Source organism: Streptomyces halobius, from assembly GCF_023277745.1.
GTDB lineage: Bacteria > Actinomycetota > Actinomycetes > Streptomycetales > Streptomycetaceae > Streptomyces > Streptomyces halobius.
The window spans coordinates 3334957-4257702 of record NZ_CP086322.1; the positions used below are offsets into that span (position 1 = coordinate 3334957).

Here is a 922746-nt window from a genome sequence, read left to right on the forward strand (position 1 = left end):
CACGGGCAGCGGGAAGACCACCCTCACGGCGCTGGTGCCCCGGCTGTACGACCCCACCGCGGGCCGGATCATCATGGACGGCCGGGATCTGGCGACGCTCAGCCGGGACGAGGCGCGGGCCCTGGTCGCGGTGGCCTTCGAGGAACCCACGCTGTTCTCGGCGACCGCGGCGGAGAACGTCCTGATGGGTGCGGCGGACGCCCAAGAGGCCGATCTGCTGCGGGCGTTACGGGTCGCGCAGGCCGACGAGTTCGTCCATGCCCTCCCCGAAGGCACCGCCTCCCAGGTCGGTGAACAGGGCCTGAACCTCTCCGGCGGACAACGGCAACGACTCGCCCTGGCCCGCGCGGTGGTCGGCCGGCCACGCTTCCTGATCCTCGACGATCCGCTCTCCGCGCTCGACGTCCACACCGAGGCCCTGGTGGAGGCGGCCCTGCGCCAGGTCCTGGCGACCACCACCGCCCTGGTCGTCGCCCACCGGCCGTCCACGGTCCTGCTGGCCGACCGGGTGGCGCTGCTGTCCGGCGGCCGGATCACCGCCGTCGGCACCCACCACGAACTGCTCCGGGACAACCCCGAGTACGCCACCTTGATGTCCGGCGAACCGGACCACGGCGACGCCGGTGGCCCCGATGGCCCGGATGGCCGCGATGACTGCGACGACCGCGAAGCCGCACCGGAGCACGACGACCACGGCGACCACGGCGACCACCACCGAGGCCACGGCCACGGCGCCCCGGGCCGGCGCGGCGACGCCGGTGGCCCCGATGACCGCATGAGCGCACCCGAACACCGCGACCACCAGCAAGGCCACGGCGCCCCGGGCCGGCGGGAAGGGGAGAGCGTCCGATGACGTCCACCACTACGACGGGCCGGTCGGCCGATGACCCCGAGAGCGGCAAGGCGAACGGCGACCGCGAGAGCGACGACGCCGCCCGGAAGCCGACCGATTCCGACGCGTTCGAGCGGGACGTCCTGCCCACGCCCAAGGGCGCCTCGCGCGCTCTGCTGCGGTCGTTGCTGAAGCCGCATCACGGCCGTGTCCGCCTGGCCGCCGTCCTCCTCCTGGCCGAGCAGATCGCGGTGCAGGCCGGCCCGCTGCTGGTGGCCTACGCGATCGACCACGCCGTACCGGCGCTGCGGTCCGGCGACCACGGTCCGCTGATCATCATGGCGGTGGTGGCTGCGCTGTGCGCCCTGGCGTCCGGCGGGCTGCAGTACGTGTTCGTCAGGCTCTCGGCCCGGGTGAGCCAGGACGTCCTGCTCGACCTCCGGGGCCGGATCTTCCGGCACGGGCAGACGCTCAGTCTGGACTTCCACGAGCGCTATACGTCCGGCCGGCTGATCTCCCGGGCCACGACCGATGTGGAGTCGCTGCGCGAACTCCTTGAGGAGGGCCTGCAGGAGCTGATCGAGGTCGTTCTCTCGACCGTCTACATCACCACGATCCTGCTCTTCCTGGACTGGGGCCTCGGCGCCGCGGCCCTCGCCTTCGCCGGGCCGCTCTACCTCCTCGTACGCTCCTTCCAGCGCCGCTCGCAGCGGGCCTACAGCGTGAAGTCCACGGCGATGGCGTCCGTCATCGTGAAGTTCACCGAGACCGTCAACGGCATCCGCCCGGTGCAGGCGTTCCGCCGCGAGCGGCCGAACGACACCGCGTTCGGCCGTCTGAACCACCGCCACGAGCGGGTCAACGGCTCGGCCACCCTGGAGATGGCCCGGTATGTCATCTCGTCCCGTCTGGTGGCCAACGTCGCGATCGCCGGGATCGTCCTGTGGGGCGCGTACCGCGTGGCCTCCGGCGGGCTCGCGCTCGGTGTGCTGGCCGCCGCGGCGCTCTATCTGCGCCGGCTGTACGACCCCATCGACCGGCTGGGGATGTTCCTCAACTCGTACCAGTCCGCGGCGGCTTCGCTGGAGAAGATCGCCGGTCTGCTCGCCCAGCGGCCCGGTGTCCCGGAGCCGGTGGCGCCGGTCGCGCTGCCGCCCGTGGCGTCCGGCCGGCCCGGCCGCGAGGTCGGCTTCCGCGGTGTCCGCTTCGCCTACCGCACCGGCGGCGAGGTGCTCCCCCGCCTCGATCTGACCCTCGCGGCCGGCTCGACCGTCGCCGTGGTGGGCGCCACCGGGGCCGGCAAGTCCACCGTCGCCAAGCTGCTGGCCCGGTTCTACGACCCCACCGAGGGGCGCGTCCTGCTCGACGGCGTCGATCTGCGCGATCTGTCCACCGCGGAGCTGCGCCGCAATGTCGTGATGGTCACCCAGGAGGCGTTCCTGTTCTCCGGCACCGTCGCCGAGAACATCGCCATCGGCCGCCCGGACGCCACCCGTGCGGAGATCGAGCTGGCCGCGAAGGCCATCGGCGCACATGACTTCATCACCGGCCTGCCGGATGGCTACGACACCGACGTCCGCAAGCGCGGCGGCCGTATCTCCGCAGGCCAGCGGCAGTTGGTCGGCTTCGCCAGGGCGCTGCTCGCCGACCCCGCGGTGCTGATTCTGGACGAGGCCACCAGCTCCCTGGACATCCCGGGCGAGCGGGCGGTGCAGGGCGCCATGAGCACTGTGCTGCAGGGCCGTACGGCCGTCGTCATCGCGCACCGGCTGTCGACGGTCGAGATCGCCGACCGGGTCCTCGTCATGGCCGACGGCCGCACGGTCGAGGACGGTCCCCCGTCCGAACTGATCGCGGACCACGGCCGTTTCGCGGCACTGCAGGAGGCGTGGCGGCAGAGCGTGGGGTGAGGGCCCCAGGGGGACGAAGGCTCGGAAGAAGGGGCCCCACGCCCCTCTCTCCCCCGCTCACCGCGCCAACTGTCCGCCATGCGAACGCGGATTTCGCGCAACGGACGGTTTCCGGCCAATTAGTTGAACGGAGCCTGACAACCGCCTGTGCGCGGTGGGACTCTTCCCGGCAACCACCCGTGCGACCCCCCACAGCACCACTCCCACGGCAGGCCGTTCCCGCTCCACCCGTATGGCTCCCCCCACGCTCCATGAGTTCTGCTCGCTCCGCCCGGACGGCCGTTCGCCGCCCGGTCCCCCTCGGCCGCACTGTCCGGTCGCGGCCACCGCAGAAGGAGTCAGTGTGAGACGCACCCCCCATGGATCAATCCGCCGCAGACGCACCCCCCACAGACGCGCCGTGACCACCGGCACGCTGGTCGCCGTCACGGCCATGCTGGCCGTCGGTGTGCAGGCCGGCACCGGCACGGCCGCCGCCCCGCGGCCGGGCACCCCCCACGCCACCGCCGCCCCCGGCGCGCTGCCGGCCAAGCTGTCCCCGTCCCAGCGTGCGGAGCTGATACGGGCGGCCGGCGCCTCCACCGCCGAGACCGCGAAGCTGCTGAAGCTCGGCGCCAAGGAGAAACTCGTCGTCAAGGACGTCATCAAGGACGCCGACGGCACCACCCACACCCGCTACGACCGCACCTACGCCGGACTCCCGGTCCTCGGCGGCGACTTGATCGTGCACACCGCCAAGGACGGCGCCGTCAAGAGCACCACCAAGGCGACCGACAAGCCCGTCAAGCCGGCCTCCACCACCCCGCAGGTCACGCCGGCCGCGGCCGAGGCGCAGGCCGTCAAGTCGGCCCAGGCGCAAGGGGCGAAGCGGACCGGGGCGGCGAAGGCGCCGCGCAAGGTGGTCTGGGCCGCCGACGGCACACCGGTGCTCGCGTACGAGACCGTGGTCGGCGGGCTGCAGGACGACGGCACGCCCAACGAGCTGCATGTCATCACGGACGCCACCACCGGCGCCAAGCTCTTCGAGTACCAGGCGATCAAGAACGGCACCGGCCACAGCCAGTACAGCGGCAAGGTCACGCTCGGCACCGCACCCTCGTACACGCTGACCGACACCGGCCGCGGCAACCACAAGACGTACAACCTCAACCACGGTTCGTCCGGCACCGGGAGACTGTTCTCCGACCCGGATGACGTGTGGGGCGACGGGACTCCGCAGAACGTCCAGACGGCCGGTGTGGACGCCCACTTCGGCGCCGCGCTGACCTGGGACTACTACAAGAACGTGCACGGCCGCAGCGGAATCCGGGGGGACGGTGTCGGCGCGTACTCCCGCGTCCACTACGGCAACAACTACGTCAACGCCTTCTGGAGCGACAGCTGCTTCTGCATGACGTACGGCGACGGCAGCGGCAACGCCAAGCCCCTGACGTCCATCGACGTCGCGGCACACGAAATGACGCACGGTGTCACCTCCGCCACCGCCAACCTCACCTACAGCGGCGAATCCGGCGGCCTGAACGAGGCCACCAGCGATATCTTCGCGGCCGCCACGGAGTTCGACGCCAACAACCCGCAGGACCCGGGCGACTACCTCATCGGCGAGAAGATCGACATCAACGGCAACGGCACCCCGCTGCGCTACATGGACAAGCCCAGCAAGGACGGCCGGTCCAAGGACTACTGGTACTCCGGCATCGGCAATGTCGACGTCCACTACTCCTCGGGTGTCGCCAACCACTTCTTCTATCTGCTGTCCGAGGGCAGCGGCCCGAAGGACATCGGCGACGTCCACTACGACAGCCCCACCTACGACAACCAGCCGGTCCCGGGCATCGGCCGGGCCAACGCCGAGAAGATCTGGTTCAAGGCGCTCACCCAGTACATGACCGCCAACACCAACTACGCGGCGGCGCGCACCGCCACGCTGTCCGCCGCCGCCGACCTCTTCGGCCAGGGCAGCGCGACCTACAACACGGTCGCCAACACCTGGGCGGCGGTCAATGTCGGCTCCCGCGTCCCGGACGACGGCGAGGGCACCGTCTACGAGAACACCGATGACGTCGCGATCCCGGACGCGGGCGCGGCGGTCACCTCACCGGTCAAGGTCAGCCGCAGCGGCAACGCGCCCAGCGGACTGAAGGTGACGGTGGACATCGTGCACACCTACCGCGGCGACCTGGTCATCGATCTGCTCGCCCCGGACGGCACGGCCTACCGCCTGAAGAACTCCCACGCCAACGACCCGGCGAACAACGTCAAGGCGACCTACACCGTCAACGCCTCCTCGAAGGCGGCGAGCGGCACCTGGAAGCTGCGGGTCCGGGACGTCTACGCCCAGGACACCGGCTACATCAACGGCTGGAAGCTCACGTTCTGACGTGGCGACAACACCTCAGCGTCACCGTTGTGTGACAAAGGGGTTTCGCCACTTCACAGATCGCCTCAAGTAGCCCGATAAGGCTGCAAATTGGGCGCCGTTCCCGGGGCTCCGGGGCGGCGCCCCCTCCGTTATGCGGACAACACGCTCCTACCTACGGACGATTTTTGGCCAACCTCTCAACTGCCTCCTGACATGCACGCGTTCGAATGGCAGTGTTCCCGGGGCATGTCACACCCGCATCGCTTTGCACCCCCACCACTGGCAAAGTTGAAGGAGCACGCGTGACCCCGCGTATATCCCGCAAGACCCGTATCACCGGTACCGCCCTCGCCGCAGCCGGTCTCCTGGCCGCCGGCATCACCGTAGGCACCGCGGGCGCCTCGACCACGCAGACCGGCGAGAAGAGCGCACTGCCGATCAAGCTCAGCGCCTCGCACCGTGCCGAACTGCTGCGTGACGCCGGCGCCACCAAGGCGCAGACCGCCAAGGAACTCGGCCTCGGCGCGCAGGAGAAGCTGGTCGTCAAGGACGTCATCAAGGACGCCGACGGCACCACGCACACCCGCTACGACCGCACCTACGCCGGACTCCCGGTCCTCGGCGGCGACTTGATCGTGCACACCGCCAAGGGCGGCGCCGTCAAGAGCACCACCAAGGCGACCGACAAGTCCGTCAAGCCGCCCTCCACCACCGCGAAGATCGCCCCCACGGCCGCCGCGAAGTCCGCGCAGGGCACCGCGACCAAGACCATCAGCGCGAAGGGCGCCGACGCGCAGACCCCCACGAAGGTCGTCTGGGCCGCCTCCGGCAACCCCGTCCTCGCGTACGACACCGTCGTCAAGGGCGTCAAGAAAGACGGCACGCCCAGCAGGCTGCACGTCATCACCGACGCCAACTCCGGCAAGAAGCTCTTCCAGTACGACGAGATCCGCACCGGCAAGGGCGAGAGCCAGTACAGCGGCAGCGTCGAGCTGGGCACCGAGAAGGACGGCAACAAGTTCACGCTGACCGACGGCGAGCGGGGCGGTCACCGGACCACCAACCTGGAGAACAGCGAGAACGGCGAGGGCAAGTCGTTCATGGACGACGATGACGCGTGGGGCACCGGCAAGCCCGACGACCCGCAGACCGCGGCCGTCGACGCCGCCTACGGCGCGGGCGTGACCTGGGACTACTACAAGAACGTGCACGGCCGCAGCGGCATCAAGGGCGACGGCAAGGGCGCCTCGTCCCGCGTCCACTACGGCGACAGCTATGTCAACGCCTTCTGGGACGACAGCTGCTTCTGCATGACGTACGGCGACGGCGAGGGCAACAAGAAACCGCTCACCTCGCTCGACGTCGCGGCGCACGAGATGTCGCACGGCGTCACCTCCGCCACCGCCAACCTGGAGTACAGCGGCGAGTCCGGTGGCCTCAACGAGGCCACCTCGGACATCTTCGGCACCTCGGCCGAGTTCTACGCCAAGAACGACAAGGACCCGGGCGACTACCTCATCGGCGAGAAGATCGACATCAACGGTGACGGCAGCCCGCTGCGCTACATGGACAAGCCCAGCAAGGACGGCAACTCGCTGGACTTCTGGAAGGAGGGCGCCGGCGACGTCGACGTCCACTACTCCTCGGGCATCGGCAACCACTTCTTCTACCTGCTGTCCGAGGGCAGCGGCCCGAAGGAGATCGGTGGCGTCAAGTACGACAGCCCGACGGCGGACGGCTCCAAGGTGGAGGGGATCGGACGGGACAAGGCCGAGAAGATCTGGTTCAAGGCGCTCACCGCGTACATGACCTCGACCACGGACTACAAGGGGGCCCGTGAAGCGACTGTTAAAGCCGCCACGGACCTTTATGGCGCGGACAGCGCCGAGCTCAAGGGTGTCGGCGCCGCCTGGACTGGCGTCGCCGTGAAGTAGACCCTACGTGGTTGCTCGCCGTTTTCGGCCGGCCCGCCGTGAGGGTTTGTCGCCCTTGTGGCGGGCCGCCGTTTTTGGCTGTCCCGCCATGGCTCCCCCACTGCCTCAAGGACGTGGGAGGTACCCCCACGCTGCGGGCTGTCGCCGCCGCGGGCGCAACGGCGGGACAGCCGAAACGTCGGCTCAGGCAAAGCGCAGCGGACACCTCAACGAAGTAGCACGCCCGGCGGCGCGCCACTCCCCTCGGCGGGAGGCACCGCCACCACCCCCACCTCCACCCCCGAGGCCAGCAGCCGGTGAGCCGGCAGAACCCGGACCGTGTAGCCGAAGGACCCGGTGCGGTCCAGAGCGAGCGCCCCTTCGTAGAGGTGGCCGCCCGCGAGGTCGGGGCCGGCGGTCGGTTTGAGAGGGGCGGCGGTGGCGTCGGTGATGCGGTCCGAGCCGTCCACGCGGCCGGAGACGACCTGTACCTCGACGTCGTCCGGGGTGAGGGCGCCGAGCGTCACCCGGACCCGCAGGGCGAGGGTGGCGCCCAGCTCCCCGCTGCCGTCCGGCTGCCCGCTGCCGGACGGGTCCCCGCTTCCGGACGGCGGGGCGGTGCCGGTCTCCACATGGTCGACCGAGACCCCCGGCCAGGCGGCCCGTAACCGCGCCTTGTAGTCGGCCAGTCCGCGGGCCGCGTCCGGGGCGACGGCCAGGGCGCGATGGGCGTACGCAGCCGGGGTGTAGAGCCGGTCGACGTACTCGCGCACCATGCGTCCGGCGAGCACCTTGGGCCCGAGCGTGGTGAGCGTGCGACGGACCATCTCGACCCAGCGGCGCGGGATCCCGGTGTCGTCGCGGTCGTAGAAGCGCGGCGCCACCTGCTGTTCCAGCAGCGTGTAGAGGGCGCCGGCCTCCAGGTCGTCGCGGCGGTCGTCATCGGTGGCGGCGCCGTCGGCGGTCGGGATGGACCAGCCGAAGTCCGGCTCGTACCACTCGTCCCACCAGCCGTCCCGCACCGACAGGTTCAGCGCGCCGTTGAGCGCCGCCTTCATCCCGGAGGTGCCGCACGCCTCCAGCGGCCGCAGCGGGTTGTTGAGCCAGACGTCGCAGCCGGGGTAGAGCTTCTGGGCCATCGCCATGCCGTAGTCGGGCAGGAAGACCAGGCGGTGCCGGACCCGGGGGTCGTCGGAGAACCGCACCAGTTCCTGGATGAGCCGTTTGCCGTTCTCGTCGGCGGGGTGCGCCTTGCCCGCGACGACGATCTGGACGGGACGTTCGGGGTGCAGCAGCAGTTCCGTCAGCCGTGCGCGGTCTCGCAGCATGAGAGTGAGGCGCTTGTAGGACGGCACCCGGCGGGCGAACCCGATGGTGAGGACGCCGGGGTCGAGGACCCGCTCGATCCAGCCGAGTTCGGCGGTGCCGGCGCCGCGCTCCCGCCAGGAGGCGCACAGCCGTTCGCGGACCTCGGCCACCAGCTGTTCGCGCAGGGTGCGGCGCAGCTCCCAGATGGCGGCATCGGGGATGCCGGCGACCGCTGCCCGGCGCTGCGAGCCGCCCACGGTCAGTGCGTGCTCCGTCCGGCCGGCGCCGACCTGCGGTGTGCCGAGCCGCAGCACCTCGGGCGCCACCCAGGTGGGCGCGTGCACCCCGTTGGTGATGGAGGTGATCGGTACCTCGTCGGCGTCGAATCCCGGCCACAGGCCGGCGAACATCTCCCGGCTGACCTGGCCGTGCAGGGTGGAGACGCCGTTGGCGCGCTGGGCCAGCCGCAGCCCCATGACGGCCATGTTGAAGAGGCCGGGTTCGCCGCCCGGGTAGGACTCGCGGCCCAGTTCGAGGATGCGTTCGGGGTCGATGCCGGGCAGCTCGCCGTCGTCGGCGAAGTGGCGGGCGACCAGGGCACGGTCGAAGCGGTCGATGCCGGCCGGGACGGGGGTGTGCGTGGTGAAGACCGTGCCGGCCCGGACGGCCTCCAGGGCGGCGTCGAACTGCAGGCCGCCATCGGTGAGTTCACGGATGCGTTCCAGGCCGAGGAAGCCGGCGTGGCCCTCGTTGGTGTGGAAGACCTCGGGTGCGGGGTGACCGGCCAGCCGGCAGTACGTACGCACCGCCCGTACACCGCCGATGCCCAGCAGCATCTCCTGGAGCAGCCGGTGTTCGCTGCCGCCCCCGTAGAGCCGGTCGGTGACATCGCGCTCACCGGGGCCGTTCTCCTCCACATCGGAGTCGAGCAGCAGCAGCGGGACCCGGCCGACCTGGGCCTGCCAGACGGCCGCGCGCAGCCGGCGGCCGCCGGGGAGGGCCAGCGCGACCTGTGCGGGTGTGCCGTCGGCCTCCCGCAGCGTGATCAGCGGCAGCTCGTTCGGGTCCAGGACCGGGTAGTGCTCCTGCTGCCAGCCGTCGCGGGACAGCGACTGCCGGAAGTAGCCGTGCCGGTAGAGGAGCCCGACGCCGATCAGCGATACGCCGAGGTCGCTGGCGGCCTTGAGGTGGTCGCCGGCGAGGATGCCGAGGCCGCCGGAGTACTGGGGCAGCGCGGCGGTGATGCCGAACTCGGGCGAGAAGTAGGCGATGGCGGCGGGCCGGGCCGGGGTTCCGCCGCCGTCCGCGGCCTCGGTTCCGTCACTCCCGGGGAAAGCCTCCTGGTACCAGCGGCGGCGGCCGAGATAGTCGTGCAGCTCGTCGACGGCGGCGTTCAGCCGGCGCAGAAAGCGGCGGTCCGCGGCCAGCTCGGCCAGCCGCCCGGCGGAGACGGCGGCGAGCATCCGTACCGGGTCGGCGCCCGCCCGCCGCCAGCCCTCCGGGTCGACGGCCTGGAACAGCTCGCGGGTTTCCGGGTGCCATGACCAGCGCAGATTGCGCGCCAGGTCGCAGAGAGGTCGAAGGGGTTCGGGAAGGACGGGACGCACGGTGAATCGACGAATGGCCTTCACTCCTCGACGGTAACGGCGCCGCGCCCCCGGCAACCAGCACGCGCCCCGGCCTGGGCGCGGCGCCGTCCTGGTGCCTCTCCCCGATATGGCCGAATCCGGTCCCTGACGCGCTCTTGTCCGGACCCCTTCCTGGCGAGAGGCTGCGGTGAGGCGCCGACGGGCCCCGGCGCGCCACCGGTTTTCCCCGCACACCGCAACTCCGCTGTTTTCACACCGAGTTGAGGAGGCGACGCCGATCGTGTCTGCGCTGCGCAGGGCCCGTCCGCGAGGGCTCCCGGGGGTGCCCGGCGGAGCACGGCGAGCCCGTGGTTACGTACCGGTAGTTCACATACAGCCGGATTGCCCGGCCGTCACCGGAGGGAAGACTCAGTCAGTACGCCGTTCCCTCCGTCCCGCCGGGGACCCCGCCGGCCGCCCGCCGGGGGCATACCGGCCCGGCCACCCTCCCCCACTCCCGAATGCGCTTGAGCAGGGGGAGCCACATCCCGCCGCCAACCGAGTGAAAGCGGACAGAAGCGCCCACGCCCGCACCCTGTCCGTCTGCTATGGAGCGGATACAAAGGACAAAATCTCCGCAAAGCGTCACAAGCCCCTGGTGAGCCCATGATCGGTCGCATCCCTGTTCTGGACATCCGCCCGCAGATCGATGGCGGCCGCCGCCCGGCGAAGGCGGTGGTGGGAGAGACTTTCGACGTCTCGGCCACCGTCTTCCGCGAAGGGCCTGACGCGGTGGGCGCCAATGTGGTGCTGCGCAATCCGGCCGGCCGCTGCGGCCCGTGGACACCGATGGCCGAGCGGATGCCCGGCACCGACCGCTGGAGCGCGGAGGTCACCCCGGACATCGAGGGCCGCTGGACGTACACCGTCGAGGCGTGGTCGGACCCGATCGCCACCTGGCGGCACCATGCCACGATCAAGATCCCGGCCGGCATCGACACCGAGCTGGTGCTCACCGAGGGCGCCGCACTCCATGAACGGGCGGCCTCGGACGTCCCCAAGAGCGACGGCCGGGAGTCGGTGCTCGCCGCCGTGGACGCGCTGCGCAACGGGGTGCTGCCCGCCGCCACCCGGCTCGCCGCGGCGCTGTCCCCCGAGGTCACCGCGGTGCTGGCACGTTATCCGCTGCGTGAACTGCTCACCGTCTCACGGCCGATGCCGCTGGTCGTCGAGCGCCGGCGGGCCCTGTACGGCTCGTGGTACGAGCTCTTCCCACGCTCCGAGGGCGCCACCACCGGGCCGGACGGCGCCCTCGTCAGCGGCACCCTGCGCACCGCCGCCGAACGGCTGCCCGCCGTCGCCGCGATGGGCTTCGACGTGGTCTACCTCCCCCCGGTCCACCCCATCGGCACCGCCTTCCGCAAGGGCCCCAACAACGCGCTGTCGGCGGGCCCGGACGACGTCGGCTCCCCCTGGGCCATCGGCTCCGCCATCGGCGGTCATGACGCCCTCCACCCGGACCTGGGCACCTTCGAGGACTTCGACCACTTCGTGCGCACCGCCCGCGATCTGCGGATGGAAGTGGCCCTGGACTTCGCGCTGCAGTGCTCCCCCGACCACCCCTGGGTCGTGCAGCATCCCCAGTGGTTCCACCACCGCGCGGACGGCTCCATCGCCTACGCCGAGAACCCGCCGAAGAAGTACCAGGACATCTACCCCCTGGCCTTCGACAGGGACTTCCGCGGGCTGGTCCGCGAGACGCTGCGGCTGCTGCGCTTCTGGATGGCGAAGGGCGTACGGATCTTCCGCGTCGACAATCCGCACACCAAGCCCGTGGTGTTCTGGGAGAAGGTGCTCGCCGACATCGGCCGCACCGACCCGGATGTGCTCTTCCTCGCCGAGGCGTTCACCCGGCCCGCGATGCTGCACACCCTCGCCCAGGTCGGCTTCCACCAGTCGTACACCTACTTCACCTGGCGCAACACCAAACAGGAGCTCACCGACTATCTCACCGAGCTCTCCGGCGACAGCGCCGCCTTCCTGCGGCCGAACTTCTTTGTGAACACCCCGGACATCCTGCACGCCTACCTCCAGGAAGGCGGCCGCCCCGCCTTCGAGGTACGCGCCGTCCTGGCCGCGACGCTCTCCCCGACCTGGGGCGTCTACGCCGGATACGAACTGTGCGAGTCGACTCCCCTGCGCCGCGGCAGCGAGGAGTACCTCGACTCGGAGAAGTACCAACTCAGGCCCCGCGACTGGGAAGCGGCGGCCCGGGAAGGGCGCACCATCGCACCGCTCATCACCGCGCTGAACCGCATCCGCCGCCGGCACCCCGCCCTTCAGCAACTGCGCTCGCTGCGCTTCCACCACGTCGACAACGACGCGGTGATCGCGTACTCCAAGCGCGCCGGTCAGGGCGCCTCGGCGGACACGGTCCTCACCGTGGTCAACCTCGACCCGCACCACACCCAGGAGGCGACGGTGTCGTTGGACATGCCGGAACTCGGCCTCGGCCGGCACGATTCCTTCCCGGTGCGCGACGAGCTCACCGGCGACACCTACCACTGGGGCAGGGACAACTATGTGCGCCTGGCGCCGGGCCGTACTCCGGCGCCCGCTCATGTGCTGTCCCTGCGACCGTCCTCACCGATCGGAGGGTCACCCAATTGATCGTCAATGAGCCCGTCCCCGACAAGTTCGAGGACACACCGGCGAAGGACCGCGATCCCGACTGGTTCAAACGGGCCGTCTTCTACGAAGTCCTGGTGCGCTCTTTCCAGGACAGCAACGGTGACGGCATCGGTGACCTCAAAGGCATCACGGCGAAGCTCGACTATCTGCAGTGGCTGGGGGTGGACTGTCTCTGGCTGCCGCCGTTCTTCAAATCCCCGCTGCGGGACGGCGGATACGATGTCTCCGACTACTCCTCCGTGCTCCCGGAATTCGGCGACCTGGCCGATTTCGTGGAATTCGTCGACGCCGCCCACCAGCGCGGAATGCGGGTCATCATCGACATGGTGATGAACCACACCAGCGACCAGCACCCGTGGTTCCAGGAGTCGCGCACGGATCCCGACGGGCCGTACGGCGACTACTACGTCTGGGCGGACGACGACAAGCAGTACGCCGACGCGCGGATCATCTTCGTCGACACCGAAGCCTCCAACTGGACCTTCGACCCGGTGCGCAAGCAGTACTACTGGCACCGCTTCTTCTCCCACCAGCCGGATCTCAACTACGAGAACCCGACGGTCCAGGAGGAGATGATCTCCGCGCTGCGGTTCTGGCTCGACCTGGGGATCGACGGCTTCCGGCTGGACGCGGTGCCGTACCTCTACGCCGAGGAAGGCACCAACTGCGAGAACCTGCCCGCCTCGCACGCCTTTCTCAAGCGGGTCCGGGCCGAGGTCGACGCGCACTATCCGGACACGGTACTGCTGGCCGAGGCCAATCAATGGCCCGAGGACGTCGTCGACTACTTCGGTGACTACACGGTGGGCGGCGACGAATGCCATATGGCGTTCCACTTCCCGGTCATGCCGCGGATCTTCATGGCGGTACGCCGCGAATCGCGTTACCCGGTATCGGAAATCCTCGCCAAGACCCCGGCGATCCCGTCCGGCTGCCAGTGGGGAATCTTCCTGCGCAACCATGACGAGCTGACCCTCGAAATGGTCACGGACGAAGAACGCGACTACATGTACGCGGAATATGCCAAGGACCCCCGGATGCGCGCCAATATCGGCATCCGACGGCGCCTCGCCCCGCTGCTCGACAACGACCGCAACCAGATCGAACTCTTCACCGCGCTGCTGCTCTCCCTGCCCGGCTCACCGATTCTCTATTACGGCGACGAGATCGGCATGGGCGACAACATCTGGCTCGGTGACCGGGACGCGGTACGCACCCCGATGCAGTGGACGCCGGACCGCAACGCCGGCTTCTCCTCCTGCGACCCGGGCCGGCTCTTCCTCCCCACGATCATGGATCCGGTCTACGGCTACCAGGTCACCAACGTCGAGGCGGCGATGAGCTCGCCCTCGTCGCTGCTGCACTGGACCCGCCGGATGATCGAGATCCGTAAGCAGAACCCGGCGTTCGGACTGGGCAGCTACACCGAACTGCCCTCCACCAACCCGGCGGTGCTGGCCTTCCTGCGGGAAGCGGAGGGCACCGGCGGGGCGGATGACGACCTGGTGCTGTGCGTGCACAACTTCTCCCGCTTCGCCCAGCCGACCGAGCTGGACCTGCGGTCCTTCAACGGCCGCCACCCGGTGGAACTCATCGGTGGCGTCCGCTTCCCGGCCATCGGTGAACTCCCGTACCTGCTCACCCTCGCGGGCCACGGGTTCTACTGGTTCCGGCTGCGGAAGAACCCCGCGTAGCCGGCCGGGCAGGGCATATCAGCCGCACCACACCGGTCCAGCAGGCAGACCCGTCCGGGCGAGGCCCAAGAATCCGCCCGTACGCGGCCGCACGGCGCGTACGGGCGTTTTTTGACCTCTCGACCTCTCGTCCGGGGGGCCGGACCACAACCGGACACGTACCGGCGCCGGCGCGCTGCCGCAGCCGGACACCTACCAGTGCCGGTGCGCCACGGGGCGATCCCCCGCCGCCGGTCCCCGGACTCCGTCTGGGGGTACCCCCACCGCGCCGCCGCACAGTCAAGGCCGCATTCCGGGACACTTGCCGTATCCGTCGTGTGCCCGGGGAAAGGACGCGACGCCATGTCGGACACCGCCTCGACCCGTGCCACCCGCCACACCTCTGACCGCCCGCTCCTCGCCGCCCCCGATCTGCTGTCCTCACTGGTACCGCTGCTCGCCGCATGGGTGCCCCGCCAGCGCTGGTTCGCCGGCAAGGGACGACTGATCACCGGATTCACGCTGGTCTCCGCGACCGAACTGCTGCCGTGCACCACCGACGGCAGCACACCGGGCCTGCTCCAGCTGCTCGTCCGCGCCCAGCAGAATGCCCCGGCCGGCCGTACGCCCGCCGCCGACTGCTATCAACTCCTGCTCGGCGTACACCCCGCGCCACCACCACGGCTGGCGCCCGCGGCGATCGGCCGCCCCTCCGGCGGCCCGCTGCGCGGCCGCACCGTCTACGACGCGCTGCTCGACAGCCGACTGTGCGGGCTGCTCCTGGAGCGGCTGCGGACGCCCGGCCGGATCGGCGCGCTGCGCTTCTACCGCGAACCGGACCGCGACATCGCGTCCGGACTGCCGGCCCGGCCGATCGCCGTCGAGCAGTCCAACTCCTCGATCGTGTACGGCGATACGTACATCCTGAAGGTCTTCCGGCGGATCGCGCCCGGCATCAACCCGGATCTGGAACTGCCGCGCGCCCTGGCCGACGTCAACTGCGCACGGGTGCCCGCGCCCGCCGCGTGGTACGAGGCGGACGCCGCCGACGACGGCGGGGAGGCCACCACCCTCGGTGTGCTCCAGCCGTTCCTGCCGGGCTCGGCGGACGGCTGGCAGTTGGCCCTCAACGCACTGGCCGTACGCGCCGACTTCACCGGCTCCGCGCGGGCACTCGGCCATGCCACCGCCGAGGTGCACACCGCGCTCGCCGAGACACTGCCGACCACCGCACTGCACAGCCCGCAGCTGGAGACGATCGCCGCCCGGATGGCCGAGCGGCTGGACGCCACCGCCCGTGCGGTGCCCGCGCTCCAGCCCTACCGCGCCCGGCTGCGAGCCGCCTTCGACGCGCTCGCCGCGGTCGGCCAGGACGGACGCAGCTGGGCCGCCCAGCGCATCCACGGCGATCTGCACCTGGGCCAGACGCTGCGCTCCGCCGAGGAGGGCCGCTGGTCGCTGATCGACTTCGAGGGTGAACCGGCCCGCCCGCTGGGCGAGCGGCGACGGCCGCAGCCGGCGCTGCGCGATGTCGCGGCGATGCTGCGCTCCTTCGACTACGCGGCGCGCAGCGGACCGTCCGGGGGCGATCCCTGGTCCCTGGAGTGGGCGCGGCGCACCCGCGACGCCTACTGCCGGGGATACGCCGAGGCCGGCGGGCTCGATCCGCGCTCGGCCCCCGAGCTGATGCGCGCCTACGAGACCGACAAGGCCGTCTACGAGGTGCTCTACGAGGCCCGCCACCGCCCCGACTGGCTGTCCGTCCCGATGGCCGCGATCCACCGGCTGGCTGCGGGCGAGGAGCGGTTGGAGGACGGGGACGGGCCGGTGGGGGTGGAGGGGATGGAGAGGGCTGATGGGGCGAGCCGGAGTGGGCGGGGTGGTGGTGAGGCGGTACGGGCTCCGCGGGGTGGTGGGGGTACGGGGAGTGCGTGGACCGCCGGGGGCGGCGGGGCCGGGCGGGGTGGTGGGCCCGCGGGGGCTGGGCAGTCGGCCGGGGCCTCACGGTTGGCTCCGTCGCCCCGGTTGTCCGACTCGCCCCGGTACTCCGGTTCCCCCGACTCGACCGGCTCGACCGGCGCCTCCGGCGCCACCAGGTCGGCCAGGGCCGACGGACGCGGGTGACCGGAGCGCGGCCGGGCACCCGTTCGCGCCACTGAAGGTGTCGCCGTCCCCGGCATCATCGTTGGCACTGGCGCTCCCCTCCCGATCCCGCCACGCGCACGACCACACTGCCCGCCCGTCGTCCGACCACGTCCGACCGCTCGGCGGCGACGGGCCCGCCCCTCCGCGGGCCCGGCCCGGCCGCCCTCCGCACACCAGCCCCGGCCCCTCCCCGGCCCCCGGGCCCACACCGTCCCCCACACTCCCCCTCCGATCCGACCTGATGCTCGTCCCCTAGGAGGCCCCTCGTGACCGCCCGTCCACCGTCCCGGCGTACCACTCCCGATACCGCGCCCGCCAAGGCGGCGGCCGACGCCCCCGCGACGGTGCGACCCGGCCGCACCACGGCATCCCGGCCACCGGCCGACAAGCCCACCGCCAGAACCGAGCGGACCGCCGCCCCACAGAGCCCCGCAACCGGGGACACCGGGACGACCGGGCCAACCGGACCAACCGGGGCAGTCGGACCAGCCGGGCCGGCCGGCAGCGCCAAGACCGCCACGGCGACCGAGACCCCCGAGACGGGGCCCACCCAGACCCCGGCCACGGCAGCAGGACCCACCAAGACCGCAGTCCCGGCAACCGAGCCCGCCAAAGCCACCCCCTCCGCAACCGGGCCCACCAGGACCGCGACCTCGCCAACCGGCCCCGAAAGCAGCCCAACGGCCGTCACCGCCGAGCGTTCCGCCGTCGGTTCCGCCGCCCCTCGTCCGCCCGCGCCCCGGGCCTCGGACACCGCGCCCACGCCCGCGCCTGCCGGCTCCCGTACTTCCTCCCGCACCTCCTCCCGTGCCGGCGACAAGCCGGCGGCCCGGTCCCGTGCCGCCAAGCCGAAGGCCGGCAGTCGTGGCGTACGCGTCGCCACCCCGCTGTCCGACGAGGACCGCGGGCGGCTGCTGGCCGGCACGCATCACGATCCGCACAGCCTGCTCGGCGTGCGTCCCGTCCGTGGCGGGCTGCTCTTCCGGGCCCTGCGCCCGTACGCGAAGAGCGTCACCGTCCTGGCCAAGGGCCTGCGCACCACCCTGCACCCCGAGGGCGACGGGCTGTTCGCCGGAGTGCTGCCGCTGCGCAAGATCCCCGACTACCGGCTCCTGGTCGAGTACGAGGACACCACCCTGACGGTGCGGGACCCCTACCGCTTCCTGCCCGCGGTCGGCGAGCTGGATCTGCACCTGCTCGGCGAGGGCCGCCATGAGCGGCTATGGCACGCGCTGGGTGCCCGGATCATGGAACACCAGGGCGTGACCGGCACCCGCTTCACGGTCTGGGCGCCCAATGCCCTCGGCGTCCGTGTCGTCGGCAACGTCAACTACTGGGACGGCACCGCCTTTCCGATGCGTTCACTGGGCTCGTCCGGTGTCTGGGAACTGTTCCTCCCGGGCATCGGCGAGGGCGAGCTCTACAAGTTCGAGATCACCCGGCCGGACGGCTCCCGGACCCTGCGCGCCGACCCGATGGCGCGGCGCACCGAGTGCCCGCCCGCCAACGCCTCGGTCGTCGAGCAGTCGCACCACCGCTGGCGGGACGCCGCCTGGATGGCGCGGCGCGGTGAGCGTCCCGTGCACGAGGCACCGCTGTCCGTCTACGAAGTGCACCTCCCCTCCTGGCGCCCGGGCCTCACCTATCGGCAGCTTGCGGAGCAACTCCCCTCTTATGTCAAGGACTTGGGCTTCACCCATGTCGAACTGATGCCGGTCTCGGAGCACCCCTTCGGCGGGTCGTGGGGCTATCAGGTGACCGGGTTCTACGCACCCACCGCGCGGATGGGCACCCCGGACGACTTCCGGTTCCTGATCGACGCACTGCACCGGGCCGGTATCGGCGTACTGATGGACTGGGTCCCGGCGCACTTCCCGCGCGACGACTGGGCGCTGGCGGAGTTCGACGGGCGGCCGCTGTACGAGCCCGGAGACCCGGCACGGGCCGCGCACCCGGACTGGGGCACCCTGGAGTTCGACTACGGGCGCGCCGAGGTCCGTAATTTCCTGGTCGCCAACGCCGTGTACTGGTGCGAGGAGTTCCATATCGACGGCCTTCGGGTGGACGCCGTCGCCTCGATGCTCTACCTCGACTACTCGCGTGCGGAGGGCGACTGGACGCCCAACGTCAACGGCGGGCGGGAGAATCTCGACGCCGTCGCCTTCCTCCAGGAGATGAACGCGACGGTCTACCGCCGCTGCCCCGGCGTCGTCACCATCGCCGAGGAGTCCACGGCCTGGGACGGCGTCACCCGCGCCACCCATCATGTCGGCCCGACGGGATTCGGCGGTCTGGGGTTCGGTCTGAAATGGAACATGGGCTGGATGCACGACTCCCTCGTCTATATGTCCAAGGAGCCGGTGCACCGTAAGTACCACCACGGTGAGATGACCTTCTCCATGATCTATGCCTACTCCGAGAACTATGTGCTGCCGATCTCCCACGACGAGGTGGTGCACGGCAAGCGCTCACTGGTGTCGAAGATGCCCGGTGACTGGTGGCAGCAGCGCGCCAACCACCGGGCGTACCTCGCCTATATGTGGGCCCATCCCGGCAAGCAACTCCTCTTCATGGGACAGGAGTTCGCCCAGGGCGCGGAGTGGGCGGAGAGCCACGGTCCGGACTGGTGGCTGCTGGACCCGTCGTACGAGGCGGAGCCGGACCACCGGGGCGTACGCGATCTCGTCCGTGATCTGAACCGTCACTACACCGCTACGCCCGCGCTCTGGGAACGGGACACCGACCCGGCGGGGTTCTCCTGGATCGACGGGGACGCCGGCGAGGACAATGTCTTCTCCTTTCTGCGGTTCGCCGCAGGGGGGCACCACTCAGGACGTTCAGGCTCTGCCGGAGGCGCCCCCCTGATCTCGGTCACCAACTTCTCCCCCGTCGTACGCCACGCCTACCGGCTCGGCGTGCCCGATCACATCCCCGCCTGGCGCGAGTTCCTCAACACCGACGACCCCCGCTACGGCGGCAGCGGCGTCGCCAACACCGAGGCCCTCAAGGCCGAACCGATCCCCTGGAACGGCCGCGCCACCTCGATCGCGGCGGTGCTCCCCCCGCTGGCCACGATCTGGCTGCGGCCGGCCTGAGCACGCCAGGGACGAATGCCGTCGACGTCAGGGACGGGTGCCGTCATCGTCAGGGGCCCTTGCTGTCACGGACATTGCTCATCCTGGTCAGTGATGACCGCATCCGTCCTCGATCGCGGTACGGCCTGCTGTTGCGCCCGCCCGGACCGGCCCCGCCCCGCCCGGCCTCAGACCGACTCCGAGGCCGGGCGGAGGGCGGTACGCAGTGCGTCCACCGACGCACGCCACTGCGGGCCGCTCGGGGAGTCGTCCCACAGCTCGGCGAGTTCCGGATCCGGTGCCGGCACCCGCTCCAGGGCCCCGTCCGCCAGGTCGTCCAGATCCCCCCGCGAAATCCGCCGCGGCGTCGCCGCCGAACCGATCCGTACTCCATGTGCCCATGGTCTCCCCCTCCTTCACCACGCCTCGCGCAAGGCCCTCTCGCACAGCCCCGCCCGAGGCCACAACCGGCTGTCGATCTGCCATCAACTGCATGGTGCCGGGCACCACTGACAATCGACCTCGGACAGCCGTGCCCGGGCAGAAAGCATCGGGTCAGAGGGGAGATGAACGACGGGACGCGGCAGCCCTGCGCCACCGTCCGCCGACGACGAAGGGGCGGGCGTCCCGCGGCACCCGCCCCTCCCCTCCTGCTCGCCGGCTCCCCGCCCCGGCGTCAGACCTTCGCCGACGCCCTCTCCCCGTCGTCCCGCGGCCCGACGGCCCGAGCGGCAGACGTCTCGCCGGCCCCTTCGCCGGACGCCGCGCCGTGCCCGCGCCCGTGCCCGTCGCCATGCCCGTGCCCGTCCCCGTGTCCGTCGGCAGACAGCGTCTTCTCGTCGAACGGCACCCGGCCGGACAGCACTTCCGCCGCCCGGCTCCTGTCGATCTCCTTGGTCCAGGTGCCGATCAGGACCGTGGCCACCGCGTTGCCGGCGAAGTTGGTCATCGCGCGGGCCTCGCTCATGAAGCGGTCGATACCGACGATCAGGCCGACGCCGTCGACCAGTTCGGGGCGGTGCGACTGCAGGCCGCCCGCCAGCGTCGCCAGGCCCGCGCCGGTGACGCCCGCCGCGCCCTTCGACGCGACGACCATGAAGACCAGCAGCGAGATCTGCTGGCCCAGGGAGAGCGGCTCGCCCATCGCCTCGGCCACGAACAGCGAGGCCATCGTCAGATAGATGGCGGTGCCGTCGAGGTTGAAGCTGTAGCCGGTGGGCACGGTGATGCCGGCCACCGGCTTGCTGACGCCCAGGTGTTCCATCTTCGCGATCAGCCTGGGGAGCGCCGATTCCGAGGAGGACGTGGAGAGGATCAGCAGGAACTCGCGCCCCAGGTACTTCAGCAGCAGGAAGATGTTGATGCCGGCGACCAGCCGCAGCAGCGCGCCGAGCACCAGGAAGACGAACAGCAGACAGGTGGTGTAGAAGCCGATCATGATGATGGCCAGCGTCTTCAGCGCGTCCAGCCCGGTCTCGCCGACCACCGCCGCGATGGCACCGAAGGCACCCACCGGCGCCACCCACATGATCATGGACAGCACCCGGAACACCAGCCGCTGGATGTGCCCGATGCCGCGCAGCACCGGCTCACCGGCCGGCCCCAGCGCCTGCAGCCCGAAGCCGGCCAGCAGCGCCACCAGCAGCGTCTGGAGTACCTTTCCCTCGGTGAAGGCGGAGACCAGCGTGGTGGGGATCATGCCGAGCAGGAACTCGGACAGGGACTCGCCGCCGCCCTCCGTCTGGGCCCGGCCCGCGTGCCGTACGGATTCGGTCAGTTGGAGCCCGGAGCCGGGTTCCAACAGGTTGCCGACGAGCAGACCGATGGCCAGCGCGACGGTGGACATCACCAGGAAGTAGCCGAGAGCGAGTCCGCCCACCGCGCCGACCTTGGCCGCCTTACGGACCGAGCCGACGCCCAACACGATGGTGCAGAAGATGATGGGCGAGATCATCATCTTGATGAGGTCCACGAAACCGGTGCCGAGCGGCTTGAGCTGGACGGCGGCACCGGGGGCGGCGAAGCCCACGACGATGCCCAGCAACACGGCGCCGATCACGGCGACATAGAGGTAATGGGTGCGGTCCCGCTTCTTGGGCGCGGTCTCCTCGGTGGTGTCCCCGGACGGTGGGGTCTGTGCAGCCACGGCTGCCTCCTCGGTATACGGCTGTGCGCTGATCTGCGGCTCCGTCGCACAACAAGTCCCGGCGACTAAGCACTTCGCCGTGGCGTGCGTCATCCTTGCGTTCATTTCGTTCACGCAAAAGCGGCCGTGCAGACTGTTGCACATGCGACTCCCCCGTCCCCGGCCTCCCCGGAGGCTGCGCGGCCTCCGCAGCCTCGCCGGCCAACTCTTCGCGATGCAGGTCGTGCTGGTGACGGTGGCTGTCGTGGGCTGTGCCGTCTTCGCCTGTCTCAGCGCGGGTCGGCAGGCGGAGGAGACACCGCCCGGCGGCGGGCGACCGCGGCGGCCACCGCCGTCGCCGATTCGCCCGCGGTGGTGGCGGCCCGCTCGCCGCATCCGACGGCCGCGCTCCAGCCGTACGCCGAGCGGCCCGGTCGGCCGTCCGGAATTGCGCTACCGGTGGTCGGGCCATTGACCCCTTTGTGAGCGGTGACCTACTTTCAGCGGGCAGCCTGCCGTGGTGGATTGCCCGTGGTCAGTTGGAGGTCGTGCCGTGCGCCCCACCGCTCCACTGCTTCTGCTCACCGCCGCCGTGCTGGCCGCGGGCACGCTCACCGCCTGCGGCGGCGGGCCCGGGAGCGACCGGAACACCGTCAAGGTCGCCTTCATCAAGGACACCAACAGCAAGGTCACGGTCCGGGACGACTACATCGAGCTGGTGGCGCGGCGGTTCGAGAAGGCCAACCCCGGCAAGAAGGTCAAGCTCGTCCCGATCCAGGCTTCGGAGAACGACTACTACACCAAGATCCAGCAGATGATGCGCTCCCCGAAGACCGCCCCGGACGTGGTCTACGAGGACACCTTCCTCATCAGCTCCGACATCGAGGCGGGGCTGCTGCGCCCCCTGGACCCGTATATCGAGAAGTGGGACGACTGGGGACAGTTCGAGGCGACCGCGAAGGGCGCGGCCAAGGGGCAGGACGGCAAGACGTACGGCGTTCCGGACGGCACGGACACCCGGGGTCTGTGGTTCAACAAGAAGATCTTCAAGCGGGCCGGGCTGGCCACCGACTGGCGGCCCCGGACCTGGGACGAGGTGCTCGACACGGCCCGGACGATCAAGCGGAAGGTCCCCGGCGTCATCCCGCTGAACGTCTTCACCGGCAAGGGCGCGGGCGAGGCCGCCGTCATGCAGGGCTTCGAGATGCTGCTGTACGGCACCGGCAAGAACCAGCTCTACGACCCGGACACGAAGAAATGGGTCACCGGCAGCAAGGGCTTCAAGGACAGCCTGAGGTTCATCGACACCGTCTACAAGGAGAAGCTCGGGCCGGACCTGTCCGACGCCCTCAGCCCCAACATCCAGCCCCTGGTCGCGACCGAGCTGCTGCCCGAGGAGAAGCTCGCCATCGACCTCGACGGTTCGTGGCTGGGCCAGCAGTGGCAGAAGACCGGCGGCGGGCGTCCCTGGCCCGAGTGGTCGACGACGCTCGGCCAGGCGCCGTTCCCGACCCAGCACGGCGCTCCGCCGGGCAAGGTCAGCCTGGCCGGCGGCTGGACGTGGTCGGTGCCGCGGAAGGCCCAACACCCCGAACTGGCATGGAAGTTGATCGAGACCCTCCAGACGAAACAGAACGCCCTCGAATGGTGCGTACGAGGCGCACACATCGCCGTCCGCAAGGACGTCGCCGACGATCCGCGCTATCTGACGTCGGTGCCGGGCATCGGCTTCTTCACAAGCCTTGTCAAGATCAGCCGGTACCGGCCCGCGCTGCCCGCCTATCCCAAGGTGGCCTCGGCCATCGGTGAGGCCATGGAGGCGGTCACCGCCGACGACTCGTCACCGGAGCAGGCCGCCAAGGACTACGACGCGCGGCTGACGTCCCTCGTGGCCGGTCAGGTCGTCGCCAAGCCATGACCAGGAGCCTGCTGCGCTGGTCCCCGCTCGCGCCGGCCACGGTCGTTCTGCTGCTCTTCCTCGCCGGGCCCATCGGCTACTGCGTCGTCATCGCCTTCACCGACACCCAGCTGACCGGCCAGGAATCGGCGTCCTTCGTGGGCCTGGCCAACTTCCGGCACGCCTTCGGGGACGCCGGTTTCCGCAACGCGGTCGTACTGACCCTGGTGTTCACCGTGCTCTCCTCGCTCGTCGGCCAGAACACCCTGGGGCTCGCGCTGGCAGGCCTGATGCGGCGCGCCTCACGGCCCGTGCGCGCGGTCACCGGCGCGGTGGTGATCACCGCCTGGGTGATCCCGGAGATCGTCGCGGGCTTCCTCCTCTATTCCTTCTTCGAACGCCGCGGCACCCTCAACGCCGTCCTGGAATGGCTTCACCTTCCCACCCAGAACTGGCTGTTCACCCTCCCCATCGTTGCCGTGTCGTTCGCCAACGTCTGGCGTGGCACCGCCTTCTCGATGCTCGTCTACTCCGCGGCGCTCTCCGAGGTCCCCCAGGAGGTCACGGAGTCGGCGGAGGTCGACGGCGCGGGCGGGCTCCGGCGGCTGTGGTACATCACGCTGCCGATGATCCGCCGCTCCATCGGCACCAATCTGATGCTCAACACCCTCCAGACGCTCTCCGTCTTCGGGCTGATCTGGGCGATGACGCGCGGCGGCCCCGGGAGCCGCAGCCAGACGCTGCCGGTTTTCATGTACGACCAGGCGTTCATGAAGTCCCTGATCGGCTACGGCACGGCGGTGGCGCTGCTGCTGCTCGTCGTGGGCGCGCTGTTCTCGGCGGTCTGTCTGCGTCTGATGCGCGAGGAGGTGTGATGGCGCGCCCGGCCAGGTCGGCCCGGTCCCTCCTGACCCGGCCCGGCCTCCCCCGAGCTCTCCGACAAGCTCCGAGAAGGGGGTACCGCCATCGGATCGCCGCCGACGCGGGGCTGCTGCTCACCGCGGTGGCGTTCGCGGTCCCGCTGGCCTGGCTGGTGCTGTCGTCGCTGGACACGGAGGCGACACTGCGGGTGCGGCTGCCCGCGTCCCCCGGCCTGGACAACTTCTCGGCGGTGCTGACCGACGAGATCACCTTCACGCCGATGCTCAACAGTCTGCTGCTGTGCGGCGGCGCCACGCTGATCACGGTGGTCTGCGCGGCGCCGGCCGCCTATCCGCTCTCCCGTTTCCGCGCCCGCTTCAGCCGCCCGTACCTGCTGACCATTCTGTTCGCGACCTGCCTGCCGATCACCGCGGTGATGGTCCCGGTCTACGGACTGTTCGTGCAGGTCAACCTGATCGACACCAGGTACGGCACCGCGCTGTTCCTGGCCGCCGCCCAACTCCCGTTCGCCATCTGGCTGATGAAGAACTTCATGGACGGCGTGCCGAAGGCTCTGGAGGAGGCGGCGTGGACGGACGGCGCCTCCTGGCTGCAGACCCTGTGGCGGGTCATCCTGCCGCTGATGGGGCCCGGGCTCACCGTCGTGACGATCTACACCTTCATCATGATGTGGGGGAACTTCTTCGTCCCCTTCATGCTGCTGCTCTCCCCGGAGCAACTGCCCGCGTCCGTCACCATCTTCACGTTCTTCGGCAATTACGGAGCCATCGCCTTCGGCGAACTCGCGGCATTTTCCCTGCTCTACTCGACACCGGTGATCCTTCTCTACATCCTTGTCTCCAGGCGCCTCGGCGGCGGGTTCGCGCTCGGGGGCGCGGTGAAGGGCTGAGGGGCCGGTTCAGGACAGGCCGGTGGCGGGAAATCGACGCGCGGAGACCGGGAAAACCGGACGGTATGGAGCTTCCTACGACATTCAGCCTTGGGCATATGCACGATAGGTGCGCTGCCACCTCGTCACTTACCGTGTGCCGGTGAACACGCATGCCGGGGAGCCCCGCAGGCCCCCTTTCGACGCCGAGGCCGCCCGCCGGCTCCGCGAGGCCCTCGGCATGACCCCTGCCCATGTCGCCTACGGGATCGGGGCCGCCTACGGCATCCGGGTGGCGCCCGCGACGGTGGCGTCCTGGGAGCTGGGCGAGACCTCCCCGACCGAAGCCGAGCTGACCGCGCTGGCCGGGGCCCTGTGGTGCGCGCCCGGCGAGCTCATCACCGCTCCCGGCACACTGCGCGAATACCGCCTGGCGGCCGGCCTGGCGGCGGACGAACTGGCGCTGCGGATCGGCATGGACCAGGCCGCGTACGACGCGCTGGAGGCCGGCGGAGTATGGCGCGGCAACGACCGGCAGGCCGCGGCCCTCTCCGAGGTGCTCGATCTGCCGCTGCCCGCGCTGGTCCGGTTCACCGGTCAGGAAGCGAAGCTGACCGAGATGCTGACCAGCGCCGCCAGCACCCGCTGGCAGGGGTACGTGCGGCCGGTCGGCAAGGTCGTACCGCTGCCCAAGGAGCAGATCCAGGACGTGCTGGAGGAGCTGCACCGCGAGTACCACGACACGATGGCGGCGTCGCTCAACTGGGGCGAGGGCGGCAGCGCCGAGGAGTCCCGCAGGGCGGGGCGCGCGTTCCTCGACGGCATCGTGGAGAGGTTCTGGGAGCGGACCGGGCTGTCGGGATGAGGACGGCGGCCGCGGTGAGCGAGGGTGCGGACGGCGGCGGGCGCGGGGTCCGGCCGGGTTCCCGTCGGTCGTAGGTCTGACGGGCGTCCCCCCACGGTATGACGGCAGGGGGTGCTGTCGGACCGCTGGCTGACCCGACATTCCAACCCTCGGACTGACGGCTGGGCTGACCTGCGCATTCGAGAATTGGGACATCGAATTCCAGCAGATCGTCCGTCCCCACTTCAGGAGTCCTCCGTGTCCCACGCGGCCGCCTTTCCCGGTTTCCCCGGTTCTCCCCATCCCTCCGCCCCCGCCCGTGCCACCGCGGCCGTCGCCGCCCGCGCGACGGATCTGAGCAAGGTCTACGGCCAGGGCGAGACCCGCGTGGTCGCGCTGGACTCCGTCTCCGTGGAGTTCGGCAAGGGCCGGTTCACGGCCATCATGGGCCCGTCCGGGTCCGGCAAGTCCACGCTCATGCACTGCATGGCCGGTCTGGACGCGATCTCCAGCGGCTCGGCGCGGATCGGCGACGTCGAGCTGGCGTCACTGGGCGACAAGCAGCTGACGCGACTGCGCCGCGACAAGATCGGCTTTATCTTCCAGGCGTTCAATCTGCTGCCGACGCTCACCGCGCTGGAGAACATCACCCTGCCGATGGCCATCGCCGGCCGCCGGCCCGACCGGCAGTGGCTCGACTCCGTCATCGAAACCGTCGGCCTGACCGGGCGGCTCGCGCACCGGCCCGCACAGCTCTCCGGCGGCCAGCAGCAGCGGGTCGCCGTCGCCCGTGCGCTGGCCGCCCAGCCGGAGATCATCTTCGCGGACGAGCCGACCGGCAACCTCGACTCCCGTTCCGGCGCCGAAGTGCTGGGCTTTCTGCGGGAGTCGGTGCGGGCCATGAACCAGACGGTGGTGATGGTCACTCACGACCCGGTCGCGGCCGGCTATGCGGACCGGGTGGTGTTCCTCGCGGACGGCCGGATAGTAGAGGAGCTCCACGAGCCGACCGCCGACGCCGTGCTGGACCGGATGCGGCTGTTCGACGCCAAGGGCCGTACGAGCTGACACCGGCGCGGCCCGGCGCACCCGGCGCGGTACGCCCGGCCCCCCACGGCGCCGCACCCGGCCGCCCGACGCGGTACGCCCGGCCCCCCACGGCGCCGCACCCGGCCGCCCGACGCGGTACGCCCAGCCACCCACGGCGCCGCACCCGGCCGCCCGCCGACCTCCCGTATCCAGAGCAACCGCACCCCAGGACTGACACCACCACCATGCTGCGTACCGCCCTGCGCAATGTCCTTGCGCACAAAGCCCGGCTGATGATGACCGCACTCGCGGTCCTGCTCGGCGTCGCCTTCGTCGCCGGCACCCTGATCTTCAGCGACACCGTCGGCGAGGCCGTGAAGAACGCCTCCGCCAAGAGCCTCAAGGATGTGGCCGTCTCCGTCCAGGCCATCTCCGACCCCGATGCCCCTGGCACGGAGGAGAAGGACGGCAAGCGGGCCACCGCGCTCGACCAGTCGCTGGCGGACCGCATCCGCGAGCTGCCGGGCGTCCGGTCCGTCCGGTCCGACGTCACCGGCTCGGCGACGCTCGCCGGGAAGGACGACCAGCCGATCGGCAACGGCTGGCAGAACCGCGCCGTCAACTACCAGCCGGGCAAGGACGGCCAGGACAGCCGCTACCCGCTGGCCCAGGGACGCGGCCCGGCGGCCGAGAACGAGATGGCACTCGCCGAGAGCACCGCGAAGGCCGCCGGCTACAAGATCGGCGACACCGTGCGGTTCGCCACCGACGGTCCGGTGCTGAAGAAGAAGCTGGTCGGCATCGTCGCCACAGACGACCCGCAGGTGACCGCGGGCGGCAGCCTGGCGCTGTTCGACACCGCCACCGCGCAGAAGCTGTATCTGCACCCCGGCCAGTTCGACGAGCTGGTCGTGACCGCCACGCCCGGCGCCGACCAGCAGGCGCTGACCATGAAGGTCCGCGAACTGCTGCCCAAGGGCCGCGCCGAGGCGACCAGCGGCAGTGAACTCGCCGCCGAACAGACCCGGATGATCGCCCAGCAGAACAGCGCGCTGAGCAAGACCCTGCTGACCTTCGCCGCAATCGCCCTGTTCGTCGGCGTCTTCATCATCGCCAACACCTTCACCATGCTGATATCCCAGCGCAGCCGCGAGATCGCGCTGCTGCGCGCGGTCGGTGCCTCGCGCCGGCAGGTGGTGCGCTCGGTGCTGGCCGAGGCGGGGCTGCTGGGGCTGATCTCGTCCGTCGCAGGCTTCGCGCTGGGCACCGGTATCGCGGTGGGCCTGCGTGCGGTGCTCAACGCCAATGGCGCGGGCTTCCCGGACGGGCCGGTCATCATCAGCCCGACCACGGTGCTCTCCGCACTGGGCGTCGGCGTCGTGGTGACCGTACTGGCCGCATGGCTGCCGTCCCGCAAGGCGGCGAAGATCGCGCCGGTGGAGGCGCTCAGCACCGTCGAGGCGCCGCCCGCGATGCGCAGCCTGGTGCTCCGCAACACCATCGGCGCGGTGATCACCGGCCTCGGTGTGGCCGTGATGCTGTGGGTCTCCACGCTGGCGTCCGGTGACGATCTGCCGATCGCGATGCTGGGCTCGGCGCTGACGCTGACCGGCGTGATCATCCTCGCCCCGCTGCTGTCCCGTCCGCTGGTCGCGCTGGCCGGTGCGGTCACCACCCGGCTGTTCGGCGTCGGCGGCAAGCTGGCCAAGGAGAACGCGCTGCGCAATCCGCGCCGCACCGCCGCGACCGCGTCCGCGCTGATGATCGGCCTCACCCTGATCACCGGCATGACCGTCGTCGGGAACTCCGCGCAGGTCGGCATGGACAAGATGGCGGCCACCGGCCTGACGGCCGACTACAAGATCGAGACCTCGACGTACGTCGGGCTGGACCCCGACCTGTCCGAGAAGGTGGCGAAGGTCCCGGGCGTCGAGGCGACGGTCCCGTTCCGCGGTGCGGGCTTCACCGTCGACGGCGGCTCCGGCACCGGCCAGGGCGGCGACGGCGGCTACGGCTACGTCCGGGGCACCGACCTCTCCCAGATCGGCGAGGTCGCTCAACTCACCTTCAGGAAGGGCTCGTTGGAAGCCGTCCGGGCGCCCGGCGGGATGGCCGTATCGGAGTCCGGGGCGAAGGAGCACGGCTGGCAGGTCGGCGACACCGTGAACGCCGAGTTCTTCGACAAGCAGAAGGAGAAGCTGAAGATAGCCGCCGTCTACGCCGACAACACGACGATCGGTGACGCCTTCGCCGATATGGCACTGGTCACCCCGCATCTGGAGCAGGTCAAAAACGACGAGCTGCTGGTCAAGGCCACCGACGGCGGCTCCGAGGCCCTGGTCAAGGAGATCCGGCACGCCCTCGGCGACAGCCCGCTGCTGAAGATCCAGAACCACGACGACCTGCGCAAGGAGAACGCCGGACAGATCGACACCGTGGTGAACATGGTTTACGGGCTGCTGGGCATGGCCGTCATCATCGCGGTGGTCGGCGTGGTCAACACCCTGGCGATGTCGGTGTTCGAGCGGACCCGGGAGATAGGGATGCTGCGGGCGATAGGACTGGCCCGCAGCGGCATCAAGCAGATGGTCCGGCTGGAGTCGGTGGTCATCTCGCTGTTCGGCGCGGTCCTCGGCATCGGCGTGGGCATCTTCCTGGCCTGGGCCGGCGGCAGCATGGTGGGCTCGTCGTTCCCCACGTACGAGATGGTGCTGCCCTGGGGCCGGCTCGGGCTGTTCCTGCTGATCGCGCTGGTCGTGGGGGTGCTGGCGGCGCTGTGGCCGGCCCGCCGCGCCGCCCGGCTGAACATGCTGGAGGCCGTAGGCGCGCAGTGACGCGTACGCGGTGCCCCGTATCCGGCGGGACCCATCACCCGGCCCCGTAGCGGGCACCGCCCCGTACGGCGAACGGCGGTGCGCCGGCCCTCAACCGAGAGCCGGCGCACCGCCGTTGACACCAGTCCGTATCGAAGCCCCGGGTTCTATACCGAAAAACCCGGTTCGGCGCCGAGGGTCCCGGTCCAGTACCGAAGACCCGGGTTCAGCACCGAAGACCCCGGCTCCGAAGGAAGGCCCCGGTTCAGAAGACCGACTCCGCCTCGTCCATCCGGGTCGCGGGCACCGTCTTGAGCTCGGTGACGGCCTCGGCCAGCGGCACCATCGTGATGTCCGTGCCGCGCAGGGCGGTCATCCTGCCGAAGTCGCCGCGGTGCGCTGCCTCGACGGCGTGCCAGCCGAAGCGGGTGGCGAGCACCCGGTCGTAGGCGGTGGGGGTGCCGCCGCGCTGGACGTGCCCGAGGATGACCGGCCGGGCCTCCTTGCCCAGGCGCTTCTCCAGTTCGCGGGCGAGCGCGTTGCCGATGCCGGAGAACCGCTCATGGCCGTACGGGTCGATGGCGCCCTTCTTGTAGTCCATGGTGCCGGGGGCCGGGTGGGCACCCTCCGCGACACAGACCACGGCGAACTTCTTGCCCCGGGCGAACCGCTCCTCGACCATCTTGACCAGGTCGTTCACATCGAAATCGCGCTCCGGCAGGCAGATGCCGTGCGCGCCGCCGGCCATCCCGGACTCCAGCGCGATCCAGCCCGCATGCCGTCCCATGACCTCGACGACCATGACGCGCTGATGCGACTCCGCGGTGGTCTTGAGCCGGTCGATGGCATCCGTCGCGACGCCGACGGCGGTGTCGAAGCCGAAGGTGCGGTCGGTGGAGGAGATGTCGTTGTCGATGGTCTTCGGGACGCCGACGACGGGCATCCCGGCGTCCGACAGCATCCGGGCGGCGGTGAGCGTGCCCTCGCCGCCGATCGGGATCAGCACATCGATCCCGTAGTCCTTGGAGAGGCCCTTGGCGTTCTCGCAGGCCTCGCGGAGCCGGGCGCGCTCCAGCCGGGACGAGCCGAGGATGGTGCCGCCGCGAGCGAGGATGCCGCTGACCCCTTCGAGGTCGAGCTTGCGGAAGCGTCCGTCGAGCAGGCCCTTGAAGCCGTCCTCGAAGCCGATCACCTCATCGTCGTGGCCGGTGAGGGCGCGGTGGACGACGGACCGGATCACAGCATTCAGTCCGGGGCAGTCGCCGCCTGCGGTGAGGACTCCGATACGCATCGTGCTGTGTCTCCTGTGCTCGCGGTCGGTTCGTGAGAGCCGGTCCGATTGTTTCACGGTCCGGAGGGCGCCGCCTTCACCCGGCGGGCACCCCACTGTCCCCGTCACCGGCCGCTCAGGGGAAACTGGGAGAGCGGCTTAGCCACCCACGCAGGTATTGTCAAGGGGGGCAAGCCGACGATAACGGGTAATTTGCCCTGGTGAGAGCGGAACGAAGAGCGACGAGACGGATCGGAGAGCACGCGTGACGCGCAGCGTGTACGTGACCGGGATCGACCGCGGCGACGGCCGCCAGGTCATCGAGCTGGGAGTCATGGAGCTCCTGACCCGCCATGTCGACCGGGTGGGGGTCTTCCGCCCGCTGATGCACGACGACGGACCGGACCGGCTCTTCGACCTGCTGCGCTCCCGCTACCGGCTCACCCAGTCCGCCGACACCGTATACGGCCTCGGCTACAGCCAGGCCGCCGCCCTCCAGGCCGAGCGCGGCACCGACGAGCTGGTCTCCCGGCTCGTCGAGCGCTTCCACGCCGTGGCCAAGGACTACGAGTACGTCCTGGTCCTCGGCTCGGACTACGCCGACACCAGCCTCCCGGACGAGCTGAGCCTCAACGCCCGGCTCGCCAATGAATTCGGCGCCTCCCTGATCGCCGTCATCGGCGGTCAGGGGCAGGAGGCCGAGTCCGTACGCGCCGAGGCCCGCAACGCCTACCGCGCCTTCCAGTCACTGGGCTGCGACGTCGTCGCCATGGTCGTCAACCGGGTCGCACCCGAGCTGCGCGAGGCCGTCGCCGAGCGGCTCGCCGCCCGTTTCCCGGTGCCCTGCTACGCGCTCCCCGAGGACGGCTCGCTCTCCGCGCCGACCGTCGGGCAGATCGTGCACACCCTCGGCGCGGAGGTGCTGCTGGGCGACAACTCCGGCCTGGCCCGGGACGCGCGGGACTTCGTCTTCGGCGGCGCCATGCTGCCGACCTTCCTCCAGGCTCTGACCCCCGGCTGCCTCGTGGTGACCCCCGGGGACCGCGCCGACCTGGTCATCGGCTCGCTCGCCGCGCACAGCGCCGGCGCCCCGCCGATCGCCGGTGTGCTGCTCACCCTCGACGAGCGGCCGGGCCCCGACATCATGGCGCTGGCCGCCCGCCTCGCCCCCGGCACCCCGGTCGTCTCCGTACCCGGCGGCTCGTTCCCCACCGCCGCCGAGCTGTTCGCCATCGAGGGCAAGCTCAACGCCGCCTCGCCGCGCAAGGCGGAGACCGCGCTGGGCCTCTTCGAGCGGCATGTGGACACCGCGGAGCTGACGGACCGGATCTCGGTCGCCCGCTCGCCGCGCGTCACCCCGATGATGTTCGAGCACGAGCTGATCGAGCGCTCCCGCTCCGGCCGCCGCCGCGTCGTCCTCCCGGAGGGCTCCGAGGAACGCGTCCTGCGCGCCGCCGATGTGCTGCTGCGCCGCGACGTCTGCGATCTGACCCTGCTCGGCGAGGAGGAGTCGATCCGCAAGCGCGCCGCCGACCTGGCCATCGACCTGGCGGACGCCCAGATCATCGACCCGCAGACCTCCGAACTGCGCGAGCGCTTCGCCGAGCTGTACGCGAAGCTGCGCGCCTACAAGGGCGTCTCGTACGAACTGGCCTACGACGTGGTCGCGGAGGTCTCGTACTTCGGGACCCTGATGGTGCAGGAGGGCCTCGCCGACGGCATGGTCTCGGGCGCGGTGCACTCCACGGCCGCCACCATCCGGCCGGCCTTCGAGATCATCAAGACCAAGCCGAACGCCCAGATCGTGTCGTCGGTCTTCTTCATGTGCCTGGCCGACCGCGTCCTGGTCTACGGCGACTGCGCCGTCAACCCGGACCCGAACGCCGAGCAGCTCGCCGACATCGCCATCCAGTCGGCCGCCACCGCCGCCCAGTTCGGCGTCGAGCCGCGGATCGCGATGCTGTCGTACTCCACCGGCACCTCCGGCTCCGGCGCGGAGGTCGACAAGGTCCGCAAGGCCACCGGGATCGTGCGTGAGCTGCGCCCGGATCTGCTGGTCGAGGGCCCGATCCAGTACGACGCGGCAGTGGACGCGGCGGTCGCGCGGACCAAGCTCCCCGACTCCGATGTGGCCGGCAAGGCCACCGTGCTGATCTTCCCGGACCTCAACACCGGCAACAACACCTACAAGGCCGTGCAGCGCTCGGCCGGCGCGGTCGCGGTCGGCCCGGTCCTGCAGGGCCTGCGCAAGCCGGTCAACGACCTCTCGCGCGGCGCCCTGGTCCAGGACATCGTCAACACCGTGGCCATCACCGCCATCCAGGCGCAGGGCGCCCAGCCCGGCGCCGGACACACCGCCTGAGCCCCGCCCCGAAACACCCCTCCCCATCGGAAAGCCCCTCATGACTGCCACTGCCACCCGCGTCCTCGTCCTCAACTCCGGCTCCTCGTCGGTGAAGTACCAGCTGCTCGACATGAGCACGGAGTCGATCAGCGGCTCCGCCGCGGGCCGTCGCCTGGCCGTCGGCCTGGTCGAGCGGATCGGTGAGGAGACCTCGCGCCTGGCCCACACCCCGCTGGCCACCGGCGGCGCCAAGCGCGAGACCGAGGGCACGATCGCCGACCACACCGCCGCGCTGAAGGCCGTCGCCGCGGAGCTGGCCGCGGACGGCCTCGGCCTCGACTCCCCGGAACTGGCCGCGATAGGCCACCGCGTGGTGCACGGCGGACTGAAGTTCTCCGCGCCGACCGTGATCGACGAGGCGGTGCTCAAGGAGATCGAGCGGCTGGTGCCGGTGGCCCCGCTGCACAACCCGGCGAACATCACCGGCATCAAGACCGCCCGGGCGCTCCGCCCCGACCTGCCGCAGGTCGCGGTCTTCGACACCGCGTTCCACACCACGATGCCGGAGTACGCGGCCCGCTACGCGATCGATGTGGCGACCGCCGACGCGCACCGCATCCGCCGCTACGGCTTCCACGGCACCTCGCACGCCTATGTCTCGCGCAAGACCGCCGAACTGCTGGGCAAGGCCCCCGAGGACGTCAATGTCATCGTGCTGCACCTGGGCAACGGCGCCTCCGCGTCCGCCGTCCAGGGCGGCCGGTGCGTCGACACGTCCATGGGCCTGACGCCGCTGGAGGGCCTGGTCATGGGCACCCGCTCCGGCGACATCGACCCCGCGGTGACCTTCCACCTCAGGCGGGTGGCGGGGATGGACGAGGACGAGGTCGATGTGCTGCTCAACAAGAAGAGCGGTCTCGTCGGGCTGTGCGGCGACAACGACATGCGCGAGATCCGCCGCCGGATCGACGCAGGCGGAGAGGACGCAGCGCAGGCGCAGCTCGCCTTCGACATCTACATCCACCGGCTGAAGAAGTACATCGGCGCCTACTACGCGGTGCTCGGCCGGGTCGACGCGCTGGCGTTCACCGCCGGTGTCGGCGAGAACGCCGCCCCGGTGCGGGCGGCCGCGATCGCCGGCCTGGAGGAGCTGGGCATGGCCGTGGACGCCTCGCTGAACGCCGTACGGGGCGACGAGCCGCGGCTGATCTCGCCCGAATACGCCCGGGTGGCGGTCGCCGTCGTGCCCACCGACGAGGAACTTGAGATCGCTCAGCAGACATACGCCCTGGTCAACGCCTAGTCGCTGGGGCTTCCACCAGGTGGAATATTCCGCTCCTAAACAAACCGATAGGATTCAGCCCATGCGCCGTTCCAAAATCGTCTGCACCCTGGGCCCCGCCGTCGACTCCTTCGACCAGCTGAAGACGCTGATCGAAGCCGGTATGAACGTGGCCCGTTTCAACATGAGCCACGGGACCCACTCGGAGCACGAGGAGCGGTACCACCGCCTGCGCAAGGCCGCCGAGGAGACCGGCCGCGCCATCGGTGTACTGGCCGACCTCCAGGGCCCCAAGATCCGTCTGGAGACCTTCGCCGACGGACCCGTCGAGCTGGTCCGCGGTGACGAGTTCGTCATCACCACCGAGGACGTCCCGGGCGACAAGACCATCTGCGGTACGACCTACAAGGGCCTGCCGGGCGATGTCTCCAAGGGCGACCCGGTCCTGATCAACGACGGCAATGTCGCGCTCCAGGTCGTCGAGGTCGACGGCCCGCGGGTGCGCACCATCGTCATCGAGGGCGGGGTCATCTCCGACCACAAGGGCATCAACCTGCCCGGCGCCGCGGTGAACGTCCCCGCGCTGTCCGAGAAGGACATCGAGGACCTCAAGTTCGCCCTGCGCCTGGGCTGCGACATGGTCGCGCTGTCCTTCGTCCGGGACGCCAAGGACGTCCAGGACGTGCACCGCGTCATGGACGAGGTGGGCCGCCGGGTCCCGGTCATCGCCAAGGTCGAGAAGCCGCAGGCGGTGGCCAACATGCAGGAGGTCGTGATGGCCTTCGACGCGGTCATGGTGGCCCGCGGCGACCTGGCGGTGGAGTACCCGCTGGAGAAGGTCCCGATGGTGCAGAAGCGCCTGGTGGAGATGTGCCGCCGGAACGCCAAGCCGGTGATCGTCGCGACCCAGATGATGGAGTCGATGATCACCAACTCCCGGCCGACCCGCGCCGAGGCGTCCGACGTCGCCAACGCCATCCTCGACGGCGCCGACGCGGTCATGCTCTCCGCGGAGTCCTCGGTCGGCGCCTACCCGATCGAGACCGTCAAGACGATGTCGAAGATCGTCGAGGCGGCCGAGGAGGAGCTGCTGTCCAAGGGCCTGCAGCCGCTGGTGCCCGGCAAGAAGCCGCGTACGCAGGGCGGTTCGGTGGCCCGCGCGGCCTGCGAGATGGCCGACTTCCTGGACGGCAAGGCACTGATCGCCTTCACCAAGTCCGGTGACACCGCCCGCCGGCTGTCGCGCTACCGCGCCTGCCAGCCGATCCTGGCCTTCACCACCGACGCCGCCACCCGCAACCAGCTCACGCTGAGCTGGGGCGTGGAGTCCTTCGTCGTCCCGCACGTGGACAACACCGACGCGATGGTGGACCTGGTGGATTCCGAGCTGCTGAAGCTGCACCGCTACAACGCGGGCGACACCATGCTGATCACCGCCGGTTCGCCCCCCGGCGTCCCCGGCACCACCAACATGGTGCGCGTGCACCACCTGGGCGGCGAGAGCGCCTGACCTGGCGGCATGCGAAACGGCGGTGGGCCGCCCCCTTCACCTGGGGGCGGCCCACCGCCGTTTCCGCGGCTCCCGGAAAGACTCTGCCGGGTGGTGCTCCGGTCAGTTCTCGATGCTCAGCCGCATGCCCGGGACATGGAGATTGCCGCCGAACTGGCCCGCCTGGTCGATCTTCACCTTGGTGAAATAGGCGTACGAGATATTGATCGGCGGCGGGTGCTCCGGATCGAAGACCACCGGGATCAGCCCGAAGAGATTGCCCTGCAGCCGCTCGGTGTACATCGTCACCTGGCCGCCGCGCATGGTGGAGGTGGACCCCGGGGCCGAGCGGACGTGGTAGTGCTTGCCCGAAGCCCGGTCGTCGACGGTCTGGTGCAGATCGGCGATGTCCACGGTGTCGGCGGTGAACTTCAGGGCCTGCTTGGTGCGTCCGCTCTGGGTCGTGAGGTTGACCACGCCCTTGTAGTCCAGACCGCGCAGGGTGAGCCCGCTGGACTCCAGGTGCCAGGGGTCGTCGGGCAGGGTGACGGGCGTCTGCTCGTTCTCGCCCTTCTGCTTGTTCTCCACGACACAGGGGAACGCCTTCTTGCCATCGGCGTCCTTGCCGTCCAGACCACCGCCGGGCAGGGCGTTGTCCGCCGTGCCGACGGCGCCGTGGACGGTGTCGTCGGCCGCGCGCGACGGGTCCTTGAGGGCCCTGGTGGCGCCGTCCTTGAGACCGTCGACCGTTTCCGAGACCTTGTCGGTCCCGGAGTCGGAGTCCTTGGACGAGTCCTTGGACGCGGCGTCGCCGGACGGGGAGGGCGAGGGGCTCGGCGAAGCGTCCGGCTCCTTGGAGTCGTCGGATCCGACGCCGAAGAGACCGCCGAGCGCGTCACCGATGCCGCCCAGCAGCCCCCCACCGTCGTCCTTCTCCTCCTCGGAGCCCGACGGCGACGGAGTCGGCGAGCCGGACGGCTCCGCGGTCTTCCCGGAGTCGGACGGCTCGGGCGCCTTGGTGGGTTCCTTGCTCGCCGACGGCGAGGGCTTGGGCGAGGGCGTGGCGGACGGCTCGGCGCCGCCCTCCCGGTCCTTCGCGCCGTCCTCGGCCTTGGCGCCTTCGCTGTCCTGGCCCGCCTTGTCCGGAGCGGTCACACACGGACCGTCCTTGAAGGGGCTCTTGGGCGGCTGCGGCTTGGCCATCGCCATCTGGGGCGTCAGCCCCATGCCCATGAGCACGGCGGACGGCATCGCGGCGATGGCGATCGCCTTGCCGGCGGGTACGTGGAGCCGTGTCAGCAACGGCTTCTTCGGCGCCGCGTGCCGCGGCCCGGATCTCGGCCCGGCGGCTGCGTTCTGGTGCAGCTCGTCACCCGGCACGGTGCCTCCCGTTCGTCCCGTTGGTCGGGCTCGTTCCTGACAGGTCGTCCAGTCCGGAGCCCGGCCCCGAACCGGCACCCGCGGCCGGTGCGGGCTCGGTGGCCACCCACGGCCCGGCGCCCGCGTCGCGGGCCGGCTCACCGGCCTCCTCGGCCTTCGGCCCGCCCGGCGCCCAGGCGACCGCCAGCGCACCGCCGATCAGCCCCATCAGGTAGCCGACCAGGAAGCCGCCGAAGTTCGAGACGACCAGGGAGACCAGGGAGAGCAGAATCGCCGCCACACCCGCGAACACGCGCGAGACCGGCTGGAACCACATGGTGAGACCGAGCACGACCAGCAGCACGCCGATGATCAGCGAGCCGGCACCGGCCGTGGTCGCCATGCTGAGGGTCATACCCCCGAGCGTGAGATGCGCGTAGGGGAAGTACATGATCGGGATCCCGCCGAGCACGGTCAGCAGACCGCCCCAGAACGGGCGACGGCCACGCCACTCCCGGAACGAAAGTCGCTTGTGGCCGATGGACTCGATCAGCCGTGGTCGCGTTTCGGCGCTCATGTCGTACAGCTCCTCGGGACTGGCTAAATCGGTGGTTCTGAGCTGGAGTGTCGTACGACACACCCTTGGCGTACGGGCACGGGGCGCGGCTCAGGACGCCGTAGAGCTCACCCCGCGCCCGCACGCTCAGTGCGTCAGTAGCACTCGTTCTTGCCCTTGGTGACCTTCATGCTGAGGCCGCTGAGCTTGAACGTGCCGGCCGTGGTCGCCCAGGCCGTCTGCTTGACGCCGGTCAGCGTGGCGCTGTCGGCCTCCTGGGCGAACGAACCGGGGTCCGTCTTGTCGCCCTTCTTGATGCCGGGGCCCTTGGACGTCGACCCCGCCGCAACACCGATGTTGATGTTCTTGAAGGTCGCGTCCGCGTTCAGCTGGTCGAGGTCGATATAGAGGTTCTTGGCCTCGACCGGCTTGCCGCCGCCCGCCCTGAGCACCATCGACACGTCACCGAAGACCGGGACGGGTACGACGACGGACTGGCACAGGTTTTTGATCTTGGCGCTGGAGAACGCCGAGACCGCCACCGGGATCTGCTTGCCGTCCTTCTGTGCGTCAACGGCTCCGTACTGAACGAAGCCGGTGCCGTCCAGACGGTCGGTGGCCACCTTGAACTGCTGGCCGGACACGCTGAACGAGGCCGCGAGCGCACCCTGCGACAGGGCCACGCCTATGGCAGCCGTCGCCGCGACACTCGGCACCATGACGACGGCGAACCGCTTCCATCTGGTCCCGCCACGAGCCAGGGACTCCATGACTTTCCTCCTTCTCGGACGTACATCTCCGGTACCGGCCGACTCAACTGAGCGGCCCCACACGGGATGGGAGAAGTGCTACGTCCTCGGGAAGGAGAGCGCCCGTTCTCGGAGGCGCAGTGCGTTCCGAATACCGGCGATCACCCCCGAGCGACAACCACTGGCCACGCTCTCGCGCAACCGCACTGGACAGGCTCCGCCGGAGCGGCAGAGACCCCCCTGTCCACGGCCGGCGCCACTGCCGCCGGCCACTCGGTGGGGACCCAAGTGCCCCGCGGCACCGGCCGGCTGCCGGGCTGCGGGAATGGACCGAGCGAGGCCGATCGTCGTGCATTCAAAGCCGCCGCACAAGGGGCTCATTACTTGCGGGTAACGGGCGGATAACCGCACTGCGACCCGCTGATATCGACCGCGCACGGACGGTCGTCGTTAACAACGAAGAGACATCAAGCAACCTCGGACATATCGCCACGAAGTCACCCAAGGGGCTTACTCCGAGTAACAGCGGCCGCGTTTACCAAGTTTTGGTAAAACGCGGCCGCTGTTTGTTTGACAGGGGTGTTTTTTTGTCACAGACGGACGAAAGCGCCGACGGCTCAGAACAGCACGCGGGCGAGAGCGGTACGCGCCGCGGTCACCCGCGGGTCCTCCGCGCCGATCACCTCGAACAGCTCCAGCAGTCGTACCCGCGCGGCGTCCCGGTCGTCACCGGACGTCCGCTTGACCGTGTCGACCATCCGCCCGAAGGCGTCCTCGACATGCCCGCCGACCAGATCGAGATCCGCGGCGCGGATCTGCGCCTGCACATCGGCCGGGCTTTCCGCGGCCTCCTTGCGCACCGCCTGCGCGTCCAGACCCTGCACCCGCTTGAGCAGCTCGGCCTGGGCAAGACCCAGCTTGGCCTCCGGGTTGGCCGGGTCGTCGGAGAGCACGTTCTTGTACGCCTGGATGGCGCCGCCCAGATCACCGGAGTCCAGCGCCGAGTTCGCGGCCTCCAGCGCCGCGTCGTACGGGCCGGCCGGCACCGGCGCCTCGGCCGGCTGCTCACCCTCGGCCGACGCGTCGACGGTCGCGCCGACGATGCCGAACTGCTGCTCGGCGGCCTGTACCAGCTGGTCCAGCACCTGCCGGATCTGCGCCTCCGGGGCCGCGCCCTGGAACAGCGGGATCGGCTGGCCCGCGACGACCGCGAACACCGCCGGGATGCCCTGCACCCCGAACTGCTGGAACAGTGTCTGGTTGGCGTCGACGTCGACCTTGGCCAGCACGAACTTGCCGGCGTACTCCGCCGCCAGGCGCTCCAGCAGCGGACCCAGCTGCTTGCACGGCTCGCACCACTCGGCCCAGAAGTCGAGGACGACCGGAACCTCGGTGGAGCGCTGCAGGACGTCCTGCTGGAACCCCGCCTCGTCGACGTCGAACACCAGGCGGGCACCGCCTGCCGGCGCCGCGCCGTTACGGGCGGCATCGGCGCGCGCCTGCTCCGCCTTCTGCTTCGCTTCCCCGGCCGCCTTCACGGCGGCCAGGTCGACGACTCCGCTCATGGACATGTTGCGTGGCTGCATGCGTACATCTTCCCCCCTGGGCGCTCCGTTCCGAAAAGCGCTGCGGAAATTCCGGCCCGACGGTGGCCAAATCCGCCGAACCCGCTGGACACCGCCCCGCCCGCACGCCCCGCCGGATGCGGCGTACGAGGACTCCGGTGCCCGTTCGGTCCCGAGGAGGACCATGCCCGGCCCCGAGGAGGACCGGTCTGCTGGGCCGTGGGTCCCCACCCCGGCCCGGTGGCTGTCGCTCTTATCGCTACGGGTCGTAGCGTAACTGGCGGTGCCCCCCTCCCTGCAACCACTTCCGGCCCCGCTTCCCGTGATCTGTCTCACCCGCCCCGGCTCCCGCCCCCTTACCGGCCGGTATGGTCACCCGCATGCACTGCTCCGCCAGCCCCCGGAAAGGCCGCCCCGGCCGCCCGCGCAGCGCCGAGACCGACCGCGCGATCCTCGACGCGACGCGCGCCGCGCTCGTCGACCTGGGCTGGGGAAGACTCACCATGGGCGAGGTCGCGGCCCGTGCCGGTGTCGCCAAGACGACGCTCTACCGCCGCTGGGGCAACAAGAACGAGCTCGTCGTGGACGCGGTGGCGGTCCTCTTCGACGAGCTCGAACTCCCCGACCGGGGCTGTCTGCAGTCCGATATCGAGGGCGTGGTCCTGCAGTTCGGGGCCCTGCTGGCGCGGCCCGAGACCAAGACCGCGCTGATGGCAGTGGTCGCCGAGTCCACCGCCGACGACGCGCTGCGCGACCGGATCCGCTCGGCGATCGTCGACCGCCAGAAGCGGCTGGTCGTCCTGGGCCGGGAACGCGCCCAGCGGCGCGGCGAACTGCCGGCGGACACCCCGGGCCCGGACGGTGCGGCGGCCGCCGAGCAGACCGTCGGCCTGATCTTCGACCTCATCGCCGGGGCGATCGTGCACCGCACCCTGGTCACCGCGGAACCGGTGGACACCGCATGGGCCCACCAGCTCTCGACGGTGCTGCTCCTGGGGCTCGGCGGCTTGCGTCAGGGGGTGTCCGGTGGGTCGGGCGGCCCCGAGGCTCCCGTTGGGTGAGCGGCGGCCCCGAAGCCCCGTTGGGTCAGGGACGGCCCCGAGGCCCCGTGGGGTGAGGGACAGGCGCCAAGCCCCCGCCGGGTCGGGGACGGTCCCCGAGACCCCGTCCGGTCCTGCCTCAGACCCGCCCCTCAGACCTGATACCGCTCCGCGCGGAACAGCTCCAGATTCCCGGCCACCCACTCCGACGTCCGCGCCAGCCCCTCCTTCAGGGAAACCCGCGGCTGCCACGACGCCCATTCCCGCGCCCGCGAGTTGTCCGACAGCAGCCGCTCGACCTCGCTGCCCGAGGGCCGCAGCCGCTCGGCGTCCACCACCACCTCCGCGTCCCGGCCGGAGGCCGCTATCAGCGCCTCGGCGAGCGCGCCGACGGAGATCTCCCGGCCGCTGCCGAGATTGACGACCTGCCCCAGCGCCCGGTCGCAGTCGGCCATCGCCAGGAACCCGGCCGCGGTGTCGGTGACATAGGTGAAATCACGGGTCGGGGTGAGCGAACCCAGCTTGATCTGCCGGGCGCCGGAGTGGAGCTGGGCCAGGATCGTGGGGATCACGGCGCGCGCGGACTGCCGTGGCCCGTAGGTGTTGAAGGGCCGGACGACCGTCACCGGCAGCTCGAAGGCGTGCCAGTGCGACAGCGCCATCATGTCCGCGCCGATCTTCGAGGCGGAATACGGGGACTGCGGCTGCAGCGGGTGGTCCTCGCCGATCGGCGCGGTCAGCGCGGTGCCGTAGACCTCGCTGGTGGAGGTGTGCACCAGACGGCGGACACCATGCCGGCGGCCGGCCTCCGCGACGTTCTCCGTACCGACGACATTCGTCTGGACGTACGCGCCGGGCGAGTCGTAGCTGTACGGGATGCCGATCAGCGCGGCGAGATGGAAGACGGTGTCGCAGCCCGCGACGACGTCCATCACCCGGCCGGCGTCCCGTATGTCCCCCGCGATCATCTCGACGGGGCCGCCCGGCGCCAGACGGTGCGCCAGATTGCCCTTCTCGGCATACGGCTTGTAGTGCACGAAGGCGCGGACCTCGGCACCGGCCTCGACCAGCAGGTCGACCAGGGTCGAGCCGATGAACCCCTCGGCCCCGGTGACCAGGACCCTGCGGCCTATCCACTGCTGGGTGCTGCTGCTCATGCCGAAACCTCGCTTCGCTCGGCCTCGCATTCGCGAGGCACGCACCTCTCCATTACGCGCTCGCTTCGCTCGCTCATGCTGACTCCTTCAAGGTGAGGTGGTGCGGGTTCGGGTGGCCGGCCAGTGCGAGGGCCTTGGCGGCCAGGAGGTCGGCGGCTTGTGCGTGGGTGCCCGGGTCGGCGGCCGCACCCATCGCGGCGAGCCGGGCGGGATCGTCCAGCAGCGGTGTGACCAGCGCGTCCAGCCGCTCCGCGGTGGTCTCCGCGTCGGCCAGCAGCAGCGCCGCCCCGGCATCGGAGAGCACCCGCGCGTTGTGCGTCTGGTGGTCGCCCGGCGCATGCGGATACGGCACGAGGACGGCCGGCATCCCGGTGGTGGCCAGCTCCGCGACGGTCGCCGAACCGGCCCGGCAGACGACCAGATCGGCGGCGGCGTAGGCCAGATCCATCCGGTCCAGATACGGCACCGCCTCCGCGACCACCGCCCCGCCGTTCGCCGCCAGCGCCGCCCGGGTCTCGTCCAGGGCCGCCGGACCGGTCTTGATCAGCAGCCGCAGATCCGCCCGGGACCGGTAGCGGGCGGCCAGCCCCACCGCCGCCTCGGTGAGCCGGGCCGCGCCCAGGCTCCCGCCGTTGACCAGCAGCAGCCGCGCCCCGTCCGGCACTCCCAGCTCCTGCCGCGCGCCCGCCCGCAGGGCCGTACGGTCCAGCCGGGCCAGCGGCCCGACCAGCGGCATCCCGACGGTCTCGGCCTGCCCGCCGCCCGCCAGATACGGGCGGCTGCGGTCGAAGGCGAGTGCCAGATGCGGGGTGAGCCGGGCCGCGAACCGGTTGGCCCGGCCCGGCACCGCGTTGGACTCGTGGATCAGGCTCGGCAGCCCGGCCAGCCGCGCCCCGACGATCACCGGTGCGCTCGGATAGCCGCCCATCCCGACCGCCACCTGGGCCCGCTGCTCCCTGAGGATGGCCCGGCACTGGGCGCCCGACCTCAGCAGCGCGGCGGGCAGCAGATACCGCCGGGCGCCGAGCGAACGGTCGAAGGGGATCATGTCGACGGTGTGCAGCCGGTATCCGACCTGCGGGATCAGCCGGGTCTCCAGTCCGCGCTCGGTCCCCACGAAGGAGATCACCGCGTCGGGGTCGGCCCGGCGGAGCGCGTCCGCGAGGGCAAGACCGGGATAGATATGGCCGCCGGTGCCGCCCGCACCGATCACGACGGAGAGTGGTGTGCGCATGGCCACCACGCTCGCGAAGTGCCCTAAGAAGCTTCTAAGAGAGGTGTTTGGCAGCCTGTGTCCATGCCCCTGCCCCAGCCGTCCCCCTCGTCCGCCCCGTCCACGCCACCCACGCCCGGAAGCGCACCGGCCTCCAAGATCCTCGTCGTCGACGACGAACCGGAGGTACGCGCCGCGGTCGAGGACGGCCTCGCCGTCGAGGGCTACGCGGTACACGGCGCCGCCGACGGCCTCGCGGCCCTCTCGGAGGTCGCCGCGTGGCAGCCGGACGCCATCGTCCTGGACGTGCTGATGCCGGTCCTGGACGGGCTGGCCGTCTGCCGTCGCCTCCGCGCCCTGGACGACCGCACCCCGATCCTCGTCCTGACCGCGCTGGACTCGGTCAGCGAACGGGTCGACGGCCTTGACGCGGGCGCCGACGACTACCTGGTCAAACCGTTCGCGCTGGACGAGCTGGTGGCACGGGTCCGGGCCCTGCTGCGCCGCGCCGCGGCACCCGCCGCCGCGGACGCCTCCCTCTCCTTCGAAGACCTGGTCGTCGACCCGCTGACGCGCACCGGCCACCGGGCGGGCCGGCCGCTGGAGTTCAGCCGCACCGAATGGGCGCTGCTGGAGCTGTTGCTGCTGCACCCGGGGCAGGTGATGCCGCGCGAGGTGATCCTGGAACGCGTATGGGGCCGCGACTTCGGCCCGGACTCCAACTCCCTGGCCGTATACGTCGGTTACCTCCGCCGCAAGCTGGAGGCGGGCGGCGAGCCCCGGCTGGTGCACACGGTGCACGGCGTGGGGTACCGGCTGGGGCGGGCGGAGCCGGCGTGACGGGGCGTCGGGGGCTGGGTAGTCGCTGGGTGCGCCGTCGGCCGCTGCGGACCCGGCTGGCGGTGGCCGCCTCCGCGGCCGTCGCCCTGGTGGCCATCGGTGTCTGCGCCGCCGCCTTCGTCATCATCCGCTACCAGATGACCCGCCAGCTCGACCTGCACCTCGCCCAGACGGCCACCCAGGTCACCCGTCAGACCCGCGGCTGGGGCCCGACCGCCGGCGACACCTCCTGCCGGTTCCAGGCCGTGGCCTGCGTCCAGATCGTGCCGTCCGCCCCGGACAGGGACCCGCGCGAGCGGTACCAGCTGCCGGTCACGGACGCCACCCGGCAGGTCGCCACCGGGCGGCACACGGCGTACTACAGCAAGCTGACGGTCGCCGGACACCCGGTCCGGATGTTCACCACCCGTCTGCCCGGCAAGGACGAGGCGCTCCAGGTCGCGCTGCGTGCCGACACCGTCGAACGGGGCGTACGGCAAGCCGCCTTGGCGCTCTCGGCCGTCGGCGGTGCGGGTGTGCTGCTGGCCGCCGGGCTGGGCTACTGGGTCTCCCGTACGGGCCTGGCGCCGGTGGCCCGGCTCACCGCCACCGCCGAGCGGATCGCGGCCACCCGCGACGCCCGCCACCGCATCGAGCTGCCCCGGGGGTCAGCGGCCCACGAGGACGAGATCACCCGCCTCGCCGCCACCTTCAACACCATGCTCGGCGAGCTGGAACAGTCGGTCACCGCACAGCGCCGGCTGGTCGCGGACGCCTCGCACGAACTGCGCACCCCGCTGACGGCGCTCCGCACCAACGCCGAACTCCTCGCCCGCGCCGACCGGTTGACCGACGCCCAGCGCGACCGCGCCGCCGGGGCGCTCGCCCGTCAGCTCCGCGAGGTCACCACGCTCGTCAACGATCTGATCGAACTGGCACGGGACGAGGAGCCGCAGGCCCTGGTGGAACAAGTTCGCCCGGCCGCCCTGCTGGAGCACGCGGTCGGCGCGGCCCGCGAGCACTGGCCGGAGATCACCTTCACCGCCCGCATCGACCAGGCGGCGGCCGGCACCACCGTCCCCGGCGTACCGGCCCGCCTCGTCCGTCTCCTCTCCAACCTCCTGGACAACGCGGCGAAGTTCTCCCCGCCGGGCGGGCCGGTGGAGACCGAACTCGCCCTCGTCGCAGGGCGGTTGGAGCTGACCGTCCGCGACCACGGCCCCGGCGTCGCGGACGCCGACCTCCCCCATGTCTTCGACCGCTTCTACCGCGCGCAGGCGGCCCGCGCGCTGCCCGGCTCCGGCCTCGGCCTGGCCATGGCCCGCCAGATCGCCCGCGCCCACCACGCCGACCTCACCGCCGAACAGGCCGCGGGCGGCGGGGCGCTGTTCCGGCTGCGGGTGCCGGTACGACAGGGGGCTGCCGGCGACGGCGGCCGGTAGCGCCGGTCAGCGGGTGCCGCGCGGAGCCTCGTCCGGGACCTGGGCGGCGGACGCACGGCGTGCCTGCCGCTCCTGGGGTGTCATCGACCGCCACTGGTCGCGGATGCCGGAGAGGCCCTCGGTGAGCGCGCGGTGCCCGGCCGGGTCGTCCAGTACGTCCTTGAGTTCCAGACGTCCGCCGAGCATCCTGCGTGCGAGGTCCTGAAGAGCGGGCGGCGCGGCGGGATTGTTCCGTACGGCGCGGAGCGACTTCCCCCTCGATGTCCGTGGCCAAGGATCGAATAAGTCTGATGACGTACGGTGTCCCACGTCTTCGGCGGTCGGGGTGGGGCGGCGTGGAGGTCCGCCCCCTCCGGAGCGTCGTCCATTGCCAGGTGAGCCACTGGGGAGCAGCTTCCGCGGACACCTCAATGGCCGTGAAGGGAATAGTCGTCATGCCCCAGCCTCAACCCGTATCCGCTGTAAAGCGATTTCGGGGCGATGCGCCGCTGCGTTCGGCCCGGTCTTCATCCTGGTGTGGATCTGCCTGTTCGTCATCAAGGGACTGACCGCCGCAGGTGTGATCGGCACGCACGGAATCCTCACGGTCGATCACTGCATCGCGGAACGCTCCCGGAAGAACGACAATCCGAGCGCCCCACCACTCGACTTCACCTGTGACGGAACCTTCCGCTCGGACGACGGGAAGATCGTGGACGATGCGGCGTCCGTGAGTGGCCCGGAAACTGATCAGCACGCGGGTGCCGATCTCCCGGTCAATGGAAACAACGACAACGTCGTTCTCAGCGCCCTGTCCTTTTCTTCGTACGCCCTCGCCAGTCGCTGGGAGATCACGAAAAACTTCATGATCCCTTTCGCGATCCTCCTCATCGTCCCCTAGAACCCGGCCGGCTCCGTGTAAGCCCCCCACTCGTCCCGCAGCGCCCCACAGATCTCCCCGAGCGTCGCCTCCGCCCGGACGGCCTCCAGCATCGGCTCGATCATGTTGCCGCCATTGCGGGCGGCGGCCAGCAAGCCGTCCAGCGCGGCGCGCACCCGGGCGTCGTCACGGGCCGCCCTACGGTCCGCGAGCACCCGTACCTGCTCCCGCTCGACCTCGTGGCTGACCCGGAGGATCTCCAGGTCACCGGTGACCGAACCGTGGTGGCAGTTGACCCCGACGACCTTCTTCTCGCCCTTCTCCAGCGCCTGCTGGTACCGGAAGGCGGACTCGGCGATCTCGCCGGTGAACCAGCCGTCCTCGATACCGCGCAGAATCCCGGAGGTCATCGGCCCGATCGGGTGCCGGCCGTCCGGCACCGCGCGTGCCCCGCGCTCCCTTATCCGGTCGAAGATCTTCTCGGCGTCCGCCTCGATCCGGTCGGTCAGCGCCTCGATGAACCACGAACCGCCCAGCGGGTCCGCGACGTTGGCGACGCCGGTCTCCTCCATCAGCACCTGCTGCGTACGGAGCGCGATCTCGGCGGCCTGCTCGCTGGGCAGTGCCAGGGTCTCGTCCAGGGCGTTGGTGTGCAGCGAGTTGGTGCCGCCGAGCACCGCGGCCAGCGCCTCCACGGCGGTCCGTACGACGTTGTTGTACGGCTGCTGAGCGGTCAGTGAGACACCGGCGGTCTGCGTGTGGAACCGCAGCCACTGCGCCTTCTCGCTCGTCGCGCCGTAGACGTCCCGCAGCCAGCGGGCCCAGATCCTGCGCGCGGCACGGAACTTGGCGATCTCCTCGAAGAAGTCGAGATGCGCGTCGAAGAAGAAGGACAGACCCGGGGCGAAGGTGTTGACGTCCAGCCCACGGGACAGGCCCAGTTCGACGTATCCGAAGCCGTCGGCGAGCGTGTACGCCAGCTCCTGCGCGGCCGTCGCCCCCGCCTCGCGGATGTGGTATCCGGACACCGAGAGCGGCTTGTACGCGGGGATGCCCTTGGCGCAGTGCTCCATGAGGTCGCCGATCAGCCGCAGATGCGGCTCCGGCTGGAACAGCCACTCCTTCTGGGCGATGTACTCCTTGAAGATGTCCGTCTGGAGTGTGCCGTTGAGGACACGGGGGTCGATGCCCTGCCGCTCGGCGGCGACGAGATACATGCAGAAGACGGGTACGGCGGGCCCGCTGATCGTCATCGAGGTCGTGACATCACCCAGCGGGATGTCCTTGAACAGGACCTCCATGTCGGCGGCGGAGTCGATGGCGACGCCGCAGTGGCCGACCTCGCCGAGCGAGCGCGGGTCGTCGGAGTCCCGCCCCATCAGCGTCGGCATGTCGAACGCGACGGACAGCCCGCCGCCGCCCGCCTTCAGGATCATCTTGTAGCGCTCGTTGGTCTGCTCGGCGTTGCCGAACCCGGCGAACTGGCGGATGGTCCAGGTGCGGCCGCGGTAGCCGGTGGGGTAGAGGCCGCGCGTGAAGGGGTATTCGCCCGGCCACCCGATCCGCTCGAACCCCTCGACGGAGTCGCCGGGGCGGGGCCCGTACACCGGGTCGACGGGATCACCCGACAGGGTCGTGAAGTCCGCGTCCCGCTTGCGGGCGGAGTCGTACCGGGCCTGCCAGCGACGGCGGCCCTCATCGATCGCGTCAGCGTCCATACCTCGAATTTACTAGGACGTCCAAGTAAATGTCGATGGGAAGCCGCCACGGACTGACCGTGGCGGTGCGATTACGCCTTGGCGGAGCGGCTACGCCTTGGCGGGCGCGGGCGTCGGTGCCTTGGCGAGCAGGGGCTCGACCTCGCGGACCACCTTGCGCTCGACCACGAAAGCCGCCGTCGGAATCGTCCCGGCGATCAGCACCCACAGCAGCTTGCCGAACGGCCACTTGGCCTTGGACCCCAGGTCGAAGGCGACGACGAGGTAGACGATGTAGAGCACGCCGTGGACCTGGGAGACGACGAGGGTCAGGTCCTTGCCCGTGTCGAAGCCGTACTTGGCCACCATGCACGCGCAGAGGATGAGGAGCATGACGGCCGTGACATAGGCCATCACCCGGTAGCGGGTCAGCACGCCTTGTTTCATGGATACGAGCGTAACCGCCCGGAAGATTCCCGCGGACGCGGGGCACACGCGACCACCCGGCAGCGGGTGAGCACTCTGGATGGGCCATCCCCGCACACGCGGGGCACAAGCGCGCTGACCCGCAGGAATCGTAAGCCCGGCCCTCAGCCCCGGTCCTCGAAATCGCCCGCCGCCACCCGCAGCGGCCGCAGCATCGCGAAGATCTCCCCGCACTCCTCGGCGTCGTACGCCCCGAGCCCGAAGTCCATCGCCATCAGGTCGCGGGTGGCCGCGTCACACACCTCACGCCCCTTGTCGGTGATGGAGGCCAGCGTCCCGCGCCCGTCGTTGGGGTTCGGCCGCTTGGCCACCAGACCGGACCTGACCAGCCGGTCCACCGTGTTGGTCACCGAGGTCGGATGCACCATCAACCGCTCGCCGATCTTCGACATCGGCAGCTCACCGGCCTTGGAGAAGGTCAGCAGCACCAGCGCCTCGTAGCGCGCGAAGGTCAGCCCGTACGGCTTGACCACCGCGTCCACCTCGGCCAGCAGGATCTGGTGGGCCCGCATGATCGAGGTGATCGCGGCCATGGAGGGCACGGCGCCCCATCTCTGCCGCCACAGTTCGTCGGCGCGGGAGATGGGATCGAAAGCAAGGCTGAGCGGCTTCGGCACGCCTCCGACACTACCCGTCGGTCATATCGTGGTCAGCCGCGTCTCAGGTTCCGGGCGCGAAAGCGGGGCCGGGGGCTGCCCGGGGTGCCGCCTGCGCCTCCGGCGCCGCTGCCGCACAGCCCCGCGGCAGCGGAACACAGCCCGCAGCGTGGCAGGTACCCCCACGCCCTTCAGGCAGTGGGGGAGCAACGGCGGGACAGCCGAGGATGCCGGCTCAGGCCGAGCGCAGCGGACTGCCGGCAACGGCGAGCGCCCATCACGCGTGAATGGTCCCCTCTCGGCGTGCACGGGCCGCGATCACCCCGGCCTCCTCCTCGCGCTTGAGGACGCGGTCCCCGTACAACCCCCCGAAGGGCAGGATCGCGAGCACGAAGAAGAAGGCGACGCGCTTGAAGGACCACTTGGTGCGGTTCCACACGTCCAGCAGCAGCACCACGTACGTGATGAACAGCAGGCCGTGGATCATGCCGAGCGGCATCACCAGGGAGTCGTAGTCGAAGGCGATCCGGAAACCTGTGCCGAAGATCAGCAGCGCCGGAAAGGAGAGCGCCTCCGGAATGGATGCCAGGCGCAGTCGGTGCAGGGCGGCAGCGGTCTTGATGTCCACGGGAACCTCGTTCGGACGGCTTTGGGAGGCGGCAAGGTGCTTGTGCGCGCCTTTGTGCAAGAGTTCACAAGCTGTGCCCCATTGTTACAGCCGCCCCGACGATCACCGCGCCGGGGGCGGGTCAGGGGGCGGCGTCGGCGGTGCCTCAGGGAAAAGCCCGGGTCGGGTCAGGGGCAAGGAACCTGCACCGCGCGGCTCCGGCCGACTACCGTCTACCGCGTGGCTCAGTTTCGGCTCCAGGGGAGCAAGGTGCTCGCCGTCGATATGACGGGCGATGCCGTCAAAGCGAAAAACGGTGCGATGGTCGCGTACGACGGCCAGATGTCGTTCAAGAAGATGACCGGGGGCGGCGAGGGCCTGCGCGGCATGGTCACCCGTCGTCTCACGGGCGAGCAGATGGCCGTGATGGAGGTGAAGGGGCAGGGCACCTGCTATTTCGCCGACCGCGCGAGCGAGATCAACCTGCTGCGGCTGCAGGGCGAGAAGCTGTACGTCGAGGCCAGCAATCTGCTGTGCACGGACGCGGCGCTGCGCACCGGGACGACGTTCACCGGGCTGCGCGGCACCTCCCAGGGCAACGGCCTGTTCACCACCACGGTCGAGGGCCAGGGGCAGGCCGCGATCACCTCCGACGGCCCCGCGGTGGTCCTGCGGGTCACCAAGGAGTCCCCGCTCCAGGTCGACCCGGGTGCCTATGTCGCGCACACCGGCGACCTCAAGCAGCACTTCCAGTCCGGGGTCAATTTCCGCACGTTCATGGGCGAGGGCTCCGGGGAGGCGTTCCAGATCCGGTTCGAGGGCGAGGGCCTGGTGTACGTCCAGCCCAGCGAGCGCAACACCGTGGGCGGTGAGGTCTGATGCCGTTCACGGTCCTCAACTCCCGCATGGTGGAGGCCCGGATCGAGCCGGGCCGGCGGATGTTCAGCCAGCGCGGCGCGATGCTCGCCTACCGCGGCGAGGTCTCCTTCACCCCCAACATCCAGGGCGGCCAGGGCGGCATCGGCTCGATGATCGGGCGGCGGATCGCCGGGGAGGCCACGCCGCTGATGACCATCGAGGTCCCCCAGGGTCGTGATGACCAGTCAGGCGCCCGCACCGCAACGGTGATGTTCGGGCACGGCGGGCATCATGTCGAGGTCATCGATCTGACGGGTGAGACGCTGTATGTCGAGGCCGACCGGCTGCTGGCCTTCGACGGGTCGCTGGAGCAGGGCACGATGTTCATGGGCTCGCAGGGCGGGGTGATGGGCATGGTGCGCGGTCAGGTCACCGGGCAGGGCCTGTTCACCACCACTCTCAAGGGCCATGGTTCGGCGGCGGTGATGGCCCACGGCGGCGTCATCCAGCTGCCGATCACGCCCCAGCGCCCGGTCCATGTCGACCCGCAGGCGTATGTCGCGCACCGCGGCGAGGTCCGCAACAGACTGTCCACCGCGCTCGGCTGGCGCGACATGGTCGGCCGTGGCTCGGGCGAAGCCTTCCAGCTGGAGCTGTCGGGACAGGGCACCGTCTACGTACAGGCGTCGGAGGAAAAACTGTGACCGGTCCCGTCGTCCACGACGTCCACACGCTCCCGGCCGATGACAACGTCAATCCCTACGCGTTCGGCGTGGAGCTCAACGGCCAGTGGTTCCTGCAGAAGGGGAAGATGATCGCCTACTACGGGCGGATCGACTTCCACGGCATCGGGCACGGCCACCTCGACCGGCTGATCGCCGGTGCATTCCATTCGCCGTTGCACGCGGCGGACTGGGTGGTGGCCGAGGGCCAGGGCAAGATGCTGCTCGCCGACCGTGCCTTCGATGTGAATTCCTACGATCTGGAGGAGGGCAACCTCACTATTCGCGCGGGCAACTTGCTCGCCTTTCAGCCATCTCTGTCACTGAAGCAGTCGATCATCCCGGGCTTTCTCACCCTGATCGGCACGGGGAAGTTCGTGGCCGCCTCCAACGGCGAAGTGGTGTTCGCCGAACCGCCCATCCGGGTCGATCCGCAGGCGCTGGTGGGCTGGGCCGACTGCCCCTCCCCCTGTCACCACTATGACCACCAGTACCTGCGCGGATTCCTGGGCGGGCTGCGGGCGCACACCGGTATCGGCGGGACCTCGGGCGAGGAGCACCAATTCGAGTTCGTCGGCGCCGGCACGGTCCTGCTGCAGTCGACGGAGCGGCTGATGCCCGAGCCGGCGACCGGCGCGGTGCCGGACGAGGCGGGGGTGCCGGGCGGGGGCGGTCACGCCCCGCAAAGTGGCTCACAACTGCCGCAGTTGCCCGGCGGCCTCGGGGGGCTCCAACGTCGCTTCGGGCTGTGAGCGATACTCTGCGCACGGTGACCTCGAACGTCTGACCAACACCCGGAACCGATGCCCGGCCGAGGTCCGCCGCCGCCCTCGCGATTAATTCATATTTCAACTTTACGGGTAGACTTCATCCATGACGACCGACAGCGACACCCCCTGGCTGACCGACCAGGAGCAGCGTGCCTGGCGCACTCATCTGGACGTCAGCAGGCTGCTGATGCACCGGCTGGAGCGCGATCTCCAGCCGTTCGGGCTCACCAACAACGACTACGAGATCCTGGTCAACCTCTCCGAGGCCGAGGACCGCCGGATGCGGATGAGCGACCTGGCGACCAGCACCCTGCAGTCCAAGAGCCGTCTCTCGCACCAGATCACCCGCATGGAGAACGCCGGTCTCGTCCGCCGCGAAAGCTGCGAGTCGGACCGCCGCGGTCTGTACGCCGTCCTGACCGACGAGGGCTGGGACACCATGCGCCGGGTCGCCCCGCACCATGTCGAGTCGGTACGCAAGCACTTCATCGACCTCTTCACCGCGGAGGACCTGGAGGCGCTCCGTACCGCGCTGATCCCTGTGGCCGAACACCTCAGGGCAACGCGCGACAGCCTCTGACGGCCCGCCGCGGCCCCGGGCGCGGGGGCCGCGGCATCCGACGCTCCCCGAGACTCCGTCCGGGCCCCCTCGCCGCCGCTCAGCCGCCCGCCAGCGGCAGCCGCAGCTCGAACACCGACCCCTCCCGTACGGCCAGCGAGCCACCGTGCCGCATCGCGACATCCCGCGCGATGGCCAGCCCGAGCCCGGCCCCGCCGTCGTCCCGCGCCCGCGCGTCGTCGAGCCGGACGAACCGCTCGAAGATCCGCTCCCGGTCCGCCTCCGGCACACCCGGCCCGTCGTCGTCGACCCGCAGCACCGCCCAGGCCCCGTCGCGCACCACCTCGACCCGCACCGACGCCTCGGCATGCCGCTGCGCGTTGTCCAGCAGATTCCCCAGGACCCGCGCCAACTGGCTCCGGGATCCCGCCACTTCCCCGCTCGTCAGCGGCCCCACCCGCACCGGAATCCGGTCGGTGACCCGCTGCGACGTCTCCTCGCGGACCAGCGCCGCCAGATCGATCCGGGTGTCCGAGGGCCGCTCCCCCGCGTCCAGCCGGGCCAGCAGCAGCAGATCCGCGGCCAGCCGCTGCAGCCGTACGGTGTCCTCCACGGCGCCCGGCACATCCAGCAACTCCGGGTGTGCCGCGGCCACTTCCAGCTGGGTGCGCAGGCTCGCGATCGGGCTGCGCAGCTCGTGCGAGGCATCCGCGACGAACCGCCGCTGCCGCTCCACGGACGTCTCCAGGGCCGCCAGCGTCTCGTTCGTCGTCCGCGCCAGCCGGCCGATCTCGTCCTGCGAGCTCGGCACCGGCACCCGCCGGCTCAGGTCCGTACTGGCGGTGATCGCGGCCATCTCGGACCGGATCCCCTCCACCGGGCGCAGCGCCCGCCGGGTCACCAGCCACGTCACCCCGGCCACCACCAGGAGCAGCAGCGGCAGCCCGATCAGCATGGCGTCGCGCACCGTGGCGACGGCGTCCTGTTGCGGTGCCAGCGCGGCGCCCGCCTGTACGGTGGCCTTCGCCCCGCGGGTGTCCTTGGCCTCGACGGACGCGAACCGGTAGTCGGCCTCCTTGCCGTCGACGGTGGCGGTCCCGTCCCGGTGGTGCACCTCGTCATCGACCTCACCGGGCCTCAGCCTGGTCTCGTCGTCATCGTCGTCGTCATCGTCCGACGGTCCCGGTGGGGTGCCCGCCGGCTTGCCCACCGCGCCGACGGGCTTGCCGTCGATGGCACGTACGTCGTCGCCGGCCGCGAGCACCCGCCCGTTCCCGCCGACGACGACCACCGGATGGTCTTCGCCGTCGGGCAGGTCCAGCTTGTCGTACGCCGTGCCCGTCGCGATCTGCGAGGCGACGTCGCGCGCCTTGACCTCGGCCTCCAGCTCCGCCTGCTTGTGAAGGTTCGAGCGCAGCACCAGCAGCAGCGCCGTGGCGGCCGCGACCAGGGCCAGCGCCACCACCAGCGTCGCCCCGGCCGACGCTCTGGCGCGTACCGAGCCCAGCACCCTATTCACCGGCCACCAGCCGATACCCCGCGCCGCGCACCGTCACGATGGCCCCGGCGCCGAGCTTGCGGCGCAGCGCGCTCACATACACCTCGATGATGTTGAGATCGCCCTCGTAGGCGAAGTCCCAGACGTGCTCCAGGATCTCCGCCTTGGAGACGACATCGCCCGCCCGCAGCGCGAGCTGCTCCAGCACGGCGAACTCCTTGGCGGTCAGCGTCACTTCCGCGCCGTCCCGCTCGACCTTCCGGGTGCCCTGGTCGATGGTGAGCGACCCGACCCGCAGCACCGGCTGCGCGGCCTTGCCGCGCCGCCGCAGCAGCGCCTTGACCCGCGCCACCAGCACGACGTACGAGAACGGCTTGGTCAGATAGTCGTCGGCGCCGGTGTCCAGCCCCTCGGCCTCGTCGTACTCGCCGTCCTTGGCGGTCAGCATCAGGATCGGCACGTCGTTGCCCGCCGCCCGCAGCGCCCCGCACACCCGATACCCGTTCATCCCGGGCAGCATGATGTCCAGCACGATCAGGTCGTACGCGCCCTCGCTCGCCTGGTGCAGCCCCTCCAGGCCGTCGTGCACCACATCGACCGCGTACCCCTCGGCCGTCAGGCCCTGGGCCAACGACCGGGCCAGCCGCTTCTCATCCTCCACGATCAACAGGCGCATGCGACCAGCCTCCCACCCCGCACCTGAAGAACTCTTCAGGTGCCTTCAGCTCCGCTTCAGCTTCGTTCGGCGAGTGTGGTCCTACAACCGATCACCGGGGAGAAGCAATGAAGCGCAACATCATCATCGCCACCACCGCCGTGGCCGCCCTCATAGCCGGCGGCACGGCCACCGCCGTCGCGGTCAACGGTGACGACGAGCCGGGCGGCGCGCAGACGTCGGCACAGCTCGCGGCGCAGGACCAGTCCAGCATCCGTGTGCAGGACGACGACCGGGACGACAACGACCGGGACGGCGGCCTGGAGGACCTCCGCGAGGCCAGGGCCGCCAAGGTGAGCGCACCGGACGCCGCGGCCGCCGCGCTGAAGGCCGTACCGGGCACGGTGACCGAGCTGGACCTGGACGAGGACCGTCCGGGCCTGGTCTGGGACGTGGATGTGCTGGGCCAGGACAACAAGTGGCACGACATCACGCTGGATGCCGGTAACGCGCGGGTGCTGAACCACCACATCGACCACGAGGACGATGACGAGCACGGTCAGGGCTATGTCCGCGACCAGCTGAAGGGCGCCAAGACCGACGCCGCGGGCGCGGCCCGCACCGCCGCCGCGGCGCACGGCACGGTGACCGCCGTGGACCTGGACGACGACTACGGGCCCAAGGCCGTCTGGGAGGTCGAGACGGTCACCGAGGACGGCACGGAGCACACAGTCCTCGTCGACCCGCAGTCCGGCAAGCTGACGGCCGCCCCGGCGCAGGACGACGGCGACGACGGCGACGACTGACCGGCAGCGGTCGGCGGGAGCCGTACCAGGGAGCCGGCCCGAGGGCCGGCAGGGGGCTGAGCCGCGCGCTCAGCCCCCGTTCGTCAATCCGTCGACCAAGTCGTCCGCCGCCCGGTACGGGTCCGTCTCACCGGACACGATCCGCTCGGCGAGCGCGTCCAGGCGCTGATCACCGCGCAGATCGCCGATCCGTTCGCGCAGCGCCGTGACCGCTATCGTCTCGACCTCGCGGGCCGCCCGGGAGCGCCGGCGCCGCTCCAGCACCCCGCGCTCCTCCATCCAGGCCCGGTGCTTCTCCAGCGCCTCGACGACCTCGTCGACGCCTTCCTCACGGGACGCGACCGTCTTGACGATCGGCGGCCGCCAGTCCCCCGGCGCCCGCGACTCGCCCAGGCCCAGCATGTGGTTCAGCTCCCGGGCGGTGGCGTCCGCGCCGTCCCGGTCCGCCTTGTTGACGACGTAGACATCGCCGATCTCCAGGATCCCGGCCTTCGCCGCCTGGATGCCGTCGCCCATCCCGGGGGCCAGCAGCACCACGCTGGTATCGGCCTGCGCGGCGATCTCCACCTCGGACTGGCCGACCCCGACCGTCTCGACCAGGACGACGTCACAGCCCGCCGCATCCAGCACCCGGATGGCCTGCGGCGCGGCCCAGGCCAGGCCGCCCAGATGGCCACGGGTCGCCATGGAGCGGATGTAGACGCCCGGGTCCGAGGCGTGCTCGCTCATCCGGACCCGGTCGCCGAGCAGCGCGCCCCCGGAGAACGGCGAGGACGGGTCGACGGCGAGCACCCCGACCCGTTTGCCGGCCTTGCGGTAGGCGGTGACCAGCGCGGACGTGGTGGTGGACTTTCCGACGCCGGGCGAGCCGGTCAGCCCGACCACATAGGCGCCGCCGGTGAGCGGGGCCAGCGCGGCCATCACCTCGCGGAGCTGCGGTGACGCTCCCTCCACCAGGGAGATCAGCCGGGCCACCGCCCTCGGCCGGCCCTGCCGTGCCTGCTCCACCAGCTGCGGGACGTCCACCATCGCTGCCCGTCTCCTTCGGCTTTGCTGTTACGCGTTGGCTGCCGGGCCCGGCCGTGCGGATCTCCGCGCCACCGGGCCCGTCGCTTACTTACCCGGGACGCGGATGATCAGCGCGTCACCCTGACCGCCGCCGCCGCACAGCGCGGCCGCGCCCGTCCCGCCGCCCCGGCGCCGCAGCTCCAGCGCGAGATGCAGCACGATCCGGGCGCCGGACATACCGATCGGGTGGCCGAGCGCGATGGCACCGCCGTTGACATTCACCTTTTCCGGGGAAACCCCGAGATCCTTCATTGACTGCACGGCGACAGCCGCGAAGGCCTCGTTGATCTCGATCAGGTCAAGATCCCCGACGGTCAGCCCCGCCTTGCCCAGGGCGTGATTGATGGCGTTGGACGGCTGCGACTGGAGCGAGTTGTCCGGGCCCGCGACATTGCCGTGCGCGCCGATCTCCGCGATCCACTCCAGGCCCAGTTCCTCGGCCTTGGCCTTGCTCATCACGACGACGGCGGCCGCGCCGTCCGAGATCTGCGAGGACGTACCGGCGGTGATCGTGCCGTCCTTGGCGAACGCCGGGCGCAGCTTGCCCAGCGACTCCGCCGTGGTCTCCGCGCGGATGCCCTCGTCCTTGCTGAAGACGACCGGCTCGCCCTTGCGCTGCGGGATCTCGACGGGCGTGATCTCGGCCTCGAAGAGCCCGTTCTTCTGGGCGGCGGCGGCCCGCTGGTGGGAGCGCGCGGCGATCTCGTCCTGCTCGGCGCGGCCGATGCCCAGGCGGGTGTTGTGCTTCTCGGTCGACTCGCCCATCGCGACGTTCTCGTAGGCGTCGGTGAGGCCGTCGTGGGCCATCGAGTCGAGCATCTGCACGGCGCCGTACTTGAAGCCCTCACGGGACTTGGGCAGCAGATGCGGCGCGTTGGACATGGACTCCTGGCCGCCCGCGACGACCACCTCGAACTCTCCGGCCCGGATCAGCTGGTCGGCCAGCGCGATGGCGTCGAGGCCCGAGAGGCAGACCTTGTTGACGGTGAGCGCGGGGACGCTCATGGGGATACCGGCCTTGACGGCGGCCTGCCGGGCCGGGATCTGGCCCGCGCCGGCCTGCAGGACCTGCCCCATGATCACGTACTGCACCTGGTCGCCGCCGATGCCCGCCCGGTCCAGCGCCGCCTTGATGGCCGCACCGCCCAGGTCGGCTCCGGAGAAGGTCCGCAGGGACCCCAGCAGGCGGCCCATGGGGGTACGCGCCCCCGCCACGATCACTGAGGTGGTGTTGTTCGTGCCGTTCGTTCCAGACATACGGTGCGGCCTTCCTTTGCAGGGAAGTTAACGAGGGTTCCCGTCAATGTACTGAGCAGTACGCCCCGGGTCACCGGAAAGCCGGTGTGACGGCGCGCACGTTGCGTAACCGGCCGTGCGAGCGGTGCACTGGAGCCATGCTGACGCGAATCGACCACATCGGGATCGCCTGTTTCGACCTCGACAAGACTGTCGAGTTCTACCGTGCCACGTACGGCTTCGAGGTGTTCCACACCGAGGTCAACGAGGAGCAGGGCGTCCGGGAAGCCATGCTCAAGATCAACGACACGTCGGACGGCGGCGCCTCCTACCTTCAGCTCCTGGAGCCCACCCGCGAGGACTCCGCCGTCGGCAAGTGGCTCGCCAAGAACGGTGAGGGCGTCCACCACATCGCGTTCGGTACCGCGGACGTGGACGGGGACTCCGAAGCCATCCGCGACAAGGGCGTACGCGTCCTCTACGACGAGCCCAGGACCGGTTCGATGGGGTCCCGGATCACCTTTCTGCACCCCAAGGACTGTCACGGAGTGCTCACCGAACTCGTCACCGCGGCGCCCCCCGCCCCGACGGACCACTGACCTTCGCGTTCCCCGGCCGGTAGAGTGCAGCCTCGGCCGGGGTAAGGGAGTGGGGCTCGGTCCATACTCTGCCGATGATCTGACACCATTTCTTCGGAAGGGTCAGCTCCAGATGCGCGGATCCGGTACAGCATGACGTGTACGGGACGAGCGCGAGCAGGACGGAGAAGGCCGCCACCATGACCAGGGGACGGATGGGACCGCGCAGTGCGGGGCAACGACCGCTACGAGGCTGACGACCACCTCTCGCAGTTCGAAGCCGAGATGGAGCGGCTGAAGACCGAGCGGGACAAGGCCGTCCAGCACGCCGACGACCTCGGCTACCAGGTCGAGGTGCTGCGTGCCAAGCTGCACGAGGCACGTCGCAACCTCGCGACCCGCCCTGCCTACGACAACCTCAGTCACCAGGCCGAACAACTGCTGCGCAACGCGCAGATCCAGGCCGACCAGCTGCGCTCGGACGCCGAGCGGGAGCTGCGCGACGCGCGGGCGCAGACCCAGCGGCTGCTGCAGGAGCAGGCCGAGCGGCAGTCCCGGCTGGAGGCCGAACTGCACGCCGAGGCGGTCGCCCGCCGGCAGCGGCTGGACGAGGAGCTCAACGAGCGCCGGCAGACCGTCGAATCGCATGTCAACGAGAACGTCGCCTGGGCCGAACAGCTGCGGGCCCGTACGGAGTCCCAGGCCCGCCGGCTCATGGAGGAGTCCCGGGCGGAGGCCGAGCAGGCGCTGACCGCCGCGCGCGCCGAGGCCCAGCGGCTGATCGAGCGGGCCCGTGAGCGGCTGGGCAACGAGGCGACGGAGGCCCGTGCCGAAGCGGAAAGCGTCCTGCGGCGGGCGCGGACGGACGCCGAGCGGCTGCTGAGCGCCGCCTCCGACCAGGCCCAGGAGGCCACCGAGCAGGCCGAGCAGCTGCGGACCGCGGCCGGCGCCGAGTCGGAGGAGGCGCGCCGGCAGGCCGCGGAGCTGACGCGGACCGCCGAGACCCGGATCCAGGAGGCTGATACCGCGCTGCGCGAGGCGCGTGCGGAGGCCGAGAAGCTGGTCGAGGAGGCGCAACAGTCCGCCGCCAAGCGGCTGTCGGCCAGCGAGTCGGAGAACGAGCAGCGCACCCGTACGGCCAAGGCGGAGATCGCGCGCCTGGTCGGCGAGGCCACCAAGGAGTCCGAGGCCCTCAAGGCGGAGGCCGAGCAACTGCGCGCGGACGCCCGTGCGGAGGCCGACCGGCTGGTCGCCGAGGCGCAGGAGTCCGCGCGCGCCAAGGCGGCGGAGGACTCCGCGGCGCAGCTGGCGAAGGCGGCGCGGACCGCGGAGGAGATGCTGACCAAGGCGTCGGAGGACGCCAAGGCCACCACCAAGGCCGCCGCGGAGGAGGCCGAACGGCTGCGCAAGGACGCCGAGTCCGAGGCGGACCGGCTGCGTGAGCAGGCGCATGACACCGCCGCCCAATTGAAAGGCGCGGCGAAGAACGACACCAAGGAGTACCGCGCCAAGACCGTCGAACTCCAGGAGGAGGCACGGCGGCTGCGCAGCGAGGCGGAGCAGCTGCGGGCGGACGCGGTCGCCGAGGGCGAGCAGATCCGCAGCGAGGCCCGCCGGGAGGCCGTCCAGCAGATCGAGGAGGCGGCCGGCACCGCCGAGGAGCTGCTGGGCAAGGCCAAGGCCGATGCGGAGGAGACCCGTTCGAGTGCCGTCGCGGAGAGCGAGCGGGTCCGGACGGAGGCCATCGAGCGCGCCACGGCGCTGCGCCGGCAGGCCGAGGAGGCGCTGGAGCGGGCCCGCGCGGAGGCCGAGGAGCTGCTCACCGAGGGCGCCCAGGCCGCGGAGCTGGTGACGTCGGAGGCCGAGGAGGCCGCCGGCCGGCTGCGCGCCGAGGCCGAGGAGGCCGTCGAGGAGCGGCGGACGGAGGCGCAGGCCGAGCTGACCCGGCTGCAGTCCGAGGCGGAGGACAAGGTCGCCGCCGCCGAGGAGTCACTGCGCGAGGCCCGCGCGGAGGCGGAACAGCTGCGCCGGGAGACCCAGGAGGAGGCCGCCCGGCTCAAGGCGGAGGCCGCGGAGCGGCTGCGGACGCTCCAGCAGCAGGCCGAGGAGGAAGCCGAACGGCTGCGCGCGGAGGCCGCTTCGGACGCCTCGGCGACGCGCGCCGAGGGCGAGTCGGTCGGCGCACGGCTGCGCAGCGAGGCCGCGGCCGAGGCGGAGCGGCTGAAGGAGGAGGCGCAGGAGACCGCCGACCGGGTGCGCGCGGAGGCGGCGGCCGCCGCGGAGCGCACCGGTACGGAGGCCGCGCAGTCGCTGGCCGAGGCCCAGGAGGAGGCCGCGCGGCGGCGCCGGGAGGCCGAGCAGCTGCTGGGCGAGGCTCGCGAGGAGGCCCACCAGGAGCGCACCGCGGCGCGCGAGCAGAGCGAGGAGCTGCTGGCGTCGGCCCGTACGCGGGTGAGCGAGGCGCAGGAGGAGGCCGAGCGGCTGGTCGAGGACGCCGACCGGCGCGCGGGCGAGCTGGTGGCGGCGGCCGAGCAGACGGCGCAGCAGGTGCGGGACGCGGTCTCGGGTCTGCACGAGCAGGCCGAGGAGGAGATCGCCGGGCTGCGGTCGGCGGCCGAACACGCCGCGGAGCGCACCCGCTCGGAGGCGCAGGCCGAGGCGGACCGGGTCCGCGCGGACGCCTACGACGAGCGCGAGCGGGCCTCGGCGGACGCGACGCGGGTGCGGCGGGAGTCGCAGGAGGCGTCAAACGCCGCGAAGGCCCTGGCGGAGCGGACCGTCACGGAGGCCATCGCGGAGGCCGAGCGGCTGCGCACGGAGGCGGCCGGCGTCCTCGACGAGGCACGCAAGGACGCCAACACGGCGCGGTCGGAGGCCGCCGAACAGGCCGACCAGCTGGTGGCGGAGGCGACCGCGGAGGCCGAGAAGCTGGTCGCGGACGCCACCGCGAAGGCGCGGCAACTGCGTACCGACGCGTCGGACGCGCTGGCGTCCGGGGAGCAGGACGCGGCGCGGGCCCGTGCGGAGGCGCGCGACGACGCGAACCGGATGCGGGCGGACGCCGCCGAGCAGGCCGAGCGGCTGATCGCCGAGGCCCGTGCGGAGGCCGAACGGATCGTCACCGAGGCCACCGAGCTGACGTCTTCGGCGCAGGACGACGCGGACCGCACCGTCCGTGAGGCCCAGCAGGCCGCGGACCGGCTGCGGGCGGACGGCGAGCAGCGGGCGCAGGCCCTGGTCACGGAGGCGACGGAGTCGGCGGACCGGCTGCGGGCCGAGGCCGCCGAGGTGCTGGAGAACGCGCGGACGGACGCGGAGCGCACCGGGGACGAGGCGCGCAAAGCGGCCAACAAGACGCGTTCGGACGCCGCGGAGCAGGCCGACGAGCTGCTGTCGGAGGCCGCCGGCGAGGCGGAGCGGCTGCGGGCCGAGGCGGCGGAGACCACCGCGGAGGCCGAGCGGGACGCGGACCGTACCCGTGCCGAGGCCCGGGGGCACGGGGACCGGCTGATCGCGTCGGCCACCGCGGACGCGGACCGGATGCGGGCGGAGGCGGCCGAGACGGTCACCTCCGCGCAGGAGCACGCCACCCGTACCCGCGCCGATTCCGCGAAGGTCAAGGAGGACGCCGAGGCCGAGGCGGAGCGGCTGCGGACGGAGGCGCAGCAGGAGGCGGACGGGCTGCTGGACGAGGCCCGCAAGGACGCCGCCAAGCGCCGCGCGGACGCCGCGGAGCAGGCCGACCAGCTCATCGCCAGGGCCCAGGAGGAGGCGCTGAAGGCGGCCACCACCGCCGAGGAGCAGGCCGACACGATGGTCGCGGCGGCTCGCAAGGAGGCCGACCGGATCGTCACCGAGGCGACAGCCGACGGCAACACTCGCGTCGAGAAGGCCCGTACGGACGCGAATAACCTGCTGGGTGAGGCGCGTGGCGACGCCACGGCCATCAGGGAGCGCGCGGAGGAGCTGCGGGTGCGGGTCGAAGCCGAGGTCGAGGAGCTGCACGAACGGGCCCGCCGGGAGTCCGCGGAGGCGATGAAGAGCGCCGGCGAACGGGTCGACAAGCTCGTCGCGCAGGCCACCGCCCAGCAGGTGGCGGCCGAGGAGAAGGCCGAGAAGGTGGTGGCCGACGCCAACAGCGAGGCGAGCAAGGTCCGGGTCGCCGCGGTGAAGAAGGCCGAGGGCCTGATCAAGGAGGCAGAGAACAAGAAGGCCGAGGCCGTGCGGGACGCGGAGCGGATGCGTACCGAGGCCGAGGCGGAGGCCGCCCGGATCGTGGCGGAGGGCAAGCGCGAACTGGAGGTCCTGGTGCGTCGGCGCGAGGACATCAACACCGAAATCTCCCGTGTCCAGGACGTTCTGGAAGCGCTGGAGTCGTTCGAGGCGCCAACGGGGGGCGCGGAAGGTAAGAACGGGGGCGTCAAAGCCGCCGCGAGCGCGGGTGCAACTCGTTCGAGTGGCAAGCAGTCTGAGGGGTAGCCACTCGAATGAGGGGTCATTCTCCAGATCAATCGGGCATTGACTCGAAGACACGCCGTAGTGACCCCTAGGATTCCCCTTATCACCTCACCGGTCTCTTTCGACAGGAACCCCATGAGCGACACTTCCTCCCCCTTCGGTTTCGAGCTCGTGCGGCGTGGGTACGACCGCGGTCAGGTCGACGACCGCATTACAAAGCTCGTCGCCGACCGCGACAGCGCACTGGCCCGTATCACCTCGCTGGAAAAGCGCATCGAGGAACTCCACCTCGAAACGCAGAATGCCCAGGCCCAGGTCAATGACGCCGAGCCGTCCTACGCGGGCCTCGGTGCGCGCGTGGAGAAGATCCTCCGTCTCGCCGAGGAGGAGGCCAAGGACCTGCGCGAGGAGGCCCGCCGGGCCGCCGAGCAGCACCGTGAGCTGGCCGAGTCGGCCGCCCAGCAGGTCCGTAACGACGCCGAGCAGTTCGCCGCCGAGCGCAAGGCGAAGGCGGAGGACGAGGGCGCCCGGATCGTCGAGAAGGCCAAGGGCGAGGCGTCCTCGCTGCGCGCCGAGGCACAGAAGGACGCGCAGTCCAAGCGCGAGGAGGCCGACTCCCTCTTCGAGGAGACCCGCGCCAAGGCCGCACAGGCCGCCGCCGACTTCGAGACCAACCTCGCCAAGCGCCGGGAGCAGTCCGAGCGCGATCTGGCCTCGCGTCAGGCCAAGGCGGAGAAGCGTTTGGCCGAGATCGAGCACCGCGCCGAGCAGCTCCGTCTGGAGGCCGAGAAGCTCCGTACGGACGCCGAGCGCCGGGCCCGCCAGACGGTGGAGACCGCGCAGCGCCAGGCCGAGGACATCGTGGCCGACGCCAACGCCAAGGCCGACCGGATCCGCAGCGAATCGGAGCGCGAGCTGGCGGCGCTGACCAACCGCCGCGACTCCATCAACGCCCAGCTGACCAACGTCCGCGAGATGCTGGCGACGCTGACCGGCGCGGCCGTGGCCGCCGCGGGCGCCCCGGGCGCGGACGACGAGGCGATGCCCCGCGGCGTCCCCGCCCAGCAGACCCGCTGACTCCCCCAGCTGACGCTGGGGGGCGACCCCCAGGAGGTGCCCCCAGGCGGGCTTCTCAGAGCAGCGCAGCGCGCCCCCGTACCGCCTCTCCCCAGGCGAGTGCGGGGGCGCGGTCGTATGGTGCAGGGGCGCGGTCGTGGGGTGTGGGCCGGGCGACTGTGCCCCGGTGGCGGGGGCTTCCGGCCGCCCGTAGCGTGCTGTGCATGATCGAGCTTGAGGGGCTGACCAAGTACTACGGCGACACCCTCGCCGTGGACCACCTCACGTTCACCGTCCTGACCGGGATCGTCACCGGCTTCCTCGGCCCCAATGGCGCCGGCAAGTCCACGACGATGCGGATGATGCTCGATCTGGACAATCCGACCGAGGGCACGGTCCGGATCGACGGCAAGCACTACCGGCAGCTGGACGATCCGCTGACGTACGTCGGCGCGCTGCTGGACGCGAAAGCGGTGCACGGCGGCCGCAGCGCCTTCAACCATCTGCTGTGCCTGGCGCAGAGCAACGGCATTCCACGCGCCCGGGTCGGCGAGGTGCTGGACACCGTCGGGCTGAGTTCGGTCGCCGGAAAGCGCTCGAAGGGCTTCTCACTCGGGATGAGCCAGCGGCTCGGCATCGCCGCGGCGCTGCTCGGCGACCCGAAGATCCTGCTGTTCGACGAGCCGGTCAACGGGCTCGACCCCGAGGGCATCCACTGGATCCGCAATCTGATGAAGAACCTCGCCGCCCAGGGGCGCACCGTCTTCGTCTCCTCGCACCTGATGAGCGAAATGGCACTCACCGCCGAGCACTTGATCGTGATCGGGCAGGGCCGGCTGATCGCGGACACCTCGATGGCGGACTTCATCCACCGGAACTCGCGGTCGTACGTCCGGATGCGGTCGCCGGAGCAGGAGCGGCTGCTGGACGTGCTCCACGGCGAGGGCATCGAGGCGGTGGCGGTCGGCAACGGCTCGCTGGAGATCGACGGGGTGCCCGCCGAACGGCTGGGCGGGCTGGCCGCCCGGCACCAGCTCGTCCTGCATGAGCTGAGTCCTCAGCAGGCGTCGCTGGAGGAGGCGTTCATGCGGCTGACCGCCGGGTCGGTGGAGTACCACGCACACGACGGCGAACCGGTGACGGCCCGGACCGGGCCACCGGAGCCGGCCCAGGGCGGCTGGGGCGCGGACTGGCGGAAGAAGGGCGGCTGACGATGGCGGAGGTGTCGCGGGTCCTGCGGTCGGAGTGGACGAAGATCAAATCGGTGCAGTCGACGGTGTGGACGCTGGGCGCCGCCGTACTGGTCACCATCGCGCTGGGCATGCTGATCTGCATTCTGGTCAGAAAGGACTTCGGGGCGCGGTCGGCCAGGGAACAGCTCGCCTTCGACCCGACCAACGTCAGCTTCGCCGGGATGTCGCTGGGCCAGCTCGCGATGATCGTCTTCGGTGTGCTGGTGGTCTCCAACGAGTACAGCACCGGCATGATCCGCACCTCGCTCGCCGCCGTACCGCAGCGCGCCACATTCCTCTTCTGCAAGCTCCTGGTCGCCACCGCGCTGATCCTCGTCGTCGGCCTGGTGACCAGCTTCGCGGCGTTCTTCGCGGGACAGGCGGTGCTCGGTGACCAGCGCGCCTACCTCAGCGATCCGGGGGTACTGCGCGCGGTCATCGGCGGCGGGCTCTATATGACGCTGATCGCGCTGTTCTCCATGGGGGTGGCCGCGATGCTGCGCGGCCCGTTGCTGTCGCTCGGCGTCCTGATGCCGTTCTTCTTCCTGATCTCCAGCATCCTCGGCAATGTCTCCGCGACCCGGAAGGTCGGCCGTTACCTCCCGGACCAGGCGGGCCAGAAGATCATGCAGGTGGTAACGCCGACGGCCGACCCGGTGCCGTACGGGCCGTGGGGCGGGCTGGCGATCATGGTGGGGTGGACGGTCGCGGCGTTGCTCGGCGGATTCGCACTCCTGCAGAAACGTGACGCATAACGCCGACCCCCACGAAAGCGCAGCGGACCCGCTGTGACGGGAACCGTCAAGCGCCCGATAGCCTCCTAACCCTCACGGGGGCACGAGGCCGCCTCTGCCCCGACCAACTCGCGAGGGGCGGAGAATGATCGAGGCAGTCGGCCTGACGAAGCGCTACGGCGCCAAGACGGCCGTGCACAACCTGTCGTTCCAAGTACGGCCGGGCACGGTCACCGGCTTCCTGGGGCCCAACGGCTCCGGCAAGTCGACGACGATGCGCATGATCCTGGGCCTGGACGCCCCGACTTCGGGGCGCGCCACCATCGGCGGCCGCCCCTTCCGGCAACTCCCCAACGCCCCCCGCCAGGTCGGCGCGCTGCTCGACGCCAAGGCCGTGCACGGCGGCCGCAGCGCGCGCCAGCACCTGCTCTGCCTGGCCCAGCTGTCCGGCATACCGGCCCGCCGGGTCGACGAGGTACTCGGCGTGGTCGGCCTCCAGGACGTGGCCAAGCGGCGCTCCAAGGGCTTCTCGCTCGGCATGGGCCAGCGGCTCGGCATCGCGGCGGCGCTGCTCGGTGACCCGCAGGTGCTGCTCTTCGACGAACCGGTCAACGGCCTCGACCCCGAGGGCATCCTGTGGGTGCGGAATCTGATGAAGCAGCTGGCGGCCGAGGGCCGTACGGTCTTCGTCTCCTCGCATCTGATGAGCGAAATGGCGCTCACCGCCGAGCACTTGATTGTGATCGGCCGTGGCCAGCTGATGGCGGACATGTCGGTCAAGGACTTCATCTCGGCCAACTCCGCCGACTTCGCCCGGGTGCGTACCCCCGACAGCGAGCCCGAGCAGCGCGAGAAGCTGACCTCGACACTGGCCGAGGCGGGCGGGCAGGTCGTGGCCGAGAAGGACGGCGCGCTGCGGGTGAGCGGGCTGCCGCTCCCCCGGATCAGCGATCTCGCGCATGAGGCCGATATCCGGCTGTGGGAGCTGTCGCCGCACCAGGCGTCGCTGGAAGAGGCGTATATGCAGCTGACGCAGGGCGCCGTGGACTACCGCTCGACGGTGGACCAGCGCGCCGGGCTGCAGGAGGCGCCGGCCGGTTACGGGCCGCAGGGAGGCGTTCCGCAGGGATATGCCGTCCCGGGGTACACCCCCGGTCAGCCGAACCCGTACACCCAGCAGGCGGCCGGTGCCGCTCCGGGGCAGGGGTATCCGCCGCCTGCCCAGGGTCACCCGTACGGGGCCGAGCCGTACGGCGCACCCCACCCGTACGGGCAGCAGCCGCAGGCCCCCGCGCCGATGCCGCCCTCCGCTCCTGCGCCCGCCCCCGCTGATCCCGCCACGCCGCACCCCGAGGACGCCCGATGACCAGCCCTCAGCAGCCGCAGCCGCAGCCTGAGCCGAACGCCCCCGCCGCCGCACAGGCTCAGCCGATGCCGCCGGCCCCGCCCATACCGCCGGCCGCTCCGCCTCAGCAGCAGCCGCAGGCCCAGGGCCGGCCGCAGGCGGGACGGCCCGACGAGCCCGCGCCCGCCAAGGAAGCGGGCACGATGATGCTCCAGGCCCAGCCGCTCCCGGAGGCCCAGCCCCAGGCCCCGCAGCCGCTCGCGGCCCACGGCCCGGGCAACGGCCCGGGCAACGGAGGCGGCACGATGATGCTCCAGGCCGCCCAGCCCCCGGCCCCGGCACCCCAGCCTCAGCCCGCGTACGCCGGAGCCGGCGCACCGCAGGGCCGGCCCCCGCAGCAGCCGGCCCCCAACTGGCAGTCCGGCGGCGCCGGTTATGTCTCGCCGATCCCGGTACGCCGTACCCACCTCGGCCACGCGCTGGCCTCCGAGTGGACGAAGATCCGCTCGGTGCGCTCGACGATCTGGACACTGAGCGTGATGGTCGTGCTGATCCTCGGCATCGGCCTGCTGGCCGCCGTCGCGCTCAGCAGCCCGGACCGCGAGGTGCAGCCCAAGCTGGGGTTCTCGTTCCTCGGCGTCCTGCTGGGCACCCTGTGCGTCATCCCGCTGGGCGTGCTGGTGATCTCCTCCGAATACGGGACGGGGATGATCCGCACCACCATGACCGCCTGTCCCGGCCGGGCCCGGGTGCTCGCCGCCAAGGCGATCGTCTTCTTCGGGCTCGCCTTCGTCATCACGACGATCACCACGACCCTGGTCGCGCTGATCTTCGACGGCATGCTCTACGGCCCGGATCCCACGTCCGATCAGTGGTTCCGCGCCACCGTGGGCGTCGGTCTGTATGTGTCGCTGCTCGGCCTGCTCGCCCTGGCGGTGGGCTCGCTGCTGCGGCACTCCGCGGGCGCCATCAGCGCGATGCTCGGTGTGGTACTGCTGCCGATGCTGCTCGCGGTCTTCATGCTCGGCTCGGAGAGCCTCAAGGAGGTCAGCAAGGCGCTGATCACGTACTCGGTGCCCAACTCGCTGGCGACGCTCTACGACAACCCGTTCCTGGGTACGGAGACGGGCCCGCAGGGCTGGGGCCCGCTGTGGATCCTCGCGGGCCTGACCGCCGTCGTCCTGGGCGGCGCCTTCGCGGCCCAGGCCAAGCGCGACGTGTAGCCGCCCGACGGGAAATCAGTACCTCGGCGCATTACGGGACCGCTGGAGCCGTGCGCTCCGGCGGTCCCGTGCTTTCCAGCACGCTGTGTGCCAGTGCCTGCGGTCGTCGACATCGCCGTCCTGCGGCCAGGCGACGACATGCGGTACGCCGGGCGGGATCTCCTGGTCACAGCCGGGGCACCGGTAGTGCTTGGCGGCCCCGCCGCTCCCGACCGGCCGGACCACCCAGTTCTCACCGCGCCACTCTTCCGTACTCCCCCAATGAGCGCTGGGCGGCAGCCCCGTGCGGCCGTTGGGCTTCGCACCGCCCCGCTGGCGGTTTCGACGCGGAGACACTGTGCACCTCGGGAAATCTCTGGGGTCACGGGCTGTCACCAGCGTACGCGGCCCGGTATCCGGAAGGTGTCGCCCGGGGCATTTCTGTGATCATCGGGAAAATCGGCCCCAGGCCGTGCCCTTGGCACGTGTCACACGTTGTTGCCTGTAAGGGGGAAGTCGCGTCGGCTGCGAGGAGGCAGAGAGCGATGCGCGTTGGGGCTTTCACCCTGGCCGCTCAATTCCCCGGTCAGGGACAGGGGGAAGCACTGCACCGCGCGGTGCGCTCCGCGGAGGTCGCGGAACAGTCCGGTCTCGATGCCGTCTGGCTGGCGGAACACCACTTCGTGCCGTACGGCGTCTGCCCGAACGCGGTGACGCTGGCCGCGCTGCTGCTGGGCCGCACCCGCCGGATCGGTGTCGGGACCGCCGTCAGCGTACTGCCCACCCAGCATCCGGTGGCGCTCGGCGAGCAGGCGGCGCTGCTGCATCTCACCTCCGAAGGCCGCTTCACACTCGGCGTCGGACGGGGCGGCCCGTGGGTGGATCTGGAGGTCTTCGGCACCGGTCTCGCGGCCTACGACCGTGACTTCCCGGAGTCGCTCGATCTGCTGCTGCGCTGGCTGCGTGAGCCCCGGGTCGGCGCGGCGGGCGAGCGCTATGCGTTCCGTGAGGTGGCGGTGGTGCCGCGGCCGGATCAGGCGCTGGACGGTCCGGCCGCCGGGGCGGCGGGGCCGCCGGTGGTGCTGGCCTGCACCTCTCCCGCGTCGGTCCGGCGGGCCGCCGAGCGCGGGCTGCCGATGCTGCTGGGCATGCACTGCGGCGACGAGGAGAAGGCGGAGATGGTCGCGCTGTGGCGGGCGGCCGCGCTCGAAGCCGGCCGGGACGGCGACGAGGTGGCCGCGGCCGAGCATGTCTCGGCGGGGGTGGTGCAGATCGCCGACGCCCGCAGGGACGCGAAGGAGACGCTGACGAAGGCGCTGCCCGGGTGGCTGCGGCAGGGTCTGGGCGCGCATGTGACGGTCGACGGCCGCTATCGCGCGATGCGTGATCCGGTGGCTTATACGGAGCTGTTGTGCGGGCTGCATCCCGTCGGCCCGCCGGGGCTGTGCGCGGACCGGCTGGCGGCGACCGCGGAGCGTACCGGCATCCGGCGGTTCGCCCTGCTCGTCGAGGGCTCCGGCGATCTCGCCGCCACCGAGGAGAACGTCCGCCGGCTCGGCTCCGAGGTGCTGCCCCAGCTGGGGTGACCTCAAGGGGTCGGCACCGGCGGTGCGGTTGCTGCCGCTGACGCACGGGCTCGTACCCACGCGTTGGACGCAGCGGCAGCAACTCCGTTCAGCAGTCGCGGAGTTCGGGCGACTGGTTCAGCAGCTGACCCCGAATGGAGGTGAATCGGGCCAGGCGGTCGTCCGCCGCCGTGCCGAGCGGGAAGACCGCGACCCGGTGGCAGTTCTGGAAAGCGAGACGCACACCGAAGTGGCGCTCCAGCGAACCGCGTATGGCGTCACTCGCCAGCGCGCGCAGCAGCTGGCCGCGCGCCTGCTCGTCCGGCGGGGGCGTCTGATTGTCGGCGAACTCGCCGCCGTCCACCTTCAGCTGAGCCACCAGAGAGCTGATCATCCCCCATGCGTAGGGCAGGGAGTTCCGGACGCAGTCGACAAATGCGGCTTCGTCGACCTCGCCTCGCTCGGCCTGTTCGAGGAGGGCCGGTGAGACGTCGAGCGACATGAGGTTCTCCTCTCGCGGCCCCGCCGGGACGGGACCTCAGGGATGGGACAAGGGGAAATCGCGACAGAGCGTGTTCGCCTCACGACCCCCTGCTTCAACGGTATGCCGCGCAACAGGCCCGCACCAGGAGATTGCACATACAACCGGCCATTACCGAGCGCCGGGGGTGCGGCGGTTTCCCCCGTAAAAGCACCATGATCCAAGGGCGAATCGCGCCGGTGCCCCCCGGTCGAGTAGCGTGGCGCACCATGCGTCTCGTCATCGCCCGCTGCTCCGTCGACTACGCGGGCCGGCTCACTGCCCATCTCCCGTCGGCCCCCCGCCTCATCCTGGTGAAAGCGGACGGCTCCGTCTCCATTCACGCGGACGACAGGGCCTACAAACCGCTGAATTGGATGTCCCCGCCCTGTTCCCTCAAGGAGGGGGACGACGGTGTGTGGACGGTGGAGAACAAGGGCGGCGAGAAGCTCATCATCACGCTGGAGGAGGTCCTGCACGACTCCTCGCACGAGCTCGGCGTCGACCCCGGCCTCATCAAGGACGGGGTGGAAGCGCACCTCCAGGAGTTGCTCGCGGACCGGATCGAAACCCTGGGCGAGGGTTATTCACTGATTCGGCGTGAATACCCCACCGCCATCGGACCGGTGGATATCTTGTGCCGGGACGCCGATGGCCAGACCGTCGCCGTCGAGATCAAACGGCGTGGCGAGATCGACGGTGTGGAACAGCTCACCCGCTATCTTGATCTCCTCAACCGCGACCCGCACTTGGCTCCGGTGCAGGGGGTTTTCGCGGCTCAGGAGATCAAGCCGCAGGCGCGGGTGCTGGCCACCGACCGCGGGATGAGCTGTGTGGTGCTGGATTACGACGCGCTGCGCGGCATCGAGGACGACAAGCTGCGGCTGTTCTGACCCGGGCGGCCCCGTAGGGGTGTCGTCAGACTCCCTGCCCCAGCCAACGCTGGGAGGTGCCCCCAGGCTGGCGACGCCCTACGGGCGAACGGCGGGAGTCTGACGACACCCTCTAAGGCCCGCAGCACATTCACGAACGCGAAGGCCCGGTACGGCCGGCCCGCCCGAGTGGCGGCCGGTGCGTAACGGGCCTTTGTGCGGTGCGTAACGACTACGGTGCGTAACGGCTGCCCCGGGTGCGTCAGACCGTCGGGGTGTCCTGGCCGGCGGCGGACGGGCTGCCCCCGGCGGACGACTCGGCGGACGACGAGGACATGCCGTCGGTCGGCGCGCTGGTGTCCGGGGTGCCGGACGCGCTGGTGGTGGTGTCCGGCGGGCTCGTCGGCGGATCCGTGGGGTCGCCGGTCGGCGTGGGACCTGTGGGGTCGCCGGTCGGCTCGCCCGTGGGCGTCGGCTCGGTCGGCTTGCCGGTCGGCGTCGAGGACGGCGGGGTCGGCCTGCTGGTGGGTGTGGTGGGCTTGCCGGTCGGCTCGGTGGGCCCGGACGTCGGCCCCGTCGGCGCGGTGCTGGGGGCGGTCGGCGAGCCGCTGGTGGCGTGATCGCTGGGGGACGCGGAGCGGCCGGCCCGGTGGCTCGGCGTGCCGGGCTCGGACGTACGGGGGCCCGACGGCGCCAGGCTCGACCCGGGCTGCTCGGGGAAGCCCGGGGTGTCGTCGCCCGTGGTCTGCTCGGTGGTGACGTGGTCGCCCTTGGCGCCGTCGCCGCCGGAGGTCGCGCCGATGGTGACGACGGTGCCGAGCACGGCCACCAGCAGCGCCCCGGCGCCGGCGGCGAGCAGATTGCGCCGCCCGGCGCGGGACGCCTTCGGCTTGGCCGGGATGCCCGCACTCCCGCCGGCGGAGTCTGCGGCGGCGCTCGCGAGGGCCGCGGTGGCGCCGATGCTCCGGCCCGGGACCGTCGGTGCGGTCTCGTCGGGGCGCTGGGCCCGCAGCACCGTGGTCGGCACTCCGTCCGGGGGCGTACCGGCCCCCTCCGGCCGCGTGTCCGGCACCGGCGCGCCGGCGGTCACCTTGGGGAACCCGGTCTTCGGGGTGGTCCCCGAGGCGGCCCGCATACGGTCCGTGACCAGGGCGAGGGCCCGTCGTCCGGCGACCGCGCCCGTGCGGTCGGAGAGCACACCGCGCAGCCCGATGGACGCCTCCAGCTCGGCGCGCGCCCGGTCGAGGCTGCCGGTGCACAGCGCCAGCACACCCAGCTCGTGGTGGAAGTACGCCTCTTCGGCCACCTCGCCGGCCAGCCGCGCGGCCTCCTGGCCGTGCCGCAGGCTGCGCTCCCAGGCGCTCCAGTGCTGCGCCGCGGCGAACGCCGGGGCGGCCGTATGGGCCAGCAGCACGGCCGCGCTGGCGTGGCCGGACTCCCGGCTGCCGGTCAGCACGCCCATCGCGGCCAGCACCGCGTCCGCCTCGGCGGCGGCCCGCTCCGGGGTGACCGAGGGGTGCCCGGCCCACCAGGCGTAGTGCTGGGCGGCGGTGTGGGCCCGCGCGGCGGCGCCCGCTCCGTAGCCGGCGGCCGTCAGCTGTTCCAGGACGGTCGTGGCGAGCCGGTAGTGGGTGCCGACCGGGCTGATCAGCCCGCAGCCGAGCAGCTCGCCGAGGGCGGTGTCGGCGTGGGTGTCCTCGGTGAGCGCGGGCAGATGCGCCTGGTGCGGCAGCTCGCCGCCGAGAGCGACCGCGAAGCGCAGCGTCTCCTGAGCGGCGGAACCGAGCCGGGTGGCGAGCAGCGGGGCGGGCGAGATGGCGTCGCCGAGGGAGGGCAGCGGGGCGTCGGGCCGGTCGGCGGGGGCGCCGTCAGCCGGGGCGGAGACGGCGTCCTCGGTGTCCTCGGTGTCCTCGGGGAACAGTCCGTAGCCGTCGTCCAGCGCACCGGGCCCGGCCCGCAACCCGTCGCGCTGCCGCAATAGGGCCGCGGCCTGCACGAACCGCAGCGGCAGCCCCTCGGACTCGAACCACAGGTCGCCGGCCCAGGACTCTTCGTCGTCGGTCAGCGACCGGTCCACGGCACGCTCCAGCAGTCGTGCGCAGGCGTCGCGACCGAGCCCGCCGACGTAGACCTCTTCGAGGTGCGAGTCCGGGCTGGGCGCCGCGACGTCCGGGGTGGCGGTGAGGAGGAACGCGCACTCGGGGGTCGCGGCGAGCAGCTCGTCGAGGGCGGCGCCGCCGAACTCCAGGTCGTCCAGGACGACGATCGCCCCGATGTCGGCCACCAGCCGCAGCAGCTCCGGGCGGTCGGGGCGGTACTGCGGGGCGCGGTAGACGGCGCCGAACAGCGCGTGGATCAGATCGGTGGAGTTGCGGTGGTGGCCGGAGAGCCGGACCACCCCGTCGGGGGCGACCTCGGCGCAGGCAGTGGCGACGGCGTCCAGCAGCCGGGTGCGGCCGGAGCCGGAGGGGCCGGTGACGCGTACGGACCGGCCGCGGGACAGCAGCCGCACCAAGCGCTCGATCTCCTCGGAGCGCTCTTCGAGCGGGATCTCGTGCCCGGCGAATCCGGGCTGCCCCGGGGGCAGCGGGGGTGCCGCGGCACGGTCTGCCTCGGCGCGTTCCTGCGGGGTGAGCTTCGTGGGCGCGGCGGGGCGCTGTCCGGGCGGGCAGGGCTCTATCTCACTGCCGTCGACGGGGTTGACGGTGACGAGGTAGCCGTCGGCGACGAGCCGTACCACGCGGGCCTGCCCGCCGGAGCCGCCCTGCGGGGCACCGAACGCGGGTGCCGGCGGTTCGGCGGGGCGGCCCTGCGCGCCGTTCTCCTCAGGCCCCCGGTGGGTGTTCGGGTCCATGCTGAAAGCTCCCAGTGACGTGCCGACTGCTCATCCGGCCGTCCGCCCTCCCCCGGCTCCGGCCGGGTCGTTCTCAGCCGTCGCGTCTGGTCCGGTCCCGCCGTGGCCGATGGCATACGCCGGGGAACCTGACGATAGCCCTGGAGAGCGGACCGACGCATCGCCGGGGTCGGGTGCCGACCGGAATCTCCCGGTACCGCGGAGATCGCTCGCTTTTGCGGCGTTTCGGCCGGTCGCCCCGGACCGGCGGCAGCCCCTTCCCTCCGCCGCGGCAACGCCTCAGACCCGCGGCAGCGATTCCGCCTCGATGCCGCCCTCGACGGCGAGGATGCGGTGCAGCCGAGTGGCCACCAGGAGGCGCTGCATCTGGGGCGGTACGCCACGCAGCACGAGCCGGCGGTTCATCCGGCCCGCGCGGCGGTGTGCCCCCATGATCACACCGAGGCCGGTGGCGTCCCACGAATCCAGCTCGGTCAGGTCCAGCACGAGGTCACCACGACCCGAGTCGACGGCGGTGTGCAGGGCCGTACGGGCGTCCGCCGCGCTGCGGACGTCGAGGCGGCCCCCGACGACCAGCTCGACGTGGTCGCCCCTGATGTGCATATGCGCTCCCCGGAGTTGGGTACTCGTGCGGTGACGTCTACAGAACTGACTGCCTCTCATGCGGACAAGTTGCCGCCTGTAAGCGAACCGATACCGAATTCACCCTGAGGGGTGACCCCGCCGGGCAGATAGTCCTGACGGGGCACCCGACGGGACAACCGACGCGATATCAGTGCTCGTAGAAACCCTGCCCACTCTTGCGGCCGATGTCACCGGCGTCGACCATGCGCCGCATGATCTCCGGCGGTGCGAACTTCTCGTCCTGCGACTCGGTGTAGATGTTGCCGGTGGCGTGCAGCAGGATGTCGACCCCCGTCAGATCGGCGGTGGCCAGCGGCCCCATCGCATGACCGAAGCCCAGCCTGCAGGCCGTGTCGATGTCCTCGGCGGTCGCCACGCCCGACTCGTACAGCTTGGTGGCCTCGACGACCAGCGCCGAGATCAGCCGGGTGGTGACGAAACCGGCGACATCGCGGTTGACGACGATGCAGGTCTTGCCGACGGACTCGGCGAACTCCCGCGCGGTGGCGAGGGTTTCGTCGCTGGTCTTGTAGCCGCGCACCAGCTCGCACAGCTGCATCATCGGCACTGGCGAGAAGAAGTGCGTGCCGACGACCCGCTCGGGGCGGGCGGTGGCCGCGGCGATCTTGGTGATCGGGATGGCGGAGGTGTTGGAGGCCAGCACCGCGTCATCCTTGGCGATCTTGTCCAGCGCCTGGAAGATCTCCCGCTTGACCTCGACCTTCTCGAAGACGGCCTCCACGACGACATCGGCGTCGGCGACGGCGTCGAGGTCGGTCGTGGTGGTGATGCGGGCCAGCGCCTGCTCGGCGGCGGACGCCTCCAGCTTGCCCTTGCCGACGAACTTCTCGTACGAGGCCGCGATACCGCCCTTACCGCGGGCCAGCGCCTCATCCGTCACATCGCGGAGGACCACATCCCAGCCCGCCTGGGCGGAGACCTGCGCGATACCGGATCCCATGAGTCCGGCGCCGATGACGGCGAGCTTCTTTGCCACTGCTGTCCCCTCACACCCTGTGCACGTAACGGCTCTCAGGGCGACGTTAGCGCTCGTGAGCCTTCCCGTGGTGGGTTAGAGATGCGCGTCACTTCCGCCCGTCACCCGCACCGCCCCTCAACGGGGGCCTTCGGGCCGCGGCGCCCGTTCCGCATGACGGACCTCACACCGTCGAAGCCCCACCGTCGAGGCGCCCCGTCGAAACTCCGTCGACACACCGTTGAAGAGCGAACCCCGACGGGAAACGGTTCAGCCGTCTGCCCGTACCGCGTAGTTGAGGACCTTTTCACTCAGAAGGTCCGCCATCTCGTCGAGCAGCACCAGGGCCTCGCGGGAGACGACCTCGGGCTCGCGGCCGGCGATCATCTCGTGGGCGATGGCGGTCATCAAGCTCTGATGGACCCAGTTCATCTGGCCGGCCATCAGGCCCGGCAGCGGATCGTCGTCCGCGGCGCCGGTCTCCTGCCGGAGCGTGGCCTCCAGGTCGTCGTACTGCCGGCGCTGGAGGTGCCACAGGCGGGCCTGCAGGGCCGCCGAACCGTGGACGACCTTCATAAAGCGCTCATACCCCTCGATGAGTCCGACCTTGGGCGAGACGCTCTCCACCTCTTCGCGCAGTTCACGCAGGACGGCGGCGGCGGCCGACTCCCCCACGGCACGGGCCCGGACGAACCGCGACAGCCGGTCGATCAGCCCCTTGCTCCGGTCGAAGAAGAGGTCCTCCTTGGCCGGGAAGTAGTTGTAGACGGTGTTGACGGAGACATCCGCCGCCTCGGCGATCTCCGCGATGGTCACCGCGTCGAAGCCGCGCTCCAGGAAGAGGCCGGTCGCCGTGTCCGAGATGTGCTGGCGGGTCTGCCGCTTCTTCCGTTCCCTGAGTCCCTCAGCCATGCCCTCACCCTATCCCTCATTGGCCTTCATGAGATTTTGGGCATGTTGCAATTTTTAAGACCCTCTGTTTTTCTGAGGGCATGCCAGTCCTCAGCGCGTCCGGACTCGCCCGGACCTTCACCACCAAGACCGGCCCCGTCGAGGCCGTACGAGGCATCGATCTCACCGCCGAGCGCGGCGAGATCCTCGGCTTCCTCGGCCCCAACGGCGCCGGCAAGACCACCACCCTCCGGATGCTCACGACGCTCCTCGCACCCACCGGCGGCACCGCGACCGTCGCCGGATGCGACCTCGTCCGCGACCCCGCGGGGGTCCGCCGCGCCGCCGGCTACGTCGCCCAGTCCGGCGGCGTCGACCCCGATGTCTCGGTACGCGAGGAACTGGTCACCCAGGCCCGCCTCTACCGCCTCGGCAAGGCCGAAGCCCTGGCCCGTGCCGAGGAGTTGGCCGCCGACCTGGGCCTGACCGGACTGCTCGACCGCAAGACCGCCGCACTCTCCGGCGGCCGGCGGCGCCGGCTGGACATCGCGATGGGCCTCGCCCACCGCCCCGAAGTGCTCTTCCTCGACGAGCCCACCACCGGGCTCGACCCCGGCAGCCGCGCCGATCTGTGGAAGCTGGTCCGCCGGATCCGCGCCGACCACGGCACCACCGTCGTCCTGACCACCCACTACCTCGACGAGGCCGACGCGCTCGCCGACCGGCTGGTGATCGTCGACAAGGGCGTGGTCGTCGCCGAGGGCACCCCGGACGCCCTCAAACGCGCGCACGCCGGCTCCCCCGACGCATCCCTCCAGGACGCCTTCCTCACCATCACGGGTCGCGGCGCCACACCCAAGACCCCCGTAGCCGTCTAGGAGCCCCCGTGTCCCTGTCCCCCTTCCTTTCCGACACCGCACTGGTCTTCGGCCGCTACGCCCGCCAGACCCTGCGCTCCCGGCTCCAGATGCTCTTCGGCGTCCTGATGCCGCTGCTGTATCTGCTCTTCTTCGGCCCGCTGCTGACCGATCTTCCGCTGTCCTCGGCCGGCGGTTCCTGGCAGCTGCTGGTGCCCGGTCTGCTGCTCCAACTCGGCCTGTTCGGAGCCGCGTTCTGCGGTTTCGGCATCATCGTCGAGAAGCAGTACGGGGTCGTGGAGCGGATGCGGGTGACCCCGGTGAGCCGGCTCGCGATGCTGCTCGGGCGGGTGCTGCGCGACGCGCTGCTCTTCGTCTTCCAGTCCGTGCTGCTGGTGCTTGCGGCACTGGTGATGGGCCTGCGGGCACCGCTGCCCGGTATCCTCGTCGGCTTCGCGTTCGTCGCCGTACTGACCGTCGCGCTCGCCTCGCTGTCCTACGCGCTGGCGCTGAAGGTCAACGCACCGCAGGAGTTCGGCCCCGTGATCAACGCGGTCACCATGCCGTCCATGTTGCTGTCCGGCCTGATGCTGCCGATGACACTGGGACCCGCGTGGCTGGACGTCCTCTCCCACTTCATGCCGTTCCGGTATCTCGTGGACGCGGTGCGGGCGGCGTACGCCGGTTCCTATGCCTCCTCGGCCATGCTCTACGGGGTGCTGGTCGCCCTCGCGCTCGCCGCGGTGTCGGTGACCGTCTGCACTCGCGCCTTCCGCAGGGCCGCGGCGTAGGTTCGCGGCGTAGGCTCGGCCCCATGGTGAATCTGACGCGCATCTACACCCGTACCGGCGACAAGGGCACCACCGCCCTCGGCGACATGAGCCGCACCGCCAAGACCGATTCGCGTATCGCGGCGTACGCGGACGCCAACGAGGCCAATGCGGCCATCGGCGTCGCCCTTGCGCTGGGTGCGCTGCCGGACGACGTCAAGGCGGTACTGCTGCGCGTCCAGAACGACCTCTTCGACGTCGGAGCCGATCTGTCGACGCCGGTGGTGGAGAACCCCGAGTTCCCGCCGCTGCGCGTCGAACAGACCTATATCGACAAGCTGGAGGCCGACTGCGACCGCTTCCTGGAGGGGCTGGAGAAGCTGCGCAGCTTCATCCTCCCGGGCGGGACGGCGGGCGCCGCGCTGCTGCACCAGGCGTGCACGGTCGTACGGCGCGCCGAGCGCTCGACCTGGGCGGCCTTCGAGGAACACGGCGACACCATGAACCCGCTCACCGCCACCTACCTCAACCGCCTCTCCGACCTGCTGTTCATCTTGGCGCGCACGGCCAACAAGGAGGTCGGAGACGTGCTGTGGGTGCCGGGCGGGGAGCGCTGAACCACCACCAACCCGCGCCCTACCGCAGGCTCTTCTCCTGCGGCCGGGCCGGTGTCCCGTTCTCCGTACTCCCCTCCGGGGCCTTCTTCTGCCAGAGGAAATACGTCAGGGCGATGACGCCGTGGATGGCGACGATGCGCAGGGTCGTGAACTGCACACTGCGCAGCGCTTCGGCGTTGCCGCTGTCGCCGACGTACCAGATCGCGATCTGCAGCAGGGCCGCCGCGACGGCCGTCATCAGCACCGTACGCAGCCACAGCTTCGCCTCGTGCTTGGCGCGCCCCAGGCCGTAGCGCGGGGGCTTGAGCGGGGGCGGGCCGCCCGCGAAGCGGTGGAAGAAGTGACCGTCGATCCACTTGATCGTGTAGTGGCCGTAGGCGACGGTGTATCCGAGGTAGACGGCGGCCAGGCCGTGTTTCCAGTCCGCCGGCGCGCCGTTCTTCAGGTCGATCGCGGTGACGATCAGCAGGAGCAGCTCCAGCAGCGGCTCCATGAGGAGCACCGTCGCTCCCGTGCGCGGCATCCGGGCCAGGTAACGAAGTGCCAGGCCGACGGCCAGCAGGACCCAGAAGCCGACCTCGCAGATGATGATCAGCGTAACGACCACGGCAGAACCTCTCCCCCTCGCCGGATCTCCCCCGAGCGAACACCTCCAGCGTTTCAGCGCTCCGCGCCCGTTTCGTCGTCGCACGCGACGATCCCGGACTGCATCTTTCGATGTAGCGCGGGGCGGGCGTGGATGCCCCGAACGGTGACGCGGCGGCCCCCGGCGCCCTGTTTCATGGAGGGGTGACCGCCAGACCCCTCGCCGCCCCCGGCCTGCCGCATCCCCACGACGCGCTCATCGCGGGCTGTGGGCTGCTCGGCGGGCTGCTGCTGTGGCTGGTGCATCTGCACGGCGGTCCGCCGCTCTTCGGGCAACCGGTCTGGCTCACCCTGGTCGCGCTGACCGCGATGTCCGGCGCCGAGCTGATCCGTCGTACGGCGCCGATGACGGCGCTGACCGTCGCGATCCTGGCGCTCGCGCTGGACATCTGCACCGGCACACTCATCGCCACCGTCCTGATGTTCACGGACGTGGTCTACGCCGCGGTCCTCTACGGCAGCCCGACGGCGGCCCGCCGTGTCCCCTTGTACTGCGTGCTGGTGACGGTGCTCTCGACCGTCGTTCTCCTCGCGGTCTGGCGCGACCCGCAGGTCCTGATGTTCAGCATCGCGATCGCCCTGGGCACCATCGTCCCGGCCTGGACCGGCGTCATCATCCGCAACCACCGGGACGCCGCCCAGACCGCCCGGCTACGGGCCGAGCAGACCGCGCTGCTGGCCGAGATGGACCGGACCCAGGCGGTGGCCGGCGAGCGCGCCCGGATGGCGCGCGAGCTGCACGATCTGGTGGCCAACCATCTGTCCGCCATCGCGATCCACTCGACCGCCGCACAGACCATCGACGACCCGGCGGCGACCCGCGAGGCGCTCGGGGTGATCCGTGAGAACAGCGTGCAGGGCCTGGCCGAAATGCGCCGGCTCATCGGACTGCTGCGGGACCCTCAGGGCAGCGGCGAGCAACCGGCCGCGACACCCGCCCTCAGCGGAGTCGACGCGCTGATCGCCCAGGCCCGTACGAACGGCGCCGGCAGCGGCCTGGCCTTCACCCTCGACGACGCCCGGCGGACCGACGGCGCGGGATCCGGGGCCGGCCTCGCGGCGCCGGTCGAGCTGGCCGCGTACCGCATCGTCCAGGAGTCGCTGACCAACGCGCTGAAGCACGCCGCGCCCGGCGAGGTCCGGGTACGGCTCGCCCAGGAGCGGGGCGGCATGCTCACCGTCTCCGTCAGCAGCCCGTTCGCCGACCGGCCCGGTCCCCGCGCGCCCGGCTCCGGCACCGGTCTGGTCGGGATGCGGGAGCGGATCGCCCTGCTGGGCGGGACGTTCCAGGCCGGCCCGGAGAGCGGGCCGGCCGGCCGGGTCTGGCTGGTGCGGGCGGCGCTGCCCGCCACCGAGGAGGAAGAACAACGATGACAGGCACCGTCGCGCCGCAACCGAGGACAGGCACCGGCGCACCGCCGATCCGGGTCCTCGTCGCCGAGGACCAGTCCGCCGTACGGGCCGGACTGGTGCTCATCCTGCGCACCGCGCCCGACATCGACGTCGTCGGAGAGGCGGTCGACGGCGAGGAGGCGGTACGGCGCGCCCGCGAACTGCGCCCCGACCTCGTCCTGATGGACATCCAGATGCCGCGGCTGGACGGGGTCTCCGCCACCGGGCAGATCGTCGCCGAGGAGCTGGCGGATGTGCTGGTGCTGACCACCTTCGATCTGGACGAGTATGTCTTCGGGGCGCTGCGGGCGGGCGCGGCGGGCTTTCTGCTCAAGGACAGCGATGCGGGCGCGCTGCTGACGGCGGTGCGCACGGTGGCGTCCGGTGAGGGGCTGATCGCCCCTGCGGTGACCCGCCGGCTGATCGCGGAGTTCGCCCGGCCGAGCGCCGCGGCACGGCCGGTGCGGGACGGTTCCGCCCCCGATCCAGCGGTCCTCGACGCGCTGACGCGGCGTGAGCGGGAGGTGCTCGGGTGTCTGGGGCGGGGGCTGTCGAACGCCGATATCGCGGTACGGCTGGCGATGGCGGAGGCCACCGCGAAAACCCATGTCAGCCGACTGCTGGCCAAGCTGGACCTGCGCAGCCGGGTCCAAGCGGCCGTACTGGCACAGGAGTTGGGGGTGGACGGGCCTTAGGGGGACGTACCCTTAAGGGTTGGTCGAACAGAACCCTTAAGGGTTGCGCGCGCCCCTTGCAGGCCACAACGCAGCCGGCTCAGCGGCTATTCCCGGCTATCACCACGAAACCGGGACGCCAGAGCAAGAAACCCAGAGCAAGAAACCCCAAGTAACCCCAAGTAACACCGGGAAGCCCCGAGCCAGAAAACCCGGGCAAGAAACCCCCACTCAAGCCCCCGCCCAAAGCCTCCGCTCGAACCCCCTCAGGCCACATTGGCCCTCCCCCAGACTTCGTCCGGGAGGTACCCCCACCCCAACGGGACCCCCTTTTTTAGGCCACATTGACCCGTTGCCCCGGCGGGGCCGCCTCCAGCCAGGCCAGGAAGCCGGTGAGCGCGTCTTCGCTCATTGCCAGTTCCAGGCGGGTGCCGCGGTGGCGACAGGCGAGCACGATGGAGTCGGAGAGCAGGGCCAGCTCCTCCTCGCCCTGGGGGGTGCGGCGCTCCAGGACCTCGATGGCGGAGCGCTCCAGGATGCGCCGGGGCCGGGGTGCGTACGAGAACACCCGGAACCATTCGACGCGGTCGCCGTTGTAGCGCGCCACACCGTAGATCCAGCCCTTGCCGCTGGGCTCGGTCTCCTGCTCGGGCACGTTCCAGCGCAGGCTGCAGTCGAAGGTGCCGCCGGACCGCTGGATGAGCCGCCGTCTCAGTCCGAAGACGAACAGTCCCAGCAGCACCAGCACCACGACCGCGCCGCTCACAAGCAGAGCGAGGACCATCTCGACCGACCTCCTCGCCTTGTCATTCGGAAACGCACCTGCATTGCCTCAGCCGCGGGCCGCTCCGGAGGTCTCCGGGCAGCCCGCGGCTGAGGATCGATCTCGTCGGTGGCGGGGTCAGTGAACGCCCGTCACCGCACGCAGCCGGACATCGGCGCGACGCTCGGCGGCCGCGTCGGCCTCCGACTTCGCTCGCTCCAGGGCCCGCTCCGCGCGCTGGACATCGATCTCGTCCGACAGTTCGGCGATCTCCGCGAGCAGAGACAGCTTGTCGTCGGCGAACGAGATGAAGCCGCCGTGCACAGCGGCGACGACGGTGCCGTCCCCGCTCTCACCGGTCGTACGAATCGTCACCGGGCCCGACTGCAGCACGCCGAGCAGCGGCTGGTGTCCGGGCATGACGCCGATGTCGCCCGACGAGGTGCGCGCGACGACCAGGCTGGCCTCGCCGGACCAGACCTTACGGTCCGCGGCGACCAACTCGACGTGCAGCTCAGCCACGATGGCTCCTCGGGTCTCCACCTGCCTGGCGTGGCAGATGCTGGGTCAAATACTAGTGGTCGTACGGACCGGGGGCGGCCATGGCCGCCCCCGGGACCGGGAGCACGGGCTCAGGAGACGCCCAGCTCCTTGGCGTTGTTCTTGAGGTCCTCAAGACCACCGCACATGAAGAACGCCTGCTCGGGGAAGTGGTCGAAGTCGCCGTCGGCGATCGCGTTGAAGGCCGCGATCGACTCGTCCAGCGGCACGTCCGATCCGTCGAGACCGGTGAACTGCTTCGCCGCGTGGGTGTTCTGCGACAGGAAGCGCTCGATACGACGGGCACGGTGGACGACCAGCTTGTCCTCTTCGCCCAGCTCGTCGATACCGAGAATGGCGATGATGTCCTGCAGGTCCTTGTACTTCTGCAGGATGCCCTTGACGCGGGAGGCCGCGTCGTAGTGGTCCTGCGAGATGTAGCGCGGGTCCAGGATGCGGGACGTCGAGTCCAGCGGATCCACCGCCGGGTAGATGCCCTTCTCCGAGATCGGACGCGAGAGAACGGTGGTCGCGTCCAGGTGGGCGAAGGTGGTGGCCGGCGCCGGGTCGGTCAGGTCGTCCGCGGGGACGTAGATCGCCTGCATCGAGGTGATCGAGTGACCACGGGTCGAGGTGATCCGCTCCTGGAGCTGGCCCATCTCGTCCGCCAGGTTCGGCTGGTAGCCCACCGCGGAGGGCATACGGCCGAGCAGGGTGGACACCTCGGAACCGGCCTGGGTGAAGCGGAAGATGTTGTCGATGAAGAACAGCACGTCCTGCTTCTGCACATCGCGGAAGTACTCCGCCATGGTCAGACCGGCCAGCGCGACCCGGAGACGGGTGCCCGGCGGCTCGTCCATCTGACCGAAGACCAGCGCGGTCTTGTCCAGAACGCCGGAGTCCGCCATCTCGTGGATGAGGTCATTGCCCTCACGGGTGCGCTCACCGACACCGGCGAACACGGAAACACCCTCGTGCAGCTTGGCCACACGCATGATCATTTCCTGGATGAGGACGGTCTTGCCGACGCCCGCACCACCGAACAGACCGATCTTGCCGCCCTTGACGTACGGGGTCAGCAGGTCGACGACCTTCAGGCCGGTCTCGAACATCTCGGTCTTGGACTCGAGCTGGTCGAAGGCCGGGGCCTTGCGGTGGATCGGCCAGCGCTCGGTGACCTCGGCCTCCGCCTCCGGCTCGTTCAGGATCGCACCGAGGGTGTTGAACACCTTGCCCTTGGTGATGTCACCGACCGGGACGCTGATCCCGGCGCCGGTGTCGGTCACCGGGGCCTGGCGGACCAGGCCATCGGTGGGCTGCATCGAGATGGCGCGGACCAGGCCCTCGCCGAGGTGCTGCGCGACCTCAAGGGTCAGCGTCTTGCGCGTGCCGGCCTCGGCCGGGTCGTCGATGTCGACGTGCAGCGCGTTGTAGATCTCCGGCATCGCGTCGACGGGGAACTCCACGTCGACGACCGGGCCGATGACCCGCGCGACGCGGCCCGCAGCCGTGGCCGTTTCAACAGTGGTGGTCATAGTGGTCAGTCACTCCCCGCGGTCGCGTCGGCCAGTGCGCTGGCGCCACCGACGATCTCGCTGATTTCCTGGGTGATTTCGGCCTGTCGGGCCGCGTTGGCAAGCCGCGAGAGCGACTTGATGAGCTCTTCCGCGTTGTCGGTCGCCGACTTCATCGCACGACGCGTGGCGGCGTGCTTGGAGGCGGCGGCCTGCAGAAGCGCGTTGTAGATCCGCGACTCGACGTACCGCGGCAGCAGCGCGTCGAGGACGTCCTCGGCCGACGGCTCGAAGTCGAACAGCGGGAGGAGCTCACCCTTGGCGGTCTCCTCCGCCTCCGGCTTGCCGAGGCTGAGCGGCAGCAGACGATCGTCGATCGCGTTCTGCGTCATCATCGACACGAACTCGGTGAAGACGATGTGGAGTTCGTCCACGCCGCCCTCGGCCGTGTCCTTCTGTACGGCGTCGATCAGCGGCCCGGCGACCGCCTTGGCGTCCGCGTACGACGGGCTGTCGGTGAAGCCGGTCCACGAATCCGCGACCCTGCGCTCACGGAAGGCGTAGTACGAGACACCCTTGCGGCCGACGATGTACGTGTCGACCTCCTTGCCATCGGCCTTGAGCCGCTCGGTGAGCTGCTCGCCGGTCTTGATGGCGTTCGAGGAGTAGCCGCCGGCCAGACCGCGGTCACTCGTGATGAGCAGCACCGCGGCGCGGGTCGGGTTGTCCACCTCGGTGGTCAGGGCGTGCTGGGTGTTCGAGCCGGTGGCAACCGCTGTCACCGCGCGGGTCAGTTCACTCGCGTACGGCGTCGATGCCGCCACCTTGCGCTGCGCCTTGACGATGCGCGAGGCGGCGATCATCTCCATCGCCTTGGTGATCTTCTTGGTCGCGGTGACGGAGCGGATGCGACGCTTGTAGACCCGGAGCTTGGCTCCCATGGATCAGGTCCCTTCCGTCGTCACTTGGTGGTGCTGACCGGAGCGTCCTCACCGAGCAGCTTGCCGTCCGAGGTCTCGAACTGCTGCTTGAAGGCGGCGACGGAATCGGTGAGCGCCTGGATGGTGTCGTCGGACATCTTGCCGCCCTCGCGAATGCTGGTCAGCAGGTCCTTCTTCTCCCGGCCCAGGTAGTCGAGGAGCTCCCGCTCGAAGCGGCGGATGTCGTTGACGGGGACGTCGTCCATCTTGCCGGTGGTGCCGGCCCAGATGGAGACAACCTCGTCCTCGGTCGAGAAGGGCGCGTACTGGCTCTGCTTGAGCAGCTCGACCATGCGCTTACCGCGCTCCAGCGACGCCTTGGAGGCCGCGTCCAGGTCGGAACCGAAGGCGGCGAAGGCCTCCAGCTCGCGGTACTGGGCGAGGTCCACGCGAAGCCGGCCGGAGACCTGCTTCATGGCCTTGTGCTGGGCCGAGCCACCGACACGGGAGACCGAGATACCGACGTTCAGCGCCGGGCGCTGGCCCGCGTTGAACAGGTCGGACTCCAGGAAGCACTGGCCGTCGGTGATGGAGATGACGTTGGTCGGAATGAACGCCGACACGTCGTTCGCCTTGGTCTCGACGATCGGCAGACCGGTCATCGAGCCGGCGCCCATGTCGTCGGAGAGCTTGGCGCACCGCTCCAGCAGACGCGAGTGCAGGTAGAAGACGTCACCGGGGTAGGCCTCACGGCCCGGCGGACGGCGCAGCAGCAGGGACACGGCGCGGTAGGCGTCGGCCTGCTTCGACAGGTCGTCGAAGATGATCAGGACGTGCTTGCCCTGGTACATCCAGTGCTGACCGATGGCCGAACCGGTGTAGGGCGCCAGGTACTTGAAGCCCGCCGGGTCGGACGCCGGGGCGGCGACGATGGTGGTGTATTCCAGGGCACCGGCCTCCTCCAGCGCGCCGCGCACGGACGCGATGGTGGAGCCCTTCTGGCCGACGGCGACGTAGATGCAGCGGACCTGCTTCTTCGGGTCGCCCGAGCGCCAGTTGTCGCGCTGGTTGATGATCGTGTCGACGGCCAGGGCGGTCTTGCCGGTCTGGCGGTCACCGATGATCAGCTGACGCTGGCCGCGGCCGATCGGGGTCATCGCGTCGACGGCCTTGTAGCCGGTCTCCATCGGCTCGTGGACCGACTTACGGACCATGACGCCCGGAGCCTGCAGCTCCAGGGCGCGGCGGTCCTCGGACGCGATCTCGCCGAGGCCGTCGATCGGGTTGCCCAGCGGGTCGACCACGCGGCCGAGGTAGCCCTCGCCCACGGCGACCGAGAGCACCTCACCGGTGCGCTGCACCGGCTGGCCCTCCTCGATACCGCCGAATTCGCCGAGGACGATCGCACCGATCTCGCGCTCTTCCAGGTTCAGCGCGAGGCCGAGGGTGCCGTCCTCGAACTTCAGCAGCTCGTTCGCCATTGCCGAGGGAAGGCCCTCGACCTTCGCGATGCCGTCTCCGGCCTCGCTGACCGTGCCGACCTCTTCGCGCGAGGCCGCGTCCGGCTTGTACGCCTGGACGAAGTTCTCCAGCGCGTCCCGGATCTCCTCCGGCCGGATCGTGAGCTCCGCCATCTGGGTTCCCTGCTCTCCTTGTTGGGCCCGAAGTTACTTGCGGGTTTCTGGGGGTTGTCCCCAGGGGGCTTCCGCTTACGGCCCAACTCGGGCCGCCGTCCTGCTTGTGCTGTGTCGCCGGGGCTGCTTGCGGACCGCAGCCGGACCTCTCGGTCCGGCCGGCCGGTCCGGCGCGGGCCGCCGGTTGTGCAGCTCTTGAGTTGGTGGTGGCTTGGGTCAGCCGGCCATCCGCCGGGACGCCTCGTCGAGGCGCTCCGCGATGGTCCCGTCGATGACCTCGTCGCCGATCCGGATCTGCACACCGCCGAGGACCTCGGGGTCCACGTCGAGGTTCAGGTGGATCCGCCGTCCGTACAGTTCGGTCAGCGCGGCGTCGAGACGCTGCCGCTGCTCATCGCTGAGCGGCACCGCGGAGGTGACCACCGCGACCGTACGGCCCCGGCGGTGCGCCGCCAGCTTGGAGAGGGCGTCGAGCCCCGCCTCCAGGCTACGGCCCCGCGGCTGTACGACAAGGCGCGTCACGATCCGCTCGGTGACCGGGTTGGCCCGGCCGCCCAGCAGCGAGCGCAGCAGCTCCGCCTTGGCGGGGACCGTCGCGGCCCGGTCGGTCAGCGCCCTGCGCAGGTCACCGGACGAGGCGACGATCCGGCCGAACCGGAACAGCTCGTCCTCGACGTCGTCGAGCTGGCCGGCCCGCTGCGCCGCGACGAGGTCGGCGCTGTAGGACAGCTCCTCGATCGCGTCCGCCAGCTCACGCGAGCGCGACCAGCGGGCGCGGACCATGCCGGTGACCAGGTCGACGGCCGGGCCGCCGACCTGGTTGCCGAGCAGCCGCCCGGCCAGCTCGGCGCGCGCCTGGCCGGGCTGCGCCGGGTCGGTCAGGACCCGACGCAGCGACACCTCGCGGTCGAGCAGAGCGGTGACGGCAGCCAGCTCCTCGGCGAGCTTCGCCGCGTCGACGGAGGTGTCGTCCGTCAACGCGTCGAAGCGCTCGCGTGCGGAGGCGAGTGCCTCGCGGCTCGCTCCGTTCATCGGCCGGCCTCAGCCTTCGTCGCGTCCGACGCCGCCTCGGCGGCGTTGCTTTCGAGCTCATCGAGGAAGCGGTCGATGGTCCGGCTCTGCCGGGCGTGGTCCTCCAGGGACTCACCGACGAGCTTGCCGGCCAGGTCGGTGGCGAGCTTGCCCACGTCCTGACGCAGCGACTGCGAGGCAGCCTTGCGGTCGGCCTCGATCTGGGCGTGACCGGCGGCGATGATCTCCTCACGCTGCCGCTGGCCCTCGGCGCGCATCTCGGCGATGAGCGTCGCGCCCTGCTCCTGCGCCTCCTGGCGCAGTCGCGCGGCCTCATGGCGGGCGTCGGCGAGCTGCGTCCGGTACTCCTCGAGGACCTGCTGCGCCTCGGCCATGGCCTCGTCGGCCTTCTTCATCCCGCCCTCGATCGCCTCGCGGCGCTCGTCCAGAACCCTGTTGATGTTCGGGAGAAGCTTCTTGGCGAGGAAGCCGAAGACGATGAAGAAGGCGATCAGGCCGATGACCAGCTCTGGAATCGGCGGGACCAGGGGGTTCTGAGGAACCTCCGCCGCCATGGGGACCAGGGCGTTCACATCATTGCCTTCCGTCTGAATGGGTGGTCGATGCGGTTCGTTTACTGGTAAACGAAGCCCATGACGATGCCGATCAGGGCGAGCGCCTCACAGAAGGCGAAACCCATGATCTGGTTGGTGCGGATCAGGCCGGCCGCCTCGGGCTGACGGGCCAGGGCCTGGGTGCCGTTACCGAAGATGATGCCGACGCCGACGCCGGGGCCGATCGCGGCGAGGCCGTAGCCGATGGCGCTGACGTTGCCGGAGACGGTGTCCTTGGCGGCGAGGTTGACCATTTCGAGAGCAGCGGACATGCCGTTACTTCCTTCTCTTTCACGGACCGGTGGGGGTTGGCCACCGGACAGCTGTTGGGGCGGGGAGGCGGGGCGCTCAGTGGTGCTCGGCGAGCGCGCCCTGGACGTAGTTGCAGGCCAGGAGGACGAAAACGTACGCCTGAACGGCCTGGATGAAGAGCTCGAAGGCGGTCATCAGGATCGTCATGACGAAGGACGCGCCCGCGTAGACGACGCCGACACCGTTCAGCAGGTACCAGCTGGCGATGGTGAACATCACGATCAGCATGTGGCCCGCGAACATGTTCGCGAAGAGTCGTACCGCGTGGGTGAACGGCCGGATGAGCAGGTTCGAGAAGAGCTCGATGACCATCAGCAGCGGCAGGACCCAGCCCACCGACTTGTCGTAGCCGCTGAAGTTCTTCCAGGCGCCGACGAAGCCGTGCTTCTTGAAGGTCAGGGACACCCACAGGATGTAGACGACCAGTGCGAGACCCGCGGGGAAGGCGATGATCGAGGTCACCGGGAACTGGGCGAGCGGGATGATCGACCAGATATTCATGATCCACACGAAGAAGAACAGCGAGACCATGAAGGGGACGTACTTGTCGCCCTCTTTCTTGCCCAGGGCGTCGTAAACGAGCCCGCGGCGCACGAAGTCGTAACCCGCCTCGCCGACCATCTGGAGCTTGCCCGGCACGACCTTGGCCCGGCCGAAGGCGGCCCAGAAGAACCACACGACGACGACCGTGCTGAGCAGAGCCAGCAGCATCGGCTTGTTGAACTCGAAGCCACCGACTGTGAAGAGGGGTTCGAATACGAACGAATGAAGACCCGGGGCCTCGAAGCCACACCCCGGAATAAAGAGGTGGCACTCCGTGTTGAAGGCGAGCATCGTTTCAGCACTCACCGCGGGCTCCTTCAGCGTGGCGCATGGGTACGGCAACCTCGTTGTGTCGGCGCGGCGTTGAGCCACGGTGCGGCACTGGACTGGTCTTGCGGATTTGGGGGCGGCGGGCCGGCGCTGGGCCGGGCCGGATCACAGGCATCGGCCGCAAGAACCGCCGGTTCCCTCTCGGGGATTCCGGGTGCTCGGCCGCCTGCGCCGACTGCGCCGCAGTTGGCACCGGACGATAGCAGGCCCGCAAGAGGGCGTTTATTCCGGCCCTACGTGTCACGTCGGCGACCCCGCCGTCTCCGCCTTCTTGGCTTCCGCGGAGTCGGGGTCCACGTACAGGATCTTCGCCTTCATGTGGCCGCGGGTCTGTGCCGCGATCCATACGAGGGTGGCGCCGAGCAAAGTGAACGCGAACGCCTTCGTGTCGAAGAGCGTGGTGTTCTTGAACGCCAGCAGAAAGACGCCGACGAGCAGGATCTGCACCGTGTAGAGCAGCAGCCCCATCATCTGGAACAGCTGCGGGTGGTTCCGCGCGGTGTGCTGCAGAACGGCGAGTCCGGCACCCATCACGAACACCACCAGCGCGGTGCCGACGACAGCTCCGATCGCCCCCGTCCCGCCCGCGACCACGGCGCTCACGGCAACGGCGAGGACGCCGGTGGCGAGGGTGGGCACAACGGCATGGAGGAGTAGTCGGGCGTCGTTCGACTGCATGGAGGCGCTCCGGCAAAGGGTGGGGGTGGTGTCGTCGAGGACGAGCGTAGACCCGGCTTGAGGCGAGAGCCTGAGGCCAAAGCGCCCTCGCACCATGGCTCTTCGGACCCGCCACCGGGTCTCGTGAACGGTATCACAAACTATTTGATGAGGTCTTTACCTGGTTCGTGTGGACCTTGTCACACGTGAGCGTGAACCCGATCGTTGGTGCACTGACGGCTCGACTTTTGTCTGGTATGGGGTGGGGCGCCCCGATTCGGGATGCGGGACACGCCGCCCGACGCACCGGTTCAGCGATGACTGTCCGCCTTACGGCGGCCCACGAAACGTGACCTGTCACCGATCGCGGTGGCGCCGTGGAGGCCCGCGGGGACCGGTTCGCGCTCCTCGCCCGGACCGTCGGCGCCCGCACCGTCCGCCGCCGCGGCCGTCACCGCCGACTCCCGTACGACCCTCCGGTAGCGCGGCGGAACCATCCACTCCGCCCAGCGCGGGGCCCGCGGCGTGAAGCGCGGCAGCAGGAGCAGCACCAGACCAACCGCGCTCAGCAGCACGATGCCGAGGACGATCCACATGCTGGCGTTGTTCACGGAGTAGGCGACCGCGCCGAAGGCGATCAGCGCCGACCAGAAGTACATGATCAGCACGGCCCGGCTGTGCGAGTGCCCGATCTCCAGCAGCCGGTGGTGGAGATGTCCCCGGTCCGCGGCGAACGGAGACTGGCCGTTCCACGTACGCCGCACGATCGCCAGAATGAGGTCGGCCACCGGCACCGCGATCACCGTCAGCGGAAGCAGCAGCGGAATGTAGACCGGCACCATCGCGTGCGTGGCCTCGCGCAGCCCGCCCGCCTTCTGGCCCAGCAGGTCCGGGTCGACCTGGCCGGTCACCGAGACCGCGCCGGCGGCCATCACCAGACCGATCAGCATCGAGCCGGAGTCACCCATGAAGATCCGCGCCGGGTGCATGTTGTGCGGCAGAAAGCCCAGGCACATCCCCATCAGAACGACCGAGAACAGCGTTGCGGGCGCGGCCGCCTCGATGCCATAGCCGAACCACATCCGGTACGCGTACATGAAGAAGGCCGCCGCGGCGATGCACACCATGCCGGAGGCCAGCCCGTCCAGACCGTCGACGAAGTTCACCGCGTTGATGGTGATCACGACCAGCGCGACGGTCAGCAGTGTGCCCTGCATCGGGGTCAGCGAGACGGTGCCGACACCGGGGACCGGGATCCACAGGATCGTCAGCCCCTGGAGGACCATCACACCCGCGGCGATCATCTGCCCGCCCAGCTTGACCAGCGCGTCCACGCCCCACTTGTCGTCCAACACCCCGAGCACCCAGATCAGGGCGGCGCCGGAGAGCAGCGCCCGCGGCTCGTTGGACTTCGCGAAGACGTCGCTCATATTCGTCAGATGCGAGGCCACCAGCAGACCCGCGCACAGCCCGCCGAACATCGCGATGCCGCCGAGCCGCGGTGTCGGCTCGCGGTGCACATCACGCGCGCGGATCTCCGGCATCGCACCGGCCGCGATCGCGAACTTCCGCACCGGCCCGGTCAGCAGATAGGTCACCGCGGCCGTGACGCACAGCGTCAGCAGGTATTCACGCACGGGCTGCCCCATTGGTATAGCTGGCCATCACAGCCACACACCATATGCGTGTCGGCCCTGTGGCCGTGAATACAGGGGAATGAATCCAGGGGGATGAGTACCGGGAAAGACGCGTGCCGTCACCGAACGGTTCCGGCCGTCAGGCGCGATCGGGATAGGGCGGGAACCGGTGCGCCAACGCGACGGTCTCCTGACGCGCCGAGGCGTCCTCGCGCAGCGCCGCGCCGATCAGCTCGGCGATCCGGAGCATCTCCGGCTCGCCCATCCCCTGCGTCGTCACCGCGGCGGTACCCAGCCGGATACCGGTCCTGCGCGCGGCGAGGACGGTGCTCCCCGGGCCGGCCTTCGGGTAGGTCCCGCAGGGCAGCGCGCAGGTGTCCAGCACGATCCCGGCCGCCGCCAGCCGGCCGCGGGCGGTCTGTGCGTCCAGGCCGAGCGGTGTGGTGTCGGCGGTGATCAGATGGGTGTCGGTCCCGCCGGTGGTGACCGTCAGCCCCTGTCCGGCCAGCGCCTGGGCGAGCCCGCGGGCGTTGACGATCACCTGATGGGCGTACCCGCCGAAGGCGGGCGTGGCGGCCTCCCCGAAGGCGACGGCCTTCGCGGCGACCGCGTTCATCTGGGCTCCCCCCTGGCTGAACGGGAACACCGCCCGGTCGATCCGCTCGGCCAGCTGCGCGCCGCACAGGATCATCCCGCCGCGCGGCCCGCGCAGCACCTTGTGGGTGGTGGCGCACACGACATCGGCGTACGGGACCGGGCTGGGCGCCGCTCCCCCGGCGATCAGCCCCATGGGGTGCGCCACGTCCGCGATGAGATAGGCGCCGGTCTCGTCCGCGATATCGCGGAACGCGGCATAGTCCATGTGCCGCGGATAGGAGATGGAGCCGCAGACGATGGCCTTGGGCCGGCGCTCCAGGGCGAGCGCGCGGATCGCGTCGTATTCGAGGAGCCCGGAGTCCTCGTCGACGCCGTAGCCGACGAAGTCGAACCAGCGGCCGGAGAAGTTGGCGGACGATCCGTGGGTGAGGTGCCCCCCGTGTGGCAGGGACATCGCCAGGACGGTGTCGCCGGGGCGCAGCAGGGCGGCGTAGGCGGCCAGTACGGCCGAAGACCCGGAATGGGCCTGGACGTTGGCGTGTTCGGCGCCGAAAAGGGCCTTGGCGCGTTCGATGGCGATCCGCTCGGCGAGGTCGACGATCTCGCAGCCGCCGTGGTGCCGGGCACCCGGGTATCCCTCGGCGTATTTGTTGCCGAGCGGGGAGCCGAGGGCGGCGAGGACCGCGGGCGAGGTGAAGTTCTCCGCGGCGATCAGCTGGAGCCCGTCGCTCTGACGCGTGCTCTCACCGAGCAGCACCCCGGCGATCTCGGGATCCTGATGGAGCAGGGCGGCGAAGTCGGGGGCACCGGCCGGTGCCGTGCCGTCACGGGCGGCGGCCCGTGCCCGCTCCTCGGGCGTCTCGGCCCTGGGGGCCACGGTGTCCTGGGTGCCGCTGCGGGATGACGCGGTGCTGCGGGATGACGCGGTGGTGGCGGGCATCGCTTGCTCCGGGCCTCGTACGGGGGACGTAGCTCCCAATGTAGGCGCGGCGGGGCGATAGGGCGCGGTGGCTCGTGGCTTCCGGCGAAAGTGACCACTACGGCTGTGCCGCACGGGCCCCGCCCCCGGACACGTCCCCCGGACGGACCCAGGACCTTGTCGGAAGGCCCGACCCAGGCCCTAGGCGCGGGCCGGCACTCCCGTGAGGGCCGTGACCACCGGATCGAGCGCCTGGTTGATCTCATCGCCGATGGAGCGGAAGAAGGTGATGGGCGCGCCGTACGGGTCGTGCACCTCGTCGGACTCCGGGCTGGGCGCGAGCAGCCAGCCGCGCAGCGCGGCGGCCGCGCCGACCAGCGCACGGGCGCGTTCGACCAGGCCGCCGTCCGGCAGCTCCGGATCGGGCTCGGGCAGCGTGGCGGGGTCTATGGCCCGCACCAGCCGGTTGAACTCCTTGAGCGTGAACGTCCGCAGGCCCGCGGAGTGGCCCATCGAGATGACCTGGGCACGGTGGTCGCGGGTCGCGGTCAGCACCAGGTCGGCGCGGATGACGTGCTCGTCCAGCAGCTCACGGCCGATGAACCCGGCCGGGTCCGCGCCGTAGTCGGCGCACACCGTCGCGGCGTGCGCCTCCATCGGGGCGCCTTCGTGGCCCCAGGTGCCGGCGCTCTCCACCACCAGGCCGCTGCTGTGCGTCTCGCCGAGCCGCAGTCGCAGGGCATGGCGGTGCAGCCGCTCGGTGATCGGCGAGCGGCAGACATTGCCGGTGCTGACGTGGAGGATCCGGAACAAGGGTGCAGGGGGGAGGAAGGGGGCATCGCCTGGTCCCGCTATGCCACGCCCCAGGGGCGCCATCAATTGGCCACCTCAAGCTCGGGAACCACCTTGCGCAGCTCGTCCGCGCTGATCGCGCCCTCCCGCAGCAGCACCGGGACCGTGCCGGTGACATCGACGATGGAGGACGGCACGGCGGCGGGTGTCGGGCCGCCGTCGAGGTAGACGGAGACCGCGTCGCCGAGCATCTCCTGCGCGGCGTCGCAGTCCTGCGGGGACGGGTGGCCGGAGAGGTTGGCGCTGGAGACCGCCATCGGGCCGAAGTCGGTCAGCAGCTCGATCGCGACGGGGTGCAGCGGCATCCGCACCGCGACCGTGCCACGGGTCTCGCCCAGATCCCAGGTCAGCGACGGCTGGTGGTTGGCGACCAGGGTCAGCGCGCCCGGCCAGAAGGCGTCGACCAGCTCCCACGCCTGCTCGGAGAAGTCGGTGACCAGCCCGTGCAGGGTGTTCGGGGAGCCGACGAGGACCGGGGTGGGCATACCGCGGCCGCGCCCCTTGGCCGCCAGCAGATCGGCGACGGCCTCGGGGCTGAAGGCGTCCGCGCCGACGCCGTAGACGGTGTCGGTCGGCAGCACGACCAGCTCGCCGCGGCGGACGGCCGAGGCGGCCTCACGCAGACCGGTCGCGCGGTCGGTCGCGTCGCTGCAGTCGTATCGCCGTGCCATCAGCGGTCCTCCTGTCCGGAACGGTTGTGGGGGTTCATCGGGGCGCCGGCCGTCATGGCGTCGCCCGGCGCGCGGTGGCGAAGCGGGGCCTGTTGTTCAGGTCGGGGTGGTCGGCCGCGTCCGCCCACCCCTTCTCCTCGGTGAAGATCCACGGCACCTGCCCGCCCTGGGTGTCGGCGTGCTCGACGACGACGACGCCGCCGGGCCGCAGCAGACGGTGCGCGGTGCGTTCGATGCCCCGGATGGTGTCCAGGCCGTCCTGACCCGAGAACAGCGCGAGTTCGGGGTCGTGGTCGCGTGCCTCGGGCGCGACGTACTCCCACTCGGTCAGCGGGATGTACGGCGGGTTGGAGACGACCAGGTCGACCTGACCGTCCAGTTCGGGAAGCGCGGTCAGCGCGTCGCCGTGATGGAGAACGACGCGGGACCCCTCGACGTTCTTGCTGGCGTAGCGCAGGGCCTCTTCGGACAGCTCCACGGCGTGCACCCGCGAGCGCGGCACCTCCTGTGCCAGGGCGAGCGCGATGGCGCCCGAGCCGGTGCACAGGTCGACGATCAGCGGCTCGACGACGTCCATGGCGCGCACCGCGTCTATCGCCCAGCCGACCACCGACTCGGTCTCCGGGCGGGGCACGAACACCCCCGGCCCGACGGCGAGTTCGAGGTAACGGAAGAAGGCGCGGCCGGTGATGTGCTGCAGCGGTTCGCGCGCCTCACGGCGGGCGACGGCCTCCCAGTAGCGGGCGTCGAAGTCCGCGTCGGGGACCGCGTGCAGCTCGCCCCGCTTGACCCCGTGCACATGCGCGGCGAGCTCCTCCGCGTCGAAACGCGGTGAGGGCACGCCGGCGTCGGCCAGCCGCTGGGTGGCCTGGGCCACCTCGGCGAGCAGCAGGTTCACGGGGCTTCCTCCTGGTGCGCTGGGTGCTGCGGTCTTACTGGGCGGCGGCGAGCTTGGCGGCCGAGTCGGCGTCGACACACGCCTGGATGACCGGGTCGAGCTCGCCGTCGAGCACCTGGTCCAAGTTGTACGCCTTGAAGCCGACCCTGTGGTCCGAAATGCGGTTTTCAGGGAAGTTGTACGTGCGGATGCGCTCCGAGCGGTCGACCGTCCGCACCTGGCTGCGCCGGGCGTCCGACGCCTCCCGCTCGGCCTCTTCCTGGGCGGCGGCCAGCAGCCGGGAGCGCAGGATGCGCAGCGCCTGCTCCTTGTTCTGGAGCTGGCTCTTCTCGTTCTGGCAGGAGACGACGATGCCGGTGGGCAGGTGCGTGATACGGACCGCGGAGTCGGTGGTGTTGACGGACTGGCCGCCGGGGCCCGAGGAGCGGTAGACGTCGACCCGCAGGTCGTTGGCGTTGATCTCGACGTCGACCTCCTCGGCCTCGGGCGTGACCAGCACACCGGCCGCGGAGGTGTGGATCCGGCCCTGCGACTCGGTGGCGGGCACCCGCTGGACGCGGTGCACCCCGCCCTCGTACTTCAGCCGCGCCCAGACGCCCTGTCCGGGCTCGATGGCGCCGGCCCCGCCCTTGGTCTTCACGGCGACCTGGACGTCCTTGTAGCCGCCGAGGTCGGACTCGTTGGCGTCGAGGACCTCGGTCTTCCAGCCGACCCGCTCGGCGTAGCGCAGATACATCCGCAGCAGGTCGCCGGCGAACAGCGCGGACTCCTCGCCGCCCTCGCCGGCCTTGACCTCCAGGATGACGTCCTTGTCGTCGCTGGGGTCGCGGGGCACGAGCAGCAGCCGCAGCTTCTCGGTGAGGTCCTCGCGCCGGACCTCCAGCTCCTTGACCTCGTCGGCGAAGTCCGGGTCGTCCGCGGCGAATTCACGCGCGGTCTCGATGTCGTCGCCGGTCCGCTTCCAGGCGCGGTACGCCGCGATGATCGGGGTCAGCTCGGAGTAGCGCTTGTTGAGCCGCATGGCCTCGCGCTGGTCGGCGTGGACCGCGGGGTCGGCCAGCCGCCTCTCAAGATCGGCGTGCTCGCCGATCAGTTCTTCGACCGCCTCGAACATCTTGGGTTCCTCTGCTGGCTGACGGTGCCTGTCCGGGGGACGCCCCGGGCCCCGGCGGGAGGGCCGGGCGCGTGGACGATGCTGCAAACAAAGGCGCCGGTCCGGTCACCCCTGAACAGGGGCGACCGGAGACCGGCGCCTTGCGGGTCGCTACTTCTTGGCAGCGGCGGCCTTGCCGAAGCGGGCCTCGAAGCGGGCCACGCGGCCGCCCGTGTCCAGGATCTTCTGCTTGCCCGTGTAGAACGGGTGGCACTCGGAGCAGATGTCGGCGCGGATGCTGCCGCCGGCGACGGTGCTACGGGTGGTGAACGACGCGCCACAGGTGCAGCTGACCTGGGTCTCGACGTACTCCGGGTGGATGTCGCGCTTCAAGGGATTCTCCTAGGTTCGGGAGTGCTCCGGGTCGTGGTGCGGGTTGCCTCACGTGAACCGGAGCCGACGGTCCAGTCTGCCAGGACTCGCCGTATCTCCCAAAACCGGGGGACGTCCGCACCTATTCCCCCCACCGGTCCCCGGGCCCCGGACAGGCCACGGCCCTACTGCACGTAGCTGTCCGTGCCGCCCTTGTCACCCGCGGAGTCCTTGATCGCTGACGGGGGAATGGCCTGGTCCTGCCGCAGCGCGTCCCAGACCTGCCGGCTCTGCATCTCCAGCGGCAGCACCCGGTCCGGGTCGACCTTGTCGTATGTCACCGGCAGCGTCACCATGTCGACGTTCTCCGCGCCGATGCCGCCCAGGCTCTTGGCCAGCCCGGTCAGTTCGCCGACCGAGTCGAGGTCGGTGTCGGTGGTGATGGCCTTGGTGGCGGTGTCGGCGACGTCGTAGAGCTTGGCGGGGCTGGTCAGCAGGCCGATGCTCTTGACCTGCTTCATCAGCGCCTTGATGAACGTCTGCTGCAGCTGGATCCGGCCCAGGTCGCTGCCGTCGCCTCCGGGGACGCCGTGCCGGGTCCGTACGAGACCGAGTGCGTTCTCGCCGTCGAGGGTGTGCTTGCCGGGCGGCAGATGCAGATGGCTGCTGTTGTCGTCGATCGCCTTGGTGGTGGTGATGTCCACACCGCCCAGCGCGTCTATCAGCTTCTTGAAGCCGGTGAAGTCGACCTCGATGAAGTGGTCCATACGGATCCCGCTGATCGACTCGACGGTCTTGACGGCGCAGGCCGGGCCGCCGACCTCGTAGGCGGTGTTGAACATCGCCCGCTGCGATCCGGGGACGTTCTTGCCGTCCTTGGTGCAGTCGGGCCGCGGGATCAGGGTGTCACGGGGGATGCTGACGACGCTGGCCTTCTTGTGGCCCTTGTAGACATGCACGATCATCGCGGTGTCGGAGCGCGCGCCGCCCTCGTCTGGGCCGTACTCCGCGTTCTTGCCGGCCCGGGAGTCGGACCCGATCACCAGGATGTCCATCGAGCCGTTGTCGATGTTTTTCGGCCGGTCGCGGCCGAGCGCGGCGTTGATGTCGATGCCCTTGAGGTTGCCGTTGAGCTTGAAGTAGACGTAGCCGAGTCCGGCTCCGCCGAGCAGTACGGCGCTGATCAGCGCGCACAGGCCGATGGTCAGGGCCCGGCGGCGTCGGGTCGGACTCTTGCGCCGGCGGCCCGTGGGCCGTATGCCGCGGGCACGGCTTCCGGCCGCCTTCGTCCCGTTGCTGTCCGCCATCTGCTCCCCAGTCCTTGCGGTCTCTGCTACCCCTCGCCGCCACCGTGTTCCGTGCTGTCACGGCTGTTGCGCCTTGTCAGACGGGAGGTCGACCGGAAGGGTTGCACAGCGCTGTATGAGTGCTTTCTTAGAAAAACGGGCCGCGGTCACCTGACGGCACGCGGCTCCCTTCTGCCTCACCTGGGCTTTCGAGCCGGTTTCAGCCATGGCCGAAACCGATCCGCAACAGGCGACTTTGTGCGGAACGTCTCAGCCGCGACCGGCCCGCGGACGGCGTTCCTCACACCGGGCCGCCGCCGTACGCGGGCAGCACGAAGCCCTCCTCACCACAGGGGCGAGGAGGGCTTCGTGGCGGCGCTACGGGCGTCAGTCGTTGCCGTTGGTCATGCCCGGCGTCGTCTTCTGGATCTGCAGCAGGAACTCCGCGTTGGACTTGGTCTGCTTCATCTTGTCCAGCAGCAGCTCGATGGCCTGCTGCTGGTCCAGCGCGTGCAGCACCCGGCGCAGCTTCCAGACGACGTTCAGCTCGTCGCTGCCCAGCAGGATCTCTTCCTTACGGGTGCCGGACCCGTCGACGTCCACCGCCGGGAAGATGCGCTTGTCGGCGAGCTTGCGGTCGAGCTTGAGCTCCAGGTTGCCGGTGCCCTTGAACTCCTCGAAGATCACCTCGTCCATCCGCGAGCCGGTCTCGACCAGCGCGGTGGCCATGATGGTCAGGGAACCGCCGTCCTCGATGTTGCGCGCGGCACCGAAGAAGCGCTTCGGCGGGTAGAGCGCGGTCGAGTCGACACCACCGGACAGGATGCGGCCGGAGGCGGGCGCGGCAAGGTTGTACGCACGGCCCAGACGGGTGATGGAGTCCAGCAGCACGACCACGTCATGCCCCAGCTCGACGAGCCGCTTGGCGCGCTCGATGGCCAGCTCGGCGACGGTGGTGTGGTCCTCGGCCGGGCGGTCGAAGGTCGAGGAGATGACCTCGCCCTTGACCGACCGCTGCATGTCGGTGACCTCTTCGGGCCGCTCGTCCACCAGGACGACCATCAGATGGCACTCGGGGTTGTTGCGGGTGATCGCATTGGCGACCGCCTGCATGATCATGGTCTTGCCGGTCTTCGGCGGTGCCACGATCAGACCACGCTGGCCCTTGCCGATCGGCGCGACCAGATCGATGATCCGGGTCGTCAGACCGCCCGACTCGCCCTCCAGACGCAGCCGCTCCTGCGGATAGAGCGGGGTCAGCTTCCCGAACTCGGAGCGCTGGCGGCTCTGTTCGGGCGCCACGCTGTTGACGGTGTCCAGCCGGACCAGCGCGTTGAACTTCTCGCGCCGCTCGCCGTCCTTGGGCTGGCGGACCGCACCGGTGACGTGGTCACCCTTGCGCAGACCGTTCTTGCGGACCTGGGCGAGCGAGACGTACACGTCGTTCGGGCCGGGCAGGTAGCCGGAGGTCCGGATGAACGCGTAGTTGTCGAGGATGTCGAGGATGCCCGCGACCGGGATCAGGACATCGTCCTCGGACAGCTGCGGTTCGTTGCCGAAGTCGTCGCGGCCACGGCGGCCACGGCGGTCGCGGTAGCGGCCGCGACGGCCCCGGCGGCCGCCCTCGAATTCGTCGTCATCGCCACGGCGGTCACGCTGGCGGTTGCCGCCCTGGCCGCCGCCGTCCTCACCCGCGTCGCCCTTGCGGCGGTCACGGCCGCGCTGGCCACGGTCCCCGCGGTCGCCCTTCTGGCCGCGGTCCTGGCGCTCACCACGGTCCTGGCGCTCACCGGTCCTGGCCTGGCGGCCCTCGCCGGTGTCCTGCGTGGCGACCGCGGCCTCGGCCTTGGCGTCCGCCTTGGTCGTCGTCGTGTCGGCCCGCCCCTCGACCTTGGTCTCGGTCTTGAGGTCGCCGGAAGCGGCCTCGGGGCTGCCCGCGGCGGCGGTGGCCCGGCGCCGGCGGCGCTCGCCGGCCGGCTGCTCGTCACTGACCGGCTGGCCGGGGATCTCGATCTGCTGCTGGCCCGCGGACTTTTCTGCCTTGTCCGCCTTCTCGGCCTTCTCCGGCTTCTCGGCCTTGGCAGCCTTGGCGGGGCGCTCCGCGCCGTCCTCGCCGGTGCGGGCCTTGGAGGTGGTACGGCGCTTGGGCCTGGTCTCGGTGTCGGCGGGCGCGTCGGCCTTGGCCGCGGCGCCCGAGCCCCCGGCCTGCTTCTCCTTGATGACCTCGATCAGCTGGCTCTTGCGCATCCGCGCGGTGCCCTTGATGCCGAGGCCGGAGGCAACCTGTTGCAGCTCTGCCAGGACCATGCCGTCAAGGCCGGTACCGGAACGGCGTCGCCGCGAGGCAGGGGCTGGGGCAGCACCGGTGGCAGGCGCGGCGGGAGCGTCCGTGGCGGGCGCGGTGGCACTGCCATCGGTGCGCACGCCCATCAGATCGGTGGTGTCGCTCACGAAGGGTCCTTCCCTGGAGCGGACGTCGGCCTGTCTGGCTCGGCGACCGGTTGTGCTGTCCGGCTGTGGTCCTTCGGTCTTGCGGACCGGAGCCGGGGCGGTGGTCCCGCCGGATACGGCGGAGAGATCAATTCATGGTTCCGGCGAGCGAATGAGAGTGACTTCGTCACGCCGAATTCCGGAGCGTGCTCACTACTGCTCAGGCCATTGCTCCAAGCAGTTTGGGAGGCTCCCGGAAGAGAGTGGTCCCGATGGGGGACACGAAGCACCGCGCCACACTGGCGTCGAGTACTGACTTGAGGTTAACACTACCGGATCCAACAAACATTCCCCCTCTCCAAGACCGGCAATCGTCGATCACTCTATGTGATCACCCGGCGAGCGGCAGTACACAGGTGCCCGCCTCGTCGAGGGTCAGCCGGTTCGCCGCCCACCCCTCTCCCGCCAGCGCCGCGACCTTGTCGGCCGCGGCCTCTTCGACCAGTGCGAGCACCGTCGGGCCCGCACCGGAGACGACTGCGGGGACGCCGTCCGCGCGCAGTCGGTTCACCAAGGCCATGCTCTCCGGCATCGCGGGGGCGCGGTATTCCTGGTGAAGTCGGTCCTCGGTCGCGGCAAGCAGCAGCTCGGGGCGCCTGGTCAGGGCCTCGACGAGCAGTGCGGCGCGGCCGGCGTTGGCCGCGGCGTCCCCGTGCGGGACGGTACGCGGCAGCAGTCCCCGGGCGGTCTCGGTGAGCACCGGTTTCCCGGGCACGAAGACCACCGGAACGATGGAATCGGCGGGATCCATCCGGATCGCCCGCGCCGATCCGGTGTCCATCCAGGCCAGCGTGAACCCGCCCAGCAGACAGGCGGCGACGTTGTCGGGGTGGCCCTCGATCTCGGTGGCCAGCTCCAGCAGCGCGGTGTCGTCGAGTTTCTGGTCGGCGCCTATGGTCACGGCGCGGGCGGCGACGATACCCGCGCAGATGGCGGCCGAGGAGGACCCGAGGCCGCGGCCGTGCGGAATGCGGTTGGCGCAGACGATTTCCAGGCCGCGCGGCTGTCCGCCGAGCACTTCGAACGCCGTGCGCAGGGACCGTACGAGCAGGTGGCTCTCGTCGCGCGGGAGGGTGTCGGCCCCCTCACCTGCGATGTCGACGTGCAGACCGGAGTCGGCGACCCGCACCACGACATCGTCGTACAGCCCCAGGGACAGACCCAGGGCGTCGAAGCCGGGACCGAGATTGGCGCTGGTGGCGGGGGTGCGCACCCGGACGGCGGCGGCGCGGAACGCGGGACCGGCCATCGCTCGATGACTCTCCTTGATTGATGCTGCGGTACTGCCCCAGAACACCGCGGCGCCGAGGCGCCCGGCCGGTTCATGGGGTCTGTTCTGACTTGCCCTGCACACCACTGCGTTATGCCGTGGGGAGGGGAGTTGATTGCCAGCCTATCGAAGGAAGGTTCTGTGGCGACATAGGGCGCACAGGAGGCGCACGATGCGTGTCGCATGCCTCCTGTGCCCCGACGCTTCCCCCGGCCGGACTTTGCAGGCTTTGCACCATTTGCTGGACGGGCTGACGGGACCTCTGCCGCCCGGGACCGTCAGGCATTCGCGGGACCGGCCCGTGGACCGTACGCGCTACACCAGGCCAAGGTACTCGGCCGCGACATCCGCGTCGATCGGCACCGTGACCGGCTGCGGCGCGCCGGCCACCGCCCAGTCCGGGTCCTTGAGGCCGTTGCCGGTGACCGTACAGACGATCCTCTGGCCCGGGTCGACCCCGCCCTCCTCGGCGGCCTTGAGCAGACCGGCGACGGACGCGGCCGAGGCGGGCTCCACGAACACGCCCTCCTGGGCGGCCAGCAGCCGGTAGGCGGCGAGGATTTGACGGTCCGTCACCTCACTGATGAGGCCGCCGGACTCGTCCCGGGCCTGCTCGGCGAAGGCCCACGAGGCGGGGTTGCCGATACGGATCGCGGTGGCGATGGTGTGCGGGTCCTTGACGGCCTCACCACGCACGATCGGCGCGCTGCCGGACGCCTGGAAACCCCACATCCGTGGGGCGCGGGAGGAGACCCCGTCAGCGGCATACTCCTTGTAGCCCCGCCAGTACGCCGTGATGTTGCCGGCGTTGCCGACGGGCAGCACATGGATATCCGGGGCGTCGTCGAGCATGTCGACGATTTCGAAGGCGGCGGTCTTCTGGCCCTCGATGCGCACCGGGTTAACGGAGTTCACAAGTGCGACGGGGTAGTTGTCGGACAGCCCGCGGGCCAGTGTCAGACAGTCGTCGAAATTTCCGTCGATCTGAAGGATCTTCGCGCCGTGCACCAGCGCCTGGCCCATCTTGCCGAGCGCGATCTTCCCCTGCGGGACGAGCACGGCGCAGACCATGCCGGCCCGCACCGCATAGGCGGCGGCCGACGCGGAGGTGTTGCCGGTGGAGGCGCAGATGACCGCCTTGGCGCCCTCCTCCTTCGCCCGCGTGATGGCCATCGTCATCCCGCGGTCCTTGAACGACCCGGTGGGGTTGGCACCCTCGACCTTGAGGTGCACCTCGCAGCCGGTGCGCTCGGAGAGCACCTGGGCGGGCACCAGGGGGGTGCCGCCCTCCCGGAGGGTGATGACCTCGGTCGTGTCGCTGACCGGAAGCCGGTCACGGTATTCCTCGATGATTCCGCGCCACTGACGGCTGGTGGTGGTCACGGTGGAATTGGCAGACATGGGTTCCTTTACTCCCCTTCGACCCGCATGATGCTGGCGACACCGCGGACGGTGTCCAGCTCGCGCAGTGCCCCGACGGTCGACGACAGGGCCGCGTCGGCCGCTCGGTGGGTGACGACGACGAGGGACGCCTCGCCGTCCTTGCCCTGTTGACGGACCGTATCGATCGATACGCCGTGCTCGGCGAAGACCATCGCGACCTGCGCGAGAACGCCGGGCTTGTCGGCCACGTCGAGACTGATGTGGTACCGCGTGACCACCTCGCCCATGGGGCTCACGGGCAGCGCGGTGTACGCGGATTCACCCGGCCCGGTGGTGCCGGCGACCTTGTTGCGGCAGACCGCGACCAGGTCACCGAGGACCGCGGAGGCGGTCGGTGAACCGCCCGCGCCCGGCCCGTAGAACATCAGCCGGCCGGCCGCGTCGGCCTCGATGAAGACCGCGTTGTACGCCCCGCGCACCGAGGCGAGCGGATGGCTGAGCGGGATCATCGCGGGGTGCACCCGGGCGGTGACGGAGCCGCCGTGGGCGGCCCGCTCGCAGATGGCGAGCAGCTTGACCGTACAGCCCATCCGCTTGGCCGAGGCGATATCGGCGGCGGTGACCTCGGTCAGCCCCTCGCGGTGCACATCGTCGATGGTGACCCGGGTGTGGAAGGCGATGCCGGCCAGGATCGCGGCCTTGGCGGCGGCGTCGAAGCCCTCGACGTCGGCGGTCGGGTCGGCCTCGGCGTAACCGAGCGCGGTCGCCTCGTCCAACGCCTCGGAATACCCCGCTCCGCTCGTGTCCATCTTGTCGAGAATGAAGTTCGTGGTGCCGTTGACGATGCCGAGGACGCGGTTGACCTTGTCGCCGGCGAGCGATTCGCGCAGCGGCCGGACCAGCGGGATCGCGCCCGCGACGGCGGCCTCGTAGTACAGATCCGCGTCACTGGCCTCGGCCGCGGCATGCAGCGCGGCACCGTCCGCGGCGACCAGCGCCTTGTTCGCGGACACCACGCTCGCACCGTGCTCCAGGGCGGTGGTGATCAGCCCCCGCGCGGGCTCGATACCGCCGATCATCTCGACCACGACATCAAGGTCGCCGCGTTTGACGAGCGCCATCGCGTCGGTGGTGACGAGCTCCGCCGGGATGCCCTCGCGCACCTTGTCCGGGCGGCGGACGGCGATCCCGGCGAGCTCGACGGGCGCACCGATACGGGCCGCGAGGTCGTCGGCGTGCGTCGTCATGATGCGAGCCACCTCTGAGCCGACCACACCACAGCCCAGGAGCGCCACCTTCAGCGGACGCGTACGCATCATTCGACCTCTGCTTTTCATCGATCCCGTTTTCCTGCTCGGTAATGCACCAGTCTCACGCACCGGACGGCACTTTCCGCCCCCTCGTCCGGATGCCGAGACATCTATTGTCATCCGGGTAAACCGTCCCGTGGACCGGCCCCTACCCGACATCCAGCCGCAGGAGATCTTCTTCCGTCTCCCGCCGGACGATCAGCCTGGCCCGGCCGTCCCGGACCGCCACGACCGGCGGCCGCAGCGCGTGGTTGTAGTTGCTCGCCATGGAACGGCAGTACGCGCCGGTGGCCGGCACCGCGAGCAGGTCCCCCGGCGCCACATCGGCGGGCAGGAAGGCATCGCGTACGACGATGTCCCCGCTCTCACAGTGCTTGCCGACCACGCGCGACAGCATCGGCTCGGCGTCCGAGGTCCGCGAGACCAGCGCCACGCTGTACTCCGCGTCGTACAGCGCCGTCCGGATGTTGTCCGACATTCCGCCGTCCACGGACACATACGTCCGCAGCCCTGCCAGCTCCTTGACCGTCCCGACCTCGTACAGCGTGAACGCGGTCGGCCCGACGATCGCCCGGCCCGGCTCGACGGACAGCCGGGGGACGGTGAGTCCGGCGGACCGGCACTCCTTGGTCACGATCCCGGACAGTGCCGTGGCGATCTCCTGCGGCTCCCGCGGATCGTCGTTGGAGGTGTAGGCGATACCGAGCCCGCCACCGAGATCGATCTCCGGCAGCTCGACGCCGTGCTCGTCACGCACCTCGGCCAGCAACTGCACCACGCGCCGGGCCGACACCTCGAACCCCGCCATATCGAAAATCTGCGACCCGATGTGCGAATGGATCCCGACGAGTTCCAGACCGTCCAGCTTCAGCGCCCGCCGTACCGCTTCCGCGGCCTCCCCACCGGCCAGCGCGATCCCGAACTTCTGGTCCTCGTGCGCGGTCGCGATGAATTCATGGGTATGCGCCTCGACGCCGACCGTGACCCGGATCTGCACCCGCTGCCGCTTGCCCAGCCGCTCCGCGATATGCGCGACCCGCACCATCTCCTGGAACGAGTCCAGCACGATCCGCCCGACCCCGGCCGCCACGGCCCGAGTGATCTCTTCGTTGCTCTTGTTGTTGCCATGCAGCGCGATCCGCTCCGCCGGCATGCCGGCACCGAGCGCGGTGGCCAGCTCGCCTCCGGAACAGACGTCGAGATTCAGCCCCTCTTCGTTCAGCCATCGCACTATGGCCCGCGACAGAAACGCCTTGCCCGCGTAGAAGACATCGGCGTCCGGCCCGAAGGCGTCCTTCCAGGCCCGGCAGCGCGCCCGGAAGTCGTCCTCGTCCAGGAAGTACGCGGGCGTGCCGAACTCCTCGGCCAGGGCGCGGACATCGAGCCCGCCGACCGTCACCACGCCGTCGGCGTCGCGCCGGACGGTACGGGACCAGACGTGCGGGTCGAGGGCGTTGAGGTCGGCGGGCGGCCCGGCGTAGTGCCCCTCGGGCAGTACGTCGGCGTGCCGGGGCCCGGCAGGGTGCGCGGAACGACTCATGGCGTGGAGATCCCCTCAAGAGCATTCATCAGAGGTGTGCGGGTGCGGAGATGCCGAGCAGACACAGGCCGTTGGCGAGCACCGTCCCGGTGGCCTCGGCGAGGGCCAGCCGGGCACGGTGAACGGCCAAGGGTTTCCGCTCCCCGACAGGCAGTGGCGGACACCCGTCCTGCCACCGGAGGAAAGCGTCCGCCGTCGCCTCCAGATGCCGCACCATCCGGTCCGGCGCCCGGTACCGGGCCGCGGCTTCGACGGTACGGGGAAACGTGGCGAGAAGCGTGTGAAGGGACCGCTCCGGCTCATCCTCGGTGGGCGACGTGTCCCCCGGCTCACTCCCGAACCCCAGATCCCGGGCGTTACGCGTCAGCGCGCGGGTCCTGGCGTACGTGTACTGCACCCGGAACCGCGGATTGCTCTCCCGCTGCACCGGCCGCTCGGGCAACCGCACCGGATCATGCGCCGCCGGCCGCAACAAGGCCCAGCGCGCCTCATCACCCCCCAGCCGGGCGACCAGCTCACCCAGCTCACCCTCGCCGGCCGGGGCGGCCGGGGCGTGCGTACGCGCCCGCTGCCCCATCCCCGCAGCCACCAGCAACCGCCCCAGCGCATCGGCCACGACAACGGCCCGAGCACCGGAGAGCCCCGGCGGCAGCAGCTCCCCGTCAGGCAGGCGGCCGCCATCAAGAGGGGCCCGCTCGTCCTTCTCGTCCCCCTCGTCCCCCTGGCTCCCGTGCGCGGACCCGCTCCCATGCTCAGACCTGCTCCCGTATCCGGGCCTGCCCCCGTACGCGGAGCCCTGCGCGAGCACCTCCCGTACGAGTGCGGCCCGCGCACCGTCCCCCAGCGTGAAGTTCAAGAACCCCGGTCCGGCGATCTCGACCCGGGCGATCCCGGCGCTCCCCGCCAGCCGCTTCCGCAGAATCTCGGCGACTTCCCGGGCGGGCCGGCCCGCGGGCCCGGCGAGCTGCAGCGCGACATTGGAGGCGTAGTCCCCGCACCCGGCCCGCGGCGGCGGCTGCACCACGATCCGCGCCGGCACGGGCACGGAGAGCTCTCGCTCCGCCACGGCACCGCGCACGGAGCGCAGGACGGTACGGGAGAGCTCGGCGGGGGTCACGGGACAAGCGTATGGGAGAAGGGGGGCGAACACGCGACCCGGTTTCGCCCTGTGGACAGGTGGAGGGGGATGCGGCGGAGGCCGGGACGGGTGCGGGCGCGGGGCGAAGGCGCGGGACAGGGCGGACTGAACGGGACCAGGGCGCGGAGTGGTGGGTCCAGGGGGCGGGCCCGCTGCTCGGCCGGACTACGGGATCAGGCTCCCGGCCGGGCCGCGGGCTCCGCGTCCCCGCCCGCCTCCACCAGCCCGATCCCACCGCCCGCGGCGGCGCGCTCCGCCCCGTCCCCGCCCCCGTCGTCCGCCCCGTACTCGGGCCCGCGCTCCCGCTGCCGCCCCTCGCGCACCAGCATGCCCACGGTCCGCACCAGCTCCGTCGGCTCGAAGGGCTTCGCCAGAAACGCGTCCACGCCCACCGACTCACCGTTGTCCACATCGCCCTGGGTGCACGCACTGACGATGGCGATGGGGATGTCCGAAGTCCGTGGATCGGAACGCAGACGCGCCGCGGTGTGCAGACCGTTGAGCCGCGGCATCACGACGTCAAGGGTCACCACATCAGGTCTCACGTGGTGCACGACATCCAGACATTCGGCACCATCAGCCGCGGTCACGACCTCGAAGCCCTCCAGCTCAAGGTTGACCCTGATCAACTGCCGGATCACCTTGTTGTCATCGACGACAAGGATCCGACCGGACAAGCCAGGCACACCATGAGGCTAGGGGCCCACCTGCGGCTGCGTCCCAGTTTTGCCCACTTCCGCCCCCATGCGGGGGACCTTTCCCCGACCACCGCCGACACGGCCCCGTGATGCGCTAGGGCTCCTCCCCCGCCCCCGAAAAACCCTGTTCATGGACACCCCATCAGAGCTGGTAGGGTTCTACCCGTCGCCGCGCAAACGGCGGCAACGCCCCCGTAGCTCAGGGGATAGAGCAACGGCCTCCGGAGCCGTGTGCGCAGGTTCGAATCCTGCCGGGGGCACTCGCCAGTCAGCCAGCAAAAATCATGCTCTGACTAGGGCGGATGCCGACATGGGAGAGCGGGAGACAGCCTCACTGACTCCCGCTCTTTCTCACTCTCTCTCAGTGTTCGCGACACACCTCCGACACACGCATCAGGCCGTGTCGCCCTCTTCTTCTAGTGCCTTTGCGATCTTCGCGTTGGCGGCTTCCTCGTGGCCGTCGATGCAGCCGTGGTAGCGGCGGTGGATCACCTCTGGCGAGTTGCCGACCCGCCGGGCTACCTCAGCGATGGGCACCCCAGCGTTCAGCCACCGCGTGATGCACACGTGCCGCAGGTCGTACGGGCGCCCGGCCAACGGCGAGTCGATGCGCTCAGGTGGGAGCGCGTACTCCCGCGCCTCCTCCCACACCCGCCAGTAGGTAGACGAGCCGACCAATCCTCCGCGCTCGTTGCCGAACACGCGTCCCTCCTTCGCCGTCCCGAACTCTTTCAGGTGGGCCCGGAGGATGGCGACCAGGACGGGCGGGATGGGCACCGGGCGGTCGCTGGTTGCCTCCCGCGCCTTCAGGCCCCGGCGGTCGTGCCGCTCCCCGGAGTCGGTCCACTGCTTCCCGGAGACGGGGCGCGTCTCCCGAAGCGTCAGTGTGCCCCAGCCCTTCTCCGGCAGGTGGCAGTCCGACAGCCGTAGTCCGACAGCCTCAGCGGGCCGTAGCCCGGCGTAGTACAGGACCGCGTAGAAGGCCACCAGCCGCCGCCCACGGCAGCGATCCCACGACCCGACGTAGGAGACAGCCGTAAGCAACTGCCGGGCCTGTACGGCGTTCACGAGGACGCGCCGGTCGACCACGTCGGTGGAACCGACGTGCTTCCGGCGGGCGCGCTGAAGCGGATTCCCTGGGAGCTCCCCCACGACCACCGCGTGTTCGAGGGCGGTGTTCAGGGCGCGGCGGCGCCGCTTGTACGTGTCACCCGCCGCCGGGGTGCCGTCCAGCTTGTAGCTGATGCGGTACAGCACGTCCTCGAACACCTCGGGGGCGGCCAGGTCGACCAACGGCCGGTCGGCCGTCGTGACCCAGTCGTACGCGGCCTTGAATTCGGCCGGCGGTTCCTCCCCCGCGTTCGCGGGCACGACCCCCCACCGGAAGGCCAGCCGAAGGGCCTCGTCGTCGGGAACGCCGTCTCCGCGCTTCACCATGGCAAGCGTCACGGCCGCAAGGCCGTCGGCCATGCCCTCACGGGTCTTGCCCGCGCCTGTACGCCACCGCCCGGCCACATACTTCCGGCAGAACTCGAACCACCGTACCGGCGGCTCAGCATCCGCGGCCTCGGCCGCTTCCGCCGCCGCGCGTACCTCGGACTCAGGCAGGCCCGATTCGATCTCGAAGGCCTCACCGCGCCGGTTCATGGCATGCCACAGCTCGTTCCGTCGGCTCTCGGCGAGCGCGTACGTGGTGAACGTGTCACCTTGCACCTCTCCGGCGACCACCCACCGAAGACGCCACGGGCGCGACTTGCGCCCAGTCTTCGAGATCTTCCACAGCTTGACGTCGAAGGAGTAGCCCGGCCGGGCCGACCCGCGAGGGCGCCCGGCAGGGGTGTCGTTCTCAGTGCTCACGCAGCGTCCTCCCGCTCCGCAAGCCAACGCTCGTACTCCGACCGCCGGATCCGCACGTCGCCGTTCGGAAGCTTGATCGAGCGGGGCCCCTTCCCGAGTTGGCGCCACCGATAGAAGGTCGACGGGGCGACCTTCAGATCAGCGATGACCTCCTTGACGGTCATCTTGTCGTCCGCTGTACGGGCGCTCATGTCGCCATCCCTTCGGCTTCGTCCGCACCGGACAGGCCGGACAGCTCCAATTCCGACTGTCCGGGGTGTTCATGCTGGTCAGATGGGGGGACCGGACAGCCGGACAGCTCGGACACCTCTTGGCCGCTCTGCGTCCGGGTCTCGGTATCCGGGTAGTACCGGCCGCTGGCGTCCTTGCTAAGCTGTCCGGCGTCGGCCATGCGGTTGCACGTGCGCCGGATCGTGTCGATGTCGACCTGCGGCAGCTCTCCCGCCATGTCCTTGGGCTTGGCGCCGGGGTTGGCGCGGACGTACCGCAGGATCGTGGCGCGGGTGTCGCTGACGGTGTGGTCGGAGACCGGTCCGTCCAACAGGTGCCAGGTGCCGGAGGCGGGTTGGAAGCTGAGGGCGTACTCGGCTTCGTCCACGTCGCGGCCGGTGACGTGCAGGATGCCGTCCGCCTGTCCGCGGGCCCGCTTCAGTACGAGCGTGGCGTCCGCGGCACCTGCGATGCCGTTGGTGCCGGAGACCTCCGTCAGGAAGTCCTCGGAGCCTGCCTTGCGGACATGGTGCACGAGGACGACAGCCACGCCGTAGTGGTCGGCGAGCCGCTTGGCGTAGCCGACGGCGACATAATCCGCGTCGTACGCCGACACCCCTTGTGGCGCCTGCCCGCGCATCTTGGCGAACACGTCGATGACGACCATGCGCGCGTTGGGGTTGCGCTCCAGCCACTGGGCGACGGCCTCGGTGCCGCCCTGGGGGAAAGGCGGGCACTCGGTCACGAGGGTGAGCCCGGCGGGCGCCTTCTGTCCGCCCAGGAGCTTGCCCATGCGGGTCTGGAGACGGCGCGGGGTGTCCTCCAGAGCGAGGTAGAGCACCGGGCCGCCCTGAACGGGCACGGAGTCGAACGCCTTGCCCCCGGCCGCGACTGATAGGCCCAGTCCCAGGGACAGCCATGACTTGCCGACCTTGGGCGGTCCGGCCAGCACGCTGACGCCCTCGGCGAGGATGCCGGGCACAGCCCATTTCGGCTCGGGGAAGTGGGCGGCCATGAGCTGATCGGCCGTCCACGCGGTCCGCGGGCGCTCCCGCTTCGGCGCCGCCAGCGGGGCCGTTTCGGGGTCGCTGGGCACGGAGTACAGGTGCAGCGGCGGGATGGCGTTCGTGCTCATGCTGCGACCGTCCGGGGGCGCCGTTCTCCGGCCCTGAGCCCGGAAGCGATGGTGCGCCGTGCCTCGCGCTCGCCCTGTCCGACTTGAAGCGCGGCGGTCAACAGCCAGCTGGTCACGTCGGCCTCGCTCAGCTCTCCCCCGGCAACAAGCTGTCCCAGGGCGACCGAGGCGATGTACAGCGCGTCGTTGTGCTGGTGCGGTCCGGAGCTGGTGACTCGCTCCACTTCTCCGTTGGCCGCGGACCGCAGGAAGGCGGTGCGCCGTCCGCGACCGGCGACGGCGACCGTGATGGGCTTCTGTGGGGGCAGCGGGGCCGGGCGCAGCAGTTGGGCAAGCCAGCCCGGCAAGGGCGCCACGGGCACGTTGTGGGCGACCGTGTAGGGGCGTTGGCCGAAGGTGCTGCCCGCGCCGACCACGAGTCCGCCGACGGCGCGGGTGTCGACCTTCCAGCCCAGCCCGCGGGCGCTGTCCCCGGCGGTGTTGCGCAACACCTCGCCCTTGGGGGCGGCGAAGTACAGGTGGGTGCCACCGCTCCAGGTGCGCACAGTGTACGTGTCGGCGGGGAAGGGCTGGCCGTGGCGGTCGCAGAGGAGGGCGAGCACGTCGGCGCCGTCCGTGACACCGTGCTGGGCCCAATCCGCCGGCGGGGTGTCGGCGGGGTTCTTGGGCCGGTCCAGGTCGATGACGACCAGGCCGGAAGGGCCGGTGGCGATGCCGACGTTGTACGCGGCGCGTGCCCAGCCACGGGTGATGCGCTCGCGATCGGTGGTGGCGTGCTGCTCCCAATCGGCGATCGCGGGCCGCTTGTCGGCGGGAACCAGGGGGAAGACGTGCCAACCGTGCGACGCTGCGGCAAGCGCTGCGGCAAGCTGGGCGGAACCGTCCAGGTGAGGCATGCTGGGGGTTCTCCTGTTCTGTCTACGGATGGGCAGGGAGAACCGCGGCGGCGGGCGACCTTGCTGGGGAGTCCCGCCGCCGCGGCGTTGCTACTGGTTCTTGGCCCAACGGGCGTACTGCTGGCGGACGTAGGCGCGGGCGTTGATGCCTCGGGGTACGCCGTCGGTGTCGAGCAGGTATACGGCGGTCGCGTCCGCCTCGTCGGTGGCGGTGGAGGTCTGTTCGCCGGGCTCTGCGGCCAGGGCGATGCGGTCGCGGAGCGCGGCATGGCGCAGGTGCCATTCGCGGTCCAGGTCCTCTTCCCAGCCAGCGACGGCGGCAGCTTGGTTGATCCACTGGCTCTCGCTGTCGATGCTGGGAGCGTTGGCGTACGCCTGCTCCGGCGTCGGCCACTTCGAGGCGCTGGGTGCGGTCTCGGTGGCCTGCTCCGCCTCCATGTCGGCCGCGTACGCCATGTCATCGAGCTGCAAGAGCAGTTCGCCGAGCTGCCGGCGGGTGATGTCGCGCGCGTAGGGCTCGGTCCAGCCTTCGCAGTCCAGCTCCACGGTCACGATCTCGGTGGGGTCGATGGTGTCCATCTCAGTTCTCCTTGGTGATCTCGATGGCGGGCAACTCAGGCAGTCCCGCGCGGGTGAGTTCGGCCGAGTTGAAGCCGGGAAGGGCGGCGCGGGCGGTGATGGCTTGGGCCAGGGCAGTGGCGTAGGCGGCGCCCTCGCGCGCCACCTCGATCTGTGCCCCGGCCCGCAGGGCTTCGACGCGCTCCACGTGGGCGTGCTCCTCGCGGCGCTCGCCGATGTGCCGCTCGTGGGCGACGGCTTCGCGGCGTTCGGTGCGCCAGTGCCGCGCGGCCAGCCCGTATGCCACGGCGGTGGCCAGCGCCCACAGGAGCAGTGGCAGCGAGATGCCATCGGCGTATCCGGCGACTCCGGCCAGGGCGAGCCCTCCGGAGGCGGCGAACGCGGTCCCTGCAAGCACGCCGTCCCCGGAGGGGCCGACGGAGGCGCACGCGCCGGCCGCTGCCGCTGCGGCGGCGAGCACAGCCATCAAGACCGCGTTGCCGATGGAGTGTTCGGCACCGTTGGCGTTCCAGATCCGGGCCAGGATCAGCACGGTGGAGGTCGCCAATGCGGGGGCCGCTTTGGGCAGGGCTGCGGCGAGCCAGCGCCGGGCGGTGGTCTGCTCGTTCATGCCGCGCCTCCGGCGAGGTAGGCGCGTCCGGCGTCGGTGATCGTGACCGGAACGGCCAAGGGGTCGTCCCCGCTGACTTTGAGCAGGCCACGGGCGGTGAGCGGGTAGAACGTGCGCGCCTGCACGGCGTAGCAGTACGGGTGCTCGGTCAGCCGCCACCGGCCGCGCGGGGCCGCGTGGAAGGTGACGCCGTCGCCGGAGTCGTAGGCGGCCACCATGCTCAAGAGCTTGAGCACGTGCTTGGGCATGCGGGTCATGGGATCTCCGTTCGGTTAGCTGCCGATGGCGTGGGCGAGGGAGGAGATGAGCTGGTTGATGGTGCGGCGGGCGCCGGTGTCGGCGAGGTAGAAGCCGAAGAGCACTGCGATGACGGCGGCGCCGATGCCGAGAGCCTTGAAGCGGATCAGCAGGGCGACGACGATGCCGAAGAGCAGGACGAGCGGGATCGTGAGGGCCACGGGGGCTCCTTCCGGTGGGTTAGTGGGTGCCGTCGCGGTAGATCCGCTGGGTGCGGTTGAACAGCCACCGGCCAAGGCGGATGCGCTTGCCGGTGGTCTTGCAGCGGCGGCAGTCCTTGCCGCGCTTGAGGCGGCCCTTGCGGTCGGTCTTGGTCTGGAAGCCAAGTCCGCGGCACTTGCGGCAGTTACCGAACGGGCTGGCCGTACACAGAGCTACGTAACAGAACGTGACGAGTATCAGGCAGGCGATAGCGGCGGTGGCGAGGGTCATGAGGGCCCTTCCTGGGCGGTTTTCGGGGTTTCCGCTGGTGGGGTGCTATGCGCTAGATCGCTGGTGGGGTGGAATTTCGGGTGCTAGCGGGGGTGCTACCGGTAGCAGGTGACCCCGCTACCAGTAGCAGCCCGTTGGGGTTATGCGACGCCCCGGTTTTCGTCACGCTCCGCAATCGTCTTCATGAGGTCGGCGCGGACGATGCCGCGGCGCGTGGTGCGATCTCCGTCGTCGGTGGTGCCGGCCACGCCGGTGGTCTTGATGCCGTGCGGCTTCAGCGCGCTGGTGACGTTCTCGCCCTTCCAGCCGCCGTAGACCTCGGGCCGCAGCTCGGCGAGCCGGGCGGCGATCCGCTCGTTCCACACCCGCTCCTCGCTGACCGGAACGACGGCGGCGACATCGGCAAGCAGGTCGTAGGTCGGCCCGGCCGGGGTCTCGGACTCCTCACCGAGGGCGAAGCCGGACAGGGTGCCCTCGGCCTTGCGCAGCGCGAGTGCGCGTTGGGCGATGGCATGGGTGGCGTTGTCGTCCAGGTAGGCGGTGCGCACCACCACGGGCAGGGGCCCGGCACCGCCGAGGTAGCCGTTACCGGCGTCGATCTCGGGCCGGAAGGCGGTGGCCCGCACGCCGTTCTTGTAGGCGCTGGTGCCAAGGATCATGTCGTTCTCGACCTGGCCGGCAACCCTCAGACAGAAGCGGATGGAGACGTTGCCGCTGATGCCGGTGGGCAGGGAGTCCTTGTCCGGGCGCTGGGTGGCCAGGACCAGGATCACGCCGAGCGCGCGACCGAGCTTGATGATGAACTCGGCATCCTCACCCGCTTTCTTGCCGTACTCGGGATGGGCGAACAGGTTCTGGCACTCGTCGAAGACAGCCAGCAGCGGCCACAGCTTCAGCGAGCGCTTGTTGGCGATCTCGCGGGTGATGCGCTTGTCGGGGCACAGGTCGCGCGGCAGTTTCTTGATGGCCGCGGCCCGGCGCATGACTTCCTCGCGCAGCAGCTTGAGGGAGTCGGCCGCGTACTTGATCGACTCGTCATCGATGCCGGAGACGAACCGGTGGGAGACGCAGGACAGGGAGTCCAGGTCACCGGTGCCCTTGTTCTCGTGCAGCCACAGTTCCACGGACGGATCCAGGGCCGCCCCGCACGCCAGCACGCGCACCGAGGCGGTCTTGCCCTGTCCGGGCTGTGAGCCGATCAGCACGTTGTGCTGGATCAGCGGGACCGACTGGGCCCGGCCGCGGGGGTCCAGGCCGAACGGGATGCGCTTGAAGATGTCGTGGCGACGGGCGCCGGCGAGCTGCCACTTGACGATGCCGGTCTTGGACAGGTCCCGGTCCCCCACCCACAGGATGAGTCGCCCCTCGTGCTCGTTGGGGTCGGCGTCCGGCCACACGCACCCCAGCGGACGGCGCAGGGCGGAGGCGAGTCGGGCACGCCGGTCGACGACATCAGCAACCGTGACGCCCAGGGGAAGGTCAATATCGGCGCGCCAGCCCGGCCCCTCACGGGTGACGGGCGAGGGGAACTTGACGCCGTCCTGGCCCTTGGCGACGGCGGAGGCGATCTGGGCGATGCCGATGGAGGCCATGGCCTTGACGACGATGTCGCTGGTGAGCTTCTGCACCTCGGTCTTGATGACCGCCCGCGTCGCCAGCGGTGCATCGGCCGGCGCCCCCAGCCACCCGAAGGTCAGCACCGCCACCACGGTGGCGATGAACTGCGTGACCGGGTCGGCTCCGTAGACCAGGTAGAGGATCCCGGCGAGCGTGATGAGAGCGCCCAGCAGGGTGACCAGGACGCGGAGGCGTACGCGGCGGTCACGCTGGCGGGACAGCTTCAGGTAGATCTCGGAGTTCTCCCGGCGGGCCTCGGCCTGCCGCAGCGGCTCACCCTCGGCGTCCACGGCCCAACGCCCGAGCTTGTTGAGGGTGTTCAGTGCTCCGCGGGGGGAACGCCAGACCAGTTTGGGGGCGTAGAGGAAGGGGACGCGCAGGCCGTGGAAGGCGGCGGTGTGGCCGACGTGCCCGGCGATCCACCCAGCTGCCTCCTTGAACTCCGCGCCCGACTTCATCCACGGCGGGATGACATCGAGACGCTTGGCGCCCTTGATCCGGTCGAGCAGTCCCGGGCCCGACTCGGTCGGTGTCGAGGAGTCGACCAGAGTCGGGCGGGAGTCGTCCAACTCCCCCTCGCTCCGGTCGGCCGACTCGGCCGCGCGGGAGTCGGGCGACTGGTCGGAGGTGGGGTCGGCCGACTCGGCACGGGCCGCCCGTGCCTTGTTCAGGTCGACCACGTCGCCCGAATCGGGGGCGGTCATTTCGGCTTCGAGTCGGTTGAACAGTTCGTTCTCGTCGTCGGGGTGCTTCACTGAAGCTTCCTTCCATTCCATCGGGAGGGGTGGCGGGGCCCGGCCGCTGTCTTGGTCGGTTGTGACCGGGCCCCGTCGACTACAGGTCGAACAGTCCGCACTGATCCGTGGTCGGGATGGAGGTCAGCTGCTTCACGATCCGCCGTGCGGCGGCGAGGCAGCTGGGGCACCAGGCCCGCAGCTCCCCGACGGGGAGAGCCACGGCCTGACGGTCGGTGATGGACGGATCGGCCGACGCGGCCATGAGCCGGATCGGACCGCCGTGCTTGCCCGCGTAGCCGTCGTGCTCGCGCGGGCAATGTCCGTCCGACTGGGCGTGCGGCTGGCCACACGCTCCGGTGCACTGGCAGCGCCAGCCGGCCGCAGCCATCACGGCGCGGAAGAGACCGGCGGCGGCGATCGGTTCTGTCCTCATGCCGCCCGCCCCCGTTCCTGGTGGCCGTCCTCGACGGCAGCGGTGAGCAGCTGGAGGGCGTAGGCCGCTTGCTGCGGCACCACGCCGTTTCCCAGGGCCTTGAGCTGGGCGGTGCGGGACAGCCCCGGCACGCTGGTGACGTGGCCTGCGGGCAGGCCCATCAGCCACTCCACCAGGGGTGGGTTCAGCCGTCCCAGATCGTCAGTTGGCCTGGGAGCGGGACGGCCGATGACCTGCGCCCACCGGTCGACGGCGACGCGGTAGGGGCCCCAATCCGGTGCGCCGCCGAGGGGAGCGTCAAGTCCCCCTTGCTGCCACGCTGGTTCGGCCCGCCCTTCGTCCCGTCCGTCGCCCTCGGTGTCGGCAGCAGTTTCGCCGCGTCCGTCAACGTCGGCCCGAAGCCGCTGCCGTACTCCGTCCCGTCCTCCCGGCGGTTCCTCGTACCCCGGCTGTCCGCCAGTGTCGGTGTCGGCAGCAGGGAGACGGCGTGCCGCAGGTTCATCCCGCCTTGTGTCGCATGCCCTGTGCCGGTCGCCTCCGAGGTCGACGGTGTCGGCAGCAGGGAGGCCACGGCCGGAAGACCGTCGGGGTAGCCGGGGCCCTTGGCGTCCCGTGCCCTGGGGGTCGGTAGGCCAGGCGAGGAGGAAGAGGCGGTTGCGCTGGTGGGCGGCGCCGATGTCGGACGCGCGAAGAGTGCACCACCGCGCATCGAACCCGCCGGCGGCAAGGTCGGACAGGACGGTGCCGAATCCCAGGGAAAGGTGCCCTGCGACGTTCTCAAAGACCGCGTAGCGGGGTCGTAGAACGCGAAGGGCGCGGGCGATGTGGGGCCAGATGTGCCGGGCATCTTCGGTTCCCTTCCGCTTGCCGGCAGTGCTGAACGGCTGGCAGGGGTAGCCGCCGCACACGACATCGACCGGCTCCAGGCCCTGCCAGTCGACGGCGGTGATGTCGCCGAGGTTCGGCACGTGGGGGTGATGGTGGGAGAGGATGCGGGACGCTCCGGGGTCGTTGTCCGCGACCCACGCGAGGGACCCCCCGAACACCTGCTGTACGGCCATGTCCAGACCGCCGTAACCGGTACACAGCGAACCGATCCGGCCGGTCATGCCGCCACCCCCAGCGTTTCCGAGAGCTGGCCGTAGGCGTGGACCTCAACCCAGGTGCCGCACCACTCTGTCTCGGCGGTGAGCGCATGCGAGGTGGGCAGCATCCGGTACGTCACTGACTCGGCGCGAATGCCGAGAACTTCGCGCCACAGCTCGAAGTCGTCCAAGCCGCGGTGCAGGCTGATCACCACGGCCGGCCGGTCACAACGACGCTGCGGGTCGTACACGGTCTGGACACTCATGTCGGTGGCCGGCAAGTGCCCGAACGCCTCGGACAGACGGCCAAGGGTGTCGATCGCGGGCACCAGGCTGTTAAGGCTCTCGGCACTCATGCTGCTGCTCCCTCGCTGTGCTCCGTCTCGGCGGGCTGGTCGGTCTCGATGGCCTCGGGTTCCGGGCGGAAGCGGGCGACTTCGGCGCGCTCGGCCTTGAGGGTGTCGCGCAGCATCCGGGCGTTGTCCTGAGAGATACGGACCGCCTTGCGGATCGCCTCGGCGTTGACCGCGTCATCCGCCCACTCGGCCGTGACCTCACGCGCCTCGGCCAGCAACTCCTCCGCAGTCCGCTGGGCCTTGGCACCCTTGGCCATGGGCTTGGCCTTGGTGGTGCGCTTGCGCGGCGCCTTAAGGGCCTCCGGGCCCGGCGGCTCCGGTGCCTCGGGGGTGCCGGGTGGCAGTTGCTCGCTCGCGGGGGTCAGCTCTCCCAGCTTCAGCAGCACGCGTTCCGGGCGCGGGGTCTTCGACCGCCACCGCCGTCCGTGCCGCTCCCGCAGCCGGGCGCGGGCCATCTGCCGTTCCCTCTCCCGCTTCAGCGCCTCGGAGTACGAAGTGATCTCCCACAGCGTCATCCGCCGCCACAGCGCGAACGTCGACAGCGGGGCCAGCATCCAGCGGGAGAACCGCACCTTCTCCATCCGCCGGCCGGTGGCGGCGCCGATGCGCACGGCGTAGACGTGGGCGCCGATCTCGGAGAACACCACCCACAGCAGCGGCATCGTGCCGTGCGCCACCTTCGCCCACACGTCTTGTCCGGCCGCGACGTTCAGTCCGCACGTGACCAACGTCAGCGCCCACGGCACGAACCGCACCCACGCCAACGCCATGTCCATCCGGATCAACAGCAGGTTGGCCACGGTGAACACTGGAATGGCCACGTCGATCCCGACCGGCAGCATCCACGGCTCACTGAATCCCCACCGTGCGGCAGCAGAGGAGACCGCGTCGAACGAGGCGATCAAACCCAGAGCCCCGACCCCGGCCGCGGCCAGCGCGCCCAATCCGGCAAGGCCCATCTCCGGGCGCGTCAGCGGCGGCACCGCCGGGCGCGCCGTCTCAGTTGCGGTCGTCATCGCGCACCGCCGTTCCGGCGCCCGTTCAGCACCCATCCGGCGAACTGCATGGCGAAGCCGACGGAGGCAATGCCCATCAGGGCCCGGTTCCCGGTCGCCAGAGCGGCGACGGAACCGGCGAGCGCGACGGCCACGCCCGTAAGGACCAGGGCCAGGGCGAGACCCTTCGGGGTGGGGGTCTGTGAGGTCATGCCGCCACTCCCCTCCGGGAGGACCGGCGGCGCCAGGCCGGGCGCGCCAGCGGGACGACGTTGAACAGCTCCGGGGCATGCGCCTCGATCACCTCGGCGGCGATGCGGGCCACGTCGTCCGGCAGGTTGCTGTACTCGGGGTCGGCGAGGATGTCGCGCGCCGCGTCCAGGCGGGCCGCGCGCTCATCATCGGTCTCGCCGTCCACCCCGAGCCACAGCTCAACCGGGGTGCCGAGGGCGAGTTCCACGAAGTCCTCAGTGGAGACGGCCCGTTGATGGCCAACATACGTGCGCATGGTGCTCTCCTGAGTTGAAGGAACAGGGAGAACCGCGGCGGCGGGCGACCTTGCTGGGGAGTCCCGACGCCACGGCAACGCCACACCAAGCATGGTGTGTATTACCTACCACTCACGTTGGCAGATCGATTCCTGGCCGTCAAGCGCTCTGCCTTCGAACCCGCAACCGCCGGCCTGCCTCGCGGTGGTGACTCAACCTTCGCCAAGGTGACGGGACTTCGGGAGCGTGCACTTGGGGGTGCACTCGTGCACTCCTGTGTGCGAACCCTCTGCACACCGGGCCTGACCTGCGTAGAGTGACGGTGAGCCAAGCTGAGGCTTCGGCCGTTCCTGGGGGATCCATGGCATACCCGAACGCCAGACTGGCCGCTCTCATGGATGAGGGCGACTTCTCGCACAAGTCGCTCGCCCGAAGGGTGGTCGTCGCCGCGGCCCGCTCCGGTGTGGACATCACCTGTGATCACACGTACGTCAGCCGGTGGCTCAAGGGTTCCATCCCACGGGGTGACATGCCACGCTTCATCGCTGATGCCATCGGCAGCAAATTGGGGCGCCAACTCACAATCGATGACATCGGTATGGGCGACGCGGCGGTCTCCGCCGTACAGCCTGACCTCGGCCTTGACTTCGCGGACCGTCCCGAGATTGTCACCACCACCGTGGCCGACCTCTGGCGCGCCGATCTCGCCGAAGCCGAACCGCTGGTTCGAGCGTTGCCAGACTCCGCCGCATGGAACGAAGCGTCCGTGCGCTGGCTCGTGTCTCCGCCGGACGGCGAACTCACACGCCCGGGCAACCGGGCCGTCGGAGCCGTAGATGTCGAAATGGTGCGCTCAACTGCCGATGCATTCAGCATGCTTGACGGCAAGTTTGGCGGTGGCCATGCACGGCGCGCGCTGATTCAGTACCTGCACACGGACGTGCGCCCTATGCTCGACGGAACGTACTCCGATGCCGTCGGTAAGCAACTCCATTCGGCGGTAGCCGAAGCCCTGATGCTCGCCGGATGGATGTCGTACGACAGCGGCCTGCACGGCATCGCCCAGCGCTATTTCATCCAGGCGTTGCGCATGACCCAGGCTGCCGGGGACCGGCTATTGGGCGGGAGCGTCCTCTCTGCCATGAGCCATCAGGCCACATTTGTCGGGCGCTACCGTGAGGCCGCTACTCTGGCACGTGCCGCGCTCACGGGTCCGGCCGGAAGTCTCACCCCGACAATGGCCGCGCAGTTCCGGGCGATGGAGGCGCGGGCCCTGGCCAGATTGGGCGACGCGCGAGGATGCGACCTCGCCTTGTCCGAAGCAGAAAGCCAACTCGGTCTGCGCACCCCGGACAGCGATCCGGCGTACATCGCGTACTTCGACGAAGTGGAATTGGCAGCGGAATTCGGGCACTGCTTCCGTGATCTGGGGCGCTCCGTCCAGGCCACCGAGCGGGGCGCAGGATCCATCTTCGGCGACGGCCTGAACAACCGCAGTGATTTCTTCGCGACCATGGTGCAAGCGGAGGCGTACATCAATCAGGGTGAGGCCGGTAAGGGCTTCGAGATTGCTCTGAGCGCGCTGCTCCTCGGCGAGGGGCTGAAGTCGGCACGCTGCGTGCAGTACGTGCGGGAGTTCCAGGGGCGCATCACGGACGGGATGAAGCGGGCCGCGGAGTTCCGTAACTTCACGGAACAGGCCCGCGGCTTCCGCCTCTGGCAACAGGTCGGGACTCAGCCCTAGAACGGTGCCCAGTCGCGGCGCGAACCGCCTGAACGCAGGGTTTCTACGCGCTTCTCGACTTCCTCGGCCGCTCGCGGATTCGTGCCGGCGTTCTGCGAGAGCCACGTGACCATGAGCAGTTCGCGGACGCCGCGGAGCACGGCATATCCCGACCACTGCCGGACATCGAAGCCGTACCCCTCGACGAAGTCGGCGTATTCAGCCTCTGTGTGCCAACCGAAGCTGTCGTAGTACATGGCCGTCTGCATGAGGTCCCACTCTCGCGGGCCCGTGACGAAGCCGTCCAGGTCGATGGCCTTCGGGTGTCCAGCTGCGTCAAGGAGGACGTTGCCGACGTTGAAGTCTCCGTGCACGGGCCCCGCCGGGAGAGCGAACTGTAGACGGTCGTACTCATCCGCCAACTCGTCAGCCAGAGACCCGAGATACGCGCGCGTTCCGGCAGGAATCACGGCGCGCTCCAAGCGATCTCCGACCCTGTCGAAGGGGCGAAGGGGAGGCAGGGAAAAGGGCGGCGGTTCCAGTTGGTGGAGCCGCCGCAGCAGTTCGCCCATCTCGCGCGTACTGGCGTACGTGTCGCCGTCGGCCAGTCCCTCCCAGAAGGTCACGGGGTGGCCTTCGATGACGACGGGCTGTTCCGACTTCGTGACAAGTCGTGCCGCCGGGTATCCCTCGGCAGCGAGCCATGCGGCTACGGCCACCTCCCTACGCACGGCCGGCAACCGGTCGGGACTCCGGCCTACCCGGGAAATGATCCGGCCGCCATCGATGCGGAAGACTGCGTGGTCCCCGAACCTCAGCATCTCGATGCCGTCCGGGTCCACGTCGGCGAGGGCGCATGCCCTCCGGAGGATGCCCTCAGCCGCGGCCGCGTCGAACACGGTGTGTTCGCTCGTCCTCATGCCGTCCGGTCCCCCTGTCCGACGGGCAGAGCACGGACTTCCCGACCCCGTGTCGCCCCCTTGCCGATGAGCCCTTGGCCTTCCATTTGTGCGATGGCAGAGCGGACAGCGGTCCGTGACGCGCCGAACTTCTCGCACAGTTCCTTCTCGGTAGGGAAGCGGTCTCCGACCTTGACCCCCTTGGCCCGCAAGAGATCGGTCACCTTCTCGGCCAACGGGCGCCGGTCCCCGGTCCCCGCCACGTACCAACCGGCCCCCTGCACCGATTCGATCAGCCCCTCGCTCTTGAGTACGGCCAGGGCCCGTTCGATGGTGCTGCGGCTGACGCCGTGGGCGCTCATGAGCTTCGCCTGAGACGGCAGAGCCTCCGTGATCTTGCCCTCCTTGATTTTCTGGCGCAGAGAATCAGAGACCTCCAAGTACGTACCTCGCGGACTGGCCTGCGGCACGTGGCCTCCCCTTCCAGTTACGTGGCGGCTTCCCCTACCAGCGTCCCACTCGCCCGGTTGATCGACACCTAGTGTCCCATCTGTCCGGCTGTCCGGTTACGCCTCTCACCTGCATAAACAGTCCGGACAGCTCAAAGCGCTGGTGTCCGGGCTGTCCGGTCACAGACGGCTGTAACACCCTGGGGACCCACGGGTGTTACAGCCCGTCGGCGAAGCCGACCTCTCAATGGGCGTAGGAGCCGGAGGCGACTTCCGATCTGCTCGCCCCTGCGCCCTCGCGACACACCTCCGACACACTCTGTGTCGCCGCGCACCCCCTGTCCGGCTCCGTCGCAGGTCAGACGGGGTACAGGGGTACAACCAGACAATCACTCCGGAGCCGTGTGCGCAGGTTCGAATCCTGCCGGGGGCACCGGAAATCAAGGCCCTGACCAGCGGAGACGCCGGTCAGGGTCTTTCTTGTGCATACCAAAACAGCAACGGCCCACAGGGCCATGAGCGCTCACTGCCCCATCGGCTCCGACTTGGGCCTTTGCGGCACCGGACGGAAAAAATCCCAAATGTCCGACCCCGTGAGATCACCTCGCACGGGGCATGCGCGGGACGGAGGAGCCACAAGGCAGGGTTCTCCCGACAGGAAGCATGCCTTGACCTGCGTGTTTATCAACCAACCCGGGCTGAACTCATACGGACGGACAGGCCGTGTGACTTTCTGGAGACGCTTCAGCCGACCAGGACTTGACGGGGTCAGCATCGCCCTCGGGGAGACCGTGTTCAGGCAGCTGCGGGCGCAGCGTCTGCTGCGCGACGGGCTGGCCGATGTGCGCAGCTCCGGGACGGCCAGGCGGTACGCCTTCCGCAGCGTGCCTCTTCCACTCGCTTAGAGGGGTTGGACATGCTCTCTACTCGTACTGGTGGAGGAGCTCTTCGATGCGCTGATTGCCGATGGCCTGGCGTCCGTAGAGGCACTTGGCACAGCGAGCGAGCAGCACTTCCACGCTGTTGCCAGCGCGTTCGGCGACCTCGGTAGGGTCAACTCCGGCATTCAGCCAGGTGGACAGGGCAGAGTGCCGCAGGTCGTAGGGCCGGGCCACGAGCGGGGTGGCTGACAGGTGGGAGGGAAGGCCGAGAGTGCGGGCTTCATGCCAGACCCGGTCGTAGGTACTGGAGGAGAGAATGCCTCCGTGCTCGTTGAAAAAACAGCCGCCCATCATCTGTGGTGCCGAAGGTGTCGATGATTTCGCGCCACAGCTCGACCAGTTGGGGCGGCAGGCGGCACTACCCGGGTATCGCCGGCAGGGCGGCACTTGAGCCCGCGCTCGTCATGCACGTGCCCGGTGTCGGTCCACCTCTTGCCCGCATGTGGCAAGGTGCGGTGCAGGGTGACGTGGCCGCATCCCTCGGCGGGCAGTTCGCAGTCCGGCAGGGCAACCGCGACCGTTTCGGCAGGACGCAGCCCGGCGTAGTACATGCCGGCGAAGAGCCCGACGAGCCGTCGGCCGCGGGCACGCCGGAAACCGCCGACGTAGGAGACCGCACACAACAAGGAGCGGGCCTGCGTGGGGTTTGCGACCACCCGCCGGATCGACCTGCTGGACAGTCTCGGCCGCACGCCAGTTGATGCGGGCGAGCGGGTCGGCATTCAGCCTGCCTTGCTCAAGGGCGTACCGCACCGCATTAACAAGGATCTTCCGCTTATGCCGCTGGGTTTCGGCAGCAGCCGGCAGGCCGTCCTGCCTCAGACGCAGGGCCTCCGACACGGACCGCGCCACAGCCGGATCCAGCAGGTCGGTCAGCGGGCGGGGGGCGCCCGCCACCCAGCGCAGGGCCAGACGGACGTCGGCCGGCATCTCCAGGTACTCAAGCGCAAAGGCGTACCAGCTGGTGACGGCCACACGCCCGGAAGCCGAGCCGTGGCCAGCGTCGATGCGGGTCTGTTGCGGGGCACCGCTATCCCGGACGGCCCGGACCAGCGCGGCAGCAATTTCGTTGGCCAGCTCGCTGACCGTCACCACCCCTGCCGCGGCGGGACCACTCCCCCTTCCTGCGGCCAGACCCCTTCCAGCGCATCTCCTTCCGGGGTCGCCGCGCACTCGACATGCCGTACCTCTCATGCCGCCCACCACCTCTCTGATCAGGTGAACGCACCAGGCGCACGCGTCAATGGCACCCACAATCTCCGTGGGCCCATCTCAGGCGACGCCGGAACGCAATGGGCGCCCCGCGCGACGATCACGAAATCCCCCAAGAGGAGCATCAGGGGTAGGATAGATAGCATGAGTGAGCCTACCGGCAAGTACTCGATCACCATGCCGCGCGACATCGCGGAAGCCGCCCGCGCCCGCAGCGGCCCCTCCGGCCTGTCCGCCTATGTCGCCGCGGCCGTCGCCCGCCAGATCGAACGCGACAACCTCAACGAGCTCATCACCGTCGCCGAGGCCGAGCACGGCTCCGTCACCGACGATGAGATCCAGGCTCTGCGTGACCAGCTCCACCAGGCCCGTCGCGAGCAGACGAGCAGCGGGGCGGACGCAGCGTGACGCGAGCCTCCGCCGTGCCCGGCGGCACGCTGGTCCTCGACAGCGAGGGACTGGCAAAGGCCGTGCTTCGCGACCGCACGGTCACCGGCTGGCTCGCCCTGGCCCGCGCCGACGACATGCGCGTCATCACATCCGCCGCCACCCTCGTCGAAGTGGTCCACCCCCGGATCAACCGCCCGGCCCTGGAGTGGACCCTGTCTCGTCTCGTCGTCGAACCGATCGCCGAGCCCATTGCCCGCCACGCCGCCGCCCTCCTCGCCGATGCCGGCGTGCACGGCCACAAGCACGCCATCGACGCCATGCTCAGCGCCACCGCCCTCTCCGCCCCCGGCCCTGTCAGCGTGCTGACCTCCGACCCGGAGGACCTCACCGCGCTGTGCGGCGGACGCGTCACCGTGATCAAGGTCTGAAACAGCGCCCGCCACGACGTGGTGAGGATCCCGGACTTGCGCACCTGCGGATGGGACTGGCCGCCTCGGTGCCGGTTCCCCGACCCGAACCGCACCGCGGCCTCCCACACCCGGGACCCCTTCCGTGCCGGGCACGCCCGGTTGGAGCACCGCCAGTACCAGGAGCCGTTGCCCCGGCGGCGTAGGTCCACGTCGTCCCCCTTGCACGCACTGCACCGCGGCGACCGTGCGCAGTCCTCCGCATGCTCGTGGGCGAGGATCTTGCGGGCGAAGTGGCCGCCCCTGATGGTCAGCATCACCTCACGCGAGCGGCTCTGCGAGAGGGAGTTGAGGCTGCCCAGCAGAACCGTGTGCTCATCGATGACAACGATCTTCTGGTGCATGACGTTGACGGAGACGACGGTCGGGACCACAGCCCGCAGCTGCTTGACCAGATGGGTCTGTTTCTTCTGGCCCGTGTCGTAGGGGTCGCGGACAAAGACCGTTACGCGGACTCCACGGCGTACGGCGTCTTCCAGCACCGGAAGCAGGCTGAGGAGGCGTTTCGCGGTCCAGGGGGACCAGATCCACAGGGAGGTGCGGGCTTCAGACAAGCGGTCAGCGAAGGTCTCGTAGAACGAGATCTCGTCGTCGACGTCGGAGACCTCGACGTGGCGAGAGAGGACATCGGCGAGGCGGGCGCCGAACGGGCCGAGAGGATGTCGGGCCGTCCGCCGGGCGCGATGAGCTGGGTGGCGGGGACCGAGCGGGCGCGCCGGTCGTGGATGAGTGCGGCGAGCTTTCCCAGGCCCGTCTGTTCACCCGCGGCGAGGATGCGGCTGCGGCTTCCGACGACGTACAGCCTGGTCTGTACGCGCGTCACGGCGACGTTGAAGAGGCGTACGCCGTTGCGGGCCCATGGTGTCGCCTCGGGAGCACGGGATGCATGGGACATCCAGAGGCCGTCGCCGTAGTCGTCCTCCACTGTGTCGAAGACGACCACGGGGAACTCGCGGCCCTGGAAGCGATGCGCCGTCCCGACTTCGGCGAGCCGGCCGTCACTCGCCTCGTGGTCCCGGAGTGCTTCCAGGGTGGCTTCCGCCTGTACCGGGTACGGCGTGACGGCGCCGACCGCCTCGCCGTCCTCGCGGTGCAGTTCGGTCAGTGCCCGCGCGAGCAGGGAGCCGGCCGGCCACCATCCCTTGCGACGGCCGGTGCGGTGGGCCTCAGCGAGGCTCTGGAGTCCGTCGGTGTCGATGATCACGACCTCAGGGTCGTCCGGTTCGTGCCGCGCGGCACGTTGCTCGATACCCGGGCCGGGTTTCCGTACGCCGTCGTACGCGAGGCTCATGACGTCGTGTCCGAAGCGGTGCTGGACGTCCAGGACGACACAGCCCGGGTGGTTCACAGCGGCCGAGGGGGACTCGACGCCGAAGTGTTCGTAGACCTCGCGCAGGATCCAGCGGGCTATATCGGGCCGTTTCCGGGCATCGAGTTTCGGCAGGACGGGACCGAGCTGCATGGACCGGCGTGCAAGGCCTGCGGCCACGGCATCAGCGAAAGCCGCCGCGGCCTTTCTTGAGGGACGGCATCGGCTACCTCGGCTAGGGCGGGGCGAGGTCAGTTGCCCTGTTTCGCCCTGCGTCGACGCCGCCCGGCGATCACCAGCTCGGCTGCTGTGCCGACCGCGAAGACCAGAGCGGTCGCCGCATAGCAGACCCGGAGCCACGAAGGGCGATCAGAGTCCGAGAAGGCGAGGAATGAGAACCAGGCCACCCCCAGAAGAAACCCCGCGAGCCGCCGGGCAGTTACCTGCGACCGTGGCGCATTGGTACGGACCTCCGACATGTTTCCTCCGGCCTCTCGACGATCTCGAACCGGCCGCATTGCCGGGTCATGCTCACGCCCGTTTGACAGAACTCACTGATCTTCATACACGGGATCGAAAGGTGTCCGAGACCAGGGCCGGCAGGTCTCGCTCCTCCAGCCCCATACTCTGAGCAAGGCCGACGAGCTGACGGCATGTCTCCACCACGAGAGCTCGATCGCCGGGTGACCGGCCGCTGACGACTGCTCCACGGCCGCGTCGCAGTTCGATGAGGTTGTCCTGCTGGAGCAATTGGTAACCCCGCAGGTGGCGATCTGCTCCGCCAAGGGGACTGACGAGCCGTGATCGATGGTCACCAGCATGTCATCGGCTTTCTGATGTCTGCGACAGGCAGGAGTTGATCAGCGCAGCGGCAGATTCGGCGTCGTCGATGGTGATGACGAATTGCGTGCCATTGCTCAGCGAGAGCCACAAGGCATCCCCGCTGCGGAGGGAGATCGCGCTGAGGCCCGGGTTCCACCGGTAGCCCCAGCCGCCCACCTCAGTCACCCGCGTCCACCGGCCTGTTGCTTGCTTGATCCGGGGCAGGGGAAACGTCGCCGCAGGAAGGGCAGTAGAGCTGATGCCACCGTCACGCCCTGCTGGTCGACAGTGACTCTGATCGCTCCCGTCACCAGGAATGCGGCGGCTGCGGTCAGCGACCAGAGGCAGAGCGTGCGGTATTCCGGATTGATGGCGGCGATAGTCAGGAGGCCGATGGCCAGCACGGTGCCGGTGGCCGGCATCCATCCGCAGAACAGGAGCCGACGCCATACGGCTACTCGGCCGGTGTCGTCGCGATCAACCGATTGCCCCTTCACGCACGCCTCCGGCCAAGAAGCCAGCCTATGGCAGCGGCAGCCACTCCGACTCCGACCGCGATAGCGAGCTGGTACAGGGGGAGCGTTATTGCCTGACTCCCGGAAGTCTGCGTGCTCGCCTGCATGGCCGCGATGAGGTCGTACGCGGTGGCAGCGGCCAGGGCCCAACTGAGGACGATGAGAGATCGTTGCCCGCCCGTCCGTTGCTTGATGGAGAAGGCCGCTACGAGCAGACCGACGAACTCGATCACGAAGATGAGGCAGTACTGAGCAATCGCCGAGCCGGGTGAGCTGAAGCTGTTCGCGGTGCCGTCGGCAGTGAAGTGCGTGGCTATCCTGCTGGGCAGCGCATCATGAAGCGCTGCGAACGTCATGGCGACTGCGACTGCTCCCGCCACAAAGGGGGCGGCCACTAAGAGGATTCGCCTGGCGGCTCCCACCTCGGCATTGGACTGTGCAGGCATGGATTTCAACTCCGTTCCTCAACGCATTGTTCGCTTCGCTCTAGAACAAAGGGTCAGAGTTCCTCAAGGGTGCCGCCCATGGGGCAGCTACCTGCCACGGATCGGATTACGCGTTGCTCATGATCACCACGTCAGCCGACATACGGCCCGGGTGCCATGCACGGGCGCTAGCACTTCGACGCTAGCGCCCGTTCTTCGTTGCCCACGTACTTTGGTGCGGCCCTCGGCCCGGCGGGCGGGACGGGGCCTTCTCGGCCACGTGGCCGTACGGGGGTTTTCCGGTGTTCCAGCCCAACTTCGCCTCGGCCTCTTCGGGCGAAAGTCGGCCACTGCCCCGCATCGCGAGCGGGCTGAGGATCGATAAGGTGTGCTATCGGTCGAATGGGGAGGTGCGGCATGGGGTGGCTGTGGATGGTGCTCCCCGCCGTAATGCTCGGCGGGGGCTGGATCGTCGAGAACGTCCGGAGTGCGTTGAAGACCCGGCACAAGCGAAAACTGGAGCTGCTCGACGCCGCCCAGCGGCGTCAGCTCGCGCTGGACGCGGCGAACCGGCCGCCCGAGCCGGTCTGCGGCTGTACTCACCACCTCGCCACGCATGACAAGGCCGGCAGGTGCCATGAGGTGGTCGAAGCACCGACCGCCTGGGACGCCGAACGCAAGCCGCTGCGTTACGAGTCACGACCGTGCAACTGCCAGCAGTACATCGGCCCCGAACCACTGGGGACGGTCTTCGCGGCGGAGATCGTAGACCCACGCTGATCGCGGCAGCGGCCGAGGGCGTGCTCGATGCTCATCCGCACCCCCGCGCATGCCCTCAGCAAGCCCATACCCGTGCCGTGCGGGCCCGAGGGCCGCCCATCGCTCAGCGGTCAACCGCCCCTTCGCGGATGAGGCGAGCCCTCAGCGACGTCAGCGCCGTCAAGGAATTCTGATCAACACCCATGTGTCCGCCGTACGGTGAGGCCATGGCGCATACTGAACACCACACAGGGGCGGTTGAGGCCGAGGAGACGATCGTTTGCCGGCCAGCACGCCGCGAGGACGAGAAGTCCGTCGCCGCTGTCGACGGATCGTTCACCACGGACACCGTCTTCGAAGTGACACCCACCGAGGGTGGATTCACCATACGGCCCGTTCAGTTGGATACTCCAATTCACAAGGTTTTCCCGGACGATGAGCCGAAGGACGACGATGAGCCGAAGGACGACGATGAGCCGAAGGATGCGGCAGACGAGGAGGACTCGGACGACGAATGCACGATCGTGGCCGTCGAAGGGGACACCGTCTGCGGATTCGTCGCCACCGAGTACAACCCTTGGAATCACCGGCTGACCATCGCTGACATCGAGGTGGCCCCCACGCACCGGGGACGGGGTGTGGGACGGACCTTGATGAATCACGCCCTTGAGCACGCCCGTGAACGCGGTGCCGGACATGTGTGGCTGGAAGTCACCAATATCAACGCGCCCGCGATCCGCGCCTATCGGCGCATGGGGTTCGCCTTCTGCGGGTTGGACGCCTCGCTCTATAAGGGGACGGAATCGGCGGGAGAGACGGCGTTGTACATGAGCCGGCCCTGCTCCTGAGCCGAACCTGCCCCCCGTCGGCCCTGCTCATGAGCCTTCCCTGTCTCCTGAGCCGAACCTGATCCTGAGACGGATCTGCTCCTGAGCCGAACCCGATCCTGAGACGGACCTTTCCCTGGACGCCGCCAGCGCGGAGGACCAGCGCTATCCGTAGAGCACCGGCCCCTGGCGCGCGGCACGTACCGCCCCGGCCGGCGAGGATGCGGGTGACCTGCAGGCCGTCCATCCTCGGCACGCCGGCGGTGCAGACAGACAGCGGATCATGACACACACATACCAAGGCAGCGGCATACAAAGGCCACGACCGCAGCACACGGAGACCATGACCGCAGCACACAGAAAACACGACCGCAGTACGCAAAGCCCGGACCGCGGCACGCAAATACCAGGCCCGGAAGACAAGGACCGGGCACCTGCCCATTCAGCCAGGTGCCCGGTCAGGAAAAGTGCCGGGTTCGCGGTAAGCGCCGCGGACGGCGCCCGCTGCCGGTCATCCGTCGAGGCGGACCGGCAGGGACTCTATGCCGTAGACGATCGACAGTTTCCGGAATGCCAGCTCTTCCGGTTCGGCGGCCAGGCACATATTGGGGAACCGGCGTACCAGCGCGGGATAGGCGGCGCGGAGTTCCATCCGGGCCAGTTCCGCGCCGACGCAGCGGTGGATTCCGTAACCGAAGGCGAGGTGGGAAGGGACATTGCGGGTGGGATCGAACTGCTCCATTTCCGGGCCCAGTTTGCCGTCCCGGTCGGCGCCGCTCAGGGAGCACAGCACCACGTCCCCGGAAGTGATCTGCACACCGCCGATTTCGAGGTCCTCGCGCGCGAAACGCGGAAACGCCACCTGTACGACGGTGAGGTAGCGCAGCAGCTCCTCGACATAACGGTCGACGACCTCATCGCCGTCGTGCAGGGCCGCGAAGTGCTTCGGGTCCTGGAGCAGGACGAGGGCGCCGAGCGCCAGCATACTGGCGGTGGTCTCGAAGCCGCCGGTCAGTACGCCGTCGGCGAGCCCGGCCAGTTCCTCGTCGCCGACCGAGTCGCCGTGCTCCTTCACGATCATGCCGAGCAGACCGTCACCCGGATCCTGGCGCTGCTTCTTGACGACGTCCCGGAAATAGGAAAGGGATTCCGATATGGCGCCGAAGGAGGCGTTCGCACCGCTGAAAAGGTCGAAACGGGCGGCGCTGAGGCGTTCGAAGTCGGCACGGTCCTCGTAAGGCACGCCGAGCAGTTCGCAGATAACCAGGGAAGGAATGGGGAGGGCGAAGGAGTGGACGATGTCCACCGGATCGCCGTTCTTCCCCGCGGCCTCCATGGCGTCCAGCCGCTCCTCGACGATCTCGTGGATACGCGGCGTGAGCCGGCCGAGGCGGCGCATGGTGAATTCGGGGGTGAGGAGTCGGCGGAGGCGGGTGTGCACGGGCGGGTCGGCGAATCCGAGGCCGCCGGGATTCTGGTCGACTCCGGCGCCCGCCTTGCCGACCAGGTTGGTGAAGTCGGAGCTGAAGGCATGCGCCTTGCCGAGCACCGCCTTGACCTCGTCATAGCCGGTGACCAGCCAGACGTTGGCGGCTATCGGCACCGGAAGCCGGGAGATGGGCTCCTTCTCCCGGACGATTGCCAGATCGTCCACGGGATCAAGTCCCTCGCGCCGCAATGGCATCAGGACGGACTCGGGCAAGAAAGACATTCGAGACAGGTCGAATCCCTTCTTCCTCGTTCTCGCCAGATACATACGACCGGCCCAGGCGATGATCCGGGAACGGAGAGTCGTCATGACGCTAATACTGCCTTTCGTCGAGGGGGACGGTCCCCCGCGCTCGGCTGCCCGAAGGAGCCGAGTCAGCACAGGACCTCCACTCGGCGTGCGCGGATGTGTCGTACGCCATAGCCCCTCGCTCGCGGCGGTCATGGCCCAGGTCCATGCCATCGACCGGTTGTCCGGTCGTCCGCGGCAGCGTGACGAGCTCGGCCTGCTTTCGTTCTGGACGAGTTTACAAACTGCCATTGGCCGGGTTCACGGAACAAGGGGCCTATGGCTCCCTGACCGCCTCGAAGCCGCCCCCGCAAGGGCCGCCGCCACCCCTCTCTCACCTCCATGTGCACCACCTTGCCGTCCCGGAACGGGTAGACGTGGTGGACGGTCCCCTCGGCCCGGTGGTCCCCGTCGGCGCCCCGTGCCCCCAGCCGCACCCGGACGGCGATCCGGCCGTCGGGCTCCGCCGTCATCCCCTCCATCCGCACGAGCGGATGCAACTCGGCGAACTGCCCCCGCCAATACGCCAGCACCGCCTCGATGCCGTGCAGCCGCGTACCTTCGGCCACATTCGGCCAGTCCACATCCGGATGAAAGAAGGCGCGGGTGAACTTTTCGACTTTCTGTGTGGTGAAGATTTCGCACATACGGTGCAGGAGGTCCGCCTGCGCAGCGGGAATCTCGGTCGTCATGCCGGGCATGCAACCGCACGCGCCCGGGAGCCCGGCTAGCCATTCCTTCCAGAGCCGACGGCGGGTGTAGACGGGTGTAATGGCGCGAGTATTCGCCGCCGCGGAAGCCACTGCGGAATTGGATGGCCGCGCCCGGCGCGGAGACTCTCGGTCTAACTGCCTTCGGTGTGGTTGGGCTCAACCGTGGTCTCCATGTCGCCCGATGGTGTGCGCGGCTGGGTATCCGGGTCACCGCACTGTGCGATACCGACCCGGCGCGGCTGACCGAGGCTGTCCGGGAATTCCCGGCCGCCCGCAGGACCGCGCGATGGCAGGATCCCGCTCGCGCCCGAAGCCGGTCTGGACGGCGTCCTGCCGGCCCATGAGTTCGACCGGCACGCCGAGCCGGCCATCGCCTTTCTCGACCGCGTCATCCATGTGCTCAGCGAGACCGCGGCGTGTACGGCCGAGCGGGAGGGCCGCGCGCTGGTCGCGGCCGCCGAGCGCGCCACCGCCTCAACTCCTTCGCCGAGAACTACGTGACGCGCGCTCATGTACGCGCCATCCGCGGCCTCGTGCGGGACGGCGCAATCGGCACACCCCAGCTGATCGAGTCCGACTACCTGCACGGGGTGTCTCCCGAGGAGATCGCGGCGCTGGTCGGCGACCCGGCGCACTGGCGCGGCCGGATCTCCGCCACCGCCCACCGCACCCACGCCCTGTCGCCCGCCCTGGACGTCACCGGCGCCTGGCCGGTCGAGGGTCAGCGCCTTCCCGGTGACGGAGGCGGAGCGGCCGACGGCCATGGTGCTGATGGTGCGACTGTCGGACGACAACCCCCTGGCCCTCACCCGGCAGTCGTTCCTCCAAGGGGAGCCGGACAGCCATGGGCACTGGTTCTCGGTGCGCGGCTCGCGGGGTCCGGCCGAGTCGGCGCGGGCAGCCGGCGAGCGCCCCTGGCACGTACGCCGCGCCGGGATGCGTGGGCCATGGCGGAGGGGCTTGGGGCCCACGAGGAAGAGCTGACACCGCCTGCGCCGCGGGCCGGCTGCGGGTGGCGGTGCCCCGGATGGCCCGCGCTCCTTTGGTGTGCCCCGGCACGACGAGGGCACCGCACTCATCGCGGAGGCGTTCCGCGCCTGCATGGAGGAGGACGCCGCGCCCCGTGTCGCGGTGCGGCAGGCCGTCGCGGCCTCGCTCGTGGGGACTTCGGCGGCGGTGTCGCTCGCGGAGGGCGGTCGCGCGGTCGCCGTCCCGGATGTGCGGTCGTGGAAATTTCCGGGCTGAGGTTTTCCCGACCTGAGGTCTTTACTGAGGGTGATGAGTTGCGCACCCTCCGAGGTCTCTCTAGCGTGAGGCAAGCGAGGCGGGCGCACCGCAATGAAGCGGCACAAAACCGCGCTCGCAGCCGGGGAAGTCGGGTAGCTCTCGCGCTCCTGCGACGCAGCTCCCACTCCGTCCGTCACCCGATTCCCGGCACCCCCACTCGACTCACCCCCAGGGAATCTCCCCTTTGCAGGAGGACGCCAGATGTTTCCGAAGTCGAAGCCCGGCAAACTCGCGCTCTATGCCCTTTCGGGCGCGCTGACCACTGCCGTCGCGGCCGGACCGGCCGTGGCAGTGAGCAGCGGCGACGACCACCACAAGAAGCACAAGGTGTACAAGGGCAAGGTCATCGCCAAGACGGGCCTGCTGAAGCGCAGGGGGCCGAGTACCAAGTACAAGGTGGTCGGCAGCAACCCGTACAACAAGGTCATCAAGATCAAGTGCAAGGTCAACGGCGAGAACATCAAGGGCAACCCGCGCTGGTACAAGCTCAAGGACGGCTCGTATTCGTTCTCGTCCGCGCGCTACATCATGAACATCGGCAAGGCTCCCCGCTGGTGCTGATCTGAGCGCCCGCGGTTGACTCCGCACTCGTACGCCTCGTCGGCCGCATGCCGTCCGGGGCGTACGGCGCGGCATACGGTACCTCGGAGCACCCCCGGGGCACGCCGCCCGGAGACCCGGCTCGGCCCGGGCACCCCCCGAACGCCGTTTCCGGCATAACGGAAATACGGCCTGCAGCTTGCTACGTTGCCAGGCATGACGGCAACGGCAACGGCGACCCCCGCGCGACCGGCAGACACTCCCCCACCGCTGCCGTTATGTACCCAGCGACGCGGTATTGAACTGGCCCTCCTCGTAGCCGCCGTCCTCATCAGCGTCTGCGGCTATCTCGCCGTCGGCCTGGCCAAGACGCATGCCGTGCCGAGTGGCGCGGCCGCCTACGGCGCCGGGCTCGGCGGCCTGGCGCTGCTGGCGCATCTCGCCATCCGCTTCCGCGCCCCGTACGCCGATCCACTGCTGCTGCCGATCGCCGTCCTGCTCAACGGGCTCGGCCTGGTGGTGATCTTCCGGCTCGATCTGGAGACCCCCGGCGACGCGGCCGCGCCCACCCAGCTGATCTGGTCCACGGTCGGCGTCGCGCTCTTCACCGCGGTGGTACTGCTGCTGCGCGACCACCGGGTCCTCCAGCGCTACGCCTATGTCTGTGCGGCCCTCGCGCTGCTGTTGATGGTCACCCCGATTCTCTTCCCGGCCGTCAACGGCGCCAAGATCTGGATCCGGATCGCGGGGTTCTCCATCCAGCCCGGCGAGTTCGCCAAAGTCCTGATCACCGTCTTCTTCGCGGCCTATCTCGCCGGCAACCGGGGGGCGCTGGCCCACACCGGCCGCACCTTGGGATTTCTGCGGCTGCCCACCGGCCGGCTGCTCGGCCCGATCGTCACGATCTGGCTGCTCAGCGTCGCCGTCCTCGTCCTGGAACGGGATCTGGGCACCTCGCTGCTGTTCTTCGGGGTCTTTGTCGCCCTCCTGTACGTGGCGACCGGGCGGACCGGCTGGGTGGCGGTCGGCCTGCTGCTGGCGGGCGGCGGAGCGGCCGCGGTCGGCGCGCTGGAACCGCATGTGCACAGCCGGGTCGAGGACTGGCTGCACCCGTTCGCCGGTATCGCGGCGGGCGAAGGCCCGGGCCAGCTCGCCCAGTCGCTGTTCGCCTTCGCCAACGGCGGGATGTTCGGCACCGGCCTCGGCCAGGGCCACGCGTATCTGATCGGGTTCGCCATGAAGTCCGACTTCATCCTGGCGACCTTCGGTGAGGAACTGGGGCTCGCCGGACTGACCGCCCTCTTCCTCCTCTACGCGCTGCTGGTGGCCCGCGGCTACCGGGCCGCCCTCGGCCTGCACGACCCCTTCGGCAGTCTGCTCGCCCTCGGCCTCGCCACCCTGCCCGCCATCCAGGTCTTCGTCATCGCGGGCGGGGTGATGGGGCTGATCCCGCTCACGGGAATGGCGATGCCGTTTCTCGCACAGGGGGGATCGTCCGTCGTCACCAACTGGATCATCATCGCGCTGCTGCTGCGCCTCAGCGACCGGGCACGCGCCCCACGGCCGGAGGTGAGCGAGCTGCCCGTCCCCGCCGTCCGGGCGGAATCCGTCCCCCCGGAGGCCGGCCGGTGATCCGCTGTATCCGGCACATCGCCGGCTTCACCCTCCTGCTGCTGGTCGCGCTGCTGGTCAACGCCGCGCGGGTGCAGCTCTTCGAGGCGGAGACATACACCGGGAATCCGGCCAACCGCCGTACCTTCGTGGAGCGCTACGGGCAGCCCCGCGGCGCCGTCCTCGTCGCGGGCAGGCCCGTCACCGGCTCCCGGGACAGCGGCGGCCGGCTGCGCTTCGAGCGGACCTACACCGACGGGCCGCTGTACGCACCGGTCACCGGCTACTCCTCACAGGTCTACGGCACCTCCCTGATCGAGCGCGCCGAGGACGGCATCCTCTCCGGCACCGACGAGCGGCTGACCGCATTTCCCTGGTGGGACGATCTGACGCGCGCCCACCGGGCGGGCGGCAGCGTCGCCACCACCATCCGGCCCGAAATGCAGCGCGCCGCGTTCCACGGTCTGGGGCGCAGGAAGGGCGCGGTGGTCGCCATCGAGCCCCGCACCGGCCGGATCCTGGCGCTGGCCAGCACCCCCTCGTACGACCCCAACGAGCTGTCCGGCAACGGCACTTCGGTCGGCGCGGCCTGGCGGCGGCTGAACGACGACACGGACCGGCCGATGCTCAACCGGGCCCTCCGGGAGACCTATCCCCCCGGCTCCGCCTTCAAGGTCGTCACCGCCGCGGCGGCACTGGACAACGGAACGGTCACCGATATCGACGCCTCGACGGACGCCCCCGATCCCTACCGCCTGCCCGGCACCGGCATCCGGCTCCGCAACACGGCGTCCGGCTGCGCGCACGCCACCCTCAAGGACGCCTTCCGTGTCTCCTGCAACACCGTCTTCGCGCGACTGGGCACCGCGGTCGGGCTGCGCGGCATGGTCGACACCGCGCAGAAGTTCGGCTTCAACGACCGCCGACTGCGCATCCCGTCCGCCGTCGCCCCCAGCAACTTCGACACCCGGATGACCCCGGCCCAGGTCGCGCTGTCCGCCATCGGGCAGTACAACACCACCGCCACCCCGCTCCAGATGGCGATGGTCGCGGCGGCGGTCGCCAACAACGGTGCGCTGACCCCGCCGCGGCTCGTCGACAGGGTGACCGACGCGGACGGAAACCCCCTCTTCGCCGTCCGGCACCGCCGCGCGCGCCAGGCGATGGGCCCGGCCACCGCCCGGCGGCTCCAGGAGATGATGGTCGACGTGGTGGAGCACGGCAGCGGACGGCAGGCCGCCATCAAGGGCGTCACCGTCGGCGGGAAGACCGGCACCGCCCAGCACGGGGTGCACAACCAGGGCACCCCGTATGCCTGGTTCATCTCCTGGGCCCGGGCCAAGAACCGGGCCCAGCCGGCGGTGGCGGTGGCCGTGGTCGTCGAGGACGCCGCCGCCGATCGCGCGGACATCAGCGGCGGCGGCAGCGCGGCACCGATCGCACGAGCGGTCATGCGGGCGGGGCTGCGCTGACGGGGCCGTACGGCGCCTTGCGGGCGCCGTACGGGGTCCCCGTCCACCGGCCGCCCCTGGCGACCACGGCAGTGATCCAGCGGACAGTCCCTGGCAACCCGCGCACAATTGTCCGTATGACCGACGCAAACCCGTCCCGGACCTCCTCCCCGTCCCCGCCGCTGTCCCTGGCCGAAGTGGAGGCGCTGGCCCGGCGCGCGCACTCGGGGCAGACCGACAAGGCGGGCCGCCCGTACACCGAGCATCTGGCCGCGGTCGCGGCAGGCGTACGCGCACGCGGCGGCAGCGACGAGCAGATCGCCGCGGCCTGGCTGCACGACGCCGTGGAGGACGGCGCGCTCAGCCGCGCCTGGCTGGACGGTGCGGCGCTCACCGACGCGACCAAGGACATGATCCTGGCCGTCACCAAGCGCGCGGGCGAACCGGTCGAGGAGTACGCAGCGCGCATTCTGGCCACCCCCGGCGCGCTGCTCGTCAAGGAGTCCGATCTCGCGCACAACGCCGATCCGGCCAGGCTGGCCGTCCTGGACGCGGCGACACGGGAGCGCCTGACGGCGAAGTACGCACGGGTGCGGGGCCTGCTGCGCTCGACCTAGCCGACATGATTGCTCGCCTGCGGCGGGCCCGCGCCCCACGCTGTCGGCTGTCCCGCCGTGAGGGGGTCGCCTGCGGCGGGACAGCCGACAACGTGGGGCTCAGGCACAGCACAGCGGATGGCCGAAAACGGCGGTCAGCCAAGCCGGGAACCCCGCGCGACGGCATCCGCCACTTCCGCCGTCCGCGCCGCTTCCTCCCCCGCGAAGCGTTCCTCATCCAGCTTCTCGGCCAGTTCCTCGTCCTGGCTCATCAGCAGGTCCAGGTTGGCGTCGCCCATCTCGAAGACGCCCATGTCGACGTACGCGCGCTGCAGCCGCTCGCCCCACAGGCCGATGTCCTTCACGCAGGGCACAATCCGGCTGAAGAGCAATTTGCGGAAGAGGCGGAGGAACGGGGACTGCTCGGTGAATTCGGCGGCCTCCGCCTTCGGTATGCCGAAGTTCTCCAGGACCTCCAGGCCGCGCAGCCGGTCGCGCATCAAGTAGCAGCCCTCGATGACGAAGTCCTCGCGCTCACGCAGTTCGGCGTCGGTGAGCTGCTTGTAGTAGTCGCGCAGCGCCATCCGCCCGAAGGCGACATGGCGGGCCTCGTCCTGCATGACGTAGGCGAGGATCTGCTTCGGGAGCGGCTTGGTGGTGGTGTCGCGGATCATGCCGAACCCGGCCAGCGCCAGGCCCTCGATCAGCACCTGCATGCCCAGGTACGGCATGTCCCAGCGGGAGTCCTTGAGGGTGTCGCCGAGCAGCGTCTGCAGATGGTCGTTGACCGGGTAGAGCATCCCGATCTTGTCCTTGAGGAAGCGGCTGTAGATCTCGGCGTGCCGGGCCTCGTCCATGGTCTGGGTCGCGGAGTAGAACTTCGCGTCGAGATCCGGCACGGACTCCACGATCCGCGCGGCGCACACCATCGCCCCCTGCTCCCCGTGCAGGAACTGGCTGAACTGCCAGGCGGTGTAGTGCTGGCGCAGATCACCGCGGTCCTTTTGCGTCATTTTGTCCCAGTATTTGGTGCCATACAGGGACATCGACTCATCCGGGGTGCCGAGCGGGTCCTTCGGGTCGACCTCCAGATCCCAGTCGATGCGCAGTTCGGCGTCCCACTGCTTATCCTTGCCCTTCTGGTAGAGCGCGAGCAGCCGGTCCCGTCCGTCGTCGTATTCCCAGCTGAAGCGGGCCGCACCGGAGGCGGGCACCTTCCACAGCGGGTCGCCCGGGTCCTGCACGTAGAGATCTCGGCTCGACACGGACGCCTCCTTGGATCACAAACGTCTTGTCGGGGAGGTTCGTTGGCAGGCTCACACGCTCCTTACCCGCGGGTCAATAAGTCGCGCACAGGGGATTGACGTCCTTGCTGACAAGGAGTCTCATAAGGTGTGACCGCCGGTAACCCACGAGCGAGGTAGCCACAGCCATGACGAGCGCGCCCACCGCAATGACCGTGACGGATACCAAAGTCCTGCGGGACGCCCTCGGGCTGCTCAAGGACCGGGAACAGGTCGCCGAGCGACTGCTCGACTCCTCCGCCAAGCACTCCTTCGACCCCGACACCGAACTCGACTGGGACGCGCCCCTCGAAGAGGGCAAGTGGTTCTGGCCACCGGAGCTGGTCTCGCTCTACGACACGCCCCTGTGGCACCGGATGTCCCCGGAGCAGCAGCGGGACCTCTCCCGCCACGAGGCCGCCTCCCTCGCCTCCCTGGGCATCTGGTTCGAGATCATCCTGATGCAGCTCCTGGTGCGCCATATCTACGACAAGCCGGTGACCAGCGCACATGTCCGTTACGCACTCACCGAGATAGCCGACGAGTGCCGGCACTCCAAGATGTTCGCGCGCATGATCCACAAGGCCGGCTCACCGGCGTACCCGGTCTCCCGCCTCAATCACAACCTCGCCCGGATCCTCAAGACGGTCTCGACCACCCCGGGTTCGTTCGCCTGCACCCTGCTCGGCGAGGAGATCCTGGACTGGATGCAGCGGCTGACCTTCCCGGACGAGCGGGTGCAGCCCCTGGTGCGTGGGGTGACCCGTATCCACGTCGTCGAGGAGGCACGGCATGTCCGGTACGCGCGCGAGGAGCTGCGCCGCCAGATGCTCACCGCACCGCGCTGGGAGCGGGAGTTGACCCGTATCAGCTCGGGCGAGGCGGCCCGGGTCTTCTCCCTCGCCTTCGTCAACCCGGAGGTCTACAGCAACGTCGGCCTGGACAAGCGGGAGGCCGTCGCCCAGGTGCGGGCCAGCGGTCACCGCCGTGAGGTGATGCAGAACGGCGCCCGCCGGCTGACCGACTTCCTCGACGAGATCGGCGTACTGCGCGGTGTGGGCCGCAGGTTGTGGCGGAGCTCCGGCCTGCTGGCCTGAACGGGCCGACCCGACCGTGGACCCGGCCGCGAACCGGCAGGCACCCGCCAGGCCGTACGAGCACATGTACGACTCGGAAACCGGGACAGTTACGCTGCTGTTCATGAACGGCAGCGGCACCGCCCCAGCAGTACCCCGTCCCGCCTATCGCAGGATGGGCGTCGAGCAGCGCCGCACCCAACTGCTCGCCGCCGCCCTGGACCTGTTCGCACAGCGCGCGCCCGAGGACGTCTCGCTGGACGACGTCGCGACCGCGGCCGAGGTGTCGCGACCGCTCGTCTACCGCTACTTCCCGGGCGGCAAGCAGCAGTTGTACGAGGCCGCGCTGCGCAGCGCCGCCGACCGTCTCGAAGGCTGCTTCGCGGAGCCCGAGACCGGCCCGCTCACCCAGCGGCTGTCCCACGCCCTGGACCGCTATCTGGCGTTCGTCGACGAGCATGACGCGGGGTTCAGCGCGCTGCTCCAGGGCGGCAGCGTCGTCGAGACCTCCCGTACGTCCGCGATCGTGGACGAGGTGCGGCGCGCCGCCGCGGACCAGATCCTGCGGCACCTGGGGGTGCCGGAGCCGGGCGTACGGCTGCGGATGGCGGTCCGCATGTGGATCACCGCGGTCGAGGGCGCCTCGCTGATCTGGCTCGACGAGGACAAGCAGCCCGCCCTGGACGAGCTGCGCGACTGGCTGGTGGATCATTTCGTCGCGCTGCTGACCGCCACCGCGGCCCGGGACCCGCAGACCGCGCGGGTGACCCGTGCCGCGCTGGGCATGGAGCCCGCCGACGGCCCCGTAGGCGATCTGGCACGCCGGGTGCTGCCCGTCGTGAAGGACGCCGCTCACCTGCTGTGACCTGCGGCTCCACGCCACGCACGGGATATCACCGGGCGACGGCCCACCGCCCCGCCGGACGCCGTCCGGTGTGACACTTGGGGAGTGAGAAGCGAGAACGCCCTCTTCGTCGGCGGGCCCCTGGACGGCCGGGTGCTGCCCGTACTGGTCGGCGCGACCGGCCAGCCGCCGAAGACGTACGAGATCCCGGTGCCGAACGACGACGGGCGGCCGCCGACACTGCATGTCTACCGGCGGGTCCCGGCGCGGGTGGGACGTCTGGGGCTGCCGAGCGGCTGGAAGTACGAGTACGTCCCGGAGGGGAAAGCCCGGTCCGGCCCCAAGTGGCCCTGGAGGAAGACCACTTGAGCGCGGGGCGCACCGGCCTGCCCACAGGCGTACAGTTTGGTCCGGACCATTGACAGTAGTGGTCCAGCCCTGTTGGCTGCCTGGCCGGGGGAACCGCCCTCGCGCCTCCCTGGCAGATCCCACTCCGCAAGGGCGGTTCCCTCTCCCCCCTCGACCCGCGCCCGCCGTCACCCGTGGTGGCGACTCCGTGACGCGTTGTCACGCTTGCGGATGTACCCGACGCCTGCGCAGGCAGAGCAGATGCTCCTGCCCTGTGCGCACGCCCGGTACGTCTGGAACCTGGCCGTCGAGCAGCACTCGCACTGGAAACCCGGCCGGGAAGTCCGCACCCGGGTTCGCGGAGCAGTGCCGCCGGCTCACCGAAGCCCAGCGCGATAACGCATGGCTCGCCGCCGGGAACGCCACGTGCAACAGCAGGCACTGAAGGACTTCGCCAAGGCCAAGAACGCCCGCTTTGCCTCCGGGTTCGGTGAGCCGACCTGGCGCAAGAAGTACCGGCATGAGGGCTTCCGCGTTATCGGCACCGACCGCGTACCCGAGTACGAGCCGGACGGTTCGCCGAAACTGAACCCGAAGACCGGCAAGCAGGTCATGGGCCGGTCGGTCGTGGTACACAAGCTCAACCGGCGGTGGGCACAGGCCAAGGTCCCCGGCCGCGGGTGGGTTCGCCTACGTCTCACCCGCTCCGGGCTGCCCAGCTCGAAGACGTTCCGCATCACCTTCAACCGGGGCATCCTCGCCCAGGGCCGGGGCCAGCTACGCCAGCGGACCGAACACAAGGCCCCCGGCCGGGTCGAGGGCGTCTCCGCCCCCGGCGAACAGCCGGTGCCGGAGGGGTGACAACGGCCACCGTTCGAGCGCCCGTGAACCTCAACCCACTCGGGTTGGAATCCCCCTCTGGCAAGAGGGGGGATGTCAAACCGCGATGACGGACATACCGTCGGCGGGCTTGCCGGTGGCCCGTGGCCGCTTCGGCGACCGATCGAGTGATCCGAATATCGTAAAACACACCCATTAGCCGGAAATGTACGACTGCCGTGGCACCATCCGAAACGTGTGGTCGGTGTCATGGGAGTCGGAGGTGGGTTCGTGTCCGGACGATTGCTGAGGTCGGTCTGCGCGCTGACGCTCGTGGGCGCGGTCACCACGACGCTCCCCGCGTCATCGGTCCTGGCCAAGGACGGGCCGAAACCGCCGCCTACGGGGTCGTCGCCGTACGGCGGGACCTCGGGCAGCACCGGCGGCCAGGTTGACGGGACGACAGGGGAGGCCGGGACGCCGGAGCCGGGTTCCTCCGACACGGGTGAGGGCGGGCCGTCGCACGTCACCGAGGGCATCGACGGCGGACCGCGCACCGGCGCACCCACGGACACCAGCCCTCCCGCCCCTCTCGCCCCCTCGGAGCGCACCCCGAGCGCCCTCCTCAGACAACTGCAGGCCCTCTACCGCCAGACCGAGGAGTCGACGGAGGCGTACAACGCGACCCAGGAGGACCTCAAGAAGGCGCAGCAGAAGTCGACGGCCCTCAACAGCCAGTTGGTGACCGCCCGCAAGCAGCTCGCCGAAGCACGGGCCGACGCGGGGCGGCTGGCCCGGCACCAGTACCAGGGCAAGCTCTCCGCCGGGCTCTCGGCGTACCTGCGCGTGCTGATGGCGAAGGATCCCCAACAGGCCATGGATCAGGGCCACTTCCTCCAGGAGGCCGCCACCGAGCAGGCGGCCACCGTCGCCCGGCTCACCGCCGCCGAGAAGCGGGCCGCCACGCTCGCCAGGCAGGCCCGCGCCGCGCTCGACGAACAGCGCCGGCTGACCGAGCGGCGCAAGCAGCAGCGGGACACGGTGCAGGCAAAGCTCAAGGACGTCGAGAAGCTGCTCGTCTCCCTCACCGAGGAACAGCTCACGAAGCTGAGCGAGTTGGAGGCACAGGGCGTCGAGCGCGCGCAGCGCGCCGCACTGTCGAGCGGCAAGGTCGGCGGGAAGCACAAGGCGGGGGAGGAAAGCGCGCCGTCCTCTGTCGGCGAACGGGCGCTCGCCTACGTCCTCAAACAGATCGGCAAGCCGTACGCCTGGGGCGCGTCGGGCCCGGATTCCTTCGACTGCTCGGGGCTGACCTCATCGGCCTGGGCGCACGCGGGGCGGCCGATCCCGCGCACCAGCCAGCAGCAGTGGAAGAAGCTGCCGCATGTGCCGCTGGACGAGCTGCGCCCCAGCGATCTGGTGATCTACTACCCGGGCGCGACGCATGTGGCGATGTACATCGGGGGCGGCAAGGTCGTCCATGCGCCCCGGCCGGGCAAGCGCGTGGAGATCTCACCGGTCGCGGCGAATCCGCTGCTGGGCGCCGTACGCCCGGATCCTGGCGTACCGGAGCCGCAGCCGGGCCCGGAGCCCAAGCCGACCCAAAAGCCCAAGCCGGCCCCAGAGCCCGAGCCGGCCCAAGAGCCCGAGCCGGCCCAGGAACCCGAGCCGGTCCAGGAACCCGAGTCGCCCCAGGAACTGGAGCCCGAGTGGTATCAGGATCCGGGTCGGGAGCCGGAATTGCCGAGCGTGGAAGCCCTGATGCGTGAAGCCCTGATTGTCGTGAAGCCGTGGTGGCGTGAAGCTGTGAAGCCGTGAATCTGTGAAGCTGTGACGGCGAGGGACGCCCCCGGCCCGGACGTGTGCGCGGCGGCACGACCGCCGGGGCCGGGAGCGAAGGTGGCCTCAGCCGGTGACCGAGGCGAGGTAGGCGTTCGCCTTGTCCGGGTCGTAGAAGAAGTTCTCGAAGTCGGACGGGTCGTCGAAGGCGTTGGCGAAGCGGTCGGCGATGCTCTGGACCTGGCCGCCCGCGCCGATGATGTTCAGGACGTGCTCGGGCGGCGGTGCCAGCATCGCGTTGGTCCACTTGGTGACGTGCTGGGCGGTGGTCCAGTAGCGGTCGAAGGTGGCCTGCATCCAGTCCCCGTCGAAGGGCCGGTCGCCGTGCTCGACGATGGACGCGAGGTAGGCGGCGGCGCACTTGGACGCGGAGTTGGAGCCCTGGCCGGTGATCGGGTCATTGGCGACCACGACGTCCGCGACACCGAGGACCAGGCCGCCGGAGGGCAGTCGGCCGACGGGCTTGCGCACGGTCGGGGCGTAACGGCCGGCCAGCGTGCCATGGGCGTCGGTCAGCTCGACCTTCGTGGCGCGGGCGTACTCCCAGGGCAGGAACGTCTCCATCAGCTCCAGCGTGGTGGCCAGGTGCTCGTTGGGGTCCCTGATGTCCTGGAAGGCGTCCAGCGGTCCGCCGGGCACACCTTCCCAGAAGAGGATGTCGGCGCGGCCGGAGGTGGTGAGGGCCGGCATGACGAACAGCTCGCCGATACCGGGGACGAGGTTGCAGCGCACCGCGTCGAAGTCGGGATGCTCGGGGCGCGGGCCCAGACCGTGGACATAGGCGACGGCGAGCGAGCGCTGCGGTGCGTCGTACGGGGAACGCGCGGCGTCCCGGCCGAACATGGACACCAGCTCGCCCTTGCCCGCCGCGACCAGCGTCAGGTCGTAGCGACCGGCGAAGAAGTCCAGGTCGGAGACGGCGGCGCCGTGGATGACGAGCTGGCCGCCGCGCTGTGCGAAGGTCTCCATCCAGCCCGCCATCTTCACCCGCTGGTCGACGGACTGTGCGTAGCCGTCCAGCCTGCCGACCCAGTCGATGGCGCGCGCCGTCCCCCCGGGCTCGGCGTGACTGCCGGGCGCGGCGACCGAGACGCCCAGGCCCTCGATACGCGGGGCCTGGCTCTCCCAGAAGTTGATCTGGAGGTCGCGTTCGTGCTGGAGGGCGGTGTCGAACATGCACTGTGTCGACATGACCCGGCCGGAGCGGATCTCGTCGGCGGTGCGGTTGGACATGAGGGTGACCTCGTACCCCTGGGACTGGAGACCGAGGGCGAGCTGAAGTCCGGACTGGCCGGCTCCGACGATGAGTATCTTCCGCATGGCGGCGCTCTTCTCTGCGTTACTGCCGTTGTTCGGGGGGTGGGGCTGTGGTGCGGCGGGCGCGCTACTCGGGCGCCGCTTGCAGGGCGTGCGCGACCAGCGCCAGCAGCGATTCGGTCACCGTGATCCGCTTGCGCGCGTCCATGATCACTACGGGCACCTGCGGCGGCACGGTCAGCGCGTCACGGACGTCCTCCACGGCGTAGGACTCGGTCCCCTCGAAGTGGTTGACGGCGACGACGTACGGGAGTCCGCAGCTCTCGAAGTAGTCCAGCGCCGGGAAGCAGTCCTCCAGCCGCCGGGTGTCGGCCATCACGATCGCGCCGATCGCGCCGCGCACCAGGTCGTCCCACATGAACCAGAAGCGTTGCTGGCCGGGCGTGCCGAACAGATAGAGCACCAGGTCCTGGTCGAGGGTGATCCGCCCGAAGTCCAGCGCGACGGTGGTCGTGGTCTTCTCCGGGGTGGCGGACAGATCGTCGGTGTCCTCGCTGGCCTGCGTCATCACCGCCTCGGTCTGCAGCGGGGTGATCTCCGAGACCGCCCCGACGAAGGTGGTCTTGCCGACGCCGAAGCCGCCCGCCACCACGATCTTGGTGGCGATGGGTGCCCGCGTACGGTCCATCTGCCAGCTCTGCAGGCCCGCTTCGGCGTCCGGTGCCGGCGCGTCGGCCCGTCCCACGGAGTCGGCGGTCATCATCGGCCCGGCCGCTGTCGTGTCAGAGCCTGTGAAGTCCACTCAGCACCCTTTCCAGCAGTGCGCGGTCGGGCCGACCGATGCCGTGCCCGGTGCCGTACACACGAATCCTTCCCTGGTCGGCGAGGTCGCTGAGCAGGACCCGGACCACACCCAGCGGCATTTTGAGCAGTGCGGAGATCTCCGCGACCGAGCGCATCCGGCGGCACAGCTCGACGATCGCGCGCATCTCCGGCATCACCCGGTCGACCCAGCGGCCTTCCGTCGAGGCCGGCTCACGCCGCTCCTCAGGGCCGTCCAGCGCGGCCACGAACGACTCGACGAGCAGCACATGACCGAACCGTGTGCGGCCACCGGTGAGCGAGTACGGCCGGACGCGCGCCGGCTTCCTCGCCGACGCGCCCGAGGCCGCACCCCGGGTTTTCGCGGCCCACTCACCGCCGCCGCGTTTGGGGAGCCTTGGGGTGCTCACGCCGAAACCTCGCTCCGCTCGGCCCCGCATTCACGAGGCTCGCACCTCTCATGGGCTCGCTCACTGCGTTCACTCACTGAACGTTCTCCATCGACTTACGGAGTTCCGTGCGCAGTTCGGGGGTCAGGACATGTCCGGCCCGGCCGACGAACAGCGCCATGTGGTAGGCGACGACGCTCATATCGCAGTCCGGGGCGGCATGCACACCGAGCAGCAAACCGTCGCTGATCGACATGACGAACACGCTGCCCTCCTCCATCGCGACCATCGTCTGTTTGACGGCCCCGCCCTCCATCAGCTTCGCGGCGCCGTGGGTGAGGCTGCCGAGCCCGGAGACGACGGTGGCGAGGTCGGCGCTGGACCCTCTGGGCCCGTCACTTTCGCCGGGTCCGGCCGTCTCCTCCGCCAGGGCGGGGTCGGAGGAGAGCAGCAGCAGACCGTCGGAGGAGACCACCGCGACGGAGCGGATGCCGGGCACCTCGTCGACCAGATTGGTCAGCAACCAGTGCAGATTCCGTGCCTGACTGCTCAGTCCGCGTCCGTGAGCAGTCGGCGCTTGCGCCTTCAATCGCGTGCCTCCTCGACAACGTGGCGATCTCCCGGGGCCCCCGCTCCGTCGGTGTCGGTCTGTGGGATGTGCTGCTCAGCGGTACGTTCCGCGATCTCGGCCGCGACCTCGCGCCGGCCGTCCCGCGCGCCCTGCTGGAATCCGCCGAGCCGACGGCGCAGCGCTTCGGCGTTGACCGCGCCGCCGGTGCGCGGGGCGGGCGCCTGCTGCGCCACGATCCTGGGCGTGCGCTTGGGCAGGCCGGTGCCGGTCCTCCGCCGCTCCCCGGCGGGCGGGGCGTCGGCGCCTCGCGGACCGGCACCCTGCGGACCGGCACCCTGCGGATCTGCGGCCGGGGCGTCGGCGGCCTGCGAGTCGGCTGTTTGCGGGGCGGTGCTCTGCTGGGCGGTTCCCTGCAGTTCGGTGCTCTGCGGCTCCGTGTCCTGCGGGTCGTCCGTCGCGGTGCCGGGTTCCGGGCGGGTGTGCTGGTCCGGGCCGATGGCGTACGGGTCGCCGGCGGCCGGCCCGCTGGTGCTCCGGTCGCCGGTGCTCGGGCCGGCCGGGGCGTCCGCGGCAAAGACGTCGCGGGCGATCGGCGCGTCGTCCTCGGGGCGGGCGTGCTCGCCGCTGCCGATGGCGTACGGGCCGGGTGCCTCCGGGCCGTACGGGCTCCGGCCGGGCGCGGAGCCGAGCCCCGCCGCGTCGACGGCGCGCTCCGCGGCGGCGACGAACGGGTCGGTGGGAGGGGTGGCCGGGGCATCCAGGGGATCCGGGGTGACGGCAGCCTCGGCGGCGGACGTGGCCGCGGCGTCATCGAGCGGGGCGGGCCCGGGGATCTCGTCGACGGCCGGGGCGTCGTGGGCGATCGCCGCGTCACCGACGGACGGCGGGGCATCGGCACGCAGCTCATCGGCAGGGCCCGACACCTCATCGGCGGGCGGCGCATCCGCAACACCCGGCCCCTCATCGGTAAGCGGCGCCTCACCGGCAAGGGCCGTGTCGTCGGCCGCATCAACCACATCAACCGCTTCAGCCACATCAGCTGCTTCAGCCACATCAGCCGCCGAACCACTCCCGGCCCCGCCGTCCCCCACCGGACGACTGCCGCCCGCCACTCCGGCCGCCGCCGCCCGGTCGGTCCAAGGCCGCCGCGTCGGCAGGGCGTTGGAGTTCGCCTCGGCGACCGACCCGGGCAGGGTCCGGCCGGGGACCAGGTCCGCGGGGGACGCCGCCGGGTGGGCGGCCGGTGCCGGACGGGTGGGCAGTATGGAGCGCGGCAGCACCACGACGGCGCTGACGCCGCCCTGCTTCTGGTCCCGCAGCTGGACCCGGATGCCGTGCCGGGCGGCCAGCCGCACCACGACGTACAGGCCGAGGCCCAGCGCCTCGTCAACGGTCTCCGAGGACGCGGCGGCCGCCGCGTCCGACAGCCGCTCGTTGAGCTCCGCCAGCCGTTCCGGGGTCATCCCGATGCCCTCGTCCTGGACCGAGAGCATGACCTCGCCGCTCTCCAACAGCCAGCCGGAGACCTCGACATGGGCGTCCGGCGGGGAGAACGCGGTGGCGTTCTCCAGGAGTTCGGCGACGAGATGGCTGAGGTCGTCCGCGGCGAACCCGGCCACCTGGGAGTGCGGCGGCAGCGACTGGACGCGGACCCGCTCGTAGCGCTCTATCTCGCTGATCGATGCGCGCAGCACATCCAGCAGCGGTACGGGGCCCATGTGCGAGGTGACGTGTTCCGCGCCCGCCAGGACGAGGAGGTTCTCGCTGTTGCGGCGCATCCGGGCGGCGAAGTGGTCGAGCTTGAAGAGGGTTTCCAGCCGCTCCGGGTCGTGCTCCTGCTCCTCCAGCGACTCGATGACGCCGAGCTGGCGCTCCACCAGGCCGAGCGTGCGCAGCGACAGATTGACGAACCGTCCGTGTACGCCGGTGCGCAGCGCCGCCAGCCGCTCGGTGAGGTCCGCGATCTGCTCCTTGAGGTCCTCGGCCTGCTCCTGGAGCACCTCGCGCTCGGCGACCAGCCGCTGCCGGCCGCCGACCAGCCGCTTGCGCTCGCCCTCCAGTTCCGCGGTCCGCCGCGCCATCTCGCCGACCTGGGCGTGCAGCGCGTTGACGGACCGTACGGCGGCGGCGAACTCGTCGTTGCGGCCCTTGTAGGTGAGGGGTTCCTCGTGCGCGGGGTCCTCGGCCACCCGCTTGGCACCGATCCGCAGCGCCGCCAGCGGCTGGGTCATGGAGCGGGCGGCCCAGATGCCGGCGCCGACGGCCAGCAGCAGGCAGAGCCCTTCCAGGCCGATGCGGATCTCCAGCTCCGTCACATCGTCGTCGCGCAGCGCGCCGAGCCGCTCGATGTCGGCGGTGGCCATGGCCGACTCGACGCCGCGTATCAGGCCGATGCGGGCGGTGAGCGTGGCCTGCACCCGCTGGCGGTCGAGTCTCCGGTCGGCGGCGTCCAGACGGGGCTGGTCGGTGAGATGGGTCAGATAGCGCTCGGCGGTGGTGACGTCCGTGCCGTTGACCGTGCGGTCGTAACGGTCCCGCGCGCTCTGGCTCGCCGACTGGGTGAAGTCGGCCAGTGCGCCCTGCTCGCGGAGGTGCGCGAGTTGTGCGGCGCCGGTCAGCTTGGGCTGCGGGCCGCCCGCGTTCAGTGCGGCCAGCAGCAGCCCCCGGGCGCCGGCCGCCTGGTCGGAGACGCGGCCGAGGGCGGGCAGTGCGCGGGTGTCGGCGTCGGCGGCGTCCGCGCGGGCGGGCAGGCCGCGCGCGATGTCGTCGCTGATGGCGCCCAGCGCCTGGACGACCTGGGTGTACGCGTCGAAGGTGTCCTCGGCCGAGCCGGGCCCGGACAGCGCCTGGTGACGGCTCTGCGGCAGCCCGGCGAGGAGCTTGTCGGCAGCGGCGTAGACCGCGCTCTCCCCGGAGGAGTCACCGGCCTCGGCACGCAGTTCGGTGATCTGCCGGTCCACGCGGGCGCGCTGGGAGTGCGCGGTGTCGGCACCGCCGCGCGCGCTGCGCCCGGCGGCGACATAGGCGGTCATGGCGTCGCGTTCATCGGCGAGGGAGTGTGCGAGCGCGATGGCGCGCGCGTTCAATTCGGCCAGGTCGACCAGCTGCTGGCTGTTGTGCGCGTTGTCGGCCGCGGTGGCGATGGCGGGGGCGCCGGCACCCAGGACGGCGACGGCCACGACGGCCACGGCGCCGACCAGACGGTTGCGCACCCGCGCGGGACGCCGTCCCGTACGGTCGTCGCCGCCGTCCGTCGTGCCCGGTCCCGAGACCGAACCGGCCGGTGTTCCCGGCTTCCCTGCGCCGCCCCGAAGCCGCTTCATCCGCACCGCTGCTCGCATTCCTGTCTCGCCTGCCCACGCCCTGTGGCGTCGCGGACCCGGCTCGCTTCCGCTCGCGGGAGCGGACCTGCGCGCAGGCCCGCCCGTCGCCCGACCTCCACCCCGGAAGACGGCGCTACGCGCCGACCGCCCGCAGTACATCCGCGAAGGGAACAGCCCGGTTCTGCGCGTCGCGACGAACGTCCTGGCCCGCCCCAATGATCCGGGAAAAATGACCATTCCACCGGCGCCGCGCGGTGGCTCGGCAACAGATGGCCGGCCACCCGAACGAGTGAACATCAATCGGAGTTTGACCATCAACTCCCCCGCACGGCCGCCCACGGCCGCAACCCCGCGCAATCCCGGGACGCGTTTGGAGAACCGCCCCGGCCCTGGAAAGATGCGCGCCCGCAGCCCGCGGGCGGCCTCCGGCCCGCCCTTCCCGCGCGCCGCCGGCCGGGCCGTACGCCCTAGCCACCGGAACGGCCCCGTCACCGGGCCGGAGCGGCCCCCTCCGTCAGACTTGCCCGTATGCGCATCGAACTCGCCACCGAGCCCGGCGATCCCCAACGCCCAAACGAGGACTACGCTTCCGTCGCCCTCCCGGCCTCCGGCCGGGGCGGTGTCCTGGTCCTCCTGGACGGTGTGACGCCCCCGGAGGGCGATGTCGGCTGCGTCCATTCCGTGCCGTGGTTCACCGCGCGTCTCGGGGGCGCAATGCTCGAACTGTCGGGTTCACACCGCGACATGACGCTGTCCGAGTCACTCGCGGCAGCCGTCTCCCGCACCGCCGACAGCCACCGATCCAGCTGTGACCTTTCTCACATGCGCACTCCGCAGGCGACGGTGGTCGCCGCACGGTGGTCCGAGCACACCGTCGAGTATCTGGTGCTGTCGGATTCCGTCCTCCTCCTGGAGCGGACGGACGGTTCGGTGCACCCGGTGCTGGACACCCGGCTGGACGAACTGCCGCCCGCGGTCCGCGCACAGCGGGACGCCGTACGGGCACTGCCCCGCGGCTCCGCCGAACGCGCCGCCGCGGGCCGGGAGTACGCCCGCGCGGTCGAGGCCCTGCGCAACGCCGAGGGAGGCTTCTTCACCGCGGCCGCCGATCCGGGCGTGGCCGCCCGCGCGGTCACCGGCAGCGCCCCGCGCGCCGGGATCCGTTCACTGACCGCACTGACCGACGGGGCGGGCCGCTGGGCAGAGGTCTTCCGCCTGGGCTCCTGGGCGGACTGCGCGGCACTGATCACCAAGCAGGGCCCCCAGGCACTCATCGACCAGGTACGGGCGGCGGAGGCCGCGGACCCGGACTGCACGGCACATCCACGCGGCAAGTCACGGGACGACGCCGCGGTGATTTTTGTGGCGCCGTGACAAAACGGCGGACGCCCGTCGGCCGACTGAGTGGTTCGTGTGGATCGCCGAGCCACTGGCCACCGGGACCGCTCGGGGCCGCTGGGCGCGCCGAAGCTACTGGGGACGCCGGGGCTACTGCCCCTCCTCCCCCTCCTGCCCCTCCTGCCCCGCGTTCAACTGGTGCAGCAGGCGGGCCAGTTCGGCGACCTCGGTGCGGTCCCAGGAGGCGAGGCGGCGGGCGTACTGGGCTCGGCGGGCGGTACGGACCCGGGTGAAGCGGTCCAGGCCCTCGTCGGTGATGCGTACCAGGACGGCCCGGCCGTCGGCCGGGTCCCGCTCGCGGGCGACCAGCCCCAGGCGCTCCAGCGCGTGCAGCTGACGGCTCATCGTGGCCTTGCCGACGCCGAAGAAGGCCGCCAGGTCGGTCGCGCGCTGCGCGCCGGCGTCGGCGAGCCGGACCATCAGTCCGTACGCGGCCGGCTCCAGGTCGGGGTGGACCTCGCGGGCCATTTCGCCGGACGAGGCGCGGGCGCGGCGGAGAAATACCGCCAACTCCCGTTCCAGGGACAGGAATACGTGGTCCACACCACTCGGCTCGCCGTTCGCCGTCGTACCGTCGGCTCCGGTGTTGTGCACGTCAGCGCCCTTTCCCTCTTTCCCCCGCCCTGGAATTTCCTTCAGCGGCGGCCGAAGCCGCAGCTCGGCCAGTATTTCGCAGGGTTAGAGCAACAGCAGCCCGGTAACACTCTTTTGGGAGGGTGGTCTACGCGCGTATTGGCATTCCTGGCATGGTCACACCAAGCATGGCCCGTCGGGAATCGGCCCGCGCGCCATCCCCCCTCACCCCCTTTCTCATCCCCCCTCAGGTCACTCACCGAGATCCACGAGATCTACGGAGGCACGTATGACCGTGCGCCGATCCGGCTCCCCCCGTCCCCCGGCGCGATCTCTCGCGACCGTGGGCGGCATCCTTCTCGCGATCATCTCCCTTCTCCTCGGACTGCCCGGCACCGCCGCCGCGGTCACGGACTACGCTCCCGAACCCACCCACCCCGGCCAGGACTGGGCCGGTTCGGAGATCGCCAAACACGAGGGCATCGCGCCCGGCGGCGGGGCTCCCTCGCTCCTGGCGTCCGTGCACGGCGTGGACGTCAGCAGCCACAACCGCAACGTCGCCTGGTCGACGCTCTGGAAGAGCGGCGTCCGGTTCGCCTACGTGAAGGCGACCGAGTCCAAGAGCTACACCAACCCCTACTTCACCCAGCAGTACAACGGCTCGTACAGGGTCGGCATGATCCGGGGCGCGTACCACTTCGCGACCCCCAACACCTCCAGCGGCGCGGCCCAGGCGAATTACTTCGTCGACCACGGCGGCGGCTGGTCCAAGGACGGCAAGACCCTGCCCGGCGCGCTCGACATGGAGTACAACCCCTATGGCTCGGTCTGTTACGGGCTGAGCAAGGCCGGGCTGGTCAACTGGATGAAGGACTGGTTCCGCACCTACAAGAAGCGCACCGGCCGGGACGCCGTCCTCTACACCTCCACCCGCTGGTGGAAGCAGTGCACCGGCAATTCCACGGCGTTCGGCCGTATCAACCCGCTGTGGATCCCGCGTTATGGCTCCTCGGTCGGCGAACTCCCCGCCGGCTGGAGCTTCCACACCTTCTGGCAGTACACCTCGTCCGGCCCGACGGTCGGTGACCACAACCGCTTCAACGGGGCGTACAGCCGGCTGAAGGCGCTGGCCAACGGCTGAGCTGCCTGTGCGCCTGAACCGGCGCCGCTCTCGCGGAGGTGGCTTAGCCCCGCGAGGGTTGCTCAATTGATGGTTGCGGTAGGGGTGGTCAGCCCGGCTCCCGTACGGGATACGGCGTCAGGCCGGCCACCCCTTCCTCATGCCGCGACAGGTACCTGCGGCGCCGGACCGTTCGACGCCGGTGTCAGCGCCAGCGCCAGCACCTGGCGGACATCCGCGACCGGGTGGACGTCCAGCTTGTCCAGGATCTCGGACGGGACGTCGTCCAGGTCGGCCTCGTTCCGCTTCGGGATCACGACGGTGGTGATCCCCGCACGGTGTGCGGCCAGCAGCTTCTGCTTGACGCCGCCGATGGGCAGGACCCGTCCGGTCAGGGAGACTTCGCCGGTCATGGCCACATCGGGACGGACCCGGCGGCCGGAGAGCAGGGACGCCAGCGCGGTCGTCATCGTGACGCCCGCGCTCGGACCGTCCTTGGGGACGGCGCCCGCCGGTACGTGCAGATGCACGCCCCGCTCCTTCAGGCCGGCGACCGGAAGCTCCAGTTCCGCGCCGTGCGAGCGCAGGAAGGAGAGCGCGATGTGCGCGGACTCCTTCATGACGTCGCCGAGCTGACCGGTCAGCTGGAGCCCGGACGCGCCGGTCTCCGGATCGGCCAGCGACGCCTCGACGTACAGCACATCGCCGCCGGCGCCGGTGACCGCGAGGCCGGTGACGACACCGGGGACCGCGGTCCGCCGCTCGGCCGGGTCCTGTGCCGACTCGGGGGTGTGGTGCGGCCGCCCGATCAGCGGGCGCAGCTGCTCGCTCCCGACCGTGAACGGCAGCTCCCGCTCGCCGAGTTCGTGCTGTGCGGCGACCTTGCGCAGCAGCCTGGCGACCGTCCGCTCCAGATTCCGTACGCCCGCCTCGCGGGTGTACTCGCCCGCCAGCCTGCGCAGCGCGGCGTCCTCCAGGGTCACCTCGCCGGGCTCCAGACCGGCCCGCTCCAGCTGGCGCGGCAGCAGGTGGTCGCGGGCGATGGTGACCTTCTCGTCCTCGGTGTAGCCGTCGAGGCGGACCAGTTCCATGCGGTCCAGCAGCGGCTCGGGGATGGCTTCGAGGACGTTGGCGGTGGCCAGGAAGACCACATCGCTGAGGTCCAGTTCGACCTCCAGGTAGTGGTCCCGGAAGGTGTGGTTCTGCGCCGGGTCCAGGACCTCCAGGAGGGCCGCGGCCGGGTCGCCCCGGAAGTCGGAGCCCACCTTGTCGATCTCGTCGAGGAGGACGACCGGGTTCATGGAGCCGGCCTCCTTGACGGCCCGGACGATCCGGCCGGGCAGCGCGCCGACGTACGTACGCCGGTGGCCGCGGATCTCCGCCTCGTCGCGGACGCCGCCGAGCGCGACCCGGACGAACCTGCGTCCCATGGCGCGGGCCACGGACTCGCCCAGGGAGGTCTTGCCGACGCCGGGCGGCCCGACGAGGGCGAGGACGGCCCCTCCCCGGCGGCCGCCGACGAGCCCCAGACCGCGTTCGGCCCGCCGCTTCCGGACGGCCAGGTACTCGGTGATCCGCTCCTTGACGTCCTCCAGGCCCGCGTGGTCCGCGTCCAGCACCCGCTTGGCGCCGGCGATGTCGTACGCGTCCTCGGTCCGCTCGTTCCAGGGGAGTTCCAGCACCGTGTCCAGCCAGGTGCGGATCCACGACCCCTCGGGGCTCTGGTCGCTGGCCCGCTCCAGCTTGTCGACCTCCTTGAGGGCGGCCTTGCGGACGTCCTCGGGCAGCTCGGCGGCCTCGACCCGGACGCGGTAGTCGTCGCTCTCGTCCTCGGGATCGCCGTTGAGCTCGGCCAGTTCCTTGCGGACCGCCTCCATCTGGCGGCGCAGCAGGAATTCCCGCTGCTGCTTGTCGACGCCCTCCTGGACGTCCTTGGCGATGGACTCGGCGACGTCCTGTTCGGCGAGGTGCTCACGCAGCGCCTCGGCGGCGAACTTCAGGCGGGCGACCGGGTCGGTGGTCTCCAGCAGCTGGACCTTCTGTTCCGTGGTCAGGAACGGGGAGTAGCCGGAGTTGTCGGCGAGCGTCGGCACATCGTCGATCTGCTGCACCCGGTCCACGACCTGCCAGGCGCCGCGCTTCCGCAGCCAGCTGGTGGCCAGCGCCTTGTACTCGGTGACGAGTTCGGCGACCGCCCCGGGGAGAGGCTCGGGAACCCGTTCCTCCACGGTCGTGCCTTCCACCCAGAGCGCGGCACCGGGCCCGGTCGTGCCGGAACCGATCCGTACCCGGCCCAGGCCCCGGATCAGCGCGCCGGGATCGCCGTCGGACAGCCGTCCGACCTGCTCGATCCGCCCGAGCGTGCCGATGCCCGCGTACGTCCCGTCAATCCGGGGCACGAGCAGCACCTTCGGCTTGGTGCCCGGGGACCCCGAGGACGCAGCGGCCTGTGCGGCTTCCACCGCCGCCCGTACCTCCGTGTCGGACAGGTCCAAGGGCACCACCATGCCGGGCAGTACGACCTCGTCATCGAGGGGCAGCACGGGCAGGGTGAGCGATGCGGACGTCGAAGCCATGATCTCCCCTTCGGCAGGCAAGTTGAGCTTTACTCACTCAATGCGGCGGGGAGGGGAAATGTTCCCCGTAGCGCGTTCGCTGTGAGCGAGCGGAGCGAGTGAGCCATGAAAGGTGCGCGTCTCGCGCATGCGAGGCCGAGCGCAGCGAGGCTTCGGCATGAGCGAGACGGAGCGAGCCTTTGAAGAGGCCGGCGGGGGTGGGGCCGCTACCAGTGGGTGGGGCGGTTGAGGGCCGGCGGCAGCTTGGTGGCGGTGTCGCCCTTGGCCGCGTTGAGCTGGGACTGGGTGAGGAAGATGCTGCCGGTGAGGTCGGCACCGCTGAGGTCGGCGTCCCGCAGGTCCGCACCGATCAGATCGGCGGCGCGCAGGTCGGCGCCCTTGAGGTCGGCGGCGATGAGGTAGGCCCCGCGGAGGTTGGCGCCCTGGAGGTCGGCGCCCTTGAGGCGGGCCCCGATCAGGTCGGCGCCCCGGCGGTCCTTCTTGCGGCCCGGGACCTTGGCGCGTACGAGTTCGCTGGTGCGCAGCAGCAGGGTGTTGACCTCGCCCCGGTGTGCCGGGACGTCCAGCTCCATCAGTTCCTGGGCGGTGCCGCAGGTGAGGCGTTCGGTCTGCTCCAGCGCGCGGCGCAGTTCGGCGTGGACGGGGCGGGCCGGCGGCAGGGTCAGCGCTTCGGCCAGGTACCAGAGCAGTTCGTGGAGCTGCCGCATGACGGGGAACACGTCGAACATCTGGCGGGCGGCACTCGGGGCCTGCCGCCAGTCCTGTCCGCCGAAGGTGACCTGGGAGACCTTCTGGCCGGCGCCGAAGCAGTCGAAGACGGTGCAGCCGGAGAAGCCGCGCTGCCGGAGGTCGGCGTGGATGCCGCAGCGGAACTCGGCGTCCAGATTCGGACAGGGCCGCCCGGCGTCCTTGTCGATCGCGAAGTCCGCCGAGGCCGCGAACGGCAATGCGACGCAGCACAGCCCGAAGCAGCTGCCGCAGTCGGCCTGCAGGCCGAGATCGGCGGACCGCAGGCCGAGGCCGGCGCTGCCGGGATGCGGGGGTTGGCGGTCCTGGGACACCGTGCGTGAACTCCTGGGATGGGGACTATGGACGACCCATTCTCCCAGGCCGCGGTAGCCGCCGCGGATGGCCGGTGCCCGCCGCCGCGCCGTCCGGGCCGGGCCGGGTGCGCACCCGTTCCCCACGCAGCGCCGGATGCCCCAGGTCACCGAGGAGCGGCGGGTCCCCGGTGCGGTGGGCGCGCCAGCGGCGGAGCAGGGGCCGGCTCGCGATGCCGAGGGTGAGCGAGAGCAGATGGCCCCAGTTGCTCACGGGATCGGCGTAGGCGAGCAGGTCGGTGACGGCGAGCGAGCCGACGCCGGCCAGCAGTGGCCAGCGGCACCAGCCGGGCAGCCCGCCCGCGAGCGCTCCGGTGCAGGTCATCACGCCGAAGCTGATGCCGTAGTCGAGACGGTGCAGGGAGCTGTCGGGCAGCTGTCCGGCGGCGACGGACAGGCCCACCGGCACTTCGGTCGCGAGGGTGGCCAGCGCATGTCCGCCGAAGAAGACGGCGGCGGTGCGCAGCCCGCCGATCCGCCGCTCCAGCGCCGTCAGGACGAAGAGGAAGCCGATGGCGTACGCGGAGGTCAGGCCGCCGGCTACCCACAGGGCACTGGCGACGAGGACCAGCAGCGGGGCGCGGGCGAGATGGACGACGTCGGTGCTGGAGCCGCGCAGCAGCTCGGAGACGAGCGAGGGGTCGGCGTGGTCGGCGAAGAGCGAGGTCGCCACGAGGAGGGCGGCGTACCAGAAGGTGAAGGGGGTGCCGACGGGGGTGGGCAGCAGTCGCCAGGGCCGCCATCGGAAGGGCAGTCGTCCGGTGCGCGGGCACCGGGCGGCCGCACCGCGCACCCCGGCCCCCGCGTCCCCGCGCTGCCGGGGAATCCCGCTCAGGCTGCCCTCCGGCGGCCGCCCCCCGTCCCATGTGCCGTCGGTGGGACGCTCGCTTCGTCCGCCCACCGCCGGAGTGCCGCCCGATGTGCCATCGGCGGTGCCAAGCCCGCTCACGTTCCGAAGCCCCTTCCGTCCTGGCGCACACGGTGAGCCACGCCCGTGTCCCTTCGGCCGTGTTTCCGCTGTTGTCGTGTTTCCGCTGTGGTGAACCACGTTGTTCCGCTGTGGTGAACGACGGACGACGTGGCTCCTCCGTACTGGACAACGTTCGCAGCCACCCTGTCCGCTCACCCCATGATCCGCTGTGCGAGTGAGATGCGTCACACGAGGCAACCTTTATGACATTCGCCACGTCCGGGGTCGGAGGGCGATGATTCCGGACACCTTCCGGACGACTCTCAGGTGCCTTCCGAATGCCGGACGCGGCCCCCCGAGCGGTTGGACCGCCGCGCCCGGCGTTGGCCAGGATGACCGTATGGCTTCCGTTCCCTCCTCAGCTCCGGCGGCCGGTCCCCAGGAGGCCCCGTGCACCCTCGACCGGCGCCAAGGCCCTTACGGCGAAGTGGTGTTGCGGCAACGGGGCGGCACCCCCGAAGGCTCGGGAACCCCCGCGGCACCCGCGGTCTACGAGATCATCGCCAACGGCTGCTTCCTGATGGACACCTCCGACGGCCGCTCCGAACGGCTGCTGATCGACGCCGCGCTCGCCGCGCTGCCGGCCGACCGGGAGGCACCCGCCGTCCTGATCGGCGGCCTCGGCGTCGGCTTCTCGCTGGCACGGGCGGCGGGCGAACCGCGCTGGGGCCGGATCGCCGTCGTCGAGCGCGAGCAGGCGGTGATCGACTGGCACCGCGCGGGCCCGCTGTCGGCCGTCTCGGCGGACGCGCTGGCCGACCCGCGCACCGAGACCCTGCACACCGAACTGGTCGCCCACCTCTGCGCCGGGGCGGGCCAAGACACCTTCGACGCCTTGTGTTTGGACATCGACAACGGCCCCGACTGGACCGTCACGGAGGACAACAACAGCCTCTACTCCCCCACCGGTCTCGCCGCCTGCCGGGACCGGCTGACGCCGGGCGGGGTGCTCGCCGTGTGGTCCGCGCAGCCCTCGCCGGACTTCGAGCAGGCCCTGCGAAATGCCGGATTCAGCGGGGTACGGACGGAAGAGATGCCCGTTGTCCGAGGCGTCCCGGACGTCGTCCACCTCGCCCGCAAGGGCGCGTAGCCGACAGTCCGACCATGGCTTTACGCTGCTGCCCAGCAAAACGCGACCACGCAGGGGACATGCAGGGGCGGGCGATGGACCAGACTCAGACAACCCAGGGCGGCACCGCCGCGGCCACGCCGGGCGCCCAGCGCCGGGTGCTGGTCGTGGAGGACGACCCGACGATCGTCGACGCCATCGCGGCCCGGCTCCGCGCCGAGGGCTTCCAGGTGCAGACGGCGACGGACGGCCCGGCCGCCGTGGACATCGCCGAGGCGTGGCAGCCCGATCTGCTCGTCCTCGATGTGATGCTGCCGGGCTTCGACGGCCTGGAGGTCTGCCGCCGGGTGCAGGCCCAACGCCCCGTACCGGTGATGATGCTCACCGCCCGGGACGACGAGACGGACATGCTGGTCGGCCTCGGCGTCGGCGCCGACGACTACATGACCAAGCCGTTCTCGATGCGGGAGCTGGCCGCCCGGGTGCATGTCCTGCTGCGCCGGGTCGAGCGCGCCGCGCTGGCCGCACACACCCCGCGCAGCGGCATCCTCCGCCTCGGTGAGCTGGAGATCGACCATGCGCAGCGCCGGGTCCGGGTGCGCGGCGCCGATGTCCATCTCACGCCCACCGAATTCGATCTGCTGGTGTGCCTGGCGAACACCCCGCGCGCGGTGCTCTCCCGGGAGCAGCTGCTGGCCGAGGTGTGGGACTGGGCGGACGCCTCCGGGACGCGCACCGTCGACAGCCACATCAAGGCGCTGCGCCGCAAGATCGGCGCCGAGCGTATCCGTACGGTCCACGGCGTCGGCTACGCTCTGGAGACCCCGGCCGCATGACGCGGGCCTCCGGAGGCGACCGCTGGCGCGGGCCGGCGACCGGGTTGTGGAAGTGGGTCTGGGAGGGGCTGCGGCCCCTGGACCCGTACCGTTCCGTCAAGGCCGCGCTGGGCGCGCTGGTCATCGTCTCGGTGATCATCACCACCCTGCTGGTGTTCGTCGCGATCCACTCGGCGACCGAGCTGCGGGTGATCACGATCTTCTCGATCATCGCCTCACTGCTGATCACCCAGTTCGTGGCGAACAGCCTGACCGCCCCGCTCGACGAGATGACCGATGTCACGCGGTCGATGGCGCACGGCGACTACACCCGGCGGGTGCGGTCGGAGCGGCGTGACGAGTTCGGGGACCTGGCCGACGCCTTCAACCGGATGGCGGCCGATCTGGAGGCGGTGGACACCCACCGCAAGGAGCTGGTCGCCAATGTCTCGCACGAGCTGCGCACCCCGATCGCGGCGCTGCGGGCGGTGCTGGAGAACGTCGTGGACGGTGTCTCCGAGCCCGATCCGGAGACGATGCGCACCGCGCTGAAGCAGACCGAGCGGCTCGGCCGGCTGGTGGAGCATCTGCTGGACCTGTCCCGGCTGGACAACGGGGTGGTGCCGCTGCACGCCCGGCGCTTCGAGGTGTGGCCGTATCTGTCGGGGGTGCTCAAGGAGGCCCATATGAGCCGGGGCGTCTCGACGCTGTCCGCGCTGTCCGGGGTTCCCGGTTCCGGCACCCACACCCGTACCGACGTCCATCTGCACCTCGATGTCTCGCCTCCGGAGCTGACCGCGCACGCCGACGCCGAGCGGCTGCACCAGGTCGTGGCGAATCTGATCGACAACGCGATCAAGCACAGCCCGCAGCACGGCCGGGTCACCGTCCACGCGCGGCGCGGCGACGGGCCGGAGAGCCTGGAGCTGGAGGTGCAGGACGAGGGCCCCGGCATCCCCGAGTCGGAGCGCTACCGGGTCTTCGAGCGGTTCAACCGCGGCGGCCCCGGCCCGTCCGGTCCCGGGACGGACGGCGGTACGGGGCTGGGCCTGGCCATCGCGCGCTGGGCGGTGGACCTGCACGGCGGGCGGATCCGGGTGGCCGAGTCCCCGCGCGGCTGCTGCATCCGGGTCAGCCTTCCCGGGCTGGAGTCGGACCGCGGCTGACGGCGGTGACGTAGGGTCGGTGGCGGGAGCACGCATTTCCCGGATGCGACGGTGATCACTTCTTACCCGCGCACGGGCAAACTTCGGGTGTTTCCCGTCTTGTCCTGCCCTGAAACCCTTCGGTGAATGTGACGTGCACGACGAGTGCCCCTCTCGGACTGCACCAGAGGTCACAACAGGCGTAGCCTTTATTCCCGCTGTCCACCACCTTAGGAAGCGGAAGAGGGCGGTTGCCGCCGTGTCGCTACAGTCCCCCAACAGTGCGAGTATCTCGTCGGACCAAGAGGGGCAGGGAAAGAGTCCTGCTGCCGCGTTTGGTCCCAATGAGTGGCTCGTCGACGAGATCTACCAGCAGTACCTCCAGGACCCGAACTCGGTAGACCGAGCCTGGTGGGACTTCTTCGCCGACTACAAGCCGGGCGCCGCCGCGCCGAGCAAGCCGGCCGAGAGCCCCGCTCCGGCCCCGTCCCCGGCCGCGCCGAAGCCCGCCGCCCCGGCTCCCGCGCCCGCCGCGAGCGCTCCGGCCCCGGCGAAGCCCGCCCCGGCGCCCGCCAAGGCCGCGCCCGCCGCCAAGGCCAAGGCCGCACCGGCCGCCGAGGCCCCGGTCGGCCCCGAGTTCGTCACCCTGCGTGGCCCCTCGGCCGCCGTCGCGAAGAACATGAACGCCTCCCTGGAGCTGCCGACGGCCACGTCCGTCCGCGCCGTCCCGGTGAAGCTGCTGTTCGACAACCGCATCGTCATCAACAACCATCTCAAGCGCGCCCGTGGCGGGAAGGTCTCCTTCACGCACCTCATCGGGTACGCGATGGTGCAGGCCCTCAAGGCCATGCCGTCGATGAACTGCTCCTTCGCGGAGAAGGACGGCAAGCCGACGCTGGTCAAGCCCGAGCATGTCAACCTCGGTCTGGCCATCGACCTGGTGAAGCCCAGCGGCGAGCGCCAGCTCGTCGTCGCCGCCATCAAGAAGGCCGAGACGCTGACCTTCTTCGAGTTCTGGCAGGCGTACGAGGACATCGTCCGCCGCGCCCGGGACAACAAGCTGACGATGGACGACTTCACCGGAGTCACCGCGTCGCTGACCAACCCGGGTGGCATCGGCACCGTCCACTCCGTGCCGCGTCTGATGCCGGGCCAGTCCATGATCATGGGCGTCGGCTCGATGGACTACCCCGCCGAGTTCCAGGGCACCTCGCAGGACGCCCTGAACAAGATGGGCATCTCCAAGGTCATGACGCTGACCAGCACCTATGACCACCGAGTGATCCAGGGCGCCGCCTCCGGCGAGTTCCTGCGGATCATGAGCCAGCTGCTGCTCGGCGAGAACGAGTTCTACGACGAGATCTTCAAGTCGCTGCGGATCCCCTACGAGCCGGTCCGCTGGCTGCGCGACATCGACGCCTCGCACGACGACGACGTCACCAAGGCCGCCCGGGTCTTCGAGCTGATCCACTCCTACCGGGTGCGCGGCCATGTCATGGCCGACACCGACCCGCTGGAGTACCACCAGCGCAAGCACCCCGACCTGGACATCACCGAGCACGGCCTCACCCTGTGGGACCTGGAGCGGGAGTTCGCGGTCGGCGGCTTCGCCGGCAAGTCCATGATGAAGCTGCGCGACATCCTGGGCGTGCTGCGCGACTCGTACTGCCGCACCACCGGCATCGAGTTCATGCACATCCAGGACCCCAAGCAGCGCAAGTGGATCCAGGACCGCGTGGAGCGTTCCCACAAGTCGCCCGAGCGTGAGGAGCAGCTGCGCATCCTGCGCCGACTGAACTCCGCCGAGGCGTTCGAGACGTTCCTGCAGACCAAGTACGTCGGCCAGAAGCGCTTCTCCCTGGAGGGCGGCGAGTCCGTCATCCCGCTGCTGGACGCGGTCATCGACTCCGCGGCCGAGTCGCGCCTCGACGAGGTCGTCATCGGCATGGCCCACCGCGGCCGCCTCAACGTCCTGGCGAACGTCGTCGGCAAGTCGTACGCGCAGATCTTCCGCGAGTTCGAGGGCAACCTCGACCCGAAGTCGATGCACGGCTCCGGCGATGTGAAGTACCACCTGGGCGCCGAGGGCACCTTCACCGGCCTGGACGGCGAGCAGATCAAGGTCTCGCTCACCGCCAACCCCTCCCACCTGGAGGCCGTGGACCCGGTCGTCGAGGGTGTCGCGCGCGCCAAGCAGGACATCATCGGCAAGGGCGGCACGGACTTCACCGTGCTGCCGGTCCAGCTGCACGGTGACGCGGCGTTCGCCGGCCAGGGCGTGGTGGCGGAGACGCTGAACATGTCCCAGCTGCGCGGCTACCGCACCGGCGGCACGGTCCACATCGTCATCAACAACCAGGTCGGCTTCACCGCCGCGCCGGAGTCGGCCCGCTCCTCCATGTACGCCACGGACGTGGCCCGCATGATCGAGGCACCGATCTTCCATGTGAACGGTGACGACCCGGAGGCGGTCGTCCGCGTCGCCCGTCTGGCCTTCGAGTTCCGCCAGGCGTTCAACAAGGACGTCGTCATCGACCTGATCTGCTACCGCCGTCGCGGCCACAACGAGTCGGACAACCCGGCCTTCACCCAGCCGCTGATGTACGACCTGATCGACAAGAAGCGCTCGGTGCGCAAGCTCTACACCGAGTCGCTCATCGGCCGCGGCGACATCACGCTGGAAGAGGCCGAGCAGGCGCTGCAGGACTTCCAGGGCCAGCTGGAGAAGGTCTTCACCGAGGTCCGCGACGCCACGACGGCGCCGGCGGTGCCCGAGGTGCCGCAGCCCAAGGCCGAGTTCCCGGTCTACGTGGACACCGCGATCTCCCAGGAGGTCGTCAAGCGGATCGCCGAGTCCCAGGTCAACGTCCCCGAGCGGGTCACCGTCCACCCGCGTCTGCTGCCGCAGCTGCAGCGCCGCGCGGCCCAGGTGGAGGACAACGCGATCGACTGGGGCATGGGCGAGACCCTGGCCATCGGTTCGCTGCTGATGGAGGGCACCCCGGTCCGGCTCGCCGGCCAGGACTCCCGCCGCGGCACCTTCGGCCAGCGGCACGCGGTGCTCATCGACCGGGTCACCGGCGACGACTACACCCCGCTGCTCTACCTCGCCGAGGACCAGGCCCGCTTCAACGTCTACGACTCGCTGCTCAGCGAGTACGCGGCGATGGGCTTCGAGTACGGCTACTCGCTGGCCCGCCCGGAGGCGCTGGTCATGTGGGAGGCGCAGTTCGGTGACTTCGTCAACGGCGCGCAGACCGTCGTGGACGAGTTCATCTCCTCCGCCGAGCAGAAGTGGGGCCAGACCTCCGGCGTCACCCTGCTGCTGCCGCACGGCTACGAGGGCCAGGGCCCGGACCACTCCTCGGCCCGTATCGAGCGCTTCCTGCAGCTCTGCGCCCAGAACAACATGACGGTCGCCGCGCCGACCCTGCCGTCGAACTACTTCCACCTGCTGCGCTGGCAGGTCCACAACCCGCACCACAAGCCGCTGGTCGTCTTCACCCCGAAGTCGATGCTGCGTCTGAAGGCGGCGTCGTCGAAGACGGAGGAGTTCACGACGGGCGGTTTCCTCCCCGTCATCGGCGACAGCGCGGTGGACGCCCAGGCCGTCCGCAAGGTCGTCTTCTGCTCCGGCAAGGTCTACTACGACCTGGAGGCCGAGCGGGCCAAGCGCGGCGCGAACGACACGGCGATCGTCCGTATCGAGCGGCTCTACCCGCTTCCCGGCAAGGAGCTCCAGGCGGAGATCGCCAAGTTCCCGAACGCCGAGAAGTACCTGTGGGCCCAGGAGGAGCCGGCGAACCAGGGTGCCTGGCCGTTCCTCGGTCTCAACCTGATCGACCACCTGGACCTGGCCGTCGGCGCCGACATCCCGCACGGCGAGCGCCTGCGCCGCATCTCGCGGCCGCACGGCTCGTCGCCGGCCGTCGGCTCCGCCAAGCGGCATCAGGCGGAGCAGGCGCAGCTGATCGCGGAGGTCTTCGACGCGTAGCGTTTGGCCGAAGTGGGCTTGCCCGCTGACCTCATGGGGCCCGGCACCGCGCATGATGCGTGGTACCGGGCCCCGGTGTCGTTTTGTGCGGCCCGGTGTGGGTGCGGGATTCTGCTGCGGGTTCGTGTTCCGGTTTGTGCCCACCCTCCGCCATTGCCATGAGGGTCCCCCGCGCCGTTCAGGAGTGGGGCAGGCATGAGGGCGGCCGACTCCAGGTGCGGGACGAGTTCGGCGTAGCGCTCCCAGTAGCGGGCGTCGGAGGGGTTCTGCGGGTCGGCGGTGATCAGCACCCGGCAGGCCGTGGCGAACATGTGGCCTCCGTACCGTCGGGCAGCGTGATCTGCTGAGCACGATCTTGCAGCACGGCCTTCCGCTCCCCCCTGAGCGGCAATTCCCCATTGCCGCAGGGCGGTTGACAGGCGATCAGGTCAGCTCCCGGGTACCTGTGGCGCGAGCGGTCCGTGAGCCTGCCTATCCTGGCCCGGAATGTCCCATGACCCCTGGTGGAGAGTACGTGTATTTCACTGACCGAGGCATCGAGGAACTGGAGAACCGGCGTGGCGAGGAGGAGGTCACCCTCGGCTGGGTGGCCGATCAGCTGCGTACGTTCGTCGACCTGAACCCTGACTTCGAGGTGCCGGTGGAGCGGCTGGCCACGTGGCTGGCACGTCTCGACGACGAGGACGACGAGTAGGACGAGTAGGACGAGTAGGACGAGGACGGCAGCAGGACGAGTAGGAGGCGGGCACGGGGCGAGCGGGCGGCGATCAGGGCGCGAGCGGGGAGCCCGCGCGAAGCATCCACCCGCGGGAAGCATGTAAGGGACAACTGCAGAACGCCCCAGGGGACGGGTCAGGGTGAGCTCGGGGTCCGGGCCGCTTGACTTCCGCAATCCGCGATATAGCGTGTTTACCGAAGACGCGATATGTTGCGTTGCATTGCCTACCCAGGGGAGGCCGGAATGTCAGCCGGGAGCGAGTGGCCGCAGCAACCGATGAAGGTGGACGGACCACGGAAGCTGGAGATCGAAGCCCCCGTCGACGCGCTGAACGTGCGCCTCTACGGCGGCACGGTCAACGTCGTCGGCACCTCGGACGGCAGCCCGGCCCGCCTGGAGATCAGCGAGGTGGACGGCCCGCCGCTGACCGTCTCGTGCCGGAACGGCACCCTTTCGATCGGGTACGAGGACCTGCCCTGGCGGGGTTTCCTCAAGTTCCTCGACCGCAGGGGCTGGAACCGCGGCGCGGTGGTGTCGGTGACCGTCCCGGCCGCCACCCGTGTCGAGGTGGGAGTGGTCGGCGCGGCCGCGGTGGTCTCCGGGATCTCGGGGCGTACGGAGCTGCGCGGCGTGTCCGGGGACAGCACCCTCGTCGGCCTGACCGGCCCGGTGCAGGCGGACACCGTCACGGGCAGGGTCGAGGCGCAGGCCGTCACCGGTGATCTGCGGTTCCACTCCGTCTCGGGGGATCTGACGGTCATCGACGGCGCGGGCGGTTCGGTGCGCGCGGACTCCGTCAGCGGCGACATGGTTCTCGATCTGGACCCGGCGGCCAAGGGCACCGACATCAATCTGACGACGGTCTCCGGGGAGGTCGCCATCCGTCTGCCCGACCCGGCCGAGGCCGGAGTGGACGCGAAGGTGGACGCCAACACCACGAGCGGCACGGTCAGCAACGCCTTCGACGAGCTACGCGTCAGCGGCCAGTGGGGCGCCAAGAGGATCAGCGGCGCTCTCGGCGCGGGCACCGGCACGCTCAAGGCCACCACGGTCTCCGGCGGCCTGGCCCTACTGCGCCGCCCCGCCTTCGAACAGCCGCAGGACACGCCCGGCAGTGGGCCGGGCGACGGACCGGGTGACGGATCGGGGCACGGCCCAGGTCGCGCCCCCGGCCCCGGACCCGACCCGGATGACGGACCCGGCCCCGATCCGTCCGACGGCCCCGGCCGCGCCCCCGGCGACAGTCCGTACGACCCCGCGGGCGACGGCCCGTCCAACGTCGCCCCCGCCTCCGGTCCGCGCGACGCCGATTCCACCGCCCCGCCCGCAGCCCCAGAGAAGAAGGTGCTCTGAGCATGCCTCCCGTCTTCGCCCACGGCCGCCTCCGTCTCTACCTCCTCAAGCTGCTCGACGAGGCCCCCCGGCACGGCTACGAGATCATCCGCCTCCTGGAGGAGCGCTTCCACGGCCTGTACGCCCCGTCCGCCGGCACGGTCTACCCCCGACTGGCCAAGCTGGAGGCCGAGGGCCTGGTGACCCACGCCACCGAGGGCGGCCGCAAGGTCTACTCGATCACCGACGCCGGCCGGGCCGAACGCGCCGACCGCGGCGGCGAACTGGCCGATCTGGAGCTGGAGATCCGCGAGTCGGTGGCCGCGCTGGCCTCCGACATCCGCGAGGACGTGAGCGGTTCGGCGCGGGATCTGCGCCGCGAGATCCGGGAAGCCGCACAGCAGGCCCGCGCGGGCTCGGGCGCGGGTGGGGCCGGCCCCACTCAGGAGACCGGGCAGACGGGCAGGGGCGGCGAGAAGAACGGCTCCGCCGGACGGCCGTTCCCGGATGCCGGGGACCACTTCGACGGCTCGTTCGGCGACAAGGAGTCCTGGCGGCAGGCGAAGGAGGAGTTCCGCCGCGCCAAGGAGGAGTGGAAGGAACAGGCCAGGCGCGCCAAGGAGGAGAGCCGGCGGGCCAGGCAGGACGCGCAGCGGGCGCGCAAGCAGGCGAGGGAGGCCCAGATCTTCGCCCGCGAGGAGGTCCAGCGGGTCATCAAGCGGGTCCAGGAGCAGACCCAGGGACATATGCGTTCCGGCGACTGGGCGGGGGCGGTGCGCGAGGCGCTGTCCGAGGTGTCGCGCGAGGTGGGCCGCTTCACGAGCGGCCAGTCCGGCACCGGGCGGGACGGCGCCGAGAACGAGTCCCGGGTGACGGTCGAGCGCGTCGATCTGGCGAAGGGGCACCACGGAGGGGCCGGGGGTGCCGGGGCCCCCGAAGGGGCCGAGGCAGCCGCAGGTCCTCAGCGGGGCCGCGCGGCCGAGGCGCCCCCCGCCCCCGCCTGGGCGACCGAGCCCACCAGCGACGACCCGGCCCGCGACTTCGACCGCCTGCTGGACCGCTTCCGCGACGACCTCCGGGACGCGGCCCGCGACCACGGCGTCACGGCGGAGCAGCTGAAGGAATCCCGCCGCCGCCTCTCGACGGCCGCCGCCCACATCGGCGCACTGCTCCGCGACCCGGAGCGGTACTCGTCCCTCATGGACCCGAACGACTAGACCGATCCGTACAACCAGACAAGGTCAGCGGCATGGCCGGTGACGGTCAAGCGCCCGGGGACCGCGGCGCGGTTACCCCGCCCCCGCGGCACACTCCCGTACCGCCTCGATGAGCCGGTTGATGCGGACGTCCCCGCGACCGCCCATCCGGTTGGCGGTGTAGCCGAAGCCGACACCGAACTCGTCGTCGCCGAAGGCGAATTGGCAGCCGCCCGCCCCGTCGTTGCCGAAGCTGCGCGGACCGAGCGTACGGCGGAACGGCGAGTCGATGAGGAAGCCCGATCCCCAGCGCACCCCCAGGTCGGGAAAGCCCGACCAGGACGCGCCGCCGGACCGCTCCGCGACGGCGTCGGTGACGGTGTCCGGGGCGAGCAGACGCGGCGAGCCGTCGACTCCGGTGGCGGCCGCCGCGTAGAGGGTCGCCATCCCCCGCGCCGTCGAGACCGCGCCCGCCCCGGGGAACTCCGCGCTCAGCAAGGCAGGCGAGTTCCAGCCATGCGGATCGTCGACACCGGGGAAAACCAGCGCGCCATTCATCGTCACCGCCCGTATGGGCAGCAGATCGGCATCCGGCAGCGGCCCCCGTCCCTCGCCCTCGACCAGCCGGGCGAGCCTCGGCAGCGCTTCCCGGGGTACGCCGATCCAGGTGCTGTTCAGGCCCAGTTCGTCGCCGATCGCCTTACGGAAGTAGGCACCAGGGGTGAGGCCCGTGATGCGCCGGATCACCTCGCCGACGATGAAGCCGAAGGAGTGCGCGTGGTACTCGTACGCGGTGCCCGGTGCGTACAGCGGCGCCTGCTCCTCCAGGGCGTGGATCACCGGATCCCATGCGGTGAGTTCCTGGAAGGTCAGCTTCCGGTCGAAGAGGGGGATGCCGGCGGTGTTCGCCAGCACCATCCGGGTGGTGATCCCCTCCTTGCCGTGCCGGGCGAACTCCGGCCAGTAGGCGGCCACCGGCGCGTCAAGATCCAGCCGCCCGTGCTGTGCGAGCAGATGGGCCAGGATGCTCACGATGCCCTTGCCGCAGGACATCACGGGAACGGGCGTGTCCTCCTCCCACGGCCGCCCGGTCCGGTCATCGACGGTGCCGCCCCACAGGTCCACGACCTTGCGTCCGTCCACGAACACGGCGACGGCCGCGCCGAGTTCACCGCGCTCGGTGAAGTTCCGGGCGAATTCGTCCGCTACAAGACCGAACCCCTGATCGGCCCCTCCGTTGGTCTCCACCCCGCGTGCTCTCTTCCTCGTGCCCACATACGGGAGCACACGGATTGCCCGTGGCCCCGTTGACTGCTGGTTGTCTGCTGGTCGTCGGCCGGCTGTCGGCTGCTGACCACCGGCTGCCGACCGGCCCACTGATCGCCGTCCGGCGCCGGCCGCGTCACGATACGTACGACCACCGGCCGGGTTCGAGCGATTTTCCGGGTGGCCGAAATCCGCTCCCACCCTCCCGCCCAACTGACCTACGATTACGCAGAGTTGTTCCCAGTGGGCTGGATTCACCGCACGTAATCGGGGAACTCGACTGTCATACGGCTTTTCGTCCGGCACCGGGCCTCGGGGGCGCCCCAGCCGCCGACTCCGCGGACCCACGGCCGTCCACAGGACCTCGGTCACCCGCCAACCCATCCTGTCTGCACGCATCGTGAAGGCCCTGAGGTGAAGCGATGTCGGATTACCTTGCGGTCGCCCGCCGGATGTGGCACCAGCTCGAACCGCTGCACGCCACGCTCTACTCCGCGCCCGAGGCCCGTCAGGTCCTCTCGGACCTCGGCTACGACACCGCGTCCCGATGGCCCGGCTATTTCGCCTGGCGGACGGCCCCGTTGGGTGCGGCCGGCCCCGAGCTGGTGGCCGCCACGTACTACAGCTTCAGCCCACGGCTGGTCGCCCGATACGTGCCGCGGATCTGGACCACCGCCGATCCGGCCAAGGTGCTGGACGCGCGGCTGCTCGCCATGGACCGGGTGCTGACCACCCTGATCGGCGGTCGGCTGAGCGGCGCACAGCTCACCGAGGCGGCCGGGCTGGCGCGCCAGGCCGCGGAGAACGCCGGCCCGGCGGCCCGTCCGCTGGCCGCCGCCAACCTCGATCTGCCCTGGCCGGACGCACCGCACCTGGTGCTCTGGCAGGCCGCGACGGTACTGCGCGAACACCGGGGCGACGGCCATCTGGCGGCGCTGCTGACCCACGGGCTCGACCCCTGCGAGGCCCTGGTGTCCTTCGCCGCGATCGGCGCCGCGCCGGCCGCCGACTTCGTGGGGCGCGGCTGGAGCGCGGAGGAATGGCGCGACGCCCGGCACCGTCTCGCCGCCCGCGGCTGGATCGCCCCGGACGGCAGCGCGACCGAGCGCGCCCACAACGAGCGCTACGCGATCGAGCGGATGACGGACCGGCTGGCCGCCGGCCCCTGGCGGGCCCTGGGCCGCGCCCGCGCCGAGCGCCTCGCCCACCTGCTCGGTCCGCTGCTCGACGCGGTCTTCACCGCGGGCTATCTGCCACGGCACAACACACTGGGGATCGGGCGGGTCAAGGTCGGATACCCGTGCAAGGCCCGGCTGTTCACGGAGCGGCCGGACACACGCGGCGCGGCGGAGCAGCCGGATACGTACGGTACGACGGAGCGGCCGGACACCTGCGGTACGGCGGGGCGCCCGTAGGGCGGCGAGCCAGGACGGCGAGGAAGTGCTCAACTACGCCGAGTGGGAGGACATGTCGGCATGGCGGGAATGCGTCACGCGCGGAGCTTCCGCCGAGCTGGGTTCGCGTCCGCGACCTGCGCCAGGCCGACCGGCTCGATGCCGGGGAAGAAGTCGCCGTAATCGGCCAGCGCCTCGGTGAAGACCGTCGGGCTGACGGCGTTCACCCGCTGCGGCGCGATATCGAGCGCGGCAGCCCGTACGAAGCCGTCGACCGCGCCATTGGCCATCGCCGCGGCGCTCGCCGTCGGAACCGGATCACGCGAGAGCACCCCGGTGATCAGCGTGAACGAACCACGCTCGGCGATCCGTCCGGTCCCCTGCCGCACCAGCTCGATCTGGCTGAACACCTTCCCGAGGAAGCCGGCCCGGTAGTCGTCGGCGGTCATCGCACCGACCGGCTTGTACGGCACATAGCCGGCCGCGCTCGCCACCGCGTCCAGGTGCCCGGCCCGCTCGATGGCCCGGTCGTACGCCTCCGCGACCTGGGCGGGGTCGGTCATGTCCAGGCGGAGGTCCCCGGAGGTGCGGCCGACGGTGATGAGGTCATGGCCACGCGCGGACAGCGTCTTGTGGACGGCGGTACCGAGCCGTCCGGAGGCTCCGATCAGCAGAATCTTCATGCCCTCGACGCTAGGCGGCAGGCCGCGGACCAGGGAAATGCCGTTCGCGGCGGCATCTATGCTGGGAAGGTATGAATGACCGAGCGCTACAGCGGACTCCGGATCCGAGCGGGCCCGGATCATGAACATCGAGCTGCGGCATCTGCGCGCCCTGGCCGCCATCGGCGACGCGGGCACCATCACCGGCGCCGCCGCCGAGCTGCGGATCAGCCAGCCCGCCCTCTCCCGCACCCTCGACCAGCTGGAGCGTCGGGTCGGCGGCACCCTCGTCGAGCGCACCACCCGCAGCCTGCGGCTGACCGAGACGGGGCGGCGGCTGTGCGAGCAGGCCCACCGCATCCTGGCCGAGCTCGACGAGGCACTCGCCGAGGCCCGCTCCGGGGCCCGCCCGCTGCGGGTCGGCTTCGCCTGGGCGGCGCTCGGCGCGTACACCGTCCCACTGCTGCGCGACTGGCGCCGAGCACACCCCGACACCCCGGCCGAGGTGCACCGGCTCGACGACCCGGAGACGGCGCTACGCCGCGGCGAGGTCGATGTGGCCTTCCTCCGGACGGAACCGGCCGACGACGGGGCACTGATCACCGTGCCGTTGTACGAGGAGCCCCGGCTCGCCGCCGTGTGCGAGGGCGATCCGCTGGCCGGGCGGGCCGCTGTCGAGCTGGCCGATCTCGCCGGACGCACCATCGCCCTGTGCGCGACGGCGAGCACCACCACCGCCGAACTGTGGCCCACGGAGCGACGGCCACGGACCACGGTGGAGGTGACCAATGTGGACGAATGGCTCACCGTGATCGCCACGGGGGAGGCGGTCGGGGTCACCGCGGAGGCCACCGGGCACACCCACCCGCACCCTGGTGTCCGCTACGTACCGATCACCGACGCCCCGCACATCACCGTCCGAGCGGCGCGGCGGCGCGACCCCCACCCGGAGGGGGGCGCGTTCATCGAACGCGCACTGCACGTCATCGCCTGAATGTCCGCTGCGCTTTGCCTGCGCCCCACGTTTTTGACTGTCCCGCCGTTGCACCTGCGGTGGGCTGTTGCCGCTGCGCGTGGTTTTTCGGCAGCGGTGCCCGATCCCCGGACTCCGTCCTGCGGACCGGCACCTCCCGAAGGGGTGGGGAATAGACGGTGGGGGTACACGTAGCCGGTCGTCTGCCCCCTGTGGAAACGATCGCAGACACCCGACAGACCACATGTGCCCCACCGGCCCTCTTTCCACCCACCGTCGGGAGGGGCCGCTCCGCAGGACGGAGTCCGGAGGAGCGGCACCGCACCCGAAGAACCCCCGCCCGCCGCAGGCGAGCCCCTCACGGCGGGCCGGCCGACAACGGCGAGCAACCAAGCCGGGCTCAAACCGTCAGGACCACCTTGCCGAACAGCTCCCCCTCCTCCATCCGCACAAACCCCTCCCGCGCCCGCCCCAACGGCAGCACCGTGTCGATGACCGGCCGCACCCCCTTCGCCGCGCAGAAGCTCAGCAGCGACCCCAGCTCCTCCTTGGAGCCCATCGTGGAACCCACCACCTTCAGCTCCAGGAAGAAGATCCGGTTCAGTTCGGTGCGTTCGGGGTGGAAGCCACTCGTGGCGCCCGAAATGACCAGGGTGCCGCCGGGCTTGAGCGACTTGACGGAGTGCGACCAGGTGGCGGCGCCCACCGTCTCGATCACCGCGTCCACCCGCTGCGGCAGCCGCTCGCCGCTGGCGAACGCCGCCTCCGCGCCCAGCTCTTCGGCGCGCTTGCGCTTGGCCTCGTCCCGGCTGGTGGCGAAGACCCGCAGCCCGGCGGCGGCGCCGAGCACGATCGCGGCGGTCGCGACGCCGCCGCCGGCGCCCTGCACCAGGACGCTGTCCCCGGGCCGTACGCCCGCGTTGGTGAACAGCATCCGGTACGCGGTCAGCCAGGCGGTGGGCAGGCAGGCGGCCTCCTCGAAGGACAGCTCCTTCGGCTTGGGCAGCACATTCCAGGTGGGGACCGCGACCTGCTCGGCGAAGGTGCCCTGGTAGCGCTCGGTGAGGATGGAGCGCGGTTCGCCGGGGGCGACGCCGTGGCCGGTCTGGCCGATGACGGAGTGCAGGACGACCTCGTTGCCGTCCGCGTCGACGCCGGCGGCGTCACAGCCGAGGATCATCGGCAGGGACGCTTCGGTGATGCCGACGCCGCGGAGTGTCCACAGGTCGTGGTGGTTGAGGGAGGCGGCCTTGACGTTGACGGTCGTCCAGCCGGGGCGTGCCTCGGGGGCCGGACGCTCCCCCAGTTCAAGGCCGTTGAGCGGCTGGTCACGGTCGATGCGGGCGGCGTAGGCAGCAAACATGATCCCAACGTAGGCCCGTGGGGCCCGCCGCGGTACCGGACACAGGTGTGACACGCGCCGCGCCGGAAAGCGGGCCCGGCCCGCACCGTTGAGAGGTGCGGGCCCGGCCCCTGACCCAGGGGACGCCGTACGCCGCCCTGCAGGACGCCACACATCGCGCCCCACCAGGCTCCGTACGCCGCCCTAGAGGCCGCCGTACGTCCCGCTCACCGCCGGGCGACCCCCTCCGCCCGCGCCGCCGCCGCGACCGCGGCGGTCACCGCCGGTGCGACGCGCTCGTCGAACGGCGACGGGATGACACGGTCGGCGCCGAGCTCGTCGGCGACGACGGCCGCCAGCGCCTCGGCCGCGGCGAGCTTCATGCCCTCCGAGATCCGCGAGGCGCGCACCTGGAGAGCGCCGGCGAAGATGCCGGGGAAGGCCAGCACGTTGTTGATCTGGTTCGGGTAGTCGCTGCGCCCGGTGGCGACGACGGCCGCGTACTTGTGGGCGACGTCGGGGTGGATCTCCGGGGTCGGGTTGGCCATGGCGAAGATCAGCGCGTCCTTCGCCATCTTCGCCACCGCCTCCTCCGGCACCGTGCCGCCGGAGACCCCGATGAACACGTCCGCGCCGTCCAGCGCGGATTCCAGCGAGCCGGACAGCCCCGCCTTGTTGGTGAAGCCGGCCACCTCGCGCTTGACGTCGGTGAGGTCACCGCGGTCCGTCGAGACGACGCCCTTGCGGTCGCAGACCGCGACATCGCCGATGCCGGCCTCGATGAGGATCTTGGCGATGGCGACGCCCGCCGCACCGGCGCCCGAGATGACCGCCCGCAGCTGGCCGAGCGTCCGGCCGGTGAGCTGGGCGGCGTTGCGCAGCGCCGCCAGGGTGACGATGGCGGTGCCGTGCTGGTCGTCGTGGAAGACCGGGATGTCCAGCCGCTCCTGGAGCCGGCGCTCGATCTCGAAGCACCGGGGGGCCGAGATGTCCTCCAGGTTGACCCCGCCGAAGGACGGCGCCATCCGGACGACGGTCTCCACGATCTCGTCGGTGTCGGTGGTGCCGAGCGCGATCGGCACCGCGTCCACACCGCCGAACTGCTTGAAGAGGATGGCCTTGCCCTCCATCACCGGAAGGGATGCCTCCGGGCCGATGTCGCCCAGACCCAGCACCGCGGTGCCGTCCGTGACCACGGCGACGACCTGGGACTTCCAGGTGTAGTCGTGGACCAGCTCGGGCCGCTCGGCGATGGCGCTGCACACCTTGGCGACGCCCGGCGTGTACGCGAGGGACAGATCGTCCTTGTCGCGGACCGGGACGGTCGCCTGGATGGCCATCTTGCCGCCGCGATGCAGTGCGAAGGCCGGATCGAAGGGGGCTTCATCCGAGCCCGTGTCCGACTCCGCGTCCGATGTGCTGTCGCTGCGAGGATTGACGATCTCCGCTGCCACTTCTTGTCCAACCCCTTAATCGAAAACAGTTGAGGGTGACCACTCCCTGGTTGAGGGGTGGGCGGGCACCGCGTCCGGATCCCTGCCCGACGGATGGCCGCCGCGCGGGGGGAGGTACGGACGCCGGGCGCGCCGCACACGCGCCCTGAGCCCCGGATGAGGGGTGTAACGAACATTTCTACCGGACGGGCGCGGGCACCGACGAGTCAGATTCATTACTCTCGGGTTCAAGGTTCCGGCATTGACGGCGAAACACACAAAAAACGCGAAGACTCAAGCACAGGTTGTCCGAAATCCGAGACAACCCCGAGGCTTCCGCAGCTCTGGCGCAAACTGCCGTCCCCGGTCTCCCTGGGACAACCTGGGCCATATCCGGGGCGCGGCCGTCCGTTATCCGATTTTGACCTGCGCACCAGTCCGAATATCGGAGTCCGGATGGCAGGATTCCGTAACCAACCGAGGTCGCGACGCCCGAAGGTGTGTGCCCGGCCCTTCTCATTGGCGTGTCGCTCAGGACTCGTCGGCTTCTCCATCCGCAGGAGGATCAGCATGACCGCAAGCACCACCCGTCGCTCGGCCGCCGGCAGGCGTCGCCCGGCCGTTGCCGCCACGGCGGCGGTCGCCGCCTCGCTGCTGCTGCTCAGCGCGTGTGGCGACCAGACGGACGCGGCCATCGCCAAGCGGGAGGCGCAGAAGAACCGCGATGTCAATGCGCCGCTCTTCAAGAAGCTTCCCCAGAGCGTGCAGGAGAAGGGCCTGCTCCAGGTCGGCGCGGACATCACGTACAAGCCGGTGGAGTTCCGCAGCAACGGCAAGGTCGTGGGCATCGACCCGGACCTGGCGGCGGCGATGGAAAAGGAGCTGGGCGTCAAGCTCAACTTCAACAACGCCACCTTCGACACCCTTATGGGTGGCCTGAAGTCCGAGCGCTATGACATCGCGATGTCGGCGATGACGGACACCAAGGAACGCCAGCAGGGCATCGACGGCAGCACCGGCAAGAAGATCGGCGAAGGCGTCGACTTCATCGACTATTTGAATGTCGGCGTCTCGCTCTACACCCAAAAAGGCAAGACCAAGGGCATCGACGGCTGGGAAACGCTGTGCGGAAAGACGATCGCGGTGCAGCGCGGCACGGTCTCGCACGACCTGGCCAAAGACAAGTCGAAGAAGTGCGAGTCGAACGGTGGGAAGGCCATCGCGATCGAGGCCTTCGACAACGACTCCGAGGCCCAGACCCGGCTGCGCACCGGCGGTGTGGACGCCGTCTCCAGCGACTACCCGGTCGCGGCGTACGCGGTGAAGGTCTCCGGCGGGGGCAAGGACTTCCAGATGGTCGGCGGCGCCCCGCTCAAGGCGGCGCCGTACGGCATCGCGGTCCCCAAGGGCCACGCGCAGCTGCGCGACGCGCTCAAGGCCGCCCTGGAGAACACGATCAAGAACGGCGCGTACGCCGAGGTCCTCAAGAAGTGGGACGTCAAGGACGCCGCGGTCAAGGAAGTGAAGGTCAATGGCGGCTCCTGAGCCGCCGCCCGCCGCTTCCCCTGCCCTCCGCGCCACTCCCGTCCGAACGCTGAAAGGCAACATCCGTGTCAGTTGACGTCGACAAGTCGGCCCAGCCACCGGCGGACGCCCCGCCGCCGCCAGAGGCCATCAAGGCCATTCCCGTCCGCCACTACGGGCGCTGGGTCGCGGCGGTCGTCGTACTCGCGCTCCTCGCGCTGCTCGTCCGGGCCTTCGCCAGCGGGAACGTGAACTGGGACGCCATCCCGCAGTACCTGTTCAACTGGGACATCCTCAAGGGCCTGCGCAACACGCTCCTGATCACCGTGCTGTCGATGATCATCGGCGTGGTGCTCGGGGTGATCCTGGCCGTGATGCGCCAGTCCAAGAACCCGGTGACGTCGAGCGTCGCGTGGGGGTACATCTGGTTCTTCCGCGGCACACCCGTCTACGTCCAGCTGTTCCTCTGGTTCAACCTCGGCCTGGTCTTCCAGTACATCGACATCATGCCGATCTACAAGGACGAGTGGACGGACTTCATGACGCCGTTCATGGCCGCCCTGCTGGGCCTGGGCCTGAACGAGGCGGCGTACATGGCGGAGATCTGCCGGGCCGGCCTCAACTCCGTCGACGAGGGGCAGACCGAGGCGGCGCACGCGCTGGGCATGAGCCACGGCAGGACGCTGCGCCGGATCATCGTGCCGCAGGCGATGCGGGTGATCGTGCCGCCGACCGGCAACGAGGTCATCAACATGCTCAAGACCTCCTCACTGGTCATCGCCGTCCAGTACTACGATTTGCTGCAGGCCGCACAGAACGTCGGACGTGACTCCGGCGTCGTCGTCGAGATGCTGATCCTCGCCGCCATCTGGTACCTGATCGCCACGACGGTGCTGAGCATCGGCCAGTACTACCTGGAGCGCTACTACGCCCGCGGCTCCAGCCGCCAGCTCCCGCTCACCCCGCTGCAGCGCGCCAAGGCGAAGCTGTCCGGGCTCAACCGCCCCAACGGAGGTGCCGCATGACCGCCAGCACGACCAACACCGGCACGAGCGGCGGCCCGATGGTGAAGGCCGAGGGCGTCCACAAGTCCTTCGGCGCGGCTCACATCCTCAAGGGCATCGACCTGGAAGTGGCGCCCCGTGAGGTCTTCTGCCTGATCGGGCCGTCCGGCTCCGGCAAGTCGACGTTCCTGCGCTGTATCAACCACCTGGAGAAGATCAACGCCGGGCGGCTGTCCGTCGACGGCGAACTGGTCGGCTACCGGGAGCACAAGGGCAAGCTCTACGAGCTGCGCGACAAGGAGGTCGCCGCCCGCCGCCGGGACATCGGCATGGTCTTCCAGCGCTTCAACCTCTTCCCGCACATGACCGCGCTGGAGAACATCATCGAGGCGCCGGTCCAGGTCAAGGGCGAGTCCAAGTCGGTCGCCCGCGAGCGCGCGACCAAGCTGCTGGACCGCGTCGGCCTGGCCGACAAGGCCGGCAACTACCCCTCGCAGCTCTCCGGCGGTCAGCAGCAGCGGGTCGCCATCGCCCGCGCGCTGGCGATGCAGCCGAAGCTGATGCTCTTCGACGAGCCGACCTCGGCCCTCGACCCGGAGCTGGTCGGCGACGTCCTGGACGTCATGAAGGACCTGGCCGCGGACGGGATGACGATGATCGTCGTCACCCATGAGATGGGCTTCGCCCGCGAGGTCGGCGACTCGCTGGTCTTCATGGACGACGGTGTGGTGGTGGAATCCGGCCACCCGCGCGAGGTGCTCGGCAACCCGCAGCACGAGCGGACGAAGTCGTTCCTGTCGAAGGTGCTGTAAGGCGGGATATCGGAGGCTCGGTATCGCGTCGTGCCGAATGTTCGGCTGCGCGTCATACCGATGGTCCGGTGATGCGTCGTGCCGAAGATTCGGTAACCCGTCGTCGGCGGTGCTCGCCGGCGCTGCGGATGGTCTCCGTGGCGCCGGCGGGCACCGCCGTTTCCGGCTCCGGCCCGGCTGTCGTCCGACCCGGCTGCTCGGCTGCTTCAGGCCCAGCACCATCGCATCCGTGGGCGAGGCCCACACCGGCCGCGGCCTCGGCGAAGCCGGACTCGCGCAGCACCTGGGCCTGAAGGGCATGGGAGATACCCCCATGGCGGCGTTGATCCGCGGTGTCGACTCCTCGGGCATGTGATCGGCGTTCATGAAGACCCCGCCGTCAGCAGCGCGGGATCGAGGTCCACCCCGCACTCGCGGCCCTCGGGAACCGCTTCGGCAGCCGGTCGGAGATACTGCCGGTACCGCACGCGAGATCCAGGACCCGGGGCGCGGGGCCCACCAATGCCTCGACCTTCCCCGTAGCCATGGGGTGCCCCTGCGCCGTTCAGGCGCGGGGGGAGGCATGGGGGGGGGCAGCCCACCCAGCATCGCCCGGAACCGCTCCTCACGGGCGGGCATGTACCACTCCTGCTGCCGGCCCCACTGTCCTGCCACGCCCGCCGATCGGCGCCGGCCACGGCCTCGGTCGTCATAAGCCCTCCCACCCGTACTACGCTGGTAATACCCACACGCGAAAAATGCCTATTACTGCATGTCCGCACTCCGTACCTCAGACCGCCCCGGTAAGGAAAAGAAGTGGAACTCGCCTACTACTCGGACTACGCCGTGCGGCTCGTCAACACCGAGCAGCCCGAGCGCGGCGGCGACACCCTCACCTCGGTCGAGGCCGTCCGCGACCTCTTCGGCATCGCCCAGCAGGGCGCCCGGCGCGCGACCGACAGCGATGTGACCCGGCTGCGCACGGTCCGCTCCCGGCTGCGCGCCGTCTTCGAGGCCGCGGACGCGGGCGACGAGGTGCTGGCCGTCGACCTCCTCAACGCCCTGATGATGGAGTTCCCGGTCAGCCCGCAGATCTCCGGCCATGAACTCCGGGACGACGACGGCCGCCCCGACTGGCATCTGCACATCGCCGAGAACGCCGCCAACGCCACCGCCGGCTTCACCGCCACCGCCTGCATGGGCCTGGCCTTCCATCTCACCGAACTGGGCGTCGACCGGCTGGGCATCTGCGAGGCACGCCCCTGCCGCAACGCCTACCTCGACACCTCGACCAACCGCTCCCGGCGCTACTGCTCCGACCGCTGCGCCACCCGTGCCAACGTCGCCGCCTACCGCGCCCGCAAACGCCTGGAGAGCGAACGATCCGCCCGTACCGTCCGGACCGAGGAGAGCGCCCAGGAGGCCAGCGCACGCGGCGACCGCTGAACCCCGCGCGGCGGCCGCACCCGCAACCAGGCGCGGGCGATGACCAGTTCGTCTGGAATTGCCCCGAATTCCCGGCTGTCGTGCTCGACGTACGGATTGTCGCCCCGCACCCACCAGCCGCCGTCCCGCCGCTCCACGACCCGCTTGACGATCAGCAGCTCCTGACGGAACGGATGGCGCAGCACCACCACATCACCGGGCCGCACCGTCGCGCCGTACTGCACCACCAACTGGTCGCCCGGCCGCAGCGTCGGCACCATCGACGGGTTGTAGACCTCGGCAACACCGAACGCGCGCAGCAGCCCGCCACGCTCGTGCACCTGCTCCGGCATCCCGTACCTCCCGGCCTTGCCCCGCTCCGCCCCGCTCACCGGTCCATCCTCCATCAGTCCCGGCCCGACACTGGACTTTTGCCCTAAGACCCCCGGGCCACCCGAGAAAAGCCTTCCCGTACCGAGTAATCTCGCACCTGAGAAGACGATCACGAGGAAGGATTGAACATGCTTTCCCGCCTGTTCGCCCCCAAGGTCAAGGTCAGCGCCCACTGCGACCTGCCCTGCGGCGTGTACGACCCCGCCCAGGCCCGTATCGAGGCCGAGTCGGTCAAGGCCGTCCAGGAGAAGTACCAGGCCAACGAGGACCCGGACTTCCGCACCCGCGCGATCCTCATCAAGGAGCAGCGCGCCGAGCTGGCCAAGCACCATGTCTCGGTGCTGTGGAGCGACTACTTCAAGCCCCCGCACTTCGAGAAGTACCCGGAGCTGCACCAGCTGGTCAACGAGACCCTCAAGGCCCTCAGCGCCGCCAAGGGTTCCAACGACCCGGCGACCGGCCAGAAGGCGCTGGACTACATCGCCCAGATCGACAAGATCTTCTGGGAGACCAAGAAGGCCTGACCAGGGCTCAGGCGCTCCGGCCCGCCCGTCCGCGGGCCTTCTCGCCGCTTCGTCCGCACCCGGTTCGCCAGCTGCCACCCCTTCGGGGTGGGGTGGCGGGCGGGTGCGGTCTTTTGCGCTGACCGCGACCGACGGGCCGTTCGCCCCGTGCCCGCTGGGACCAGCTGCTGATCCGTCGCGGTCTCACCGCCCTCGCGCGCGCCGAGGAGCTGGGCGGCACGGTCGGCCCGAACGCCCTGCAGGCCGCGGTCGCCGCCTGTCACGCGCGGGCGCGCACCGCCGAGGAGACGGACCGGCCGCGGATCACGGTGCTGTACGAGGCTCCCCATAGCCTGAACGCCATGGGGACCCCCATCGCAGGTCGCGCCGTCCCCGGTGGTGGAGCTGAATCGCGCGGTCGCGGTGGCGATGGCGCTCGGGCCCGAGCAGGGCCGGCCGTGGCCCTAGGTCGCCACCGGCAGCGGCCCGTCATGCCGGACCAGCCACTCGCGATACGCCACGCTCGCCCAGGCGACCTCCATATACGCCGAGGTCAGGTCGGCGAAGAGGGCTTCGGCCGGGGCGGCCGGGGGGCCGTCCTGGCGGCAGGCCATGAAGAGCCGGACGGCCAGCGGATCGCCGTGCAACGGGCGGACGGCCATACCGGGCCGGACCCGGGCGGACGGCTGGCAGGGGGTGACCACCTCTCCGGCGGTGACAAGATCGACGGCGGTGAGGTAATCGCCGTGCACCACCCGGGGGTTGATACCGGCCGCGCTCCAGATACGGCGCAGCCCGGCCCACTCGCCGTCCACCGTCGGGTCCACCATCCACTGGTCGTCGGCGAGATCCGCCACCCGGACGACCGACTGCTGGGCGGCCGGATGGTTGGCCGCCAGCGCGATGAACTGGGGCTCCCTGGCCAGGAGCTCATGCTCGACCAGGCCGCCGGGGACCCGCAGCGGGGCGCCCTCGACCTCGTGCACGAAGGCGACGTCGAGCTGCCCCGAAGCGACCATCTGAAGCAGGGCATTTGCGGACACATCAACCTTTATCGTGGTGTCCGTCTCCGGCAGGCGGACCCGCAACCGACGCAGCCAGCCGGCGACGGCGCGGCTGCTGGTGCTGCCGATACGCAGCCGGGCACCCTGTTCGCGTACGGATGCCGTCGCGATCTCCTCAACGAGGGCGCGCATTTCGGCCACTATGGGGCGGGCCCTGGAGAGCACCGAATGCCCCAGGGCGGTGGGCCGGCTGCCGCTCGGTTCGCGGAAGAAGAGCTGGCCTCCGAGGGCCTTCTCGATGCGGCGGAGCTGGGTCGTCAAGGAAGGCTGCGTCATCCCCAACTGCCGGGCGGCCTTGCGTACGCTGCCGGAGTCGGCGATGGCGCACAACGCGCGAAGGTGCCTCACCTCTAGCTCCACCCAGGGAGCATAACGACGGAGGCATACGTCACACCAGACTCTCAAACCTGTGTGAATCTGCTCTTTTTCATGACCTGTTCACAGGTATTGCCTGACGCTATCGCCACCTGGCATCTCCGCCGCACGGGTGAACTCCGTCCAGACTCATCGGCACCAAGAAATCCGCAGGGCCCCGGCCGCCGCCCCACACGGCGGCCGTACGGCCCTCGGAAATTAAGGAGCCCCCACATGAGATCTCCCAAGAAGGCGCTGTCGGCGGCGCTCGGACTGGGCCTCGCTGCCGCGCTCGCATCCGCGGCACCGGTTTCGGCAGCTTCCCCCTCCTCGCACACCGATTCCCCCCGGAGCAGCCCCGCCTCCATCGCCGCCTACCAGGGTTCGGCCGCTGACAAGGCCGACACGAAGGCGTTCTTCGAGGCCGTCATGAAGGCGGCCAAGGCGAAGCTGAAGGCGCACCCGAACGCGGCCTCGGTCACCGTCACCTACGACGCCAGCGCGGCCCCGACGTTCGCCGGCCAGATAGCGCAAAGCACGTCCATCTGGAACAGCGCCGTGCGGAACGTCAAGCTGCAGGAAGGCAGCGGCGGCGACTTCCAGTACCGCGAGGGCAACGACCCGCGCGGCTCGTACGCGAGCACCGACGGTCACGGCAAGGGCTTCATATTCCTGGACTACCGGCAGAACCAGGAATACAACTCGACCCGGGTGACGGCGCACGAGACCGGCCATGTGCTGGGTCTGCCGGACCACTACCAGGGTCCGTGCAGCGAGCTGATGTCCGGCGGCGGCCCCGGCCCGTCCTGCCAGAACGCCCAGCCGGACGCGAACGAGCGCGCCCGGGTGGAGCAGCTCTGGGCCAACGGCCTGGCAGACCTTCGCTCCGGCAAGGTCTCCTGAGATACGGCGAAGGCTTGCGGCGCCCTGACCAGGCTCGCTGAGGGTGGTCAGGGTCTGCCCACGGCCTGCGGCTGACGGGGGCCGGTACCTGGCGGCCGGCTCCCGTATCCCCACCAGCCGCACTCCCTGGCCTTCGCTCACGCGGTGGGGCTCTTCGGAGCCCCACCGCTTGCTGTTGCAGGAGCCCCGGTGCCACAGGGGGGCATCGGGGCCCCTACAACCACCCGTTCCGCTTGAAGCCGCGGTGGATCACCCAGCAGGCCACGACGGTGAACACCATTACCAGCGGATATCCGAACGTCCAGCGCTTCTCCGGCATATGGTCGAAATTCATGCCGTAAATGCCGCAGACCATGGTCGGTACGGCCAGGATCGCGACCCAGGCGCTGATCCGGCGCATGTCCTCGTTCTGGGCGACGGTGACCTGGGCCAGATGCGCCTGCAGTATCGAGTTGAGCAGTTCGTCGAAGGCGGTGATCTGCTCGGTGACCCCGTCGAGATGGTCGGAGACGTCCCGGAAGTATGTCTTGATCCGTGGGTCGACCTGTGCCATGGACTGGGTGGCCAGCAACTGCAACGGCCGGTCCAGCGGGGCCACCGCGTGCTTGAGTTGCAGAAGTTCGCGCTTGAGCTGGTAGATCCGCCCGGCCCCGCCGCCGCCCCGTACGGAGAAGACCTCGCTCTCGACGTCGTCGATATCGTCCTGGACGGCGGCCGTGGCCTCCAGATAGTCGTCCACCACGAGGTCGGCGATGGCGTACAGCACGACCGACGGACCCAACGCCAGCTGCTCGGGCACGGATTCCAGCTGCTCCCGGAGCGGGCCCAGCGAGCCATGTCCGCCGTGCCGCACCGTGATCACGAAGTCGGCGCCGGTGAAGACCATGATCTCGCCGGTCTCCACCACCTCACTGGTGTCGGTGAGCAGATCGTGATCGACATAGCGCACCGTCTTGAAGACGGTGAACAGCGAGTCGTCGTAACGCTCCAGCTTGGGCCGCTGATGTGCGTGGACGGCGTCCTCGACGGCGAGCGGGTGCAGCCCGAACAGCTCGACGATGCCGGCGAACTCCTTCTCGGAGGGCTCGTGCAGACCGATCCACACAAAGCCGTTGACGGACTCGCGGACCCGGCGTATCGCCATTTCGGCCGGGTGATCGCCCTGCTGCCGTACGCCGTCCACATACACCGCGCAGTTCACCACGGCGGTGCCGAGCGGAGAGCGCGCGGGGTGGCTGAGGTCGACCCCGTGGGTGCGCGGCCGCGGCAGCCGGACGGCCTTGCGGAGGTTGCTGATCACTGACACCGGGCCAGTATGGCGGTCCGCTGCGCCTGGCGTCAGGCCTGCGATGCCGGGTGCGGCACCGTTCGGCCGGCTGTGTTTTCCACACAGCCGGCCCGCCACGCGGTTGGCTCGCCACTCAGACGGGGCCCGCCGACTCAGGAAACCAGGACCGGCTGCTCCTTCCCGGTCTCGTCGACGGCCGCTCCGGCTTCAGCGGCCGACGTCGCCTCCGCCACCTCCGCCGCCGCGCTCTGCGTCCGTACCCTCCGGGGCAGCAGGAACAGCAGCCCGAAGACGAGGACCAGGCCGCCCGAGACCCACCACAGGGCGTTGGCGGTGGCGTCGATGAACCCGGCGCCCAGCGCGGCCCCGGCGGCCGCGCCGCCCGTCTCCCCCGGGCCGCCGACGACTTCGAAGAAGGCCACCGACGACAGCCCCAGGCCCATGGCCATACCCAGCTGGCCGGTGGTGTTGAAGATGCCGGACGCCGATCCGGAGTGCTGCGCCGGCACCTCGGAGAGCACCGAATTCGTGATCGGCGCGACGATCAGGCCCATACCGCCGCCCAGGAGGACCATCGCCGGCGCCATCTGCCAGGACTGCAGGGCGGTTCCGTAGTGCCCGGCCTCCCAGATGTAGAGCAGCGCGCCGGAGAACATGATCAGCGCGCCGGCCTGCAAAACCTTACGGCCGAAGCGCGGGACCAGCTTCTGCACGGACATCCCGGCCGCGGCCGAGCAGGCGACCGAGAACGGCACCCCGGTCAGCCCGGCGTGCAGCGGCCCCCAGCCCAGCCCCAGCTGCATGTGCAGCGTCCAGACGAGGAAGAAGAGGCCGGAGGCGGCGCCGAAGGTCAGCTGGACGCCGACGCCCGCCGCGAAGGTCTTGACCCTGAAGAGGGAGAGTTCGACGAGCGGTGAGCCGTCCTTACGGGTCTTGGCACGCTCGTAGCGGACGAACACCGCGAGCACCAGCGGGCCCGCGGCCATCGACACAAAGCCCCACACCGGCCAGCCCGACTCCCGTCCCTGGGTGAGCGGGTAGAGGATCAACAGCAGGCCGACGGTGGCCAGCGCCGTGCCGACGAGGTCGAGACGGAGCGCGGCGGGTGCCTTGGACTCGCCGATGAAACGGCGGCCGAGCAGGATGCCGGCGATCCCGACGGGCAGGTTGATCAGGAAGATCGGGCGCCAGGCGAGACCGAACAGATCGCCCTCGGTGAGCAGCGCGCCGATCAGCGGGCCGCAGACCGCGCCGAGGCCGATCACCGCGCCGAACATCCCGAAGACCTTGCCGCGTTCCCGGGCCGGGAAGCTGACATGGATGATCGCCAGCACCTGCGGCACCATCAGTGCGGCCATCGCCCCCTGCAGCACCCGCGCGCCGACCAGCATGCCGGGGCTGACGGCGAGTCCGCACAGCGCGGAGGCGACGGTGAACCCGCCCATCCCCAGCAGGAACAGCTTCTTGCGGCCGTAGATGTCGCCCAGCCGGCCGCCGGTGATCAGGCCGATGGCGAAGGCGAGGGCGTAGCCCGCGGTGACCCACTGCACGGCGCTGAAGGTCGCGCCGGTGTCGCGCTGGATGCTCGGGATGGCGATGTTGACGATGGTCGCGTCAACCAGGTCCATGAAGGTCGCCGTCAGGACGACGGCGAGCGCTGTCCAGCGTCTGCGGTCGGCCGCCTCGGCGGCTGCGGGCACGGTCGTGGTCATGCGTTCTCCTGGGAACGGGAGGTGAGGGGCGTTCGATCGGTAAGGCGCCGCAGGGGGTCTCGGCCGGGTCGTCCGCGGCGTGCGTCCTCGACGCTAAATGCCGTGTAGGACAGAAATGGTCCTACTTCTGCGGTCATCATCGACGCATGAGTGAGACATCGGCACGCCTGCTGAATCTGCTGTCCCTGCTGCAGACCCCCCGCGACTGGCCCGGCAGCGAGCTGGCCGAGCGGCTGGGCGTCACTCCCCGGACGATCCGCCGCGATATCGAGCGCCTGCGCGACCTGGGCTATCCCGTTCACGCCACGATGGGCGCGGACGGCGGCTACCGGCTGGCCGCGGGGACGGCCATGCCGCCGCTGCTGCTGGACGACGAGGAGGCGGTGGCCATCGCCGTAGGTCTGCGCTCGACCGCCGGGCACACCATCGACGGCATCGAGGAGGCGTCCGTACGGGCCCTCGCCAAGCTCGAACAGGTGCTGCCGGCCCGGCTGCGGCGGCGGGTGGGCACGCTCGGCACGGCCACCGTCCCGATGCCGGCCGGCGACGGCCCGACCGTCGACCCGGAGCATCTGACGGTGCTGGCCGCGGCGATCACCAACCACGAACGGGTGCGGTTCCGGTACGAGGCACGCGCCGGAGCGCGCACCAAGCGCCTGGTGGAGCCGCACCGACTGGTCGCGGCGGCCCGCCGCTGGTATCTCGTCGCGTACGACCTCGACCGCGAGGACTGGCGGATCTTCCGGGTGGACCGGCTGAGCGAGCCGTTCGCCACCGGTGTCCGGACCTCGCCCCGCGAGCTGCCCGCCGCCGACGCGGGCGCGTACATCCGGGACCGGATGCAGGGCATGGCCTCGGTCCATCGGGCGGTGGCGACGGTGTACGCGCCGGCCGAGCAGGTGGCCGACCGGCTGGGCGGCCCGGCGGCGGGCCGGGTGGAACCGGTCGACGAGGGGTCCTGCCGGGTGCACAGCAGACCCGATTCGCTGGAGTGGCTGGCGTTCCGGCTGGCCATGCTGGGCTGGGAGTTCACCGTGCACGAGCCGCCGGAGCTGGCCGCGTATCTGCGGGCGATGGGCGAGCGGGCGACCCGGGCGGCGGGGGCGGAGGACGGCCCGCCCAAGGGATGAGTGGCGCGGGCGTGAGAAACGACGGGGTGCGGGAATACCCCAAGGGGGTATACCGTTCCGGCCAGTGGACGACGGTGGCCGCCGTCGTCCCACAGCCCGCGAGGAGGAGTACGCCATGACGGCCCTGACCACCCCGGTCAAGCTCGGCGGCTATGTTCTGATCCTGCTCGTCGTTCTCGCCGCCGGCTTCGGGCTCGGCCGCGCGTTCGGCGCCGGCACCACCGGCCGGGACGGCCCCGTGCGCCACGCCCCGGCCCAGCAGCGGACCGCCCCGCCCATACCGCACTCCCAGCACCCAGAGGAGCAGCCGTCATGACCACCGCGATCGGAGAACAGCGCGTCGAGCTGGAGATCGGCGGTATGACCTGCGCCTCGTGCGCGGTCCGGATCGAGAAGAAGCTCAACCGAATGGCGGGCGTGACCGCCACCGTCAACTACGCCACCGAGAAGGCGCAGGTCGCGGTCGCCGAGGGCAGCGAGGTCAACGCCGCGGATCTGATCGCCACCGTCGAGAGGACCGGTTACACCGCCGCGCTCCCCGAGCCGCCCGCCCCCGAACCGGCCACCACGGAGGCCGACGCGGAGGGTGCGGGCCCGCCCGCCGACGCCCTCGCCGTCCTCCGCCAGCGGCTGTTCCTCTCCCTCGCCCTCTCGCTCCCCGTCGTCCTGATGGCGATGGTGCCGGCGCTGCAGTTCACCAACTGGCAGTGGCTGTCGCTGACCCTTGCCGCCCCGGTGGTGGCGTACGGCGCCTGGCCGTTCCACAAGGCCGCCTGGACGAATCTGCGGCACGGCACCGCCACGATGGACACGCTGATCTCGATGGGCACGCTCGCCGCGCTCGGCTGGTCGCTGTGGGCCCTCTTCTTCGGCACCGCGGGCATGCCCGGCATGACGCACCCCTTCGAGCTGACCATCGCGCGCACGGACGGCGGCGGCAGCATCTACCTGGAGGCGGCGGCCGGTGTCACCACCTTCATCCTGGCCGGGCGCTACTTCGAGGCACGCTCGAAGCGCAAGGCGGGCGCGGCGCTGCGGGCGCTGCTGGAGCTTGGCGCCAAGGACGTGGCTGTCCTACGGGACGGACGCGAAGTCCGTGTCCCCGTCGCGGAGTTGACGGTCGGCGACCAGTTCGTCGTCCGCCCCGGAGAAAAGATCGCCACCGACGGGCAGGTCGTCGAGGGCTCCTCGGCCATCGACGCCGCCATGCTCACCGGCGAGGCCGTCCCGGTCGAGGTCTCCCCCGGTGACGGCGTGACCGGCGCGACCGTCAACGCGGGCGGGCGGCTGGTCGTCGAGGTGACCCGGATCGGCGCGGACACCCAGCTCGCCCGGATGGCACGGCTGGTGGCGGACGCCCAGAACGGCAAGGCCGCGGCCCAGCGGCTCGCCGACCGGATCTCCGCGGTGTTCGTCCCGGTCGTGATCGCGCTCGCCGTCGGCACCCTCGGCTACTGGCTGGGCACCGGCGAGGGGGCGGTGGCCGCCTTCACCGCGGCCGTCGCGGTCCTGATCATCGCCTGCCCGTGCGCGCTGGGCCTGGCCACGCCGACCGCGCTGATGGCCGGTACGGGCCGGGGAGCCCAGCTGGGCATCCTCCTCAAGGGGCCGGAGGTCCTGGAGTCCACCCGTAAAGCCGACACCATCGTGCTGGACAAGACCGGCACCGTCACCACCGGCGTGATGACCCTGACCGCCGTCCACCTCGCCGACGGAGCCTCCCGTGAGGAGGCGCTGCGGCTGGCCGGCGCCCTGGAGCACTCCTCGGAACACCCGATCGCCCGTGCCATCGCCACCGCCGCCGAGGAGGCCGAGCCGTCCGGTGCCCTGCCCGTCCCGGAGGACTTCGCGAACGTCCCCGGACTCGGCGTCCAGGGCATCGTCGAGGGGCACGCCGTCCTGGTCGGCCGTGAGCGGCTGCTCGACGAGTGGAGCCAGCAGCTGCCGCCCGAGCTGGTCACCGCCAAGGAGGAGGCCGAGGCCGAGGGCCGCACCGCGGTCGCCGTCGGCTGGGACGGCGCGGCACGTGCCGTGCTCGTCGTCTCGGACGCGGTGAAGCCCACCAGCGCCGAGGCGGTTCGCAGGCTCCGCGCGCTGGGCCTGACCCCGGTGCTGCTCACCGGCGACAACAAGGCCGTCGCCGCGGCGGTCGCCGCCGAGGTCGGCATCGACGAGGTGATCGCCGAGGTGCTCCCCGAGGACAAGGTGGCCGTCGTCCAGCGCCTCCGGTCCGAGGGCCGGTCGGTCGCCATGGTCGGCGACGGTGTGAACGACGCCGCCGCCCTGGCCACCGCCGACCTGGGGTTGGCCATGGGCACCGGCACCGACGCCGCCATCGAGGCCGGCGACCTCACCCTCGTACGGGGCGATCTGCGCGTCGCGGCCGACGCCATCCGGCTCGCCCGCGCCACCCTGGGCACCATCCGGGGCAACCTGTTCTGGGCGTTCGGCTACAACGTCGCGGCGCTCCCGCTGGCCGCCGCCGGACTGCTCAACCCGATGATCGCGGGTGCCGCGATGGCCTTCTCCTCGGTCTTCGTCGTCAGCAACAGCCTGCGGCTGCGGCGCTTCCGGGCATCGGTCCGGTAGCGGGAAGCCTCCGCGGCACGCCTCCCCGCCGTGTGCGTCCTCCTTACACGGCGGGGAGGCCCGTGGGCAGGGCGTGGCATCGGATCTCTCCAGTTCTGGCGCCCGAAGATTGGCGGATCGCGCAACCGCCCGGCGGTGGCCACGGGTGAGACTTGTCGCGTCCCACCCGCCCAGCACAGGGGAACTCATGACGGGGTCACGCGTCCTGGCTCTCGGCCATTACCAGCCGTCCAAGGTGCTCACCAACGACGATCTCGCCAGGATCGTGGACACCGACGACGCCTGGATCCGCAGTCGGGTCGGCATCCACACCCGCCATATCGCGGCCGAGGACGAGACGGTGGACTCCATGGCGTCCGCGGCCGCGGCCAAGGCGCTCGCGGCCGGCGGCGTCGCCCCGCACGACATCGACCTGGTGCTGGTCGCGACCTGCACGGCCACCGACCGCAGCCCCAACACCGCGGCCCGGGTCGCCGCCCGGCTCGGCCTGGACGCGCCGGCCGCGATGGACCTCAACGTCGTCTGCTCCGGCTTCACCCACGCGCTGGCCACCGCCGACCACGCCATCCGGGCCGGTTCCGCGACCAACGCGCTGGTCATCGGAGCGGAGAAATTCACCGACGTGGTCGACTGGACGGACCGTACGACCTGTGTCCTGGTCGGCGACGGCGCGGGGGCCGCGGTCGTCACCGCGTCCCCGGAACCGGAGATCGGTCCGGTGCTGTGGGGTTCGGTCCCGCAGATGGGCGGCGCGATCCGTATCGAGGGCGAGCCCGCCCGCTTCGCCCAGGAGGGCCAGACCGTCTACCGGTGGGCGACGACCCGGCTGCCGGGCATCGCCCGCCAGGTCTGCGCACGCTCCGGCATCCGCCCCGAGGACCTGGCGGGCGTGGTCCTGCACCAGGCCAATCTGCGCATCATCGAGCCGGTCGCCGAGCGCATCGGCGCGGTCAACGCGGTGGTCGCCCGCGATGTCACCGACTCCGGCAACACCTCCGCCGCCTCCGTCCCGCTCGCCCTCTCCAAGCTGGTGGAACGCGGCGAGATCGCCTCCGGCGCCCCCGTCCTGCTGTTCGCCTTCGGCGGCAACCTCTCGTACGCGGGCCAGGTCATCGGCTGCCCGTGAGTGTCCGCTGCGCTGTGCCCGCGCCCACGTTGTCGGCTGTCCCGCCGTGGGGGGCGCCTGCGGCGGGCGTGCGCCGACTTTTTGGCTGTCCCGCCGTTGCTCCCCCACTGCCTGAAGGGCGTGGGAGGTACCCCCACGCGGCGGGCAGTGGTCCGCTGCGCGGGGCTGTTCGGCAGCGGTGCCGGCCCTCCGGACTCCGTCCTGCGGACCGGCACCTCCCGAAGGGGTGCGGAAGAAGACCGGTGGGGGTACACGTAGCCGGTCATCTGCACCCTGTGGGCGCGACCACAGCCACCCGACAGGCCACATGGCCCCCACCGGCCTCTTCCCACCCACCGTCGGGAGGGGACGGGCCGCAGGACGGAGTCCGGAGGCCCGTCACCGCACCCGAAAACCCACGCCCGCCGCAGGCAAACCCCTCACGGCGGGACAGCCGAAAACGGCGCACGCCCGCCGCAGGCGCAACCCCCACGGCGGGAAAGCCGACAACGTGGGGCGCAGGCCCGCCGCAGGCGACCCCCTCACGGCGGAACAGCCGACAACGTGGGGAGCAAGCCGAGCGCAGCGGTCACCCGGTGTCCTGGGGATGCTCGCGCAGATAGATCGCACCGCAGGTTTTGCAGAACGGCTGTCCCTGAGGCGTGCCCCATGCGTCGGCCGACTGGGTGGCGGCGGCCGGATCCAGCGGCTTTCCGCACATCGCTACGGTCCCGTCCATCCGGACCATGTGCCAGATCCTGACCGGCGCGTCCACGTGGGGCGGCACGCCTTCCTCGTACTCGGCCCGCATCTCGTGCTCCATGGCGGTGCACCTCCCTACGCCAACGATGCGCCGACGGAACACAGGCCACAACGCCAGCAGGCCCCTGGGAGGCACGGGCGGCCCCTCAGAACACCGACCACCCGGTCAACGTCGTGAAGTGATCCAGCGCCGCCGCCCCCGCGACCGAGTTGCCGCGGGCGTCCAGCCCCGGGCTCCAGACGCACAGCGTGCACCGCCCGGGAACCACCGCGATGATGCCGCCGCCGACACCGCTCTTGGCGGGCAGCCCCACCCGGTACGCGAACTCCCCCGCCGCGTCATACGTGCCACAGGTCAGCATCACCGCGTTGATCCGCTTGGCCTCGCGCGCCTCCAGCAGCCGGCTGCCGTCGGCACGCAGCCCGTGGCGCGCCAGGAAGCCGCCGGCGGTGGCGAGATCCCGGCAGCTCATCTCGATCGAGCACTGCCAGAAGTAGTGCTCGATGACGCTGGGAACGGGATTCTCCAGGTTCCCGAAGGACGCCATGAAATGCGCCAGGGCGGCATTGCGGTCGCCGTGGTCCGCCTCGGAGCCGGCCACCGCCTGGTCGAAGGCGAGGTCCTCGTTGCCGCTCTCCTCCCGCAGGAAGTGCAGCATCGTCGTGCTGGCGTCCCCGGTGAGGGACTGCAGCCGGTCGGTGACCACCAGCGCGCCCGCGTTGATGAACGGATTGCGCGGGATGCCGTTCTCCCACTCCAATTGGACCAGCGAGTTGAACGGCGTGCCCGAGGGCTCGCGGCCGACCCGCTTCCAGATGTCGTCGTCACCATGCGCATGGGCCATCACCAGCGCCAGGGAGAACGCCTTGGAGATGGACTGCACGGAGAACGGGACCTGCCAGTCGCCGACGCCGTACACCGCGCCGTTGATATCGGCCAACGCGATCCCGAAGCGGTCCGCGGACACCCGCTCCAGCGCCGGAATGTAGTCGGCGACACGGCCTTGTCCCACATACGGCCTCGCGCAGGCCGCTACCTCCTCAAGAACGGCCTGGTAGTCCATGGCGGAAACGTTAACCCGGCCCGAGGAGGCCCCCCATCGGGGCCCCCGCCAGCGACTTCACCTCGCGCGCGAGATGCGCCTGATCCGCGCATCCGGCGCGCGCCGCGACCTCGGCGTACGGCATCCCGTCGCGCGCCGGCTCCAGGGCGCGGACGAGCCGGAGCACCCAGGCGAGCGTCTTGGGGCCGTATTCGAACACGTCCAAGCTGTGGCGGTGCAGCCGGCGTTCGACGAGCGACACAGAACGGGCGACCTCGGCGAGGGGCCTGCCACGGGCGAGCGCGGCGGCGAGCGCCACGGTCCGGGCGCAGCGACCGGAGAGCCCTGACAAGTCTGACGCGTCTCTCCCCTGGCGCCCGCCGCCCGCAGCCGCCCCTGGCTCCAGATCAGATCCGTGCAGCCGTCGGGCAGCACCGACCGCGCCGGGGCGAGGCGGAGTTCGTCTTCGTCCGCAGCACCGCCCCGGACAGCCGGGACGCCCGCTCGCGATACCCCGCACGCGTCACGCCGGATGCGCCGTGCGGCCCACTCGTATCGCGCTCCTCGTCCATGTGCACCAGCGTGGCACGGGAACGCGGCGGCCGTCCGGGCCGTTGAACCTTACGACACCGACCTTCATGGAGGCAGTTATGGCAGGGTTCCTCGACCGCGCCAAGGAGCAGGCCCGTCACGGGCTGGACCAGGGCAAGCAGAAGGTCGAAGAAGTGCAGGCGATGCGTGCCGGGAACGACCTGCTGAAGAAGCTGGGCGCCGCGTACTACGCCGAGAAGCGGGGCAGTGGTTCGGAAGAAGCGACGCAGCAGGCGCTGAACGCACTGGAGGCACACATCAGCACCCACGGGGACGGCTTCCTGCGCGGGTAGCGCACCGAGAGCCGCTCCCCCGGCGCCCCAGTCCCGCTCGTCCCGCACAGCTCCGATCGAGTCCGATTCACGGCGTTCCACTCCATCGACGCGGGCCATCCCGTAAAAGCGAGACATGAGGCGGTACGCGGCCGGCGACCGCCGCGCACCGATGGAGTGGGTCCATGTCCGTACCGCTGTCCGCCACCGGATTCCTCGGCGCCCTGAAGGCCGAGGGGCTACGGGTCGTCGAGGTCGACGGGTGGCAGACGCACCACCGCAACGCCAAGGGGCCGTGGGGGCCGGTGCACGGCGTCCTGGTGCACCACACCGCGACGTCCGGCGCCGAGGCCACCGTCCGGCTCTGTTACGACGGGCACGCGGACCTGCCGGGGCCGCTGTGCCACGGCGTGATCACCAAGGACGGCACGGTGCATCTGGTCGGCTGCGGCCGCGCCAATCACGCGGGCCGTGGCGACGGCGACGTCCTGCGTGCGGTGATCGCGGAGAAGCGGCTGCCGCCGGACAACGAGTCCGACGCCGACGGCAACCGCGCCTTCTACGGCTTCGAGTGCGAGAACCTCGGCGACGGGACAGATCCCTGGCCCGAGCCCCAGGTGGAGGCCCTGGAGAAGGCCGCGGCGGCGATCTGCCGGGCGCACGGCTGGACGGAGCGCTCGGTGCTCGGGCATCTGGAGTGGCAGCCGGGCAAGGTCGATCCGCGCGGCTTGTCGATGCACGGGCTGCGGGAGCGGATCGCCGCACGGCTGAAGTGAGCGGGCGGACGGGTGCCCCACGGGCCGGGCCGCCGGCCGACCCGGCTTTGGGCGACGGGTGACAATGGGGCCTGTGACCAGCCCCGTTCCGCCCGATCCCGCCACGCTGCAGCCGTGCCTGCCGTCCCCCCTGCAGGAAATCGAGGACCCGCCCTTCGCGCGCCGCGGCGTACGGCTGCTGCTCAAACGGGACGACCTGATACACCCCGATCTGCCGGGCAACAAGTGGCGCAAACTGGAGCCCAATCTGCGGGCCGCCGCCGCGGCCGGTGCACGTGCCCTGCTGACCTTCGGCGGCGCCTACTCCAACCATCTGCGTGCCACCGCCGCGGCCGGCCGTCTCCTCGGCTTCACCACCATCGGTGTCGTCCGCGGCGACGAACTGGCCGACGCACCGCTCAACCCGTCCCTGGCCCGCTGCGCCGCCGACGGCATGCGGCTGCACTTCGTCGACCGCGGCACCTACCGCCGCAAGACCGCCCCGGATGTCATCGCCGCCCTGCACGACCGCTTCGGCGCCTTCCAGGTCATACCGGAGGGCGGCAGCAACGCCCTTGCCGCACAAAGCTGTTCGCAGCTCGGCCGGGAGCTGTGCCGGGCCGCGGACACGGTCGCGGTGGCCTGCGGCACCGGCGGCACCCTGGCCGGTCTCGCCGCCGGGCTCGGATTGGGCCAGAGCGCCCTCGGCTTCCCCGTCCTCAAGGGCGGCAGCCCGCACTTCCTCCAGGAGACGGTCGAGGAGCTCCAGCGCGCGGCCTTCGGGGGGCGATGCGGCGACTGGCGGCTCGACGACCGGTTCCACTGCGGTGGCTACGCCCGCCGCACCCCCGAACTGGACGCGTTCGCGGACGCCTTCGAGGACCGGCACCGCCTGCCGCTGGAACGCGTCTACGTCGCCAAGCTGCTGCTCGGCCTGACGACGCTGGCCGACGAGGGCGCCTTCCCTCCGGGCAGCACCGTCGCGGCCGTGATCACGGGTTCGCCCTGAAGCCCCTGATCAGCCTCCTAGCCGGCCCCCCTCCCGGTACGCGGCCGCCTCCTCCAGGTCCAGCCTGCGCAGCAGCGTCCGGAGCATCTCGTCGTCGATCCGCCGGGCGTCGCGCAGCTCGACGAACACCCGCCGCTCGGCGTCGATCATCTCCCGCGCGAGCCGCCGGTAGGTCTCGTCGGCGGTCTCCCCGGTCTCCTCGTTGACCGTGCCCAGGCGCTCCCATACGGCGTTGCGGCGCGATTCCAGGACGGTGCGCAGCCGGTCCGAGAGGGGTCCCGGCAGGGCGTTGCGGCGGTCCTCCAGCAGTTCGTCCAGGCGTGCCTCGGCCGCCCGGGACGCCTCGTTCTGCGCCTGCGCCTCGGCGAGCGTCTCGGCCTGGAGGTCCCGGGCGGGCAGTTTCAGGGCACGGATCAGCGGCGGCAGTGTCAGGCCCTGGATGACGAGGGTGCCGATGACGGTGCTGAAGGTCAGGAAGAGCACCAGGTTGCGGGCCGGGAACGCGCCGCCCCCGTGGACGGTGGCCGGGATGGAGAAGGCGATGGCCAGCGACACCACACCGCGCATCCCGGCCCAGCCGACGACGACCGGCGCCGTCCAGTTCGTCCCGGGCTCCCGGGCGCGGATCCGGGCCGACAGGACACGCGGCAGGAAGGTCGCGGGAAGGACCCATACGAAGCGCGCCACGACGACCACCGCGAACACCACGGCCGCGTACCACACCGCCTGCGCCCCGCTGACGTCCCCGAGGTCGCGCAGCACGACCGGCAGTTGCAGCCCGATCAGCGCGAAGACCACGGACTCCAGGATGAAGGAGACCATCTTCCAGACGGCCTCCTCCTGGAGCCGGGTCTCGAAGTCGACCTGCCAGTTGCGGTGGCCGAGGTAGAGGGCGACCACGACGACGGCGAGCACCCCGGAGGCGCCGACCTCCTCGGCGGCCGCGTACGCGACGAACGGGATGAGCAGCGAGAGGAGCGCCGAGTCCCGCAGCCGCAGACGCAGCCAGTGCAGCGGCACCATCAGGACCACGCCGGTCCCCACCCCGCCCAGGGCCGCGACGGCGAACTCCCCGATGCCGCCGCCCCAGGTGGCGCCGATCCCGACGGCCGCGGCCAGTGCGACCTTGTAGGCGGTGATCGCGGTGGCGTCGTTGACCAGCGACTCCCCCTGGAGGATCGTCGTGATCCGGTGCGGCAGCCCCAGTCTGCGGGCGATGGCGGTGGCCGCGACGGCGTCCGGCGGTGCGACGACGGCGCCCAGGACGAGCGCCGCGGTCAGTGGCAGGTCCGGGATGACCAGGTGGGCCGCGTGGCCGACCACCACGGTCGCGAAGAGGACATAGCCGACCGACAGCAGCGCCACCGGCCGCACATTGGCCCGCAGGTCCAGATACGAGCTGTCCAGGGCCGCGGTGTGCAGCAGGGGCGGCAGCAGCAGCGGCAGCACGATGTGCGGATCGAGGGTGTAGTCCGGGACGCCGGGGATGAAGGAGGCCGCCAGTCCGGCGGCGACCAGCAGCAGCGGCGCCGGCACCGGCGTACGCCGCGCCACCCCGGCGACCGCCGCACTCCCCGCGACCAGCAGCAACAGCGGCACCACAGTCATCGGCCCGCCCCGTCCGCTCGTTCTTCACCATCCGTCCCTGCGATCTAACCTGGCGATCATGAGCGAGTGCACGCACGTTCTCGACCTCCCGCGCGCCGAGCCGGCCCCGCTGAGCACCACCTGCCCGGAATGCCTGGCCGTCGGCAGCCATCCGGTGCAGCTGCGGCTGTGCCTGGTCTGCGGCCATGTCGGCTGCTGCGACTCCTCCCCGTACCGGCACGCGACCGCGCACTACCAGGAGACCGGCCACCCGGTGATGCGGTCGTTCGAACCGGGCGCCTCCTGGCGCTGGTGCTTCGTCGACGAGCTCCTGGTGTGAGACGAGCTCCTGGTGTGAGGCGCTTCCGGACACCCCTTTAGCCTTGCGGCATGATTCGCGCAGCGACCCCCGGCGACGTCCCCGTCATCCTCGCCATGATCGGCGAACTGGCCGCCTACGAACGCGCCCCCGAGGCCGCCCGGGCCACCGAGCCCCAGCTGAAGGAGGCCCTCTTCGGCGACCAGCCGGCGGCCTTCGCGCTCATCGCGGAGGCGGACGGAGAGGCGGATGCCGCGCCGGTGGGCTTCGCCCTGTGGTTCCGGAACTTCTCGACCTGGACGGGCACGCACGGTGTCTATCTGGAGGACCTGTACGTACGGCCCGAGGCGCGCGGCGACGGCCACGGCAAGGCGCTGCTGGCGGCCCTCGCGGAGATCTGTGCGACCCGCGGCTACGATCGTTTCGAGTGGTCAGTCCTGGATTGGAATGAACCGTCCATCGGTTTTTACCGGTCGATCGGCGCTCAGCCCATGGACGGATGGACGGTCTTCCGGCTCACTGGAGATGCGCTCCACACACTCGCCGGCTCCGCGCGCGTCAACGGAGCGTAATCGATACGGATTTGATAGTGCACACCCCTACCCACAGTGTGTGCCCGCGGTTTTACCATCAGTGACATCGACGAGCGGTGACGATGTCCGTCGACCGTGGGCAGGATGGTGGTCCGGAGGGGGCCCTGCTCCTTCCGGGCGACACCGGCCCGCAGATCGCGATAGCGTCACAGCGAACCATGAGCTGCGCCGGATCGTTCTCCCTTCATCCGGAGAGGAAACCGGAGCAGAAGACGACCGGCGCGGCTGTCGCGCACCACTCGAACTGTTCACGCATACCAGCTCAACCAGCTTGTGCCACCTTGGAGGTGAGGGTGTCCCAGATCGCAGGCGAGCCCGGGTCGCAGGACTTCGTGGAAGTCCGACTGCCCGCTGCGGGTGCCTACCTGTCCGTGCTGCGTACGGCCACGGCCGGACTCGCAGCCCGCTTGGACTTCACCCTTGACGAGATCGAGGATCTGCGTATCGCGGTCGACGAAGCCTGCGCGATCCTGCTGCAACAGGCCGTCCCCGGCAGCGTGCTCAGCTGCGTCTTCCGCCTCATCGACGACGCACTGCAGGTGACCGTCTCGGCACCGACGACCGACGGCCGCGCCCCCGAGCGCGACACCTTCGCCTGGACGGTGCTCTCCGCACTGGCCGGCAAGGTCGACTCCACCGTCGCCGAGGACCGTACGGTCACCATCAGCCTTTACAAGGAGCGCGGCGCCGGTCCCGGACCGTCATGACCGAACAGGGGGCCCCGTGAAAGATCTCGAACGCGGCGCGCGGATGGCGCCCGGTGTGACCATCCCCGACCAGCAGGCCCGCCCGCATCCGGTGGGCCCAGACGACCACGGCGGCCGGTTGGACGCGGCGGAGCAGGCAGAGCGGGCAGACCACATGGACCAGAGCGAGCAGCAGGGGCAGCAGGCGCAGCGGCACGATCCGCCGGCCCCCGAACAGAAGCCGAACGAGGCTCAGCATGTCCCGGATCCGCATGACCGCAGCGGCGCCCGGTCGCTCTTCCACGAGCTGCGCACGCTTCCCGAGGGTTCTCCGGAGCGCGCGGAGCTGCGGAACACGCTCGTCCGGATGCATCTCCCGCTGGTCGAGCATCTGGCCCGCCGCTTCCGCAACCGCGGCGAGCCCCTCGACGACCTGACCCAGGTCGCCACCATCGGGCTGATCAAGTCGGTGGACCGCTTCGACCCGGAGCGCGGGGTGGAGTTCTCCACCTACGCCACCCCGACCGTCGTCGGCGAGATCAAGCGGCACTTCCGCGACAAGGGCTGGGCGGTCCGCGTCCCGCGTCGCCTCCAGGAGCTGCGGCTGTCGCTGACGACCGCGACCGCCGAGCTCTCCCAGCGGCACGGCCGTGCCCCCACGGTCCATGAGCTGGCCGAGCACATCGGGATCTCCGAGGAGGAGGTCCTGGAGGGCCTGGAGTCGGCCAACGCGTACAGCACACTCTCGCTGGACGTCCCGGACACCGACGACGAGTCCCCCGCCGTCGCCGACACCCTCGGCGCGGAGGACGAGGCGCTGGAGGGTGTGGAGTACCGCGAGTCCCTCAAGCCGCTGCTGGAGGACCTCCCGCCGCGCGAGAAGAAGATCCTGCTGCTGCGCTTCTTCGGCAACATGACGCAGTCGCAGATCGCCCAGGAGGTCGGCATCTCCCAGATGCATGTCTCGCGGCTGCTGGCGCGCACCCTCGCCCAACTGCGCGACAAACTGCTCGTCGAGGAATAGAGGAACAACGGCGGGACGACCGGGGAGCGAACCCGGCGTCGCCGGGTTCGCGGCCGGGCGGGGTCCTTACGGGCCCCGCCTACTCCGTTTCCCGGGGCCCGATGCCCAGCGCCTCGGTGGCCGTCGGGTTGACCAGCAGCACGAGCACGACCAGCGCGGCCACCGCCAGTCCGGCCCCGGCCGCGATCAGCACGCCGCCGCCCTTGACGAGTGTCCAGGCCACCGGCAGCGCCACGATCTGGGTGATCAACGAGGGACCCCGGCTCCAGCGCCGGCGCAGCCACAGCCCGCGTGCGGCGACCAGCGGCAGCGCGGCCAGGGCCAGGATCGTCAGCCCGCCCATCTCCGCCTGCCGGGGACTGTCCGGCGAACCGGCCAGTCCCATGATCAGCATGTAGGCGCCCATGGCGGCCAGCGCCAGCCCTTCGACGGCGGTGAGCGCCGCGGCGGCGCTCAGCCGGGCAGGTCGCGGGTCGGCCGGCGCGGTGGTCGGGGCCACGGCGGGGGTGCCGGTGGCGCGGGACGCGGACTGCTTCTGCTTGCTGCTCACCCGGGAAAGGGTAGCGGCGACGCTGTCGATCACCGGGCCACCCCGGAGACGGACCGTGGATCGAATGGGGTACCTGCGGGTAGGTAGGCTGCTGCACATGCGCGCACTTCTCGTGGTCAATCCCGCAGCAACCACCACCAGTGCCCGCACCCGTGACGTACTCACGCACGCGCTCGCCAGTGACCTCACACTGGAGGTCGCCGAGACGAGATACCGCGGGCACGCCCGTGACCTGGCCCAACAGGCGGCCGAGGACGGCAGGACCGAACTGGTCGTGGCACTCGGCGGCGACGGCACGGTCAACGAAGTCGTCAACGGTCTGCTGACGAACGGCCCCGATCCGGACTCGCACCCCCGGCTGGCGGTTGTCCCCGGCGGCTCCACCAATGTCTTCGCCCGCGCCCTCGGGCTGCCCAACGACGTCGTCGAGGCGACCGGCGCCCTCCTGGACGCGCTGCGCGACGGCACCGAGCGCACCGTGGGCCTGGGACTGGCCTCGGGCACCCCGGGCACCGACGACGAGGGCGTCCCGGCCCGCTGGTTCACGTTCTGCGCGGGCTTCGGTTTCGACGCGGGCGTCGTCGGCCGCGTCGAGCAGCAGCGCGAACGCGGCAAGCGTTCGACCCACGCCCTGTACGTGCGACAGGTCGTGCGGCAGTTCATGGGCGAGGCGAACCGTCGGCACGGCACCATCACCCTCGAACGGCCGGGCGCCACCGAGGGCTCCACCGAGGTCGTCGAGGGCCTCGCGATGGCCATAATCTGCAACACCGCCCCCTGGACCTACCTGGGCAATCGCCCGGTCTACCCGTCCCCCGGCGCGTCCTTCGACGACGCCCTGGACCTCTTCGCCCTGAGCAAGCTCTCGTACCCGGCGGCGGCCCGATACGCGGCACAACTGCTGACGTCAACCGCCGACCGCGGCCCCCATGGCAAGCACGCGGTGTCCCTGCGCGATCTGACGGACTTCACCTTGCAATCACAGGTGCTACTGCCCTTTCAGATGGACGGCGATCACCTGGGACTGCGGACGAGTGTGACGTTCACAGGCGTTCGCCGTGCACTGCGTGTGATTGTGTGAGCAGTAGGGCCTAAAGTCCTTTCACTCGAACGTTTAGGCTGACTTCCACCCCCTGGAATGACGGCTGTGAGCTAGGCGACACCAAGGAATCAAAAAAAACTTTCCGCAAGGGGTTGTATCCGCCGCCGAGGTTTGCGAGTCTCTTCATGGCGATCGGGACGGCCGCTTCACCGGCCCCCTTGAGAGCCCGAATCCTCCTCATTCCACAGGACCGCCCCAGTTCGTTCACAACTGGGTTACGGGCCTTCACTTGTGGAGGGATTCGTGAAAGCGTTCACATTCACAAGCACGTTCCCGTTACACGAGGAGATGGAGCAGCCATGGACTGGCGTCACCGCGCCGTTTGCCGCGAAGAAGACCCCGAGCTCTTCTTCCCTATCGGCAACACCGGTCCTGCGCTGCTGCAGATCGAGGAAGCCAAGGCTGTCTGCCGCCGCTGCCCCGTCATGGAGCAGTGCCTGCAGTGGGCGCTTGAGTCCGGTCAGGACTCCGGCGTCTGGGGCGGTCTGAGCGAGGACGAGCGCCGCGCCATGAAGCGCCGTGCGGCTCGTAACCGGGCGCGCAACGCCAGCGCCTGAGCCAGACACCCCGTGGCCCCCGAGCCGCAGCGCGCAGTACCCCCGATGCTTCCCCAGAGCGGCATTGCCTGGGCGGTCATGGCATCGCGATATGAGCTTTGAGCCCCGGACCAGATGGGTCCGGGGCTTGTTGCTGTTCAGGGCGGGTGCGGGGGGGGGCGTCCCGGTGCAGCGTTCCACTGGCGCGCTTCCGGTGCCACCGCTCCGCACTCCTCCCGCGCCGCTTCTCAATGCCGCTTCTCAGTGCTGCTGCTTCTCGGGGCGGACGGGGACGTCGAGGATCACCTGGGTGCCACGCTCGGGCGCCCGCACCATGTCGAACTTCCCGCCCAACTCCCCCTCCACCAGGGTCCGTACGATCTGCAGCCCCAGGTTCCCGGCACGCTGCGGATCGAATTCCTCGGGCAGGCCGTGGCCGTCGTCCTGGACGGTCACCAGCAGCCGCGGCTCCGTACGGCTGCCGCCGCGCACCGCGCCGACCTCGACCGTGCCGTGCTCCCCCGGGGCGAAGGCATGCTCCAGGGCGTTCTGCAGGATTTCGGTGAGCACCATCGACAGCGGGGTGGCGACCTCGGCGTCCAGGATGCCGAAGCGGCCGGTGCGGCGGGTGGTCACCTTGCCCGGGGCGATCTCCGCGACCATGGCCAGCACCCGGTCGGCGATCTCGTCGAACTCGACCCGCTCATCGAGGTTCTGGGAGAGCGTCTCGTGCACGATCGCGATCGAACCGACCCTGCGTACGGCCTCGTTGAGGGCTTCGCGGCCCTGTTCGGAGTCCATCCGGCGGGCCTGGAGCCGGAGCAGCGCCGCAACGGTCTGCAGGTTGTTCTTCACCCGGTGGTGGATCTCCCGGATGGTGGCGTCCTTGGTGATCAGCTCGCGCTCCCGGCGGCGGAGCTCGGTCACATCGCGCAGCAGCACGAGCGAACCGATGTGCGTCCCCTTGGGCTTGAGGGGAATGGCGCGCAACTGGATGACGCCGTCGTTGCCCTCGACCTCGAACTCCCGTGGCGCCCAGCCGCTGGCGAGCTTGACCAGGGCCTCGTCCACCGGGCCGCGGGCCGGCGCGAGTTCGGCGGTGGCCTGACCGAGGTGGTGGCCCACCAGGTCGGCGGCGAGACCGAGCCGGTGGTAGGCGGAGAGCGCGTTGGGGCTGGCGTACTGGACGACGCCGTCGGCGTCGAGCCGGATCAGCCCGTCGCCGGCGCGCGGCGAGGCGTCCATGTCGACCTGCTGGCCGGGGAAGGGAAACGATCCTGCGGCGATCATCTGGGCGAGGTCGGAGGCGCTCTGCAGGTAGGTGAGCTCCAGCCGGCTGGGGGTCCGTACGGTCAGCAGGTTGGTGTTGCGGGCGATCACGCCGAGCACCCGGCCCTCGCGGCGCACCGGGATGGACTCCACGCGTACCGGCACCTCCTCGCGCCACTCCGGGTCGCCCTCGCGGACGATCCGGCCCTCGTCGAGGGCGGAGTCCAGCATCGGGCGACGTCCTCGCGGCACGAGGTGGCCGACCATGTCGTCCTGGTAGGAGGTGGGTCCGGTGTTGGGACGCATCTGGGCGACCGACACATATCGGGTGCCGTCGAGCGTGGGGACCCACAGGACGAGATCGGCGAAGGACAGGTCGGAGAGCAGCTGCCACTCCGAGACCAGCAGATGCAGCCACTCCAGGTCGGAGTCGCTGAGAGCGGTGTGCTGGCGTACGAGGTCGTTCATGGAGGGCACGTATGGGAGCCTACCGGCGTACGGTGTACTTGTTGTGCCTGCGCGAGCATGGACAGATCAGAATGGTCTAGTCCAGAATTGCCTGGTGTGGCAACTTCTGGGAATCGCCCCAGACTCCGATCCTCCGCTCTCCCCGCACAGGGGAGCGGAACGAGGCCGAAAGCGCTCTCTGCCCTGACTGCGCCGAGGCCTCCGATCGACCGGCCCCAGGACGGGACCGTGCCCCTACCGCACATGGGGACACATCCCGCCCGGAAACGGGCCGGCCGATGTCAGCTCCGGGCTGCGGTGCCGGACAGGTTGAGGGTCCTGTCCCGGCGCCGCGGCCCGCGGGTGCTTCCGGGGCTCGCCAGGCTCACCACGGTCTCTCGATCCGATTCCCGCGCCGCGATTCCGCGCGTGGCTCCCGCGCCGTGGTTTCCGCGCCGTGATCCCCTCGCCTCGGCTCCCGCGCCGTAGTTTCCGCGCCTCGACTCTGACGCCTCGACTTTCGCACCACGGCTCCGCACTGTGATTCCCGCGACTCGACTCCCGACGCCCGCGCCGCGATTCCCTCGCCTCTTCGCGCCACGGTTTCCGCGCCTCGGGGGCCGCGCCTCGGGGGCCGTCACGGCTTAGGGCCCCGCGATGGGAATACCGCCCCGGCCCGCCGCGTTGGGGCCTGCAAGGGGCGCATGCGACCCTTAAGGGTTCCGCCCGACTACCCCCTAGGGGTCGCGCTACAGGGCGGGCTCCTTCTCCGTCGTCGGCCAGGCTTCCATCGCCAGTGCGGCGATCGTCTCCAGCGTGGCCCGGTCGGCGCCGTCCCGGGACTGTTGCGACATGCCCTGGATGACGGCGCCGACGTAATGGGCCAGCGCACTCGCGTCCGTTTCCGCGGGGAGTTCGCCCGAGGCGATGTCCGCCCGGATGCTGCGCTCGATCTCGCGGATGTTCGACAGCCTCATCTCCCGCAAGGACGCGGCGACTTCGGCGGACGCGGGGCTCGTGTTGAGCGCGGCGCTGATGATGAGGCAGCCGTGAGGTCGGCCTGGGTGGGTGTATTCGGCCGCGGCCTCGCGCAGTGCGCGTTCGACACCACGGCGGGCGGTGGGCTCCTCCGCCACGGCGCGGGAGAGGAAGCCGCCGTACGACCGTCCGTACTCCGCCACGACCTCGTCGAACAGCGCCCGCTTGTCACCGAAGGCGGCATACAGGCTGGGGGCACTGATGCCCATGGTGCGCGTGAGGTCGGAGATGGACGTGGCCTCGTAGCCCTGCTCCCAGAAGGACCGAACCGCCTGCTCCAGGGCCGTCTCCCGGTCGAAGGACCGGGGTCGCCCGCGCTGTCTCGCTTCCTTGGCCGCCATGTCATGAATTCTATAGCGGTCGGTAGGGAAGGCGTGTTACGGTTTTTGTGTAGCGGGCGATACAGAAAGGCGCTCGTTGCGAAACGGGCGTGCGCGCGGCTGGCGCACACACGCATACGGAAATGGGGGGCCTGCCATGAGCGGCGCACTCAGCGGCAAGACGGCACTGGTGACGGGCGGCGGCAGGGGAATCGGCCGGGCGATCTCGGAGCGGCTGGGGAGGGACGGCGCACGGGTGGCCGTGCACTACGGGCGCGATGAGAGGGCGGCCAAGGAGACGGTCGCGGCGATCGAGGCCGCGGGCGGCCACGCCTTCGCGGTCCGGGCCGAGTTGGGGGTGCCGGGAGACGCCGAGACGCTGTGGGCCGCTTTCGATGAACAGGCCGAGGGGGTCGACATCCTGGTCAACAACGCCGGGACCAACAAGGCGGTCGACGGGACACTCCAGCGGATCGGCGAGGTGACGACGGAGGACTTCGACCACCTCTTCGCGGTCAACACCAAGGCGCCGTTCTTCATCGTCCAGCAGGGGCTCGGCCGTCTGCGCGACGGCGGACGGATCATCAATGTGTCGACGGGGCTGACCCGTGGCGCAGCCAAGCCCGAACTGATCGCCTACGCCATGACCAAGGGCGCGGTCGATGTCTTCACCTCGACGCTCGCCAAGGACCTGGGCCCGCGGGGGATCACGGTCAACGCGGTGGCGCCGGGAGCGGTGGACACGGAGATGAACGCCGGCTGGCTGCGGGGCGAGGCCAATACCGAGGCGCGGCAGCGGGTCGGCGCGATATCCCCGCTGGGTCGGGTCGCGGACCCGACGGACGTGGGGGATGTCGTGGCCTTCCTGGCCTCGGACGACAGCCGCTGGGTGACGGGCCAGTGGATCGATGCGACGGGAGGCGCCCTGCTCTGACGGTCTGTGGTGACGGCATTGTTCCGACGGCTCTGCTCTGACGGTCTGCGGTGGCAGCCTGCGGTGACGGCATTGTTCTGGGGCGAGGGGCCGGTCCCGGCCCCTCGCCCGGCCCCGTGACCGCCAGCCCCTTGTGACCGCCGGCCCTCTGGCCCCGGGCCCCATGGCCGCGCGACCGCGCGGACCGGTGACCGTACGCCTCGGTGACCCTACGGCCATACGTCACCGAGACTGGTCCGCCCCCTCCCTGGCCGCGCGCTTATGTGGCCGACCGCATGGTTACGTGGCCCGCCGCGCAGTCAGGTTGCCGGACGGCCACCTCCCCGACGGGAAGACGTGTCCGTCCGTTGGGGAACGCCGCCCGGTCCGGCGGGGCACCCTCTGATAGATTGGTCTATACCACATGAGTCCATTCTCCAGAACGGCAGGCCAAGCGTGGAAGTTGTCATCGTCCCGGACGCCACGGCAGGCGGCGAACTCATCGCGAAGGCACTCGCCTCCCTGATGCGCCGCAAGCCCGACGCGCTGCTCGGCGTGGCCACCGGCTCGACCCCGTTGCCCATCTACCAGGCGCTCGCGGCCAAGGTCCAGGCGGGCGAGGTGGACGCCTCGCGTGCCCGTATCTGCCAACTCGACGAATATGTCGGTCTGCCCGCGGGACACCCCGAGTCCTACCGCTCGGTGGTGCTGCGTGAGGTCGTCGAGCCGCTCGGTCTCGGCGAGGAGTCGTTCATGGGGCCCGATGGCACGGCCGCGGACGTCCAAGCCGCCTGCGAGGCGTATGACCGTGCGCTGCGCGAGGCCGGCGGGGTGGACCTCCAGCTGCTCGGCATCGGCACCGACGGGCACATCGGCTTCAACGAACCGTGCTCCTCGCTCGCTTCCCGTACCCGCATCAAGACGCTGACCCGGCAGACCCGGGAGGACAACGCCCGGTTCTTCGACAGCCTCGACGAGGTCCCGCACCACGTCATCACCCAGGGCATCGGCACCATCCTGGAGGCCCGGCATCTGGTGCTGCTCGCCACCGGCGAGGGCAAGGCCGACGCCGTGGCGCAGGCCGTCGAAGGCCCGGTCGCCGCGCTGGTCCCCGCCTCGGCCCTGCAGCTCCACCCGCATGCGACGGTCGTCGTCGACGAGGCCGCGGCCTCGAAGCTGAAACTCGCCGACTACTTCCGCGCCACCTACGCCGCCAAGCCGGAATGGCAGGGGCTCTAGGGATCCAGGGGCGCAGTTATCCATGGCGGTGGCTGGGCCTGCCGGTGCGGCCGGGGTGTCCTTGCAGGGGTGCCCCGGCCGCGGGCGTGTCAGGCGCCGGTGGCCGGCCGACGGCCCGTGAGCGTCTCGGCGGCGGCCTGGCCGCAGACCCGGGCGGCGCCGTGGGTGGCGATGTGGACGGCGCCTTCGGGTGAGGACTGGGGGACGCCCATCTCGACGACCGCGGTGTCGGGGCGGGCGGCGAGGAGGGTGCGCAGCGCGTCGGCCATCCAAGGGTGGCGGTGCACGTCGCGGACCACGGCCACGATCCGGCGGCCGTCGGCGGCCTTGAGGAGCGCGGCGATCAGGTCCGGGATGCCGGCCGCGGCGGCGACTTCCGCGGGGTAGGCGGCGGTGTCGGTGCCGGGGAGGAGCCGGGTGAGTTCGGCGGCGACGCCCCAGGGGGTCTCGTCGCCGACGGCGATGTTCGCGAGGGGGGTGAAGGCGGCGACGTAAGCGGGAGCGGTCAGCGGCTCGAAGGGGCCGCTGGGGGTGGTGCGCAGGGCGCGCCTGGCTGCGGCGAGGCCGATGCCGGGTGCGGGCGCGGCCCCCACCTCCGCGCCCGCACTCCGCCAGCGCGCCAGCGTGCGCACCCGTGCCGCGGCGTCGGCGAGCCGCTTCTCCGACAGCTCCCCGTCGCGTACCGCCCCCACCAGGGCGTCGCGCAGCCGCAGCACGGTGTCCTCGCCGGCCAGTCCGCCGCCCACGCAGATGGCGTCCGCGCCGGCCGCGATGGCCAGGACGCTGCCGCGTTCGATGCCGTAGGTGGCGGAGACGGCCTGCATCTCCATCCCGTCGGTGACGATCAGCCCGTCGAAGCCGAGGCCGCCCTCGGCGACGGGGGCGCGCAGCAGGCCGTGCAGCGCGGCCGGGCTGAGCGTGGCGGGGTGGCTGCCGTCCAGGGCGGGCAGCAGGATGTGCGCGCTCATCACGGCCTTGGTGCCGGCGGCGATGGCGGCGCGGAACGGCACCAGTTCGCGTTCCTGGAGGGTCGGCAGGTCGGCGGCGATCCGCGGCAGGTCGTGGTGCGAGTCCACGGCGGTGTCGCCGTGACCGGGGAAGTGCTTGGTGCAGGCGGCGACGCCGGCGGACTGCAGGCCGTCGACGTATGCGGCGGTGTGCCGGGCGACGAGCTGGGGGTCGGCACCGAAGGAGCGGACGCCGATGACGGGATTGGCGGGGTTGGAGTTGACGTCGGCGGACGGCGCCCAGTTGAGGTTGATACCGCAGTCGGCCAGGCGGCGGCCGAGTTCCCGGGCGACGTCGCGGGTCAGGGCGGTGTCGTCGACGGCGCCGAGGGCGAGGTTGCCGGGGAAGGAGGAGCCGCCGCGTCCTTCGAGACGGGTGACATCGCCGCCCTCCTCGTCGACGGCGACCAGCACATCCGCGCGTTCGGCGCGCAACCGGGCGGTGAGGGCGGCGAGTTGCCCGGGGTCGGCGATATTGCGGCCGAAGAGGCCCACCGACACCAGTCCCTCGCCGAGCCGGCGCAGCAGCCAATCGGGGGCGGTGGTGCCGGCGAAGCCGGGCTGGAGAACGGCGAGCGCGTCGCGGGTGAGGGTGTCGGCGGAGCGTACCGAGCCTACGAGGGTCATGGCAGCGTTATCCCTTCACTGCGCCGGAGGTGAGACCACCGACCGCCTTGCGTTGCAGGAACAGGAAGAGGACCAGGATCGGGAGGGCGAAGAGGGAGGCGGCGGCCATGGTGGCGCCCCAGTCGTCCCCGAACTGGCTCTGGAACTGTGAGAGCCACAGCGGCAGGGTGCCGCTCTCGGGCTCCTTGTTGAGGACCAGCACGAGCGGGAATTCGTTCCAGGCGGTGATGAAGCCGAAGAGGGAGGTGGCCATCAGACCGGGTGCGAGGAGCGGGAAGACGACCTTGGTGAAGGCCAGACGGCGGGTGCAGCCGTCGACCATCGCGGACTCCTCCAGCTCCTTGGGGACCGCGGCGACATAGCCGCGCAGCGTCAGGAGGGTGAAGGGCAGCACCATCAGCATGTAGAAGAAGGTGAGCGGCAGCAGGCTGTTGAGCATGTCGGCGTCCCGGACGATCATGTAGATCGAGATCACCATGACCTCCCAGGGCGCCATCTGGGCGACCATGAAGGTCAGCAGGATGCCCCTGCGGCCCTTGAAGCGCATCCGCGCGATGGCGAACGCTCCGCAGAGCGCGATCAGCAGGGACAGCCCCACGGCCAGCACGGTCACCGCGATCGAATTCCCGGCCAGGGTCCAGAAGTTCGGGGCGTTCACGGCCGTCGCGAAGTGCTCGAACGTGCCGTGGAAGGGGAACCAGACGGGGTCTTCGGTGATGATGTCCCGGGGCGGCTTGAAGGCCGTGTTGAACATCCAGTACACGGGGAAGACGAAGCCGATGGCGAGCACGATCGCCGTCGCGTTGGGCCAGATGCGGCGGGCCGCCGAGGACGCCGGGTGCTTCACGGTGCGTTCTCCTCTTGCTGGTCCTGCTTGAGGGTCAGGCGCAGGTAATAGGCGGTCATGGCCAGCAGCACCACGATCGTGAGCAGTGAGATCGCGGCGCCCATACCGAAGTGGAGGTTGCCGACGCCCTCGGTGAAGGCGTAGATCGGCAGGGTCTCGGTGAGCCGGTCCGGACCGCCCTGGTTGATCGCGAAGATCTGCGGAAAGGCCTTGAAGACCCAGATGACTTCGAGGAACGTCGTGGCGAGGAAGAACGGTCTGAGGAACGGGAACGTCACCGAGGTGAAGACCTTCCAGGTGCCCGCGCCGTCCATCCGGGCCGCTTCGTAGAGCTCCCTGGGGATGGTCGTGGTGGCGGCGTAGAGGTTGAGGGCCACGAACGGCAGGGACTGCCAGACGATGAGGACGGTGATGACGAAGAAGGTCGACAGCTGGGTGCCGACCCAGTCGTAGTCGGCCATGGAGTGCCAGCCGAGCCGGTCCAGCACCCAGTTGACGACGCCGTAGCGGGAGTCGAAAAGCCACTGGAAGACGGTGGTGGCGGCGATCACCGGCATCGCCCAGGCCAGCACCAGCGCGATCGACAGCGTCAGGCGCATCTTCTTGCCGAGCCGGGCCAGCAGCAGTCCGATCAGCACACCGAGCACCATGATCAGGGCGACATTGACGCCGGTGAAGACGATGGTGCGGAGGGTGACCCGCCAGAACTGCTCGCTGCCCAGGATCTCCTGGTAGTTGCCGGTCCCCACCCAGTCCGTGAGGTGCTGGATGAGCTCCTTCATATTGAGGTTCTGGAAGGAGAGCAGGGCGTTGCGGACCATCGGCCAGCCGAGGAAGACCGCGGTAGCGAGCAGGGCGGGGAGCAGCAGGAGGTAGGGGGCGCGGCGGGCGGGAAGGTGGGGAGCGCGGGGGGCGGGCCCCGGATTGCCGGGGCCGCGGCGAGCGGACGGTGTGCCGTCTTCGGGCGGAGTGCCGTCTTCGGGCGGAGTGCCGTCTTCGGGCGGAGTGCCGTCTTCGGGCGGTGCGCCCCCTTTGCCGGTCCGCGGCGCGGCCTGCTCCGCCGTGTCGTCGAGCTGCACTGCCATGCCCCTTGCTCCCCTTCTCCCCATCGGACCGTGGTGCGCGTGCGGTGGCCGGGTACGGTCCGGAAACGGCCGGTCCGTACCCGGCGGGGGCGGCTACTGCCCGGCGAGCCGCGCGTTGATCTCGGATTCGACGTCCTTGGCCGCGTCGGCCGGCGCCTTGCCGCCCAGGACCGCCGTCATATAGTTCTTGATCGGGTTCGGCACGTTCTCCACAGCCGCCCACTGGGCAATGGGCGGCGTGGTACCGCCGGATTTCTGCGCGGCGGGTGCGGCGGCGGCCGCGGCCGGATTCTCCTTCGCCGCGTCGGCCAGGTCCGGGGACTTGGGCGTCCAGCCGGCTTCCTTGACCATCTGTGCGTCATTTTCCTTGGACAGGGCGACCTTCAGGAATTCCTTGGCGAGTTCCTGTTTCTTGCCCATGCCGGCGACGGCGAAATTGGAGCCGCCGAGGAATACGCCTTCGGGTTTGGCGGCGGTCTCACCGGGGATGGTGAAGAACCCGATGTCGTCCTTCAGCTTCGGGTTGGCCTTGACGGCGGTGCCGGCCTCGTACCCCATGGCGATGACGGCGCCGGTCTTCCCCTTGGCGAAAACCTCGGCCTGCTGCGGGGTGGCCTCGTCCTTGTTCTTCGGCGCGGTGCTGAAGGACTGGTACTGCCGGTAGATGTCCATGGCCTTGGAGACCTTGGGGTCACCGAGGTTGGAGACCCATTTGCCGCCTTCCTTCTTCACCAGCTCGGCGCCGGTGCCGATGGTCAGGCCGTCGAAGAAGTACCAGTTCTGGCCGGGAAGATACAGCGGTTCGGCGTCGGTCTTCCTCTTGATGGTGTCGAACGCCTTGAAGAGCTCGTTGCGGGTCTTGGGGGTGCCCTTGAGGCCCGCCTCGGCCCAGATCTTCTTGTTGTACATGACCACGCGGTTACCCGCGTACCAAGGGAGCGCGTACTGCTTTCCGTCCGCGATCGCCGACTTGTTGAAGGCGTCGTTCCAGTCTGCGCCGATTTCCTTCTTCAGATCACCGAGGTCGGCCAGGGCGCCCGCCTTGGCATACGCGACGGTCTGGGTGTTGCCGATTTCGACGACATCCGGCGGGGTTTCCTCGGAAAGGGCGGTGCTCAGCTTCTGCTGAATGCCGTTCCACTGCTGGACCTTGAACTCGACGGTGGCGCCGGTCTTCTTCTTGAATTGCTCGGAAACCTGCTTGGTCCATTGCGCCGGATTGGACCCGTCCATCACCCAGACGGTCAGCTTCTGGCCCTTGAAGCCATCCGCGCCCGCCTTGCCGCCGCCGCTGGACCCACAGGCAGCGACACTCACCAGCATTCCCGCGACCGTCGTCGTCGCTATGAGCCCACGCTTCATTGCGCTCTCCCCTAAAGGCCGGGTGTGGTCTTTAATGGTTTAGACCAGTGATCGCAGCTTGGCCTAGACCTTTTGGGGTGTCAAGGGTGTATAAGAGTCGCTGTCAGGTCCGTTACCGGACCGACATCTGGCGGGCCGGGACCTGCGAGGGAGCACGCGGATCCCACCCGTGCCACGATGTGAGCCGCTACGTACGGAGGAGCCGGTGACGGCAGCACGACAGGAGTCGGAGAAGCGGGGCATGGAGAACGACGGGGGCAGCGCCGAGAACGGCGGGGGCGCCACACGCACCACCCGCGTGCCCAAGTACTACCGGCTCAAGCGGCACTTGCTGGAGATCACCGAGACCCTGCCACCCGGCACACCGGTGCCGCCCGAACGCACCCTGGCCGCGGAGTTCGACACCTCCCGTACGACGGTGCGCCAGGCCCTCCAGGAACTGGTCGTCGAAGGCCGTCTGGAGCGCATCCAGGGCAAGGGCACCTTCGTCGCCAAGCCCAAGGTCTCCCAGGCCCTGCAACTGACCTCCTACACCGAGGACATGCGCGCTCAGGGCCTGGAGCCGGCCTCCCAGCTGCTGGACATCGGCTATGTCACCGCCGGCGACCGGCTGGCCGGCCTGCTGGACATCGCCACCGGCGGCCGGGTGCTGCGCATCGAGCGGCTGCGGCTGGCCAGCGGCGAACCGATGGCCATCGAGACCACCCATCTGTCGGCCAAGCGGTTTCCGGCGCTGCGCCGGAACCTCGTCAGGTACACCTCCCTCTACACCGCGCTGGCCGAGGTCTACGACGTCCGGCTCGCCGAGGCCGAGGAGACCATCGAGACCTCGCTCGCCACTCCGCGCGAGGCGGGGTTGCTGGGCACCGACGTCGGCCTGCCGATGCTGATGCTCTCCCGGCACTCCCTCGACGCCCAGGGGCAGCCGGTGGAATGGGTGCGCTCTGTCTACCGCGGCGACCGCTACAAGTTCGTCGCCAGGCTGCAGCGCCCCGGCGACTGAGCTCAACCGCCCCCGCGGGTGACCGAGTTGTCCACAGCGGCACGGTTGTCCACACGGCGTGGCGAGGGGCATCGTCCTGCTCTACGGTCCTTTCGTCATCGCAATGACGGGAGGCCCACCGGTGCGCGTCGCCAGCACACAAACCATCACCACCTGGACGGCCGTCGCCCTGCTCGGGGCGACCGGGCGCGAGGTGCCGAAGGGTCTCGGTCCACTACCACGCACACACGGCAGCAACGAGGAAGGTGCGCAAGGAAGCAGAGGGAACGCTGTGACGGCTTCCCGTCGGGAACGCCGGATCTGCTGGTGCGTAGGGGAGTTGACAGGCGAACCGACGCCGCCCCACCCGCCTTATCGGCCTCAGCCGTCCCCGCCGCGGTGCCATACCGATATGCGGACAGCTAGTGACGCGCTCCGAGGCTCTGCCATAGATTTCCAGCCCATTACACAGGAGATCGTCAGGACGGAGCCAACGCCATGCCAGAGTCGGCCGAATCGCCAGGTACCAGACAGATCGTCACGCCCACCCGGGTCGTGGCCGGGCTGTGTCTGCTCGCTCCGTTCATCGCGATGCTGTGGGTGAGTTCCTATGCGAAGGTCGAACCGATCCTGATCGGGATCCCGTTCTTCTACTGGTACCAAATGCTGTGGGTGCTGATCTCGACCGGACTGACGACAATCGCCTACAAGCTCGTCCGGCGTGAGAAGCGCGCGGCCAAGGGCGGTGCGGCACAGTGACTCCAGACCCCTCCGCCACCCCGCTCGCGGCCGCCTCGACCGACGGTGTGAACGGCGTCGCACTGACCGTCTTCGTGTTCTTCTTCGTGGCCGTGACGGTCATGGGTTTCCTGGCCGCCCGCTGGCGCAAGGCCGAGCAGTCCGCCAACCTCGACGAATGGGGCCTGGGCGGCCGTAGCTTCGGCACCTGGGTGACATGGTTCCTGCTCGGCGGCGACCTCTACACCGCGTACACCTTCGTGGCCGTCCCGGCGGCGATCTACGCGGCGGGCGCGGCCGGCTTCTTCGCCGTCCCGTACACCATCCTGGTCTATCCCCTGATCTTCACCTTCCTCCCCCGCCTGTGGTCGGTCTCCCACAAGCACGGATACGTCACCACCTCCGACTTCGTGCGCGGCCGCTTCGGCTCCAAGGGCCTGTCGCTGGCCGTGGCGCTCACCGGTCTGCTCGCCACGATGCCGTACATCGCGCTCCAACTGGTCGGCATCCAGGCCGTCCTGGACGTGATGGGCGTCGGCGGCGGTGCGCACGCCAACTGGTTCATCAAGGACTTGCCGCTGCTGATCGCGTTCGCCGTGCTGGCGGCGTACACCTACTCCTCGGGACTGCGGGCCCCCGCACTCATCGCGTTCGTCAAGGACGGGCTGATCTACCTCGTCATCGCCGTCGCCATCATCTACATCCCGATCAAACTGGGCGGTTTCGACGCGATTTTCGACTCGGCCGGGAAGGCGTTCGCCGAACCGGGGCCGAACGGCAGGCCACGCGGTGCGCTCACCACCGGCCCCAACGCGCAATGGGCGTACGCGACTCTGGCGCTCGGCTCCGCGCTGGCGCTCTTCATGTATCCGCACTCGATCACCGCGACGCTGTCTTCCCGGAGCCGCAATGTGATCCGCCGCAACACCACGATCCTGCCGCTGTACTCCCTGATGCTGGGCTTCCTGGCGCTGCTCGGCTTCATGGCGATCAAGGCCGGTACGGACGTCAAGGGCAACCCGCAGCTGGCGATTCCGCAGCTGTTCGAGGATGTCTTCCCGAGCTGGTTCTCGGGTGTCGCGTTCGCCGCGATCGGCATCGGCGCGCTGGTGCCGGCCGCGATCATGTCGATCGCCGCGGCCAACCTCTTCACCCGCAACGTCTACAAGGATTTCCTCAAACCGGGCGCCACCCCGGAGCAGGAGCACAAGGTCGCCAAGCTGGTGTCGCTGCTGGTGAAGGTCGGCGCGCTCGCCTTCGTCCTGACCATGGACAAGACGGTCGCGATCAACTTCCAGCTGCTGGGCGGTATTTGGATCCTGCAGACCATGCCGGCCCTGGTCGGCGGTCTGTTCACCCGCTGGTTCCACCGCTGGGCGCTGCTGGCCGGCTGGGCGGCCGGCATGCTCTACGGCACGCTCGCGGCGTACGGCGTGGCCAGCCCCACCCAGAAGCACTTCGGCGGCTCGTCCGCCGCGATCCCCGGCATCGGTGAGATCGGCTACATCGGCCTGACCGCGTTCGTGCTGAACGTCCTGGTCACGGTCGTGCTGACGGTCGCCCTGAAAGCCGCGAAGGCCCCGGAGGGCGTCGACGAGACCAGCCCGGGCGACTACACGGCGGACGTCGGGGACAAGGGCGTCACGGCCGATCTTCCGCCCGCTACGGCGGAGGCTCCGGCCGGCCGCTGAGCCTTCCGCTCCGGCGAACGCACGGGCTGCCGCGTCCCTTTGGGGATGCGGCAGGCCCGCTGTCCTGTCAGGACGCGTCTCACCGTCCGGACGGGGTCGGTTCACCCAGTCCTTGAGCGCTTCGGTTTCGAGAGTGATTCCCACGGGGTCCGGGAGGTGGAGCTGCTTGCCGTACCGCACGGTGCGCACGATCTCGTAGCGGGCACCGTCAGGCTCACTGTGGACCGCCACCTGGCAGTCCTGACGGCCGATCAACAGGTAGAGCGGAATGACTGTCTCCGCGTACGCACGGGCTTCTCCACCCGATAGCGCTGGTCGGCGTCCGAGTCGTGCGAGGTGACTCGACGACCATCAACACCGGTCCGGGATCTACCCATTCGCCCTGGCCGGCGAAGGCGCCGCTGGGCGCGAGCGCACCATCCGTGCGAGCCCTGCCTCCTCGGGACGCCTGCACCGTGAGTCCCTGACCGGGAGAGAGCCACAGTTCTGGGCGCGACTGGAAGAAGACGCGACTGGAAAGAAGATACGCGTCAGCCGCTGGCTGATCCGTCCGTGGTTGCCTCCGGCATGGCCTTGCTCCTGACCTTCCCGTCAATGAGCTCCAACCGCGCGCCTTCCTCCAAGCGGTCAAGTGTCCGGGCGGCCTCTTCGAAGTGCTCGACGAACGTGATGTGCGGGCGGTCGGCAAGCGCGGTCATGAGGCCTTCTCCTTCTGCCGTCGGACAGATCAGGGAACGTGGAAGCGACGATAGCCGAGGCCACTGACAGACACCGCCCGATCACACACGACACACTAGATATGGGGGTGCGCGCGAGGAGCCACCCCCACATGTATGCTCATGCTCGCTGTCGCCGCAGGGGAATCCGGTGCGAATCCGGAACTGTCCCGCAACGGTGTATCGAGCGTACGCAACCGCGTACCCGTCAGTCCGAGGACCTGCCGGCAGTACGTCCGCACCGCCATGGGTGCGGCACGTCATACGTCCGGGCCTCGCGGGTTGGGCCGGTGGACGCCGCGCGGTGTGCCCGCGCACCCTGGACCGTACCGGGGTGCCGCATGCCCGCGAGCGACCGCCGCGCCCCTCCCTCCTGGCCCCCGCCGAGTGAGGGAGAGCACCACGTGACCATCGCGCCAACGGAGCCCGCGTCAGACGCCGAGGTCGGACAGCCCGCGGTGGCCACCCAGCACCCCCGGGCCGGGCGGGCCGATGACAGGCACGACGGGCCGGGCACCGCCCTGCTGCGGACCCTGACCGAGCTGACCGAGGACCTGACCGCCACCGACCCCGGCAAGGTGGCCGCCGCCGCCCTGCGCGGCCGGCACCCGGGCGCAGACGAGGCCGAGTTGCGGTCGCTGGCCATCGACGCCGCGGCCGGTCTGATCGGTGACGAGCCGCAGTACTCCCAGCTCGCCGCGCGGCTGCTCACCCGCGCCATCGCGGAGGAAGCCGCAGGCCAGGGCGCCACCTCGTTCTCCGCCTCGGTCGCCACCGGCCATCGCGAGGGCCTGATCGCCGACCGGACCGCGGAGTTCGTACGGACCCACGCCGCCCGGCTGGACGGGCTCGTGCGGCAAGCCCTGGAGGAAGGCGCCGACGACCGGTTCGGGTACTTCGGGCTGCGCACCCTGCACTCCCGCTATCTGCTCCGGCACCCCACCACCCGTCAGGTCGTCGAGACCCCCCAGCACTTCCTGCTGCGGGTCGCCTGCGGCCTGGCCGAGGACCACTCCGAGCGGGCGCTGGCGGACGTCGCCGAGCTCTACCGGCTGACCAGCACCCTCTCCTACCTCCCCTCCTCCCCCACGCTCTTCAACTCCGGCACCCGCCACCCCCAGATGTCGTCCTGCTATCTGCTGGACTCCCCGCTGGACGAGCTCGACTCGATCTATGACCGATACCACCAGGTCGCCCGGCTCTCCAAGCACGCCGGCGGCATCGGTCTCTCCTACTCCCGGATCCGCGCACGGGGATCGCTGATCCGGGGCACCAACGGTCACTCCAACGGCATCGTGCCGTTCCTGCGCACCCTGGACGCCTCCGTCGCGGCGGTGAACCAGGGCGGCCGCCGCAAGGGCGCGGCCTGTGTCTACCTGGAGACCTGGCACGCCGACATCGAGGAGTTCCTGGAGCTGCGCGACAACACCGGTGAGGAGGCCCGCCGTACGCACAACCTCAACATCGCGCACTGGATCCCGGACGAGTTCATGCGCCGGGTGGAGGCGGACGCCGACTGGTCGCTGTTCTCGCCGTCCGACGCGCCGGAGCTGGTGGACCTGTGGGGCGAGGAGTTCGACGCCGCCTACCGCAATGCCGAGGCGGAGGGCCGGGCGCTCAAGCAGATCCCGGCCCGGCTGCTGTACTCCCGCATGATGCGCACCCTGGCGCAGACCGGAAACGGCTGGATGACGTTCAAGGACGCCGCCAACCGCACCGCCAACCAGACCGCCGAGCCCGGCAGGGTCGTGCACTCGTCCAACCTGTGCACGGAGATCCTGGAGGTGACGGACGACGGGGAGACCGCGGTCTGCAACCTGGGGTCGGTCAACCTCGCCGCTCACCTCGGCGAAGACGGTGAGATGGACTGGCAGAAGCTGGACGCCACCGTCCGCACCGCCGTCACCTTCCTCGACCGCGTCGTGGACATCAACTTCTACCCGACCGAGCAGGCCGCGGCCTCCAACTCCCGCTGGCGCCCGGTCGGTCTGGGCCTGATGGGCCTGCAGGACGTCTTCTTCCGGCTGCGGCTGCCGTTCGACTCGCCCGAGGCGCGGGAGCTGTCGACCCGGATCTCCGAGCGGATCATGCTCGCCGCCTACGAGGCGTCGGCCGACCTCGCGGAACGGCATGGCCCGCATCCGGCCTGGTCCGCGACCCGTACCGCGCGCGGGGTGCTGCACCCCGACCACTACCCGGACGCCGAGCCGCGCTGGGCGGACCGCTGGGCGGCGCTGCGCAGCCGTATCGCGGCGACCGGGATGCGTAACTCGCTCCTCCTGGCCATCGCGCCGACCGCCACCATCGCCTCCATCGCGGGCGTGTACGAGTGCATCGAGCCACAGGTCTCCAACCTGTTCAAGCGTGAGACGCTGTCCGGCGAGTTCCTGCAGGTCAACGCGTATCTGATCGAGGAGCTCAAGGAGCTGGGGATGTGGGACGCGCGGACCCGTGACGCGCTGCGCGAGGCCAACGGCTCGGTCCAGGAGCTCGGCTGGATCCCCGAGGACGTTCGCGCCCGCTACCGCACCGCCTGGGAGATCCCGCAGCGCGCGCTGATCGACATGGCCGCGGCCCGTACGCCCTACCTCGACCAGAGCCAGTCGCTGAACCTCTTCCTGGCGTCGCCGACCATCGGCAAGCTCAGCTCGATGTACGCGTACGCCTGGAAGCACGGCATCAAGACGACGTACTACCTGCGGTCGCGTCCGGCGACGCGGATCGCCCAGTCGGCGCGCGCCGCCACCACCACCGCCCCCGTACCGCAGCAGGCCACCGACCCCGAAGCGGTCGCCTGCTCCCTGGAAAACCCCGAGTCCTGCGAGGCCTGCCAGTAATGACCACCGCACCTGAGAAGAACGCTTCCGCCACACACACCGCCACCACGGGCAACAGGAATCTGCTCGACCCCGGTTTCGAGCTGACCCTGCGCCCGATGCGGTACCCGGCGTTCTACGACCGCTACCGCGACGCGATCAAGAACACCTGGACCGTCGAGGAGGTCGATCTCCACTCCGACGTCGCCGACCTGGCCAAACTCTCCCCGGGTGAGCAGCACCTCATCGGCCGCCTGGTCGCCTTCTTCGCGACCGGCGACTCGATCGTCGCCAACAACCTGGTCCTGACCCTCTACAAGCACATCAACTCCCCCGAAGCGCGGCTGTATCTGTCGCGGCAGCTCTTCGAGGAGGCCGTGCACGTCCAGTTCTATCTGACGCTGCTGGACACCTATCTGCCCGACCCGGACGACCGCGCGGCCGCCTTCGCCGCCGTGGAGAACATCCCGTCCATCCGGGAGAAGGCCCGGTTCTGCTTCACATGGATGGACTCGGTCGAGTCGATCGACCGGCTGGAGACCAAGGCCGACCGCCGCCGGTTCCTGCTCAATCTCATCTGCTTCGCGGCCTGCATCGAGGGGCTGTTCTTCTACGGGGCGTTCGCCTACGTCTACTGGTTCCGCTCGCGCGGGCTGCTGCACGGCCTGGCGACCGGCACCAACTGGGTGTTCCGCGACGAGACGATGCATATGAACTTCGCGTTCGAGGTCGTGGACACCGTCCGCTCCGAGGAGCCGGACCTCTTCGACGACGAGCTCCAGCAGCAGGTCACCGACATGCTCGAGGAGGCCGTCGAGGCGGAGCTGCAGTTCGGCCGCGATCTGTGCGGTGACGGGCTGCCGGGCATGAACACCGAGTCGATGCGCGAGTACCTCCAGTGCGTCGCCGACCAGCGGCTCCGGCGGCTGGGCTTCGCGCCCGTCTACGGCTCGGAGAACCCCTTCTCCTTCATGGAGCTGCAGAACGTCCAGGAGCTGACCAACTTCTTCGAGCGACGGGCCTCGGCCTACCAGGTCGCCGTCGAGGGCTCGGTCTCGTTCGACGACGACTTCTAGACACACACCCCGGACGGGGCTCCCGTGGATTATGAGCGTTGTGTTAACACGTCAACCGGGAGCCTCGTCCGCCACATCTACCTGAGCATGAAGGGCACGAAGGGGCGTCGCCGGTTCATCGACTATCCGCGCCGGGGACGGGAGGGCTGGCGGCGCTGGCTGCCGTCGTGGAGGCTGCTGCTGGCCACGGTCGGACTCGGCATCGCCGGCCTCGCGGGGCTGTTCGTCCTCGTCTACATCAATGTCGACATCCCGACCGAGAACGCCCTCGCCGAAAAGGAAGCCACCGTCTATTACTGGGCGGACGGCAGCCAGATGGTGAGCGTCGGCGACGTCAACCGGCAGAACATCTCCCTGGACAAGGTGCCGGACTCCGTCGAGAACGCCGTGATCTCGGCGGAGAACGCCAGTTTCTACAGCGATTCCGGCGTCTCCTTCCAGGGCATTGCCCGCGCCGTGGTGAACATGGTCTCCGGCGAGGACGCCCAGGGCGGCTCCACCATCACCCAGCAGTATGTGAAGAACACCTATCTCTCGCAGGACCAGACGGTCACCCGCAAGGTCAAGGAGTTCGTCATCGCGCTGAAGGTGAACCACCAGCAGTCCAAGCGGGACATTCTGCGCGGCTATCTCAACACCAGCTGGTTCGGTCGCGGTTCGTACGGAATCCAGGCGGCCGCCCACGCGTATTACGGCATCGACGCGGAGCAGCTGAACCCCAGCCAGGGGGCGCTGCTGGCCGCCACGCTGAAGGGCTCGGAACAGTACGATCCGGGGTTGAGCAAGGCCAATCACGAGCGGGCCGTGGCCCGCTGGAAATGGATACTCGACCGGCAGGTCGCCACCGGCCACATGAGCCCGCGGGAACGGGAAAAGTACCGGAAGTTCCCCGAGCCCCGGCCGCTTGAGAAGCCCACCAGCCAGGCCGGCCAGATCGGCTATCTCGTCGATATCGCCAACAAGTTCATCAGGAGCGCCACCGGTCTGACCGACAAGGATCTGGCACGCGGCGGCTATCGCATTCACACCACCTTCGACAAACAGCGCACGCGCCGGCTGGAAAAGGCGGTCAACGAAATCAGCAAGAAGAACATCGACCCGAAGAAGAACCCTGCCGACACCTATGTGCAGTTCGGCGCGGCCTCCGTACGCCCCAAGGACGGCGCGGTCCTGGCGATTTACGGCGGCACGGACGCGACCAAGCACTTCAGAAACAACGCGGACACCACCGCCGTGCCGGCCGGATCGGCGTTCAAGCCGTTCGTTCTCGCCGCCGCTCTCCAGCAGCAGTACGAAGCCCCCGAGGCGCTGCCGCAGCAGGAGGCGTTCTGGGAGCGCGATTTCAGGGAACTGAGCGCGGCCCTGATGAACGCCAACAGCCCGCCGTTCGTACGGGCCGGGCAGCGCATCGGGCTGGAGACCATCCGGGATCTGGTGGTGGACGCGGGGCTGCACGAGGAGAGCCTGGCGCAGCTGGAGCAGACCTTCCCGCTCGGCACCTCGGCGCCCAGCGCGATCCGGTTGGCGAGCGCGTACACCACCTTCGCCAATGACGGGCTGCACGCCGCCCCGTACGCGGTGTCCCGTATGTCCTACAACAAGAAGCCGGTTTCCGGCTTCGACCGCGCGGAGCCCGAGGAGGTGCTCACTCCCGAAGTCGCGCAGCGGGTCACCGGAACCCTGGAGGGCCTGGGCTGGCGCACGCTGGGGGCCCCGGACCAGCAGCCCCCGTTGCGGCCCGTCGCGGCCGGTGTCACGGAGCCCAGCGACCGGAAGAAGTCGGCGTGGTTCATCGGCACCACCGTGTCCGGGCCCGGCACCGCACCCGGCATCCGCCCGGACCGTGCGCCGGGTGCCGGTGACGGCAGCGAACCGACCACCGCCATCACCATGTTCCGCAACAAGGCGGGAGAGCCCGAACTCCTGCCCATGAACGGCGTCGGCGGCCCCGATTCCGGGCTCGGTACCGCCATCCCGCCGAAGATCTGGACCGCCTACCAGAACGGGACATAACGCCGTGCGGGCACCCGGGGACCGCGCCCCGGGTGCCCACACGGTCGGAGCGACGGGCGCTCAGTCGTTGGCGACGACGGGATAGCGCGGCTCCTGCTCGGCCATCTGCTTCAGCGCGTTCTTGCGGTCGCGCTTCGAGAGCCGGTCGATGTAGAGGTAGCCGTAGAGGTGATCGGTCTCGTGCTGCAGGCAGCGCGCGAAGTAACCGGTGCCCTCGACCGCGATCGGCGCGCCCTTGGCGTCCTGGCCGCGCACCACGGCATAGTCCGGACGGGCCAGCTCCGCATACGCTCCGGGCACCGAGAGGCAGCCCTCGTTGGAGTCGTCCAGCACCCGGCGCTCGGCCGGCAGCTCGTCCAGGACGGGGTTGCAGACGGCACCGACGTGCCGTACGCCGGAGTCGTCCAGGCAGTCGTAGACGAAGACCTTCAGATCCACCCCGATCTGGTTCGCGGCCAGGCCCACGCCCTCGGCGGTGCGCTGGCTGGCGAACATGTCGTCGATCAGCTGGGCGAGCTCGTCGCCGAACTCCGTGACGTCCTTGCACTCCTTGTGGAGCACCGGATTGCCGACCACGGTGATCGGCCGCGAGGTGCCGCGCTCGCGGTGGGCGGCCTCCCGCTGCGCCGCATCCGTCGTGTCGTCGATGAACTCGTCGTCCACGCGCTGCTCACCGTCTTGATCAAACACAGGCTGCTGGGCCATTGTCCGCCGTTCGCCTTCCTAAAAGCCTGAAACCCTGATTAGTCGCCCTACAGACTACGGGGGCGCGGAAGGGAACGTCCTGGAGCCCTTCAGGCCCGCCCCTGCGGACGAACCGGGGGCAGCGGACCTGCCCGTCTCAGCGGACGCATCCCAGCGGACCTGCCCGTCTCAGCCGACCTGTCTCAGCAGACCTCTTCAAGATCCCGCCATTCCCGGGTGTCCGGGCTGTCCGCGACCCAGCCGTCCAGCAGCCCGCGCACCAGGGCGGCGGGCGCCGCGATCCCGCATTCCCGCTCCGGCACCCACAGGGAGCCCGAACCGGCGGTGCGGTGCCCGAGCGGCCCGGGATGACCGGGCTCACTGTGATCGTGCGGGTCCAGATGCTCACCGTCGCCCTCGTCGCTGGGCATCCTGCTCTCCGAGCAGGTGCGGCACAGCAGCCGCACGGACGACGACCAGTCCTCGGCGGCGAAGCCCGCATCGGCCGCCAGCCGCTCCAGGGCGTCCCTGTCGGCCTCTGCGGCGGCCTCCAGGAGCACCACCCAGGTGGGGACCGGGGAAGGCGCCCACATCTCGATCTCGTCGAACACGGGGTACGCCCGGACGGTGCCGTCGCCGGCGGTGATGGTCCGCTCGCCGTGCGGGACGCCGTCGTGCAGCACCACCTCGCCCCAGCGCCGCCCGGAGGACGGCAGCGGGATGGACAGCACCTCGATACGGGCCGGGTCCAGCCTGCGGCCCCAGACCACCTCGGCCTCGCCCTCGGGCGACAGCCGGACGGCGGCGCTGCCCAGGGCCATCCCGGACGGCTCACCGGACGGCGAGCCCTCTCCGGGGACCTTGAGACCGTACGCCTGCCAGGCGCGGCGGGCCAGCGGCCAGTCCTGCAGGGCGGTGGCGGCGATCCCGACGTTCCACCAGTCGGGCGCCCCGGTCTCGCGGTCCAGCAGGGCCACCGCGCGCAGCCCGGCGGCCCGCGCCTGCTCCCAGTCGTGCCGGAACTTGTGCAGCAGCGCGAGATTGAACCAGGACTCCGAGAGCCACGGCTCCATGTCGGCGGCGCGGGTCAGCAGCGCGCCCGCGTCCTCGTAACGGCCGTCGCCGATCAGCGTGAAAGCGCGGTCGGTCGCCTGCCGCCACGAGGCGGAGGGCCGGTGCCGTACCTTGCCGAAGATCCTCACGATTCCCGCCTGCTGGTTGCTCTTGATGCCGCTCCGGATAGGTCCCGGGCGGCGCCCGGGGCCGTCTGGGGGCCCACTCGACAACCTGCCACAGATTGCCGTGGGACTCAGCCCGATAGCTGCGCCCCCTTGCCGGCTCCCTGCCCTTCGCCGACCCCCTGAATCCCCCTGAGAGGGGCTTCTCTTCGCATCCAACCATGCCCATCTCGGAGGGCGCTCATTACCCATGGGTTCCACGACGTTGGGCGGGCCCCGGCCGCTCTACGAAGGGGATCGGGGCCTTTGTCGCACCACCCCACCACGACCGCCCGGCCCCCTCCTGGGGCCGCTCCCGGACCTACCCGCCCGTAGACGCTGCGGCGCACGACAGAAACCGACAGAAAACAGCAGGCATCGCTCCGGTTCCGCGTCCCGCGAACACACGCGATACCGGGCTTCCCCGGGGCCGACCGTACGGAACACACCCATACGGGATCACGCTCTTACCGGACGCGTTTTTACGGGTCCCGCTGTTACGGATACGGGTGTTACGGGTGATGCGTTGTGGGTGATGCGTTATGGGTGACGCTGCTGCGCACCCCGCTTTGCGGATCGCGATTCTTCGCAGATCACGGTGCTTTGCGGAGCACGGTGCTTTGCGGAGCACGGTGCTTTGCGGAGCACAGTTCGCCACGCGTCACGATCTTCTCCGCATCACATTCCTCTCCACATCACGTGCCTCTACGGATCGGATACCGAGCTTCCACGGATCACGGATACGGAGTCATCCCGTCCGGCCGTTGCGCGCCAGCACCCGGGCGAGCGCCTCCACGACCCCTGGCTCGTGGTCCTGCGCGGTGGACAGCCGCAGCCGCTCCAGGGCACGCAGCGGCCCCCCGGTTCCGGCGGACTCCCCCGCCAAGTCGTCGTAGGCGTTGACGGTACGGACGATACGTGCCGTGACCGGCTGGTCCCGGAACGGATCCGCCTGCCGCTCGACGATCACCGCGACCTCCGCCGGAACCCCGGTCTGCCGCACAACGGCCCCGCCCAGCAGGGCGATCCGGCGCTGTTCCGCGGGCGGCAGCGGTGCGGTCGCACCGGCCGGCACCGGGTCGAGGAGCGAGAGCTGTCCGATGTCGTGCATAAGCGCGGCGTATTCGAGAACGTCCAGGTCCAGTTCGTTCAGACCCAGTTCGCGTCCTACCGCCCGGCTGAGCGCGGCCACGCGGCGTGCATGACCGTGCGGTGTGTAGCCGGCGATCTCGGTGGCGCGGGCGAGAGAGGCGATCGTCTGGTGGTAGGTGGTCCGTACGTCGGCGAACCGGCGGAAGGCGAACTGGGTCAGCAGCAGCGGCAGACAGAAGACCGGCAGCGCCCAGAGCCCGACGACCGCGGTGGCGAGCGAGATGACCACTCCGGTGGCGCAGACCGCCGAGCCGATGCCGAGCAGCGCCCGCAACTCGTCGCGCAGCAACGGCCCGTAGGGCCAGCCGGTGCGGGCGCGGGCGAGCGCGGCGGCCAGGACCGCGTCGCACAGCGCGGTGAGCGCCAACAGCCCGACCAGGAAGAGCGGATGGGCCGGGCCGTCCGCCGGCCGGGCCACCAACGTCCCGGTGCTGTGCAGGGGTTGGAAGCAGACGGCGGCGAAGCCGACGGTCAGCAGGCGGCGGGCGAGATGATCGAGGGCCGGGCCCCGGCCGAGCGCGATCCGCGGGACCAGCCCCACCAGGCCGGCGGCCAGGACGACCGCCAGGACCTGCGGCACTCCGTGCGTCGTCGGCCGCCCGCCGACCTCGCCGAGCAATGCGTACGCGAGCGCGCCGGCCGCGCCGAGCGGTGCGCTCTCCCGCTCCCTGGCCGCCCGGCCGGGCCCGCCCGTGCGCGCGGGCGCCCAGCGCGTCAGCTCGCCCACCGCGATCAGCACGCCGAAGCCCAGCGCGGTCCCGCGCTCGGCCACGCCGTCCCACAGCGTCCGGCCGAGCCCCCACCAGGCCAGGGCGGCGGCCGCGGCATAGACGCCGACAACGACGGCGCTCGCGCGCCGGGACGGGGGCAGGACCGCCGGGGAGGCGCCAACGGCCGAGGGCACGGGCCGGGAGGCGCCGGGCCGGGAGGCGACGGGCCGGGAGGCGACGGGCCGGGAGGCGACGGCCCCAAGGCCGGTGCCCCGGACCCCCGCGCGCCCGCCGTCCAGCAACCACCCGCCATCCGTCGGCCGCCCGCCGTCCAGCAACCGTCCCTCATCCGACAGCCGCCCACTCCCCCGCGGCCGCCCGCCGCGCGGCGCCTCCGGGCCGCCGCTCACCCTTCACCGTCCCGGCCGCCCCACCGGGGCCGCCCGGCCGGTCCGTACGCGCCGGGCGGCCCGGTCGCGCCGGTCACTCCGGTCGGCTGGAGGGCCTGCTCCCCACCCGTCACCCGACCACCACCCCCCATCGACGCTCCCCCGGACTCCGTCCGGGGGGACCTCCATCGCGCGGCTGCTTGCCCCGTCGCCCGGCCACCACCCCTGATGGACGGGCCGGCGACCGGTACCTCTGCCGCGCCGGCCGCCCGCCGCGCACCCGCCGGCACCCCCGCCGCCCCGTCCGGCCCGGGAGGCGGGACGTTTCCGCGCCCGTCCGCCACGTCCGGGGCCACCGTGTCCAGGTCTGCCGCCGTCACCGGATCCGGCTGCCAGCCGTACCGCGCAAGCGCCGCCACCAGCGCCCGCACCATCCGCGGGTCGAACTGCGCACCGGCGCAGTTCCGCAGCTCCGCGACGGCCGCGGACACCGGCCGAGCCCGCCGGTAGGAGCGTGTGGAGGTCATCGCGTCAAAGGCGTCCGCGACCGCCACCACCCGTGCGCATTCCGGGATGTGGCGCCCCACCAGGCCGTACGGGTAGCCGCGCCCGTCGATCCGCTCGTGGTGGTGCAGGATCGCGGCGCGCGCCTCGCCGAGGAACCCGATGCCCCGCACGATCTCGTGCCCGTACTCGGGATGCAGCTCGATGACGCGGCGCTCCTCCGGGGTCAGCGGGCCGTCCTTGCGCAACAGCCGGGTGGGGACGCCGAGTTTGCCGACGTCGTGCAGGATGCCCGCGAACCGCAGCACCTCCACCCGGTCCTCCGGCATGCCCAGTTCGCGGGCGATCATCACCGAGGCGCGGCCGACCCGCTCGCTGTGCCCGCGGGTGTAGCGGTCCTTGATGTCCACGGCCTGGACGAGCGCGCGGATGGTGGCCTGATGGGCGGCGCGTTCGCGGTGGTACTGGGCGAAGACCCAGCAGGAGAGATACATGGGCAGCAGGACGAGCAGCGCCGCGAAGGGCCCGTACGAACTGCGCCACAGCACCGCCATCATCAGCCCGGCGAGCCCGTGCACCAGATACGGCGCCAGCGAGCGGGTCAGCAGTCCCCGCCAGGCGGTGCGCGCCGGGTGTCGCTCGGCGGCCACGCGCACCCCGCCGTCCAATGCCGCGAGCACGACGCAGGAGGTTCCGGCGGCGACGGTGGCCCCCAGCAGCAGGACGGGAAATCGTGGTGCGGCCAGGGAGTGGCTGACCAGCGCCCGGAAGACGTGGGAGGCCGCGCAGCAGGCCAGCGCCAGCTCGGCCGCGTGCCAGATCTTGCGGGCGCCGGCCGAGCGCGGCTCGGCCCGTGCGAGCAGCGCGCCGGGGACGGCGGTCAGCGCGGCCAGCGGCGGCGGCAGAAGAAAGGATCCGGCAAGGAGAACGGGGCTTGCCCACCCGGAGGGAAGCCCCCCGGGTCTCGCGAAGGACGCCATGCCGAACGGGACCCGGCCGCCCAACAGCGTGCAGCGGCGGAGGCGTTCGCACAGTCCGTAGAGAGTGGCGAGGGCCAGGGCGCTGGTCCAGGGGGCGCCGGCACCGAGCCGCACCGCGGGGGCCACACACAGCGCGGCCGCCAGGACAGCGCATCCGATACACCCTCGCGCGGCCGCCGGAAGTCCCCGCATCACGCCCTCCTCACCAAGCCCACTGCTCTCCCCGCGCTCTTAGGGAGCGGGGACCCCCATCGCGCCGCGTCGAGACGCGGTGGGTTCGGTGAGAATAGAGGGGCCGGGACGCCGGAGAGGGCGCATCAGCGCATCGGGCGGGGCCTATCGCCCCGCCCTCACCCCTTAGGGTGATGAATTTCCTTATTCGGCCCGCGTGCTCTCGGACCGTGCATCGGCGGAGCCGGCCTCGGGCGAACACGGCCCGGTGTCCTCCGACTCGGCGCCCGCGGCCTTCGCCGCCTGCTGCCGCTGTGCCTGCTCGTGCCGGGCCTGTTCGAGCACGCTGACCTCGGGCACCTCTTCCCCGGCCCGGATCAGGTCGATCCGGCCCATGACCTTGGAGCGCAGATCACTGGGGACGTCGTCATGGCCGCAACAGCGCTTGACGAGCTTCTTGACGGCCTGCTCCAGGCCGTACTTCTCCAGGCACGGCGAGCACTCTTCGAGATGCACCTGGAATTCCGCGCACTCCCCGGCGGGCATTTCCCGGTCGAGATACTCGTAGAGGTGGTCAAGGACCTCTGAGCAGTCCTTCTCGTGCGGCTCTCCGCAGCTCATGATCCCGAACCTTTCCGGTCGTGCGACCCCGGCGTCTGCGTGGGCTGCGCATCGGCGGCCGACGCTCCCGCCGGGACCAGCCCGCGCTCACGGGCGTAATCCTCCAGCATGCCGCGCAGTTGGCGCCGACCGCGGTGCAGACGGGACATCACCGTGCCGATGGGTGTCCCCATGATGTCCGCGATCTCCTTGTAGGCAAAGCCCTCGACATCCGCGAGATAGACGGCGATTCGGAACTCCTCCGGGATCGCCTGGAGCGCGGCCTTCACATCCGAGTCGGGCAGGTGGTCGAGCGCCTGCGACTCGGCGGAGCGCAGCCCGGTCGACATATGCGACTCGGCACGCGCGAGCTGCCAGTCCTCGATCTCGTCGGCCGCACTGCGCTGCGGTTCACGCTGCTTCTTGCGGTAGGAGTTGATGAAGGTGTTGGTCAGGATGCGGTACAGCCACGCCTTGAGGTTGGTTCCCTCACGGAACTGGTGAAAGGACGCGTACGCCTTCGCGTACGTCTCCTGCACGAGGTCCTCCGCGTCGGCCGGATTGCGCGTCATGCGCAGCGCGGCGGAGTACACCTGGTCCAGGAAGGTGAGCGCGTCACGCTCGAAGCGCGCGTTGCGTTCGACGGCGCTCTCCTTCCGGCCCGCGGTCTGATCCCCAGCCGTGCCGTCGGTCCCTGCGTCGGTCCCAGTGACCGGACCCACCTCCTCCAACACCGTGACGGATCCGGATGCGGACCCCCTCGATTCGGAGAATAGACGACGATCCGGTGCCGCCGCCGCTCCAGCCATGGCGGGCTGCGTCCCCTGCATCTGCGACCACTGCAGGTCAGCGGCCGGGCGGGCGGGGCAGGCGATTCCCATGCTGGGGTCTCCCATTCCTCGTGCTGCGCTGGTTCTCTGGCTTCCTACGCTCACACAACAGCCGCATCCCGCAGGTCATTCCCGGTCCGGCGGAACTTTCCTCGGGCGCCTCGCCGATTTGACAAAACGCATTGCCGCTTCGGCAATGTAGGGATGGACGACGACGCGTACGGACGGGTCCTCGCGGATGTGGGGCCGCGGCTGCGGCGGCTGCGGCAGGAGCGCGGGGTGACGCTGGCCGCGCTCTCGAAGGCGACCGGCATCTCGGTGAGCACCCTGTCACGGCTGGAGTCCGGCGGCCGCAAGGCCACCCTGGAACTGCTGCTGCCGCTGGCCCAGGCCCATCAGGTGCCGCTGGACGAGCTGGTGGGCGCACCGGAGGTCGGCGATCCGCGGGTGCGGGCGGTGCCGCAGAAACGCCCCCATATGACGGTGGTGCCGCTGACCCGCCAGCCAGGCGCTCTCCAGGCGTACAAGCTCGTCATGGAACCGGTGAAAGGCCCGCGCGAGCAGCGTACGCACGAGGGCTACGAGTGGATGTACGTCCTGTCCGGGCGGCTGCGGCTGCTGCTGGCCGACCGGGATGTGGAGCTGCGGGCCGGGGAGGCGGCGGAGTTCGACACCCGGCTGCCGCACTGGTTCGGTCCCGCGGGCGACGAACCGGTCGAGTTGCTGAGCCTCTTCGGGAGGCAGGGCGAGCGGATACACATCCGCGCCCGGCCGCGCGGACGGTCGGCCGGCGCGTAGCGCCGTCTTCGAGGGCGGAGGTCGGACTGGGGGGTACCTCCCAGCGGTGGCTGGGGGAGGGCGGGCGGACTGACCGCGGCGGCCGGTGACCGTCGGGCTCCTCAGTCGAACATCCCGTCCAGCCAGGCCAGCACCGCGTCCGTGACCGTCGCCATCGACTCCGCCTCGCCGACGCCCGCCGACTTCGGCACCGCGAAACCGTGGTCCCCATGAGCCACCTCGGCCAGCTCCGTCCCCGGAGGGAACTCCTCGGGCCGGCCGAACGGATCCCGCGCGCCCTGGACGACCAGCGTCGGCACCCCTGCGCCGGTCAGCTCGTCCACCCGGGACCGCTCCGGCTTGCCCGGCGGGTGCAGCGGAAAGCTGAGCGCCAGCACGGCGTACGCGCCCAGCTCGCGCGCCGTACGGCAGGCCACCCGGGCGCCCGCGCTCCGGCCGCCCGCGACCACCGGGAGGCCCGGCTTCGCCAGCGCGGGCCACAGCGCCGTCCACGCGGTGTCCAGTGTCTTCGGCGCGGGCGCCACCTTCCTGCCGGCCACCCGCCACGGCTGCTCGACCAGCGCCACGGTGTACCCGCGGGACGGCAGCGCGGCCGCCAGCGCCTGCAGGTCACGCGCCCCGATCCCGCCGCCGGCCCCGTGGCCGAGGCCCACCACCGCCCGGACCGGCTCCGGATCGCGGTACCAGATGATCCGCGCGTCGCCGGCCGGCGTCCCGACCATCTCGCTCTCGTTCGCCTTCGCGCTCATGCCGACCCCTCGCTTCGCTCGGCCTCGCAGGCGCGAGGCGCGCACCCCTCGATCATTCTCCCCCAGTCTCCGACCGGGGGACCCCCACGCCGCGCTCGCTCACGCGTCATCCTGCCCGCACCCAGGCCACCGGGGCACGGCAGCACGCCAGGGCGGCCGCCCGCCCGTCGCCCCTGTTGGAGGGGCTGCGCCTCGCCCCTCAGAACAGGGTGCCGACCTCCGGCTCCGCCAGTTCCTCCAGCAGTTCGGGCCCGTTGTTGCGGACGTTGCTGACGGCCGTCGGGACGGGATAGGCCCGCATCAGCCCGGCCGGCGGCGGGGCCAGCAGCTCGCGCAGGGCGTCCGGGGCGGTGTGGGACGGGTCGAGCCAGGCGTCCCAGCGGTCCGGCGGCAGCACCAGCGGCATCCGGGGGTGGATGTCGGAGAGGGACTGCGGCCCCTCGCCCCCGGTGGCGCCGGCCAGCGGTGCGGTCTCCGCCTCCGTCGTCACCACGGTGCAGGTCACCCACCACGCCAGCGGGTGGTCACCGGGCAGCGTCCGGTCCCGCCAGAACTCGTACAGCCCGGCCATCGCCATCACGGACCCGTCGGCGGGCGTCACGAAATACGGCTGCTTACGGGGCCGCTTCTTACGGCCCTGCTCCTCCAGCTGCCGCTCCCCGGCCCCGGTGACCCACTCGAAATAGCCGTCCCCAGGGAGCAGACACCGGCGGGCCGTGAACGCCTGCCGGAAGGACGGCTTCTCGTGCACCGTCTCGGCCCGGGCGTTGATCATCTTCGCGGCGGCGTCGGGTGATTTCGACCACGACGGGACCAGGCCCCACTTCAGCGTCCGCAGCTGGCGCACCGGGCCGGGCGGGAAATCGGCGGCCGCCGCGCCCTTGAGGGGACGTTCGAGCACCGCGTGCACGTTGTCCGTGGGAGCCACGTTCCAGCTGGGTGCCAGGGTCTCCTTCGGCTCCCACTGCTGGACGTCGAAGATCCCCACCAGGTCCTCGGGCCGACGACTCGCTGCATACCTACCGCACATGCATGCCACACTGCCATGCCACACGAAGGGGAGACGCGGAGACTATGGACACCGACCACATCGCCGACGTATGGAGCCGGGTCTTCGGGACCCAGCCCGATCCGTCGTTCTGGCTGGTGATCGCCACCGGGGTGCTCGCACTGGGCACCGTCGTCCCGCGCACCGCGTGGCGGCTGTCGCGGAACGCCGTCACCATCGCGCACGAGGGCGGCCACGGGCTGGTCGCGCTGGTCACCGGCCGCCGCCTGGAGGGCATACGGCTGCACTCGGACACGTCGGGGCTGACCGTCTCCCGGGGCAAACCGACCGGGCCCGGCATGGTGCTGACCGCCGCGGCCGGCTACACGGCGCCGTCCCTGCTGGGCCTCGCGGGCGCCGCGCTGCTGGCCTCGGGGCACATCACAGCCCTGCTCTGGGGCGCCACCGCGCTGCTCCTCGCGATGCTGGTCATGATCCGCAATGCCTACGGGGTGCTCACCGTCGTCCTGTCCGGTGCCGTCTTCTTCCTCGTCTCCTGGCTGACGACACCGGAGGTGCAGGCCGCGTTCGCGTATGCGGTGGTGTGGTTCCTGCTGCTGGGCGGCGTCCGGCCGCCGTTCGAGCTGGTGGGGAAGCGGCGAAGGGCTCGCGCCGCATCAGCGGCTCCTTCAGGGGTGGTGGCCTGGCGACGGGCGGGGACGGCCGGGGACTCCGACCCGGACCAGCTGGCCCGCCTCACCAACGTCCCGGCGGCCATCTGGCTCGGCCTGTTCCACGTGGTGACGCTGTGCTCGCTGATCGGCGGCGGGCAGTGGCTGCTCGGCCTCTGACACCCGGTCCCGTCGTACCCGGCTGCCGCGGCGTAGCGCTTCCCTCGACACGCGGGCGCACTACCAGTGTCATGTTTCGTCCACGTTGCTTGACCTTGCGCCGCTTTTGATCAAGATCGGCACCCTTGCCCAGCCATTAAAGTAAGGGCATGACCGAGAGCCCCGCACTTCCCGCCCTGTGGCCCGCCCCCCTCGCCCCCGGGGCGGTCGATGCGACCGTCACCGTGCCCGGCTCGAAATCGGTCACCAACCGTGGACTGGTCCTGGCCGCCCTCTCCTCCGAGCCCGGCTGGCTGCGCCGCCCGCTGCGCTCCCGCGACACGCTCCTGATGGCCGAGGCGCTGCGCACCATGGGCGTCGGCATCGAGGAGACCGCCTCCTCCAGCTCCGCGGGTGCCGTGGGGCAGGCCGGCGGCGGTGAAGCCTGGCGGGTGATCCCCGCCGGACTGCACGGCCCGGCCACCGTCGACGTCGGCAACGCCGGCACGGTCATGCGCTTCCTCCCCCCGGTCGCGGCCCTCGCCGCCGGCCCGATCCGCTTCGACGGCGACCCGCGCTCCTACGAGCGCCCGCTCGACGGCGTCATCGAGGCGCTGCGCGCGCTCGGCGCCCGGATCGACGACGACGGCCGCGGCTCCCTGCCGATGACGGTGCACGGCGGCGGCGCCCTGGACGGCGGCCCGGTCGAGATCGACGCCTCCTCGTCCTCCCAGTTCGTCAGCGCCCTGCTGCTGTCCGCGCCCCGCTTCAACCAGGGCGTGGAGGTACGGCACGTCGGCGCGGCGCTGCCGTCGATGCCCCACATCCGGATGACCGTCGACATGCTGCGCAGCGTCGGCGCCCAGGTGGACACGCCCGAGGCCGGCGGCGAGCCGAACGTCTGGCGGGTCACCCCGGGCGCCCTGCTGGGCCGCGATCTGATCGTCGAGCCCGATCTGTCCAACGCCCAGCCGTTCCTGGCCGCGGCGCTGGTCACCGGCGGCCGGGTCACCATCCCGGACTGGCCCGAGCACACCACCCAGCCCGGTGACGCGCTGCGCGAGATCTTCACCACCATGGGCGGTTCCTGCGAGCTCACCGACCAGGGCCTGACGTTCACCGGCAGCGGCCGTATCCACGGCATCGACGTCGACCTGGGCGAGGTCGGCGAGCTGACCCCGGGCATCGCCGCCGCCGCCGCCCTCGCCGACTCCCCGTCCACGCTCCGCGGCGTCGCCCACCTGCGGCTGCACGAGACCGACCGGCTGGCCGCGCTCACCAAGGAGCTCAACGAACTCGGCGGCGACGTCACCGAGACCGCGGACGGTCTGCACATCCGGCCGCGCGCGCTGCACGGCGGTGTCTTCCACACCTACGACGACCACCGGCTGGCCACCGCCGCGGCGGTCATCGGCCTCGCCGTGCCGGGCGTGGAGGTGGAGAACGTCGCCACCACGGGCAAGACGCTGCCCGACTTCCCCGCGATGTGGACGCGGATGCTCGACCCGGCGGCCGCACCCGCCCGGAGAGCGTGAGGGGTACGCCTCCATGCGCCGCTACGGCAAGAACCCCGACGAGGACGACATCCGTGTCCGCCCCAACCCCAAGGGCAACCGCCCCCGCACCCACATCCGCCCCAAGCACGAGGGGGCCGGCGCGGGCCTGGTCCTGACCGTCGACCGCGGCCGCCTGACCTGCCTGGTCGAGGGCCGCACGATCACCGCGATGAAGGCCCGCGAACTGGGCCGCAAGAGCGCGGTGGTGGGCGACCGGGTCGCCGTCGTCGGCGATCTGTCCGGCGCCAAGGACACCCTCGCCCGGATAGTCCGGGTCGAGCCGCGCACCTCGACGCTGCGCCGCACGGCCGACGACGACGACCCGTACGAGCGGGTCGTGGTCGCCAACGCCGACCAGCTCGCGATCGTCACCGCCCTCGCCGACCCCGAGCCGCGCCCACGGCTGATCGACCGCTGTCTGGTCGCCGCGTACGACGCCGGCCTGGACCCGCTGCTCGTCCTGACGAAGTCCGACCTGGCACCCGCGGACGCTTTGTTGGAGTCCTACGGCACGCTGGGCGTCCCGTATGTCGTCACCAACCGCGACGAGCTGGTCGACGGCAGTGCCGCGGAACATGTCAGGGAACACCTGACGGGCCGCATGACGGCCTTCGTCGGGCACTCCGGCGTGGGCAAGACGACCCTGGTCAACGCCCTGGTCCCGGATCGCCGCCGGGCCACCGGGCACGTCAACGCGGTCACCGGCCGCGGCCGCCACACCACGACCTCGGCCCTGGCCCTCCCCCTCCCCCAGGACTCGGGCTGGGTCATCGACACCCCGGGCGTCCGGTCCTTCGGGCTGCACCACGTCGACCCGTCGCGCGTGATCCACGCCTTCCCCGATCTGGAACCGGGCACCGCCGGCTGCCCGCGCGCCTGCAGCCACGACGAACCGGACTGCGGCCTGGACGCCTGGGTGGCCGACGGGCACGCCGACCCGGCCCGTCTCTATTCACTGCGCCGCCTGCTGGCCACCCGGGAGCGACGCGAGGGCGACTGATCGCGGCAAATTCGCTGCCGTCCGTCCGGGGGAACTGCATAATCACATCAAGGCCGGCGCCGTGGTCACCCTGACCGGTTTCGCCGGAACGGGGACACGGGCGGAGGCAGAACGAAATGGCGATGGCATGGCTGCTGGTCGTCGTGGCCGGGCTCCTGGAGACCGGCTTCGCGGTCAGCCTCAAGCTCTCGCACGGCTTCACCCGGCTCTTCCCCACCATCGCCTTCGCCGCCTTCGCCCTGGGCAGTTTCGGCCTGCTGACGCTGGCACTGCGCCGGCTCGACGTCGGCCCGGCGTACGCGGTCTGGACCGGCCTCGGCGCGGCCGGCACGGCGATCTACGGCATGGTCTTCCTGGGCGACGTGGTCTCCACCCTGAAGCTGGTCTCCATCACCCTGGTCATCGTCGGCGTCATCGGTCTACAGCTGTCGGGCTCGGGGCACTGAGAGAGGTTCTCGGGCCGCCCCTGACAGGGGCTGGAGGGCGGCTCCTGAAGAGCGCTTCCTCCGGAGGGCGGCAGCTCTCTCCGTCTCGTCCCCGTCTTTCTCCGACTTGTCGCCGGCTCTCCTCTGCCCTTCTCCGTCTTGCCTCCGCCCCTCGCCGTGTTCCTCTCCCCCGCCACGGGAATACCCCCCGCCCCGCCGCGTTGTGGCCTGCAAGGGGCGCGCGCAACCCTTAAGGGGCACCCCTAAGGGCCCGTCAACCACCCGCCCCCGCCCGCCTCGTGACGCCGTAACGGCCCCTCCACCCCCACCCCCGCCCGCTCCCCAGCCGCGCGAACGCACCCCGTACGAGCCGGGACACCACCTCCGTCTCGGCCTCGCACCTCGGCTCGGCGGACGCCGGTATGTGCCCCGGTGCGGGCGCCGTCTCCGGAGCGGCCGGGGCGACCACACACGACAGGGTCAGCCGCGCCGCGGTCTCGCAGGCGGCGCCGAGGGCGGGCAGCTCCTCCTCGGGCCAGTCCGGCTCCAGCGCCGCCACCGCCCGGTCGCAGAACTGGCCGACCAGCTCGGCGGGCCCCGGCAGCGGCCCCTCGCCGGGCGACGCGGCACGCTGCCCGGGGACGCCCGGACGCGCGGCCCGTATGGGGACCGATTCCGCCGACACCTCGGGCAGCGCCGGCAGCCGGTCGTTCCAGCAGCCGGTCAGCGCGGCCCGGACCAGCGGGTTGGTGCGCGCCGTACGCAGTGTCCAGGCGGCCGCGGCCACCACCCGGCCCGCCGCGTCGTCGTGCGGCCCGGCGGCCACGGTGCCCTCCTGGGTCAGGACCCGGTCGACACCCGCCAGGTAGTTGTCGGTCTCCCGGCGTACGAGGGCGCGGGCCAGCCCCTCCTTGCTGCCGAACTCGTTGTAGAGGGTCTGCCGGGAGACCCCGGCCGCCGACGCGACATCGACCATTCTGACGGCCGGCCACGCCCGGGTCGTCAGCGCCGACATAGCGGCATCCAGCAGGGACTCACGCGCTGCTGACATCCGTCGCCTCCCGGGCCGGCCGGCGCCCATATGGCCGGAGTGCGCACAGAATTGATGTGGCGCCAGACACTGTCAAGAGGCACTGCGCTGCGGGCCGCGAAGCGGCCACTCGCCGGCCGGCGGGTGTCACACGTCCGGCCGGGCATGCCCAGGTGGCTCCCGCGTATACCAGTAGATACTGTTCGCACATGCCCGACTATCACGATGATCTCCGCCTCGGCCATGTCCTCGCGGACGCCGCGGACGCCGCGACCATGGACCGGTTCAAGGCGCTCGACCTCAAGGTCGAGACCAAACCGGACATGACACCGGTCAGCGAGGCGGACAAGGCCGCGGAGGAACTGATCCGTGGCCATCTGCAGCGCGCCCGGCCACGGGACGCGGTGCTCGGCGAGGAGTTCGGCAGCGAGGGGGCCGGGCCACGCCGCTGGATCATCGACCCGATCGACGGCACGAAGAACTATGTCCGCGGAGTGCCGGTCTGGGCGACGCTGATCGCCCTGATGGAGCGCGGCGAGGGCGGCGACCGCCCGGTGGTCGGCATCGTCTCCGCACCCGCGCTCAACCGCCGCTGGTGGGCCGCCGAGGGCCTGGGGGCCTTCACCGGACGCAGCCTGACCTCCGCGACCCGTCTGCATGTCTCGAAGATCGGCCGCGTCCAGGACGCGTCGTTCGCATACTCCTCGCTGACCGGCTGGGAGGAGCGCGGCAAGCTGCCCGGTTTCCTCGATCTGACCCGGGACTGCTGGCGTACCCGGGCCTATGGCGACTTCTGGCCGTACATGATGGTCGCCGAGGGGTCGGTGGACATCTGCGCGGAGCCGGAGCTCTCGCTGTGGGACATGGCGGCCTGCGCGGTCGTCGTCCAGGAGGCCGGCGGACAGTTCTCCGGGCTGGACGGTAAGCCGGGCCCGCACAGCGGCAACGCCGCGGCGTCCAACGGTCTGCTGCACGAGGATCTGCTGAGTTACGTGGGCGACGACCGGCGCTGACCTGCGAGGGACGGCCGCGGACCGGCTGAGGGACGGCCGTCTCCCCCAACGCTCCGGCGCCTGCCCCTTGTTTGCACCGGCGGAGGCATGTGAACATGAGAATCCGCCAGTTTGTGAACTTGTGAATTCCTTCGCAAGTTCACATTCCTCAAGGAGGTGGCTCCACTCCATGCCCATGTACGTCCGAGACGCCATGAGCACGGTGGTCCTCACCATCGGGCCCGCTCACACCCTCCGCCAAGCGGCCCGGCTGATGTCGGCACGCCGGGTCGGCGCGGCCGTTGTCCTCGACGGGGACACCAGCGGCATCGGCATCCTCACCGAACGCGACATCCTCAACTCCCTCGGCGCGGGCGAGAACCCCGACCGGGAGATCGCACAGGCCCACACCACCTCGGACGTGGTCTTCGCCGCTCCGGACTGGACCCTGGACGAGGCCGCGGAAACCATGGTGCACGGCGGTTTCCGCCATCTGATAGTGCTGGACGACCGCGAACCGCTGGGCATCGTCTCGGTCCGCGACATACTCCACTGCTGGTCGCGGGCCACCGCACGGACCGACGCCGTACCGGCCTGAGACGGACACCGACCACCTGCCCGAAGAGGCCGGAGCCCACTGGCATCCGGCCTCTTCGGTATGTACGGCAAGCGACAATTGAGCAACCCCTACGGCGAGCAACCACGACCGCGAGAGCGATGGGGGCCGCCCCGCGCCTTGAGCGTGGGGCGGTTCAGCCGCACAGGGCTCCTCTCTCAGCCGCGCAGGGCCTGGACCGCGGCTTCGAGCCGCTTGCCGTAGTCCGCGTCCGCCTTGCGGAAGTTCTCTATCGCGCGCTGCGCTATGTCGTCGCGGGAGACCTGGGCGATAAAGCCCGCCAGGTTGTTGATCAGGCGTTCCTTCTCGTCGTCGGACATCAGGCGGTAGAGGTTGCCGGCCTGCACGAAGTCGTCGTCCTCGGCGTGCGAGGGGGCGGTGTGCCCTCCGGTCGGGCCGGTGACCGGGACGGGCTGCCACAGCGGGCGGGCGGTCTCGACGGGGCCGCCGAAGCTGTTCGGCTCGTAGTTCTTCGCGCCCTTGTGACGGCCGTCGTACATGACGCCGTCACGGCCGTGGGTGCGCGCCTCGGTGGCGTGCGGGCGGTTGACCGGCAGGTGGTCGGCGTTGATGCCGACGCGGTAGCGGTGCGCGTCGCCGTACGCGAAGAGACGGCCCTGGAGCATCTTGTCGGGGGACGGGCCGATGCCCGGCACGAAGTGGTGCGGGGAGAAGACCGACTGCTCGACCTCGGCGAAGATGTTCTCCGGGTTGCGGTTGAGCTCCAGCCTGCCGATCTCGATCGGCGGGTAGTCCTCATGCGGCCAGACCTTGGTCAGGTCGAACGGGTTGAAGCGGTAGTCGGCCGCCTCGTCCACCGGCATGATCTGCACCTGGACCGTCCAGCTCGGGAAGTCCCCGCGCTCGATCGATTCGCGCAGGTCGCGCTGGTGGGAGTCGGGGTCCTCACCGGCGAGCCGGTCGGCCTCGGCCTGGGTGAGGCTCTTGATGCCCTGGTCGGTCTTGAAGTGGTACTTGACCCAGAAGACCTCGCCCGCGGCGTTGTTCCACTGGAAGGTGTGCGAGCCGTAGCCGTTCATGTGGCGGTACGAGGCGGGGATGCCGCGGTCGCCGAACAGCCAGGTCACCTGGTGGGTGGACTCGGGCGAGAGGCCCCAGAAGTCCCAGACGTTGTCGGCCTCTTGGGAGCCGGTGTACGGGTCGCGCTTCTGGGTGTGGATGAAGTCGGGGAACTTGATCGCGTCCTTGATGAAGAAGACGGGGGTGTTGTTCCCGACGAGGTCGTAATTCCCCTCCTCCGTATAGAACTTCAGCGCGAAGCCGCGCGGGTCACGCACCGCGTCGGCCGAGCCGAGGTTGCCCGCGACGGTCGAGAAGCGGAGGAACGTCTCGGTCTGCTTGCCGATCTCCGAGAGGAACTTCGCGCGGGTGTACTTGGTCACATCCGCGGTGACCGTGAACGTGCCGTACGCGCCGGCGCCGCGGGCGTGCACGATGCGCTCCGGGATGCGCTCGCGGTTGAAGTGCGCGAGCTTCTCGATGAGCAGCTGGTCCTGGATCAGCCCGGGACCGCCGATGCCGGCCGACTCGCTGTTCTGGTTGTCCGCGACCGGTGCTCCGGCCTCCGTGGTCAGCGGTCCGGTGGTGCTCTCTACCGACACGTGCGCCTCCTGAAGTCTTTTCCCTGCCCTGGCTCAACGCCGAACACGATCCTACATTAGACATTGTCTAAGTCAAGAAGGGTCCGAAACTCATACCCGATCCGGCAGTGGACCGGTCACTGCTACCCTGGTGGCATCTGACTGATAGGTGAATGGCATGAGTGACCTGCTTGAACGGCTCCGGGGACGCGGCTGGCGGCTGACCGCACAGCGACGCGTCGTCGCCGAGGTCCTCGACGGGGACCACGTCCACTACACCGCCGACGAAGTGCACGCGCGGGCCGCCGAGCGGCTCCCCGAGATCTCCCGCGCCACCGTCTACAACACCCTCGGCGAGCTGGTCTCGCTCGGTGAGGTCATCGAGGTGAGCACGGACGGCCGGGCGAAGCGCTACGACCCGAACGCCCACCACGACCACCAGCACCTGGTCTGCTCGCGGTGCGGCACGATCCGCGATGTCCACCTGCAGGGTGACCCGCTCTCCGCGCTGCCCGAGCCGGAACGTTACGGCTTCCAGGTCTCCGAGGTCACCGTCACCTACCGGGGCATCTGCCCCACGTGCAGCGCCGACTCCTGACGCACCCGGGAGCGGGCCCTTCTCCGGGCGCCGCCCCCACCGACGCACGCCGAGCCCGCGCCCTCGTGGCCGCGGGCTCTTTCGCGCTCCCGGACGACCCCGGTTCCGCACGCGGATACGACCAAGGCCCGGATCCATCGGATCCGGGCCTTGGTCTGTGAGTAGCGGGGACAGGATTTGAACCTGCGACCTCTGGGTTATGAGCCCAGCGAGCTACCGAGCTGCTCCACCCCGCGTCGTTGTGGCTCAACTTTAACCCCAGGCCGACGACCAGCGCAAATTCCTTCCTGCAGCCAGGGTCCGGCCTCTGGGACCGGTCCCTGGGTCGCAGGCGCGCACTACGCGCTCAGCTCCTCCTGGAGTGCCGTACGCAGCCGTGCCGCCCGCTCGGCGACCTCCGGCGGCCCGAGCTCCACGGCCCGCGCGCACCAGCCCTGCGCCTCGGTGAGCGCGCCGTGCCGGGCGGTGAGCAGCGCCAGCCGCAGGGCCGCTCGGCCGTGCCCGCCCTCGGCCGCCCGCTGCCACCACAGCGCGGCCTCCGGAAGGCTGCCCTCGCGGGCCAGCAGCAGCCCGAGGTTGAAGGCACCGTTACGGCTGCCGGCCTCGGCCGCCGCGCGGTACCACCGCGCGGCCTCGACGACATCACCCCGAGCCGCCGCGAACATGCCAACCCGGACCTGGGCACGACGGTGCCCCTGCCGGGCGGCCCGCTCGTACCACTCCGTGCTCTCGTCGTCCGGTGCCCGCGCGCCGCCCGGCAGCCCGGCGTCGCCGGCCTCCGCGGACCTGCGGTCCAGGAGGTCGGCGAGCCGGAAGGCCGCCTCCGGGCTGCCGCCGTCGGCCGCACAGCGCAGATTGCGCTCCGCGGCCCGCTCCTTGCCCTCCCGCAGCTGCACGATGGCTACCTGCAGTGCCGCGTCCGTGTGCCCGGCCGCGGCCGCCCGCTCGTACCAGGCGTGCGCCATCCGCGCCTCGCCGCGTCCCGCGAACAGGATGCCGAGGTTGAACGCGGCGTCCACACTGCCCGCCTCGGCGGCCTTGGAGAACCACGGCTCGGCGCCCGAGGCGTCGCCGCGCTGCAGCAACAGGATGGCGAGCGCGTTGGCCGCCTCACGGTGCCCGGCGTAGGCGGCGCGGCGGTACCACTGCTCGCCGCGCCCGGCCCGGCCCTGCTCGGCGCAGAGCAGTCCGATGTTGTAGGCGCCGTTGACGTCCCCGGCGTCCAGCGCGACGCGGTACCAGCGCTCCGCGGTCTGCAGTTCGCCGCGGTCGGCGTGGAGTGCGCCCAGCGCGTTGGCGGCGTTGCCGTCGCCGTCCTGGGCGGCACGGCGCCACCACTCCGCCGCGCTCTCCTCGTCCCCGGCATCGCGCAGCAGGAAGCCCAGCGCGCAAGCGGCGCGCGCCTCACCGTCCTTGGCGGCGGAGAGGTACCAGCGGCCCGCCTCCTGGGCATCGCCCCGCTCCTCCAGGAGCGTGCCCAACTGCAGTGCGGCGCGCCGGTGTCCGCGCGCGGCGGCCTGGCGGTACCACTGCTCGGCCTCCGCCTCCTGGGTCAGCTCCCCGTAGGCCGGAACCGCCCGTCGGTCCGCCTCGCGGCCGTCCTCGATGAGCCGGGCCAGGCGGTACGCGGCCTCCCGGTGGCCGCGCTCGGCGGCGGCCCGGAACCAGCGTGCGGCACCGGTATCGCCGCGGTGTTCCAGCAGATCGGCGAGGGCATAGGCGCCCAGGCAGTGGCCGGATTCGGCGGACTGGCGCAGCCAGTACTCGGCGGCGGGCTCGTCGCCGCGCTCGCGGTAGTGACGGCCCAGGGCATGTGCGGCGGCGGCGGAACCGGCGACGGCCGCGATACGCCACCACCCGGCCGCCTCGTCCGGGTAACCCCGCTGATGCAGCAGGACGCCGAGGTTGTTGGCGGCGGCGCGGTCACCGGCGGCGGTGGCGGAACGCAGATACGGCTCGGCACCGTCGAGGTCGCCGCGGCGCAGCAGCAGCGCGCCGAGTGCGCTCATGGCGGCGGTGTCGCCCGCCTCGGCGGCCCGGCGGTGGCCGGTCTCGGTCACCGCGTCGGACGCCTCGGCGGCCTCCATCGCGTCCATCGGCAGCTCGGATTCGCGCCCGTCGTCGGGCGCATGCACAAACCGGTCCGTCTCCAACAACCTTGCCTTGTCCCCCATAAGACCCATCGTCGCATCACCTGTAACCCGCGTACACCTGGTATACCGCAGCCAGTGAGGTCACTTCAGCGGTTTGTCGACTTCCCGACACGGCGACTTGTCAAACTCAAGCACACAGGTTCCCCACATGGACCGTTCGACCCGGTCGTGCACGGCATCGGCCCCGGCAGCCGACACGGCGCACGGCGAAGGCCCGGATCCCATGAGATCCGGGCCTTCGTCTTCCAGTAGCGGGGACAGGATTTGAACCTGCGACCTCTGGGTTATGAGCCCAGCGAGCTACCGAGCTGCTCCACCCCGCGTCGTTGTGCCCTCAAGGTACCACGACGCGGGGTGGGCCTGCTCAGCTGGCCGGCTTGGCGGTCTTCTCGGACGCCTTGGCGGCCCGGTCCAGGGCCTCCTTCATCCGCTTCTGGGCCTCGCCGAAGGCGGCCCAGTCACCCGAGACACGGGCCTTCTCGGCGTCCTCGTAAGCCTTTTGGGCATCGGTGATGGCCTGCTCGGCCGTCTGGTTCGGCGGCGGCGGGCTTGTCTCATCGCCCGGCGGCTTCTCCTTGCCGGCACTCGGCGCCTTCTTGCCGAAGACGACATCCAGCGCGTCCTTGAGGGAGTCCTCCAGAACGGGCTTGTTGTCCCCGTAGCTGACCAACACCTTCTTCAACAGCGGGAAGTTGGTGCCGGCGCCGCGCAGATAGACCGGTTCGACGTACAGCAGCCCGCCGTCCAGCGGCACGGTCAGCAGATTGCCGTACTCGATCTCCGAATCGCCCAGCTTCTTGAGGATGTTGATCTCATTGGCGATGTCCGGATCGGAGTTGAACTTCGACTGCACCAGCTGTGGACCGGGCACCGGCGTCTTCGAGGGCAGTTTCAGAATTCTGATCTTGCCGTAGTCGCCGCTGGTCGCATTGGCGTCGACGGCCATGAAGGCGCCGAGGTTGTCGCGTTTGTTGGGCGTGAAGGTCGTCGTCAGCGAGAAGGTCTGTGCCTCGTCGTCCGGCATCTTCATGCTCAGGTAGTACGGCGGCACGGCGTTGCCCGACTTGTTCGTCGGGTCCTTCGGGATCTGCCAGCGCTCGGAGCCGGTGTAGAAGGTCCCCGGATCCGTGACGTGGTACGTGGTCAGCAGCTCCCGCTGCACCTTGAAGAGGTCCTGCGGGTACCGCAGATGGTCCTTCAGCTTCGGGCTGATGGCGCTCTTCTTCTCAACCGTGCCGGGGAAGGACTTCATCCAGGTCTTGAGGACCGGGTCCTTGGTGTCCCACTGGTAGAGCTTGACCGATCCGTCATACGCGTCGACCGTCGCCTTGACGGAGTTGCGGATGTAGTTGACCTGGTTCTGCTGGGCCACCACCGCCCGCTGGCCGTCGGTGAGCGAGTCGGCCGTGGTGTCCCCGAGTGTGGTGCGCGAGGCGTACGGATAGCCGTTGCTGGTGGTGTAGGCGTCCACGATCCACTGGATCCGGCCTTCCACGACCGCCGGATAGGCGTCGCCGTCGATCGTCAGCCAGGGGGCGACGGCCTCGACGCGCTCCTTGGGCGTGCGGTTGTAGAGGATCCGCGAACCGTCACCGATCGCGCCGGAGTAGAGGATCTGCGGCTCCCCGAAGGACACCGCGTACGCGGCGCGGTTGACCGGGTTGGCCAGATTCACCCCGCTCTTGCCCTTGTAGCTGTAGCTCTTCTCGCCACTGTCGTCGGAATAGTCCAGTTCCTTCTGCGGACCGCCGACGATGGAGTACTGCGTGGTCTTCTCGCCGTAGTACACCCGCTGCTCGTACGGGCCGAACTGTCCCTTGGAGGGCAGGTCCGACTCGGTGTACTTCGGGCCGCCGCCGGAGGCGGTCTCGGTCCCCTTGGCGGCGATCGCGCCGTAGCCGTGGGTGTACTTGAAGTGGTCGTTGATCCAGTTGCGCTCGGGGATACCGGCGATGTTCAGCTCGCGCAGACCGATGACGGTGTCCTGCTCGGCGCCGTCCTTGGTCTTGTACCGGTCGACGTCCAGCGTGGCGGGGAACTGGTAGTACCCGCGGACCTGCTGCTGTTGCTGGAAGGCCGGGGAGACCACATTCGGGTCCAGCAGCCGCATGCTCGCGGTGCTGTCGGCGTTGTCACGCAGCCGCTGCCTGTCCTCCTTGCCGGTGGGCTTGTAGTTGCCCTTGTACGGCGTGACACCGGAGTCCTGGATGTCGTACGCGTCCCGCGTCGCCTTGATGTTCTGCTTGATGTACGGCGTTTCCTTGGCCTGCTCGTTCGGCTGGACCTGGAACTTCTGCACGATCGCGGGGTACAGACCGCCGATGAGGATCGCGGAGAGCACCATCAGCCCGAAGCCGATCACCGGCAGCTGCCAGGTGCGGCGCCAGAGGGTGGCGAAGAACAGCACCGCGCAGATCGCCGCGATGAAGAACAGGATCGTCTTCGCCGGGAGATAGGCGTTGGCGTCGACATAACGCAGACCGGTCCAGTTGTCGGCCGATTTCAGCCCGCTGGACTTCACCGCGAGACCGTACCGGTCGAGCCAGTACGCGATCGCCTTCAGCGAGACGAAGATCCCCAGCAGCACCGACAGATGGCCGGTCGCGGCGGCGGTCGCCCGGGAGCCGGGACTCGTCACCCGGAGCCCGCCGTAGAGGTAGTGCGTCAGCGCCGCGGCCACCAGGGACAGCACCGCGCAGGCGAAGCCGAAGCTCAACAGGAACCGGTACCAGGGCAGATCGAAGGCGTAGAACGCGATGTCCTTGCCGAACTGCGGGTCCGTCTTGCCGAACGGCACACCGTTGACCCACTGCAGCCACGTACGCCACTCGCCCGAGGCGGAGGCGCCCGCGATCAGCCCGATCACCGCGGTGATCGCGATCAGCGCCCACTTCTTGAACGGGGCGATACCCATCCGGTAGCGGTCCAGGCTCTGCTGCTCCATGGACATCGCGCTGAGCGGTGGCCGCAGCCGGTGCGCCAGCCAGATGTTGACGCCGACGGCCACCGCCATCACGACGCCGAAGAAGAAGAACAGACCGATCTTGGTCCACAGAGTGGTGGTGAAGACCGAGGAATAGTGGACCGACCGGTACCAGAGCCAGTCGGTCCAGAACCCCGCGAACATCACGAAGAGCATGGCCAGCACGGCCAGCACACCCAATGTCATGAGCAGGGTCCGAGTCCGCCGGGACGGTCGGCCGACTCTGATTCGTGGCCCCGTGGGGCCTCCGCCGCGGTCCGGCATCTGGAAAGCCAAGGTGCGCACCTCGAAAGTTCGCTGTCGTGTGGAGCAGGCCCGGCGATAGTAGGACCCACTGATGCAACTTACTAAGGCTTTACCCAGTTCCCGTTTTCGGGGGTTCGCAAGGCACGATGTTGAACATGACCAACCTCCCCGTTGACGGCACCCCCCTCGCCGCCGACCCACTGACCCGCGCGGTGCTCGAAATCGACGAGTACGCCGCCGGGCTCGGCTGGGACCAGCCCGCCCGACTGTTCGCCCTCGTCGACACCGCCAAGCTGCGTGATCAGGAGCCCTCGCTCGCCGCCCAGCTCGGCATCGACGACTCCACCACCGCCTCCCTGACCCCCGTCGAGCAGGACGAGATCCCGGCCGGTGTGCCGCTGGACGAGTTTCTCGGCACCATCGCCTGGCCGGACGCCGTCTCCGGCTGCGCGCTGACCGTGGAGCGGCTGATGCTGCCGCCGTCCGCCGAGGAGTCCGCGCCCGAGGGCATGGACGAGGACCGGCTCTCCCAGTGGGTCGCCGATCATCCGGACCGGCAGGAGGTCCGGATGACGGTGGCCGTGCTGCGGGACCAATCCCGCGAATCGGCACTGCGGCTGCGCGAGAAGGACTCCACGGCCGAGGTCCTCACCGGGGCGGCGCTGGTGCCGGGCCTGGCGGACGCTCTGGTGGCGACGTTCGAAGGATGACGTTCCGGATCTCCGGGACGTTCCGGACCTTCGGGATGCATCACGGATTCCGGGAATGCCGGACAAACCTGATGTGCCGGATGTAGCCGCGTTCCGCACGTATCCGACGTACCGTCCTACCGGCCTGCCGGGCTGCAGCCCGGCAGGCCGGCGGTGTCGCCCTTGCGGATCTTCTCCAGCGCCTTCACCGCGTCACCTATCGTGTCGACCTTGACCAGCCGGAGGCCCTTCGGGGTGTCCTTCGCGGCGGTGGCGCAGTTGCCCTTCGGTGTCAGGAAGAACTCGGCGCCCTTGCTCCGCGCGCCGACCGTCTTCATCGAGATGCCGCCGATCGGGCCGACCTTGCCCTTGTCGTCGATCGTGCCCGTACCGGCCACGAACCTGCCGCCGGTCAGATCCTCGGGCGTCAGCTTGTCCACGATGCCCAGCGCGAACATCAGCCCGGCACTGGGGCCGCCGACATCGGCCAGCTTCACATCGATGCTGAACGGGAAGGTGTGATCGATCTCGGCCTGGATGCCCACGATGGCGCGGCCGTCCGCCGCCTTCACCGTGTCGAGCGAGATCTCCTTCGTGCCGGTCGTCGGCCGCCTGCCCTTCTTCTCCTCGGCGGCCGCGTGCTTGGCCGGGATGATCGTGAAGACGACCTTCTCGCCCGGCTTGTGCCGGGTGACGAGCTTGGCGACATCGGCGTTCGTCGTGACCGGCGTACCGTCCACCGCCTTGATCACATCGCCGGCGTGCAACCGCCCGTCGGCCGGCTTGCCCTTGACGACGGAACCGACGACGGTCTGGCGGGCAACCGGGATGTTCAGCTGCTTGAGCGCGGCGGCCTTGGCGCTCTCCTGGGACTGGCTGAATTCCTCGGCGTTCTCCTGGTCGGCCTCCTCGGCCGTCTGTCCCTCGGGATAGAGCGTCTTGTGCGGCACCACGGCGCTGTCGTGGTCCAGCCAGCCGTAGACCGCCTCCAGGAGGTTCATGGTGTAGTCGGGGCCGGTGACCCGGACCGTGGTCATGTTGAGGTGACCATCCGTCGGATAGGTCTTCCGCCCGGAGATCTGCAGCACCGGCTCACCGTCATGATCGCCAAGGGTGTTCACCGTCGGGCCCGGTGACATCGCGGAGTACGGGACGGGGAACAGCAACCCGGCACAGATCAACGCGATCAGCATCAGGGTCGAGGCGAGCAGCGTCGCGGTGCGGCGTGGCATGGAACGACAGTACGGGACGGGTATGACAGTCGGCCCGCAGGGGCCGTCCGTACGGCAACAGCGCGCGCACCCGCATGGCCGACGGTCCATCACCCGCGTGGGGCGCGGCGATTGCTTATGCGTACGAGCGGCGAACGTCAGGCCGCGTCGGAGGCTGGATCGGAAGCGGAATGCTCCTTTTCCATCGCGGCGCGGAACCGGGCGTAGCCGGCGAGCTCCGCGATGTCCCCGGACTTGCGGTTACTCATGGCCCACGTACTCCAGAACACAGCGACAAGCGCAGCGACAACCGGAATCAACAACCAGAGGAGCGCACCCATAGCCACCTCCCAACCCCTTGCGCGACCGCAATCGACGAATAAGCAGATTAACCATCTGCCAGGTCAACGCTCACGCCAGGGGACGGGTTACGCAACCCGAACGCAACCCAATGGTCGCGGTCGGCGTTCGAGGAGTGGGGCCAGAGGGCTGGAAGACGCCGCTACGCGCCGACCCATTCGTCGGTCCCATCCGAAAACGTCTGATGCTTCCAGATGGGGACCTGGTGCTTGAGGTCATCGATCAGCTTGCGGCACGCCTCGAAAGCCTCGCCGCGGTGCGGGCAGGAGACCGCGACGACGACGGCCAGGTCGCCGATGGACAGATCGCCCACCCGGTGGACGGCGGCCAGCGCGCGGACGGGGAAGTCGGCGACGACCTTCTCGGCGATACCGCGCATCTCGGCCTCGGCGGTCGGATGCGCGGAGTAGCTCAGGGCGTCGACGTCGGTGCCGCCGTCGTGCGAGCGGACCGTGCCGACGAACAGGGCGGTACCGCCGGCCGCGGGGTCGCCGACGGCCGCGAAGACCTCGTCCACGGACAGGGCCGTGTCGCGGATCGCGAGCAGCCGGATCGGGTCCGGGGCGGCCCGCTCACCGGGGTGGTCACGGCCGGGGGACGGAGCGGAGTGCGTGCCAGACATGCCTCCATCGTGCCGTACCGGGGGGGGCGCCGGGGAATGGCCGTTTCCACCGGGCGTACCCGCCCGCACATGGAGGCTCGTACAGCACATGGAGGCTCGTACAGCTGGAGGCTCGTACAGCCTGGCCGACGGCCCGTGGCGCGGCCGCGCCCGGTCCGGTCAGAGGTGGCGGCGGGCCTTGCGGGCGCGCCGTACCAGCGCGGCGGTGCCGAGCAGCGCGACGGTGGCGCCGGCGGCACCGGCCGCGGTGGCGTCCTTGCGGCCCAGCCGGCGGCCGGCGACGGTGTGGCGGCCCGCGACCTCCTCCAGGAGCTCGGCGAGCACCTCCTCGTTCGTCCACCGCGGCCGCCAGCCCGCCTCGTGCAGCCGGCTGCCGCTGACCACCCAGGGATGCATCGTGTAGGCGAGGTCCCCGGCGGGCGACGGCGTCAGCCCGATGCGGTGCAGCCGGGCGGCGGCGCCGAGGGCCACCGAGGACGGCAGCTCCATGCGCCGGATCCCGGACAGCTCCTCGACCTCCTCCTGCTCCAGCCAGCCGTCGCAGCCGACCGCGAGCTCACCGTCGACCCGCTCCAGGGCGGCGTACTCCAGGGCGCTGACCAGGTCCTCGACATGGCAGAACTGCCAGGCGGGGCGGGATCCGGCGACGACCAGGAGGCGGGGCGACTCGAAATAGCGGGTCAGGGCGGTGTCGGTGCCGCCCACCAGGACGGTGGGGCGCAGGACCGTGACGTTCAGGCCCGGGTGTGCGCGGGGCGCGCGGCGCGCCAGGTGCTCGATCTCCAGGAGGTCGCCGACGCCGGTGGCGTCCGCGGTGGCGCGCAGCTCGGCGTCCTCGGCCAAGGGCACGTCGTTGTCGGGCAGCGCCCCGTAGACCATGGCGGAGGTGCACAGCACGACCCGGTGGACGCCGGCCGCCGCGGCGGCGGTGAGGACGGTCTGGGTGCCGCGCACGTTGTAGGCGGTGCGGGCCGCGGCGTCGGTCTCCAGGTCGAGGTCGAGCGCCAGGTGGACGACGACGTCCGCTCCGCGCAGTTTGTCGGCGATGGCGGGGTCGCGTACGTCCAGCACATGCCAGTGCGCCTCGGCGACGTCGCCGCGCCGCTCGTCGATGGCCACCACCTGCTTGACCTCGTCGGACGCGACGAGGGCGCGGGTGAGCAGCGCGCCGACCCCGGACGCGGCGCCGGTGACGGCGACGACGGGCCGGCGCATCGGCCGGTCCGTGGCGCCGCCTGGGGCATTGCCTGCCTTCTCGGTCTTGGCCGCAGCGTTTCGCGCTGCGCGAACGGTCGGATCTGGGGAACTCACCGGGCGTCTCCAGCGGTTGAATTCAGTGCGTACGCGTGCTGACGCGTACGTACCAGGTGGCGTCCATCCTGCCGCAGCCACCGGGCCAGCGAAGCACCGAGCCCCGAAGCGGTCCGGGTGTCCGGGGTCTGGCCGGTGGGTCAGAGCCGCAAAGGCCGCGGCGTCTGGTGCGGTATCGCAAGGCGCCGGAGCGTGCTGACAGCAGAGCTGTCAGGGCGTTTCGGCAACGCCGCGAGGTGCCGTGCCAGACGCCGCGGGCCCGGCCCTGATCCACCGGCCAGGCCCTACGCTGGAGGTGATGTCGGGCAGCCGCCGTCGGCCATCCGGTCGGCGGCCCTACGAGCCGAGGAAACCCGTGAGTGACACCCCATTTGGATTCGGCCTTCCGCCGGAGGAGCCGGAGGACGGCGACAACGGCAAGAAGAAGGGCGGCCAGGGAGGTAGCCAGGGCCCCGCGGACCCGTTCGGGTTCGGCGGCGGGAGCGGCGGCGCGGACAATCCGTTCGCGGCGCTCTTCGGCGGCATGGGCGGCCCCGGTGGCGAGATGAACCCTGGCGACCTGGGCGCCGCGTTCCAGAAGCTCGGCCAGATGCTGTCGTACGAGGGCGGCCCGGTGAACTGGGACATGGCCAAGGACATCGCGCGGCAGACCGTCGCGCAGGGCGCCGAGGACGGCAGCAAGGACACGAGCGTGTCCCCGGGTGAGCGGTCCGCGGTCGAGGAGGCCGTGCGGCTGGCGGACCTGTGGCTGGACGGCGTGACGTCCCTGCCGTCGGGCTCCGGCTCGGTGGTGGCGTGGAGCCGCGCCGAGTGGGTCGAGGAGACCCTGCCGGTGTGGCAGGACCTGGTCAACCCGCTGGCCGAGCGGGTCGGGGCGGCCATGGGCGAGGTGCTGCCCGGGGAGATGCAGGCCATGGCGGGCCCGCTGCTCGGGATGATGCGTTCCATGGGTGGCGCGATGTTCGGCACCCAGATCGGACAGGCGCTGGGCGTCCTGGCGGGCGAGGTCGTCGGCTCGACGGACATCGGGCTGCCGCTGGGGCCGGCCGGCAAGGCCGCGCTGCTGCCGGGGAACGTCGCCGCGTTCGGTGCGGGCCTGGGCGTGCCGGAAGAGGAAGTGCGGCTGTATCTGGCCCTGCGCGAGGCCGCCCATCAGCGGCTCTTCGCCCATGTGCCGTGGCTGCGCTCGCACCTGTTCGGTGCCGTCGAGGGTTATGCGGGCGGCATCAAGGTCGACACGACCAAGCTGGAGGACGTGGTCGGCCAGCTCGACCCGCAGCATCCCGAGGAGCTGCAGAACGCCCTGCAGCAGGGCATGTTCCAGCCCGAGGACACCCCGGAGCAGAAGGCCGCGCTGGCCCGTCTGGAGACCGCGCTGGCGCTGGTCGAGGGCTGGGTGGACGCGGTGGTGCACGCCGCGGCCAAGCCGCATCTGCCGTCGGCGGACAAGCTCCGTGAGACGCTGCGGCGGCGCCGGGCGAGCGGTGGCCCGGCCGAGCAGACGTTCTCGACGCTGATCGGCCTGCAGCTGCGTCCGCGGCGGCTGCGGGACGCCTCGCGACTGTGGGCGTCGCTGACCGACGCGCGCGGCCTGGACGGCCGCGACGGCCTGTGGGCGCACCCGGACATGCTGCCGACGGCGGCGGACCTGGACGACCCGGACGGCTTTGTGCACCACGAGCAGCCGGACTTCTCCGAGCTCGACAAGATGCTGGGCGAGGCGGCGAGCGGCGGCACACCGGACAGGAGCAAGCCGGCGGACGAGCAGGACGGTCCGGAGCAGGCCCCCGGCGAGAGCAAGGGTGACGACGGCCCGTGAGTCTGCGCGAGGACGCGGCGCGGGTGCTCAAGGAGTGGCCCGCGCCGTCGCCCGGTCAGGAGCGGCTGCGGCTGTCGTATCTGGATCATCTCGCCGCCCATCAGGACGGCATGTGGAAGCCCTGCCGGGACGGGCATCTCACGGCGAGTGCGCTGGTGATCGATCCGGCCGGCGGCCGGGTGCTGCTCACGCTGCACCGCAAGCTGGAGATGTGGCTCCAGATGGGCGGTCACTGCGAGCCGGAGGACGCCTCCTTGGCGGACGCCGCGCTGCGGGAGGCGCGTGAGGAGTCCGGAATCGCGCAGGGGCTGACGCTGCTGCCCGGCGGGCCGGTGCGGCTGGACCGTCATCACACGCCGTGCGCCTGGCATTTGGACGTCCAGTACGCGGCGCTGGCGCCCGGGGACGCAGTGGCGGAGATCAGCGACGAGTCGCTGGACCTGCGGTGGTTCGCGTACGACGAGGTGCCCGGTGTCGCCGACGCGTCGGTGGTGCGACTGGTGGAGCGCGCCCGCGCGCTCCTGTAGGCAGCACGCACCCGGGCGCTCCTTCAGCGGATGCGCATACGGCGCCCGTCCCTCCCCGGGACGGGCGCCGTATGCACGTCAGGCGGGCGTCAGTTGGTGAAGATGTTGCCCTGGTTCTGCCCCCGGGCGCCCTGCTGCCCCACGCCGAACTGGGCGGCCATGCCGGAGCCGATGACGGCGTTCTGCGGCGGCAGCAGCTCGCTGGGCTGCACGAGCGCATAGCCCTGCCCGAGGAAGCTGAGCTCCCAGCCCTCACCGGTGTTGCCGCGCCGCCGCCACACCCCGGAGGAGTGTGTCTGCGCCTGCATCTGCACCCGCAGCGACTTGGACCAGGCGACCACCGCGTCCGCGTCGGCGTTGACGTACTTCTCGGGCGTGACCTGCAGCATCAGCGGCTGGCCGGAGGTCATCAGCACAACCTGGCCCTGCCCGGAGATGTTGAGCTGGTACTTGCCGGTGCCGGAGATGCCGTACTGGCTGTCGACGGAGACGACGTCCCAGTGGAGGGCGGAGTCCAGCGCCAGGACATAGCTGCTGTCGACGGTCAGTCCGTGGTGGTCGACGTCGACGACGTGGATGTACTGGGCGAGGTTGGCCAGATAGACCGTGCCCTGCCCGGAGATGCGCATCAGGTCGAGGCCCTCGCCGGAGTGGGCGCGGGCCCGCCGCTGGCCCTGCGTCTGGTAGTCGCCCTCGAATTCGAGCAGCCCCTGGTAGGCGACCATCGCCCCCTTGCGCGCGAGGAGGTCCTCGTGGCCCTGGAGGGCGACCCGCAGCAGCTGTTCGTTCTGCAGGGCGTAGCGGTCCTGGGACTGCGTCTCGGTGAAGGCGAAAAGCGGACTCTGCATGGCGTGTTCGGTCCTCCCCCTCAGCCCCGGGCCCGGAGCCGGTCGGTGCTGTCCTCGCTGGGCTGGACGACGACGAACCCCTGGCCGGAGAAGCCGAGTTGGTACGCCTCGCCGCTGCCGCGTCCGATCATCGAGGACGCCTTGAAGCTGCGCTTGCCCTTCATCTTCAGGTTCGTCGACCAGGCGACGAGGGCGTCCGGATCCACATAGGTCTCGTCCTCGCCGCGGCCGCAGTCGACCACGACGGGCGTGCCCCGGGAGGTCAGCGCGACCCAGCCGGTGCCGGAGATGCCGACGTTGAAGAGCCCCTGGCCGGCGAACTTGGCCATGCCCTTGACGCGCTGCACGCCCCACTGGAGGTGGGCGTCAAAGGCCAGGATGTTGGTGCCGTTGACGGAGAGGGCGTCGTCGTTGAGGTTGATGCAGACCACATCGGCGCCGTAGTCGGCGAGGAAGAGCAGGCCGTCGCCGGAGCACTTCATCAGCGGGGCACCCTCGCCGGTGAGCCACTGGGAGGCCATCTGACGCACGGCGGGCGGGTTGGGCTCGTACTGGACGAAGCCTTCGTAGGCGACCATCGAGCCGGTGCGGGCGAAGACGTCCTGGCCGCTCTGCATGGCGATCTTGACCATGGCGTTGCCGTGGTTCTCCATACGGGCGGCGGGCGGGGTCGGGGCGTAGCCCGACAGCTGCTGGATCATGGTTACGGGCTCCCTCAGACCTCGTAGGGCTGGACGACGATGAAGTTGCCGGGCGCGCCGCGGAACTGGAGGTTCACGGTCTCGCCGGAGTGTCCCGGATAGGCGTGCCGGCGTACGCTCACCTGGCTGGAGATGATCACCTGCGAGGCCGCGGACCAGGCCACGATGGCGTTGGCGTCGGCGAAGGTGGTCGGGGTGACCGGCAGCACGACCGGCGTGCCACGGGTCTTGACGATGATCGTGCCGGTGCCGTGGAACTGCATGGTGAACAGGGCGCCACCGGGGATGCCGTGGCCCTCGATCCGGCGGACCTCGTGCTGCAGCGACTCGTCGAAGGCGAGGACGCTGTCGGCCGACACGCAGATGGCGTCGCCCTGCAGCTCGATGGGGTGCAGATAGGCGCTGTTCTCCGCGAAGAAGACCTGGCCCTGGCCGGAGCAGCGCATCAGCTGCATCTCCTGGCCGGTGGCACCGCCCGTGATCCGGCCGCGGAAGCCGGCGCCCTTGTAACCGAAGTCGACCTTGCCCTGGTAGAGCACCATGCTGCCCTGGCGGGCGAGCACCGGCCGGCCGTCGACACCGAGATCGGCCCGGACCAGCTGGGGGTTCTGCGAGGTCCAGCGCTGGCCCGTGGGGCCTTCCTTGTACTTCTGCAGTACGACGCCGAGGCCGGGGCCGCCGCCCTGGGATGGGAGTCCCCCCTGGACCGGACCTTGCCGAAGGCCCTCGGGCCAGGCCGCGGCCTGGCCCGCATACGGGGCGCCGGGGGGCTGCTGGCCGTACGGGGCGGGCTGGCCGGGCTGTCCTTGGGGAGCGCCGCCGTAGCCGCCGGGGGCGGGGGCGGGCTGGCCGTACGGTGCCTGCGGGGCCGGCTGGCCCGGGACGCCGCCGGGCGCCGGCTGGCCGTACGGGGCCTGCGGCTGCTGGCCGGGCACACCGGGAGGCGGCACCTGGCCTCCGGGCGGGGCCATCGGCGCGGCGATGGTCGGCGCGTTGTGGACCTGCGGGGCGGCCGGCTGCTGCGGCGGAGCCTGCGGGGCGGGGGCCGGCTGGGGAGCCTGCGGGGCGGGCGGGGGCTGCGGTGCGGCGGGGGGCGCTCCCGGGGGCGGGCCGAAGTCGGGCGCGGGCTGCTGCGGCGGTACGGGGGCGGGGGCGCCGAAGGACGGCGCGGGGGCTCCCCCGGCCGGCGGCGCGAAGCCGGGCGCGTCCTGTGCCGGGGCGGGCGGTGCGGCCGCTTCCGCCTCTTCGGCGACCTCGCCGCCGAAGTTCTTCAGCAGCGCCTCCAGGCCGCCGTCGAATCCCTGGCCGACCGCGGCGAACCGCCAGACGTCCTTGAGGTAGAAGTCGCCGAGCATGACGGCGCGCTCGGTGCTGAACTCGCTGCCGTCGAAGGAGTAGCGGGCGACCTCTTCACCGCCGGCCACGATACGGAGGTAGCCGGGACCGATCTGCGACACCTGGCCCGCGCCGTCGAGCGCGGCGGTGAACGAGAGCTTCTGGATGTGCTGCGGGATGCGGTCGAGGGTGACCCGGAAGGACTGGGTGTCACCGGCCTGCGGGCCGAGCTGCTGGATCGCCTCCTCGGGCGACTTGGGCTGGTTGAAGAAGATGAAGTAACGGTCGTCGGACAGTCGCTCGTCGGCGTCCAGACCGAAGCAGCTGATGTCGAAGGTCAGCCCGGGACCGGCGATCTGCACTCCGACGTACAGATCCGTCCCCGCCGTCAGATCACTGATCTTGGCCTTGTGGCCGCGCTGGAATTCCCTGGCCATACGTAACGACCGTCCCCCGCTCCCGCTGTGAGTTGGTGTGTGCGCGCCAGGCTAGCCGTTCCCACTGACACGGTGCGATGGTGGGGCGGCTCAGAAGACGGCCGGAGAGTGGGTCATTCGCTGCGAGCGGCGGGCAAATGCGGCAATCGGTCGGCGGCGACCACACCTTCGAGGTAACCGCGGGCCCGCTCCGTACGCGGATAGCTCTCCAACAGCCGCCAGAACCGCGGGCCGTGGCCGGGGACGAGGAGATGCGCGAGCTCGTGCAGCAGGACGTAGTCGATGACGTACTCCGGCATGCCCTGCAGGCGGTGCGACAAGCGGATACTGCCCTCGGCCGGGGTGCACGACCCCCAGCGGGTGTTCTGGTTGGTGACCCAGCGCACCGACGCGGGCCGGGCCCGGCCCTCCAGGAACTGGCCGGACAGCCGCTCCGCCCGCTCGGCCAGATCGCTGTCGCCCAGCATCCGCTTGCTCTCCTGGGCGGCGAGCTTGTCCAGCATGACGGTGACCCAGCGCTGCTCCTCGGCCTCGGACATACGGGCCGGAATCAGGACGACCGTGCGGTCGCCCTCGCGGTACGCGGAGACCGTTCTGCGCCGCCGTGAACTACGGCGCACCTCGACCGCGCTCGTCCCTGATCCGCGGCTCTTCGGGCTCGGGGCAGCCCGGCGCGATGCGTCTGCGGCGCGGCGCAAGGGCGTCTCCCCGGAGCCGCGGGGGGAAGGGTCGGCGGGCACGCGACCGACGTTACCCGCTGGCACTGCGGGAAGTCCCGCCTCGCGGACGGTTCGCCACCGAAACACCCCATGGCGTGCACGGCTTGTATGACTATTACCTCCTGCCTGTGGATAACGTCCGACGGACACTCCGCGTCGGGCGCATGCTGGAAGCCGGACGACGAAGGACGGGGGCGGATGCCATGCATCCGATGCTCAAGCCCGCGCTGCGGCGCGGCTGGCGGGACAGGGAAACAGTGCGGTTCGGTGTGGCGCCGGCCCACGCGGTGGTGGTCGGCCCGGTCGATACGGCAACCGGCAGCTTCCTCGGGATGATCGACGGGACGCGCAGCATGCGGCAGTTGGAGGAGGCCGCCCACGCACTCGACCTCCCGCCCGCGCACGCCCGGGGGGTGGTGGACCGGCTCGGCGCGGCCGGGCTGCTGGAGGCACCGGCGGCGGGCGGCCCGCCGGCCGACGCGGTACGCGCCGACGGGCCCGCATGCGAACGGCTCCGGCCCGACCTGGCCTCGCTGTCGGTGCGGCATCCGGAGGCGGCGGGCGCGGTGGGCCGGATGGCGGCGCGCCGGTCGGTCCGGGCCCGGGTCAAGGGGCTGGGGCGGTCGCGGCGCTGCTCTCGGCCTCGGGCATCGGTCAGGTGGAGGTACGGGACGGCGGAAAGGTCGAGCCGTGGGACGTGGTGCCCGGCGGGCTGCCGGCCGAGCGGATCGGCGAACCGCGCGCCGCCTCAGCGGAGCGGCTGGTCCACCAGTCCTCTCCCTGGCAGCGCCGGCCGCGCCCGCGCGTCCCGGTGAGCGAGTCCGGTGAGCCGGGCCTCTCCCTGGTGGTCCTCACCCCACGCGACGGTCTCGGCGCCTACGCCCCCGACCCCGTGCTGTCCGAACCGCTGCTGACGGCCGGGATCCCGCATCTGTACGCCGGCGTGATCGAGGGCACGGGTGTGGTGGGCCCGCTTGTGGTGCCCGGCGGTTCGGCGTGCGCCCGCTGTGACGAACTGCGGCGTACGGACGCGGAGCCGGCCTGGCCGCGGCTGCTCGCACAATGGCGGTCCGGGCGTGGTTCCCCGGCGGTGCCGGCCTGTGACGCCGCGTTGGCCACGACGGTGGCGGGGCTGGCCGCCGCCCAGGCGCTGACATTCCTCGACGGCGAACTCCCGCCGTGCACGGGCGCGCGGATGGAACTCGCGCAGCCGTGTGCGAGTGTGCGGACGGTGCGGATCGCGCCGCACCCGGAGTGCGGCTGTGGCGCCGCCGCTCAGGTTGATGGGACAGGCGCCTCGGATCCACGGCCGGGACACGCAACAATGACCGAGTAACCCCGGCAGAGGGACAGTGTGAGTTGGAGGGGCGCATGTCTGATCTTCCCCGCAAGGCGGTCACCCGCACCGCCAAGCTGGCCGCGCTGCCACTGGGGTTCGCCGGCCGTGCCACCTGGGGCCTGGGCAAACGGATCGGCGGGCGATCCGCCGAAATCGTCGGCCGTGAGCTCCAACAGCGCACCGCGGAGCAGCTCTTCAAGGTGCTCGGTGAGCTGAAGGGCGGCGCGATGAAGTTCGGTCAGGCGCTGTCCGTGTTCGAGTCGGCGCTGCCCGAGGAGATCGCCGGCCCGTACCGCGCCGCGCTGACGAAGCTTCAGGAAGCGGCTCCGCCGATGCCGACCAGCACGGTCCACTCCGTCCTGGCGGAACGGCTCGGCGAGGACTGGCGGGAGCTGTTCGAGGAGTTCGAGGACAAGCCGTCGGCGGCGGCGTCGATCGGGCAGGTGCACCGGGCGGTGTGGCACGACGGCCGCGAGGTGGCCGTCAAGGTGCAGTACCCGGGGGCGGGGCAGGCGCTGCTGTCGGATCTGGCGCAGCTGAGCCGGTTCGCACGGCTGTTGGGCCCCCTGATCCCGGGGATGGACGTCAAGCCGCTGATCGCGGAACTGCGCGACCGGGTCTCGGAGGAGCTGGACTACGCCCTGGAGGCGGACGCCCAGCGGGCGCATGCCGAGGTGTTCGCGGACGATCCGGATGTGGTGGTGCCGGCCGTGGTGCACCAGAGCGACCAGGTGCTGGTGACCGAATGGATAGACGGAATGCCGCTGTCCGAGGTGATCGCGGACGGCAGTCAGGAACAGCGGGACCGGGCCGGCCAGCTGCTGGCACGGTTCCTCTTCTCCGGGCCCGCCCGTACCGGCCTGCTGCACGCCGATCCGCACCCGGGCAACTTCCGGCTGCTGGCCGGGGACTCCCCGGACGGCCCCGCCGAGAAATGGCGGCTGGGGGTCCTGGACTTCGGGACCGTCGACCGGCTGCCCGACGGGCTGCCGCCGACGATCGGCACCTCGCTGCGGATGACGCTGGACGGCGAGGCCGAGGCGGTCTATCAGCTGCTGTGCGAGGAGGGTTTCGTCAAGGAGTCCATCGCGCTGGATCCGGACTCGGTACTGGACTATCTGCTGCCGATCATCGAGCCGGCACAGGTCGAGGCGTTCACCTTCACCCGCGACTGGATGCGGAATCAGGCGACCCGCGTCGGCGACCCGCGCTCCCCCGCATACCAGTTGGGCAAACGGCTCAATCTGCCGCCCGCCTACCTCCTGATACACCGTGTGACATTGAGCACCATCGGGGTGCTGTGCCAGTTGGGGGCGACGGTACGGCTGCGCGATGAGCTGGAGGAGTGGATGCCCGGCTTTGTGCCCGTCCAGGAGCCAGGAGGCGATGACCTCGACGGCATGCCCGAGGAGACCGTCGGGGAGAGCACGGCCTGAGCCCACCGGTCCGCGGCGGACCGCTGGTCGGCACCCCCGTCCGCCCGTGCGGCAGCCGGCGGTGCCGGCCTCACCACCAGCTGGAGTCGAGGCGGCCCTCGATGGCCCGGAGGTTCTCCCGCGCGCAGGCGTCGCAGAAGTAGCGGCGGGCGCCGTTCTCGACGGAGCAGGTCCAGGTCAGCGGGATTCCCTCGGCGACCGCACCGCAGCGGGCGCACACCGCGTTCCCACCGGTCAACTCCGCCTGTTCATGCGTCATCTGGTCCACCGTCCGACGATATCCCCGCCAACCACCCGAAGACGGATGCAACGCACCACGGGGCCCGCCCTGTCGGACGGACCCCGTAGCGGCGACACGGTGTTGTCGCGTTACTGCATCACGGCCATGGCCAGCGCGCGCCGCGCCCGGAGCGACGCGCGTTCGGCACGGCGCTGCATACGCCGCGCGGTCGCGAGCCGATAGGCCCTGCGTTCGGATTCCGCCTCCTGGAGGCGTTCACGCATTTGTGCACGCGCCAGGGCTTCTGGAATGAGTTGCATCGCGAGGTTCCTGTTCTGGCGCGCCTCAAGCGCACCGGAGTTCACGGGAGCGGGTGTGTCGGTGAAAGACGGGTTCATCGTGGGGTCCTGCTTCTTGGGATCCCGTGTGACGGGACGGTCGATCGTTCCTGTGCCGGTGGTGTTCATGCCGCGACCGGGTTCTTGCGCGGACGGCCACGCGGACGCTTCCGCGGCACCACAACGCCCTGGACGAAGAGCTCCCCGCCCCAGACGCCCCACGGCTCACGGCGGTCCTTCGCGCCGGCGAGGCAGGCCTCCCGGACGGGACAGCTCTGGCACAGCGACTTGGCGTACTCGACATCGGCCGGGGACTCCGCGAAGAACACCTCCGGGTCGTAGGTGCGGCACGGAACAGCGGCGCCGAGGCGGTCGATCTCGTCGTCGAGCTCGGTGAGGGGCAGCAAGGAGTTCTCCTGAGGGTCGGGCGGAGGAATCAGGTCGGTCGATACGGACGGGGTGTGCGTCTGGAGTTGCACGGTGGTGTGTTCCTCGTCTGTTCGGCCCGGCTGGTGGCGGGCGCATGGGCAAAACAAAAGGGCCGCGGATCCCGGTGTGGGTTCCGCGGCCCTGGAAGGTGCCGACCTGATCGTGCCGATCAGGCTGGATCTCTCCAGGGTTCGAGGCCGCGGTAGGCCCACATTTCATGCGTCGTCTGGTACTGCTTCCGGGATCCGGCACCGACGGCCGCGTTGCAGGCAACGGCATTCGCCGCTGCCGCCACTGCTGCTACCGCAGGTGCCTCGGTCGGTCGCGCGGTGCGCTCACTGGCCGTCAGGACAGCGAGGAACTCGGGGCGCGCGGCCTCGGAACCGGACAGGCGGCCGAAGCCGGACAGACCGGTGCCAAGGAACGAGGAGCCGAGGGCACAGGTGGCGACGACCGAAAGATCGGTCATTTTGTTGGTCTCGATAATGCTGATCACTGGTCTCGCCTCCTCTCGGCGTCTCGGTGGACCGGGAATCCCGCTCCAGATGTTCACGTACAGCACGGATCCAGCGGATCTCGGAAGGCCCGTTGTTTTCCGTCTCCCGAAGGCTATGGGGATGCGCTCCACGGGCGCAAACTATTTTTCCGACGAGTTTTCCGCGGCGCCTTCAGGGCCTTCCTCCAGCACCCCCGCGAGGTCCTCGCCGGCGCAGAGAGCCAGTACATCGGTGCCGTACCGGTCCAGCTTGCGCCGCCCTACTCCTGAGATGCACGCAAGCTCCGTTTCGGTTCCCGGAACCGCCTCGGCAATTGCCATCAGTGTCTTGTCCGTGAAGACGCAGTACGCCGGCTGGCGCGACCGGGCGGCCTGCGCGGCCCGCCAGTCCCGCAGCCGCTCGTACAACGCCTCGTCGAGATCCGAGGGGCAGTCCTCACAACGCATCAGCTTCATGTCGCCCGCAGCCGTCAGCGTCTTGTTGCAGACCCGGCAGCGGGCCGGCCCGCGGCTCCTGCGGCGACCCGCGCCCGCCGCCGCGCCGCCGCGGTCCACGCCGCCCAGGACGACGCCGGGCGCACGGTGCCCGGCCCCCGCCCCGGAACCGGGCCGCAGACCGTTCAGGAACCGGCTGGCGCGCCGGGAGGCCCGGCCGCCGGGAGAACGCGCCAGCGACCACGACAGGCCCAGGTGCAGACGAGCACGCGTCACGCCGACATACAGGAGCCGGCGCTCCTCCTCCACCTGCTCGTCGGTCTTGGCGTAGGTGATCGGCATCATGCCCTCGGTGAGACCGACCAGGAACACGGCGTCCCATTCCAGGCCCTTGGCGGCGTGCAGCGAAGCAAGCGTCACACCCTCGACCGTCGGGGCGTGCTGGGCGCTGGCGCGCTCGTCCAGCTCGGCGACCAGGTCCGCGAGGGTGGCTTCGGGGCGGGCCTTGGCGAAGTCCTCGGCGAGCCGCACCAGCGCCGCCAGGGATTCCCAGCGGTCACGCACGGCACCCGAGCCGGCCGGCGGCTCGGCGGTCCAGCCCATGTCGCTGAGCACCGCCCGCACCTCGGACGGCAGATCCACGGCGTCGTCGAGCAGTGCGTCATTGGCACCGAAGCGGGCGGCTCCGCGCAGCTTGACGCCGGCCTCGCGCACCTCCGGGCGCTCGAAGAACCGCTCGGCGCCCCGCAGCTGATAGGGCACACCGGCGTCGGCCAGCGCCTGTTCGTGAACCTCTGACTGGGCGTTGATACGGAAGAGCACCGCGATCTCGCTGGCGGGAACACCGGACGCGATGAGATCGCGGAGCCGGCGGGCGGTGCCCTCTGCCTCGGTGGGCTCATCGGCGTACTCGACGAACACCGGCTCCGGGCCGGCCTCGCGCTGCGAGACCAGCTCCAGGCGGTGCTCGGCGGCGCGGCCCCTGGCCTGGGAGAGCAGGCCGTTGGCGAGGTGCACGACCTGCGGGGTGGAACGGTAGTCGCGGACCAGCTTGACGACGGTCGCGTGCGGATGACGGGTGCGGAAATTCAGCAGGTGTTCGGGGGTGGCACCCGTGAAGCTGTAGATCGTCTGGCTGGCGTCGCCTACGACACAGAGGCTGTCACGGTCGCCCAGCCACAGGTCGAGCAGCCGCTGCTGGAGCGGGCTGACGTCCTGGTACTCGTCGACGACGAAGTGCTGGTATTGCGCGCGGACCTGCTCGGCGATGTCATGCCGGTCCTGGAGCACACCGACGGTGAGCAGCAGCACATCCTCGAAGTCGATGGTGCCGCGGTCGCGCTTGAGCTGTTCGTAGGTGGCGTAGATCTGCCCGATCTCGGCCGGGTCGCGCGGGGCCTCGCGCCCGGCCTTGGCGACCGCTGCCGGATAGTCGACGGGCACGGTCTGGGTGACCTTGGACCACTCGATCTCGCCCGTGACATCGCGCAGCTCGTTGCGGTCCAGCCGGATACGGCAGCGGGCGGCGGCCTCGGCGACCAGCTGGACCTTGCGCTCCAGCAGCCGCGGGAGCTCGCCGCCGACGGCCTTGGGCCAGAAGAACTGCAGCTGCCGCAGGGCCGCGGAGTGAAAGGTCCGCGCCTGCACCCCACCCGCGCCGAGCTGCCGCAGCCGCCCGCGCATCTCGCCCGCCGCCCGGGCGGTGAACGTGACAGCGAGCACACTGGCCGGCTGCAGGATCCCGGCCCGCACGCCGTACGCGATCCGGTGGGTGAGCGCTCGCGTCTTGCCCGTACCGGCGCCGGCCAGCACACACACCGGACCGTGCAGGGCCGTCGCGACCTCGCGCTGCTCGGGGTCGAGCCCGTCGAGCACCGCGTCGGCAGAGTCAGGGACCTGCGGGAAGAGAGAGGAGTCCGTTGCTGCTGTCACCCCGCCATGCTGCCAGGTCCACCGAGACGCCCGGGAAAGCTGTCCACAGGCACCGGATGCCGGTCGTACCGGCCCCGGCAGCTGTGGATGACCATCGGCCCCCGCCACCGCACTCTGCTTTGCTGTCTCTCAGCGGTCACCAGCCCGAACCGGGCCGGAGATCGTCACCGCCGAGGCTGCGGCAGACGCGTCCTGAACAGCAGGCCTCCGGCGGCGGAGGTCCGCGACCTGAGCGGCTGACTCTCGGTGAGGTGAGTGGGGGTGGAGTGGGGCGGGGGTGGGGGGGGTGGGGGGCGGCCGCCCCCGGGGGGGAATTGGAGACTGCTGCGGGAGAGAGGGTCCCGGGTAGGCGCCCGGGGAAGCCCCGGGGAGGGGGCTCCTGCGGTGGGGAGGGAGAGGGGCCCTGGAAGGCCCCAGCAAAGGTCGGGAATGCTCTCGGCCCCCCGAGCGTTCTTTCCCTTGGCGCCACGCCGGAGCGCCACGCCGGTTACGGCGTCCGACGGCATTGTTCCCCTGCCGGGCACGGCGTGGGACGGCATTGAACCAAGACTCACCAAGGAGCACGTGACGCATGGCGGGCACTGTGACGATGTACAGCACGACCTGGTGCGGCTACTGCCGTCGGCTGAAGGGCCAGATGGACCGCGAGGGCATCGCGTACACCGAGATCAACATCGAGAACGACCCCGAGTCCGCTGCGTTCGTGGAGAAGGCGAACGGCGGCAATCAGACGGTGCCGACCGTGCTCTTCGCCGATGGCTCGACGCTGACCAACCCGTCTCTGGCGCAGGTCAAGCAGAAGGTCGGCGCCTGACCGCTCCGAGTGGGCGGCTTCACAGGGGCCGTCGGCCGGATCCGTCGCACGGATCCGGCCGACGGCCCTGTCTGCTCGACAGTCCCCGTCCGCTCAGCACGCCCCGGTGTGTTCAGCGCCCCCTCTCGGCTGGCCACCCGGCCAGCCGCCCCCTCACGGCTTGGGCAGCGGCTTGCCGTACCACAGCTCGATCAGGCGGGCCGCGATCGAGATGCCGTACGGGGGCAGCACCTCGCCCGATTCGAAGGCGGCGCGCAGATCCTCGCGGGAGAACCACCGGGCTTCTTCGATCTCCTCGCCGTCCACCTGGATCGCGGACGAGGTGGCGCGCGCCATGAAGCCCAGCATCAGGCTGGAGGGGAAGGGCCAGGGCTGGCTGGCGATGTATTCGACGTCGCCGACGACGACGCCCGCCTCTTCGAAGACTTCCCGTGCCACCGACTGCTCGATGGACTCCCCCGGCTCGACGAAGCCCGCGAGGGTGGAGAAGCGGCCCTCGGGCCAGTGGACCTGGCGGCCCAGGAGCGCGCGGTCGTCCTCGTCGGTGACCAGCATGATCACGGCCGGATCGGTGCGCGGGTAGTGCTCCGCGCCGCAGGCGGGGCAGCGGCGGATATGGCCCGCGGCGGCGATGACGGTGCGCTCACCGCAGCGTGAGCAGAAGCGGTGCAGCCGCTGCCAGTTCTCCAGAGCCACCGCGTGGACGAGGAGCCCGGCGTCGCGCGGGGAGAGCAGCAGACCGGCCTCGCGGAGTCCGGCGGGCCGGGCGGACTGGTCCATACGGCCGGGCAGGGCGTCCTTCTGGAGCGCGAAGTAGCTGACGCCGTCCCCGTCGGTGCCGAGGTAGTAGCGGTGCGCCTCGGTCACCGGCGCCTCGAAGGACGGCGTCGTGATCAGCTCGGTGCGGCCGTCGGGGGTGTCGTCGATCAGCGCCTGGCCGCCGGACACCACGAAGACGCGCGTGGTCGGATGGCTCCAGGCCGCCGCGAGCCATGCCTCGTCGAGGCGGTGGTGGGCGGAGCGGTCGATTCCGCTCGGCGCGCTGAAGGTGAGCGGCCGGTCGGCGCTGTGGTCGGTCCAGGTGGTCACTGGTGTTTCCAACTCCCCCTATGACGTGGGTAATTGCTGCGTACGGACACGGAGCGGCACGGCGCCGCAAGCCCGGGTCAAGGGGTGCGCCAGGTGTCCGCCAGGTCGCCCCACAGGTGGGCGGCGGTTTCGACGCCCTTCATCAGCAGATCGAGCTCGACCTTTTCGTTCGGTGCGTGCCAGCCGTCGGAGGGGACGGAGATGCCGAGGAAGAGGACCGGGACGCCGAGGACGTCCTGGAGGTCGGCGGCGGGGCCGGAGCCCCCTTCGCGGGTGAAGCGGATCTTCTGGCCGAAGGCCCGTCCCATGGCGCGGACGACGGACTGGAGCGCGGGGTGGTCGAGCGGGGTCAGGCAGGGGCGGGTGGCGCCCCAGAAGGTGATGTCGTGGCGGATGCCGGCGGGGAGGCGGGCGGCCACCCAGTCGCGTACGGACTGCTGGACGGCGTCCGCGTCCTGGCCCGCGACGAGGCGGAAGGACAGTTTGAGCTGGGCGGTGGACGGCACGATGGTCTTCCCGCCGGGGCCCTGGTAGCCGCCGCTGATGCCGTTGACCTCGGCGGTGGGGCGGGCCCAGACGCGCTCCAGGGTGGTGCTGCCGGTCTCCCCGAGAGTGGCGTGGGAGTGGGCGGTGCGCAGCCACGCCGCTTCGTCGAAGGGCAGCTCGGCGAAGAGTTCACGTTCGCGGTCGGTGAGTTCGACGACGCCGTCGTAGAAGCCGGGGACGGCGACGCGGCGGTCCGCGTCGTGGAGTGCGGCGGCGAGCCGGGCGGCCTCGGTGGCGGGGTTGGGGACCGCGCCGCCGAAGGAGCCGGAGTGGATGTCCTGGTCGGGGCCGTAGAGGTCGACCTGACAGTCGGTCAGGCCGCGCATGCCGGTGCAGACCGTCGGGGTGTCCCTGGACCACATGCCGGTGTCGGAGACGATCACCGTGTCGCAGGCGAGGCGGGCCGCGTGCTTCTTGACGAGGGCCGGGAAGTTCGGGGAGCCGGACTCCTCCTCGCCTTCGATGAGCAGCTTGAGGTTGATGGCGGGGGTGGTGCGGCCGGTCGCGGCGAGGTGCGCGCGGACGCCGAGGGTGTGGAAGAACACCTGACCCTTGTCGTCGGCGGCGCCGCGGGCGTAGAGCTTGCCGTCGATGGTCTGGGGCGCGAAGGGGTCGGTGTGCCAGCCGTCCTCGCGGGCGGCGGGCTGCACGTCGTGGTGGCCGTAGACGAGCACGGTCGGTGCGGACGGGTCTCCGGAGGGCCATTCGGCGAAGACGGCGGGCAGGCCGTCCCCGTCGGTCTCCCAGATCTCGGTGGTCGGGAAGCCGGTGTCGGTGAGTTTGGCGGCGAGCCATTCGGCGCTGCGGCGGACCTCGCCGGCGTGCTCCGGGTCGGCCGAGACGGAGGGGATGCGCAGCCACTCGGCGAGGTCGTCGAGGAAGGTGTCGCGCCGGCTGGTGATGTACGCGCGGACGGCGCTGTCCGGGGTGGTGCTCATACGACCGAGCCTATCGGGCCTTCGGGGGGTGGCTGGTCGGAGGTCTCACCGAGCAGGATGCGCTCCAGTCCGGCCCGGCCCGGCAGACGCCGGGGCCGGACGATCTCGCCGGTGCGGACGTACAGGAAGGCGGCGTCGACGGCGGCGGGCGGCAGGCCGTGCCGCTCGGCCCAGGCGAGGCGGTAGACGGCCAGCTGGAGGGGGTCGGCGGTGCCGGCGGGGCCGGTTTTCCAGTCGACGATCTCGTAGCGGTCACCGTCGGGGCCGGGTTCTTTGTAGACGGCGTCGATGCGGCCGCGGATGACCCGTCCGGCGAGGGTCAGCTGGAAGGGGGCCTCGATGCGGTAGGGGGTGCGGTGGGCGTACGGGGAGCGGGCGAAGGCTTCCTTGAGGGCTTCCAGGTCGTGTTCGTCGGCGATCTCCGTGTCCTGGCCGGGTTCGGTGCCGGGCAGTTCGTCGGGGCCGAGCAGGGGCAGGGTGAGCTCCTCGAAGCGGGATTCGACCCAGGCGTGGAAGCGGGTGCCGCGGCGGGCGCCGGGTTGCGGGGGGCGCGGCATGGGGCGGGCCAGTTCACGGGCGAAACCGTCCGGGTCGGCGGCGAGGCGGAGGAGCTGGGTGGCGCTGAGGGAGGCGGGGAGCGGGACGTCGCGGACGGTGGCGCGGGAGCGGCGGAGTTCGTCGGCGAGGGCGTCCAGATCGCGGTCCCAGGACGCGACGGTGCGGCGCTCCTCGGGGAGGAGGGCGGACGGGGTGGCGGCGGCGGGCGTGGTGGGGTCGGCGAACGTGGTGGGGTCGGGCTCGGCGGAGCGCTGGGCGATGATGCGGGGGCGGGGCGTGGCGGTGGGGTCGGCGGGGGTGTACGGCGGGGCGTCGGCGAACGGGTCGCCCTCGGGAGCACCGTCAAACGGGTCGGGTTCGGGGACGTCGTCGTACGGCGTGACGTCGTCGCAGAGCGGGGCATCGTCGTAGAGCGGGGCATCGTCGTACGGATCGACCGCTGCCGCGCACTCCTTCTCCCCGGGGGGCGGCGGCCACTCCGGGTCGTATGCGGTGATCGCCGTCGGCTCGGCGGCGGGGGCCGGCGCCGTCGCGTCCGTCCGGCGGGCCAGATGGGCGCGGACCGTTGCCGCGGCGGTGCGGCGGCGGGCCGTGGCGGTGGGATCGAGGGGCAGTGGCCATGCCTGGTCCGTGGCGGTCTCGGCGAGGGCGGGGTTCTCGGCGCCGTCCTCCGGTGGCTCGGCCCAGAACTCGATTTCGCCGTGGCCTGCCTCGCAGTGTTCGCGGAGGGCCTCCAGGAAGGCGGACGGGCCGCGTGGCCGCTTCTGGTCGGGGCCCCACCAGTGGCCGGAGCCGAGGAGCAGGGAGCGCGGGCGGGTGAACGTCACATAGCCCAGGCGGAGTTCCTCGGTCTGCTGGTGGTGCTTCATCGCCTCCTTGAAGGTCTTGAGGCCGCGGCTTGCCCATTCCTCGACGTCGGGGAGGGTGGCGGCGTCGCCGCGGAGGGCGTGTGGCAGGACCTTGGGCTGGGTGATCCAGGACTCTCGGGCCTGCTCGCTGGGGAACTGCCTGCCGACGAGGCCGGGCACCGCGACGACGTCCCATTCGAGGCCCTTGGACTTGTGCGCGGTGAGCACCTTGACGGTGTTGTCGCCGCCGGGGAGGGAGCTGTCGAGTCCCTTTTCGTGCTGGACGGCCGTGCGCAGGAAGCCGAGGAAGGCGAGCAGGGTCGCTTCGCCGCCAAACAGGGCGGCGCCGCCCTGTTTGGCGGCGAAGCCGGCGGCGATGTCGAGGAAGGCGCCGAGGGTTTCCCGGCGGCGGGCGGCGAGGGCGTGCGGCGAGGCGGACAGTTCGACTTCCAGACCGGTGGTGGTCAGCACCCGGTGGAGTACGTCCATCAGCGGGTCGCCCAGCGAGCGCCGCAGGTCGCGGAGTTCGGTGGCGAGATAGGCGAAGCGGACTCGTGCCTCGGCGGAGAACGGCAGGCCGTCGTCGGGGCCGTCGGCTTCCAGGAAGGTGTCGAGGGCGTCGGCGAGGGAGATCGTCTCGGCGGGGTCGACGCCTTCCACCGCTTCGGCCAGCCGCCGTTCCGGGTCGTCGGGGGGGCCGCCGTGGTGGACGAGGGCGCGGGCGCGGCGGCCGAGGAGCGCCAGGTCGCGGGGGCCGATCCGCCAGCGGGGGCCGGTCAGGAGACGGACCAGGGAGGCGTTGGCCGTCGGGTCCTGGAGGACCTCGCAGACGGCGACGAGGTCGGCGATCTCGGGCAGATGCAGCAGCCCGGAGAGGCCGACGACCTCCACCGGGAGGTCGCGGGCGACGAGCTCGCCCTGGATGCGGGCGAAATCGCCGGCGGTGCGGCAGAGCACCGCGATCTCGCCGGGCGGGGTGCCCGTACGGACGAGGTGGGCGAGGGAGTCGGCGATCCAGGACAGTTCCTCGGCGTGGGTGGGCAGCAGGGCGCAGCGCACCATGCCGTCCCGCTCGGCGCCGGCGGCGGGGCGGAGCGCTTCGACGCCGGCGTGCATCTGCCGCAGTGGTTCGGCGAGGCCGTTGGCGAGGTCGAGGAGGCGGCCACCGCTGCGGCGGTTCTCGCTGAGCGCGAAGCGGCGGGCGGGGGTGCCGTCCTGGAAGGGGAAGTGGTCGGGGAAGTCGTCGAGGTTGGCGACGGAGGCGCCGCGCCAGCCGTAGATGGCCTGGCAGGGGTCGCCGACGGCGGTCACCGCATGCCCGGTGCCGGCGCCGAACAGGCCGGAGAGCAGTAGCCGTTGGGCGACGGAGGTGTCCTGGTATTCGTCGAGCAGGACGACCCGGAATTCCTCGCGCAGCATCCGGCCGACTTCGGGGCGGGTGGTGGCGAGGGTGGCGGAGAGGGCGATCTGGTCGCCGAAGTCGAGCAGGTCTCGGTGGCGTTTTTCGCTGCGGTAGGCGGCCACGAGGTCCAGGAGTTCCAGCCGGCCGCGGACGGTTTCGGGGACCTTGCGCAGGTCGGCGTTGGTGAGCCGGACGGCGTCGAGGGTGTCGAGCAGGGTGCTGTCGTGGGCCCGCAGCCGGGCCGGGTCCACCAGGTGCTCGGCCAGTTCGCCGTCCAGGGCGAGGAGGTCCTCCACGAGGGAGGGCAGGGATTTGGTGAGCGACGGGTAGGGGCCTGGGGCGGCGCGCAGGACCCGGGCGGCGAGCTGGAAGCGGGTGGCGTCGGCGAGCAGCCGGGCGGTCGGTTCGAGTCCGATGCGCAGGCCGTGGTCCTTGAGGAGCTGGCCGGCGAAGGCGTGGTAGGTGGAGATCCGGGGTTCTCCGGGGGGCTGCGCCGCTCCGGAGCCGTCTTGGGGGAGGGTTTCGGGGTCGGTGACGCCGGCGGCGAGGAGGGCGGCGCGGACCCGCTCGGCGAGCTCGCCGGCCGCCTTGTTCGTGAACGTCAGCCCCAGGACCTCTTCGGGGGCGACCTGGCCGGTGCCCACCAGCCACACCACGCGGGCCGCCATCACCGTGGTCTTGCCCGAGCCTGCTCCGGCCACGATGACCTGCGGGGCGGGCGGGGCGGTGATGCACGCCGTCTGCTCCGGGGTGAACGGGATGCCGAGCAGGTCTTTGAGCTGCTCGGGGTCGGTGATGCGGGCTGCTGACACAGCGAAAACCGTAGCGGCCGCCACTGACAATCACGGTCCGCCGCAGGTCATGGGGCTGTGGCGGCATTCCTGCGTGGCCGGGGCGGGGCTTCGCGGTGAGGGCTCGGCCGCCGCCGCCGTTGTCCCCGACTGTTTTCCGCTGCCGTTTTCCCGGTTCCGTTTTTCCCCGCCGCCCACCCCCTTCGGGGGGTGGGCGGGTGTAGTGGTGCGGTTTCGGGGCGGCCAGGGCGCGGCCGAGTGGGGTGCGGCCCCCGTGGCGACGCGGCCCGAGTGGCGGATGCGGCCCCCGGTGGCGACGCGGCCCGAGCGGCGGGTGCGGCCCCCCTCCCCCGCCACGCCCCGGCTCACTCCACAACATGCCGTCCCTGCGGCTGCGCGCTGCACGAGGCGCGGAAGGCGCAGTGGTTGCAGTGCGTCCCGGTGGTGGGGGTGAAGCGCTCGTCCAGCACCCGGCCGGCCGCGGTGGCGAGCAGATCGCCGACCCAGTCGTCCCCCGGCTTCGCCTCCGGGCCCGCTTCCAGAGCCCGCTGCGCCTGGACCGCGGGCAGCGCGTCGCCGCCCTCCTTCTGGGGGGCGCCCAGCCGCAGATGGACGAGTTCCGCGCCGGCCGGCTCCGGCGTGCTCCCGCCGAAGGCGTCGTCGACGGCGCCTTCGCGCACCGCGAGCTGATAGACGGCGAGCTGCGGGTGGCGGGCGACCTCGGCTCCGGTCGGCTTCCGTCTGCCGGTCTTGAAGTCGACGACATACGCGCGCCCCTGGGAGTCCCGGGCCACCCGGTCCATGCTGCCGCGGATCCGGACCTCGTACGCGCCGGCTGCGAGGGTGACGTCGAAGCCGTGCTCGGTGGCGACGGCGTCCCGGCCGAGCGTCTCCTGTTCCCGTACATGCCAGCGCAGAAAGCGCTCCAGGGCGGCGCGGGCGTTGTCCTTCTCCTGGCGTGACTTCCAGGGGGCGTCGAAGGCCAGCGCGTCCCATACGGAGTCCAGCCGCTCCATCAGGACGGTCAGATCGGCGGGCGTACGGCCCGAGGCGACCTCGTCGGCGAGCACATGCACCACGTTGCCGAAGCCCTGGGCCGCGGTGGACGGCGGGTCCGCCTTCACCTCGCGTCCCAGGAACCACTGGAGGGAGCAGGTGTTGGCGAGCTGGTCGAGCGCGCTCCCGGAGAGCACCACGGGCCGGTCGCGGTCCCGTAGGGGGACGGCGCTGTGGGTGGGTTCGTGCAGCCCCCACCAGTTGTCGGGGTGGGCGGCCGGCACCAGGGGGTGGCCCTCGTCGTCCGTCAGGGCGGCCAGCTTCGCCAGCCGCTGGGCGGCTGCGTCGCGCAGCGCCGGGCCGGCCTCCGGGTCGACGGTGGTGGCGCGCAGCTCGGCGACCAGCGCGGCGACGGACAGGGGGCGGCGCGGGCGGCCGGTGACGTCCTGGGGGGTGATGCCGAGCTCGGTCAGGAAACGGGAGGGCTGGTCACCGTCGTCGGCCGCGGACTTCACGGCGGTGACGATCAGCCGCTCGCGGGCGCGGGTCGCGGCCACGTAGAACAGCCGGCGCTCCTCGACGAGCAGCGCGCCCGGGGTGAGGGGCTCGGCGAGGCCGTCCCGGCCGATCCGGTCCGCCTCCAGGAGCGAGCCGCGCCGGCGCAGGTCGGGCCAGAGTCCTTCCTGGACGCCGGCGACGATCACCAGCCGCCATTCGAGGCCCTTGGAGCGGTGCGCGGTCATCAGCCGTACGGCGTCGGGGCGGACGGTGCGGCGGGTGAGGGTGTCCGCGGCGATGTCCTGGGCGTCCAGTTCTTCCAGGAAGTTGAGCGCGCCGCGTCCGCCGGTGCGCTCTTCCGCGCGGGCGGCGGTCTCGAAGAGGGCGACGATGGCGTCCAGGTCCCGGTCGGCGTTGCGGCCCGCCGCGCCGCCGCGCCGGGCGGCCCGTTCCAGCCGCTGCGGCCAGGGGGTGCCGTCCCACAGTTCCCACAGGGCCTGTTCGGCGGTGCCGCCGCCGGCCAGCAGTTCGCGGGCCTTGCGCAGCAGCAGGCCGAGCCGCTGGGCGCCACGGGCGTACGCCGGATCGTGCGCCACCAGGCGCTCCGGTTCGGCGAGTGCCTGGGCGATCAGCTCGTCGGAGGGACGCGGCAGCGCCTGCCCGGCGGCTCGCTCCTCCTCGCGCAGGGCGCGCCCCAGCCGCCGCAGATCCGCCGAGTCCATGCCGCCGAGCGGCGAGGTCAGCAGCTCTATGGCGGTCTCGGCGTCTGTCCAGGCGGGGGCGGTGGCGGAGGCGGCAGTGGCGGAGCCCGGCTCGCCGTCGGCCTCATCGAGGCCGCCGACAGCCTCATCGGGGATTCTGTCGACCTCATCGGGGATGACGACAGCCCCATGGGGGGTTCCGTCGGCCCCGTCGAGGCTTCCGGCCGCCTCGTCAGGGCTTCCGTCGGCTCCATCGACGCTTCCGGCGGCCTCATCGGAGCTTCGCGTGCCCGCCCGTGGCGCTGCCGCAGTCAGACGACCACCGGCGCTTGAGTGCGCCACCAGTGCCCCCCGCGCCGCCGCCCGCAGCGCCCCCAGGAGCGGGGCGACCGCCGGTTCGTGCCGCAGCGGCAGATCGTCGCCGTCGATGTCGAGCGGCACCCCGGCCGAGGTGAGCGCCCGGCGCACGGCGGGGATCGAGCGCCCTCCGGCGCGGACGAGGACGGCCATCTCGCGCCAGGGCACGCCGTCCTCCAGGTGGGCGCGGCGCAGCAGGTCCGCGATGTGGTCCAGTTCGGCGCCCGGTGTCGGGTACGTGTACGCCTCGACGCGGCCGCCGTCCCGTACGGGCACCGGCTCGCGGTGCGCGCGCACCTTCTCCGCCGGGAGGCGGGTCAGCGGCATCCGGCGGGTCAGCAGCCGGGTGGCCGCCAGCAGGGCGGCGCCGGAGCGGCGGGATGTGCCCAGGACCGCCACCGGGGCCGGGGTGCCGTCGGCGCGCCGGAAGGTCTCCGGGAAGTCGAGAATGCCGTTGACGTCGGCGCCCCGGAAGGCGTAGATCGACTGGTCGGGGTCGCCGAACGCGACGAGGGTGCGGCCCGGGGAGCCCGGTGCGGCCGCCGCTCCGTGGTTGCCCGCCAGCGCCCGCAGCAGCCGTACCTGAGCGGCGTCGGTGTCCTGGTACTCGTCGACATAGACCGCGTCGTACATGGCCGCCAGCCGGGCCGCGGCGTCGGTGCGCCCGGCGAGGAGCACCGCACGGTGCACCAGCTCGGCGTAGTCCAGTACGCCCTGGGCGTCCAGGACGTCGAGATATTCCGCGAGGAAGGCGGCGGCGGCGCTCCAGTCGGGCCGTCCGGTGCGCCTGGCGAAGGCGCCGAGGGCGTCCGGGCCCAGGCCCAGTTCACGGCTGCGGGCGAGTACCGCGCGGACCTCGTCGGCGAATCCACGGGTGGTGAGGCAGGCGCGCAGCTCGTCCGGCCAGCTGACCCGGGCGCGGCCGTCACCCGCCAACTCCGCCTGCCCTTCGAGGAGTTCACGGACGACGAGGTCCTGTTCGGGGCCGGACAGCAGCCGCAGCGGGTCGGCGAAGAGTTCGGCGTCCTGGTGAGCGCGGACCAGGGCGTAGCAGAAGGAGTGGAAGGTCGTCGCCTGGGGGACGCCCACCCGTGGCCCACCGCCGCCCTTCGCCGGAAGCCCTTCGGGCTGCCCCTCTGAACTGCCCAGGCGGGACGCGAGCCGGTCGCGGAGTTCGACGGCGGCCTTGCGGCTGAAGGTGAGGACGAGGATCCGCTCGGGGTCGCCGCCGGCGCGCACCCGCTGCGCCACCGACTCCACGAGCGTCGTGGTCTTTCCGGTGCCCGGCCCGGCCAGGACGAGCAGCGGCCCGTGGCGGTGGTCAACCACGGCGCGCTGGGCTGCGTCCAAGGCAGGAGGGTCCACCGGCCCCGGCGGGGTGCGCACCAGACGGTACGCGCCGGAGGCGTCCCGCCGCGCCGCCCGGTGCGGCCGCGTCGGCGGGAGGGCCGAGAAAGGGGAGCTCACGTGGATCGCCGGTCCTGGTGGAGGTGCTGGTCGTAGTGCGGTGGAAGAAGCTGTGGGTGGCGCGGTGGTGCCGCCGCGCCGCGCGCTCGGGGATGGAGCGGTGGTACGGGCCGGGTGCGGTACGGGCCGTGGCCTGCGGTGCGCCCGGGGTGGGTCGGCGGTGACGGCGGTGCCCGACGGTACGCCAGGCGGCGCACGTGCCGCAGCGCGTCCCATACCCGGACGCGACATCCCGGCGGGAGCGCCGTCAGCCGTCCATGCCCGCACCACCTTCGCCGCGCGGGCCGCCATCGCCCTGTGGACGGCCATCGCCGCGCCAACCACCATCGCCGCTCAGACCGCCATCGCCCTGCGGGCCGACATCGCCGTGCGAACCGCCCTCGCCCGGCCGGCCATCCCACCGCGCCCGACGCATGTCCAGCCGGGGTATGTGGCCCTCGGCCGCCGTCGACGCTCCTCGCAGCGGCGTCCCCTCCTCCCGGTAGTGCGCCAGTACCCGCAGTTCGCTGCCCGACAGCAGCACGCCGTCCGCGCGCACCACCCGCCACCAGGGCACCGCGCCCCCGTAGAGCGCCATGACTCTGCCCACCTGCCGCGGCCCGCCGCCGCCCTTCGCCGGACCCCCTTCGGGCTGCCCCTCGTCTCGGAGCCACTCCGCGACATCGCCGTACGTCATCACCCGCCCGGCCGGGATCAGCTCGGCGACGCCGAGGACGCGCTCGGCGTATTCCGGCAGGTCACCGGCGTCCGCGCCGGGTGCCCCGGCCCCGTCGTCGGCGGCACGGGAGGCCGCTTCATCTCCGGTCCCACTCATTCGGTCCATCCTGCCCCACGCCACCGACAACGGCCCTCGGCCCCCGCCCCGGAAGGCTCCCGAACCGACTTTCGGACCGATCCCGAACCGGCTCCGGGCCCCGCTCCGGGACCACGGCGGCGCACTATGGGAACACCGGCGGTGGCTGACGTTCCGTTTCCCGTACCACCGAAATGCCCCCCTGATGCCCCCCGCCGAAGCCCGGCCATGCCACCATCTTCCGGACGGTGACTGGTGATACGAGATCAAGAAGAGACGGCCGAGCAGCAGGGTGCGGCGCCTCCACGGGAGGCGGGCGCCCCTGACGCGCTGGACGTCGACACCGCCGCAGCCGCCCACGAACCGGCCGCACCGACCGAGCGGCCGGCCCAGCAGCGGGCGGCGCGACAGGGGAAGCACCAACGGGGGCCGGACACGGCTTCCGCTACCGAAAAGGCGAGCACGATCGAGAAGGCCGAAAGACCAGGGGCGTCAGAGAGGCCGGAAGGGCCCGGGAAGCCCACGCCACGCGAGCGGCAGAAGGAGAAGCGAGGAAAGCAGGGCGAGCACGAGGCGCGGGACCGGCGCGCGGAGCACCCGAAGGGCGCGGACCGGCCGTCCGGCGCGGGCCGCGGCACGCCCCGTACCGGCTCGCACCGCTCCGATCTGACCCCGGACGAGTACGGCGAGTTCCACGTCGACCGGGTGTCCGGGGACGAGCCGCTGCTGCCCGCGCGTGTGCACCGCCCCGCCGACCTGCTGCGGCTGCTGCTGGGCATCGTCGGGATCGCGCTGGTCCTCCTGCTGGCCACGTTCGCCCATGGCACGACCCAGGGCCTGGAGGACGACATCGGCACCGGCGCCAAGGCGGCGCCGCAGCTGCTGATCAACCTGGCGGGCCTGACCTCCAGCGTCCTGGTGCTGCTGGTGCCGGTGGCGTTCGCCGTGGAGCGGCTGATCAAGCGGGACGGGCTGCGGATCGCGGACGGCGTGCTCGCCGCCGTGCTCGCGCACGGCGTGTCGCTGGCGACCGACCTGTGGGTGGCCGAGGCCGCCGCGCCGTCCATCCGCGACGCGCTGACCCGGCCGTTGGAGAGCGGCGGCCTGACGCCGCCGGTGCACAGTTACCTCGCGCCCGTCATCGCCTATATGACGGCGGTGGGGATGTCACGGCGGCCGCGCTGGCGGGTCGCGATGTGGTTCGTGGTGCTGCTGGACGTCGTCGCGGTGCTGGTCGGCCGGTACACCACCCCGTTCGCGATCGCCACGACCCTGCTGATCGGCTGGACCGTCGCCTACGGGACCCTCTACGCCGTCGGCTCCCCCAACGTCCGCCCCACCGGGCAGAACCTCCTCGCGGGGCTGCGCCGGGTCGGCTTCCGGCCGGTCAGCGCGATGCGCGCGGAGGACGTGATCAACCCTGACCACCCCGAGCACGCCGACCGCGGCCGCCGCTACATCGTCACCCTGGAGGACGGCCCGCCCATCGACGTCACCGTCGTGGACCGCGAGCAGCAGGCCCAGGGCTTCTTCTACCGCGTCTGGCGGCGACTGTCGCTGCGCGGTATCCACCAGCGCCGCAGTCTGCAGTCGCTGCGCCAGGCGCTGGAGCAGGAGGCGCTGCTGGCGTACGCGGCGATCGCGGCGGGTGCCAGCGCCCCCAAGCTGATCGCCACCTCCGAGCTCGGCCCGGACGCGGTGATGCTGGTCTACGAGCACATCGGGGGCCGCACCCTGGACTCGCTGGCCGACGAGGAGGTCACCGACGCGCTGATGCACAGCGCCTGGCGGCAGGTCAAGGCATTGCAGTCGCGGCGGATCGCGCACCGGCGGCTGGTCGGTGACGCCCTATTGGTGGATCGTTCCGGCAATATCGTCCTGACCGATCTGCGCGGCGGTGAGATCGCGGCCGGTGACGTGGTGCTGCGGATGGACATCGCCCAGTTGCTGACCACCTTCGGGCTGCGGGTCGGCGCCGAACGCGCCGTCGCCGCGGCGGTGGAGGTGCTCGGCCCGGACGCGGTCGCCGACGGCCTCCCGCTGCTCCAGCCGATCGCGCTCAGCCGCACCACCCGGGCGACGCTGCGCCAGAGGGCCCGCGAGCGCGCGAAGCGGGAGCGGGAGGCGGTGCTGGCGGCCTCGGAGGCCACGAAGGAGGCCCGGGAGGCGCGGGCGACGGAGGGCTCCAAGGACCGCAAGACGCTGCGGGCCGAGCGGCACGCGGCGAAGGCCGCTCAGAAGCGGGCCCTGGAGGAGGCGTCGGAGGAGGCCCGGGAGGAGGATCTGCTGGCCCAGATCCGCCGGCAGGTGCTGCTGGTCCGCCCGACGGCGGTGATCGAGCCGGCGAAGCTGGAGCGGCTCAGCCCGCGCATCCTCCTCAGCTGGATCGCCGGTGCGATCGCGGTGTATCTGCTGCTGTCGCAGCTCACCAACTTCGACCTGGGCGATGTGATCAACAAGGCCCAGTGGGTGTGGGTGCTGGTCGCGATGTTCTTCTCGGCGCTGACGTACATCGCGGCGACGATGAGCCTGCTGGGGTTCGTCACCGAGAAGGTGTCGTTCGTACGGACGGTGATCGCGCAGATCGCGGGCAACTTCGTGAAGCTGGTGGCGCCCGCGGCGATCGGCGGTGTGGCGCTCAACGCCCGGTTCCTGCAGCGCGCGGGGGTCCGGCCGGGCCTGGCGGTGGCGAGCGTCGGCGCGTCCCAGCTGTTCGGCCTGGGCAGCCACATCCTGCTGCTGCTGGTCTTCGGCTATCTGACCGGCACGCAGCACACACCGACGATCTCGCCGTCCCGTACGGTCATCGCCGGTCTGCTGACGGCGGCGGTGCTGGTGCTGATCGTCACCGCGGTCCCATCGCTGCGGAAGTTCGTCGTGACGCGGGTGCGGTCGCTGTTCGCGGGGGTGGTCCCCCGGATGCTGGACATCCTCCAGCGGCCGCGGAAACTGATCATGGGCATCGGCGGCATGCTGCTGCTGACGGCGGCGAACGTGATGTGTCTGGACGCGTCGATCCGGGCGTTCGGCGGCGGCGGCCAGGTCAGCTACGCGAGCATCGCGGTGGCCTTCCTCGCGGGCAACGCGCTGGGGTCCGCGGCGCCGACGCCGGGCGGTCTGGGTGCGGTCGAGGCTGCGCTGGTGGGCGCGCTGACGTTCTCCGGGCTCGCCTCTGGCACGGCGCTCCCGGCGGTGCTGCTGTTCCGGCTGATGGTGTTCTGGCTGCCGGTGCTGCCGGGGTGGCTGGCCTTCACATATCTGACCCGCAAGGGCGAGATCTGACCCGCAAGGGCGAGATCTGAGGCGGCCGGCCGTACCACGCGCCGCGAACAACCGGCCCGCACCCCGCGACGCGAACAGGCCATGCCATGCAGCACGAAGGAGCCGGTCCGCGGCACATGCGGACCGGCTCCTCACCCACAGCAGGGGCTCATCTCACCCCGCCGGCCGGCTCAGTAGACGGGCTTCTCCGGCTCGATCGTGTTGACCCAGCCGATGACGCCGCCACCGACATGCACCGCGTCGGCGAAACCGGCGGACTTCAGGACCGCGAGCACCTCGGCGGAACGGACGCCCGTCTTGCAGTGCAGGACGATCTTCCTGTCCTGCGGCAGGTCCTGGAGAGCGCCGCCCATGAGGAACTCGTTCTTCGGGATCAGCCGGGCGCCGGGGATCGAGACGATCTCGTACTCGTTCGGCTCGCGGACGTCGATGATCTCGATCTTCTCGTCCGCGTCGATCCACTCCTTGAGCTGCTTGGGAGTGATCGTCGAGCCGGCCGCCGCCTCCTGCGCCTCCTCGGACACCACGCCGCAGAACGCCTCGTAGTCGATGAGCTCGGTGACGGTCGGGTTCTCACCGCAGACCGCGCAGTCGGGGTCCTTGCGGACCTTGACCTGACGGTAGGTCATCTCCAGCGCGTCATAGATCATCAGCCGGCCCACGAGCGGGTCGCCGGTACCGGTGAGGACCTTGATCGCCTCGGTGACCTGGATGGAGCCGATGGACGCGCAGAGCACGCCCAGGACGCCGCCCTCGGCGCAGGACGGGACCATGCCGGGCGGCGGGGGCTCCGGGTACAGGCAGCGGTAGCAGGGGCCGTGCTCGCTCCAGAACACCGACGCCTGGCCGTCGAAGCGGTAGATCGAACCCCAGACGTAGGGCTTGTTCAGCAGCACACACGCGTCGTTGACCAGATAGCGGGTGGCGAAGTTGTCCGTGCCGTCCACGATCAGGTCGTACTGCGCGAAGAGCTCCATGGCGTTCGTGGAGTCCAGCCGCTCTTCGTGCAGATTGACGGTGACGTACGGGTTGATGCCCAGCACCGAGTCCTTGGCGGACGCGGCCTTCGAACGGCCGATGTCCGACTGACTGTGGATGATCTGGCGCTGGAGGTTCGACTCGTCGACCTCGTCGAACTCCACGATGCCCAGGGTGCCGACGCCGGCCGCGGCCAGGTACATCAGCGCGGGCGAGCCCAGGCCGCCGGCGCCGACGCACAGCACCTTGGCGTTCTTCAGCCGCTTCTGCCCAGCCATCCCGACATCCGGGATGATCAGGTGGCGGGAGTACCTGCGGACCTCGTCGACGGTGAGCTCGGAAGCGGGCTCGACCAGGGGTGGCAGCGACACGGGGACTCCGTTGGTCGGTAATTAAGTACGGTCGTTCTGCCCGTAACAGTGCCACGCCCTTCTTCATTCCGAGACACCCGTTCCGATGCGCGAGACGAATTCGTCCCAGTAGCCGGGCAGCGACTCCCAGGCATCACCGCCCCGGTCACGGTGGTCGGTGAAGTACACCGTGCCCGCCCCCTGCCAGCGGGCGATCCGCAGTGCTTCGTCCAGATGCGTCCGGGGCACCCCGTGGACGAGGTGGCAGAAGCGTTCGGGCGGATGGTCGGCGGTCCACTCGGCCACCTGCGACCAGCGGTAGTCGGTCCACGGCCCGGCGAACGTCACCAGCTGGTCGGCGCACTCGGCGTAGCCGGGGCAGGGGTGGGTGCCGTGACCGAGGACGAGATGGGCGCCGTCGAGCAGGGCCCGGAGGGTGGCGGTGATCCGCCGGGTCGCGGACAGCTGTGTCCGGTCCGTGGGACAGCGGTCCAGCCAGAAGCCGTCGACCCGGTACCACTCCAGGTAGCGGTGCGCGTCGGAGACCAGCTCGCCGAAGGGACGCGCACCGTTCCCCATGTCGAGATGCCCGATGAGACGGGTGCCCGTCCCCTGCAGCCTGCTCGCCGCCGGCACGCAGTGCGGGTCGGGGCGCGCCCCCGGCCCGTTGGACACATTGAGCACGGTCCAGTGCACCGGCGACCCGGTCCCATGGCCGTCGCCGGAGCAGCGCAGCAGTTCCGCCCACTCGGTGGGCGCGAGCAGAGGGTGGGCGAAGCCCGGGACGCCGATGCCCAGCGGTCCGGCCCCGGTGGCCGCGCGGAAGAGATCCGTGGGGGTGGTCAGATACGACATGCGGCCTCCATCCAGATGTCGGCCAGCGACTCCTCCAGACCGATCCGCGGGCGCCAGCCGAGCCGGTCGCGCGCGGTGCGGACGTCCGCCTGCTGCCAGGTGCCGCAGCCGTCCGGATACGGGTAGGTGGTGGGCGGCGCGCTCACCCCGTGTTCGGTGGCCGGGGCCGGGATGACCAGCCGGGCGGGCGGCGAGTCCAGTTCGTGCAGCGAGCCGCCGAATCCGGCGACCCGGGCCAGCACGGACGCGGCCTCGCGCAGCCGTACGGCGCGGCCGGTCCCGATGTTGACGATGCCCTGCGCGGCGGAGAGCGAGGCTGCGTGCACCGCGCGCGCGATATCGCGGACATCGACGAAGTCGCGCTGGACGCCGAGCCCGCCGAGCTTGAGTTCGCTGTCGCCGGTCTGCATGGCGCGGCGCATCGCCTCGGCGAGCCGGCCGAGCGGCGAGCCGGCCGGGGTGCCGGGGCCGACCGGCGAGAAGACCCGCAGTACCACGGCGTCGAGCCCGGAGCCGAGGACCAGTTCGGTGGCGGCGAGCTTGCTGACGCCGTACGGCCCTCCGGGGCGCGGCACCGCGTCCTCGGCGGTGGAGGAGCCGGGCTGGGAGGGTCCGTACTCGGAGGCGCAGCCCAGCTGCACCAGCCGGGCGCCGCAGCCGCTGCGCCGCAGCGATTCGCAGACGGTGGCGACCGCGACGGTGTTGTGCCGGGTCAGCTCGCGGGCGCCGCCCCGGGTGGCACCCGCGCAGTTGACGACGACCCCGGGGTGGACGGCGTCGAGGAAGCGGGTGAGCGCGCCGGGGCTGCCGGTGGCCAGGTCGAAGCGGACGTCCGCGTCGTCGTCGCGCCCGAGGGCGGTGAGCTGGACGGCGGGGTCGGCGAGCAGGCGGTCGGCGACGAAGCGGCCGAGGTACCCGTTGGCACCGATGAGCAGGACCCTCATCGTGCGACCCCCCGGTGCCCGTGGCGAGTGGTGGGGTGGACGTTCATGTGTCGTGCTCCTAAGGCGGGTTGTGAGAAGTGGGGAAACTTCGACAGCGGGGACGGCGGGTTGGTCCGCCCCGGGGGCGGGACCGCGTGGGGGGTGGTGCCCGCGTCGAAGGCCCCGAAGCGGCCGTATCGGGGTGCCGCTTCGGGAGGGGTGCGTGGTGTGGGGGTCCCCGGAGGGAGTGCGGGGCGCGGGGCGCCCCGGTGGCGCCGCCGGCCCGCGCCGGGTGTGCCGGTGGTGGTCGGGCGGGTCACGGCCGGTCCGCCTCCGCCGGTACGGAGGGCGAGTGCGCACAGGCTCCGGTCAGCGCCCGCAGGCCGTGGACCAGCAGGCCGAGTGCGGCGGCCCCGCAGGCCAGGGCGGGTACGGCGGCCGGTCCGAGGGCGGCGGCCAGCGCCTCCACCGGCCGGCCGGCCGGGGCCAGGCCGGGGAGCCGGGCGATCAGCACCATGGCCAGGGCGAGGGCTTCCAGGGCGGCGGCCGCGGCCATGCCCGCCGCGGCCGCCCCGGGGAAGCCGTGCAGGGCGAGCAGCCGGGCGAGGAACAGCAGCATGCCCAGGGCGGCGGCCGCGACCGTGCCCGGCACGCTGCCGCCGCGGAAGACCAGGCCCGCGCCGAGCAGCAACGTCACCAGCGCGCCCAGGAAGAGCAGGGTGACGCCGAGCAGCAACGGCCGTGTCCGGGCGGCGAGTTCCGTCAGGCCCCGGCTGGCGGCGAGGCAGCGCCGGCCGCGCACCGCGAACCGGTGGGCGCACCAGGCCGCCGGCGCGATGCCGAAGGCCAGCGCCACGGCAGTGGCGAGGGCGGCCCTGGGGCGCACATACGGCAGATCGGGGCCGCCGGCCAGCAGCTGCGCCAGCAGCCAGTCGCCGTAGACCGCGTACCCCACCGTCCAGCAGATCCACAGGCCCGCGGCACCCGATCCGGCGTCCTGGTGGCGTAACCGCAGCGGCCCGGACCGCACGCCCAGCCGCACCGCGAGGACGATCAGCACGATGCCGGTGGCGGCGATCACCGGCCGTAGAAGGGGTGTGGGTTCATCTGCGGAGGTGACCGCGGCGGCCACCGCGACACAGACCGCGCCGGGCAGCAGATGCAGCGCCGCCCGCATGCTCCGGGAGCGGCCGCCGGGTTCGGGGCGTTGGGCCGGGGCACCGTCGGACTCGGCGCGCGGCACCCGGGCGTACAGTTCCTCGGCCAGCGAGAAGACATCACGGTGCCGGAAGCGGGCGGCCATGCGGTCGGTGACGCCGTGCGCCTCCAGCCCGGCGGCGATCTCCAGCGCGTCGACGGCGCGTTCGCAGAGCTTGCGGTGCCGGTGCATCAGGGCCCGGACGGGGTCGGCGGACCCTCGGCGCACGGGCCGCGGCACGGCTCCCTCGGGCCCCTTGGCGCCATTGGCACCCTCGCCGCCCTCGGTGTCCTTGGTGCGCTTACGGGCGGACGGGGGCGGCAGCGCGGTGGGCTCCCGGCGGGGGCCTTCGGGGGGCGTGCGGTCGGGCATCGACCGCTCCGTCTCGGATGCGGTCATGCCCCCTCTCCTCTCCCTGGGGCCTGTCCTGGGATACCGCCGTGTGCCCTCCGCTCCACGCCCCTCACCCTCGCCACGCTCATCACACCCGTCGCCACCGTCATGCCTGTCGCCACCATCTTGTCCAGCACGCTCACCACGCCCACCTCATCGCGTTCCGTGCCTCCAGGGCGCCACCGGAAGGCCCGCACGGCTGTCCGTCCCACGCGTCACATCCCTTCCTGACGTCACGTACGCGCACCTCCCCCACACCCCTCGACTCCCCCGAACCCCCCGGCGCCGGCCGACACCCCCGCTACCCAACAGGCTGTCTCCGCAAGTCCCTTGGCCCGCATCCCGGCGCCCCCCTCAACGGCCTCCCGGGCCTCCGGCGTCGCCCAGCTCGGCGTATGGCCGGCCGGACGGGCCGCCGAACGCGCGGCGGCAGGCGCGACCCAGCGGCCCGGGACATGGGATTCGGCGGGACGGGCGAACGGCTGTGGTACGCCCTGCGCGTCCACCGCGCGATACGCCGCCGGGCGGCCCGGAGCGCGCGAGATCAGCTCCAGATAGATGCCACGAAATGCCGTGATGTTCTGCTCGGCGGTGAACAGTTCGAGCGCCCGCGCGCGAGCCGCCGCGCCCAGCCGCGCCCTGCGCTCCGGGTCGCCGAGCAGCGCGCCGACGGCATCGGCGAGAGCGCGGGGATTGCGCGGCGGGACCACCAGCCCCGTGCCGCCGATGACTTCGCACACCGCGCCGACATCGGTCGACACCGTGGCGCGTCCGCAGAACATCGCTTCCACCAGGGAGCGCGGAAAACCCTCGACGACACTGGAGAGGACCACGACCGAGGCGGAGGCGTACGCGTCCTCCACGGTCGGCGCCTCCGGGCCGCCGATCTCCTCGAAACTGACCGGGTTCTCGCCGATGGTGCGGGCATCGGCCGCCTCGTCGGGGAAGAGCTGGGCGGCCAGCGCCCGGCAGTGCGCGAAGTACCCGGGCGCCTCCGGGTCACGGCCGACCCCGCCGATGATCCGCAGCGTGGCCGCCGGCTCGGCCTTGCGGATCTCCGCGAAGGCGTGCAGCAGCGCGAAGAGGTCCTTGGCGGGCTCGACCGCCCCGATCCAGACCAGCGTCTTACCGTCGTCCGCCTCGGCCTCGGCGACCGAGGCGAAGCGGTCGGCGTCCATGCCCGGGTAGACCGTGCGCAGCCGGTCCCGGTCCGCGCCGCAGCGCTGCTGCCAGCGCCGGGCGTGGGTGTTGCCGGGGGTGATCAGCGCCGCCTGTGCGTACGTCTCGGCGGCCAGCGCTCCCTGGAAGGCGGCGAGCAGCGCGCGCACGGACGCGCTGAGCGGCGCCGCGGCGCGCGCGAGATAGTGCTCGCGCAGCCGTACGCCGTACTCGGTGACCAGCAGCGGGATCCCGAAGAAGCGTTTGGCCAACAGACCGGGCAGGGCCGCCGCACCGCCGGATGTGGCATGGCAGAGGTCCACACCGCCGAGCCCCGGGTCGTAGGCGTCGCCGTACCAGTCCAACGACAGCGGGCGCAGCGCGAGTTCGAGGTGTTCGGTGACCGCTAAGAGGTCCTGGACCTGTGCGCCGTGCGCGGCGGGCAGCGCACGGCGGCCCCGGCAGGCGCGCTCCAGGATGCGCACGGCGTCCTCGGAGCGGAGCAGCGTGGGCAGCCCGCCGTGTTCGCGGGCCAGCTCGGCGAGCCCGTAAAGTCCGGCGGCGAAACGGTCCGCCTTCCCGGCGGCGGAGCCGTCGGGGCCCCCGGCCGCCTCGGGCGGCACCTCGCCGGAAGGCGGCGGCACCCCGCCGGAAGGCTGGGTGCCGAACGCCGCCGCGAGTTCGCCGAAGTGCTCGGCGAAGCGGCGCCGGTCGCGGCGCCCGGCGGCACGGCCCTTGCGCTCCTCGACGTGCCGACGGTGCTCCTCGGGGAACTCGCCCCACAGCGGCGCCGTCCGCACCAGACGTACGTGCTCCGGCAGCCCGCACCAGCCCCGCGCCTCCTGCCGGGCGCCGGTGCTCAGGGCGTACACCTCGAAGTCATGGCCGGTGAGCCCGCGCACGAGCCGGTCGCACCACCCCTGCGACTCACCCGACGCATACGGATAACCACCCTCGGACAGCAGCCCCACGCGCACGAGTGCACCCCCGTCCTTCCTTGTCGGCGTCCCTGCGCGACGGTCTCCCCGTCACCTGCAGGAAGAAGTTACGCAAAGGGCCCGGTGGTGCGATGGACGGTTGTCCATCGCACCACCGGAAGGGGTGAACCCTCGTGACTTCGCGTCACGAGGGGCGTTTGGGTGGGCTATGTCTCGCCGCGGCTTGTTCCCGCCGCTTTCGACCGCCCCGCCGTAGAGGTCCGCTGCGCGTTGCCTGCGCCCCACGCTTTTGGCTGTCCCGCCGTGAGGGTTTGCCTGCGGCAGGCCTGAACCGACGTCTTTGGCTGTCCCGCCGTGACGCTTGCTGCGAGCTGTGTTCCGCTGCGCGGGGCTGTTCGGCAGCGGCACCGGCCCTCCGGACTCCGTCCTGCGGACCGGCACCTCCCGAAGGGGTGGGAAGAAGACCGGTGGGGGCCATGTAGCCGGTCATGTGCACCCTGTGGCCCCGGACACAGACACCCCACAGACCACATGGGGCCCCACCGGCCCCATTCCCCCACCGTCGGGAGGGGAACGGGCCGCAGGACGGAGTCCGGAGGCCCGTCACCGCACCCGAAAACCCACGCCCGCCGCAGGCGCAACGGCGAAACACCCCCACGGCGGGACAGCCAAAACGTCAGCTCAAGCCCGCCGCAGGCGACCCCCTACGGCAGGGAAGCCGAAAACGGCGAGCGACCAAGCCGGCCTATGGATAAGGCCACGCGTTCGGCCGACAACTGACCCCATCAGTCGTCAAGAACTTCGTCTGCTGCATCATCACCGGCGCCGGCGCCCCCGGCCGGGAACACACCTCGTGGTTGCGGCCGAGGCGGTGGCCGACCTCGTGGTTGATGAGCATCTGGCGGTAGGCGTGCACCTTGTCGTCGCCGTAGGTCTGCGCGCCCTGTGCCCACCGGTATGCGTTGATCATGACCCGGTCGGTCGCCGCCGAGTCGCAGGAGACATTGTCCTCGGTGGTGTCCAGACCGGACTTGGCGCACCAGGCGGCGGTCGTTCCAGGGCTCGCGAGCGTGATCACGAAATCGGCGTCGCCCGACCCGACCCGCTGGAAGGTCCGCTGTCCGCCGTGCGCCCAACTCCGTTCGTCGTTGAGGGTCTTGTGCACCGCGTCGGCGAACAGTTCGCCGTCCAGCGGCAGTCCCTCCTCGACGTCGACGCGATAGCGCAGCACCTTGCCCCGCCCCGGCGCCCTGGCGTCCCCGCCGGTCGCCTTGAAGCGGCCACTGGCGGTCAGCTTCGCGTCCAGCGGGAAGACCTGGGCCATCTTCTGGTCGTACGTGGCGGGTTTGGCGTCCTGCGGCGGGCGGGGCCGCGACCGGGATGCCCCGTCGTCGGTCCCGTCCGCGCGGTCCGGTCCGCTCCGCGCCTGCGCCGCGTCGCCGTTGTTGTGCCGGTCGGCGACCTGGCCGGCGATGACCACGGCGAGCACCGTGGTGACGGCGGCGGCCGCAGCGCCGGTGAACGTCCGACCCCCCTTGGGACCCTTCTTGCCGTCCGGCGGTGCGTCCTCGTCGTCGAACGGCCCGTCCGGAGCGGCCGGTTCCGGGTCCGCCGGGCCGCCGGACTCCGCGCCGAGCGCGGTCGTCCCCTCCCGGTCGAAGACCACCGACCGGCCGGTGAACCGGCCACCGGGTGGCAACCCGTCCGCCCCGGCGGCCCGTTCACCGGGTGTCCCGGCGTGCGGGCCCGTCTCCGGTGCGCCGGCGCGGAACACACCGTCGTCCTCGAAGGCGTCCAGATATTCGCGGCGCGGCCCGCTCGGGGGCGGACCCAGCGGTGCGCCAAGAGGTGCGCCGGGGGCACCAGGTGCACCGGATGCGCCGAAGGCCACCGGGCCGCTCGCGACGCCGCCCCCCGCTCCGCCGGCCGGCCCGAATCCGCTCCCCCCGGCCCCGTCCGCAGCGCGCGGACGGGGCACCCTCGGCGTGCCCTGGACGGGCGTCCTCCCGGGGTGCGTGCCCCAGCCGCCGCCCGGCTCCCGCTGTTCGGGGTGGCCGCCGCGCACCCCGGTGCCGGGGGGCCCGGCCGGTCCGCGCCGGCGCCGTCCCTGCCCCGGGGCGGGCAGCGCACCACCGGCCGGATCGGCCGGATCGCCCCCCGTACCCCAGGAGTCAGCCGGGGGAGTCCCCCCATCCTCCGGACCGCCGGCTGCGGTCTTCGGCCCGGGTCGGCGGCTATGGCGTCCCACTGGCCTGTCAGCTCCTGCCCGCGTCGACGGTTATCTCGGTCGGTTCGGTCGTCGCGCCGTCCAGCAGTTCGCGGAAGGCCCGCGCCACCGCCTCCGGATACTCCATCATCGCCACATGTCCCGCCTCCGGCAGGGTCAGCAGCCGGGAGCCGCGGAACGCCGCGGCCGCCCGTCGCGCCATCCGGTGGGAGACCAGGCGATCGCGTCCACCGTAGACGAGCAGGGTCGGCGCCAGGACGCGCTCTGCCTGACGCCACAAATTGTGCTGTCCGCCGAGGGTGTACGCGTTCACCAGCCCGCGCGCCGAACGCTCCATCACCTCCCAGAAATAAGGGAGTTCGAGCCGCCGCGCGAATTCGTCGACCGCGGAGTCGAACCCTTCGGGGGTGACCTGGGCGGGGTCGCCGTAGCAGAGCGCCAGCACTTCGCGGGTGCGGCGCTCGGGCGTCCAGTCGTGGGTGAGCCGGCTGAAGAGCCGGGCGACGCCGGGGACCGCGAGCAGGGCCGTGGGCACCGCCGCCAGCTGCGGCCGCAGCTCGGGCAGCGCCGGCGAGATCAGCGTCAGGGTGCGGACGAGGTCCGGGCGGACCGCCGCCACTCGGGTCGACGCGGCGCCGCCGAGCGAATTGCCGATGAGGTGGACGGGGCCGTGACCGGACGCGTCGAGATAGCGGATGACCGCGCGCGCCTGCGCGGAGACGGAGTGGTTGCCGTCCTCCGGCGGTGGTGAGGCGCCGAAGCCGGGCAGGTCCAGGGCCTCTCCGTCCACCCGGTCGGCGAGCAGCGGCATCAGGGCGGACCAGTTCCGCGACGAGCCGCCGAGGCCGTGGACGTAGAGCGCGCGCTCGCGGGGCCTGCGGGACCCGGCGTCGCCGTACTCCCCGTCGCCGTCCTGCCCCGAAGGGGTCCCGGCCGGTGCCCGGACCGTCAGCGTCAGCCGTGGCAGGGTCACGGTGCGTACCGTCTCCGCCGGGCCCGCCTGGGGGCCGGGGCCGGCTGGCGGCACCGGAAGGGCGGCGGCGGACCCGGTGTCCGGCGACTCGGTCGAAGACATGGAGTCGATGTTACGAGACGATCACGCCTCCCGATCGTGTGTTCGCGGTCACATACCGCATCGCGCCGCCACAGCCGCTCTCCTACGCTCGTATCTAGAGCAGCCGCCCCGGCCCCTGCTTCCTGGGCACCGGCCGTGAACGCGAGAGAGGGAGCCACCATGCCCGTCGACCCGACCGATCCGGACACCTTCGAGGACGAGGCAACCGCGACCGATATCGACGTGGAGGCGCCGGAAGCGGACGCCGCGGAACAGCACACCGAGCTCGCACCGCAGCGCGACGAAGCCCCCGCCGGCGCCGACCCGGACTCCGCGAACGAGGCGGATCGCGCCGAACAGGCCCGTGTCGTAGAACTCAACGAAGACGAATACCGATGACCTGGGCCGTTATGTCGCCTTACGGCGGCCCTCCCGGACAGAATTTCTCACCGCTGACCGCGCACAGCCGGGTTACCCAAAAGTACGATGGCGGGCGCGGTGCACCATCTCGTGCGGACCGCATACGGAACGACTTCTGGGAGGCAGCGTGAGCGCCATCGAGCAGACCGAGGCGGCACGCCCGCGGGGCACACGCCTGCCACGCCGCGCCCGGCGCAACCAGCTTCTGGGCGCGGCCCAGGAAGTGTTCGTCGCGCAGGGCTACCACTCGGCCGCGATGGACGACATCGCCGAGCGGGCGGGCGTCAGCAAGCCGGTGCTCTACCAGCACTTCCCGGGCAAGCTGGAGCTCTATCTGGCGCTGCTGGACCAGCACTGCGAGTCACTGCTGCAATCGGTACGGACCGCGCTGGAGTCGACGACCGACAACAAGCAGCGGGTCGCCGCGACGATGGACGCCTACTTCGCGTACGTCGAGGATCCGGGCGGCGCCTTCCGGCTGGTCTTCGAGTCGGACCTGACCAATGAGCCGGCCGTCCGGGAGCGAGTGGACAAGGTGTCGCTGGAGTGCGCCGAGGCGATCAGCGCGGTGATCGCCGAGGACACCGGTCTGTCGCGGAACGAGTCGATGCTGCTGGCCGTGGGCCTGGGCGGGGTCTCCCAGGTGGTGGCGCGCTACTGGCTCTCCTCGGACAGCCAGGTGCCGCGGGACACCGCGGTGCAGCTGCTGACCTCTCTCGCCTGGCGGGGCATCGCCGGTTTCCCGCTGCACGGCAGCGAGCCGCCCCAACCACACTGACCTTGTTCGCTGCGGGCGTTGCCCGTGACGTCCTGTCCGTCCCCGCACCCGGCTAATGTGTGCTGCGTACGGCACGGATCGTGGCCGCGTACCCGCCCTTGCCTTCGCAGGGGAACCCCAGACCGTCGGAGGGACATAAGCCGTGGAGGTCAAGATCGGTGTGCAGCACGCGCCCCGCGAGATCACTCTTGAGAGCGGGCAGTCTGCCGAGGATGTCGAGCGCGCGGTGGCCGAGGCGCTGGGCGGCAAGTCAACGGTGCTGACCCTCGTGGACGACCACGGCCGCAAGGTCCTGGTCCCCTCGGAGCGGCTGGCCTACGTGGAGATCGGCGAGCCGACCGCCCGCAAGGTCGGGTTCGGCACGCTCTGAGCGCCGCGGCGGACGACATCCGCTCAAGGACGAGGGCGGCGGCCCGGAGGACTCTCCTCCGGGCCGCCGCCCTTCGCGTTCCCGGTTCCGGCCCGGTGCCCGCCGTTCGCGTCGTCCCGCTGCGCTGATCAGGAAGCGCCGGGGGCGGGAGGGTTGCTGACGGAGGCCCTTGGGTACGACCGCCTACGACCGATTTGTTCGCCCATGAGAATCGGCCGTGCCCTGCGGGAGGGAACTGCATGATCTGGGAAGCGCTCGGCGCCGTGCTCGTCGGGTTCGCCATCGCCCTCGGCGCCACGCGCCGGCTGTCCGGCCACTTCACCTCGCGCCCCCTGACGCTGGCCACGGGCCCGGTCGCCGCGCTGTTCGGCGCGCTGCTGACCCGGTCGATCCTCGGTCCGGGGTATCCGGTCCAGGTCATGGTCGCCGCGCTGGCCATGAGCGTGGCTCTGCTCTCGGTCCTGATCCGCCCGCCGCACCACCGGCTGCGCCGCCCGGGGGCCCCGCTGAAGGGTCACCGGACGGCCTGAGGACTCCCGGGCGGGCCGCCGGACCACAGGTTCCCCGTACGGCAACGGACCGGCGCCCGCGAGGGGCAGCCGGTCCGCTCGTCACGTCCGTACGCGGGCTCCGCCGTTTACGCGGCCAGCCCCAGCGCCGCCATCCGCTTGGTGTGCGCCTCGGTGATCCGGGAGAACATCCGCCCCACCTCGGCCAGATCGAAGCCGTCGGCCACCCCGCCCACCAGCATCGTGGAGAGCGAGTCGCGCTCCGCGACCACCCGCTGCGCCTGCGAGAGCGCCTCCCCCATCAGCCGCCGCGCCCACAGCGCCAGCCGCCCGCCGACCCGCGGGTCGGCCTCGATCGCCGCCCGGACCTTCTCCACGGCGAACGACGCGTGCCCGGTGTCGTCCAGGACGGCCAGCACCAGATCGCGGGTGTCGGAGTCCAGCCGGGCCGCCACCTCGCGGTAGAAGTCACTGGCGATCGAGTCCCCGACATACGCCTTGACCAGGCCCTCCAGCCAGTCCGACGGCGCGGTCTGGCGGTGGAACTCGTCCAGGGCGGCGGCGAACGGCTCCATCGCCTCGTTCGGCTCCGCCTCGATCTGCGCGAGCCGCTCCCGCAACCGCTCGAAGTGGTGGAATTCGGCCGATGCCATCTTGGCCAGTTCCGCCTTGTCGTCCATCGTCGGCGCGAGCTTGGCGTCCTCGGCCAGGCGCTCGAAGGCGGACAGCTCGCCGTACGCGAGCGCGCCGAGGAGATCGATCACGGCCGCCCGGTAGTGCGGTTCGGCGGATGCCTGCGCCCAGTCCTGGGCAGCGATCCCGGTGTGTTCTTGCGCGTCAGCAGCGGCGTTGTCAGACGTTCCCATGACCGGCACAATAACCCGCTCCGCGGCCCGGGGAAGGGGCTGCCCGGCCACTCCCACCACCCCTGTGCCCGCGGCCGTCCGGCCCGCCGCGCGCGGTCCCGCAGCGGCGTGACGCATCCCTCACCCATACAAGTCTTCGGATGCCGCGCCGCATCCGGGGTACAGTGCTATAAGACCTGCCGAGCTTCGGCAGGCCGTTCCACGAATGCGGATGCCCGGTCGGTGGCCCGATCGGCTCCAAACCGACCGCCCTCCCCCGCGGCGCGTACGCGACGTACGCACAGCAGGAGGGACACCGCTCGCGGCACGAGTGCCTGAGCGTTGGCAGTGGTCCCGCGCCATCCGGCTCTTTCAGGTCGGCCCCGTACGAACCCGTACGACGGCACGGTACGACCCCCTTCGCCGCCTCACGCCGCGTCTCACAGAAGAGGCAAGATTCTGTCTACGTTCCGAGAGCTCGGGATTCTCCCCGAGACCGCCGAGGCCCTTGAGGCCGTCGGCATCGTTTCCCCCTTTCCCATCCAGGAGCTGACGCTCCCCGTCGCCCTCTCCGGCAGCGACGTCATCGGCCAGGCCAAGACCGGCACCGGCAAGACCCTGGGCTTCGGCCTGCCGCTCCTGGAGCGCGTCACGGTCCCCGTCGATGTCGAGGCCGGCCGCGCCGAGCCGGAGCAGCTGACCGAGGCCCCGCAGGCCCTCGTCGTCGTGCCCACCCGGGAGCTGTGCCAGCAGGTCACCAACGACCTGCTCACCGCCGGCAAGGTGCGCAACGTCCGGGTGCTGGCCATCTACGGCGGCCGCGCGTACGAGCCGCAGGTGGAGGCGCTGAAGAAGGGCGTCGACGTCGTCGTCGGCACCCCCGGCCGGCTGCTCGACCTCGCGGGCCAGAAGAAGCTCAACCTCTCCCGGATCAGGAGCCTGGTCCTGGACGAGGCCGATGAGATGCTCGACCTGGGCTTCCTGCCCGACGTCGAGAAGATCATCCAGCTGCTGCCGACCAAGCGCCAGACGATGCTGTTCTCCGCGACCATGCCGGGCCAGGTCATCTCGCTGGCCCGGCGCTATATGTCGCAGCCCACGCACATCCGCGCCACCGCGCCGGACGACGAGGGCCAGACCGTCGCCAACACCACTCAGCACGTCTTCCGCGCGCACTCCATGGACAAGCCGGAGTTGGTGGCCCGGATCCTCCAGGCCGAGGGCCGCGGCCTGGCGATGGTGTTCTGCCGTACGAAGCGGACCGCCGCCGACATCGCCGACCAGCTCTCCCGGCGCGGCTTCGCGTCCGGCGCGGTGCACGGCGACCTCGGCCAGGGCGCCCGCGAGCAGGCGCTGCGCGCCTTCCGCAACGGCAAGGTCGACGTCCTGGTCTGCACCGACGTCGCGGCCCGCGGCATCGATGTCGAGGGTGTGACGCATGTCATCAACTACCAGTCCCCCGAGGACGAGAAGACGTATCTGCACCGCATCGGCCGGACCGGCCGCGCGGGCGCCAAGGGCACCGCGGTCACCCTCGTCGACTGGGACGACATCCCGCGCTGGAAGCTGATCAACAAGGCGCTGGACCTGGCGTTCGACGAGCCGGAGGAGACCTACTCCACCTCCCCGCACCTCTACGAGCTGCTCAACATCCCCGAGGGCACCAAGGGCGTCCTGCCGCGGGCGGAGCGCACCCGGGCCGGGCTGGCCGCCGAAGAGGTCGAGGACCTCGGCGAGACCGGCGGCCGCGGGCGCGGTGCGCGCGGGCCGGCGGCCGAGGAGGAGCGTCCTCGGCGGACCCGTACGCCGCGGCAGCGGCGCCGGACCCGGGGCGGTGCGCAGGTGGACGCCGGAGCGCAGGGCGCCACCGACGCGACGGCGACGGCCACCGGTTCCCTGGACACCGCGGGCGGCACGGCGGAGGGCACGGCCGAGCGCCGCCAGCCCCGGCGCCGTCGCCGCACCCGTGGCGGGGTGGCCGCGGCGGCCGCGCCCGGGAGCGCGACCGCCGAGAGCACGGTCACGGAGAGCGTCACGCCGGTAGCGACCGAGGCGGCCGAGACCGCCGAGGCGCCCGCCAAGCCGCGCCGCCGTCGCACCCGGAGCGCCGCCAAGGCCGCCGTGGGGACCGACTCGGTGGCGGACACCGAGTCGGTGACGGACGCCGGGAGCTTGGCGGACGCCGAGACGCCCGCCAAGCCGCAGCGGACGCGGACCCGTACACGCAAGGCCGTCGCCGCCGAACCGGCCGCGGAGGCCGCCGTGGACACGGCACAGGGCGCGGAGGCCGCCGCCCCCGCCAAGCCGAAGCGCACCCGTACGCGGAAGGCCGCCGCGAAGCCGGCGGCCGTCGAGTCGGCCGAGTCGGCCGAAGCCCCCGCCGAGGAGGCGCCGGCCAGGCCGAAGCGGACGCGGACCCGTAAGACCGCCGCCAAGCCGGAGACGGAAGCGGCGGCCCCGGAGGCGGCCACCGAGGCCAAGCCCGCACGGCGCCGTACCCGCGCCAAGGCCCCGGCGGCCGAGGTGACGCCGGAGAGCTGATCCGAGCAGCCGGAAGACGGCCGCTCGGCGATCGGAAGGCGACCGGAAGGCCCGGCCCCGCAGCACGCGGGTGCCGGGCCTTCGGCGTGCCCGGGGCGGCCACCCGTGCGGGCGGGACATCGGCCAGTGCACCGGACGCCACCCCCGCCCCGATAGCCTCGTCCCATGAGCAGGCCGCCCACCCTCACGCTGCCCCCGTGCGCCCGCGCGTACCGACTCGACACCGAGCGCGGCGCGTTCGCCGTGCACGACGCCCGGCCCGACGGCCCCCCGGCCGCTACCGCCCTGCTGGTGCCCGGATTCACCGGCAGCAAAGAGGACTTCATCGCCCTGCTCGCGCCCCTCGCCGCCGCCGGGTTCCGGGCGGTCGCGGTGGACGGCCGGGGGCAGCACGAAACCCCCGGACCGCGCGGCGAACCCGCTTACACACAAGGCGAGTTGGCACTCGACGTGCTGGCTCAGGCGCTGGCCCTGCAGGATGCCGACGGCGAGCCGGTGCATCTCCTGGGCCATTCCCTGGGCGGCCTGGTCAGCCGCGCCGCCGTACTGCACGACCCGGCCCCGTTCCGGTCGCTCACCGTGCTCAGCTCCGGCCCCGCCGCGATCTCCGCGTCCCAGCAGACCCGGGTACGGCTGCTGATCGACGCACTCGGCACGCTGGACATGGAGACGGTCTGGCAGAAGATGCAGGAACTGGATCCCCCGGAGGCGGCGGACGCGGCGACCCCGCCGGAGATCGGCGCATTCCTGCACCGCCGATGGCTGAACACCGTCCCCGAGCAGCTCATCGCCACCGGCCGCCAGATGCTGTCAGAACCGGACCGGGTGGCGGACCTGGCGGCCGTACCCCTGCCCAAGCATGTGATCTCCGGCGCCGTCGATTACGCCTGGCCGGTACCACTGATGGACGCCATGGCGGAACGCCTGTCCGCCCACCGCACCACCATCGAGAGGGCCGGACACTCGCCTAACGCGGAGTGTCCGGAAGCGACCGGGGCGGCCTTGGCCGCCTTTTGGGGTGACGTCGACGCTTAAGGTGCAGCCGACACTGTTGCTCGCCACTGTCGGCCGTCCCGCCGTGAGCCGTTCGCCCGCGGCGGGCGTCCGCTGCGCTTCGCCTGCGACGCTCTTGGCATTCCCGCCGCGGCGGGAATGCCGAAAACGGCGGGAACCGACCCGCCTCAGCGCATCCGCTCCCAGAACCCGTCCCGCAGCGCCCTCCGCAACTCCCCATGCCCCCGCAGCGAATGCTGCAACATCCCCTCCGCCGCGGTGAGCAGCTCCTGATCGACGGTGCCCGGCAGGTACGGGTGCCCCGGCAGCAGCTCGGCCACCCACTCGCTCCCGCGTGCGGCCAGCCACTCGGCCGCCACGCGGGCCCCTACGAAGCGGACCTCCTCCCGCGTGGGCGCCGGCCCTTCGCCCGCCCCCGGGTCGGCGTAGTCGGCAGTGGCCCGCCGGGTGACGTACGGCTTGCAGAAGTCGAGGTCGAACGTGCGCTGACTGTCGACCTCCCACAGCAGCGGCTCCGCCTGGTTGCGGCCGTCGGCGGCCTCGATGCCCCACAGGTGCACCCGTGCGCCGTACCCCTGGGCCGCCTCCACCGCGGAGACCAGGTCCTCGTCGCCGCCGATGAGCACCGCGTCGCTGATCGCGCGGTGCCGGGCCAGTGACTCCAGGTCCGACCGGATGAGGGAGTCGACGCCCTTCTGCTGGTTGTTGGCGTTGAGGTTGCCGAGCCGCACCTTGACGTCCGGCAGCTCGGCGATGCGCTGCTGCTCCTGGGTGTGGATGCGGCGGCGGGCGCCGTCGTACCAGTAGACGCGCAGCAGCCGGCTGTCCGGGAAGATCATCCGCGCCTTGTCGATGAACGCCTCGATGATCCCCTCGGCGTCCAGGTCGAACGCCCTGCGGTCCTCCGTGCCAGTGACCAGCCGCCCCACCGCGGCGTACACATAGCCCGCGTCGACGAACGCCGCATGGGTGGACGGCGTGGTGGCGACCTCCGCGAGCACGCGTGTGAGCAGCTCGTTGGTGCGCTCGATACCGGCGGCGAGCGCGGCGAGGTCAGTGGGGCCGGTGGGCCGGGCTTCGTTCATACCGGCTCCATTGTCCGGGCGGTCATTCTCGGGGCACAACCGCTCTCCTACCAGCGAGTACTTAGCCCGTCGAAAAATTTCCTTAGCGTAGGGAATGAATGCAGCCTGCACGGCGTTGTTCCCTACGGAACGCCCGGCAACGAAGCCGGGCACGCCGCACCAAGAGTTCTCCGCAGGAGGATCTGACGAAGGGAGAAGCTTTGCGCTTCGAGATCATGCGCCTGGACGACGTCGACGGCACGGCCGTGGACAGCACCGTCGTGGACGCCGCCTCCGTCAACCGGATCGTGCAGCAGGCCGCCGCCACAGGCCAGCGCATCTACATCCGCCCGGCCCACACCGCCGCCCGTTAACCGCTGCCCCGCGGCCCGACGTCCCGGCCGCGGGACGACGCAGCGGCGCCCCCGTACGCACTGTCGTACGGGGGCGCTTCGGGTATCCGAGAGGGCGGCCGCCGGAGGTCAGCCGCCCCGGACCACCTGGGTGACACCGTTGATGATCTGCTGCACGGCCAGTGCGGAGAGCATCATGCCCGCCAGCCGTGTCACCAGCACCACACCGCCGTCCTTGATCACTCGGATGATCACCAGTGAGAACCGCATCACCAGGTAGAGCACCACATGGATGGCGACGATCGCCGTCCAGACGGACAGCTGCGCCCCCAACCCGTCCGCGTGCTGCACCGCGAGGATCACCGACACGATCGCGCCGGGCCCGGCCAGCAGCGGCATGCCCAACGGCACCAGCGCCACATTGACGTCCTTGGTCTGGGTCGGCTCCTCCGACTTGCCGGTCAGCAGATCCAGCGCGACCAGCAGGAGCAGCAGACCGCCCGCGATCATCAGCGCGGGCGTGGAGATGTGCAGCCGCCCCAGGATCTGCTCGCCGAAGAGACCGAAGACGGCGATGACGCAGAAGGCGACGGCGGCCGCCTGCCAGGCCATCCGGCGCTGCACCTTGGCCGGACGGCCGGAGGTCAGGGCCAGAAAGATCGGGGTGATCCCCGGCGGGTCCATGATCACAAAAAGCGTGACAAAGAGGGTGCTGAAAGCGGCGACGTCGAACACGGTGATGGCCTTGCGGGTGGTGGTAACGGGACGTGGTGGTACGGGACGAACAGGACACGGGCGCGCGGGACACGGGCGTGGCACGCGGAGGGCCGTCAGGGATGTGGGGGGACGGTCTCCGGGCGGACCCAGGCCCTCAGGGGTACGCCAGGGGCGCGCACCGCGGCCTCGAAGGTCCGCCGAAGCGGCTCAGCCGCCCGCGCCGGGGACGGGGAAGGCGCCGGTCGCGCGGCGCACGATCTCGCCGTAGATCTCGGGGTCGGTGGTGCAGTCACCGAGGCGGCAGGTCTTGCGGCTGCCGTGGTAGTCGCTGGAGCCGGTGGTCAGCAGCCCGAGGTCGGCGGCGAGGGAGCGCAGCCGGGCGCGGGTCGGCTCGTCGTGGTCCATGTGGTCGACCTCGATGCCGTCGAGGCCGGCCGCGGCCAGTTCGGCAATCGCGCTCTCCGGTACGCAGCTGCCGCGCTTGACGGCCAGCGGATGCGCGAAGACGGTGACCCCGCCCGCGCCCTTGACCAGCCGGATCGCGTCGAACGGGTCGAGCTCGTGCTTTTCCACGTACGCCCGGCCGTGGGTGGCCAGCCACTCGGGGGTGAAGGCGTCGGACACCGACGCGACGACACCCAGCTCGACGAGGGCGGTGGCGATATGCGGCCGCCCCACGGCGCCGTCCCCGGCGATGCGTGCCACCCGATCCCAGGTCAGCGGCACACCGAGGGCACGCAGCTTGGCGACCATGGCCTGGGCCCGCGGCACCCGGTCGTCCCGGACCAGCTCCCGCTCGCGGGCGAGCTCGGGCTCCTCGGGGTCGAAGAGATAGGCGAGCATATGCAGGCTCACCCCGTCGATCCGGCAGGACAGCTCGGCGCCGGTGACCAGCGTCAGCCCCTCGGGCAGTGCGGCGCGCGCCTCGGCATGGCCGCCGACGGTGTCGTGGTCGGTCAGCGCGACGACGTCCAGACCGGCGGCCGCGGCGTTCCGCACCAGCTGGGTCGGGGTGTCCGTGCCGTCGGACGCGGTGGAGTGGGTGTGCAGGTCGATACGCACGACGCGGACTCCAGACTGCTGCGGGACGGACAGGGGCACGGCCAGGGTCTGTCCGGTGGATCAGGTCCTTCCGTTGGATCAGGTCCCAGGCCGTAGGGGGTCCTCAGCAGGATACCGGCCGGGCGGACATGCCCCCGTCCGGCGGCGGACCACGGGGCGGCTTGCACGGCGGCTCAGCCCAGAAATGCGCCTCAGCTCAGAATGCGCGGCGAGAGCGCCCCGCACGGCAGGAGATCCACCTCGGCACCCGCCTCCCGCAGATCGGTCAGCACCATCTCGTCGTACAGCAGCATGCCCACCTGCTCGGGCCAGGCGATCGCCCACAGCCACAGCCCGCGGGCCTCCCCGGCGAAGACCGCGCGGTCCGGTGGCGCGCCCTCGACGTGCCACATCGGGGTGGGCCGCCCCGCGGCCAGCACCTTGGCGTGCGCCCGCTTCTTCACGCACAGATGGGGGCCGGGGTCGGGACCGTCGATGCCGGCATAGCGCGAGCCGAGTCCGACGCCCAGCTCCTCGGCGACCAGCAGCAGTTCACCGGGGCCGCCCAGCGGACCGGGCCCCGAGCAGGCCACCGCGGTCGCGCGGCCCCCGCTGCGGTCGTCGCCGGCGCATGCCACGCCGGTGAACAGCCAGCCGACGGGCAGCGGCCAGGGCATCCATACGGGCACCTGCGCACGGTGCACGACGACGCCGAGCGCCTCGACGCTCGGCGGGACGACTGGCTGGAGTGGGTGCACGGTCCCGTGCACGGCGCACTGCCATGAGTCCGAGAAGAGACCGGGCGCCCTTACCCGGCCACCACACTTCGGGCAACTGGGTTCGCCCCTCATAAGGACCAACGGTCCTCCAGGGCTGCCGCCGCGTCAAGGACGATCACCCGTCCGGTGTGCCCCACAACACGCCCCCGCGCGCGCCCTCGGCCGACTCTCACCCCTATTCCCCCATTCCTGGTCCGTCGCACCGCGCAGCAGGCAGCCCGACCGGCCCAACCTCTGCGCACGCACACGTACACGGAGTCGAGCATAAACATGCACATGCCAAAAGCGCCGCGCCCGCTCTCGGCTCCCCGCATACCGCTCAGTCGTCGAGCGGCACGCTTTTGCGCAGCGGGTCGCGCAGATCCGTGCCGTGCTGGAGCCAGCGCGCCTCCAGCGCCTCGGCGCCGTGCACCCGCTTCCACGCGGCCTCGTTGGGCGTCATCGGCAGCAGCGGCAGGAAGCGCACCGGCTCCATCGGCTCGTCCAGCTCCAGGTCCTCGACCAGCCCGCCGGACGAGGCGACCAGCACGGAGGTGAAGGGCGCGCCCGGCCACAGCGGCCCGCCCACGTCGAGCGAGGCGCCCGGTGCCACGACCACCCCCTCGACCTGCGGGGACGCGGCGAGTACGGCGAGCGGGCGAAGCACCTTGTCGGTGTCCGCGCGGCCCCCGCGTACGGTCAGCAGGAGTTCGGCGCGGGGGCCGCGGAGGGGGTCGGCCAGTACGGCCGTGGGATCGGCCATGGGCTGGGCGGACATCCCGAGCGTGACGTAGCGGATGCCCCCGTCGTCGATGAAGCGGAGGACCTCGATGCGGTCGGTCCCGAGGAAGGTGACGGCGGCGCGTGCGTCCGGCTCGCCCAGGGCGGTGCGCAACCGGGCTTCGACCAGCTCAAGAACGTCAGACATGCCGTGAGCATATGGCCGGCGCCTCGCCCCCCAGCGAGCGGCTTCGCGGCGCGCCAATACATTCGTATCGAACGCACAAAACGGCACCGTCGCGCTTCAGACGGCTGATAGCCTTGCCGTCTGGTCAGGGAATGACGTCGTCCCCCAACGGGGACCGGCCGGAGGAGGTGGGGCTGCGGTGGATCCGAGTCGACCGTGCAGTACCGATAGTTCTCCCGTCATCCCCCTCGCGCAGCGAATCTCCTGATCCGAGAGCTTCCGTACCCCGCCGCCGAGCGGCGAAACCCGTGAAGCGCCTTTGCGCCGGATGGAGATGACGGAAGAGCGCCTTCGACTCATTGTTCCGTGTTCTCTGCGAACTGCCGTCAGTGTCACCGCACGGAGCGCCGCCCGCTTTGCGGACGTACGGCCGACGACGCCTCGTACGTCCACGTTCCGGGCAGCGCTGCGCCCCGCGCACGAAGCTGACGGCCGGCCCGTGAAGGAGCCTGCCTTGTCGATGATCCGCGACCTGCGCGCCGCTGTCCGCCCGTCCCGCCGCCGGGGCGTCTCCCCGTACCACCGTGAGACCTCCGTTCCGGCCCGTCCGAACAGCGCCGTCGTGGACTGCGGTGTCTACCGCGAGGGCCGCCGGGTGTCCGAGCACGTCACCCCGGCCGAGGCGATGGCCGGCGTGCGGAGCGAGGGCGGCTTCGCCTGGATCGGGCTGCACGAGCCGACCGAGGCGGAATTCGCCGGTATCGCCCAGGAGTTCGGGCTGCACCCGCTGGCCGTCGAGGACGCCGTGCACGCCCACCAGCGGCCCAAGCTGGAGCGTTACGACGACACCCTGTTCACCGTCTTCAAGACGGTCCACTACGTGGAGCACGCCGAGCTGACCGCGACCAGCGAGGTCGTGGAAACCGGTGAGGTGATGTGTTTCACCGGACGGGATTTCATCGTGACGGTCCGGCACGGCGGCCAGGGCTCGCTGCGCGCGCTGCGGCACCGGCTGCAGGACGACCCGGAGCTGCTGGCCAAGGGTCCGTCCGCGGTCCTGCACGCCATCGCCGACCAGGTCGTCGACAGCTACATCGCGGTCGCCGGTGCCGTCCAGGACGACATCGACGAGGTGGAGATCGACGTCTTCAGCTCGGGCAGCAACGGCAAGGGTTCCACCAAGGGCGGCGACGCCGGGAGGATCTACCAACTCAAGCGTGAGGTACTGGAGTTCAAGCGCGCGGTGTCGCCGCTGCTGCGGCCGATGCAGCTGCTGAGCGAGCGTCCGATGCGGCTGGTCGACTCCGACATCCAGAAGTACTTCCGGGATGTCGCCGACCACCTGGCGCGGGTCAATGAGCAGGTGCTGTCCTTCGACGACCTGCTGAACTCCATCCTGCAGGCCAATCTCGCGCAGGCGACCGTCGCGCAGAACGAGGACATGCGCAAGATCACGGCCTGGGCGGCGATCTTCGCCGTACCGACGATGATCGCCGGGATCTACGGGATGAACTTCGACTTCATGCCGGAGACGCACTGGGAGTTCGGCTACCCGGCGGTGCTGCTGGTGACGGCGGGCATCTGCTTCGGTATCCACCGGGGGTTCAAGCGCAACGGCTGGCTGTGACGCCGGAGCGGATCCGGGGATTCGGGTACGGCTGCGGGGGATGGACGTGGGGCGGATTCGGGGACGGGTGCGGGGACGGCCCGCACCGCTCCGGGGCGCGCCGGGCTCGCCCATTAGGCTGAGCCGTATGACGGAGACCGTGTCGCAGACCCTGCAGGATCGGGCGCTCATCGAAGAGGCCACGAAGAAGTCCGGCCTCATCTGGGTCCGGGGCGCTTCGGGGCCGGCGCGTGCGCTGTGGCATCTGTGGCATGACGGCGCCGCCTGCCTCGTCGGGGACGGTGCCGGGGAGCAGCCGCTGGCCGATCTCGGGCTCAGCGACGGCGGCCGGGCCACGGTCACCGTACGCAGCAAGGACAAGGGCGGCCGGCTGATCGCCTGGCAGGCGCGGGTCAGTGAGCTGCCGCCGGACGGCGACGCCTGGCGGGCCGCGGTCGACGAGCTGAAGGGCAAGCGGCTCAACGCGCCGGACGCGGACACGCTCACGGAGCGCTGGGCGCGCGAGTGCCGGGTGCTGCGGCTGGAGCCGACCGGCGAGACCGAGCAGCGCCCCGGTGCCATGCCGGACGACTCGCACGCCGCCCCGCCGCTGTCGACGCCCGCCGTCACCCGGCGGCCCGCCCCGGCCGCGCTGCCGAAGCTGCTGCGCCGGGGGCGTAAGGGCTGACCAGGCGCGTACGAGAGGCCGGGCCCCGCGGGGTTGACCGCCCCGGGGTCGCATCCCGGCCCCGGCCGTCAGCCGGCGCCCTCGATCTTCTTCCCGTAGTCGACGACCTGGTCCTGGGCCGGCGCCTTGAGGTCCACGGACTTGCCCCAGTCGTCGAGCCGGACCACGCCCGCGCCGCCCGCCCGCTTCAGCCGCAGCGGGTACGGGGCGCCCTCCAGGGAGACGTCCAGGCTGCCGCCGGAGCCCGCGCCCGCGGAGAGCCGGATGGTGCGGACCCCGTCGATATCGCCGCGGCCGTCGGTCGTCAGCTTGCCGTGCAGCCCGAGCAGGCTGCTGAGCAGCACATCCTTGTCCGTGAAGCCGCTGAAGCGCTTGTAAACCGGGTCCGCGGAGGGCACCTTGACGTACTTGCCGCCGAGTTTGGCCGCGGCGACCGCGTCCGGCGAGCCGGGCTTGCCGCCCTTCTCGCCGGCCCAGAAGGCCGCGTCCGCCTTCAGATAGAGCGCTTCGCCGACCCGCAGCAGCTGGAACGCGGCCGCCTTCGTGCTCAGCTCGCCCCTGGCGCCGTCCTTCGCGAGGCGCATGTCGAGCTTGTAGGTGTTGCCCCGGCTGACCACGCTGCCGGAGAGCCGGACCGTTTCCGCACCCTTCGCCGCCGCCATCGCCTTGGCCTCGATCTTCGTGGCCGAGAGCTTGCCCAGCCCGTTGGTGCCGGCGTCCGGGTCCTCCTCGGCACCGCAGCCCGCAAGTGCCGCGGCCAGTCCCGCGCACACCGCCCCCACGAGCGCCGCCCGTGCCGTGCGACGGGGGCGGGCCAAGGGTCGGGGACTCGTCCCCAAGGGGATTGCAGTCACGTCGGCTCTGCCTCCTGATGCGGGTGACCTCGTCAGCAGTACGGCAGCGTACCCGGGCCGGACCCGGTTTCCGACGCGGCGCGGAGCGGACGCCATACGGCCGTTTTCCCCGGAGCGGCGGTGACTCCGGCGCGTTAGCCTGAACCCAAACCGAAGCCATATACGGGGCAGAACAGGACACGAGGTACGGGTACAAGGGAGGCGCTCTGCATGGCGGTGGTGACCCCCCGGGTGTTTGTCTCCCATCTCTCGGGCGTCGCCGTCTTCGACCCCAACGGCGACCAGGTCGGGCGCGTCCGGGACCTGGTCGCGATGCTCCGCGTCGGCGCCCGTCCGCCACGGCTGCTCGGTCTCGTTGTCGAGGTGCACACCAGACGCCGGGTCTTTCTGCCCATGACCCGGGTGACCGGCGTGGAGTCCGGCCAGGTCATCACCACCGGCGTGATCAATATGCGGCGCTTCGAACAGCGCGCGTCCGAGACCCTGGTGCTCGGCGAACTGCTGGACCGGCGGGTGCGGCTGGTCGAGACCGACGAGGAGGTCACCGTCCTCGACATCGGCATCACCCAGCTGCCGGCCCGCCGCGACTGGGAGATCGACAAGGTCTTCGTCCGCAAGGGCAAGGGCGGGGCGCTGCGCCGCAAGGGGGAGGCGCTGACCGTGGAGTGGTCGGCGGTGACCGGCTTCTCGCGGGAGGAGCACGGGCAGGGCGCGGCGAGCCTGCTGGCCACCTTCGAGCAGCTGCGGCCCGCCGACCTCGCGAGCGTCCTGCACCACCTCTCCCCCAAGCGGCGCGCCGAGGTCGCCGCGGCGCTGGACGACGACCGGCTCGCCGACGTCCTGGAGGAGCTGCCGGAGGACGACCAGGTCGAGATCCTCGGCAAGCTGAAGGAGGAGCGGGCCGCGGACGTCCTGGAGGCGATGGACCCGGACGACGCCGCCGATCTGCTCTCGGAGCTGCCGGAGGAGGAGAAGGAGCGGCTGCTGGCCCTGATGCGGCCGGAGGAGGCCGCGGACGTACGGCGGCTGATGGCGTACGAGGAGCGCACCGCGGGCGGGCTGATGACCACCGATCCGATCGTGCTGCGCCCGTCCGCGACCATCGCGGACGCGCTGGCCCGGGTCCGCGACCCGGACCTCTCCCCCGCACTCGCCGCCCAGGTCTACGTCTGCCGGCCGCCGGACGAGACCCCCACCGGCAAGTATCTGGGCCTGGTGCACTTCCAACGGCTGCTGCGCGACCCGCCGTTCACCCTCGTCAGCTCGATCGCCGACACCGATCTGCCGGCCCTGCAGCCGGACACCGCGCTGCCCGAGCTGACCGGCTATCTGGCGACATACAACATGGTCTCCGCGCCCGTCGTGGACGAGAGCGGATCACTGCTCGGCGTGGTCACCGTCGACGACGTACTGGACCATCTGCTGCCGGACGACTGGCGGGAGACGGAGATGCACGGCTCGCCGGCGCTCGGGGTGACCGGCGCCGAGCGCCTCGGGGAGGCCGCGGATGCCCCCTGAGGAGCGGGAGAGCGCCTGGGAACGATCCCGCGCCCATGGCTCCACGGCGCTGCGGCGGGGCACCGCCGAGCGGCCCCGGGTGCGCCTCGACCAGCCGCGCGTACCGCCCCGTACGTTCCGCCGTACGTTCTGGCCCGAGTACGACCCGGAGGCGTTCGGACGGCTGTCGGAGAAGATCGCCCGCTTCCTGGGGACCGGCCGGTTCATCGTCTGGATGACGTTCACGATCATCGTCTGGATCGGCTGGAACATCGTCGCGCCCAGGGGCCTGAAATTCGACGAGTACCCGTTCATCTTCCTGACCCTGGCGCTGTCGCTGCAGGCGTCGTACGCGGCGCCACTGATCCTGCTGGCGCAGAACCGGCAGGCCGACCGCGACCGGGTCACCCAGGAGCAGGAGCGCGCGCAGAACGAGCGCTCCATCGCGGACACCGAGTATCTGACCCGGGAGATCGCGGCACTGCGGATGGGCCTGGGCGAGGTCGCCACCCGGGACTGGATCCGCTCCGAGCTGGAGGGTCTGACGCGGGGCATGGAGACGCGGCAGCTGGCCGAAGCGGAGAGTGACGAACGCCACCGGTGACGGCCTTTCCGGAGGGCGCCTCACGCGCCGTACCGCCCGCCCGTCGCCCGGCCACCACCCCTTTGGGGCGCTCCCCGAACTCCGTTTGGGGGGACCCCCACGCGCGGCCGTACTATCTCTACATGGCAACTGACACGCCCCAGCCCAACGGCTCCGCGCCGAGCGAGGACGCGGTCCGCGCCGCGCTCGCGACGGTCAACGACCCCGAGATCCACCGCCCCATCACCGACCTGGGGATGGTCAAATCGGTGGACATCGCGGCGGACGGCGCGGTGGCGGTCGTGGTCTATCTCACCGTCTCCGGCTGCCCGATGCGCGAGACGATCATCAACAGCGTGCGCGACGCCGTCGCCCGGGTCGAGGGCGTGACCGGCGTCACGGTCGAGCTGGAAGTGATGAGCGACCAGCAGCGCAAGGAGCTGGCGGCATCGCTGCGCGGCGGCACCGCCGAGCGTGAGGTGCCGTTCGCCCAGCCCGGCTCGCTGACCCGGGTCTATGCCGTCGCGTCCGGCAAGGGCGGTGTCGGCAAGTCCTCGGTGACGGTGAACCTGGCGGCGGCGATGGCCGCGGACGGCCTGAAGGTGGGTGTGGTCGACGCCGACATCTACGGCCACTCCGTGCCCCGCATGCTGGGTGCATACGGCAAGCCCACCCAGGTCGAGAACATGATCATGCCGCCGTCCGCGAACGGCGTGAAGGTCATCTCGATCGGCATGTTCACCCCCGGCAACGCGCCCGTCGTCTGGCGCGGCCCGATGCTGCACCGCGCACTCCAGCAGTTCCTCGCCGACGTCTACTGGGGCGACCTGGACGTCCTCCTCCTGGACCTGCCCCCGGGCACCGGCGATATCGCGATCTCCGTGGCGCAGCTCGTCCCGAACGCCGAGATCCTCGTCGTCACCACCCCGCAGCAGGCCGCCGCCGAGGTCGCCGAGCGGGCCGGTGCGATCGCCGTGCAGACCCACCAGAAGATCGTCGGCGTGGTGGAGAACATGTCCGGGCTGCCCTGCCCGCACTGCGACGAGATGGTCGATGTGTTCGGCACCGGCGGCGGCGAGCGGGTCGCCGAGGGCCTCACGAAGACGACCGGCACCCAGGTCCCGGTGCTCGGCGCCATCCCGATCGACGTCCGCCTCCGCGAGGGCGGCGACGACGGCAAGCCGGTCGTGCTGACCGACCCCGACTCCCCCGCCGGCTCGGCCATCCGCACCATCGCGGGCAAGCTGGGCGGCCGTCAGCGCGGCCTGGCGGGCATGTCGCTGGGGATCACTCCGCGCAACAAGTTCTGAGGACCGGGGAGCGGGGCTCCCCGGGAGACGCTGAGGGGCGGGCCATCGTGGGCCCGCCCCTCAGCGATTTTCACACAAATGCCTGGGCGTACTTCATACATACGGCGGCGCCCGGCGCTCCCGGGCTTCGCGCCGCCCTGCCATCGCGAAGCCCGGCCTGTGAGGCGCGGCCAGGCCGTAGCGTGTGGCCGGCAAGCCGACCACTCGCACCGGCCGTCAGCGCCGCTCAGCCCTCGTACGCCGTGATGTCCGTGACGACCGAGAAGCCCAGCCCGTAGGCGCTCATCCCGCGCCCGTACGCGCCGATGTGCACGCCGTCAGGCCCTGAACCGGCCAGCACCCAGCCGTACTCGGACTCGCGGTAGCGGAACGGCATGGGTACGCCGTCCACCGGGAGCGTCAGTTCGCTCCAGCTGTCGCCGTCGAGATCGTCCGCCAGCTCCCAGGCCAGCATGGTCTGCTGGTCCAGCCAGTCCTGGCGCAGCGACCGGTCCATCTGGGACGGCCAGGTCTGCGAGAGCAGCCCGGCCCCGGCGAGCCAGGCGGCCGTCGAGACCGAGGTGGCCTCCAGTACTCCGGTGCCGTCGGCGCTGCGCCGTCCGGGGCGGCTGGCGACCGTCACCACGACCGCGAAGCGGTCGGTGCTCCGGGCCGACTCCACCTTTATCGTGGGCTCCTCGCCATGGCCCACGGCACCGTGCTCAACGGTGCCGTCGGCGGCGGTGCCGACCTGCATCAGCCAGCGGGGTCCGGTGAACGCCTCATCGAGGCCGTACCACGGGAACGCCGCCAGCAGATAACCGTCGACCTTCCGGCCGACGTCGGACACACCTCGTTCCACTGTCGGACTCGTCGTCTCCATCTGCGCGGAGCCTCCTCGTTGCCCTGCGTCGTGGGCGGCCCGCCCCCCTCGGGCGACCTCACCCCGGACACCGGGAGCATAGCTCTCGCCGGCAAGGCAGCCGGGCATAAGGGAATATCAGGTGGCGTCGGCATCGAATGGCGGACGCTCGGCGGGCGTCGTACCGCCGCTCTTCTTGGCCAGGTCGGGGCGCCCGGAGGCGGCGGGGGACTCCTTGGTGAGCGACGTCACCGGGCCGTTCGACGCACCGGCGGCCCCGGCAGCCCCAGCGGCCCCGGTGGACGCGGCGCCTTCGAGTCCGCGCACGGCGTCCGTGACCTCGGCCATCTCCTTCTTCAGGTCGAAGCCGTCACGGAGCTCCTGCAGCTCCTTGAGGCCGTACTCGTCCTTCTCCAGGACGTGCTTGCGCACGAAGTTCTTGGGCTTGAGGTCGTCGAACTCGAAGTCCTTGAACTCCGGACCCAGCTCGCTGCGGATGTCCTCCTTGGCGCTGTCAGAGAACGCCCGCACCTTGCGGATGAAGCCCATGACGTCCTGGATGACCTTGGGCAGCTTGTCCGGACCGAAGATGAGCACGGCAAGGATCACGAGGGCGACAAGCTCCAGCGGTCCTATGTCGAAGAACACCTTGCTGCTCCTTGGATATCCGCGGACGACAGGTCCTGGATGATTGAAGGGGCCAGGCCGACTATCACGGTACCTGGCCCGATACGACCGGCGGGAGTCACCCGCGCCAACACCGTGCAAACGATCAGCCCGAGCTGGACGAACCCAGTGTGAGCCGCAGGGTGTGCTCCTTCCCGTCCCGTCGGAGCGTGATCTGAAGGCTGTCACCCGGCCGGTGGCTACGGATCTTCACGATCAGCTCCTCGCCGCTGTGCACCGGGACGCCGTCCACCTTGGTGATCACATCACCGGGCTTGATCCCGGCCTTCGCGCCGGCGCCGCCGGGAGTGACCGACGGCGCGCCGTCCCTGCCCCGCTCGCTGACCCGTGCGCCGTCACCCGCGTACTCCATCTCCAGGCTCACGCCTATCACCGGGTGGGTCGCCCGGCCGGTGTTGATCAGCTCCTCGGCCACCCGCTTGGCCTGGTTGATCGGGATGGCGAAGCCCAGCCCTATGCTGCCGCCCTGGCCGCCGCCGTCGTCCGGTCCGCTGCCGCCGCCGGCCGCCCGGATGGCGCTGTTGATGCCGATCACCCGGGCCTTGGCGTCCACCAGGGGGCCGCCGGAATTGCCCGGGTTGATGGGCGCGTCGGTCTGCAGGGCGTCCACGTACGACACATCGCTGCCGTCGCCCTTCTGACCGCCGGCGGTGATCGGGCGCTGCTTGGCGCTGATGATGCCGGCGGTGACGGTGTTGGCGAGGTCGTACGGCGCTCCGATGGCCACGACCGGGTCGCCGACCCGGACCGAGTCGGAGTTGCCGAGGGTCAGCGGGTGCAGGCCCCTGACGCCCTCGACCTGGATGACCGCGAGGTCATAGCCGCCGTCGCGGCCGACGACCTTCGCCTTGGCGGTCTGGCCGCCGCTGAACGTCACGGAGATCTCGCCGCCGTCACCGGCCGGTTCGACGACATGGTTGTTGGTGAGGATATGGCCCTGCCGGTCGAGGACGAAGCCGGTGCCGGTGCCCTGTTCGGCGCTGCCGCGGACGTGGATGGTGACGACGCCGGGCAGCGCGGCCTGTGCGATCCCGGCGACGCTGTCCGGGCTGCGGTCCCCGCGCTCGCCGGCGGCCTGCGGCAGTGTGATGTCGCCGAGGCCGCCGGTGCGCTCGATGTACGCGCCGATCCCGCCGCCGACGCCGCCCGCGAGCAGCGCGAGGGCCACCGCGCCGACCACCAGCGGTCCACGGCGGCCGCCGCGTCGGGCGGACGGCACGGGCGCGACGGGGCCGCCGTGCTGGGGCGCGCGCCAGGGGTCGTACTGCTGCCATGCGCCGTGGAGGGCGGGGCCTGGGGTGGGGCCGGTTCCCGGGGCGCTGCTGGGGCCGGGCATGGCGGTGTGGGGCTGAGGCTGTGTCTGTGGCTGGGGTTGTGTCTGCGGCTGAGGTTGCGTCCGCTGCCGCGGCTGGGGGGCGAAGGACCCGGTGCGCGAGCCGGCGGGTCGGGGGCCGCCGTCGCCCGGGTGCGGGACGAACGCACCGTCCGCGCTGTCGTGCGCCGGGTCCGGCGGGCCGCCTCCGTGGCCGGCCGTGGTGTCCGGGATGGTGGCCGGTGCGTCGCCCGGCTTCCGCAGAACCGGCTGGTGGGAGCCGCTCTGCTCGGTCGGCCGGGAGTGCTGCGTGGCATCCGTCGCCGTCCCGGACGGGTGCTGATCGCCACCGGACGGGGCCGGGGAAGGGGTGTCGGGCGGCGACGCGAGGGCCGTGGGCGGCTGCGCCGGGGGTCCCCCCTGCTCATGGGGGTCCCCCCGCTCGAACGAAGTGGAGAGTGGGGCAGAAGTCGAGAACTCGGGGGAGGGGGTCGGCACCGGCCGCTGTACGGGAGGTGCGGGCGCCCAGGGGCCGGGACCGCCGTACGGAGGCGTGCCGTACGGGTCCTCGGCATGCAGCGGCTGCTGACGCCGAGCCCCGCCGTCCCCCAAGCTCTCGGCCCTTCCCCCACCCTCCACTTCGTTCGAGCGGGGGGACCCCCATGAGCAGGGGGGACCCTCATCCTCGACCTGGTGAGCCATGACCTCGTCCTCCGCTCCGGGGGTCACCTGACCGAGCGTCACCGTCGAAGCGGGGGCGTGATCGGCACCCGGCGCGGACGCAGAGGTAACGGAGTGGTCGGCCGGGGCAGTTGCTTCGGCTGGGGTGTTTGCCTGGGCCGGTGAGCCTGCCGGGGCGGACGTGTATGCCGTGGCCGACGTGCCTGCCGGGGCGGCTTCGGCCGCGTGTGCACCGTCCGTGGCGTGGGTGGCTTCGGTCGGTGTGGCCGCTCGGGTGGCGTCGGGCGAACCGGCCGCATCGGACGAACCGGTGGCATCGCCCGGCCCTGACGGTGCGGAGAGCGCCGATGACGCGGAAGGCTCCGACGGCGGCCCGGCCGCCGCGGACGCACCCGCCATCGTGGCCACCCCGGCCTCCGCTCCCCCGGCCGCGCCCGCGCTCGCCCCTCGCTCCGGCGGACGAACGGTCCAGTCGCCGCCCCCGTCCGACCCGTCCGCCGCATCCGGCCCGTTCGGCCAGTCCAGACCGGCCGCGCCCTTCGCCCCCTCCGTGGCGGAAGTGCCGGGCATCGGGCCGGCCGCCGCGGTTCCGGCGACGGACACCGGTGCCTGCGGGCCGGCCTCGGCGGACGGTTCGGTGCCCGGGGTGCGTCCCGGGCGGCTCCACCACTTCAGCTTCGGCCCGGCGGCCTTACCGTCGTCCATGCTCTCCCCATATTTTGCCCGCGGTCACAGCGGGCCACCGCCACCTCGCGGCCCGCGCCCCGCACAGGGGTGCGCCGCCCAGGCGATTCAATCAGTTCGGCGCGGGCCTGCGCAGGGGCGGTCAGTGCGCGGCCGAGGCGGTGCCCCGGCCGACGGGGCCGGGCGCCCCGGTCGCGCCCGCGGAGCCGAGCCACGGCCGCTTGGGCTCCGGCGGGGGGAGAGGGTGCCCGGTGAGGGGCCTGCCCGCCTCGGCGGCCACCGGGGTGAAGCGGTACCCCGGCGCCGGACCGGTCGCGGCTATCAAGGGCGGCAGGGCGAAGCGCCCTGCCGACGGGATGAGCGCCGCCGAGTGCGGCTGCGTGGCCGAGCCCGGTGCGTACGGACCCATCATGCCGGGCGCCGGAGTCACGGCCGGGTGGCCGGGCAAGGGGCCGCGCCGGGAGTCCGAGGACGTGAGGAAGTCGTTGACGTAGGCCGGCGAACCGCTGCCGCCCGCCGGGGTGGCGCCGAGCGGGGTGACGGCCGTGCCGTTGCCCTCACCGCGCCCGCCGGGCACATCGACGGCTTCCAGCGGCAGGGCGCCGCCGAGCGCGAAGGCCGCGAGGGAGACCGCGCCGGCCGCCGCGAAGGCCAGCCGGCGCCGCTGCGCCGCGGGCCGCTCGACCTCATGGACCCGGAAGCCCCGCGCACGCGGCTGCGCCGGGACGCCGGACACGGCATGGGCGCCATGGCCCCCGGAGGGAACATAGCCGAAGCGGCCATCGCCCCGGATGTAGTCGCCGCGCCCCAGGCCACCGCTGCCGAGTCGGCTGCCGGGACCGTCCGGATCGCCACCGGGCAGCCCCTGGAGGCGCGCCAGCAGCCCCTCGGAGGGACCGGGGGGCGCCGTTTCCGCGAAGACGCTTTTCAGCCGGCGCTGCGCGTCGGCCTCTGCCTTGCACTTTCCGCACGTCGCGAGATGCGCGAGCACCCGCTCGCGCGCGTCATGCCCCAACTCGCCGTCGACCAGAGCCGCGAGGCGGTCGCCGAGATGCTGCTCGGCAGGGGACGGAACGCCCAATCCGCTCACGCGATTCCTACCTCCCCGGTGGACACCACGAGCGACCGCTGCTGCTCGCGCTCCTCGGCGCGCGCCGCCGGGGAGCGGTGCTGGAGCGCCTTGCGCAGATGGGAGCGGCCACGGTGGATCCGGCTGCGGACCGTGCCGAGCTTGACGCCGAGGGTGGCGGCGATCTCCTCGTACGACAGGCCCTCGATGTCGCAGAGGACGACGGCGGCACGGAACTCGGGCGCGAGGGTGTCCAGCGCGTGCTGCACATCCGCGTCGAAGTGGGTGTCGTCGAAGTGTTCCTGCGGTTCGCGTTCGGCGCTGGGCAGCTTCTCGTCCGCGTCGTCACCGAGCGCGTCGAAGCGGATACGGCTGCGGCGGCGGACCATGTCCAGGAAGAGATTGGTGGTGATGCGGTGCAGCCAGCCTTCGAAGGTGCCGGGGCTGTACTTCGACAGCGAGCGGAAGACGCGGACGAAGACCTCCTGCGTGATGTCCTCCGCGTCGTGCTGATTGCCGCTGAGGCGGTAGGCGAGACGGTAGACCCGTGCGCTGTGCAAGCTGACGATCTCCTCCCAGGTGGGCGGAGTCCACGCCTGGGCGTCCGCGTCGGAGGCGAAGGTCGCGGTCGTCGCGGAGTCGTTGGTGCGGAGACTGTCAGCGGTGTTCGTCACGGATTTCGGCTCGGCGGACGACCTTCTCAAGCGCCTGCGCACTCTTCGGTCACCTGCCGCAGCCGCACCTCCCCTGGTGGCTCTGGTGGTGTCCAGTAGAGCCCCTACCATATCCATCTCGCCCGTTAGCTCCGGATAAGCAGTTTTCACCTGCATTTGGTTCGGCTTCTGATCTTGCCGCCTGTCTCGCGCGGTCTTCACCGGTGCATCCCCCGCTTTCCCCGTACCTCTTCTTTAACGCCCGGTCCCATCTGCGGGTTCCCGTAGACAGCGGATACAGTCACGGTTGCGTCAACTACGGGGACAGGAGAGGGCCATTACCGGCAACCGGCAGACGGGCTTGGCATTCGCCGAGGCGTACGGCGCCGGGTCCATCGACGGCACCACCGATGCCGCCCTGCGCTGGTCCCGTGACCGCGCCCGGGAGGCGGGGATCCGTGCCGTGTCGACCGGCACCGGCGCCGCCCTGCGCCTGCTCGCCGCCACCGCGGACGCCAAGGCGGTCGCCGAGATCGGCACCGGCACGGGCGTGTCGGGCATCTATCTCCTGCACGGAATGCGGCCGGACGGGGTGCTGACCACCGTCGACATCGAACCGGAGCGGCAGGCGTTCGCCCGGCAGGCGTTCCGCGAGGCGGGCTTCGCCGGAAACCGTGCGCGCTTCATCCCCGGCCGGGCGCTGGACGTCCTCCCCCGGCTCGCCGACGGCGGTTACGACCTCGTCCTCTGCGACGGCGACCTGATGGAGTGCCTGGAGTACCTCGCTGAATCGTTGCGTCTGCTACGTCCCGGCGGGCTGGTGTGCTTCGAGGGCGTCTTCGCGGACGGCCGTACGGTCGACTCCTCGGTGCAGCCGGCGGAGGTGCTGCGGCTGCGGGAGCTGCTGCGGGCCATACGGGAGAGCACCGCGCTGGTGCCGTCCCTGCTGCCGGTGGGCGACGGGCTGCTCTGCGCGGTCAAGCGCGGCTGACCGCCCGGCGACATCCGGCCGCGTCCGCCTGAACCAGATCCGACCTGCGCTTTCAGCCCATCCCGGAGGGGATCTCGGCCCAGCACCACAGGCGCTCTTAGACGAAACGAACGGCCCCGGCACACGGCGCGCATGCTGTGCGCGCCGCCTGCCGGGGCCGGGGTATCGGCTGGGGGGTACCGGGAACAGGCCCCGGGAAACCGCAGCGGTTGTTCCGCCCTCGTCAGACGGTGACCTTCTCCAGAGCCTCACCCAGGGCCTTGGCTTCGTCGGGTGTCAGCTCGACGACCAGTCGCCCGCCGCCTTCGAGCGGAACGCGCATGACGATGCCCCGCCCCTCCTTGGTCACCTCGAGCGGGCCGTCGCCCGTCCGCGGCTTCATGGCCGCCATGCTCGTTCCCCTTCCTGAAACCAGCTCATCGTCAGCCGACGGCCCTTTTCAGGCACCGTGTCACCGGCATCGAACACATTGCTTCTGAGCCATTATCCCGCATCGAACGACCCGATGACCAACATCGGACAGCATCCCTTCTGCAACGCGCTCGCCCAAAACCACTCAATTCGGGGAGCGGGCTGCGATACTTCGCCACTCGCACACTCCCGCCCTGCCCGCTTTCTTTGACGTACGTCACATGTCGGCGGTCGATGATCTCCGGCATCCTGAGCGCTGGCTGCCCTCACCGGGCAGTCCGAGCCGCGACGGAGGGGACCCTCACTATGGCCGACACCGTGCTCTACGACCTGACCGACGGACTGGCGACGGTCACCCTGAACCGCCCGGACGCGATGAACGCGCTGAACATCGAGGCGAAGGTGACGCTGCGGGACACCCTCCGGGAGGCCGCCGCCGATCCCGCCGTCCGCGCCGTGCTGCTGACCGCCACCGGGCGCGCCTTCTGCGTCGGGCAGGACCTCAAGGAGCACATCGGTCTGCTGGCCGAGGACCGGGCGAACGGCTCGGGCAGCACCATGACCACCGTGCGCGAGCACTACAACCCCATCGTCGAGGCGCTGACCGAGATGCCCAAGCCCGTCGTCGCGGGCGTCAACGGTGTCGCCGCCGGCGCCGGCGCGGGGTTCGCCCTGGCCGCCGACTACCGGGTCGTCGCCGACTCCGCGTCCTTCAACACCTCGTTCGCCGGGGTCGCGCTGACCGCCGACTCCGGGATCTCCTGGACGCTGCCCCGGCTGATCGGGCACGGCCGGGCCGCCGATCTGCTGCTGTTCCCGCGCAACATCGGCGCCCAGGAGGCGTACGACCTCGGGATCGCCAACAAGGTCGTCCCGGCGGCGGAGCTGGCCGGGACGGCGGCGGCCGTCGCCCGGACGCTGGCGCAGGGCCCGACCGCCGCCTACGCCGCGATCAAGGAGTCGCTGGCCTACGGAGCCGGGCACTCGCTCGCCGAGACCCTCGGCAAGGAGGACGAGCTGCAGGTGCGGGCCGGGGCGTCGGAGGACCACCGGATCGCGGTCGAGGCGTTCGTGAAGAAGGAGAAGCCGGTGTTCCTGGGGCGCTGAGGGGGCCGCTGCGCTTGGGCTCGCCACGGCTCGGTTGCTCGCCTCGTTCGGCTGTCCCGCCGTAGGGGGTTCTCGCTCGTCCGCTGCGCTTTGCCTGAGCCGACGTCTTGGGCTTTCTCGCCGCTGTGGCTGCGGTGGGCTCTTGCCGCTGCGCGGGGCTGCCGGGTGTGGTTCCGGACCTCCGGACTCCGTCCTGCGGTCCGGTCCCTCCCGTTGAGGGTGGGAGAAGACCCGTGGGGGTGCACGTAAGACCTCAGGCGCGCCCCGGCGCCTGCCCCGCCCGCGCCGCGGCCTCCACCGCATCACGCACATGGCAGTCCGCGAGATGGTCGTTGACCAGGCCGCACGCCTGCATCATGGCGTATGCCGTCGTCGGACCGACGAAGCGGAAGCCGCGCTTCTTGAGGTCCTTGGCGAGCGCCGTCGACTCCGGGGTGACCGGCTGCAGATCGCCGAGGGTGCGCGGCGCCGGGCGGGCGGCGCGGTCGGGGGCGTAGGACCAGACCAGGGCGTCGAGCTCGCCCGGGGCCAGCGCGGCGGCGACCCTGGCGTTGTTGATGGTCGCGGCGATCTTGGCGCGGTTGCGGATGATGCCGGGGTCGGCGAGCAGCCGTTCGGCGTCCGCGTCCGTGAACCGGGCCACCGCCGGGATGCGGAATCCGGCGAACGCGGCGCGGAAGCCGGGGCGGCGGCGCAGGATCGTGATCCAGGACAGGCCTGACTGGAACGCCTCCAGGCTCATCCGCTCGAAGAGGGCGTCGTCGCCATGGACCGGCAGACCCCATTCGGTGTCGTGGTACGCCCGGTAGTCGGCCATCTGCGCCGACTCCAGCCCCCAGGGGCAGCGCGGAACGCCGTCCGGAGCCGTGACCACACCCTTCATGCCCGCTCCTCTCCCTCCGGCCGGTCGGACGGCTCCTGGGCCTGCGGTGCCCCGGGCCGTGCGTCCTCCACCGGGCCCGGCCGGGCGTCCTGGATCAGCCCGGGGGCGCCCATGGCCGCCGCATGCGCCCCGGCCAGCGCCGCCTCCAGCTCCGCGATCCGGGAATCCCGCTCGGCCAGCTCGGCGCCCAGCCGGTCCAGGACGTCATCGACGTCGGACATGCGGTAGCCGCGGACGGCCACCGGGAGGCGGACGGCCTCCACATCGGCGTGCCCCAGCGGGCGGTCGTCGGGCAGCGGGTCGTAGAGCCGGTCCGGCGGGGAATCCCGCAGCCCGCCGCCCTCGGCGTCGCCACCGCCGACAACAATGAGCGTGACCGCGGAGACGACCACGACCATCGCGATCAGCAAGAACCAGAACACGACCAACTCCCCGAACTCAGCGTCTGCACCGATCGTGCCATGAGGGTGTGACAGTTAGGGTCGCTGGCGGAACACGGAGAGGGAGTCAAGGAATGCTGCGGCTGGGGAATCGCGAGTTCGGTGCGCACGAGCCGGTCATCATGGCGATCGTCAACAGGACCCCGGACTCCTTCTACGACCAGGGCGCCACGTTCCGCGACGAGCCCGCGCTCGCCCGCGTCGAGCAGGCGGTGGCCGAGGGCGCCGCGATCATCGACATCGGCGGGGTCAAGGCCGGTCCCGGCGAGGAGGTCAGCGCCGAGGAGGAGGCGCGCCGCACGGTCGGGTTCGTGACCGAGGTGCGCCGGCGCCACCCCGATGTGGTGATCAGCGTCGACACCTGGCGGCACGATGTCGGCGCGGCGGTCTGCGAGGCCGGCGCGGATCTGCTCAACGACGCCTGGGGCGGCGTCGATCCGCGGCTGGCCGAGGTGGCCGCCCGGTACGGTGCGGGCCTGGTGTGCACCCACGCGGGCGGCGCCGAGCCGCGTACCCGCCCGCACCGGGTGACGTACGAGGACGTGATGGCCGACATTCTGCGGGTGACGCTCGGACTGGCGGAGCGGGCCCTGGAGTTGGGCGTCCGGCGCGACGGGATCCTGATCGACCCGGGGCATGACTTCGCGAAGAACACCCGGCACAGCCTGGAGGCGACCCGGCGGCTCGGCGAGATGACGGCGACCGGGTGGCCGGTGCTGGTGTCGCTGTCCAACAAGGACTTCGTCGGCGAGACCCTCGGCAAGCCGGTCAAGGAGCGGGTGCTGGGCACCCTCGCGACCACCGCCGTATCGGCCTGGCTGGGCGCGCGGGTCTACCGGGTGCACGAGGTCGCCGAAACCCGGCAGGTGCTCGACATGGTGGCCTCGATCGCGGGCCACCGGCCCCCTGCGGTCGCCCGCCGGGGGCTGGCCTGAGGCCCGGGACCGCTCTACGGCTCTACAGCCCGGTCTCCTTGCTCACCAGCGCGATGGCCTCGTCCACGTCATCGCTGAGGTGGAAGAGTTCCAGGTCGTGCGCCGACGCCTTGCCCTCGGCGATGAGGGTGTGCCGCAGCCAGTCGACCAGTCCGCTCCAGTAGGACGTGCCGAACAGCACGATCGGGAAGCGGGTGACCTTACGGGTCTGGACGAGGGTGAGCGCCTCGAAGAGCTCGTCCAGGGTGCCGAGCCCGCCGGGCAGCACCACGAATCCCCGGGCGTACTTCACGAAGCAGGTCTTCCGGACGAAGAAGTAGCGGAAGTCGACGCCGAGGTTCACATACTCGTTGATGCCCTGCTCGAAGGGCAGCTCGATACCGAGCCCGACGGACACCCCGCCCGCCTCGCTGGCGCCCTTGTTGGCGGCCTCCATGGCGCCGGGACCACCGCCGGTGATCACCGCGAACCCGGCCTCGACCAGCGTCCGTCCGAGCCGCACCCCGACCTCGTACTCCGCGGAACCGCGCCGCGTACGGGCCGAGCCGAAGACGCTGACGGCCGGACCCAGCTCGGCGAGCGCCCCGAAGCCCTCGACGAACTCCGCCTGGATGCGCATCACGCGCCAGGGGTCGGTGTGCACCCACTCTGAGGGCCCTTCGGTGTCCAGCAGCCGCTGGTCCGTCGTGCCGGGCTGCACCTGGCCGTCACGGCGCAGTACGGGACCCAGCCGCTGCTCCTCCAGGGCCCGCTCACCCTCGGGACTGACCATGACGTGCTCCCTTCGCCGACGATCGTGTGCCCGTTCAGCGTAGGTCCACGGACGTGAAGCGCAGGAGAACTCGGCCCGTCGACGACCGGTCGGCGGACGGTTCCCGGGGCCGGGGCCGGGACCCATGCCCTTGCGGCCACAGGGCCCCTCAGGCCGTCAGCCAGGCGCGCAGCCGCTCCTCGCAGTGCAGGATCCGCTCGACCTCGACCCGCTCGTCCTTCCTGTGCGCGAGCAGGGAGTAGCCGGGACCGTAGTTGACGGCCGGGACGCCGAGGGCGCTGAAGCGGGAGACGTCGGTCCAGCCGAACTTGGGCATCGCGGTGCCGCCGACCGCCTCCATGAACGCCTTGGCCGCCGGGTGGGACAGACCGGGCAGCGCACCCGGGGTGTGGTCGTCGACGATGAACTCGTCAATGGGGCAGTCGGCGAAGACCTCGCGGACGTGGGCCACCGCCTCTTCGGGGCTGCGGTCGGGCGCGTAGCGGAAGTTGACGGTGACCGTGCAGGCGTCCGGGATCACGTTGGTGGCGACGCCGCCCTCGATGCCGACGGCGTTGAGCCCCTCGCGGTATTCGAGGCCGTCGATCACCGGGCGGCGCGGCTCGTACGCGGCGAGCCTGGCCAGGATCGGAGCGGCGGCGTGGATCGCGTTGGCGCCCATCCAGCTGCGCGCGGAGTGGGCGCGCTCACCATGGGTGCGCAGCAGGACCCGCAGAGTGCCCTGGCAGCCGCCCTCCACCTGGCCGTCGGAGGGCTCCAGGAGGACGGCGAAGTCGCCGGTGAGCCAGTCGGTGTGGGCGTCCGCGACCTTTCCGAGGCCGTTCAGATGTCCGGCGACCTCCTCCTGGTCGTAGAAGACGAAGGTCAGGTCGCGGTTGGGCGCGGGGACCGTGGCGGCCATGCGCAGCTGGACGGCCACCCCGGACTTCATGTCGCAGGTGCCGCAGCCCCACAGGACGCCGTCCTCGTCGAGCCGGGACGGGACATTGTCCGCGATCGGGACGGTGTCGAGGTGTCCGGCGAGCACCACCCGCTCGGCGCGGCCCAGGTTCGTACGGGCCACGACGTTGTTGCCGTGCCGGTCGACGGTCAGATGCGGCAGCGCGCGCAGGGCGTGCTCAACGGCGTCGGCCAGGTCCTTTTCCCCGCCGCTGACGGAGGGGATGTCGACGAGCCGCGCGGTGAGTTCGGCGGCGTCCAGCGACAGGTCCAGGACGGGGTGGTGTGTGGAGCGCTCCATGGTGCCGACCCTATCGGCAGCACTCCAGTACGGTGGGCCCGTGTCCGCGCAGCCCACCACCCCAGTCCGCCGCAAGCGCCTCTGGCGCATCAGCGCGGCATTCGCCGTGCTCCTCGGACTGGCCGTCTATCTGGTCGTGCAGTACGTCACCGGTGGCCCGGGGGCGCCGCACTGCACCGTGCGCGCCGAGGGCGACGGCGAGGCGTACGAGCTCACCCCGGAGCAGGCCGCGAACGCCGCGACGATCTCGGCCGTGGCGTCCTCGCGCGGCCTGCCGGAGCGGGCGGTGACGATCGCGCTCGCGACCGCGATGCAGGAATCCGGGCTGCGCAACATCGACTTCGGCGACCGGGATTCGGTCGGCCTCTTCCAGCAGCGGCCGTCCCAGGACTGGGGCACCGTGAAGCAGATCATGGACCCGGTGTATTCGGCCGGGGAGTTCTACCGGCATCTGGTGAAGGTGCCCGGCTATTCCCGGCTGCCGCTGACCGCCGCCGCGCAGAAGGTCCAGCGCAGTGGCTATCCGCAGGCGTACGCGAAGCACGAGGCGAACGCCGCGCGGCTGACCGGGGCACTCACCGGCCGCGACCCGGCCGCGCTGACCTGCACGCAGAGCCGCCCGGTGGACGACCGGTCGGGCGGCGGCGCGAAGGTACGGGAGCGGCTGGTCCGGGAGTTCGGGCCGGAGGTGCTGCCGCGGACGGACGGCGTCGGCGGGCGGCACGCGGGCGGCAGGCGGACCGTGACGGTGCCGGTCCGGCCGACCGGACCGGGGGCCGGCGGGAGCGCCACCCAGCGCGGGTGGGAGCTGGCGACCTGGGCGGTGGCGCACTCCGCCGAGCTGCGTATCGAACAGATCTCCTATGCCGGCCGGACGTGGGCGGCGGCCGATTCGGGGAAGGGCTGGCAGAAGCGGCCGGCCGACTCCGGCGCCGCTTCGGCGCGCTCCGCGGGCGACGTTCGTATCATCACCGCGCCATAACCGCCGGGCCTTTGATAGGGCAGCGGCAGTAATTCCCTCCACCAGCAGGGAACTTCGCGCTACGAACACGCATGAATTCCCAATTCCCTTATCGCTTAAGGGTCATGGCATTTCGTCGCACCGTCACACCATGCCCGCGTTGCCCGCCATTATCCATGGCCGATTATGCGACGGGTTACCAATTCTTTACCTTAGTTCACCGCAACTTTCGGGGAGCTGACGCGCTTAGTCAGAGCGTCCGCCCGGCGGACATGGCACATCTGTCAGAAGTTACGAGCCCTTCTCCGTAAAAGGAGCACCATGTCCCACCCCGTTACGCGTCGGATCGCCCGAGCTGCCCTCCTGATCGCAGCAGGCGCGGCTCCCGTGGTCGGTGCGGCCGGTTCCGCGAACGCTTTGAGCGTGCCGCCGAAGGCACCCGTCGGCGGCCTGGACGCCGATGGCACCAACCAGAAGGTCGACGACGTCGCCGAGACCGGTGTCGGCATGGCGAACACGCTCGGCCACCAGACCGCCAGTGAGCTCGCCCCGGCGACCGTCAACACCGTCGTCCCGACGGTCGTGGCGGCCCAGCCGCTCGTGTACGGACGCGACGGCACCACGGGGATCCTTGTCCGGGAAGACGTCAAGGGCGGCCACAAGAGCGGCAAGAGCGGCCACAAGGGCAGCACCAAGAGCACCGCCAAGGCTGCCACCAGGACCGCCATGAAGACCGCCCACGACGCGGCCCGCAAGGCCGGGAAGACGGCCAGGCACGCGCCCGCGATGGCCAAGAACGCCGCGCAGAGCCAAATGCCCGGTCACGGCCTGATCGGCGGTCTTCCGCTGACCCCTCCGGGCATGTTCGGCAACTGATCTTTCACTTGCCGTACCGCGCAGGGCCCGGGGATTCCTCTCTCCCCGGGCCCTGCGCGATCAGTGCAATGACCGGCAATCGACAGGCAATTGACCGGCAGCGGAATTGCCGCCGACGGAACTGCCGACGGGACTGGGGCCGGTGGAACCGGTGCCAGTGGAACGACGGCCGGCGGCATACCCTCAGCCGGTCATTCCGCCAGGCGGTGCACCGCGGCGTCCACCCGCTCGTCGGTGGCGGTGAAGGCGATCCGTACGAACCGCTCGCCCGCGGCGCCGTAGAACTCGCCCGGGGCGACCAGGATGCCCTGTTCGGCGAGATCACCGACGGTGTCCCAGCAGGGTTCGTCGCGGGTCGCCCAGAGGTAGAGCGACGCCTCACTGTGCTCGATACGGAAACCGGCGGCCTCGAAGGCGGTGCGCAGAGCGGTGCGGCGACGGGCGTAGCGCGCGCGCTGCTCGGCCACGTGGGCGGAGTCGCCCAGCGCGGCGACTGTGGCGGCCTGGACCGGTGCCGCGACCATCATTCCGCCGTGCTTGCGGAGCTGCAGCAGCTCGCCGAGGACGGCGGCGTCGCCGGCCAGGAACGCGGCGCGGTAGCCGGCCAGGTTGGAGCGCTTGGAGAGCGAGTGGACGGCGACGATGCCGTCCGGGGAGCCGCCGCAGACGTCCGGGTGCAGCACCGAGACCGGGTCGGCCTCCCAGCCCAGTTCGAGGTAGCACTCGTCGCTGAAGACCAGCACACCGTGCTCGCGGGCCCAGGCGACGGTGCGGCGCAGGGCGTCGGCGCTCAGCACCCGGCCGGTGGGGTTGGACGGCGAGTTCAGCCACAACAGCTTCAGCCCGGTGGGGTCGAGCTCGGTCGGCTCGTCGTAGACGACCGGCTCGGCGCCGGCCAGCCGGGCGCCGACCTCGTACGTCGGGTAGGCCAGCCGCGGGTAGGCCACCTTGTCGCCGGGACCGAGGCCCAGCTGGGTGGGCAGCCAGGCCACCAGCTCCTTGGAGCCGACGATCGGCAGCACATGGGTGTGCTCCAGGCCGCGGGCGCCCAGACGGTCGGCGGCCCAGCCGGTGAGCGCGTCGCGCAGCGCGGCGGTGCCCCACACCGTCGGATAGCCGGGGCTGTCGGCCGCGTCGGTCAGCGCCCGCTGGATCACGGCGGGCACCGGGTCGACCGGGGTGCCGACGGACAGGTCGACGATGCCGTCGGGATGTGCCGCGGCGGTGGTCTTGTACGGCTCCAGCCGGTCCCAGGGGAACACAGGAAGACGGGATGAGACCGGGCCCATGGTGCTCTCTTTCTCGGACGGGTGACGTCTCCCGTACAGGGCGATGCGGGGAGGCCGGCGCGGCGAGGTCGGCGCGGACACCCCGGCCCCGTACAGCGGGCGGCCGTACGGGGCCGGGTAGCGCCGCGCGACCGGCGATCACATGGACAAGAGGGAGCGACGGGCTCCCTCTCCGTCCAGGATCGTTACTGGTTCTGTGGCGGCAGCTCGGCGATGAAGGGGTGGTCGCGCTCGATCAGACCGAGCTTGCTGGCACCACCGGGCGAACCGAGCTCGTCGAAGAACTCGACATTCGCCTTGTAGTAGTCCTTCCACTCTTCGGGAGTGTCATCCTCGTAGAAGATCGCCTCGACGGGGCAGACCGGCTCACAAGCACCACAGTCGACACATTCGTCCGGGTGGATGTACAAGGACCGGGAGCCCTCGTAGATGCAATCGACGGGGCACTCCTCGATGCATGCCTTGTCCTTGACGTCGACACAAGGCTGCGCGATGACGTAGGTCACGCTGTCGTTCCTCCTCGGTAGGGCCGGCGGACCGATTGGCGGTACCGCCGCAGGGCGCGCGGGAGCGCGGCGTCGTCGATGCCCGCCACCTAGTATCTCCGTTCCCGGGCGCGAGACGAACATGAGGGGCGGATAGAGCGATGGAATTCATGACCGGAGGTCGCGCGGAAGTCCGTATCACCCCTGCTGACGTGGGCAAAAGGGTATCGGTCCGGCGTCGGACGGGCGGTGGCCCGGGGGAGGCCGCGTTCACCGACGCGGTCGGCGTTCTCACATCGTGGAAGGAGGGCGTGCTGAGCATCACACGTCGTAACGGAGAGTGCGTCCGGATCGATGAGGCGTCGCTGGTCGCGGCCAAGACGGTACCCGCGGAACCGGCCCGGCGGCGGGGGCCGGCGGCCGACGCACGAGAGCTCCAGGAGGTCGCGGCCCGCGGCTGGCCGGCTCTTGAGACGGAACGACTCGGAGACTGGACGCTGCGGGCCGCCGCCGGATTTACGCGGCGGGCGAACTCCGTCCTCCCCCTCGGCGACCCCGGGATCCCGCTGGACGCGGCACTGGAGCGGATCACCCGGTGGTACGGCGAGCGCGAGCTGCCGGCGCTCATCATGGTCGCCACCGGGCGCGCGGACACCGACGAGCGGCTGGCGGCCGAGCTGGACGAGCGCGGCTGGACGCCCGAGCGGCACACCTCGGTCCGCGTCGCGGCACTGGCGCCGCTCGCCGACACCGGGGCGGACACTCCTCCTGACTCCGCCGGTGGTGCCCCCACTCACGTCACCCTCACCCGGGAGCCGCACGCCGACTGGCTCGCCCTCTACAACCGGACCGCCGCGCCCACGTCGGACGCCCTGAAGGTGCTGACCGGCGGCCCCTCGGTGTGGTTCGCGACGGTACGGGACGCGGACGGCCGCACGGCGGCCATCGGGCGCATGGTCGTGGACGGCCGCTGGGCGGGCTTCTCGGCCGTCGAGGTGGACCCGGCACAGCGGCGCCAGGGGCTGGCCACGCTGGTGACGGCAGCGCTCGCCGAGCGGGCCCTCCAGGAGGGCGCCTCGGCCGCGTATCTGCAGGTCGAGGGCGACAACGACGAGGGCCGCGCGCTCTACGACCGGCTCGGCTTCACCGAACACCACGGCTATCACTACCGGCGCGCCCTTCCGGGCGACAGCGCGCGCTGAGCGGGTATCCCCTTCGTATGCCCCCGGAACCCGAGCCGAAGCCGGACGGCGCCCGCGCCGAGCGGCGGCGGCAGTTCGCCGAGGCCGCGCGCGAGGAGCGGCTGGATCTCGCCCTGCTGTGCCTGCTGATCGCCGCCGAGGCGGACCCCGAGTTGGACGAGGCCGGCATGGACGCCGCCCAGATCGAGCTGGACCGGCTGGCCGGGCTGCTGCCCTTCGCCCCGGCCGGGGGCCCCGGCGCCTGGGCGCGGAATCTCGCCGAGCTGCTCGGCTCACGCCAGGGATTCGGCGGCACGCCCGCCGACTACCGGCGGCTGGAATCGTCGCTGCTGCACGAGGTGCTGCGGCGCCGCCGGGGCCTGCCGATCCTGCTGTCGGTGGTGTGGATGGAGGTCGCGCGACGGGCCGGCGCACCGGTGTACGGGGTGGCGCTGCCCGGCCATTTCGTCGTCGGCTTCGGGGACCCGTACGGGGAACATGTACTGGCCGATCCGTTCGCCGGCGGCCGGCCGCTCGGCGATGAGGACGCGGCGTTGCTGGTCGCGGGGGCGACCGGACAGGAGGTGACCGCGCGGATGCTGGCGCCCGCCGACCCCCTGGACATCGTGCTGCGGATCCTCAACAACATCCGGGCCTGGGCGGCGGCACGTCCGGAGCAGAGCGCGGTGCAGCTGTGGGCGGTGGAGCTGTCGCTGCTGCTGCCCGGCCATCCGGCCCGGCTGCGGCGCGAACGGGCCCAACTACTGGTCCAGCGCGGCGAGTTCATGGCGGGGGCCGCCGAGCTGGAGGAGTACGCACGCGTGGTGGAGGCCGTCGAACCGGCAACAGCGAAGGCGGTCCGCCGACAGGCTGTGGCGGCTCGGGCGCTGTTGAACTGAGGGGCGGTGAGAACGAGGGGCGTCGGTGTCCAGCGTGCGGCGACTGCGGAGGCCTAGCGGGCGGTGGGGCGGCCGGCCCGCCGGCCTGCGGGTGAGTGCGGGCTCCTGGCCGTCGCAGGGCTCCGGGTACTCGGGGCGCTCCGGACCTCGGCGGGTTCGGCGGAATCGCTGGAATTGGTGGAATTGGCGGCTCCGGTGACTTCTGTGGCTTCGGTGACTTCGGTGGTCTCTGCGGTTTTGCTGGTTTTGGTGGTTTGGGTGAGGCCGGCGGATTCGGTGGGTTCGATGGATTCGGTGACGGGGGCGCGGCGGATGATCAGCGCGGTCGCGTCGTCCTTCAGGTCGCCGCCGGTGAACCGTTCCAGGTCGGCGCGGAGCGTACGGGCCAGTTCGGCCGGCTCCAGGTGCGTCCAGCCGGCCAGCCGGTCGCGCAGCGGGTAGAACTCCCCGTCCGCACCACGCGCCTCGGTCACCCCGTCCGTGCACAGCACTACCCAGTCGTCCGCGGTGGGGCGGACGCGGACGCTCCGGCGCGGCTCGGCGCTCAGTGCGCCCAGACCCAGCGGCAGCTCGCCCTCCCCGTCGGACCGCTCGTAGACCCGGCCGTCGCGCACCAGGTAGTACGGGATGTGGCCGCAGGACATCACCCGGCCGTCGCGCGGGCCGCGCACCTCCAACAGCAGCGCGGTGACGAACCGCTCGTCGGTGCCCTGCTCGACCGAGCGGGTGTTGTACCGGATCAGCGCCTGCTCCATCCGCTCGGCCACCGACTCCAGCGAGTCCTGGTAGTAGGCGGCCTCCCGGAACGAGGCCAGTACCTCCAGTCCCGCCTCGATCGCCGGCATGCCCTTGCCCTGGACGTCGCCGATCATCACGCGCAGCCCGTGCGGAGTCTCGACGGCCTCGTAGATGTCGCCGCCGACCCGGGCGCCCTCCTGGGCGGAGACATAGAAGCCGAACGCCTCGACCGGGCCGGCCCGGAGCGGTAGTTCACGCAGCATGGCCCGCTGCACCGTGTCGGCGACCAGGCTCGTCCGGGCGTGCAGCGCCTCGCGCTCCAGGCGGGTGCGGCACAGCACCAGGGAGAAGACCGCCACCAGGAACGCCCCGAAGATGCCGACGACCCGGCTGGCCGGTGCCCATTCCTGCACTGTCAGGAGGTCGATGCAGGTCAGCGAGACAACGTAGACGACGGCGACGGCGAGGGTGGGGCGGAAGGTACAGCGCAGCGCCGCGATCAGCGGGGCGACGCCCAGGAAGGAGGAAATGTGCAGTTCCGGGCTGGTGGTCGCGTCCAGCGATACGACGACCAGAACGGCGACGATCAGCAACGCGGCAACGAGTCGGCCGCTCTCCGGGGGCTGGTTCGCACGCATAACACTTCAAGCCTGCGGGACGTCACGCGACACCGCACAGGGGCAAAGGTCCCGGGGAGGGGGCAGGGTGGAGCCAGGAACGGGGCCGGGGATTCGCCCCCAGCGGGCTCGCGCCCGGGCTGGCCGTGCCGCCCGGGGGCGAGGGGCGCGCCCGGGGGGGGGCACGGCCACCCCGGGGTCTAAAGCCAGCCCTTGTCGCGGGCCGTTCGGGACGCTTCCGCGCGGTTGCGGGCGCCCGTCTTCTGGATGGCGGTGGAGAGGTAGTTGCGGATCGTGCCCTGGGACAGGTTCAGGGCCTGGGCGATCTCGGCGTTGGTGGCGCCGTCGGACGCGACCCGCAGGACCTCGCGCTCGCGTTCGGTGAGCGGGCTGGGCCCATCGGCGAGGGCGGCCGCCGCCAGCGCCGGGTCGATGACCTGGTCGCCACGCAGCACCCGTCGTACGGCGTCCGCGAGGCGGGCGGCCGGGGCGTCCTTGACCAGGAAGGCGTCGGCTCCCGATTCCATTGCGCGACGCAGATAGCCGGGGCGCCCGAAGGTGGTGAGGATGACGACCTTCACGGCTGGCAGCCGGTCGCGCAGCTCGGCCGCCGCGTCCAACCCGCTGATGCCGGGCATCTCGATGTCCAGCAGGGCGACATCCACATCGTGCGCCCGCGCTGCCGCGAGCACTTCGTCGCCGCGCGCCGCCTGGGCGACGACCTCCAGATCCGCTTCCAGCGACAACAGCGCGGCCAGCGCTTCCCGGACCATCGACTGGTCCTCGGCCAGCAGCACTTTGATCACGCGCGCCAGCTTACGGCGTGTGACTTCCCCACTTCGAGCGGGTGGCCCGTCACCGCCTTCGAGCGGATAACCCCTCTTGGGGCGAGTGGGCTTCGCGTCTTGGGGCGGGTGGCGTCGTGTCTTGGAGGTGTCTTGGAGGTGTCTTGGAGCGGGTGGCTTCCGCTGGAGCGGGGTGGCTTTGACCTTGCCTCGCGCCGGCCTCACGCGCGCCTTTTCATTTCGGCAACGATTACGGAGAGTTACAAGTTCCCGGATTGGTTACGTGCTGTGGTGCGGGGTCGGTATGCGCCCCTGCGGGGCGCGGCGCGCGTGCCCAGGGGGCGTAGGCACGGAGGGCGAACCCGCGGCCGCGGGGGGCGGGGCCGGTTTCCAGGCGGCCGTCGGCGAGGGCGAGGCGTTCGCGCAGGCCGCTGAGGCCGTTGCCGTCGTGCTGGGCGCGGGGTGGGCCGACGCCGTCGTCGAGGACGGACAGGCAGAGGTAGCGGCGTTCGTCGGACTCCCATTCCTCGGTGAGGAGGAGTTCGCAGTGGCGGGCGCCGCTGTGCCGTATGACGTTGGTGACGGCCTCGCGCAGGGCCCAGGCCAGGGCGCCCTCCTCGTCCGCCGTGAGCGTGTGGTGTTCGTCCTCCAGCGCCGGATCGACGGTGGCCTGCACCCCGGCGGTGCGCAGCGCGGTCCGGGCCCCGGCCAGTTCGACGGCGAGCCGGGGCCGTCGGTAGGCGCTGACCGCCTCCCGGACATCGATCAGCGCCTGCCGACTGACCTGCTCGATGTCGGCGACCTGCTGGGCGGCGGCCGCCGGCCGCTCGGGCAGCATCCGGCCGGCCAGCTCGCTCTTGAGAGTGATCAGGGACAGGGAGTGGCCGAGGAGGTCGTGCAGATCGCGGGCCAGGCGCAGCCGTTCCTCGTCGGCGGCGAGACGGGCGACCTCCTCGCGGGCGGCGCGAAGCTCCTTGGTCGTACGGATCAGATGCTGCACCCCGACCATCATGAAGCCGCTGCCCAGGGTCGGCAGGCCGTAGGCGAAGAGGTAGTAGTTGCGGATCTCGGCATAGTGCGCGCCGACCGCGAGCAGGATCACGGCGATCAGCGGGATGGTCCAGCGGGCCTGCTGCCAGGTCAGCACCACTCCGCAGGCCACGCTGGTGAAGATGAACAGCACCAGCCAGGAGAAGCCGAGCGCCCAGGAGAGCACGGTGGACAGCGCCAGCATCAGGGCCAGCGCGCCGTGCGCCTGTCGTCGGGTCAGTCCTCGCCACATGTGGCGGAAGATCAGCGCGAAGTAGGTGAGGACGAACAGCGCGAGCCCGAGGCCGGCCCAGATCCGCTTGGCGGTGGAGGTGCCCGGCTCCATCAGCCCGCCCATCGGGCCGGCCAGATACAGCAGCCAGACGCTGATCCACAGCATCTTGCCCAGTGCCTGGCGGCGGTTGCGGGGAGCCTGCCCGATCATCACCGGGTTGTGGTCCTCGGGCTTGCTCTTCGTCGTCACCGGCCTCATGCCTTACGGGTGTCCTTGCGGTAGAGCCAGGCCGCGCCGGCGGCGAACACCAGCAGATAGCCGGCCAGGATGGTGATGTCCTTGAGGTGGGGCGCGCTGCCCACCTCGACCGCCGTGCCGAGCGCCGCGTAGGCGTGGGTCGGCAGCCACTCCGCGATGTTCTGCACCCACTGCGGCAGGAGCGTCATCGGCATCCACAGGCCGCCGAGGAACGCCAGGCCGAAGTAGATGAGCATCGTTATCGGGCGGACCGCGTCGCCCGTGGCCAGGTAGCCGATGGCGACGCCGAGCGCGGCGAAGACGAAGCTGCCGAGCCAGGTGCAGGCGGCGATGGCGATCCACTGCCAGGCATCGAGCCGGACGCCCTTGACCACCGCTGCGACGATCATGACCAGCAGGATCGACGGCAGGCTGACCGTCCCGGCGGCGGCCATCTTGGCGGCGACATAGCCGCGGCCGGGCAGGGCCGTCAGTCTCAGCTGCCGCACCCAGCCCTTCTCGCGCTCCTTGGCGATGCGCTCGCTGTTGCCCAGCAGAACGGCCGTCATGGCGCCGAACGCCGCCATGCTGACCATGTAGTAGAGGCCCATGTCGAGCGTCATCCCGGGGATCGGCTTGCGGTCCGCGCCGCCGGCGATGAGCAGATACAGCAGCGGCGGATAGACCACCGAGAAGAACAAGAACTTCTTGTTGCGCAGCGCGCGAACGATCTCCAGCTTGATGAGAGTGGTCATCGGGCCGTCTCCTCGGTGGTGGGGGTCGCGTCGGTCGCCGTGGTGAGGGCGATGAACGCCTGTTCCAGGCCGAGGCCGGAGACCTCCAGGTTGTGCGGGTAGCAGCCGAGGCCGTAGAGGGCGTGCACCGTCGCGTCGGCGTCGTGGGACTGGATGCGGACCGTGCGCCCGGCACCCGCGGCGGAGCCGCGGTCGGACACGGACAGGGAGGTCAGGGCCGGCAGGCCGTGCAGCGCGGTGTGGTCGACCGGCTCGGCGAGGTCGAAGGTGATCCGGCGGGCGCCGGCCCTGGCCTTGATCTCGGCGGCGGTGCCGTCGGCCAGCACCCGGCCGCGGTGCAGCACGATCACGCGGTCGGCTATCTCGTCGGCCTCTTCGAGGTAGTGCGTCGCGAACAGGACCGTACGGCCCTGCTGGGCCTGCTGCCGCATCGCGCCCCAGAAGGTCCGCCGGGCGGAGACGTCCATGCCGGTGGTCGGCTCGTCCAGCACGATCAGGTCGTTGGCCCCGGCGGTGGCGAGGGCGAACCGGACCCGCTGCTCCTGGCCGCCGGAGAGCTTGTCGACCATGCGGTCGGCGAGGTCGGTGATGCCGGCGGTGGCCAGGATCTCGTCGAGGGGGCGGCCGCGCGGGTGCAGATCGCGGGCGAGCCGGACCAGCTCCTTGACCTTGACGCCCTCCATGAGGCCGCCGCTCTGCAGCATCGCGCCGACCTTGCCCTGCTCTATCGCCCGCTGCGGGGTCGTGCCGAAGAGGCTCACGGAGCCGGAGTCGGGGGTGCGCAGCCCGAGGAGGAGGTCGAGGGTGGAGGACTTGCCCGCGCCGTTCGGCCCGAGGAGGGCGACGGTCTCACCCGGATTCAGCTCCAGCCGCAGATCGGCCACCGCGCGCACCGCGCCGTAACTCTTGTTGACCTGCCGGAAGCTGACCACGGGGACCGGGGCCGCGCGGTGTGTGGCGGTGGCCGTGGTCGCGGCGCCCGTCGCGGCTGTCGTCGTCTCTGTCGTCGTCATGCCATTCAGCTTCACGGCTTCGCGATCCGCACGGCAGTGTCAGGTGTAGGCAACCTGCCATGACATCTGTCATGGGTGAGACCCCCTAGGGGATGCCCTGAGGAATCGCCCTGAGGGGGCCTCTACCTGTGCTTTCGCGGTGCTGCGACGGTCGTCGGGCCTGATGACCGATGGTCGCTGCAGCGGTCGGCCGGCCGTGCGGACCGTCAGGCGTCCGCCCCGATGGTCTGGATCCGCTCGGCGGGGGTGCGGCCGCGCAGCGCCTTGGCCACCGCGCTCGCCACCTCCTTGACGCTGACCGGCTTCTTGGAGCCGTCGCCCTTGGTGAGCAGCACGCCGCTGAAGGTGTCGCCGTAGAGGTCCTTCAGGGCCGGCAGGTTGTAGTACGGCACCAGTTCGCCGTTCTTGATGGTGAACGACAGGAACTTCGGGATGGACTTCTGCGGGCTGAAGGAGACCGTGTGCGCCGGGTCCGTACGGACCGTCACCAGGCCGGACATCGCGGGCTCCGCGTACTGCTTGAGCGCCTCGTCCACCGCGGCCTTGTCGATCTTCGGCTGCCGGGTGGCGACGGCCAGCACGACGGGGGTGTCGGTGCCCGTGGTGACCCGGTTCTGGTACGCCTCGGCGACCTTGGACTTGGACGCCGCGACGTCGATGGACTTGTACGGCTGTCCGTAGTGCGGCACCGCCTTGCCGTTCGCGAAGGTGATCCCGCCTTCCTTGGCGGCGGCCGAGGCACCCGCCACGTTCTCCAGCGCGACGCCCAGCTTCTCGTTGTCGACGATCATCTGCGGCTCGGCCGTACGGGTGCCGCCGAACAGCGAGCCGATGACGGAGACCGGGTTGTAGTCGCGGCCGGTCGCGTTGCGGACGGTGGCGTGGATGTCGACGTCCAGGCCGGCCTTCGCGGGCTGGAGGGTCACGGACTTGCCGTCGACGGAGAGCTTCAGCGGCTCGGTACGGCGGTCCTTGAGCGCCGTCTGCAGCTTCTCGACGGCCTCTTCGTTGCTGGTGCCGCCGATGTCCACGCCGAGCGCGGTGGTGCCGTTGGGCACATCGGCGTGGTCGAGCAGCAGGCCCGCGCCGTAGGCGAGACCGGCCACGACCACGAGGCCGACACCGGCGAGGGCGATCTTGTTGCGGCCCTTCTTGGGCGGGTTGATCGGCTCGGGGATCTTGGGGCGCGCGGGGGCGGCGCTGTCATCGCTGCCCGACGGGCCGGACGGGGACGGCGAGGGGGACGGCGGGCCGTCCGCCCCGGGGGTCGTCGGGATACCGCTGACCAGGGTGTCGCCGGAGAGCCTGTCACGGGGGCCGGACCCGCCGGGGGCGCCGCCGCTCACCCCGCCGGGCGCACCGACGCGTTCACCGGGAGCGCCGCTCCGGGGCCCCCCGACCGGACCGCCCGTCGGACCGCTGTGGGGACCGCTCGTCACACCGCCGGGCAGACCGCCAGAAATGCCGCCGGTGACGCCGAGGCCGCTGCCCGGCCCCGCCAGCGGAGGCGCCGGCGGCTGCGGGGTGAGCGGTGTGGTGTCGTCCCGCATCGTGGGGGTACTGCCGGTGCCCGGCCCGGAGTCGCCGAAGCCGGGCGGGAGGTTGAGCACGCTCTCGCCGCGCGCGGGCCCTGTCGTGGGACCGCTCGGGCCGGCGGCGCCGCTCCGGGGGGTGTCGAACGGGCTGGGTTCACGCGCGGGGCCGTCGAAGGGCGAGCCGCCCCCGGGAGTGTCGAACGGCGAGCCGCCCCCTGAGGACGTGTCGAACGGGGAGCTGCCCAGCGGGTCGGACAGCGGATCGCGCAGTGGGGCGCCGCTCTCGAACGGGGATCCTCCGCCGCTCTCGGTTCCTCCGCCGCTCTCGGCTTCTCCCCCACTCCCGGCTTCGCTCGACCGGGGGGACCCCCATGACCGGAGGGGCTCCCAGGAGCCGGAGGTGCCCCCAACCCGCGGCGCGTCGCCTTCGAACGGCGAGCTGCCGCCACCCCGCGGCGCACCGCTCTCGAACGGCGAGCCGCCGCCCTGCGACGCACCGCCGTCCGAGAAGTACGGCAGGTCGGGGCGCTGCGGAGGCGTGGCGCCGGACGCGCCGCGCGGCGCCGGGGACGGCCCGCCCGGGGCGGGCGGTGCCGCGTGGGAGCCGGTGGTCGAGGACTGACTGCCGGTCCCGGCCTGCGTCTTGCGCGGCGCGAACCAGTCGCTGCTCCTCTCGGCCGGGCCGCCCGCGGAGGTCGTGTCCGCCGCCGCGTCGGGCCGTGGGGTGTTCGCCGTACGCTCCGCGTTCCGCTCGGATCCCCCGGCGGGACGCGGCGTGCCCCGGGAACCGGCGGAACCACCGGACACAGCCGATCCGTTCATGCCGGACTCCTCACCGACGGGCTTGCGCACGACGACCGGCGGGATGGGGCGCGACCCCGGAATATTGATCTTGATCCGTGTCGTCAGCGTGGTCTCGGTCTTCTGTTCCTCCGGCTGCGTCCCGGAGGCCAGCGCCTCGTCGCCGTCTCCCCTGGGCGAGCCGTACGGCGGCGTCCCGGACGGGTACGCGGCTCCGCCACGGCCCTGGGGGCCGGAGGACGAATTGTCAGATTCACGACTCAAAGCAGGTTCTCCCGGTTGGCTCCGCCGCTCGTCAGAGATGATCCCCGGCCTCGGGCCGGGAGGTGCCCCCAGGGCGTCGCGGCGGCGCGCACCACCATACTGTCCGCCGCCGATGGGCACTTGAAGAGCGTACGAACACCGCTGGCACGAGCGAACCCCTGGATCAGCGGATTTCCCGCGGCATCCGTCCTGGTATGGACCACGTCATCCGCCAACTCGGCCGCGCGGAACACCCGTAGCGCGCATCTGGCCGATGGTGGCGCAGATCACACCCACCACGATGCCACCCAGCAGGAAGAGATACGAGCCGGGCCCCGCCGGGAAGAGGAAGTCCCCCTCCGGCCGGGCGTCGCCGAGCAGCAGAAACACGGTCACCAGCCAGGCCGCGCCGGGCACCAGGACACCGGCCGCGGTACGGGTCGCCGTGACGCCGCCGTAGAAGAGGCCGCCGGTTCCGGCCAGCGCGAGCAGCAAACCGCCCGGGGGCCACGCCCCTTGGACGAGCGTGCCGGCGAGCGCGACCAGCACTCCCGCGACCAACAGCAGGACATACAGGCCGATGCGGCCCGCGGTCAGCGGCACGCTCTGGACTGGGGCCGGGCCGGACGGCCGCCCCGCCGAGGCCGCCGGCCGCGCGCCGGACGCTCCGCCGCTGCCCGCCCGCGCCCGCCGGGCCGCGTTCCCACCGTTCCGGCCGTTCTCACCGCCGCTTTGTCCGCTTTCGGCGGCCCCGCCGCCCTTGGCCGCGTTCATTCCGCAACCTCCTCGATCCGGCCGCTCCGCGCCGCGCCCGCCGGCACGGCGATCCCCGCGAAGAGATCGTCCTCCAGCTCACCTTCGGCGGCACCCGAGAACCCGTGCACCAGTTGGTAGTGCTCGGTACGGAACAGCGGCTGGCCCAGGTCGTTGGAGAGCGCGAAGAACGGCCCGTCGACCGCGATCTGGGTGGCGTGGGCGCGCATCGCCTCGGTCTTGGCGGCGGCGTATGTCTCATTTCCGGCGATCGTCGCCGTGACGTCGGCATCCGGCACCACGCCCGGCACATCGTCGGCCGAGGCGATCCCCAAGAAGGCGTGACCGGCCGTGCGCAGCCGGGCCAGGCCCCTCTCGACCTCGGACCGGGGGTTGCAGTTCCAGTAGATCTTGCCGATCGCGTACGCCGGGCCCAGATCAGGCCGGAACTCCGCCTGCGCGGCGAGCTCGGCGGCCCGCATCGCGACGCGGTGGGCCTGGATGTGGTCGGGGTGGCCGTATCCGCCATTCGGGTCGTAGGTGACCAGCACCTGCGGCTGGATCTCTCTGACGACGGCCACGAGATGGGCGGCCGCCTCGTCGAGATCGGCCTGCCAGAAGGCGTTCGGCCGGTCGTTCTGGGGGGCGCCCATCATCCCGGAGTCGCGGTAGCGGCCCGCTCCGCCCAGGAAGCGGTGGTCGGTGACGCCCAGGGCCCGCATCGCGGCGGCCAGCTCGTCGGCACGGTGCGGGCCCAGGGTGTCGTCACGGTCGGGGGCGAGATGGGCGAGCCCGGCCGGGATGACCTCGCCCTCCTCGCCGAGGGTGCAGGTCACCAGGGTGACCAGCGCGCCCTCGGCCGCGTACCTGGCCATGGTGACGCCGTGGTTGATCGACTCGTCGTCCGGGTGCGCGTGCACCAGCAGCAGACGGCGGGCGGGGAGGTCACTGTGGCGCGGCGGGGATCCCCCCGCACACTGGGCGGACCTCCCAGCGGTGGCTGGGGGAGGGTGGGCGGTCATGCGAACAGCCTACGAGCCGCCCGCTCCTCCTTCAGCGCGCGATCCCGGTCGCCGCGCTACGCCCGATCGAAGGACGGGGCCGTAGCGGCCCTGACGGCACGGACGGGGCACGGGGGCGGGGCAGGAGGGACGGACGGGCCCGGACGGACCGGCTCCCGCGGTCAGAACTTGATGCCCCCGATCATGGAGGCGACATTCGTGGTCATCGTCTTGACCGTCGGAGCAATGGACGAGCTGGCCAGATAGAAGCCCAGCAGCATGCAGACGAACGCATGCCCGGCCTTCAGCCCGGACTTCTTGACGAGCAAGAAGACGATGATCGCCAGCAGCACCACCGCCGAAATTGAGAGTGCCACGGCGGCTCACCTCCAAGTACACACGGACCGGACAGAGTTGACGGTGCGCGGGCCTCTTGGACGGAACCGCGCACCGGCGTATGCCAAGGGCTCTTTACCCCGTACCCACCACGCGCAAGGGATCATAACTTTCCGTCCGTGCGCATAAGTCGGTGCACAGGAGCAGAGTGGGGGCGCACAGGCCGTTGGCGAGCGCGACCACACCCGTCTCCGCACCCGTAGTCTCGGCCACATGACCGGACAGCTTTCCTTTCCCCGGCAGCACGCCCGTACCCAGCGCTTCACACTGGGCGCCCCGCGTGACTATGCCGTTTCCCCGGACGGCGCGCGCGTCGTCTTCCTCCGCTCCCTCACGGGAACCGACCGGACCCAGCAGCTATGGGTCCTCGACCTGGCCGAGGGACGGGAGTTCGCGGCCGCCGATCCGCGGGCCCTGCTCGCCGGCGCGGACGAGCAGCTCCCGCCCGAGGAGCGGGCCCGCCGCGAGCGCACCCGTGAGGGCTCGGCCGGCATCGTCGGCTACGGAGTGGACACCGCCGTCGAGTTGGCGGCATTCCCCCTGTCCGGCCGGCTGTTCGTCTCCGAGCTGCGGGCCGGCACCACGCGTGAACTGCCCGCCCAAGGGCCGGTGGTGGACCCGCGGCCGTCTCCGGACGGCCGTTATATCGCCTTTGTAGCACAGGGCCGCCTGCGGCTGGTCCCGGTGGACGGCGTCAACACGGCCGACGGCGGCGCATACGGGACCGGCGGCGGCTCCGCCCGCGGGGGCGCCGACCGGGTGCTCGCGGAGCCCGACGGTCCCGATGTCACCTGGGGCCTGGCCGAGTTCATCGCGGCCGAGGAGATGGGCCGTTACCGGGGCTTCTGGTGGTCGCCGGACAGCGACCGGGTGCTCGCCGCGCGGGTCGACGAGTCTCCCGTGGGGCACTGGTGGATCTCCGACCCCGCCCATCCGGACCGCGAGCCCGTCCAGATCCGCTACCCGGCGGCCGGCACCCCCAACGCCAGGGTCACGCTGGCCCTGTTCGGCCTGGACGGCGCGCGGACGGACGTCACCTGGGACACCGAGCGCTACCCCTACCTCGCCCGCGTCCACTGGTCCGCGGCCGGTCCGCCGCTGCTCCTGGTCCAGTCCCGCGACCAGCGCGACCAGCGCTATCTCACGGTCGACACCGCGACGGGCGCGACCCGCACGGTGCACGAGGACGAGGACGAGGCATGGGTCGAGCCGTTCCCCGGGGTGCCCGCCTGGACACCGGACGGCCGGCTGGTGCGGATCGCGGACGAGGGCGGCGCGCGCAAGCTGTTCGTCGGCGACCGCCCGCTGACCGCCGCGCCGCTGCACGTCCGGGCGGTGCTGGACATCGGCGAGGACGATGTCCTCTTCTCCGCCAGCGGCACCGATCTGCATGACATCGGCGTCTACCGCGCCTGGTTCCGCGGCAGCGGCGACCAGGGCGGCTGGGAACGGGTGGGCGACCGGCCGTACCCGACCGTCTCCTCCGCGGTGCGCGGAGGAGCCGGGTCGGCCACCGTCCTGCTGTCCCAGGCGTCGCTGGAGCGGCCCGGCGCCCAGGTGGAGGTGGTGCGGCTGGGCGCGGACGGCGGGGAGAAGACCCTCGCCACGATCGGTTCGTACGCCGAGAAGCCGGTCATCACCGCCCGGCCCCGCCTCGTCCTCGCGGGCGAACGGGAGATCCCGTGCGCGGTACTGCTGCCGGACGGCTATACGGAGGGCGACGGTCCGCTGCCGGTGCTGATGGATCCGTACGGCGGCCCGCACGGCCAGCGGGTGGTAGCGGCGCACAACGCCCATCTGACGTCACAGTGGTTCGCCGACCAGGGGTTCGCGGTGATCGTCGCGGACGGGCGGGGCACCCCGGGCCGCTCCCCCGCGTGGGAGAAGGCGGTCTCCCGGAACCTCGCGGAGGTCGTCCTGGAGGACCAGGTGCACGCCCTCCAGGCACTGGCCGGTTCCTTTCCCCTGGACCTGGGGCGGGTGGCCATCCGCGGCTGGTCCTTCGGCGGTTACCTCGCGGGGCTCGCGGCGCTGCGGCGGCCGGATGTCTTCCACGCCGCCGTGGTGGGCGCTCCGGTCACGGACCTCCGCTTGTACGACACGCATTACCAGGAGCGGTACCTCGGCCACCCCGACGAGGAGCCGGCGGTCTACGCCGCCAACTCGTTGATCACGGACGAGGGGTTGTCCGGGGCGGCGGAGCAGCACCGTCCGATGCTGATCGTGCACGGTCTGGCCGACGACAACGTGGTGGTGGCGCATGCGCTGCGCCTGTCGTCGGCCCTTCTCGCTGCGGGCCGCCCGCACGAGGTGCTGCCGTTGTCGGGGGTGACTCATATGACGCCGCAGGAGCAGGTGGCGGAGAATTTGCTGCTGCTGCAGGTGGAGTTTCTTCGGCGGGCGTTGCACACCGCCGCCTGAGCCGTTCGCTGCGCTCTGCCTGGGCCCCACGTTGTCGGCCGGCCCGCCGTGGGGGTCGCCTGCGGCTGGCCTGCGCCGAGGTTCTCGGCTGTCCCGCCATTGCACCTGCGGTGGGCTGGTGCCGCTGCGCGGGGCCGTTCGGCAGCGGTGCCGGCCCTCCGGACTCCGTCCTGCGGACCGGCACCTCCCGAGGAGAGTGGGAAGGAAGACCGGTGGGGGTACACGTAACCGGTTGTGTGCACCTTGTGGACGGATCACAGACACCCGACAGACCACATGTGCCCCACCAGCCTCTTTCCACCCACCGTCGGGAGGGGACGGACCGTAGGACTAGGACGGAGTCCGTAGGGCCGGCGCCGCACCCGAAAGAACCCACGCCCGCCGCAGGCACAACGGCGACAAGCCCCCTGCGGCGGGAAGCCGAAAACACGGCGAGCACCATGTCGGACAAGCACGACCGGCCGGGAGCGAACCCCCGGCCGGTCTACGGCACCCGCACGGCCGTACGTTGTGAAGCATGGCGCGTCCGTATATCGGTGTTGCGACGCGGAAGTTGCCTTCACGTTAAAGAGGTTGGGCATGATTTGTCGCTCATGTCGCAAATCTCGGTTCCGTGTCAAGCACGCCCGTGCGTCAATCTGCGTAATCTTCGCTCAAGAAGCGGACGATCAGTACACCAGCACTCCCGATCCCCTTGACTCCGCCATAAATCACTTGCGAAAGTCCGCTTCATCCAGCGGTGCAGACCGGCGCCGCTTCATGTTCCAAGAGAACTCGGCGCGGGGGAACTTCGCGATGACTAGTCCATCCCAGACCGTGGCTACACAGTCCGACACCCCGGGACGTGGCCCCAAAGGTCTGAAGAAGGAGAAGGACAGCAAGGGCGGTGAGCTCGTCGGCCGTTCCCCGGGCCAGTTGATGTGGACGCGCTTCAAGCGCGACCGCACGGGTGTGTTCTGCGCGATCGTCGTGCTGGCGTTCTTCGCCATCGCGGCGCTGGCACCGGTCATCGCCAAGCTCTACGGCAAGAACCCTTACACGCTCTACGGCAACGAGAACTTCGGCCTGCTGGACGAGTTCGGCTTCCCGGTGGCGCCCAACGGCGGTATCTCCGGCGAGTTCTGGTTCGGCATCGAACCGCAGCTGGGCCGCGACCTGTTCACCCAGCTGCTGTACGGCATCCGCACCTCGCTGGGGATCTCCGTAGCGGTGACCATCCTGGTCGTCATCACCGGAACCATCCTGGGGATCACGGCGGGCTATGTGGGCGGCAGGACCGACTACTGGCTCGGCCGGGTCATCGACTTCCTGCTCGCCTTCCCCAGCCAGTTGACGTTCGTGGCGTTCATGCCGGTCGTCGTGGCGCTGTTCGTCCCGCCGGGTGACGAGACCCCCACCTATGTCCGTGTCGTGGCACTGATCCTCGTCCAGTGGGCCCTCGGCTGGATGGGTCTGGCGCGTCTGTTGCGCGGGCAGGTGCTCTCGCTGCGCGAACGGGAATTCGTGGAGGCCGCGAAGATCACCGGCGCCTCACCCTGGCGGATCATCCGCAAGGAGCTGCTGCCCAACGTGGTGACGCCGATCCTCGTACAGAGCACCTACATGCTCCCGCTGTTCGTCACGGCGGAGGCCGGTCTGTCCTTCCTGGGCGTCGGCATCATGGAGCCGACTCCGGACTGGGGACGACTGTTCCACACGGCCGGCAACGTATACGAGAACGACCCGACCTTCTTGCTCTTCCCCGGCGCCGCGATGGTGATCTTCGTGCTGTGCTTCAACCTGCTGGGGGACTCGGTACGAGACGCCTTCGATCCCAAGTCCGGGCGATAGCCGTCCATTTGAGGGGGGATTGCTGTCACCCCCGCTCCGGAATCGGACCGGATGCGTCAGACAGCACTTCTGGACACCACACGACAGGCAGGTGTTGATCTCATGAACGCACTCTCCACGCGCAGAACCCGCGCGGTGATCATGGCCCTTGCGGCCGGGTCGCTCGCGCTCACCGGCTGCAGCGGCGGCAGCAGCGCAGGCAAGGACAAGGCGAAGACCGACGTGGACGCCGCGGCCCAGGCCAAGGCGATCCCGCTCGGCACGGCCGCCGACTCCACCGGCCCGGCCGCAGACGTGAAGGGCGCCCAGTCCGGCGGCACCATCCGCGTCTACCAGCGTGACAGCTTCAACCACCTGGACCCGGCGCAGATGTACGTCAGCGACATGAAGGCGCTGTCACAGCTGATCTTCCGCGGGCTGACCGCCTTCAAGCAGGACGACAAGGGCAACACGAAGGTGGTCGGCGACCTGGCCACCGACGCCGGGCAGATGTCCGACGGCGGCAAGACCTGGAAGTACACGCTCAAGGACGGCATCAAGTTCGAGGACGGCAAGCCGATCACCTCGAAGGACATCCGCCACTCCATCGAGCGGATGTACGCGAAGTTCATCACCGATGGCCCCACGTACGTGCAGCAGTGGCTGTCGGGCAGCGGCACCAGCTACCGCAAGGCGCTGCCGGACGGCCCGTACAAGGGCGACCACCTGCCCAAGAGCGTCCTGGACACGCCGGACGAGAAGACCATCATCTTCCACTTCAAACAGCCGCAGTCGCAACTGCCCTACGCGCTGACGATGCCGGGCTACAGCGTGGTCCCCGACAGCGCCAAGGACACCAAGGCGAGCTACGACGTCAAGCCGGTCACCTCGGGCCCGTACAAGATCGCGTCGTTCAAGTCCGGCAAGTCCATGAAGCTGGTGCGCAACACCAACTGGGACCCGAAGACGGACCCGATGCGGCACCAGTACCCGGACGGCTTCAACATCACCTTCAACCACCAGCCGTCGGACTCCACCAAGCGGCTGATGGCCGACCAGGGCGAGGCCAAGAACGCGGTCAGCTTCACCAACCCGGTGGAGCCGACGCTGACCAAGCAGGTCCTGAACGACCCCAGCGCCAGCAAGCGTCTGGTTCAGGGCTACCAGCCCTACGTCTGGCAGCTGAACTTCAACATGGACCGCATCAAGGACAAGCGGATCCGTGACGCGATCACCTACGCCATGCCGAACGGCCAGATCGTCCGCGTCAACGGCGGCAGCTACGGCGGTGAGATCGCCGGCGGTCTGCTCGCCCCGACCGTCTCGGGCTACAAGAAGGGCTACGACCCCTACGGCAAGCTGAAGCACCCCAACGGCCAGCCGGAGAAGGCCAAGAAGCTTCTCAAGGAAGCCGGCAAGACGGGAATGAAGCTGGTCTACGCCTACTCCAATGTGGAGCATCGCCAGAAGGAAGCCGTCGTCATCGAGGACGCGCTGACCAAGGCCGGCTTCAATGTGCAGAAGAAGGAGATCGACTCGGCCTCCTGGTACCAGCAGATGGGCAAGGTCGACAACGGCTTCGACATCTACATGACGGGCTGGGGCCAGGACTGGCCGGACGCCTCCACGGTGATTCCGCCCTCCTACGACGGCACCACCATCCAGAACGGCGCCTCGAACTACTCGCACGTCAACGACAAGCACGTGAACGAGGAGATCGCCCGCATCAGCAAGATCGCGGACATCAAGAAGGCGACCGAGGAGTGGCAGAAGCTGCACCACTACATCGTGGAGAAGATCAACCCGGCTGCCCCGGTCTTCTACACCAAGATGCTCCAGCTGCACGGTTCGAACATCGGCGGCGCCCGCTACAACCTGGACGTCAGCTACCTCGACCCGAACAAGCTGTACCTGAAGAAGAAGTAAGCGCCTGAAGAGGGCACATCGCGGAGCGCGCGTACGGCGGAGCGCGCGCTCCGCGGGGCCCTCCCCGCCATCCCTCACACCCACAGCCGCCGCCGTCCTGAGAGCAGCGAACCGTCATGCTTCCCTTCCTCATTCGCCGGACGTTCGGCGCGGTCGTCATCCTCGTCCTGCTGAGCGCCTTCACCTTCTTCGTGTTCTTCGCCGCGGGCGACCCGGCGACGATGTCCTGCGGCAAGAACTGCACAGCGGACAACATCGCCCTGATCCATCAGAACCTCGGCCTCGACAAGCCTCTGCCGCAGCAGTACTGGGACTTCCTCTCCGGCATCTTCGTCGGCCGTGACTACTCCGTCGGCCACTGCAACGCCCCCTGCTTCGGGTACTCGTTCGCCACCAAGCAGGACGTCTGGGCGACGATGATGGACCGGGTGCCCACCACGGCGTCGCTGGCCATCGGCGGTGTCGTCGTCTTCCTGACCATCGGTCTGGGCGCGGGGCTGCTGGCCGCCTGGAAGCGCGGCACGATCCTGGACAAGGCCGTCACCGGCGCGTCCATGGTTCTCAGTTCGGTGCAGATCTACATCCTCGGCCCGATCGCGCTCGGTCTGTTCGTCTACAGCGGCCTGATGGCCTCCCCCAAGTACGTGCCGATCACCGAGAACCCCTTCGGCTGGTTCATGGGCCTGCTGCTGCCCTGGGTGGTCATGGCGACGATCTTCACCGCGCAGTACACCCGTATGTCGCGCTCGGCGATGATCGAGCAGCTCCAGGAGGAGCATGTGCGCACCGCCAAGGCCAAGGGCATGCCGGCGCGTTATGTCTTCCTGCGCTACGCCTGGCGCGGCTCGCTGATCCCGATCGTCACCATCCTCGGTATGGACCTCGGCTCGCTCTTCGGAGGAGCCATGATCACCGAGTTCACCTTCTCTCTGGCGGGCATCGGCCGGCTCGCGGTCAATTCCGTCGTCACACTCGATCTGCCCATGGTGCTGGGCGTGCTGATCTTCAGCGCGGCCCTGATCCTGGTGTTCAACATCATCGTGGACGCGGCCTACGCCTTCATCGACCCGCGCGTGCGCCTGTCCTAGGAGAGCCTGAAGTGACCACACTCACCAAGACCGAGGGCACTCCGGTGCCGACCGGATCGGACCCCTTCCTGTCCGTACGCGACCTGTACGTGCGGTTCTCCACCGAGGACGGCGTCGTCAAGGCGGTCGACGGTCTCTCCTTCGACCTGGAACGCGGCCAAACGCTCGGCATCGTCGGCGAGTCCGGCTCCGGCAAGTCCGTCACCAACCTGGCCGTGCTGGGACTGCACAACCCCAAGTCGACCGAGCTCGCGGGCGAGATCACGCTGGACGGCCAGAAGCTGACCGGGGCCAGGGAGAAGACCCTGGAGAACCTCCGCGGCAACAAGATGGCGATGATCTTCCAGGACGCGCTGACCGCGCTGTCGCCGTACTACACGGTCGGCCGGCAGATCGCCGAGCCGTACATGAAGCACACCGGCGCCAGTAAGCGCGAGGGACGCCAGCGGGCCATCGAGATGCTGACCAAGGTCGGCATCCCGCAGCCGACCCTGCGGGTGGACGACTACCCGCACCAGTTCTCCGGCGGTATGCGCCAGCGCGCGATGATCGCCATGGCGCTGGTCTGCAACCCCGAGCTGCTGATCGCCGACGAGCCGACCACCGCCCTGGACGTCACCGTCCAGGCGCAGATCCTGGACCTCCTCAAGGACCTCCAGCAGGAGTTCGGTTCGGCGATCATCCTGATCACGCACGATCTCGGCGTGGTCGCGAACACCGCCGACAACCTGCTGGTGATGTACGCGGGCCGAGCCGTGGAGCGCGGCTCCGTCAAGGAAATCCTCACCACGCCCCAACACCCGTACACCTGGGGCCTGCTCAGCTCGATGCCGCGGCTCTCCTCGGACGTCAGCGAGGCACTGCACCCGATCCCGGGCACTCCGCCAAGCCTGCTCAACCCGCCGTCCGGCTGCGCCTTCAACCCACGCTGCACCTTCACCGCCGAGGTCGACGGCAGCCGTTGCGGCGACGAGCGGCCGCTGCTCGCCGCCGGGCGGGCCGCGGCCTGTCATCTCAGCGCCGAGCAGAAGCACACCTTCTTCACCGAGCAGATCAAGCCCCGGCTGGGCTAGGGAGCCATCACCATGACAGACAACGTCACTCTCCCCACGCCTCGCGCTGCCGCGCCCGCACCGGGCGAACCGCTGCTCGTCGCCGAGGGGGTGACCAAGCACTTCCCGATCTACGGCGGCTTCCCGTTCAAGCGGAGAGTCGGCGCGGTCCAGGCGGTGGACGGTATCGACCTGACCGTGCACGCCGGTGAGAGCTTCGGTCTGGTCGGCGAGTCGGGCTGCGGCAAGTCGACGACCGGACGGCTGCTCACCCGCCTCATGGAGCCGACCTCCGGCAGGATCACCTACGCGGGCCAGGACATCACCCGCGCCAAGCGCAAGGAACTCGCGCCGATCCGGTCCGAGATCCAGATGATCTTCCAGGACCCGTATGCCTCGCTCAACCCGCGGCAGACAGTCGGCACGATCATCGGCGGCCCGATGGAGATCAACGGGATCAACCCGCCCGGGGGCCGCGAGACGCGGGTCCGTGAGCTCCTGGAGACCGTCGGCCTCAACCCGGAGCACTACAACCGCTTCCCGCACGAGTTCTCCGGCGGCCAGCGCCAGCGCATCGGAGTGGCCCGCGCGCTCGCCCTGGAACCGAAGCTGATCGTCGCGGACGAGCCGGTCTCGGCGCTGGACGTCTCCATCCAGGCGCAGGTCGTCAATCTGCTCCAGAAGCTGCAGCGCGAACTGGGCATCGCGTTCCTGTTCATCGCGCACGACCTGGCGGTGGTGCGGCACTTCAGCCAGCGTGTCGCGGTGATGTATCTCGGCAAGATCGTCGAGATGGGCGAGCGCGACGAGATCTACGGCCGGCCGCGCCACCCGTACACCCACGCCCTGCTGTCGGCCGTGCCGGAGGCCCGGCTGACGGACTCCGACGAGGAGGAGCGCGAACGGATCCGGCTCGCCGGTGACGTGCCCTCCCCCGTCAACCCGCCGTCCGGTTGCCGGTTCCGTACCCGCTGCTGGAAGGCACAGGACAAGTGCGCGTCGGAGGAGCCGCCGCTGGTCCAGCTCGCCGGGAACCGGGCGGGGCACCTGACCGCCTGCCACTTCCCCGAGGAGCCGACGATCGCGGCCCGTGGCGAGGACATCGTCCTCGACCCGGCGCTGACGGCGATCGAGGAGTCGGCCGACGGGGAGTCGGTGGCCGAGGAAGGCGGGAAGAAGGGCAAGTCCCTCTGATCCGGCGTACGTTGGGCGTCGCGGCCCGCTTCCTGCAGGGGAGGCGGGCTTCGACGTGCGACGGGAATATCATCTCGGCCCACCGCGTTGTGGCCTGCAAGGGGCCCGTCCGACCCTTAGGGGTCCCCCCTTCAGGGGCGGACGGGCCCGCTCCCCCACCCCCTACCCATCCGTCACCCCCGCCCGCTCCTCCGCGAAATGGCAGGCCGAGGCGTGTTCCGCCGGGCTGCCGGTGCCCCGGAACCACTCGGGCACATCGATCGGCGGCACCTTCCGGGCGCACACCTCCTGCGCCTTCCAGCAGCGCGTACGGAAGCGGCAGCCGGACGGCGGATCGGCGGGCGACGGCAGATCGCCCGCGAGCAGGATGCGGCCGCGCCGTTCCCGCGCCTCCGGATCGGGCACCGGCACCGCGGACAGCAGCGCCTGGGTGTAGGGGTGCGTGGCGTGCTCGTAGATCTGCTCGTCGGTGCCGATCTCGGCGAGCCGCCCGAGGTACATCACCGCGATCCGGTCGGAGATATGGCGGACGACAGAGAGGTCGTGCGCGATGAAGACGTATGACAGGTCGAATTCGTCCTGCAGCCGCTCCAGCAGATTGACGACCTGCGCCTGGACGGAGACATCGAGCGCCGACACCGGCTCGTCGGCGACGATGACCTCCGGACGCAGCGCGAGGCCGCGGGCGATACCGATGCGCTGGCGCTGGCCGCCGGAGAACTGGTGCGGGTAGCGGTTGATGTACTCGGGGTTGAGCCCTACGACATCCAGGAGGTCCTGCACCTTCTTCCGGCGGTCTCCCTTAGGGGCCACCTCGGGGTGGATCTGATACGGCTCGCCGATGATGTCGCCGACCGTCATCCGGGGATTCAGGGACGTGTACGGGTCCTGGAAGACCATCTGGATGTTGCGGCGTACCGCCTTCAGCGCACGGCCGGAGAGTCGGGTGATGTCCTCGCCCTGGTAACGGATCTGGCCGGACGTCGGGCGCTCCAGGCCGACCAGCATCTTCGCCACCGTCGACTTCCCGCAGCCCGATTCGCCGACGATGCCGAGCGTCTCGCCCTTGTGGAGGTCGAAGGAGACCCCGTCCACGGCCTTGACCGCGCCGATCTGCTTGCGGAACACGATGCCCCGGGTGAGCGGGTAGTGCTTGACGAGGTCGCGGATCTGCAGGACCGGCTCTCCGGTGACCGCCCGGGCCGGGCCGTCGTCACCGGCCGGTGCCACGGCCGCGTCACTGTCCCGCTGCATCGAGCGTCTCCTTCCAGAAGTGGCAGGCGCTGGCCCGGCCCGGTCCCGCCTCGTAGAGCGGGGGCAGGTCGGTACGGCAGATGTCCCGGGCCCGCGGGCAGCGCGGGTTGAAGGGGCAGCCCGGCGGGATGGCGGTCAGGTTGGGCGGCAGGCCCTTGATCGCGTACAGCTCCTGGCCCTTGAGGTCGACCCGGGGGATGGAGTCCAGCAGACCGCGGGTGTACGGGTGCGCGGGCGCCTTGTAGAGCTGGTGGACGGGGGCGGTCTCGACGATCCGGCCCGCGTACATCACGGCGATGGTGTCGGCGACATCGGCGACCACGCCCAGGTCGTGGGTGATCAGGATCAGTCCCATGGTGAACTCGCGCTGGAGCTCCGCGAGCAGGTCCATCACCTGGGCCTGGACGGTGACGTCGAGGGCCGTGGTCGGCTCGTCCGCGATGATCAGGTCCGGCTCCAGGGCCAGCGCCATCGCGATCATGATGCGCTGGCGCATCCCGCCGGAGAACTGGTGCGGGTAGTCGCCGACCCGCGCTTCGGCGGCCGGGATGCCGACCCGCTCCATCAGCTCGACGGCCTTGCCACGGGCCGCCTTGCGGGACATGCCCTCGTGGACGATATACATCTCGCCGAGCTGGGCGCCGACGCTGAGCACCGGGTTCAGCGCGGACAGCGCGTCCTGGAAGATCATCGCCATCTTGGCGCCGCGGACCTTACGGCGTTCCTCTTTGCCCAGCTTGAGCAGATCACGGCCGTGGAAGAAGATCTCGCCACCGGTGATGAAGCCCGGCGGCGAGTCGAGGATGCCCATGACGGCCTGGGCGGTGACGGACTTGCCGGAGCCGGACTCGCCGAGCACCGCGAGCGTCTGGCCGGCCGCCACGGTGAAGTTGACGCCGTTGACGGCCTTGGCGATGCCGTCCCGGGTGTGGAATTCCACGCGTAGGTCGCGTACGTCGAGGAGGGGTGACCTGTCCGTGGGGGGCGGTGGCTGCGGTCGCTGCGGTGGCTTACTCGCGGTGGGCGCGGGTGGCTCGCCGTCCGCCGTCCGCAGGTCGTCCTTGTCCGTCACACCCGGGTCGTTGTCCGTCATCTCCCCGTCATCGCCCGTCTTCTCCCCGGCGTTGCCCGTCATCTCCCGGTCGTTCTCCGTCATCTCCCCGCTCCTCAGCGCAACTTGGGGTCCAGGGCGTCGCGCACCGCGTCGCCGAGCATGATGAACGCCAGCACCGTGATGCTCAGCGCGCCCGCGGGCCACAGCAGCATGTGCGGGGCGTGGCGGATGTGCGTGGACGCCGCGGAGATGTCGATGCCCCAGGAGACGGTGGGCGGCTTGAGGCCCACCCCGAGGTACGACAGCGTCGCCTCCAGGGAGATGTACGTGCCCAGGGCGATGGTGGCGACGACGATGACCGGTGCGACGGCGTTCGGCGCGATGTGCCGCAGCAGCATCCGCCGGTTGCCGGCGCCCAGCGCCCGTGCGGCCTGCACGTAGTCGTTCTGCTTGGCGGTGACGACGGAGCCGCGCGCGATACGGGCGATCTGCGGCCAGCCCAGCAGCACGATGAAGCCGACCACGGGCCAGACGGTGGAGCTGGTGATGACGGAGAGGAACACCAGGCCGCCGAGGATCACCGGGATGCCGAAGAAGATATCGGCGACCCGGGAGAGCAGGTGGTCGCTCCAGCCGCCGAAGAAGCCGGCCAGCCCGCCGAGCAGGCTGCCCAGGAGGGCGGCGCCCGCGGTCGCGCAGATGCCGACGGTGATGGAGGCGCGGGCGCCGTGGACGACGCGGGTGTAGACGTCCCGGCCCTGGGTGTCGAAGCCGAAGGGGTGACCGGGCTCGGCGCCCGCCTGCGCCTTGGCCAGATCCGCGCGGTACGGGTTGCCGGTGGCGATCAGCTGCGGCCAGATCGCGATGATCACCAGGAAGAGGATGACCAGCGCGGAGACCACGAAGACCGGGTTGCGGCACAGATCGTGCCAGGCGTCGCTCCACAGGCTCCGTGGTTTGCCGGTGGGCACCCCGCCGGGTGGTCCCGCGCCCGGGGGTCTTTCCAGCGACTCCGCCTCGCCGATGGCCAGCGCGGCGGTGCCGCCGTCGCCGTGGGTGATGGCTTCGTCCGGCGTGATGGCTTCTTTCGGTGCGTACGGCTCAGGCATAGCGGATCCTCGGGTCGAGGACGGCGTACAGAAGGTCGACAAGGAGATTCGCGACGAGGAAGACCAGCACCAGGATCGTCACAAAGCCCACGACGGTCGGCGAATTCTGCCGGAGAATTCCCTGGTAGAGCTGGAATCCCACGCCGTGGATATTGAAGATCCGCTCGGTGACGATCGCGCCGCCCATCAGCGCGCCGATATCGGTACCGATGAAGGTGACGACCGGGATCAGCGAATTGCGCAGCAGATGGCGGGAGATGACCCGGTGCCTGGGCAGCCCTTTCGCGACGGCCGTACGGACATAGTCGGCGCGGGCGTTCTCGGCGAGAGAGGTCCGGGTCAGCCGGGTCACATAGGCGAGCGAGACCAGCGCCAGCACCACTCCCGGCAACAGGAGTTCATCCAGCGGTGCGTCCGTGGAGACGCTGGGTTTGACCCAGGCCCATTTCACCCCGAACAGGAATTGCAGTACATAGCCGCTGACGAAGGTCGGGATGGACACCACGACCAGGGTGAAGACCAGCACCGAGGTGTCCAGGCTCCGGCCGCGCCGCAGCCCGCTGAACACGCCGAGGACAATGCCGATGATCATTTCGATGACAATGGCGACGAGGGTGAGCCGCAGGGTGACGGGAAAGGCGGAGGCCATCAGTTCGATGACCGGCTGGCCGTTGAACGCGGTGCCGAAATCCCCCCGGAAGATCTGCCCCATGTAGTGCACATACTGCTGCCACAGGGGCTTGTCGAGATAGAGGTCGTGACGGATCCGGGCGACGGTGGCCGGGTCGGGTGCCTTTTCACCGAACAGCGCGGCGACCGGGTCACCCAGTGCGTACACCATGAAGAAGATCAGGAACGTGCTGCCGATGAACACCGGGATCATCTGGAGCAGCCGCCGGATCACATAGCGTCCCATGGGGGCTCCGGATTCTGGGGAACGGCGGTTCTGGGGGACGGCGGGTTCTTTGGGAACGACGGGTTCTTGCGAGGGCGACTGGTTCTTGGGAACGACGGGCTCTTGCGGGAACGGCAGTTTCTTGGGCGAACGGCAGGTTCTTGGGGGTGGCGGGCTCAGCTGACGGTGATCTCGTTGTAGACGGGCACGCTGAACGGATTGAGCATCACATCGCCGATCCGGTCGGAATAACCGCCGCTGCCGTTCTGGTACCACAGCGGAATGGCCGGCATCTGTGCGGCAAGCACCTTCTCCGCGTCCTGGAACATCGAGACGGCTTCGCCGACGTCGGTCTCGGCATTCGCCTCGTCGACGAGCTTGTCGAACGTGGCATTGCTGAACTTGCCGTCGTTGGAGGAGGCGTTGGTGTAGTACAGCGGCTGCAGGAAGTTCTGGATCAGCGGGTAGTCCATCTGCCAGCCGGCGCGGAACGGGCCGGTCATCTGCTTGGCCGTGATCTTGTTACGGAAGTCCGCGAACGTACCGAACGGGGCGCCCACGCAGGCGTTGTCGCTGTCCAGCGTCTTGTTGATGCTGTTGCAGATCGCGTCGATCCAGGTCTTGTGCGACCCGGTGTCGGCGTTGTAGGCGAGAGTCATCTTCCCCCCGGGGATTCCTCCGCCCTCCTCGATCAGCTGCTTGGCCTTGCCCGGGTTGAACTCACACGCCTCACCGCACAGCCCCTCCTTGTATCCGCCGTCCTCCTTCAGCACCGGCGAGGTCCAGTCCGTAGCGGGTGTCCGGGTGTTCTGGAAGATCTCCTTGGTGATCTCTTCACGGTTGATCGCCATGGAGACCCCCCGCCGCAGCTTCTCCTTTCCGGGCCCGCCCCAGGCCGGTTGGTACATGGGAAAGGTGAGGGTCTGGATGATCCCGGCCGGCTGGTTGATGTACCGGTCCCCCAGATCCGCCTTCACATTCATGAGCTGCGCCGCCGGCACATCATCGACGAGATCGAGGTTTCCTGCCTGAAGGTCGGTGTACGCCGTATTGTTGTCGGTATAGACCCGCAGATCGATACCGCCGTTCTTCGCCTTGTCGGGCCCCGGGTACTTCTCCCACTTCCGCAGCTTCATCGCGGATCCCTTGGTGTACGACTCCACGACATACGGCCCGTTCCCGATCGGTTTCTTCAGCCATGCGTCATGGTCGGTGAAGAACGCCTGCGGCAGGGGCATGAAGGCCGAGTAACCGAGCATTTCCGGCCAGGTGGAGAACTTCTGGTTCAGCTTGACGGTAAAGGTCTTGTCGTCCTTCACGACCAGCCCCGACATGGTCTTGGCGGTCGGCATCCCCTTTTCCGGATGAACCTTCTCGAACCCCTCGATGTACTGGAAGAACGAAGCGTTCTTCTGCTTGTTATCCAGCAGCGCCCCGTAATTCCACGCGTCCACGAACGACTTCGCGGTGACCTTCTCCCCGTTGCTGAAGGTCCAGCCGTCCTTCAGTGTCACCGTGTAATTCTGCGAATCCTCCGTCGTGATCTTTTCGGCTACGACATTCTCCGCGGCCGCGGTCTTCGGGTTGTACTTCTTGAGGCCCCGGAAAATCATCTCAAGGACCTTGCCGCCTTGAACCTCATTGGTGTTCGCCGGCTCCAGCGGATTCTGCGGATCCCCCCAGGAGGCGCTGATCACCCCGGCGCTGTCCCCACCGCCCCCGCCGCCGCAGGCCGTGGCCACGAGGGCGACGGTGACAGCGCATACCGCCCACTTCGCGTGCATGGCTCCACGGCGCATGGGGTGCCTCCTTGAGGGCTTCCGTCAGCAGGTCCTTGGTCGCACTTAGCCGACATCAGAGCGCATACACGGACGCATCGCACCCCGGCAGCGACCGCCACTGCTCCGAAAACCCGAGAAAACCCCCGTATGGACTCCCCTACACGTGGTGCACCGACTCCACCGAGAACAACCGCGGGTCAAAGCTCTCCGCGATCCCGGCGGCCCGCGTCATATGCTCACGCGCCACCGGATCGGCCGTCATCGCCCGGAATTGTTCCTCGCTCTCCCACTGCGCGTAATTGACGACCCGCTCGCCATCCGCATTCGCATGGATATGCGCCGAGATGAACCCCCGGCCGCCCCTTCATTGCCTTCGTGGTCTCTTGCCTCGCGTTCTCTGCCATACGGTCAGGATGGCAGGGGGCACTGACAACGGAGGCGGCGCGCGGGCCACCAGGGGGGGCAGGCATGGCCGCCCCTCTGACGGCGGTGCGGTCAAGCGGCGATGCTGATCCGATGCACGGTGCGATGGCGTCCGGGCTCGACGGCGGTAGCCGCGTGATAGGCGGACGCCGTCTTCCACACCAGCAGGTCGAGGGGCATCCAGCGATGGGTATGGACCCGCTCCGGATCCTGGATCAGCGCATCGAGCTGTGCGAAAAACGCCTCATTGCCATTGGCGTCGAACCCGTTCACGGAGTCGAGGACCTCAGGCGCGCCGTACACATACAACCGCCCGGTGAATGCGTCGCGCCGTACGAGCGGATGCTCGGGCAAGGGAAACTCCGCCTCGATCACGGCGCGCATTTCAGCCACCGACAGTCCCACATGCTCTTGCGCAATACGGGCACGTTTTACGTGGGTGTGCAGTGCCGTCCGCCCATCGATCGTGGATTTCCACTCATCCGGCAACCGGTCGTAGACGTCGCAGGCATTGGCGAACATCGTGTGGCCGCTGGTGTGCGGGACATCGACGCCGTGCAGCATGGAATAGGTCGCCGGCGACTTCACGAAGGACCCGTCCTGATGCCAGAAGTTGCCCACTCGCGCAACACCGAGCGGCTTGTTGCCCTTGACGACGTTGGAGGAGACGAGAATCTCGGGGAAGCGAGGGTGCGCGTACCTGGGGCTGTGGGGCGGCGCCGGCTTGCCGAACTTTCGGGCGAGCACGATCTGCTGCTCCGGGGTGATGTCCAGCCCCCGCACCACGATCAACTCGCGCTCGTTCAGGGCGTTGTGAACGGCGCCGAAGACCTCCGGCCGCTGCAAGTCCTCGCACGTCACCCCGGTGATCTCGGATCCGATGAATGCCGTGAGGTCACGGATTTCCATGGAGCCCCTCCGGTGGGCGTGCCCTGCCTCTGCCGACCGAAGCATGCCCGTGTCGCGTCCGTGAACGCGTCGATTTACGGCCGGGGGAGGCGGCGGTGTCACCGCCCGGAAGGGATCGCCCCGCCCTTGACGGTGCGGAGGAGCGCGCGCAGGGCGGCGGGGGTGGTCGCGAGCGCGGTGGCGGGGGCGTCGCTCTCACGGAGGTGGCGGGTGCCGGACGGGGCGGCGGCCACCTCGACGCAGTTGGTAGCCCCGCCTTCGCTGAAGCTCGACTTCTGCCACCTGGCTTCAAACATGCACACCTTCCCTAGAGCAGCGGATACAGGAGCCGTTGGATCAGCCCCAGCGAGTCCTTGGCTTTGCGCGCCTCAGGCGAGGCCGCGACGTCAACCGGAGGAAGCGCAACCACCTCCAACTTAGCGAACCGGTCCCGGTACTTAGCCATCGAGTTCTCGTCCTCCAGGTACAGATCCCGTTCGATGTGCGACACGACAGTCGTGCTGAGTTCGCGTACCTGCGGATGAAACTGCGTGAACCCCGTTCCGAAGCCCACGCGCCCGTCGAGCGGCAGGATCTGGATGGCCACTTCCGGTCGCCGAGAAACCTCGATCAGCTTCAGCAGTTGACCACGCATGACCTCCCGACTCCCCAGCGATGGCCTGAGCGCAGCCTCGTGGATGATCGCATGCAGGCGCGGCGGCCTCTCGCCGGCCAGCAACTCCTGTCGCTGCATTCTGAATTCGACTGCCTGGCGCTGCCATTCGGGTGAGAGGTCGACGTACCCGTCTCGGTGAATAACAGCCGCGTACTCTCGCGTCTGAAGCAGTCCCGGGATGAACATCGGCTCGTACGTGTGCAGCACGATGGAAGCCGACTCCAGCCCAGCCAGATCCAAGTGCGCCGCCGTGAGCGTTTGCCGGTAGTCGCTCCACCATCCCTTCCCCGACGCCTGCCCCATCTCGACCAATGCATCGAGATACGTTGGGTTTACCCCCTCCGCAGCATCAGCGAGAGCCCGCAGCCGCTCCGGCGACAAGCCCGTGCGACCGGACTCGACGGCACTGATGTGCCCCTGAAGCCCACCGATTGAGGCACGACGAAGAGCAACGCAACGAAAAACGCCCCGCCGGACCCGTGGTCCGGCGGGGCGCCATCGTTTCGGCTCAGGCCCAGCGCAGCGTCACCGCTTGGCGCGCGACGCCGCGCGACCGCGCTCCTTCTGGTCCAGGACGACCTTGCGGATGCGGATCGCCTCCGGCGTCACCTCGACGCACTCGTCGTCGCGGCAGAACTCCAGGGACTGCTCCAGCGACAGCTTGCGCGGGGGGACGATGGACTCGGTGACGTCAGCGGTCGAGGACCGCATGTTCGTCAGCTTCTTCTCCTTGGTGATGTTCACGTCCATGTCGTCGGAGCGCGAGTTCTCGCCGACGATCATGCCCTCGTACACCTCGGTGCCGGGCTCGGTGAACAGGACGCCGCGCTCCTGCAGGTTCGTCATCGCGAACGCGGTGACGGCGCCCGTGCGGTCGGCGACCAGCGAGCCGTTGTTGCGGGTCGACAGGGTGCCGAACCACGGCTCGTGACCTTCGTGGATGGAGTGCGCGATGCCCGTACCACGGGTGTTGGTGAGGAACTCGGTCCGGAAGCCGATCAGACCGCGGGACGGGACGACGAACTCCATACGGACCCAGCCGGAGCCGTGGTTGGACATGTTGTCCATGCGGCCCTTGCGGACGCCCATGAGCTGCGTGACCGCGCCCATGTGCTCCTCGGGCACGTCGATGGTCATGCGCTCGACCGGCTCGTACGTCTTGCCGTCGACGTCCTTGGTGACGACCTGCGGCTTGCCGATGGTCATCTCGAAGCCTTCGCGGCGCATGGTCTCGACGAGGATCGCCAGCGCCAGCTCGCCACGGCCCTGGACCTCCCAGGCGTCCGGGCGGTCGGTGTCCAGGACACGGAGGCTGACGTTACCGATCAGCTCGCGGTCCAGGCGGTCCTTCACCTGGCGGGCGGTGACCTTGCGGTCCTTGACGGCGTTCTTGGCGTCCGCGCCCTTGCCGGTGCCGCCGCGGCCGACCAGCGGCGAGGTGTTCGTACCGATGGTCATGGAGATGGCGGGCTCGTCGACCGTGATCAGCGGCAGCGGGACCGGGTTCTCCGGGTCGGCCAGCGTCTCGCCGATCATGATATCCGGGATACCCGCGACGGCGCAGATGTCGCCGGGGCCGGCCTTCTCGGCGGGCTTGCGGGTGAGCGCCTCGGTCATCATCAGCTCGCTGATGCGGACGCTGGCGATCGTGCCGTCACGCTTGATCCAGGCGACGGTCTGGCCCTTCTCCAGCTCGCCCTGCTCGACGCGGAGCAGCGCGATACGGCCGAGGAAGTTGTCCGCGTCCAGGTTGGTGACGTGTGCCTGGAGCGGGGCGTCAACGTCGTACTGCGGCGCCGGGACGTGCTCCAGCAGCGTCGTGAAGAACGGTTCCAGGCTGTCGCTGTCCTGCGGGACGGTGCCGTCCTCGGGCTTGGTCAGCGAGGCGATGCCGTCCCGGCCGCACGCGTAGACGATCGGGAACTCGATCTGGTCCTCGTCCGCGTCCAGGTCCAGGAACAGGTCGTAGGTCTCGTTGACGACCTCGTCGATCCGGGAGTCGGGGCGGTCGGTCTTGTTGATGCAGAGGATGACCGGCATCCGGGCCTGGAGGGCCTTGCGGAGCACGAAGCGGGTCTGCGGGAGCGGGCCCTCGGAGGCGTCCACCAGCAGTACGACCGCGTCGACCATCGACAGTCCGCGCTCGACCTCGCCGCCGAAGTCGGCGTGGCCGGGGGTGTCGATGATGTTGATGGTGATCGGCTCGCCGCCGTCCTTGGGGTGGTACTTGACGGCGGTGTTCTTCGCGAGAATGGTGATGCCCTTCTCGCGCTCCAGGTCGTTGGAGTCCATCACCCGGTCGTCCACCGTGTCGAGCTGGTGCGCGGCGAAGGCACCCGCCTGCTTGAGCATGGCGTCGACGATGGTCGTCTTCCCGTGGTCGACGTGGGCGACGATGGCGACGTTACGGATGTCGTGGCGCGTGGGCATACTGGCGGCGCTTCTCCCGGAATCGTGGTGGGCGGCGCGTACGGTCCGGTACGCGTGCCTGCCGGGCAGAGGACGCCACGGCCTCGCCCTATGGTACGGGTGTGCGGCGGAAACAGCCGCGCCAGCCCGTGCGCATAGCGCCTGACCTGCGGTTTCTTACCTGTTGTTCATGGGTGGGCGACCGTTGTTCACCGGAGGGCGACCGTTGTTCACCGCTCGGTGAACAACCGCCGCCCCCCCGCCCGTCACCCCTTCCGATACCCGATGTCCTCAAACCGGGGCACCGCGAACCCGAAGGCCCCCACATTGGCCAGCGACTTCTTCGTGGCCACCAGCTCGGGCCGCTGGTAGAGCGGGATGGAGCCCGCGACGGCCCAGATCCGGGCGTCCGCCTGCGCCATGAGCTCGCGTGCGGCGTCCTCGTCCAGCTCGGCCGCGGCCTGCTCGAAGAGCTGGTCGATACGGTCGGAGCCGACCCGTGTGTAGTTCTGCTCGACGGTCAGTGAGCCGTCGGCGGCGGGCTGCGGCTTGGCGTAGATCGGGCGGCCGTCGGTGGCCGGGTAGGGAGTGCCGGGCCAGGAGTACAACGCCAGGTCGTAGTCGCCGGAGGCGATGTGGTCCCGGAAGTAGCTCTCGTCGCTGACCTTCTCGATCGACGTCGTGATGCCGATCTTGCCGAGCATGGTGGCGATCTTGCCGCCGACGGCCCGCAGCTGCTCGGAGCCGGGGCCGTCGGGCAGGACGAAGCGCAGGACCAGGGCCTTGCCGTTCTTCCTGGCGACCGGGGCCCGGTCCGCCGCGCCGGCCCGGTCGGCGGCGGGCTGCTCGGCAGCGGGGACGGGAGCGGCCTGGGCCTCGGCGGGCCCGGCTTCGCGCTCGTGGGCGGCGCGGTCCGGCGGGGAGCCCGCGTTGCCGCCGGCACCGGGCAGATGCGGGGCCTGGCCGGTCTCGATCATCTCGGCCGCGCCGAGCGCCTGGGCCGCGCGCTGTGTGTACTGCCGGGAGTTGGTGTACGCCGCGGACGCGGTGTCGCCGCCCGCCCTCTCCTTCTGGGCCGCGGCGGCGTCCTTGTAGAACGAGGCGCTCTGGCGCAGCAGCGCGGCCTGCTGGACCTCGGAGCCCACCGCGCCCACGAAGGACAGCGGGGCCTCGGCTGCGGCGGGCCGGCCGTCGACCTCATACCCGTACGTCCCGCCGACCTCATGCCGGTACGTCTCCCTGAGTGCGCCGCGCTCCTCCGGGTTACGGCCGTCGTCGGCCTCCGCTCCGGACGAGGCTCCGGCGGACGTCGACGGCGCCGCCGAACCCGGTTGAGCGGACACGGACGCGGAGGCGGCGGGCGACGATGCGGCGGAAGCGCCGGGCTCGGAAGCGGAAGCGGAAGCGCCGGATACGCCGGGAGCCGAGGCGTCCTCCGCCTCCCCCGCGCCTCCCCTCCGCTTGACCTGCTCAGGCGGCACGACCGCCGGCGGATGGTCGGACGGCCGCCAGCCGGCGTCGGCGAGCAGCGCCTTGGCCGCCTCGGTGTCCTGGCCGCCGAGGGCGTCGCTGTGGTCCGCGTAGCCCTGCTGCCCGGCCATCAGCAGATGGTTGCCGAGCGGCCGCGCGGGCAGACCGGCCGGCTTGAGGACGGTGTCGGCCAGCGCCTGCCGGTCGAGGGCGCGGGCCACCGCGCGACGCACCCGCTCGTCGGTGAGCGGCCCGGTGCTGCCGTTGAGGGCGAGCTGGGTGTAGGCGGGCTCCAGGGCCCTACGCACGGTGTAGGCGGGCAGCGCGTCGCTCCCAGCCTCCCCGCCCTTCGCCGTACCCGTCACCTTCGTGGCCGTACCCTGGTCGATCTTGGCGACGTCGACGGACCCGGCGGCCAGTGCCGCGCGCCGCTTCTCCAGGGGCACGGCCTTCAGCACCAGCGTGTCGAGCTTGGCGGGCGCGCCCCACCACTTCGGATTGCGTACGAGGGTGACGCTGCCGCTCGCCGAGTCCTGCTTCTGGACCGCGAACGGGCCGGCCCCGACCGGGAGTTCCTTACGGGTGCGTTCGTTGAAGGCGTCCGCGTCGCCCATCACGCTCTTCGGGTAGAGCGGTGTGAAGAGGGACCGCCAGTCGGCGAACGGCTTGGCGAAGGTGACCTTGACCTCGCGTGCGTCGGCGCCCTTCGTGACCTTGGCGATCCGGTCGTAGCCGGCGTTGCGGGCGGTCCAGTACGCGTTGTCCTTGCCGCGCAGCGCCTTCCACTGCGCGATGAAGTCCGCGGCCCCGATGGCCCGTCCGTCGCTCCATCGCGCCTTGGGGTTGATCTTGTAGGTGACGACCTGCCGGGGCTCACGGGCGCTGATGTCGGCCGCGTCGAGGTAGTCGGCGTTCCGCTGCGGCCTGCCGCGCACATCGGCGCTGAAGAGGCGGGGCAGCACCGCCCCGGTGATCCGTCCGGTGGTCGCGTTGGCGTCCGCCTGGAACGCGTTGAAGGTGGCCGGCATCGCGTCCACGGCCCAACGCAGCGTGCCGCCGGTCCGGACACGGTCCCGGGCGGCCGGGGCGATGTCCTGGGACGCGGCGGACGCCCCCGACTCGTCGTCGCCACATCCGGTCAGTACGGGGAGCGGGAGCAGCACCCCCGCCGCGATGAGCGCGGCACCGCGGCGCCTACGGCATGCCGGGCGGGTCGGCACGCGGCCTGAGCGGCTGTGGGAGCTCGCGTGGTCGGTCATGACGGTTACCTCCGGGCTCGCCCGCGCCGCGCCGAGCCGCCGCCTGGGACCGTCCGGCGCACCACGTTCGGCCGACTTTCCGGCTCATCACATCTATGGCCCCCCTACTCAAATCGACTGATCTCGCGGCGGCCGCCCGACACGTCGGGCGACGGCGGCAAGGCCACCCGCTCGGCCCAATGCCTGGTCGTCCGACTGCGGCCTGAGGGGCCGTCATACCGCGTCGACCGCCGGCCCGCACCGGCGTTCGCCACCCGCCGCGGCGCATGTTTGCCGAAACGCACCGGTTCGAGTCGTAATCGCGCCAGACCCCTTCCCAACCTCTACTGTGACGCGCGACACTCTCGGGCGCATGAGATCGCCCACCACACCTTCGGAGGTGAGCGCACGTTATGACCCTGCAGCACGAATTGACGGCAATGGAACGCAGCCTCGACGATCTCGTCCGGTCGGTGGGGCAGCTGGAGAAGCTGGTCGGCTCCGGGCTGGAGATCCGCCGGGTGCGCAGCGACGCGGACCACCTGCGCGAAAGCCTCGGCCTGTTGAAGGACAGCGTCCCCGCCGCAGCCCGCGCCCGTGGAGGCTTCAAGGGAGAGGTGATGGTGCCGGTCCCGGACACCCCGTACGACGCCACGCTGTGGACCGATGCCGAGGACGAGGGCATCGGCGCCAAGGGCCGGCGGGCACCTTAGGAAGGCCCTGGGGGAGATTCCCTAAGGGGAGTCCCCTAAGGGAAGTTCCCTAGGGGGTGCCCTCGCCCCACTTCAGATCCCTACCCCGTTCCCGCCCTGACGGTGCATCCATCGAGCGCTCTTCGCGGGACGTCCTCACCAAGCGTCCTTCACGAAGTCACGGAGCGCCCCTCGCGAAGCTCCACGAAGCGCCCGCACGAAGCATCCGTCACGGACCGATCGTCACGGAGTTCCCGCACGGAACCCCCTTCACGGAGACCGACGTTGGCCACTGGCATCGAACCCTCACCGCAAGCGGGTGCGACCGGCGTGCAGGACGCCTCGCGCGCCGCCATCCCCGCCCGGCATCTGCGGACCGACCGCTGGTGGTTGGCTCCGGCCGTCACCGCCGCCGGTCTGCTCGCGTTCGTCGTCTACTCGACCTGGCGGGCATTCGCGAACGCCGACTACTACCACGCGCCCTATGTCTCGCCGTTCTACTCGCCGTGCCTCGCGGAGAACTGCGAGACCATGCGCGGCGGCCCCAACTGGGATCTCTTCGGCAGCTGGTGGGGCCTCTCCCCCGCCCTGCTCATCCTGATCTTCCCGCTGGGCTTCCGGCTGACCTGCTACTACTACCGCAAGGCCTATTACCGTGGCTTCTGGGCCTCGCCGCCGGCCTGCGCCGTCGCCGAACCGCACAAGAAGTACACCGGCGAGAACCGCTTCCCTCTGATCCTGCAGAACATTCACCGCTACTTCTTCTACTTCGCGGTGCTGGTCGCCGGCGTCCTGACCTACGACACCGCGCTCGCCTTCCGCGACGCGCAATACAACTGGGGCCACATGGGCCTCGGCGCTGTCGTCTTCCTGGTCAACATCGTGCTGATCTGGGCGTACACCCTCTCCTGCCACTCCTGCCGGCACATCGTCGGCGGCCGGCTGCGGCACTTCTCCAAGCATCCGGTGCGCTACCGGATGTGGAGCTGGGTCGGAAAGCTCAACGAGCGGCACATGCTGCTCGCCTGGACCTCGCTGGTCAGTGTGGCGCTCGCCGACTTCTATGTGTTCCTGCTGGCGACCGGGGCTTTTGAGGACCCCAGTTTCTTCTAGGAACCACAGCCCCACAGTCCCCGGAGAGACGGCGCTCCCAGACAGAGCAAGCTTCCAGAGACGGCAGCTCGCAGTTCCAGAGACAGCGGCCTCCAGGGGCGACAACAGCTCCAGCACAGTTATCCATCTACGGAAAGGCGTGCCTTCTGATGGCGCATGTGGACCGGCAGGCATGGGACGTGGTCGTGGTCGGGGCGGGCGGCGCCGGGCTGCGCGCCGCCATCGAAGCCCGCGAGGCGGGGATGCGGACGGCCGTGATCTGCAAGTCCCTGTTCGGCAAGGCCCATACGGTGATGGCCGAGGGCGGTATCGCGGCCAGCATGGGCAATGTCAACGAGCGCGACAACTGGCAGGTGCACTTCCGGGACACCATGCGCGGCGGGAAGTTCCTGAACCAGTGGCGGATGGCCGAGTTGCACGCCCGTGAAGCCCCCGACCGCGTCTGGGAGCTGGAGACCTGGGGCGCGCTCTTCGACCGCACCCCGGACGGCCGGATCTCGCAGCGGAACTTCGGCGGCCACGAATACCCGCGTCTCGCACACGTCGGCGACCGTACCGGCCTGGAGCTGATCCGCACTCTCCAGCAGAAGATCGTCTCCCTCCAGCAGGAGGACGAGAGGGAATTCGGCGCGTACGACGCCCGGTTGAAGGTGTTCCAGGAGTGCACGGTCACCCGCGTCCTCAAGACGGACGGCCGGGTCTCCGGCGCCTTCTGCTACGAGCGCGAATCCGGCCGCTTCTTCGTGCTGGAGACCCCGGCGGTGGTGCTGGCCACCGGAGGCATCGGCAAGTCCTTCAAGGTGACATCGAACTCCTGGGAGTACACGGGCGACGGTCACGCGCTGGCGCTGCTGGCCGGCGCGCAGCTGATCAACATGGAGTTCGTGCAGTTCCACCCCACCGGCATGGTCTGGCCGCCGTCGGTGAAGGGCATCCTCGTCACCGAGTCCGTACGGGGCGACGGCGGGGTGCTGCGCAACAGCGACGGCAGGCGCTTCATGTTCGACTACATCCCGGACGTCTTCAAGGACAAGTACGCGCAGTCCGAAGAGGAGGGCGACCGCTGGTACGACGACCCGGAACACAACCGCCGTCCGCCCGAGCTGCTCCCCCGTGACGAGGTCGCCCGCGCCATCAACGCCGAGGTGAAGGCGGGCCGCGGCTCCCCGCACGGCGGCGTCTTCCTGGATGTCTCGACCCGGCTCCCCGCCGAGGTCATCAAACGCAAACTGCCCTCCATGCACCACCAGTTCAAGGAGCTGGCGGACGTGGACATCACCGCCGAGCCCATGGAGGTCGGCCCGACCTGTCACTACGTGATGGGCGGGGTGGATGTGGACCCGGACACCGCGGCGGCGACCGGCGTCCCCGGGCTGTTCGCGGCCGGTGAGGTCGCCGGCGGCATGCACGGCTCCAACCGCCTGGGCGGCAACTCCCTCTCCGACCTGCTGGTCTTCGGCCGCCGGGCGGGACTGTACGCGGCCGAGTACGCGGCGTCGGTCACCGACCGGCCGACCGCCGACCCGCTGCAGATCGACGCCGCCGAGGCGGAGGCGCTGCGCCCCTTCAGCGCCGAAGGAGGGGACCAGGAGACGACCCACGACGCCGGTCCGGCGGAGAACCCGTACACCCTGCACCAGGAACTCCAGCAGTCGATGAACGACCTGGTCGGCATCATCCGCAGGGAGGGAGAGATGCGGGAGGCCCTGGAGCGGCTGGCCGGGCTGCGGGCGCGGGCGCGGCGAGCCGGCGTCGAGGGGCACCGGCAGTACAACCCGGGCTGGCATCTCTCCCTGGACCTGCGCAACATGCTGCTGGTCAGCGAGTGTGTGGCGCGCGCCGCGCTGGAGCGCGAGGAGAGCCGGGGCGGGCACACCCGCGATGATCAACCGGCGATGGACCGGCACTGGCGCAAGATCAATCTGATCTGCGAGCTCGCCGATCCCCAGGGCGAACGGACGGCCGCGGACCCGTCGCTGGGCCAGATCCGGCTCTCCCGGCGCGAGACCCCGCCGATCCGCCCCGATCTGCTGGGGCTTTTCGAGAAGGACGAGCTGGTGAAGTATCTGACGGACGAGGAGCTGAGCCGGTGAGCGGGCAGCAGACGGAGCAGACGAAGCAGGCACGGCCGGCCGGGCAGCCGGGGTCCTCCGGCGGGTACCCGGCGCACTTCAGGGTGTGGCGTGGTGACGCGGACGGCGGCGGTCTGGAGGACTTCACGGTCGAGGTGAACGAGGGCGAGGTGGTCCTCGACATCATCCACCGGCTGCAGGCGACCCAGGCGCCCGATCTCGCGGTCCGCTGGAACTGCAAGGCGGGCAAGTGCGGTTCGTGCAGTGCGGAGATCAACGGGCAGCCGCGGCTGCTGTGTATGACGCGGATGTCGGTGTTCGACCGTACGGAGACGATCACGGTCACGCCGATGCGGGCCTTCCCCGTCGTCCGCGATCTGGTCACCGACGTGTCGTTCAACTACACCAAGGCGCGTGAGGTCCCGTCGTTCGTCCCGCCCGCGGAGCTGGCGCCCGGCGAGTACCGCATGCAGCAGGAGGATGTGAACCGCTCGCAGGAGTTCCGTAAGTGCATCGAGTGCTTCCTGTGCCAGGACACGTGCCATGTGGTGCGTGACCACGAGGAGAACAAGGCCGCGTTCGCCGGGCCGCGCTTCCTGATCCGGATCGCCGAACTCGATATGCACCCGCTGGACGCGGCACCGCAGTCCGGTCTGGACCGCCAGACCACCGCGCAGGACGAGCACGGTCTGGGCTACTGCAACATCACCAAGTGCTGTACGGAGGTCTGCCCCGAGAACATCAAGATCACCGACAATGCGCTGATCCCGCTCAAGGAGCGGGTGGCGGACCGTAAGTACGACCCGCTGGTGTGGCTCGGGAACAAGATCCGGCGACGGACCGAATGAGGCCGGGTAGCACCCGGGTTCGCATGGAAACAGGTCCTGTCCAGCGATATATCACGTTCTCCACGACGTTCCCTCAGTTGGCCGGGAACAACCTCACGGCATCTCCCCGCGGGCGCGGTATACAAACGGAATGAACTTTCCGGGAATCAGCCGGCGCCGGGTGCTCGCGGGGTTCGGCAGCGTCCCCCTGGCGGCGGGTGCCCCCATCGCGCTCCAGGAGCCGTACGAGAGACCGGGCAGACCATCGGGCGAGCGGCGCACCACCGTGCTCCGGGGTGCGGAGCTCGTGCTCACCATGGACCCGAAGGTCGGCGCGGGGGAGCTGGGCACGCTGGAGGGCGGCGTCGATGTCCTGATGCGGGACGGCGCCATCGCCGCCGTGGGACGCGGGCTGACGGTGCCGCCCGGCGCCCGTGTGGTGGACGTCGCCGGCAAGCTCGTCCTCCCGGGGTTCGTCGATCTGCACAACCACCTGTGGCAGTGCAGCATCCGCGGCGGCTGCGCGACGCAGGACGTCTACGGCTGGCTGACCGGCTGCAACCGCCCCACCCTGCCCGAGATCGACCCCCAGGACATGTACCGCTTCGTCCATCTCGCCGCGCTCGACGTCCTCCAGACAGGCGTCACCACCGTCGTCGACTGGGTGCACCCGATCCCGTACGACACCACCGAGCGCTACGTCCGCGCGCTGGACGACGCGGGGCTGCGGTTCGTCTACGCGATGGCGCAGAACGCCGCCGACCGCGACCTCGTCCTCCGGGCCGAGAAGGAGCTCCTGGATCCGCTGCCGATGGCCTCGCTCCAGGTGGCGGTGCATGCCGAGATGTCCACCGTCGACGAACTGCGGCTGCTCCACGAGACCGCCCGCGAGCTCGGCGTGATGCTCAACTCACACGTCCTGGAAAGCCGCGACGACTGCGAGCAGGAGCAGATCCGCGCGCTGCGCACCGTCGGCGCGTTCGGTCCGGAGCTGCTGATGGACCATGCGGTGCACCTCACCGACGACGAGATCGCGCTGACCGGGGAGCACGGCGTACGGGTGGCGCACTGTCCGCTCAGCAATATGCGGCTGGCCTCCGGCATCGCACCGCTGCCCGCGCTGCACCGGCACGGGGTACGGACCGGGCTGGGCCATGACGGCGGCACGAACGACACGTCGGACATGTTCGCCCTGATGAAGGCGGCCGTCGGGCTGCAACGGGCACGGCACGAGGACGCCACGGTGTATCCGACCATCCCGGCCGTCCTGCGGATGGCGACGCTGACCGCTGCGGAGTGCCTCGGCATGGCGGACCGGATCGGCTCGCTGACACCGGGCAAGCGCGCCGATGTCATCGTGCTCGATCCCGGCACCCTCAACTTCGCGCCACGCTTCGACTGGACCAGTCAGATCGTGCTCAACGGCCAGCCGGCCAACGTGAGTTACGTCTTCGTCGACGGGCGGCTTCGGAAGGCGCGCGGGGAGCTGGTGCATGTGGACACCGCGCGGGTGGTGCGCGAGGCGGAGCGGGCGGCGGCGCATCTGCGCGCTGCCGCCTGACCGGGACCCTTGGGAGCGCGGACCGGACCCTCAGGGGATTCCCGGCCGAACCCTTAGGGGTTGGTCGAACAGATCCCCTAAGGGGCGCATGGGCCCCTTGCAGGCCACAAACGTGGCGGGGACGGGGTGTATTCCCGCGGTGGGGCCTGCGGTGGGCATTACGTCGCGGTGGGGCGTGGGCCAGGATCCCTCAGCAGGGCGTCGGCCCAGTTCCCGCAGCGGGGCGCGGGCATCCGCAGACGAGCGCCGCCTCAGAACATGCTCAGCAGTGCTTCCGTCGGGTCCGCCGGGTCCGACTCGTCGTCCGGCAAGGCGAGTTCAAACCAGACGGTCTTGCCGCGCGGGGTGCGGCGGCTGCCCCAGCCCGCGCTGAGCAGGCCGACCAGCTGCAGGCCCCGGCCGCCCTCGTCGGTGTCCCGGGCGCGGCGGCGGCGCGGCTGGGCGAGGTCGGCGTCCCAGACCTCGCAGACCAGGGTGCGGTCCAGTAGCAGCCGCAGCCGGATGTCGCCGTGGCCGTGCCGTAGCGCATTGGTGACCAGCTCGCTGACCAGCAGTTCCGTGGTGTCGACCAGCGCCTCCAGGCCCCAGTCCGTGAGCTGCTCGCGGGCCAGCTCGCGGGCCTGGGAGACCGAGCGGGGCTCGGACACCAGGTTCCAGTCGCCCACCGCGTCCTTGGGCAGCCCGTGCACCCGGGCCATCAGCAGTGCGATGTCGTCCTCGCCGTGCGAGGTGTCCAGGGCGCTGAGGACATGGTCGCAGGCGTCCTCCAGCGGGCGATCGGCGTCCGAGAGCGCCAGCCGGAACGCCTGCAGCCCCTCGTCCAGCGGATGGTCGCGGGACTCCACCAGGCCGTCGGTGTAGAGGGCGAGCAGCGCGCCGTCCGGCAGGTCGACCTCGATCTCCTCGAAGGGTTCGCCGCCGACGCCCAGCGGCATGCCCGGCGGTACGTCGAGCAGCAGGGCGTCCTCGCCCTCCTCGACCAGCACCGGCGGCAGATGCCCGGCGTTGGCGAACGTACAGCGCCGGGTGACCGGGTCGTAGACGGCGTAGACGCAGGTGGCGAGGTAGACCTCGGAGAGGTCGGCGGTGGCGGCCGGGCGGTCCGCGCCGGCGGTGGCGGCGGTGGCGGCGGTGGCGCCGGTGGCGCCGGTGGCGCCGGTGGCGCCGGGGCGGCTGCGCGGGCCGGGGGCCGGCCGGCCGCCGCCGGTGCCGCCGAGCCCGCGTGCGATCTCGTCCAGCGCCGAGAGCACCTCGGCGGGCTCCAGGTCCAGGAGGGCCAACGTCCTGACGGCGGTGCGGAGTTCGCCCATCGCGACGGCGGCTCGCAGGCCGCGGCCCATGACGTCGCCGACGACCAGTGCGGTGCGGTGGCCGGGGAGTTCGATGACGTCGAACCAGTCGCCGCCGACCTCGGTGGCGGTGGTGCCCGGCAGATAGCGGCAGGCGATGTCGAGTCCGGCCGCCTCCGGGTCGCCGGGCGGCAGCAGGCTGCGCTGCAGGATCAGGGCGCGTTCGTGTTCGCGGCGGTAGAGGCGGGCGTTGTCGATGCAGACCGCGGCGCGCGCGGCCAGCTCGACCGCCAGCGCCGTATCGCGTTCGCCGAAGGGCTCGCTGCCCTTCGTGCGCGAGAACTGCACCAGGCCGACGACGCTGTCGCGCGCGACCATCGGGACGGCGAGGGTGGAGTGGACCACGGCGCCGAGCTCCGGTCCGTCGTCGCTCTCCCGGCCCGGGATGATCTGCGCCTGGGCGGTGCGGAGGGCGCCCGCGCAGGGGGAGTTGAAGGGGTAGCGGTGGACGGCGCCGACGGCGACCGGGCCCGGCCCGTCGTCGGGGACGCAGCAGGCGGCGGTGGCGAGCGGGGCGTCGGAGACGGCGCTGGCGAAGGCGACCCGGCGCAGCTCGGCGCTGCCGTCGGTCATGCCGGTCGGGGCTTCGTCACCGGACAGCAGCCCCTGGTAGAGGTCCACCGAGGCCAGGTCGCAGAACTGCGGGACGGCGACGTCCAGAAGGGTGCGGGCGGTGGTCTCCAGGTCGAGCGAATTGCCTATCCGGGCGCCGGCTTCGTTGAGCAGCGCGAGGTTGCGGCGGGCGTTGGCGGCCTCGCGTTCCGCCCGGCGCCGGCCGGTGACGTCCGAGGCGAGCGCGGCGACGCCGATGGGGCGGCCGCTGGCGCCGTGCAGCCGGTAGAGCGACACCGACCAGCGGCGGCGGTCGTCCTCCGCGCCGGGCAGCACCCCGACCACCTGCATCTCGGTGACCGGCTCCCCGGTCTCCAGCACCCGGCGCAGCGCCGCGGTCATCCGCTCGGCCTCGGGGCGCGGCAGGAAGTCGTGCGGGGTGCCGCCACGGTACTTGGCGGCCGGGCCGCCGAAGACGGTGGCGAACCGTTCGTTGACCCGCAGCAGCTTCAGGTCCGTGCCGAACAGGGTGAATCCCATGGGGGATTGACCGAAAACGGCCTGCGAGGCCGCCAGATCGGTTTCGATGCCGCGCAGCGCCCGGACGTCGACGACGAGACAGACCGCGCCGCGTTCGCCGTCCTCCGTCTCGGACGGCATCACATAGATCTCGGCGAGCCCGTCGGCGGCGCCGCCCGCTTCCCTGCGGTAGGGCACCAGGCCGGTCCACTCCCGGCCGTCGAGGATCTCGGACACCTTGCGGCGTCCGGTCTCGCGGAGCTCACGGGGGACGAACGCCTCGATGGGGTCCTTGCCGATGGCGTAACGGGCGGGAATGCCGAGCATCTCCGTTGCCCGCTCGCTCCATTGGTCGATCCGGCCGTCGGGGCCGAGCGAGAAGGAGGCGACGCGGATGTAGTCGTAGATCGATCCGGGACGGCTGCTCTGCCAGACGGGGAGTCCGTGCGGCCCCTGCGCGGGCCCTCGGTCGCCGGGGCCGTCCGCACCGCCCTGCCCCTCGGACTGCGCGGGTCCCGCCCCGCCAGATGACAACTCGCTCACGAGCCCCGTCCCCTCCAGCTCATCGTGCCCGGACCGGACCTGCCTGAGTATCCAGCACCTCGGCTATCCGGAACACGGTCTTCACGATCACAGCACAGTCTCGATCGCAGTCCATCCACAGAACGTCGATGAAATGGCAACGATCAGGCCTCCACCTGTCTCCTAACCACCCGCCGACAGCTCGAACCACACAGTCTTGCCACACTTGCCCCGCTGGGTCCCCCAGCGCCGCGCACTGCACGCCACCAGCTGCAATCCGCGGCCCCCCTCGTCATCGGGGGCGGCGTCGCGCTCCCGCGGCGGATCGGGCAGCGGGTCGGACACCTCGATGAGCAGCCCGCCGGCGCCGAGCTGCACCATCCGGAGGCCGATGGGGCCGCTGGCGTACCGCAGGGAGTTGGTGACGAGTTCGCTGACGAGCAGCACCGCCATATCGGCGGTTCCGTCGAGTCCCCAGTCGGCCAGTGCCTCGCGCACCCGGGAGCGGGCGGTGCGTACCGCGCCGGGATCGGCCGGAAAGCTCCATTCGGCTATCGGTGAGCCGGTGATCCGGCCGCGCCGGCGGACCGACTCGGGGACCCCTGCCGCTGCGCTGTCGCTCACGCCGATCACATCCCAGCCCGAGGGGTCCCCCTCGCATCACCGCTTCGAAAGGGGCTAATCAGGACATACCCGATATCGGGCTCCGAGTATCGCCCTCAAGCGTGCACTGTGGCACAAATGGAGTATCGTCGCGCTCCGCGCGGTTCAGGGCGGCGCGGGTCAGGGCCGTGCGCCCTCCGCACCCGCCGACTCCGCCAGCCGGCGCATCACGAGGGCCACCGCCGGGCGGTCCTGGTCGAGCCAGTCGACCTCCTGCTCCTCCTCGGGCAGCAGCCAGCGCAGCTCGTCGTGATCCTGCAGCGGCCGCGGCGCGCCGGACAGCAGCCGCGCCGTCCACACACGCAGCACATAGCCGGGCCGCAGCTCCCACTCCCCAGGAACCGGCGTCAGGTCGCCCGCCTCGACGCCCAGCTCCTCGCGCAGCTCGCGCACCAGCGCCCGCTCGGGCGTCTCCCCGTCCTCCACCTTGCCGCCGGGCAGCTCCCAGCGGCCGGCCAGGGCCGGCGGCGCGCTGCGCCGCGCGGCCAGCAGCCGGCCCCGGTCGAGCACTGCTCCACCCACCACTACGCGCATGGTCGTCATGCGCGGCAGCCTACGTCCCCCGCTCGTCTCCCGCTTCCCGCTCCGGGCCGCTCGGTCCGCTGCCCGGCGGCGCTACCCGCCGCCCGGCAGCGTTCACCTCGCCGCCCGAGAGCGCTCAACCCGCCGCCCGACCGGCCTTCTCGACCACGTAAAGCTGCTGGTGACTATGGGAATCCAGCCGGTCGGCCACCCGTTCCGCCTCCGCCCGGGTGGCATAACGGCCGACGCGATAGCGGTTGCCGCCTTCGTCCTGGCGGATGACAAGCCAGGGCAGGACGGCTCCGTTGTCGGTCATCGCACCCCTCCTTCCGCCGCGCGGCGCGCGGGCACGCGCCCTTCCTGTGCTGATGCCGAAATCGCAATCCGCATATGCCCGAGCGTACGCCCGACCTTCACTCACCGGATATGGATTTACACAAAGAGGTACCGAACCGGCCACTCGCGAAGCCCGAAATACCGGGAGTGGTCCGCGAGTGGCCGGTTTTGAGCGGATTCCGATCCGCGGGGTCAGGTGCCGACGGTCGCCTTGTCACCGCCCGGGCGGCTCTCCGCCGCCGGCTCCTCCGCCCCGGCGGCCTCAGCGGCCTCGATCTCCGCCTCGACCCTGACCAGCGACGGGTTACGCCAGGAGCTGCGCACGCCCCAGTAGTAGAAGGTCAGGGCGATCACCGCGACCAGGAGGAGGTCCCAGCCCTCGGGCACATAGCCCTTGCCGCCGAACTCCGTGCCGCCCATGTACGAAACCGCGGCCATGACCAGCAGATACGCCACCATCCAGGCACCCGCCCGGAGATGCGGGGCCAGCTCGCGCCACGGCTTGTGGCCCCGGCTGAGCGGCTTGCCGATCTCGTACCAGGCCCAGACCGGCAGCCCGATGGCCATGATCAAGATGACCTTGCCGGTCAGCGGCCACCTGCCCCAGTACAGGACCAGCGAGCCGAAGATCATCGCGATCGGCGCGATGACCGGCATGGCGCGCAGCCGTACCGGCCGCTTCATGTGCGGCGACAGCCGCCGCAGGCCCATCACGGCGACCGGCCCGGTGACATACGAGATGACCGTCGCGACCGAGACGACCTCGGCCAGCGACCCCCAGCCGCGGAAGACCGCCAGGAACATGAAGGCGACGACGAGGTTGAGCACCAGGGCCGGGCGCGGAATGCCGGTCTTGGGGTCCACCTTGCCGAAGACGCCCGGCAGATGGCCGTTCTCCTGGACACCCTGGATCATGCGAGAGGTGGTGGCGGCGTAGATCATGCCCGTACCGGACGGCGAGACGAACGCGTCCGCGTACAGCAGCAGCGCCAGCCAGTTCAGCCCCCAGGCCAGGCCGAGCTCGGCGAGCGGCGAGTGGTAGGCGAGCCCGCCCCAGCCGTTGGCGCCCAGATCCGCCGCGGGGACCGCGAACAGGAAGGCGACCTGCAGCGCGAGGTAGATGACCAGCGCGATGACGATCGAGAGGGCCACGGCCTTGGGCAGCGAGCGGCCCGGGTTGCGGGCCTCGCCGGCGAGGTTGAGCGGCGACTGGAAGCCGTTGTACGCCCAGACGATGCCGGAGAGCGCCACACAGCTGAAGACCGCGCTCCAGCCGTTGGGCGCGAAGCCGCCGGCCCGTTCGATGTTGCCGGTGTCGAAGTGCGCGAGGATCAGGGCACCCGCCGTGAGGATCGGCACCACGACCTTGAACACGGTGATCGCGGTGTTGGTCTTCGCGAACAGCGACACCGCGAACCAGTTCATGAAGAAGTAGAAGACCAGCAGCACACTGGCCACCGCGACGCCGGAGCCGGTCAGCTCCTTGCCGTCGAAGAGCGCCTTGGCCCACCCGAAGTCCCAGGAACTCATGTACTGGACCGAGGCGGTGGCCTCACCGGGGATCACGGAGACGATGGCGATCCAGTTGGCCCACGCCGCCAGGTAGCCGGCGAGCGAGCCGTGCGAGTACTGGCCGTAGCGGACCATGCCGCCGGCCTTCGGGAACATCGAACCGAGCTCGGTGTAGGTGAGCGCGATGGTGAGCGCGACCAGCGCGCCGATGACCCAGGCGAGGATCGCGGCCGGCCCGGCGATGGCGGCGGCCCGCTCGGCCCCGAAGAGCCAGCCGGACCCGATGATCGACCCGAGACCCGTGGCGGTCAGGGCGATGGTCCCGAGGGACCGCCGGTAATTCGAATGCGAACCCTGCTCCGCACCCTGGGTTTTCGTCGTGCTCACGTGCTGGTCTCCTGGTCTTCCCCCGTGCCGTGCACAAACTTCGCCATCCTAAGAGCGAATTCGAAGATCGCTTTCCCACCGGTGGCCAAAACTCCCGCCCAGCTGAGGGTCTGTGAGGTTTCCAACACCAAGATCCACCGGTCATTTGCTAAGAAAAGGGAGCAAATAAGACAGGGGAATGGGGGACGCAACGGGAGATAAGGGAGCCGTACGGAGTGCGTACGGCCCCGTACGCGGCGGTGCGTCTGGCGTGATGGGGAGTTACCGGGGAGTTGAGGGCCTCCGGCCGATGGGCCCGGAGGCCGCCGCTACTTCACCGGCAGGTGGTACGACAGCCGGTGGCGGTCGGCGAGCGTGACGACATCGGCGGTCTCGACGGGCTGTCCGCCCGCGAAATACGTCCGGGAGATGACCAGGACCGCATGCCCCGGCACCCCGCCCAGCTTCATGGCCTCCTCGGCCAGGCCGGGGCGCGCCCCGACCTCCTCCACGACGTTGTCCACCACGACGTCGATGGCCGCCATCCGCTCGACCACTCCGCGCCCGGCCAGCGGCCCCTCCTCCGGCAGCATCACCGGCGTCCGGCCGGTCACCGCCAGCGGCTCCCAGGACGTGGAGAGCATCGACGGCTCCCCCTCGGCCCGGAAGAGATAGCAGGTCCGCATCACCCGGGCCCCCGGCGGGATCCGCAACCGGGCCGCGATCACCGAACTGGCCGTCTCCTGCCCGCTGCTGGACTCCCAGGTGCCCTTCACCCGCTCGTCCGCCTGCTCCTGCCGGAACGGGGTGGAGGCGACGACGGCCGAGCGGTAGCCGGCGCGGGCGATACGGCGCGGGGCCGGCTGCGCGCGTACGTAGGTGCCGGATCCCGAGCGGCCCTCGACCAGCCCCTCGGCCATCAGGACCTTGCGGGCCTCCAGCGCGACGGTGTCCGAGACGCCGTACTGCTCGCGGATGCGGGCCTGGGAGGGAAGGCGGGTGTGCGGCTGGAGCACCCCGTCGACGATCTTCTGGCGCAGGTCGCCGGCGACGCGGAGGTACGCGGGCTGCTCACCGAAAGGCACGTGCCCCTCCCAACAGCTTGACAGTCAGCAACAGCGTGACAACCGCGCGTTGCCGCCCGCAACCTTCGGCCAGCGATTCACCCGACGTTACGAATCCCAGCTCAACCGATATACAGATCACGGCGGAAGCGGGCGAAAACGGCCCCGCACACCCGGGGGACCGCGTTCCGGCCCGCCGCGTGTGCCCCCCTGCGCTCCTCGCACGCCCTTATGCGCCCCTCGTGATCCCCACTTTCCCGAACACCGGGTGCACGGCAGGGGGACATGCCAAGATCGCCATATGCCCGAAGCATCCAGTACACCGGCGGCCGAGACCCCGCTCTCCCCCATGCCCGAGGACTGGCAGCGCGCGCTCGCCGTTGTCGCCCACCCCGACGACCTCGAATACGGCGCCGCGGCGGCGATCGCCGAATGGACCGCCGCGGGGCGGGAGATCACCTATCTCCTGGTCACCCGCGGCGAGGCCGGCATCGACGGGCTCGCCCCCGCCGAGTGCGCCGCGATCCGCGAGGCCGAGCAGATGGCCGGCGCGGCTCTGGTCGGCGTGCACACCGTCGAGTTCCTCGATCACCGCGACGGTGTCATCGAGGCCGGTCCGGCGCTGCGCCGCGATCTCTCCGCGGCGATCCGCCGGCACCGGCCCGAGCTGCTGATCACCCTCAACCACCACGACACCTGGGACTGGAACGGCGTCCACTGGAACAGCCCCGACCACCGGGCGGTCGGCCGCGCAGTCCTGGACGCGGCGGGCGACGCGGGCAACCGCTGGATCTTCCCCGAGCTCACCGAGGAGCGGGGCCTGGAGCCCTGGGGCGGCGTCCGCTGGGTGGCCGTGGCCGGCTCGCCCCACCCCACGCACGCCAGGGAGGTCGGCCCGGGAATCGAACGCGCCGTCGCCTCACTCGCCGCGCACGAGGCGTACATCAAGGGCCTGGGCGCCGACGGACAGGACCCGCTCACCTACGCCCGCAACTTCATCGAGCCCATGCTGCACGCCGGCGGCGAACGCTATCGGGGGCGGCCGGCCGCGGTGTTCCAGCTGTTTCCGCGGTAGGGGTGCGGGGCCCGGCGACGATCCGCCGGGCGCGCCCGGGCAGTGTCCTGCCGCGCGCCTCGGGGCAAGCGCCCTGCCGCATGCCTCGGGAACCCCTACGGGATCCGTTCGATTCCGTAGGGGACGGCCCTCCCCCCTCCGTCGGGGACGGCCCTCGCCACGAACCCGCCCACCAGCCCCGCGATCTCCGCCGGCCGTTCCAGCACCATCGCATGGGTTCCGTCCACCCCGGCGACGGTCACATGCGGCTGTGTCCGGGCCAGTTCACCGAGATCCCGGCGGAGCCCCTCCGCGTACGCCGCCATCAGTTCGTCGAACCACCCCGGCATCCCGGGGACCGGCGGATTGGGGCGCAGCGCCCGCGCTATCAGCAGGGGGCGGGAGATACGGCGGTAGAGCGCGAAGAGGTCGAGGTCCGCCATGGCCTCCTGCACCTCCTGGGCGTGCTGCCGCTGGGGCCGGAGGAAGAGCTGTCCGTCCGCCGTCTCCCCCAGTGACCGTCGCACCCCGGCCTCCATCAGCTCCTTCGGGACGCCCAACTGCTGTGCCATGGCCACCTGGTAGGCCAGCACGCCGTCCAACGCCTCGGGGACGAAGGGGCGGCCGCCCGCCCGGCGCGCGCACTCCCGGGCTTCCGCGAGACGTCGCCCGACGTGGGTACGGTCCAGGCCCAGGTACTGTTCGGGCCGTCCCATCCCGTGGCCGTCCAGATTCACCGCCGCGGGCGTGCGTCCGTTGTGCTCCAGGCACAGCGCGGCGATCATCCCGCCGAGCGAGTGCCCGGCCACGACGGCGTCCGGAGCTCCCAGACGTTCCAGTACCGCGGTGACGTCTCCGAGTACGGTGTCGAAGGTCCATGGCCCGTCACCGGATCGTCCGTGCCCGCGCAGGTCCATCGCGAACACCCGGTGCCGCTCGGTCAGGAGGGGGGCGACCTGGTCCCAGTCCAGCAGGGTCCGCCCCGCGCCGTGCAGGAGCAGCACCGCGGGGCCGTCGCCGCCGTAGTCCCGTACGGCCAGCTCCACTCCGTCGCCCGCCGCGCACACCAGGTCCATGCCCACGTCCTCTGTCGTGCCGTCATGTGTCATGCCGCCACGCTAGGGCCGCGAAAGCGCCTCAAGATCATCCGCAGAGAGGATGAATCGGCTCCGTTTTCCGGGCCATAATGAATCGACCCCTCCAGCTTCTGCCGCGTCGGCGGCATGCGTTGGTGCGTCATGCCGGGCCCACCGCGCCCCCTTTATGCGAAGCCGACATTCCACTTAATGAAGCCTGGATTCCGCTTATTGGCGTGGCTCCTTCCGTGGTCGACGGTCGCGTCACGAAAGCCGACCGACGCCCCCCGAGAATCCGGAATGTTAAATTCTTAACGAGCTGGATTTTCTTTACGATCTTGTATCGGATATTCCTCGACAAGTGTTGCGGGTCTATGGCACCCTTCAAGAGAGCCGAGGTCTCGGGGGACACCTGAACGGCAACCGGGGGGACACAATCTCTTCTGCATGCCCGCGCGCCTGAGCAGCGCGGGTATCACACGTATGGGCAGCATAATTTCTGCGCATGTCACGCGTCAGGCTGCCCACAATCAACGGGGATCAGATTTCAGTGATAGCGGAAGAAGTCTATGATTTGGTATTGGATGACTTGTTCATCCGGGCCGATCATCTAGCGCCAGGAAGTTCCGTCTTCCTTAAACTTGAGGGCCTCAATCCGGCAGGCTCGGTCAAACTCAAGACCGCGATCGCGCTGGTGGACCAGGCCGAGGAATCGGGCCGCGAATTCCCACGCACCCGGCTGATCGAATCGACTTCGGGAAACCTCGGGGTGGCCCTCGCCATGGTCTGCGCGGCGAAGGGATATCACCTCACCTGCGTGACGGACCCCAATGCCAACGCCCAGTCGGTGCGCCTGATGAGAACGCTGGGGGCCGAGGTCGTGGTGATCGACCGGCGGGACGGCAACGGCGGCTTCCTGCAATCCCGTATCGACTACATCGGTGAGCGCCTGCGGCGCGAGCCCGACACCTACTGGCTGAACCAGTACGCGAACCCGGCCGGCCCCCGGGCGCACCGGGAACGCACCGGCCGCTCCATCTTCGAGGAGATCGGCCATGTCGACCATGTCTTCATCGGGGCCGGCACCACCGGGACGCTGATGGGCTGTGCGGAGTTCTTCCGGCAGCACAGCCCGGACACCCGGATCATCGCGGTGGATTCGGTCGGCTCGGTGACGTTCGGCGGCCCCGCGCGGCGGCGCCACATCCCCGGTCTGGGCACCAGCCGACGGCCGGAAATCCTGGACGAGAGACTCGTCGACGAGGTCGTTCTGGTCCCGGAACCGGACACCGTGAAGATGTGCAGAATGCTCGCCGAAGAGCGCGGTCTGCTGCTCGGCGGATCCTCCGGAACGGTTCTTGCCGCGGTGAGCGAAAAGGCCAAGGAAATTCCCGAGGGAAGCGTCATCGTGGCCCTCTCACCGGACTTCGGTGAACGCTATCTGGAAACCGTCTACAACGACGACTGGGTGGCCGAGCGCTGGCCCGAAATCACCGACGACGAAATATCGGCAATTTCTCGGGTCCGGGCCGGGGCCTGAGGAGAGGAAAGAGAACATGTTCGACTTCGATGTGGTGCCGGGCGAGACCGTTCGCGAGGTACTCAGCGGCAAACGTGCCGAGGTCCTCGGTATCGTCTCCGATGCCTATCACAGCCATGAGGCAGGGGAATCCGTCAATCCGGACAGCTACTTCCTGCGTTTCCCCGAGAAACCCGACTCCCGGATCATCGCACTGCCCGCCTATCTCGGCGCCGATGTGCAGCTCGCCGGCATCAAGTGGATCGCCAGTTTCCCCAAGAACACCCAGGCCGGAAAGCCCCGTGCCTCGGCGGTGCTGATCCTCAACGACTACGAGACCGGCTATCCGGTCGCCTGCCTGGAAGCAGCCAACATCAGCGCGGCCCGCACCGCCGCCTCCGCCGCCGTCGCGGCGACCGCGCTGCGTCCGGGCGGCTTCGCCGGGACCCGTATCGCGATCGTGGGCGGCGGCGTGATCGCCCGCAACATCTGCGACTACCTCCACGCGGCCGGCGTCGCACCGGACGCGTATCTCGTGCACGACCTCCACCAGGAGTCGGGCGAGGCGCTGGTGGAGCATCTGCGCACCATGCAGCGGCGTCCCGCTTCGTTCACCGACGACCTGGACACCGCGCGGGAGGCCGAGACCGTGGTCTTCGCCACGACCGCGCTGGAGCCGTACGTCACCGCGCCGTTCAAACCCGGCCAGGTCGTGCTGAACGTCTCGCTGCGGGATCTGGCCCCCGAGGTGGTGCTGGCGGCGCAGAACATCCTCGACGACGTCGACCACTGCCTGAAGGCCAGCACCTCGCCCCACCTGGCCGAACAGCTCACCGGCTCACGGGACTTCGTGACCGGCACGCTCGCCGGGGTCCTCAACGGCGAGGTGCCGGTGACCGCCGACCGGCCGGTGATCTTCTCGCCGTTCGGTCTCGGCGTCCTCGACCTGGCCGTCGGGGCCTATGTGCTGGCGCAGGCGCGCGAGGCGGGCTCGGCCATCGCGATCCCCCACTTCTTCGGGGAGACGCGACGGTGGTGACCACACAGTTCACGGCGGCGGCCCCGCCCACCGCACCGTACGACGGGCAGCACGCCGGCCGGCACACCACCCTCGCGATCGTGGGTGCCGGCTCGCGCGGTCTGGGCCTCATCGAGCGCCTGGTCAGCCACTGTCTGGCGGACCCGTTCCCGGTCACCGTCCATCTGGTGGACCCCAGGCCGCTGGGCCCCGGATTCCACCTCGACGGCCAGCCCGACTACCTGCTGCTGAACACCGTCTGCGCCCAGGTCACCGCCTTCGCGGACGAGGACATGGTCGACGGACCCACCCGTGTGGACGGACCGTCCCTCTACGAGTGGTGCCGGGCACGGGAGTTGCGGCTGTCGGCGGACGGCTACACCGTGCGCGAGGCGCGGGCGGACGGTGCGACGGACGGCCGGGAGATCCGGCCCGACGACTTCCTGCCGCGCCGACTGCTGAGCGAGTATCTGCTCTGGGCCGCGCAGCGCGTCGTCGCAGCGGCACCCCCCTGTTTCGCCCTCGTACCGCACGCCACGACCGCCCGTGAGGTACGGCCCTCCCCCAGCGGCGGGGAGACCGTCCTCCTCGACGACGGCGGCCGGATCGACGCCGACGCGGTCTTCGTCACCGTCGGGCACCACTCCCTGTATCTGCCGACCGAACCGCCGCCCGAACCACGGCTGGTCACCCGGCCGTATCCGCTGCCCGCGGCCCTGGACGGGATCGCGCCCGGTGACCGCGTCGCGGTCCTGGGCATGGGGCTGACCGCCATGGACGTCGTCGCGTCCCTGACCCTGGGCCGCGGCGGCCGCCACGAGACGACCGGCGAGGGCGCGGCACGCTATGTGCCCAGCGGCGACGAACCGCTGATCGTGCTGGCCAACCGCTCCGGCCTGCCGTCCCGCAGCCGCCCCTGCCTCCCCCCGGGACGGGTCCGCTTCGCGCCCCTCGCCCTGGCGCCCGACCGGATCCGGGAGCTGCGCGAGCGGCGGCCCGACGGACGGATCGCCTTCGCCGAGGACGTGCTGCCGCTCGTCGAGGCCGAGATGGAACTGGCCTACTACCGGGCCCTGTTGGGCAGCCCAAGCGGCGATGTGCGGGGCGTGGGCGCCGATTTCGCCCGCCGTGCGGCCGAGTCCGGCTGCGAACGGCTGCTGGCCGAGCTGCGCGCGGAGCACGGGCCGTTCCCCCTGCGGGGGATCCTCACCGAGCAGCTCACCGACCGGCAATGGCGCGAACAGGCCGACTACACCGAGTGGTTCACCGCCCAGGTCGCCGACGATCTCGCCGAGGCCAGGGCGGGGCTGGGCGTGAGCCCGGTCAAGGAAGCCCTGGAGGTGCTGCGCGACCACCGCGACGCCCTCCGGTCGGTGATCGACGCCCCGGGCGTCGACGATCCGTCCCTGGAGCACTTCTTCGGCACGTTCACCACCGCGGTCAACCGTCTGGTGATCGGCCCGCAGCTGGACCGGTCGGCGGAACTGCTGGCGCTGCTGGACGCCGGGGTGCTCCGGCTCGGCCCCGGTCCCCGGCCCAAGGTCATCGCGCCCTCCGGGCGGGGACCGTGGCGCCTGGAGTCCACCTGCCTGGCCCGGCCGGAGAGCGTCGAGGCCGATCATGTCGTCCTCGCCCATCTCGCCGAGCCCGCCGCCGACCAGCTGCCCGGCTCCCTGCTCGGCCGGCTCGTCGCCGCGGGCCGCGTCACCACGATGAGGAGCCACGGCACCCGGGCCCCCGGCCTGTACGTCACCCGGGAGGGCCGGGGCATCGGCGCCGACGGGGAGGTCCAGCCCCGGCTGTTCTTCCTCGGGCCGCACACCGAAGGCTCCAGCTACTACAACCACTACGTTCCGTCCCCCGGCGCGCCCTCCCGCGCACTCAAGGACGCCGAACTCGCCCTCCGTACCGCACTGCCCGCCCTGACCGCGAGGACATCATGAGCAACAACCGCGACACCTACACCCCGTGGACCCGGGACTACCGCCCCGAGACACGTGCCGCCCAAGGCGATGGCTGGCGCTGCCCCACCACCGGAGCCGTCCCGCCCCCGATCGGGCTGGGCGCCACCTTCGCCCGGGACGACCAGTACCGCACCCCCGCCGGCCACGCCTATCTGCGTGACCAGGGCACGCCCGGCTATGAGCAGGTCGAGGACGTGGTCGCGGGCCTGGAGGGCGGCTCCGAGGCGCTGGTGTTCTCGTCCGGCATGGCCGCCGCCACCGCCGTCTTCCAGGTCCTGCCCGCCGGTTCCCGGGTGGTGGTCCCGCAGACCATGTACTTCGGGCTGACGAAGTGGCTGCTGGAGTTCGGGACGCAGCGCGGCCTGGAAGTCGTCCGCGTCCCCATGGACGACCTGGACGCGGTGGCCACAGCGGTGGAGGCGGCACCGACCGCCCTGCTGTGGGCGGAGTCCCCGGCGAACCCCACCTGGCTGGTGACCGACCTGGCGGCGTGCGCCGGGATCGCACACCGCGCGGGCGCCCTGTTCGGTGTGGACAACACCGTCCCCACCCCGGTGCACACCCGGCCCTTCGAGCTGGGCGCCGACCTGATCATGCACTCCGGTACGAAGTACCTCAACGGCCATACGGATGTCGTGGCCGGCTTCCTGGTCGCCGCGCCCGAGCCCACCGAGGACCGCCAGGCCCTCTGGGAGCGGCTGCGGCTGCACCGCCGGCTGACCGGCCCGATCCTCGGCCCTTGGGAGACCTATCTGCTGATGCGCGGCATCCGTACGCTCTATCCGCGGATGCGGCAGATATCGGCCACGGCCATGGCGCTGGCCGAGCACTTCGACGGACACCCGCTGGTCAACCGGGTCGCCTACCCCGGCCTGCCCGGCGACCCGGGCCACGAGGTCGCCGCACGCCAGATGACCGGCGGCTTCAGCGGGATGCTGTCGCTGCACGTCGCCGGGGAGTGGCAGCGGTCCCTGCGCGCGGCCGAGCACTGTGAACTGTTCATCCGCGCAACGTCCTTGGGCGGGGTGGAAAGCCTGATCGAACACCGCTACACCTTTGAGGGACCGGGCAGCACCTCTCCGAAGGACATGCTGCGCCTGTCCATCGGCCTGGAGAGCCCGACCGATCTCGTGGCCGATCTGGAGCAGGCATTGGAACGCGCCGCTAAGGACGAACTTTGAGCTCTGACACCAGCAACGCCGGCAGCACCGGTGCGGCCGGCAACACGCACGACGCCGGCTCCACCGGCACCACCGCCACGGCGTCACCCCCGGCCGGCTCCGGGGGGCCGCCGGAGCGGTCCGGCCAACACGACGGCCGTCCCGGGCTGTTGCGCGATATGTCGTTGTCCGCGGTCCTCGCCGGATTCGTGGCCGTGGTCGTCTCGTACTCCGGGCCGCTGGTCATCGTCCTCGCCGCGGCCTCGGCCGGGCATCTGGACACGGCACAGACCGGCTCATGGGTCTGGGCCATCTCCATAGGCAGCGGCCTGACCTGCATCGGGCTCAGCCTGCGCACCAAGATGCCGGTCATCACCGCATGGTCGACACCGGGCGCGGCCCTCCTGGTCACCAGCCTGGGCGCCTACTCCTACGCGGAGGCCATCGGGGCGTTCCTCGTCACCGGTGTCGTGATCACCCTGGTCGGGCTGACCGGGGTGTTCGGCTGGCTGATGCGGCAGGTGCCGACGGCCGTGGTCGCGGCGATGCTCGCGGGCATCCTGTTCTCCTTCGGCACGGGCGTGTTCACCTCGCTGAAGACCGCGCCCTGGATCGCCGGTACGGTCCTGGCCGCCTATCTGCTCGGCAAGCGGTTCCTGCCCCGTTACGCGGTGCTGATCGCGCTGGCGGTGGGGGTGGTGTGCAGTGCGGCCACCTCGCGTCTGGACATCCGGCTGGACCATATCGAGCTGGCCCGCCCACTACTGACGTCGCCTCAGTTCTCGGTGGCCTCGCTCATCGGCATCGCGGTGCCGATGATCCTGGCGACCCTGGCCTCGCAGAACGCCCCCGGCATGGCCGTACTCACCGCGTCCGGCTACCAGCCCAAGGACCGGCTGCTGATCGGCTCGACGGGCCTGGTGTCCACCGCCCTCGCGCCCTTCGGGTCGCACGCCATCAACCTCGCGGCGATCACCGCGGCGATCTGCACCGGCCCCGAATCGCACCGCGACCCCAAGCGCCGCTATGTCGCCGGTGTCGCGTGCGGGGCGTTCTACCTCCTGATCGGCGCCTTCGGCACCACCCTCGTGGTCTTCTTCGCGGGCCTGCCGAAGGAACTGGTCGCCGCCATCGCCGGTGTCGCCCTGTTCGGCGCGCTGGCCGGCGGACTGACCGGAGCGGTCACGGAGGAGAAGGACCGGGAGGCCGCCCTGATCACGTTCCTGGCCACCGCGTCCGGCATGACCCTGTTCGGCATCGGATCGGCCTTCTGGGGCCTGGTGTTCGGTGTCGCCGCCCATCTCGTACTGACCCGCTGGCGGGCACGCTCCGCCACCGGCTGATCCCGCGCGCCGGGCACGTACGGCCGCCCCGCGCCTGCCGGGGCGGCCGTACTCACCCCTGCGCCCTGTCACGATCGGACGTCACCCTTGAGCAAGCCTCTTGTCCTCATCGCCGACCGCCTCTCCCACGCCACCGTCGACGCCCTCGGCCCGGAGTGCGAGATCCGCCACTGCGACGGCACGGACCGCGACCGGCTGCTGTCCGAAGTCGCCGACGCCGACGCCCTGTTGGTGCGCAGCGCGACCACGGCCGACGCCGAGGTCATCGCCGCCGCCCCGCGTCTGAAGGTCATCGGCCGGGCCGGCGTCGGCCTCGACAACATCGATGTCGCCGCCGCCACCGAAGCCGGCGTCCTGGTGGTCAACACCCCCACCGCCAATGTCGTCAGCGCCGCCGAGATGACCTGCGCCCTCCTGCTCAGCACGGCACGCAACGTCCCCCAGGCCAACGCCTCCCTGCGGGACGGCCGGTGGCAGCGCGCCGCGTTCACCGGCACGGAGCTGTCCGGCAAGGTCCTGGGCGTGGTGGGCCTGGGCCGTATCGGGCTGCTGGTGGCCCGGCGCATGGCCGCGTTCGGGATGGCGGTGCTCGCCCACGACCCCTATGCGGCCCCGGAGCGTGCCGCGGCGCACGGCATCGAGATGGTCTCCCTGGACGCTCTCCTCAGCCGCGCCGACTTCCTCACCGTGCATCTGCCCAAGACCCCGGAGACCCTCGGCCTGATCGGCCCCGACGAGCTGCGGAAGGTCAAACCGTCGGTCCATGTCGTCAATGTCGCCCGCGGCGGCATCGTGGACGAGACGGCGCTGTACGAGGCCCTTGTGGAGGGGCGGGTGGCCGGTGCCGCGCTCGACGTCTTCGCCGAGGAGCCCTGCACCGATTCACCGCTGTTCGCCCTCGACCACGTCGTCGCCACCCCGCACCTCGGCGCCGGCACCCACGAGGCCCAGGAGAAGGCGGGCCTGTTCGTGGCCCGCTCGCTCCTCCTCGCTCTGGCGGGCGAGCCGGTACCGGACGCGGTCAACACACCGAAGCGGGCGGTGCCGGTGAGCGCGTAGGGCGTAAGGCGTAGGGCGTAGGGAGTAGGGCGTAGGGCGTAGGGCGTAGGGCGTAGGGCGTACCAGAGTGCACGCCCGCCGTGGACGGGGGACGCCGCCCGCAAGCGCCTCGTCGTGCGTGCGCTGCCCCGGGCCGGCCGGGGCGGCGCGCCTCACGCCGCGAAGAGCTCCGCCCACCGTGTGATACCGCCCGCGTGGACCCGCGTGCCGCACTCGGCCGCCAGGGCGGTGACGATGCCGAGCCCGCGGCCGTGTTCGCCCGTGCAGGGCTCGACGACCGGCCGCCCGTCCGCCGCCGCAGGCCCCGCGTCGGTGACCTCGACGCGCAGGGCGTTGCGCCCGTCGACGACCCGTGACAGCCGCAGCACCGCCGGCGGCAGGGCGTGGACGACCGCGTTGGTGGTCAGCTCCGAGATCACGAGGAGCACGTCCTCGGCGAGGTCCGGGGCCAGGTTCCAGTCGGCCAGGACCGTACGCACCCGCCGGCGTACGGCCGAGACGGCCTCGGGAATGTGCGGCAGCGGACAGACATGTTCGGCCACCTCCCGAACCACGGTGTCGAGCTGTGCCGTCATGCCGCCTCCTCTGAGGCCCCCTGCCCGGCTGGCACCGGGCTTGGGGAGGACGGTATGGGGGATGGTGGGGGCGGTCAATGAACATCGGTCGGCATTACCGAACGCCTGCCCCGCGGAGGGGCCATCCGCTCGGCAGATGCCGACCACGGGACTACGATTTCCTCATGGCCGGCCCGGTCCAGTCGATCGAACGGGCGGCGGCAATCCTGCGACTGCTCGCCAGCGGGCCCCGTCGGCTCGGACTGGGTGAGGTGGCCGCGTCGCTCGGACTGGCGAAGGGCACCACCCACGGCATCCTGCGCACCCTGCAGCACGTCGACTTCGTCGAGCAGGACGCGGCGACCGGAAAATACCAGCTCGGGGCCGCGCTGCTGCACTTGGGCACCAGCTACCTCGACGTGAACGAGCTGCGATCCCGCTCCATCAACTGGGCCGACGCCCTGGCCGCCCGCAGCGGGGAGGCGGTCCGCCTGGGCGCGCCCCTGGAGGGCAAGGTGCTCATCGTCCACCACGTCTTCCGCCCCGACGACACCCTCCAGACCCTGGACGTGGGCGCGCTGCTGCCCCTGCACGCCTCCTCGCTCGGCAAGGTGCTGCTGGCCTTCGGCAGCGTGCCCCTGGAGCCGGCCGTGGAGGCGGGGCTGGAGGCGTACACCCGGCAGACCCTGGTCGCCCCGGAACGCCTCACCCAGGCGCTCACCGAGGTCCGGGAGCTCGGGTGGGCTGCCGAAGTACAAGAGATGATCACGGGCGAGGCCGGCATCGCCGCGCCGATCCGGGGCCACGGTGGCCTTGTGGTGGGCGCTATCGGCGTCTCCGGCACGGTCGAGCGGATCTGCGACTCCAAAGGTGTCCCGCAGCCGGCCCTGGTGACCCAGGTCCGCCACGCCGCCCGGGCGATCTCCAGAGATCTGGGGGCGGCCCGCTGGTGAGCCCCGCCGCCCTCGTGCACCGCGAACGGAAGGCTGATCATGGTTGAGCGGTATGTGATGTCCATCGACCAGGGCACCACCTCCACCCGATGCATCCTGTTCGACCACCAGGGGCGGCTGGTGTCGGTCGCCCAGCGGGAGCATCAGCAGTACTTCCCTCGGCCCGGCTGGGTTGAGCACGACGCCGTCGAGATCTGGCACACCCTGCAGCGTGTGGTTCCGCAGGCGCTCTCCGACGCCGATGCCGGCCCCGATGAGGTCGCCGCCGTCGGGATCGCCAACCAGCGCGAGACGACCGTGCTGTGGGACCGGCGTACGGGCACCCCGCTGGGTAGGGCGATCGTCTGGCAGGACACCCGTACGGCTCCGCTGGTCGAGGGCCTCAGACGCCGGCCCGGGGACGAGTTCTTCCTCCGGCGCTGTTGCCTGCCCCCTTCCACGTACTTCTCCGCCCCCCGGATCCGCTGGCTGTTCGACCACGTCGACGGGCTGCGGCAGCGCGCCGAGGACGGCGAGGTGCTGTTCGGCACGATGGAGAGCTGGCTGATCTGGAACCTCACCGGCGGGCGAGCCGGCGGCATGCACATCACCGACGTCACCAACGCCAGCCGCACCATGCTGATGAACATCGGCACCCTCGACTGGGACGAGGAGCTGCTGGAGTTCTTCGGGGTCCCCCGCCCGATGCTCCCGGAGATCCACTCCTCGGCCGAGACCTACGGAACCGCCCGTTCCGTCCTCCCGGGCGTCCGTATCACCGCGGCACTCGGTGACCAGCAGGCGGCGCTGTTCGGACAGACCTGCTTCGCCCCCGGCGAGGCGAAGTGCACCTACGGAACCGGCAGCTTCCTGCTGCTCAACACCGGCACCGACCTCGTACGGTCCCGGCACGGACTGCTCACCACCGTCGCCTACAAGATCGAGGACCAGCCCGCGGTCTACGCACTCGAAGGCCCGATCGCCGTCACCGGCGCGCTGGTCCAGTGGTTCCGCGACCGGCTGGGCCTGATCAGCACCGCCCCCGAGATCGAGACCCTCGCGCGCACCGTCGAGGACAACGGCGGCTGCTACATCGTCCCGGCGTTCTCCGGCCTGTACGCGCCGCACTGGCGCAGCGACGCCCGCGGTGTCATCGTCGGCCTCACCTCGTACATCACCAAGGGGCACCTGGCCCGAGCCGTGCTGGAGGCCACCGGCTGGCAGACCCGGGAGGTGGTCGACGCCATGAACGCCGACTCCTCGCTTGCTCTGAAGGTGCTCAAGGTGGACGGCGGCATGACGTCCGACAACCTGCTCATGCAGTTCCTGGCCGACGTGCTCGACGTGCCCGTGGTGCGCCCCATGGCCGTCGAGACGGTCTCCCTGGGCGCCGCCTACGCCGCTGGGCTCGCCGCCGGCTACTGGCCCGACCTGGAGGTCCTGCGCCGCAACTGGCACCGGGCCGCCCAGTGGCTGCCGGACATGGACCCCCAGCGGCGGCAGTCGGAGTACGAGAACTGGAAGCGGGCGGTCGAGCGCTCGCTCGGCTGGATCGCGTCGCCGAACCCGCCCTGACGGCTCGTCTCCCCGGCTCGGGGCGCGATCGCAGCGCCGAGCCGGCGACGGTGCGGATCACCACGGACGACGACAGATGACAAGGCGTCAGGAAACCCGGAACGGATCCGCGACGGGTGACGGATCCTGCAACGGGTATGACGACGGGGTCGGACCCGAAGCGGGCCGACCCCGTTTGACCTGCGTTTTTACAGATCGGCGGGTCGATGCGACGGCGGCCGCTACACGTTGAAGCGGAACTCGCAGACGTCCCCGTCCTGCATCACATAGTCCTTGCCCTCCATCCGCGCCCTGCCCGCCGCGCGGGCCTCGGCGACCGAGCCCGTTTCGACCAGGTCGGCGAAGGAGATGACCTCGGCCTTGATGAAGCCCTTCTGGAAGTCGGTGTGGATGACACCGGCGGCCTCGGGGGCGGTGGCGCCCTTCTTGATGGTCCAGGCGCGGGTTTCCTTGGGGCCGGCGGTCAGATACGTCTGCAGGCCGAGGGTGTTGAAGCCGACGTGGGCGAGGGTGGCCAGGCCGGGCTCGTCCTGGCCGACGGACTGCAGGAGCTCCAGGGCCTCGTCCTCGTCGAGCTCGGCGAGGTCCGCCTCCAGCTTGGCGTTGAGGAAGATCGCCTCGGCGGGGGCGATCAGGGCGCGCTGCTCGTCCTTGAAGTCCTCGTCGGTCAGCTCGTCCTCGTCGACGTTGAAGACGTAGAGGAAGGGCTTGACGGTGAGCAGGTGCAGGTCGTGGAGGAGGTCCTCCTGGGCCTCGTCCTGCCGGATGCCGGCCGCGAACAGGGTCTGGCCGGATTCCAGGATCTCCTTCGCCTCCTCGACCGCCTTCACCTTCGGTACGACGTCCTTCTTGATCCGCGACTCCTTCTGCAGCCGCGGCAGGACCTTCTCGATCGTCTGGAGGTCGGCGAGGATCAGCTCGGTGTTGATGGTCTCGATGTCGTCCTTGGGCGAGATCTTGCCGTCGACATGGACCACGTTGTCGTCCTTGAAGGCGCGGATGACCTGGCAGATCGCGTCGGACTCGCGGATGTTCGCGAGGAACTTGTTGCCCAGGCCCTCGCCCTCGGAGGCGCCGCGGACGATGCCCGCGATGTCCACGAAGTCGACGGTCGCCGGGAGGATCTTCTGCGAGTCGAAGATCCCGGCGAGGGTGGCCAGCCGCGGGTCCGGGACGCCGACCACGCCGACGTTCGGCTCGATGGTGGCGAACGGATAGTTGGCCGCCAGCACGTCGTTCTTGGTCAGGGCATTGAACAGGGTCGACTTGCCGACATTCGGCAGACCGACGATTCCGATCGTGAGCGACACGGTGGCGACTTCCCGGAGCGTGAGGGTGGACGGCGGAGGGTGGCTCCCTCCGGTTGGTCCTGTCTGCGGGTGAGCAGAGGGAGCAGGAGAACCCGAGGGCCGATCCACCAGTCTACGGGGAGCGGTGAAAGACCCGGCCCCGGGCGGCTGCCGGGGCCGGGGGCCGGTCGGAGGCGGGTTCGGAGGGACGGTCGGAGCCGGGTTCGGAGGGACGGTCGGAGCCGCGTCCGGAGGGCCGGTCGGAGCCGCGTCCGGAGGGACGGTCGGGGGCCGGGGGATCCGCCATCTGCCCGCCCCCATCCGTACACCAGCCCGCTCTGACGCACGTCCACGCGAAGCCACGCGCAACACGCCACGCTTTCCCCCGAACGGCGCCACAAGGTCACCCAAAGCGCGTGTCCCGTGACCTATTAATCCCACTTAGCGGCCTACCGTTGCCGAGTGGAGCAACACGAAGCGCGCACGCCCCAGTACCGCCCGCTATCGAACGGTCTTCCGGCAGCGGGCAGGAACGCCCGGCTCCCGCGCCCCGCCGACACCGACTCCGATGGCGTCGAGCGGGCGTCCTGGCAGGGGCCGTACGCAGGCCTCGCCGGGGTCGAGATCACGACCGTGTACCGCGCCCGGAGACGGGCGCGCGCGCTCCCCTCCACGCCTGCCTGGCTGTCCCGCCTGCGGGAGCGGATGCCGGCCGCCAAGCTCACCGGCCTCGGCTGCTGGCTGCTCGGCACCCTCTCGCTGCTCGCGTTCGCGTTCCTGGACCGGCTGCTGCTCGGCGGCGCACAGACTCCGTACTGCGTGTTCTTTCTGCTGGTCAGTGTGTGCGCGGCGGTGTGGGTACGGCCGTACGACCTGATCACCGCGCCGATCGCGCTGCCCATCGCGTTCACCCTCGGGGCGCTGCCGGTGCACCGGGGCACGGGCGGGTTCGCAGGGGTGGCGATGGGGCTGTTCACGGTTCTCGCGCTGAACGCGGGCTGGCTCTACGCCGGCACCCTGCTCTGCGTACTGCTGGCGGTCTTCCGGAAGCTGGTGCTCATTGTGCAGCGTCGGGCCATCCGACCGGTGAGTCCACCACAGAGGGGGCGCGCCGTGCCGCGGAATCGGCAACAGGCGGCACAGAGCCGTCCGCAGCCGGCGGTTCACCGGCCCGAGCGGCCTGGGCAGCCATCGCGGCACCCACAATCCCCGCATCGTTCTGAAGCTGCGCCGGCACGATCTCAGCCCTGATGCCCTCGATCAGCGGCAGGAACTTCGCCGCCTTGCGGCTCACCCCGCCGCCGATCACGAACAGCTCGGGCGAGAACAGCATCTCCACATGGGCGAGGAATTTCCGGACCCGGTGCGCCCACTGCTGCCAGCTCAGGTCCTCGTCGTCCCGGGCCTTGGTGGAGGCGCGTTTCTCGGCGTCGTGACCGTTCAGTTCCAGGTGGCCCAGTTCGGTGTTGGGGACCAGCCGGCCGCCGGTGAAGACGGCGCTGCCGATGCCGGTGCCGAAGGTGAGCACGATGACGGTGCCGGTGCGGCCGCGGCCCGCGCCGAAGCGCATTTCGGCCAGGCCGGCCGCGTCCGCGTCGTTGAGGAGCGTCACCGAGCGGCCGCCCGGCCCGCCGCCGAGCCGAGTGGTGAGCAGCGGGCCGGCGGCCATGTCGATCCAGTGTTTGTCGACGTTGGCGGCGGTTCGGGTGGTACCGCCGGTGACCACGCCGGGGAAGGTCACACCGACCGGCCCGGACCACGCGAAGTGGTCCACGACCTGTTTGACGCAGTCGGCGACCGCGTCCGGGGTGGCCGGCCGCGGGGTCAGCACCTTGTAGCGCTCGTCGGCGAGTTCGCCGCACTCCAGATCCACCGGGGCACCCTTGATGCCCGATCCGCCGATGTCCACACCGAAGACCCTCATGGGGAAAGGCTAGGCGGGGACCCGGCCGATCGCTTCCGGGATACCGGAATACCGCGATACGGGACCGGAATCCCGGGGTTCTCAGTCGTCGAGCGCGGACTTGGCCTCGGCGCGCAGATCGCGGCGGAGTTCCTTGGGCAGTGAGAAGGCGATGGACTCCTCGGCGGCCGTGATGGTCTCGACGTCGTCGTAGCCGCGCTGGGCGAGCCAGTCCAGGACGCCGTGGACGAGGACATCCGGGACGGACGCGCCGGAGGTGACACCGACCGTGCGGACGCCCTCCAGCCAGGACTCGTCGATCTCCTCGGCGTTGTCGACCAGGTGGGCGTCGCGGGCGCCGGCGCCGAGGGCGACCTCGACCAGGCGCACGGAGTTCGAGGAGTTCTTGGAGCCGACGACGATGACGAGATCGGACTCGGCGCCCATCTGCTTCACCGCCATCTGACGGTTCTGGGTCGCGTAGCAGATGTCGTCGCTCGGCGGTGAGAGGAGGTTGGGGTAGCGGCCCTTGAGGGCGTCGACGGTCTCCATGGTCTCGTCGACGGAGAGCGTGGTCTGGGAGAGCCAGACGACCTTCTCCGGGTCGCGGACCTCGACGTTCTGCACATCCTCGGGGCCGTCGACCAGGGTGATGTGATCGGGGGCCTCGCCGCTGGTGCCGATGACCTCTTCGTGGCCCTCGTGGCCGATCAGGAGGATGTCGTAGTCCTCCTTGGCGTACCGGACGGCTTCCTTGTGGACCTTGGTGACCAGCGGGCAGGTGGCGTCGATGGTGGCGAGCTTGCCGCGCTCGGCCTCTTCGTGGACGACGGGGGCGACGCCGTGCGCCGAGAAGATGACGATGTTGCCCTCGGGCACCTCCTCCGTCTCGTCGACGAAGATCGCGCCCTTCTTCTCCAGGGTTTTCACGACGTACTTGTTGTGCACGATCTCGTGCCGTACGTAGACGGGCGCGCCGTACTGCTCCAGCGCTTTCTCGACGGCGATCACGGCGCGGTCCACGCCCGCGCAGTAGCCACGGGGGGCGGCGAGCAGGACCTTGCGGGCGGGCGGCGGGCCGGGGATTGCAGTCATGCGAACCATCGTAAGGCCGAGCCCTGACACTCGAAGATCGCCCATTGGCCCAGAATCTTGGAGAACGTACGCAAGGGAGGCGGGATGCCGGGGACGAGCGGTGCGACGGAGGACGGCGCGGCGGGCACCGGGGGCGGGAGCGGCGCCGGCGGGGCCGGATCGCTGCGGCGGACGCTGTCCTTCCGGGATCTGATCGTCTACGGACTGCTGTTCATCGCCCCGATGGCGCCGGTCGGGATTTTCGGCACGCTGCAGGCCAAGTCGGACGGGGCGATCACCGCCGTCTATATCGTCGCCACGATCGCGATGGGCTTCACCGCCTACTCGTACGCGCAGATGGTGCGGGTCGCCCCGCGGGCCGGGTCGGTCTACACATACGCCCGGGTGGGCCTCGGCGAGGGCCCGGGGTTCCTCGCCGGATGGCTGGCGATGCTGGACTATCTGCTGATCCCGGCGGTGGCGTATCTGTTCTCGGGGACCGCGATGCACGCCCTGGTGCCGTCGGTGCACCAGTGGGTGTGGACGGCGCTCGCGGTGGTGGTGACGACGCTGCTGAACCTGTGGGGCGTACGGACCGCGGCGGTGGTGGGGTTCGCGGTACTGGCGATGGAGCTCGCGGTGCTGGCCGTTTTCGTGGTGGTGGCGGCGGCCGCGGTGATCGCGGGCGGTGCGCAGCGCGGTTGGGCGGATCCGCTGATGGGCGAGGGCGGCTTCTCGATGACCGCGGTGCTCTCGGCGGTGTCGGTGGCGGTGCTGTCGTATCTGGGGTTCGACGCGATCGCTGCGTTCGCGGAGGAAGCGAGGGGGGCGGCGGACTCCGGGAAGGGCCGGGGCCTGCGGGGTGCGGACCGGGTGGCGCGGGCGGTGCTGACCTGTCTGGCGGTGGCCGGTGTGCTGTTCGCGGTGCAGACGTATCTGGCGGCGCTGCTGGCGCCGATGAGCGCGGCGGAGCTGGCGGCCCGGCCCGGTGCGCAGGGCGACGCGTTCTACGCCACGGTCGATGCGTCGGTGGGTGGCTGGCTGCGCGATCTGGTGGCGGTGAGCAAGGCGATCGGCGCGGCGTTCGCGGCACTGGCGGGGCAGGCAGCGGCGGGCCGGCTGCTGTTCGCGATGGCCCGGGACCGTCGGCTGCCCGGGGCGATGTCGAAGGTGGACGCGGAGAGCGGGGTGCCGCGCCGGGCGCTGCTGGGCGCGTCGGTGGTGACGCTGGTGGCGGCGGTGTGGGCGGCCCGTAGGGACGACGGTCTCGACCAGCTGTCGTCGATCGTGAACGTCGGGGCGCTGAGCGCGTTCGCGCTGCTGCATGCGTCGGTGATCGGCTGGTTCTGGGTCCGCAAGGGGGCCGGGGCACGGAGTCTGCCGCGGCATGTGGTGGTGCCGCTGCTGGGGCTCACGGTGGTCATCGCGGTGATCGTGGAGGCGGCGCCGACGGCCCGGGTGGTGGGGGCTGTGTGGCTCGCGGTGGGGATGCTGGTGCTGGTGGTACAGCACTGGGGCGGACGGCGGGCGGGCGCGCCCGAGGCGTGAGGGCCCCCGGCGGCGGACGCGGGCGGGCGCGCGGGGCTGAGGTCCGGCGTTCGGCGGCCGCTGTCGGTGCCCGCCGCTACTCTCGCTCGTATGGCTGTCTCCACGTCCCCCGAAACACCGCTCCCGGTCGGCGAGGTGTCCCGCCTCATCGGCGGGTGGATCGACCGCCTCGGCGCCGTCTGGGTGGAGGGGCAGATCACCCAGCTCTCCCGGCGACCGGGCGCCGGTGTGGTCTTTCTGACGCTGCGTGACCCGTCGTACGACATCTCGGTGAGTGTGACGTGCTACCGCCAGGTCTTCGACAAGGTCGCCGATGTGGTGGGCGAGGGGGCCCGGGTGGTGGTGCACGCCAAGCCGGAGTGGTACGCCCCGCGCGGCCAGCTGTCGCTGCGGGCCGCCGAGATCAAGCCGGTCGGGGTCGGCGAACTCCTCGCCAGACTGGAGCAGTTGAAGAAGGCACTGGCGGCGGAGGGGCTGTTCGCGGCGGACCGCAAGCGGTCGCTGCCGTTCCTGCCGCAGCTGATCGGCCTGGTCTGCGGCCGCGCGAGCGCCGCGGAGCGGGACGTCCTGGAGAACGCCCGGCACCGCTGGCCGGCCGTCCGCTTCGAGGTGCGCAATGTGCCGGTGCAGGGGGTCCATGCGGTCCCGAAGGTGATCGAGGCGGTCCAGGAGCTGGACGCACTGCCCGAGGTGGACGTGATCATCGTGGCCCGCGGCGGCGGCAGCGTGGAGGATCTGCTGCCGTTCTCGGACGAGCAGCTCGTACGGGCCGTCGGCGCCGCGCGGACACCCGTCGTCTCCGCGATCGGCCATGAACCGGACTCCCCCCTGCTGGATCTCGTCGCCGACCTGCGCGCTTCGACGCCCACGGACGCGGCGAAGAAGGTCGTGCCGGACGTGCGCGAGGAACTGGCCCGTGTCCAGCAGCTGCGCGACCGGGCGCGGCGCGCGGTGACCGGCTTCGTGGAGCGGGAGGAGCGCGGGCTGGCGGCGGCGCTGCACCGCCCCTCGATACAGCGGCCGCAGCGCATGGTGGAGGAGCGCGAAGAGCAGATCACGGCGCTGCTGGAGCGCGGCCGGCGGACGCTGGGGCATCTGCTCGACCGGGCGGATTCGGAGCTGACGCACACCCTCGCGCGGGTGGTCGCGCTCTCCCCCAAGGCGACGCTGGAGCGCGGCTATGCGGTGCTGCAGAAGCCGGACGGGGCGGCGGTGCGCTCGCCGGAAGAGGTCGGCGCGGACGAGGAGTTGCGGGCCAGGGTGGCCGAGGGCGAGTTCCGGGTACGGGTGGCCGACCGGCCGAAGGGGCCGGGCGCTGTCGCACCCCGCGCATAGGGTGGGAGACATGGCGAAGGCGAAGACGGACGGCATGGCGAACGCGGAGCGCGGGGCGGCGGCCGGAGCGGAGAGCGACGCGGAATCCGGCGCGGAGACGGCCGCGGAGACCGACGGCGCGACCGGCGTGACGTCGGTGGATTCCACGCTCGGCTACGAGCAGGCGCGCGACGAGCTGATCGAGGTCGTCCGCAGCCTGGAGGCGGGCGGCACGACGCTGGAGGAGTCGCTCGCGCTGTGGGAGCGCGGCGAGCAGCTGGCCAAGGTCTGCCGCCACTGGCTGGAGGGCGCCCGGGCCCGGCTGGACGCGGCGCTGGCGGAGCAGCCGGAAGGGACGGAGGGGTAGCTGGACCAGGGACGGAGGGAGAGCGGGAGCAGGGGCGCGGTGCCACCGGGCCTCGACCTTTCACCCCCACCACCCATGGCACATCCCGCCCCATGTGAACCGAGCCACAGCCCCCCACCGTTTAGTTGAAAGTTCACCCACTTCGGCTACGGTAGATCCCGTAGTCACCGCAGCACGCCCGCTGCGCCCCGCCGACCACCGAGGTGCCCTTATGTCTCTCGCCCTTGACGCCACCGCTCAGGACCTCCTCTTCCGGGAGGCCCATACCGCCAGCACGTTCACGGACGAGCCGGTGACGGACGAGCAGGTCCAGGCCATCTACGACCTGGTGAAGAACGCCCCCACCGCCTTCAACCAGTCGCCGCTGCGGATCACCCTGGTCCGTTCCGAGGAGGCCCGCCGCCGCCTGGTCAAGCACGCCATGGGCGCCAACGGCCCGAAGACGCTGACCGCGCCGCTGACCGTGGTCCTCTCCGTGGACCTCGACTTCCACGAGAAGCTGCCGCGGCTCTTCCCGCACGCCCCGGACATCAAGGACGCGTTCTTCTCCGAGCTCGCCACCCGCGAGGCCGCCGGCACCCAGAACGCCACCCTGCAGGCCGGCTATTTCATCCTCGGCATCCGCGCCGCCGGCCTGGCCGCCGGCCCGATGACCGGCTTCGACTTCACCGGCATCGACAAGGAGTTCTTCGGCGACGGCAAGCAGAAGTCCTTCCTCGTCATCAACCTCGGCAAGCCGGGCACGGACGCCTTCTCCCCGCGCTCGCCGCGCCTGGAGTTCGACGAGGCCGCGACGACGGTCTGAGCCCCACCGGACGGCCGTCCGAAACCGCACCGTCTGAGCCATACGTCCGGGATCTGGGCCCTACGTCCGGGACGGGCCCTGCCGAGCCGCCGCCCGTACGACGACGAGGCCGCCGTACCCCTCCCGGGTGCGGCGGCCTCGTCGTACGCCGGACCCGCGGGCCTCAGCCCTTCTTCGTCTCCTGGCCCTTCTTCGCCTCCAGCGAGGCGGCCAGCTCCGCGAGCCGGCCGAACGGCGCGGTACCGGTGACGACGGTGGTCACACCCGGCTCCTCACGGACCAGGGCGTTGTACGTGTCGCCCTTGTAGCGGTCCCACTTCTTGCTGGCGACGACCTGCTGACCCCCGACCTTGACCGCGTCCAGCGTCACGTCCTTGATGAACTCGCGCGCGGGCGCATCGCTCTGCTCGACCGCCGCGTACTCCTGCTCCGGATCGAGCAGCCCCAGGTGCCAGGCGCCGCCCTTGCCGTCGTTGCTCGCCTTGTACGAGACGGAGGTGGCGCGCCAGGTCTTCGGCAGCCCCTCGGGCACGGCCACCGGATACGGCGCAGCGCGCCGGGCCATGGTGGCCTCGAGCCGGTAGTCGACCGTCTTGACCGCGTTCTTCTCGGCACTCGGGCTGTCGTCGTGCGGGATGAAGAAATAGATCGCCCCGACGAGAACGCCGATCACCGCCAGCGACAGGACCATGTCCCGCACCGTTTGCCTGCCTCGCATACCTGCCACGCCCCTATGGTCCCCCACCGCCCGCGGCGGCCCCGACGGACCCCCCGGTGACGGCGGTCACCAGCGTCCCCAGCCGGGCGTCACCGGCCCGTACGAACCTCTGGCGAATGTCCCGCGCACCCCGCCCCACCAGGCCATTCGCCCCCGTCGGCAGTGCTTCATGACGCCGCTCATGCGAAGGGCCCCCTGCTCATTTTCGCGGCGTACCGATACTGTGAACGTCTGGGGAGAGCACCCGCGACCCCCGGCAGCCACCCTTTCGTCCTTCTCGCCCTTCCCTCCTCAACCTTCTCGACCTTCCGGCCGTCGCCGTACAAGAAAGGTGCGCTCGATGACCGAGCACCATCTCCCGTCCCCCCTTGAGGTCAGCCCCGAAGCCCCCGACCGCAACCTCGCCCTGGAGCTGGTCCGGGTGACCGAGGCCGGTGCCATGGCGTCGGGCCGCTGGGTGGGACGGGGTGACAAGAACGGTGCGGACGGCGCGGCGGTCAAGGCCATGCGCGCCCTGATCCACACCGTGTCGATGAACGGCGTCGTGGTCATCGGGGAAGGCGAGAAGGACAACGCCCCGATGCTCTACAACGGCGAACGTGTCGGCGACGGCACCGGCGCCGAGTGCGATGTGGCCGTGGACCCCGTGGACGGCACCACCCTGACCGCCAAGGGCATGGCCAACGCGGTGTCCGTGATGGCCGTCGCCGAGCGCGGTTCGATGTTCGACCCGTCCGCCGTCTTCTACATGGACAAGCTCGCCACCGGCCCCGAGGCCGCCGACTTCGTCGACATCACCGCCCCGGTGGCCGTCAACATCCGCCGGATCGCCAAGGCGAAGCGCTCCGCCGTCGAGGATGTCACCGTCGTCATCCTGGACCGGCCCCGCCATGACGGCCTGGCCAAGGAGGTCCGCGAGGCCGGCGCCCGGATCAAGTTCATCTCGGACGGCGATGTCGCGGGCGCGATCATGGCGGCCCGCGAGGGCACCGGCGTCGACCTGCTGCTGGGCATCGGCGGCACCCCCGAGGGCATCATCGCCGCCTGCGCCCTCAAATGCATGGGCGGCACCATCCAGGCCAAGCTGTGGCCCAAGGACGACGTCGAGCGGCAGCGCGCCCTGGACGCCGGGCACGACCTGGACAAGGTCCTGCAGATCGACGACCTGGTCCGCGGCGACAACGTCTTCTTCGTCGCCACCGGCATCACCGACGGCGAACTGCTGCGCGGCGTGCGCTACCGGGCGGAGACCGCCTACACCCAGTCGCTCGTGATGCGCTCCAAGTCCGGCACCATCCGTCAGATCGACTCCGAGCACCGGCTCTCCAAGCTCCGCGCGTACAGCTCGGTGGACTTCGAGCGGCCGAGCTAGTCACCTCAAGCGGCCGAGCTGGTCGACGGCACAGGCCCTCAAACGCTTCGCCCCTGCCGGAGAGCCTCCGGCAGGGGCGAAGCGGCCCATGCGTCCCGTATGCGCGCTGAGTCCCGTATAACCTCTCGAACTCAGCCCGCCGCGGGCATATGGGCGGCGCGCCGGAGCTCGGCCTCCCGACGACGACGGCGGGCCAGCACGACCCGCCGCTCGGCCGCGGTCAGCCCGCCCCAGACGCCATACGGCTCCGGCTGGAGCAGGGCATGCTCCCGGCACTCGACCATCACCGGACAGCGGGCGCACACCCGCTTCGCGGCCTCTTCCCTGGCCAGCCGTGCGGCGGTCGGCTCCTTGGACGGGGCGAAGAACAGCCCGGCTTCGTCCCGGCGGCACACCGCCTCCGAATGCCAGGGGCCGGCCTCGTCGCGAGCGGACACTCGCTGGGACGGAACGACAGCGGCATCCTGCAGGGGCTGATGCGGTAGCAGCACGGTCTACTCCTGACGACGGCTTCGGCGAAGAAATCACCCTTGCCCGTCTCGCTGCGCACGGCTTTTCGCACCCCGCAGCCGTACGAGAGACGATGCACCAGCCCTACCCGCTGTACGCAGGCTTATGCACACCGTGTCGATCGAGGAAAACCACACCTACCCCCGAGCCCGCCGAAGGTCCTACGTCAGCCGATCCGGGCCTACGACGGCCGATAGGGGCCCTACGTGAACCAATCCGGGGCCTTACGTCAGCCGACCCGAGCCCTACGACGGCCGATCCGGGCCTTATGTGAACCGGTCCGGGCCTTCCAGGCCCTTGCGGCGCCCGTCCCGCAGCCGATGGCGCAGATCGTGGATCCAGGCGCCGCGCTTGGGCTTGGCCTCGACGCTGCCCAGCACGGCACAGCCGTTGACGAGGATCTGCGGGGCGTTGCCGTCCACCGCGTCGTGCGTCTCGACCTCGAAGGAGCCCAGGATGCCGGAGCCGCTGCTGCGCAGCGTGATGTTCTCCGGGACCCGGATCTCCACGCTGCCGAAGACGGCGGTGACATTGATCCGGATCTGCTGCTGCGGGAAGACGGCCTCGGTCAGATCGATCTCCACGCTGCCGAAGATCGCCACGGTGTTGATCCGCGCCGGGACCCGCCAACGGCCCTTGCGGGTCGAGGCGCTGAAGATCGCCACCAGGTTCTGGTCCGGCAGCGGCGCGCCGCTCGCGGACGCGTACGCACCGGGGCTGAACTGCGGGCGACCGCCGCCCGCGCCGGGCAGATCCCGCACCACCGGCTCCAGCTCGCCCATGGTCTTGGCGCGATAGACCAGATCGATCCGCTCGGCATGCTCCTCGGCGTCCAGCCGCCCTTCCGCCAGCGCCTCGCGGAGGATCTCGGCGACCCGGTCACGGTCCGCGTCGGACGCCCGGATGCCGGCGTCGGCGGGCGGGGCGAATGCGGGTACGTCCGGCGGCGATGCGGGTTTGGTGAGCGATGGAGCGGGTTCGGCGGGTCGCGAACCACTGTCATCTGCTGCTGCGCCCTGTATGTCCACCTCCCCAGCGTAGCGAAACGCGATAGATCGCGACCAGACCACGACCAGGCCACACGCTCGGACGACGACCGACTCCGAATACCGAACTCCCGAATGACCGGACTCCCGGCACGGCACAGCCCCCCACCCCACCTACTGAGCCTTACCTCACACCAGCACCCCCGCGGCAGGGTTCTACGCTGTTCAAGCGCTGCCATAGACGCCAGCCAACGCTCCCTCCGAGTAAGGAATGCCCGTCATGCCGGAATTCGCCTATACCGACCTGCTCCCCGTAGGCGAGGACAACACCCCGTACCGTCTGGTCACTTCGGAGGGTGTGAGCACCTTCGAGGCCGATGGCCGGACGTTCCTCAAGGTCGAGCCGGAGGCACTGCGCAAGCTGGCCGCCGAGGCGATGCACGATATTTCGCACTATCTGCGCCCGGCGCACCTCGCCCAGCTCCGCACGATCCTGGACGACCCGGAGGCCAGCCCCAACGACCGCTTCGTCGCGCTCGACCTCCTCAAGAACGCCAATATCGCCGCGGCCGGCGTCCTCCCCATGTGCCAGGACACCGGCACCGCGATCGTCATGGGCAAGCGCGGCCAGAACGTCCTGACCGAGGGCGGCGACGAGAAGGCGCTCTCCCGCGGCATCTACGACGCCTACACCCAGCTCAACCTGCGCTATTCGCAGATGGCCCCGCTGACCATGTGGGACGAGAAGAACACCGGCTCGAACCTCCCCGCGCAGATCGAGCTGTACGCGACGGACGGCGGCGCCTACAAGTTCCTCTTCATGGCCAAGGGCGGCGGCAGCGCCAACAAGTCGTTCCTCTTCCAGGAGACCAAGGCGGTCCTCAACGAGACCTCCATGATGAAGTTCCTGGAGCAGAAGATCCGTTCGCTGGGCACGGCCGCCTGTCCCCCGTACCACCTCGCCATCGTCGTCGGCGGTACGAGCGCCGAGTACGCCCTCAAGACCGCCAAGTACGCCTCCGCGCACTACCTGGACGAACTCCCCGCCGAGGGCTCCCCCACCGGCCACGGCTTCCGCGACAAGGACCTCGAAGAGAAGGTCTTCGAACTGACGCAGAAGATCGGCATCGGCGCGCAGTTCGGCGGCAAGTACTTCTGCCACGACGTGCGCGTGGTCCGTCTCCCCCGCCACGGCGCGTCCTGCCCGGTCGCCATCGCCGTCTCCTGCTCCGCGGACCGCCAGGCCGTCGCGAAGATCACCGCCGAGGGCGTCTTCCTGGAGCAGCTGGAGACCGACCCGGCGCGGTTCCTCCCGGAGACGACGGCCGAGGAGCTGACGGAGGGCGCGGGCCCGGACCTCGACGCGGTCGCCGTCGACCTCAACCGCCCCATGGACGACATCCTCGCCGAGCTGACCAAGCACCCGGTCAAGACCCGGCTGTCGCTGACCGGCACGCTCGTGGTCGCCCGCGATATCGCCCACGCCAAGATCAAGGAACGCCTGGACGCGGGCGAGGGCATGCCCGAGTACCTGAAGAACCACCCCGTCTACTACGCCGGCCCCGCCAAGACCCCCGACGGCTACGCGTCCGGCTCCTTCGGCCCGACGACCGCCGGCCGTATGGACGCCTACGTCGAACAGTTCCAGGCGGCCGGCGGCTCCAAGATCATGCTCGCCAAGGGCAACCGCTCCCAGCAGGTCACCGACGCGTGCGCCGCGCACGGCGGCTTCTACCTCGGCTCCATCGGCGGCCCGGCCGCGCGCCTGGCCCAGGACTGCATCAAGAAGGTGGAGGTCCTGGAGTACGCGGAGCTGGGCATGGAGGCGGTCTGGAAGATCGAGGTCGAGGACTTCCCGGCGTTCATCGTCGTGGACGACAAGGGGAACGACTTCTTCCAGGACCCGGCGCCGGCGCCTACGTTCACGAGTATTCCGGTGCGGTCGGGATCCTGAGGACTTGAGGGATGCGGAGTCCCTGGTTATTGGCCGGGGACTCCGTGGTTACTGCCGCCCCTGGTGGCGGGGGCAAGCGCATGGCGGCCACTCCTGCGCAAGTCCGTAGACGTTGACCGGATCGCTGGCCAGGACGTGGACCTCCCTCCGTTCCTCCCGTACGGCGCCGTCAGGGCTTGCGGTGTAGACGCGCAGGGTCATCAGCGACTGCCGGCGCCCGGGCGCATGCGGTTGCTCGTGGTCCGCGCTCACCAGACCACCTCGACGGGCTGCGGCTGCTGCTCGTACGCGACGTAGTAGGGGCGCACGATGGGTGTCTTGTCGCCATCGATAGGTGGCTCGACGGGGCGTGGCGGCCGGACGGCGCGCGGGTTGCGGGGGCACGCTGCGGCGGGGGTTCGCGGCGGATTCCAGCGCCATACGAGGACCGTACGAACGGTCACGGGGCAGGTGTGTGTGGAGGGGGCGGCGCGGTGGCGCCCCGTAGCGCGCGGAATGAGCAAATCCCGTACGCGATCAAGGCAACGGGCAATAAGCTGAGCCATGCTGACGCTCCTGTTGGGTTCAAGCGTTGGCCATGCCCCGGGGCCGTGCTAGCGGTCGCCGGGGTCTTCTCATGGCGTATTCGCGTCGTCCGCCCGTCTCCGGCGAACAATCACTTTCCGTGCTCACATCGTTGCCGCGCGGCATAGGCTTCGGAAGGGAGTAAGGGCTTATTCCTGCAGCCGTAAGGTTGGAAGTGAGGCTGTGGCCAAAGAAATTGACCCCACGACTTCCACGGCGGCGCTCTTCGGAACCCGCCTCCGGAGACTCCGCTTGAAGGCCGGGCTGACGCAGGCCGCACTGGGACGTCTGGCGAACACGCACAGCACGCGAATCAACCAGGTCGAACGGGCGACGGGCGCCAAGCCGACGCTGACTCTGGCACGGGCGTTGGATGAGGCGTTGGGGGCTGATGACCTGCTCGTGGAGCTATGGCCGTACGTCTATCGGGAGGCGTTCCCCAACTGGGCGCAGGCGTTCATGGAGCATTCGGAACGAGCCGTGATCATCAGAGAGTTCGCGACGTCCGTCGTTCCTGGTCTGCTCCAGACCGAGGACTATGCACGTGCTGTTCTGAGCGTCGGCCGCACGCTGAAGTCGCCCGAGCAGTTGGAGGAACGGCTTGCGTCGCGGATCAACCGCCAGGCGCGGCTGCTTCGACCCGACGGCCCCAGGCTCTGGGTCGTCCTCGACGAATCGGTACTGATGCGACCCGTCGGCGGTCCGGTTGTGATGCGGGCCCAGCTCGCCCGTCTCCTGGAGGCCGCCGATGCCCCACGCACTACGCTCCAGGTCCTGCCGTTCAGCTGCGGGGCTCATGGGGCCGTAGAGGCGTCTCTGACGCTTTTGACGCTTCCGGACGGCTCCGAATGTGCCTATACAGAAAACGCCGACACTGGCCAACTCATCGATGAGCCGGAGGAGGTGAAGTCATTCACGGTCACTTACGATCAAGTTCGGGCCCTGGCCCTACCGCCGAACATGTCGCTCGACATGATCCGATCCGTAATGGAAGGCACGTACCATGCTGAGCGCATCCCGACCCGATCTGACCGCCGCCGCCTGGCACAAGTCCAGCTACAGCAACAAGGAGGGCGGCAACTGCGTCGAGGTCGCCGACAACTACCCGGGCCTCGTCCCCGTACGTGACTCCAAAAACCCCCACGGCCCAGCCCTGCTCATACCCGACGGAGCCTGGACCACGTTCATCACGGGTCTGAAAGCCGGCGGCTTCCAGACCAGCGACTGAACACACGACAGCGCCCGCTTCGGCGGGCGCCATGGCATCGTGTGGCTACTCGCGCGCGCTGTCCAGCGCTGCGACGCATTTGCGAGTGATGCGGTGCTCGGGGCCGAGGATCCTCAGGGCGTCGCCGTATGACCGCTGCGCCAGCTGAGCTGCTTCGGCCTTGGCGCCGCTGAGGCCCAGCAGCCGCGCGAGGTCGGCAGCCGTCTCGATGGTGAATGGATGCTCTTCTCCCAGCTCCGCGCTACGGGATGCCAGCACCCTGCGCAGTTCGTCTGTCGCGCTGTCCTTGTCGCCGCGCTCCCCCATGACGAGGGCCAGGTTGCTCCGCGCTGCAGCAGTACGGATATGGGTGGAGCCGAAGTGCCTGATATACGCCTGAAGAGCTTCCTGGGCCCGCTCTTCCGCTTCGGCCCATGTGAGCATGGCTATCTCGTCGTCCTGGACTTGATCAGCCGCTCGAAAAGCGGTGAGGGCTTCTCTCATCACAGCTGCGCGCATAAGCAGAGATCTAGTGGCGATCTCTTCCCTGTGTGCGCCGTGCAGGCGCGGAAGAAGGTCTATGAGCTCTCGCGACAAGGCAAGCGCCTCACCGAAGCGCCCCATGGTGTACAGGTAGCCCACTTGCTCGCGGATGATGTCTGCCGTGTCGGCATGGGTCGCACCGAGGACTCGCTCCCGGATCTCTGCGGCCCTGAGCGCGAGCTCGTACGCCTCGGCGAACTCGCTGAGCATGGCCTTCGCAAGCGCAGTGTGTGCGTACGCGTCCGCCAGGAGCAGCGGTGCCTGTTCCGCTATCTGCCCGGCTCGGTCCAGGGCGTCACGCAGCACGGTTACGGCAGAGGAGAGTCCGTCACCCTGGTAAAGAATCTTTCCGAGAGCGATGGCGTCTGCGACCGCAGTGACGGGATCGGTCGTCCTGTGTCGCTCACTGTGCTGCGCGATACCCGCAGCCAGGTGCACCGCGTCCGACCACCGGCCCGCCCCATCGTGTGCCGTGCGTATCTGCCGTGCTGCGTCGAGCAGTTCTTCATCGGCGCTGTCGGATGCCAGCAGCCCCAGAAGATGGGGCTCAACCAGGGTGCTTTCGCCGCTCGCCTCGCGAACAGATCTGCTCACCAGCTTGGCCGCCGCCTCGGTGAGCTGCTCACGCTCGTCGGTCGGGAGGGCGGCAGCCACCGTCTCCAGCAGGAGGCCGTGCGCTTTCACGCAGCGCGTACGCGACCGTCCTTGGCCGGTGGACACCTCGATCAGGTCGACCAGTGACGCCGAGATCAACCCGTGCAGGCCGGCCTCGATCCGTTCCGCCGACAGGCCGGGCACCTGGACGGCGAGCAACGCGGTAGGGGCGAGCAGCAGCAGGGGCACGGGGGTGTCCGCGAAGCAGGAGAGCAGCCGCAAGGTGGCCATCGCCTCGGGCACGCCGCGCTCGGCGAGGGCGTCCAGTGACAGCTGCCAGGTCAGGCTCAGCCGCTGGCGTGCTCCGCCTTCCAAGCCGGCGCCACGATCCAGCAAGCTGACCGGATTCTCCTCCAACCGTTCCAGGTATTCCTCCACCGTCCAGCTCTCCAGAAGCTGCTGGGAAAGGAAGCCGCCCGCCAGGGTCAGGGCCAGCGGGTGGCAGCCGAGCCTCTCTGCGAGACGCAGAGCTGCTTCCGGCTGCTGTTCTCCCGGCGCCAGATCGTGGAGCAGCCGAGCCGCCTCCAGCGCGGGCAGCACATCCACCCGATGCAGGCGAGCCCGCACGGCCATCCACGCCGGGTCGACGGCCTGCCGTGAGGTCACCACGACGGTTCCCCGTGCTGACCGGCGCAACCACCCGTCTCTCAGCAGCTTGGGATCGTCCGCGTTGTCCAGGACGAGCAGCCAGGGTTCAGGGGAAGCGTCCAGGTGCTGCCACACCAAGTCCGCGGCAGCCCGCCGCCCCTCCTGGGCGGCCTGGACCTCTTGTGGCGTCGCGCCACGGTCGGCGGCGACGGCGAGCATGCCGCCTCGTAACTGTGACTCGGTGGTGGCTTCCACCCACATGGCCACGGTCGAGGGCGCTGCTTGCTCGAAGAGCCAACGAGCCAACGCGGTCTTGCCGCACCCTCCGAATCCGTGCAGGACGTGCACCTCGCCGTGCGTCCGCAGGGACGACAAGAGGTCCTCGCGCAGCTCCTCCCGGTCGTGCAGCCCTGCACGCAGAGGCGCTGCCAGCGGTACCCGCACCGAAGCCGGGCCGCTTCCAAATCCCGGTGAGCCGTGATGGTGGTGCTCGGTGACCTGGATGTCGCGCTCGGACTGAAAGATGCGGCCCTGGCCGTAGGCGGCAGCCCCGAGTCCAGCGCCCTCTATGCCGTCACGACTCATGCCTGCCCTCCGGAGAGGTGGATGTCCCGGCCCGCTTGGAACACCCGTCCGTGCCCCTCCGCACGGGCCCGCATCCGCACCGATGGCCCCGCCGTATCCGCCACGGCACCGCGCGCGTCGTCCAGGATGCGCTGCAGTTCCGCTGCGGCCTCGGGCTCGTCACGCAGCACGCGCCGCAACCGCGCCTGCCACTCGGTAGCCAATTCCCGGCGCACCTGATCCGCCTCACCGTCCTGTTCGGCCTGGACCAATTCCGCGCGGGCTTCCTCCAACTCCCCCTCCACACTGCCTGCCTGGCCGGGTCGGATCCGCCGCCACACCGCGACGACCCCCTCCCGGGCCTGTTCCCAGGCAGCCGTCACCATCAGCGTCACCAGCGCCGTACCCGCCTCGTCAAGCACCGCTCCGCCCACCCCGCGATCCAGGTCCGTCTGCTAACTACCCCGACTCTTGGTCGAGTTGTCTTGTAGGAACTCAGAGCAATGAGCTGCCCCGAGTCTTGTAGAGCCTAATCTCCGGTCGCCACGGGCACCGGTCGTGATCCTGACGAGGGCTCCGGCCAGGGTCGGCAGGATCATCGCCCACAAGCCGTCGCCCACGGTCCACGGCCGGTTGCTCGCGGGCCTGAAAGCCGGGGACTTCCCGGCTGCCTCCTGACTCACATGCCGCTGGTGTCCACGTCCACGCCGAACGGCTCGGGGATCCGGATGGTCGCCCCATACGGGTGGGGACCATCAGCCCGGGTGTAGCCGAGGTGGCCCGGCTCCGAGAACAGCGTCACAGACCTCTCCTGACGGTCCACCAGGAGATAAAGGGGCGCTCCGTATTCGGCGTACCGCTTCCGCTTCACCACACGGTTGGTGTCGGCGTTCGACTCCGAGGTGACCTCGACGACGAGCAGCGTGTCCGCGGGCAGGAGCGCTCCGGCGCCCTTCGCGGCCGCGGCCGGCACCACGGCGAGGTCGGGGATGTACCAGTTCGGCGATCCGGGGAGATCGAGGTTCCCGGAGCCGATGACGCAGCCGAGTTCGCGGGCGCGGGCGCGGATCTGCTCGCGGAGGGTGTCGCTGGCGGCTTCGTGGTCCCAACTGGGCGGGACGGTTTCGATGACTCCCTCGATGATCTCTGCCCGGTCGTCCTTGATGTGCTGGATGGCGTATTTCAAGGCGCGTTCAGGGTCGATGTCGTTGCTGTAGTCGGCAGGTGCTTCGCTCACCGGGACCGTCCTTGGAACTGGCGCGGTATGTCCGCTCAACATAGCGCCCCGCCCCTGGGGCCCGGCTCCGAGGAGCCGGGCCCTCGTCCGTACGTGTGCCGATCGGTGAGCCGATGCCCGTATCCGGGAACAGAATCGCGGCCTCGGGTACTGAAACAGGTATGAGCAACGACAACGACTTCGGCGCCCCCGGCGCCGGCGACACCCCCGCCTTCCGCATCGAGCACGACTCCATGGGCGAGGTCCGCGTCCCCGCGCACGCGAAGTGGCGGGCGCAGACGCAGCGGGCGGTGGAGAATTTCCCGGTTTCCGGGCAGCGGCTGGAGCGGGCGCATATTGAGGCGCTGGCGCGGATCAAGGCCGCGGCGGCGAAGGTCAATGCCGAGCTGGGGGTGGTCGACAAGGATGTGGCGGGGGCGATCCAGGAGGCGGCCGGTGAGGTGGCCGCGGGGCGGTGGGATGATCACTTCCCGGTCGATGTGTTTCAGACGGGGTCCGGGACGTCATCGAATATGAATACGAATGAGGTCATCGCGACGCTGGCCAGTGAGCGGCTGGGGCGGGACGTCCACCCTAATGACCATGTCAATGCCAGTCAGTCGTCCAACGATGTCTTTCCGTCGTCCATTCATATTGCGGCTACGGCGGCCGTCGTTCGAGATCTGATTCCGGCGCTTGAGCATCTCGCTGCCTCGCTGGAGCGTAAGGCGGCGGAATTCTCCGACGTGGTGAAGTCGGGGCGGACGCATTTGATGGATGCGACGCCGGTGACGCTGGGGCAGGAATTCGGGGGGTATGCGGCGCAGGTCCGGTACGGCGTGGAGCGGTTGTGGAGCTCGTTGCCGCGGCTGGCGGAGCTGCCGTTGGGCGGGACGGCGGTGGGGACGGGAATCAATACCCCGGCTGGATTCTCGGCGGCGGTTATCGCGGAAGTGGCGCGGGCTACGAGGCTGCCGCTGACCGAGGCGCGCGATCATTTCGAGGCGCAGGGTGCGCGGGACGGGCTGGTGGAGATCAGTGGGCAGTTGCGCACCATCGGCGTGGGACTGACGAAGATTTCCAATGATCTGCGGTGGATGGCTTCGGGACCGCGGACGGGGCTCGCGGAGATCGCGCTCCCCGATCTTCAGCCCGGTTCGTCGATCATGCCGGGGAAGGTGAATCCGGTGATTCCGGAGGCCGTGCTGATGGTCGCGGCGCAGGTCACCGGGAATGACGCGACGGTCGCGGCAGCGGGTGCGTCGGGGAATTTCGAGCTGAATGTGATGCTGCCGGTGATCGCCAGGAATGTGCTGGAGTCGATGCGGCTGCTGGCGAATGCGTCGCGGCTGCTGGCGGACCGGACGGTGGACGGGATCAGCGCAAATGCGGAGCGGGCGCGGGAGTACGCGGAGTCGTCGCCGTCCGTGGTGACTCCGCTGAACAAGTACCTCGGGTACGAGGAGGCGGCGAAGGTCGCCAAAAAGTCGCTGGCGGAGCGGAAGACCATTCGGCAAGTGGTGATCGAGGGGGGTTATGTCGAGCGTGGGCTGGTGACGGAGGAGCAGCTCGACCAGGCGCTGGATGTGTTGCGGATGACGCGTCCGTAACGCCGGTGCGGCTCAGGTCACGGCGGGCGTAACGCCGCGCACCTAAGATCTGCGCATGACAGCGGACATGGTGGATACGACGGCGGAAGGCGAGACGGCGAGCGGCACTCGTGCGGCGGGCAGCGGCACGGAGTGCGTGCGATGGGCGCCGGGGGATCAGATTCTCTGGCGTTATCGGGACAATGCCGAGGCCGGTCGTATCCATATCTGCCGTCCGATGACCGTTGTCCAGGACACCGACGAGCTGCTCGCGGTGTGGATGGCGCCGGGCACCCCGTGCGTACGGCCGGTGCTCGCCGACGGGACGCCGGTGCACCGTGAGCCGCTGGCCACCCGCTATACCAAGCCACGGCGTTCGGCCCGTGACCACTGGTTCGGCGCGGGGGTGCTGAAGCTGGCCCGGCCGGACGATCCGTGGTCGGTGTGGCTGTTCTGGGAGCGGGGCTGGCAGTTCAAGAACTGGTACGTCAATTTGGAGGAGCCGCGACGCCGTTGGGCGGGCGGAATCGACTCCCAGGACCATTTTCTCGACATCTGTGTCTATCCGGACCGGCACTGGGAGTGGCGGGACGAGGACGAGTTCGCGCAGGCCCAGCGGGACGGGCTGATGACGTCCGCGCAGGCCGCCGAGGTGCGGTCGGCGGGCCGGGCCGCGGTGGCGCACATCGGGGCGTGGGGCAGGCCGTTCGCGGACGGCTGGGAGAACTGGCGGCCGGATCCGGGATGGCCGGTGCCCCGGCTTCCGGAGGACTGGAACCGCGCACCGGGGCATTTGCGGTCGTGAGCGAGTGAAGTAAAGACAAGCGGAGGGAGTGAAGAGGGCGAATGTGGAAAGGTGCGCCTATGGGCAACGGCTGCGTAAGGCCGTTTCTCATGGTCTGACGGAGGACCTTCCGCAAGTCACCACCGATCCCCCTTGCTGTCCACCCCGGCTTCAAACGTAGGATCGTCCTCCGCAAGACTGCACAGGCGCAACTCCAGAACGGGAAACCGAACTTGACCGCGGTCGCAGGAGGGGCAAGGTCGTGAGCGCTGCCAGCTACGACAGTTATGAGGGCCTGAACCGGTTAGCTCTTGACCGGGCCGGCCAGGCCGAGGCGTTCGACGCGATCGGCGACCGCTACGACGAGGCTTTCCCGCACAAGGAAGGCCAGCTCGCGACGGGCTCCTGGCTTGCCGAATCGCTGCCGGCCGGTTCGCGTGTGCTGGACCTCGGCTGCGGTACCGGACTGCCGACCTCCCGTCAGCTCTCCGATGCCGGGCATCGTGTGGTGGGGGTGGATTTCTCCCCCACGATGATCAAACTGGCCCAGGACAACGCCCCGGCCGCCGAATTCCACCGGCTGGACATCGCCGATCTGCGGAACGGACGGCTCGGCGGCACCGGCTCGTTCGACGGAATTGCCGCTTTTTTCTCGCTGTTGATGCTGCCACGTGCGGAAATCCCTTACGCACTGGGCATGCTGCATGATCTGCTACGACCTGACGGGCTGCTCGCCCTGTCGATGGTCGAGGCGGATGTTGACGACTTCACCATTCCGTTCCTGGGAAACTCGATCCGGGTATCGGGTTACCTGCGGGACGACCTGCGCCGGATCGTGCACGACGCGGGATTCGACGTCACCGGGGAGGACTCGTACGCGTATGCCCCGGCGAGTACCGACGTACCACCCGAGATCCAGCTCTTTCTGCACCTGCGACGCGCCTGAGACGCAGCGTCAGGCGCGTCCGCACCAGCGGCGCGCCTGGAACGCGGTGCGGCGGGCGCACAGCCCCGGACGGATGGAATCCCACGCGTGACGGAGCATCCCACCTCCCACGAATCGCGGCAGTCGGCCCCGACCGCCGCGCCCTCGGCGTCCCCTGCGCGGGGTCCGGCCAGGGCGGCGCCGCTGGGCGCGCTCCCGGACCCGCGCGCTGCCCTGCACCGGCCCCCGGCGCCCGGTTTCGCGCCGGTGCCCGGGGCCGGTTTCACTGTGCGCGGGGGTGACGACCCCGGCGTCGGCGGTGATGCCGCATACCCGGGCGCCGGGCCGACCGGCGGCTTCCATGGCGAGGCGGATGCCGGCGCGGGCGCCGGCCGGTGCGGCGGCGCGGGCGCCGGTCCGTACGCCGGGGGTGCCGGGGCGCCGGGGTTCGCCTCCTCCGAGGACGCCGGCAATCCCCCGCTCTCGGCTCCTTCCCAGGTCTCGGCTTCTCCCCCACTCTCGGCTTCGCTCGACCGGGGGGACCCCCATGACCGGGGGGACCCCCATGACCGGAAAGACCCTGGCGAAGCACGGCCGGTGTTCGGCGCAGCCGGGAGGGACCCCCATCGTCCGGGGGAGATCCCCATCACCTCCGCGGGCCCGGTGGGCGGGCGGGGCGAGGACGAGCCGGTGGCCGATCACGGCGCGGCGGAGCCGGCCCCCGGGGCCACGAACCGCGACAGGGGCCGGGGCCGGGAGCACGGCGGTGCCGCGGCGGTTTCCGGGGCCGTTCAGGCGGCTGCCGACGGGCCGCAGGGCGGCGGCGCCGGACGCCCGGAGCCCGATCAGCACGGCGGGCGGTACGCGGCACGGGCCGCGCTCGGCAGCGCGGAAGCGCCCGAGCCGGGCGACGGGCCGTATTCCGGGGACAACGCCCGTCCCGGCGACACCGCCCGCCCCGGCGGCGCGGCACGTCCGGACGGGGCTGCCCGCCCCGGGGAGGGCGTCGGCCGGCCGCGCGAGGGCGGGCAGCCGGCGCCGTCGGGCGGCCGTGGCGGCGAGGCGGGCCGGTCCGACGGGGCACCGGTGCCCCCGCAGGCACCACCGCCGTCGGTGCCCTCGCCGCCCGCCCGTTCCGCGCATCCCGCGCAGCCCGGTGACGGCGCCGAGATGGCGGCGGCCCGGCAGGCGAGCGGCGACCGGCTGCGGTTCATCGGGGCGGCGACCCGGCGGATCGCCCGCGGCATAGACCTCGACGAGATCGTGCTCGGCCTGTGCCGGGCGACGGTGCCGACCTTCGCCGACGCCATCCTGGTCTATCTGCGCGATCCGCTGCCGGTGGGCGACGAGCGCCCGACCGGTCCCGTGGTGCTGCGGCTGCGCCGTACCGACCGGATCCCGGAGGAGCCGGACACCAACGGGACCCGGCTGCCGGTGCTGCCCGCGCAGCCGGACCTCGGGCCCGCGATGGGCGGCAGCGCGTCCGAGCTGGCCGAGGTGCGGCCCGGCGGTCCGCTGGCGGAGGTGCTGCGGGGCGTGCGGCCGCTGTTCGGCGAGGCGCAGGCGGCGCGGACCGCGCTGCCCGAGCTGCTGGGTCCGGACACCCGGCTGCCCGGCGGCCACCGGGTGATCCTGGCGCCGCTGCGCGGCCGGCGGCGGGTGATCGGGGCGGCGGTGTTCCTGCGCCGCCCGGACCGTCCCGCGTTCGAGCCGGAGGACCTGCTGGTCGCGGCGCAGCTGGCGACGCACACCGCGCTGGGTGTGGACAAGGCGGTGCTCTACGGCCGGGAGGCGTATATCGCCGACGCGCTGCAGCGCACGATGCTGCCGGACTCGCTGCCGCAGCCCACCGGGGTGCGGCTGGCCAGCCGCTATCTGCCGGCCGCGGAGACGGCCCGGGTCGGCGGCGACTGGTATGACGCGATCCCGCTGCCGGGCAGCCGGGTAGCGCTGGTCGTCGGCGATGTCATGGGCCACTCGATGACGTCCGCCGCGATCATGGGGCAGCTGCGGACGACCGCGCAGACGCTGGCGGGGCTGGACCTGCCGCCGCAGGAGGTGCTGCACCATCTCGACGAGCAGGCGCAGCGGCTGGGCACGGACCGGATGGCGACCTGTCTGTACGCGGTGTACGACCCGGTGGCGCACCGGATCACCATCGCCAACGCGGGGCATCCGCCGCCGGTGATGCTGCACCGAGGCGGGCGCGCGGAGGTGCTGCGGGTGCCGTCGGGCGCGCCGATCGGTGTCGGCGGGGTGGATTTCGAGGCGGTGGAGCTGGACGCCCCGGCGGGCGCGACGCTGGTGCTCTACACCGACGGCCTGGTGGAGTCGCGGATCCGGGACGTATGGACCGGTATCGAGCAGCTGCGGGAGCGGCTGACGGAGACGGCCCGGCTGACGGGTCCCAATCCGCCGCCGCTGGAGCCGCTGTGCGACGAGGTGCTGGACATGCTGGGGCCCGGGGACCGCGATGACGACATCGCGCTGCTGGCGGCCCGGTTCGACGGGATAGCGCCGAGCGATGTCGCGTACTGGTACCTGGATCCGAAGGCGCAGACGGCGGGGCAGGCGCGCCGGCTGGCCCGCCGGGCGCTGGCGCGCTGGGGTCTGGACGAGCTGACCGACCAGGTGGAGCTGCTGGTCAGCGAGGTGGTGACCAACGCGGTGCGGTATGCGGAGCGGCCGGTGACGCTGCGGCTGCTGCGGACGGACGTGCTGCGCTGCGAGGTCGGTGACGATGCGCCGCAGCTGCCGCGGCTGCGGCAGGCCCGGCCGTCGGACGAGGGCGGGCGGGGCCTGTACCTGGTCAACCGGATGGCGCGGCGCTGGGGTGCGACCCGGCTGAGCATGGGCAAGGTCGTCTGGTTCGAGCTGTCGATGCCGTCCGGGGCGCCCCACGGCTGACCGGCGATGCGCGCCGTCCCGGATTCCGCCCCTCTCCCGTCCCACATACTGGACCCCGTCTGAGACCGGACGGGGTCCAACTCTTGCCGACATGCCGTCGGAGGAGTTGACTGCAAGATGCGGATAAAACAGAAATACCTCACCATACGTGCCGCGCGTCTCCAGATATGCCCCGTACTCCAGTCTCCGAACGGGGGAGACCTCACATGACCAGCACCGCGCATGACCCGCACACCACGAACAACGCCGGTGTCCCGGTGGAGAGCGACGAGCACTCGCTCACCGTCGGTCGCGACGGACCGATCCTGCTGCACGACCACTACCTGATCGAGAAGATGGCCCAGTTCAACCGCGAGCGGGTCCCCGAGCGGGTGGTCCATGCGAAGGGAGCCGGCGCGTACGGCACCTTCGAAGTCACCAACGACGTCAGCCAGTTCACCAAGGCAGTCGTGTTCCAGCCGGGCAAGCAGACCCAGATGCTGGCGCGTTTCTCCACCGTGGCCGGTGAGCAGGGCAGCCCGGACACCTGGCGCGACCCGCGTGGCTTCGCCCTCAAGTTCTACACGGACGTCGGCAACTACGACCTGGTCGGCAACAACACACCGATCTTCTTCGTCCGTGACACGATCAAGTTCCAGGACTTCATCCGTTCCCAGAAGCGACGGCCGGACAACGGTCTGCGCGACAACGACATGCAGTGGGACTTCTGGACCCTCTCCCCGGAGTCCGCGCACATGGTCACCTGGCTGATGGGCGACCGCGGCATCCCCAAGACGTACCGCCACATGAACGGCTACGGGTCGCACACCTACATGTGGATCAACGGGGGCGGCGAACGGTTCTGGGTCAAGTTCCACTTCAAGACCGATCAGGGCATCGACTTCCTCACCCAGGAAGAGGCCGACCACCTCGCCGGGGCGGACCCCGATGTGCACCGGCGTGATCTGTACGACGCGATCGAGCGCGGCGACCACCCCTCGTGGACGCTGTACGTCCAGGTCATGCCGTTCGACGACGCGCCGGACTACCGCTTCAACCCGTTCGACCTGACCAAGGTGTGGCCGCACGGCGACTACCCGCTGATCGAGGTCGGACGGATGACGCTCAACCACAATCCGGACAACTACTTCATCCACATCGAGCAGGCCGCGTTCGAGCCCAGCAACCTGATCCCGGGCGTCAGCGTCTCGCCGGACAAGATGCTGCTCGGCCGGATCTTCTCCTACCCGGACACCCACCGGTACCGCATCGGCCCCAACTACGCGCAGCTGCCGCCGAACCGGCCGCATGTGCCGGTGCACTCCTACGCCAAGGACGGCCCGATGCGGTTCGACCCGTCCCTGACGGCCGCCCCGTACGCCCCGAACTCCAAGGGCGGACCGGCCACCGACCCCGAGCGGTTCGACCCGGCCGCCGGCTGGGAGAGCGCGGGCGAGATGGTCCGCAACGCGTACACGCTGCACCGCGAGGACGATGACTGGGGGCAGCCGGGCACGATGGTGCGCGATGTCCTCGACGACGCGGCCCGCGACCGCCTCGTCAGCAATGTCACCGGCCATCTGCGGAACGGTGTCACCCAGCCGGTGCTGGAACGGGCGCTGCAGTACTGGCGCAACATCGACAAGAACCTGGGCGACCGGATCGCGGCCGGGGTGGGTGGCGGCTGAACCGACCGCCATCATGAACCGCCGGCTGAACCCGCCACGATGAACCGCCGACGCGCCGCGGCCCCGCCTTGAGGCGGGGCCGCGGTGCGTTCACCGAGCAGGAGCCGGCTGAAGGGGCGTCACTCCAGGCCGGACACGGGTTCCCTGCCGCCCCTGTTGGGCTTGTTGTCGGGATCGCCGTCACTGCCGTCCGTCGTGCCGCCGTCCGGCGGGAAGGTGCCGGTCGGGGTAGAGGTGGGCGGGCCGGTGGGCGTCGGGGGCCCGGTCGGCGTCGGGGTCTGCGACGGCGTACCGCTGGGGGTCTGCGACGGGGTACCGCTCGGCGACTGGGAGGGGGACGGGGTGGGGCTCGGAGGGGTGGTCGGCGTCGGAGAGGGAGGCGGGGGCACCCCGGCGCCGAGGTCGGTTTCCAGATCGAAGTCGGCGCCGATGTCGGAACCGAGCGCGGCCGCCGTGTAGTCGGCCCACACCCTTGCCGGGTAACCGCCGCCGTTGACGCGGCCGCCGCCACCGGTGCCCTTCAGCGTGACCTGGGCACCCTGCGGGATCTTCCCGTCGGCCTTGGAGTTCTCACCGAACATGCCGACCGCGGTGACCAGCTTGGGCGTATAGCCCACGAACCAGGCCGACTTGTTGTCGTCGGAGGTGCCGGTCTTGCCCACCGCCTTGTAGGCGGTGTTCTTCACCGCGCCCGAGGCCGTGCCGTCGTTGACCACGCCCGCGAGGACGGAGGTGACGGTGTCGGCGGTCTGTCGGCTGAGCACCCGGTCGCCGATCGGGTCCGGCAGCGTCATCTCCCCTTCGATGCCGTGCTCGGCCTTGACGACCAGCGACGGGGTGACCTTCCTGCCGTGGTTGTCGAGCGTGGCGTACGCGCCGGCCATCTGGAGCGGGCTGGCGCCCATGGTGCCCAGGGTCATCGCGGGCTTGACGTCGATCTTGGAGCCGTTCATGCCCAGGCTGACCGCGGTCTTCTTGACGTTGTCCAGGCCGACGTCCTCCCCCATCTGCGCGAAGACGGAGTTGACGGAATTGTTCATCGCCGTCTGGACGCTGATCTTCCCGTACTCGCGCTCGTCCTCGTTGGGCGGGGCGAAGGGGATGGTGCCGCCGACGACCGGGCGTCGGTTACGGCCGTCGTAGATCGTGTTGGGGGTGATCCGGACGTTGTCCTGGGTCTTGGCCTCGTTCTCCATCGCCGAGGCGAGGATCAGCGGCTTGAAGGTGGAGGCCGGCTGGTAGTCGGAGCGCAGCGCGTTGTTGACCCAGTGCTTGGTATAGCCCGTGCCGCCGTACATGGCGACGACCCGGCCGGTCTTGGGGTCCACCGACGCGGCGCCGAGCTGGGCGTCCTGGTCGACCTTGCGCAGCTTGGGGTTGAGGCTGTCGGTGAGCCTGCGCTTGACGGCCTTCTCCAGGTCCCGCTGTTTGTTCTTCTCGATGCCGAGAGTGATGGTCCAGCCGCCGGCCTCGAACTTCTTCTCGTCGATGCCCTTGGCGAGGAGTTCGTCCTTCGCCGCCTCGACGAAGTAGCCGGTCTGGCCGGACAGGCCGGGCAGCGGCTTGGGGTCCTGCGGCACGCGGAAGCTCTGCTTGGCGCGGTCCTGCTTGGAGAGCCAGTCCATCTCGACCATGTTGTTGAGCGTGTAGGCCCAGCGCTCCTTGACCCGCTTCCTGCCGGCTTCGGTCGCGGTGGCCCAGTCGTACTGGCTCGGCGCCTGCAGCAGCGAGGCGAGATAGGCGCCCTGCGAGACGGTGAGCTTCTCGACGTCCACGCCGTAGTACGCCTGTGCGGCGGCCTGGATGCCCCATGCGCCGCGGCCGTAGTAGCTGGTGTTGAGGTAGCCGGCGAGGATTTCGTCCTTGGTGAGCTTGTCGTCGGCCTTGAGAGAGATCACGATCTCCTGGAGCTTGCGGCTGACCGTCTGCTCCTGGCTCAGGTAGTAGTTCTTCACATACTGCTGGGTGATCGTCGAGCCGCCCTGCTTGCCCTCGCCCATGAGGGTCTTCGCGATGCCGCGGAGGGTGCCCTTCAGATCCACGCCGGAGTCGGTGTAGAAGGTCTTGTTCTCGGCGGCCACGAAGGCGTGCTGCACTTCGCGGGGGACCCGGCTGAGCGGGACGTTCTCGCGGTTGACGCCGTCCCGGGCCATGACCGTGCCGTCGGCGTACTTGAAGATGTTGCCCTGCGCCCTGGCCTGTGCGTTGGCCTCGTCCGCAGACGGCACGTCCACGTACAGGTACAGCCCGATGAAGCCGGCCATGCCCACCAGGCACACGCCGAAGAAGGTCCCGAGGATCTTCTTCCAGGTGAAGAGCCGGCGTATCCGGCTCTTCTTCTGTTTCGGTTTGGCTCGGCGGGCACTCCCTCGCTGTGCCCGTCTCGCTTCCGCTCGGCCCATCGCTCCAGCCACTCCAGTCGTTCCGCCCCCAGAAAACTCAGCTGTCGAAGCTAACACCGCATCTGTCAACACATACTCATCGATCAAGGCTTTTCCCGGCGTGACAAACAGCACGTGGAGCCGGGGGAACCGGGGGATGGGTGTCGCCCATCGTGCGTCCATCGCGGGTCTGCCGTCCCGCATTCGCGCTGGACGGCAAGGATACGGACACGTTAAAGTGCTATCACTTTGCTAGACCAGCGACAACAGGTACACGAGAAACGGGGAACCTCCATGCCAGACCGGACATCCGCAGACCTCACCGCCCCCGCAGCCCCCGCAGCCCCCGCCGACGTCACCGACCTCACCGTCGACGCACCCGACATGCCCGAGCCCCAGGTCCGCGAGAAGCCGGCGCACAGCATCCCGGGCGGCGTCGCCCTGCTGCTCACCGTGCTCGGGGTCTTCCTCGGCATCGCCGTCGCCATCGCCGGCGGCATGATCGGGTCGGGCGGCAACAACGCGGCCGGGGTGCCGATGTTCATCGTCGGCGTCCTGCTGGTGATCGGCTCGATCTTCTTCATGACCGGCGTGAAGATGGTCGCCCCCGGTGAGGCCCGGGTGATCCAGCTCTTCGGCCGGTACGTCGGCACCATCCGCACCGACGGCCTGCGCTGGGTCAACCCGCTCACCAGCGCCCAGAAGATCTCCACCAGGGTGCGCAACCACGAGACCGCCGTACTGAAGGTGAACGACGCCTACGGCAACCCGATCGAGCTGGCCTCGATCGTCGTGTGGAAGGTCGACGACACCGCACAGGCGCTCTTCGAGGTCGACGACTTCGTGGAGTTCGTCGCCACCCAGACCGAGGCGGCCGTCCGGCACATCGCGATCGAGTACCCCTATGACGCGCACGACGAGGGCGCGCTGTCGCTGCGCGGAAACGCCGAGGAGATCACCGAGAAGCTCGCCGCCGAACTGACCGCCCGGGTCCAGGCCGCCGGCGTACGGATCATCGAGTCCCGCTTCAGCCACCTCGCCTACGCCCCCGAGATCGCCTCCGCGATGCTCCAGCGGCAGCAGGCCGGCGCGGTCGTCGCGGCCCGCCAGCAGATCGTCGAGGGCGCGGTCGGCATGGTCGAGTCCGCACTGGCGCGGATCAACGAGCAGGGCATCGTCGAGCTGGACGAGGAGCGCAAGGCGGCCATGGTCAGCAACCTGATGGTGGTGCTGTGCGGCGACCGGGCCGCCCAGCCCGTTCTGAACACCGGGTCCCTCTACCAGTGAGCCCGGAGACGCCTGAGGGGCCCGACGCCGAAGGCCGACCGCCCCCCGCGCGACGGCCGCAGCAGCGCAAGCAGGTGCTGCTGCGGCTGGACCCGCTGATCCATGACGCGCTCTCCCGCTGGGCCAACGACGAACTGCGCAGCGCCAACGCGCAGATCGAGTTCCTGCTCCGCAAGGCACTCGCGGACGCGGGCCGGCTGCCACGGGACGCGGGGGCCATCCCCCGGCGGGGCCGGCCCCCGAAGAGGGCCGGGGAGCGACCGGACGACGGCTGAGCGGGCCGACAGCACCGGAGCATCCGCAGGGTGGGGGCCCGGCCGCAGGGGCGGACATCGCACACCCCCACCGTCTTTCACAACCAACGTGATCAACTTCCTTGCATAGGCCTTACATGGACTTATTCGCTTCACAAGACAGCCCATTTTTCGAATACATCTTCTAAATGCGGCTTGTGTGTACGATCTCGGGGTCCATTCCTTGTGGCGCGATCAAGAAGGCATGGCAACCGGCCAGAGCCTTCATCAGGGGGAGGATTCGCACGATGATGAAGAACACGATCGCGGGACTCGTCGTCGCCGGGACCGCGCTCGTGGGGGGGGCATCACCGGCGTCCGCGGCCTTCGAGGGCGGTCTGAAGATCTGGCCTCCCGGTTTCTGAGGCTGAAATCGGCAGGGCGGGAAGGGCGGCTCGGTAGCCGCCCTTCCCGCCCCGTGCTGCGGTGCGAGCGGTGGGCGAAAGAGGGACCGGTGGGTCAGGGAATGGGCGAAATGGGCGTGGTCGGGCCTGTGTTGAAGGTCAGCCGACTGCGTCATGAAGTCGCTGATCGTGTGCTGCCGGACGGCGTGGAGCTACAGGTCCGTGCGGGAGAGTCGGCCGGCCATCCTCACCTGGCGGTGGGGCGCGCGGGCGGCAGTACGCCGGTCGAGCCAATGGCGCCCCTATGGCGAATGACATACCGCCGGCTCGGGCCGGCAGATGGCCACCAGCCCCACTTCACGGTGCGGCCGACTTCGGCCCGCACGGCCACCCCTTAACTAGGACCTGTACACCTTCATGACTTCCTCTATAGCCGTTCTCCGGCGCCGCCTGCCCGTCTGGCTGATCCCGATGCTGTGGACCCTCACGCTCGGCCTGTGGGGGCTGTCCCGCCAGCGCAGTGTGTGGCGGGACGAGGCCGCGACCTGGCAGGTGGCCCAGCGGACCGTCGCTGAGATCTGGCACGTGCTGGGGCAGGTCGATGTCGTGCACGGGCTCTACTACCTGCTGATGCATGGGCTCTTCGAATTTTTCGGGCCCAGTACCACGACCCTGCGGCTGCCCTCCGTGGTGGCCATGGCGCTGGCGGCGGCCTGTGTGACGGTCATCGGCCACCGGCTGGCCGGGGCCTGGGCGGGTTTGGGGGGAGGGCTGGCGCTCGGACTGCTTCCGGCCGTGCAGTTCTATCTCCAAGAGGGCCGCCCGTATGCGCTGGTCGCGGCCGGGGCCGCGATCTCGACGCTGCTGCTGGTGACCGTGCTTGAGGGGCGTGGTCGAGCAGTGCACTGGGCGGCGTACGGGGGCGCGGTCCTGGTGTGCGGGCTGTTGAACTGGTTGTCGCTGCTGATCCTGCCCGCGCACGCGGCGACCCTGATCTGGACGCGGGCACAGCGCGGGATGTGGACACGCTGGGCGGCGGCCTCGGCGGGCGCTGTGACGGCTGCGCTGCCGTTGATCGTGTTCAGTCGGCGCCAGTCCGACCAGGTGTCCTGGATCCCGCCTCTGACGTGGCACATGATGATCGGCCCGGCGGTCCTGCTGGCGATCGGCGGTCTCGGGGCCCTGCTGGATCGGCCGCGGGCAGGCCGGCTGTCGGTGGCGGCCGTCGGGCTGCCGCTGCTCGCGGTGCCGCAGATCAGCCTGATCGGCCTCTCCCTGGTCCAGCCGCTGTTCCTGGACCGCTACATTCTGTTCAGCATGCTGGGTCTGGCACTGCTGATCGGTACGGCGCTGGGCGCAGCGGTACGGGCGATCGGGCCGCGATTCCCCGGAGCCTCGCCGTGGCTTGTCCCGGTAACGGTCGCCGTGGCGGTGGTGGCGCTGTTGCCGCAGTCGCTGGCCAAGCGGTCTCCGGCGAGCCGGGTGGACGACGTCCTGGCGATAGCGGACGACGTGCGGCGGCTGAAGAACGCCGGGGATGCGGTGCTCTTCGTACCGGCGGCCCGGCGCGACACCGCGCTGGTCTCCCCCGATGACTTCGCCGGACTGCGGGACATTGCGCTGGCGGAGAGCCCTGTGGCGTCCGGGACGCTGAAGGGCGAGGAGGCCGATCCGGCGCGGATACGGACCGCGTTGTTGGCACAACAGCGGATACTGTTGGTCACTGATGCGCCCAGGGTGGCCCGGCCGGTGTCGGCGGAGCGGGACAAGGTGAAGACTGCCGTGTTGAAGAAGTACTTCACGGTGGTGACGGACGAGCAGGTCCGCGGGCGGCGGGTGACGCTGTACCAGCGGCTCGGACCAGCTCGGCGACCCCCCGGCGGCCCGGCGCGCACCCCGGACGCGTAATCGGCATACCGCATCGAAGCCGCCCACCTCACCCTTGCCTGGCTGCCCGGCAGGTACCGGTGTGGACAGCAGACGCCGATCGCCTGTGACTCCAGCGGCGACACCAAGAGTTCGTCGAATCCTCCTCTGGTCCGCCCGGTGGTTCAAGCGAATGGCCCAGCGGACTCCGGCTTGGTGCAGCTCCGGGGGCCGCCACCACCGCGCCTCCCGGAGCCCGCGCACCACCGTGCTCCGGGGGCGCACCCCGGCGCACTGTGCTGGACGGCTGGACACATTGCGTACCGTCCCCTATACAGCGTGCGTATACACCGGCGATACACCCACGACGTAAGGTGGTCGGCATGTCAATCGGTCATACGCTGCTGGGCCTCCTGGAGTCCGGCCCCCGCCATGGCTACGACCTCAAGCGGGCCTTCGACGAACACTTCGGCCACGACCGCCCGCTGCACTACGGGCAGGTCTACTCCACCATGTCCCGGCTGCTGAAGAACGGCCTGGTCGAGGTGGACGCCGTGGAGGCCGGCGCGGGCCCGGAACGCAAGCGGTACGCGATCACCGACGCCGGTATCACCGATGTCGCCCAGTGGCTCGCCCGCCCCGAGAAGCCCGAGCCCTACCTCCAGTCGACCCTCTACACCAAGGTCGTCCTGGCGCTGATGACCGACCGCGACGCCGCCGAGCTGCTGGACACCCAGCGCACCGAGCATCTGCGGCTGATGCGCGGACTGACCGAGCGCAAGCGCGGCGGCGACCTCGCCGATCAGCTGATCTGCGATCACGCGCTGTTCCACCTCGAAGCCGATCTGCGCTGGCTGGAGCTGACCGCCGCGCGACTGGACCGGCTGGCCGAAACGGTCCGGGCATGACGCCGGAAGGATCCCTGCTCTCGGCCGAGGGACTGCACAAGGCGTACGGGGCGACACCGGCACTGGACGGCGCGGACTTCTCCATCCACCCCGGCGAGGTCGTCGCCGTCATGGGCCCCTCCGGCTCCGGCAAGTCCACGCTGCTGCACTGCCTCGCCGGGATCATCCGGCCGGACTCCGGCAGCGTCCGCTACGGCCCGCACCTGCTGACCGAGCTGAGCGACGCCCGGCGCAGCGCCCTGCGCCGTACCGACTTCGGCTTCGTCTTCCAGTTCGGCCAGCTCGTCCCGGAGCTGACGGCTCTGGAGAACGTCGCGCTGCCGCTGCGGCTGAACGGCGCCAAGCGCAAGGAGGCCGAGCGGCAGGCCGGTGAGTGGCTGGCGCGGCTGGAGGTCGACACGGTCGCCGGGCAGCGGCCCGGTGAGCTCTCCGGCGGACAGGGCCAGCGGATCGCGGTCGCCCGCGCGCTCGCCACCCGGCCACGGGTGATCTTCGCGGACGAGCCCACCGGCGCCCTGGACTCCCTCAACGGCGAACGGGTGCTGACCCTGCTGACCGACGCGGCCCGGGACACCAGCGCCGCCGTCGTCCTGGTCACCCATGAATCCCGGGTCGCCGCCTACTCCGACCGCGAGATCGTCGTCCGCGACGGCAAGGTGAAGGACATGCTCGCGCTATGAGCCCGCTCCGCTCGCACGCCGGCAGCGGCGGGCGCGGCGGCGCGGCCGGCTCCGGGGACTCCGGGGGCGGGCCCGCCACGCCCGCGCCCCAGGACCCGCCCGCCGCGCTGCCCGCCGTCCCGCGCACCGGTCCCGTCACCTGGGCCCGCGACCTCGCCATGGGCATGCGGTTCGCCGCGGGCGGCGGACGCGAGGGCTGGATCCGTACGGCGCTGACGGCGGCGGGCGTGGCCCTGGGCGTGGCGGTCCTGCTGCTCGGGGCGTCCGTGCCGTCCCTGATGGACTCCTGGCACGGCCGGGAGAAGGCCCGCGAGAACCTCGGCCAGAAGCACGACCCGAAGCCCGCCGACGACACCCTGCTCTACACCTCGGTGGACACCACCTACCGCGGCGCGCAGATCCGCGGCCGCCTGGTGCGCCCGGACGGCGCGCATCCGCCCGTACCGCCCGGCGTCCGCCAACTCCCCGGCCCCGGCCGGATGCTGGTCTCCCCCGCCCTCAAGGAGCTGCTGGACTCCCCCGACGGCGCGCTGCTCCGCGACCGGCTGGACTACCGGGTGGCCGGTGTCATCGGCGACGACGGACTGCTCGGACCACGGGAACTCACCTACTTCGCGCAGAGCGCCACGCTGCGCGCCCCCGACGGCTACCGCATCGACCACTTCGGCAAGAGCTGGGACCCGAAGCCGATGCGGGCACCCGCCGTCCTCCTCGTGATCATGACGTGTGTGGCGCTGATGACGCCGGTGCTGGTCTTCATCGGCACCTCCGTACGCTTCGGCACCGAGCGCCGGGAGCGCCGGCTGGCCGCGCTGCGGCTGGTCGGCGCCGACATCCGTACGGCCCGGCGGATCGCCTCCGGCGAGGCGCTGTTCGGCTCGCTGCTGGGGCTGGCCGCGGGCGCCGCGCTGTTCCTGGGCGGGCGGCAGTTCGCGTCGGTGATCACGCTCTGGGACATCAACGTCTTCCCCTCGGACGTCGTCCCCGGCCCGCTCGCCGCGGCGCTGACCGCCGTCCTCGTCCCGACGGCGGCGGTGCTGGTGACGCTTTTCGCGCAGCGCGGCGTCACCGTCGAGCCGCTGGGCATCGTCCGCAACCGGCGGGCCGTCCGCCGCCGGCTGTGGTGGCGCGTGGCGCTGCCCGCCGTGGGCACCCTGCTGCTGCTTCCGCTGGCCTGGCAGCGGCCGTGGACCGACACCGCGCCGAACACCATCCGGCTGACGGCCGGTGCCATGCTGCTGCTGTTCGGCGTCACGGCGCTGCTGCCCTGGCTGGTCGACGCCGTGGTGCGGCGGCTGCACGGCGGCCCGGTCCCCTGGCAACTGGCCGTCCGCCGCCTCCGGTTGAACAGCGGCTCGGCCACCCGCTCGGTCAGCGGCATCACCGTCGCGGTGGCCGGCGCCATCGCGATCCACATGCTGCTGACCGGCATGCAGACCGGCTATGCGCAGGCGTACGCGGAGTCCGGCAAGCTACCGCGGATCGGCCTGTGGGGCAGCACCGACAGCTGGCCGCAGACCCAGCGCGCGCTCGACGCGCTGCGCGCCACCCCCGGCGTGACGGCGGCCCGCGGCACCATCGACGCGAACGTCGGCCGGCTGCCCGCCGCCGGCCGGGACCCGGCCGACGAGGCCCATGCCACGGTCGCCGTCGGCAGCTGCGCCGAGCTGCGCAGACTGGCCCGTGTGCCGTCCTGCCGGGACGGCGACCTCTTCGTCACGGACACCCGGGACGCCGACTCGCCCGTCAGCCCCGGCGCGACCATCGACCTCAACCCTGCGATCATCGTGGACGACAGCCGGGGTCCCGCCCGCCCCTGGAAGATCCCCGAGACGGCCCGCGACGCCCGGATGCTCTCCCCCGGAACCGGACCCGGCCGCTTCTCGTACGACCTCCTGGCCACCCCGTCGGCGCTGGACGTCAGCCGGCTCAAGGTCCCCGACATGGAGCTCCAGGTCGACTTCGACCGGGACGCCGAGGACGCGGTGGAGCACATCCGCAACACCGCGGCGCGCATCAACCCGACGATGAACGAGTTCTCCGTCGTCGACAATCCGCACGACGAGCAGCTCGGCAGCGTCCGCGACGGCCTGTTCGCGGGCGCCGTCATCACCCTGCTGCTGATCGGCGCGGGCCTGATCACCTCCACCGTCGAGCAGCTCCACGAGCGCCGGCGACTGCTGTCCACCCTCGACGCCTGCGGCACCCGCCGCACCACGCTCGGCTGGTCGGTCCTGTGGCAGACCGCCGTCCCGGTCGTCCTCGGCCTGGGCCTCGCGGTGGGGTGCGGGCTCGGACTGGGGGCACTGCTGCTCACCATGATCGACACGCCGGTTACCGTGGACTGGCCGGTGGTGGCGGGGATGACCGCCATCGGCGCCGGCGTGATCCTGTTCGTCACGGCGCTGAGCCTGCCTCCGCTGTGGCGCATGATGCGGCCCGACGGCTTGCGGACGGAGTGAGCGCACGCATGCAGGACCCCCGGGGGCGGCCAGCCGTCCGCTTCACCCACGACCTCCTCATGGGCGCGCGGTTCGCGGTCATCGGCGGCCGGCACGGCTGGCTGCGGACCGTCCTCACGGCGCTCGGCGTCGGCCTGGGCGTCGCCGTCCTGCTGCTCGCGGCCGCCATCCCGAGCGCGCTGACCGCCGCCAAGCACCGCGAAGCGGCACGCACGACCGTCTCCGTCGAGGAGGGCCACGGGCCCACCGACCGCACCCTGCTGATCGCCTCGGTGAACAGCGGCTACCGGGACATGGCGGTGAACGGCCTGGCGGTGCAGGCGGAGGGACCGCACGCCCCCGTCCCGCCGGGCCTGTCCCGGCTGCCCGGCCCCGGCGAGCTGGCCGTCTCGCCCGCCCTCGCCGAGCTGCTGGCCTCCCCCGATGGCGCGCTCCTCAAGGAACGCTTCCCGCAGCTGCGGATCACCGCCCACATCGGCGACGAGGGGCTGATCAACCCCGGCGAACTCCTCTACTACCAGGGCACCGACGCGCTACGAGCACCCGACGACGGCGTCGACCGGATCACCGAATTCGGCACCGTCGGCAACCCGGTCGAGCCGGAGCCCCTGGTGGTGCTGGCGATCATCGTGGGCTGTGCCGCGCTGCTGGTGCCGGTCACCGTCTTCGTCGCCACGGCGATCCGCCTCGGCGGGGAGCGCCGCGACCTGCGGCTCGCCGCGCTGCGGCTGGTGGGCGCCGACCGGGCCACCACCCGCCGGATCGCCGCCGGCGAGGCGCTGGCCGGCTCCCTGCTCGGCCTGCTCACCGGCACCGCGCTCTTCCTCGCCGTCCGGATCCCGCTCAGCTCCCTCACCCTCTTCGGCCTCGGCGCCTTCCCCTCCGACGTCGTACCGGACCCGGTGCTGACCTCCGTCATCGCACTGGGCCTGCCGGTCTGCGCGGTCGGCGTCGCGCTGTTCACCATGCGGCGGGTCACCGTCGAACCCCTGGGCGTGACCCGCAAGGCGCCGCCGCTGCGCCGCCGGCTGTGGTGGCGGCCGCTGCTGCCGGCCGCGGGGGTGGCGCTGCTGCTGCCGCAGGTGATCGGCGGCGTGCGGAGCGGCGACGCCGCCAGCGCCCAGGTGATCGTCGGGGTGTCGCTGCTCCTGTTGGGCGTCGCGGCGTTCCTGCCCTGGCTGCTGGACGCCGTGGTGGCCTGGCTGTGCCGCGGCGGCCTCGGCCGGCGCGGCGGCCAGTCCTGGCATCTGGCCGTCCGGCGGCTGCAGTTGACCAGCGGTACGGCCAGCCGCTCGATCAGCGGGATCACCGTGGCGGTGGCCGGTGCCATCGCCGCACAGGTGCTGCTGTCCGGCGCGTTGCCCGGACTCACCGACATGCCCCGGGGCTCCTCCCGGTGGGTCGTGGCCGGCGCCCGGGAAGACACCGCGCCCGCCGCCCGCGCCCACCGGCTGGACGCCCGCCTGGGCACGGCCGAGGGCGTCCGCGCGTCCCACGGCCTGATCACCGGCTACGCGGACTCCGCCGCGCACCAGCGGGCCATGGCGCACGGCTCCGGCCACGAGGACGACGACCCCGAGCCCTACCCGGTGACCGTCGCCGACTGTGCCACCCTGCGCGCGCTGACCCGGATCACCGCCTGCTCAGACGGCGATGTCTTCCTCGCCGAGGACCCCGATGACGCCTTCCGGCTGCCGCGCCCCGGCGAGCGGCTGGCGCTCAGCCCGCTCGGCAGCGAGGAGGCCGGCCACAAGCCGGCCACCTGGACGGTGCCGGCCACCGCCCGGCACACCGCCCCGGCCCGCGAGCTCCCGCCCCGCGTCGACGCGACCGGTCTGCTCGCCACCCCCAGAGCCCTGGACGCCACCCACCTCCACGACGCCACCGTGAACGTCATGCTGCGGCTCGACCCGGACCGCCCCGACGCCCTCGACCACGTCCGCAACATCGCCGCCCAGGTCGACATCCGCGCCGAGCTGTACACCTACGATGCCGCCGACACCGACGACGCCCTCGGCACCGTCCGCCGTGCCCTGGCCGCCGGCGCCGTCGCCGTCCTGGTGCTGATCGGCGCCGGCCTGCTGATCACCACCCTGGAACAACTCCACGAACGCGCGCGCCTGTTGTCCGCCCTGGACGCCCTCGGCACCCCGCGCACCGTCCTGGGCCTCTCGGTCCTCTGGTACACCACCATCCCGGTGGTCCTCGGCCTGACCCTCGCCGTCGCCTGCGGCCTGGGCCTGGGCACCCTCCTCCTGCACATGGTCGACCGCCCGCCGATGCCGGACTGGCCCACGATCCTGACCCTCACGGGGACGGCGGCCGTCGTGATCGTCGGCGTGACGGTGATGTCGCTGCCGCTGCTGTGGAGGCTGATGCGGCCGGAGGGGCTTCGTACGGAGTGACGGTCCACGAATGGGTGAACGTTGTCGTACGGGACGTGTGCGGGCGGCCCGGCATACGATGAGGGCCTCGATACCAGCCACTAGGAGGCGCCATGTCTGCCGCAGCGGTCGAGTACCCCTGTGAGGGCGAACCTGAGCTGACTCTGCTCGAAGAAGCCGAGAAGCTCGCTGACAAGCTCCCGGGCTATCGAGTCGAGATCCTCGGGGGATCAATCATCGTGACACCATCCGCTGACGGCCCTCACTCGATGTCGCTGACCGATCTCACCTTTGCGTTCGCCCCCGTTCACGGAGGAGAGACGCGGGTGGGACAGGCTCTGGGCGTGTGGCTGCCCGACGGCCCGTCGGACTACGCCGTTCCGGACCTTGCAGTCGTGGACGCCGACTTTCGCGACCACCACATCGAATTCAACTGCTACGACCCGGCGATCTTCCGCTTGGTGCTTGAGGTCACCTCTACCAACTACAACGCTGACCTCAAGTTGAAGGTTGCCGCATACGCCATCGCCAAGATCCCGGTCTACGTGATTGTCGACCGCAAGAACGACCGTATTCACGTCCTCACCGACCCGAGCGCCAACGAATACGACACGCACCACGTCTATGCCCCAGGACAGGAGGTCACGTTGCCGGACTCCATCGGGGCCGAGGTCGTTCTCGACGTAGAGGCAATCCTGGCAGCCGGCCGCCTCTGACCCTCACCCCTCCACAACCCGCACAGGAAGCAACCGCATAGCCCCCCGCAACGCCCCCGCGAACTCCTCGAACTCCCGCTGCCGCGCCGTCCCGCTGCGCATCGCCAGCGCGATCCGCCGCGACGGGGCCGGATCCGCGAAGTAGCCCGTCGTCAACAGGTCGTTGCGCGCCGTCTCCACCCGCAGCGCCGTACGCGGCAGCAGCGTTACGCCCAGGCCGCCGGCCACCAGCTGCACCAGCGTCGACAGCCCGGCCGCGCTGGTCGTCACCGCGGCGCCCTCCCGTCGCCCGCCACCGCCCCAACCCGAGGGGCTTCGCCCCGCCTCTTCTGATACGCGTCCCGCCTCCCGACAGATGTCCAGGGCCTGGTCACGCAGGCAGTGCCCCGGGTCCAGGAGCAGCAGATCCAGTTCCTTCAGCGCCTCGCGCGGGATGTCGGCGCGTCCGCCCAGCCAGTGGTCCTTGGGCGCCACCAGCACGAAGTCCTCGTCGAAGAGCGGGAGTTCGGTGACCTGGGGGACGCCGAGGGGGACCGCGAGGAGGAGCAGGTCGAGGCGGCCGTGGGCCAGTCCGTCGAGCAGCGAGGCGGTCTGTTCCTCATGGACCTGGAGGTCCAGATCCGGGTACGACGCGTGCACCAGCCGCAGCACGGTCGGCAGCAGGTAGGGCGCGACGGTCGGGATGACGCCGAGCCGCAGCATGCCGGTGAACGGCGCGCGAGCCGCCTCCGCCTCCTCCATCAGCTCCCCCACCGCGTCCAGGACCGCCAGCGCGCGGGCGGCCACCCGCTCCCCCGCCGGCGAGAGCAGCACCTTGCGCGTCGTACGCTCCAATAGCTGAACGCCGAGCGTTTCCTCCAGCGCGGAGACGGCACCGGACAGCGCGGGCTGGCTCATGCCGATCTCGGCTGCCGCCTCGCGGAAGTGCAGATGCTCGGCCACTGCAATGAAGGCCCTCAGCTGGGCCAGGCTGGGCTGGCGGGCCCGGCCGCCGGGGGTCCCTGGGGAAGCCACTGATAACCACCTCCGATCAACATCAACCAGTCTAGCTATTTCCCTGATCAATGCCTCCTGTGGCACTGTGTAACTCGTCCAAGCCCCATGGAAAGCCCCGAATCCCCCATACGGGACTTCGTGCTGGGATTTCCTCCCTCTGCAAGGAGAGCGCGTGCTCACTGTTGGTGACAAGTTCCCCGAGTTCGACCTGACTGCCTGCGTCTCGCTTGAGTCCGGCAAGGAATTCGAGCAGATCAACCACAAGACGTACGAGGGCAAGTGGAAGATCGTCTTCGCGTGGCCCAAGGACTTCACCTTCGTGTGCCCGACCGAGATCGCCGCCTTCGGCAAGCTGAACGACGAGTTCGCCGACCGTGACGCCCAGGTCCTCGGCTTCTCCGGTGACTCCGAGTTCGTGCACCACGCCTGGCGCAAGGACCACCCGGACCTGACCGGCCTGCCCTTCCCGATGCTCGCCGACTCGAAGCACGAGCTCATGCGCGACCTGGGCATCGAGGGCGAGGACGGCTTCGCGCAGCGCGCCGTCTTCATCGTCGACCCGAACAACGAGATCCAGTTCACCATGGTGACCGCCGGCTCCGTCGGCCGTAACCCCAAGGAGGTCCTGCGGGTTCTGGACGCCCTGCAGACCGACGAGCTGTGCCCCTGCAACTGGTCCAAGGGCGACGAGACCCTCGACCCGGTCAAGCTCCTCGCGGGCGAGTGAGCTGATCCGACATGGCGCTGAATGAACTCAAGTCCGCCGTTCCGGACTACGCCAAGGACCTGAAGCTGAACCTCGGGTCGGTCATCGGCAACAGCGAGCTGCCGCAGCAGCAGCTGTGGGGCACCGTCCTGGCCTGCGCGATCGCCTCGCGCTCGCCGAAGGTGCTGCGCGAGCTGGAGCCGGAGGCCAAGGCCAACCTCTCCGCGGAGGCGTACACCGCCGCCAAGTCGGCCGCCGCCATCATGGCGATGAACAACGTCTTCTACCGGACCCGGCACCTGCTGTCGGACCCGGAGTACGGGACGCTGCGCGCCGGTCTGCGGATGAACGTCATCGGCAACCCGGGCGTGGACAAGGTCGACTTCGAGCTGTGGTCGCTGGCCGTCTCGGCCATCAACGGCTGCGGCATGTGCCTGGACTCGCACGAGCAGGTGCTCCGCAAGGCCGGTGTGGACCGCGAGACGATCCAGGAAGCCGTCAAGATCGCGGCCGTCCTGCAGGCCGTCGGCGCCACGCTGGACGCCGAGGAGGCGCTCGCCGAGTAATCGGCACGAGCCGCGTCATCGGCACGCGAGCAGACGCACGGAACCCCGCAGACGATGCGTCTGCGGGGTTCCGTGCGTCGGGGAGCCGGGGGCCCGCTGGGGCCTGTCCGGTGGGCCATAGCCGGGCCCACGGCGCCGCCCCACCGGACAGGGCCTAGTCGTCGGCCGAGTCGCCGCGCCCCCGGGGCGGCGTCGGCGCCACCCCGATGGCCGTGGCCCCGCGCGGCTGCGGCGTCATCCGCAGTGCCTGTTCCCTGGAGTACGAGCGCAGATAGCCGACGACGGTGTTGGTGACGGCCACCAGCGGCACCGCGACGACCGCGCCGCCGATGCCCGCGATCAGGCCGCCGGCGGCGACCGAGAGGATCACCGCGAGCGGGTGGACCCGCACCGCGCGGCCCAGGATGAACGGCTGCAGGATGTGGCCCTCGATCTGCTGCACGGCCAGCACGATCGCCAGCACCATCAGGGACGTGAAGACGCCCTGCGTGACCAGCGACACCAGACATGCCAGCGCGCCCGACACCACCGCGCCCACCAGCGGGATGAAGGCGAACAGGAAGATGAAGACGGCCAGTGGGACGGCCAGCGGCACATCGAGGAACCAGAGCCCGATGCCGATGAAGATGGCGTCGATCAGGGCGACGATGACCGTGCCGCGCACATAGGCGGTCAGCGTCCGCCAGGCCCGCGGCCCGGCGCCCGCCACGCCCTCCCGGGCCGCGCCCGGAACCAGCTTGAGCACCCACGTCCAGATGCGGCGGCCGTCGTAGAGCAGGAACAGCGTGGTGAACATCGCCAGCAGGATGCCGGTGAGCATCTCCAGGACGACGGTGACGCCCTCCAGGCCGGCCGTGGTGATCGCCTCGGTGTTGGCGCCGACGGCCTCCTGCAGGTTCTTGGCGATCTGGTTGATCTGGCTGTCGGTCACATGGAACGGGCTGTTCAGCAGCCAGCCCTTGAGCTCGGTGATGCCGTCCTGGATCCGGCTGGACACCGACTCGATGTTGTCCTGGACCTGCCACACCACGAACCAGCCGACCAGACCCATGACCACGAACCCGCCGATGAAGGTCAGCGCGGTCGCCAGCCCGCGCGCCAGCCCGCGATTGCGCAGCCAGGCCACGGTGGGCTGCAGCAGCGCGGTGATCAGCATCGCCGCGGTGACGGAGAGCACCACCAGCTCGATGGTGGTGATGACCCGCGCCAGCACCCACAGCGCCCCGGCCAGCACCAGCAGCCGCCAGCCGACCTCGGCGGCGACCCGTACGCCCCACGGCACCGCGGCCACGGGATCCGGGCGGGCCGCGACGGCCGGCGCGTAGGCGGGCGGCGCGGGCACCGACTCCGGCGGGCGGGAAGCGGCCACCGGATCGTCCTCCGCGAGGGGGGTCTCCCCTGGACGGTGGGGGTCCCCCCGGTCGAGCGGAGCCGAGAGCGGGGGGTCGGAGTCCTTGGGGGAGCGCGGCGCGCCGTCCACGGCGTCCGGAACCTGCTTCCGGGTGACGAGGACGCGTCCGGCCGGGCCATCGGCGGACTTCGCTCCGGACGCCGTCCGGGACCCGTCCGCCGGCCCGGGGACCCCGGAGCCGTACGGCGCGCCCGCGGTCCCGGTACGCCTCAGCTCATCCGGATCGCCCTCCCCCGAGGACTCCGGCAAGCTCCGTCCATCGGGAACTCCCATCGCCGCGGTCTCCGCACGGCGGCGCTGGTCCTCCAGCCGCTGCGAGAGCCGCGTCAGACCGGCACCGATGCCGCCGACCCACTGAGGCAATCTGGACATGTCACTTCCTCTTCCCCTCCCGCACTCCGTCTCTGTCGGCACGACGTTACCTGTGCCCCATACGCGAAACCCCCGACCCTGGCGCGGTCGGGGGTTTCGGAGATTGCGCGGTACCGGCGGCGCCTAGTACCAGTTGTTGGCCTGCCAGAACGACCAGGCGCCGCACGGGCTGCCGTAGCGATCGTTCATGTAGTTCAGGCCCCACTTGATCTGCGTGGCCGGGTTGGTCTGCCAGTCGGAACCCGCCGAGGCCATCTTGGAGCCGGGCAGCGCCTGGACGAGACCGTATGCGCCGGAGGAGGCGTTGGTGGCCCGGTAGTTCCAGCTGGACTCGTGATCCACTATGTTGCTGAAGCACTGGAACTGCTCGCTCGCCACCATCTGGCGGGCCATGCTCTGCACCTCGGCGACGGTGTAGGAGCTCTTGACGAGGAAGTCACCGGCGTCGCGCGCGGCGGAGCGGGACGCGGCCAGCTCCTTCTTTTTGCGCTCCTCGGCTTCCTTCTGCGCCTTGGCGTCCGCGGCGTCCTTCTTGTCCTGCGCGGTCTGCGCGGCGGCCTTGCGTGCCGACTCCTGCGCGGCCTTGAGGGCCGCGGCACCGGCGGACGTCGATGCCTCGTCCGCCTGCTGCGTCAGGGACGCCGTCTGCACCTGGGCCTGTTGGCCCGCGGGGATGTCGGCGATCGTCGCGTCGGCCGCGGCGGCCTCGGTGTTGTCCACCGACGCCTGGCTGCCCGATGCGACGCCGACGACGGCGCCGACGGTGGTGACCGCGGTGGCGGAGGCCACGGCGAATCCCCGGACCGAGATCCGGCTCACACGTTTTCCTTCCAGCATCGCCCGCATAGGTGACCTCGCGGACGCAATCGTGCCCCTGGCGCTGGCCTCCCCTTGTTCCGGTCCCTGTTGAGCGGTCGGGTCCGACTGGTCACGGGAGGCACTGGCCCGGTACGTCCCCCTCGGGGGTCCGCGTGGTGCTCGGGCGGCATACGGCGACTCGCTATGAAGTTCGGGTGTTCCAACGCTCCCGGAGTCGTCCGGGAGCACCCCTGAGGGTGTTGGTGCCGTATGCGGGGCCTGACAGGAACCAGACTCTGCCCGAACGGCACGCCGGGAATCAATTCCGAGTCGGGTGTGAAAGCTCACACCTCGTTTACCCCCGGGGATTTTCGGATATTGCCGCGCACACGCGCGCCGCCCGGCTAAGCTCCTTCGCTTCGCCGGGCGGCAGATGCTCACAACGGGCAGATCACGCCAGCCAGTTCATAAAAGGTCAGATCCTTCCGTCCTCCAGCATTTCGGTCACCAGTGCCGCGATCGGCGAACGCTCCGAGCGGTTGAGCGTGACATGTGCGAACAGCGGATGCCCCTTGAGCTTCTCGACGACCGCGACCACTCCGTCGTGCCGCCCGACCCGGAGGTTGTCGCGCTGTGCGACGTCATGGGTCAGCACCACCCGGGAGTTGGCGCCGATACGGGACAGAACCGTCAAAAGGACATTCCGCTCCAGCGACTGGGCCTCATCGACGATGACGAACGCGTCGTGCAGCGACCGGCCGCGGATGTGCGTGAGCGGCAGCACCTCCAACATGCCGCGGCCCACCACCTCTTCGATGACGTCCTTGGTGGTCACCGCGGACAGGGTGTCGAAGACGGCCTGTGCCCAGGGGTTCATCTTCTCCGACTCGCTGCCCGGCAGATAGCCCAGCTCCTGCCCGCCCACCGCGTACAGCGGCCGGAAGACCATCACCTTGCGGTGCTGCTGGCGCTCCAGCACGGCCTCCAGGCCCGCGCACAGCGCCAGCGCCGACTTGCCCGTACCGGCCCGGCCGCCCATGGAAACGATCCCGACATCGGGGTCCAGCAGCAGATCCAGCGCGATCCGCTGCTCCGCGCTGCGACCGTGGATCCCGAACGCCTCCCGGTCGCCGCGCACCAGCCGGACCGCGCCCTCCGAGGTGACCCGGCCCAGCGCCTTGCCGCGCTCCGACTGGAGCACCAGTCCGGTATGCACCGGAAGTTCGGTGGCATCCGGAATGTGTGCGATGTCGGCGGCGAACAGATCGTCCACCGCTTCCGCGGAGACGGCCAGCTCGGCCATGCCCGTCCAGCCGGAGTCGGTGATCGCCAGCTCTGCACGGTACTCCTCGGCCAGCAGACCGACCGAGGACGCCTTGATGCGCATCGGCAGATCCTTGGAGACGACGGTGACGTCGAACCCCTCGGCCTGCAGATTGCGCGCCACCGCGAGGATCCGCGAGTCGTTGTCGCCCGTCCGGTGCCCGTTCAGGAAGGCGGCCGGCAGGATCCCCGGGTCGGAGTGGTTCAGCTCGACCCGGAGCGACCCGCCGAGACCCCCGATGGGGAGGGGGGCGTCCAGCCGCCCGTACTGCACGCGGTACTCGTCCAGCCGACGCAGCGCCTGCCGGGCGAAGTAACCGAGCTCCGGATGATGCCGCTTGGCCTCCAGCTCTGTGACCACGACGACCGGCAGCACGACTTCGTGCTCGTCGAAACGGGCCATGGCGCCTGGATCCGCCAGCAGGACGCTGGTGTCAAGGACATAGGTGCGCCGGCCGTTCTCACGGCGCTTGTTGCTGTTCACCACGGGTGGACGTACCCCCTCGGATGAGGTCGGGGTGCGACGGCGTCGCGGGGCGATTGGCTCCCGGGGACCGTGACATCCGCGGCTTGCGCCGCCGGCCCCGGAAGCCCGGCCATATAGAGACCGGACCGGGTTCTGGCCACGATGCGCGGGCCGAACACCGGCCCTCCGCGTCCTCCGTGCGGTACGCACGAACGTCCGTGATGTGCAAAGGGCCTCCCGGGCGGACGGCCGATGCCGCCCGCTGAGATACGACGCCCGATGTCTGATTCCGGACGCCGACCTGCCAGGGATATTCCCTCGAAGCCCCGCCCCCATGCCAGTGCATATGACACATACCTGGTGAACCTTGGGTTACGGGTGATCGCCGGGCTACGGTTCCCCGCAGCGAGCCGCCGTCACTTGAGGGGGCGTCAGAGCGGCGTCAAGGGTGGCGGTGTGAGCGACATCACTCCCTGCCGGCCCCGTCTCCGCAGCGGGAATACCGCCCCGACCCGTCGCGTTGTGGCGTCCGCACCCCTTAACGGTTCTGTTCGACCAACCCTGAAGGCTTCCGTCGGCCACCCCGGGGGCCCGCCCCGGCCCCGTCTCCCGCACCCCGCCCCGTCAGCCGCCGTAACGGCGATGCCGCGCTGAGTAGTCGCGCAGCGCGCGCAGGAAGTCGACCTTGCGGAAGGCCGGCCAGAAGACCTCGCAGAAGTAGTACTCGGAGTGGGCGCTCTGCCAGAGCATGAAACCCGAGAGCCGCTGCTCGCCGCTCGTACGGATCACCAGATCCGGGTCGGGCTGGCCACGTGTATAGAGGTGCTCGGAGATCTTCTCGATGTCGACGGTCTCGGCGATCTCCGCCACGGAGTGGCCGCGCTCGGCCTGCTCCAGCAGCAGCGAGCGCACCGCGTCCGCGATCTCCTGCCGGCCGCCGTAGCCGACGGCGACATTCACCAGGATGCCGGTGTTCTCGTCGGTGGTCTGCTCGGCCTCCTTCAGCACCTGCTGCGTCGGGGTGGGCAGCAGATCACGGTTGCCGACGTGGTGAACCCGCCACCGGCCGTCGGCCGCCAGACCGCGCACGGTGTTCTCGATGATCCCCAGAAGCGGGGTCAGCTCGGCCTCGGGCCGGTCGAGGTTGTCCGTCGACAGCAGCCAGAGCGTGACGACCTCGACATCGGTCTCCGCACACCAGCCCAGCAGCTCGGTGATCTTTTCCGCACCCGCCTGGTGGCCCTGCTCGGTCGTCCGCCCGTCGGCCCGCGCCCAGCGGCGGTTGCCGTCCAGAATGACACCGATGTGCTTGGGCACCTGGGTGTGATCCAGGCGGCCCTCCACCCGGCGCGCATACAGCCGGTAGGCCAGATTCCGCAGTGCGGTCGGATACGGGATGCGCACCCCGGAAGATCGCAGCATGTGTGGTCCAGCCCCTCCGTGCCTGAATGGCGGTCAGCCCCGCGTCGCCTCAAGTGAGCAACTTTACTTCTCGCGTGTATCAAGAGCCCAATCAGGTCTGTCACAACTACGTGATAGGGAGATGACCATGACTGGTACATCTGACTACCGCGCCGCGGAATCACGCTATGACTCCATGGAGTACCGGCGTACCGGCCGTAGCGGACTGAAACTCCCCGCTATCTCTCTGGGGCTGTGGCACAACTTCGGGGACGACCGCGCCCTCGCCTCCCAGCGGGCCATTCTCCGGCGCGCCTTCGACCTGGGCGTCACCCACTTCGATCTGGCGAACAACTACGGTCCGCCGCCCGGATCCGCCGAACTGAACTTTGGAAAGATCTTCGCGCAGGACTTCCGATCCTACCGCGACGAGATCATTCTCTCCACAAAGGCCGGATATCGGATGCGTCCCGGTCCCTATGGCGAATGGGGATCGCGGAAATATCTCCTCTCCTCGTTGGATGCGTCACTGAAGCGTATGGGCGTCGATTACGTCGATATTTTCTACTCGCACCGATTCGACCCGGACACCCCTTTGGAGGAAACGATGGGCGCGCTGGCGTCCGCCGTCCAGCAGGGCAAGGCGCTGTACGCCGGCGTCTCGTCCTACAACTCCGAGCAGACCCGTGAGGCGGCCCGGATCCTGCGCGCGATGGGCGTCCCGGCGCTGATCCACCAGCCCTCGTACTCGATGATCAACCGCTGGACCGAGGACGACGGGCTGCTGGACACCCTCGAAACGGAGGGCATGGGCTGTATCTCCTTCGCACCGCTCGCCCAGGGACTGCTGACCGACAAGTACCTGAACGGCGTCCCCGAGGGCTCGCGCGCCTCGCAGGGCAAGTCGCTGGACCCGGATCTGCTGTCGGACGAGGTGGTGCGCCGGCTCCGCGGGCTCCACGAGATCGCCGTCCGGCGCGGCCAGACGCTGGCGCAGCTGGCGCTGAACTGGGTCCTGCGCGACGAGCGGATGACCTCCGCCCTGATCGGCGCCAGCAGCGTCGCCCAGCTGGAGGCCAATATCGCGGCCCTCGACGCCCCCAAGATCACGGACACCGAACTGGCCGAGATCGACGAGTTCGCGAAGTCGACGGAGGGTGTGAACATCTGGGCACGGCGAAGCTGAGCGGTCGGCCCCGCCCGCCGCGATACGGAACGCGGACAGAAGCGGGCCGGTGCGGAACAAAAAGCGGGCCGGTCCGTGGGGGGGATACGGACCGGCCCGAGGGGGGGCTTCCACCATAACCCCACGGGAGGGGTGCTGCGCGCACGAGTCGGGAACACGGCGTGGCTCCGGTTCCGGGAGGGCTCGGACCGGAACCGGTTCCGGGGGCCTTGGAACGACTCCGGTTTCGACAGGCCGCGACCCGACCACGACCCGGCTCCGGTTCCGGGGCCTCGGGCCGACTTCGGGGACCTCACTCCGGGCGGCCTCGGGTGCGTCCGGGTGCCCTCGGTGACGACGTGGATCTGCGGGGCGGCTCGAAGGGACTCGCGGGACCCGAGGGGACTCGTCGGAACTGGTGGGAACTCGTGGGGACCCGTGGGGCTCAGGCCGCGGCGCCCAGGAGGAGTCCGCAGAAGGCGCCTGTGATCATGAATGGTCCGAGCGGCATGGTCGCCGTGCGCTGTTCCCGGTCCGCTCGCCGCAGCCGCCGGGCCAGCATCAGCCCGGCTCCGTACAGGGCGCCGAGCAGCACCCCCGCCGCACCGCCGACGACGACCGTGCGCCAGCCGTACCACCCAAGGGCGATCCCCAGGCCGACCGCCAGCTTGACGTCCCCCAGCCCGATCCCCGCCGGGTTGACGACGAACAGCAGCAGGTAGAACGCGCCGAGCAGCAGGCCACCCAGCAGCGCCCGCCGCCATGCGCCGGGCTCCCCCGTCAGCCATCCGACGAGGCCCAGCGGCCCCGCCGCCAGGGCCGCGAGCGGTAGCGTCAGCTCGTCCGGGAGGCGGTTGACCCGCCAGTCGACGACCGTCAGCAGCACCGTGACCGGTGTCATGATCAGCCAGGCGGCGAGCTCGGGCCGGGGCCCGGTCGCCGTTGCGAGGGCCGCGCAGGCCAGCGCGGTGACCGCCGCCGTCAGCAGCGTGCGCGGGCCATACGTGCCGCAGTCCGGGCAGCGCCCCCGCCCGAGCCAGCCCCGTGCCACCCCGGTGATCGCGTGCTCTCCGGGGCAGACCGCGCGCCACTCCTCCTCGGGCTCGACGGCCAGCCGGTGGGCGGGCCGCGGTATGAGCAGGCCGGCCGCGGCCCCGTAGGCGGCGGCGAGAGCGACGAGAAGGGGCAGTGTCAGGGGCACGGGTTGACCTTAGAGGGCGGACGTGGCCCGTGGGGTCGGGTGTGGCCCCTGGGGGCGAGCGTGGTCCCTGGGGGGCGGACGTAGTCCCTGGGGGGCGGGCATGGTGTGTGGGGGTCCTGGTGACGTATGTCGGGCCTGGAGCAGGAGCGTTGGCGGTGTTGGGGGGTGGGGAGTTGGCGGTGTCGGGGGTGGGGAGTTGGCGGTGTCGGGGGTGGGGAGTTGGCGGTGTCGGGGGTGGGGAGTTGGCGGTGTCGGGGGTGGGGAGTTGGCGGTGTCGGGGGTGGGGAGTTGGCGGTGTCGGGGGTGGGGAGTTGGCGGAGTTCGGGGAGCCTGATAGAACGCTTCGCATGGCGCGTTGGGAGAACGGCCCCGGGATCTTGCATGTCACGGACGCGGCGATTCCGCTGGAGATCGCGGCGTCTTATCGGGCGCGTACCCGTGGGCTGTCGGGGCGTGACGGTGTGGAAGGGGCGCTGCTGCTGACGCCGGCGAGTGGTGTGCATACGTTCCGGATGCGGTTTGCCATTGATGTGGCGTATTTGAGCCGGGACTTCACCGTGCTCGCCGTGCGCACCATGCCTCCCGGGCGGATGGGACTTCCCCGGCTCCGCGCCCGCCACGTCCTGGAGGCGGAGGCCGGAGCGATGGCGCGCTGGGGCCTGCTGCCCGGCCTGCGGGTCATGGTGGGGCCGGACCGGCGGCGGTTGGGCTGACCGCAGGCGTCCCTCAGGGAGCTACGAGCGCAACGCCACGAGCGTGACGCCGCGAGCGTGACGTCTCAGAACAGCGCGAGAGCGGTGTCTCAGAACGCCGCCAGCGCCGCGTCCGCGACCGCCTCCAGGGCCGCGCGGTCCACGCCGGCCCGCGCGGAGACCCGCAGGCCGCCGACGGAGGCGATGGCCAGGTGGGCGAGGGTACGGGCATCCTTGTCGGCCGCGATGTCGCCGTCCCGCTGACCGGACTCGATCACCGCGCGGAGTGCCTCCAGCCGGATGCCGTAGTCCCGTGCCAGCGCCACCGCGACCGGCTCGTCATGGGCCGACACCTCCACGCAGGTATTGACGACCAGACAGCCCCGGCCGTCGGCATGCCGTACGAACTCGTCGTCGATCACCCGCTGGAGCAGTGCGCGGATCTTCCGGCGCGCGGGCAGGTCGCCCTCCAGCAGCTCGGTCAGCTCGGCGTTCTTGCACTCCATATAGCGAGCCAGGGCCCGCTCGAAGAGATCGTGCTTGCTCTTGAAGGTGTTGTAGATACTGCTGCGCCCCAGGCCGGTGGCCTCGCACAAATCCTGGGTGGACGTCGCCTCATAGCCGGCGGCCCAGAACGCCTCCATCGCGGCGTCGACCGCCCGTTCCTCGTCGAACTTCCTGGGCCGAGCCATACCGGAACGTTACCACGTATTGGATCACGCAGTCCATTACGTAGGCGCCGGGGAGACCGGGGCTCGCACCCCTCGGCCCCGCGCCTGCCTGCTGCCTCGATCGAGCACTGCGATCCGCTCGGTGACGACGGCATCTCAGCCGTTGCACGCATGCTCCTGGCCAACGACACGGAAAATCTCCGCGGAACACACATCCATTCGCCCGTCTCACGCGTCTCATGGGCAAGCGGCACACCCATGTGGCCGCCATGCAGGGGCGTTTGGAGTATCTATTTTGAAAAACGGCATTACAGGCATGCGTCGTGCGTCCGCGGTCGTCGTCACCGCCGGAGCCGTGCTGGCAGCCGGGGCGTTCGCCGCTCCGGCGCAGGCCGCCACGCTCAAGGCGCCCGCGATCACCGCCAAGGGCGGCTTCGTGATGAACAACGGCACCGGGAAAACCCTCTTCACCAAGACCGCGGACACCCGTCGTTCCACCGGCTCGACCACCAAGATCATGACGGCCCGGGTGGTGCTCGGCCAGAAGAACCTCGACCTGGATTCCAAGGTCACCATCCAGAAGGCGTACAGCGACTACATCGTCGACAACAACTGGGCCTCGTCGGCCCGGCTGATCGTCGGCGACAAGGTCACCGTCCGCCAGCTCCTCTACGGGCTGATGCTCCCGTCCGGCTGTGACGCGGCGTACGCGCTGGCGGACAAGTTCGGCACCGGGTCGACGCGGGCCGCGCGCGTGAAGTCGTTCATCGGCAAGATGAACGCCACCGCCAAGAGCCTCGGCCTCAAGAACACCCACTTCGACTCGTTCGACGGCATCGGGCGCGGCGCGAACTACTCGACGCCGCGCGATCTGACGAAGCTCGCCGGCAACGCGATGAAGTACTCCACGTTCCGGTCGGTCGTGAAGACGAAGTCGACGAAGCAGAAGGTCACCACGAAGAGTGGCGGCTACCGCTACATGGAGTGGACCAACACCAATACACTGCTGGGCAGTTACCGGGGCGCCATCGGTGTGAAGACCGGTTCCGGCCCCGAGTCCAAGTACTGCCTGGTCTTCGCGGCGACGCGGGGCGGCAAGACGGTCATCGGCACGGTCCTCGCGTCCTCCTCGCTGGCCAACCGCACGGCGGACGCGAAGAAGTTGCTGGATTACGGGTTCAAGAAGTAGGCCACAGAATGTAGGCCGAAGCAGTAGGCGAGCAGGCCGGAGAGCCCGAGGCGGCCTTCCGGCCTGCTGTCGTCAGGACGACGCGCGCGGGAAGCTGATCTCCACACGGCGGTTCTTCTCCCGGCCGGCTTCGGTGGAGTTGTCGGCGATCGGGTACTGCTCCCCGTATCCGCGGATCTGGAAGCTGACGGACGAGTCGAGGCCCTCGGCCAGCTCCCGCTGGACGGCATCGGCCCGGTCCTTGGAGAGGGCGAGACCGTGCGCGGCCGAGCCGAGGTTGTCGGTGAAGCCGAAGACCCGCAGGCTGGTGGCGTTCTGCTTCCTGACCTCCGCGGCGATGGTGTCGATACGCGTCAGCGCGTCCGGCGTCAGCTCGGCGCTGTCCTTGCCGAAGAGCACCTCGGCCTGCAGCGCGAAGGTCACATTGTCGTTGGTGTCCTGGCGCCGCTCGGAACCGTCGTCGGTCTCCACGACGGACTTGATGTTGAGCACCTTGGACGGGGCGAGCTTGGCGCCCTGGACCATCCTGAGGTCGGGGTCGTGCGGGTCGATACGGACCGGCGGAGTGGAGTCCTCGGTCAGTCCGGGCGGGTCGGCCTGGGCGGCGGGGGCCGTCAGCACCGCGGTCAGCAGCAGCGAGGCGGCTACGGTCACGGCCGTACGGGACGCGCGGGTGGCGCGGGCCGCCCGGGGGGCACGGGTCTTCCGGGTCGCGGTCATCTGCCCGCTCAATCCGTGATCTGCACGCTGGCAGGCGGCATGGTCGGCAGCTGGAAGTCGACCTCGGTGACCTTGGCGGGCGGCGCGGGGAACTGTGCGAAGATCGGGCGGCTGGACCCGGGCATCAGCGCATTGAGAGCCGTGGTGCACAGGCATTCGCCGTTGGTGTCCCGCAGCACCAAGTACCGCTTCTTTCCGGCCTTGTCGACCAGTGTGGCTCCGGAGATGGAGGAGCGGGACTTCAGCTCGGTCTCGTTGGACCGCCAGTTGACGGCATTGAAGACGCGGGTACCGCGGTTGGTCACGGTGCCGTTGACCGTGACGAAGCCGCCGGTGTCACGGGCCACGGAGTGCAGGGTGATAACGATCCCGTCCGGCCCCTTCATCTCGCCGACCACCTGGTCGGAGTCGGCCGCCGGGGTACCGGGACCGCTCTCCTTCGGGGCGGCGCTGTGGCCGGCCGGCGGTTTCTTGCCGTCCGTCGCCTTCGCTCCGCCCTCGCCGCCTCCACAGCCGGCCACGACGAGAGCCAGGCCGACAGCGCTCGCCATGGCGACCGCTCCCCTGGCGGCCTTCGTGGTGCGCCGAATGTTCATGGATGCGATTCCTTTGATCGTCGAATGCTCGGGTGGCGGGAGCAGGACGGAGCCGGTCAATGGGCGAGGCGTACGGCGAACAGATCGGCTGCCTCGGGAAGATCGTGGAGGTTGTCGGGGTCGAGAATCCAGTTCTTGCCGTCACAGGTGATCTCGACGGGCACCGGCTTGTCGTCCTTGCCCTTGCCGCCCTTGCCGTCCTTACTCCCCTTGCCGTCGGCGGCCTTGTCGTCGTCCGGCGAGGCGGGATCGATGGTGCAGCGAGGCACCACCACGGCCTTGGCCCCGGCCGACGCGTGCTTGTGCTCGGTGCCCGGAATCACCGAATCACCCACGGTGTTACGGGTCTTGACCGTGACGCTGAACGAGGTGGGCCAGGAGTCCGGCGTACAGCTCGTGACGGACGCGTTATTGCGCCCGGCGAACCAGCCCGCGTTCTCGCACGCCCCTTCGGAGGGCACCCCGCGCCCGTTGAGCAGGTCCTCCCAGCCCGTACCGTCGCCGACCGCGTCCAGAAAGCCCTCGCTCAGCAACTTGCGGTACTTCTGGCCCGCGGCCAGGGCTGCCGCGTCGGCTGCCGTCTGCGCGCCGTTGCGGGTCGCCGCCGCCTGCCCGACGGCGAAGAACGCGAGCGCGAGAAAGAGCAGGCCCCCGACCGCCACGATGTAGAGCGGGAAAGCCTGCCCGGCGTCGCGCCGTCCACGACGCGTGAGAGGGGCCGTCACGGCCTCAGTGGCGATCAGATGCCGACTACCTCGGAAATCTTGTTGGCGATGGCGGTCGCGATCTGCCCGCCGAAGTCGGTGGTCGACAAAACCAGCACGATCGCCACGACCACCGCGATGATGCCGAGGTATTCGATCGAGGTCTGTCCCCGGTCGTTCCCCAAAATTCGCCGCTTCGCCATCATCTTCCCCTTCATGGGCGGCCGTCCCCCTCTGGTCCGGCTGGTCTGCCCCCGTGATGCCGGCGCGTTCGTCCGCGCGCGTGTCACGAGAAAAGTATGCCGGAAAAGGGTTCCCGGAACAGGGATCGCGGACCCCATCCTCTGTCGGGCAAGTGAATTCTCGGATCAACGGCGCGTTTCGGCCACTCAACCGCACCACGGTCACCCCCGTTCCCCCCTCCGGGACCATCCGACACTCCGACACTTCGCGGACCGCCGCCCCACCCGCGCCACGGTGCGAGCGGAGCCGTCGGCCATCCACTGTGGCACAACTCGTTGCTCTTGCGAAGGCGTTGGCCAGAAGCGGGCCGCAGAGCGTCCTCATCCGGCCGTGGTGATGTGCATCCGCAAGCACCGGGCCGATGGAGCGGCAGCCCTGGTCAACGGTCACTCGCCCATCAGGGAACCGAAGTCGGTGCCCGATCCCAGGAAGAACCCGGCGATCAGCAGGATCATCGTGGCCGGGACCATAAAGGTGGTGATCACCATCGTGGCCTTGGGGACCGCGCGGGCCGCGCGCCGGCGGGCGTTCTGGGCGTCCGTGCGGCGCATGTCGTTGGCGATCTGGATGAGGGTCTCGACGATCGGCGATCCCAGCTCCTCGCCCTGCTGCAGGGCCGTCACGAACTGGGCGACCTGTTCGGAGTCATTGCGTTTGCGCAGCTCCTCGAAGGCGGTGCGGCGGCTGACGCCCATGTCCATCTGGCGGAGGGTGATCCGGAGTTCGTCGGCCCAGGGACCCTCGTACTTGTCCGCGACCCGGTCCAGTGCCTGACGGAATCCGAGTCCCGCGCTGACGACGACGGCCAGCACGTCGAGGAAGTCGGGAAGGGTGCGTTCGATGGTGTCCTTGCGCTGGCGGATCGCGGCCCAGATGCCGACCTCGGTCCAGAAGAGGCCGAACAGCACCATGAGGACGCCGAGTACGGGCTGGTCGCGCAGGAACATCACCAGCGCGCCGAAGAAGCCGAGGGCCCCGTAGACGGCGCGGCGGGCGGCGTAGCGGTCGACGGTCAGGCCGCCGGGGTTGCCGGCCAGGTCGATCCGGCGGCGTACCCGGGCCACGCGTTTGTCGCCCATCAGCCGCAGGACGAGCGGTGCGTAGCGCATACCGGCGCGGTCCACCACCGAGCCGACGGCCGTCGTACGTGTCGAGCCGACCTCCAGGGACAGGGCGAGGTCGGGCGGGAGTCTGGCTTCGCGGCGGTAGAGCGCGATCCCGCAGCAGATGCCGACGACCGAGAGGGCGAAGGCGAGGGCCAGCAGGACACCGATTCCCATTCCCATGGCTCCCTGACACCTAGACGTCGATTTTGGCGAGGCGGCGAATGAAGAAGAAGCCGAGGCCGTAGAGGACGAAGGCTACGACGACGGCGAGCTGGCCGAGGAAGGAGGAGGTCATCCGGTCGATGGCGCCCGGGGCGATGCGGTTCATCAGGAGCAGGGTGCCGATGCCGAGCAGGGGGACGACATAGGCGGTGACGACGACCTGGGAGAGCTGGGTGCGGACCTCGCGGCGGGTCTCCTTGCGCTCCTCCAGGGTCTTGGTGAGGTTGCGCAGCGAGCCGACGACGGTGCCGCCGGCGCGGTGCGAGAGCACCAAGGTGGTGACGAGGACGACGAGTTCGCGGGAGGGGAGACGGTCGGCGAGTTCGCCGAGGGCGTCGTCGATGGAGTGGCCCACGGCGAGCTTGTCGGAGACCTTGGCCAGTTCCTCGCCCGCCGGGGCCTCCAGTTCCTCGGCGGCCATGCCGAGGGCGGTACGCAGGGCCAGGCCGGCCTGGGTGGCGTTGGCGAGGATCCGGGAGAGTTCGGGGAGCTGGTTGATGAACTTCTCGATGCGTTTCTGGCGCTGCCAGTTGAGGAAGGCGTGGGCGGCCCAGAGGGTGACCAGGGCGGTGATCGGGCCGAAGAAGGGGGCAAGGGTGGCCTGGGCGATCAGCCAGACGACGAGGGCCGTGCCGAGCACGGCGACGAAGAACTCTCCAGATGTGACGTCCAGGCCGGTGGCGGCCAGCCGGAGTTCGAGGCGGCGGCCGAAGCGGGTACGGCGCAGGACGCGGTCGACGGACCGGAAGCGGCGGCGCCGGCCGGTCGGCGACAGCCCCCGTTCGTCGGCGAGCCGGTCGACGACGGCCTGCCGCTGGGCGCGCCCGGCCGCGTAGACGCGTACGCCGGCGACCGCGAGGGCCCCGCACAGCAGGGTGGCCCCGAGGGCGAGGAGGGGGAGGGCGTTCCCGGTGGCCGTGATCGGGCCCCCGGAAGCTGTGGTCAGGGCCCAGCCGGTCATGTGGTGGCCTTCCGGGTGGCGAGCTGGTCGTCGGTGGCCGCGACGCCGAAGGCGGGCGGGGTGGGTTCGCCGGCCATGAAGAGGCGTTCGGCGACCCGGCGGGGCAGCGGGAAGTAGCGGAAGGCCCCGTGCACGACGCGGTCGGCGCCCATCGGGGCGACGTCGAAGCGGCAGACGGTGGCGATCCGGTAGTCCTCGTGGCCGCGGGAGTCGAGGATGGCGATCTCGCCGATCCGCCGGGAGCCGTCGGCGAGCCGGCCGAGCTGGACGATGCAGTCGACAGCGCTGTTGATCTGGTCCCGCAGCGCCTCGAACGGGATCTTGACGTCCGACATGGAGGCGAGGGTCTGCAGCCGCATCAGGGCGTCCTCGGCGCTGTTGGCGTGGACGGTGGCGAGCGAGCCGTCGTGGCCGGTGGACATCGCCTGGAGCATGTCGAGGGTCTCGCCGCCGCGTACCTCGCCGACGATGATGCGGTCGGGCCGCATGCGCAGGGAGTTGCGGACGAGGTCGCGGATGGTGATCCGGCCCTTGCCCTCCACGTTGGGCGGCCGTGATTCGAGCCGGATGACATGGGTCTGCTGGAGCTGGAGTTCGGCGGCGTCCTCGACGGTGATGATGCGTTCACCGTCGGGGATCAGCCCGGAGAGCGCGTTGAGGAGGGTGGTCTTCCCCGCACCGGTCGCCCCGGACACGACGACGTTGAACTTGGCGCGTACCAGGCCCGCCAGCAGCATCAGCATCTGTTCGTCGAGCGTGCCCATGCCGATGAGTTCGGCGAGGGTGTAGGCGCGCGGGAAGCGGCGGATGGTGAGGGTGGCGCCGTTCAGGGCGAGCGGCGGGATGATGACGTTGACCCGTTCGCCGGTGGGGAGGCGGGCGTCGACCATCGGATTCGACTCGTCCACCCGGCGGTTGACGGTCGAGACGATGCGTTCGATGGTCTGCATCAGCTGCTCGTGCGAGGCGAAGCGGACGGGGACCAGCTCGACCCGGCCGCAGCGCTCGACATACACCTGGTCCGGGCCGTTGACCATGATCTCGGTGACGGAGGCGTCTTCGAGGAGCGGTTCCAGGACGCCCAGGCCGAGCGCCTCGTCCACCACCCGGCGGGTGAGCTGGGAGCGCTCGGCGGTGGAGAGGACCGGGCCCTCGCGGCTGATGATGTGGCCGAGTACGCGTTCCAGACGGGAGCGGCGTTCGTCGGCGGACAGCGAGGACATCTCGGCGAGGTCGATCTCTTCGAGCAGCTTGGCGCGGTAGACGGCGACCAGGTGGCTGTCCTGGCGGGCCTCGCCGGCCGGCTCGGGGGCGACGATCCGGGCTTTGAGGCTCATCGCGGGGGTCCTTGCGCCGGCACTCCGGGTGCTCCTGGTGCTGTTCGTGTTCCTTGTGTTCCTTGCGCCGACACTCCGGGTGCTCCTTCGTACGTCCGCGGGCCGCCGTCCAGGGCGTTCGCGGGGCGGGGCATGGTGGCGCCGCGGCGGGCGGAGCCGAAGTCGACGCCGGGGATCAGGGACGGGATGCGGACGGTGGCGGTCGCGTGGACCGAACCGCCGCCGCCGGTCACGGAGATGGTCGCGTCGTCGGCGAGCCAGCCGCTCATCGCGGCCCGGCCGGCGGTCTGTGGATCGGCCGTGCGGTCGGCCTCGTCCATCGAGGCGGTACGGGCCGCGGCGCGGGCGCCCGTTCCGGCCTGCTGGACGGCGTACGCACCGAGGCCCAGCTGGACCACGGCGAGCGCGACGATGAGCAGGATCGGCAGGAAGCCGAGGAATTCGATGGACGCCTGGCCCCGGTCCCGGCCGCGGCCGCGCAGGCGGGCAGGGACACGGCGGCCGTGCGGCCGGGACAGCGGATGGAACAGCCTGGCCAGGCACCCCGAGGGGCTGCCGCCGCGTGCGGTCGTCGTCGGCACCGTCATCACCCGCTGTCCTCCTGCGCGGCACCGGCCGTGCCGGTGACCGTCCAAGGGAAGTCGCCCGCCCCGGGGAAGAGCACCGGGACCTTGAGGCGGACCGTGGCCTTCCACAGTCCTGCCTGGGGATGGCAGGCGGTCGAGGCGCCGCCGCGCCAGGAGTCGGGCAGATCGTCCTCGGCGGCGGAGCGGCAGGCGCCCGCGCCGCCGCCCTGGGTGGCGGTGGCGGCCCGCGCCCCCCGGTCCGCGGAGTTGGCGGCGAGCGAGTAGGTGTAGCCGACCAGCACGAACTGCCAGACGAGGATGAGCACCAGCGCGATCAGCGGGAGCAGCCCGAGGAACTCCACGGACACCTGCCCCCGGTCGCCGCCGCCCAGCGGCCGCCGCACCGCTCAGCCCTCCTCGTACGGACCGGCCGGATCGAACGGCCCCGGGCTCTTGGCCGCCGCCGCGCGCCGCGGGCCGAACCGATGACCGGGCCCGGGCGCGGTGCCGGACCCCGGCGCAGGCCCGGAGACCGGCCCCGATGCCGTCCCCGGGCCGGGCCCGGAAACCGCACCGGCGCCGGGAGCGGCCCCCGCAGTTATCGCCTTGCGCTTACGTCCCGTCAGCGACGGACGCGCCCGGTGGCTGCCCCGCCCTTGGCGCACGGCCGGCGACCCGACCAGGCCCAGCTCGCCGGCCAGCGCCCAAAGCGCCTGCTTGACCGTGGACCGGCTGTCCAGGTCCTGCATCCGGCCCGCGTCGACGCACGGCTGAAGCTCCTTGAAGGCGGCGGGGATGGTCGTTCTGGCCACCTGGGTGCCGGTGGCCTTGGCGACCAGCGGTGGCTGAATCTCGGTGTTACGGGTGAGGCGGTTGACGACCGTGGTGGTGTCCGCCGCCTTGCGGATCTGCAGTCGGTCCCACAGCCGTACCTGCCGTTTGGCGGCGCGTACGGACACCACGTCCGGGGTGGTCACCAGCAGTGCGGCCTCGGCGAGTTCGACGGCCGCGGCGTTGGCGGACTGCATCTGGGAGCCGCAGTCGACGATCACCACGTCATAGCGGGAGCGCAGCGCGGTGACGATCTGTCGGGCGGCCCGGTCGTCGACCTCCTCGGCGCGCTCACCCTCCTCCGGGCCCAGCAGCAGGCCGAGACCGGTGTGGTGGTCGTGCACCGCGTCCTGGAGGACCCGTACGGAGATGTCCTGGATTCCGGCCAGGTCGACGATGGAACGGCGGAACTGGACGTCCAGGTAGGAGGCGACATCGCCGGACTGGAGGTCCATGTCGACCAGCGCGACGCTACGGCCCGCCGCACGTGCGGCCAGTGCCAGCTGGACGGCGGCGACCGTGGTGCCGACACCGCCCTTGGCGCCGGTCACGGTCACCAGGGTGCCGCTCGGCCCGGGAGGAGCGTCCTGGCCGCCCCCCAGGTGCACCCGTACGCCCGCCGACCACTGGGCGGCGGCCTGCACCCGGGCGGCCAGTTCGTCGTATCCCAGCGGCAGGCCGACGATGCCGCGGGCGCCCGCGTCCATCGCCGCGGAGAACAGCGCGGGGCCCGCGTCGGTGGTGATCAGCACCACACCGACGGCCGGGAAACGCAGCGCCACCTCGCGGATCAGCTCCAGCGCCGGGACCGGTCCGATGCGTTCGTGGACGAGGAGGACTTCGGGGAGCCCTTCGACCGCCGCGGCCGGGGCTTCGGGCGGTGCGGTGGCCCCCTGCCCGCCGGCTTCGTGGGCGGTGGCCGCCGCCAGGGCGCCCAGCAGCGCGGTGGAATCGGCGACGGCGGGCGCGGGTTCGGCGTCCGGCAGCTGGCTGAGCAGCGCGGCCACGGCGCGGGCGGCGTCGGGGTCGCCGACCGCCGGGAGGATACGGATGGTCACCTGTGCCTCCGGGTCATTTGTCGCCGTCGAGGGTGTAGGTGCGCTCGCCGGGCGGGATGGCGGTCTCGCTGCCGGGGGCGAGCAGGGCGAGCCGTACGTGGGAGGCGAAGGACTCGGCGTAGGCGACCCGTTGGGCGTCCCGGGTGTCCAGCGCGAAAGTGATCGGCACCGCCGGGCCGCCCCGGCGTCCTGCGGTGGTGTCGCCGGGGTCCTTGGACTCCAGCGGTGTCAGCTTGCCGACGTCGATAACCTGGGCGCCGGCGACGATGACCTTGGAAACCGGCCGGTCCTCCGGGCGCTTGCCCTCGAACGTGGCGTAGATGTTCACCCGGGCACCGGGATTGATCTTGCCGGCCACGCCGGTGGCGGCGTCGATCATGATGGCGATCTCCTGCTGTCCGGGCTTCAGCGCCGGGCGTTCGACGATCATGTCGTCCTGGAGCAGCGAGCCCTTCTTCAGCGGGGTCACCGCTATCTTGCCGCTGACCCTGTCCAGGTCGGTCACGGCGGTGGGCGGCAGCCAGCGCTCCGGCATCCTCACCTTTTCGAACTGCCCGGGATCCAGTGCTCGGTAAGCCGCGACATCCGCCTTGAGCCGATACGCCGTCTTCTCCGGCCCGACCTTGGACTCTACGTTCTTGATCACCGACAGTACGCCGACGAACGCGCCGACCGCACAGAGAACCGACAGGAGCAGCAGGATCACTCCGCGGCGCTGGCGTGAGTTCATGGGGGTGGGACCTCGATCGGGACGGGGAGGGGAGACGGGACGGTCAGTTGTCGGGAGTGGCGGGCGGTTTGGGGTGCTACCTGCCCGGAGGTGCGGTCTCGTAGAGCTGCCCCGCCCCCGCCGCGTACGATCCGCCCGACATATCGGGACCTCGTACGTCCACCCGGCCCGGTCCACAGCGCGCGCCCTGATCGTCCGGGACGCCCTCCGGCGCCACAGGCGACAGACCGCGCTGCCGCAGCGCCTCGGGCGGCGCGTCGGGTACGGGGAACGGGGCCGGGGCGGGCGCCTGCGCCACGGGAGCGGGGGCATGGGCGGGAGGAGGGGGAGGCGAAGGAGGAGCAGGGGCCGTCGCCGCGGGAGCGCAGGCGGCCTGCGCCGTCCCGCGCCCCTCAATCGCCGTCTGCCCGGCGGCGGCCCCCAGGTGCCCCTGGCCGGCGGCCGCCCCGTCCCTCGCCGCCGGTTCCGCGCAGAACGCGCACCGGTCGCCGATGAGTTCCAGGCCGCACCAGCGGCAGCCCTCGCGCCGTACGGAAGCGACCAGTTGGTAGAGCACCGAAGGGTCCGGGATGGCCGCCGCGAATTCGATCAGCTTGTGGGTGCCCCACCACCGGGCGGACTCGGCGGGCAGCCGCTCCTCGCACACCCCCTGCGTACGCCAGGCCGGGGCCAGCACACCGCCCACCCACTCCCCCGCGAGCTGCCCCCGGGCGACGGCGAGTCGGGTGGCGAAGCCGGGTGCCGGCAGCCCGGCCTCGGAGCTGTGCCGGTCCACGTGCAGCAGCCGCGGTTCGGGGTTGGCGAGCACCGCGAAATGCGCGCCCGGCAGCCAGGACTTCATATGGGAGCGCAGATCCACCTCGACGCGGTCCAGGCCGCTGACACTACCCAGCAGCGCGCCCGCGTGGACGTAGTGGGCCAGCAGCCGCGTCGCGCAGGCCAGCACCCCCGGGCTGAAGTCGCACAGCGACAACTGCCGTAGCTGGCGGGCGAGCACGGCCACGGCCAATGGTGGCAGGTCCAGTGGCAGGATGGCGATGCGGTCGCTCTCCAGGAGCGCGCGCAGGGTGTGCAGCCGGCGGATGTGGTCCGGCGGGCAGGCGGCGGAGTACAGGGCGACGAGGTGGCCGTGGTGCTCCAGTACGGCGCCGGTCTCCGTCAGGGCGTCGTCCAGCGGCTGGAGATGCGGGGCCCGCAGGACGACGGCGGCCGGGGTCTGCCGGTCGATGGCGGGCAGCGCGAGGTCAGGGCTGGTGACTGCAATCGCGGTCGGCACGTCGCTCCCCCACTCCCTCCGGCCGCCGGAGGTCCCGGGACCGCGGATCGGCACAGCTCTGCGCCATCGGCGCCATACGTTCAGCACTTTATCCACGAGATACGCCCCAAGAGAACACGTTCTGGGCTACTCGTCATGACCATCGGCCCCCTGGGATCTGGCATATACCGGTCCGGGAAATGGCACATACCGCCCGGCCGAAGACCGTGCGAACGACCGCTTCCGACACGACCCTTGACACGGTCATTGGTCTGGACCAACTTGTACCGCAAGCACAGGGGCCCCTGAGCCGCGCACCCGCACCACTCCCCCAAACACCCCCCACCCGGAGGCAGTCGTGGCTCGCGCAGGATCAGGAACAGTGCACAGAAGGCTGAGGACAAGGCTGCTGGCAGGGCTGGCCGCCGCGGTGCTGACGTCGGCCGGCACCGTCGCGGCGGGCTCCGCCAGCGCCTCCGAGGAACGACCGGCGAAACCGGCGGCACACACCGCCACGGTGCCCGAGCACGCGGTCACCGGCTACTGGCAGAACTTCGACAACGGCGCCACCGTGCAGAAGCTGAAGGACGTCGACGACGCCTACGACATCATCGCGGTGTCCTTCGCCGACGCGACCGGCCGGCCGGGCGCCGTCACCTTCAACCTCGACCCGGCCGTCGGATACGGCTCCGTCGACGACTTCAAGGCCGATATCAAGGCCAAGCAGGACGCCGGGAAATCCGTGATCGTCTCCGTCGGCGGCGAGAAGGGCTCGGTGTCGGTCAACGACGACGCCTCCGCGAAGAACTTCGCCGACTCCATCAACAAGCTGATGGACGAATACGGCTTCAACGGCGTCGACATCGACCTGGAGAACGGCCTCAACTCGACCTACATGACACAGGCCCTCAAGGCCATTCACGCCGCGCACAAGGACGTCGTGGTGACCATGGCCCCACAGACCGTCGATATGCAGTCACCGCAGAACGAGTACTTCAAGACGGCCCTCGCCATCAAGGACTTCCTGACGGTCGTCAACATGCAGTACTACAACAGCGGTTCCATGAACGGCTGTGACGGCAAGGTCTACGCACAGGGCTCGGTCGACTTCCTGACCGCGCTCGCCTGCATCCAGCTGGAAGGCGGCCTCGACCCGTCCCAGGTGGGCATCGGCGTACCGGCCTCCTCCCGGGCCGCCGGCAGCGGCTATGTCGCCCCGTCCGTCGTCAACGCCGCCCTGGACTGCCTCACCCAGGGCAGCGACTGCGGCTCCTTCAAGCCGTCCAAGACCTACCCGGGCCTGCGCGGCGTGATGACCTGGTCCACCAACTGGGACGCCTCGAACGGCAATGAATTCGCCGGCCAGGTGGGCGCGCACGTCCACGGCCTCCCGTAACCCCCTGCCCCCGGGCGGCTCCAGGCGCCACCCCCCACAGCCAGGTCCCGTGCACGCATGCACGGGACCTGGCGTCTTGCGTATGAGCGCCTTGCGCAGGAGCGGTGACTACGTCCTAGCGACGGCCGGCCGACGCACCCGAGGGCTCGGGCAGTTCACAGCCCTCGGCGCTCAGATCCAGCTTGTTGCCGACGCCGAAGCACTTCGGTATCCCGTACGTCTGCTGGGCGTAGTTGATGCCCTTGCGCACGGTGACCTTGCCGTTCTCGTCCACCTCACACGGGTTGTTGACGGTGCACCTCTCACCGCTCTCATTGCCCGTGTTGTTGACCGCCGCGACCTTGCCGGAGGCGGTGTCGATCACCGGCGATCCGGACGTCCCGCCGATCGTCTTGCACTCCGGGGTGTAACGGACCGAGTCCTTCCAGGTCCAGTCGCCCTCCTTGAGGTTGTGCACAAATCCGTCGATGTTGCAGGAGTAGATCCTCTTCCAGTAGCCGGACACCACGCTGATCGCCGCCCCCTGGGCAGGGTGTTCGGTGGCCAGCTCCAGCGGCTTGATCTGGTACTTCTGCTCGATCTCGGCATACGTCGAGCCGGTCTCGTACAGCGACACATCGGTGTCGGTCATCGTGGCGTACGCGACCTTGGTGGCCTTGATCGTGCCCAGCTCACCGGCCGACGCGTCGAGCACGGTGAATCTGCGGCTGGACGGCCGGTCGACGACGACCTCGCCCGCACCGGGCATACCGCCTTCCAGACAGTGGCCGTTGGACATCACCAGGGCCGGGTCGTTCTCCTGCGACGTGGGCATCTTGACGATCGAGCCCGAGCAGTTGCTCAGCGCGACCGTACCCGCGAAGCCCACCGCTTTGGACTTGCCCTTGGCCGTGACCTGGGCCGTGGTCCGGTCCTTGGCCTTGGAGTCGACCACGAGCTGCGACGCCTGCGTCCGCTCCTGCTCCTGCGCTGACTTGCCCGGATGGGGGCTCGCACCGGCCGGTCCGGCGGTGCCCACCAGGGCTGCGGCGCCCAGAACGGCCGTGGCCAGGGCGCCGACGAGAGGTCTGATCATGTGGGGGGTCCTCTCCGCATCTGTCACCGAAGGTCGTTGGTGCCCCTTCGGCTTTGTCGTGCGCATTGTTGGCGCCGACAACCCTGCCTGGCAATGAATTTCCGGAAATCGATGACAGATCAATGACAGATTGCCGGGTTCAACGAGGTCCCGGGGCCAACCGGAGCCACTCCCACAACTTTGACTTTCCCTCACCTTGACCCGCCCATGCCAAGGCTCAACACTGGCGCCGTCGCTACCTCTCACCCCCCACAGGAGACCGCATGCGACCACGAATACGCGGCGGACGCATCACCGTCCTCGCCGCACTCTTCTCCCTCGCACTCGCCGCCCCCCTCACCGCGCAGGCGCAGAGCGCCCCGCCCGCCGGGCCCACCGCCTCCGGCACCTCCCTCGGCGCCGAACGCCCGCACCAGTACGAGGTGACCGGCCCCGCGACCCGCGCCCAGCGCACCGCGCTCGCCGCCACCGGGGTCTCCATCGACGAGGTGCACGGACGTACCGTCGTCATCACCGCGAAGCCCGCTCAGGCCACCGCCGTACGCCAACTCGGCCACACGGTGAGCCGGTTGCCCGACCCACCGGTCACCGGCAAGGGCTCCCCCTCCGGCAAGGTCAAGGACTTCCCCGAGGGCTACACGGGCTACCACACCTACGACGAGGCGACGAAGGAGATCGACGGCCTCGTCGCCAAGTACCCGGACATCCTCAGCAAGCAGGTCATCGGCACGTCCCACGAGGGCCGCGACATCCTCGCCCTCAAACTCAGCAAGAACGTGTCCGAGGACGAGCAGGAGCCCGAGGTCCTCTTCACCTCCCACCAGCACGCCCGTGAACACCTCACGGTCGAGATGGCCCTCTACCTCCTCAACGAGTTCACCTCGACGTACGGCAGCGACGACCGCGTCACCAAGATGCTGGACTCCCGTGAACTCTGGATCCTCCCGGACCTCAACCCGGACGGCGGTGAGTTCGACATCGCCTCCGGGAACTTCGTCAGCTGGCGCAAGAACCGCCAGCCCAACAGCGGATCCCGCCAGGTCGGCACCGACCTCAACCGCAACTGGGACTACAAGTGGGGCTGCTGCGGCGGCTCGTCCGGCAACCCCGGCTCCGAGACCTACCGCGGCCCGTCCCCCGAATCGGCCCCCGAGGTGAAGGTCGTCGCCGACTTCGTCCGCAGCCGGAACGTCGGCGGCCAGCAGCAGATCAAGACCGCCATCGACTTCCACACCTACAGCGAACTCGTCCTCTGGCCCTTCGGCTACACCTATGCCGACACCGGCGAGGGCATGACCCAGGACGACCACGACGCCTTCGCCGCCATCGGCAAGGACATGGCCGCCAGCAACGGCTACACGCCCGAGCAGTCCAGCGATCTGTACATCACCGACGGCTCGATCGACGACTGGCTGTGGGGCGACCAGAAGATATTCGGCTACACGTTCGAGATGTACCCGTCATCGGCTGCCGGCGGCGGCTTCTATCCGCGCGACACCGTGATCCCGAAGGAGACCTCACGCAACCGCGAGGCGGTGCTGCAGCTCGCGGAGATCGCCGACTGCCCCTATCGCGCGATCGGCAAGGAGGACCAGTACTGCAAGGGGAGTTGAGCGCGTGAAGTGAGCAAGTGAAGTGAACACGTGAGATGAGCGTGCGAGGCGCCCGGTCCGTCGATGCCGACCGGGCGCCTTCACCCGCGTTCCTGGCCTCATCCGTGGTCAGACGACCAGACTCACCAGCGCCGCGACCGCGAAGCCCGCGACCGAGAGCACCGACTCCAGCACGGTCCAGGACTTCAGGGTGTCCCGTTCCGGGATCCCGAAGTACTTCGCCACCATCCAGAAGCCGCCGTCGTTCACGTGCGAAGCGAAAATCGACCCCGCCGAAATCGCCATGATGACCAGCGCCAGATGCGCCTGTGACATCCCCTGCCCCTCGACCAGCGGCAGCACGATCCCCGCCGTCGTCACGATGGCGACCGTCGCCGAGCCCTGGGCCACCCGCAGGACGAGGGACAGCAGATAGGCGAGGAGGATGACCGGGAGGCCGACGGTGTGGAAGGTGTCGGAGAGGGCGTCGGCGACGCCGCTGCCCTTGAGGACGGCGCCGAAGACCCCGCCCGCGCCGACGACCAGGAGGATGTTGCCGATCGGCTTCAACGACGCCGTGGACACCGTCTCCAGGGACTTGCGGGACCAGCCCCGGCGGATGCCCAGCAGGTGGTAAGCGAGCAGTAGCGCGAGGGTCAGCGCCACGAAGGGGCTTCCGAAGAACTCGATGACCGAGCGGAGGGTGCTGGGGGCGAGGGCGACCGAGGAGAAGGTCGCGAGGAGGATGAGGACGAGAGGGGTGCCGATGATGGCGAGGACGGTGATGAGGGCGACCGGCTTTTCCCGTGGGGAGCCCCCTGCGGCGCTCTGCTCCGCGGCTACGGCGGCCTTGGCCTCCTCGGCGGCCTCGACCATGTCCTGCGGTACGGGGACGAAGAGCCGCTTGCCGATCCAGGCGCCGTAACCCCAGGCGGCCAGTACGGCGGGGATGCCGCAGACGGTGCCCATGAGGATGACCCAGCCGAGGTCGACCTTGAAGAGACCGGCGGCGGCGACGGGCCCGGGGTGCGGGGGCAGGAAGGCGTGGGTCATGGAGAGACCCGCGAGAAGTGGCATGCAGTAGAGGAGGATGGATTTGCCACTCCGCCTGGCCGCCGCGTAGACGATCGGCGCGAGGACGAAGATGCCGATGTCGAAGAAGACCGGGATGCCGAAGATCAGGCCGGTCAGGCCCATGGCCAGCGGGGTGCGTTTCTCGCCGAAGAGGCCCAGCAGGCGAGCGCTCAACACCTCGGCGCCGCCGGAGACTTCGAGGATCGCGCCGAGCATGGTGCCCAGGCCGATGATGATGGCGACATGTCCGAGGATGCCGCCCATGCCGGTCTCGATCACGGAGACGGCGGCGGATTTCTGGACCGTACCGAAGAGTTCGGTGACGGAGAGGCCGGCGGCCAGGCCGACGGCGATGGAGACGCCGAGCAGGGCGACGAAAGGCTGGAGGCGGACCTTGATGATCAGGACGAGGAGGAGGGCGATGCCGAGGGCGGCGACCGTCAACAGGCCCGCGGTGCCCGGTATCAGGGCGAGCAGTCCGCCGGTGTGGGGTGGTGACGATGGTGGTGGGGCGGCGCTCGTGGCGGCGAGGAACATCGGGGAACTCCGTTGGCGGGAGGAGGCCCGGGGGTCCGGGGGTGTCCCCTGGAGATCACGCCGGGCGGGACGGGTCACGGCACGGCGCCCCCTGGGGTGCGGGTGCCGTGCCGTGCGGCCGGTGGTGCGATGTTCTGGCGGATGCTCTCAAGGCACGGTGGGGGTGGCTCAGCTCTGAAGGGACAGGCGGTCCCGGCGTCCCCGACGCCACCGCGGCCGGGTTCACGGGTGGCGCAGCTCTGAAGGGACAGGCGGTCGCCCGGCTGTGGAGGAACAGGTGGTGGCTCAGCCCAGGACCGCGAGGGCGTCGATCTCGATGAGCAGTCCCTTGGGCAGGCCGACATAGACCGTGGTGCGGGCGGCGGGGGCTTCCTTGAGGCCCTCGGCCTCGAAGTAGGCGTTGTAGATCGCGTTCATCTCGGCGAAGTGGTCGATGTCGGTGAGATAGACCCGGATCATCATGACGTCGTCCCAGGTCGCGCCGCCCTCTTCGAGGATGGCCTGGACGTTGGCGAGGGTCTGCAGGGTCTGTTCGCGCAGCGTGGGGCCGGCGGGCGTCGGGGGCCGACCCTCGGCGGCGGGGAGGAAACCGACCTGGCCGGCGACCTGGAGGATGTTGCCCTTCTTGACGCCGTGCGAGAACTTCGCGGGCGGGGTGGTGTGGGTGGCCGGGGTGAGGGCGATCTTGTCCGTCATGCGGGGTCCTTTGCTGGGGTCGTGCCGGAGTACTCCCGGCTGATGGCTTCGGCGGTGCGGCGTACCAGGGGGAGCAGGGTGAGGAGTTCGTCGGCGGTGACGACGACGTTCGGCGCGGAGACCGACATGGCGGCGACGACGCGTTTGTCCGCGCCGCGGATGGGGGCGCCCACGCAGTTGATGAACTCCTCGTGGCCACCGAGATCGGTGGCCCAGCCCTGTTCGCGGACCTTGGCCAGTTCGGCCAGGAAGGCCGCGGCGTCGGGCGTCGAACGGGAGGTGTAGCGGGGGTAGTCGAGCTTTTCCGCGAGGGCGCGGCGCTCGGCCTCGGGCAGGTCGGCGAGCAGCAGTTTGGCGACCGCGGCGACGGTGATGGCGACGGGTTTGCCGATCCGGGAGTACATCCGGACGGGGTAGCGGCTCTCGACCTTGTCGATGTAGAGGACCTCGTTCTCCTCGTGGACGGCGAGATGGACGGTGTGTCCGCATTTCTCGTGGAGTGCGACGAGGTGGGGGTGGGCGATCTCCCGGATGTCGAGGTTTTCGACGGCCTGCTGGGCGAGGGTGAAGAGCCGGGCGCCGAGGCGGTAGCGCTGGTCCGCCTGGCGGTAGACGATGCCGTGTTCGTGGAGGGTGCGCAGCAGGCGCAGGGCGGTGGATTTGTGCACGCCGAGGCGGACGGCGACCTGTTCGAGGTTGGCCGGGCCCTCCGCGAGCAGCGGAAGGATGCTCAGCGCGCGATCGACTGTCTGGCTCATGCCGGTGCCTCGCTTCGCTCGTTCACCGCGTACGTACCTCCTCATCGGCCTGTTCGTCGGCCGCCATGGCGTTCGTCCAGCCGGGGCCGAGGTGCAGTGTCCCCCAGGCGGTGTCGTCGAGACCGGCCAGGCGGTCGGCGAGCGCCCGGCCCGGGGGTGCGGCGAGGTCGCCGGGGGCGGTGAGGGCCGCGGCGGCCCAGAGGTGGCCGTACCGGATGCGGGTACGGACGGGCAGCCCGCGGAGGGTGGCGGAGAGGAACCCGGCGGCGAAGGCGTCGCCGGCGCCCGCGGCGGCGATGACGTCGACGTTCAGGGACGGGACGCGGGTGCGGAGTTCGGTGATGCCGGTGCGGTGAAGGAGCGGGTCGTCGACGCCCTGGAAGACATCGTGGAAGGCCATCGCCCCGCCCCTGCCCTGCTTGACGACCAGGATGTCCGGCTCGGGGATCGCCTCGCGAAGGGCCCGGATGCCGTGCAGGCCCCATGCGTCCCGGGCCTCGTCGTCGCCGACGAACACGATGTCGGCGCGGCGCGCCAGGTCGAGGAGGATCCGGGGGTCCCGATCGCCCGTCCAGAGTCCGGCCCGGTGGTTGACGTCGAACGAGACCAGTGGGCGGCCGGGGCGCGGAGTCGTGAGGTCGCCCAGCAGGCCCAGGCAGTCCTCGGAGAGGGCGGCCGTGATCCCGGACAGATGCAGGATCCGGCCCGATCCGATCGCCGCCAGGTCCATGGTGGTGACGGACATGGCGGAGGCGGCGGAACCGGCCCGGTAGTAGGCCACTTCGTGGGCGTCGGTGACGCGGTCGCCGGCGGTGCGGAAGTAGATGCCGGTGGGGCGGGTGGGGTCGCGGCGTACGGCGCGCGTGTCGACGCCGTAGCCGGTGATGGCCTGGACGAGGTGGTCGCCGAAGCTGTCGGCGCCCACCCGGCTGAGCCACCGGGCGCGGTGGCCGGCGGCGGCGAGCATGCACGCCACATTGGATTCCGCACCGCCGATGGCGCGCTCGAAGGCGGGTACGTCGGCGAGCCGCCCCGGTGTGGTGGGCAGGAAGGTGACCATGGACTCGCCGAGGCAGACGACGTCGACGTCGTTGGAGAACGTGGTCACGATCGGTCGCGCTCCTTCGCTCGCCACGGCTTGCACAGCGGGCTTCCCCAGTGGCGTCCGCACCCGGCCTTCTCGCGGTTTCTCCCACCATTGACCCGGCGTTTCTTCCACCATTGACCCGTTGACAGCTCGGATGTTAGACAGCGTTAAGCGTTATACGCAATGACTGTTGCAAATATTGCAACGAGAGTGTGAGGAGGCCCCATGGCCGGCGAGCGGCTCGCGAAGGGACTCACGCAGGGAGTCGTCCAAGGACTCGGGGGACTCGCGGACGAACGGATCGATCACCGCTTCAAGGCGCTCCCCCCGGACGCCGACGGCCTGACCATCGGAGAGCTGGCCGCCCAGCGCCGCAACCTCTTCCGTGGCGGCTTCACCACCCCTGTCCTGGCCCTCTCCGCCGAGTCCGTCGAGCACAACCTGGCCGTGATGGAGACCTATGCCGAACGGCACGGCCTGGCCTTCGCCCCGCACGGCAAGACCTGTATGGCCCCGCAGCTCTTCGCCCGCCAACTGGAGCGCGGGGCGTGGGGCATCACCGCCGCCGTCCCCCACCAGGTCCGTGTCTACCGCGCCTACGGCATCCAGCGGATCTTCCTCGCCAATGAGGTGGTGGACGCGGCCGCGCTGCGCTGGCTCGCCCGCGAGCTGGACACCGACCCGGACTTCCGGCTGATCTGTTACGTCGACTCGCTGCGCGGTATCGAGCTGATGGACACGGCGCTGCGCGAGGCCGGGGCCACCCGCCCGGTGGACGTCGTCGTCGAACTGGGCGCCGGTGAGGGCGCGCGTACCGGCGTCCGTACCGAGACCGAGTGCCTGGAACTCGCCGACGCCATCGCGGGGGTGGACACCCTCCGGCTGGTCGGCATCGCCGGCTACGAGGGCGAGGTCCCGCAGCCCACACCCGAGAGGGTCGCCGCCTATCTGCGCCGGCTGGTGGCACTGACCGTGGAGTTCGACAAGGCCGGCCGGTTCGCCGATCTCGACCGGATCGTCATCAGCTCCGGCGGCAGCGCCTGGTTCGACACCGTCGCCGAGGTCTTCGCCGAGCTCCCCGAGCTGTCCGCCCCGGCCCTCAAGCTGCTGCGCTCGGGCGCGTATGTCTCGCACGACAGCGGCCACTACCGCCGTATCACTCCCTTCAACCGCGTACCGGAGGAGGGCGAACTGCAGCCCGCATTCCGGCTGTGGGCGCAGGTCGTCTCCCGTCCCACCCCCGAGCAGGCGTTCCTCAACGCGGGCAAGCGCGACGCCGCGCACGACCTCGATCTGCCGCAGGCCCAGGTCGTACGGTCCGGCCGGGACGGCACCGTGCGCCCGGCGGACGGCATCACCGTCACCGGCCTGTCCGACCAGCACGCCTGGCTCGCGACGGAGAGCGCGGGCGCCCTGGAGGTCGGCGACTGGGTCGGGCTGGGTCTGTCGCACCCCTGCACGTCCTTCGACAAATGGCAGCTGATCCCGCTGGTCGAGGCGGACGGCACGGTCGTCGACCTCATCCGCACCTTCTTCTGAGGCGCCCGCCATGGACCTGGTCATCCGTGACGCGAAGGTCGTCGACGGCACCGGCGGCGCCTCCTGCCGGGCCGATGTCGCCATCGACGGCGGCCGGATCGCCGCCCTCGTGCGCGAGGGTGCGGGCCGACGCCCCAGCGCCCGCCGGGTGCTGGACGCCGGCGGCCTCGCGCTCTCCCCCGGCTTCATCGACATGCACGCCCACAGCGACCTCGCCCTGCTGCGCGACCCCGGTCACGAAGCCAAGGCCGCCCAGGGCGTCACCCTCGAAGTCCTCGGCCAGGACGGCCTGTCGTACGCGCCGGTGGACGACGCCACCCTCGCCCAGGTCCGCGCCCAGATCACCGGCTGGAACGGCGGGGCGCCCGGGGACACCTCCCCGGACTTCACCTGGAGGTCGGTCGGCGAGTACCTCGACCGGCTCGACCACGGCTTCGACGGCCACGGCATCGCCGTCAACGCCGCCTGTCTCGTCCCCCAGGGCACGGTCCGGATGCTCGCGGTCGGCTACGAGGACCGCGCGGCCAGCGCCGACGAGCTCACCCGGATGAAGCAACTGGTCGCCGAAGGCATGGAACAGGGTGCCGTCGGCCTCTCCTCCGGCCTGACCTACACCCCCGGCATGTACGCCTCGGACGCCGAACTGACCGAACTGTGCCGGGTGGTGGCCCGCTACGACGGCTACTACTGCCCGCACCACCGCTCCTACGGGGCGGGCGCCCTGCAGGCGTACGAGGAGATGCTGGCCGTCACCCGCGAGGCCGGCTGCGCCCTCCATCTCGCCCACGCCACCATGAACTTCGGCGTCAACAAGGGCCGCGCCCCCGAGCTGCTCGCCCTCCTGGACAAGGCCCTCGCCTCGGGTGCCGACATCACCCTCGACACGTACCCCTACACCCCCGGCTGCACGACCCTGGCCGCGATGCTGCCCGGCTGGGCCGCGGTGGGCGGGCCCGAGGCGGTCCTGGCCCGCCTCCAGGACCCGGAGAGCGCCGCCCGGATACGGCACGACCTGGAGGTCACCGGCTCCGACGGCTGCCATGGCGTGCCCATCGAGTGGGACACCGTCGAGATCTCGGGCGTGCGCGACCCGGGACTCGCCGGCCACGTCGGGAAGACGCTCGCCCACAGCGCCGCCGAACGCGGCGAGGCCCCCTGGACCACCGCCCGCCGTCTCCTCATCGACGACCGCCTCGGCTCGACGATCCTCCATCACGTCGGCCACGAGGAGAACGTCCGGCAGATCATGCGGCACCGTGTGCACACCGGCGGCAGCGACGGCATCCTCCAGGGCGACAAACCCCACCCCCGCGCGTACGGGACCTTCCCCCGGTACCTCGGCACGTACGTGCGCGAACTGGGCGTGCTGTCGCTGGAGGAGTGCGTCGCACATCTGACCTCGCGCCCGGCCGCCCGGCTACGGCTGCCCGACCGCGGCCTGGTCCGCGAGGGCTACCGCGCCGACCTGGCTCTCTTCGACCCCGAAACGGTCGCCGCCGGCTCGACGTTCGAGGCGCCGCGCGTGCTGCCACTGGGTATTCCGTACGTCCTGATCGACGGCCGCTTCGTGATCGAGGACGGCCGACGGACGGACGTACTGGCGGGACGGGCGGTGCGGCGGACGGACGGACCGGCGGGCGAGGGGAGCGGCGGACGCGCTGGTCGGGCGGCGGCGGGCAGGGCCGGCACCGTCACCCCCCGTGACACACTCCACACCAACAGTTGATCCAGTGGGCAAAAACACCGGGCGGGCGCCGTTATGCGGCCGTAAGGTGGCTGACATGCAGGTGATCCAGTCAACCAAGCTCGCCAACGTCTGCTACGAAATCCGTGGCCCGGTCCTCGAGGAGGCCATGCGGCTTGAGGCGGCGGGTCATCGCATCCTCAAGCTCAACACGGGCAACCCGGCGGCGTTCGGCTTCGCATGCCCGCCCGAAATACTGGAGGACATCCTCCGGTCCGTCGGCACGGCCCATGGCTACGGCGATGCGAAGGGCCTGCTCTCCGCCCGCCGCGCGGTGATGCAGCACTACCAGACCAAGGGCATCGAGCTCTCCGTCGACGACATCTACCTGGGCAACGGCGTCTCCGAGCTGATCCAGATGTCGATGCAGGCGCTGCTGGACGACGGCGACGAGGTACTCGTCCCGGCCCCGGACTATCCGCTGTGGACGGCCTCGGTCTCGCTCTCCGGCGGTACGGCCGTGCACTACCGCTGCGACGAGCGGGCGGACTGGATGCCCGACCTGGCCGACATCGAGCGCAAGGTCACCGACCGCACCAAGGCCATCGTCGTCATCAACCCCAACAACCCCACGGGCGCCCTATACGACGACGAGCTGCTGCGCGGTATCGCGGAGCTCGCCCGCCGCCACAACCTGATCGTCTGCGCCGACGAGATCTACGACAAGATCCTCTACGACGGTGTCACCCACACCCCGTTCGCCTCACTCGCCCCGGATCTGCTCACGCTGACCTTCAACGGTCTGTCGAAGTCGTACCGGGTGGCCGGCTACCGCAGCGGCTGGCTCGCGGTCTGCGGCCCGAAGGCGCACGCCAGCTCGTACATCGAGGGCCTGACGATCCTGGCCAATATGCGGCTGTGCGCCAATATGCCGGCCCAGCACGCGGTCGCGACCGCGCTCGGCGGCCACCAGTCGATCAACGATCTGGTGCTCCCCGGCGGCCGGCTGCTGGAGCAGCGCGATACGGCGCATGAGCTGCTCACCCAGATCCCGGGCGTCAGCTGCGTCAAGCCGAAGGGCGCGCTGTATGCCTTCCCGCGGCTCGATCCCAAGGTCTACAAGGTCAAGGACGACCGGCGGATGGTGCTGGACCTGCTGCGCGCCGAGAAGATCATGATCGTCCACGGTACCGGCTTCAACTGGCCGGAGCCGGACCACTTCCGTCTGGTCACACTCCCCAACAAGGACGATCTGACGGACGCCATCACCCGGATCGGCTCCTTCCTGGACGGTTACGGACAGCACTGAACCGCACTACCGACAGCACAGAACCGCCCCTACGGCCAGTACCGACGTCCCGGCATCCCCACGCCGCGCACCTTTGGCTGTACACCTCACAACTTTAGACAGAGTCTAAGCTAGGATGGTCTCCTAGCCATTTTCAGGAGGCCATCCCATGTACGAACCGATCCGCACCAAGTCGGTCCACACCATGGCCGCCGCCCCGGAGATCCCGCACCGCTCCCGCGAGGAGGAGCTGGACATCCGGCTCGCCGGACAACTGACCGCGCTGCTCACCGTGACCGACGAGCTGCACGCCCTGGCGGTGCGGGCCGACGACGCCACGGACGGCGATGCCGCCTACGGGGCCGCACTGGACGCCGCCGCGCTGGCGAACGCCGCCGATCGCCTCGCCGAGCAGGTCGCGCGGCTGAACGGCGGCCGCTGTCCGCTGCGCGCCGAGCCGACCGGCGGCGACCCGTCCCGTATCCCGGCCCTGCAGCAGCGCGCCCACACTCTGGCGGGGAACGCGCTGGCGGTGGCCACTTCCCGTAACGACGCCGCGGCGATCACCCTGACGTCCGAGCGCCTGGAGGCGCACCACGCGCCGCTTCCGGACCTCGCTACGGCGTGACGGGGCACGTCGGAGGAGTGACGTGACGGGTCACGCCAGGGCAGTGACGGGCGGCCCCGTGGTGCCGCTGGGCGACGCCCGAAACGCGTCCGGGGCCCCGCACCGAATGTGGGACCCCGGACGGGAGTTGAGCGTCGTACTACGCGTCGCGCCTAGCCGAGACGCCGGACCAGCGCACGGTACTCGTCCCACAGCTCCTTCGGCGTGTGGTCACCGAAGGTGTTGAGGTGCTCGGGGATCAGCGCCGCCTCCTCGCGCCACACGTTCTCGTCGACGGTGAGCAGGAAGTCGAGGTCGGCGTCGTCGAGGTCGAGGCCCTCGGTGTCCAGCGCGCCCTTCGCGGGCAGCACGCCGATGGGGGTCTCGACACCCTCGGCCGTACCCTCCAGCCGCTCGACGATCCACTTGAGCACCCGGCTGTTCTCGCCGAACCCCGGCCACACGAAGCGGCCCTTGTCGTCCTTGCGGAACCAGTTGACGTAGTAGATCCTCGGCAGCTTGGACTGGTCCTTGTCGGCACCGACCTTGATCCAGTGCGCCATGTAGTCGCCCATGTTGTAGCCGCAGAACGGCAGCATGGCGAACGGGTCGCGGCGCAGCTCGCCGACCTTGCCCTCGGCCGCGGCGGTCTTCTCGCTGGCGACGTTGGCGCCGAGGAAGACGCCGTGCTGCCAGGACAGCGATTCGGTCACCAGCGGTACGGCGCTGGCGCGGCGGCCGCCGAAAAGGATCGCCGAGATCGGCACGCCCTTGGGGTCCTCCCACTCGGGCGCGATGATCGGGCACTGGCCGGCCGGGACGGTGAAGCGGGCGTTGGGGTGCGCCGCCGGGGTCTCGGACGCCGGGGTCCAGTCGTTGCCCTTCCAGTCGGTCAGATGAGCGGGCTCCTCCTCCGTCATGCCCTCCCACCACACATCGCCGTCGTCCGTCAGGGCGACGTTGGTGAAGACGGAGTTGCCCCACAGCGTCTTCATGGCATTGGCGTTGGTGTGCTCGCCGGTACCGGGCGCGACGCCGAAGAAGCCCGCCTCGGGGTTGATGGCGTAGAGGCGGCCGTCCTCACCGAAGCGCATCCAGGCGATGTCGTCGCCGATGGTCTCGACCGTCCAGCCGGAGATCGTGGGCTCCAGCATGGCCAGGTTGGTCTTGCCGCAGGCGCTGGGGAAGGCGGCGGCGACGTATTTGGCCTCGCCCTGCGGCGGAGTGAGCTTGAGGATCAGCATGTGCTCGGCGAGCCAGCCCTCGTCGCGCGCCATGACGGAGGCGATGCGCAGCGCGTAGCACTTCTTGCCGAGCAGGGCGTTGCCGCCGTAGCCGGAGCCGTAGGACCAGATCTCGCGGGTCTCGGGGAAGTGCGAGATGTACTTGGTGGAGTTGCAGGGCCAGGGGACGTCGGCCTCGCCTTCGGCCAGGGGGGCACCGAGAGTGTGCACCGCCCGGACGAAGAAGCCGTCGTCGCCGAGCTCGTCGAGCACCGGTTTGCCCATACGGGTCATGGTGCGCATCGAGACGGCGACGTAGGCGGAGTCGGTGATCTCCACGCCGATGGCGGAGAGGTCGGAGCCGAGCGGCCCCATACAGAACGGGACGACATACATCGTCCGGCCCTTCATCGAGCCGCGGAAGATGCCGCCTTCGCCGTTCACACCGGTGAAGATCTCGCGCATCTCCGCCGGGGCCTTCCAGCGGTTCGTCGGGCCGGCGTCCTCCTCCTTCTCGGAGCAGATGAAGGTGCGGTCCTCGACGCGCGCCACGTCCGTGGGGTCGGACGCGGCATAGTACGAGTTGGGGCGCTTGATCGGGTCGAGCTTCTGGAACGTGCCCTTGTCGACGAGCTCTTCGCACAGTCGCTGATACTCCGCCTCCGAGCCGTCACACCAGACGACCCGGTCGGGCTGGGTGATCGCCGCGATCTCATCGACCCAGGAGAGGAGCTCCTGGTGACGGGTGGGGGCGGGGGGAGGGAGCCGCGTTGTCGCGCGCCACGATCGCTCCTAGATGAGGGTGTGGACGGATCCATGCCCGTTTTGCCGGGAAAATCCGCAACTTTTTGGATGTCTGCCCCTTGGGGGCCGCGACCCGGATGCTTCGTGACCGCTCATCCGGTGCCGACCGCACTCATTTGATCATCCGACCCTGTTCAGCTTCTGTCCAGAGGGCACTGTGGTGACCGTCACCACTTCAGGGCGAATCCGTAACTTACGGTGGCGTAGATAGCATTGCGGCCATGACTTCCGCGCCAGACGCCGCCGAGAGCCGCCCCTCCACCGCGCCTGCCGCGGCCGGCAGAGGCTCCCCGACCGACTCCGACTCCGACTCCGTCCCCGACCCCGGCACCGGCTCGGGCACCGCGACCACCACGGCCACCCCGGTGACCAGCACCGATACGGGGCCGATCGCGGCGCTGGCCGCCGTGACCTCGCCGCTCAAGCCGAAACTGCGCGGCTGGCTGCACGCCGGGATGTTCCCCGCCGTCCTGCTCTCCGGAGTCATCCTCACCGCGCTGGCCGACAGCACCCGCGGACGGCTGGCCTGCGCCATCTACACGCTGACCGCCTGCCTGCTCTTCGGCGTCAGCGCGCTCTACCACCGCGGCAATTGGAGCCCGCGGGCGGACGGCGTTCTGCGCCGCCTCGACCACGCCAACATCTTCTTGATCATCGCCGGCACCTATACGCCGGTGACGGTGCTGCTGGTGCCCGGATCCCGCGGCCAGGTGATGCTCTGGGCGATCTGGGCGGCCGCACTGGCCGGTATCGCCTTCCGCGTCTTCTGGGTCGGCGCACCGCGCTGGCTCTACACCCCCTGCTATCTCGCCATGGGCTGGGCCGCCGTCTTCTTCCTCCCCGACTTCCTGCGGACCGGCGGCATCGCCGTGCTGGTGCTCGTCATCGTCGGGGGGGTGCTCTACAGCGCGGGCGGCGTCATCTACGGCATCAAGCGCCCCAACCCCTCACCGCGGTGGTTCGGCTTCCACGAGGTCTTCCACTCCTTCACACTGGCGGCCTTCGTGGTGCACTACGTCGGCATCTCGCTGGTGGCGTATTCGCACGCCTGAGACGGGCCGGCCCCGGACCGGACGATCGGCCCCCCTTCGTCTCAAGGGCATGGGGGGTGCTCCTCTCGCACCCCGCCGTGGCCGCGGCCGAGAGGCCGCGGCCACGCGCCATGTCAGGACCGCCAACCCCGCGGACACGATGGCGAGAACCAGCACATGGCCACCGATGAGGAAACCGGCGACACACAGCACGGCGGCCACCGCGCCATACAGCTCACTCGCAGGTCGCATCCACATCACCCACCGACCACCCTCCGACCACTCCTCCCGGCATCACCGAAAGTAATCATTCCCACGCCTCAGCGTGACACACACCACCGACAGTCGGGGTTCCATGACGGTCCGGAAGTACCGGGAGCACCGGCAGTACCGCGGCCGTGGCCGCCCGGCCCCCCGCTGCCCGACAATCAGGCCCCATGGTTTTCCGCACGTAGATCCGCCACCACGCCAACCGGGACGCCGTAGACCGGGCTGCGCGAGCGGAAGAAGATCCAGACCCGGCAGCCATCCGCCGGGCCGCCTGCCGGCTCTTCGCACAGCAGGGATACGACGCGTCCCCCGTCGATCAGATCGCCGAGGCCGCGGAGGTCTCGCCCAGCACGGTCTTGCGCTACTTCCCCACCAAGGAGGACATCATGCTGACGGACGAGTACGACACCCTGCTGGAGGCCGGGATCCGCGCCCGTCCCGCCGACGAGCCGATGGTGGAGGCGGTGCGGCAGGTCGCCATCGAGACACTGCTCCGGATCGACGCGGCGGACCGTACCGGACTCGTCCAGCGTGCCCGGCTGATCCGCGAAGTCCCCGCCGTCCGAGGCCGTACCGCGGAGCACACCGCCCGGGACGCCGCGATGATCAGCGCCCTCCTGGCGGAGCGCACCGGACGCCCGGCCGACGACCTGGAGGTGCGGGTCATCGGTGCGGCGATCCCGGCGGCCTCCAGGAGGCGCTGCTGAGCTGGGCGGAGGACGACCGGACGGCGGACCTGGAAGACCTGATCAACCAGGCGCTGGAGGTGCTGGCTCGGGGGCTCACCCCCTGAGGGCGGGCACTTACGCACTGAGGGCTGGGACTCACCCGCACAGGGAGAAGGCGGATGGCGCGCTCCCGCGCCCCCGTCGGCTTACAACTCCACCACCACGGCGCCGAGATGACGCCCCTCCGTCAGCTCCCGGAGCGCCCGCGGCGCCTGCTCGATGCCCTGGAGCCGGACGTGCGGGAAGGTGAGCGTGCCGTCGCGCAGGCCCTTGCCGAACGTCGTGTGCCACTCCGGGATCAGGTCCAGGTGGTCGTAGAGGGCAAGGCCGCGCAAGGTGATGCTGCGGGCGAGCAGCGACAGGGTGTCGATCTCCGTGGTGAACGGGCCGTCTTCGGAGAGCTGGCGGGACAGCGCCCCGATGAGGGCCAGGCGGGCGCCCCTGTTGGCGACGGCGATCGCGGCCCGGAGCTGCTCGCCGCCCACGTTGTCGAAGAGCGCGTCGATGCCCTCCGGGGCGGCCCGGCGCAGCTGCTCCTCTATGGGGCCCGCGCCGCGCATCACCACCGCGTCATAGCCGAATTCCGCGGTCAGCCGGTCCGCCTTGGCCTGCGATCCCGTACTGCCGATGACGCGGGTGGCGCCCCGCAGCCGGGCGATCTGGCCCGCCAGCGAGCCGACGCCGCCCGCCGCCCCGGTGACGAACACCGTGTCCCCGGGGCGCACTTCGGCGCCGCGCACCATGCCCATCCAGGCGGTGGGGCCCTGGGAGAGATAACCGGCCGGGTCGGGCAGCACGTCCGGGTCGATACGTTGCGCCTGCGGGGCGTCCAGCAGTGCGTACTCGCGCCAGCCGAGGCGGTGTTGCACCAGGTCACCGGGGTTGAGATCGGTCCCCGGGGCGGCCACCACCGCACCGATGGCCGCGCCGTTCAGCGGCTCGCCGAGCTGGAAGGAGGGCATCGGCACATCGGTGGTCTCGTCCATCAGGGTGCGCATCACGGCGGCGACGTTCATCAGGGTGTTGCGTACCAGGACCTGGCCCGGTGCCGGTTCCGGAACCGGCACCTCCACGATCTCGAAGAGGTCGTCGGTGACCGGCCCCTGGGGACGGGCGGCCAGGCGGACTTCACGGTGCGTACGGTTCGTCATGTCTTGAGGCTAGATCGTGCCGGGGATGTCACAACCGGTCGCTGGTCCTAGGACCTGAGGCGGCGCCCCGGCGTTACGGTCCAGGCGGGGCGTCATGGGCCAGGCGGGGCGTCACGGGCCAGGCGGGGCGCTACGGGGCCGATCCGAGGTACCGGCAGACCCCCGGGAGGGGCGTCCCAGGGGATCTCCCCGGGGCGCACCTTCCCGCCTCCGTACCCCGTCACGTTCGCAGCCGCTCCGCCAGTTCCTCCGGGTCCGTCGTCGGCCGCTCGCAGGTGAAGTTGCGGCAGACGTACGCCGCGGGCCGGCCGTCGACCAGGGGGCGTTCCATGAGGAGCGGCACCTCCTCGCTGTCGTCCGTCCCGGGTGCGCCGAGCGCGACGACCGTCCCCGGGGCGGTGCCGAGCAGCGCGGCACGGTGCAGAGCGCGGGTGGCCGGGTCGTCCTGGGGGCCGACGACGGCGACCTCGCGCGGCCCGGCCAGCGCGGCCTCGGCGACGGCGAGCCCCCACCCGATGAAGCGCGGGACCCGGCCGCCGAGCGCCGTGACGATCCCGAGAGCGCGCTCCGCGGCGTCCCGGTGGAGGCCGCTTCCGGTGAGTGCCCCGTACGAGAGCAGGGCGCCGGCGGCCGCGGTCCATCCGGAGGGCGTGGCGTTGTCGGTCGGGTCCTGGGGGCGGCGGATCAGCTCCTCGGCGTCGGCGGCGGTGTCGTAGAGGGCGCCGTCCGCGGCGGTGAACTGGACGAGCACGGTGTCCAGGAAGAAACCGGCGAACTCCACCCAGACGCCCTCCCCGGTGACCGAGGCCAGCGTCAGGAAGCCCTCGGCGACATTCGCATAGTCCTCCAGGACACCGGAGTTGACGCCGGGCGTGCCCTCACGGGAGGTGCGGTGCAGCCGGGCCTGCCAGTCCATGTGGACGCGGACCAGGAGGTCGGCGGCGTCGGTGGCGGCCTGGATCAGGTCCGGCCGGTCGAAGTAGGCGCCGGTCTCGGCGAGCGCGGCGATGGCCAGCCCGTTCCAGGAGGCGACGATCTTGTCGTCCCGCCCCGGGCGAGGCCGCTCCGCACGCGCCTCAAGCAGCCGCCGCTTGACGGACGCCACCCGTTCGGCGTCCGCCCACCCGTCGCCCACCACGGCCCTTCCTTGGGAGCGCTCCGTGCTGCCCCTCTCTCGCTCGGTGTCCGGGAGTTGAAGGACCGACGCCCCTTGCTCGAAGGTGCCCTCCTCCGTGACGCCGTAGTACTGGGCGGCGAATGCCGCGTCCCTCTCGCCGAGCGCGGCACGCAGTTGCTCCGGCGTCCATACGTAGTAGGCGCCCTCGGCATGCCTCCCGGTGCCGTCGTCGCTGTCCGCGTCCAGCGCGGAGGCGAAGCCGCCCTCGTCGGTGCGCAGCTCGCGGACCATGAAGTCGGCGGTCTCGACGGCGATCCGGCGGGCCAGGTCGGATCCGGTGGTCCGCCACAGGTGCGCGTAGGTCCGGCACAGCAGGGCATTGTCGTAGAGCATCTTCTCGAAGTGCGGCACGGTCCACTCGGTGTCCACCGCATAGCGCGCGAAACCGCCGCCGAGCTGGTCGTAGATACCGCCGCGGGCCATCGCCGCGCAGGTGGCCTGCACCATTTCCAGGGCCGCCGCGGATCCGGTCCGGGCGTGCAGGCGGAGCAGGAATTCCAGCGCCATGGACGGCGGGAATTTGGGCGCGGCGCCGAATCCGCCGTGTACCGCGTCGAATTCGCGGGCCAGCTCCATCAGCGCGGTGTGCAGCTCCTCGGTGCCCGGGGGGCGCTGGTCCTTCCCGGCCAGCGTCTCGGCCAGCGAGCGCCCCGAGAGGTCGGCGACGATCCGGCCGGCGACCTCGCCGACCTCCTCGCGCCGGTCGGCCCAGGCGCTGCGTACGCCCTCCAGGACCTGGCCGAAGGACGGCATGCCGTGCCGGGGCTCGGGCGGGAAGTAGGTGCCGAAATAGAAGGGCTCGGCTTCCGGGGTGAGGAAAACGGTCATCGGCCAACCACCCTGGCCGGTGGCGGCCTGTAGGGCCTCCATGTAGACGGCGTCGACGTCCGGGCGCTCCTCGCGGTCGACCTTCACGGACACGAAGTTCTCGTTGAGCAGCGCGGCGGTGGCCGGATCCTCGAAGCTCTCGTGCGCCATGACATGGCACCAGTGGCACGAGCTGTAGCCGACGCTGAGCAGCACGGGCACACCGCGCCGCCGGGCCTCTTCGAACGCGTCGGCAGACCACGGCCACCAGTCGACGGGGTTGTCGGCGTGCTGGAGCAGATACGGGGAAGTCTCATGAGCCAGGCGGTTCGGCATACGTCCATCCTCTCCCAATGCACCGTGGTGAGGCGGGAGCAGAGGGCGCTTTTCGGGCCGACGGCCGCAGTCGCGGGGTCTCTCTCCGGCCTGTGGACAACTCTGCGGGCGCGAGCGCGGGAGTTATCCACAGGACTGCCGGAATTCACGCGGAGGCGGAACACTGTGCGTACGGCGACGATCACGGCTGGAGATCGCGGGCACTGACCCGGGGCTCCTGAAACTGCTGAAGACTGCGGGAACTGCTGGAGGGGGATGAGCATGCCGGGCTCACTGGCTGTGTTGCGCGAGGGTCACCGGGCGGATGCGGAAGGGCTGCTGGCGCGGGCCGTCGAGGAGGAGGTACGGCGTTCGTCCGGGCGGCTCGACCGGGAGACGCTGCTGACCAGAGCGCGGGCCGCGCTGGAGGAGCTGACGGGCTCCGCGTCCGAGGAGTACGCCGCGTATGTCCGGGCGCTGGACGAGGCGGCGGCGGGCCACCGCCCGCTGACGGAGCGGCTGTCGCGCAAGGAGCTGGGCACCCCCGCGGTGGCGACGGCCGTGGCGGCGGTGGCGGCCTTCGGCACGGACCTCGCGTACGGCACGGGCGCGGGCGCGGCGCTGGGCGTGGGGGCCGCCGTCGTGGTGGCGGGCGCCGCGGCCACCGTCCTGAAGCTCACGGCGGGGCACTGGCCGGCGGCGCACCGGCAGGCGGGCATGCGAGGCCAGCCCGGTGGCCCGGAACAGCTGCGGCTCCAGTGGCTGACGGCGCTGGAGGTGCGCGGCATCCGGCCGTTCCTGGACCAGCAGCGGATGCTGACGGCGGCGGCCCGAGGCGGCGGCACGGCGACCGTAGGGGCCTCCCCTGCTCGAACGGAGTTGAGAGCTTGGGGAACGGCCGCGCCGAGCACTGCCCGGGGCCCGCAGCTGCGCGGCGCGGACCGTAGCGCGGCGGCCCGCCAGCGGTCCGTACTGGAGCACTCCTTCTCCCAACTCCCCCGTCCGGACGGCCCGTTCGCCGGTCGGCGGGCGGAGCTGACCCGGATCGCGCAGTGGGTGCACGCGGCCCGTGCGAGCACGGAGACCAAACCGACGGTGGTGGTACTGCACGGCGAGCCGGGCTCGGGGCGTACGGCGCTGGCGGTGCGGGCCACGCACCAGCTGCGCGATCAGTTCCGGGGCGCGTGCGTGGTGGATCTGCGCGGCGACACCCCCGGTGAGGTGCCGCTGCCGACCCGGGACGCACTGCTGCATCTGCTCAACCGGCTCGGCGCGCCGCGCGAGCAGCTGCTGTTCCGGGAGCGCCCGTCCCAGGAGCAGCACGTCACACGGCTGACCGAGCTGTATCACCAGCATCTGACCGGCCTCCCGGTGACGGTCCTGCTGGACGACGCCTCGGATCCGGAGCAGGTGCGGACGCTGGTGCCGGACCGCTCCGACAGCCTGGTGCTGGTCACCTCCCGTGAGCCGCTGGAGCTGCCCGGGGATCTCCAGGCGTGGGTGCATCACCTCCCGGTGGGGCCGCTGGACGCGGCGGGCACGGAGGAGCTGCTGCGCGCGTCGGCCGCGGCGGACGGGCCCGCGGACGCGACGGGCCCGTACGACGCGCGGGCGATCGACGAGATCTCCGAGCTGTGCGCCGGACTGCCCCTGGCGCTGCGGGTGGCGGGCTCCTCGCTCGGGTCGCGGTCCCCCGCCTCACTGGCCGCCGACCTCGCGGCCCACGGCCCGGTGACGCCGACGGAGCGCGCCCTGTGGCTGTGCTACTCCGGCCAGTCGGAGACGGCCCGCCAGTTGCTGCGCCGGCTGGCGCTGGTGGGCCGGGCGTCGCTGGGCGCGGCGGCCGCGGCGGCGCTGCTGGGCATCGCCGACGAAGAGGCGGAGCGGCAGCTGACGGCGCTGGCCGAGGCCGGGCTGATCGAGCATGTCCGCGGCCGGCGCTATCGGCTGCACTCCCTGGTGCACCGCTTCGCGCACGACCGCCTGGTGGCCGAGGAGGAGCCCGGCGAGCGCGGCGCGGCGCAGGAGCGGCTGATCCGCGGCTACGCGGAGCTGGCCGACTCGGTGATCCGCCTGGTCGACGGCCGTACGTCCACCCGCGCCGACCGCTTCGGTTCGCACGGCTTCACCTCCCTGGACGCGGCTCTGCAGTGGCTGGACGACGAGACCAGCTTCATCACCGCCGCGCTGCGGCACGCCGATCAGGACGTGGACCAGGCGGCGGTTTCGCACCTGCTGGGCGCGCTGGCCGACTACTGCCTGCTGCGCGGTGACCTCTACCGGCTGGGCGAGCTGACCGAGCTGACCCGGGCCGCGGGCCAGGGGCTGCTGGTCCGCTCGGTGCAGTGGCGTACGGGCATCGCCGCGCGGCAGCTCGGCGAGCTGGACAAGGCGCGCACCACGCTGTCCTCGGTGGTCGATCTGTACTTCGAGGCGCAGCATCCGGCGGGCGCCGCCCGTGCGCTGCGCGATCTGGGCATCACCCTCCAGCAGCAGGGCAATCTGACCGAGGCTGCGGCGAAGCTGCGCGAGGCACTGGATATGCAGGCCGGTCCCGACCTGCGCGGCGACCGGGCGTGGACCCTCCATGCCCTGGCGGCAGTGGAGCGGGACCGGGCACGGATAGCCGAGGCGCAGGAGCTGCTCCGCGAGGCCCTGGAGCTGCACGAGGAGAGCGAGAGCGTGCACGGCCAGGCGTGGGCGCACTTCCAGCTCGGCCAGGTGCATCTGCGGCTGGGCGAGGTGCCCCGGGCGGAGGAGGCGCTGCACTCCGCGATGGAGCTCTACGGCCGGACGCACGACGAGCGCGGCACGGCCTGGGCGATGACGCAGCTGGCGCGCGCCCGGCTGGTGGACGGCGAGCCGGCCCCCGCGGTGGACCGGCTGCGCCAGGCACTGCCGCTGCACAAGGAGCACGAGGACGCTCGGGGTGAGGCGTGGACGATGTACTACCTCGGCCAGGCGCTGGAAGAGCGCGGCGAGCGCGATGCCGCGCTACGGCAGCTGGAACGTTCGCGGACGATGTTCAGCCGCATGCAGGACGGCTACGGCCTGGCGTGCGCGCGCCACCACTCGGGGCGGGTGAGCCGCGATCTGCGGGCGGAGCAGACCGGCTCGCTGCGCAACAGCGGCTTCGCCCGCCAGCTGCTGCAGGACGCCCGCAAGGACTTCCAGCGGATCGGGGTGCCACACGGCGAGGCGTGGTCATGCCTGGAACTGGTGATCATCGACGCCGGGAACGGCCGGACGGCGCAGGCACTGGAGCTGGCCGACGAGGCGGCGCGCATATTCGCCGACTACGGCGACCGGCGCGGCGAGGACTGGGCCCGCTTCCTCCGCTGCACGCTGCTGCCGTTCGCGTCACCCGGCGGTTCGGTGGTCGGCACGGCCGTCGCCCAGGAGGAGCTGGCCCAGCTGACCCGGGAGAGGCATCCGTCCCGCGACTCGAAGCTGGAGGACTGCGCGGAGACGTTCGCACTACTGCTGGAGCGCGGCGTCGAACCGGAAACGGGGTGGCAAGCGTGGCGGCTGGGCATGGTGCCTAGCCGGGCTGCTCGCGAGGTGATGGGGGTTGGCTGCGCCTGAGCCCCACGTTGTCGACTGTTCCGCCGTGGGGGTCGCCTGCCTGCGGCGGGCCTGCGCCGACGTTTTGGCTGTCCCGCCGTTGCACCTGCGGTGGGCTGTGCCCGCTGCGCGAGGCTGTTCGGCAGCGGCGCCGGCCCTCCGGACTCCGTCCTGCGGTCCGGCACCTCCCGAGGAGGTGGGGAATAGACGGTGGGGGTACACGTCGGCGGTCAGGCGCGCCCTGTCGGGACGATCACAGGTGTCTGACAGACCATATGTGCCCCCACCGGGCCCCTTTCCCCCCACCGTCGGGAGGGGCCGCTCCGCAGGACGGAGTCCGGAGGAGCGGCACCGCACCCGAAAACCCACCCCCGCCGCAGGCGCAACGGCGAAACACCCACACGGCGGGACAGCCGACCACGTGGGGCGCACGCCCGCCGCAGGCGAACCCCTCACGGCGGAACAGTCGACAACGGCGAGCAACGACGCCGGGCAGGGCAAGGTGCAGCGTCAGTCCTCACGCTGCTCTTCGAAATCCACCTTCTTCATGTGGCGGTTCATGGACTTCATCAGCAGCCACACGGCACCGCCGATGACCGCGAAGACGATGAAGCCGAGGACGCCGGGGGTCACCTTGTCCTTGTCGAAGCTGTCGGCAAGGGTGACGAAGTGCGTCAGGGCGAGGGTGCTGGTCGCGCTCATCATGGGGTCAATTGTTGCGGATGCCCGCGAAGAGGTCGTCCTCGGGGAGGGAAGTGTCGACCCGCGACTTCGCGAGCTCGTACTCCTCCGTCGGCCAGACCTCGCGCTGGATGTCCATCGGGACCCGGAACCACCCGCCGTCGGGGTCGATCTGGGTGGCGTGCGCGATCAGTGCCTTGTCGCGGATCTCGAAGAACTCGTCGCACGGGATGTACGTGGTCAGCGTGCGCTCACGCTGCTCGAACTGCTTCCAGCGCTCCAGCCACTCGCCGTACGGAGAGTCCATGCCGCGCGTCAGCAGCGCCTCGTGCAGCGCGACGGTGCGCGGGCGGTTGAAGCCCTGGTTGTAGTAGAGCTTCTGCGGCTGCCAGGGCGCACCGGCCTGCGGGTACTTCTCCGGGTCGCCGGCCGCCTCGAAGGCCACCATCGTGATCTTGTGGGTCATGATGTGGTCCGGGTGCGGATAACCGCCGTTCTCGTCGTAGGTCGTGATGACCTGCGGCTTGAACTTCCGGATCAGCCTGACCAGCGGCTCGGCGGCATCGTCCACGTCCTGCAGCGCGAAGCAGCCCTCGGGCAGCGGCGGCAGCGGATCGCCCTCGGGCAGCCCGGAGTCGACAAAGCCCAGCCACTCCTGCTTGACGCCCAGGATTTCCCGGGCCTCGTCCATCTCCTTCTTCCGTACGTCGTGGATGTTCTCCTCGATGTACGGGTCGCCCTGGAGTTTGGGGTTGAGGATGGAGCCTCGCTCGCCTCCTGTGCAGGTGACGACCAGCACGTCCACCCCCTCGGACACGTACTTGGCCATGGTGGCCGCCCCCTTGCTCGACTCGTCGTCGGGGTGGGCGTGGACCGCCATCATTCGCAGCTGCTCAGTCAAGACTCGATCCTCAGTGAAAGGGTGGAGACGATGCCTCCTATAGTGACCGAAGCGAGGGGGCGCTGTATTCCCTGAGGAGGGGACCCTCCGGGGGTATTCACATGCTTGGTCCCCCGGTCCCCGCAGCAGGAGGAATGATCATGACGGCGGTGCGCGAAGGGCTCCCGGACGGGCGCTACGGCCGGTCCGCGGATCAGCGCACGGATCGCAAGCTCAAGATCATCGGTGGTGTGCTCGGGGTCGCGCTGGTCGGCGTGGTGGGCTGGGCCGGCGCCTCGTACATCTCCGGGCAGGATCTCAGCGGACGTGTGATCACGTGGGACGCGGTGTCCGACAGCGCCGTCACGGTGCGCCTGGAGGTCGTCAAGGGCAAGGACGACACGGGCGTGTGCACCCTCCGCTCGCAGTCCGAGAACGGCGCCGAGGTGGGCCGTAAGGACGTCATCATCGACCAGCGCACGGAGCAGGTGGACACCGAGATCACGGTGCGTACGACGAAGCGGGCCACCACCGCCGAGCTCGTTGGCTGTACGGTGGCCGACGGCAGCTGACCCGGCGGCGACCCGCCCCCCGGCGCCACCCCGGCGCCAGAGCAGCGGCGCGCGCCGCCCGGCGTCTCACACCCCGCCTCAGCGCCCCCCGCACCACATGTCGGACGTCCGGCATGCCGGGGGACAGGGCCGGGCGAGGGACCGACGCACCACCGCTGACCAGCGCTGATGCATTCCTACGCGATCCATGCGGATTTCCTCTTCCCCGTTTTGTGGCGGAATTGTTAGGCTCGTGGTTTCGCCCACCTGTGAAGGCGCAACCCTTCCTGGTAGGGCGTTTGATTTATCCCCAGTACCGACGAGGAGCACCTGTGACCCAGACCGCGGATAACGTCACCTGGCTGACCCAGGAGGCGTATGACCAGCTCAAGGCCGAGCTGGAGTACCTGTCTGGTCCCGCACGCGCCGAGATCACCGAGAAGATCCAGGCGGCTCGCGAGGAAGGTGACCTGAAGGAGAACGCCGGCTACCACGCGGCCAAGGAAGAGCAGGGCAAGCAGGAGCTTCGTGTCCGCCAGCTCACTCAGCTGCTGCAGACCGCGAAGGTCGGCGAGGCCCCTGCCGCCAACGGCGTCGTGGCCCCCGGCATGGTCGTCACCATCGCGTTCGACGGAGACCCGGACGACACCCTCTCGTTCCTGCTGGCCTCGCGCGAATACGCGAGCTCGGACATCGACACCTACTCCCCGCAGTCCCCGCTGGGCTCCGCCGTCAACGGTGAGAAGGTCGGCACCGAGGCGACCTACGAGCTTCCCAACGGCAAGACCGCGATGGTGAAGATCCTCGAAGCCAAGCCGTACGCGGGCTGAGCCACGCGCCGGTCGATACGGATCGGTCGATACAGATCGATCGACACGGACACAGCGACACGAGCGACGCGAAGCGACACAACGACAACGACACAGCGACACAGGGAAAGCGGCCCGGGCATCAGGCTCCGGGCCGCTTCCGCGCGTCACGCGCTCCGTGGGTCCCTCTGTCGCACGGTATCCCTTCGCCGCAGAGTGTCCCGTCGCCACACAGTTTCCCTTCGTCGCACGCGGCTCATGCCGTAGCCGACCGGTACTTGCGCACCGCCAGCGTCGGGAAGATCGCGATGATCACGACGGACCAGAGGAGCGACGCCAGCGCCGGATGCTCCATCGGCCAGGCACCGGTCACCGACTTGAGGCCCCCCGCGGGGGTGTTGCCGAACAGCTCCCGGGCCGCGGCCACCGTCGCGCTGAACGGGTTCCACTCCGCGACATGCTGCAGAAACGTCGGCATGCCGTGGACCGGCACAAAGGCGTTGGAGATGAACGTCAGCGGGAAGAGCCAGATCAGCCCGCCCGAGGTGGCCGCCTCCGGCGTGCGCACCGAGAGGCCGATCAGGGCTCCGATCCAGGAGAAGGCGTAGCCCAGCAGGAGCAGCAGGGTGAAGCCGGCCAGCACCTGGGCGATGTTCTCGTAGGCGCGCCAGCCGATCAGCAGCGCGACGACGGCCAGCACGACCAGAGTGAGCGCGGTCTGCACCAGGTCGGCGAGGGTACGGCCGGTGAGCACCACGCCCCGGGCCATCGGCAGCGACCGGAACCGGTCGATCAGGCCCTTGTGCATATCGTCCGCGATGCCCGCACCGGCACCCGCCGTGGCGAACGTGACGGTCTGCGCGAAGATGCCCGCGGTCACCTCTACCTGCACTACCCCGAACCGGTATTGCACAGTGGGCCGCGTGAACTGGCCCCTGATGCTGACGTTCTCAGGGCATTCGTGGAATCGATGGACGATGCCGTTGACGTCCGGCCGATCGACTGCGTGGAGACGGTGCTGCACCTCACGGGCGGGTTCGACTCCGGCACCGTGGGAACCCGCCTCGCCGAGCGGTACCCGAACCGCTTCCCAACTGCCGCGCTCCTGATCGCCGGCCCGGGACGCGCCCATCAGATCCACCGACGCTCGGAATTCATCAAGGCGCTGCCGTTCGCGGAGCCGGACCACCTGATCGACGCCATAGAGCACCCGCCGTTGTCGCCGGCGTGCGCCCGGGTCAAGGGCGAGAGGATCAGCCCGTACGAAGAGCCTCTTCACCGGCCGTTCACCAAGCTGACTGAGGACCTGGCCGACCATGGCGCTCGCGTGGTCGTAACGCGGCTCGGCGGCGACGCGGTGGACCGGGCAGCACAGGAAGGGCGCGCATGGGTCCGCCGTGGCTGCCACTTCCCCGAACTGGTGAGGTACAACGAGACCCAAGGCTTCAATCTGGTGCACGAAGTGCAGCGCACGCACACCAAGGTCTATCTGATGGGCCGCCGAGCCGAGCGCATCGCTGGCTTGGAAGAGAGGTTCCGAGCGCTGTAGAGGGTGACGCGTTGCGCGCGGCCAAGAGTCAGCCGGTTCTGTAGCTGGCCTGCTCTCCCGCATGCCCCGCTCATGCGTCTATGACGGATGGGGGGCTCTCCTGTCTCTGGATTTCGCCGGGTGGCCGACTTTACTGATCTTTCCTGGTGCTTGCTCCGCCTGCCCGAAGAGAGTGGAGCAAGGGACCAAGGCAGCGCCTACCAAGCCAGTCGGTGTTCGTGTGCGTACCGCCGATTCGGACATCAAAAGGCCCCCTCCGCTGGAAGGGGGCCTCAGTGCTTGCTCTGGTCAGAGGTGGTTTTCAGCGGATCAACCGGCTGACTTGCGGTACTTGCGGACTGCGAGCGTGCGGAAGAGCGCGATGATCAGCAACGACCACAGCACCGAAGCGAGTACCGGATGCTGCATGGGCCAGGCGTCCGGCACCGGATATTTCGGCGGTAGGTTCCCGAACAGGTCGCGGCAGGCCATGACCGTTGCGCTGAACGGGTTCCAGTCCGCGATGGTCTGAAGGAACGAGGGCATGTTCTCCGACGGCACGAACGCGTTGGAGATGAACGTCAGCGGGAAGAGCCAGATCAGCCCGCCGGACGTGGCCGCCTCGGGCGTACGCACCGTGAGGCCGATCAGCGCGCCGATCCACGAGAAGGCGTAGCCCAGCAGGAGCAGCAGCGCGAATCCGGCCAGCACCCCGGCGATGTTCTCGTGGGTGCGCCAGCCGACCAGGACGGCGACGACCGCCAGCACCACCAGCGTCAGCGTGATCTGCACGAGGTCAGCCAGAGTCCGCCCCGTGAGCACCGCGCCACGGGACATCGGCAGCGACCGGAACCGGTCGATCAGGCCCTTGTGCATATCGTCCGCGATGCCCGCGCCCGCTCCGGCCGTGGCGAACGTGACGGTCTGCGCGAAGATACCCGCCATCAGGAATTCTCGGTATCCGGAGGGGCTGAGGCCCGCACCTGGGACGTTGATGGAGCCGCCGAACACATAGCTGAACAGCACCACGAACATGATCGGCTGGACAAGCCCGAAAATCACCACCTCGGGAATCCGGGCCATGCGAATCACATTCCGCCGGGCGATGACCAGCGAGTCTCTGATCGACTGGCCAACGCCGCCGATGGGTCGGGGGGCCGCGTGCTGTCCGGTATGGGATACGGCGCTCACTTCTCCTGCTCCTTCCAGGCGGCGGACCGCCGGGCGCCCGAGTTGAAACCTAGCTGAGACGGGCGAGCACGATTCGGAATGCGCAGCATCCGGATCAGATTGCGCTTGGCGACGACCAGGGAGTCGCGTACGGACCGGCTGATGCCGCCGCGTGCCTGCGGGGTCCGGCGGGGGGCGTCTGCCGCCTCGGTCACCGTGGTCACTTCACAGCCTCCTTCTCCCGGCCGCCCGCGCCCCGACCGCCCGTAAGGCTCTCGCCGCCGGCCCCGTTCTCGTCCTCCGCCTCGGCGGCGTGCCCGGTCAGCGAGATGAAGACGTCGTCCAGGGTCGGGCGGCGCAGCCCGATGTCGTCTATCTCCACGCCGCGGCCGTCCAGTTCGCGGATGACCTCGGCGAGCAGCTTGGCGCCGCCGGCCACCGGGACCGTCAGCTTGCGGGTGTGCGGGTCGATCGTGCCCTCGCCCTTGCCGAAGCCGCGCAGGACCTGCTCGGCGACGGGGATGTCCTCGGCGACGTGCACCACGACCTCCACGCGTTCGCCGCCGGTGCGGGCCTTGAGCTGGTCGGAGGTGCCGCGGGCGATGACCTTCCCGTGGTCGACGACGCAGATGTCGTGCGCGAGGCGGTCGGCCTCCTCCAGGTACTGGGTGGTGAGCAGCAGGGTGGTGCCGCCCGCGACCAGTTCCTGGATGACGTCCCACAGCGCCTGGCGGTTGCGCGGGTCCAGGCCGGTGGTCGGCTCGTCCATGAACATCACGGGCGGGCTGACGACCAGCGCCGCCGCGAGGTCGAGGCGGCGGCGCATGCCTCCGGAGTACGTCTTGGCGGGGCGGTCGGCGGCGTCGGAGAGATGGAAGCGCTCCAGCAGCTCACCCGCCCGCCGCTTCGCGTCCCGTCCCCTCATCTGGTAGAGCTGGCCGACCATCATGAGGTTCTCGCGGCCGGTCAAGTACTCGTCCACGGCGGCGAACTGACCGGAGAGGCCGATCGAGCGGCGCACCCGGTCGGGGTGCGCGAGGACGTCGATACCGGCGACCACCGCCCTGCCGTGGTCCGGCTGGAGCAGGGTCGTCAGGACCCGTACGGCGGTGGTCTTGCCGGCACCGTTCGGGCCGAGCATTCCGAGGACGGTTCCTTCGGGAACGTCGAGATCGACACCGTCCAGTGCCCTCACATCGCCGAAGGTCTTCACCAGACCTTCGGCGTAAATGGCGCCTGGCATGTGGGTACTCCCGTGGCTTGGGTGATTTCCAGGTGTTGAATCTTACGTTTAGCGGTCAAGGACCGTGTTGCAGGTAAATGTCCAGATCCGAAATGGAACGCCACACGGCAGCAGGCCGCGAGCGCGAGGGTACTCCAGACGCGATACATCGCGACACTGATTTTCCGGGATTCCGGGAGGGGCAGTGGGGAGACCGCGGGAGGGAAGGCGGGGACTGTTCCGGGAGGGCTCGCCCGTACTCCTCCCCACGCCCCCTCCCACGGCTCACTCCGTGAACAAGTAGCCCGCGTCGCGCAGCGCCGCGCTCACCTCGACGCAGTGCTCAGGCCCCTTGGTCTCCAGGTGCAGCTCCACCTCGACCTCGGTCAGCCCGAGACGCGGATCGGTACGCACATGCCCGATGTCGAGGACGTTCGCGTCGACGACGGACAGAATGCCCAGCAGGTTCGCCAGCGCCCCCGGCCGGTCGGTCAGCCGCAGCCGCAGAGAGAGATAGCGGCCCGCGGCGGCCATGCCGTGCCGCAGGATGCGCTGCAGCAGCAGCGGATCGACGTTGCCGCCGGACAGTACCGCAACGACCGGCCCATGGAAGGATTTCGGGTCGGACAGCAACGCCGCCACCGGGCTCGCCCCGGCCGGCTCCACCACCATCTTCGCCCGCTCAAGACACAGCAGCAGCGCGCTGGACAGCTCGTCCTCGGAGACCGTACGGACGTCGTCCACCAGGTCCTCGATGATCCCGAACGGCACATCGCCGGGCCGCCCCACCTTGATGCCGTCCGCCATCGTCGACAGCCCGTCGACCGCCACCGGACGCCCGGCCGCAAGCGAGGGCGGATAGCAGGCCGCACCCGCCGCCTGCACCCCGATGACCTGTACATCCGGGCGCAGCGTCTTCACCGCCAGCGCGATGCCCGCCGCCAGGCCGCCGCCGCCGATCCCCACGACGATGGTGCGCACCTCCGGGCACTGTTCGAGGATCTCCAGGCCGACGGTGCCCTGGCCCGCGATGATGTCGTGGTGGTCGAAGGGGTGGATGAAGACCGCGCCCGTGTTCCGCGCGTACTCCTCGGCGGCGGCCAGCGTCTCGTCCACGACATGGCCGTGCAGCCGCACTTCGGCGCCGTAGTCGCGGGTCGCGGAGACCTTCGGCAGCGGCGCGCCGACCGGCATGAACACCGTCGAGTGCACATCCAGCAGGGACGCCGCCAGCGCCACGCCCTGCGCATGGTTGCCCGCACTCGCGGCGACCACGCCCTTCTCCCGCTCCTCCGGCGAGAGCCCGGCGATCCGTACGTAGGCACCGCGGATCTTGAAGGAGCCGGTGCGCTGGAGGTTCTCGCACTTGAGGTGCACCGGGCCGCCGACCAGCCCGGACAGATAACGGCTGCCCTCCAGGGGGGTGGCCCGGGAGACACCGGAGAGCATCTTGTGCGCCGCACGAACGTCATCGACCGTGATCGTGGGGAGCGCGGCAGCGGCGGTCTCCTGTGACGTGTGAGGCGTGTGATCGGCCATGCCGCCAGTCTCGCAGTTCGTCCGCGTTACGGCCTTTCCGTCCCGACGGGCGGACACCCGGGCCGCTACCGGGGCCGGGTCTCGGGCCGCTCACGGGGCGTTATCGGATTGCGCAGCGCCGGTACGGTCCGCGCCGGGGCCGCGTACTCTGTCCTCCAATCCGTACGCATCCCATGAAGCGAGCACCCGGCCATGCCCACCTCTTCGGACATGACGACCCACACCGACCCCGCTCTTCTCGACGCACTGCAGCACCAAGTGGCCGTCTTCGCCCGCCGCGCAGAACAGAGTCGGCTCGGCGGCGTCGGGCAGGCGCGCAACTCCATGGACCGCGCCGCCTATCTGCTGCTCAACCGCCTGGACCAGGAAGGGCCGATGGGCGTCAAGGCGCTCGCCGCCGGTATGGGCATCGACTCCTCGACGGTCACCCGGCAGGTCGCCCCGCTGGTCGACTCCGGGCTGGTCAGCCGCGCCACGCACCCCGAGGACGGCCGGGCCGTGGTCCTTCAGCTGTCCGAGCGCGGCCACTCCCGCCTGGAAGAGGTACGAGCCTCGCGCCGCGCGCTGATGGCCATGGTGACGGAGGACTGGTCCGAGGAGGAGCGGGACGCGTTCTGCACACTCCTGACGCGCTTCAACACCTCGCTCGCCACCGTCGCCACGTCACTGGGGGCGGTGGGCCCGGCGGGAGCGGTGTCCTGACGACGGGGGCCCGGCGGCGCGGCAGGAGCGCCGGGCGTCCTGGGGCCGACAGGCCCGGTCCGGCACGGTTGGGGGTCGTGGCCGCGCCGTGCATCTCCCCGATCGCCGACCCACACCACCCCTCCCTTGGAGGGGTGGTGAACGGGCCCCAGGACTGACTGGCCCCAAGACCTAAGAACCCCAGAAGGGCCCAAGGGCCTCAGAGGAGCGGACAACGGGCCTCAGATGACCTGACGGGTCAGCCCAGCGCCTGGTTGAGGTCGGCCACCAGGTCGTCCACGGACTCGATGCCGACCGACAGCCGTACGAGGTCGGCCGGGACCTCCAGCGCGGAACCGGCCGCCGAGGCATGCGTCATCCGCCCCGGGTGCTCGATCAGCGACTCGACGCCGCCCAGCGACTCGCCCAGGGTGAACAGCCGCGCCCGGTTGCAGACCTCCACAGCCGCCTGCTCACCGCCCGCGACCTGGAACGACACCATGCCGCCGAAGGACCGCATCTGCTTGGCGGCGACCTCGTGCCCCGGGTGCTCGGCCAGCCCCGGGTAGTAGACGCGGGTCACCTTGTTGTGCGAGACCAGCAGATCCGCGATCCGGGCCGCGTTGGCGCTGTGCCGGTCCATCCGTACGGACAGCGTCTTGATGCCGCGCATCACCAGCCAGGCGTCGAACGGTCCGGCGACCGCGCCCATCGCGTTCTGGTGGTAGGCGAGCTCCTCCCCGAGCGCGTCGTCACCGACGACCAGGGCGCCGCCGACCACGTCCGAGTGCCCGCCCATGTACTTGGTCGTGGAGTAGACCACCACATCCGCGCCGAGGGCCAGCGGCTGCTGGAGGTAGGGGCTGGCGAAGGTGTTGTCGACGACGAGCCGGACGCCGGCGTCCCGGGCGACACCGGCCAGCGCCGTGATGTCGCTGATGCCGAGCAGGGGGTTGCTGGGCGTCTCCACCCAGATCGCCTTCGTACGGGGCCGCAGCTCGGCGCGTACCGCCTGCGGGTCGGAGGTGTCGGCGACCGACCACTCCACGCCCCACCGCTGGACGACCTTGGCGAACAGCCGGAACGTGCCGCCGTAGGCGTCGTTCGGGATGATCACGTGATCGCCGGGGACGAGCAGGGTGCGCAGCAGGCAGTCCTCGGCCGCCAGGCCGGAGGCGAAGGCCAGACCGCGCCGGCCGCCGTCCAGGGCGGCGAGGTTTTCCTCCAGGGCGGTACGGGTCGGATTGGCGCTGCGGCTGTACTCATAGCCGCCGCGCAGCCCGCCGACACCGTCCTGCTTGTATGTGGAGACCTGATAGATGGGCGGAACCACCGCACCCGTGGCCGGGTCGGCTTCCTGACCTGCGTGGATCGCGAGGGTTTCGAAGTGCTGGTGGGCCTGATCGCATTCGTCGCTCATGCCTGACGAGGGTAGCCGCCCGCGGCGTCTCCGGAACTTTCTGGTTCGCTGGATAGTGGATACATACGAAGAAGGCTCCGACGACGCTCCGACAGCGCTCCGACGAAGTTCCGAGGACGCTCCGACGACGTTCCCGGGACCGCTCCAAGGGACAATGCGAGGGGCCCCTGAGGAGCGAGCGCCCCGAACACCTCCCGACACCCGCCATGACCACCCCGGCCGCTACCACCACTCCCACTACACCGCCCGGCCCTCCGACAGGGACACACCACATGGACGCTCTGCTGGTTCTCTTCGCCGCGATCACGCTCGGCGGCTTCGTCTTCCTGCCCTGGATGCGGCGCCGACGGGCCGCCCAGCAAGCCCGGGAGGGCCTGGTGGTGGCCTCCAACCCGATGGCGGGCTATGGCTTCGTACCGCTCGACGAGCTCGACGTCCGCCTGCCCGGCCCCGACGAGGAGCTCGAACACGCGCTGGCCGAGATGCGCCGTACGCACGACTGGCGTCCGGCGGCCGAGCTGCTGAAGTCCACCGGCGACAACTGGGAGCTGCGCTGGCAGCGGGTGCAGACGCTGGCCGGGGCCGCCGCGTTCGAGCTGGCCCAGGAGTCGGCGGAGCAGGGCGGCCCGGACGGCGGACGGACGACGCACGGCGCGGACGGCGGGCACCGGACCGGCGGCATCTGGCTGCGCACCTGGCGCAACGAGGCCCCCAAGGACCCGGGCGGCGCCCAGACCCACGCCCAGTTCCTCGTCGTCCAGGCCCTGCGCGCCCCGGACTCCCAGGACTTCCGCATGATCCTCGAAGAGGCCCGTACGGTCTGCCAGGAGGCGGCGCTGCTGGCCCCCGGCAGTCCCATCCCGTACATCACCGAGCTGGCCGTCGCCCGTGGCCTGGGTGACCGGAAGGCCGATTACGAGGCGCTCTGGTCGAAGGTCGTGCAGCGCGCTCCGCACCACATGGGCGCGCACCTCGCCGCGCTGCCGTACTGGTCGGAGAAGTGGCACGGCTCCCGCCAGGAGGCCGAAGCGTTCGCCGAGCGCGCGGCGGCCGCCGCACCCGCCAAGTCGCTTCTCCCCGCGCTCCCCCTCTTCGCGGTCTACGAGCACCTCCCCGAGGCCAACATGGTCCGCAGCCTCTACCAGAGCGCTGTCGTGGAACGCGCCATCGAAGCCGCCCACTTCGCGCTCCGCGAGGCCCCCGAAGACCACCCCGTGGCACCCCACGTCCGCCACCTCCTCGTCTGGTTCCTGGTTCGCGCGGAACGCTACGCCGAGGCCATGGAACAGCTCCGCCTCGTCGACGGCCACGTAGGCGCCGTCCCGTGGTCCTACGGCCGCAGCCCCGCCGCCGAATACGCCGCATACCGCGCCCAGGCCGTCGCCGGCTGGGAACAGCTGGGCGGCACGTCGGCGGGCTTCCCGCCGCCGGGCCAGTAGACGGACAGGGCCTCGAACGGCGCGTCGTACCGGTACGCCCTCGAACAGCGCGTCGTACGGGTACGCCCTCGAACGACGGGCACACGCTCGGACGGCACGTCGTACGGCCGTCGACTCGCGGCCCGCGGTTCACGGCCCGCCGGAATACCACCCCCGTCCCCGACGTTTCCTCCAGCGACAATCCCCGCGTCTCCCCTTCCCCTGTTCCCTCCCCCTTCCTCCCCTCCTCCCTCCCTGGAGCCCGATCCCATGCCGTTCTCCCGCTTCGAGACCCACCTCCCCTCCCCCGAAGAAGCGCTGAAGGGCCGCGCCGAGCGGGACTTCACCGTCCCCGAGCGGCACACCGTCCTCGGCAACCCGCTGCTCGGCCCGTACCCGGAGGGCTTGGAGATCGCCGACTTCGGTCTGGGCTGTTTCTGGGGCGCCGAGCGGAAGTTCTGGCAGACGGACGGCGTCTGGACCACACTCGTCGGCTACCAGGGCGGCCACACCCCCAACCCCACCTACGAAGAGGTCTGCAGCGGCCACACCGGCCACACCGAGGCCGTCCGCGTCGTCCACGACCCGTCCCGCGTCTCCTACGCCGCCCTCCTCAAGCTCTTCTGGGAGTCCCACGACCCCACCCAGGGCTTCCGCCAGGGCAACGACACCGGCACGCAGTACCGCTCCGCCATCTACACCCACTCCCCCGCCCAGCAGCAGGCCGCGGAAGCCTCCCGCACCGCCTACCAGTCCGTCCTGAATTCCTCCGGCTACGGCGAAATCACCACCGAAATCCTCCCGGCGGACGCGAACCGCCCCTTCTATCCGGCCGAGGGCTATCACCAGCAGTACCTCGACAAGAACCCGGCGGGGTATTGCGGGATCGGGGGGACGGGGGTGAGCTGCCCTGTGGGTGTCGCCCCTGCGGAGGGATGAGAAGCGCGGGACATCCGCACTGACGGAGGCTCGAAGCGGGCTCAACTGCCGGAGTGCACGTGGGCGGGCGAGACCGCAGTACACGAACGGCCCGCAACGTGAGGGCCCAGGACGTGGAACCGGGCGGTGCCGTGCGGCGGCCGGGGCCATCGGCCGGGCGGGCGCGGGCCGTTGAGGTTCAACGCACGGCGCTATGACCGCTGTCATGTATAGCTGCGCCGCTCGCAGTCCGAATGGTCCCGGCCTCGAAGTAGCCATCACGAGGTGGTCGAATTCGATCTCGCCGGACCATGAGCTGAGATTCCCGGAGCTCGATCACCTCGGTCGGCATGGTTGCCAAGTCCGTTTGTCCTGGGTGCCGTTGCCCCACAACCATCATCCCGAACACCGCCGAAGGCGTCACCCCCGAGCATTAGAATCGTCCGCGAGGTGAGTGGAGCCCGTGGACATATCCAAGCTGCCCAACCCCTACGACCACAGCAATCCCGTCAGCAACGCCGCGCTCTTCGCCGGGCGGAACGCCGAGATCGCCTGCATCGCGTACCAGCTCGACCAGGCCGGGCTGGACCGGCCGCCGGTCTATATCGCGGTCCACGGCCAGCGGGGCGCCGGCAAGACCAGTCTGCTGAACCGTACGGACGACCTGGCCCGGGAGCGCGGGCTGCTGCCGGTCCGGGTCACGCTCGTCCCCGGTGACGCCACCCCGTCGGCGTTCTACCGCAAGGTCTACGAGGAGCTGATCGCGGCCGTCACGGAGGAGGGCGGTGGGGAGGGCGGGAAGGAAGGCGGCGCGCTGAATGTGTCCGGCGGCGCGGTCACGCCGGCGAAGGTCCGGCGGGTGTTCTCCGGCGCCGCCCCGGAGGACGGCTTCCCCCTGGAGTTCCCCGAGGCGCTGGCGCTGTCGGAGCCCGGTGGTCCGGTGTCCGAGGCCGCGCTCCGGGCCGATCTCCGCTATGTCGTACGGGCCCTCGGCCGGCCGATCGCGCTGCTCATCGACGAGGCCCAGCTGGTCGCCGGGCATGAGGAGGTGCTGTCCGTCCTCCGCGCGCTCGGGACCCGGCTCAACGGTTTCGTCTTCGTACTGGCCGGCACGTCCAGCCTGCTCACCCGGATCACCGAGGTCTTCTCGCCGCTCCTCCGGCAGTTCAAAGAGATCAAGGTCGAGCGGTTCGTCGAGTCGGAGGACATCAGCAACTGCATGCTGCTGCCCCTGCGGGAGTTAGGGCTGAACGCCGACTCCTTCCCCGACTTCAACCGGTCGCAGTCGGAACTGCTCCACCTCACCGACGGGAATCCGTACGAGATCCAGCTCTACTGCCATGAGATGTTCGCCCAGTGGCAGCGGGACGAGACCATGGGTATGGCGCTCACCGCGGAGATGCTCGAAGACGTCCGGTCGCGGATGGACCGGATGGATCGGACGGACCGGGTGGGAGCCGGGCGGGAGGTCCACGACCGCCGGCTGATCCGGTCGGTGAAGAAGCTGTCACCGGAGCGGCTGCACGCCTTCAACATCCTCAGCTCCGCGCTCGACCACGCGACCGTGGACGAGCTCTGGTTCGCCTACAACGTGGTCGGGCAGCCGTCGATCACCAGAGAGCTCCTCGACCAGTGCCGTGCGGAACTGATCGCGGACGGCGCGATCGACGCGTCCGAGGTCGTCCGGCTGTCCCAGGAGACGGAGCTGTTCGACGACATCTACGTCCGGCTGTGGACCATCAACAAGCTGGGACGGCAGGCACACCCCCAGCTCATGGGCCGTGGCGATTTCCACGGTCTGCTCGCCAGGCGGCTCGGCTGCCTGCTCGACGACATCGTGTGCGAGCCCGCCCGGATTCTTCAGACCTGCTGTCCGAAGATGCGGGAAGCCACCCTCAACAGAGCGCTCTTCGCCCTGGAGAGCCTCGCGGACAAGGGCGCCGACTCCGTACCGCACGCCACGCAGTACGTGCACGAGGCCATTCTCCGCACGGGCATCCCGGCCGCACTCGACATCACCACGGTCACCTGCGCCTACGGCGGCACCACCGTCGTCCAGTGGCTCTACTCGGCGGACGCCGACGACTTCCGCTTCGAACACACACCGGGCTTCCTCACAACGGCCCGCCGGATCGCCGCGCTCGGCGGGGAGCTGACGGCCGACCGGACCCGGTTGCCCCTGAAGCCCTGGCCGAGGATCAGCGAGTGGCTGCGGCTGTCCACCGGAGCGGTGCGCGCCGCCCTCGCGCAGAACCATCTCGCCGCTTCCTACGGAGCGTACGGCGACGGTGACCGGAGCGGGGCACGCACGCATCTGGCCACGGCCTTCGAGCTGAACCCGGGATGGGAGCCCGCCAACAACATCCTGTACATCTCCCTGGCCGCCGGTGAGCCCGGCATCGCCCTTGAGTGGGCCGGCCGGGCGATGGAACTGGCGCGGCACCCCAAGGACAAGGCGCTCAGCCGGTACAACGCGGCGATGGCCTATCTGCTGCAGGGCGACCGGGAGACGGCGGGCCGCCAACTTGCCCTGGCGGCCGAGCACTTGGCGCCACTGGCGTACAGCGATTGCGAGATCCAGTATCTGCTGACGCCGCAGATGGTGAGCGGGGCGGGTGGCTGCAGGACGGCGTTCGGCGGGGCGGGGGACGGGGGGGTCGGCGGGGCGGCCGATGGCACGGTCACACTCAGGGAGGACTCCGATGTGGATCTCGCGGCCGCGATCGAGCGGGCGCGGGCGACGGCCGGGCCGACGGGCACGGGCGCGGGGGACGCACCTGCATCCGCCCCCGCGGCCGCATCCACCCCCGCATCCGCACTCGCGCCCGCATCCGCGCACGGGACACCCGAGGCTCGCAAGGCCCCCCACGCACACGAGTCCCCTGCCGCACACATGTCCCCTGCCGCGCGCGATCCACGCCCACCCACCGTTCTCGTCGTCGCCACCGAGTGGTGGTCCGCACACGGGGGCCTCAGCACCTTCAACCGGGACCTGTGCAAGGCGCTCGCCGCCGCCGGGGCGCAGGTGTACTGCGTGGTGCTCGCTGCCGGCGAACGCGAGATCGCCGCCGCCGAGCGCCACAACGTCACCCTGCTCTGCGCGCCCTCGACGCCCGGCGCACCGGAATACGTCCAACTGACCCGCCGTCCGCAACTGCCCGGGGGAACCGTCCCCGATCTCGTCATCGGGCACAGCCGGATCACCGGCCCGGCCGCCGCGGTCCAGGTTTCCGACTTCTTCCCGCAGGCCAGGGGCCGCTGCGCTCGGGCTGAGCCCCACGTCGTCGGCTGTCCCGCCGTGAGGGTTGCGCCTGCGGCGGGCGTCCGCTGCGCTGTGCCTGAGCCGACATCCTTCACTGTCCCGCCGTTGCACCTGCGGTGAGCTGTCGCCGCTGCGCGGGGCTGTTCGGCAGCGGCGCCGGACCTCCGGACTCCGTCCTGCGGACCGGCACCTCCCGAAGGGGTGGGAAGAAGACCGGTGGGGGCCATGTAGCCGGTCATGTGCACCCTGTGGCCCCGGACACAGACACCCGACAGACCACATGGGGCCCCACCGGCCCCCTCCACCCACCGTCGGGAGGGGAACGGGCCGCAGGACGGAGTCCGGAGGCCCGTCACCGCACCCGAAAAACCCACGCCCGCCGCAGGCGAACCCCTCACGGCGGGAAACCGAAAACGTCGGGCGCAGGCCCGCCGCAGGCGAACCCCAGTCGGCGAAGCTCAGCGCAGCGCGCTGCCCCCCACCCACTGCGACCAGTCCATGTTCCAGCCGTTCAGCCCGTTGTCCGGCTGGATGGTCTTGTCGTCGGAGTTGACCACCTCGACGACATCGCCGAGCTGCGAGTGGTTGAAGAACCAGGAGCCGTCCGTGGAGGCGTCACCGGCCCCCTTGACGTCGGCCAGGCCGATGCAGCCGTGGCTGGTGTTGGCCTTGCCGAAGATGCCCTTGCCCCAGTAGTTGCCGTGGATGAAGGTGCCGGAGGTCGACAGGCGCATGGCGTGCGGGACATCGGCGATGTCGTATTCGCCCTTGCCGTCCTTCTTCGTGAAGCCGACGGTGGAGCCGTCCATGCGGGTCTGCTTGAACTTCTCCGAGATCACCATCCGGCCGTTGTAGGTCGGGTTCTCCTCGCCGCCGGCCGAGATCGGGATCGTCTTGATGACCCGGCCGTCGCGGACCACGGTCATCTGGCGGGTCTTGGCGTCGACGGTGCTGACCTGTGAGTGGCCGATGTTGAAGGTGACGGTCTTGTCCTGGATGCCCTTGACGCCCGGCGACGCCTCGACGTCGTCGAGGTTCAGGTCCAGGGTGACCTTGGAGTTCGCCTTCCAGTAGGTCTTGGGGCGGAAGTCCAGCCGGCTGTTGTCGAACCAGTGGCCGATGACCTTCTGGTTGCTGCTCGACGCGACCTTGATCGCCGACTCGACGGCCCGCTTGTTCGTCACCGGCTTGTCGAAGTTGATCGACACCGGCATGCCGACGCCGACGGTCGAGCCGTCCTCCGGCGTGAAGTTGCCGATGAAGCTGCTCAGCGGGGAGACGGTGGTGAAGGTGGAGTTCTCCACCGCCTTACGGCCCTTGGAGTCCACCGCATGCGCGGTGATCTTGTACTTGGTCGCACGGGCCAGGGACTCATTGGGCGTCCAGGAGGTGCCGTCGGCCGACAGGGTGCCGTCGATGGTCTGCTTCGACGCGGCGGCGGCCGTGACCGAGGTCATGGTCACGTCGGTCAGCTTGCCACCACTGACCGTGACCTTGGCATCACGGTGGATGCCCGCATCGGGTGTGCCGTCCTCCGGAGCAATGGTGATCTCGGCTTCCGAGGAGTCCTTCGCGGCCGCTTCGTCCACCTGCCGCTGGGCCTGCTGGTCTCCTGCGCGAGCATCACTACGGGTGGCGGCATTGCCCCCACAAGCGCTGACGGTGAGTACACCCCCGAGCAGCGCGGCGCCGGCTATGAGGCCCTTGCGGCGCTTGCGGTCCGTCATCAAGACATCTCCATTGCTACCGATGGCGAAAGTCCCCGAGTTCTCTGTGCGGGCGCGACCCTTCCGGCCTGCGCCGACGTCTGACGCAGCCGTGCCGGCCGCCGACGTTGTGAACCCATGTTCCGATTCGTCCCTTCCGTTCCTCTACAAAATGTGGGGAAGGACACCTATTACCCACGTAACAGACCCCCGCACGGCAGGACGCCGTGCGGGGGGCGCGGACAACGGATTGTGGGCTGCGGACAGGGACTGTGGCGTGCGGACAGGGTCTGCGGGAGGAGCGGGGCGCGAGTGCGCGACGCCGCCTCGGCCGGTGCGGATGCGGGTCGGTCGGACCTCCTCTTCAGACCTCCTCTGCGGCGTCGTCGGCGAGATCCCACTCCGCCGCGTCCCAGTCGGCGTCCGGGTCGTAGTCGGGCATCTCCTCACTGCTCCATGACGCCTGCGCGAGTGCGGCGCCCGGGACGGTGGCGACGAGGTCGAACGGGTCGACGAGGTACGCGAGCGCCTCCGCCGGATCCTCCCTGACCGTGTCCACGGCCTGTCGCCGCTCTTCGTCGGGGAGGGACGGGTCGCCGCCGATGTGGTCGAGGGCGGCGCCGGTCAGCCGGTCGACGTCGGTGACCTCCATCACCAATTCGACATGAAGCCTTACAAAACGTGATGACTCGCCATTGCTCATAGCACGGAGCTAAGCACCTACAGGTCCCGACTTCCCCGCGACCCGCTGCGATCATTAACATCTGCGGTCAACGGCCAATTCGCCCAGCCCATAGGGGGATCGTTCGGTGACCGCACGACGACCGCTGCTGACCGCCACTGTCGCGGGAACGGTGTTGTTCGCCCTGTGGTTCGTACCGTCCGCGAATGCGTTTGTGGAAGCGGACCGGCCGGGCCGCCCGGACAGCGGAACAGAGGGCTCCGGCAGCCGGCCCGCCGCCACGGACGCGGCCGGGCCCGGCGACACCGGCACCGGCACCAGCACGGACGGCGGCACCCCGCGACGCCTCCTCGCCGACACCGGCAGCCCGAACACCACGCCGTACATGATCGGCGGCGCCGCCTGCCTGGCCCTCGGCGCGGGGCTCGTCGCCTTCTCCGTCCGCCGCACCCGCGACGAGACCGGCTGAGACGGCACCGGCTGAGACGAGGCCGTCGGGGACGGGACGCCTGAGACGGACCGCCGACGGAAGTGGCGCACGCCCGCAGCCGAACGCACACCGGGCACGGGCCGGGCATACCGCGCCCGCCCCACGCCCGGACCGTTCGGGCCGGCCCCCGACGAACACAACGCCCCCGGACGGGACCGACTCCCCACCGAAGCCGGCCCCCGACGCGCGGGCCCCACCACACAGGCAGCTCCCCCTCCGCGCGCTCCCTCTTACACCAGCTCCCCTACACCAGCTCCCCGGTCACCGACTCCACCGCCTCGACCAGCTTCCCGGCCCGTACGAACGCGTACGCGCCCTCCAGGTCCGGCGCCAAAAAGCGGTCCTCGCCCGGCCCCTCTATGCCCGAGGCGCGCACCGCGTCCAGCACCGCGCGGGTGGCCGGAGCCGGCGTCAGCCCGTCGCGCAGCTCGATCGCCCGGGTCGCCGCGTAGAGCTCGACGGCGAGGATCCGGGTGAGGTTGTCGACGGCGGTGCGGAGCTTGCGGGCCGCGGACCAGCCCATGGAGACATGGTCCTCCTGCATGGCGGAGGACGGGATGGAGTCCACGGAGGCCGGGGCCGCCAGCCGCTTCAGCTCACTGACCAGCGCGGCCTGCGTGTACTGGGCGATCATGAGGCCGGAGTCGACGCCCGGGTCCCCGGCCAGGAAGGCGGGCAGCCCGTGCGAGCGGTTCTTGTCCAGGAGGCGGTCGGTACGGCGCTCCGCGATGGAGCCGAGGTCGGCCGCGGCGATGGCGAGGAAGTCCAGGGCGTACGCGACCGGGGCCCCGTGGAAATTGCCGTTCGACTCCACCCGGCCGTCAGGAAGCACCACCGGGTTGTCGACCGCGGACGCCAGCTCGCGGTCGGCGACCAGCCGGGCGTGCGCGAGGGTGTCCCGGCCGGCCCCCGCGACCTGTGGGGCACAGCGGATCGAGTAGGCGTCCTGGACGCGCGGTGCGTCGTCCTGGTGATGGCCGGTGAGGCCCGAACCGGTCAGCACCTTCAGCATGTTGGCGGCCGAGGCGGCCTGGCCGGGGTGCGGGCGGATGGCGTGCAGCTCGGACGCGAGGACCCTGTCCGTGCCGAGCAGCGCCTCCAGGGAGAGCGCGGCCGTGATGTCCGCGGAGGTGAACAGCCGGGCGAGGTCGGCGCAGGCCATCACCAGCATGCCGAGCATGCCGTCGGTGCCGTTGAGGAGCGCCAGCCCCTCCTTCTCGCGCAGCTCGACGGGCGCGATGCCGTGCGCGGCCAGCAGCTCGCCGGCCGGCCGTACGACGCCGTCGGGGCCCTCGGCGTCCCCCTCGCCCATCAGGGTCAGCGCGCAGTGCGAGAGCGGCGCCAGATCGCCGGAGCAGCCGAGCGAGCCGTATTCGTGCACGACGGGGGTGATGCCGGCGTTGAGGATCGCGGTCATCGTCTCGACGACGAGCGGGCGGACACCGGTGTGCCCGGAGGCGAGGGTCTTCAGACGCAGGAACATCAGGGCGCGGACCACCTCGCTCTCGACCCGCGGGCCCATGCCGGCCGCGTGCGAGCGCACGATGTTGCGCTGGAGCTGGGCGCGCAGCTCGGGGCTGATGTGGCGTACGGCCAGGGCGCCGAAGCCGGTGGAGACGCCGTAGACGGGTTCCGGCTTGGCGGCGAGCTCGTCGATGAAGGCGCGGGCGCGGGCGACGGCGGCGAGGGCCTCTGCGGACAGCTCGATCCGAGCCGCGCCACGGGCCACCGCGATGACGTCCGCTGCGGTTGTGCCGGACGTCCCCAGCACCACAGTGTGCATATCCATATTCAGGCACCCTAGAGACTGAATCACCGGATGTCACCACCGGATTTGCGGGTCACCCCTTACCAGAGTGCGCGCAAGCATCCCGACCAGAGTGCGCACAGAGACCGCGATCTCACCTCCGGAAGCTCCGGCGCTCCGGACCCGTCCGCGGCTCGGGGGAGTCCGCGAGCCGTACGACCGGGTCCTCGTCCGGGCCGCCCGCCCGGCCGGCGACCACCGGCCCACCCGCCCGCGCCGCCTTGGCCCGGTACTGGGCCGCGTCCGCGAGCCGGAAGAGCCGACGGGCGGTGTGCACCGGGCCGATCGGGTCGCCGGTCGAGGCGACCCCGACCGAGACCCCCTCACCGAGGTCCAACTCCCCCGCGCGGTCGCACAGTTCACCGGCCACCTTGACGACCGCGTCGGACGGCGGGCCGACCGCCAGCAGACAGAACTCGTCCCCGCCGAGCCGGGCCGCGAGGGCGCCGGGCAGTATCGCGCCGCACAACGACAGCACCGAACCGAACCGCTCCAGCAGCCGGTCCCCGACGGCGTGGCCACGCGAGTCGTTCACCCGCTTCAGCCCGTTGAGATCGCACACCACGAGGCTGACCACCACGCCGTCCCTGCGGTGCAGCTCCAGCGCCTCGTCCAGCCGCATGTCGACGGCCCGCCGGTTGGCGAGGCCGGTCAGCGCATCGGTGAAGGCGAGTCGGCGTGCCTCCGCGAGCCGCTCGGTCTGCGCGATCCCGGCGGCCGTCACCGCGGCCAGCACGGTCGCGAAATCGGTGTCCGCCCGGTCGAAGACCGGCTCACCGATCCGCCGCGCCACATACAGCTCGCCCCACGCCCGGCCGTGCAGCACGATCGGCGCGACGACACAGCAGCCGCGGCCCCGGCGGCGCAGCGCGGCCACCCGCTGATGGTTGTAGCAGTGCTCCCCGGGCGGACCGTCGGCCGTCTCCACCCAGGCATTGGGGTCGCCGCCGCCGGCCCACCGCTCGTGCAGGAACCCGACGATCTCCGGGAACTCGTGCACCGGATACAGCTCGTCGTCCGGGAACTCCTGCTCGTCCGGGCTGAGTTCACCGACATTCACCAGCACCCGCAGCTTGCCCAGCTCGCGCTCCCACTTCGAAATCGCCGCGAACGCGCCCCCGAGCGCCTGCCGCACCCCCTGCGCCGCAGCCTGTGCCGATTCCCGCAGGGTGTGGGCGGCCGCCATCGCCTGCGCCAGCTCCACCACGGCCCGCAGCCTCGCATCGCCCTCGCCCGTCACCGGATCCTCCGCTGCGCTTCGCCTTCGCCGACTTGGTTCCCGCCGTGTCCGACTGCCCCGCCGTAGGGGCGGTGCCGCCGCCGCGGCGGACCTGCCCCGTTTTCGACTATGCCGCACATTGTGCCCGCGGTGCGTCCGCTGCGCTTGGCCTGTGCCCCACGTTGTCGCTGTCCCACTGTGAGGGTTGCGCCTGCGGCGGGCCTGCGCCGACGTCTTTGACTGTCCCGCCGTTGCTCCCCCACTGCCTGAGCGGCGTGGGAGGCACCCCCACGCAGTGGGCTGTGCCCACTGTGCGGGGCTGTTCGGCAGCGGTTCCGGCCCTCCGGGCTCCGTCCTGCGGGCCGGCACCTCCCGAGGGGGTGGGAAGAAGATCGGTGAGGGTGCACGTAGTCGGTTGTGTGCACCTTGTGGACGCGATCACAGACACATGACAGATCACATGTGCCCCCACCGGCCTTTCTCCCCCCACCGTCGAGGATGGGGGTACCTCCCATGCCGTTCAGGCTATGGGGGAGGGCCTCAGGACGTCCGGAGGCCCGTCACCGCAACCGAAAAACCCACGCCCGCCGCAGGCGCAACCGAGCCGGGCCGACGCTACGCGCCCGGCCACTCCGGATCCCGCCGCTCATTGAAAGCGGCCACCCCTTCCGCACGATCCCCCGAAAACGCCACGCTGCGCCAAGCGCCGTCCTCCAGGTCCAGTCCCGCTCGCAGGTCAAGACCATGCCCGAGCCGCAGGGCCCGCTTCGCCGCCCGGAGTCCGACCGGTGAGTTTCGTGCGATCCGGCCCGCCAGGGCCAGCCCCTCCGTGCGGTCCTGGCCGTCCGCCACCAGCTGGTCCACCAGGCCCAGCTCCGCGGCCTCGGCCGCCGGTACCCGGCGCGCGGTGAAGATCAGCTCGGCCGCCCTGGCCGCACCCACCCGGCGCGGCAGCAGCTGGGTGCCCCCGCCGCCGGGGATGACGCCCACCGAGACCTCCGGCAGGCCCACCACCGCGGTGCCGTCCGCGACGATCAGGTCGCAGGCCAGCGCCAGCTCGAAGCCGCCGCCCAGGGCGAAACCGTGCACCGCGGCGATGGTGGGCACCGGCAGCTCCAGTACGCCGGTGTACGCGGCGCGGGTGTGCGGGCGCTGGCGCATCAGGTCGGCGTCCGTGAAGGAGTTGCGCTCCTTGAGGTCGGCGCCGACACAGAACGCCCGCTCGTGGGTGGAGGTGAGGACCACCGCCCGTACGGAGCGGTCCGCGGCCAGTTCCGCGCACGCCTGCGCCAGACTGTCGGCCATCGCCGTCGACACCGCGTTCATGGCCTTGGGCCGGTCCATGACGAGCTCCGCCACATAGCCGTGCCGGTCCACGCCGACCCACTCACCGAACCGCTCCATACCGCTCTCCCGGTTAACGATCGTTGACCTGACGGAACGGGATCATTCCAGGTATCCGGCCGTCGCGACAGGAGGGCAGCGGGAACAGGAACAGAAGGGAAGGAGGGAACAGAAGGCAAGAGGGCGGGGGAACAGCAACGGGAGCCAGAGAAAACGGAGAACAGCAGGCGGCAGCCGATCCCCCCTCAGCTACGCCGGCTCAGCAACCACGGCTCGATCACACCGAGACCCCGCACCGGCCGCTGCCACATCGGCTGCAGCGCGAAGCGGTAGGCGGGCGGCGGGCCGCCGGTGCCCTCCTCGGCGGCCTTTTCCGCGGCCGCGGCGTCCGCCTCGGAGACCGGTGCGTCGCCCGTGCGGCCCAGCTCTTCGGCGAATGCCTCGTCCACCAGCACGGTGTCCTTCGGCGCTATCGAGGTGAGCCGGCTGGCGAGGTTGACGGTGGTGCCGAAGACGTCGCCCATGCGGGTCGTGACGGTGCCGAAGGCGATGCCGACCCGCAACTCCGGCATCGTCTCGTCGTGCGTCATCGTCTCGATCAGGCGCAGCCCGATCTCCGCCGCGATGCCGACGTCGTCGGCGGAGAAGAGCACCTCGTCGCCGAGGGTCTTGATCAGCCGGCCGCCGTGCGCGGCCACCAGGTCGGCGGCGGTGGTCTCGAACGCCTCGACCAGCTCGCCCAGTTCCTCCTCTTCGAGGCGGCGGGTGAGCCGGGTGAAGCCCACGAGGTCCGCGAAGCCGACGGCGAGGCGGCGGTTGATCATCTCGGCGTCGTCCTGGGCCTGGACGACCCGGCCGGTCGCCGCGGCGAGCTGCCGCCGCCAGACGTAGATCAGGAACTCCTCCAGCTCGGGCAGGAGCAGTTCGACGAGCGGGTAGGTGATCTCGGTGCGGGTCAGGCCGGAGTCCTGGGGTTCGGTCAGCCCCTCCAGGAAGGAGTCGATCTGCCAGTCGGCGAGGCGGGCGGTGGTCTGGCCGGTGGAGCGGGCGACCTGCACCGCCATCGCCTCGCTCAGCAGCCCGGCCTCGACCAGGCCCGCGAGGCGGCGCAGGGCCAGGACGTCGGCCTCGGTGAGCGCCTTGACCTGGCCGATGTCGGCGAAGCCCATGGCGCGCCAGAAGCGGGCCGCGAGGTCCATCGAGACGCCGGCGCTGCGGGCCGCCTGGAACGGCGTGTAGCGGCGGTCGGCGCCGAGGATGAGTTGTTCGAGGCGCAGGGCGATGCTGTGGTCGTCGCCGCCTTCCGCCGCCCCTGCTGGGTCGCCGGTCGTGGGGGCGTCGACGTCGACGTGGTCGTCCGTGCCCGTGTCGCGCGGAGCAGCGCCCGAGTCGTCCGCGGTCACCGGTCGCTCCCTGTCCGATCCCTGCGCACTGCCCTTCCGATCACTGCTCGCCCATAGCCCGCTCCCTGGCGGGACCGCCTCAACGATACGGCAGGTGTGCTCTGGCTCACTCTCACATGTCGGCTCTGACCACGGAAGAGGTCTTGACGTTCGTCCAGGCGCGGCGGGCGCATACGGCGGCGGGCCGGACAGCGGCCCCGCTCCGGCGCCGCCCCGCGCGGGGCCCGTCGAGTGGGCCAGGGCCGTGGGCCCGGCCGTGCCCTACCGGGCGGGCCCCCTACCCGGCCTCATCCCGCCTCCCCCGCGTCCGCCGCCCGCAGATGCACGATGTCGCCCGCCGCGATCGGCCGCTGGACGCCGCCGGCGGTCGCTACGACGAGCCGGCCGTCGCCGTCGATGGCCACCGCCTCGCCGACGATCTCCGTATCGCCGGGGAGTTCGGCGCGTACGGAGCGGCCCAGGGTGGCGCAGCCCGTCGCGTATGCCTCCAGGAGGCCGCTCGCCGCGGGTTCGCCGTCGACCGCCTGCCACTCGCGGTACCAGTGTTCAAGGGAGCGGAGGACGGCCCGGAGCAGGATGTCGCGGTCGGTGCTGCGGGCGCCGGCCAGGGTGAGCGACCCCGCGGTGGGCACCGGGAGTTCGTCCTCGCTGAGGGTGACGTTGAGGCCGATGCCGATGACCACGCCCTGGCCGGCCCGTTCGGCGAGGATGCCGCCGGCCTTGCGTTCCGCGCCGCCGACGATGACCAGCAGATCGTTGGGCCACTTGAGGGCGGTGTCGACGCCCGCTTCGCGGGAGAGCGCGGCGGCGGTGGCGACTCCGGTGAGCAGCGGCAGCCAGCCCCAGCGCGCCATCGGGACGCGGGGGGTGAGGTAGACGGAGAAGAAGAGGCCGGAGCGGGGCGGCGCCGACCAGTGGCGGTCGAGGCGGCCGCGGCCCGCCGACTGCTCCTCGGCCACGAGGACGGCGCCCTCGGCGGCGGTCCCCTCGGCGGCCCGTTCCGCCAGGTCGGTGTTGGTGGAGCCGGTCGCGGCGACGACGTCGAGCGCCGACCAGAGCGATCCGGGGCGCAGCATCCCCCGGCGCAGGGAGTGCTCGTTCAGCGGCGGGCGGGCGAGGTCGGTCCAGCGCCCGGCGCGGGCGGATCCGGAGCCGGGGCGGCCCGCGGACCGGCCCTCCGCGTCCGCGCTTTTGTCCCGGTTTTTTGGTGGTTGAGGCGTCATGGGACCAGCCTAGATGTGGTCAACGACGCAGTGCCGCTGAGCAGTCCCGCCGATACGCTACGAAGCGGTAGCCAACCCGTACCACCCCCAGTACGAGCACCAGTCCAGGACGAGCAGGAGCCGCATCCCGATGTCCGAGCCACATATCCACACCACCGCGGGCAAGCTTGCGGATCTGCAGCGACGGGTCGAGGAGGCCACCCACGCGGGCTCCTCCCGCGCGGTGGAAAAGCAGCACGCCAAGGGCAAGTTGACGGCGCGTGAGCGCATCGAGCTGCTGCTCGACGCGGGCTCCTTCGTCGAGCTGGACGAGTTCGCCCGGCACCGCTCGACCGACTTCGGCATGGAGCAGAACCGCCCGTACGGCGACGGTGTGGTCACCGGCTACGGCACCGTCGACGGCCGCCCGGTGGCGGTCTTCTCCCAGGACTTCACGGTCTTCGGCGGCGCGCTCGGCGGGGTCTTCGGCGAGAAGATCGTCAAGGTCATGGACTTCGCACTGAAGAACGGCTGTCCGGTCATCGGCATCAACGACTCCGGCGGCGCCCGCATCCAGGAGGGCGTGGTCTCGCTGGGCGCGTACGGCGAGATCTTCCGCCGCAACACCCATGCCTCCGGCGTGATCCCGCAGATCTCGCTGATCGTCGGCCCGTGCGCGGGCGGTGCGGTCTACTCCCCCGCCATCACCGACTTCACGGTCATGGTCGACCAGACCTCGCACATGTTCATCACCGGGCCCGACGTCATCAAGACCGTCACCGGTGAGGACGTGGGCTTCGAGGAGCTGGGCGGCGCCCGTACGCACAACACCACGTCCGGTGTGGCGCACCACATGGCGGGTGACGAGAAGGACGCCATCGACTACGTCAAGGCGCTGCTGTCCTATCTGCCGTCCAACAATCTCTCCGATCCGCCGGCCTTCCCCGAGGAGGCCGATCTGGAGACCTCGGACTACGACCGTGAGCTGGACGCCCTGATCCCGGACTCCGCGAACCAGCCCTATGACATGCACACCGCGATCGAGCATGTGCTGGACGACGGGGAGTTCCTGGAGACCCAGGCGCTGTTCGCGCCGAACATCCTCACCGGCTTCGGACGGGTCGAGGGCCACTCGGTGGGCATCATCGCCAACCAGCCGATGCAGTTCGCCGGGATCCTCGACATCAAGGCGTCCGAGAAGGCCGCGCGGTTCGTCCGCACCTGCGACGCGTACAACGTCCCCGTCGTGACGTTCGTGGACGTCCCGGGCTTCCTGCCGGGCACGGACCAGGAGTACGAGGGCATCATCCGGCGCGGCGCCAAGCTGATCTACGCCTATGCCGAGGCGACCGTCCCGCTGATCACCGTCATCACCCGCAAGGCGTTCGGCGGCGCGTACGACGTCATGGGCTCCAAGCACCTGGGCGCGGACCTCAACCTCGCCTGGCCGACCGCGCAGATCGCCGTCATGGGCGCGCAGGGCGCGGTCAACATCCTGCACCGCCGCACGCTCGCCGCGATCGAGGACCCGGCCGCGCAGGACGCCAGGCGGCAGGAGCTGATCCAGGAGTACGAGAACACCCTGCTCAACCCGTACGTCGCGGCCGAGCGCGGCTATGTCGACGCGGTGATCATGCCGTCCGAGACCCGCCGCCATATCGTCCGCGGTCTGCGCACCCTGCGGAACAAGCGCGAGACGCTGCCCCCGAAGAAGCACGGCAACATTCCGCTCTGACCCGCCGTGTCCCAGCGGAATCCCCGCTGCACCCCCGCTCAGGAGGTCGTTCGCTCATGATCAAGGTCGTACGGGGCAATCCGACCCCGGAGGAGCTGGCCGCCGCACTGGCGGTGGTACAGGCCCGCGCGGCCGCCGCCGCTGCGGTCGCGCCGGGCCAGGACGGGGACGGCACCGAGTGGTCGGACCCGGCCTCCACGATTGCGGCCCGCCGGGTGCCGCATCCGGGCCCGCGCGCCTGGCGCACCAGTTACTGGCCGCGCTGACCCCGTCAGCCGGCCGCAGACCGGACCGGGCCGGTCGGGCCGACCGGGTCGATGTACGGTGCATGGACTAGTCACCCACGCCGCGGCGCCTGAGTACGCGTACTCAGGCGCCGCCGCCGTGACGGGCGCAGGATCGAAGGATGCTGTGGTCCGATCCGCCCGATGAACCGCCCGAGGAGCTGCGCGAAGCGCAGGCCAAGCTCCGCCGGATGGGCATCGTGCTGGCGACGGCAGCGATCCTGATGTTCCTGCTCCTGGTGAGATAGCGCACCTGCCGCAACCGCGTCCGCCCGAATATCATCTTTCACTCTCGAAGAGCGCAATTCGGGCGCGGGCGCACGCCCGCGGGGAGTGGGAGTGCGATGAACCGACCGCTGAGGCATATAGCCGTCTTCTGCGGGGTGCTGATCCTCGCCCTGCTGATCCGTGCGACCTGGGTCCAGTTCGTCATGGGCGAGGAGCTCTCCAACGACCCGAACAACCGCCGCGTCAAGATCGAGGCGTTCTCCTACCCGCGCGGCAACATCATCGTCGGCGGCAAGCCGATCACCGGTTCCGTGGCCACCTCCGGCGACTTCAAGTACAAGCGGACGTACAAGGACGGGCCGATGTACGCGCCGGTGACCGGCTTCGCCTCACAGGGCATCGGCACCTCGTTCCTGGAGAGCACCTACAACAAACTGCTCTCCGGCAAGGACGACCGGCTCGCCCTCAACCGCGCCAAGGACATCCTGACCGGCGAGAAGCCGCGCGGCGGCGATGTGATCACCACCATCGACCCCCAAGCCCAGAAGGCCGCCTACAAGGGCCTGACCCGGCTCAACGCCAAGGGCGCGGTGGTCGCCCTCGACCCCCGCAACGGCAAGGTCCTCGCGCTGGCCTCCACCCCGTCGTACGACCCGTCCTCCTTCGCCGGCCAGCTCGACAGCGCCGAGTTCGGCAAGCTCGACAAGGACAAGAACAAGCCGCTGAGCAACCGGGCACTGCGCGAGACCTACCCGCCCGGATCCACCTTCAAGATCCTCACCGCGGCCGCGGCCCTGGAACACGGCGTGATCACCGACATCAACGCCAAGACGGACGCCCCCGCCCCGTACAAGCTGCCGCTGAGCTCCACCATTGTCGGCAACGACGTGGCCGGCGCCCCCTGCGACAAGGCCTCGCTCAAGACCGGTATGCAGTGGTCCTGCAACAACGTCTTCCTCGACACCGCGCTCAAGGTCGGCAAGGACAAGATGCGGGAGACCGCCGAGAAGTTCGGCTTCAACTCCGACGTCTACGACAAGGACTTCGGCGATCTGTTGGCGAGCAAGAGCCTCTACCCCGAGAAGCTCGACAAGCCGCAGACCGCGCTGACCGGCATGGGCCAGGGCAGCCTGACCAGCACCCCGATGCAGATGGCGATGGTGACCGCGGCGCTCGCCAACAACGGCAAGCTGATGATGCCGCACATCGTCGACGAGCTGCGCGGCCCCGACCTGTCGACGGTCCAGAAGTTCGAGCCGAAGGAGAAGGCCCAGGCCGTCTCCGAGGACACCGCGAAGAAGGTGCAGGAGATGATGGAGTACACCGTCTCCGAGGGCACCGCCTCGAAGGCCGGGATCGACGGCGTCACGGTCGGCGGCAAGACCGGCACCGCCCAGCACGGCGCCAACGTCAACGACGAGCGCCCCTACGCCTGGTTCGTCTCCTACGCCAAGCAGAGCGACGGCAGCTCCCCGGTCGCGGTCGCCGTCTTCGTCGACCCCAAGGACATGGACATCCCCCGCTCGGAGATCGCCGGCGGCAAGCTGGGCGGCCCGATCGCCAAGGCGGTCATGGAAGCGGTGCTGAACAAGTAGCCCGTACAAGTAACCCGTGCGCCACGGGCCGGGACAAGTGGCCCCTGCGCCACCTGCCGGGCACCTCCGTACGATGGCGGGCATGACCGTAGAGCCCCGCCCCCGCCGCGTCGTCCTCGCCTCCCAGTCCCCGGCCCGTCTGGCCCTGCTGCGGCAGGCCGGGCTGGCGCCGGAGGTCGTCGTCAGCGGCGTCGACGAGGACGGCGTCACCGCCGGGACGCCGGACGAGCTGGCCCGCGTCCTGGCCGAGCACAAGGCGGCCGCGGTCGCCGCCCTCCCGGAGGTCCAGGACGCGCTCGTCGTCGGCTGCGATTCCGTACTGGACCTGGACGGCCGGCCGCTCGGCAAGCCCGCCGACGCCGAGGACGCCACCGCCCGCTGGAAGGCCATGCGCGGCCGCTCCGGCATCCTGCGGACCGGCCACTGCGTCATCGACACCCGCGACGGCCGGCAGGTCTCCGCCACCGCCGCCACCACGGTCCGCTTCGGCGAGCCCACCGACGCCGAGATCGCCGCCTACGTCGAGAGCGGCGAGCCCCTCTTCGTCGCGGGCGCCTTCACCCTCGACGGCCGTTCCGCGCCCTTCATCGACGGCATCGACGGCGACCCCGGCAATGTCATCGGACTGTCCCTGCCGCTGCTCCGCCGGCTGCTCGCCGACCTGGATGTGGCGATCACCGATCTGTGGCGGTGAGCGTGGCAGGAGACCGCGCGCGACGACCTCGACGCCCAGCTCGACGCACTCCGCGCGCGGGGCGTGGAGATCACCCGCCCGGTCAGCGAGCAGCGCTGGGGCAAACTCACGGCGGTCCGGCTGCCCGGCGGCGCCGAACTGCCGCCGTACGAACCCCTCCGCCCGGTGGCCCACAGCCTGTGACGCGGCCTGCCGCGAGAGGCTGTGACGAAGAACTCAACTGCCCTTCGCGCATTGCGCATTGCGCGTGACGAGACACCGGGCGCCCCTAGGGTGACCACATGCCTACCGTCGCCGAATTGATCACCTATCCCGTCAAAGGGTGCGCCGGGGTCCCGTTGGCGGAGGCCGGACTCACTCCGGCCGGTCTCCCGCACGACCGCAGCTTCATGGTGGTCGACGGCCGCGGCGTCTACCGCACCCAGCGCAAGGATCCGCTGCTGGCGCTGATCCGGCCCGAGGTCGGCTCGGACGGCACCCGACTCACCCTGCGCGCGCCGGGAGCCGACCCCGTACACGTCGAGGTGGACACCACGTCCCCCAGGGTGGACGTCGACCTGTTCGGCAAACCGTTCCGCGGTATCGACCAGGGCGGGGCGGCGGCCGGCTGGCTGTCCGAGGTGCTCGGCACCGACTGCCGGCTGGTGCGGGTACCGCCCGAGCACGACCGGGTGGCCGACGGCCTCGTCCCCGGCACCTCCGGCTACGCCGACAGCAGCCCGCTGCACATCCTCTCCCTGGCCACCCTCGACGAGCTCAACGCCCGCTTCGCCGCCGGGGGAAAGCCACCGCTGCCGATGACCCGGTTCCGGCCGAACATCGTGCTGGACGGATGGGACGAGCCGCACCTGGAGGACCGGGTGCGCCGGGCCGAGGCGGGCGGCGCCGAGCTGGGGTTCGCCAAGCTCGCCGTCCGCTGCGCCGTCACCATGGTCGATCAGGAGAGCGGCACCAAGGCCGGCCCGGAGCCGCTGCGGATCTTCGCCACGTACCGGCGGGTGCCGGAAGGGGGCGTGGCGTTCGGCTCGAAGTTCTCGGTCGTACGGACCGGGAAGCTGGCGGTGGGTGAGGAGTTCAGGGTCACGGAGTGGGCGGAGGAAGCGGCGGACGCAGGGGCCTGAGGGCCGTCCCGGCGGAGTTCCGGTGGGTCTTCCCGTCGAGTTCCGGTGGATTTTCCGGGAGGGCTGGAATTCGCCCCGGCGCGTACCGGATCGGCGGCGTTCGGCGCGCATCGTTGGGAAACCGATGAACCCGACGAACAGCCGACCGCGCATCAGCCCACGGCTGACCACTGTCGGCTGACGAGAACACCGTTCACCGCGAGGAGCGCCCACCATGCCCAAGATCCTGATCATCGCCGGCGACGCCACCGAGGACCTGGAGTTCTTCTACTCCTACCAGCGGATGCTGGAAGAGGGCTACGAGACCCATGTCGCGGCCCCGTCCCGCAAGAAGCTGCGGTTCGTCACCCACGACTTCGTCGACGGCTATGACACCTACACCGAGCGCGAGGGCCACTCCTGGCCGGCCGATCTCGCACTGTCCGACGTCGAACCGGCCGAGTACGCCGCGCTGGTGCTCCCCGGCGGCCGGGCGCCCGAGTATCTGCGGAACGACATCGACTTCCGCCGTGTCGCGACACACTTCTTCGACGCCGACAAGCCCGTGGCGCACATCTGCCACGCGGCCCTCGCGCTCGCCCCGCTCGGCGTGCTCAAGGGCCGCCGCACCGCCGCCTACAACGCCTGTGAACCGGACGTGGAGATGGCCGGCGGCATCTTCGTCGACGGCTCGGCGGTCGTCGACGGCAAGGTCGTCTCGGCCCGCGCCTGGAACGACCAGCCGGACTGGATGCGCGCGTTCCTGCGCGTACTGCGCGCGGAGGCGCCGGTCCAGGGGCAGTGACTCGTATTCCCGGGGACCTCGGGATTCGCCGGGGTTCCGGGATCCACGAGGACCTCGGGATTCCCGGGGCCCCGGGCCGCGAGGGATGTGTGACGCTGGTAAGCCGGTGCCGCCGACGGCAGGTCGGGGGCACCGCTGCCCGCCCCCCGTCCGCACACCCAGGGAGCCGACATGCCGCAGTCCGTCGACCGGGCGCTCGATCTGCTCGACGCGGTCGCCGAGGCACCGGGCCCGGTGACCGCCAAAGCGCTCGCCCGGCGCCTGGACTGCGGCCTGTCCACCGTCTACGCCCTGCTCGGCGCGCTCACCGACCGCGGCCATCTGACCCGCACCCCCGACGGCTACACCCTCGGCTACCGCCTGCCGTCGCTGCACCGCGCCTTCCAGCGGCAGCTGCGGATCGACGGGCGGGTGCACGAGGCGCTGCTGCGGCTGCGCGGGGTGTCCGGCGCGGACGTCTTCTTCAGCACCTACCGGGACGGCGAGATCGCGGTCCTGGACGGCGCGACGGCGGCCGCCGGGTCGGTCTTCTCCGTCGGACGGGACAGCGCCGCACACGCCACCGCGCACGGCAAGGCACTGCTGGCATCGCTGCCGGGCGCGGCCCGCCGCCGGTATCTGGCCACGACGGGCATGGCCCCGCGCACCGCCCGCACCATCACCTCACCGGAGCGGCTGGAGCGGGAACTGCGCCGGGTGCGGCGGGACGGTGTCGCCGTGGAGGAGGGCGAGGCGGCGTCGGGGATGGCGTGCGTCGCGGTGCCGGTGCGGATGCCGGTGCGCGCGGGCGGCCCGGCCCCCGCCCTGACCGCCGTATCGGCTGCCCTCCCTCTGGCGGAATTCGCCCGGCTGCGCGGCCCGCTGACGGAGGCGCTGCGGCGGGAGGCGGCGGCGCTGAGGTGAGGGCGCAGCAGCCGGACGGAGATCAAGCGGAGCCGGCCGCCGCCGGAGGCGCGCCGTTCGGGGTGCCCCCCGGACCGTCACCCGCGGCGGCGCCCTCGCCCTCCGTGCCGCGTCCCGGCGCGTCGTACGCCATCAGCGTCAGCACGATCAGCCCGAGCACGACCATCATCGCGAGGAACGCGCCCCAGCCGACCAGACCGACGGAGAGCGCGCCGAGCACTCCCTGCACCACCGCACAGCTGATCAGGACGATACGGGCGAAGCCACCCGGGGCGCGGTCGCGCAGCGCGCCGCGCAGCACGATCAGGGCGCAGAAGAGCAGGTAGAGGCCGAAGAGGACGCCGGCGACCAGAGCTCCGGTGGACATCGCGCCGGGTTGCAGCCCGGCCATGGACATCTGCTGTTCGTCCACGGCGATGCTCAGGATCCAGTTGAGCAGGACGATCCCCACCGCCTCCAGGACCAGCACCACCGCCGCCACCAAGGCCACCGGTCTGCGCGCCGCGTTCACCCCGCCCACCCACTTCCGTCATTCCGTCATGCCGAGGACCGTGCGCCCCAGGGTGGACGCCGGCCACCACCGATGCCGCCGTCGGCATCGCCGTTACCACGAGTACGAAGACATCGCGCACGCTACTCATCAGTAATGGGCCGGGCAAGGGTCGTGCACCACCGAGTACGTCCGGGCACACGCGACCCCACACCGGGAGCCATACCGACCCCGCACCGCGAGCCGCGCCGAGGCCATCACCGCGCGCCACGCCGGGGCCCCATCCCGGGACACACCGGCACACACCCGGGACACCCGCACGCAAAGTTTCCTTCGCCCATTCGTAGGGACTCCACAAAGAATTGACGATCCGCTGGACGTCATTCGTCCGAGACCTAGACCACACCAGGGCTTCGAGCGGAGCACGGGAATCCGGGCCTACCCTGGGATATCAGGGGACTTTGGTCGCTCACCGGCACCTCCCGCACACTCCGTGTGGGCAAGGTCACGCCCAGGAATGGGTCGGCACGCGGTGTCGTCAGTCCCTAAACTCACGTCGTTGATCTGTTGCGGCGAAGCGCCAAGGAAGGACCCATCGTGCGCAAGGTGCTCATCGCCAACCGTGGCGAAATCGCTGTTCGCGTTGCCCGTGCATGCAAGGACGCCGGAATCGGGAGCGTAGCCGTCTACGCCGAGCCCGACCGGGACGCCGTGCACGTCCGCGCGGCGGACGAGGCATACGCCCTGGGCGGTGACACACCTGCCACCAGCTACCTGGACATCGCCAAGGTCCTTGCGGCCGCCGCCGATTCCGGCGCGGACGCGATCCACCCCGGTTACGGCTTCCTGTCCGAGAACGCCGACTTCGCGCAGGCCGTCCTCGACGCGGGCCTGAACTGGATCGGCCCGCCGCCGCAGGCCATCCGCGACCTGGGCGACAAGGTCGCCGCCCGGCACATCGCCCAGCGTGCCGGCGCCCCGCTGGTCGCCGGCACCCCCGACCCGGTCTCCGGGGCGGAAGAGGTCGTCGCCTTCGCCGAACAGCACGGTCTGCCGATCGCCATCAAGGCGGCGTTCGGTGGTGGCGGCCGTGGTCTGAAGGTGGCCCGCACCCTCGAAGAGGTCCCCGAGCTGTACGACTCGGCGGTGCGTGAGGCGGTGGCCGCCTTCGGCCGCGGGGAGTGCTTCGTCGAGCGCTACCTCGACCGCCCCCGGCACGTCGAGACGCAGTGCCTGGCCGACAAGCACGGCAACGTCGTCGTGGTCTCCACCCGTGACTGCTCGCTGCAGCGCCGCCACCAGAAGCTGGTCGAGGAGGCCCCGGCCCCGTTCCTGTCCGACGAGCAGAACGCCGAGCTCTACCACGCCTCCAAGGCCATTTTGAAGGAGGCCGGCTACGAGGGTGCCGGCACCTGCGAGTTCCTGGTCGGCCAGGACGGCACCATCTCCTTCCTGGAGGTCAACACCCGCCTGCAGGTCGAGCACCCGGTCACCGAAGAGGTCACCGGTATCGACCTGGTCCGCGAGATGTTCCGCATCGCCGACGGCGAGGAGCTCGGCTACGACGACCCGGTCATCCGTGGCCACGCGTTCGAGTTCCGTATCAACGGCGAGGACCCGGGCCGCAACTTCCTGCCCGCGCCGGGCACGGTCACCAAGTTCGAAACGCCCGCCGGCCCCGGTGTCCGTCTGGACGCGGGCGTGGAATCCGGCTCGGTCATCGGCCCGGCATGGGACTCCCTCCTCGCCAAGCTCATCGTCACCGGCGCCACCCGCGAGCAGGCCCTGCAGCGGGCCACGCGTGCGCTGGCCGAGTTCACCGTCGAGGGTATGGCCACCGCCATCCCGTTCCACCGCACCGTCGTCAAGGACCCGGCGTTCGCTCCCGAACTGGCCGGTTCCGACGACCCGTTCACGGTCCACACCCGCTGGATCGAGACGGAGTTCGTCAACGAGATCAAGCCGTTCGCGGCACCGGCTGGTGAGGAGGCCGAGGCGGACAGCCGCGAGACGGTCGTGGTCGAGGTCGGCGGCAAGCGCCTGGAGGTCTCGCTGCCGTCCTCGCTGGGGATGCCGCTGGCCCGCGCCGCGGTCGCCGGGGGTGCCAAGCCCAAGCGCAAGGCTGCCAGGAAGTCCGCCGGCGCTGCCTCCGGTGATGCGCTGGCGTCGCCGATGCAGGGCACCGTCGTCAAGGTCGCCGTCGAGGAGGGCCAGCAGGTCGCCGAGGGCGAGCTCGTCGTCGTCCTGGAGGCGATGAAGATGGAGCAGCCGCTCAACGCCCACCGCTCCGGCACCATCAAGGGCCTGACGGCCGAGATCGGCGCGGCCCTCACGTCCGGCGCCGTCATCTGCGAAATCAAGGACTGACGAGCGAGAGCGTCGCACTGTGAGGGGCGCCCGGCGGATCGCCGCGGGGCGCCCCTCGCGTGTGCTGCGAAGCCCGGCCGGGGTGCGTCGTGCCCGTGACGGAAACACCACCCGTGACCGGCACGGGAACACCGCCCGTCCCCTCACCGCGGTATTCGCTCCCCGGCCTCCGGCCGGCGGGAATACCGCCCCACCCCGACCGCTGTGGCCTCACAAGTTCCCCACCACATCCTCCGGAAAGGTCAGCGACCTGCTCATCCACTGCAGCGCCGCGGGCAGTTCGCGGCGCCAGGTGGCGAAGTTGTGGCTGCCGTGGTCGAGGACGATCGCCTCGGCCTTCATCGGGGGCCGGACCGCGGCCAGGAACTCCTTGGCCGCCGGGTAGTTCTTCTCGCCCGAGTGGCTGGTGCCCACCAGGACGTTCACCCGCGGTAGCGGCAGATGCCTCAGCCGCCACATCAGATCGTGCTCCTGGCGGCGGCGTATCCGGTCCTTGCCGTCCCCGAACAGATTGCCGGTCGTGGGGTCGTTGGTGACCCGGTAGTCGGGCGAGAGGGCCGCCGCCGAGGTGTATGTACGGTCGTGCCGCATGGCCAGCTGGAGGGCGCAGCTGCCGCCCGACGAGTAGCCCAGCACGCCCCAGGCGCCCGGGTCGTGGCCGACGCGGTAGTGCGACCTCAGCGCGTCCGGCACATCGCGCGCGAAGAACGTCTCGGCCTGCGGCCCGCCCGGGACGTCGACGCACTGGGTGTCGCGTGGCGGCGCGATGGTGGGCCGCGTCATCACGATGACGGTCGGCTGCATCCGGCCGTCGCGGATCAGCCGCGCCGCGGTCTGCGGCACCCGGAGATGCTGCCCCAGCAGGAACGTCCCGCCCGGGTAGCCGCTGAGCGCGACGATGACGGGGAACCGCCGGCGGGCGTACTGCGGCTGGAAGTACTGCGGCGGCAGATAGACATACGCCGGGTTCACAGCCTTCGTCCGCTTGCCCACGATCCGTACGGTCTCGACCTTCCCCGCCATCGCGGGCGGCCCCTTCGGCAGCCCGTGCACCGTGTCCAGGCCCTCCGGGCCCGATGCCTGGACGAGGCCCTTGGACGGGTCACCGGCGGGCCCGGCCGTGCCGCCGTCGCCCCATGTGCCGACGGCTCCCGGCGCGTCGTCGTACAGGCCCAGCAGCTCGTGCCAGGAGCCGTAGAACTGGAAGTTGGCGTTCACCGCGAGGCCGAGCGCGGCGACGACGGACAGCTGGGTGGCGACGACCGAGCCGAGCCGGCCCAGCATCGCCCCTGGGCCGCGCCCGGCGAACCGTGGCCACAGCCAGAGGGTGAGCCCCACACAGACCACGGCGACCGCGGCTACGGCGTACAACAGCGACCGGCTGGTCAGTCCCATGACGTTTCCCCAGATTCCCCACGGCGTGTCCGCACGGCGGTTTCCCACGACGTGTGTCCGCACGGCGGGTTTCCCACTGCGTTCCCGGCGGCCTCCGGATCCGGCCCGGAAGACCTCTTTGCGCCTGGTTTGACGGCTCTTGGGGGACGGGCGTTGCGACCGCACCGGGGTGTTCGGCCACACGACCACCGGGGTACGCCGGGACTTCAGCTGTTCTTTGCGCCCGCTTTGCGCCCAAGCCGGCGCCGTCCCCCAGCTGACGCCGGGAGGTGCCCCCACTCGCGGAGGTGGTCGGCGTGGGTGGGGTGCTCAATCTTCGGTCAAAGATCTGGAGCGGGACCCCGAAAGCCTTTGCGGAGGCCACCTCCGATTGCGCAATGGCATCCTGGACCCACGGACCGGGACCGGCCGGGTCGAGGGAGGACGGCGATGGCGACCGAGACGGCAGGGCAGCGGCACACGGAGCAGGGCTCGCCGGCGCAGGTGTCAGCGGGCGCGGGGGCGCACGCCGTACGGCCGATGCGGGCCGATGCCCGCCGCAACTACGAGCGGCTGCTGACGGAGGCCCGTACGGCCTTCACGAAGCACGGCACGGACTGCTCGCTGGAGGACATCGCCCGCCGCGCCGGCGTCGGCATCGGCACCCTCTACCGGCACTTCCCCAACCGCACCGCCCTGATGGGCGCGGTCTTCCAGGGGGAGGTGGACGCGCTGCTGACGCATGCCAGGGAGCTGGCCGACGCACCGCGGCCGTGCCATGCGCTGGTCGACTGGCTACGCGCGATCATCACCCACGCCACCACCTACCGCGGCCTGTCGCACGCGCTGATGGCGGCGACGGCGGACGAGAGTTCGGGGATGGCGCGATGCTGCGTACCGATGCGCGAGGCGGGTGCCGCGCTGCTCATCCGCGCCCAGGAGGCCGGGGCCGTACGCCGCAATGTGAGCATCGGCGATCTGATGCAGCTGACGAACGGCATCGCCCTGGCCGCCGAGGAGTCACCGGACGATCCGGAACTGGCCGACCGGCTGCTGACGCTGACCCTGAGCGGACTCAAGGCGGACCGTTAGCGGGAGCGGCGCGGGGCACCGGCGCAGGAGGGGCGAGGGGCGCCGCCAGGGCCACTGACGCACCGACAGCGGCCCCCCGACGCACCGGCGCCGGGCCCCGGACGCCCGCACCTCAGCGCCTGCGTGGCGCCAGATCCGCGACCCGGCCGCCCGGCGCCTCCGACAGCGTGGTGGCCGGGCGCAGCTGCGGCGCCGAACCTCCACCGCCCGGCGGGAGGTTGCGCCGCTGCCCCGGGAGCGGCACATCCCGCCGGGGCGCCCTGCGGTCCGCCGGGCTCTCCGCGCCCATCTGGCCCGAGCCCTGCCCACCCCCCGACCCGCTGGTGACGGCGATCTGCACACCCTGGTCGGCCAGGGCCTGCAGCTCCGTCGCGGCCCGGTCGTCGTGGCCCGGGGGCTCGTCCGTGACCAGCCGGGTGATCACGTCCGTCGGCACCGTCTGGAACATCGTGTCGGAGCCGAGCTTGCTGTGATCGGCCAGCACCACCACCTCCCCGGCCGCCTGCACCAGCGCCCGGTCGACGCTGGCGGAGAGCATGTTGGAGGTGGACAGCCCGCGCTCGGCGGTCAGACCGCTCCCCGAGAGGAAGGCGCGGGACACCCGCAGGCCCTGGAGGGACTGTTCGGCACCGCTGCCGACCAGCGCGTAGTTGGATCCGCGCAGGGTGCCGCCGGTCATCACGACCTCGACGCGGTTGGCATGGGCCAACGCCTGGGCGACGAGCAGGGAGTTGGTGACGACGGTCAGACCGGGCACCCGGGCGAGCCGGCGGGCCAGTTCCTGGGTGGTCGTCCCGGCGCCGACGACGATGGCCTCGCCCTCCTCGACGAAGCCGGCGGCGAGATCGGCGATGGCCGTCTTCTCGGCGGTCGCTAGATGGGATTTCTGCGGGAATCCGGACTCCCGGGTAAAGCCTCCCGGCAAGACCGCACCGCCGTGCCGGCGGTCGAGCAGCCCTTCCGCCTCCAGCGCCCGCACGTCCCGCCGTACGGTCACTTCGGAGGTCTGGACAACGCGGGCGAGCTCCCGGAGCGAAACCGCTCCGTTGGCGCGCACCATTTCGAGGATCAATTGGCGACGTTCTGCAGCGAACACGAAACTGACAGTAACGCCAACGACCGTCTGTTTTCAGCAGGTTGCACCAATTAACGGAAGTTGTTCACGCTCCGCTGCGTGACGTGGTATGCGTCGCGCATATGTCGAACTCACGGCCGACGCACTCCGCTCGACCCCTGGTCAGTACCTCCAGAGAGCCGTTCGAAACCACTCCGCCAGAACGAGACCGGACTTGTGCCCCAGGGTGAACGTTTCATCCCAATTGCTCAGTGGGGGCACAAACATTCGCGCCCGGCGCGTCCGTCATCTGGCCGCGCCACGGCGGCCCGTAGGACTGCTTGCCACTCGCTACGTGAGGTTGCCCGCCACTCGTTATGTGGGGCTGCCCCCACTCGTTACGTGGGCCTGCTCGCCACTCGCTACTCGTTCGCCGCCTTGCGCGTGTGCAGCTGCCGCGCGACCTCGGCGAGCGAGCCGGAGAGCGACGGGTAGACGGTGAAGGCGCTGGCGATCTGCTCGACGGTCAGATTGTTGTCGATCGCGAGCGAGATGGGGTGGATCAGCTCGCTGGCACGCGGGGAGACGACCACACCGCCGACGACGATGCCCGTACCGGGACGGCAGACGAGCTTCACGAAGCCGTCGCGGATGCCCTGCATCTTGGCGCGCGGGTTGCGCAGCAGCGGCAGCTTCACCACCCGGGCGTCGATCCGGCCGCTGTCGACATCGGCCTGCGAGTAGCCGACGGTGGCGATCTCCGGGTCGGTGAAGACGTTCGCGGAGACGGTCTTGAGGTTCAGCGGCGTGACCGCGTCGCCGAGGAAGTGGTACATCGCGATCCGGCCCTGCATCGCGGCGACGGACGCCAGCGCGAGGACGCCGGTGCAGTCGCCGGCCGCGTAGACGCCCGGGGCGGTGGTGCGGGACACCCTGTCGGTCCAGATGTGACCGGAGTCCTTCAGCTTGACGCCGGCCTCCTCCAGGCCGATGCCCGCGCTGTTCGGGATGGAGCCCACGGCCACCAGGCAGTGCGTACCGGAGATCGTCCGGCCGTCCGCGAGGGTCACCTCGACCCGGCCGCCGACACGCTTGACGGCGGCGGCGCGGGAGCGGGCCATGACGTTCATCCCGCGGCGCCGGAAGACGTCCTCCAGGACGGCGGCGGCGTCCGGGTCCTCCCCGGGCAGCACCCGGTCACGGGACGAGACGAGGGTGACGCGGGAGCCGAGCGCCTGGTAGGCGCCGGCGAACTCGGCGCCGGTGACACCCGAACCCACCACGATGAGCTCCTCCGGGAGCTCGTCCAGGTCGTAGAGCTGCGTCCAGTTCAGGATCCGCTCACCGTCCGGCAGCGCGTCCGGGATCTCGCGGGGGTGCGCGCCGGTGGCGATCAGCACCGCGTCCGCGACCAGCGACTCTTCGGAACCGTCGGCGGCGGTCACCGTCACCCGGCGCGAGCCGTCCGGCGACTGGCCCGGCTCCAGCCGGGCGCGGCCGCGCGTGACCCGGGCGCCGGCCCGCGTGACGGAGGCGGTGATGTCATGCGACTGGGCGAGCGCGAGCCGTTTGACACGCCGGTTGACCTTGCCGAGATCGACGCCGACGACACGCGCGGGGCGGTCGATGTGCGGAGTGTCGTCCGCGACGATGATGCCCAGCTCCTCGTACGAGGAGTCGAAGGTCGTCATCACCTCGGCCGTCGCGATGAGAGTCTTCGACGGTACGCAGTCGGTGAGCACCGACGCCCCGCCCAGACCGTCGCAGTCCACGACGGTCACCTCCGCGCCGAGAGAGGCGCCCACCAGGGCCGCCTCGTATCCGCCGGGTCCGCCACCGATGATCACGATCCGAGTCACGTACCCCATTGTCCCGCACGCCCGTACGTCCTTCGCTCCGGGGGCCGTTTGATGCCCCCGGGAGGGCCATCGACCGCGCGCAGTGGACCGCCTGTACCACAGCTCACCCGATAACCTCCCGTACCCTCGGAACCATGTCGCTCTACGCCGCGTACGCCGGCAACCTCGACGCGCGGCTGATGTCCCGCCGCGCACCGCACTCGCCGCTGCGCGGCACGGGCTGGCTGAACGGCTGGCGGCTCACCTTCGGCGGCGAACAGATGGGGTGGGAGGGCGCCCTGGTGACGATCGTCGAGGCGCCCCGCTCCCAGGTCTTCGTCGCGCTCTACGACATCGCGCCCATGGACGAGGAGTCCATGGACCGCTGGGAGGGCGTGGGCATGGACGTCTACCGCCGGATGCGGGTACGGGTGCACACGCTCGACGGCGACGAGGCGGCCTGGGTCTATGTCCTCAACGGCTACGAGGGCGGGCTGCCGTCCGCCCGCTACCTGGGCGAGATCGCGGACGCGGCGGAATCGGCGGGGGCGCCGCACGACTATGTGATGGAGCTGCGGAAGCGCCCTTGTTGACGGCGGTCCGGCCTCTAGACTCGGCCGGGATCGACGCGCGAACGGGAGTGTGGGATGCCCACGACGTACCAGGTGTACTTCACCGAGCAGGCCGCCGCGACCCGCGACCGTCTCGACGCCCCGCAGCGTGCGGCGTTCGACAAGGGCATCTCCCTGCTGGCCCGTGATCCGTTCCTGTCGGTGTCCCGCGCCATAAGCTCCACGGGGGACGACCGCACCGTCCGGCTCACCCAGAACGTCCTGGTGGAGTACACCATCAGCATGGGCCGTCTGCTGATCTTCATCGTCGAGGTCTTCAACGACAAGGACGTCCTCATCCCTGACGTCGAGGGCTGATTCCCGAGGTCGAGAACAGGTCCCGAGGTCGAGGGCTGATTCCCGAGGTCGAGGGCTGATTCCCGAGGTCGAGGGCCGGTCCCCGGTGTCGGGGGCTGAGAGCTCGCCCCACGGGGCTGGGCGGAGCGACCGCGCTTGGATGGGGGCGACCTCGCCCGGCGGACGGACTCCGGCCCCGTATGGCGGAATCGCCCCCCACTTGGCGGAACCGACAAAGCAACGATCCGATACCGTGAGGTCCGTCATCTACGCGCGTAGGAGAAGAGCGGCTACCCTCGTCCGCGTGAACGCATCTGTTACTCCGGACATCGCGCGCGACCCGCAGGGCGCCGCCGACGCCGCCGCCGCGCGCCTGCGCGAGCTCACCGGCGCCGAGACCCACGACGTCGCCCTGGTCATGGGCTCCGGCTGGGCTCCGGCCGCCGAGGCCCTGGGCGCCCCCGACCACGAATTCCCGGTCACCGAGCTGCCGGGCTTCCCGCCCCCGGCCGTCGCAGGGCACGGCGGCAAGATCCGCTCGTACCGGGTCGGCGAGAAGCGCGCACTGGTCTTCCTGGGCCGTACGCACTTCTACGAGGGCCGCGGCGTCGCCGCCGTCGCGCACGGCGTCCGTACCGCCGTCGCCGCCGGCTGCAAGACCATCGTCCTCACCAACGGGTGCGGCGGTCTGCGCGAAGGCATGCGCCCCGGCCAGCCGGTCCTGATCAGCGACCACCTCAACCTCACCGCCACCTCCCCGATCGTCGGCGCGAACTTCGTCGACCTGACGGACCTGTACTCGCCGCGGCTGCGCGCGCTGTGCAAGGAGATCGACCCGAGCCTGGAGGAGGGCGTCTACGCCCAGTTCCCCGGCCCGCATTACGAAACCCCCGCCGAAATCAAGATGATCCGGACCCTGGGCGCGGACCTTGTCGGTATGTCCACCGTCCTGGAGGCCATCGCCGCCCGCGAGGCCGGCGCCGAGGTGCTGGGCCTGTCGCTGGTGACGAACCTCGCCGCGGGCATGACGGGCGAGCCGCTCAACCACGAAGAAGTGCTGCAGGCCGGCCGCGACTCCGCGACCCGGATGGGGGAGCTGCTCGGCCAGGTCCTCAACAAGATCTAGCGGCGGGTGGCCGGGTGCCGGGTGGCCGGGTGGCCGGGTGCCGGACGGCCCCGGGTGGCGCGGCCGGGCGTCCGGGACCCGGCCGCCCGGCACCGCACGCAACAACCCCACAACACACCCACAACGCCCACAACACCCACCGTCACCACCGCACCCACCGTCAGGAGCATCACGTGGCTACCGATCCCGCGGAGCTGACCACCCGGGCCCAGGCATGGCTGGCCGAGGACCCCGACCCGGAGACCCGGGAGGAGCTGTCCCGGCTCGTCGAAGCCCAGGACGCCGGGAGCGCCGCCGAGCTGGCCGCCCGCTTCGCCGGCACCCTCCAGTTCGGCACCGCCGGGCTGCGCGGCGAGCTGGGCGCGGGCCCGATGCGGATGAACCGCTCGGTGGTCATCCGTGCGGCGGCCGGCCTCGCCGCGTACCTGAAGTCCAAGGGCGACGGCGCGGGACTCGTCGTCATCGGCTACGACGCGCGCTACAAGAGCGCCGAGTTCGCCCGGGACACCGCGGCCGTGATGGTCGGCGCGGGGCTGCGGGCCGCCGTGCTGCCCCGTCCGCTGCCGACCCCCGTGCTGGCCTTCGCGATCCGGCACCTGGGCGCGGTGGCCGGCGTCGAGGTCACCGCCAGCCACAACCCGCCGCGTGACAACGGCTACAAGGTCTACCTCGGCGACGGCTCGCAGATCGTGCCGCCCGCGGACGGCGAGATCGCCTCCGAGATCGCGGCGGTCGCCTCGCTGGACGACGTACCGCGGCCGGAGTCCGGCTGGGAAACCCTCGACGAGGACGTCCTGACGGCCTACCTGGCGCGTACGGACGCCGTGCTGACGCCGGGCTCCCCCCGTGACCTCCAGGTCGTCTACACGCCGATGCACGGCGTCGGACGGGACACCCTCGTCGCCGCCTTCACGCGGGCCGGCTTCCCCGCCCCGACGGTCGTCGCGGAGCAGGCCGAACCGGACCCGGACTTCCCGACGGTCGCCTTCCCCAACCCGGAGGAACCGGGCGCGATGGACCTCGCGTTCACCACCGCCCGCTCCGTCGGCCCGGACATCGTCATCGCCAACGACCCGGACGCGGACCGCTGCGCCGTGGCCGTCCCGGCCCCCGGGACGAAGGACGGCTGGCGGATGCTGCGCGGCGACGAGGTCGGCGCGCTGCTGGCCGCTCACCTCGTCAGCAAGCAGGCAACGGGGACGTTCGCGACCACGATCGTCTCCTCCCAGCTGATGTCCCGTATCGCCGCCGCCTCGTCCCTCCCCTACGAGGAGACGCTGACCGGCTTCAAGTGGCTGGCCCGGGTGGACGGTCTGCGCTACGCCTACGAGGAGGCGCTGGGCTACTGCGTCGACCCGGAGGGCGTACGCGACAAGGACGGCATCACGGCGGCCCTGCTGATCACGGAGCTGGCCGCCGAGCTCAGGCAGTCCGGCCGCACCCTCACCGACCTGCTCGACGACCTCGCGCTGGAATTCGGCCTGCACGCCACCGACCAGCTCTCGGTGCGCGTCGAGGACCTGTCGCTGATCGCCGACGCCATGCGCAGGCTGCGCGAACAGCCGCCGACGGCGCTCGCGGGCCTGACGGTGGGCGGCTCCGACGACCTGAACCAGGGCACGGAGTCCCTCCCTCCGACCGACGGGCTGCGCTACTACCTGTCCGGTTCGCCGGAGTCGGTCGTGCAGGCCGCCCGGGTCGTGGTCCGCCCCAGCGGCACCGAGCCCAAGCTCAAGTGCTACCTGGAGGTCGTGGTCCCGGTCGCCTCGGCCCAGTCCCTCCCGGAGGCCCGCAGGCAGGCGGACGCGACGCTGGCGGCGATCAAGACGGATCTGGAGGAGGCGGCGGGGATCTGACGCCCGCCCGCCCCAGAAACAGCGGCACTGCACGCGCCCATCCCCTGGAGGTGGCGCGTGCAGTGCTCGCACGTTCGGAGTGCTGCGGGTCAACTCATGCGGGCGAGGGCAGAGGCGAACATGGTGCCGTCCAGCCTGATAGCACGCCACGTCGGATGCGTTCCGTTGCGGAACCTGGGGGGGGCGTCGACCGGCGATCACAAGGCGATGGCAGCGACCGTATCGCCGACGAGGGCGGACAGTCCGACAGGCACTCCTGGGGTTCGTTCGACAACGCCCAGCGCCCCTCGCAGGAGAAGGCGATTCCTCCCCGAGCTGATGATGTCGAGGAGAGGCGAAATCGTGTGGATCTCTTCCTCCGCATCGCGCCACGCTTTCGCTGTCGCGTAAATGCGCAGGAGTTCAATGTGGTAAAACATGAGACCCCGAGGCGTAACACCCCGAGGCATGGCATATTCAAGCGCGCTGTGGATTTCGGAGAGTGCCGCCCCCGCATCCCCGAGGCGCATCAGCGCGTGCCCGGTATGCCCTGCGACCTGATCTTGATTGACCCACCATGCCCACTCGGGGTCCCGAGGGCTCAGGGACTCTTCGAGCCCCCTGCGTGCTGTGTCCAGGTCAGCCAGAGCACGTTTTCGGTCCCCTATCTTGGCGAATGCTCCGCCCCTCCTGACCCGGGCCATGAGTGCAACGCGCGGAGCCAACCGCCTCTGAGACAGGATTTCTTCAGCGATGCGCCGCGCTTCACCAGGACGCCCGCATTCGTTGTCGAGCATGCCGAGCATGTCGAGAGCGAACCACTGCTTAGACCGGTCTCCGGCATGGCGAGCCAGCATGTGTGATTCCAGGAATGCCCTGCGGGCGGACTCACGTTCACCGGCATCAAAAAGAAGCCAACCCGCCACTTCAGCAGCCTCGGAAACAGCCGACAGATAACCTCGCAGCTCCCTGTCCGGGATCTCCCCTGCGTCCAGTCTGCGCTGCGCGGACCGCCACACCTGAACTGCGGCGGGTGCTACGGCATCCGCGCCATACCGGTCTGCGTGTTTGAGGAGGTAAGTGGCACTGCCTTTCATGTGCGCGACATCCGAGGACCGGTCTGAGGGCTCAGCCGAGGGGAGGCACAGTGATTTCGGTGCGGCTATCTCCGATAATTCCCCGTCAGTTTGCAGGAATTCGTCCAGCGCTTCAGCCAGCTGCGCCGAGGGGCGCTGACGCCCGTTGACGACGCGAGACAGATAGGCCACATCGTAGTTGAGGGCACGGGCAGTAGCCCGCAAGCTCACTCCTCTGTCCGCGAGGAGCGCGCGGAGCCGGATTCCGAAGTCTGCACTCATGTGCTTCCCCTGGTGTTGACCGTGTTCTCCAGAGTAGCCGTCAACAGCTGTCAACTCCCGGCAGTGCCTTGCCTGTGGCAAGGATGGTGCGACAGACCCCCGCGACCGTGGCGACGGTCCGGGGGCGCGGCCATCAACTTCATGGAGTTGACGACAGTGACCAACGCTATCGCGAGACTGTTAGAGCCGCTGCTGCGGCTGTTGCTGCCCGCTCGGGGGCGTCACCGCTCGGCCGGCGCGCCACCGCCCGTATACCGCGAAGACGTGCCGGCGCTCGCGCCTCCCCGCGCGTCCGTCCGGCAGCCGGAACTGCTGCGCGGCGAGGACTCTGCCCTGATCCGCCCGTACGTGCTCACACCAGAGGAACTCCAGGAACGGCGTTCCCAACCCCTCCGTCGACGCCGCGTGTTGTGGCTGGCCACAAACGGCATCGATGTGGACCCACGCTGGAGTCACACCGTGAAGGTGGCGGCCTGAGATGCACGAGACGCAAGCCCCCTCGGCCACCCGCCTGGTGCGGCACGCGGGCGACGGGAACCGTGCCCCCGGTGACGCGCTCAACTGGCCCCCATGCCACTGCGGCAGCCCGAAGTGCCCCGACTACAAAGCCCCTACTGGCGCGCCCGGTTCGTCAACGTCCGCCACAGATGAACTGCGCGCCAGGATCCGTGAGATCAACGCCCGCCACCACAGGGGGAATTCATGAGCACCGGAGAGGAAGGGACCCCCGGCGAAACCATCGCCGCCCCATGCGCAGGAACCCCGTACGCGAATTCTCCGGAGGGGTGGTGGACGGCGTACGGAGGCGCATTGGACGTGGATTCCGGCGTGGTCTGCCTGCCCGGCCCGAACCACCCGCTGTGCCCAGGTCCGGAGTGCGGACGATGCCAAGGAAAGAAGGACAGGTCATGAAATCGCACCGCTGACCAGAAACACAGGCCAGCGGTGACGAGCAGGAGCAGGTGTCTACGCACCTTCATGAGAAGAGCGGACGCGCAGGCGCTGGTGTGGGGGACCAGGAACCAGATCCCGTCGGCTGTGTTCCCTGGACGGTCGGCAGCCGGACGGGTCAGCACAGCGTGGCGTCCTGTTCCCGTCGCCCAGGGCGATCAGGCAGTGCGCCCGAACTCCCCCGTTCATGGAGCCCTTGACTGCCCTCCCGCCGACGAGTAACCGACGGGAGTGGCAAGTCCGGCCACAGAATCAAGCTCGGCGGTGGCCGGCTGCACGTGCACGACGTGGCGGGGAGCCTCCCCGGCACGGCACAGCCACAGAAGGGAACACATGATGGACCCCGAGAAGCTGAGCACGCTGTACGCAGGTGACGAGGAGAACAGTCAAGGCGAGACCGGCGAAACTGGCCCGGGGCCGTTCGCTGGATCCAACGAGGGAGAACCATGGCAAGAATCATGTCGGGCACGGGTCGTGTGACGGCTTTCCCCCTGCTGCATCTGTGGCCGGATACCTTCGGGGTCGCCGCGTATACCGTGACCGGCCGGTTCGGCGTCGAGGCGGTAGTGGGATACATCCCGGTCCCCGAGGTGCCGGACGTCCACCTCATGGATGTTGGAGCGCGGCACTCCCCGCACGCAACGGACTGGGTGCTGTGCACGGGCTGGAGCAGCCGCTGTGTTCCCAAGCCGGGAACGGTAGAGCTCCACAGCGCAGAGTGGTCTCTGGAGTCCGATGGGAGCAGCGAGCCTGCAAAGATGATCTACGGTCATCAGAAGTTGCATGTGGGTCGGCTGGCCCTGAAGGATCCGGAGCACCCGGATGACCCGGACAAGTGCCAGGCATACACCGCGGGATTGGCCCGCGAAGTACTGGGGAGCCGTGGGCCTGCCTGACGGACATCAGACTTTCGTTCGTGTCCGCCCCGCCTATCTGCTCATCCTCGCGAGAGACCGGCGGGGTTCTTGCGTAGCCCGGGATGACAACGCCACGGCGGACCGTTCAAAGAACCCCGCGCTTGACTCTCCCACCATGGGAGATCCGAAGCTGGGCCGCATGCACGTCGACGAAACGCACGCCACGGACGCGACCGATGACACGGCCGCCACCGACGACAGGGAATCGTGGGGCATCGGAGAGGTCGCGCGGAAGACGGGGCTGCCGGTGAAGCTCATCCGGCACTGGTCGGATGTGGGGGTCGTGCCGCCGGCGCGGCGGACAGCCGCCGGGTACCGCCTCTATGACGCGGGATCCGTGGCCCGTCTGGAGCTGGCGCGGACGCTGCGGGACCTCGGGCTCGGCCTCCCCGCGATCCGTGACGTACTCGACCGCGAGCACACCTTGGCGGAGGTGGCCGCGGCCCACGTCGACGCGCTGGAGGCACAGATACGTACGCTGCGCTCGCAGCAGGCGGTCCTGCGCTCCGTCACCCGCCGCGCAACCACCGCAGAAGGACTCGCCTTCATGAACCGAACGGCCCGCCTGACCGCCGCCGAACGCCGCACGCTTCTCCAGGAGTTCGTGACGGAGACCCTTGGAGATCTGGACGTACCGGCCTACCGCCGCGGCCTGTTGGCCGCCACCCCGGAGCTTCCCGACCACCCCACGGACGAGCAGGTCGACGCCTGGATCGAACTGAGCGAGCTGGTGGCCGACCCCGCTCTGCGCTCCGGGATGCGCCGCATGGCGGAGTACGCCGCCGAGCACGCCCCCGGCGAACACGACCCCGCCGCCCTCCGGGCCGTACAGCAGCTCACCGACGACTGGACGGAGCGGGTGAACACCGCGATACGGGAGGGGATCGTCCCCGACTCACCGGCCGCCGACCCCGTCGTCGCAGCCGTCGTCGCGGCCTGGCTCCCCACCCAGACACAGACACGGACACAGACAGGCGCGAGGACAGGGATACAGACTCGTGACGAGTTGCACGCAGACGGCGCACCGGCCCGGCGCCTGCTGCTGAAACAGCTCGAAGTCGCTTCCGACGCGCGCGTCGAGCGGTACTGGCAGCTGCTGTGCATCATCAACGGCCGACCCGCGCGGCCGAGTCTGGCGGCGGCCGGTGACTGGCTGATGACCGCGCTGCGCACCAACCCCGAACCCGGGGCGCGCGCCGCGGAGCTCGGCGCACTGTACGACGCCGGGGCAGATGCCTGGGAGCCGGAGGGCCTGCTCGACGGCTGCGAGCGCGTGCTGCGCGCTGTGGGCGACCTCGTCTCCGCCGTGAACCCGAGCATGTTCGACCGGTCGACGCCCTGTGCCGACTGGGACGTTCGCACCCTGCTCAACCACCTGGTCTGGGAGAACCTGCTGTGGTCCGGCCTGGCCAACGGCGCCCCGCGCTCCGACTTCACCGCCGACCACCTCGGCGAGGACCACTCGAAGGCGTTCCGCGCCGCCGCCCACGGCGCGCTGACCGCCTTCCGCCGCCCCGGCATGCTCGAACAGCGGTACGGCCCGGCCCCGGGCCGGCGCCTCGTCGAGCAGCTGGTCATCGAGATGCTGGTGCACGGCTGGGACCTGGCCACCGCGATCGGACACCCGCGCGGCCTCGTGCCGGACGTCGCGGAGTCGGCGCTCCCGGTGGTGCGGGAGGTCTACGGCAGCCTGCCGCGCACTGCCGGTGGCTCCTTCGCCCCACCCCAGCCGGTTCCCCACCACGCCACCGCGCTCGACCGTCTGGCCGGTTACCTCGGCCGCGCCGTCGGCTGATCAGCCACGGGGCAGGGCGAGGGGCAAAGGGGCGGGGGCGTGCCCGATCCGCGACCGTCGAGCGGCTCCCCCACCCGACGGCCCGCCCCCACAGCCGCCCCCTACACCGCCAGCAGCACCGCCAGCCCCACCGCCCCCACCACGCACGGCGCGATGATCTCGTACGCCCAGCGCACCACCGGCTCACCCTGGGCGCTCTCGCTCCCGCCGCGCTGTTCCCTGATGTCGCGCAGCTCGTCCATGGTCTGATCCGCCGTCGCGCGCGGCGCCGGGCCCGCGTCGGAGCCCCCGAGGCCGAAGCCGCCCCGTGCGGACGCCTTCGCACCGCGCTCCGCCCTGCGGTTGGCCTTCTTGCGCTGCCGTAGCGAGACCGGCACCGCCCACATCTGGTACTTCCCGCCGCTGCTGAACACCTCGGCCGAGTACGACGCCCGCAGATTCTCCACGGCTCCCCAGGGCAGCGTGATCGTACGGAACGGATTGCGCACCACCAGCCGCTCCTCGCCGGCCCTGACGACCGGCCGCAGTGTGAAGGCCACCACCAGCGGTACGAGCAGCACCAGGGCGAAGAGCGCGGTGAGCTTGGTGTGTGCGCTGCCACGCAGCAGCGCGTCACCGCCGAGCCAGAGCGCGAGCGCCAGCAGCAGCACACCGCCGGCGAGGGCCGCGGGCGAGCGGTAGCTGCGCTCCGCGTTCTGCTTCTGCGGCGGGGTGGACCGTTCCGGGCTCGTCATGCCGCCGATTCTGCCCGACCGTCCGGATGTCGGACGTTGCGTTACGGCATCATTCGAGGGTGGGTCGGGGACGATTACCAGCCGCTCGGAGACGCGGCCCTTCCCACACCGATTCGGCCGCCCCAGGGGGATGACATTGCGCTACGCGCGTAGATATGCTCCCCTCGTGACCATGCCCATCACTGTTCCCGCATACGGCAAGGAAGCCGCGGGGCGTCTGGCGTCAATGGCGGACGTGACCGCCGACGACGGTGCGCTGCGCCGCTTCCTCCACGGCCTCCCGGGCGTCGACGCGGTCGGCCTGGAGGCCCGCGCCGCCGCCCTCGGCACCCGTTCGATCAAGACGACGGCGAAGGCGTACGCCATCGATCTCGCCATCTCGATGATCGACCTGACGACCCTCGAAGGCGCGGACACCCCGGGCAAGGTCCGGGCGTTGTGCGCCAAGGGCGTCAATCCGGACCCCACGGACCGTACGGCCCCCGAGGTCGCGGCGATCTGCGTCTACCCCGACATGGTCGCGACGGCCAAGGAAGCGCTCGCCGGCTCCGGCATTCATGTCGCCTCCGTCGCCACCGCCTTCCCCGCGGGCCGCGCCGCGCTGCCCGTCAAGCTCGCCGACACCCGTGACGCGGTCGCGGCCGGCGCCGACGAGATCGACATGGTGATCGACCGGGGGGCCTTCCTCGCCGGCCGTTACCTGTCCGTCTTCGAGGAGATCAGGCAGGTGAAGGAGGCGTGCGTCCGTCCGGACGGCAGCGCCGCGCACCTCAAGGTCATCTTCGAGACCGGTGAGCTGCAGACGTACGACAACGTCCGGCGGGTCTCCTGGCTGGCGATGCTGGCCGGTGCCGACTTCATCAAGACGTCGACCGGCAAGGTGTCCGTCAACGCCACCCCGCCCGTCACACTGCTGATGCTGGAGGCCGTACGGGACTTCCACGAGGCGGTCGGCGTCCAGGTCGGGGTGAAGCCGGCCGGCGGTATCCGTACCACCAAGGACGCCGTCAAGTACCTGGTGATGGTCAACGAGACGCTGGGCGACCGCTGGCTGACCCCCGACTGGTTCCGCTTCGGCGCCTCCAGCCTCCTGAACGACCTGCTGATGCAGCGCCAGAAGCTCAGCACCGGCCGCTACTCCGGCCCCGACTACGTCACGGTGGACTGACCATGGCCAATGTTTTCGAGTACGCACCGGCGCCCGAGTCGCGCGCGGTCGTCAATATCGCGCCGTCCTACGGGCTGTTCATCGACGGCGAGTTCGCCCCGGGCTCCGAGGGCAAGGTCTTCAAGTCCGTCTCCCCGTCGTCCGAGGAAGTCCTCTCCGAGGTGGCCCAGGCCACCGCCGACGACGTCGACCGCGCCGTCAAGGCCGCCCGTAAAGCCTTCGAGAAGTGGTCCGCGCTGCCCGGCGCCGAGCGCGCCAAGTACCTCTTCCGGATCGCCCGGATCATCCAGGAGCGCTCGCGCGAGCTGGCCGTCCTGGAGTCGCTGGACAACGGCAAGCCGATCCGGGAGTCCCGGGACGCGGATCTGCCGCTGGTCGCCGCGCACTTCTTCTACTACGCGGGCTGGGCCGACAAGCTCGATCACGCGGGCTACGGTCCGAACCCGCGCCCCCTGGGCGTCGCGGGCCAGGTGATCCCCTGGAACTTCCCGCTCCTGATGCTCGCGTGGAAGATCGCCCCGGCGCTGGCGACCGGCAACACGGTGGTGCTGAAGCCCGCCGAGACGACGCCGCTGTCGGCGCTCTTCTTCGCGGACATCTGCCGCCAGGCCGGGCTCCCCAAGGGCGTCGTCAACATCATTACGGGTGACGGCTCGACGGGCGCCGAGCTGGTGGCCCACCCGCACGTCAACAAGGTCGCCTTCACCGGCTCCACCGCGGTCGGCAAGGCCATCGCCCGTACGGTCGCCGGCACCGACAAGAAGGTGACCCTGGAGCTGGGCGGCAAGGCGGCGAACATCGTCTTCGACGACGCCCCGATCGACCAGGCCGTCGAGGGCATCGTCAACGGCATCTTCTTCAACCAGGGGCAGGTCTGCTGTGCGGGCTCGCGCCTGCTGGTGCAGGAGTCGGTCCAGGACGAGCTGCTGGACGCCCTCAAGCGCCGGATGGCGACGCTCCGGGTCGGCGATCCGCTCGACAAGAACACCGACATCGGCGCCATCAACTCCGCCGAGCAGCTGGCCCGTATCACCGCGCTGGTCGAGGCGGGCGAGGCCGAGGGCGCCGAGCGCTGGGCCCCGGCCTGTGAACTGCCCGCCTCGGGCTACTGGTTCGCGCCGACGCTGTTCACCGGCGTCACCCAGGCGCACCGCATCGCCCGCGAGGAGATCTTCGGCCCGGTGCTGTCCGTGCTGACCTTCCGTACGCCGGAGGAGGCCGTCGCGAAGGCGAACAACACGCCGTACGGGCTGTCGGCGGGCATCTGGACGGAGAAGGGCTCGCGGATCCTGTGGATGGCAAGCCGGCTCCGTGCGGGCGTCATCTGGTCCAACACGTTCAACAAGTTCGACCCGGCCTCGCCGTTCGGCGGCTACAAAGAGTCGGGCTTCGGCCGCGAGGGCGGCCGGCACGGTCTGGAGGCGTACCTCAATGTCTGATCGTTTGGGTGTTCTCAAGACCTACAAGCTGTACGTCGGGGGGAAGTTCCCCCGGTCCGAGAGCGGGCGGGTGTACGAGGTGACCGACACTAAGGGCAAGTGGCTGGCCAATGCCCCGCTGTCCTCCCGCAAGGACGCGCGGGACGCGGTGGTCGCGGCCCGTAAGGCGTTCGGCGGCTGGTCCGGCGCCACGGCCTACAACCGCGGCCAGATCCTCTACCGCGTCGCCGAGATGCTGGAGGGCCGCCGCGAGCAGTTCGCCGCGGAGGTGGCGGACGCCGAGGGGCTGTCGAAGTCCAAGGCCGCCGCCCTGGTGGACGCCGCCATCGACCGCTGGGTCTGGTACGCGGGCTGGTCCGACAAGGTCGCCCAGATCGCCGGCTCCGCCAACCCGGTGGCGGGCCCGTACTTCAACCTCTCCACGCCCGAACCGACCGGTGTGGTGGCCGTACTGGCGCCCCAGGAGTCGTCGTTCCTCGGTCTGGTGTCGGTGATCGCCCCGGCGATCGTCACCGGCAACACGGTGGTCGTGGTGACGTCGGAGAAGGCGCCGCTGCCCGCGCTGTCCCTGGCGGAGGTGCTCGCCACGTCCGATGTTCCGGGCGGGGTGGTCAATATCCTCTCGGGCCGTACGGCGGAGATCGCGGCCCCGCTCGCCGCCCACCAGGACGTCAACGCCATCGATCTGGCGGGGGCGACCGGCCTGTCGGATGAGGGCTCGTTGGCGAAGGAGCTGGAAACCGCGGCGGCCGAGAACCTGAAGCGGGTGCTCCGCCCGGGTTCGGTGGACTGGACGGCCGCCCCCGGGACGGACCGTCTGCTCGCCTTCCTGGAGACGAAGACGGTCTGGCATCCGATGGGCGTGTAACAGCGTTCCAGGCACCGGCTGTGCGGGGCCTCATCCTCTGGGGATGGGCCCCGCACTGCTGTCCGAGCCCTTCACTACGATGATCTTGACAGCGCGACGACGACAATTCGGGGAGATCCGTGGCGGAGCACTTCACCGCCGCCCAGGATGCGCTGCACAAGTTCGCCACGAGCTCCGACCAGCGAGCGGAGAAGCTGCCGGCGATCCGCAGCAAGCTCGCGTCGCATGAGCTCAACAAGCAGGCGTTCGGCAAGCTTCCGGAGTCCGACGAGCTCTACACGGTGTACGGCGAGCAGAGCGAGCACGTCCTGGAGCGTCGAACCGCTCGCTGGCGTCGCGGGCGCTGAGCCCCCGGCCGGGCCGGGGGCTCAGCGACGAGCCTGCTGCCGGGCCCCATCACCCCGGCAGCGCCCGCGCCGCCGGGCCCACCACTGGCAGGTCCTGGACGGTGCCGCCCTTCGCCAGGGTGCCGGTCACCTGCGTGGTGCTCATCGGCTTGAAGTCGCCGATCCTGGTGCCGACGCCGTTGTTCAGCGGGTCGGCGGGGGTGTTGGCCAGCGGGTCCAGCTGCATGTTCTTGAACGTGCCGGTGGAGGGGGCGGCCGTCGCGGACACCACATCGGTAAGGGCGCGCGCCGTCTCGCGGACATCGGAAGCCTTCGTCGGCACGAGGGCCGCGTTCGCCGTCGCGGCACTGCCCGCCGCCAGCGCTGCGCCGGCCGCGGTGACCGTCAGACCGGTACGCAGCAGAGTGCGCGGAACGCCGCTGAATTTGGGACGTACGTAAAGGACCATAAGCCACCTGCCTGTGGGTAATCGATTGACTGCGAAGAGTAGTTGAGAGGGAGGCGGCCGATCCAGTTGTGGCGCCGGGGGTAGCCCCCACGGCCCAATGCCCGACAATGGGTCCCCGTGACCTCCCAGCCTCCTGCCCGGCCGTCGTCCGCCCGCGTCGTCCTGCTGACCGGCCCTTCCGGCTCCGGCAAGACCTCCCTGGCCGCCCTGACCGGCCTGCCCGTCCTCAACCTCGACGACTTCTACAAAGAGGGCACGGACCCGACACTCCCGCAGCTGCCCGGCGGCGGCACCGACTGGGACTCCCCGCACTCCTGGGACGCGGGCGCCGCGCTCGCCGCGATCGAGGCGCTGTGCGGTACGGGGCGCACCACGGTCCCGGTATACGACATCTCCGTCAGCGCGTGCGTCGGCGAGGCAGGTCTGGACATCGGCGATGCCCCGCTGTTCATCGCGGAGGGTATTTTCGCGGCCGATGTCATAGCGGAGTGCCGTACCGCGGGAGTGCTGGCCGACGCGCTGTGTTTGCGCGGGCGACCCACCACGACCTTCCGCCGCCGACTGGTGAGGGATCTACGGGAGGCCCGTAAGTCGGCCCCGTATCTGGTACGTCGTGGACTGCGGCTGCTGCGCGCCGAGCGGTCGGTCGTCGCGCGGCACTGCGCGCTGGGCGCGCACCCCTGCGCCAAGCCGGAGGCGCTGGCGCGCATATCGGCGGTACAGGCGGTGGAAGCGCTGGACGAGGCCGTACGGCGCGCAAGCAGTACGCAGTAGCGGACCACCACGTAGAGCGACACGACGTAGAGGCGACACCACGCAGGGCGACACCGCACAGCGACACTGCGTAGAACGCGGCACTGCGCAGAAGCAGCACGAAGACGCAGAGGCAGCAACACGAAGAAGCGGGCTCGGACAGACCCCCCGGCCGTCCGAACCCGCTCCGTTCCCCCGTACTCCCGGCTTCTTGGAGCCCCCCAGCTCCCGCCGGTTCCCCCGTACCCCCTTCCCCTCGGGTATCTCCCCGCTTTCCCCCTGTCCTCAGGCCACCAGCTCGCCGAAGGACTCTTCCTCGTCACGGCCGAAGCTGAGGACCTCGTCCTCGCGCAGCCGGCGCAGGGCGCGCCAGATGCTCGACTTCACCGTGCCGACACTGATGTTGAGGATGTCGGCGATCTCCGGGTCCGTACGGCCCTCGTAGTAGCGCAGCACCAGCATCGTGCGCTGGTTCTCGGGCAGCCGGGCCAGCGCCTGCCACAGCACGGCACGCAGTTCGGTGCCGCGCATCGCGTCCACGTCGCCGGCCGTCTCCGGCAGTTCCTCGGTCGGGTATTCGTTGAGCTTGCGCCGACGCCAGGCACTGATGTGCAGATTGGTCATCGTGCGCCGCAGATAACCGCCCAGCGCCGCCTTGTCGCTGATCCGGTCCCATGCCCGGTAGGTCGAGAACAGCGCGCTCTGCAGCAGGTCCTCGGCCTCGTAGCGGTCACCGGTCAGGTGGTAGGCGGTGGCGTACAGGGAGGCCCGGCGCTCCTGGACGTAGGCGGTGAAGGCCGCTTCGGCCCCGGCCGCCTCCGACGCGGAGCGCCGTTCCCCCGTGCCCTCCCTGTACTCCGCTCCCCCGTGGCCCGCGTTTCCCCCGTGGGCCCCGTTCTTGCCCCCCACCGTCGCGTCGACGGCCACCATGAAAGGCGGACGCTGACGCCCGGTGCCGCGAGCGCACCCCCGCCCGCTCACGGCACCGGACTTCTCACAAGCCCTCCCGACGTCGTGGAGACGCGTGATAACTGCGCTGGTGGTGGTGCCGTGCAGTGTGTTCATCTCGCGCCCCCCGTCGGTTGAGCCAGCTTGTTCGGTGTCTCCCCGGGCGGTTGTTCCCTCCCGGTGCCCAAAAGACTGCCAACCCAGTTTCATCGCGTTGTCCGCCGACTGTCACAGCCCTGTCACAGCCCCGGCGGCGCGCGACAACGGGCGGCCCACGCGTGCGGGCCTTTGTCGAGGACACACCACTGGTCGATGTCCCGGCGTCCCATGCGCCAGAATGGCGACGTGCCATTCCTGTTGCTGATCGAGGACGACGACGCCATCCGCACGGCCCTCGAACTCTCGCTGTCACGCCAAGGTCACCGTGTGGTGACCGCGGCGACGGGCGAGGACGGCCTGAAGCTGCTGCGCGAGCAGCGCCCGGACCTGATCGTGCTGGACGTGATGCTCCCGGGCATCGACGGTTTCGAGGTGTGCCGGCGGATCAGGCGTACGGACCAACTGCCCATCATCCTGCTCACCGCCCGCAACGACGACATCGACGTCGTGGTGGGCCTGGAGTCCGGCGCGGACGACTATGTCGTCAAACCGGTCCAGGGCCGGGTGCTGGACGCCCGGATCAGGGCGGTGCTGCGCCGCGGGGAGCGCGAGTCCAGCGACTCGGCGACCTTCGGCTCGCTGGTGATCGACCGCTCGGCGATGACCGTCACCAAGAACGGCGAGGATCTGCAACTGACACCCACCGAGCTGCGGCTGCTGCTGGAGCTGAGCCGCCGGCCGGGCCAGGCGCTGTCCCGGCAGCAGCTGCTGCGGCTGGTGTGGGAGCACGACTATCTCGGTGACTCGCGCCTGGTGGACGCCTGTGTGCAGCGGCTGCGCGCGAAGGTGGAGGACGTGCCGTCCTCACCGACCTTGATCCGTACGGTCCGCGGCGTCGGCTACCGGTTGGACTCCCCGCAGTGACGGAACGTTCCTCGGACAGGGCGGCCGACAGCGGGGCGGCCGACGGCGCGGCCGAGCGCGGGAGCGGGGACGGCACCGCGGAGCGCGGCGGTGACGGTGGCAAGCCCCACCTGGTGGTGCGGCTGCTGCGCCGCGCCTCGGGACTGCTGCTCTGGACCAGCCTGCGGCTGCGGCTGGTCGTCGTCTTCGCGCTGGTCGCGCTGACGGCGGCGGTCTCCGCGTCCGGCATCGCGTACTGGCTCAACCGCAACACCGTCCTGGACCGCACCCAGAACGCAGTGCTCAAGGACTTCCGCAAAGCGCTGGAGGACAGCACCCGGTCGCTGCCCCTGCGGCCCCGGTGCGCCGAACTCCAGGACGCCGCACGGCAGATGGCGGGCGGGCCGCAGAACTACACGGTGCTGCTGATCGGTGTGGACCGCGACGGCAAGGACTGCGCGGCGACCACCAACAAGAACCTGCTCACGCTCAAGACGGTGCCCAAGTCGCTGCGTACCGCGGTCAACGAGGTGCGCAAGGTCGACGAGTCGAACCGCTATCCACACCATCTGTACTGGCAGCGCCGGGAGGTCGGGGAGGTCCCCTATCTCGTCGCCGGGGCGAAGGTGATCGGCGGCGGCCCGACCGGCTACATGATGAAGTCGCTGGCCGCCGAGCGGCAGGACCTCAACTCGCTGGCCTGGTCCCTGGGGATCGCGACCGCGCTCGCGCTGGTCGGCTCGGCGCTGCTGGCGCAGGCCGCCGCGACGACCGTGCTGCGGCCCGTCCAGCGGCTCGGGCACGCGGCGCGGCAGCTCGGCGAGGGCCGTCTCGACACCCGGCTGCGGGTGACCGGCACCGACGAACTCGCCGAACTCTCCCGGACGTTCAACCGTACGGCGGAGCGCCTGGAACAGCGCGTCGAGGAGCTGAGCGGGCGCGAGGCGGCGTCCCGGCGGTTCGTCGCCGATATGTCGCACGAGCTGCGGACGCCGCTGACGGCGATCACCGCGGTGACGGAGGTGCTGGAGGAGGAGTCCGAGTCCCTCGACCCGATGATCGCGCCCGCCGTGCAGCTGGTGGTCAGCGAGACCCGGCGGCTGAACGACCTCGTGGAGAACCTGATGGAGGTCACCCGCTTCGACGCGGGGACGGCGCGGCTGGTGCTGGACGATGTGGATGTCGCGGACCAGGTGACGGCCTGTATCGACGCACGGGCCTGGCTGGACGCGGTGGATCTGGACGCGGACCGGGGCATCGTGGCCCGGCTGGACCCGCGGCGGCTCGATGTGATCCTGGCGAATCTGATCGGCAACGCCCTCAAGCACGGGGGCTCGCCGGTGCGGGTGTCCGTACATACCGAGGGCGTGCCCGGAGAGGGCGGAGACGGCCCGGCCACGGGGGCGTCCGCCGGTGGACGGGGGCCGGAGCGGCCCGAACGGCCGGCGCGGCCGGACGCCGGGCAGGAGGAGCGGGGCGTCGGCCGGACCGGGGGCGGCGCTCTGGTGATCCGGGTGCGGGACCACGGCCCCGGTATCCCGGAGGAGGTCCTGCCGCATGTCTTCGACCGCTTCTACAAGGCGAGCGCGTCCCGGCCGCGGTCGGAGGGCAGCGGCCTGGGCCTGTCGATCGCGCAGGAGAACGCGCACATCCACGGCGGCGAGATCACCGCGGCCAATCTGCCCGAAGGCGGCGCGGTCTTCACCCTGCGGCTGCCGATGGACGCCTCCCGGCTGGCGGGCGACGGCGGAGAGCGGCGGGACGACGGGAGCCGGCCGGACGGCGGGGCCGGTTGGGAGAGCGAGAAGCAGCGGGACGGCGGCGGCGACCGGGAGCGCGGCGGTGCCGGTCGGGACCGCGGGAACACGGAGGACCGCGGGGACGCCCAGGGCTACGGGGGCGCGCACGATGACGCCCAGGGCCGCCGGGGCGCGCCCGAGCAAGGTCGAGAACTTGGGGGAGCATCCCGCGCGCCCGAAGAAGGCACGGAGGACGACCGATGACCCGCACCGGGTACACCTGGCGCGCCGGCCGCGCCCCGCGTACGGAACCCGACCGGCGGCCCGCCCGTACGGTGCGCTGCGGCGCCACCGTCGCCGCCGTCGCGGCGCTCGCGCTGGCCGCCGCGGGCTGCGGTGTCCGGGGCACCTCCGTCCCGGTCGACGCCGGCGGCGCGCCCTCGCGGGTGAGCTGCAAGATCGCCCCGGACGACCGGGCCCCGGCGGCCGGAGATGACGTGCGGGTCACCGTCTATCTGGTATGCAGCTCGACGCTCGCCAAGGTGGAGCGCACCGTGACACCGTCCAAGGGCGCACCGGCCGCCGCACGTCTGGAGGCCGCCCGTACGCTGCTGAACGAGCTGCAGAAGCCGCCCGCGCGGGCCGAGGAAGAGGCCGGATTCAGCACCGCGCTGCCCGAGGACCTCACGGTCGAGGGCCCCCGTAAGGGCGACCCCGCTGACGCGCTGCGGCTGAGCGTGCGGCCGGACGATCTGCCGTCCTTCGCGCTGGCGCAGCTGGTGTGCTCGTACGGCGCGAGCTCGGCGCTGGGGCACACACATGCCGCGGTACTGGGCGGCCCCGGCGACGATGAGCCACGGCGCTACGACTGCTCCGCGGATGTCCTGGACAACCCGGACATCGCACAGCACGCGGGCTGGGGCGACCCGCTGACCGAGACGAGCTGACCGGGCGGGTCTGACCGAGCGGGGCTGACGGCGAGGGGTCCTGACCGAGACAGGCTGTGGGCGGCGACCCTGAGACGACCCGGCTCGTCCCCTAAGGGTCGCACTCAGGGGTTTTCAGGGTCGCGCCCGCCCGGACGCCGTCCGCTCCCGAGAGGAGATGCCCGAGACAAGGTGCCACATGCGGGTGCGCAAGACGGGCGCAACAGGGCGGAACCGCGGCCCCCGCTACCGGCGTCCTGGCCTTTGTGCAGCGTCATGGCCCCGGCGGCACCGCCGCCCTCCGTTTGCGCGCCACCGGACTTCTGCTCCTCGTGGCGCATCTTTTGATCGTCGGCTGGCTGATGCTGCGTCCCCGTACCGTCCTCTGGGTGCCCGCGCCGAACCTGAAGCCGCTGGCGTCGATCAGCGCCGAGCTGGCGCGCGGCCCGTGGGAGGCCGTGCAGAGCCTGACCGGCCCGGTGCTGCTGCTGGCGCCTCTCGGGGTGCTGCTCCCCATGTCGGCCGGGCGGCTGTACGCCTCTCCGGTGACGTCGATGGCCCGCACGGTCTTCGCCGGTGCCATGATCGCGCTGGCCATCGAGCTGCTGCAGACCGGAGTGCCGGGCCAGGTCCCGGACGTCGACACGGTGCTGCTCAACACCCTCGGGGTGGCGGTGGCCCATCTGGCCGTCGTACCTGGGTGCCGGTCCCGGCTACGCCGCCGGTACGAGCATCTCAGGGGTGCAACCCCGAAGATCCCCAGGGTCGAAGTAGCCCCGCAGGCTGACGTGCTTTCCGGCTCGCGGACCTACCTTTGAGACATCGGGGCATCCGCCCCACGAAGTCGAGAAGGAGTTGTCATCATGGCCGCCGCACTGGTCCGCCCCCGCAACAACCGAATGATCGCCGGAGTGTGCGCGGGCCTGGCCCGTCGCTTCGGCACGACCCCGGCGACCATGCGCGTGATCTTCCTGCTCTCGTGCCTGCTGCCCGGCCCGCAGTTCCTCCTCTACCTGGCGCTGTGGATACTCCTCCCCTCGGAGGACAAGGCCACCAGCGCCACCGCCTGGTAAACGAAGCCCCGTCCGGCGCCGCCCCGAAGGTCCCTCGCATGCGGACACGACCGTTGCGGACACGACCGTTGCGGACATGACCGTGCCCCGGCGCATACGCGAGGCGGCGTACGGCCGGGGCACGGTCGGGCGTATGTCCCCTAGACCCGACTCAACCATCCAGGGGCGGACAGCACCGCGCGCTCGGTCAGCCGAGGGGCCCGGTGACGGGAGTCTGCAGGGCCCCGGGTGCCAGACCGCCGAGCAGGCTGGTGCCCTTCGAGTTGACAGGGGCCTTGACCTGGCCGGTGGGCAGCTTCTTGGTGGCCTTGGAAGCCTTCTTGCTGGCCTCGTCGACCGGCAGCTTCTTCACGGCCTTGCCGCTGCTGGCGTCGAGCGCCGGGGCCGCGGCGGCGGTGCCCGCGGCGGTGGCGGCGAAGGCGGCGCCGAGCGCGACGGCACCGAGAGTCTTGATGGTTCCCTGCTTCATCGAAATACGTCCTCGTGATGGGGGATTTACCGACTCGAAAACCTAGTGACGCGGCCCCGCCGCCGCAAACAGCCACGGCCGAACAAAAACGGTCGGTGGACAATCCACCGACCGTTTTGCTAAACGCCGGAAGGCCACTTACTCAGTGTCAGAGCCCCTGCTCACAGCGGTCGTTGTGGCCACATGCCGGAACAGCCATTCGGAACGCAACTCCGCATATCCGGGCTTGATCACGTCATTGATCATGGCTAGACGTTCATCGAAAGGAATGAACGCCGATTTCATTGCATTGACCGTAAACCACTGCATGTCATCGAGCGTGTACCGGAATGTCTTGACCAGGTGCTCGAATTCCCGGGACATGTTCGTGCCGCTCATCAGCCGATTGTCGGTGTTGACCGTGAGCCGGAACTGCAGTCGGCGCAGCAGACCGATGGGGTGCTCCGCGTAGGACGTGGCGGCGCCGGTCTGGAGGTTGGAGGTGGGGCACATCTCCAGCGGGATGCGCTTGTCCCGTACGTACGAGGCGAGCCGGCCGAGCGTGACCGAGCCGTCGTCGGCGACCTCGATGTCGTCGATGATCCGGACGCCGTGACCGAGACGGTCGGCGCCGCACCACTGGAGCGCCTGCCAGATGGAGGGCAGACCGAAGGCTTCACCGGCGTGGATGGTGAAGTGGTTGTTCTCCCGCTTGAGGTACTCGAACGCGTCGAGGTGACGGGTGGGCGGGAAGCCGGCCTCGGCGCCCGCGATGTCGAAGCCGACGACGCCGAAGTCACGGTAGCTGTTGGCGAGTTCGGCGATCTCCAGGGCGCGGGCGGCGTGCCGCATCGCGGTCAGAAGCGCGCCGACGCGAATCCGGTGACCGTTCTCGCGCGCCCGCCGCTCTCCCTCACGGAAGCCCTCGTTGACCGCCTCGACGACCTCTTCGAGGCTCAGGCCCTGCTCCAGGTGCTGCTCGGGCGCGTACCTGACCTCGGCGTAGACCACACCGTCCGCGGCGAGGTCCTCGGCGCACTCGGCGGCGACCCGCTTGAGGGCGTCCTTGGTCTGCATGACGGCGCAGGTGTGCGCGAAGGTCTCCAGGTAGCGCTCCAGCGAACCGGAGTCGGCGGCCTCGCGGAACCAGATCCCGAGCTTCTCGGGGTCGGTCTCGGGGAGTGCTTCATAGCCCGTGTCGCGCGCGAGGTCGACGATGGTGCCGGGGCGGAGGCCGCCGTCGAGGTGATCGTGGAGCAGCACCTTGGGGGCACGGCGGATCTGTTCACTGGTCGGAAGAGTGGTGGTCTCGCTCGTCATCTCGGCACTCTAGCCCCTACGCGCGTAGATCTCATCGAACGATACGTAACAGTGACCCGTCCGCGGGGTGGCCCGCACCACGCCTTCTGCCATCGTTCTCGTCATGGCTCAGCAAGCGCTGCCGGTGCGTGAGGCCCGGCTGGGAAGACCGCTGGGAACGACCGGCGAGGAGGGCATACGTGCGGCGCTCCGCTGGAAGGGCGGTGGCGGGCGAGGGGCCGGCCCGACGGTGAGCGGCGTCGCGCTCATACTCCCGGAGGGCGGGCCGACGGGTGTCCGGCGTCCGTCGCCGATCCCGGCACTGGCCACCCGACCGCTGGCGGTCCGGCTGGCGAAGGCGGGCCGCGCCGAGGGCCTGGCCGCCCATGTGCTGCACTACCGCTGCCGCGGCTGGAACGGCGCGGCCGCCCATCCGGCGCGCGACGCGACCTGGGCCCTCGACGAGGTGGTGCGCCGCTACGGCGACATACCGGTCTGCCTCGTCGGCACGGGCATGGGCGCCCGCGCCGCCCTGCACGCCGCCGGCCACCCGGCCGTGAACTCCGTTCTGGCGCTCGCCCCGTGGATCCCCGCCCCCGGCCCGGCCCCCCAGGAGCCCGAGCCGGTGAAGCAGCTCATCGGCCGCCAGGTCCTCCTCGTCCACGGCACCAACGACGAGCGCAACGACCCCGATCTCTCCTACCGCTACGCCGAGCGCGCCAAGAAGGTCAACCGCGACATCTGCCGCTTCGAGGTGCACTCCGACGGCCACTGGCTGCACCAGCACCGCACCGAAGTCTTCGCGCTGGCCGCCGACTTCATGCTCGGCTCGCTCTTCACCCGGGACTACGCCCGCCCGGTGAAGGACGCCATGGCGGCCCCGCCGCCCCTGGGCCTGAGGATGCCGCTGGCCTCGGGGTTCGGGGCTTCGTTACGGCATTGAGCAATCTGGGCTCAGCCAGTTCCTCGCGTACCGCGCTCCGTTCCCTTCTCGCCTCACCGCGGCAGGAGCAACCCCCGTCGGCTCAGCAGGAACTTCTTGAAGGCGGCCACCGGGGGCGTGTCCGAGTGGCCGTCCAGCCAGGCGACGCCGATCTCCCGGACCGCGCGGGGTGCCGTGACGGTGAGTTCGGCGACGCCGGGCCGTGGGACGGCCGGCGGCGGCAGCAGCGCCACGCCCAGCCCGGCCGCGACCAGACCGCGCAACGTCTCGGCCTCCTCGCCCTCGAACGCGACCCGTGGGGTGAACCCCGCCTCCGCGCACAGCGCGTCGGTGATCCGGCGCAGCCCGTAGCCCGGTTCTAGGGTGACGAACAGTTCGTCGGCGGCCTCCGCGAGCCGGATCCGCTTACGGCGGGCCAGTGGATGGTCGTCGGGGACGACGAGGCGGAGTTTCTGTTCGTCGAGGCGACGGGCGACCAGATCGGGGTAGTCCGGGACCGGCGAGGTCAGGCAGAGGTCGAGGTCGCCGGCGCGGAGCCGTTCGATCATCGCCTCGCCGTAGTTCTGTACGAGCTGGAAGCGGACGCGGGGGTGGTCGGCGCGGAAGGTGCGGATCAGGCCGGGGACGGTTTCGGAGCCGAGGGTGTGCAGAAAGCCGAAGGCGACCTTGCCGGCGCCGGGGTCGGCGTCGGCGCGTACCGAATCGGTGGCGCGCTCCAGGTCGGTCAACGCGCGCTCGGTGGAGGCGAGAAAGGCGCGGCCGGCCGGGGTGAGCGAGAGGGTGCGGCCGTGCCGGGCGAAGAGGGCCACGCCGAGGTCGTCCTCCAGCCGGACGATGGCGCGGCTGAGGGTCGGTTGCGGCATGCCGAGCTCCTGGGCGGCACGCGTGACGTGTTCGTGGCGCGCGACCGCCGTGAACTGGGCGAGGCGGGGCGCGAGCAGCGATGCCCAGGAGTCGCTGCCGAGTTCCACGGCCTCGCCCCGGTCGGCCGTGGCGGCCCCGTCGGCCAGGCCACCGCGGCGCGAGGCGACGGCTCGCGTCGGCCGGCCCTGTTCCCGCATGTGTTTTCTGTTGCGAGGTTGCGACAAAGGGGAACCTGCTGAGCCACCTGAACTGCGATCATGTTTCACAGCATTGATTATGGCCTTTCTATGCATTGGACGCATGAACCGGGGCGCCCTATTTTCGAAGCATGCCTCCCGCTGATACCGGGGCGTCCGTCACTGACCGTGCGGCCGCCTCTCCCCAGTCGTCCACAGACTCCACAGATTCCGCTACGGATTCCGCTGCCGCCGCCGTCGACCCGGAGTCCGGCAAGCTGCACCCGGGCGGCCCCGGCTACCGCCGGATGAGCTTCGCGCTCTTCGCCGCCGGAGTCGCCACTTTCGCGCTCCTCTACTCCACGCAGGCCCTGCTGCCCGCCATCTCCGGTGACCTCGGGGTGACGCCGGATCAGGCCAGCTGGACGGTGTCGGCGGCCACCTTCGGCCTGGCGCTCGGTGTGATCCCGTTGAGCGCGGCGTCCGAACGCTTCGGCCGGCGCACCCTGATGACCGCCTCCCTCTCCCTGGCCGCGCTGCTCGCGATGCTGGTGCCGTTCGCTCCGTCGCTCGGCTGGCTGATCGCGTTGCGCGCCGTCCAGGGCGTGGCGCTGGCCGGGCTGCCGGCCTCGGCGATGGCCTTCCTGGCCGAGGAGGTACGTACGAAGGCGCTGGTGGCGGCCATCGGCCTGTTCGTGGCGGGCAACAGCATCGGCGGGATGTCCGGGCGGATCGTGACCGGCTGGGTCGCCCAGGTCTGGGGCTGGCGGGCCGGGCTGGCCGCAGTGGGTGTGATGGCCGTGGTGTGCGCGGTGGCCTTCCGGCTGCTGGTCCCCAAGGCCCGTCATTTCACGCCCCGTTCGGTCGGCCCGCGGGTGCTGGCGCGCTCTCTCGGCGGCCACCTGGGCAACCCGCTGCTGCGCCGTCTGTACGGCATCGGCGCGCTCTTCATGACGGTGTTCGGCGCGGTCTACACGGTCATCGGCTACCGCCTGGTCGCGGCGCCGTTCGACCTCCCGCAGGGCATCGTCGGCTCGATCTTCATCATCTACCTGGTCGGTACGGTCTCGTCGGCCGCGGCGGGCAGGCTGGTGGGCCGGATGGGCCGGCGCGGCGCGCTTTACCTGGCGGTCGGCGCGACGTCCACGGGTCTGCTGCTCACCCTCGCCCAGTCCGTCGTCGCGGTCCTGGTGGGTCTGGTCCTGATCACCGCGGGCTTCTTCGCCGGCCACGCGGTGGCCTCGTCGTCGGTCAGCCGCACCGCCAAGACGGCTCGCGCCCAGGCGTCGGCCCTCTACCAGTGCGCGTACTACATCGGCAGCAGCCTGGGCGGCGCGCTCGGCGCGCTGGCCTTCCGCGCCGCCGGCTGGGAGGGCACGGTTCTGCTGGGCCTGGCCGCAATGGTCGGCGCTGCCGCGATCACCTTGTACGCCACCCGCAAGGCCGTTGTCGAACGGCGCCTCCTTCACTTGGAGAAGGCGGCGTAGGCCGCGTAGGCCCGCAGCGTCGCGGCCCCTGAGCCGAAGGGCCCGCCCCTCTACCTGTCCTGGTGGGGCGGGTCCTTCGCCGCGCTCGGCCTGAGCCGACGTGGGGGTCGCCTGCGGCGGGCGTCCGCTGCGCTGTGCCTGAGCCGACATCCTTCACTGTCCCGCCGTTGCACCTGCGGTGAGCTGTTGCCGCTGCGCGGGGCTGTTCGGCAGCGGCGCCGGACCTCCGGACTCCGTCCTGCGGACCGGCACCTCCCGAAGGGGTGGGAAGAAGACCGGTGGGGGCCATGTAGCCGGTCATGTGCACCCTGTGGCCCCGGACACAGACACCCGACAGACCACATGGGGCCCCACCGGCCCCTCTCCACCCACCGTCGGGAGGGGAACGGGCCGCAAGACGGAGTCCGGAGGCCCGTCACCGCACCCGAAAAACCCACGCCCGCCGCAGGCGCAACGGCGAAACACCCACACGGCGGGAAAGCCGAAAACGTGGGGCGCACGCCCGCCGCAGGCGAACCCCCAAGTCGGCTAAGGCCAAGCGCAGCGTCACGCCGAGCGCAGCGGAGGACCGCGTTATGCGATGCGGTCCAGGACAATCGGGCCGCGAGTGAACTCCGTGCCCGCAGGGGCGATTCCGTAGGCGGAATCGAGGCCCTTGAGGGCGTAGTCGAACGTGTCGGGGGTGTCGGTGTGGAGGGTGAGCAGCGGCTGGCCCGCCACGACGGCGTCTCCTGGCTTGGCGTGGAGTTCGATGCCGGCGCCGGCCTGGACCGGGTCTTCCTTGCGGGCACGGCCGGCGCCCAGGCGCCAGGCGGCGAGGCCGACGGCGTAGGCGTCGAGGGTGGTGAGGACGCCGGTCTGCGGGGCGGGCACCACGTGCGTTTCGCGGGCCGTGGGCAGGGGCGCGTCGGGGTCGCCGCCCTGGGCGCGGATCATGCGGCGCCAGTGGTCCATGGCGGTGCCGTCGGCGAGGGCCTTGGCGGGGTCGGCGTCGGGCAGGCCGGCCGCGTCGAGCATCTCGCGGGCCAGGGCCAGGGTCAGCTCCACCACGTCGGCGGGGCCGCCGCCGGCGAGCACCTCGACGGATTCGCGGACTTCGAGGGCGTTGCCGGCGGTCCGGCCGAGGGGGGTGGCCATGTCGGTGAGCAGGGCCGTGGTGCGTACGCCGTGATCGGTGCCCAACCCGACCATGGTGGAGGCGAGTTCACGGGCGTCGGTGATGTTCTTCATGAAGGCGCCGGAGCCCACCTTGACGTCCAGGACCAGGGAGCCGGTGCCCTCGGCGATCTTCTTGGACATGATGGAGGAGGCGATGAGGGGGATGGATTCGACGGTGCCGGTGACGTCGCGGAGGGCGTAGAGCTTCTTGTCGGCGGGGGCCAGGCCGTCGCCGGCGGCGCAGATGACGGAGCCGACGGAGTCGAGGACACCGAGCATTTCGGCGTTGGTCAGGTTCGCGCGCCAGCCGGGGATGGCTTCGAGCTTGTCGAGGGTGCCGCCGGTGTGGCCGAGGCCGCGGCCGGAGAGCTGGGGGACGGCGGCGCCGCAGGCGGCGACGAGGGGGGCCAGGGGGAGGGTGATCTTGTCGCCGACGCCGCCGGTGGAGTGTTTGTCGGCGGTGGGGCGGGTGAGGGAGGAGAAGTCCATGCGGTCGCCGGAGGCGATCATGGCGGCGGTCCAACGGGCGATCTCCTTGCGGGTCATGCCGTTGAGGAAGATGGCCATCGCCAGGGACGACATCTGCTCATGGGCGACCTCGCCGCGGGTGTAGGCGTCGATGACCCAGTCGATGTGTTCGGGGGTCAGTTCACCGCGGTCGCGCTTGGTACGGATGACGGAGATGACGTCCATGGCCATGGGGCTTCCTTTCGAACGGGTGGTGGGTCCGTTCTACACGCATAGAGAGAAGTTGTGCGTGGTGTGGTGCGTGCGGGGTGCGGAAGCGCGGGCCGGCGGTACGGTCCGGATGCCCGTCCGGCTACCCCGACCGGCGGTAGCCGGACGTTCCCCCGCCAGGCAGCCGGACGCTACCTCGCCAGATGCCCCGGCCCGAACGCGTCCGGCAGCAGTTCCGCCAGGGGGCGGATACCGGCGGCCGTGTCGACGAGCAGGCCGGGTCCGCCGTGCTCGTGGAGGAGCTGGCGGCAGCGGCCGCAGGGGACGAGAAGCCGGCCCTCGCCGTCGACGCAGGTGAAGGCGGTCAGCCGCCCCCCGCCGCCGGCGAACAGGGCGGAGATCAGGCCGCATTCGGCGCACAGGCCGAGGCCGTACGAGGCGTTCTCGACATTGCAGCCGGTGACGGTGCGGCCGTCGTCCACCAGGGCGGCGGCGCCGACGGGATAGCCGGAATACGGGGCGTAGGCCCGGGACATGGCGTCCCGGGCCTGCGCCCGCAGTGCGGTCCAGTCGACCGGCACGTGGTGCGTCATCCGCCTTCTCCTCGGCGGTAGGGCCTGCCGATCGCCTTCGGCGGCCGTAGCCGCTGGGAGAAGAGCGCCAGCACGAGCAGGGTGGCAATGTACGGGCTGGCCTCGACCAGTTCCAGGGGGACGGTGTCGACCAGGAAGTACCAGGCGACGAGCAGGCCCGCGACGGTCGCGGAGAGCGCGGCCTGGGTGCGCTTGGCGGCGCGGAGGCGGAGCAGGGCGAGGACGGCCAGCAGGGCCGCCAGGCCCAGCAGCAGGGCGTGCACCGTCGGGCCGCCGCTGCGCAGCTGCATCGCGTCCATGAAGCCGAACAGGCCCGCGCCCATCGCGACGCCGCCCGGCCGCCAGTTGCCGAAGATCATCGTGGCCAGGCCGATGTAGCCGCGGCCGCCGGTCTGGCCGTCCTGGTAGAAGTGCACGCCGATCGAGAGGAACGCGCCGCCGAGGCCGGCGAGGGCGCCGGAGATCAGGACCGCCGCGTACTTGTAGCGGTAGACGCTGACGCCCAGGGTCTCCGCGGAGACCGGGGCCTCGCCGCAGGACCGCAGCCGCAGACCGAACGGCGAGCGCCACAGCAGGTAGAAGCTGCCGACGAAGAGGGCCACGGTCAGGACGGTCAGCCAGGAGACGTGGGTGACCGCGGCGCCGAGTATCCCGGCGAGGTCGGAGACCAGGAACCAGTGGTGGCCTTCGACGGAGTTGAGCCAGTCGGCCAGGCCGGGCACGGTGAACGTCGGCATATCGGCCATCGGCGGGGACTGCTTGTCGTTGCCGCCGGCCGCCGCGGCCGCGCTGCCCTCCGCGCCGAACCACAGGGTGGCCAGGTACTGGGTGGCGCCCAGCGCCAGGATGTTGACGGCGACACCGGAGACGATGTGGTCGACGCCGAAGGTGACGGTGGCGACGGCGTGGATGAGTCCGCCGAGTGCGCCGCCGATGATTCCGGCGACTGCGGCGGCCCAGGGGCCGTGCTGCCAGCCGATCCAGCCGGCCGCGAACGAGCCGAGCATCATCATGCCTTCGAGGCCGATGTTGATCACGCCGGCGCGTTCGGACCACAGACCGCCCAGACCGGCCAGGCCGATCGGCACGGCGGCACTCAGCGCGGCGCCGAACTGGCCGGTGGAGGTGAGGTCGGCGGTGCCGGTGACCGCCCGCAGAGTGGCGACCACGACGATCGCGGCAGCGATGATCAGCAGGACCCAGGGGTAGGTCAGCCGGCGCCGGCCGCTCTTTCCGGGGACCACGAGCTTGGTCGCGGACTTGAGGTCGGTGCTCACGCCGACACCTCCGGCTTGTTGTTGTCCGTCGTACGCGCCAGGACGGCCAGTTCCTCGCCGACCTTGCGCTGCTGGAGGTGCAGCCCGTAGCGGCGCACGATCTCGTACGCGATGACCACGCACAGCACGATGACGCCCTGGATGACGCCGACGATTTCCTGGGCGTAGCCCACGAATTCGAGGCGGCCGCCGGTGCGGTCGAGGAAGGCCCACAGCAGCGCGCCGAAGGCCATGCCGACCGGGTGGTTGCGGCCGAGCAGCGCGATGGCGATTCCGGTGAAGCCGATGCCGACCGGGAAGTCCGTGCCGTAGTTGAACGATTGGTTGAGCAGGGTGGGCATGCCGACCAGGCCGGCCGCGGCGCCCGACAGCACCATGCTCATGACGATCATGCGCTTGACGCTGACGCCGCTGGCCTCGGCGGCCGGCTCGGAGGCGCCGACGGCGCGCAGGTCGAAGCCGAAGCGGGTGCGGTTGATGCCGAACCAGTACAGGACTCCGGCCAGTACCGCGATCACCACGAAGCCGTAGACCGGCTTGGGGTGGGTCGGGAAGGTGAAGAAGTGGCTGGACTCCGGGAGGAACGGGGTGTGCAGCAGGTTGCCGTCCTTGATGGCGAGCCGGCCGTCCTGCAGGAAGTAGCCGATCAGCGAAGCGGCGATGGCGTTCAGCATGATCGTGGTGATCACTTCGCTGACGCCGCGGGTGGTCTTGAGGAGACCGGCGATGCCGGACCAGAGGGCACCGACCAACATCGCGATGGCGATGAGGAGGATGATCTGGAGGGCGCCGGGAAGGGCGATGGCCCCGCCGACGGCCGCGGCGGCGAAGGCCGCGAGACGGTACTGGCCGTCGACGCCGATGTTGAAGAGGTTCATCCGGAAGCCGATGGCGACCGCCAGTGCCGACAGGTAGTACGGCACCGCCTTGTTGATGATCCAGACCTGGCTGTCGCTGTAGTGGCCGTAGTCGACCATGATCCAGTACGCCCGGAGCGGGTTCTCGCCCGAGGCCAGGAACACCAGCGAGCTGATCACGATCGCGGCGACGACGGCCAGGAGGGGCGCGGCGATCGCCAGGATCACCTTGTCCCGGGTGGCGCTTCTGGCGATGGCGTCCACGGTGGGGCTCTTCCGGGTCTTCTGGGGGGCGGTGCTCATTCCTGGTCACCTCCCCGCTCGCCGTGGTCCGCTGATGTGTCGTCGTGCGACGTGCCGAGGTGGCCGCCGGCGGCACCGGTCATGGCGGAGCCCAACTCCTCCGGGGTGATGACGGCGGGATCGGCGTCCGCGACCAGCCGGCCGCGGTACATCACCCGCAGGGTGTCGGACAGGCCGATCAGCTCGTCCAGGTCGGCGGAGATCAGCAGCACCGCCAGGCCCTCGTGGCGCGCCTCGCGGATCTGCTCCCAGATCTGTGCCTGTGCGCCGACGTCGACGCCGCGGGTGGGGTGCGCGGCGATCAGCAGTTTCGGCTGGTGGCTCATCTCGCGGCCGACGATCAGCTTCTGCTGGTTGCCGCCGGAGAGGGAGGACGCGGTGACCTCGATGCCGGGGGTGCGGACGTCGTATTCCTCGACGATGCGCTCGGTGTCCTTGCGGGCGCCGGCCAGGTCGAGGAGCTTGCCCTTGCTGTTGGGCCGCTCGGTGACGTGGCCGAGGATGCGGTTCTCCCACAGCGGGGCGTTCAGCAGCAGGCCGTGGCGGTGGCGGTCCTCGGGGATGTAGCCGATGCCGCCCTCGCGCCGCTTGCGGGTGGAGGCGTGGGAGAGGTCCGTGCCGTCCAGGGTGACGGTTCCGTGGTCCGGGTCGCGGGTGCCCATGATGGCCTCGACCAGTTCGGCCTGGCCGTTGCCCTCGACACCGGCGACGCCCAGTACCTCGCCCTTGTGGATGGTGAAGGAGATGCCGTCCAGGACGGTGCGGACCACGCCGTCGGAGTCGGTGGCCGACAGATGCAGATCGTCGACCCGCAGCATCGGTACGTCCGTGACCGTCGATTCGCGGGTCTCGGGGGACGGCAGTTCGGTGCCGACCATCAGCTCGGCCAGCTGCTTGGGCGTGGTGCCGGCCGGCTCGACCGAGGCCACGGTCGTACCGCGCCGGATGACGGTGATGTCGTCGGCGACCGACAGCACCTCGCCCAGCTTGTGGGAGATGAAGATGACGGTCAGGCCCTCGGACTTCAGCTCCCGCAGGTTGTCGAAGAGCGCGTCGACCTCCTGCGGGACGAGGACCGCGGTCGGCTCGTCGAGGATCAGGGTGTGGGCGCCGCGGTAGAGGACCTTGAGGATCTCCACCCGCTGCCGGTCCGCGACTCCGAGGTCCTCGACGAGCACGTCGGGCCGGATGTTCAGTCCGTACGCGTCGGAGATCTCCTTGATCTTCGCGCGGGCGCCGCCGGCGATGCCGTGCGGCTTCTCCGCGCCCAGGACGATGTTCTCCAGGACGGTGAGGTTGTCGGCGAGCATGAAGTGCTGGTGCACCATGCCGATACCGCGCGCGATGGCGTCGGCCGGGGTGTGCAGGGCGACCTGCTCGCCGTCCAGCGTGATGGTGCCCTCGTCCGGCCTCTGCATGCCGTAGAGGATCTTCATCAGGGTGGATTTGCCGGCGCCGTTCTCGCCGCACAGGGCGTGGACGGTGCCGCGGCGCACGGTCAGACGGATGTCGTGGTTGGCCACGACACCGGGGAACCGTTTGGTGATGCCGCTGAGTTCGACGGCAGGGTGGCCCGTGTCGGCAGGGCGGCTGCTCGTGGATGCTGCGTTGATGGCGCACTCCCCTCGGGGATGAAGGTGCGGAAGGACGGCGGGAGACCCGGGGACCGGACGGCCGGAAGGTCAGCAGGGGGCAGGGGACGCGGCCCGCGCCTCCGGGGGTGCGGTCCCCGGGGCGGTGACGTCCGGGGCTACGGCGTCTCCTTGACCTTCACCTTGCCCTCGACGATCTTCTTCCGGGCCGCGTCGATCTGCGGCTGGATGTCCTTGATGAAGCCGCCCGAGGTGGCGAGCGAGACACCCCGGTGCTTGAGGTCGTAGGCGTGGACGCCGGTCAGCGGCTTCCCGTCCTCGACGCTCTTGACCAGGTCGAAGACGGCCACATCGACGTTCTTCACCACGGAGGTCAGGATGTGGTCCTTGTAGCGGGCCAGGCCCGGCTGCCGGTACGCGTCGGAGTCGACGCCGATGGCCCAGACGCCCTTGTGCTTGCTGACCTGTTCGATGGATCCGGCGCCCGACTGTCCGGCCGCCGTGTAGATCACGTCGATACCGCGGTCGATCATGCCGGCGGCCTTGGCCTTGGCGGCCGCGGGGTCGTTGAAGCCCTTGTCGTTGTTCGGGTAGAGGTACTGCGAGGTGACCTTGGCCTTCGGGTCGGTGTCGCGGACACCCTGCTCGAATCCGGCCTGGAACTTCTGGATCAGCGCGTTGTTCACCCCGCCGATGAAGCCGACCTTGTGCGTCTTGCTCTTCAGCGCCGCGGCGACCCCGGCCAGGTACGAGCCCTCGTGCTCGGCGAAGACCATGGCGTCGACGTTCTTGCCCTCCGGCACCGCGTCGACCACGCCGAAGGTGGTGTCGGGGAAGTCCTTGGCGACCTTCTCGACGGACTGGCTGTAGGCGAAGCCGACACCGATGACCGGGTTGTATCCGGCCTCGGCGAAGGAGGTGAGCCGCTGTTCGCGGTCCGCCTCGGTCTCGCCGTTCTTGGCGGTGAGCATCTTGGCCTTGACGCCCAGTTTGTGCTGGGCGTTCTCGATGCCGCGGGCGGCCGCCTCGTTGAAGGAGTGGTCGTCGCGGCCGCCGATGTCGAAGGCGAGTCCGACGCCGGCGTGCTTGGCGCGGTTGGCCTCGGCGAAACTCTGCCCACAGGCCGTGGCGGTGAGCGCGAGGACCGCGCTGGCGCCGGCCGCGGCGGCAATCCTGATGACCCGACGCACGGGGCCTTCCCTTCGCTCGAAGCGCCCCCATCGGGGCTGGCAGCGCCCCCGGTGGGGCTTGGCACCGGGAGATTAACGCGCGTAGACCTGGCGCAAAACCCTCCACGGCGCGGACGTTATCGATTCGAGGCGTTGGGAGCGCCGAGGAAACCACGAGCGGCCGTCCAAAGGCGCCGCCGCACCCTCTCCGGATGGTCAAAAGCCCTGGTCAGGCGGCAGAAGGCGGGTCCTGTGAGAGCACTGCCTGGGGCCAGCGGCCGACCAGCAGCGCACACGCGGTGAACATCTCCACACCCACCGCGATGGCTTCCTCGTCGACGTCGAAGTCCCCGCGGTGCAGATCGTGCCGCGAGACGTCGCCGGGCGTGCGCACCCCGAGCCGGGCCATCGCGCCAGGGACCTGCTCCAGGTACCAGGAGAAGTCCTCGCCGCCCAGGGACTGCTCGGTGTCCTCGACGGTGTGGGCGCCGCGCCGGGCGGCCATCGCGTCCTGCAGCAGCTGGGCACTGACCGGTTCGTTGACCACCGGCGGCACCCCGCGCACATAGTTGATCTGCGACTTCGCGCCGTGCAGCGTGGCGACCTCGTCGATCGCGGCATGCACCAGGTCCGGGGCCGCGCGCCAGGCGTCGAGATCGAGACAGCGGACGGTGCCGGAGAGTTCGGCGTGCTGCGGGATCGCGTTGCAGGCGTGCCCGGACTCCAGCCGGCCCCAGGTGACGGCGAGGCCGGCCCGTGCGTCGACCCGGCGGGAGAGCAGCGCCGGCACATCGAGGGCGACCCGGGCCGCGGCGGTGACCATGTCGGTGGTCAGATGCGGCCGTGCGGTGTGCCCACCGGGGCCGTCCAGTGCCACCTCCAGCCGGTCGCAGGCCGAGGTGACCGCTCCGGCGCGCAGCCCGATCCGGCCGGCGTCGACCCGTGGATCGCAGTGCACGGCGAGGATCCGGCCGACGCCTTCCAGGGCGCCGCACTCGATGACGTCGGTGGCGCCGCCCGGCAGGACTTCTTCGGCGGGCTGGAAGATCAGCCGTACCGGGTGCGGCAGCAGCCCCGCGTGGGCCAGCTCGGCGAGCACCAGGCCGGCGCCGAGGACGACGGTGGTGTGCACGTCGTGCCCGCAGGCGTGTGCGCGACCGGGGACCGTGGAGCGGTAGGGGGTGGTCTTGGTGTCCGGGATGGGCAGCGCGTCGATGTCCGCGCGCAGGGCCAGCAGCGGGCCGACGGCCCCGGGCTCCGTACCGATGTCACAGATGAGGCCGGTGCCGATGTCCAGGACGCGGGGCGTGAGACCGGCCTGCTCCAGACGTGCCCTGATCGCCGCCGTGGTCCGGAACTCCTGGTTGCCGAGCTCGGGGTGCCGGTGCAAATCGCGGCGGAAGGCGATGAGTTCGGCGCGCAGCTCCTCGGTCAGGGTGCCGGGGAGCAGATTCCCGGCGGGGGTATCGCAGGTGTCGGCGGCGTCGGCATCGGGGGACATCAGTTGGTTCACCCGTTGAAGGTTACGGGGCCGGAGGGGGCAACTCACCCTCGATCAACAAAAGTTCAGCCCCTTAGGGGAAGAAAATCTACGCCGCCCGGCGCATGGACTCTGTACGCGACGGGTAGAGAAAGGGGTTCATCCGGTGGCCATTCGCTGCCCGAACTGCAGTCGCTGCACGTCGCGGGCGGTGCCGGTGACGCCGTCGAGGAACCCCTGTGCGCGCGGTGACGCGTTGGCCGTCAGCCAGGTGGGGTCGATGTCACACACCGCCACCTTCACCTCGGTGCCGACCAGTGCCAGCGGCAGGGTGTGCACCACCGTCGACGGGAAGCTGACGATCAGCCGTCCGACGGGGCCGCGCCGGGCGATCAGTTCGAGCGGCAGATCGGGGCGGACGACCTCCAGACCGGTTTCGGCGGCGAGCCGGCGCAACTTGTCGGTGCTCTCCCGGCGGTGTGCGAAGTAGCGGGTGGCGCCGTGCGTACGGGCCAGTGCGCGGACCGCCTCCCGATAGCGGTCCTCGTCGACGACGCCGGTCTCGACCAGCGAGGTGCCGACGATGTCGGCGGCGCGGGTCAGCCGGGGCGGGCCGAAACGCTCGCGGGTCCAGGCGAATTCGTTGGTGGTGACGTGGACGCCGGGCGGTGCGTCGACCGGCATCGAGCTGAAGAGGCCGACGGTGCGCCGGCCGCCTTCGGGGGCCGGGGTGAGCCGGCGGCGCGCGGTGGCCGCGAACGGCGCCAAGACCAGGTCCCGGGGGCCGCGTCCGCTGCCGTGCCGGTGCCAGCGCACCAGCCGTTCACCGCGGGCCAGTTGGGAGATGAACTCCATGGTGGCGGTGCCGTCGTCGACCACGACCAGATCGCGGGCCCGGGTGAGGGTGAGCAGCAGCTGGACGTAGCGGGAGAACGGGTCGCCGAGGACGATCCGGCGGGCGCGGCGCAGCAGCGGGGCCAGGCCGCCGATGGTGCGCAGCGGGGCGGTCGCGCCGCCGCGGGCCTCCTCCCAGCGCACCGTGTGACCCTCGTCGCGGGCGAGTTCGGCCATCCGGCGCAGCTGGCCACGGGTCATCGGGTCGTGCGGGGAGAGCACGACGACGGTGAGCTCCGCCGCCTGCACGGCGTGTGCCCATTCCAGGGTGTTCAGCAGCTGCACCGGGCTTTCGACGAAGGCCAGGGTGCCCCGCTTCGTGGTGGCCGCGCGGGCCTTCTCCTCGCCGGGCGTGCGGTGGTTCCGCTGCCGGGGCACCCCGAGGAGACGGCGGGCGGGAGTACCCGCCGTCTCCTCGGGCGGGACCTGCGCGCCGGCCGCGGTCGGCTCGGTGCGGGTCCCCTCTGGTGAGCTCACGGTGTGGGGGCTCCTGTCGGCCTCGGGTAACCGTCAGACCGCGGCGGGCTCGCGCTCGGCGGCCTCCGCCTCGGCGACCACGCCGGCCACGCGGCGCAGCTTCTTCATCGGGCCGAGCTCGCTCTCGTAGACCTTCTTGACGCCGTCACCGAGCGACTCCTCGATGGTGCGGATGTCGCGGACCAGGCGGGTCAGGCCCTGCGGCTCGACGGAGGCGGCCTGGTCGGAGCCCCACATGGCGCGGTCGAGGGTGATGTGCCGCTCGACGAAGGTGGCGCCGAGGGCGACCGCGGCGAGGGTGGTCTGCAGACCGGTCTCGTGGCCGCTGTAGCCGATCGGGACGTTGGGGTACTCGTCCTGCAGGGTGTTGATCATGCGCAGGTTGAGCTCCTCGGCCTTGGCCGGGTAGGTGCTGGTGGCGTGGCAGAGCAGGATGTTGTCGCTGCCCAGGACCTCGACGGCGTGCCGGATCTGCTTCGGGGTGGACATGCCGGTGGAGAGGATGACGGTGCGGCCGGTGGCGCGCATGGCGCGCAGCAGCTCGTCGTCGGTGAGCGAGGCGGAGGCGACCTTGTAGCAGGGCACGTCGAACTTCTCCAGGAAGGCGACCGATTCGACGTCCCAGGGGGAGGCGAACCAGGCGATGCCGCGCTTCTTGCTGTACTCGTCGATGGCGCGGTAGCCGTCCTCGTCGAACTCCACGCGGTGGCGGTAGTCGATGTAGGTCATGCGGCCCCACGGGGTGTCGCGCTCGATGTCCCACTGGTCGCGCGGGGTGCAGATCTCCGGGGTCCGCTTCTGGAACTTGACGGCGTCGCAGCCGGCGTCGGCGGCGGCGTCGATCAGGGCGAACGCGTTCTCCAGGTCGCCGTTGTGGTTGATGCCGATCTCGCCGGTGACGTAGACGGGGCGGCCGGGGCCGGCCTCGCGGTTGCCGAGGGTGCGGATGCGGGAGTTGCTGCTCATGGGGAGGTTCCTTTGGCTGTTGACAAAAGGGGTGGGTGGATCTGGAGGGCGGGTCGGCGCGTAGCGCCGTCTTCTGGGGGTGGAGGTCGGGCGACGGGAGGGCGGGTCGGCGCGTAGCGCCGTCTTCTGGGGGTGGAGGTCGGGCGACGGGAGGGCGGGCGGCCTGTAACGGGTTACAGACCTGGTGGGCGGGAGTTACAGGGACGGGCCGAGGAGCCAGGCCGCGATTTCGCGGATGGCGCCGCTTCCTCCGGGCGTGGCGGTGACCGCGCGGGCCGCGCCGCGCACCACGTCGTGCGCCCCGGCGACGGCCACCGGCCAGCCGACGAGGTCGAAGCACGGAAGGTCGTTGACGTCGTTGCCGACGTAGAGCACGCGCTCGGGCACCACGCCCTGTTCCTCGCACCACTGCTTGAGGGCGAGGTCCTTGCGGTCGATGCCGTGCAGGACGGGCACCCGCAGTTTGCGGGCCCGTGCGGCGACGACCGGGTTCTGCTCCGTGGACAGGATCAGCAGCTTGAGCCGGGCCTTGCGCAGCGCGGCGACGCCGAGGCCGTCACCGCGGTGCACGGCGACGAGCTCCCGTCCGTCGGCGTCGATCAGCACCCGGTCATCGGTCTGGGTGCCGTCGAAGTCCAGGACCACCGCGTCGATGTCGTCGATGGCCGGGAGGTGGGGGGAAGCCGGGAGGTGGGGGGAAGCGGAACCGGCGAGGGCGTCCGCGTCAGGAGCGTCCAGCAGCGGCGCGAGCGCGCGGGCGCGGGCGAGGTCGTGCGGATCGTCGACCTCCAGCACCCGGGCGGGGTCGGTGCGGACGAGTTCCGTACGGCCGAAGAAGCGGTGACCGTTGGCGCGGAAGCCGGCCGCGTCCATGGCGTAGGCGGCGCCGGTCTCCAGCAGGTCCTGCGGGCGGTCCTGGCGGCGCGGCCGGAAGGACTTGTCGTGGTTGACGCCGTAGCCGCCCTCGCTGGTGACGGTGGCGGTGGACGGCACGGGGGCGGCGGCACCGGCCGACCGCTCGCCGACCGTCGCGGCCACACCCGCGTCGCCGGCGTCATCGGCCGCGTCCCGCCAGACGAACCCGTGGAACGGCGCGACGGTCAGCGCGCTGTCCGCGCCGTCCTCGACGACCGCGGCGGCCACGCCGTCTATGTCCTCGCGGGTGAGGAAGGGGCTGGTGCACTGGACCAGCAGCACCGCGTCGACGGCGGTGCCGTGCTCGGCCTCGTAGCCGTCCATGGCGTGCAGGACCGCGGCCTCGCTGGTGGCGGTGTCGCCCGCGATGTCGCCGGGGCGGCGTACGACGACCGCTCCGGCGCCGCGGGCGGCGGCCGCGATCCCGGCGTCGTCGGTGGACACGACGACATCGGTGACCAGGCGGGACGCCCGGCATGCGCGGACCGCGCGGGCCACCAGGGGCACGCCCCCGACGGCGGCGAGGTTCTTGGCGGGGACGCCCTTGGATCCGCCGCGGGCGGGGATGACGGCCACGACAGTGGGTGCCATTGCGGGCTCCTTGCTAGAGCGGGGGTCGGGAATCACAGCTGCCCCCAGCGGCGGATGGCGGGGGCGACGCGCTGGACGCCGTGGCGGTAGGCGCCGCGGGCGGCCTCGCGGACCGTCTCGCGGGCGACCCGGCGCAGTCCGCGGGTCTCCTCGGGGGCGTCGGCGTAGCCGGGGAGCGGCTCTCCGTGCGGGTCCAGGCCGTGCCGGGCGAGGATGCCGGGGAGGTAGCCGGGGGCGGTGCGGGGTGTGTAGTACGGGGTGAGGGGCGGCAGGCTGTCGGCCTCGCGCAGTGCGGTGACCCGGGCGCGGGCGGCGTCGAAGGCCGTCGCGTAGTCGCCGTCGGCCGCCACGCCCTGCCGGGCCAGCCATTCCCGGTCGGGCTCCGGGCGGTGTCCGGCGTCCAGCTCGTCCCAGGAGGCGAGGCAGCCGGAGCCGAGGAAGTGGTGGTTGCCGAGCACCTCGCGGATGCCGAGGTCGGTGAGGACGGCGGTGGGGATGCCGCGGTGCAGGGACTCCAGGGCGGCGGTGGAGCTGACCGTCACCAGCAGGTCGGTGCGGTCCAGGGCCTCCCCCATGTTCCCGTACACCAGACGGCAGTTGGCGGGCAGTCCGCCCGGCACCTTGGCGGCGAGCTTCTGGTACGGCAGTTCCTCGATGTGCGTGGTGTGCTCGCCCGGCTTGCTGCGCAGCTTGATCAGCACCTCGCGGTCGGGGTGCCTGCCGGCGTGCTCAACCGCCCTGCGCAGCAGGTACGTACGGTCGGCGCGGCTCTCCGGGACGGAGGGCTGGGCGGCGAACACCACGGTGTACGGGGCGCGTTCGCCGGGGTAGGCGTCGCCCCCGAGGAAGGGGAGGGCGCATTCGACGATGCCGCTGTCATCGGCGCCGACGCCCCGGTAGACCGCGCGGAACCGGTCCGCGTCGTGCCGGGAGTTGGCGAGCACGACATCCGCGCCGTGCCGCAGCAGCAGCCCGTCGGCGAGCTTCTCGTAGACCACGCCGACATAGCCGGTGACGACGACGGGGCGGTGCTCCGCCGCACGCCAGGCGCGGGCCAGGCCGTGCAGCATCGCCTGCACCGCACCCCCCACGCAGGCCAGCACGACCACGTCATAGCGGGTACGGTCGACGTCGTCGCGGGTACGGTCGACGGACCGGACGCTGTCCTTCATGTGCTCCAGGAAGTCCACGCCGCGGATTTCGCGCAGCGAGTCCGCACGGGCGCCGACCTCGTCGAGTTGGCGGACCGTGGGAGTGGCGCGGCCGCGGAGCAGGTAGCCGTCGAGCCGGATGTCCGATTGGATCCGGTACGCTGTCAAAGCGCCCCATTTCCACCGAGTGTCCGAATCGGCGAGTACCGCGACCCGCGGCGCAGAACTGGTACGTGATGGCACGCCGCAGACGCTAGGAAGGCATCACGATTCGCGGGCCAACTGAGCCGCAACAAAGGGTTAACAGCGGGTCGACGAACAGCGAACCGGCTCGTTTACCAGCCTGGTTAACCATCCCGCCATTCTTCGTTCACCTTTAAGTCCGCGCTGCGTAAAGACGAATGCCGAGTCCGCACCTAACGTCACCCGAGTGGTTAAGCTCTCCGTCATCGTGCCGTTCTACAACGTGCAGACATACGCGCCCGACACCCTCAAAAGCCTGGCGGCCAACGCCCGCGAGGACTTTGAATTCCTGCTCGTCGACGACTGCTCGCGCGACGAGACCCCGCAGATCCTGCAGCGCGCCGAGCGCGAGCTGCCGGGCGCCAGACTCCTGCGGCACGAGAAGAACGGCGGCCTGGCCACCGCCCGCAACACCGGACTGGACGAGGCCCGCGGCGAGTTCCTCACCTTCCTGGACGGCGACGACTGGCTGGCCCCCGGCTACTTCGCGGAACTCCTCGGCGCCATCGAGGAGTTGGGCTGTGACTTCGTCCGCACCGACCATGTCCAGTGCACCGCCCGCGCCCGTACCGTGCACCGCGTCCCGCACGGCAGGCGCGGCGTCGTCCTGGACCCCCGTGAGCTGATCCTGCCGACCGACCGCTCCACCTCCGTGGATTACGCCTTCGCCTGGGCCGGGATCTACCACCGCAGACTGCTCGACGACGGAATCCTGCATTTCCGGCACGGACTGCGTACCGCCGAGGACCGCCCGTGGATCTGGCGGCTGCACCGCGAGGCGCAGTCGATGGCCGTGGTCGGACTGCTCGGCGTTTTCTACCGGCGCGGTGTGACGTCCTCGCTCACCCAGATCGGAGACGTGCGGCAATTGGACTTCATCCGCGCCTTCGACCAGGTGATCGAGGAAACCGCGCAGGACCGGGACGCGCATCTGCTGCTCCCGAAAGCGGTGCGCACCTACTGCGCGATCATTTCCCACCACCTCGGTTCGATCGAACGATTCGAGCCGCAGGTGGCCCGCACCTTGCGAACGATGAGTGCCGCGGCCATGAGACGCATGCCGCAGGACGTACTGAAGGAAGCACTGGATTCCATGGATGTGCAGCGCGCGTCCCGGCTGCGGCGGGTGCGCCGCCGCCCGGTCCCGGCGGAGGTCGCCGCCTGATGCCCACCCGGCCCCGTACCCAGATCTTCATGGCGTCCACGCTGTACGGCGCGGCGACCCTCGCCGCCGCCCTGGACGCCGACGGCTTCGCACCGGCCGACCGCCGGCTGCTGCTGCTCAGCAATAACGCCACCACCCCGGAGACCACCCCGTCGCTGGACACCATGCCCGGCTTCGACCGGCTGCGCGGCCGCTTCGACCGCGTCCTGTCCTGGAACGAGACGATCAGCCCGTTCCACCCCGGCGGCTGGTCCCCGCGGCCGGACGACGTCCCGCTGTGGGAGCGGTATCTGCGGCTGCTGTGGGGCCTGGGCGACTCCCAGGTCGAGCTGATCGTGGAATCCATCCAGGTCAACCCGGCGATGGCGGTGGCCCAGCTGTTCCCGGAGGCGCCCATCGATGTCTACGCCGACGGCCTGATGAGCTACGGCCCCACCCGCGACAAGCTCGCCCCCCTGATCGGCACCCGCGTCAACCGGCTGCTGCACCTGGACCTGGTGCCGGGCCTGACCCCCCTCCTCCTCACCGAGTTCGGCGTCGAGGCGCAGACCGTACCGACCGACGCCTTCACCAAGGTGCTGGCCGAACTCGCGGACGGCATCGACGGGTTGGACGTACCGCACGGCGCCGCCCTGCTCCTCGGCCAGTACCTCTCCGCGCTCGGCATCCTCACCCCGGAGGAAGAAGAGGAGCTGCACGTACGGATGGTGCGCGGGGCCGTCGAGCGGGGCCACCGCGAGATCGTCTTCAAGCCGCATCCGTCCGCGCCGGCCCGCTGGTCGCGGATGCTGGAGCGGGAGGCCCAGAAACTGCACGTCGAGCTGACCGTGCTGGACAGCCCGGTGCTGGCCGAGGTCCTCTACCAGCGGATGCGTCCCGCGCTGGTCGTCGGCTGCTTCTCCACGGCGCTGCTGACCGCGTCCACCTTCTACGACCTGCCGACCGCGCGCACCGGCACCGGACTGCTGCTGGAGCGGTTGACGCCGTACCAGAACAGCAACCGTGTCCCGGTCACGATCGTGGACGCGCTGGTGCCCGACCTCGCGGACCGCGGCGGCACACCGTACGCCGCCCCCGGGGAGATCGGCGGCCTGGTCACCGCCGTCGGCTACGCCATGCAGCACCAGATCTACCCCGAGCTGCGCCCGGCCGCCGAGCGCTATCTCAAGGCCCACCTCGACCGGCACACCTGGCGCTACTTCAAGCGCCGCCGGCTCACCTCGCTGGCGCTGCCCGGCGCGGTCCCGTCGCAGCTGTCGTTCATCCCGCGCAACTCCACCGTGCGCCGGGTCGCGCGCCGGGCGCGGGCCGTCCAGCGCCGCCTGAAGAAGCGGGCCGCATACGGATGACCGCCCCACAACTCACGGCCGGCACCGCGTCCGCCGCGCCGGCCCCCGTCACCCCTGCTCCGAAACCCGGCATACGGGGGCGCGGCCGCGACGGCGCCACGCGGCTGCGCGCCCTCGACGGACTGCGGCTGCTCGCCGCCCTGATGGTCGCCGCGTACCACTACGGGGGCCGTGACGGCGAGATATCCCAGGCCTGGGGCGGGTCGACCGCCCATCAGTTCCCCACCGCCTCCGGCCTGTTCGCGTACGGCGCCCTGGGTGTGCAGATCTTCTTCGTGATCAGCGGTTTCGTGATCTGCCTGAGCGGCTGGGGGCGGCCGCTGCGCTCGTTCATCGCCTCCCGCGTCTCCCGCCTCTATCCGGCGTACTGGGCCGCGATCCTCCTCGTCACCGCGGTCTTCGCGCTCCCCTGGGTCGCCTACAGGGCCCTGGCGCCCAGCGACGTGCTGACAAACCTGACCATGCTGCAACAGCCGCTCGGTGTGGACCGGGTGCTCGGCGTGTGCTGGACCCTCTGGGCCGAGATGCGCTTCTACGCCCTCTTCGCGCTCTGCGTCGTCCTCCCGGGCGCCACCCGCACCCGCGTCGTCCTCTTCTGCGCCGGCTGGACCCTGGCCGCGGCCCTCGCCCAGGCCGCGAACGAGCCGTTCCTCAACATCGTCCTGATGCCGGAGTACGCCCCGTACTTCATCGGCGGCGTGGGCCTCTTCCTGCTGTACCGCTACGGCTCCCGCGATCCGGTCGCCTGGGCGATCGTGCTGGTCAGCTGGCTGATCGGACAGCATTACGCGGTCGTCCGGCTCTGGCACGCACCCTCCGCCGACGGCTTCTCCTACCGCTCTTCGGCCGGCATCATCGCCGTCGTGACGCTCGGCTTCGCGCTGGTCGCGGCCGTCGCCCTCGGCAAGCTCCGCTGGGCGAACTGGCGTTGGCTGACCGTCGCCGGCGCGCTCACCTACCCCTTCTACCTGGTGCACGAACACCTGGGCTGGGCCGTCGTACGCGCGCTGCACCAGGACTTGCGTCTGCCCTCGTACGCGACGCTGATGCTGACCGTCGGCCTGATGCTGCTGCTGGCGTGGGTGCTGCACCGGTGGGTGGAGCGTCCGCTCACGCCTGTGCTGCGGCGGGCGATCGACCCGCGGCGGCGGTGAGCCGGGCGGCGGTCCATCGCCCCAAGGCGGCGGTGATCCAGCAGGCCGGGCCGGTTACCACAGGCCCCGCCGGTCACTTCCCGGCGTCCGGGCCGACCGTCGCCGCCACCCCGGCGACGATGATCCGCAGCCCCGCCTCGAACCCGGCCTCGATGTCGCCGAACATCTCGTGCCCCGCCGTGACCGCGAGCGGATGGCTCTCACCGAGCCGCCGCGCGCGGTTTTCGAGGTCGTAGGCGGGGTCGCGGCTGTCCGGCTCACCCGGGTCCGGATGGACCGACTGCTCCTCGATCACCAGGCCGATGGTGAAGTTGTACGCGGTCCACCAGGCCCGCGCCGCCTCGCCCGGCGTGAAGCCCGCCGCGGTGAGCCGGCTCAGGAGCGCTTCTTGCGATGCGGCGTGGCTCTCGTCGGTCATCCGCGTACCACTGAAGACCTTGCCGCCGTCGCGGTATTCCAGCAGTGCGCGGCGCAGCCCGCGGCAGGCGTTGAGCAGCACCTCCTGCCAGTCGTCCCGGGGACCGTCCGTCTCCGGACCGGTCCCCGCCAGCAGCGACGCGGTCATCCGCCGGAACATCTCGGTGGCCATCTCGTCCAGCAGCGCCTGCTTGTTCTTGAAGTGCCAGTACAGCGCGGGCGCCTGGACGTTCAGCTCCTTCGCGATCCGACGCAGGGTGAGCCCTTCGAGCCCCACCTCGTTCAGCAGGCGCAGGGCGGTCTCCACCACCAGGTTCCGGTCGAGTCGCACAGCCATGTTGACAATTTAACATCGTTAAGCGCACCCTCGGAACCATGGAACTTAACAACGTTAAGGACGTACAGCGTGCAGCGCTTACCCACGACGGCACCCATCACGGCACCCGCGACAGCACCCGTGACGCCCCCCACGACGGCCCCAGTCGCCGCTTCGATGTCCTGATCTCCGGCGCCGGCCCCACCGGCCTCGCCCTCGCCATCGACCTCGCCCGGCGCGGCGTACGCGCCCTGCTCGTCGAGCGCCAGGACCGCCTCTCCCCCGGCGCCCGCGGCACCGGACTCCAGCCCCGCACCCAGGAGGTCTACGACGACCTCGGCGTCCTCGAAGCCGTCCAGGCGGCCGGCGGCCCCTACCCGGACCTGGCCATGTGGCAGGACGGCCGCATCGTCAGCACTCAACGGATGGTCGAACGCGTCGACCCGACCCCCGCCACGCCCTACTCCAACGCCCTGATGATCCCGCAGTGGCGCAACCTGGAACTGCTCCACGAGCGTCTCCGGGAACTCGACGGCCAGATCCTCTTCGGCGCCGAACTCACCGATTTTTCCCAGGACTCGGACGGCGTACGGGCCCGCCTCACCCTCGCCGACGGCAGCACACAGACCGTCCACGCCGCCTATCTGGTCGCCGCCGACGGCGGCCGCAGCACCCTACGCAAGGCTCTCGGCATCGGCATGAGCGGACCGACTCTGGCCGGCATGGGCCCCGCACTGCTCGCGGACCTGCGGATCGACGGCCTCGACCGCGACCACTGGCACCGCTGGCTGCTGCCGGACGACGGCTTCGTCGCCCTTCTCCCGCTCGCCGGCACCGACCACTTCCAGTGCCTCGTCTGGGGCCCCGACCTCGAACCGAACCCCTCCCCCGAGGCCATCCGCGACCGGATCGCGGCCGGCACCCATCTCACCCGCGACCAGGTGCGCGAGGTCCTGTGGACGTCCGTCTACCGCCCCAAGGCCGCCATGGCCGACCGCTTCCGCGCGGGCCGGGTCTTCCTGGCGGGCGACGCGGCCCATATCCACTCCCCGGCCGGCGGCCAGGGCCTGAACACCAGCGTCCAGGACGCGTACAACCTCGGCTGGAAGCTCGGCCAGGTCCTGCGCCACGGCGCCCCGGACACCCTCCTGGACACCTACGACACCGAACGCCGCCCCATAGCCGCCCACATCCTGAACATCAGCACCCGCCTGCACGGCTCCCGCACGATGCGCCGCGGCAGGGACCTCCACCAACTCGACATCGGCTACCGCGACAGCCCCCTGACGCGGGAACTGCGCACCGACCTCCCCGAGGACGCCCTACGCGCGGGCGACCGCGCCCCCGACGCCCCCTGCACCACAGCCGACGGCACCCCCACCCGCCTCTTCGACATCTACCGCGGCCCGCACTTCACCCTGCTGGCCCTCGGCGAGACCGACCTCGACGCGGCCGCCCTGCCCGCGGCCCCGTCCCTCGTCCGCACCGTCCACGTCGGCGGCCCGTCCCCGGACCTGATCGACACGAACGGCCACATCCGTGACGCGTACGGGGACGGGCCGACGGTGTTCCTCATCCGGCCGGACGGCTACCTGGCCGTCGCCGCACCGGCCAACGACGCGACGGTGCGAGTCGCGGAGGCGCTGGCGGCGTACACGGGGGCGGGGCTGGTGCCGTCCGCGCGGTGACGCCTACGGTGCGGCGGTCAGCGGGTCCGCTCCCCGAGCGGACCCGCCTTCACACCGACGATCAGGCCGCGCAGCGCACCCCGACCGGCTTCGATGCCCCGAGCCGGGGCGTCGCTCTCCCGGACGGCTGCGCCGTCGCCGGTCACGGCCACCTCGACGCAGTTGTTGCCCCCACCGCCACAGAACGATGAGCGCTGCCAATCGAGTTCGGTCATGCCTCGGTCCTCTCACAGTTCGCGTGCGATGGACCAGATGAGTTCCTGTGACTCGTTGGGCGAAAGCGTAGAGCGTTCCATCAGGTCCAGTGGCGAACGATGGTTCGCCAAATCCACCGAGTCACCCAACTCGCTGCTCGGGCCGGGCGGCAAGACCATCTGGTTCGAACTGGGGCTGCGCATCGCCCCGCCCCCGCAGCCGCCGCCCGCTCTGGCCGCCTGGGCGCGCCGCCACCACCCGGGACCGTCGCGTACCGCCGGAACCGGTCCGGGGACGGCTATCCGTTGCCCGCCGCGTCCCTCCGCTCCTGACGGCGCGCGGAGGGGCGCCACTTCGCCTCGGTCTTCCGCATGCCGACGATGGTGCAGAGGACGGTCACCACGATGACGACCTGGGTCAGCGCCTGACCGCCCCCGCCGATCGGGAAGGCCGCCGCAGCCACCGCCGCCAGCGCCGCGAGGCCCAGCCACATCACCGCGCCGACGCGCGGCCGTGGCGGACGCAGCGTCCCCGCGCCCAACCGCCGTACCTCCGGGCACGTATCGGGGCTCACCGGACCCAGCCGCCGCCCCTGTGCGACCGGCCATTCGGGCTTCCGCGGCATCCAGCCACGCACATACCGCGCCCCGGCACCACTACCGATCACCAGCACGGCGGGCAGCAGCTCGCCTCTTCGACCGGGCCGGCCCAGCGGCGCATCCCGGTCGCCGGCACGCTCCCAGTACAGCCAGGCGGTACGGCCGCACAGCGCGTCCGCGAGATGCTCGACATCGACGAACCGGCTGACGAAGAGCTGCCGCTCGCCGTCCTCGGCCATATGGCGCAGGCCGACGCCGAGCGACCGCCTGCCCTCCGGCGCGGTGCCCGCCGACGTCACGGCAAGCGCCTGCGCATTCCCCGTACGCAGCGCCTCCGCCACCGCCGGCCCGCTGTCGTCGAACCGCTTGAGGCGACGGCGCAGCAGCAGCGCGAGGCCCCCCGCGGCCGCGGCGGCGGAAATGCCGAGCAGCGCCCCGGACGGGCGGATGCCGCCGTCCCGGAGCGCCTCCAACTCGTCGCGGCTCTCGGCCAATTGGACGCCTCTATCGTTCTCGCCCGGGACGTGAAGTGCCCAGAGCCGCTCGCCGTATCCCACCGAGCTGGACGTCATGATCATGCCCTGCAGGCTCGCCCCCTTCCCGGCCGAGCCGTCGCCATCGCCGCTGTCAACCGTGACGGAGAGCTTCGAGGTGTGCGACATGCCGCCGCCCCGGATCGGCCTGGAGCTGTGCGACAGCACTTTGGTGACCTTCACCTGGTCGATGCTCGCTGAACCGTCGCGGGCGTCGGCCAGTTGGGGCGTGACATGCGAGGCCGAACCGAAGAGGAGGAAGGCGACGGACAGCAGGAGGAGCAGGGCACCGAACTGCTGCCGCTGCGTACGGTCGGGCCGCCAGTCTGCGTGCAGCCGGAACCCGGTCGGCGAGGACGGCGTCGCCCCTTCCGCCACCTCTGACACGTCCTGATCCGCCGCCCGCTCCCGGCGTGCGCTCACCCAGGAGACCAGCAGCCCGAGCAGGCCCACGCCCATGCAGGCCAGCACGTCCCAGCGCGGGGCCGGTTCGACGTACCGGAGGAGCAGGCTCACCGCGACGCCGGCCAGCCCGCCCCACTTCAGCACGCGCCCGACGTCAGACGGCCTGATGGTCATAGCTTCCGCCCGGCCTCGGGAACTTCTGCACCGCATCGAGGTTTCCGTCGAGGGCCGCGCCCCCGATACCGAAGGCCACGTTGATCGCGGCGTACAGGGCCGACAGCGCATCGATGATCTTCGACCACTCGGCGATCATCTTCGCCGCCTGACGGGCGATCAGCGCGGCCGCACCACCCGTCACGACCAGGCCGACACCCGTGCTCGCGGCGCCGGTGGCGACCGCGATCTCGACGGCGATGGAGATCGCCATGTCGCTGATGAGGATCAGCCCCGCCTTCAGGCCGTCGGCGAACTGCTGGATCTGGCCGGCGACGTCCTCATAGGCCGCCTTGAGGTTGTCGTGGCAGTCGCCGCTATCGCTCAGTTTCTTCTTGAGCTCGTCGAAGTCGTAACGCGTGTCGGAGGCGTTACCCGTCCACGTCTCGCCGAGGAGGTTGTTCCCCTTGTGCACATTGCCACTGATGGCCTGGAAGAACGAGGCCAGCGAGCCCCAGGCGTTGGCGCAGTCGCCGTAGCTCTCCCAGTCCCCCGAGAGCATCTTCGCCGCCTCGCCGAACAGGTCGAAGTCGAAGACGAACTTGATGGCCTCGTTGACGAGCGTCGTCGGGCTCAGGAGGTCGAGCCCGATACCGAGCAGCCCGAGGGCCGGATTCGCCCCCTCGGCGGTGACGGAGTCCACGCGGGACCAGACCAGCCCGTCCATCCGCTCCTGCGCCCCCTGCTGCACCTGCGCCCAGAAGTCGGAAGGTGCGGGCCTCCGCCATGTCCTGGTGCGCCCGCTCGATCATCTTGCCGTAAGCGGCGACGTCGCCGGGTATGACGTGGAAGCTCATGAATGCAATTCCCCGGCCAGCTTCTCCAGTGACTCCCGCAGCACTCGCGCGTCCACCGGATCCCTGGTGATCTCCAGGAACTCACTCTCGTCGACACGCTTCGGGGTATCGGGCTCGCCTCGACCCACGACACAGTCCCCGTCTCTTCGTCGTCCGTGGGGCCCTCGCGGCCCGAACGGCCTACACCGTAGCCTCAGCGCCGCACGACCAGGCATCCGGCCCCATGCACGCGTTCGGCAACAGGAGGGACGGCGTCCGGCCGGTCCGAGCACCGGCCGGGCGCCGCCGCCCCGAGCAGATTCAGACCACCGACGACAGCAACTGCACCCTCAGTTCACCAACGATCAACGACAACGGCCGCACCCTCAGACCACCAACGACAACAACAGCACGCACACAATCCCCACGACCGAGATCAGCGTCTCCATCACCGACCACGTCTTCAGCGTCCGGCCGACGCTCATGCCGAAGTACTCCTTGACCATCCAGAACCCGGCGTCGTTGACATGGCTGAAGAACAACGAGCCGGAGCCGATGGCCAGGACCAGCAGGGCGCCGTGCGGGGTGCTCATATCGGCGGCGAGCGGGGCGACCAGGCCGGCGGCGGAGATGGTGGCCACCGTGGCGGAGCCGGTCGCGAGGCGGATGGCGACCGCGATCAGCCAGGCCAGCAGCAGGGTGGAGATGTTCCAGTGCTTGGAGATCTCCAGGATCATCTGGCCGACACCCGCGTCCACCAGCGTCTGCTTGAAACCGCCGCCCGCGCCGACGATCAGCAGCACACCGGCGATCGGGCCGAGCGACTTCTCGACGGTCGTGGCGATCCGGCCCTTGCTGAAACCGGCCGCCCGGCCCAGCGTGAACATCGCGACGATGACGGCGGTGAGGAGGGCGACGAGCGGGGAGCCGACGACGTCGAAGACTCTCTGGGTGGTGTTCTCCGGGTCCTCGATGACGATGTCCACCAGTGCCTTGGCCAGCATCATCACGACCGGCAGGAGAACGGTCGCGACAGTGACGGTGAAACCGGGGCGCTTTTCGAGGTCGTCGGAAGCGCGCTCGGGGACCAGCTTCTGCGGCGGCTGGATGTCCACCCAGCGGGCCGCGTAACGGGAGAAGACCGGGCCCGCGACGATCGCGGTCGGGATGGCGACGACCACGCCCAGCGCGAGGGTGATGCCGAGGTTCGCGCCGACCGCGTCGAGAGCGACAAGCGGACCGGGGTGCGGCGGAATGAGACCGTGCATGACGGACAGTCCGGTGAGCGCCGGGATGCCGATGCGCATCAGGGAGAAGTTGCCGCGTTTGGCGACCAGCAGCACGACGGGGATGAGGAGGACGATCCCCACTTCGAAGAAGAGCGGCAGGCCGACGATTCCGGCGATCAGCACCATCGCCCAGGGCATGGCACCCCGGCTCGCCTTCGCGAGGATCGTGTCGACGATCTGGTCCGCGCCGCCGGAGTCGGCGAGCAGCTTGCCGAGGACGGCGCCGAGCGCGATCAGTACGCCGGTGCCGGCGACGGTGGCGCCGAGTCCGGTCGAGAAGCCGGCTATCGCCTTGTCGAGGGGCGCGCCGGCGATCGCGCCGAGCGCCAGCGAGCCGATGATCAGCGACAGAAAGGCGTGGAGCTTGAACTTGGTGATGAGCAGGACGATGACGGCGATGCCGGCCAGAACGGCGATGCCCAGCTGCGCATGACCGGCCGAGGTGATGGGCTCGGCCGCATCCGCTGCGAGCATCTCGACGCTGAGATGTGTCACGGGGATTCCGTTGCTCGGAGGGGGAATGGTGCGGTGGTGGCAGTGGGGGGTGGGGCTTTGGGGTGGGGGCTTTCGGTGGGGCCCACATGGCCGCCATGCGTGCGGGCGGACCGCTGGGGCCTGTCCAGGGGGCGGGCCCTAGCCGGCCTGCTCCCGCCGGCGCAGCGCGGCCACCGCCCGTCCGGCGACCTCCTCCGGCGTCCCGGAGACATCCACCGCGACGCCGGCCTCGTCGGCGCCGAGCGGTTCGAGCGTGGCGAACTGGGAGTCCAGCAGGGCGGCCGGCATGAAGTGGCCCTTGCGCTCGGCCATGCGCCGCTCGATCAGCGCGCGGTCGCCGGTGAGATGCAGAAAGACGGCTTCGGGCGCGGCCGCGCGCAGCCGGTCGCGGTAGGCGCGCTTGAGGGCGGAGCTGCTGACCACTCCGCCGCGGCCGGCCCGGTCGTGCGCCCAGGCGCCGATCGCGTCCAGCCAGGGGCCGCGGTCGTGGTCGTCCAGCGGGGTGCCCGCCGACATCTTGGCGATGTTGGCCGGGGGGTGGAAGTCGTCGCCCTCGGCGTAGGGGACGCCGAGGGCCGCGGCCACCAGCGGGCCGATGGTCGTCTTCCCGGTGCCGGCCACTCCCATCACGACGATGACGTGGGGCGTGCTCATTCCGAATACCTCGCTGTCTCGCTCGCCGGCGCGCGGTCTGCGTCGACCGCGTGGGCACCCCACTGAACCCGATTAGGTATGACGTATTCAAGAGCTACGAATCAAACGCCATACTTAATTCCGAGTCGGCGGAACGTAGGCTTGGCCCATGGAGAACGAGGGGCCCTTGGAGAACGAGGGGAAGGGGCTGCACGCCCGCGTGCTGGAGTCCCTGGGGCCCGCGATCACCGCGGGCGACCACCCTCCGGGCACGGTCCTGCGGACGGACGAGCTGGAGCAGCGCTTCGATGTCTCCCGCACGGTCATCCGTGAGGCGATCCGGGTCCTGGAGTCCATGCGGCTGGTCGCCTCCCGGCGCCGGGTCGGGGTGACCGTCCGCCCGGCCGAGGAGTGGAACGTCTACGACCCGCGGGTGATCGGCTGGCGGCTGGCCGGCCCGGACCGCCCCCGCCAGCTGCGCTCGCTGACCGTTCTGCGCTCGGCCGTCGAACCGGTCGCCGCGGGCCTCGCCGCCCAGCACGCCACCCCCGCCCAGTGCGCCGAACTCACCGAACACGCCATGGGGATGGTGGCCACCTCACGCGGCCGGCAGCTCGACGCGTACCTCGTGCACGACGTGGCCTTCCACCGGGTGGTGCTCACCGCGTCCGGCAACGAGATGTTCGCCCGGCTCGGCGATGTGGTCGCGGCCGTACTGACCGGCCGCACCCAGCACCATGTGATGTTCACGGACCCCGACCCGGCCGCGGTCACCCTGCACGTCCAGGTCGCGGAGGCGGTACGCACGGGGGACGCGGAACGGGCGGAGTCGCTGACGCGGGAGATCACACTGGGGGCGATGGCGGAACTGGACGTGCTGGCGCCGTAACGGGGCCGACACTCGACACCGGACGCGCGCCCCCATCGTGGCGAGCAACCCGGCCGCCCCCAAGCACAGCGCAGCGACCACCTAGAACGCATTCGTCGGCACATACGTCCCCCACACCCCCCGCAACGCATCACACACCTCCCCCACCGTGGCTCGCGCCCGCAGTGCCTCCCTCATCGGGTACAGCACGTTGCCGCTGCCCTCGGCGGCCTTCTTCAGGGCGTCCAGCGCGGCGGTCACCGCCGGCTCGTTGCGGCGGTGCCGCAGCACGGCCAGCCGCTCGACCTGCTGGGCCTCGATCGCCGGGTCGACGCGCAGCGGTTCGTAGGGCTCCTCCTCGTCCAGCTGGAAACGGTTGACGCCGACCACGACCCGTTCGCCGGCGTCCGTCTCCTGTGCGATGCGATACGCGTTGCGCTCGATCTCGCCCTTCTGCAAGCCGCGTTCGATGGCGGCCACCGCCCCGCCCAGCTCCTCGACCCGCGCCATCAGCGCGACCGCCGCGGCCTCCACCTCGTCCGTCATCGACTCGACGGCGTAGGAACCGGCGAACGGGTCGACGGTGGCGGTGACATCGGTCTCGTACGCGAGCACCTGCTGGGTGCGCAGCGCGAGCCGGGCCGCCTTGTCCGTCGGCAGTGCGATGGCCTCGTCGAAGGAGTTGGTGTGCAGTGACTGGGTGCCGCCGAGGACCGCGGCCAGGCCCTGGACGGCCACCCGGACCAGATTCACCTCCGGCTGCTGGGCGGTGAGCTGGACGCCCGCGGTCTGCGTATGGAAGCGCAGCATGAGTGATTTCGGATTCCGGGCGCCGAATTCCTCCTTCATGACGCGTGCCCAAATGCGCCGCGCCGCACGGAATTTGGCGACTTCTTCGAGAAGCGTCGTACGGGAGACGAAGAAGAAGGAGAGACGGGGCGCGAAGTCGTCGACGTCCATACCGGCGGCGACCGCGGTGCGGACGTACTCCACCCCATTGGCGAGGGTGAACGCGATTTCCTGCGCGGGCGAGGCGCCGGCCTCCGCCATGTGGTAACCGGAGATGGAGATGGTGTTCCATTTGGGGATCTCGGCCCGGCAGTATTTGAAGATATCCGCGATGAGGCGGAGGGAGGGCTTGGGCGGGAAGATGTAGGTGCCCCGCGCGATGTATTCCTTCAGGACGTCGTTCTGGATGGTGCCGGTCAGCTGATCACCCGCCACCCCTTCTTCCTCGCCCACGAGTTGGTAGAGGAGCAGGAGAAGGGCGGCGGGGGCGTTGATGGTCATGGAGGTGGAGACCCGGTCCAACGGAATCCCGCCGAAGAGCACCCGCATGTCCTCGACGGAGTCGACGGCCACTCCGACCTTGCCGACCTCGCCCGCCGCGATGGGCTTGTCCGAGTCGTGGCCCATCTGCGTCGGCAGGTCGAAGGCGACCGACAGTCCGGTGGTGCCGTGGGCGATCAGCTGCCGGTAGCGGGCGTTGGATTCCCGCGCGGTGCCGAAGCCCGCGTACTGGCGCATCGTCCAGGGCCGACCGGTATACATCGACGGATAGACGCCGCGGGTGAAGGGATATGCGCCGGGGGCGCCGAGCCGGCGCTCCGGATCCCAGCCGGCCAGCGCCTCCGGCCCGTAGACGGGCTTGATGGGCAGACCGCTCTCGTTGTACCGCACACTGCCCGGCTCGCGCGCCATGGGTGTCCGCCTCCCACTGAGTGACGGGTTATTACGTCTTGCTCACAGGATGCCCGCAGGTTCATCACCGCGCAGCGCTGGGAAGCATCAACGGTGGCTGTGTCATCCGCATCAATGGTGGCGGAGTCACCTGCGACTCCCGGGGGTGGAGCATGCGACGGGGCAGCGGAAGACCGGCGGCGGGTACGGCGCTGCTGGTAGCCGTGGCATGGGCGGTCATGGTGATGGTGGCCGTCGTCGGCTGCCGCCCGGTGACCGTCACGGGCGCCGGCGCGCCGGACGGCACGACGAGCCGGCAGGCCCCGGCGGCAGACACCGCCCACACCCCACCGGCCACCACCAAGCCCGCGCCCCCCACGAAGCACGCCCGCCCCCACCGCCCGGCCCAGCCCGTCATGGCGTACGGCTCCCAGGGCGCCAAGGTCCGCGAACTCCAGGCCCGGCTGGCCCAGCTGGACCTCTTCGACCGCTCGCCGACGGGCTACTACGCCTCGGTCACCAGCGCCGCCGTCCGGGCGTTCCAGAAACAACAGGGCGAACCACGCACCGGTGCCGTACAGCCCAGCACCTGGAAAGCGCTGCTCGCCCGCACCCGCCAACCGTCGCGGAGCGAGCTCTACCCGCCCACCACCAAGCCGCTGGACACTCCCGATCCACGCTGTATGAGGGGCCGCGTGATCTGCATAAGCAAGAAGAGCAACACCCTCGCCTGGATGGTCGACGGAAAGATCGTCTCGGCAATGGATGTCCGCTTCGGCTCGCAGTATTCCCCGACCCGCGAGGGCACTTTCCCCATCACCTTCAAGAGCCGACACCACGTCTCGACGATTTACCACTCGGCGATGCCGTATGCGATGTTCTTCAGCGGCGGTCAGGCGATCCACTATTCGAAGGACTTCGCAGCCCGAGGTTATGCGGGCGCGTCACACGGCTGCGTGAACGTAAGGGATGAGAGAAAGATCGCCGCCGTCTTCGCCCAAGCGGGGAAGGGCACGAAGGTGGTCATCTACCACTAGCGGATTCCCGTTCCCCCGGCCCGCCCAGGTCTTTGACGGAGGCCAAAATTGAGCCCCCCACCCATTGAGCCCCCCACCCACAGCGACCACCTACGCGAGAGCGGCGGCGGTTTGGCCGCAAAGAACAGGCGCGGGCAGGGCCGGGGGAACGTGCCCCGCCCGCGCCGAGTGCGCGGAACCGAAGGTACGGGGGGGACCCCGGCTCCTGCGCAGCCGATGACCAGTCGGCTTCAATCTCTACTGCGTCACTGGCTCAAAAAACGTCACACCTGGCCGGTTGGGGACGGGCTCGCGGTGGGGCTGACGGTGTCGGACGGGGTCACGGAGGGGGCGGACGCCGTGGCGAATGCGCCGGTGGACGTGACCGTGGCGAATGCGCCGGTGGACGTGTTCGTCGAGAGCGCCCGGGCAGCGTTGTCGCCACCCTCGCGACCGCCCTTCCCGTTGCCCCCGCCGTTCCCGCTCCCGCCGCCGTTCCCCTTGCCGCCGCCATTGGCGTTGCCGTGGTCCGAACCGCCGGATCCGCCGGATCCGCCGCTGTGGCCGTCGTCGCCACCGTTGCCATTGTTGTCACCCGAGCGGCCGTCGTCCTGGTGGGATGCCAGATACGTACGGCAGAAGTCGCCCACCTTGTCGCGGCTGCCGGCCTCGCGCGCCAGGCGGCCGAGCTTGTCGCTGTCCATGCTGTCGCCCTTGCCGGACTGGTAGTCGCGGCACAGGGAGAGGAGGAGCTTCTTGCTGTCGACGTCGCCGGGACGGGTTTTCCCGTCGTCACCGGATCCGCCGGCGGTGTTGTCACGACCACCGCCGCCCCCGGGGCGCTGGCTGCCGCTGGGCCCGCCGCCCGGGGACGTGGTGCCGCTGGGGCCGGGGCTGTGTTCGCCGGGGGTCTGGTGGGGTGACGGGGACGCCGTGCCTCCGCTCGGCTGCTTGCTTTCGAGGATGCCGGGCGTTTCGGCGGCGGAGACGCTGGAGCCGGGCTCGGGCTCCGGGCCGTCGCCCTCGAAGGGGGGCAGCATGCCGGTGCCGGCCGCGACGGCGACGCCGCCGATGGCGCAGACCGTCAGCGCGACCGCGAATCCGCGTCGAAAGGGACGTCCCAGGCAGGTACGTTCGGCGAAGCCGCCGGAGCGGGTGCCGCTCACCGCGGAGACCCGGGGGCCGGTGCCGTGGTGGGCGCGGCGGAAGGCGGCCAGGGCGGCCTCTTCGCCGGGCAGCTCGGCGGTGCCGGGTGCGCCCGCGCCGACGGCCTTGGCGGCCGCCAGAAGCTGTTCGAGCTCCCGTGCGCCGACGCCGTCCCGGGAACCGACCGGGTCACCGCGCAGCATTCGCTCCGCAGCGTCCTTGTCGAGCCAGTTGTACGGGTCGTCGGCCATCACATGTCCTTCTGCGTTCGTGCGGCCGTTTCCGTCACACCCGGTGAGTACGATTCCGCCACGCCGTCGCGGCGTTTTCGGCCCTGTGCGGGCACCCCGTCTATCGTTCCACCATCCTTGCCGCCGCCCTCTTCGAGCTGTTCGGCGCGGGTGTCCACGCTCTGCCCCGTACCGCCGGCACGGTCTCGCGGGTGGCCTTCGCCGTCCTCCTGGTCGCCGCCGGCACCCGGGCCCGTCCCGATGCCGGGCTCGTCGCCGATCAGGTCGGCGAGCCGTCGCAGTCCCCGGTGCGCGGCGGTGCGGACCGCGCCGGGCCGTTTGCCGAGCACGTGCGCCGCGCTCTTGGCGTCCAGGCCGACGACCACCCGCAGCACCACGGCCTCGGCCTGGTCCTGCGGGAGCCTGGCTATGAGGCGGAAGGTGCGGCCGGTGCCGAGGGCCTCCATCGCCTCCCCCATGGTGTCGGCCGTGCTGGGGGTGTCGGCGAGTTCGCTCTCATCGCCGCCGATCACGGGGCGGCGGCCGCGCATCCGGATGTGGTCCAGGGCGCGGTTGCGGGCGATACGGGCGGCCCAGCCGCGGAACCGGTCGGCGTCGCCGCTGAAGCGGGCGAGGTCGCGGGTGATCTGCAGCCATGCCTCGGACGCGACATCCTCGGCGTCCGGTTCGCCCACCAAGGTCCGTACATATCCGAGAAGTCGGGGATGCACGGCCCGGTAGACGGTACGAAACGCCGTTTCGTCGCCGTTCTGTGCCGCCTGCACGGCAAGCGTCAGCCGACGGTCGTCCGGCTGAATGTCGTCCCCTCGCACGGGTCCATCCTGTCGCACGCGGAAAGTCCGCCGCCCGGTTCTTGCTGCTTCACTGCTTCGCTGCTGCTGTACTGCGTCGCTCGGCTGCTTCTTCTGGTCGTCGCCGTTCACCGGCTCGGTGTCACGGCGTGCCGGGACCCCCGGTAACCCGACGTGTTCCCGCTGACGGTAACCCGTGCGGGCACACTCTCCGAACCCCGGCCCTCGCACGGAGCGATCAAGGAACCGTCCGAAGCCCCGGAATCAGCCGCCCGGATACCGGCGCAACCCGGCGGTTCTGCCGCGCCGAACCGGTCCGGCCGACCCGCCTATCGGCGCGAAACCGCACGTTACGGGCCCTGCCCGGCCTGCGTCCAGAGCACGGGCCGTGCGCCGCCCCGCACCCCGTGTGACGCTTTCGGGGCGTGTGACGCTGTACCGAATAGAGGGCCTTCACGGGCCCTCCGCGAACGACGGCCGGGGCCTCTCCTGTGGGGGGTGGCGGCCCCGGCCGTCCTCGTTCGCCTCTCGTGCCGACGCGCCCGTGACGCGTCCTTCCCGTCCGGCTCTCGCGCCTACGACGCGCCCTTCTTCACCCCCGGCCGCCCCTCACCCGGTCGGCCAGCGCCTTGAAGTCCGCCCACGACATCTTCGGCGGCCGCGGGTCCCACGTCTTCTGCGCCAGCGCCGCGAGCGGCATCCGGATCCCGTCCGCGACCTGCTGCGGTGTCTGCGCATCGGCCAGATCGCACCAGATCGCGAACCGCGCCCCCGGAATCCGGTCCGGACCGGTCTGCCCCTCGGGCACCGCCACCGGCGAGGTGCCGCGCAGCACCCGCGGGGTCCAGGCGCGGTAGATCCGCTCACCGGTCGGATAGGTGAACTGGTTGGGCTCGCCGAGCACGTAGTAGAGGTACTCGTCGTTGAAGTTCATCACCGTGCGGCCCTCGCGCAGATACGCCGCGGGGTCGCGCGCCCCGATCTCCTTGCCGGTCCAGTAGTCGGCGATCCGGTCCTTGGGCGGCTTTACCCGCCCTCCGGCGAAGAACCCGTCGCTCCATGCCTCGATACGGTTCTTGCCGGCCGCCCGCACGGTCTTCTCCCGGTCGTTGAGCCAGCCGGTCGCCAGGTCCTCGATGGTGCCGTTCGACCCGTACTTCTCCCGTGCGGCCTGCGCCAGCTGCGGATACCTGCTCTCCGGGTTGCTGGACATCAGCGCCTGGTACTCGTCGCCGCCCAGGTGCCAGTACGCGTCGGTGCCCTTGGGGTTGCTGAACAGCTCCGCGTACTCCCGCAGCAGCGAATCGACCAGCTCGGCGGACTCCGGCTTGGAGATGTCGATCGCGCCGCGCACTCTGCTGCCCTGTGCGGTGCGCAACTGGAGATCGGGGTACTGCTTCAGGACGGCGCCCAGGTGGCCCGGCGAGTCGATCTCCGGGACGACGGCGATATGCCGGCTCCGGGCGAGCCGCACCAGATGACGGACCTGGTCCTTGGTGAGGTGGTCCCTGGAGACGATCTCCGGGTGGGTGTCGCTCTCGATGCGGAAGCCCTGGTCGTCGGAGAAGTGCAGATGGAGCTGGTTGAGCTTGAGGTCGCCGAGCTCCCGGATGCGGTCCTCGATCCACTTCGCGCTGAACGGCTTGCGGGCGTTGTCCAGCATCATGCCGCGCCGCGGGCGGTCCGGCCGGTCCTCGATGGTGCCCTCGGGGAGGCCGCCGGCGGCGCGTACGGCCTGCTTGACGGTGCGGGTGCCGTAGAAGACGCCGGCGTCGGTGGGTGCCGTGAGGGTGAGGCGGGTGTCGCGGGCGGTCAGGGTGTAGGACTCGTCGGCGGCGTTGCGGGCCGGTGCGTTGTCCGACCGCCCCTTCCCGGCCTTCCCGGTCAGCTTCAGCTCGATGTCCCCGGGCCGTACGGTCTGCTTGCCCCAGACGACCGGCAGGCCGCCCAGGTCCTTCGCCAGCAGCCGGGCCTCGTCGGCGACGGTGCTCTTGGCACCGTCCGGGACCACGACACGGGCCGACTTGGACGGGCGCCAGCCGCGCCCGTCGGCCGGGCGGAAGGCCCGTACGGCCGGGACGGTGCGGGGCGGCCCCTCGACCTTGGCCCAGGTGGGGGTGGGGACGGCCGGTGTGGGGTGGGGGGAGGCGCCGGGGCTGCCGGGCGGCCGGGTGTCCGCCGCGCCCGAACAGCTGGTGAGCGCGGGCACGATGGCCAGCACCGCGGCCAGCAGCGCGGCCCCGTTCGCCAGGCCCTTCGGATACGACATCGTGCAATCCTCACTTTTCTGGGCGAAGGCATTGCCAGGTGCGCGGAGCGAGCCGTCCACGAGGAGCGAGTCGTCCACCAAGCGCGCGAAAGCTCTCCCATCCGGGTGAAATTCGCGCATCCGTCGGACAGTGATCGGCGGCCGTCGTTAGCGTGGCGTCTCGATCCGCACCCCCGCCCGGGGCTCCCCGGACCGCCGGTGTTCACCGGGGTGACGCCTCGTCCGCGCCACCGCCGCCGCACCCGCCTCCGGTTCGCAGCCGTCCGACGCCCGTCCGGCCTCGTCAGCTTTCATCCGCTTCCATCCGTTTCCATCCACAGAAACCATGTGAATCCACTTCAGAACACTTCAGACCGCTTCAGACAGATTCGAGCAATTCGACGACACTTCAAACTGCTTCATCCGGTTTTCGTCCGGATTGCCGTCCACCGTCCGCCAGTGACCGTCCGACACCCGCCGGCCCGCCGCACCCACCGCGTCCCCTCCCCCTCCATCCCTCTCCCTCCCCATCCATCCGTATCCGCCCGAGGAGCCCACGCTGTCCGGTGACAACCCGGCCACCCGGCCGACGCTGCACCCCTCGCATTCCCCGCGGTGCGGCATACCTTCGCAGAGCCGGATCGTTCCGCCACAGGGGCCTCCCGGCTGCGTCGGGCTCGACCGCTTCAACGCCCTCGCGCCGGACGACACCGTGGCCGCGCTGCTGAGCTGCTGCGGCACCCTCCGCTGGGCCGAGCGGATCGCCGCGCACCGCCCGTACCCCGACCTCGCCGCACTGCTCGCCGCCTCCGACGAAGCCTGCTACGACCTCACTCCCGCCGAGCTGGACGAGGCCCTCGCCCGCGAATCCGTCTCCCCGCCCCCGTTCTCGGGCGCCCGCGGCCTCGGCACCCTCGCCGCGCACACCGCCCTGCGCGCCGCGCACGCCGAATACGAGCGGCGCTTCCGTCATGTCTTCGTGATCTGCCTGGACGACTGCCCCGATGACGAGCTGCTGGACCGGGTGCTGTCCGGCATCCGCACCCGGCTGGGCAACCCCCTGGACGAGGAGCGGTCGGTCACCGCGGAGGAACTGCGCCGGCTGGCCCGCGGCCGTCTGGCCCGCCTCGCGGCCTGCCGTCCTTAGACCCGCCCCGCCCGCTTCCCCCTCGTCGCCCCTCGCGGCTTGTCTCCCACAAGGCCCGTTACGTCCTCGTGTGATAGCCCGTTGGTGCCTGTTTGATCACACCTGAGGACCCGGGCGGGAGGAACCGACACCGCGTCGCTACGATGGCCAGGGCCGGTGGACCGTACCCGGCCGGGCCGTGACCGACAGAGAAGCCGGCAGGCCCCAATCCCCGTTTCCGGAGGGTTTTTCCGTGCCGGCTGGAACGCTGTACCGCGGCCGGGAAGGCATGTGGTCCTGGGTGGCTCACCGAGTCACCGGCGTCCTCATTTTCTTCTTCCTGTTCGTACACGTCCTCGACACCGCTCTCGTCCGTGTCTCGCCCGAGGCATACGACGACGTCGTCGCGACCTACAAGACGCCCCTTGTCAACGTGATGGAGTACGGCCTGGTGGCCGCCATCCTCTTCCACGCGCTCAACGGCCTCCGGGTCGTCGCGGTGGACTTCTGGGCCAAGGGCCCGAAGTACCAGAAGCAGCTGCTGTGGACCGTTGTCGGCGTCTGGGTCGTACTGATGGCCGGTGCCTTCTACCCCGTGCTGCAGCACACCCTGCGCACGCTGTTCGGGAGCTGATGACGCGAGATGTCTGCTGAAACGACTCCTGTGAACGACCCGGTGTCCCTGTACGACGTGGACAACCCGGCTCCCGTCATCGAGCCGCCGCGCAAGCGCACCAAGAAGACCCCGAAGGCCACCCGTACCAATTTCGAGCTGTACGGCTGGCTGTTCATGCGGCTGTCCGGCATCGTCCTGGTCGTCCTGGTCCTGGGCCATCTGCTGATCCAGCTCGTGCTGGACGGCGGTGTCTCCAAGATCGGCTTCGCGTTCGTGGCCGGCCGCTGGGCCTCGCCGTTCTGGCAGGGCTGGGACCTGATCATGCTCTGGCTGGCCATGCTGCACGGCGCCAACGGCCTGCGCACCGTCATCAACGACTACGCGCAGCGGGACAACACCCGCTTCTGGCTGAAGATGCTGCTCTACACCGCCACGGTGTTCACCGTCCTTCTGGGCACGCTGGTGATCTTCACCTTCGACCCGAACATCCGCTAGACGCCGGGCACCGAGGGACAGAGGTACCAACCCATGCAGATCCACAAGTACGACACCGTCATCGTCGGCGCCGGCGGCGCGGGCATGCGCGCCGCCATCGAGTCGACGAAGCGCAGCCGCACCGCGGTCCTGACGAAGCTCTACCCGACCCGCTCGCACACCGGCGCCGCCCAGGGCGGCATGGCCGCCGCCCTCGCGAACGTCGAGGAGGACAACTGGGAGTGGCACACCTTCGACACCATCAAGGGCGGTGACTACCTGGTCGACCAGGACGCCGCCGAGATCCTCGCGAAGGAGGCCATCGACTCGGTCCTCGACCTGGAGAAGATGGGCCTGCCGTTCAACCGCACCCCGGACGGCACCATCGACCAGCGCCGCTTCGGCGGCCACTCCCGCAACCACGGTGAGGCCCCGGTCCGCCGGTCCTGCTACGCCTCGGACCGCACCGGCCACATGATCCTCCAGACGCTGTATCAGAACTGCGTCAAGGAGGGCGTGGAGTTCTTCAACGAGTTCTACGTGCTGGACCTGCTGCTCCAGGACGTCGACGGCGTCAAGAAGTCCGCCGGTGTGGTCGCCTACGAACTCGCGACCGGCGAGATCCACATCTTCCAGGCGAAGGCGATCATCTTCGCGTCCGGCGGCACCGGCAAGTTCTTCAAGGTGACCTCCAACGCGCACACCCTGACCGGTGACGGCCAGGCCGCGGCCTACCGCCGCGGGCTGCCGCTGGAGGACATGGAGTTCTTCCAGTTCCACCCGACGGGGATCTGGCGCATGGGCATCCTGCTGACGGAGGGCGCCCGCGGTGAGGGCGGCATCCTCCGCAACAAGGACGGCGAGCGCTTCATGGAGAAGTACGCGCCGGTCATGAAGGACCTCGCGTCCCGTGACGTCGTCTCGCGCTCCATCTACACGGAGATCCGCGAGGGCCGCGGCTGCGGTCCCGAGGGCGACCACGTCTTCCTGGACCTGACGCACCTGCCGCCGGAGCAGCTGGACGCCAAGCTGCCGGACATCACCGAGTTCGCGCGGACGTACCTCGGCATCGAGCCCTACACGGACCCGATCCCGATCCAGCCGACCGCGCACTACGCCATGGGCGGCATCCCCACCAACGTCGAGGGCGAGGTGCTGGCCGACAACACCACCGTCGTCCCGGGCCTGTACGCCGCCGGCGAGGTCGCCTGCGTCTCCGTCCACGGCGCCAACCGTCTCGGTACCAACTCCCTGCTGGACATCAACGTCTTCGGGCGCCGCGCCGGTATCGCCGCCGCCGAGTACTCGGCCACCGCCGACTTCGTCGAGCTGCCCGAGAACCCGGCGCAGCTCGTCGCCGACCAGGTCGAGCGGCTGCGCACGTCCACCGGCAACGAGCGGGTCACCGAGATCCGCAAGGAGCTGCAGGAGACCATGGACGCCAATGTGATGGTGTTCCGCACCGAGCAGACGATCAAGACGGCCGTCGAGAAGATCGGCGAACTGCGCGAGCGCTACCGGAACGTGGCGATCCAGGACAAGGGCAGGCGGTTCAACACCGACCTCCTGGAGGCCATCGAGCTGGGCAACCTGCTCGACCTGGCCGAGGTCATGGCGGTCTCCGCGCTCGCCCGCAAGGAGTCCCGCGGCGGTCACTACCGCGAGGACTACCCCAACCGCGACGACGTCAACTTCATGCGGCACACCATGGCGTACCGCGAGGTGGGCGACGACGGCGCCGAGTCGATCCGTCTCGACTACAAGCCGGTCGTACAGACCCGCTACCAGCCGATGGAGCGTAAGTACTGATGAGCACCCCGACTCTGGACAAGGCGGCGACCGAGGCGGACGCCTCGCCGTACATCACCGTCACCTTCCGGATCCGCCGGTTCAACCCGGAGGTCTCGGAGGACGCCAGCTGGCAGGACTTCGAGCTGGAGATCGACCCCAAGGAGCGCGTCCTGGACGCCCTCCACAAGATCAAGTGGGACCAGGACGGTTCGCTGACCTTCCGCCGTTCCTGCGCCCACGGCATCTGCGGCTCCGACGCCATGCGCATCAACGGCCGCAACCGTCTGGCGTGCAAGACGCTGATCAAGGACATCAACCCGCAGAAGCCGATCACCATCGAGGCCATCAAGGGCCTGACGGTGATGAAGGACCTCGTCGTCGACATGGAGCCCTTCTTCCAGGCGTACCGCGATGTGATGCCGTTCCTGATCACGACCGGCAACGAGCCGACCCGTGAGCGCCGGCAGAGCGCCGAGGACCGCGAGCGCTTCGACGACACCACGAAGTGCATCCTCTGCGCAGCCTGCACCTCGTCCTGCCCGGTGTTCTGGAACGACGGCCAGTACTTCGGTCCGGCCGCCATCGTCAACGCACACCGCTTCATCTTCGACAGCCGTGACGAGGGCGGCGAGCAGCGCCTCGAAATCCTCAACGACAAGGACGGCGTGTGGCGTTGCCGTACGACCTTCAACTGCACGGACGCCTGCCCGCGCGGTATTGAGGTCACGAAGGCGATTCAGGAGGTCAAGCGGGCGCTGATCACTCGGCGCTTCTGACCCTGCGCCTGAACCGGCGCCGCCCCCTTGTGCGCCTCATCCGGCGCCGCTCTCGCGGAGGTGGTTGCTCGCCGTATGGGTGCCTCGGGTGATGGTTGCTGTGCGAGCGGGCGGGGGCCTCGCTTCCGGAGACGGAAGCGGGGCCCTTCGGCGTCTCCGGGTGCCCTGGCCGGATACACCAGCACCGGCGGCAGCTCCTCGTCCGCCGGCGCCACCGCCACCTCATGGCAGAAGACCGACACCTCATGGCAGCAGCAGGACGGGACGCACACCAGCCCTGGGCCCGCCGGACGCAGTTCCCGGTCGACCGGGTGAGAGCGCGGACATTGAGGGGCCGCGCGGTGCTCCGCGCGGCCCCTCGACTACGAGTATGCACATGGCCGATGCGAGGTGTCCGGCTCAGCCCCAGGACTGGTTGGCGTTCTTGCGGCGACGGACGACGGCCACGATGGCGATGATGACGCCGACGACGAGCAGAGCGCCGAGACCGAGGCCGCCGTAGAGCATGAACTTTTCCTTGGCACCCATGGGGGGGTCGGGGTCTTGGCCCTTGTCGGCGCCGGCCTCGGACGAGTTCCCCTTGGGCATGGGCAGCGGTCCGTCCTTCGGGCCCGCCGGGATGTCCTTCCGCAGCGCGGGGCCGGGCTGGATGAAGCCGTAACCGTAGTGGGGGTCGGGCAGCTTGAGGTTCTTGGCCTTTTCTTCCTTGGTGAGGCCGGCCGTCTTTACGAGACGGTTGGCGATCTGCCCCGGGGTGAGCTCCGGGAACTTCTCCTTCAGGAGGGCGGCCGCAGCGGAGACGTAGGCCGTGGCGGCAGAGCTGCCGTCCCTGGTCGCGTAGCCCGAATCGCTCTTGCCCATCGCGACCGGGATCTTCACGCCGGGTGCGAGGATGTCGAGGGTTTCGTTGAAGTTGTTGGAGTCGGCCGCCTCGCCGAACTGGTCGACCGCCCCGACACCGATGGCCCCGGGGCAGGCCGCCGGGTAATTCTTCTTGGAAAGACCGTCGTTGCCCACGCCGGCCACGACGACGACGCCCTTTTCGATGGCGTACCGGATGGACTCGCACATGTCGCCCATCAGACCGCCGCCATAGGACATGTTGATGACGTCGGCGCCGTGGTCCACGGCCCAGCGCGTGGCCTGCCCACTGTTCTTGTATTCCGGGACGGGAAGGATCTTGGCGTCGGGCGCCAGCCCCTTGACGCCTTCCGAGCCACCCGGCCCATGTCCGTGGCCCGCGATGATCGCGGCCATGCCGGTACCGTGGTCGCGGATGTCTTCGTCCGGATCGAGGTGCTCGGCTCCCTCTGCTTGTGTCGCCGGCCCGAAGTCCGGTCCGGGGAGGAACTGCCCCGTCAGGTCCTGATGGGTCGTACGGAAACCACCGTCGAGCACGGCCACCGTCACCCCTTTGCCGGTGGCCTCCTTCCACAGTTCCTGGGCCCCGAACGCCTCCAACGGCCACAGATCCTTGCGCGTTTGATCTGCGGACGCGGTGCCGCTCGCGGTGAGCAGCAGCGCTCCGGTCAGCGCAGCACCCACCGTCGCGCGCAGTGTTCGGGTGACCCTCATGCCTCGCTCCTTCTGGCTCTGCTCTCCGGGCGGCCGTATTCCGCCGAGAAAAAGCCCCGCACATCAGGTGCGGGGCCACTCCTCACCGGCCGCCGTGCGACGGTGTCGCCGGTCTACTCGATGACGCGTGGCGCCACATCACGTTGCGGGTTCCATGTCGCCTCGTCCTCCACCAAGTAGTCGGGGCGCTTCTTGCCGTTGCGCTCCTTCTCCTTGCCGCTGCCCTTGGCAGCGGCGGCACCCGGCGCACCGACCTGCCCGGCCTTCTTACCGCCACGGCTGCGGTGCAGTCCAGAGCCGCCCTGCTTGGCGCCACCGCCGGGGCCGCCCGGCTTGCCGACCACACCGCCAGGGGTACGCGCCTGCGCACCGGTACGTCCGCCCGCGCCCTTGGCACCCGCCTTGCCGCCGCCGCCAGCACCGGGGGCACCCGGCGCGCCACCACCGCGCCTCCCGCCGGCACCGGGCATACCGGCACGCATGCCGCCGGAACCGCCGGGGCGCATGCCGACGCCGATCATGCCGATGGGGCCCGCCGTCCCGGCGTCGGTTCCCGCAGCGGGCACGGCGTGTCCGACACCCGCTCCACCACCGATGGCACCGGCGGAGGGCGGCGGGGTCATCGTCCCGCCCGCCACACCGTCGAGTCCGGTCTGTACGGGGACGTCAGGTCGACTGATGTGGGGCCCGAAGCCCGGCGGAACGGCGTGGTCGCCCACGCCATTGGGCGTGTTCGGCTGGTATGCCGACGGATCCGGCCGCGAGGCACTCGTGTCGGGCATGTTCACCGGGGGCGGCTGCTTGTGGTCCGACGGCGGCGTCGGCCAGTTCGGGTCGGTGCCCGGGGGGTCGCCGATGTTCTTACGGTGAAACTCGGCGTGGGCGGTGTAATTGGCCGCCAGCTCGTCCATCACGATGACGGCCTCGACCTGACGCTCCTTGCTCAGGGACAGATTGTCCCGGTTGAGCTCCAGCGCCATACGGGCGTCCATCTTCGGATTCGCCATGTCCCGGTGGAACTGGCTGTCGTCCCCGCTCTCGTCGAGGGCGCTGTCCACCTTGCCCGGGTCATGGATCTTCGACATGGCCTTCTTGGCCTCGCGAAGACTGTGCGCAACGCTGCCTTCCGACCCGAACTCGCGTGAACCGATCAGCGACATCTCGACATTCCGGGAGTGCCCGTACGTCCGGTCGATCTTTTGGAGCACCTTGCCGGCTTCCCTGCGGAACGCCTCGGCCGCCGAGCCCTCCCAGTGCGCCGAGGCGTGTTCGACGGCGTCCATGAACGCCTTACGGATGCCACCGCGCCCGTCTTCGCCCGCGAGCCGGTCGGCAGAGGCGCGCCAGTGCTGGCCGGATGTCTCGATCGCCCCAGGGCTGGCGTGCTCGATCATCGCCCGGAGAGCGTCGATGCCGTGGTGATGGAAGTCGGAAGGTGAAGCAGGTGTGAGGGGCTGGTGCTTGAACGACTTCAGTCGCTCGTTCCGCTCCTGCTCCTTCCGCTGCTTCTCCATCGCCTTGGCGCTCTCGTACTCCTGCCTGGCGTCAACCACGCCAGCCCCCTTCATCTCATCCCTTTCGTCTGCACCACGGCGCTGGCCTGTCAGCCGTTCATGGAGACCTTGGCGCCGTGCTCCTGGTCCTCGTAAGCGCCCCGACTGGCTTCCGTCTTCTCGCCGAATTTGGTGATGAGTCCCTGGAGCGCCGTGATGACCTGCGACATGTATTCCTGCATGTCGTCGTGAGCACCGGCCAGATCTCCACACTCAATGAAATCGACCCCAAAAGCTGACTTCTGGATGGTTGTGCTGTACTTCATCTTCTGGCTCGGTTCATCCATATCGGCCTGAAGACGCTTGAGCTGGCGTACGACGCTGTCCAGCTCCTCAAGGTCGACCTTGAACTGCTTGCTCATAACGCTCTCCCCGTTCCCCCGCGTGCCGCCCGCTCATCCCCTCGCACCGCCCGTGTAAGCCGCCACGTCAAGGACAACGCAAAGACAATAAATACTACGGAGTTGGGGGCCTGATGAGCAAGATCGTAAGTCACCATCTGCCCGAATCGCGGCGGAATGCGAACGCACATCGTAGACGGCCCGTTACCAAGTACCCGCAGGCACTCACAGGCGCACGCCCTCCTCCTCCGCCTCCCCCGTCCGACACCCCTCCGAAGCGGCGAATCAGGCCCCGACAGAGGCCGGTTCGACGACCGGGACATCCGGTGGGGCGCCGACGCGTACAGGCGGCCCCCAGGCATCGGCGCCTCGGGTGACGTAGAGCCGCGCCGTAGCGCTTCAGTCCGGGCCCGCGTCCTCACTCCGGCCCGCCAGGTCGTTGATGCCCGCGAGTCGAAGCCGGGGAGTTCGGTGCGCGCGTTCTCCAGCGGATGATGCCCAACTCCCCTACGTGGTCGACCCATTGGGCGGCTCCGGAAAAATACTCGTGATTGCCTGTGACGAAATGGGCGCCGTGCCGCGTGTGCAGGTCGCGGAGACGGTGACAGTGGGATCGGCAGCTGGGTCGGTAGGGGGCCCGTCGGTGGCGGGCGGGCGCTGGACGGGCGGGGAGGCGGGATCGGCGCGCGGCGCCGGGCACGTACTCCGCCGAACGCCTGCTTCTGGTCCATCTGCTGCTCGCGGTGACGTCCTTTCCCCTGGGGACGGGGATCGGAGTGATCGGGATAATGGCAGGGCAAGGCTCCCCCGAAGCAGAGGACACCACCGCATGAAGCTCAGCCGACCCGTCTCCTGGTTCCTACTCGCCTTCGGTGCTTGGTCTTGGGTGGTGTGGGTGACCTTCGTCAAGAATTTGTTCAAGGACGCCAGCGGGCTAGCGTTTGATAACGGAAGCCCCACCGCATATTTCTGGGTCCATCTCGCGTTGGCCATCACGTCGTTCATTCTGGGGACCGCCATTGGCGTGATCGGGTTCCGGGGCCTCCGTGCACTGCGCCGGGAGAAGCTCGGCCGCACACCAGCTGAGTAGTGCACGGGGCCCGTGGCCACTCCCTCGCCGCCGAAGCGGCACCCACCTGCGCGCGCTTCCTGGGCCGTGGACGGCCCTTGCTTCAGCCGTACGACGGCCGGCGCTCCGTCACGGCTGGCCAGGGGCTGCGTAGGCGCGCACCCTGCCCCGAGTGGCCCCGCTTGCCACTGGGGCGAATCGGGCGGTCATAGAAGCCGTGCGCTTTTCCGTGGCCCTGCGCTCAGCGATACCAGGGGCAGGTATCTCCTCGCTGTCGAATGTGCGGGCAATGGCGTTGTCGGAGACGCGCCCTCTTGCGCGTGAGGCGGGACAGCTCGTCCACCACCACGTCGACCTCGCCGGCGCGCACGGCGTCCATGAGTGATTCACATCCCGGACGGACGGCATTGGGATCCCCACCGGAACGTTCCACGTCTTTGAACCTGTGGACTACCTGCCAACCCGACTGCCGGCCAGCGCCTCCCCGGCGGCCAACTGCGCTTCGGGCGACGCTTCGGAGGCGTCGGGGCGCGCTTTGGACTGTCGGGCGTACACGGCGACGCGAACCGTGTCCATGTGCTCGCTACCGGGCAACGACACGCACGGTGTCATGCGCTCTGACCTGCTCTCTCGCCTAGTCCTGCATGTCGTGACGGTTAGTTACTCGCGAAAGGTGATCCAGATGAACCAGCTCCAGACCGCGAAGGCGAGCAGGAACCAGGACACGGGGCGGGAGAGGGTTGCGGGGGTGCGGCCCGTGGCGGAGCCACTTTGGACCTCAGGGTCTTCTGATGAGCGCGGCATGAAGTCCGGTAGGGGCAGCGGCTCCATCCGGCGGTCGGCAAGGACACTCTTCCGGGGGGTGCTGTCTGATTATGCGCCGCGGACGGGTACCTTCACCGACGTGCCGATGACCTTCTCCGCTTCCCCGGCGTCCCCTGCTTCAGTGGATTCCGCCGCTTCTGCGGCTTGTGCTGCTTCCACTGCGTCGACCGGCTGCTCCGCTTCCGCGGGCTCCTCCGTCTGGACGAGCACCACTGGTTGGACGAGCAACACCGCCGCCACGAGCACCACCGCCGCCACGGACGCCCCTGCTCCTATCGGCCTCGCTCCCATCGGCTTCCGCGCTCGGACCGCACCGGACACCGCCGTTCCCTCCGTGCGTACGGGCAGCCGGGCGTTCGGCCGGACGGGCCGGGGCCCCGTTACCGCACTGGTCTCCGCCGCGCTGCTGGCGTCCCCGCTGCTGGCCGGCACCGCGTCCGCCGATCCCAAGGACGAGTCGCCCAAGGCGCCCACGCCGCCCGCCGAGATGTCGAAGGTCGGCGGGGACCGGCTGGGCGTACCCGGCGTCCAGGTCGACCCGAAGCCCGGTGCGCCGAAGCTGCCCGGCCCGGACCAGATCACGGCCCGTTCGTGGATCGTGTCCGACGCCGATTCCGGCAAGGTGCTGGCCGCCAAGAACCCGCACTGGCGGCTCGCCCCGGCCAGCACCCTGAAGATGCTGTTCGCCGACACGCTGCTGCCGAAGTTCCCCAAGAACCAGAAGCACACGGTCAAGCCGGCCGACCTGGCGGGGATGGGTGAGGGAAGCAGCCTCGTCGGGATAAAGGAGAACCTGACCTATACGGTCCATGATTTGTGGCTCGGGGTATTTCTCCGTTCCGGGAATGACGCGGTGCGCACCCTCGCGGCGATGAACGGCGGTGTGGAGAAAACCGTCGCCGAAATGCAGAAGCGCGCCAATGAGCTGAACGCCAACGACACCCATGTCGTCACACCGGACGGCTATGACGCGCCGGGCCAGGTCTCCAGCGCTTACGACCTGAGCCTGTTCGCACGTGCGGGGCTGCAGAACGCCGACTTCCGCGAGTACTGCTCGACGGCCAGGGCACAGTTCCCCGGTGAGAAAGGCAAGGGCGGCAAGCGGGCGAAGTTCGGTATCCAGAACACCAACCGGCTGCTCAGCGGCGACTACGACATCAAGCCGTACCCGGGGATCGCGGGCGTGAAGAACGGCTCGACCACGAACGCCGGGGCCACCTTCACGGGCGTCGCCCAGCACGGTGACCGCAAGCTCCTCGTCACGGTCATGAACCCGCAGAAGAAGGAGCACAACCAGGGGTACCGGGAGGCGGCCAAGCTCCTCGACTGGGGCTTCGAGGCGTCCGGCAAAGTGCAGCCGGTCGGCCGGCTCGTCGGGCCCAAGAGCGAGGAGGACGGCTCGGACGCCGGGGGAAACGACGACGCGAAGAACGGACGGGAACAGACCCAGGCAGCGCTGAACGCCGCCGACACTTCGGGCGGCGCGTGGACTGCGGTGGGAATCACCGGCGGCGCGCTGGTGCTGCTGGGCGTCGCGGTGCTGGGCATCCATCGCCGCTGGCCGCTGCCGGAGCTCGTCCGGGGGCGGCGTCCAAGGAAGTGAGGGTTCCGGGACGGGGGCCGGCCGGGCGAGGTGTGAGTTTCATTCAGGTCGCGGAGCCGGGATGGGCGCGGGGGCCGTCCCCCGGCGGAGGTCCCTCCATACCCGGCTCCGCGGACTCCCCCGGCTCCGCGGACTCCCCCGGCCCCGTGGAATCACCCGGCCCCGTGGAATCACCCGGCTCCCCCGGCTTCCCCGTCTCCGGCGCCGTCTCCCCTTCGCTCCCCGCGCGCGGCGTGGCCGTCCACGCCGCGCAGAACACCACCAGCTTCGCGGTGAAGTTGATCCACAGCAGCAGCGCGATCGGCGTACCAAAGGCGCCGTACATGCTCTTCGACGCGACGCCCTGGAGATAGCTGCTCAGCAGCAGCTTCAGCAGTTCGAAGCCGACGGCGCCGATGAAGCTCGCGACGACGACGGTGCGCCGCGGCGGATGCACACCGGGCAGCTTGGTCAGGACGTAGGCCAGCAGCAGGAAGTCCGTCAGGACGGCGATGCAGAAGCCGGCGCCGGACAGCAGGATGCTGCCGATGCCGCCCTGCTCCAGACCGATCGCGTCGGTGACCCTGCCCACCGCGGCACTCGCGAAGCCCGAGCAGGCCACCGAGACCAGCGCGACGCCGCCGAGACCGAGCAGCAGGCCGCCGTCCCTGAGCCTGCTGACGAAGAAGTTGACCTCCTCCTCGTCCTTCTCCCACACCGCGCGCAGACAGTCGCGAAGCGATTCGACCCAGCCGATACCGGTGAACAGCAGCAGGGCACCGGCGATCAGACCGACCGTGGCAGCATTGTCGACCAGTCCGGCGAGATCGAGCTGCCCGGAGATGCCGGGGATCTGTTCGGCGAGCTTGCCTTCCAGAGTGTGGAGTTGACTGTCGCTGAGCACCGCGGCACCGATCGCGGCGGCGACGGTGAGCAGCGGGAAGAGCGCGACAAAGCTGGTGAAGGTGATCGCGGCGGCGAGCCTGGTCCAGTGCACCCGCTCCATACGCTCGTACGCGTGCCAGAGATGCGTGGTCATCAGCCAGGTGACGGCCGGTCCGATCACCGGCAGCCTGCGCAGCCAGTCCATGGCGTTCCCCTCTCGCCCTCGTACCCCGTTTGCCTCACGGCGGATTTCCCCGGTGATCCGGAACACTAGCTTCCGCGGCCCCGGGAATCGCGGGCACGTAGCCGACGCCATGCCGACGTAGCCGACGCCATGCCGAACTAGCCGACGCCATGCCGACATACCCGCCGCCTACCGGACCTCCGCTCCTCGATGACGGTGCGATCCGGATCGCCCTGTGCGCCGAACTCCGGCACTCGGGACCGTCATCGCGCGAGCACCCCCGGGGGCGTGCGTATCGGGTCTGTTCGGGCGGATCGCACTGCGCCTTGTCACCGGAGCGCTGAGCGACCGGTGGCCCCGTGACCGGTGGCCCCGTGACCGGTGGCGCTGCCAATTATCGAGGTCAGCGATCAAGAGCGGCGCCCTCACCGACGCGACATGAGACACGACGGCCGCGGCCGCCCGGACCGACGCGACACGAGAAAGCAGCCAGCCACCGGCCCGAGAGAACCCACCAACGCCCCGGGAGGAACCCACCGCCAACCCGACAGCTCCCCGGCCGCCGCGCTGCGACACCTGCTGGCTGCCGGCCGCTACGAAGCCGGCGCCGGCGGCCGCGTGAGGTCGGCCTGGCGCGGGACGCCCGCCGGCTGGGTCCCGAAGGGGTACTCCCGTTGCAGGCGCCACACCGCGTCCACGCCCTGCTCGTACAGTGCGAAGCCGCCGATCGTCCACGTCGCGGAGAAGTCCTTCAGCTCGGCGTGAGCGCGGTCCATCGCCTCCTCGGCGATGCCGTGCGCCACCGTGACATGCGGGTGGTACGGGAACTGGAGCTCGCGGGCGCAGGGGCCGGAGGCGGCGCGGACGCGGGCCTGCAGCGCGGCACAGCCGGCCACGCCCTCGGCGACCTTCACGAAGACGACCGGGGAGAGCGGGCGGAAGGTGTCGGTGCCCTCCAGGCGGAGCGGGAAGGGGCGGAAGGCGGCCGCGACCTCGGCGAGGTGCCGCTCGACGGCGGGCAGCGCGTCGGCGCGTACCTCTGTCGGCGGGAGGAGGGTGATATGCGTGGGGATGCCGTGTGCGGCAGGGTCCCCGAAGCCCTCGCGCTTCCTCTGGAGAAAGCTTCCGTAAGGCTCCGGGACCGCGATCGAAACGCCCAGCGTTACGGTCCCCACTGCGTTCTCCCTCCTGATGTTCCCGTGGTGCGCTCGCGCACCGCTCTCAGTGTGCCGGTGCGCGCCCGATACGGGGAGCACCGTCGGTCCTGTGACAAGCAGGGCCGATGGACCGTATGGCCCCCGGGGGCGGGAGCACCGGGCCCCGGGCCGTCCGCGAAGCCGGCCGGAACCGGCTTCGCGGGACGTCCCGTCAGTCCTTCGCCGGCAGCAATCCGAGCCGGTCATAGCTGGTGGCGAGGGTCTCGGCGGCCACCGCGCGGGCCTTCTCCGCGCCCTTGGCCAAGATCGAGTCCAACGTCGCCGGGTCGTCCAGATATTCCTGCGTACGGTCCCGGAACGGTGTGACGAAATCGACCATCGCCTCTGCGAGGTCGGTCTTGAGCGCGCCGTACCCCTTGCCCTCGTACGCGCTCTCCAGCTTCGGGATGTCGGTGCCGGTGAGCGTGGAGAGGATGGTGAGGAGGTTGCTGACGCCGGGCTTCGCCTCGCGGTCGAAGCGGATCACCGTGTCGGTGTCCGTCACGGCGCTCTTGATCTTCTTGGCGGTGGCCTTGGGCTCGTCGAGCAGGTCGATGATGCCCTTGGGCGAGGACGCCGACTTGCTCATCTTGATCGACGGGTCCTGAAGATCGAAGATCTTCGCCGTCTCCTTGACGATGTACGGGCTGGGGATGGTGAAGGTGTCGCCGTAACGGGTGTTGAAGCGGTCCGCGAGATCGCGGGTCAGCTCCAGGTGCTGGCGCTGGTCCTCGCCGACCGGGACCTGGTTGGCCTGGTAGAGCAGGATGTCGGCGACCATCAGCACGGGGTAGGTGAACAGGCCGACGGTCGTACGGTCGGCGCCCTGCTTGGCCGACTTGTCCTTGAACTGGGTCATCCGCGATGCCTCGCCGAAGCCGGTGACACAGTTCATGACCCACGCGAGCTGGGCGTGCTCGGGCACATGGCTCTGGACGAAGAGCGTGCAGCGGTCCGGGTCGAGGCCGGCGGCCAGCAGCTGGGCGACCGCGACGCGGGTGTTCCGCCGCAGTTCGGCGGGGTCCTGCGGGACGGTGATCGCGTGCAGGTCGACCACCATGTAGAAGGCGTCGTGGGACTCCTGCAGCGCCACCCACTGGCGGACGGCGCCGAGGTAGTTGCCGAGGTGGAAGGAGCCGGCGGTGGGCTGAATACCGGAGAGCACACGAGGACGACGCTGCATGGCGGAGCCATTCCCCTGGGGGTGGTGGTGGGCGACGGGCGGGCGATCGAGAGCCATGGGACCGATTCTCTCAGGTGCGCGTGGCTCCCCGGCGCGTGGTCTGCGGAGGGCGCCCAGGCGCCGCTCAGCCGCTGGTGGGGCCGCCCGGCCGCCCGCACTGCCCAGCCGCCGGCGGTCGGCTTTCCCCAGCCACTGCCCGGCCGCCCCTCAGTCCCCGGTCGGCAGCCCCGGCGCCGGATACCCCGCCATCAGCTCGGCGACCTCGCCGCGAAGGGCCGCCAGGGCCGCCTCGTCCCCCGTTCCCGCGGCCGTCACACCGCGGTCGATCCACTCCGCGACCTGCGCCATCCGGTCCGTGCCCAGGCCCCGGGAGGTCAGCGCGGGGGTGCCGATCCGGATCCCGGACGGGTCGAAGGGCTTTCGGGGGTCGAAGGGGACGGTGTTGTAGTTCACGACGATGCCGGCCCGGTCCAGCGCCTTCGCGGCGACCTTGCCGGGCACGTCCTTCGAGGTCAGGTCGATCAGCACCAGGTGGTTGTCGGTACCACCGGAGACCAGGTCGAACCCACGGGCCAGCAGCGCCTCGGCGAGCGCCTTGGCGTTGGCGACGACGGCATGCGCGTACTCCCGGAAGGACGGCGCGGCCGCCTCGTGCAGCGCGACCGCGATGGCCGCCGTGGTGTGGTTGTGCGGCCCGCCCTGGAGGCCCGGGAAGACGGCCTTGTCGATGGCCTTGGCGTGCGTGGCGCGGGACATCAGCATGGCGCCGCGCGGGCCGCGCAGGGTCTTGTGGGTGGTGGTGGAGATGACGTCGGCGTGCGGGACGGGGGACGGGTGGGCGCCGCCCGCGATCAGTCCGGCGATATGGGCGATGTCGGCGACGAGTACCGCGTCGACCTCGCGGGCGATCTCGCCGAAGGCGGCGAAGTCGATGGTGCGCGGCACCGCCGTACCGCCACAGAAGATGATCTTCGGGCGTTCCTTGCGGGCGAGATCACGGACCTCGTCGAAGTCGATCAGCGCGGTGTCCGCCCGTACGCCGTACTGCACGCCGTTGAACCACGTGCCGGTCGCCGAGACGCCCCAGCCGTGGGTGAGATGGCCGCCCATGGGCAGCGCCATCCCCAGCACGGTGTCGCCGGGCTCGGCGAACGCCAGATAGGCGGCGAGGTTGGCGGGCGAGCCGGAGTACGGCTGGACGTTGGCGTGCTCGACGCCGAAGACGGCCCTGGCGCGCTCGGCGGCCAGCGTCTCGACGCGGTCGATGTTCTGCTGGCCTTCGTAGTAGCGACGGCCCGCGTATCCCTCGCTGTACTTGTTCTGCAGGACGGTGCCGGTGGCTTCCAGGACGGCGGTGGAGACGTAGTTCTCGCTCGGGATCAGCCGCAGCGTGTCGGACTGGAGCTGCTCCTCGGCGCCGACGAGAGCGGCCAGTTCGGGGTCGGCGGCGGCCAGCGCGGGATGCGAAAGGGGCTGTGACGTGAAGGGCAGTGACATGACGTCCTCCGGGGCGGTCGATCGGTGATCCGGTCGGGTCCCGGGGTGCCCAGGCGGGCGGCACCTCGAAGGTCGTGCCTCACACGGTTCCCTCGGGGTCGATTCCCCGTACGCCAGTCGCCGTGCGCGGAGGTCAGCCTAGCGGGGGTTGCCGGGTGGTGGCTCGGGTTTCCGCCGGGCGCTCGCTACCCGGCCGAAGTCCGGCCGCTGTCCCGCCGTCGTCCGGCCCGTTCCCGCCGTCGTCCGGTCGCTGTCCGTTCGCCGTCCAGTCCTGGGCGCCGGCCGCCGGGCGGGCTCCGGACCCGCCCAAAACGTCCTGACCAGCGCAACAATGGAAACAGCCATGACGTCCCCACCCCGCACGGCACACCGAACGGAGTCCCCGGTGACGACCACGGAACGCTGCATCGCCGCCGCCGAAGCCCACAGCGCACACAACTACCACCCGCTCCCCGTCGTCGTGGCCACCGCCGAAGGGGCCTGGATGACGGATGTGGAGGGCCGGCGCTATCTGGACATGCTCGCCGGATACTCCGCGCTGAACTTCGGACACGGCCACCCCCGGTTGCTCGACGCGGCCAAGGCCCAGCTGGAACGCGTCACGCTCACCTCGCGCGCCTTCCACCACGACCGGTTCGCGGAGTTCTGTACGCGGCTGGCCGAGCTGTGCGCCATGGACATGGTGCTGCCGATGAACACCGGCGCGGAAGCGGTCGAGACGGCCGTGAAGACGGCGCGCAAGTGGGGCTACACGGTCAAGGGCATCCCGGACGGCCGGGCGAAGATCGTCGTGGCGGACAACAACTTCCACGGCCGGACGACCACCATCATCTCCTTCTCCACGGACACCGAGGCCCGTGACGACTTCGGCCCGTACACCCCCGGCTTCGAGATCGTCCCGTACGGCGATCTCGCGGCACTGGAGGCCGCGGTGGACGCCGACACCGTCGCGGTGCTTCTGGAGCCGATACAGGGGGAGGCGGGGGTGCTGGTGCCGCCTCCGGGATATCTGCCGGGCGTGCAGGAGCTGGCCCGCAGCCGGAACGTACTGTTCATCGCCGACGAGATCCAGTCCGGCCTGGGCCGCACCGGCCGCACCTTCGCCTGTGAGCACGAGGGCGTGGTGCCCGATATGTATGTGCTGGGCAAGGCGCTGGGCGGCGGTGTGGTGCCGGTGTCGGCGGTGGTGTCCTCCCGCGAGGTGCTGGGGGTGTACGGGCCGGGCGAACACGGCTCGACGTTCGGCGGCAACCCGCTCGCCTGCGCGGTTGCCCTGGAGGTCATCGCGATGCTGCGGACCGGCGAATTCCAGGAGCGGGCACGGGAGCTGGGCGAGCATCTGCACCGCGAGCTGGGGCTGCTGGCGGGCAGCGGCGCGGTGGACGCGATACGCGGGCGCGGGCTGTGGGCGGGCGTGGACGTCAACCCGTCACGCGGCACGGGCCGGGCGGTGTGCGAGCAGCTGATGGCGCGCGGCGTCCTCGTCAAGGACACCCACGGGAGCACGATCCGGATCGCGCCGCCGCTGGTGATCAGCAAGGAGGACCTGGACTGGGGGCTGGAGCAACTGCGGGAGGTGGTGGAGGCGTAGCCGACGCCAACGGGTGGGCGGACGCCGCCCGGCCCCCACAGGAGACCGGGGGACGATTCCGACTCGGCCCGCTGTGGCCGCTGCGGCGCCGTTAGTCGGGGTCGTCTGGTTGCGTCGGAATGCTCGCCATCCGGGACTCGGCGACCCGCAGCGTGTCCGTGAGGCACTCGATCAGCCTGAGCGCCGCGAAGCGCACTTCGTCCAGTGCCGCGACCTCCGCGCCGTTCAGCAGTTCGCGTGCGAGCCTGACGACGGTCTGTGCCGTGTCGAGCTGCGCCCGTTCCACCTCGTCCGCCATGCGGGACAGCCGGGAATGACGGCCGTCCGCCGAGAGGTACGCGGGTTTACCTTCCGGCCCGTCCCACGGGAGTCGACGCATTCCGGTCACCAGTCGGCCCCTTCCGCAGCGAGGACGTACGGACGGACCGTTGCCGTCGCGTCCCCGTCGATGATCTGGAGTACTGGCGCCGCGCTCCGGACGAGCCTGCGCACGGGAACAGGCTGCGGCTGTGGCAGTACGGGCGCTGCCGACAGGCTGTCGGCGCGGTGCCTCCCGTGCGAGGGGAAGAGCAGCTTCGCCACTAACTCGAATAGGCTTCGCATGTCGGTCGCTCCTTACAGCGATCGGTGCTTGCCCCGGGGGCCGATGGCGCGGTTCTCGGGGCTTTTCCATGTCACAGCCACTATAGGCCACTACATACCGCCACAGGTAGCCCCATGCCGCCACCTGCAGACATCGGGGGTAGTGCACGGCCGTATGTTCGGGCCATGGAAATCGGCTACGTCTACATGCGGGTTGCTGACGCCGTGGAAGCGGAGATCAAGGCAGGGCGGCTGCCGAAGGGCGCACGCCTGCCGAATGAGCGGGACATGGGCGCTGAGTACGGCGTTGCCCCGGGCACCGCTCGCCGCGCCGTGGCGGAGCTGAGGGAACGGGGACTTGTGGTCACGCTGCCCAACAAGGGGACGTTCGTCCTCTGAGGCGGGGGCAGGCCCGACCCGGCGCTACTCCCCCGGCGGCAACGCCCGCGCCAGCGCCTCCACCACGCTCCCGAACGCATGCTCCGGTGGCCTCCCGTACGCGACCACCAGGGCGTCACGAGGGACCGCGTTGCCCGCCGGGTCGGTGAACATGGTCAGGCCCTCGACGGCCAGGCCCTGCCGGCGGGCGGCCTGGACGATGGACTGTTCGGTGCCCGGCGGGAGTTCGAGGACGGCGTGCAGGCCGGCCGCGATGCCGGAGATGTGGACGTGGGGGGGCGCGTGCGGCGAGGACGGACACCAGTTGGTCCCGGCGGCGGCGGTAGCGCAGGCGCATCCCACGGAGGTGGCGGTCGTAGGCGCCGGAGGAGAGAAACTCGGCGAGGGTGAGCTGGTCCAGCGAGCCGGACGCCCATTCGCCGGTGCGCTTGACGGCGAGCACCCGGTCGACGAGGCGGTCCGGCAGTACCATCCAGGCCAGGCGCAGCGCGGGTGCGAGGCTTTTGCTGGCGGTGCCCATGTAGACGACATGGTCGGGGTCCAGGCCCTGGAGGGCGCCGACCGGCTGGCGGTCGTAGCGGAGTTCGCCGTCGTAGTCGTCCTCCAGGATGTAGCCCCCGGTGGCGCGCGCCCAGTTGACGGCGGCGGCGCGGCGGTCGGGGTGCAGCGGGACACCGGTCGGGAACTGGTGGGCGGGGGTGAGGAGCGCCGCGCGGACGTCGTCGACGGCGGCCAACTCCGCCGTCCGGGCGCCGTGTTCATCGACCGGGAGCGGGATGGTGCGCAGCCCGGCGCGGACGATGACGTTGCGGTGGAAGGAGAGGCCGTAGGACTCCACGGCGAGTTGGCCGTCGCCCTGGCGCCAGTTGTCGCCGGAGAGCCCCCAGTCCGTGTCATGGCGCCAGTCCTCGTGGTGGCGCCGGGGGCGGGGCGTGGTACGTCCCCGGGGCGTGGCCGACCGGCCCGCCGGGCCGCCGTCGTCCCCGCGCAGCGCCCGGCTGAGCAGACCCAGCCCCTGCATGAAGCCGGTGCAGACGACGATCCGGTCCGGGTCGGCGCGTACGCCGCGGGCGCGGGCGAGGTAGTCGGCGAGGACCGTACGCAACTCGGGGCGGCCCGCGGGATCGCCGTAACCGAACGCCTCGCTGGGGGCGGCGGTCAGCGCACGGCGGGCGGCGGCCAGCCAGGCGGTGCGCGGGAAGGAGGAGACGTCGGGAGTGCCGGGGGTGAGGTCGTAGCGCGGCCGGTCGGGGCGGTGGGCCCGGCCGGGGGCGCGCCGGGCGGGCGGAGTGGCCCGCGCCAGTGTGCGCTCGGCGACGCGGGTGCCGGAGCCCTGGCGCGCGCTGAGCCAGCCCTCGGCGACCAGTTCGGCGTACGCGTCGGCGACGGTGTTGCGGGCGATGCCGAGGTCGGCGGCGAGCGACCGGGAGGACGGCAGACGCGTGCCGGGAGCCAGCCGCCCGGTCCGTACGGCCTCCCGCAGCGCGCGCATCAGGGCGGCTCGCACCCCTCCTGGGCCGGTGAGGTCCAGGTGCAGATCACGCCCGAAAGTGGCCCGGGGATTGTCCATGGAAGTGGACCATACAGGTGTGCCACTCACGCCGTAGCGTCGTAGCCATGACGACGGAGATGACGACTGTGAACACGACTGAGATGACGACGGAGCGGAAAGAGGCTGCCCACACGGAACAACACGGGCCCCGGATGCACTGGGCGAAGCTCGCGCCCGAGGTCTTCAAGGCCATGCTCGCGCTGGAGGTGGCGGCCAAGCGGGGTCTCGACCCGGTGCTGGTCGAGTTGGTCAAGATCCGCGCGTCGCAGATCAACCGCTGTGCGTTCTGCCTCGATATGCATGTCAAGGACGCACGCAAAGCGGGTGAGACGGAGGAGCGGATCTATCTCCTCAACGCCTGGGAGGAGGCGGCCGGTTTCTACACGGAGAAGGAGCAAGCCGCGCTCGCCCTCACGGAGGCGATGACCGTACTGACCGAGGGATCCGTCCCCGACGCGGTCTACGAGCGCGCCGCCGCTCACTTCGACGAGGCCGAACTCGCCCACCTCATCGCCGTGATCACCACCATCAACGCCTGGAACCGCTTCGGCGTGACCACACGCCTGGTGCCGGGGCAGATGTGAGCCCGGTGTCCGCCCGCCTCGCTCATACGCTGCGCGCCCTGCACCACGGCCCGGAACCGCCGCTGATCCTGCCGGGCCCCTGGGACGCGGCCAGCGCGCGGGTGTTCGCGGACGCCGGGTTTCCAGCCCTGGCCACCCCCAGTGCGGGCGTGGCGGCGTCCCTGGGTTACGAGGACGGCCAGACACCGCCCGACGAGATGTTCGCGGCCGTCGCGCGCATCGTCCGGGCGGTGGATGTCCCCGTCTCGGCGGATGTGGAGGCCGGATACGGCCTGTCCGCAAAGGAGTTGGTGGGGCGGCTCATGGACGCCGGGGCGGTCGGCTGCAACCTGGAGGACACCGACCACGCGTCCGGCGCCCTCCGGGATCCGCAGCAGCAAGCCGACTGGCTGGCACAGGTACGCGCGGAGGCGGGCGACACGCTGGTGATCAACGCCCGGATCGACACCTTCCTGCGCGGCGCCGAGGGTACGGAGGAGGCTGAGGCGGCTGAGGAGGTTGAGGAGGGCGAACGGGCGGCGGAGACGGTACGCCGCGGCCGCCTGTACGCCGCAGCGGGCGCCGACTGCGTCTATCCGATCCTCGCCCCGCCCCCGCTGCTGGCCGGACTCGCGGCCGGCATCGGCCTCCCGCTCAACGCCCTGGCCACGCCGGACGGCCCCTCGCCCCGCGAACTGGGCGCCCTGGGCGCGTCCCGGGTCACCTTCGGACCGGGGCTGCAGCGGCAGGCGATGGCGGCGGTGAAGGAGACGGCGGAGGGGGTGCGGGAGGCGGCGGGGTAGGGGGAGCCGGGCAGGAGGCGGGAGGCACGGCCGGGGCGACGCACCTTGCCCCGCCCCGCACCGCACCAACGCCCTTGCTGCCTGCTCCCCCTACGCCCCTACTGCCCCGCGAACTTCCGGCTGATCCCGTTGAAGACGCGTTCCGCCTCCGGGCCCAGGTGCGGGCCCGCCAGCCAGGTGTGCGCGTTGGAGCTGATCGACGTGTTGGACACCAGGGTCAGCTTGCCGCCGCGGTTGACGAACCAGCCGCCGCCCGACGTGCCGCCCGTCATCGTGCAGCCGATGCGGTGCATGGCGGGCGTGCCCTGCTCCATCGTGAGGCGGCCGGGGCGGGCGGGGCAGTTCATCATGCGGGCGCCGTCGTACGGCGGTGCCGCGGGGTAGCCGAAGGCGTCCAGGGAGCTGATGCGGTCCGCGGACGGGGCGTTGAACCAGACCCGGGCGGCCGCTCCGACGGTCTCCTGGAGGGACTTGGTGCCGCCGTTCTCCGGCTTCACATGCAGCACCGCGAAGTCGTACGCGGAGCCCCCGTTGCCGGTCTCCTCGCTGCCCATGTCGATCCACTCACCGGAGGTGGTGATCCAGTCGGCCCAGAACCGGCCGTACGGCGTGACCTGCTGCGCCGGCGTCCGGTCGACCCGGCTCATCGGCACACCGTAGTCGTTGAACGACGGCACGAAGACGATGTTCCGCATCCAGCCGCCCCGCTTGCCGGAGTGCACACAGTGGCCCGCCGTCCATACCAGGTTGGACTTGCCCGGGTGCGCCGGGTCCTCGACGATCGTGCCGGAGCAGACCTTCGGGCCCTTCGGGCTGTCGAAGAAGATCTTCCCGACCGGCGCCATGTGCTTGTGGTAGGGACGGGCGACCTGCTCGGCGCGGATCGCGCGCGGCTCCGGGTCGGTGGCGGGGTACTCGCTGCCCGCGCCGGTGGCGTTGACGCTGACGTCCGGCGCGGCCTTGGCCTGTGCCAGCCGGTCCGGCTTCCAGTGGTCCTTGATGATCGGGTTGGCGAAATCGGACGCCTTACGGGCCCAGTTGTCCCAGTCCTGCCAGCCGCCGTCCTTCCACTTCTTCAGGTCGTCGATGCTGGTCGGTACGCCCTTCGGAAGCTTGAGACCGCCGCCGTCCTTGTCGGCGGCCGAACTGTCCGGCGCCGCCGAGGCGTTGTCGTCACTGGGACCACAGGCGGTGGCGGTGACCGCGAGCAGGGCGGCCAGCGCGGCGGCAACCGCGGTGGAGCGGCGTATGAGTGGCATGGAGTGGAGTCCCCCTGGTGCGTGTACGAGCGCTTGTCATGCCCCCGTAGGGGCCTCGCTCTACTATGCCGTCACGCTGCGCCGGATGGGCGGCCAGGGGACGGTGGTCCGCCAACCCGGGGGGGGAGGCGGAGTGTCTTACGGACCGGGGGGTCTTACGGACCGGGGGTGTCCTACGGGCTGGAGGGCCTTACGGACCGGGGGGCCTTACGGGCCCTGAGGAGAGTCCTACGTGTCCTACGGGCGGGCCACTCTGGGGTCCCGCTGGACGCGAGGGGTCTGTGCTCGGTCCGGTCCGCCCGACGCCCCGTGGCGGAAGTCCTCGATCTGTTCCAGCGTCGGGTACCACCTCTTGTCACAGCGACGGCACCACCATCGCCAGTTGTCCCAGTGGACGTTGGTGGTCGTGGTGTCCTTCCACAGCCACTCGTCGCAGTCAGGGCTGGGGCATCGCGGCGGCGTGGGCAGGGGCACGGCGGCTGGGCCTTTCGTCGGTGACCGGCGGGGCCAGCTTGGTGCGCCTGCTGCACGGGGATACAGGAATCGGTCGCTCGCCATGCGGACGAGTGACGGCAACGGCAATGACGGCAACAACGATGACGGCCACGCCGTCCCGACGCCACGCGAGCTGGGTGCCCTGGGCGCGTCCCAGGTCACCTTCGGCCCGGGGTTGCAGCGCCGGGCGATGGCGGCGGTCAGGGAGCTGGCGGAGGGGGTACGGGATGGGCTGCGGGGGGGGCGTGAGCGGGGCGGGGGCGATAGTCGGGCGGACGCCCCGCCGCAGCGACGACAGCGCCTCCCGGAAGCCGGGGCCGGACGCGACGGCCGCGAGGTAGCGCCCCGCCACACATGCTTCCGCGGAGAGCGTCACCCGGCGCTTTCCTCCGGAGGCCGGGACGACGACCATTCCGGGAATCGCGTACGGGGCGCTCCCCATCTGATCGGGCGGCAGCAGAGAGGACGTACCTTGCTTATCGGCGCGGGATCGCCGCCCAGCGTGCACCTTGAGAACGAGCCAGGGCCCGGATCCGTCTACCCAAGGGAATATGCGATTCCGCTGGGATGGCGATCCGATAGGGAGGGGTGCGCGATTCCGACAGGAATATGGAGCCGGGCCGCGGGCGCGAATCATGTCCGAGGCGTGGCGAGTGCTTCCTCGGACCGACGGTCACTTCTTCCAGACTTCCGGGTTCTCCTCGACGCCGTAGCAAGTCGACTCTCCGGGTCAACTCGCCGAGCTGCCCGGCACTTGCACGCCCCGCCGCCGACCATGATCGACGATCTTCGCCCAACGTTGGCCTCCCGGTGTCCCGTTGTTCGCTTACTGCCTTGACCTGCGGTTTTTCAGCCACACGCAACGGCGTCAACGTCCCGAACAGGCAGGGATCCTGATGCAGTTGGATCTTGGTCAGGGTTTACTGGGCGAACGATGAAGGTACGCTCCCGGCCGGGCGATCCTCTGGGGAATGATGTAGCCCCGAAGCGGGCGAGGCTCCCCTGTTGCTGAAAATCGCTCCTGGTTATCACGAATGGAGGCCCCTTCTGTGGGCGTTTCACAGACGACATTACCGGTACTGTTCGAAGCGTGTGCTGATGCCTGTCCTGACGCGGTGGCACTGGTCACCGGGAACCGCACATACACATATGCCGAGTTGAACTCCGGAGCCAATCGGCTGGCCCGCTCACTGGTCTCACGCGGCATCGGTCCCGAGGACTTCGTGGCTATCGCGCTGCCGAGGTCCGAGGAGATGATCGTGGCGCTCCTCGCGGTACTCAAAGCGGGGGCCGCGTACTTCTCGATCGATCCCCAGCAGCCCGCTGAGCGGGTCGCGTTCATGGTCGAGGAGGTACGCCCGAAACTGGTGTTGACCACGACCGGATCGAGCGCGCTCGTACCGGAAGACACCGATGTTCCGATCATGCCGCTCGACGTCCGGTCACTGTTCGCGGAGAACGGCGAGGGGGCCGATGGTGACCTGGCGGATGACGAGCGCGTCGCGCCGCTCCGGTCCACCCACCCTATTTACGTGATCTACACCTCCGGTTCGACCGGCCGGCCCAAGGGGGTCGTGGTCACCCATGGCAATCTGGCCAATCTGCTGACCGACCTGGGAGAACGGTTCGGCCTGACGTCCGGCGACCGGATGCTGGCCACCTCGGTCCTGGGCTTCGACATGTCCGGCGTGGAGATCTTCCTGCCGCTGGTGCGGGGGGCCGGCATCGTGCTCGCGCCCTCGGGCGCCAACCGCGAGCCGGCGACCGTGGCCGAACTGCTGCGGCAGGGCGTCACCCTCGCGCAGGGCACGCCGACATGGTGGGCGATGCTGGTCGAGCAGATTCCGGACAGCCTGCGTGGACTGCGCATGCTGGTCGGCGGCGAGGCGCTACCTCCGACGGTCGCCACCGCGATGCTCGAACTCGGTCGCGAAGTGGTGAATCTGTACGGGCCGACCGAGACCACCGTCTGGTCGACCATCGCGCCGCTGCACGAGGTCAGCGGCCCGCCGCCGATCGGGCGGCCGATCGCCAACACCGAGGTCCATGTCCTGGGTCCCGGGCTGGAGCCGATGCCACCGGGTGAGGTCGGTGAGTTGTACATCGCAGGAGCCGGGGTCGCGCGTGGATATCTGAATCGGCCAACCCTGACGGAGGAACGTTTCGTCGTCAATCCGTTCGATAAAGACGGGTCACGGATGTACCGCACGGGCGACCTGGTGCGCCAGTCCGCCGACGGCGACCTCGAATTCGTCGGCCGGGCCGATGGGCAGGTCAAGATCCGTGGCCACCGGGTCGAACTCGGTGAGATCGAAACGGCCGCGGTCACGCATCCGTTGGTCAGCCAGGCGGCGGTCGTGATGCGCGAGGACAACCCCGGTGACCAGCGGCTGGTGGCCTACGTGGTGCCGGCCACCCCAGCGGAGTCCGAAGAGGCGGCGCGGGAGAAGGTCGACGAGTGGCAGAAGGTGTACGACTCGGTCTACACCGAGACCGACTCGGCGCAGCCCCCGCTCGGTGAGGACTTCGGAGTCTGGAAGAGCAGCTACGACGGGCAGCTGCTCCCGATGGAGCACCTCAGGGAGATCCAGGACGACACAGCGACGCGGCTGCGGGCGCTGGGGGCGCGCAGGGTCCTGGACATCGGGGTGGGCGCCGGCCTGACGCTGGCCCGGGTGGCGCCGCACTGTGAGGCGTACTGGGGCACGGATCTCTCCGCTCCGGTCATCGACAACATCAGGGCCCAGTGCGACAAGGATCCCGCGCTGGCCGAGAAGGTCGAGCTGCGGTGCCAGCCGGCGGACGACCTCGACGGTCTGCCCGAGGACTTCTTCGACCTGGTCATCATCAACTCGGTGATCCAGCACTTTCCCACGGTCGACTACCTCGTGCGGGTCCTGACCAATGCGATGGACCTGATCCGCCCCGGCGGTTCCGTCGTCGTCGGGGACGTACGCCATCTCGGTCTGCTGCGTAGCCTGAAGACCGCGATTCACCTCCACCGTGCCGACGAACGGACGGATGCCGCCGAGGTACGGCGCGGCGTCGAGCACGCGCTGGCCCTGGAAAAAGACCTGATGATGCCCCCGGAGTTCTACGTCGCTCTCGCCGACCGGATGGACTCCGTCGCCGCTGTGGACATGCGCCTCAAGCCCGGGCGGTATCACAACGAGTTCACCCGGTACCGGTACGACGTCGTTCTGCGCAAGAAGTCGGACGGGGCCGAGCCCGCGGCCGCGTCGCTGGGTGAGCTGCCCGTCCTGCGGTGGGGGCAGGACATCGTCGAGCTGGACCAGTTGGCCGGCCGCCTGGGCCGTCCGGTGTCAGCGCCGGTCCGCGTCTCGGGAATTCCGAACGGACGCATCGCCAACGAGATCGCCGCCGCCGACCGTCTCGCCGAGGGCGCGGCCATCGGCGCGGTGCTGTCCGAGCTGCGTGCCGAGATGCGCGGTGTCGATCCCGAGGAACTCCGTGTCCTGGCCGAGCGGTTGGGATATCAGGCCATCCTCACCTGGTCCGGGTCCCCGGACGGCAGCTTCGACTGCGTCCTGGTCGCCGCCGACGGGCCCGCCTTCCCGGTGCTGTCCGATCTCTACCGGCCCGGAGCCGAGGAGAAGGCACCGCTGGCCTCCTACGCCAACGCGCCGATGCGGGCCGGCGCGGCCGACCTGCCGACCGCCTCGTTGCGGGCACACCTGGCCAAGACGCTCCCGGACTACATGATTCCCGCGGCCTTCGTGCGGCTGGACGCCGTGCCGTTCAACGCGAACGGGAAGCTCGACCGCGCGGCGCTGCCGGCACCGCGGCCGACGACCGGCTCTTCGGGCTCTCCGGGTCGCGCGCCGGGCAACTCGATGGAGGAGACGCTGTGTGAACTGTTCAGTCAGGTGCTCGGGGTGCCGCAGGTCGGGGTCGACGACAACTTCTTCGAGTTCGGCAACAGCATCCTCGCGGTCCGCCTGGCCGGCCGGATAAAGCAGCGGATCGGTGTCGACCTGCCGGTGCACGAGATATTCGCCAGGCCGACCGCGGCCGCACTCGCGGATCTGCTCATCAGCCCGGACTCCGGCGAGGAACACGCCGCCGATGTGGACCTCGTCGAGGAAGCCTTCCTCGACCCGGCCATATCGACTGTGGGCAGTGAGCCGCTGGACCGGGACGTGGTCCGTGCTCCGCGCACGGTCCTGTTGACCGGTGCGACCGGCTTCGTCGGATCGTTCGTGCTCAGGGAGCTTCTCGACAGCACGGACGCCCAGATCTACTGCCTGGTGCGCGCCAGCGAGGACACCGAGGCGGCGGTTCGCGTTCTGGACAGCTTGCGCGGCTACGGTCTGGCAGACGGTGTGGATCCCGACCGGATCACCGCCATCGCCGCTGACCTGGAAAAGCCCCTGTGCGGGTTGTCGGCACCGCAGTTCGACATGCTGGCCGAGCAGGTTGACCTGATCTTCCACAATGGTGCAAGGGTCAATCTGGTCGACGCTTACAGCCGGCTCAGGGCGGCCAACGTCGGGGGCACCCGGGAGCTGTTGCGGCTGGCCGCAAGCAAGCGGGTCAAGCCGGTGCACTACGTCTCCGCGACGAGCGCGCTGATCGGGACGGCGAACAACCCGGAGCCCCTGGTCGAGGACCGGCGGGTCGATCCGGATCTGATGCCCGCCGAGGGCTATGCGCGCACCAAATGGGTGGCCGAGGAAATGCTCCGCATCGCGCGTGTGCGCGGCATTCCCTCGGCGGTGTACCGGCCTGCGCAGATCGGTGGCCACACGGCCACGGGTGCCGTGGGAGTCAATGACGGACTGTGGCACTACATCCGAGCCTGTGTCGAGGTCGGGGCCGTGCCGAACGCCGGTGCCGGATGGGCCGAGGTGAACCTGGTACCGGTCGACTACGTCGCCAAGGCTTATGTGCGACTCGCGCTGCATCCGGACTCGGTCGGCGGCGAGTTCAACCTGACCAATCCACGGACCGTCAGGATCCACGCGATCATCGACCGGATCCGCGCCGCCGGCCACCCCGTCGAGGCCGTGCCGTACGAGGACTGGATGGGCCGGCTCCAGCGTCACGCGGACGTCATCGCCGACGACCGGAACAGCTCGGTACGGGCGACCCTCGCCCTGGTCAGCGCGGCGGTGGATTCACTTCAGCTCGATGATTACGACTACGACCGGACCAACACCTCGCGGGGTCTCGCCGAATCGGGCATTGACTGCCCCACAATCGATAGCCTCCTTCTCGACCGGTACATCCAGTACCTCGTTGAATCCGGTTTCCTGCCCGCACCGAGCGGGCGCCAGGACTGAACTGTCCTGTTGGGCAACCCTGTTGGGCGACAACGACTTCGAGGAGAAGTGATGGAGCACCGTCATGTCGGTAAAAGCGGGCTGATGGTCAGCGAGATCGCGTACGGTAACTGGCTCACCCATGGCCAGCAGATCGACGAGGATGCCGCGTACGCCTGTGTGGGGGCGGCACTCGACGCGGGAATTACCACCTTCGACACCGCCGATATGTACGCGGACACCCGAGCCGAGGAGGTATTGGGGCGGGCACTGGCCCAGCAGCGGCGGGCCGGGCTGGAAATCAGCACCAAGGTCTACTGGCCGACCGGACCCGGACGTAACGACCGCGGCCTGTCCCGGAAACACGTACTGGACTCGATCGACGGATCACTGCGCCGCCTGCGCACCGATTACGTGGACATTTACTGGGCCCACCAATACGACGTCGAAACGCCGCTCGAAGAGACGATGGAGGCGTTCTACGACATTGTCCGGGCGGGTAAGGCCCGCTATATCGGGGTGTCCGAGTGGCCCGCCGAGGACATCCGCGCCGCACACCGGCTCGCCCGGGAACTGCGCATTCCGCTGATCGCCAACCAGCCGCAGTACTCCATGCTGTGGCGGGTCATCGAATCCGAGGTGATTCCCGCCTGTGCGGAGCTGGGCATGGGACAGATCGTCTGGTCGCCGCTCGCGCAGGGCGTGCTGACCGGCAAGTATCTGCCAGGCAAGCAGCCGCCCTCCGGATCGCGCGGCGCCGATACGGAGGGACGGCAGTGGCTGGATCCGTTCATGCGCGACGAGGTGCTCAGCCGGGTGCAGCGGCTCCGGCCGCTGGCCGAGTCGGCCGGGTTGACGCAGGCGCAGCTCGCGGTGGCGTGGACGTTGCAGAACCCCGATGTCGCCTCCGCGATCGTCGGCGCGTCCCACCCGAAGCAACTGATCGACACCACCGCAGTGGCAGGTGTCGCCCTGGATCAGGAATTGTGCAAGCAGATCGACGAAATACTGGATCCGGTCGTCGAACGAGATCCGGCCCGGACCGCTCGACAGGAACCGCGCCCATGACGACCGTGGGAAGTCGCGCGTCCGGGACTCATTGGACTGCGCAGGGAAATGGCACTGCGGTAGAAACCGAGATATTAGCTCGCCTGATTACCGGAGGGGACGCCTGATGACGACGACCACACCAGCCGACTGGCCGCACGCACCGCTGCCTCTCGACGAACTGAAACGCGTGACGGGACCGTTCGGGAAATCCAGCATGCTGCCGGCGGCGGCCTACACCGCGCCAGAGGTGTTCGCCTGGGAACGACGTCATCTGTTCGCCGGCACGTGGAGCTGCCTCGGCCGGCTGGACGAGGTCTTCCCCGAGGGGGCGACCCAGTACGCCAGGCAGGTGGGGACCGTACCGGTTCTGCTGACCAGGGAAGGCGACCGGATTGCCGCGTTCGCCAACACCTGCCGGCACCGCGGACACGAACTGCTGGCCGACGGCTGCTCATCGAGCAAGCGGGTGGTGCATTGCCCTTACCACTCCTGGACGTTCAAAATGGACGGTTCGCTGCGCACGGCGCCCCGGTTCCCGGACCTGCCGGAGGACCACGGGCTGATCGAGCTGCCGGCCGAGGTCTGGCACGGCTGGGTCTTCGTCAACGCCAGTGGCGACGCCGCGTCCTTCCCCGACTACCTGGGAGCGCTCGCCGGCCATGTCGCGCCGTACGCGCCCGAGCGGCTGAAGCTGGCCGCCACTCGCACCTATGAGGTAGCGGCGAACTGGAAGGTGATCGTCGAGAACTACCAGGAGTGCTACCACTGCCCGCACATCCACCCCGAGCTGACCGCTGTGGCCCCGCCCAACAGCGCCAGCTACATCGCCGACGAGCCGGGAGCCTGGGTCGGCGGCACGATGGACCTGGCGGAGGGTGCGCAGACCATGTCGATGGACGGGCGGGCCGGTGGCGCTCTGCTGCCCGGCGTCGATCAACGGACGGTGTTCTACGCCGCGCTGGTCCCCAACCTGTTCCTCTCGCTGCACCCCGACTACGTGTTGATCCACCATCTGGTGCCGTCCTCACCGGGCCACTCCCGCGTCGAGTGCTCCTGGTACGCCCAGGACGGGGTTCTCGACGACAGCCCCGTTGACTTCTGGCATCGCATCAACCTGCAGGACTGGGATGCCTGCGAGTCCGTCCAGCGCGGGCTCACCTCACCGCACTACCGGCCCGGACCGTTCGCCCCGATCGAGGACTCCGTGCACCGATGGGTGTCGCTCATCGGACGCGCCTACAGCGGCATGCCACCGTGGGACCGGCCGACCGCTGATTCGTAAACGTCGGCCGAGAGGAGGGCCGGGTCGTCGTCGCCCGGCCCTCCTCTCGCACCACCGCGCGTACAGGTGCCGCTTCTTGATGATCTGTGGCTGGAAACTAATGGTCCCCGGTCAGGTTGAGCATGACGACGCCGCCAATGATCAAGGTAATCCCCAGGACCTTGACCATGTTCGCCGGTTCGTCCATGAACACCATCCCGATGAGCGCGATGGCGGCGGTGCCGAGGCCGGACCAGATCGCGTAGGCGATGCCCAGCTGCATCCTTTTGAGTGCCTGGGCCAGCAGCGTGAACGAAGCGATGTAACAGACCCCGACGACCAGGCTCGGCAGCAGTTTGGTTAATCCCTCGCTCAGCTTCAGGAACGAGGTGGCGATGACCTCGGCGGTGATGGCGCTCAGCAGCAGCATCCAGACCATAGCCGCCCCCAATCTGTCGGTTCGGTCAGGAAAATCGCCCGCGCAAGGGAGAGGCGGCGGTTGCCGCGGCCATCTCCTGGGCATCGATAACCAGTTCGGCACACATGTGCGGGGTCGTCGGCCATCTGATCACTCGGCGCGAACAGATGTCCAGGACACCGGCGAGTTACAGCCACGCGCCGCAGACCTGCACATACCTCTCCGTCGGGCCAGGTAGCGCGCGACAGGGGGCGGCCAGGGCTGGGGGCACGCGCGGGCCCGGCGGGTCCGGGCGGTGACGGGCGCAGGCGCACCCACCACCGCCCGTGCGGCTACTTCTTCTTCGGCAGCCACGCCTTCCATGCATCCGGGTGCTTGTCGGCCCAGCGCTTGGCCGCCTCATCGGCAGAAAGGCCGTCCGAGGCGATCATTTCGGAGACCTCGTTCTGGTCTTCCTTGGACCACTTGAACTTCTTCAGGAACTCCGCCGCATCGCTGCCGCTCTTGACGAAGTCCGTGTTGAGGTACTTCTGCAGCGGCGTCGAAGGATAGGCGCAGTCGATGGACTGGGGATCCTCGACGCCCTTCGCGGCGCACTCCTCGGTGTACTTGGGGAGTTTGACCTCCACCATGGGCACCTCGTTGAAGAGCCACTGCGGCTCGTACCAATACGTCAGGAAGGGCTTCTTCTGCTTGGCGAACTGTTTGATCTGGGTGATCTGCGCCGCCTCGGAGCCCGCGAACACGACATCGAAATTGAGGCCGAGGTTCTTCACCAGCGCCTTGTCATTGGTGACATAGGACGGGGAGCCGTCCAGGAGCTGGCCCTTCTTGCCGCTCTCCGCGGTACGGAGCTCGTCGGCGTACTTGTTGAGGTTCTTCCAGTCGGTGACGTCCGGGTGCTTGTCCGCCCAGTACTTGGGGACGAACCAGCCGATGTGGCCGATGACGCCCAGGTCGCCGCCGGGCGTGATCGTCTTCTTCTCCTTGACGTAGCGCTGCACCTCCTCCGGGTGGCCCCAGTCCTCAAGGATGGCGTCCACCCGGCCCTGGCTGAGCGCGTCCCAGGCCGGCTGCTCGTCCACCTGCACGGTGTCGACGCGGTAGCCGAGCTCGTTCTCCAGGATGTACTTCGCCACGCCGACGTTGGCTTGCGTGCCGACCCAGGTTCCCAGTTGCAGGGTGACGGACTTGGCGCCGCCCACGGCCGCGTACGGCGAGGCCTGCTTGGTCATGTCGGCCGCGCCGCAGCCGGAGAGGGACAGCGTCAGGGCACCGGCCGCGAGGGCGGCGCCGACGACGGTGGCTTTGCGCGTACGAGTGGTACGAGCAGCGCGCGACGGGTGAGTAGTGCGTGCCATGGTCAGGCTCCCTTCGCCGCTCGGCGTTCCGTGGGCTGGGTGACCCGGTCGAGCATCAGGCCGAGGCAGACGATGGCCACGCCCGCGACCAGGCCGAGGGCCAGATCGCCGGTCGCCAGACCGGTCACCACGTCGTAGCCGAGCGCGCCGCCACCCACCAGGCCGCCGATGATGACGACGGCGAGGACCAGGACGACTCCCTGGTTGACGGCCAGCAGCAGCGCGGGCCGGGCCAGCGGGAGCTGGACCTGGCGCAGCGTCTGCCAGCGGGTCGCGCCCAGCGAGTGCGCCGCCTCCATCGCCGCCGGGTCGACCTGACGCAGGCCCTGGGTGATGATGCGGATGACCGCGGGCAGCGCGTAGATGATGGCCGCCGCGGCGGCCGGGGCGCGGCCCACCGCGAAGAGCGCGACCACCGGGATCAGGTACACGAACTGCGGCATGGTCTGCATGACGTCCAGGACGGGCCGCAGGATCACCTCGAAGCGCTTGCTGCCGGCGGCCAGGATACCGATCGCGAAGCCCAGGGCCAGCGTCACGACGAGGGCCGCGAGCACCTGCGAGAGGGTGTTCATGGAGGGCTTCCACACGCCCAGCACGCCGATGGCCGCCAGAGCGAGCACCGCGGTCAGGGCGGTGCGCCACGTACCGATGAGCCAGGCCAGTGCGGCGACGATCAGCAGCGCGCCCCACCAGGGCAGCGCGGTCAGGCCGTCGCGCAGCGGGTCCAGCACCCAGGTGGTGAAGGCCGCGGCCCAGTCGGCGGTGCCGCCGATGACCGGAACGCCGGAGTAGAGGTGGCCGACCATCCAATCCTTGAAGTCGTTGACCGGGTCCGCGATGGCCACGACCCAGTCGGTCGGCCAGACCATCGAGCCGGAGAGCCGGCCGACGACGGCTACGGCGGCGGTGACCACGGCGACGCCCGCCCAGGCGAGCGGGCCGCGCAGCCACTTCGGGCCCGGTGCCGAGCCGGCGCCGAGCCGCTCGCCCGCCGCCGCGGTCGTACGGTCCATGACGATCGCCAGGAGCACGATCGGGACGGCGGCGGCCAGCGCCGCGCCGACGTCGACCGAGGCGAGCGCCTGGTAGACGCGGTCGCCGAGACCGGCCGCACCGATCATCGAGGCGATCACGACCATCGAGAGCGCCATCATGATCGTCTGGTTGAGGCCGAGCAGCAGCTCCTTGCGGGCCAGCGGGAGGCGGGCGGTCAGCAGCCGCTGCCGTCCGGTCGCGCCGAGCGAGGTCACGGCTTCGAGGACGCCCGTGTCGGCGCTGCGCAGCCCGAGCGCGGTGAGCCGTGCCATCGGCGGAGCCGCGTAGATGACGGTCGCCAGCAGCGCGGCGGGGACGCCGATGCCGAAGACCAGCACGACGGGCAGCAGGTAGGCGAAGGCCGGCAGCACCTGCATGGTGTCGAGTACGGGCCGCAGCATCCGGAACGTACGGTCCGATAGCCCGGCGGCGAGGCCGAGCAGCGCACCGACGGCGACCGAGGCGAGGACCGTCACGATCATCAGCGCGAGGGTCTGCATGGTCGGCACCCACATCCCGAGCAGGCCGCTGACCAGCAAGGAGAGCAGTGCGGTCGCGGCGATGCGCCAGCCCGCGACGCGCCAGGCGACGAGGGTGACGAGCGCGGTCACGCCGGTCCAGCCGAGTGCGAGGAGCAGCATGTACACGGCCCGTACGGACAGCACCACGGCGTTGCTGATGTGGCCGAAGAAGTACAGGAAGAGCGGGTGGCTGTCGCGGTTGTCGATGATCCAGTCGCTGGTCTTGCCGAGCGGCTCGGACAGGTCGACGGACAGTGCCTGCGGCCACATCCCGCCGGCCCACTGGGCGTGGACGATCGGGACGAGGACCGCCGCGGCGAGCGCGAGGAGCAGGATCTTGCCCAGGCCGCGGTGGCGGAGGAGCGCTTGGAGCGGGTTGGTCTTGCCGGTGGTGGCGTCGGAGCCGCCAGGGGCGGCGGTCTTGGGCTCGGTATCGCTGGCCGGAGCAGTAGTCGCGGTACTCATGCTCTGCCCCGTTTCACGGTGCCGACCGGCACATTCATCGCGGCTGCCCGCTGGGCCTCGCGCCAGCGGCGCAGCAGGGCGGTACGCAGCCTTCCCTCCGGTGCGTGGGGGCGGACCGAGCGCAGGAGCAGTTGGTGGTGCGGTGGGCGGCGGGCGGCGGCGTACATCAGGCGGCCACCTCTTCGCGCTCGATACCGGCCACCACGTTCAGCAGGCACGCGTGGTCCACGACGCCCAGGCAGCGGCCGTTCTCGACGACGCGGGCCGCGCCGCCGGAGCGGGCGACGGCCTCGATGGCGTGGCCGACCAGGGTGTCGGGGGCCAGCGCGGGCCCCTCGTCGGCCTCGCCGGCCTCGGCCGGGCGCATCGCGCGGCGCACGGTCAGGACCTGCTCGCGCGGCACATCGCGGACGAAGTCGCGCACGTAGTCGTCGGCCGGGGAGCCGACGATCTCTTCGGGGGTGCCGAGCTGGACGATCTCACCGTCGCGCATCAGGGCGATACGGTCGCCCAGCAGCAGCGCCTCGGAGAGGTCGTGGGTGATGAAGACCATCGTGCGGCCCTCCTCACGGTGCAGCCGTACGACCTCCTCCTGCATATCGCGCCGGATCAGTGGGTCGAGCGCGCTGAACGGCTCGTCGAAGAGCAGGACTTCGGGGTCCACGGCGAGCGCGCGGGCGAGCCCGACGCGCTGCTGCTGGCCGCCGGAGAGCTGTCCTGGGCGGCGCTTTTCGAGGCCGCTGAGGCCGACCTTGTCGACCATCTCCTGGGCGCGCGCGCGGCGTTCGGCCTTGCCCATGCCCTGGATCTCCAGCCCGTACGCGACGTTGTCGAGGACGGTGCGGTGCGGCAGCAGGCCGAAGTGCTGGAAGACCATGGAGGCGCGGTGCCTGCGCAGGTCGCGCAGCGCGGACTTGTCCATGGCCAGGACGTCCTCGCCGTCGATCTCCAGCTTGCCGCCGGTCGGCTCGATGAGCCGGGTCAGGCAGCGTACGAGCGTGGACTTGCCGGAGCCGGAGAGGCCCATGACGACGAAGACCTCGCCCTTGTGGACGTCGAAGGAGACCTCGCGGACGGCGGGGGTGCAGCCGGTGCGCTCGCGCACCTCGTCCGCGGAGAGCCCGGTCAGGGAGGCGTCGCCGGGGACGCGCTCGGCCTTGGGGCCGAAGACCTTCCACAGGTCGCGGACGGAGAAGACGACGTCCCGGCCGTCCTCGGCAGCCGCGGCGTTCTGGGACTCGGAAATGCCGGATGCGTCGGTAGCAACGGTAGCCATTACGCATCACCTCCCTGCGTTGTGGGCTTGGCGAGCATTTCGGCGCACTTCTCCCCCACCATCAGGACGCCGAGCATCGGGTTCACGGCGGGCAGCGTCGGGAACACGGAGGCGTCCGCGATACGGATGCCCTGCAAGCCCCGGATCTTCAACTCCGGGTCCACGACGGCGAGTTCGTCATCGGCCGCGCCCATCCTGCAGGTGCCGGCCGGGTGGTACACGGTGTGCGCGCACTTGCGTACCAGCTCGCTGATCTCCGCGTCGTCGGTGACGTCCGGGCCGGGGAAGACCTCGCGCTTGAGCCACTTCTTGAACGGCTCGGCCTGCGCGACCTTACGGGCCAGCTTGATACCGTCGACCAGGGTCTGGCCGTCGTAGTCGCCCTCGTCCTCGAAGTACTTGAAGTCCAGCGCGGGCTTGACCTCGGGGTCGGCCGAGGTGAGGTAAAGGCGGCCGCGGGCACGGGACTTGGGGATGTTCGGGGTCATCGACACACCGTGCTCGGGGCGTTCGTAGCCCAGCCGCTCGGGGTGGTCGGTGTACGGGATCTGGTAGAAGTGCCACATCAGGTCGGGACCCTTGTGCTCCGGGTCCCGCTTGACGAACATCACCGCGTCGGAGTCCATCGCGGAGTTGTCCGGGATCGGCCCGTTGGTCTCCCAGACGATCACCGACTCGGGGTGGTCCATCAGGTTCTCGCCGACGCCCGGCAGATCGAGCACGCAGGGCAGGCCCAGCGCCTCAAGGTCCTTCTTCGGGCCGATGCCGGAGTGCATCAGCAGCCGCGGGGTGTCCACGGCACCGGCGCAGACCAGCACCTCGCGGGCGGCCTCGACGTAGACCTCCTCGCCGTCCTTCGTACGGACGTGGACGCCCTTGGCCCGGGTGCCGTCCAGCTCCAGCCGGTACGCCCAGGTCTCCAGCATCAGCGTCAGGTTGGGGCGGTCACCAGCCTCCATGTGGGGGTGGAGGTAGGCGACGGAGGCGGAGGAGCGCTTGTTGTTCTCCGGGTGGTAGGCCAGGTCGAGGAAGCCGACACCCTCCTCGAACGGCTTGTCGTTGAAGCCGACGATCTCGGGCACGCCGAGGGCGGCCGTGCTGGCCTCGATCCAGTCCGTGGCGATCTGGTTCTGGTCCTTCTTCGCCACCCGCACGATGTTGTTGCGCAGTTTGCCGAAGTACGGGTCCATGACCTTGGCGTTCCAGCCCGCGGCGCCCGCTTCCTCCCACTCGTCCCAGTCGGAGGGCAGCGGCTTGAAGGAGATCAGGGTGTTGTGCGAGGAGCACCCGCCCAGGACCTTGGCGCGGCTGTGCAGGATGTGCGAGTTGCCGCGCGGCTGCTCGGTGGTCGTGTACTCGTAGTCGAGCTCGCCGCCGAGCAGGCCGAGCCAGCGGCGCAGCGTGAGCACGTCGTCGCGGTCGATGTCGCTGGGGCCGCCCTCGATGACGGCGACGGTGACGTTCGGGTCCTCGGTGAGCCGGGAGGCGATCACGGAGCCAGCGGTGCCGCCGCCGACAACGACATAGTCATATACAGGCATGGGGTGGTTGCTCCTTACTGCTTACTGCGAAGCGCCTGCGCGCGGTGCTGCGAAATTCGGGGTGCTGCGAATTCGGGTGCTGCGAAATTCCGGTGGGCCTCAGCCCCCGAACCACCGCACCGGCTCCGGCCGCAGATTCTCGTAAACGTGCTTGCTCTCGCGGTACTCGTCCAGACCCGCGGGGCCCAGTTCCCGGCCTATCCCCGACTTGCCGAAGCCGCCCCACTCCGCCTGCGGAAGGTAGGGGTGGAAGTCGTTGATCCAGACGGTGCCGTGCCGCAGCCGCGCGGCGACCCGGCGTGCGCGGGCGGTGTCGGCGGACCATACCGCACCGGCCAGCCCGTACTCGGTGTCATTGGCCAGCGCGACGGCCTCGTCCTCGGTCGTGAACGTCTCGACCGTCAGGATCGGCCCGAAGGTCTCCTCCCGAACGACCTTCATCTCGCGGTGGCAGCCGTCCAGCACGGTCGGCGAGTAGAAGTAGCCGGTGGCGGGGCGCACATCCGACGGCTGGGGACGCGAGCCGCCGCAACGCAGCTGCGCACCCTCGGCCAGCGCGGAGGCGACATACGCCTCCACCTTCTCCAGCTGCTGCTGCGAGACGACCGGACCGCACTCCACGCCGTCCTCGGTGCCCCGGCCGAGCTTGATCCGCTCGGCGCGGCGGGCGAGCTCGGCGACGAAGCGATCGCGCACCGACTCCTCGATGATCAGCCGGGCACCGGCCGAGCAGACCTGCCCGCTGTGAATGAAGGCCGCGTTCAGCGCCTGGTCAACAGCGGTGTCGAAGCCTTCCTCCGTCGCGCAGGCGTCGGCGAACACCACATTCGGGTTCTTGCCGCCCAGTTCCAGCGCGATCTTCTTGGCGCCGGAGACGGCGGCCGCGCCCGCCTTCGTACCGCTGACGAGGCCACCGGTGAAGGAGAACAGATCCACATCCGGGTGCTCGGCCAGCCGCTGGCCGACCGGCAGGCCCGCGCCGGTGACGATGTTGGCGACGCCGACCGGCAGCCCGGCCTCCACCAGCAGCTTGATCAGGTGGACCGTCGACAGCGGGGTGACCTCGCTGGGCTTGATCACAAAGGTGTTGCCGGCCGCGAGGGCCGGCGCGATCTTCCAGCTGGCCTGGAGCAGCGGGTAGTTCCAGGGCGTGATCATCGCGCAGACGCCGACCGGCTCGTGCACGACCACGCTGTGGATGTCGGGCGACCCGGCGTCGACGACACGCCCGCCGCTCTCGTTCATCACCAGGTCGGCGAAGTAACGGAAGGCGTCGGTGACGCAGTCGACGTCGATCCGGCCCTCCTCCAGCGTCTTGCCGGTGTCGCGGCTCTCGATCAGCCCGATCTCCTCGCGGTCGCGCTGGAGCAGATCGGCGACCCGGCGCAGCAGCGCCGCGCGCTCGGCGACGGCCGTACGGGGCCAGGCGCCGGCGCCGCCGTCGAAGGCGCGGCGCGCTGCCTCGACCGCCGCATCGGCGTCCTCGGCGCCGCCCTCGGACACCACCTGGAATGTCTTCGCGTCGGCGGGGTCGAGGACCTCGCGCGTGGCGCCGGATACGGCGGGGCGCCACACCCCGTCTACGTGAATGGTGTCGATTGCCGCCACTGTCGTTACTGCCTTCCGCTTACCGATTTGTTCTCGCTGGTTCAACCGCTGATTCAGCCATTGGTTCAACCAGCAACGGGGAACCCTTTCCGGAAGCCCCCCACCTATGCCTAAACCTTCGCGGAAAGTGACCCGACTCACTGCGCGTGGCGGCGGGAAGTCCTGATATGTACCCTTTGGAGCCGTATGTGACTAGATGGAGCCCCGGGATTGCAGGCTCCTGGGGCCGTAGGGCCCGGGGATCGCGCCCGGGTTCGCGGAGCCCTGGGGTCGTGAAGGGACCTGGAAGGGGCCTGGGCCGGAGACAGGGCCTGGAAAGGGCCTGGGCCGAAGACAGGGGCCTGGAAAGGGCCTGGGCCGGAGACGCCGCAGGCACCGGAGGTGCCGAGATGATCAGCGGACACCGCACCGTCACCGCGACCACGGCCCTGGGCTGCGGCGCCGCGCTCCTCGCGGGGGCCGCCTGGACGGGCCTCGCGGCGGCGTCCGGCCCCGACGACGGCGAGGGCGACCTCGCGAACAATTCCGCCCAGCAGGTCTCCGACACCTCCCGCCGTGAACTCCTCGCCGCGAAATCCCTGCGACTGCGCACCGAGACCAGCGTCAGCCCCACCAAACTCGACCTCACCCTCGACCGCGCCGGTAATTGCACGGGCGCCATCAGTAAGGGCGAGTCCGGCCGGGTCGAACTGATCAAGCGCGGCAAACAGGTCTGGATGCGCCCCGACGCCGCCTTCTGGAAGACCCAGCTCCCGGGCGACGAGGGCACCTTTGCCGCCAAGAAATACCGGGGCCGCTTCCTCCACGGCACCACCGACGACGCCTACCTCCAGCACCTCTCCGCCGTCTGCGACCTGACCGCCTTCCAGAAGTCCGCCGCCGGCCCGGACCGCCCACCGTCCCCGCCGCCCGGCAGCCCCACACCCCGCGCCCCCGCTCTCCACAAGGGCAAGCCGACCGTCCACGAAGGCATCCGTGTCCTCCCCGTCATCAAGAAGGCCGGCCAGGCGACCCAGACCCTCTACGTGGCGATCAAGGGCAAGCACTACCCCGTCAAACTGACCACCACGATCGACCGCGAGTCCAGCACGCTCATGCTGAGCAATTTCGAGAAACCGGTCCCGTCGAAGACTCCGCCCCGGGACAAGACGGTCGACATCTCGGTGCTGGAGGACCGCCTGCAGGGCACGTGACCCACGGCCCCGCCCCCAGACCTACGGGGCCCCCTCCTCCCCCTGACGCTTCCACTCCCGCCGCGCCTGCTCCTTCTCCACCAGCCGGGCGACATCCCGCATCTCCTCCAGCACAAGCCCCTCGTTCACCTCATCCTCCTCACGCCACAGCCCCTGCTCCCGCAACTGCTGCGTATGCGCCTCCACCGGCGGATCGGGATCGAAGTCGGACGGCCGCGGCCCCTCCGGACCGTCCGGCCCGACCCGCACCAGCCGCTCCACCCGCACCACCTTGAAGAAGTGCGCCCCGTCCGCCACTTCGATCTCGTTCCCGGGCCGCTCGTCCAGCAGATTCGCGGCCCGCTCGTACGCGTCCCGTTCCGCCTGGTCGAGCTGGAGCGTCACCGGCGCCATCACCCGCAGCCACATCGTCAGCGCGTCCCGCGCGGCCTGCGGCGTACTGCAGGCCGCGGAATGGGGCTTCCACCGCCCGTCACCGACCCGCTCCGCGATCATGAACCCGGGCGGCAGCAACACCCCGCCCGGATGCGTCTGCTTCGCCCGCCGCGAGTCCCTGCGCACATCCGGCGGCACCGTCCCGGCGGCGCGCACGAACTGCAGCAGATCGAGTTTCAAGATCCCCTCGGACATCCCCGTCCCCACCACCGGATCGATCACAAAGCCGGTAGTACGGCTGGGCATACGGTGCGCCTCACCCGGCTCCGCCGGATCAGGGTCCGATGGTCGTGGCGGCTCCGGCCCGTCCGGGCCCTTCCGGATGAACTGCTCCCCGTGCACGACGCGATACCGGTCCCCCAGCACCGTCAGCTCGTCCAGCTTCTCCCAGCCCAGCCGCACCGCCGCCGCCATGCACTCGGCACGCCCCACCTCGTCCCCCGACTTCTCGGCCTGCTGCGCCAGCCGCCGGAACGTCGACGCCATGGTGTCCCTGGAGTCCTGCGGCGCACTCTCCCCGAAGCTGACGACCTCCCAGCCGCCCTCCTCGCGCTCACGCACATGCCCGAAGACCGCCCCGCCCGCGGCGAGAATCTCGGGATACGCGTCCCTGGCCCGCCACGCCTCCTCGTCGGAGAACGCCGCGACGGGGCTGTCCTGTGCGACCACCCGGATGGTCCGGTACGCGGGTACTTGCTCACTGTAATGACTCATGTACTCAGCGTGCCTCCCGCGAGGGGGCCTGCGCTGCCGATTCGGAATGTTCCGACACCTCACCCATCGCGCAAAGCCGACCGCGATGCCGCACCAACGCCCGACACGCCCGAGCCGGTTGCCGCGCGTACCGCAGCGCCGACACGAGCCCGTTCCCGGCACCCGCGAGCTCACCCGTCTTCCGCCGCGCCTCCCGCCGCACCCCGCACACTGTCGCCCTTCGGCAACTCCACGGCCACATCCTCGACTTCGGGGATGAGCAGCGCGATATGCCCGCGCAGGAACAGGGTTACGTCCTCCAGTTCGTCGTGCCGCGGTACGGGTGCGCCCTCGGCGAGCACCGCGTCGAGACTGCGCAGAATCGTGCGCATGTCGTGCCCATACGAATCAATTTCCTTCTTTGGAAGGAAATTTCAATGAAGCGAGGTGTGCTGGTCCATGCATCAACGGTGCTGGCGGCAGGCCCGCGAAGGCGAGCCTGCCGACCCCTACAGAAATGCCGTACGGGTCCGCCGCCATCGCGTACGGGAGGGAAAACCGATATGCCCTACGACGGCTACTACGACAACATCCCGGTGAGCCTGCGCATTCTGGGGCTGCAGACGAAGGCGTTACGAGAACTGGCCGGCCTGACCCAGTCCCAACCGGGCGATAAGGCGGGCTTCTCCGAATCCCCGAGATTCTGCGAGAACAGTTGCACCGACTCCTGGAGCTGGCCAGGTTGCGGCACATCGAGATTCAGGTGATGCCGACCGAGAGCACGAGTCACACCAGCCTCGATGGCCCGTTCACGCTCGTCGAGCCACCGGATCGCGGGGTGTGCGCCTACCTTGAAGTCCAAGGAACCGGCCGACTGATTACCGACCGCCGGTCAGTCAACAAGCTCGCCCGGCGGTATGGAATCCTGCAAAGTCAGGCCCTGACTCCCAAGGAATCGACCGCGTTCATCCAGAAGTTGGCGACAGGAGAACAATGAGCGACTTGGTGTGGTTCAAATCCAGCTACAGCGGCGGTGAAGGCGGCCAGTGCATCGAGGTCGCCCACGACTGGCACAAGTCCAGCTACAGCCAGGGGAACGGCGAGTGCGTCGAGGTGGCCACCCACCCCGACACCGTCCACGTCCGCGACTCCAAACACATATCCGGCCCGGTCCTCGACCTCACCCCCACCCAGTGGGCGGCCTTCGTCGAGTTCGCCGCGCTGTCCGCGTGACCCTCGGCGAGCCGTAAGCGCACCTCAGGGCCACCGGGAAGACAATTCCGGCATGGCCAAAACAGCGACAAAAGCAGTGCTCGAAGGCGGACCCGAGGAGCTCCCGGAGCGCGTCGTTCCGATCGAACGTCCCGGGGACGACGTGAAGATCCCGTTTCGTAACGGGTACGAGCATTTCCGGGCTACTCCCCGGACGCAGGACACCGCCGAGGGACCGCTGCCCGTCTACGAGTGGTGGGAGCGCACCGAGCTCCCCGGGTAGCGGCGGTCGTAGAGGCCCCACAGAGGCTTCAAGGGGCGACTGCAGGCCCGATCGGTTTCGGCCGATCGGGCCTGTCAGCTGGTGGGGGCGAAGGCCCGCAACGCGATGCGCTGGGTCCGCTCCTGTTGGGGCCAGTCGGCCTCCAGGCCCAGGACGAGGACCGCGAACTGGCGGCCGTCGGCGGTGGTGAAGGCGCAGTCCACGACCTTGACGCGCTCGCCGAGGCGGTCGCTGTCGTAGGCGTAGACCAGTTGGGCGGCGTCCGGGCTCAGGGTGTCGTCGTTGAGCGGTTCGAGGCTGATCCGTTCGTAGCCGGGGTTGCCGCTGAGGCCCTCCGATGCCGTCTCCAGGGATTCGCGCGGGGTGGAGTCGGGTTCGGTGATCTCGAAGATCTGCACCAGTCCACGGTCGTCCGGCGCCGTGTAGAACACGCCGGTCTTGCGGACGCTGCGCTTCCAGCCGTCGGGCACCGCGATGGTGAAGCCCTTGGCGTCGTGCACGCGGTGATAGCCGTCGGGGAGGGGAGAGGAGGTGGGAGGGGAGGGCGAGATCTCCGTGGTGGGTGGGGTGGGTGAGCTGGGGGTGGTGCTTGTCGCGGGCTGGGTCTGGGTGGTGGAAGGTGCGCCGGCGGCGGGCGGGGTCTCGTCGAAGTGGCCCCACAGCAGGTAGCCGCCGCCGAAACCCACCGCGATCACGGCCACGACCGCGCCGGCGACCAGGGCCGTCCGACGACGGCCCTCGGGGATGGGGTTGGGGGGAGGCGGGGGCGTGGGGTCGTGGTACGGGTTGGGGCCGCGTGCGGAGATGGGTTCGGAGATGGGGCCGGTGCCCGGGGCGGGACCTGGTCCGGGGCCGGGGCCTGCGTAGGGGGCGGATGTGTGCGCGGTCGGCCCGTCCGGCGGTGGGCCGTGGGGCGCCGATCCCGGGGCGAAGGCCGGGCGGGGTGGCATCGGTCCCGTGTACGGGGCGGGGTGTGGGGTGCCGTCCTCCCAGGTCTGGGTTTCGCTGTTCCAGCGCGCTCCGCCGCTCTCCGCCATCGTCACCCTCCCACCAGAGCGGCGACCGCCTGGCCGACCGCCGCCCCGGAGGCCAGGAGACCGACGACGGATCCGGCGTCGGCCAGTGCCGTCCGCAGCCGGGCCAGCCGGCCGGGTCCGGCCGCCCCGGTGTCGGTGATCTCCCCTTCTGTGTCGGCCAGTTGGGCGGTGAGTGCGGTGACCTCCGGGGTTTCCACGACTCTGGCGAGGTCGTCGCGGAGGGTGCGTACGGCGCGCAGCAGTTCCTCCTGTGCCGGGTCCAGGACGGGTGCGCCGCTTCCCTCGTTGTTCGTCACCGTGTTGTGGTCGCCGATGGCGAAGGCACCCTGGACGCTGCCGATGTGGATGCCCCTGCCGCGCTCGTCAGCCGTTGCCACGCTTGGCACTTCCCTTCGATGCGGACTTCGACGCGGACTTCGAGGCGGAGCCGCGCTGAGTAGTGGACCTGTTGGACTGGCCGGGGGCGCCGGTGGTGTTGGAGTTGTTGGAATTGTTGGTGATGGTGTTGTTGTTGCCTACCCCCAGGGCGCCCTGGAAAGACTCGACGTAGGCGCCGCCCGGCGCGACATTGACGACCTTCTGCTCGAATTCCTCGGTGTGGTAGCCGGCGTCGTCCAGCGCGGTGGTCACACCGGCCGCCACCCGCAGCTGAATGGTCTCCAGATAGCGGGCGACGTCCATGTCCTGGAAGAGCGAGGCTTCGCCGTCCGAGCCCAGCTCGCGTACCGAGGCACGGGGGCCGTCCGGCAGCGCACCGCCGTATCCGCCGGTGGCCAGCTGCCAGGTCGACAGCAGGCCGCGCAGCAGCGTGACGACGGCGGTTCCCGCGGACCGGGGGGTGCGGGCCAGCGCCCACACCGCCTTGCCGAAGTGGTTGTGGTGGCGGTAGTGGTGGGCGATCCGGTCGGCGTCCTGGAAGACCTGCCGCAGCGGCCACAGCACATGGGGCGCGACCTCCAGCATCAGCATCCCGCCCTGGGTGTGCACCCGTACGAAGACGGTGGTGACGATGCCCTCGTTCCAGCCGCCGACCCGGATCCGCAGGAAGTGCCGCCGGGGCTCGCCGCCCTCCTCCACCGCCGCGGCCAGATGTTCCGCGCACGCCTCCGGTGCGTACGGCGCCGCCGTACGGGACTTCAGCCCCTCGGCCGGCAGAAAGACACACTCATCGATCTCCAGCTCACGCAGCCGGTCGCGTACCGCGGCCGCCACCTCCGGCGAACCGTGCGGGGACGGCACCCGCAGCGCCGCCACCAGGGGGATGACGCGGTCCAGGATGGCCCTGTTGTCCAGCGGCTCGGTCTCCCGGTCCTCCCGCGGGCGCAGCTCGACCGACAGGGACCAGGTCTTGAACGGGGTACCGGCGCCGCAGAACGGGTTGGCCGCCCGGTACATCACCAGCGGCCCGTGCTGCTCGGTACGCACCCGGTCCCGCAGCCGCCGGAACCGGAAGCCCTCGGCCCGCTCCGCGGGGTCGGACATGGCGTCGGGGAAGCGGTGCTTGGAGAGTTCGCGGGTCAGCGCGTGGGCCCACTGCCCGCGGTGCAGACCGACCATCGTGGCCAGCAGCAGCGGCAGCACCAGGGCGACCCAGGCCCGGAACAGCACCGTGCCCTCGCCGGCCTGGCCCGCGTACGTGGTGTCCAGGCCGCCGTCCAGCGGGCCGCTCCCCCATCCGCTCCCCCATCCGCTCCCCCGTCCGCTGTCCCACCCGCTGTCGCCGAAGGAGCCGGGGTCCGGCATGCCGCCGGTCCAGGCGTCCGGGAGCAGCAGGCTGATCGGCCAGGTCACGGCCATGAGGGGGAGGTCGCCGCCGCACACCGTGACCACCAGCGACACCATGAAGACCAGCAGCGACAGCCGGCCGTACCAGCGCAGCAGGAAGGCGCCGATGCGGGCCGTCCACCACGGGATCGGGGCCCGGGCGACGACGCGGGAGAGGGCGATCATGACGACGGGGGAGAAGTAGACCGCCGCCAGGCCCCCGGACAGGGGGATGGCCACGATCCAGAGCAGCAGGATCCCGGCGGCCCAGGCCAGTTGGAGCCGTCGGGCGCGCAGTGCGTGGGCGAGGACGCGGGCGGCGTCGATACCCAGGGAGGGCGCGGCGAAGCGCTCCTCGTGCACATACAGCTCGTCGATGACGGCGTCGCGGAAACCGTCGTCCATGTACGTGCCGGCGCACAGGAGGCGGGTGGCCTCGCTGGCGCCGGGTGGAGTCGCGGGTAACCCTCGCGGAATGTCGGCGGAGTCCGCCGGATCCTTGCGCAGTGGCGGCCGGCCGTCCGGTTCGCCGGGCTGCTGCGGCACAGGTGTCCGTGTCATCGTTCTCCCCCAACACGCCAACGAGCCACCACGGCAGCCTCATTGGACGAGCACGTCGGACGACCCTGCCGTGGCGCGGAAGCCGCAGCATAGGGGAGAACGCCACTCCGTGTCAGCGCGAATAGACGTGCGGTGACGTAAGGCGGCGGGACCCGCCCGCCGGTGACCGGCGGGCGGGATGCGTCTCAGAGGCGGAACCGCGCCTCAGACGAGGCCGAGAGCTCAGATGAGGCCGAGACCGCGGACGGCCTCGCGCTCCTCCTCCAGCTCCTTCACCGACGCGTTGATGCGCTCGCGCGAGAAGTCGTTGATCTCCAGGCCCTGGACGATCTCGTACGCGCCGTCCTTGGTGGTGACGGGGAACGAGGAGATCAGGCCCTCCGGGACGCCGTAGGAACCGTCCGAGGGGATACCCATGGACGTCCAGTCGCCCTCGGCGGTGCCGTTGACCCAGGTGTGGACGTGGTCGAGGGCGGCGTTGGCGGCCGAGGCGGCGGAGGAGGCGCCACGGGCCTCGATGATCGCCGCGCCGCGCTTGGCGACGGTCGGGATGAAGGTGTCGGCGAGCCAGGTCTGGTCGTTCACGATCTCGGCGGCGTTCTTGCCGGCGACCTCGGCGTGGAAGATGTCGGGGTACTGGGTGGCGGAGTGGTTGCCCCAGATGGTGAGCTTGCGGATCTCGCTCACCGGGGTGCCGGTCTTCTGCGCGAGCTGCGTGATGGCGCGGTTGTGGTCCAGGCGGGTCATCGCGGTGAAGCGCTCGCGCGGTACGTCCGGCGCGGCGGCCTGGGCGATCAGCGCGTTGGTGTTGGCGGGGTTGCCGACGACCAGGACCTTGATGTCGTCCGCCGCATGGTCGTTGATGGCCTTGCCCTGCGGCTTGAAGATGCCGCCGTTGGCCTCCAGCAGGTCGCCGCGCTCCATGCCCTTCGTACGGGGGCGGGCGCCGACGAGCAGCGCGACGTTCGCACCGTCGAAGGCCACGTTCGGGTCGTCCGAGATGTCGATGCCCTGAAGGAGCGGGAAGGCACAGTCGTCGAGCTCCATCGCGGTGCCCTCGGCGGCCTTCAGGCCCTGGGGGATCTCCAGGAGGCGCAGCTTGACCGGCACGTCCGCGCCGAGCAGATGACCGGAGGCGATGCGGAAGAGGAGTGCGTAACCGATCTGGCCGGCGGCGCCGGTGACGGTGACATTGACGGGAGTGCGGGTCATGGCGATCTCCTGCGCGACGTTTTCTGGGGGCAAGCCCCAGACCACCAGGGGTGGCGGTGGGTGTCCCTGCCCATTTATCCAGGTCTCACCGAGGTGTCTTGGTATCGAGAGACCTGGCCGTCAGGCTATCGGACCCCTGCCCGGCGCAGGTGACGGGCCGGTGTGGAACAGCTCACCGGGTGTCGCGGCCACCGGGGATCCCTGCGCGTCGGGGTGGGCGGCCGCCCACATGGAGGGGGGGTGCGGGCGACCGCCGAGTTGTGCCGTACCCGTAGGGGGGTACTGGTCGCATGCCCGGGATCCGGCGGGACATGCCATTCCGTTTCGCGCGCTGTGGCGGGGCGGGTTGAGAGGGCCGACGCGATGGGGGCCCCGGACGGAGTCCGGGGGAGTCTCCTGCCGGGGCGGTGGTCGGGCGACGCATGAGAGGGGCGACGCGAAGCGCCTCCTGCCGGGGCGGTGGTCGGGCGACGGGTGGGCATGTCCTGCGCGGGCGGGACAGCGGGGGCAATCTGGTTACAGCGGTTCCGGAGGTGAGCGTCATGTTGAAGACCGCTATCGGATGGCATGTGGAATTGGAATTCGAGGAGGACAACCACCGCACCCGCGCGGCCGCCCTCGTCCGGCTCCCTGACGGGAGCGAGGTGCGGTCCCATGGGTACGCCAGCCGCCACCCCGCGGATGCGAATCAGCCGAGGGTCGGCGAAGAGGTGGCGGGAGCCAGAGCGCTGAACGAACTGGCGATGAAGTTGCTGACCAAGGCACACGACGAAATCGACGAGGCGTCCGGGCGAACGTCGTATCCGCTGTCGCCCTGAGGGGACGTCGTACCCGCTGTCGCCCTGAGGGGGTGCGTCCTCAAATATCCCGGCGGGAATATCCCCCCGGGCACGCCGCGTTGGCGGCCCGCAGGGGGCCCTCGCGACCCTTAAGGGTTCTGTTCGATTACCCCCTAGGGGTCACCGGCGCCCCCGGCACCGGCTGCGTGCACCCCTTCCGGCCGGCGACCGTCGTCCCGCAGGCGGAGACCTTCGACGCGTCGGTCACCTCGACCATCGGGGTGTACGCGTCGCCGTCCGCCCCGGCGCGGGCCGTGGCGCTGCGGTCGCCCGCGCTGATGGTGGCCTGGTCGCCCTGGGCCGCGGCGGTGATCCGCGCCCAGGCGGCGCGGCAGACCTTGCTGTAGCGGACCTCGATCAGCGCGCCGCCGGCCACGCCCCGGGCCGCGGTGACGGCGTGCTCGTCGGCGCAGCCCTTCTCCTCCGGGTCCTGTCCGGCGCAGTCGGCGCCGGAGCACTTCACCCCGGCGGGCAGCACCGGCTTCTTGCTCGGTGTCGGCGACGGCTTGGGGGCCGCCCTCCCGTCGCTGCCGAATGGATTCAGCAGCAGCACGGCGGCGACGGCGACCAGCAGTGCGCCCACCACGCCGACGCTGAACATCAGCGCCGTACGGCCGCGCCCGGCGGACGGCGGCTCCGGGGCAGGAGCGGCCGGGGCAGCCGGCGGGGTGGTCGCCGCCAGACCGGGGAAGTCCGCGCCGGACGGCGCCTGGTCGCTCCTCGGCTGCGGCGGCTGCGGGGCGGTGGCGACCGGGCCTCCCGCGCTCCGGCCGGGCCGCCCCGCGGCCTTCCAGGTCGGCTTCGGCTCGTCCGGCGACTGGCCGGACTCTCCGAGCGCGGCCCGCGCCTGCGCCACCCGTATCGCCTCCATGGTGACGTCGTGCCGCATCTCCGAACGGCTCCAGGCCCGCTCGGCCAGCTCCCAGAGTGTGGTGAGATGCCCCGGATTGGTGCCGGTGACCTCGGCCAGCGCGACGACGGCGCGCTGCGGCGGCAGCAGCCGGCCGTTGAGGTAGCGCTCCCAGGACGTCTTGCTGAAGCCCGTACGGTCCGCGACGGAGGCCACGCTCAGTCCACTGCGATCCACAAGTCTGCGCAGCTGACTGGCGAACTCCCGCACCTGCGGATCGAGTTCCTCCGGCAGCGCCTTCCAGCGAGCCATGTCGTTCCCCTATCCCCCCGTACGCACACGTTCACACCGTCCGTGTTCATACCGGTTTCTTCCGGTTCGGGTTCTCACGGCGGCCGGCCTCCTATGGCTACCCACGGAGATGCCTTGGGTCAGGATGCCAGTTCCCACGGCGGCGGGCACACGGGGGCATACGGGCACCAACCCTCACCCGTATACGCCCCGCACGCACGCCCCTCTGTCCCGTCGCGCTCCTGGCACCCCACCCCACCACTCAGGTCACGTCCTGGTGAAGCACTCCTCGGCTCCGCCGCCCGCCGGGTAGAAGCACAGCGAGATGCCCTTCGGCCCCCGGGCCACCGCCATCGGCGTCACGAGATACCCCTCGGCGTCGAACCGGTCCTTTACCGTCGCCGAGCGCGGCCGGGCCCCCGGCACCGACACCTCGATACGGTCCCCGATGCGGCCGCTGTGCAGACGTCCCCAGGCCGCGCCGCACGCCGTGCCGTACCGGACCTCAATATGCGCTCCGCCGGCGGCCGTCCGCTCCAGGACCGACGCCACCTGCCCCTCGCCACCGCAGTACATCGACCGCGGATCCTTGCCGTCGCACGCCTGGCCCTGGCAGCCGGTCACCGCGGCGGACGCGGGCGCGGGGCTCCGCCCGTCGCCCCCGTCCCCCGCCCAGAACGCCAGCGCCGCGGCGACCCCCGCCGCACCGATGCACACCCCGGCCGCCACCGGCACCAGCCGGCGCGGCAGCCGCCATGCCGGACGGTCCGGCTTGACGGCGGCCGTCTCCTTTCCGGCATCTTGCGCAGGGACGCCCAACCGGCCCTGCGCGGTGCCCGACAGGCCCTGCGCGGTACCCGACCGGCCCCGTCCGCTCCAGGCCGCGTCCGCCAGCTCCCACAGCGCGACCAGCCGGCCGGACGGCTCCCCCGCCAGCAGGCACAGCGCCACGACCGCGTCCTTCGGCGGCAGCTTCCTGCCGTTGAGATAGCGCTGCCAGGAGGACTTGCTGTAAGGGGTCTTGGCGGCCAGCGCGGCCAGGCTCAGCCCCGTACGCCCCCGCAACTCCCGCATGCCCTCGGCGAGCCGGGCGCTCTCCACCGTGTCGCACAGCTCGCTGCCACTTCCGCTCACCGGCGCAGCACCTTCCATGTGTCGGGGCCCACGATCCCGTCAGCGGGCAGCCCGGCCTTCGCCTGCAAGCGCTTGACGGCGCGCATGGTGTTCTCGCCGACGATGCCGTCCACCGGGCCCGGGTCGTACCCCTGGTGGTGCAACAGACACTGCGCCTCGACAACCTGCCAGCCGGCCATGCCGTTGCCCAGAATCGCCGTACGGGTGCGGCTTCGCCCGGCGTACAGGGCGCCTTCCTTCCGCTGGATGTGACAGGAGTACGTCTCCCCCGGCCGGTGCGAGAACGTCGGCGAGGCATTCGGCGCCCGGCCGGCCGCGGTGACGCCCGCGCCCCGCCCAGTACCGGTGTCGTCCTGCCAAGGGCGGACGACCAGCAGCACCGCACCGGCCACGATGAGCCCGGCCAGCACGCCCAGCGCGGCCAGCCCCAACGGGCCGGCCCACACCTCGCGGCGGCCGGCCACCGCCCCCTCGTCCGGCTGCTCCGTCCGCTCCTCCGGCGGGGCCTCCGCCTCCGGCCGCTGCGCTTCCCACGCCTGCGCCGCGACCTCGTGCAGCGCCAGCAGCCGGGCCGTATCGGCGCCGCAGACCCTCGCCAGGGACTCCACCGCATCGCGCGGCGGCAGCTTCCTGCCATTGAGATAACGCTCCCACGACGATTTGCTGTACGAGGTCTTGACGGCGAGCGAGGCCAGGCTCAGCCCGCTGTGGTCCTTTAACCTCCGCAGCTGTACGACCAGTTGCCGGACTCGCTGATCAAGCGATCCGGGCAGCTCTTTCCAACGCGACATGTTCCACCCCACACGCGTTCGTTATCGTCCCCCGAGGCGTCGCCGCCCCCTCTCCGCCGAATGATGGCGGGCGCTCGACCCCCGGTTCCGCTCGTTACCGTTTCTACCCCCATCGCGACCGATCCGGACAGGTGTACCACCCCCTGACGGGGCCTCGCCCCGTCCCAGATCTCCTCCCTGTTCCCTCCCTGCCCCCACCCCCGTCCCCGTCCCACCGCGACGTCTGGGCCGACGGCGTCCCCGCAGGTCAGAGCCTGGGACGTCCCATCCGGTCCGCACCGGGCCGGATTCCCTGGCGGGTCAACCCCGGCAGGCGGCACAGTCGGTGACGCACCACCGGGCGGCGCGGTCCACCCCGCGCCGCCTCCACCGCTTACGGGGAAACTCCACCGCTTACGGGGAGCCCCACCACTCACGGGGAGGAATTCATGACCATCACCGCAACCCGCCGGCGCATCGGCATCGGCGTCGCGGCGCTCGCCCTCGCGGGCACCGGGATCGGCAGCACCGCGTACGCGGCCGGCAACGGGTCGTCCGCCGCCGGGAAGGCCGAGACGGGCGTCACGGCCAAGGGCGCGGGTGCCTGCCCCAAGGGCTACCTCTGTGTGTGGCCCAAGAAGAACTACAAGGGACGGATGCAGAAGGTCGCGGGGAACAACCGGGACCTCGCCCGCTTCGGCGGCGCGTTCGGCAGCCGGATCTACTCCGTCTACAACCACGGCCGCAGCTGCGATGTGAAGGTCTGGGCCGGCAAGAACTACACGGGCAAGTCCCGGGTCTACAAAAAGGGCACGAAGTTCGTCGACCCGGACGGCGGGGTGATCCACTCCAACAAGTGGATCAACTGCCGCTGACCGGGGCACCGGCCGGCCTGCCGGCGCCGCCGACGGCGGTCCGTCCTCCCTCGGGGGAGAGGACGGACCGCCGTTCGTCGCGCGCGTCAGCCGCCGTTCATCGCGTGCATCGGCCGCCGTTCATCAGCGGTAGGCGTCTCAATCGGCCATTTTCTTCTGCAGGTTGGCGTCCAGCGCGTCCAGGAACTGCTCGGTGGTCAGCCACGGCTGCTCGGGCCCGATGAGCAGCGCCAGGTCCTGGGTCATCTGACCGCCCTCGACGGTCTCGACGCAGACCCGCTCCAGCCGCTGCGCGAACCCGGTGACCTCCGGGGTGTCGTCCAGCTTGCCCCGGTGGGCGAGACCGCGGGTCCAGGCGAAGACCGAGGCGATCGGATTGGTCGAGGTCGCCCTGCCCTGCTGGTGCTGGCGGTAGTGGCGGGTGACGGTGCCGTGTGCGGCCTCGGCCGCCAGGGTCCGGCCGTCGGGCGTCATCAGGACGGAGGTCATCAGGCCGAGCGAGCCGAAGCCCTGGGCGACGATGTCGGACTGGATGTCGCCGTCGTAGTTCTTGCACGCCCAGACATAGCCGCCCGGCCACTTCAGCGCGGCGGCGACCATGTCGTCGATCAGCCGGTGCTCGTAGGTCAGGCCGTTGGCGTCGAACCCGGCCTTGAACTCGGCGTCGAAGACCTCCTGGAAGATCTCCTTGAAGCGGCCGTCGTACTTCTTGAGGACCGTGTTCTTCGTGGACAGATAGACCGGGTAGTGACGGTCCAGGCCGTAGCGGAAAGAGGCGCGCGCGAAGTCGCGGATCGAGTCGTCGTGGTTGAACATCGACAGCGCGACCCCCGCGCCCGGGAAGGCATGGACCTCCAGCTCGATCGGCTCGCCGCCGTCCTCCGGGGTGAAGGTCATGGTGAGGTTGCCGGCACCGGGGACCTTGAGGTCGGTGGCGTGGTACTGGTCGCCGAAGGCGTGCCGCCCGATGACGATCGGTTTGGTCCAGCCGGGGACGAGCCGCGGCACGTTCTCCATGATGACGGGCTCGCGGAAGATCACACCGCCGAGGATGTCGCGGAGGGTGGCGTTCGGCGAGCGGTACATCGCCTTGAGGTTGAACTCCTCGACGCGGGCCTCGTCCGGGATGATGGTGGCGCATTTCACGCCGACGCCGTGCTGCTGGATGGCGTGCGCGGCGTCGATCGTCACCTGGTCGTGCGTCGCGTCACGGTGCTCGATGCCGAGGTCGAAGTACTCCAGCTCGATATCGAGGTACGGGAGGATCAGCTTGTCCTTGACGAAGGACCAGATGATGCGGGTCATCTCGTCGCCGTCGAGCTCGACGACGGGGTTGGCTACCTTGATCTTGGCCATCGGGGTACGTCCCTCTCGCGCTGCGGCCCGGTCGGCGAGATCCGGCGCGCGGCCCACGTGCGAGGCACGTGAGGCAGCACCCTTCGGACTCGTCGAAATATCCCGCCATCAAGCTACTCGAAACGGGACATCCCGCCCGGAGATTCGGCCCGTGGGTCCGGCCGGGAAAGCGCCGGGGTTCCGTGCGCGGCAGCTCGGCGCACAGCGTCCCGGTGCACGGCGTCTCAGCGCACGGCGCCTCGGTGAGCGCCGTCTCAGCGCACGGTGAAGTGCACGATCTCGTCCAGGAACGGGATGTGCAGCCACGGCCTGGGCTGCACCATCATCGCCAGGATCACGATCACAAAGCCCAGCAGCCCGTAAACCGCCATATCGGTGAAGCGGGAACGCACGGCCAGCATCCCCACCGCCGGCAGCGCCCACCGCAGCACCGCACCCGCCAGCAGGGAGAGCCCGATCACCAGCGCCCCGATACGGAACCCGTCGACGGCCACGAGGAGCAGTCCCACCGCGACCCCGCCCATGACGGTGAGCAGCGGCCACTGCCGGGCCGGTGCGGGATAGCCGCCGGAGGCGGCCCGTCCGCCGCCCTCCGGCCGGGCCGTGTCCCGCGTCAGCTGCGGAAAGCGGCGCGAGGAGCGCTGCGGCTCGGACGCTGCGTCCGAATGCGCTTCGGCACCCATGCTGGCAGTCCCTTTCCCGTTCTTCCGGTGTCCTCCGCTGTCCTGCGGTCTCTTCCGGTGGCTTCCGTGGTCTTGCAGTCTCTTCCGGTATTTTCCGCTGTCTTCCGGTGTCTTTCCCTGGTGACCGTACGCCTACCGCTGTGCGGCCCGGCTCAGCCGGCCGCGCGCTCGGCGGCCTCGACGACATTGACCAGCAGCTGGGCGCGGGTCATCGGGCCGACGCCACCCGGGTTCGGGGAGATCCAGCCGGCCACCTCGGCGACGTCCGGGTGGACATCGCCGGCGATCTTGCCGTGCTCGTCGCGGCTGACACCGACATCGAGGACGGCCGCGCCCGGCTTGACGTCCTCGGCCTTGATGATGTGCCGCACACCGGCCGCCGACACGATGATGTCGGCCCGCTTGAGGTGCGCGGAGAGATCGCGGGTCCCGGTGTGACACTGGGTCACCGTCGCGTTCTCGGACTTACGGGTGAGCAGCAGCGGAATCGAGCGGCCGACGGTGATCCCGCGGCCGACGACCACGATGTGCGCGCCCTTGATCTCGACGCCGTGGTGGCGGAGCAGCTGGATGATGCCGTACGGGGTGCACGGCAGCGGACCCTCGACGCCCAGCACCAGCTTGCCCAGGCTCATCGGGTGCAGCCCGTCCGCGTCCTTGGCCGGGTCCATGAGCTCCAGGACGCGGTTGGTGTCGATGCCCTTGGGGAGCGGGAGTTGAACGATGTAGCCGGTGCAGGCGGGGTTGTCGTTGAGCTCCCGGACGACCGCCTCGATCTCCTCCTGGGGGGCCGTCTCCGGCAGCTCACGCTGGATGGAAGCGATGCCGACCTGTGCGCAGTCGCGGTGCTTGCCGTTGACGTACCAGCGGCTGCCCGGGTCGTCACCGACCAGGAGGGTGCCCAGGCCGGGCTGCGCACCCTTGGCCTTGAGCGCCTCGACGCGGGCGACGAGCTCGGACTTGATCGCGGCGGCGGTGGCCTTGCCATCCAGAATCTGGGCAGTCATGGCTCCATCCTCGCGGATGGGGGCGGCACTGTTCCAATCCGAGCACACGAGGCCGCAGTGGCCGGAATTGATCATTGCACTTGCACAACGCCTTGCCGCCGCGACTGGACAGAGTTAACGCACACCTAGAAGGATTGTCGGTCGAGTGCCGCAGGCATCGTCGGGGGCGGGCCAGTGAAACCTGTTTTTCCTCCGAGTCACGGCTGCGTCGTCCCCAACGGAGGAAAGAACCAGATGAGCTTCGGCGATCCGAACAACCCGTACGGCCAGCCGCCGCAGGCGCCGCAGGGCCCGTACGGCCAACAGCCCCCCGTGCCGCCGCAGGCACAGCCGGGCTACGGCTACCCGCAGCAGGCTCCGCCGCAGCCGCAGCAGCCCGGCCAGCCCTACGGCTACCCGCAGCAGCAGGCCCAGCCCGCGGGCTACGCCTACCCGCAGCAGCCCGGACCGTACGGCCAGCCCGGGATGCCGGGGATGCCGGGGATGCCGGGGATGCCGTACGGGTACGCGAGCTGGGGGGCGCGCCTGGGCGCGCGCCTTCTCGACGGGCTGATCGTGATGGTCGTTCCGGGCATCCTGTACATCATCGCGATCATCGTCACGGCCAACACCACGCCGGACACCTCCAGCTGTGGCCAATACGACTACTCGTGCGTGCGCGACGCCGCCGGCCCGCCGGCCTTCGCGATCCTCCTCATGGTGCTGGCCGGCCTGGTCGCCCTCGCCGGCTTCATGGTCCTCATCTCCAGGGAAGGCAGCACCGGCCAGACGCCGGGCAAGAAGGCCCTGAACATCCGGGTCGTCCGCGAGGGCACCGGTGCCCCGCTCGGCTTCGGTACCGCCTTCGGGCGCCAGCTGTGCCACTCCTTCCTGGACAGCGCGCTGTGCTCTCTCGGCTTCCTGTGGCCGCTGTGGGACGAGAAGAGCCAGACCTTCGCCGACAAGATCTGCGGCACCGTCGTCGTCAAGGCCTAGTACGCCGGCGGCGAGGCCGGCCCGACACCCAGCCTCCGAAGGCCCCCTCGCAGTCGCGCGATCGGGGCCTTCGCGCCGCTGTACGGGAGGCGGGGACTCGCCCGACGAGGCCACTGGGCCGTTGGCTACCGTCCTCGTACGACTCTGAATTCCGGTCATGAAGCCCGAAGGACACCGCTCGTGAGCTATCCGAACCAGAATCCCTACGGCCAGCCGCAGGGCCCGCAGCCCGGATACGGCTATCCCCAGCAGCAGCCGTCGCCGTACGGCGCCTTCCCGGGCGGCGGGATGATGCCCGGAGCGCCCGCGCCCTATCCGACCGTCATGCCGGGCGGGGTGAAGGCCGCGCGCGTGATGCTGTTCGTGCTCGCCGGCCTGAACCTGATCGGCCTGGTGGGGGCCGTGGCGCTGCTCGGCAGCGTCAGCAAGGCGTCGAAGAACACCTCGGAGTACGCCAGTTCCGACAGCATCATGGCGATGAACTTCGGCAAGGGCCTGCTGATCGCCGCCATCGTGCTGATCGTGATCTTCACCGGGGCCGCGATCACGCTGGGTGTCCAGTTCGCGAACGGCGGCTCCGGCGTGCGCGTCGGCGCCATCATCTTCGGTGTCGCCAACACCCTGATCAGCTTGATGACGTTCCCCATCGGCCTGGTTCACACCGCCCTCGGGGTCATGATCATTATCTTTGTGTCCAAGGACGACGGCACCGCCTGGTTCAACCGACCGCGTTACTGACGGCCACGGGGCGCAGACACCCGGGCCGGCCGGCGCAGGGCTCTCACCGCACGACGCGGTGAGAGCCTTCGCCGTTTCCGGCGCCGTTGGCCGTTTCCGGCACGTCAGCAGCCCCTCCCGGCATCATCGCCTGATGCCCGCGGTCCTGGCTGGGTGAGGTGTCGGCGGTGATACTCCAGCAGTCCTTGCGGGACTTGGAGACCGCCTACAGCAACTCCACCCGCAGACGGAGAACCCTCGCCCTTCGGGGCGAGGGGAGGAGGTCGACTCAAGAAGTACACGCCGCACGGGAGTTGCGCACCCTGAGAGGTCCGAGGTATCGCGTTCGCGTCGACACCGCCCGCTACGGCAAGGTCATCTTCCTCGCCGTCGCCGGCACGAACAACGGATTCACCAGCGAGGCCAAGGACCACGCCTGGGTCAAGTGGCACTTCACGGGCAGCAGCAAGGACCGCTGGGCCGCCTGAGCCCCGGTGAGAAGTGGACCGGCTACGACTACACGGTCGACGCCGTGCGCTGGAAGAGCCACTGCTGGGCGGCTTCGCCACCACAGCAACGGGGGGACGCACGCGGAGCCCGGCGGAATCATCCGTCGGGCCCGCGCGCGTGACGCTGAGGGAGCGTGCGTGACGGTCGGCAGTACGTACGCCGTGCTCAGGCACCGTCGTGCTGCTCAGCGGAACACGCGTGACGCTCAGTGGAAGAAGTGCCGCGTCCCCGTGAGATACATCGTCACCCCGGCCTGCTCAGCGGCCTCGACGACCTGCTCGTCACGGATCGAACCACCCGGCTGCACAATGGCCTTCACACCGGCCGCGATCAGGATCTCCGGGCCGTCGGGGAACGGGAAGAAGGCGTCGGAGGCGGCATAGGCGCCGCGGGCCCGCTCCTCGCCCGCGCGCTGGACGGCCAGCTTGCAGGAGTCCACGCGGTTGACCTGCCCCATGCCGACGCCGACCGAGGCACCGTCCTTGGCGAGCAGGATCGCATTGGACTTCACCGCACGGCACGCCTTCCAGGCGAAGGCCAGCTCGGCCAGCTCCACGGCGGACAGCGCCTCACCGGTGGCGAGGGTCCAGTTGGCCGGATCGTCGCCGCCGGCCTGCAGACGGTCGGTCGCCTGGAGGAGCGCCCCGCCGTCGACGGTCTTGACCTCGACCGGGTCCGCCGGGGCTCCCGGGGCGCGCAGCACCCGGATGTTCTTCTTGCGGGAGAGGATCTCGACCGCGCCGTCCTCGTAGTCGGGCGCCACGATGACCTCGGTGAAGATCTCGGCGACCTGCTCGGCCATGGCGGCGGAGACCGGGCGGTTGACGGCGATCACGCCGCCGTAAGCCGACACCGGGTCACAGGCGTGCGCCTTGCGGTGCGCCTCGGCGACATCCAGACCGACCGCGATACCGCACGGGTTGGCGTGCTTGATGATCGCCACGCAGGGCTCGGTGTGGTCGTACGCGGCACGGCGCGCGGCGTCCGTGTCCGTGTAGTTGTTGTACGACATCTCCTTGCCGTGCAGCTGCTCGGCCTCGGCGAGGCCGCCCCTGCCGTTGACGTAGAGCGCGGCGCCCTGGTGCGGGTTCTCGCCGTAGCGCAGCACGTTCTTGCGCTCGTAGGTGGTACCGAGGAAGTCCGGGAGGCCGGAATCGTCGTCGGCGGCACCGTATCCCGTAGCGGAGTCGGCGAACCAGGAGGCCACGGCCACGTCGTACGCGGCGGTGTGCTGGAACGCCTCGGCGGCCAGCCGCTTACGGGCGACGAGGTCGAAACCGCCGTCGGCGAGCGCCCTGAGGACATCGTCGTAGCGGGCGGGGTTGACGACGACGGCGACCGACGGGTGGTTCTTGGCGGCGGCGCGGACCATCGACGGGCCGCCGATGTCGATCTGCTCCACGCACGCGTCGGGGGTGGCGCCGGAGGCGACCGTCTCCCGGAAGGGATACAGATTCACGATCACCAGGTCGAACGGCTCCACGCCCAGGTCGGCGAGCTGCTTTTCGTGGTCGGGCAGCCGCCGGTCGGCGAGGATGCCGGCGTGGACCCTGGGGTGCAGGGTCTTGACCCGGCCGTCGAGGCACTCCGGGAAGCCGGTGAGCTCCTCGACCTTGGTGACCGGCACCCCGGCCGCGGCGATCTTCGCGGCCGTCGACCCGGTCGAGACGAGCTGGACACCCGCCGCGTGCAGCCCCTGCGCCAGCTCCTCCAGCCCGGACTTGTCATAGACGCTGACCAGCGCGCGGCGAATCGGCCGCTTGGTTCCTTCGGCAGTGGCGGTCACGAGATACGTACCTTTCGTCCCTCAATGCGGTAGCCGTGCCGGGCCAGACGCCCCACGACCTCGACGAGCAGCGATCGCTCGACTTCCTTGATGCGCTCATGCAGCGCGGATTCGTCGTCCTCGTCCCGGACCTCGACCACACCCTGGGCGATGATCGGGCCGGTGTCGACGCCGTCGTCGACGAAGTGGACGGTGCATCCGGTGACCTTCGCGCCGTACGCGAGCGCGTCGCGCACGCCGTGGGCACCGGGAAAGCTGGGCAGCAGCGCCGGGTGGGTGTTGACGGTCCGGCCGCCGAAGCGGGCGAGGAAATCCTTCCCCAGGATCTTCATGAAGCCGGCCGAGACCACCAGATCCGGCGCGTACGCGGCGGTCGCCTCGGTGAGCGCGGCATCCCAGGCGGCCCGGCTCTCGTAGTCCTTGACCCGGCAGACGAACGTCGGCAGACCGGCCCGCTCGGCACGCTCCAGGCCCGCGATGCCCGCACGGTCGGCGCCGACGGCCACGATCTCGGCACCGTAGGCCGCCGGCCCTTCCTCGGTGATGGCGTCGAGCAGCGCCTGCAGATTCGTCCCGGAACCGGAGACGAGCACGACGATGCGGGCGGGGGCGGGTGGGGCCGGGTGGGGCGGCGGGAGCGGATCCGGGTGGGGCGGCGGGAGCGGGGGTGCCACGTCGGGGTCTTTCTCGCGGGTGGGGCTGCCGGTTTGTACGGTCGTACGAAGCCATGGGTCGCGTAAATACGGGGAACCCTACGAAGGCGCCGACCGTCAGCAACGATACCGGCACACCCGAGCGGCCCCCACGGGACGGGGGCGAGCGCGGGAGGTAGCGTCGGGCATGAGAACGCATGCAGTTCATGGTGATCGACCGCCTGGCCCACCGGCCGGACGGACGGCCAAGACAAGGGGAAGACACACTCCAGATGCCGGTCCGACGCCGCCGCGCGGCCCTCCTCCCTCCCCCAGCTACCGCTGGGTGGTACCCCCAGCCCGTGACCGCCCCCGGGATGGTGCTGCTGGCGCGTGAGCACAGGTCGTCGTCCTCCTCCTCACACTCCCCTTCCCCTGAGTCCGAGGGATCCGGCGGAGCCGGGGAATCGGGCGGGGCCCGGGAATGGGACGGGGCCCGGGAATCGGCCGGCTCACAGGAACCGAGCGGGCCCCGGGAATCGACCGGCTCACAGGGATCCGGCGGGTCCAAGGGAGCCGATGGCGCCGCCTCCCCCGACCCGGACAACCCCTTCGCGCCCCCGCCGGCCGACACCCCCGACCAGGAGTGGCGGCCGCGCCACCCCGCGCCGCACGGCCAGGGACAGCAAGGCGATCAGGACCAGCCTCCGCAGGACGAGCCCGCCCCGACCTGGGGCAGCCAGTGGAGCAGCCGGCAGCCGCGCCGCCAGAGCGGTGGCTTCGGCACCCGGCCGAACGGCCGCGGGCAGCAGGGCGGCGGCCAGAATGGTCCCGGCGGACCGGGCGGACCGGGCGGCCTGCGCTGGGACCCGACCGACCCCGCCCAGCGCCGCGCGCGCTACGCACTGCTCGGCGGCATGTGGTCGTTCTTCTTCGTGCTCTTCAGCCTGCCGGAGATCGCTCTGCTGCTGGGGGCGCTGGCGATCTACTGGAGCATCAGCTCACTGCGCGCCAAGCCCAATTCCGCGAAGACGACCGCGGAGGCGACAACCGCCGCGATGGAGGGCCGCCCGGCCCCGGGCCAGAACCCTGACGGCCCGTCCGCCCCGTACTCCACCCGGCCGCAGACCACCGCGGCCATCGCGGGCCTGGTGACGGCCACGCTGGCGCTGATGATGGTGGCCGCGACGTTCACCCTGCAGATCGTCTACCGCGACTACTTCACCTGCGTGGACGACGCCCTGACCCAACAGGCCAGCAAGTCCTGCGAAAACCTCCTCCCGAAGCAGCTCCGGCCGCTGCTCGGGACGCAGGATTAGGGCAGGGGTAGGTCAGGACAGGGGTAGGGGCGCGCGGAAGTTGGGGCGGCCCCTGGGGCCGAGGCGTATTCCCGGGAACGGGGACACCACCTCGGGCTGTTCGCACACACGCCCCAGGACCCGACCCATCGGACACGGTCTAGCGTGGATCGCCATGACTTCCGAGACATCCGAGACGTCCGGCACGGGCACGGCAGTGGAGACGGAACGCGGGCTGGTCTACGGCCCGAGCGGCCAGCGGCTGGACCTCTACCGCCCGGATACCGCGTCCCGTCCGGCGACGACCGTCCTCCTCTGGCACGGCATCGGGCCGGACGAGCGGGATGTCCTGGAGCCGCTGGCGCACACTGCGGCGACGCGCGGGCTGCTGGTGCTCGTACCGGACTGGCGCTCGGACGCCGCGGACGGCGGCCGGGCACACCTGCTGGAGTCGCTCGCCTTCGCCCGCAAGGAGGCGGGCGGGCCGGGCGGCGACGAGGAGTCGTGCGTACTGGCCGGGTGGTCCGCGGGGGCCGGGGCCGCGCTGGGGGTCGCACAGCGGCCCGAGATCGCGGAGGGGTGGCGGCCGAAGGCCGTGGTGGGTGTGGCCGGCCGCTACGACCTCCCGGCGCGTACCACCGGCACCGCCCCGCTTGACGATCTCGCCGCGGGCATGGCCCCGGCCGTCCCGGTCCACCTCGTCCACGGCAGCCGGGACACGGTCCTGGACCCCCGGCACTCCCGCGACCTGGCGGACGCGCTGCGCGCCACGGGCCGGCCGGTGACCTTCCAGGAGCCGGACACCGACCACGCAGGTGTGATCATGACCGAGTACGACCCGGCGGCGGACCGCTGCGTCCCGACGACCGCCGAACACGCCGTACGGGCGGGCTGGTTGCTGGCCCGGACACTGGCGGTGGCCGGGGCGCGTCCCGAGGTCTGACCGACGGGGCGGACGGCGGGAGTTCGACATTGACGACGGGGTTGGACGGCGGGAGTTCGACGACAGGGCTTGGACAGGACTCGCTCGTCTAGGCCGCATCGGTCTCGTCTTTGGCCTCAGCGGCAACGGGAGCGTCCGCCGTACCGCGAACCTTCGGAGCAGCGGGACCGCGTGTGCCGTCCCCCGGGGCGGGCCTGGCCGACACCGGGGGCCTGGTCGACACCGGGGGCCTGGCGGGCTTCGGGGGTGGGACGGCGACGGGCGTGGCTGCGGGGTACCTGTCCGAGGCGTGGCGTGCGGCGGCAGGCGTGGTCTCCGGCACCGGTGCACGTGTCGCGGTCGTGGCGGGCGCCGCGGACGTCGCCGTCTGCGCGCCCGCCGGAGCCACCCGTTTCGGGCGGCGCTGTGGGAACACGAACCGGCTGCCGCGGTCCGTCGACGGGCGGTCGGTCCGGGTGGCCGTGCGCAGGCGGCCGGCGCGTAGGGCGAGTGCTGCCGGGATGCCGAGCAGTGCCGTCCAGCCCGTTGCCGCGAGGCCCGTGAGCCACCAGCTGGGGCCGAAGTCGGCGAGGGCGCCGCTGCCCAGCGCTCCGCCGGAGAGTGCCGCGAGCGCCGCCATCGCCGCGCCGCAGACGGCGGCCCCCAGGCCGGCCACGGACGCGGTCGCCCGCCATGTGATGGGCTCCTCGGGCGAGCCCGTCGACCGGGCCGCGTACCGGGCGAGCAGGGCCGCCGCGGCCACCGGCACGGCGGCCGCGGCCCAGGTGAGGGGTCGTCCCGCGCCCGCGTCCGGCAGCCCGCCGAGCAGCGGGAAGTGCGGCAGCGCCGGGTAGCCGGACGCGCCCAGCGGTCCGACGGTGCTGCCCGCGCCGACCGTGAAGCCCGGCCCCAGCCCGTACGCGGCGCCCCAGACGGCCGCGTTGGGGAGCAGGGCAAGGCAGAGGAGCACCACTGTGCACAGGCCCGCCCAGTCCGGTGCGAGCTGGCGCAGATCCCGGTGGACCTCGCCGGCGTGCAGGCCGAGCGCGAGGACGGTGAGCAGCGCTCCGCAGGCGAGCAGGGTGAGCGTGGCGGCGGTGGCGGCCCGGAGCGCGACGGCGGGCCGGGCGCCGTGGAGCAGATGGCGTGTCCTGTCCTGGATGGTGGTCAGCGATCGGTGGAGTGGAGGGGGGAGCAGGTCGGCTGCCGTGTTGCCGAGGATGCGCCAGGTGGTGACGGTCAGCGTCGCGGCGGCGGTGCCCGTGACGCCCAGCAGGGCGCTGAACGGGGCGGCGGTCACCGGGCCGGTCGACGCGTAGAGCACCGCACCGCCCGCGACCAGCAGATAGCCGGTCAGCACCGCGCCGAGCAGGGGGCGCGGCCCGGGTCGCGCCGTCACCTCCGCGCCGCTCGCCGCGTCGAGCACGCGTCCGGACCGCGACCCGTGCGCCGCCCCGTCCCGGTCGTCGGGGCGGACGTCCGCCGTCGCCAGGGTGTGCCGGGCGGCCCGGTGCAGCAGCCAGACGGGGAGCACGGCGAGCAGCATCGGGGTCACGTCGAGCGGGGCCGCCGTCCCGGAGAGTGTGGCGTTCCGTACGAGGTCGCCGCCGTGCGCGAGCAGCCAGAGGCCGGCGGAGAGATGCAGGGCCGGGGTCGGGTCGCCGGCCGGGGAGAGCGACGCGACCCAGAGCAGCAGTACGGTGACCGCGAACGCCCCGAGACCGAGGCAGGCGGCCATCACACCGCCGAAGAAGGCGGCGCCGATCGCGGAGGAGCGCTGCGCGACGGTTCGGCCGTGCGAGGAGAAGGTCGGGCCGCGATCAGTCAGTTGGCTCACGGCGCCATGCTGCCAATAACACCCGTTTCGTCGATGTATGCATGATTGTCCGACGTGTCGCGCGGTATGTGGTTATTCATGTTTTCACATTGGCCGGAGCCCCTCGCCGTGGAGAGGCGGACATGATGCAGGGCAAGCAGCGAATGCGGCGGACACGACGCGAGCAGGGCACGCGGACCGCGCAGGGGGAGGTCCGGACGTCCCGCCATGCCCCCTTGTGCGACGTGACGGGGGCGGGCCCGGCGCCCGCTCCGCCTGCCGACTCACCGTCAGGCGCCCTGTCAGAGCCCTCCCGAGCCGCCACCGCCTTCGACGCCCTCTACGACGAGCACGCCGCCCCCCTGACCCAGCAGGCGTATCTGCTCACCGGACAGCCCAGGAGCGCGCAGCAGGCCGTTGAGCGCGCGTTCCAACTGGCCTGGCGGCAGTGGCCGGAGGTGGCGACGGCGCCGAACCCCGCGGCCTGGGTGCGGGCGGCCGCGTACGAGGAGGCGCTGTCGCCGTGGCGCCCGCTGCTCCGCCGGCGCCGGGCCGCCCAGAAGCCGACTCCCAAGGCTCCCGCGCCGGCGCCCGCCGCGCCCGCGGACCGCGCGTTCCTGGAGACGCTGCTGGCGCTGCCCGTCCCGTACCGCCGGACGCTGCTGCTGCACGACGGGCTCGGGCTCGGCATCGACGAGACGGCGGCCGAACTGGAGGCGAGCCCGACCGCGGCGGCCCGACGGCTGGCCCATGCGCGGGAGACGGTCGCGCTGCGCCTGCCCGAACTGGGGCTCGACCGGCAGACGCCGGCCCGGAAGGGCGAGATCCTGCACGCCAGGATTTCCGCACTGGCCGCCGCGCACCCGGTGGCGCCGCCGCCTCCACGGACCGTACGGACCGACAGCGAGCGCAGCACCCGGTGGACCACCCGCGCGGCATTCGGGCTGACCGGCCTGGTCGCGGCGACCACCGCGCTCTCGCTGCTCACCGCGCCCAGGAGCCACACCCCGCCGCCGGAGCGGCGCGCCGCGACCGCCCCGGCTTCGCCGCGCGCCCCCGCCTCCCCCGGCACCCAGGTCGACTACCGCGATCCGGCTTCACCACAGGGCACCAGGGCCCCGACGGGGCGTCACCCGGGCACGCCCGCCCCGGAGTCCCCGTCCGGACCGCAACCGACCCTGCCCCCGGATGCCAGCCTCACCCCGGCCCTCCCGTGAGCCACCAGTACGCAGCAGCCAGTCGGCAGCAACCAGTCAGCGGCAGCCGGTGCCCGTATCCAGTCCGCCCCGTATCACGCCCGCGGGCCCGTACCCCTCGGGGTACGGGCCCGCGGCCGGTTCACCGGACGGATCCGGTGGAGCCGGACGGCGTGCTCAGCCGTTGAGGATCTCGCGCGCGAGGACGGCGGTCTCCGACGGGGTCTTGCCGACCTTGACGCCGGCGGCCTCCAGGGCCTCCTTCTTCGCCTGGGCGGTGCCGGAGGAGCCGGAGACGATGGCGCCGGCGTGGCCCATGGTCTTGCCCTCGGGGGCGGTGAAGCCCGCGACGTAGCCGACGACCGGCTTGCTGACGTTGGCCTTGATGAAGTCCGCCGCGCGCTCCTCGGCGTCACCGCCGATCTCGCCGATCATCACGATCAGGTCGGTGTCGGGGTCGTCCTGGAACGCCTTCAGCGCGTCGATGTGCGTGGTGCCGATGACCGGGTCGCCACCGATGCCGACGGCGGAGGAGAAGCCGATGTCACGCAGCTCGTACATCATCTGGTACGTGAGCGTGCCGGACTTGGAGACCAGGCCGATGCGGCCGGGCTTGGTGATGTCGCCCGGGATGATGCCGGCGTTGGACTGACCGGGGGTGATCAGGCCGGGGCAGTTCGGACCGATGATCCGGGTCTTGTTGCCCTTGGCCTTCGCGTACGCCCAGAAGGCGGCGGAGTCGTGCACCGCGATGCCCTCGGTGATGACGACCGCGAGGGGGATCTCCGCGTCGATGGCCTCGACGACGGCGGCCTTGGCGAAGGCCGGCGGCACGAAGAGGACGGAAACGTTGGCGCCGGTCTCCCGCATCGCCTCGGCGACCGAGCCGAGGACGGGGACCTGGGTGCCGTCGAAGTCGACGGACGTGCCGGCCTTGCGCGGGTTCACACCGCCGACGATGTTGGTGCCGTCACCGAGCATGAGGCGGGTGTGCTTCATGCCGGTGGCGCCGGTCATGCCCTGGACGATGACCTTGGAGTCCTTGTCGAGGAAGATAGCCATGGTGTGTCTGTGACCTCGTCCCTTTACTTCGCAGCCGCGAGCTCGGCGGCCTTGTCGGCCGCACCGTCCATGGTGTCCACGCGCTGCACCAGCGGGTGGTTGGCGTCGCTCAGGATCTGGCGACCCAGCTCCGCGTTGTTGCCGTCCAGGCGCACGACCAGCGGCTTGGTGACGTCCTCGCCCTTCTCCTTGAGCAGGGCCAGGGCCTGCACGATGCCCTTGGCGACCTCGTCGCAGGCGGTGATGCCGCCGAAGACGTTGACGAAGACCGACTTGACGTCGGAGTCGCCGAGGATGATCTCCAGCCCGTTGGCCATCACCTCGGCGGAGGCGCCGCCGCCGATGTCGAGGAAGTTGGCGGGCTTGACGCCCGCGTGCTTCTCACCGGCGTAGGCGACGACGTCGAGGGTGGACATGACCAGGCCCGCGCCGTTGCCGATGATGCCGACCTGGCCGTCGAGCTTGACGTAGTTGAGGCCCTTGGCCTTGGCCGCGGCCTCCAGCGGGTTGGCCGCTGCCTTGTCCTCAAGGGCCTCGTGCTCCGGCTGGCGGAACTCGGCGTTGGCGTCCAGGGACACCTTGCCGTCGAGGGCGAGGACGTCACCGCTGGCGACCTTGGCGAGCGGGTTGACCTCGACGAGGAGCGCGTCCTCCTTGATGAAGGTCTCCCACAGGGTGACCAGGATGTCGGCGATCTTGCCGGCGACCTCGGTCGGGAACTTCGCGGCCTCGACGATCTCCTGGGCCTTTTCGCGGGTCACCCCCTCGTTGGGGTCGATCGGGGTCTTGGCGACGGCCTCCGGGCGGGTGGCCGCCACCTCCTCGATCTCCACGCCGCCCTCGACGGAGGCGATGGAGAGGAAGGTGCGGTTGGTGCGGTCGAGGAGGAAGGAGACGTAGTACTCCTCCGCGATCTCCGGGGCCATCTCGGCGAGCATCACCTTGTGGACCGTGTGGCCCTTGATGTCCATGCCGAGGATCTGGCCGGCCTTCTCGACCGCGTCGGCCGGGCTGTCGGCCAGCTTCACACCACCGGCCTTGCCGCGGCCACCGGTCTTGACCTGCGCCTTGACGACGGACTTGCCGCCGAGACGCTCGGTCACCTCGCGCGCCGCCTCAGGCGTGTCGATGACTTCACCGGCCAGCACCGGTACACCGTGCTTGGCGAAGAGGTCCCTCGCCTGGTACTCGAACAGGTCCACGCGCGTCCGTCCCTTGTCTCTCAGAATCGCCGTAGTGATCGCGGTTCGTTCTCTGCGATGGGCGTGCCGCGAAGGGCAACGTGACGGCGCGGTCACAGGGGAGGCGTAGCACGGAGTCCGGATACGCGGCATGTCCGTCCGGCAGGTTATCGCCGCAGCACCGAGGTCCCTAAATCACAGATCACACTCCGGCGGTGATTACGGTCACAGATTTTTTCCGCCATCTTCCGGGGCGGTCCGCCGGGGAATCCGGATCGGCACGCCGTTCACTTCCGCGCCGGACGGTCGTCGATCAGTGCTTGGCCGGAAGTCGACGGCGGCTTTTATCGGCCCGTCGTCGCAGGGGTGCCCCGGCGTGCGGCGCGCCCCTCGGCACCTCTCGCCCCCTCCGCGCAGGGTGCCCTGAAAGACCCTTGTTCCCTCAACTTCCTTGAGCGAAGACTGCGTTGAGCGCTTACGCATCAGGAGTCCCAAGCTTCGGGCTTGGTCCCGTGCAGATCGGTCGGCAGATCGTTCCGCGCCGGGTGCAGACGGGGGAACTTGATGGACAGTGGGGGGATACGCGACCGCGGGCAGGGGGCGGTCGTGGGTTTTCCGCACCCCGCCGCCTCTCCCCCTTCTTCCCGCCGCCCCTCCCGGCCTTCTCGATTTCTTGGTGTCCTCACACTCGATGCCTGAAGGGGATTGGAGGGGGAATGCCGACGCATACGACCTATCCCGGTGTCTATGTCGAAGAGCTTCCCAGCAGCATCCGCAGCGTCACCACCGTTACGACATCCGTGACCGCGTTCGTCGGCCACACCCGGCACGGCCCGCTCAACCAGCCGGTACGGATCACCAGCTTCGCCGACTTCGAGCGCCGCTTCGGCGGCCTGACCTCGCAGAGCCCGGTCGGCTACGCCGTCCACCAGTTCTTCGGCAACGGCGCACCGTCGCGGTGATCGTCCGGGTCGCCAAGGCCGGCAGCGGCGAGGACGGCGATCCGCCGGGCCCGCCCGCGGACCCTTGCGCTTGCCGGACTTGGAGTCCTCATGCGCCTTCCACGCCACATCCAGGTCCCCCAGGGTCTGCTGCATCACACCGACCGGCGCATCCGACAGGAACACCCGCTCTGGGGTCCTCTTCGCGACAGTGATCAGCATCTTGCCCAGCTCGGCGTGCTTCGGGACGACTGATACGGCCCCTCAGCAAGACGCGCCTTCGGATTTCCCAGCAGCTTGTTCGACACTTCGCGCGGCTTCTGAACCGCCAAGGCATCGTTCCGGACCACGCGCCGGCACCCGAACACCCTGGCAGCGCAGATGCGCTGGCCAGGCGTCAAAGTGACGCGGTACTGATATCGAAGCTGCACGATCACCACGCTAACCCGCCCCACTGACAACGCCCCCCAAACGGATCGTCCGTTCTTCAGACCAGGTCAGAGCGCGGGATTGGATCAATCAGCGCCTGTCGAGTTAAGGGTCCGCCCTTGGACCCATCCCCCTGGCGTCGGCCGCCTGCCCCTCACCAGCCGCTCTCCTCCCCCCGACACGCCAAGGCCGGGCGGCCCTCCCCCACAGAGGACCGCCCGGCTGTTCATGGGGTTTCCGGTGTCGTCCGGTCTGGGCCGACGTGCACCGGGATTCCGGCTCCGGCGTTATCCGATGTCATCTGCCGCCGCAGACGACGAGCCGGTGGTGGTGGCGCCGGTGCCTCAGACGGCCTGGACCGGAAGGGCCGGGACGTTGGCGGCGTTGGTCAGGTCGGCCAGGTCGGCGGGCACGGCCGGAACGGCGACGGCGTCGGTCACGTCGGCCGGAACGGCGGGCGCGGCCGGAACGGACGGGGCAGCCGGGACGGCCACAGTGTCGGTCAGGTCCGCCGGAACGGACGGGGCCGCGGGCACGGACGGGGCGGACGGGACGGCGACGGCGTCGGTCAGGTCGGTCGGCGCCTGGGCCGGTGCCAGGCCCTTCGCGCCGTCGACGGCGGTGGTCACGATGCCCTGCGTGTCGGTCACGACGACCGTGGCCAGGCCCTGCGCGAACGGCTTGGCGTCGGTGGACACACCCTCCGCGAGCACCGAGGCGTCGGAGGGCACGCCCTGCACGAACGGGGTGGCCTTGGCGGAGACGCCGGTCACGAACACCTGCGCGTGGCCGCCGACCGCGGTGGCGAACGGCTTGGTCTGGCCCGCGGCGTCAGCGCCGAGCTGGCCGGCACCGCCGACGGCGGTCTGGGCGACCGGCACGACCTTGATGACGATACGGCGGGCGAGCGGCGGCAGCACGTCCTCGGCGACCTCGTCGACGGTCGGGCGGGCGGTGGCCAGCGCGCCCTGGGCGGCCTCGGTCACCTGCTCCGGACGGATACCCGCACCGGCGAGCGCCGCGAACAGGTTGTCGGCGGAGCCGGGCGCCTCGGGCAGCGCGGGGGCCTTCGGCAGCTCCGGGGTCTCGGGCAGGTTCGGCGCCTCGGGCAGGTCGGCGGACGGGACACCCGGGGTGGCGGGCAGCGACGGGGCGGCGGGCAGCTTGCCGTTGGCGAGCTTGCCGGCCTTCTTACCGGCCTTCTTCAGCGCCTTCTTACCGGCCTTCTGCCCCTTGCGGAGCTCCTTCGCGGTCTTCTTGGCCTGCTTCGAGTCAGCGGCCTTCTGCAGGTCACCCCGGCTCGGCGCGCCGCCCAGCGCACCGGTCGTGTCACCCAGCTCGGGCAGTTCGGGGAGCTCGCCGGCGGGCAGCTCAGAAGCCTCGGGGGCCGCCACGTCGCCGAGGGAGCCGGTCGCCTTGTCGGCGGTCTCGCTGACGGTCTTCTTGACGGTGTCGGCCGCGTCACCCGTGGGCAGCTGCTTCGCGCCGTCGGTCACCGAGCCGGTGGCCGGCAGGTCCGGGGTGACGGGCAGCTCGGCGGCGTTGGCGGTGACGGAGCCCAGGGCCCACAGGCCGGTGGCGGCCGCGGCAACGACGATGGAACGGCGGATGTTCGAGCGCATAGTGGTGAATGTCCTTCGAATTCGGTGGGGTTTGACGGGCAGACCTGTCCCGCCCCCGCGCGGCAGGTCGGTTACAGACGCGGAGCGGTCTGCCCTAGCCCGGGAATTCGAGGATTTCTTCGGCACGCCGACGCGTCGGAGCGCCATCGGCCGTGCGGACGCCACCGGGCAGCAGCCGGAAGCGCGTGGGGTCCGCCAGGGAGGCGGCGAACTGGTCCCCGCCACGGGGGCCGTGGCCGTCACCCGCGGAGTGCGAGGCGGGTGCCACGGGGCCCTGCGGGGACTGGTCGGGAAGGCCGTCGTGTCCCTGGTCCCGCTGCTCGTGCGCGACGGGACGGAACGGCTCGGCGGCCGACGTGCCCAGGCCGTCGGTGAGGCGGGACGACGGTGCCGGGGAGGTGCATTCGACGTTCGCGGCGGGCTGCGCACCGGCCTGCGGCGCACCGTTCGGCGCGTCGCCGTGCTCGGGCGTACCGCCGTTGCCGTTGCCGGGCTGCTCGGCGTGCTCGCCGGAGGGGAGGCCCCCGGGCAGCGTGGCACCGGCCACCTCCCGGATGCCCTCCACGGCGCCGGTCACCGGCTCGGTGACCGGCCGCAGGTGGTCGGCGGCGGGCCACAGCACGCCGGAAAGCGTGGTGGACGCGGACTGTTCGCGCTCGACGATCTCCGCTCGGGCCGCCTCGCGCTGCTGCGCGAACTCGGCTCCGGAGTCGGACAGTCGGTCCGCCGACGGGTCCGTCGCCCCGTCCTGGGTGGCGGCGCGGTCCGGAAGGTTCGTCTCGTCCGGGGCGGCTGCCTCGGCCGAGGCCGTCTCCGGGGTCGTGTCCGAGGCCGACGCCCCGGTCAGGGCCGTCGAGCCCGTGCGGTCCTCGGCGTGGGCCCCGGTCCCGAAGGCGAAGCCGAGGGCGGCAAATCCCACCAGGAAGAGCCCCGCCAGCAGCACCCGCCGCACGGCCACCGTGCGCGGCAGGCGCAGGGTGGCAGGCATGGCGAACACAGCAGACAAGGAGGGGACCTTCCCATACGGACGGGGACACACGGGCACAGGGCCCCAGTGTCACGCGCGTCGCGGGCGATCGGGCGATGCTCTGATCCTTGCACGACACGCCAGGTGCCGCGCAAGTTCTCCCGGCACTCCTGTCACTGTTGCTCCGCCATGTCCGGTATGGGCAACGGCCGTTTCTCGATCGCGGCCGCCATCACCTTCGGGAAGAGATCGGGAGTGCACGCGAACGCCGGTGCGCCCAGGGCCGCGAGCGCCGCGGCATGGTCGCGGTCGTAGGTCGGCGCCCCCTCGTCGGACAGCGCGAGCAACGTCACGAACTGCACCCCGGACGCCTTCATCGCGGCGACCCGCTTGAGCATCTCGTCCCGGATGCCGCCCTCGTACAGATCGCTGATGAGGACGACGACGGTCTCGGCGGGGCGGGTGATCTCGGACTGGCAGTAGGCGAGGGCGCGGTTGATGTCCGTGCCGCCGCCGAGCTGGGTGCCGAAGAGCACATCGACCGGGTCGTCGATCTGGTCCGTCAGATCGACCACCGAGGTGTCGAAGACGACCAGCCGGGTGTCGATGGCCCGCATCGACGCCAGTACCGCACCGAACACCGAGGCATAGACCACCGAGGCGGCCATCGAACCGGACTGGTCGATGCAGAGCACCACATCCTTCTTCACCGACTGCGCGGCCCGGCCGTAGCCGATCAGCCGCTCGGGGACGACCGTGCGGTACTCCGGGAGGTAGTTCTTGAGGTTGGCCCGGATCGTGCGGTCCCAGTCGATATCGCGGTGCCGCGGCCGGCTGATGCGCGCGGAGCGGTCCAACGCACCGGTGAGGGTGGCACGGGTGCGGGTCGCCAGCTTCTTCTCCAGCTGCTCGACGACCTTGCGGACGACGGCCCGCGCGGTCTCCTTGGTCGTCTCCGGCATGACCTTGTTGAGCGAGAGCAGCGTGCCCACCAGATGCACATCCGCCTCGACGGCCTCCAGCATCTCCGGCTCGACCAGCAGCGAGGACAGCCCGAGCCGGTCGATGGCGTCGCGCTGCATCACCTGCACCACGGAGGACGGGAAGTAGGTGCGGATGTCGCCGAGCCAGCGCGCCACCGCGGGCGCCGACGCCCCCAGCCCCGCCGACCGCTTCCCGCCGTCGGCCCCCTTGCCGGCCTTGCCCTGCCCCTGGCCGTAGAGCGAGGTGAGCGCCCCGTCCATCGCGGCGTCCTGGCCGCGCAGCTCATGTCCCGTGCCGTCCGCACCGCCGCCACCGAGCACCAGCCGCCAGCGCCGCAGCCGCTCGGCCTGCGAGGGATCGGCCGCCTCGGCCCTCCAGTTGCTCATCGTGCTGCCCCCGAGAGGTTGTTGTGCCGGATGGCACCGGCGGCGTTGCGGGTGGTGGACCGGTCACTGCGGGTGTCACGGATGGTTTGGGTGGTGGGCGTGGTTTGGGTCGTGGGCATGCTCTTGGTGACGGGTGTGCTCTGGGTGGTGTCGCTCCGGGAGTCTCTCGTCGCGTCGCTGCGGGTGTCCCTCGTCGCGTTGCTCCGGGTGTTGCGCGTGTTCCGGGTGGTGTCGCTCCGGGGCTCGCTTTCGAGGACGTTCGGGGCTGCGGTTCCCTCCTTGGTCCCGTCCTCGGATCCGTCCTCAGTCCTGTCCTCGGATCCGTCCTCCTGTCCGGTGCCGATACCCAACAGGAGGCGCAGGGTGGGGAGTACGGCTGCGGCGCGGTCGCGGTCCAGGCCGGGGCCGAAGCCGGGCGCCGCCGCCTCCTCGCCGTCACCGGCCGGGCGGCGGGATGCCGTGGCCGGCCCGCGCCGAACCAGCTCGCCGAGTGTGCGCCGCACGCCCGGTTCGTACTCCGAGAAGGTTCGGCGCAGCAGCGGCAGTACGTCCGTGAACGCGGTGGCCGGCACCGTCGTGAGCCACCCGTCCACCAGCGCCAGCAGCCGATCGTCATGGACCAGCAGCATCCCGCCGCCCTCCCCGCCGCCGACGAACCCCTCGATCCAGCCGGCCGCGTCCCCTGGCGGGGTGCCCGGCGAGAGGGCGAGCCCCATGAGCCGCTCCGCTCCGCCCTCGCCCAACTGTCCGTCGTCCAGCAGCAGTCGGGCTGCCCGGCCCCGGATCAGCCCCGCTACGGTGTCCCGTCCGCTGACGGCTCGCAGCACCCCGGCCCAGCGCGTCCGCAGAGCCGCCGTCTCCGTGTCCGTGCCTTTACCGTTCCCGCGTCCGTCCCCGGTCCCGTCCTCGGTCGTGAGCTGGCCCAGGAGACCGACGGCCTGGTGGGTGGCGTCGAGATGGCCGCGCATCTCCGTGGCGCCCTCGTCGTCCAGGCCGACGCAGGCCGGCGGCAGTCCGACGAAGACCCGCTCGGCCAGGCCCGTCGCCACCTCGCGGAGCGCCGCGCCGTCCGTGCCCCGTACATCGCCGTACCGCACGGACCGCACCAGGGCGGGCAGCGCCTGGGCGAGATGGCCCACATCCGCGTCCACCGCCGCGCGGTCGGACAGCGCCCGCATCACCACCGGGAGGGCATCGGGCAGTTCGGCGAGCAGACAGCGCTCGGCGAGCGCCGTCACCTCGGCCAGCGCGCCCGCGCCCGTGGCGTCGGACGCGGCCTTGGCGGTGGCGGCGGAGAGCACGGTCGTGCCCCAGATACCGGCCTCCGCGACCCGCACCGACAGCTCGGGCTCCCAGCACAGCCGCCAGGTCTCCCGAAAGGTGCCGGTGCTGCCGCGGGAGCGGGCCGGCTCACCCCAGGGGATGCCGAGCAGACGCAGCCGGTGCAGCAGGCGGCTGCGCGCGGCGTCCGGCTCCTTGCGGAGATCGAGTTCCACCTCCCGCTCCGCCGCTTCCGGCTTGAGCCGCAGCGCCCGCTGGCCGCGGGCGATATCGCGCCGCAGCGGCACCGCGGGAGCGTCCTCCGGCACCTCACCCAGCACCTCCCCGACCACCAGCCGGTCATGGATCAGCGAGGACGGCGCGTCGGAGCCGTCCCCCATGACGGCGCGGACCGCGTCATCGACCTCCGCCAGCCCGGCCAGTGGGCGGCCGCGCATCGTGGCCAGCCCCTCGGCGAGTCGCACCGCTTCGATGACATGCGCCGACGAGACGGCGTAGTCCTCCTCCCGGAGCAGCCCGGCCACCTTGGTCATCCAGCGCTCGATGGGTCGGTCGGGGGCGCTGAAGAGATGGCCGTACCAACCCGGCGAGGAGATACCCGCGCCGTAGCCGCTGCGGCGGGCGAGCCGCCGGTGCGTCCACGGCACCCAGGTCACCGTGGCCTTCACCTTCGGCAGGCCCTTGAGCAGCCGACGGTCGGCGGTCACGGTGCTGCGGCGGGCCAGCGCGGGCACATGCCATGCTCCGCACACCACGGCGATACGGTCCCCGAACTCCCGCCGCGCGGCCCGGATCCGGAGCCGCATATGGGCCTCGCGCACCGGGTCACGGTCATGACCGCCCTCGCCGTACACCGCACGCAGCTCCCCCATCGCCTCGGCCAGCGCGGCGAACGGCGCCAGCGCGTCCGCGCCGGGCCTCCTCGCGCCACGGTGCTCGACCACGTCCTCCCACCAGCGCTCGGCATCGTCGTAACCGGCGGCCTCGGCCAGCACCCCGATGGGATCGATCCGCACATCGGCCCGGTCGTCGCTGTCGTCACCGGTATCGCTGCCGTCATCACCGCCACTGCGGGCGCTGTTGTCACCGCCGCCGCTGTCGTCGCTGCGGGTGCCGCTGTTGCCGCCCGCACCGCCATCGCTGCCGTTGCCGGACGTGACGTCATCGCCGCCTTCGCTCGACATGCCACCCGGCTCGCCCGGACGCTCCGTCCCGCTCGCCTGGCCCGGCCGGCCCGCCGCGCCCGGATCGTCGGCGTCCTCCACCACCCCGGCCGGTATCGCTCCTCTCCCCGTGCCTTGGCGATCCGCCTCCGCCTCCTCAACCGCTGCCATCGCCAGGGAATGCGCCGCGGGCAGATCGATGAAGCGGACCGGGACGTCATGCTCCTGAGCCCACCGGAGCGCCACCCACTCCGGGGAGAACTCGGCCAGCGGCCAGAACGCCGCGCGCCCCGGATCGTCGAGCACATGGGCGAGCAGCGCCACCGGCGGCCGCATGCTCTCCCGCCCGGCCAGCGGCACCAGTTCGTCGGCCTCCGGCGGGCCCTCGATCAGCACCGCACCGGGCGCGCACTGCTCCAGCGCGGCCCGCACCGCCCGCGCCGACCCGGGGCCGTGATGCCGCACCCCGAGCAGCAACGGCCCGCCGCCACCCGCCGACGGCTTCGCCCGCGCCGCCTCCGCGAGGACGCCCGTGTCTCCCCCGCTCATGCCGCCCCTCCCCCAGCCTTCGGCCGGGGGGACCCCCACGCTGCGCTCGGCCTCGTATTCGCGAGGCACGCACCTTCTGATGATTCGCTCGCTACGCTCACTCATGCCGACACCTCGCGGCAGGCGCGGTAGAAGTCCTTCCAGCCGTCGCGCTCGCGCACGACCGTCTCCAGGTACTCCTGCCAGACGACACGGTCCGCGGCCGGGTCACGGACGACCGCGCCCAGGATGCCCGCCGCCACGTCCCCGGAGCGCAGCACGCCGTCCCCGAAGTGGGTGGCCAGTGCCAGCCCGTTCGTCACCACCGAGATGGCCTCGGCCGTGGAGAGCGTGCCGGACGGCGACTTGAGCTTGGTCCGGCCGTCGGCCGTCATGCCGTTCCGCAGCTCACGGAAGACCGTGACGACCCGGCGGATCTCGTCCATCCCCTCGGGTGCGGCCGGCAGATCCAGCGACCTGCCGATCTGCTCGACCCGGCGCGAGACGATGTCCACTTCTTCGTCCGGTGTCGCGGGCAGCGGCAGGACGACGGTGTTGAAGCGGCGGCGCAGCGCGCTGGAGAGCTCATTGACCCCACGGTCACGGTCGTTGGCCGTGGCGATCAGGTTGAAACCGCGGACGGCCTGCACCTCCTGCCCCAACTCCGGGATGGGCAGGGTCTTTTCCGACAGGACGGTGATGAGGGTGTCCTGGACATCGGCCGGAATGCGGGTCAGCTCCTCGATCCGTGCGGTCATGCCCCGCGCCATCGCGCGCATCACCGGGCTGGGCACCAGGGCCTCCCGGCTGGGGCCGTTCGCCAGCAGCTGGGCGTAGTTCCAGCCGTAGCGGATCGCCTCTTCGGGCGTGCCGGCCGTGCCCTGCACCAGCAGCGTGGAGTCGCCGCTGACCGCCGCCGCGAGATGCTCGGACACCCATGTCTTGGCGGTGCCCGGTACTCCGAGCAGCAGCAGCGCGCGGTCCGTCGCAAGGGTCGTCACGGCGACCTCGACGACCCGTCGCGGGCCGACGTATTTGGGTGTGATGACGGTGCCGTCCGCGAGTGTGCCCCCGAGCAGATAGGTCGCCACCGCCCAGGGCGAGAGGTGCCAGCGCTCCGGGCGCGGCCGGTCGTCCGCGGCGGCGAGGGCCTTCAGTTCGTGCGCGAAGGTGTCCTCCGCATGCGGCCGCAGCGCCTCGCCGGCCCCGCCCTCCCGCGTCTTGTCATCCGTCGTCCTGATGCTGTTCTCCGACATGACTCCCCCTCGTCGCAAGGTGTGCGGCGGCCGGCCTCGCGATCCCGCCTGCCGCTTGCGGGACCAAGCCTGCACCACACCACTGACAATCGCCCTAAAACCGCATCTGACCTGTGCTTTCTTCGCGACTGTCGGCCGTTGTCAGTGGCAGGTCGTAGCGTCGTTGACATGAATCCGCAGGGGGAACGCTGGACGACGGATCAGGTGCTCGCACTGGCACCTGACGAGGCATCACGCAAGGCGGGCGGCAAGCTCGCGGCGCCCGGCCCATGGTCGGAGACGGGCGCGGATGACGGCGCGGTGTGGGGGCTGTGCGAGGGCAGCGGAAAGAGGCCGTATCAAGCGGTGGTCGACATCAAGGGGACCGTCTTCACGTGCAGTTGCCCCAGCCGAAAGTTCCCGTGCAAGCACGCGCTGGGGCTGCTCTTGCTCTGGGCCGACGGCGATGGCGCGGTGGCGGTCGGGGAGCCTCCGCACTGGGCGGGCGAGTGGCTGGCCGGCCGCCGCGAGCGCGCGGAGCGGTCCGGGCGTACGCCTTCGGGAGGCGCCGTGTCGTCGCGCACGCCGGCCAACCCGGAGGCCGCCAAGCGGCGGACGGAGCGGCGAATGCAGCGCATCGCCGCCGGCGCCACGGAGCTGGAGCAGCGCCTTGAGGATCTGCTGCACTCGGGGCTGGCCGCGGCCGACGGGGGAGGTGGGGGCACCTCCCGCTTGAGCGGAGCCGAGAGCGGGGGAGGCTCCTGGGACGAGACCGCCGCGCGAATGGTCGACGCGCAAGCCCCCGGACTCGCCTCCCGGGTACGCGAGTTGGGATCGGTCATGGCCTCCGGTCCGGAGTGGCCCGCCCGGCTGCTGGAGGAATGCGCGCTGCTCCATCTCCTCGATCAGGGCTTCCTCGGCATCGAGCGGCTCCCGGCCCCGCTCGCGGCGACGGTCCGCTCCCGCGTCGGACTGACCACGGAGGCCGCGGAACTGCTGACCGGCCCCGATGCGGCGACGGTCCGGGACCGCTGGCTGGTGCTCGCCCAGCAGGACAGCGACGACGGCAGGTTGACCACCCGCAGGATCTTCCTGCGGGGAGAGCGGACCGGCCGGATGGCGCTGCATCTCTCCTTCGGCGCCGGCAACCGCGCGCTGGACCCGACCCTGCCGCCCGGCCTGCTCCTCGACGCGGACCTCGCCTACTACCCGGGCGCCCGCCCGCTGCGCGCAGCCCTGGGCGAGCGGCACGCGCCCGCGACCCCGGGACCGGTCCCCCCGGGCATCGGTATCGACGCCGCCCTGGCCGCCTACGGGGACGCACTGCGCGACGACCCCTGGCTGGATTCCTGGCCGGTGGTGCTCACCGATGTCACACCGATACCGGGCCACGACGGCGAGGGGTGGCAACTGGCCGACGCCGACGGGGAGTCCGCGCTCCCCCTGGACCCGCGTTCCCCGGGCCGTACGGGCCTGTGGCAGCTGGCCGCCATATCGGGTGGCGCCCCCGTCACGGTCTTCGGCGAATGCGGCCACCGCGGCTTCCTTCCCCTGACCGTCTGGGACCCCACCCCGGTCTCCCTGTGACCGCCTGGAGGAACGACATGACCAGCCCCACGACAACCGCGATCACCACCACGAGCACGGCAGCGACTGTCACGACGACAACACCCACCACAACAACACCTGACACGACAACACCCACCTCGACGACGTCCGCAACGGCGACGTCCACAACGGCCGTGCCCACAGCGACAACTCGCACGGCCTCGGCCACCGCGAGCTGGTCCGACCTGGTCAGCGCCGCGTTGCTCGGAACCAAGCGGCGCACGCCGCCGGTGACGGCACGGGCCGGGCAGGGCGTCGCGGCCGCCCTGCTGGACGCGGCCGCGGTGAGCACGGTCCGCCGTCGCGCCGCGCTGCGCCCTGCACCGGCCCGCGAGCGGACGGCCCCGGCCCCCGCCGACCCGCGGCCACCGCTGCCGCCCGCCGCGCGGCGCCGGCTGTCGCTGCTGCTCGCCGACCGCGGCGGCACGGCCGGGGGAAGCCGCCGCGGCACGGCCCCCGACCTCACCGAACTCCTGCCCCAGTGGCTCGCCGCGGCCGGCGAGCGCGGCTATCGCGCTCCCGAGGCGCTGCTGCCCGCGCTGCTCGACGCCGCCCGCGCCCGGACGGACCTGCGGCCCGCCGCGCTCGCCCTGGCGGGCCCCCGCGCACTGTGGCTGGCCCGGCTCAACGGCGACTGGAAGTTCGCGCTCCGCGGTATCGGAAGCCCGACGGCGGTGCCCGATTCCGACGACCCCGGGAGCGTCCGGCGCCGGTGGGAGGAGGGCCTGTTCGCGGAGCGGGTCCAGCTGCTGACGACGCTGCGCCGCCGCGACCCGCAGGCCGGTCTCCGACTGGTCCGCGGCACCTGGACCACCGAGCGCGCCGAGGACCGTCTGATGTTCCTCGACTCGCTCCGCGAGGGCCTCTCGGCGGCCGACGAGCCGTTCCTGGAGCGGGCGCTGTCCGACCGCAGCCGCAACGTCCGCGCCACGGCCGCCGAGCTGCTCTCCGCGCTCCCCGGCTCCGCGCTCGCGGGCCGGATGGCCGAGCGCGCCCGTAGCTGCGTCGGTCCGGACCACATCCCCGGGGCGGAGGGTCCGACGATCAACGTCGAGGCACCGCACGAGTGCGATGCGGGGATGCAGCGGGACGGTGTGACGACCACACCACCGACCGGGCGGGGCGAACGATCATGGTGGCTCGGCCAGTTGGTGGAGGCGGCGCCGCTGGACGGCTGGATCGAACGGTTCGGGGGCCGTGCCCCGGCGGCCATCGTCGCCCTGCCGGTGGCCGACGACTGGCGCACGGAGCTGCACGACGCCTGGTGCCGCGCCGCCGTGCGCCAGCGGGACGCCGACTGGGCCCGCGCCCTGCTGGGCGTGCCCGCCGCACCGGCGCGGTCCGCCGAGGTCGCACCGGTCGGCTCGACGAGGGACCTGGCGAAGCTGCTGACCGTCCTCCCGGAGGACGAACGGGCCGGGTGGGTGGCGGAGTTCATCGCCGCACACGGCCTGTCGGACGCCTTCCGGATGCTCGGCGTCTGCGCCGTCCCCTGGGCCGAGCCGCTGGGCCGGTCGGTCGTCGACGCCCTGGACATCGCACGGGACGCGGGCAGCTACCCCTGGAGCTTCAGCGGGGTGATGGGCCTGGCCGAACGCTGTCTGGACCCGGCCGCGGCGGACCGTCTCGACATGCTCACCGCGGTCACGGACGAGCCGGAGGGCGCCTCACCGGGCTCCGGCGGCTACTGGTCCGAGGCATTCCAGCGTCTGGTCGGCACCCTCCGCCTGCGCGCCACCATGTACGCGGAGCTCAGCCGACCCGAAGATCCCGCAAGCGGAACCGGCCCCGACGCCGATCGCACCGCCGGCCCGGACCCCGCCACCGAGACCGCTCCCGACGCCCCTCGCTCATCCGCCTCCGACCGGACCGCTCCATGACCACCGCCCACATCGCCGCGATCAACGTCATGACCGCCGCGCACATCCTCGCGATCAACGCCATGACCGCTCTCGCGAACACCGCCACGATCAGTGTCATCACCACCATCGTGATCAGCCTCATGATCATCGCGGCTATCGTCACGATTGCCCGGCGCAGCACCCGGGCGACGGCCGCCCGCACGCCACAGCGCCCACACCCCCGTGCGGGCCCCTCGTCCTCCGTGCTCGCCGCCGGCTCAGACCGTCAGTTGCCGCACATTCGCGTTGACCCACTCCACGATCGAGGCGGTCGTCGCGCCCGGCGTGAAGATCTCGGCGACGCCCTGCGCCTTGAGCGGCGCGATGTCCGCCTCGGGGATGATGCCGCCCCCGAAGACCTTGATGTCCGCGGCGTCGCGCTCCTCCAGCAGGGCGATCACCTTCGCGAAGAGGGTGTTGTGGGCGCCGGAGAGGATGGACAACCCGATGGCGTCCGCGTCCTCCTGGATGGCGGTGTCGACGATCTGCTCCGGCGTCTGGTGCAGCCCGGTGTAGATCACCTCCATACCGGCGTCCCGCAGCGCCCTTGCGATGACCTTGGCGCCCCGGTCATGCCCGTCGAGACCGGGCTTGGCGACCACGACCCGGATCGGCCCCGACCTGCCCGCCGCGGCCTGGCTCTCCGCTTGCGCTCCGTCATGCCGAGCCACACCCATCACTGCCTCCAAGCCATGCACGGCACCCACAGGGCGGTACCGCCGAGCCGACAATCGATCGCGCGACCGCGCCCCGGCGGCCACGAGCGTGAACGAACGTTATCTCCAGCATCCCGTACCCCGCCGTTTCGTGACATGCGGGGAGGGGGAAATCACACATGGGACACGTTCGCTACGCGCCGCGCTCCGCGTGTCAGGCCGCCATGGACGGGCGGCGGATGCGCACGGGCGGGCGCCAGGGGAGCCGCAGCCGGGCCACCGCGCCGCACCGGCGCGCGTCGGGGCGAGTACGGAGCATGCGCGCCGTCGCCGATGAGGCACCTCCCTCTCGCCGGGAGCCGAGAGCGGGGGAGGCTTCCCATGAGGGCACACGGGGGTCAGAGCCGCCTCCCACGTGCCGTTCGGGAGGTCGGCCATGCAGGCCATACCCTTTCTCGCCACGCCCGTTATCTCCACCTCCTTGTTCCCCGCGCCGCTGCTCGTCGCGCCGCTGGCGTTGGCGCCGCTGGTCTTCGCGCGGATCCGCTCGGTGCCGCGTCAGTGCGCACGCACGCTCTCCACCCGCGTCTCCGCCCTCTTCCTCCGCAGCACCGCCGTGGACCTGGCGATCCTCGCCGGCCATCTGCTCCTCTACCCGACCGGCATCTCCCAGGAGCAGCCCGCCCACCGGCCTACACCACAGTCCACTCCCACACCACAGCGCACTCCCGGCGCGGGACCGCCCCCGGGCTCCGAGCCGGACACCCCGGGCAACGCCCCCTCCCCCACCTCCGACTCCCCTCCGCTCCTCCCGACGGCGGGCCGCGCCCGGCCGCCCGTCCTCCTGCTCCACGGCTTCATCGACAACCGTTCCGTCTTCGTGCTGCTGCGCCGCTCGCTGCTCCGCTACGGCTGGCCCCATGTCGAGGCGCTCAACTACTCCCCGCTGACCTGCGATCTCCGCAAGGCCGCCGAGCTCCTGGGCCGGCATGTGGAAGAGGTGTGCGCACGGACCGGCCACCCCCGGGTGGACATCGTGGGCCACAGCCTCGGCGGGCTCATCGCCCGCTACTACGTACAGCGCTTCGGTGGCGACGCCCGCGTCCGCACCCTGATCACGCTCGGCACTCCGCACTCCGGCACCCGTGCCGTGCCCCTGATGTCGGCACACCCCATCGTCCGCCAGATGCGCCCCGATTCCGATGTGATCGCCGAACTGTCACTTCCGGCGCCGCATTGCCGGACGCGGTTCCTCGCGTTCTGGAGCGACGAGGACCAGATCATGGTGCCGACCGAAACGGCCCGGATCGATCACCCGGATCTGGCCGCCCACAATGTGCATGTCGCCGGTGTCGGACATCTCGCACTTCCGGTCAGTGGCACCGTCGCGGCCGGCATACGCGACGCACTCTCCTCGGCGGACGCGACGGGAGAAGACGAGAGCGCTGTTTCGGTGGCGTGAACGGACCCGGCGGAACACCGAATCGGCCCGGCCCGCGCGATCTGATCTTGACGCAACGTCGAACAACGCTCGAACGACTCACCAAAAACTCGCATGCGAGCTGCCGAAAGGCGGCCAAATGCCCGTTCTCACCTAGCCGGAAACCCGATGAAGATTGTCGACGTCGCGTACCGCCGGGTACAGTCGCCGCTAATTCTCCTGCTGCCGAGGCGAAAGAGAAGTTGGTGAACGACCGTCACCCGTCGGGGGCTCAGCCTTCGACCGCCCCCGCTTCCGACGCCTCGTATGCGCACTACCCGCCCTACGGCTCCTACGGGCAGCAGCCCTCCTCGTCCGGCTACGCCGAATACGGCGACGGCGACCCCCTCTTCGGCTCGCTCCCCGGGTCGTACGAAACAGGCCAGTACGACACCGGTACCTACGGCATCGACGCATACGGCACGGGCGCCTACGGGACCGGTACGTATGACACCGGGACCTACAGCTCGGACGCGACGGGCGGCTATGCCACCGGCGCGTACGACACGGGCAGTTACCCCACCGGAGACGTCTACGCCACAGGCCAGTACGGAACCGGCGGCTACGACACCGGCGCGTATGACACCGGCTCCTACGCCACCACCGGCACACAGCAGTCCGAGCCGGCCTACGACCCGTACTCCCACACCGCGTACGAGACTCCCGGGTACCAAGAGGCCACGCACCAGGAGACCTCGTACGAAACCGGCAGCTACGAAGCGCTCGGGCTGCTCGCCCACGGCAGCGACGACGGCTACGCGGGCGGCGCGTACGACACCGGGAGCTATGCCACCGGCACGTACGAAACCGGCAGTTATCCGGCCAGTACACAGGAAACGATCAGCACGTACGAAGCCGCCGGGACATACGACACCTCTGGCGGATTCGACACCGCCGGGTATCAGGCCACCGCGGACCAGGAGACCACCGACTACGAAGCCACCGCCGTGTGGCCCGCCGCCGACCAGGGGCTGATGGCGAGCATCCCGGCGCAGGCCGGGTCGCCGCCGATCGACAGCGACCCCACCGCCGATGACGCACGCGCCGACGAGGCACCGGCCGATGGCGCGCCTACCGATGACGACGCCTCGGTGGCCGATGCGATGACCCAGGCGATGCCGGTCGCCACGGTCGGCAAGCGGGTCTCCGGACCGGCCGCCGGAAAGGCCGTCCGCGGCCGTGGCCGCCGCCGGCCGGCCAAGCGCTCGGCGCTGCTGACCGTCGCCGTTCCCTCGGTGGCCGCCATGGGTGTGTGTGCCGTGGCCGCCGCCTCCGTCTCCGGGTTCACGGGGGACGACAAGGACGAGTCGACCACCCAGGCCGCCCCGGACCCGTCGGCGGTCAAACCGGCGGTGGCCAACAGCAAGCTCGACACCCAACTCGTCGGTCTCAGCAGGGGCGCCGACGACTTCCGCGACCGGGCCAGCCGCACCCAGGAGCGGATCGATCTCAAGGAGCGGCAGGCGCTGGAGCGGAAGCGCAAGGTGAAGGAGGCGGCCCGCAAGGAGGCCATGCGCCCCAAGTTCATGCTGCCGGTCAAGGAGCACGGGCTGAGCGCGCTCTTCGGCCAGGCCGGTGTCAACTGGATGTCCGTGCACACCGGGATCGACTTCCCGGTCAGCTATGGCACGCCCGTCATGGCCGCCACCGACGGCACCGTACGCACTCAGTGGAACTCCGCCTACGGCAATATGGCGATCGTGACGGCACCCGACGGCACCGAGACGTGGTACTGCCACCTCAGCAGCACCAAGATCCGCTCGGGATCGGTCAAGGCCGGTGACACCATTGCCTATTCGGGCAACTCGGGTAATTCCACCGGCCCGCATCTGCACTTCGAGGTGCGCCCCGGCGGCGACTCGGCCATAGACCCGCTGTCGTGGTTGCGCAGCCACGGCCTCGACCCGAACTGACCCCCAAGGCCCCGGGCTTCCCCGGCTCCCGGAAGAGCCGTAAGGTCGCCAAGGCCCCAGGGCTGCCCAGGGGCCGACGGCACGGCGACTACAGCTTCTCCACCGGCGCGTACCGCAGCAGCAGCCGCTTCGGCTTCTCGCCGCCGAAGTCGATCGTCGCCTCGGCGTTGTCGCCACTGCCCTTGACGGACACGACCGTGCCGAGCCCGAAGCTGTCATGCGTGACGCGGTCGCCGATGGCCAGCGAGACCACCTGCCGGTCCTTGGCGCGGCGGGTCGCGAAGCCGCTCGGGCCCTTCGCCCGCGCCGACGACAGCGTGGACCCGATGCCCCCGCCCAAGCCTCCGCCGCCGCGTGACGACAGCCCGCCCATCGAGGCGGACGGCGTCGCCGGACCCGTGCGCCGCCAGTCCACATAGTCGTCCGGGATCTCCTCCAGGAACCGGGAGGGCGGGTTGTACGACGGCTGGCCCCAGGCGCTGCGCATCGTCGAGCGGGTGACATAGAGCCGCTCGCGGGCGCGGGTGATGCCGACATATGCCAGCCGGCGCTCCTCCTCCAGCTCCTTGGTCTGGCCGAGCGCGCGCATGTGCGGAAAGACGCCGTCCTCCATGCCGGTCAGGAACACAACGGGGAATTCCAGGCCCTTGGCGGTGTGGAGGGTCATGAGCGTGATGACGCCCGTGCCTTCTTCGTCCTCGTCCGGGATCTGGTCGGAGTCGGCGACCAGCGCGACCTGCTCCAGGAAGTCGGCGAGCGTGCCAGGATTCTCCTCGCCGCGCTCCTGCTCGAACTCCAGAGCCACGGCGGCGAGTTCCTGAAGGTTCTCGATGCGGGTCTCGTCCTGTGGGTCGGTGGACGACTGCAGCTCGGCGAGATAGCCGGTGCGCTCCAGGACGGCTTCGAGGACCGTGGCCGGGCCGGCGCCGGACTCCACGATCGTCCGCAGCTCTTCCATCAGGACGTTGAACCGCTTGACGGCGTTGGCCGACCGCGCCGCCATGCCGTATGCCTCGTCGACCCGGCGCAGCGCCTGCGGGAAGGTGATCTTCTCGCGCGCCGACAGGGCGTCGATCATCGCCTCGGCGCGGTCGCCGATGCCGCGCTTGGGGACGTTGAGAATCCGGCGCAGCGGGACGCTGTCCTCGGGGTTGGCGAGCACCCGCAGATACGCGAGGACGTCACGGACCTCCTTGCGCTCGTAGAAGCGCACTCCGCCGACGACCTTGTAGGGCAGCCCGACCCGGATGAAGATCTCTTCGAAGACACGGGACTGGGCGTTGGTGCGGTAGAAGACGGCGACATCGGCGGCCTCGGCGTCGCCCGCGTCCGTCAGGCGGTCGATCTCGTCGGCGACGAACTGTGCCTCGTCGTGCTCGGTGTCGGCGACATAGCCGGTGATCCTGGCTCCGGCGCCGGCGTCCGTCCAGAGGTTCTTGGGGCGGCGGTTCTCGTTGCGCTCGATGACGGCGTTGGCGGCGTTCAGGATCGTCTGCGAGGAGCGGTAGTTCTGCTCCAGCAGGATCGTGGTCGCGTCCGGGTAGTCCTCCTCGAACTGGAGGATGTTGCGGATCGTGGCGCCACGGAAGGCGTAGATCGACTGGTCGGCGTCTCCGACGACGCAGAGCTCGGCGGCGGGGCTCTCGGGGGTGTCCGGTCCGACCAGCTCGCGTACGAGGGTGTACTGGGCGTGGTTGGTGTCCTGGTACTCGTCGACGAGGACATGGCGGAAGCGGCGGCGGTAGTGGTCGGCGACATCCGGGAACGCCTGCAGCAGGTTGACCGTCGTCATGATGATGTCGTCGAAGTCCAGGGCGTTGGCCTCGCGCAGCCGCGCCTGGTACATCGCGTACGCCTCGGCCAGGGACTTCTCGAAGCCGTCGGCGGCCTGGTCGGCGAAGGTCTCCTCGTCGATGAGCTCGTTCTTGAGGTTGGAGATCTTCGCGCTGAAGGACTTGGGCGGGAAGCGCTTGGGGTCGAGATCGAGATCGCGGCACACCAGGGCCATCAGACGCTTGGAGTCCGCGGCGTCGTAGATCGAGAAGGAGGAGGTGAAGCCCAGCTTCTTGCTCTCCCTGCGCAGGATGCGGACGCAGGCGCTGTGGAAGGTGGAGACCCACATGGCGTTGGCACGCGGGCCGACCAGCTCCTCGACGCGCTCCTTCATCTCACCCGCGGCCTTGTTGGTGAACGTGATCGCGAGGATCTGGCCGGGGTGGACATGCCGCTCGGCCAGCAGATGCGCGATGCGGTGGGTGAGCACCCGGGTCTTGCCGGAGCCTGCGCCGGCCACGATCAGCAGCGGGCCGCCCGTGTGCACCACGGCTGCCTTCTGGGCGTCGTTGAGCCCCTCCAGCAGCGCCGCCGGGTCGACGGCCGGGCGGGCGGCGCCGTCGCGGTAGTACGCCTCCCGCGGCACGGGCGCGTCGAACTTCCCGTCGAAGAGATCCGCGGGGATCTCCTCCGGGGCCGGGCCGTGCTCGTCCTCGGGCGAGGGGGGTCCCCCCGCGCCGTCCAGGCGTGGGGGAGGGGGTTCCTCGTCCTTGGGGCCGAGGTCCGCCAGGAAGCTGTCGTCAAAGAGGCTGCTCATCGCCCACCGAGTCTAGGCGCCTCCACTGACAAGCGGCTGGGGAGTGGAGGAATAGCCCCTCTTCGGGGTCCGGGGAGGGTGCGCCCCGGTTCCGGGAGGGGCGGATGAGGGGGCACACCGCACGCAGCCAGGCGAGCACCCACCGCATCAACACCCGCCGCGCGAAACCCGACTCCCTTTCAGATCACGAAAAGGTTTCGGGCATATCGAACATCAGCCTTCACAGGAGCCACACGAGTTGGCTAGCGTGCACGACCAGGCCGCCTGCATCCCCGCGGACGACAGCGTCAGCACGGGCGACCTCCGCCGAGTCCGGCCCTGCCACCGGGCACCCGGAGCCGGGGACCCACCAGCACCACCGGGGTGAATCGATCGGTGCGCCCGCCACCCGCGGACGTACGACCGTAGGGCAAGCCTTCCGACAGCGACACCGCCCGAACCCTCCCCCAGAGCCTGAACGGTCTGGGAGGTACCCCCACCGCTAGCCCGGTAGGCGGTCCACGGAAGGAGTCGCCGGCCTTGGCGTCGCATCGCAAGCCGCGCACCCGCGTGCTCATATCCCCTGGCAACCGCCGTACGGCGGCCGGGCTCACCACCGCCGCCCTCGCCTCGGTCACCCTGCTCTCGCAGACCGCCGACGCGGCCCCGAGAGCCCCCAAGCCCACCGTCGAAGAGGTCAAGCAGCAGGTCGACAGCCTCTACCATCAGGCCGAGACGGCGACCGAGAAGTACAACGCCGCCAAGGAGAAGGCCACCGGGCAGCGCAAGAAAGTGGACGGTCTGCTCGACGCCGCCGCCAAGCGCGCGGAGAAGATGAACGAAGCCCGGCGCGAACTGGGCAGGTTCGCCTCGGCGCAGTACCGCACCGGCGGCATGAATCCGACGGCGCACCTGATGCTCGCCAAGGACCCGCAGCAGTTCTTCGACCGCACCCACCTCATGGAGCGGCTGACCGGTCGCGAGAAGCAGGCCGTCACCGACTACCAGGAGCAGGCGGCGGCAGCGGCGCGGCAGCGCGCCAAGGCCACCCAGAGCCTGGAGCAGCTCCAGGACTCGCAGGCCGCGCTCAAGGAGTCCAAGCAGTCCGTCCAGAACAAGCTGGCCGAGGCCCGGCAGCTGCTGTCCCGGCTGACCGCCGAGGAGAAGGCGCGACTGGCGGAGCTGGAGCGCAAGAGGAAGGCAGCGGCCAAGCGCAAGGCCGAGGAGCTGGCACGCAAGCAGGCCGAGGCCGAGAAGGAGCGTCAGCGGCGCGAGGAGCAGAACCAGGGCGACGACTCCTCGGACGGCTCGACCGGCGGCCAGACCGGCGGCGGTTCCACCGATGACGGCTCATACGCCGCCAAGGCCGAGAAGGCGCTCTCCTTCGCCCGTAGCCAGATCGGCAAGCCGTACGTCTGGGGCGCGACCGGGCCCTCCTCCTACGACTGCTCCGGGCTGACGCAGGCGGCGTGGAAGACCGCCGGGGTCGATCTGCCGCGTACCACCTGGGACCAGGTGAAGATCGGCGAGCGGGTGGCGACCAAGGATCTGCAGCCGGGTGACCTGGTGTTCTTCTACGACGACATCAGCCATGTCGGGATGTATATCGGCGGCGGCAAGATGATCCACGCGCCGAAGCCGGGCGCGTACGTCCGCGAGGAGTCGATCTACTACATGCCGATCTACGGGAGCGTACGCCCGGCCTGAGGCCAGGCCCTCCCCTGAGGCCACCCCCCACACGCCATCGCGCGGTCATCGCCTCCGGAGCCCGGAGCGGGATGACCGCGCGGTGAATCGTCTGCGCGCTGGGCGGAGTTCACGCCCGGACGGGCCCTTGACGGCCGCTCCTGGACGTCTCAGGTCCAGAGCACCGCGAGGAAGATGTTGACGACCGTGAGCAGCCCGACGGCGCCGAAGACCGGCTTGGCGACCTTCTCCTCGTCCCGCTTGACGTAGACCAGCGCCAGGATCACCACCAGCACCGCCATCTTGATGCCGATCTTGATGTTGTTGACGCTGTGGTCGGCGGCCTGGTTGAGGCCCACCAGCACGATGCCGGTGACCAGCATCGTCAGCGCGCCGTGCAGCATGGCCGGCACGAACCGGGCCCCGTCCCCGCTCATCGCCTTCATCTGGGTCAGAAAGCCGCCCAGCAGGGAGGCGATGCCGATGATGTGCAGACCGACGAAGATATTGATTACTACGTCCATAGTGCGGGATCGTATCCGGCGCATAACACGCGCCCTCGGGCAGGGCGTGCGCAATCGCCCCTTCGGTCACGGCGAACCGGTCCCGGGCCCCGTATGGCGGCGTCACGGTCAGTCACGTTCGGCCCGCGGTCGAAAGCGGGCAATGCCGGCCAACCCGACTCCCTCCCGTGACGCCCAGGTTTAGCGTCCTCCCCCAGGCGGTCGACTCCCGCTGTCGCCGGTCTCCGTCCCGACGGCTCGTCGGCCGTCCCCGCCGAAAGGTCCGGCGGCGGCCGTTCCCTCCTTCACGGGTCGCCGCCGGACCGACCGGCCCATGCAGCACCCGGACCAGCCGGGCCGCCTGCGGCCCTAGGGAAGGAAGTGACGGCCCCAGTGGCGTCGCACCGCAAGACCAGGCAGAACCCGTTCGCCGCGTTCGTCCTCCCCGGCGGCGGCACCCGCACCGCACGCACCGCCCGTACGGCCGCCACCCTGGCTTTCGCGGGCGCCGCCACCGCCACCGTCTTCGACGGCACCGGCCAGGCCGCCCCCGAACCCACTCTCGCCCAGGTCAAGGACCGGATCGACGCCCTGTACCAGGAGGCAGAGGTGGCCACGCAGAAATACGACGGCGCCAAGGAACAGGCCGACAGCGCACGCGAGGAGCTGAGCACACTGCAGCACGAGGCCGCCCGGCACACCGAGAAGCTGAACGCCGCACGGGACGAACTGGGCACCATGGCCGCCACCGCGTACCGCTCCGGCGGCGTGGCGCCGTCCGTCCAGCTGCTGATGTCCGCGGACCCCCAGGGCTATCTGGACGGCGCCACGGTCCTGGAGCGCGCGGGCAGCCATCAGGCGACCGCGGTGGCCAGTTACGCACGGCGGCTCGGCCGCGTACAGCAGGTCCGCGAGCGGGCCGAGGCCACCGTGGAGCGGCTGGAACACACCCGGTCCGCGCTGCGGAAACACCGGGTCACCATCGTGCGGAAACTGGACGCCGCCGAGAAGCTGCTGGAACGGCTGACCGATGAGCAGCGGCAGCGGATGGCGCTCGAGGACGGTCCGGCGGGCCACGGCGACCGCGCGGCGGACCGTTCCGGCCACCCCGGGGCAGCGGCACACGCCCCCAACTTCCGTGCCGCGCAAGCCGTTTCCTTCGCCTACGGAGCGCTCGGCAAACCGTACGCATGGGGAGCGACGGGCCCCTCCGCGTTCGACTGCTCGGGGCTGACGCAGGCCGCGTGGAAGGCCGGCGGAGTCTCGCTGCCCCGTACGACCTACACTCAGATCAACTCGGGACCGCGTATCGACAGGTCCCAACTCGCCCCCGGTGACCTGGTGTTCTTCTACTCCGGCATCAGCCATGTGGGGCTCTACATCGGCGACGGCAAGATGATCCACGCCCCGCATCCGGGAGCGCCGGTACGGATCGCGCCGATCGACCAGATGCCGTTCGCGGGGGCCACCCGTCCCGCGTGACGAGGCACGGGCGGCCTCCCTGCCGGTCGGCGTCTCTCACCGGCCGACGCCTCTTCTCTTGGGCCTGCCGGCGCTCCGTGCCGGTCGGCGCTCTTACGCCGTGAGCCGCTGCCCCAGCCACCGGAAGACCTCCGGCACCTGGTTCTTCCACACCTCCGTGGTGTGACCGCCGGTCCCCGAGAGCAGCCGGACGGTGACCGTCGTCGGCTGCTGCGCCAGCTGCCGCAGCCCGATGCCCGCCTGGTAGCCGTCGCCCGACGCGCCCGAGACATACAGCGCCGTCCGCGGCGGCTTCCCGGCCGCGTTGGCGGACTTCAGGATGTGCAGCGGATTGGACTCGACCCGCAGTCTCGGGTCCTTGCCCGCGAGCGAATCGGGCTCGATCGCCGGGTCGTTGTAGCCGGACAGCGCGACCGCGGCCCGATAGCGGTCCGGGTGGGCGAGGGCGAGCTTCGTGGCGCAGTGGGCGCCCGCCGAGTAGCCCGCCAGGGCCCAGGAGTCCGGTGTGTCGCCGGCCCGGAAGTTGTCGATCACCATCCGGCGGACGTCCACGGTCAGCCAGCTGTCGGCGTTGGCCTTCCCCGGAATGTTGACGCACCCGGTGTCGGCGCCGTTGAGGATGTTGGTCCGGGGCGCCACCAGGATGAACGGCTTGATCTGACCGCTCCGCATCAGCGGCCGCAGCTGTTCACCGGCCTTCAGCGACCCCAGCCAGGACTTCGACGAGCCGGGGTAGCCGGGCAGCAGCTCGACCACCGGGAACTTCCTGTCCCTGTACGCGGGATCGTCGTACTGCGGCGGCAGCCAGATGTAGACCTCGCCGTTGACGCCGGAGATCCTGCCCTTGAGGTCGGTCATCCGCACGCCCGAGCCCACCACCGGGTCGTCCGCCGGCCGGAACGTCTGGAGCTGCTTGGGCACGTCCTTGATCTGCTTGCCGCCCATCCCGTCCGGACCGAGGTCCCGGGCGGCCTCGACGTGGCTTCCCGTGCCGAGCAGATCGTCCCAGGTGCCATAGAGATTATTCGCGTTGTTGACCAGGACGAAGACCAGCGTGACGGCCGTGATCTGCGCAAACAGCAACATCACGAGGCGGGCGAGGCCACGCATCAGACGCGGCCCGCCGACTCGGCTCCAGAGCGCCAGCGGCAGCACGATGGCGACGATCAGCAGCGCGACCGAGGTGAGGAGGAAGGGCGTACCCGTCAGGCTCATCGGGATCTCGTCTCCAGGACATATACGCGGACGACGTGGGCGTGGTTCCGGCCCCACCGCCGGCAGCGGGCCTCTCCGCGCCGTTAGATGCCGATCCGCCCGGTTCTGGTTGCCCGACTTCGGACCTTCTTTGCCGGGCCCTCTTTACCGGGCCCTTCGCCCTTTGAGTCCTGTCGGGGCCGGATGAGCCCTGGTCGCGGCCGAATGATCCCTGGTCGGGGCCGGGGCCTGGCTTTCCCCGGCGACCCGTCCCGCCCCGCTGCGGTCGGCCCTGGTCAGACCAGCCGCCGGGCCGCCGCCCACCGCGTCAGCTCGGTGCGGTTGGAGAGCTGGAGCTTGCGCAGCACCGCCGAGACATGCGATTCGACCGTCTTGATGGAGATGAACAGCTGCTTCCCGACCTCCTTGTACGCATAACCGCGGGCGATCAGCCGCAGGACCTCGCGCTCGCGCTGGGTGAGCTTGTCCAGGGCCTCGTCCACCAGCGGGGCCTCCGTGTTGGAGAAGGCGTCCAGGACGAAACCGGCCAGCCTCGGGGAGAACACCGCATCCCCGTCGGCGACCCGGAAGATCGCTTTGACCAGCTCCGTGCCGGTGATGGTCTTGGTGACATAGCCGCGGGCGCCGCCGCGGATGACCCCGATCACGTCCTCGGCGGCGTCCGAGACGGAGAGCGCCAGGAAGCGGACCGGGCGCTCGGGGTCGGCCATCATGAGCGTGCTGCGGTTCAGCACCTCGACGCCGCCGCCCCCGGGGAGGTGTACGTCCAGGAGGACGACCTCGGGCCGGGTGGCGGTGATGACCGTCATCGCCTGGTCGACGTCGGCGGCCTCGCCGACCACCTCGACACGGGTGCGCTCGGTCTCGCCGATCTCGGCCTGGACACCGGCCCGGAACATCCGGTGGTCGTCGACCAGGACGACCCGGACCGTCCGGTCCTCCGCCGCCCCGGTACCGCTCTCGCCCGGCTCCGCCGCGCCCTGCTGTGCGTCGTCGCTGCTCATCTCGTCCGCCCGTCCCTCGGTGTGCTGCCCCGTCATCATTCCGCGCGCGAGCCCCCTCATGCCGCCACCGGCCGACGTCCCGCAACCACGGTCATTCGCTTCCGTCATGCGGTTCCGTACTCACCCACGGTCATTCGCTTCCGTCCTCACCGCGCTCCATTTCCAGCTCGACGACCGTGCCGCCTTCGGGGGCGGAGCGGAGTCGGGCCGTGCCGCCGTTGCGCTCCATCCGGCCGATGATGGATTCCCGTACGCCCATCCGGTCCTCGGGGACCGCGTCCAGGTCGAACCCGGGGCCGCGGTCGCGCACCGAGACAAAGACCGTACGGCCCTCCACCTCGGCGTAGACCTGCACCGCACCGCCCTCGCCACCGTACTTGGCGGCATTGACCATCGCCTCGCGCGCGGCCTGTATCTGGGCACCCAGCGCCTCGTCCAGCGGGCAGTCGCCGACGACCACGACCTCGATCGGAACGCCGTGATGGTCCTCCACCTCCGCCGCGGTCCCGCGCACCGCCTCCCCCAGGGTCTCCGGCTCCTGGTCCTCGTCCTTGCCGCGGCCCTCGGGTTTGTAGAGCCAGGAGCGCAGTTCGCGCTCCTGGGCGCGGGCCAGCCGCGCGACCTCCCGGGGGTCGCCGGCACTGCGCTGGATCAGGGTGAGGGTGTGCAGCACGGAGTCGTGGACGTGGGCGGCGACCTCGGCGCGCTCCTGGGCGCGGATGCGCATCAGCCGCTCCTCGGAGAGGTCCTGCGTCATCCGCACCAGGTAGGGGCCCGCCAGCAGCGCGATGCCGACGACGACGGCGAGCGCGGCCTGCAGCACCGAGCCGAGGTGCCGCACCGAGCCCTGCAGCACGACGATGCCGGTCACGCCGATGCCGACCAGAGCCACTCCGGCCGCGCCACGCAGCATCGCCAGCAGATCCTTGCGGCGGCCCAGCTCCAGCCACTGAGCGCGGCGCGCGTTGTCCGCCTGGCGCCACACCAGGGCGACACCGACGCCGATCAGCAGCACCGGCCACAGATAGCCGTTGGCCTGGCCCAGCTGGAACCGGGACGCGACGATCGCGGCGCCGACCAGCAGCGCGATCAGCGCGAAGACCTGGCCCTTGTCGGGTCTGCGGCTCAGCAGCCGCCGCTTGTCATCGGCCGTCGCCCGGCGCCGGGCCTCCACGCCGCCGACGCCCAGCGGCACGAAGAACCAGAACGCGGCATAGAGCAGCGCCCCCATGCCCTCGGCCATGAAGAGCGCCACGAACACGATCCGCACCCAGGAGACCGGCAGCCCGAGATGCCCCGCGAGACCGCGCGCGACACCACCGAGCAGCCGCCCGTCGGCGCTGCGGTAGAGCTTCCGCACGGGCGGTTCGTCGGGATCCGGCGCCGGGGCGTAGCTCGTGCCGGCGCGGGGTGGCGCGGTGGTCATGTCCCCGATCGTCACACGCCGCAGACGCGTACGACATCAGGGGCGACCCTGACCGGACCCGGAGATCCGTATCAGGGTCTCCCCTACCCCTCGTGCGTTACTTGTGGCTGAATCCGTCGCGCACCGCGGTGAATACGGGCACGTACTTCTGCCACTGGGCAGAGGGGGCGGAGAGGTAGATCGCGTACTCGTCGCCCCCCTCGCGTCCGAACCCCAGGTCCACGGCGCGCCATTCGCGGGCCCTGCCCTGCCAGCTGAACTCCCAGATGGCCGCCGGGCTGCCGCGGAACATGGTGTCCTGCAGCCGCAGCCGGTCGTAGCGGGACACCTTCGCCTTCAGCTGCTCCTCGACCTGCTGGAAATGCCGTACGTGGTCCGAGCTGGCAAAGCTCAGCACGCTGACCTTCAGATTGACCATTCCAGAGGGATCGACGTAGTCGACCTCCCTGAGGTCCGGCTTGACCTTTCGGGTCCACCCGTCGGGAACGGGGAAGGAGACGCCGAGCTTCTTCTCCTCCACCTGGTGATATCCGGCCGGAACGGGCGGCAGCTCGCTCGGGCCGGGCTTCGGTTTGCCGGTACTGCCGTGCTCGGTGGGGGCCGTGTTTCCCAATGCCTGGTCCGTGGACGGGTCCAGGTAACCCAAGGTGTAGAGGACGCCCCCCGTGATGGCCACGGCGGCGAGGGCGCTCATGACGCTCCAGACGAGGGCGCGGCGGCGACCCGGGCGGCTCTTGACGGCGGTCGCCGCCGTGTGGGAATCCGGCGCGGGATCCGGCTCGTCGCCCGGGGTGGAGGGGTGGGACGGGTGGGACGAGGACACCGGACGGGTGACCGCCCGCGTCCCTTCGCCCGACGTCGCCTCCCCGCTTCCGGTTCCGCTTCCGTCCCCGTTTCGTTTCCCGCTGCCGCTTTCACTCCCCGTTGCGCTTCCGCCGCCCTGCCACAGCGTTCCGCGGCCCAGCGGCGCCGTGTCCGCGTCCTCCTCCGCCGCCCGAAGCGCCTCCTCGACGACGTCGGACGGCGGACGGTCCGCCGGGTCCTTGGCCAGCAGCGCCTCGATCAGGGAGGTCAGCGGACCGGCATGGCGCGGCGGCTCCAGCGGATCCATGGCGATGGCGTACGCCGTCTCGATGGCGGTGTGCTTACGGAACGGGGGGCACCCCTCGACCGCCTGATAGAGCGTCGCGCCCAGCGCCCACAGGTCCGAGGCGGGCCCGGGGGTGCCGCCCTTGACCCGTTCGGGCGCCAAGTAGTCGATGGAGCCCACCAGCTCGCCGGTCTTGGTGAGCGTGGAGGTCCCGGAGGCGACCGCGATGCCGAAGTCGGTGAGGACGACCCGGCCGTCCTCACCGAGGAGGACGTTGCCCGGTTTGACGTCGCGGTGCAGCACACCGGCCGAGTGCGCGGCACGAAGCGCCGCGATCATGCCGCGCCCGATGCGCGCGGCCTCCCGGGGCGGCAGCGTACGGTCCTCCCGGGCGGCCTCCTTGATGGCGTCGCCGAGCGTCGAGGACGGGACGTACTCCATGACGATGCACGGCAGGCCGGCGTCGTCGACGACATCGTGCACGCTCACCACATTGGGGTGGTTGATGCGGGCCGCGGCCTGCGCCTCACGGGTGGTGCGTTCATGGCGGGTGGCGAGCTCGTCCGGTTCCAGCTGGGCCGATACCTGCAGACGCTTGACCGCGACCTGGCGGCCGAGGACTTCGTCCCGGGCCCGCCAGACGGTGCCCATACCGCCCTGGCCTATCCGCTCGACCAGGCGGTACCGCCCGGAGACCAGTCGCCCCTCGTCCACCGATGCCGCCTCCGTCACCGCACGCCCCTCCGGAAACCCATACGCATCCGGGGCGCAAGGATAGTCTCCGACGTGGCCGGACCGGCCTCGGGCCACGGCCCGGCTCCGGCCCGGTCGCGGCCCGCGGGGACGGGTGCGGGCGATCGGGCCGGAAGCCGGGGCGATATGCGAACCCCCGAGGGATATCGGGGTTCCCCGAGGCGGATCTCAGGGTTCAGCCAGGGTTTCCACTGATGCCGGGCCCCCGCCGCGCTTGTCACCATGGCCTCATGAACGATGCAGCCCCCGCCGAGGAGTCGGCACCCTCCGGCGCCGGCCCCACCCCGCCGCGGACCACACTGCGCCGCAGCCGACGGCACAAGGTGGTCGCCGGGGTGTGCGGCGGGCTGGGCCGGCAGTGGGATCTCGACCCGGTCATCTTCCGGATCGTGCTGGCCGTCCTCGCCGTCTCCGGCGGCCTCGGCCTGATCGTCTACGGCTTCGCCTGGCTCATCATCCCCTTGGAGGGCGAGGAGGAGAGCGAGGGGCGCCGGTTGCTCTCCGGCCGCGTCGAGGGCTCCGCGCTGTCGGCCCTGCTCTTCGCCCTGGTCGGCTGTGCGCTGTTTCTGACGACTCTCGGGAAGGGCAGCGTGATGTCCTTCGCCATCATGCTGTCGCTCGCCGTGGCCGGTTCCGCGTACTGGTCGCGGCAGCGCCGCCGGGCGGAGTCCGAGGGCCTGGAGTCGATGGACGCCGCCACCGCCCAGGCCGTCGCCGACGCCCCGCCGGAGACCAAGGCGCCCCCGGTGCCCACCAGTCCGTCCTGGTGGCGCGAACCGCGCTCCAAGGACGCGACGGCCGGTGCGGGCTATCTGTGGGGACCGGAGAACGACGCCCTCGACATCACCTACGAATTCCAGCACGGCGCGGGCGCAACAGCAGGCCCCGGGCCGCACGGCGCCGGGCCGGAAGACCGCCCCTGGAAGGCCGCGCCGCCGCACGCCGCGCAGCCCCCGCGCCGTACGTCCCGGGCCGGCCGCCCCATCGGCGGCTGGACGTTCCTGCTGGCGCTGCTCGCCGGCACCGGCACCGCCCTCGGCGTCTCCCGATACGACGCCCTCGCCCCCTCCCTCCAGGCGGGGCTGGCCTGTGCGCTGGTTGTTTTCGGCCTGGGCCTGGTGGTCAGCGCCTGGCTGGGCCGGACGGGCGGCGGCACGGTCTTCATGGTGGTGCTGACCGCCGTACTGCTGGCGGGCGCGACGGCGCTGCCCGACAACATCACCACCAACTGGCAGCACCGCACCTGGACCCCCAGCAGCCTCGCCGCCGTCCGGCCGCATTACGAACTCGGCTCCGGGGAAGGCCGGTTGGACCTCAGCCGGCTGCCCCTCAAGGACGGCCGCACGGTCCACACCAGCGCGGAGGTGGGCGCCGGCCGGCTCCAGGTGACGCTGCCCCAAGGTGTCACCGTCCATCTCTCCGTCTCCCTCGGCGTCGGCGATATCCAGCTGCCCGGCGATGCGCCCGACGATGTGGACCTCTCCGCCGGCGCTCAGGAGCGGGCGATCACACTGCCCGCCTACGGCCTCAAGAAGGGCGAGAAACCCCGCGGCTCCCTGGACCTCGACCTCAGAGTCGGCGCCGGCCAGGTCGATGTCCGACGCGCCACACCCGTACCCGCGCCTGCTACGTCCCTACCCGCGGCCGTCCCGGCGACGCCCCCGACCCGTCAGGGAGCCCCCTCGTGAAGCGCCACCCCTTCGAACCGGCCCGCCTGATCTCGGGCGTTACGGCCATCACCGTCGGCGTCGGATACGGCCTCGACGCCCTCGGCGTCTGGCACCCACCCGGCCCCTGGCTCTTCTTCGCCATTCCCGCCGGCCTGGTCCTCTCCGGTATCACCGCCGCCATCTGGGCCACGACCCGCCGCCATCCCTCGCATCAGTCATGACGCGGCACCCGCGCAACCAGCGAGAACGGCCGGACTCAGCCGAACAACTGGGCCCCGTGCCGGCTGCGGCGGGTCGCCAGCGCCTTGTCCAGGGAGAGCATCGGCGCGCCGGCGAGTATCAGCGGGACCCAGGCCATCAGATAGACGAGGTCGTTGCCGTAGTAGTACGGCTCGATCGACCAGCTCACGGTGAGCCACAGCGTCAGGGAGATGAACGCTCCGCCGAACGCGGCCAGCCGCCCCACCAGTCCGACGAGCGTCCCGACACCCACCGCCAGTTCGCCGATGGCGATCGCGTAACCAAAGCCCACGGGACTGTTCTGGGCCAGCTCCACCAACTGCGGCAGCGCCGCCGAGTCATGCACCTGGCTCAGCACCTCACCGAGCGATCCCGTGCCGCGGGCCGCCAGAAACCCGGCGTCCGTCAGCTTGTCGAGCCCGGCGTAGATGAAGGTGCCGCCGAGGAAGAAGCGCAGCGGCAGCAACGCATAACGCGCCATCTGCCCCCGGAACCCGGCGCCCGCCCCTCCCAAATCGGCACCGATCGTACGATCCGCGTGAACCATGACGTCCGCCTCTCCGTTGCCATCGGGCGCACACGATTGTGCCCGCGACCGCCCCTGATGGGGAGAGATACGCATGCATGTGCGCGGCGCGTTCAACCACCCGACGCACGTCAGAGAGCTGCCGCACACAAAGGAGAAACCCCGCGGGCGCCCCGCGGCCCGCGCCCCTCGACGGACCGCTCGGCTCGCCCGTCGGCCTTCGCCGCGAGTCCTGCCCGTCGACCCGCGCCGCCCCTCAACCGCCGCCCCGCCCGTCGACGCGCGCCGCTCAGTCCTGCACATCGACGGGATGGCCGCGCGTCTCCACGCCCGCCGCCGTGACGACGCTGACCTTCACCCGGCCCGGTTCCACATCGACCGGCACCGGCACGGTCAGCACCCCGTCCGTCGGGTTGGCGAAGCCGCCCGCGACCGGCACCAGAGGGACCGGGACGTGCACCGCGCCGATCCGTACGACGGTATGGGCGAGCCGGTGCGGAGTCCCCGCGCCCGGCGGGACGAAGCCGGTGCCGCGGATCTCGATGTCGTCGCCGGTACGGATCGGCGCGGCGAGATCGCCCAGCTCCCGGGACCGCACCACCGACAGAATGACCGGACGCCCGCCCTCCATCAGCTTCCCGGCGAGATACGTCGCCCCGGAGAGGGCCATCAGGACCACCAATCCCCAGGGCAGTTCGGGAAGTTGACCGGGATGTCCGGCCAGCCGCACCAGCACCAGGCCCGCCATGGCCGCGTTCACCAGGGCGTACTGCGCATCCGTGAAGCTGCCACGCCCCGCGTCGTCCGCCAACAGGTCGACGGCCCGGGGCCGTTCGGCGGGCACCTTCTGCAGCCGCCCGGTCCGGATGCGCGCCGCCACCAGACCGTACGCCAGCACCGCCACCCCGCACCCGATCGCCAGCACCGCCAACAGCGAGAGGGAATGGAAGAGTTCGAGGCCGGCGAGGAGGCGACGCCGCCCGTCCTCATCGGGCGCCGCCGCCAGCCGGACGGCCGCCAGCAGTACGACGTACAGCACCACCGCCACCCAGCCGACGGCGACCGCACGCGAGGTCGACAGCCGCCCGTCCTCACCGATCACCGGCGCCAGCACCCCGCCCTGCCGGCGATGCCGCCAGGCCGCCAGGGTCAGCACGATCGCCGGCACACCGGATGCGATCAGTCCCACCGTACGGCCCATGGTCCAGCCCGACCCGATGGCGGTCAGCGCCTGACCGAGCAGCAGCGCCACCACAGCGCCCCACACCACCAGCAGCGTGCGCCGCCGTACGGCCGCCAGCCAGGCGACCTTTTCGGCGGCACCGCGTTCGGCCAGCTCCTGTGCAGAAAGGGTGAGTTCGTCGGACACCCACTGCCGGGCGGCTCCGGCGGAGTGCGCGAGTCCGGTCGGCACCCCACGCCCGGCGGCGAAGTCCTCGCGCATCGCGACAAACGCGGCGACCGCCTGCCGATGCCCCTCGCGGGCGCCGTGCGGGCATCGGCCGCACAGACACGCGCCGCCGTCGCCGCCTTCCGTGCCACCCCCTGACTCGCCCATTCCGGCCACCCCGCCTGCCGCTTCCACCGACACGTCCGCTACCGCCCCGCCGCCACTCGCGATCAACTTCTCTTCTTTGCAAGGGAATTGTGCCGCACCCATCCACCTGGGCCACCAAAAGTCCAGCTGACGAAGGGTGACTGTGATTTCTGCGGGTTGACGTATGACTTCACACCCCGCAATACGCACATCCACACGACAAACACCCCCGCGAGCACGCCACTTCCCACGTTCGGGGGAAGTGGCGGTCCGCGAAGGCTGAGACACCCGCGCGCTGCGCAAGCTGTCGGCGTGTGGAAAATACAGGTGGGACCGAACCTCACCGCCGCATTCGTCCTGCTCACCGGAGTCACAACGGCGCTGGCCGCCCCGGCCCCCTCGGCGGCAGCCCACAACCGGGCCATCACCAGCGACAACTGCGCCTTCGCCGGCACCCGTCCGCCCATCGACGTACCGACCGGCTTCCCCATGCCGAGCGGCTGGCACTTTCCGTGTACGTCGTCGTCCCCGACCCCCAGCAACTCACCTGCCGTACGTCCCCCCACGCCGTCACCACCGCCCACCCCCGAAGCCCATGCAACGCCACCACCGCCCCCCTCGCCACCACCACCGCCCTCCTCGCCACCACCCGTACACAGCACCCGCCCAGCACCCCCGCCCCCGTCATCGCGCCCGGCCACCCCGCCCCCGCCGAAACCTTCCGCCGCCCTCCCCCGCAGCTACGCACCGGTGGCCCGGAAGCCGCACGACGGGCGCTCCCTGGTGACCAGAACCCTGCTCATCACCGCCCCGGCCGTGCTGGCGGGCGCCGCCCTCCGTCCCCGTTCGAGCTCCTCGTCCGGTCACTCCGGGCGCCGTTCCCCGTAGGAGATCCCATGTCGGAATGGTTGGTGCTGGCCCTCGCCATGGGCGCTTCCTGTGGCGTCGTCCTCGCCATCACGGTCCTCAAGCAGCGCCGGATCGGCGAGGACGACGACCCGTCCGAAACCCCCGATGTCATCGAGTACATGACGATGATGGTGGGAGTGGTGTACGCGATCGTCCTCGGACTGGCCATCGCCGGCGTCTGGGAGGCCCGGAGCGCCGCCGAGGAAACCGTACAGATCGAGGCACAGGCCCTGCACGAGATCAGCGCGCGGGCGCAGGCGTACCCGGCTCCCGTGCGGGAACGTATCCGCGCCGACGTCGACGCCTATGTCGGCCATGTGGTGAAGAAGGAATGGCCCGTGATGACCGAGAAGGGAGAACTCACCCAGCGCGGCGCCCACCTGCTGTCGAAGATCCGCGCGGACGTCACCGACTACCACCCGCGCAACGACTTCGAAGGGCAGTCCTACCAGCCCCTCGTCGACCAGGTCGCGGTGGCCGACAGCGCCCGCTACGCCCGTAGTGACGCGGCCGGTCCGACACTGCCGTCCATGGTCTGGTTCGGACTGATCATCGGCGGCGCCATCACCATCGGCGTCATCTTCACCCTGCAAATCAGGCGCTCGGGGCGCGAGTTGCTGATGGCCGGACTCTTCAGCGCGCTGATCGCCTTCCTGCTGTTCCTGGTCTGGGACTTCGACTCCCCCTTCAAACACGGCATCAACGCGAGCTACGGGCCGTTCACCGATCTGTTCCCGCACGTGTAGTCACCCCCATGGCGACCACAGCCCTGCGGGCGGCCCCCGCAGGGCACCGACTGCTCCCCACAGAGCACCGACTCCTCCCCCGCAGGGCACCGACTCCCGCCCTCAGGGCGCCGACTCCCGCCCGCCCTACTCGAAGAGATCCGGCTCACTACGGGCGATCTGCTGATACAGCGGCTGATAGTTGATCCACGCGACCAGGTCATTGCCGAGCTGCTCACGCGTGTGGACGGCGTTGTGGTGGTCGATCAGCACCGGCTTGCCGGCGGCCTTCGCGGCCAGCTGTACCTGACAGGACCGCTCCATCGTGATGAACCACCAGGCCGCCGCGTCCACCGAGTCGCCTACCGTCAACAGCCCGTGGTTGCGCAGGATCACGGCCTTGTGCGGCCCGAGCGCGGCCGCGATCCGGCGGCCCTCCTCCTCGTCCACGACGACGCCGGTGTAGGCGTCGTAGAGCGCGTGGGACTCGTAGAACGCACAGACGTCCTGAGTGATGGGTTCCAGCAGCTCCCCGAGCGAGGACAGCGCCCTGCCGTACGTGGAGTGGCTGTGGGCCGCCGCCACGACGTCCGGACGGGCCTGGTGGACCTGCGAATGGATCGCGAACGCCGCCTGGTTGACGTGATGGCGGCCTTCGACGACCTTCCCCTCGTGGTTCACCAGGATCAGATCGCTCACCGTGATGTGCTTGAACGACATCCCGAAGGGGTTGACCCAGAAGCAGTCGGTGACCTCCGGGTCGCGCGCGGTGATATGGCCCGCGACGCCCTCCTCGAAGCCGAAGCGCCCGAACAGACGCAGCGCCGCGGCCAGGCGTTCCTTGCGGTACCGCCGCTCGTCCTCGACGGACTCGTGCGTCGGCGGCATCGCGAACTGCAGCTGCTCGGTGGGAATGGGCGTCGGCTCGGACATCGCGGCTCTCCTCCTGCACATACGGCTCACTGCGCACAGCACTAGGGCCGGAAGCTACCCTTCAGTACGGCAGGAGACCAGAGGCGTGACACGCGCACATCGCGACGGGCGCGCATTGCGACGGGGCGCGTGGTGACGGGGGCGCGTGGTGACGGGCAGGCATCGCCCGGGCGACAGCCCGCTCGCCCCCGCTACTCGCGCCCGTACCCGCTCAGCAGCTCCACACCGCGCAGCAGCGCCGAGTGGTCGAGGGCGCCGTCGCCTCGCGCCACGGCGGACGCGATGAGCTGGGCCGCGGTGGCGCCCACCGGGAGCGGCGCACCGACCGTGCGCGCGGCGTCGGTGACGATCCCCATGTCCTTGTGGTGCAGCTCCAGCTTGAAGCCGGGCCGGTAGTCGCGGTGGAGGAAGTTGCCCTTCTTGCGGGCAAGGACGGTGGAGCCGGCCAGCCCGCCGCCCAGCACGTCGAGGGCGGCGGTGAGGTCGACGCCGGACTTCTCCAGGAAGACGACGGCCTCGGCGCACGCCTGGATGTTGACGGCGACGATGAGCTGGTTGGCGGCCTTGACGGTCTGCCCGGCGCCGTGCGGACCGCAGTGCACGACGGTCGTGCCCACCACGTCGAGCACCGGCCGCGCGGCCTCGAAGTCGGCCCGGTCGCCGCCGACCATGATCGACAGCACCCCCTCGACGGCGCCCGCCTCACCGCCGGAGACGGGGGCGTCCAGCACCCGGATGCCCTTGCCGGCGGCCGCCTCGGCCAGGTCGACGGAGGTCTGCGGGGTGATCGAGGAGTGGTCGATGAGGAGCGTGCCGGGCCGGGCGTTCTCCAGGATGCCGTCGGGGCCGTACGCGACGGCCTCGACCTGCGGGGAGGCCGGGACCATGGTGATGACGACCTCCGCGTCACGCACCGCCTCGGCGATCGATCCGGCCTCCGTGCCGCCCGCTGCGACCAGCGCGTCCGCCCGGCCGGGGCTGCGGTTCCAGCCGCGCACGGTGTGGCCGGCGTTGGCGAGGTTTGCGGCCATGGGGCTGCCCATGATGCCTAGGCCGATGAAGGCGATGGTGGTCATTGCGTGCGCCACTCCTTCCGCATGGTCAAGGTCGTCCTCAGGTGCGGCGCTCACAATTGCTCCTGTATGACGGAGTCTCGCCTGTGGAGCCAGCGTACCGAGCGCAAACGACAACGCCGCCGCCCAAACGAATGAGCGACGGCGTCGGCGTTGACCGGGCGACCTACCGAAAAGGTCACTCCCACTCGATCGTGCCCGGAGGCTTGCTGGTGACGTCCAGCACCACCCGGTTCACGTCAGCGACCTCGTTCGTGATGCGGGTCGAGATGCGTGCCAGGACCTCGTACGGCATCCGGGTCCAGTCCGCGGTCATCGCGTCCTCGGAGGAGACCGGGCGCAGCACGATCGGGTGGCCGTAGGTGCGGCCGTCGCCCTGGACACCGACCGAGCGGACGTCCGCGAGGAGGACCACCGGGCACTGCCAGATCTCGCGGTCCAGGCCGGCCGCGGTCAGCTCCTCGCGGGCGATGGCGTCGGCCGCGCGGAGCAGGTCGAGGCGGTCCTTGGTGACCTCGCCGACGATACGGATGCCCAGGCCGGGGCCGGGGAACGGCTGGCGGTGGACGATCTCGTCCGGCAGGCCGAGCTCCGAGCCGACCATCCGGACCTCGTCCTTGAACAGCTGCCGCAGCGGCTCGACGAGCTCGAACTCGATGTCGTCGGGCAGTCCGCCCACGTTGTGGTGCGACTTGATGTTGGCGGTCCCGGTGCCGCCGCCGGACTCGACGATGTCCGGGTAGAGCGTGCCCTGGACCAGGAAGGCCACTTCCTCGCCCTCCGCGCCGGCCTCGGCGACCAGCTCGGCCTGGGCCTGCTCGAAGACGCGGATGAACTCGCGGCCGATGATCTTCCGCTTCTGCTCGGGCTCGCTGACGCCGGCCAGGGCGTCGAGGAAGCGCTCCTCGGCCTCGACGACCTTCAGCTGGACTCCGGTGGCCGCCACGAAGTCCTTCTCGACCTGCTCGGATTCGCCCTTGCGCATCAGGCCGTGGTCGACATACACGCAGGTCAGCTGATCACCGATGGCCTTCTGGACGAGGGCGGCGGCGACCGCCGAGTCCACGCCGCCGGACAGACCGCAGATCGCGCGCTTGCTGCCCACCTGCTTGCGGATCGCGGCGACCTGCTCCTCGATGATGTTCCCCATCGTCCAGCTGGGCTCGATGCCCGCGCCGCGGTAGAGGAAGTGCTCCAGCACCTGCTGGCCGTAGGTGGAGTGCATCACCTCGGGGTGGTGCTGCACGCCGTAGAGCTTCTTCTCGTCGTTCTCGAAGGCCGCCACGGGGACGACGTCGGTCGACGCGGTGACCGTGAAGCCCTCGGGGGCGGCGCTGCACGCGTCGCCGTGCGACATCCACACCGGCTGCTGGGTCGGGGTGCCCTCGAAGAGCGTGGACCCGGGCCTGGAGACGGTCAGCGGGGTGCGGCCGTACTCGCGCGCGCCCGTGTTGTCGACGGTGCCGCCGAGGGTGGTGGCCATCAGCTGGAAGCCGTAGCACATGCCGAAGACCGGGACACCGGCCTCGAAGAGGGCACGGTCGATACTGGGGGCGTCTTCGGCGTAGACCGACGACGGGCCGCCGGACAGGATGATCGCCTTCGGGTTCTTGGCGAGCATCTCGGCCACCGGCATGGTGGACGGCACGATCTCGCTGTAGACCCGTGCCTCGCGGACGCGGCGGGCGATGAGCTGGGCGTACTGCGCGCCGAAGTCGACTACGAGGACGACGTCCGGGGCGGCGGCAGGGGGTCCTGATGACACTTCGGCGGCCTTCCGGCGGTGTGGAGCAGGGGTTGGACTTTCGATTCTAACGGCCGCATACTGACCCCATGTCCAAGCAGCTGAGCTTCGTCTTTACCTATGGCACCGGCCCGTCCGGCTGCCATGGTCGTGCTGCTTGATCCACTGACGAGCGACTTCCCAGGCGCCCCGGACCGGCTAGGTCCGGGGCGCCTGTTCGTCCGTCCGGGACCAGTGATCGGCTCCGGGGGTCACACACCCCAGGAGACACGGATATGAGCACCCAGACCACGACCCCGGCCCCGGCCGCGACGACCGTCCAGGACACCGGCGCCCACACACCGGAGGCGGCCCGTGTGATCGCCGACGCGCGCAGCCGGATCGACGAGCTCGACGGCCGGATCATCGGCCTCGTCCAGGAACGGATGGCCGTCTCGGCCGTCATCCAACGCGAGCGGATCAACTCCGGCGGCCGGCGGGTGAACCTGTCCCGCGAGATGGAGATCCTGTCCCACTACAGGGACCAGCTGGGCAAGCCGGGCACCGCCCTGGCGATGACCCTGCTGGAGCTGGCCCGGGGCCGGGTCTGAGGCGTTGGGGGAAGCCGGCGAACGGGCGGGCAGGACGGCGCTCGGAAGCCGGCGAACGGGGTGGGCAGAGCGGCGCTCGGAAGCCGGCGAACGGGCCGGCGCGGCGGCACGGCGGCGCTGTGGGGCCCGGACGGCGCCGGATCTGAGTTCGGTTGCCGACTCACCCGTACGGCGCGTGACCGGCCGCCGAGAGGCTTCGTTGTTCCCGGTGCCACGCCAGCCAGGCGCGGCCTGCAGGACTACGCGTAGACGCCGCCCCACGGGCGGAAAACCGGAGCGATGAGACGCCGGCCGCTCGCCGCGGTCCGCGTCGTGGGACCTCGTTCCGGTGCACGTGACCGGTCAGCAGGGGACAGCAGCCCGGTCACATCCGATGGGGTGGTCGGTCCTGGGGACGCCCGGGACCGACCGCATCCCGTCGAAACGGTTGCGCCGGATGAGGCGCATCCAGGACGATGCTTGCCGAACCACTCGCCGCGAACGGCACGGACCCGGCGTTGCCATTGGTCCGACCACCGCGCACCCCGCACCATCGAGCACCACCCCCTGAACCAGCGGCGCTTTCCCCCCCAGCGCCGCCCCTCGGTGTCGGCGCTGCCCTGACGCCGACACCGAAAGCGAAGGGCCCCGTGGCCGTCCGCACCCCCCCTCCGCGGACGGTCCGGGGCCCTTCGCTGTGTGTGGGCTGAGGACGGGATGTGCGATCCCCGTGCGGCCGCCGGTTGGCTGCCGAGTGGCAGTTGAGCGGAAGCCGAGCGGCAGCCGCGCGGGATATGGCGGGCGTCACAGATCTTTTTCCGTCCGGGCGGACAACCCTTTTCAGCCATGGCCGGTCATGTACGTGCAATCGCACGGCCATACCGCGCCCCCCAACGCGACGGCCCGCTACCAACTTATGCCGCCCTGCGGCTTTTTGGACCCTGAGGGGTTTCTTGATGAAGCTTCGCCGTGCCCTGACGGCCGTCGCCACGACGGCCGTCCTCACCCCCGCCGCCCTCATGGCGGCCCCCGCCGCGTATGCGACCGATCCGCAGACCGAGTCCAGCGCGAGCGCCGAGCCGACGCCGGCCGCCCCGGACACGGAGCAGGCGGACGGCACCACCGCACCGGCCGAGACGCCCGCCGCCGGTGACGGCACCGCCCCGGACGAGAACACCGACCCCGGCACGGAGACCGGGACCGGTGACGAAGCCGGTGACCAGACCGGTGACGAGAGTGAGCCGTCCGGTTCCGCCTCCTCCAGCGATGACACCAAGCCCACCGGTTCGGCCTCGCCCACCGCGTCCGCCGAGCCGACCGAGTCCACCGACCCGTCGGACGAGGAGGAGTGCGAGGTCGACGCGTCCGACATCAAGGTCACCGTCGCCGACCTGCCCTCCAAGCTCGTGGCCGGGGGTGCCTGGGCCCACTTCACCGTGAAGCTGGCCAACACCACCGACAAGACGCTGGACGAGGTCTACCCCGTCATCTACGCGGTGCCGCTGGAGGACTTCGAGCACCCGAAGACCCAGCTCGACCTGGAGTACCAGGACCCGAACACCGGCACGTGGACGTCGTTCGACGAGTGGACCAGCGGCCAGTACTTCGGCTGGTTCCAGCTCGACGCGCACCAGACCGCCGAACTCACCCTGCGCATCCGCGCCGACAAGGGGGCCACGCCCGGTGACGGCTTCGCGCTGGTCGCGGGCGACTACAGCAACAAGGACGGCTCCTGCGGCTGGTCCGAGGAGCAGTGGTACGACTTCACCATCCTGCCCGCCGGCAGCAAGCCGGGCGACATCCCGCCGGCGAAGCCCGGTAAGCCCGGCAACAAGCCCGGCACGCAGGGCGGCGCGACGCCGGTCAACACCACCAAGCCGAAGGACGGCCTGGACAAGCTGCCGGTGACCGGGAACCTCGCCGCGACCGGTGCGTCGTCCGCGCTGCCGGTCATCGGCATCGTGGGCGGTATCGCCATGGTCGTCGGCGCGGGCGCGGTCTTCGCCGTGCGCCGCCGTAAGACGGAGGGCGCGGCCGCCGCGTAACCAGGCCGGCAGGAGAAGCGAGGGGCCGCGCCGTTTCCCGGGCGCGGCCCCTCGTCGCATAGTGCCGTGCTAGGCGCGGGACTTCTTCGGCGGCACCTGCGGGACCTCCAGGAACGGCAGACGCAGCGCGCCGAACGCCTCCTCGGGAACGGCCGGCCTGACCGGCTCCACCGGGGCCAACCGCTGGTACGGCGCGCCCTGGGCGGGGCGTGGGTCCCGCTCGCCCTTGTTCGGCCACAGCGACATCGCGCGCTCGGCCTGCGCGGTGATCGTCAGGGACGGGTTGACGCCGAGGTTGGCGGAGACCGCGGCGCCGTCGACGACGGAGATGCCCGGATGGCCGTAGACCCGGTGGTACGGGTCGATCACGCCGGAGTCCGCCGAATCGCCGATCGGGCAGCCGCCGAGGAAGTGCGCGGTCAGCGGGGTGCCCATCAGCTCGCCGACATTGGAGCCGGCGAAGCCGTTGATCTCCTGGGCGAGGAGGGTGGCCGCCTCGGTCGCCTCCGGGATCTGCTCGGGGTTGGGCGCGCCGTGGCCCTGGCGGGCGGTGAGCAGCCCCCGGCCGAGACCCTTCGGTTTCCGGTACGTCGTCAGGGAGTTGTCGAGGGACTGCATGACCAGGCCGATGATGGTCCGCTCCGACCAGCGGCGGTTGGACAGGGAGCGGACGGCGAGCCAGGGGTGGCGGACCAGGTTGCCGAGCCAGCCCACGACGCGGCCGGCGGGGCGGTAGGGCACCTGAAGTATCGTCAGCCCGCCCATCGAGTTGGAGCCCTTGCCGTAGCGGACCGGCTCGATGTGGGTGTTCTCGTTGGGGTGGATGGACGAGGTGATCGCCACCCCCTTGGTGAAGTCGGCCTTTGTCGCGCCGTGCCGCTTGCGGTAGCGGCGGTTGTCGGTCTGCGCACCCACCAGCGCCTCGGAGTTGGTGCGGGTCAGCGCGCCGAGACGGCCGGAGAGGTACGGGAGCAGACCGCAGTCCTTCATGCGGTGGAGCAGGGTCTGGGTGCCGTACGTACCGGCTGCGACGACGACACGGCGGGCCGTGAACGTGCGCCCGCCCGTCTCCCGACCACCACCCCTCACCGAAGCGCTTCGCGCCGCACCTCCTCGTTTGCCCTTCTTCTTGTTGTCGGTCGGGAGGGTCCGGACGGCGAAGCCGCCCCGGGAGTTCTCGGTGAGCGCGACGACGGACGTCATGGGGTGGATGACGGCGCCCGCCTTCTCGGCGAGGTGCAGATAGTTCTCGTTGAGGGTGTTCTTGGCGCCGTGGCGGCAGCCCGTCATGCACTCACCGCACTCGGTGCACGCCTTGCGGGCGGGTCCGGCGCCGCCGAAGTACGGGTCCGCGGCCTCCGCGCCGGGCGACACCTTCGCCGCCCCGTCCGCGTCCTCCCCGTCCCCGAAGAACACGCCCACCGGCGCCATATGGAAGGAGTCGCCGACGCCCATGGCCTGCGCGGTCGCCTTCAGATGCACGTCGGACGGCGTCATCGTCGGGTTGAGCCGCACCCCCAGCATCCGCTGGGCCTGGTCGTAGTACGGCTTCAGCTCCTCCTGCCAGTCGGTGATGTCCTTCCACTGCGGATCGTCGAAGAACGGCTTCGGCGGTACGTAGAGGGTGTTGGCGTAGTTCAGCGAACCGCCGCCGACCCCGGCGCCCGCCAGGACCATCACCTTGCCGAGGAGATGGATGCGCTGGATGCCGTAGCAGCCGAGCGCCGGGGCCCACAGGTAGTTGCGGAGGTCCCAGGAGTTCTTGGGGAGCGTCTCGCGGGTGAAGCGCCGGCCGGCTTCCAGGACGCCGACGCGGTATCCCTTCTCGGTGAGGCGGAGGGCGGAGACGGAACCGCCGAAGCCGGAGCCGATGACGAGCACGTCGTAGTCGTAGCCGTCGTCGTGATCGTGGCCGTCGTCGTAACCGTCGGGGGCACCGTCGTAACCGTCGAGGGCACCGTCCATGGCGGCGTCCCGGTTCTGGGCGGAGTTCTCCTGGGGCACGGGCCCTCCTGGTTACCTGAGTCGGAACGCCTTCATCGCGCGCAGGCTGCGGGTCATGAACTGTGCGTACTTCTCGTCCGTCATCCCGAAGGACGGCGCGAGCGGCAGCAGCCGCTGGTGGGCGACGGTCTGTGCCTCGGTGTACTTGAGGATGCCCTCGGAGCCGTGCCGGCGGCCCAGCCCCGAGTCGCCCATGCCGCCCATCGGCGACTGCACGCTCCCGTAGCCGGCGGCGTAGGACTCGTTGACGTTCACCGTGCCGGTGCGCAGCCGGGCGGCGACGGCGCGGCCGCGGCGGCCGTCCTTGGTCCAGACGCTGGAATTCAGGCCGTAGGGCGTGGCGTTGGCGAGTGCCACCGCCTCGTCCTCGTCGCTGAAGCGGTAGACGGAGACGACCGGGCCGAAGGTCTCCTCGCCGCACACGGCCATGGGTGCCTCGACGCCGTCGAGGATGGTGGGCTCATAGAAGAGCGGGCCGATGTCGGGACGGGGGCGGCCGCCGGCGACGAGCCCGGCGCCCTTGGCGACGGCCTCCTCGACATGCCGGGTGACGGTCTCCAGCTGGCGCTCGCCGACCAGGGAGCCCATGTCGGCGCCGTAGGCGAGGGAGTTGCCGAGCCGCATCGCCTTCGTACGGGCGGCGAACCGCTGGAGGAAGTCGTCGGCGATGGACTCGTGGACGTAGAGCCGCTCGATGGAGATGCACAGCTGGCCGGCGGAGGAGAAGCAGCCGCGGACGGCGCCGGCGGCGGCCTTCTCCACGTCGGCGTCGTGCAGCACCAACATGGCGTTCTTTCCGCCGAGTTCGAGGGAGACGCCGACCAGGCGGGCGGCGGCGCCCTGGGCGACCTCGCGGCCCGTACGGGTCGAGCCTGTGAAGGAGACGTAGTCGGCGTGCTCGACGACGGCGGGGCCGATGACCGGACCGTCGCCGATCACCACCTGCCAGAGGTCCTCCGGAAGCCCGGCCTCGATGAGCTGTTCACGGGCCCACAGGGCGGTCAGCGCGGTCTCCGTGTCGGGCTTCATGACGACGGCGTTGCCGGCGACGAAGGCCGGCAGGGCGTCGCCGACGGAGAGTTCGAGGGGGTAGTTCCACGGGGCGATCTGGCCGACGACACCACGGGGGTGGCGGAGCTCGGAGACCTTGGTGAGGGTCGGTACGACGCCGGTGTGGGCCTTGGGCCGGAGGTAGGCGGGGGCCTTGCGGCCGTAGTGGCGGGCGGCGACGGCGACCGCCTGCACCTCCTCATGGGCGTGCAGCCGCGCCTTGCCGGTCTCCAGCTGGATCAGGTCGAGCACCTCGGCCTGGCGGCGCAGCACCAGGTCGTGGAAGCGGAGCAGGACGGCGGCACGCTGCCGGACCGGGACTCCCGCCCACCGCTGCTGAGCGGCGCGGGCCCGCTCGAAGGCGGTGGCGACGTCCTCGGGGGTGGACTCCGGCAGGTCCGCCAGCTTCTCGCCGGTGAACGGGGTGTGGTTGGCGGTGCGGCCGGTGCCGATCACGGCGCGGGTGAGCCGGGCGGCCACTTCCGGGGTGACCACATCGGCGGCGGTACGCCTGCCGGGTGGGGCGGCCGCGACCGGGTTGCCGTCGACGGGGGCGGGGGCCTCGGCGGGCGCGGGGGCCTGGGCGGCCTCCGTGGGGGCGTCGGCGGGGGCCTCGTCGGCGGCGGTGGCGGCGGAGGGCGTTCCGGTGTCCTGCGAGTCCGTCATGCGGGGGAGCGTATTCCTCCCCGCGCGCTTTGTGTACCCGGCAGTAACAGGTTTTCTCCCGGTACGCACAATGACGCCAGTGATTACTGGCCCCAAGGACTCTGGGCTGGGACGACCGGGATCCGGGACGACCGGGGTCTCGAGTGATCGAGATCTGCGGTGATCGGGATCGGGACATCCGGCATCTGGGGCGATCGGGATCTGGGACGTCCGGGATCCGGACGCCCAGGACGCCCCGGATCACTGCCCGGTCAGCTCGAACGCGTCGATCGCGGTGTCGAAGTGCCGTTTGGCCTCCGTGCGCGAGGCGAGCGGGGAGGAGATCCAGACGTCGATCATCTTTCCGCCCTCGTCCCAGCTGAGGTCATAGGTGTAGCGCGAGCCGCCGTCCGCCGTACTGCCGTCCCAGACGAACTCCCAGAGCCCCGCCTGGAGCCCGTTGTGGGTGGTCTCGGTGACCTGCCCCTCGCGGTAGCCGCGGTAGGTGGCGGGGCCCTTCGCGTCCGCCGTGCGCATCGCGCCGATGGGGCCCTCCGGGACCGGCTTCTGCAACTGGACGCCGATCCGGAAGCGCTTGCCCTGGGAGTAGTAGTAGACCCGGTCGTTCTCGTAGGAGCGGGTGAAGCCGTCCGGTACCGCGAACGAGAAGCCCTCCGGGTCGCGGACCAGGGTGTAGCCGGCCGGGAGCTTGGCGGTGGCGCCCGGGGACGGCTCGGAGGGGACGGTGACGGTGGGGTTCGCCCCGCCGGGCTTCCTCGGGGGCTTGGCGTCCGCTGCCTGCCGGGAGCCGCTGGGGCGGCTGTGCTCGCCGTGGTTGTCGTCGGTGCCGCCCTTGCTCATCAGCAGGGCGGAGATGCCCGCCCCGGCACCACCGATCACCACCACCGCGAGCGCGATGAGCAGTGCCGTACGGGTACGGCCGGTACGCGGGCGGGCGGCGACGGCGGGCGCCCGGTCGTCCAGCGCGGCGGGAAACGGGACACCGGGGGCGCGGCCGGCCGGGACACCCGGGTGTGCGCCGCCGTGGCCGGGGGGCGTGAGGCCGTGGAAGGGGTGGGAGTCGGGCGGGGTGGAGGCGAACGGGGGGCTGCCGGGCAGGGGATGGCCGTGGACCGGGTCCTCGCTCGGCGGGTGTTCGCCGGCCCGGCCGGCACCGGGGCCGTCGTGGAGTGGAGCATGGCGGCCGAGGCCGCCGAAACCACCCGGGCCGCCCGGCCCTCCGGGGGCGCCCCCCGGCCCTCCAGGGCCACCCGGCGCTCCGGGACCACCCGGGCCGCCCGCGACGGCCGCCGCGCCGACGGCTCCGTGCCCCGCCCCGCGACCGGATCCGTGACCGGATCCCTGACCGGATCCGTGACCTGCCCCGCCGTGCCCCCGGAAGCCACCGTGCCCGCCGGGTCCCCCGTGGGCGCCGCGCTCGGGAGCCCGGCCGGACTCCAGATAGCCGCGCAGCATCGTCTCGGTCTCCGCGATGTCCAGCCGTCGGACCGGCCGGCGCTCCAGCAGGCCCTGGACGACGGCGAGTAACGGGCGGGCCGCCTCGGGGATTTCGATCTCGTCGTACACGACGGCATGCAGCACACCGCCCAACGAGTCCCGGCGGAACGGCGATTCACCGCTGAGCGCGGCGCACAGCAGCACCCCGAGCGACCACAGGTCGGCCTCCGGGCCGGTGCCGCGGCCCTCCATCCGCTCCGGCGCGGTGTATTCGGGCGAGCCGACGAATCCGCCGGTCTCGGTCAGCGTGGTGACGCCGGGGACCCGGGCGATACCGAAGTCGGTGAGCACGACCCGGCCGGTGCCCGCCTCCATCAGGACGTTGGCCGGCTTGAGGTCACGGTGCAGCACCCCGCGGGTGTGCGCCGCCCGCAGCGCGCCCAGCAGCGCGAGGCCGATCCGGGCCGCCTCGCGGGGCGCGAACGGGCCGCCGCTGTAGAGCCGGTCGGCCAGGGACGGGCCCTCCACCAGCTCCATCACGATCCACGGCTGGCCGTCCTGCAAGACGACGTCGTGCACCACGATCACATTGGGGTGTTTGATCTGTGCGACCGTCCGTGCCTCGCGGATCGCCCGGTCGCGCTGCAGCCGCGCCTCGGGCTCGGCCGCCCCCTCGTCCAAGTGGAGTTCTTTCACCGCGACTTGGCGGCCCAGAAGTTCGTCGGTGGCCTGCCAGACGGTCCCCATTCCGCCGCGGCCCAGCCGTATGCCCAGACGGTACCGCCCACCGATCAGCCGGCCCTCGCCCCCGAAGATGCCCATGGGGCCATCTTGCCGCACGGCCCTGGTGCCGAAGGGGGCGGCACCCCATGCGCCTGGCCGCGGCTCCGGGCCGCCGCCGCTGACCTGCGATCCCCCGGCCGCACGGCGATTTCGCCGCGCGACGGGGCGACGGGATGATCAACTGGCCTCATGGAGGCAGTAGTCGCAAGCATCGTGGCCGTCATCGGCACCCTGCTGGGTTCCGGCATCACTCATGTCTTCCAGAGGCGGGCGAGCGACCGCAGCGAGCGGTTCGCCCGCGCGGAACGGCTGCGGCAGGAGCGCATCGACGCGTACTGCGCGTACGCGGGGGCGCTGCTGGACTACCGGCGGGTGCTCGTCCACCGCTGGTTCGTACTGCACGAGGAGGACCGCTGCGACGAGGACTCCCCCGAGCTGCGCGAGGAGGTCTACAAAGCGCGCTACACGGCCCAAGAGGCGATGTTCCGGGCGCAGATGGTGAGCGATGACCCGGAGATACTCGACCGCTCCGAGCGGGTCATGTCGGAGGTGACCGAACTGCACTGGCTGCCCGGGGACCGGGACACGCTGACGGCGCTGCGGGCCACCACCCGCCAGGAGATCCGCGATTTCGTCGCGGCCACCGCCCGTGTCGTGCGCTGAAGGCGGCGGTACGGCGACGCGACCCCACGACTCGACACGACGCGGCAAGACAACGCCACGACTGGCAACACAGCCCCACGGACACACGGAGTGGAACCTCCACCGCCCCTTACGCCGTCCTTGACACAGTGAGGCTGCTATACGGGAACGGCCGGTGCGGGTGGATCGGGGGTCGGCCATGGTGATGCAGGACGGCGGAGCGGTGGATGTCCGTCCGGGGGCCGACACGGGACGGGCCGCCCCGGAGCACAGCGGCGCCTACCTCGCGACCGGTCTGTGTCTGGCGCTCTACGCCTGCGCGCTGCTCGCCTGGACCGGCTACGGGATCGCCCAAAGCGACGGCACCACCTGGGACTTCGTCGAGGGCCTGTTCAACCCCGGCGCGTCCCCGGCGGAGCAGCTGCTCGGTCCGTACGAGTGGGCGTTCACGGTCGCGTTCCTGGCCATCGCGGGGCTGGCGCTGGCGCAGCGGCGGGTGGCGCGCAGTGCGGCGCTGCTGTCCGGCTTTCTGCTGCTCGCCGTCTCGGTCCGCGAAGGGGTGGGGCTGCTGGACGCCGCCTACCGCGATCAGTACGGCAGCGACCCGTTGGGCGGCTGGGCACTCGCCACCCGCGGGCTGGGGCTGCTGACGGCGCTGGTCGTCCTGACCGTGCTGTTCCCGGCGGCCGAGCGACGGGCCGGCCGGCCCGGGGGCCCGGGCGAGCGGGGTCCGGGGCCCGATGCCTGGTGGCGCCGTCCGTCCCGGATCAGCGGGGTGCTGTTCCTGATCAGCGGCCTGGCGCAGCTGGGGTGGACGGTACGGGGACTGACCGCCCCCGGGATGGACACCGACCGCTATCTGCGCGACGCGGTCGACGCGTCGGTGCTCGGCGATCTCCATGTGGCGGCCACCCCGGAGTTCACCACCCTGGGGTCGGTGGTCGTCCTGCTGGTCCTCGGAGTGCTCGCGGTCCGTGGGCGGGGTGACGTCCGGGGCGCGCTGCTGGTGTTCGCGGCGGTGCAGCTGTATCTCACCGTGCGGACGGTGGTGTGGCTGGCCGTGACGGACTTCTTCAACCAGTCCTTCGAGACGGCCGAGGGCGCGCTGTCGATGGCGACGACGGCGTACGCCCTGGCGGCGATGACGTCGGTGGTGGTGCTGGCGACCGGCCGCGGCTTCGGTGTGTACGGCGGGGCGCGTGCGGAAACGTTCCGTACGGCGCTGGACGGGCGCTACGGCGGGCGCTAGGCCCTGTCGTCAATCTTGCCCTGTCGTCAATCTTGCCCTGTCGTCAATCGTTGCCCTGTCGTCAATCTTTCGCCGCCCGCCCCGCAATCTGTCCCCGCCTGCCCCGCGACGCCGAAGCCGTCGGGCGAGCACAGCGGGCGGCCCCGACGTCTGGGACGCCCGGACCCGACGGCCTGGGACGGCGGACCGGACACGGGCGGAAGCGAAGCGGCTCACGCCTCTGGTGTGCGACGGGCGATTCCCCTCCGAACCGCCCGTCGCACACCAAAGACGGCCGCCGCGTGTGGGGGTCGCGGCGGCCGCCAGTGTGAACTGCAACGCGTATCGGGCTTGCAGCCTCCTCAGTGGTGCAGCATGTGAACAACTCTGCCCGTTGGTGTCTCCCCATGGCATCCTCCACAGGTCGCGGGCGCACCCCCGCCGGTCGGCGGGGGTGCGGGGCCGCCTTGGCGGGGGGGCCGCCCTTGGTGCGGACCCCCGCGGAAGGCGGGCGGAGCAGCGCGGGACAGCGCGGTCGCGCGCGCTGGGATGGGTGTGGCGGAGGAGAGGAAAGGGGCGGCCGGTGATCCGTGTCGCTGTGGTGGACGACGAGCGGCTCGTCAGATCCGGACTGCGGATGATCCTGGGCACCGCCCCGGACATCGAGATGGTCGCGGACTGCAGCGGTGCCGAGGCCGTGGACGCCGTGCTGCAGAGCGCGGCCGAGGTCGTACTGCTGGACATCCGGATGCCGGACGTGGACGGTCTGACCGTGCTGCGCCGACTGCGCACGACCCCCGATCCGCCGGCCGTGGCGATGCTCACCACCTTTGACGCGCAGGAGTACCTGACCGCCGCGCTGCGCGAGGGCGCGGCCGGGTTCCTGCTCAAGGACTCCGACCCCGAGCAGCTGGTACGGGCCGTACGGACGCTGGCGGCGGGCGGCAGTGTGCTGGACCCGGGCGTCACCCGCGCGGTGATCGGCGGCTACCTCACGGCCGAGGACCAGGCCGCCGCGGCGCGCGCCGTCAGCGGGCTGACCCCGCGGGAGTCGGAGGTGCTGGCCCTGCTCGGCGAGGGGCTGGGCAATGCCCAGATAGCCGACCGGATGGGGCTGGCCCCGAGCACCGTCAAGGACCACGTCCGCGCCCTGCTGGGCAAATTGGGCGGTATCAACCGCATCCAGGCCGCCATCGTCGCCGACCGTGCGGGTCTGGTCACCGGCGCCCGCCGGGGGACGTGATGAGCTTGGCCGACGGCCCCGGAAGACGCGTACGGGCGCTCGCCGACGGGCCGCCGGGGCGGCTGGTGCGGCGTATCGCGCCGATCGTGGTACCGGTCCTCCTCGGCGGCGCCGACGCGGTGCTCGTCAACGGCTTCGACCCGGCCCTGGAGCTGTGGCTTTCGCTGGTCGCCGCGGTGGCCATGCTGCTGCGCCGCCGCTTCCCCCTCCTCGTCCACCTCCTCACCCTCCCCGGCCTCTACATCGGCTACATATGGTTCGCGCCGATGATCGGCCTCTACACCCTGGCCATGCTCCGCCCCGGCCGGGCCCGGCTCGGTGTCTGCGCGCTGCTGCTGGTCGCCGCGCATTTCTTCCCGTATCCGATCTCCGACTTCGAAGCCACCGGCCATCGCGAGAACACGCTGGTACTGATCGACGCCTGTGTCACCGCGGCCGCGCCGATCGCCCTGGGCCTCCTGGTGCGCACCCGCCAGGAGCTCGCCTTCCGCGTCGAGGACCTCACCCGGAGCCTGCGCCGCGAGGACCGGCTGCTCGCGGACCGGGTCAAGACCACCGAACGCGCCCGGCTCGCCCGTGAGATGCACGATGTGGTGGCCCACCAGGTGAGCCTGATCAGCCTCCAGGCGGGGGCGGTGCAGGTCAGCACGGCGGACGAGGCGGCCCGCGCGGGCGCCACCACGATCCGGGAACTGTCCGTGCGGACGCTGGAGGAGCTGCGGCACATGGTCGGCGTCCTGCGGGCGGACGGCGGTGACGCTCATCGGGACCGCGATCTCGCGCCGCAGCCCGATCTGGACGAGTTGCCGCGGCTGATCGAGCTGAGTGCGCTGGATGTGACGTACGAGAGCGCCTTGGCGGCCGGTACGAGCGGACCCAAGACGGTGGAGCGGGCGGCCTTCCGCACGGTCCAGGAGGCGCTCACCAACGTCCGCAAGCACGCACCGGGGGCGCGGGTCCGGGTCCGGGTCGCCCCGGTGGACACGATCCGCACGCCGGAGGCGGAGAACGAGGCCGGGAAGGACAGGGCCGGGAAGGACGGGAGCGGTACGGGCGAGGGCCTGCGGGTGGAGATCCGCAACGGGCCGCCGGACGCGACGGCGACGGTGCCCGCGCTTCCCGGGGGCGGCCACGGTCTGGTGGGGCTGCGCGAGCGGGCGCAGAGCCTCGGCGGGACGCTGGAGGCGCGTCGCACGTCCGACGGCGGCTTCGTCGTACGGGCGGAGTTCCCGTACGCGGCGGGGTGATCCGGGGCGGGCGGCAGGGGCGTTCCGGCAGCGGAAGGCAGCCGGGGCGGGAGGTTTCCCGCGGCGGGCGGCGGGCGGCAGGGGCCGGAGGTTCCCGCAGCGGGCGGCGTCCTCAGGCGGAGAGCGGTGCGGCGGTCTCGTCGACGGCCGTGTGCAGATCCGGGTAGACCTCGAAGAGCCGGCGGACGCCGAGCGCCGCCAGCACACGGTTGACATGCGATCCGTCGACGGCCCCCTGGGCGGGCAGGATCAGTCGCAGCCGCCCCTGACAGGAGCGCATCAAACGGCGTGCCGCGATCAGCACACCGACGCCGCTGGAGTCGCAGAACCGGACCTCGGAGAGATCGAGCACCAGGCTGCGCCGGCCGTCCGCCACCGCGTCGTGCACATGCTGGCGCACCGCGGGCGAGGTGACCAGGTCCATCTCACCGGAAACCTGCAGTACGGCCCAACGGCCCTGTTCGCCCTCTGCCACCTTCAACGACACGCGCTCGAAGCCTTTCGCTCGCTTTCGGACGGAATGCGCCCCGAATGCATCCGGAACACATCCTTCCCCCGGTCGACTGCCCGGCCTCGGTCCCCCGAAACTCTTCCGGATCCGTGGCACAACAGGCCGTTCCCGTCCAAGGCTATGCCCAACGCGGCGCCGCTTTCCCCGCTACGTCCGGTCACACACGGATAACACATCGGCCTATACGGCCACGAACGATCCACATTGATCCACTTCGATCGGGCGTCACCACCACAAAGTGATGACGCCTTTACCATCCGCATCCCTCTCAGGGCTTGGTTTGCCGTAATGGAACGTGCGATGTCCGGCCCGCGCACTACATTCGAGGGAACACAGAACGCTGTGACCGCGGCCACGGGTCCGGGTACGGAAGGAGAAGAAGGGGCAGCGGGGATCCAGCAGTCGGCAGAAGTGTGAGCTCGGCGGCGACGGACAGGGATGGGGGTCCGATGGGAAACGACGCACCACCGCGCTGGGACAGGCGGATGCAGCAGCGGCTGGCCCGCGGCGAAGCGGCCGCGCTCGGCGAGCTCTACGACCGTTTCGCCTCGCTCGTGCACAGCCTCGCGCACCGCGTCCTGGCCGATGAGGACGCCGCCGACCGCACCACCCGAGAGGTGTTCGTCTACCTCTGGGAGCACCCGGACTCCTTCGACCCCAAGCAGGGCTCGCTGCGCTCCTGGGTCGCGGCGGTCACCCGCCATCAGGCCGTCCGGCGGCTGCGCCGGACCGAGGCCGCCTCGGCGCGCGACCGCGGCCCCGACGCACCGGAGCCCGCCGCGATAGAGCAGAAGATCCACGAGGCATCCACCGCCGCCCGCGCCGACTACATCGTCACGTCCATGCCCGCACCGCTGCGCGACGCCCTGGAGCTGGCGTACTTCCAGCGGCGCGACTACCGCCAGACCGCCGCCGAACTCGGCGTCACGGAGGACGAGGCCCGGCGCCGGCTCCGCCTGGGCCTGCAGCTGCTGTCCACCGCCCACAACCACCCGGCGCTGCCGCCCTCCGCGCCCACGGTCCATGGACGGTCGCGGTGAAGGGCCCGGACGAGTTCGACGACCGCGGAAGGCCCGGCGGGCCCGGTGAACGGCCGCGTATACCGTCACCGCGCGCCGCCGCCGAGGACCACGGCCCGCTGCCGAACCCGCCCGCGCCCGCGAACTCCCCGGAGGACCGCGGCCCCGAGCCGCCCGCCGCGTCGGCCACCCGCCCGGTCCCGGCGTCCCCGGCCACACCCGCCCCACCGCACCACGTCCTCAAGTCGCTGCTCGGCGCCTGGGCGCTGGCCGCCTGCTCCGCCGAGGAGACGGCCGCCGTCGAGGCGCATCTCACGGACTGCGCCTCCTGCGCGGACGAGGCACTGCGGCTGCGCGACGCCGTCGGTCTGCTGCATCCCGCCGACAGCCTCGACCTCGATCCGCTGCTGCGCTCCCGCGTCCTGGAGGGCTGCCTGGGCCGCCGGCCGGCCCGTATCCCCGTCCCGGAGTGGGCGACGCCGTACGACGCGGAGGCCGCCAAACTCGACGCGCTGCTGCGGGACATGGGCGAGGCGGAGTGGCGCGCCCCGGTGCGGCTGCGCTGGTTCCAGGGCGAGCGTCCGGTCGAGCGGGAGACCACCGTGGCAGGCGTCATCGGACATCTGATGACGGTGGACGGGCTGGTCGCGACGACACTGGGCCTCGCCGACCCGCTCGGCCGCACCGTCCCGGGCGCCCTGGGCCCCACCACACGGACGGAGAAGTACTGGCAGGCCGTGGGCGCGGAGCCCAGCCGACTCGCCACCCACGGCCCGTGGCGCGACCAGAGCCACGCGCTGATAAGAACCGTCTCGTTCGCCGGCGACAGCGCCGGTGAACTCTCCGTCCCGTACGGCGCGTTCAGGCTGCCGCTGTGCGACTCGTTCCTGGACCGCGCCTTCGAGTGCTGGGTGCACGCGGGCGATATCGCGGACGCGGTGGACTATCCGTACCAGCCGCCCGCCGCCGGGCATCTGCACCAGCTCGTCGACCTCGCCGCCCGGCTGCTGCCGGTCGCGCTGGCCGAACGCCGGCGGGCCGGACTGGCAGCGCCGCCGCGGAGCCTGGTGGAGGCGGGCGCCCCGGGCCGCACGCTCCATCTGGAAGTCGAGGGCAACGGCGGCGGTCACTGGTACATAGCCCTGGACTCCCCGGCGGCGCTCGGCTCGCCGGACCGCACGGTCGCGCATATCGCCCTGGACAGCGCCGAGTTCTGCCAACTGGCGGCCGGCCATGTCGCCCCGGAGGAGGCCGTAGCGGGCCAGCACGGCGAACGCGACGCGATCCGCGACGTCCTCTCCGCGACGGCGTCACTGTCCCGCCTGTGAACGACGGGCCTGAACGACGGGCATGAAGTCGCGTCGCGCCTCAGGGCGCGCCCTGAGGTTGCGTCGTGCGGGTCGTGCGGTGGGGCCTGGGGCATGCCGCCTCGGGCCCCTGCCCGGCCCGTCGGCCCCGCCCCGGCCCGTCGCGAAAGTCCGGCCTCCGGCCCCCGTCGGGGACTGTCGCGGAAATCCCGCCTCAACACCCCGCCGCGGGAATACCGCCTGGGCCCTGCCGCGTTGGGGCCTGCGAGGGACCCGCGCACCCCCTAGGGGATCTGTTCGACCAACCCCTAGGGGATTTACGTCCCACGCCCCCAAGGACCGTAACCTCCGACAATCCCCAAGGGCCGTACGTCCTAAGCGAAGACGACGGTCCGGCTGCCGTTCAGCAGCACCCGGTGCTCACTGTGCCACTTCACGGCCCGCGCCAGGGCCTGGCACTCCACATCCCGGCCGATCGCCACGAGCTGGTCCGGCGTGACCTCATGGCCGACGCGCTCGACCTCCTGCTCGATGATCGGGCCCTCATCGAGGTCCGCGGTCACATAGTGCGCGGTGGCACCGATGAGCTTCACGCCGCGGGCATGCGCCTGGTGATACGGCTTGGCGCCCTTGAAGCTCGGGAGGAAGGAGTGGTGGATGTTGATGATCCGGCCGGACAACGCCTTGCACAGATCGTCGGAGAGCACCTGCATATAGCGGGCCAGCACCACCAGCTCGACGTTCTCGGCGCGCACCAGCTCCAGCAGCTGCGCCTCGGCCTGGGGCTTGGTGTCGCGGGTGACCGGAATGTGGTGGAAGGGGAGGTCGTACGAGCCGACGAGCTCGGCGAAGTCCGTGTGGTTGGAGACCACGGCCGCGATCTCGATCGGCAGCGCGCCGATCCGCGAGCGGAAGAGCAGGTCGTTGAGGCAGTGCCCGAACTTGGACACCATCAGGATGACGCGCATCTTCTCGTCGGCCCGGTGGATCTGCCAGTCCATGTGGAAGGAGTCGCCCACCGCCGCGAAGCTGGCCCGCAGCTTCTCGACGCCCACCGAGGCATCCGCGCTGAAGTGGACCCGCATGAAGAACAGCCCGGTGTCGTGGTCGCCGAACTGCTGGCTGTCCTCGATGTTGCAGCCGGTGATGAAGAGATAGCTGGAGACGGCGTGCACGATCCCCTGCTTGTCCGGGCAGGACAGCGTCAGGACATACTGTTCGTTCTGGCCGGGCCGGTCGTTCGGGCCGGGCTGGGTGGGCTGCGACTCGCTCATGCCGAAACCTCGCCTCGATCGGCCTCGCATTCGCCCGACGCGCACCTTTTGATGACTCGCTCGCTTCGCTCGCTCATGACCTCATAGGGTCCCATACCTGCGGGGATGGTCAGGCCGAGGCGTCGGGGCCGCCGGTCATGATGGTCAGCACCTCCAGGGAGCGCGGCGGGGCGTCCGGGTCCTCACCGTCCGCCGCCGCCAGCCGGACATGCGCCTCGCGGGCCGCCTGGACGGCCTCCGGCCAGCCCGGGTGCTCCACGTAGACGGCGACCGGGGCGTCCGCGCCGACCTGATGCATGATCCGCAGCACCCGGAGTACGGCGACATCGACCAGCGCCGCCTCCTGGGCGTCCCGGAAGATCGTGCCGACGTATTTGTCGGCGGACCAGTTGTCCAGCCAGGTGTCCTCGACCAGCCGGTACACGGCGTCGGTGACGTCTCCGTACCCTGGCCGGCCGACCACCCAGGTCTCCTGGTGGAAGACGGGATCGGAGAGCATGTGCAGCGCGGAGCGCACATTGCTGCGCCAGCGCCACCACGGCATGTCGTTGAGTGGCATGCGGCCCATGGTGGTGGAGCGGCGGCCGCGACGGGAAGACTTCTCCGAACCTTGCACAGTATTCGATCGTACGTTCCTCGCCGATGATCTCTCACGGCCCCCCGGAGTTCACCTCTGCGTCACCATTTGTTGATCTTACGTCACTCACTCGTTCGAGGCGGGACGGAAAACTTCCGCTACATGACCGGACGGCGACGCTCCTTCCCCCGCCCCTTCTCCCATGCTCCCGCGGTCGCCATCGCTTCGGCGGTGGTATGCACGGCGGCCATCGCGTCATTGCTCGGCGGCTGTGGCTCCCTCCCCGGCGTCTCGGGGAACTCCGGGGAGAAGACGCCGATCACGGTCATGACCTGGGCGCCGGAGGGCACCAAGGCGACCAATATGCCGGGTATGCCGGCCATGGCGGAGGCGTACGCCCGCTGGGTCAACTCGCAGGGCGGCCTCAGCGGCCACCCCTTGAAGGTCCTCACCTGCAACGATCACAACGACTCGGTGGCCGCCGCACAGTGCGCCCAGCAAGCGGCGGACAAGGGAGCGGTCGCCGTCGTCGGCTCGTACAGCCTGTTCGGCCGGTCGTTCCTGTCGCCCCTTGAAGTCAACGGCATACCCTTCATCGGCGGCTACGGCGCCTCGGAGGAGGAGTTCTCCAGCCCGCTCTCCTACCCCGTCAACGGCGGCCAGGCGTCCCTGCTCGCCGGCAACGGACGCCAGTTGGCGCGCAACTGCGAGCGCGTCGCGCTGATACGGCCGGACACCATCCAGGGCGACCAGATGCCCGAGCTCCTCAACTCCGGCCTGGAGAAAGGCAAAAGGAAGCCGGCCCACGACATCAAGGCACCCGAGGACGGCACCGACTACTCGGGCGAGGTGACCCGGGCCCTGCAGGAGGTGGGCGCGGATCCGTCCGACGCCGGGACGCTGGCGAGCGACGGGCAGTCCACCGGCTCCTGTGTGACCGCATCGCTCGGCGACCACACGGACGCGTTCTTCGATTCGTACCGGCGCCTCCAGAAAGACCGCCCCAAGGTGCATATCGCGTCCGTCCTCGGCAGCGTCAACCAGTCGCTGGTCGACCGTACGGGCGGCGCCTCGGGACCGCTGGAGGGCGCGTATCTCACCGGCTGGTACCCGGTGGCCGGCGATGCGCGCTGGGAGCCGATGCGCAAGGTCATCCACGACCACGCCTTCGGCGACAACCGCATCGACCCGGCCGACCAGGGCGTCCAGACGACGTGGATCGCCTACACCGTGCTGAAGGCGCTGGTCCAGCAGCTGGACGACAAGGGCGTCACGGAGATCACCCGGCACGCCCTGCAGAAGGCGCTGGACCGCGGCGACCGCGCCATCGACACCGGCGGTCTGACCCCGAAGCTGCGCTGGCGCGACGACGACATGCTGGCCGTCCAGGATTTCCCGCGCATCGTCAACGCCACGGTGACGTACCAGGCCGTCCAGGACGGGCACCTGGTCGCCGTGCAGGACGGCTTCGTGAATGTCACCAAGACGCTGGAGGAGCGCCGTACGGAGGGCTGAGGGAGGCGGTGGCCGAACGGGCCCGACCGGCCCTGCCCGGCCCCGGCTGCTCACCGCCGCCCACAGCCCCTCAGAGCTGCTCGGGGCGGCGCTCCGTCAGGCCGTACTTCCGGGCGATCGGGTTCCAGATCTGCGCCGCCTGCCGCTTGGCCTTGGTGGCCTGACCGCTGGCCGCGTGGCCCCGGGCGGTCTGCTGGGTGGGGCGGGCCTTGCCCTTGTGGCAGCCCTTCTTGCCGCCGACCTGGCCGGCCCACGCCGCGTAGTGGTTGTCCGCCGACGCGGACGACTGCCATGCCTTGGTCAGTGCCGCGGCCAGCTGGGCGTTGTTCGGGATCTTGTCGACCTGGAGCTGCTTCAGCCGCGACACCAGCTCACTGCGCTGTGCGGCGGCCTCCCGCAGGTCCTTGGCCGCGGCGCCGAGGTTGTCGCAGGTCTTGATGCTGGTGACGGCGCTGATCACGGAGGCGCGGCTGTTGTTGCTGTCGCCGAGCAGCGTGTCGAGCTCCTTGGCCTGCGCCTCGGCAGGGTCGGCGGACGGTTCCGACTGCGGCTTCTCGTCCGCCGCCTTCTCCGAGTCGGCGACGGCGTTCTCCTTCTTCGGGGAGTCGTCGTCGCTGCCGCCGCTGAGCGCCCAGCCGACGCCGAGACCGGCACCCGCCAGCGCGACGACGATGGCGCCGGTGATCACGGCCGGTGCCAGCCTGCGGCGCCCGCCACGGTCGTCATCGTAGGACTGCTGGTCATAGCCGCTCTGGGGCGGGAACTGCTGGCCGTACGGGGCACGGCCCGGCTCCTCGAAGCGCGGCAGCTGGGCGGTGGAGTCCGGCGCGGCAGCGGGCGCTCCCGGCGCGGCCGGCTCGTCGCGGAACAGGCCCTCGAACTCGGCGGGGGTCGCACGGTCACCGGTCGGACGGTCCCCGGGCGTGCCGGGACGTATCCCGTACGGGGCGCCGGGCGGCGGGGTGGGCGCGCCCGCACCGACCGGGGGAATCAGCTGGGTGGCCTCCGAGTCCGGCCCGGGGGCGGGCATCGGCTGGGCCTGGGGCAGGGGCTGGCCCTGCGGCGGCTTGATCCGGCGCAGCAGCTGGGTGGACTCACCGGGCGTCTCGGGGCGCGCGGCGGCTTCGGGCGGGAGCGGCGCGGCACCGGGGGCGCTCTGCTGCGCGCCCATGGGGGATATCAGCGCGGTCTTCTCCGCGTCACCCTCGGGCGGCAGCGGGGCGGCGGCCTGCGGTGTGGCGGGGATCAGGTGTCCGGTGGGGGGCTGTTGGGCGCTTGGGGGCTGTTGGGCGCCGGTGGCCTGGGGCGGATGTGCTTGCTGCGGCTGCTGGGTGTACGACTGCTGCTGGGGCTGCTGCGCGTACGGCTGGGGCTGCTGCTGCGCGGAGTTGTGCGACTGCGGCTGCTGCTGCGGCTGGCCGAAATTCTGCTGCCCGCCGCCGTACGACTGGCCCTCGGGCGGCAGCGCGCCGGACGGGGCGGGGGTGGTCGACGGCAGTGCCGGGGACGCCTGCTGCTGCGGCATCGCGGCCGGCGGCATGGGCGGCATCGGCGGCTGCCCCTGGGGCGACGGGAAAGCCTCGCCCTGGGGCGGGAGCGGCTGCTGCGCCATCGGGTCCGGGGCCTGCTGGAGCGGGGCCTGCTGGACGGGGGCCGACTGCTGGATGGAGGCCGACTGAAGAGGGGCCTGCCCGTACGGCTGCTGCTGGGCCGGCGGCTGCCCCTGGGCGGGAGGCTCGCCATACGACGGAGCATCCTGCTGGCCGGGCCCCCAGGGCTGGCCCCATGGCTGGCCGGCCGGCGGCGCGGCCTGCTGGTCGGGCACCCACGGCTCGCCGTTGGCGGGCAGCACTATGCCCTCTCTGGCGGGGCCGGCCGCAGAATTCTGCGGGTCGTGACCCTGTCCGCTCTGCGTCACCGGGACTCCTACCATCGTGCAGACCTACGGAATCGTCGGCTGCACGCTACCGGTTCGCAGCGACGTTCGACCACGTCCCCTGGTCACCACCCCCGTCCGCCCCGCGAACACACCGGGGCGGACCGGTATCCCGGCCCGCCCCGATGGACGCTGTCGTCCCCCCTTGCGCCTCCCCTCAGGCGGCCGCCGCACGCAGCTCCAGCCGTGCACTGAATTCCCTTACCACCGGTTCATCCCGGTATGGCTCAAGTCGCAGCTGGAAGTCCTCCAGATACTCCGCGCCACGGTCCGAACGCAGCCCGCTCAGCAACTCCACCGCCTGCGTACCCGTATGGCATGCCTGCTCGATCTCACGCTGCTGCACCTGTGCACAGGCCAGCAGCACAAGGCCGATGGCACGCCGCCGCGCCCGGCTCGCCGGATGCCCGTCCAGGGCCTCCTGCGCACACTGCCCGGCCGGTCCGGCCTGCCCCAAGTCGCGGTGGCAGTGAGCGAGTTCGTCGGCCAGATACGCCTGGTCGAAATGGCCGATCCAGTCCGGGTCGTCACCCGTCTCCGCCGCGGATTCGGCGCGTTCCATGGCGGCGACCGCCCGGCCCGCCACCTCCTGGAAGGCCCGGCCGTCGCCCATCAGGGCGTGACCGCGCGCCTCCGCCGCGCAGAACATCGCCTCCACCCGTGGGGTGACATGCCCCCGGGCGCCTTCCTGTGCGGCGCGCGCGAGTTGGGCGATCTCCCGGGGGTTGCCGAGCGACGCCGCGAGATGGCTCATGCTCGCGGCCAGCACATAGCCGCCGTAGCCGCGGTCGCCGGCCGCCTGGGCCAGCCGCAGCGCCTGGATGTAGTAGCGCTGCGCGAGGCCGGGCTGGCCGGTGTCGACGGCCATATAGCCGCCCAGTTCCGTCAACCGGGCGACGGCCGCGAAGAGTTCACGCCCGACGGACTCCCGGTACGAGCCCGCGAGGAGCCCCGAGACGACGCTGTTGAGGTAGTGCACGACGACCGGACGGACATGCCCGGCGCCGAACCGGTGGTCGAGCTCGCCGAGCGCCGTCGTCATGGCGCGGACCGCCTCGACATCCGAAGCCCCCACCCTGGCCCCGGCGTTCCTGGCGACCTGTGCGTCCGCGGCGGTGATCAGCCAGTCGCGGCTCGGCTCCACCAGCGCCGAGGCCGCCACCGACGAACCGCTGAGGAAGTCACGCCGCCCCACGTCGCTGCGCCACAGCTCGCAGACCTGCTCGATCGCCCCGAGGACGGTCGGCGAGAACTGCAGCCCCACCCCGGACGCGAGGTTCTTCCCGTCGGCCATCCCGATCTCGTCGATGGTGACGGTGCGCCCCAGTTTCCGGCCCAGCGCCTCCGCGATGACGGCCGGGGCGCGGCCGCGCGGCTGCTGCCCCCGCAGCCAGCGGGCCACGGAGGTCTTGTCGTACCGCAGATCGAGACCGTGTTCCGCGCCGCACATGTTGACGCGGCGGGCGAGTCCCGCGTTGGAGCAGGCGGCTTCCTGGATGAGCGCTTGCAGCCGTTCGTTGGGCTGCCGCGCGACGAGTGGCCTGGCGGCCATGCTTTGTACCCCCTGTTACTGCTGCGCGTTCACCTCGAACGCCGTTCCTCGTGATCAATTCCCCAGAGATATCCGGGATATCCGAGACATCCGGGATACGTGCGATACGGGCGCCTGCCGCTGTGCAGGGGATGCACCGCCGACGAGCGATATGGGCGCTGTCCGTTGCGTCCCCGTGCGAAGCGTTGCCCGGATCCGTGCCCGAGGTGCCGGTCTCGGGTTTTGACCTGCGAGAAAGAGTTGGCGCGCGGTGCCCGCGTACACATCGCGGCGCCGCCGTGCTTGGGTCCCCCCTGGTGCGCACGACGAACTGCCGCCGGGCGGCCTCTCCGCCCGTCACGCAGTGGCTACCCGCTTCACGAACCGCCGCCGCACACGCGCCCCCACTCATGCTTCCATGCGCCCCACGTGCGAGAACGATGCGCCGGGGAGGAGTCCGTGTCGGCCGTAACCCTTGGTGACACGTGAAGTTGTCATCTTTGTGGATGACACCATCGGAGTCACAGGAGCCTCGCAGATCCCCAAGCAGCGCGGCGAGACGCTGCTAGACACTGCGGTGCGTTACGCGGAAGAGCGGCACTGGGATGTGTTCCCCGGCGCATGGCTGGAGCACGACGGCGAGACGCCGCGCTGTTCGTGCCGCGCGGTCGACTGCCCCGCGCCGGGCGCGCACCCCACCGCCCCCGGTTGGGCCGGGTTGGCCAGCGGCAGCGCGACGGCGGTCCGCCGGATGTGGGGCAAGCAGCCGCTCGCCTCGATCCTGCTGCCGACGGGCCGGACGTTCGAGGCGCTCGATGTGCCCGAGACGGCCGGCTGTCTGGCACTGGCCCGGATGGAGCGGATGGGACTGCAGCTCGGCCCGGTGACCCGCACCCCGGGCCGTCGGATGCTCTTCCTCGTCCTCCCCGGGGCCTCGGTCAAGGTGCCGGATCTGGTGCGGAAGCTGGGCTGGCCGCCGGCCGCCCTGGACATGGTGTGCCGCGGTGAGGGCGAGTACATCGCGGCGCCCCCGACCCGGGTGGGCAGCCATGGCTCGGTGCAGTGGGTGCGCCGTCCCACCGCCACCAACCGCTGGCTGCCGGACGCGGAGGAGCTGATCAGCCCGCTGGCGTACGCCTGCGCGCGCGACACGTCGACGGCCCGGAGGCACTGACCCGCCCCGGCCGCCTCCTTCCTCCCTCCGCTGCCCGCCCCCTCGCTGCTCCTCGCGTCCCTCGCCCGGGCGACTGTCAGAGGCCGCCCGTATCGTGGAATCCGAACGGGGGCACGACCGGCCCCCGCGGGGACGTCGAAGGGCAGCACCGGTGGCGAACGACGGGGAACACATCGAGAAGGGGGCCGGTTCGGCCGCCGCGGGCGCCGGACCGGCCGCCGCTCTGGGCGAGCCGGCCGCCCGGATCAGCGGGACGGCCACCCGGAACGAGGAGGCGGCCGCGCCCTCCGATGGCACCATCGGCCCGCCCGCGGTGCGCATTCAGGGGCTGTGGAAGAAGTTCGGCGAGCAGGTCGCCGTCTCCGGTATCGATCTGACCCTGCCCGCGGGCCGGTTCATAGGGCTGGTCGGTCCCAACGGCGCGGGGAAGACCACCACGCTCTCCATGGTGACGGGGCTGCTGCGGCCGGACTCCGGGCAGGTCGAGATCGGCGGGCACGACGTCTGGCGGGACCCGGTGGCGGTGAAGTCCCGGATCGGTGTACTGCCCGAGGGGCTGCGCCTCTTCGAGCGGCTATCGGGCCGCGAACTCCTCGGCTATATAGGGCGATTGCGCGGTCTGCCCGGTGACGAGGTCGACAAACGGGCCGACCAGCTGCTGGACGTACTGGACCTCTCCGGCAGCCAGAACAAGCTCGTGGTGGACTACTCCACGGGAATGCGCAAGAAGATCGGGCTGGCCGCGGCACTGCTCCACAACCCCGAAATACTCTTTCTCGACGAGCCCTTCGAGGGCGTCGACCCGGTGTCGGCGCAGACCATCCGGGGCGTACTGGAGCGCTACACCGCCTCCGGGGCGACGGTGATCTTCTCCAGCCATGTGATGGAGCTGGTCGAGTCGCTGTGCGACTGGGTCGCGGTGATCGCCGCCGGGCGGATCCGGGCGGACGGCCCGCTCACGCAGGTCCGCGGCGCGGCCCCGTCGCTCCAGAACGCCTTCCTCGAACTGGTCGGCGCGAACGACCGCGGCGCGGGGCGGCACCTGGACTGGCTGGGCGGTGGCGGCGCCCGATGAGCACCGGATCCGCGGCCGTCCGGGCCGCCGCGCCGTCCCTGACCTCTGTTTTCGTACGGCTGAAGCTGTCCCTGGTGCGCAATGGCCTGCGCCAGTCGACGGGCCGCACGCTGGCCTATGTCGCCTCGGTCCTCGTCGGGCTGCTCTTCGCCGCCGGGGCCGTGCTCGGGCTGATCGCGCTGCGCGGCAACCCCCATGCGGGGGCGCTGGTGGTGCTGTTGACCGGGATCCTCACCCTGGGCTGGGCGGTGATGCCGCTGTTCTTCCCCGCCGGTGACGAGACCCTCGATCCGACCCGGCTGGTCATGCTGCCGCTGCGGCCGCGCGCGTTGATCGGCTCCTTGCTGGTGGCGTCGCTGGTCGGTATCGGGCCCATTGTCACCTTCGCTCTGGTGACGGGCTCGGTGATCGCGGTCGCCGACGGGCCGGCCGCCGCGGGCGTCGGCGTACTGGCCGTCGTCCTGGTGGTGTTGGTGTGCGTGTCGCTGGCGCGCGCGGTCGCCACCGCGTCGGTGCGGCTGCTGACCAGCCGCCGCGGCCGCGATCTCGCCGTGCTGGGCGGCCTGTTCATCGCGCTCGGCGCCCAAGGCGTCAACATCGCCGTCCAGAAGCTGGGCCGGCCGGACGGGCTGTCCGTACTGGAGCCGCTGGGCGAGGTCCTGCGCTGGGTGCCGCCTGCTTCCGCGATAAGCGCCGTGGACGACGCCGGTCACGGGGCGTACGGGCGGGCGGCCGTGGGGCTGCTGCTGACGGCGGTGGTGCTGGCCCTGTTGCTCCTGTGGTGGCAGCGGACCCTGACCACCCTGATGACGTCCCCGGATTCCTCCACCCTCCAGGCCGTCGAGAAGGACAGCGGACCGCGGTCCGGCTCCGGCGACCGCGGGCTGGCGAAGCTGCTGCCGGGCGGACGTACGGGCACGGTCATGCTGCGGACGCTGCGCTACGCCTGGCGCGACCCGAAATCGAAGATGTCCTGGGCGACAGCGCTCGGGGTCGGCCTGCTGGTGCCGGTCGTCTCGTCCGTACAGGGCAGGGGCAGCATCTATACCGCCTTCTCGGCGTCCGCGCTGCTCGGCATGCAGATGTACAACCAATTCGGGCAGGACACCTCGGCGTTCTGGATGGTGGCCTCCACGCTCTCCACAACCCGGGACGCCTATCAGGAACTGCGCGCCCGCGCGCTGACGCTGGCGCTGGTGGCCGTCCCGTACGTCACGCTGGTCGTCGTCGGCACGGCGGCCCTCATCGGCCCGTGGTCGTCCTTCCTGGAGGTGTACGGCCTTTCGCTGGCCCTGCTGGGCGCGCTGCTGGCCACCGGAGCGCTGTCCTCCGCGCTCTTCCCGTACTCGATCCCCTCCGAGGGCAACAAGAACGTCGCACCGGGACAGGGCGCCATCGCCTGGTTCAGTCTCTTCGGCGGCCTGCTGATCGGCGCCGTGCTGAGCACGCCGCTGCTGGCGCTGACGATCTGGCTGCATGTCGCGGGCCTGCACGGCCTGTTGTGGGTGCTGCTGCCGGTCGGCGTGGTCTACGGGGCCGGCGTCGCCGAGCTGGGGCTGCGGGTGGCCGCGCCCCGGGTGGCACAGCGCCTGCCGGAGATCCTGACGGCGGTCAGCAAGGGCTGACCACGGCGGCCAGCGGAACTGCCGGCCGGGGCGAGGGCCAACCGGCTCCCCCGGCCGGTGCCCGGCTGCCTGGGGCGCGTCCATGCCCTGCCCGGGAGACGCGTGCGGGCCAGCGCACCGCAGCTGGCAGAAATCCACTGGCTGTTTGTTTTTCCCCGCCGCCCACCCCCCTTCGGGGGTGGGCGGGTGTGGTGGTGCGGTTTCGGGAGTGGGCGGGCTTGCGCGACAGCGCCCTACTGGGCGGGCGGGATGGTCAACGCGTAGGGGCGGGTACAGGCCGGTGGCCGACGCACATCGGTCAGGTACAGGCGGGTGGCCGACGCACAGCGGTCAGGTACAGGCGGGTGGCCGACGCACAGCGGTCAGGTACGGGCGCGGTGGCCAGCGTATGGCCATCGGGTGCGGGCGGAGCCGCCAACGCATTACAGGTCGGGTGCGGCGGGGCGGTCCAACGCGTACGAAAGACGAACGACAGACCGGGCCCCAGGCCGCCCCGGCCGCCCGCCCCGGTGCTCCGCCGCTCAGCGCGACGCGCCGCTCCGCCTCAGAGCACCGACCCCAAGAACCCCTCCACCCCCCGTCGCCACTCCTCCGGGCGCTCCCACGGCAGCAGATGCCCCGCGTCGGCGATCTCGGCATACTCCCCCCGCGGCAGCACCCGCACCATTTCCTGCGCCTCCGCACGCCCCAACTCCCCGTCCAGCCCCCGGACGACGAGTGCCGGGCAGCGCACCTGACCGAGCTCCTCCCAGTGCGCGTCATGGACCCAGGTCTCACGGGCCCGGAGCATCTGCCGGCGCGAGAAGGCCGGCCGCCAGCCGTCCGCCCGCTCGGCCATCACCTCGGCGAAGAACTCGCCCCGGGCCGGCCTGGGCCGCTCCAGCGTCGGATCGTCCTCGCCGAACCACCTGCGGACATCCGCCAGCGTCGCGAAGGGCACCGGCCACGACCGGAACCACTCGGTCCACTCGCGCTGTGACGCCGCCCCGAGCGCCGAGGCCCGCATATCGCAGATGACCAGTGCACTGACCAGATCCGGTCGAAGGGCCGCTAACTGCCAGGCCGTCAGGGCGCCCATCGCGTGGCCTATGAGGACGACGGGGGCCAGGCCGAGCTGCTCGATGGCGGCGATCGCGTCGTCGACGAACGCGGCGCGGTCGTACGGTCCGTCGACCGGCTTCTCGCTGCGGCCGTGGCCGCGCTGATCCAGGCCGACCGGACGATACCGCGCGCTCAGCCACCGCGCGGTGTCCGCCCAATGCGCCGCACGCCCCATCAGACCGTGGAGCAACAGCACCCTCGGGCCGCGCTCGCTCTCCTCCAGCCCGCCACCGATCTTGGGCGGGTCGGTGAATTCCCAGGCGGCAAGCCGAATGCCGCCGGCCCCTGTCACATCGATGCGCCGCACCATATGCCCTGGCACCCCCAATCGTCCCTTGAGCAGCCCCACACTATCGAATCTCTATTCGAACGCACCGCTGGCGCACCCAACACCCCTCGTTCGAGTGACGGCGCTCAAGGGTTGGCCGCGCTCCCCACGGGGAGACATCTGCCGGGAGGCGGGCCCTACCGGGAAGGGGGCCCGTGGGGAAAGACCCTGAGAGCTCGGGGCTCCGGGTCTTGGCGGGGGGACATGGGGAGGCAGGGCCCCGGCTGCTCGCAGCGCCGGGGCCCTGACGTCTCGGGCCCACAGTGGACGCATTCCAGTCCCTCCCCACCCGGAGAGCCGGCCTCAGGCGCCCCGCCCTCGTGCCGACATATGCCAATGCGTCAGCGCAAGCGTGGCACGACACCGGCCGTATCGCACCGATTCGCACAAGACCGTTCACCGCGCATGCAGTTGCGAAGCCCGCCGAGCGGCGCATCGGCGCAGCTCAACGGGCTCTCAACGGCAGACGGACGGAATTGAGGAAAGAGAAGCGAAGGGGACGGCCTCGCGCCCCGCACAACCGCCGCCGAACCGGCCCCCGCGCCGCAAACGCGACCGGCCCCGGAAGCACGACCGGTCCCGGGCCCCGGAGACACGAGGGCCCCGGCGCCGAAAACACGACCGGCGCCGGCATCGGCACCGTTGGCATCGGCACCGTCGGCATCGACAGCCGCGCCGTCGGCATCCGCCATGCGGTCGCGCGACCACACGGCCACTACGGCCTCTGCGGACACCGGTTACGGCCTGCCGTACAGCATCCCGGCTAGCGCTTGGCCACGAATACGTGCGAAGCGATCTCCGCGTCCAGCTCGGCGGCCTCGCCACTGCTGCCGACCAGCACCCCGGCCGGCGACTCCGTCACGCTCACCACCGCGCCAGGCTGCACCCCGGCCCGCCGCAGCGTGTACATCAGCTGGGCGTCCGCCTGGATCGGCTCGCCGATCCGGCGCACCACGGCCGTCTTGCCGTCGGACCCGGCGTCCAGATCCATCAGGCTCACCATGCCGGTGTCCAGGAACGGGTCGGCCTCGGACGACTCGCCGAGCTCCTCCAGCCCCGGGATGGGGTTGCCGTACGGCGACTCCGTCGGATGCCGCAGCAGCTCCACGACGCGGCGCTCGACCGCCTCGCTCATCACATGCTCCCAGCGGCACGCCTCGGCGTGCACCTGCTCCCACTCCAGGCCGATGACGTCGACGAGCAGACACTCGGCGAGGCGATGCTTGCGCATCACGCGTGTCGCCAGCCGGCGGCCCTCTTCCGTCAGCTCCAGATGCCGGTCGCCCGCGACCGTCAGCAAGCCGTCTCGCTCCATGCGCGCGACGGTCTGGCTGACCGTCGGGCCGCTCTGTTCGAGCCGCTCCGCGATGCGGGCGCGCATGGGCACCACACCTTCCTCTTCCAGTTCGAGGATGGTGCGGAGATACATCTCCGTGGTGTCGATCAGTCCGGACATGCGTGCCCCTCGATATGTCGTGCGGTGGCCCTGAACTCAATTCTGACGCATCCCACTGACAACGGTGGCTACTCGTCCGCACACCGAACGTCGCGTCCGTATTGACACGGCACCGGTCCGGACCCCAACGTGATCCGCGCCACGATCGCTCCACCGGCGGATTTCGCCTGGGAGAGCGGCGCGTGGCCACCGCGACGATGCCGAGGAGACGTCGGGAAAGCCGACGGGCGTCCACGGGATTCCGCTTGCATTCACGGGATTTCACGGCGGCCGATGACACCCGACAAGACGAGAGGGGCCCCACACCCATGGTTGACAGCGACGGCAGCGACGGCGGCCACCCGAGCGACCGCCTGGCCGGGCGGTACTTCGACGCCGCGATCGATCTGCTGCGGCAGGTGCGCGACCAGGAGGGCGGCCGGATCACCGAGGCGGGGCGCCTGATCGCGGACACCGTCGCGGTGGGCGGCCGGGTCTTCTCCTTCGGCGCCGGTCACTCCTCGCTCCCCGCGCAGGACACCGTCTACCGTGCGGGCGGTCTGGCGATCATGAATCTGCTGTCCGTCCCCGGGGTCGTCGGCGTGGACGTACGGCCCGCGACCCTCGGCAGCGCGCTGGAGCGGGTCGACGGGCTGGCCGGGGCCGTACTGGACACCAGCCCGCTGGAGCCGGGCGATGCACTGTTGATCATTTCGCTCTCCGGACGCAACGCACTGCCCGTCGAGATGGCCATGAACGCACGGGCCCTCGGCATCAAGGTCATCGGCCTGACGTCGGTGGCGTACGCCGACGCGACCAAATCCCGGCACGCCACGGGGACGTACCTCAAGGACCACTGCGACCTCGTCCTGGACAGCCGGATCCCGGTCGGTGACGCGGAGCTGACGTCGCCCGGCATCGACGCACCGTTCGCCCCCGCCTCCACGGTCGTCACCAGCGCGATCATGCAGGCCGTGGTGGCGACGGCCGCGGGCGCGCTGGCCGAGCGGGGCATCGACCCGCCCCTGCTGCGCTCCGGGAACGTCGACGGCGGGCACGACTGGAACGCCCGGGTGATGAGCGCGTACGCGGACCGGATCTTCTACCGGGAGTAGCGGGAGCAGGGGCCCGGCTCTTCCACCGGGAGTGGAAGGCGGCGTAAGGGAACCGGGCGCCGCGCCGTCAGGCCGCCCCCGGCCCGGCGAGATCCAGCGCGGCCGCGATCCGGCCCGCGACCTCCTCCGCGTATGCCGCGTCCACGCGGTCGAAGGGACGGCGCGAGGGCGCCCGCAGAAACGTCGCGACACCGAGCGTCCGACCGCGGCTGCGCAGCACCACGCACAGCCCGTGCACGGTGCCGTCCGGCCACTTACGGGCGGCCGCCCAGCCCTCGGCCACCGCGGGCCCCGCGCTCGTCCGCACCGACCCCCGGCGCTCGTACGCCTGCGCCGCCGGATGCCCCGGTGCGTACGCCACCGGGAGGCCGGTCGCCGGAGCCGCCTCGGACGGGCCGGGCGAACCGGCGGGCGAGGCCAGCGCCCGCACCAGTCGCGGCACCCGCGTGTCCACCCCGCCGTCCGCGTCCCAGGCCGCCTCGCCGTCCGGCGCCGCGGGCGTCGGGACGAGGTCGACCAGACCGTGGTCGGCGAACCCGGCCAGGGCGAAATCGAGGTGGACGGCCGCGGCCTCGGCCGGGTCCTGGCACTCCGCGGCGGCACGTCCCGCCCGGTGCAGCTGATGGGAACGGAAGCGCAGCAGGGAGTTCTCCTGCTCGGCCCGCTTGGCGTCCGTCACGTCCTGGAACAGCCAGGCGACGCCCAGCGGCACCGGCTCCTCCGCCAGCGGGGAGGCCAGCCGGACGAAGCCGCTGCGCCAGCACCGGCGGGGCGGTTCGCCCCCCTCGGACCGCGGCGCCACCCACATCTCGGCGACGGCCGGCGGCGTGCCCTCGCCGAGGACATGCTGCAGGGCGGCCTCCACTTCCTCCCCGCCCTGCGCCAGGACGTCGCCCAGCGGGCGGCCGAGCAGGGCGGTGCGTCCGACGCCGAGGGTGCGGGCGGCGTGCGCGTTGACGAGCGCGGGCCGCAGGTCGGCGTCGACCAGCACCACGCCCCACGACGCGTCCTCGAAGAGCGCCTCGCTCAGCGCGATGGACCGCTCCAGATCGATCTGCGCCTGGGCCTCGCCGAAGGCGCAGTACACACCGGTGACCCGACCGCCGGGGCCGCGCACCGCGGAGGACTGGGTACGGACGAGGACGCGGCGGCCGTCCTTGGTCAGCAGCGCGAACTCGTGCACCTGGCGGCCCGGGGAGCGCATCGCGGCGGTCAGCGCCGCCTCGATCGCGTCGGCGTCCGCCTCGCGGGCCGCCCAGCCGGCCAGGCCCCTGCGGCCGACCGCTTCTTCGGCCGTCCAGCCGAGGACTCGTTCGGCCTCGTGGTTCCAGTGGGTGACCGCACCGTCCGCCCCGAAGGCGACCAGGGCGGCGTCCATACCGTCCAGGAGCGCCGCGAGGAGACCGGAATCGTCGTTGTCCGGTGGCCGCTGCGGACCGCCCTCCGGGTCGGCGGACGGAACGGCCGGCCCGGGGCCGGCCGTTCCGTCCGGCGCACCGGAGGACGCGGAAGACCCAGATGACCCGGCCCCGGCGCGCCGCTCCGAGGCCGACGAGGCTGATGAGGCAGAAGACGCGGACGAAGCAGTCACTGGCACCCCTTACGAACACGGCCGCACGTGCTGCACCTCGGACATTCAACTGGAACGTGACCCAGCACACACGCGATTCCGGGAAATCGTGACTCCCGGATAATTCGGTTGTGTGGCCCTGGACGGATTCCTACTGTGTGGGGCACACGAGAAGGGAGGTGGTTCGGCAGATGATTTCGCACCGGACACGTGAGGTGGCTGCGGGCTAGCGGCCCGTCGCTTCACCGAAGTGCAGCGCCGGACCAGCGCATACTGCAGGTGCGCAGCCGGCCAATCCCAAGCAGTCACCCGACCCGCGGGCTGCCGGTTCGTCCGACCGGCCCTTCGCGCCACCGAGCGCGGGGGAGCAGCCCGCGGGTCGTCTGCGTGTGCGGGCGACGACGCAGGTGCTACGACCTCGCGGCGCGCGCCCGCGGCCGCGTCTACGGCCTGGGTGCCCCGAGGCCATCCAGGGTCCCTTGCGGCGCGCGCCCGCGTCAGGGCGGCAGGCTCTGCGCGCCGACCCGCCCGCGTCAGGGCGCCAGCCGCTCCACGCGCCAGCCCCCGCCCCGGCGGCCGCCGCGGCCCTCCTCGCGTACGTACCGCAGCCGGTCGTGCAGCCGGTTGTGCCGCCCCTGCCAGAACTCCACCGTCTCGGAGGTGACCCGGTAGCCGCCCCAGTGCGGCGGCGCCGGGACCTGCTCGCCCTCCGGATAACGGGCCGCCAATTTCTCGTAGGCACGCTCCAGTTCCGCGCGCGAGGCGACCGTCGAGGACTGGTCGCTGGACCAGGCGCCCAGTTGGGACCCGTGCGGACGGGTGCGGAAGTAGGCCGCGGTCTCGTCCCGGCCGATGCGTGCCGCGGTGCCGTTCACGATGACCTGGCGGGCGAGGGGGTGCCAGGGGAACAGCAAGGAGACATAAGGGTTTTCGGCCAGTTCGCGGCCTTTGCGGCTGGAATAGTTGGTGAAGAAGACAAAGCCGCGGGTGTCGAACGCCTTGAGGAGCACCGTCCTTGAGCTGGGACGGCCGGTGGCGTCCGCGGTCGAGACGACCATCGCGTTCGGTTCGTGCAGACCGGCCACCGCCGCTTCTTTGAACCAGCGCGCGAACTGGTCGTAGGGGCTCATGGCGAGTTCGGACTCGGTGAGTCCCTCGGCGCGGTACTGCGCGCGCATGGCGGAGGGGTCGGGAGCGTCGTGGACGTCGGGAGAGGGCGTGTCGGCGGGATGCACGGCCTCATCTTGCAGCATCGGGGCCGCCGGAGGCAGCCGGAAAGGCTGGAAGTCTGCCCCTGGTCGACCGGTTGTAACCCTCTCTTCAGCGAATCGCGGACTGTGCCGGATCTCACGCTTCCACGCAGGTGAGGAACCCGCCAGAATCATGGCCCTGCCCACTGTGGCCCCCGGACATCGGAAGCTATCGTGGCCGCCCTGAGGGGACGCACGCCTTCAGGGACCCATCACTTCGGACAGCGCCCGTCCCGCGGCCCGACCCACCGTGGGAGGAACTGTCGCGTGACCCATGCCCTGGCGGGGCAGCACCCGGAGTGACCGGTACGGACCGCGAGCTGCCCGGCGCAGCCGCGTAACCGCACCGGCGCCGCACACCAGACTCGACCGCACGGCATTCCGGTCACCGGCCGTATGCCGTCCCCATCATGAGGAGCCGAATGATGTCCGACTTCGTACCCGGACTCGAAGGGATCGTCGCGTTCGAGACGGAGATCGCCGAACCGGACAAGGAAGGCGGCGCGCTCCGCTATCGCGGGGTCGACATCGAAGATCTCGTCGGACAGGTGTCCTTCGGCAATGTCTGGGGCCTGCTGGTCGACGGGGCGTTCAACCCCGGCCTGCCGCCCGCCGAGCCGTTCCCGATCCCGGTGCACTCCGGTGACATCCGGGTCGACGTCCAGTCCGCGCTCGCCATGCTCGCGCCCGTATGGGGCCTGAAACCGCTGCTGGACATCGACGAGCAGACCGCCCGCGACAACCTCGCCCGCGCCGCCGTCATGGCGCTGTCGTACGTCGCGCAGTCGGCCCGGGGGCAGGGCCTGCCGATGGTGCCGCAGAAGGAGATCGACAAGGCGGAGACCGTCGTCGAACGCTTCATGAAGCGGTGGCGCGGTGAGCCCGACCCCAAGCACGTCAAGGCCGTCGACGCCTACTGGACCTCGGCCGCCGAGCACGGCATGAACGCCTCCACGTTCACGGCGCGCGTCATCGCCTCGACGGGCGCGGATGTGGCGGCCGCGTTGTCCGGCGCGGTCGGCGCGATGTCCGGCCCGCTGCACGGCGGCGCGCCCTCCCGCGTCCTCGGCATGATCGAGGAGATCGAGCGGACCGGTGACGCGGCCGCCTACGTCCGGCAGGCGCTGGACAAGGGCGAGCGGCTGATGGGCTTCGGCCACCGTGTCTACCGCGCCGAGGACCCGCGGGCGCGGGTGCTGCGGCGGACCGCCAAGGAACTGGGCGCCCCGCGCTTCGAGGTCGCCGAGGCGCTGGAGCAGGCCGCGCTGGACGAGCTGCACAGCCGCCGCCCGGACCGGGTACTGGCCACCAACGTCGAATTCTGGGCGGCCATCGTCCTGGACTTCGCCGAGGTGCCGGCACACATGTTCACCTCGATGTTCACCTGTGCCCGTACGGCTGGGTGGAGCGCGCACATCCTGGAGCAAAAGCGGACGGGCCGACTGGTCCGGCCGTCGGCCCGATATGTGGGGCCCAGCGCGCTTAACCCGCGGGAGATCGCGGGGTACGAGGAGATCGCTGCGCTGCGCTGAGCCGGCTGGGTTGCCCGCTGCGCTCTGCCTGAGCCGACTTGGTGCTCGCCTGCGGCGGGACAGCCGAAACGTGGGGCGCAGGCAAAGCGCAGCGCGTCACTCGGAACGCAACGCCATGTGGATGTTCCGCGCCCACTGCGACACCACCCGCCCCCGCCGCCCCCCGTCATCCGTCAGCAGATTCGCCAGCCCCAGCCCCCGGGCCATGTCCAGCAACCCCTGCACGGTTTCCCGTACGCCGGGTACGGACTCGTCCGCGTCCAGCAACGCCACCGCCGTACGGTGCGCCTCCCGTCCGACCCGCGCCTCCAACGCGGTGACCCGCTCCCGCAATTGCTCCTCGTCGGAAGCCGCCACCCACAGATGCAGCGCGGCCCGGAAAAGCGGCCCCGTATAGAGGCCCACCAGCTCCTCGACGACGATCCGTGTACGGGCGGGGGAACCGGCCGGCGGCAGATTGTGCGCGACCCTCTTCAGGGCGCCCTGCCGCTTCTCCGCGACATGTTCGACGGCCGCCGTGAACAGGTCCTCCCGGGTACGGAAGTGGTGCTGGGCCGCGCCCCGGGAGACACCGGCCCGCTCGGCCACCACGGAGACCGTACTGCCGCTCCAGCCCCGCTCCGCCAGACAGGAGACCGCCGCCTCCAGCAGCTTGAGGCGCGTCGCGCGGCTGCGCTCCTGCTGGGGCTCCTTCGTGCCGCGCGCCGGGCTCACCGCGCCCATGCCGGGGCCCGTCGCTCCAGGAAGGCGGTCATGCCCTCGCGGGCCTCGGCGGAGCCGAAGAGCCGCGCGGACTGTTCGGCGAGCGCTTCCGTGTCACGGTCGAAAGCCCCCAGCACCTCGGCGGTGACCAGCTTCTTCGACGCGGCCAGGCCCTGCGGGGAGCCCTCGCGCAGCCCCTCCAGGACGGGGGCGAGCCCGGCGTCCACGTCCTGCGCCGCCAGCGTGACCAGCCCGATCCGGGCGGCCTCCGCCGCGCCGAACTTCTCCCCGGTCAGGTAGTAACGGCCCGCGGCGCGCGCGTCCAGCCGTGGCAGCAGTGGTATCGAGATGACGGCGGGTGCGAGGCCGAGCCGGGCCTCGGTGAAGGCGAAGGTCGCGGCCGGTCCGGCCACCGCTATGTCGCACGCGCCGAGCAGTCCGAGGCCGCCTGCCCGCGCATGTCCGGTGACGCGGGCGACGACCGGTTTGGGCAGCTCCACGATGGTGCGGAGCAGCCGGGCGAGGCCGAGCGGACCGGCCGTCGGTGCGTCGGCGGCGGTGGCCTCGGAGAGGTCGGCGCCGGCGCAGAAGGTGCGGCCGGTGTGCGTGAGCACGACGGCGCGCGTGGCGTCGTCGGCCGCCGCGTTCGCGAGCGCCTGCGCCAACTGGGCCACCAGCCGGGCGGAGAGCGCGTTGCGGTTGTGGGGGGAGTCGAGGGTGAGGGTGGCGATCCCATGGTCGTACGCGACCCGGACGAGGGGATCCGGCGAACCGCCGGAGCCCTGCGAACGCTCGGAGCCCGGCGAAGGGGCGGAGCCCCACGCACCGTCGGAGCCCCGCGCACCGTCGTCCCGGTCCTGTTCGGCGTCCTCCTCGTCCCGGTATCTGCGGCCCGGCGACACCCGCAACACCCCCTTCAGTCGATGTGACCGATCGATGTGACCACGCTAGCGCGGGCCAGTGACAACGCGGCGGACTCCACAGGCGGCCGCCCGTCTGCTCGGCAAGCAGCATCCCGCCCTCAGTACGACTTCGGCAGCCCCAACGACTGGTGCGACACAAAGTTGAGGATCATCTCGCGGCTGACCGGCGCGATCCGGGCCACCCGGGCGGCCGTGATCATCGAGGCCAGGCCGTACTCCTGGGTCAGGCCATTGCCCCCGAGGGTGTGTACGGCCTGGTCGACGGAGCGGACCGCGGCCTCGGCCGCCGCGTATTTGGCCATGTTGGCGGCCTCACCCGCGCCCATGTCGTCTCCCGCGTCGTAGAGACGGGCCGCCTTCTGTGTCATCAACCGGGCGAGTTCCAGTTCGATATGGGCCTGGGCGAGCGGGTGCGCGATGGCCTGGTGGGCGCCGATGGGCTCCTTCCAGACCTGGCGGGTGCGGGCGTAGTCGACGGCCCGGTCCAGGGCGTACCGGGCCATGCCGAGGGCGAACGCGGCGGTCATGATCCGTTCGGGGTTGAGCCCGGCGAAGAGCTGGAGGAGTCCGGCGTCCTCGTCGCCGACCAGCGCGTCGGCGGGCAGCCGTACCTCGTCCAGGGTCAGCTCGAACTGCTTCTCCGGGGCGGCCAGTTCCATCGGGATCGGACTGCGGCCGAAGCCCGGGGCGTCACGCGGGACGATGAACAGGCAGGGTTTGAGTTTGCCGGTCCTGGAGTCCTCGGTACGGCCGACGATCAGGGTCGCCTCGGCGATGTCGACGCCGGAGATGAAGACTTTGCGACCGGTGAGGATCCAGTCTCCCCCGTCGCGGCGGGCCGTGGTGGTGATGCGGTGGGAGTTGGACCCGGCGTCCGGCTCGGTGATCCCGAATGCCATCTTGCGGCTGCCGTCGGCCAGCCCCGGCAGCCAGTTCCGTTTCTGTTCCTCGGTGCCGAACCGGGCGATGACCGTGCCGCAGATGGCGGGTGAGACGACGAGCATGAGGAGGGGGCATCCAGCCGCACCCAACTCCTCAAGAACGATGGCCAGTTCCGCTATTCCGCCGCCACCGCCGCCGTACTCCTCGGGGAGGTTGACGCCGAGATAGCCGAGCGCTGCGGCTTCTGCCCAGAGGTCGTCGGTGCGCTTGCCCTCGCGTACGACGTCGGCGAAGTATTCGCGGCCGTAGCGCTTGCCGAGTGCGGCGACGGCGTCCCGCAGAGCGCGGTGTTCCTCGGTCTCGATCACGGGGTGGTGCGTCACGTTGCGCATGGCGGCTCCCTTGTGTGGGGCGGTGAGGACGTACCGGTGGGTTGGGCGGTGTATGGGGAGTGGGCTAGGGCGTACGGGTGAGTGAGGGCGGGCGGGTCGTGGGGTGGTCAGGGCGTTTGGAGCAGCGCCTCGGGCAGCGCCCAGGTCACTTTGATACGACGGCCAGCAGCGCGCCGACCTCGACCTGTTGCCCCGTACGGACGGGCAGGGACGTGAGAGTGCCGGCCCCGGGCGAGGTGATCTTGTGTTCCATCTTCATCGCCTCCAGCCACAGCAGCGGCTGCCCGGCCTCCACCCGGTCGCCCTCCGCCAGCCCCGGTGCGATCCGTACGACCGTGCCGGGCATCGGGGCGAGCAGCGAACCGGGTTCCGTACGGGCGGCCGGGTCGGGGAAGCGGGGCAGTGCGGTGAGGACGTGGGCGCCGCCGGGCAGTGAGTCGACGTAGAGCCGGTCGCCGTAGCGGGAGACGGTGAACTGCCGTCGCAGGCCGTCGACTTCGAGGACGACCTCGTCCGCTGCCAGGGAGAGGAGCCGCACGCCGGGGTAGTCGTCGGCGTGCAGCCCGTCCCGGTCCAGCCGGTAGCGGACCTCGTGCACCACGGGTCCGACACCCCCGTCCGCGTACCTCTTGTGCTGTGGCTGTGCGGGGACATTGCGGAAGCCGCCGAACCGGGAGCGGCCGTGCGCGTCGGCGAGTGCGGCGGCCAGTGGTGCATGGGGGTCCCCCCTGTTCGAGCGCGGCCGAGAGCTTGGGAGAGGGTCCGGGGCGGGCTCCGTGAGGGTGTCGAGGTGGCGGTCGTAGAAGCCGGTGTCCATGCGCGCCTGGGTGAACTCCGGGTGGCGCAGGGAGCGTACGAGCAGGTCGCGGTTGGTGACGGGTCCGTGGACGACGGCCCGTTCCAGGGCGCCGGCCAGTTTGCGCACCGCCTCCGCGCGGGTGGGCGCATGCGCGACGATCTTGGCGAGCATCGGGTCGTAGTGGACGCCGATGGGGTCGCCGTCGGTGTACCCGGTGTCGACCCGTACCCCGTCCCGCATGCCGACCCCTCCGTCCCGCACGCCGTCCCGCGCCCCGCCCGGCACCGCCAGCCGGTGCAGCGTGCCCGTCTGCGGCGTCCAGCCCCGGGCCGGGTCCTCCGCGTACAGGCGGGCCTCGACGGCGTGCCCGCGCGGGCACGGCGGCCCCTCGTCCAGGGCCCGTCCCTCGGCGACCCGGATCTGCAGCGCGACGAGGTCGACGCCGAACACGGCCTCGGTGACGGGGTGTTCGACCTGGAGGCGGGTGTTCATCTCCAGGAAGTGGGCCTTGTCGTCCGCCACCAGGAACTCGACGGTGCCCGCGCCCCGGTAGCCGATCGTCCGGGCCGCGGTGACCGCCGACTCGTGCAGCGAGGCCCGCAGCTCCTCCGGGAGGCCGGGCGCGGGGGCCTCCTCGATGACCTTCTGGTGGCGGCGCTGCAGCGAGCAGTCGCGGGTGCCGAGGAGCCAGACGGTGCCGTGTGCGTCGGCGAGGATCTGCACCTCGACATGGCGGCCGCCCTCGATGTACGGCTCGACGAACACCTCGCCGTCCCCGAACGCACTGGCCGCCTCGGCCCTCGCCGCCGCCAGCTCATCGTCCAGATGGGCCAGTTCGCGTACCACGCGCATACCGCGCCCGCCCCCGCCCGCAGCCGCTTTGACCAGCACGGGCAGGTCGCCCTCCGTCACCCGCTCCAATGGCGCAAGGCCCATGAGCTCCTTGGCCCGTGTCTTGGACGCCATGGCCTCGATGGCATCGGGCGGCGGCCCGATCCAGACCAGGCCCGCGTCGCGCACGGCCCGCGCGAAATCCGCGCTCTCCGACAGGAAGCCATAGCCCGGGTGGACGGCGTCCGCGCCCGCCGCCCGGGCGGCCTTCACCAGCAGGTCGCCCCGCAGATAGGTCTCGGCGGGCGCCGCCCCCGGGAGCCGTACCGCCGTGTCCGCCGCACGCACGTGCAGCGCGTCCGCGTCCGCGTCGGAGTACACCGCGACTGTGGCGATGCCCAGCTCACGGCAGGTGCGTGCGACACGGCAGGCGATCTCGCCCCGGTTGGCGACAAGAACTGACGTGATCACGTGATCCCTCATATCCGGCACATCCGTCATAGCCGTCGTATCCGTCATGGCCGTCCCGCCCGTCATTGCCATCGCATCTGTCACGACCGCCCCATCCGTCATGACCGCCCCATCTGTCATGACCGTCACATCCGGAAGACGCCGAAGCCGCCGCGCGCGCCCTCGTAGGGGGCCGTGTGAATGGCGGACAGGCACAGGCCGAGGACGGTGCGGGTGTCGCGGGGGTCGATGACGCCGTCGTCGTCGAGCCGCCCGGACAGGAACATCGGCAGCGACTCGGACTCGATCTGCTGCTCCACCATGGCCCGCAGCCCGGCGTCCGCCTCGTCGTCGTACGGCTGTCCTTTGGCGGCGGCGGAAGCGCGGGCGACGATCGACAGCACCCCGGCCAGCTGCTGCGGCCCCATGACGGCCGACTTGGCGCTCGGCCAGGCGAACAGGAAGCGCGGGTCGTACGCGCGCCCGCACATGCCGTAGTGCCCGGCGCCGTACGAGGCCCCCATGAGGACGGACAGATGCGGCACCCGTGAATTCGACACCGCGTTGATCATCATCGCGCCGTGTTTGATGATGCCGCCCTGCTCGTACTCCTTGCCGACCATGTAGCCGGTGGTGTTGTGCAGGAAGAGGAGCGGGATGTCGCGCTGGTTCGCCAACTGGATGAACTGGGCGGCCTTTTGGGACTCCGCGCTGAACAGCACGCCCTGCGCGTTGGCGAGGATGCCGACGGGATAGCCGTGCAGCTCGGCCCACCCGGTGGTCAGGCTCGGCCCGTACAGCGGCTTGAACTCGTCGAAGTCCGAACCGTCGACGATACGGGCGATCACCTCGCGGGGGTCGAACGGTGCCTTGAGGTCGCCGGGGACGATGCCCAGCAGCTCGTCCTCGTCGTACTTCGGCGGCGCGGCCGACGGCGGATCGGCGTACGCCTTGCGCCAGTTGAGGCGGGCGACCACCCGCCGCGCCTGCCGCAGCGCATCGGGCTCGTCGACCGCGAAGTGGTCCGCGAGCCCGGAGGTGCGGGCGTGCATCTCTGCGCCGCCCAGCGACTCGTCGTCACTCTCCTCGCCGGTCGCCATCTTCACCAGCGGCGGCCCGCCGAGGAAGACCTTGGCCCGCTCCTTGACCATGATGACGTGGTCGGACATGCCCGGGACGTACGCGCCGCCCGCGGTGGAGTTGCCGAACACGACGGCGACGGTGGGGATGCCGGCGGCGGACAGCCGGGTGAGGTCCCGGAACAGCGCCCCGCCCGGGATGAAGATCTCCTTCTGGCTGGGGAGATCCGCCCCGCCCGACTCCACGAGGGAGACCACCGGCAGTCGGTTGGCGTGGGCGATCTCGTTCGCCCGCAGTGCCTTCTTCAGCGTCCAGGGGTTGCTGGCGCCGCCGCGCACCGTCGGGTCGTTGGCGGTGACCAGGCACTCCACGCCCTCGATGACGCCGATCCCGGTGACCAGCGACGCTCCCACTGTGTACTCGGGGGAGGTGCTGCCCCAGGCCGCGAGCGGCGAGAGCTCCAGGAAGGGCGTGTCCGGGTCGAGCAGCAGCTCGATCCGCTCGCGCGCGAGCAGCTTGCCGCGCTTCCGGTGGCGGGCGAGGTACTTCTCGCCGCCGCCGGCGATCGCCTTGGCGTGCTCGGCGTCGAGCTCTTCCAGTTTGGCGAGCATCGCCGCGCGGTTCTCGGCGTATTCGGGGCTCGCGGTATCCAGCCCGGTTCCGAGCACGGTCACAGCAGTACCTCCGGTATGTCCATGTGGCGCGAGCGCAGCCACTCCCCCACGGCCTTGGCCTGCGGGTCGAAGCGGGCCTGTGCCGCGACGCCTTCGCCGAGCAGCCCGTCGACGACGAAGTTCAGCGCCCGCAGTCGCGGCAGCACATGCCGGTCGACGGGCAAGGTCCCGGTTTCCGGAAGCAGTTGACGGAAGAGGTCGACGGTCAGCGCATGGGCCAGCCAGCGCCACGCCTCCTCCGTACGCACCCATACGCCGACGTTGGCCGAGCCGCCCTTGTCGCCGCTGCGGGCCCCGGCGATCAGGCCGAGCGGGGCACGGCGGGTGGGCAGCGCGGTGTCGAGCGGTTCGGGCAGTTCCGGATCCGGTAGTCTCTCCAACCCCCTTGTGATCTCGGGAGGTTGAATGTCGACGCGGGTGCCGTCCGGCAGCACCGCGGTATGCGGCACGTCCCCCGCGTCCACCGTCACCGCCTCGAACACCCCGTACGGGGCACCCTTCCCGGGTGGTGCGGTGACATGGAAGCCGGGGTAGCTGGCCAGCGCCAGCTCGACCGCGGCGCCGCTGACCGTTCGCCCCACCGCATCCTGGTCGGTATCCCGAACCACCAGCCGCAGCAGCGCGCTCGCCTCCTCCTGGACATCGGCGTCGGCGCGGTCGGTACGGGCCAGCGTCCACCGCACCTCGGCCGGACGCCGGCCCGTGGCGTCGAAGGCCGCCTCCATCTGGGCACGTACCAGCTCGGCCTTCGCCGCCACGTCCAGCCCGGTCAGCACAAACGCCACTTCGTTGCGCCAGCCGCCGAGGCGGGTCAGCCCGGCCTTGACGGCCGGCGGCGGGGCCTCGCCGCGCACCCCCTCGATCCGGACCCGGTCCGGCCCTTCCGCCGCCAGCCGTACGGTGTCCAGCCGTGCCGTCACATCCGGTCCGGGGTAGCGCGCGCCGGCCGTCTCGTACAGCAGCTGGGCGGTGACCGTCCCGGTCGTGACCGCGCCACCGGTGCCCGGATGCTTGGTGATCACCGAGCTGCCGTCGGCGGCGATCTCGGCGAGCGGGAATCCGGGGTGGCGGATGTCGTGTGCGCCGAAGAAGGCGTAGTTGCCGCCGGTGGCCTGGGTGCCGCATTCGAGCACGTGCCCGGCGACGACGGCTCCGGCGAGCTGGTCCAGGTCTGTCGGCCGCCACCCGAAGTGGGCCGCGGCGGCGCCGCTGACCAGCGCGGCGTCCGTCACCCGGCCGGTCACCACCACATCGGCCCCGGCGCGCAGGCACGCGGCGATCCCGCCGCCACCGAGATAGGCGTTGGCAGTCAGCACCCCCTCGCCCCAGCCCCCGCGCGCCAGCAGATCGTCGCCTTCCACATGCGCGACCCGTACGGGGACCCCGACCCGCTCCGCCAACACCCGGACAGCATCCGCGAGTCCGGCCGGATTCAGCCCGCCCGCGTTGGCGACGACCCGCACCCCGCGCTCGGCGGCCAGACCGAGCCCCTCCTCCATCTGCCGCAGGAAGGTCGTGGCATAGCCGCGCCCGGGGTCCTTCAGCCGGCCCCGGCCGAGGATCAGCATGGTGAGCTCGGCGAGATAGTCGCCGGTCAGCACGTCCAGCGGGCCGCCGGTGAGCATCTCACGGACGGCGTCGAAACGGTCGCCGTAGAAGCCGGAGGCGTTGCCTATACGGAGGACGCGCCCGGACACGCCGCGCCCGGATATGCCGTCGGGCTCTCCGTCCATGACGCCGCCGTCAGTCATGTGCGCCACCCGGGGCCCTCGGCTCGCGCCCCTTCCCCGGTGGCCCGGCGAACGCCTGGGCGATTCCCAGCCACCGCTCCGCGTCCGCCCCCTCCGCACGCAGGGACGGGGCATCATCGCGGTGCACCCGCTGGGTCACCAGCAGACAGAACTCCAGCGCCTCCCCGGTCACCCGCTGCGCGGCGTCCGCGGGCCCGTACGCCCACACGGTGCCTCCCCCACGCTCGGCTTCTCCCCCATGCTCGGCTTCGCTCGCGCGGGGGGACCCCCATGCGCGGGGGGACCCCCATGGCGCCCGCAGCTCCACCCTGAACTCCTCCTTGGGTGGGGTGAGCTGATGAGCGACGTAGGCGAAATCCCGGGTTCGTACGCCGATGTGGGCGACATGCCGCAGCCGGGCGGTGGGGGTACGCGTCACCCCCAGCGCGTCGGCGACGTCCTGCCCGTGCGCCCAGGTCTCCATCAGCCGCGCGGTCGCCATCGACATGACGCTCATCGACGGCCCGTACCACGGCAGCTTCTCGCCCGCCGGCCATTCCAGGAGCGCCCGCAGCAGCGCCTCCCGCCCGGCGCGCCAGTCCGCCAGCAGCTCCGCGGGCGGCGTCCGTGCGGCGTCCGCCACGCCCTCGTCGACGAAGGTCAGCGGCGAGGCGAGGGCCCGTTGCGCGGCCCGCCGAAAGCCGTCCGGGTCGGTGGCGGCGAGCAGCGCCTGCCGGTCGGTCCAGGCCAGATGGGCGATCTGATGGGCGACGGTCCAGCCCTCGGCGGGCGTGGCGGCCGCCCACCGCTCGGCCGGCAGCCCGGCCACCAGGGCGTCCAGCTCGGCACTCTCCTCCCTGAGATCCGCCAGTACGGCGCCGGGATCGGACACGCGACACTCCCCTCGACGGCCCAACTGCCTTGCGGGCAGGGCCCTGTGGCATACGACGGCGAGCGCGGCACAGGGCCGCGGCCGTGCGGGTGCGGTGTGGTGCGTTCCGAGCGTGACAGCGCCGATAGAAACAATCAAGCACGCCTGCATGATTTTCTGCCCCGCCAAGTCGGCGAAATGAACACCCGGCAGGTGATCACATCGCGCAACACGGTCAGAGGTATCAGGAATGCCTTCCTCATCCGCCCCCTTCCGCCCCCCAACTGCCGTGATGCGCCCCCGTCCGCCCCCTGCCCCACCACCCCCTCCCCTCCTCCCCGTTCCTCCCCTCCTCCCCCTGCCCCCACTCGCTCCCCAAGGACGGCCGATCCGCGATGCGCGCCACCGCACTGACCCTCGCCTCAGCAACCGTCGGCCTGCTCGCCTGCGGCGCGGTCGTGGCCGCGAGCGCCGCCCCCCAGCACCGGCCCGCGCAGCAGACCGTCTCCGAACGGGGCAAACTCGACCGCCTGACCGCACGGTGCCCCGACGGCTACCACACGACCGGTGGCGGCTACCGTCTCTCCGGCTACGAGATGGAGCAGAGCGTGACCATGTCCCGGCCCACCCGTGACGGCAACGGCTGGGTGGTCAGCGCCGGCGCGGTCAACCCGGACCTGCTCAAACACCTGGACTCCCTGCAGGGCAAGCAGGACGCGGTGGACCACGCCACGACCGACGAGGAGCGCCAGGCCGCCCGCAGGGAACTGGAGGACGCCCAGAAGGCCGTCTACGACATGCCACAGCGTGCGCCGGTCAAAGGGACGGCGTACGTGGTCTGCATGGCTGCCCCGTGAGCCTCTTGGCGCCCTGAGCGATCGCCCCGGCGCGCCGTTCCCGGCGTGGTAGACGGATGACGGGTATCGACCGACGCGTATCGACGTCTGGAGGAGCCTTGTCCGTTCCGTCCGCTGTGCCGCCACGTCCCGCTCCGCCCCGACCCCTTCCGCTCCGCCCCGTACCCGGTCCGCGCGGTCTGCCGGGACTCGGGAACCTCCCCGCGTTCGGCAAGGATCCGCTGGCCTTCCTGGTCCGTCTCCGCGACGACTTCGGGGACGCGGTGACCTGGTCACTGGGCCCGATGCGCGGTCTGTTCCTCTCGCATCCGCAACACATCGCCGAGCTGCTGACGACCCGGGAGCAGTCGTTCGACGTCCTCGACATTCTCTGGGCGTTCCGGCAGGTGACGGGCCAGAGCGTCCTCCTCGGCCAGGGGGCGGAATGGCGCCGCAAGCGCGGCCTGGTGCAGCCGACCGTCCGCCCCCGTCAGGTGCGTCCGTATGCCGCGACCATGGTCGAGTGCGCGCGGCTGGCGGCCGAGCGCTGGCGGGAGCGCGAGCGGACCGATGGGCACGAGGCCGTGCAGATCGATGTGCACGAGGAGATGGCGCTGATCACCCAGCAGATCGTGCTCCGGACGCTGTTCGGCAACGACCTCGGCGACCGGACGCGGGCGCTGGGCCAGACGATGACCGTGGCCGAGAAGGTCGTCAGCGACGAACTGCGCGGCATCAACCTCTTCCTGCCCGGCTGGGTACCCACCCCCGGCCGGCGGCGGCTGCTCGCCGCCGTCGCCACCATCGACGCCGAAGTGCACCGGCTGATCAGCGCCCGGCATGCCGGGCAGGTGCGCGCGGCCGCCGGGCTCGGACGGGCCGGGCCGAACGGGCAGGCCCGGGGAGCGGATGCCGACGATATGTCACAGCAGCGCGATGGGCGTCCCCCCGGACGGAGTCCGGGGGAGTTTCCGCCCGGGGCGGTGGCGGGCGACGGGATGTCACAGCAGCGCGAAGCGCTTCCGCCCGGGGCGGTGGCGGGCGACGGGAGGGCGTGCGCAGGCTGCGGCGACCGGGACGATCTGCTCAGCCGGCTCCTCGCGGCCCGGGACGGGGCGGGCCGGCCACTGTCGGCCGAGGAGGTCCGGGACGAGGCGGTGACGCTCTGGGCGGCCGGTCACGAGACCACGTCCACCGCTCTGACCTGGGCCTGGTGCATGCTGGGCCAGTCGCCGAAGGTGCGTGCCCTGCTGGACGACGAACTGGCGCGGGTGCTCGGCGGACGGCTGCCCACCATCGACGACTACGACCGCCTGACCTGGACCCAGCAGATCGTCAAGGAGACACTGCGGCTGTATCCGCCCGCCTGGGCCATCGCCACCGCCGCCCGCGAGGGCGCCACCCTGGGCGGCAGCCGTATCCCGGCCGGGACGACGGTGTGGTGCTCCCAGTGGTCCACCCACCGGGACCCCCGGTGGTTCCCCGACCCCGGGGTCTTCCGCCCCGAGCGCTGGGGCCCCGACGCCCCGCATGTCATCCCGGACCACGCCTGGTTCCCGTTCGGCGGCGGTCAGCGCACCTGCCTGGGCGCCCGCTTCGCCCAGGTCGAGGCGGTACTGCTGCTGGCCACGCTGGCCCAGAGCTTCCATCTGGACCTCGCGCCGGGCCCCGTGACGCCGAAGGCGGGCCTGCTGCTCCAGCCGGCTACGCCGCTGAGGGCGCGGGTGCGGCGGGCGGGTTGAGGGGGGGAAGCGGGGGCGCGTCAGCCGTGCGTCCCCGCGCTCCGTACCGCTCCCACGCTCGCGACCACGACCAGCCCGATCGCCAGCACCTCGGCCCAGCCCAGCGACTGGTGCAGGACCAGGAAGCCGGCGGTGGCCGCGGCGGCCGGCTCCAGGCTCATCATGACCGCGAAGCCGGCGGCCGGGAGCTTGCGCAGGGCGAGCAGCTCCAGCGTGTACGGCAGGACGGACGACATCAGCGCGACGGCGGCGCCCAGGCCCAACGTCACCGGGTTCAGCAGGGCAGCGCCCGCGCTGTGGACGCCCAGCGGCAGACTCAGCACCGCCGCGACGGTCATCGCCAGCGCGAGCCCGTCCGCCTGCGGGAAGCGCTGCCCCGTACGGGCCGAGAGCAGGATGTACGCGGCCCACAGCCCGCCGGCCGCCAGCGCGCACCCGGCACCGAGCGGGTTCAGCCCGTCGAAGCCCTCCCGCCCGAGCAGCGCCACGCCACCGAGCGCCAGCACCGCCCACAACATGCTCAGCGCGCGACGCGAGGTGGCCACGGACAAGATCAGCGGCCCGAGGAACTCCAGGGTGACCGCCGCGCCCAGCGGAATCCGGTCGATCGCCTGATAGAAGAGCGAGTTCATCCCCGCCAGCGCCACACCGAACGCGAGAACCGTGCCCCAGTCACCACGCGTATATCCGCGCACCTTGGGGCGGCAGACGACCAGCAGCACCAGCGAGGCGACGACCAGCCGGAGCGTGACGACGCCCAGCGCACCGGCCCGCGGAAAGAGCAGCACCGCCACGGACGAGCCGAACTGCAGCGAGACGATGCCGCCGATCACCAGCGCCACCGACCCGAGCCGCCCCTGCGCACCCGCCGCCCCGGTGGTCCGGGCCCGGTCCTGGGCCGTCAGCACCTCGGCCGAGGGCGGCACCGACGGGGATATCGCCCCGTCGATGCCACAGGCATCGGGGCCGGAACCGTACGACGCACCGGGGACGGAAGAGAAGGAGGAACGATGACGGGAATTGGCCGATTTGGCCGATACGGGCCCATCAGGAGCGGCAGGCGAAGGGGTCACGCACCCCACGCTAAGGCCCGCCCATCCGCCCCGTGAAATGCCTTTTCCTCTGGTCCGACAGGATCACGATCACGATGGGGGCGGCATCTGGGCAATGTCACCGGAACTGGGATTTTTTCACCATGCGACCGGCAGCTCCAGCGGGTAGCGCCAGATCGCGGTCTTGTTCCAGGAAACCTCCTCGGCCGGTTTCGCCAGTCTCAGCTCCGGAAAACGCTCCAGCAGGGTGCTCAGTGCGACTTCGAGCTCGACGAGGGCGAGCGGAGAGCCCAGGCAGTGGTGGCCGCCCCAGCCGAAGGTCATGTGACTCATGGGAACTTCGCGTTCCAGGTTCAGTTCATCCGGACGGTCGAATTTCTCCGGGTCCCGGTTTGCCGTCAGATAGGAGACATGAACAATGTCCCCGGCCCGGATTTTCACCCCGCTCAATTCCACATCCTCAAGGGCGACCCGCGGAATACCGACGCCCTTGCGGAAGGGAATGAAGCGCAGCATTTCCTCCATCGCCTGCGGCAGCTTCTCAGGGTGGGAGCGCAGCATCGCGAGCTCCGCGGGCCGGGTGAGGAGGGTGTAGGAGAGGTTGCCGATCTCGTACATCGTGGTGTCCTGGCCGGTGATGAGCAGGACCATCGCCATGACGGTCAGTTCGTCGTCGTCGAGGACCTCATCGCCGTCACGGGCCATGGCCAGGGCGCTGATCATGTCGTCGCCCGGGTTACGGCGCCGTTCGGCCGTCAGCTCCGCGAAGTACGCGCGCATATCGGCCTTGGCGCGTTTGGCGTTGTCGCGGTTCTCAGCGGTGACGTTCATCATCGTCCGGGCGTGTGCGCGCAGCTGGGCGCTGTGGCCGTCGGGGATGTCGAGAACCTCGCAGATCGTCGTCAGGGGCAGCGGATTGGCCAGGCTTTCCATCAGGTCGGCCGGCGGGCCGTGTTCCGCCATGCGGTCCAGCAGTTCGTCCACGACATGCTGGGTGCGGGCCCGCATCCGCTCCACCTGCCGCGGCGCGAACGCCTTGGAGACCAGGCTCCGCAGCCGGCTGTTGGCGGGCGGGTCCATCACATTGATCGCCTCGTCCTGGACGATCGGCTCCGGCGTCATCCGGGGGAAATCCTTGCCGACGATCGCGTGCCGGCTGAAGCGCCGGTCCGTGGTCACCGTCCGCACATCCTCGTACCGGGTGACCAGCCAGGCCTCGCCTTCCCCGTATGGCAGTTTGATACGGGCGACGGGTTCCTCGGTCAGCAGGCGCTTGAGTGTCGGATCGAACTCAAGGGCCTCGGCGTAGTCGAACGGACAGTTCCAGACATTGGAGCCGGATTCCATGTGGCGATCTCCCGAAGTCGGAGGGACAGGACCACCCCGTTCTCACTATCAGGTAAAAGGCAAACCTGGTCATGCCCTGACGTCCGAATGCCGCGCCACTTGGGTGGCGGCCCGCGAGGTTCCGGACGTCATCCCGGAACGGATCACGAAAGGGGGTGAGGAGGAGGAACCCGGTAAGGCGGGTGTCCATTCCTGGTAACCCTGGCCGCGCACCGGCAGCCGATCCACGACCAGTTACTGCTCCTACTGGCCCTACTCCCCCAGATGCAGCGGACACCGGTACTCCGGGCGCACCCGGTGCGGGCTGCAGGCGATCAGGTTGAGCGAGAGGAAACGATCTCCGCTCACCCACCACCCACCGACCCGGTCCTCCCCCGCCGCCAGACCGCCCGCTCCGGCCGTTTCCTGCCAGGGAACGGCGGCCGGGGCGGGAGTCTTCGCGGCTGCCCGCTGCCCCATCACGACTCAGACGCGTGGGCCATCCGATGCCGGACGATCAGCACGTTGAAATCGGTCACCCGGCTGAGATCTCGCTCCGCTTCGGCTCGCTTCCGGCCGAGCTCCAGGTCAGTGCAGACGGGGCAGCGGCCTTCCGGCCAGGCACACCTCAGCTCGCCGAGCCGCAGCTCAGGCGATGCAACATCCACTCGGAGTGGTGACAGTGTCATCTCGACAGAGGTCAGCGCACTGCGGAGGGAGACGGATGCCTTGACGGGGTCGGTCCGCTGCTGATTGTCCGGTGCGGTCATGAGCGGGACGTTAGGGATCGAGAAATGTACCTACTACGCGATGTTCGCTGATGTTCTCGATCACGGCTGGATGTTCTCGTGTGTTCTCACGCAGGGCACTGCACTCCGTGGTGCAGTGCCTCGGAGACCGAGATACTGGACGGGCGCAACCTCCACTACGAGGGAGACAACCATGGCGCGACGACTGCGCTTCACGGGCACAGACAGCAAGTTCGGAGGCTGTCCTGCTCTGCACGAAGACCTGGAAACGGGCGAGATCATCGTGCAGGGAGCACCGCTCACCGACGCCGCAGACCTCAATCAGCTCCAGCACTTCGGTTCGGGGATTCTGCCGTCATTGTTCCTCGCGAACTGCTTGTGAACTGGGGTCCGAAGGAGACGGATCGCGTGCCTGAACTGATCGATCAGAGTGAGTTCCTCAAGCTCTTCGAAACCTTCGAGCACTCGGCATGGCACCTCGAAACGCGACGCGCCTACGCCTCGGACCAAGAGGACGAGAGCTACCGAGAGTTCATCGACACCGGCACCGTGACATGGGATCTGGATATCGCATGGTGCACGAACATGCGCGCGCAGACTGCGGCCGGTAAGCACGTCGGCAGGGTGCGCATCGTTGACAATCCACCGACCAGCGGCCAGCTCTTTCTCCTCGGCTACGCGAGGTGCAACGCAGCCACGGGTGAGGACGTCCGCAATCTATGGCGTGCCGACGCAGACCGGCTGCGCCTGCCCGCCGAAGACTTCTGGATCTTTGACTCCCGGCTGGTCGCCCTGCTGAACTTCGATGACGCCGATGTTCTAAGGCGCTTGAGGCCATGCGCTGACCCGACGCACTGCAAGAGCGCTGCGGCCATACTGCCGCAGCGCTATGGTCGGTTCAGGCTCTTCCGAACGTGTCGCCCCTTATCCCGCACAGCAAACCGGCGAGCGCGGCTGAGCTGGTGGCCACTATGGTCCGACGGGGATCGTCGCTCTCACGTATCAGGATGGTGTCCTTCGCGTCCGCGGCCAGGTAGAGGCAGTTGGACGAGTCGCCGCTGAAGCTCGACTTCTGCCAGTGATGCACTGTGGTCTCCATGGCTTCTCAGATGCTTTCTGCGATGTGGTTGATGAAGTCCCGGGATTTCCCCGGTTCGAGGGAGCAATCTTCCATACGCTGCAGGATTGTCCGGTACTTGACGAGCTGCGCCTCGGAGTCCAGGAATTCGCACCCGTGGTGGACGTCGAGCTGGACCGTGTCCAGTTGGCGGACGGCCCCAAGGGCGTAGTCGAAGGACTGCCCGTTTCCGGGGAAGCCGTCCATCCCAAAGGGGATCACGCGCACGGAGATATTCTTCTGGGTACTCATGTCCACGAGATGGTGCAGTTGGGCACGAGCAACGTCCGGGCCACCGAAACCCATGCGCAGTGCGGCCTCGTGGATGATGGTGCGATATGGCTTCGCATCGGTTCCGAAGATGATCCCCTGCCTCCTGATCCTGTAGGCAAGGCGGTGCTCAATCTCGTATGCCCGTAGCGGTGGCACAACTTGCGTAAAGAGCGAACGAGCATGTTCGAGCGTCTGAAGTAGCGCCGGGATATGCATAGTGAGAGCGCCCCGCAATTCCACTGCGTGGTGCTCAAGTTCAGCAATATCGATGAGCGCGGCAGGCAGGTGCTCTCGGTACTCGTCCCACCAGCCCCGGGTTCTTCCACCGGTCATCGCGGCCAAGGCGTCCACCAACTCTTCGTCCGCGCAGGAGTAAATACCTACGAGGGTGCGTACCCGCTCCGCACTGATAGCACCTCGACCGGACTCAATCATGCTGATGTTGGCTGTATTGACGCCCAGTTGGGAAGCGGCCTTCGTGGCGGACAGGTCGGCCTGCTGACGAAGCTTGCGCAGCTCATGCCCCAGGCGCCGCTGCCTCAGGGTGGGACTACCGACGGGGACCATGACGTACTCCTTGGCTCTGCACTTGACGCGTCACCCACACGAGGGGATTGAGCAAGGTTCCTCGTATAGCGCAGTTAAAGTTAACCATGAACCGTTAGGGTTGTGAGCCAAGCCGCCCAACCACCCACCCCCACCAGCGGATTCGCACCGCACAGGGATGGGGCGGAACTCGTACGCACCTCTACGCACACATCAACTCCGCATCCCATGAGGAGAACTCGATGAGCCGTACCGTATCCCCGCAATCCCCCTCGTCCGAGTCGGCCGACAAGCCGTGGGCCTACTCGTTCCACCTTCCCCACAGCCCCCGGTCCGTCCGCGTGGCACGACTCGCCCTGCATGCCGTGCTCCATGGACACGGGATGTCCGAACTGATCGACACCGCAGAGCTGCTGACCAGCGAGATGGTCAGCAACTCCTACCGGCACGCTCCTGATGGCCCCACCCAGGTCCGCGTGCGCGGGCTCGCGGAGAGCCGGCTACGGGTGAGCGTCTGGGACAGCAACCCCGTTATCCCCACCCCCTTCGACCGGCCGCCCGGCCCGTACGCGTACGAGCTCGCGGCGGCCAGGGTGGCCGAGAGGGCCACGGAAGTCGATGGGCGCGGGCTGCTCCTGGTCCAGCTCTGTGCGGACAACTGGGGCGGCTACTCGCTCGACCAGTTCCCGTATGGCCCGGGCGCGACCGGCAAGCTCCTCTGGTACGAGCTGATCCAGAGCTACGACTCCTACGGGGTCGCCGCGTGAATGCGTTCCTTGCACACCCCGTAATCAGCCATACCGAGGAGAGCGAAGCATGTGGGCATGGCTTGGTCCCGGTGGACGCATGAGCACGGGGCTGGGACGTCGACCGGGACGTCACCGGAAAGACCGGATGAGTCGAGTGGGCCTGATAACGAGGATGGGCCGGATGGGCTGGATGGAGCGAAAGGGGCGCCGGCCACGCGTCGGCACGGCGCCAGCTACCGGCGCCGCTCAAGCCGTAACGGCCCCGCAAGGCCCGGCCTACCGGGCAGAGGCCACGGCCCGCCGCCCGGACGGGTCCCCGATCGACCTCGGTGGGTGGGTGTCGTACTCACCTGGCCGGGCCGTGGGCTGGATCCGTGAGCGGGCGGAGCACGTGGCGCAGCAGTTAGGTGCCCCGTACGACGGGGCGATGCGGGCCTGGCTGGACGAAGTGGCCGAACACCGGTGGGCGGTGGACGGGCTCGCGGCCGGAATCCCGTTCATCCTCAGGGCCGTTGATGCAGAGGGGTGCACGTATGCACTCACCGCCCGACCGGATGTGGAGCCCCGTACGGAGACCCATACCGAGGGCCGTACGGCGACGGCTTCACATCACGGGATACCTGCGGAATCGGAATCCGGCCCCGAACGCTCCCCGCTCTCACCGCTCACTCGTACGTGAATTCCACGTCGTTGCTTCTCTCGCCGTCACCCTCGGCTACGACATGCACGGTCCCCGCACCCTTGGGAACAGTGATGTCGAGCTCCGTGTGGCCGTCCGGGTAGGTCTCCTCGTACCAGTCCTCGGCACTGAGCTTGGTATCTCCCCATCGCACCGTGGTAGCGGAGTCCAGATCCCCACGGATGGTGACCCACTTCTGGCCTGCCCGGCCTTGGGGAGGATCGATACTGTCGATGTGCAGGGTCATCGCGGCGCCCTTTCGGCGGGGGATTGTCCGGGACGGACGGGATGCCATGGATCGGACGCCGTTCCGCCCTGTGGCGGGCCGGAAACCTGTGCCCAGTCGGGTACATCTCCGTTCGCCTCCGTTCCACTGTTCGACGGGGAACGGCGTACCGCAACCGCGGAAGCGGGGCGCCGGGAGTGGAGCATGGATCACCCCCGGCACCAGCCCGTACCCTCCGCCAGCACCTCGGCCACATGCCGCCCCCGCCGTCCCCCCAGCTGGTCCAGCTGTGTACGGCAGGAGAAGCCGTCGGCGAGTACCACGGCGTCGGCGGGTGCTTTCCGCACCGTCGGGAGAAGTTGCTCCTCCGCGCAGGCGGCCGATACGTCGTAGTGGCCCCGCTCGAAGCCGAAGTTGCCTGCCAGACCGCAGCAGCCACCGGTCAACTCACCCTCCAAGCCAGCCCGTTCGCGTAGGCGGCGTTCGGCGGCGTCGCCCAGGACGGCGTGCTGGTGGCAATGGGTCTGGCCCACGACGGGGCGGTTGAGGCGTGGGGGCTGCCAGTCGGGGGCGAGTTCTTCCAGGGTCTGGGCGAAGGTTCGTACGGAGGCGGCGAGTTGGGCGGCGCGGGGGTCGCCGGACAGCAGCTCGGGCAGGTCGGTGCGGAGGGCCGCCGCGCAGCTTGGTTCGAGGACGACGAGGGGGCGGCCTGCGCTGAGCAGGGGGCTCAGGACCTCGACGGTGCGGCGCATGACCTTGCGTGCCTGGTCCAGCTGGCCGGTGGAGACGTAGGTCAGCCCGCAGCAGAGGGGCGGACGGTGCAGGCGGGGCTGGGGGAAGGCGCCGCCCGTAGTCAGGCGTACCGGTGCGGTCGGTGGCAGGAGGGGGCGCAGGCCGGCGGCTTCCAGGACGTGGACGGCGGCTTGGCCGACGGATGGGGAGAGGTAGTTGGTGAAGGTGTCGGGCCAGAGGATGACCAGGTGGCCGGGTCCGCCCCCCACGCGGCCCTGCGCCCGCCTTCGCCACCACCAGCGGGTGAAGGGTTCCGTGGCCAGCGGGGGGATGGAGCGCTCGGGAGCGATTCCGGCGAATCGCTTGCCGATGGCTGCCAAGGGCGTACGGGCCAGTGCGTTGAGGACGGGGGCGGCCGCGGCCGAAGCGTGCAGCCACTGGGGCAGGCGGCCCATGGAGTAATGCGAGGCCGGACGTACCCGGCCCGCATAGTGGTGGTGCAGGAATTCCGCCTTGTACGTGGCCATGTCGACGCCTACGGGGCAGTCGCTGCGGCAGCCCTTGCAGGAGAGGCAGAGGTCCAGGGCGTCGCGCACCTCCGGCGACCGCCAGCCCTCCGTGACGACCTCGCCCGCGAGCATCTCGTGGAGGAGCCGCGCCCGCCCCCGGGTGGAGTGCTGTTCCTCGCCGGTGGCGCGGAAGGAGGGGCACATGACGTCGCGGGATGCTGAACCCAGCGATTCCGTACGGCATTTGGCCACACCTACGCATCGGCGTACGGCCGCCGAGAAGTCCCCGTCGTCGTGCGGATAGCCGAATTCGACCGGCACCGGCCGCCTCGGCAGGACGTCGAAGCGGAGGTTCTCGTCCAGCCGCGCGGGGCGTACCAGCATGCCGGGGTTCAGGCCGGCTGCCGGATCCCAGAGGTCCTTGAATCGGGCGAACAGACCCACCAGCTCCGGGCCGTACATCTTGGGGAGGAGCTCGGACCGTGCCTGGCCGTCGCCGTGTTCGCCGGAGAGCGAGCCGCCGTGCGCGACCACCAACTCGGCGAGGTCGGAGGAGAACTGGCGGAAGCGGCGGATGCCCGGAGCGGTCATCAGGTCGAAGTCGATACGGATGTGGATGCAGCCGTCGCCGAAATGGCCGTACGGGGTGCCGCGCAGCTGGTGATCAGCCAACAGCGCGCGGAAGTCCCTGAGGTAGGGGCCGAGTTGGGAGGGCGGTACGGCGCAGTCCTCCCAGCCGGGCCAGGCTTCCGAGTCGTCGGGCATACGGGTCGCCGTACCGGACGCGTCCTCGCGCACCCGCCACAGCGCCCGCTGCCCGGCCGCGTCGGTGACGAGGGTGTGGTCGGTGGCGCCGTCCGCGGCCGCCGCCCGGCACAGCGCCTCGGCCCGAGCCGTCGCCTCGGCGCGGCTCCCGCCGCCCATCTCGACGAACAGCCAGGCCCCGCCCTTGGGCAGCCCGGCCGCGCCGCCCACCAGATCGGCGGCCATCCCCTCGACGGTCAGCGGACGGTGCGGGAGCAGCGTGTGCGCGGCCTCGGCCGCCGCGCTCTCGTCCGGGTAGCCGAGGACGGCGAGCGCCCGCGCCGCCGGGGTCTCCACCAGCCGTACGGTTGCCTCCGTCAGCACGCCGAGGGTGCCCTCGCTGCCGGTGAGCGCCCGCGCCAGATCGGTGCCCGCCTCCGGCAGCAGCGCGTCCAGCGCATAGCCGGAGATCCGGCGGGGGAGATCGGGGTAGCCGGTGCGCAGCAGCGCCAACTCGCCGTCCACCAGGGCCTTCACGCCGTCACGGAGACGCGGGGGCAGTCCGGTGGGGCAGCCCGCGGAGTCCGTCCCGCGGCCGGCCCGCACCGGCTCGCCGCCGTACGTCAGCAGCTCCAGCTCCCGCACATTGTCGGCGGTGGTTCCCCAGGCCACCGAGTGGGCGCCGCACGAGTTGTTGCCGATCATGCCACCGAGGGTGCAGCGGCTGTGCGTGGACGGATCGGGGCCGAAGGTCAGGCCGTGCGGGGCGGCCGCCGCCCGCAGATCGTCCAGCACCACGCCGGGCTGGACGACGGCCGTACGGGCGGCGGGGTCCAGCGACACGATCCGCCGCATGTGCCGGGTGAAGTCCAGTACGACGCCGGTGCCGGTGGCCTGTCCGGCGATGCTGGTCCCGCCGCCCCGGGGCACGACCGGCACGCCGCGTTCCCGGCACACCCGCAGCGCCGCCGCGACGTCCTCGGCGTCCCGGGGTGCGACCACCGCCCGGGGCACCCGCCGGTAATTGGACGCGTCCATCGTCATCAGTGCCCGGTCGGCCGCGGTGAACGAGACCTCCCCTCGTACCGCGGCGGCCAACTCCTGTTCCAGGTCCCGCTGCTTCCGTTCCAGATCCCGCTGCTTCTGTTCCAGGTCCCGCTGCCCTGTCTCCGTACGATCAGCCATGCCCCCAGCCTGCCCACTCGGACCGGGTCCTGGCGCCTCGGCTGGCCCGTCGGTGGGGTGAGGGGGTGGCGGGTAAGGGTGACGGGGAGCGGCCGGACGGGCTCCGCAACGCCGCCGGGCCGCTTCCCGACCGCCTTCGGGCCGCCTCCGGGCCACCTCCGGAATGTCTCCGTACGGCTCTGCGGGTGGCGGGTACCGGTGCCGGGCCGGTGCCATGTCGGTGTCCCACGGGTGACGCACACTGCCGATGTCCTACAGGTGGCGGGTACCGGTGCCGCACCGATGCCCTACGGGTGGCGCGTCCCGGCCCCGGCCTCGGACGGAAGGCGCGTCCCGACGTCGTACGCGTGACGCGTCCCGGCGTCGTACGGGTGGCACGTTCCGACATCGTTCGGGTGGCTCGTCCCGGCATCGTACGGGTGGAACCGGAACATGTTCTCCGGGTCGTGGGCGGCCTTCAGCGCGGCCAGCCGCCGGTGCGCCCCGTCGCCGTGGAGGCTGCGCGCCACCTCGGTTCGACGGCGGGCGGCCGCGGCCGCCCGCTCCCCGTGCGCGCCGAAGACGAAGTTCACGTTCCGGCCGAGCCGCCACGGTGCGACGGCGGCGAGCGCCTCGTCGTGCAGCGCCCGTACGGCCGCCAGGTCCGTCGCCGGATCCGCCTGCGGGCCGCCGGCGCCCAGCGGCGACAGCAGCCGCAGCAGAAACCGCGCATCACGGTGGCCGACAGCGCCCGCCGCCCCGTCGCCCGCCGCCATCGCACCCCCCATGTGGTTGAGCTGCAGCACAACCATCACCGGCGCGGTCGGCGCGGCTTGCGGCCGCAGCGACTCCGGTCCGGTCAGCGCGGCCACCCGTCGCAGCGCCGCCGCATCGAGCCCGCTGAGCAGCGCATTGTCACCGCTGTAGGCATGCGGATCGCGCGGGTCCTGAGCGGCCGGCGCCGGTACGGGTGACCGCCCGGATCCGCCGCGACCGGCTCGATCTGGCCGGACGCATCCTCGGCCCCGCACTGACCGACCCGCCACGAACGGGTGACGCGGCGCACGAGGCGGATGAAGAGGACGAGGCGAACGATCCGACCGAAGCCCACGAAGGTGAAGACACCCCATCAGGAGCAACCACCCCCACCGACTGGGCCACCCTCCACCTCGCCTACCCCGTCCTCGACGCCGTGCGCCAACTGCGCCAGTTCGGCGACTCCCTTGAGGTGCTCGACCCGCCCGAGGCCCGCCAGGCGCTGGCCCGCGCCGCGGCCGCCATCGCCGACGTCTACGCCACGGACGCCGCCGCCCCGGACCCCACCGTCTCACCGGGCGCATGACCCTCATCTCATCCGGTGGACGCGGAGCCGGACCCCACGTCACAACGGATTAGGCTTCGCCCGTGGCTGATATCCAGATTCCCGCTGACATCAAGCCCGCCGACGGACGCTTCGGCGCTGGCCCCTCCAAGGTGCGTACGGAGGCGCTCGCCGCCCTCGCCGCCACCGGTAGCTCACTTCTCGGTACGTCCCACCGCCAGGCCCCGGTCAAGAACCTGGTCGGCAAGGTGCGCGACGGCGTACGCGACCTCTTCCAGCTCCCCGAGGGCTACGAGGTCATCCTGGGCAACGGCGGCTCCACCGCATTCTGGGACATCGCGACGCACGGCCTGATCGAGAACAAGTCCCAGCACCTGGCCTTCGGCGAGTTCTCCTCCAAGTTCGCCAAGGCGGCCAAGCTCGCGCCCTGGCTGGCCGAGCCCACCGTCATCTCCGCCGACCCGGGCGACCACCCGGAGCCGCGAGCCGAGGAGGGCGTGGATGTCTACGCCCTCACCCACAACGAGACCTCGACCGGTGTCGCCGCGCCCATCAAGCGCGTCGCGGGCGCCGACTCCGGCTCCCTCGTCCTGGTCGACGCCACCTCCGGCGCCGGCGGCCTGCCCGTGGACATCACCGAGACCGATGTCTACTACTTCGCCCCGCAGAAGTCCTTCGCCTCCGACGGCGGACTGTGGATCGGAGTCTTCTCCCCGGCCGCGATCGAGCGCGCCGAGCGCATCCACGCCTCCGGCCGCCACGTCCCCGAGTTCTTCTCCCTCCCCACGGCGATCGACAACTCCCGCAAGAACCAGACGTACAACACCCCGGCCCTGGCCACCCTCTTCCTCCTCAACGAGCAGCTGGAGTGGATCAACGGCCAGGGCGGCCTGGTCTGGGCGGTCCGCCGTACCGCGACCTCCTCTGGCACCCTCTACGGCTGGGCCGAGGACTCCAAGCACACCACCCCGTTCGTCGCCGACCCGGCCAAGCGCTCGCAGGTCATCGGCACGATCGACTTCAGCGACGACATCGACGCGGCCGCCATCGCCAAGGCCCTGCGCGCCAACGGCATCGTGGACACCGAGCCCTACCGCAAGCTCGGCCGCAACCAGCTGCGCGTCGCGATGTTCCCGGCGACCGACCCGGCCGACGTCGAGGCGCTGACGACCTGCATCGACTACGTCATCGAGAAGCTGTAACGGACAGGCCGCCGTAGCGGCTTCCCGACGGGCCCCGGCGGGCGACTGCCGGGGCCGTTCGTCGACCGCATCGTCACGGCGGCGGTGGCGGTGGCCGACGCCGAAGGGCTCGCCGCACTGCCCATGCGCCGGGTCGCCACCGAACTGGACGTCGGCACCATGTCGCTCCACCGCTACGTCCCGGGCAAGGCCGAACTCCTCGACCTGATGCTCGACAAGGTCGTGACCCTCGACGCCGACGCGCGCCCCGACCCCGACGCCGACTGGCGCCCGGCCCTCGAAGCGGCCGCCCGCGAGAGCTGGCAGCCGCACCAGGAACACCCCCGGCTGCGCCGGCTTCGTCACCGGCACCGCCCGCACCCAGCTCAACTCCGTACTCGCCGAAAAGCGCACCGGCATCAGCAATGACGCCTTCTGGCAGGCCCAGCAGCCGATTCTGTCGAAGGCGATGCTCAGCGGCCGCTACCCGGCCCTAGCCGCCCTCGACGAGGACGCCTTCGCCGACGGCGAGACCCCGGTCTTCGAGCTGGGGCCGGCCGCGCTCCTGGACGGTTTCGAGGAGGTCATCGCCGTCCATACACGGCCGAATGGGTGGTTCAGGGCAACTCCGGGCATGACGAAACGGTCCGCTTGTGTCTGTATGGGGACATGACGATTCCAGCGATCCCCGGCCTCGCCCCCTTCGAGCGGCAGGGCACGATCCTGCTCACCTCGTTCAAACGGGACGGCAGCGGGGTCGGCACGCCGATGAATATCGCCGTCGACGGCGACCACGCGTATATCCGCACGTACGGCAGCGCCTGGAAGGCGAAACGGATGCGCAACTTCCCCGAGGTGGAGATCTGCCCCTCCACCTTTCGCGGCCGGCCCACCGGTCCCACGCTCAGAGCACGGGTCCGGCTGCTCGACCCGAAAACCCGGGAGTACCGGCGCGCGGAGCGCTCCCTGACCCGTAAGTACCCACTGATCCACGGCCTGTTGGTGCCGCTCGCGCACCGCCTCAAGAAGGAGAAGACGCTCCATTACGAGCTGCGGCTGATCGAGGAGGAGGGCGAAGGAACAGCTGAGGCCGAAGAGGCGAGGAAGGGTCAGGGGAAAGGCGAGAGGGACAGCCCCAGCGCGGGGAACGGCCCGAGCAAGGGAGAGGGCGGAAGCAAGGGCCAAAGCAAGGGGAAAAGCAAGGGCGAAGGCGGAACCAAACCGGACGACTCCCAGTAAGCCCCGGTAAGCCCCGGTAAGCCCCAGCCATCCAAGCCCTTACCTCCCAGCCCTCCCCTACTCCCGCCGCCGCACCAGCTTCCGCAGCAGCATCACCAACGCCGTGGCCCCGAGCAAAACCAGCGCCCCCTTACCGAAACTCGGCTGCATCCCGGCATCCTCCGAATTCCGGGAACTCCCCTCCTCTGCACCGCTATTGCCGCTCCCCCCCGAAGCCGCATCCGAATCCCCCTCCCCGGGGCCAGCGCCCCCCTTCGCCGACTCCGGCAACTGACTTCCCGTCAGCTCAACCGGTTCGACCTCACTGCCTTCCCCCTCGGATCCGTACATCAGCGTCCGCCCGTCGGGGGCGAAGGTGACCGACTCCCCCTGCTGCTGGATCGGCACGCCCACGCTGCCGATGTCCTTCGGGCGGCCGTCCTGCCAGCGGTACATCCGGCCACCGAAATAGCTGCGCAGCGCCAGCCTGGTGCCGTCCGGGGAGAACGCACCATCGGTCACCCAGAGGTCGATCGGCGCGACCTTGCGGAAGGTGTTGACTCCGGAGGTGCTGAGCCGCTGCGGGCCCTCGTAGAGCGCGCCGCCCCCGCCCTGCTTCTTGCTGGCGATATAGGCCCGGCCGGTCTTGGGATGCACCATCAGCGCCTCCGCGTCGCGCGGCCCGTCGGCGTACTTCACGGTGAACTGTGCCGCGGTGACCGTCGCGTCACGCAGCCGCTTCGGCTCGGGGAAGCGATAGATCCACACGTGGTCCCACGTACCGCCCCTGTTGTCCCCGATATCGCCGACGTAGACATACCCGTCCGGGCCGATCGAGATCGCCTCGACGTCCCGGGGGGCGCCGATCCCGCGCAGCGTGACAGTGGCGACGGTACGCCCGGACGCGGCCTCGACGGCGTAGACGTACGGGCCGTCATCGCTGTCGTTGTGGGTCCAGTAGATCCCGGGGTGAGCGCGGCTGGCGGCCAGGCCGCTGGACTCGGTGATCCTGGCGTCACGGACCTTGAAGCCGTCGGGCTCATCGGCGGCGGCCGGCCCAACCGCCGCGCACAGCACCATCCCCGCGGCACCGGCCGCGCACAGAAGCGAACGCATGGGCACAGACTGCCATCCCGGACCGCGCGGAGCGTCGGCGGCGTGACGGCTCCACGCCAATAGCCGCGCCCCGCCGGAACGGTGTCAGGACGCGAGTCACCACAGTGGGGCGTCGGGGGCCGTACGCGGCGCGCGAGGGCGGGTCGGTGCGCGCGCTGCCCTAGGCGGTGTCCGGCCCGGCAAGGCGGTGTCCGGACCGGCGAGAGCGGGGCGCCCCCGATCGGCCCAAGCCGAGCGCAGCGGACAACCAAGCCGACCACGGCCAAGCGCACGCGTCCCACTTGATTCGAGCGCACTCCAAGGAGTTGGCTGACCTCCCATGGAGTACACGCAGCTCGGACGCACCGGACTCAAGGTCAGCCGACTCGTCCTCGGGACGATGAACTTCGGGCCTCAGACGGACGAGGCCGACAGCCACCTCATCATGGACGCCGCGCTCGACGCGGGCGTCAACTTCTTCGACACCGCCAACGTCTACGGATGGGGCGAGAACAAGGGCCGTACGGAAGAGATCATCGGCTCCTGGTTCGCCAAGGGCGGCGGCCGGCGCGACAAGACCGTGCTGGCCACCAAGGTCTACGGCAACATGGCGACGGACGGCGGGCAGGTCTGGCCCAACCACGACAAGCTGTCCGCGGTCAATATCCGGCGCGCGGTCGACGGCAGCCTCAAGCGGCTGGGGACCGACCACATCGACCTCTACCAGTTCCACCACGTCGACCGCGCGACGCCCTGGGACGAGATCTGGCAGGCCATCGATGTCCTCGTCCAGCAGGGCAAGGTCCTCTACGCCGGGTCCTCGAACCACGCCGGCTGGCATATCGCCCAGGCCAACGAGACGGCCCGGCGCCGTGGTTCCTACGGCCTGGTCAGCGAGCAGTGCCTCTACAACCTCGCGGAGCGGCGCGCCGAGATGGAGGTCATTCCGGCGGCCGAGAGCTACGGGCTGGGCGTCATTCCCTGGTCCCCGCTGCACGGCGGGCTGCTGGGCGGCGCCCTCCGCAAGGAGCGGGAGGGCGGCGGGGCGCGGACGGTCTCCGGCCGCTCGGCCGACTCCCTCGCCAACTCCGCGATCCGCGACCGGATCCAGTCCTACGAGGACCTGCTCGACAAGCACGGCCTGGCGCCCGGCGAGGTCGCACTGGCCTGGCTGCTCACCCGGCCCGGCGTGACCGGCCCCATCGTCGGCCCCCGGACCGCCGACCAGCTCGCCTCCGCGCTGCGCGCCGTGGAGCTGAAGCTGTCGGACGAGCTGCTCGCCTCGCTCGACGAGATCCTCCCCGGGCCGGGACCGTCGCCGGAGGCGTTCGCCTGGTGAGGCAGCGACGGCGGGCGGTGCGCCGAGGGCGGTGGTGATGCGCCGAGAGCAGTGGTGGTGCACCACGTGGCCGTCGGCGGCGGTGATCGCATTGGCCGTCGGCGGCGGTGCGCCGCGTGGCCGTCGGGTCGTCCAGGGTGGGCTGCGTGCCCGTCGGCGGCGGTGCGCCGAGGGGGATGATGGGCCGTATGCCCGACGTCGGCGGTGCGCCGCGTGGCCGTCGGTGTGGCGGCCGACGGCATGGCCGACGTCATGGCCATCGAGGTGATCAGCCCAGCGCGGCCGCCACGATCACGACGATGAGCAGCACGGCGAGCAGGCCGGACATGATCCGGTTTCGGGTCTTGGGATCCACCCCGCGAGCGTAACCGGCCGCCTCACCTGCCCAGCGGCCAGGCCGCCTCCGTCTCGTACCGGGGCTGCTCGCCGGGCGCGCCGGAGACCGGCAGATTGCTGCGGACGAGGGCCAGCTCGCCGACCGTCCAGCCGCTGCTCTCGAATGCGTCGAGGACGGCGGCGAACGGGGCGAGATGGGCCCGCGCCCCCCGGTCACGGCCGCGGGCGATGGTCAGATGCGGGTGGTACGGGCGGTGCGCGTGCCCCGCGCTGACCAGCCCGGCCTTGCGCGCCGCGGCCTCCGCCGACCCGGCCAGATGCCGCATGGCCTCCCGGTCCCCGGCGACCCCGGCCCATAGCGCGCGGTCACCGAAATGCCCGCCACCCTTGATCCACATCTCGTACGGATGGTGACGGTGCGCGGCCCGCTCCAGGCGCAGACGCAGCTCCGGCACCAGCTCGTCCGCCACCTCCCCGTAGAACGCCAGGGTGAAGTGCCAGCCCGGCCGCCCGGTCCAGCGCAGCCGGTCCGCGCCGGACAGCCGGCGCAGCGCCGCCACCTCGGCGGCCAGTTCCTCGATCGCCACCCGGGGCGGCAGCACCGCCGCGAAGAATCTCATGCGACCAGTCTGGCGCACGGGTTGACGCGGGCGGGCCCAGCCGGACGTACAGGGCCCTCCGGTCGGGCCGGCGGACGCACAGGGCGCTTCGCTCGGGCCGACGTACGTACGCGGCACCCGCCCGGGCCGACGTACGTATGGCGACCGGTCCCCGTGTCCCCCGCACGGGCCTGCCCCCTCCTCCCCCTGCCGCTCCACACCCGCGTCGCGAGCCCGAACACGGTCGGGCCCGACGGCCGCCGCCGCGGCCATCAAGCCACCGCAGCCACCCGCTCCCGCCCCTCCGCGCCCCCGTCCTGCCCGTCCCCCGCCGCGTGCCCGCCGGGCGCCGGCCCCCGCTCACGCGGGACGAAGGCCAGGTGCCGGCTCCCCCGGCGCAGGTCGATCCTCAGCCGCAGTCCGCCGGCCCGGGCCAGGATCAGGCCGATGACGGCACCGGCCGCGAGGGAGACCACGCCGCCGGTCAGGAAGCCGATCCGGGCGCCGTACGCATCGGTGACCCAGCCGACGAGCGGCGCGCCCAGGGGCGTACCGCCCATGAAGACCATCATGAACAGGCTCATCACCCGGCCGCGCATCACCGGATCGGTGGCCATCTGGACGCTCGCATTGGCGGTCACGTTGATGGTGAGGCCGACCATGCCGATGGGGGCGAGCAGGGCGGCGAAGATCCAGAAGGAGGGGGCAAGAGCGGCGGTGATCTCCAGGGCGCCGAACACCATCGCCGCGCCGACGAGCATCCGCAGCCGGGAGGACGCGCGCCGCGCCGCGAGCAGTGCGCCGATCAGCGAGCCGGCCGCCATCAGACCGTTGAACAGGGCATATGTGCCGGCGTCGGCGTGGAAGACCTGGGAGACGAAGGCGGTCAGCCAGATCGGAAAGTTGAAGCCGAAGGTGCCGATGAAGCCGATGAGGACGATGGGCCAGATGAGGTCGGGGCGCCGCGAGACATAGCGCAGGCCCTCCCGCAACTGGCCCTTGCTGCGCGGGGCCCGGTCGACCTTGTGGAGCTCGGCGGTACGCATCATCAGCAGTCCGGCGACCGGCGCGAGGAACGACAGGCCGTTCAGCAGGAAGGCCCAGCCGCTGCCGAAGGCGGTGATCAGCACACCTGCCACGGCCGGGCCGACCAGCCGCGCGGACTGGAAGTTGGCGGAGTTGAGGCTGACGGCGTTCCGCAGGTCGTCCGGGCCGACCATCTCGACGACGAATGCCTGGCGGGAGGGGTTGTCGAGGACGGTGACCAGGCCGAGGGCGAAGGCCATCAGGTAGACGTGCCAGACCTGGACATGGCCGCTGAGAGTGAGCACGGCGAGGGCCAGGCCGGTCAAGCCCATGGCGGACTGGGTGATCAGCAGCAGCTTGCGCTTGGGGAAGCGGTCGGCGATGACGCCGCCGTAGAGCCCGAAGAGCAGCAGGGGGAGGAACTGCAGCGCGGTGGTGATGCCGACCGCGCCCGACGAGCCGGTGAGGCTCAGGACCAGCCAGTCCTGGGCGATGCGCTGCATCCAGGTGCCGGTGTTGGACACCACCTGGCCGGTGGCGAAGAGGCGGTAGTTGCGGATGCGGAGTGAGCTGAACATGCCCTTCCGCAGTGTGGCGGTGGGGCCGGTGGCAGTACGAGCGGTATCCGGGCCGGTGACGGTGCCGCCGGTGGTGGTGCGAGCGGCGTCCGGGCCGGTGCGGGCACCGGCAGGTGCGGCTATGCCCGCGGCGGGGCCCGCGGCGGGCGCGGGCGCGTCGTCGGACTCCGTGTCGTGGTCGGGGTTCGGTGCGGGGGCGGAGTGTGCTCCGGATCCCGTACTCAAAGTGGTTTCGCCTCCTTGGCCTGGGTCCTTGGTCTGGGGTTTCACATCTCTGCGAGTTTCTCCAGTACGGGCGCGGCGGCCCGCAGCTTCGCCCACTCGTCCGCGTCCAGCCCGGAGGCCAGCTCGGCGAGCCAGGCATTGCGCTTGCGACGGCTCTCGTCGAGCATCGCCTCGGCCTGTTCTGTCTGGGTGACGACCTTCTGACGGCGGTCGTCGGGGTGCGGCTCCAGCCGGACCAGTCCCTTGGCCTCCAGCATGGCCACGATGCGGGTCATCGACGGCGGCTGCACATGCTCCTTGCGGGCCAGCTCACCGGGAGTGGCGTGGCCGCGCCGGGCGAGGGTGCCGAGTACGGACATCTCGGTGGGGCTGAGCGACTCATCGACCCGCTGGTTCTTGAGGCGGCGGGACAGGCGCATCACGGCGCCGCGCAGAGCGCTCACGGCAGCGGCATCGTCGCCGCTGAACAGTTCCGGCATGGTCATTAGCATAACTCATTACCTTGGCTAAATTAAAGCTCTTGGTCTACCCCCGAGTTCCTCTCGCTCACCCACATGAGCTCCGACTCGATCACCCATATGGGTGAGGTCGTAGCCGAAAGTGACACGGCTGACCGGGTGGTGCGGGGACCGTGTCGGTATGGGATCGAGAGTGCTCAGCCTGCGGGTCGAAGGGGAGTTGCTGGAACGCATCCGGCAGCACGCCGCGAAACGCGGAATGAGCGTCCAGGACTATGTGATCCGGACGCTCATCCGCGATGACTTCGACGAACGCTTCAAGACGTCGGTCGACGAGACGGAGCGGTTCTACGACGAGACAGAGCGGTGCTGCAGCGGCGCCGCCATAGAAGCCCCGGGGGCCACTTGACCCCCGGCGCCCCCGGCAAACCGCTGACCGGCCCCTGAAGTGCCGCTGCCCGCCGCCTACTTGACGCCCAGCAGCTGCTCGATCGGGTTCAGCAGGAAGTAGACGAGGAAACAGAGCCCGACGACGTCCAGCAGCCACGGGATCTTCTTGAAGTGTCCGGTCGCCGTCCGCAGCAGGATGTGGGCCAGGATGCCGATGCCGATGCCGTTGGTGATGCTGTAGGTGAACGGCATCGAGATGATCGTCAGGAAGGCCGGGATGCCGACGGTGAGGTCGCCCCAGTCGATGTCCCGGACGTTCGAGGCCATGATCAGGAAGCCGACGACAAGCAGCGCGGGGGTCGCGGCCTGTGCGGGCACCACGGTCGCCAGCGGTGTGAAGATCAGCGCCAGCAGGAAGAGGCCGCCGGTCATCAGATTGGCCAGGCCGGTGCGAGCCCCCTCGCCGACACCGGCCGTGGACTCCACGAAGCAGGTGTTGGCGGAGGCGGAACCGGCGCCGCCGGCCGCGACCGCGATGCCGTCCACCATCAGGATCCGGCCCATGCCCGGCAGATTGCCGTCCTTGTCGGTCAGTCCGGCCTCCTCGCCGACGCCGATGATGGTGCCCATCGCGTCGAAGAAGCCGGACAGCAGGACGGTGAAGACGAAGAGGCAGCCGGTGAGCACACCGACTTCCTTGAAGCCGCCGAAGAGGCTGATGTCGCCGATCAGGCCGAAGTCGGGGGCGCCGACGATGTGTTCCGGGAGGTTGGGGACGGCCAGGCCGCCCCAGGCGGCGTCCGGGATGTCGGCGAGCGCGTTGATCACGATCGCGACGACGGCCATGGTGACCATGCCGATGAGGATCGCGCCCTTGGTCCGCCGCACGATCAGCATGAACATCAGCACCAGGCCGAGGACGAACACCAGCACCGGCCAGCCCGCGAGCTGACCGTCCTGGCCCAGGCCCATCGGGACGGTGGTGTGCGCGGCGTCCGGGTTCCGGGTGACGAAGCCCGCGTCGACCAGGCCGATCAGCGAGATGAACAGGCCGATGCCGATCGCGATGGCGCGCCGCAGCCCGCCCGGGATCGCGTCCATCACCCGCTGCCGCAGTCCCGAGGCGACCAGGATCATCAGCACCAGACCGGCGAGCACGACCATGCCCATCGCGTCCGGCCAGCTCATCTTGGGGGCGAGCTGGAGGGAGACGACGGCGTTGATGCCGAGGCCGGCGGCGATGGCGATGGGGACATTGCCGATGACGCCCAGGAGGATCGTGCTCAGACCGGCCATCAGCGCGGTGGCGGTGACCAGCTGGGCGTTGTCGAGTTGCTGGCCGTATTTGTCGGTGCCGGCGCCGAGGATGATCGGGTTCAGCACGATGATGTAGGCCATCGCGAAGAACGTGGCCAGGCCGCCACGGAGTTCACGGCCGACCGTCGACCCCCGCTCGGAGATCTTGAAAAACCGGTCGAAGCCGTTCTTGGAGGGATGACCTGGGCTCTTGAGGGGGTCGACCGGCATGGTGGTCGAGGGCGACATGCGAGGACCTCAGTCGTACGGGCCTGGGGGAGGCGCGGGGGCCCAAGGGCCCGGAACACAGACAACGACAGCAAACATGAAGAACTGGATCAGACTGGATGAAGCGACGATCCCAACCAGTCAGATCCAGAAAGATTCAGTATGAATAAACAATACGTTGATCGCTATCTCCGCGCGTAGACCCCGTTGGCACAAGGGCCGCGGCGGACGCACGGGCGGCACGGCCGCCGCCCGGAGTTCTCGAACACCCGCCCCGTAAGCTGGCCCCATGTGGAAAAGGTCCGAACTGCGCGAGGCCCCGGCGCCTCTCGAAGGTCCCGTCGTCGGCACGATCACCGGCGGCACCATCATCTGGTTCGTGCTCTTCCTCGGCCAGCTCCCCTTCTACGGCTGGTTCGCCGACCACGGTCACGCCTGGTGGGTGTGGACCTGCCTGGCCGGCGTCGGCCTCGGACTGCTCGGCATCTGGTACGTCCGCAAGCGCGATGCCGCCCTCAAGCGCGAAGCCGCCCTCAAGCGCACGGCGTCCGACGGCCTCTGAGCGGACGCAGGCAGCCGAAGGCAGCGAGCGGCACCCGGCCCTACGAACCCCGCTGCACCCAGCAGCGCCCCGCTGCACCCGCCGGCACCCAGCGGGTGATTCGCGCCGTCCGCCCGTAACGATCCTCGGCGCTCTTCGCGGTGCCACCGACCCCCCACTCCGCGCTCGGGGTATCGGCGATGAACGCGTGGGTGAAGGGCCGCATCTGCTCGCCCGTGCGCTCGATGAGCGCTCCCGAAAGGCGCTCCACCATCCGGCGCTTCTGCTCGTGAGCGAAAACGCCCTCGATGGCCTTGATCTCCACGACTGGCATCAGACCATCCCCTTATGCCGGAAGTACCGGTGACGACCGCCCGTTTCGAGGCCGGAGAGCCCCGCTCACCGCGGCGCGATGGGCGGGGCCGTTCGGCGCAAGGGTCCGGTGGTCAGTCGAACCAGCGCGCCCGCGCCAGCTCGTCCCCGCGCTCCGGGTCCTCCAGCAGTGCCGCGACCTCGAACCGACGCGGCCACTGGCCCGCCGCCCAGGCGAGGCCCGCCGCGACGCCCTCCAGTGTGGCGGCGTGCAGGGTGCCGTCCGGCATCCACCGCCAGTCCAGCTCCGCGGTCCGCGCGCCGTCGCCGACGAGCAGTTCCTCGTGCTCCCAGTACGTCTCCGGGGTCCTGGCGCCGAGCAGCACCCGCACCGCGTCGGGCACCACCCGCCGTACGCCCTCGGAGCGCACCTCGGCGCTGATCACCTCGCTCAGCCGCCGCACCTGGAACAGCTCCGCCAGGGCGGCCGCCCGCGTCGGCCGGACCGGCAGCAGCGCGAGACCCGCCGTCAGCGGCATCAGATCCGGCGCGTCGGCGACCACCGCGTCCGCCGCGTCCACCACCCGGATCTCCCGGTCGACCACCGCCCGGAGCTCGTCCGGCAGCGTCACCTGATCGGGGTCGAGGTCGGTCAACGCGCCGTACAGAGCATGCAGTTGGGCCGCGCCGACGGCCGACTCCTCGTCCGCGAGCCGCGCCAGCAGCTCCGCCGCGCCGCCCGGCTCGTCCAGCAGCGCCGCGACCGAGGTGCGCACGCCGAGCGCACTCAGCACCTGCGCGTCGACGTCACCGGCGTTAGCCGACTCGTAGAGACCGGCCAGCAGCGGATCGCCGCCCGCCGACCGCAGCCCCGCGGGCCGCCGGCCGTCCAGCACCGGGTGCCCCCGCAGCCACCAGGCGGTGTACGGGCGTACGGTCTCCGTCGTACCGTCCGGCAGCAGTACCCGCACCGGCGCGGTCAGCGCGTCACGCAGCGGCGGCCGGGAGAGCATCTCCAGCACCCGCGGCCAGGCGTCGTCGTCGACCAGGTCGAGGTCGCGGACGGCGACCAGTTCGGTGACCACCGGCGGGACGGGGGTCACCGGGAGCGCGTCGAGGATGTCCTCGCACCACACATCCACCGCGTCCAGCAGCCCGACGTCGTCCGGTTCGACGAAGACCCCCTCGCGCGGCTCCATTTCGTCCGGATCGAGCACCACATCGGTGGCACGGACCAGCGCGAAGCCGGCCAGCACACCCACCGCGGTCAGCGGCTGCTCACCCCAGCGCTCCGCCAACTCCGCGTCGCACGCGGCGAGTTCATCCTCCCGGATGACCCGCTCAAAGGCGCTTCCCGGGAACACCAGCTCCCCCGCGGGGGTCAGCTCGCCGTCCTCGTCGAGCAGCGCGAGGGCGCCGAGCCAGGGCTCGTCACCCGGCGAGAGATTGGCGTCCCGGACGAGACCGAGCACCGTCTCCGCCAGCTCCTCGGCACCCAGCGGCGCACCCGCCCCCGCCTCGCCGAACTCGCCCGCGAAGACGTCGTACGCGTCCTCGTCCGCGTCCAGCGAGTTCTCCACGGCCGCCCGCACCTGGGGAGTTGTCAGCACGGCGCGCGGTGAGGCCGGGGTGGCGCCCAGCTTCTCCAGCAGCGGGTGCACCGCCTCCGGGTGGGCGACCTTCAGCCCGAGCCGGGCGAGCGTACGGTGCGTCGCCTCGGTGTCCCCCGCCGGCCCGCCGGCCAGCGGCAGCAGCACCTGACGCGGTCCGATCGTGGTCCGCGCGCTCCCGCTCAGCCCGCCGCCGGTGCCGGCCAGCGGCACCGGCAGCCCGCTGAGCCGGTCCGGGTCGGTGCCGGCCAGCGCGTCATAGAGCCGCCACCACCAGCCGGGCGGCCGCTCCACCCCCGCCAGCCGGTCGACCATCTCGCCGAGCGGCACCCGGGCCACACCCAGCGACCGCAGCTCCGGCCGCCGCTCCAGCCCGGCCGGCAGCAGGCTCGGAAACAGTTCGGCCAGCACACCGACCGTCGCCGCGCCCGCGCCCTCCAGCAGCTCGGCGTCCACGGGCCGCAGCACATAGCGCTCTTCGTCGCCGCCCTCGTCCCACGCCGCGCGCTCTGCCGGCGCCTCGGCCGCACCCCCGGTGCGCGCACCCGCACTCGGCAGAAAACGCACCCGCGGCAGCAGCTCCAGCACCTGCCGGCGCAGCTCACCGTCGAGACCACCCTTGCCCAACGGCCCCGGCACCAGATCGAGCGTGCCCACCGACACCGGCTGCCAGTCGCGCAGCAGCGTCGTATACGTCTCGGCCGCCCGGACGGTCAGGAAGTCGGTCAGCGCGCCCGGCGCGACATGACGCCGGGTCGGCTCCAGCGGGAACGACGCGATCAGCAGCGCGGGCAGTCCCAGCTGCTCGTCCGTCGGCGTCGGCGCGTGCACCACCGGCGCCGTCCCGGGCCGCGCCGGCGCGCCCTCGTCGTCCACCGGGACCGCCCAGGTCACCGACCACACCGGCCGCAGCCGCTCCTCGACGGGGCGGTCTGCGAGCAGCGCCGGGTCCAGCGGGCCCCCGTCACTCACCACCCGCCACCGGGTGGCACCCCGCTCACTGTCCTCGATCAGCACATACGCGTCGTCCTGCCGCCGCCTCAACTCCCGTACGGTCTCCGGAGTCTCCACGATCACCTGGGCCAGGCCCGGCAGCGTCAGCAGCAGCGCCGCGTCGATCCCGTCCAGCAGCCGTTCGGCGAGATCCTGCGCCGCGCCGTCCCGCAGCGGCAGCACGACCGCGGTGTCATACCCCTCGGGCGCACTGCCCTCCGCGGGCAGCGGCAGCCGCAGCAGCGGGACATGACCGTCCCGGCGGCGCAGCTCGCCGCCCAGGCCGGGGCTGTGCGCCGCCACCTCCTGTGTCAGCTCGCGGGCCTCGGCCAGCGACCAGCGGACGCCGCCGGTGCGCCCCACCAGCGCCGGCTCATCGCTCACGGACAGCACCGCGGCGAAGCCCACCCCGAACCGGCCGACCGCGCCGGCCGCCACGCCGGCCTCCCGCTTCGCGGAGGCCCGCAGCGTGGACAGCGACTCGACGCCGGTGGCGTCCAGGGGCGCACCGGTGTTGGAGGCCACCAGGACGGCGGGCCCGGTGTCGTCCGCCGGATGCAGCGTCAGCCGCAGCCGCCCGGGGACACCGGCGCGGGCCGCCGCGTCCGCCGCGTTCTGCGCCAGCTCCACGACGAGCCGGTCGCGGTAGCCGCCGAGCGCGAGGTCCTCCTCCGCGTTGGCGTCCTCCCGGAACCGGGCGGGCGACGCGGCCCAGGAATCCAGCACGCCGCGCCGCAGCCGCGCGGTACCGAACGGGTCTTCGGCTGCGCCTTGCACCCACGACGTACCAGCCACGTTTCTGTCTCCCTCTTTGCCTGGTCGGGGCCCCGACGCTTGCCCGGTCGGTGGGGGGTGACGTTACCGCCCCACGTTGCCGGGTTTCCCGCCGTACCCAGCCTGTTGTTCTTTTCCCGCCTTCGGCGGGATCGGGGGAGGTTGTGGGGTGGGTCGCGAACCAGTGTGGGTGGGTCCGGTGCCGGGCCTCCGGGACTCCCCTACAGCCCGGCCCCTCCCGCCGGATACGCGACCACCCTGGGTGGGGGGAAAGGAAAGTGGTGGGTTGCGCCGGGGGCCAAAGAGCGGCGGCCCCGTTCTTGTGCCTGCTCCCCCACCGGCCGGAGGTCGACAACGGACGGGAGGGTGGGGGTACCTCCCATACCTTTGAGGCTATGGGGGAGCTCCGCAGGACGGAGTCCGGAGGGGCGAACCCGTACCCGCCGCTACACGCACGCGGCCGCTGCGGCCAACCCCCACCCGCTCGCCGAAGGCGAGCGAACGATTACGGCGGGGCACCCGGCAACGTTCGGTGAGGCCCAGCGCCTAGCTGTGGCCGAGCTCCTCATCTGGAGCGGCCTCCTCAACGGACCCCCCGTCCCGCTCGGGCCGCAACGCCAGTGGCTCGATCACCGTCTCGTCCACGACCGGAGCGGCCGGGCGCGGCGGCTTCGGCATGACGGCGGCCTCGGAGTGCGCCCCGCACCCGTACGCGAGGGAGACCACCCGGCCGTCCGCCGGGGAGAACTCGTTGGCGCAGACGCCGAACGCCTGGCGCAGGGAACCGGCCAGCGGTGTGAGGAAGCCGCAGGTCATGCAGGTGGCAGGGGCCGCCTGCGCCATCGGCGTCTTCGCGCCGTACGCCTCTTCCCAGCGGTCGGCCGCGGCGTGCAGGCCGTAACGGGACAGCACGCGGGCGCGACGCATGCCCAGTTCCTCGGCGACACCGGCGATACCGCCCCGGGCGGGCGCCGGCTGCACCGCGGGCGAGCCGGGGACGACCTCCGCGTCCTCGGCGTCGGCGACGTCGGCCACCTCGGCCATCGCCTCGCTGACCACGGAGTTCGGCGGCGGGACGTCCTCACCGGTGAAGCCCGGCTCCAGGCGCAGATCGTCGGCCTCGGTGGGCAGCAGATCGCCGGGGCCCATGTCGCCGGGGCGCAGCCGTTCGCTCCACGGGACCCATTCGGGCGCGAGGAGGGCGTCGGGGCCCGGCAGCAGCGCGGTCTCGTCAAGGGTGACAGTCTTGGCGCGGGAGGCGCGGGCCACCGTCACCGCCCAGCGCCAGCCCCGGTAGCCGGGCTCTTCGCAGTCGAAGAGGTGCGTGACGACGCGGTCCCCGTCGGCGACGGCGGCGAGGTGCTCGCCCACCGTGCCCGGCACCGCGGCCTCCTCGGCCGCCGCACGGGCAAGGTCGACCGCCTCGGCGCACAGGCGGTCGGGGGTACGGCTTCGCATCGCAGCACTCACAAGAATCGATTCTCTCTTCCACGCCGTCTCACGAGTGCGCCAGCCGGAGCTGTCCTGTCCTGTTCCGGACGACCGGCGGGGCCGGGGGCGGGCGGAGCGGACCTGGGGACCGCGTCGACGTCCGCGCCCGGTCGTTTCGGTCGAGCGCACCTCCTACGAACCATTCTGCGGGATCGCGGTGAGGTACGCGGCCAAAAACGACCGCCGGTGGCGCGCTACACACGCTACCCCTTCAATCGTGCACGACTCTTCGGCGGGAGCGGCAAATCTCCCCGGCGGGGGCCGGGGCCGGGGACACCCCGCGCGGGAGCGGGGAGAAACCGCCCTCTGCCGGGCGCGTTGCGGCAGTATGGCGAGGTGGCTGCCGCAAGGTCGTCGAGAGTGTCGAAGTCGTCGAAGGTGTCGAAGACATCGCAGGTGTCGCGGGCTTCGACCAGGGACGGGATGCGAGGCAACCGGGCCCGCCAGGCGGGCCGGGCTGTCGGCCGCGCGCTGCACCTGCCGCTCACCGGCGCGGCCCGCCGGGTGCGCCGCGCCACGCATGCGCAGGGCGCGGGCGAATCGGGCCTGGGCAAGCTGATCGAACTGCACGCGGTGAACGCCGCGGGCGACATGATGATCACGATCGCGCTGGCGTCGACGGTGTTCTTCGCGGTGCCGACGGATCAGGCGCGGGGCCGGGTGGCGCTGTATCTCGCGGTCACGATGGCGCCGTTCGCGCTGCTCGCCCCGGTGGTCGGGCCGCTGCTGGACCGGATCCCGCACGGCCGCCGGGCGGCGATGGCGGGCTCCATGCTGGCCCGTGCGCTGCTCGCGCTGACGATGGCCGGCGCGGTCGCGGGCGGGGGGCTGGAGCTGTATCCGGCGGCGCTGGGTGTGCTGGTGTCGTCCAAGGCGTACGGGGTCGTGCGAAGTGCGGTGGTGCCGCGACTGCTGCCCCGGCGGATCTCTCTGGTGAAGGCCAATTCGCGAGTGACGCTCGCCGGGCTGCTGGCGACCGGGCTGGCGGCGCCGCTCGGTGGCGGGCTCCATCTGATCGGGCCGAGCTGGCCGCTGTACGGGGCGTTCGTGGTGTTCGTGATCGGCACCTTCCTGTCGTTCACGCTGCCGCACAAGGTGGACTCGGCGAAGGGCGAGGGGCGCGCTCGGCTGGCGTCACGGGACGATACGGAGCGCATGGGGCGCGCTCGGCCGGCGTCACGGGACGATACGGAGCGCATGGGGCGGGCCCGGCCGGCGTCACGGGACGCTGCCGTCGGGCCGGTGCGCGGCGGATGGAGGCCGGGGCTGCGGACGGTCGGCCCGTCGGTGCTGCACGGGCTGCAGGCCAATGCCTGTCTGCGGTCGCTGTCGGGGTTCCTGACATTCTTCCTGGCGTTTCTGCTGCGTGAGCACCCGCTGGGCGGGCTGGGTCCGGCGGCGTCGCTGGGCCTGGTCGTGGTGGCCGCGGGCACCGGCAACGCGCTGGGCACCGCGATCGGGGCGTGGCTGAAGGCACGCGGCCCGGAGCAGCTGATCGCGACGATGCTCGGGCTGGCCCTGGGGGTGACGGCCACCGCGGCGGTCTTCTACAGCGCGGTCGCCATCGTGGTCGTGACGGCCGCGGCGGCCACCGCGGGCCTGTGCCAGGCGCTGGCGAAGCTGTCGCTGGACGCGATGATCCAGCGCGATATGCCGGAGCAGGTCCGTACCTCCGCGTTCGCGCGGTCCGAGACGACGCTGCAGATGTCCTGGGTGGTCGGCGGCGCGATCGGCATCTCGCTGCCGCTGTACGGGACGGTGGGGATGATGGTGGCCGCCGGGCTGGTGATGACCGGTGTGGTGCTGGCCGTACGGGGGCTGCTGAGCACGGCCCGGCGGGGCGGCAAGGCGCGTGCTCGGGTGGCATGAGAGCCGCGGAATGCGGCACGCCGCACCCGCGCGCGGCGAGAGCTGGGGCGCCCGATAGCCTGCCCGTATGACCGCTGCGTTGATCTCCTGGGGCAAGGGCCGCCGTGCCGCTGCCGCCATCGGTGCCGTGTCCCTGGGCCTCATCACCCTCTCCGCCTGCGAGAAGCCGACCCCGCTCGCGACCGTGACCGCCGGTTCGACGACGGTGACGTCCGAAGTCACCCCGGGCTGCGACGGCGAGGGCAAGGTCCTCGACAAGAAGACGATCGAGTCCTGCCTCTCGAAGAAGGGCGGCAAGACGATCACCGTGTCCCCCGGGGAGAAGGTGCGCATCGGCGTCGAGCCGGAGGTCGCCAAGTCCGGCTGGATCGTCATCGGCGGCGGCCCCGTCATGCGCGAGCCCAGCAAGGAGACGTACCGCAGCTTCGACGCGGAGGCCCTCTTCGCGATGCAGAACCCGCAGACCGGCCAGACCTCCTACACCAAGGAGGTCACCCTCCAGATCGCGGAGCTCGGCGGCGACGCAGGCGGCCCCAAGGCCATGTGGCACTTCACGCTGAAGCAGAAGGACTGAGGCGAGTCATCCCAATGCCCGGCGCCCAGAACAACGGGCCGCGCCCGAGGGCCGTCTGATGCGGGTGCTCGTCGTCACGGCGGTGGCGGCCGAAGGTGACGCGGTGTGCGGCGCCGTCGGCCCGGACGAGGCGGAGCCGTCGTCGCTGCCGGGCAGTTATGAGCTGCGGCGTGGTGACGCGGTGTGCGGGGCCGACGGCTCGGACGAGGCGGAGCCGTCGTCGCTGCCGGGCGGTGATGAGCTGCGGCGCGTGGTCGGGCGGGTGGTGGCGCTGGATGTGCTGGTCGCCGGTGTCGGCCCGGCCGCCGCGGCCGCCGGAACGGCCACCGCGCTGACCGCCGCCGCGCTCTCCGGAGAGCCGTACTCCCTGGCCGTCTCGGCCGGCATCGGCGGGGGCTTCCCGCCCGGCGCACCCCTGGGTTCCGTCGTCGTCGCGGACGCGATCGTCGCCGCCGACCTGGGCGCCGAGACGCCCGACGGCTTCACCCCGGTCACCGGACTGGGCTTCGGGAGGGTGGCGCACCACCCGGATCCCGCGCTGGTGAAGGCCTGCGCAGCGGCGTGCGGCGGGGTGACGGGCACCGTCCTGACCGTCTCCACGGCCACCGGCGGCGCCGCGCGGGCCGCCGAGCTGGCGGCCCGTCACCCGGAGGTGCGGGCCGAGGCGATGGAGGGCTTCGGGGTCGCCGAGGCGGCCGCCGCGCACGGTGTGCCGGTGCTGGAGATCCGTACGGTCTCCAACGCCGTCGGGCCCCGCGACCGCGCCGCCTGGCGGATCGGCGACGCGCTCGCCGCCCTGACCGACGCCTTCCGTACGCTCCCCGGGGCCCTGGCGACGGCCGCGACCACCGCACCGGCTCCGGAAACGCCCCATCCCTGAGGAGGACCCGTGCCCCGGCCGCTGAACATCGCGTACTCGCCGTGCCCGAACGACACCTTCGTCTTCGACGCGCTGGCGCACGGCCGGGTACCGGACGCGCCGGAGCTCGCGGTCACCTTCGCCGATATCGACCTCACCAACGGCATGGCCGAGCGCGGGGAGTTCGATGTGCTGAAGGTGTCGTACGCGGTGCTGCCATGGGTGCTGGAGGAGTACGCGCTGCTGCCCTGCGGCGGGGCGCTGGGGCGCGGCTGCGGCCCCCTGGTGCTGACGCGGGAACCGGGCACGGCGGCGGATCTGGCGGGCCGGACCGTCGCGGTGCCCAGCGAACGGTCCACCGCGTATCTGCTGTTCCGGCTCTGGGCGGCCGCCCAGGTGCCGGGCGGCGTCGGGGAGATCGTGGTGCTGCCGTTCCACGAGATCATGCCGGCCGTCCGGGCCGGTTCGGTCGACGCGGGCCTGGTCATCCACGAGGCGCGCTTCACATACCGGAACTACGGCCTGTCCTGCCTCGCCGACATGGGCGAACACTGGGAGGACACCACCGGTCTGCCGATCCCGCTCGGCGCGATCATCGCCAAGCGGTCGCTGGGCGAGGAGACGCTGAAGAGCCTCGCGGCGGCCGTCCGCACCTCGGTCCTGATGGCCTGGGACGACCCCGAGGTCTCCCGGCCGTATGTCCTGCAGCACGCCCAGGAGATGGATCCGCAGGTCGCCGACCAGCACATCGGGCTGTACGTCAACGAGTACACCGCGGCTCTCGGCGAGGACGGCTATGCGGCGGTGCGGGGGCTGCTCACACGCGCCGCGGCCGAGGGGCTGGTACCGCCCCTCGGCCGCGATGCGCTGACGTTCGTGTGAGCGACTTCGGGTGAGCCGGCTTCGTGTGGGCCGGGCGCCTCAGACGTCCAACTGGTCGGCGACCGCGCGCAGCATGCCCGCGATCTTCGCGCCGTGCACCTTGTCCGGGTAACGGCCGCGCTCCAGCTGCTGGGTGACGTTCTCCAGGAGCGTGGTGAGGTCCTGGACGATCGACGCGAGTTCGTCGGGCTTGCGGCGCTGTGCCGCGGCCACGGAGGGTGCGGGGTCGAGGAGCGTCACCGTCAGCGCCTGGTCGCCGCGCTGGCCTGCGACGACGCCGAATTCGACGCGCTGGCCCGGCTTGAGTGCGTCCACGCCGTCGGGCAGCACCGACGAGTGCACAAAGACGTCACCGCCGTCATCGCGGGAGAGAAAGCCGAAGCCCTTCTCGCTGTTGAACCACTTGACCTTGCCGGTAGGCACGTCTGTCCTCGTCCTCGTACTCGTTGGGAATCGCGGGGGAAATGCTGGGATATGACTGTCGGGCTGGGGTGGGGCTGTCAGGGGCGGAACTACTGCAAAAAAACGCCTGGATAGCAGTGCAGCGGGCCATCCGGACCCGCCACCACCAAGGCTAATGGTCCGATGGCCGGTGACAAGACGTCGCCGGGTGGATCCTCGGTGCTTCTGGCCCGGACTTACCCTGGTCAGGTGTCTGACGAAACTCCCCGGGCAGGGGATCTCCTGGTCCGAATCGGCGCGATCATGTTCCTGGTTGGCGCAGTGGCCACCCTCGCCACGATGACGCCGCTGTTCCTCGGTTCCGAGCCGCTGCCGTCCGTCTTCTACTGGGTGTGCATGTTGATGGGCGCCGGGTTCCTGGTGGCCGTGGCCGGGGTGATCCGGTCCGTCGTGGCCCAGCGCCGTCAGACGGAGGCGGCATCCGCCCCGTTGGCCAGGTAGCCCGCCAGCCAGGAGGGGAACGTGGTCAGGTCGCCGAGCAGGACATCGGCGCCGGCCGCGCGGAGTTCCGACGCGTCGCACGGTCCGGTGGGGACCGCGACGGACAGCGCGCCGGCGGTGTGCGCCCCCAGGACGTCACCGGTGTGGTCGCCGACGTAGATCCGCGCGCCGTGCTCCCGCAGCGCCTCGGCCTTGGCCTTCGCCCACAGCGAGCCGATGACCGCGTCCGCGTCGATGCCGAGGTGTGTGAGGTGCAGCTCAGCGTTCGGCTCGTACTTGGCCGTGACGACGATCGCGCGGCCGCCCGCCGCCTGGACACCGGCGATGGCCTCCCGGGCGCCGGGCATCGCCAGTGCTCCGCTGATGGCGTGCTCGGGATACAGCCCCCGGTAGACGTCGCTGATCTCGGCCACCCGTTCCTCGGGGAACCACTCGCGGATCTCCTGCTCCAGCGGCGGGCCCAGCCGGGTCACGGCGAGGTCGGCGTCGATGTACGTACCGGTCCGGGCGGAGAGTTCCTCGTATGCCGCTTTGATGCCGGGGCGGGAGTCGATCAGCGTCATATCGAGGTCGAATCCGACCGTGAAGGGGTGCGCAGCCATGCCCGCCATTGTGCCGGTAATCGGGCGGCGACCGAAAACCTTCCTTAGCCTTGCCTTACCTTACTGGGGGCCGGGCCGCTGGTCGCCGCGCCCGTCCTCGGCCCCCGTGGAATGGACCCCATGTCAGACGCCCGGGTCAGCAGCAGATCCACCGTCGCGCGCTCCGGCATGTCCCGCCGTCGCGCCGCATGAACCGCCGGACGCGCAGCCCTGGACGCACAGCCGCCGGCTGGTGCTGACCACGGCGGCGATACTGGCCCTGCTGCTCATGGTGCTGCTCTCGCTCGCCGTCGCGCCCGCGAGGTGGATCAGTTCGCTGACAGCCGGGCGCAGGCGCCCGTCACGGGTGGCGCTGGGCCCGGTCAGGTCCAGCGGGATGCTGTGCGGGGTGCCGACCGGCGACGGACGTGGTGCCGCTGGCCGACCGGGCAGTGGACGAACTCTCCGGCGGCCGGCGCCTGCACCATCGCCGCCCCAACCTGGAGGCGGTGGCCGCCCTCAAGCCCGATTGATCCCGACCAGCAAGCTCCGCGAGGCGAAGAAGGTGGTCGCGGCCTACAAGGCACACGCCGAGAAGATCAAGAAGGCCCTCAGCGGCAACTCCGGCACGGCACCAAGAACATCACCGCCAACGTGGTCCGTTTCATGGAGGGCGCGGGCCCGCGTCTACGGCTGCGAGAGCTCTGCGACCTCCGTCCTCACGTACGCGGGCCTGGCCCCGACGGACTTCGTGAAGGGCGCCGAGGACGGGCTGATGGTCGAGGTCAGCCCGGAACAGATCAACAAGGCCGAAGCCGACGTCATCTTCTACACCTCCTACGGGAGCAAGGAGAAGTCCCGCGAGAGCAAGGTCACCGGCGGCCCCCTGTGGCAGAACATGTCCGCCGTCAAGAACGGCCAGACCCACCGCGTGGACGACGAGACCTCGCTGATGGGCATCGGCTACACGGCGGCCGACAAGATCCTGGACGGGGTGCAGGAGCGGCTGGCGAAGAAGTGAGCCCGTGAAGAAGCGGCCTCACACAGTGAGTTGACCCAGTGAGCTGACGCCGGGGCTTCCTCGGCCGCTCAGCCCCGCGGCCATCGCCTCATCCGCCACACCAGGAACAGCGCCGAGGCGATGGCCGCGACCCGCACCATCCCCGGCAGCCCGTCGAGCAGCTCCTGCCCCAACCGCCCCTCGGCGATCGGCTCACCCCACCGTCCGTCGAACCGGCCCCACAACCACACCAACAGACCGCCGACGACGACCCCCGGCACACCCATCGCCGCGAACTTCGCCTCCCCCCGGCTCAACCGCCGCGACGCATACGCCAGCAGCCAGCCCGCCGCCAGCGCGATCCACGACCCCAGCACCGCCCCCGCGACCAACAGCAGAACAGCCAGTGTCACCACCGGACTGAGCGGCGGCCGAGCCGGCTGCTCCGCCGCGGCCTCTTCCTCCTCGGCGGCGTCCTCGTCTTCGGCCTGCGCGGCCGGACGGGCGAGGGCCCGGCGCAGCATCCCGCGCACGCCGCGCCTTTCGTCCGCCACGCCCTCGGGGTCCGGCTCCTCGTCCCCGTCGCTCTCCGCCGTGCCGCCCTTCTCCAGGGACGGACCGTCACCCTTCGGCCGCTCCCACATCTCCGGGATCTCGATCCCGCCGACGAACCCGGGCACGGCCTCGCCCGGCCCGAACGGCTCCGGCTCCACCCGCCACCAGTCGAGCGAGTCGTCCGCGTCCCCCAGCTCCTCCGGGCCCGCAAGATGCGGCGGGGAGGCGGTCATCTCCGGGACATCCGGGGCATCGACCGCATCGAACCGCCCGGTGCGGCCCTTCTGGAAAAAGCCGGGCCTACCGTTGGAGCCGGGCCCGCCGGCCGGCCCCCGACCCAGGCCGTCCCGCGGCGCCGGCACCAGGCCGCTCAGCCCACTGCGCCAGGACAGGCCGCTGAGCCGGTCGCGGGCACCGGGCCGCGGAAAGAGCGGCACGGAGGGCCCGTCATCCCCTCCCGCCTCCCTGCCGTCCCCGCCCACGGCGGCCGCCACCACCGCCTCCGGCGTCCCCAGACGCGCCAGCATCCGCTTCACACCCGACACGGAGTCGACCTGCTGCGCATCGATCTCGGCCCGCAACCGGGCCACCAGCCGCATACGGGTGGCAGACGGCAGCCCCCGCTGCTGTGCCAGGTCGCCCACCCGGCTCAAATAGTCAAAGACGAGCTGATCACTCTCGATCCCCACAGGGATGACGCTATCGCGCTGCGCTTGGCCAAGCCGTCTTGCTTGCTCACCGTTTTCGGCTGTCCCGCCGTTGTGGTTTGCGCTCGCGGCGGACCGCGCCGTTGTCGACCGCCCGGCCGTGGGGGTCCGCTGCGCTTCGCCTCAGCCGACGCCTTGGCTGTCCCGCCGTCGCGCCAGCGGCGGGCGTGGGTGTCCGCTGCGCTTGCCTGAGCCGACGCTTTGGCTGTCCCGCCGTTGCGCCTGCGGCGGGCGTTGTCTTTCGGGTGCGGGGACGGGCCTCCGGACTCCGTCCTGCGGCCCGTCCCCTCCCGACGGTGGGTGGAAAGAGGCCGGTGGGGCACATGTCGCCTGTCGGGTGCCTGTGTCCGCGTCCACACGGTGCACACGACCGACTACGTGTACCCCCACCCCTCTTCTCCCCACCCCCTCGGGAGGTGCTGGACCGCAGGACGGAGTCCGGAGGTCCGGCACCGCTGCCGAACAGCCCCGCGCAGCGGCAACAGCTCGCCGCAGGTGCAACGGCGGGACAGCCGAGGATGTCGGCTCAGGCAAAGCGCAGCGGAGGGCCGCAGATGCAACGGCGGGACAGCCAAAAACGTCGGCGCAGGCCCGCCGCAGGCGAACCCCCACGGCGGGACAGCCAAGATTGTCGGCTCACGCGAAGCGCAGCGAACCTCGCACGGCGGGAAAGCCGACAACGTGGGGCGCAGGCAGAGCGCACGTGGGGCGCAGGCAAAGCGCAGCGGACGGCGGGACAGACGAAAACGACGGGCAACCCAGTCGGCCACCGCCAAGCATGGCGGTACCGTAAGACGGATGACCGCCCCACCACCCCGCACCCTCGCCGACGAGCTCAGGACCCGCAGCGACAGCGGGCTGGTCGGGCTGCTGCGGGCCCGGCCGGATCTGCTCAGTCCGGTGCCCGGGGATGTCACGCAGCTGGCGACCCGCGCCGGGACGCGGGCGTCCGTCGTCCGCGCGGTGGAGCGGCTCGACCGGTTCGCGCTGCAGACCGCGGAGGCGCTGGCGGTGGGGCCCGACCCCTGCCCGTACGAGACGCTCGGCGCGCTGATGGCCGGTGACGCCGGGGACGAGGCGGTCGCCGCGGAGCTGCCCCGGGCGGTGGCCGAGCTGCGTGCGCAGGCGCTGGTCTGGGGCCCCGACGACCGGCTGCGGCTGGTGCGTACGGCCCGTGAGCTGCTCACCCCCAGTGCCACCCATCCGTCCCCCACCGGCCTGGGCCCGACCGTCGCCGAGGCCACGGCCGGGATGTCCCCCGGGCGGCTGCAGGACATCCTCGCCACGGCCGGGCTGCCCCCCACCCACGACCCGGTCACCGCGGTGGCCGCGCTCACCGCCCTCTTCGCCGACCGCGCCCGGATGACGGCGCTGCTCGACACCGCCCCCGCCGAGTCCGTCGCCGTTCTCGACAAGCTGCGCTGGGGCCCGCCGTACGGCGGCGTCACCGACCGCCCGGCCCCGCATCTGCAGTGGCTGCTCGACCGCGGACTGCTGCTCCCGGCGGGCGCGCGCAATGTCGTACTGCCCCGGGAAGCGGCCCTCCATCTGCGGGCGGGGCGGGCGCACCGCACGCCCGAGCCGGTGCCGCCCGCCCTCGCCCCGCTCACGGAACGCGATCCACACCTTGTGGACAACGCCGCCGCGGGCCAGGCGTTCACCGCGCTCGCGACCGTCGAGGAACTGCTCAAGGAATGGGACCTCGGCGGGCCGCCGGTACTGCGCGCCGGCGGCATGAGCGTCCGCGACCTCAAGCGGACCGCCGCCGCCCTCGACACCACGGAGCAGCTGGCCGCCTTCTGGCTCGAACTCACCTATGCGGCGGGCCTGCTGGCCTCCGACGGCGAGGCCGACGAACGGTACGCGGCCACGCCCGCCGCCGAGGAGTGGCTGGAGCTGCCCGACCACGAGCGCTGGGCCACGCTGGTGGCCGGATGGCTGCCCGCGACCCGTACGCCGGGCCTGGTCGGCAGCGCCGACCCGAAGGGCCGCGCCCTCGCCGCCCTCGGTCCGCACCTCGACCGCTCCCCCGCCCCCGAGGTCCGCCGACGCACCCTCGCGCTCCTGGCCACTCTCCCTCCCGGCGCGTCCGTACCGGACCAGGCCGTCCTCGACCGGCTGAGCTGGGAACGCCCCCTGCGGGGAGCAACTCCGGCAGCCGACGCCTCGGAAACCCCGCCCGCCCCGGACTCCGACCTGCGCTCCCGCCTCGCCCAATGGACGCTCACCGAGGCCGAGTTGCTGGGTGTGACCGGACGCGGCGCGCTGGCCACCCATGGCCGCGCCCTCGTCGACACGGAACCGGCCGCCGCGATCCCCACCCCCGCCGAAACACAGACGGCGGCTGCGCGCGCCGCCGCCCTCCTGGCCCCCCACCTCCCCGAACCCCTCGACCACGTCCTGCTCCAGGCGGACTTGACGGCGGTCGCCCCCGGCCCGCTGCGCCGCCCGCTCGCCGAGGCGCTCGGCGTACTCGCCGACGTCGAGTCCAAGGGCGGCGCGACGGTCTACCGCTTCACCCCCGCCTCCGTACGCCGTGCCCTGGACACCGGCCGTACCGCCGCCGAACTCCAGGACTTCCTCACCACCCACTCCCGCACCCCGGTCCCCCAGCCGCTCAGCTATCTCATCGACGATGTGGCCCGCAAACACGGCCGGCTGAGGATCGGCGCGGCCGCCGCGTATGTCCGCTGCGACGACAACGCGCTGCTCGCCGAGATCCTCGCCGACCGCCGCGCCGCCGCCCTCGGCCTGCGCCGCCTCGCCCCGACCGTGCTGGCCGCCCAGACGTCGCCCGGCCAACTCCTGGACGGCCTACGGGCGATGGGCTACGCCCCGGCCGCGGAGACCGCTTCCGGCGATGTCCTGATCGCCCGCGCCGACTCCTACCGCACCCCGCCGCGCACCGCCCCCACCCCGGTCCCGGAGGGCCCGCCGTCCCCCGACGCCACCCTCCTCGCAGCGGCCGTCCGCGCCATCCGCGCCGGCGACCTCGCCGCCACCGCGGAACGCAAACATGTCCGCGCCGCCGCCCCGGCCGGCGACGCGCTCCCCCGCACCACCTCCGCCGAGACCCTCGCCACCATGCAGGCGGCGGCCCTCACCGGCTCCGCCGTCTGGATCGGCTACGTCAACGCCGACGGCGCCGCCAGCCAGCGCGTCATCGCCCCGGTCCGCGTCGAGGGCGGCTTCGTCACCGCCTACGACCACACCTCGGACGAGGTCCGCACCTATCCGCTGCACCGGATCACGGGGGTCGCCGAACTCGCCGACGAGTCCGCGCCCTGACCGGGCGGTCGAGCCGGCGTGCCGTCGGCCCGGCTCGATTCCCGCCCCCGCGCTTTCAAGGGCAGCAGCGAGGGCACCAGCAGGACAGCAGCCAGAACGCGTGCACCACGCTGAAGCGAGGCATCGCCCGCGGCCCCGCCCGGGCCGTAGACGGCCAGCTCTGCCAGTTCCGCGAATGTGTCGGCGTACATTGCCACTTCGCCGGGCTGCGTGATCGTGAGACAGCCGGCGACCAGCTCAACGTTGATCTGCGCCGTGTCGTAGATCCAAAACCCCTCGACGGGCCAGCACTCCCGATCAGGCCGCATCGACACAATCCCGAAACTGACGTTGGGAAGTGATGCATGATGCGTGATGACTTGGACGGGTGCCAGCCGCGGCGCTCGGCGATATCGCGCCCGTTCAGCCCAGCATCCCGACATAGCTCCGCGAGGCGATCCGCTAGAGCCTGCCGGGCACTCGAAGATGGGGAAACAGCCATGGTGCGTGGTGGTCGTCAGGCGGGCCGGTACTCCGCGTGGGGATTGGCCCGCCGCCATGCTGCCTCGTACGCCACGACGTACTGCAGCTGCGCGCTTCATCAAGGATGCTCTGGCGGACCTCGGCGTCCAGGTATTGACCAAGTCACCGTCACCCGTTCGATGGCAGTTTATGGCTGACCCATCCGATGACTGGCCATAATCGACCAGAGTTTGATCGATTGCGTCACTTTGGAAGTAAATATGTCCGATGAGCGTGGTGTCGAGCACGCGGCTCCTGGGCTGCTGACAGAGGAGCAGGTCCAGAGCGGCCTCGAAGCCGCCACGGATCTCGAACGCGGCCTCGCCGCCACCCCAACCACCATCTCCGGCGGGATCCAAAGCATCATTGAGCTGGTGAACATCAAGAATCTGACAGAGTACCTGAACAAGAAGGTTCAGGAGAACGGTAGCGGTCAATAGCAGGCCCAGGGTTGCGGGTGGCCTCCCCGGCCGACCGCCGGCCCTCTGAAGAATTGCATTCGCCGAACCTGCGTTGCCCAACTTCAATAGACCAGAGATGACCTCTAAGTGATCCCGGCCGGAATCGAACCGGCGCCCATCCGATCGACAATCGGTCGCTCTACCAGTGAGCTACGCCCGTCTCAGTCCTGCCCGTCATACGTGATCACATCTGCCGCCGAGCAGCCCCTTCCACCCCGGCAGGCTTGGCGTTGCGTTGCATGTCCTTGAGCGACGCCAGCCGGTCCTCCAACTTCGCGTACTGGTCGGCGTAACGCTTCGCGCCGTCCTCCCCCTTGGACAGGCCACGCTCGTACCGGTCCTTCTCCAGGTCGCTGAGCGCTTCCTCGGCCTGCCGGATCTGCGGACGGAAGTCCTCGCCTGCGTGCTCCACCATGCGCACGACTTCCGCCCGGCCGGCCTTCTCAGGGAACAGATCCGTCACGTGCGCTTCGGAGTGCTCTGCCGGGACGGACGGGCCGTAACACGTGCCCTGTTCGCCTGTGCGTTGGCGTCGCTTCAGGCGCCCGATGCAGCGGTGGCGGAGCTTCCCCTTGGATGTGTACGTGTACATGCGGGAATGGCACACACCGCAGTACAGAACGGCGCGGAGCAGGGCCGTACCGTGACGGCGTTGTTCACCCGACCCGGCACGCCGCTTCAGCTCGTCCTGCAACGTGTGCCATGTGTCCATGTCCAGGATCGGCGGACGCGTGACGAGCGGAAGGCCGTCCGTGCGGAGGATCGGCTTGCCGTCCTCGATCACCTGCCCAAGGAGCTGCGGGTTGGTGAGCAGGCTCTTGAGCGTGGTCGTGTACCACTGCTTCGAGTCGCTGCGCCTGCCAGTCGACTGACGTGACGAGTGCCCCGGCGACGGGATGTCGGACTTACTGAGGTCCGTTGCGATCTTCATGAGCGAGTCCTTCGCCAGGCCCCGTTCCGCGATCTTGCGACTGTCTTCGCCTCGTCCGGATTCACCACGAGGACGCGCCCCGGCCCGTCAGGATTGGGGGCAACCTGGTAGCCGTACGGGACGCGTCCGCCGGTCCAGCGGCCTTCCCGGCGCAAGTGCTCGTGAGCGTTGGAGACGCGCATGCCTATGAAGGCCGGGACGGTCCAGCCCGCGCGAGTAGCCTGATACGTCGATGTCTTCCGCTACCGCGACGATCTTCCACCCGCGTGCTTCGCACAGCGCCTCACAAGCCGCACGCCTGGCGCTCTGGGGAAGTGCTTTCCTCGGTTTCGCGCTATAGGCGAACATGGAGAGCGGCGCGCATCCCCGGCGCGCCGGCCGGGACGTCCTTCCGGCGCCGAGCCCGGGGCAGAGCCCGGGCCGGAATAGATGCTTCGGGTGTTTCCGTTGTCACCTGGCGATCCCATCCACGGAGGTATGTGTGTCCTGCTTGATCGTCCAGAGCGACAAGACGCTGCTGCTGGAGGTGGACCATGAGCTGGCGGACGCCTGCCGTCGGGCCATCGCCCCCTTCGCGGAGCTGGAGCGGGCGCCGGAGCACATCCACACCTACCGGGTGACACCCCTCGGGCTGTGGAACGCGCGGGCGGCCGGGCACGACGCCGAGCAGGTCGTGGACGCGCTGGTGCAGTTCTCGCGGTACCCCGTGCCGCACGCGCTGCTCATCGACATCGCCGAGACGATGTCCCGGTACGGACGGCTCACCCTCGTCAAGCACCCCACCCACGGGCTGCTGCTGACCACCACCGACCGCCCGGTGCTGGAGGAGATCCTGCGGTCGAAGAAGGTGCAGCCGCTGGTCGGGGCGCGGATCGATCCGGACAGCGTGGTCGTCCACCCCTCCGAGCGCGGGCAGATCAAGCAGACGCTGCTCAAGCTCGGCTGGCCGGCCGAGGACCACGCCGGTTACGTCGACGGTGAGGCGCACCCCATCGAGCTGGCCGAGGACGGCTGGGCGCTGCGGCCGTATCAGCGGCAGGCCGTGGAGGGCTTCTGGCACGGCGGCTCCGGTGTCGTGGTGCTGCCGTGCGGTGCGGGAAAGACGCTGGTGGGGGCCGGGGCGATGGCCCAGGCCCAGGCCACCACACTGATCTTGGTGACGAACACCGTCTCCGCCCGGCAGTGGAAGCACGAGCTGGTGCGGCGCACCTCGCTGACCGAGGACGAGATCGGTGAGTACAGCGGGACGAGGAAGGAGATCCGGCCGGTCACCATCGCCACGTACCAGGTGCTGACGACCAAGCGGAAGGGCGTCTATCCGCATCTGGAGCTGTTCGACTCCCGGGACTGGGGCCTGATCGTCTATGACGAGGTGCATCTGCTGCCCGCCCCGGTCTTCAAGTTCACCGCCGATCTGCAGGCCCGGAGGCGGCTGGGGCTGACCGCGACGCTGGTGCGTGAGGACGGGCGCGAGTCGGACGTCTTCTCGCTCATCGGTCCCAAACGGTTCGACGCTCCGTGGAAGGAGATCGAGTCGCAGGGTTACATCGCGCCCGCGGACTGTGTCGAGGTGCGGGTCAATCTGACCGACTCGGAGCGGCTGACGTACGCGACGGCCGAGACCGACGAGAAGTACCGGTTCTGTGCGACCACGGACAGCAAGCAGCGGGTGACCGAGGCGCTGGTCCGCCGGCACCAGGGCGAGCAGACGCTGGTCATCGGGCAGTACATCGATCAGCTGGACGAGCTCGGGGAGCATCTGGACGCCCCGGTCATCAAGGGCGAGACGACCAACGCGCAGCGCGAGAAGCTCTTCGGGGCCTTCCGCGAAGGCGAGATCTCCGTCCTGGTCGTCTCCAAGGTCGCCAACTTCTCCATCGACCTGCCGGAGGCGACGGTCGCGATCCAGGTGTCCGGCACCTTCGGTTCACGCCAGGAAGAGGCCCAGCGGCTCGGCCGTGTCCTGCGCCCGAAGGCCGACGGCCACGAGGCCCGCTTCTACTCGGTCGTCGCCCGCGACACCATCGACCAGGACTTCGCGGCGCACCGCCAGCGCTTCCTGTCCGAGCAGGGGTACGCGTACCGGATCGTGGATGCGGACGAGCTGCTGTCGGCGGAGGAGGACGTGTAGGGACGTGTAGGAGAGGGGACGGGGGATGGCCCGTTGGGGGAGAGCGCGTTGAGGCTGGGTGCGTTGGGGGGACGCGTCGGGGCAGGGCGTGTTGAGGCAGGGCGTGTTGGGGGCGGACGATCTCTGTTAGGGGTGGGCGTGCGGACGGCCGGGGCGGGGCGTGCGCGCCGTATGCCCGCCGGGCGCGCCGGCCGGGCTCAGTTCGCGCGGGTCCGCGTACTCGCCCGGTCCTCCGCGCGGGGCAGCGGGATCCGGCCGGGACCGCCGGGGCGGTTACGGCGATCGTCGGAGTGCGCTGAGTGGGGGGAATCGTCGCTGTGATGGGGGGCGTCGCCGTGGTGGGAGTCGTCGCCGTGGTGGGAGTCGTCTGAGTGGTCGAGGGCGGGGGAGGCGTCGGTGCCGTGCCGGGTCCACCACGCCAGCGCTGCCAGGAGCGCCAGGCCCAGCAGGGAGTACGGCGCGGCGAACGGCTGCTCCCACCAGGGCAAGTGCAGGTCGCGGTAACCGCGGTGCGGGACTATCCACAGGGTGCGGGCGGTGAAGGCCAGGGTGACGACGGCCGGCAGAGCCCGGCGCCAGGCGACACCCCTGGTGTGTGCGGCGAGCGCGGCCAGCAGCGGAACACACCAGACCCAGTGGTGGGACCAGCTGATCGGTGAGACGAGCAGCGCCGTGACGGCCGTGCAGAGCACGCCCCAGATGTCGGGACCGCGCCGCACATGGATCCGGCGGGCCACACAGAGCCCGGCTATGGCGGCGAGCAGCGCCGACGCGGCCCACACGATGCCCGGCTCGGGAATGTGCAGGACCCGGGCCATCAGGCCCTGGAGGGATTGGTTGTCGACGATCCAGACCAGGCCGACCCGGTCGGTCTCGAATACCCGCCGCGTCCAGAACTCGATGCTCGCGTCCGGCAGGACGAGCAGGCCGAGCAGCACGGAGACGGCGAATCCGGCGAGGGCGGTGCAGGCGGCCTTCACCCGGCCGGTGACGAGGAGGTAGACGGCGAACAGGGCGGGGGTGAGCTTGATGCCTGCCGCTATGCCGATGGCGAAGCCCTTGAACCGGGCGCCGTCCGGGCGGGTGAGGTCCCACAGGACCAGGCAGGCCAGGGCGAGGTTGATCTGGCCGAAGACAAAGGTCTGGAAGACCGGTTCGAGCCAGAGGCCGAGTGCGGTGGCGGTGAGGAGGGTGGGCGCGGCGAAGGCGGCCTTGCGCAGGCCGGCGGCCTTGCAGGAGAGGTGTATCAGCAGGGCGAGAAGGGCGGCGTTGACGAGAACACAGGTGACTTTGAGGGTGCTGAGCGAGACCCAGGTCGTCGGTATGAAGAGGAGAGCGGCGAAGGGCGGGTAGGTGGCGGGGAGTTCCCACCTGGTGACGGTGAAGCCGTAGAGATCGCCGCCGGTGAGCGCGGCCTCGCCTTCCGCGCGGTAGACGGCTATGTCGGGCATCGGGAACCACTGGACCGTATGCAGCAGCCACAGACCGGCGAACGACGCCACAAGCAGACCCGCTGCGATCACCGGACGGCGCGGTCTGGCGACGCTCTGTGCCCAGCTCCGCCTCCACGTCCACGCCTGTGTCCCGTCGGCGGCAGACACCCGGGCCCCCTTCTCTTCGTCTGGGCGCGCTCTCTGCGGGGACGCTAGCGGATCGCGACCGAGTGTCCGTAACGGTTTCCGGTCATGCAGATGGCTATACGGGTCGGCTTCCGAGGTGGATCGCCGGTCCGGTGCGGATCACCGGCCTTGTACGGGGCGGTGGGGCGGTGCAGGTCGATGGGAGGGGGTGGATCGGGGGGACGGTGTCGACCGCTGGGGCGGTGCCGGGCGCCATTCGTCGTCGGCGTACTCGCCCAGGATGGCGACGCTGAAGGCCGCCTTGGCGAAGACCTTGACCGCACGGAGGGCATTGCCCACCAGATGGCGGTGGGGGTGGCCGGACGTCGTGCCGTGGTCGGCGCCGGAGCCCAGGGCGGTAGCACCCTTGACCGGGTGCATCGAGGCTGGAGGAATCGCTGCACTACTCATGCCTCCATCATGAAATTCACGCGATTGCAGCACATCGGCCCCTGGGTCCATCTCTCATCGGCCGGACGTCAGACCCTGGGTCCACGCCACCCCCTGAGGGCGACGGACGGGTCTACGGGGTGTCCATCTCAGGTACGACGCCGTCCCGCCGATGTCCGGCGCATGTCCTGCCGTCGAATATCCGTTGGTGCCCCTCATAGCCGCTGACTACAATCGCGCGTCTGCCTGCCTCCCGTCGGGGAGTGCCGCCGACCGGACGGAAACCGGACGGCCCTTCGCTTCACGATGACCAGCTCTACGCACCGAAACCGGCCCGCTGTGCGCGTTCCCCGTGGCGCGCCCGCCGTGGTGCCGGCCCACCGGAGGCCACGCCGTGCCCTCGCACGCCCACCCGTCACCCGACCACCGCCCCTCATCGACGCCGCTGCGCGCCGAACGCGCTCATCTCGCCGCGTCCCGTTCCGCCCTGCGTGCCATGCGCAAGGACGCCGAATCCCTCAACATCGCCGACGTCACCGCGAGCTGGGTCAACGCCGAGGTCCTCCAGGGCGAGGTCGACGCCCGTATCAAGGCGCTCGCCGACCTCACCCACACCGCGCTCTTCTTCGGCCGCCTGGACTATCTGCACGCCCCCGGCATCGACCTCGCCGAGGGCGCAGCCGGAGAGAACTTCTACATCGGGCGGCGCCATGTCCACGACGCCGACGGCGACCCGATGGTCATCGACTGGCGCGCCCCCGTATCCCAGCCGTTCTACCGGGCCTCCAAGAAGGACCCGATGGGTCTGAAACTGCGCCGCCGATTCGGTTATTCCGGCGGCGAGTTGACCGCGTACGAGGACGAACACCTCACCGACCCCGCCGAGGCGTGGGGGCACCTCCCGTTCGAGCGAAGCCGAGAGTGGGGGAAATCCAGCCGACTGCTCCAGTCCGAGATCGAGCGCCCGCGCGTCGGCCCGATGCGGGACATCGTCGCCACCATCCAGCCGGAGCAGGACGAGATCGTACGCGCCGGGATCGGCGGCTCGGTCTGCGTCCAGGGGGCGCCGGGCACCGGGAAGACCGCGGTCGGCCTGCACCGTGTCGCGTATCTGCTGTACACGCACCGGGAGCGGCTGGCGCGTTCCGGCACCCTCGTCATCGGCCCGAACCGCTCCTTCCTCCACTACATCGAGCAGGTGCTGCCGGCCCTGGGCGAGCTGGAGGTCAAGCAGGCCACGGTGGACGATCTCGTCGGGCAGGTGGACGTACGCGGGACGGACGAGGCGGCCGCGGCGACGGTCAAGGGCGATGCGCGGATGGCGGAGGTGCTGCGGCGCGCCGTCCGCTCGCACATCACGATGCCGCAGGAGCCGTGCGTGGTCGTCCGCGGCTCCCGGCGCTGGCGGGTACCGGCGTATGAACTCGAAGAGCTCGTACGGGAGTTGATGAATCGGGAGATCCGTTACGCCGCGGCGCGCGAGGCGCTGCCGCAGCGGATCGCGCATGCCGTGCTCGTGCGGATGGAGCAGGCGGGCGAGGCTCCGGACGACCGGGTGCAGGACGCGGTGGCCCGTAATGCCGCCGTGAAGGCCGTGGTCAAGGCGGTGTGGCCGCCGGTCGATCCGGCGAAGCTGGTGCTGCGGCTGCTGAGCGACGCGGACTTCCTGGCCGCGCAGGCGGACGGGATACTGACGGCCGACGAGCAGAAGACGATCCTGTGGGCCAAGCCGCCCCGGAGCGTGAAGAGCGCCAAGTGGTCCGTCGCGGACGCGGTGCTGATCGACGAGACGATGGACCTGGTCTCGCGCACGCAGTCACTGGGACATGTGGTCCTGGACGAGGCACAGGACCTCTCCCCCATGCAGTACCGGGCGGTGGGCCGCCGCTGCTCCACGGGATCGGCGACGATCCTCGGGGACATCGCCCAGGGTACGACCCCGTGGGCGACGGACACGTGGGAGGAGACGCTGGCTCATCTGGGCAAGCCGGACTCCGCCGTCGAGGAGCTGACGCAGGGCTTCCGGGTGCCGCGCGAGGTGATCGCGTTCGCGTCGCGGCTGCTGCCGGCGATCGCCCCCGATCTGACGGAGGCCACCTCGATCCGTGAGTCCGCGGGCCACTTCGAGGTCCGCGGGGTCGCGCCGGACGACCTGGACACTGCCGTCCTCGCGGCCTGCGACGAAGCGCTCGCCCAGGAGGGCTCGATCGGCCTGATCGCGGCCGACGCCCGCGTCCCGGCGCTGCGCGCGGCCCTGGAGACGGCGGGTGTGCGCTGTCTGGCGCCCGGCGAGGAGACCTCCGCCGGGTCCCGGCTGACGCTGGTGCCCGCCACACTGGCCAAGGGCCTGGAGTACGACTACGTGGTGCTGGACGAGCCGGCGGCGATCGTGGACGGCGAGCCGGACGAGCGCACCGGACTGCGCCGCCTGTATGTGTGCCTGACCCGGCCGGTGTCCGGGCTGACGGTGGTGCATGCGGCGGGGCTGCCGGAGCAGCTGGGTGGGGGATGTTGAGCGGCGGGTGGCTGCCGGAGCAGCTGGGTGGGGGATGTTGAGCGGCGGGTGGCTGCCGGAGCAGCTGGGTGGGGGATGTTGAGCGGCGGGTGGCTGCCGGGGCAGCGGTGCCGGTGGGCTGCGCCCGGTGGCATGAGCCAGGTGGTCGGAATCTGGTGACTGCCCCTGCGACCTGTCCCCCGGCGGTCTGAACCCGGTGGCCAGAATGCGACGGTCTGAACCCCGTGGTCAGTGCCCGGTGGTCAGCGCCCGGTGGTCAGCGCCCGGTGGTCAGCGCCCGGCGTCCATGACGCGCTGCCCCTCAGGCGCGCCGCCCCGCACCCCGCCTTACGCCGCCCGCCTCGCCCCCGTGACACCGCCACCCGTCCCCCGCTACACCGACACCACCCCATCCAGCGCCTCCCGCCACTCCCGTACCGCCGCAGCGTCCACCGGGGCAGCCCACCCGGCGGGGCGTGCCGCGCCCCCGATGTGGAACGCGTCGATACCGGCCGCGCGGAGCATCGGCAGATGGCCGAGCCCGAGTCCGCCGCCGACCAGGATGCGGGGCCCGTAGCCGGGCTCACCCGCCGCCGTACGGGCCTGCTCGGCCAGCAGCGTCCGCAGCCCCTCGTCCACGCCGCTGGGAGAGCCTGCGGTCAGGATCGTGTCCGGACCGGCCGCATCCGCGGGAAGCCTGCCCATCGGCTCCGTCAGCCCGGCCAGTTCCTTGCGCAACGCGTCCCGGTCGGCGGCCCGGTCAATGGCCCGGTGGAAGGTCCAGCGGCAGCCGTCGATCACCTCGGCCAGCGCGCGTACGGCGTCGAGATCCGGCCGTCCGTCCGGGGTCAGGAAGCCGAGCACGAACTCGTCCGCGCCCTCCGCCCGCAGCGCCGCGGCGTCCGCGCACAGCGCCGCGACATCGCCGGACGCGAAGCCGTCGGCGGCGCGCAGCATCACCCGCAGCGGGATGTCGACGGCCGCCCGGATCGCCGCGAAGGTGGCCCGCGACGGCGTGAGCCCGTCGGCCTCCATATCGGTGACCAGCTCCAGGCGGTCGGCTCCGCCGGCCTGGGCGGCGACCGCGTCCTCCGGGCCGAGCGCGATCACCTCCAGGAGTGCGCGCTTGCTCATGTGACCCCGATCCTTAAGGAGGCGACAACAGGTCTAGTCCAATATCCAGCGTAAGGGGCGGCACACGCTCCGGATGCCACATAGCCCCCGGACACGACCACAAACCGACCGAAAAGCCCACCGAGCACCGCCCGCGCGCGACGCAAAACCCCACAATGGGGTGGGTGTGGACCACAGCCAACATGGGTAACACGCCTTTCCTGTAAGGGTGTTACGGCATTGCGCCCGTGACCCATGAGCGTTGGGAGAGCCGGATGTCCGACCTGGCGACCGTGTCCGCCGAGATCGCTCCCTATCTCGCCCTGGCGGCGAACAGCCTGGGCACCTCCGTGATCACCACCGCGCAACAGCGGCTCGCCGAGCACACCGTGACGGCCGGCGAGGGCTTCTTCCGTCGGCTACTGCACCGCGACAGCGCCGACGACGACGGCACGGGCACCGGCGGCAGTACCACGCAGCCACTGCTCGATGCACAACGCGCCGACGCCCTCGATGAGCTCCTGGCCCGCCTCGACGACCAGGAACGCCGACTGCTGTCCGCCGCGGTGACCGCCTGGCTGCACGGTCCCGCCAACCAGCGCGACGCCTCCCACCTGGTGGAACACGTCGCCCGGCTCGCCTCCTCCGCCGGCGTGACCACCGTCCACAACACCCCCACCGCGACCGGTCAGGGCTCCATCGCGGCTGTCGAGATCCACGGCGACATCCACATGGGGGGCAGCGGACGCGCCCAGGACGGCGTATGACCCCTTCCGGGGACGGTGGCGGCGTACACAACAACCCCACGACGCACGGCGACCACTCCATCGCCGCCAACGACATCAAGAACGTGATCATCCGGTGGGTGATGCACCCCAGCGCGCGCTGGCTGCCCCTTCTGCTGGCCTGCGCCGCGCTGGTGATCGCCGGGAGCAAGCAACCAGGGGGGCCGGCCGGGCAGTACACCCTGTGGTTCGTACTGGCCGGGCTGTCCCTCGTCACGGCCGCCGCCCGGGTGCTCCTCCGCAGACCGCGCGACATCCGGGTCGTCGGCGCCCTCTCGCTCATCTCCGTACTGGCCACCGTCGGCGGCTGGCTGGCGTTCCAGAACATCCAGGCGCACGGCGAGATCGATGTGACGGGTGAGGTACGGACCGAGGGCAAGCAGCCGCTGGACGACGGCGCGAACGACACCCTGACTCTCCGCCTCGACGCATCCGCCCTGAAGGAACCGCGTAACGCCCTACGGCTGACGCTGGCCATCGACGACCACGACCCCGCCGGCCCCACCTGCCTCGCGGACACCACCGCCACCGTCTCCCTGCTCACCTCCGGCGTCGCGGCCCAGGAGGAGAAGATCCGTCCCGGCGGCACCGTCGACTTCTCCCTGGGCGCGCGGGTGAACACCGTACGTATCCACCTCAAGCTGCACACCGCACGCGGCTGCCGCATGGACGTCCAGGCGACGGCCGCGGTCCTGCACGACAAGTGATCGGGACGAGTGATCAGAGCTAGTGATCACGGCGAGTGATCACGACCAGCGACGCGGCGCAGAGCGACAGAGCGCAATGCGGCACCGCGTCCGGACACCATGAACGGGGACCCTTATGACACCAACGGCGACTGAGGCAGCAGCGACGAGGGCGATGGCTGCGACGTCAGCCCGCCCCGCGCACCGCGACCGCGAGCCCGGGGGGCCCTCCCCCCGCCCCCTCCCCCACCACCGCCGCACCCTCCCCGCCGCCGCCCTCCTCGTACTCGGTGCCCTGACCACGACCGCGACCGGCTGTGGCGCCTCCGCGCCGGAGTCGCTTTTCGCGGACGGCAAGGTGTCTGTCGGCGCGAAGAACGACCAGCCCGGTACCGGCGTAGTCCGCACCTACAAGTTCTCCGGCTTCGACATCACCATCGCCAAGCAGCTCCTCAAAAAGGTCGGCGCCGAGCCGGACTTCGGGATCGTCCCGTCCGAGGACCGCAGCATCGTGCTGACCAAGAAGAGGAAGGACCTGGTCGTCGCGACGTTCTCGATCACCGTCGACCGGATGAAGACGCTGGACTTCGTGGGTCCGTACGCCTCCACCTACCAGGGCGTCATGGTCCGCCGGAACGACGACCGGATCCGCCAACCCCGCGACCTCTCCGGCAAGCACGTCTGCACCTGGCCCGGCACCACCTCCGCCACCACGCTCCAGGGTCCGGCGTATGACGGAATCGATGTCTACGAGGCCCCGGACGCCTCCACCTGCATCAAAGACCTCAAGGACACGGTGGCGGACGCCGTCTCCACCGACCAGATGATCCTTTACGGATTCACCCAGGAGAACCCCGATCTCAAGGTCGTCCCCCGCATCACCTTCGGCTCCGCCAACCACTACGGAGTCGCGATGAACAAGGGCCATCGAGCGGACTGTCTACGACTGCGCGACGCCCTGCGCGAGTACCTGGCCGACAACACCTGGAGCGACGACTTCTCGACATCGCTGCCGTCCATACCGAAGGTCAACGCCAACTGGGAGACCGACTACAAACCGCGCCTCGAAACGGTCGACGCGCTCTCGTGCCGGGACCGCCCCCAGACATGAAGTGGCCCGATATGAGGTGACGTGACGATGGATGTGAGGTGACGTGACGTTGGATGACGTGGCCCGCCCGACACGGCGCTGGCTGCACACGGCCTGGCCCGACGGTGTCCTCATCCGTGCCTGACCGGCCGGACAGTGCTCTCATCCGTACGGTGTCAGCTCCGCCTCCTCAGCCCTCGCAGTTCATATCGCGTGGCTGCCGACCGGCCGGCCTGCTGCATCGCGCGTTCCCGCGGATACCTCACGGGATTCCCCCGGCACACCGCAATTCTCCTCGGACATGCACCCCTCCCTCACTGTGTGTGATCGTGGCGTCTGATTGGCAGAGTAGCCTCCGGCCGCCGCCGCGCGTTCGAGATTTCCCCAGGCACAATGATTTGTATGACTTCCGTGTCCCGTGTGGTGGATAACGCCGATCCGGCCCCGGACCTGCGCAGGCGCTGGGCCGCCACGGTGGCTGAAGCCCGTGACTCCCGGGCCCTCGAAGGTGCCGCGCGACCGGACCCCACGCCGTACGCGGACAACCTCCTGGCGAGGTGGAGCGAGCCACAGCGGCGCTATCACACGGTCGCCCATCTGACCGCCGTCCTGGACCGCATCGATGAACTGGCCGACTACGCCGATGACTTGCCCGTCGTCCAGCTGGCGGCCTGGTTCCACGACGCGGTCTACCGCCCGGACCGCTCCGAGAACGAGGAGCGCAGCGCCGCACTCGCCGAACGCGCCCTGCCCGAGCTGGGCGTCGGTCCGGCCCGTACGGCGGAGGTCGCCCGTCTGGTGCGGCTCACGGTCACCCACGACCCGGCGCCCGACGACCGCGACGGCGATGTGCTCTGCGACGCCGACCTCGCCGTGCTCGCGGGGTCGCCCGACAGTTACGCGGCCTACGCCGCCGCGGTCCGCGAGGAGTACGCGTTCGTGCCCGACCCCGAATTCACCGTCGGCCGGTCCGCCGTACTACGCCAACTCCTCGCCCTGCCCCGCCTGTTCAGGACCCCCATGGGCTACGACCAGTGGGAGCACACCGCACGCCGCAACCTCGCCACCGAGCTGGACCTGTTGAGCGGCTGAACCTCCGGCCCGACCACAGCCCCGGCGCCCGCGACGGCATCGCCGGAGCCCCCAGGCACACACCCGGCATTCACCCCGCAATCACCTGGGCACGGCCACGCCCGAGCAATGTCACCCAGATCACCACTCCCACCGGGAATGTAAGGGCGTCCCGCCACTGTTGGTTGCTGTCATGCCAGCTCCTACCGAACGCACCCGCATGCCCATAGCCGTCTATATCCTCGGCCTGTCCGTCTTCGCGCTCGGTACGAGCGAGTTCATGCTCTCCGGCATTCTCCAACCTCTCGCCCGTGACCTGCAGGTTTCCATTCCGCAGGCCGGGCTGCTGGTCTCGGCGTTCGCGATCGGCATGGTGGTCGGCGCCCCCGTCCTGGCCGCGGCGACGCTGCGGCTGCCGCGCCGTACGACGCTGATCACGCTGCTCGCGATCTTCGGGCTCGGGCAGGTGGCCGGTGCGGTGGCGCCCTCGTACGGTGTGCTGTTCGTCTCCCGGGTGGTGAGTGCGCTGGCCTGCGCCGGATTCTGGGCGGTCGGTGCGGCGGTCGCCGTCTCGCTGGTGCCGGTGTCCGCGCGCGCCCGCGCCATGGCCGTCATGGTCGGCGGGCTGAGCATCGCGAACATCGCGGGTGTCCCGGCAGGCGCGCTGCTCGGGCAGCACGCGGGCTGGCGCGCGGCCTTCTGGGCGGTGGCCGCCCTGGCCGTGGTCGGCCTGATCGGGGTGATCACCCTGGTGCCGTTCACGGCCGTGCCGACCGGCGACGACCGGCCGCAGCTGCGCCGCGAACTGGCCATCTACAAGGACAAGCAGGTCTGGCTGGCGCTGACCGCCACCGCCATGAACGGCGCGGCGGTCTTCGCGCTCTTCTCCTACCTGTCGCCGCTGCTGACGGACACCGCGGGGCTCGCCGAGAGCTGGGTGCCGACGGTGCTCGCGCTCTTCGGTGTCGGCGCGCTGATCGGTACGTTCATCGGGGGCCGGTTCGCCGATGCGCACCTCTTCGGGACGCTGTTCGTGGGGATCTCGGCGTCCACCACCGTGTTGGCCGTGCTGGCGCTGACCGCGCACAGGCCGGTTGCCGCCATCGGGCTCTCGCTGATGCTCGGTGTCACGGCGTTCGCCACGGCTCCGGCGCTGAACGCCCGGATGTTCAACGTGGCCAACGCCGCGCCGACGCTGGCCGGCGCGACCACCACCGCTGCCTTCAACATCGGCAACACCCTCGGCCCGTGGCTGGGCGGCCTGGTCATCGGCGCGGGCTGGGGCTACGCATCGGTGGCATGGACCGGCGCCGCACTGGCGGCGGTCGCCGTCGCTACGACCGCTGTCGCGTTCCGGCTGCACCGTGCGACCCATCGTTCCCGGCTCGTCGCGTCATCGGCGGCCGTCGCGCATGCCCCGGAGGGCACGAAGCAGCACTGAGAGAGGCGGTGCACGGCGGGACACGCGGAGCTCTGACGGGCGGCGGGTTCTCGCGAAGTGCGACGTGGCCGTGTGCACCGCTCACACCCGGGCGCTGTTCACGTCCCCTTTGCCGATGTGCAGGCCGTCGCCGTCGGCCGTGGACGTGGTCAGTACACAGTGCGGGTTGGCACGAGGTTCTCGGCCTTGCGCTCGTGCGGTCCGGTGCAGAAACGCAGTGTGTCGTCCGAGCTCGGTGACCGGTTCCTTGGCTGACAAGGCTCTCCCCCTTTCGGTTCGGCACTGTCCGCTTTCGGTACGGTGCTGGTCCCGTGCGACACGGGCACTGTTCCCGTGCGGAACGGCGCACCGTCAAGGCCCATGGCGCTGGCGCGTCCTCGGTCCGACGGTGGCGACGCGCCGGTACGGCCCAGGGGCGAGAGGCGCCGCGCCGTTACGTCCGGGGCCCCTCGGGGTTACTCCGGGGCTCGGGGTTACTCCGGGGCTCGGGGTTACTCCGGGGCGCCGTGCGGTGCTTGGGGCGGCGCAGGCCGGCGGCCGTCAGCCGGCGCAGCAGTTCCTTGCTGCCGACCTCCACCGCTCCGGCGGCCACCGCATCGCCGTAGCGCTCAGCGGGCAGGTCGTAGTGGTCGCGTTCGAAGACTCTCCGGGGTGCGCCGACTGCGGCCGCGAAACGGTGCAGCTCGTCGAAGGAGTCGTCGCTGATCAGATGCGACCACAAACGGCCGTGGCCGGGCCAGGTGGGCGGATCGATATAGATCGTCACGTCAGCTTTCCACGGCGGTGCGGAGCTCGCCGACGGGAGCCACCGCCACCGCCGTCTTGGGGCAGACCCAGTGCGGGTCCGCTCCCAACTCCGGTTCCACGTCGAGCGCGTGGGGATCTCCGGACGCGGTGCACACGGGACACAGCGGCCAGCGGCCGTATCGCTCCAGGAGGGCGTCCTGGACGTCCTGGGCTATCAGCCCCGCGACGAAGGCCGCGCCTTCGGGCCACTGCTCCACCCACCACCGGCGGTGGACGACCGCGTCTTCGACGAGGGAGACGATGTCGGCGTCGGCGACGTCGTCCGCCATGAGGTCGGCGAGCACGAGGGCCCGTGCGGCATGCAGTGCCTGTTCCAGCTCCATGCGGTCCATTGTCGCGCGGATCGCGGACGCGGTCCGTCCGTTGTCCACAGGCTGGTCCGACCGTGCGACTTGTCCACAGGTCCTCACGCAGGGTGTTGACGCGGGACAGGCCTGAAATTACTTTTCAACTGTGAGTAACAGCGTGAAGGAAACTTTCAGCGACGTCTCCCTCGACACCCGACCCGCACCCGCGCCACCCGCGCCACCCGCGCCCGCCGCGCTGGCCGCCAAGGTCCGCACTCTCGCGCCGACGATGACCCGCTCCATGCAGCGGGTGGCCGAGGCCGTCGCGGGCGACCCCGCCGGCTGCGCCGCCCTCACTGTCACCGGCCTCGCGGAGCGCACCGGCACCAGCGAGGCCACCGTCGTACGGACCTCCCGTCTCCTCGGCTACCCGGGCTACCGCGATCTCCGCCTCGCGCTCGCCGCGCTCGCCGCGCAGCAGGCGGCCGGTGGCGCGCCCGCCGTGACCGCGGACATAGCGGTCGACGACTCCCTCGTCGACGTCGTCACGAAGCTCGCGCAGGAAGAGCAGCAGTGTCTCGCCGACACCGCGGCCGGGCTGGACGTCACCCAGCTGGAAGCGGCCGTCGGCGCGCTGTCCAGCGCCCGCCGCATCGATGTGTACGGCATAGGGGCCTCCAACCTCGTCGGCCAGGACCTCGCCCAGAAGCTGCTGCGCATCGGCCTGATCGCGCACGCACACTCCGACCCGCACCTCGCCATGACGAACGCCGTGCAGATGCGGACCGGCGATGTCGCCATCGCGATCACCCACTCCGGGCGGACCACGGACGTCATAGAGCCCCTCCGGGTCGCCTTCGACCACGGCGCCACGACCATCGCGATCACCGGCCGCCCGGACGGCGAGATCGCGTCGTACGCCGATCACATCCTGACCACCTCCACGGCTCGCGAAAGCGAGCTGCGGCCGGCCGCGATGTCGTCCAGGACGAGTCAGCTCCTCGTCGTGGACTGCCTGTTCATAGGTGTCGCGCAGCGTACGTACGAGACGGCGGCGCCCGCCCTGTCCGCCTCGTACGAGGCACTGGCGCACCGTCATTCCCCGCGCCCCCCTCGCTGACCAGGCTGCTGGCGCCCGTCCCACGTCCGCAGTCCTCCGTGTCACCGACACCGTACGGAACCGTACGAGCCCGAAGAGAGCCGTCACGCCATGACTTCCACCGCCGACCACGCCCACCTGCGGGCCCAGCTGGACACCCTCACCACCGAGGCGTTCCGGCCCGAGCTCGCCGATATCGACCGCCGCTCCACCCTGGAGATCGCCCGCACGATGAACGACGAGGACGCCACCGTCCCCGCCGCCGTCGCCCAGCAGCTCCCACGGATCGCCGCCGCCATCGACGCCACCGCCGCCCGGATGTCCCGCGGCGGCCGACTGATCTACGCGGGCGCCGGTACGGCGGGACGGCTCGGGGTGCTGGACGCCAGCGAGTGCCCGCCGACGTTCAACACCGACCCGTCCGAGGTGCTGGGGCTGATCGCGGGCGGCCCGTCCGCGCTGGTCACCGCCGTGGAGGGCGCCGAGGACAGCGCGGCACTCGCCGCCGAGGACCTGGCCTCCACCGGCCTGACCGAGCGGGACACCGTCGTCGGCGTCTCCGCCTCCGGTCGCACGCCGTACGCCATCGGGGCCGTCGAACACGCCCGCGCCCTGGGCGCGCTGACCATCGGCCTGTCCTGCAACGCCGGTTCGGCACTCGCCGCGGCCGCCGAGCACGGCATCGAGGTCGTCGTGGGCCCCGAGCTGCTGACCGGCTCCACCCGTCTGAAGGCCGGCACCGCCCAGAAGCTGGTGCTCAACATGCTCTCGACCATCACCATGATCCGGCTGGGCAAGACCTACGGAAACCTGATGGTCGACGTCCGCGCCTCCAACGACAAACTGCGCGCCCGCTCCCGCCGCATCGTCGCCCTCGCCACCGGAGCCACCGATCCGGAAATCGAGTCCGCCCTGGCCGCGACGGACGGCGAGGTGAAGAACGCCATCCTCACCCTCCTCGGCGGGGTCGACGGTCCCACCGCCGCCCGCCTCCTCGCCGACTCCCACGGCCACCTCCGCGCCGCCCTCCAGGCCGCGGCGAAGACCTGATCCGCCCCGACCCGCCGGCCTGGGGCCTGTCCGGTGGGTCGCGAGCCCGGCCATGACCCAGGACAGGCCCCAGTCATAGTCCGCACAGCTAAGGCACCGCACATGACCGAAGACAAGAATCGCGCCACCGCCGCCGCGGTCCTCCCCCTCGTCGGCGGCGCCGCCAACGTCACCTCCATCGCCCACTGCATGACCCGGCTCCGCCTCGGCATCCGGGACCGGTCCCTGGTGCAGGACGACGCCCTGAAGGCGCTGCCGGTCGTCATGGGCGTGGTCGAGGACGACACGTACCAGATCGTGCTGGGCCCCGGGACGGTCGCCCGGGTCACCCCCGAGTTCGAGCGCCTGGTCGCACAGGCCCGCGCCACCACCCCCGGGCCGCACACGGCAGCGGTCATGACCACGGGAACCGACCCGGACACGGCCACGAGAGAGGCCACGGGCACCGACCCGGACACGGCCACGAGAGAAGCCACAGGAACCGACACCGGCCCCGCCGCCGGACCGGCCGCCGCCGAGGCGCCCCCGACAACGACGACGACCACCGCCGACGACCTCGCCACCCAGGGATCCGCCCTGAAGGCCCGCCAGAGGGCCAGGAACGCCACACCGCTCAAGCTCTTCCTCCGACGCGTCGCCGGCATCTTCATCCCGCTGATCCCGGCCCTGATCGGCTGCGGCATCGTCTCCGGCATCAACGGCCTGCTGAGCAACCTCGGCTGGCTGCCCTCGGCCGTCCCGGCACTGGCCGCCATCGCCTCCGGCTTCATGTCGCTCATCGCCGTCTTCGTCGGCTACAACACCGCCAAGGAATTCGGCGGTACGCCCATCCTGGGCGGCGCGGTCGCCGCGATCATCGTCTTCCCGGGCGTCGCGGACATCAGCGCCTTCGGCCAGAAGCTCTCCCCCGGACAGGGCGGCGTCCTCGGCGCACTGGCCGCCGCGCTGCTCGCCGTCCAGGTGGAGAAGTGGTGCCGCAAGGCGGTTCCCGAGGCGCTGGACGTCCTGCTCACCCCCACCCTCACCGTCCTGATCACCGGCCTGGCCACCCTCTTCGGCCTGATGTTCACCGCGGGTGAGGTCGCCGCCGCCATCGGCACCTTCGCCGACTGGCTCCTCGCACACGGCGGAGCACTCGCCGGCTTCATCCTGGGCGGCCTCTTCCTCCCCCTCGTCATGCTGGGTCTCCACCAGGCCCTCATCCCCATCCACACCACCCTCATCGAACAGCAGGGATACACCGTCCTGCTCCCGATCCTCGCCATGGCCGGCGCGGGCCAGGTCGGCGCCGCCATCGCCGTCTACGTACGCCTCCCCCGCAACGGCTCGATCCGTACGACCATCAAGTCCGCCCTCCCCACCGGCTTCCTGGGCGTCGGTGAGCCACTGATCTACGGTGTCTCACTTCCCCTCGGCCGCCCGTTCATCACCGCCTGCATCGGCGGCGCCTTCGGCGGCGGCTTCGTCGGCCTGTTCAGCCAACTCGGCGACACCGTCGGCTCCACCGCCATCGGCCCCTCGGGCTGGGCCCTGTTCCCGCTGGTCAAGGGGAATCAGGGCTTCCTCACCACCCTCGTCGTCTACGCCCTCGGCCTGGCCGTCGGCTACCTCGCCGGCTTCCTCACCACCTACTTCTTCGGCTTCAGCAAGCAGCTGCTCACCGAACTCAACACCACACCAGAGCCCGCGAACCCCACCCCGGCACCCGCAATCTCCAACGCCAACGCCCGCCCCGACGACGCCCCCGACGCCACGCCCAGTCCCGGTGCGGACTCCGGCCAGGCCGAGCCGATCTCCACAGCCTGATGTCTCCTGTCGCCGCCTGACCACGGCCGCCGGGGCAGCCTCGGCCGCCGGCCGCAGGCCCTGCGGCCTGCGCGACGGCCCGTCAGGCGTACTTGCCCATCTCGCTGGCCTCCAGCCTCGCCTTCTCGTTGACGCCGATGACATAGCCATCGAGGTCGCGGAAGTAGAACATCCGCTGTCCCGTGTGATCGGTGCCGATGGGCTTGACGATCTCGGCGTGCTGGGCGATGCGGTCGTGGGTGCCGTCGAGGTCGTCCACGCTCAGGTAGAACATGCCGGCGAAGCCGATGGGGGTGTCCTTGAGGACGGGCAGCCAGGTCTTCAGATCCTCGTTGCGGTAGATCATGGCGCAGAACTCGCCCCCGTAGAGGAGCATGTGGATGTCATCGCCGGGGCGGGACATGCTGGAGTCCGCGTCGAAGCCGAGCTTCTTGTAGAAGGCGAGGCTGGCGGCGGTGTCCTGGACACTGATACAGGGCGCGAAAGGCATGGTTTTCTCCGGGGTTTGCACGGGGCGGTACGGGCGGTACGGGCGGTACTGGTTCTCAAGGATGTGGACAGGGGTCAGGCGGTCCAGGGGCGGCTGACGCAGAAGGGCTGACCCGAGGGATCCAGCAGGACCGTCCACTGCTCACCGCCGGGCTGGTGCTCGGGCTTGGTCGCACCGAGCTCCAGCAGCCGCCGCACGGCGGCCTCGATGTCGTCGAAGGCCAGGTCGAGATGGAAGGGGAGCTCGTCGGCCGGCCAGTTCGGCGGGGTGAAGTTCTTGGCGGTGTAGAAGACGTACGTCGTGGTCCAGTCGGGGTCGTTGACGATGAACGCGACGGGAACGCCGTGCTCGTCGGGGAACTCCTTAGTCACCTTCCAGCCCAGGGCCGCGGCGTAGAAGTCGGCGAGCACCCGGCCGTCATGGCCCCAGAAGGCATACGAGGAGACCTTGCCGACGGGCGGGCGGCCCGCGGTCGGAGAGTTCGTGGACGCGGAGTTTGTGTACGGGGTGGATGCGCTGGTCATGGGGAGGGTCACCGTTCCTTCTGCTGTGGCACGTACTGCGGCGCGCTCGTCGTTCCGCCCCCATACACGCACCTGTTCCCGAAGTGGTACATGAGTACTGTACTGAAACCTTGAAGGAGGTGCAATTAGGACATTGAGGGACCTATACCCGGACCGGGAAAGTGCAGGGACGCAAGGAGAATGGCGACATCCCACCCCGCTGCTACCTGCCCAGCCCCCGCGCCGCCCCTACGGCACCGCCGTACTATTCTGAATTCATCTCGTCACCGTCTGGAGTTCCCGCATGTCCGCTGACCAGCCGCCCGCCCGGCGCCGCCGCGATCCCGAGCGGCGGATCGCGGAGATCATCGCGGCCACCGAACGCGTCATCGCCGCCCGCGGCATCGAGGGCCTGACGCATCGCGCCGTCGCGGAGGAGGCCGGTGTCCCGCTCGGGGCGACGACGTATCACTTCGCGACGAAGGACGACCTCATCGCCGCAGCCCTGCAGCGCTCCGTCGACCGCTTCGCCGCCTACCTCGACGAATGGGTCGCCCAACGCCCCGCGCTCTCCCCCGACCAGCAGGCCGTACTGCTCACCGACGCCCTTCTGCCCGGGATGGGCCCCCAACGCGACCAGCAGGTCATGGAGTTCGAGCTGTACCTCGCCGCGCTGCGCCGTCCCACGCTGCGTCCGATCGCCGACCAGCACACCCAGCTGAGCATCCGCGCACTGTCCCACTACACCGACCCGGACACCGCCGCCGCGGCCGCGGCCGCGCTCAACGGCATCAGCCTGCGCGCCCTGGCCAACTCCACGCCACCCACCCGCACCGAGGTCGAGACCATCCTGCGCCGCATCCTCACCCCCAACCCGGTCCTGCCCGCACCCGCCGGCCCCCAGGACGACAGCACCGAACCGCCGACCACCGCCCCGGTCGAGCACGACGCCTGACGCCGGGCCCACCGCAGCCGCACCGGAAGCCGTCCGTCACGGCACCCGCACCGACATCCAGCACCCAGCCGACGTGCAAGGAACTTTCGTACCCGGGGGCGCCCCAGAACCCCCGAAACGGCACACCCGGCATCGCGCACGCCCCCGTCACTCCACTCCACCCCGCCTCGCCCCAAAAAGCCGTCGGGGCGGCACCCCCCGCAAAGAGGGTGCCGCCCCGACGGACGTGCGGACAGTCGATCCCGGAGGATCAGAAGTCCATGTCACCGCCCGGCATGCCGCCCGGAGCGCCCGCGGCAGCGGCCTTCTCCGGCTTGTCGGCGATGACGGCCTCGGTGGTGAGGAACAGCGCGGCGATGGAGGCGGCGTTCTGCAGGGCGGAACGCGTCACCTTCGCCGGGTCGATGATGCCCTCGGCGATCATGTCGACGTACTCACCGGTCGCGGCGTTCAGACCGTGCCCCGGGGTCAGGTTGCGCACCTTCTCCACGATGACGCCGCCCTCAAGGCCGGCGTTCACCGAGATCTGCTTCAGCGGGGCCTCCAGGGCCAGCTTCACAGCGGCGGCACCGGTGGCCTCGTCGCCCTCCAGCTCCAGCTTCTCGAAGACCGAGGACGCCTGCAGCAGGGCCACGCCACCACCGGCGACGATGCCCTCCTCGACGGCCGCCTTCGCATTGCGCACGGCGTCCTCGATGCGGTGCTTGCGCTCCTTGAGCTCGACCTCGGTCGCGGCACCGGCCTTGATGACGGCCACGCCGCCGGCCAGCTTCGCCAGACGCTCCTGGAGCTTCTCGCGGTCGTAGTCCGAGTCGCTGTTCTCGATCTCGGCGCGGATCTGGTTGACGCGGCCCTGGACCTGGTCGCTGTCACCGGCACCGTCGACGATGGTGGTCTCGTCCTTGGTGATGACGACCTTGCGGGCGCGGCCCAGCAGGTCGAGACCGGCGTTCTCCAGCTTGAGGCCGACCTCCTCGGAGATGACGGTGCCACCGGTGAGGATGGCGATGTCACCGAGCATGGCCTTGCGGCGGTCGCCGAAGCCCGGGGCCTTGACGGCGACGGACTTGAAGGTGCCACGGATCTTGTTGACGACCAGGGTCGACAGGGCCTCGCCCTCGACGTCCTCGGCGATGATCAGCAGCGGCTTGCCGGACTGCATGACCTTCTCCAGGAGCGGCAGCAGGTCCTTCACGTTGCCGATCTTGGAGTTGACGATGAGGATGTACGGGTCGTCGAGCGCGGCCTCCATGCGCTCCATGTCGGTCGCGAAGTACGCCGAGATGTAGCCCTTGTCGAAGCGCATACCCTCGGTGAGCTCCAGCTCCAGACCGAAGGTCTGGGACTCCTCGACGGTGATGACGCCTTCCTTGCCGACCTTGTCCATCGCCTCGGCGATGAGCTCGCCGATCTGGGTGTCGGCGGCGGAGATGGAGGCGGTGGAGGCGATCTGCTCCTTGGTCTCCACATCCTTCGCCTGCTCCAGCAGAGCGGCGGAGACGGCCTCGGTGGCCGCCTCGATACCGCGCTTGAGCGCCATCGGGTTGGCGCCGGCGGCGACGTTGCGCAGGCCCTCCTTGACCAGCGCCTGGGCCAGGACGGTCGCGGTCGTCGTGCCGTCACCGGCGACGTCGTCCGTCTTCTTCGCGACCTCCTTGACCAGCTCGGCACCGATCTTCTCGTACGCGTCCTCGAGCTCGATCTCCTTGGCGATGGACACACCATCGTTGGTGATCGTGGGGGCACCCCACTTCTTCTCGAGGACGACGTTACGGCCCTTGGGGCCGAGGGTGACCTTGACGGCGTCGGCGAGCTGGTTCATCCCGCGCTCGAGACCGCGCCGTGCCTCCTCGTCGAACGCGATGATCTTGGCCATGTGAAGTGGTCCTCCCGGACAGGGGTGGATTGCTCCGGACCGCGCCGGCGCCCGCGACGGACGGTCTGCGAGCCTGCGGTTCCTTGCCCCACCGGCCTGCCGACCTCACCGAGTCGGTCCTGATCTGTCACTCTCACCCGGAGAGTGCTAACGCAATGATTAGCACTCGGGGCCATCGAGTGCAAGCGGCTACGACGGGCGGGCACAAGCGGCCTGAACGGCGGGCACCGGGATACGCAGAAGACCCGCACCCCAGCAGGGCGCGGGTCTCCACAACGCTGCAGTCGGTCGGCGCTTCAGGCCGTCACCCGGACCATGTCCGCCTGCGGCCCCTTCTGGCCCTGCGAGATTTCGAACTCGACCCGCTGCCCCTCCTCAAGGGTGCGGTAGCCGTCCATCTGAATCGCGCTGTAGTGGACGAAAACATCCGCACCACCGTCGACCGCGATGAAGCCGTACCCCTTCTCCGCGTTGAACCACTTGACGGTGCCCTGAGCCATGCCTAACTCCCCTATTACTGGCCCTTGCACAGGACCGCACTCCGCGGACCCGGGTCAGACCTCACCCCTTGAATGGCCTGTGGGGTGTGCGCCGGAACGCGTCGACCGCCGCTGAATGTATCTGCCTCGATGCCCAGCGCAACAGGTCAATCGGACGAGAATTCCGGCGACGAGGAATCGGCAATATGCCGCGAACTCCCGTTATTCCCGGGCAAGTCGGGCCGGGCATAACGCGCATAGTCGACAAATATCGCACACGCTTTGGACGCAACTCACCGCGGTCTCATATGCGTTCGGCACGCGCACGGAGAGGGATCGCCATGATGGTAGCGCCTTTCGAAACATGGAATTACCCCGTCCGCTTTGCTGCGTACGGGGTAATTCCAGTCAGGCGACGGAGGGGATGGCTTGAATCAGCACCCTCCGGCCACCGCCGGAATGATCGAGATACCGGTGCCGTCCGGCGTCGGCGTCTCCAGACCCTGTTCAAAACGGACGTCGTCGTCGTTGACGTACACGTTCACGAAGCGGCGCAGCTTGCCCGCGTCGTCCAGCACACGGGCCGCGATGCCCTGGTGGTTCGTCTCCAGATCGGCGATGACCTCGGAGAGGGTCGCGCCCTCGGCGGTGACCTCGGCCTCGCCGCCGGTGTACGTGCGGAGGATGGTGGGGATGCGGACCTTGACGCTCATGGGTTCTGCCTTCCAGCGGGGTGCGAGGAGTACGAGGTGCGGGTTCGGGGGCTCAGCCGGCCAGGCCGGCCGCGCGGAACGCGTCCAGGCTCGGACTGATGGTGGCCGTGGGCCCGGTGGTCGGAGCGACGGCGTCAAGCGTCTTGAGGCCGTCACCGGTGTTCAGGACGACGGTGGTCAGGGACGGGTCGAGCACACCGTTCTCGATGAGCTTCTTCGTCACGCCGACGGTCACACCGCCCGCGGTCTCCGCGAAGATCCCCTCCGTCCGGGCCAGCAGCTTGATCGCGTCCACGACCTGTGCGTCGTTGACATCCTCCACCGCACCGCCCGTACGGCGCGCGATGTCGAGAACATACGGCCCGTCGGCCGGGTTGCCGATCGCCAGCGACTTGGCGATGGTGTTCGGCTTCTGGGGCCGTACGACGTCGTGGCCCGCCTTGAAGGCCGTCGACACCGGCGAGCAGCCCTCCGCCTGGGCGCCGAAGATCTTGTACGGCCTGTCCTCGACCAGGCCGAGCTTGATCAGCTCCTTCAGCCCCTTGTCGATCTTGGTGAGCTGCGAGCCCGAGGCGATCGGGATGACGATCTGGTCCGGCAGCCGCCAGCCCAGCTGCTCGCAGATCTCGTACGCGAGCGTCTTGGAACCCTCGCCGTAGTAGGGGCGCAGGTTGACGTTGACGAAGCCCCAGCCCTCGCCCAGCGGGTCGCCGATGAGTTCCGAGCAGAAGCGGTTGACGTCGTCGTAGTTGCCCTCGATGCCGACCAGGTCGCCGCCGTAGACCGCGGCCATGACGACCTTGCCGGCCTCCAGGTCGTGCGGGATGAAGACACAGGACTTGAAGCCGGCGCGCCGGGCCGCGGCGCCGACCGCGCCCGCGAGGTTGCCGGTCGAGGAGCAGGAGAGAGTGGTGAAGCCGAAGGCGCGGGCGGCCTCGACGGCGATGGCGACGACGCGGTCCTTGAAGGAGTGCGTCGGGTTGCCGGAGTCGTCCTTGACGTGCAGACCGCCGGTGACGCCCAGCTCGCGGGCGAGGTTGTCGGCCTTGACCAGTTTGGTGAAGCCGGGGTTGAGGTTGGGCTTGTCGGCGACGTCGGCGGGGACGGGCAGCAGCGGGGCGTAGCGCCAGATGTTGTCCGGGCCGGCCTCGATCCGCTTCCGCAGGGCTTCTGTGTGATCCGGCCCGCCGGTCGGCAGGTCGTATGCCACTTCGAGCGGCCCGAAACATTCCTGGCAGGCGAAGAGGGGACCGAGATCGAAACGCTGTCCGCACTCGCGGCAGGACAGCGCGGCGGCGGGCCCAAGAGCGACGGTGGAGGTGCTTGCGGACGTGCTTTCGGTGACTTGCACAGCCATGGAGGCGAGGCCCTTTCTCCTCATCTTCCTCGAGGCGCATCTCGCCACGAGACGGATTTGGCACCTTCCCTAGCCGGGAGCCTCGCGCGCGCTAGTAGCTGCACTGCGGCGGAGACCGGCTGGAGGGTTGCCGGGGCTTCAACGGGCCGTATCCCTCTGCCCCTCTGGATGAGCGGTATGGCGCTGGGCCGAAACCCAGGCGTTTATGGCGCGGTGCCCCCGACATGCGACGGTCATCCGCGTTGTTCAAGACTGTAACCGAAGGCACTGACAGTTGAGATAGTCGTCCGATCCGCGAGATGGATCACATACCGGCCCCCAACCGGGTGGCCACCGAGGAGTCGTAGACGTGCTGGAAGAGGTGGAGCGCTGGCTCAGCAGCCGCTCCTGGTCCGCGGCCGACCGCCCGCTCGGCCGGCTGCTGGACGCCAAGCGGCAGACCGGCCGGACGGTCAGCGTAGTGCTGCCCGCGCTCGACGAGGAGGCGACCGTCGGGGTGATCGTCGCGGCGATCCGCGGTGAGCTGATGACGGAGACGGTGCCGCTCGTCGACGAGCTGGTGGTGCTGGACTCGGGGTCCACCGACCGGACGGCCGAGGTCGCGGCGGCGGCCGGCGCGCGGGTCGTCCACCGGGACGGCGTCCTGCCGCGGATCCCGGCCCTCCCCGGCAAGGGCGAGGTGCTGTGGCGCTCGCTGCTCGTCACCGGCGGCGACATCATCTGTTTCGTCGACGCCGATCTGCGGGAGTTCTCGTCCTCCTTCGTCTCCGGGATCGTCGGACCGCTGCTCACCGATCCGGACATCCAGTTTGTGAAGGCGATGTACGACCGACCGCTGGAGGCCGGGTTCGGGGGGCCCGCGGGGGCCGGCCAGGGGGGCCGGGTGACCGAGCTGGTCGCCCGCCCGCTGCTCAATCTGCACTGGCCGCAGCTGGCCGGCTTCGTGCAGCCGCTCGGCGGTGAGTACGCGGCCCGTCGCTCGCTTCTGGAGCGGCTGCCGTTCCCGGTCGGCTACGGCGTGGAGCTGGGCCTGCTGGTCGACGCGCTGCACACGGTCGGCCTCGATGCGCTGGCGCAGGTCGATGTGGGGGTGCGCAAGCATCGTCACCAGGGCGGTCAGGCCCTCGGCCGGATGGCCGCCGCGATCTACCGCACCGCCCAACTCCGCCTCACCCGAGGACACTTGGTGCGCCCACGGCTCACCCAGTTCGACCGGGGCGAGAACGGTTTCATCGCCCGCACGACCGAGGTGGACACCGAGGAGCGCCCTCCGATGGCCGAAATTCCCGAGTACGCGAGGCGGCGCGCGGCATGACCGGCGGCGTACGTTTGCGCGGTTGTGCCGCGGGTTAATCTCGCGGCATGGCCTCCGAGCGCAGTGGTGCCCAGGTACTCGTCGCGTCCAACCGCGGTCCGGTCTCGTACGCCCTGGGGGCGGACGGCGCGCTGTCCGCCAAGCGGGGCGGCGGCGGGCTGGTCTCGGGGCTGTCGGCCATCGGGCCCGGCACGGCTGCGCTGTGGGTGTGTGCCGCGCTGGGTGACGGTGACCGGGAGGCGGTACGGCGGAGCGGTGGCGCGCTGGATCCGGGCGACACCGGCGGACAGCGTGTCCGGATGCTGGACATTCCGGCGGAGGTGTACGCCGCCGCCTATAACGGCGTCGCGAACTCCGTGCTGTGGTTCGTCCACCACATGCTCTACCGGACGCCGATGGAGCCGATCTTCGACGCGGAGTTCCGCGCGCAGTGGTCGGCGTACGAGCACTACAACACGGCGTTCGCGGACGCGCTGGCCGATGCGGCGGCACCGAGCGCGGCGGTCCTGGTGCAGGACTACCACCTGGCGCTGGTGCCGGGGATGCTCCGCGACCGCCGTCCCGACCTGCGGATCGCGCACTTCTCGCATACGCCGTGGGCGCCGCCCGAGTACTTCGCGATGCTGCCCGACGACATCCAGCGGAAGCTGGCGGTGGGGATCCTCGGCGCGGACCGGGCGAACTTCCTGACCGAGCGGTGGGCGCGGGCGTTCATGGGCTGCGCCCGGCAGGCGCTCGGCACGGACTGCGACGCCTACTGGCCGCGCGACGGGGCGCCGTACGTCGTCTCGACGCCGCCGGCGCACAAGCCGCGCCGGACCGGGATCGGGGTGCACGGTCTCGGCGCCGACGCAGGCTTTCTGCGGGAGCGGGCGCACCGGCCGGACGTCGACGAGCGGATGGCGACGCTGCGGGAGCAGATCGGCGGGACGGACCGCAGGACGATCGTGCGGGTCGACCGCACCGAACTGTCCAAGAACATCGTGCGGGGGCTGCTGGCGTACCGGCGGCTGCTGGCCGACCGTCCCGAGTGGCACGAACGGGTGGTGCACATCGCGTTCGCCTACCCCTCGCGGCAGGATCTGGCCGTCTACCGGGAGTACACCGCGCAGGTCGGCCGGCTGGCCGAGGAGATCAACGCGGAGTACGGCACGGTGGATTGGCAGCCGGTCGAGCTGCACGTCAAGGACGACTTCGCCCGGTCGCTGGCCGCCTATCGGCTCGCGGACGTGGCGCTGGTGAACCCGATCCGGGACGGGATGAATCTGGTCGCGAAGGAGATCCCGGTGGTGTCCGACGACGGGTGCGCGCTGGTGCTGTCACGGGAGGCAGGGGCGTACGCGGAGCTCGGCCAGGACGCCCTCGTCGTCAATCCGTACGACATCGCCGCCACCGCGGACGCCCTGCACACGGCGCTGTCGATGGACCACGGCGAGCGCGCCGAACGCACCGCGCGGCTGGCCGCGGCCGCCACCGCGCTGCCACCGGACCGGTGGTTCCTGGACCAGCTGGAGGCGTTGAAGGGTCTGGAGGGGGCCTAGCACCCTCGGACTCCCGCGGGGCCTGAGCGGTGGGTCAGGCCCTAGCCCTGTGCGGCAAGTTCGTCCGCGAGGGCTTCGAGCAGGGCGACGACGCCTGCCGGGCCGTCGACCACCAGGTCGGCGCGTTCGGCGAGCTCGGTGACCTCGTTGCTGCCGCTGCACACCAGGACGCCGGTGAGGCCGTCGGAGCGGAGCTTGTCGACGGCGCCGAAGGCGGCCAGGTCGCCGAGGTCGTCACCCGCGTAGAGGACGGTGGCGGCGCCGGTTTCGCGGACCCAGTCGGCGAGGGCGACGCCCTTGTCCATGCCCGGCGGGCGCAGTTCCAGGACCAGCCGGCCGGGCTCGACGATCAGGCCATGGCGTTCGGCGAGCGCGGCGAGCGGGGCACGCAGCTGCTCGAAGGCGCCCTGGGGATCGTCGGCTCGGCGGGTGTGGACGGCGATGGCGCGGCCGCCCTTGGTTTCGATGGCGGTCTCGACCCAGGTGCCGTGCCAGACGCCGGAGCGGTCCAGGACGCCGGGGAGTTCGGCCTGTATGGCGGCGATGCCGGGGTGCGGGGTGGGGGCCTGGACGGTGCCGGTCGCCGCGTCCCAGCGTTCGGCGCCGTAGTGGCCGAGGACGACGAGGTGTTCCAGGCCGGGGGCGTCGGCGACACCGGCGAGGCGGACCGCGACGCCGGCCGGGCGGCCGGTGATCACCGCGGCGGCGCGCAGCCGGGGCACCAGCCGTCCGAGGGCGGCGGTGGTGCCGGGGTGGGCGCGGGCCTTTTCGGGGTCGGGGACGATGTCGGCGAGGGTGCCGTCGAAGTCGAGGGCGAGGACGGCGCGTTCCGGGCGGGCCAGCAGCGCGGCGAGGCCCTCGCGGCCGGCGACGGTCTGCGGGGTGGGGACGTTGCCCGGGGGCGGGGCGGGGCCGGTGGCCGGTGCCGGATCCGGCGACGGCGGGGTTCCGGGGGCCGGTTCGGGAGTCGGTTCGGGATTCGGGGTCGGCGCGGCGTTCGGGGGGCTGCCCATGGCGACGACCCTACCGGCGGGGTGCGGGCGCACGTGGGGTGCACGGGAGCATCCGGCCAGTTGGTCCGGGTCGCTCCCCAACCGGCGTGAGCCCTGTCCGATGGGTCAGGGCCGGAAAGGCCCGGCCGGGGCATCCGGTGTTGCCGTCAGCGGTGGGCCCGGCGGGCGTCCCGTATGCGGCGCAGCCTATTGATCGTGACCGGGTCGTGGGCGAGTGCGCGCGGATCGTCCAACAGGGCGTTCAGGAGCTGGTAGTAGCGGGTCGGGGAGATGCCGAGGTGTTCGCGGATGGCGCGCTCCTTGGGGCCGGCGGCCGGCCAGGAGCGGCGCTCGACGGCGAGCACCGCTTCGTCGCGGGAGGAGAGCGCGCCGGACCGGGCGTCCGCGCCGGGCGTGGTCCCGCCCGGAGCGCCGCCGTCGCGCTCGTCGTCTCCGCCGCTCGTCATCACGTTTCCACGATAAGCGCACGGTCGGACAATGCCCCGGGCGTCTGCCCTCCCCGGCCCCGTGTCCGCATTCCGTCAGACATCAGCGGACCGCGTTGTCCTCCGCGTCGGCGAGGTTCTGGATGTCGGAGAGCACACCGTACGGGTTGCCCTCCGGGCCGACGGCGCCGCCCATTTCGGCCTTGATGGTCTTGGAGACCAGCGGCCAGGAGGTCTTGTTCGCCGGGTAGAACTCGGCGTGCGCGAGCTGTTCGAGGAAGCCGTGGAGCTTGGCGTACTTGTCGTCGGCCATCATCGCCTGGGAGGCGGACGTGGTGACCGGCAGCAGGCCGTAGTCGCCGGAGAACTTCAGCACGTTCTTCTTGCTGTAGACGAAGTCCAGGAATTTGCCGGTCTCCTTGCGGTGGCCGCCCGCCTTGAACGCCATCATCCAGTCGGCGACGCCCATGGTGGCCTTGGCCTTGCCGTTCTTGCCGGGGAGTTCGACGGTGCCGTAGTCGATGCCGTTGTCCTCGGCCTGCTTCATCAGGGTGGGGTGGCCGTTGAGCATGCCGACCTCGCCGTCGGCGAAGCCCTGGAAGGCGTCCGCGCGGTTGAGCTTGGCGGGGTCGGTGCCGGTCAGGCCCTTGCCGACGAGGTCCTTCTGGAGCCACTCGAAGGTCTTGACGTTCTCCGGCGAGTCGATCGTGTACTTGCCGATGTTGTCGGTGTAGCCGCCGCCACCGCTGAGCATCCATATCAGCGTCTCGGCCTGGGTCTCCTCCGGGCCGAGCGGCAGCGCGAAGGGCATCTTGACGCCGTGCTCCTTCAGCAGCTCGGCGTCCTTGACGATGTCGTTCCAGCTCTGCGGCGGGTCACTGATGCCCGCCTCGTCGAACAGCTTCTTGTTGTAGAAGAGCCGCCGGGTGCTGGCACCGAAGGGCATCCCGTAGGCGACACGCTCGTATTCGCCGGCCTCGGCGAGGGAGGGGGTGAAGTCGGCCTCGGTGGGTATGGAGAGCAGCTTGTCGGTGCTGTAGAGCTGGCCCTTGGCCGCATAGTCGGCGTAGGCGCCGGCCTGCGCCAGGTCCGGGGCGTGGCCGGCCTTGACCAGTTCCTCGACCTTCTTGTCGACGTCGGTCCAGTTGTAGACCTCGACGTCGACCTTGATCCCGGGGTTCTTCTTCTCGAAGGCGCGGGTCAGTTCGTCCCAGTAGTGCTCGGAGCTGTTGGACGCGCGGTCGCCGTAGTCCGCCGCGATGAGCTTGAGGGTGACATCGCCGCCGGCCGGGCCACTGCCACAGCCGGTAAGGGTCAGTGTCATGGCCGAGGCAATCGCCGTCGCCGTCAGGCTCAGATACCGCCGCTGCACTGCTGTTACCGCCCTTTTCCCGAAGTAACGTGTTGCCGGGTTCGTCCCGGTCTCAGGGGTCTCCCTCGACCGGTGTGAACCGCGAGTCTCCCGCGCGTTCACACACAAGGTCTACACCACCCCTCATTGCGCTTCGGTATCGCCCTTCCCTCGCCAAGATCACGAGGCCGGGCGATGACCAGGTACAAGAGGGTGGCGTACCGGGCGGCGGACGCGAAGTGACGAAGGGCTCCGCGCCCCGGAGCATCCTCGGGCGGGCACCACCACGGCGAGTGGACTAGACCTTTCATGGCGGATCGCGCGAAACTGGTCCCGTGAGACATGTCATCGCCCTTGATGTGGGCGGCACCGGGATGAAAGCCGCCCTCGCCGGGGCGGACGGCAACCTGCTCCACGAGGCACGGCGCCCCACCGGCCGCGAGCGCGGCCCCGAAGCGGTCGTCGAGGCGATCCTCGGCTTCGCCGCCGAGCTCCGCGAGCTGGGGCGGGAGCGGTTCGGTACGGCCGCCGAGGCCGCCGGGGTCGCGGTCCCCGGCATCGTCGACGAGGCGGCCGGTACCGCCGTCTACGCCGCCAACCTCGGCTGGCGGAACGTCCCGATGCGGGCCCTGCTGTCCGAACGGCTCGGCGGCATCCCCGTGGCCCTCGGCCACGACGTCCGCACCGGCGGCCTGGCCGAGGGCCGGATCGGCGCCGGTGCGGACGCCGACCGGTTTCTGTTCGTACCACTGGGCACCGGTATCGCGGGCGCCATCGGCATCAACGGCCGGATCGAGGGCGGTGCGCACGGCAGCGCGGGCGAGATCGGCCACATCGTCGTACGGCCCGGCGGACGCGCCTGCGGCTGCGGGCAGCGCGGCTGCCTGGAGACGCTGGCCTCGGCCGCCGCGGTCGGCCGCGACTGGGCCGCCGCCTGCGGCGATCCGCAGGCCACCGCCGCCGACGCGGCCAAGGCCGTGGAGTCCGGCGACGCCCGCGCGCTCGCCGTCTGGCAGCACGCCGTGGACGCCCTCGCCGATGGCCTGGTCACCGGCCTCACCCTGCTCGATCCGCGGACGCTGATCATCGGCGGCGGACTCGCCGAAGCGGGCGACACGCTGTTCGTGCCGCTGCGGGAGGCCGTCCGCCGGCGCGTGACGTTCCAGCAGCTCCCCTCGATCGTTCCGGCTGCGCTCGGGGACGCCGCCGGGTGCCTGGGCGCAGGCCTGCTCGCCTGGGATCTTCTCTCCACGGAGGTATGCGACTGATGGCACAGCAACAATCCGCGGGACAGCCCTCGGACGCCCGGCGTACCGTCCTCGCGGGCGCCCGGATCGCCCGGCCGTCCGGTGTCGTCGACAACGGCCGGATCACGGTCGAGGGCGGCCGCATCGCCGGGATCCACAGCCGGGACGGCGACCGCGCCGGGCACGGCCGGCGGCGCGGCGACCACCGTCCGGGCGAGGCGCCGGCCGTCCTCGACCTGACGGACCATCTGATCGTCCCCGGCTTCGTCGACATGCATGTGCACGGCGGAGGCGGCGGCTCCTTCTCGTCCGCCGACCCGGACGAATGCCGCACCGTCATCGGCACCCACCGCCGGCACGGCACCACCTCCATGGTCGCCTCCACCGTCACCGGCGGTCTGGACGACCTGGCCCGGCAGGCCGGGGTGCTCGCCGAGCTCGTCGAGGACGGCGAGCTGGCCGGCGTCCACTTCGAGGGGCCGTTCATCTCCACCCACCGCTGCGGTGCGCACCAGCCCGAGCTGCTGCGCGACCCCGATCCGGCCGATGTGCGCAAGCTCCTCGACGCCGCGCGCGGCACGGCCCGGATGATGACCCTCGCGCCCGAGCTGCCCGGCGGTCTGGAGTCGGTACGGCTGCTCGCCGACGCCGGTGTGATCGCGGCCGTCGGCCACACCGACTCGTCCTACGACGCCACCCGCGAGGCCATCGACGCGGGCGCCACCGTCGCCACCCACCTCTTCAACGCGATGCCCGGCCTCGGCCACCGCGCGCCGGGCCCGGTCGCGGCCCTTCTGGAGGACGAGCGGGTCACCGTCGAGCTGATCAACGACGGCACCCATCTGCACGCCGCGGTCCTCCAGTTGGCCTTCCGCTCCGCGGGCGCCGGACGCGTCGCCTTCATCACGGACGCGATGGGCGCGGCCGGGATGTCCGACGGGAGCTATCCGCTCGGCCCGATGCGGGTCGAGGTGACGGACGGTGTCGCACGGATCAGCGAGGGACCGACGGCGGGATCCATCGCCGGCTCCACGCTCACCCTGGACCGCGTCTTCCGACGCGCCGTCACCTTCGACGGCCTGACGGTAGATCAGGCCGTGCAGGCACTTTCGGCCAACCCGGCCCACCTCCTGGGCATCGACGACCGTACCGGCTCCCTGGAGCCGGGCAAGGACGCCGACCTGGTGGTGCTGGACGACAGGTACGAGCTCGCGGGCGTGATGCGCCGGGGTGAGTGGCTGGTGACCCCGCCGGGGGTCTGATCCGCCGGAAGCCGGGGGCCCGATCCGCCGGAAGCCAGGGTCTGATCCGCCGGGAAAGGGCGCACGGCGGCCGTCTTCCGGGTGAACGCACGCGGGACGGTGGTTGGCCTGGGTCTGGGCCCACCACCGTCCGGATGGCATGATCGCACGCGCACTTGTCCATACGCGGCCCCCGGCACGGTCGCCAGACCCGTCGGACCGGCGGCCGCCCGGCGCGGAGGGGGAATCATGATCCTCACGGTCACGCTGAACGCCGCCCTGGACATCACCTATCGCGTGCCCCGGCTCTGTCCGCACACCACACACCGGGTCACCGAGGTCACCGAGCGCCCCGGTGGCAAGGGCCTGAACGTCGCCCGGGTCCTGGCCGCGCTAGGCCACCGCACGATCGCCACCGGCTTCGCGGGCGGCGGCACCGGCGCGGCGCTGCGCGCCCTGCTCGCCCAGGAGAGCGACGTCACCGACGCGCTGGTCCCGGTCGGCGGCGCCACCCGCCGCACCGTCGCCGTCGTCGACGAGACCTCCGGCGACACCACCCAGCTCAACGAACCGGGCCCCACCGTCTCCCCCGCCGAATGGGACACCTTCCTCGGCGCCTACCGCGAACTGCTGGGCGACGCACGGGCGGTGGCCCTGTGCGGCAGCCTCCCGCCGGGCGTCCCGGTGGACGTCTACGCCCGCCTCACCCGCGCCGCGCGCACCGCCGGCGTCCCCGTCCTCCTCGACACCAGCGGCGAACCGCTGCGCCGCGGCCTGGCCGCCCGCCCCGACCTCGCCAAGCCCAACGCCGACGAGCTGGCCGCCCTCACCGGCAGCACGGAACCGCTGCGCGCCGCCCGGGACACCCGCCGCCGGGGCGCGCACGCGGTGGCCGCCTCCCTGGGCGCGGACGGCATGCTCGCCGTCACCGCCGACGGCATCTGGCAGGCCGCGCCGCCACGGCGGATCGCCGGCAACCCCACCGGCGCCGGCGACTCGGCCGTGGCCGGGCTGCTGTCGGGTCTGGTGGAGGGGTTGCCGTGGCCGGACCGGCTGACCCGCGCGGTGGCCCTGTCGGCCGCGACCGTACGGGCCCCGGCGGCGGGCGAGTTCGACACGGAGACGTACGAGGAGCTCCTGCCGCGGGTCGTGGTGACGGATCATCCGTCGGCGGCGTGAGGGAAACCCCACCACTACGAAAACCGCACCACTACACCCGCCCACCCTCCGAAGGGGGGTGGGCGGTGGGGAAAAACTAGAGGAGCGGTTTGGCAGCGGGAGAACCGAAGGAAACAGGTCGACGCGGAGAAACCGAAGGAACCGGTCGACGGCCGGGAAACCGAAGGAAGCAGGCCGACGGCGGGGAAACCCCAAGGAGCAGGCCGACGGCGATGCGAACAGCCTCCCGCCACGGGCTACTTCTTGGCCAGCCACACCTTGTCGAGGTTCACCTCGCACTGATTGTCGGTGCCGCAGGACAGGCTGATGGTGTTGGTGCCCTTGTTGAGCTGCACGTAGGACCAGGTCTTGGTCCAGCCCTTGTCCCAGGCGCCCTCGGGGGCGTGGGCGAAGTTCTCCATGTTTATCGGCCGGGGGTCGGGCTTGCCGTTCACGCTCAGTGTGAGGTCGGCGTCCTTGCCGGGTACGCCGTAGCCGACCCAGAGCTTGTACTTGTCGGCGTTGTCGACGTCCAGCGTCCACGTGGCGGACGCGCCAGGGGTGTTCATGCCCGCGACATACGCTCCGGTCGTCGTACGGGCGCCGGGGATGTCCTTCGCGGTGCTCGCGCCGCCCTCCAGCCGCATGGTCAGCGCATCGCCCTTGGGGAGCTGGCCGGGCGTGGGCTTGGCGGACGGCTCCTTGCTGGGCGCCACCGACGCGCCGACCGTCGGATCGGGCTTGCCCGCGTTGTCCTTCTTGTCTTCCTTGCCGTTGGTCAGCATCGCGACGCCAATGCCTATGCACACCACCGCGACCACCGCGACGGCCCCGATCAGCAGACCGTTGGGGCCCCGCCGGGGCTGCTGGCCGCCGGAGGCCGGGGGCGCGGCGGTGCGGGTTCGGTCGCCGCCCGGCAGGGTCTCCGGCGCGGCGTAGTGGGCGCTGGGCTGCCCGTACGGCTGCTGCGCGGCCTGCTGGCCGTACTGCCGCTGGCCGACGGCCCGCACCTGGTTGTAGGAGGTGCGCGGGACCCCCGGCTGTCGCGGCGCCGCGCCGTCGCCCGCCGAGCCCGCGCCGCCGCCCTCGCCGCCTTCCGAGCGGTAGAGGTAGGCGAACGGGTCGTCGTTCTCCGGCGTGTCCGCGCCGTTGTTGCCGGCCGTCATTCCGTGTCACTCCCCAGCGATCTGTACGCGTCGGAACGCGTTCGCACGTAGCTGCGCGAACCGTCTCTTTCGGGCCCCCGGCGGCACCGCGCCGCATCGGCGCAGCCTACCGTCTCCACGGCCGGTCGGACCGAGCCGGAACAGCCACAAGATCGCTACGGAATGGTGAACGGCCGGTGCGCCGCGACGGAGCGCGGCAGATGCGCCGAGTGTGAGATACGCGGCATTTTCCGGGCCCGGCGGACCTCACCCGGGCCTCAGGGTCTGTCCGCCTCTGCCCTCCGGACAAGCCCTGGCCCGCCGCCCGCCTGGTCCGCCTTCGGGGGCCTCCAGCCCACCCCGCCTGCCGGTTCCCCGGGGGCCTCAGCCCGCCGCCCGCCGGTTCGCCTTGGAGCGGGACCGCTTCTCGACGTACATCCGCTGGTCGGCCGAGGCCAGCACCTCCTCGGCGGTCATTCCGCAGCTAGCCCAGCCGATGCCGAAGCTGGCGCCCACCCGGACCGCGCGGCCGTCCACCCGGATCGGCGGGATGATCGCGTTCCGCAGCCGGACGGCGAGATCCTGGGCGTCGGCGGTGCCGAGGCCGTCGGCGAGCACCACGAACTCATCGCCGCCGAGCCGGGCGACCGTATCGCCGTCCCGGACGCCGCTGGTCAGCCGGCGGGCGACCTCGATCAGCACCGCGTCGCCGGTGTGATGCCCGAAGCGGTCGTTGATCGACTTGAAGCCGTCGAGGTCGCAGAAGAGGACCGCGAGCCCCTTGGAGCCGTCGTCGGCCGGCCCGTCCGAGGGTGCGACGGTGTGGACGTGGTGGTCGAAGGGGGCCCCGACGCCGTCGACGCCGTCCAGTGCGCCGAAGGGCTCGGTGCCGTCCGGCCGGAAGCTGTTCGGGTCGGCGTGGCCGCCCGAGGAGGCGTAGGCGTCGGCGGCCGAGCCCGGCGGGCGGGAGCACAGCCGGGCGCCGAGCCGGGCCCGCAGCTCGGCGCTGTTGGGCAGGCCGGTCAGCGAGTCATGGCTGGCGCGGTGCGCGAGTTGCAGCTCATGGCGTTTGCGGTCCTCGATGTCCTCGACGTGGGTGAGCAGATACCGGGGGCCGTCGGCGGTGTCGGCGACGACGGAGTTCCGGAGCGAGACCCAGACGTAGGTGCTGTCCCGGCGGGCCAGCCGCAGCTCCGCGCGGCCGCCCTCGGCGGAGGTGCGCAGCAGCGTGCCGATGTCCTCCGGGTGCACCAGGTCGGAGAAGGAGTAACGGCGCAGAGTGGACGCCGGACGGCCCAGCAGCCGGCACAGCGCGTCGTTCGCGCGCAGCAGCCGTCCGTGCTGGTCACCACCCATTTCAGCGACGGCCATCCCGCTCGGCGCGTACTCGAACGCCTGCCGGAAGCTCTCCTCGCTGGCGCGCAGGGCCTGCTGCTCGCGCTCCAGCCGGACCAGCGCGCGCTGCATGTTCGCCCGCAGCCGGGCGTTGCTGATCGCGATGGCGGCCTGGAAGGCGTACATCTGGAGCGCTTCCTGGCCCCAGGCGCCGGGGCGCCGGCCGTTGCGCGGCCGGTCGACGGAGATCACGCCGAGCAGTTCGCCGCCGCCGTTGGGCGCCGCGTACATGGGTGCCAGGAGGCGGTCCATGGGGTGCCACTCGTCGGGGAACCGGGGCGCCGGTCCGGCGGTGTGCCACTGCGGGACGTCATCGTCGTCCAGCACCCAGCCCTCGGTGTACGGGATGAAGACCAGCTCGCCCCATCGCTCGCCCATCGACAGCCTGCGGTCCCAGGAGTCCCGGGAGCCGACCCGCCCGGCCATCAGCGCCTCGGCACCCGCACTGCCGGCGACCGCCGCGACGACGAGATCGCCGTCCGGGCGGACGAGATTGACCGCCGACAGCTCGAAGCCGAGCCCGGCGACCGCTCCGTCGGCGACCGTCTGCAGGGTGTCCGCGAGGCTGCGTGCGGTATTCAGCTCGGCGACCACTTGGTGCAGCTGCCGCAGGGTCGCAAGACGGACGTATGGCTCCGACTCGGTCTCCATCGCTCGCTCTCCCTGAGACCTCGACAGCAACTCCAGAATTCTTCGTCGTCCGATTCCACGCTCACTGAATCACAGTGAGCTGTTCACTCGGTACACAGGGTCAACAATTAGCGCGTGCTGTGACTCAAGTCACAATCGAGGGGGATGCGTTGGCGATCTTGGACGGTGGGGCCGAGGGGCGCTCCTACGCTTCCTGAACGCAAATTCAGTCACCCGGAGCCTCCGCCGTCAGACCTAGGACGCGCGTGGTCCCAGGGCCCGATGCGAGCCGCACCGGGCGAAAGTTAGCGTTCGTGGCGTGTTCACGAAAACGCCAGCCGCAGAGCCCGCCGACGGGCCCGCCGCCACCGCCACACCCGCCGTCTCTCCGGCATCCGTGCCGGGCGGGGCGACGATCCCCCATTCTGAGGGGGTGAGTGAGGAAGAATTCCGTGCCGCCCTGTCCCGTCTCGCCGCCGGCGTGGTGCTGATCACCGCTCATGACCCGGACGACGGGCCGCGCGGCGAGGACGTCGGCATGACCGCCACCGCGTTCCTGTCGGTGTCGCTCGACCCGCCCCTGGTGATGGTGAGCGTTCGCAACGACTCACGTATGGACGACCTGCTGGCGCACCAGCCCCTGTGGGCGGTCTCGGTACTGTCGGAGAGCCAGCGTCAGATTGCCGGGCGATTCGCCATGAAGGGCCGTATCAGCGACCGACTGCTCTTCGAGGGCATTCCTCACGTACGCGGCGAAGCGGCCGGGGCACCACTCATCAGCGGTGCGCTGGCGACCCTGGAGTGCCGGACCGAGCAGCGGATCGTGGCCGGCGACCACACCCTCGTCATCGGCCGTGTGCTCAGCTCTTCGGTCAGGGACGAGGACGGCGGACCGCTGACGTATTTCCGGGGGAAGTACCGGCAGTTGGGGTGAGGGCTGCGGGGGGACGGGGGTGACGGGGTTGGCGGGGATGGTGGGGTTGGCGGGCTGTGGAGTCGGCGGGCTTATGGGGGGGCGCCGGTCGCTGTGGGGCGGGAGCCGGTGAACTGGCGCGCTGGTGGACCGGCGGGCCGGTGGGTGCTCAGCGCCAGTCGCGGCCCGAGCGGCCGCGCTTCGTCTCGCCGCGCTGCTTCTTCTCCCGCAGCCGCCGCTCGTTGATGCCCCGGGGGATCCGCGACTTACGGCGCGGCTTGGGCGGCGGGGCGGTGGCCTCGGCGAGCAGCGTGGCCATCCGGACGGCCGCGGTCTCGCGGTTGCGCCACTGGGAGCGGTGGTCCGAGGCGCGTACGGACACCACACCGTCGGCCAGCCGGCCGGCCAGCCGCTCCAGGGCGCGCTCCTTCCACACCGGCGGCAGCGCCTGCGTCCTGCTCAGATCGAAGCGCAATTCGACCTGGCTGTCGCTGGTATTGACGTGCTGGCCGCCCGGACCGGAGGACCGCGAGAAACGCCATACGAGCTCGGCCTCTGGAAGGACGACCGAACCGCGGATGACATAGGGCCCGGACATGTGTCCCATGATCCCGCGTCCACAAAGTCCCGTCACCCGTTTTTCACCGGGTGATCCCAGGTGGTGACATCAGGTTCCGGCCGTCGCGTCCGGCCATGGCATCAGGATCCGGCAAAGAAAGTAAAAACTGCTGGAACCTGGTGGCCGCCTGACGGCGTTGTGGTGGGTGACGGTAGCTTCGTCAGCAGCGCGAAGCCCGACGCTTCGACGAGTCGACAAGGAAAGGGACTTCCCATGGCTGTAAGCCTGTCCAAGGGCGGCAACGTCTCGCTCACCAAGGAGGCCCCGGGACTGACCGCCGTCACGGTCGGCCTCGGCTGGGACGTCCGCACCACGACCGGCACGGACTTCGACCTCGACGCGAGCGCGATCGCGGTCAACCCGAGCGGCAAGGTCTACTCCGACCAGCACTTCGTCTTCTTCAACAACAAGACCACGCCGGACCAGTCCATCGTGCACACCGGTGACAACGTCACCGGCCAGGGCGAGGGCGACGACGAGCAGATCAACGTCAACCTGGCGGCCCTGCCGGCCGATGTGGAGAAGATCGTCTTCCCGGTCTCGATCTACGACGCGGAGAACCGCAGCCAGAACTTCGGCCAGGTGCGCAACGCTTTCATCCGCATCGTCAACCAGGCCGGCGGCGCCGAGATCGCGCGCTACGACCTCAGCGAGGACGCGGCAACCGAGACCGCCATGGTCTTCGGCGAGCTCTACCGCAACGGCGCGGAGTGGAAGTTCCGCGCGGTGGGCCAGGGCTACGCGTCCGGCCTGGTCGGTATCGCCCAGGACTTCGGCGTCAACGTCTGACCTCGTGACATCAGCGGCGACATCCGACCCGCGTGATGTCGACGTAAACATCCGATCCGCGTGACGTCGGCGTGAACGTCCGATCCACGGACGCGGGCATGTGACGGAGGGCCGGTTCCCCAGAGGGAGCCGGCCCTCCGCGCGTTTCAGACTGCTCAGGCGACCGCACCTTCCGCCGCCTCAGGGGGCGTGGCCAGCGCCGCCACCTCGTCGAGCGAGAGCCCCAGCGTGCCGGCGAGCGCGGCGACCGTGAAGAACGCCGGGGTCGGCGCGCGCCCCGTCTCGATTTTGCGCAGCGTTTCGGCGGACAGCCCCGCCCGCGCCGCGACCTCGACCATGCTCCGCTCGCCACGCGCGGCACGCAGCAGCGCGCCCAGCCGCTCGCCGCGTTCGCGTTCCCAGGGGGTCAGTGGAGTACGCACCATGCCCGTGATACTAATACCGGTAAACTAATACCGGTATTAGTTTACCGGTGGGTGAGCGCCGATCGGCGGACACCGGTGGCGCCTGCCGACAGATACCGGTGGGCACATACCGCCGGGCAGATACCGGCGGGCGCGTATCCGCGGGCGGGTAACGCCTGTGGCCAGGCTCGGGAGGTCGTACTCATGGTGGAAATCAAGACAGATGCCGCGCTGGACGCGATGCGGGCGGCCGGGCGGGTCGTGGCCGACGCCCTGGCGGCGGTGCGCGCGGCGGCCGCCCCCGGCGTACGGCTGCTGGACCTGGACGAGGTCGCCCGTACGGTGCTGCGCGAGGCCGGCGCCACCTCGCCCTTCCTCGGCTACCGGCCCTCCTTCGCGCCCACCCCGTTCCCCGCCGTCATCTGCGCCTCCGTCAACGACGCGATCGTGCACGGCATTCCGGACCGCCACCGGCTGCGCGACGGCGACCTGGTCAGCATCGACTGCGGCGCGGTCGTGGACGGCTGGGCGGGCGACGCGGCCGTCAGCTTCACGGTCGGCACGCCCCGGCCCGAGGACCGCCGGCTGATGGACGTCACCCGTCAGGCGCTGGCGGCGGGCATCGCGGCTGCCGTGGTCGGCGCCCGGATCGGCGATATCTCGCATGCGATCGGCAGCGTCGGACGGGCGGCCGGCTACGGCATCCCGGAGGGTTTCGGCGGCCATGGCATCGGCCGCCGGATGCACGAGGACCCGCCGGTCCCCAACGACGGCCGCCCCGGCCGCGGCTTCGTCCTCCGCCACGGCCTCGTCCTCGCCATCGAGCCGATGTTCCTGTCCGGCGGCCGGGACGGTTATGCCCCGGACGGCGACGGCTGGACACTGCGCACCACGGACGGCAGCCGCGCCGCCCACTTCGAACACACCGTGGCGGTGACGGAGGAAGGGCCGCGGGTGCTGACGGTGACGTAAGGGCGGTGGGGGTAGGGGGCAGGGGTGGGGTGGGGTGGGGTGGGGGCGGGAGGTGTGATCGGTGTGGCGCACGGCCGGGGCTGACACGGCCGGGGCGGCGGCACGGCCAGGGGGCGAACGCGGCTGGGCACCGGTCGGGGGCCAACACTGCCGCGCCAGTGGCCAGGGACCAGCACAGCCGACGCCAGCCAGGCCGACGAGGCCGACGAGGCCGACGAGGCCGACGAGGCCGACGAGGCCGACGAGGCCGACGAGGCCGACGAGGCCGACGAGGCCGACGAGGCCGACGAGGCCATCCGACCACACCCAACGGCCGGATGGCCCATGACCCATGGCCCATCGCCCCTCGGTTCAGGTCCGGTTGAGGTCGAGGCTCAGAGCCGGTTCAGGTCGACCACGTCGGCCATCGCGCGGTAGCCGGCGTCGTTCGGGTGCAGATGGTCGCCGATGTCGTACGCCGCGGCCATCCGGTCCGGGTCGGCGGGATCCGCCAGTGCGCGGTCCAGGTCCAGCACCCCGTCGAACTCTCCGGAGTTCCGGATCCAGTCGTTGAGCGCATCGCGCTTGATCTCGCCGCGCTCGGTGTAATACATCGCGCCCTTGAACGGCGTGAGCGTCGCACCGATCACCTTCACGCCCCTCGCATGCGCCTGGCGTACCAACTCACGCTGTGCGGCGATCAGTTCTGCCACGTCGCGATCGGGGGAGTACCCGCCCGGCATCTCGTCCCACTCGCTCATACCGATGTCGTTGATGCCCTCCAGCAGGATGACCGTGCCGACGTTCGGTTCGTTCAGTACGTCCTCCCGGAAGCGGGCCACGGCCTTCTCGCCGGCCCAGTCCATGGAGTTGGTCAGCTGGTTGCCGCTGATCCCCTGGTTGACGATGCTGCGCGGCCGCCCAGCGGCGGCGAACCGCTCGGCCAGTTCGTCCGGGTAGCGGTTGTCGGCGTCGACCGTCGAGCCGGAGCCGTCGGTGATGGAATCCCCGAAGGCCACCACACCGTCGCGGTGCGCGGCCCGGCCGCCCGAGACCTCGACGCCCGAGAGGTAGTACCAGGACTGCGAGGTCTCGGTGAAGGCCGCGGCGCCGACATCGGAGCGGTGGTCACCGGCCGCGCGATAGCTGGTGGCCACGGCCCGTAGGTGGAAGGTGGCCGGGCCGGTCGGCTCGTCCAGATACAGCGTGACCGTCAGCGACTCCAGAGGACGGACCGTGAACCCCACCGCGTCACTGCGCAGCTCGCCGCCCGCAGGGATGGTCGCCGACCGCGCGTGCCCGAAGGTCAGCGGCCGCACCGAACCGGCCTTCACCGAAGCGCCCCGCTCCGTCCGCGCGATGGTCGCACCGGCCACCTTCAGCGGCGTACGGCCGTAGCGGTTGGACAGCTCGATACGGGCCCGGGTGCCGCCGGTGCTGACCCGCACGACCTGCCGGACGGTCTGCCGCGTGAAACCGGCCTCGGACCAGTTCTTGCTGAAAACGGAGGTCGGCGCCTGCGGCGACGCCGCCCAGGCACCGCGCCAGCGGCTGTGTCCGGACCCCTGGCCGTACAGGCCGACGTCATACCCCTCACCCGCCCGGCCGCCCGTGTCGACCGCGAGCGCCGCCGCCTCCTGCGCGCCGAGACCGCCCGGCACTGCCGGCAGCACCGGAAAGGCCGGAAGGGCCGCCAGCACGACCGCCGGGAGTACAACGGCCGTCGAACGTCTCGCCATGGGACCGGACATGTTCATCCCCCGCTCTGGGGCAATCGGCCTGCAACAACCTGGATCGACTCGCGCTGATCAGCACCGCCGACCAGCCGGCATTCGCTTGCGCTGCCATTCCACGTCGTTGCCCTTCCACGTCGCTGCCATTCCATTTCGCTGTCCTGCGATCCGCTACCGGACCTAGGCCGAATGGCAACACCGCGGCCGGCTGCCGGTCCGGTCCACCGGCCGGTGCCGGTCGGTGGACCGGCGCTCCCCGCGCCGCACCGGCGTGACACCATCAAGTCGTGATCGACCTCGGCTACTCCCTCTCTCCCCGTTTTCCGGATCCTCCCCAGACGGACTACCGGACCGTGGATGTGCGCACCCTGCGGCACGACCTCTTCTGCGGCGACGTCTACCTCGCCGACACCGAGGCGGACCGCGAGGTGTCCACCGCCTGGGGCTGGGTGCCGGTGCTCGACTTCGCCTGGGCGCTGTGCGACATCGTCGAGCAGCTGGACACGGACCCGCGCGGCAGCCGCTCCGCCCGCCCCGTCCACGCCGAGCTGGACTTCACCGAGTCCAGCGACCGGATGCTCTTCGAGCGCCGCTTCGGATGGGTGGACGTCGAGGCCGACTGGATGCCGCCCGAGGAGCCCCCGCTCACCTTCCACCACGCCGCACTGCGCCGCGAAGCCCGCGACTTTCTGCACGACCTGATCGCCGACCTCAGCGACATGCACGAAGGACTCGCCGACAACCCGGCCATCTGGGACCTCCAGGCCCGCTTCCCCCGCGTCTGACCCGTCCGCCCCAGGAGCCGAGCCACCAAGAGCCGGGCCGCCCCAGGAGTCGAAGGCCAGAGCGCCAAGCTCTCCCCGTCCCTCCTCTCCCGGACTCCCCCATTCCCCGCTGCCCCCTACCGCCCCAATCTCCCCTCACTCCCCTATCCCCGCTCCTCCCTCACTCCTCCCTCACTCCACTCGCACGCCTATCTGCGCCGCGAACGCCGGTGCCAGATCGAACAGTTGGGACGCACTGATCACCGCGCCCGACAGCCGGTCGATGCCCCGCGCGATATCCACCGCGGCCGCACCGCGCAGATCGACGTCCTTCATCCGCGCCCCCGTGAAATCCATCCGCGCGAGGGTGCAGTCGTCGAACGTCACCCGCTCCAGCTCCGCACCCGAGAAATCCGCCTCGACCAGCACACACCCCTCGAAGGCGACATCCCGCAGCCTCGCCTGCCGCAGATTCGGAAAGTCGATCTTCCCGCCACGCACCACGACCCGTTCCCACACCGCACCATGCAGCTGCGAACCGCCGAGCCGGGCGTCGGACACCTCCACATCGCGCAGTGACACCTGCGACAGATCCGTCCCGACCCCGCGCACACCGCTCAGCACACTGTCGAAGATCCGCGCCCGGTTCAGCACCGTCTCGTCCAGCGCGCAGCGCCGCACCGCACAGTCCATGAACCGCGCACCGCGCGCGTCCTGCCCCGCCCAGTCGGCGTCGGCGAACTCCAGCCCGTCGTAATCCCCCTCGGTCTCCAACTCCCCACCGCCATAGGGCTCCAGCTCCGGCAACCGCACCTCCGGTCGCCGTACCGCCCGCACCGTCTCCGTACCGCGCCCTGCCACGCGATCACCGCCTTCCACCCCGCTCGTGCCCTGCCGCGGGCCCGGTCATCGCCCGCACACCCCATCGTGAACCACACCACTGACAATCCCCCCAGAAACGCATGGCGCTCGCTGCGGGCTGTCGCCGCTGCGCGGGGCTGTTCGGCAGCGGCGCCGGACCTCCGGACTCCGTGCTGCGGAGCGGCACCTCCCGAGGGAGGTGGGAGGAAAGACAGTGGGGGTGCGCGTAGCCGGTGGTGTGCACTAGCTAACGACCGCCAACGCCCGATCCGTCCCATTGAGCCACCGCCCACTCGACTCCGTACACGTCACGATGTCCTCGATGCGCACCCCGAACCGGCCCGGCAGATAGATCCCCGGTTCGATCGAGAAGCACATCCCCGGTACCAGCGGCAGATGCTCGCCCTCGACCATGTACGGCGGCTCGTGCGTGGTCACCCCGATGCCGTGTCCGGTGCGGTGGATGAAGTACTCGCCGTACCCCGCCGCCTTGATGATCCTCCGGGCGACGCGGTCGATCTCCTGGCACGCCACCCCCGGCCGTACCGCCTCGAAGGCCGCCTGCTGCGCCTCCCGCACGATGTCGTGGACCTTGCGTTCCTCGGCGCCCGGCTCCCCGACGTGCACGGTCCGTGTCGTATCCGACCCGTACCCGTCCTTGAGGCCGCCGAAGTCGAGCACGACCATGTCGCCTTCCTGGATGATCCGCTCACCCGCCTCGTGGTGCGGATTGGCGCCGTTGGGGCCCGATCCCACGACCGTGAAGTCCACCTGGCTGTGCCCGTGCCCGGTCAGCAGCCGAGCGAGGTCGGCCGCCACCTCGCACTCCCGGCGCCCGGCGAAGGGCACGCCCAGGATCTCCTCGTACGCGGCGTCCGCGGCCGCCCCGGCCGCCGCCAGCCGTGCCACCTCGTGCGCGTCCTTGACGGCGCGCAGCATCGGCAGTGCCTCCGTCAGCGCGCTGTACGCGCTCCCCGGCAACGAGCGTTGCAGCCCCAGCAGATGCATCGCCCAGGTGGAGTCCGACACCCCGTAACGCCCGTGCGGATCGAGCCACTTGGCGACCTCGGCATACGGGTCGGTGCCGTCGCTCCACCCGGAGACGTCCACCGCCCCGGCCCCGGAGGACCGCTCGGCATCGGGCCGTTCCAGTTCGGGCACCAGCAACCGCGGCCGGTGTCCGGGCGCGACGACCAGTGCGGTCAGCCGTTCGGTGACGGCGGGCGGCCGGTATCCGCACAGCCAGGTGAGATCCGGCCCCGGCGTGACGATCAGCCCGGCCAGCCCGGCGTTGGCGGCCGACTGCCCCGCTCGCTCCATGCGTCGCTCGTAGTCATCGCGCGTCATCAAAGTCACCATGCCGGCGAATGTACGCCGCGACGTCCTTCAGGGCCCGCCCAAACGGCTCGCAACCCAGCCCCGTCATCCCTCCAGCGCCGGGCCGACGCAGGCAAGACTCCACCGTCCGCTCACGCATCGCTCACGCGCGGAGACCTTCCCGGGCGCCTGGATTCGTGAGCCCACAACCTCTTCGTCCCGAATGGGGTTCGGGCGGGATCGGTACCGGTATGGATGGCGTTTGTGCAGGTCAGGGCATTGGCGTGGGTCGGTTTCGAGTGGTCTCGCGTGGGCTTGGGGAGCGGTTCGGCTCCCCAATGGCTCCCCAATGGCTCCCAGGAGAGTCTTCTCCGCCGGTTCCTCGCGACAGTCTGCCCGAGGAGACGGGGCTTCAGCGCCTGCGACGTTCGGAGCCGACACGGGGGCGCAGCCCGTACGGGATCTTGGTCGCGCCGTCGTGTTCGCTCCACAGCAGTGTTCCCGACCGCATGAGTGCCCAGCCGATCTTCTGTAAGGCTTGAGCTCGCCGACACCGAGCTGTCCCAGGAGATGGGTCAGCTCCTCGGCCACTCGCAGATCATGCTCGCGCGCTCCCGCGTCGGCGTTGGCGTGCCCCTCGGAGCGAGCGGTGAACTCCTCATAGGTCAGCTCACCGAGGCGACGCCGGCGCGCCGACAGCGCCTCGCTGTCGAGTGTGTGGCAGGCAGCGGCGTGCGCGCTGTCGGCTCCGTCAACGATGATGCGAGTACCGGCTCACTCCAGGACGGCGAGGTGGTCGGCGGCGCCCCCGCGCCACTCGATCAGGAAGAGGGTCGCATCGTCACTGGTGCTCCCGCCCCGTTCCTCCTTCAGTCTGTGGGAGAGCGATCGCACCACTGCCCGCACTCCCTCCTCTGCGTGCTCGATGCGGTTGACCCAGTGGATGAGTTGTTGCTCGCCGAACTGCTCCTCGCCGGCTTGGTGCTCCTCGATCAGGCCGTCGGTGAAGCACAACACCCGGTCGCCGCGTTGCAGTCTCTGCTCGCTGACCTGCGGCTTTTCACCTCCGAGGCCGACCGGCAAGGTGGTCGGGCTCTCCAGTTGCCGACAGACCCGGTGGTTGCGGACCAGCAGCGGTGCGGGGTGGCCCGCGTTGACCCACTGCAGGTGGCCCGTTGCGATGTTCAGGCGCATCATCTGCGCGGTGACGAAGTGTTCGGGTCCGAACTGCTCGGCGATGGCCCGATCCATGAACGCGTAGATCTCGGACAGGTCGATGCCGGCACGTCTGGAGTGCCGGTAGGCGCCGATGGCGACGGTGGCCATGGTGGCGGCGTTCAAGCCATGGCCCATCGCGTCAACCACGGCCACGTGCAGGACGTCGTCGTTGAGTGCGTAGTCGAAGCTGTCGCCGGCGACGTTGTAGGCGGGCTCCAGGATTCCGGCCACTGCGACCTGCGGCACGGACATCGCCAGCGGCGGTAGCAGAGACCACTGGATCTCCGCAGCCACGCTCATGGGTGCGCGGCGCCGGGTGAGGAAGAACTGGTCGGTGTAGCTGTGCTTGGTGACCAGCATGTCGGCGATCAGGCCGGCGAGCCTGCGCAGCAGGCGCCGGTCGTCGTCATCGACGGTATCCAGGGTGAGGGTCAACACTCCCACCTGGTCACTGCCGTCCAACAACGGTAGATACATCCGGACGCCGTCAGCCTGCGGTACCTCGACGGGGGTCGCTTTCAGGAAGGCCGTGCCGGCTTGGGAGTCACCGATCGACTCGGGCTCGCCGACGGCCAGACGCCTACCGGGCAGCGGCACCAGCAGCAGCTGCGCATAGTCCTGCAGGAGGATCGAGATGTCCCGGCCACCGACCCTGGCCACCTCTTCCGCGATCAGCGGGGCGATCAGCTGCGGCGGCATCTCGTGCGCCCGGTCCAGCAGCACCCCCAGCAGTCGCTCGCCGAACCCCTCCGACCGGTCCACCGTGTCCTTGCCAGGCTGCCGATCACCCTCCGCCATAGCCTTTCCCTTTCGCCTCACCAGCCTGATTTCGCCTTCGTCTGCCGAGCCGGCGGTCTCCAATGAGTGGGTCACAGGGCAGCCCGGTGCCGGGCTTCGGTGCATGTGCTCGGCCGACATACGCGCCAGGATCCGCTCGTTCCCTGCCGTCACGCCGACAGTGCGCAAGGCCCCGGTGTCTACGCACCGGGGCCGTCCCCTTCACCATGCTATGCCTCAGCCGCATACTCGGCATAAGGTGCATTTTGGGTAATCCGATCCTTGATCGGAAAGGGCTCAGCGCACCGTCAGTCGCATGCCATGCCGCACCCGTTCCTGGGGCATCGCTTCAGACGTCGTCCGTCTGAGTGCGCTCCTGCCCGGAGGGCTGCTGGCTCGGTCGTCGAGGAGCTGTTGGAGCGCTCGGAGTTGCCGTCCGAATGGACCGTGGAGAGCCGCGAGGTATGACCACGCGCTTCACCCAGGGGGCCTTCCCGTCGCTGAGCTGCTTGGCCGAGGAACTGGCCCTGCGGCTCCCGCTGAGCGAGGCCGAGGTCATGCTCTTCGAGACGTTCGATCTGGGCACAGGAGACCTTGGGGTGGTCGACCGGAGAATTGCCTCGTCAGGAGGAAGACCAGGTGCCGGATCGTGTGGTCAGCCGAGGAAAGACAGCCGGACTTGGCGTTCCGGGCTCTCCCGGTCGGTGTTCACCAGCACGACGGACTGCGAGGTCCCCAGTTCCAGTTCACCGTCGACTACGGGCAACGTGGCGTGCGGTGGGACCAGAGCCGGGAGCATGTGAGTGCCGCCGCGGCCTGGACTGCCGTGGCGGTCTTGCCAGCGGTCGTCCGCGGGAAGAAGGTCGCGCAGGGCCGTCAACAGGTCATCGTCACTGCCCGCGCCGGTCTCGATGATGGCCAGGCCGGACGTCGCGTGGGGGGTGAAGATGTTCAGCAGTCCGTTTCGCCCGTGAGCGGCCTCTCGGAGGAACGCGGAGCATGTGTTCGTGAGGTCGTGCAGGGTCTCCGCGGGGCCGGTTGTGATGTTGATCGTGCGGGTGGTGAAGGTGCCAGCCATGGTTCACCGGTACCCGTCGCGGAGCCTGAGCGCTGACGGCCGGATGGGTGAACAGCACTCGCTTCGCGTCAGCACCGCTCCTCCTCTTCGGCCTCCATGAGCCGGATTCCCTGGTGCGTCAGCGTGACCATCACGGGGGTGTTCCCTTGTGCCCAGTCGACGGTGACGAGCCCTTCGCCCACCAGATATGCGCAGGCGGCGGCCAGATCCTGCTCAGGGATCTGAAGATCGTCGCGCAGCTTCGCCCCGGTGACGCCAAGGAAGCGATTGCCTTCCGTGGTCTCGTACAGGGCCTTCATGATCGCCTCGCGGTAGTGCTTCCGTTCGTGCAGTGTTGCCATGATCGCTGTCCACTCGTGCCGGCGCCGACTCGGAGCCTGTGGGGCAGGCGAGGCAGTACGCCCGCCCCCGCCCGTTGCCGGCCCTTGCTTCAGATTTCGTCCGTCTCTGTACGGGCGCCCCCGGAGGATCGACTGGTCACCAGCCAGGGCCGCGCCGGCTCTGGCGTGTGGGTGGTGTCGACGGTGAGGTGGAGGCGGGTTCCGCCTGAGTCGTCGACGGGGTAGCTGCGCTGTTCGGTGGCTGCGAAGTGATGACGGAGAACTTCTGCGACCTGGCGGGCGGCTTCCGGGGACGGGGCGACGACGCGCACGTCAGCGCGCCCGGCTGAGGGGAGTTCTGGTGGCTTCATGGTGGCCTCGCTCACCAGGGACGAGGGGATGACGTGTCGCTGGGTGTGATGGCGTCGCGCCACACCCACCATCCCGGTCAGGAAAAGGTCGGTGTCATCCGCGGCCCCCGGCGTGGTGCTCGTGGTGGGTGGCTACGGGCGGTTCGGTGGGCTCGGTCGGCTGCCCGCTCGGGCGGCTCCGCCGTCCGGATCCTCGCAGGGCTTCGCTGTACGGGAAGGCCGCGATCCGCTCGTCGTGCTGCGCGTTGAGCAGATGGATGAGGATCATGCCCGCGACGATCATGAGGATGATCACGGCTACGGTGATGATCGTCTCCACGTCCTCACCTCCCTCGGGCGGAGGTCAGGAGCTCGGCCGCATTCCCTGGCGCCGAGGCAGCCCCGCCGTCGGTCTCCCACTCTTCTTCCCGCCACAGCGCCTGCTGCGCGTGACGCGTGGTGTCCTCGCTCGCCATCAGCGCGCTGGCGGTGCGGAGGCCGCCGGGGGCGGCCGCGGCGGACATCAGCCGGGCGGCGGCGGCAGCGCCGGTCTCCGGCGGGATCACCAGCAGGTCCCAGCGACCCGCGGTGTAGGAGAGGAGGATCAGTTTGTTCGGGTCCTGCTCTTCGGCGAACCAGCCCACGTGCACCGTATGCCCGGTCACCGGCACCTTTCGCGGCACCACGGGCCAGCGAGTCGGGTTCACCGTGACATGAGTGATCCGGCCCCAGCGCGCGTCCAGCACGTCGGTCAGAGCGGGGAGTTCGCGGAGGAGATCGCGGGAGCGGGGCCACCAGGCGCCGTCCAGAAGACCCGGAGGCGATCCTTCCGGAGTGAAGGAGAGGCGGGCCGGTGACGCAGATGCACGCTCGCTGGTGATCGTACGGTCGATGGTCGCGGTCATGGCGCGGACCTGTCCCCGGGCTCGTCTTCGACGTCCCGGTGTTGTTGCTCGCCGAGAACGACACCGGCTTGGGAGCCGGTGTGCGAAGTACTCCCGGTGTCTTCACTCTACTCCGGCCAGCCGTCCGGTGAAGGCGCGCGTGAACAGAACTTTCCTGGTGAACGCGGGCCGGCTCCGCCGCCGTGCGGCGCGCCCGCGCCCCGGCACGCGGAGTACGGTGAAGTGACGAGGTCATCTCGCCGGGCGGACGCACCGCCCCCGGAAGGCGGGCGAACACACATGGCCGACTTCGACGCTCCCCGCGCCCCGCAGCTTCTGCCGGACGAGGTCCACCACGCCGTCAGGCCCGGGACGGCCCTCTTGAGGCTGGTGACCACACACACCCGCGAGCAGGTTCTCGACGGCGCGTGGTGGCCGCGTTCGCGCGACATCGGCACCGAGCTCCCCGGTCTGATCGCCGCGCTGACCGCGCATCTCGGCCCCGTCCTGCGCGTCGGTCTGGACGCCGGCGCCTGGGAAGAACTACCGACCCGCCTCGTCATCGACGACCGGGTCGTGCACATCGACTCCTTCCCGGTCGGTGACGACACCGTCCTCATCACCCGGGGCGACCAGGACCATTTCTCCCTGCTGGTGGTCCCGCCACACGCGACACCTGAAGCAGCCCGCGCCGCGATGGCCAGGGCCGTCGAGGCCGGCAACGTCGCCCAGGCCGGGCAGATCCTCATCGACACCGGCACCCGTCGCGCCTACCCGGTTCTCGCGGAAGAGCCTCGGACGGGCCGCGAAGGCGGCGAGCGGTGAGGAAGCCGTCGAGACTTCGACGCTCCTTCGACGACAAGGGATACAGGCTGCCTCGACGGTGCGGCTCCGACAAGCCCCCCATACGGATGGGCCGATTCGTACTGGTCAAACTGCGACTGGGGCGCAGGAACCGAACCCGCGCCCCGGCCGGTGGGGGTGTCGGCGGAGAAGGGTGAAGCGTGCCCGACCGTACATCTGCCGCGCGATCAGCTTGGTCTTGGTGTTGACGCCTTCGGTTCCGCCGTTGTGGTGCGGGAGTGTGAACGCGGCGATCACAGCGTCGCGGTCTCGCTCCAGCCCCCGGGTGAAGGCGTGCAGATGTGGCAGATCGACTGCGCGGACCTGGGCGATCCAGAGCTCGAACGTGTCGGCATTTCCCGGGTGCGGCTTCAGAAGCTGGGCGAAGGCCCCGATACGGACGGTCGGTTGGGCCAACTCGGGGCAGGCGGCGGTGAGCCGGACCAGGACATCGTGATACTCGGCCTTGAGGTTGTCGGGCCCGGTGAGCAGCATCCGGGCGCATCTGCGCGCAGGGATGTGACTGGGTCGGCGTCCGCGCAGCCTTGGTCGATGTACTTGTGCAGGAGGTTGAGACAGCCGTGAACCCGAGGGCCTTGTCTCTTCGAAGAGGTGCAGGACGGGGCTGGCGGGGTCTTCGGCCCGGCGATTGCGCAGGTGCTCGCGGTAGGGATCGACAAGGCTGGCACGGTACTTGGGGATGCGGAGCATCGGCTCGGGCTGATCGGCACGGGCATAGCGCTTGACGGTGTTCAAGGCCAGTTGCGGGCGGCGGGCGCATTCGAGCAGGCCCACGCCCTGGTCGAGCAGGTCGTGGACCTGGTGCCAGCGCTCCGGGGTGGTCTGTGCGCGGGGCCCGTCGTACAGGGGCGCGTCCAGCACGGTGGCCCGGCAGTTGCTGTGCGCCTTCACCTCGCTCAGGGCGGCTTCGCACAGGTTGTGCCACAGATGCCAGCGGTCAGCGACCTGCACCGCGTCGGGCAGGGCTCGGCGGATGGCCTCGGCGTGGGTGGCCGAGCCGTCACGGCACACGACCTCGACGCCCGGATGGGACGCAGCCACGCCTGAAGGGTGTCGGCTGTGCGGTCGGGCAGCACGTCGATCCGCTCATGGGTCTCGGCGTCGATCACCACGGTGGCATAGCGATGCCGCCGGCGCAGAGCAAAATCGTCGACGCCGATCACGCGGGGCACCCGCCCGGTGGGCAACGGGATGCGCAACAGGGCGCGCAGGGCAGTGTGACGCGACAAGCCCACCGCGAGTATCGCCAGCAAACGTGCCCCCGCCCGGCCAGCCAACTCCTTGACCCGGCCTTGGCTTGCCTGGTCAGACGGTTTGTGCGTCGCTGGTACTGCTCCAGCACCCCGGGCACCTGCTCGCGGAAGGTGTGGCGGCAGCCGCGCGTGGGACACACCAGACGTCGCACCTGCACACGGACCACCACCCGCCGCCCATCCACTGGAACGTCGGCCACGGTCCGCAGATGATAGCCATGCACGCGCCCGGACAACGCCCCGCAGCCCGGGCACGGCACAGAGTCCTCCGGTGTCCGAGCCGCACCAGGATCCGCTCCCCTTCGTCGACCACATCCTCGATGGCCAGGGGCCCAAGCCTCGAAAACACCGCACTCACAAGCTCGTTGGCATCTCGCACGCGAGTTGTCAACGACACCGACAACGCTCCGTCACCACCGAAAGTGAGACGGGGCCGTTGTTTAGACACTCCCGTCTCAGCCACAGCCCTGGACCCGACCAGCCGACTCACCGTCGGCGAGTGGCTGGTCATGTGCCTGGCGGACAAGAAGGGGCGGCAGAGCGCCATCAGCCGCGATGAGAGCAGCATGCGCCTCCAAGGAATCCGGAGCTGAAGACGAGGAATCCGGGGTCGAAGCCGTAGCGGACGGTACCGGGGAGTTCGCAGCTGAGCGCGACTCTGGTGCCCCATCCGCTCACGCTCCGCGCACGCAAACGGCCCCGGACGAGGAGTCCGAGGCCGAATAGCCCGCCTACCTGGGGAGAGACCCCAGGTCAGCGCGGCGTACGGAGAGCCCCCTGTCGGATTCGAACCGACGACCTTCGCTTTACAAGCATGTTGGATCTTGCTTCCGTGATCAAGGGAGCCGCAGTGCGTTCGACCAGGCCAGAGGCGTATCGATGCAGGTCAGGGGCTTGTTCCGGCGGTAGTGGACCCTCACGCCAAGAGTAGTTCTTACCGGATGCTTCCCGATCCTTCCCTGGCTGTTCTTAGGCTTCTGTCCCCCGTCTGTCCCCCGAGCGTCCCCCGAGACCCTCCACCTGGCCCTCCACATGATCAGCCGCATCAAAGCCGCAGGTAACCCATTGCTAAGCAATCGACTGACTACCGCTCAGGGTTCGTGCCGCTCAGAGACAGCCTGGGGCCGAAGCGCAGCCACTTGCGAGCGCCGGAAGGTCAGTACGTGCTGCGGGCCCGCGCTGTCTGTCTGCGTCGATCTGCTCTCGGGTGCGGGCGACGTGCTCCATGTCTACGGGGGCCTCCACGCCGAGCTCCGTGTGGAGGCGCTGATAGATGCCGTCTTCGAGGAGCGGCAGTTCGATGCTTTCCCACGGTGTCGGGCCGACGAGTGCGGTGAGCTTCTTGATGCGTTCGACGAGGAAGTCGCACTGCATCGACCACTTCCCGCTGATGGCTGCGTAGCGGGCGTTGTTGAGGTCGCTCCAGAGGCTGTCGAGCTCGTCGCGCACGGCTGCGCGGAGGGTTTCCAGCTCGCTCATGTCGTCGTCCGTTTCTGTGTCAGCGGCACCGCCGGTGTCATCGTTTCATCCGGGTCGCGGTGCTTGTTCATGGTGGGAGGTTCCTGCGTCGGCCGGCGATGCCATGCGGTCGGGTCGTCCCGTTCGTACGGCATCGCCGACCCGTCTCACCGGCTTTGTCGTGCGAGCTGGTTCACTGGTGGTTCAGTCCCGGCATTCTGCCGATGCTGTGTGCTTCCAGCCGGGCGAGCCTGCTGCTGGACTCAAGGATGTCCGCGTTGGGTCCGCAGGCTATGACGAGGGCGCAGCGGATCTTGGCGGGGTCGTGTTCGTCGCTGCGGGCGACGCGTAGGACCAGGCGTTCGTGCTGTCCGAAGGCCTGGTTGCAGATGCGGCACTCCTCGTGAGGGAAGGATGGGTTGCGGCTGGCGGCGGTCATGATCCGCTTGCGGTCCCACACTCCTTCGTCGCCGTGCGTCGCGTCGATGGCGTTGCCGACGTGGAAGTGTCTAGGGTCCGCGACTTCGTGAGCACTGGCTCCTGCGGAAACGCCGGAATCCGCGCACGGTGAGCAGCGGCCGTGTCGGTGGATGGTGAGCAATCGGTGGTTCTCCGTGATCGGGGTTGGTGACAGCGAGTGAGGTATCAATGGTCGTGCTGAACGCCGGTTTCGCTGACCGGCCTTCATCGGCTCTGTAGGGGCCGTTGGTTCCGCGGGGCGTTCGATGGCGACTTTCTGTCCGGCGGACGGTGCAGGATGACTGCGTCGAATAGAGGGGTCGCCCTGGAGGCCCAACGTGGGCTCATCACCGACGAGCTGTGACAGGCCCGGCATCGCGACTACGCAGTGTGGCGGAGGTACGGGATGTGTGAATCCATGCGTCCGTATACCCGGATCCCGCATGCGCTGTTCGCCGAGGCTCGGCGGTCACGTCCCACGGCTCCAGCACCGTGGCCTATGAGCACGAACTCGCCCAGCTCGACGAGCAGGGCCACCGGCCGCTGCGGACGCGGGGTCAGGTGATCTGGGTGGTGCGGTCTGACGCGCTTGTCTGAAGTCTGGAGTGCGGTCAGGCGGGTTCGCGGCCGAGGAGGTGGGCGCGCTGGTAGTAGGCGTACAGGCCGTCGAAGACGGGTTTGGTGACGGCCATGGTGTGGTCGTCGTCGCCGATCATCGACAGGCCGCGCAGGATGACGTCCAGGCCGGGGGCTTCGGGGGCGTCGAAGCGTTCGTCGTCGATGTCGGCTTCGTGGACGATCTCGGCGATGCGTTTCAGGGCCGGGTCGTCGGTGAGCTGGTAGCGGGTGAGGATGGTCTCGAAGCTGCAGTCGCCGTGGTGGTGGCCGAGTTCCACGCCGCGCATGTCGAACGCGGTGGCGTCGCCTGGGACCTGGTCGGGGTCGGTGACGAAGACGAATGTGGCGTCGGGGTCGATGAACCGGTGGATCAGCCAGGCGCAGGCGGCGCGGTCGATGTGGATGCCGGCGCGGGTGGCCCACTTCATGCGGACTCACTCTCCTTGGGATCGTCGTTGTGGTGGTCGGGGTGGAGGGCCGCCACGGCATTCTCGGCGGCGCGCCGCTGGGGCGGGGGGAAGTAGTCGCGGCGGTGGATGCGGCGCAGTTCGGCGCGCAGCTTGCGCAGGACGCGTCTGCGGGTGGGCTCATCGGCGGTGCGGGCTTGTTCGGCCTGGGCGAGGACCTGCTGGTACTCGGCGGCGCGGGCGGTGGCCATGGCCTGGGCGAGGGAGCGTTCCTGGGCGGCGCTGGCGGGCTGGGCGAGCCAGATGGTGGCGGTGCCGTCGGCGTCGAGGATCTCGTCGGCGATCCATTCCAGGTGCTCGCGGGTGCGGGCGTCGGCGGGCAGCGCGACCAGGCCGTCGGAGAGCTGGGCGACGCCGAGCCGTTTGAGTTTGCGCCAGATGGTGATGCGCGGGGTGGAGGGCTCGCGGGGGATGCGGTAGCTCAACAGCACCCACTGCCCGCCCACCCCGGGCACGGTCACGGTCTGCTGTCCCGCGGCCCCAAGCCGGCCACGCGGGCGATCCAGTACAGCCCGGACAGGGCGATCAACACGAACACCACGTCATCGAGCGGGTCGGCGATCGGCTCCAGCACGCGGTCGAGGACGTTGACGTCGGTGACGAACGCGCCCCAGGCGAACGCGCCGATCAGCAGCAGCACAAAGGCCACCCAGTCCAGGGCATTACGCGGTCGCATGAGTACGATTCTCCTTCACTTCAGAACAAGATCAGCCAGCGGGGGTGACGGATGTCTGGTCGACGGCCTTCTTGAGGGTGCGGGCCAGCTTCACGGCGTCGTCCTGGGCCCAGAAGTGCATGTAGAACAGGCGCGGGTTGTCGCTCAACCCGTGGTTGTGGAGCTCGACGATGTCGATGCCGCCGCCGCGCAGTGCCTTGATCACCTTCTGGACCTCGCTGGCGGCCATGGCGAAGTCGCCGTTGATGACCGCGTTGCCGTCGCCGGTGGGCTGGAAGCCGATCGCGGTGGTCACCCCCATGGCCGGGGGCAGGATCTTGCCGTGGTCGGTGATCTTCTCGTCGCGGGCGAAGGAGAACTTGTAGATCCCGCCGTTGTTGGTGCCCTTGGTGCCCATGGCTTGGTCGATGGCCTTGGTGTCCAGGTCCGGCTTCTGGTCGGACGGGGGCGAGGGCGCAGGGGTGGCGGTGGTGTTCAGCGCGGCGCGGACGCCGCGGGCGATTTTGTCCGCGTCCTTGCCCTGGGCGTGGAAGTGGGTCCACCACACCTGCGGGGAGTGGGCGAGCAGGTGCTTGTGCACCGCGGTCTGGGCGATGCCAGCCTTCCGCAGGGCGTCGGTGACCTTCGGCAGCTCCTGCTCGGTCACCACCAGGTCACCCATCGCCATGGTGGTGCCGTCGCCGTAGCGGGCGAAGGCCGCCCATGAGCCCAGGGATAGCCCCGCCTTGACCGTGACGCCCTTGGAGGTGACCTTCAGGTCACTGCGGGGAAACCCGGTCCGGTACACGGTGCCGCCCGACAGCTTGCCCTCACGGCCCAGCGCGTCGGCCACACCCTTCCAGTCCTCCTCGCTGGTCTTGACCGGCTCCATGCCCTTCCCCGTGGCTGCGGCGTGCGCCGCCCTGCTGTCCTCCGTTCCGGCCGAGGACCCGTTGTCACTGGCGCAGGCGCCGGCCAGCAGCACCGCCCCCGCCACCGCGCCCAGCCGCAACGTCTTCGTGGAGATCATCACCACTCCTTGGGTTCTCGTCTCCAGCAGTTGATGCAACCATGGTTACACCGAATAGCCGGGGCGGGACAACCGCCTCGCCGGCCACCGGGGACGCTGCCGCGCCGGTGCATCCCCGGGGGCCGCACCACACCCGACGCGAGCACGAGCCCAAGGAGCCTGGCCGGTGACTGCTACCGACGACCCCGCACGCCCCCGCCCGAGTGACGGCCGGGATCTGATCCCGTTCCGGCAGGCGCTGCGCACCTGGTTCGCGATCTCGCTGCAGACCTTCGGGGGTCCGGCCGGGCAGATCGCGGTGATGCAGCGGACCCTGGTGGAGGAGAAGCGGTGGATCGGCCAGCAGCGGTTCAACCACGCGCTGAGCTACTGCATGCTGCTGCCCGGCCCCGAGGCCCAGCAGCTCGCCGTCTACATCGGCTGGCTGCTCAACGGCACCCGTGGTGGCCTGGCGGCGGGCACCCTGTTCGTCCTGCCCGGCATCGTGGCCCTGCTGGCGCTGTCCGCCCTCTACGTCGCCTTCGGTACCACCGCCGCACTTACGGGCCTGTTCGCCGGGCTCGCCCCCGCGGTGGTGGCCATCGTCGCCCAGGCGGTATGGCGGGTCGGCCGCCGCTCGCTGACCCACATCGCCCACATCACCCTCGCGGTAGCCGCGTTCGCCGCTCTGGCCCTGTTCGCCGTGCCGTTCCCGCTCGTGATCGCCGCCGCCGCGATAGCCGGCTGGCTGATCGCCCGCTACCTCCCCAGCACCCGCACACTCCCTGCCGAAGAGGCCAGCGACGGCGGGCCCGCTCCGCTGATCGCGGATGGCGCCCTGCACCACGAGCGCCCCGGCCTCCGCCGCACGCTGCGCATCGCGGCCATCGGACTGGCCCTGTGGGCCGCCCCGCTGGCGGCCGTCGCCGCACTCTTCGGCACCGGCAGCACCTTCACCGCCCAAGGGCTGTTCTTCTCCGGCACCGCGCTGGTCACTTTCGGCGGCGCCTACGCGGTGCTCGCCTACGTCGCCCAGCAAGCCGTCCACGCCTACGGCTGGCTGACCCCCGGGGAGATGGTGCGCGGCCTGGCCCTGGCCGAATCCACCCCCGGCCCGCTCATCATGGTCGTGCAGTTCGTCGCCTTCCTCGGCGCCTACCGCGACCCCGGCACGCTTACCCCCTGGGCCGCTGCCCTGCTCGGCGCGCTGCTGACCACCTGGGTCACCTTCGTGCCCTGCTTCCTGTTCATCTTCCTCGGCGCCCCGCACATCGAGCGGCTGCGCGGCAACCCGCACATCTCCGCCGCCCTGAAGGGCATCACCGCCGCCGTCGTCGGCGTCATCGCCAACCTGGCCCTGTACTTCGCCGAACACACCCTCTTCACCACCGTGGATGCCGTCACCTTCGGGCCGCTGCAGCTCCAGCTGCCCGACCCCGCCACCCTGCGGCCCGGCGCCCTCGCCATCGCCCTGACCGCCGCAGTCCTGATCTTCCGGCTGCGTTGGAGCATGCTGCGCACCCTCGGCATCTGCGCCGGCCTCGGCCTGACTACCGCCCTGGCCGGCCTGACCTGACCGATACCTCAGATAGGGAGTGCCATGATCCTGATAGCCCCGCAGATAATCGCCTGCTACTGAACGTAGTCACTGTCAACGGGATCGCGGATTTGCCAATCGGCTGTCAATGAAGTGCCTTCGCTGTCAACGGAGTCGCGGATCCTACAAAGTGCTGGCCGGGTGCGTCGTTCAGGTCGAAGAGGCAGGCGAACACGTCTTCGCCGGTTCGCTCGTCCTTGATGCTGATGAGTACCTTGCCGGGCCGGTAGTGGACGCTGCTGCGCAGGTCGAAGCCGAGGGCGGTGATGCGGTGGATGCTCATTTCGAACGCTGATTTGGGGTCGTCGTTGTGCTTGGGCATGAGGTCGCACGGGTTTGGCTTTAGCCCGTCGATGTCGCCCTTGTCGTTGTAGGAGACCTCGAACCGTATCCAGTCGTGGAGCTGGTTCTCCCGGCCGTCCAGCGGGCATGGCGTCTGCCCCCACAGCAGTGTGCGGGCTGCCATGTTGGTGATCATCTCGGCGTCCCACTCCCAGTGGGTCGGTCGTCGCACACCGTCTGGCGTCACGATCTCCTGTTCGCTCATTTTCCTGCCCTCCTCTTGCGGCGCTCCAGCATTCGCGCCTTGATCTGGAACTGGGTCGGCTCGGTGTAGGCGTGCTGTCCCCACGCCGAGGACTGGTTGTCGTGTCTGCGGGGCAGGCCGCAGTAGCGGCAGCCCATCGGGGGGGGGACTTCCGGCCGTACGGGGTCGGCGCCGACGGGGCGTAGCGTCGAGGAGGAGCCATCGGTGTGCCGGATGACGACTTCCCCGTACTCGACGGCGACCGTCGCGTTCTTGCTGAGGCCGCGGAAGGCGAGCGCAACTGCCAGCCACTTCGGCCATGGGCCCTCAGCGTTGTGCACGCCGTAGGAGGTGCAGTACGTCTCGTCGAACTCGTCGACGTCGGCGGGCACCAAGGCATCGGCCTCGGCCCGCAGTTCGTCTGTTGTGCGGCCGTCGGGCGGTGCAGGGAACATCTCTGCCACTGCGGCCGCGCTGATCGCGTCGGTCATTTGCTCACTCCCGCGGCGCCGCACTGTTCGCAGTGCTTGGAGCACAGCATTGCTTCGCCCTGCGTCTGGCCTGTGCCGCAGGCCTGACAGTTCGCCCAGGCCCGCACGCTGAATGTCACCTGGTCTGAGCCGCAGGTTGTGCAGCGCAGGCCGTGTACGAGTGGTGTCTTCCCGTCTTCGCCCGGTTCGCCGGCGGTGTAGCCAAGCAGGCGCGTCTGTGCGTCGAGCAGGTCGGGTTCAGGAACGTCCGGGTCCTGCGTGAGATGGACGAACACGGAGTGGGTGAGGCTGATGTTGGACTTCAGCGGGTGGACTTCGACCTGGGTCACGATGCACGAAGTGCCCCGTTGGCCGTCCTCGTCGAGCGTGTAGTGGGTGACCTCCCACACTGCCCGCCAGCCTTCGCCCAGGCCCGGACGATAAGCGTCAGTGCGAGGCATCCTTGTTGTGGCTGTCACAGCCAGCGCCCTTCCTGGTCTCGGTAGTTGAGGCGCATGGCCTTCTGGTCGTGCTCCTCCCAGAGCGTCAGGCGCGGCAGGGCATTGATGTGTTCGGTGTGCACGGCCACGAGCCGGTCCCGGTTGTTGTCGTAGTGCCAGCGGTTCCATCGCATCCGGCCGGTGTTCTCCCAGTACAGGCCTGTGTGGACGAGGCAGACGTGGCGCAGGTCGGCGTCGTAGTCGTAGACCTCCCACGTGTCGGCTGGGCCGCCCAGGTCGCGAGGCCAGGATTGGGCGGTGCCGTACGGGCGGCCGAGTTCGCGGAGCGTCTTGAGTTCGATGACTGTCCGGGGATGTGCCGGTTGGAGGTGGCGGTGCTGCTGTCCGGAGATCAGTTCCCGCGCGGTGATGGCCTCGCCGCTGCGGGCGAAGGCCATGACGTCGTCGGCGACGTCGTTGTACACGTGGAAGTCCCAGCGTGCGCCTTCGAGGGGCAGGAACGTTTCGCCGACGTTGATGCCGTTGTAGCTCATCGGTCCGAGACCTCCGCAGGGGCGAGCGCGGTGAGGTTGCCGAGCCAGAGGTTGCGCAGGTCGTGGTCGAGTTGGTGGGTGTCTGTGATGGTGCGGAGATGGAGGGTGCGGTGGATGAGTTCGCGGAGGGTGCGTTCGTCGAGTTGGTCGGTGGCCCAGTGGAGGGTGAGGCCGCAGGTGGGGTGGTAGTGGGCTTTGGTGGTTCGCGGGTGGGTTGAGGTGGTGAGTGGTATGTCAGGTATTGGCCCGGAAGTGGCGATCTGTGGGCAGATGATTTTGAGCCAGTCCTTGGCGGTCTTGGCGTAGAAGTTGATGAGCATTCGACGCGCTATATCCAGTTTCGTGGCGGTGGTGTGTCGCAGGTGGAGCCAGTCGCCGGCTTCGGGGTGCTGATGGTGAGTGATCGGCTCTGTCTGTTCGATGTCCGGGACGATGCGGAGGCGGTGTGGCCGACCGAGGACGGCGAAGACTTCGCCGGTGTCGAGGAGCTTGATCGGGTTGTTTGGCGTGGTGGCGGCGATGCGGGCGAGCTGCTGGTAGATCCAGCGGCGGCGGGGTTGGGCGAGGTGCTGACGTCGAGCTCCAGGGTGGTGCGGTCGCTGGTTCGCACGCTGATCGTGATGTCGCTGACGGTGATGGTGCGTTCGGTCTTATAGGTCACTGCACTGGCGTCCTGTTCGTGGTGCTTATGACGGGTGCGGGCGGGGCTGGTGAGGCCCGCCCGCGGGGTGGTCAGTGCTAGCTGCACAGGTTGCAGACCCAGGTCTGCGGGGTGCCGTGGGTGACGAGGTCGAGGTCTTGGCTGACGGTGCGGTTGCAGAGCTGGCAGGTCAGTTCGAAGGTGCGCAGCATTCGCAGTGGCTGGAGGGGTTCGTCGGAGTGGATGGTGAACGGGGCTGGAATGCCGCGCGCGCTGATGATCAGGCGTGAGGTCAGGTCGGGGTGGGGCTTGATGCCCTGGGCGATCAGGTGGTTGTCAGGGGCTTCGGGGAGCGCGAAGGCGTCGCCGTCCTGGAGTGCGGAGGCGGGCACGGTGGGGGCGATGGGGGTGGTGACGATGAAGCCCTTGGGGGCGGGCGTGTTCTTGCTCATGTGGTGCTCTTCTCGGTGGCGCTGTACTTGTGGACTGCGGCGAGTTCGGTGGTCAGCTGAGTCCGGGCCGTGCGCAGCCGCTGTCGTGCGGTGCGCAGTCGTGCTTCCGCGCCGGCCAGGGTTTGCTTATGGCGGTCGACGAGTTCGGTGAGGCGGTTGACCTGCTGCGTGAAGTGCTGGACTTCGCCTGCGCGGAGCTCGACGGCTGGTCTGCGGGGCTTGTGGCTGCCTGGGTCCTTGCGAGTCTTGTTGAGCTGGATGCGGGCGAAGGTGAGGAGTTCTTCGCGGACGACGTACTTGACCCGCTTGCTCAGAGGGCCGGTCAGCAACGCGAGGCGTGGGAAGTTGGCGTGGCGCTTTGCCCAGTTGCTGACGGCGGAGCGGCTGACACCGACGAGTCGGGCGCCGTCAGCGAGGGTGATCAGCTCGTCCTCGCGCCCTATGTATTCGGGCCGGAGCCAGGTGACTGCTTCCATGCTGGTTGTCCTTGTTGGGTGGTGCGGGTGGGTGCGAGGTAGCGGTAGGCGTGGCCGTCGATGAGTTCGTTGATCTCGGCGCTGGCGGATATGTCGCCTGGGGTGTGGTCGGCGCGGGTGGCGACGGGGCGCTGGTGTTCGTTGCACCAGCGGGTCCAGTGCCAGCGGGAGCCGTCGGGTGCGATGTACGGGCGGGTGAGGTCGTACCTGACGCCGTTGAAGTCGTAGATGGTGGTGGGGAAACCTGCCTGCCAGGGGAGTCGGCTGGTCACGAGAGGGTGTGCTGCTGGGCGTAGAGCTCGGCTGCGTTGTCGTTGCCGGGTGTACCGAGGGCGATTGCCAGGGCAGTGAGAAGGCCAGTGACGATGGCTGACCGTTCGGACCGGTGCGCGGGTGTCATAGCGAGGTGCGCGGGAAGTGCGATGTCGGCGAGGAGCCCAGCGCGCAGGCGGTTGATTTCGTCGGCGATCTGGCGGCAGACCGGTTCGAGGTGACGCTGGTGGTGCCGTCGTGCGGCGGCTTCCTGGTGCTGGTCGCAGGCGCGCAGCCGCTGGCAGATGCCGCACAGGTGACCCGGGGCGGGCTCGGGGATTTCGCGCAGGGAGAGGCGTCCGCAGCGGGTGAGGACGAGCTGATCGGGGTCGGCCGGCCAGACGGCCACGGTCACGAGGTGCGGTTTTCCGGAGACGGAGGCGCCGTACAGCAGAGTCATCGGCTCGCCTCGTCGTTGATGAGGGCCAGGAGGAAGGCCAGGTCCGTCGGGGCGTGAACGAGGAGGTTCGCTGCGGCCTCTGCGGCTGCGAGGGCTTCGGCGGGCTGTTCGTCGTCGGGCGCGTGATTGCAGAGCACTTCTGCGACACGGGCGCCGCCCGGTTCGACGATCTCGAGAGAGGTGTGCACGGCTTCGGGATCGTCGGCGTCGAGGAGGGCGCCGTTGTCGGACCAGTCGGTGCGGCGGAGTTCGAGCGGGGGCAGGTTCGCGGCGCTGAGGCGCGCGGTGATCGCAGTGATGCGTTCGGCGCGGTCGTGGTCTGCCTGGGTCCAGCGGGTGTGCTGGTCGCGGGTGGCGAACCAGTGGTAGCCGCGCTGCCCGTGGATGGTCGTGGTGTCGAAGGCGGTGCCGAGTATCTGCCGCCACTTCGGTGAGGGGAGGCGGACGAGTTCGCCTTCGGCGTGCAGGCGGTCGATGAGCTGGACGCACGTGAGGCTTCCGTCGGGGAGGTCCTGGACGGTGCGGTAGGTGGTGCGGTCGTATCCGGCTGCCCAGAACACGGTCATGACGAGGTCGTACCTCTGGAGGGGGCGGCCTGCGGCTTCCAGGGCGTTGAGGATGACGTCGCGGTTGAGGGTGATGGGTGGCATGTCGGTATTCCGTTCGTGGTGATTGGGAGGCCCCCCTCCCTGACGTCTATATTCTACTCTTCACGGAGGGGGCGTCAAACCCGTTTATGCAGGTCAGCGTGGGGCTAGGCGGCGACTGGCTCGGCGTCCTGGGCCGCCCGCTTCTCTGCTTCAGCAGCGGCCAGCGCCTCCGCCCTCTTCTGCGCCTGCGCTTCGGCCGTCGCCAGAGTCTCGGCCTCGATCTCAGACGGTGCGTACCCCTCGGCCTTCAGGAAAGCGAGCCAAGCGGCCGTGTGGGAACCGATCTCTCCGCGCCAGACGCTGTCCCCCATCGACTGCTGCTCGTGCGCAGCGCAGACCAGCGCGAGCAGGATCTGCCAGCGGCGGGAAGCCGGGGTCTTCGCGATCACCTCGGCGAACGGATCGCTGACCCGGGTCCACTTGTTGCGGTCCTCGTTGGGGTCCGGCACCCGTAGGAAAGTCGCAGTCAGGGTGGTGTCGCCGGTGTCGACGAAGTGCTCGTACAGGTAGCTGGTGCCGGTGATCGTCGACATGATCAGCGTCCACGATGCGGGCGAGGCATCGCCCTTGCGGGTGCACAGCGTTGCCAGGAATTCATGACGCACCACCCGGGCTGCCCGCCATGCCTTGTTGTTGCGGATGACGGTGCGCCGCGCCTCCTTCTCCGCCTCCTTGTCTTTGTGCTCCCGGGCATCCTTGGGGGCATCGGGGCCGAGCTTGTGGCCGCACTTCATCCAGTCCTGGCACAGCCACACCGCGACCGGCTCGTCCCGGTCGAGGAAGGCGGCATGGCCGGGGCAGCTTCGGTGGTCCTCGGGTGTGACCAGGTTGCCGTCCGTCGTGGTGAGGTCGGTGAGCGGGCGGGCGGCGGCCTTCGCCCAGTTCCAGGACCTCTCGACGAGCGGAATGCCGGCCGTGGCCAGTTCCTCGGTGAGTTGCTCGCGCGCTGCCTGATCGGCCTTCTGGTCACGCAACTTCTGCATGGTGTGGGCCCAGTTGCCGCGCTGTCCCTCTCCTTCGTCCAGGTCGCGGTGCTTTGCGCTCCGCAGCCACCGCAGGGCGTGGTCGAGGTCCTCGACTTCGTGCAGGTCGGCGAGTTCAACAAAGTCGAAGTCGTACGAGAGTGCCTTGCTCAGGCTCTCGTCGCTGAGCTTGTCCGCCGTCTCGGCGGCCTTCACCTGCTCCGGCGTCAGCCCGAGGGATCGGGCGTGCTTGGCTTTGCGGGTCTTGCTGATCTTCATGAGCGACAACTGGCGTACGGCATCGATGTCGTCGCGTACAGAGGCGGCCTTGCGGTGCTTGTTCTCGATGAGGCTGATCGTCAGTGCATCGTCGTCGATGCCCTTGAGGTCGGTTCGGACGATCGCCGGAACCAGCCGGAAGGGGCGGCCCGCAGCTATCGCCTTCTCCGCGGCGAGGAGCGCAGCCTTGAAGCGGCGCTGCCCGAAGATGATGCCGAGCGTCTCGCCATCGGCCTGCGGCCGCAACAGGAGCGGAGTCTGTACGCCGATTCCGTCGACAGAGGCGATCAGATCCGCATCCGGCTCCGTGGTGTCCTCGGCCTCCTGGTCGTCGCACTCCTCTGCCTCGTCCTCGCCGGTGGACGGGCGCGGCTTGCGGTGGTTGTAGGGGTCGACCACCAGCGTGCGCGGATCAACCCACGCGAACGTGCCCGCGAATCCCTCGATGCCGATGGGCGCTTCAGGGGTTGCCTCAGCCTTGATGTCGGCAGCGGTCGGGGGTACTTCGGTCTCAATGACGGTCATCGTGCTCTTTCGTGGTGCGGGTGTGGGCGGGCAATTGCCGCCCCACGCCGATGTGCTGGAACCAGTTGAAAGGATTCCCCCTCCAACTCATATCAAAATTCTACTCTTTGCGATGGGGGCGTCAAACCCGTTTGTGCAGGTCAGGCTGGGGGTTTCTCTGGTTGATCCGGGTCAGGCGGCGACTGGGGCGGCCTGCTCCAGGAGCTGCTGCGCCTGGCGAACGGCGGCGATGATGCGCGCCTTGCCGAGCGTCTCGTCACGGTGCGCAAACACGGCGCGTGCGTGCTTCATCGCTTCCTCGACGGCGTTCGGGTTCGCGATCGAGTCGGCGCAGGCGACCGTCACGCGCGGTCCGAGAGACCAGATGATTGAATTCACCGCCGCGCAGGCTGCGGCTATCTCGTCGATGTCGACCATCGACCACTGGAAATCTGCCGGATCGAGCCCTCGCTCACGCAGGCGCTGCGCCGCCGAGCGCAGCAGACCACCACTGCCGGCGGCCGGGTCGTGGATGTGCTCGCCGCGCTGCGGCTCCTTCACCGCAAGCTGGATATCTATGACGCTCTCGGCCGCGAGGACGTTCGCCATGGCATCGGCTATGTCGGCCGGGGTGTGGTACTCGCCGAGGCCCTGCTGGGCGCCGCTGGAACGAACGAGCATCATGACCGGCGACAGCACGTCTGTCTGGCCGCGCAGATACGGTTCCGCATGCCCGGTGAGGTCGAACAGGCCCTGGTCCAGGGCAGCTTTGGTGACGGCACGCACGAGGTAGGCGCGGTGGTCGTCGATCTCCTCGTCGTTCAGCCACTCATGCAGAATGCGGGCGCGGTCGATCAGGTCGGGCCGGTGTATCCAGTGCGTCGACCAGATCTCCCGGAACATCGCGATCAACTGCGTGTCGTCCTGGGCGAGGATCTGCGCCTTCAGGTCCGGGCCCTTCTCGTCCTTCTGCCGGATCAGCGCGAGCGCGGCGACGAGGCCGATGGGCACCTCGATGCGCGTTCCGCCGTGCTGCCGGTGCCACACCCCCGCAACGGCCTCGCCGACCCGCATGGCGTGCCCGTGCGGATCACCCGACGGCTTCACCCGACGCGACCGGGCTGGAGACGCGGCCGCCGTGGCCATTGGGCGGGAAGGCGCGGACGGCTCCTTGGGCGCGGTGAAGGTGGCGGGGATGGGCTGCGGCTCTTCTTCCAGAGCGGCGAACAGGTCGAGTTGCGTCACGGGTTGATCGCTTTCGGTGAGGGGGTGTGGGTGTGCGAGGGCCCGCCCCCGCAGGCGGAGGCGGGCCGGGAGAGTGAAGGAGGTGGCCGTGCTGGCCAGGTGGGCGCGGGTCAGCCCTGGTCGATCCAGATGACGCCGTATGGCGTGTGCCAGGTGTGGGAGAGCCCAGCCTTGTGGATGTCGGCGCGGACGTTTTCCCAGACGATGCGGTCGAACGGGTCGCGGTACGGGGCCAGGTCCCAGCCCGCGTCCGTGCCGGCCGGGGAGGTCAGGATGTCGGCGAGCGAGTCACCGAAGCCGATGACCCTCTCGCGGTACTGCTCGTGCATCGCCCGAAGCTGCTGGCGCCACAGATCACCGCGCTGGCCGGGCTCGGCGGCGTGCCATCCGCGTGCGTTGATCGCATCGTGCTGCACGAGTGCCACCCAGGCGACGGCCCGCTCCCGAGAGCGCACCGCAGGCCTGAATGCCACCTCACCGATGACCATCTCGCGCCAGTGGGAAGGGTCGGTCATCACCGAGGCCCGATCGGCGTGCCGGGTCGCTGCGGCGGCCCGGGCGGCTACTTCGGTGCGTGCCTGCCAGTGGGGCACCAGGTAGACGTGCTGCCCGTCGTGGCGGTCGGGGTGCCACATCGTAATGCGCCACATGCCGCGCATCCAGCCCGCCATGTCAGGCTCCGCTGGGTGCGGACTTGTACTCGGCCGCGGCAGCGGCGCGTGCGGCCGTGGCGGGGCAGGGTTCGAGGAGTCGGCCGAGCCCGGCCAGTAGGAGTGCGAAGTCCTCCTGGTGATGGGCGTCGACGATGGCCTCGATGACGTGGGCGGCCTGGTCCGGGGTTGTGGGGTGGGGAGTGCGGCAGTTGCATGAGTCCGTCGCGTAAGCGGCCAGGGCCGCGAGCAACTGGGGGCGCTTGCTCAGCGGGGCGCAGCCGTCGTGCCGCTTGAGGGGCCGGGCCCTGCGCAAGTGGCTGTAGAACCGCTCTCCACTCCAGCCGCATACCAGGCACCGGACTTGCCACTACACGTCACTGCCGGGGTAGCCGCTGCGTGGAGCCCAGCCGAGCTCGTCTATGCGGGCCAGGGCGACAGCGGCGGAGACGAGATTACGGACGGTGGGGGTCAGGCCCTGGAGGTATTCGCTGTACTCCTCGGCTGAGGAATGGTCGGTGACGGTGGTGGTCTGGGTGTCGCTCGTCACGGTGGCGCTACGTCCTTGTGGTGGGTTTCGGGGTTCCTGGTTGCTGGCGCCAGGACTGGGGGCGGGCTGCTAGCTACTTGGTCGCGTAGGCACGTAGTACGGCGTAGGCGGTGGCGACACTGGTTTCCGGGATTGCGAGACCGAGCGGCGCATCAGGTTCAATGGCGCGTGCGTCGTGGCGGATCTTGAGGTCGTCGGTGGGTGTCCGGATGATCGTGAATCGAGGTCCGGACTGTGAGAAGGCGGCAGTCAGTCCCGGCATGGCGTCCAGCACGGTGTGCACTTCGGGGGCAAAGCCGAGGGCGGGATCTATGCCGGCGGGCAGCTGCGTAGGCAGTGCGGGGCGGGCGCAGAGGATGGCCTGGTCTGTGGTCAGCCGGTCGACGAGCAAGCCGACATGCACGCCGTCGTCATGCGAGAAGGTGATGACGACCGTGATGACGGGGTTGCCGCCGTCTTCGGCCCGCAGGTCGATCTCGGCGCGGTCTGGGCCGCCCTGGGCGGTGGCTGGGATCTTCGCGTCGCGCAGCGGCAGGCTGAGCAGCCGCAGAGCTGCGATGGCGTCCAGGCGTCCGTAGTGCGGCAGGACCTTGGTGTGGATGAGGTCCGCGAGGGCCGCACTGCCCTTGGAGGGGCCGTCCCGGCGCGTCATTGGCATGGTGTGGGAGATGGCTTCCGGAAGCCTTGCCGGGTCGCTACTGGTGCTGACGAATGCGCTGATGCGGAGAATGTCCGCCTGGGCGTCAAGGCTGACACGGAAACCGAGGGGGTGCGTCAGCATCGCGGTGGACAAGAGTCCCGTCACTTCCCACTCCGGCCCAAGGACGTCGGCAGTGTCGGAAGCGAGCGCGAGCAAGTGCGCGGGGACGTGACGGGTGGAGTACAGGCGCGCGCTGTCGTCATCCCGGGCACAGGTGCTGTCGCTGTTCATGGAGTCCTCCGGTGGAGTGCGGGGTGGGCGGGTTCTGGTTCACCCGCCCACCTTCTATCTAAATTTTACTCTCTATTGGGGCAGGGTCAACTCCGAACCCCCAGCTCACAGGGGGGTGTTGCGGCTACGAGTCACCGGCAGACGCGGGCGGCGCGGCCATCCCCTCGGCCGACTTGCGGTCGAACGCCTCGCCGTACGGGACGGTGTCGCCCCCGCTCGGCCCAGCGCCCCGGCCGGGGCGGACGATCCGGGCGGCCGCGGTGAGCGCGCATGCCTCAGCATGGCGGCCGAGGTGGATCAGGGCGCACACCTCGAACATCAGCACCCAGTGGCAGGTGGGCACGGTGTCCGCGAACTCCTCGTAGTTCAGGGCTCTTCTGGGCCCGGTGCGATATCGCCAGGCGCGCCGCACGATCTGTTCCATGGCTGTGGTGGCGCGGCCGATCTGATGGGCGTTGAGCCCGAGTCGGGTGATGATTTCCGCTGCGGTCAGTAGCGGAAGTCGTTTGTGCAGCACGAGAGTGCCTGTCCTTTCACTTCCAAAAGATGCAGGGACTGCGGGCCGGGCCCGCCCGCTCGGCGGGCCCGGCCGACGGCGTCAGCAGGACGCGAAGCCGAAGAACAGCCAGCCGTCCTCGCCGGAGTCCGTCGTGAGCGGCAGAGCCCCGGCCGGCCCCCACTTGTCGTCGATACGCGGGTCTCCGGCACAGATCAGCTCCTCGGCACGAGCCATGGCTGCCGCTTCGCTGCGCCGGGGCTCGTCGAGGAGCGTGACTTCGTCCTTCTCGGCGACGGCGCCGGTGTAGCCGCCGTGCCCGCGCTCCCAGGCCGCCTCATCGCGGGCGGTACTGAACGCGGTGTCGAGGTCCGTGCCGGTGGCCGTAGTGAAGAATTCAATGGCGCCCATCAGGTGGGTCCTTCCGTGAGATTGCGGTGTCGGCATGGCGCGGTCCGCCCCGATCGGAGCGGACCGAAGATGTGCGCCTCAGCGGATGTGCACCCGCGGGCGGCTCGTGCGCATGACGCGCGGAGTCCGGCACGAGCGGCGCGAGGTGTGGCGGCCGATGAACTGTGCGGCCGTCACGGTGCGGACGGCGTCCTCGACCAGAGCCTGGCGGGTGCGGTTGTCGACCATCTGGCCCCACATCTCCATCGCTTCGCTGTCGTCGGCGTTCAGGCCCCACTGCCGCGCGTAGTCCTGCCAGGCGTCGACCAGCGTGACGGCGGCCAGGTTCATGGCCGCCTCGGCCAGATGTTCGCTGATGCTGTAGCAGGTGGCGATGGTGAGCACGGCGAGCGGGTCGTGAAGCGGAGCGTTCAACGGAGTGGTCCTTCCGGGATTCCCAAGAGGTGCTGCGTCGCGGCTGCGCCCACCTGAAGTGGGCGCAGTCAAAGGGCCTTTCAGCAGGAAGCCAGCCCGAAGAACAGCCATCCCGACTCACCCGTGCCTGTCTCTATAGGCAGTGCCCCGGCAGGTCCCGACCGGGGAAAGAACCGCGGGTCCCTGGCCTCAATCAGCTCCTCGGCTCGCTGGATAGCCTGCGGCAGTGGGCGCTTGGGCTCGTCCAGGAGCGTGACCTGGTCCTTCTCGTAGACCGTCCCGGAGTGGTCGCGGTGACCGTGCTCCCAGGCAGCCTTTGAACGTGCGTTAAAGAAGGCTCTGTTGACGTTGCGGCCGGTAGCGGGTGTGTAGAAGGACATGGCGCCCATGGGTGCTCCTGCGTTGAATGGTTCAGGTAAGGGATCTGGTTGAACCCTCTGCGTATATCTAAATTCTACTCTACTTGGAGGGGGTGTCAAACTCGTTCATGCAGGTCACAGGCTTGTAGGCGGATCTGACGTTTGGCCGTGAACGAGGCACACACCGTCCTGCGCGAGCTGGTCGATCAGCGCATCGGCCAGGTGGACGCATCTGAGCGGATCCATGTCCGGCAACTGGTCCCGAAGTGCAGCTATCAGCGTGATCCGCGGCTCGATCAGGACGTCGCCCCGACCAGAGCACTGGCCCGGTGGGCGCGCTTGCGGATGCTCGCTGCGCCAGCGCGGCGCGCACCCGCTCGCTGCGCCGTCACCCGGCACTCCCCGCACAGCGCCTCACCGAGTCGCCGGTGCCCCGCCACCCCACTGCTCGTGCCGCACGTCCCGGCCTGGGTGGGGAGCTTGGGCAGCTCAGGCGCGTTCTCGGCTGTCGCAACTGCCTTGCCGTTGACCCATATCCGGGCCGCACACACCCCGTCGAAGTGGCCGGCTTCCGGCCGCACGCGGTCGTAACACTGGACCACGAACGGACACAGGGCCGCGCAGTCCTCCATCAACGGGGCGCAGGCCTGGAGCAATTGCTTCGGGGCGCGCACGAGCGAGTCGTGAGGAATGTATCCGTCCAGGTCTGCGCAGGGTGCGAGCGAGGTCCAGGCGGCCGAGGTGGTGGAGTTGATCACGGGGTGGTGCTTCCTTGCGGTGGAGGGAGTTCAGAACAGGGGCGGATGCGCGACGGCGGCGGGCAGGATCGCGTCCAGAGCGGCGGCGGCCTGGAGCTGGAGCGTCATGCTGTGGCGCGACCAGGGGCGGTAGAACTGCGCGTCCCACACCCCGAGGTCCGCGTACGGCCCCGGGCACGGCACGTACGACGCCTGATGCCTCCGGTCGCGTTCGACCGCCTCGCGAAGCGCGCCGTAGCGCACCGCGGTCACGCGCCTGCCGGCGAGCTCATGAACCTCGCGCCAGGCGACGTCATCGGCACGCAGCCCTCGGGAGGCTTCGACCTCGTAACGGAATCCCCCCGGCGCCGGCGTCCACACCGTCATTGCCCCCGAGTCGGGCTCCCCGTCCAGGCGACGCACGGTGAAACGGCCCTCGCGCTCCTTGAACTGCTGCTCGCCCCACTCGGCACGGGCCAGGCCATCAGGCAGATCGATGAACTCCAGCAGCTGGGCCGGAGTGAAGAAGTCACGGACCGCCATCTGCAGGTCGTCGTCCGAGAGCTTCACGCTCCTGCCTCCCCGACGGTGGTGTGCGAGCAGGTGGCCAAGTGCCGGCTGATCGCCTCGGAGATCGCGTCAAGACGCAGATCGCCGGGCGGATAGCAGCACAGGTCGTCAGGGGTCGTGTCCCGCACGATGCAGCGCCACAGCGGGCTGTTGGAGTCCTCCGGGACATGCGTGACGTGCCAGCCCATGAGCATGTGGCGCCGCAGGGGCAGGGCGTCCTGGCAGGCCACCACCACGAGCGTGCCATCCGGGGCGTACGCGCAGACGGCAAGACCCCCACGGGTCTCGATGTACGGGTGCAGCTCGAGCGATTCGAGGGCGGAGTGCACGTCGCCGTAGATGGCGAGCGCATCCAGCTCCTCGGGCCCGTACGCGGCGCGGATGGCGGCGACTTTCGAGGCGGCGGTCAGCATCAGAATCCGATCTGTATTTGCATCGCGACCTATTTTGGGTCGCGTCGATTTGTCGCGGTTGATTGATGGGGAGTGCTCGGGCCAGCCCCGCTGCGGCAAAGTCGCTGTTAGGTGCTCAGCGTTGCAGGCTTCGCGAACCCTTGCTTGTATCTTAATTCTACTCTGTGGGGTGGGGGTGGCTAGTGAGGAAACCTTGAGCGTCTTCATATCAGATGCGACCTATCTCGCGTTGTCGGCCAACTGCGCGCTGCCGCCATCGGCACCCTTCACACGCGCCTCACGCATCTCCTCGATGCTCCGGCGAGCCACCGCCGACAGCCCTTGCCCGCCCGGATCGCGCCGTACCGACTTCAGCACCCGCTCGTTCGCCTCCCGCTCGGCAGTCTTGAACCGCTCCTTCTCTGCCCGTTGCTCTGCCTCGCGTTGCTGCCTCGGGCTCGTCCCGCAACGGCGGCAGGAGCGACCGGGGCGATCCCGGTGCGTCGGACACGACTGCGCTGTCCCTTCCGTGGTTGGAGTCGGGGCGGCGTCGAGCTCTCCTGCAGCGTCAGCTGCGGGGGTAGGGGGGTTCTTCTCCTGTGGGTATTGGTTCTGGTTACTAACTAGAAAGCCTGAAGAACCGGCGGCGGGTTCACCGACGCCTGGTGAACCGACGCCTGAAAACCCGTCTTCGGTCCCCCCGTCTCCCTCGCCATCACGATCCGCAGCCGCTTCCGTCTCACTCTTCAGCCTGCGCCCGACCCGTCTGCCCACCTGCCTGGTGTACTCCTCGGCCGCCCACTCCTGGGCGGTGTCGTACACCTCCGTGATCCGCGTCAGCGTCCCGTCCGCAAGCCGCTCCGTGACCACCCGGTAGTAGCCGCAGTTGCGGAGCTCCCGCAGCGCGCCCTGCACCGCATCGCGGCCTTCCTTGCCGGCCTTCGCAATCGACTCCGCACGCACCTTCCAGTCGTCCGGCTTGGCTATCAGGAAGGCGAGAATCCCGCGCGCCCGGAACGAGAGCCGGGAGTCTTCGAGGGCGGCCGTCGGCAGCACGGTGTAGCCGGTGCTGAGGTGGCGGCGCAGGATCGTCACGGAACAAGCCTCCAGGGCAGTACAAGGAGCAGAGAGAGGGGAGATGGACGGCGACCCCGCAGCGGGCGCGCGAGGCCGCCAGAAGGGCTGTCAGGTGATCTTGCGGGCCCGAGTGATCTTGATGGTGCGGGCGGTCTTCTGACCGGCGGCCTTGCGCCTCGGCACGACCATCCCGGCTCGGCGCAGAATCTGGATCATGGCCTTCTCGTCCGGGACCATCGGTACGACCAGGTCGGCGTTCTCGAACTCCTCGACCATGGCCGCGACGTCGGTCTCTTCCTTGTCGTTCTCGCCGCCCCAGCCCAGGTGGTTGTCGCCGTAAGTGCCCTCGGGGGAGTCGTCGAGCATCGCGCGGACCGTCTCTTTGACCCGCTTGCTCTCCCGATACCGCTCATGAGCACGGACATAGTCGGCCAGTGCCTTGGCCCGGTCCTCGTCGTCGTGGATGAGGATCGTCTGCGCAGGCTTGCCCGGCGCGATACCGGGCCAGCAAGCGTCCACGAAAGGGCAGTTGTCGCAGATCACCGACAGGCCCGGACCGTCGTGATCCCGACGGAGTTCCTCCGGGGCATCGGCCTCCATGACGCGGTCCACCCACCACCGGGCCTCGACAGCCAGCCACTCGTCGAACGGGAACTCCTGGATGTGTTCCTCGCCCGTGTCGCGGCACACGAACCTGAACCGGATGCGCTTGACGTCGAGCGGGCCGAGCCGGTGCAGGTACCGCTGACCAGGGATGTCCGCGAACCCGACTGTCCGCAGCAGTTCCGCGTACAGCAGGACCTGCCGCATCTCCGCTGCCGTCGGCCCGTACCGCACGACGCGGTCCCAGACGCGGCTGGACTTCGTCTTCACATCCTCAACCGTCACGGCCTCGGCAGGTTCAACAGGCCGGTGCCGCTTGGGCAACCGGGCCGCGGTCGCAGCGTCGAGCTGGACGACGTCGATGTGCCCGCGCAGCACGTCGTCCGCGACGGTGCGCTCGACGAGCCACCCGTACTCGCGGCGAGCGTCTTCGAGGAGCCCTTTGTGGATGTACGTGCCGAGGATCGCGGCGCGCTTGTCCCCGGCGTTGGTGCGTTCGGCGCCGGCCAGGATGTACCCGGAGCGGCGCGAGCAGATCGTGTCCGACGCGCCCAACTGCGTCTGGACGGAGCGGGGCCGTCGGGCGTCGGCGGCGTGGGCGGCATCCCAGATCGACACCGGGGCCGGAAGGGCAAGGGTTGGTGCGGTCACACTGATCTCCAAGAGGGCATGGCGGGGCCCGGCCCGCGAGCAACGGGCCCCGACAACACAGGGGGAAGGGCTAGGCGGCGGCGAACTCGTCGGCCGGCGCATCCTCCGCCGGGTCTTCGGTCTCGGCGTCCTGCTGCGCGGCTGCTGCCCGCAACCTGGCGGCATCGCTGGTCGGATCGGACATGTCCTGGGGCTTCTTCAGCTCCGCGGCCTTGCGCTCGATGTCCGCCCGCACCACACGGATCTCCTCGCGGGTCAGCTCCTCGTCCGCCTCGACCTCGCGCCACAGCTTCTTGAGACCGTCCACACCGCCCTTTGCAGCTTCCTTCACCTTGGGCATCCACGCCTGCGCCAGGTCGCCGGTCAGCTCCGGGGTGGCCTGTGGCTGGGTGTGGATCGCGCAGCCCATCAGCCCGAACACCAGCTTCTCGACGGAGAAGTCCGGCATGGTCCTCGGCTCCCCGTCACGAGGAACCTGGAACTTGAGCGAGCGCGCCCCGATGATCTGCGGCTGCTCCTCGCGGCGCAGGCGCACCCATACGGTGGCGTCGTAGGCGAGGGACTTGTGCCCCTCCACCCGCCAGTCCTTCGACTTCGGGATCGGGTCACCGTTCCCGTCGACAGCGGCAACCTCCTTGCCTCGCGCCAGGAGCAGCACGATGCCGGGCATGGTGCGCACCAGGTACATGACCTTCGCCCACCGCTCGTACGCGTCGTTCCACAAGTTCATCGAGGGCTTGACCTCGGCGTCGGGATCCTGACGCAGCTTCCGCTGTCCCTGGTTCGAGCGGCGGGCCCGGTCGTTGGTCCAGTTCACGAGCATCCGCCACAGCAGCGACACCGAGTCGATGACCAGGACGACCGGCGGCTCCTTCGCCGCGGCCGCTCGCTTGGCTTCGGCATGCACGGCCTCGATCTGGCCGAGGATGTCGCGGTAGGCGCCGCTGTGGTCGATCAGCAGGTAGTCCGCGCCGGGGACCTGTACGTACTCATTGGCGGTGTCCTCGCCCAGCTCCAGCCAGTACGCCTGGCCGGTCTTGTTGGAACCGGTGAACTGGGCGGCGATCCAGCTCTTGCCCGACTTCTCCTCGCCCTCGATGAGGATCTTCGGCCACGGGACGACGCCGGTGGGCTTGCGGGTGCGGAGCTTCGGTATGGGATGGGTCATGCAAATCTCCAAGAGGCACAGAGGCGCGTTTCTATCGCGACCTATGTCAGGCGGTGCGGAGCTCCCTGGTCTCGAACAGGGAGGTCCACTCTGGGTGCCGGTCGAGCATCGAGCGCACATATCGCGAGCGGAAGTCGTTGTTGAGCTTGAACGGCTCACCCTGCGTCGCGCGCCCGTACTGCCAGCGCAGGACCTCGAACAGCATCCCGATGCCGATGCGACGCAGGCCGCGCTCGGCGCAGTCGGCGGCCAGGGCCTCCAGCTGCTCCAGGATCCAGGGATTGAGTTGATGGAACGATTCGAATCGCTCCTGGATGCTCACTCCCGCACCGATCGGGTCCGGATGCCGCAAGGGCGCAATGGGCAGCTCCAACTGCACAGGAAGCATGATCCTCCCCCTCCGTCTAAGTATCGCGACCTATATTGCGGCATGACGAGAGGTTGATCCAACAGACCCCTCTCCCGTGTATCTATATTCTACTCTACTTGGGGTGGGGGGCAACTCCGCTTATGCGCCCTCGGAAGCTGACTGCGCCTTGTTCCCCCGCTGGGAGAGGAACGAACCCGGGCCCTCGTAACGGCCTTCACGCAACGCGGCGGCCACCTCGTCCCGCAACACCCAAAGCCCCTTCCGGGACTTCTGCATCGTCACCTCGGCCGAGTCCAGAACCGTATCCAGCAGCCACAGGTTCGACCCCGACAGTATGTAGTCAGCCTCAGGCAGCTGCCCCGCACCCCCGCGCGCTGCTTGTCCGACCGCGACCTGAGTCACACCGAACAGCTCGGCATACTCCTGGGCACCGACGAGCGGCGGAAGCTCGCCCTTCTTCATCGGCCGGACGCCGGCCCCTTGCTCCGCCTCGAGCGCGGCCAGCTCCCGCTCGTCCAACTGCCGGCCACGGCTCCCCGGCGGAAGCGCCAGCGCAACCACAAGCCCGCCCGGCCAGTACGGCTTACCGGAGACGATCACCGCGTCCTCGTACGAGAGGATGCCCTTGTACACCCAGTTGTTGCTGATCGCCGAGGCTCCGATGTTGTAGACCCGGCCGATCTCCATGCGCCCGCACAGCAGCGGCTTCGCCACCACAGCCTCCTTTCCACTAGGACGTACCTGGAAGAGCAGAATAGTTGCAGCCGTCGCGGATCCGAGTGCCGAGGCCCCTGAGCTGGGCACTGTTAGGCTGAAGCCGCACTTTCCAAGAGGTGTAGCAAGGCCTCCGCAGCCCAGTCAGCCGGTGCTCGGGGGCCTTCACCATGCCCCGTGCCCCCACAGGCTCAGAAGGTCAATACGCCCAAACCCTGTCCGCGGGAGCCAGGCGGCATCGAAGGCAACGGGCGTGGGAAGAGCACCTTGTGCACAAGCTCTCTGCCACCATCCGCCCGTACCGCGAGACCGACAGCCCCGCCGTGCTGGCGCTGATCGATGCGGATCGCCTGCCAGGCCAGCCGAGATGTACGCCGCGCATGCTCGAGCAAGCCCTGGACGGTCGCTCGCCGATCGACTCCCGCTGGTGGGAGGAACTCCAGCCTCCACGCACCGGCGTCCTCCTCGATGACGCAGGCCTCGTCACCGGCGCGGTCTCGTACGCGACCCGTCCGCGTGATGAGGCCGGGCTACTGCTGTGGATGCACTGCCGTGCAATAGAACCCGGCACACACCGTGGCGCCCACACCCGAAGGTGCGGGGGCCACGCTCCTCTGTCGGTTCTGGCGCTGACCATCAAGGCGCCCCACACGCACAGACGGCCTGACCCTGGCGGGAAGTGGGCTGCAACCTGTACCGAGGCCCAACGGCGCGGCGTACCGTTCTGACCGGCAGCCGCTCCGGGGGCCACTGCTCTGGCTGAAACTGTGGCTGTTCGGTTCCATGAAGTTACGGAAGGAGTAGCCTGACGGCGGCCAGCAGAGCCGTATACCCGGGCGGGGGGACTGTGGAGCGGCGGGGTGTTCAGGGACATTACGAGCGGCTTGCTGCCGAGTATGACGAGCATTGGGTATATGGGCCGCACCACATCACCTGGATGTCTGCACACATAGCCGAGAGCCTGCATCTGTCTTCCGCTGACCGAATCGCCGACATCGGCTGCGGCACAGGAATGTTCGCACGCGAGGTGGCGCGGATCATCAACCCGCAGCACGCCATCCTCTGCGTGGACCCGTCGCTGGCGATGCTGCACCAGATCGGTACGCCACCACCCGCAGACCTGACGCCGATCGTAGCCTCGGCAGAAGACATCGCTACAGGACACGTCCAGTCACCGTACGAGCAACTGGACGCCATCTGGTTGAAGGAATCGGTGCATCACATCGCCGATCCCGCCGCCACCCTGTATGGCCTGGCGGCTCGGCTTGCTCCCGGCGGTCGTTTACTCGTGGTCATGCTGCCGACCAGCATCGAGTACCCGTTGTTCCAGGCGGCGCTTGACCGCTTCACGGAACTCCAGCCCGACCCCGAGCGCATTGTCGGCCACCTACGGGCGGCCGGGTTGCAACCCCAACTTCGTTATGTGCAGCATGAGTTGCATCTCGATCGTGAGAAGTACATCGGGATGGTGCGGGCCCGCTACATGTCCGTGCTCTCCACGTTCAGTGACAGCGAGATCGAGAAGGGAATCGATGAGATGAGAGCCGCCCATCCGGAGTCGGTGCTCACCTTTCCCGACCGCTTCGCCTTCGTACTGGGCGTGAAACCGGGTGGTGGGCGATGAGCATGGCGGTGGACGAACGACTACAACGGCTCCGCAGCGAGCTCGATGACCACTCCCGTGTCGCCGACCGCCTCGGTCTCGATCTCGAACGTCCCTTACGCAGCCTCAATGACGGCTATCCGGAGAACGCAATTTCTCTGGTCGGCAAGCTGGCGGAGAAGCTCCTCAAGGAGCTGTGGCGGCACCACGGCATCGAGGGCGACCCATCGGGCCGAGCCCTCAATGACCTGGTCAAGCGGTGCCAGCCGCATATCCGCAGCAGTACCGTCCTAAATGCGCTGGATGACATCCGTCGTCTGCGCAACCGGTCCACGCACGACGGCTACGACATCTCCGATGAGGACGGGCTGCTCGCGATACGCCGACTCGTCGACGTCCTGGTCTGGTTCACGAGTACCAGCAGCTCTGCCTTGCTGGGCGGAGAGCCGCGCATGGATCCCGAGGTCGCCCGGCGCTGCGAGTTCCTCGCCGGGCTGTACATCACCCTCGGCTACCGTCAGGCCAAGCGATTCGTCCTTACCTCCGACACGGTCTACCAGCTCTTCTGCCGTGAATCGGGCATGCGCCTGGAGTACGTCGAGCTGATGGTCTCGCAGGACGTGGACGATCTTCGCGCCGTCCTCACCTCCAACGGCGGTGAACTGCTGCGCACCCGTCTCCCTAAACTCACCCGCTTCGTCATCCTCAACGAGGCCGGTGCAGACGGGGAATTGCCCGGCCCTGTCCGTGAACTGCTCGGTCGCGACTACCGGCTGGTGCGCTACGACACTTTCATCGACAGGCACGTCGACCTTGCCGCCCACCTGGCCGAAGTGACCTCCGCGGAGTGTGCCGAACCACGTAGAGCCGTCACCGCCACTGTGCTGTCCACCGATACCCGCACGGGAGAGCCCCTCATCCAGACAGCCGAGGACGCAGCCACCCTCCTCGGCCGCCTTGCCCGTGACCAAGCCAACGTACTGATCACCGGTCGTCCCGGCAGCGGCAAAAGCACGCTGCTCCGAACACTTGCCGCGGGCCCCGACGCACAGCAGTTTCGCTTCTACTTTGACCTCAGTCTCAAGCCGAGGGGCGAGACCTTCCCCGAATACGCCGCACGCCTGCTGTCCCCGTGCATGACGGCGGACCGCTCCCGTGCGTACGACCTGTTCCTCTACCTGATCCGGTCCGGTTCTGCGTTATGTGTCCTGGACGCGGTCGACGAGGGTGTGGACGAGGCCAGCCCCGCCGGCTTCCTGCGACTCTTCGCGGATCTGGCCCCGGTGCTCTCCGCTGAGTCCACCGTGGTCATGAGCTCGCGGGTGTCGTTCCTCGCCGACTCCCCCCAGGTCCGCCAGCTGCTGGAAAGCGGAGCTGCCCGGTCCGAGCAGCTGGTTGAGCAGATGTACGCGAACGGAGTCGACCCGGCCCGAGTACCGCACTTCCACCTCGTACGGCTCGCGGACCCCGATGCCACGTTGCTGGAGATGCGACTGACCGCCTCCCTCCAACTTGCCTCTCCGCAGCCTCTCGATGCGTTGCTCGGCGCTCACATCACGAAGACCCTCGCCGACCAGGGTCAGGCCGATACCGAAGAGCGGCTGCCCGCAGTCTTCGGCAGGGCATTCCTCACCGATCAGACGGTCTTCTCCCTTCTCGATCTGCACCGCGACCTTGGCCCTGACGCCTTCACCGACGGCCGTCTCGAACTCGGCAGCTGCGTGCTCGCTCCCCTGTTGCGGCCCGCCGGTCCGGACCAGGTCGCCTTCGTCCACACCGCCTACCAGGAGCTGCTGGCTGCCCGATTCCTTGCCACCCCCAGCGGTCGCGAAGAGGCCGCAGACCTGCCTGGCGGTGCCTTCATCACCGAGCAGGTAAGAGCCTTCCTCGCCCGCATACCGGCAGTTGTCCCTTCCGACGGCTGCGTACTTCCCGCTGGGGTCCACCTCGTCGGGCCGGCGGAACGGCTTTTGTTACGCCGCGTACGACACGCGGTCCGATTCGACCGCCACGCCGTCACGGTCGGCCGCTACCGCCGCTTCCTCGACGCCTTACGGCGCGATGGCACCTCGCCCTGGGACCACCCCGACCAGCCAGACCATGTCACCCACACCCCCTGGGCCGACCGGCTCCGCGAAGCGGACTACTACCGCAATCCCCGCTACGACGACTACCCAGCCATCTGCGTCAGCTGGTGGAGCGCCTTCGCGTTCGCAGCCTTCGAGGGCAAGCGCCTGCCCACCGCGCTGGAATGGGAAGCCGCCGCTCGCGGAACGGACGGCCGCCTCTTTCCCTGGGGCGACGAGTCGGATGGCGCGCCGGTCAACTGCGCCGATACCTGGGTCGGTCATCCCGTGGTGACCTTCCACGCCTGGCAGCAGGAGTTCGCCCAAGAGGCACTTCGCCGAGCCTGGGTCACCCCGGTCGGCGAGAGGGCCGCGAACCGCTCCCCGTACGGCATCACCGACATGGCGGGGAACGTCTGGGAGTGGACCTCCACCAGCCTGGATGACGCCGGCGAAGCGGTCATCTGCGGTGGCAGCTACGACAATCCACTGCGCGCCGTGCAAGCGAGCAGCAAGGGCATCTACCGCAAACGTGGCTGCAGTAACGCGGTCGGTTTCCGTTGCGTACAGGACATCACCGACCCAGAGGCAGCCATCTCATGAGCGAGGCGCGACACGGCATCATCGTCGACCGTCGGCCCACCGGCGGAGGACAGACCGGAACGGTCGGCGCCTTCATCGTCCAAGACGAGGCGGACGGTGGCTACTACACCTTCGACTACGCGCAGATCGTCACCGAAGGCTTCCGCACCATCCGCACGGGCGAACGCGTACGGTTCCATCCGGCCGCAGACCGCCCCGGTGGCGCGGAGTTCGTGGTCAGGCTCGACCAGCCCGACCCTGCTGAGTACTACCGGTGACCCTGGATCTGGAGACTGTCGCGGGGGCACGACAGATCCTCATGGTCGTGCTCCCGGTACGGCTGCTGCGCACTCCGGACTGGCCGGAGGGGCCCTTCCCGTTCGAGCTCGGCAGCAGACGGACGGATGCCGCCACCCGCGCAACCTACTTCGCGCCCGCCTCCGCCAGAGTGCTGTACGGGTCGCCCGGACGCCCCTGCCGCTGGTATCGGGCGATGTCACTCGTCCACGACGGACTGCATCTGCAGGGCATGGAGCTGTTGCGTACTGCCACGGGACGGAGCCACGGACACGCTCTGGCGGTACTGCACTTCACCGTGGACAGACCACTGCTTCCGGTACTGCGAGCGATAGGCCACCGGCCCGATGCCGGCCCCGACCCACTCACCGGCCCGTTCGCGCCGCAGCAGCTCTTCGGACAAGTGGCCGAAGTCCGCGATGGCACCGACGCGTTGGCGATTGCCCGCCCTTACACCATCGCCCTCCTCACTCCCGAAGCCCGCCACACGCCCGCGCTTCGGCCTGAGCCCACGGCAGCACTCCCGGCTACCGCCGACCACTGGCTGTGGCAGCTGGCATCCCGTTCCACGCCACGCGACTTTCCGCTCGCTCCGGAAACCGCCGCGGACGAATTCGATCAGGCTGTGCGCATCTCCGCCGACTGGAGCGCGCTGGTGCTGCGGCACAGCGCCGCCTTCCTCGGCCATCGCGCCGACGCCGGCGAGGGCGACTTCTACGAGTTCGGGGCCTTGCATGCCCGTACGGTCTACCTCGACGCACTGCTGCTCGGCACGCTCCAGCGTGACCACATCGACCGACTCACCGACGAACTCTCCGGGGTATTCGACGGCCCGCATCTTTCCGCCCAAGTCGGTTCGTTGGAAAGGAACATCGCGCTCTTCCGCAGTACGTACTGGCGCCAGCACCTGACCGCCCACGGCCCGGCCAACGTGCTACTGCTTGCCTTCCAGGCTCAGTACCGATTGCCCGAGCGTTTCGCGGAGATACTCGCCGAGGCCGCGGACTACAGCCGACTGGTCCAGAACCAGGAGAGTCAGCAGATCAGCGGTGCTCTCGGGGTTCTCACCATCCTCGGCCTCCCCCTCGGCACGGCTCTCAGCGTCCTCCAGGTCCTCGGCGACGAGTCCGCCGCCCACCTGCTTGTCGCCCTCGGCCTGTCGATCGCCGCTACCGCCGCTGCCCTCACCACCCGGTACGGACGCCTCGTCATCTCCTCCCTCCGGGGTGGTGCCGGCCCTGAACCGCCTGCCTAAGAGCACACCCGCACTTGGCGAGCAGCCGCGAGGGGCACCCTTCGTCACGCTGGCGGATCGAGCACGACTACCGCGAGCTGAAGACCGCGTTGGGCCTGGACCACTTCGAGGGCCGCTCGTTCATCGGCTGGCACCAGCACGTCACCCCAGCGTGTCAGCAATGCCCGCGGCGAGCTTGGTGATCATGTTGAACGTTGCCGGCGCGACAACCACAGCTTGAGCCTGCAGTAGTTCCACAGGGGGCATCCGGGTTGAAATCCCAGCGTACGGCCTGCCCCGAGCTCCGTTCGGCGCGGTCGATGTCGAGAAACCGAAGCCCCACCGGAGTGGGGACGATGTACGGATCCCACCCAGCTGCCCGTAGCTCAGATGCGAAGGCAGGGAGATCTCCGGTAGGGCGTGTCCCACAACCCACAAGGTGCATCACTGGACGCATACGAGGCCCCCTCCGTCGGGCTGATCTTGCCACTGGAAGGGGGCCGCTGGTGGTTGGACAAGGAAGACTGCAGCCCGCCTCCGTCATCGGATCGTCCGAGGGGAGGCGGGCTGGCGTGGTTCAGTCCTTGATGGTGTGCGGCGGTTCGAGGAGCAGGGCCCTGCTGGTCTTGCGGTCCTCGACGCGCTGCACCGCTTCGCCGGTGCCGAGAATCGCGGCTGCCAGGGCGAGGATCAGCCCGGTCGGCAGCCCCTCGACGTAGTAGGCGATCAGCGAGAGCGCCGCAGCGGCAATGCCGTAGAGGCGGGTGCTGTGGTCATGGATGAAGGTGCTCAAGTTCAGTTCCCGTAGGCGAGTTGGTGCAGAAGGTCCCAGCCGCGCCGACCGATGGCCGGGTCATTGGGGCGGCCGGTGGTGTGGAGGTTGTGCTTGCGGTTGAAGCCGGAGACCGCGTCCTGGGTCTGCGGGCCGTAGTTGTCGGACAGTGGCACCGACCGGTCGAGCCATCCGGTGTCCTTGAGGGCTTGCTGGAGTCGCTTGGCCGAGGGCGAGTTACGGCCCGGGGCGAGCCCGGCCGGGAACGGCGGCGCCGCGTACGTCTTCCCGCTGCTCTTGCCGGGGATCTTCAGCCGCTGCCCGACCTTGATGACGTACGGCGCAGTGATGCCATTGGCCTGGGCGATGGACTGCCAACTGATGCCGAGACGCTTGCCGATCCCGGAGAGCGTCTCGCCGCTCTTCACCGTGTACGTGGTGCCGCCCGAGGAGTCCCCGCTGGGAGTTCCTCCGGTGGGGCGCCCCTTCAGGCGATCCGTGACCCGGCCGCGCATCCAGCTCATCGTGAAGCCCTTGGGGTCGACCTTCCCCGGCTGCCACTCGCGGTGCCCGATCACGCTTGCCGCGCTCCAGCCGTGCACCCGGCACAGCGCAGCAGAGACACGTTCGATCGCATCGAGCTGCGCGGACGGCCACGGATCGCGGCCATCGCCGAGGTTCTCGCACTCCCACCCGTAGAACGACGTGTTGCCGTCTGTATCAGCCTGATTCGCCGCGGGCAGTGCCCGCTCAGCGATCACCGCCTGGAGAACGTCTCCATCGCCGCGACCAGCATGGTTCGCCCTGCCGTTTCCGATCAGATGGACCGTGCCGTCCTTGGCGATCACGCCATGGCACAGCGGCCCCGGGAGGCCCTCATATCCGCGCTCGCAGATGCTGACGGTGTTGCTCGTACCGGACGTCACCGTGTGGTGGATCATCACGCCACGGACAGGACCCCACGGGCCCTTGTGATTTCGGTTGTGGGTTCGCCAGCCGGGACGCTCAACGACCCGCACGCCTTCTGCGCGCAGTGCCGCGACGAGCCGGTCAGGACTCAGGGGTGTTGCCAACGTCGGCGCTCGATATCTCCCCGCGCCCGATCTTGAAATAGAACTGCTCCGCCCACTGCCTACGGAGGCGTCCCGCGCGAGACGATCCACAACTGCAAGGCCATGAGGAGCAGCGGGGCCACGAAGGACGAGATCACCAGCCGCCTCGTCGCCGCGGCCTGCGTCTGGTCCTCGCGCCGCTGCTGCTCCGCCCGCTCCAGACTCTGGTCATGCTCACCCCGCAGGCCGGCAAGCCCTGATTCGACCTGGCTGATGCGCTGATCGACCGCCCGTTGATCGGCCCGGTACACATCTTGGGTCACGACCTGGTCGAGGCGCGCGGCGAGCTGAGCGAGGTCGCCGCGCAGGTCCTCGCGCAGCTGTGACACGGCGCGGTGCAGCTCCCACAGCGTGGGCTCGGCGCTCGGCGGCACGGTCACCGCAATCACTCCTGGCTGCCCCGCGCCTATTTCGATCGTACGGGTGCCAACGCTCCAACCAACGGCTTAGTAGTCCGCCCTGCAACTCACCCCGTCGAATCCCACCCATGCCGCCTTGCTGCCGATCACCGGATACAGCTGTAGCGCCCCGTTGGTGTAGATGTCCAAGCGCAGGACCACTCCGCTGGCCGTGGACGGAATGAGCACTCGGCGGAATACGGCAGGCCGGTAGCCTTCCGGAAGGAGCCCGATCTGGCGGCCGGGCCGCACTTCCGGGTCCTTCAGGTCGACGTACCCGGAGAGTTCGATGGTGCGGTGCGCCGTGACGCGAACCTGAGGCGGGGCTTGGCCTTCGGTGACGTTGGCTGCAAGCTGGATGGGACTCCAGTCCGTACCGCGATGGGAAACCCATGCGCCGACGGTGATGTTCTCGGGAGTGAGGGTGGTGGTGGCGTCGCCGTCGGAAGAAGCGGTGCGCACGGTGACCTTGGCACCTTCGACGTCGAGCCAGGACCGAGCCCCGACGCTTCCGCGGTCGTTGCCGGAGGCTTCGCGGCCGTCCTGCACGTAGATCCTGAACAGGCCCGTGTCCTTGGGTCCTTTGGCGCTGATGCCAGCCGCGCTGACCTCTCCATGGTCCTTATTCAGCCCAGTCGTTGACGCGAGGACGAACGCCCCGCCTTGGACATCGAGCTGAGGGGAGAGCAGGGTCAGCTGGGCTATGTCGGGTCGCTCCCAGCGGTCGAGCTGGACAGCGGGCGCGGTCAGTTCGAGGGCGGGATACGCCTTCCCGTCCGTCCTGACGTTGGCGCGCAGGCTCCCGGGTGCTTGCTCCAGGTCGGACGCGGAGTGCAGGAGCAGTGAGGGGATTTGCTCCATGGGAGCCGGTGGATTCGGCGTGACGACGACGCGGCTACCGCTTGCTCCCGTACGTACGGTGCTGCCGGTGACGATTGCGCCGTCGATCGTGCCGCCAGTGATGTGCTTGCCGGAGAGCGCGTCGGCGGCGATGCTGTCCGCCGTCACGGAACCTGCTTGGAGGTCATTGGTACCCGCCCGTCGTGGGGTGCCGGCTACCGCATCACTGGCGGAGCCAGCGACGCCGGCCAAGCTCCGGCCGCGTAGCTTCACCCACCAGTCGGTGTACGGCAGGGGCACAGTGCAGGACCCGCCCTGCGGAGTCTCGATGGTGTCACGCAGCGTCCCCTGCGTCGGCTCGAAGTCGGCCTGCGGGCCGACGTGTACCTCTACCCGGGCAAAGTCCAGCGGGGCCGCAGCCGCGTCGGTGAACGCTCCGTCCCAGGTGACACAGAGCGCCCCGAGCGCGGCTTCCACGCTGGGGGCGCCGGGCGTCGGAGGCAATGGTCCGTTGACGACGCTGACACCACTGGTACCGTCCGGCTGCTGGCCCACAAGAGCGCGCAATGATCCGTTCGCGTCGTACACCTCCAGGGCGCCGTCTTCGATGCTGGCGTTGGCGAGCTTCGGGGCGCGCATGAGGGCCTGGACCCGCTTTTCCAAAAGGGCCAGGCGGGTACCGATATCAGCAGACAAGACGAGCTTCCTTCCGGTTATGCGACCGTGCCGTAGTGGTAAGCCTCGGCGCGGGCGAGGGTGAGGGTGGCGGTCTCGCCGGCCCCGGTGTCGGGTCGTACGGTCCAGCCAGTGATGCGGCACCAGCCGGACCAGTTCGTCCACTGGCCGCGGACGGAGACGCGCACGTCGTCACCGACCTGCCACGAGCCGATCGGCGCCTGTGGATGATCGCGGACGGTGATCTGCTCGACGTGGCCGAGAGACTGCCGCCATGCCCGCTCGGCTTTCGCCCGCCGAGCCAGCACGTCCTTGCCGCGCACCTCGGGCAGCTCCAGGACGTGCTCCAGGCGCAGCCTTCGGTTACGGACGGCTTCGATCGCGCGCTGCTGGGCTCGGCCTTCGCCGCTGCCGGTGGCGATGACGACCTGCGCGTACTCGTCGGCGCCGTAGGTGACCGGCGGGCTGTCGATGATGTTGATGCCGCTGGTGAACGCCACGTCGGTGCGCCGCGCTCCCAGACGCGGGTAGCCGAGCCGTATGCGGCGGACCGGACGCCGGTCCTTGTCCCACCAGGTGGTGCACGTGTAGTCGGGAGAGTCCGGCTCTTTCACGAGGTCGTCGAACTGATCGCCGAGGACCGGGGTCTCCCACCAGCGCGAGTGCCACGGCTCGGAGGGCGTGCCGACCGTCGCCTTCGACGTAGTCGAGTCGACGCTCAGCCCGAGGTCGCCGTCCGGGATCGATTGGGCGTAGGCGACGATGTCTCGCGCGATCTTGCACGGGTCGGCGCGCACGTAGGGGCCGCGGCCTCCGAGCTCACCGTCGAGGTCGTGCCGCTGCTGCAGGTAGGACGTCCACCCCGCCGCCTCCACCTTCAGCTCGTCACCCTCTGGCTCGGTCTGCCAGATCAGCCCGCCCCACCGCAGCTGCCCGTTGCGCTCGGCGTAGATCAGCGTCGTCCCGGGATCCGCCAGCTCAGGGTGCAACCATGCCAAACGAGGCGACAGCGCCCCCTTGAGATGACCGGGGCCATTGAGCTCGGGGCCGAACTCAACGTCAGTGAGAGGCAGGTGAGGCGATAGCCACTCGCCTGTCAGCGCGTGCTGGGTGAGGTACCGGTAGGTCACACCGGGCCCTCGGTGAACTCGACGTCGGCGACCATGGATGTGCCCTCATCGACGGAGAGGTCACCCTTCTCGCCCTTGCTCATCCGGGCCCGCAGGAACAGTGGCTGGCTGGTGCCGCGGTACTCGGCGGGGAGCGTGAGGGTGTCGGCAACCACAGCAGTGGTGCGACGGATCCCCTTGCCCTGGTCATCATCAATGACGGTGCTCTGGCTCTCGGCCTTACCCAAAACGATCTGCATGACGCCGAAGACGTCGGCGAAGTCGAGCCGCAGCCCCGCCAGGGTCACCACGATGATCGCTTTCGTGGCCCAGTCCGGAACGGGGATCATCCAGCGAGCCTCGGCCGGCCACGCGTGCCACTGGTCGTCGTCCTGCCACGCCTTGGTGAGCTTGTGCGGATAGGCGGTGTACAGAGTGCGTTCCCGCCTGGGGTTGGCGACCGTGCGCAGATCACGAATCATCGCCGCGGTGATCGTGGCGGTGTTCGCGGGGATGTCGAGGCGGGCTATCGCGATGCCGGTGACGCCCTTGGGCGCCTTAGTGGCGGTCGACGAGACGTTGGGGACGACGTCGAAGAAGTTGATCGCGTCCTTCGCCGGGTCGAGGCCGCCCTCGTACTCCGGGTCCTGGACCTTCAGGACGATCAGGTCCGAGCGGGGAGTGGCGCCGGTGGGCGCGACCGGCACCGTCTCCGTGCCGATGTTGTAGGCGGTGTACGAGCCCTGCCACATGTTCGCCTTGCCGCGGATCACCGCCGACCCGTCCGCAACCTGCACGCCCGCGCCGGGCACAGGCAGCGGCGTCACCTTCAGGTCAGTGGCCTCAGTGATGCCCTCCGTTCCGTGACTGAGGTCCTTGATCATCATCCGGAACGTCTGCGCGCTGTGGGTGGCGCCGTCGACGAGCAGAGGGGCTTGGGCGAGCGTCATCGGTGGATCGAAATCCTTCGGTCTGAGAGGGAGGTGTAGGCGTCGCGCCACTTCGCCGTCAGGCGGGCTGTCGCGGTCGGATCAGAGGCCGTCCAGCGCAGTTCGCTGCGCCCGGGTGGCAGCACGAACGTGTCCAGACGGGAGTTGGTGGGGGCACTGCCGCCGTTTTCGCGGGTGACGCGGATCTGACCGGGGCGCGTATCGATCCGCACCCACTGGCCGGCGGCGAGCGTGACGGGCAAGTCGATGGACCGGCCGGTTTCGACATGCGTGATGACCGGGTTCGCGCACGGCCCATGCACGGTGATGACCGGATGGGTATCGACGTCGCCGTTGTTGGTCACCCAGCCGGGGCGCATCTGCCCGGACGGATTTCCGCTGGTGACGCGGATCGGCGCCTGGACAGGTGCCCTGAAGCCGCCGCCGGACAGCCAGCCCAGCCGCAGCTGCGTCTGCTGCTCGAAGTCGGCGTAGAAGCGTGGGTGAGGGGCAACGAACTCAAGGTCGAGCGGCACCCAGCCCAACGCGGCCTTCTCCCACGTCGGGGCGATCTTCCGCATCCGGCCGAACAGGACCCGCACGGGCGAGCCGGGCCACTTGATGCGCAGCGGCATCAGCGCCCCGCCCACCGTGCGCACCCGCGCCTCGTCGGCGACCGCTTCCAGGCCCGCGAGAATCTGCGCGGCAGCGGCCGGGGCGCCTGGCGTCTTGATCGCGCAGTCGATGCTCAGCGTGCGGGCCTCGTACCAGTCCGGGGACAACCACGCGCCATCAGCGCCCGGCTGCGCAACCACCTCACCGCGCACACGGGCACGGCCCAGCCCCTCGATCTCGGCGATCGGGATAGACGTGCCGTGCCCGAGAACGATGCCGCCGAAGTCGAGCTGGAAATCCTTGAGGTCGGGCGAGCTCATCGCAGGACGCCCCCACGCTTCGCACGCCGCATCTGATACGAGACAGCGGAGGCGATGTCGTCCGCCGAGGCACGGCTCTGGCCAACGTGGATGGTCTGGCTGCCGATCGCCGGGGCCTGGTGCACGACGACGATGCGCGACCGCCCATCGGCGGCGTCGACGAGACGGCGCGGAGTCAGGGAGTAGCCGAAGCGGTCCGCGGTTTCGGCGAGCACAGCGGTGGCCCGCCCCCGTTTGGCCGGGGCGTGAGGGATGTATGACTCGCCGCGGGTCTCCCTCTCGGCGAACTTGATCAGCCCGGTCTGCGAGGAGTAGACACCTGGCTCCCACATGCCGCCGTCCGCGTACGCCTTACCAGCGTTCGCCTTCACCAGGTCTGCGAGGAACCGGTCCGCCTTGCCCGTTTTCTTTATCTGCCCCTTTGCGCGGTTGGCGATCTCGATGACCCGGTCCTCGTCCAGAGCCGCGGCCTCCGCCACCGCGTGAATGCCCTTGTTCTTCGCCAGCGCCCCGATGACCATCACCAGGTCGGTGAGCTGATCACTGTCGAGGGCGTTCGCCGCGTTCTTGGCGGCGGTGTTGGCCTGCTTGGCCTTCGTCGGGTCCTTCGCCGCCTGCGCAGCGAGGGCTTCGGCGCTCTCGTCGTTCTGCTCGGCCAGGCGCTGAGCGAGAGCGGTGTAGCCGCGGAAGGCGAGCGTGGCCAGGTTGTTCAGGAAAGCGGTGTTGTTCTTGACCGCGTTGTTCAACTGGCCCGTGTAGTCCGTCAGCGTGGAGCGGGCGGTGCCGGCGAGCTTGGTGAGCTGCGCGGCCATGTCGTTGACGTACCGGGTGGATCCGCGGGCCATCTTGCGGGTGAGCGCGACGCCGTCCTCGCCCATCTCCTCCAGCGCCTGGGCGACGTCCGTGCCCGCGCGCCGGGACACGGCCGCCAGGTCGTTGCGCCACGTCTGGGCGGTGCGCACCGACCTGCGCAGGTTCCGCTCGAACATGCCGAGATCGAAGTGCTCTGTGCCGCCCTTGCCCTTGCGCTGCGACTTCGAGATGACATCGGAGATGGAGAATCCGGAGCCGCCGAGGGGCTGGTACGACCAGTTCGACAGGCCGCCGTTGGCGTACCAGTTGATCCCGGACGGATCACCACCGAGTCGCCGCACGATTTCTTCCGTGATCCGGCGCGAGCGAGGACGCTTCGACTCCGCGAGCGGGACGTAGCCCTCACCGTGAGTCTCCGGCTCCGCCCACACACGCATCGCGCCAGCGGGCGCTATCTGCGCCACGTGGTTCTCGCGGACACCGCCGTCGGCGTAGGTGACGACTCCGCCGTCCTTCTTCCACAGCGGGACGCCGTTGACGATCGGGGGCCCCAACGTCTGAGTCTGGACGTAGTTGGTGATCGTCCGTCCGCGCAGGGAGTCGATCGCGGACTGGATCGTCGCGACGCCGCTCTGTGCGGGGCCGGTCGGCACGGTCACGGAAACGTTCTTGCTGCCTGGGATGTCGGTGACCTTGATGCCCAGGGCTTCGAGCTGAGACCGCGCCTCACTCGTCGGAGCGTTTACGGTCACGGTCTTGCCGCCGGGCACTCCGGCGATCTTCTGCTTGACCGCCTCCAGGCTGCTGATCGTCTCCTGCGTCGAGGAGGTCACCTTGACGTGCTTGCCGCCCGGCGTCTGCGCGATCTTCGCGATCAGCGCGTCAAGGTCCGTCAGCGCCATGCCGGTGGGGGCGGAGACCTGGACGCGGCGGTCCTTCAGGTCCTTGATCTTGAAGCCGAGCTTCTCCAGGTCCTCGCGGGCCTCGTTGCTGAGGGTGGCGATGGTGACGGTCTTCTTGTCCGGGGTGGCCTTCAACGCCTGCTGGACGGCGATAAGTTCCGCCATCGACTCGTCCATGCCGGCCGTCTGGAGAAGGATGGAGACCTGCTCGGGGACGAGCCCGGCCGCGTCGGCGAGTTTCGCGGCCTGCTCGGCGCCCAGCCCGAAGCCCTGCGCCGTGCTGATGGCGGACTCGCGGGCCGTCTCCATCTGCTTCTGCGCGGCCTTCAGCGCCTCCGGGACGCTCTTTCCGTTCGCCTGCGCGTACTGGTAGGCGGCCAGCGCGGCGTCCGCCGAGTTCGTCGAAAGTCCCTGCAACAGGTCGTACAGCTTCTGCCCGTTGCGGGTAACGGTCGAGAGTGAACCGTCCATGTTCAGCAGGGACTTGCCGTACCCCTGTGTCTGGTCGACGCCGCCCTTCAACGACTCGGACGCATCGGATACCGAGCGGTTCAGCCTGGCCTCGGCCGCAGAGAGGTTCACCGAGCCGCCGGCGAGGACGTTCAGTGCATCGTGCAGGGCACGAGCCCGGGTGTCGGCATCCGCAGTGGAATCGGACAGGCGGCGCATCGCGTCGGAGAACTTCCCGAACGGCCCGACCGCATCGGCCGCCGACCTGCCTCCAGACCCGGTGGCATCGGCGAGGTTCTTCGCGTCCTTGACAGCATCGGACATCTCGCCCTTGACCGACCCGAGGGCATCAGCGGCGTTCTTCGCCTTCTGGCCGAACTCGGTGTACCCAACTCCGCCGCCCCTCATCGCCCGCAGGTTGGCGCCGGCTGTCGCGTTCAACTCCGACTGAAGAGTCCCCAGGGACTTGCCCTGCCCGAGGTAGGAGTTGGTGAGCTCCCGCATGGAGATCCCGGCGGCCGCCATGACATCGACCAGACGCTTCTTGCCGTCATGGACCTTCGTGTCCATGAGCGACTGCGCGGCTGCGACACGGACGCTGTCCGTGACCGCACCATTGGACTCCCGCAGAGCCTGCGTGAGAGTACTGATCCGAGACTGGTGTTCCGCTGCCGCTTGGGCGGCTCGCTGCTGGTGAGAGGCGAGCATCGACAGCCCCACACCAGCAGCGGCGATGGCGACACCCCATGGGCCACCGAGCGCGCCCATCAGCCCGCGGGCCGCACCACCCAGACCGACGCCGATAGACCGGGTCAGGCCTGCGACCGGTCCGGACGCTGACCGGAAAGCCGAGGTCATCTGCCCGACGATCGGAATGCGCGTCTGCAAGACGGCGAGAGCCTGCCCGACCCGGCCGATCGATTGGCCAGATGCGGCAGCGAGCTGCTGCTGCACCCGCATCTGGTCGCCGAAACCCCGGAACGCCCCGGTGACCGGGCCAGCCACCGTGCTGCCCAGCCGCATGAACATCGGCGTGACTCGGCGGGCCAGCAGCATCGCCATGATCGCCGTCTGCACTGGGCCGGGCAGAGCAGCAAACCCCTGAACGAGCCAGGCGACCGTGTGTCCGATCGGCACGAGCACCCCGGAGACCGTGCCAGCCGCAGACGAGACCAGATTCAGGGCCGTGACGACCATGTCGAGTGCTGTCGACCCGGCGTCCGACTCATCTCCCAGGTCCCCGATCGCCTCGGCGACGGGGGAGACCGCGGAGCCGACGTTCCGCAGGATCTCCATCAGCGCGCGGCCGCCGTTGACCAGGACGTTCAAACCCGCCGCGGCGGCGTCGAACGTCAGCTCCTTCAGCGGCTTCCCCATCCCGCTGAACGCGTCCGTGAGCTCGTCGACACCGGACGCTGCCGCTGCCGAAAGCCCGGGCCTGGCCAGCGTGTACAAGTCGCGGGCGTAGTCCATCGCCTTCGCCAGCGGCGGTGTCGCCGCCTGCAGACCGGACGTCGCCAGCCGCGTCACCTTCTCCAGCGCGGGAGCGGCAGCCGTGTAGAGGACCTGGCCGGTGTTCTTCCACTGCGTCTTGAGCTGGGTGACCGCGCCCGACAGCCCCTTGGTCTGGGAGGCGGCGATCTCCTCCGCTGCTCCCGTGCGGGCGATCGCCGTGTGCATCTGGTCGTACGCCTCGACACCCTGATGCGCGAGAGCTGAAGCCCCGGCCAGTGCGGGCTTGCCGACGACGTTGGCGAGCGCCCCCAGGAAGTCTTTCTGCGACATCCGGTGCTGGGCCTGCTCGAAGCCCTCGATGACCGTCCGCAGGCCCTTGAAGTTGCCCTGGGTGTCCCAGGCTTCGATGCCGAGCTCTGCCAGGCCCTTGCGCATGTTCGCGGTCGGCTTGGCCAGGTTCGTCAGCATGCCGCGCAGTGACGTTCCTGCCTTGGAGCCGAGGATGCCCGAGCGGGCCAGCATCGCCACCGCGGCCGAGGTGTCCTCGATGGAGATGCCCAACTGGGCTGCGACCGGGCCTGTGTAGGACATCGCGTAGTAGATGTCCTGCAACCCACCGGAGGCCGCGTTCGCGGAGGCGGCAAGGACGTCCGCTGCCCGGCCCGCGTTGTTCGACGACAGACCGAACTGGTCCATCACGTCGCCGAGGTACCGGCTCGCGTCCGCTGCCGAGAGGTTGTCGGCCGCGGCGAGCTGCATCGCCGCCCTCGCGTTCGCGATCGACGACGTGGAGGTCTGGCCGGCCTTCGCCAGCTCCAGCATCGCGTCCGCAGCCTTCGCCGCAGACGTGCCGGGGATCTTCAGGTCGGCGCCGAGCTCGCGGGCCTTCGCCGCGGCCTGCACCATCTCGACGCCGGACGCTCCGGTGACCGCGCCCCACTTGTTGATGGCGCGCTGGTACTCGTTGCCCTCTTTCGCGATCTCGGCGAGCCCGGCGACGATGCCGCCACCGACGACGAGATTGCGCAGGTGGTGCGCTTCCTGACGGGCGCCGAGCAGCCCGTGCCGCAGCTGCCGCATCGAAGCGTCGCCGTCCGAGCCGACACGGCGTAGACCGGCGCGGGCACCATCGGCGTGCCGGCCAAGGGTGCGCAGCCCGGATGCGGCGCCACGGGCACCGGAGCCGGACTGGCCGAGCTGCCGGTTCAGCGCAGTGACGTCCCGGCCCAGTGCGCGGACGGCGCGCGATGCCTGCCGGACCTCGGACAGGAGCCGGGATGCGTCGGCGCGCATCTGCACGCTGAGCGTGTAGTTCGACACCTGCCGGTGCCCTTACTCCCGCGCCCCTTTCCCGCTCTACCCCTGGCGTTGCTCCCACTGGCCGCGCGGAACGAGGCCGATCCGCACGCCATACCCATCGGCCCCATCCGGGACCTGTTCCTGTTCGGCGGTGATCAGCTCACAGCCGACGCACCGCACCGTGGTGGTGACGTACGCGTACCGGTCACCGCCCTGGACCTCGTCCCACTCCGCCGCCCTGGTCCCGCACTGCGAGCACACGCTGGACCGGTACGCCTCGTACGCGAGCGCCTTCGCCCGGTCCGTCTCCGACCAGCGGCCGTCACCCGCGCCGAGGAAGAACGAATGCGGGATCCGGTAGCGGTCACACAGCTCCAGCTCCGCGCGGAACTGCGCGTCCGCGATCAGTCTTTTCCCAGCTCCACGGTGCTGGTACGGACGATCTGCTGCGCCTGCCAGGCCGCGGCGAACAGTGCGTTGGACTCGGCCACTGGCCAGCTGTCGAGGAGGTCCTGGGCGTCGTCCTCGGTCATTCCCTCGACAGCCTTGCCAGCAGCGTCACGCTCGATGTGCGCGGCCGCGATCAGCGCCGCGGGGAACGTCTCCGGGTTCCAGGCATCCCCGCCCTCGGCCTGCGCCTCCGTCGGCGGGAACCGCTTGGTCAGCCCGTCCAGCACGGGCCGGGGCAGAGCCTTGAACGTCAGCGCCAAGGAGACCTCGTCGAACGCCTCCCGAGCCGCCACGAGGTCGTGCTCCGCCCGCTCCGTCTCCGCGCTGGTGGTGCGTTCGGCCTCCGCGTCGGCCATGCGGCAGCGAGCTACCTCCAGCTTCGCCTGCTCGAGGTGCTTCTTCGCGGCCAGGTCGTCGCAAATCTGCAGGGTGTGCTCCGGGAGCTGCCGGGCACGGAGACGAGCCAGCTTGCGGGCCCAATGAGCGTCACGGGCAACAGCGTTCGCGGGCGGTGCAGGGGTGGGACGGGTGGTGCTGGACATTCAGGACTCCACACAGAAGCGCGATGAGGGGGAACGGGTGGGGAGCCCGGCCGGACCGTGGGGCGAGCGCCGGAACGGAGGGGGATGGCGCTGCAACGCGCGCAGACCGGCCGGGCAGTTCAAGGGCGGCGGCCGGGCTACTTCTCGATCTTCGGCTGGGCGCCAGCGGCCGGGATCTCCGCGTCCTGAGTCGGCTTCTCAGTGATCGAGAAGTTCACGGTGAACTTCGCGGCCTCGTTGTCCGTCGAATAGTTCGGCGACCGGGAGCCGATCCGGACGGGGAAGATGTCCATCGACCGGGAGGTAGGCACGTCTCCCTTGCGGAGGAAGACGACCCAGCCGGTGTCGTCTTTCTTCAGCAGCTGCTCGATCTCGTCCGACACCTTGTCCTCGTAGAAGCCGAGGGAAGAGTCGTCAGCCTGGTCAGTACCGGGGATCTTCGACTCGAATGTGGAGCCCAGGTCAGGGGTCTCAATCGCCTGATTCGACAGCGACCAGCCGTCGATCGCAGCGATCGCATTGGTGAGGTCGGTGCCGGCGGTCAGCTCTGGACGGGTCGGTACGTGGCCCTGGTCGGCGACCGTCTTCAGCCACAGGACGCGAGTGACACCGCGCCGCGAATACTTCTTTACCTGCAAGGTCTGCTGTCCGATTCCGGGACGGCAGCCAGACGTACGAGTTGGGGTGGCCCCGTCCCTCGACGACGTGTCGGGGAACCGGCCCATCCCTGATCGGGTGGGCGTCCGCGCGGGGCCTCCGCGGTGAGGATACGGGCTAGCTCAACCAGAGATGGCAAGCCCGAGCCACTGCATGTAGATCACCTTACTGTCGGCAAGCGGTACAGCCTCCAGCCAGACCTGCGCCGTCAGGGCCCTTGTCTACTGTGGCCTCATGGATGCGGCGTTGGGCGGGCGGCCTCTTCACGCCCGCAGCCCCTCACCTGCGGGCCGGGTGCCGCCCGCCGCGAGGACGGTAGTGACGATGGCGTTGGCGTGCGACGAAATGGAGACGGGGTACAAGCGCATCGCGGACATCATGCGCCTCGTGCTCGCCGTGTTCTTGCATCGCCCTTGTCCGGAGGGAGTACATGCAGGTGGACATGGTGGCGCTCCGCCCGCACAGGCCCCGCCGGCCGACCCTGCAGTCAGCGAGTTGGAGACAGCTCAATAAGAACGACGTCGATCCACCCGAGGCCACCCCACCTCCGGTTCACTCGGAAAGGAATACCTTGTGCTTCCAGGTGCGGAACAACCAATTCCCCCTTGGTCCCGTGTGCATCTGGATAGTACTTCACATCATCGATGGCGATCAGGCTGGGGCGACGCACCATTTCTGTGGCGACTTGATACTCTCTGAAGATGAGAGCGGGATCATTCCCGGAATCCAGAAGGACGAAGTCGAAAGCCCGCCCTTCCCCCCGAAGACCCTGAAGCGTTTTCACAGAATCATCGTTGATCAACTCTACCTTATCGATCAGACCCGCGGAGTTCAAAACCAATTTCGCTTGCGAGGTGTTCAGATCGACGGACGCGACGCTCCCGCCATAGTCCCGGACATGCTGAGCAAATGTCAGAGTCGACCAGCCATCAGCGAGACGGTGTCCGGGTGCAGTATTCCGGATGCACCCGGTTTCCAGCAGATCAAGCCCATTACGCTGGCATACGCTGCGCATACGGGCCAGCTCTTGGACCAGGATGTCAGTCATGGTGGGGTGCAACATTTCGGGCATCTCCTAGAAATTCGATAGCGGGGCGAGCGGCTGGAATGGGGCCAAGGCAGACTCGGGCCACTCCCAAACCTGCCCAGAGGGATAGTCGAGCGTGGTATTGACGGCCGCTTTGCCGTCAGCGCCGCACCAGGACGCGCTCATCTTTCCTGTAGGAACTGCTGGCTGTATTCCTACAGTGCGTCCTGAGTTCCGGCAGTGCGAGCAGCTGCTGGGATTCCACTCAACAGTGTCCGGCGATCGGTTTCGGGGAGCCTCTCCTTGGAGGCCAACCGGAGTACGCCGGAAAACGGCGAGTCGTCTGGGATGAGTCAACGCTCAGAGCGCGGCGCACTGTGCCAGGGGGACGGTGCCGCCGGCGGGTCGTCCCTCGGAATGGAGGTGCTTGATGTGCAAGGGGGCGGGATTTGGTGGGCGTCCGGTCTCAAGATGCATGGGGGGCGTACCCGAGTGACTCTGGAAGGGATGGTCTCGCCCGGCCGACGCACCTGTTGGGCGGTCGTGTGCAGTCACGGAGCACTGCTGAGGCGGGCCAACCGGACGGCTGATGAACCGCTTGAACCGCCATCAACAGTTGAAGCGTGAACGGTCATCGAACAGCTGGAACCGGCTCTCGGAGGCGCGGCCTCCGGCATCTCCCCGCCGCAAGGAAGCGGGCGGGCCTCACGAAAGCGAATGACTGCGTTCCGTCGCATTTCAGGGAGGAGAGATCATGACAACAGCGCCCGCACAAAAGACGCTTCCGAAAACTCCCGTCAGAATCACGAGCGTGCTGAGCGGCTTTGCCCTGGACGTCGAGGATGGGTCCCGGGAGGGCCAGGCGGCTGTCATTCAGTCGTCGGCTCCGGACACCGAGCACCAGCACTGGCGGTTCATCGCCGTGGGAGACGACCAGTATCGCATCGAGAACGAGTACAGCGGCGGTGTTCTCGACACCAAGGGTGCCTCCGAGGCCGAGGGAGCACCGGTCATCCAGCTCGGGTGGCAGGCTCGGGATACCCAGCGGTGGCAGATCGTTCCTGTGGCGGACGGACAGTACCGGATTGAGAACGTCGACAGCCACAAGGACATCGACGTCAAGACGTCGAAAGACAAGGCACCGGTCATCCTGGAAAAGCCACATGAGGGTGAAGATCAGATGTGGCGAATCGACCCGGTCGAGGAGCCTGTCCAGGTGGGGACGGTGCTGACCTGGGGGCAAAACACGTACTCCCAGCTCGGCACAGGTCCCGACCCCGACAGGAACACGCCTGCGCAGGTGAAGATCGACGCCTCTCTGCCCCTCGACCGGGTCAAGGCTCTCGCCAATGCCAGCTTCCACAGTCTGGCGCTGCTGGAAGACGGCACAGTCCGTGCGTGGGGGAACAACGGTGAAGGCGGACTTGGCGACGGCAGCCGCCAGGCCAAGAACGTCCCCGTAGCGGTGCTGGCCCGCCCCGGCGGTGAGCAGCTCAAGGGGGTCAAGGCCATCGCCACCGGGAGCTACTACGGCTGGGGCCACAGCCTGGCGCTGCTGGAGGACGGCACGGTGCGCGCCTGGGGGTACGGCGACTATGGCCAACTCGGTTACGGCGCCAAAGACAACCAGTTCACGCCGGTAGCGGTGAAGGTTGACAAGAACACGGAGCTGTCCGGAGTCAAGGCCATCGCGGGGCCCATGGTCGAGCAGTACAACTGGGAGGGGATGTTCAGCCTGGCGCTGCTGAAAAATGGCACGGTACGGTCCTGGGGCTACAACTACTACAACTCTCTCGGCGACGGCTCCGCCGACACCCGACTCATGCCGGTCACGGTGGTGGTCGACAAAGGCAAGCCCCTCACCGGGGTCAAGGCCCTTGCCGCAGGCGCCCACCATTGCCTGGCGTTGCTGGAGGACGGCACGGTGCGTGCCTGGGGGTACAACGACTTTGGCCAGCTGGGCAATGGCAACCAATCTGCACAGGCCTTTGCGGTGCCGGTGACGATCAACGACAAGGGTGACCCCCTCACCGGGGTCGAGGCCATCGCGGCCGGCGGCAAGTTCAGTCTGGCCCTGATGAAGGACGGCACCGTACGGGCCTGGGGGCGCAACAACGATGGCCAGCTAGGCATCGACAGCATCGAAGACCGCAGCAAGAGGCCGGTCGTGGTGAAGATGGCCAAGAACGGCGCACCTCTCAGAGGGGTCAAGGCCCTTGCCGCAGGGGCCTACCACAGCATGGCGTTGCTGGAAGACGGCACGCTGCGGGCCTGGGGACGCAACGCACATGGCCAGCTCGGGATCGGCGAGACCACCACCAACGAGAAGACGCCGGTGGTGGTCCGGTTCACGAAGGGCGGCGAGCCGCTCAACGCAGTCACAGCCATCGCCGCCGGTGCCTACCACAGCATGGCGATTCGCGGCGTCTCCCTGTCGATATCGCCGGCTGTGCCGCCGGACCAGACGCTGACACTGGCCGGCGAAGTCGGCTACCCGGGTGTGCACCTGGCCGCCGAAGGCACGGTCTCTGCGGCGCAGAGCGTCCGTGTGACCCTGCCCCAGGGGAAGGGTCTGCGGTTCGTCGCTCAGGGAGGTCCCGCCGGCCACATGCTGACCGTCATGGACCCTGTTCGAGGCATAAACCACTTCCCGGGGAACCTGTCGACGGACGGGCAGACCCTCACGTTCAACAACGTCGACCTGGCCCTGCCGCAAAGGGGCTCGTGGTCCAGGGCATGGGTCGCGGTGAAAGCCTCCCCCGACGCCCTCCTGGGAGACACGAACCTGACCTTCCAGATAGGTGACCGAACCGGCCCCTCCACGCCTATCCACGTCGTGGACCAGACGGCCGAGTGACGGTCAGGCCCTTTCCTCACAGGGGTGCTCGCCACGACAGACACCCCGCCCGCACGGGCCCGAGCCGCGGCAAGGCCGTGGCCCGTGCGGGCGGGCGGGGCCGCACCACGACACCGGTGTCCAGGGCAGCGCGTTCAGTGCGGGTCGGGCACGCCGGACTGGGGCCACAAATGTGTGGCTGTCCGCGCTACCGCACGTGTCCGTCGTCGCGAGGCCGGCCGTCTACACCGTCTGCTGGGAAGGATGTCCGTCGCTTTGCGTCGCGCAACGACTCGACGGCGTCGCACCAGACGTCGAGATCGCGGTTCGCGCTCAGTTCGTCGGAGCGCGCCTTGGCCCGGCGGGAGGCCTTTTCCCAGTTCTTCGGGTCCCGCAAGGACCTCAGGGCGTGGGTCCATGCGTTCAGGTCGTCGCGGTAGGCGAAGATGCCCGCCTCGCCGAGCGACTCGACCAGCCCGGGGGTGGGGTGGGCGATCACGGGAATGCCGGACGCGAACGCCTCCACCGCCACCCGCCCCCAGGACTCGTAGATACTGGGCATGAGGATGACGCGCGAGCGGGCGTAGACGTGTGTGCGCATCTGGTCTCCGGCCACTCCGTCGACGACTTCGCAGTTCAGTAGTTGTGTCGGTGGCGGGATCTGCTGCCCGTAGGCGCCCCGGACACCGAGGAATTGCCACTCCGGCGTCCACGCGGCGATCTGCCAGAAGATGTCACCGCCTTTGTCGGGGTTCAGGTTGACCAGGGTCGCGCAGTCGCCCGGCTCGGTGCGGTACTCGTCCGCGATCACGGGAGGACGGATGACGATCGTGCGCCTGGGCAGGAACTCCCGGGGGAACCGCGCATAGTAGATCTCACCGTCCCGCCGGATCCACTCGCTGTTGTAGACCACGAGATCGGCTCCCGCCGCATTGTGGAAAGTGGTGGCGAAGTTGTCGTGACAGATCACGACTGTGGGGATCTGACGGACTCGGGCAAGGCCTGCAACAAGAGGGACGTTCTCGAAGTGGGACAGGAGCACGTCCGCCTTCTGGGCCTCGGAGGCGAAGTCGGCGCCTTGCTGATAGGGGACGACGCGCACTCCGTCGATGTCGTAGCTCTTGTCCATGCTGCCGGGATGCGACAGCCAGACCGTTACCCGGTGGCCGCGCGCGCTCAGGGGGCGAAGCATGGAGTGCAGCATCCACTCGGATCCCGCGTTGTGGGCGGGGGGATATCCGTACACCCGAGCCACGATGGACAAGCTCCGCGACGTGCTGAGCGCGAGGGGCCTGTGCGGACGGGACGCTGCCGTGTCCACCTGCATGTACTCCCTCCGGACGACGATACGAGAACGAGGCGCGCACGAAAGGGCTGATACGGTCTCCCACTTGGAAGCTCATGCGCCGGTGCAGGAGTACCGCATCCCTTGATCTTCACGCCCAGCGGGAGGCGGTCCGGCCGTCGTAGCGGAACTCGGAGTCCCACACGGCGCAGCGATGTGCGCAGCCGAGGCCCCGGACGCCGGTCCATCCCAGGCCCACGACCTGCCGTTGCCCCGGGGTCTCACGGGAGTAGTCACGCTTGGCTCCTCCTTGCCGAAAAGGCTCGCGTGGTCCAGCCCTCCCAAAGACACACGTCGTCGCAGGAACCGACGTCACGACCAAGCAGCACGCCGGTGACCGGCATGCTGCAGTGTGTTCCCTGCCGCCCTCTCGGTAACGGACTCACGTCCAGTCCCACATAGCCCCACAGCTTCCGCAAGTGATGAACAACCACCCGAGTGAGGTACTTCGTGATCCCCAGATGCACCTCCATCTTGCCTTTCATGCGGATGCGGTCAAACGTCATGAGCGGGCCAACCAGGCGGCCAGAGCGGACGCCGCGGTGCTACCGGTGAACTGCCGCCTAGATGAATGAGTCCGATGTCTGGGCGGGCCGCGACTATGGCGAAGGAAGCCCGTTGGCTCGTGTGTGACGACAAACCTGGACGCCCTGCGGCCGATATCCCCAACAGGGGCCGGTACCGCGCACCTCTACCAATTGGGTCAGGCGGGCTTGACGCCGTCCGAGTCGGACGGCAGGAGAGTCAGGTCTTACCCGGTGGCGCTCAGCCGGTATCGCTGGGAGCTGGTCACCACGCCCTGGGCGGAGGCGGTGGTGTCGGTGCCGTCGTCGGCATCCAGCTCGCGCCCCCACACATCAACTCCGGGTATCTCCAGCGGATACCGCCAGGCGCCCGACGGCACGCGCTCCAGGACGGCTCGACGCCCCCGGTCAGCCATCCACTCCGCCTGATCGGTACGGCCGGCGACCGAGGTCAGCTGATAGACGAGTTCGGCATCCTCTGACGCATCCGCCAGCGGCGCACCGCCCAACGGTCCGCCGAGCGGATACAGCACCGTGTACGGCACCTCCGCAGGCTGCCCGTTCACCAACGGCAGCGCGCCGAGACCGCACGGTCGGCCCGTCGCCTTCACGATCAGGTGTTGGAGCGCGTCGGACACTGGCGCGCGGTCGATCATTCGCCGTCCTCGGTGAAGAACGCGGCAGCGGGCCCTTCGATGGACAGCGCGCCGTAGCGGCACAGGCCCAGCGCATCCCACTCCGGCATGCCGGGAGTTGTCAGCACGGACAGGGACCGCTCACCTTCGTCGTCCAGCACCTCGGCGACGACAACCGCTCGGGCCAGCATGCTCCGCTCGTGCTCGGCCAGGACCTCGGCGAGCGACTGCTCCAAGTCCACGGTCAGCGCACTCACAGCGCCTCCGTCACCGCGTGCCCGAGAGCCCGCACCAGTGCTGGACCGGTCTGGTCAACAGCCGGTCCCAGGTGCGGATAAGGCGGCTGGTTGAAGTGCCGACCGAGGCTGTCGACGCCGACGAAGCCGAACTCCAGACGCCGAGCCTGCCGTGCCGCAGTACCCACCTCGGCAACCACAACGGGACCCGAGCGGTGCACGTCGCTCATCCACGAAGCCCGGTACTTGCCAGTGACCACGCGGGGACCAGGGCGCCCTGACGCATTGTGCTGCACACGCTTCACCAGAGCCTGGGCACTGTGCCGCATCACCGTCTCCGTCGCCGACAGCGAACGCAGCGCCCCGCGGTCCAAAGCCGAAGCCAACGCTCCCGCGTCCGTGAACACGCCGCCACTCACGAGGCCGCCTTCCGGTTGCGCTCCTCCAGCCACACTGTCCGCAGCACAGGGAACGAAGACACCTCACCGAGGGCCGCCACCCGGTACGTGCGGCCAACCGCCTGCTCGTCCCGAGCCTCCTCGACCAGTACGGAGTCGTCCTCCTGCACCTCCGGGGCGCAGAGCGGCATCAGCATCCGGTAGCCGGGCCGTACCTCTTCCACCCAAGCCCCGTCGTGGCTCCCCTTGCCGCGGATGCGCTCCTGATGCGCATACAGGCCAGCCCTGTCGGCGTACACGAGCAAAGGCGGTGCGGGAATCAGATCACCAGTCTCCGGATCCAGCATGTCCTCCCCGCTGCCGCGGGTGATCTTCACCCTGTCCGGCATGAGGTGACGCTCCGCGAACCGGGCTATGCCCGTCTGATCAAGCGGCACCCGCAGCCCACTCCCTCAGCTGTGACAGCACACCGCGAGTCAGCTCGCCCGGCTTCCCGTCCAGGTCGCCACGGTCGAGCACCGCATCATCGAGCTGCTGCCAGTCCACGCTGTCGAGGAATCCGATGACGACGTGCCGCACGTCTGCCGGCTCCACGAGCACCTCGGCCAGCCCCTCGAGCTGCATGCCCTTCCAGCCCTGCTGCACATACAGCGTGACCTCGGGCCCCTCATCGACCGTCTGCGTGATCCGGTACGCCTCAACGGCGGACGCCACATCGTGACCGTCGATCTCGATGACTGCCGGCTCGTCGGGGGAAGCCGCGATGCGGACGCGACGAAGGCCTGGGTGCTTGGTGCTCATGCCTACGACCCTAGGGGCGCGGAGAACACCACCAGCCGGGCCTGCCGGGACTGGGCAGGGCGGCTCTCGGGGTGTGTGTTTGGCTGCCGTAGCGTGATTAGTATTCTATCCATCCGAGCTGCTGGCTGCTTACTCGGAGGCCCGCCCCAATCGCTGCGCTGGCAACCGGGGCGGGCTCAACTCCGCTCGCCCACGTTAAGTTGGGCGGACGCTGGGAGTTGTTGGCGCCTATTACTTTGCGGTGAGCTTGTTGTAGGCGGTCTGCAGATGCTTCTCCACAAGCCCGGGTGAACCTGACAGCACGATCGCCTTGTTTCCCTGGCGGACGACGAACTGTTTCATGACAGTGGACTTGCTGCCAAAGTTCATCGTTATGAGATACCCGAACTGCTCATCGCCGAGTTTGGGAGGCGAGACCTTGTTGACCCCAATCTCAATCGGGGTGGTTCCCGAGCTCATCGTGTAGGTGGGGCATGATCCGTACGCATCGTCGACCGCGCGGAACGTATCAGACAGCTTCTTTGGCGAGTCGCTGTGCAGTTCCTCACTCAACTCAGAGCTGAAATCATAGGTGAAGTCCGCTGTGACCTTCGTCGCAAACTTCATATTGCCGGCAGAAGCGCCGAGCTTCTCCAGGGCAGGGCAGCCACCAATGGAGATGTCGTCGTACCTCTTGCCGGCTTCGTCCTTCGCCGGCTGCTGTACGTAGTTGTCTCCCAGGTCTTCTGCGGACAGCAGCAACGGCTGCAACTCGCCCGCGCTCACGGGCTTGCCATCTGCCACAGGCGGCGCAGTGTGCCTTGACTTCGACTGTTCCGACGGAGCCGTCGCCTTCCCAGGCTTTGTCCCGGCATCGGTGCTGGAACCACCGGCTGAGCAGCCCGTCGCGGCCACGAGCCCAGCAATGAATATGGCGCTTCCCAAAGTGCTCGCTCGGAGCCGGCGCATGCCTATCCCTCCCCGTTGTGCGTCAGACAGGCGTGACACTACCTGGAACCCGGCAAGTCCGTATGGGACTCCCATTGGGAAGGATGCGGCAGGGCGTACGGCGAGATCGAAGAACTACGGAGGCAGGCGGGCAGCCAGGATGCCGAAAATCGCGCTTACCCGCCCCGTCCGCACCGATACTGATGCGACCCGGCCCCCGGAGCGCCACCAGCAGTCGAGGTAGGCGTGCGCTTGCCCGTTCTTTCCTGTGCCCGTTGCCCCACAGTGCCGTACTACGGCTCACTGCTGCCTGGCCGCGTGACGGAGCCCTGGGCCAGGCAGCCGTAAGTGAGTTAGGGGCGGGTGGCGATGATGGCTTCGGTGCGTACGACTTCGTCGAAGATGCCGGCGGGGCTGAAGTCGGTGAGGGCCTGCCGGAGATCGCGTTCGAAGGCGTCCTTGTGGTCGCCGAGCTGGGCGGGGCTGGAGTAGCTGTAGGAGAACTGGAGGCCGATGATCTCGTCCAGGGTGCGGGTGAGGGTGCGGTCCCAGCGGGTGATGTCGATGTTCGGGAATGGGGAGTGGGCGAGCACGTCCTGGTGGCGTTGCTTGGGGTGGGAGTAGGTGCCGGAGCCGGCTCGCCGTTCGGGGCCGAGGTGTTGGGTGCGGACCTCGGCGATGATGTCGAGCCAGGGGGCCGGTTCGACGTCGCCGGGGGCACCGCCGGAGGCGAGGACGATGGCCCCGTTCGGTTCGATGAGCTGGTCGAGGTCGCGCAGGGTCTGGTCGCGGTCCATCCAGTGGAACGCCGCGCCCATCACCGTCAGGAGCACCGGTTCCAGGTCCATGCTGAGCAGGGTGGTGGAGTCACCGCGTCGCCAGTCGATGTTGGTGATGTCCTGCTCGGCGGCGAGCTTGCGGCCCTCTTCCAGCATGCCGGGCTCGGGATCGACGGCGGTGACATGGCCGACGAGCCTGGCCAGCGGGAGGGCGAGTACGCCGGTGCCGGCGCCCAGATCCAGGACGCGCTCGCTGCCGCTCAAGGCGAAGCGTGCAGCCAGCATGTCGTAGAAGGCAAGGTCGTAGCCGGGCCGGAAACGGGCGTAGTAGGGGGCCGTGGAGGCGAACAGCTCGTCGGGTGTGTAGGCGGTCATCTCGTTGATCTTTCGGGTCCAGTTGGCCGAGTGTGGTGTCATCACTGAGAACGAGCCGGGGTCGAGTTGAGGTGTTGCCACCAGGTGCGCAGGGGCTCGGCTCCGGCGCTTTCGTGCGCGACGGAGCCGTCCGGGTTGCGGTCGGGCTGGCCGAGCAGCTGGCGCTCGATTTCGGTCAGGTCCTCGCGCTCCAGCAGTTCGGGGGCGGGGTCGTCGACGGGAGCGAGCCAGCGGTAGCCGTATTGCATCATCACCGCGAGCCGGGGGCGGCCGGAGGTGTTCAGCCCGCCGGCGTGCCAGGTGCGGTTCTCGAAGAGCAGCGCATCGCAGGGGCCGAGGTCGGGGGTAATCGCGCTGGGCGGGTCGATGGCCCCGGGCGGGACGGTGACGGGTCCGGTGTTGGTGTGGCTGCCAGGGGCGACCATGGTGATCCCGGCGTCGGGGGTGGGGTCGCTGAGGAAGTAGGCCGCCTTGATCGCCAGGCGGGGAACGGCAGTGGTGCCGAGGTCGCGGGCGGCGGCGCCCATGTCGCGGTGCCAGCCGTGCCGTTCGGGAACGCGAATGGTGCGCGTGCCGCCGGGCGGGATGGACGGCATGTAGATCAGGTTGCTGGACATCAGGTGCAGGTTCGCGCTCAGCAGCGCGACGAGGGTCGGCAGAACCTTCGGATTGGTGACCAACGGCAGGAAGGTGTCATCCATGGTGACGACGCCGCGGAAGCCGTCCTTGCCGTCGACGCTACGGTCCCGTCCGGCTGTGCGGTCGCTCTCCAGCAGCCGCATCGCCACGGCGGCGGCCTGCTCGCGCCATTCGGGTGTGATCACCTCGCGGAGGATGGCGAAGCCGTTGCGCTCGAAGGCGTCCAGGACGTCCCGGTCGGGCGGAGAGGCCGTTTCGAGGGTCATCGGGTGCGCTCCTTGAGCATGAGTGCGGCCTGGGCGGAGAGGGCGGCGGCCGAGAGGTCGCAGCGGTCCAGCAGGCCCTCTGGTGTGGTGGGGCGGCCGGGGTCCCGGTAGCCGACGACATGGAACCGTCCGGTCTCGCCGCGGGCGGCCAGCAGTGCGCGGACGATGCCGGGGTGGGTGGGGACGGCCATCAGGACGGGGGTATCGGTGCGGAACAGACGGGTGAACGCCCTCTCGGAAAGAGCGTAGGGCCAGTGCGGCGCAGGACCGAGGACCGCGAGGTCATTGACATGCAGATAGCGGATCTTGGTCTCGGGGTGGGACTTCCGTAGCAGCCTGGCGGCAGCTGACAGCTCGCGGGCCGGAACGTCCCCGGCCGAGGCGAGGACGAGGTCCGGTCGTCCGCGGTGGCTCAGGAGGGGCCAAACGGCGGCACCTTCGGTGAGCTCGTCGCGGAACGGATCCGGCGGAAAGGAGGGGCCGGGATGCTTGTCGGTGATCAGGAAGTTGACGCGGTCGTGTCCGGCCAGCATCACGCCGAGGGTGGCGGCGGCCCGCATTGCGTCCGCCGGGGTGTAGACGTGTACGAAGCCGTCCTCGGTCTCCAGCATGGACGAGACCAGACCGGGGTTTTGGTGGGTGTAGGTGTTGCGCCAGCCCAGCGAGGTGATCAGGTAGTTGATCGATGGCAGTCCGCCCTGCCCGGACGCGTAGCGCAGGCGTCGGTGCTTGAGGTGCTGGACGAGCAGGCTGGTGTTGACCGGGGCGAAGGCTTCGTACGTGGCCAGGAGTGCGTCCCGGCCGGTCTCGGTGTAGCCCTGCAGCCAGCCGTGGCAGATCTCCTCGTTGAGGATCTCGACCGCCCAGGGCGGCAGCGAACCGCCCCTGCCCAGTTCCAGCCGGTTGGAGGCAATCTCGTCAGGGCTGAATAGGCGGAAGGCCCCGTCCGCCGCGCGCTCGCGGATGACCGCGGACACCAGCGGCCAGGACTGCGGTCCGCGGGAGGCCAGGGGAACCGACGAACGGGCCGTCTCCGGTTGACGGGAAGGGCCGGGGAGGGCCTGGCGGACCAGGTCGGTGGGTCGCCCCTGGGTGGTGAACAGCTCGGCGGGACGGTAGGAGGCGAGCCAGGCCGCCAGCGCCGCGAACTCCGCATCGCTGCGGCGAGGGTCTTTCAGCGGGGTTTTATGGACAGCAGGGGTTCCCGAGATCCGTCGGCCGGCCACCTGCTCTGGTCCGGTGTGGCCCTTTGGCATGGTCAGCACGAGCACCGGCTGCCGACCGGGCTCATTGAGCGGACGTAGGCGGCTGAAGGCGTCGGACAGCAGCTGGCGGAAGCCGGGCAGGGCGGCGCCGTCGTGGATCTGCGGCTCGTATCCGAGGCCGGTGAAGTAGCCGTGTACCTCGTCCTCGGTCATGTCGGCCAGCAGCGAGGGGCCTCCCATCTTCAGGCCGTTGGCCAGCACCACGGGCAGCACCGCCCCGTGGTCCCCGCTTCCGGACAGTGCCCGGCGGGCGAGCCAGGCCGCCGCGGTCGCCCCGGTCTCCAGCTCGCCGTCGCCGATCAGCGGGACGACCAGGCGGTGCGGGGCGTCCAGCACCATGCCTTGCGCGACGGCGAGGGCGGGGCCGAGCTGGCCGCCGGTGTGGCGGACGCCGGGGATAAGCGGGGTGATCTCCCCTCCGAAACGCTCCGGGTGCGGGAACCCGCTGATGAGGGCGCGTAGTTCGGGCATCGACCAGCCCGGCCCCTTGCCGGTCAGGTGGAGAGTGCCGTTGAGGTAGGCGTGGGCGAGGGCGGACGGGCCCGCGTGCCCGGCGCCGTGCAATACCAGCAGCTCAGCCCCGGGGGGCCGCCAGGCTGTCAGCGGGCCGAGGTGGGCGAGCATGTAGTTGACCGGCGGGCAGACCCCCCAGTGCCCGCGTGGGGTCTCCTTGACGTCCGTCGTCCTGAGCGGGCGGGCGAGACGGGGGTTGTCGGTCAGGTAAAGCTGGGCGGCGGACAGATGGTTCAGGGCACGCCAGCAGGCGTTGATGGCTTGGTCGGGCACTGCCTTGGCGGCCTGGTCGGCGGCGTGGCTCCAGTCGGGGAAGCCGGGGGATGGCGACCCTGGCGGTGCCGGGGCGTCGATGCGCGGGGTGGTGGTCCGGGACATGGGTCAGCTCCGGGTGCGGGTGGCAACCGCGTCGATGACGGCGGTGATGCGAGCGGTGCGGATGTCGGCCGTGGCGGATTCGCTGATCAGGTGCAGCATCTGGGCCTGCTCGTGGGCTGGCAGCACCGACCAGTCCAGAGAGGCCCGTTCCAAGGCGGCGGCCAGGTCGTCGGGGACGCTGCGGCCGATCCGGTCGCGAATGGGCTGAAGGGTGAGCGGGATGCCGGGCCATTCGGCCTCGGCGGCCTCGGGGGTCTCGTGAGGGATGGCGGCCTGGCCGTGCAGGGAAACGGCGACGGCGGTGTGGGCCGTGCCATCCGGGAAGGTCACCCGCAGCCGCTTGCCGCGCAGGCCGACCGGTCCGGTGCAAGGCAGCAACAGCATGCCGCGTGCCCCGGCACCAACCGGGCGAGCCAGAACGTGCAGCGTCTCAACGCCAGTTGGCAGCGGCAGCAGAACGCGATGGTCCTCGGCCGGGGCCGCGTGGCCGGGCAGCGGGGGCTGAGTGACGGCGATGATGCCGCCTTCGCCCCTCCCGGTACGGCGGGAGGTCTTGTGCGTGAACAGGCAGCGGTCCACGGCGGCCAGCAGGCGGTCGGTGAAGGCGTGCTTCCAGCCGCCGGGGCCGCGCCTGGCGGGGAGGTGTTCGGCGGAGGCGAAGGTCAGCGCGAGGGAGACGCGTACCGGCAGCTCGTGGGCGAGCTGGTCCCGCAGCTCGGCGATGGCCCGGTGGAAGGTGGACGCGTCGTCCAGGGCGGCCGCGATGATGACTTCGTCGCCGCCGAAGGTGGCCGCGCATCCGGCCTCCCAGGGCTGCTGGTGGAACCACGTGCGGGTGACGGCACCGAGGCGAGCCATCACCTTGTTCCCGGCCAGGTGCCCGTAGCAGCCCGGCTCGGTCGCGTTCGCCTTCTCAACGTGGTCCTTGAGACCGTCGACGTCGCCAATCGCCAGCCCCACCAGTCCCCCGCCGGTCAGCGCGGCGGCGAGGGCTCGGGGAATGTGGCTGTGGAAGTCGGGGAAGGCGACCAGGCCGGTGACCGCGTCCTCGCGGCTGCCGGCGCACCAGTTACGCAGCGGCATCCATGCCGGGTCGAACAACGGCACCGAGCTCGCCAGCGGGTCGTCGGCGGGCGAAGCGTGGCAGTGCTTGGCGGTCGGGTCCATCAGCACGCCTCCGAGTTCATCGACGGGGCCGGTGCGGGCCCGGCGGGCAGCAGCAGGGGCAGGGTGGTGAGCGTGTGGAGGCGTACGGTGCGGGCTGAGCTCAGCAGCGGGCCGCCGGCCATGCGGCGGTCCAGCCAGGCGGTATGCCAGCCCGCCGCAGCGGCGCCGGCGACATCCGCCCGCAGCGAATCCCCTACGTGCAGCAACTGGTCCGGGCCCATGCCGCTGACGTGTTCGACGGCGGTGAAGGCTTCGCGCTCGGGTTTGGCCGCGCCGGTCTCGGCCGAATAGATCACCCGGTCCAGCAGGTCCCGGAAAGCTGCCGGGGTCTCGGCCGGGACGGACGAGCCGAGGCTGTTGGTCAGGGCGAACAGAGTGAAGCCCCGCTGCCGCAGCGCGGTCAGGGCTGGTGAAGTGTCGGGAAACAGTTGCGGTTCGGCGGCCCGCTGGCGGGCTCGTTCCAGCACGTGCACGAGCGGGCCGAGGAGCCCGGGGCGGCCGAAGGCCGCGGCCAGGTCCCGGGCGAGTTCTTCGGGGGTGATCCGGCGGCGCTTCGCCCCTTGTTCCATTACCGCGCGGGCCTGCTCCAGCGAGATGCCCAGCACTTGTGCGACCTGCCCGGTCGTCGGCTCGGCTTCCGTACGCACCAAGGTGCCGCCCAGGTCGAAGCAGATGCCACGAACCTGCGGCCAGAGGGTGCTGCGTAAGCGGGGCTGGGCGATCACGGGCCCGTCACCTCCAGCACTGCCGTCTTCTCCGGCAGCCTGGGGACCTCGGTGAGTCCTGGGGCAGAACGGACGGCCAGCCGCCCGCCCTCGCCCTGGACGGGGTTGGTGAAGATCTGCTGTCGCAGCGGCTCCAGGGTCAGGTGCCACTCGACGGCGGGGATTTTGTCCCGGCAACAGGCCCCGGCCAGGGCCAGGGCGGCCGGCAGCCGATCGCCGTGGGGAAAGGTCGCCATCCCCAGGTCCGCGGCGAGCTCGGTGGTGTGCAGCGACCGCGCCAGCCCGCCCGACCAGCCCGGGTCGATCTGCCAGACGTCCACTCCCCCGCCGGTCAGCAGCCGGACCTGCTCGGCCTCGTCGACGGCGTTCTCGCCCGCCGCCAGCGGAACCCCCGCCCCGGCAGCCCGCAACCGATGCCAGCTCCACGAGCCGGGCGGCACCAGTTCCTCGGCGAAGGCGACCTGAAGATCCGCGAGAACGGGCAGCAGCCGCATCGCCTCGTCCAGGCGGCAGCGGCCCAAGCCGTCGACCATGAACCGGCCCTCGCCTGCGGCCTCCCGTAACGGGGTCAGGGCCTTCGCGACCGCGCCCGGCCCGGCGAGGATCAGCTGCTTGGTCAGCGGCCACTTCTGCCCCCAGAACCCCGCCTTCGTGATCCAGGCTGCGGCTTCTTGAGCCTCCGAGTGGGACGGGTCGAGGCCGAGCGCGGAGGCATAGGCAGGAACGGTGCGGCGGACCGCGCCACCCAGCAGCCCGGTCACACTCACCCCGGCGGCGCGGGAAGCCAGGTCCCAGCAGGCCAACTCGACCGCAGAAGAGGCCAGCCGGGCGTGCGCCCCGCTGCGGTGCCGGCCGGTCTTCTTGCGATAGGCGAGGCGGCGCGGTGCGGCGGCATCGTGCCCGATCAGCCCAGCTGCCAGGTCGTCGGCGATGATCTGCGCGACCGTCTCACCGACGGGAGCCTGCCAGCCGGAGACGCCGTCGCCAACCAGCTCGATGGCAAACCGGGTACGGTGCTCGGCCCAGCCTGGGCCTGCGGGCGGGTCACTCGCTGCGGCGGCGAGCGGCTCGGGCAGGCCATGCGGGAGCCCGACCGGCTGTGGAGGAAGCTGCCAGGCGCGGACCGCGCGGATCACGGTGGCCGAGGCGCCTGTCCTGGCGGGGGTGGGAACGGTAAGGACCGGCATCAGATCTTCGCCCCCGTCAGTTCTTCCCCGGCGAAGGTGAAGCACCACGGCGACCGGTAGTTCTGCCACCACTGCGGACGCAGCCCCGTAGGGGCGAAGAGTTCTTCCAGGCTGCGTCGCATGGTCAAGTGCCACTCGATCGTCTCGGACCCGGGGGTGCGGTAGACGTCCATGAACGCGTTGTGGGCCTGGTAGGTCTGGAACCGGGGGAAGGTGGTGGTGACGGGCACGAACGTCTTGAGATGCTCGACAGCGTCCTCAATCGGGTCCAGGCCGACGATGTAGGTGAAGTCGGTGGTGATGCCCCGCTGCTTGGCCCGCCCCAGGGCCGCGGTCATCTCCTGAGGCGTGAGCTTGGCCTTGGACTCCTTGAGGATCTGTCGCCGTTCGGTGAAGCACTCGGCTGTCAGCGTCAGGTGGAACGGGCCCAGACCGGCGGCGGCATCCATGCCCCCCTCGCTGGTCAGCACCGAGGACAGGAAGTGCAAGGTGCCGGTACAGCCGTTCTCGCCCATGGCCGCGCGGACCTCGGCGAGGTGGTCCAGCGCGAGGTCCTCATAGAGGAAGCAGCCGGTGCAGACGGTCACCGTCTCCACCGAGGCGAGGTCGTCCATGCCGGAGTTCGCCGCCAGGGCCCCGAGATAGCCCGACAGGTCCAGGGCCTTGATCTTCGGGTCGGAAGCGTCTTCGAGGGTATTGGGGCAGAACACACAACCAGTGCACTGGCTACGGGCGTTGGAGTTGAGAGTGAGCATTCTCCTCCCACCTCGCCAGTAGCCCAGCACCGCGTCGTCGTCCTCAATGCCGTCGATCTCGCCGACCTTTTCTCCGTTCAGCCGTAATTCGTGCTCGTCCAGCTCGAACGGCGAATCCTGGCGGCCGAGCGAGAGGATTAGGAACAGCGGGATGTCGGGGCGGGGGTCCAGCCGCAGCTTGAAGCGCATCCGGGGCTTGGTCAGCGGGGACCGGGCTCCGGACGCGTTCAACGCAATCAGCAGCACGTCCTCGGGGTTGATGTTCCACTCGCGGGCCACCTGTTGAAGGTGGCGGACCGATTCGAGCATCGGCTGTGCCCTTTCTCGTAGCGGAAGTGCAGGCCATCCGCGGCGCTTCGACCGCGGTCTGGTGCGGCGGAGGTGTGGTTGCCGTGCGGTGGATCACGCAGGGACGAAGGCCAAGGGAAGGTGGATCACGATCCGCTTGCCGCCCGTAACGGTGTCCGGGAAGACCTCGACCCTGCCGTCGGCTTCCCCCACTAAGGCATCGACCAGGAACAGGCCGCGGCCTCCGAGATCGTGGGCGGCCAGCAGCGGCTTCGGCTTGAGCGGGTGAGCATCAGAGACGGCCAGCACGAGCACGGTCTGCTCCTCGACGGCGAGGGTGACCGTGGCGGTGGGCGAGAGCAGGGCCGCGTGCCGCACCACGTTCGTCACCAGCTCACTGATGATCAGGCAAGCAGAGTCGACGAGTTGCTCGGCAACGCTCCAGTCAGCGAGAACTTTGGCAGTCTCGCGGCGGGCCACCGGCACATGCTCGGGCGTGGAGATCACCTGGAAGTCATGGTGCATCGCAATGCTGGACATGCTCAGCTCACCCTTCTCCGGGCGGCAGCCGCCCGGACCTTCAGTGAAGGTAAGAGCCATGTCAGGCAGGGGTGTTCACGAGGGTGAACTCACGGGCGCCCGAGACATTTCAGGGCCGCCCAAGAGGGAACTTCCGTCGGCCCATGGGTGTTTGCGTACGAATCAACATGCTCAATCGCGTACGACACCACGCTGGCAGAAGATGTCGTTTCCTTTGGCTGCAAGCGTCGTTCTATGTCGAACACCGCAAGACCGTGTCCTGAAGTGGAGAGGTGACCAAAATGCCAGAACCGAAGACCCGAAGCGTGCCCGCCGAACCGGGACAGCTCATGGTCCGTCCAGGTGCAGACCTGGAGCTCTGCGGAAGTCGCTGTAGCGCGCACATGCTCATGGCGGAAGCCGACCGGCTCCGCATCGAGATCCGGTCCTCCGAAGACACGATCGCAGGACTGACGAGCGACCCCGGCGCCGGGGCGGGCGATGAAAGCGCGCCGGACACCAGCGCCAAGAACATCACGGCCGGCTGAGAACCCCGCGACAGGCTGACCCGTAACTACGGAGCCAAGGGAGCGATGGCCATGCAGTTCGCGGTGTTCATGACTCCGCCGGGCATGGTGCTCTTGAGCCCGTCGACCAGGCAGCCCGAGCCTGGGGCAGTGCCATCACTGACCCAACTGGGCGGGAGCCGCCTTCAGCAGCCACGGCACGATGTGGCCGGAGTCCCTCCATCTGCCGGGCCAGTTTCCCCACCCAACCCCACCCACCCGCGGTTCGGCACCACCGCTGAAAACCGCGCGGAATGGGCCAGCCGACACCGCAACCCATCGGGCCGCTCGCGGACCTCCGCGGGGCATCCGGACGCACCCGCGCCGCCGTCGTTGCCGTCCGCGCCGCCCTCACCGCCGGAGCGGACTCCCGCACCATCGAGGACGGATCCACACAGCGGAAGCAGCAGGGCTCCCCACACCTGTGGTGACGCCCTCCGGCCTGGCCACCACTCGCCTTCACGCCAGCCCCGTGACCTGCAACTTCGAGTGGGAACTGGCCCAGTGGTCATCGAGCAGTCCGGACCGAGCCACCAGATAGCCGAGTTGGGCGCGACTCCTGCTGCCAAGCTCGCGGGCGGCCCTGGCGACGTACTCCTGGCAGCGCCGGACACTGATGCCGAGCTGCTGCGCCGTGACGGAGTCCGTGTCTCCGGCGACGACATGGCGCAGGATGGCCAGCGTCAATTCGTCCGATATCTGCGCGGTCAGCTCATCCCTTCCGGGCAATGTGAAAGGGGTGGCGCGCAGCCAGTCGCGTTCGAAGAGCATTGTCAAAAACGCAACTATCCCCGGCGATCTGATCTCCAACGCCGCGGCTTCGCCAGCTGCGGCAGGAATGAAGGCGCACTCGCCGTCGAAAACGAGGAGCCAGGAGACGCTCTCATCGAGGGTGCGGACTTCTCCGCCCAGCTCCTGAACATCTCGTACATGACAGCGAACGATCTGGTCGGCGCGGGCCGAATGCTGATAGAGGCTGCGCAGACCCACCCCCCGCTCCAGCATTTCCTGGAAGTCAAGCAGTGCCGCCTCCGGCAGATCGCCCGGCAATGAGCTGGCCGGCTGCACGCTGACAACGTTGCCTGCACACCGCTGTGCCGCGTCCGTGACGGCGTAACCGATGTCCGTCGGGCCGGAATGCCTGAGCAGCCAACCTTCCTCTGTGCTCTGAGCACGTCGATACGCTTCTTTGGCCGGGATCAACTCGGTGCGCAGCTGATTTACCTGACGCAACGACAACTCCGCCTGATCGAGAAGTTGAGACACCAGGGTTTTCTCGACAACTTCCGGATCATTCGGGCGCAGCTGACGGTCGTTCGTCTGCGCTGTGCACAGCAGGCCATGCTTGCGAAGCCGGTCGATCGCGGAACGGAACTTGAGGGGGCCTGCATTGGTGCCACCGCGACTCGCCTGACGCATCCAGTCCGCCAGTGAGGTGCCCGTCGGCTCCAACAAGGCGCGGTAGATGAGGAAGTCCGACGGTTCCGGTGGTGGAGAGTCGTTACGCGTTCGCTCTGCTGTTCCACCCATCAGGCCCCCCGTTCGTGTTCACGCATCGCGCGTTCCCGTACCACTGCTGACCTTGCCTGCGGAGTTGACGACGCGGCAAGATCATTGACGTTTTCCTGCCGCGACATCTCCGGGCAAAATGGCGTAGATGCAAGGGAGATGAAGCGGTGAGAAGAGTCTCATTCCCCATCAAGCCACAGCTCGGCCAGAAGTGACCCCCCAGAAATACGTACGGCACTCGGTTAGAGGAATAAATCGTGACATCGCAGGCAATGGACCCGCAGCAGACTCCGCGTATCGACAACTACCCTTCAGCCCCGTACCAGTACTTTCCGGCAACAGATTTGAAGCAGGATCTGGCAGCACACTCAGATGAACAGCTGAAGCTCTTCCTGGAGTCCTGGGAGAATCTGCCGGTCGACGCCTATATGAAGGACGGTGCAGATTACCGGCGGCGGCGCTACGGTTCCTTCCACTTCTCGGACGGGGAACTCGTGGCGGATCCGCCCGGTGCATTCCATCAGACCGAGCAGATCAACTCCCTACACGGAGGCATTGACCGTCATTTTCCGCCACTGACGGAAAGCACCCTGGAAGCAGGTGTGTTGCAATCCCTCATCCGGTTCTTCATGAAGCGCCTTCCCGGCGAGTTCGATCCCACCACCAGCGGTGTCGGCGTTCACCAGATACGCATCACGGCGACCCGCGACGCGAAGGGGCTCCCCGCTCCTGAGGGCGTGCATGAGGACGGCCATCACTACGTGGCCCAGGTCCTGATGCGCCGCACCGACGTCGACGGCGGCGAGTCGCAGCTGTTCGACCGTGACCACCAGCCGCTCTACCGGACCACGCTGCTCGATGAGTTCGAGGCCGTCGTGATCGACGACCGCCGGGTCTTCCACGGCGTCTCCGCCATCCGTCCGGCGGCCGGGGTCCGCCAGGGCGTGCGCGACATGCTGCTGATCGACTACTTCCCCCTCCAGGGCCGCGACGCCGGCGCCTGACCAGCACACGACGCCGCCTCCGGCCCAGGCACGCCGTACAGCCGGGGCCTGTTGCCGGGCCGGAGCGGCCACGGCTGCGCACGGCGCCTCCCGCCGCCACTGATGTCCACCGCCAGGTGGAGCACCTCCCCCCACCCGAAAGACTCCATGAACGACTTCACCAGGCACCTCCTGTCACGCCTGCCTGCCGCCCGCACCGATGTGGGGACGCGCACCGCCTATTCCTCCGACGCGTCGATCTACCGCGCCGTACCCACCGCGGTCTTCGAGCCGCACGACGCGGACGAGGCGGCCACCGCCGTAGCGATCGCCGTCGAGCACGAAGTCGGCGTCACCTGCCGGGGCGGCGGAACCTCCATCGCCGGCAACTCCATCGGCGCGGGCCTGATCCTGGACTTCTCCCGGCACATGAACCGGATCGTCTCCCTGGACGCGGAGGCCGCCACGGCCAGCGTCCAGCCCGGCGTCGTGCTGGGAACCCTGCGGGACCGGGCGGCCGAACACGGACTGACGGTCGGCCCCGACCCCTCCACGTACTCCCGCTGCACACTCGGCGGAATGCTCGGCAATCACGCTTGTGGACCGCACTCCGTGCAGTGGGGCACCACCGCCGACATCACCGAGCGGGTCGACCTGCTCCTCAGCGACGGCCGCCGGCTCAGCGCCTCCTCCGGCACCAGCGGCGACGCACAGATAGACAAGCAGCTGCGGCAGCTGCGCGATCGGCACCTCGCGCCGCTCCGGACCGAACTGGGCCGATTCGGCCGCCAGGTGTCGGGATACGGACTCAACGCACTACTGCCCGAGAACGGCTTCCACGTGGCGCGTTCCCTGGTTGGCAGCGAAGGCACCTGCGGCGTGCTGCTCGGCGCCCAGATCCGCCTCACCCCGATCCCTCCGGCCCGGGCCCTGCTGGTCCTCGGCTTCCCCGACGTCTACACCGCCGCCGACTGCGCGCCCACGCTGGCCAAGGCGGGGGCGCTCACCGTCGAGGGCCTGGACGACGCGCTGGTCGACGCGCTCCGCTCCCGCCCCGGCCACTCCCCGGGCATCGAGTTGCTGCCGCGCGGCGCAGCGTGGCTGTACTGCGAGATCGAAGGGCCGGACGAATCGGCCGCGGTGGCCAACGCCCAGCAGCTCGCCCAGGAGACCGGCGTCCCCAGCTTCGTCACCGCCGACGCGGTCCAGACCGCGGCCATCTGGTCCATCCGCCGCAACGGCGCGGGCATCGCGACCCGCATGGCCGACGGACGGCAGGCATGGCCCGGCTGGGAGGACTCGGCCGTACCACCAGAACGGCTGTCCGGATATCTGCGGGACCTGCACGCGCTGATGGCCGAGCACAAGCGCAGCGGGACGATCACCGGCCACTTCGGCGAAGGCTGTCTGCACGTACGGATCGACTGGGAACTCGGTACGGAGAAGGGCGTATCCGGCTACCGCGACTTCATCACCGCCGCCGGTGACCTCGTTGTCGCCCACGGCGGTTGCGCCTCCGGTGAGCACGGCGACGGCCGCGCCCGCTCCGAGCTGCTCGCGCGTACGTACTCGCCGGAACTCCTCGGTGCCTTCGGCGCGTTCAAGGAGATCTGGGACCCCAAGGGGTTGCTCAATCCGGGCATCCTCGTCGACCCGGTCCCCTTCGACGCCGACATCCGCCCGGGGCCCGGCCGGGACCGCCAGGAGCTCCCGCTGATCCAGCGATTCGGCGCCGACCAGGGCTCGCTGACCAACGCGGTGCACCGCTGCACCGGCGTCGGCACCTGCCGCAACGCCACAGGGCCGATGTGCCCCTCGTACCAAGTCACCAGGGACGAGGTGCACTCCACCCGAGGCCGTGCACGGGTGCTGAGTGAGATGCTACGTGGGGACACCGTCCCCGACGGCTGGCGCTCCACCGAGGTGCGGGACGCGCTCGACCTGTGTTTCTCCTGCAAGGCATGCAAGAGCGAGTGCTCGGTCAACGTGGACATGGCCGCGTACAAGGCGGAGTTCCTGCACCGCCACTACCGCAACCGGCTGCGCCCGCGCGCCCACTACACCCTCGGCTGGCTGCCGCTGCTGGCCCGGATGGCCTCCGTTGCCCCCCAGATCGCCAACCGGCTGACGGCCAAGGAGGCGCTGGCCAAGCGGATGAGCGCGCTGGCCGGTCTTGAGCCGCGCAGACCGCTGGTGGATCTGCCGCACCGCACGTTCCGGCAGTGGTTCAACAGCCGTACGCCAGCGGCCGAAGCGGGTGAGTCCGGCACGGTCGTGTTGTGGCCGGACACCTTCAGCAACTTCCTCGACCCGCGAGGAGCACGGGCGGCCACCCAGGTACTCGAAGCACTCGGATACGAAGTGGTGCTCCCCGGCGGCCCCGTGTGCTGCGGGCTCACCTGGCACTCCACCGGCCAGCTCAAGACTGCGCGGGCGGTGCTGAGCCGCTCGGTGCGCTCCCTGGAGAAGCACCTCGACGCGGGCAGGACCGTCATCGGCCTTGAGCCCTCCTGCACCCAGACCCTGCGCGAGGACGCGGCCGAGCTGCTGCCGGACTCCCCCGCCGTACGGAAACTGTCCGGGCAGGTCCGCACCCTCGCCGAGCTGGTGGCCGATCATCAGGGCCGCTGGCCGTTCGGGCGGCTGGAACAGGACGCCGTGATGCAGCCGCACTGCCACCAGGAAGCAGGGCACGGGCACCGGCCCGAGACCGAGGTGTTCGAGCGGCTCGGCGTCAGCGCCGACGTGGTCTCCTCCGGCTGCTGCGGGATGGCGGGCAACTTCGGTTACGAACCGGGCCACTGGGAGGTCTCCCAGGCGGCGGCCGAGCGGGAGCTCTACCCGAAACTGCGCGCGGCCGAGCCGGACACCGCCGTGCTGGCCGACGGCTTCTCCTGCCGTACCCAGATTTCCCAGGGGGAAGGCAGCCGCCGCCCCGAACACCTGGCGGAGCTCCTGCTGCGCGCCCTCCCAGAAAACCACCGAGCCCAGAACCAGAGTCCCCGGGGCGCTCAGCCCTGCCAGAACAGCCAGAGCGGAAACGGCACATGCGCATCGTAAGGTTTAAGAAGGCAGAGACGGTCCGTTACGGAATTCTCCTGGGCAATGAGGTGGCGCCCCTCATCAACGGCCCGTTCGGGCTGCTCGACATCCCCGACGACGCACCCCGGTTCCCGTTGCCCGAAGTCCAATTGCTCAGCCCCGTCACCCCGGGAAAAGTTCTCGCGGTGGGGCGGAACTACGCGGCGCACGCCGCGGAACTCGGCAATGACGTGCCCGAAGAACCGCTCGTGTTCCTCAAGCCGGGCAGCAGCGTCATCGGCCCGGGCGAGAACATCGTCAAGCCGCCATACACCAAGGAACTCCACCACGAAGCGGAGCTCGCCGTAGTCATCGGTCGGCGCTGCAAGGAACTGACGCCGGGCCAGGTGCCCGCCCACATTCTCGGCTACACCTGCGCCAATGACATCACGGCACGCGATCTGCAGGGCCCCGACCGGCAGTGGTGGCGCGCCAAGGGCTCGGACACCTTCTGCCCGCTCGGCCCCTGGGTGGAGACCGAGCTGGACCCCGCCGCGCTGTCCGTACGGACCGAGGTCGACGGAGAGACCCGGCAGGACGGCAGCACCGCGCAGATGGTGCACACTGTCGCGATGTTGATCAGTCATATCAGCGCGGCCATGACCCTGGACCCCGGCGACGTGATCCTCACCGGCACACCTGCGGGCGTTGGTCCGCTGCACCCGGGCGACCAGGTCACCGTCTCCGTCGAAGGTATCGGTGACCTCACCAACCGCATCATCTGACCCCCCGGAGCCCCCTTCACATGATGACCATCCTCGGCGCGTTCCTGATCCTGGCCGTCGCCTCCATCGTCCGCACCACCGCGGGGTTCGGCTTCTCGCTCGTTGCCGTCCCCCCACTGGCCCTGCTCATCGATCCGGCCAGCGCGGTCATTGTCGCCGGAATCATGGCCGCCCCGCTCAGCCTGTGGATAGCCATCCGCGACTGGCGCCACATCGACCGCCGCATCACGCTCGTCACCCTTGCCGCCGGCCTGGTGGGAGTGCCTTTCGGGGTGTGGCTGCTGGCCACGCTCCCGTCCGAGGTGCTGATGCTCACCATCACCGCCGTCGTCCTCCTGGGCACCTTCATCGTCTGGCGGAGGACGACCCTGAAGGGCGGTATAGCGACCATCGTCGGCGTGGCCATGTTCTCCGGCGCGTCCTTCGCCTCCACGGGAATCGACGGCCCGCCCATGGTCGCGGCGCTGCACAGCATGAAGCTGGAGCCCCGCGTCCAGCGGGCCACGCTGGGCGTGGTGTTCTCCGGAACCAGCCTGTTCGCACTGGCGGGTTACGGAGTGAGCGGTCAACTCAACGCCACCGTCGGACAGACGCTGCTGGCCGGAATCCCCGCGTTCGTCGTCGGCATTCTCGCCGGGGAGAAGATTTTCAGCAGGCTGAACGCCGAATGGTTCCGCCGGGTCATTCTCGGACTGCTGGTCGTCAGTTCCGTATCGGTGGTACTCCGCGTAGCCACGGCATAACGATCGCACCAGAGAACTCCCCAGGAAAGGATCCTCAATGACCGCCCCCGCCCCCGCCCCCGCCGACATCTTCGCAAAACGGGAGTCGGAAGTCCGCAGCTACTGCCGCAACTGGCCGGCCGCCTTCGACACCGCCCAGGGCGCCCGTATCCACGACAGGGATGGCCGTTCCTGGCTGGACTTCTTCGCGGGCGCTGGATCACTCAACTACGGGCACAACAATCCGGCCCTGAAGCAGGCCCTGATCGACTACATATCCAGGGACGGCGTCACCCTCGGCCTCGACATGCACACCGAGGCGAAGCGGATGTTCCTGGAGTCGTTCGAGCGGCGGATACTGCAGCCGCGGAACATGGACCACAAGATGATGTTCACCGGGCCCACCGGCACGAACGCCGTGGAAGCCGCACTGAAACTGGCCCGCAAGGCCAAGGGCCGACAGTCCGTGGTCTCCTTCACCAACGCCTTCCACGGCATGTCACTCGGCTCACTGGCCGTGACGGGCAATGCGTTCAAGCGGGCCGGCGCGGGCATCCCCCTCGTGCACGGCACTCCGATGCCGTACGACGACTATCTGGACGGGAAGACTCCGGACTTCCTGTGGTTCGAGCGGCTGCTGGAGGGCAGCGGCTCCGGGCTCAACCGCCCGGCAGCCGTCATCGTGGAGACAGTCCAGGGCGAGGGCGGCGTGAACGTCGCCCGCGCCGAGTGGCTGCGGGCACTCGCGGAGCTCTGCAAGCGGCACGACATCCTGCTGATCGTCGACGACATCCAGATGGGCTGCGGCCGCACCGGCGCCTTCTTCTCCTTCGAAGAAGCAGGCATTGAACCGGACATCATCACCCTCTCCAAGTCCATCGGCGGCTACGGCCTTCCCATGGCGCTCACCCTGTTCAGGCCGGAGCTGGACATCTGGGAGCCCGCCGAGCACAACGGCACCTTCCGCGGGAACAACCCCGCGTTCGTCACCGCCACCGCGGCGCTGGACACCTACTGGTCCGACGACCGGCTGACCAAGCAGACGCTGACCCACGCCGAACGGGTCGAGGCCGCACTCGCCGCCATCTGTGCCGAACACCAGGATGCGGGGGCGCGATACCGGGGCCGCGGCCTCGTCTGGGGCCTCACCTTCGCTGACAAGGAGCGGGCCGCGGCAGTGTGCGCCCGCGCCTACGACCTCGGCCTGCTCCTGGAAACCTCCGGCGCGGAAAGCGAGGTGGTCAAGCTGCTCCCACCCCTGACCATCACCCCGGACGAGCTGGACGAGGGCCTGGCCATCCTGACCCGCGCGGTAGCGGAGTCCGCGTCATAGGGCTCCGTGGCTGATGGCGCTTGCCCACGGGAGCGGAACCAGGCGGCCGTGAGCCGACCGCGCGAGGGGCTGGGGTAACACCATTCCCCAGCCCCTTGCGACACACCGCATCACAGAGTCCTCGCAAAGCGTTCCGGATCTGGGAGCACACCAGTTCGGTAGCGTCCGATTCGTCGGCGTTGGTGTCGGTCACGACCAGGACGAGAACCCCGATCGTGGAGGAGCATCTGAGCAAGGTGCTGAACGAGCTCGCCTCCTAGCGAGGTGCGTACGGACTCATGTGCGCAGCCGGGGACCTGTCGGCCGTCAGAGTGGCAGGCCGATGCGGTGGGCCAGCCCCCGCAGGTCCCGGGCGGTGTGGGCAGGCAGCTGCCGGTCGGTGAGGTACTCGACGGTGTTCCTCACCTGTGCGTTGGCGTGGATGCGCTGGGGGGCAACCTGCTCAGCGGCCAGCAGCGACGTGACCGCCTCGGCCTCCCTGCCTCGCAGATGGGCCAGGGACCGGCCCAGATCGGCGTGGAAGGCGGCCTGCCGCCCTGGGGCATCCAGGGCCTCGGGATGCACACCGTCCCCGGCTGTGACGGCCTCGCCGTGCAGGCCAAGGTCGGTGTTGAGACTCACCTGGTGGATGCCGACGTTGGTGGGGCCGAAGTTCAGGTGCCATGCCCGCGTCTCGCCCGTGCGGCCGGCAAGGTCGGCGGCCTCGGCCAGGTGGCCGCGGACCTCATCAGCTCGGGTATTGCCCGGCCGTTGCCGGTCCTGGGTCAGCGAGGTGGCGGAGATCAGGTGGAGTTCGCCGAGCAGGGCATGGGCGTCCGGGCTCGTCAGATGCGATTCCAGGGTGTTCGCGGCGGCGGTGGCCTGGGCGAGGGCCTGGGTGGGGCTGCCGGCCGACATCAGCACGTGGGTGTGGAAGAAGCCGGAGAGGGCCCAGTAGACCGGGTCGTCCAGTTCCGCGATGGCCTCTGCGGCGCGGGTGACGGCGATGAACGCCAGGTCGGTGTAGCCGAGGTTCTTGAGCAGCAGGGTGCAGGCCGGGTGGTAGGCGTCCGCCAGCAGTTTCAGCAGCTCGTGCCGGGCGGGGCCTTCGACGGCTTCGGCGGCCGAGTGCAGGTCGGCCAGCAACGCGGGCAGCCCGGCGGCGAGGGTGCCGTATTCGGCCGCGTGGTAAAGCCGGTTAGCCGTCTCCACCCGCTCGGCCAGCACCGCCACCGGTTCCTCCGGAGGCCGGCGGTCTGGCGGGGTGGCCATGGTCAGGCCCATCAGCGCCAGCCGCAGGGCCGGGATCGCCTCGTGGGCAGCACTCGCGTGGGGGCCTGCGGGCGCGAACGGCTGGCCGGTCAGCTCCGACGGGGCGATCTGCAGGGCCTCGGCGAAGGCGCTGATGTGGCTGGAGCGGTCCAGCAGCCGGTGGCCGTTCTCCACCATCGACAAGTAGCCGACCGACACCCCGGCCAGGCCCGCGAGGCTGCGTAAGCTCATCCCGCGCTGACGGCGGGCCGAGCGCAGACGCTCTCCGATCCTCCGGGCCTGCTCTTCGTCCATGTCCCACCCTCAACTCCCGTTCCTCAGCCATAGCGTAGAGCGAGCCGCCCACCGCAGGGGGCTTCCCCGCCAACACGTGGCTTCGCTCGCCTCCGGTGGTGCTGGATCTCCTTCTGGATGTTGTTGGTGATCTCCGCTGGGTGGCTGAAGCCCTGCGGTCTTTCGCCGTTGCTCGGTATCGGTGTGCTGCGCTTGTCTGAGCGGGGCGGATCGAGCGATCGGAGGGGCCGCGATGGCAATGGGCTCGGGGGCAGGGCGGGTGGTTCCGCCGTTGACGGTGCGGATGGCACGGGCGAGCAATCAGCGTGGCACGGCCGCTACGTGGGTGCGGGACCGGAGCGGTCCGCGCCCCTGCGGCTTGGGCCGTTCTTCACCGGGTCTTCTTCCGGTCGAACCAGATCGTGGCGAACGTCGGCGCGAGCCCTGCCCAGAACAGCACCTGCGGCAACAGGCGATCCGTCCAGGGAACTTCGGCGACCAGTAGGGCGCATAGCATGGCCCAGGCCGCCTGGGCCAGCACTATGCGGGGCCACTGGCGGCGGCGTATCAGTGACCGCACGTTGAGCTGAACGCCGGCGCGCCGCCGCCTGTAGCGCAGCAGGGCGCCGACGAGCCAGATGGCGGTCGCCACCACGAGGTACCACAGGCGCTGGCCGAGCGGCAGTGGCAACTCCCGCTGCACCTTGCCCTCGACGTCGAACAGGTCCATCCCTGCCCCGGCGAAGGCGACGCAGAGCAGGGCGAGCCACCGTACCCCGCGCAGCATGCGGTACGTGGCCTGGTCGAGACCGCGCTGCATCTCGGCGGAGTCCGGTGCGGCGGCAAGCCCAGTGGCGTAGAGGTCAGCGGCCCGGGCGGCCTTGACGCCCGGGGCGTTGGCGGCCTTCCGGGTCTGCCGGGCCAGGGCCTCGGGGTGGGTGGGGTCGAGCCGGAGGATGGCCTGGTCGAGCTGGTCGGCAAGGGTGCTGTTACGCGAGAGGCCGGCAATCTTCTGGGCGACTTCATGGGCGTAGACCTCCTCGGTGCCCAGTCGCAGCGCCTCCATGGCCAGGTCGGCTGCCTCCCGCAGGACGGGGGCGAGGTCATGGTGCCGGAGGTCATTGGTGCCAGCTTCCCGAGCGTAACGGTGTACCGACGAACGCCATACGGCGTCGGCGAGCATCGCATAGCCATACCAGTGGTGGGGCTCGACCCGGACCACTTCGCGCAGTACGGGCTCGGCCTCGGGCCACCCCCTGCCGTCTGTGTAGCGCAGCACGAGGGCGCGCAATATGAGTGCGCCGGAGTCCTCGGGGGCGAGTTCGAGGGCCTCGTCGGCAGCGTCCAGTGCCTGCTGTGACTGCTGCGTGTTCAGGTGGCAGTAGCCGATCATGACCCAGGCGCGTATGTCGCCGGGGTCGTCGGCAAGGTGCTGCGACAGCAGGGCCCGGGCCTGGTCATGGCGTTCGAAATCGATGAGGGCCTGGGCCTGCTCGACGGCCGAGTTCCGTTCGGTCACAGCTTCCGCTTCTTCTTCAGATAGGCCACCAGGTCGTCGTACATCCCGCCGTCGTTCGCGTACATCGCCACATTGCGGGCGGACGCGAACCACGGCTCCGTCGAAGGCGCGATCTGCCCCGCCGCGGCCAGCAGGTCCTTCATCCCGATCAGGCGCACGGTGCCGGTACGGGCCGAGTCCAGCAGCGCGTGTTCGGCCGCGGCCTCGCACACATGGGCCAGATCGGCGCCGGACAGGCCGTCGGTGGCCTTGACGAGCTTGCCGAGGTCGATGTTCTCGATGGGCCGCTCGCGCAGGTGGTAGCGGAGGATCGCCTCCCGGGCCGGTCCGTCGGGCGGCAGTACCAGCAGGGTCCGGTCCAGCCGGCCGGGGCGGCGCAGGGCGATGTCCACGTCCCAGGGGACATTGGTGGCGGCGAGTACGAACACGCCCTCGTTCGCCTCCGCGTCGACGCCGTCCAGCTCGGTCAGCAACTGGTTGACGGTGTTGCGCATTCCGTTGCTCTGCGTGCGGCTGCGTTTTCCGCCGAGGGCGTCCAGTTCGTCGAGGAAGAGCACGCACGGGGCCTGGCGGCGGGCGGTCTGGAAAAGCTCGTGCATGTTGCGTTCGGAGTTGCCGATCCACATGTCGAGCACATCGTTGACCGACACGGACAGGAAGTTCGCCCCGAGCTCCCCGGCGACGGCCCGCGCGATGAAGGTCTTGCCGCAGCCGGGCGGCCCGTACAGTAGCAGCCCCCCGCGCAGACTCTTGCCGTACAGGCGGCGCAGCTCCGGATTGCGCAACGGCGCCAGAAAGGCGGCCTCCAGCCGCTCCTTGACCTCCTGCATGCCGCCCACATCGGCGAGGCGGACGGCCCCGGGCCTCTCCACCTCCCAGGCGGCTGCGTCCCCAGGATCGCCGCTGCCGTCAACGGTGAGCGGCGCCTCCACGAACCGGGGCGGCACGACATCGCCGACCTGATCCTCGGCGGCGTTCCAGTCGAAGCCCGGGCCCGAGGCGGGGGCGGGCGCCGGAGCATGCCCGGCCGCGGGGTCCTGCGGCGGTTCGGCTACAGAGGCCGGAGGCTGTGCGGGCGCCGGGGCCGGTGGCGGCACGGCGGCGGGGGCGGAAGGTTGGCCGGGCTCCGGGGCCTGCGGTGGCACGGGCAGCGCGGCTTCGCCAGGCGTGATTGCCGGAGTATCTGTCAGGGCTCGGACCATCAACTCACGTGCCTGGACATCACCAGGCGCGTGCTGCAACGCCACGGAAACCTCCCCCACCGCAGCGTCACCGTGACCCGCGCTCAGCAGCAACTCGGCGAGGTGCAGCCGCAGGGGCACGTCATCGGGCGCCGCCGCAACGGCCGTACGCAGGCTCTGTATAAGGGGGGATTCCGCCGACATGGCCCACACTTTACGGAGCCGACGCGGCCGACTTACGGGTGCCCTCGACGTGCTCTGCGCACAACCTGCTGAGAGGAATCCACGTGGCCCGCCTGCGGCGAGGACGGGGACAATGACGCCCCTACCCCTGCCTGGCTTCCGTCACCGCAGCCCAGCTCGCTCAGCCAGACTCCGCACCGCCGTGGCCAGGGCGGTGTCGCTGGTCCGGGCGGCAAGCACAGCGATCACCTCCCGGGCAAAGGGGTCCAGCCGCAGCCGCAGCGGCGCCGCAGCGTCGGCCTCGACCAGGCGCGCGGCTGCCTGATCAGCACGGTCCTGGCGAGCCTCGGCCGCGGCGGCGACCGTCAGCAGGCGGGACCGGTGTGCGCCGCTGAGCGCGGCCAGATCCGCCGCACGGGCGTGGCCCACGGCCTCCTCGGCATCGCCGTACTCGGCGGCGACGGCGGCGCGGGCCGCAACCACCATGGCCAGCTCCCGCGCGCTGGTAGCCCGCCCGGCAGCCGTAGCAAGGAGCCGTTCGGCCTGCTGGCGACGTCCGGCCATGGCCTGGGCGACGGCGGCCAGCACCGGCATCTCCCACCCGGCTCCGGCATCCTCGGCGCGCTCGGCGCGGGCCAGCGCGTATTCCGGCAAGCCGAGGTCGATCAGCAGCCGCACCTCCTCGACCAGCACCGGCAGCTGTTCGCGGGTGCCGGGACGGGCCCGATGCAGCAGCATCCAGGCCAGGTCCTTGTAGCCCAGGCGCCGCAGCAGCCCGGCGCCCAGCACATGCGCCTCCACCCGCAGCCGCATCGCCTCCTCCTGCCCGGCAGCCGGGGCGGTTGCGACCGTGTGGTCCGCCGTCTCGATCAGCTCCGGCAGCGCGAGCGCGAGGCTACGTTCATCGCCCGTCGCATCGGCGTCCGCGGCGGCCCGGGTCCGCTCGGCCAGCTCCTCCAGCCGCGGTCCGGAGGGCGTATCTGAGCGCGGACGGACCAGGCGGCGCCGCAGGTGGAAGGCAACCGCCCGCACCGCCGCATGCTCCTCCCCGCGCGGTGGATAGGGCTGCCCGGTCAGATCCGCGACATCAAGCCGCAAGGCAGCAGCCAGGGCCGCCACCGGACCACGGCGGTCCACCCACTCCAGGCCCGTCTCCAGCCCGGCCACGTAATCGAGATCCAGGCCGGTGCGGGAGGCAAGGCCATCACGGGTCAGCCCCCGGCGAAGACGCCAGGCGGCCAGACGGGCCCCAATCGGACCGCCGGCGGCCGTCTCATCCAGCTCGCGCATCACCAGAATTGCTCGCTACCCAGTCGCCCGGACCGTGTGCTCTGCCAGGACAAAGGCTCGCTCATCTCTCTGAGGGATCCCCTGGTGAGCGCGTATGCCCTTCGCGCCACACATTAATCACACCGGGTGCGCGCGAACAGGCAAGTGATGCGTCCGGACAGGGTGAGGGACGGCCCGGGGGCCGGCAGGACCGCAACGTTCTACCCGGAGTGCCGCAGCCGTTCAAGGAGACGGGCGGTTCCGCGCCTCCAGCTCGAGGGCGTGCCCGTCCAGCGCGAACCTGGAAGTCACGGAGGGGCGCTTCGCGCTGATGGAGTTGGGCAGGGCGGCGGGTAGCCCCTCTTCTGCCGTCCATCCGAATCTCCATGGTGCGCTCTCACTCGCCACGATGGCGTGGCGAGTTCCGTATGGGATGGGGCGACGGGGCGACGCTCAAGATGCCTTACACCACAGTCCACTCCCGGCGGATCGGTACGGCCCTGGGGCGGCTGCACAGGGCGGCTCGCCCAGTGCCCGACGGTGGCGGTTCGGAGGCCGACGCTCCACGGCGGAGTGGCACCGACGCCTCGGACCACTGGCCAACGATAAGAAATGCTGCATCGCAAACCAGTGCTGACGTCGACTGTTAGCGTGGACGGGCTCGCAGAACGACCGTACGACAACAAGCACGGGGAGCGTCCATGGGGGAGTTCGTCAGCGTCGACCCTGAGCGGGTGCGCAAGCTCGCCAACCGCCTGAAGGACCTGGAAGCGGCACTGGCCAGGCACGGTCCGTCCATCCGGAAGAAGTTCCGCGACTGGGAAAGCGACCTCGACGTCTCGCTCATCAGCAAACAGACCCATGCCGTCGGCGACGACGCCCGCGACATGGCCAAGCGCGCCGACCTTGCACGCAACCTTGAGGAACACAGCGAAGACGTCGCGCTGTGCACCCCGGACGGAAACCTGGTCAACATCCCGTGGGACATCAAGGACGTCAAAGCGCAGAGCGCCAAAGAGGCCAAACAGGAAGCCCAAACGCTCAAGACGGCGCTCGACGACCTACAGCACATCAAGTTGACCCCGCCGGGCTCCCGTTTCAAGCTCATCGACCCCCACGCCAAGGACGAGGCCCGGGCAGACATCAAGGCCATCGCCCAGTCGCTCCTCGACCACAAGGACGACCCCGCCTACCTCGCCGCGTTCGCCGATGCCGGCGGCGTCCGCGAAGCCGCTCGCCTCGGCCGTGTCCTCCATCAACAAGACGGCACGCACGGCGGGAAGGTCTTGAGCGACGACTCCACGAAGCTGATAGGTCAGTACGCGCAAGGTGTCAACGGGATCTTTCACCTCCCGAAGAAGGGCAAGAACGCGCTGAGCCAGGCCAGCCTGAAGTCACTCACCCACCCGTCTGGCGGGGACATGTGGTCCGTGGGCATGCTCTTCAAGTACGGGCCATCAGGCGACGCATGGAACCCGAAGGTGCTGTCTGAAGTGGCTGGCTCGATGCTCGATTGGCGCCGGAAACAGAAGGCCATGCGTCTCGATTACGGCAAGCCTTTTCCCCCGCACTCCAACGGTGGCTACGTCGGTCAAGGCGATGCCGCCTGGTACGACTCCCTCGACTTCGACCTCAGCGGAGGCCCCGACGACGACGCCAAGACGGCTGCGGGCATTCGTGCCAACGACCCATCCCTAGCAGTCATTTCACGCCTCGGGCAGAACGCCGAGGCGTCCCGTGATCTTCTCGGTCACAACAGCGCCACCAGCAATCGGTATGCAAGCGACCTCATCGACTTCAGGTGGCAGACCCCTGGCCCGAAGACACTGGACGACTCCGATGCTCCCCGTCGAGTCCTCACCCTTGCTGCCACCGACCTCAGCCCTGAGCACCGGGACCAGTCCGGCCTGGCCGCCGCCAACATTCTGGCGGCGGCGGCCAAGGAGCACAGTGCCTTCGAGGGCCGCAACGGCCATGAGAAGGAAGCATACGAGCACTATCCCAAGGGCACAGCTGCCGCCTTGGCTGGGATCACGGGCACCTGGGCCAGCGACCTCGGCGGCACCGGCGCGTCGGCGACAGATGGCGCGCCTGCCTACCTTGAACACAGCCTTGTCGCCAGGAACACCGATGCGATCAAGGCGATGCAGCTGTTTGCCAAGGACAACCCGCGAGCTGCTGCCCTGTTCGACACGACTCTGCATCAACAGGTTTCTGACGCTGTTGGCAGCAAACACCCTCGTGATCAGCTCACAAAGCTTGGGGCCGCAGCCGGCCTCTTCACGAAGGCGAAGGTCGGGATCAGCTACAAGCAGGCGCAGCAGCTCGACGAGGACCACCAGCTGAAGCTGGACATCCTCAACACCGCCGGAGCCTTTTTCGGCTTTGCTTCCGGGCCGAAGCCGGGTGAGGGAGAAGTTTTCACGGGCGCTGCGAAGGTCGCCGAGAAGGGGTTCGAGTGGTCGCAGAACTTGGTTCTCCTGGGCAGGACAGTCGCCGCGCCGCACCAGGATCCGTTTTCCGTGGATAACGCTGATAAGCAGGAGGACCGCAACGAGGATGACGCGAGAGAGCAGCCCAAGAGGTTCCATCCGTCAATCGCACAAGGAATGATCCGCTCGGGCAAGATAGAGGCTCCCACGGGTAAACCCTGGTACAACCCGGAGACGAAGACCATCTCAGTGAGCCCACAGAATCACCGTGAATTTGACGGCTGGTTCAACCACAACAGTGAGCACAGGCAGCCTTATCTGGACAGCTTCCAGATCGGATTTCTCGGTCCCGAAGGGGCGCTCGATGGCAAGTAGACGAATCCGATCGGCGCTCACAGTGCGGGCAGCCGTCTGCTGCACCAGCGTCCTCGTGTTGTCGCTCAGCGCCTGCACAAGCGATTCCGCAAAGAAGAACGCGCCAATTGGGATCCCCACCCCCAAGCTCGGCAAGGTCGTACCCTTTAACCTCACCACTGAGCACCACGCCACCCAGGCTGCTGGCGACCCTCTGTTCGGGGAGATTACCGCGGGTCGCTCTGGCGACTTCTATATGTCGGCGGAGACCACCAGAGTCAACGGCATTGTTCGTGTCTCGTCGGATGGCAAAGCTACCTCCCTCCCTGCTCCAGGCCCCGCCGACGACTCTCCGCAGATCTCGGGAATGACGACGACACCCGACGGTGACCTGCTGGTCGGCAAGAAGAGAAACATCTACCGACTCACACCCAGTGGCAAAACCAAAGCGGTCATCAAGACCAATATCGCCGACCCGGGCCCAATGGGGGTGCGGCCTGACGGGGCCATTGTGATCGAGAGCGAGGGGAGCCTCTGGTCCATTGCCCATGGGAAGACGAGCCTGCTGTATAAGGGGTCCGTTTCCGACGAAGAGAACTTGGCAACGCTTCGCGGCAAACTCCGGGGTGCCCTCGACACTTCTGGGACCGTCTATGCTGCAGTCGGCAGGTACCTGCCCGACATCGTCGTCATCCCCCAGGGCAAGAAGCCCCACCGCTGGGGACTTCGTGGAAACGTCCCGGGAACGTCGGTGCCGCTTTCCACGCTCACACCGCTAACGCTTGCGCAGGCGCACGATGGTGGCGTCTACATTCTCGCCGCAACTGGCTTCCCGACATCCCACCACAGCACCGGCTATGTCCTGTACGTCAAGGACGACACCGTGAAGTTGGCGACCAAGGCTCCGTTTACAGGGAAGAGCAACTCGTGCAGCCCGGGGAAGGAGTACTCGGTAGACCATGTTCCGTGCATCCTCCCGTGGTACGTCGTCGAAAGCGGCAACCGGCTGCTGCTCCTTGGTAACCACAAGGCCGATAGTCGTGTCGTTCCGCTCGCCCTCCGCGCCGTCACGAAGTGAAGGAGTAGCCCGTGGGTATCGCACCCCAGGACCGGCTCGAAACGCTGTGCCGGAACGACATGGACGCCATCGAAAGAGATGTCGCGGCCATCAAGGCGGCCATGAAGAAGGTCGACGAGATGATGCCGCATACGTGGACCGGCAAAAACGCGGAGCATTGGCGGATGGCGTACGAGGCGCGTATGAGGCAGCTGAGAAACCTCTTCGAGGCATTCCCGGCTGAGGAGAAGAAGCTGGTGGAGAAGGCACGGAAGGAGCAGGAGAAGCTGGACCAGAAGATGCACGGTGGGAACGTGTAGCAACAGGGCGTATGGAAAGAGGCCCGCAGCAGCGTAGGACCGGTTGATGGATGCTCAGCTGGCGGGTTCGACTGTAAGCCGCTACCGGGGCGGTCCTCGGTCGCGGCGTGCGCGGGTGATGTCGGAACCGTCCGGGGCGTCGGTAGCGTCATGATGCGTGCATCGGACGATGGACAGCCTGAATGAGGTGAGCTACGTGGATGGAGATGGTGGCGGCCACCATCATCACAACGGCGACAGTTCCGACAGCGGGGATGGCGGAGGCGGGGGCGCATCCGATATCTGGGTCTTCCTTGCCTCAGTCGTAACCGGGATCGTCATGCTTGTCTGGGTCTACCGCTGACCAACGGCCGCTCCGCATCGGCCGTCGCTATCGGCACCGCAGCACTGCGCCAGGCAGAGGCTGTCGCCGCACCCTCTGTGTCAGCGCCTCACCAAGCGCCTGGTCTACCGCGTACGCCATGCCACCTCCCCTTGTCCGCTTGGGCTTTGAGGTGGCGGCCGTGATGTTGCGTGTCTGATGTTGGTATCGGCTGATGGTGCGATAACGTCCATGGTGCAAGCGGGATTGCCGTTTGCCTCTGCGATACGGGGAGGAACACCATGGAACGCGGTGCAGATCTTCAGAGGCTCCGGGAGCTCTCGAAGGACTTCAACAAGAAGGCCACTGAGCTCCGAGCCCTGGTGAAGTTCTTGGACGGCAACACCAACGGCAGCGAGGGCTTCTGGAAGGGGCCGAAGGCTAACCAGTTCCGCCAGGAGTGGTCTGAGGCCAGGCCCATGTTCGACAAGTTCGCGGACACGCTGGACTCTGCGAGCAAGTCCGCCAGCACCAGCGCGGACAACATCGAGCGGGCCACCTGAGCCGAGAAGTCCAGCACGGAGAAGCAAGGCCGGTGTCCCACCTGCAGGGTGGGACACCGGCCTCCGTACTGTCCGCCATTTATGCGTCCATGACGCATTGGATGGGGCTGAAACCGCCAGCGGCTACGAACAGTCCGCTGCCGATGGGCCCTCCGCTGCTGTTCGCCGGCAGCCGGACGTTGAACAGCTCGCCGTCTTGGGCACTTTGCGGGGTGAGCAGGATGCCGTTGCGCGACTTGCGGGCGCTGACGGCGAAGCCGCGGTACTGGGAAGACAAGGTGTCCGTCGTGCCGGCGGCGATGAGCGCGTGGTCGCCGTCCATGCCGTTGCGGATGATGGTCTCCAGTGCCTCGTCCAGAGTGGTGTCGTAGAGGAGTTCTGCGTCATCGACCACGACGACGTACGTGCGCCCGTCTGCCTTGTCCACCAGCTCCTGGAGATCGTCCTCCGTACCTTCGGTGCCCTGCAGGAGCCCCAGCACACCGTCCTCGCCTTCGAGGCTCCGCAGTGGCGACTTGCGCGGCGTGATCAGCACAAGGGGCGTTCCGATGCGCAGCAGGGATCTCGCGGCGGTTACGAGGGCGGTGGAGCGGCCCGATTTCGGAGGGCCGGCGATGACGAAGCCAGGACCTGCCGCCTCCAAATCGATGCCGATGGGCTGGAGTTCGTCGCCGCCGACTGCGAGCAGGGCCCACAGCGGCGACGGTGGCTCAAAGTCGGGGGCAAGGGCGTAGGTCTCCTGGGCTGTGATCCGCTGCGGCAGTGCGTCCACGCGCATCGGGCGCAGTTGGGCTGGGAGACGGTCTTGGTGCATCTGCCGTGCTGTGTCGGCGATTTCTCGCAGTGCACGTACTTGTGCCTGCCCTGCTGGGTCGTCGGTCAGCAGCGCGATCTGAGTTTCCTCTGCGCCATTGTCGGTCAGACGCAGTGCCCGCCCGTTTGGCATTTCCTTCGGCACGTCACGTGTCTGGAAGCCGGCAGTGGAGTAGTCACTGGGGTCCGTGAGGCGCAGCACTATGCGCTCGGCGAAGGAGGATGCGACATGGCCGCTCAGGCCGCTGCGGTCGGCCGTCATGACGACCTTGAGGCCAACGGCTGAGCCTTCTCGGAAGAGGCGCTGAGCGGCTTCGATGAGCTGTCCGTAGTTGTAGTCCTCAAACGCTTGGGTGAAGCCCTCCCAGCCGTCCAGCAGGAGCACCATCCATGGGAGGCGGTCGTCCCGTGCTGCGGCCGCGCGCTGTTCAGCTGCGCTGGATGCTCCCTCCATGGCCAGCATCTGCTGGCGGCGGGATACCTCGGCGAGGAGACGGTCGATAAGTCGACGGACCCGGTCGGGCTGGTCGCGGGTGACCACGGCACCGACGTGAGGCAGGGAGACGAGGGGCAGCAGGGCGTTGGAGCCGCAGTCGATGCCATAGACGTGAACGTCGCGCGGGGCCGTCGTACGGGCCAGAGATCCGGCGAGCGTACGCAGAGCGGTGGATCGCCCGGAGCGAGCGCCCCCGACGAGCATCGTGTGCTCGCCGTGGACCAGGTCCAGGGCGAACGGGGCACGTCGTTGCTGAGCTGGGAGGTCGGTGAGACCGAAGGGAATCGGCGCGACGTCCCCATCCTCTGGCGCCGGCGTACCCATCCCGTGCACCGCGTCGAGGGTGATGCGCTCAGGCAGAGGAGGCAGCCAGGGGCTGCGCGGCTGTGCGAAGCCCATGCTCTCGGCGCCCTCGCGGACCGCGTCCACGAGGACGGCAAGGTCGGTGACCATGGAGCCGTCGTCGTCGGAACTTGCCGCCACGGGCAGGGGGCGGCTGTACGACGACCAGTCGAGAGGCCTCAGGCTCGCCTTGGGGCCAGACGTCCCATCGCTGGGACGCCGGCCACCGATCCGGGCCGACTGCACGGCGACGAGCGACTGTGCGCCGGAGCGCACGTACCCCCGGCCGGGCGTGGACTTGGCGATCGAGGCTGCGTCCGCGGCGTCGATGACGTCCATGGACTCGGAGCCGTCCGTGACGCGGAGTGCGATGCGCAGGTTGGTGTTGGCGCGGATGTCGGCGCTGACCACACCGGCGGGGCGCTGGGTCGCCAGAATCATATGCAGGCCCAAGGAGCGTCCACGCCGCCCGATGTCGACCAGGCCCTCGACGAAGTCCGGCAGCTCGGCGACCAGTGAGGCGAACTCGTCGGTGATCAAGACGAGCCGGGGCAGCGGTTCGAGTTCTGGGCGCAGCTTGCGTGTGTCGTTGTAGTCCTCGATGTCCTTGGCACCGGCGTCGAGGAGGATCTCCTCGCGGCGCTTGAGTTCGGCGGCCAGCGAGGACAAGGCCCGTTCGGTCAGATGGGCATCGAGGTCACTGACCATGCCGACGGTGTGCGGCAGCCGCGCACAGTCCATGAAGGCGCTGCCGCCCTTGTAGTCGATCAGGACGTAGTTCAGGGCATCCGGCCGGTTCGCGACAGCGAGGGACGCGATGATGGTCTGCAGCAGCTCGGATTTACCTGCTCCAGTCGTGCCAGCAACGAGAGCGTGTGGGCCATCGCGCCGGATGTCCAAGTGGAAGGGGCCATCCGCCGCGATACCGATGGGCACCTCGGTCGTCGAGCCGCCGGCCCGCCACACCTGCTCAATGTCCGCTCCTGTGGGGTTGGGCATCGCGAGCAGGGACAGCAGACGTGCCGCAGTGGGCAACGCGCTGTCAGCGTCGTCACGGCTGACATCCCGTACCGGAGCAAGCGAACGAGCGACGAGTTCACACCACTCCACCGTGACCTGATCGGCCACAACATCGCCCAGCCGCTCCAGGCCGGAACCACGCATCAGCAGGCGTGTGGAGGATTGCGGCGTCCAGCAAACGGCGGCCATGCACTCCTCAGGAAGCAGCCGCTCGTCCTCATCAATGCACAGAGCGAAAATGCCGTGCTCCGGTCCTTCTTGCAGTAGCTGAGGGACCCCTGGCATGCGCCGCAGCAGTCGAGCACCATCCAGCACGACGAGAATGTGCGGATCGGAACGCAGAGTGCCCATCGACCGCTGGTTCTGGCTTGCGGCCTTCCGCCTGCTCAACTCATTGAGCAACTCATTGACGCGGCGCGCGATGGCCTCGGAATCCGATCCGACCAGCGCGATGCAGTCCTGGCCCTGTTGCGGAACGGTGTGCGGCAGCCAGTGCGCCCAACCCCACTCAGCCCCGGCCTCCCCTGTAGAGGAGAGCACGACCATGGAGAGATCTCGCGGGCTGTGCAGCGCCGCGGCCTGCACCGCGAGCCACCGAGCAGTGGCCAGGGTCCGGACGCGGTCCCCGGCAACACCGATCACGCCGAGCTCCGGGAACGGCAAGGCGACCGGGACGTCGGCCAACAGCGGAGGTTGCGGCGCCTCATCGTCATGCTGATAGCCACGCCCCATCGCCAGCTCGATGTCCGCGGACAACACGCCAACACCGACCCGAAGTTGCATCACATCCGGGTCCGTGAGCCGACGCTCCCACAGCCGGCGGCGGGGGCCCGTAGCGAACAGCATCACTTCCGCCGGGTCGGGATGACTAGTTCGGCGCCATCGCTGCTCTTCTTTGCCGATGCGTTTCAACTCGGCTTCGTGGGCGGCGAGATCCTTCTTGTACTGCTTCAGCGACGTCTTGTTCTTCTTCTTGCCTTCCCGGTTGTCGCTCAACCACTGCCCGAACATCATCAGCGGGCTCATCAGGCAGAACAGGAGCATGTAGACCTGATCGGTGATGAAGTACATGGCCAGGCCGAAGAGCAAGGGCATGAACGCCGCGATCATTTGAAAGCGCGCACGTTCGGCCCGACTGGGCAGCACCGGCACGATGAGCCGAGGCCGCGGCCTCATCGGGGACAAGCGAGGCGGACGGTTGTAGGCGAGACCGCCCTCCCCGGTGGGAGATAGGTGAGCGTCTGGTTCGCCGGGCACATCAAGGACGAACAGCGACTCGCTGATACGAACGACGCCTCCGAGTGGCCAGGCCGGCTCGCCTGTCACTGGCTTGTCGTCGAGTGAGAGCTCCACCCCAGGCTGTGGGGCGAGCGTGACCCGTCCTTCGACGTCAACCATCACGCGGGCCGCTACCGGCGGCAGCGCCGGGTCGGCTACAGGAAGGGTGCATGCAAGCCCGGAGCCAAGGGTTGCCACTCCGGCTGCCAGCCGGACGACCCTACCGGAACCTGGGCCGCCCGCCACCCGCAGTTCGTAGCACCCATCGGGCTCGCCGCCGCGCATGAACGGTCCGACGGAGTCGTCAATGGATATGCGCGCGCCGTCCGTTAGCACTGAAGAGGCAAGCGTCCTGGGGTCGCACCGAGTGCCGTCGACCCAGAGGTGGGGCGCCGTCGGCGTCTTGCCAGTGCTTGCGGCTCCTGGGGATGAGCGTGGGCCGGTCAGGGGTACGACAACGGAACGCAGTGGGCGGGGGGCGATATCCCGCTCAGGCGCGAAGTCCGTCGCCATCGCCTCTGCCACATCGGCGACGCACGCTTCTTCATCAGCGAGAACCATGATGTCCTGCGGTACGGCCCCCTCTCGCACAGCCGTCACCAGGACTCGCATACCAGTCACCCTCCCCGTCGGCCATCCCTCGCACCTGCCACCGGAAGCTATCTGCTTGGGGCCGGCGAACTCTGGAAACTCTACGCACCAACGAGACACGAGCCGAGGTGGGCGTCGACTGCGCGCCCCACACGGTCGCCGGGCATCTACCGATAGGTCGGCCGTTGGTAGGGCTGACCGCCAACTGTGCCAGGTTCCGTGGCCCGGAGGAATCACCATGGGCATTCAACGAGCACTGCTGAAACGCCAACCGCTGAGAACGGGTCGGCACTGCTGTTCAGGCCGTCGAGATCGCCGGACCCCGAGTAGGGAATTCAGCCGGGCACACACTGACCATGGCCAGTAAATGTCAAGCTCTGGTTCGAGGCATACAAGCGTCCTTCTGCGAGTCCTGTCTTCGAGATGAGCGCGGACCGATCTTCGCTGTCCGTTACTTCAGGAGAAAATCTCCAGCCATGCCTTACGAGATACGCCGTACTCTTCTTGAGGAGAGAGTCATTGCTCTGACTCTCGTCCGGATCCCAGCCGACGACTCGCACGTCAAACTGCAACCTGCCTCCGCCGTGTTCGGTCGGCGTACCGAATTCATCTTCGGGATAAACGACATCGGGCGTCGCCGCTTTAATCGCTGCCCGAATGTCACCAGAGATTACTTTCTGGGCGCCTTGAAGGGTCATGAATTCCATTTCTACCTTTCAAGAAGTTCGATGCGAGCGCCGGCGGCGGTTCGGGAATCATCGTCAGAGGAGCGCCCCACGCATGGCGTCCGCACCCTCATCCGCGGTCCACCACTCCAGCGAATGAGATAGTGGGTGCCTCGACACCGAACGTTCCACCGCCAACATTTAGTTTCCCCGCGTAGAGCGCAGTCGCCTCGTCATTCTGGGGCCTGTCGGCCACAGCCCAACCAGCTCTGTTCAGCTCTTGGGCGAGCCGTGCTTGAAGCTCGGACGCCGGTCTGGCGTCAGTGGCATCGAAGGCGGTAAGAGCGACAACCTCTGTTGAAACAGACGACGGAATTTCCAGAACGGTTCCATTGGGGAAGAGTGAGGAGAGCACCGTCCTGACTTCGTTAGCCAACTCGGTGGGAGCCTTATCGGTAGCCATGAGAAAACCTCCGGATCTATCCAATGGAATCTAATCCCTCGCGAAACTTTGGGTACTCCTAGGGGGTCAGGAAATCAATCACAGAGTCGACCACCTTAACGCTTTCATCGGCTATCGATTTCCCCGTGTCGCCGAAAAGCTGACGAACGTTATTTTGGAGGCGATCGATTTCCAGCATCTTGACCTCCGGGTAGGTCACAACATCCAAGAGTTTGCTGACAGTGAACTGTGACCCGTTGGCGGCTATATTTGCGACCCAGTCAGGGGCCCCCACGTTCTTTACTCCCTGGTAAGCCTGCTTATGTGCAAGTTCACCGGACAAGTAAGTCAGCTCGTTCTTGAGATCCTCTGGCTTCACCCGGTCCAGCATGTTGTGTTTATTGAGGATGCCGTGGATCGGGCCTAGGGCCTCAGGGATCGACATCCTGCCGTTGAGGATGTTCTGCACGATCGGGTCAAGATCTGCCCCCATCTTTATAACTATTTTGGGAGGTATCTTGGAGTGCAGGAAGGTAACGAGTTTCCGTACTTCCGCTGCACCCACCATTTCTTGGTCGAGCGTGGTGTGCGTAAGCTCCAGATGCTTTGAACCCTTGAACAAGATTCTCTGCAGATTAGCTTGCGCTTTCGTGCCCTCCTTATAGTACTCGGAGTGGTTAATGGCTCCGTCCGTTGCCAAGCGGGTGATGTCCTTGAAGTCTGCGGGATCCTTCCCATGGCCCTGGGTGTACGAGACAGGGTCCTCTGGCGCTCGCATTGCGTAGAATTTCGTGCTGGGCATGTTGAAGTCTGCGACAGAGTTGATGTTGGGGCCGAGTCCGGGACTCCCCATGAATACGACGCTGTCGATGTCCTTCATTCCCTTTTGCAGGGCCTTGCTTGTCACAAGGGTTCCGTAGCTGTGTGCAAAAATATTGACATTTGCATCTTCTTGCAGGTTTACCGAAACCCCCTGCCGGAAGTCAGCAAGTTGCTTCCCGCCAACTTCCGCCTTCGCCGGGTCAACCGAATCGCCCACCTCGGGGGTGTCGTAACCCATCCAACTGACAACTGCGCTATCCGTGCGCTCCAGTCCCTTGCCGTCATCCATCAGCTGGTACCCGTCCCTACTGAACGAGTCAAAGTTATCCAGTCTGTTCGTGATCCCCGGCACCCGGAACGCTACGTTCTTTGCGCTCTCCAGTTCGCCGACCACTTCAGCAACTCGGCCGTCCGCGTACGGAGACGACTTCGCGTCGGATTTCGTGCCGAAGTGTGCATCGAACACGAGAAACTGTCGCGGAACTTCAATCTCGACTTTCCTGCGGGTGTCCGGATCGCGCACCGTTTTCACTCTTCGGTTCATGAAACCTCTAAGCGTATCCACGCGATCTTTTGTACGCTTGTAGGCAGGGTTATTTTTTGCAAGCCCATTCAGGTAATTGGATTCTTTTTCGTATTCCTCCTGAATGGAGATGCGGTTCGCGGCGAACCGCAGCTTTGCCGGCACGCCATCGAGGTTCCCGACCGTTTTGGGCTTGGCTGCGGCCAGCGCGGCGCCCTGTGCTGGGGAGAGCTTGTCGAAGTAGTCCTTTACCGCTTGAGCTCTTTCCTTGGGTGTGTCGCGCTTGTGCGCGTTGAGTACTTTCTGGAGTCCTGGGGCAAGCTTGTTGCCCTCCCCCTTCTCGGCCAAGCCGTCGGGAAGCCCAAAGGCTGACAACGATTCAAAGGGGGACTCAGAGGGAGACCTGAGCATCCTGGCTCGTGATCTGAGGTCCTTCGCCGTGTCTCCCAACCATGCCGCCAGCTGCGTCAGGCCGGATACTTGACTGCTGACCTGCAGGGTTCTCGCCCGGGTGCTCAGGCGAGGAATCTCCCCAGCTTTGCTGTCCATCGACTTTGCCAGTCGGTCGAGCATCTCCGGATCTGCCAGAACCATCGCCATGGTCGAGTACCGTAACGTCCTTGAGGGGGTCATGGGCAACCTTGGCCCAATTACTCGAAGAAATAGGGGGTTTGTCTTGACTGACGAAGCTGAGCGCCTGCGGGCCCTGGCCACAGACGTACGCACTCTGCTCGATAGCGTGATCAGAATCGCAGGAGGCAACGGAACTTCCCCCGACGGGCGATGGCAAGGGCCACATGCGGACAAGACCCGGGGTGAGCTAGGCGTCCGTAAGGGGAAGTTGAAGGCCATGGCCGACACGCTGGATGCGGAAGCCAGCAGACGTCAGAAGCGTGACAAGTAGCGCCGCCAGCCAAGCGTGCGGCTCTCCGCTTCCTGCGACTCACCCCTTCCAGTCCGGATTACGGAGGCAGTCGGTAACCAAATTGGCTCTGAGGATCGGAACATCCTTGCCGGACCGGAGCCTGGAGGGCCACGCCAGGAGTTCAGCCGTGCCAGCAACTCCATGCTTGGAAAGCGTGGCTGACCGCTCTTTGCCCTCATGGCTCCTCCGTTTGACCTTCCAGCCCTTGTCCGTCAGGTAGTCGACGGCCTTGTTGGCCAGCTCGGAGGGGGAGCGGTGTTCCGAAGTGTCTCCTACGGCCTCGTAGGACACAGCGGAGTAGATCTTGCTGGCGTCCCTGCTGTCCACGAAGTCGGGACCGCCGCAGTTGGCGTCGGAGCCGGGGTCCTCATCGATCTCCACACCAGGCATGGTTGCTTTGAGTGCGGCAACCGGGTCAGCACGCAGCGCCGCGATCGCCTGCTCCGGGGTCAGGCCGGTGTCTTCCTTGGAACCTTGGCCGATCGAGCAGCCGCCAATCGTGCCTATCAGAGTCAGCGTCAATGCCGCACGGCCTGTGTTCCGGACCAAACCACCGCGCGGGCGTATGCGAAACCGGCCAAGCCATCGGTTTCGCTCTCCCTGAGGGGCGCGGCCGGGCCTTGCGCGCGAGGTGATCGGCGCGATGGCAGTGGGCAGGATGCGACGGGCCACGCGTGGCTCCCCCTCTGTGAGCAATGTGTCCTTCAGGAAGCGACGGTATCAACGCTTCCCCATTGAAGTTCCACCAACTTGAACTTGCTGGTCATGGGGCTGGTGTGGGCTGTCGGTCGTGTTCTCGTGCTGGTTGGTTTTGCAGGTGCGAGCCGGCAACGTTTGTCGACGGTTTTGGGCAGCACTCGGCGATCACAGGGCTCGGAAATGTCGATGAGAACTAGCAACGCTGTCGACGCGCGAGGGCCGTGCCGAGGAGTGCTTGAGATTGTCGTCGCTCCCGCGATATGCCGTCTCAGTGTGTGGTGAGGCGTGCGATCGTCCCGATCTCAAGAGCGGTCCACATTGCGCCGTCCGGGCCTTGAGCGATGCCGTGGGGTTCTGAGGACGGGCTGGGGAGATCGTGTTCGTCGATACGGCCGTCAGGAGTGATCCGTCCGATGCGATTGGCTCCCCACTCGGTGAACCAGCAGTTCCCGTCGGTGCCGGCGGCGATGGCGTGCGGGCGTGACCCGGGGTCGGGAAGGGCGAACTCATCGATCTTTCCGTCCGGCGCGATCCGTCCGATCTGACCGCTTCCGATTTCGACGAACCACAGGGCACCATCGGCGCCGGCTGTGATGCCGACCGGGGCGCTGGCAGGCGTTGGCAACGAATGGACGGTGACGACACCGTCGCTTGCGATAGCACCAATCGCGTTCGCCTGATTCATAGTGAACCAGAGCCGGTCGTCCGGGCCGGGGGCGATGGCTGAGGGGAAGGCTCCCGAGATCGGGAGGGGAAACTCGGTGACGTGACCGTCGGTCGTGATGCGGCCGATGCGGTCGGCGCTGGCTTCGGTGAACCACAGGGCGTCATCGGGGCCCGCCGCGATCCCGAATGGCCCGGCATCCGAAGTCGGCAGTGGGAACGAGGCGATGTCTCCGGCTGTGGTGATGCGGCCGATGCGATGGCTGCGGAACTCGGTGAACCACAGTGCGTCATCGGGCCCTGCTGTGATGATCGACGGTCCACTGGAAGCCGGTTCGAGCTGGTAGGAGGTGTTGTCGCCGTCTGGTGTGACCCGGCCAATCCGTCCGTGATGGACCATGGTGAACCACACTGCGCCGTCTGGTCCGGCAGTGATTCCGTAGGGTCCGGCCTCACTGTCGGAAACGGAGAGCTCCATGATGGAAACGGTCGGACGATGCGGCATGGGCGGGTTCCTTGGATGGCGGACGGTAGAAGTGCGCCTGCGGATGCTAGCCGGACAGTGACCCCCATGCTCCTGGATATTTCCGCGGCTGCAGCGGTCAGTCCGACCTGGGGCCGACGAATGCGGCACCTGGCCGAGGAAGGACCATGACAGGTCAGCTCGTGGCGGCGCCTTGCTCAGCTGCTCGTGCCCTGGTGCTGGCGAGCCGGTAGGAGTCGGTGCCGGTCTCGATGATGTTGCCACCGAACGTGAGCCGGTCCACGATAGCCGCGCAAAGCCGCGGGTCGGTGAAGGTTTTCGTCCACCCATCTGGGGCTGGCACTTGTTCCCTCAGGAGGGTTGCTGCTGCCACCTGCCCGTATCGCCTTCCTGCGGTCCTCGTTGATTCTCGTGGTGGCGCCCGGATTTTGAAGGTGCTGGCTTGACCGTTCAGGTGCGAGGAAGGTGTGCTGGTGGCCGAGGCGAGACTGCAGGTCATCGCGGGTGGGGGCGTCCCGCAGCAGCCGCTGGTCACGGACCCGTGGCAGTTCCAGTCCGCGTGCGTCGATGCGTTCGTCGCCTCGTGGCGAGCCCGTGGATTCAGCCCGGTGACCATCGACAACGACATCGGGCAGTTGGAGCGGACGCTCAAGGTTCTGGGGCGGCCTGCGTGGGAGGTGACGCCGGAGGACATCGACCGCGTGGTGGGCGACCTGGCCGTGCAAGGACGCAAGACGTCGACCCGGCGCGAGTATGTGCAGATCTTCAAGGGGTTCCACCGGTTCCTGCAGGCCCGCAAGGCAGCCGAGATCGAGGCCGCTTTCGGCGTCCGACTGGTGTGCCCGGTCGACGAGTTCAACGCCTCCCGTCATGTCGGAGATGACTCGCCGGCCCTGCTGCCGCCTCCGACGCCGGAGCGGGTGGCTGAGTTCTTCGACTTCATGAAGCAGCGGATCGCGACCGCGCGAAAGTACGGACCCGCCGCGCGGGACTATGCGATGTTCCGGACGCTGTATCACGCCGGGCTCCGCTCGGAGGAGGCGTCGCTGCTGGAGAAGCCGGACCTGCACTTTGTCCGTGGACCGTTCTGCAAGCTCCATGTCCGCTTCGGCAAGGGAGCCCATACTTCCGGGCCGCGGCCGCGGTGGGTTCCCATGCTCGACGGGCTCGACCTGGTGCTGCGATGGTTCCTGGAGGACGTGCGGCCCAAGTTCCCCGATTCGCCGGTGCTGTTCGCCGACGAGTCCGGCGGCTCCCTGCATCGCGGGACCATCCGCAACCGGCTGCGGCGTCTGATGGAACTCGAAGGTCGCCCCGCTGCCGAGTGGTTCAGCCCGCATGCCCTCCGACGAGCGTGCGCAACCCACAACTACGAACGCGGCGTCGATCTCGTCGCGATCCAGCAGATGCTCGGTCACTGGACAGTCAGTTCGACCATGCGTTATGTCAAGCCTCGGGAATTGCATCTAACGGGCGAGAAACCGCAGGTCGCCAGTTCACGGCAAGAGGTTGAGGGACTCCAACGCTACTACCAACTAACAGCCTGATCAGGGAAGTTGCCCACACCATCCCATCTGATGCATGATCTGCCCTCCAGAAGGGAGGGTCTGGAGTGGTGCATCAGCGCAAGGTGGCCCTGGCTGGGGCAGCTCATCTGGAGCTCGTTTCCGGGGTCGTCCAGTTGCGTCCTGAGGACGCGATGTTCGACGCGATGCTGCGGGGTTGGCGGGCTCAGCAGAAGTCGCGGGGGCTGCAGGACGAGACGGTTGACGACCGGGAACGGCTGGTCCGCCGGTTCTTCGAGTTCACGAATGAGTACCCGTGGCAGTGGACACCGGGTCACATGGATGAGTGGTCGGCCTCGTTGACTGGTGAGAAGCATCTGGCGCCGTCCACGATCCGCAGCTACCAGGGCGATGTTCGCCTGTTCACCGAGTTTCTCATCGATGCCCGCTACGGATGGGGGCCAGCTTGCGAGGAAGCCTTCGGCACCGGGCCGGTGGCGATCGCTCATGAGTGGAACACCCTCCCGCACCTGCAGGACTATGAGGGTGACCCGGAGGCGAGGCCGTTCACCCGCGAAGAGCTGCAGCGTTTCCTCGACTACGCCGACGACCAGGTCGATCGTGCCGTGAAGTCCAAGCGCAAGGGAGCCCTCGCTGCCTACCGCGACGCCACCCTCTTCAAGGTCATCTACGGCTGGGGACTTCGGCGGACCGAGACGTCCAAGCTGGATGTGGTCGACTTCGGGCGAAACCCGAAGGCTCCGCAGTTCGGCCGGTACGGCACGCTCAACGTCCGCTACGGCAAAGCGAAGAAGGGCCAGCCGCCACGGCGCCGGAACGTGCTGTCGGTGATGGACTGGGCCGTCGACGCGGTCGCCGACTACGTCGAGAACGTCCGGCCGCGATTCGGGTTCCCCGATCATCCGGCTCTCTGGATCACCGAACGCGGGGGACGCCTCCAGCCCGGTTCCATCAACGACCGCTTCGAGGCATACAGGGATGCCCTAAAACTCCCAAAAGATCTAGTTCCGCACTCAATCAGACATTCTTACGTCACGCATCTGACCGAGGACGGGGTCGACCGGCGCTTCATCCAGCAGCAAGTCGGCCACGAGTGTGACAGCTCCACGGCCATCTACACGCACGTCAGCGACGACTTCGTGAACACTGCCCTGAGCAAGGCCCTGGCCCCGGCGTTCGCCGGCGTCTGACGAGGAAGGACCGACATGAACGAAGCAGTCAAAACCGAGGTTCTAGCGGAACTCGACACGCTGCGGCGCGTGAGCGGTGTCGTCGCCGGCCACGCCGACCTGGTGCGCGAGTACTCGGCGGATGGCTCGGAGTGCCGGATCGTCTTCGCCGACCTGGCGGACGGCGAGGTCGTGGAACTGGTCCGCGGAGAGCGGGAGCTCGCCCGGTCCGGCGGCTACACCCTGGAGTGGAAAGTCTACGGCCACGACAGGCAGCAGGGCCTGGCTGCCGCGCTCGAAGCAGCGGGCTTCGAGCCCGACGAGGAGGAGCAGGTGCTGATGCTCCCGGTCGCCGAGGCATCATCGGCCCTCTTCGACACCTCGGGCTACGAGGTGCGGCAGGTGACCGATGGCGCCGAGCTCGACGACTACGCCGAGATCTCCCGCCAGATCGGTCGGCGTAACGCGGACGAGGAGCATCGGCAGCTGGCTCCGCTGCTCGAAGAGCAGCCTGACGCGATGAGCGTGCACATCGCCTGTGCCCAGGGCGAGCCGGTCTCCTGCGGACGGGTCTACTTCCAGGCTGGCAGCCCGTTCGCCGAGCTGGCGGGCGCCCGGACCAAGACGACCCACCGTCGACAGGGCTTCTTCACTGCAGTGGTCGGCTCCCGGCTGCGGCAGGCCAGGGAACGCGGCTGCAGGCTGCTGGTCACCGATGCGCTGCCCACCTCCGAACCAATCCTGCGCAAGCGCGGCTTCGAGGTGGTCACCTTCACCCGGCCGTACATCTTCGAGCCGGACAACTGAGCGCCTTGGTGCGCCGTCCGGAAGACGCGGCCCCGGCGGAAGTCGGCTCGGAGGACCGGGCCCGGGACTCGCGGGCCGACGAGAGGGAGGAACTCGATCATGGTCGCCAAGCTCGACTACCGCTGGCACCTACGCAAGGTGATGGCGGACCGCGGGATGTTCTCCACCACCGACCTCATCCCGCCGCTGAAGGAACGCGGCATCTCGCTGTCGTCAAGCCAGGTCTACCGGCTCGTGGTCGAGCGGCCCGAACGGCTGAGCCTGAAGATCCTCATGGCCCTGCTCGACATCCTGGATTGCACGATGGACGACCTCATCGAGCCGATCGCCGCGGCTGGCACAGTGAGGAAGCCGAAGAAGGCCGCCGCGGGCGGCAGCGAGACACCCGCAGAGGGGCTCGGCGGCCTGCGCCCAAAGCGAGCCAGGATCAGGGGTGTTGACCACCCGTGACTGCCCCGGACCATGACAGCCGCGCTGTCACCGACCCAATCAGCCTGGCCACTGACCTGATCACGCGAGTTGAGAAGGAACTTGGCCCCGAGACGATCCGGGCTGTGGTCACCGCAGTCGCCGGCGGACGGGCCAAGTCCCGCATGCTCGCCGCCGCGCTGGCCCGCCGCCCAGCGGTCTTGAACGACGGCCGGTCCCCGGCCCCCCGGGCCGTCGGCGACCTGCTTATCGCCCTACGCAAGGCCGGGGCCCAGGCGACCTCGCCACCGGTCTGCGCCGAGTGCGGCAAACACCTGCGCACGCTCCAACGCCGCGGCCAGGACTGGTACTGCGGAGTCTGCGGGCCCACTACGTTCGAACCCTGCACCGGTTGCGGAAAGACCCGACGCGTCTCCACACGAGACCGGGCCGGGAGACCACGCTGCGTGAGGTGTCGCGACATCGACGGACGGGACCCCCTTGCGGTGATTCGCGGCGTGATCGCCGGACTGGACCCGCATGCCGACCCGGACGTGGTCGCCGACGTGGTCCGCCACTCGGCACTGCGGCCCGCCAACCAGCAGAAGATCGCCTGGGCTCTGGAGGCCGACCCCTCGCTGCTGACCGGCAACGGACACCTCGCGCCGTTCCCCGTGATCCTGCGGCTGATCGACCGGCTCATCGACGCCGGAGTCGCCGGGATCGTCCGGCCTGCCTGTCCCCGCTGCCACAGAGCCGTACGCATCAGCAAGCCCCTCGACGGCCAGCGGGTCTGCCGCAACTGCATCGCCAAGTCCCGCGTCGAGGAATGCGCACGCTGCGGCACCCGCCGTGACCCGGCCACGCGAGACGACCAGGGGCGACCGCTGTGTCCGAACTGCCTGATCACAGACCCGACCAACCTGGAAACCTGCATCGTCTGTGGCCGGCGGCGCCTGGTGAACACGCGGACTCCCGACGGGCCGATCTGCCCCACCTGCCGCCCGCTGCCGACGCTGGTCTGCTCGATCTGCGGCCGCACCGCCCCCTGCACCCTTTCCCGCCTGACCGATCGGCCCCGTTGCGGCGCCTGCGATCAACGTGAAGCCCGCTGCACCGGCTGCGGCTCCTTCCGCCGCGTCCACTCCGGCACCCCTCAGGAACCTGTCTGCGGCCCGTGCACGAAACCGGACGCCGAACTCTGGCGCCCCTGTCCTGTCTGCGGTCAAGCAGAACGACTACGTGCCCCAGGTCCTTGCCGCCGTTGTGTCCTCAAGCATCGGCTCGACGAACTCCTCGTCGGCCCGTCTGGCGCCGTCGCCCCGAAGCTACGAGCCTTGCACGAGGCCCTGGCCAGCACCGAACGGGCGGCAACAGCGATCCACTGGCTGTCCGGCGGCATTGTCTCCACCGTCCTGTCCGACCTGGGATCCGGCCGCCGACCACTGACACACGAGGCCCTGGATGAGCTTCCGGACGGCAAGGTCGTCGAACACATCCGCAGCGTCCTCGTGGCCGCCGGCGCCTTGCCCTCGCGAGACGAGCAGATGATCCGACTCGAACGCGTGGTGAGCGATCTCATCAGCTCCCACTCCACCGCCGAAGGGCGCCAGATCCTCCACCGATACGCGACCTGGCATCTGGTGCGGCGTCTTCGCCACCGCACCAGCGGCGAAGACGTCACTCATGAACAGCTCGTCGTCGTCCGCCAGCACCTCCGGGCAGCTGTCATCCTCCTGGGCTGGCTCGCCGAGCAGGGCCTGACCATCGCCACCTGCCGCCAGGCTGACCTCGAACGGTGGTTGACCAGCGATGACGCCCGCCTTCGCCAGGAGGCTGGGCACTTCGTCCGCTGGGCCCTCGCACGGAAGATCGCCAGCGACCTCAGCTTCCCCGCCGTGAAATGGACCGGCCCCTCCCGGCCCATGGACGACGAGGCCCGCTGGGCCACCGCCCGTCGTCTGCTGCACGACGACTCCATCCGCACCGAAGACCGCCTGGCCGGGCTGCTGTTGCTCCTCTATGCCCAGTGGCCCTCGGCGATCTCCCGGCTGACTGTCGACCACATCGAGGAGACAGGCGGAGCGGTCCGCATCCGCCTCGGCGACGTTCCCATCGACCTGCCCGAACCTGTCGCTGACCTGGCCCTTCAGCAGGTCGCAGTTCGCCGCAGCCATGCCGTTCTTCCCCGCACAGCCTCGCCCTGGCTCTTCCCCGGCGGCCAGCCCGGCCGTCCGATCAGTGCCTGGGCGATGGGAGAACGACTCCGCAAGCTCGGCATCCGTCTCGCCCAGACCCGCTCGACTGCCCTGTTCCAGCTCGCCACCGAGCTGCCCGCCGCGATCCTCGCCCGCACCCTCGGCATCCACATCACCGTCGCCGTCAAGTGGCAGCGGGCTGCCGCCGGAGACTGGGGCGCCTACGCAGCCGAGGTCAGCCGGAGGAACGGCTCGTGAGGCAGGCATTCCGAGAGTTCCAATACCCGAGTGCACCATTACGGCCCTCCGCGACGTTCATCGAGGATGCCTATCAAAAGGCCGTCGCCGGCACTCTGGCGGAGCTGAGCGGGAAGGACAGCACGGCATGAGGATCCGATGGCGCCTGCGGATGGCCGCTGCCCAGCGTGAGGTGTGGACCGGGAGCGAACTGCGGCGGCTGCTGGCTGAGAAGGCCGGGCTGGAACTGTCCTCGGCGTCGGTGTCCGCGCTGTTCACAAAGGAGCCATCGCAGGTGAAGATGACCACGCTGGCCGCGTTGTGTACCGCGCTGGAGTGCACCCCCAACGACCTGATCGAGGTCGACACCACCCCTGTCGAGCGGCCCATCGCACCCCCTCGGCCTGTCGCCGACCTGCCCAAGGCCGCCTCCGGCCGGGGCCGGTCAATGCCACCTCTGTGACGCCCGGCGGCCGTGATGGGCAAGAAGCAACGCGACTGCGTCACCTGCGGGGCCTCGGTCAGCTATCGGGACCGGCAGCACTGCTGCCGGTGCTGGCGTCGGCTGAAGGAGTTGGAGGCCAGGGCGACGTGCCCGTCGTGCGGCCGCGACCGGGTTCTGCAGCCGGACACCGGCCGGTGCATCCTTTGCTCGCGCGTCTGTGAACAGTGTGGGCATCCAGTGCGGTCCGCGGAGAGCAGGCTGTGCCGGGACTGCCGGAACAAGGCCCGGCGGCTCGCGGCCCAGCAGCCGTGTCCGCGCTGCGGTAAGCCGGGCTATCTGCGTGAGACGACCGGCTGGTGCGGGCCGTGCTCGCACCCGGGATCGTCGACGAAGCCGCCCAGGGTCTGCCGCGAGTGCGAGGTTCGTCAGGACGAGCAGAGCACGCAACAGCGTGGTGGCGTGACGGACTTCCAAGCGGAGCTTGGTGTGGATGCGCCGTTCTTCAGGTGCGCGAAGGCGTGCTCGCAGACCTCCCACGCTGCCCCTTTGGTACGGCATTGGCTTCGCCGTTCCACGCTGCTGGCCCCGTGCCGTCTGGGTCACGTCCGTGGACGTGACCGATGCTGCGGCCCTTGGGCACCTATCGGATCTCTGAGCACGCTCGTGGTCACCAGGAGGACGGAGGTGAGGTGCGGGTGACCACGGCAGGAAGCCGCCCGCTCTCGATCACCTGCCGCGGCAGTGACAGCCCGAAATGCTCACCGGCGACCTTCAACACCCGGCGCTTCGCTTCGACAGGCGACAGCTCCTCGTCCTCGCCAAGCAGGTCATCGATGCAGTCTTCCGGCGGGATGACTCCGGCCGCTTCCAGCGCCGGGCGCAGCAGGTCGGGCTGGGCGCCGGCGGGGTCGTAGCCGAAGCCCAACTCGAAGTGCAGCTGCAGCTCACCGTCGGCGAGGTACCTGAAGAAGGAGGGCGGATCGTCCGGCCGTGGGTCGAAGATCAGCACCTCTGCGCCGCGGGACACTGCCGGGTCGAGGGACCAGCCTTCGCTGCCCCCGCACTCCACGATGAACGACCAGTCGCCGCTTTGGCCGATGCGGCCGACGCAGTAGATCTGCGTGAGGTCGACCATGCGGGACGCTTCCTGGATGGTGAGGGCAGGCCCGACCTCGACCGGCTCATGGTCGGCCATGCGTTCGGCCAGCTGCTGAGGGCTGAGGCCGCGGGCGCAGGTGATGTACAGGTCGGTGGCGTTCAGGTTCGCGCTCTGCCAGGCATCGGCGATCCATGCAAGATTGTCGGGCATTGCCGTTTTCTCCTTCCGTACAACGTGGGGCTGGTGGGGCACAGCGAGAACCTGGTGCTGTGCCCCACCAGCGGTCAGCAACCTGTCACGGCTTGGGAACCGTGCAGGCCACGGTCGCCTTGGACGCATCGCAGTGCGCGAACTGGGGGAAGTTCACCCAGTACGGGTCCTTGTCCAGCATCCGGTACTTGTTCGCGAAGCCCGAGCTGAACGCTCCCCCCATCGAGGTGGAGTTGATCCATCCCGACATGGCCGAGCGGCCACACACCTCCGTCCATGTCGGAGCAGCCTCACGGACGTCGTCGTACAGGTGCCATTCGCCCTGCTTGACCCGGGTGGCGTAGGTCTGCACGCAGTCGTTGCCGGTGTCGACCTCGTTCATGCCGCCTATGCCGGCGGGCATGCCGCCGGAGTTGTAGGTAGAGGCGTAGGCGAACTCGTCGCACGACGCCTTGTCGCCCGGGCTGATCTCGGGAACGGTGGTGGCGTCTGGGTTGCCGTAGGTGGCCGCCCATCCGTCAGGGCAGATCACCTTGCGGTTGTCGTCCGGGTCGCGGCCGGGCGCGTTCTTCGACGCGGCAGGCAGGTAGAACAGGGGTCTTTTGGCTGCCTTGCTGCCGGGGTGGTTGGGCAGCTTGGCCTGGATCAGCCATGCGTGCGCGACGGCCGGCGGCGTCTTGTCGAAGTTCATCACCCACGTCGGGATGTATTTGTAGAAGGTGCAGCCCGGTGTGGTGGAGGAAATCTTGTCGCAGCGGATCTGCGCGTCATTGGCCTGCCACCGTGTCGCGGCCGGGTTCGCCACCGGCGAGTAGGCGGTGATCTTCGTGGACAGGTCCAGCGTGTCCGCGTTGCGCACCGCGTTCCAGGTGTGGTCGATTTCCCCGATCGCCGTGTGCGAGAACGGATCCGCCCCCGACCACTCCAGCGCCCCGTTCCATGACTGCGGGCCGTTCGAGCACCTGTCGCCCAGGAGGCAGTCGAACTCCACGTTGAGCGTCACCGAGCCGAACTTCGGGTCGATCGCCGTCGGTACAAGGATGAGCTGCTGTGTGAACGTCGCAGAGTTTCCCGCGAGTTTCACCTCCTGGCCGACGGCCCAGGAGGCGTTCAGGGTCTCGCCGGTGGGCTTTCCGTCCTTGATGACGATGCCCACGTACTCGTACGTGAAGCCCCCGATGCATGCCCCATACCGCTTGATGTCCGAGTTGTAGTTCGCGCACCAGTCGACCAGGTGAGGAAGGTTGGCGTTCGCTTCCTTGGTGAGGGCGTCGCGGGTTTTCTTGCTGGTGTCCGGTATCAGTCGCGAACACGGCTGGATCCCTGTTTTCTTGTTTAACTTGCCGCAGTTCCAGCCGTCTTCGGCGCTTCGGCCGGTGGGTGGTTCGGTCGGGTCGACCGGGGTCATGATCGGCTTGGCGATCTTCTTCGGCTCCTGGTGGTCGTCCTGATTGACCGCCGGAGCGTCCTTTTTCGGCTCAGGCAGGGTGATGCTCACCGCCCGGCCACGGGTGTGGAACTTCGCCCATGAGGACCAACTGGTCTCGTACAGGCCGCCGTCGTAGGCGCTGGTGCGGAAGGCGTAGGTGGTGTTCGTCTTCAGGTCGCCGTACCTGAGGGTCACCGACGCCCTTCCGCCGGACGTCACGAAATCGGACACCACCACACCATAGGCGGCGGGTTGGCCCGTATCAGGGTCGGTGAGGTGGACCTGGTCCTTCGGGTTGCCGTCGGCATCCGTCGTGTAGACCTCGAAAGTCAAGTTCGCCGCGTCATCGTCGGCGTCGGTGACGGTGTTGCGCAGCGTGACGGTGGTGCGATTGGCCTGCCACACGCCAGCCGAATCCTTGGTGAACGTTGGGCCGGCTTCGAGGTCCTTGCCTGAGACGGGCCGGTGGTTGTTGGCCCTGGTAAGGGCCTCCGGACCTGCCGCGGGTCGGGAGGACGGTGCATAGTCCCCCGCGGGAGTGCCGTCGCCGCTGTCGGCTGCGGCGGCCACGCCGCCGGATCCCAGGAGCAGGATCGAGCAGGCGCCGAGGGCGAGTTTCGACAGGATGCGTCTTCTTCTTAAGCTTCCGGACAAGAGAAGTTCCCCTCTGGCCCCGCTCACGTGTTCCTTCTGAGCGAGGCTTGTCGGTTGCGATTCGTCGCACTGTCGTTCTATGAGCGCCTGACCTAGGGCGGCAAGGTCATCAACCGGGGCACACGCCATGAACTGGCGGCGGTGGACGTGACGATGGACACGGTTGTGCACTGCGGGGTCACGATCGTGTGAAGGTATCTGAGTGTCTTGAAGGGAAGTTGAGGTTCAACATCGAAGCGGCGTCGGCCGTTTCAATGCCGCCGGGGGGCATGGCCCCAGCTGAACCCGAGTCCGGTCAACTCCCGGCATCGTGTCCTCGTGCTGGTCGTGGGCGGCTGTCGGAGCGCAAGAGCGTCTGCCCTGTCGGCGGTCACGGATCCGCGGATTCCCCGGCGTGCGTAAGACGTCTGTCCGTACGATCCGAGCCGGAGCTGCGTCTGGTGGCTCAGGATGCGGAACCGGACCATCTAGGAACTCGTCTCCCGGGCCCAGGCCGACGGGCTGCAGCTGACCGGCGAGGGCGGCCTGCTGCAGCAGCTGACGAAGCGGCTCCTGGAGTCCGCTCTCGACGGCGAGATGACCGATCACCTCGGCTATGACAAGCACGACCCGGCGGGTAAGAACGGCGGCGATTCGAGGAACGGGAAGCGGTCCAAGACCGTTCTGACGGACGTCGGGCCGGTCGGCATCGAGGTTCCCCGGGACCGTGAGGGCAGCTTCGAGCCGCAGATCGTCAAGAAGCGGCAGCGACGGCTGACCGGCGTCGACGAGATGGTGCTGTCGTTGTCCGCGAAGGGCCTCACGCACGGCGAGATCTCGGCCCATCTTGCCGAGGTCTGTGGGGCGGAGGTGTCCAAGCAGACCATCTCCACGATCACGGACGCGGTGATGGAAGGCATGTCCGACTGGCAGAACCGGCCTTTGGACCCGGTCTATCCGGTCGTGTTCATCGACTGATCGATCCTACAGTTTGAGGCGCCCAGCAGTCCACGGAACACGTGGATGACATCTCAGCACTGGCGTCGATTAGGGTGCCGATGTGTATCTGGCGCTGATTTCCCTCGGTGCCGCCTTTGGCGGGGGGGCCGGCTTGTTCATATCACGGCCGGCCTACCGGCTGGCGGTCGCGGCGGGGGAGAGCTGGCGGACTCAGTGTCCGCAAGGTCACGTGATAACCGGCCCAGCGGCTGGCTGGGTTGGTTTTGCTCGTTGCGCTGGAGGCGGTCAGCCGGCACAGGTCGCAGGGGCAAGGGATCGCAGCTGTGGATATGGCCGTGGGCGGGTTGTCGCTCCTGTTGTTACGGGGTTGACCTGTGCTTTGCTGCCTGCGGTGGCGGGGGCGCGTCCGGAGCTGGCGGTGTGGATTCTGCTCGCACCGTTTTTGGTCCTTCTTGGGCTGGTTGATGCAGTCGTGCATCGGCTTCCGGACATGCTCACGCTGCCGATCGCTGGTGTCACGGTGGCCCTCTTGGGCGCGGCCGCGCTACTGCCTGGTCACCAGGGGAACTGGATTGCCTCGGTGGAAGGCAGTTTGGCGCTCGCGGCCTTGTATTTCGCCATGTTTCTCATCAACCCATCCGGTATGGGGTTCGGGGACGTCAAGCTGGCGCTCACTGTGGGTGCGCTGTTGGGCTGGTATGGCTGGCCCATTCTCTTCCTGGGCACGCTGGTGACCTTCGCGTGTGGTGCGCTGTTCGCAACGGGCCTGTTGGTTACCCGGCGTGCGACGCGTCGGTCAGCAATGGCCTTCGGGCCGTTTATGTTGCTGGGGGCTTTGGCGGGGGTTCTCTTCGGGGCTTGGACGGTCTGAGTCGTCGTGCCCAGTAGCTGCTGGGGTGTTGACAGTTAAATGGCTGGAATAGCTGGTTCAGCTGCGGAAGCGGTCAACTGTTTGAGAGAGTGCTTGTGGTCCGCGCTGGTCCCCCCGTGCCAGCGCGGGCCATTTGTTTTCCCGCCTGCCAGTTCGCTCAGTTGGCGATCCGTGTGCTCCACGTCGGCAGTAGTTCGTCGAGAAGAGCCAGGGTCTGGGGCGGGAGGCCGCGGACTGGGGTGTGGTGGCTGAGCAAGCGCCGTGCGACGGCTTCGAGGTGTTTGGTGTCGCCGGTTGTGTGGACGGCGCGGAGGAGTTCGTGCCAGAGGCGTTCGTCGGTTGGTGCCGTGGTGAGGGCGGATTCGAGGGCTGTCGCGGCGGCTTTCGGGTGGTTGCGCTCTTGATGGTGGGTGGCGAGGGCGAGGGCGGTTTCGACGATGAGCAGGCGCAGTTGGGCGTCGACGATCTCGTTGGTGAGCCAGGTGTAGCGGCCT

811 protein-coding genes, 4 tRNA genes, 23 pseudogenes and 3 riboswitches (2 of these 841 cut by a window edge) are annotated in these 922746 nt (G+C 70.3%); of the genes and pseudogenes, 352 read left to right on the plus strand and 486 right to left on the minus strand.

What is annotated here, in order from left to right; translation table 11 throughout:
* From K9S39_RS15165 to K9S39_RS15180, 4 genes are all read left to right on the plus strand, one after another.
* Positions 1-853, plus strand: partial view of an ABC transporter ATP-binding protein gene (locus tag K9S39_RS15165; protein ID WP_248863868.1) — the end only. 1217 nt of this gene lie to the left of the window's left edge; 853 of the gene's 2070 nt are visible here — the last part of the coding sequence; the start codon falls outside the window, past its left edge; its stop codon occupies positions 851-853.
* Positions 850-2742 carry an ABC transporter ATP-binding protein gene (locus tag K9S39_RS15170; RefSeq protein ID WP_248863869.1) on the plus strand — a complete coding sequence of 631 codons (1893 nt, stop codon included), beginning with the start codon at positions 850-852 and terminating at the stop codon, positions 2740-2742. Before K9S39_RS15165 ends, K9S39_RS15170 begins: the two co-directional genes overlap by 4 nt.
* A 433-nt stretch (positions 2743-3175) precedes the next feature.
* On the plus strand, positions 3176-5122 hold the full coding sequence (locus tag K9S39_RS15175) for a M4 family metallopeptidase (protein WP_248868773.1): 1947 nt from the start codon (positions 3176-3178) through the stop codon (positions 5120-5122).
* Between the two features lie 284 nt (positions 5123-5406).
* The gene (locus K9S39_RS15180; RefSeq protein WP_248863870.1) at positions 5407-7038 is read left to right on the plus strand and encodes a M4 family metallopeptidase; all 1632 of its coding nucleotides are present in this window, start codon (positions 5407-5409) and stop codon (positions 7036-7038) included.
* Positions 7039-7244: 206 nt separating this feature from the next.
* On the opposite strand, the gene glgP is transcribed toward K9S39_RS15180, so the two are convergent.
* Positions 7245-9956, minus strand: coding sequence for an alpha-glucan family phosphorylase (gene glgP, locus K9S39_RS15185; RefSeq protein WP_248863871.1), 2712 nt, complete (start codon positions 9954-9956; stop codon positions 7245-7247).
* A 603-nt stretch (positions 9957-10559) separates the two neighbouring features.
* On the opposite strand from glgP, the gene K9S39_RS15190 reads away from it, so the two are divergent.
* The 4 genes and pseudogenes from K9S39_RS15190 to glgB all read left to right on the plus strand — a co-directional run bounded on the left by K9S39_RS15190 (position 10560) and on the right by glgB (position 19497).
* Positions 10560-12563, plus strand: a complete 2004-nt coding sequence (locus tag K9S39_RS15190) for an alpha-1,4-glucan--maltose-1-phosphate maltosyltransferase (RefSeq protein ID WP_248863872.1) — start codon at positions 10560-10562, stop codon at positions 12561-12563.
* Positions 12560-14278, plus strand: coding sequence for a maltose alpha-D-glucosyltransferase (gene treS / locus K9S39_RS15195; protein ID WP_248863873.1), 1719 nt, complete (start codon positions 12560-12562; stop codon positions 14276-14278). The genes K9S39_RS15190 and treS overlap by 4 nt, the downstream gene beginning before the upstream one ends.
* Before the next feature lie 342 nt (positions 14279-14620).
* Positions 14621-16051 (plus strand): annotated as a pseudogene (locus K9S39_RS15200) (maltokinase N-terminal cap-like domain-containing protein); the annotation flags it as partial.
* Between the two features lie 1238 nt (positions 16052-17289).
* Entirely contained in the window at positions 17290-19497 is a 2208-nt protein-coding gene (gene glgB / locus K9S39_RS15205; protein WP_248868774.1) for a 1,4-alpha-glucan branching enzyme, read from the plus strand.
* Between the two features lie 167 nt (positions 19498-19664).
* On the opposite strand, the gene K9S39_RS15210 is transcribed toward glgB, so the two are convergent.
* Both K9S39_RS15210 and K9S39_RS15215 read right to left on the minus strand, forming a co-directional pair.
* Positions 19665-19859 carry a DUF4259 domain-containing protein gene (locus K9S39_RS15210; protein WP_319949637.1) on the minus strand — a complete coding sequence of 65 codons (195 nt, stop codon included), beginning with the start codon at positions 19857-19859 and terminating at the stop codon, positions 19665-19667.
* 293 nt (positions 19860-20152) lie between these two features.
* The gene (locus K9S39_RS15215; protein WP_248863876.1) at positions 20153-21622 is read right to left on the minus strand and encodes a cation:dicarboxylate symporter family transporter; all 1470 of its coding nucleotides are present in this window, start codon (positions 21620-21622) and stop codon (positions 20153-20155) included.
* A 142-nt stretch (positions 21623-21764) separates the two neighbouring features.
* Between K9S39_RS15215 and K9S39_RS15220 the strand changes: the two are divergent.
* From K9S39_RS15220 to K9S39_RS15250, 7 genes and pseudogenes are all read left to right on the plus strand, one after another.
* Positions 21765-22066: pseudogene (locus K9S39_RS15220) on the plus strand (histidine kinase); the annotation flags it as partial.
* Between the two features lie 88 nt (positions 22067-22154).
* On the plus strand, positions 22155-23519 hold the full coding sequence (locus K9S39_RS15225; protein ID WP_248863877.1) for an ABC transporter substrate-binding protein: 1365 nt from the start codon (positions 22155-22157) through the stop codon (positions 23517-23519).
* On the plus strand, positions 23516-24373 hold the full coding sequence (locus tag K9S39_RS15230; RefSeq protein WP_248863878.1) for a carbohydrate ABC transporter permease: 858 nt from the start codon (positions 23516-23518) through the stop codon (positions 24371-24373). The genes K9S39_RS15225 and K9S39_RS15230 overlap by 4 nt, the downstream gene beginning before the upstream one ends.
* Positions 24373-25269 (plus strand): carbohydrate ABC transporter permease, encoded by an 897-nt coding sequence (locus K9S39_RS15235; RefSeq protein ID WP_248863879.1) that lies wholly within the window; start codon positions 24373-24375, stop codon positions 25267-25269. The genes K9S39_RS15230 and K9S39_RS15235 overlap by 1 nt, the downstream gene beginning before the upstream one ends.
* A gap of 136 nt (positions 25270-25405) precedes the next feature.
* Positions 25406-26113 carry a helix-turn-helix domain-containing protein gene (locus tag K9S39_RS15240; RefSeq protein ID WP_248863880.1) on the plus strand — a complete coding sequence of 236 codons (708 nt, stop codon included), beginning with the start codon at positions 25406-25408 and terminating at the stop codon, positions 26111-26113.
* A 237-nt stretch (positions 26114-26350) separates the two neighbouring features.
* Complete coding sequence (locus tag K9S39_RS15245) at positions 26351-27160, plus strand: ABC transporter ATP-binding protein (RefSeq protein ID WP_248863881.1); 810 nt, start codon at positions 26351-26353, stop codon at positions 27158-27160.
* A 206-nt stretch (positions 27161-27366) separates the two neighbouring features.
* Entirely contained in the window at positions 27367-29955 is a 2589-nt protein-coding gene (locus K9S39_RS15250; protein WP_248863882.1) for an ABC transporter permease, read from the plus strand.
* 244 nt (positions 29956-30199) lie between these two features.
* On the opposite strand, the gene K9S39_RS15255 is transcribed toward K9S39_RS15250, so the two are convergent.
* Positions 30200-31225 (minus strand): ATP-dependent 6-phosphofructokinase, encoded by a 1026-nt coding sequence (locus K9S39_RS15255; protein ID WP_248863883.1) that lies wholly within the window; start codon positions 31223-31225, stop codon positions 30200-30202.
* Between the two features lie 244 nt (positions 31226-31469).
* Between K9S39_RS15255 and pta the strand changes: the two genes are divergently transcribed.
* The 3 genes from pta (at position 31470) to pyk (ending at position 36340) form a co-directional block, all read left to right on the plus strand.
* The gene (gene pta, locus K9S39_RS15260; RefSeq protein WP_248863884.1) at positions 31470-33566 is read left to right on the plus strand and encodes a phosphate acetyltransferase; all 2097 of its coding nucleotides are present in this window, start codon (positions 31470-31472) and stop codon (positions 33564-33566) included.
* A gap of 40 nt (positions 33567-33606) precedes the next feature.
* The gene (locus tag K9S39_RS15265) at positions 33607-34851 is read left to right on the plus strand and encodes an acetate kinase (protein WP_248863885.1); all 1245 of its coding nucleotides are present in this window, start codon (positions 33607-33609) and stop codon (positions 34849-34851) included.
* 61 nt (positions 34852-34912) lie between these two features.
* The gene (gene pyk / locus K9S39_RS15270) at positions 34913-36340 is read left to right on the plus strand and encodes a pyruvate kinase (protein WP_248863886.1); all 1428 of its coding nucleotides are present in this window, start codon (positions 34913-34915) and stop codon (positions 36338-36340) included.
* 102 nt (positions 36341-36442) lie between these two features.
* On the opposite strand, the gene K9S39_RS15275 is transcribed toward pyk, so the two are convergent.
* From K9S39_RS15275 to K9S39_RS15290, 4 genes are all read right to left on the minus strand, one after another.
* Positions 36443-37699 carry a hypothetical protein gene (locus tag K9S39_RS15275; RefSeq protein ID WP_248863887.1) on the minus strand — a complete coding sequence of 419 codons (1257 nt, stop codon included), beginning with the start codon at positions 37697-37699 and terminating at the stop codon, positions 36443-36445.
* The gene (locus tag K9S39_RS15280) at positions 37689-38255 is read right to left on the minus strand and encodes a DUF6114 domain-containing protein (protein WP_248863888.1); all 567 of its coding nucleotides are present in this window, start codon (positions 38253-38255) and stop codon (positions 37689-37691) included. The genes K9S39_RS15275 and K9S39_RS15280 overlap by 11 nt, the downstream gene beginning before the upstream one ends.
* Before the next feature lie 134 nt (positions 38256-38389).
* Positions 38390-39004 carry a DUF6230 family protein gene (locus tag K9S39_RS15285; protein ID WP_248863889.1) on the minus strand — a complete coding sequence of 205 codons (615 nt, stop codon included), beginning with the start codon at positions 39002-39004 and terminating at the stop codon, positions 38390-38392.
* A 596-nt stretch (positions 39005-39600) separates the two neighbouring features.
* The gene (locus tag K9S39_RS15290; protein WP_248863890.1) at positions 39601-40569 is read right to left on the minus strand and encodes a tetratricopeptide repeat protein; all 969 of its coding nucleotides are present in this window, start codon (positions 40567-40569) and stop codon (positions 39601-39603) included.
* Between the two features lie 359 nt (positions 40570-40928).
* On the opposite strand from K9S39_RS15290, the gene K9S39_RS15295 reads away from it, so the two are divergent.
* On the plus strand, positions 40929-41609 hold the full coding sequence (locus K9S39_RS15295) for a TetR/AcrR family transcriptional regulator (protein ID WP_248863891.1): 681 nt from the start codon (positions 40929-40931) through the stop codon (positions 41607-41609).
* A 131-nt stretch (positions 41610-41740) separates the two neighbouring features.
* Here K9S39_RS15295 and K9S39_RS15300 read toward each other — a convergent pair whose 3' ends face one another.
* Complete coding sequence (locus K9S39_RS15300; RefSeq protein WP_248863892.1) at positions 41741-42745, minus strand: GDP-mannose 4,6-dehydratase; 1005 nt, start codon at positions 42743-42745, stop codon at positions 41741-41743.
* A gap of 73 nt (positions 42746-42818) precedes the next feature.
* The gene (locus K9S39_RS15305; RefSeq protein ID WP_248863893.1) at positions 42819-43979 is read right to left on the minus strand and encodes a UDP-N-acetylglucosamine--N-acetylmuramyl-(pentapeptide) pyrophosphoryl-undecaprenol N-acetylglucosamine transferase; all 1161 of its coding nucleotides are present in this window, start codon (positions 43977-43979) and stop codon (positions 42819-42821) included.
* Positions 43980-44042: 63 nt separating this feature from the next.
* Here K9S39_RS15305 and K9S39_RS15310 point away from each other — a divergent pair, with 63 nt between their 5' ends.
* Positions 44043-44798: a response regulator transcription factor gene (locus K9S39_RS15310; protein ID WP_248863894.1), complete on the plus strand. Its 756-nt coding sequence runs from the start codon at positions 44043-44045 to the stop codon at positions 44796-44798.
* On the plus strand, positions 44795-46219 hold the full coding sequence (locus K9S39_RS15315) for a HAMP domain-containing sensor histidine kinase (protein WP_248863895.1): 1425 nt from the start codon (positions 44795-44797) through the stop codon (positions 46217-46219). Before K9S39_RS15310 ends, K9S39_RS15315 begins: the two co-directional genes overlap by 4 nt.
* A 6-nt stretch (positions 46220-46225) precedes the next feature.
* Here the strand turns inward: K9S39_RS15315 and K9S39_RS15320 are convergent, their stop codons facing one another.
* Positions 46226-46405, minus strand: coding sequence for a hypothetical protein (locus tag K9S39_RS15320; RefSeq protein WP_248863896.1), 180 nt, complete (start codon positions 46403-46405; stop codon positions 46226-46228).
* Between the two features lie 181 nt (positions 46406-46586).
* Here K9S39_RS15320 and K9S39_RS15325 point away from each other — a divergent pair, with 181 nt between their 5' ends.
* Entirely contained in the window at positions 46587-47099 is a 513-nt protein-coding gene (locus K9S39_RS15325; protein WP_248863897.1) for a hypothetical protein, read from the plus strand.
* Here the strand turns inward: K9S39_RS15325 and K9S39_RS15330 are convergent.
* The 4 genes from K9S39_RS15330 to K9S39_RS15345 form a co-directional block, all read right to left on the minus strand.
* On the minus strand, positions 47096-48796 hold the full coding sequence (locus K9S39_RS15330; protein ID WP_248863898.1) for an acyl-CoA mutase large subunit family protein: 1701 nt from the start codon (positions 48794-48796) through the stop codon (positions 47096-47098). The genes K9S39_RS15325 and K9S39_RS15330 overlap by 4 nt on opposite strands.
* A gap of 90 nt (positions 48797-48886) precedes the next feature.
* Positions 48887-49222: a DUF3817 domain-containing protein gene (locus tag K9S39_RS15335; protein ID WP_248863899.1), complete on the minus strand. Its 336-nt coding sequence runs from the start codon at positions 49220-49222 to the stop codon at positions 48887-48889.
* Positions 49223-49365: 143 nt separating this feature from the next.
* Positions 49366-49878, minus strand: coding sequence for a MarR family winged helix-turn-helix transcriptional regulator (locus K9S39_RS15340; protein WP_248863900.1), 513 nt, complete (start codon positions 49876-49878; stop codon positions 49366-49368).
* A gap of 256 nt (positions 49879-50134) precedes the next feature.
* Positions 50135-50485 carry a DUF3817 domain-containing protein gene (locus tag K9S39_RS15345; RefSeq protein ID WP_248863901.1) on the minus strand — a complete coding sequence of 117 codons (351 nt, stop codon included), beginning with the start codon at positions 50483-50485 and terminating at the stop codon, positions 50135-50137.
* Between the two features lie 219 nt (positions 50486-50704).
* Here K9S39_RS15345 and K9S39_RS15350 point away from each other — a divergent pair, with 219 nt between their 5' ends.
* From K9S39_RS15350 to K9S39_RS15365, 4 genes are all read left to right on the plus strand, one after another.
* Positions 50705-51343 carry an AIM24 family protein gene (locus tag K9S39_RS15350; protein ID WP_248863902.1) on the plus strand — a complete coding sequence of 213 codons (639 nt, stop codon included), beginning with the start codon at positions 50705-50707 and terminating at the stop codon, positions 51341-51343.
* Positions 51343-52026: an AIM24 family protein gene (locus K9S39_RS15355; RefSeq protein ID WP_248863903.1), complete on the plus strand. Its 684-nt coding sequence runs from the start codon at positions 51343-51345 to the stop codon at positions 52024-52026. The genes K9S39_RS15350 and K9S39_RS15355 overlap by 1 nt, the downstream gene beginning before the upstream one ends.
* Positions 52023-52796 (plus strand): AIM24 family protein, encoded by a 774-nt coding sequence (locus tag K9S39_RS15360; RefSeq protein WP_248863904.1) that lies wholly within the window; start codon positions 52023-52025, stop codon positions 52794-52796. The genes K9S39_RS15355 and K9S39_RS15360 overlap by 4 nt, the downstream gene beginning before the upstream one ends.
* 121 nt (positions 52797-52917) lie before the next feature.
* Entirely contained in the window at positions 52918-53394 is a 477-nt protein-coding gene (locus K9S39_RS15365) for a MarR family winged helix-turn-helix transcriptional regulator (RefSeq protein WP_248863905.1), read from the plus strand.
* 79 nt (positions 53395-53473) lie between these two features.
* Here K9S39_RS15365 and K9S39_RS15370 read toward each other — a convergent pair whose 3' ends face one another.
* Both K9S39_RS15370 and K9S39_RS15375 read right to left on the minus strand, forming a co-directional pair.
* Positions 53474-54892: a sensor histidine kinase gene (locus K9S39_RS15370; protein ID WP_248863906.1), complete on the minus strand. Its 1419-nt coding sequence runs from the start codon at positions 54890-54892 to the stop codon at positions 53474-53476.
* Positions 54885-55547 carry a response regulator transcription factor gene (locus K9S39_RS15375; protein ID WP_248863907.1) on the minus strand — a complete coding sequence of 221 codons (663 nt, stop codon included), beginning with the start codon at positions 55545-55547 and terminating at the stop codon, positions 54885-54887. The genes K9S39_RS15370 and K9S39_RS15375 overlap by 8 nt, the downstream gene beginning before the upstream one ends.
* Positions 55548-55654: 107 nt before the next feature.
* Here K9S39_RS15375 and K9S39_RS15380 point away from each other — a divergent pair, with 107 nt between their 5' ends.
* Positions 55655-56332, plus strand: a complete 678-nt coding sequence (locus tag K9S39_RS15380) for a PepSY domain-containing protein (RefSeq protein ID WP_248863908.1) — start codon at positions 55655-55657, stop codon at positions 56330-56332.
* A 69-nt stretch (positions 56333-56401) separates the two neighbouring features.
* Here K9S39_RS15380 and meaB read toward each other — a convergent pair whose 3' ends face one another.
* The gene (gene meaB, locus K9S39_RS15385; protein WP_248863909.1) at positions 56402-57361 is read right to left on the minus strand and encodes a methylmalonyl Co-A mutase-associated GTPase MeaB; all 960 of its coding nucleotides are present in this window, start codon (positions 57359-57361) and stop codon (positions 56402-56404) included.
* 84 nt (positions 57362-57445) lie between these two features.
* Positions 57446-58621 carry an acetyl-CoA C-acetyltransferase gene (locus K9S39_RS15390; RefSeq protein ID WP_248868775.1) on the minus strand — a complete coding sequence of 392 codons (1176 nt, stop codon included), beginning with the start codon at positions 58619-58621 and terminating at the stop codon, positions 57446-57448.
* Positions 58622-58794: 173 nt separating this feature from the next.
* On the opposite strand from K9S39_RS15390, the gene mce reads away from it, so the two are divergent.
* The 7 genes from mce to K9S39_RS15425 all read left to right on the plus strand — a co-directional run bounded on the left by mce (position 58795) and on the right by K9S39_RS15425 (position 69262).
* On the plus strand, positions 58795-59235 hold the full coding sequence (gene mce, locus K9S39_RS15395) for a methylmalonyl-CoA epimerase (RefSeq protein ID WP_248863910.1): 441 nt from the start codon (positions 58795-58797) through the stop codon (positions 59233-59235).
* A 207-nt stretch (positions 59236-59442) separates the two neighbouring features.
* Positions 59443-63693, plus strand: a complete 4251-nt coding sequence (scy, locus tag K9S39_RS15400) for a polarized growth protein Scy (RefSeq protein WP_283112322.1) — start codon at positions 59443-59445, stop codon at positions 63691-63693.
* Positions 63694-63807: 114 nt separating this feature from the next.
* Positions 63808-64749 carry a coiled-coil domain-containing protein gene (locus tag K9S39_RS15405; protein ID WP_248863911.1) on the plus strand — a complete coding sequence of 314 codons (942 nt, stop codon included), beginning with the start codon at positions 63808-63810 and terminating at the stop codon, positions 64747-64749.
* Positions 64750-64952: 203 nt separating this feature from the next.
* The gene (locus K9S39_RS15410; RefSeq protein ID WP_248863912.1) at positions 64953-65939 is read left to right on the plus strand and encodes an ABC transporter ATP-binding protein; all 987 of its coding nucleotides are present in this window, start codon (positions 64953-64955) and stop codon (positions 65937-65939) included.
* A 2-nt stretch (positions 65940-65941) separates the two neighbouring features.
* Positions 65942-66715: an ABC transporter permease gene (locus K9S39_RS15415; protein WP_248863913.1), complete on the plus strand. Its 774-nt coding sequence runs from the start codon at positions 65942-65944 to the stop codon at positions 66713-66715.
* Positions 66716-66839: 124 nt separating this feature from the next.
* On the plus strand, positions 66840-68060 hold the full coding sequence (locus tag K9S39_RS15420) for an ABC transporter ATP-binding protein (RefSeq protein WP_248863914.1): 1221 nt from the start codon (positions 66840-66842) through the stop codon (positions 68058-68060).
* Positions 68057-69262 carry an ABC transporter permease subunit gene (locus K9S39_RS15425; protein WP_406707941.1) on the plus strand — a complete coding sequence of 402 codons (1206 nt, stop codon included), beginning with the start codon at positions 68057-68059 and terminating at the stop codon, positions 69260-69262. Before K9S39_RS15420 ends, K9S39_RS15425 begins: the two co-directional genes overlap by 4 nt.
* A gap of 15 nt (positions 69263-69277) precedes the next feature.
* Here K9S39_RS15425 and K9S39_RS15430 read toward each other — a convergent pair whose 3' ends face one another.
* Positions 69278-69598 carry an ATP/GTP-binding protein gene (locus tag K9S39_RS15430; RefSeq protein WP_248863915.1) on the minus strand — a complete coding sequence of 107 codons (321 nt, stop codon included), beginning with the start codon at positions 69596-69598 and terminating at the stop codon, positions 69278-69280.
* 188 nt (positions 69599-69786) lie between these two features.
* Here K9S39_RS15430 and K9S39_RS15435 point away from each other — a divergent pair, with 188 nt between their 5' ends.
* Entirely contained in the window at positions 69787-70827 is a 1041-nt protein-coding gene (locus tag K9S39_RS15435) for an LLM class flavin-dependent oxidoreductase (protein ID WP_248863916.1), read from the plus strand.
* An 88-nt stretch (positions 70828-70915) separates the two neighbouring features.
* On the opposite strand, the gene K9S39_RS15440 is transcribed toward K9S39_RS15435, so the two are convergent.
* On the minus strand, positions 70916-71308 hold the full coding sequence (locus K9S39_RS15440; protein ID WP_248863917.1) for an SCO5389 family protein: 393 nt from the start codon (positions 71306-71308) through the stop codon (positions 70916-70918).
* A gap of 248 nt (positions 71309-71556) precedes the next feature.
* Between K9S39_RS15440 and nucS the strand changes: the two genes are divergently transcribed.
* A complete protein-coding gene (gene nucS / locus K9S39_RS15445; protein ID WP_248863918.1) occupies positions 71557-72219 on the plus strand; it encodes an endonuclease NucS in 663 nt (220 codons plus the stop codon).
* A 241-nt stretch (positions 72220-72460) separates the two neighbouring features.
* On the opposite strand, the gene K9S39_RS15450 is transcribed toward nucS, so the two are convergent.
* The 4 genes from K9S39_RS15450 to K9S39_RS15465 form a co-directional block, all read right to left on the minus strand.
* Positions 72461-75052 (minus strand): ATP-binding protein, encoded by a 2592-nt coding sequence (locus K9S39_RS15450; protein WP_248863919.1) that lies wholly within the window; start codon positions 75050-75052, stop codon positions 72461-72463.
* 279 nt (positions 75053-75331) lie between these two features.
* Positions 75332-75655, minus strand: a complete 324-nt coding sequence (locus K9S39_RS15455; protein ID WP_248863920.1) for an STAS domain-containing protein — start codon at positions 75653-75655, stop codon at positions 75332-75334.
* A gap of 169 nt (positions 75656-75824) precedes the next feature.
* The gene (locus K9S39_RS15460; RefSeq protein ID WP_248863921.1) at positions 75825-76673 is read right to left on the minus strand and encodes a 3-hydroxyacyl-CoA dehydrogenase family protein; all 849 of its coding nucleotides are present in this window, start codon (positions 76671-76673) and stop codon (positions 75825-75827) included.
* Positions 76674-76922: 249 nt separating this feature from the next.
* A complete protein-coding gene (locus tag K9S39_RS15465; RefSeq protein WP_248863922.1) occupies positions 76923-77564 on the minus strand; it encodes a TetR/AcrR family transcriptional regulator in 642 nt (213 codons plus the stop codon).
* An 80-nt stretch (positions 77565-77644) separates the two neighbouring features.
* Between K9S39_RS15465 and K9S39_RS15470 the strand changes: the two genes are divergently transcribed.
* From K9S39_RS15470 to K9S39_RS15480, 3 genes are read left to right on the plus strand one after another with little or no spacing between them, the layout of a single operon-like run.
* Positions 77645-78421, plus strand: a complete 777-nt coding sequence (locus tag K9S39_RS15470; RefSeq protein ID WP_248863923.1) for an ABC transporter ATP-binding protein — start codon at positions 77645-77647, stop codon at positions 78419-78421.
* Between the two features lie 14 nt (positions 78422-78435).
* Positions 78436-79191: an ABC transporter permease gene (locus K9S39_RS15475; protein WP_248868780.1), complete on the plus strand. Its 756-nt coding sequence runs from the start codon at positions 78436-78438 to the stop codon at positions 79189-79191.
* Positions 79192-79214: 23 nt separating this feature from the next.
* A complete protein-coding gene (locus K9S39_RS15480; RefSeq protein WP_248863924.1) occupies positions 79215-79787 on the plus strand; it encodes a cob(I)yrinic acid a,c-diamide adenosyltransferase in 573 nt (190 codons plus the stop codon).
* A gap of 19 nt (positions 79788-79806) precedes the next feature.
* Here the strand turns inward: K9S39_RS15480 and K9S39_RS15485 are convergent, their stop codons facing one another.
* Positions 79807-80394, minus strand: a complete 588-nt coding sequence (locus K9S39_RS15485; protein ID WP_248863925.1) for a hypothetical protein — start codon at positions 80392-80394, stop codon at positions 79807-79809.
* Positions 80395-80576: 182 nt separating this feature from the next.
* On the opposite strand from K9S39_RS15485, the gene K9S39_RS15490 reads away from it, so the two are divergent.
* Together K9S39_RS15490 and K9S39_RS15495 are read left to right on the plus strand one after the other, a co-directional pair.
* The gene (locus tag K9S39_RS15490; protein ID WP_248863926.1) at positions 80577-81806 is read left to right on the plus strand and encodes a sensor histidine kinase; all 1230 of its coding nucleotides are present in this window, start codon (positions 80577-80579) and stop codon (positions 81804-81806) included.
* Positions 81803-82519 carry a response regulator gene (locus tag K9S39_RS15495; RefSeq protein WP_248863927.1) on the plus strand — a complete coding sequence of 239 codons (717 nt, stop codon included), beginning with the start codon at positions 81803-81805 and terminating at the stop codon, positions 82517-82519. Before K9S39_RS15490 ends, K9S39_RS15495 begins: the two co-directional genes overlap by 4 nt.
* Positions 82520-82832: 313 nt before the next feature.
* On the opposite strand, the gene K9S39_RS15500 is transcribed toward K9S39_RS15495, so the two are convergent.
* The 25 genes from K9S39_RS15500 to K9S39_RS15620 all read right to left on the minus strand — a co-directional run bounded on the left by K9S39_RS15500 (position 82833) and on the right by K9S39_RS15620 (position 109469).
* Positions 82833-83282 carry a DUF2550 domain-containing protein gene (locus tag K9S39_RS15500; protein WP_248863928.1) on the minus strand — a complete coding sequence of 150 codons (450 nt, stop codon included), beginning with the start codon at positions 83280-83282 and terminating at the stop codon, positions 82833-82835.
* Positions 83283-83399: 117 nt separating this feature from the next.
* Positions 83400-83783, minus strand: a complete 384-nt coding sequence (locus K9S39_RS15505) for a F0F1 ATP synthase subunit epsilon (RefSeq protein WP_248863929.1) — start codon at positions 83781-83783, stop codon at positions 83400-83402.
* Between the two features lie 110 nt (positions 83784-83893).
* A complete protein-coding gene (gene atpD / locus K9S39_RS15510) occupies positions 83894-85336 on the minus strand; it encodes a F0F1 ATP synthase subunit beta (protein ID WP_248863930.1) in 1443 nt (480 codons plus the stop codon).
* A 5-nt stretch (positions 85337-85341) separates the two neighbouring features.
* A complete protein-coding gene (locus K9S39_RS15515; protein WP_248863931.1) occupies positions 85342-86256 on the minus strand; it encodes a F0F1 ATP synthase subunit gamma in 915 nt (304 codons plus the stop codon).
* Between the two features lie 20 nt (positions 86257-86276).
* Positions 86277-87869: a F0F1 ATP synthase subunit alpha gene (gene atpA, locus K9S39_RS15520; RefSeq protein ID WP_248863932.1), complete on the minus strand. Its 1593-nt coding sequence runs from the start codon at positions 87867-87869 to the stop codon at positions 86277-86279.
* A 216-nt stretch (positions 87870-88085) separates the two neighbouring features.
* Positions 88086-88901 carry a F0F1 ATP synthase subunit delta gene (locus tag K9S39_RS15525; protein ID WP_248863933.1) on the minus strand — a complete coding sequence of 272 codons (816 nt, stop codon included), beginning with the start codon at positions 88899-88901 and terminating at the stop codon, positions 88086-88088.
* Complete coding sequence (locus K9S39_RS15530; protein ID WP_248863934.1) at positions 88898-89473, minus strand: F0F1 ATP synthase subunit B; 576 nt, start codon at positions 89471-89473, stop codon at positions 88898-88900. The genes K9S39_RS15525 and K9S39_RS15530 overlap by 4 nt, the downstream gene beginning before the upstream one ends.
* A gap of 41 nt (positions 89474-89514) precedes the next feature.
* On the minus strand, positions 89515-89766 hold the full coding sequence (gene atpE, locus K9S39_RS15535; RefSeq protein WP_176710009.1) for an ATP synthase F0 subunit C: 252 nt from the start codon (positions 89764-89766) through the stop codon (positions 89515-89517).
* A 76-nt stretch (positions 89767-89842) separates the two neighbouring features.
* Positions 89843-90640: a F0F1 ATP synthase subunit A gene (atpB, locus tag K9S39_RS15540; RefSeq protein ID WP_248868782.1), complete on the minus strand. Its 798-nt coding sequence runs from the start codon at positions 90638-90640 to the stop codon at positions 89843-89845.
* A 279-nt stretch (positions 90641-90919) separates the two neighbouring features.
* A complete protein-coding gene (locus K9S39_RS15545) occupies positions 90920-91357 on the minus strand; it encodes a hypothetical protein (protein ID WP_248863935.1) in 438 nt (145 codons plus the stop codon).
* A gap of 290 nt (positions 91358-91647) precedes the next feature.
* Positions 91648-92985: an MraY family glycosyltransferase gene (locus K9S39_RS15550; RefSeq protein WP_248863936.1), complete on the minus strand. Its 1338-nt coding sequence runs from the start codon at positions 92983-92985 to the stop codon at positions 91648-91650.
* 127 nt (positions 92986-93112) lie between these two features.
* Positions 93113-94510 carry a serine hydroxymethyltransferase gene (locus K9S39_RS15555; RefSeq protein ID WP_248863937.1) on the minus strand — a complete coding sequence of 466 codons (1398 nt, stop codon included), beginning with the start codon at positions 94508-94510 and terminating at the stop codon, positions 93113-93115.
* Between the two features lie 180 nt (positions 94511-94690).
* Positions 94691-95368: an arsenate reductase/protein-tyrosine-phosphatase family protein gene (locus tag K9S39_RS15560; protein ID WP_406707944.1), complete on the minus strand. Its 678-nt coding sequence runs from the start codon at positions 95366-95368 to the stop codon at positions 94691-94693.
* Positions 95365-96012: an L-threonylcarbamoyladenylate synthase gene (locus K9S39_RS15565; RefSeq protein ID WP_248863939.1), complete on the minus strand. Its 648-nt coding sequence runs from the start codon at positions 96010-96012 to the stop codon at positions 95365-95367. The genes K9S39_RS15560 and K9S39_RS15565 overlap by 4 nt, the downstream gene beginning before the upstream one ends.
* Positions 96013-96064: 52 nt before the next feature.
* Entirely contained in the window at positions 96065-96910 is an 846-nt protein-coding gene (gene prmC / locus K9S39_RS15570; RefSeq protein WP_248863940.1) for a peptide chain release factor N(5)-glutamine methyltransferase, read from the minus strand.
* 34 nt (positions 96911-96944) lie between these two features.
* Positions 96945-98024 carry a peptide chain release factor 1 gene (gene prfA / locus K9S39_RS15575; protein WP_248863941.1) on the minus strand — a complete coding sequence of 360 codons (1080 nt, stop codon included), beginning with the start codon at positions 98022-98024 and terminating at the stop codon, positions 96945-96947.
* 150 nt (positions 98025-98174) lie between these two features.
* Positions 98175-98396: a 50S ribosomal protein L31 gene (gene rpmE, locus K9S39_RS15580; protein ID WP_248863942.1), complete on the minus strand. Its 222-nt coding sequence runs from the start codon at positions 98394-98396 to the stop codon at positions 98175-98177.
* 164 nt (positions 98397-98560) lie between these two features.
* Positions 98561-99682: an LCP family protein gene (locus tag K9S39_RS15585; protein ID WP_248863943.1), complete on the minus strand. Its 1122-nt coding sequence runs from the start codon at positions 99680-99682 to the stop codon at positions 98561-98563.
* A 366-nt stretch (positions 99683-100048) separates the two neighbouring features.
* Positions 100049-102112 (minus strand): transcription termination factor Rho, encoded by a 2064-nt coding sequence (gene rho / locus K9S39_RS15590; protein ID WP_248863945.1) that lies wholly within the window; start codon positions 102110-102112, stop codon positions 100049-100051.
* Between the two features lie 370 nt (positions 102113-102482).
* Positions 102483-103400 carry a homoserine kinase gene (gene thrB / locus K9S39_RS15595; protein WP_248863946.1) on the minus strand — a complete coding sequence of 306 codons (918 nt, stop codon included), beginning with the start codon at positions 103398-103400 and terminating at the stop codon, positions 102483-102485.
* Between the two features lie 336 nt (positions 103401-103736).
* Positions 103737-104822 carry a threonine synthase gene (gene thrC / locus K9S39_RS15600; protein ID WP_248863947.1) on the minus strand — a complete coding sequence of 362 codons (1086 nt, stop codon included), beginning with the start codon at positions 104820-104822 and terminating at the stop codon, positions 103737-103739.
* A gap of 8 nt (positions 104823-104830) precedes the next feature.
* Positions 104831-106123 (minus strand): homoserine dehydrogenase, encoded by a 1293-nt coding sequence (locus tag K9S39_RS15605; RefSeq protein ID WP_248863948.1) that lies wholly within the window; start codon positions 106121-106123, stop codon positions 104831-104833.
* A gap of 139 nt (positions 106124-106262) precedes the next feature.
* Positions 106263-107654: a diaminopimelate decarboxylase gene (gene lysA / locus K9S39_RS15610; RefSeq protein ID WP_248863949.1), complete on the minus strand. Its 1392-nt coding sequence runs from the start codon at positions 107652-107654 to the stop codon at positions 106263-106265.
* Between the two features lie 28 nt (positions 107655-107682).
* Positions 107683-108771, minus strand: coding sequence for an ArgS-related anticodon-binding protein NrtL (nrtL, locus tag K9S39_RS15615; protein WP_248863950.1), 1089 nt, complete (start codon positions 108769-108771; stop codon positions 107683-107685).
* A gap of 194 nt (positions 108772-108965) precedes the next feature.
* Positions 108966-109469 (minus strand): response regulator, encoded by a 504-nt coding sequence (locus K9S39_RS15620; RefSeq protein WP_248863951.1) that lies wholly within the window; start codon positions 109467-109469, stop codon positions 108966-108968.
* Between the two features lie 209 nt (positions 109470-109678).
* Between K9S39_RS15620 and K9S39_RS15625 the strand changes: the two genes are divergently transcribed.
* Positions 109679-109750 (plus strand) — tRNA-Arg (locus K9S39_RS15625).
* A gap of 133 nt (positions 109751-109883) precedes the next feature.
* Here the strand turns inward: K9S39_RS15625 and K9S39_RS15630 are convergent.
* From K9S39_RS15630 to K9S39_RS15705, 16 genes are all read right to left on the minus strand, one after another.
* A complete protein-coding gene (locus K9S39_RS15630; RefSeq protein WP_248863952.1) occupies positions 109884-111347 on the minus strand; it encodes a tyrosine-type recombinase/integrase in 1464 nt (487 codons plus the stop codon).
* Complete coding sequence (locus K9S39_RS15635) at positions 111344-111538, minus strand: helix-turn-helix transcriptional regulator (protein ID WP_248863953.1); 195 nt, start codon at positions 111536-111538, stop codon at positions 111344-111346. The genes K9S39_RS15630 and K9S39_RS15635 overlap by 4 nt, the downstream gene beginning before the upstream one ends.
* Positions 111535-112692: an AAA family ATPase gene (locus K9S39_RS15640; protein ID WP_248863954.1), complete on the minus strand. Its 1158-nt coding sequence runs from the start codon at positions 112690-112692 to the stop codon at positions 111535-111537. Before K9S39_RS15640 ends, K9S39_RS15635 begins: the two co-directional genes overlap by 4 nt.
* Positions 112689-113588, minus strand: a complete 900-nt coding sequence (locus tag K9S39_RS15645) for a bifunctional DNA primase/polymerase (RefSeq protein ID WP_248863955.1) — start codon at positions 113586-113588, stop codon at positions 112689-112691. Before K9S39_RS15645 ends, K9S39_RS15640 begins: the two co-directional genes overlap by 4 nt.
* Positions 113589-113678: 90 nt before the next feature.
* Positions 113679-114167, minus strand: coding sequence for a hypothetical protein (locus K9S39_RS15650; protein WP_248863956.1), 489 nt, complete (start codon positions 114165-114167; stop codon positions 113679-113681).
* A gap of 1 nt (position 114168) precedes the next feature.
* A complete protein-coding gene (locus tag K9S39_RS15655; RefSeq protein ID WP_248863958.1) occupies positions 114169-114777 on the minus strand; it encodes a hypothetical protein in 609 nt (202 codons plus the stop codon).
* Entirely contained in the window at positions 114774-115034 is a 261-nt protein-coding gene (locus K9S39_RS15660) for a hypothetical protein (RefSeq protein WP_248863959.1), read from the minus strand. The genes K9S39_RS15655 and K9S39_RS15660 overlap by 4 nt, the downstream gene beginning before the upstream one ends.
* Positions 115035-115049: 15 nt before the next feature.
* A complete protein-coding gene (locus K9S39_RS15665) occupies positions 115050-115235 on the minus strand; it encodes a hypothetical protein (protein WP_248863960.1) in 186 nt (61 codons plus the stop codon).
* 19 nt (positions 115236-115254) lie between these two features.
* Positions 115255-115506 carry a hypothetical protein gene (locus K9S39_RS15670; protein WP_248863961.1) on the minus strand — a complete coding sequence of 84 codons (252 nt, stop codon included), beginning with the start codon at positions 115504-115506 and terminating at the stop codon, positions 115255-115257.
* Between the two features lie 140 nt (positions 115507-115646).
* Complete coding sequence (locus tag K9S39_RS15675; RefSeq protein ID WP_248863962.1) at positions 115647-117878, minus strand: P-loop NTPase family protein; 2232 nt, start codon at positions 117876-117878, stop codon at positions 115647-115649.
* A 79-nt stretch (positions 117879-117957) separates the two neighbouring features.
* A complete protein-coding gene (locus K9S39_RS15680; protein ID WP_248863963.1) occupies positions 117958-118293 on the minus strand; it encodes a hypothetical protein in 336 nt (111 codons plus the stop codon).
* The gene (locus K9S39_RS15685) at positions 118290-119402 is read right to left on the minus strand and encodes a DNA cytosine methyltransferase (RefSeq protein ID WP_248863964.1); all 1113 of its coding nucleotides are present in this window, start codon (positions 119400-119402) and stop codon (positions 118290-118292) included. The genes K9S39_RS15680 and K9S39_RS15685 overlap by 4 nt, the downstream gene beginning before the upstream one ends.
* Positions 119399-119734: a hypothetical protein gene (locus tag K9S39_RS15690; RefSeq protein WP_248863965.1), complete on the minus strand. Its 336-nt coding sequence runs from the start codon at positions 119732-119734 to the stop codon at positions 119399-119401. Before K9S39_RS15690 ends, K9S39_RS15685 begins: the two co-directional genes overlap by 4 nt.
* Positions 119731-120750, minus strand: a complete 1020-nt coding sequence (locus K9S39_RS15695) for a DUF2637 domain-containing protein (protein ID WP_248863966.1) — start codon at positions 120748-120750, stop codon at positions 119731-119733. The genes K9S39_RS15690 and K9S39_RS15695 overlap by 4 nt, the downstream gene beginning before the upstream one ends.
* Entirely contained in the window at positions 120747-120941 is a 195-nt protein-coding gene (locus K9S39_RS15700; RefSeq protein ID WP_248863967.1) for a hypothetical protein, read from the minus strand. The genes K9S39_RS15695 and K9S39_RS15700 overlap by 4 nt, the downstream gene beginning before the upstream one ends.
* Complete coding sequence (locus K9S39_RS15705) at positions 120938-121237, minus strand: hypothetical protein (protein ID WP_248863969.1); 300 nt, start codon at positions 121235-121237, stop codon at positions 120938-120940. The genes K9S39_RS15700 and K9S39_RS15705 overlap by 4 nt, the downstream gene beginning before the upstream one ends.
* A gap of 374 nt (positions 121238-121611) precedes the next feature.
* Here K9S39_RS15705 and K9S39_RS15710 point away from each other — a divergent pair, with 374 nt between their 5' ends.
* Positions 121612-122961, plus strand: a complete 1350-nt coding sequence (locus K9S39_RS15710) for a hypothetical protein (protein WP_248863970.1) — start codon at positions 121612-121614, stop codon at positions 122959-122961.
* Here K9S39_RS15710 and K9S39_RS15715 read toward each other — a convergent pair.
* The 3 genes from K9S39_RS15715 to K9S39_RS42095 all read right to left on the minus strand — a co-directional run bounded on the left by K9S39_RS15715 (position 122958) and on the right by K9S39_RS42095 (position 125520).
* Entirely contained in the window at positions 122958-123860 is a 903-nt protein-coding gene (locus K9S39_RS15715) for a phosphotransferase enzyme family protein (RefSeq protein WP_248863971.1), read from the minus strand. The two genes, K9S39_RS15710 and K9S39_RS15715, sit on opposite strands and share 4 nt — an antisense overlap.
* Positions 123857-124309, minus strand: a complete 453-nt coding sequence (locus K9S39_RS15720) for a GntR family transcriptional regulator (protein WP_248863972.1) — start codon at positions 124307-124309, stop codon at positions 123857-123859. The genes K9S39_RS15715 and K9S39_RS15720 overlap by 4 nt, the downstream gene beginning before the upstream one ends.
* Positions 124310-125211: 902 nt before the next feature.
* Positions 125212-125520: a hypothetical protein gene (locus K9S39_RS42095; RefSeq protein ID WP_283112323.1), complete on the minus strand. Its 309-nt coding sequence runs from the start codon at positions 125518-125520 to the stop codon at positions 125212-125214.
* A gap of 1065 nt (positions 125521-126585) precedes the next feature.
* On the opposite strand from K9S39_RS42095, the gene K9S39_RS15730 reads away from it, so the two are divergent.
* Positions 126586-126849: a CopG family transcriptional regulator gene (locus K9S39_RS15730; protein ID WP_248863973.1), complete on the plus strand. Its 264-nt coding sequence runs from the start codon at positions 126586-126588 to the stop codon at positions 126847-126849.
* Positions 126846-127259: a type II toxin-antitoxin system VapC family toxin gene (locus K9S39_RS15735; RefSeq protein WP_248863974.1), complete on the plus strand. Its 414-nt coding sequence runs from the start codon at positions 126846-126848 to the stop codon at positions 127257-127259. The genes K9S39_RS15730 and K9S39_RS15735 overlap by 4 nt, the downstream gene beginning before the upstream one ends.
* 317 nt (positions 127260-127576) lie before the next feature.
* Here K9S39_RS15735 and K9S39_RS15740 read toward each other — a convergent pair.
* The 6 genes and pseudogenes from K9S39_RS15740 to K9S39_RS15765 all read right to left on the minus strand — a co-directional run.
* A pseudogene (locus tag K9S39_RS15740) lies at positions 127577-127852 on the minus strand (phospholipase D-like domain-containing protein); the annotation flags it as partial.
* On the minus strand, positions 127744-128760 hold the full coding sequence (locus tag K9S39_RS15745) for an AAA domain-containing protein (protein ID WP_248863975.1): 1017 nt from the start codon (positions 128758-128760) through the stop codon (positions 127744-127746). The pseudogene K9S39_RS15740 and the gene K9S39_RS15745, both read right to left, overlap by 109 nt.
* 98 nt (positions 128761-128858) lie before the next feature.
* Complete coding sequence (locus tag K9S39_RS15750; protein WP_248863976.1) at positions 128859-129014, minus strand: hypothetical protein; 156 nt, start codon at positions 129012-129014, stop codon at positions 128859-128861.
* A 415-nt stretch (positions 129015-129429) separates the two neighbouring features.
* Positions 129430-129615: a hypothetical protein gene (locus K9S39_RS15755; protein ID WP_248863977.1), complete on the minus strand. Its 186-nt coding sequence runs from the start codon at positions 129613-129615 to the stop codon at positions 129430-129432.
* Positions 129612-129926 carry a hypothetical protein gene (locus tag K9S39_RS15760; RefSeq protein WP_248863978.1) on the minus strand — a complete coding sequence of 105 codons (315 nt, stop codon included), beginning with the start codon at positions 129924-129926 and terminating at the stop codon, positions 129612-129614. Before K9S39_RS15760 ends, K9S39_RS15755 begins: the two co-directional genes overlap by 4 nt.
* The gene (locus K9S39_RS15765) at positions 129923-130390 is read right to left on the minus strand and encodes a DUF1648 domain-containing protein (protein ID WP_248863979.1); all 468 of its coding nucleotides are present in this window, start codon (positions 130388-130390) and stop codon (positions 129923-129925) included. The genes K9S39_RS15760 and K9S39_RS15765 overlap by 4 nt, the downstream gene beginning before the upstream one ends.
* Before the next feature lie 396 nt (positions 130391-130786).
* On the opposite strand from K9S39_RS15765, the gene K9S39_RS15770 reads away from it, so the two are divergent.
* Positions 130787-131149, plus strand: a complete 363-nt coding sequence (locus K9S39_RS15770; RefSeq protein WP_248863980.1) for a hypothetical protein — start codon at positions 130787-130789, stop codon at positions 131147-131149.
* Between the two features lie 206 nt (positions 131150-131355).
* Entirely contained in the window at positions 131356-131976 is a 621-nt protein-coding gene (locus K9S39_RS15775; RefSeq protein WP_248863981.1) for a GNAT family N-acetyltransferase, read from the plus strand.
* A gap of 490 nt (positions 131977-132466) precedes the next feature.
* Here K9S39_RS15775 and K9S39_RS15780 read toward each other — a convergent pair whose 3' ends face one another.
* The 3 genes from K9S39_RS15780 to K9S39_RS15790 all read right to left on the minus strand — a co-directional run bounded on the left by K9S39_RS15780 (position 132467) and on the right by K9S39_RS15790 (position 135209).
* Entirely contained in the window at positions 132467-133753 is a 1287-nt protein-coding gene (locus tag K9S39_RS15780) for a cytochrome P450 (RefSeq protein ID WP_248863982.1), read from the minus strand.
* 131 nt (positions 133754-133884) lie between these two features.
* A complete protein-coding gene (locus K9S39_RS15785) occupies positions 133885-134433 on the minus strand; it encodes a nuclear transport factor 2 family protein (RefSeq protein WP_248863983.1) in 549 nt (182 codons plus the stop codon).
* Between the two features lie 143 nt (positions 134434-134576).
* Positions 134577-135209, minus strand: a complete 633-nt coding sequence (locus tag K9S39_RS15790) for a hypothetical protein (protein ID WP_248863984.1) — start codon at positions 135207-135209, stop codon at positions 134577-134579.
* Positions 135210-135492: 283 nt separating this feature from the next.
* Between K9S39_RS15790 and K9S39_RS15795 the strand changes: the two genes are divergently transcribed.
* From K9S39_RS15795 to K9S39_RS15815, 5 genes are all read left to right on the plus strand, one after another.
* A complete protein-coding gene (locus K9S39_RS15795) occupies positions 135493-135690 on the plus strand; it encodes a hypothetical protein (RefSeq protein WP_248863985.1) in 198 nt (65 codons plus the stop codon).
* Between the two features lie 243 nt (positions 135691-135933).
* Complete coding sequence (locus tag K9S39_RS15800; RefSeq protein WP_248863986.1) at positions 135934-136293, plus strand: hypothetical protein; 360 nt, start codon at positions 135934-135936, stop codon at positions 136291-136293.
* Between the two features lie 195 nt (positions 136294-136488).
* Positions 136489-137904, plus strand: a complete 1416-nt coding sequence (locus tag K9S39_RS15805; protein ID WP_248863987.1) for an FtsW/RodA/SpoVE family cell cycle protein — start codon at positions 136489-136491, stop codon at positions 137902-137904.
* Positions 137901-139355, plus strand: coding sequence for a penicillin-binding transpeptidase domain-containing protein (locus K9S39_RS15810; protein WP_248863988.1), 1455 nt, complete (start codon positions 137901-137903; stop codon positions 139353-139355). Before K9S39_RS15805 ends, K9S39_RS15810 begins: the two co-directional genes overlap by 4 nt.
* A 116-nt stretch (positions 139356-139471) precedes the next feature.
* Positions 139472-139951: an HD domain-containing protein gene (locus K9S39_RS15815; RefSeq protein ID WP_248863989.1), complete on the plus strand. Its 480-nt coding sequence runs from the start codon at positions 139472-139474 to the stop codon at positions 139949-139951.
* A gap of 134 nt (positions 139952-140085) precedes the next feature.
* Here K9S39_RS15815 and K9S39_RS15820 read toward each other — a convergent pair whose 3' ends face one another.
* On the minus strand, positions 140086-141195 hold the full coding sequence (locus K9S39_RS15820) for a ferritin-like domain-containing protein (protein ID WP_248863990.1): 1110 nt from the start codon (positions 141193-141195) through the stop codon (positions 140086-140088).
* 188 nt (positions 141196-141383) lie between these two features.
* Here K9S39_RS15820 and K9S39_RS15825 point away from each other — a divergent pair, with 188 nt between their 5' ends.
* The 6 genes from K9S39_RS15825 to K9S39_RS15850 all read left to right on the plus strand — a co-directional run bounded on the left by K9S39_RS15825 (position 141384) and on the right by K9S39_RS15850 (position 146118).
* Entirely contained in the window at positions 141384-142310 is a 927-nt protein-coding gene (locus K9S39_RS15825; RefSeq protein ID WP_248868784.1) for an AurF N-oxygenase family protein, read from the plus strand.
* 103 nt (positions 142311-142413) lie between these two features.
* The gene (locus tag K9S39_RS15830; protein ID WP_248863992.1) at positions 142414-143154 is read left to right on the plus strand and encodes a TetR/AcrR family transcriptional regulator; all 741 of its coding nucleotides are present in this window, start codon (positions 142414-142416) and stop codon (positions 143152-143154) included.
* A gap of 84 nt (positions 143155-143238) precedes the next feature.
* The gene (locus tag K9S39_RS15835) at positions 143239-143502 is read left to right on the plus strand and encodes a hypothetical protein (protein ID WP_248863993.1); all 264 of its coding nucleotides are present in this window, start codon (positions 143239-143241) and stop codon (positions 143500-143502) included.
* Positions 143503-143712: 210 nt separating this feature from the next.
* Positions 143713-143880 (plus strand): helix-turn-helix domain-containing protein, encoded by a 168-nt coding sequence (locus K9S39_RS15840; RefSeq protein ID WP_283112324.1) that lies wholly within the window; start codon positions 143713-143715, stop codon positions 143878-143880.
* Between the two features lie 27 nt (positions 143881-143907).
* Entirely contained in the window at positions 143908-144342 is a 435-nt protein-coding gene (locus K9S39_RS15845; RefSeq protein WP_248863995.1) for a hypothetical protein, read from the plus strand.
* 249 nt (positions 144343-144591) lie between these two features.
* A complete protein-coding gene (locus K9S39_RS15850) occupies positions 144592-146118 on the plus strand; it encodes a C40 family peptidase (protein ID WP_248863996.1) in 1527 nt (508 codons plus the stop codon).
* An 87-nt stretch (positions 146119-146205) separates the two neighbouring features.
* Here K9S39_RS15850 and K9S39_RS15855 read toward each other — a convergent pair whose 3' ends face one another.
* The 5 genes from K9S39_RS15855 to K9S39_RS15875 form a co-directional block, all read right to left on the minus strand.
* Positions 146206-147459 carry a styrene monooxygenase/indole monooxygenase family protein gene (locus K9S39_RS15855; protein ID WP_248863997.1) on the minus strand — a complete coding sequence of 418 codons (1254 nt, stop codon included), beginning with the start codon at positions 147457-147459 and terminating at the stop codon, positions 146206-146208.
* A gap of 64 nt (positions 147460-147523) precedes the next feature.
* Positions 147524-148156, minus strand: a complete 633-nt coding sequence (locus tag K9S39_RS15860; RefSeq protein WP_406708136.1) for a GTP-binding protein — start codon at positions 148154-148156, stop codon at positions 147524-147526.
* Positions 148157-148178: 22 nt separating this feature from the next.
* Positions 148179-148628, minus strand: coding sequence for a DUF742 domain-containing protein (locus K9S39_RS15865; protein ID WP_406707947.1), 450 nt, complete (start codon positions 148626-148628; stop codon positions 148179-148181).
* Positions 148629-148701: 73 nt separating this feature from the next.
* On the minus strand, positions 148702-149196 hold the full coding sequence (locus tag K9S39_RS15870) for a roadblock/LC7 domain-containing protein (protein WP_248864001.1): 495 nt from the start codon (positions 149194-149196) through the stop codon (positions 148702-148704).
* A complete protein-coding gene (locus K9S39_RS15875) occupies positions 149193-152501 on the minus strand; it encodes a nitrate- and nitrite sensing domain-containing protein (RefSeq protein ID WP_248864002.1) in 3309 nt (1102 codons plus the stop codon). Before K9S39_RS15875 ends, K9S39_RS15870 begins: the two co-directional genes overlap by 4 nt.
* Positions 152502-153029: 528 nt before the next feature.
* Here K9S39_RS15875 and K9S39_RS15880 point away from each other — a divergent pair.
* Positions 153030-153875 (plus strand): hypothetical protein, encoded by an 846-nt coding sequence (locus tag K9S39_RS15880; RefSeq protein ID WP_248864003.1) that lies wholly within the window; start codon positions 153030-153032, stop codon positions 153873-153875.
* Positions 153876-153989: 114 nt separating this feature from the next.
* Here the strand turns inward: K9S39_RS15880 and K9S39_RS15885 are convergent, their stop codons facing one another.
* Complete coding sequence (locus tag K9S39_RS15885; protein ID WP_248864004.1) at positions 153990-154493, minus strand: MarR family winged helix-turn-helix transcriptional regulator; 504 nt, start codon at positions 154491-154493, stop codon at positions 153990-153992.
* A 268-nt stretch (positions 154494-154761) separates the two neighbouring features.
* On the opposite strand from K9S39_RS15885, the gene K9S39_RS15890 reads away from it, so the two are divergent.
* A complete protein-coding gene (locus tag K9S39_RS15890; RefSeq protein ID WP_248864005.1) occupies positions 154762-155613 on the plus strand; it encodes a lysozyme in 852 nt (283 codons plus the stop codon).
* A gap of 137 nt (positions 155614-155750) precedes the next feature.
* Here K9S39_RS15890 and lon read toward each other — a convergent pair whose 3' ends face one another.
* From lon to K9S39_RS15905, 3 genes are all read right to left on the minus strand, one after another.
* The gene (gene lon / locus K9S39_RS15895) at positions 155751-158168 is read right to left on the minus strand and encodes an endopeptidase La (protein WP_248864006.1); all 2418 of its coding nucleotides are present in this window, start codon (positions 158166-158168) and stop codon (positions 155751-155753) included.
* Positions 158169-158374: 206 nt separating this feature from the next.
* On the minus strand, positions 158375-159181 hold the full coding sequence (locus K9S39_RS15900; protein ID WP_248868787.1) for a pentapeptide repeat-containing protein: 807 nt from the start codon (positions 159179-159181) through the stop codon (positions 158375-158377).
* Positions 159182-159254: 73 nt separating this feature from the next.
* On the minus strand, positions 159255-160217 hold the full coding sequence (locus K9S39_RS15905) for a rhomboid-like protein (RefSeq protein ID WP_406707948.1): 963 nt from the start codon (positions 160215-160217) through the stop codon (positions 159255-159257).
* 361 nt (positions 160218-160578) lie between these two features.
* On the opposite strand from K9S39_RS15905, the gene K9S39_RS15910 reads away from it, so the two are divergent.
* From K9S39_RS15910 to K9S39_RS15925, 4 genes are all read left to right on the plus strand, one after another.
* Positions 160579-161328 (plus strand): spermidine synthase family protein, encoded by a 750-nt coding sequence (locus K9S39_RS15910; RefSeq protein ID WP_248864007.1) that lies wholly within the window; start codon positions 160579-160581, stop codon positions 161326-161328.
* A 74-nt stretch (positions 161329-161402) separates the two neighbouring features.
* Entirely contained in the window at positions 161403-162143 is a 741-nt protein-coding gene (locus K9S39_RS15915; protein ID WP_248864008.1) for a response regulator transcription factor, read from the plus strand.
* On the plus strand, positions 162140-163288 hold the full coding sequence (locus K9S39_RS15920; RefSeq protein ID WP_248864009.1) for a HAMP domain-containing sensor histidine kinase: 1149 nt from the start codon (positions 162140-162142) through the stop codon (positions 163286-163288). Before K9S39_RS15915 ends, K9S39_RS15920 begins: the two co-directional genes overlap by 4 nt.
* Before the next feature lie 238 nt (positions 163289-163526).
* Positions 163527-167261, plus strand: a complete 3735-nt coding sequence (locus K9S39_RS15925) for a multifunctional oxoglutarate decarboxylase/oxoglutarate dehydrogenase thiamine pyrophosphate-binding subunit/dihydrolipoyllysine-residue succinyltransferase subunit (protein ID WP_248864011.1) — start codon at positions 163527-163529, stop codon at positions 167259-167261.
* Here the strand turns inward: K9S39_RS15925 and K9S39_RS15930 are convergent.
* Positions 167216-167572 (minus strand): hypothetical protein, encoded by a 357-nt coding sequence (locus K9S39_RS15930; protein WP_248864012.1) that lies wholly within the window; start codon positions 167570-167572, stop codon positions 167216-167218. The genes K9S39_RS15925 and K9S39_RS15930 overlap by 46 nt on opposite strands.
* A gap of 203 nt (positions 167573-167775) precedes the next feature.
* On the opposite strand from K9S39_RS15930, the gene K9S39_RS15935 reads away from it, so the two are divergent.
* The 3 genes from K9S39_RS15935 (at position 167776) to K9S39_RS15945 (ending at position 170528) form a co-directional block, all read left to right on the plus strand.
* A complete protein-coding gene (locus K9S39_RS15935; protein ID WP_030811338.1) occupies positions 167776-167955 on the plus strand; it encodes a DUF6104 family protein in 180 nt (59 codons plus the stop codon).
* A gap of 267 nt (positions 167956-168222) precedes the next feature.
* Positions 168223-169332: a DUF4097 family beta strand repeat-containing protein gene (locus K9S39_RS15940; protein ID WP_248864014.1), complete on the plus strand. Its 1110-nt coding sequence runs from the start codon at positions 168223-168225 to the stop codon at positions 169330-169332.
* 2 nt (positions 169333-169334) lie between these two features.
* The gene (locus K9S39_RS15945) at positions 169335-170528 is read left to right on the plus strand and encodes a PadR family transcriptional regulator (protein WP_248864015.1); all 1194 of its coding nucleotides are present in this window, start codon (positions 169335-169337) and stop codon (positions 170526-170528) included.
* A gap of 72 nt (positions 170529-170600) precedes the next feature.
* On the opposite strand, the gene K9S39_RS15950 is transcribed toward K9S39_RS15945, so the two are convergent.
* A complete protein-coding gene (locus K9S39_RS15950; RefSeq protein WP_248864017.1) occupies positions 170601-171755 on the minus strand; it encodes a serine hydrolase domain-containing protein in 1155 nt (384 codons plus the stop codon).
* A 440-nt stretch (positions 171756-172195) separates the two neighbouring features.
* On the opposite strand from K9S39_RS15950, the pseudogene K9S39_RS15955 reads away from it, so the two are divergent.
* Positions 172196-173074, plus strand: a pseudogene (locus K9S39_RS15955) (SCO6745 family protein); the annotation flags it as partial.
* A gap of 188 nt (positions 173075-173262) precedes the next feature.
* Here the strand turns inward: K9S39_RS15955 and K9S39_RS15960 are convergent.
* Positions 173263-173850 carry a short chain dehydrogenase gene (locus K9S39_RS15960; protein WP_248864019.1) on the minus strand — a complete coding sequence of 196 codons (588 nt, stop codon included), beginning with the start codon at positions 173848-173850 and terminating at the stop codon, positions 173263-173265.
* Between the two features lie 121 nt (positions 173851-173971).
* Between K9S39_RS15960 and K9S39_RS15965 the strand changes: the two genes are divergently transcribed.
* Entirely contained in the window at positions 173972-174823 is an 852-nt protein-coding gene (locus K9S39_RS15965; RefSeq protein WP_248864020.1) for a LysR family transcriptional regulator, read from the plus strand.
* Positions 174824-175202: 379 nt separating this feature from the next.
* Here the strand turns inward: K9S39_RS15965 and K9S39_RS15970 are convergent, their stop codons facing one another.
* Both K9S39_RS15970 and K9S39_RS15975 read right to left on the minus strand, forming a co-directional pair.
* Positions 175203-176165: a zinc-binding dehydrogenase gene (locus K9S39_RS15970; protein WP_248864021.1), complete on the minus strand. Its 963-nt coding sequence runs from the start codon at positions 176163-176165 to the stop codon at positions 175203-175205.
* A 206-nt stretch (positions 176166-176371) separates the two neighbouring features.
* Positions 176372-177598 carry an NAD(P)-dependent malic enzyme gene (locus K9S39_RS15975; protein WP_248864022.1) on the minus strand — a complete coding sequence of 409 codons (1227 nt, stop codon included), beginning with the start codon at positions 177596-177598 and terminating at the stop codon, positions 176372-176374.
* A gap of 549 nt (positions 177599-178147) precedes the next feature.
* Between K9S39_RS15975 and K9S39_RS15980 the strand changes: the two genes are divergently transcribed.
* The 4 genes from K9S39_RS15980 (at position 178148) to K9S39_RS42100 (ending at position 181272) form a co-directional block, all read left to right on the plus strand.
* Positions 178148-179122 (plus strand): ABC transporter substrate-binding protein, encoded by a 975-nt coding sequence (locus tag K9S39_RS15980; RefSeq protein WP_248864023.1) that lies wholly within the window; start codon positions 178148-178150, stop codon positions 179120-179122.
* Positions 179123-179187: 65 nt separating this feature from the next.
* Positions 179188-180126 (plus strand): amino acid ABC transporter permease, encoded by a 939-nt coding sequence (locus K9S39_RS15985; protein ID WP_248864024.1) that lies wholly within the window; start codon positions 179188-179190, stop codon positions 180124-180126.
* A gap of 38 nt (positions 180127-180164) precedes the next feature.
* The gene (locus tag K9S39_RS15990; RefSeq protein WP_248868790.1) at positions 180165-180917 is read left to right on the plus strand and encodes an amino acid ABC transporter ATP-binding protein; all 753 of its coding nucleotides are present in this window, start codon (positions 180165-180167) and stop codon (positions 180915-180917) included.
* 229 nt (positions 180918-181146) lie between these two features.
* On the plus strand, positions 181147-181272 hold the full coding sequence (locus K9S39_RS42100) for a hypothetical protein (RefSeq protein WP_283112325.1): 126 nt from the start codon (positions 181147-181149) through the stop codon (positions 181270-181272).
* Positions 181273-181297: 25 nt separating this feature from the next.
* Here the strand turns inward: K9S39_RS42100 and K9S39_RS15995 are convergent.
* Positions 181298-181609: pseudogene (locus tag K9S39_RS15995) on the minus strand (hypothetical protein); the annotation flags it as partial.
* 103 nt (positions 181610-181712) lie between these two features.
* On the opposite strand from K9S39_RS15995, the gene K9S39_RS16000 reads away from it, so the two are divergent.
* Positions 181713-182342 (plus strand): CGNR zinc finger domain-containing protein, encoded by a 630-nt coding sequence (locus K9S39_RS16000; protein WP_248864026.1) that lies wholly within the window; start codon positions 181713-181715, stop codon positions 182340-182342.
* Here K9S39_RS16000 and sodX read toward each other — a convergent pair.
* Complete coding sequence (gene sodX / locus K9S39_RS16005) at positions 182246-182674, minus strand: nickel-type superoxide dismutase maturation protease (protein WP_248868792.1); 429 nt, start codon at positions 182672-182674, stop codon at positions 182246-182248. The genes K9S39_RS16000 and sodX overlap by 97 nt on opposite strands.
* Before the next feature lie 168 nt (positions 182675-182842).
* Here sodX and sodN point away from each other — a divergent pair, with 168 nt between their 5' ends.
* Together sodN and K9S39_RS16015 are read left to right on the plus strand one after the other, a co-directional pair.
* Positions 182843-183238, plus strand: a complete 396-nt coding sequence (gene sodN / locus K9S39_RS16010; RefSeq protein ID WP_248864027.1) for a superoxide dismutase, Ni — start codon at positions 182843-182845, stop codon at positions 183236-183238.
* Positions 183239-183384: 146 nt separating this feature from the next.
* Positions 183385-183664: pseudogene (locus K9S39_RS16015) on the plus strand (hypothetical protein); the annotation flags it as partial.
* 17 nt (positions 183665-183681) lie between these two features.
* Here K9S39_RS16015 and K9S39_RS16020 read toward each other — a convergent pair.
* Positions 183682-184629, minus strand: a complete 948-nt coding sequence (locus K9S39_RS16020) for a LysR family transcriptional regulator (protein WP_248864030.1) — start codon at positions 184627-184629, stop codon at positions 183682-183684.
* A 240-nt stretch (positions 184630-184869) separates the two neighbouring features.
* On the opposite strand from K9S39_RS16020, the gene snpA reads away from it, so the two are divergent.
* On the plus strand, positions 184870-185538 hold the full coding sequence (snpA, locus tag K9S39_RS16025; protein WP_248864031.1) for a snapalysin: 669 nt from the start codon (positions 184870-184872) through the stop codon (positions 185536-185538).
* 214 nt (positions 185539-185752) lie between these two features.
* On the opposite strand, the gene K9S39_RS16030 is transcribed toward snpA, so the two are convergent.
* Both K9S39_RS16030 and K9S39_RS16035 read right to left on the minus strand, forming a co-directional pair.
* Positions 185753-186838, minus strand: coding sequence for a magnesium and cobalt transport protein CorA (locus tag K9S39_RS16030; RefSeq protein ID WP_248868794.1), 1086 nt, complete (start codon positions 186836-186838; stop codon positions 185753-185755).
* A gap of 140 nt (positions 186839-186978) precedes the next feature.
* Positions 186979-188538 (minus strand): MFS transporter, encoded by a 1560-nt coding sequence (locus K9S39_RS16035; RefSeq protein ID WP_248864033.1) that lies wholly within the window; start codon positions 188536-188538, stop codon positions 186979-186981.
* A 146-nt stretch (positions 188539-188684) separates the two neighbouring features.
* Here K9S39_RS16035 and K9S39_RS16040 point away from each other — a divergent pair, with 146 nt between their 5' ends.
* The 4 genes from K9S39_RS16040 (at position 188685) to K9S39_RS16055 (ending at position 193383) form a co-directional block, all read left to right on the plus strand.
* Entirely contained in the window at positions 188685-189668 is a 984-nt protein-coding gene (locus tag K9S39_RS16040; RefSeq protein WP_248864035.1) for a helix-turn-helix transcriptional regulator, read from the plus strand.
* 115 nt (positions 189669-189783) lie between these two features.
* Entirely contained in the window at positions 189784-189984 is a 201-nt protein-coding gene (locus K9S39_RS16045) for a hypothetical protein (RefSeq protein ID WP_248864036.1), read from the plus strand.
* Positions 189981-192257, plus strand: a complete 2277-nt coding sequence (locus K9S39_RS16050; protein ID WP_248864038.1) for a heavy metal translocating P-type ATPase — start codon at positions 189981-189983, stop codon at positions 192255-192257. The genes K9S39_RS16045 and K9S39_RS16050 overlap by 4 nt, the downstream gene beginning before the upstream one ends.
* 187 nt (positions 192258-192444) lie before the next feature.
* A complete protein-coding gene (locus tag K9S39_RS16055; RefSeq protein ID WP_248864040.1) occupies positions 192445-193383 on the plus strand; it encodes a beta-ketoacyl-ACP synthase III in 939 nt (312 codons plus the stop codon).
* A 568-nt stretch (positions 193384-193951) separates the two neighbouring features.
* On the opposite strand, the gene K9S39_RS16060 is transcribed toward K9S39_RS16055, so the two are convergent.
* From K9S39_RS16060 to K9S39_RS16070, 3 genes are all read right to left on the minus strand, one after another.
* Entirely contained in the window at positions 193952-194185 is a 234-nt protein-coding gene (locus K9S39_RS16060) for a hypothetical protein (RefSeq protein ID WP_248864042.1), read from the minus strand.
* 85 nt (positions 194186-194270) lie between these two features.
* Positions 194271-195188, minus strand: coding sequence for a glutaminase (locus K9S39_RS16065; protein WP_248864043.1), 918 nt, complete (start codon positions 195186-195188; stop codon positions 194271-194273).
* 10 nt (positions 195189-195198) lie between these two features.
* A complete protein-coding gene (locus tag K9S39_RS16070) occupies positions 195199-195519 on the minus strand; it encodes a helix-turn-helix transcriptional regulator (RefSeq protein WP_248864045.1) in 321 nt (106 codons plus the stop codon).
* Positions 195520-195817: 298 nt separating this feature from the next.
* Here K9S39_RS16070 and K9S39_RS16075 point away from each other — a divergent pair, with 298 nt between their 5' ends.
* The 3 genes from K9S39_RS16075 (at position 195818) to K9S39_RS16085 (ending at position 197794) form a co-directional block, all read left to right on the plus strand.
* On the plus strand, positions 195818-196051 hold the full coding sequence (locus tag K9S39_RS16075; RefSeq protein WP_248864046.1) for a hypothetical protein: 234 nt from the start codon (positions 195818-195820) through the stop codon (positions 196049-196051).
* A 164-nt stretch (positions 196052-196215) separates the two neighbouring features.
* Complete coding sequence (locus tag K9S39_RS16080) at positions 196216-196806, plus strand: N-acetylmuramoyl-L-alanine amidase (RefSeq protein WP_248864048.1); 591 nt, start codon at positions 196216-196218, stop codon at positions 196804-196806.
* Positions 196807-196870: 64 nt separating this feature from the next.
* A complete protein-coding gene (locus K9S39_RS16085; RefSeq protein ID WP_248864049.1) occupies positions 196871-197794 on the plus strand; it encodes a 1-aminocyclopropane-1-carboxylate deaminase/D-cysteine desulfhydrase in 924 nt (307 codons plus the stop codon).
* Between the two features lie 9 nt (positions 197795-197803).
* On the opposite strand, the gene K9S39_RS16090 is transcribed toward K9S39_RS16085, so the two are convergent.
* Positions 197804-199402 carry a Na+/H+ antiporter gene (locus tag K9S39_RS16090; protein ID WP_248864051.1) on the minus strand — a complete coding sequence of 533 codons (1599 nt, stop codon included), beginning with the start codon at positions 199400-199402 and terminating at the stop codon, positions 197804-197806.
* A 58-nt stretch (positions 199403-199460) separates the two neighbouring features.
* Between K9S39_RS16090 and K9S39_RS16095 the strand changes: the two genes are divergently transcribed.
* The 4 genes from K9S39_RS16095 to K9S39_RS16110 all read left to right on the plus strand — a co-directional run bounded on the left by K9S39_RS16095 (position 199461) and on the right by K9S39_RS16110 (position 202003).
* Positions 199461-199721, plus strand: coding sequence for a UBP-type zinc finger domain-containing protein (locus K9S39_RS16095; RefSeq protein WP_248864052.1), 261 nt, complete (start codon positions 199461-199463; stop codon positions 199719-199721).
* Positions 199722-199771: 50 nt separating this feature from the next.
* Entirely contained in the window at positions 199772-200272 is a 501-nt protein-coding gene (locus K9S39_RS16100) for a GNAT family N-acetyltransferase (RefSeq protein WP_248864053.1), read from the plus strand.
* Positions 200273-200586: 314 nt separating this feature from the next.
* The gene (locus K9S39_RS16105) at positions 200587-201000 is read left to right on the plus strand and encodes an ATP-binding protein (RefSeq protein ID WP_248864054.1); all 414 of its coding nucleotides are present in this window, start codon (positions 200587-200589) and stop codon (positions 200998-201000) included.
* 43 nt (positions 201001-201043) lie between these two features.
* A complete protein-coding gene (locus K9S39_RS16110; RefSeq protein ID WP_248868795.1) occupies positions 201044-202003 on the plus strand; it encodes an RNA polymerase sigma factor SigF in 960 nt (319 codons plus the stop codon).
* A gap of 79 nt (positions 202004-202082) precedes the next feature.
* Here K9S39_RS16110 and K9S39_RS16115 read toward each other — a convergent pair whose 3' ends face one another.
* Complete coding sequence (locus tag K9S39_RS16115) at positions 202083-202553, minus strand: hypothetical protein (protein WP_248864055.1); 471 nt, start codon at positions 202551-202553, stop codon at positions 202083-202085.
* Positions 202554-202650: 97 nt separating this feature from the next.
* Between K9S39_RS16115 and K9S39_RS16120 the strand changes: the two genes are divergently transcribed.
* Both K9S39_RS16120 and K9S39_RS16125 read left to right on the plus strand, forming a co-directional pair.
* Positions 202651-203634: a diacylglycerol/lipid kinase family protein gene (locus K9S39_RS16120; RefSeq protein WP_248864056.1), complete on the plus strand. Its 984-nt coding sequence runs from the start codon at positions 202651-202653 to the stop codon at positions 203632-203634.
* A 320-nt stretch (positions 203635-203954) separates the two neighbouring features.
* Positions 203955-204212 carry a WhiB family transcriptional regulator gene (locus tag K9S39_RS16125; protein ID WP_003983230.1) on the plus strand — a complete coding sequence of 86 codons (258 nt, stop codon included), beginning with the start codon at positions 203955-203957 and terminating at the stop codon, positions 204210-204212.
* Between the two features lie 240 nt (positions 204213-204452).
* On the opposite strand, the gene K9S39_RS16130 is transcribed toward K9S39_RS16125, so the two are convergent.
* Positions 204453-205928, minus strand: a complete 1476-nt coding sequence (locus K9S39_RS16130; RefSeq protein WP_248868797.1) for a sensor histidine kinase — start codon at positions 205926-205928, stop codon at positions 204453-204455.
* A gap of 728 nt (positions 205929-206656) precedes the next feature.
* On the minus strand, positions 206657-207286 hold the full coding sequence (locus K9S39_RS16135) for a TetR/AcrR family transcriptional regulator (protein WP_248864057.1): 630 nt from the start codon (positions 207284-207286) through the stop codon (positions 206657-206659).
* Positions 207287-207422: 136 nt separating this feature from the next.
* Here K9S39_RS16135 and K9S39_RS16140 point away from each other — a divergent pair, with 136 nt between their 5' ends.
* Together K9S39_RS16140 and nagB are read left to right on the plus strand one after the other, a co-directional pair.
* Positions 207423-208199 carry an SDR family oxidoreductase gene (locus K9S39_RS16140; RefSeq protein WP_248864058.1) on the plus strand — a complete coding sequence of 259 codons (777 nt, stop codon included), beginning with the start codon at positions 207423-207425 and terminating at the stop codon, positions 208197-208199.
* Between the two features lie 435 nt (positions 208200-208634).
* Positions 208635-209417 carry a glucosamine-6-phosphate deaminase gene (gene nagB, locus K9S39_RS16145; protein ID WP_248864059.1) on the plus strand — a complete coding sequence of 261 codons (783 nt, stop codon included), beginning with the start codon at positions 208635-208637 and terminating at the stop codon, positions 209415-209417.
* An 89-nt stretch (positions 209418-209506) separates the two neighbouring features.
* Here the strand turns inward: nagB and K9S39_RS16150 are convergent, their stop codons facing one another.
* The 4 genes from K9S39_RS16150 to K9S39_RS16165 form a co-directional block, all read right to left on the minus strand.
* Entirely contained in the window at positions 209507-211051 is a 1545-nt protein-coding gene (locus K9S39_RS16150) for a glycoside hydrolase family 3 protein (RefSeq protein ID WP_248864060.1), read from the minus strand.
* A 7-nt stretch (positions 211052-211058) separates the two neighbouring features.
* Positions 211059-211898 (minus strand): carbohydrate ABC transporter permease, encoded by an 840-nt coding sequence (locus tag K9S39_RS16155; protein WP_248864061.1) that lies wholly within the window; start codon positions 211896-211898, stop codon positions 211059-211061.
* A complete protein-coding gene (locus K9S39_RS16160; protein ID WP_248864062.1) occupies positions 211895-212983 on the minus strand; it encodes a carbohydrate ABC transporter permease in 1089 nt (362 codons plus the stop codon). The genes K9S39_RS16155 and K9S39_RS16160 overlap by 4 nt, the downstream gene beginning before the upstream one ends.
* Before the next feature lie 93 nt (positions 212984-213076).
* Positions 213077-214345 (minus strand): extracellular solute-binding protein, encoded by a 1269-nt coding sequence (locus K9S39_RS16165; protein WP_248864063.1) that lies wholly within the window; start codon positions 214343-214345, stop codon positions 213077-213079.
* 241 nt (positions 214346-214586) lie between these two features.
* Between K9S39_RS16165 and K9S39_RS16170 the strand changes: the two genes are divergently transcribed.
* From K9S39_RS16170 to mctP, 3 genes are all read left to right on the plus strand, one after another.
* Positions 214587-215348 carry a GntR family transcriptional regulator gene (locus tag K9S39_RS16170; protein ID WP_248868798.1) on the plus strand — a complete coding sequence of 254 codons (762 nt, stop codon included), beginning with the start codon at positions 214587-214589 and terminating at the stop codon, positions 215346-215348.
* A gap of 477 nt (positions 215349-215825) precedes the next feature.
* Positions 215826-216086: a DUF3311 domain-containing protein gene (locus K9S39_RS16175; RefSeq protein ID WP_248864064.1), complete on the plus strand. Its 261-nt coding sequence runs from the start codon at positions 215826-215828 to the stop codon at positions 216084-216086.
* A 47-nt stretch (positions 216087-216133) separates the two neighbouring features.
* On the plus strand, positions 216134-217756 hold the full coding sequence (mctP, locus tag K9S39_RS16180) for a monocarboxylate uptake permease MctP (protein WP_406708137.1): 1623 nt from the start codon (positions 216134-216136) through the stop codon (positions 217754-217756).
* A gap of 530 nt (positions 217757-218286) precedes the next feature.
* On the opposite strand, the gene K9S39_RS42395 is transcribed toward mctP, so the two are convergent.
* Positions 218287-218454, minus strand: coding sequence for a hypothetical protein (locus K9S39_RS42395; RefSeq protein ID WP_319949559.1), 168 nt, complete (start codon positions 218452-218454; stop codon positions 218287-218289).
* Between the two features lie 135 nt (positions 218455-218589).
* Positions 218590-218715, plus strand: a riboswitch (cobalamin riboswitch).
* A gap of 161 nt (positions 218716-218876) precedes the next feature.
* Here K9S39_RS42395 and K9S39_RS16190 point away from each other — a divergent pair.
* The 3 genes from K9S39_RS16190 (at position 218877) to K9S39_RS16200 (ending at position 224377) form a co-directional block, all read left to right on the plus strand.
* Positions 218877-221309 carry a ribonucleoside-diphosphate reductase subunit alpha gene (locus K9S39_RS16190; RefSeq protein ID WP_248864065.1) on the plus strand — a complete coding sequence of 811 codons (2433 nt, stop codon included), beginning with the start codon at positions 218877-218879 and terminating at the stop codon, positions 221307-221309.
* Positions 221309-222364: a ribonucleotide-diphosphate reductase subunit beta gene (locus K9S39_RS16195; RefSeq protein WP_248864066.1), complete on the plus strand. Its 1056-nt coding sequence runs from the start codon at positions 221309-221311 to the stop codon at positions 222362-222364. Before K9S39_RS16190 ends, K9S39_RS16195 begins: the two co-directional genes overlap by 1 nt.
* 87 nt (positions 222365-222451) lie before the next feature.
* Complete coding sequence (locus K9S39_RS16200; protein WP_248864067.1) at positions 222452-224377, plus strand: transglycosylase domain-containing protein; 1926 nt, start codon at positions 222452-222454, stop codon at positions 224375-224377.
* A gap of 60 nt (positions 224378-224437) precedes the next feature.
* Here the strand turns inward: K9S39_RS16200 and def are convergent, their stop codons facing one another.
* From def to K9S39_RS16230, 6 genes and pseudogenes are all read right to left on the minus strand, one after another.
* A complete protein-coding gene (gene def / locus K9S39_RS16205) occupies positions 224438-225082 on the minus strand; it encodes a peptide deformylase (RefSeq protein ID WP_248864068.1) in 645 nt (214 codons plus the stop codon).
* Between the two features lie 182 nt (positions 225083-225264).
* The gene (locus K9S39_RS16210; protein ID WP_248864069.1) at positions 225265-226263 is read right to left on the minus strand and encodes a tetratricopeptide repeat protein; all 999 of its coding nucleotides are present in this window, start codon (positions 226261-226263) and stop codon (positions 225265-225267) included.
* A 763-nt stretch (positions 226264-227026) separates the two neighbouring features.
* On the minus strand, positions 227027-228301 hold the full coding sequence (locus tag K9S39_RS16215; RefSeq protein WP_406708138.1) for an HD-GYP domain-containing protein: 1275 nt from the start codon (positions 228299-228301) through the stop codon (positions 227027-227029).
* Positions 228302-228759: 458 nt separating this feature from the next.
* Positions 228760-230205: pseudogene (locus tag K9S39_RS16220) on the minus strand (HD-GYP domain-containing protein); the annotation flags it as partial.
* A 183-nt stretch (positions 230206-230388) separates the two neighbouring features.
* Positions 230389-230805, minus strand: coding sequence for a mycothiol system anti-sigma-R factor (gene rsrA, locus K9S39_RS16225; RefSeq protein ID WP_248864071.1), 417 nt, complete (start codon positions 230803-230805; stop codon positions 230389-230391).
* Positions 230802-231506, minus strand: coding sequence for a sigma-70 family RNA polymerase sigma factor (locus K9S39_RS16230; RefSeq protein WP_248864072.1), 705 nt, complete (start codon positions 231504-231506; stop codon positions 230802-230804). The genes rsrA and K9S39_RS16230 overlap by 4 nt, the downstream gene beginning before the upstream one ends.
* A gap of 312 nt (positions 231507-231818) precedes the next feature.
* Here K9S39_RS16230 and K9S39_RS16235 point away from each other — a divergent pair, with 312 nt between their 5' ends.
* Entirely contained in the window at positions 231819-232412 is a 594-nt protein-coding gene (locus K9S39_RS16235; protein ID WP_248864073.1) for a helix-turn-helix domain-containing protein, read from the plus strand.
* 101 nt (positions 232413-232513) lie between these two features.
* Here K9S39_RS16235 and K9S39_RS16240 read toward each other — a convergent pair whose 3' ends face one another.
* Positions 232514-233161 (minus strand): alpha/beta hydrolase family protein, encoded by a 648-nt coding sequence (locus tag K9S39_RS16240; protein ID WP_248864074.1) that lies wholly within the window; start codon positions 233159-233161, stop codon positions 232514-232516.
* A 199-nt stretch (positions 233162-233360) separates the two neighbouring features.
* Complete coding sequence (locus K9S39_RS16245; RefSeq protein ID WP_248864075.1) at positions 233361-234191, minus strand: SOS response-associated peptidase; 831 nt, start codon at positions 234189-234191, stop codon at positions 233361-233363.
* 44 nt (positions 234192-234235) lie between these two features.
* On the opposite strand from K9S39_RS16245, the gene K9S39_RS16250 reads away from it, so the two are divergent.
* The 4 genes from K9S39_RS16250 (at position 234236) to K9S39_RS16265 (ending at position 237981) form a co-directional block, all read left to right on the plus strand.
* Positions 234236-235000 carry a M50 family metallopeptidase gene (locus K9S39_RS16250; protein WP_248864076.1) on the plus strand — a complete coding sequence of 255 codons (765 nt, stop codon included), beginning with the start codon at positions 234236-234238 and terminating at the stop codon, positions 234998-235000.
* 149 nt (positions 235001-235149) lie between these two features.
* Positions 235150-236514, plus strand: a complete 1365-nt coding sequence (gene aroA, locus K9S39_RS16255; RefSeq protein ID WP_248864077.1) for a 3-phosphoshikimate 1-carboxyvinyltransferase — start codon at positions 235150-235152, stop codon at positions 236512-236514.
* A gap of 13 nt (positions 236515-236527) precedes the next feature.
* Entirely contained in the window at positions 236528-237535 is a 1008-nt protein-coding gene (rsgA, locus tag K9S39_RS16260) for a ribosome small subunit-dependent GTPase A (RefSeq protein ID WP_248864078.1), read from the plus strand.
* A 122-nt stretch (positions 237536-237657) separates the two neighbouring features.
* The gene (locus K9S39_RS16265; protein WP_248868803.1) at positions 237658-237981 is read left to right on the plus strand and encodes a DMT family transporter; all 324 of its coding nucleotides are present in this window, start codon (positions 237658-237660) and stop codon (positions 237979-237981) included.
* Positions 237982-238234: 253 nt separating this feature from the next.
* Here K9S39_RS16265 and K9S39_RS16270 read toward each other — a convergent pair whose 3' ends face one another.
* Positions 238235-239011, minus strand: a complete 777-nt coding sequence (locus tag K9S39_RS16270; RefSeq protein WP_248864079.1) for a TetR/AcrR family transcriptional regulator — start codon at positions 239009-239011, stop codon at positions 238235-238237.
* Positions 239012-239199: 188 nt separating this feature from the next.
* Here K9S39_RS16270 and hisN point away from each other — a divergent pair, with 188 nt between their 5' ends.
* Both hisN and K9S39_RS16280 read left to right on the plus strand, forming a co-directional pair.
* Positions 239200-240003 carry a histidinol-phosphatase gene (gene hisN, locus K9S39_RS16275; protein WP_248864080.1) on the plus strand — a complete coding sequence of 268 codons (804 nt, stop codon included), beginning with the start codon at positions 239200-239202 and terminating at the stop codon, positions 240001-240003.
* A gap of 175 nt (positions 240004-240178) precedes the next feature.
* Positions 240179-240580, plus strand: coding sequence for a CBS domain-containing protein (locus K9S39_RS16280; RefSeq protein WP_248868804.1), 402 nt, complete (start codon positions 240179-240181; stop codon positions 240578-240580).
* 176 nt (positions 240581-240756) lie between these two features.
* Here K9S39_RS16280 and K9S39_RS16285 read toward each other — a convergent pair whose 3' ends face one another.
* Entirely contained in the window at positions 240757-242220 is a 1464-nt protein-coding gene (locus K9S39_RS16285; RefSeq protein WP_248864081.1) for a catalase, read from the minus strand.
* A 157-nt stretch (positions 242221-242377) separates the two neighbouring features.
* Between K9S39_RS16285 and K9S39_RS16290 the strand changes: the two genes are divergently transcribed.
* On the plus strand, positions 242378-242797 hold the full coding sequence (locus K9S39_RS16290; RefSeq protein ID WP_248864082.1) for a Fur family transcriptional regulator: 420 nt from the start codon (positions 242378-242380) through the stop codon (positions 242795-242797).
* 162 nt (positions 242798-242959) lie between these two features.
* Here the strand turns inward: K9S39_RS16290 and K9S39_RS16295 are convergent.
* The 4 genes from K9S39_RS16295 to K9S39_RS16310 form a co-directional block, all read right to left on the minus strand.
* Positions 242960-243033: transfer RNA gene (locus K9S39_RS16295), tRNA-Met, on the minus strand.
* Between the two features lie 102 nt (positions 243034-243135).
* Complete coding sequence (locus K9S39_RS16300; RefSeq protein WP_248864083.1) at positions 243136-244980, minus strand: tetratricopeptide repeat protein; 1845 nt, start codon at positions 244978-244980, stop codon at positions 243136-243138.
* Positions 244981-245199: 219 nt separating this feature from the next.
* Positions 245200-245273, minus strand: a tRNA-Met gene (locus K9S39_RS16305).
* A 41-nt stretch (positions 245274-245314) separates the two neighbouring features.
* Complete coding sequence (locus tag K9S39_RS16310) at positions 245315-248197, minus strand: UPF0182 family membrane protein (protein WP_248868806.1); 2883 nt, start codon at positions 248195-248197, stop codon at positions 245315-245317.
* A 137-nt stretch (positions 248198-248334) separates the two neighbouring features.
* On the opposite strand from K9S39_RS16310, the gene K9S39_RS16315 reads away from it, so the two are divergent.
* Complete coding sequence (locus K9S39_RS16315; protein WP_248864084.1) at positions 248335-248889, plus strand: PPA1309 family protein; 555 nt, start codon at positions 248335-248337, stop codon at positions 248887-248889.
* A gap of 116 nt (positions 248890-249005) precedes the next feature.
* On the opposite strand, the gene K9S39_RS16320 is transcribed toward K9S39_RS16315, so the two are convergent.
* The 4 genes from K9S39_RS16320 to K9S39_RS16335 all read right to left on the minus strand — a co-directional run bounded on the left by K9S39_RS16320 (position 249006) and on the right by K9S39_RS16335 (position 252372).
* Positions 249006-250100 (minus strand): YlbL family protein, encoded by a 1095-nt coding sequence (locus K9S39_RS16320; protein WP_248864085.1) that lies wholly within the window; start codon positions 250098-250100, stop codon positions 249006-249008.
* A 137-nt stretch (positions 250101-250237) separates the two neighbouring features.
* Positions 250238-250420, minus strand: coding sequence for a hypothetical protein (locus tag K9S39_RS16325; RefSeq protein WP_248864086.1), 183 nt, complete (start codon positions 250418-250420; stop codon positions 250238-250240).
* A gap of 161 nt (positions 250421-250581) precedes the next feature.
* Positions 250582-251061 carry a molybdenum cofactor biosynthesis protein MoaE gene (locus tag K9S39_RS16330; RefSeq protein WP_248864087.1) on the minus strand — a complete coding sequence of 160 codons (480 nt, stop codon included), beginning with the start codon at positions 251059-251061 and terminating at the stop codon, positions 250582-250584.
* A 159-nt stretch (positions 251062-251220) separates the two neighbouring features.
* Positions 251221-252372 (minus strand): SDR family oxidoreductase, encoded by a 1152-nt coding sequence (locus K9S39_RS16335; protein ID WP_248864088.1) that lies wholly within the window; start codon positions 252370-252372, stop codon positions 251221-251223.
* Between the two features lie 355 nt (positions 252373-252727).
* On the opposite strand from K9S39_RS16335, the gene K9S39_RS16340 reads away from it, so the two are divergent.
* Positions 252728-254191, plus strand: a complete 1464-nt coding sequence (locus K9S39_RS16340) for a zinc-dependent metalloprotease (RefSeq protein ID WP_248864089.1) — start codon at positions 252728-252730, stop codon at positions 254189-254191.
* Positions 254188-254718: an NUDIX hydrolase gene (locus K9S39_RS16345; protein WP_248864090.1), complete on the plus strand. Its 531-nt coding sequence runs from the start codon at positions 254188-254190 to the stop codon at positions 254716-254718. The genes K9S39_RS16340 and K9S39_RS16345 overlap by 4 nt, the downstream gene beginning before the upstream one ends.
* Positions 254719-254807: 89 nt before the next feature.
* Here the strand turns inward: K9S39_RS16345 and K9S39_RS16350 are convergent, their stop codons facing one another.
* From K9S39_RS16350 to K9S39_RS16365, 4 genes are all read right to left on the minus strand, one after another.
* Positions 254808-255566: an AIM24 family protein gene (locus K9S39_RS16350; protein WP_248864091.1), complete on the minus strand. Its 759-nt coding sequence runs from the start codon at positions 255564-255566 to the stop codon at positions 254808-254810.
* Between the two features lie 20 nt (positions 255567-255586).
* Entirely contained in the window at positions 255587-256267 is a 681-nt protein-coding gene (locus K9S39_RS16355) for an AIM24 family protein (protein WP_248864092.1), read from the minus strand.
* A gap of 14 nt (positions 256268-256281) precedes the next feature.
* Positions 256282-258039 carry a TerD family protein gene (locus K9S39_RS16360; RefSeq protein ID WP_248864093.1) on the minus strand — a complete coding sequence of 586 codons (1758 nt, stop codon included), beginning with the start codon at positions 258037-258039 and terminating at the stop codon, positions 256282-256284.
* A gap of 113 nt (positions 258040-258152) precedes the next feature.
* Complete coding sequence (locus K9S39_RS16365) at positions 258153-258779, minus strand: M48 metallopeptidase family protein (protein ID WP_248864094.1); 627 nt, start codon at positions 258777-258779, stop codon at positions 258153-258155.
* A 182-nt stretch (positions 258780-258961) separates the two neighbouring features.
* Here K9S39_RS16365 and K9S39_RS16370 point away from each other — a divergent pair.
* Positions 258962-260094 (plus strand): annotated as a pseudogene (locus K9S39_RS16370) (TOMM precursor leader peptide-binding protein).
* Between the two features lie 35 nt (positions 260095-260129).
* The gene (locus K9S39_RS16375) at positions 260130-261533 is read left to right on the plus strand and encodes an ABC1 kinase family protein (RefSeq protein ID WP_248864095.1); all 1404 of its coding nucleotides are present in this window, start codon (positions 260130-260132) and stop codon (positions 261531-261533) included.
* Positions 261534-261603: 70 nt separating this feature from the next.
* Here K9S39_RS16375 and K9S39_RS16380 read toward each other — a convergent pair whose 3' ends face one another.
* The 5 genes from K9S39_RS16380 to K9S39_RS16400 form a co-directional block, all read right to left on the minus strand.
* Entirely contained in the window at positions 261604-261792 is a 189-nt protein-coding gene (locus K9S39_RS16380; protein ID WP_248864096.1) for a hypothetical protein, read from the minus strand.
* A gap of 110 nt (positions 261793-261902) precedes the next feature.
* Positions 261903-262220, minus strand: coding sequence for a hypothetical protein (locus tag K9S39_RS16385; RefSeq protein ID WP_248864097.1), 318 nt, complete (start codon positions 262218-262220; stop codon positions 261903-261905).
* Positions 262217-262570, minus strand: coding sequence for a WhiB family transcriptional regulator (locus tag K9S39_RS16390; protein WP_283112326.1), 354 nt, complete (start codon positions 262568-262570; stop codon positions 262217-262219). The genes K9S39_RS16385 and K9S39_RS16390 overlap by 4 nt, the downstream gene beginning before the upstream one ends.
* Positions 262571-262689: 119 nt before the next feature.
* Entirely contained in the window at positions 262690-263016 is a 327-nt protein-coding gene (locus tag K9S39_RS16395) for a hypothetical protein (RefSeq protein ID WP_248864098.1), read from the minus strand.
* A gap of 141 nt (positions 263017-263157) precedes the next feature.
* The gene (locus K9S39_RS16400; protein ID WP_248864099.1) at positions 263158-265383 is read right to left on the minus strand and encodes an ATP-dependent DNA helicase UvrD2; all 2226 of its coding nucleotides are present in this window, start codon (positions 265381-265383) and stop codon (positions 263158-263160) included.
* Between the two features lie 571 nt (positions 265384-265954).
* Here K9S39_RS16400 and K9S39_RS16405 point away from each other — a divergent pair.
* Positions 265955-266197 (plus strand): mycoredoxin, encoded by a 243-nt coding sequence (locus K9S39_RS16405; RefSeq protein ID WP_248864100.1) that lies wholly within the window; start codon positions 265955-265957, stop codon positions 266195-266197.
* A gap of 153 nt (positions 266198-266350) precedes the next feature.
* On the opposite strand, the gene nudC is transcribed toward K9S39_RS16405, so the two are convergent.
* The 5 genes from nudC to K9S39_RS16430 form a co-directional block, all read right to left on the minus strand.
* Positions 266351-267286, minus strand: a complete 936-nt coding sequence (gene nudC / locus K9S39_RS16410; RefSeq protein WP_248864101.1) for an NAD(+) diphosphatase — start codon at positions 267284-267286, stop codon at positions 266351-266353.
* 77 nt (positions 267287-267363) lie between these two features.
* Entirely contained in the window at positions 267364-268770 is a 1407-nt protein-coding gene (locus tag K9S39_RS16415) for a dipeptidase (protein WP_248864102.1), read from the minus strand.
* Positions 268767-272390 carry a UvrD-helicase domain-containing protein gene (locus K9S39_RS16420; RefSeq protein ID WP_248864103.1) on the minus strand — a complete coding sequence of 1208 codons (3624 nt, stop codon included), beginning with the start codon at positions 272388-272390 and terminating at the stop codon, positions 268767-268769. The genes K9S39_RS16415 and K9S39_RS16420 overlap by 4 nt, the downstream gene beginning before the upstream one ends.
* 344 nt (positions 272391-272734) lie before the next feature.
* Entirely contained in the window at positions 272735-276388 is a 3654-nt protein-coding gene (locus tag K9S39_RS16425; protein ID WP_248864104.1) for an ATP-dependent helicase, read from the minus strand.
* A gap of 247 nt (positions 276389-276635) precedes the next feature.
* Positions 276636-277202 carry an MGMT family protein gene (locus K9S39_RS16430; RefSeq protein ID WP_248864105.1) on the minus strand — a complete coding sequence of 189 codons (567 nt, stop codon included), beginning with the start codon at positions 277200-277202 and terminating at the stop codon, positions 276636-276638.
* Positions 277203-277436: 234 nt separating this feature from the next.
* On the opposite strand from K9S39_RS16430, the gene K9S39_RS16435 reads away from it, so the two are divergent.
* Positions 277437-280463, plus strand: a complete 3027-nt coding sequence (locus tag K9S39_RS16435; protein ID WP_406707952.1) for a lysylphosphatidylglycerol synthase transmembrane domain-containing protein — start codon at positions 277437-277439, stop codon at positions 280461-280463.
* A 170-nt stretch (positions 280464-280633) separates the two neighbouring features.
* Here the strand turns inward: K9S39_RS16435 and moeZ are convergent, their stop codons facing one another.
* From moeZ to K9S39_RS16470, 7 genes are all read right to left on the minus strand, one after another.
* Entirely contained in the window at positions 280634-281812 is a 1179-nt protein-coding gene (gene moeZ / locus K9S39_RS16440; protein ID WP_248864106.1) for an adenylyltransferase/sulfurtransferase MoeZ, read from the minus strand.
* Between the two features lie 63 nt (positions 281813-281875).
* Positions 281876-282646 carry a spherulation-specific family 4 protein gene (locus tag K9S39_RS16445; protein ID WP_248864107.1) on the minus strand — a complete coding sequence of 257 codons (771 nt, stop codon included), beginning with the start codon at positions 282644-282646 and terminating at the stop codon, positions 281876-281878.
* Entirely contained in the window at positions 282634-283590 is a 957-nt protein-coding gene (locus tag K9S39_RS16450) for an NAD-dependent epimerase/dehydratase family protein (RefSeq protein ID WP_248864108.1), read from the minus strand. Before K9S39_RS16450 ends, K9S39_RS16445 begins: the two co-directional genes overlap by 13 nt.
* 295 nt (positions 283591-283885) lie before the next feature.
* The gene (locus K9S39_RS16455; RefSeq protein WP_248864109.1) at positions 283886-285166 is read right to left on the minus strand and encodes a hypothetical protein; all 1281 of its coding nucleotides are present in this window, start codon (positions 285164-285166) and stop codon (positions 283886-283888) included.
* Between the two features lie 227 nt (positions 285167-285393).
* The gene (locus K9S39_RS16460; protein ID WP_248864110.1) at positions 285394-287295 is read right to left on the minus strand and encodes a DUF3492 domain-containing protein; all 1902 of its coding nucleotides are present in this window, start codon (positions 287293-287295) and stop codon (positions 285394-285396) included.
* A gap of 706 nt (positions 287296-288001) precedes the next feature.
* Complete coding sequence (locus tag K9S39_RS16465) at positions 288002-289321, minus strand: DUF3152 domain-containing protein (RefSeq protein WP_248868809.1); 1320 nt, start codon at positions 289319-289321, stop codon at positions 288002-288004.
* 190 nt (positions 289322-289511) lie between these two features.
* Positions 289512-290558: an alpha/beta fold hydrolase gene (locus K9S39_RS16470; protein ID WP_248864111.1), complete on the minus strand. Its 1047-nt coding sequence runs from the start codon at positions 290556-290558 to the stop codon at positions 289512-289514.
* Between the two features lie 159 nt (positions 290559-290717).
* Between K9S39_RS16470 and K9S39_RS16475 the strand changes: the two genes are divergently transcribed.
* The 4 genes from K9S39_RS16475 (at position 290718) to K9S39_RS16490 (ending at position 292635) form a co-directional block, all read left to right on the plus strand.
* Positions 290718-290936: a hypothetical protein gene (locus K9S39_RS16475; protein WP_248864112.1), complete on the plus strand. Its 219-nt coding sequence runs from the start codon at positions 290718-290720 to the stop codon at positions 290934-290936.
* A 148-nt stretch (positions 290937-291084) separates the two neighbouring features.
* The gene (locus K9S39_RS16480) at positions 291085-291735 is read left to right on the plus strand and encodes a TetR/AcrR family transcriptional regulator (RefSeq protein WP_248864113.1); all 651 of its coding nucleotides are present in this window, start codon (positions 291085-291087) and stop codon (positions 291733-291735) included.
* Between the two features lie 142 nt (positions 291736-291877).
* The gene (locus K9S39_RS16485) at positions 291878-292105 is read left to right on the plus strand and encodes a DUF3107 domain-containing protein (RefSeq protein WP_248864114.1); all 228 of its coding nucleotides are present in this window, start codon (positions 291878-291880) and stop codon (positions 292103-292105) included.
* A 239-nt stretch (positions 292106-292344) separates the two neighbouring features.
* Entirely contained in the window at positions 292345-292635 is a 291-nt protein-coding gene (locus K9S39_RS16490) for a hypothetical protein (RefSeq protein WP_248864115.1), read from the plus strand.
* A gap of 107 nt (positions 292636-292742) precedes the next feature.
* Here the strand turns inward: K9S39_RS16490 and K9S39_RS16495 are convergent, their stop codons facing one another.
* Positions 292743-293480 carry a ferritin-like fold-containing protein gene (locus tag K9S39_RS16495; protein WP_248864116.1) on the minus strand — a complete coding sequence of 246 codons (738 nt, stop codon included), beginning with the start codon at positions 293478-293480 and terminating at the stop codon, positions 292743-292745.
* A 327-nt stretch (positions 293481-293807) separates the two neighbouring features.
* On the opposite strand from K9S39_RS16495, the gene K9S39_RS16500 reads away from it, so the two are divergent.
* Together K9S39_RS16500 and K9S39_RS16505 are read left to right on the plus strand one after the other, a co-directional pair.
* Complete coding sequence (locus tag K9S39_RS16500; protein WP_248868810.1) at positions 293808-296000, plus strand: DEAD/DEAH box helicase; 2193 nt, start codon at positions 293808-293810, stop codon at positions 295998-296000.
* Positions 296001-296165: 165 nt separating this feature from the next.
* On the plus strand, positions 296166-297035 hold the full coding sequence (locus K9S39_RS16505) for an alpha/beta fold hydrolase (RefSeq protein WP_248864117.1): 870 nt from the start codon (positions 296166-296168) through the stop codon (positions 297033-297035).
* Between the two features lie 146 nt (positions 297036-297181).
* On the opposite strand, the gene K9S39_RS16510 is transcribed toward K9S39_RS16505, so the two are convergent.
* Positions 297182-298099, minus strand: coding sequence for an NYN domain-containing protein (locus K9S39_RS16510; RefSeq protein WP_248864118.1), 918 nt, complete (start codon positions 298097-298099; stop codon positions 297182-297184).
* Positions 298100-298299: 200 nt separating this feature from the next.
* Here K9S39_RS16510 and K9S39_RS16515 point away from each other — a divergent pair, with 200 nt between their 5' ends.
* A complete protein-coding gene (locus tag K9S39_RS16515; RefSeq protein WP_248864119.1) occupies positions 298300-298452 on the plus strand; it encodes a hypothetical protein in 153 nt (50 codons plus the stop codon).
* Positions 298453-298560: 108 nt separating this feature from the next.
* Here the strand turns inward: K9S39_RS16515 and K9S39_RS16520 are convergent, their stop codons facing one another.
* From K9S39_RS16520 to K9S39_RS16535, 4 genes are all read right to left on the minus strand, one after another.
* Positions 298561-299166, minus strand: coding sequence for a MarC family protein (locus K9S39_RS16520; RefSeq protein WP_248864120.1), 606 nt, complete (start codon positions 299164-299166; stop codon positions 298561-298563).
* Between the two features lie 189 nt (positions 299167-299355).
* Positions 299356-300210, minus strand: coding sequence for a PHP domain-containing protein (locus tag K9S39_RS16525; RefSeq protein WP_248864121.1), 855 nt, complete (start codon positions 300208-300210; stop codon positions 299356-299358).
* A 191-nt stretch (positions 300211-300401) separates the two neighbouring features.
* On the minus strand, positions 300402-301040 hold the full coding sequence (locus K9S39_RS16530; RefSeq protein WP_248864122.1) for a DUF6758 family protein: 639 nt from the start codon (positions 301038-301040) through the stop codon (positions 300402-300404).
* A 247-nt stretch (positions 301041-301287) separates the two neighbouring features.
* A complete protein-coding gene (locus tag K9S39_RS16535) occupies positions 301288-301875 on the minus strand; it encodes a suppressor of fused domain protein (RefSeq protein ID WP_248864123.1) in 588 nt (195 codons plus the stop codon).
* Between the two features lie 493 nt (positions 301876-302368).
* On the opposite strand from K9S39_RS16535, the gene K9S39_RS16540 reads away from it, so the two are divergent.
* Together K9S39_RS16540 and K9S39_RS16545 are read left to right on the plus strand one after the other, a co-directional pair.
* Complete coding sequence (locus K9S39_RS16540) at positions 302369-303481, plus strand: magnesium and cobalt transport protein CorA (RefSeq protein ID WP_248864124.1); 1113 nt, start codon at positions 302369-302371, stop codon at positions 303479-303481.
* Positions 303482-303608: 127 nt separating this feature from the next.
* On the plus strand, positions 303609-304148 hold the full coding sequence (locus tag K9S39_RS16545) for a ferredoxin reductase domain-containing protein (protein WP_248864125.1): 540 nt from the start codon (positions 303609-303611) through the stop codon (positions 304146-304148).
* Between the two features lie 68 nt (positions 304149-304216).
* Here the strand turns inward: K9S39_RS16545 and K9S39_RS16550 are convergent, their stop codons facing one another.
* The gene (locus K9S39_RS16550; RefSeq protein WP_248864126.1) at positions 304217-304966 is read right to left on the minus strand and encodes a hypothetical protein; all 750 of its coding nucleotides are present in this window, start codon (positions 304964-304966) and stop codon (positions 304217-304219) included.
* A 246-nt stretch (positions 304967-305212) separates the two neighbouring features.
* Here K9S39_RS16550 and K9S39_RS16555 point away from each other — a divergent pair, with 246 nt between their 5' ends.
* From K9S39_RS16555 to K9S39_RS16565, 3 genes are all read left to right on the plus strand, one after another.
* Positions 305213-306520, plus strand: a complete 1308-nt coding sequence (locus tag K9S39_RS16555; protein WP_248864127.1) for a magnesium transporter MgtE N-terminal domain-containing protein — start codon at positions 305213-305215, stop codon at positions 306518-306520.
* Positions 306510-307103, plus strand: coding sequence for a DUF1003 domain-containing protein (locus K9S39_RS16560; protein ID WP_248864128.1), 594 nt, complete (start codon positions 306510-306512; stop codon positions 307101-307103). The genes K9S39_RS16555 and K9S39_RS16560 overlap by 11 nt, the downstream gene beginning before the upstream one ends.
* A 122-nt stretch (positions 307104-307225) precedes the next feature.
* Complete coding sequence (locus K9S39_RS16565; protein ID WP_248864129.1) at positions 307226-308392, plus strand: Mrp/NBP35 family ATP-binding protein; 1167 nt, start codon at positions 307226-307228, stop codon at positions 308390-308392.
* Between the two features lie 226 nt (positions 308393-308618).
* On the opposite strand, the gene K9S39_RS16570 is transcribed toward K9S39_RS16565, so the two are convergent.
* From K9S39_RS16570 to sigE, 5 genes are all read right to left on the minus strand, one after another.
* Positions 308619-309254: a hypothetical protein gene (locus K9S39_RS16570; protein ID WP_248864130.1), complete on the minus strand. Its 636-nt coding sequence runs from the start codon at positions 309252-309254 to the stop codon at positions 308619-308621.
* Positions 309255-309371: 117 nt separating this feature from the next.
* Positions 309372-309881 carry a sec-independent translocase gene (locus K9S39_RS16575; protein WP_248864131.1) on the minus strand — a complete coding sequence of 170 codons (510 nt, stop codon included), beginning with the start codon at positions 309879-309881 and terminating at the stop codon, positions 309372-309374.
* A gap of 124 nt (positions 309882-310005) precedes the next feature.
* Positions 310006-311871, minus strand: a complete 1866-nt coding sequence (locus K9S39_RS16580) for a trypsin-like peptidase domain-containing protein (protein ID WP_319949638.1) — start codon at positions 311869-311871, stop codon at positions 310006-310008.
* An 868-nt stretch (positions 311872-312739) separates the two neighbouring features.
* Complete coding sequence (locus tag K9S39_RS16585; RefSeq protein WP_248864132.1) at positions 312740-313687, minus strand: zf-HC2 domain-containing protein; 948 nt, start codon at positions 313685-313687, stop codon at positions 312740-312742.
* The gene (gene sigE / locus K9S39_RS16590; protein ID WP_406707953.1) at positions 313684-314340 is read right to left on the minus strand and encodes an RNA polymerase sigma factor SigE; all 657 of its coding nucleotides are present in this window, start codon (positions 314338-314340) and stop codon (positions 313684-313686) included. Before sigE ends, K9S39_RS16585 begins: the two co-directional genes overlap by 4 nt.
* A gap of 286 nt (positions 314341-314626) precedes the next feature.
* On the opposite strand from sigE, the gene K9S39_RS16595 reads away from it, so the two are divergent.
* Positions 314627-315310, plus strand: a complete 684-nt coding sequence (locus tag K9S39_RS16595; protein WP_248864133.1) for an O-methyltransferase — start codon at positions 314627-314629, stop codon at positions 315308-315310.
* A gap of 223 nt (positions 315311-315533) precedes the next feature.
* On the opposite strand, the gene K9S39_RS16600 is transcribed toward K9S39_RS16595, so the two are convergent.
* On the minus strand, positions 315534-315701 hold the full coding sequence (locus K9S39_RS16600; RefSeq protein ID WP_003985072.1) for a DUF3117 domain-containing protein: 168 nt from the start codon (positions 315699-315701) through the stop codon (positions 315534-315536).
* A 326-nt stretch (positions 315702-316027) separates the two neighbouring features.
* Between K9S39_RS16600 and chcB the strand changes: the two genes are divergently transcribed.
* Positions 316028-316828, plus strand: a complete 801-nt coding sequence (chcB, locus tag K9S39_RS16605; RefSeq protein WP_248864134.1) for a 2-cyclohexenylcarbonyl CoA isomerase — start codon at positions 316028-316030, stop codon at positions 316826-316828.
* Positions 316829-317081: 253 nt separating this feature from the next.
* On the opposite strand, the gene K9S39_RS16610 is transcribed toward chcB, so the two are convergent.
* Both K9S39_RS16610 and K9S39_RS16615 read right to left on the minus strand, forming a co-directional pair.
* Positions 317082-317711 (minus strand): DNA-3-methyladenine glycosylase I, encoded by a 630-nt coding sequence (locus K9S39_RS16610; protein WP_283112327.1) that lies wholly within the window; start codon positions 317709-317711, stop codon positions 317082-317084.
* A complete protein-coding gene (locus K9S39_RS16615) occupies positions 317708-318133 on the minus strand; it encodes a DivIVA domain-containing protein (protein ID WP_248864135.1) in 426 nt (141 codons plus the stop codon). Before K9S39_RS16615 ends, K9S39_RS16610 begins: the two co-directional genes overlap by 4 nt.
* Before the next feature lie 92 nt (positions 318134-318225).
* Here K9S39_RS16615 and folP point away from each other — a divergent pair, with 92 nt between their 5' ends.
* Positions 318226-319086, plus strand: a complete 861-nt coding sequence (gene folP, locus K9S39_RS16620; protein WP_248864136.1) for a dihydropteroate synthase — start codon at positions 318226-318228, stop codon at positions 319084-319086.
* 22 nt (positions 319087-319108) lie between these two features.
* Here folP and K9S39_RS16625 read toward each other — a convergent pair whose 3' ends face one another.
* On the minus strand, positions 319109-319858 hold the full coding sequence (locus K9S39_RS16625; RefSeq protein ID WP_248864137.1) for an LOG family protein: 750 nt from the start codon (positions 319856-319858) through the stop codon (positions 319109-319111).
* A 148-nt stretch (positions 319859-320006) separates the two neighbouring features.
* Positions 320007-321098 (minus strand): succinyl-diaminopimelate desuccinylase, encoded by a 1092-nt coding sequence (dapE, locus tag K9S39_RS16630; RefSeq protein ID WP_248864138.1) that lies wholly within the window; start codon positions 321096-321098, stop codon positions 320007-320009.
* A 40-nt stretch (positions 321099-321138) separates the two neighbouring features.
* On the opposite strand from dapE, the gene K9S39_RS16635 reads away from it, so the two are divergent.
* Both K9S39_RS16635 and K9S39_RS16640 read left to right on the plus strand, forming a co-directional pair.
* Positions 321139-322080, plus strand: coding sequence for a heavy metal transporter (locus K9S39_RS16635; protein WP_248864139.1), 942 nt, complete (start codon positions 321139-321141; stop codon positions 322078-322080).
* A gap of 300 nt (positions 322081-322380) precedes the next feature.
* Positions 322381-322935: a hypothetical protein gene (locus tag K9S39_RS16640; RefSeq protein WP_248864140.1), complete on the plus strand. Its 555-nt coding sequence runs from the start codon at positions 322381-322383 to the stop codon at positions 322933-322935.
* Between the two features lie 191 nt (positions 322936-323126).
* On the opposite strand, the gene dapC is transcribed toward K9S39_RS16640, so the two are convergent.
* Together dapC and fdxA are read right to left on the minus strand one after the other, a co-directional pair.
* Entirely contained in the window at positions 323127-324224 is a 1098-nt protein-coding gene (gene dapC, locus K9S39_RS16645; RefSeq protein ID WP_248864141.1) for a succinyldiaminopimelate transaminase, read from the minus strand.
* A gap of 185 nt (positions 324225-324409) precedes the next feature.
* Positions 324410-324730 (minus strand): ferredoxin, encoded by a 321-nt coding sequence (gene fdxA / locus K9S39_RS16650; RefSeq protein WP_033319951.1) that lies wholly within the window; start codon positions 324728-324730, stop codon positions 324410-324412.
* 140 nt (positions 324731-324870) lie between these two features.
* Between fdxA and K9S39_RS16655 the strand changes: the two genes are divergently transcribed.
* Positions 324871-325911, plus strand: coding sequence for a GNAT family N-acetyltransferase (locus K9S39_RS16655; RefSeq protein WP_248864142.1), 1041 nt, complete (start codon positions 324871-324873; stop codon positions 325909-325911).
* A 17-nt stretch (positions 325912-325928) separates the two neighbouring features.
* Positions 325929-326789 carry a transglutaminase family protein gene (locus K9S39_RS16660; protein WP_248864143.1) on the plus strand — a complete coding sequence of 287 codons (861 nt, stop codon included), beginning with the start codon at positions 325929-325931 and terminating at the stop codon, positions 326787-326789.
* A 53-nt stretch (positions 326790-326842) separates the two neighbouring features.
* On the opposite strand, the gene K9S39_RS16665 is transcribed toward K9S39_RS16660, so the two are convergent.
* The 9 genes from K9S39_RS16665 to K9S39_RS16705 all read right to left on the minus strand — a co-directional run bounded on the left by K9S39_RS16665 (position 326843) and on the right by K9S39_RS16705 (position 336908).
* A complete protein-coding gene (locus K9S39_RS16665; protein ID WP_248864144.1) occupies positions 326843-328165 on the minus strand; it encodes a PP2C family protein-serine/threonine phosphatase in 1323 nt (440 codons plus the stop codon).
* 179 nt (positions 328166-328344) lie between these two features.
* Positions 328345-328950, minus strand: a complete 606-nt coding sequence (locus K9S39_RS16670; RefSeq protein ID WP_283112331.1) for a response regulator transcription factor — start codon at positions 328948-328950, stop codon at positions 328345-328347.
* 229 nt (positions 328951-329179) lie between these two features.
* On the minus strand, positions 329180-330451 hold the full coding sequence (locus K9S39_RS16675) for a sensor histidine kinase (RefSeq protein WP_248864145.1): 1272 nt from the start codon (positions 330449-330451) through the stop codon (positions 329180-329182).
* Positions 330448-331185, minus strand: a complete 738-nt coding sequence (locus tag K9S39_RS16680; RefSeq protein ID WP_248864146.1) for an ABC transporter permease — start codon at positions 331183-331185, stop codon at positions 330448-330450. Before K9S39_RS16680 ends, K9S39_RS16675 begins: the two co-directional genes overlap by 4 nt.
* Positions 331182-332198, minus strand: coding sequence for an ABC transporter ATP-binding protein (locus K9S39_RS16685; protein WP_248864147.1), 1017 nt, complete (start codon positions 332196-332198; stop codon positions 331182-331184). Before K9S39_RS16685 ends, K9S39_RS16680 begins: the two co-directional genes overlap by 4 nt.
* A 206-nt stretch (positions 332199-332404) precedes the next feature.
* A complete protein-coding gene (locus K9S39_RS16690) occupies positions 332405-334798 on the minus strand; it encodes a hypothetical protein (RefSeq protein WP_248864148.1) in 2394 nt (797 codons plus the stop codon).
* Positions 334799-335002: 204 nt separating this feature from the next.
* The gene (locus K9S39_RS16695; protein ID WP_248864149.1) at positions 335003-335551 is read right to left on the minus strand and encodes a DUF6113 family protein; all 549 of its coding nucleotides are present in this window, start codon (positions 335549-335551) and stop codon (positions 335003-335005) included.
* Positions 335548-336552: an N-acetyl-1-D-myo-inositol-2-amino-2-deoxy-alpha-D-glucopyranoside deacetylase gene (gene mshB / locus K9S39_RS16700; protein ID WP_248864150.1), complete on the minus strand. Its 1005-nt coding sequence runs from the start codon at positions 336550-336552 to the stop codon at positions 335548-335550. The genes K9S39_RS16695 and mshB overlap by 4 nt, the downstream gene beginning before the upstream one ends.
* A gap of 161 nt (positions 336553-336713) precedes the next feature.
* Positions 336714-336908 (minus strand): hypothetical protein, encoded by a 195-nt coding sequence (locus K9S39_RS16705; protein WP_248864151.1) that lies wholly within the window; start codon positions 336906-336908, stop codon positions 336714-336716.
* 232 nt (positions 336909-337140) lie between these two features.
* On the opposite strand from K9S39_RS16705, the gene K9S39_RS16710 reads away from it, so the two are divergent.
* The 6 genes from K9S39_RS16710 to K9S39_RS16735 all read left to right on the plus strand — a co-directional run bounded on the left by K9S39_RS16710 (position 337141) and on the right by K9S39_RS16735 (position 346417).
* Positions 337141-339348: a prolyl oligopeptidase family serine peptidase gene (locus K9S39_RS16710; RefSeq protein ID WP_248864152.1), complete on the plus strand. Its 2208-nt coding sequence runs from the start codon at positions 337141-337143 to the stop codon at positions 339346-339348.
* Positions 339349-340143: 795 nt separating this feature from the next.
* Positions 340144-341178, plus strand: coding sequence for an ABC transporter permease (locus K9S39_RS16715; RefSeq protein ID WP_248864153.1), 1035 nt, complete (start codon positions 340144-340146; stop codon positions 341176-341178).
* A gap of 102 nt (positions 341179-341280) precedes the next feature.
* A complete protein-coding gene (locus K9S39_RS16720; protein WP_248864154.1) occupies positions 341281-343083 on the plus strand; it encodes an ABC transporter substrate-binding protein in 1803 nt (600 codons plus the stop codon).
* A gap of 116 nt (positions 343084-343199) precedes the next feature.
* A complete protein-coding gene (locus K9S39_RS16725; protein WP_248864155.1) occupies positions 343200-344171 on the plus strand; it encodes an ABC transporter permease in 972 nt (323 codons plus the stop codon).
* A gap of 11 nt (positions 344172-344182) precedes the next feature.
* Positions 344183-345244: an ABC transporter ATP-binding protein gene (locus K9S39_RS16730; RefSeq protein ID WP_248864156.1), complete on the plus strand. Its 1062-nt coding sequence runs from the start codon at positions 344183-344185 to the stop codon at positions 345242-345244.
* A gap of 12 nt (positions 345245-345256) precedes the next feature.
* A complete protein-coding gene (locus K9S39_RS16735) occupies positions 345257-346417 on the plus strand; it encodes an ABC transporter ATP-binding protein (protein ID WP_248864157.1) in 1161 nt (386 codons plus the stop codon).
* A 162-nt stretch (positions 346418-346579) separates the two neighbouring features.
* On the opposite strand, the gene K9S39_RS16740 is transcribed toward K9S39_RS16735, so the two are convergent.
* The 11 genes from K9S39_RS16740 to K9S39_RS16785 all read right to left on the minus strand — a co-directional run bounded on the left by K9S39_RS16740 (position 346580) and on the right by K9S39_RS16785 (position 359635).
* Positions 346580-347671: an ABC transporter ATP-binding protein gene (locus K9S39_RS16740; protein ID WP_248864158.1), complete on the minus strand. Its 1092-nt coding sequence runs from the start codon at positions 347669-347671 to the stop codon at positions 346580-346582.
* Complete coding sequence (locus K9S39_RS16745; RefSeq protein WP_248864159.1) at positions 347655-348827, minus strand: ABC transporter ATP-binding protein; 1173 nt, start codon at positions 348825-348827, stop codon at positions 347655-347657. The genes K9S39_RS16740 and K9S39_RS16745 overlap by 17 nt, the downstream gene beginning before the upstream one ends.
* An 11-nt stretch (positions 348828-348838) precedes the next feature.
* Positions 348839-349834, minus strand: coding sequence for an ABC transporter permease (locus tag K9S39_RS16750; RefSeq protein WP_248864160.1), 996 nt, complete (start codon positions 349832-349834; stop codon positions 348839-348841).
* Complete coding sequence (locus K9S39_RS16755) at positions 349827-350750, minus strand: ABC transporter permease (RefSeq protein WP_248864161.1); 924 nt, start codon at positions 350748-350750, stop codon at positions 349827-349829. Before K9S39_RS16755 ends, K9S39_RS16750 begins: the two co-directional genes overlap by 8 nt.
* A gap of 155 nt (positions 350751-350905) precedes the next feature.
* On the minus strand, positions 350906-352528 hold the full coding sequence (locus K9S39_RS16760; RefSeq protein ID WP_248864162.1) for a peptide ABC transporter substrate-binding protein: 1623 nt from the start codon (positions 352526-352528) through the stop codon (positions 350906-350908).
* A gap of 139 nt (positions 352529-352667) precedes the next feature.
* Positions 352668-352856, minus strand: a complete 189-nt coding sequence (locus K9S39_RS42400) for an antibiotic biosynthesis monooxygenase (protein ID WP_319949639.1) — start codon at positions 352854-352856, stop codon at positions 352668-352670.
* A gap of 149 nt (positions 352857-353005) precedes the next feature.
* Positions 353006-353842 (minus strand): TauD/TfdA dioxygenase family protein, encoded by an 837-nt coding sequence (locus tag K9S39_RS16765; protein WP_248864163.1) that lies wholly within the window; start codon positions 353840-353842, stop codon positions 353006-353008.
* Between the two features lie 98 nt (positions 353843-353940).
* Complete coding sequence (locus K9S39_RS16770) at positions 353941-354138, minus strand: DUF397 domain-containing protein (RefSeq protein WP_248864164.1); 198 nt, start codon at positions 354136-354138, stop codon at positions 353941-353943.
* A gap of 11 nt (positions 354139-354149) precedes the next feature.
* Positions 354150-354800: a DUF5753 domain-containing protein gene (locus K9S39_RS16775; protein ID WP_248868819.1), complete on the minus strand. Its 651-nt coding sequence runs from the start codon at positions 354798-354800 to the stop codon at positions 354150-354152.
* Positions 354801-355022: 222 nt separating this feature from the next.
* Positions 355023-356927 (minus strand): translational GTPase TypA, encoded by a 1905-nt coding sequence (typA, locus tag K9S39_RS16780; RefSeq protein ID WP_248864165.1) that lies wholly within the window; start codon positions 356925-356927, stop codon positions 355023-355025.
* Between the two features lie 245 nt (positions 356928-357172).
* Positions 357173-359635 (minus strand): ABC transporter substrate-binding protein, encoded by a 2463-nt coding sequence (locus tag K9S39_RS16785; RefSeq protein WP_248864166.1) that lies wholly within the window; start codon positions 359633-359635, stop codon positions 357173-357175.
* Positions 359636-360027: 392 nt separating this feature from the next.
* Between K9S39_RS16785 and K9S39_RS16790 the strand changes: the two genes are divergently transcribed.
* The 5 genes from K9S39_RS16790 to K9S39_RS16810 all read left to right on the plus strand — a co-directional run bounded on the left by K9S39_RS16790 (position 360028) and on the right by K9S39_RS16810 (position 365879).
* Positions 360028-360327 carry a hypothetical protein gene (locus tag K9S39_RS16790; RefSeq protein ID WP_248864167.1) on the plus strand — a complete coding sequence of 100 codons (300 nt, stop codon included), beginning with the start codon at positions 360028-360030 and terminating at the stop codon, positions 360325-360327.
* Between the two features lie 264 nt (positions 360328-360591).
* A complete protein-coding gene (locus tag K9S39_RS16795) occupies positions 360592-361419 on the plus strand; it encodes a hypothetical protein (protein WP_248864168.1) in 828 nt (275 codons plus the stop codon).
* Positions 361420-361568: 149 nt separating this feature from the next.
* Positions 361569-363512, plus strand: a complete 1944-nt coding sequence (locus K9S39_RS16800) for a fumarate reductase/succinate dehydrogenase flavoprotein subunit (RefSeq protein ID WP_248864169.1) — start codon at positions 361569-361571, stop codon at positions 363510-363512.
* Entirely contained in the window at positions 363509-364339 is an 831-nt protein-coding gene (locus K9S39_RS16805) for a succinate dehydrogenase/fumarate reductase iron-sulfur subunit (RefSeq protein ID WP_283112337.1), read from the plus strand. The genes K9S39_RS16800 and K9S39_RS16805 overlap by 4 nt, the downstream gene beginning before the upstream one ends.
* A gap of 130 nt (positions 364340-364469) precedes the next feature.
* Positions 364470-365879: an amidohydrolase family protein gene (locus tag K9S39_RS16810; RefSeq protein WP_248864170.1), complete on the plus strand. Its 1410-nt coding sequence runs from the start codon at positions 364470-364472 to the stop codon at positions 365877-365879.
* A gap of 251 nt (positions 365880-366130) precedes the next feature.
* Here the strand turns inward: K9S39_RS16810 and K9S39_RS16815 are convergent, their stop codons facing one another.
* The 6 genes from K9S39_RS16815 to K9S39_RS16840 form a co-directional block, all read right to left on the minus strand.
* Positions 366131-368842 (minus strand): SpoIIE family protein phosphatase, encoded by a 2712-nt coding sequence (locus tag K9S39_RS16815; protein ID WP_283112338.1) that lies wholly within the window; start codon positions 368840-368842, stop codon positions 366131-366133.
* Between the two features lie 162 nt (positions 368843-369004).
* The gene (locus tag K9S39_RS16820; protein WP_406707954.1) at positions 369005-369445 is read right to left on the minus strand and encodes an ATP-binding protein; all 441 of its coding nucleotides are present in this window, start codon (positions 369443-369445) and stop codon (positions 369005-369007) included.
* Between the two features lie 159 nt (positions 369446-369604).
* Positions 369605-370027, minus strand: coding sequence for a (deoxy)nucleoside triphosphate pyrophosphohydrolase (locus K9S39_RS16825; protein ID WP_248864171.1), 423 nt, complete (start codon positions 370025-370027; stop codon positions 369605-369607).
* A 115-nt stretch (positions 370028-370142) separates the two neighbouring features.
* Positions 370143-370322, minus strand: a complete 180-nt coding sequence (locus K9S39_RS16830) for an SPOR domain-containing protein (RefSeq protein ID WP_248864173.1) — start codon at positions 370320-370322, stop codon at positions 370143-370145.
* 212 nt (positions 370323-370534) lie between these two features.
* On the minus strand, positions 370535-372241 hold the full coding sequence (locus K9S39_RS16835; RefSeq protein ID WP_248864175.1) for an APC family permease: 1707 nt from the start codon (positions 372239-372241) through the stop codon (positions 370535-370537).
* A 308-nt stretch (positions 372242-372549) separates the two neighbouring features.
* Positions 372550-373305, minus strand: coding sequence for a GntR family transcriptional regulator (locus tag K9S39_RS16840; protein WP_248864177.1), 756 nt, complete (start codon positions 373303-373305; stop codon positions 372550-372552).
* 280 nt (positions 373306-373585) lie between these two features.
* Between K9S39_RS16840 and K9S39_RS16845 the strand changes: the two genes are divergently transcribed.
* Positions 373586-374359 (plus strand): PIG-L deacetylase family protein, encoded by a 774-nt coding sequence (locus K9S39_RS16845; protein WP_248864178.1) that lies wholly within the window; start codon positions 373586-373588, stop codon positions 374357-374359.
* 95 nt (positions 374360-374454) lie between these two features.
* Here K9S39_RS16845 and K9S39_RS16850 read toward each other — a convergent pair whose 3' ends face one another.
* A complete protein-coding gene (locus K9S39_RS16850; RefSeq protein WP_248864179.1) occupies positions 374455-375447 on the minus strand; it encodes an alpha/beta hydrolase in 993 nt (330 codons plus the stop codon).
* Positions 375448-375919: 472 nt separating this feature from the next.
* Between K9S39_RS16850 and sbnA the strand changes: the two genes are divergently transcribed.
* The 6 genes and pseudogenes from sbnA to K9S39_RS16880 all read left to right on the plus strand — a co-directional run.
* Positions 375920-376954 carry a 2,3-diaminopropionate biosynthesis protein SbnA gene (gene sbnA / locus K9S39_RS16855; protein WP_248864180.1) on the plus strand — a complete coding sequence of 345 codons (1035 nt, stop codon included), beginning with the start codon at positions 375920-375922 and terminating at the stop codon, positions 376952-376954.
* A gap of 16 nt (positions 376955-376970) precedes the next feature.
* Complete coding sequence (gene sbnB / locus K9S39_RS16860; protein WP_248864181.1) at positions 376971-377972, plus strand: 2,3-diaminopropionate biosynthesis protein SbnB; 1002 nt, start codon at positions 376971-376973, stop codon at positions 377970-377972.
* Complete coding sequence (locus K9S39_RS16865; protein ID WP_248864182.1) at positions 377969-379894, plus strand: FAD/NAD(P)-binding protein; 1926 nt, start codon at positions 377969-377971, stop codon at positions 379892-379894. Before sbnB ends, K9S39_RS16865 begins: the two co-directional genes overlap by 4 nt.
* Positions 379891-381096, plus strand: coding sequence for a trans-sulfuration enzyme family protein (locus K9S39_RS16870; RefSeq protein ID WP_248864183.1), 1206 nt, complete (start codon positions 379891-379893; stop codon positions 381094-381096). The genes K9S39_RS16865 and K9S39_RS16870 overlap by 4 nt, the downstream gene beginning before the upstream one ends.
* A complete protein-coding gene (locus K9S39_RS16875) occupies positions 381093-382418 on the plus strand; it encodes a benzoate/H(+) symporter BenE family transporter (RefSeq protein WP_406707955.1) in 1326 nt (441 codons plus the stop codon). The genes K9S39_RS16870 and K9S39_RS16875 overlap by 4 nt, the downstream gene beginning before the upstream one ends.
* Before the next feature lie 87 nt (positions 382419-382505).
* Positions 382506-383444: pseudogene (locus tag K9S39_RS16880) on the plus strand (hydroxyacid dehydrogenase); the annotation flags it as partial.
* Between the two features lie 185 nt (positions 383445-383629).
* On the opposite strand, the gene K9S39_RS16885 reads toward K9S39_RS16880, so the two are convergent.
* Positions 383630-384052, minus strand: a complete 423-nt coding sequence (locus tag K9S39_RS16885; RefSeq protein ID WP_248864184.1) for an ATP-binding protein — start codon at positions 384050-384052, stop codon at positions 383630-383632.
* 164 nt (positions 384053-384216) lie between these two features.
* Here K9S39_RS16885 and K9S39_RS16890 point away from each other — a divergent pair, with 164 nt between their 5' ends.
* Both K9S39_RS16890 and glpK read left to right on the plus strand, forming a co-directional pair.
* Positions 384217-384984: an IclR family transcriptional regulator gene (locus K9S39_RS16890; protein WP_248864186.1), complete on the plus strand. Its 768-nt coding sequence runs from the start codon at positions 384217-384219 to the stop codon at positions 384982-384984.
* Between the two features lie 39 nt (positions 384985-385023).
* The gene (gene glpK, locus K9S39_RS16895) at positions 385024-386538 is read left to right on the plus strand and encodes a glycerol kinase GlpK (protein ID WP_248864187.1); all 1515 of its coding nucleotides are present in this window, start codon (positions 385024-385026) and stop codon (positions 386536-386538) included.
* 221 nt (positions 386539-386759) lie between these two features.
* Here the strand turns inward: glpK and ychF are convergent, their stop codons facing one another.
* Positions 386760-387848, minus strand: coding sequence for a redox-regulated ATPase YchF (gene ychF / locus K9S39_RS16900; protein WP_248864188.1), 1089 nt, complete (start codon positions 387846-387848; stop codon positions 386760-386762).
* Between the two features lie 684 nt (positions 387849-388532).
* Here ychF and K9S39_RS42405 point away from each other — a divergent pair.
* A pseudogene (locus K9S39_RS42405) lies at positions 388533-388823 on the plus strand (DUF6542 domain-containing protein); the annotation flags it as partial.
* A 61-nt stretch (positions 388824-388884) separates the two neighbouring features.
* On the opposite strand, the gene ppgK reads toward K9S39_RS42405, so the two are convergent.
* Together ppgK and K9S39_RS16910 are read right to left on the minus strand one after the other, a co-directional pair.
* Complete coding sequence (gene ppgK / locus K9S39_RS16905) at positions 388885-389751, minus strand: polyphosphate--glucose phosphotransferase (RefSeq protein ID WP_248864190.1); 867 nt, start codon at positions 389749-389751, stop codon at positions 388885-388887.
* 81 nt (positions 389752-389832) lie between these two features.
* Complete coding sequence (locus K9S39_RS16910; RefSeq protein WP_248864191.1) at positions 389833-390834, minus strand: 4-hydroxy-3-methylbut-2-enyl diphosphate reductase; 1002 nt, start codon at positions 390832-390834, stop codon at positions 389833-389835.
* Between the two features lie 75 nt (positions 390835-390909).
* Between K9S39_RS16910 and K9S39_RS16915 the strand changes: the two genes are divergently transcribed.
* From K9S39_RS16915 to K9S39_RS16930, 4 genes are all read left to right on the plus strand, one after another.
* The gene (locus K9S39_RS16915; RefSeq protein ID WP_248864192.1) at positions 390910-392352 is read left to right on the plus strand and encodes an APC family permease; all 1443 of its coding nucleotides are present in this window, start codon (positions 390910-390912) and stop codon (positions 392350-392352) included.
* A 90-nt stretch (positions 392353-392442) separates the two neighbouring features.
* Complete coding sequence (gene xseA, locus K9S39_RS16920) at positions 392443-393687, plus strand: exodeoxyribonuclease VII large subunit (RefSeq protein WP_248864194.1); 1245 nt, start codon at positions 392443-392445, stop codon at positions 393685-393687.
* A gap of 127 nt (positions 393688-393814) precedes the next feature.
* Entirely contained in the window at positions 393815-394033 is a 219-nt protein-coding gene (locus K9S39_RS16925; protein ID WP_406708140.1) for an exodeoxyribonuclease VII small subunit, read from the plus strand.
* Between the two features lie 211 nt (positions 394034-394244).
* A complete protein-coding gene (locus tag K9S39_RS16930; RefSeq protein ID WP_248864195.1) occupies positions 394245-394838 on the plus strand; it encodes a malonic semialdehyde reductase in 594 nt (197 codons plus the stop codon).
* Positions 394839-395001: 163 nt separating this feature from the next.
* Here the strand turns inward: K9S39_RS16930 and K9S39_RS16935 are convergent, their stop codons facing one another.
* Complete coding sequence (locus K9S39_RS16935) at positions 395002-395556, minus strand: DUF4245 domain-containing protein (protein ID WP_283113490.1); 555 nt, start codon at positions 395554-395556, stop codon at positions 395002-395004.
* Positions 395557-395896: 340 nt separating this feature from the next.
* Between K9S39_RS16935 and glpX the strand changes: the two genes are divergently transcribed.
* Entirely contained in the window at positions 395897-396928 is a 1032-nt protein-coding gene (gene glpX / locus K9S39_RS16940; RefSeq protein WP_248864196.1) for a class II fructose-bisphosphatase, read from the plus strand.
* Positions 396929-397059: 131 nt separating this feature from the next.
* Here the strand turns inward: glpX and K9S39_RS16945 are convergent, their stop codons facing one another.
* Both K9S39_RS16945 and K9S39_RS16950 read right to left on the minus strand, forming a co-directional pair.
* Positions 397060-397419 carry a WhiB family transcriptional regulator gene (locus K9S39_RS16945; protein WP_248864197.1) on the minus strand — a complete coding sequence of 120 codons (360 nt, stop codon included), beginning with the start codon at positions 397417-397419 and terminating at the stop codon, positions 397060-397062.
* 285 nt (positions 397420-397704) lie between these two features.
* Positions 397705-398460: a DUF1707 SHOCT-like domain-containing protein gene (locus K9S39_RS16950; protein ID WP_406708141.1), complete on the minus strand. Its 756-nt coding sequence runs from the start codon at positions 398458-398460 to the stop codon at positions 397705-397707.
* A 244-nt stretch (positions 398461-398704) separates the two neighbouring features.
* Between K9S39_RS16950 and K9S39_RS16955 the strand changes: the two genes are divergently transcribed.
* Positions 398705-400378, plus strand: a complete 1674-nt coding sequence (locus K9S39_RS16955) for a fumarate hydratase (protein ID WP_248864199.1) — start codon at positions 398705-398707, stop codon at positions 400376-400378.
* 48 nt (positions 400379-400426) lie between these two features.
* Here K9S39_RS16955 and K9S39_RS16960 read toward each other — a convergent pair whose 3' ends face one another.
* Positions 400427-400630: a hypothetical protein gene (locus tag K9S39_RS16960; protein WP_248864201.1), complete on the minus strand. Its 204-nt coding sequence runs from the start codon at positions 400628-400630 to the stop codon at positions 400427-400429.
* Positions 400627-400821: a hypothetical protein gene (locus tag K9S39_RS16965; RefSeq protein ID WP_248864202.1), complete on the minus strand. Its 195-nt coding sequence runs from the start codon at positions 400819-400821 to the stop codon at positions 400627-400629. Before K9S39_RS16965 ends, K9S39_RS16960 begins: the two co-directional genes overlap by 4 nt.
* Before the next feature lie 304 nt (positions 400822-401125).
* On the opposite strand from K9S39_RS16965, the gene K9S39_RS16970 reads away from it, so the two are divergent.
* The gene (locus K9S39_RS16970) at positions 401126-402070 is read left to right on the plus strand and encodes a helix-turn-helix domain-containing protein (RefSeq protein WP_248864203.1); all 945 of its coding nucleotides are present in this window, start codon (positions 401126-401128) and stop codon (positions 402068-402070) included.
* A pseudogene (locus K9S39_RS16975) lies at positions 402039-402170 on the plus strand (DUF397 domain-containing protein); the annotation flags it as partial. The gene K9S39_RS16970 and the pseudogene K9S39_RS16975, both read left to right, overlap by 32 nt.
* 45 nt (positions 402171-402215) lie before the next feature.
* Here the strand turns inward: K9S39_RS16975 and K9S39_RS16980 are convergent.
* The 3 genes from K9S39_RS16980 to K9S39_RS16990 form a co-directional block, all read right to left on the minus strand.
* A complete protein-coding gene (locus tag K9S39_RS16980; protein ID WP_248864204.1) occupies positions 402216-404519 on the minus strand; it encodes a tetratricopeptide repeat protein in 2304 nt (767 codons plus the stop codon).
* Positions 404516-404920: a hypothetical protein gene (locus K9S39_RS16985; RefSeq protein WP_248864205.1), complete on the minus strand. Its 405-nt coding sequence runs from the start codon at positions 404918-404920 to the stop codon at positions 404516-404518. Before K9S39_RS16985 ends, K9S39_RS16980 begins: the two co-directional genes overlap by 4 nt.
* A 257-nt stretch (positions 404921-405177) precedes the next feature.
* A complete protein-coding gene (locus tag K9S39_RS16990) occupies positions 405178-405735 on the minus strand; it encodes a Uma2 family endonuclease (protein ID WP_248864206.1) in 558 nt (185 codons plus the stop codon).
* 161 nt (positions 405736-405896) lie between these two features.
* Between K9S39_RS16990 and K9S39_RS16995 the strand changes: the two genes are divergently transcribed.
* The 5 genes from K9S39_RS16995 (at position 405897) to K9S39_RS17015 (ending at position 413586) form a co-directional block, all read left to right on the plus strand.
* Positions 405897-407324 (plus strand): class II fumarate hydratase, encoded by a 1428-nt coding sequence (locus K9S39_RS16995; protein ID WP_248864207.1) that lies wholly within the window; start codon positions 405897-405899, stop codon positions 407322-407324.
* A gap of 67 nt (positions 407325-407391) precedes the next feature.
* Positions 407392-408108: a cytidylyl-2-hydroxypropylphosphonate hydrolase gene (gene fomD / locus K9S39_RS17000; RefSeq protein WP_248868827.1), complete on the plus strand. Its 717-nt coding sequence runs from the start codon at positions 407392-407394 to the stop codon at positions 408106-408108.
* A gap of 241 nt (positions 408109-408349) precedes the next feature.
* On the plus strand, positions 408350-409033 hold the full coding sequence (locus tag K9S39_RS17005) for a class I SAM-dependent DNA methyltransferase (protein ID WP_248864208.1): 684 nt from the start codon (positions 408350-408352) through the stop codon (positions 409031-409033).
* A 669-nt stretch (positions 409034-409702) separates the two neighbouring features.
* Positions 409703-411919, plus strand: a complete 2217-nt coding sequence (locus tag K9S39_RS17010) for a SpoIIE family protein phosphatase (RefSeq protein ID WP_248868828.1) — start codon at positions 409703-409705, stop codon at positions 411917-411919.
* Between the two features lie 206 nt (positions 411920-412125).
* Positions 412126-413586 (plus strand): catalase, encoded by a 1461-nt coding sequence (locus K9S39_RS17015; RefSeq protein WP_248864209.1) that lies wholly within the window; start codon positions 412126-412128, stop codon positions 413584-413586.
* 119 nt (positions 413587-413705) lie between these two features.
* Here K9S39_RS17015 and K9S39_RS17020 read toward each other — a convergent pair whose 3' ends face one another.
* The gene (locus tag K9S39_RS17020; RefSeq protein WP_248864211.1) at positions 413706-415988 is read right to left on the minus strand and encodes a transglycosylase domain-containing protein; all 2283 of its coding nucleotides are present in this window, start codon (positions 415986-415988) and stop codon (positions 413706-413708) included.
* A gap of 273 nt (positions 415989-416261) precedes the next feature.
* Between K9S39_RS17020 and K9S39_RS17025 the strand changes: the two genes are divergently transcribed.
* The 8 genes from K9S39_RS17025 to K9S39_RS17060 all read left to right on the plus strand — a co-directional run bounded on the left by K9S39_RS17025 (position 416262) and on the right by K9S39_RS17060 (position 426907).
* On the plus strand, positions 416262-417254 hold the full coding sequence (locus K9S39_RS17025) for an SPFH domain-containing protein (RefSeq protein WP_406707956.1): 993 nt from the start codon (positions 416262-416264) through the stop codon (positions 417252-417254).
* Positions 417251-417529: a hypothetical protein gene (locus K9S39_RS17030; RefSeq protein ID WP_248864213.1), complete on the plus strand. Its 279-nt coding sequence runs from the start codon at positions 417251-417253 to the stop codon at positions 417527-417529. Before K9S39_RS17025 ends, K9S39_RS17030 begins: the two co-directional genes overlap by 4 nt.
* A gap of 779 nt (positions 417530-418308) precedes the next feature.
* Positions 418309-419799, plus strand: a complete 1491-nt coding sequence (locus K9S39_RS17035; RefSeq protein WP_248864214.1) for a glycosyltransferase family 39 protein — start codon at positions 418309-418311, stop codon at positions 419797-419799.
* Positions 419800-420140: 341 nt separating this feature from the next.
* Entirely contained in the window at positions 420141-420665 is a 525-nt protein-coding gene (locus tag K9S39_RS17040; RefSeq protein ID WP_248864215.1) for a PadR family transcriptional regulator, read from the plus strand.
* On the plus strand, positions 420662-421345 hold the full coding sequence (locus K9S39_RS17045; protein WP_248864216.1) for an ABC transporter ATP-binding protein: 684 nt from the start codon (positions 420662-420664) through the stop codon (positions 421343-421345). The genes K9S39_RS17040 and K9S39_RS17045 overlap by 4 nt, the downstream gene beginning before the upstream one ends.
* Positions 421342-423807 carry an FtsX-like permease family protein gene (locus K9S39_RS17050; RefSeq protein ID WP_248864217.1) on the plus strand — a complete coding sequence of 822 codons (2466 nt, stop codon included), beginning with the start codon at positions 421342-421344 and terminating at the stop codon, positions 423805-423807. The genes K9S39_RS17045 and K9S39_RS17050 overlap by 4 nt, the downstream gene beginning before the upstream one ends.
* A gap of 8 nt (positions 423808-423815) precedes the next feature.
* Positions 423816-426212: an FtsX-like permease family protein gene (locus tag K9S39_RS17055; protein WP_248864219.1), complete on the plus strand. Its 2397-nt coding sequence runs from the start codon at positions 423816-423818 to the stop codon at positions 426210-426212.
* Positions 426213-426304: 92 nt separating this feature from the next.
* A complete protein-coding gene (locus K9S39_RS17060) occupies positions 426305-426907 on the plus strand; it encodes a Uma2 family endonuclease (protein WP_248864220.1) in 603 nt (200 codons plus the stop codon).
* 3 nt (positions 426908-426910) lie between these two features.
* Here the strand turns inward: K9S39_RS17060 and K9S39_RS17065 are convergent, their stop codons facing one another.
* Positions 426911-427921: a hydrogen peroxide-inducible genes activator gene (locus tag K9S39_RS17065; RefSeq protein WP_248864222.1), complete on the minus strand. Its 1011-nt coding sequence runs from the start codon at positions 427919-427921 to the stop codon at positions 426911-426913.
* Positions 427922-428075: 154 nt separating this feature from the next.
* Between K9S39_RS17065 and K9S39_RS17070 the strand changes: the two genes are divergently transcribed.
* Positions 428076-428630 (plus strand): peroxiredoxin, encoded by a 555-nt coding sequence (locus tag K9S39_RS17070; protein ID WP_248864223.1) that lies wholly within the window; start codon positions 428076-428078, stop codon positions 428628-428630.
* An 11-nt stretch (positions 428631-428641) separates the two neighbouring features.
* Positions 428642-429175 carry an alkyl hydroperoxide reductase gene (locus K9S39_RS17075; RefSeq protein ID WP_248864224.1) on the plus strand — a complete coding sequence of 178 codons (534 nt, stop codon included), beginning with the start codon at positions 428642-428644 and terminating at the stop codon, positions 429173-429175.
* A 154-nt stretch (positions 429176-429329) separates the two neighbouring features.
* On the opposite strand, the gene K9S39_RS17080 is transcribed toward K9S39_RS17075, so the two are convergent.
* The 4 genes from K9S39_RS17080 to K9S39_RS17095 all read right to left on the minus strand — a co-directional run bounded on the left by K9S39_RS17080 (position 429330) and on the right by K9S39_RS17095 (position 434967).
* Positions 429330-430958, minus strand: a complete 1629-nt coding sequence (locus tag K9S39_RS17080) for an AI-2E family transporter (RefSeq protein WP_248864225.1) — start codon at positions 430956-430958, stop codon at positions 429330-429332.
* A 123-nt stretch (positions 430959-431081) separates the two neighbouring features.
* Complete coding sequence (locus K9S39_RS17085; protein ID WP_248864226.1) at positions 431082-431777, minus strand: aggregation-promoting factor C-terminal-like domain-containing protein; 696 nt, start codon at positions 431775-431777, stop codon at positions 431082-431084.
* Between the two features lie 454 nt (positions 431778-432231).
* Positions 432232-433566, minus strand: a complete 1335-nt coding sequence (locus K9S39_RS17090; protein ID WP_248864227.1) for a PhoH family protein — start codon at positions 433564-433566, stop codon at positions 432232-432234.
* 603 nt (positions 433567-434169) lie between these two features.
* A complete protein-coding gene (locus K9S39_RS17095) occupies positions 434170-434967 on the minus strand; it encodes an isoprenyl transferase (protein ID WP_248864228.1) in 798 nt (265 codons plus the stop codon).
* Between the two features lie 127 nt (positions 434968-435094).
* Between K9S39_RS17095 and mgrA the strand changes: the two genes are divergently transcribed.
* Entirely contained in the window at positions 435095-436132 is a 1038-nt protein-coding gene (gene mgrA, locus K9S39_RS17100) for an L-glyceraldehyde 3-phosphate reductase (protein WP_248864229.1), read from the plus strand.
* A gap of 424 nt (positions 436133-436556) precedes the next feature.
* Here mgrA and K9S39_RS17105 read toward each other — a convergent pair whose 3' ends face one another.
* Positions 436557-437306 (minus strand): prepilin peptidase, encoded by a 750-nt coding sequence (locus K9S39_RS17105; protein WP_406708142.1) that lies wholly within the window; start codon positions 437304-437306, stop codon positions 436557-436559.
* A 353-nt stretch (positions 437307-437659) separates the two neighbouring features.
* Between K9S39_RS17105 and K9S39_RS17110 the strand changes: the two genes are divergently transcribed.
* Positions 437660-438025, plus strand: coding sequence for a DUF192 domain-containing protein (locus tag K9S39_RS17110; RefSeq protein ID WP_248864231.1), 366 nt, complete (start codon positions 437660-437662; stop codon positions 438023-438025).
* A gap of 89 nt (positions 438026-438114) precedes the next feature.
* Here the strand turns inward: K9S39_RS17110 and K9S39_RS17115 are convergent, their stop codons facing one another.
* Complete coding sequence (locus K9S39_RS17115; protein ID WP_248864232.1) at positions 438115-438696, minus strand: TetR/AcrR family transcriptional regulator; 582 nt, start codon at positions 438694-438696, stop codon at positions 438115-438117.
* Positions 438697-438970: 274 nt separating this feature from the next.
* Here K9S39_RS17115 and K9S39_RS17120 point away from each other — a divergent pair, with 274 nt between their 5' ends.
* Positions 438971-439864 (plus strand): D-alanyl-D-alanine carboxypeptidase family protein, encoded by an 894-nt coding sequence (locus tag K9S39_RS17120; RefSeq protein ID WP_248864233.1) that lies wholly within the window; start codon positions 438971-438973, stop codon positions 439862-439864.
* A 72-nt stretch (positions 439865-439936) separates the two neighbouring features.
* On the opposite strand, the gene K9S39_RS17125 is transcribed toward K9S39_RS17120, so the two are convergent.
* The 12 genes from K9S39_RS17125 to K9S39_RS17180 all read right to left on the minus strand — a co-directional run bounded on the left by K9S39_RS17125 (position 439937) and on the right by K9S39_RS17180 (position 450214).
* Positions 439937-440584 (minus strand): OmpA family protein, encoded by a 648-nt coding sequence (locus tag K9S39_RS17125; RefSeq protein WP_248864234.1) that lies wholly within the window; start codon positions 440582-440584, stop codon positions 439937-439939.
* 8 nt (positions 440585-440592) lie between these two features.
* Positions 440593-441180: a hypothetical protein gene (locus K9S39_RS17130; RefSeq protein WP_248864235.1), complete on the minus strand. Its 588-nt coding sequence runs from the start codon at positions 441178-441180 to the stop codon at positions 440593-440595.
* Positions 441181-441236: 56 nt separating this feature from the next.
* A complete protein-coding gene (locus tag K9S39_RS17135; protein WP_248864236.1) occupies positions 441237-441905 on the minus strand; it encodes a pilus assembly protein TadG-related protein in 669 nt (222 codons plus the stop codon).
* 14 nt (positions 441906-441919) lie between these two features.
* Positions 441920-442102: a hypothetical protein gene (locus tag K9S39_RS17140; RefSeq protein WP_248869239.1), complete on the minus strand. Its 183-nt coding sequence runs from the start codon at positions 442100-442102 to the stop codon at positions 441920-441922.
* Between the two features lie 411 nt (positions 442103-442513).
* On the minus strand, positions 442514-443407 hold the full coding sequence (locus tag K9S39_RS17145) for a DUF5936 domain-containing protein (protein ID WP_248864237.1): 894 nt from the start codon (positions 443405-443407) through the stop codon (positions 442514-442516).
* Positions 443408-443426: 19 nt separating this feature from the next.
* On the minus strand, positions 443427-444416 hold the full coding sequence (locus tag K9S39_RS17150) for a type II secretion system F family protein (RefSeq protein WP_248864238.1): 990 nt from the start codon (positions 444414-444416) through the stop codon (positions 443427-443429).
* Complete coding sequence (locus tag K9S39_RS17155; protein ID WP_248864239.1) at positions 444413-445753, minus strand: CpaF family protein; 1341 nt, start codon at positions 445751-445753, stop codon at positions 444413-444415. The genes K9S39_RS17150 and K9S39_RS17155 overlap by 4 nt, the downstream gene beginning before the upstream one ends.
* Positions 445750-446340: a TadE/TadG family type IV pilus assembly protein gene (locus K9S39_RS17160; RefSeq protein WP_248864240.1), complete on the minus strand. Its 591-nt coding sequence runs from the start codon at positions 446338-446340 to the stop codon at positions 445750-445752. The genes K9S39_RS17155 and K9S39_RS17160 overlap by 4 nt, the downstream gene beginning before the upstream one ends.
* Positions 446340-446723 carry a TadE family protein gene (locus tag K9S39_RS17165; protein ID WP_248864241.1) on the minus strand — a complete coding sequence of 128 codons (384 nt, stop codon included), beginning with the start codon at positions 446721-446723 and terminating at the stop codon, positions 446340-446342. Before K9S39_RS17165 ends, K9S39_RS17160 begins: the two co-directional genes overlap by 1 nt.
* A 3-nt stretch (positions 446724-446726) precedes the next feature.
* Complete coding sequence (locus tag K9S39_RS17170) at positions 446727-448208, minus strand: AAA family ATPase (protein ID WP_248864242.1); 1482 nt, start codon at positions 448206-448208, stop codon at positions 446727-446729.
* 13 nt (positions 448209-448221) lie between these two features.
* Positions 448222-448938 carry a Flp pilus assembly protein CpaB gene (gene cpaB / locus K9S39_RS17175; RefSeq protein WP_248864243.1) on the minus strand — a complete coding sequence of 239 codons (717 nt, stop codon included), beginning with the start codon at positions 448936-448938 and terminating at the stop codon, positions 448222-448224.
* Positions 448939-449014: 76 nt separating this feature from the next.
* Positions 449015-450214 (minus strand): hypothetical protein, encoded by a 1200-nt coding sequence (locus tag K9S39_RS17180; protein ID WP_319949560.1) that lies wholly within the window; start codon positions 450212-450214, stop codon positions 449015-449017.
* Between the two features lie 361 nt (positions 450215-450575).
* Here K9S39_RS17180 and K9S39_RS17185 point away from each other — a divergent pair, with 361 nt between their 5' ends.
* On the plus strand, positions 450576-451589 hold the full coding sequence (locus tag K9S39_RS17185) for a chitinase (RefSeq protein WP_248864244.1): 1014 nt from the start codon (positions 450576-450578) through the stop codon (positions 451587-451589).
* 115 nt (positions 451590-451704) lie between these two features.
* Here K9S39_RS17185 and K9S39_RS17190 read toward each other — a convergent pair whose 3' ends face one another.
* Entirely contained in the window at positions 451705-452664 is a 960-nt protein-coding gene (locus tag K9S39_RS17190) for a trypsin-like peptidase domain-containing protein (protein WP_248864245.1), read from the minus strand.
* Between the two features lie 263 nt (positions 452665-452927).
* Here K9S39_RS17190 and K9S39_RS17195 point away from each other — a divergent pair, with 263 nt between their 5' ends.
* Positions 452928-454277 carry a M14 family metallopeptidase gene (locus K9S39_RS17195; RefSeq protein ID WP_248864246.1) on the plus strand — a complete coding sequence of 450 codons (1350 nt, stop codon included), beginning with the start codon at positions 452928-452930 and terminating at the stop codon, positions 454275-454277.
* Positions 454278-454385: 108 nt separating this feature from the next.
* Here K9S39_RS17195 and K9S39_RS17200 read toward each other — a convergent pair whose 3' ends face one another.
* From K9S39_RS17200 to K9S39_RS17215, 4 genes are all read right to left on the minus strand, one after another.
* Positions 454386-455867 carry a GntP family permease gene (locus K9S39_RS17200; RefSeq protein ID WP_248864247.1) on the minus strand — a complete coding sequence of 494 codons (1482 nt, stop codon included), beginning with the start codon at positions 455865-455867 and terminating at the stop codon, positions 454386-454388.
* 285 nt (positions 455868-456152) lie between these two features.
* Positions 456153-456563, minus strand: coding sequence for a RidA family protein (locus K9S39_RS17205; protein WP_248864248.1), 411 nt, complete (start codon positions 456561-456563; stop codon positions 456153-456155).
* Complete coding sequence (locus tag K9S39_RS17210) at positions 456560-457321, minus strand: IclR family transcriptional regulator (RefSeq protein WP_248864249.1); 762 nt, start codon at positions 457319-457321, stop codon at positions 456560-456562. The genes K9S39_RS17205 and K9S39_RS17210 overlap by 4 nt, the downstream gene beginning before the upstream one ends.
* Before the next feature lie 22 nt (positions 457322-457343).
* Entirely contained in the window at positions 457344-458381 is a 1038-nt protein-coding gene (locus K9S39_RS17215) for a sugar kinase (RefSeq protein WP_248868830.1), read from the minus strand.
* A gap of 252 nt (positions 458382-458633) precedes the next feature.
* Here K9S39_RS17215 and K9S39_RS17220 point away from each other — a divergent pair, with 252 nt between their 5' ends.
* The 4 genes from K9S39_RS17220 to K9S39_RS17235 all read left to right on the plus strand — a co-directional run bounded on the left by K9S39_RS17220 (position 458634) and on the right by K9S39_RS17235 (position 463547).
* Positions 458634-459947, plus strand: a complete 1314-nt coding sequence (locus K9S39_RS17220) for an amino acid deaminase (RefSeq protein WP_248864250.1) — start codon at positions 458634-458636, stop codon at positions 459945-459947.
* A 10-nt stretch (positions 459948-459957) separates the two neighbouring features.
* Positions 459958-461673 carry an N-acyl-D-amino-acid deacylase family protein gene (locus tag K9S39_RS17225; RefSeq protein ID WP_248864251.1) on the plus strand — a complete coding sequence of 572 codons (1716 nt, stop codon included), beginning with the start codon at positions 459958-459960 and terminating at the stop codon, positions 461671-461673.
* A 55-nt stretch (positions 461674-461728) separates the two neighbouring features.
* Positions 461729-462940: a pyridoxal phosphate-dependent aminotransferase gene (locus K9S39_RS17230; RefSeq protein WP_248864252.1), complete on the plus strand. Its 1212-nt coding sequence runs from the start codon at positions 461729-461731 to the stop codon at positions 462938-462940.
* Positions 462941-463088: 148 nt separating this feature from the next.
* A complete protein-coding gene (locus K9S39_RS17235) occupies positions 463089-463547 on the plus strand; it encodes an SCO4983 family protein (protein ID WP_248864253.1) in 459 nt (152 codons plus the stop codon).
* A gap of 152 nt (positions 463548-463699) precedes the next feature.
* On the opposite strand, the pseudogene K9S39_RS17240 reads toward K9S39_RS17235, so the two are convergent.
* A pseudogene (locus tag K9S39_RS17240) lies at positions 463700-465533 on the minus strand (phosphoenolpyruvate carboxykinase (GTP)).
* A 241-nt stretch (positions 465534-465774) separates the two neighbouring features.
* Between K9S39_RS17240 and trhA the strand changes: the two are divergent.
* The 3 genes and pseudogenes from trhA to K9S39_RS42415 all read left to right on the plus strand — a co-directional run bounded on the left by trhA (position 465775) and on the right by K9S39_RS42415 (position 467561).
* Positions 465775-466605, plus strand: a complete 831-nt coding sequence (trhA, locus tag K9S39_RS17245) for a PAQR family membrane homeostasis protein TrhA (protein WP_248864254.1) — start codon at positions 465775-465777, stop codon at positions 466603-466605.
* Positions 466606-467111: 506 nt separating this feature from the next.
* Positions 467112-467183: pseudogene (locus tag K9S39_RS42410) on the plus strand (TetR family transcriptional regulator); the annotation flags it as partial.
* A 57-nt stretch (positions 467184-467240) separates the two neighbouring features.
* On the plus strand, positions 467241-467561 hold the full coding sequence (locus K9S39_RS42415; protein WP_319949561.1) for an acyl-CoA-like ligand-binding transcription factor: 321 nt from the start codon (positions 467241-467243) through the stop codon (positions 467559-467561).
* A 167-nt stretch (positions 467562-467728) separates the two neighbouring features.
* On the opposite strand, the gene K9S39_RS17255 is transcribed toward K9S39_RS42415, so the two are convergent.
* Both K9S39_RS17255 and K9S39_RS17260 read right to left on the minus strand, forming a co-directional pair.
* Positions 467729-468733, minus strand: coding sequence for an MDR family NADP-dependent oxidoreductase (locus tag K9S39_RS17255; RefSeq protein WP_248864255.1), 1005 nt, complete (start codon positions 468731-468733; stop codon positions 467729-467731).
* Between the two features lie 220 nt (positions 468734-468953).
* Positions 468954-471053: a thioredoxin domain-containing protein gene (locus tag K9S39_RS17260; protein ID WP_248864256.1), complete on the minus strand. Its 2100-nt coding sequence runs from the start codon at positions 471051-471053 to the stop codon at positions 468954-468956.
* A gap of 261 nt (positions 471054-471314) precedes the next feature.
* Between K9S39_RS17260 and K9S39_RS17265 the strand changes: the two genes are divergently transcribed.
* Positions 471315-474617 carry an ATP-binding protein gene (locus tag K9S39_RS17265; RefSeq protein ID WP_248864257.1) on the plus strand — a complete coding sequence of 1101 codons (3303 nt, stop codon included), beginning with the start codon at positions 471315-471317 and terminating at the stop codon, positions 474615-474617.
* Between the two features lie 489 nt (positions 474618-475106).
* Here the strand turns inward: K9S39_RS17265 and K9S39_RS17270 are convergent, their stop codons facing one another.
* Both K9S39_RS17270 and mca read right to left on the minus strand, forming a co-directional pair.
* Positions 475107-475301, minus strand: coding sequence for an RAMP4 family protein (locus K9S39_RS17270; protein WP_248864258.1), 195 nt, complete (start codon positions 475299-475301; stop codon positions 475107-475109).
* 4 nt (positions 475302-475305) lie between these two features.
* On the minus strand, positions 475306-476178 hold the full coding sequence (gene mca, locus K9S39_RS17275) for a mycothiol conjugate amidase Mca (protein WP_248864259.1): 873 nt from the start codon (positions 476176-476178) through the stop codon (positions 475306-475308).
* A gap of 140 nt (positions 476179-476318) precedes the next feature.
* Here mca and K9S39_RS17280 point away from each other — a divergent pair, with 140 nt between their 5' ends.
* Together K9S39_RS17280 and greA are read left to right on the plus strand one after the other, a co-directional pair.
* Positions 476319-476729 (plus strand): DUF4307 domain-containing protein, encoded by a 411-nt coding sequence (locus K9S39_RS17280; RefSeq protein WP_248864260.1) that lies wholly within the window; start codon positions 476319-476321, stop codon positions 476727-476729.
* 311 nt (positions 476730-477040) lie between these two features.
* Positions 477041-477538, plus strand: coding sequence for a transcription elongation factor GreA (gene greA, locus K9S39_RS17285; RefSeq protein ID WP_248864261.1), 498 nt, complete (start codon positions 477041-477043; stop codon positions 477536-477538).
* Between the two features lie 235 nt (positions 477539-477773).
* Here the strand turns inward: greA and K9S39_RS17290 are convergent, their stop codons facing one another.
* Positions 477774-478496 carry an ABC transporter permease gene (locus K9S39_RS17290; protein ID WP_406708143.1) on the minus strand — a complete coding sequence of 241 codons (723 nt, stop codon included), beginning with the start codon at positions 478494-478496 and terminating at the stop codon, positions 477774-477776.
* On the opposite strand from K9S39_RS17290, the gene K9S39_RS17295 reads away from it, so the two are divergent.
* The gene (locus tag K9S39_RS17295) at positions 478488-479066 is read left to right on the plus strand and encodes a hypothetical protein (protein ID WP_248864262.1); all 579 of its coding nucleotides are present in this window, start codon (positions 478488-478490) and stop codon (positions 479064-479066) included. The genes K9S39_RS17290 and K9S39_RS17295 overlap by 9 nt on opposite strands.
* 309 nt (positions 479067-479375) lie before the next feature.
* Here K9S39_RS17295 and K9S39_RS17300 read toward each other — a convergent pair whose 3' ends face one another.
* The 4 genes from K9S39_RS17300 to ilvA form a co-directional block, all read right to left on the minus strand.
* Positions 479376-480236 (minus strand): ABC transporter permease, encoded by an 861-nt coding sequence (locus K9S39_RS17300; protein WP_248864263.1) that lies wholly within the window; start codon positions 480234-480236, stop codon positions 479376-479378.
* Positions 480233-480439 (minus strand): hypothetical protein, encoded by a 207-nt coding sequence (locus K9S39_RS17305; protein ID WP_248864264.1) that lies wholly within the window; start codon positions 480437-480439, stop codon positions 480233-480235. The genes K9S39_RS17300 and K9S39_RS17305 overlap by 4 nt, the downstream gene beginning before the upstream one ends.
* A complete protein-coding gene (locus K9S39_RS17310; protein ID WP_248864265.1) occupies positions 480436-481458 on the minus strand; it encodes an ATP-binding cassette domain-containing protein in 1023 nt (340 codons plus the stop codon). Before K9S39_RS17310 ends, K9S39_RS17305 begins: the two co-directional genes overlap by 4 nt.
* Positions 481459-481722: 264 nt before the next feature.
* Positions 481723-482976 (minus strand): threonine ammonia-lyase, encoded by a 1254-nt coding sequence (gene ilvA / locus K9S39_RS17315; RefSeq protein WP_248864266.1) that lies wholly within the window; start codon positions 482974-482976, stop codon positions 481723-481725.
* A 192-nt stretch (positions 482977-483168) separates the two neighbouring features.
* Between ilvA and K9S39_RS17320 the strand changes: the two genes are divergently transcribed.
* Entirely contained in the window at positions 483169-483678 is a 510-nt protein-coding gene (locus K9S39_RS17320) for a MarR family winged helix-turn-helix transcriptional regulator (protein ID WP_248864267.1), read from the plus strand.
* 238 nt (positions 483679-483916) lie between these two features.
* Here K9S39_RS17320 and K9S39_RS17325 read toward each other — a convergent pair whose 3' ends face one another.
* Positions 483917-485077, minus strand: coding sequence for a cystathionine gamma-synthase (locus K9S39_RS17325; protein ID WP_248864268.1), 1161 nt, complete (start codon positions 485075-485077; stop codon positions 483917-483919).
* Between the two features lie 272 nt (positions 485078-485349).
* On the opposite strand from K9S39_RS17325, the gene K9S39_RS17330 reads away from it, so the two are divergent.
* The 3 genes from K9S39_RS17330 (at position 485350) to K9S39_RS17340 (ending at position 490795) form a co-directional block, all read left to right on the plus strand.
* A complete protein-coding gene (locus K9S39_RS17330; protein ID WP_248864269.1) occupies positions 485350-486516 on the plus strand; it encodes a hypothetical protein in 1167 nt (388 codons plus the stop codon).
* Positions 486517-486765: 249 nt separating this feature from the next.
* On the plus strand, positions 486766-487434 hold the full coding sequence (gene msrA, locus K9S39_RS17335) for a peptide-methionine (S)-S-oxide reductase MsrA (protein WP_248864270.1): 669 nt from the start codon (positions 486766-486768) through the stop codon (positions 487432-487434).
* Between the two features lie 442 nt (positions 487435-487876).
* Entirely contained in the window at positions 487877-490795 is a 2919-nt protein-coding gene (locus K9S39_RS17340; RefSeq protein ID WP_248864271.1) for an AAA family ATPase, read from the plus strand.
* A gap of 338 nt (positions 490796-491133) precedes the next feature.
* Here the strand turns inward: K9S39_RS17340 and K9S39_RS17345 are convergent, their stop codons facing one another.
* Together K9S39_RS17345 and K9S39_RS17350 are read right to left on the minus strand one after the other, a co-directional pair.
* Positions 491134-492402 (minus strand): L,D-transpeptidase, encoded by a 1269-nt coding sequence (locus K9S39_RS17345; RefSeq protein ID WP_248864272.1) that lies wholly within the window; start codon positions 492400-492402, stop codon positions 491134-491136.
* Between the two features lie 343 nt (positions 492403-492745).
* A complete protein-coding gene (locus K9S39_RS17350; protein WP_248864273.1) occupies positions 492746-493033 on the minus strand; it encodes a hypothetical protein in 288 nt (95 codons plus the stop codon).
* A 157-nt stretch (positions 493034-493190) separates the two neighbouring features.
* On the opposite strand from K9S39_RS17350, the gene K9S39_RS17355 reads away from it, so the two are divergent.
* The gene (locus K9S39_RS17355) at positions 493191-493532 is read left to right on the plus strand and encodes an LAETG motif-containing sortase-dependent surface protein (protein WP_248864274.1); all 342 of its coding nucleotides are present in this window, start codon (positions 493191-493193) and stop codon (positions 493530-493532) included.
* Between the two features lie 265 nt (positions 493533-493797).
* Here the strand turns inward: K9S39_RS17355 and hutH are convergent, their stop codons facing one another.
* From hutH to K9S39_RS17380, 5 genes are all read right to left on the minus strand, one after another.
* Complete coding sequence (gene hutH / locus K9S39_RS17360; protein ID WP_248864275.1) at positions 493798-495342, minus strand: histidine ammonia-lyase; 1545 nt, start codon at positions 495340-495342, stop codon at positions 493798-493800.
* 112 nt (positions 495343-495454) lie between these two features.
* Positions 495455-496546: a GGDEF domain-containing protein gene (locus K9S39_RS17365; RefSeq protein ID WP_248868831.1), complete on the minus strand. Its 1092-nt coding sequence runs from the start codon at positions 496544-496546 to the stop codon at positions 495455-495457.
* 648 nt (positions 496547-497194) lie between these two features.
* The gene (locus K9S39_RS17370) at positions 497195-497983 is read right to left on the minus strand and encodes an enoyl-CoA hydratase/isomerase family protein (RefSeq protein ID WP_248864276.1); all 789 of its coding nucleotides are present in this window, start codon (positions 497981-497983) and stop codon (positions 497195-497197) included.
* A gap of 185 nt (positions 497984-498168) precedes the next feature.
* Positions 498169-499326 carry an adenylate/guanylate cyclase domain-containing protein gene (locus K9S39_RS17375; protein WP_248864277.1) on the minus strand — a complete coding sequence of 386 codons (1158 nt, stop codon included), beginning with the start codon at positions 499324-499326 and terminating at the stop codon, positions 498169-498171.
* A 287-nt stretch (positions 499327-499613) separates the two neighbouring features.
* Complete coding sequence (locus tag K9S39_RS17380; protein WP_248864278.1) at positions 499614-500549, minus strand: biotin--[acetyl-CoA-carboxylase] ligase; 936 nt, start codon at positions 500547-500549, stop codon at positions 499614-499616.
* A 130-nt stretch (positions 500550-500679) separates the two neighbouring features.
* Here K9S39_RS17380 and K9S39_RS17385 point away from each other — a divergent pair, with 130 nt between their 5' ends.
* The 8 genes from K9S39_RS17385 to K9S39_RS17415 all read left to right on the plus strand — a co-directional run bounded on the left by K9S39_RS17385 (position 500680) and on the right by K9S39_RS17415 (position 507872).
* The gene (locus tag K9S39_RS17385) at positions 500680-502263 is read left to right on the plus strand and encodes an acyl-CoA carboxylase subunit beta (protein ID WP_248864279.1); all 1584 of its coding nucleotides are present in this window, start codon (positions 500680-500682) and stop codon (positions 502261-502263) included.
* A gap of 56 nt (positions 502264-502319) precedes the next feature.
* A complete protein-coding gene (locus K9S39_RS17390) occupies positions 502320-502529 on the plus strand; it encodes an acyl-CoA carboxylase epsilon subunit (RefSeq protein ID WP_248864280.1) in 210 nt (69 codons plus the stop codon).
* Positions 502530-502669: 140 nt separating this feature from the next.
* Positions 502670-502795 (plus strand): morphogenic membrane protein MmpB, encoded by a 126-nt coding sequence (gene mmpB / locus K9S39_RS42105; RefSeq protein WP_283112361.1) that lies wholly within the window; start codon positions 502670-502672, stop codon positions 502793-502795.
* Between the two features lie 96 nt (positions 502796-502891).
* Positions 502892-504370: a peptidoglycan D,D-transpeptidase FtsI family protein gene (locus tag K9S39_RS17395; protein ID WP_248864281.1), complete on the plus strand. Its 1479-nt coding sequence runs from the start codon at positions 502892-502894 to the stop codon at positions 504368-504370.
* Between the two features lie 82 nt (positions 504371-504452).
* Complete coding sequence (locus K9S39_RS17400) at positions 504453-505064, plus strand: nucleoside triphosphate pyrophosphatase (protein WP_248864282.1); 612 nt, start codon at positions 504453-504455, stop codon at positions 505062-505064.
* A 281-nt stretch (positions 505065-505345) separates the two neighbouring features.
* Positions 505346-506185 (plus strand): MOSC domain-containing protein, encoded by an 840-nt coding sequence (locus K9S39_RS17405; RefSeq protein ID WP_248864283.1) that lies wholly within the window; start codon positions 505346-505348, stop codon positions 506183-506185.
* A gap of 214 nt (positions 506186-506399) precedes the next feature.
* Complete coding sequence (locus tag K9S39_RS17410; RefSeq protein ID WP_248864284.1) at positions 506400-506969, plus strand: DJ-1/PfpI family protein; 570 nt, start codon at positions 506400-506402, stop codon at positions 506967-506969.
* Positions 506970-507140: 171 nt separating this feature from the next.
* Positions 507141-507872: an IclR family transcriptional regulator gene (locus K9S39_RS17415; RefSeq protein ID WP_248864285.1), complete on the plus strand. Its 732-nt coding sequence runs from the start codon at positions 507141-507143 to the stop codon at positions 507870-507872.
* Positions 507873-507894: 22 nt separating this feature from the next.
* Here K9S39_RS17415 and K9S39_RS17420 read toward each other — a convergent pair whose 3' ends face one another.
* The gene (locus K9S39_RS17420; RefSeq protein ID WP_248864286.1) at positions 507895-508392 is read right to left on the minus strand and encodes a hypothetical protein; all 498 of its coding nucleotides are present in this window, start codon (positions 508390-508392) and stop codon (positions 507895-507897) included.
* A 567-nt stretch (positions 508393-508959) separates the two neighbouring features.
* On the opposite strand from K9S39_RS17420, the gene K9S39_RS17425 reads away from it, so the two are divergent.
* Entirely contained in the window at positions 508960-510729 is a 1770-nt protein-coding gene (locus tag K9S39_RS17425; RefSeq protein WP_248864287.1) for an acetyl/propionyl/methylcrotonyl-CoA carboxylase subunit alpha, read from the plus strand.
* Positions 510730-510939: 210 nt separating this feature from the next.
* Here the strand turns inward: K9S39_RS17425 and K9S39_RS17430 are convergent, their stop codons facing one another.
* Complete coding sequence (locus K9S39_RS17430; protein ID WP_248864288.1) at positions 510940-512124, minus strand: alpha/beta hydrolase; 1185 nt, start codon at positions 512122-512124, stop codon at positions 510940-510942.
* 519 nt (positions 512125-512643) lie between these two features.
* Here K9S39_RS17430 and K9S39_RS17435 point away from each other — a divergent pair.
* Positions 512644-513195, plus strand: coding sequence for a TetR/AcrR family transcriptional regulator (locus tag K9S39_RS17435; RefSeq protein ID WP_248868832.1), 552 nt, complete (start codon positions 512644-512646; stop codon positions 513193-513195).
* Between the two features lie 112 nt (positions 513196-513307).
* Here K9S39_RS17435 and K9S39_RS17440 read toward each other — a convergent pair whose 3' ends face one another.
* Positions 513308-514291: a DeoR/GlpR family DNA-binding transcription regulator gene (locus K9S39_RS17440; RefSeq protein WP_283112366.1), complete on the minus strand. Its 984-nt coding sequence runs from the start codon at positions 514289-514291 to the stop codon at positions 513308-513310.
* Between the two features lie 380 nt (positions 514292-514671).
* Entirely contained in the window at positions 514672-516117 is a 1446-nt protein-coding gene (locus tag K9S39_RS17445) for an NAD(P)H-quinone dehydrogenase (RefSeq protein WP_248864289.1), read from the minus strand.
* A gap of 125 nt (positions 516118-516242) precedes the next feature.
* On the opposite strand from K9S39_RS17445, the gene K9S39_RS17450 reads away from it, so the two are divergent.
* The 4 genes from K9S39_RS17450 (at position 516243) to K9S39_RS17465 (ending at position 519977) form a co-directional block, all read left to right on the plus strand.
* Positions 516243-516680, plus strand: a complete 438-nt coding sequence (locus K9S39_RS17450; RefSeq protein ID WP_248864290.1) for a gamma-glutamylcyclotransferase — start codon at positions 516243-516245, stop codon at positions 516678-516680.
* A gap of 54 nt (positions 516681-516734) precedes the next feature.
* Positions 516735-517016 (plus strand): type II toxin-antitoxin system RelE family toxin, encoded by a 282-nt coding sequence (locus tag K9S39_RS17455; protein ID WP_248864291.1) that lies wholly within the window; start codon positions 516735-516737, stop codon positions 517014-517016.
* A 283-nt stretch (positions 517017-517299) separates the two neighbouring features.
* Positions 517300-518121: a purine-nucleoside phosphorylase gene (locus K9S39_RS17460; protein ID WP_248864292.1), complete on the plus strand. Its 822-nt coding sequence runs from the start codon at positions 517300-517302 to the stop codon at positions 518119-518121.
* A 173-nt stretch (positions 518122-518294) separates the two neighbouring features.
* Complete coding sequence (locus K9S39_RS17465) at positions 518295-519977, plus strand: phospho-sugar mutase (RefSeq protein ID WP_248864293.1); 1683 nt, start codon at positions 518295-518297, stop codon at positions 519975-519977.
* 197 nt (positions 519978-520174) lie between these two features.
* Here K9S39_RS17465 and K9S39_RS17470 read toward each other — a convergent pair whose 3' ends face one another.
* On the minus strand, positions 520175-521314 hold the full coding sequence (locus tag K9S39_RS17470; RefSeq protein ID WP_248864294.1) for a helix-turn-helix domain-containing protein: 1140 nt from the start codon (positions 521312-521314) through the stop codon (positions 520175-520177).
* A gap of 156 nt (positions 521315-521470) precedes the next feature.
* Here K9S39_RS17470 and K9S39_RS17475 point away from each other — a divergent pair, with 156 nt between their 5' ends.
* The 3 genes from K9S39_RS17475 to K9S39_RS17485 all read left to right on the plus strand — a co-directional run bounded on the left by K9S39_RS17475 (position 521471) and on the right by K9S39_RS17485 (position 524977).
* Positions 521471-521791: a hypothetical protein gene (locus K9S39_RS17475; RefSeq protein WP_248864295.1), complete on the plus strand. Its 321-nt coding sequence runs from the start codon at positions 521471-521473 to the stop codon at positions 521789-521791.
* A 920-nt stretch (positions 521792-522711) separates the two neighbouring features.
* Entirely contained in the window at positions 522712-523161 is a 450-nt protein-coding gene (locus K9S39_RS17480) for a hypothetical protein (RefSeq protein ID WP_248864296.1), read from the plus strand.
* 136 nt (positions 523162-523297) lie between these two features.
* Positions 523298-524977 (plus strand): TIGR03086 family metal-binding protein, encoded by a 1680-nt coding sequence (locus K9S39_RS17485; protein ID WP_248864297.1) that lies wholly within the window; start codon positions 523298-523300, stop codon positions 524975-524977.
* Between the two features lie 101 nt (positions 524978-525078).
* Here the strand turns inward: K9S39_RS17485 and K9S39_RS17490 are convergent, their stop codons facing one another.
* Positions 525079-525711 (minus strand): PH domain-containing protein, encoded by a 633-nt coding sequence (locus K9S39_RS17490; RefSeq protein WP_248864298.1) that lies wholly within the window; start codon positions 525709-525711, stop codon positions 525079-525081.
* Between the two features lie 172 nt (positions 525712-525883).
* Here K9S39_RS17490 and deoC point away from each other — a divergent pair, with 172 nt between their 5' ends.
* The 4 genes from deoC to K9S39_RS17510 all read left to right on the plus strand — a co-directional run bounded on the left by deoC (position 525884) and on the right by K9S39_RS17510 (position 529533).
* Positions 525884-526879 carry a deoxyribose-phosphate aldolase gene (gene deoC, locus K9S39_RS17495; RefSeq protein ID WP_248868834.1) on the plus strand — a complete coding sequence of 332 codons (996 nt, stop codon included), beginning with the start codon at positions 525884-525886 and terminating at the stop codon, positions 526877-526879.
* A 2-nt stretch (positions 526880-526881) separates the two neighbouring features.
* Positions 526882-528318, plus strand: a complete 1437-nt coding sequence (locus tag K9S39_RS17500) for an aldehyde dehydrogenase family protein (RefSeq protein ID WP_248864299.1) — start codon at positions 526882-526884, stop codon at positions 528316-528318.
* Positions 528311-529186, plus strand: coding sequence for an aldehyde dehydrogenase family protein (locus K9S39_RS17505; RefSeq protein ID WP_248864300.1), 876 nt, complete (start codon positions 528311-528313; stop codon positions 529184-529186). Before K9S39_RS17500 ends, K9S39_RS17505 begins: the two co-directional genes overlap by 8 nt.
* Positions 529187-529305: 119 nt before the next feature.
* The gene (locus tag K9S39_RS17510) at positions 529306-529533 is read left to right on the plus strand and encodes a hypothetical protein (protein ID WP_248864301.1); all 228 of its coding nucleotides are present in this window, start codon (positions 529306-529308) and stop codon (positions 529531-529533) included.
* Positions 529534-529582: 49 nt separating this feature from the next.
* Here the strand turns inward: K9S39_RS17510 and K9S39_RS17515 are convergent, their stop codons facing one another.
* Positions 529583-529981, minus strand: coding sequence for a hypothetical protein (locus tag K9S39_RS17515; protein WP_248864302.1), 399 nt, complete (start codon positions 529979-529981; stop codon positions 529583-529585).
* A gap of 117 nt (positions 529982-530098) precedes the next feature.
* Between K9S39_RS17515 and K9S39_RS17520 the strand changes: the two genes are divergently transcribed.
* Entirely contained in the window at positions 530099-530755 is a 657-nt protein-coding gene (locus tag K9S39_RS17520) for a uridine kinase family protein (protein ID WP_248864303.1), read from the plus strand.
* Positions 530756-531019: 264 nt separating this feature from the next.
* Here the strand turns inward: K9S39_RS17520 and K9S39_RS17525 are convergent, their stop codons facing one another.
* On the minus strand, positions 531020-531799 hold the full coding sequence (locus tag K9S39_RS17525) for a SigE family RNA polymerase sigma factor (protein ID WP_248864304.1): 780 nt from the start codon (positions 531797-531799) through the stop codon (positions 531020-531022).
* Between the two features lie 228 nt (positions 531800-532027).
* Here K9S39_RS17525 and afsQ1 point away from each other — a divergent pair, with 228 nt between their 5' ends.
* The 5 genes from afsQ1 to K9S39_RS17550 all read left to right on the plus strand — a co-directional run bounded on the left by afsQ1 (position 532028) and on the right by K9S39_RS17550 (position 536422).
* Positions 532028-532705 (plus strand): two-component system response regulator AfsQ1, encoded by a 678-nt coding sequence (gene afsQ1, locus K9S39_RS17530; protein WP_026169550.1) that lies wholly within the window; start codon positions 532028-532030, stop codon positions 532703-532705.
* A complete protein-coding gene (locus tag K9S39_RS17535; protein ID WP_406707957.1) occupies positions 532702-534687 on the plus strand; it encodes an ATP-binding protein in 1986 nt (661 codons plus the stop codon). Before afsQ1 ends, K9S39_RS17535 begins: the two co-directional genes overlap by 4 nt.
* Complete coding sequence (locus K9S39_RS17540) at positions 534684-535370, plus strand: hypothetical protein (RefSeq protein WP_248864305.1); 687 nt, start codon at positions 534684-534686, stop codon at positions 535368-535370. The genes K9S39_RS17535 and K9S39_RS17540 overlap by 4 nt, the downstream gene beginning before the upstream one ends.
* A 245-nt stretch (positions 535371-535615) precedes the next feature.
* Positions 535616-536167, plus strand: a complete 552-nt coding sequence (locus K9S39_RS17545) for a VanZ family protein (RefSeq protein ID WP_248864306.1) — start codon at positions 535616-535618, stop codon at positions 536165-536167.
* 45 nt (positions 536168-536212) lie between these two features.
* Complete coding sequence (locus K9S39_RS17550; RefSeq protein ID WP_248864307.1) at positions 536213-536422, plus strand: PspC domain-containing protein; 210 nt, start codon at positions 536213-536215, stop codon at positions 536420-536422.
* A 187-nt stretch (positions 536423-536609) separates the two neighbouring features.
* Here K9S39_RS17550 and K9S39_RS17555 read toward each other — a convergent pair whose 3' ends face one another.
* Both K9S39_RS17555 and K9S39_RS17560 read right to left on the minus strand, forming a co-directional pair.
* Positions 536610-536891, minus strand: coding sequence for a hypothetical protein (locus K9S39_RS17555; protein WP_248864308.1), 282 nt, complete (start codon positions 536889-536891; stop codon positions 536610-536612).
* A 138-nt stretch (positions 536892-537029) separates the two neighbouring features.
* Positions 537030-538190, minus strand: coding sequence for an adenosine deaminase (locus tag K9S39_RS17560; protein WP_248864309.1), 1161 nt, complete (start codon positions 538188-538190; stop codon positions 537030-537032).
* Positions 538191-538293: 103 nt separating this feature from the next.
* Between K9S39_RS17560 and K9S39_RS17565 the strand changes: the two genes are divergently transcribed.
* On the plus strand, positions 538294-539112 hold the full coding sequence (locus K9S39_RS17565) for an alpha/beta fold hydrolase (RefSeq protein ID WP_248864310.1): 819 nt from the start codon (positions 538294-538296) through the stop codon (positions 539110-539112).
* Positions 539113-539165: 53 nt separating this feature from the next.
* On the opposite strand, the gene K9S39_RS17570 is transcribed toward K9S39_RS17565, so the two are convergent.
* Positions 539166-540173, minus strand: coding sequence for a LysR family transcriptional regulator (locus K9S39_RS17570; RefSeq protein WP_248864311.1), 1008 nt, complete (start codon positions 540171-540173; stop codon positions 539166-539168).
* 131 nt (positions 540174-540304) lie between these two features.
* Here K9S39_RS17570 and K9S39_RS17575 point away from each other — a divergent pair, with 131 nt between their 5' ends.
* Positions 540305-541639, plus strand: a complete 1335-nt coding sequence (locus K9S39_RS17575; protein ID WP_248864312.1) for an MFS transporter — start codon at positions 540305-540307, stop codon at positions 541637-541639.
* 573 nt (positions 541640-542212) lie between these two features.
* On the opposite strand, the gene K9S39_RS17580 is transcribed toward K9S39_RS17575, so the two are convergent.
* The 11 genes from K9S39_RS17580 to K9S39_RS17630 all read right to left on the minus strand — a co-directional run bounded on the left by K9S39_RS17580 (position 542213) and on the right by K9S39_RS17630 (position 555983).
* A complete protein-coding gene (locus K9S39_RS17580) occupies positions 542213-543490 on the minus strand; it encodes a thymidine phosphorylase (protein WP_248868836.1) in 1278 nt (425 codons plus the stop codon).
* 176 nt (positions 543491-543666) lie between these two features.
* Positions 543667-544068, minus strand: coding sequence for a cytidine deaminase (locus K9S39_RS17585; protein WP_248864313.1), 402 nt, complete (start codon positions 544066-544068; stop codon positions 543667-543669).
* Positions 544065-545345 carry an ABC transporter permease gene (locus tag K9S39_RS17590; RefSeq protein WP_248864314.1) on the minus strand — a complete coding sequence of 427 codons (1281 nt, stop codon included), beginning with the start codon at positions 545343-545345 and terminating at the stop codon, positions 544065-544067. Before K9S39_RS17590 ends, K9S39_RS17585 begins: the two co-directional genes overlap by 4 nt.
* On the minus strand, positions 545342-546505 hold the full coding sequence (locus K9S39_RS17595) for an ABC transporter permease (RefSeq protein WP_248864315.1): 1164 nt from the start codon (positions 546503-546505) through the stop codon (positions 545342-545344). Before K9S39_RS17595 ends, K9S39_RS17590 begins: the two co-directional genes overlap by 4 nt.
* Positions 546502-548028, minus strand: coding sequence for an ABC transporter ATP-binding protein (locus tag K9S39_RS17600; protein WP_406707958.1), 1527 nt, complete (start codon positions 548026-548028; stop codon positions 546502-546504). The genes K9S39_RS17595 and K9S39_RS17600 overlap by 4 nt, the downstream gene beginning before the upstream one ends.
* 227 nt (positions 548029-548255) lie before the next feature.
* Positions 548256-549287, minus strand: coding sequence for a BMP family lipoprotein (locus K9S39_RS17605; RefSeq protein WP_248864316.1), 1032 nt, complete (start codon positions 549285-549287; stop codon positions 548256-548258).
* A 208-nt stretch (positions 549288-549495) separates the two neighbouring features.
* Entirely contained in the window at positions 549496-550767 is a 1272-nt protein-coding gene (locus K9S39_RS17610) for an amidohydrolase (RefSeq protein ID WP_248868838.1), read from the minus strand.
* A gap of 138 nt (positions 550768-550905) precedes the next feature.
* Positions 550906-552117 (minus strand): hypothetical protein, encoded by a 1212-nt coding sequence (locus K9S39_RS17615; protein WP_248864317.1) that lies wholly within the window; start codon positions 552115-552117, stop codon positions 550906-550908.
* A gap of 33 nt (positions 552118-552150) precedes the next feature.
* On the minus strand, positions 552151-553083 hold the full coding sequence (locus K9S39_RS17620; protein WP_248864318.1) for an N-acetylneuraminate synthase family protein: 933 nt from the start codon (positions 553081-553083) through the stop codon (positions 552151-552153).
* A gap of 195 nt (positions 553084-553278) precedes the next feature.
* The gene (locus K9S39_RS17625; protein WP_248864319.1) at positions 553279-554589 is read right to left on the minus strand and encodes an acylneuraminate cytidylyltransferase; all 1311 of its coding nucleotides are present in this window, start codon (positions 554587-554589) and stop codon (positions 553279-553281) included.
* Between the two features lie 32 nt (positions 554590-554621).
* Positions 554622-555983 carry a DUF6716 putative glycosyltransferase gene (locus K9S39_RS17630; RefSeq protein ID WP_319949562.1) on the minus strand — a complete coding sequence of 454 codons (1362 nt, stop codon included), beginning with the start codon at positions 555981-555983 and terminating at the stop codon, positions 554622-554624.
* Positions 555984-556170: 187 nt separating this feature from the next.
* Between K9S39_RS17630 and K9S39_RS17635 the strand changes: the two genes are divergently transcribed.
* The 3 genes from K9S39_RS17635 to K9S39_RS17645 are packed head-to-tail and all read left to right on the plus strand — an operon-like array spanning position 556171 to position 559651.
* Positions 556171-557148, plus strand: coding sequence for a glycosyltransferase family 2 protein (locus tag K9S39_RS17635; RefSeq protein WP_248864321.1), 978 nt, complete (start codon positions 556171-556173; stop codon positions 557146-557148).
* The gene (locus tag K9S39_RS17640) at positions 557148-558497 is read left to right on the plus strand and encodes an alpha-2,8-polysialyltransferase family protein (protein ID WP_248864322.1); all 1350 of its coding nucleotides are present in this window, start codon (positions 557148-557150) and stop codon (positions 558495-558497) included. The genes K9S39_RS17635 and K9S39_RS17640 overlap by 1 nt, the downstream gene beginning before the upstream one ends.
* A complete protein-coding gene (locus tag K9S39_RS17645) occupies positions 558494-559651 on the plus strand; it encodes an acyltransferase family protein (protein ID WP_248864323.1) in 1158 nt (385 codons plus the stop codon). The genes K9S39_RS17640 and K9S39_RS17645 overlap by 4 nt, the downstream gene beginning before the upstream one ends.
* Positions 559652-559724: 73 nt before the next feature.
* Here K9S39_RS17645 and K9S39_RS17650 read toward each other — a convergent pair whose 3' ends face one another.
* Complete coding sequence (locus K9S39_RS17650; protein WP_248864324.1) at positions 559725-560405, minus strand: TetR/AcrR family transcriptional regulator C-terminal domain-containing protein; 681 nt, start codon at positions 560403-560405, stop codon at positions 559725-559727.
* A 38-nt stretch (positions 560406-560443) separates the two neighbouring features.
* Here K9S39_RS17650 and K9S39_RS17655 point away from each other — a divergent pair, with 38 nt between their 5' ends.
* Positions 560444-562072 carry an FAD-dependent monooxygenase gene (locus tag K9S39_RS17655; protein WP_248864325.1) on the plus strand — a complete coding sequence of 543 codons (1629 nt, stop codon included), beginning with the start codon at positions 560444-560446 and terminating at the stop codon, positions 562070-562072.
* Positions 562073-562089: 17 nt separating this feature from the next.
* On the opposite strand, the gene K9S39_RS17660 is transcribed toward K9S39_RS17655, so the two are convergent.
* The 6 genes from K9S39_RS17660 to K9S39_RS17680 all read right to left on the minus strand — a co-directional run bounded on the left by K9S39_RS17660 (position 562090) and on the right by K9S39_RS17680 (position 567231).
* Positions 562090-562287 (minus strand): DUF397 domain-containing protein, encoded by a 198-nt coding sequence (locus K9S39_RS17660; protein ID WP_248864326.1) that lies wholly within the window; start codon positions 562285-562287, stop codon positions 562090-562092.
* 278 nt (positions 562288-562565) lie between these two features.
* The gene (locus K9S39_RS17665; protein WP_248864327.1) at positions 562566-563978 is read right to left on the minus strand and encodes a hypothetical protein; all 1413 of its coding nucleotides are present in this window, start codon (positions 563976-563978) and stop codon (positions 562566-562568) included.
* Positions 563959-564684 (minus strand): hypothetical protein, encoded by a 726-nt coding sequence (locus K9S39_RS17670; RefSeq protein ID WP_248864328.1) that lies wholly within the window; start codon positions 564682-564684, stop codon positions 563959-563961. The genes K9S39_RS17665 and K9S39_RS17670 overlap by 20 nt, the downstream gene beginning before the upstream one ends.
* Positions 564685-564810: 126 nt before the next feature.
* On the minus strand, positions 564811-564942 hold the full coding sequence (locus tag K9S39_RS42110; protein ID WP_283112382.1) for a hypothetical protein: 132 nt from the start codon (positions 564940-564942) through the stop codon (positions 564811-564813).
* 237 nt (positions 564943-565179) lie between these two features.
* Positions 565180-566577 (minus strand): GntT/GntP/DsdX family permease, encoded by a 1398-nt coding sequence (locus K9S39_RS17675; protein ID WP_248864329.1) that lies wholly within the window; start codon positions 566575-566577, stop codon positions 565180-565182.
* A gap of 138 nt (positions 566578-566715) precedes the next feature.
* Positions 566716-567231: a gluconokinase gene (locus K9S39_RS17680; protein ID WP_248864330.1), complete on the minus strand. Its 516-nt coding sequence runs from the start codon at positions 567229-567231 to the stop codon at positions 566716-566718.
* Between the two features lie 148 nt (positions 567232-567379).
* On the opposite strand from K9S39_RS17680, the gene K9S39_RS17685 reads away from it, so the two are divergent.
* The gene (locus K9S39_RS17685) at positions 567380-568099 is read left to right on the plus strand and encodes a FadR/GntR family transcriptional regulator (protein ID WP_406707959.1); all 720 of its coding nucleotides are present in this window, start codon (positions 567380-567382) and stop codon (positions 568097-568099) included.
* Positions 568100-568180: 81 nt separating this feature from the next.
* Here K9S39_RS17685 and K9S39_RS17690 read toward each other — a convergent pair whose 3' ends face one another.
* A complete protein-coding gene (locus K9S39_RS17690; protein ID WP_248864331.1) occupies positions 568181-569779 on the minus strand; it encodes an acyl-CoA mutase large subunit family protein in 1599 nt (532 codons plus the stop codon).
* A gap of 152 nt (positions 569780-569931) precedes the next feature.
* Here K9S39_RS17690 and K9S39_RS17695 point away from each other — a divergent pair, with 152 nt between their 5' ends.
* Positions 569932-570795, plus strand: a complete 864-nt coding sequence (locus tag K9S39_RS17695) for a L,D-transpeptidase family protein (protein WP_248864332.1) — start codon at positions 569932-569934, stop codon at positions 570793-570795.
* Positions 570796-571058: 263 nt separating this feature from the next.
* Here the strand turns inward: K9S39_RS17695 and K9S39_RS17700 are convergent, their stop codons facing one another.
* The 3 genes from K9S39_RS17700 to K9S39_RS17710 form a co-directional block, all read right to left on the minus strand.
* Complete coding sequence (locus tag K9S39_RS17700) at positions 571059-572171, minus strand: hypothetical protein (RefSeq protein WP_248864333.1); 1113 nt, start codon at positions 572169-572171, stop codon at positions 571059-571061.
* Complete coding sequence (locus K9S39_RS17705) at positions 572171-572968, minus strand: RNA polymerase sigma factor (protein WP_406708144.1); 798 nt, start codon at positions 572966-572968, stop codon at positions 572171-572173. The genes K9S39_RS17700 and K9S39_RS17705 overlap by 1 nt, the downstream gene beginning before the upstream one ends.
* Positions 572969-573554: 586 nt before the next feature.
* A complete protein-coding gene (locus K9S39_RS17710) occupies positions 573555-575231 on the minus strand; it encodes a beta-N-acetylhexosaminidase (protein WP_248864335.1) in 1677 nt (558 codons plus the stop codon).
* A gap of 601 nt (positions 575232-575832) precedes the next feature.
* Here K9S39_RS17710 and K9S39_RS17715 point away from each other — a divergent pair.
* From K9S39_RS17715 to K9S39_RS17735, 5 genes are all read left to right on the plus strand, one after another.
* Positions 575833-576357: a 2-oxo-4-hydroxy-4-carboxy-5-ureidoimidazoline decarboxylase gene (locus K9S39_RS17715; RefSeq protein WP_283113497.1), complete on the plus strand. Its 525-nt coding sequence runs from the start codon at positions 575833-575835 to the stop codon at positions 576355-576357.
* Positions 576358-576589: 232 nt separating this feature from the next.
* Complete coding sequence (gene sdhC / locus K9S39_RS17720) at positions 576590-576970, plus strand: succinate dehydrogenase, cytochrome b556 subunit (protein WP_248864337.1); 381 nt, start codon at positions 576590-576592, stop codon at positions 576968-576970.
* A gap of 9 nt (positions 576971-576979) precedes the next feature.
* Positions 576980-577447 carry a succinate dehydrogenase hydrophobic membrane anchor subunit gene (locus K9S39_RS17725; RefSeq protein ID WP_248864338.1) on the plus strand — a complete coding sequence of 156 codons (468 nt, stop codon included), beginning with the start codon at positions 576980-576982 and terminating at the stop codon, positions 577445-577447.
* 33 nt (positions 577448-577480) lie between these two features.
* Positions 577481-579235, plus strand: a complete 1755-nt coding sequence (gene sdhA / locus K9S39_RS17730; protein ID WP_248864339.1) for a succinate dehydrogenase flavoprotein subunit — start codon at positions 577481-577483, stop codon at positions 579233-579235.
* Entirely contained in the window at positions 579235-579993 is a 759-nt protein-coding gene (locus K9S39_RS17735) for a succinate dehydrogenase iron-sulfur subunit (protein ID WP_248864340.1), read from the plus strand. Before sdhA ends, K9S39_RS17735 begins: the two co-directional genes overlap by 1 nt.
* 399 nt (positions 579994-580392) lie before the next feature.
* On the opposite strand, the gene K9S39_RS17740 is transcribed toward K9S39_RS17735, so the two are convergent.
* The 4 genes and pseudogenes from K9S39_RS17740 to K9S39_RS17755 form a co-directional block, all read right to left on the minus strand.
* The gene (locus tag K9S39_RS17740) at positions 580393-581568 is read right to left on the minus strand and encodes a S8 family peptidase (protein ID WP_248864341.1); all 1176 of its coding nucleotides are present in this window, start codon (positions 581566-581568) and stop codon (positions 580393-580395) included.
* Positions 581569-581681: 113 nt separating this feature from the next.
* A complete protein-coding gene (locus K9S39_RS17745; protein WP_248869240.1) occupies positions 581682-583121 on the minus strand; it encodes a hypothetical protein in 1440 nt (479 codons plus the stop codon).
* 50 nt (positions 583122-583171) lie between these two features.
* Positions 583172-583483: a hypothetical protein gene (locus K9S39_RS17750; protein WP_248864342.1), complete on the minus strand. Its 312-nt coding sequence runs from the start codon at positions 583481-583483 to the stop codon at positions 583172-583174.
* A 264-nt stretch (positions 583484-583747) separates the two neighbouring features.
* Positions 583748-584060, minus strand: a pseudogene (locus K9S39_RS17755) (metallophosphoesterase); the annotation flags it as partial.
* A 231-nt stretch (positions 584061-584291) separates the two neighbouring features.
* On the opposite strand from K9S39_RS17755, the gene K9S39_RS17760 reads away from it, so the two are divergent.
* On the plus strand, positions 584292-584552 hold the full coding sequence (locus tag K9S39_RS17760; protein WP_248864343.1) for an SCO4848 family membrane protein: 261 nt from the start codon (positions 584292-584294) through the stop codon (positions 584550-584552).
* Between the two features lie 220 nt (positions 584553-584772).
* Here the strand turns inward: K9S39_RS17760 and K9S39_RS17765 are convergent, their stop codons facing one another.
* Entirely contained in the window at positions 584773-584964 is a 192-nt protein-coding gene (locus K9S39_RS17765) for a recombinase family protein (RefSeq protein WP_248864344.1), read from the minus strand.
* Positions 584965-585404: 440 nt separating this feature from the next.
* On the minus strand, positions 585405-585614 hold the full coding sequence (locus K9S39_RS17770) for a hypothetical protein (RefSeq protein WP_248864345.1): 210 nt from the start codon (positions 585612-585614) through the stop codon (positions 585405-585407).
* Positions 585615-585690: 76 nt separating this feature from the next.
* Between K9S39_RS17770 and K9S39_RS17775 the strand changes: the two genes are divergently transcribed.
* Entirely contained in the window at positions 585691-586959 is a 1269-nt protein-coding gene (locus K9S39_RS17775; protein WP_248864346.1) for a D-alanyl-D-alanine carboxypeptidase family protein, read from the plus strand.
* Between the two features lie 43 nt (positions 586960-587002).
* On the opposite strand, the gene K9S39_RS17780 is transcribed toward K9S39_RS17775, so the two are convergent.
* From K9S39_RS17780 to K9S39_RS17795, 4 genes are all read right to left on the minus strand, one after another.
* Positions 587003-588028, minus strand: coding sequence for a YihY/virulence factor BrkB family protein (locus tag K9S39_RS17780; protein ID WP_248864347.1), 1026 nt, complete (start codon positions 588026-588028; stop codon positions 587003-587005).
* A gap of 572 nt (positions 588029-588600) precedes the next feature.
* A complete protein-coding gene (locus tag K9S39_RS17785) occupies positions 588601-589182 on the minus strand; it encodes a 2'-5' RNA ligase family protein (RefSeq protein ID WP_248864348.1) in 582 nt (193 codons plus the stop codon).
* A gap of 193 nt (positions 589183-589375) precedes the next feature.
* Positions 589376-590386, minus strand: coding sequence for a tryptophan--tRNA ligase (gene trpS / locus K9S39_RS17790; protein WP_248868840.1), 1011 nt, complete (start codon positions 590384-590386; stop codon positions 589376-589378).
* 207 nt (positions 590387-590593) lie between these two features.
* Positions 590594-591883, minus strand: a complete 1290-nt coding sequence (locus K9S39_RS17795) for a serine hydroxymethyltransferase (protein ID WP_248864349.1) — start codon at positions 591881-591883, stop codon at positions 590594-590596.
* A gap of 40 nt (positions 591884-591923) precedes the next feature.
* Positions 591924-592014: riboswitch (ZMP/ZTP riboswitch) on the minus strand.
* A 212-nt stretch (positions 592015-592226) separates the two neighbouring features.
* On the opposite strand from K9S39_RS17795, the gene rocD reads away from it, so the two are divergent.
* On the plus strand, positions 592227-593474 hold the full coding sequence (rocD, locus tag K9S39_RS17800; protein ID WP_406707962.1) for an ornithine--oxo-acid transaminase: 1248 nt from the start codon (positions 592227-592229) through the stop codon (positions 593472-593474).
* A 91-nt stretch (positions 593475-593565) separates the two neighbouring features.
* Here rocD and K9S39_RS17805 read toward each other — a convergent pair whose 3' ends face one another.
* Entirely contained in the window at positions 593566-593853 is a 288-nt protein-coding gene (locus K9S39_RS17805) for a hypothetical protein (protein WP_248868841.1), read from the minus strand.
* A 5-nt stretch (positions 593854-593858) separates the two neighbouring features.
* Entirely contained in the window at positions 593859-594077 is a 219-nt protein-coding gene (locus tag K9S39_RS17810; RefSeq protein WP_248864351.1) for a hypothetical protein, read from the minus strand.
* Between the two features lie 165 nt (positions 594078-594242).
* Here K9S39_RS17810 and K9S39_RS17815 point away from each other — a divergent pair, with 165 nt between their 5' ends.
* Positions 594243-594455, plus strand: a complete 213-nt coding sequence (locus K9S39_RS17815; RefSeq protein WP_248864352.1) for a GntR family transcriptional regulator — start codon at positions 594243-594245, stop codon at positions 594453-594455.
* Positions 594456-594570: 115 nt separating this feature from the next.
* On the opposite strand, the gene K9S39_RS17820 is transcribed toward K9S39_RS17815, so the two are convergent.
* The gene (locus K9S39_RS17820) at positions 594571-596025 is read right to left on the minus strand and encodes an aminotransferase-like domain-containing protein (RefSeq protein ID WP_248864353.1); all 1455 of its coding nucleotides are present in this window, start codon (positions 596023-596025) and stop codon (positions 594571-594573) included.
* 83 nt (positions 596026-596108) lie between these two features.
* On the opposite strand from K9S39_RS17820, the gene K9S39_RS17825 reads away from it, so the two are divergent.
* Positions 596109-596591, plus strand: a complete 483-nt coding sequence (locus K9S39_RS17825; protein WP_283113500.1) for a carboxymuconolactone decarboxylase family protein — start codon at positions 596109-596111, stop codon at positions 596589-596591.
* Positions 596592-596596: 5 nt separating this feature from the next.
* The gene (locus K9S39_RS17830) at positions 596597-597373 is read left to right on the plus strand and encodes an isocitrate lyase/PEP mutase family protein (RefSeq protein ID WP_248864354.1); all 777 of its coding nucleotides are present in this window, start codon (positions 596597-596599) and stop codon (positions 597371-597373) included.
* A 98-nt stretch (positions 597374-597471) separates the two neighbouring features.
* Here the strand turns inward: K9S39_RS17830 and K9S39_RS17835 are convergent, their stop codons facing one another.
* Entirely contained in the window at positions 597472-598632 is a 1161-nt protein-coding gene (locus tag K9S39_RS17835) for a trypsin-like serine peptidase (RefSeq protein ID WP_248864355.1), read from the minus strand.
* 613 nt (positions 598633-599245) lie between these two features.
* On the opposite strand from K9S39_RS17835, the pseudogene K9S39_RS17840 reads away from it, so the two are divergent.
* The 4 genes and pseudogenes from K9S39_RS17840 to K9S39_RS17855 all read left to right on the plus strand — a co-directional run.
* A pseudogene (locus tag K9S39_RS17840) lies at positions 599246-599353 on the plus strand (isocitrate lyase/phosphoenolpyruvate mutase family protein); the annotation flags it as partial.
* Positions 599354-600176: 823 nt separating this feature from the next.
* A complete protein-coding gene (locus tag K9S39_RS17845; RefSeq protein ID WP_248864356.1) occupies positions 600177-604430 on the plus strand; it encodes a non-ribosomal peptide synthetase family protein in 4254 nt (1417 codons plus the stop codon).
* Positions 604431-604481: 51 nt separating this feature from the next.
* A complete protein-coding gene (locus K9S39_RS17850) occupies positions 604482-605477 on the plus strand; it encodes an aldo/keto reductase family protein (RefSeq protein WP_248864357.1) in 996 nt (331 codons plus the stop codon).
* Positions 605478-605583: 106 nt separating this feature from the next.
* Positions 605584-606741 (plus strand): aromatic ring-hydroxylating oxygenase subunit alpha, encoded by a 1158-nt coding sequence (locus tag K9S39_RS17855; protein ID WP_248864358.1) that lies wholly within the window; start codon positions 605584-605586, stop codon positions 606739-606741.
* 97 nt (positions 606742-606838) lie between these two features.
* On the opposite strand, the gene K9S39_RS17860 is transcribed toward K9S39_RS17855, so the two are convergent.
* The 7 genes from K9S39_RS17860 to K9S39_RS17890 form a co-directional block, all read right to left on the minus strand.
* Positions 606839-607159 carry a DMT family transporter gene (locus tag K9S39_RS17860; RefSeq protein WP_248864359.1) on the minus strand — a complete coding sequence of 107 codons (321 nt, stop codon included), beginning with the start codon at positions 607157-607159 and terminating at the stop codon, positions 606839-606841.
* A gap of 311 nt (positions 607160-607470) precedes the next feature.
* Complete coding sequence (locus tag K9S39_RS17865) at positions 607471-608499, minus strand: ABC transporter substrate-binding protein (protein ID WP_248864360.1); 1029 nt, start codon at positions 608497-608499, stop codon at positions 607471-607473.
* 2 nt (positions 608500-608501) lie between these two features.
* Positions 608502-610523: an ABC transporter permease gene (locus K9S39_RS17870; RefSeq protein WP_248864361.1), complete on the minus strand. Its 2022-nt coding sequence runs from the start codon at positions 610521-610523 to the stop codon at positions 608502-608504.
* A complete protein-coding gene (locus K9S39_RS17875) occupies positions 610520-610690 on the minus strand; it encodes a hypothetical protein (RefSeq protein ID WP_248864362.1) in 171 nt (56 codons plus the stop codon). The genes K9S39_RS17870 and K9S39_RS17875 overlap by 4 nt, the downstream gene beginning before the upstream one ends.
* Positions 610690-611799 (minus strand): quaternary amine ABC transporter ATP-binding protein, encoded by a 1110-nt coding sequence (locus K9S39_RS17880; protein WP_248864363.1) that lies wholly within the window; start codon positions 611797-611799, stop codon positions 610690-610692. The genes K9S39_RS17875 and K9S39_RS17880 overlap by 1 nt, the downstream gene beginning before the upstream one ends.
* On the minus strand, positions 611799-613340 hold the full coding sequence (locus tag K9S39_RS17885) for a GMC family oxidoreductase (protein ID WP_248864364.1): 1542 nt from the start codon (positions 613338-613340) through the stop codon (positions 611799-611801). Before K9S39_RS17885 ends, K9S39_RS17880 begins: the two co-directional genes overlap by 1 nt.
* Before the next feature lie 99 nt (positions 613341-613439).
* Positions 613440-614948 carry an aldehyde dehydrogenase family protein gene (locus K9S39_RS17890; RefSeq protein WP_248864365.1) on the minus strand — a complete coding sequence of 503 codons (1509 nt, stop codon included), beginning with the start codon at positions 614946-614948 and terminating at the stop codon, positions 613440-613442.
* A 389-nt stretch (positions 614949-615337) separates the two neighbouring features.
* Between K9S39_RS17890 and K9S39_RS17895 the strand changes: the two genes are divergently transcribed.
* Positions 615338-616141 carry a hypothetical protein gene (locus tag K9S39_RS17895; protein ID WP_248864366.1) on the plus strand — a complete coding sequence of 268 codons (804 nt, stop codon included), beginning with the start codon at positions 615338-615340 and terminating at the stop codon, positions 616139-616141.
* A gap of 21 nt (positions 616142-616162) precedes the next feature.
* On the opposite strand, the gene K9S39_RS17900 is transcribed toward K9S39_RS17895, so the two are convergent.
* Together K9S39_RS17900 and K9S39_RS17905 are read right to left on the minus strand one after the other, a co-directional pair.
* On the minus strand, positions 616163-617290 hold the full coding sequence (locus K9S39_RS17900) for a DUF5954 family protein (RefSeq protein ID WP_248864367.1): 1128 nt from the start codon (positions 617288-617290) through the stop codon (positions 616163-616165).
* Between the two features lie 170 nt (positions 617291-617460).
* Positions 617461-617661, minus strand: coding sequence for a DUF6415 family natural product biosynthesis protein (locus K9S39_RS17905; protein WP_248864368.1), 201 nt, complete (start codon positions 617659-617661; stop codon positions 617461-617463).
* 311 nt (positions 617662-617972) lie between these two features.
* Here K9S39_RS17905 and K9S39_RS17910 point away from each other — a divergent pair, with 311 nt between their 5' ends.
* The 3 genes from K9S39_RS17910 to K9S39_RS17920 are packed head-to-tail and all read left to right on the plus strand — an operon-like array spanning position 617973 to position 618764.
* On the plus strand, positions 617973-618266 hold the full coding sequence (locus K9S39_RS17910; RefSeq protein ID WP_283113502.1) for a Scr1 family TA system antitoxin-like transcriptional regulator: 294 nt from the start codon (positions 617973-617975) through the stop codon (positions 618264-618266).
* On the plus strand, positions 618263-618502 hold the full coding sequence (locus tag K9S39_RS17915) for a DUF397 domain-containing protein (protein ID WP_248864370.1): 240 nt from the start codon (positions 618263-618265) through the stop codon (positions 618500-618502). Before K9S39_RS17910 ends, K9S39_RS17915 begins: the two co-directional genes overlap by 4 nt.
* A gap of 52 nt (positions 618503-618554) precedes the next feature.
* Entirely contained in the window at positions 618555-618764 is a 210-nt protein-coding gene (locus tag K9S39_RS17920; RefSeq protein ID WP_248864371.1) for a DUF5988 family protein, read from the plus strand.
* Between the two features lie 74 nt (positions 618765-618838).
* Here the strand turns inward: K9S39_RS17920 and K9S39_RS17925 are convergent, their stop codons facing one another.
* The 4 genes from K9S39_RS17925 to K9S39_RS17940 all read right to left on the minus strand — a co-directional run bounded on the left by K9S39_RS17925 (position 618839) and on the right by K9S39_RS17940 (position 623338).
* On the minus strand, positions 618839-619801 hold the full coding sequence (locus K9S39_RS17925; protein ID WP_248864372.1) for a hypothetical protein: 963 nt from the start codon (positions 619799-619801) through the stop codon (positions 618839-618841).
* A gap of 2 nt (positions 619802-619803) precedes the next feature.
* Complete coding sequence (locus tag K9S39_RS17930; RefSeq protein ID WP_248864373.1) at positions 619804-620178, minus strand: hypothetical protein; 375 nt, start codon at positions 620176-620178, stop codon at positions 619804-619806.
* Positions 620165-622126 carry a hypothetical protein gene (locus tag K9S39_RS17935; RefSeq protein ID WP_248864374.1) on the minus strand — a complete coding sequence of 654 codons (1962 nt, stop codon included), beginning with the start codon at positions 622124-622126 and terminating at the stop codon, positions 620165-620167. The genes K9S39_RS17930 and K9S39_RS17935 overlap by 14 nt, the downstream gene beginning before the upstream one ends.
* 222 nt (positions 622127-622348) lie before the next feature.
* Positions 622349-623338 carry a malate dehydrogenase gene (locus K9S39_RS17940; RefSeq protein ID WP_248864375.1) on the minus strand — a complete coding sequence of 330 codons (990 nt, stop codon included), beginning with the start codon at positions 623336-623338 and terminating at the stop codon, positions 622349-622351.
* 542 nt (positions 623339-623880) lie between these two features.
* On the opposite strand from K9S39_RS17940, the gene K9S39_RS17945 reads away from it, so the two are divergent.
* Positions 623881-624156, plus strand: a complete 276-nt coding sequence (locus K9S39_RS17945; RefSeq protein WP_248864376.1) for a DUF1876 domain-containing protein — start codon at positions 623881-623883, stop codon at positions 624154-624156.
* A gap of 127 nt (positions 624157-624283) precedes the next feature.
* Here K9S39_RS17945 and K9S39_RS17950 read toward each other — a convergent pair whose 3' ends face one another.
* From K9S39_RS17950 to K9S39_RS17960, 3 genes are all read right to left on the minus strand, one after another.
* A complete protein-coding gene (locus tag K9S39_RS17950) occupies positions 624284-625339 on the minus strand; it encodes a helix-turn-helix domain-containing protein (RefSeq protein WP_248864377.1) in 1056 nt (351 codons plus the stop codon).
* Positions 625340-625585: 246 nt separating this feature from the next.
* Entirely contained in the window at positions 625586-626452 is an 867-nt protein-coding gene (locus K9S39_RS17955; RefSeq protein ID WP_248864378.1) for a helix-turn-helix domain-containing protein, read from the minus strand.
* The gene (locus K9S39_RS17960; RefSeq protein WP_248864379.1) at positions 626449-627243 is read right to left on the minus strand and encodes a peptidoglycan-binding protein; all 795 of its coding nucleotides are present in this window, start codon (positions 627241-627243) and stop codon (positions 626449-626451) included. Before K9S39_RS17960 ends, K9S39_RS17955 begins: the two co-directional genes overlap by 4 nt.
* 428 nt (positions 627244-627671) lie before the next feature.
* Here K9S39_RS17960 and K9S39_RS17965 point away from each other — a divergent pair, with 428 nt between their 5' ends.
* The gene (locus tag K9S39_RS17965) at positions 627672-628097 is read left to right on the plus strand and encodes a peptidase inhibitor family I36 protein (RefSeq protein ID WP_248864380.1); all 426 of its coding nucleotides are present in this window, start codon (positions 627672-627674) and stop codon (positions 628095-628097) included.
* 138 nt (positions 628098-628235) lie between these two features.
* Here the strand turns inward: K9S39_RS17965 and K9S39_RS17970 are convergent, their stop codons facing one another.
* The 3 genes from K9S39_RS17970 to K9S39_RS17980 all read right to left on the minus strand — a co-directional run bounded on the left by K9S39_RS17970 (position 628236) and on the right by K9S39_RS17980 (position 631143).
* Complete coding sequence (locus K9S39_RS17970; protein WP_248864381.1) at positions 628236-629453, minus strand: NADP-dependent isocitrate dehydrogenase; 1218 nt, start codon at positions 629451-629453, stop codon at positions 628236-628238.
* Between the two features lie 254 nt (positions 629454-629707).
* On the minus strand, positions 629708-630136 hold the full coding sequence (locus K9S39_RS17975) for a DUF3017 domain-containing protein (RefSeq protein WP_248864382.1): 429 nt from the start codon (positions 630134-630136) through the stop codon (positions 629708-629710).
* A gap of 152 nt (positions 630137-630288) precedes the next feature.
* Complete coding sequence (locus tag K9S39_RS17980; protein ID WP_248864383.1) at positions 630289-631143, minus strand: bifunctional methylenetetrahydrofolate dehydrogenase/methenyltetrahydrofolate cyclohydrolase; 855 nt, start codon at positions 631141-631143, stop codon at positions 630289-630291.
* 234 nt (positions 631144-631377) lie between these two features.
* Here K9S39_RS17980 and K9S39_RS17985 point away from each other — a divergent pair, with 234 nt between their 5' ends.
* The 3 genes from K9S39_RS17985 (at position 631378) to K9S39_RS17995 (ending at position 633323) form a co-directional block, all read left to right on the plus strand.
* Positions 631378-632118, plus strand: coding sequence for an RDD family protein (locus K9S39_RS17985; RefSeq protein WP_248864384.1), 741 nt, complete (start codon positions 631378-631380; stop codon positions 632116-632118).
* Positions 632119-632298: 180 nt separating this feature from the next.
* Positions 632299-632856: a hypothetical protein gene (locus tag K9S39_RS17990; RefSeq protein ID WP_248864385.1), complete on the plus strand. Its 558-nt coding sequence runs from the start codon at positions 632299-632301 to the stop codon at positions 632854-632856.
* Between the two features lie 167 nt (positions 632857-633023).
* Positions 633024-633323 (plus strand): hypothetical protein, encoded by a 300-nt coding sequence (locus K9S39_RS17995; RefSeq protein ID WP_248864386.1) that lies wholly within the window; start codon positions 633024-633026, stop codon positions 633321-633323.
* A gap of 227 nt (positions 633324-633550) precedes the next feature.
* Here the strand turns inward: K9S39_RS17995 and purH are convergent, their stop codons facing one another.
* The gene (gene purH, locus K9S39_RS18000; RefSeq protein WP_248864387.1) at positions 633551-635131 is read right to left on the minus strand and encodes a bifunctional phosphoribosylaminoimidazolecarboxamide formyltransferase/IMP cyclohydrolase; all 1581 of its coding nucleotides are present in this window, start codon (positions 635129-635131) and stop codon (positions 633551-633553) included.
* Entirely contained in the window at positions 635128-635805 is a 678-nt protein-coding gene (purN, locus tag K9S39_RS18005; protein WP_406707963.1) for a phosphoribosylglycinamide formyltransferase, read from the minus strand. The genes purH and purN overlap by 4 nt, the downstream gene beginning before the upstream one ends.
* A 251-nt stretch (positions 635806-636056) precedes the next feature.
* Between purN and K9S39_RS18010 the strand changes: the two genes are divergently transcribed.
* Positions 636057-637082 carry a hypothetical protein gene (locus K9S39_RS18010; RefSeq protein ID WP_406708145.1) on the plus strand — a complete coding sequence of 342 codons (1026 nt, stop codon included), beginning with the start codon at positions 636057-636059 and terminating at the stop codon, positions 637080-637082.
* 154 nt (positions 637083-637236) lie between these two features.
* Positions 637237-638004: an alpha/beta hydrolase gene (locus K9S39_RS18015; RefSeq protein WP_248864389.1), complete on the plus strand. Its 768-nt coding sequence runs from the start codon at positions 637237-637239 to the stop codon at positions 638002-638004.
* An 88-nt stretch (positions 638005-638092) separates the two neighbouring features.
* Here the strand turns inward: K9S39_RS18015 and K9S39_RS18020 are convergent, their stop codons facing one another.
* Positions 638093-639820: a cell division protein PerM gene (locus K9S39_RS18020; protein ID WP_248864390.1), complete on the minus strand. Its 1728-nt coding sequence runs from the start codon at positions 639818-639820 to the stop codon at positions 638093-638095.
* Positions 639821-639942: 122 nt separating this feature from the next.
* Between K9S39_RS18020 and K9S39_RS18025 the strand changes: the two genes are divergently transcribed.
* The gene (locus K9S39_RS18025) at positions 639943-641016 is read left to right on the plus strand and encodes a sigma factor-like helix-turn-helix DNA-binding protein (RefSeq protein WP_248864391.1); all 1074 of its coding nucleotides are present in this window, start codon (positions 639943-639945) and stop codon (positions 641014-641016) included.
* A 156-nt stretch (positions 641017-641172) separates the two neighbouring features.
* On the opposite strand, the gene sucD is transcribed toward K9S39_RS18025, so the two are convergent.
* Together sucD and sucC are read right to left on the minus strand one after the other, a co-directional pair.
* Positions 641173-642057 carry a succinate--CoA ligase subunit alpha gene (sucD, locus tag K9S39_RS18030; RefSeq protein WP_248864392.1) on the minus strand — a complete coding sequence of 295 codons (885 nt, stop codon included), beginning with the start codon at positions 642055-642057 and terminating at the stop codon, positions 641173-641175.
* 23 nt (positions 642058-642080) lie between these two features.
* Positions 642081-643259: an ADP-forming succinate--CoA ligase subunit beta gene (sucC, locus tag K9S39_RS18035; RefSeq protein WP_248864393.1), complete on the minus strand. Its 1179-nt coding sequence runs from the start codon at positions 643257-643259 to the stop codon at positions 642081-642083.
* A gap of 695 nt (positions 643260-643954) precedes the next feature.
* On the opposite strand from sucC, the pseudogene K9S39_RS18040 reads away from it, so the two are divergent.
* A pseudogene (locus tag K9S39_RS18040) lies at positions 643955-644232 on the plus strand (phage tail protein); the annotation flags it as partial.
* Between the two features lie 162 nt (positions 644233-644394).
* On the opposite strand, the gene K9S39_RS43005 reads toward K9S39_RS18040, so the two are convergent.
* The 6 genes from K9S39_RS43005 to K9S39_RS18065 form a co-directional block, all read right to left on the minus strand.
* Positions 644395-644634: a helix-turn-helix domain-containing protein gene (locus K9S39_RS43005; RefSeq protein WP_406707964.1), complete on the minus strand. Its 240-nt coding sequence runs from the start codon at positions 644632-644634 to the stop codon at positions 644395-644397.
* Positions 644635-644952: 318 nt separating this feature from the next.
* Positions 644953-646230, minus strand: coding sequence for a hypothetical protein (locus tag K9S39_RS18045; RefSeq protein WP_248864394.1), 1278 nt, complete (start codon positions 646228-646230; stop codon positions 644953-644955).
* 94 nt (positions 646231-646324) lie between these two features.
* On the minus strand, positions 646325-647236 hold the full coding sequence (locus K9S39_RS18050; RefSeq protein WP_248864395.1) for a hypothetical protein: 912 nt from the start codon (positions 647234-647236) through the stop codon (positions 646325-646327).
* Between the two features lie 134 nt (positions 647237-647370).
* The gene (locus tag K9S39_RS18055; RefSeq protein WP_248864396.1) at positions 647371-648567 is read right to left on the minus strand and encodes a VWA domain-containing protein; all 1197 of its coding nucleotides are present in this window, start codon (positions 648565-648567) and stop codon (positions 647371-647373) included.
* Positions 648564-651560 (minus strand): DUF5682 family protein, encoded by a 2997-nt coding sequence (locus K9S39_RS18060; RefSeq protein WP_248864397.1) that lies wholly within the window; start codon positions 651558-651560, stop codon positions 648564-648566. The genes K9S39_RS18055 and K9S39_RS18060 overlap by 4 nt, the downstream gene beginning before the upstream one ends.
* A 101-nt stretch (positions 651561-651661) precedes the next feature.
* Positions 651662-652795 (minus strand): ATP-binding protein, encoded by a 1134-nt coding sequence (locus tag K9S39_RS18065; RefSeq protein ID WP_248864398.1) that lies wholly within the window; start codon positions 652793-652795, stop codon positions 651662-651664.
* A gap of 168 nt (positions 652796-652963) precedes the next feature.
* Here K9S39_RS18065 and K9S39_RS18070 point away from each other — a divergent pair, with 168 nt between their 5' ends.
* Both K9S39_RS18070 and K9S39_RS18075 read left to right on the plus strand, forming a co-directional pair.
* Entirely contained in the window at positions 652964-654361 is a 1398-nt protein-coding gene (locus K9S39_RS18070; protein ID WP_248864399.1) for an SWIM zinc finger family protein, read from the plus strand.
* Positions 654362-654378: 17 nt separating this feature from the next.
* Entirely contained in the window at positions 654379-656262 is a 1884-nt protein-coding gene (locus K9S39_RS18075; protein ID WP_406707965.1) for a DUF5691 domain-containing protein, read from the plus strand.
* A 239-nt stretch (positions 656263-656501) separates the two neighbouring features.
* On the opposite strand, the gene K9S39_RS18080 is transcribed toward K9S39_RS18075, so the two are convergent.
* On the minus strand, positions 656502-656960 hold the full coding sequence (locus K9S39_RS18080; protein ID WP_248864401.1) for a cobalamin B12-binding domain-containing protein: 459 nt from the start codon (positions 656958-656960) through the stop codon (positions 656502-656504).
* A 415-nt stretch (positions 656961-657375) separates the two neighbouring features.
* On the opposite strand from K9S39_RS18080, the gene K9S39_RS18085 reads away from it, so the two are divergent.
* Both K9S39_RS18085 and K9S39_RS18090 read left to right on the plus strand, forming a co-directional pair.
* On the plus strand, positions 657376-658401 hold the full coding sequence (locus K9S39_RS18085) for an alpha/beta fold hydrolase (protein WP_248864402.1): 1026 nt from the start codon (positions 657376-657378) through the stop codon (positions 658399-658401).
* Between the two features lie 224 nt (positions 658402-658625).
* Positions 658626-660332, plus strand: a complete 1707-nt coding sequence (locus tag K9S39_RS18090) for a M23 family metallopeptidase (protein WP_248864403.1) — start codon at positions 658626-658628, stop codon at positions 660330-660332.
* Positions 660333-660420: 88 nt separating this feature from the next.
* Here K9S39_RS18090 and pcrA read toward each other — a convergent pair whose 3' ends face one another.
* Entirely contained in the window at positions 660421-662922 is a 2502-nt protein-coding gene (gene pcrA / locus K9S39_RS18095; protein WP_248864404.1) for a DNA helicase PcrA, read from the minus strand.
* Between the two features lie 519 nt (positions 662923-663441).
* On the opposite strand from pcrA, the gene K9S39_RS18100 reads away from it, so the two are divergent.
* Positions 663442-664608 carry a C40 family peptidase gene (locus tag K9S39_RS18100; RefSeq protein ID WP_248864405.1) on the plus strand — a complete coding sequence of 389 codons (1167 nt, stop codon included), beginning with the start codon at positions 663442-663444 and terminating at the stop codon, positions 664606-664608.
* Positions 664609-664757: 149 nt separating this feature from the next.
* Here the strand turns inward: K9S39_RS18100 and K9S39_RS18105 are convergent, their stop codons facing one another.
* Positions 664758-665111: a hypothetical protein gene (locus K9S39_RS18105; protein ID WP_248864406.1), complete on the minus strand. Its 354-nt coding sequence runs from the start codon at positions 665109-665111 to the stop codon at positions 664758-664760.
* 360 nt (positions 665112-665471) lie between these two features.
* Here K9S39_RS18105 and K9S39_RS18110 point away from each other — a divergent pair, with 360 nt between their 5' ends.
* Positions 665472-666572 (plus strand): C40 family peptidase, encoded by a 1101-nt coding sequence (locus tag K9S39_RS18110; RefSeq protein ID WP_248864407.1) that lies wholly within the window; start codon positions 665472-665474, stop codon positions 666570-666572.
* Positions 666573-666665: 93 nt separating this feature from the next.
* Here the strand turns inward: K9S39_RS18110 and K9S39_RS18115 are convergent, their stop codons facing one another.
* From K9S39_RS18115 to K9S39_RS18130, 4 genes are all read right to left on the minus strand, one after another.
* A complete protein-coding gene (locus K9S39_RS18115; protein ID WP_248864408.1) occupies positions 666666-667787 on the minus strand; it encodes an alpha/beta hydrolase in 1122 nt (373 codons plus the stop codon).
* A gap of 275 nt (positions 667788-668062) precedes the next feature.
* On the minus strand, positions 668063-668791 hold the full coding sequence (locus K9S39_RS18120) for a LuxR C-terminal-related transcriptional regulator (RefSeq protein ID WP_283113503.1): 729 nt from the start codon (positions 668789-668791) through the stop codon (positions 668063-668065).
* 130 nt (positions 668792-668921) lie between these two features.
* Positions 668922-670217, minus strand: a complete 1296-nt coding sequence (locus K9S39_RS18125) for an ATP-binding protein (protein ID WP_248864409.1) — start codon at positions 670215-670217, stop codon at positions 668922-668924.
* Between the two features lie 97 nt (positions 670218-670314).
* Complete coding sequence (locus K9S39_RS18130) at positions 670315-671958, minus strand: serine/threonine-protein kinase (RefSeq protein WP_248868845.1); 1644 nt, start codon at positions 671956-671958, stop codon at positions 670315-670317.
* Positions 671959-672290: 332 nt separating this feature from the next.
* On the opposite strand from K9S39_RS18130, the gene K9S39_RS18135 reads away from it, so the two are divergent.
* Both K9S39_RS18135 and K9S39_RS18140 read left to right on the plus strand, forming a co-directional pair.
* Positions 672291-673748, plus strand: a complete 1458-nt coding sequence (locus tag K9S39_RS18135) for a PspC domain-containing protein (protein WP_248864410.1) — start codon at positions 672291-672293, stop codon at positions 673746-673748.
* Positions 673745-673951, plus strand: coding sequence for a hypothetical protein (locus tag K9S39_RS18140; protein WP_248864411.1), 207 nt, complete (start codon positions 673745-673747; stop codon positions 673949-673951). Before K9S39_RS18135 ends, K9S39_RS18140 begins: the two co-directional genes overlap by 4 nt.
* A 35-nt stretch (positions 673952-673986) precedes the next feature.
* On the opposite strand, the gene K9S39_RS18145 is transcribed toward K9S39_RS18140, so the two are convergent.
* Positions 673987-674517 carry a TQO small subunit DoxD gene (locus K9S39_RS18145; protein WP_248864412.1) on the minus strand — a complete coding sequence of 177 codons (531 nt, stop codon included), beginning with the start codon at positions 674515-674517 and terminating at the stop codon, positions 673987-673989.
* Between the two features lie 268 nt (positions 674518-674785).
* Positions 674786-676054: a hypothetical protein gene (locus K9S39_RS18150; RefSeq protein ID WP_248868846.1), complete on the minus strand. Its 1269-nt coding sequence runs from the start codon at positions 676052-676054 to the stop codon at positions 674786-674788.
* Positions 676055-676929: 875 nt separating this feature from the next.
* Here K9S39_RS18150 and K9S39_RS18155 point away from each other — a divergent pair.
* Positions 676930-677688: a bestrophin-like domain gene (locus K9S39_RS18155; protein WP_248868847.1), complete on the plus strand. Its 759-nt coding sequence runs from the start codon at positions 676930-676932 to the stop codon at positions 677686-677688.
* Positions 677689-677814: 126 nt separating this feature from the next.
* Here the strand turns inward: K9S39_RS18155 and K9S39_RS18160 are convergent, their stop codons facing one another.
* The 3 genes from K9S39_RS18160 to guaA form a co-directional block, all read right to left on the minus strand.
* Positions 677815-678600, minus strand: a complete 786-nt coding sequence (locus tag K9S39_RS18160) for a class II aldolase/adducin family protein (protein ID WP_248864413.1) — start codon at positions 678598-678600, stop codon at positions 677815-677817.
* Positions 678601-678791: 191 nt separating this feature from the next.
* Positions 678792-679688 carry a 2-hydroxy-3-oxopropionate reductase gene (locus K9S39_RS18165; protein WP_406708146.1) on the minus strand — a complete coding sequence of 299 codons (897 nt, stop codon included), beginning with the start codon at positions 679686-679688 and terminating at the stop codon, positions 678792-678794.
* A 163-nt stretch (positions 679689-679851) separates the two neighbouring features.
* Entirely contained in the window at positions 679852-681438 is a 1587-nt protein-coding gene (guaA, locus tag K9S39_RS18170; protein ID WP_248864415.1) for a glutamine-hydrolyzing GMP synthase, read from the minus strand.
* 254 nt (positions 681439-681692) lie between these two features.
* Between guaA and K9S39_RS18175 the strand changes: the two genes are divergently transcribed.
* Positions 681693-682007 carry a chorismate mutase gene (locus K9S39_RS18175; protein WP_248864416.1) on the plus strand — a complete coding sequence of 105 codons (315 nt, stop codon included), beginning with the start codon at positions 681693-681695 and terminating at the stop codon, positions 682005-682007.
* Positions 682008-682942: 935 nt separating this feature from the next.
* Positions 682943-684031: an LPXTG cell wall anchor domain-containing protein gene (locus K9S39_RS18180; RefSeq protein WP_248864417.1), complete on the plus strand. Its 1089-nt coding sequence runs from the start codon at positions 682943-682945 to the stop codon at positions 684029-684031.
* A 69-nt stretch (positions 684032-684100) separates the two neighbouring features.
* Here the strand turns inward: K9S39_RS18180 and K9S39_RS18185 are convergent, their stop codons facing one another.
* The 3 genes from K9S39_RS18185 to K9S39_RS18195 form a co-directional block, all read right to left on the minus strand.
* Positions 684101-686035 (minus strand): GMC family oxidoreductase, encoded by a 1935-nt coding sequence (locus K9S39_RS18185; RefSeq protein WP_248864418.1) that lies wholly within the window; start codon positions 686033-686035, stop codon positions 684101-684103.
* Between the two features lie 12 nt (positions 686036-686047).
* The gene (locus K9S39_RS18190) at positions 686048-687751 is read right to left on the minus strand and encodes a succinic semialdehyde dehydrogenase (protein ID WP_248864419.1); all 1704 of its coding nucleotides are present in this window, start codon (positions 687749-687751) and stop codon (positions 686048-686050) included.
* Positions 687752-687991: 240 nt separating this feature from the next.
* Positions 687992-690010, minus strand: a complete 2019-nt coding sequence (locus tag K9S39_RS18195) for a serine/threonine-protein kinase (RefSeq protein ID WP_248864420.1) — start codon at positions 690008-690010, stop codon at positions 687992-687994.
* 150 nt (positions 690011-690160) lie between these two features.
* On the opposite strand from K9S39_RS18195, the gene K9S39_RS18200 reads away from it, so the two are divergent.
* The 4 genes from K9S39_RS18200 (at position 690161) to K9S39_RS18215 (ending at position 694331) form a co-directional block, all read left to right on the plus strand.
* Complete coding sequence (locus tag K9S39_RS18200; protein WP_248864421.1) at positions 690161-690634, plus strand: hypothetical protein; 474 nt, start codon at positions 690161-690163, stop codon at positions 690632-690634.
* Positions 690635-690812: 178 nt separating this feature from the next.
* Entirely contained in the window at positions 690813-691862 is a 1050-nt protein-coding gene (locus tag K9S39_RS18205) for a hypothetical protein (RefSeq protein WP_248864422.1), read from the plus strand.
* A 562-nt stretch (positions 691863-692424) separates the two neighbouring features.
* Positions 692425-693084: a response regulator gene (locus K9S39_RS18210; RefSeq protein WP_248864423.1), complete on the plus strand. Its 660-nt coding sequence runs from the start codon at positions 692425-692427 to the stop codon at positions 693082-693084.
* The gene (locus K9S39_RS18215; RefSeq protein WP_248864424.1) at positions 693084-694331 is read left to right on the plus strand and encodes a sensor histidine kinase; all 1248 of its coding nucleotides are present in this window, start codon (positions 693084-693086) and stop codon (positions 694329-694331) included. The genes K9S39_RS18210 and K9S39_RS18215 overlap by 1 nt, the downstream gene beginning before the upstream one ends.
* 112 nt (positions 694332-694443) lie before the next feature.
* On the opposite strand, the gene K9S39_RS18220 is transcribed toward K9S39_RS18215, so the two are convergent.
* Positions 694444-694818, minus strand: a complete 375-nt coding sequence (locus K9S39_RS18220) for an STAS domain-containing protein (RefSeq protein WP_248864425.1) — start codon at positions 694816-694818, stop codon at positions 694444-694446.
* Positions 694819-695291: 473 nt separating this feature from the next.
* Here K9S39_RS18220 and K9S39_RS18225 point away from each other — a divergent pair, with 473 nt between their 5' ends.
* Positions 695292-695882, plus strand: coding sequence for a sigma-70 family RNA polymerase sigma factor (locus K9S39_RS18225; protein WP_248864426.1), 591 nt, complete (start codon positions 695292-695294; stop codon positions 695880-695882).
* Positions 695879-697189 carry a zf-HC2 domain-containing protein gene (locus tag K9S39_RS18230; RefSeq protein ID WP_248864427.1) on the plus strand — a complete coding sequence of 437 codons (1311 nt, stop codon included), beginning with the start codon at positions 695879-695881 and terminating at the stop codon, positions 697187-697189. The genes K9S39_RS18225 and K9S39_RS18230 overlap by 4 nt, the downstream gene beginning before the upstream one ends.
* 353 nt (positions 697190-697542) lie before the next feature.
* On the opposite strand, the gene purU is transcribed toward K9S39_RS18230, so the two are convergent.
* Together purU and K9S39_RS18240 are read right to left on the minus strand one after the other, a co-directional pair.
* On the minus strand, positions 697543-698442 hold the full coding sequence (purU, locus tag K9S39_RS18235) for a formyltetrahydrofolate deformylase (protein ID WP_248864428.1): 900 nt from the start codon (positions 698440-698442) through the stop codon (positions 697543-697545).
* A 109-nt stretch (positions 698443-698551) separates the two neighbouring features.
* Complete coding sequence (locus tag K9S39_RS18240; protein ID WP_248868848.1) at positions 698552-699010, minus strand: SCO4402 family protein; 459 nt, start codon at positions 699008-699010, stop codon at positions 698552-698554.
* A gap of 171 nt (positions 699011-699181) precedes the next feature.
* On the opposite strand from K9S39_RS18240, the gene K9S39_RS18245 reads away from it, so the two are divergent.
* Complete coding sequence (locus tag K9S39_RS18245; RefSeq protein ID WP_248864429.1) at positions 699182-700534, plus strand: ABC transporter substrate-binding protein; 1353 nt, start codon at positions 699182-699184, stop codon at positions 700532-700534.
* A gap of 70 nt (positions 700535-700604) precedes the next feature.
* Here the strand turns inward: K9S39_RS18245 and K9S39_RS18250 are convergent, their stop codons facing one another.
* Positions 700605-702452: a hypothetical protein gene (locus K9S39_RS18250; RefSeq protein ID WP_248864430.1), complete on the minus strand. Its 1848-nt coding sequence runs from the start codon at positions 702450-702452 to the stop codon at positions 700605-700607.
* 175 nt (positions 702453-702627) lie between these two features.
* Positions 702628-704022 (minus strand): transcriptional regulator, encoded by a 1395-nt coding sequence (locus K9S39_RS18255; protein ID WP_248864431.1) that lies wholly within the window; start codon positions 704020-704022, stop codon positions 702628-702630.
* A gap of 481 nt (positions 704023-704503) precedes the next feature.
* Here K9S39_RS18255 and K9S39_RS18260 point away from each other — a divergent pair, with 481 nt between their 5' ends.
* From K9S39_RS18260 to K9S39_RS18270, 3 genes are all read left to right on the plus strand, one after another.
* Positions 704504-705175 carry a bifunctional DNA primase/polymerase gene (locus tag K9S39_RS18260; protein WP_248864432.1) on the plus strand — a complete coding sequence of 224 codons (672 nt, stop codon included), beginning with the start codon at positions 704504-704506 and terminating at the stop codon, positions 705173-705175.
* 244 nt (positions 705176-705419) lie between these two features.
* Positions 705420-706250 (plus strand): ABC transporter ATP-binding protein, encoded by an 831-nt coding sequence (locus K9S39_RS18265; protein ID WP_406708147.1) that lies wholly within the window; start codon positions 705420-705422, stop codon positions 706248-706250.
* Positions 706247-707875, plus strand: coding sequence for a GumC domain-containing protein (locus tag K9S39_RS18270; RefSeq protein WP_248864433.1), 1629 nt, complete (start codon positions 706247-706249; stop codon positions 707873-707875). Before K9S39_RS18265 ends, K9S39_RS18270 begins: the two co-directional genes overlap by 4 nt.
* A 544-nt stretch (positions 707876-708419) precedes the next feature.
* Here K9S39_RS18270 and K9S39_RS18275 read toward each other — a convergent pair.
* Positions 708420-709286, minus strand: coding sequence for an alpha/beta fold hydrolase (locus K9S39_RS18275; protein ID WP_248864434.1), 867 nt, complete (start codon positions 709284-709286; stop codon positions 708420-708422).
* 781 nt (positions 709287-710067) lie between these two features.
* Positions 710068-710760 (minus strand): metal-dependent transcriptional regulator, encoded by a 693-nt coding sequence (locus tag K9S39_RS18280; RefSeq protein WP_248864435.1) that lies wholly within the window; start codon positions 710758-710760, stop codon positions 710068-710070.
* 308 nt (positions 710761-711068) lie between these two features.
* Here K9S39_RS18280 and K9S39_RS18285 point away from each other — a divergent pair, with 308 nt between their 5' ends.
* Positions 711069-711854 (plus strand): SIS domain-containing protein, encoded by a 786-nt coding sequence (locus tag K9S39_RS18285; RefSeq protein ID WP_248864436.1) that lies wholly within the window; start codon positions 711069-711071, stop codon positions 711852-711854.
* A gap of 67 nt (positions 711855-711921) precedes the next feature.
* Here the strand turns inward: K9S39_RS18285 and K9S39_RS18290 are convergent, their stop codons facing one another.
* Positions 711922-713241 (minus strand): PAS domain-containing protein, encoded by a 1320-nt coding sequence (locus K9S39_RS18290; RefSeq protein WP_406708148.1) that lies wholly within the window; start codon positions 713239-713241, stop codon positions 711922-711924.
* A gap of 716 nt (positions 713242-713957) precedes the next feature.
* Positions 713958-714677 (minus strand): pyridoxamine 5'-phosphate oxidase, encoded by a 720-nt coding sequence (gene pdxH, locus K9S39_RS18295; RefSeq protein WP_406707966.1) that lies wholly within the window; start codon positions 714675-714677, stop codon positions 713958-713960.
* Positions 714678-715099: 422 nt separating this feature from the next.
* Here pdxH and K9S39_RS18300 point away from each other — a divergent pair, with 422 nt between their 5' ends.
* Entirely contained in the window at positions 715100-716206 is a 1107-nt protein-coding gene (locus tag K9S39_RS18300) for a citrate synthase 2 (protein ID WP_248864438.1), read from the plus strand.
* Positions 716207-716302: 96 nt separating this feature from the next.
* Here the strand turns inward: K9S39_RS18300 and K9S39_RS18305 are convergent, their stop codons facing one another.
* From K9S39_RS18305 to K9S39_RS18335, 7 genes are all read right to left on the minus strand, one after another.
* Positions 716303-716929 carry a TetR/AcrR family transcriptional regulator gene (locus K9S39_RS18305; RefSeq protein WP_248864439.1) on the minus strand — a complete coding sequence of 209 codons (627 nt, stop codon included), beginning with the start codon at positions 716927-716929 and terminating at the stop codon, positions 716303-716305.
* Positions 716917-717639, minus strand: coding sequence for an enoyl-CoA hydratase family protein (locus tag K9S39_RS18310; RefSeq protein WP_248868851.1), 723 nt, complete (start codon positions 717637-717639; stop codon positions 716917-716919). The genes K9S39_RS18305 and K9S39_RS18310 overlap by 13 nt, the downstream gene beginning before the upstream one ends.
* 290 nt (positions 717640-717929) lie before the next feature.
* Positions 717930-719105, minus strand: coding sequence for an acyl-CoA dehydrogenase family protein (locus K9S39_RS18315; protein WP_248864440.1), 1176 nt, complete (start codon positions 719103-719105; stop codon positions 717930-717932).
* Positions 719106-719250: 145 nt separating this feature from the next.
* Entirely contained in the window at positions 719251-721206 is a 1956-nt protein-coding gene (locus tag K9S39_RS18320; RefSeq protein ID WP_248864441.1) for an acetyl/propionyl/methylcrotonyl-CoA carboxylase subunit alpha, read from the minus strand.
* A gap of 125 nt (positions 721207-721331) precedes the next feature.
* Positions 721332-722939: an acyl-CoA carboxylase subunit beta gene (locus K9S39_RS18325; protein WP_248864442.1), complete on the minus strand. Its 1608-nt coding sequence runs from the start codon at positions 722937-722939 to the stop codon at positions 721332-721334.
* Positions 722936-724672: an acyclic terpene utilization AtuA family protein gene (locus tag K9S39_RS18330; RefSeq protein WP_248868852.1), complete on the minus strand. Its 1737-nt coding sequence runs from the start codon at positions 724670-724672 to the stop codon at positions 722936-722938. Before K9S39_RS18330 ends, K9S39_RS18325 begins: the two co-directional genes overlap by 4 nt.
* 10 nt (positions 724673-724682) lie before the next feature.
* Positions 724683-725561, minus strand: a complete 879-nt coding sequence (locus K9S39_RS18335; RefSeq protein ID WP_248864443.1) for a TIGR03084 family metal-binding protein — start codon at positions 725559-725561, stop codon at positions 724683-724685.
* Between the two features lie 374 nt (positions 725562-725935).
* Between K9S39_RS18335 and K9S39_RS18340 the strand changes: the two genes are divergently transcribed.
* A complete protein-coding gene (locus K9S39_RS18340; RefSeq protein WP_248864444.1) occupies positions 725936-726397 on the plus strand; it encodes a hypothetical protein in 462 nt (153 codons plus the stop codon).
* Positions 726398-726495: 98 nt separating this feature from the next.
* Positions 726496-728118: a cytochrome P450 gene (locus tag K9S39_RS18345; RefSeq protein ID WP_248864445.1), complete on the plus strand. Its 1623-nt coding sequence runs from the start codon at positions 726496-726498 to the stop codon at positions 728116-728118.
* 20 nt (positions 728119-728138) lie between these two features.
* On the opposite strand, the gene K9S39_RS18350 is transcribed toward K9S39_RS18345, so the two are convergent.
* The 4 genes from K9S39_RS18350 to K9S39_RS18365 form a co-directional block, all read right to left on the minus strand.
* Positions 728139-729026: an EamA family transporter gene (locus K9S39_RS18350; protein ID WP_248868853.1), complete on the minus strand. Its 888-nt coding sequence runs from the start codon at positions 729024-729026 to the stop codon at positions 728139-728141.
* 282 nt (positions 729027-729308) lie between these two features.
* Positions 729309-730517 carry a cytochrome P450 gene (locus K9S39_RS18355; RefSeq protein WP_248864446.1) on the minus strand — a complete coding sequence of 403 codons (1209 nt, stop codon included), beginning with the start codon at positions 730515-730517 and terminating at the stop codon, positions 729309-729311.
* A gap of 252 nt (positions 730518-730769) precedes the next feature.
* The gene (locus K9S39_RS18360; protein ID WP_248864447.1) at positions 730770-730976 is read right to left on the minus strand and encodes a hypothetical protein; all 207 of its coding nucleotides are present in this window, start codon (positions 730974-730976) and stop codon (positions 730770-730772) included.
* Entirely contained in the window at positions 730976-731266 is a 291-nt protein-coding gene (locus K9S39_RS18365) for a hypothetical protein (protein ID WP_248864448.1), read from the minus strand. Before K9S39_RS18365 ends, K9S39_RS18360 begins: the two co-directional genes overlap by 1 nt.
* Positions 731267-731438: 172 nt before the next feature.
* Between K9S39_RS18365 and K9S39_RS18370 the strand changes: the two are divergent.
* Positions 731439-732094 (plus strand): annotated as a pseudogene (locus K9S39_RS18370) (DUF6879 family protein); the annotation flags it as partial.
* Positions 732095-732143: 49 nt separating this feature from the next.
* Here K9S39_RS18370 and K9S39_RS18375 read toward each other — a convergent pair.
* Together K9S39_RS18375 and K9S39_RS18380 are read right to left on the minus strand one after the other, a co-directional pair.
* Positions 732144-732344, minus strand: a complete 201-nt coding sequence (locus K9S39_RS18375) for a DUF397 domain-containing protein (protein WP_248864449.1) — start codon at positions 732342-732344, stop codon at positions 732144-732146.
* Between the two features lie 6 nt (positions 732345-732350).
* Positions 732351-733202, minus strand: coding sequence for a helix-turn-helix domain-containing protein (locus tag K9S39_RS18380; RefSeq protein WP_248864450.1), 852 nt, complete (start codon positions 733200-733202; stop codon positions 732351-732353).
* A 221-nt stretch (positions 733203-733423) separates the two neighbouring features.
* Here K9S39_RS18380 and K9S39_RS18385 point away from each other — a divergent pair, with 221 nt between their 5' ends.
* Both K9S39_RS18385 and K9S39_RS18390 read left to right on the plus strand, forming a co-directional pair.
* Positions 733424-733948: an ATP-binding protein gene (locus K9S39_RS18385; RefSeq protein WP_248864451.1), complete on the plus strand. Its 525-nt coding sequence runs from the start codon at positions 733424-733426 to the stop codon at positions 733946-733948.
* 319 nt (positions 733949-734267) lie between these two features.
* Positions 734268-734609 (plus strand): hypothetical protein, encoded by a 342-nt coding sequence (locus K9S39_RS18390; protein ID WP_248864452.1) that lies wholly within the window; start codon positions 734268-734270, stop codon positions 734607-734609.
* On the opposite strand, the gene K9S39_RS18395 is transcribed toward K9S39_RS18390, so the two are convergent.
* The 3 genes from K9S39_RS18395 to K9S39_RS18405 form a co-directional block, all read right to left on the minus strand.
* Complete coding sequence (locus tag K9S39_RS18395) at positions 734596-734856, minus strand: hypothetical protein (RefSeq protein WP_248864453.1); 261 nt, start codon at positions 734854-734856, stop codon at positions 734596-734598. The genes K9S39_RS18390 and K9S39_RS18395 overlap by 14 nt on opposite strands.
* 188 nt (positions 734857-735044) lie before the next feature.
* On the minus strand, positions 735045-738005 hold the full coding sequence (locus K9S39_RS18400) for an FAD-binding and (Fe-S)-binding domain-containing protein (protein WP_248864454.1): 2961 nt from the start codon (positions 738003-738005) through the stop codon (positions 735045-735047).
* Between the two features lie 287 nt (positions 738006-738292).
* A complete protein-coding gene (locus tag K9S39_RS18405; protein WP_248864455.1) occupies positions 738293-738856 on the minus strand; it encodes a hypothetical protein in 564 nt (187 codons plus the stop codon).
* A 98-nt stretch (positions 738857-738954) separates the two neighbouring features.
* On the opposite strand from K9S39_RS18405, the gene K9S39_RS18410 reads away from it, so the two are divergent.
* The 5 genes and pseudogenes from K9S39_RS18410 to K9S39_RS18430 all read left to right on the plus strand — a co-directional run.
* Entirely contained in the window at positions 738955-739326 is a 372-nt protein-coding gene (locus K9S39_RS18410; RefSeq protein WP_248864456.1) for a WCX domain-containing protein, read from the plus strand.
* Positions 739327-739388: 62 nt separating this feature from the next.
* On the plus strand, positions 739389-740507 hold the full coding sequence (gene serC, locus K9S39_RS18415) for a phosphoserine transaminase (protein ID WP_248864457.1): 1119 nt from the start codon (positions 739389-739391) through the stop codon (positions 740505-740507).
* 123 nt (positions 740508-740630) lie between these two features.
* On the plus strand, positions 740631-740915 hold the full coding sequence (locus K9S39_RS18420) for a hypothetical protein (RefSeq protein ID WP_248868854.1): 285 nt from the start codon (positions 740631-740633) through the stop codon (positions 740913-740915).
* Positions 740899-741159: pseudogene (locus tag K9S39_RS18425) on the plus strand (TetR/AcrR family transcriptional regulator C-terminal domain-containing protein); the annotation flags it as partial. The gene K9S39_RS18420 and the pseudogene K9S39_RS18425, both read left to right, overlap by 17 nt.
* Positions 741156-741554: pseudogene (locus K9S39_RS18430) on the plus strand (PPOX class F420-dependent oxidoreductase); the annotation flags it as partial. The pseudogenes K9S39_RS18425 and K9S39_RS18430, both read left to right, overlap by 4 nt.
* 228 nt (positions 741555-741782) lie before the next feature.
* Here K9S39_RS18430 and K9S39_RS18435 read toward each other — a convergent pair.
* Positions 741783-742820, minus strand: a complete 1038-nt coding sequence (locus tag K9S39_RS18435) for a TolB-like translocation protein (RefSeq protein WP_248864458.1) — start codon at positions 742818-742820, stop codon at positions 741783-741785.
* A 319-nt stretch (positions 742821-743139) separates the two neighbouring features.
* Between K9S39_RS18435 and K9S39_RS18440 the strand changes: the two genes are divergently transcribed.
* A complete protein-coding gene (locus K9S39_RS18440; protein ID WP_248864459.1) occupies positions 743140-744138 on the plus strand; it encodes an aldo/keto reductase in 999 nt (332 codons plus the stop codon).
* Positions 744139-744515: 377 nt separating this feature from the next.
* Here the strand turns inward: K9S39_RS18440 and thpR are convergent, their stop codons facing one another.
* The 3 genes from thpR to K9S39_RS18455 form a co-directional block, all read right to left on the minus strand.
* The gene (gene thpR / locus K9S39_RS18445) at positions 744516-745094 is read right to left on the minus strand and encodes an RNA 2',3'-cyclic phosphodiesterase (RefSeq protein ID WP_248864460.1); all 579 of its coding nucleotides are present in this window, start codon (positions 745092-745094) and stop codon (positions 744516-744518) included.
* A 251-nt stretch (positions 745095-745345) separates the two neighbouring features.
* Positions 745346-746902, minus strand: coding sequence for an MFS transporter (locus K9S39_RS18450; RefSeq protein WP_248864461.1), 1557 nt, complete (start codon positions 746900-746902; stop codon positions 745346-745348).
* A gap of 41 nt (positions 746903-746943) precedes the next feature.
* The gene (locus K9S39_RS18455) at positions 746944-747381 is read right to left on the minus strand and encodes a MarR family winged helix-turn-helix transcriptional regulator (RefSeq protein WP_248864462.1); all 438 of its coding nucleotides are present in this window, start codon (positions 747379-747381) and stop codon (positions 746944-746946) included.
* 160 nt (positions 747382-747541) lie between these two features.
* On the opposite strand from K9S39_RS18455, the gene K9S39_RS18460 reads away from it, so the two are divergent.
* Positions 747542-747769, plus strand: a complete 228-nt coding sequence (locus K9S39_RS18460; RefSeq protein WP_248864463.1) for a BrnA antitoxin family protein — start codon at positions 747542-747544, stop codon at positions 747767-747769.
* 56 nt (positions 747770-747825) lie between these two features.
* On the opposite strand, the gene K9S39_RS18465 is transcribed toward K9S39_RS18460, so the two are convergent.
* The gene (locus K9S39_RS18465) at positions 747826-749295 is read right to left on the minus strand and encodes an NCS2 family permease (protein ID WP_248864464.1); all 1470 of its coding nucleotides are present in this window, start codon (positions 749293-749295) and stop codon (positions 747826-747828) included.
* Positions 749296-749563: 268 nt separating this feature from the next.
* Here K9S39_RS18465 and K9S39_RS18470 point away from each other — a divergent pair, with 268 nt between their 5' ends.
* Positions 749564-749836, plus strand: coding sequence for a DUF2530 domain-containing protein (locus tag K9S39_RS18470; protein ID WP_248864465.1), 273 nt, complete (start codon positions 749564-749566; stop codon positions 749834-749836).
* 40 nt (positions 749837-749876) lie between these two features.
* Here K9S39_RS18470 and K9S39_RS18475 read toward each other — a convergent pair whose 3' ends face one another.
* The 3 genes from K9S39_RS18475 to K9S39_RS18485 form a co-directional block, all read right to left on the minus strand.
* A complete protein-coding gene (locus K9S39_RS18475) occupies positions 749877-750140 on the minus strand; it encodes a tautomerase family protein (RefSeq protein ID WP_248864466.1) in 264 nt (87 codons plus the stop codon).
* 121 nt (positions 750141-750261) lie between these two features.
* Positions 750262-753525, minus strand: a complete 3264-nt coding sequence (locus tag K9S39_RS18480) for a sacsin N-terminal ATP-binding-like domain-containing protein (RefSeq protein ID WP_248864467.1) — start codon at positions 753523-753525, stop codon at positions 750262-750264.
* A gap of 525 nt (positions 753526-754050) precedes the next feature.
* A complete protein-coding gene (locus K9S39_RS18485; protein WP_248864468.1) occupies positions 754051-754962 on the minus strand; it encodes a DUF3027 domain-containing protein in 912 nt (303 codons plus the stop codon).
* 456 nt (positions 754963-755418) lie between these two features.
* Between K9S39_RS18485 and K9S39_RS18490 the strand changes: the two genes are divergently transcribed.
* The 4 genes from K9S39_RS18490 (at position 755419) to K9S39_RS18505 (ending at position 759179) form a co-directional block, all read left to right on the plus strand.
* Positions 755419-756864, plus strand: a complete 1446-nt coding sequence (locus K9S39_RS18490; RefSeq protein ID WP_248864469.1) for an MFS transporter — start codon at positions 755419-755421, stop codon at positions 756862-756864.
* A 67-nt stretch (positions 756865-756931) separates the two neighbouring features.
* Positions 756932-757438 carry a hypothetical protein gene (locus K9S39_RS18495; RefSeq protein ID WP_248864470.1) on the plus strand — a complete coding sequence of 169 codons (507 nt, stop codon included), beginning with the start codon at positions 756932-756934 and terminating at the stop codon, positions 757436-757438.
* 58 nt (positions 757439-757496) lie between these two features.
* Positions 757497-758318 carry a futalosine hydrolase gene (locus K9S39_RS18500; RefSeq protein ID WP_248864471.1) on the plus strand — a complete coding sequence of 274 codons (822 nt, stop codon included), beginning with the start codon at positions 757497-757499 and terminating at the stop codon, positions 758316-758318.
* Positions 758319-758327: 9 nt separating this feature from the next.
* Complete coding sequence (locus K9S39_RS18505) at positions 758328-759179, plus strand: 1,4-dihydroxy-6-naphthoate synthase (protein ID WP_248864472.1); 852 nt, start codon at positions 758328-758330, stop codon at positions 759177-759179.
* A 39-nt stretch (positions 759180-759218) separates the two neighbouring features.
* On the opposite strand, the gene K9S39_RS42115 is transcribed toward K9S39_RS18505, so the two are convergent.
* Positions 759219-759602 carry a cold-shock protein gene (locus K9S39_RS42115; RefSeq protein WP_283112432.1) on the minus strand — a complete coding sequence of 128 codons (384 nt, stop codon included), beginning with the start codon at positions 759600-759602 and terminating at the stop codon, positions 759219-759221.
* Between the two features lie 228 nt (positions 759603-759830).
* Here K9S39_RS42115 and K9S39_RS18515 point away from each other — a divergent pair, with 228 nt between their 5' ends.
* Positions 759831-760082 (plus strand): hypothetical protein, encoded by a 252-nt coding sequence (locus K9S39_RS18515; RefSeq protein ID WP_248864473.1) that lies wholly within the window; start codon positions 759831-759833, stop codon positions 760080-760082.
* Here K9S39_RS18515 and K9S39_RS18520 read toward each other — a convergent pair.
* Positions 760046-760684 (minus strand): HAD family hydrolase, encoded by a 639-nt coding sequence (locus tag K9S39_RS18520; protein WP_248864474.1) that lies wholly within the window; start codon positions 760682-760684, stop codon positions 760046-760048. The two genes, K9S39_RS18515 and K9S39_RS18520, sit on opposite strands and share 37 nt — an antisense overlap.
* A gap of 508 nt (positions 760685-761192) precedes the next feature.
* Here K9S39_RS18520 and K9S39_RS18525 point away from each other — a divergent pair.
* Positions 761193-761684 (plus strand): ABC transporter substrate-binding protein, encoded by a 492-nt coding sequence (locus K9S39_RS18525; protein ID WP_248864475.1) that lies wholly within the window; start codon positions 761193-761195, stop codon positions 761682-761684.
* 68 nt (positions 761685-761752) lie between these two features.
* Here the strand turns inward: K9S39_RS18525 and K9S39_RS18530 are convergent, their stop codons facing one another.
* On the minus strand, positions 761753-762907 hold the full coding sequence (locus K9S39_RS18530) for an ICP22 family protein (protein WP_248864476.1): 1155 nt from the start codon (positions 762905-762907) through the stop codon (positions 761753-761755).
* Between the two features lie 816 nt (positions 762908-763723).
* Here K9S39_RS18530 and K9S39_RS18535 point away from each other — a divergent pair.
* Positions 763724-766213 (plus strand): helicase C-terminal domain-containing protein, encoded by a 2490-nt coding sequence (locus K9S39_RS18535; protein ID WP_248864477.1) that lies wholly within the window; start codon positions 763724-763726, stop codon positions 766211-766213.
* A 143-nt stretch (positions 766214-766356) separates the two neighbouring features.
* Here the strand turns inward: K9S39_RS18535 and K9S39_RS18540 are convergent.
* Positions 766357-766557, minus strand: a pseudogene (locus K9S39_RS18540) (transcriptional regulator); the annotation flags it as partial.
* A 378-nt stretch (positions 766558-766935) separates the two neighbouring features.
* Between K9S39_RS18540 and K9S39_RS18545 the strand changes: the two are divergent.
* Positions 766936-767154: a hypothetical protein gene (locus K9S39_RS18545; RefSeq protein WP_248864478.1), complete on the plus strand. Its 219-nt coding sequence runs from the start codon at positions 766936-766938 to the stop codon at positions 767152-767154.
* Between the two features lie 205 nt (positions 767155-767359).
* Here the strand turns inward: K9S39_RS18545 and K9S39_RS18550 are convergent, their stop codons facing one another.
* The gene (locus tag K9S39_RS18550; protein ID WP_283113507.1) at positions 767360-768139 is read right to left on the minus strand and encodes a recombinase family protein; all 780 of its coding nucleotides are present in this window, start codon (positions 768137-768139) and stop codon (positions 767360-767362) included.
* Positions 768140-768587: 448 nt separating this feature from the next.
* Between K9S39_RS18550 and K9S39_RS18555 the strand changes: the two genes are divergently transcribed.
* Positions 768588-770237: a DNA repair helicase XPB gene (locus K9S39_RS18555; RefSeq protein WP_248864480.1), complete on the plus strand. Its 1650-nt coding sequence runs from the start codon at positions 768588-768590 to the stop codon at positions 770235-770237.
* A 197-nt stretch (positions 770238-770434) separates the two neighbouring features.
* On the opposite strand, the gene K9S39_RS18560 is transcribed toward K9S39_RS18555, so the two are convergent.
* Both K9S39_RS18560 and K9S39_RS18565 read right to left on the minus strand, forming a co-directional pair.
* Positions 770435-771838 (minus strand): glycosyltransferase 87 family protein, encoded by a 1404-nt coding sequence (locus tag K9S39_RS18560; RefSeq protein WP_248864481.1) that lies wholly within the window; start codon positions 771836-771838, stop codon positions 770435-770437.
* Positions 771839-771976: 138 nt separating this feature from the next.
* Positions 771977-772267, minus strand: a complete 291-nt coding sequence (locus K9S39_RS18565; protein WP_319949563.1) for a hypothetical protein — start codon at positions 772265-772267, stop codon at positions 771977-771979.
* A gap of 373 nt (positions 772268-772640) precedes the next feature.
* Between K9S39_RS18565 and K9S39_RS18570 the strand changes: the two genes are divergently transcribed.
* Positions 772641-774761 carry a HelD family protein gene (locus K9S39_RS18570; RefSeq protein ID WP_248864482.1) on the plus strand — a complete coding sequence of 707 codons (2121 nt, stop codon included), beginning with the start codon at positions 772641-772643 and terminating at the stop codon, positions 774759-774761.
* Between the two features lie 372 nt (positions 774762-775133).
* Here K9S39_RS18570 and K9S39_RS18575 read toward each other — a convergent pair whose 3' ends face one another.
* Complete coding sequence (locus K9S39_RS18575; RefSeq protein WP_248864483.1) at positions 775134-775874, minus strand: copper homeostasis protein CutC; 741 nt, start codon at positions 775872-775874, stop codon at positions 775134-775136.
* 227 nt (positions 775875-776101) lie between these two features.
* On the opposite strand from K9S39_RS18575, the gene K9S39_RS18580 reads away from it, so the two are divergent.
* From K9S39_RS18580 to K9S39_RS18600, 5 genes are all read left to right on the plus strand, one after another.
* Positions 776102-776620, plus strand: coding sequence for a hypothetical protein (locus K9S39_RS18580; RefSeq protein WP_248864484.1), 519 nt, complete (start codon positions 776102-776104; stop codon positions 776618-776620).
* Positions 776617-777345, plus strand: a complete 729-nt coding sequence (locus K9S39_RS18585; RefSeq protein WP_248864485.1) for a hypothetical protein — start codon at positions 776617-776619, stop codon at positions 777343-777345. Before K9S39_RS18580 ends, K9S39_RS18585 begins: the two co-directional genes overlap by 4 nt.
* 154 nt (positions 777346-777499) lie before the next feature.
* Complete coding sequence (locus K9S39_RS18590; RefSeq protein ID WP_248864486.1) at positions 777500-778435, plus strand: transporter substrate-binding domain-containing protein; 936 nt, start codon at positions 777500-777502, stop codon at positions 778433-778435.
* Positions 778436-778816: 381 nt separating this feature from the next.
* On the plus strand, positions 778817-779506 hold the full coding sequence (locus K9S39_RS18595) for an HD domain-containing protein (protein ID WP_248864487.1): 690 nt from the start codon (positions 778817-778819) through the stop codon (positions 779504-779506).
* Positions 779507-779678: 172 nt separating this feature from the next.
* Positions 779679-780926 carry a Cmx/CmrA family chloramphenicol efflux MFS transporter gene (locus K9S39_RS18600; RefSeq protein WP_248864488.1) on the plus strand — a complete coding sequence of 416 codons (1248 nt, stop codon included), beginning with the start codon at positions 779679-779681 and terminating at the stop codon, positions 780924-780926.
* Between the two features lie 433 nt (positions 780927-781359).
* Here the strand turns inward: K9S39_RS18600 and K9S39_RS18605 are convergent, their stop codons facing one another.
* On the minus strand, positions 781360-781692 hold the full coding sequence (locus K9S39_RS18605) for a DUF4031 domain-containing protein (protein WP_248864489.1): 333 nt from the start codon (positions 781690-781692) through the stop codon (positions 781360-781362).
* 1 nt (position 781693) lies between these two features.
* Positions 781694-782065, minus strand: coding sequence for a hypothetical protein (locus K9S39_RS18610; protein WP_248868855.1), 372 nt, complete (start codon positions 782063-782065; stop codon positions 781694-781696).
* A gap of 121 nt (positions 782066-782186) precedes the next feature.
* Between K9S39_RS18610 and K9S39_RS18615 the strand changes: the two genes are divergently transcribed.
* From K9S39_RS18615 to K9S39_RS18625, 3 genes are all read left to right on the plus strand, one after another.
* Complete coding sequence (locus tag K9S39_RS18615; protein WP_406707968.1) at positions 782187-783140, plus strand: MurR/RpiR family transcriptional regulator; 954 nt, start codon at positions 782187-782189, stop codon at positions 783138-783140.
* Between the two features lie 90 nt (positions 783141-783230).
* Complete coding sequence (murQ, locus tag K9S39_RS18620) at positions 783231-784169, plus strand: N-acetylmuramic acid 6-phosphate etherase (protein ID WP_248864491.1); 939 nt, start codon at positions 783231-783233, stop codon at positions 784167-784169.
* A gap of 102 nt (positions 784170-784271) precedes the next feature.
* Positions 784272-785975, plus strand: a complete 1704-nt coding sequence (locus K9S39_RS18625) for a PTS transporter subunit EIIC (RefSeq protein ID WP_248864492.1) — start codon at positions 784272-784274, stop codon at positions 785973-785975.
* An 82-nt stretch (positions 785976-786057) separates the two neighbouring features.
* On the opposite strand, the gene K9S39_RS18630 is transcribed toward K9S39_RS18625, so the two are convergent.
* Both K9S39_RS18630 and K9S39_RS18635 read right to left on the minus strand, forming a co-directional pair.
* Positions 786058-786465: a VOC family protein gene (locus K9S39_RS18630; protein WP_248864493.1), complete on the minus strand. Its 408-nt coding sequence runs from the start codon at positions 786463-786465 to the stop codon at positions 786058-786060.
* 74 nt (positions 786466-786539) lie between these two features.
* Positions 786540-786989 carry a VOC family protein gene (locus K9S39_RS18635; protein ID WP_248864494.1) on the minus strand — a complete coding sequence of 150 codons (450 nt, stop codon included), beginning with the start codon at positions 786987-786989 and terminating at the stop codon, positions 786540-786542.
* Between the two features lie 283 nt (positions 786990-787272).
* Between K9S39_RS18635 and K9S39_RS18640 the strand changes: the two genes are divergently transcribed.
* Positions 787273-787923, plus strand: coding sequence for a TetR/AcrR family transcriptional regulator (locus K9S39_RS18640; RefSeq protein ID WP_248864495.1), 651 nt, complete (start codon positions 787273-787275; stop codon positions 787921-787923).
* Between the two features lie 250 nt (positions 787924-788173).
* Here the strand turns inward: K9S39_RS18640 and groL are convergent, their stop codons facing one another.
* The 4 genes from groL to thrC (K9S39_RS18660) all read right to left on the minus strand — a co-directional run bounded on the left by groL (position 788174) and on the right by thrC (K9S39_RS18660) (position 792348).
* Complete coding sequence (gene groL, locus K9S39_RS18645; protein ID WP_248864496.1) at positions 788174-789799, minus strand: chaperonin GroEL; 1626 nt, start codon at positions 789797-789799, stop codon at positions 788174-788176.
* Between the two features lie 296 nt (positions 789800-790095).
* Entirely contained in the window at positions 790096-790299 is a 204-nt protein-coding gene (locus K9S39_RS18650) for a cold-shock protein (protein ID WP_004986573.1), read from the minus strand.
* A 413-nt stretch (positions 790300-790712) separates the two neighbouring features.
* Positions 790713-790991: a MoaD/ThiS family protein gene (locus K9S39_RS18655; protein WP_248864497.1), complete on the minus strand. Its 279-nt coding sequence runs from the start codon at positions 790989-790991 to the stop codon at positions 790713-790715.
* A gap of 52 nt (positions 790992-791043) precedes the next feature.
* The gene (gene thrC / locus K9S39_RS18660) at positions 791044-792348 is read right to left on the minus strand and encodes a threonine synthase (protein WP_248864498.1); all 1305 of its coding nucleotides are present in this window, start codon (positions 792346-792348) and stop codon (positions 791044-791046) included.
* Between the two features lie 17 nt (positions 792349-792365).
* Positions 792366-792523, minus strand: a riboswitch (SAM riboswitch).
* 174 nt (positions 792524-792697) lie between these two features.
* On the opposite strand from thrC (K9S39_RS18660), the gene K9S39_RS18665 reads away from it, so the two are divergent.
* Together K9S39_RS18665 and K9S39_RS18670 are read left to right on the plus strand one after the other, a co-directional pair.
* The gene (locus K9S39_RS18665) at positions 792698-793663 is read left to right on the plus strand and encodes a glucosyl-3-phosphoglycerate synthase (RefSeq protein ID WP_248864499.1); all 966 of its coding nucleotides are present in this window, start codon (positions 792698-792700) and stop codon (positions 793661-793663) included.
* A 47-nt stretch (positions 793664-793710) separates the two neighbouring features.
* Positions 793711-795204, plus strand: coding sequence for an alpha,alpha-trehalose-phosphate synthase (UDP-forming) (locus tag K9S39_RS18670; protein ID WP_248864500.1), 1494 nt, complete (start codon positions 793711-793713; stop codon positions 795202-795204).
* A 41-nt stretch (positions 795205-795245) separates the two neighbouring features.
* On the opposite strand, the gene otsB is transcribed toward K9S39_RS18670, so the two are convergent.
* From otsB to K9S39_RS18685, 3 genes are all read right to left on the minus strand, one after another.
* Entirely contained in the window at positions 795246-796217 is a 972-nt protein-coding gene (otsB, locus tag K9S39_RS18675; RefSeq protein ID WP_248864501.1) for a trehalose-phosphatase, read from the minus strand.
* 146 nt (positions 796218-796363) lie between these two features.
* Positions 796364-796663 carry a DUF3263 domain-containing protein gene (locus tag K9S39_RS18680; RefSeq protein WP_248864502.1) on the minus strand — a complete coding sequence of 100 codons (300 nt, stop codon included), beginning with the start codon at positions 796661-796663 and terminating at the stop codon, positions 796364-796366.
* An 82-nt stretch (positions 796664-796745) separates the two neighbouring features.
* Positions 796746-798014, minus strand: a complete 1269-nt coding sequence (locus K9S39_RS18685; RefSeq protein WP_454895278.1) for an extracellular solute-binding protein — start codon at positions 798012-798014, stop codon at positions 796746-796748.
* Between the two features lie 314 nt (positions 798015-798328).
* Between K9S39_RS18685 and K9S39_RS18690 the strand changes: the two genes are divergently transcribed.
* The 3 genes from K9S39_RS18690 to K9S39_RS18700 all read left to right on the plus strand — a co-directional run bounded on the left by K9S39_RS18690 (position 798329) and on the right by K9S39_RS18700 (position 801660).
* Complete coding sequence (locus K9S39_RS18690; protein WP_248864504.1) at positions 798329-799261, plus strand: ROK family protein; 933 nt, start codon at positions 798329-798331, stop codon at positions 799259-799261.
* The gene (nagA, locus tag K9S39_RS18695; protein WP_248864505.1) at positions 799261-800502 is read left to right on the plus strand and encodes an N-acetylglucosamine-6-phosphate deacetylase; all 1242 of its coding nucleotides are present in this window, start codon (positions 799261-799263) and stop codon (positions 800500-800502) included. Before K9S39_RS18690 ends, nagA begins: the two co-directional genes overlap by 1 nt.
* A gap of 228 nt (positions 800503-800730) precedes the next feature.
* Positions 800731-801660, plus strand: coding sequence for a 1-phosphofructokinase family hexose kinase (locus K9S39_RS18700; protein ID WP_248864506.1), 930 nt, complete (start codon positions 800731-800733; stop codon positions 801658-801660).
* Positions 801661-801896: 236 nt separating this feature from the next.
* Here the strand turns inward: K9S39_RS18700 and K9S39_RS18705 are convergent, their stop codons facing one another.
* Together K9S39_RS18705 and cdgB are read right to left on the minus strand one after the other, a co-directional pair.
* A complete protein-coding gene (locus K9S39_RS18705; protein ID WP_248864507.1) occupies positions 801897-802805 on the minus strand; it encodes a carbohydrate-binding protein in 909 nt (302 codons plus the stop codon).
* 363 nt (positions 802806-803168) lie between these two features.
* On the minus strand, positions 803169-804830 hold the full coding sequence (cdgB, locus tag K9S39_RS18710) for a diguanylate cyclase CdgB (protein ID WP_248864508.1): 1662 nt from the start codon (positions 804828-804830) through the stop codon (positions 803169-803171).
* A 298-nt stretch (positions 804831-805128) separates the two neighbouring features.
* On the opposite strand from cdgB, the gene K9S39_RS18715 reads away from it, so the two are divergent.
* Positions 805129-805743: a flavin reductase family protein gene (locus tag K9S39_RS18715; protein ID WP_248864509.1), complete on the plus strand. Its 615-nt coding sequence runs from the start codon at positions 805129-805131 to the stop codon at positions 805741-805743.
* A gap of 148 nt (positions 805744-805891) precedes the next feature.
* On the opposite strand, the gene arfB is transcribed toward K9S39_RS18715, so the two are convergent.
* The gene (arfB, locus tag K9S39_RS18720) at positions 805892-806320 is read right to left on the minus strand and encodes an alternative ribosome rescue aminoacyl-tRNA hydrolase ArfB (protein WP_248864510.1); all 429 of its coding nucleotides are present in this window, start codon (positions 806318-806320) and stop codon (positions 805892-805894) included.
* A 234-nt stretch (positions 806321-806554) separates the two neighbouring features.
* Between arfB and K9S39_RS18725 the strand changes: the two genes are divergently transcribed.
* A complete protein-coding gene (locus tag K9S39_RS18725; RefSeq protein WP_248864511.1) occupies positions 806555-807130 on the plus strand; it encodes a TerD family protein in 576 nt (191 codons plus the stop codon).
* A 155-nt stretch (positions 807131-807285) separates the two neighbouring features.
* On the opposite strand, the gene K9S39_RS18730 is transcribed toward K9S39_RS18725, so the two are convergent.
* Positions 807286-807555: a helix-turn-helix domain-containing protein gene (locus tag K9S39_RS18730; RefSeq protein ID WP_248864512.1), complete on the minus strand. Its 270-nt coding sequence runs from the start codon at positions 807553-807555 to the stop codon at positions 807286-807288.
* A gap of 183 nt (positions 807556-807738) precedes the next feature.
* On the opposite strand from K9S39_RS18730, the gene map reads away from it, so the two are divergent.
* The gene (gene map / locus K9S39_RS18735; protein WP_248864513.1) at positions 807739-808506 is read left to right on the plus strand and encodes a type I methionyl aminopeptidase; all 768 of its coding nucleotides are present in this window, start codon (positions 807739-807741) and stop codon (positions 808504-808506) included.
* Between the two features lie 374 nt (positions 808507-808880).
* On the opposite strand, the gene K9S39_RS18740 is transcribed toward map, so the two are convergent.
* Positions 808881-810224 carry an SGNH/GDSL hydrolase family protein gene (locus tag K9S39_RS18740; protein ID WP_248864514.1) on the minus strand — a complete coding sequence of 448 codons (1344 nt, stop codon included), beginning with the start codon at positions 810222-810224 and terminating at the stop codon, positions 808881-808883.
* 281 nt (positions 810225-810505) lie between these two features.
* On the opposite strand from K9S39_RS18740, the gene K9S39_RS18745 reads away from it, so the two are divergent.
* A complete protein-coding gene (locus K9S39_RS18745) occupies positions 810506-811003 on the plus strand; it encodes a hypothetical protein (protein ID WP_248864515.1) in 498 nt (165 codons plus the stop codon).
* 171 nt (positions 811004-811174) lie between these two features.
* On the opposite strand, the gene K9S39_RS18750 is transcribed toward K9S39_RS18745, so the two are convergent.
* The 8 genes from K9S39_RS18750 to K9S39_RS18785 form a co-directional block, all read right to left on the minus strand.
* A complete protein-coding gene (locus K9S39_RS18750) occupies positions 811175-811819 on the minus strand; it encodes a pentapeptide repeat-containing protein (protein WP_248868857.1) in 645 nt (214 codons plus the stop codon).
* Positions 811820-812086: 267 nt separating this feature from the next.
* Positions 812087-813190: an aminopeptidase P family protein gene (locus tag K9S39_RS18755; RefSeq protein ID WP_248864516.1), complete on the minus strand. Its 1104-nt coding sequence runs from the start codon at positions 813188-813190 to the stop codon at positions 812087-812089.
* Between the two features lie 744 nt (positions 813191-813934).
* The gene (locus tag K9S39_RS18760) at positions 813935-815176 is read right to left on the minus strand and encodes a PP2C family protein-serine/threonine phosphatase (protein WP_248864517.1); all 1242 of its coding nucleotides are present in this window, start codon (positions 815174-815176) and stop codon (positions 813935-813937) included.
* 634 nt (positions 815177-815810) lie between these two features.
* Complete coding sequence (locus K9S39_RS18765; RefSeq protein WP_248864518.1) at positions 815811-816233, minus strand: YjbQ family protein; 423 nt, start codon at positions 816231-816233, stop codon at positions 815811-815813.
* A gap of 68 nt (positions 816234-816301) precedes the next feature.
* Positions 816302-816574 carry a hypothetical protein gene (locus tag K9S39_RS18770; protein WP_248864519.1) on the minus strand — a complete coding sequence of 91 codons (273 nt, stop codon included), beginning with the start codon at positions 816572-816574 and terminating at the stop codon, positions 816302-816304.
* 89 nt (positions 816575-816663) lie between these two features.
* The gene (locus K9S39_RS18775; RefSeq protein WP_248868858.1) at positions 816664-816924 is read right to left on the minus strand and encodes a hypothetical protein; all 261 of its coding nucleotides are present in this window, start codon (positions 816922-816924) and stop codon (positions 816664-816666) included.
* A 94-nt stretch (positions 816925-817018) separates the two neighbouring features.
* Complete coding sequence (locus K9S39_RS18780) at positions 817019-817243, minus strand: hypothetical protein (protein WP_248864520.1); 225 nt, start codon at positions 817241-817243, stop codon at positions 817019-817021.
* A 4-nt stretch (positions 817244-817247) separates the two neighbouring features.
* Positions 817248-817808, minus strand: a complete 561-nt coding sequence (locus K9S39_RS18785; RefSeq protein WP_248864521.1) for a DUF5994 family protein — start codon at positions 817806-817808, stop codon at positions 817248-817250.
* Between the two features lie 279 nt (positions 817809-818087).
* Here K9S39_RS18785 and K9S39_RS18790 point away from each other — a divergent pair, with 279 nt between their 5' ends.
* The gene (locus K9S39_RS18790; protein ID WP_248864522.1) at positions 818088-818612 is read left to right on the plus strand and encodes a DUF5994 family protein; all 525 of its coding nucleotides are present in this window, start codon (positions 818088-818090) and stop codon (positions 818610-818612) included.
* A 105-nt stretch (positions 818613-818717) separates the two neighbouring features.
* Here K9S39_RS18790 and K9S39_RS18795 read toward each other — a convergent pair.
* From K9S39_RS18795 to K9S39_RS18830, 8 genes and pseudogenes are all read right to left on the minus strand, one after another.
* A pseudogene (locus tag K9S39_RS18795) lies at positions 818718-820283 on the minus strand (ISL3 family transposase).
* 392 nt (positions 820284-820675) lie between these two features.
* A tRNA-Tyr gene (locus tag K9S39_RS18800) sits at positions 820676-820750 on the minus strand.
* A 261-nt stretch (positions 820751-821011) separates the two neighbouring features.
* On the minus strand, positions 821012-821383 hold the full coding sequence (locus K9S39_RS18805) for a hypothetical protein (protein ID WP_248864523.1): 372 nt from the start codon (positions 821381-821383) through the stop codon (positions 821012-821014).
* A 172-nt stretch (positions 821384-821555) separates the two neighbouring features.
* Positions 821556-821801, minus strand: a complete 246-nt coding sequence (locus tag K9S39_RS18810; protein ID WP_248864524.1) for a hypothetical protein — start codon at positions 821799-821801, stop codon at positions 821556-821558.
* Between the two features lie 631 nt (positions 821802-822432).
* Complete coding sequence (locus K9S39_RS18815; protein ID WP_248864525.1) at positions 822433-822867, minus strand: chromate resistance protein ChrB domain-containing protein; 435 nt, start codon at positions 822865-822867, stop codon at positions 822433-822435.
* Entirely contained in the window at positions 822864-823367 is a 504-nt protein-coding gene (locus K9S39_RS18820; protein WP_248864526.1) for a Chromate resistance protein ChrB, read from the minus strand. Before K9S39_RS18820 ends, K9S39_RS18815 begins: the two co-directional genes overlap by 4 nt.
* Entirely contained in the window at positions 823364-823582 is a 219-nt protein-coding gene (locus K9S39_RS18825; RefSeq protein ID WP_248864527.1) for a DUF378 domain-containing protein, read from the minus strand. The genes K9S39_RS18820 and K9S39_RS18825 overlap by 4 nt, the downstream gene beginning before the upstream one ends.
* Positions 823583-823613: 31 nt before the next feature.
* A complete protein-coding gene (locus tag K9S39_RS18830) occupies positions 823614-824591 on the minus strand; it encodes a DUF1259 domain-containing protein (protein ID WP_248864528.1) in 978 nt (325 codons plus the stop codon).
* A 166-nt stretch (positions 824592-824757) separates the two neighbouring features.
* On the opposite strand from K9S39_RS18830, the gene chrA reads away from it, so the two are divergent.
* Complete coding sequence (gene chrA, locus K9S39_RS18835) at positions 824758-826146, plus strand: chromate efflux transporter (protein ID WP_248864529.1); 1389 nt, start codon at positions 824758-824760, stop codon at positions 826144-826146.
* Positions 826147-826252: 106 nt separating this feature from the next.
* Here chrA and K9S39_RS18840 read toward each other — a convergent pair whose 3' ends face one another.
* The 5 genes from K9S39_RS18840 to K9S39_RS18860 all read right to left on the minus strand — a co-directional run bounded on the left by K9S39_RS18840 (position 826253) and on the right by K9S39_RS18860 (position 828477).
* Complete coding sequence (locus K9S39_RS18840) at positions 826253-826714, minus strand: hypothetical protein (RefSeq protein WP_248864530.1); 462 nt, start codon at positions 826712-826714, stop codon at positions 826253-826255.
* On the minus strand, positions 826711-827184 hold the full coding sequence (locus K9S39_RS18845; protein ID WP_248864531.1) for a hypothetical protein: 474 nt from the start codon (positions 827182-827184) through the stop codon (positions 826711-826713). Before K9S39_RS18845 ends, K9S39_RS18840 begins: the two co-directional genes overlap by 4 nt.
* Entirely contained in the window at positions 827181-827573 is a 393-nt protein-coding gene (locus tag K9S39_RS18850; protein WP_248864532.1) for a hypothetical protein, read from the minus strand. Before K9S39_RS18850 ends, K9S39_RS18845 begins: the two co-directional genes overlap by 4 nt.
* Before the next feature lie 65 nt (positions 827574-827638).
* Positions 827639-828157 (minus strand): hypothetical protein, encoded by a 519-nt coding sequence (locus tag K9S39_RS18855; RefSeq protein WP_248864533.1) that lies wholly within the window; start codon positions 828155-828157, stop codon positions 827639-827641.
* On the minus strand, positions 828154-828477 hold the full coding sequence (locus K9S39_RS18860; RefSeq protein ID WP_248864534.1) for a hypothetical protein: 324 nt from the start codon (positions 828475-828477) through the stop codon (positions 828154-828156). The genes K9S39_RS18855 and K9S39_RS18860 overlap by 4 nt, the downstream gene beginning before the upstream one ends.
* A 33-nt stretch (positions 828478-828510) precedes the next feature.
* Between K9S39_RS18860 and K9S39_RS18865 the strand changes: the two genes are divergently transcribed.
* Complete coding sequence (locus K9S39_RS18865; protein WP_248864535.1) at positions 828511-828813, plus strand: hypothetical protein; 303 nt, start codon at positions 828511-828513, stop codon at positions 828811-828813.
* 82 nt (positions 828814-828895) lie between these two features.
* Here the strand turns inward: K9S39_RS18865 and K9S39_RS18870 are convergent, their stop codons facing one another.
* The 23 genes from K9S39_RS18870 to K9S39_RS18980 all read right to left on the minus strand — a co-directional run bounded on the left by K9S39_RS18870 (position 828896) and on the right by K9S39_RS18980 (position 844170).
* Complete coding sequence (locus K9S39_RS18870) at positions 828896-829249, minus strand: hypothetical protein (RefSeq protein WP_248864536.1); 354 nt, start codon at positions 829247-829249, stop codon at positions 828896-828898.
* A complete protein-coding gene (locus K9S39_RS18875) occupies positions 829246-829725 on the minus strand; it encodes a hypothetical protein (protein WP_248864537.1) in 480 nt (159 codons plus the stop codon). The genes K9S39_RS18870 and K9S39_RS18875 overlap by 4 nt, the downstream gene beginning before the upstream one ends.
* The gene (locus tag K9S39_RS18880; protein ID WP_248864538.1) at positions 829689-829997 is read right to left on the minus strand and encodes a phiSA1p31-related protein; all 309 of its coding nucleotides are present in this window, start codon (positions 829995-829997) and stop codon (positions 829689-829691) included. The genes K9S39_RS18875 and K9S39_RS18880 overlap by 37 nt, the downstream gene beginning before the upstream one ends.
* Positions 829994-830437: a hypothetical protein gene (locus K9S39_RS18885; RefSeq protein WP_248864539.1), complete on the minus strand. Its 444-nt coding sequence runs from the start codon at positions 830435-830437 to the stop codon at positions 829994-829996. Before K9S39_RS18885 ends, K9S39_RS18880 begins: the two co-directional genes overlap by 4 nt.
* Entirely contained in the window at positions 830434-831087 is a 654-nt protein-coding gene (locus tag K9S39_RS18890) for a hypothetical protein (RefSeq protein ID WP_248864540.1), read from the minus strand. Before K9S39_RS18890 ends, K9S39_RS18885 begins: the two co-directional genes overlap by 4 nt.
* Positions 831088-831191: 104 nt before the next feature.
* Complete coding sequence (locus K9S39_RS18895) at positions 831192-832853, minus strand: ParB/RepB/Spo0J family partition protein (protein WP_248864541.1); 1662 nt, start codon at positions 832851-832853, stop codon at positions 831192-831194.
* 171 nt (positions 832854-833024) lie between these two features.
* Positions 833025-833978, minus strand: a complete 954-nt coding sequence (locus K9S39_RS18900; RefSeq protein WP_248864542.1) for an N-6 DNA methylase — start codon at positions 833976-833978, stop codon at positions 833025-833027.
* A gap of 209 nt (positions 833979-834187) precedes the next feature.
* Positions 834188-834748 (minus strand): hypothetical protein, encoded by a 561-nt coding sequence (locus K9S39_RS18905; RefSeq protein WP_248864543.1) that lies wholly within the window; start codon positions 834746-834748, stop codon positions 834188-834190.
* A 1-nt stretch (position 834749) separates the two neighbouring features.
* On the minus strand, positions 834750-835043 hold the full coding sequence (locus K9S39_RS18910) for a hypothetical protein (protein WP_248864544.1): 294 nt from the start codon (positions 835041-835043) through the stop codon (positions 834750-834752).
* Between the two features lie 54 nt (positions 835044-835097).
* Positions 835098-835277: a hypothetical protein gene (locus K9S39_RS18915; RefSeq protein ID WP_248864545.1), complete on the minus strand. Its 180-nt coding sequence runs from the start codon at positions 835275-835277 to the stop codon at positions 835098-835100.
* 73 nt (positions 835278-835350) lie between these two features.
* Positions 835351-836208, minus strand: a complete 858-nt coding sequence (locus K9S39_RS18920; protein WP_248864546.1) for a hypothetical protein — start codon at positions 836206-836208, stop codon at positions 835351-835353.
* A 124-nt stretch (positions 836209-836332) separates the two neighbouring features.
* Positions 836333-836725 carry a hypothetical protein gene (locus K9S39_RS18925; RefSeq protein WP_248864547.1) on the minus strand — a complete coding sequence of 131 codons (393 nt, stop codon included), beginning with the start codon at positions 836723-836725 and terminating at the stop codon, positions 836333-836335.
* 81 nt (positions 836726-836806) lie between these two features.
* Positions 836807-837115 (minus strand): hypothetical protein, encoded by a 309-nt coding sequence (locus tag K9S39_RS18930; protein WP_248864548.1) that lies wholly within the window; start codon positions 837113-837115, stop codon positions 836807-836809.
* Between the two features lie 78 nt (positions 837116-837193).
* Positions 837194-837529, minus strand: coding sequence for a hypothetical protein (locus K9S39_RS18935; RefSeq protein WP_248864549.1), 336 nt, complete (start codon positions 837527-837529; stop codon positions 837194-837196).
* A gap of 80 nt (positions 837530-837609) precedes the next feature.
* A complete protein-coding gene (locus K9S39_RS18940) occupies positions 837610-837918 on the minus strand; it encodes a hypothetical protein (RefSeq protein ID WP_248864550.1) in 309 nt (102 codons plus the stop codon).
* Positions 837919-838184: 266 nt separating this feature from the next.
* A complete protein-coding gene (locus K9S39_RS18945) occupies positions 838185-838646 on the minus strand; it encodes a hypothetical protein (protein ID WP_248864551.1) in 462 nt (153 codons plus the stop codon).
* A gap of 30 nt (positions 838647-838676) precedes the next feature.
* The gene (locus K9S39_RS18950; protein WP_248864552.1) at positions 838677-839195 is read right to left on the minus strand and encodes a hypothetical protein; all 519 of its coding nucleotides are present in this window, start codon (positions 839193-839195) and stop codon (positions 838677-838679) included.
* Positions 839192-839608 carry a hypothetical protein gene (locus K9S39_RS18955; RefSeq protein ID WP_248864553.1) on the minus strand — a complete coding sequence of 139 codons (417 nt, stop codon included), beginning with the start codon at positions 839606-839608 and terminating at the stop codon, positions 839192-839194. The genes K9S39_RS18950 and K9S39_RS18955 overlap by 4 nt, the downstream gene beginning before the upstream one ends.
* Before the next feature lie 219 nt (positions 839609-839827).
* Entirely contained in the window at positions 839828-840682 is an 855-nt protein-coding gene (locus K9S39_RS18960) for a helix-turn-helix domain-containing protein (RefSeq protein WP_248864554.1), read from the minus strand.
* A gap of 90 nt (positions 840683-840772) precedes the next feature.
* On the minus strand, positions 840773-841918 hold the full coding sequence (locus K9S39_RS18965) for a hypothetical protein (protein WP_248864555.1): 1146 nt from the start codon (positions 841916-841918) through the stop codon (positions 840773-840775).
* Between the two features lie 70 nt (positions 841919-841988).
* Entirely contained in the window at positions 841989-843086 is a 1098-nt protein-coding gene (locus tag K9S39_RS18970) for an AAA family ATPase (RefSeq protein ID WP_248864556.1), read from the minus strand.
* Positions 843087-843132: 46 nt separating this feature from the next.
* A complete protein-coding gene (locus K9S39_RS18975) occupies positions 843133-843474 on the minus strand; it encodes a hypothetical protein (RefSeq protein WP_248864557.1) in 342 nt (113 codons plus the stop codon).
* A gap of 120 nt (positions 843475-843594) precedes the next feature.
* Positions 843595-844170 (minus strand): hypothetical protein, encoded by a 576-nt coding sequence (locus tag K9S39_RS18980; RefSeq protein ID WP_248864558.1) that lies wholly within the window; start codon positions 844168-844170, stop codon positions 843595-843597.
* A 937-nt stretch (positions 844171-845107) separates the two neighbouring features.
* Between K9S39_RS18980 and K9S39_RS18985 the strand changes: the two genes are divergently transcribed.
* From K9S39_RS18985 to K9S39_RS19000, 4 genes are read left to right on the plus strand one after another with little or no spacing between them, the layout of a single operon-like run.
* A complete protein-coding gene (locus K9S39_RS18985; protein WP_248864559.1) occupies positions 845108-845794 on the plus strand; it encodes a class I SAM-dependent methyltransferase in 687 nt (228 codons plus the stop codon).
* Positions 845791-848442, plus strand: coding sequence for an SUMF1/EgtB/PvdO family nonheme iron enzyme (locus K9S39_RS18990; RefSeq protein WP_248864560.1), 2652 nt, complete (start codon positions 845791-845793; stop codon positions 848440-848442). The genes K9S39_RS18985 and K9S39_RS18990 overlap by 4 nt, the downstream gene beginning before the upstream one ends.
* Complete coding sequence (locus K9S39_RS18995; protein ID WP_248864561.1) at positions 848439-848699, plus strand: hypothetical protein; 261 nt, start codon at positions 848439-848441, stop codon at positions 848697-848699. The genes K9S39_RS18990 and K9S39_RS18995 overlap by 4 nt, the downstream gene beginning before the upstream one ends.
* Positions 848696-849973: a hypothetical protein gene (locus tag K9S39_RS19000; RefSeq protein WP_248864562.1), complete on the plus strand. Its 1278-nt coding sequence runs from the start codon at positions 848696-848698 to the stop codon at positions 849971-849973. Before K9S39_RS18995 ends, K9S39_RS19000 begins: the two co-directional genes overlap by 4 nt.
* Before the next feature lie 141 nt (positions 849974-850114).
* Here K9S39_RS19000 and K9S39_RS19005 read toward each other — a convergent pair whose 3' ends face one another.
* From K9S39_RS19005 to K9S39_RS19045, 9 genes are all read right to left on the minus strand, one after another.
* Positions 850115-850219 carry a flavoprotein gene (locus K9S39_RS19005; RefSeq protein ID WP_248864563.1) on the minus strand — a complete coding sequence of 35 codons (105 nt, stop codon included), beginning with the start codon at positions 850217-850219 and terminating at the stop codon, positions 850115-850117.
* Positions 850220-850529: 310 nt separating this feature from the next.
* Positions 850530-850745: a hypothetical protein gene (locus K9S39_RS19010; protein WP_248864564.1), complete on the minus strand. Its 216-nt coding sequence runs from the start codon at positions 850743-850745 to the stop codon at positions 850530-850532.
* A 2-nt stretch (positions 850746-850747) separates the two neighbouring features.
* The gene (locus tag K9S39_RS19015; RefSeq protein ID WP_248864565.1) at positions 850748-851797 is read right to left on the minus strand and encodes an N-acetylmuramoyl-L-alanine amidase; all 1050 of its coding nucleotides are present in this window, start codon (positions 851795-851797) and stop codon (positions 850748-850750) included.
* A 59-nt stretch (positions 851798-851856) separates the two neighbouring features.
* Positions 851857-852216: a hypothetical protein gene (locus tag K9S39_RS19020; protein ID WP_248864566.1), complete on the minus strand. Its 360-nt coding sequence runs from the start codon at positions 852214-852216 to the stop codon at positions 851857-851859.
* Positions 852217-852282: 66 nt separating this feature from the next.
* Positions 852283-853770 carry a hypothetical protein gene (locus K9S39_RS19025; protein WP_248864567.1) on the minus strand — a complete coding sequence of 496 codons (1488 nt, stop codon included), beginning with the start codon at positions 853768-853770 and terminating at the stop codon, positions 852283-852285.
* 17 nt (positions 853771-853787) lie between these two features.
* Positions 853788-854738 (minus strand): hypothetical protein, encoded by a 951-nt coding sequence (locus K9S39_RS19030; protein ID WP_248864568.1) that lies wholly within the window; start codon positions 854736-854738, stop codon positions 853788-853790.
* A gap of 137 nt (positions 854739-854875) precedes the next feature.
* Positions 854876-855808 carry a hypothetical protein gene (locus tag K9S39_RS19035; protein WP_248864569.1) on the minus strand — a complete coding sequence of 311 codons (933 nt, stop codon included), beginning with the start codon at positions 855806-855808 and terminating at the stop codon, positions 854876-854878.
* Entirely contained in the window at positions 855805-856722 is a 918-nt protein-coding gene (locus K9S39_RS19040; protein ID WP_248864570.1) for a phage distal tail protein, read from the minus strand. The genes K9S39_RS19035 and K9S39_RS19040 overlap by 4 nt, the downstream gene beginning before the upstream one ends.
* On the minus strand, positions 856719-861662 hold the full coding sequence (locus tag K9S39_RS19045; RefSeq protein ID WP_248864571.1) for a phage tail tape measure protein: 4944 nt from the start codon (positions 861660-861662) through the stop codon (positions 856719-856721). The genes K9S39_RS19040 and K9S39_RS19045 overlap by 4 nt, the downstream gene beginning before the upstream one ends.
* A 130-nt stretch (positions 861663-861792) precedes the next feature.
* On the opposite strand from K9S39_RS19045, the gene K9S39_RS19050 reads away from it, so the two are divergent.
* Positions 861793-862002 (plus strand): hypothetical protein, encoded by a 210-nt coding sequence (locus K9S39_RS19050; protein ID WP_248864572.1) that lies wholly within the window; start codon positions 861793-861795, stop codon positions 862000-862002.
* 43 nt (positions 862003-862045) lie between these two features.
* On the opposite strand, the gene K9S39_RS19055 is transcribed toward K9S39_RS19050, so the two are convergent.
* The 3 genes from K9S39_RS19055 to K9S39_RS19065 all read right to left on the minus strand — a co-directional run bounded on the left by K9S39_RS19055 (position 862046) and on the right by K9S39_RS19065 (position 864353).
* On the minus strand, positions 862046-862633 hold the full coding sequence (locus tag K9S39_RS19055; RefSeq protein WP_248864573.1) for a hypothetical protein: 588 nt from the start codon (positions 862631-862633) through the stop codon (positions 862046-862048).
* Positions 862634-862770: 137 nt separating this feature from the next.
* Positions 862771-863271, minus strand: a complete 501-nt coding sequence (locus tag K9S39_RS19060; RefSeq protein WP_248864574.1) for a phage tail tube protein — start codon at positions 863269-863271, stop codon at positions 862771-862773.
* A 506-nt stretch (positions 863272-863777) separates the two neighbouring features.
* Entirely contained in the window at positions 863778-864353 is a 576-nt protein-coding gene (locus K9S39_RS19065) for a class I SAM-dependent methyltransferase (protein ID WP_248864575.1), read from the minus strand.
* A 718-nt stretch (positions 864354-865071) separates the two neighbouring features.
* On the opposite strand from K9S39_RS19065, the gene K9S39_RS19070 reads away from it, so the two are divergent.
* A complete protein-coding gene (locus tag K9S39_RS19070; RefSeq protein WP_248864576.1) occupies positions 865072-867174 on the plus strand; it encodes an RCC1 domain-containing protein in 2103 nt (700 codons plus the stop codon).
* A 187-nt stretch (positions 867175-867361) separates the two neighbouring features.
* On the opposite strand, the gene K9S39_RS19075 is transcribed toward K9S39_RS19070, so the two are convergent.
* The 15 genes from K9S39_RS19075 to K9S39_RS19150 all read right to left on the minus strand — a co-directional run bounded on the left by K9S39_RS19075 (position 867362) and on the right by K9S39_RS19150 (position 880896).
* Positions 867362-868417 (minus strand): glycosyltransferase family 4 protein, encoded by a 1056-nt coding sequence (locus tag K9S39_RS19075; RefSeq protein WP_248864577.1) that lies wholly within the window; start codon positions 868415-868417, stop codon positions 867362-867364.
* Between the two features lie 832 nt (positions 868418-869249).
* On the minus strand, positions 869250-869678 hold the full coding sequence (locus K9S39_RS19080; protein WP_248864578.1) for a hypothetical protein: 429 nt from the start codon (positions 869676-869678) through the stop codon (positions 869250-869252).
* Positions 869675-869914, minus strand: coding sequence for a hypothetical protein (locus K9S39_RS19085; RefSeq protein WP_248864579.1), 240 nt, complete (start codon positions 869912-869914; stop codon positions 869675-869677). Before K9S39_RS19085 ends, K9S39_RS19080 begins: the two co-directional genes overlap by 4 nt.
* Positions 869911-870312, minus strand: coding sequence for an HK97 gp10 family phage protein (locus tag K9S39_RS19090; RefSeq protein WP_248864580.1), 402 nt, complete (start codon positions 870310-870312; stop codon positions 869911-869913). The genes K9S39_RS19085 and K9S39_RS19090 overlap by 4 nt, the downstream gene beginning before the upstream one ends.
* Positions 870309-870728 (minus strand): DUF6093 family protein, encoded by a 420-nt coding sequence (locus K9S39_RS19095; protein ID WP_283112469.1) that lies wholly within the window; start codon positions 870726-870728, stop codon positions 870309-870311. The genes K9S39_RS19090 and K9S39_RS19095 overlap by 4 nt, the downstream gene beginning before the upstream one ends.
* On the minus strand, positions 870718-871092 hold the full coding sequence (locus K9S39_RS19100) for a hypothetical protein (RefSeq protein ID WP_248864582.1): 375 nt from the start codon (positions 871090-871092) through the stop codon (positions 870718-870720). The genes K9S39_RS19095 and K9S39_RS19100 overlap by 11 nt, the downstream gene beginning before the upstream one ends.
* Positions 871093-871323: 231 nt before the next feature.
* Complete coding sequence (locus tag K9S39_RS19105) at positions 871324-871875, minus strand: hypothetical protein (protein ID WP_248864583.1); 552 nt, start codon at positions 871873-871875, stop codon at positions 871324-871326.
* Positions 871876-872372: 497 nt separating this feature from the next.
* Positions 872373-873215, minus strand: a complete 843-nt coding sequence (locus tag K9S39_RS42120; protein WP_283112471.1) for a class I SAM-dependent methyltransferase — start codon at positions 873213-873215, stop codon at positions 872373-872375.
* The gene (locus K9S39_RS19120; protein WP_248864584.1) at positions 873215-874078 is read right to left on the minus strand and encodes a phytanoyl-CoA dioxygenase family protein; all 864 of its coding nucleotides are present in this window, start codon (positions 874076-874078) and stop codon (positions 873215-873217) included. The genes K9S39_RS42120 and K9S39_RS19120 overlap by 1 nt, the downstream gene beginning before the upstream one ends.
* Complete coding sequence (locus K9S39_RS19125) at positions 874075-876234, minus strand: phosphoketolase family protein (RefSeq protein WP_248864585.1); 2160 nt, start codon at positions 876232-876234, stop codon at positions 874075-874077. The genes K9S39_RS19120 and K9S39_RS19125 overlap by 4 nt, the downstream gene beginning before the upstream one ends.
* 3 nt (positions 876235-876237) lie before the next feature.
* Positions 876238-877401 carry a nucleotidyl cyclase domain-containing protein gene (locus K9S39_RS19130; RefSeq protein WP_248864586.1) on the minus strand — a complete coding sequence of 388 codons (1164 nt, stop codon included), beginning with the start codon at positions 877399-877401 and terminating at the stop codon, positions 876238-876240.
* Positions 877401-878126 (minus strand): HAD family hydrolase, encoded by a 726-nt coding sequence (locus tag K9S39_RS19135; RefSeq protein ID WP_248864587.1) that lies wholly within the window; start codon positions 878124-878126, stop codon positions 877401-877403. The genes K9S39_RS19130 and K9S39_RS19135 overlap by 1 nt, the downstream gene beginning before the upstream one ends.
* Positions 878123-879313 carry an enolase C-terminal domain-like protein gene (locus tag K9S39_RS19140; protein WP_248864588.1) on the minus strand — a complete coding sequence of 397 codons (1191 nt, stop codon included), beginning with the start codon at positions 879311-879313 and terminating at the stop codon, positions 878123-878125. The genes K9S39_RS19135 and K9S39_RS19140 overlap by 4 nt, the downstream gene beginning before the upstream one ends.
* The gene (locus K9S39_RS19145; protein ID WP_248864589.1) at positions 879313-880377 is read right to left on the minus strand and encodes a radical SAM protein; all 1065 of its coding nucleotides are present in this window, start codon (positions 880375-880377) and stop codon (positions 879313-879315) included. Before K9S39_RS19145 ends, K9S39_RS19140 begins: the two co-directional genes overlap by 1 nt.
* Before the next feature lie 93 nt (positions 880378-880470).
* Entirely contained in the window at positions 880471-880896 is a 426-nt protein-coding gene (locus K9S39_RS19150; RefSeq protein WP_248864590.1) for an ATP-binding protein, read from the minus strand.
* Positions 880897-881285: 389 nt separating this feature from the next.
* Here K9S39_RS19150 and K9S39_RS19155 point away from each other — a divergent pair, with 389 nt between their 5' ends.
* Positions 881286-881423 (plus strand): hypothetical protein, encoded by a 138-nt coding sequence (locus K9S39_RS19155; protein ID WP_248864591.1) that lies wholly within the window; start codon positions 881286-881288, stop codon positions 881421-881423.
* A gap of 272 nt (positions 881424-881695) precedes the next feature.
* Complete coding sequence (locus K9S39_RS19160) at positions 881696-881872, plus strand: hypothetical protein (protein WP_248864592.1); 177 nt, start codon at positions 881696-881698, stop codon at positions 881870-881872.
* A gap of 28 nt (positions 881873-881900) precedes the next feature.
* Here K9S39_RS19160 and K9S39_RS19165 read toward each other — a convergent pair whose 3' ends face one another.
* The gene (locus K9S39_RS19165) at positions 881901-882971 is read right to left on the minus strand and encodes a helix-turn-helix domain-containing protein (RefSeq protein WP_248864593.1); all 1071 of its coding nucleotides are present in this window, start codon (positions 882969-882971) and stop codon (positions 881901-881903) included.
* Between the two features lie 251 nt (positions 882972-883222).
* Between K9S39_RS19165 and K9S39_RS19170 the strand changes: the two genes are divergently transcribed.
* The 5 genes from K9S39_RS19170 (at position 883223) to ectB (ending at position 889794) form a co-directional block, all read left to right on the plus strand.
* On the plus strand, positions 883223-883954 hold the full coding sequence (locus tag K9S39_RS19170; RefSeq protein WP_248864594.1) for a 2OG-Fe dioxygenase family protein: 732 nt from the start codon (positions 883223-883225) through the stop codon (positions 883952-883954).
* A 147-nt stretch (positions 883955-884101) separates the two neighbouring features.
* Positions 884102-886993 carry an FAD-binding and (Fe-S)-binding domain-containing protein gene (locus K9S39_RS19175; protein WP_248864595.1) on the plus strand — a complete coding sequence of 964 codons (2892 nt, stop codon included), beginning with the start codon at positions 884102-884104 and terminating at the stop codon, positions 886991-886993.
* Positions 886981-887739 carry a fumarylacetoacetate hydrolase family protein gene (locus K9S39_RS19180; protein WP_248864596.1) on the plus strand — a complete coding sequence of 253 codons (759 nt, stop codon included), beginning with the start codon at positions 886981-886983 and terminating at the stop codon, positions 887737-887739. Before K9S39_RS19175 ends, K9S39_RS19180 begins: the two co-directional genes overlap by 13 nt.
* Positions 887740-887759: 20 nt before the next feature.
* Positions 887760-888482, plus strand: a complete 723-nt coding sequence (locus tag K9S39_RS19185) for a sulfite exporter TauE/SafE family protein (RefSeq protein ID WP_248864597.1) — start codon at positions 887760-887762, stop codon at positions 888480-888482.
* A gap of 37 nt (positions 888483-888519) precedes the next feature.
* Positions 888520-889794, plus strand: coding sequence for a diaminobutyrate--2-oxoglutarate transaminase (gene ectB / locus K9S39_RS19190; RefSeq protein ID WP_248864598.1), 1275 nt, complete (start codon positions 888520-888522; stop codon positions 889792-889794).
* Positions 889795-890100: 306 nt separating this feature from the next.
* Here the strand turns inward: ectB and K9S39_RS19195 are convergent, their stop codons facing one another.
* The 4 genes from K9S39_RS19195 to K9S39_RS19210 form a co-directional block, all read right to left on the minus strand.
* Positions 890101-891339: a helix-turn-helix domain-containing protein gene (locus K9S39_RS19195; protein ID WP_248864599.1), complete on the minus strand. Its 1239-nt coding sequence runs from the start codon at positions 891337-891339 to the stop codon at positions 890101-890103.
* Between the two features lie 370 nt (positions 891340-891709).
* On the minus strand, positions 891710-892837 hold the full coding sequence (locus tag K9S39_RS19200) for a tetratricopeptide repeat protein (protein ID WP_248864600.1): 1128 nt from the start codon (positions 892835-892837) through the stop codon (positions 891710-891712).
* Positions 892834-894222 carry an ATP-binding protein gene (locus K9S39_RS19205; RefSeq protein ID WP_248864601.1) on the minus strand — a complete coding sequence of 463 codons (1389 nt, stop codon included), beginning with the start codon at positions 894220-894222 and terminating at the stop codon, positions 892834-892836. Before K9S39_RS19205 ends, K9S39_RS19200 begins: the two co-directional genes overlap by 4 nt.
* Positions 894223-894363: 141 nt before the next feature.
* Entirely contained in the window at positions 894364-895491 is a 1128-nt protein-coding gene (locus K9S39_RS19210) for a helix-turn-helix domain-containing protein (protein ID WP_248864602.1), read from the minus strand.
* Between the two features lie 680 nt (positions 895492-896171).
* Between K9S39_RS19210 and K9S39_RS19215 the strand changes: the two genes are divergently transcribed.
* The 4 genes from K9S39_RS19215 to K9S39_RS19230 all read left to right on the plus strand — a co-directional run bounded on the left by K9S39_RS19215 (position 896172) and on the right by K9S39_RS19230 (position 900497).
* Positions 896172-898277, plus strand: a complete 2106-nt coding sequence (locus tag K9S39_RS19215; protein WP_248864603.1) for a hypothetical protein — start codon at positions 896172-896174, stop codon at positions 898275-898277.
* A complete protein-coding gene (locus K9S39_RS19220; protein ID WP_248864604.1) occupies positions 898267-899334 on the plus strand; it encodes an SMP-30/gluconolactonase/LRE family protein in 1068 nt (355 codons plus the stop codon). The genes K9S39_RS19215 and K9S39_RS19220 overlap by 11 nt, the downstream gene beginning before the upstream one ends.
* Before the next feature lie 11 nt (positions 899335-899345).
* Positions 899346-899633: a hypothetical protein gene (locus K9S39_RS19225; RefSeq protein ID WP_248864605.1), complete on the plus strand. Its 288-nt coding sequence runs from the start codon at positions 899346-899348 to the stop codon at positions 899631-899633.
* 603 nt (positions 899634-900236) lie between these two features.
* Positions 900237-900497, plus strand: a complete 261-nt coding sequence (locus K9S39_RS19230) for a WXG100 family type VII secretion target (RefSeq protein WP_248864606.1) — start codon at positions 900237-900239, stop codon at positions 900495-900497.
* A gap of 79 nt (positions 900498-900576) precedes the next feature.
* On the opposite strand, the gene K9S39_RS19235 is transcribed toward K9S39_RS19230, so the two are convergent.
* The 7 genes and pseudogenes from K9S39_RS19235 to K9S39_RS19265 form a co-directional block, all read right to left on the minus strand.
* Positions 900577-904263, minus strand: coding sequence for an FtsK/SpoIIIE domain-containing protein (locus tag K9S39_RS19235; RefSeq protein ID WP_248864607.1), 3687 nt, complete (start codon positions 904261-904263; stop codon positions 900577-900579).
* 1109 nt (positions 904264-905372) lie between these two features.
* Positions 905373-905744 carry a hypothetical protein gene (locus tag K9S39_RS19240; RefSeq protein WP_248864608.1) on the minus strand — a complete coding sequence of 124 codons (372 nt, stop codon included), beginning with the start codon at positions 905742-905744 and terminating at the stop codon, positions 905373-905375.
* An 88-nt stretch (positions 905745-905832) separates the two neighbouring features.
* Positions 905833-906165 carry a hypothetical protein gene (locus K9S39_RS19245; protein WP_248864609.1) on the minus strand — a complete coding sequence of 111 codons (333 nt, stop codon included), beginning with the start codon at positions 906163-906165 and terminating at the stop codon, positions 905833-905835.
* Between the two features lie 58 nt (positions 906166-906223).
* On the minus strand, positions 906224-908089 hold the full coding sequence (locus K9S39_RS19250) for an alpha/beta hydrolase (protein ID WP_248864610.1): 1866 nt from the start codon (positions 908087-908089) through the stop codon (positions 906224-906226).
* 343 nt (positions 908090-908432) lie between these two features.
* Complete coding sequence (locus tag K9S39_RS19255; protein ID WP_248864611.1) at positions 908433-908936, minus strand: hypothetical protein; 504 nt, start codon at positions 908934-908936, stop codon at positions 908433-908435.
* 445 nt (positions 908937-909381) lie between these two features.
* The gene (locus K9S39_RS19260; RefSeq protein ID WP_248868859.1) at positions 909382-910281 is read right to left on the minus strand and encodes a Vgb family protein; all 900 of its coding nucleotides are present in this window, start codon (positions 910279-910281) and stop codon (positions 909382-909384) included.
* Between the two features lie 154 nt (positions 910282-910435).
* A pseudogene (locus tag K9S39_RS19265) lies at positions 910436-910588 on the minus strand (ATP-binding protein); the annotation flags it as partial.
* A gap of 280 nt (positions 910589-910868) precedes the next feature.
* On the opposite strand from K9S39_RS19265, the gene K9S39_RS19270 reads away from it, so the two are divergent.
* The 6 genes from K9S39_RS19270 to K9S39_RS19295 all read left to right on the plus strand — a co-directional run bounded on the left by K9S39_RS19270 (position 910869) and on the right by K9S39_RS19295 (position 917068).
* Positions 910869-911807 carry a tyrosine-type recombinase/integrase gene (locus K9S39_RS19270; protein ID WP_248864612.1) on the plus strand — a complete coding sequence of 313 codons (939 nt, stop codon included), beginning with the start codon at positions 910869-910871 and terminating at the stop codon, positions 911805-911807.
* 65 nt (positions 911808-911872) lie between these two features.
* Positions 911873-912976 (plus strand): tyrosine-type recombinase/integrase, encoded by a 1104-nt coding sequence (locus tag K9S39_RS19275; RefSeq protein WP_248861903.1) that lies wholly within the window; start codon positions 911873-911875, stop codon positions 912974-912976.
* 15 nt (positions 912977-912991) lie between these two features.
* Complete coding sequence (locus tag K9S39_RS19280; protein WP_248861904.1) at positions 912992-913762, plus strand: GNAT family N-acetyltransferase; 771 nt, start codon at positions 912992-912994, stop codon at positions 913760-913762.
* Positions 913763-913861: 99 nt separating this feature from the next.
* Complete coding sequence (locus tag K9S39_RS19285) at positions 913862-914212, plus strand: helix-turn-helix domain-containing protein (RefSeq protein ID WP_248861905.1); 351 nt, start codon at positions 913862-913864, stop codon at positions 914210-914212.
* A 104-nt stretch (positions 914213-914316) separates the two neighbouring features.
* Complete coding sequence (locus tag K9S39_RS19290; protein WP_248861906.1) at positions 914317-916626, plus strand: site-specific integrase; 2310 nt, start codon at positions 914317-914319, stop codon at positions 916624-916626.
* Positions 916627-916753: 127 nt separating this feature from the next.
* The gene (locus K9S39_RS19295) at positions 916754-917068 is read left to right on the plus strand and encodes a helix-turn-helix domain-containing protein (protein ID WP_248864613.1); all 315 of its coding nucleotides are present in this window, start codon (positions 916754-916756) and stop codon (positions 917066-917068) included.
* 649 nt (positions 917069-917717) lie between these two features.
* Here K9S39_RS19295 and K9S39_RS19300 read toward each other — a convergent pair.
* Both K9S39_RS19300 and K9S39_RS19305 read right to left on the minus strand, forming a co-directional pair.
* A complete protein-coding gene (locus tag K9S39_RS19300; RefSeq protein WP_248864614.1) occupies positions 917718-918359 on the minus strand; it encodes a DUF6461 domain-containing protein in 642 nt (213 codons plus the stop codon).
* An 85-nt stretch (positions 918360-918444) separates the two neighbouring features.
* Positions 918445-920442, minus strand: a complete 1998-nt coding sequence (locus K9S39_RS19305; RefSeq protein ID WP_248864615.1) for a hypothetical protein — start codon at positions 920440-920442, stop codon at positions 918445-918447.
* A 471-nt stretch (positions 920443-920913) separates the two neighbouring features.
* Here K9S39_RS19305 and K9S39_RS19310 point away from each other — a divergent pair.
* A pseudogene (locus K9S39_RS19310) lies at positions 920914-921396 on the plus strand (transposase); the annotation flags it as partial.
* Between the two features lie 403 nt (positions 921397-921799).
* Positions 921800-922252 (plus strand): A24 family peptidase, encoded by a 453-nt coding sequence (locus tag K9S39_RS42425; RefSeq protein ID WP_319949564.1) that lies wholly within the window; start codon positions 921800-921802, stop codon positions 922250-922252.
* A 157-nt stretch (positions 922253-922409) separates the two neighbouring features.
* Here K9S39_RS42425 and K9S39_RS19320 read toward each other — a convergent pair whose 3' ends face one another.
* Positions 922410-922746: the final stretch of a BTAD domain-containing putative transcriptional regulator gene (locus K9S39_RS19320; protein WP_248864617.1), read on the minus strand. It continues 2630 nt past the right edge of the window; 337 of the gene's 2967 nt are visible here — the last part of the coding sequence; its start codon lies beyond the right edge, outside the window; the stop codon is at positions 922410-922412.

What these genes read in the sequence shown, in the direction of transcription:
- sucD (WP_248864392.1), bottom strand. Translation starts at nt 642,057, where the DNA reads ATGGCTATCTTCCTCGACAAGGACTCCAAGGTCATCGTCCAGGGCATG.
- K9S39_RS17490 (WP_248864298.1), bottom strand. Translation starts at nt 525,711, where the DNA reads ATGACGAGCCCGGAACGGTCCACCCCGCCGCAGAAGCAGAACGCGGAG.
- K9S39_RS18010 (WP_406708145.1), top strand. Translation starts at nt 636,057, where the DNA reads ATGCCGGTCCGACGCCGCCGCGCGGCCCTCCTCCCTCCCCCAGCTACC.
- K9S39_RS18740 (WP_248864514.1), bottom strand. Translation starts at nt 810,224, where the DNA reads ATGGCGAGACGTTCGACGGCCGTTGTACTCCCGGCGGTCGTGCTGGCG.
- K9S39_RS18585 (WP_248864485.1), top strand. Translation starts at nt 776,617, where the DNA reads ATGACCCCTTCCGGGGACGGTGGCGGCGTACACAACAACCCCACGACG.
- K9S39_RS15365 (WP_248863905.1), top strand. Translation starts at nt 52,918, where the DNA reads ATGACGACCGACAGCGACACCCCCTGGCTGACCGACCAGGAGCAGCGT.
- K9S39_RS16510 (WP_248864118.1), bottom strand. Translation starts at nt 298,099, where the DNA reads ATGAACGAAGCCCGGCCCACCGGCCCCACTGACCTCGCCGCGCTCGCC.
- K9S39_RS19170 (WP_248864594.1), top strand. Translation starts at nt 883,223, where the DNA reads ATGGACCCGCAGCAGACTCCGCGTATCGACAACTACCCTTCAGCCCCG.
- K9S39_RS15855 (WP_248863997.1), bottom strand. Translation starts at nt 147,459, where the DNA reads ATGCGGAAGATACTCATCGTCGGAGCCGGCCAGTCCGGACTTCAGCTC.
- K9S39_RS15690 (WP_248863965.1), bottom strand. Translation starts at nt 119,734, where the DNA reads ATGAGTGCCGAGAGCCTTAACAGCCTGGTGCCCGCGATCGACACCCTT.
- K9S39_RS15775 (WP_248863981.1), top strand. Translation starts at nt 131,356, where the DNA reads ATGGCGCATACTGAACACCACACAGGGGCGGTTGAGGCCGAGGAGACG.
- K9S39_RS17740 (WP_248864341.1), bottom strand. Translation starts at nt 581,568, where the DNA reads ATGAGGGTCACCCGAACACTGCGCGCGACGGTGGGTGCTGCGCTGACC.
- K9S39_RS15425 (WP_406707941.1), top strand. Translation starts at nt 68,057, where the DNA reads ATGACCAGCCCTCAGCAGCCGCAGCCGCAGCCTGAGCCGAACGCCCCC.
- K9S39_RS16810 (WP_248864170.1), top strand. Translation starts at nt 364,470, where the DNA reads ATGAACTTTCCGGGAATCAGCCGGCGCCGGGTGCTCGCGGGGTTCGGC.
- K9S39_RS15305 (WP_248863893.1), bottom strand. Translation starts at nt 43,979, where the DNA reads ATGCGCACACCACTCTCCGTCGTGATCGGTGCGGGCGGCACCGGCGGC.
- K9S39_RS18195 (WP_248864420.1), bottom strand. Translation starts at nt 690,010, where the DNA reads ATGGGCATCTTCGGGGGCGAGGGCCGGCTGATCGGTGGGCGGTACCGT.
- K9S39_RS15500 (WP_248863928.1), bottom strand. Translation starts at nt 83,282, where the DNA reads ATGGTCCTCGCTCTGCTTGTGAGCGGCGCGGTCGTGGTGCTGGTGCTG.
- K9S39_RS17595 (WP_248864315.1), bottom strand. Translation starts at nt 546,505, where the DNA reads ATGAGCACCGCCCCCCAGAAGACCCGGAAGAGCCCCACCGTGGACGCC.
- K9S39_RS16885 (WP_248864184.1), bottom strand. Translation starts at nt 384,052, where the DNA reads ATGACGGCACAGCTCGACACCGTGGTTCGGGAGGTGGCCGAACATGTC.
- K9S39_RS18760 (WP_248864517.1), bottom strand. Translation starts at nt 815,176, where the DNA reads ATGGCGGAGGGTGATCGGCAGCCTGGCAAGGACACGGTGGACCGGTCG.
- K9S39_RS19280 (WP_248861904.1), top strand. Translation starts at nt 912,992, where the DNA reads ATGAACGAAGCAGTCAAAACCGAGGTTCTAGCGGAACTCGACACGCTG.
- K9S39_RS15640 (WP_248863954.1), bottom strand. Translation starts at nt 112,692, where the DNA reads ATGAGCACGAACGCCATCCCGCCGCTGCACCTGTACTCCGTGCCCAGC.
- K9S39_RS18225 (WP_248864426.1), top strand. Translation starts at nt 695,292, where the DNA reads ATGGGAAACGACGCACCACCGCGCTGGGACAGGCGGATGCAGCAGCGG.
- K9S39_RS16135 (WP_248864057.1), bottom strand. Translation starts at nt 207,286, where the DNA reads ATGGCGGCCAAGGAAGCGAGACAGCGCGGGCGACCCCGGTCCTTCGAC.
- K9S39_RS17665 (WP_248864327.1), bottom strand. Translation starts at nt 563,978, where the DNA reads ATGACCATCAGGCCGTCTGACGTCGGGCGCGTGCTGAAGTGGGGCGGG.
- K9S39_RS16450 (WP_248864108.1), bottom strand. Translation starts at nt 283,590, where the DNA reads ATGAGGGTCCTGCTCATCGGTGCCAACGGGTACCTCGGCCGCTTCGTC.
- K9S39_RS17900 (WP_248864367.1), bottom strand. Translation starts at nt 617,290, where the DNA reads ATGAGTCATTACAGTGAGCAAGTACCCGCGTACCGGACCATCCGGGTG.
- K9S39_RS18860 (WP_248864534.1), bottom strand. Translation starts at nt 828,477, where the DNA reads ATGCTCATCAACTTCTACGCCAAGACCGCCAAGGACTGGCTCAAAATC.
- K9S39_RS15235 (WP_248863879.1), top strand. Translation starts at nt 24,373, where the DNA reads ATGGCGCGCCCGGCCAGGTCGGCCCGGTCCCTCCTGACCCGGCCCGGC.
- K9S39_RS19040 (WP_248864570.1), bottom strand. Translation starts at nt 856,722, where the DNA reads ATGAGCTCGCCCGACCTCAAGGATTTCCAGCTCGACTTCGGCGGCATC.
- K9S39_RS15380 (WP_248863908.1), top strand. Translation starts at nt 55,655, where the DNA reads ATGAAGCGCAACATCATCATCGCCACCACCGCCGTGGCCGCCCTCATA.
- K9S39_RS17450 (WP_248864290.1), top strand. Translation starts at nt 516,243, where the DNA reads ATGTCGCTCTACGCCGCGTACGCCGGCAACCTCGACGCGCGGCTGATG.
- K9S39_RS19145 (WP_248864589.1), bottom strand. Translation starts at nt 880,377, where the DNA reads ATGCTCGAATCGGTCCGCCACCTTCAACAGGTGGCCCGCGAGTGGAAC.
- K9S39_RS17480 (WP_248864296.1), top strand. Translation starts at nt 522,712, where the DNA reads ATGGCAAGAATCATGTCGGGCACGGGTCGTGTGACGGCTTTCCCCCTG.
- K9S39_RS15710 (WP_248863970.1), top strand. Translation starts at nt 121,612, where the DNA reads ATGGATGAGGGCGACTTCTCGCACAAGTCGCTCGCCCGAAGGGTGGTC.
- K9S39_RS18985 (WP_248864559.1), top strand. Translation starts at nt 845,108, where the DNA reads ATGTCTGCACACATAGCCGAGAGCCTGCATCTGTCTTCCGCTGACCGA.
- mgrA (WP_248864229.1), top strand. Translation starts at nt 435,095, where the DNA reads ATGACTGGTACATCTGACTACCGCGCCGCGGAATCACGCTATGACTCC.
- K9S39_RS16845 (WP_248864178.1), top strand. Translation starts at nt 373,586, where the DNA reads ATGCCCGAAGCATCCAGTACACCGGCGGCCGAGACCCCGCTCTCCCCC.
- K9S39_RS16715 (WP_248864153.1), top strand. Translation starts at nt 340,144, where the DNA reads ATGACTAGTCCATCCCAGACCGTGGCTACACAGTCCGACACCCCGGGA.
- K9S39_RS18765 (WP_248864518.1), bottom strand. Translation starts at nt 816,233, where the DNA reads ATGGCTGGCACCTTCACCACCCGCACGATCAACATCACAACCGGCCCC.
- K9S39_RS18625 (WP_248864492.1), top strand. Translation starts at nt 784,272, where the DNA reads ATGACCGAAGACAAGAATCGCGCCACCGCCGCCGCGGTCCTCCCCCTC.
- K9S39_RS15705 (WP_248863969.1), bottom strand. Translation starts at nt 121,237, where the DNA reads ATGCGCACGTATGTTGGCCATCAACGGGCCGTCTCCACTGAGGACTTC.
- K9S39_RS18105 (WP_248864406.1), bottom strand. Translation starts at nt 665,111, where the DNA reads ATGGACGTAGTAATCAATATCTTCGTCGGTCTGCACATCATCGGCATC.
- K9S39_RS16315 (WP_248864084.1), top strand. Translation starts at nt 248,335, where the DNA reads ATGACCAACCTCCCCGTTGACGGCACCCCCCTCGCCGCCGACCCACTG.
- K9S39_RS18590 (WP_248864486.1), top strand. Translation starts at nt 777,500, where the DNA reads ATGGCTGCGACGTCAGCCCGCCCCGCGCACCGCGACCGCGAGCCCGGG.
- K9S39_RS16750 (WP_248864160.1), bottom strand. Translation starts at nt 349,834, where the DNA reads ATGCCTGAGCCGTACGCACCGAAAGAAGCCATCACGCCGGACGAAGCC.
- K9S39_RS18595 (WP_248864487.1), top strand. Translation starts at nt 778,817, where the DNA reads ATGACTTCCGTGTCCCGTGTGGTGGATAACGCCGATCCGGCCCCGGAC.
- K9S39_RS18340 (WP_248864444.1), top strand. Translation starts at nt 725,936, where the DNA reads ATGCGCGCCACCGCACTGACCCTCGCCTCAGCAACCGTCGGCCTGCTC.
- K9S39_RS17835 (WP_248864355.1), bottom strand. Translation starts at nt 598,632, where the DNA reads ATGCCACTCATACGCCGCTCCACCGCGGTTGCCGCCGCGCTGGCCGCC.
- K9S39_RS15685 (WP_248863964.1), bottom strand. Translation starts at nt 119,402, where the DNA reads ATGACCGGCCGGATCGGTTCGCTGTGTACCGGTTACGGCGGTCTGGAC.
- K9S39_RS17405 (WP_248864283.1), top strand. Translation starts at nt 505,346, where the DNA reads ATGCCTACCGTCGCCGAATTGATCACCTATCCCGTCAAAGGGTGCGCC.
- K9S39_RS18670 (WP_248864500.1), top strand. Translation starts at nt 793,711, where the DNA reads ATGGCCTCCGAGCGCAGTGGTGCCCAGGTACTCGTCGCGTCCAACCGC.
- mshB (WP_248864150.1), bottom strand. Translation starts at nt 336,552, where the DNA reads ATGACCGCCCACCCTCCCCCAGCCACCGCTGGGAGGTCCGCCCAGTGT.
- K9S39_RS16235 (WP_248864073.1), top strand. Translation starts at nt 231,819, where the DNA reads ATGGACGACGACGCGTACGGACGGGTCCTCGCGGATGTGGGGCCGCGG.
- K9S39_RS17280 (WP_248864260.1), top strand. Translation starts at nt 476,319, where the DNA reads ATGACGGCGGTGCGCGAAGGGCTCCCGGACGGGCGCTACGGCCGGTCC.
- K9S39_RS17750 (WP_248864342.1), bottom strand. Translation starts at nt 583,483, where the DNA reads ATGAGCAAGCAGTTCAAGGTCGACCTTGAGGAGCTGGACAGCGTCGTA.
- K9S39_RS17655 (WP_248864325.1), top strand. Translation starts at nt 560,444, where the DNA reads ATGGAACTTAACAACGTTAAGGACGTACAGCGTGCAGCGCTTACCCAC.
- K9S39_RS16385 (WP_248864097.1), bottom strand. Translation starts at nt 262,220, where the DNA reads ATGAACACCACCGGCACAGGAACGATCGACCGTCCCGTCACACGGGAT.
- atpD (WP_248863930.1), bottom strand. Translation starts at nt 85,336, where the DNA reads ATGACCACCACTGTTGAAACGGCCACGGCTGCGGGCCGCGTCGCGCGG.
- ectB (WP_248864598.1), top strand. Translation starts at nt 888,520, where the DNA reads ATGACCGCCCCCGCCCCCGCCCCCGCCGACATCTTCGCAAAACGGGAG.
- K9S39_RS15815 (WP_248863989.1), top strand. Translation starts at nt 139,472, where the DNA reads ATGACCGACGCAAACCCGTCCCGGACCTCCTCCCCGTCCCCGCCGCTG.
- K9S39_RS17015 (WP_248864209.1), top strand. Translation starts at nt 412,126, where the DNA reads ATGACCAGCACCGCGCATGACCCGCACACCACGAACAACGCCGGTGTC.
- mmpB (WP_283112361.1), top strand. Translation starts at nt 502,670, where the DNA reads ATGCTGTGGTCCGATCCGCCCGATGAACCGCCCGAGGAGCTGCGCGAA.
- K9S39_RS16545 (WP_248864125.1), top strand. Translation starts at nt 303,609, where the DNA reads ATGACGGAGACCGTGTCGCAGACCCTGCAGGATCGGGCGCTCATCGAA.
- K9S39_RS15920 (WP_248864009.1), top strand. Translation starts at nt 162,140, where the DNA reads ATGACGCGGGCCTCCGGAGGCGACCGCTGGCGCGGGCCGGCGACCGGG.
- K9S39_RS18875 (WP_248864537.1), bottom strand. Translation starts at nt 829,725, where the DNA reads ATGGAAGCAGTCACCTGGCTCCGGCCCGAATACATAGGGCGCGAGGAC.
- K9S39_RS18810 (WP_248864524.1), bottom strand. Translation starts at nt 821,801, where the DNA reads ATGACCGCCGCCAGCCGCAACCCATCCTTCCCTCACGAGGAGTGCCGC.
- K9S39_RS17140 (WP_248869239.1), bottom strand. Translation starts at nt 442,102, where the DNA reads ATGAAGGGGAAGATGATGGCGAAGCGGCGAATTTTGGGGAACGACCGG.
- K9S39_RS17650 (WP_248864324.1), bottom strand. Translation starts at nt 560,405, where the DNA reads ATGGCTGTGCGACTCGACCGGAACCTGGTGGTGGAGACCGCCCTGCGC.
- K9S39_RS18900 (WP_248864542.1), bottom strand. Translation starts at nt 833,978, where the DNA reads ATGGCCACGGCGGCCGCGTCTCCAGCCCGGTCGCGTCGGGTGAAGCCG.
- aroA (WP_248864077.1), top strand. Translation starts at nt 235,150, where the DNA reads ATGACCGAGAGCCCCGCACTTCCCGCCCTGTGGCCCGCCCCCCTCGCC.
- K9S39_RS16040 (WP_248864035.1), top strand. Translation starts at nt 188,685, where the DNA reads ATGAGTGAGACATCGGCACGCCTGCTGAATCTGCTGTCCCTGCTGCAG.
- K9S39_RS17055 (WP_248864219.1), top strand. Translation starts at nt 423,816, where the DNA reads ATGCAGGACCCCCGGGGGCGGCCAGCCGTCCGCTTCACCCACGACCTC.
- K9S39_RS18790 (WP_248864522.1), top strand. Translation starts at nt 818,088, where the DNA reads ATGGCCGACTTCGACGCTCCCCGCGCCCCGCAGCTTCTGCCGGACGAG.
- map (WP_248864513.1), top strand. Translation starts at nt 807,739, where the DNA reads ATGGTGGAAATCAAGACAGATGCCGCGCTGGACGCGATGCGGGCGGCC.
- K9S39_RS15635 (WP_248863953.1), bottom strand. Translation starts at nt 111,538, where the DNA reads ATGAGCGCCCGTACAGCGGACGACAAGATGACCGTCAAGGAGGTCATC.
- K9S39_RS16850 (WP_248864179.1), bottom strand. Translation starts at nt 375,447, where the DNA reads ATGACACATGACGGCACGACAGAGGACGTGGGCATGGACCTGGTGTGC.
- arfB (WP_248864510.1), bottom strand. Translation starts at nt 806,320, where the DNA reads ATGTCCGGGCCCTATGTCATCCGCGGTTCGGTCGTCCTTCCAGAGGCC.
- K9S39_RS16375 (WP_248864095.1), top strand. Translation starts at nt 260,130, where the DNA reads ATGTCTGATCTTCCCCGCAAGGCGGTCACCCGCACCGCCAAGCTGGCC.
- K9S39_RS17695 (WP_248864332.1), top strand. Translation starts at nt 569,932, where the DNA reads ATGCGACGGGGCAGCGGAAGACCGGCGGCGGGTACGGCGCTGCTGGTA.
- K9S39_RS17500 (WP_248864299.1), top strand. Translation starts at nt 526,882, where the DNA reads ATGGCCAATGTTTTCGAGTACGCACCGGCGCCCGAGTCGCGCGCGGTC.
- K9S39_RS17395 (WP_248864281.1), top strand. Translation starts at nt 502,892, where the DNA reads ATGAACCGACCGCTGAGGCATATAGCCGTCTTCTGCGGGGTGCTGATC.
- K9S39_RS18120 (WP_283113503.1), bottom strand. Translation starts at nt 668,791, where the DNA reads ATGAGCAGCGACGACGCACAGCAGGGCGCGGCGGAGCCGGGCGAGAGC.
- K9S39_RS15450 (WP_248863919.1), bottom strand. Translation starts at nt 75,052, where the DNA reads ATGGACCCGAACACCCACCGGGGGCCTGAGGAGAACGGCGCGCAGGGC.
- K9S39_RS17370 (WP_248864276.1), bottom strand. Translation starts at nt 497,983, where the DNA reads ATGGAGCGGTTCGGTGAGTGGGTCGGCGTGGACCGGCACGGCTATGTG.
- K9S39_RS17855 (WP_248864358.1), top strand. Translation starts at nt 605,584, where the DNA reads ATGACGACGACCACACCAGCCGACTGGCCGCACGCACCGCTGCCTCTC.
- K9S39_RS17200 (WP_248864247.1), bottom strand. Translation starts at nt 455,867, where the DNA reads ATGTTCCTCGCCGCCACGAGCGCCGCCCCACCACCATCGTCACCACCC.
- K9S39_RS17445 (WP_248864289.1), bottom strand. Translation starts at nt 516,117, where the DNA reads ATGGGGTACGTGACTCGGATCGTGATCATCGGTGGCGGACCCGGCGGA.
- K9S39_RS16535 (WP_248864123.1), bottom strand. Translation starts at nt 301,875, where the DNA reads ATGTCTGACGTTCTTGAGCTGGTCGAAGCCCGGTTGCGCACCGCCCTG.
- K9S39_RS16790 (WP_248864167.1), top strand. Translation starts at nt 360,028, where the DNA reads ATGACCCTGCAGCACGAATTGACGGCAATGGAACGCAGCCTCGACGAT.
- K9S39_RS15175 (WP_248868773.1), top strand. Translation starts at nt 3,176, where the DNA reads ATGCTGGCCGTCGGTGTGCAGGCCGGCACCGGCACGGCCGCCGCCCCG.
- K9S39_RS19210 (WP_248864602.1), bottom strand. Translation starts at nt 895,491, where the DNA reads ATGCGCGAGCTGGATGAGACGGCCGCCGGCGGTCCGATTGGGGCCCGT.
- K9S39_RS15695 (WP_248863966.1), bottom strand. Translation starts at nt 120,750, where the DNA reads ATGACGACCGCAACTGAGACGGCGCGCCCGGCGGTGCCGCCGCTGACG.
- K9S39_RS18805 (WP_248864523.1), bottom strand. Translation starts at nt 821,383, where the DNA reads ATGAGCGAGCTGGAAACCCTCCGCGCAGCCGTGCGCGACGAGCTCGAC.
- K9S39_RS17660 (WP_248864326.1), bottom strand. Translation starts at nt 562,287, where the DNA reads ATGACCGAACTCGATTGGCAGCGCTCATCGTTCTGTGGCGGTGGGGGC.
- K9S39_RS17960 (WP_248864379.1), bottom strand. Translation starts at nt 627,243, where the DNA reads ATGTCGCGTTGGAAAGAGCTGCCCGGATCGCTTGATCAGCGAGTCCGG.
- K9S39_RS18655 (WP_248864497.1), bottom strand. Translation starts at nt 790,991, where the DNA reads ATGAGCGTCAAGGTCCGCATCCCCACCATCCTCCGCACGTACACCGGC.
- K9S39_RS18045 (WP_248864394.1), bottom strand. Translation starts at nt 646,230, where the DNA reads ATGCGCTCGAACATCCGCCGTTCCATCGTCGTTGCCGCGGCCGCCACC.
- K9S39_RS16350 (WP_248864091.1), bottom strand. Translation starts at nt 255,566, where the DNA reads ATGCAGAGTCCGCTTTTCGCCTTCACCGAGACGCAGTCCCAGGACCGC.
- K9S39_RS17540 (WP_248864305.1), top strand. Translation starts at nt 534,684, where the DNA reads ATGACCCGCACCGGGTACACCTGGCGCGCCGGCCGCGCCCCGCGTACG.
- K9S39_RS16720 (WP_248864154.1), top strand. Translation starts at nt 341,281, where the DNA reads ATGAACGCACTCTCCACGCGCAGAACCCGCGCGGTGATCATGGCCCTT.
- K9S39_RS16060 (WP_248864042.1), bottom strand. Translation starts at nt 194,185, where the DNA reads ATGGAGCACGAGATGCGGGCCGAGTACGAGGAAGGCGTGCCGCCCCAC.
- K9S39_RS15880 (WP_248864003.1), top strand. Translation starts at nt 153,030, where the DNA reads ATGCGCATCGAACTCGCCACCGAGCCCGGCGATCCCCAACGCCCAAAC.
- K9S39_RS18470 (WP_248864465.1), top strand. Translation starts at nt 749,564, where the DNA reads ATGTGGAAAAGGTCCGAACTGCGCGAGGCCCCGGCGCCTCTCGAAGGT.
- K9S39_RS17895 (WP_248864366.1), top strand. Translation starts at nt 615,338, where the DNA reads ATGATCAGCGGACACCGCACCGTCACCGCGACCACGGCCCTGGGCTGC.
- K9S39_RS15550 (WP_248863936.1), bottom strand. Translation starts at nt 92,985, where the DNA reads ATGGGGCAGCCCGTGCGTGAATACCTGCTGACGCTGTGCGTCACGGCC.
- deoC (WP_248868834.1), top strand. Translation starts at nt 525,884, where the DNA reads ATGCCCATCACTGTTCCCGCATACGGCAAGGAAGCCGCGGGGCGTCTG.
- K9S39_RS15435 (WP_248863916.1), top strand. Translation starts at nt 69,787, where the DNA reads ATGCGCGTTGGGGCTTTCACCCTGGCCGCTCAATTCCCCGGTCAGGGA.
- K9S39_RS17980 (WP_248864383.1), bottom strand. Translation starts at nt 631,143, where the DNA reads ATGACTGCCCAGATTCTGGATGGCAAGGCCACCGCCGCCGCGATCAAG.
- K9S39_RS15670 (WP_248863961.1), bottom strand. Translation starts at nt 115,506, where the DNA reads ATGACCCTCGCCACCGCCGCTATCGCCTGCCTGATACTCGTCACGTTC.
- K9S39_RS18065 (WP_248864398.1), bottom strand. Translation starts at nt 652,795, where the DNA reads ATGTCGGAGAACAGCATCAGGACGACGGATGACAAGACGCGGGAGGGC.
- K9S39_RS15680 (WP_248863963.1), bottom strand. Translation starts at nt 118,293, where the DNA reads ATGAGGACAGAACCGATCGCCGCCGCCGGTCTCTTCCGCGCCGTGATG.
- K9S39_RS17385 (WP_248864279.1), top strand. Translation starts at nt 500,680, where the DNA reads ATGTCCGAGCCACATATCCACACCACCGCGGGCAAGCTTGCGGATCTG.
- K9S39_RS15285 (WP_248863889.1), bottom strand. Translation starts at nt 39,004, where the DNA reads ATGGAGTCCCTGGCTCGTGGCGGGACCAGATGGAAGCGGTTCGCCGTC.
- cdgB (WP_248864508.1), bottom strand. Translation starts at nt 804,830, where the DNA reads ATGGAGACCGAGTCGGAGCCATACGTCCGTCTTGCGACCCTGCGGCAG.
- K9S39_RS16265 (WP_248868803.1), top strand. Translation starts at nt 237,658, where the DNA reads ATGGCATGGCTGCTGGTCGTCGTGGCCGGGCTCCTGGAGACCGGCTTC.
- K9S39_RS17350 (WP_248864273.1), bottom strand. Translation starts at nt 493,033, where the DNA reads ATGGAGGTCACCGACGTCGACCGGCTGACCGGCGCCGCCCTCGACCAC.
- folP (WP_248864136.1), top strand. Translation starts at nt 318,226, where the DNA reads ATGCTGCGGCTGGGGAATCGCGAGTTCGGTGCGCACGAGCCGGTCATC.
- K9S39_RS17555 (WP_248864308.1), bottom strand. Translation starts at nt 536,891, where the DNA reads ATGAAGCAGGGAACCATCAAGACTCTCGGTGCCGTCGCGCTCGGCGCC.
- K9S39_RS18385 (WP_248864451.1), top strand. Translation starts at nt 733,424, where the DNA reads ATGAGCCGTACCGTATCCCCGCAATCCCCCTCGTCCGAGTCGGCCGAC.
- K9S39_RS16110 (WP_248868795.1), top strand. Translation starts at nt 201,044, where the DNA reads ATGGCGCCCGGTGTGACCATCCCCGACCAGCAGGCCCGCCCGCATCCG.
- K9S39_RS17470 (WP_248864294.1), bottom strand. Translation starts at nt 521,314, where the DNA reads ATGAGTGCAGACTTCGGAATCCGGCTCCGCGCGCTCCTCGCGGACAGA.
- K9S39_RS18190 (WP_248864419.1), bottom strand. Translation starts at nt 687,751, where the DNA reads ATGACGGACTCGCAGGACACCGGAACGCCCTCCGCCGCCACCGCCGCC.
- K9S39_RS16455 (WP_248864109.1), bottom strand. Translation starts at nt 285,166, where the DNA reads ATGACCGCATCCGAGACGGAGCGGTCGATGCCCGACCGCACGCCCCCC.
- K9S39_RS18315 (WP_248864440.1), bottom strand. Translation starts at nt 719,105, where the DNA reads ATGCGCAACGTGACGCACCACCCCGTGATCGAGACCGAGGAACACCGC.
- K9S39_RS18330 (WP_248868852.1), bottom strand. Translation starts at nt 724,672, where the DNA reads ATGGACGGAGAGCCCGACGGCATATCCGGGCGCGGCGTGTCCGGGCGC.
- K9S39_RS18215 (WP_248864424.1), top strand. Translation starts at nt 693,084, where the DNA reads ATGAGCTTGGCCGACGGCCCCGGAAGACGCGTACGGGCGCTCGCCGAC.
- K9S39_RS15545 (WP_248863935.1), bottom strand. Translation starts at nt 91,357, where the DNA reads ATGCAGTCGAACGACGCCCGACTACTCCTCCATGCCGTTGTGCCCACC.
- K9S39_RS17310 (WP_248864265.1), bottom strand. Translation starts at nt 481,458, where the DNA reads ATGCCAGGCGCCATTTACGCCGAAGGTCTGGTGAAGACCTTCGGCGAT.
- K9S39_RS17235 (WP_248864253.1), top strand. Translation starts at nt 463,089, where the DNA reads ATGTACGAACCGATCCGCACCAAGTCGGTCCACACCATGGCCGCCGCC.
- K9S39_RS16555 (WP_248864127.1), top strand. Translation starts at nt 305,213, where the DNA reads ATGGCGGTGGTGACCCCCCGGGTGTTTGTCTCCCATCTCTCGGGCGTC.
- thrB (WP_248863946.1), bottom strand. Translation starts at nt 103,400, where the DNA reads ATGGCCGGTCCCGCGTTCCGCGCCGCCGCCGTCCGGGTGCGCACCCCC.
- K9S39_RS18180 (WP_248864417.1), top strand. Translation starts at nt 682,943, where the DNA reads ATGAAGCTTCGCCGTGCCCTGACGGCCGTCGCCACGACGGCCGTCCTC.
- K9S39_RS15290 (WP_248863890.1), bottom strand. Translation starts at nt 40,569, where the DNA reads ATGCAGCCACGCAACATGTCCATGAGCGGAGTCGTCGACCTGGCCGCC.
- K9S39_RS17220 (WP_248864250.1), top strand. Translation starts at nt 458,634, where the DNA reads ATGGCCGGCGAGCGGCTCGCGAAGGGACTCACGCAGGGAGTCGTCCAA.
- K9S39_RS19245 (WP_248864609.1), bottom strand. Translation starts at nt 906,165, where the DNA reads ATGGCTACCGATAAGGCTCCCACCGAGTTGGCTAACGAAGTCAGGACG.
- K9S39_RS18460 (WP_248864463.1), top strand. Translation starts at nt 747,542, where the DNA reads ATGGGATCGAGAGTGCTCAGCCTGCGGGTCGAAGGGGAGTTGCTGGAA.
- K9S39_RS17865 (WP_248864360.1), bottom strand. Translation starts at nt 608,499, where the DNA reads ATGGCACGCACTACTCACCCGTCGCGCGCTGCTCGTACCACTCGTACG.
- K9S39_RS16955 (WP_248864199.1), top strand. Translation starts at nt 398,705, where the DNA reads ATGCCGGAATTCGCCTATACCGACCTGCTCCCCGTAGGCGAGGACAAC.
- K9S39_RS18815 (WP_248864525.1), bottom strand. Translation starts at nt 822,867, where the DNA reads ATGAAGTGGGCCACCCGCGCCGGCATCCACATCGACCGCGCCGCCTGC.
- K9S39_RS18600 (WP_248864488.1), top strand. Translation starts at nt 779,679, where the DNA reads ATGCCAGCTCCTACCGAACGCACCCGCATGCCCATAGCCGTCTATATC.
- K9S39_RS17255 (WP_248864255.1), bottom strand. Translation starts at nt 468,733, where the DNA reads ATGACGAACCGTACGCACCGTGAAGTCCGCCTGGCCGCCCGTCCCCAG.
- K9S39_RS19005 (WP_248864563.1), bottom strand. Translation starts at nt 850,219, where the DNA reads ATGCCCCCTGTGGAACTACTGCAGGCTCAAGCTGTGGTTGTCGCGCCG.
- K9S39_RS16610 (WP_283112327.1), bottom strand. Translation starts at nt 317,711, where the DNA reads ATGAAGGGTGTGGTCACGGCTCCGGACGGCGTTCCGCGCTGCCCCTGG.
- K9S39_RS15565 (WP_248863939.1), bottom strand. Translation starts at nt 96,012, where the DNA reads ATGGCACGGCGATACGACTGCAGCGACGCGACCGACCGCGCGACCGGT.
- K9S39_RS19140 (WP_248864588.1), bottom strand. Translation starts at nt 879,313, where the DNA reads ATGCCGGTCCTTACCGTTCCCACCCCCGCCAGGACAGGCGCCTCGGCC.
- lysA (WP_248863949.1), bottom strand. Translation starts at nt 107,654, where the DNA reads ATGAGTCGTTCCGCGCACCCTGCCGGGCCCCGGCACGCCGACGTACTG.
- msrA (WP_248864270.1), top strand. Translation starts at nt 486,766, where the DNA reads ATGCCGTTCTCCCGCTTCGAGACCCACCTCCCCTCCCCCGAAGAAGCG.
- K9S39_RS15800 (WP_248863986.1), top strand. Translation starts at nt 135,934, where the DNA reads ATGTTTCCGAAGTCGAAGCCCGGCAAACTCGCGCTCTATGCCCTTTCG.
- K9S39_RS16625 (WP_248864137.1), bottom strand. Translation starts at nt 319,858, where the DNA reads ATGGTCAGTCCCGAGGGTGAGCGGGCCCTGGAGGAGCAGCGGCTGGGT.
- K9S39_RS17035 (WP_248864214.1), top strand. Translation starts at nt 418,309, where the DNA reads ATGACTTCCTCTATAGCCGTTCTCCGGCGCCGCCTGCCCGTCTGGCTG.
- glpK (WP_248864187.1), top strand. Translation starts at nt 385,024, where the DNA reads ATGGTTGAGCGGTATGTGATGTCCATCGACCAGGGCACCACCTCCACC.
- K9S39_RS19285 (WP_248861905.1), top strand. Translation starts at nt 913,862, where the DNA reads ATGGTCGCCAAGCTCGACTACCGCTGGCACCTACGCAAGGTGATGGCG.
- K9S39_RS17625 (WP_248864319.1), bottom strand. Translation starts at nt 554,589, where the DNA reads ATGGCACCCACTGTCGTGGCCGTCATCCCCGCCCGCGGCGGATCCAAG.
- K9S39_RS18495 (WP_248864470.1), top strand. Translation starts at nt 756,932, where the DNA reads ATGACCGCTGCGTTGATCTCCTGGGGCAAGGGCCGCCGTGCCGCTGCC.
- K9S39_RS15495 (WP_248863927.1), top strand. Translation starts at nt 81,803, where the DNA reads ATGACAGGCACCGTCGCGCCGCAACCGAGGACAGGCACCGGCGCACCG.
- K9S39_RS15730 (WP_248863973.1), top strand. Translation starts at nt 126,586, where the DNA reads ATGAGTGAGCCTACCGGCAAGTACTCGATCACCATGCCGCGCGACATC.
- K9S39_RS17345 (WP_248864272.1), bottom strand. Translation starts at nt 492,402, where the DNA reads ATGACGGACCGCAAGCGCCGCAAGGGCCTCATAGCCGGCGCCGCGCTG.
- rocD (WP_406707962.1), top strand. Translation starts at nt 592,227, where the DNA reads ATGACGTCCCCACCCCGCACGGCACACCGAACGGAGTCCCCGGTGACG.
- K9S39_RS16175 (WP_248864064.1), top strand. Translation starts at nt 215,826, where the DNA reads ATGCCAGAGTCGGCCGAATCGCCAGGTACCAGACAGATCGTCACGCCC.
- K9S39_RS17080 (WP_248864225.1), bottom strand. Translation starts at nt 430,958, where the DNA reads ATGTCCAGATTGCCTCAGTGGGTCGGCGGCATCGGTGCCGGTCTGACG.
- K9S39_RS19070 (WP_248864576.1), top strand. Translation starts at nt 865,072, where the DNA reads ATGACAACAGCGCCCGCACAAAAGACGCTTCCGAAAACTCCCGTCAGA.
- K9S39_RS42095 (WP_283112323.1), bottom strand. Translation starts at nt 125,520, where the DNA reads ATGGGCGGCTGTTTTTTCAACGAGCACGGAGGCATTCTCTCCTCCAGT.
- K9S39_RS17025 (WP_406707956.1), top strand. Translation starts at nt 416,262, where the DNA reads ATGCCAGACCGGACATCCGCAGACCTCACCGCCCCCGCAGCCCCCGCA.
- sodX (WP_248868792.1), bottom strand. Translation starts at nt 182,674, where the DNA reads ATGCCGGAGCAGGTGCACGAGCGTGGCGGGCTGCTGCGCGCGTTCGGT.
- K9S39_RS18705 (WP_248864507.1), bottom strand. Translation starts at nt 802,805, where the DNA reads ATGACGGCCGGCAACAACGGCGCGGACACGCCGGAGAACGACGACCCG.
- K9S39_RS16755 (WP_248864161.1), bottom strand. Translation starts at nt 350,750, where the DNA reads ATGGGACGCTATGTGATCCGGCGGCTGCTCCAGATGATCCCGGTGTTC.
- K9S39_RS15555 (WP_248863937.1), bottom strand. Translation starts at nt 94,510, where the DNA reads ATGCCCGCCACCACCGCGTCATCCCGCAGCACCGCGTCATCCCGCAGC.
- K9S39_RS16090 (WP_248864051.1), bottom strand. Translation starts at nt 199,402, where the DNA reads ATGACTGTGGTGCCGCTGTTGCTGCTGGTCGCGGGGAGTGCGGCGGTC.
- K9S39_RS16890 (WP_248864186.1), top strand. Translation starts at nt 384,217, where the DNA reads ATGGCCGGCCCGGTCCAGTCGATCGAACGGGCGGCGGCAATCCTGCGA.
- K9S39_RS17870 (WP_248864361.1), bottom strand. Translation starts at nt 610,523, where the DNA reads ATGAGTACCGCGACTACTGCTCCGGCCAGCGATACCGAGCCCAAGACC.
- K9S39_RS15280 (WP_248863888.1), bottom strand. Translation starts at nt 38,255, where the DNA reads ATGAGCGCCGAAACGCGACCACGGCTGATCGAGTCCATCGGCCACAAG.
- K9S39_RS17820 (WP_248864353.1), bottom strand. Translation starts at nt 596,025, where the DNA reads ATGGACAATCCCCGGGCCACTTTCGGGCGTGATCTGCACCTGGACCTC.
- K9S39_RS19125 (WP_248864585.1), bottom strand. Translation starts at nt 876,234, where the DNA reads ATGTCCCGGACCACCACCCCGCGCATCGACGCCCCGGCACCGCCAGGG.
- K9S39_RS17805 (WP_248868841.1), bottom strand. Translation starts at nt 593,853, where the DNA reads ATGCGTCGACTCCCGTGGGACGGGCCGGAAGGTAAACCCGCGTACCTC.
- K9S39_RS17295 (WP_248864262.1), top strand. Translation starts at nt 478,488, where the DNA reads ATGGACGATGCCGTTGACGTCCGGCCGATCGACTGCGTGGAGACGGTG.
- K9S39_RS17760 (WP_248864343.1), top strand. Translation starts at nt 584,292, where the DNA reads ATGAAGCTCAGCCGACCCGTCTCCTGGTTCCTACTCGCCTTCGGTGCT.
- K9S39_RS18015 (WP_248864389.1), top strand. Translation starts at nt 637,237, where the DNA reads ATGACTTCCGAGACATCCGAGACGTCCGGCACGGGCACGGCAGTGGAG.
- K9S39_RS17620 (WP_248864318.1), bottom strand. Translation starts at nt 553,083, where the DNA reads ATGAGCAGCAACTCCCGCATCCGCACCCTCGGCAACCGCGAGGCCGGC.
- K9S39_RS17505 (WP_248864300.1), top strand. Translation starts at nt 528,311, where the DNA reads ATGTCTGATCGTTTGGGTGTTCTCAAGACCTACAAGCTGTACGTCGGG.
- K9S39_RS17160 (WP_248864240.1), bottom strand. Translation starts at nt 446,340, where the DNA reads ATGACGGTGCCGACGACGACCGCACGCGGCGGCAGCCCCTCGGGGTGC.
- K9S39_RS17150 (WP_248864238.1), bottom strand. Translation starts at nt 444,416, where the DNA reads ATGACCGGCTGGGCCCTGACCACAGCTTCCGGGGGCCCGATCACGGCC.
- K9S39_RS17130 (WP_248864235.1), bottom strand. Translation starts at nt 441,180, where the DNA reads ATGAACATTCGGCGCACCACGAAGGCCGCCAGGGGAGCGGTCGCCATG.
- K9S39_RS16100 (WP_248864053.1), top strand. Translation starts at nt 199,772, where the DNA reads ATGATTCGCGCAGCGACCCCCGGCGACGTCCCCGTCATCCTCGCCATG.
- K9S39_RS16045 (WP_248864036.1), top strand. Translation starts at nt 189,784, where the DNA reads ATGACGGCCCTGACCACCCCGGTCAAGCTCGGCGGCTATGTTCTGATC.
- K9S39_RS17260 (WP_248864256.1), bottom strand. Translation starts at nt 471,053, where the DNA reads ATGCCGAACCGCCTGGCTCATGAGACTTCCCCGTATCTGCTCCAGCAC.
- sbnA (WP_248864180.1), top strand. Translation starts at nt 375,920, where the DNA reads ATGTCACGCGTCAGGCTGCCCACAATCAACGGGGATCAGATTTCAGTG.
- K9S39_RS15310 (WP_248863894.1), top strand. Translation starts at nt 44,043, where the DNA reads ATGCCCCTGCCCCAGCCGTCCCCCTCGTCCGCCCCGTCCACGCCACCC.
- K9S39_RS17410 (WP_248864284.1), top strand. Translation starts at nt 506,400, where the DNA reads ATGCCCAAGATCCTGATCATCGCCGGCGACGCCACCGAGGACCTGGAG.
- K9S39_RS17155 (WP_248864239.1), bottom strand. Translation starts at nt 445,753, where the DNA reads ATGAGCCTCAAAGCCCGGATCGTCGCCCCCGAGCCGGCCGGCGAGGCC.
- K9S39_RS18395 (WP_248864453.1), bottom strand. Translation starts at nt 734,856, where the DNA reads ATGACCCTGCACATCGACAGTATCGATCCTCCCCAAGGCCGGGCAGGC.
- K9S39_RS42120 (WP_283112471.1), bottom strand. Translation starts at nt 873,215, where the DNA reads ATGACACCACACTCGGCCAACTGGACCCGAAAGATCAACGAGATGACC.
- K9S39_RS18205 (WP_248864422.1), top strand. Translation starts at nt 690,813, where the DNA reads ATGGTGATGCAGGACGGCGGAGCGGTGGATGTCCGTCCGGGGGCCGAC.
- K9S39_RS16680 (WP_248864146.1), bottom strand. Translation starts at nt 331,185, where the DNA reads ATGACCACTCTCATCAAGCTGGAGATCGTTCGCGCGCTGCGCAACAAG.
- K9S39_RS16735 (WP_248864157.1), top strand. Translation starts at nt 345,257, where the DNA reads ATGACAGACAACGTCACTCTCCCCACGCCTCGCGCTGCCGCGCCCGCA.
- K9S39_RS15770 (WP_248863980.1), top strand. Translation starts at nt 130,787, where the DNA reads ATGGGGTGGCTGTGGATGGTGCTCCCCGCCGTAATGCTCGGCGGGGGC.
- K9S39_RS16570 (WP_248864130.1), bottom strand. Translation starts at nt 309,254, where the DNA reads ATGGAGACGACGAGTCCGACAGTGGAACGAGGTGTGTCCGACGTCGGC.
- nagA (WP_248864505.1), top strand. Translation starts at nt 799,261, where the DNA reads ATGGCACAGCAACAATCCGCGGGACAGCCCTCGGACGCCCGGCGTACC.
- K9S39_RS16085 (WP_248864049.1), top strand. Translation starts at nt 196,871, where the DNA reads ATGGGGCCTGTGACCAGCCCCGTTCCGCCCGATCCCGCCACGCTGCAG.
- K9S39_RS17985 (WP_248864384.1), top strand. Translation starts at nt 631,378, where the DNA reads ATGAGCTTCGGCGATCCGAACAACCCGTACGGCCAGCCGCCGCAGGCG.
- K9S39_RS18635 (WP_248864494.1), bottom strand. Translation starts at nt 786,989, where the DNA reads ATGACCAGCGCATCCACCCCGTACACAAACTCCGCGTCCACGAACTCT.
- otsB (WP_248864501.1), bottom strand. Translation starts at nt 796,217, where the DNA reads ATGGGCAGCCCCCCGAACGCCGCGCCGACCCCGAATCCCGAACCGACT.
- K9S39_RS16330 (WP_248864087.1), bottom strand. Translation starts at nt 251,061, where the DNA reads ATGTCTGGCACGCACTCCGCTCCGTCCCCCGGCCGTGACCACCCCGGT.
- K9S39_RS18150 (WP_248868846.1), bottom strand. Translation starts at nt 676,054, where the DNA reads ATGGGCGAGTCAGGGGGTGGCACGGAAGGCGGCGACGGCGGCGCGTGT.
- atpB (WP_248868782.1), bottom strand. Translation starts at nt 90,640, where the DNA reads ATGCTCGCCTTCAACACGGAGTGCCACCTCTTTATTCCGGGGTGTGGC.
- K9S39_RS17560 (WP_248864309.1), bottom strand. Translation starts at nt 538,190, where the DNA reads ATGACGAGCGAGACCACCACTCTTCCGACCAGTGAACAGATCCGCCGT.
- K9S39_RS15650 (WP_248863956.1), bottom strand. Translation starts at nt 114,167, where the DNA reads ATGGACACCATCGACCCCACCGAGATCGTGACCGTGGAGCTGGACTGC.
- K9S39_RS18610 (WP_248868855.1), bottom strand. Translation starts at nt 782,065, where the DNA reads ATGGACCGCATGGAGCTGGAACAGGCACTGCATGCCGCACGGGCCCTC.
- thrC (WP_248863947.1), bottom strand. Translation starts at nt 104,822, where the DNA reads ATGTCTGCCAATTCCACCGTGACCACCACCAGCCGTCAGTGGCGCGGA.
- K9S39_RS15645 (WP_248863955.1), bottom strand. Translation starts at nt 113,588, where the DNA reads ATGCCTCACCTGGACGGTTCCGCCCAGCTTGCCGCAGCGCTTGCCGCA.
- K9S39_RS18440 (WP_248864459.1), top strand. Translation starts at nt 743,140, where the DNA reads ATGGAGTACACGCAGCTCGGACGCACCGGACTCAAGGTCAGCCGACTC.
- K9S39_RS18375 (WP_248864449.1), bottom strand. Translation starts at nt 732,344, where the DNA reads ATGGAGACCACAGTGCATCACTGGCAGAAGTCGAGCTTCAGCGGCGAC.
- K9S39_RS17045 (WP_248864216.1), top strand. Translation starts at nt 420,662, where the DNA reads ATGACGCCGGAAGGATCCCTGCTCTCGGCCGAGGGACTGCACAAGGCG.
- K9S39_RS18855 (WP_248864533.1), bottom strand. Translation starts at nt 828,157, where the DNA reads ATGAGCTACAACGGCATCAACGTCGGCGAAACGTTCCTGCCCCTCGAA.
- K9S39_RS17725 (WP_248864338.1), top strand. Translation starts at nt 576,980, where the DNA reads ATGTCTGCTGAAACGACTCCTGTGAACGACCCGGTGTCCCTGTACGAC.
- K9S39_RS17575 (WP_248864312.1), top strand. Translation starts at nt 540,305, where the DNA reads ATGCCTCCCGCTGATACCGGGGCGTCCGTCACTGACCGTGCGGCCGCC.
- K9S39_RS17975 (WP_248864382.1), bottom strand. Translation starts at nt 630,136, where the DNA reads ATGGGTGCCGAAGCGCATTCGGACGCAGCGTCCGAGCCGCAGCGCTCC.
- K9S39_RS15745 (WP_248863975.1), bottom strand. Translation starts at nt 128,760, where the DNA reads ATGCAGCTCGGTCCCGTCCTGCCGAAACTCGATGCCCGGAAACGGCCC.
- K9S39_RS17145 (WP_248864237.1), bottom strand. Translation starts at nt 443,407, where the DNA reads ATGGGAATCGGTGTCCTGCTGGCCCTCGCCTTCGCCCTCTCGGTCGTC.
- K9S39_RS18075 (WP_406707965.1), top strand. Translation starts at nt 654,379, where the DNA reads ATGACCAGCCCCACGACAACCGCGATCACCACCACGAGCACGGCAGCG.
- K9S39_RS15840 (WP_283112324.1), top strand. Translation starts at nt 143,713, where the DNA reads ATGTACCCGACGCCTGCGCAGGCAGAGCAGATGCTCCTGCCCTGTGCG.
- K9S39_RS17680 (WP_248864330.1), bottom strand. Translation starts at nt 567,231, where the DNA reads ATGAGCACGCCCCACGTCATCGTCGTGATGGGAGTGGCCGGCACCGGG.
- K9S39_RS15250 (WP_248863882.1), top strand. Translation starts at nt 27,367, where the DNA reads ATGCTGCGTACCGCCCTGCGCAATGTCCTTGCGCACAAAGCCCGGCTG.
- K9S39_RS17935 (WP_248864374.1), bottom strand. Translation starts at nt 622,126, where the DNA reads ATGACACGGACACCTGTGCCGCAGCAGCCCGGCGAACCGGACGGCCGG.
- lon (WP_248864006.1), bottom strand. Translation starts at nt 158,168, where the DNA reads ATGGCTTCGACGTCCGCATCGCTCACCCTGCCCGTGCTGCCCCTCGAT.
- K9S39_RS15335 (WP_248863899.1), bottom strand. Translation starts at nt 49,222, where the DNA reads ATGAAACAAGGCGTGCTGACCCGCTACCGGGTGATGGCCTATGTCACG.
- K9S39_RS15980 (WP_248864023.1), top strand. Translation starts at nt 178,148, where the DNA reads ATGACCGCAAGCACCACCCGTCGCTCGGCCGCCGGCAGGCGTCGCCCG.
- K9S39_RS18355 (WP_248864446.1), bottom strand. Translation starts at nt 730,517, where the DNA reads ATGGAATCCGGCTCCAATGTCTGGAACTGTCCGTTCGACTACGCCGAG.
- K9S39_RS15405 (WP_248863911.1), top strand. Translation starts at nt 63,808, where the DNA reads ATGAGCGACACTTCCTCCCCCTTCGGTTTCGAGCTCGTGCGGCGTGGG.
- K9S39_RS15190 (WP_248863872.1), top strand. Translation starts at nt 10,560, where the DNA reads ATGATCGGTCGCATCCCTGTTCTGGACATCCGCCCGCAGATCGATGGC.
- K9S39_RS18465 (WP_248864464.1), bottom strand. Translation starts at nt 749,295, where the DNA reads ATGTCGCCCTCGACCACCATGCCGGTCGACCCCCTCAAGAGCCCAGGT.
- K9S39_RS18990 (WP_248864560.1), top strand. Translation starts at nt 845,791, where the DNA reads ATGAGCATGGCGGTGGACGAACGACTACAACGGCTCCGCAGCGAGCTC.
- K9S39_RS16785 (WP_248864166.1), bottom strand. Translation starts at nt 359,635, where the DNA reads ATGACCGACCACGCGAGCTCCCACAGCCGCTCAGGCCGCGTGCCGACC.
- K9S39_RS16935 (WP_283113490.1), bottom strand. Translation starts at nt 395,556, where the DNA reads ATGCGAGGCAGGCAAACGGTGCGGGACATGGTCCTGTCGCTGGCGGTG.
- K9S39_RS16240 (WP_248864074.1), bottom strand. Translation starts at nt 233,161, where the DNA reads ATGAGCGCGAAGGCGAACGAGAGCGAGATGGTCGGGACGCCGGCCGGC.
- K9S39_RS18135 (WP_248864410.1), top strand. Translation starts at nt 672,291, where the DNA reads ATGAACGATGCAGCCCCCGCCGAGGAGTCGGCACCCTCCGGCGCCGGC.
- K9S39_RS16910 (WP_248864191.1), bottom strand. Translation starts at nt 390,834, where the DNA reads ATGGTTCGCATGACTGCAATCCCCGGCCCGCCGCCCGCCCGCAAGGTC.
- K9S39_RS18565 (WP_319949563.1), bottom strand. Translation starts at nt 772,267, where the DNA reads ATGAGTAGTGCAGCGATTCCTCCAGCCTCGATGCACCCGGTCAAGGGT.
- K9S39_RS18650 (WP_004986573.1), bottom strand. Translation starts at nt 790,299, where the DNA reads ATGGCTCAGGGCACCGTCAAGTGGTTCAACGCGGAGAAGGGGTACGGC.
- K9S39_RS18125 (WP_248864409.1), bottom strand. Translation starts at nt 670,217, where the DNA reads ATGACCACCGCGCCACCCCGCGCCGGCACGAGCTACGCCCCGGCGCCG.
- K9S39_RS16355 (WP_248864092.1), bottom strand. Translation starts at nt 256,267, where the DNA reads ATGATCCAGCAGCTGTCGGGCTACGCCCCGACCCCGCCCGCCGCCCGT.
- K9S39_RS16980 (WP_248864204.1), bottom strand. Translation starts at nt 404,519, where the DNA reads ATGAGTCGTGACGGCATAGAGGGCGCTGGACTCGGGGCTGCCGCCTAC.
- K9S39_RS19175 (WP_248864595.1), top strand. Translation starts at nt 884,102, where the DNA reads ATGAACGACTTCACCAGGCACCTCCTGTCACGCCTGCCTGCCGCCCGC.
- K9S39_RS18175 (WP_248864416.1), top strand. Translation starts at nt 681,693, where the DNA reads ATGAGCACCCAGACCACGACCCCGGCCCCGGCCGCGACGACCGTCCAG.
- dapE (WP_248864138.1), bottom strand. Translation starts at nt 321,098, where the DNA reads ATGGAGCGCTCCACACACCACCCCGTCCTGGACCTGTCGCTGGACGCC.
- pyk (WP_248863886.1), top strand. Translation starts at nt 34,913, where the DNA reads ATGCGCCGTTCCAAAATCGTCTGCACCCTGGGCCCCGCCGTCGACTCC.
- K9S39_RS18070 (WP_248864399.1), top strand. Translation starts at nt 652,964, where the DNA reads ATGAATCCGCAGGGGGAACGCTGGACGACGGATCAGGTGCTCGCACTG.
- K9S39_RS15860 (WP_406708136.1), bottom strand. Translation starts at nt 148,156, where the DNA reads ATGACCGCCGACTCCGTGGGACGGGCCGACGCGCCGGCACCGGACGCC.
- K9S39_RS15945 (WP_248864015.1), top strand. Translation starts at nt 169,335, where the DNA reads ATGCCTCCCGTCTTCGCCCACGGCCGCCTCCGTCTCTACCTCCTCAAG.
- K9S39_RS17330 (WP_248864269.1), top strand. Translation starts at nt 485,350, where the DNA reads ATGGACGCTCTGCTGGTTCTCTTCGCCGCGATCACGCTCGGCGGCTTC.
- K9S39_RS17390 (WP_248864280.1), top strand. Translation starts at nt 502,320, where the DNA reads ATGATCAAGGTCGTACGGGGCAATCCGACCCCGGAGGAGCTGGCCGCC.
- K9S39_RS18830 (WP_248864528.1), bottom strand. Translation starts at nt 824,591, where the DNA reads ATGATCTCCACGAAGACGTTGCGGCTGGGCGCGGTGGCGGGGGCGGTG.
- K9S39_RS17915 (WP_248864370.1), top strand. Translation starts at nt 618,263, where the DNA reads ATGAGCGACTTGGTGTGGTTCAAATCCAGCTACAGCGGCGGTGAAGGC.
- ilvA (WP_248864266.1), bottom strand. Translation starts at nt 482,976, where the DNA reads ATGGCCGATCACACGCCTCACACGTCACAGGAGACCGCCGCTGCCGCG.
- K9S39_RS15930 (WP_248864012.1), bottom strand. Translation starts at nt 167,572, where the DNA reads ATGTTCGCCACGGCCTGCCGGGTGCTGATCACCGCCGACCCGCAGAAC.
- K9S39_RS17050 (WP_248864217.1), top strand. Translation starts at nt 421,342, where the DNA reads ATGAGCCCGCTCCGCTCGCACGCCGGCAGCGGCGGGCGCGGCGGCGCG.
- K9S39_RS17690 (WP_248864331.1), bottom strand. Translation starts at nt 569,779, where the DNA reads ATGGCGCGCGAGCCGGGCAGTGTGCGGTACAACGAGAGCGGTCTGCCC.
- K9S39_RS17875 (WP_248864362.1), bottom strand. Translation starts at nt 610,690, where the DNA reads ATGTACGCCGCCGCCCGCCGCCCACCGCACCACCAACTGCTCCTGCGC.
- K9S39_RS18920 (WP_248864546.1), bottom strand. Translation starts at nt 836,208, where the DNA reads ATGAACAGCGACAGCACCTGTGCCCGGGATGACGACAGCGCGCGCCTG.
- K9S39_RS17095 (WP_248864228.1), bottom strand. Translation starts at nt 434,967, where the DNA reads ATGCTGCGATCTTCCGGGGTGCGCATCCCGTATCCGACCGCACTGCGG.
- K9S39_RS15605 (WP_248863948.1), bottom strand. Translation starts at nt 106,123, where the DNA reads ATGATGCGTACGCGTCCGCTGAAGGTGGCGCTCCTGGGCTGTGGTGTG.
- K9S39_RS16775 (WP_248868819.1), bottom strand. Translation starts at nt 354,800, where the DNA reads ATGGGGCAGGCGTCGGGGAAGGGATGGTGGAGCGACTACCGGCAAACG.
- K9S39_RS15375 (WP_248863907.1), bottom strand. Translation starts at nt 55,547, where the DNA reads ATGCGCCTGTTGATCGTGGAGGATGAGAAGCGGCTGGCCCGGTCGTTG.
- K9S39_RS15655 (WP_248863958.1), bottom strand. Translation starts at nt 114,777, where the DNA reads ATGAACGAGCAGACCACCGCCCGGCGCTGGCTCGCCGCAGCCCTGCCC.
- K9S39_RS16065 (WP_248864043.1), bottom strand. Translation starts at nt 195,188, where the DNA reads ATGGACTACCAGGCCGTTCTTGAGGAGGTAGCGGCCTGCGCGAGGCCG.
- K9S39_RS18575 (WP_248864483.1), bottom strand. Translation starts at nt 775,874, where the DNA reads ATGAGCAAGCGCGCACTCCTGGAGGTGATCGCGCTCGGCCCGGAGGAC.
- K9S39_RS19295 (WP_248864613.1), top strand. Translation starts at nt 916,754, where the DNA reads ATGAGGATCCGATGGCGCCTGCGGATGGCCGCTGCCCAGCGTGAGGTG.
- K9S39_RS17320 (WP_248864267.1), top strand. Translation starts at nt 483,169, where the DNA reads ATGCCCACCTCTTCGGACATGACGACCCACACCGACCCCGCTCTTCTC.
- K9S39_RS16505 (WP_248864117.1), top strand. Translation starts at nt 296,166, where the DNA reads ATGAGCAGGCCGCCCACCCTCACGCTGCCCCCGTGCGCCCGCGCGTAC.
- K9S39_RS17365 (WP_248868831.1), bottom strand. Translation starts at nt 496,546, where the DNA reads ATGGCGGCCGCCCACACCCTGCGGGAATCGGCACAGGCTGCGGCGCAG.
- thrC (WP_248864498.1), bottom strand. Translation starts at nt 792,348, where the DNA reads ATGGCTGTGCAAGTCACCGAAAGCACGTCCGCAAGCACCTCCACCGTC.
- K9S39_RS16120 (WP_248864056.1), top strand. Translation starts at nt 202,651, where the DNA reads ATGCGCGCACTTCTCGTGGTCAATCCCGCAGCAACCACCACCAGTGCC.
- K9S39_RS15970 (WP_248864021.1), bottom strand. Translation starts at nt 176,165, where the DNA reads ATGTTTGCTGCCTACGCCGCCCGCATCGACCGTGACCAGCCGCTCAAC.
- K9S39_RS19260 (WP_248868859.1), bottom strand. Translation starts at nt 910,281, where the DNA reads ATGCCGCATCGTCCGACCGTTTCCATCATGGAGCTCTCCGTTTCCGAC.
- K9S39_RS15780 (WP_248863982.1), bottom strand. Translation starts at nt 133,753, where the DNA reads ATGACGACTCTCCGTTCCCGGATCATCGCCTGGGCCGGTCGTATGTAT.
- K9S39_RS17265 (WP_248864257.1), top strand. Translation starts at nt 471,315, where the DNA reads ATGCCGGGCTCACTGGCTGTGTTGCGCGAGGGTCACCGGGCGGATGCG.
- K9S39_RS15990 (WP_248868790.1), top strand. Translation starts at nt 180,165, where the DNA reads ATGGTGAAGGCCGAGGGCGTCCACAAGTCCTTCGGCGCGGCTCACATC.
- K9S39_RS16160 (WP_248864062.1), bottom strand. Translation starts at nt 212,983, where the DNA reads ATGGCAGTGCAGCTCGACGACACGGCGGAGCAGGCCGCGCCGCGGACC.
- K9S39_RS16245 (WP_248864075.1), bottom strand. Translation starts at nt 234,191, where the DNA reads ATGTGCGGTAGGTATGCAGCGAGTCGTCGGCCCGAGGACCTGGTGGGG.
- K9S39_RS15715 (WP_248863971.1), bottom strand. Translation starts at nt 123,860, where the DNA reads ATGAGGACGAGCGAACACACCGTGTTCGACGCGGCCGCGGCTGAGGGC.
- K9S39_RS16825 (WP_248864171.1), bottom strand. Translation starts at nt 370,027, where the DNA reads ATGACGACCATGCGCGTAGTGGTGGGTGGAGCAGTGCTCGACCGGGGC.
- K9S39_RS16125 (WP_003983230.1), top strand. Translation starts at nt 203,955, where the DNA reads ATGGACTGGCGTCACCGCGCCGTTTGCCGCGAAGAAGACCCCGAGCTC.
- K9S39_RS15320 (WP_248863896.1), bottom strand. Translation starts at nt 46,405, where the DNA reads ATGCTCGGCGGACGTCTGGAACTCAAGGACGTACTGGACGACCCGGCC.
- K9S39_RS17970 (WP_248864381.1), bottom strand. Translation starts at nt 629,453, where the DNA reads ATGGCCAAGATCAAGGTAGCCAACCCCGTCGTCGAGCTCGACGGCGAC.
- K9S39_RS15330 (WP_248863898.1), bottom strand. Translation starts at nt 48,796, where the DNA reads ATGGACGCTGACGCGATCGATGAGGGCCGCCGTCGCTGGCAGGCCCGG.
- K9S39_RS15765 (WP_248863979.1), bottom strand. Translation starts at nt 130,390, where the DNA reads ATGCCTGCACAGTCCAATGCCGAGGTGGGAGCCGCCAGGCGAATCCTC.
- K9S39_RS18305 (WP_248864439.1), bottom strand. Translation starts at nt 716,929, where the DNA reads ATGGGCGCGGTGAGCCCGGCGCGCGGCACGAAGGAGCCCCAGCAGGAG.
- K9S39_RS16035 (WP_248864033.1), bottom strand. Translation starts at nt 188,538, where the DNA reads ATGACCACGACCGTGCCCGCAGCCGCCGAGGCGGCCGACCGCAGACGC.
- K9S39_RS19250 (WP_248864610.1), bottom strand. Translation starts at nt 908,089, where the DNA reads ATGGCGATGGTTCTGGCAGATCCGGAGATGCTCGACCGACTGGCAAAG.
- K9S39_RS17945 (WP_248864376.1), top strand. Translation starts at nt 623,881, where the DNA reads ATGTTGAAGACCGCTATCGGATGGCATGTGGAATTGGAATTCGAGGAG.
- K9S39_RS18300 (WP_248864438.1), top strand. Translation starts at nt 715,100, where the DNA reads ATGTCCGACTTCGTACCCGGACTCGAAGGGATCGTCGCGTTCGAGACG.
- K9S39_RS19035 (WP_248864569.1), bottom strand. Translation starts at nt 855,808, where the DNA reads ATGACGCTCGCCCAAGCCCCTCTGCTCGTCGACGGCGCCACCCACAGC.
- K9S39_RS18895 (WP_248864541.1), bottom strand. Translation starts at nt 832,853, where the DNA reads ATGACCGTCATTGAGACCGAAGTACCCCCGACCGCTGCCGACATCAAG.
- K9S39_RS19160 (WP_248864592.1), top strand. Translation starts at nt 881,696, where the DNA reads ATGGGCCAGCCGACACCGCAACCCATCGGGCCGCTCGCGGACCTCCGC.
- K9S39_RS16150 (WP_248864060.1), bottom strand. Translation starts at nt 211,051, where the DNA reads ATGACCCTCGTAGGCTCGGTACGCTCCGCCGACACCCTCACCCGCGAC.
- K9S39_RS17110 (WP_248864231.1), top strand. Translation starts at nt 437,660, where the DNA reads ATGGCGCGTTGGGAGAACGGCCCCGGGATCTTGCATGTCACGGACGCG.
- K9S39_RS18545 (WP_248864478.1), top strand. Translation starts at nt 766,936, where the DNA reads ATGTCCGATGAGCGTGGTGTCGAGCACGCGGCTCCTGGGCTGCTGACA.
- K9S39_RS18500 (WP_248864471.1), top strand. Translation starts at nt 757,497, where the DNA reads ATGCGGGTGCTCGTCGTCACGGCGGTGGCGGCCGAAGGTGACGCGGTG.
- K9S39_RS15700 (WP_248863967.1), bottom strand. Translation starts at nt 120,941, where the DNA reads ATGACCTCACAGACCCCCACCCCGAAGGGTCTCGCCCTGGCCCTGGTC.
- K9S39_RS15440 (WP_248863917.1), bottom strand. Translation starts at nt 71,308, where the DNA reads ATGTCGCTCGACGTCTCACCGGCCCTCCTCGAACAGGCCGAGCGAGGC.
- K9S39_RS17640 (WP_248864322.1), top strand. Translation starts at nt 557,148, where the DNA reads ATGCCCACCCGGCCCCGTACCCAGATCTTCATGGCGTCCACGCTGTAC.
- K9S39_RS17565 (WP_248864310.1), top strand. Translation starts at nt 538,294, where the DNA reads ATGGCTCAGCAAGCGCTGCCGGTGCGTGAGGCCCGGCTGGGAAGACCG.
- K9S39_RS19130 (WP_248864586.1), bottom strand. Translation starts at nt 877,401, where the DNA reads ATGGACCCGACCGCCAAGCACTGCCACGCTTCGCCCGCCGACGACCCG.
- K9S39_RS16560 (WP_248864128.1), top strand. Translation starts at nt 306,510, where the DNA reads ATGCCCCCTGAGGAGCGGGAGAGCGCCTGGGAACGATCCCGCGCCCAT.
- K9S39_RS16170 (WP_248868798.1), top strand. Translation starts at nt 214,587, where the DNA reads ATGGAGAACGACGGGGGCAGCGCCGAGAACGGCGGGGGCGCCACACGC.
- K9S39_RS19155 (WP_248864591.1), top strand. Translation starts at nt 881,286, where the DNA reads ATGGCGGAAGCCGACCGGCTCCGCATCGAGATCCGGTCCTCCGAAGAC.
- K9S39_RS18775 (WP_248868858.1), bottom strand. Translation starts at nt 816,924, where the DNA reads ATGAAGCCACCAGAACTCCCCTCAGCCGGGCGCGCTGACGTGCGCGTC.
- trpS (WP_248868840.1), bottom strand. Translation starts at nt 590,386, where the DNA reads ATGCAGCGTCGTCCTCGTGTGCTCTCCGGTATTCAGCCCACCGCCGGC.
- K9S39_RS16490 (WP_248864115.1), top strand. Translation starts at nt 292,345, where the DNA reads ATGATCTGGGAAGCGCTCGGCGCCGTGCTCGTCGGGTTCGCCATCGCC.
- dapC (WP_248864141.1), bottom strand. Translation starts at nt 324,224, where the DNA reads ATGGGCCCGGTCTCATCCCGTCTTCCTGTGTTCCCCTGGGACCGGCTG.
- K9S39_RS17485 (WP_248864297.1), top strand. Translation starts at nt 523,298, where the DNA reads ATGGGAGATCCGAAGCTGGGCCGCATGCACGTCGACGAAACGCACGCC.
- K9S39_RS19065 (WP_248864575.1), bottom strand. Translation starts at nt 864,353, where the DNA reads ATGTTGCACCCCACCATGACTGACATCCTGGTCCAAGAGCTGGCCCGT.
- K9S39_RS16745 (WP_248864159.1), bottom strand. Translation starts at nt 348,827, where the DNA reads ATGACGGAGAACGACCGGGAGATGACGGGCAACGCCGGGGAGAAGACG.
- K9S39_RS16195 (WP_248864066.1), top strand. Translation starts at nt 221,309, where the DNA reads ATGACCACCGCACCTGAGAAGAACGCTTCCGCCACACACACCGCCACC.
- K9S39_RS17965 (WP_248864380.1), top strand. Translation starts at nt 627,672, where the DNA reads ATGACCATCACCGCAACCCGCCGGCGCATCGGCATCGGCGTCGCGGCG.
- K9S39_RS15910 (WP_248864007.1), top strand. Translation starts at nt 160,579, where the DNA reads ATGGCTTCCGTTCCCTCCTCAGCTCCGGCGGCCGGTCCCCAGGAGGCC.
- K9S39_RS16930 (WP_248864195.1), top strand. Translation starts at nt 394,245, where the DNA reads ATGTCTCTCGCCCTTGACGCCACCGCTCAGGACCTCCTCTTCCGGGAG.
- K9S39_RS19220 (WP_248864604.1), top strand. Translation starts at nt 898,267, where the DNA reads ATGGCAAGTAGACGAATCCGATCGGCGCTCACAGTGCGGGCAGCCGTC.
- hutH (WP_248864275.1), bottom strand. Translation starts at nt 495,342, where the DNA reads ATGGATATGCACACTGTGGTGCTGGGGACGTCCGGCACAACCGCAGCG.
- K9S39_RS17195 (WP_248864246.1), top strand. Translation starts at nt 452,928, where the DNA reads ATGCGACCACGAATACGCGGCGGACGCATCACCGTCCTCGCCGCACTC.
- K9S39_RS16270 (WP_248864079.1), bottom strand. Translation starts at nt 239,011, where the DNA reads ATGTCAGCAGCGCGTGAGTCCCTGCTGGATGCCGCTATGTCGGCGCTG.
- K9S39_RS19080 (WP_248864578.1), bottom strand. Translation starts at nt 869,678, where the DNA reads ATGATCGACCGCGCGCCAGTGTCCGACGCGCTCCAACACCTGATCGTG.
- thpR (WP_248864460.1), bottom strand. Translation starts at nt 745,094, where the DNA reads ATGAGATTCTTCGCGGCGGTGCTGCCGCCCCGGGTGGCGATCGAGGAA.
- K9S39_RS17735 (WP_248864340.1), top strand. Translation starts at nt 579,235, where the DNA reads ATGAGCACCCCGACTCTGGACAAGGCGGCGACCGAGGCGGACGCCTCG.
- K9S39_RS16300 (WP_248864083.1), bottom strand. Translation starts at nt 244,980, where the DNA reads ATGGGTCTTATGGGGGACAAGGCAAGGTTGTTGGAGACGGACCGGTTT.
- K9S39_RS19205 (WP_248864601.1), bottom strand. Translation starts at nt 894,222, where the DNA reads ATGTCGGCGGAATCCCCCCTTATACAGAGCCTGCGTACGGCCGTTGCG.
- K9S39_RS17780 (WP_248864347.1), bottom strand. Translation starts at nt 588,028, where the DNA reads ATGGACTGGCTGCGCAGGCTGCCGGTGATCGGACCGGCCGTCACCTGG.
- K9S39_RS19055 (WP_248864573.1), bottom strand. Translation starts at nt 862,633, where the DNA reads ATGTCCAGCACCACCCGTCCCACCCCTGCACCGCCCGCGAACGCTGTT.
- K9S39_RS18630 (WP_248864493.1), bottom strand. Translation starts at nt 786,465, where the DNA reads ATGCCTTTCGCGCCCTGTATCAGTGTCCAGGACACCGCCGCCAGCCTC.
- K9S39_RS17430 (WP_248864288.1), bottom strand. Translation starts at nt 512,124, where the DNA reads ATGGGACTGACCAGCCGGTCGCTGTTGTACGCCGTAGCCGCGGTCGCC.
- K9S39_RS16800 (WP_248864169.1), top strand. Translation starts at nt 361,569, where the DNA reads ATGGCGCATGTGGACCGGCAGGCATGGGACGTGGTCGTGGTCGGGGCG.
- K9S39_RS17455 (WP_248864291.1), top strand. Translation starts at nt 516,735, where the DNA reads ATGCCCACGACGTACCAGGTGTACTTCACCGAGCAGGCCGCCGCGACC.
- chcB (WP_248864134.1), top strand. Translation starts at nt 316,028, where the DNA reads ATGGCCGACACCGTGCTCTACGACCTGACCGACGGACTGGCGACGGTC.
- K9S39_RS18845 (WP_248864531.1), bottom strand. Translation starts at nt 827,184, where the DNA reads ATGACCGACGCGATCAGCGCGGCCGCAGTGGCAGAGATGTTCCCTGCA.
- K9S39_RS17925 (WP_248864372.1), bottom strand. Translation starts at nt 619,801, where the DNA reads ATGGCGGAGAGCGGCGGAGCGCGCTGGAACAGCGAAACCCAGACCTGG.
- K9S39_RS16415 (WP_248864102.1), bottom strand. Translation starts at nt 268,770, where the DNA reads ATGAGCACCACCCCGGACAGCGCCGTCCGCGCGTACATCACCAGCCGG.
- K9S39_RS17795 (WP_248864349.1), bottom strand. Translation starts at nt 591,883, where the DNA reads ATGTCACTGCCCTTCACGTCACAGCCCCTTTCGCATCCCGCGCTGGCC.
- snpA (WP_248864031.1), top strand. Translation starts at nt 184,870, where the DNA reads ATGAGATCTCCCAAGAAGGCGCTGTCGGCGGCGCTCGGACTGGGCCTC.
- K9S39_RS18975 (WP_248864557.1), bottom strand. Translation starts at nt 843,474, where the DNA reads ATGCTTCCTGTGCAGTTGGAGCTGCCCATTGCGCCCTTGCGGCATCCG.
- K9S39_RS16685 (WP_248864147.1), bottom strand. Translation starts at nt 332,198, where the DNA reads ATGACGACGACAGAGACGACGACAGCCGCGACGGGCGCCGCGACCACG.
- K9S39_RS17230 (WP_248864252.1), top strand. Translation starts at nt 461,729, where the DNA reads ATGCAGGTGATCCAGTCAACCAAGCTCGCCAACGTCTGCTACGAAATC.
- pdxH (WP_406707966.1), bottom strand. Translation starts at nt 714,677, where the DNA reads ATGCTGCAAGATGAGGCCGTGCATCCCGCCGACACGCCCTCTCCCGAC.
- K9S39_RS17515 (WP_248864302.1), bottom strand. Translation starts at nt 529,981, where the DNA reads ATGGTCCTTTACGTACGTCCCAAATTCAGCGGCGTTCCGCGCACTCTG.
- K9S39_RS16740 (WP_248864158.1), bottom strand. Translation starts at nt 347,671, where the DNA reads ATGCAGCGGGACAGTGACGCGGCCGTGGCACCGGCCGGTGACGACGGC.
- nucS (WP_248863918.1), top strand. Translation starts at nt 71,557, where the DNA reads ATGCGTCTCGTCATCGCCCGCTGCTCCGTCGACTACGCGGGCCGGCTC.
- K9S39_RS17815 (WP_248864352.1), top strand. Translation starts at nt 594,243, where the DNA reads ATGGAAATCGGCTACGTCTACATGCGGGTTGCTGACGCCGTGGAAGCG.
- K9S39_RS15295 (WP_248863891.1), top strand. Translation starts at nt 40,929, where the DNA reads ATGCACTGCTCCGCCAGCCCCCGGAAAGGCCGCCCCGGCCGCCCGCGC.
- K9S39_RS18285 (WP_248864436.1), top strand. Translation starts at nt 711,069, where the DNA reads ATGGTTGACAGCGACGGCAGCGACGGCGGCCACCCGAGCGACCGCCTG.
- K9S39_RS16660 (WP_248864143.1), top strand. Translation starts at nt 325,929, where the DNA reads ATGCCCCCGGAACCCGAGCCGAAGCCGGACGGCGCCCGCGCCGAGCGG.
- K9S39_RS17380 (WP_248864278.1), bottom strand. Translation starts at nt 500,549, where the DNA reads ATGACGCCTCAACCACCAAAAAACCGGGACAAAAGCGCGGACGCGGAG.
- K9S39_RS19150 (WP_248864590.1), bottom strand. Translation starts at nt 880,896, where the DNA reads ATGTCCAGCATTGCGATGCACCATGACTTCCAGGTGATCTCCACGCCC.
- K9S39_RS16360 (WP_248864093.1), bottom strand. Translation starts at nt 258,039, where the DNA reads ATGGCCAGGGAATTCCAGCGCGGCCACAAGGCCAAGATCAGTGATCTG.
- K9S39_RS18245 (WP_248864429.1), top strand. Translation starts at nt 699,182, where the DNA reads ATGACCGGACGGCGACGCTCCTTCCCCCGCCCCTTCTCCCATGCTCCC.
- K9S39_RS19165 (WP_248864593.1), bottom strand. Translation starts at nt 882,971, where the DNA reads ATGGGTGGAACAGCAGAGCGAACGCGTAACGACTCTCCACCACCGGAA.
- K9S39_RS18435 (WP_248864458.1), bottom strand. Translation starts at nt 742,820, where the DNA reads ATGCGTTCGCTTCTGTGCGCGGCCGGTGCCGCGGGGATGGTGCTGTGC.
- K9S39_RS16830 (WP_248864173.1), bottom strand. Translation starts at nt 370,322, where the DNA reads ATGACCGACAACGGAGCCGTCCTGCCCTGGCTTGTCATCCGCCAGGAC.
- K9S39_RS18060 (WP_248864397.1), bottom strand. Translation starts at nt 651,560, where the DNA reads ATGAGCGGGGGAGACACGGGCGTCCTCGCGGAGGCGGCGCGGGCGAAG.
- K9S39_RS17270 (WP_248864258.1), bottom strand. Translation starts at nt 475,301, where the DNA reads ATGATGAGCGCGACCAGCACCCTCGCCCTGACGCACTTCGTCACCCTT.
- K9S39_RS18640 (WP_248864495.1), top strand. Translation starts at nt 787,273, where the DNA reads ATGTCCGCTGACCAGCCGCCCGCCCGGCGCCGCCGCGATCCCGAGCGG.
- K9S39_RS17075 (WP_248864224.1), top strand. Translation starts at nt 428,642, where the DNA reads ATGGCGCTGAATGAACTCAAGTCCGCCGTTCCGGACTACGCCAAGGAC.
- K9S39_RS17040 (WP_248864215.1), top strand. Translation starts at nt 420,141, where the DNA reads ATGTCAATCGGTCATACGCTGCTGGGCCTCCTGGAGTCCGGCCCCCGC.
- rsrA (WP_248864071.1), bottom strand. Translation starts at nt 230,805, where the DNA reads ATGAGCTGCGGAGAGCCGCACGAGAAGGACTGCTCAGAGGTCCTTGAC.
- K9S39_RS16470 (WP_248864111.1), bottom strand. Translation starts at nt 290,558, where the DNA reads ATGTCTTCGACCGAGTCGCCGGACACCGGGTCCGCCGCCGCCCTTCCG.
- K9S39_RS17920 (WP_248864371.1), top strand. Translation starts at nt 618,555, where the DNA reads ATGGCCAAAACAGCGACAAAAGCAGTGCTCGAAGGCGGACCCGAGGAG.
- K9S39_RS18535 (WP_248864477.1), top strand. Translation starts at nt 763,724, where the DNA reads ATGACCGCCCCACCACCCCGCACCCTCGCCGACGAGCTCAGGACCCGC.
- K9S39_RS18255 (WP_248864431.1), bottom strand. Translation starts at nt 704,022, where the DNA reads ATGGCCGCCAGGCCACTCGTCGCGCGGCAGCCCAACGAACGGCTGCAA.
- groL (WP_248864496.1), bottom strand. Translation starts at nt 789,799, where the DNA reads ATGGCCAAGATCATCGCGTTCGACGAGGAGGCACGGCGCGGTCTCGAG.
- pcrA (WP_248864404.1), bottom strand. Translation starts at nt 662,922, where the DNA reads ATGAGCAGCCTCTTTGACGACAGCTTCCTGGCGGACCTCGGCCCCAAG.
- K9S39_RS16310 (WP_248868806.1), bottom strand. Translation starts at nt 248,197, where the DNA reads ATGCCGGACCGCGGCGGAGGCCCCACGGGGCCACGAATCAGAGTCGGC.
- K9S39_RS18365 (WP_248864448.1), bottom strand. Translation starts at nt 731,266, where the DNA reads ATGACCGCACCGGACAATCAGCAGCGGACCGACCCCGTCAAGGCATCC.
- K9S39_RS15785 (WP_248863983.1), bottom strand. Translation starts at nt 134,433, where the DNA reads ATGCCCGGCATGACGACCGAGATTCCCGCTGCGCAGGCGGACCTCCTG.
- K9S39_RS18080 (WP_248864401.1), bottom strand. Translation starts at nt 656,960, where the DNA reads ATGGGTGTGGCTCGGCATGACGGAGCGCAAGCGGAGAGCCAGGCCGCG.
- K9S39_RS17825 (WP_283113500.1), top strand. Translation starts at nt 596,109, where the DNA reads ATGACGACGGAGCGGAAAGAGGCTGCCCACACGGAACAACACGGGCCC.
- K9S39_RS17950 (WP_248864377.1), bottom strand. Translation starts at nt 625,339, where the DNA reads ATGGCTCGCTGGAAGGCGCTGCCGGAGGAACTCGATCCGCAGGTGCGG.
- K9S39_RS18995 (WP_248864561.1), top strand. Translation starts at nt 848,439, where the DNA reads ATGAGCGAGGCGCGACACGGCATCATCGTCGACCGTCGGCCCACCGGC.
- K9S39_RS17210 (WP_248864249.1), bottom strand. Translation starts at nt 457,321, where the DNA reads ATGAGCCAGACAGTCGATCGCGCGCTGAGCATCCTTCCGCTGCTCGCG.
- K9S39_RS15265 (WP_248863885.1), top strand. Translation starts at nt 33,607, where the DNA reads ATGACTGCCACTGCCACCCGCGTCCTCGTCCTCAACTCCGGCTCCTCG.
- K9S39_RS16050 (WP_248864038.1), top strand. Translation starts at nt 189,981, where the DNA reads ATGACCACCGCGATCGGAGAACAGCGCGTCGAGCTGGAGATCGGCGGT.
- K9S39_RS17060 (WP_248864220.1), top strand. Translation starts at nt 426,305, where the DNA reads ATGTCTGCCGCAGCGGTCGAGTACCCCTGTGAGGGCGAACCTGAGCTG.
- K9S39_RS42395 (WP_319949559.1), bottom strand. Translation starts at nt 218,454, where the DNA reads ATGACCGCGCTTGCCGACCGCCCGCACATCACGTTCGTCGAGCACTTC.
- purU (WP_248864428.1), bottom strand. Translation starts at nt 698,442, where the DNA reads ATGAGCGAGTCGCAGCCCACCCAGCCCGGCCCGAACGACCGGCCCGGC.
- K9S39_RS16655 (WP_248864142.1), top strand. Translation starts at nt 324,871, where the DNA reads ATGGAATTCATGACCGGAGGTCGCGCGGAAGTCCGTATCACCCCTGCT.
- K9S39_RS17685 (WP_406707959.1), top strand. Translation starts at nt 567,380, where the DNA reads ATGGAGAACGAGGGGCCCTTGGAGAACGAGGGGAAGGGGCTGCACGCC.
- K9S39_RS18130 (WP_248868845.1), bottom strand. Translation starts at nt 671,958, where the DNA reads ATGGGCACCGTCTGGCGGGCCCGGGACGAAGTCCTCGGCCGCCAGGTC.
- K9S39_RS17880 (WP_248864363.1), bottom strand. Translation starts at nt 611,799, where the DNA reads ATGGCTACCGTTGCTACCGACGCATCCGGCATTTCCGAGTCCCAGAAC.
- K9S39_RS17325 (WP_248864268.1), bottom strand. Translation starts at nt 485,077, where the DNA reads ATGAGCGACGAATGCGATCAGGCCCACCAGCACTTCGAAACCCTCGCG.
- K9S39_RS17215 (WP_248868830.1), bottom strand. Translation starts at nt 458,381, where the DNA reads ATGGTCACCTTCCTGCCCACCACACCGGGGCGGCTCGCCGACGTACCC.
- K9S39_RS16165 (WP_248864063.1), bottom strand. Translation starts at nt 214,345, where the DNA reads ATGAAGCGTGGGCTCATAGCGACGACGACGGTCGCGGGAATGCTGGTG.
- K9S39_RS19100 (WP_248864582.1), bottom strand. Translation starts at nt 871,092, where the DNA reads ATGAGCACCAAGCACCCAGGCCTTCGTCGCGTCCGCATCGCGGCTTCC.
- K9S39_RS18115 (WP_248864408.1), bottom strand. Translation starts at nt 667,787, where the DNA reads ATGAGCCTGACGGGTACGCCCTTCCTCCTCACCTCGGTCGCGCTGCTG.
- K9S39_RS15805 (WP_248863987.1), top strand. Translation starts at nt 136,489, where the DNA reads ATGACGGCAACGGCAACGGCGACCCCCGCGCGACCGGCAGACACTCCC.
- K9S39_RS18725 (WP_248864511.1), top strand. Translation starts at nt 806,555, where the DNA reads ATGGCTGTAAGCCTGTCCAAGGGCGGCAACGTCTCGCTCACCAAGGAG.
- K9S39_RS17525 (WP_248864304.1), bottom strand. Translation starts at nt 531,799, where the DNA reads ATGAACACACTGCACGGCACCACCACCAGCGCAGTTATCACGCGTCTC.
- K9S39_RS17435 (WP_248868832.1), top strand. Translation starts at nt 512,644, where the DNA reads ATGCGGGCCGATGCCCGCCGCAACTACGAGCGGCTGCTGACGGAGGCC.
- K9S39_RS18025 (WP_248864391.1), top strand. Translation starts at nt 639,943, where the DNA reads ATGATGCAGGGCAAGCAGCGAATGCGGCGGACACGACGCGAGCAGGGC.
- K9S39_RS18360 (WP_248864447.1), bottom strand. Translation starts at nt 730,976, where the DNA reads ATGGGGCAGCGGGCAGCCGCGAAGACTCCCGCCCCGGCCGCCGTTCCC.
- K9S39_RS16430 (WP_248864105.1), bottom strand. Translation starts at nt 277,202, where the DNA reads ATGAGTGGGACCGGAGATGAAGCGGCCTCCCGTGCCGCCGACGACGGG.
- K9S39_RS17125 (WP_248864234.1), bottom strand. Translation starts at nt 440,584, where the DNA reads ATGACCGCGACCCGGAAGACCCGTGCCCCCCGGGCGGCCCGCGCCACC.
- K9S39_RS17115 (WP_248864232.1), bottom strand. Translation starts at nt 438,696, where the DNA reads ATGGCTCGGCCCAGGAAGTTCGACGAGGAACGGGCGGTCGACGCCGCG.
- K9S39_RS17850 (WP_248864357.1), top strand. Translation starts at nt 604,482, where the DNA reads ATGGAGCACCGTCATGTCGGTAAAAGCGGGCTGATGGTCAGCGAGATC.
- K9S39_RS16530 (WP_248864122.1), bottom strand. Translation starts at nt 301,040, where the DNA reads ATGAGGGGCGAACCCAGTTGCCCGAAGTGTGGTGGCCGGGTAAGGGCG.
- K9S39_RS16770 (WP_248864164.1), bottom strand. Translation starts at nt 354,138, where the DNA reads ATGTTTGAAGCCAGGTGGCAGAAGTCGAGCTTCAGCGAAGGCGGGGCT.
- K9S39_RS18825 (WP_248864527.1), bottom strand. Translation starts at nt 823,582, where the DNA reads ATGCGACCGCGTAATGCCCTGGACTGGGTGGCCTTTGTGCTGCTGCTG.
- K9S39_RS15255 (WP_248863883.1), bottom strand. Translation starts at nt 31,225, where the DNA reads ATGCGTATCGGAGTCCTCACCGCAGGCGGCGACTGCCCCGGACTGAAT.
- K9S39_RS15875 (WP_248864002.1), bottom strand. Translation starts at nt 152,501, where the DNA reads ATGAAGCGGCTTCGGGGCGGCGCAGGGAAGCCGGGAACACCGGCCGGT.
- K9S39_RS16405 (WP_248864100.1), top strand. Translation starts at nt 265,955, where the DNA reads ATGGCGGGCACTGTGACGATGTACAGCACGACCTGGTGCGGCTACTGC.
- meaB (WP_248863909.1), bottom strand. Translation starts at nt 57,361, where the DNA reads ATGGTGGACGTCCCGCAGCTGGTGGAGCAGGCACGGCAGGGCCGGCCG.
- K9S39_RS17205 (WP_248864248.1), bottom strand. Translation starts at nt 456,563, where the DNA reads ATGACGGACAAGATCGCCCTCACCCCGGCCACCCACACCACCCCGCCC.
- K9S39_RS18055 (WP_248864396.1), bottom strand. Translation starts at nt 648,567, where the DNA reads ATGAGCAACTGGAGGGCCGAGGCGGCCGATCCCTCGCAGGCCGAGCGG.
- K9S39_RS16600 (WP_003985072.1), bottom strand. Translation starts at nt 315,701, where the DNA reads ATGGCGGCCATGAAGCCGCGGACGGGCGACGGCCCGCTCGAGGTGACC.
- K9S39_RS15960 (WP_248864019.1), bottom strand. Translation starts at nt 173,850, where the DNA reads ATGAAGATTCTGCTGATCGGAGCCTCCGGACGGCTCGGTACCGCCGTC.
- K9S39_RS15890 (WP_248864005.1), top strand. Translation starts at nt 154,762, where the DNA reads ATGACCGTGCGCCGATCCGGCTCCCCCCGTCCCCCGGCGCGATCTCTC.
- K9S39_RS18870 (WP_248864536.1), bottom strand. Translation starts at nt 829,249, where the DNA reads ATGAGCAAGAACACGCCCGCCCCCAAGGGCTTCATCGTCACCACCCCC.
- K9S39_RS19180 (WP_248864596.1), top strand. Translation starts at nt 886,981, where the DNA reads ATGCGCATCGTAAGGTTTAAGAAGGCAGAGACGGTCCGTTACGGAATT.
- K9S39_RS15915 (WP_248864008.1), top strand. Translation starts at nt 161,403, where the DNA reads ATGGACCAGACTCAGACAACCCAGGGCGGCACCGCCGCGGCCACGCCG.
- K9S39_RS15585 (WP_248863943.1), bottom strand. Translation starts at nt 99,682, where the DNA reads ATGGCGGACAGCAACGGGACGAAGGCGGCCGGAAGCCGTGCCCGCGGC.
- K9S39_RS18905 (WP_248864543.1), bottom strand. Translation starts at nt 834,748, where the DNA reads ATGGCGGGCTGGATGCGCGGCATGTGGCGCATTACGATGTGGCACCCC.
- K9S39_RS15415 (WP_248863913.1), top strand. Translation starts at nt 65,942, where the DNA reads ATGGCGGAGGTGTCGCGGGTCCTGCGGTCGGAGTGGACGAAGATCAAA.
- K9S39_RS15825 (WP_248868784.1), top strand. Translation starts at nt 141,384, where the DNA reads ATGACCGTGACGGATACCAAAGTCCTGCGGGACGCCCTCGGGCTGCTC.
- sodN (WP_248864027.1), top strand. Translation starts at nt 182,843, where the DNA reads ATGCTTTCCCGCCTGTTCGCCCCCAAGGTCAAGGTCAGCGCCCACTGC.
- K9S39_RS16280 (WP_248868804.1), top strand. Translation starts at nt 240,179, where the DNA reads ATGTACGTCCGAGACGCCATGAGCACGGTGGTCCTCACCATCGGGCCC.
- K9S39_RS16320 (WP_248864085.1), bottom strand. Translation starts at nt 250,100, where the DNA reads ATGCCACGCCGCACCGCGACGCTGCTCGCCTCGACCCTGATGCTGATC.
- K9S39_RS15790 (WP_248863984.1), bottom strand. Translation starts at nt 135,209, where the DNA reads ATGGCCGTCGGCCGCTCCGCCTCCGTCACCGGGAAGGCGCTGACCCTC.
- K9S39_RS16870 (WP_248864183.1), top strand. Translation starts at nt 379,891, where the DNA reads ATGAGCAACAACCGCGACACCTACACCCCGTGGACCCGGGACTACCGC.
- K9S39_RS18700 (WP_248864506.1), top strand. Translation starts at nt 800,731, where the DNA reads ATGATCCTCACGGTCACGCTGAACGCCGCCCTGGACATCACCTATCGC.
- K9S39_RS16290 (WP_248864082.1), top strand. Translation starts at nt 242,378, where the DNA reads ATGAGTGACCTGCTTGAACGGCTCCGGGGACGCGGCTGGCGGCTGACC.
- typA (WP_248864165.1), bottom strand. Translation starts at nt 356,927, where the DNA reads ATGCCCACGCGCCACGACATCCGTAACGTCGCCATCGTCGCCCACGTC.
- K9S39_RS16055 (WP_248864040.1), top strand. Translation starts at nt 192,445, where the DNA reads ATGACGGGGTCACGCGTCCTGGCTCTCGGCCATTACCAGCCGTCCAAG.
- prfA (WP_248863941.1), bottom strand. Translation starts at nt 98,024, where the DNA reads ATGTTCGAGGCGGTCGAAGAACTGATCGGCGAGCACGCCGATCTTGAG.
- K9S39_RS15455 (WP_248863920.1), bottom strand. Translation starts at nt 75,655, where the DNA reads ATGCACATCAGGGGCGACCACGTCGAGCTGGTCGTCGGGGGCCGCCTC.
- K9S39_RS16325 (WP_248864086.1), bottom strand. Translation starts at nt 250,420, where the DNA reads ATGGGTGCGCTCCTCTGGTTGTTGATTCCGGTTGTCGCTGCGCTTGTC.
- K9S39_RS16095 (WP_248864052.1), top strand. Translation starts at nt 199,461, where the DNA reads ATGAGCGAGTGCACGCACGTTCTCGACCTCCCGCGCGCCGAGCCGGCC.
- K9S39_RS18270 (WP_248864433.1), top strand. Translation starts at nt 706,247, where the DNA reads ATGAGCACCGGATCCGCGGCCGTCCGGGCCGCCGCGCCGTCCCTGACC.
- K9S39_RS18145 (WP_248864412.1), bottom strand. Translation starts at nt 674,517, where the DNA reads ATGGTTCACGCGGATCGTACGATCGGTGCCGATTTGGGAGGGGCGGGC.
- K9S39_RS17400 (WP_248864282.1), top strand. Translation starts at nt 504,453, where the DNA reads ATGACCGTAGAGCCCCGCCCCCGCCGCGTCGTCCTCGCCTCCCAGTCC.
- K9S39_RS18770 (WP_248864519.1), bottom strand. Translation starts at nt 816,574, where the DNA reads ATGGCAACACTGCACGAACGGAAGCACTACCGCGAGGCGATCATGAAG.
- K9S39_RS17190 (WP_248864245.1), bottom strand. Translation starts at nt 452,664, where the DNA reads ATGATCAGACCTCTCGTCGGCGCCCTGGCCACGGCCGTTCTGGGCGCC.
- K9S39_RS16995 (WP_248864207.1), top strand. Translation starts at nt 405,897, where the DNA reads ATGAGCAACGACAACGACTTCGGCGCCCCCGGCGCCGGCGACACCCCC.
- K9S39_RS17020 (WP_248864211.1), bottom strand. Translation starts at nt 415,988, where the DNA reads ATGGGCCGAGCGGAAGCGAGACGGGCACAGCGAGGGAGTGCCCGCCGA.
- K9S39_RS15355 (WP_248863903.1), top strand. Translation starts at nt 51,343, where the DNA reads ATGCCGTTCACGGTCCTCAACTCCCGCATGGTGGAGGCCCGGATCGAG.
- ppgK (WP_248864190.1), bottom strand. Translation starts at nt 389,751, where the DNA reads ATGAGGGTCTTCGGTGTGGACATCGGCGGATCGGGCATCAAGGGTGCC.
- K9S39_RS19240 (WP_248864608.1), bottom strand. Translation starts at nt 905,744, where the DNA reads ATGGAATTCATGACCCTTCAAGGCGCCCAGAAAGTAATCTCTGGTGAC.
- K9S39_RS17570 (WP_248864311.1), bottom strand. Translation starts at nt 540,173, where the DNA reads ATGCGGGAACAGGGCCGGCCGACGCGAGCCGTCGCCTCGCGCCGCGGT.
- K9S39_RS16725 (WP_248864155.1), top strand. Translation starts at nt 343,200, where the DNA reads ATGCTTCCCTTCCTCATTCGCCGGACGTTCGGCGCGGTCGTCATCCTC.
- K9S39_RS16380 (WP_248864096.1), bottom strand. Translation starts at nt 261,792, where the DNA reads ATGACGCATGAACAGGCGGAGTTGACCGGTGGGAACGCGGTGTGCGCC.
- K9S39_RS18890 (WP_248864540.1), bottom strand. Translation starts at nt 831,087, where the DNA reads ATGCCACCCATCACCCTCAACCGCGACGTCATCCTCAACGCCCTGGAA.
- K9S39_RS18420 (WP_248868854.1), top strand. Translation starts at nt 740,631, where the DNA reads ATGCGCCGGGTCGCCACCGAACTGGACGTCGGCACCATGTCGCTCCAC.
- K9S39_RS17610 (WP_248868838.1), bottom strand. Translation starts at nt 550,767, where the DNA reads ATGTCCCCCGATGCCGACGCCGCCGACACCTGCGATACCCCCGCCGGG.
- K9S39_RS18490 (WP_248864469.1), top strand. Translation starts at nt 755,419, where the DNA reads ATGCGAGGCAACCGGGCCCGCCAGGCGGGCCGGGCTGTCGGCCGCGCG.
- K9S39_RS16250 (WP_248864076.1), top strand. Translation starts at nt 234,236, where the DNA reads ATGGACACCGACCACATCGCCGACGTATGGAGCCGGGTCTTCGGGACC.
- K9S39_RS15300 (WP_248863892.1), bottom strand. Translation starts at nt 42,745, where the DNA reads ATGAGCAGCAGCACCCAGCAGTGGATAGGCCGCAGGGTCCTGGTCACC.
- K9S39_RS16915 (WP_248864192.1), top strand. Translation starts at nt 390,910, where the DNA reads ATGCCGGGGACGAGCGGTGCGACGGAGGACGGCGCGGCGGGCACCGGG.
- atpE (WP_176710009.1), bottom strand. Translation starts at nt 89,766, where the DNA reads ATGTCCGCTGCTCTCGAAATGGTCAACCTCGCCGCCAAGGACACCGTC.
- K9S39_RS16200 (WP_248864067.1), top strand. Translation starts at nt 222,452, where the DNA reads ATGAAGGGCACGAAGGGGCGTCGCCGGTTCATCGACTATCCGCGCCGG.
- K9S39_RS17810 (WP_248864351.1), bottom strand. Translation starts at nt 594,077, where the DNA reads ATGCGAAGCCTATTCGAGTTAGTGGCGAAGCTGCTCTTCCCCTCGCAC.
- K9S39_RS19230 (WP_248864606.1), top strand. Translation starts at nt 900,237, where the DNA reads ATGGAACGCGGTGCAGATCTTCAGAGGCTCCGGGAGCTCTCGAAGGAC.
- K9S39_RS17710 (WP_248864335.1), bottom strand. Translation starts at nt 575,231, where the DNA reads ATGTCGTATCCGAAGGGCCTGGCGAACGGGGCCGCGCTGCTGGCCGCG.
- hisN (WP_248864080.1), top strand. Translation starts at nt 239,200, where the DNA reads ATGCCCGACTATCACGATGATCTCCGCCTCGGCCATGTCCTCGCGGAC.
- K9S39_RS17415 (WP_248864285.1), top strand. Translation starts at nt 507,141, where the DNA reads ATGCCGCAGTCCGTCGACCGGGCGCTCGATCTGCTCGACGCGGTCGCC.
- K9S39_RS18485 (WP_248864468.1), bottom strand. Translation starts at nt 754,962, where the DNA reads ATGCGAAGCCGTACCCCCGACCGCCTGTGCGCCGAGGCGGTCGACCTT.
- sbnB (WP_248864181.1), top strand. Translation starts at nt 376,971, where the DNA reads ATGTTCGACTTCGATGTGGTGCCGGGCGAGACCGTTCGCGAGGTACTC.
- murQ (WP_248864491.1), top strand. Translation starts at nt 783,231, where the DNA reads ATGACTTCCACCGCCGACCACGCCCACCTGCGGGCCCAGCTGGACACC.
- K9S39_RS18380 (WP_248864450.1), bottom strand. Translation starts at nt 733,202, where the DNA reads ATGGTCCCCGTCGGTAGTCCCACCCTGAGGCAGCGGCGCCTGGGGCAT.
- xseA (WP_248864194.1), top strand. Translation starts at nt 392,443, where the DNA reads ATGGCTGTCTCCACGTCCCCCGAAACACCGCTCCCGGTCGGCGAGGTG.
- K9S39_RS16760 (WP_248864162.1), bottom strand. Translation starts at nt 352,528, where the DNA reads ATGCGCCGTGGAGCCATGCACGCGAAGTGGGCGGTATGCGCTGTCACC.
- K9S39_RS18160 (WP_248864413.1), bottom strand. Translation starts at nt 678,600, where the DNA reads ATGTCCGAGCCGACGCCCATTCCCACCGAGCAGCTGCAGTTCGCGATG.
- K9S39_RS18930 (WP_248864548.1), bottom strand. Translation starts at nt 837,115, where the DNA reads ATGGGCGCCATTGAATTCTTCACTACGGCCACCGGCACGGACCTCGAC.
- K9S39_RS18400 (WP_248864454.1), bottom strand. Translation starts at nt 738,005, where the DNA reads ATGGCTGATCGTACGGAGACAGGGCAGCGGGACCTGGAACAGAAGCAG.
- K9S39_RS17580 (WP_248868836.1), bottom strand. Translation starts at nt 543,490, where the DNA reads ATGGACGTCATCTCCGTCATCCGTACCAAGCGCGACCGCGGTGAACTG.
- K9S39_RS16710 (WP_248864152.1), top strand. Translation starts at nt 337,141, where the DNA reads ATGACCGGACAGCTTTCCTTTCCCCGGCAGCACGCCCGTACCCAGCGC.
- K9S39_RS16495 (WP_248864116.1), bottom strand. Translation starts at nt 293,480, where the DNA reads ATGGGAACGTCTGACAACGCCGCTGCTGACGCGCAAGAACACACCGGG.
- K9S39_RS15660 (WP_248863959.1), bottom strand. Translation starts at nt 115,034, where the DNA reads ATGACCCGCATGCCCAAGCACGTGCTCAAGCTCTTGAGCATGGTGGCC.
- K9S39_RS18755 (WP_248864516.1), bottom strand. Translation starts at nt 813,190, where the DNA reads ATGACGCGCGATGACTACGAGCGACGCATGGAGCGAGCGGGGCAGTCG.
- K9S39_RS17550 (WP_248864307.1), top strand. Translation starts at nt 536,213, where the DNA reads ATGGCCGCCGCACTGGTCCGCCCCCGCAACAACCGAATGATCGCCGGA.
- K9S39_RS16475 (WP_248864112.1), top strand. Translation starts at nt 290,718, where the DNA reads ATGCCCGTCGACCCGACCGATCCGGACACCTTCGAGGACGAGGCAACC.
- def (WP_248864068.1), bottom strand. Translation starts at nt 225,082, where the DNA reads ATGGCCCAGCAGCCTGTGTTTGATCAAGACGGTGAGCAGCGCGTGGAC.
- K9S39_RS15965 (WP_248864020.1), top strand. Translation starts at nt 173,972, where the DNA reads ATGAACATCGAGCTGCGGCATCTGCGCGCCCTGGCCGCCATCGGCGAC.
- K9S39_RS18970 (WP_248864556.1), bottom strand. Translation starts at nt 843,086, where the DNA reads ATGACCCATCCCATACCGAAGCTCCGCACCCGCAAGCCCACCGGCGTC.
- K9S39_RS16130 (WP_248868797.1), bottom strand. Translation starts at nt 205,928, where the DNA reads ATGAACGACCTCGTACGCCAGCACACCGCTCTCAGCGACTCCGACCTG.
- cpaB (WP_248864243.1), bottom strand. Translation starts at nt 448,938, where the DNA reads ATGAACTCACGCCAGCGCCGCGGAGTGATCCTGCTGCTCCTGTCGGTT.
- K9S39_RS18940 (WP_248864550.1), bottom strand. Translation starts at nt 837,918, where the DNA reads ATGGGCGCCATGTCCTTCTACACACCCGCTACCGGCCGCAACGTCAAC.
- K9S39_RS15515 (WP_248863931.1), bottom strand. Translation starts at nt 86,256, where the DNA reads ATGGGAGCCAAGCTCCGGGTCTACAAGCGTCGCATCCGCTCCGTCACC.
- K9S39_RS17645 (WP_248864323.1), top strand. Translation starts at nt 558,494, where the DNA reads ATGACCGCCCCACAACTCACGGCCGGCACCGCGTCCGCCGCGCCGGCC.
- K9S39_RS16675 (WP_248864145.1), bottom strand. Translation starts at nt 330,451, where the DNA reads ATGAGGCCGGTGACGACGAAGAGCAAGCCCGAGGACCACAACCCGGTG.
- atpA (WP_248863932.1), bottom strand. Translation starts at nt 87,869, where the DNA reads ATGGCGGAGCTCACGATCCGGCCGGAGGAGATCCGGGACGCGCTGGAG.
- K9S39_RS19235 (WP_248864607.1), bottom strand. Translation starts at nt 904,263, where the DNA reads ATGCCCTTGCTCTTCGGCCTGGCCATGTACTTCATCACCGATCAGGTC.
- K9S39_RS16445 (WP_248864107.1), bottom strand. Translation starts at nt 282,646, where the DNA reads ATGTCGTATCTGACCACCCCCACGGATCTCTTCCGCGCGGCCACCGGG.
- K9S39_RS18455 (WP_248864462.1), bottom strand. Translation starts at nt 747,381, where the DNA reads ATGCCGGAACTGTTCAGCGGCGACGATGCCGCTGCCGTGAGCGCTCTG.
- K9S39_RS18280 (WP_248864435.1), bottom strand. Translation starts at nt 710,760, where the DNA reads ATGTCCGGACTGATCGACACCACGGAGATGTATCTCCGCACCATCCTC.
- K9S39_RS17585 (WP_248864313.1), bottom strand. Translation starts at nt 544,068, where the DNA reads ATGACGCACCACGTGCCGGTCGACTGGACCGCACTGCGGGCGCAGGCC.
- K9S39_RS18275 (WP_248864434.1), bottom strand. Translation starts at nt 709,286, where the DNA reads ATGGTGCGGCGCATCGATGTGACAGGGGCCGGCGGCATTCGGCTTGCC.
- K9S39_RS42415 (WP_319949561.1), top strand. Translation starts at nt 467,241, where the DNA reads ATGCTGACGGACGAGTACGACACCCTGCTGGAGGCCGGGATCCGCGCC.
- K9S39_RS18155 (WP_248868847.1), top strand. Translation starts at nt 676,930, where the DNA reads ATGTCGGAATGGTTGGTGCTGGCCCTCGCCATGGGCGCTTCCTGTGGC.
- K9S39_RS15170 (WP_248863869.1), top strand. Translation starts at nt 850, where the DNA reads ATGACGTCCACCACTACGACGGGCCGGTCGGCCGATGACCCCGAGAGC.
- rsgA (WP_248864078.1), top strand. Translation starts at nt 236,528, where the DNA reads ATGCGCCGCTACGGCAAGAACCCCGACGAGGACGACATCCGTGTCCGC.
- K9S39_RS15470 (WP_248863923.1), top strand. Translation starts at nt 77,645, where the DNA reads ATGCCAGTCCTCAGCGCGTCCGGACTCGCCCGGACCTTCACCACCAAG.
- K9S39_RS19300 (WP_248864614.1), bottom strand. Translation starts at nt 918,359, where the DNA reads ATGCCCGACAATCTTGCATGGATCGCCGATGCCTGGCAGAGCGCGAAC.
- K9S39_RS16080 (WP_248864048.1), top strand. Translation starts at nt 196,216, where the DNA reads ATGTCCGTACCGCTGTCCGCCACCGGATTCCTCGGCGCCCTGAAGGCC.
- K9S39_RS15410 (WP_248863912.1), top strand. Translation starts at nt 64,953, where the DNA reads ATGATCGAGCTTGAGGGGCTGACCAAGTACTACGGCGACACCCTCGCC.
- K9S39_RS19195 (WP_248864599.1), bottom strand. Translation starts at nt 891,339, where the DNA reads ATGGACGAAGAGCAGGCCCGGAGGATCGGAGAGCGTCTGCGCTCGGCC.
- K9S39_RS17225 (WP_248864251.1), top strand. Translation starts at nt 459,958, where the DNA reads ATGGACCTGGTCATCCGTGACGCGAAGGTCGTCGACGGCACCGGCGGC.
- K9S39_RS16695 (WP_248864149.1), bottom strand. Translation starts at nt 335,551, where the DNA reads ATGAACGCGGCCAAGGGCGGCGGGGCCGCCGAAAGCGGACAAAGCGGC.
- K9S39_RS17860 (WP_248864359.1), bottom strand. Translation starts at nt 607,159, where the DNA reads ATGGTCTGGATGCTGCTGCTGAGCGCCATCACCGCCGAGGTCATCGCC.
- K9S39_RS15940 (WP_248864014.1), top strand. Translation starts at nt 168,223, where the DNA reads ATGTCAGCCGGGAGCGAGTGGCCGCAGCAACCGATGAAGGTGGACGGA.
- K9S39_RS17905 (WP_248864368.1), bottom strand. Translation starts at nt 617,661, where the DNA reads ATGCGCACGATTCTGCGCAGTCTCGACGCGGTGCTCGCCGAGGGCGCA.
- K9S39_RS15830 (WP_248863992.1), top strand. Translation starts at nt 142,414, where the DNA reads ATGAACGGCAGCGGCACCGCCCCAGCAGTACCCCGTCCCGCCTATCGC.
- K9S39_RS18680 (WP_248864502.1), bottom strand. Translation starts at nt 796,663, where the DNA reads ATGACGAGCGGCGGAGACGACGAGCGCGACGGCGGCGCTCCGGGCGGG.
- K9S39_RS16665 (WP_248864144.1), bottom strand. Translation starts at nt 328,165, where the DNA reads ATGCGTGCGAACCAGCCCCCGGAGAGCGGCCGACTCGTTGCCGCGTTG.
- K9S39_RS16075 (WP_248864046.1), top strand. Translation starts at nt 195,818, where the DNA reads ATGGCAGGGTTCCTCGACCGCGCCAAGGAGCAGGCCCGTCACGGGCTG.
- trhA (WP_248864254.1), top strand. Translation starts at nt 465,775, where the DNA reads ATGACTTCCGCGCCAGACGCCGCCGAGAGCCGCCCCTCCACCGCGCCT.
- K9S39_RS18885 (WP_248864539.1), bottom strand. Translation starts at nt 830,437, where the DNA reads ATGACTCTGCTGTACGGCGCCTCCGTCTCCGGAAAACCGCACCTCGTG.
- K9S39_RS18840 (WP_248864530.1), bottom strand. Translation starts at nt 826,714, where the DNA reads ATGAGCGAACAGGAGATCGTGACGCCAGACGGTGTGCGACGACCGACC.
- K9S39_RS15420 (WP_248863914.1), top strand. Translation starts at nt 66,840, where the DNA reads ATGATCGAGGCAGTCGGCCTGACGAAGCGCTACGGCGCCAAGACGGCC.
- fomD (WP_248868827.1), top strand. Translation starts at nt 407,392, where the DNA reads ATGGTGGATACGACGGCGGAAGGCGAGACGGCGAGCGGCACTCGTGCG.
- K9S39_RS19185 (WP_248864597.1), top strand. Translation starts at nt 887,760, where the DNA reads ATGATGACCATCCTCGGCGCGTTCCTGATCCTGGCCGTCGCCTCCATC.
- K9S39_RS18520 (WP_248864474.1), bottom strand. Translation starts at nt 760,684, where the DNA reads ATGGCTGCGCACCCCTTCACGGTCGGATTCGACCTCGATATGACGCTG.
- K9S39_RS16640 (WP_248864140.1), top strand. Translation starts at nt 322,381, where the DNA reads ATGTCCCACCCCGTTACGCGTCGGATCGCCCGAGCTGCCCTCCTGATC.
- K9S39_RS15230 (WP_248863878.1), top strand. Translation starts at nt 23,516, where the DNA reads ATGACCAGGAGCCTGCTGCGCTGGTCCCCGCTCGCGCCGGCCACGGTC.
- K9S39_RS15465 (WP_248863922.1), bottom strand. Translation starts at nt 77,564, where the DNA reads ATGGCTGAGGGACTCAGGGAACGGAAGAAGCGGCAGACCCGCCAGCAC.
- K9S39_RS18730 (WP_248864512.1), bottom strand. Translation starts at nt 807,555, where the DNA reads ATGGTGCGTACTCCACTGACCCCCTGGGAACGCGAACGCGGCGAGCGG.
- glpX (WP_248864196.1), top strand. Translation starts at nt 395,897, where the DNA reads ATGACCGAGCACCATCTCCCGTCCCCCCTTGAGGTCAGCCCCGAAGCC.
- mce (WP_248863910.1), top strand. Translation starts at nt 58,795, where the DNA reads ATGCTGACGCGAATCGACCACATCGGGATCGCCTGTTTCGACCTCGAC.
- K9S39_RS18240 (WP_248868848.1), bottom strand. Translation starts at nt 699,010, where the DNA reads ATGGGCCGCATGCCACTCAACGACATGCCGTGGTGGCGCTGGCGCAGC.
- sdhA (WP_248864339.1), top strand. Translation starts at nt 577,481, where the DNA reads ATGCAGATCCACAAGTACGACACCGTCATCGTCGGCGCCGGCGGCGCG.
- K9S39_RS19120 (WP_248864584.1), bottom strand. Translation starts at nt 874,078, where the DNA reads ATGACCCTCGAAACGGCCTCTCCGCCCGACCGGGACGTCCTGGACGCC.
- K9S39_RS18785 (WP_248864521.1), bottom strand. Translation starts at nt 817,808, where the DNA reads ATGACCGCGACCATCGACCGTACGATCACCAGCGAGCGTGCATCTGCG.
- K9S39_RS17885 (WP_248864364.1), bottom strand. Translation starts at nt 613,340, where the DNA reads ATGCCTGTATATGACTATGTCGTTGTCGGCGGCGGCACCGCTGGCTCC.
- K9S39_RS19215 (WP_248864603.1), top strand. Translation starts at nt 896,172, where the DNA reads ATGGGGGAGTTCGTCAGCGTCGACCCTGAGCGGGTGCGCAAGCTCGCC.
- K9S39_RS18200 (WP_248864421.1), top strand. Translation starts at nt 690,161, where the DNA reads ATGGAGGCAGTAGTCGCAAGCATCGTGGCCGTCATCGGCACCCTGCTG.
- K9S39_RS17700 (WP_248864333.1), bottom strand. Translation starts at nt 572,171, where the DNA reads ATGGCCGACGACCCGTACAACTGGCTCGACAAGGACGCTGCGGAGCGA.
- K9S39_RS16765 (WP_248864163.1), bottom strand. Translation starts at nt 353,842, where the DNA reads ATGGAAATCCGTGACCTCACGGCATTCATCGGATCCGAGATCACCGGG.
- K9S39_RS17940 (WP_248864375.1), bottom strand. Translation starts at nt 623,338, where the DNA reads ATGACCCGCACTCCCGTCAATGTCACCGTCACCGGCGCCGCCGGCCAG.
- K9S39_RS16140 (WP_248864058.1), top strand. Translation starts at nt 207,423, where the DNA reads ATGAGCGGCGCACTCAGCGGCAAGACGGCACTGGTGACGGGCGGCGGC.
- K9S39_RS18085 (WP_248864402.1), top strand. Translation starts at nt 657,376, where the DNA reads ATGCAGGCCATACCCTTTCTCGCCACGCCCGTTATCTCCACCTCCTTG.
- K9S39_RS15480 (WP_248863924.1), top strand. Translation starts at nt 79,215, where the DNA reads ATGGTGAATCTGACGCGCATCTACACCCGTACCGGCGACAAGGGCACC.
- K9S39_RS15525 (WP_248863933.1), bottom strand. Translation starts at nt 88,901, where the DNA reads ATGAACGGAGCGAGCCGCGAGGCACTCGCCTCCGCACGCGAGCGCTTC.
- K9S39_RS18955 (WP_248864553.1), bottom strand. Translation starts at nt 839,608, where the DNA reads ATGCTGACCGCCGCCTCGAAAGTCGCCGCCATCCGCGCCGCGTACGGG.
- K9S39_RS17670 (WP_248864328.1), bottom strand. Translation starts at nt 564,684, where the DNA reads ATGGACGGGCTGGTCTGGTCCCGCGTGGACTCCGTCACCGCCGAGGGG.
- K9S39_RS16565 (WP_248864129.1), top strand. Translation starts at nt 307,226, where the DNA reads ATGGCAACTGACACGCCCCAGCCCAACGGCTCCGCGCCGAGCGAGGAC.